The organism is Streptomyces sp. NBC_00669, assembly GCF_036226785.1.
Taxonomy (GTDB): Bacteria; Actinomycetota; Actinomycetes; order Streptomycetales; family Streptomycetaceae; genus Actinacidiphila.
This window is the reverse complement of record NZ_CP109018.1, coordinates 4,197,843-5,120,588: the sequence shown is the minus strand read 5'-3', so window position 1 is coordinate 5,120,588 and position 922,746 is coordinate 4,197,843. Positions and strand designations below refer to the sequence as shown.

Annotated in this window: 799 protein-coding genes, 14 tRNA genes, 1 other RNA gene, 15 pseudogenes, 3 CRISPR repeat arrays and 1 riboswitch (1 of these 833 cut by a window edge); of the genes and pseudogenes, 405 read left to right on the top strand and 424 right to left on the bottom strand. The window is 72.6% G+C overall.

What is annotated here, in order from left to right; all coding sequences use genetic code 11:
• Positions 1–11: 11 nt before the first annotated feature.
• The 4 genes from purF to OG896_RS21435 form a co-directional block, all read right to left on the bottom strand.
• Positions 12–1,529 carry an amidophosphoribosyltransferase gene (gene purF / locus OG896_RS21450; RefSeq protein WP_328465725.1) on the bottom strand — a complete coding sequence of 506 codons (1,518 nt, stop codon included), beginning with the start codon at positions 1,527–1,529 and terminating at the stop codon, positions 12–14.
• 322 nt (positions 1,530–1,851) lie between these two features.
• Positions 1,852–2,664, bottom strand: a complete 813-nt coding sequence (locus OG896_RS21445; RefSeq protein ID WP_329367719.1) for a maleylpyruvate isomerase family mycothiol-dependent enzyme — start codon at positions 2,662–2,664, stop codon at positions 1,852–1,854.
• 10 nt (positions 2,665–2,674) lie between these two features.
• Complete coding sequence (locus tag OG896_RS21440; RefSeq protein WP_443057128.1) at positions 2,675–3,304, bottom strand: Uma2 family endonuclease; 630 nt, start codon at positions 3,302–3,304, stop codon at positions 2,675–2,677.
• Between the two features lie 156 nt (positions 3,305–3,460).
• On the bottom strand, positions 3,461–3,664 hold the full coding sequence (locus tag OG896_RS21435) for a DUF4177 domain-containing protein (RefSeq protein ID WP_329367717.1): 204 nt from the start codon (positions 3,662–3,664) through the stop codon (positions 3,461–3,463).
• Positions 3,665–3,797: 133 nt separating this feature from the next.
• On the opposite strand from OG896_RS21435, the gene OG896_RS21430 reads away from it, so the two are divergent.
• On the top strand, positions 3,798–4,052 hold the full coding sequence (locus OG896_RS21430; protein ID WP_329367715.1) for a type II toxin-antitoxin system Phd/YefM family antitoxin: 255 nt from the start codon (positions 3,798–3,800) through the stop codon (positions 4,050–4,052).
• Positions 4,037–4,435, top strand: a complete 399-nt coding sequence (locus OG896_RS21425) for a PIN domain-containing protein (protein WP_329367713.1) — start codon at positions 4,037–4,039, stop codon at positions 4,433–4,435. The genes OG896_RS21430 and OG896_RS21425 overlap by 16 nt, the downstream gene beginning before the upstream one ends.
• A 296-nt stretch (positions 4,436–4,731) precedes the next feature.
• Here the strand turns inward: OG896_RS21425 and OG896_RS21420 are convergent, their stop codons facing one another.
• Positions 4,732–5,427 (bottom strand): IMP cyclohydrolase, encoded by a 696-nt coding sequence (locus tag OG896_RS21420; protein ID WP_329367711.1) that lies wholly within the window; start codon positions 5,425–5,427, stop codon positions 4,732–4,734.
• Positions 5,428–5,675: 248 nt separating this feature from the next.
• On the opposite strand from OG896_RS21420, the gene OG896_RS21415 reads away from it, so the two are divergent.
• Both OG896_RS21415 and OG896_RS21410 read left to right on the top strand, forming a co-directional pair.
• Positions 5,676–6,509, top strand: a complete 834-nt coding sequence (locus OG896_RS21415) for a helix-turn-helix domain-containing protein (RefSeq protein WP_329367709.1) — start codon at positions 5,676–5,678, stop codon at positions 6,507–6,509.
• Entirely contained in the window at positions 6,506–6,778 is a 273-nt protein-coding gene (locus OG896_RS21410; RefSeq protein WP_329367707.1) for a DUF397 domain-containing protein, read from the top strand. Before OG896_RS21415 ends, OG896_RS21410 begins: the two co-directional genes overlap by 4 nt.
• A gap of 227 nt (positions 6,779–7,005) precedes the next feature.
• On the opposite strand, the gene OG896_RS21405 is transcribed toward OG896_RS21410, so the two are convergent.
• The 13 genes from OG896_RS21405 to purS all read right to left on the bottom strand — a co-directional run bounded on the left by OG896_RS21405 (position 7,006) and on the right by purS (position 24,640).
• Positions 7,006–8,568 carry a DUF6177 family protein gene (locus OG896_RS21405; protein WP_329367705.1) on the bottom strand — a complete coding sequence of 521 codons (1,563 nt, stop codon included), beginning with the start codon at positions 8,566–8,568 and terminating at the stop codon, positions 7,006–7,008.
• The gene (gene eccCb, locus OG896_RS21400; protein ID WP_329367704.1) at positions 8,565–12,704 is read right to left on the bottom strand and encodes a type VII secretion protein EccCb; all 4,140 of its coding nucleotides are present in this window, start codon (positions 12,702–12,704) and stop codon (positions 8,565–8,567) included. Before eccCb ends, OG896_RS21405 begins: the two co-directional genes overlap by 4 nt.
• Positions 12,701–14,035: a hypothetical protein gene (locus OG896_RS21395; RefSeq protein ID WP_329367702.1), complete on the bottom strand. Its 1,335-nt coding sequence runs from the start codon at positions 14,033–14,035 to the stop codon at positions 12,701–12,703. Before OG896_RS21395 ends, eccCb begins: the two co-directional genes overlap by 4 nt.
• Positions 14,036–14,067: 32 nt before the next feature.
• Complete coding sequence (gene eccD, locus OG896_RS21390) at positions 14,068–15,474, bottom strand: type VII secretion integral membrane protein EccD (RefSeq protein ID WP_329367700.1); 1,407 nt, start codon at positions 15,472–15,474, stop codon at positions 14,068–14,070.
• Positions 15,475–15,549: 75 nt separating this feature from the next.
• Positions 15,550–15,861 carry a hypothetical protein gene (locus OG896_RS21385; RefSeq protein ID WP_329367698.1) on the bottom strand — a complete coding sequence of 104 codons (312 nt, stop codon included), beginning with the start codon at positions 15,859–15,861 and terminating at the stop codon, positions 15,550–15,552.
• 109 nt (positions 15,862–15,970) lie between these two features.
• A complete protein-coding gene (locus OG896_RS21380) occupies positions 15,971–16,783 on the bottom strand; it encodes an immunity 49 family protein (protein ID WP_329367696.1) in 813 nt (270 codons plus the stop codon).
• A 59-nt stretch (positions 16,784–16,842) separates the two neighbouring features.
• The gene (locus OG896_RS21375) at positions 16,843–19,770 is read right to left on the bottom strand and encodes a hypothetical protein (RefSeq protein WP_329367694.1); all 2,928 of its coding nucleotides are present in this window, start codon (positions 19,768–19,770) and stop codon (positions 16,843–16,845) included.
• Positions 19,767–20,201 (bottom strand): DUF6507 family protein, encoded by a 435-nt coding sequence (locus OG896_RS21370; RefSeq protein WP_329367692.1) that lies wholly within the window; start codon positions 20,199–20,201, stop codon positions 19,767–19,769. Before OG896_RS21370 ends, OG896_RS21375 begins: the two co-directional genes overlap by 4 nt.
• Before the next feature lie 230 nt (positions 20,202–20,431).
• A complete protein-coding gene (locus OG896_RS21365; RefSeq protein ID WP_328465760.1) occupies positions 20,432–20,743 on the bottom strand; it encodes a pore-forming ESAT-6 family protein in 312 nt (103 codons plus the stop codon).
• Positions 20,744–20,791: 48 nt separating this feature from the next.
• Complete coding sequence (locus tag OG896_RS21360) at positions 20,792–21,124, bottom strand: hypothetical protein (RefSeq protein ID WP_329367691.1); 333 nt, start codon at positions 21,122–21,124, stop codon at positions 20,792–20,794.
• Between the two features lie 317 nt (positions 21,125–21,441).
• Positions 21,442–23,691, bottom strand: a complete 2,250-nt coding sequence (purL, locus tag OG896_RS21355) for a phosphoribosylformylglycinamidine synthase subunit PurL (protein WP_329367689.1) — start codon at positions 23,689–23,691, stop codon at positions 21,442–21,444.
• Complete coding sequence (gene purQ, locus OG896_RS21350; RefSeq protein ID WP_328465766.1) at positions 23,688–24,392, bottom strand: phosphoribosylformylglycinamidine synthase subunit PurQ; 705 nt, start codon at positions 24,390–24,392, stop codon at positions 23,688–23,690. Before purQ ends, purL begins: the two co-directional genes overlap by 4 nt.
• Entirely contained in the window at positions 24,389–24,640 is a 252-nt protein-coding gene (gene purS / locus OG896_RS21345; protein ID WP_328465768.1) for a phosphoribosylformylglycinamidine synthase subunit PurS, read from the bottom strand. The genes purQ and purS overlap by 4 nt, the downstream gene beginning before the upstream one ends.
• Before the next feature lie 319 nt (positions 24,641–24,959).
• Here purS and OG896_RS21340 point away from each other — a divergent pair, with 319 nt between their 5' ends.
• The 4 genes from OG896_RS21340 to OG896_RS21325 all read left to right on the top strand — a co-directional run bounded on the left by OG896_RS21340 (position 24,960) and on the right by OG896_RS21325 (position 25,892).
• Positions 24,960–25,277 carry a histone-like nucleoid-structuring protein Lsr2 gene (locus OG896_RS21340; protein ID WP_328465770.1) on the top strand — a complete coding sequence of 106 codons (318 nt, stop codon included), beginning with the start codon at positions 24,960–24,962 and terminating at the stop codon, positions 25,275–25,277.
• Positions 25,278–25,501: 224 nt separating this feature from the next.
• Positions 25,502–25,573 (top strand) — tRNA-Gly (locus OG896_RS21335).
• Between the two features lie 58 nt (positions 25,574–25,631).
• Positions 25,632–25,704, top strand: a tRNA-Gly gene (locus OG896_RS21330).
• 112 nt (positions 25,705–25,816) lie between these two features.
• Positions 25,817–25,892: transfer RNA gene (locus OG896_RS21325), tRNA-Gly, on the top strand.
• Positions 25,893–25,994: 102 nt separating this feature from the next.
• On the opposite strand, the gene OG896_RS21320 is transcribed toward OG896_RS21325, so the two are convergent.
• The 5 genes from OG896_RS21320 to purD all read right to left on the bottom strand — a co-directional run bounded on the left by OG896_RS21320 (position 25,995) and on the right by purD (position 33,304).
• On the bottom strand, positions 25,995–27,086 hold the full coding sequence (locus OG896_RS21320) for an esterase-like activity of phytase family protein (protein ID WP_329367685.1): 1,092 nt from the start codon (positions 27,084–27,086) through the stop codon (positions 25,995–25,997).
• 212 nt (positions 27,087–27,298) lie between these two features.
• On the bottom strand, positions 27,299–28,222 hold the full coding sequence (locus OG896_RS21315; RefSeq protein ID WP_329367683.1) for a phosphoribosylaminoimidazolesuccinocarboxamide synthase: 924 nt from the start codon (positions 28,220–28,222) through the stop codon (positions 27,299–27,301).
• A 129-nt stretch (positions 28,223–28,351) separates the two neighbouring features.
• Positions 28,352–29,851: a N,N-dimethylformamidase beta subunit family domain-containing protein gene (locus tag OG896_RS21310; RefSeq protein WP_402449060.1), complete on the bottom strand. Its 1,500-nt coding sequence runs from the start codon at positions 29,849–29,851 to the stop codon at positions 28,352–28,354.
• Between the two features lie 241 nt (positions 29,852–30,092).
• On the bottom strand, positions 30,093–31,730 hold the full coding sequence (locus OG896_RS21305) for a hypothetical protein (protein WP_329367682.1): 1,638 nt from the start codon (positions 31,728–31,730) through the stop codon (positions 30,093–30,095).
• A 314-nt stretch (positions 31,731–32,044) separates the two neighbouring features.
• Positions 32,045–33,304, bottom strand: a complete 1,260-nt coding sequence (gene purD, locus OG896_RS21300; RefSeq protein ID WP_329367681.1) for a phosphoribosylamine--glycine ligase — start codon at positions 33,302–33,304, stop codon at positions 32,045–32,047.
• Between the two features lie 232 nt (positions 33,305–33,536).
• On the opposite strand from purD, the gene OG896_RS21295 reads away from it, so the two are divergent.
• Positions 33,537–34,271 (top strand): SLATT domain-containing protein, encoded by a 735-nt coding sequence (locus tag OG896_RS21295; RefSeq protein WP_329367679.1) that lies wholly within the window; start codon positions 33,537–33,539, stop codon positions 34,269–34,271.
• A gap of 144 nt (positions 34,272–34,415) precedes the next feature.
• Here the strand turns inward: OG896_RS21295 and OG896_RS21290 are convergent, their stop codons facing one another.
• Entirely contained in the window at positions 34,416–35,063 is a 648-nt protein-coding gene (locus OG896_RS21290) for a hypothetical protein (protein ID WP_329367677.1), read from the bottom strand.
• Positions 35,064–35,118: 55 nt separating this feature from the next.
• A complete protein-coding gene (locus tag OG896_RS21285; protein ID WP_329367675.1) occupies positions 35,119–35,802 on the bottom strand; it encodes a GntR family transcriptional regulator in 684 nt (227 codons plus the stop codon).
• Between the two features lie 163 nt (positions 35,803–35,965).
• Between OG896_RS21285 and OG896_RS21280 the strand changes: the two genes are divergently transcribed.
• The gene (locus OG896_RS21280; RefSeq protein ID WP_329367673.1) at positions 35,966–37,819 is read left to right on the top strand and encodes a serine/threonine-protein kinase; all 1,854 of its coding nucleotides are present in this window, start codon (positions 35,966–35,968) and stop codon (positions 37,817–37,819) included.
• A gap of 131 nt (positions 37,820–37,950) precedes the next feature.
• Here the strand turns inward: OG896_RS21280 and OG896_RS21275 are convergent, their stop codons facing one another.
• Positions 37,951–39,234 (bottom strand): adenylosuccinate synthase, encoded by a 1,284-nt coding sequence (locus OG896_RS21275; RefSeq protein ID WP_328465788.1) that lies wholly within the window; start codon positions 39,232–39,234, stop codon positions 37,951–37,953.
• Between the two features lie 134 nt (positions 39,235–39,368).
• On the opposite strand from OG896_RS21275, the gene OG896_RS21270 reads away from it, so the two are divergent.
• Positions 39,369–40,196: a diacylglycerol kinase family protein gene (locus tag OG896_RS21270; protein WP_329367670.1), complete on the top strand. Its 828-nt coding sequence runs from the start codon at positions 39,369–39,371 to the stop codon at positions 40,194–40,196.
• A gap of 68 nt (positions 40,197–40,264) precedes the next feature.
• On the opposite strand, the pseudogene OG896_RS21265 reads toward OG896_RS21270, so the two are convergent.
• Positions 40,265–40,530: pseudogene (locus OG896_RS21265) on the bottom strand (GbsR/MarR family transcriptional regulator); the annotation flags it as partial.
• On the opposite strand from OG896_RS21265, the gene OG896_RS21260 reads away from it, so the two are divergent.
• On the top strand, positions 40,454–40,648 hold the full coding sequence (locus OG896_RS21260) for a hypothetical protein (protein WP_329374598.1): 195 nt from the start codon (positions 40,454–40,456) through the stop codon (positions 40,646–40,648). The pseudogene OG896_RS21265 and the gene OG896_RS21260 sit on opposite strands and share 77 nt — an antisense overlap.
• Before the next feature lie 33 nt (positions 40,649–40,681).
• Here OG896_RS21260 and OG896_RS21255 read toward each other — a convergent pair whose 3' ends face one another.
• The 6 genes from OG896_RS21255 to OG896_RS21230 all read right to left on the bottom strand — a co-directional run bounded on the left by OG896_RS21255 (position 40,682) and on the right by OG896_RS21230 (position 45,029).
• Entirely contained in the window at positions 40,682–42,028 is a 1,347-nt protein-coding gene (locus OG896_RS21255) for a cytochrome P450 (RefSeq protein ID WP_329367668.1), read from the bottom strand.
• Positions 42,025–42,858 carry an MBL fold metallo-hydrolase gene (locus OG896_RS21250; protein WP_329367666.1) on the bottom strand — a complete coding sequence of 278 codons (834 nt, stop codon included), beginning with the start codon at positions 42,856–42,858 and terminating at the stop codon, positions 42,025–42,027. The genes OG896_RS21255 and OG896_RS21250 overlap by 4 nt, the downstream gene beginning before the upstream one ends.
• Positions 42,855–43,763 (bottom strand): NUDIX hydrolase, encoded by a 909-nt coding sequence (locus OG896_RS21245; protein ID WP_329367664.1) that lies wholly within the window; start codon positions 43,761–43,763, stop codon positions 42,855–42,857. The genes OG896_RS21250 and OG896_RS21245 overlap by 4 nt, the downstream gene beginning before the upstream one ends.
• 103 nt (positions 43,764–43,866) lie before the next feature.
• On the bottom strand, positions 43,867–44,286 hold the full coding sequence (locus tag OG896_RS21240; protein ID WP_329367662.1) for a DUF952 domain-containing protein: 420 nt from the start codon (positions 44,284–44,286) through the stop codon (positions 43,867–43,869).
• Between the two features lie 120 nt (positions 44,287–44,406).
• Positions 44,407–44,874: a RidA family protein gene (locus OG896_RS21235; RefSeq protein ID WP_328465800.1), complete on the bottom strand. Its 468-nt coding sequence runs from the start codon at positions 44,872–44,874 to the stop codon at positions 44,407–44,409.
• Positions 44,871–45,029, bottom strand: coding sequence for a DUF4177 domain-containing protein (locus tag OG896_RS21230; RefSeq protein WP_107503983.1), 159 nt, complete (start codon positions 45,027–45,029; stop codon positions 44,871–44,873). Before OG896_RS21230 ends, OG896_RS21235 begins: the two co-directional genes overlap by 4 nt.
• Before the next feature lie 87 nt (positions 45,030–45,116).
• Here OG896_RS21230 and OG896_RS21225 point away from each other — a divergent pair, with 87 nt between their 5' ends.
• On the top strand, positions 45,117–46,319 hold the full coding sequence (locus tag OG896_RS21225; RefSeq protein ID WP_329367658.1) for an ArsA-related P-loop ATPase: 1,203 nt from the start codon (positions 45,117–45,119) through the stop codon (positions 46,317–46,319).
• A 66-nt stretch (positions 46,320–46,385) separates the two neighbouring features.
• Entirely contained in the window at positions 46,386–47,681 is a 1,296-nt protein-coding gene (locus OG896_RS21220; protein ID WP_329367656.1) for an ArsA family ATPase, read from the top strand.
• A gap of 75 nt (positions 47,682–47,756) precedes the next feature.
• Here OG896_RS21220 and OG896_RS21215 read toward each other — a convergent pair whose 3' ends face one another.
• The gene (locus OG896_RS21215) at positions 47,757–48,095 is read right to left on the bottom strand and encodes a WhiB family transcriptional regulator (RefSeq protein ID WP_329367654.1); all 339 of its coding nucleotides are present in this window, start codon (positions 48,093–48,095) and stop codon (positions 47,757–47,759) included.
• 611 nt (positions 48,096–48,706) lie between these two features.
• Here OG896_RS21215 and OG896_RS21210 point away from each other — a divergent pair.
• Positions 48,707–51,085, top strand: a complete 2,379-nt coding sequence (locus tag OG896_RS21210) for a transglycosylase domain-containing protein (RefSeq protein WP_329367652.1) — start codon at positions 48,707–48,709, stop codon at positions 51,083–51,085.
• A gap of 247 nt (positions 51,086–51,332) precedes the next feature.
• On the opposite strand, the gene OG896_RS21205 is transcribed toward OG896_RS21210, so the two are convergent.
• Positions 51,333–51,794, bottom strand: a complete 462-nt coding sequence (locus OG896_RS21205) for a GatB/YqeY domain-containing protein (protein ID WP_328465811.1) — start codon at positions 51,792–51,794, stop codon at positions 51,333–51,335.
• A gap of 211 nt (positions 51,795–52,005) precedes the next feature.
• On the opposite strand from OG896_RS21205, the gene OG896_RS21200 reads away from it, so the two are divergent.
• Both OG896_RS21200 and OG896_RS21195 read left to right on the top strand, forming a co-directional pair.
• Positions 52,006–52,929, top strand: coding sequence for a metallophosphoesterase (locus tag OG896_RS21200; RefSeq protein WP_329367651.1), 924 nt, complete (start codon positions 52,006–52,008; stop codon positions 52,927–52,929).
• Positions 52,930–53,040: 111 nt separating this feature from the next.
• Positions 53,041–53,114 (top strand) — tRNA-Pro (locus OG896_RS21195).
• A 307-nt stretch (positions 53,115–53,421) separates the two neighbouring features.
• On the opposite strand, the gene OG896_RS21190 is transcribed toward OG896_RS21195, so the two are convergent.
• On the bottom strand, positions 53,422–54,432 hold the full coding sequence (locus tag OG896_RS21190; RefSeq protein WP_329367649.1) for an NADP-dependent oxidoreductase: 1,011 nt from the start codon (positions 54,430–54,432) through the stop codon (positions 53,422–53,424).
• A 207-nt stretch (positions 54,433–54,639) separates the two neighbouring features.
• Here OG896_RS21190 and OG896_RS21185 point away from each other — a divergent pair, with 207 nt between their 5' ends.
• From OG896_RS21185 to OG896_RS21175, 3 genes are all read left to right on the top strand, one after another.
• Positions 54,640–55,272: a TetR/AcrR family transcriptional regulator gene (locus OG896_RS21185; RefSeq protein ID WP_329367647.1), complete on the top strand. Its 633-nt coding sequence runs from the start codon at positions 54,640–54,642 to the stop codon at positions 55,270–55,272.
• 334 nt (positions 55,273–55,606) lie between these two features.
• Complete coding sequence (locus OG896_RS21180) at positions 55,607–56,311, top strand: nucleotidyltransferase domain-containing protein (RefSeq protein WP_329367645.1); 705 nt, start codon at positions 55,607–55,609, stop codon at positions 56,309–56,311.
• Positions 56,312–56,501: 190 nt separating this feature from the next.
• Positions 56,502–56,879 carry a hypothetical protein gene (locus tag OG896_RS21175; protein ID WP_329367644.1) on the top strand — a complete coding sequence of 126 codons (378 nt, stop codon included), beginning with the start codon at positions 56,502–56,504 and terminating at the stop codon, positions 56,877–56,879.
• A 216-nt stretch (positions 56,880–57,095) separates the two neighbouring features.
• Here OG896_RS21175 and OG896_RS21170 read toward each other — a convergent pair whose 3' ends face one another.
• Together OG896_RS21170 and OG896_RS21165 are read right to left on the bottom strand one after the other, a co-directional pair.
• Entirely contained in the window at positions 57,096–57,659 is a 564-nt protein-coding gene (locus OG896_RS21170; RefSeq protein WP_329367642.1) for a GNAT family N-acetyltransferase, read from the bottom strand.
• A gap of 353 nt (positions 57,660–58,012) precedes the next feature.
• The gene (locus OG896_RS21165) at positions 58,013–58,528 is read right to left on the bottom strand and encodes a hypothetical protein (RefSeq protein ID WP_329367640.1); all 516 of its coding nucleotides are present in this window, start codon (positions 58,526–58,528) and stop codon (positions 58,013–58,015) included.
• 70 nt (positions 58,529–58,598) lie between these two features.
• Here OG896_RS21165 and OG896_RS21160 point away from each other — a divergent pair, with 70 nt between their 5' ends.
• Positions 58,599–58,976, top strand: coding sequence for a hypothetical protein (locus OG896_RS21160; protein WP_329367638.1), 378 nt, complete (start codon positions 58,599–58,601; stop codon positions 58,974–58,976).
• Positions 58,977–59,189: 213 nt separating this feature from the next.
• On the opposite strand, the gene OG896_RS21155 is transcribed toward OG896_RS21160, so the two are convergent.
• Positions 59,190–61,775, bottom strand: a complete 2,586-nt coding sequence (locus OG896_RS21155) for a GmrSD restriction endonuclease domain-containing protein (RefSeq protein WP_329367636.1) — start codon at positions 61,773–61,775, stop codon at positions 59,190–59,192.
• A gap of 639 nt (positions 61,776–62,414) precedes the next feature.
• Here OG896_RS21155 and OG896_RS21150 point away from each other — a divergent pair.
• The 3 genes from OG896_RS21150 to OG896_RS21140 all read left to right on the top strand — a co-directional run bounded on the left by OG896_RS21150 (position 62,415) and on the right by OG896_RS21140 (position 65,954).
• Complete coding sequence (locus OG896_RS21150) at positions 62,415–62,699, top strand: hypothetical protein (protein ID WP_329367635.1); 285 nt, start codon at positions 62,415–62,417, stop codon at positions 62,697–62,699.
• Between the two features lie 415 nt (positions 62,700–63,114).
• Positions 63,115–63,672: an SMI1/KNR4 family protein gene (locus OG896_RS21145; protein WP_329367633.1), complete on the top strand. Its 558-nt coding sequence runs from the start codon at positions 63,115–63,117 to the stop codon at positions 63,670–63,672.
• A gap of 161 nt (positions 63,673–63,833) precedes the next feature.
• Positions 63,834–65,954, top strand: a complete 2,121-nt coding sequence (locus OG896_RS21140; protein ID WP_329367631.1) for a HEAT repeat domain-containing protein — start codon at positions 63,834–63,836, stop codon at positions 65,952–65,954.
• 236 nt (positions 65,955–66,190) lie between these two features.
• On the opposite strand, the gene fxlM is transcribed toward OG896_RS21140, so the two are convergent.
• Complete coding sequence (gene fxlM, locus OG896_RS21135) at positions 66,191–68,119, bottom strand: methyltransferase, FxLD system (RefSeq protein WP_329367629.1); 1,929 nt, start codon at positions 68,117–68,119, stop codon at positions 66,191–66,193.
• Positions 68,120–68,674: 555 nt separating this feature from the next.
• Here fxlM and OG896_RS21130 point away from each other — a divergent pair.
• Positions 68,675–69,724 (top strand): polysaccharide deacetylase family protein, encoded by a 1,050-nt coding sequence (locus tag OG896_RS21130; RefSeq protein ID WP_329367627.1) that lies wholly within the window; start codon positions 68,675–68,677, stop codon positions 69,722–69,724.
• Positions 69,725–70,029: 305 nt separating this feature from the next.
• On the opposite strand, the gene OG896_RS21125 is transcribed toward OG896_RS21130, so the two are convergent.
• A complete protein-coding gene (locus OG896_RS21125; protein ID WP_329367625.1) occupies positions 70,030–70,884 on the bottom strand; it encodes an NmrA family NAD(P)-binding protein in 855 nt (284 codons plus the stop codon).
• 118 nt (positions 70,885–71,002) lie between these two features.
• On the opposite strand from OG896_RS21125, the gene OG896_RS21120 reads away from it, so the two are divergent.
• Positions 71,003–71,410, top strand: a complete 408-nt coding sequence (locus tag OG896_RS21120; RefSeq protein WP_443057123.1) for a winged helix-turn-helix transcriptional regulator — start codon at positions 71,003–71,005, stop codon at positions 71,408–71,410.
• A gap of 89 nt (positions 71,411–71,499) precedes the next feature.
• Here the strand turns inward: OG896_RS21120 and OG896_RS21115 are convergent, their stop codons facing one another.
• Complete coding sequence (locus OG896_RS21115) at positions 71,500–72,732, bottom strand: Dyp-type peroxidase (protein WP_329367623.1); 1,233 nt, start codon at positions 72,730–72,732, stop codon at positions 71,500–71,502.
• An 88-nt stretch (positions 72,733–72,820) separates the two neighbouring features.
• Between OG896_RS21115 and OG896_RS21110 the strand changes: the two genes are divergently transcribed.
• A complete protein-coding gene (locus tag OG896_RS21110; protein ID WP_329367621.1) occupies positions 72,821–74,176 on the top strand; it encodes a right-handed parallel beta-helix repeat-containing protein in 1,356 nt (451 codons plus the stop codon).
• Positions 74,177–74,238: 62 nt separating this feature from the next.
• Here OG896_RS21110 and OG896_RS21105 read toward each other — a convergent pair whose 3' ends face one another.
• Complete coding sequence (locus tag OG896_RS21105; RefSeq protein ID WP_329374185.1) at positions 74,239–74,943, bottom strand: hypothetical protein; 705 nt, start codon at positions 74,941–74,943, stop codon at positions 74,239–74,241.
• 282 nt (positions 74,944–75,225) lie between these two features.
• Between OG896_RS21105 and OG896_RS21100 the strand changes: the two genes are divergently transcribed.
• Together OG896_RS21100 and OG896_RS21095 are read left to right on the top strand one after the other, a co-directional pair.
• The gene (locus tag OG896_RS21100) at positions 75,226–77,643 is read left to right on the top strand and encodes an SdrD B-like domain-containing protein (protein WP_329367620.1); all 2,418 of its coding nucleotides are present in this window, start codon (positions 75,226–75,228) and stop codon (positions 77,641–77,643) included.
• A 252-nt stretch (positions 77,644–77,895) separates the two neighbouring features.
• Complete coding sequence (locus tag OG896_RS21095; RefSeq protein ID WP_329367618.1) at positions 77,896–78,408, top strand: DinB family protein; 513 nt, start codon at positions 77,896–77,898, stop codon at positions 78,406–78,408.
• Positions 78,409–78,460: 52 nt separating this feature from the next.
• Here OG896_RS21095 and OG896_RS21090 read toward each other — a convergent pair whose 3' ends face one another.
• Positions 78,461–80,578 (bottom strand): cell wall-binding repeat-containing protein, encoded by a 2,118-nt coding sequence (locus OG896_RS21090; protein ID WP_329367616.1) that lies wholly within the window; start codon positions 80,576–80,578, stop codon positions 78,461–78,463.
• A 401-nt stretch (positions 80,579–80,979) separates the two neighbouring features.
• Here OG896_RS21090 and OG896_RS21085 point away from each other — a divergent pair, with 401 nt between their 5' ends.
• Positions 80,980–82,617: an alpha-amylase family glycosyl hydrolase gene (locus OG896_RS21085; protein WP_443057121.1), complete on the top strand. Its 1,638-nt coding sequence runs from the start codon at positions 80,980–80,982 to the stop codon at positions 82,615–82,617.
• A gap of 92 nt (positions 82,618–82,709) precedes the next feature.
• Here OG896_RS21085 and OG896_RS21080 read toward each other — a convergent pair whose 3' ends face one another.
• A complete protein-coding gene (locus OG896_RS21080) occupies positions 82,710–83,894 on the bottom strand; it encodes a LacI family DNA-binding transcriptional regulator (RefSeq protein WP_329367615.1) in 1,185 nt (394 codons plus the stop codon).
• Between the two features lie 261 nt (positions 83,895–84,155).
• Between OG896_RS21080 and OG896_RS21075 the strand changes: the two genes are divergently transcribed.
• The 7 genes from OG896_RS21075 to OG896_RS21045 all read left to right on the top strand — a co-directional run bounded on the left by OG896_RS21075 (position 84,156) and on the right by OG896_RS21045 (position 92,623).
• Positions 84,156–85,808 (top strand): ABC transporter substrate-binding protein, encoded by a 1,653-nt coding sequence (locus OG896_RS21075; protein WP_329367613.1) that lies wholly within the window; start codon positions 84,156–84,158, stop codon positions 85,806–85,808.
• Between the two features lie 31 nt (positions 85,809–85,839).
• Entirely contained in the window at positions 85,840–86,820 is a 981-nt protein-coding gene (locus tag OG896_RS21070; protein WP_329367611.1) for an ABC transporter permease, read from the top strand.
• Between the two features lie 5 nt (positions 86,821–86,825).
• Positions 86,826–87,803: an ABC transporter permease gene (locus tag OG896_RS21065; protein WP_329367609.1), complete on the top strand. Its 978-nt coding sequence runs from the start codon at positions 86,826–86,828 to the stop codon at positions 87,801–87,803.
• Entirely contained in the window at positions 87,800–89,620 is a 1,821-nt protein-coding gene (locus tag OG896_RS21060; protein ID WP_329367607.1) for an ABC transporter ATP-binding protein, read from the top strand. Before OG896_RS21065 ends, OG896_RS21060 begins: the two co-directional genes overlap by 4 nt.
• Positions 89,617–90,606, top strand: coding sequence for an alpha/beta fold hydrolase (locus OG896_RS21055; RefSeq protein WP_329367606.1), 990 nt, complete (start codon positions 89,617–89,619; stop codon positions 90,604–90,606). The genes OG896_RS21060 and OG896_RS21055 overlap by 4 nt, the downstream gene beginning before the upstream one ends.
• Before the next feature lie 19 nt (positions 90,607–90,625).
• Entirely contained in the window at positions 90,626–91,819 is a 1,194-nt protein-coding gene (locus tag OG896_RS21050; RefSeq protein WP_329367605.1) for a glycoside hydrolase family 1 protein, read from the top strand.
• A 189-nt stretch (positions 91,820–92,008) separates the two neighbouring features.
• Entirely contained in the window at positions 92,009–92,623 is a 615-nt protein-coding gene (locus tag OG896_RS21045; protein ID WP_329367603.1) for a dihydrofolate reductase family protein, read from the top strand.
• 10 nt (positions 92,624–92,633) lie between these two features.
• Here the strand turns inward: OG896_RS21045 and OG896_RS21040 are convergent, their stop codons facing one another.
• The gene (locus OG896_RS21040; RefSeq protein WP_329367601.1) at positions 92,634–93,182 is read right to left on the bottom strand and encodes an EF-hand domain-containing protein; all 549 of its coding nucleotides are present in this window, start codon (positions 93,180–93,182) and stop codon (positions 92,634–92,636) included.
• Between the two features lie 133 nt (positions 93,183–93,315).
• The gene (locus OG896_RS21035; RefSeq protein ID WP_329367599.1) at positions 93,316–93,723 is read right to left on the bottom strand and encodes an SRPBCC family protein; all 408 of its coding nucleotides are present in this window, start codon (positions 93,721–93,723) and stop codon (positions 93,316–93,318) included.
• A 188-nt stretch (positions 93,724–93,911) separates the two neighbouring features.
• Between OG896_RS21035 and OG896_RS21030 the strand changes: the two genes are divergently transcribed.
• The 3 genes and pseudogenes from OG896_RS21030 (at position 93,912) to OG896_RS21020 (ending at position 97,045) form a co-directional block, all read left to right on the top strand.
• Complete coding sequence (locus OG896_RS21030) at positions 93,912–94,394, top strand: hypothetical protein (protein ID WP_402444433.1); 483 nt, start codon at positions 93,912–93,914, stop codon at positions 94,392–94,394.
• Positions 94,395–94,504: 110 nt separating this feature from the next.
• Positions 94,505–95,911: pseudogene (locus OG896_RS21025) on the top strand (alkaline phosphatase family protein); the annotation flags it as partial.
• A gap of 138 nt (positions 95,912–96,049) precedes the next feature.
• Positions 96,050–97,045 carry a YncE family protein gene (locus OG896_RS21020; RefSeq protein WP_329374180.1) on the top strand — a complete coding sequence of 332 codons (996 nt, stop codon included), beginning with the start codon at positions 96,050–96,052 and terminating at the stop codon, positions 97,043–97,045.
• 300 nt (positions 97,046–97,345) lie between these two features.
• Here OG896_RS21020 and OG896_RS21015 read toward each other — a convergent pair whose 3' ends face one another.
• From OG896_RS21015 to OG896_RS20995, 5 genes are all read right to left on the bottom strand, one after another.
• The gene (locus OG896_RS21015; RefSeq protein WP_328465940.1) at positions 97,346–97,474 is read right to left on the bottom strand and encodes a hypothetical protein; all 129 of its coding nucleotides are present in this window, start codon (positions 97,472–97,474) and stop codon (positions 97,346–97,348) included.
• A gap of 60 nt (positions 97,475–97,534) precedes the next feature.
• On the bottom strand, positions 97,535–98,281 hold the full coding sequence (locus OG896_RS21010) for a DUF4232 domain-containing protein (RefSeq protein WP_329367596.1): 747 nt from the start codon (positions 98,279–98,281) through the stop codon (positions 97,535–97,537).
• 275 nt (positions 98,282–98,556) lie between these two features.
• Positions 98,557–99,843, bottom strand: coding sequence for a cytochrome P450 (locus OG896_RS21005; protein ID WP_329367594.1), 1,287 nt, complete (start codon positions 99,841–99,843; stop codon positions 98,557–98,559).
• A gap of 363 nt (positions 99,844–100,206) precedes the next feature.
• The gene (locus OG896_RS21000; protein ID WP_329367593.1) at positions 100,207–102,177 is read right to left on the bottom strand and encodes an acyl-CoA dehydrogenase family protein; all 1,971 of its coding nucleotides are present in this window, start codon (positions 102,175–102,177) and stop codon (positions 100,207–100,209) included.
• On the bottom strand, positions 102,174–102,710 hold the full coding sequence (locus OG896_RS20995; RefSeq protein ID WP_329367591.1) for an EF-hand domain-containing protein: 537 nt from the start codon (positions 102,708–102,710) through the stop codon (positions 102,174–102,176). Before OG896_RS20995 ends, OG896_RS21000 begins: the two co-directional genes overlap by 4 nt.
• A gap of 255 nt (positions 102,711–102,965) precedes the next feature.
• Between OG896_RS20995 and OG896_RS20990 the strand changes: the two genes are divergently transcribed.
• A complete protein-coding gene (locus OG896_RS20990) occupies positions 102,966–103,517 on the top strand; it encodes a YciI family protein (protein ID WP_329367589.1) in 552 nt (183 codons plus the stop codon).
• Between the two features lie 245 nt (positions 103,518–103,762).
• On the top strand, positions 103,763–104,869 hold the full coding sequence (locus tag OG896_RS20985) for a DUF4232 domain-containing protein (RefSeq protein WP_329367587.1): 1,107 nt from the start codon (positions 103,763–103,765) through the stop codon (positions 104,867–104,869).
• 54 nt (positions 104,870–104,923) lie between these two features.
• Here OG896_RS20985 and OG896_RS20980 read toward each other — a convergent pair whose 3' ends face one another.
• Entirely contained in the window at positions 104,924–108,040 is a 3,117-nt protein-coding gene (locus OG896_RS20980; protein WP_443057119.1) for an SNF2-related protein, read from the bottom strand.
• Between the two features lie 383 nt (positions 108,041–108,423).
• Here OG896_RS20980 and OG896_RS20975 point away from each other — a divergent pair.
• Positions 108,424–109,434, top strand: a pseudogene (locus OG896_RS20975) (ADP-ribosylglycohydrolase family protein).
• A gap of 33 nt (positions 109,435–109,467) precedes the next feature.
• Here OG896_RS20975 and htpG read toward each other — a convergent pair.
• From htpG to OG896_RS20935, 8 genes are all read right to left on the bottom strand, one after another.
• Positions 109,468–111,435: a molecular chaperone HtpG gene (gene htpG / locus OG896_RS20970; RefSeq protein WP_329367584.1), complete on the bottom strand. Its 1,968-nt coding sequence runs from the start codon at positions 111,433–111,435 to the stop codon at positions 109,468–109,470.
• A gap of 144 nt (positions 111,436–111,579) precedes the next feature.
• Positions 111,580–112,035: a DoxX family protein gene (locus OG896_RS20965; protein WP_329374176.1), complete on the bottom strand. Its 456-nt coding sequence runs from the start codon at positions 112,033–112,035 to the stop codon at positions 111,580–111,582.
• A 56-nt stretch (positions 112,036–112,091) separates the two neighbouring features.
• Positions 112,092–113,849, bottom strand: coding sequence for a discoidin domain-containing protein (locus OG896_RS20960; protein ID WP_329367583.1), 1,758 nt, complete (start codon positions 113,847–113,849; stop codon positions 112,092–112,094).
• Between the two features lie 346 nt (positions 113,850–114,195).
• Positions 114,196–115,311 carry a DUF1996 domain-containing protein gene (locus OG896_RS20955; protein ID WP_402444414.1) on the bottom strand — a complete coding sequence of 372 codons (1,116 nt, stop codon included), beginning with the start codon at positions 115,309–115,311 and terminating at the stop codon, positions 114,196–114,198.
• Positions 115,312–115,955: 644 nt separating this feature from the next.
• Positions 115,956–119,396, bottom strand: a complete 3,441-nt coding sequence (locus OG896_RS20950) for a hypothetical protein (protein ID WP_329367582.1) — start codon at positions 119,394–119,396, stop codon at positions 115,956–115,958.
• Between the two features lie 208 nt (positions 119,397–119,604).
• Positions 119,605–120,375 (bottom strand): SAM-dependent methyltransferase, encoded by a 771-nt coding sequence (locus tag OG896_RS20945; protein WP_329367580.1) that lies wholly within the window; start codon positions 120,373–120,375, stop codon positions 119,605–119,607.
• A 199-nt stretch (positions 120,376–120,574) separates the two neighbouring features.
• On the bottom strand, positions 120,575–121,177 hold the full coding sequence (locus tag OG896_RS20940) for a GNAT family N-acetyltransferase (protein WP_329367578.1): 603 nt from the start codon (positions 121,175–121,177) through the stop codon (positions 120,575–120,577).
• A 108-nt stretch (positions 121,178–121,285) separates the two neighbouring features.
• Positions 121,286–122,155, bottom strand: a complete 870-nt coding sequence (locus OG896_RS20935; RefSeq protein ID WP_329374172.1) for an NAD(P)-dependent oxidoreductase — start codon at positions 122,153–122,155, stop codon at positions 121,286–121,288.
• 176 nt (positions 122,156–122,331) lie between these two features.
• Between OG896_RS20935 and OG896_RS20930 the strand changes: the two genes are divergently transcribed.
• From OG896_RS20930 to OG896_RS20915, 4 genes are all read left to right on the top strand, one after another.
• Complete coding sequence (locus OG896_RS20930; RefSeq protein ID WP_329367576.1) at positions 122,332–123,099, top strand: GNAT family N-acetyltransferase; 768 nt, start codon at positions 122,332–122,334, stop codon at positions 123,097–123,099.
• A 58-nt stretch (positions 123,100–123,157) separates the two neighbouring features.
• Positions 123,158–123,736 (top strand): TetR/AcrR family transcriptional regulator, encoded by a 579-nt coding sequence (locus tag OG896_RS20925; RefSeq protein WP_329374170.1) that lies wholly within the window; start codon positions 123,158–123,160, stop codon positions 123,734–123,736.
• A 229-nt stretch (positions 123,737–123,965) separates the two neighbouring features.
• Positions 123,966–124,475 (top strand): universal stress protein, encoded by a 510-nt coding sequence (locus tag OG896_RS20920; protein ID WP_329367574.1) that lies wholly within the window; start codon positions 123,966–123,968, stop codon positions 124,473–124,475.
• A 178-nt stretch (positions 124,476–124,653) separates the two neighbouring features.
• Positions 124,654–126,498, top strand: a complete 1,845-nt coding sequence (locus tag OG896_RS20915; protein WP_329367572.1) for a S9 family peptidase — start codon at positions 124,654–124,656, stop codon at positions 126,496–126,498.
• Here the strand turns inward: OG896_RS20915 and OG896_RS20910 are convergent.
• The 10 genes from OG896_RS20910 to ffs form a co-directional block, all read right to left on the bottom strand.
• Complete coding sequence (locus OG896_RS20910) at positions 126,478–127,422, bottom strand: SURF1 family protein (RefSeq protein ID WP_329367571.1); 945 nt, start codon at positions 127,420–127,422, stop codon at positions 126,478–126,480. The two genes, OG896_RS20915 and OG896_RS20910, sit on opposite strands and share 21 nt — an antisense overlap.
• Positions 127,423–127,666: 244 nt before the next feature.
• The gene (locus OG896_RS20905) at positions 127,667–129,106 is read right to left on the bottom strand and encodes a hypothetical protein (RefSeq protein WP_329367569.1); all 1,440 of its coding nucleotides are present in this window, start codon (positions 129,104–129,106) and stop codon (positions 127,667–127,669) included.
• Positions 129,103–129,759, bottom strand: a complete 657-nt coding sequence (locus OG896_RS20900; RefSeq protein ID WP_329367568.1) for a SigE family RNA polymerase sigma factor — start codon at positions 129,757–129,759, stop codon at positions 129,103–129,105. Before OG896_RS20900 ends, OG896_RS20905 begins: the two co-directional genes overlap by 4 nt.
• Positions 129,760–130,044: 285 nt before the next feature.
• Complete coding sequence (locus OG896_RS20895) at positions 130,045–131,136, bottom strand: IS630 family transposase (RefSeq protein ID WP_329361896.1); 1,092 nt, start codon at positions 131,134–131,136, stop codon at positions 130,045–130,047.
• A gap of 240 nt (positions 131,137–131,376) precedes the next feature.
• A complete protein-coding gene (locus tag OG896_RS20890) occupies positions 131,377–132,651 on the bottom strand; it encodes an aspartate kinase (RefSeq protein WP_328465980.1) in 1,275 nt (424 codons plus the stop codon).
• A 209-nt stretch (positions 132,652–132,860) separates the two neighbouring features.
• On the bottom strand, positions 132,861–133,532 hold the full coding sequence (locus tag OG896_RS20885; protein ID WP_329374168.1) for a DUF5063 domain-containing protein: 672 nt from the start codon (positions 133,530–133,532) through the stop codon (positions 132,861–132,863).
• 163 nt (positions 133,533–133,695) lie between these two features.
• Positions 133,696–134,295, bottom strand: coding sequence for a recombination mediator RecR (recR, locus tag OG896_RS20880; RefSeq protein WP_328465981.1), 600 nt, complete (start codon positions 134,293–134,295; stop codon positions 133,696–133,698).
• Between the two features lie 221 nt (positions 134,296–134,516).
• Positions 134,517–134,852, bottom strand: coding sequence for a YbaB/EbfC family nucleoid-associated protein (locus OG896_RS20875; RefSeq protein ID WP_103890964.1), 336 nt, complete (start codon positions 134,850–134,852; stop codon positions 134,517–134,519).
• A gap of 289 nt (positions 134,853–135,141) precedes the next feature.
• The gene (locus OG896_RS20870) at positions 135,142–137,664 is read right to left on the bottom strand and encodes a DNA polymerase III subunit gamma and tau (RefSeq protein ID WP_329367563.1); all 2,523 of its coding nucleotides are present in this window, start codon (positions 137,662–137,664) and stop codon (positions 135,142–135,144) included.
• Positions 137,665–137,827: 163 nt separating this feature from the next.
• Positions 137,828–137,924: signal recognition particle sRNA small type (ffs, locus tag OG896_RS20865), an RNA gene on the bottom strand.
• 72 nt (positions 137,925–137,996) lie between these two features.
• Here ffs and OG896_RS20860 point away from each other — a divergent pair.
• A tRNA-Ser gene (locus tag OG896_RS20860) sits at positions 137,997–138,084 on the top strand.
• 219 nt (positions 138,085–138,303) lie between these two features.
• On the opposite strand, the gene OG896_RS20855 is transcribed toward OG896_RS20860, so the two are convergent.
• Complete coding sequence (locus OG896_RS20855; protein WP_329367561.1) at positions 138,304–139,056, bottom strand: hypothetical protein; 753 nt, start codon at positions 139,054–139,056, stop codon at positions 138,304–138,306.
• A gap of 149 nt (positions 139,057–139,205) precedes the next feature.
• Positions 139,206–139,560 (bottom strand): annotated as a pseudogene (locus tag OG896_RS20850) (hypothetical protein).
• Positions 139,561–139,779: 219 nt separating this feature from the next.
• Here OG896_RS20850 and OG896_RS20845 point away from each other — a divergent pair.
• Positions 139,780–140,700 (top strand): phosphotransferase enzyme family protein, encoded by a 921-nt coding sequence (locus OG896_RS20845; protein WP_329367559.1) that lies wholly within the window; start codon positions 139,780–139,782, stop codon positions 140,698–140,700.
• A gap of 5 nt (positions 140,701–140,705) precedes the next feature.
• Here the strand turns inward: OG896_RS20845 and OG896_RS20840 are convergent, their stop codons facing one another.
• Positions 140,706–142,076, bottom strand: coding sequence for a sporulation protein (locus OG896_RS20840; protein WP_329367558.1), 1,371 nt, complete (start codon positions 142,074–142,076; stop codon positions 140,706–140,708).
• 226 nt (positions 142,077–142,302) lie between these two features.
• Here OG896_RS20840 and OG896_RS20835 point away from each other — a divergent pair, with 226 nt between their 5' ends.
• The 8 genes and pseudogenes from OG896_RS20835 to OG896_RS20800 form a co-directional block, all read left to right on the top strand.
• The gene (locus OG896_RS20835; RefSeq protein ID WP_329367556.1) at positions 142,303–142,848 is read left to right on the top strand and encodes an ATP-binding protein; all 546 of its coding nucleotides are present in this window, start codon (positions 142,303–142,305) and stop codon (positions 142,846–142,848) included.
• Between the two features lie 98 nt (positions 142,849–142,946).
• The gene (locus tag OG896_RS20830) at positions 142,947–143,486 is read left to right on the top strand and encodes a DUF6907 domain-containing protein (protein WP_329367554.1); all 540 of its coding nucleotides are present in this window, start codon (positions 142,947–142,949) and stop codon (positions 143,484–143,486) included.
• Positions 143,487–143,549: 63 nt separating this feature from the next.
• On the top strand, positions 143,550–144,323 hold the full coding sequence (gene dapF / locus OG896_RS20825) for a diaminopimelate epimerase (RefSeq protein ID WP_329367551.1): 774 nt from the start codon (positions 143,550–143,552) through the stop codon (positions 144,321–144,323).
• 11 nt (positions 144,324–144,334) lie between these two features.
• Entirely contained in the window at positions 144,335–145,432 is a 1,098-nt protein-coding gene (locus tag OG896_RS20820; RefSeq protein WP_329367550.1) for a D-alanine--D-alanine ligase family protein, read from the top strand.
• Between the two features lie 43 nt (positions 145,433–145,475).
• Positions 145,476–146,060 carry a C39 family peptidase gene (locus OG896_RS20815; RefSeq protein ID WP_329367548.1) on the top strand — a complete coding sequence of 195 codons (585 nt, stop codon included), beginning with the start codon at positions 145,476–145,478 and terminating at the stop codon, positions 146,058–146,060.
• Complete coding sequence (locus tag OG896_RS20810; protein ID WP_329367546.1) at positions 146,057–147,448, top strand: UDP-N-acetylmuramoyl-tripeptide--D-alanyl-D-alanine ligase; 1,392 nt, start codon at positions 146,057–146,059, stop codon at positions 147,446–147,448. The genes OG896_RS20815 and OG896_RS20810 overlap by 4 nt, the downstream gene beginning before the upstream one ends.
• Positions 147,449–147,721: 273 nt before the next feature.
• Positions 147,722–148,375, top strand: coding sequence for a transposase family protein (locus OG896_RS20805; protein ID WP_329367544.1), 654 nt, complete (start codon positions 147,722–147,724; stop codon positions 148,373–148,375).
• 133 nt (positions 148,376–148,508) lie between these two features.
• A pseudogene (locus OG896_RS20800) lies at positions 148,509–148,955 on the top strand (ISAs1 family transposase); the annotation flags it as partial.
• A 101-nt stretch (positions 148,956–149,056) separates the two neighbouring features.
• Here the strand turns inward: OG896_RS20800 and OG896_RS20795 are convergent.
• Entirely contained in the window at positions 149,057–149,908 is an 852-nt protein-coding gene (locus OG896_RS20795) for a DNA adenine methylase (RefSeq protein ID WP_329367541.1), read from the bottom strand.
• A gap of 45 nt (positions 149,909–149,953) precedes the next feature.
• Here OG896_RS20795 and OG896_RS20790 point away from each other — a divergent pair, with 45 nt between their 5' ends.
• Complete coding sequence (locus tag OG896_RS20790; RefSeq protein ID WP_329367539.1) at positions 149,954–150,196, top strand: helix-turn-helix domain-containing protein; 243 nt, start codon at positions 149,954–149,956, stop codon at positions 150,194–150,196.
• Positions 150,186–151,064, top strand: a complete 879-nt coding sequence (locus OG896_RS20785) for a DUF7687 domain-containing protein (RefSeq protein ID WP_329367537.1) — start codon at positions 150,186–150,188, stop codon at positions 151,062–151,064. The genes OG896_RS20790 and OG896_RS20785 overlap by 11 nt, the downstream gene beginning before the upstream one ends.
• Before the next feature lie 320 nt (positions 151,065–151,384).
• On the opposite strand, the gene OG896_RS20780 is transcribed toward OG896_RS20785, so the two are convergent.
• Entirely contained in the window at positions 151,385–151,609 is a 225-nt protein-coding gene (locus OG896_RS20780) for a hypothetical protein (RefSeq protein WP_329367535.1), read from the bottom strand.
• A 677-nt stretch (positions 151,610–152,286) separates the two neighbouring features.
• Positions 152,287–155,061, bottom strand: coding sequence for a PKD domain-containing protein (locus OG896_RS20775; protein ID WP_329367533.1), 2,775 nt, complete (start codon positions 155,059–155,061; stop codon positions 152,287–152,289).
• Positions 155,062–155,265: 204 nt separating this feature from the next.
• Between OG896_RS20775 and OG896_RS20770 the strand changes: the two genes are divergently transcribed.
• Positions 155,266–155,502 carry a hypothetical protein gene (locus OG896_RS20770; RefSeq protein WP_329367531.1) on the top strand — a complete coding sequence of 79 codons (237 nt, stop codon included), beginning with the start codon at positions 155,266–155,268 and terminating at the stop codon, positions 155,500–155,502.
• A 665-nt stretch (positions 155,503–156,167) separates the two neighbouring features.
• Here the strand turns inward: OG896_RS20770 and OG896_RS20760 are convergent.
• Positions 156,168–156,596: a hypothetical protein gene (locus OG896_RS20760; protein ID WP_329367529.1), complete on the bottom strand. Its 429-nt coding sequence runs from the start codon at positions 156,594–156,596 to the stop codon at positions 156,168–156,170.
• A 983-nt stretch (positions 156,597–157,579) separates the two neighbouring features.
• Here OG896_RS20760 and OG896_RS20755 point away from each other — a divergent pair.
• From OG896_RS20755 to OG896_RS20745, 3 genes are all read left to right on the top strand, one after another.
• Positions 157,580–158,104: a hypothetical protein gene (locus tag OG896_RS20755; RefSeq protein ID WP_329367527.1), complete on the top strand. Its 525-nt coding sequence runs from the start codon at positions 157,580–157,582 to the stop codon at positions 158,102–158,104.
• Positions 158,105–158,222: 118 nt separating this feature from the next.
• Positions 158,223–159,449 carry a sensor histidine kinase gene (locus OG896_RS20750; RefSeq protein WP_329367525.1) on the top strand — a complete coding sequence of 409 codons (1,227 nt, stop codon included), beginning with the start codon at positions 158,223–158,225 and terminating at the stop codon, positions 159,447–159,449.
• Between the two features lie 161 nt (positions 159,450–159,610).
• Complete coding sequence (locus OG896_RS20745) at positions 159,611–160,294, top strand: response regulator transcription factor (protein ID WP_443057116.1); 684 nt, start codon at positions 159,611–159,613, stop codon at positions 160,292–160,294.
• A 75-nt stretch (positions 160,295–160,369) separates the two neighbouring features.
• Here OG896_RS20745 and OG896_RS20740 read toward each other — a convergent pair whose 3' ends face one another.
• Positions 160,370–161,464 carry a hypothetical protein gene (locus tag OG896_RS20740; RefSeq protein WP_329367521.1) on the bottom strand — a complete coding sequence of 365 codons (1,095 nt, stop codon included), beginning with the start codon at positions 161,462–161,464 and terminating at the stop codon, positions 160,370–160,372.
• Between the two features lie 194 nt (positions 161,465–161,658).
• Between OG896_RS20740 and OG896_RS20735 the strand changes: the two genes are divergently transcribed.
• The 4 genes from OG896_RS20735 (at position 161,659) to OG896_RS20720 (ending at position 165,977) form a co-directional block, all read left to right on the top strand.
• The gene (locus OG896_RS20735) at positions 161,659–162,051 is read left to right on the top strand and encodes a nuclear transport factor 2 family protein (RefSeq protein ID WP_329367519.1); all 393 of its coding nucleotides are present in this window, start codon (positions 161,659–161,661) and stop codon (positions 162,049–162,051) included.
• Between the two features lie 486 nt (positions 162,052–162,537).
• On the top strand, positions 162,538–164,010 hold the full coding sequence (locus OG896_RS20730; protein WP_329367517.1) for a sensor histidine kinase: 1,473 nt from the start codon (positions 162,538–162,540) through the stop codon (positions 164,008–164,010).
• Positions 164,001–164,687, top strand: a complete 687-nt coding sequence (locus tag OG896_RS20725; RefSeq protein WP_329367515.1) for a response regulator transcription factor — start codon at positions 164,001–164,003, stop codon at positions 164,685–164,687. The genes OG896_RS20730 and OG896_RS20725 overlap by 10 nt, the downstream gene beginning before the upstream one ends.
• Positions 164,688–164,777: 90 nt before the next feature.
• Positions 164,778–165,977 (top strand): alpha/beta hydrolase family protein, encoded by a 1,200-nt coding sequence (locus OG896_RS20720; RefSeq protein WP_329367513.1) that lies wholly within the window; start codon positions 164,778–164,780, stop codon positions 165,975–165,977.
• 90 nt (positions 165,978–166,067) lie between these two features.
• On the opposite strand, the gene OG896_RS20715 is transcribed toward OG896_RS20720, so the two are convergent.
• Positions 166,068–166,775 (bottom strand): restriction endonuclease, encoded by a 708-nt coding sequence (locus OG896_RS20715; protein ID WP_443057115.1) that lies wholly within the window; start codon positions 166,773–166,775, stop codon positions 166,068–166,070.
• A 440-nt stretch (positions 166,776–167,215) separates the two neighbouring features.
• Here OG896_RS20715 and OG896_RS20710 point away from each other — a divergent pair, with 440 nt between their 5' ends.
• The 3 genes from OG896_RS20710 (at position 167,216) to OG896_RS20700 (ending at position 171,880) form a co-directional block, all read left to right on the top strand.
• The gene (locus OG896_RS20710; protein ID WP_329367511.1) at positions 167,216–168,538 is read left to right on the top strand and encodes an EfeM/EfeO family lipoprotein; all 1,323 of its coding nucleotides are present in this window, start codon (positions 167,216–167,218) and stop codon (positions 168,536–168,538) included.
• Positions 168,535–169,845 (top strand): iron uptake transporter deferrochelatase/peroxidase subunit, encoded by a 1,311-nt coding sequence (efeB, locus tag OG896_RS20705; protein ID WP_329367510.1) that lies wholly within the window; start codon positions 168,535–168,537, stop codon positions 169,843–169,845. The genes OG896_RS20710 and efeB (OG896_RS20705) overlap by 4 nt, the downstream gene beginning before the upstream one ends.
• A gap of 148 nt (positions 169,846–169,993) precedes the next feature.
• Positions 169,994–171,880, top strand: coding sequence for a phospholipase C (locus tag OG896_RS20700; protein WP_329367508.1), 1,887 nt, complete (start codon positions 169,994–169,996; stop codon positions 171,878–171,880).
• Positions 171,881–172,000: 120 nt separating this feature from the next.
• Here OG896_RS20700 and OG896_RS20695 read toward each other — a convergent pair whose 3' ends face one another.
• Positions 172,001–173,404 carry an NAD(P)-binding domain-containing protein gene (locus OG896_RS20695; RefSeq protein ID WP_329367505.1) on the bottom strand — a complete coding sequence of 468 codons (1,404 nt, stop codon included), beginning with the start codon at positions 173,402–173,404 and terminating at the stop codon, positions 172,001–172,003.
• A gap of 111 nt (positions 173,405–173,515) precedes the next feature.
• Here OG896_RS20695 and OG896_RS20690 point away from each other — a divergent pair, with 111 nt between their 5' ends.
• Positions 173,516–173,881: an ArsR/SmtB family transcription factor gene (locus OG896_RS20690; protein ID WP_329367503.1), complete on the top strand. Its 366-nt coding sequence runs from the start codon at positions 173,516–173,518 to the stop codon at positions 173,879–173,881.
• Positions 173,882–173,933: 52 nt separating this feature from the next.
• Here OG896_RS20690 and arsB read toward each other — a convergent pair whose 3' ends face one another.
• Together arsB and OG896_RS20680 are read right to left on the bottom strand one after the other, a co-directional pair.
• Positions 173,934–175,058, bottom strand: a complete 1,125-nt coding sequence (arsB, locus tag OG896_RS20685) for an ACR3 family arsenite efflux transporter (protein WP_402444351.1) — start codon at positions 175,056–175,058, stop codon at positions 173,934–173,936.
• A complete protein-coding gene (locus tag OG896_RS20680; RefSeq protein ID WP_329367501.1) occupies positions 175,055–175,363 on the bottom strand; it encodes an ArsR/SmtB family transcription factor in 309 nt (102 codons plus the stop codon). Before OG896_RS20680 ends, arsB begins: the two co-directional genes overlap by 4 nt.
• A 105-nt stretch (positions 175,364–175,468) precedes the next feature.
• Between OG896_RS20680 and OG896_RS20675 the strand changes: the two genes are divergently transcribed.
• Positions 175,469–175,894, top strand: a complete 426-nt coding sequence (locus OG896_RS20675; RefSeq protein ID WP_329367499.1) for an arsenate reductase ArsC — start codon at positions 175,469–175,471, stop codon at positions 175,892–175,894.
• A 152-nt stretch (positions 175,895–176,046) separates the two neighbouring features.
• On the opposite strand, the gene OG896_RS20670 is transcribed toward OG896_RS20675, so the two are convergent.
• Genes OG896_RS20670 through OG896_RS20660 form a run of 3 tightly spaced genes read right to left on the bottom strand, consistent with a single transcriptional unit; the run spans position 176,047 to position 178,674 of the window.
• Positions 176,047–176,790, bottom strand: coding sequence for an FAD:protein FMN transferase (locus OG896_RS20670; protein WP_329367497.1), 744 nt, complete (start codon positions 176,788–176,790; stop codon positions 176,047–176,049).
• Positions 176,791–176,792: 2 nt separating this feature from the next.
• Positions 176,793–177,299 carry an FMN-binding protein gene (locus OG896_RS20665; RefSeq protein ID WP_329367496.1) on the bottom strand — a complete coding sequence of 169 codons (507 nt, stop codon included), beginning with the start codon at positions 177,297–177,299 and terminating at the stop codon, positions 176,793–176,795.
• A 7-nt stretch (positions 177,300–177,306) separates the two neighbouring features.
• Positions 177,307–178,674 (bottom strand): ferredoxin reductase family protein, encoded by a 1,368-nt coding sequence (locus tag OG896_RS20660; protein WP_329367494.1) that lies wholly within the window; start codon positions 178,672–178,674, stop codon positions 177,307–177,309.
• A 171-nt stretch (positions 178,675–178,845) separates the two neighbouring features.
• Between OG896_RS20660 and OG896_RS20655 the strand changes: the two genes are divergently transcribed.
• Positions 178,846–179,589, top strand: a complete 744-nt coding sequence (locus OG896_RS20655; protein WP_328466049.1) for a response regulator transcription factor — start codon at positions 178,846–178,848, stop codon at positions 179,587–179,589.
• Complete coding sequence (locus tag OG896_RS20650) at positions 179,586–181,058, top strand: sensor histidine kinase (RefSeq protein ID WP_329367492.1); 1,473 nt, start codon at positions 179,586–179,588, stop codon at positions 181,056–181,058. The genes OG896_RS20655 and OG896_RS20650 overlap by 4 nt, the downstream gene beginning before the upstream one ends.
• 114 nt (positions 181,059–181,172) lie before the next feature.
• Here OG896_RS20650 and OG896_RS20645 read toward each other — a convergent pair whose 3' ends face one another.
• Together OG896_RS20645 and OG896_RS20640 are read right to left on the bottom strand one after the other, a co-directional pair.
• Positions 181,173–181,706 (bottom strand): DUF2231 domain-containing protein, encoded by a 534-nt coding sequence (locus tag OG896_RS20645; protein WP_328466053.1) that lies wholly within the window; start codon positions 181,704–181,706, stop codon positions 181,173–181,175.
• A 217-nt stretch (positions 181,707–181,923) separates the two neighbouring features.
• Entirely contained in the window at positions 181,924–182,520 is a 597-nt protein-coding gene (locus OG896_RS20640) for an AAA family ATPase (protein WP_329374164.1), read from the bottom strand.
• Positions 182,521–182,633: 113 nt separating this feature from the next.
• Here OG896_RS20640 and OG896_RS20635 point away from each other — a divergent pair, with 113 nt between their 5' ends.
• Positions 182,634–183,089 carry a DUF5990 family protein gene (locus OG896_RS20635; protein WP_329367490.1) on the top strand — a complete coding sequence of 152 codons (456 nt, stop codon included), beginning with the start codon at positions 182,634–182,636 and terminating at the stop codon, positions 183,087–183,089.
• A gap of 310 nt (positions 183,090–183,399) precedes the next feature.
• Here OG896_RS20635 and OG896_RS20630 read toward each other — a convergent pair whose 3' ends face one another.
• Complete coding sequence (locus OG896_RS20630; RefSeq protein WP_329367488.1) at positions 183,400–184,359, bottom strand: GlxA family transcriptional regulator; 960 nt, start codon at positions 184,357–184,359, stop codon at positions 183,400–183,402.
• Positions 184,360–184,472: 113 nt separating this feature from the next.
• On the opposite strand from OG896_RS20630, the gene OG896_RS20625 reads away from it, so the two are divergent.
• Positions 184,473–184,772: a putative quinol monooxygenase gene (locus OG896_RS20625; protein ID WP_329367486.1), complete on the top strand. Its 300-nt coding sequence runs from the start codon at positions 184,473–184,475 to the stop codon at positions 184,770–184,772.
• A 78-nt stretch (positions 184,773–184,850) separates the two neighbouring features.
• On the opposite strand, the gene OG896_RS20620 is transcribed toward OG896_RS20625, so the two are convergent.
• From OG896_RS20620 to OG896_RS20600, 5 genes are all read right to left on the bottom strand, one after another.
• On the bottom strand, positions 184,851–187,913 hold the full coding sequence (locus OG896_RS20620; protein ID WP_329367485.1) for an NHLP bacteriocin export ABC transporter permease/ATPase subunit: 3,063 nt from the start codon (positions 187,911–187,913) through the stop codon (positions 184,851–184,853).
• A 1-nt stretch (position 187,914) separates the two neighbouring features.
• Positions 187,915–190,032, bottom strand: a complete 2,118-nt coding sequence (locus OG896_RS20615) for an NHLP family bacteriocin export ABC transporter peptidase/permease/ATPase subunit (RefSeq protein ID WP_329374162.1) — start codon at positions 190,030–190,032, stop codon at positions 187,915–187,917.
• Positions 190,033–190,199: 167 nt separating this feature from the next.
• On the bottom strand, positions 190,200–191,006 hold the full coding sequence (locus OG896_RS20610; RefSeq protein WP_329367483.1) for an HlyD family efflux transporter periplasmic adaptor subunit: 807 nt from the start codon (positions 191,004–191,006) through the stop codon (positions 190,200–190,202).
• A gap of 148 nt (positions 191,007–191,154) precedes the next feature.
• Entirely contained in the window at positions 191,155–191,373 is a 219-nt protein-coding gene (locus OG896_RS20605; RefSeq protein ID WP_328466072.1) for a type A2 lantipeptide, read from the bottom strand.
• 377 nt (positions 191,374–191,750) lie between these two features.
• Entirely contained in the window at positions 191,751–194,912 is a 3,162-nt protein-coding gene (locus OG896_RS20600; RefSeq protein ID WP_329367481.1) for a helix-turn-helix transcriptional regulator, read from the bottom strand.
• Between the two features lie 579 nt (positions 194,913–195,491).
• On the opposite strand from OG896_RS20600, the gene OG896_RS20595 reads away from it, so the two are divergent.
• The 7 genes from OG896_RS20595 (at position 195,492) to OG896_RS20565 (ending at position 201,337) form a co-directional block, all read left to right on the top strand.
• Positions 195,492–196,097, top strand: a complete 606-nt coding sequence (locus OG896_RS20595) for an RNA polymerase sigma factor (protein WP_329367478.1) — start codon at positions 195,492–195,494, stop codon at positions 196,095–196,097.
• Positions 196,094–197,026: a CU044_5270 family protein gene (locus tag OG896_RS20590; RefSeq protein ID WP_329367476.1), complete on the top strand. Its 933-nt coding sequence runs from the start codon at positions 196,094–196,096 to the stop codon at positions 197,024–197,026. Before OG896_RS20595 ends, OG896_RS20590 begins: the two co-directional genes overlap by 4 nt.
• A 209-nt stretch (positions 197,027–197,235) precedes the next feature.
• Positions 197,236–198,111, top strand: a complete 876-nt coding sequence (locus tag OG896_RS20585) for an alkaline phosphatase family protein (RefSeq protein ID WP_329367474.1) — start codon at positions 197,236–197,238, stop codon at positions 198,109–198,111.
• A 140-nt stretch (positions 198,112–198,251) separates the two neighbouring features.
• A complete protein-coding gene (locus OG896_RS20580; RefSeq protein WP_329367473.1) occupies positions 198,252–199,457 on the top strand; it encodes an EfeM/EfeO family lipoprotein in 1,206 nt (401 codons plus the stop codon).
• Positions 199,454–200,701, top strand: coding sequence for an iron uptake transporter deferrochelatase/peroxidase subunit (efeB, locus tag OG896_RS20575; RefSeq protein ID WP_329367472.1), 1,248 nt, complete (start codon positions 199,454–199,456; stop codon positions 200,699–200,701). Before OG896_RS20580 ends, efeB (OG896_RS20575) begins: the two co-directional genes overlap by 4 nt.
• A 121-nt stretch (positions 200,702–200,822) precedes the next feature.
• Positions 200,823–201,044, top strand: coding sequence for a hypothetical protein (locus OG896_RS20570; RefSeq protein WP_328466086.1), 222 nt, complete (start codon positions 200,823–200,825; stop codon positions 201,042–201,044).
• 83 nt (positions 201,045–201,127) lie between these two features.
• Complete coding sequence (locus OG896_RS20565; protein ID WP_329367470.1) at positions 201,128–201,337, top strand: hypothetical protein; 210 nt, start codon at positions 201,128–201,130, stop codon at positions 201,335–201,337.
• A gap of 136 nt (positions 201,338–201,473) precedes the next feature.
• Here OG896_RS20565 and OG896_RS20560 read toward each other — a convergent pair whose 3' ends face one another.
• On the bottom strand, positions 201,474–203,345 hold the full coding sequence (locus tag OG896_RS20560) for a tetratricopeptide repeat protein (RefSeq protein ID WP_329367468.1): 1,872 nt from the start codon (positions 203,343–203,345) through the stop codon (positions 201,474–201,476).
• Positions 203,345–204,628, bottom strand: a complete 1,284-nt coding sequence (locus OG896_RS20555) for an AAA family ATPase (RefSeq protein ID WP_329367466.1) — start codon at positions 204,626–204,628, stop codon at positions 203,345–203,347. Before OG896_RS20555 ends, OG896_RS20560 begins: the two co-directional genes overlap by 1 nt.
• 290 nt (positions 204,629–204,918) lie before the next feature.
• Between OG896_RS20555 and OG896_RS20550 the strand changes: the two genes are divergently transcribed.
• Positions 204,919–205,806 carry an MBL fold metallo-hydrolase gene (locus OG896_RS20550; RefSeq protein WP_329367464.1) on the top strand — a complete coding sequence of 296 codons (888 nt, stop codon included), beginning with the start codon at positions 204,919–204,921 and terminating at the stop codon, positions 205,804–205,806.
• Between the two features lie 71 nt (positions 205,807–205,877).
• On the opposite strand, the gene OG896_RS20545 is transcribed toward OG896_RS20550, so the two are convergent.
• The gene (locus OG896_RS20545; RefSeq protein ID WP_329367462.1) at positions 205,878–206,249 is read right to left on the bottom strand and encodes a hypothetical protein; all 372 of its coding nucleotides are present in this window, start codon (positions 206,247–206,249) and stop codon (positions 205,878–205,880) included.
• A gap of 211 nt (positions 206,250–206,460) precedes the next feature.
• On the opposite strand from OG896_RS20545, the gene OG896_RS20540 reads away from it, so the two are divergent.
• The 10 genes from OG896_RS20540 (at position 206,461) to OG896_RS20495 (ending at position 213,671) form a co-directional block, all read left to right on the top strand.
• The gene (locus OG896_RS20540) at positions 206,461–206,955 is read left to right on the top strand and encodes a SigE family RNA polymerase sigma factor (protein ID WP_329367460.1); all 495 of its coding nucleotides are present in this window, start codon (positions 206,461–206,463) and stop codon (positions 206,953–206,955) included.
• Positions 206,948–207,553: a hypothetical protein gene (locus OG896_RS20535; RefSeq protein ID WP_329367458.1), complete on the top strand. Its 606-nt coding sequence runs from the start codon at positions 206,948–206,950 to the stop codon at positions 207,551–207,553. Before OG896_RS20540 ends, OG896_RS20535 begins: the two co-directional genes overlap by 8 nt.
• Positions 207,554–207,638: 85 nt before the next feature.
• Entirely contained in the window at positions 207,639–208,532 is an 894-nt protein-coding gene (locus OG896_RS20530) for a phosphorothioated DNA-binding restriction endonuclease (RefSeq protein WP_329367456.1), read from the top strand.
• Positions 208,533–208,729: 197 nt separating this feature from the next.
• Entirely contained in the window at positions 208,730–209,308 is a 579-nt protein-coding gene (locus tag OG896_RS20525) for an RNA polymerase sigma factor (RefSeq protein ID WP_329367454.1), read from the top strand.
• Positions 209,305–209,958 (top strand): hypothetical protein, encoded by a 654-nt coding sequence (locus tag OG896_RS20520; protein ID WP_329367453.1) that lies wholly within the window; start codon positions 209,305–209,307, stop codon positions 209,956–209,958. Before OG896_RS20525 ends, OG896_RS20520 begins: the two co-directional genes overlap by 4 nt.
• Before the next feature lie 236 nt (positions 209,959–210,194).
• Positions 210,195–211,379, top strand: a complete 1,185-nt coding sequence (locus OG896_RS20515) for an outer membrane protein assembly factor BamB family protein (protein ID WP_329367451.1) — start codon at positions 210,195–210,197, stop codon at positions 211,377–211,379.
• A gap of 183 nt (positions 211,380–211,562) precedes the next feature.
• Entirely contained in the window at positions 211,563–211,913 is a 351-nt protein-coding gene (locus OG896_RS20510; RefSeq protein WP_329367449.1) for a sortase-dependent protein, read from the top strand.
• The gene (locus tag OG896_RS20505) at positions 211,910–212,539 is read left to right on the top strand and encodes a class F sortase (protein WP_329367447.1); all 630 of its coding nucleotides are present in this window, start codon (positions 211,910–211,912) and stop codon (positions 212,537–212,539) included. Before OG896_RS20510 ends, OG896_RS20505 begins: the two co-directional genes overlap by 4 nt.
• 111 nt (positions 212,540–212,650) lie before the next feature.
• Positions 212,651–213,142, top strand: a complete 492-nt coding sequence (locus OG896_RS20500; protein WP_328466113.1) for an RNA polymerase sigma factor — start codon at positions 212,651–212,653, stop codon at positions 213,140–213,142.
• Positions 213,126–213,671, top strand: a complete 546-nt coding sequence (locus tag OG896_RS20495) for a hypothetical protein (RefSeq protein ID WP_329367445.1) — start codon at positions 213,126–213,128, stop codon at positions 213,669–213,671. Before OG896_RS20500 ends, OG896_RS20495 begins: the two co-directional genes overlap by 17 nt.
• Positions 213,672–213,812: 141 nt before the next feature.
• Here OG896_RS20495 and OG896_RS20490 read toward each other — a convergent pair whose 3' ends face one another.
• The 4 genes from OG896_RS20490 to OG896_RS20475 form a co-directional block, all read right to left on the bottom strand.
• Positions 213,813–215,087 carry a chitinase gene (locus tag OG896_RS20490; protein ID WP_329367443.1) on the bottom strand — a complete coding sequence of 425 codons (1,275 nt, stop codon included), beginning with the start codon at positions 215,085–215,087 and terminating at the stop codon, positions 213,813–213,815.
• Positions 215,088–215,256: 169 nt separating this feature from the next.
• Complete coding sequence (locus OG896_RS20485; protein ID WP_329367442.1) at positions 215,257–215,574, bottom strand: hypothetical protein; 318 nt, start codon at positions 215,572–215,574, stop codon at positions 215,257–215,259.
• A 64-nt stretch (positions 215,575–215,638) separates the two neighbouring features.
• A complete protein-coding gene (locus OG896_RS20480) occupies positions 215,639–217,036 on the bottom strand; it encodes a DUF4331 domain-containing protein (RefSeq protein WP_329367441.1) in 1,398 nt (465 codons plus the stop codon).
• Between the two features lie 176 nt (positions 217,037–217,212).
• On the bottom strand, positions 217,213–217,581 hold the full coding sequence (locus tag OG896_RS20475; protein WP_329367439.1) for a hypothetical protein: 369 nt from the start codon (positions 217,579–217,581) through the stop codon (positions 217,213–217,215).
• A 727-nt stretch (positions 217,582–218,308) separates the two neighbouring features.
• Here OG896_RS20475 and OG896_RS20470 point away from each other — a divergent pair.
• Both OG896_RS20470 and OG896_RS20465 read left to right on the top strand, forming a co-directional pair.
• Complete coding sequence (locus OG896_RS20470; protein WP_329367438.1) at positions 218,309–218,767, top strand: ACT domain-containing protein; 459 nt, start codon at positions 218,309–218,311, stop codon at positions 218,765–218,767.
• A gap of 229 nt (positions 218,768–218,996) precedes the next feature.
• The gene (locus OG896_RS20465) at positions 218,997–220,247 is read left to right on the top strand and encodes a metallophosphoesterase (protein WP_443057261.1); all 1,251 of its coding nucleotides are present in this window, start codon (positions 218,997–218,999) and stop codon (positions 220,245–220,247) included.
• 81 nt (positions 220,248–220,328) lie between these two features.
• Here OG896_RS20465 and OG896_RS20460 read toward each other — a convergent pair whose 3' ends face one another.
• The 3 genes and pseudogenes from OG896_RS20460 to OG896_RS20450 all read right to left on the bottom strand — a co-directional run.
• Entirely contained in the window at positions 220,329–220,955 is a 627-nt protein-coding gene (locus OG896_RS20460) for a hypothetical protein (protein WP_329367436.1), read from the bottom strand.
• A 99-nt stretch (positions 220,956–221,054) separates the two neighbouring features.
• A complete protein-coding gene (locus tag OG896_RS20455) occupies positions 221,055–222,311 on the bottom strand; it encodes a hypothetical protein (protein WP_329367435.1) in 1,257 nt (418 codons plus the stop codon).
• Between the two features lie 332 nt (positions 222,312–222,643).
• Positions 222,644–223,186, bottom strand: a pseudogene (locus OG896_RS20450) (SigE family RNA polymerase sigma factor); the annotation flags it as partial.
• Between the two features lie 126 nt (positions 223,187–223,312).
• Between OG896_RS20450 and OG896_RS20445 the strand changes: the two are divergent.
• The gene (locus OG896_RS20445) at positions 223,313–223,825 is read left to right on the top strand and encodes an HAD domain-containing protein (RefSeq protein ID WP_329367433.1); all 513 of its coding nucleotides are present in this window, start codon (positions 223,313–223,315) and stop codon (positions 223,823–223,825) included.
• 33 nt (positions 223,826–223,858) lie between these two features.
• Here the strand turns inward: OG896_RS20445 and OG896_RS20440 are convergent, their stop codons facing one another.
• The 3 genes from OG896_RS20440 to OG896_RS20430 all read right to left on the bottom strand — a co-directional run bounded on the left by OG896_RS20440 (position 223,859) and on the right by OG896_RS20430 (position 226,025).
• The gene (locus OG896_RS20440; RefSeq protein WP_329367431.1) at positions 223,859–224,581 is read right to left on the bottom strand and encodes an alpha/beta fold hydrolase; all 723 of its coding nucleotides are present in this window, start codon (positions 224,579–224,581) and stop codon (positions 223,859–223,861) included.
• Positions 224,578–224,853 (bottom strand): hypothetical protein, encoded by a 276-nt coding sequence (locus OG896_RS20435; RefSeq protein WP_329367429.1) that lies wholly within the window; start codon positions 224,851–224,853, stop codon positions 224,578–224,580. Before OG896_RS20435 ends, OG896_RS20440 begins: the two co-directional genes overlap by 4 nt.
• Before the next feature lie 581 nt (positions 224,854–225,434).
• On the bottom strand, positions 225,435–226,025 hold the full coding sequence (locus OG896_RS20430) for a snapalysin family zinc-dependent metalloprotease (RefSeq protein WP_329367428.1): 591 nt from the start codon (positions 226,023–226,025) through the stop codon (positions 225,435–225,437).
• A gap of 235 nt (positions 226,026–226,260) precedes the next feature.
• Here OG896_RS20430 and OG896_RS20425 point away from each other — a divergent pair, with 235 nt between their 5' ends.
• The gene (locus OG896_RS20425) at positions 226,261–227,775 is read left to right on the top strand and encodes a hypothetical protein (RefSeq protein ID WP_329367425.1); all 1,515 of its coding nucleotides are present in this window, start codon (positions 226,261–226,263) and stop codon (positions 227,773–227,775) included.
• Positions 227,776–228,014: 239 nt separating this feature from the next.
• Positions 228,015–228,698: a DUF4232 domain-containing protein gene (locus OG896_RS20420; RefSeq protein WP_329367424.1), complete on the top strand. Its 684-nt coding sequence runs from the start codon at positions 228,015–228,017 to the stop codon at positions 228,696–228,698.
• A 235-nt stretch (positions 228,699–228,933) separates the two neighbouring features.
• Here the strand turns inward: OG896_RS20420 and OG896_RS20415 are convergent, their stop codons facing one another.
• The 3 genes from OG896_RS20415 to OG896_RS20405 are packed head-to-tail and all read right to left on the bottom strand — an operon-like array spanning position 228,934 to position 230,407.
• Positions 228,934–229,059 carry a hypothetical protein gene (locus OG896_RS20415; RefSeq protein WP_328474902.1) on the bottom strand — a complete coding sequence of 42 codons (126 nt, stop codon included), beginning with the start codon at positions 229,057–229,059 and terminating at the stop codon, positions 228,934–228,936.
• Positions 229,056–229,967, bottom strand: coding sequence for a helix-turn-helix domain-containing protein (locus tag OG896_RS20410; RefSeq protein WP_328466145.1), 912 nt, complete (start codon positions 229,965–229,967; stop codon positions 229,056–229,058). Before OG896_RS20410 ends, OG896_RS20415 begins: the two co-directional genes overlap by 4 nt.
• Positions 229,964–230,407, bottom strand: coding sequence for a DUF6907 domain-containing protein (locus OG896_RS20405; protein ID WP_328466147.1), 444 nt, complete (start codon positions 230,405–230,407; stop codon positions 229,964–229,966). The genes OG896_RS20410 and OG896_RS20405 overlap by 4 nt, the downstream gene beginning before the upstream one ends.
• Before the next feature lie 650 nt (positions 230,408–231,057).
• Between OG896_RS20405 and OG896_RS20400 the strand changes: the two genes are divergently transcribed.
• Both OG896_RS20400 and OG896_RS20395 read left to right on the top strand, forming a co-directional pair.
• The gene (locus OG896_RS20400) at positions 231,058–232,263 is read left to right on the top strand and encodes a helix-turn-helix domain-containing protein (protein ID WP_329367420.1); all 1,206 of its coding nucleotides are present in this window, start codon (positions 231,058–231,060) and stop codon (positions 232,261–232,263) included.
• Positions 232,260–232,784, top strand: coding sequence for a flavoprotein (locus OG896_RS20395; protein WP_329367418.1), 525 nt, complete (start codon positions 232,260–232,262; stop codon positions 232,782–232,784). Before OG896_RS20400 ends, OG896_RS20395 begins: the two co-directional genes overlap by 4 nt.
• Positions 232,785–232,910: 126 nt before the next feature.
• Here the strand turns inward: OG896_RS20395 and OG896_RS20390 are convergent, their stop codons facing one another.
• The 3 genes from OG896_RS20390 to OG896_RS20380 all read right to left on the bottom strand — a co-directional run bounded on the left by OG896_RS20390 (position 232,911) and on the right by OG896_RS20380 (position 236,108).
• Positions 232,911–233,810 carry an N-acetylglucosamine kinase gene (locus tag OG896_RS20390; RefSeq protein ID WP_329367416.1) on the bottom strand — a complete coding sequence of 300 codons (900 nt, stop codon included), beginning with the start codon at positions 233,808–233,810 and terminating at the stop codon, positions 232,911–232,913.
• Between the two features lie 60 nt (positions 233,811–233,870).
• On the bottom strand, positions 233,871–234,869 hold the full coding sequence (locus tag OG896_RS20385) for a Gfo/Idh/MocA family protein (RefSeq protein WP_329367414.1): 999 nt from the start codon (positions 234,867–234,869) through the stop codon (positions 233,871–233,873).
• Positions 234,870–235,007: 138 nt separating this feature from the next.
• Positions 235,008–236,108 (bottom strand): Gfo/Idh/MocA family protein, encoded by a 1,101-nt coding sequence (locus OG896_RS20380; RefSeq protein ID WP_329367412.1) that lies wholly within the window; start codon positions 236,106–236,108, stop codon positions 235,008–235,010.
• 230 nt (positions 236,109–236,338) lie between these two features.
• Here OG896_RS20380 and OG896_RS20375 point away from each other — a divergent pair, with 230 nt between their 5' ends.
• From OG896_RS20375 to OG896_RS20350, 6 genes are all read left to right on the top strand, one after another.
• Entirely contained in the window at positions 236,339–237,553 is a 1,215-nt protein-coding gene (locus tag OG896_RS20375) for an ROK family transcriptional regulator (protein WP_329367410.1), read from the top strand.
• Between the two features lie 394 nt (positions 237,554–237,947).
• Positions 237,948–239,333 carry an extracellular solute-binding protein gene (locus tag OG896_RS20370; protein WP_329367409.1) on the top strand — a complete coding sequence of 462 codons (1,386 nt, stop codon included), beginning with the start codon at positions 237,948–237,950 and terminating at the stop codon, positions 239,331–239,333.
• Positions 239,334–239,474: 141 nt separating this feature from the next.
• Entirely contained in the window at positions 239,475–240,362 is an 888-nt protein-coding gene (locus tag OG896_RS20365; protein ID WP_443057260.1) for a carbohydrate ABC transporter permease, read from the top strand.
• Positions 240,359–241,195, top strand: a complete 837-nt coding sequence (locus tag OG896_RS20360) for a carbohydrate ABC transporter permease (RefSeq protein ID WP_328466165.1) — start codon at positions 240,359–240,361, stop codon at positions 241,193–241,195. The genes OG896_RS20365 and OG896_RS20360 overlap by 4 nt, the downstream gene beginning before the upstream one ends.
• A gap of 105 nt (positions 241,196–241,300) precedes the next feature.
• On the top strand, positions 241,301–242,587 hold the full coding sequence (locus OG896_RS20355; RefSeq protein ID WP_329367405.1) for a Gfo/Idh/MocA family protein: 1,287 nt from the start codon (positions 241,301–241,303) through the stop codon (positions 242,585–242,587).
• Positions 242,584–243,678: an SIS domain-containing protein gene (locus tag OG896_RS20350; RefSeq protein ID WP_329367403.1), complete on the top strand. Its 1,095-nt coding sequence runs from the start codon at positions 242,584–242,586 to the stop codon at positions 243,676–243,678. The genes OG896_RS20355 and OG896_RS20350 overlap by 4 nt, the downstream gene beginning before the upstream one ends.
• Positions 243,679–243,758: 80 nt before the next feature.
• Here the strand turns inward: OG896_RS20350 and OG896_RS20345 are convergent, their stop codons facing one another.
• The 8 genes from OG896_RS20345 to OG896_RS20310 all read right to left on the bottom strand — a co-directional run bounded on the left by OG896_RS20345 (position 243,759) and on the right by OG896_RS20310 (position 251,439).
• Positions 243,759–245,288, bottom strand: a complete 1,530-nt coding sequence (locus OG896_RS20345; protein ID WP_329367401.1) for an MFS transporter — start codon at positions 245,286–245,288, stop codon at positions 243,759–243,761.
• A 120-nt stretch (positions 245,289–245,408) separates the two neighbouring features.
• On the bottom strand, positions 245,409–246,215 hold the full coding sequence (locus tag OG896_RS20340; RefSeq protein ID WP_329367399.1) for a class I SAM-dependent methyltransferase: 807 nt from the start codon (positions 246,213–246,215) through the stop codon (positions 245,409–245,411).
• A 110-nt stretch (positions 246,216–246,325) separates the two neighbouring features.
• Positions 246,326–247,555 (bottom strand): glycosyltransferase, encoded by a 1,230-nt coding sequence (locus OG896_RS20335; protein WP_329367397.1) that lies wholly within the window; start codon positions 247,553–247,555, stop codon positions 246,326–246,328.
• Complete coding sequence (locus tag OG896_RS20330; RefSeq protein ID WP_329367395.1) at positions 247,552–248,793, bottom strand: radical SAM protein; 1,242 nt, start codon at positions 248,791–248,793, stop codon at positions 247,552–247,554. The genes OG896_RS20335 and OG896_RS20330 overlap by 4 nt, the downstream gene beginning before the upstream one ends.
• 228 nt (positions 248,794–249,021) lie before the next feature.
• Positions 249,022–249,186 carry a hypothetical protein gene (locus tag OG896_RS20325; RefSeq protein WP_328466179.1) on the bottom strand — a complete coding sequence of 55 codons (165 nt, stop codon included), beginning with the start codon at positions 249,184–249,186 and terminating at the stop codon, positions 249,022–249,024.
• A gap of 279 nt (positions 249,187–249,465) precedes the next feature.
• The gene (locus OG896_RS20320) at positions 249,466–249,609 is read right to left on the bottom strand and encodes a hypothetical protein (RefSeq protein WP_329367393.1); all 144 of its coding nucleotides are present in this window, start codon (positions 249,607–249,609) and stop codon (positions 249,466–249,468) included.
• Between the two features lie 55 nt (positions 249,610–249,664).
• Positions 249,665–250,450, bottom strand: coding sequence for a GAF domain-containing protein (locus OG896_RS20315; protein ID WP_329367391.1), 786 nt, complete (start codon positions 250,448–250,450; stop codon positions 249,665–249,667).
• Positions 250,447–251,439 (bottom strand): S8 family peptidase, encoded by a 993-nt coding sequence (locus OG896_RS20310; RefSeq protein ID WP_329367389.1) that lies wholly within the window; start codon positions 251,437–251,439, stop codon positions 250,447–250,449. The genes OG896_RS20315 and OG896_RS20310 overlap by 4 nt, the downstream gene beginning before the upstream one ends.
• Positions 251,440–251,739: 300 nt before the next feature.
• On the opposite strand from OG896_RS20310, the gene OG896_RS20305 reads away from it, so the two are divergent.
• Both OG896_RS20305 and OG896_RS20300 read left to right on the top strand, forming a co-directional pair.
• Entirely contained in the window at positions 251,740–253,917 is a 2,178-nt protein-coding gene (locus OG896_RS20305; protein ID WP_329367387.1) for an acyltransferase family protein, read from the top strand.
• Between the two features lie 146 nt (positions 253,918–254,063).
• Positions 254,064–254,729 carry a nitroreductase gene (locus OG896_RS20300; protein WP_329367386.1) on the top strand — a complete coding sequence of 222 codons (666 nt, stop codon included), beginning with the start codon at positions 254,064–254,066 and terminating at the stop codon, positions 254,727–254,729.
• Between the two features lie 152 nt (positions 254,730–254,881).
• On the opposite strand, the gene OG896_RS20295 is transcribed toward OG896_RS20300, so the two are convergent.
• Positions 254,882–255,463 carry a TetR/AcrR family transcriptional regulator gene (locus OG896_RS20295; protein ID WP_328466193.1) on the bottom strand — a complete coding sequence of 194 codons (582 nt, stop codon included), beginning with the start codon at positions 255,461–255,463 and terminating at the stop codon, positions 254,882–254,884.
• 95 nt (positions 255,464–255,558) lie between these two features.
• Here OG896_RS20295 and OG896_RS20290 point away from each other — a divergent pair, with 95 nt between their 5' ends.
• The 3 genes from OG896_RS20290 (at position 255,559) to OG896_RS20280 (ending at position 257,297) form a co-directional block, all read left to right on the top strand.
• The gene (locus OG896_RS20290; RefSeq protein WP_329367384.1) at positions 255,559–255,927 is read left to right on the top strand and encodes a DUF4267 domain-containing protein; all 369 of its coding nucleotides are present in this window, start codon (positions 255,559–255,561) and stop codon (positions 255,925–255,927) included.
• Between the two features lie 114 nt (positions 255,928–256,041).
• Positions 256,042–256,641 (top strand): HdeD family acid-resistance protein, encoded by a 600-nt coding sequence (locus OG896_RS20285; protein WP_329367382.1) that lies wholly within the window; start codon positions 256,042–256,044, stop codon positions 256,639–256,641.
• 146 nt (positions 256,642–256,787) lie between these two features.
• The gene (locus OG896_RS20280; protein ID WP_329367380.1) at positions 256,788–257,297 is read left to right on the top strand and encodes a hypothetical protein; all 510 of its coding nucleotides are present in this window, start codon (positions 256,788–256,790) and stop codon (positions 257,295–257,297) included.
• A 77-nt stretch (positions 257,298–257,374) separates the two neighbouring features.
• Here OG896_RS20280 and OG896_RS20275 read toward each other — a convergent pair whose 3' ends face one another.
• Both OG896_RS20275 and OG896_RS20270 read right to left on the bottom strand, forming a co-directional pair.
• On the bottom strand, positions 257,375–258,856 hold the full coding sequence (locus OG896_RS20275; RefSeq protein ID WP_329367378.1) for an MFS transporter: 1,482 nt from the start codon (positions 258,854–258,856) through the stop codon (positions 257,375–257,377).
• A gap of 88 nt (positions 258,857–258,944) precedes the next feature.
• A complete protein-coding gene (locus OG896_RS20270) occupies positions 258,945–259,997 on the bottom strand; it encodes an aldo/keto reductase (RefSeq protein ID WP_329367377.1) in 1,053 nt (350 codons plus the stop codon).
• Between the two features lie 211 nt (positions 259,998–260,208).
• Between OG896_RS20270 and OG896_RS20265 the strand changes: the two genes are divergently transcribed.
• Both OG896_RS20265 and OG896_RS20260 read left to right on the top strand, forming a co-directional pair.
• Positions 260,209–261,093 carry a helix-turn-helix transcriptional regulator gene (locus OG896_RS20265; protein WP_329367375.1) on the top strand — a complete coding sequence of 295 codons (885 nt, stop codon included), beginning with the start codon at positions 260,209–260,211 and terminating at the stop codon, positions 261,091–261,093.
• Positions 261,094–261,400: 307 nt separating this feature from the next.
• Positions 261,401–263,578 (top strand): alpha-L-rhamnosidase-related protein, encoded by a 2,178-nt coding sequence (locus OG896_RS20260; RefSeq protein WP_329367373.1) that lies wholly within the window; start codon positions 261,401–261,403, stop codon positions 263,576–263,578.
• Between the two features lie 116 nt (positions 263,579–263,694).
• On the opposite strand, the gene OG896_RS20255 is transcribed toward OG896_RS20260, so the two are convergent.
• Complete coding sequence (locus OG896_RS20255) at positions 263,695–265,194, bottom strand: helix-turn-helix domain-containing protein (RefSeq protein ID WP_329367371.1); 1,500 nt, start codon at positions 265,192–265,194, stop codon at positions 263,695–263,697.
• A gap of 175 nt (positions 265,195–265,369) precedes the next feature.
• Between OG896_RS20255 and OG896_RS20250 the strand changes: the two genes are divergently transcribed.
• Together OG896_RS20250 and OG896_RS20245 are read left to right on the top strand one after the other, a co-directional pair.
• Positions 265,370–266,149, top strand: coding sequence for a DUF4232 domain-containing protein (locus OG896_RS20250; protein WP_329367370.1), 780 nt, complete (start codon positions 265,370–265,372; stop codon positions 266,147–266,149).
• Between the two features lie 75 nt (positions 266,150–266,224).
• Positions 266,225–267,328 (top strand): DNA polymerase III subunit beta family protein, encoded by a 1,104-nt coding sequence (locus OG896_RS20245; RefSeq protein WP_329367368.1) that lies wholly within the window; start codon positions 266,225–266,227, stop codon positions 267,326–267,328.
• Between the two features lie 38 nt (positions 267,329–267,366).
• Here OG896_RS20245 and OG896_RS20240 read toward each other — a convergent pair whose 3' ends face one another.
• The gene (locus OG896_RS20240) at positions 267,367–267,777 is read right to left on the bottom strand and encodes a Fur family transcriptional regulator (protein ID WP_328466221.1); all 411 of its coding nucleotides are present in this window, start codon (positions 267,775–267,777) and stop codon (positions 267,367–267,369) included.
• Between the two features lie 337 nt (positions 267,778–268,114).
• Between OG896_RS20240 and katG the strand changes: the two genes are divergently transcribed.
• Positions 268,115–270,352, top strand: coding sequence for a catalase/peroxidase HPI (gene katG / locus OG896_RS20235; RefSeq protein ID WP_329367364.1), 2,238 nt, complete (start codon positions 268,115–268,117; stop codon positions 270,350–270,352).
• Positions 270,353–270,480: 128 nt separating this feature from the next.
• On the opposite strand, the gene OG896_RS20230 is transcribed toward katG, so the two are convergent.
• Positions 270,481–271,407, bottom strand: coding sequence for a DUF5937 family protein (locus OG896_RS20230; protein ID WP_329367362.1), 927 nt, complete (start codon positions 271,405–271,407; stop codon positions 270,481–270,483).
• A 297-nt stretch (positions 271,408–271,704) separates the two neighbouring features.
• Here OG896_RS20230 and OG896_RS20225 point away from each other — a divergent pair, with 297 nt between their 5' ends.
• Both OG896_RS20225 and OG896_RS20220 read left to right on the top strand, forming a co-directional pair.
• Complete coding sequence (locus OG896_RS20225) at positions 271,705–272,685, top strand: aldo/keto reductase (RefSeq protein ID WP_329367361.1); 981 nt, start codon at positions 271,705–271,707, stop codon at positions 272,683–272,685.
• A 148-nt stretch (positions 272,686–272,833) separates the two neighbouring features.
• Positions 272,834–274,279, top strand: a complete 1,446-nt coding sequence (locus OG896_RS20220; RefSeq protein WP_329367359.1) for a hypothetical protein — start codon at positions 272,834–272,836, stop codon at positions 274,277–274,279.
• On the opposite strand, the gene OG896_RS20215 is transcribed toward OG896_RS20220, so the two are convergent.
• Positions 274,258–276,378 (bottom strand): ABC transporter ATP-binding protein, encoded by a 2,121-nt coding sequence (locus tag OG896_RS20215; RefSeq protein ID WP_329367357.1) that lies wholly within the window; start codon positions 276,376–276,378, stop codon positions 274,258–274,260. The two genes, OG896_RS20220 and OG896_RS20215, sit on opposite strands and share 22 nt — an antisense overlap.
• 267 nt (positions 276,379–276,645) lie before the next feature.
• Entirely contained in the window at positions 276,646–277,077 is a 432-nt protein-coding gene (locus OG896_RS20210) for a MarR family winged helix-turn-helix transcriptional regulator (RefSeq protein ID WP_329367355.1), read from the bottom strand.
• 85 nt (positions 277,078–277,162) lie between these two features.
• On the opposite strand from OG896_RS20210, the gene OG896_RS20205 reads away from it, so the two are divergent.
• Entirely contained in the window at positions 277,163–278,086 is a 924-nt protein-coding gene (locus OG896_RS20205; protein WP_329367353.1) for a quinone oxidoreductase family protein, read from the top strand.
• Between the two features lie 66 nt (positions 278,087–278,152).
• Here the strand turns inward: OG896_RS20205 and OG896_RS20200 are convergent, their stop codons facing one another.
• From OG896_RS20200 to OG896_RS20150, 11 genes are all read right to left on the bottom strand, one after another.
• Positions 278,153–278,752 (bottom strand): hypothetical protein, encoded by a 600-nt coding sequence (locus tag OG896_RS20200; protein ID WP_329367351.1) that lies wholly within the window; start codon positions 278,750–278,752, stop codon positions 278,153–278,155.
• Between the two features lie 117 nt (positions 278,753–278,869).
• Entirely contained in the window at positions 278,870–279,412 is a 543-nt protein-coding gene (locus OG896_RS20195; RefSeq protein ID WP_329367349.1) for a hypothetical protein, read from the bottom strand.
• 161 nt (positions 279,413–279,573) lie between these two features.
• Positions 279,574–280,923 (bottom strand): ammonium transporter, encoded by a 1,350-nt coding sequence (locus OG896_RS20190; protein WP_329367347.1) that lies wholly within the window; start codon positions 280,921–280,923, stop codon positions 279,574–279,576.
• Between the two features lie 98 nt (positions 280,924–281,021).
• Positions 281,022–281,984 carry an urease accessory protein UreD gene (locus OG896_RS20185; protein ID WP_329367345.1) on the bottom strand — a complete coding sequence of 321 codons (963 nt, stop codon included), beginning with the start codon at positions 281,982–281,984 and terminating at the stop codon, positions 281,022–281,024.
• Between the two features lies 1 nt (position 281,985).
• Positions 281,986–282,606, bottom strand: coding sequence for an urease accessory protein UreG (gene ureG / locus OG896_RS20180; protein WP_328466242.1), 621 nt, complete (start codon positions 282,604–282,606; stop codon positions 281,986–281,988).
• A 61-nt stretch (positions 282,607–282,667) separates the two neighbouring features.
• Positions 282,668–283,429, bottom strand: a complete 762-nt coding sequence (locus tag OG896_RS20175) for an urease accessory protein UreF (protein WP_329367342.1) — start codon at positions 283,427–283,429, stop codon at positions 282,668–282,670.
• 102 nt (positions 283,430–283,531) lie between these two features.
• Positions 283,532–285,256, bottom strand: a complete 1,725-nt coding sequence (gene ureC / locus OG896_RS20170; protein ID WP_329367340.1) for an urease subunit alpha — start codon at positions 285,254–285,256, stop codon at positions 283,532–283,534.
• Complete coding sequence (locus OG896_RS20165; RefSeq protein WP_329367339.1) at positions 285,256–285,711, bottom strand: urease subunit beta; 456 nt, start codon at positions 285,709–285,711, stop codon at positions 285,256–285,258. The genes ureC and OG896_RS20165 overlap by 1 nt, the downstream gene beginning before the upstream one ends.
• Entirely contained in the window at positions 285,708–286,649 is a 942-nt protein-coding gene (locus OG896_RS20160; protein ID WP_329367338.1) for a sirohydrochlorin chelatase, read from the bottom strand. The genes OG896_RS20165 and OG896_RS20160 overlap by 4 nt, the downstream gene beginning before the upstream one ends.
• 5 nt (positions 286,650–286,654) lie before the next feature.
• Positions 286,655–286,960: an urease subunit gamma gene (locus OG896_RS20155; RefSeq protein ID WP_329367336.1), complete on the bottom strand. Its 306-nt coding sequence runs from the start codon at positions 286,958–286,960 to the stop codon at positions 286,655–286,657.
• Between the two features lie 51 nt (positions 286,961–287,011).
• Entirely contained in the window at positions 287,012–287,971 is a 960-nt protein-coding gene (locus tag OG896_RS20150; RefSeq protein WP_329367333.1) for an urea transporter, read from the bottom strand.
• 211 nt (positions 287,972–288,182) lie between these two features.
• Here OG896_RS20150 and OG896_RS20145 point away from each other — a divergent pair, with 211 nt between their 5' ends.
• Positions 288,183–288,656: a fluoride efflux transporter FluC gene (locus OG896_RS20145; protein WP_329367331.1), complete on the top strand. Its 474-nt coding sequence runs from the start codon at positions 288,183–288,185 to the stop codon at positions 288,654–288,656.
• 2 nt (positions 288,657–288,658) lie between these two features.
• On the top strand, positions 288,659–289,030 hold the full coding sequence (locus OG896_RS20140; RefSeq protein WP_329374158.1) for a fluoride efflux transporter FluC: 372 nt from the start codon (positions 288,659–288,661) through the stop codon (positions 289,028–289,030).
• Between the two features lie 61 nt (positions 289,031–289,091).
• Here OG896_RS20140 and OG896_RS20135 read toward each other — a convergent pair whose 3' ends face one another.
• The 3 genes from OG896_RS20135 to OG896_RS20125 all read right to left on the bottom strand — a co-directional run bounded on the left by OG896_RS20135 (position 289,092) and on the right by OG896_RS20125 (position 292,104).
• On the bottom strand, positions 289,092–289,955 hold the full coding sequence (locus OG896_RS20135) for an ABC transporter permease (protein WP_329367329.1): 864 nt from the start codon (positions 289,953–289,955) through the stop codon (positions 289,092–289,094).
• Entirely contained in the window at positions 289,952–291,082 is a 1,131-nt protein-coding gene (locus OG896_RS20130) for an ATP-binding cassette domain-containing protein (protein ID WP_329367327.1), read from the bottom strand. The genes OG896_RS20135 and OG896_RS20130 overlap by 4 nt, the downstream gene beginning before the upstream one ends.
• Positions 291,083–291,369: 287 nt before the next feature.
• Complete coding sequence (locus tag OG896_RS20125) at positions 291,370–292,104, bottom strand: alpha/beta fold hydrolase (protein WP_329367325.1); 735 nt, start codon at positions 292,102–292,104, stop codon at positions 291,370–291,372.
• 209 nt (positions 292,105–292,313) lie between these two features.
• Here OG896_RS20125 and OG896_RS20120 point away from each other — a divergent pair, with 209 nt between their 5' ends.
• The gene (locus OG896_RS20120) at positions 292,314–293,291 is read left to right on the top strand and encodes a D-alanyl-D-alanine carboxypeptidase family protein (RefSeq protein ID WP_328466264.1); all 978 of its coding nucleotides are present in this window, start codon (positions 292,314–292,316) and stop codon (positions 293,289–293,291) included.
• Positions 293,292–293,303: 12 nt separating this feature from the next.
• Here the strand turns inward: OG896_RS20120 and OG896_RS20115 are convergent, their stop codons facing one another.
• On the bottom strand, positions 293,304–294,158 hold the full coding sequence (locus OG896_RS20115; protein WP_329367322.1) for a class F sortase: 855 nt from the start codon (positions 294,156–294,158) through the stop codon (positions 293,304–293,306).
• Positions 294,155–294,955 (bottom strand): hypothetical protein, encoded by an 801-nt coding sequence (locus OG896_RS20110; protein WP_329367320.1) that lies wholly within the window; start codon positions 294,953–294,955, stop codon positions 294,155–294,157. The genes OG896_RS20115 and OG896_RS20110 overlap by 4 nt, the downstream gene beginning before the upstream one ends.
• A 344-nt stretch (positions 294,956–295,299) precedes the next feature.
• Between OG896_RS20110 and OG896_RS20105 the strand changes: the two genes are divergently transcribed.
• The 6 genes from OG896_RS20105 to OG896_RS20080 all read left to right on the top strand — a co-directional run bounded on the left by OG896_RS20105 (position 295,300) and on the right by OG896_RS20080 (position 301,184).
• Entirely contained in the window at positions 295,300–296,070 is a 771-nt protein-coding gene (locus OG896_RS20105) for a hypothetical protein (RefSeq protein ID WP_329367318.1), read from the top strand.
• A 280-nt stretch (positions 296,071–296,350) separates the two neighbouring features.
• Positions 296,351–296,554: a cold-shock protein gene (locus tag OG896_RS20100; RefSeq protein ID WP_010986199.1), complete on the top strand. Its 204-nt coding sequence runs from the start codon at positions 296,351–296,353 to the stop codon at positions 296,552–296,554.
• Between the two features lie 219 nt (positions 296,555–296,773).
• Positions 296,774–298,420, top strand: coding sequence for a DEAD/DEAH box helicase (locus tag OG896_RS20095; protein WP_329367316.1), 1,647 nt, complete (start codon positions 296,774–296,776; stop codon positions 298,418–298,420).
• Positions 298,417–299,496: a fatty acid desaturase family protein gene (locus OG896_RS20090; protein WP_443057103.1), complete on the top strand. Its 1,080-nt coding sequence runs from the start codon at positions 298,417–298,419 to the stop codon at positions 299,494–299,496. Before OG896_RS20095 ends, OG896_RS20090 begins: the two co-directional genes overlap by 4 nt.
• A 171-nt stretch (positions 299,497–299,667) precedes the next feature.
• A complete protein-coding gene (locus tag OG896_RS20085) occupies positions 299,668–299,913 on the top strand; it encodes an SCO5918 family protein (protein WP_328466276.1) in 246 nt (81 codons plus the stop codon).
• A gap of 185 nt (positions 299,914–300,098) precedes the next feature.
• Positions 300,099–301,184, top strand: a complete 1,086-nt coding sequence (locus tag OG896_RS20080; protein ID WP_328466278.1) for an S-(hydroxymethyl)mycothiol dehydrogenase — start codon at positions 300,099–300,101, stop codon at positions 301,182–301,184.
• A gap of 103 nt (positions 301,185–301,287) precedes the next feature.
• Here OG896_RS20080 and OG896_RS20075 read toward each other — a convergent pair whose 3' ends face one another.
• Positions 301,288–302,445, bottom strand: a complete 1,158-nt coding sequence (locus OG896_RS20075) for a glutathione-independent formaldehyde dehydrogenase (RefSeq protein ID WP_329367313.1) — start codon at positions 302,443–302,445, stop codon at positions 301,288–301,290.
• Between the two features lie 222 nt (positions 302,446–302,667).
• On the opposite strand from OG896_RS20075, the pseudogene OG896_RS20070 reads away from it, so the two are divergent.
• Positions 302,668–303,102 (top strand): annotated as a pseudogene (locus OG896_RS20070) (class I SAM-dependent methyltransferase); the annotation flags it as partial.
• Between the two features lie 119 nt (positions 303,103–303,221).
• On the opposite strand, the gene OG896_RS20065 reads toward OG896_RS20070, so the two are convergent.
• Positions 303,222–303,917: a MarR family winged helix-turn-helix transcriptional regulator gene (locus OG896_RS20065; protein ID WP_329367311.1), complete on the bottom strand. Its 696-nt coding sequence runs from the start codon at positions 303,915–303,917 to the stop codon at positions 303,222–303,224.
• Positions 303,918–304,002: 85 nt separating this feature from the next.
• Here OG896_RS20065 and OG896_RS20060 point away from each other — a divergent pair, with 85 nt between their 5' ends.
• The 5 genes from OG896_RS20060 (at position 304,003) to OG896_RS20040 (ending at position 310,497) form a co-directional block, all read left to right on the top strand.
• Positions 304,003–304,647 (top strand): FMN-dependent NADH-azoreductase, encoded by a 645-nt coding sequence (locus OG896_RS20060; RefSeq protein ID WP_329367309.1) that lies wholly within the window; start codon positions 304,003–304,005, stop codon positions 304,645–304,647.
• A 319-nt stretch (positions 304,648–304,966) separates the two neighbouring features.
• Positions 304,967–305,959 (top strand): ArsR family transcriptional regulator, encoded by a 993-nt coding sequence (locus OG896_RS20055; RefSeq protein WP_329367307.1) that lies wholly within the window; start codon positions 304,967–304,969, stop codon positions 305,957–305,959.
• A gap of 345 nt (positions 305,960–306,304) precedes the next feature.
• Positions 306,305–308,191 carry a discoidin domain-containing protein gene (locus OG896_RS20050; protein ID WP_329367306.1) on the top strand — a complete coding sequence of 629 codons (1,887 nt, stop codon included), beginning with the start codon at positions 306,305–306,307 and terminating at the stop codon, positions 308,189–308,191.
• 246 nt (positions 308,192–308,437) lie between these two features.
• Entirely contained in the window at positions 308,438–308,995 is a 558-nt protein-coding gene (locus OG896_RS20045) for a hypothetical protein (protein WP_329367304.1), read from the top strand.
• A 296-nt stretch (positions 308,996–309,291) separates the two neighbouring features.
• On the top strand, positions 309,292–310,497 hold the full coding sequence (locus tag OG896_RS20040; RefSeq protein ID WP_329367302.1) for a S8 family peptidase: 1,206 nt from the start codon (positions 309,292–309,294) through the stop codon (positions 310,495–310,497).
• 115 nt (positions 310,498–310,612) lie between these two features.
• On the opposite strand, the gene OG896_RS20035 is transcribed toward OG896_RS20040, so the two are convergent.
• Together OG896_RS20035 and cobN are read right to left on the bottom strand one after the other, a co-directional pair.
• The gene (locus OG896_RS20035; protein WP_329374155.1) at positions 310,613–311,557 is read right to left on the bottom strand and encodes a D-2-hydroxyacid dehydrogenase family protein; all 945 of its coding nucleotides are present in this window, start codon (positions 311,555–311,557) and stop codon (positions 310,613–310,615) included.
• Between the two features lie 77 nt (positions 311,558–311,634).
• Complete coding sequence (cobN, locus tag OG896_RS20030; protein ID WP_329374153.1) at positions 311,635–315,360, bottom strand: cobaltochelatase subunit CobN; 3,726 nt, start codon at positions 315,358–315,360, stop codon at positions 311,635–311,637.
• 281 nt (positions 315,361–315,641) lie between these two features.
• Positions 315,642–315,749: riboswitch (cobalamin riboswitch) on the bottom strand.
• Between the two features lie 94 nt (positions 315,750–315,843).
• Between cobN and cobG the strand changes: the two genes are divergently transcribed.
• From cobG to OG896_RS20015, 3 genes are read left to right on the top strand one after another with little or no spacing between them, the layout of a single operon-like run.
• The gene (gene cobG, locus OG896_RS20025) at positions 315,844–317,274 is read left to right on the top strand and encodes a precorrin-3B synthase (protein WP_329367300.1); all 1,431 of its coding nucleotides are present in this window, start codon (positions 315,844–315,846) and stop codon (positions 317,272–317,274) included.
• Positions 317,275–317,294: 20 nt separating this feature from the next.
• Positions 317,295–317,957: a precorrin-8X methylmutase gene (locus OG896_RS20020; RefSeq protein WP_328466302.1), complete on the top strand. Its 663-nt coding sequence runs from the start codon at positions 317,295–317,297 to the stop codon at positions 317,955–317,957.
• A complete protein-coding gene (locus tag OG896_RS20015) occupies positions 317,954–319,546 on the top strand; it encodes a precorrin-2 C(20)-methyltransferase (protein ID WP_329367297.1) in 1,593 nt (530 codons plus the stop codon). The genes OG896_RS20020 and OG896_RS20015 overlap by 4 nt, the downstream gene beginning before the upstream one ends.
• Before the next feature lie 109 nt (positions 319,547–319,655).
• On the opposite strand, the gene OG896_RS20010 is transcribed toward OG896_RS20015, so the two are convergent.
• Entirely contained in the window at positions 319,656–320,399 is a 744-nt protein-coding gene (locus OG896_RS20010; RefSeq protein WP_329367295.1) for a cobalt-precorrin-6A reductase, read from the bottom strand.
• 211 nt (positions 320,400–320,610) lie between these two features.
• Positions 320,611–320,847 (bottom strand): hypothetical protein, encoded by a 237-nt coding sequence (locus OG896_RS20005; protein ID WP_329367293.1) that lies wholly within the window; start codon positions 320,845–320,847, stop codon positions 320,611–320,613.
• A gap of 674 nt (positions 320,848–321,521) precedes the next feature.
• On the opposite strand from OG896_RS20005, the gene OG896_RS20000 reads away from it, so the two are divergent.
• The 4 genes from OG896_RS20000 (at position 321,522) to OG896_RS19985 (ending at position 323,388) form a co-directional block, all read left to right on the top strand.
• The gene (locus OG896_RS20000) at positions 321,522–321,872 is read left to right on the top strand and encodes a hypothetical protein (protein ID WP_329367291.1); all 351 of its coding nucleotides are present in this window, start codon (positions 321,522–321,524) and stop codon (positions 321,870–321,872) included.
• Positions 321,873–322,171: 299 nt separating this feature from the next.
• Entirely contained in the window at positions 322,172–322,447 is a 276-nt protein-coding gene (locus tag OG896_RS19995) for a hypothetical protein (RefSeq protein ID WP_328466309.1), read from the top strand.
• Between the two features lie 162 nt (positions 322,448–322,609).
• A complete protein-coding gene (locus OG896_RS19990) occupies positions 322,610–322,888 on the top strand; it encodes a hypothetical protein (RefSeq protein WP_329367288.1) in 279 nt (92 codons plus the stop codon).
• Positions 322,889–323,040: 152 nt separating this feature from the next.
• The gene (locus OG896_RS19985) at positions 323,041–323,388 is read left to right on the top strand and encodes a hypothetical protein (RefSeq protein ID WP_329367286.1); all 348 of its coding nucleotides are present in this window, start codon (positions 323,041–323,043) and stop codon (positions 323,386–323,388) included.
• Between the two features lie 184 nt (positions 323,389–323,572).
• Here OG896_RS19985 and OG896_RS19980 read toward each other — a convergent pair whose 3' ends face one another.
• The 9 genes and pseudogenes from OG896_RS19980 to OG896_RS19940 form a co-directional block, all read right to left on the bottom strand.
• Positions 323,573–324,433: an alpha/beta fold hydrolase gene (locus OG896_RS19980; protein WP_329367284.1), complete on the bottom strand. Its 861-nt coding sequence runs from the start codon at positions 324,431–324,433 to the stop codon at positions 323,573–323,575.
• A 420-nt stretch (positions 324,434–324,853) separates the two neighbouring features.
• Entirely contained in the window at positions 324,854–325,597 is a 744-nt protein-coding gene (cobM, locus tag OG896_RS19975) for a precorrin-4 C(11)-methyltransferase (RefSeq protein ID WP_329367282.1), read from the bottom strand.
• A complete protein-coding gene (gene cbiE / locus OG896_RS19970; protein WP_329374151.1) occupies positions 325,594–326,823 on the bottom strand; it encodes a precorrin-6y C5,15-methyltransferase (decarboxylating) subunit CbiE in 1,230 nt (409 codons plus the stop codon). Before cbiE ends, cobM begins: the two co-directional genes overlap by 4 nt.
• A gap of 178 nt (positions 326,824–327,001) precedes the next feature.
• The gene (locus OG896_RS19965; RefSeq protein ID WP_329367280.1) at positions 327,002–327,574 is read right to left on the bottom strand and encodes a dihydrofolate reductase family protein; all 573 of its coding nucleotides are present in this window, start codon (positions 327,572–327,574) and stop codon (positions 327,002–327,004) included.
• Between the two features lie 153 nt (positions 327,575–327,727).
• A complete protein-coding gene (locus OG896_RS19960) occupies positions 327,728–328,138 on the bottom strand; it encodes a rodlin (protein WP_329367278.1) in 411 nt (136 codons plus the stop codon).
• A 160-nt stretch (positions 328,139–328,298) separates the two neighbouring features.
• Entirely contained in the window at positions 328,299–328,517 is a 219-nt protein-coding gene (locus OG896_RS19955; RefSeq protein ID WP_329367276.1) for a hypothetical protein, read from the bottom strand.
• Positions 328,518–329,113: 596 nt separating this feature from the next.
• Positions 329,114–329,350 (bottom strand): annotated as a pseudogene (locus OG896_RS40445) (chaplin); the annotation flags it as partial.
• A 137-nt stretch (positions 329,351–329,487) separates the two neighbouring features.
• Complete coding sequence (locus OG896_RS19945; protein ID WP_329367273.1) at positions 329,488–329,730, bottom strand: chaplin; 243 nt, start codon at positions 329,728–329,730, stop codon at positions 329,488–329,490.
• 377 nt (positions 329,731–330,107) lie between these two features.
• Positions 330,108–330,518, bottom strand: a complete 411-nt coding sequence (locus OG896_RS19940) for a rodlin (RefSeq protein ID WP_328466329.1) — start codon at positions 330,516–330,518, stop codon at positions 330,108–330,110.
• Between the two features lie 443 nt (positions 330,519–330,961).
• On the opposite strand from OG896_RS19940, the gene OG896_RS19935 reads away from it, so the two are divergent.
• The 8 genes and pseudogenes from OG896_RS19935 (at position 330,962) to OG896_RS19900 (ending at position 341,508) form a co-directional block, all read left to right on the top strand.
• Positions 330,962–332,212 carry a glycosyltransferase gene (locus tag OG896_RS19935; protein ID WP_329367271.1) on the top strand — a complete coding sequence of 417 codons (1,251 nt, stop codon included), beginning with the start codon at positions 330,962–330,964 and terminating at the stop codon, positions 332,210–332,212.
• Positions 332,213–333,486: 1,274 nt separating this feature from the next.
• Positions 333,487–334,326, top strand: a pseudogene (locus OG896_RS19930) (sugar transferase); the annotation flags it as partial.
• Complete coding sequence (locus OG896_RS19925) at positions 334,326–335,729, top strand: O-antigen ligase family protein (protein WP_329367269.1); 1,404 nt, start codon at positions 334,326–334,328, stop codon at positions 335,727–335,729. The pseudogene OG896_RS19930 and the gene OG896_RS19925, both read left to right, overlap by 1 nt.
• Positions 335,726–337,444: a lipid II flippase MurJ gene (locus OG896_RS19920; protein WP_329367267.1), complete on the top strand. Its 1,719-nt coding sequence runs from the start codon at positions 335,726–335,728 to the stop codon at positions 337,442–337,444. The genes OG896_RS19925 and OG896_RS19920 overlap by 4 nt, the downstream gene beginning before the upstream one ends.
• Entirely contained in the window at positions 337,441–338,223 is a 783-nt protein-coding gene (locus tag OG896_RS19915) for a polysaccharide deacetylase family protein (protein ID WP_329367266.1), read from the top strand. Before OG896_RS19920 ends, OG896_RS19915 begins: the two co-directional genes overlap by 4 nt.
• Positions 338,220–339,485: a glycosyltransferase gene (locus OG896_RS19910; protein WP_329367264.1), complete on the top strand. Its 1,266-nt coding sequence runs from the start codon at positions 338,220–338,222 to the stop codon at positions 339,483–339,485. The genes OG896_RS19915 and OG896_RS19910 overlap by 4 nt, the downstream gene beginning before the upstream one ends.
• 8 nt (positions 339,486–339,493) lie before the next feature.
• Complete coding sequence (locus tag OG896_RS19905) at positions 339,494–340,204, top strand: lipopolysaccharide biosynthesis protein (RefSeq protein WP_329367262.1); 711 nt, start codon at positions 339,494–339,496, stop codon at positions 340,202–340,204.
• Positions 340,205–340,206: 2 nt separating this feature from the next.
• On the top strand, positions 340,207–341,508 hold the full coding sequence (locus tag OG896_RS19900; RefSeq protein ID WP_329367260.1) for a GNAT family N-acetyltransferase: 1,302 nt from the start codon (positions 340,207–340,209) through the stop codon (positions 341,506–341,508).
• An 18-nt stretch (positions 341,509–341,526) separates the two neighbouring features.
• Here OG896_RS19900 and OG896_RS19895 read toward each other — a convergent pair whose 3' ends face one another.
• Complete coding sequence (locus OG896_RS19895) at positions 341,527–342,870, bottom strand: glycoside hydrolase family 26 protein (RefSeq protein ID WP_443057099.1); 1,344 nt, start codon at positions 342,868–342,870, stop codon at positions 341,527–341,529.
• Positions 342,871–343,201: 331 nt separating this feature from the next.
• Between OG896_RS19895 and OG896_RS19890 the strand changes: the two genes are divergently transcribed.
• Together OG896_RS19890 and OG896_RS19885 are read left to right on the top strand one after the other, a co-directional pair.
• The gene (locus OG896_RS19890; protein WP_329367258.1) at positions 343,202–343,651 is read left to right on the top strand and encodes a tyrosinase family oxidase copper chaperone; all 450 of its coding nucleotides are present in this window, start codon (positions 343,202–343,204) and stop codon (positions 343,649–343,651) included.
• Positions 343,652–343,690: 39 nt separating this feature from the next.
• The gene (locus OG896_RS19885) at positions 343,691–344,542 is read left to right on the top strand and encodes a tyrosinase family protein (protein WP_329367256.1); all 852 of its coding nucleotides are present in this window, start codon (positions 343,691–343,693) and stop codon (positions 344,540–344,542) included.
• Positions 344,543–344,653: 111 nt separating this feature from the next.
• Here OG896_RS19885 and OG896_RS19880 read toward each other — a convergent pair whose 3' ends face one another.
• Together OG896_RS19880 and OG896_RS19875 are read right to left on the bottom strand one after the other, a co-directional pair.
• On the bottom strand, positions 344,654–344,938 hold the full coding sequence (locus tag OG896_RS19880; protein WP_329367254.1) for a chaplin: 285 nt from the start codon (positions 344,936–344,938) through the stop codon (positions 344,654–344,656).
• 298 nt (positions 344,939–345,236) lie between these two features.
• The gene (locus tag OG896_RS19875; protein WP_329367252.1) at positions 345,237–345,920 is read right to left on the bottom strand and encodes a hypothetical protein; all 684 of its coding nucleotides are present in this window, start codon (positions 345,918–345,920) and stop codon (positions 345,237–345,239) included.
• A 294-nt stretch (positions 345,921–346,214) separates the two neighbouring features.
• Here OG896_RS19875 and OG896_RS19870 point away from each other — a divergent pair, with 294 nt between their 5' ends.
• Positions 346,215–346,715, top strand: coding sequence for a DUF5949 family protein (locus tag OG896_RS19870; protein ID WP_329367250.1), 501 nt, complete (start codon positions 346,215–346,217; stop codon positions 346,713–346,715).
• 123 nt (positions 346,716–346,838) lie between these two features.
• Here the strand turns inward: OG896_RS19870 and OG896_RS19865 are convergent, their stop codons facing one another.
• Entirely contained in the window at positions 346,839–347,105 is a 267-nt protein-coding gene (locus tag OG896_RS19865; protein ID WP_329367248.1) for a hypothetical protein, read from the bottom strand.
• A 318-nt stretch (positions 347,106–347,423) separates the two neighbouring features.
• Here OG896_RS19865 and OG896_RS19860 point away from each other — a divergent pair, with 318 nt between their 5' ends.
• Positions 347,424–348,461, top strand: coding sequence for a hypothetical protein (locus tag OG896_RS19860; RefSeq protein WP_329367246.1), 1,038 nt, complete (start codon positions 347,424–347,426; stop codon positions 348,459–348,461).
• Here the strand turns inward: OG896_RS19860 and OG896_RS19855 are convergent.
• From OG896_RS19855 to OG896_RS19845, 3 genes are all read right to left on the bottom strand, one after another.
• The gene (locus OG896_RS19855; protein ID WP_329367245.1) at positions 348,458–349,039 is read right to left on the bottom strand and encodes a hypothetical protein; all 582 of its coding nucleotides are present in this window, start codon (positions 349,037–349,039) and stop codon (positions 348,458–348,460) included. The genes OG896_RS19860 and OG896_RS19855 overlap by 4 nt on opposite strands.
• 53 nt (positions 349,040–349,092) lie before the next feature.
• The gene (locus OG896_RS19850; protein WP_329367243.1) at positions 349,093–349,575 is read right to left on the bottom strand and encodes a J-domain-containing protein; all 483 of its coding nucleotides are present in this window, start codon (positions 349,573–349,575) and stop codon (positions 349,093–349,095) included.
• 117 nt (positions 349,576–349,692) lie between these two features.
• Positions 349,693–351,426 (bottom strand): SpoIIE family protein phosphatase, encoded by a 1,734-nt coding sequence (locus OG896_RS19845; RefSeq protein ID WP_329367241.1) that lies wholly within the window; start codon positions 351,424–351,426, stop codon positions 349,693–349,695.
• A 173-nt stretch (positions 351,427–351,599) separates the two neighbouring features.
• Here OG896_RS19845 and OG896_RS19840 point away from each other — a divergent pair, with 173 nt between their 5' ends.
• Positions 351,600–351,992: a VOC family protein gene (locus tag OG896_RS19840; protein ID WP_328466366.1), complete on the top strand. Its 393-nt coding sequence runs from the start codon at positions 351,600–351,602 to the stop codon at positions 351,990–351,992.
• A 138-nt stretch (positions 351,993–352,130) separates the two neighbouring features.
• On the opposite strand, the gene OG896_RS19835 is transcribed toward OG896_RS19840, so the two are convergent.
• Together OG896_RS19835 and OG896_RS19830 are read right to left on the bottom strand one after the other, a co-directional pair.
• Positions 352,131–352,661, bottom strand: a complete 531-nt coding sequence (locus OG896_RS19835) for a MarR family winged helix-turn-helix transcriptional regulator (RefSeq protein ID WP_329367239.1) — start codon at positions 352,659–352,661, stop codon at positions 352,131–352,133.
• Positions 352,658–354,349 carry an FUSC family protein gene (locus OG896_RS19830; protein ID WP_329367237.1) on the bottom strand — a complete coding sequence of 564 codons (1,692 nt, stop codon included), beginning with the start codon at positions 354,347–354,349 and terminating at the stop codon, positions 352,658–352,660. Before OG896_RS19830 ends, OG896_RS19835 begins: the two co-directional genes overlap by 4 nt.
• A 184-nt stretch (positions 354,350–354,533) precedes the next feature.
• On the opposite strand from OG896_RS19830, the gene OG896_RS19825 reads away from it, so the two are divergent.
• On the top strand, positions 354,534–354,830 hold the full coding sequence (locus OG896_RS19825; protein ID WP_328466369.1) for a type II toxin-antitoxin system VapB family antitoxin: 297 nt from the start codon (positions 354,534–354,536) through the stop codon (positions 354,828–354,830).
• A gap of 21 nt (positions 354,831–354,851) precedes the next feature.
• Positions 354,852–355,499, top strand: coding sequence for a LytR C-terminal domain-containing protein (locus OG896_RS19820; protein ID WP_329367234.1), 648 nt, complete (start codon positions 354,852–354,854; stop codon positions 355,497–355,499).
• 280 nt (positions 355,500–355,779) lie between these two features.
• On the opposite strand, the gene upp is transcribed toward OG896_RS19820, so the two are convergent.
• The gene (gene upp / locus OG896_RS19815) at positions 355,780–356,415 is read right to left on the bottom strand and encodes a uracil phosphoribosyltransferase (RefSeq protein ID WP_329367233.1); all 636 of its coding nucleotides are present in this window, start codon (positions 356,413–356,415) and stop codon (positions 355,780–355,782) included.
• 139 nt (positions 356,416–356,554) lie between these two features.
• Here upp and OG896_RS19810 point away from each other — a divergent pair, with 139 nt between their 5' ends.
• From OG896_RS19810 to OG896_RS19775, 8 genes are all read left to right on the top strand, one after another.
• Entirely contained in the window at positions 356,555–356,770 is a 216-nt protein-coding gene (locus OG896_RS19810) for a hypothetical protein (protein WP_329367231.1), read from the top strand.
• A 300-nt stretch (positions 356,771–357,070) separates the two neighbouring features.
• Positions 357,071–357,622: a tRNA adenosine deaminase-associated protein gene (locus OG896_RS19805; protein WP_329367229.1), complete on the top strand. Its 552-nt coding sequence runs from the start codon at positions 357,071–357,073 to the stop codon at positions 357,620–357,622.
• Between the two features lie 50 nt (positions 357,623–357,672).
• Positions 357,673–358,107: a nucleoside deaminase gene (locus tag OG896_RS19800; RefSeq protein WP_329367227.1), complete on the top strand. Its 435-nt coding sequence runs from the start codon at positions 357,673–357,675 to the stop codon at positions 358,105–358,107.
• Between the two features lie 31 nt (positions 358,108–358,138).
• Positions 358,139–358,228: transfer RNA gene (locus tag OG896_RS19795), tRNA-Ser, on the top strand.
• Between the two features lie 448 nt (positions 358,229–358,676).
• Positions 358,677–358,841 (top strand): hypothetical protein, encoded by a 165-nt coding sequence (locus tag OG896_RS19790; RefSeq protein ID WP_329367226.1) that lies wholly within the window; start codon positions 358,677–358,679, stop codon positions 358,839–358,841.
• A 28-nt stretch (positions 358,842–358,869) separates the two neighbouring features.
• Positions 358,870–359,163 carry a Dabb family protein gene (locus OG896_RS19785; protein ID WP_329367225.1) on the top strand — a complete coding sequence of 98 codons (294 nt, stop codon included), beginning with the start codon at positions 358,870–358,872 and terminating at the stop codon, positions 359,161–359,163.
• Positions 359,164–359,379: 216 nt separating this feature from the next.
• Positions 359,380–360,216 carry an RNA polymerase sigma factor SigF gene (locus OG896_RS19780; protein ID WP_329367224.1) on the top strand — a complete coding sequence of 279 codons (837 nt, stop codon included), beginning with the start codon at positions 359,380–359,382 and terminating at the stop codon, positions 360,214–360,216.
• 167 nt (positions 360,217–360,383) lie between these two features.
• Positions 360,384–361,244 (top strand): RNA polymerase sigma factor SigF, encoded by an 861-nt coding sequence (locus tag OG896_RS19775; protein WP_328466385.1) that lies wholly within the window; start codon positions 360,384–360,386, stop codon positions 361,242–361,244.
• 128 nt (positions 361,245–361,372) lie between these two features.
• Here the strand turns inward: OG896_RS19775 and OG896_RS19770 are convergent, their stop codons facing one another.
• The gene (locus tag OG896_RS19770) at positions 361,373–361,570 is read right to left on the bottom strand and encodes a hypothetical protein (protein WP_328466387.1); all 198 of its coding nucleotides are present in this window, start codon (positions 361,568–361,570) and stop codon (positions 361,373–361,375) included.
• A gap of 60 nt (positions 361,571–361,630) precedes the next feature.
• Between OG896_RS19770 and OG896_RS19765 the strand changes: the two genes are divergently transcribed.
• The 3 genes from OG896_RS19765 to OG896_RS19755 all read left to right on the top strand — a co-directional run bounded on the left by OG896_RS19765 (position 361,631) and on the right by OG896_RS19755 (position 365,102).
• A complete protein-coding gene (locus tag OG896_RS19765) occupies positions 361,631–362,569 on the top strand; it encodes an aldo/keto reductase (protein ID WP_329367220.1) in 939 nt (312 codons plus the stop codon).
• 280 nt (positions 362,570–362,849) lie between these two features.
• Positions 362,850–364,439, top strand: a complete 1,590-nt coding sequence (locus OG896_RS19760; RefSeq protein ID WP_443057093.1) for an MDR family MFS transporter — start codon at positions 362,850–362,852, stop codon at positions 364,437–364,439.
• A gap of 201 nt (positions 364,440–364,640) precedes the next feature.
• Positions 364,641–365,102 carry a PPOX class F420-dependent oxidoreductase gene (locus tag OG896_RS19755; protein WP_329367218.1) on the top strand — a complete coding sequence of 154 codons (462 nt, stop codon included), beginning with the start codon at positions 364,641–364,643 and terminating at the stop codon, positions 365,100–365,102.
• A gap of 94 nt (positions 365,103–365,196) precedes the next feature.
• Here the strand turns inward: OG896_RS19755 and OG896_RS19750 are convergent, their stop codons facing one another.
• The 4 genes from OG896_RS19750 to OG896_RS19735 all read right to left on the bottom strand — a co-directional run bounded on the left by OG896_RS19750 (position 365,197) and on the right by OG896_RS19735 (position 371,762).
• Entirely contained in the window at positions 365,197–367,524 is a 2,328-nt protein-coding gene (locus OG896_RS19750; protein WP_329367217.1) for an ArnT family glycosyltransferase, read from the bottom strand.
• Positions 367,521–368,996 (bottom strand): bifunctional glycosyltransferase family 2/GtrA family protein, encoded by a 1,476-nt coding sequence (locus tag OG896_RS19745; protein WP_329367215.1) that lies wholly within the window; start codon positions 368,994–368,996, stop codon positions 367,521–367,523. The genes OG896_RS19750 and OG896_RS19745 overlap by 4 nt, the downstream gene beginning before the upstream one ends.
• Positions 368,997–369,051: 55 nt before the next feature.
• Positions 369,052–370,770, bottom strand: coding sequence for a sensor histidine kinase (locus OG896_RS19740; RefSeq protein ID WP_329374148.1), 1,719 nt, complete (start codon positions 370,768–370,770; stop codon positions 369,052–369,054).
• A 191-nt stretch (positions 370,771–370,961) separates the two neighbouring features.
• Positions 370,962–371,762, bottom strand: coding sequence for a response regulator transcription factor (locus tag OG896_RS19735; protein ID WP_329367213.1), 801 nt, complete (start codon positions 371,760–371,762; stop codon positions 370,962–370,964).
• Positions 371,763–372,091: 329 nt separating this feature from the next.
• Between OG896_RS19735 and OG896_RS19730 the strand changes: the two genes are divergently transcribed.
• Positions 372,092–372,964, top strand: coding sequence for a class I SAM-dependent methyltransferase (locus OG896_RS19730; protein WP_329367211.1), 873 nt, complete (start codon positions 372,092–372,094; stop codon positions 372,962–372,964).
• Positions 372,961–374,421 (top strand): hypothetical protein, encoded by a 1,461-nt coding sequence (locus OG896_RS19725; RefSeq protein WP_329367209.1) that lies wholly within the window; start codon positions 372,961–372,963, stop codon positions 374,419–374,421. Before OG896_RS19730 ends, OG896_RS19725 begins: the two co-directional genes overlap by 4 nt.
• Here the strand turns inward: OG896_RS19725 and OG896_RS19720 are convergent.
• Positions 374,403–375,806: a serine/threonine-protein kinase gene (locus OG896_RS19720; RefSeq protein WP_329367207.1), complete on the bottom strand. Its 1,404-nt coding sequence runs from the start codon at positions 375,804–375,806 to the stop codon at positions 374,403–374,405. The genes OG896_RS19725 and OG896_RS19720 overlap by 19 nt on opposite strands.
• Positions 375,807–375,945: 139 nt before the next feature.
• On the opposite strand from OG896_RS19720, the gene OG896_RS19715 reads away from it, so the two are divergent.
• A complete protein-coding gene (locus OG896_RS19715) occupies positions 375,946–376,569 on the top strand; it encodes a hypothetical protein (RefSeq protein WP_329367205.1) in 624 nt (207 codons plus the stop codon).
• A 25-nt stretch (positions 376,570–376,594) separates the two neighbouring features.
• A complete protein-coding gene (gene hemC / locus OG896_RS19710) occupies positions 376,595–377,566 on the top strand; it encodes a hydroxymethylbilane synthase (RefSeq protein WP_329367203.1) in 972 nt (323 codons plus the stop codon).
• A gap of 64 nt (positions 377,567–377,630) precedes the next feature.
• On the opposite strand, the gene OG896_RS19705 is transcribed toward hemC, so the two are convergent.
• Complete coding sequence (locus OG896_RS19705; RefSeq protein WP_329367201.1) at positions 377,631–378,656, bottom strand: helix-turn-helix transcriptional regulator; 1,026 nt, start codon at positions 378,654–378,656, stop codon at positions 377,631–377,633.
• 188 nt (positions 378,657–378,844) lie between these two features.
• On the opposite strand from OG896_RS19705, the gene OG896_RS19700 reads away from it, so the two are divergent.
• Both OG896_RS19700 and OG896_RS19695 read left to right on the top strand, forming a co-directional pair.
• A complete protein-coding gene (locus OG896_RS19700) occupies positions 378,845–379,267 on the top strand; it encodes a VOC family protein (RefSeq protein WP_329367199.1) in 423 nt (140 codons plus the stop codon).
• A 120-nt stretch (positions 379,268–379,387) separates the two neighbouring features.
• Positions 379,388–380,419: an aldo/keto reductase gene (locus tag OG896_RS19695; RefSeq protein WP_329367197.1), complete on the top strand. Its 1,032-nt coding sequence runs from the start codon at positions 379,388–379,390 to the stop codon at positions 380,417–380,419.
• 334 nt (positions 380,420–380,753) lie between these two features.
• Here OG896_RS19695 and OG896_RS19690 read toward each other — a convergent pair whose 3' ends face one another.
• The 3 genes from OG896_RS19690 to OG896_RS19680 all read right to left on the bottom strand — a co-directional run bounded on the left by OG896_RS19690 (position 380,754) and on the right by OG896_RS19680 (position 382,642).
• Entirely contained in the window at positions 380,754–381,737 is a 984-nt protein-coding gene (locus OG896_RS19690; protein ID WP_329367195.1) for an SCO2400 family protein, read from the bottom strand.
• Positions 381,738–382,217: 480 nt separating this feature from the next.
• A tRNA-Arg gene (locus tag OG896_RS19685) sits at positions 382,218–382,290 on the bottom strand.
• A 258-nt stretch (positions 382,291–382,548) separates the two neighbouring features.
• Positions 382,549–382,642: transfer RNA gene (locus OG896_RS19680), tRNA-Ser, on the bottom strand.
• A 192-nt stretch (positions 382,643–382,834) separates the two neighbouring features.
• On the opposite strand from OG896_RS19680, the gene OG896_RS19675 reads away from it, so the two are divergent.
• The 3 genes from OG896_RS19675 to metG (OG896_RS19665) all read left to right on the top strand — a co-directional run bounded on the left by OG896_RS19675 (position 382,835) and on the right by metG (OG896_RS19665) (position 389,745).
• Positions 382,835–383,488: an SSI family serine proteinase inhibitor gene (locus OG896_RS19675; protein WP_329367193.1), complete on the top strand. Its 654-nt coding sequence runs from the start codon at positions 382,835–382,837 to the stop codon at positions 383,486–383,488.
• Positions 383,489–383,862: 374 nt separating this feature from the next.
• Positions 383,863–387,825 (top strand): hybrid sensor histidine kinase/response regulator, encoded by a 3,963-nt coding sequence (locus OG896_RS19670; protein ID WP_329367191.1) that lies wholly within the window; start codon positions 383,863–383,865, stop codon positions 387,823–387,825.
• A gap of 345 nt (positions 387,826–388,170) precedes the next feature.
• A complete protein-coding gene (gene metG, locus OG896_RS19665) occupies positions 388,171–389,745 on the top strand; it encodes a methionine--tRNA ligase (RefSeq protein ID WP_329367189.1) in 1,575 nt (524 codons plus the stop codon).
• A gap of 147 nt (positions 389,746–389,892) precedes the next feature.
• Here metG (OG896_RS19665) and OG896_RS19660 read toward each other — a convergent pair whose 3' ends face one another.
• The 6 genes from OG896_RS19660 to OG896_RS19635 all read right to left on the bottom strand — a co-directional run bounded on the left by OG896_RS19660 (position 389,893) and on the right by OG896_RS19635 (position 396,001).
• Complete coding sequence (locus tag OG896_RS19660; protein WP_329367187.1) at positions 389,893–391,542, bottom strand: long-chain fatty acid--CoA ligase; 1,650 nt, start codon at positions 391,540–391,542, stop codon at positions 389,893–389,895.
• Between the two features lie 105 nt (positions 391,543–391,647).
• Positions 391,648–392,169, bottom strand: a complete 522-nt coding sequence (locus OG896_RS19655) for a SigE family RNA polymerase sigma factor (RefSeq protein WP_328466419.1) — start codon at positions 392,167–392,169, stop codon at positions 391,648–391,650.
• 227 nt (positions 392,170–392,396) lie between these two features.
• Positions 392,397–393,227: a glycoside hydrolase domain-containing protein gene (locus tag OG896_RS19650; RefSeq protein WP_329367183.1), complete on the bottom strand. Its 831-nt coding sequence runs from the start codon at positions 393,225–393,227 to the stop codon at positions 392,397–392,399.
• An 821-nt stretch (positions 393,228–394,048) separates the two neighbouring features.
• The gene (locus OG896_RS19645) at positions 394,049–394,354 is read right to left on the bottom strand and encodes a hypothetical protein (protein WP_329367181.1); all 306 of its coding nucleotides are present in this window, start codon (positions 394,352–394,354) and stop codon (positions 394,049–394,051) included.
• A gap of 231 nt (positions 394,355–394,585) precedes the next feature.
• Complete coding sequence (locus OG896_RS19640) at positions 394,586–395,290, bottom strand: histidine phosphatase family protein (protein ID WP_329374146.1); 705 nt, start codon at positions 395,288–395,290, stop codon at positions 394,586–394,588.
• Between the two features lie 120 nt (positions 395,291–395,410).
• Positions 395,411–396,001 (bottom strand): SMI1/KNR4 family protein, encoded by a 591-nt coding sequence (locus OG896_RS19635; RefSeq protein ID WP_329367180.1) that lies wholly within the window; start codon positions 395,999–396,001, stop codon positions 395,411–395,413.
• A 122-nt stretch (positions 396,002–396,123) separates the two neighbouring features.
• Between OG896_RS19635 and OG896_RS19630 the strand changes: the two genes are divergently transcribed.
• Positions 396,124–397,536 carry an SMI1/KNR4 family protein gene (locus tag OG896_RS19630; protein ID WP_329367179.1) on the top strand — a complete coding sequence of 471 codons (1,413 nt, stop codon included), beginning with the start codon at positions 396,124–396,126 and terminating at the stop codon, positions 397,534–397,536.
• Here OG896_RS19630 and OG896_RS19625 read toward each other — a convergent pair.
• The 6 genes from OG896_RS19625 to OG896_RS19600 form a co-directional block, all read right to left on the bottom strand.
• A complete protein-coding gene (locus OG896_RS19625) occupies positions 397,526–397,873 on the bottom strand; it encodes an SCO0607 family lipoprotein (RefSeq protein WP_329367178.1) in 348 nt (115 codons plus the stop codon). The genes OG896_RS19630 and OG896_RS19625 overlap by 11 nt on opposite strands.
• A gap of 164 nt (positions 397,874–398,037) precedes the next feature.
• The gene (locus OG896_RS19620; RefSeq protein WP_329367177.1) at positions 398,038–400,101 is read right to left on the bottom strand and encodes a phosphocholine-specific phospholipase C; all 2,064 of its coding nucleotides are present in this window, start codon (positions 400,099–400,101) and stop codon (positions 398,038–398,040) included.
• Positions 400,102–400,360: 259 nt separating this feature from the next.
• The gene (locus tag OG896_RS19615; protein WP_329367175.1) at positions 400,361–400,681 is read right to left on the bottom strand and encodes a hypothetical protein; all 321 of its coding nucleotides are present in this window, start codon (positions 400,679–400,681) and stop codon (positions 400,361–400,363) included.
• 493 nt (positions 400,682–401,174) lie between these two features.
• Positions 401,175–401,444, bottom strand: coding sequence for a hypothetical protein (locus OG896_RS19610; RefSeq protein ID WP_329367173.1), 270 nt, complete (start codon positions 401,442–401,444; stop codon positions 401,175–401,177).
• Between the two features lie 399 nt (positions 401,445–401,843).
• Positions 401,844–402,290 carry a nitroreductase family deazaflavin-dependent oxidoreductase gene (locus tag OG896_RS19605; protein WP_329367170.1) on the bottom strand — a complete coding sequence of 149 codons (447 nt, stop codon included), beginning with the start codon at positions 402,288–402,290 and terminating at the stop codon, positions 401,844–401,846.
• Positions 402,291–402,339: 49 nt separating this feature from the next.
• Complete coding sequence (locus tag OG896_RS19600; protein ID WP_329367168.1) at positions 402,340–402,987, bottom strand: hypothetical protein; 648 nt, start codon at positions 402,985–402,987, stop codon at positions 402,340–402,342.
• A gap of 413 nt (positions 402,988–403,400) precedes the next feature.
• Positions 403,401–403,858: direct repeats of the CRISPR family, unit length 29 nt; unit sequence GTGGTCCCCGCGCATGCGGGGCTGTTCCC.
• 112 nt (positions 403,859–403,970) lie between these two features.
• Here OG896_RS19600 and casA point away from each other — a divergent pair.
• From casA to OG896_RS19560, 8 genes and pseudogenes are all read left to right on the top strand, one after another.
• Positions 403,971–408,611 (top strand): type I-E CRISPR-associated protein Cse1/CasA, encoded by a 4,641-nt coding sequence (gene casA, locus OG896_RS19595; RefSeq protein ID WP_329367166.1) that lies wholly within the window; start codon positions 403,971–403,973, stop codon positions 408,609–408,611.
• 5 nt (positions 408,612–408,616) lie between these two features.
• A complete protein-coding gene (gene casB / locus OG896_RS19590; protein ID WP_329367164.1) occupies positions 408,617–409,330 on the top strand; it encodes a type I-E CRISPR-associated protein Cse2/CasB in 714 nt (237 codons plus the stop codon).
• A 59-nt stretch (positions 409,331–409,389) separates the two neighbouring features.
• Positions 409,390–410,619: a type I-E CRISPR-associated protein Cas7/Cse4/CasC gene (gene cas7e / locus OG896_RS19585; protein WP_329367162.1), complete on the top strand. Its 1,230-nt coding sequence runs from the start codon at positions 409,390–409,392 to the stop codon at positions 410,617–410,619.
• Positions 410,616–411,320: a type I-E CRISPR-associated protein Cas5/CasD gene (cas5e, locus tag OG896_RS19580; protein WP_329367160.1), complete on the top strand. Its 705-nt coding sequence runs from the start codon at positions 410,616–410,618 to the stop codon at positions 411,318–411,320. The genes cas7e and cas5e overlap by 4 nt, the downstream gene beginning before the upstream one ends.
• Complete coding sequence (cas6e, locus tag OG896_RS19575) at positions 411,320–412,021, top strand: type I-E CRISPR-associated protein Cas6/Cse3/CasE (RefSeq protein WP_329367157.1); 702 nt, start codon at positions 411,320–411,322, stop codon at positions 412,019–412,021. The genes cas5e and cas6e overlap by 1 nt, the downstream gene beginning before the upstream one ends.
• A 7-nt stretch (positions 412,022–412,028) precedes the next feature.
• Positions 412,029–412,980: pseudogene (gene cas1e, locus OG896_RS19570) on the top strand (type I-E CRISPR-associated endonuclease Cas1e).
• Between the two features lie 13 nt (positions 412,981–412,993).
• Complete coding sequence (gene cas2e / locus OG896_RS19565; protein ID WP_329367155.1) at positions 412,994–413,359, top strand: type I-E CRISPR-associated endoribonuclease Cas2e; 366 nt, start codon at positions 412,994–412,996, stop codon at positions 413,357–413,359.
• Between the two features lie 125 nt (positions 413,360–413,484).
• A CRISPR array of direct repeats spans positions 413,485–413,818; the repeat unit is 29 nt; unit sequence GTGCTCCCCGCGCGAGCGGGGCTGTTCCC.
• An 80-nt stretch (positions 413,819–413,898) separates the two neighbouring features.
• The gene (locus OG896_RS19560) at positions 413,899–414,045 is read left to right on the top strand and encodes a hypothetical protein (protein WP_443057088.1); all 147 of its coding nucleotides are present in this window, start codon (positions 413,899–413,901) and stop codon (positions 414,043–414,045) included.
• A 141-nt stretch (positions 414,046–414,186) separates the two neighbouring features.
• On the opposite strand, the gene OG896_RS19555 is transcribed toward OG896_RS19560, so the two are convergent.
• Positions 414,187–414,300: transfer RNA gene (locus OG896_RS19555), tRNA-OTHER, on the bottom strand.
• 383 nt (positions 414,301–414,683) lie between these two features.
• On the opposite strand from OG896_RS19555, the gene OG896_RS19550 reads away from it, so the two are divergent.
• The gene (locus OG896_RS19550; protein ID WP_329367153.1) at positions 414,684–416,225 is read left to right on the top strand and encodes a hypothetical protein; all 1,542 of its coding nucleotides are present in this window, start codon (positions 414,684–414,686) and stop codon (positions 416,223–416,225) included.
• A gap of 165 nt (positions 416,226–416,390) precedes the next feature.
• Here the strand turns inward: OG896_RS19550 and OG896_RS19545 are convergent, their stop codons facing one another.
• Entirely contained in the window at positions 416,391–416,951 is a 561-nt protein-coding gene (locus OG896_RS19545; RefSeq protein WP_329367151.1) for a hypothetical protein, read from the bottom strand.
• 155 nt (positions 416,952–417,106) lie between these two features.
• Between OG896_RS19545 and OG896_RS19540 the strand changes: the two genes are divergently transcribed.
• Positions 417,107–418,030, top strand: a complete 924-nt coding sequence (locus tag OG896_RS19540; protein WP_329367150.1) for an FkbM family methyltransferase — start codon at positions 417,107–417,109, stop codon at positions 418,028–418,030.
• Positions 418,031–418,058: 28 nt separating this feature from the next.
• On the opposite strand, the gene OG896_RS19535 is transcribed toward OG896_RS19540, so the two are convergent.
• The 5 genes from OG896_RS19535 to OG896_RS19515 form a co-directional block, all read right to left on the bottom strand.
• Positions 418,059–419,003: a helix-turn-helix domain-containing protein gene (locus OG896_RS19535; RefSeq protein ID WP_329367147.1), complete on the bottom strand. Its 945-nt coding sequence runs from the start codon at positions 419,001–419,003 to the stop codon at positions 418,059–418,061.
• A 266-nt stretch (positions 419,004–419,269) separates the two neighbouring features.
• On the bottom strand, positions 419,270–419,776 hold the full coding sequence (locus OG896_RS19530; RefSeq protein WP_329367146.1) for a DUF6907 domain-containing protein: 507 nt from the start codon (positions 419,774–419,776) through the stop codon (positions 419,270–419,272).
• 74 nt (positions 419,777–419,850) lie between these two features.
• Positions 419,851–420,213, bottom strand: coding sequence for a hypothetical protein (locus OG896_RS19525; RefSeq protein WP_329367144.1), 363 nt, complete (start codon positions 420,211–420,213; stop codon positions 419,851–419,853).
• Positions 420,210–420,944 carry a GntR family transcriptional regulator gene (locus OG896_RS19520; protein ID WP_329367141.1) on the bottom strand — a complete coding sequence of 245 codons (735 nt, stop codon included), beginning with the start codon at positions 420,942–420,944 and terminating at the stop codon, positions 420,210–420,212. Before OG896_RS19520 ends, OG896_RS19525 begins: the two co-directional genes overlap by 4 nt.
• A gap of 278 nt (positions 420,945–421,222) precedes the next feature.
• On the bottom strand, positions 421,223–421,516 hold the full coding sequence (locus tag OG896_RS19515) for a hypothetical protein (RefSeq protein WP_329367139.1): 294 nt from the start codon (positions 421,514–421,516) through the stop codon (positions 421,223–421,225).
• Between the two features lie 59 nt (positions 421,517–421,575).
• Here OG896_RS19515 and OG896_RS19510 point away from each other — a divergent pair, with 59 nt between their 5' ends.
• Complete coding sequence (locus OG896_RS19510; protein ID WP_329367137.1) at positions 421,576–422,331, top strand: GntR family transcriptional regulator; 756 nt, start codon at positions 421,576–421,578, stop codon at positions 422,329–422,331.
• Between the two features lie 148 nt (positions 422,332–422,479).
• Positions 422,480–424,279: a CRISPR direct-repeat array (repeat unit 29 nt; unit sequence GTGCTCCCCGCGCGAGCGGGGCTGTTCCC).
• A gap of 176 nt (positions 424,280–424,455) precedes the next feature.
• On the opposite strand, the gene OG896_RS19505 is transcribed toward OG896_RS19510, so the two are convergent.
• Both OG896_RS19505 and OG896_RS19500 read right to left on the bottom strand, forming a co-directional pair.
• A complete protein-coding gene (locus OG896_RS19505) occupies positions 424,456–425,226 on the bottom strand; it encodes a glycosyltransferase family 2 protein (protein WP_329367135.1) in 771 nt (256 codons plus the stop codon).
• Positions 425,223–426,011: a GntR family transcriptional regulator gene (locus OG896_RS19500; protein WP_329367133.1), complete on the bottom strand. Its 789-nt coding sequence runs from the start codon at positions 426,009–426,011 to the stop codon at positions 425,223–425,225. The genes OG896_RS19505 and OG896_RS19500 overlap by 4 nt, the downstream gene beginning before the upstream one ends.
• Before the next feature lie 335 nt (positions 426,012–426,346).
• On the opposite strand from OG896_RS19500, the gene OG896_RS19495 reads away from it, so the two are divergent.
• The 10 genes and pseudogenes from OG896_RS19495 to OG896_RS19450 all read left to right on the top strand — a co-directional run bounded on the left by OG896_RS19495 (position 426,347) and on the right by OG896_RS19450 (position 434,046).
• Entirely contained in the window at positions 426,347–426,718 is a 372-nt protein-coding gene (locus OG896_RS19495) for a hypothetical protein (protein ID WP_329367131.1), read from the top strand.
• A 42-nt stretch (positions 426,719–426,760) separates the two neighbouring features.
• The gene (locus OG896_RS19490; protein WP_329367129.1) at positions 426,761–427,036 is read left to right on the top strand and encodes a hypothetical protein; all 276 of its coding nucleotides are present in this window, start codon (positions 426,761–426,763) and stop codon (positions 427,034–427,036) included.
• Positions 427,033–427,869: pseudogene (locus tag OG896_RS19485) on the top strand (hypothetical protein); the annotation flags it as partial. The gene OG896_RS19490 and the pseudogene OG896_RS19485, both read left to right, overlap by 4 nt.
• A 400-nt stretch (positions 427,870–428,269) precedes the next feature.
• A complete protein-coding gene (locus OG896_RS19480; RefSeq protein ID WP_329367124.1) occupies positions 428,270–430,345 on the top strand; it encodes a cell division protein FtsK in 2,076 nt (691 codons plus the stop codon).
• Positions 430,346–430,797: 452 nt separating this feature from the next.
• Positions 430,798–430,992 carry a hypothetical protein gene (locus tag OG896_RS19475; RefSeq protein WP_328467935.1) on the top strand — a complete coding sequence of 65 codons (195 nt, stop codon included), beginning with the start codon at positions 430,798–430,800 and terminating at the stop codon, positions 430,990–430,992.
• A gap of 17 nt (positions 430,993–431,009) precedes the next feature.
• Positions 431,010–431,243, top strand: coding sequence for a hypothetical protein (locus OG896_RS19470; protein ID WP_329367121.1), 234 nt, complete (start codon positions 431,010–431,012; stop codon positions 431,241–431,243).
• A 32-nt stretch (positions 431,244–431,275) separates the two neighbouring features.
• A complete protein-coding gene (locus OG896_RS19465; protein WP_329367119.1) occupies positions 431,276–431,896 on the top strand; it encodes a hypothetical protein in 621 nt (206 codons plus the stop codon).
• A gap of 32 nt (positions 431,897–431,928) precedes the next feature.
• Positions 431,929–432,249, top strand: coding sequence for a DUF6303 family protein (locus tag OG896_RS19460; protein ID WP_329367117.1), 321 nt, complete (start codon positions 431,929–431,931; stop codon positions 432,247–432,249).
• 166 nt (positions 432,250–432,415) lie between these two features.
• Positions 432,416–432,589 (top strand): helix-turn-helix transcriptional regulator, encoded by a 174-nt coding sequence (locus OG896_RS19455; protein ID WP_329374144.1) that lies wholly within the window; start codon positions 432,416–432,418, stop codon positions 432,587–432,589.
• A gap of 56 nt (positions 432,590–432,645) precedes the next feature.
• Positions 432,646–434,046: a tyrosine-type recombinase/integrase gene (locus OG896_RS19450; protein WP_329367115.1), complete on the top strand. Its 1,401-nt coding sequence runs from the start codon at positions 432,646–432,648 to the stop codon at positions 434,044–434,046.
• A gap of 164 nt (positions 434,047–434,210) precedes the next feature.
• Here OG896_RS19450 and OG896_RS19445 read toward each other — a convergent pair.
• A tRNA-Ser gene (locus tag OG896_RS19445) sits at positions 434,211–434,297 on the bottom strand.
• 70 nt (positions 434,298–434,367) lie between these two features.
• The gene (locus OG896_RS19440) at positions 434,368–436,212 is read right to left on the bottom strand and encodes a S1C family serine protease (protein ID WP_329367113.1); all 1,845 of its coding nucleotides are present in this window, start codon (positions 436,210–436,212) and stop codon (positions 434,368–434,370) included.
• Positions 436,213–436,510: 298 nt separating this feature from the next.
• Between OG896_RS19440 and OG896_RS19435 the strand changes: the two genes are divergently transcribed.
• The 3 genes from OG896_RS19435 (at position 436,511) to OG896_RS19425 (ending at position 439,762) form a co-directional block, all read left to right on the top strand.
• Positions 436,511–437,374, top strand: a complete 864-nt coding sequence (locus OG896_RS19435; RefSeq protein ID WP_329367111.1) for a glycerophosphodiester phosphodiesterase — start codon at positions 436,511–436,513, stop codon at positions 437,372–437,374.
• A 346-nt stretch (positions 437,375–437,720) separates the two neighbouring features.
• Positions 437,721–438,440 carry an ATP-binding protein gene (locus tag OG896_RS19430; protein ID WP_443057259.1) on the top strand — a complete coding sequence of 240 codons (720 nt, stop codon included), beginning with the start codon at positions 437,721–437,723 and terminating at the stop codon, positions 438,438–438,440.
• 350 nt (positions 438,441–438,790) lie between these two features.
• Positions 438,791–439,762: a DUF5926 family protein gene (locus OG896_RS19425; protein ID WP_329367107.1), complete on the top strand. Its 972-nt coding sequence runs from the start codon at positions 438,791–438,793 to the stop codon at positions 439,760–439,762.
• Between the two features lie 447 nt (positions 439,763–440,209).
• Here the strand turns inward: OG896_RS19425 and OG896_RS19420 are convergent, their stop codons facing one another.
• Positions 440,210–440,455 (bottom strand): hypothetical protein, encoded by a 246-nt coding sequence (locus OG896_RS19420; RefSeq protein ID WP_329367105.1) that lies wholly within the window; start codon positions 440,453–440,455, stop codon positions 440,210–440,212.
• A gap of 101 nt (positions 440,456–440,556) precedes the next feature.
• Positions 440,557–441,303 (bottom strand): bifunctional DNA primase/polymerase, encoded by a 747-nt coding sequence (locus OG896_RS19415; protein WP_328466447.1) that lies wholly within the window; start codon positions 441,301–441,303, stop codon positions 440,557–440,559.
• A 586-nt stretch (positions 441,304–441,889) separates the two neighbouring features.
• On the opposite strand from OG896_RS19415, the gene OG896_RS19410 reads away from it, so the two are divergent.
• Both OG896_RS19410 and OG896_RS19405 read left to right on the top strand, forming a co-directional pair.
• Complete coding sequence (locus OG896_RS19410; RefSeq protein WP_329367102.1) at positions 441,890–443,464, top strand: PP2C family protein-serine/threonine phosphatase; 1,575 nt, start codon at positions 441,890–441,892, stop codon at positions 443,462–443,464.
• A gap of 336 nt (positions 443,465–443,800) precedes the next feature.
• Positions 443,801–445,213: an aminopeptidase P family protein gene (locus OG896_RS19405; protein ID WP_329374142.1), complete on the top strand. Its 1,413-nt coding sequence runs from the start codon at positions 443,801–443,803 to the stop codon at positions 445,211–445,213.
• A 145-nt stretch (positions 445,214–445,358) separates the two neighbouring features.
• On the opposite strand, the gene OG896_RS19400 is transcribed toward OG896_RS19405, so the two are convergent.
• On the bottom strand, positions 445,359–445,802 hold the full coding sequence (locus tag OG896_RS19400; protein ID WP_329367100.1) for an ATP-binding protein: 444 nt from the start codon (positions 445,800–445,802) through the stop codon (positions 445,359–445,361).
• 369 nt (positions 445,803–446,171) lie between these two features.
• Here OG896_RS19400 and OG896_RS19395 point away from each other — a divergent pair, with 369 nt between their 5' ends.
• The 9 genes from OG896_RS19395 (at position 446,172) to OG896_RS19355 (ending at position 456,817) form a co-directional block, all read left to right on the top strand.
• Positions 446,172–447,044 carry a hypothetical protein gene (locus tag OG896_RS19395; protein WP_329367099.1) on the top strand — a complete coding sequence of 291 codons (873 nt, stop codon included), beginning with the start codon at positions 446,172–446,174 and terminating at the stop codon, positions 447,042–447,044.
• Positions 447,045–447,288: 244 nt separating this feature from the next.
• Positions 447,289–448,122: a YcnI family copper-binding membrane protein gene (locus OG896_RS19390; protein ID WP_329367098.1), complete on the top strand. Its 834-nt coding sequence runs from the start codon at positions 447,289–447,291 to the stop codon at positions 448,120–448,122.
• A gap of 88 nt (positions 448,123–448,210) precedes the next feature.
• Entirely contained in the window at positions 448,211–448,870 is a 660-nt protein-coding gene (locus OG896_RS19385) for an SCO family protein (protein WP_329367096.1), read from the top strand.
• Complete coding sequence (locus OG896_RS19380) at positions 448,867–449,424, top strand: copper chaperone PCu(A)C (RefSeq protein WP_329367093.1); 558 nt, start codon at positions 448,867–448,869, stop codon at positions 449,422–449,424. Before OG896_RS19385 ends, OG896_RS19380 begins: the two co-directional genes overlap by 4 nt.
• Positions 449,425–449,431: 7 nt before the next feature.
• On the top strand, positions 449,432–451,594 hold the full coding sequence (locus OG896_RS19375) for a copper resistance protein CopC (RefSeq protein WP_329367091.1): 2,163 nt from the start codon (positions 449,432–449,434) through the stop codon (positions 451,592–451,594).
• The gene (efeB, locus tag OG896_RS19370; RefSeq protein ID WP_443057087.1) at positions 451,591–452,934 is read left to right on the top strand and encodes an iron uptake transporter deferrochelatase/peroxidase subunit; all 1,344 of its coding nucleotides are present in this window, start codon (positions 451,591–451,593) and stop codon (positions 452,932–452,934) included. Before OG896_RS19375 ends, efeB (OG896_RS19370) begins: the two co-directional genes overlap by 4 nt.
• A 150-nt stretch (positions 452,935–453,084) precedes the next feature.
• A complete protein-coding gene (pheA, locus tag OG896_RS19365) occupies positions 453,085–454,014 on the top strand; it encodes a prephenate dehydratase (RefSeq protein WP_329367089.1) in 930 nt (309 codons plus the stop codon).
• 656 nt (positions 454,015–454,670) lie between these two features.
• Positions 454,671–455,969 carry a serine--tRNA ligase gene (serS, locus tag OG896_RS19360; RefSeq protein WP_329367087.1) on the top strand — a complete coding sequence of 433 codons (1,299 nt, stop codon included), beginning with the start codon at positions 454,671–454,673 and terminating at the stop codon, positions 455,967–455,969.
• Positions 455,966–456,817 carry an HAD family hydrolase gene (locus tag OG896_RS19355; protein WP_329367085.1) on the top strand — a complete coding sequence of 284 codons (852 nt, stop codon included), beginning with the start codon at positions 455,966–455,968 and terminating at the stop codon, positions 456,815–456,817. Before serS ends, OG896_RS19355 begins: the two co-directional genes overlap by 4 nt.
• Before the next feature lie 44 nt (positions 456,818–456,861).
• On the opposite strand, the gene OG896_RS19350 is transcribed toward OG896_RS19355, so the two are convergent.
• The 5 genes from OG896_RS19350 to OG896_RS19330 form a co-directional block, all read right to left on the bottom strand.
• Entirely contained in the window at positions 456,862–457,653 is a 792-nt protein-coding gene (locus OG896_RS19350; protein WP_329367083.1) for a rhomboid-like protein, read from the bottom strand.
• A gap of 72 nt (positions 457,654–457,725) precedes the next feature.
• Positions 457,726–458,517 (bottom strand): ABC transporter permease, encoded by a 792-nt coding sequence (locus OG896_RS19345; RefSeq protein ID WP_329367081.1) that lies wholly within the window; start codon positions 458,515–458,517, stop codon positions 457,726–457,728.
• Between the two features lie 12 nt (positions 458,518–458,529).
• Positions 458,530–459,447: an ABC transporter ATP-binding protein gene (locus OG896_RS19340; protein WP_329367079.1), complete on the bottom strand. Its 918-nt coding sequence runs from the start codon at positions 459,445–459,447 to the stop codon at positions 458,530–458,532.
• Complete coding sequence (locus OG896_RS19335) at positions 459,444–460,343, bottom strand: ABC transporter permease (protein ID WP_329367076.1); 900 nt, start codon at positions 460,341–460,343, stop codon at positions 459,444–459,446. Before OG896_RS19335 ends, OG896_RS19340 begins: the two co-directional genes overlap by 4 nt.
• Positions 460,340–461,299: an ABC transporter ATP-binding protein gene (locus tag OG896_RS19330; protein WP_329367074.1), complete on the bottom strand. Its 960-nt coding sequence runs from the start codon at positions 461,297–461,299 to the stop codon at positions 460,340–460,342. Before OG896_RS19330 ends, OG896_RS19335 begins: the two co-directional genes overlap by 4 nt.
• Before the next feature lie 214 nt (positions 461,300–461,513).
• On the opposite strand from OG896_RS19330, the gene OG896_RS19325 reads away from it, so the two are divergent.
• From OG896_RS19325 to OG896_RS19315, 3 genes are all read left to right on the top strand, one after another.
• A complete protein-coding gene (locus OG896_RS19325) occupies positions 461,514–463,439 on the top strand; it encodes an SDR family oxidoreductase (RefSeq protein WP_329374138.1) in 1,926 nt (641 codons plus the stop codon).
• A gap of 95 nt (positions 463,440–463,534) precedes the next feature.
• The gene (locus tag OG896_RS19320; RefSeq protein WP_329367072.1) at positions 463,535–464,452 is read left to right on the top strand and encodes a metal-dependent hydrolase; all 918 of its coding nucleotides are present in this window, start codon (positions 463,535–463,537) and stop codon (positions 464,450–464,452) included.
• A gap of 33 nt (positions 464,453–464,485) precedes the next feature.
• Complete coding sequence (locus OG896_RS19315; RefSeq protein WP_329367071.1) at positions 464,486–465,574, top strand: MerR family transcriptional regulator; 1,089 nt, start codon at positions 464,486–464,488, stop codon at positions 465,572–465,574.
• A gap of 97 nt (positions 465,575–465,671) precedes the next feature.
• Here the strand turns inward: OG896_RS19315 and OG896_RS19310 are convergent, their stop codons facing one another.
• Complete coding sequence (locus OG896_RS19310; protein ID WP_329367069.1) at positions 465,672–466,571, bottom strand: LLM class flavin-dependent oxidoreductase; 900 nt, start codon at positions 466,569–466,571, stop codon at positions 465,672–465,674.
• A 393-nt stretch (positions 466,572–466,964) separates the two neighbouring features.
• On the opposite strand from OG896_RS19310, the gene OG896_RS19305 reads away from it, so the two are divergent.
• The gene (locus OG896_RS19305; protein ID WP_329367067.1) at positions 466,965–467,555 is read left to right on the top strand and encodes a DUF6344 domain-containing protein; all 591 of its coding nucleotides are present in this window, start codon (positions 466,965–466,967) and stop codon (positions 467,553–467,555) included.
• A gap of 450 nt (positions 467,556–468,005) precedes the next feature.
• Positions 468,006–468,863, top strand: coding sequence for a Cof-type HAD-IIB family hydrolase (locus tag OG896_RS19300; protein ID WP_329374136.1), 858 nt, complete (start codon positions 468,006–468,008; stop codon positions 468,861–468,863).
• A gap of 66 nt (positions 468,864–468,929) precedes the next feature.
• On the opposite strand, the gene cydD is transcribed toward OG896_RS19300, so the two are convergent.
• From cydD to hisC, 4 genes are all read right to left on the bottom strand, one after another.
• Positions 468,930–472,442 (bottom strand): thiol reductant ABC exporter subunit CydD, encoded by a 3,513-nt coding sequence (gene cydD, locus OG896_RS19295; RefSeq protein WP_329367065.1) that lies wholly within the window; start codon positions 472,440–472,442, stop codon positions 468,930–468,932.
• Positions 472,443–472,509: 67 nt separating this feature from the next.
• Positions 472,510–473,514: a cytochrome d ubiquinol oxidase subunit II gene (gene cydB, locus OG896_RS19290; RefSeq protein WP_329367063.1), complete on the bottom strand. Its 1,005-nt coding sequence runs from the start codon at positions 473,512–473,514 to the stop codon at positions 472,510–472,512.
• Between the two features lie 33 nt (positions 473,515–473,547).
• Positions 473,548–475,080, bottom strand: coding sequence for a cytochrome ubiquinol oxidase subunit I (locus OG896_RS19285; protein ID WP_329367061.1), 1,533 nt, complete (start codon positions 475,078–475,080; stop codon positions 473,548–473,550).
• Between the two features lie 152 nt (positions 475,081–475,232).
• Complete coding sequence (hisC, locus tag OG896_RS19280) at positions 475,233–476,324, bottom strand: histidinol-phosphate transaminase (protein WP_329367059.1); 1,092 nt, start codon at positions 476,322–476,324, stop codon at positions 475,233–475,235.
• A 286-nt stretch (positions 476,325–476,610) separates the two neighbouring features.
• Between hisC and OG896_RS19275 the strand changes: the two genes are divergently transcribed.
• From OG896_RS19275 to OG896_RS19260, 4 genes are all read left to right on the top strand, one after another.
• Positions 476,611–477,717, top strand: coding sequence for a LacI family DNA-binding transcriptional regulator (locus OG896_RS19275; protein ID WP_328466513.1), 1,107 nt, complete (start codon positions 476,611–476,613; stop codon positions 477,715–477,717).
• Between the two features lie 276 nt (positions 477,718–477,993).
• Positions 477,994–479,100, top strand: coding sequence for a metallophosphoesterase (locus OG896_RS19270; RefSeq protein WP_329367057.1), 1,107 nt, complete (start codon positions 477,994–477,996; stop codon positions 479,098–479,100).
• Between the two features lie 152 nt (positions 479,101–479,252).
• Positions 479,253–480,095: a hypothetical protein gene (locus OG896_RS19265; protein ID WP_329367056.1), complete on the top strand. Its 843-nt coding sequence runs from the start codon at positions 479,253–479,255 to the stop codon at positions 480,093–480,095.
• 197 nt (positions 480,096–480,292) lie between these two features.
• A complete protein-coding gene (locus tag OG896_RS19260; RefSeq protein WP_329367054.1) occupies positions 480,293–480,679 on the top strand; it encodes a hypothetical protein in 387 nt (128 codons plus the stop codon).
• Between the two features lie 99 nt (positions 480,680–480,778).
• On the opposite strand, the gene thiC is transcribed toward OG896_RS19260, so the two are convergent.
• Positions 480,779–482,593 (bottom strand): phosphomethylpyrimidine synthase ThiC, encoded by a 1,815-nt coding sequence (thiC, locus tag OG896_RS19255; protein WP_329367052.1) that lies wholly within the window; start codon positions 482,591–482,593, stop codon positions 480,779–480,781.
• Between the two features lie 182 nt (positions 482,594–482,775).
• Here thiC and OG896_RS19250 point away from each other — a divergent pair, with 182 nt between their 5' ends.
• Entirely contained in the window at positions 482,776–484,260 is a 1,485-nt protein-coding gene (locus OG896_RS19250) for a YibE/F family protein (protein ID WP_329367051.1), read from the top strand.
• A 106-nt stretch (positions 484,261–484,366) separates the two neighbouring features.
• Here OG896_RS19250 and OG896_RS19245 read toward each other — a convergent pair whose 3' ends face one another.
• Positions 484,367–484,582 (bottom strand): DUF5326 family protein, encoded by a 216-nt coding sequence (locus tag OG896_RS19245; RefSeq protein WP_328466525.1) that lies wholly within the window; start codon positions 484,580–484,582, stop codon positions 484,367–484,369.
• A 124-nt stretch (positions 484,583–484,706) separates the two neighbouring features.
• Positions 484,707–485,024: a cupin domain-containing protein gene (locus tag OG896_RS19240; protein WP_328466527.1), complete on the bottom strand. Its 318-nt coding sequence runs from the start codon at positions 485,022–485,024 to the stop codon at positions 484,707–484,709.
• Between the two features lie 79 nt (positions 485,025–485,103).
• Here OG896_RS19240 and OG896_RS19235 point away from each other — a divergent pair, with 79 nt between their 5' ends.
• The 4 genes from OG896_RS19235 (at position 485,104) to OG896_RS19220 (ending at position 488,528) form a co-directional block, all read left to right on the top strand.
• A complete protein-coding gene (locus tag OG896_RS19235; RefSeq protein WP_329367048.1) occupies positions 485,104–485,484 on the top strand; it encodes a phage holin family protein in 381 nt (126 codons plus the stop codon).
• Between the two features lie 47 nt (positions 485,485–485,531).
• Complete coding sequence (locus OG896_RS19230) at positions 485,532–486,686, top strand: cystathionine gamma-lyase (RefSeq protein ID WP_329367046.1); 1,155 nt, start codon at positions 485,532–485,534, stop codon at positions 486,684–486,686.
• A 31-nt stretch (positions 486,687–486,717) separates the two neighbouring features.
• A complete protein-coding gene (locus OG896_RS19225) occupies positions 486,718–487,899 on the top strand; it encodes a serine hydrolase domain-containing protein (protein ID WP_329367044.1) in 1,182 nt (393 codons plus the stop codon).
• Positions 487,900–488,024: 125 nt separating this feature from the next.
• Entirely contained in the window at positions 488,025–488,528 is a 504-nt protein-coding gene (locus tag OG896_RS19220) for an NUDIX hydrolase (protein ID WP_329367042.1), read from the top strand.
• Positions 488,529–488,559: 31 nt separating this feature from the next.
• On the opposite strand, the gene OG896_RS19215 is transcribed toward OG896_RS19220, so the two are convergent.
• A complete protein-coding gene (locus OG896_RS19215) occupies positions 488,560–489,195 on the bottom strand; it encodes an HAD family hydrolase (protein WP_329367040.1) in 636 nt (211 codons plus the stop codon).
• 209 nt (positions 489,196–489,404) lie between these two features.
• Between OG896_RS19215 and OG896_RS19210 the strand changes: the two genes are divergently transcribed.
• Together OG896_RS19210 and OG896_RS19205 are read left to right on the top strand one after the other, a co-directional pair.
• Complete coding sequence (locus OG896_RS19210) at positions 489,405–489,908, top strand: MarR family winged helix-turn-helix transcriptional regulator (protein WP_328466539.1); 504 nt, start codon at positions 489,405–489,407, stop codon at positions 489,906–489,908.
• Between the two features lie 115 nt (positions 489,909–490,023).
• Positions 490,024–491,634: an MFS transporter gene (locus OG896_RS19205; protein ID WP_329367037.1), complete on the top strand. Its 1,611-nt coding sequence runs from the start codon at positions 490,024–490,026 to the stop codon at positions 491,632–491,634.
• On the opposite strand, the gene OG896_RS19200 is transcribed toward OG896_RS19205, so the two are convergent.
• Both OG896_RS19200 and OG896_RS19195 read right to left on the bottom strand, forming a co-directional pair.
• The gene (locus tag OG896_RS19200) at positions 491,573–492,889 is read right to left on the bottom strand and encodes a serine hydrolase domain-containing protein (protein WP_329374134.1); all 1,317 of its coding nucleotides are present in this window, start codon (positions 492,887–492,889) and stop codon (positions 491,573–491,575) included. The two genes, OG896_RS19205 and OG896_RS19200, sit on opposite strands and share 62 nt — an antisense overlap.
• A 190-nt stretch (positions 492,890–493,079) precedes the next feature.
• A complete protein-coding gene (locus tag OG896_RS19195; protein WP_329367035.1) occupies positions 493,080–493,991 on the bottom strand; it encodes a class I SAM-dependent methyltransferase in 912 nt (303 codons plus the stop codon).
• Positions 493,992–494,276: 285 nt separating this feature from the next.
• Here OG896_RS19195 and OG896_RS19190 point away from each other — a divergent pair, with 285 nt between their 5' ends.
• Positions 494,277–497,585, top strand: a complete 3,309-nt coding sequence (locus OG896_RS19190; protein WP_329367033.1) for a discoidin domain-containing protein — start codon at positions 494,277–494,279, stop codon at positions 497,583–497,585.
• A 65-nt stretch (positions 497,586–497,650) separates the two neighbouring features.
• Here the strand turns inward: OG896_RS19190 and OG896_RS19185 are convergent, their stop codons facing one another.
• Positions 497,651–498,262: a MarR family winged helix-turn-helix transcriptional regulator gene (locus OG896_RS19185; protein WP_329367031.1), complete on the bottom strand. Its 612-nt coding sequence runs from the start codon at positions 498,260–498,262 to the stop codon at positions 497,651–497,653.
• Between the two features lie 97 nt (positions 498,263–498,359).
• On the opposite strand from OG896_RS19185, the gene OG896_RS19180 reads away from it, so the two are divergent.
• On the top strand, positions 498,360–499,076 hold the full coding sequence (locus tag OG896_RS19180; RefSeq protein WP_329367029.1) for an SDR family NAD(P)-dependent oxidoreductase: 717 nt from the start codon (positions 498,360–498,362) through the stop codon (positions 499,074–499,076).
• A gap of 158 nt (positions 499,077–499,234) precedes the next feature.
• Here OG896_RS19180 and dnaB read toward each other — a convergent pair whose 3' ends face one another.
• Entirely contained in the window at positions 499,235–500,689 is a 1,455-nt protein-coding gene (dnaB, locus tag OG896_RS19175; RefSeq protein ID WP_328466561.1) for a replicative DNA helicase, read from the bottom strand.
• Between the two features lie 455 nt (positions 500,690–501,144).
• Between dnaB and OG896_RS19170 the strand changes: the two genes are divergently transcribed.
• Positions 501,145–502,533 carry an MATE family efflux transporter gene (locus OG896_RS19170; RefSeq protein WP_443057084.1) on the top strand — a complete coding sequence of 463 codons (1,389 nt, stop codon included), beginning with the start codon at positions 501,145–501,147 and terminating at the stop codon, positions 502,531–502,533.
• Between the two features lie 129 nt (positions 502,534–502,662).
• On the opposite strand, the gene rplI is transcribed toward OG896_RS19170, so the two are convergent.
• From rplI to rpsF, 4 genes are all read right to left on the bottom strand, one after another.
• A complete protein-coding gene (gene rplI, locus OG896_RS19165; protein WP_328466563.1) occupies positions 502,663–503,112 on the bottom strand; it encodes a 50S ribosomal protein L9 in 450 nt (149 codons plus the stop codon).
• Between the two features lie 16 nt (positions 503,113–503,128).
• Positions 503,129–503,365, bottom strand: coding sequence for a 30S ribosomal protein S18 (rpsR, locus tag OG896_RS19160; protein WP_031512678.1), 237 nt, complete (start codon positions 503,363–503,365; stop codon positions 503,129–503,131).
• A 43-nt stretch (positions 503,366–503,408) separates the two neighbouring features.
• Positions 503,409–504,011, bottom strand: a complete 603-nt coding sequence (locus OG896_RS19155; RefSeq protein WP_328466566.1) for a single-stranded DNA-binding protein — start codon at positions 504,009–504,011, stop codon at positions 503,409–503,411.
• A gap of 90 nt (positions 504,012–504,101) precedes the next feature.
• Positions 504,102–504,392 carry a 30S ribosomal protein S6 gene (gene rpsF, locus OG896_RS19150; RefSeq protein ID WP_328466567.1) on the bottom strand — a complete coding sequence of 97 codons (291 nt, stop codon included), beginning with the start codon at positions 504,390–504,392 and terminating at the stop codon, positions 504,102–504,104.
• Between the two features lie 256 nt (positions 504,393–504,648).
• Here rpsF and OG896_RS19145 point away from each other — a divergent pair, with 256 nt between their 5' ends.
• From OG896_RS19145 to OG896_RS19135, 3 genes are all read left to right on the top strand, one after another.
• Positions 504,649–504,963: a hypothetical protein gene (locus tag OG896_RS19145; RefSeq protein WP_328466569.1), complete on the top strand. Its 315-nt coding sequence runs from the start codon at positions 504,649–504,651 to the stop codon at positions 504,961–504,963.
• Between the two features lie 188 nt (positions 504,964–505,151).
• Positions 505,152–506,273 carry a lipid II:glycine glycyltransferase FemX gene (locus tag OG896_RS19140; RefSeq protein ID WP_328466571.1) on the top strand — a complete coding sequence of 374 codons (1,122 nt, stop codon included), beginning with the start codon at positions 505,152–505,154 and terminating at the stop codon, positions 506,271–506,273.
• Between the two features lie 63 nt (positions 506,274–506,336).
• Positions 506,337–507,377 carry an alanine racemase gene (locus OG896_RS19135; RefSeq protein WP_328466573.1) on the top strand — a complete coding sequence of 347 codons (1,041 nt, stop codon included), beginning with the start codon at positions 506,337–506,339 and terminating at the stop codon, positions 507,375–507,377.
• 33 nt (positions 507,378–507,410) lie between these two features.
• On the opposite strand, the gene OG896_RS19130 is transcribed toward OG896_RS19135, so the two are convergent.
• Positions 507,411–508,925 (bottom strand): glycosyltransferase family 87 protein, encoded by a 1,515-nt coding sequence (locus tag OG896_RS19130; RefSeq protein WP_329367026.1) that lies wholly within the window; start codon positions 508,923–508,925, stop codon positions 507,411–507,413.
• A 125-nt stretch (positions 508,926–509,050) separates the two neighbouring features.
• On the bottom strand, positions 509,051–511,801 hold the full coding sequence (locus tag OG896_RS19125; RefSeq protein WP_329367024.1) for a transglycosylase domain-containing protein: 2,751 nt from the start codon (positions 511,799–511,801) through the stop codon (positions 509,051–509,053).
• Between the two features lie 359 nt (positions 511,802–512,160).
• Here OG896_RS19125 and OG896_RS19120 point away from each other — a divergent pair, with 359 nt between their 5' ends.
• The 3 genes from OG896_RS19120 (at position 512,161) to OG896_RS19110 (ending at position 515,377) form a co-directional block, all read left to right on the top strand.
• Complete coding sequence (locus OG896_RS19120) at positions 512,161–512,751, top strand: PadR family transcriptional regulator (RefSeq protein ID WP_329367022.1); 591 nt, start codon at positions 512,161–512,163, stop codon at positions 512,749–512,751.
• A 72-nt stretch (positions 512,752–512,823) separates the two neighbouring features.
• Positions 512,824–513,906 (top strand): inositol-3-phosphate synthase, encoded by a 1,083-nt coding sequence (locus OG896_RS19115; RefSeq protein WP_329367020.1) that lies wholly within the window; start codon positions 512,824–512,826, stop codon positions 513,904–513,906.
• 157 nt (positions 513,907–514,063) lie between these two features.
• Positions 514,064–515,377, top strand: coding sequence for an MFS transporter (locus OG896_RS19110; RefSeq protein ID WP_329367018.1), 1,314 nt, complete (start codon positions 514,064–514,066; stop codon positions 515,375–515,377).
• A 148-nt stretch (positions 515,378–515,525) separates the two neighbouring features.
• On the opposite strand, the gene OG896_RS19105 is transcribed toward OG896_RS19110, so the two are convergent.
• The gene (locus OG896_RS19105) at positions 515,526–516,971 is read right to left on the bottom strand and encodes a CCA tRNA nucleotidyltransferase (RefSeq protein WP_329367016.1); all 1,446 of its coding nucleotides are present in this window, start codon (positions 516,969–516,971) and stop codon (positions 515,526–515,528) included.
• A gap of 203 nt (positions 516,972–517,174) precedes the next feature.
• On the opposite strand from OG896_RS19105, the gene OG896_RS19100 reads away from it, so the two are divergent.
• The 7 genes from OG896_RS19100 to trxA all read left to right on the top strand — a co-directional run bounded on the left by OG896_RS19100 (position 517,175) and on the right by trxA (position 527,331).
• Positions 517,175–519,520: a DUF6049 family protein gene (locus OG896_RS19100; RefSeq protein WP_329367014.1), complete on the top strand. Its 2,346-nt coding sequence runs from the start codon at positions 517,175–517,177 to the stop codon at positions 519,518–519,520.
• Between the two features lie 68 nt (positions 519,521–519,588).
• The gene (gene murJ / locus OG896_RS19095; protein WP_329367012.1) at positions 519,589–522,051 is read left to right on the top strand and encodes a murein biosynthesis integral membrane protein MurJ; all 2,463 of its coding nucleotides are present in this window, start codon (positions 519,589–519,591) and stop codon (positions 522,049–522,051) included.
• Between the two features lie 138 nt (positions 522,052–522,189).
• Positions 522,190–524,142 (top strand): protein kinase family protein, encoded by a 1,953-nt coding sequence (locus OG896_RS19090; RefSeq protein ID WP_329367010.1) that lies wholly within the window; start codon positions 522,190–522,192, stop codon positions 524,140–524,142.
• A gap of 33 nt (positions 524,143–524,175) precedes the next feature.
• Entirely contained in the window at positions 524,176–524,901 is a 726-nt protein-coding gene (gene sigM, locus OG896_RS19085) for an RNA polymerase sigma factor SigM (protein WP_329367008.1), read from the top strand.
• Positions 524,898–525,857, top strand: coding sequence for an anti-sigma factor family protein (locus OG896_RS19080; protein ID WP_329367005.1), 960 nt, complete (start codon positions 524,898–524,900; stop codon positions 525,855–525,857). The genes sigM and OG896_RS19080 overlap by 4 nt, the downstream gene beginning before the upstream one ends.
• Before the next feature lie 124 nt (positions 525,858–525,981).
• On the top strand, positions 525,982–526,932 hold the full coding sequence (trxB, locus tag OG896_RS19075; protein ID WP_329367003.1) for a thioredoxin-disulfide reductase: 951 nt from the start codon (positions 525,982–525,984) through the stop codon (positions 526,930–526,932).
• Positions 526,933–526,983: 51 nt separating this feature from the next.
• Positions 526,984–527,331 carry a thioredoxin gene (gene trxA, locus OG896_RS19070; protein ID WP_329367001.1) on the top strand — a complete coding sequence of 116 codons (348 nt, stop codon included), beginning with the start codon at positions 526,984–526,986 and terminating at the stop codon, positions 527,329–527,331.
• 106 nt (positions 527,332–527,437) lie between these two features.
• Here trxA and OG896_RS19065 read toward each other — a convergent pair whose 3' ends face one another.
• The 9 genes from OG896_RS19065 to rpmH all read right to left on the bottom strand — a co-directional run bounded on the left by OG896_RS19065 (position 527,438) and on the right by rpmH (position 534,264).
• Positions 527,438–528,055, bottom strand: a complete 618-nt coding sequence (locus OG896_RS19065; protein ID WP_329366999.1) for a GNAT family N-acetyltransferase — start codon at positions 528,053–528,055, stop codon at positions 527,438–527,440.
• Between the two features lie 74 nt (positions 528,056–528,129).
• Complete coding sequence (locus OG896_RS19060) at positions 528,130–529,236, bottom strand: ParB/RepB/Spo0J family partition protein (RefSeq protein WP_329366997.1); 1,107 nt, start codon at positions 529,234–529,236, stop codon at positions 528,130–528,132.
• Positions 529,233–530,354 carry a ParA family protein gene (locus OG896_RS19055; protein WP_328466606.1) on the bottom strand — a complete coding sequence of 374 codons (1,122 nt, stop codon included), beginning with the start codon at positions 530,352–530,354 and terminating at the stop codon, positions 529,233–529,235. Before OG896_RS19055 ends, OG896_RS19060 begins: the two co-directional genes overlap by 4 nt.
• Before the next feature lie 332 nt (positions 530,355–530,686).
• Entirely contained in the window at positions 530,687–531,427 is a 741-nt protein-coding gene (gene rsmG / locus OG896_RS19050) for a 16S rRNA (guanine(527)-N(7))-methyltransferase RsmG (RefSeq protein WP_329366995.1), read from the bottom strand.
• Between the two features lie 156 nt (positions 531,428–531,583).
• Positions 531,584–532,102: a Jag family protein gene (locus OG896_RS19045; RefSeq protein WP_329366993.1), complete on the bottom strand. Its 519-nt coding sequence runs from the start codon at positions 532,100–532,102 to the stop codon at positions 531,584–531,586.
• 15 nt (positions 532,103–532,117) lie between these two features.
• Entirely contained in the window at positions 532,118–533,392 is a 1,275-nt protein-coding gene (gene yidC, locus OG896_RS19040; RefSeq protein ID WP_329366991.1) for a membrane protein insertase YidC, read from the bottom strand.
• Between the two features lie 2 nt (positions 533,393–533,394).
• Positions 533,395–533,712: a membrane protein insertion efficiency factor YidD gene (gene yidD, locus OG896_RS19035; protein ID WP_202234819.1), complete on the bottom strand. Its 318-nt coding sequence runs from the start codon at positions 533,710–533,712 to the stop codon at positions 533,395–533,397.
• Positions 533,709–534,107: a ribonuclease P protein component gene (rnpA, locus tag OG896_RS19030; RefSeq protein WP_328466619.1), complete on the bottom strand. Its 399-nt coding sequence runs from the start codon at positions 534,105–534,107 to the stop codon at positions 533,709–533,711. Before rnpA ends, yidD begins: the two co-directional genes overlap by 4 nt.
• A gap of 19 nt (positions 534,108–534,126) precedes the next feature.
• Positions 534,127–534,264: a 50S ribosomal protein L34 gene (gene rpmH, locus OG896_RS19025; protein ID WP_103886005.1), complete on the bottom strand. Its 138-nt coding sequence runs from the start codon at positions 534,262–534,264 to the stop codon at positions 534,127–534,129.
• 408 nt (positions 534,265–534,672) lie between these two features.
• Here rpmH and dnaA point away from each other — a divergent pair, with 408 nt between their 5' ends.
• The 11 genes from dnaA (at position 534,673) to OG896_RS18970 (ending at position 549,160) form a co-directional block, all read left to right on the top strand.
• Entirely contained in the window at positions 534,673–536,544 is a 1,872-nt protein-coding gene (gene dnaA / locus OG896_RS19020) for a chromosomal replication initiator protein DnaA (RefSeq protein ID WP_329366986.1), read from the top strand.
• Positions 536,545–537,411: 867 nt separating this feature from the next.
• Positions 537,412–538,542: a DNA polymerase III subunit beta gene (gene dnaN, locus OG896_RS19015; protein ID WP_328466625.1), complete on the top strand. Its 1,131-nt coding sequence runs from the start codon at positions 537,412–537,414 to the stop codon at positions 538,540–538,542.
• Positions 538,543–538,606: 64 nt separating this feature from the next.
• Positions 538,607–539,542 (top strand): phosphogluconate dehydrogenase (NAD(+)-dependent, decarboxylating), encoded by a 936-nt coding sequence (gene gnd / locus OG896_RS19010; protein WP_329366983.1) that lies wholly within the window; start codon positions 538,607–538,609, stop codon positions 539,540–539,542.
• A 64-nt stretch (positions 539,543–539,606) separates the two neighbouring features.
• Complete coding sequence (gene recF / locus OG896_RS19005; protein ID WP_329366981.1) at positions 539,607–540,770, top strand: DNA replication/repair protein RecF; 1,164 nt, start codon at positions 539,607–539,609, stop codon at positions 540,768–540,770.
• Complete coding sequence (locus OG896_RS19000; RefSeq protein WP_443057082.1) at positions 540,767–541,444, top strand: DUF721 domain-containing protein; 678 nt, start codon at positions 540,767–540,769, stop codon at positions 541,442–541,444. Before recF ends, OG896_RS19000 begins: the two co-directional genes overlap by 4 nt.
• A 301-nt stretch (positions 541,445–541,745) precedes the next feature.
• On the top strand, positions 541,746–543,746 hold the full coding sequence (gene gyrB / locus OG896_RS18995; RefSeq protein WP_328466633.1) for a DNA topoisomerase (ATP-hydrolyzing) subunit B: 2,001 nt from the start codon (positions 541,746–541,748) through the stop codon (positions 543,744–543,746).
• Between the two features lie 44 nt (positions 543,747–543,790).
• Positions 543,791–546,484, top strand: coding sequence for a DNA gyrase subunit A (gene gyrA / locus OG896_RS18990; RefSeq protein WP_329366979.1), 2,694 nt, complete (start codon positions 543,791–543,793; stop codon positions 546,482–546,484).
• Positions 546,485–546,499: 15 nt separating this feature from the next.
• Positions 546,500–547,177, top strand: a complete 678-nt coding sequence (locus OG896_RS18985; RefSeq protein WP_443057258.1) for a DUF3566 domain-containing protein — start codon at positions 546,500–546,502, stop codon at positions 547,175–547,177.
• 48 nt (positions 547,178–547,225) lie between these two features.
• Positions 547,226–547,299: transfer RNA gene (locus tag OG896_RS18980), tRNA-Ile, on the top strand.
• Positions 547,300–547,583: 284 nt separating this feature from the next.
• Positions 547,584–547,724, top strand: coding sequence for a DLW-39 family protein (locus OG896_RS18975; protein WP_328466668.1), 141 nt, complete (start codon positions 547,584–547,586; stop codon positions 547,722–547,724).
• Between the two features lie 143 nt (positions 547,725–547,867).
• Positions 547,868–549,160, top strand: a complete 1,293-nt coding sequence (locus tag OG896_RS18970) for a hypothetical protein (RefSeq protein ID WP_329366974.1) — start codon at positions 547,868–547,870, stop codon at positions 549,158–549,160.
• A 65-nt stretch (positions 549,161–549,225) separates the two neighbouring features.
• Here OG896_RS18970 and OG896_RS18965 read toward each other — a convergent pair whose 3' ends face one another.
• Positions 549,226–550,773 (bottom strand): serine/threonine-protein kinase, encoded by a 1,548-nt coding sequence (locus OG896_RS18965; RefSeq protein ID WP_329366972.1) that lies wholly within the window; start codon positions 550,771–550,773, stop codon positions 549,226–549,228.
• A gap of 146 nt (positions 550,774–550,919) precedes the next feature.
• On the opposite strand from OG896_RS18965, the gene OG896_RS18960 reads away from it, so the two are divergent.
• Positions 550,920–550,992, top strand: a tRNA-Ala gene (locus tag OG896_RS18960).
• Between the two features lie 130 nt (positions 550,993–551,122).
• Here OG896_RS18960 and OG896_RS18955 read toward each other — a convergent pair.
• Both OG896_RS18955 and OG896_RS18950 read right to left on the bottom strand, forming a co-directional pair.
• Entirely contained in the window at positions 551,123–551,926 is an 804-nt protein-coding gene (locus OG896_RS18955) for a S1 RNA-binding domain-containing protein (protein ID WP_329366970.1), read from the bottom strand.
• A 17-nt stretch (positions 551,927–551,943) separates the two neighbouring features.
• Positions 551,944–552,492: a hypothetical protein gene (locus OG896_RS18950; protein WP_329366968.1), complete on the bottom strand. Its 549-nt coding sequence runs from the start codon at positions 552,490–552,492 to the stop codon at positions 551,944–551,946.
• A gap of 178 nt (positions 552,493–552,670) precedes the next feature.
• Between OG896_RS18950 and OG896_RS18945 the strand changes: the two genes are divergently transcribed.
• From OG896_RS18945 to OG896_RS18935, 3 genes are all read left to right on the top strand, one after another.
• Positions 552,671–553,321 (top strand): hypothetical protein, encoded by a 651-nt coding sequence (locus tag OG896_RS18945; protein ID WP_329366966.1) that lies wholly within the window; start codon positions 552,671–552,673, stop codon positions 553,319–553,321.
• 95 nt (positions 553,322–553,416) lie between these two features.
• Positions 553,417–557,022 carry an AfsR/SARP family transcriptional regulator gene (locus OG896_RS18940; RefSeq protein WP_329366964.1) on the top strand — a complete coding sequence of 1,202 codons (3,606 nt, stop codon included), beginning with the start codon at positions 553,417–553,419 and terminating at the stop codon, positions 557,020–557,022.
• 243 nt (positions 557,023–557,265) lie between these two features.
• Positions 557,266–558,879, top strand: a complete 1,614-nt coding sequence (locus OG896_RS18935; protein WP_329366962.1) for an MFS transporter — start codon at positions 557,266–557,268, stop codon at positions 558,877–558,879.
• Between the two features lie 200 nt (positions 558,880–559,079).
• Here the strand turns inward: OG896_RS18935 and OG896_RS18930 are convergent, their stop codons facing one another.
• Entirely contained in the window at positions 559,080–559,892 is an 813-nt protein-coding gene (locus OG896_RS18930; protein WP_329366960.1) for a DUF5324 family protein, read from the bottom strand.
• Between the two features lie 234 nt (positions 559,893–560,126).
• Between OG896_RS18930 and OG896_RS18925 the strand changes: the two genes are divergently transcribed.
• Entirely contained in the window at positions 560,127–560,660 is a 534-nt protein-coding gene (locus tag OG896_RS18925) for a peptidylprolyl isomerase (RefSeq protein WP_328466684.1), read from the top strand.
• A gap of 141 nt (positions 560,661–560,801) precedes the next feature.
• Positions 560,802–561,680, top strand: a complete 879-nt coding sequence (locus tag OG896_RS18920; protein ID WP_329366958.1) for a rhomboid family intramembrane serine protease — start codon at positions 560,802–560,804, stop codon at positions 561,678–561,680.
• 301 nt (positions 561,681–561,981) lie between these two features.
• Here OG896_RS18920 and crgA read toward each other — a convergent pair whose 3' ends face one another.
• Positions 561,982–562,233: a cell division protein CrgA gene (gene crgA, locus OG896_RS18915; RefSeq protein WP_329366956.1), complete on the bottom strand. Its 252-nt coding sequence runs from the start codon at positions 562,231–562,233 to the stop codon at positions 561,982–561,984.
• A gap of 205 nt (positions 562,234–562,438) precedes the next feature.
• Here crgA and OG896_RS18910 point away from each other — a divergent pair, with 205 nt between their 5' ends.
• The 5 genes from OG896_RS18910 to OG896_RS18890 all read left to right on the top strand — a co-directional run bounded on the left by OG896_RS18910 (position 562,439) and on the right by OG896_RS18890 (position 566,287).
• Positions 562,439–563,158 carry a DUF881 domain-containing protein gene (locus tag OG896_RS18910; protein ID WP_329374129.1) on the top strand — a complete coding sequence of 240 codons (720 nt, stop codon included), beginning with the start codon at positions 562,439–562,441 and terminating at the stop codon, positions 563,156–563,158.
• Between the two features lie 130 nt (positions 563,159–563,288).
• Positions 563,289–563,486 (top strand): hypothetical protein, encoded by a 198-nt coding sequence (locus tag OG896_RS18905; RefSeq protein WP_328466688.1) that lies wholly within the window; start codon positions 563,289–563,291, stop codon positions 563,484–563,486.
• Entirely contained in the window at positions 563,483–564,139 is a 657-nt protein-coding gene (locus OG896_RS18900) for an aminodeoxychorismate/anthranilate synthase component II (RefSeq protein WP_329366955.1), read from the top strand. Before OG896_RS18905 ends, OG896_RS18900 begins: the two co-directional genes overlap by 4 nt.
• Positions 564,136–565,548, top strand: coding sequence for a class E sortase (locus OG896_RS18895; protein WP_329366954.1), 1,413 nt, complete (start codon positions 564,136–564,138; stop codon positions 565,546–565,548). The genes OG896_RS18900 and OG896_RS18895 overlap by 4 nt, the downstream gene beginning before the upstream one ends.
• Positions 565,541–566,287 (top strand): class E sortase, encoded by a 747-nt coding sequence (locus OG896_RS18890; RefSeq protein WP_443057081.1) that lies wholly within the window; start codon positions 565,541–565,543, stop codon positions 566,285–566,287. Before OG896_RS18895 ends, OG896_RS18890 begins: the two co-directional genes overlap by 8 nt.
• 89 nt (positions 566,288–566,376) lie before the next feature.
• Here the strand turns inward: OG896_RS18890 and pknB are convergent, their stop codons facing one another.
• From pknB to OG896_RS18860, 6 genes are all read right to left on the bottom strand, one after another.
• Entirely contained in the window at positions 566,377–568,365 is a 1,989-nt protein-coding gene (pknB, locus tag OG896_RS18885; RefSeq protein ID WP_329366949.1) for a Stk1 family PASTA domain-containing Ser/Thr kinase, read from the bottom strand.
• A 173-nt stretch (positions 568,366–568,538) separates the two neighbouring features.
• Positions 568,539–569,999: a peptidoglycan D,D-transpeptidase FtsI family protein gene (locus OG896_RS18880; RefSeq protein ID WP_329366947.1), complete on the bottom strand. Its 1,461-nt coding sequence runs from the start codon at positions 569,997–569,999 to the stop codon at positions 568,539–568,541.
• Positions 569,996–571,393 (bottom strand): FtsW/RodA/SpoVE family cell cycle protein, encoded by a 1,398-nt coding sequence (locus tag OG896_RS18875; protein ID WP_328466699.1) that lies wholly within the window; start codon positions 571,391–571,393, stop codon positions 569,996–569,998. Before OG896_RS18875 ends, OG896_RS18880 begins: the two co-directional genes overlap by 4 nt.
• Positions 571,394–571,430: 37 nt before the next feature.
• Positions 571,431–572,969, bottom strand: coding sequence for a Stp1/IreP family PP2C-type Ser/Thr phosphatase (locus OG896_RS18870; RefSeq protein WP_329374127.1), 1,539 nt, complete (start codon positions 572,967–572,969; stop codon positions 571,431–571,433).
• Positions 572,970–573,026: 57 nt separating this feature from the next.
• On the bottom strand, positions 573,027–573,542 hold the full coding sequence (locus OG896_RS18865; RefSeq protein ID WP_328466701.1) for an FHA domain-containing protein FhaB/FipA: 516 nt from the start codon (positions 573,540–573,542) through the stop codon (positions 573,027–573,029).
• Positions 573,543–573,552: 10 nt separating this feature from the next.
• Positions 573,553–574,464, bottom strand: coding sequence for a DUF3662 and FHA domain-containing protein (locus OG896_RS18860; RefSeq protein ID WP_329366943.1), 912 nt, complete (start codon positions 574,462–574,464; stop codon positions 573,553–573,555).
• 405 nt (positions 574,465–574,869) lie between these two features.
• On the opposite strand from OG896_RS18860, the gene OG896_RS18855 reads away from it, so the two are divergent.
• Positions 574,870–574,953: transfer RNA gene (locus tag OG896_RS18855), tRNA-Leu, on the top strand.
• A 155-nt stretch (positions 574,954–575,108) separates the two neighbouring features.
• Here the strand turns inward: OG896_RS18855 and OG896_RS18850 are convergent.
• On the bottom strand, positions 575,109–575,435 hold the full coding sequence (locus OG896_RS18850; RefSeq protein ID WP_329366941.1) for a DUF6059 family protein: 327 nt from the start codon (positions 575,433–575,435) through the stop codon (positions 575,109–575,111).
• Positions 575,436–575,545: 110 nt separating this feature from the next.
• On the opposite strand from OG896_RS18850, the gene OG896_RS18845 reads away from it, so the two are divergent.
• Together OG896_RS18845 and OG896_RS18840 are read left to right on the top strand one after the other, a co-directional pair.
• Positions 575,546–576,292: a response regulator transcription factor gene (locus tag OG896_RS18845; RefSeq protein ID WP_329366939.1), complete on the top strand. Its 747-nt coding sequence runs from the start codon at positions 575,546–575,548 to the stop codon at positions 576,290–576,292.
• 92 nt (positions 576,293–576,384) lie between these two features.
• The gene (locus OG896_RS18840) at positions 576,385–576,843 is read left to right on the top strand and encodes a nitroreductase/quinone reductase family protein (protein WP_329366937.1); all 459 of its coding nucleotides are present in this window, start codon (positions 576,385–576,387) and stop codon (positions 576,841–576,843) included.
• 309 nt (positions 576,844–577,152) lie between these two features.
• Here the strand turns inward: OG896_RS18840 and OG896_RS40440 are convergent.
• Positions 577,153–577,377, bottom strand: a pseudogene (locus tag OG896_RS40440) (FAD-dependent oxidoreductase); the annotation flags it as partial.
• 273 nt (positions 577,378–577,650) lie between these two features.
• On the opposite strand from OG896_RS40440, the gene OG896_RS18835 reads away from it, so the two are divergent.
• Positions 577,651–578,130 (top strand): MarR family winged helix-turn-helix transcriptional regulator, encoded by a 480-nt coding sequence (locus OG896_RS18835; protein ID WP_329366936.1) that lies wholly within the window; start codon positions 577,651–577,653, stop codon positions 578,128–578,130.
• Between the two features lie 91 nt (positions 578,131–578,221).
• Here the strand turns inward: OG896_RS18835 and OG896_RS18830 are convergent, their stop codons facing one another.
• Genes OG896_RS18830 through OG896_RS18820 form a run of 3 tightly spaced genes read right to left on the bottom strand, consistent with a single transcriptional unit; the run spans position 578,222 to position 579,493 of the window.
• The gene (locus OG896_RS18830) at positions 578,222–578,470 is read right to left on the bottom strand and encodes a ferredoxin (protein ID WP_329366934.1); all 249 of its coding nucleotides are present in this window, start codon (positions 578,468–578,470) and stop codon (positions 578,222–578,224) included.
• Complete coding sequence (locus OG896_RS18825; RefSeq protein WP_329374597.1) at positions 578,467–578,883, bottom strand: hypothetical protein; 417 nt, start codon at positions 578,881–578,883, stop codon at positions 578,467–578,469. Before OG896_RS18825 ends, OG896_RS18830 begins: the two co-directional genes overlap by 4 nt.
• On the bottom strand, positions 578,876–579,493 hold the full coding sequence (locus tag OG896_RS18820) for an acyltransferase family protein (RefSeq protein ID WP_329366932.1): 618 nt from the start codon (positions 579,491–579,493) through the stop codon (positions 578,876–578,878). The genes OG896_RS18825 and OG896_RS18820 overlap by 8 nt, the downstream gene beginning before the upstream one ends.
• A gap of 289 nt (positions 579,494–579,782) precedes the next feature.
• Here OG896_RS18820 and OG896_RS18815 point away from each other — a divergent pair, with 289 nt between their 5' ends.
• Entirely contained in the window at positions 579,783–580,358 is a 576-nt protein-coding gene (locus tag OG896_RS18815; RefSeq protein WP_329366930.1) for a TerD family protein, read from the top strand.
• Positions 580,359–580,548: 190 nt separating this feature from the next.
• Here the strand turns inward: OG896_RS18815 and OG896_RS18810 are convergent, their stop codons facing one another.
• Positions 580,549–581,196, bottom strand: a complete 648-nt coding sequence (locus OG896_RS18810; RefSeq protein WP_329366928.1) for an FMN-dependent NADH-azoreductase — start codon at positions 581,194–581,196, stop codon at positions 580,549–580,551.
• Between the two features lie 175 nt (positions 581,197–581,371).
• On the opposite strand from OG896_RS18810, the gene OG896_RS18805 reads away from it, so the two are divergent.
• Positions 581,372–581,821 (top strand): winged helix-turn-helix transcriptional regulator, encoded by a 450-nt coding sequence (locus OG896_RS18805; protein WP_443057080.1) that lies wholly within the window; start codon positions 581,372–581,374, stop codon positions 581,819–581,821.
• A gap of 48 nt (positions 581,822–581,869) precedes the next feature.
• On the opposite strand, the gene OG896_RS18800 is transcribed toward OG896_RS18805, so the two are convergent.
• Both OG896_RS18800 and OG896_RS18795 read right to left on the bottom strand, forming a co-directional pair.
• Positions 581,870–582,331, bottom strand: a complete 462-nt coding sequence (locus OG896_RS18800; protein WP_328466715.1) for a MarR family winged helix-turn-helix transcriptional regulator — start codon at positions 582,329–582,331, stop codon at positions 581,870–581,872.
• 75 nt (positions 582,332–582,406) lie between these two features.
• A complete protein-coding gene (locus tag OG896_RS18795) occupies positions 582,407–585,415 on the bottom strand; it encodes a SpoIIE family protein phosphatase (protein ID WP_329366925.1) in 3,009 nt (1,002 codons plus the stop codon).
• Between the two features lie 421 nt (positions 585,416–585,836).
• Between OG896_RS18795 and OG896_RS18790 the strand changes: the two genes are divergently transcribed.
• From OG896_RS18790 to OG896_RS18770, 5 genes are all read left to right on the top strand, one after another.
• Entirely contained in the window at positions 585,837–586,718 is an 882-nt protein-coding gene (locus OG896_RS18790; RefSeq protein ID WP_402452079.1) for a J domain-containing protein, read from the top strand.
• Between the two features lie 127 nt (positions 586,719–586,845).
• The gene (locus OG896_RS18785) at positions 586,846–587,178 is read left to right on the top strand and encodes a rhodanese-like domain-containing protein (RefSeq protein WP_329366923.1); all 333 of its coding nucleotides are present in this window, start codon (positions 586,846–586,848) and stop codon (positions 587,176–587,178) included.
• Between the two features lie 230 nt (positions 587,179–587,408).
• Positions 587,409–588,191, top strand: coding sequence for a DUF5819 family protein (locus OG896_RS18780; RefSeq protein ID WP_329366920.1), 783 nt, complete (start codon positions 587,409–587,411; stop codon positions 588,189–588,191).
• Positions 588,188–589,579, top strand: coding sequence for an HTTM domain-containing protein (locus OG896_RS18775; protein ID WP_329366918.1), 1,392 nt, complete (start codon positions 588,188–588,190; stop codon positions 589,577–589,579). Before OG896_RS18780 ends, OG896_RS18775 begins: the two co-directional genes overlap by 4 nt.
• 79 nt (positions 589,580–589,658) lie before the next feature.
• The gene (locus OG896_RS18770; protein WP_329366916.1) at positions 589,659–590,474 is read left to right on the top strand and encodes a TrmH family RNA methyltransferase; all 816 of its coding nucleotides are present in this window, start codon (positions 589,659–589,661) and stop codon (positions 590,472–590,474) included.
• Positions 590,475–590,528: 54 nt separating this feature from the next.
• Here the strand turns inward: OG896_RS18770 and paaN are convergent, their stop codons facing one another.
• On the bottom strand, positions 590,529–592,205 hold the full coding sequence (gene paaN / locus OG896_RS18765) for a phenylacetic acid degradation protein PaaN (protein ID WP_329366914.1): 1,677 nt from the start codon (positions 592,203–592,205) through the stop codon (positions 590,529–590,531).
• A gap of 154 nt (positions 592,206–592,359) precedes the next feature.
• Here paaN and OG896_RS18760 point away from each other — a divergent pair, with 154 nt between their 5' ends.
• Entirely contained in the window at positions 592,360–593,892 is a 1,533-nt protein-coding gene (locus OG896_RS18760; protein WP_329374124.1) for a 3-hydroxyacyl-CoA dehydrogenase, read from the top strand.
• Positions 593,889–594,494: a TetR/AcrR family transcriptional regulator gene (locus OG896_RS18755; protein WP_329366912.1), complete on the top strand. Its 606-nt coding sequence runs from the start codon at positions 593,889–593,891 to the stop codon at positions 594,492–594,494. Before OG896_RS18760 ends, OG896_RS18755 begins: the two co-directional genes overlap by 4 nt.
• Positions 594,495–594,579: 85 nt before the next feature.
• On the opposite strand, the gene OG896_RS18750 is transcribed toward OG896_RS18755, so the two are convergent.
• Positions 594,580–595,104 (bottom strand): Lrp/AsnC family transcriptional regulator, encoded by a 525-nt coding sequence (locus OG896_RS18750; RefSeq protein ID WP_328466731.1) that lies wholly within the window; start codon positions 595,102–595,104, stop codon positions 594,580–594,582.
• A 183-nt stretch (positions 595,105–595,287) separates the two neighbouring features.
• Here OG896_RS18750 and pdhA (OG896_RS18745) point away from each other — a divergent pair, with 183 nt between their 5' ends.
• The 6 genes and pseudogenes from pdhA (OG896_RS18745) to OG896_RS18720 all read left to right on the top strand — a co-directional run bounded on the left by pdhA (OG896_RS18745) (position 595,288) and on the right by OG896_RS18720 (position 602,754).
• Positions 595,288–596,388: a pyruvate dehydrogenase (acetyl-transferring) E1 component subunit alpha gene (gene pdhA / locus OG896_RS18745; RefSeq protein WP_329366909.1), complete on the top strand. Its 1,101-nt coding sequence runs from the start codon at positions 595,288–595,290 to the stop codon at positions 596,386–596,388.
• 77 nt (positions 596,389–596,465) lie between these two features.
• Positions 596,466–597,437, top strand: coding sequence for an alpha-ketoacid dehydrogenase subunit beta (locus tag OG896_RS18740; RefSeq protein WP_329374122.1), 972 nt, complete (start codon positions 596,466–596,468; stop codon positions 597,435–597,437).
• Positions 597,437–598,885, top strand: a complete 1,449-nt coding sequence (locus OG896_RS18735) for a dihydrolipoamide acetyltransferase family protein (protein ID WP_329366907.1) — start codon at positions 597,437–597,439, stop codon at positions 598,883–598,885. The genes OG896_RS18740 and OG896_RS18735 overlap by 1 nt, the downstream gene beginning before the upstream one ends.
• A gap of 17 nt (positions 598,886–598,902) precedes the next feature.
• Positions 598,903–599,948: pseudogene (locus tag OG896_RS18730) on the top strand (DUF6457 domain-containing protein).
• On the top strand, positions 599,945–601,612 hold the full coding sequence (locus tag OG896_RS18725; protein WP_329366905.1) for a molybdopterin molybdotransferase MoeA: 1,668 nt from the start codon (positions 599,945–599,947) through the stop codon (positions 601,610–601,612). Before OG896_RS18730 ends, OG896_RS18725 begins: the two are co-directional and overlap by 4 nt.
• Positions 601,613–601,767: 155 nt before the next feature.
• Positions 601,768–602,754 carry a potassium channel family protein gene (locus OG896_RS18720; protein ID WP_329374120.1) on the top strand — a complete coding sequence of 329 codons (987 nt, stop codon included), beginning with the start codon at positions 601,768–601,770 and terminating at the stop codon, positions 602,752–602,754.
• Between the two features lie 74 nt (positions 602,755–602,828).
• Here the strand turns inward: OG896_RS18720 and OG896_RS18715 are convergent, their stop codons facing one another.
• Entirely contained in the window at positions 602,829–604,367 is a 1,539-nt protein-coding gene (locus OG896_RS18715) for an MFS transporter (RefSeq protein ID WP_329366903.1), read from the bottom strand.
• A gap of 95 nt (positions 604,368–604,462) precedes the next feature.
• Here OG896_RS18715 and OG896_RS18710 point away from each other — a divergent pair, with 95 nt between their 5' ends.
• Entirely contained in the window at positions 604,463–605,395 is a 933-nt protein-coding gene (locus OG896_RS18710; RefSeq protein ID WP_329366902.1) for a LysR family transcriptional regulator, read from the top strand.
• A gap of 11 nt (positions 605,396–605,406) precedes the next feature.
• Positions 605,407–606,372, top strand: coding sequence for an NAD(P)H-quinone oxidoreductase (locus OG896_RS18705; RefSeq protein WP_329366900.1), 966 nt, complete (start codon positions 605,407–605,409; stop codon positions 606,370–606,372).
• A gap of 47 nt (positions 606,373–606,419) precedes the next feature.
• Here the strand turns inward: OG896_RS18705 and OG896_RS18700 are convergent, their stop codons facing one another.
• Positions 606,420–607,025, bottom strand: coding sequence for a hypothetical protein (locus OG896_RS18700; RefSeq protein WP_329366899.1), 606 nt, complete (start codon positions 607,023–607,025; stop codon positions 606,420–606,422).
• Positions 607,026–607,626: 601 nt separating this feature from the next.
• Between OG896_RS18700 and OG896_RS18695 the strand changes: the two genes are divergently transcribed.
• The gene (locus OG896_RS18695) at positions 607,627–608,235 is read left to right on the top strand and encodes a hypothetical protein (protein ID WP_329366896.1); all 609 of its coding nucleotides are present in this window, start codon (positions 607,627–607,629) and stop codon (positions 608,233–608,235) included.
• A gap of 140 nt (positions 608,236–608,375) precedes the next feature.
• The gene (locus tag OG896_RS18690) at positions 608,376–608,930 is read left to right on the top strand and encodes a bacterial proteasome activator family protein (protein ID WP_329366894.1); all 555 of its coding nucleotides are present in this window, start codon (positions 608,376–608,378) and stop codon (positions 608,928–608,930) included.
• Positions 608,931–609,032: 102 nt separating this feature from the next.
• Here the strand turns inward: OG896_RS18690 and OG896_RS18685 are convergent, their stop codons facing one another.
• On the bottom strand, positions 609,033–610,742 hold the full coding sequence (locus OG896_RS18685) for a Stk1 family PASTA domain-containing Ser/Thr kinase (RefSeq protein ID WP_329366892.1): 1,710 nt from the start codon (positions 610,740–610,742) through the stop codon (positions 609,033–609,035).
• A 258-nt stretch (positions 610,743–611,000) separates the two neighbouring features.
• Between OG896_RS18685 and OG896_RS18680 the strand changes: the two genes are divergently transcribed.
• Positions 611,001–612,620: a protein kinase domain-containing protein gene (locus tag OG896_RS18680; protein WP_443057079.1), complete on the top strand. Its 1,620-nt coding sequence runs from the start codon at positions 611,001–611,003 to the stop codon at positions 612,618–612,620.
• A 116-nt stretch (positions 612,621–612,736) separates the two neighbouring features.
• Here OG896_RS18680 and OG896_RS18675 read toward each other — a convergent pair whose 3' ends face one another.
• Positions 612,737–613,753, bottom strand: coding sequence for a phosphotransferase (locus tag OG896_RS18675; RefSeq protein ID WP_328474307.1), 1,017 nt, complete (start codon positions 613,751–613,753; stop codon positions 612,737–612,739).
• Positions 613,754–614,169: 416 nt separating this feature from the next.
• Here OG896_RS18675 and pdhA (OG896_RS18670) point away from each other — a divergent pair, with 416 nt between their 5' ends.
• The 8 genes from pdhA (OG896_RS18670) (at position 614,170) to OG896_RS18635 (ending at position 622,016) form a co-directional block, all read left to right on the top strand.
• Complete coding sequence (pdhA, locus tag OG896_RS18670; RefSeq protein WP_328466753.1) at positions 614,170–615,357, top strand: pyruvate dehydrogenase (acetyl-transferring) E1 component subunit alpha; 1,188 nt, start codon at positions 614,170–614,172, stop codon at positions 615,355–615,357.
• 1 nt (position 615,358) lies between these two features.
• The gene (locus OG896_RS18665; RefSeq protein WP_329366891.1) at positions 615,359–616,333 is read left to right on the top strand and encodes an alpha-ketoacid dehydrogenase subunit beta; all 975 of its coding nucleotides are present in this window, start codon (positions 615,359–615,361) and stop codon (positions 616,331–616,333) included.
• Positions 616,334–616,343: 10 nt separating this feature from the next.
• Complete coding sequence (locus OG896_RS18660) at positions 616,344–617,813, top strand: dihydrolipoamide acetyltransferase family protein (RefSeq protein ID WP_443057078.1); 1,470 nt, start codon at positions 616,344–616,346, stop codon at positions 617,811–617,813.
• Positions 617,814–617,920: 107 nt separating this feature from the next.
• A complete protein-coding gene (locus OG896_RS18655; protein ID WP_329366889.1) occupies positions 617,921–618,115 on the top strand; it encodes a hypothetical protein in 195 nt (64 codons plus the stop codon).
• A 159-nt stretch (positions 618,116–618,274) separates the two neighbouring features.
• A complete protein-coding gene (locus OG896_RS18650) occupies positions 618,275–618,937 on the top strand; it encodes a hypothetical protein (RefSeq protein WP_329366887.1) in 663 nt (220 codons plus the stop codon).
• Complete coding sequence (locus OG896_RS18645) at positions 618,922–619,947, top strand: hypothetical protein (protein ID WP_329366885.1); 1,026 nt, start codon at positions 618,922–618,924, stop codon at positions 619,945–619,947. The genes OG896_RS18650 and OG896_RS18645 overlap by 16 nt, the downstream gene beginning before the upstream one ends.
• Positions 619,948–620,061: 114 nt before the next feature.
• Positions 620,062–620,706 carry a GntR family transcriptional regulator gene (locus OG896_RS18640; protein WP_328466763.1) on the top strand — a complete coding sequence of 215 codons (645 nt, stop codon included), beginning with the start codon at positions 620,062–620,064 and terminating at the stop codon, positions 620,704–620,706.
• On the top strand, positions 620,703–622,016 hold the full coding sequence (locus tag OG896_RS18635; RefSeq protein ID WP_329366883.1) for an MFS transporter: 1,314 nt from the start codon (positions 620,703–620,705) through the stop codon (positions 622,014–622,016). The genes OG896_RS18640 and OG896_RS18635 overlap by 4 nt, the downstream gene beginning before the upstream one ends.
• 240 nt (positions 622,017–622,256) lie before the next feature.
• On the opposite strand, the gene OG896_RS18630 is transcribed toward OG896_RS18635, so the two are convergent.
• The 5 genes from OG896_RS18630 to OG896_RS18610 form a co-directional block, all read right to left on the bottom strand.
• The gene (locus OG896_RS18630) at positions 622,257–623,867 is read right to left on the bottom strand and encodes a cytochrome P450 (protein WP_329366882.1); all 1,611 of its coding nucleotides are present in this window, start codon (positions 623,865–623,867) and stop codon (positions 622,257–622,259) included.
• A gap of 102 nt (positions 623,868–623,969) precedes the next feature.
• Entirely contained in the window at positions 623,970–624,320 is a 351-nt protein-coding gene (locus OG896_RS18625) for a DUF742 domain-containing protein (protein WP_402442645.1), read from the bottom strand.
• Positions 624,320–624,751, bottom strand: coding sequence for a roadblock/LC7 domain-containing protein (locus tag OG896_RS18620; RefSeq protein ID WP_328466770.1), 432 nt, complete (start codon positions 624,749–624,751; stop codon positions 624,320–624,322). Before OG896_RS18620 ends, OG896_RS18625 begins: the two co-directional genes overlap by 1 nt.
• Positions 624,751–626,478: an ATP-binding protein gene (locus OG896_RS18615; RefSeq protein ID WP_329366878.1), complete on the bottom strand. Its 1,728-nt coding sequence runs from the start codon at positions 626,476–626,478 to the stop codon at positions 624,751–624,753. The genes OG896_RS18620 and OG896_RS18615 overlap by 1 nt, the downstream gene beginning before the upstream one ends.
• Positions 626,479–626,926: 448 nt before the next feature.
• On the bottom strand, positions 626,927–627,754 hold the full coding sequence (locus tag OG896_RS18610; protein WP_328466774.1) for a maleylpyruvate isomerase family mycothiol-dependent enzyme: 828 nt from the start codon (positions 627,752–627,754) through the stop codon (positions 626,927–626,929).
• Between the two features lie 135 nt (positions 627,755–627,889).
• Here OG896_RS18610 and OG896_RS18605 point away from each other — a divergent pair, with 135 nt between their 5' ends.
• On the top strand, positions 627,890–628,666 hold the full coding sequence (locus OG896_RS18605; protein ID WP_329366874.1) for a carbon-nitrogen family hydrolase: 777 nt from the start codon (positions 627,890–627,892) through the stop codon (positions 628,664–628,666).
• A gap of 174 nt (positions 628,667–628,840) precedes the next feature.
• On the opposite strand, the gene OG896_RS18600 is transcribed toward OG896_RS18605, so the two are convergent.
• Complete coding sequence (locus OG896_RS18600; RefSeq protein WP_329366872.1) at positions 628,841–629,335, bottom strand: LURP-one-related/scramblase family protein; 495 nt, start codon at positions 629,333–629,335, stop codon at positions 628,841–628,843.
• Positions 629,336–629,400: 65 nt separating this feature from the next.
• Between OG896_RS18600 and OG896_RS18595 the strand changes: the two genes are divergently transcribed.
• The gene (locus OG896_RS18595) at positions 629,401–631,245 is read left to right on the top strand and encodes an NHL domain-containing thioredoxin family protein (RefSeq protein ID WP_329366871.1); all 1,845 of its coding nucleotides are present in this window, start codon (positions 629,401–629,403) and stop codon (positions 631,243–631,245) included.
• Here the strand turns inward: OG896_RS18595 and OG896_RS18590 are convergent.
• Entirely contained in the window at positions 631,239–631,478 is a 240-nt protein-coding gene (locus OG896_RS18590; RefSeq protein WP_329366869.1) for a DUF6458 family protein, read from the bottom strand. The genes OG896_RS18595 and OG896_RS18590 overlap by 7 nt on opposite strands.
• A 100-nt stretch (positions 631,479–631,578) precedes the next feature.
• The gene (locus tag OG896_RS18585) at positions 631,579–631,782 is read right to left on the bottom strand and encodes a hypothetical protein (RefSeq protein ID WP_329366867.1); all 204 of its coding nucleotides are present in this window, start codon (positions 631,780–631,782) and stop codon (positions 631,579–631,581) included.
• A 91-nt stretch (positions 631,783–631,873) separates the two neighbouring features.
• Here OG896_RS18585 and OG896_RS40435 point away from each other — a divergent pair, with 91 nt between their 5' ends.
• Positions 631,874–632,161 (top strand): LD-carboxypeptidase, encoded by a 288-nt coding sequence (locus OG896_RS40435; protein WP_443057257.1) that lies wholly within the window; start codon positions 631,874–631,876, stop codon positions 632,159–632,161.
• Positions 632,162–632,289: 128 nt separating this feature from the next.
• Positions 632,290–632,454: pseudogene (locus OG896_RS18575) on the top strand (LD-carboxypeptidase); the annotation flags it as partial.
• A gap of 39 nt (positions 632,455–632,493) precedes the next feature.
• On the opposite strand, the gene OG896_RS18570 reads toward OG896_RS18575, so the two are convergent.
• Positions 632,494–633,798, bottom strand: coding sequence for a M18 family aminopeptidase (locus tag OG896_RS18570; protein WP_329366865.1), 1,305 nt, complete (start codon positions 633,796–633,798; stop codon positions 632,494–632,496).
• Positions 633,799–633,941: 143 nt separating this feature from the next.
• Positions 633,942–635,768: an acyl-CoA dehydrogenase gene (locus tag OG896_RS18565; protein WP_329366863.1), complete on the bottom strand. Its 1,827-nt coding sequence runs from the start codon at positions 635,766–635,768 to the stop codon at positions 633,942–633,944.
• A gap of 139 nt (positions 635,769–635,907) precedes the next feature.
• Between OG896_RS18565 and OG896_RS18560 the strand changes: the two genes are divergently transcribed.
• The 3 genes from OG896_RS18560 to OG896_RS18550 all read left to right on the top strand — a co-directional run bounded on the left by OG896_RS18560 (position 635,908) and on the right by OG896_RS18550 (position 639,840).
• Entirely contained in the window at positions 635,908–636,426 is a 519-nt protein-coding gene (locus tag OG896_RS18560) for an SseB family protein (protein WP_402442222.1), read from the top strand.
• A gap of 244 nt (positions 636,427–636,670) precedes the next feature.
• A complete protein-coding gene (locus tag OG896_RS18555; RefSeq protein WP_329366861.1) occupies positions 636,671–637,633 on the top strand; it encodes a pirin family protein in 963 nt (320 codons plus the stop codon).
• A 140-nt stretch (positions 637,634–637,773) separates the two neighbouring features.
• Entirely contained in the window at positions 637,774–639,840 is a 2,067-nt protein-coding gene (locus OG896_RS18550) for a serine/threonine-protein kinase (protein ID WP_329366859.1), read from the top strand.
• A 63-nt stretch (positions 639,841–639,903) separates the two neighbouring features.
• On the opposite strand, the gene OG896_RS18545 is transcribed toward OG896_RS18550, so the two are convergent.
• Both OG896_RS18545 and OG896_RS18540 read right to left on the bottom strand, forming a co-directional pair.
• Positions 639,904–642,132: a tetratricopeptide repeat protein gene (locus tag OG896_RS18545; protein WP_329374111.1), complete on the bottom strand. Its 2,229-nt coding sequence runs from the start codon at positions 642,130–642,132 to the stop codon at positions 639,904–639,906.
• A 92-nt stretch (positions 642,133–642,224) separates the two neighbouring features.
• Entirely contained in the window at positions 642,225–642,587 is a 363-nt protein-coding gene (locus OG896_RS18540) for a hypothetical protein (RefSeq protein ID WP_329366857.1), read from the bottom strand.
• A gap of 274 nt (positions 642,588–642,861) precedes the next feature.
• Here OG896_RS18540 and OG896_RS18535 point away from each other — a divergent pair, with 274 nt between their 5' ends.
• Together OG896_RS18535 and OG896_RS18530 are read left to right on the top strand one after the other, a co-directional pair.
• The gene (locus OG896_RS18535; protein WP_329366855.1) at positions 642,862–643,131 is read left to right on the top strand and encodes a hypothetical protein; all 270 of its coding nucleotides are present in this window, start codon (positions 642,862–642,864) and stop codon (positions 643,129–643,131) included.
• Complete coding sequence (locus OG896_RS18530; RefSeq protein WP_329366853.1) at positions 643,124–643,735, top strand: DUF6879 family protein; 612 nt, start codon at positions 643,124–643,126, stop codon at positions 643,733–643,735. The genes OG896_RS18535 and OG896_RS18530 overlap by 8 nt, the downstream gene beginning before the upstream one ends.
• Positions 643,736–643,764: 29 nt before the next feature.
• On the opposite strand, the gene OG896_RS18525 is transcribed toward OG896_RS18530, so the two are convergent.
• A complete protein-coding gene (locus OG896_RS18525; RefSeq protein WP_329366851.1) occupies positions 643,765–644,610 on the bottom strand; it encodes a LysR family transcriptional regulator in 846 nt (281 codons plus the stop codon).
• Positions 644,611–644,744: 134 nt separating this feature from the next.
• Here OG896_RS18525 and OG896_RS18520 point away from each other — a divergent pair, with 134 nt between their 5' ends.
• The 3 genes from OG896_RS18520 to OG896_RS18510 all read left to right on the top strand — a co-directional run bounded on the left by OG896_RS18520 (position 644,745) and on the right by OG896_RS18510 (position 647,012).
• On the top strand, positions 644,745–645,542 hold the full coding sequence (locus OG896_RS18520) for an SDR family oxidoreductase (protein WP_329366849.1): 798 nt from the start codon (positions 644,745–644,747) through the stop codon (positions 645,540–645,542).
• Positions 645,543–645,633: 91 nt separating this feature from the next.
• Entirely contained in the window at positions 645,634–646,533 is a 900-nt protein-coding gene (locus OG896_RS18515; protein WP_329366847.1) for a class I SAM-dependent methyltransferase, read from the top strand.
• A gap of 32 nt (positions 646,534–646,565) precedes the next feature.
• A complete protein-coding gene (locus tag OG896_RS18510) occupies positions 646,566–647,012 on the top strand; it encodes a GNAT family N-acetyltransferase (protein WP_329366845.1) in 447 nt (148 codons plus the stop codon).
• On the opposite strand, the gene OG896_RS18505 is transcribed toward OG896_RS18510, so the two are convergent.
• On the bottom strand, positions 647,005–647,700 hold the full coding sequence (locus tag OG896_RS18505; RefSeq protein WP_329366843.1) for a TetR/AcrR family transcriptional regulator: 696 nt from the start codon (positions 647,698–647,700) through the stop codon (positions 647,005–647,007). The genes OG896_RS18510 and OG896_RS18505 overlap by 8 nt on opposite strands.
• Positions 647,701–647,765: 65 nt before the next feature.
• Between OG896_RS18505 and OG896_RS18500 the strand changes: the two genes are divergently transcribed.
• Complete coding sequence (locus tag OG896_RS18500; RefSeq protein ID WP_329366841.1) at positions 647,766–648,392, top strand: class I SAM-dependent methyltransferase; 627 nt, start codon at positions 647,766–647,768, stop codon at positions 648,390–648,392.
• 126 nt (positions 648,393–648,518) lie between these two features.
• On the opposite strand, the gene OG896_RS18495 is transcribed toward OG896_RS18500, so the two are convergent.
• From OG896_RS18495 to OG896_RS18480, 4 genes are all read right to left on the bottom strand, one after another.
• Complete coding sequence (locus tag OG896_RS18495) at positions 648,519–649,214, bottom strand: haloacid dehalogenase type II (RefSeq protein WP_329366839.1); 696 nt, start codon at positions 649,212–649,214, stop codon at positions 648,519–648,521.
• 27 nt (positions 649,215–649,241) lie between these two features.
• Positions 649,242–649,439, bottom strand: coding sequence for a DUF397 domain-containing protein (locus OG896_RS18490; RefSeq protein ID WP_329366837.1), 198 nt, complete (start codon positions 649,437–649,439; stop codon positions 649,242–649,244).
• 118 nt (positions 649,440–649,557) lie between these two features.
• Positions 649,558–649,779 carry a DUF397 domain-containing protein gene (locus OG896_RS18485; protein ID WP_329366836.1) on the bottom strand — a complete coding sequence of 74 codons (222 nt, stop codon included), beginning with the start codon at positions 649,777–649,779 and terminating at the stop codon, positions 649,558–649,560.
• Positions 649,755–650,552, bottom strand: a complete 798-nt coding sequence (locus tag OG896_RS18480; protein ID WP_329366835.1) for a helix-turn-helix domain-containing protein — start codon at positions 650,550–650,552, stop codon at positions 649,755–649,757. The genes OG896_RS18485 and OG896_RS18480 overlap by 25 nt, the downstream gene beginning before the upstream one ends.
• Positions 650,553–650,812: 260 nt before the next feature.
• Between OG896_RS18480 and OG896_RS18475 the strand changes: the two genes are divergently transcribed.
• The 3 genes from OG896_RS18475 (at position 650,813) to OG896_RS18465 (ending at position 652,082) form a co-directional block, all read left to right on the top strand.
• Complete coding sequence (locus tag OG896_RS18475; protein ID WP_329366834.1) at positions 650,813–651,031, top strand: hypothetical protein; 219 nt, start codon at positions 650,813–650,815, stop codon at positions 651,029–651,031.
• 13 nt (positions 651,032–651,044) lie between these two features.
• A complete protein-coding gene (locus OG896_RS18470; protein WP_328466829.1) occupies positions 651,045–651,449 on the top strand; it encodes a hypothetical protein in 405 nt (134 codons plus the stop codon).
• 126 nt (positions 651,450–651,575) lie between these two features.
• The gene (locus OG896_RS18465; RefSeq protein ID WP_329366831.1) at positions 651,576–652,082 is read left to right on the top strand and encodes a DUF6907 domain-containing protein; all 507 of its coding nucleotides are present in this window, start codon (positions 651,576–651,578) and stop codon (positions 652,080–652,082) included.
• Here the strand turns inward: OG896_RS18465 and OG896_RS18460 are convergent.
• Complete coding sequence (locus OG896_RS18460) at positions 652,055–654,079, bottom strand: tetratricopeptide repeat protein (RefSeq protein ID WP_329366829.1); 2,025 nt, start codon at positions 654,077–654,079, stop codon at positions 652,055–652,057. The genes OG896_RS18465 and OG896_RS18460 overlap by 28 nt on opposite strands.
• Positions 654,080–654,289: 210 nt before the next feature.
• Positions 654,290–654,817, bottom strand: coding sequence for a DapH/DapD/GlmU-related protein (locus OG896_RS18455; RefSeq protein ID WP_329374109.1), 528 nt, complete (start codon positions 654,815–654,817; stop codon positions 654,290–654,292).
• A gap of 115 nt (positions 654,818–654,932) precedes the next feature.
• Here OG896_RS18455 and OG896_RS18450 point away from each other — a divergent pair, with 115 nt between their 5' ends.
• A complete protein-coding gene (locus tag OG896_RS18450; protein WP_329366828.1) occupies positions 654,933–655,862 on the top strand; it encodes a LysR family transcriptional regulator in 930 nt (309 codons plus the stop codon).
• 285 nt (positions 655,863–656,147) lie between these two features.
• Here OG896_RS18450 and OG896_RS18445 read toward each other — a convergent pair whose 3' ends face one another.
• Positions 656,148–656,789 carry a helix-turn-helix transcriptional regulator gene (locus OG896_RS18445; RefSeq protein ID WP_329366826.1) on the bottom strand — a complete coding sequence of 214 codons (642 nt, stop codon included), beginning with the start codon at positions 656,787–656,789 and terminating at the stop codon, positions 656,148–656,150.
• A 95-nt stretch (positions 656,790–656,884) separates the two neighbouring features.
• Here OG896_RS18445 and OG896_RS18440 point away from each other — a divergent pair, with 95 nt between their 5' ends.
• Positions 656,885–657,781, top strand: a complete 897-nt coding sequence (locus tag OG896_RS18440) for an oxidoreductase (RefSeq protein WP_329366825.1) — start codon at positions 656,885–656,887, stop codon at positions 657,779–657,781.
• Here OG896_RS18440 and OG896_RS18435 read toward each other — a convergent pair.
• Together OG896_RS18435 and OG896_RS18430 are read right to left on the bottom strand one after the other, a co-directional pair.
• On the bottom strand, positions 657,778–658,713 hold the full coding sequence (locus OG896_RS18435; protein WP_329366824.1) for an aminoglycoside phosphotransferase family protein: 936 nt from the start codon (positions 658,711–658,713) through the stop codon (positions 657,778–657,780). The two genes, OG896_RS18440 and OG896_RS18435, sit on opposite strands and share 4 nt — an antisense overlap.
• A 9-nt stretch (positions 658,714–658,722) precedes the next feature.
• Complete coding sequence (locus tag OG896_RS18430; RefSeq protein WP_329366823.1) at positions 658,723–659,166, bottom strand: MerR family transcriptional regulator; 444 nt, start codon at positions 659,164–659,166, stop codon at positions 658,723–658,725.
• Between the two features lie 76 nt (positions 659,167–659,242).
• Here OG896_RS18430 and OG896_RS18425 point away from each other — a divergent pair, with 76 nt between their 5' ends.
• Positions 659,243–660,523, top strand: a complete 1,281-nt coding sequence (locus OG896_RS18425) for an MFS transporter (protein ID WP_329366822.1) — start codon at positions 659,243–659,245, stop codon at positions 660,521–660,523.
• A gap of 149 nt (positions 660,524–660,672) precedes the next feature.
• On the opposite strand, the gene OG896_RS18420 is transcribed toward OG896_RS18425, so the two are convergent.
• Complete coding sequence (locus OG896_RS18420) at positions 660,673–661,128, bottom strand: pyridoxamine 5'-phosphate oxidase family protein (protein WP_329366820.1); 456 nt, start codon at positions 661,126–661,128, stop codon at positions 660,673–660,675.
• Between the two features lie 173 nt (positions 661,129–661,301).
• Between OG896_RS18420 and OG896_RS18415 the strand changes: the two genes are divergently transcribed.
• A tRNA-Ala gene (locus OG896_RS18415) sits at positions 661,302–661,375 on the top strand.
• 47 nt (positions 661,376–661,422) lie between these two features.
• Here the strand turns inward: OG896_RS18415 and OG896_RS18410 are convergent.
• Positions 661,423–662,367, bottom strand: coding sequence for an aminoglycoside phosphotransferase family protein (locus OG896_RS18410; protein ID WP_329366818.1), 945 nt, complete (start codon positions 662,365–662,367; stop codon positions 661,423–661,425).
• A gap of 3 nt (positions 662,368–662,370) precedes the next feature.
• Positions 662,371–662,943 carry a helix-turn-helix domain-containing protein gene (locus tag OG896_RS18405; RefSeq protein ID WP_328466854.1) on the bottom strand — a complete coding sequence of 191 codons (573 nt, stop codon included), beginning with the start codon at positions 662,941–662,943 and terminating at the stop codon, positions 662,371–662,373.
• Positions 662,944–663,094: 151 nt separating this feature from the next.
• Between OG896_RS18405 and OG896_RS18400 the strand changes: the two genes are divergently transcribed.
• Both OG896_RS18400 and OG896_RS18395 read left to right on the top strand, forming a co-directional pair.
• Positions 663,095–664,279, top strand: coding sequence for a PP2C family protein-serine/threonine phosphatase (locus OG896_RS18400; protein ID WP_329366816.1), 1,185 nt, complete (start codon positions 663,095–663,097; stop codon positions 664,277–664,279).
• A 187-nt stretch (positions 664,280–664,466) separates the two neighbouring features.
• On the top strand, positions 664,467–665,372 hold the full coding sequence (locus OG896_RS18395) for an LAETG motif-containing sortase-dependent surface protein (protein WP_329366813.1): 906 nt from the start codon (positions 664,467–664,469) through the stop codon (positions 665,370–665,372).
• Positions 665,373–665,437: 65 nt separating this feature from the next.
• On the opposite strand, the gene OG896_RS18390 is transcribed toward OG896_RS18395, so the two are convergent.
• Positions 665,438–666,397 carry a helix-turn-helix domain-containing protein gene (locus OG896_RS18390; RefSeq protein ID WP_329366811.1) on the bottom strand — a complete coding sequence of 320 codons (960 nt, stop codon included), beginning with the start codon at positions 666,395–666,397 and terminating at the stop codon, positions 665,438–665,440.
• Between the two features lie 71 nt (positions 666,398–666,468).
• Here OG896_RS18390 and OG896_RS18385 point away from each other — a divergent pair, with 71 nt between their 5' ends.
• Positions 666,469–667,611 carry a saccharopine dehydrogenase family protein gene (locus OG896_RS18385; RefSeq protein ID WP_329366810.1) on the top strand — a complete coding sequence of 381 codons (1,143 nt, stop codon included), beginning with the start codon at positions 666,469–666,471 and terminating at the stop codon, positions 667,609–667,611.
• A 40-nt stretch (positions 667,612–667,651) separates the two neighbouring features.
• Here OG896_RS18385 and OG896_RS18380 read toward each other — a convergent pair whose 3' ends face one another.
• On the bottom strand, positions 667,652–668,104 hold the full coding sequence (locus OG896_RS18380) for a hypothetical protein (protein ID WP_329366808.1): 453 nt from the start codon (positions 668,102–668,104) through the stop codon (positions 667,652–667,654).
• 342 nt (positions 668,105–668,446) lie between these two features.
• The gene (locus tag OG896_RS18375) at positions 668,447–670,588 is read right to left on the bottom strand and encodes an ATP-binding SpoIIE family protein phosphatase (protein ID WP_329366806.1); all 2,142 of its coding nucleotides are present in this window, start codon (positions 670,586–670,588) and stop codon (positions 668,447–668,449) included.
• Between the two features lie 159 nt (positions 670,589–670,747).
• Here OG896_RS18375 and aspS point away from each other — a divergent pair, with 159 nt between their 5' ends.
• Complete coding sequence (gene aspS / locus OG896_RS18370) at positions 670,748–672,514, top strand: aspartate--tRNA ligase (protein ID WP_329366804.1); 1,767 nt, start codon at positions 670,748–670,750, stop codon at positions 672,512–672,514.
• 91 nt (positions 672,515–672,605) lie between these two features.
• Here the strand turns inward: aspS and metG (OG896_RS18365) are convergent, their stop codons facing one another.
• Positions 672,606–674,345: a methionine--tRNA ligase gene (gene metG / locus OG896_RS18365; RefSeq protein WP_329366802.1), complete on the bottom strand. Its 1,740-nt coding sequence runs from the start codon at positions 674,343–674,345 to the stop codon at positions 672,606–672,608.
• A 236-nt stretch (positions 674,346–674,581) separates the two neighbouring features.
• Between metG (OG896_RS18365) and OG896_RS18360 the strand changes: the two genes are divergently transcribed.
• Positions 674,582–674,818, top strand: a complete 237-nt coding sequence (locus tag OG896_RS18360) for a DUF397 domain-containing protein (protein WP_328466874.1) — start codon at positions 674,582–674,584, stop codon at positions 674,816–674,818.
• Between the two features lie 204 nt (positions 674,819–675,022).
• On the opposite strand, the gene OG896_RS18355 is transcribed toward OG896_RS18360, so the two are convergent.
• Positions 675,023–675,478 (bottom strand): ATP-binding protein, encoded by a 456-nt coding sequence (locus OG896_RS18355; protein WP_328466876.1) that lies wholly within the window; start codon positions 675,476–675,478, stop codon positions 675,023–675,025.
• Between the two features lie 202 nt (positions 675,479–675,680).
• Here OG896_RS18355 and OG896_RS18350 point away from each other — a divergent pair, with 202 nt between their 5' ends.
• Together OG896_RS18350 and OG896_RS18345 are read left to right on the top strand one after the other, a co-directional pair.
• On the top strand, positions 675,681–676,547 hold the full coding sequence (locus tag OG896_RS18350) for a helix-turn-helix domain-containing protein (RefSeq protein WP_328466878.1): 867 nt from the start codon (positions 675,681–675,683) through the stop codon (positions 676,545–676,547).
• A gap of 237 nt (positions 676,548–676,784) precedes the next feature.
• Complete coding sequence (locus tag OG896_RS18345; RefSeq protein WP_329366799.1) at positions 676,785–678,242, top strand: LCP family protein; 1,458 nt, start codon at positions 676,785–676,787, stop codon at positions 678,240–678,242.
• Between the two features lie 27 nt (positions 678,243–678,269).
• Here OG896_RS18345 and OG896_RS18340 read toward each other — a convergent pair whose 3' ends face one another.
• Both OG896_RS18340 and OG896_RS18335 read right to left on the bottom strand, forming a co-directional pair.
• Entirely contained in the window at positions 678,270–678,710 is a 441-nt protein-coding gene (locus OG896_RS18340) for a PPOX class F420-dependent oxidoreductase (RefSeq protein ID WP_329366797.1), read from the bottom strand.
• A 140-nt stretch (positions 678,711–678,850) separates the two neighbouring features.
• Complete coding sequence (locus OG896_RS18335; RefSeq protein ID WP_329366795.1) at positions 678,851–679,081, bottom strand: DUF2277 domain-containing protein; 231 nt, start codon at positions 679,079–679,081, stop codon at positions 678,851–678,853.
• Positions 679,082–679,294: 213 nt separating this feature from the next.
• On the opposite strand from OG896_RS18335, the gene OG896_RS18330 reads away from it, so the two are divergent.
• The 3 genes from OG896_RS18330 to OG896_RS18320 all read left to right on the top strand — a co-directional run bounded on the left by OG896_RS18330 (position 679,295) and on the right by OG896_RS18320 (position 681,094).
• On the top strand, positions 679,295–680,149 hold the full coding sequence (locus OG896_RS18330; protein ID WP_329366793.1) for a chitosanase: 855 nt from the start codon (positions 679,295–679,297) through the stop codon (positions 680,147–680,149).
• Between the two features lie 76 nt (positions 680,150–680,225).
• Entirely contained in the window at positions 680,226–680,645 is a 420-nt protein-coding gene (locus OG896_RS18325) for an RbsD/FucU domain-containing protein (protein ID WP_329366791.1), read from the top strand.
• A gap of 83 nt (positions 680,646–680,728) precedes the next feature.
• Entirely contained in the window at positions 680,729–681,094 is a 366-nt protein-coding gene (locus OG896_RS18320) for a hypothetical protein (RefSeq protein WP_328466890.1), read from the top strand.
• Between the two features lie 127 nt (positions 681,095–681,221).
• On the opposite strand, the gene OG896_RS18315 is transcribed toward OG896_RS18320, so the two are convergent.
• The 7 genes from OG896_RS18315 to OG896_RS18285 form a co-directional block, all read right to left on the bottom strand.
• The gene (locus OG896_RS18315; RefSeq protein WP_329366787.1) at positions 681,222–682,691 is read right to left on the bottom strand and encodes a hypothetical protein; all 1,470 of its coding nucleotides are present in this window, start codon (positions 682,689–682,691) and stop codon (positions 681,222–681,224) included.
• Positions 682,692–683,006: 315 nt separating this feature from the next.
• Complete coding sequence (locus OG896_RS18310; protein WP_329366785.1) at positions 683,007–684,617, bottom strand: sensor histidine kinase; 1,611 nt, start codon at positions 684,615–684,617, stop codon at positions 683,007–683,009.
• Between the two features lie 200 nt (positions 684,618–684,817).
• Positions 684,818–685,558: a response regulator transcription factor gene (locus OG896_RS18305; protein ID WP_329366783.1), complete on the bottom strand. Its 741-nt coding sequence runs from the start codon at positions 685,556–685,558 to the stop codon at positions 684,818–684,820.
• 69 nt (positions 685,559–685,627) lie between these two features.
• Positions 685,628–686,536, bottom strand: a complete 909-nt coding sequence (locus OG896_RS18300; RefSeq protein ID WP_329366781.1) for a hypothetical protein — start codon at positions 686,534–686,536, stop codon at positions 685,628–685,630.
• 50 nt (positions 686,537–686,586) lie between these two features.
• On the bottom strand, positions 686,587–687,804 hold the full coding sequence (locus tag OG896_RS18295) for an ABC transporter permease (RefSeq protein ID WP_329366779.1): 1,218 nt from the start codon (positions 687,802–687,804) through the stop codon (positions 686,587–686,589).
• Entirely contained in the window at positions 687,801–688,730 is a 930-nt protein-coding gene (locus OG896_RS18290; protein ID WP_329366778.1) for an ABC transporter ATP-binding protein, read from the bottom strand. The genes OG896_RS18295 and OG896_RS18290 overlap by 4 nt, the downstream gene beginning before the upstream one ends.
• A complete protein-coding gene (locus OG896_RS18285) occupies positions 688,727–690,115 on the bottom strand; it encodes an efflux RND transporter periplasmic adaptor subunit (protein ID WP_329366777.1) in 1,389 nt (462 codons plus the stop codon). Before OG896_RS18285 ends, OG896_RS18290 begins: the two co-directional genes overlap by 4 nt.
• A 370-nt stretch (positions 690,116–690,485) precedes the next feature.
• Between OG896_RS18285 and OG896_RS18280 the strand changes: the two genes are divergently transcribed.
• A complete protein-coding gene (locus tag OG896_RS18280; protein WP_329366775.1) occupies positions 690,486–691,166 on the top strand; it encodes a hypothetical protein in 681 nt (226 codons plus the stop codon).
• 114 nt (positions 691,167–691,280) lie between these two features.
• A complete protein-coding gene (locus OG896_RS18275) occupies positions 691,281–691,820 on the top strand; it encodes a hypothetical protein (RefSeq protein WP_329366773.1) in 540 nt (179 codons plus the stop codon).
• A 21-nt stretch (positions 691,821–691,841) separates the two neighbouring features.
• Here the strand turns inward: OG896_RS18275 and OG896_RS18270 are convergent, their stop codons facing one another.
• From OG896_RS18270 to OG896_RS18250, 5 genes are all read right to left on the bottom strand, one after another.
• Positions 691,842–692,036, bottom strand: a complete 195-nt coding sequence (locus tag OG896_RS18270; protein WP_329366771.1) for a hypothetical protein — start codon at positions 692,034–692,036, stop codon at positions 691,842–691,844.
• Between the two features lie 85 nt (positions 692,037–692,121).
• Entirely contained in the window at positions 692,122–693,132 is a 1,011-nt protein-coding gene (locus tag OG896_RS18265) for an aldo/keto reductase (protein ID WP_329366769.1), read from the bottom strand.
• 152 nt (positions 693,133–693,284) lie between these two features.
• Positions 693,285–693,824, bottom strand: a complete 540-nt coding sequence (locus OG896_RS18260) for a DUF3618 domain-containing protein (protein WP_329366767.1) — start codon at positions 693,822–693,824, stop codon at positions 693,285–693,287.
• A complete protein-coding gene (locus OG896_RS18255; protein WP_328466920.1) occupies positions 693,821–694,222 on the bottom strand; it encodes a phage holin family protein in 402 nt (133 codons plus the stop codon). Before OG896_RS18255 ends, OG896_RS18260 begins: the two co-directional genes overlap by 4 nt.
• A 124-nt stretch (positions 694,223–694,346) precedes the next feature.
• Positions 694,347–694,937: a TetR/AcrR family transcriptional regulator gene (locus tag OG896_RS18250; protein WP_329366766.1), complete on the bottom strand. Its 591-nt coding sequence runs from the start codon at positions 694,935–694,937 to the stop codon at positions 694,347–694,349.
• 88 nt (positions 694,938–695,025) lie between these two features.
• Between OG896_RS18250 and OG896_RS18245 the strand changes: the two genes are divergently transcribed.
• Positions 695,026–696,075: a zinc-binding dehydrogenase gene (locus OG896_RS18245; protein WP_329366764.1), complete on the top strand. Its 1,050-nt coding sequence runs from the start codon at positions 695,026–695,028 to the stop codon at positions 696,073–696,075.
• A gap of 131 nt (positions 696,076–696,206) precedes the next feature.
• Positions 696,207–696,515 carry a hypothetical protein gene (locus tag OG896_RS18240; protein WP_329366762.1) on the top strand — a complete coding sequence of 103 codons (309 nt, stop codon included), beginning with the start codon at positions 696,207–696,209 and terminating at the stop codon, positions 696,513–696,515.
• Here the strand turns inward: OG896_RS18240 and OG896_RS18235 are convergent.
• On the bottom strand, positions 696,442–697,302 hold the full coding sequence (locus tag OG896_RS18235; protein ID WP_329366760.1) for an FMN-dependent NADH-azoreductase: 861 nt from the start codon (positions 697,300–697,302) through the stop codon (positions 696,442–696,444). The genes OG896_RS18240 and OG896_RS18235 overlap by 74 nt on opposite strands.
• 178 nt (positions 697,303–697,480) lie before the next feature.
• Here OG896_RS18235 and OG896_RS18230 point away from each other — a divergent pair, with 178 nt between their 5' ends.
• The 3 genes from OG896_RS18230 to OG896_RS18220 all read left to right on the top strand — a co-directional run bounded on the left by OG896_RS18230 (position 697,481) and on the right by OG896_RS18220 (position 700,273).
• Complete coding sequence (locus OG896_RS18230; RefSeq protein ID WP_329374104.1) at positions 697,481–698,458, top strand: sigma-70 family RNA polymerase sigma factor; 978 nt, start codon at positions 697,481–697,483, stop codon at positions 698,456–698,458.
• A 35-nt stretch (positions 698,459–698,493) separates the two neighbouring features.
• Entirely contained in the window at positions 698,494–699,477 is a 984-nt protein-coding gene (locus tag OG896_RS18225) for an aldo/keto reductase (protein WP_329366758.1), read from the top strand.
• A 346-nt stretch (positions 699,478–699,823) separates the two neighbouring features.
• Positions 699,824–700,273, top strand: a complete 450-nt coding sequence (locus OG896_RS18220) for a type II toxin-antitoxin system PemK/MazF family toxin (protein WP_329366756.1) — start codon at positions 699,824–699,826, stop codon at positions 700,271–700,273.
• 49 nt (positions 700,274–700,322) lie between these two features.
• Here OG896_RS18220 and OG896_RS18215 read toward each other — a convergent pair whose 3' ends face one another.
• Positions 700,323–701,051 carry a hypothetical protein gene (locus tag OG896_RS18215; RefSeq protein WP_329366754.1) on the bottom strand — a complete coding sequence of 243 codons (729 nt, stop codon included), beginning with the start codon at positions 701,049–701,051 and terminating at the stop codon, positions 700,323–700,325.
• 360 nt (positions 701,052–701,411) lie between these two features.
• On the bottom strand, positions 701,412–702,887 hold the full coding sequence (locus OG896_RS18210; protein WP_329366753.1) for a VWA domain-containing protein: 1,476 nt from the start codon (positions 702,885–702,887) through the stop codon (positions 701,412–701,414).
• A 134-nt stretch (positions 702,888–703,021) separates the two neighbouring features.
• On the opposite strand from OG896_RS18210, the gene OG896_RS18205 reads away from it, so the two are divergent.
• Positions 703,022–703,669, top strand: a complete 648-nt coding sequence (locus tag OG896_RS18205) for a DUF4232 domain-containing protein (protein ID WP_329366751.1) — start codon at positions 703,022–703,024, stop codon at positions 703,667–703,669.
• Positions 703,670–703,752: 83 nt separating this feature from the next.
• Here OG896_RS18205 and glpK read toward each other — a convergent pair whose 3' ends face one another.
• The 4 genes from glpK to OG896_RS18185 form a co-directional block, all read right to left on the bottom strand.
• Entirely contained in the window at positions 703,753–705,270 is a 1,518-nt protein-coding gene (gene glpK, locus OG896_RS18200) for a glycerol kinase GlpK (RefSeq protein WP_329366750.1), read from the bottom strand.
• Between the two features lie 152 nt (positions 705,271–705,422).
• Complete coding sequence (locus OG896_RS18195) at positions 705,423–706,268, bottom strand: MIP/aquaporin family protein (protein WP_329366749.1); 846 nt, start codon at positions 706,266–706,268, stop codon at positions 705,423–705,425.
• Positions 706,269–706,462: 194 nt separating this feature from the next.
• Positions 706,463–706,939, bottom strand: a complete 477-nt coding sequence (locus OG896_RS18190; protein WP_329366746.1) for a universal stress protein — start codon at positions 706,937–706,939, stop codon at positions 706,463–706,465.
• 212 nt (positions 706,940–707,151) lie between these two features.
• Positions 707,152–708,408, bottom strand: a complete 1,257-nt coding sequence (locus tag OG896_RS18185) for an SLC13 family permease (protein ID WP_329366744.1) — start codon at positions 708,406–708,408, stop codon at positions 707,152–707,154.
• A gap of 605 nt (positions 708,409–709,013) precedes the next feature.
• Here OG896_RS18185 and OG896_RS18180 point away from each other — a divergent pair.
• The 4 genes from OG896_RS18180 to OG896_RS18165 all read left to right on the top strand — a co-directional run bounded on the left by OG896_RS18180 (position 709,014) and on the right by OG896_RS18165 (position 715,128).
• Entirely contained in the window at positions 709,014–711,002 is a 1,989-nt protein-coding gene (locus OG896_RS18180; protein ID WP_329366742.1) for a helix-turn-helix domain-containing protein, read from the top strand.
• A gap of 213 nt (positions 711,003–711,215) precedes the next feature.
• On the top strand, positions 711,216–711,521 hold the full coding sequence (locus OG896_RS18175) for a zinc-ribbon domain-containing protein (protein WP_328466947.1): 306 nt from the start codon (positions 711,216–711,218) through the stop codon (positions 711,519–711,521).
• A gap of 232 nt (positions 711,522–711,753) precedes the next feature.
• Entirely contained in the window at positions 711,754–712,353 is a 600-nt protein-coding gene (locus OG896_RS18170) for a TIGR03086 family metal-binding protein (RefSeq protein ID WP_329366741.1), read from the top strand.
• Between the two features lie 597 nt (positions 712,354–712,950).
• Entirely contained in the window at positions 712,951–715,128 is a 2,178-nt protein-coding gene (locus OG896_RS18165; protein ID WP_329366740.1) for a transglycosylase domain-containing protein, read from the top strand.
• Here the strand turns inward: OG896_RS18165 and OG896_RS18160 are convergent.
• A complete protein-coding gene (locus OG896_RS18160) occupies positions 715,118–716,386 on the bottom strand; it encodes a hypothetical protein (RefSeq protein ID WP_329366738.1) in 1,269 nt (422 codons plus the stop codon). The genes OG896_RS18165 and OG896_RS18160 overlap by 11 nt on opposite strands.
• A 211-nt stretch (positions 716,387–716,597) precedes the next feature.
• A complete protein-coding gene (locus tag OG896_RS18155) occupies positions 716,598–718,601 on the bottom strand; it encodes a S53 family peptidase (protein ID WP_329366736.1) in 2,004 nt (667 codons plus the stop codon).
• A 394-nt stretch (positions 718,602–718,995) separates the two neighbouring features.
• On the opposite strand from OG896_RS18155, the gene OG896_RS18150 reads away from it, so the two are divergent.
• The 5 genes from OG896_RS18150 to OG896_RS18130 all read left to right on the top strand — a co-directional run bounded on the left by OG896_RS18150 (position 718,996) and on the right by OG896_RS18130 (position 724,679).
• Positions 718,996–720,255: an NAD(P)/FAD-dependent oxidoreductase gene (locus OG896_RS18150; protein ID WP_329366734.1), complete on the top strand. Its 1,260-nt coding sequence runs from the start codon at positions 718,996–718,998 to the stop codon at positions 720,253–720,255.
• A 122-nt stretch (positions 720,256–720,377) separates the two neighbouring features.
• A complete protein-coding gene (locus tag OG896_RS18145) occupies positions 720,378–721,091 on the top strand; it encodes a DUF1365 domain-containing protein (RefSeq protein ID WP_329374102.1) in 714 nt (237 codons plus the stop codon).
• Positions 721,088–722,473 carry a cyclopropane-fatty-acyl-phospholipid synthase family protein gene (locus OG896_RS18140; RefSeq protein WP_329366733.1) on the top strand — a complete coding sequence of 462 codons (1,386 nt, stop codon included), beginning with the start codon at positions 721,088–721,090 and terminating at the stop codon, positions 722,471–722,473. Before OG896_RS18145 ends, OG896_RS18140 begins: the two co-directional genes overlap by 4 nt.
• The gene (locus tag OG896_RS18135) at positions 722,470–723,840 is read left to right on the top strand and encodes a cyclopropane-fatty-acyl-phospholipid synthase family protein (RefSeq protein WP_329366731.1); all 1,371 of its coding nucleotides are present in this window, start codon (positions 722,470–722,472) and stop codon (positions 723,838–723,840) included. The genes OG896_RS18140 and OG896_RS18135 overlap by 4 nt, the downstream gene beginning before the upstream one ends.
• Positions 723,837–724,679: a DUF1295 domain-containing protein gene (locus tag OG896_RS18130; RefSeq protein WP_329366729.1), complete on the top strand. Its 843-nt coding sequence runs from the start codon at positions 723,837–723,839 to the stop codon at positions 724,677–724,679. Before OG896_RS18135 ends, OG896_RS18130 begins: the two co-directional genes overlap by 4 nt.
• Here the strand turns inward: OG896_RS18130 and OG896_RS18125 are convergent.
• The 3 genes from OG896_RS18125 to OG896_RS18115 form a co-directional block, all read right to left on the bottom strand.
• On the bottom strand, positions 724,628–725,503 hold the full coding sequence (locus OG896_RS18125) for a lysozyme (RefSeq protein ID WP_329366727.1): 876 nt from the start codon (positions 725,501–725,503) through the stop codon (positions 724,628–724,630). The two genes, OG896_RS18130 and OG896_RS18125, sit on opposite strands and share 52 nt — an antisense overlap.
• 242 nt (positions 725,504–725,745) lie before the next feature.
• Positions 725,746–726,276, bottom strand: a complete 531-nt coding sequence (locus OG896_RS18120) for a TerD family protein (RefSeq protein WP_329366726.1) — start codon at positions 726,274–726,276, stop codon at positions 725,746–725,748.
• Positions 726,277–726,408: 132 nt separating this feature from the next.
• Positions 726,409–727,404 (bottom strand): amidohydrolase family protein, encoded by a 996-nt coding sequence (locus OG896_RS18115; protein WP_329366725.1) that lies wholly within the window; start codon positions 727,402–727,404, stop codon positions 726,409–726,411.
• 114 nt (positions 727,405–727,518) lie between these two features.
• Between OG896_RS18115 and OG896_RS18110 the strand changes: the two genes are divergently transcribed.
• Complete coding sequence (locus OG896_RS18110) at positions 727,519–729,348, top strand: APC family permease (protein WP_329366723.1); 1,830 nt, start codon at positions 727,519–727,521, stop codon at positions 729,346–729,348.
• A 12-nt stretch (positions 729,349–729,360) separates the two neighbouring features.
• On the opposite strand, the gene OG896_RS18105 is transcribed toward OG896_RS18110, so the two are convergent.
• The 4 genes from OG896_RS18105 to OG896_RS18090 all read right to left on the bottom strand — a co-directional run bounded on the left by OG896_RS18105 (position 729,361) and on the right by OG896_RS18090 (position 735,678).
• Complete coding sequence (locus tag OG896_RS18105) at positions 729,361–732,096, bottom strand: molybdopterin-dependent oxidoreductase (RefSeq protein ID WP_329366721.1); 2,736 nt, start codon at positions 732,094–732,096, stop codon at positions 729,361–729,363.
• The gene (locus OG896_RS18100) at positions 732,093–733,013 is read right to left on the bottom strand and encodes an FAD binding domain-containing protein (protein ID WP_329366719.1); all 921 of its coding nucleotides are present in this window, start codon (positions 733,011–733,013) and stop codon (positions 732,093–732,095) included. The genes OG896_RS18105 and OG896_RS18100 overlap by 4 nt, the downstream gene beginning before the upstream one ends.
• A 191-nt stretch (positions 733,014–733,204) precedes the next feature.
• Entirely contained in the window at positions 733,205–734,644 is a 1,440-nt protein-coding gene (locus OG896_RS18095; RefSeq protein WP_329366717.1) for a purine-cytosine permease family protein, read from the bottom strand.
• Between the two features lie 107 nt (positions 734,645–734,751).
• The gene (locus OG896_RS18090; protein ID WP_329366715.1) at positions 734,752–735,678 is read right to left on the bottom strand and encodes an SDR family NAD(P)-dependent oxidoreductase; all 927 of its coding nucleotides are present in this window, start codon (positions 735,676–735,678) and stop codon (positions 734,752–734,754) included.
• Between the two features lie 112 nt (positions 735,679–735,790).
• Between OG896_RS18090 and OG896_RS18085 the strand changes: the two genes are divergently transcribed.
• Together OG896_RS18085 and OG896_RS18080 are read left to right on the top strand one after the other, a co-directional pair.
• Positions 735,791–736,357, top strand: coding sequence for a TetR family transcriptional regulator (locus OG896_RS18085; RefSeq protein WP_329366713.1), 567 nt, complete (start codon positions 735,791–735,793; stop codon positions 736,355–736,357).
• 219 nt (positions 736,358–736,576) lie between these two features.
• Entirely contained in the window at positions 736,577–737,434 is an 858-nt protein-coding gene (locus OG896_RS18080) for an SCO6745 family protein (RefSeq protein WP_329366711.1), read from the top strand.
• A gap of 102 nt (positions 737,435–737,536) precedes the next feature.
• Here OG896_RS18080 and OG896_RS18075 read toward each other — a convergent pair whose 3' ends face one another.
• The 4 genes from OG896_RS18075 to OG896_RS18060 all read right to left on the bottom strand — a co-directional run bounded on the left by OG896_RS18075 (position 737,537) and on the right by OG896_RS18060 (position 742,255).
• On the bottom strand, positions 737,537–738,469 hold the full coding sequence (locus OG896_RS18075) for a carbohydrate ABC transporter permease (protein ID WP_329366709.1): 933 nt from the start codon (positions 738,467–738,469) through the stop codon (positions 737,537–737,539).
• Positions 738,466–739,521: a carbohydrate ABC transporter permease gene (locus OG896_RS18070; protein ID WP_329366707.1), complete on the bottom strand. Its 1,056-nt coding sequence runs from the start codon at positions 739,519–739,521 to the stop codon at positions 738,466–738,468. Before OG896_RS18070 ends, OG896_RS18075 begins: the two co-directional genes overlap by 4 nt.
• A gap of 264 nt (positions 739,522–739,785) precedes the next feature.
• Positions 739,786–741,024: a sugar ABC transporter substrate-binding protein gene (locus OG896_RS18065; RefSeq protein ID WP_329366705.1), complete on the bottom strand. Its 1,239-nt coding sequence runs from the start codon at positions 741,022–741,024 to the stop codon at positions 739,786–739,788.
• A 97-nt stretch (positions 741,025–741,121) separates the two neighbouring features.
• Positions 741,122–742,255 (bottom strand): LacI family DNA-binding transcriptional regulator, encoded by a 1,134-nt coding sequence (locus OG896_RS18060; RefSeq protein WP_329366702.1) that lies wholly within the window; start codon positions 742,253–742,255, stop codon positions 741,122–741,124.
• Positions 742,256–742,454: 199 nt separating this feature from the next.
• On the opposite strand from OG896_RS18060, the gene OG896_RS18055 reads away from it, so the two are divergent.
• Positions 742,455–744,833: a glycogen debranching N-terminal domain-containing protein gene (locus OG896_RS18055; protein ID WP_329366700.1), complete on the top strand. Its 2,379-nt coding sequence runs from the start codon at positions 742,455–742,457 to the stop codon at positions 744,831–744,833.
• A 45-nt stretch (positions 744,834–744,878) separates the two neighbouring features.
• Complete coding sequence (locus tag OG896_RS18050) at positions 744,879–745,856, top strand: acetylxylan esterase (RefSeq protein WP_329366698.1); 978 nt, start codon at positions 744,879–744,881, stop codon at positions 745,854–745,856.
• A 44-nt stretch (positions 745,857–745,900) separates the two neighbouring features.
• On the opposite strand, the gene OG896_RS18045 is transcribed toward OG896_RS18050, so the two are convergent.
• The 3 genes from OG896_RS18045 to OG896_RS18035 all read right to left on the bottom strand — a co-directional run bounded on the left by OG896_RS18045 (position 745,901) and on the right by OG896_RS18035 (position 747,428).
• Positions 745,901–746,203 (bottom strand): alpha/beta hydrolase, encoded by a 303-nt coding sequence (locus OG896_RS18045; protein WP_329366696.1) that lies wholly within the window; start codon positions 746,201–746,203, stop codon positions 745,901–745,903.
• Positions 746,200–746,655 (bottom strand): hypothetical protein, encoded by a 456-nt coding sequence (locus tag OG896_RS18040; RefSeq protein WP_329366694.1) that lies wholly within the window; start codon positions 746,653–746,655, stop codon positions 746,200–746,202. Before OG896_RS18040 ends, OG896_RS18045 begins: the two co-directional genes overlap by 4 nt.
• Positions 746,656–746,804: 149 nt before the next feature.
• Positions 746,805–747,428: a DUF998 domain-containing protein gene (locus tag OG896_RS18035; RefSeq protein WP_329366693.1), complete on the bottom strand. Its 624-nt coding sequence runs from the start codon at positions 747,426–747,428 to the stop codon at positions 746,805–746,807.
• 428 nt (positions 747,429–747,856) lie between these two features.
• Between OG896_RS18035 and OG896_RS18030 the strand changes: the two genes are divergently transcribed.
• On the top strand, positions 747,857–749,005 hold the full coding sequence (locus OG896_RS18030) for a peptidoglycan recognition protein family protein (RefSeq protein ID WP_329366691.1): 1,149 nt from the start codon (positions 747,857–747,859) through the stop codon (positions 749,003–749,005).
• Here OG896_RS18030 and OG896_RS18025 read toward each other — a convergent pair.
• Positions 749,002–750,303: a TDT family transporter gene (locus tag OG896_RS18025; protein ID WP_329366690.1), complete on the bottom strand. Its 1,302-nt coding sequence runs from the start codon at positions 750,301–750,303 to the stop codon at positions 749,002–749,004. The two genes, OG896_RS18030 and OG896_RS18025, sit on opposite strands and share 4 nt — an antisense overlap.
• 70 nt (positions 750,304–750,373) lie before the next feature.
• Between OG896_RS18025 and OG896_RS18020 the strand changes: the two genes are divergently transcribed.
• Positions 750,374–751,306 (top strand): LysR family transcriptional regulator, encoded by a 933-nt coding sequence (locus OG896_RS18020; protein WP_329366689.1) that lies wholly within the window; start codon positions 750,374–750,376, stop codon positions 751,304–751,306.
• A gap of 72 nt (positions 751,307–751,378) precedes the next feature.
• Here the strand turns inward: OG896_RS18020 and OG896_RS18015 are convergent, their stop codons facing one another.
• The 4 genes from OG896_RS18015 to OG896_RS18000 all read right to left on the bottom strand — a co-directional run bounded on the left by OG896_RS18015 (position 751,379) and on the right by OG896_RS18000 (position 754,540).
• Complete coding sequence (locus OG896_RS18015) at positions 751,379–752,005, bottom strand: DUF5994 family protein (protein WP_329366688.1); 627 nt, start codon at positions 752,003–752,005, stop codon at positions 751,379–751,381.
• Positions 752,006–752,189: 184 nt separating this feature from the next.
• Positions 752,190–752,552, bottom strand: a complete 363-nt coding sequence (locus OG896_RS18010) for an STAS domain-containing protein (RefSeq protein ID WP_329366687.1) — start codon at positions 752,550–752,552, stop codon at positions 752,190–752,192.
• A gap of 401 nt (positions 752,553–752,953) precedes the next feature.
• Complete coding sequence (locus OG896_RS18005; RefSeq protein ID WP_329366685.1) at positions 752,954–754,165, bottom strand: PP2C family protein-serine/threonine phosphatase; 1,212 nt, start codon at positions 754,163–754,165, stop codon at positions 752,954–752,956.
• 129 nt (positions 754,166–754,294) lie between these two features.
• On the bottom strand, positions 754,295–754,540 hold the full coding sequence (locus OG896_RS18000; RefSeq protein ID WP_329366683.1) for a hypothetical protein: 246 nt from the start codon (positions 754,538–754,540) through the stop codon (positions 754,295–754,297).
• A gap of 77 nt (positions 754,541–754,617) precedes the next feature.
• Between OG896_RS18000 and OG896_RS17995 the strand changes: the two genes are divergently transcribed.
• On the top strand, positions 754,618–755,193 hold the full coding sequence (locus OG896_RS17995) for a GNAT family N-acetyltransferase (protein ID WP_329366681.1): 576 nt from the start codon (positions 754,618–754,620) through the stop codon (positions 755,191–755,193).
• A gap of 32 nt (positions 755,194–755,225) precedes the next feature.
• Here the strand turns inward: OG896_RS17995 and OG896_RS17990 are convergent, their stop codons facing one another.
• From OG896_RS17990 to OG896_RS17975, 4 genes are all read right to left on the bottom strand, one after another.
• Positions 755,226–756,110, bottom strand: coding sequence for a carbohydrate ABC transporter permease (locus tag OG896_RS17990; protein ID WP_329366679.1), 885 nt, complete (start codon positions 756,108–756,110; stop codon positions 755,226–755,228).
• Positions 756,107–757,105: a carbohydrate ABC transporter permease gene (locus tag OG896_RS17985; protein ID WP_328467018.1), complete on the bottom strand. Its 999-nt coding sequence runs from the start codon at positions 757,103–757,105 to the stop codon at positions 756,107–756,109. Before OG896_RS17985 ends, OG896_RS17990 begins: the two co-directional genes overlap by 4 nt.
• Positions 757,106–757,117: 12 nt before the next feature.
• Positions 757,118–758,458 (bottom strand): extracellular solute-binding protein, encoded by a 1,341-nt coding sequence (locus OG896_RS17980; protein WP_329366677.1) that lies wholly within the window; start codon positions 758,456–758,458, stop codon positions 757,118–757,120.
• Positions 758,459–758,797: 339 nt separating this feature from the next.
• Positions 758,798–759,961 (bottom strand): LacI family DNA-binding transcriptional regulator, encoded by a 1,164-nt coding sequence (locus OG896_RS17975; RefSeq protein ID WP_329366675.1) that lies wholly within the window; start codon positions 759,959–759,961, stop codon positions 758,798–758,800.
• A gap of 160 nt (positions 759,962–760,121) precedes the next feature.
• Here OG896_RS17975 and OG896_RS17970 point away from each other — a divergent pair, with 160 nt between their 5' ends.
• On the top strand, positions 760,122–762,065 hold the full coding sequence (locus tag OG896_RS17970; RefSeq protein WP_329366673.1) for a glycoside hydrolase family 2 protein: 1,944 nt from the start codon (positions 760,122–760,124) through the stop codon (positions 762,063–762,065).
• 118 nt (positions 762,066–762,183) lie between these two features.
• Here OG896_RS17970 and OG896_RS17965 read toward each other — a convergent pair whose 3' ends face one another.
• Positions 762,184–762,726, bottom strand: coding sequence for a hypothetical protein (locus OG896_RS17965; protein WP_328467026.1), 543 nt, complete (start codon positions 762,724–762,726; stop codon positions 762,184–762,186).
• A gap of 183 nt (positions 762,727–762,909) precedes the next feature.
• Positions 762,910–763,353: a protein-tyrosine phosphatase family protein gene (locus OG896_RS17960; RefSeq protein WP_329366670.1), complete on the bottom strand. Its 444-nt coding sequence runs from the start codon at positions 763,351–763,353 to the stop codon at positions 762,910–762,912.
• A gap of 76 nt (positions 763,354–763,429) precedes the next feature.
• On the opposite strand from OG896_RS17960, the gene OG896_RS17955 reads away from it, so the two are divergent.
• Together OG896_RS17955 and OG896_RS17950 are read left to right on the top strand one after the other, a co-directional pair.
• The gene (locus OG896_RS17955) at positions 763,430–764,998 is read left to right on the top strand and encodes an MFS transporter (protein WP_329366668.1); all 1,569 of its coding nucleotides are present in this window, start codon (positions 763,430–763,432) and stop codon (positions 764,996–764,998) included.
• A 132-nt stretch (positions 764,999–765,130) separates the two neighbouring features.
• Positions 765,131–765,613 carry a MarR family winged helix-turn-helix transcriptional regulator gene (locus OG896_RS17950; RefSeq protein ID WP_329366667.1) on the top strand — a complete coding sequence of 161 codons (483 nt, stop codon included), beginning with the start codon at positions 765,131–765,133 and terminating at the stop codon, positions 765,611–765,613.
• A gap of 27 nt (positions 765,614–765,640) precedes the next feature.
• Here OG896_RS17950 and OG896_RS17945 read toward each other — a convergent pair whose 3' ends face one another.
• Positions 765,641–765,883, bottom strand: coding sequence for a hypothetical protein (locus OG896_RS17945; protein ID WP_329366665.1), 243 nt, complete (start codon positions 765,881–765,883; stop codon positions 765,641–765,643).
• 274 nt (positions 765,884–766,157) lie between these two features.
• On the opposite strand from OG896_RS17945, the gene OG896_RS17940 reads away from it, so the two are divergent.
• Complete coding sequence (locus tag OG896_RS17940) at positions 766,158–766,802, top strand: class I SAM-dependent methyltransferase (RefSeq protein WP_329366663.1); 645 nt, start codon at positions 766,158–766,160, stop codon at positions 766,800–766,802.
• A 56-nt stretch (positions 766,803–766,858) separates the two neighbouring features.
• On the opposite strand, the gene OG896_RS17935 is transcribed toward OG896_RS17940, so the two are convergent.
• The 4 genes from OG896_RS17935 to OG896_RS17920 form a co-directional block, all read right to left on the bottom strand.
• Entirely contained in the window at positions 766,859–768,271 is a 1,413-nt protein-coding gene (locus tag OG896_RS17935) for a hypothetical protein (protein ID WP_329366662.1), read from the bottom strand.
• Positions 768,272–768,612: 341 nt separating this feature from the next.
• A complete protein-coding gene (locus OG896_RS17930) occupies positions 768,613–769,449 on the bottom strand; it encodes a carbohydrate ABC transporter permease (protein WP_329366661.1) in 837 nt (278 codons plus the stop codon).
• A gap of 1 nt (position 769,450) precedes the next feature.
• A complete protein-coding gene (locus OG896_RS17925; RefSeq protein WP_329366659.1) occupies positions 769,451–770,344 on the bottom strand; it encodes a carbohydrate ABC transporter permease in 894 nt (297 codons plus the stop codon).
• Positions 770,341–771,609 (bottom strand): sugar ABC transporter substrate-binding protein, encoded by a 1,269-nt coding sequence (locus OG896_RS17920; RefSeq protein ID WP_329366657.1) that lies wholly within the window; start codon positions 771,607–771,609, stop codon positions 770,341–770,343. Before OG896_RS17920 ends, OG896_RS17925 begins: the two co-directional genes overlap by 4 nt.
• Positions 771,610–771,791: 182 nt before the next feature.
• Between OG896_RS17920 and OG896_RS17915 the strand changes: the two genes are divergently transcribed.
• Entirely contained in the window at positions 771,792–772,991 is a 1,200-nt protein-coding gene (locus OG896_RS17915) for an MFS transporter (protein WP_329366655.1), read from the top strand.
• A 187-nt stretch (positions 772,992–773,178) separates the two neighbouring features.
• Here OG896_RS17915 and OG896_RS17910 read toward each other — a convergent pair whose 3' ends face one another.
• The 12 genes from OG896_RS17910 to OG896_RS17855 form a co-directional block, all read right to left on the bottom strand.
• Positions 773,179–774,921, bottom strand: a complete 1,743-nt coding sequence (locus OG896_RS17910; protein ID WP_329366652.1) for an NADase-type glycan-binding domain-containing protein — start codon at positions 774,919–774,921, stop codon at positions 773,179–773,181.
• The gene (locus OG896_RS17905) at positions 774,902–775,426 is read right to left on the bottom strand and encodes a phage tail protein (protein ID WP_329374100.1); all 525 of its coding nucleotides are present in this window, start codon (positions 775,424–775,426) and stop codon (positions 774,902–774,904) included. The genes OG896_RS17910 and OG896_RS17905 overlap by 20 nt, the downstream gene beginning before the upstream one ends.
• Positions 775,427–775,509: 83 nt before the next feature.
• Positions 775,510–777,468: a putative baseplate assembly protein gene (locus tag OG896_RS17900; protein ID WP_329366650.1), complete on the bottom strand. Its 1,959-nt coding sequence runs from the start codon at positions 777,466–777,468 to the stop codon at positions 775,510–775,512.
• Positions 777,468–777,968 carry a GPW/gp25 family protein gene (locus OG896_RS17895; RefSeq protein WP_329366648.1) on the bottom strand — a complete coding sequence of 167 codons (501 nt, stop codon included), beginning with the start codon at positions 777,966–777,968 and terminating at the stop codon, positions 777,468–777,470. Before OG896_RS17895 ends, OG896_RS17900 begins: the two co-directional genes overlap by 1 nt.
• Entirely contained in the window at positions 777,968–779,869 is a 1,902-nt protein-coding gene (locus OG896_RS17890; RefSeq protein ID WP_329366646.1) for a VgrG-related protein, read from the bottom strand. The genes OG896_RS17895 and OG896_RS17890 overlap by 1 nt, the downstream gene beginning before the upstream one ends.
• A complete protein-coding gene (locus OG896_RS17885) occupies positions 779,866–780,591 on the bottom strand; it encodes a CIS tube protein (protein ID WP_328467050.1) in 726 nt (241 codons plus the stop codon). The genes OG896_RS17890 and OG896_RS17885 overlap by 4 nt, the downstream gene beginning before the upstream one ends.
• A complete protein-coding gene (locus OG896_RS17880) occupies positions 780,592–781,029 on the bottom strand; it encodes a phage tail protein (protein ID WP_328467052.1) in 438 nt (145 codons plus the stop codon).
• A 109-nt stretch (positions 781,030–781,138) separates the two neighbouring features.
• Positions 781,139–784,711 carry a hypothetical protein gene (locus OG896_RS17875; protein WP_329366643.1) on the bottom strand — a complete coding sequence of 1,191 codons (3,573 nt, stop codon included), beginning with the start codon at positions 784,709–784,711 and terminating at the stop codon, positions 781,139–781,141.
• Positions 784,712–784,777: 66 nt separating this feature from the next.
• On the bottom strand, positions 784,778–784,936 hold the full coding sequence (locus tag OG896_RS17870) for a DUF6760 family protein (protein WP_328467055.1): 159 nt from the start codon (positions 784,934–784,936) through the stop codon (positions 784,778–784,780).
• Complete coding sequence (locus tag OG896_RS17865; RefSeq protein WP_328467057.1) at positions 784,933–785,442, bottom strand: hypothetical protein; 510 nt, start codon at positions 785,440–785,442, stop codon at positions 784,933–784,935. The genes OG896_RS17870 and OG896_RS17865 overlap by 4 nt, the downstream gene beginning before the upstream one ends.
• On the bottom strand, positions 785,442–785,885 hold the full coding sequence (locus OG896_RS17860) for a phage tail protein (RefSeq protein WP_329366641.1): 444 nt from the start codon (positions 785,883–785,885) through the stop codon (positions 785,442–785,444). Before OG896_RS17860 ends, OG896_RS17865 begins: the two co-directional genes overlap by 1 nt.
• Before the next feature lie 85 nt (positions 785,886–785,970).
• Positions 785,971–787,584 carry a phage tail sheath subtilisin-like domain-containing protein gene (locus OG896_RS17855; protein ID WP_329366639.1) on the bottom strand — a complete coding sequence of 538 codons (1,614 nt, stop codon included), beginning with the start codon at positions 787,582–787,584 and terminating at the stop codon, positions 785,971–785,973.
• 388 nt (positions 787,585–787,972) lie between these two features.
• Here OG896_RS17855 and OG896_RS17850 point away from each other — a divergent pair, with 388 nt between their 5' ends.
• The 3 genes from OG896_RS17850 to OG896_RS17840 all read left to right on the top strand — a co-directional run bounded on the left by OG896_RS17850 (position 787,973) and on the right by OG896_RS17840 (position 791,648).
• On the top strand, positions 787,973–789,550 hold the full coding sequence (locus OG896_RS17850; RefSeq protein ID WP_402442370.1) for an eCIS core domain-containing protein: 1,578 nt from the start codon (positions 787,973–787,975) through the stop codon (positions 789,548–789,550).
• A 95-nt stretch (positions 789,551–789,645) separates the two neighbouring features.
• Complete coding sequence (locus tag OG896_RS17845) at positions 789,646–790,152, top strand: hypothetical protein (RefSeq protein WP_329366637.1); 507 nt, start codon at positions 789,646–789,648, stop codon at positions 790,150–790,152.
• 107 nt (positions 790,153–790,259) lie between these two features.
• Positions 790,260–791,648 (top strand): COG1470 family protein, encoded by a 1,389-nt coding sequence (locus OG896_RS17840; protein WP_329366635.1) that lies wholly within the window; start codon positions 790,260–790,262, stop codon positions 791,646–791,648.
• An 81-nt stretch (positions 791,649–791,729) separates the two neighbouring features.
• Here the strand turns inward: OG896_RS17840 and OG896_RS17835 are convergent, their stop codons facing one another.
• The 3 genes from OG896_RS17835 to OG896_RS17825 form a co-directional block, all read right to left on the bottom strand.
• Positions 791,730–794,000, bottom strand: coding sequence for an ATP-binding protein (locus OG896_RS17835; RefSeq protein WP_443057073.1), 2,271 nt, complete (start codon positions 793,998–794,000; stop codon positions 791,730–791,732).
• Positions 793,997–794,656, bottom strand: coding sequence for a DUF4255 domain-containing protein (locus OG896_RS17830; protein ID WP_329366633.1), 660 nt, complete (start codon positions 794,654–794,656; stop codon positions 793,997–793,999). The genes OG896_RS17835 and OG896_RS17830 overlap by 4 nt, the downstream gene beginning before the upstream one ends.
• A 124-nt stretch (positions 794,657–794,780) precedes the next feature.
• On the bottom strand, positions 794,781–795,440 hold the full coding sequence (locus tag OG896_RS17825) for a helix-turn-helix transcriptional regulator (protein ID WP_328467069.1): 660 nt from the start codon (positions 795,438–795,440) through the stop codon (positions 794,781–794,783).
• Positions 795,441–796,097: 657 nt separating this feature from the next.
• Between OG896_RS17825 and OG896_RS17820 the strand changes: the two genes are divergently transcribed.
• Positions 796,098–796,775: an AAA family ATPase gene (locus tag OG896_RS17820; RefSeq protein ID WP_329366630.1), complete on the top strand. Its 678-nt coding sequence runs from the start codon at positions 796,098–796,100 to the stop codon at positions 796,773–796,775.
• 56 nt (positions 796,776–796,831) lie between these two features.
• Here the strand turns inward: OG896_RS17820 and OG896_RS17815 are convergent, their stop codons facing one another.
• Positions 796,832–797,905, bottom strand: a complete 1,074-nt coding sequence (locus tag OG896_RS17815; protein WP_329366628.1) for an alkene reductase — start codon at positions 797,903–797,905, stop codon at positions 796,832–796,834.
• Positions 797,906–798,099: 194 nt separating this feature from the next.
• On the opposite strand from OG896_RS17815, the gene OG896_RS17810 reads away from it, so the two are divergent.
• Positions 798,100–798,492: a MerR family transcriptional regulator gene (locus OG896_RS17810; protein ID WP_328467075.1), complete on the top strand. Its 393-nt coding sequence runs from the start codon at positions 798,100–798,102 to the stop codon at positions 798,490–798,492.
• A 166-nt stretch (positions 798,493–798,658) separates the two neighbouring features.
• Here the strand turns inward: OG896_RS17810 and OG896_RS17805 are convergent, their stop codons facing one another.
• Positions 798,659–799,135, bottom strand: a complete 477-nt coding sequence (locus OG896_RS17805; protein ID WP_329366626.1) for a nuclear transport factor 2 family protein — start codon at positions 799,133–799,135, stop codon at positions 798,659–798,661.
• 50 nt (positions 799,136–799,185) lie between these two features.
• Positions 799,186–799,557 (bottom strand): DoxX family protein, encoded by a 372-nt coding sequence (locus tag OG896_RS17800; protein ID WP_329366624.1) that lies wholly within the window; start codon positions 799,555–799,557, stop codon positions 799,186–799,188.
• A 335-nt stretch (positions 799,558–799,892) separates the two neighbouring features.
• On the opposite strand from OG896_RS17800, the gene sigJ reads away from it, so the two are divergent.
• Entirely contained in the window at positions 799,893–800,765 is an 873-nt protein-coding gene (sigJ, locus tag OG896_RS17795) for an RNA polymerase sigma factor SigJ (RefSeq protein ID WP_329374095.1), read from the top strand.
• Between the two features lie 58 nt (positions 800,766–800,823).
• Here sigJ and OG896_RS17790 read toward each other — a convergent pair whose 3' ends face one another.
• Positions 800,824–801,567 (bottom strand): SDR family NAD(P)-dependent oxidoreductase, encoded by a 744-nt coding sequence (locus OG896_RS17790; RefSeq protein ID WP_329366622.1) that lies wholly within the window; start codon positions 801,565–801,567, stop codon positions 800,824–800,826.
• A 154-nt stretch (positions 801,568–801,721) separates the two neighbouring features.
• Between OG896_RS17790 and OG896_RS17785 the strand changes: the two genes are divergently transcribed.
• Positions 801,722–802,093, top strand: a complete 372-nt coding sequence (locus OG896_RS17785; RefSeq protein ID WP_329366620.1) for a hypothetical protein — start codon at positions 801,722–801,724, stop codon at positions 802,091–802,093.
• 48 nt (positions 802,094–802,141) lie between these two features.
• Here the strand turns inward: OG896_RS17785 and OG896_RS17780 are convergent, their stop codons facing one another.
• From OG896_RS17780 to OG896_RS40430, 3 genes and pseudogenes are all read right to left on the bottom strand, one after another.
• The gene (locus tag OG896_RS17780; RefSeq protein WP_329366617.1) at positions 802,142–803,077 is read right to left on the bottom strand and encodes a TIGR03564 family F420-dependent LLM class oxidoreductase; all 936 of its coding nucleotides are present in this window, start codon (positions 803,075–803,077) and stop codon (positions 802,142–802,144) included.
• 189 nt (positions 803,078–803,266) lie between these two features.
• Entirely contained in the window at positions 803,267–804,424 is a 1,158-nt protein-coding gene (locus tag OG896_RS17775; RefSeq protein WP_443057256.1) for a fructosamine kinase family protein, read from the bottom strand.
• A 51-nt stretch (positions 804,425–804,475) separates the two neighbouring features.
• A pseudogene (locus tag OG896_RS40430) lies at positions 804,476–804,745 on the bottom strand (NADP-dependent oxidoreductase); the annotation flags it as partial.
• 218 nt (positions 804,746–804,963) lie between these two features.
• Between OG896_RS40430 and OG896_RS17765 the strand changes: the two are divergent.
• Positions 804,964–806,259 carry an MFS transporter gene (locus OG896_RS17765; protein ID WP_329366613.1) on the top strand — a complete coding sequence of 432 codons (1,296 nt, stop codon included), beginning with the start codon at positions 804,964–804,966 and terminating at the stop codon, positions 806,257–806,259.
• A 179-nt stretch (positions 806,260–806,438) separates the two neighbouring features.
• Positions 806,439–807,179, top strand: a complete 741-nt coding sequence (locus OG896_RS17760) for an N-acetylmuramoyl-L-alanine amidase (RefSeq protein WP_329366610.1) — start codon at positions 806,439–806,441, stop codon at positions 807,177–807,179.
• Between the two features lie 68 nt (positions 807,180–807,247).
• Here OG896_RS17760 and OG896_RS17755 read toward each other — a convergent pair whose 3' ends face one another.
• Positions 807,248–808,060 carry a maleylpyruvate isomerase family mycothiol-dependent enzyme gene (locus OG896_RS17755; RefSeq protein WP_329366608.1) on the bottom strand — a complete coding sequence of 271 codons (813 nt, stop codon included), beginning with the start codon at positions 808,058–808,060 and terminating at the stop codon, positions 807,248–807,250.
• A 154-nt stretch (positions 808,061–808,214) separates the two neighbouring features.
• A complete protein-coding gene (locus OG896_RS17750) occupies positions 808,215–808,454 on the bottom strand; it encodes a hypothetical protein (RefSeq protein WP_328467098.1) in 240 nt (79 codons plus the stop codon).
• 297 nt (positions 808,455–808,751) lie between these two features.
• On the opposite strand from OG896_RS17750, the gene OG896_RS17745 reads away from it, so the two are divergent.
• Positions 808,752–808,967 (top strand): DUF4287 domain-containing protein, encoded by a 216-nt coding sequence (locus OG896_RS17745; RefSeq protein ID WP_329366604.1) that lies wholly within the window; start codon positions 808,752–808,754, stop codon positions 808,965–808,967.
• A 52-nt stretch (positions 808,968–809,019) separates the two neighbouring features.
• On the opposite strand, the gene OG896_RS17740 is transcribed toward OG896_RS17745, so the two are convergent.
• The 7 genes from OG896_RS17740 to OG896_RS17710 all read right to left on the bottom strand — a co-directional run bounded on the left by OG896_RS17740 (position 809,020) and on the right by OG896_RS17710 (position 816,897).
• Entirely contained in the window at positions 809,020–810,849 is a 1,830-nt protein-coding gene (locus tag OG896_RS17740) for an ABC transporter ATP-binding protein (RefSeq protein ID WP_329374093.1), read from the bottom strand.
• 101 nt (positions 810,850–810,950) lie between these two features.
• On the bottom strand, positions 810,951–811,940 hold the full coding sequence (locus tag OG896_RS17735) for an ABC transporter permease (protein ID WP_329366602.1): 990 nt from the start codon (positions 811,938–811,940) through the stop codon (positions 810,951–810,953).
• Entirely contained in the window at positions 811,937–812,881 is a 945-nt protein-coding gene (locus OG896_RS17730; protein ID WP_329374091.1) for an ABC transporter permease, read from the bottom strand. The genes OG896_RS17735 and OG896_RS17730 overlap by 4 nt, the downstream gene beginning before the upstream one ends.
• Before the next feature lie 70 nt (positions 812,882–812,951).
• Positions 812,952–814,670 (bottom strand): ABC transporter substrate-binding protein, encoded by a 1,719-nt coding sequence (locus OG896_RS17725; RefSeq protein WP_329366600.1) that lies wholly within the window; start codon positions 814,668–814,670, stop codon positions 812,952–812,954.
• Positions 814,671–814,899: 229 nt separating this feature from the next.
• Entirely contained in the window at positions 814,900–814,998 is a 99-nt protein-coding gene (locus OG896_RS17720; protein WP_329366598.1) for an Ms4533A family Cys-rich leader peptide, read from the bottom strand.
• Between the two features lie 84 nt (positions 814,999–815,082).
• Positions 815,083–815,448, bottom strand: a complete 366-nt coding sequence (locus OG896_RS17715; protein WP_329366596.1) for a hypothetical protein — start codon at positions 815,446–815,448, stop codon at positions 815,083–815,085.
• Between the two features lie 141 nt (positions 815,449–815,589).
• The gene (locus OG896_RS17710; RefSeq protein WP_329366594.1) at positions 815,590–816,897 is read right to left on the bottom strand and encodes a glycoside hydrolase family 16 protein; all 1,308 of its coding nucleotides are present in this window, start codon (positions 816,895–816,897) and stop codon (positions 815,590–815,592) included.
• An 800-nt stretch (positions 816,898–817,697) separates the two neighbouring features.
• Between OG896_RS17710 and OG896_RS17705 the strand changes: the two genes are divergently transcribed.
• Positions 817,698–818,750 carry an eCIS core domain-containing protein gene (locus tag OG896_RS17705; RefSeq protein WP_329374089.1) on the top strand — a complete coding sequence of 351 codons (1,053 nt, stop codon included), beginning with the start codon at positions 817,698–817,700 and terminating at the stop codon, positions 818,748–818,750.
• A 33-nt stretch (positions 818,751–818,783) separates the two neighbouring features.
• On the opposite strand, the gene OG896_RS17700 is transcribed toward OG896_RS17705, so the two are convergent.
• The 5 genes from OG896_RS17700 to OG896_RS40425 all read right to left on the bottom strand — a co-directional run bounded on the left by OG896_RS17700 (position 818,784) and on the right by OG896_RS40425 (position 824,508).
• A complete protein-coding gene (locus OG896_RS17700; protein WP_329366592.1) occupies positions 818,784–819,227 on the bottom strand; it encodes a cysteine/serine endopeptidase inhibitor in 444 nt (147 codons plus the stop codon).
• Positions 819,228–819,384: 157 nt separating this feature from the next.
• On the bottom strand, positions 819,385–820,299 hold the full coding sequence (locus OG896_RS17695; RefSeq protein ID WP_329366590.1) for a sigma-70 family RNA polymerase sigma factor: 915 nt from the start codon (positions 820,297–820,299) through the stop codon (positions 819,385–819,387).
• 95 nt (positions 820,300–820,394) lie between these two features.
• Positions 820,395–822,728 (bottom strand): ATP-binding protein, encoded by a 2,334-nt coding sequence (locus tag OG896_RS17690; protein ID WP_329366589.1) that lies wholly within the window; start codon positions 822,726–822,728, stop codon positions 820,395–820,397.
• Positions 822,729–822,765: 37 nt separating this feature from the next.
• Entirely contained in the window at positions 822,766–824,085 is a 1,320-nt protein-coding gene (locus OG896_RS17685) for an NtaA/DmoA family FMN-dependent monooxygenase (protein ID WP_329366587.1), read from the bottom strand.
• Between the two features lie 303 nt (positions 824,086–824,388).
• On the bottom strand, positions 824,389–824,508 hold the full coding sequence (locus tag OG896_RS40425) for a putative leader peptide (RefSeq protein ID WP_366409697.1): 120 nt from the start codon (positions 824,506–824,508) through the stop codon (positions 824,389–824,391).
• Positions 824,509–824,750: 242 nt separating this feature from the next.
• Between OG896_RS40425 and OG896_RS17680 the strand changes: the two genes are divergently transcribed.
• Positions 824,751–825,452, top strand: a complete 702-nt coding sequence (locus OG896_RS17680) for a response regulator transcription factor (protein ID WP_329366585.1) — start codon at positions 824,751–824,753, stop codon at positions 825,450–825,452.
• On the opposite strand, the gene OG896_RS17675 is transcribed toward OG896_RS17680, so the two are convergent.
• From OG896_RS17675 to OG896_RS17660, 4 genes are all read right to left on the bottom strand, one after another.
• On the bottom strand, positions 825,424–826,647 hold the full coding sequence (locus OG896_RS17675) for a sensor histidine kinase (RefSeq protein ID WP_329366584.1): 1,224 nt from the start codon (positions 826,645–826,647) through the stop codon (positions 825,424–825,426). The two genes, OG896_RS17680 and OG896_RS17675, sit on opposite strands and share 29 nt — an antisense overlap.
• Positions 826,640–826,792 (bottom strand): hypothetical protein, encoded by a 153-nt coding sequence (locus OG896_RS17670; RefSeq protein ID WP_329366583.1) that lies wholly within the window; start codon positions 826,790–826,792, stop codon positions 826,640–826,642. The genes OG896_RS17675 and OG896_RS17670 overlap by 8 nt, the downstream gene beginning before the upstream one ends.
• Before the next feature lie 276 nt (positions 826,793–827,068).
• The gene (locus tag OG896_RS17665; RefSeq protein ID WP_329366581.1) at positions 827,069–828,439 is read right to left on the bottom strand and encodes an FtsX-like permease family protein; all 1,371 of its coding nucleotides are present in this window, start codon (positions 828,437–828,439) and stop codon (positions 827,069–827,071) included.
• Positions 828,436–829,197, bottom strand: coding sequence for an ABC transporter ATP-binding protein (locus tag OG896_RS17660; protein ID WP_329366578.1), 762 nt, complete (start codon positions 829,195–829,197; stop codon positions 828,436–828,438). Before OG896_RS17660 ends, OG896_RS17665 begins: the two co-directional genes overlap by 4 nt.
• A gap of 265 nt (positions 829,198–829,462) precedes the next feature.
• On the opposite strand from OG896_RS17660, the gene OG896_RS17655 reads away from it, so the two are divergent.
• From OG896_RS17655 to OG896_RS17640, 4 genes are all read left to right on the top strand, one after another.
• Positions 829,463–832,780, top strand: a complete 3,318-nt coding sequence (locus OG896_RS17655; RefSeq protein ID WP_329366576.1) for a family 78 glycoside hydrolase catalytic domain — start codon at positions 829,463–829,465, stop codon at positions 832,778–832,780.
• A gap of 53 nt (positions 832,781–832,833) precedes the next feature.
• Positions 832,834–834,006 carry an epoxide hydrolase family protein gene (locus OG896_RS17650; RefSeq protein ID WP_329366574.1) on the top strand — a complete coding sequence of 391 codons (1,173 nt, stop codon included), beginning with the start codon at positions 832,834–832,836 and terminating at the stop codon, positions 834,004–834,006.
• Between the two features lie 222 nt (positions 834,007–834,228).
• Entirely contained in the window at positions 834,229–835,317 is a 1,089-nt protein-coding gene (locus OG896_RS17645) for a hypothetical protein (protein ID WP_329366572.1), read from the top strand.
• 166 nt (positions 835,318–835,483) lie between these two features.
• On the top strand, positions 835,484–836,920 hold the full coding sequence (locus OG896_RS17640) for a glycosyltransferase 87 family protein (protein ID WP_329366570.1): 1,437 nt from the start codon (positions 835,484–835,486) through the stop codon (positions 836,918–836,920).
• Here OG896_RS17640 and OG896_RS17635 read toward each other — a convergent pair.
• Together OG896_RS17635 and OG896_RS17630 are read right to left on the bottom strand one after the other, a co-directional pair.
• Positions 836,863–837,558 carry a response regulator transcription factor gene (locus OG896_RS17635; RefSeq protein WP_329366568.1) on the bottom strand — a complete coding sequence of 232 codons (696 nt, stop codon included), beginning with the start codon at positions 837,556–837,558 and terminating at the stop codon, positions 836,863–836,865. The two genes, OG896_RS17640 and OG896_RS17635, sit on opposite strands and share 58 nt — an antisense overlap.
• Positions 837,546–838,832, bottom strand: a complete 1,287-nt coding sequence (locus OG896_RS17630) for a sensor histidine kinase (protein WP_329366566.1) — start codon at positions 838,830–838,832, stop codon at positions 837,546–837,548. Before OG896_RS17630 ends, OG896_RS17635 begins: the two co-directional genes overlap by 13 nt.
• A gap of 267 nt (positions 838,833–839,099) precedes the next feature.
• Between OG896_RS17630 and OG896_RS17625 the strand changes: the two genes are divergently transcribed.
• The 3 genes from OG896_RS17625 (at position 839,100) to OG896_RS17615 (ending at position 843,483) form a co-directional block, all read left to right on the top strand.
• Positions 839,100–840,578, top strand: a complete 1,479-nt coding sequence (locus OG896_RS17625) for a hypothetical protein (protein WP_329366565.1) — start codon at positions 839,100–839,102, stop codon at positions 840,576–840,578.
• A gap of 110 nt (positions 840,579–840,688) precedes the next feature.
• Positions 840,689–842,014 carry a MoxR family ATPase gene (locus tag OG896_RS17620; RefSeq protein ID WP_329366563.1) on the top strand — a complete coding sequence of 442 codons (1,326 nt, stop codon included), beginning with the start codon at positions 840,689–840,691 and terminating at the stop codon, positions 842,012–842,014.
• Positions 842,015–842,217: 203 nt separating this feature from the next.
• Complete coding sequence (locus OG896_RS17615; RefSeq protein WP_329366561.1) at positions 842,218–843,483, top strand: vWA domain-containing protein; 1,266 nt, start codon at positions 842,218–842,220, stop codon at positions 843,481–843,483.
• A 45-nt stretch (positions 843,484–843,528) separates the two neighbouring features.
• On the opposite strand, the gene OG896_RS17610 is transcribed toward OG896_RS17615, so the two are convergent.
• From OG896_RS17610 to OG896_RS17600, 3 genes are all read right to left on the bottom strand, one after another.
• Complete coding sequence (locus OG896_RS17610; protein WP_329366558.1) at positions 843,529–844,209, bottom strand: TOPRIM nucleotidyl transferase/hydrolase domain-containing protein; 681 nt, start codon at positions 844,207–844,209, stop codon at positions 843,529–843,531.
• 121 nt (positions 844,210–844,330) lie between these two features.
• Entirely contained in the window at positions 844,331–844,483 is a 153-nt protein-coding gene (locus OG896_RS17605) for a hypothetical protein (RefSeq protein ID WP_329366556.1), read from the bottom strand.
• Between the two features lie 28 nt (positions 844,484–844,511).
• On the bottom strand, positions 844,512–845,165 hold the full coding sequence (locus OG896_RS17600; RefSeq protein WP_329366554.1) for a TetR/AcrR family transcriptional regulator: 654 nt from the start codon (positions 845,163–845,165) through the stop codon (positions 844,512–844,514).
• Between the two features lie 221 nt (positions 845,166–845,386).
• On the opposite strand from OG896_RS17600, the gene OG896_RS17595 reads away from it, so the two are divergent.
• Both OG896_RS17595 and OG896_RS17590 read left to right on the top strand, forming a co-directional pair.
• Positions 845,387–846,019, top strand: coding sequence for an NAD(P)-dependent oxidoreductase (locus OG896_RS17595; RefSeq protein WP_329366553.1), 633 nt, complete (start codon positions 845,387–845,389; stop codon positions 846,017–846,019).
• A 41-nt stretch (positions 846,020–846,060) separates the two neighbouring features.
• The gene (locus OG896_RS17590) at positions 846,061–847,017 is read left to right on the top strand and encodes an ADP-ribosylglycohydrolase family protein (protein ID WP_329366551.1); all 957 of its coding nucleotides are present in this window, start codon (positions 846,061–846,063) and stop codon (positions 847,015–847,017) included.
• A gap of 81 nt (positions 847,018–847,098) precedes the next feature.
• Here the strand turns inward: OG896_RS17590 and OG896_RS17585 are convergent, their stop codons facing one another.
• Together OG896_RS17585 and OG896_RS17580 are read right to left on the bottom strand one after the other, a co-directional pair.
• Entirely contained in the window at positions 847,099–848,772 is a 1,674-nt protein-coding gene (locus OG896_RS17585; protein WP_329366549.1) for an esterase-like activity of phytase family protein, read from the bottom strand.
• 210 nt (positions 848,773–848,982) lie between these two features.
• Positions 848,983–849,765, bottom strand: a complete 783-nt coding sequence (locus OG896_RS17580) for a D-Ala-D-Ala carboxypeptidase family metallohydrolase (RefSeq protein ID WP_329366546.1) — start codon at positions 849,763–849,765, stop codon at positions 848,983–848,985.
• 265 nt (positions 849,766–850,030) lie between these two features.
• On the opposite strand from OG896_RS17580, the gene OG896_RS17575 reads away from it, so the two are divergent.
• From OG896_RS17575 to OG896_RS17560, 4 genes are all read left to right on the top strand, one after another.
• Entirely contained in the window at positions 850,031–850,981 is a 951-nt protein-coding gene (locus OG896_RS17575) for an ABC transporter ATP-binding protein (RefSeq protein ID WP_329366544.1), read from the top strand.
• A gap of 67 nt (positions 850,982–851,048) precedes the next feature.
• Positions 851,049–851,840, top strand: a complete 792-nt coding sequence (locus OG896_RS17570) for an ABC transporter permease (protein WP_329366542.1) — start codon at positions 851,049–851,051, stop codon at positions 851,838–851,840.
• Positions 851,841–851,898: 58 nt separating this feature from the next.
• Positions 851,899–853,257: a sensor histidine kinase gene (locus tag OG896_RS17565; protein WP_329366540.1), complete on the top strand. Its 1,359-nt coding sequence runs from the start codon at positions 851,899–851,901 to the stop codon at positions 853,255–853,257.
• Positions 853,254–853,952 (top strand): response regulator transcription factor, encoded by a 699-nt coding sequence (locus tag OG896_RS17560; RefSeq protein ID WP_329366539.1) that lies wholly within the window; start codon positions 853,254–853,256, stop codon positions 853,950–853,952. Before OG896_RS17565 ends, OG896_RS17560 begins: the two co-directional genes overlap by 4 nt.
• Before the next feature lie 585 nt (positions 853,953–854,537).
• Here OG896_RS17560 and OG896_RS17555 read toward each other — a convergent pair.
• Complete coding sequence (locus OG896_RS17555; RefSeq protein WP_329366536.1) at positions 854,538–855,440, bottom strand: NADP-dependent oxidoreductase; 903 nt, start codon at positions 855,438–855,440, stop codon at positions 854,538–854,540.
• Positions 855,441–855,716: 276 nt separating this feature from the next.
• On the opposite strand from OG896_RS17555, the gene OG896_RS17550 reads away from it, so the two are divergent.
• Complete coding sequence (locus OG896_RS17550; protein WP_329366535.1) at positions 855,717–856,319, top strand: TetR/AcrR family transcriptional regulator; 603 nt, start codon at positions 855,717–855,719, stop codon at positions 856,317–856,319.
• Between the two features lie 15 nt (positions 856,320–856,334).
• On the opposite strand, the gene OG896_RS17545 is transcribed toward OG896_RS17550, so the two are convergent.
• Positions 856,335–857,024 carry a hypothetical protein gene (locus tag OG896_RS17545; protein WP_329366534.1) on the bottom strand — a complete coding sequence of 230 codons (690 nt, stop codon included), beginning with the start codon at positions 857,022–857,024 and terminating at the stop codon, positions 856,335–856,337.
• Positions 857,025–857,153: 129 nt separating this feature from the next.
• Positions 857,154–857,795, bottom strand: a complete 642-nt coding sequence (locus tag OG896_RS17540) for a DUF2637 domain-containing protein (RefSeq protein ID WP_329366532.1) — start codon at positions 857,793–857,795, stop codon at positions 857,154–857,156.
• A 673-nt stretch (positions 857,796–858,468) separates the two neighbouring features.
• On the opposite strand from OG896_RS17540, the gene OG896_RS17535 reads away from it, so the two are divergent.
• Positions 858,469–860,034, top strand: a complete 1,566-nt coding sequence (locus OG896_RS17535; RefSeq protein ID WP_329366530.1) for an FG-GAP repeat domain-containing protein — start codon at positions 858,469–858,471, stop codon at positions 860,032–860,034.
• 56 nt (positions 860,035–860,090) lie between these two features.
• Here OG896_RS17535 and OG896_RS17530 read toward each other — a convergent pair whose 3' ends face one another.
• Together OG896_RS17530 and OG896_RS17525 are read right to left on the bottom strand one after the other, a co-directional pair.
• Positions 860,091–860,240, bottom strand: a complete 150-nt coding sequence (locus OG896_RS17530) for a hypothetical protein (protein ID WP_329366528.1) — start codon at positions 860,238–860,240, stop codon at positions 860,091–860,093.
• 311 nt (positions 860,241–860,551) lie between these two features.
• Positions 860,552–861,016 carry an NUDIX domain-containing protein gene (locus OG896_RS17525; RefSeq protein ID WP_329366526.1) on the bottom strand — a complete coding sequence of 155 codons (465 nt, stop codon included), beginning with the start codon at positions 861,014–861,016 and terminating at the stop codon, positions 860,552–860,554.
• A gap of 366 nt (positions 861,017–861,382) precedes the next feature.
• Between OG896_RS17525 and OG896_RS17520 the strand changes: the two genes are divergently transcribed.
• A complete protein-coding gene (locus tag OG896_RS17520; protein ID WP_329366524.1) occupies positions 861,383–863,266 on the top strand; it encodes an N-acetylmuramoyl-L-alanine amidase in 1,884 nt (627 codons plus the stop codon).
• Between the two features lie 284 nt (positions 863,267–863,550).
• Here the strand turns inward: OG896_RS17520 and OG896_RS17515 are convergent, their stop codons facing one another.
• On the bottom strand, positions 863,551–867,642 hold the full coding sequence (locus OG896_RS17515) for a hypothetical protein (RefSeq protein WP_329366522.1): 4,092 nt from the start codon (positions 867,640–867,642) through the stop codon (positions 863,551–863,553).
• 262 nt (positions 867,643–867,904) lie between these two features.
• Here OG896_RS17515 and pepN point away from each other — a divergent pair, with 262 nt between their 5' ends.
• From pepN to OG896_RS17500, 3 genes are all read left to right on the top strand, one after another.
• Complete coding sequence (gene pepN, locus OG896_RS17510; protein WP_329366520.1) at positions 867,905–870,499, top strand: aminopeptidase N; 2,595 nt, start codon at positions 867,905–867,907, stop codon at positions 870,497–870,499.
• Positions 870,500–870,640: 141 nt separating this feature from the next.
• Positions 870,641–871,708: a hypothetical protein gene (locus OG896_RS17505; RefSeq protein ID WP_329366518.1), complete on the top strand. Its 1,068-nt coding sequence runs from the start codon at positions 870,641–870,643 to the stop codon at positions 871,706–871,708.
• Positions 871,709–872,099: 391 nt separating this feature from the next.
• Positions 872,100–872,240 carry a hypothetical protein gene (locus OG896_RS17500; RefSeq protein ID WP_329366517.1) on the top strand — a complete coding sequence of 47 codons (141 nt, stop codon included), beginning with the start codon at positions 872,100–872,102 and terminating at the stop codon, positions 872,238–872,240.
• A gap of 157 nt (positions 872,241–872,397) precedes the next feature.
• Here the strand turns inward: OG896_RS17500 and OG896_RS17495 are convergent, their stop codons facing one another.
• The 3 genes from OG896_RS17495 to OG896_RS17485 are packed head-to-tail and all read right to left on the bottom strand — an operon-like array spanning position 872,398 to position 874,491.
• Entirely contained in the window at positions 872,398–873,696 is a 1,299-nt protein-coding gene (locus tag OG896_RS17495; protein WP_329366515.1) for an ArsB/NhaD family transporter, read from the bottom strand.
• A complete protein-coding gene (locus OG896_RS17490) occupies positions 873,693–874,151 on the bottom strand; it encodes a CBS domain-containing protein (RefSeq protein WP_329366514.1) in 459 nt (152 codons plus the stop codon). The genes OG896_RS17495 and OG896_RS17490 overlap by 4 nt, the downstream gene beginning before the upstream one ends.
• Positions 874,138–874,491, bottom strand: coding sequence for a hypothetical protein (locus OG896_RS17485; protein ID WP_329366511.1), 354 nt, complete (start codon positions 874,489–874,491; stop codon positions 874,138–874,140). The genes OG896_RS17490 and OG896_RS17485 overlap by 14 nt, the downstream gene beginning before the upstream one ends.
• A gap of 491 nt (positions 874,492–874,982) precedes the next feature.
• Here OG896_RS17485 and OG896_RS17480 point away from each other — a divergent pair, with 491 nt between their 5' ends.
• Complete coding sequence (locus OG896_RS17480; RefSeq protein WP_329366509.1) at positions 874,983–875,591, top strand: superoxide dismutase; 609 nt, start codon at positions 874,983–874,985, stop codon at positions 875,589–875,591.
• Between the two features lie 162 nt (positions 875,592–875,753).
• Here the strand turns inward: OG896_RS17480 and OG896_RS17475 are convergent, their stop codons facing one another.
• The 4 genes from OG896_RS17475 to OG896_RS17460 form a co-directional block, all read right to left on the bottom strand.
• On the bottom strand, positions 875,754–876,773 hold the full coding sequence (locus tag OG896_RS17475; protein WP_329366507.1) for a hypothetical protein: 1,020 nt from the start codon (positions 876,771–876,773) through the stop codon (positions 875,754–875,756).
• 196 nt (positions 876,774–876,969) lie between these two features.
• A complete protein-coding gene (locus tag OG896_RS17470; protein WP_329366506.1) occupies positions 876,970–879,843 on the bottom strand; it encodes a DUF6571 family protein in 2,874 nt (957 codons plus the stop codon).
• A gap of 158 nt (positions 879,844–880,001) precedes the next feature.
• Positions 880,002–882,530 (bottom strand): ABC transporter permease, encoded by a 2,529-nt coding sequence (locus tag OG896_RS17465; RefSeq protein ID WP_329366505.1) that lies wholly within the window; start codon positions 882,528–882,530, stop codon positions 880,002–880,004.
• Positions 882,527–883,291, bottom strand: coding sequence for an ArsR/SmtB family transcription factor (locus tag OG896_RS17460; protein ID WP_329366503.1), 765 nt, complete (start codon positions 883,289–883,291; stop codon positions 882,527–882,529). Before OG896_RS17460 ends, OG896_RS17465 begins: the two co-directional genes overlap by 4 nt.
• Before the next feature lie 408 nt (positions 883,292–883,699).
• Here OG896_RS17460 and soxR point away from each other — a divergent pair, with 408 nt between their 5' ends.
• The 6 genes from soxR to OG896_RS17430 all read left to right on the top strand — a co-directional run bounded on the left by soxR (position 883,700) and on the right by OG896_RS17430 (position 889,583).
• On the top strand, positions 883,700–884,179 hold the full coding sequence (soxR, locus tag OG896_RS17455; protein ID WP_329366501.1) for a redox-sensitive transcriptional activator SoxR: 480 nt from the start codon (positions 883,700–883,702) through the stop codon (positions 884,177–884,179).
• 160 nt (positions 884,180–884,339) lie between these two features.
• Positions 884,340–885,830, top strand: a complete 1,491-nt coding sequence (locus OG896_RS17450; protein WP_329366499.1) for an MFS transporter — start codon at positions 884,340–884,342, stop codon at positions 885,828–885,830.
• Between the two features lie 296 nt (positions 885,831–886,126).
• Positions 886,127–886,642 (top strand): toxin-antitoxin system HicB family antitoxin, encoded by a 516-nt coding sequence (locus OG896_RS17445; RefSeq protein WP_329366497.1) that lies wholly within the window; start codon positions 886,127–886,129, stop codon positions 886,640–886,642.
• A 111-nt stretch (positions 886,643–886,753) separates the two neighbouring features.
• Positions 886,754–887,596 (top strand): DUF4097 family beta strand repeat-containing protein, encoded by an 843-nt coding sequence (locus OG896_RS17440; protein ID WP_329366495.1) that lies wholly within the window; start codon positions 886,754–886,756, stop codon positions 887,594–887,596.
• 212 nt (positions 887,597–887,808) lie between these two features.
• Complete coding sequence (locus tag OG896_RS17435; protein WP_329374087.1) at positions 887,809–888,798, top strand: ATP-binding cassette domain-containing protein; 990 nt, start codon at positions 887,809–887,811, stop codon at positions 888,796–888,798.
• Positions 888,795–889,583 (top strand): ABC transporter permease, encoded by a 789-nt coding sequence (locus OG896_RS17430; protein ID WP_329366493.1) that lies wholly within the window; start codon positions 888,795–888,797, stop codon positions 889,581–889,583. Before OG896_RS17435 ends, OG896_RS17430 begins: the two co-directional genes overlap by 4 nt.
• 85 nt (positions 889,584–889,668) lie before the next feature.
• Here the strand turns inward: OG896_RS17430 and OG896_RS17425 are convergent, their stop codons facing one another.
• Positions 889,669–891,195, bottom strand: a complete 1,527-nt coding sequence (locus tag OG896_RS17425) for a flavin monoamine oxidase family protein (RefSeq protein WP_443057255.1) — start codon at positions 891,193–891,195, stop codon at positions 889,669–889,671.
• 406 nt (positions 891,196–891,601) lie between these two features.
• Between OG896_RS17425 and OG896_RS17420 the strand changes: the two genes are divergently transcribed.
• The 3 genes from OG896_RS17420 (at position 891,602) to OG896_RS17410 (ending at position 894,496) form a co-directional block, all read left to right on the top strand.
• Positions 891,602–892,021, top strand: coding sequence for a YciI family protein (locus tag OG896_RS17420; protein WP_329366489.1), 420 nt, complete (start codon positions 891,602–891,604; stop codon positions 892,019–892,021).
• Positions 891,994–893,472 (top strand): RNA polymerase sigma factor, encoded by a 1,479-nt coding sequence (locus tag OG896_RS17415; RefSeq protein WP_329366487.1) that lies wholly within the window; start codon positions 891,994–891,996, stop codon positions 893,470–893,472. The genes OG896_RS17420 and OG896_RS17415 overlap by 28 nt, the downstream gene beginning before the upstream one ends.
• A gap of 181 nt (positions 893,473–893,653) precedes the next feature.
• Positions 893,654–894,496: a Gfo/Idh/MocA family oxidoreductase gene (locus tag OG896_RS17410; protein ID WP_329366486.1), complete on the top strand. Its 843-nt coding sequence runs from the start codon at positions 893,654–893,656 to the stop codon at positions 894,494–894,496.
• A 23-nt stretch (positions 894,497–894,519) separates the two neighbouring features.
• Here the strand turns inward: OG896_RS17410 and OG896_RS17405 are convergent, their stop codons facing one another.
• Positions 894,520–895,605, bottom strand: a complete 1,086-nt coding sequence (locus tag OG896_RS17405; protein WP_329366484.1) for a DUF5937 family protein — start codon at positions 895,603–895,605, stop codon at positions 894,520–894,522.
• Between the two features lie 99 nt (positions 895,606–895,704).
• Here OG896_RS17405 and OG896_RS17400 point away from each other — a divergent pair, with 99 nt between their 5' ends.
• Positions 895,705–896,916, top strand: a complete 1,212-nt coding sequence (locus OG896_RS17400; RefSeq protein WP_329366482.1) for an MFS transporter — start codon at positions 895,705–895,707, stop codon at positions 896,914–896,916.
• Between the two features lie 361 nt (positions 896,917–897,277).
• On the opposite strand, the gene OG896_RS17395 is transcribed toward OG896_RS17400, so the two are convergent.
• From OG896_RS17395 to OG896_RS17350, 10 genes are all read right to left on the bottom strand, one after another.
• Complete coding sequence (locus OG896_RS17395; protein WP_329366481.1) at positions 897,278–898,639, bottom strand: hypothetical protein; 1,362 nt, start codon at positions 898,637–898,639, stop codon at positions 897,278–897,280.
• A 366-nt stretch (positions 898,640–899,005) separates the two neighbouring features.
• On the bottom strand, positions 899,006–899,638 hold the full coding sequence (locus OG896_RS17390; RefSeq protein WP_329366479.1) for a universal stress protein: 633 nt from the start codon (positions 899,636–899,638) through the stop codon (positions 899,006–899,008).
• A gap of 131 nt (positions 899,639–899,769) precedes the next feature.
• Positions 899,770–900,018, bottom strand: a complete 249-nt coding sequence (locus tag OG896_RS17385; RefSeq protein ID WP_329366477.1) for a hypothetical protein — start codon at positions 900,016–900,018, stop codon at positions 899,770–899,772.
• A 383-nt stretch (positions 900,019–900,401) separates the two neighbouring features.
• Positions 900,402–901,283 carry an NAD-dependent epimerase/dehydratase family protein gene (locus OG896_RS17380; protein WP_329366475.1) on the bottom strand — a complete coding sequence of 294 codons (882 nt, stop codon included), beginning with the start codon at positions 901,281–901,283 and terminating at the stop codon, positions 900,402–900,404.
• A gap of 12 nt (positions 901,284–901,295) precedes the next feature.
• Positions 901,296–903,518, bottom strand: coding sequence for an FAD-dependent oxidoreductase (locus tag OG896_RS17375; protein ID WP_329366473.1), 2,223 nt, complete (start codon positions 903,516–903,518; stop codon positions 901,296–901,298).
• Positions 903,519–903,525: 7 nt separating this feature from the next.
• A complete protein-coding gene (locus tag OG896_RS17370; RefSeq protein ID WP_329366472.1) occupies positions 903,526–905,823 on the bottom strand; it encodes a hypothetical protein in 2,298 nt (765 codons plus the stop codon).
• A 78-nt stretch (positions 905,824–905,901) separates the two neighbouring features.
• A complete protein-coding gene (locus tag OG896_RS17365; RefSeq protein WP_328467234.1) occupies positions 905,902–906,783 on the bottom strand; it encodes a carbohydrate ABC transporter permease in 882 nt (293 codons plus the stop codon).
• A complete protein-coding gene (locus OG896_RS17360) occupies positions 906,780–907,739 on the bottom strand; it encodes a carbohydrate ABC transporter permease (protein WP_329366470.1) in 960 nt (319 codons plus the stop codon). Before OG896_RS17360 ends, OG896_RS17365 begins: the two co-directional genes overlap by 4 nt.
• Before the next feature lie 6 nt (positions 907,740–907,745).
• Entirely contained in the window at positions 907,746–909,095 is a 1,350-nt protein-coding gene (locus OG896_RS17355; RefSeq protein WP_329366468.1) for an ABC transporter substrate-binding protein, read from the bottom strand.
• Between the two features lie 247 nt (positions 909,096–909,342).
• Positions 909,343–910,350, bottom strand: a complete 1,008-nt coding sequence (locus OG896_RS17350; RefSeq protein ID WP_329366467.1) for a LacI family DNA-binding transcriptional regulator — start codon at positions 910,348–910,350, stop codon at positions 909,343–909,345.
• Between the two features lie 218 nt (positions 910,351–910,568).
• Between OG896_RS17350 and OG896_RS17345 the strand changes: the two genes are divergently transcribed.
• Together OG896_RS17345 and OG896_RS17340 are read left to right on the top strand one after the other, a co-directional pair.
• Positions 910,569–911,711 (top strand): mandelate racemase/muconate lactonizing enzyme family protein, encoded by a 1,143-nt coding sequence (locus OG896_RS17345; RefSeq protein WP_329366466.1) that lies wholly within the window; start codon positions 910,569–910,571, stop codon positions 911,709–911,711.
• Positions 911,712–911,818: 107 nt separating this feature from the next.
• Complete coding sequence (locus OG896_RS17340) at positions 911,819–912,832, top strand: acetylxylan esterase (RefSeq protein ID WP_329366464.1); 1,014 nt, start codon at positions 911,819–911,821, stop codon at positions 912,830–912,832.
• A gap of 51 nt (positions 912,833–912,883) precedes the next feature.
• Here OG896_RS17340 and OG896_RS17335 read toward each other — a convergent pair whose 3' ends face one another.
• On the bottom strand, positions 912,884–913,885 hold the full coding sequence (locus OG896_RS17335; protein WP_329366462.1) for a helix-turn-helix domain-containing protein: 1,002 nt from the start codon (positions 913,883–913,885) through the stop codon (positions 912,884–912,886).
• Positions 913,886–914,165: 280 nt separating this feature from the next.
• On the opposite strand from OG896_RS17335, the gene OG896_RS17330 reads away from it, so the two are divergent.
• The gene (locus tag OG896_RS17330) at positions 914,166–918,236 is read left to right on the top strand and encodes a S53 family peptidase (protein WP_329366460.1); all 4,071 of its coding nucleotides are present in this window, start codon (positions 914,166–914,168) and stop codon (positions 918,234–918,236) included.
• A gap of 261 nt (positions 918,237–918,497) precedes the next feature.
• Here the strand turns inward: OG896_RS17330 and OG896_RS17325 are convergent, their stop codons facing one another.
• Positions 918,498–919,829 (bottom strand): carbohydrate-binding protein, encoded by a 1,332-nt coding sequence (locus tag OG896_RS17325; RefSeq protein ID WP_329366458.1) that lies wholly within the window; start codon positions 919,827–919,829, stop codon positions 918,498–918,500.
• Between the two features lie 484 nt (positions 919,830–920,313).
• Between OG896_RS17325 and OG896_RS17320 the strand changes: the two genes are divergently transcribed.
• Positions 920,314–920,865 (top strand): hypothetical protein, encoded by a 552-nt coding sequence (locus OG896_RS17320; protein ID WP_329366456.1) that lies wholly within the window; start codon positions 920,314–920,316, stop codon positions 920,863–920,865.
• 1,046 nt (positions 920,866–921,911) lie between these two features.
• Here OG896_RS17320 and OG896_RS17315 read toward each other — a convergent pair.
• Positions 921,912–922,746 carry the final stretch of a hypothetical protein gene (locus tag OG896_RS17315; protein WP_329366454.1) on the bottom strand. 2,978 nt of this gene lie beyond the right edge of the window, so only the last 835 of its 3,813 coding nucleotides appear in the window; its start codon lies off the right edge, out of view; its stop codon occupies positions 921,912–921,914.

Here is a 922,746-nt window from a genome sequence, read left to right as displayed (position 1 = left end):
TCGGTACGGGCTCACGGCCGGCGCAGTGCGTCGGCGGCGTCCGCGCCACCGGCCAGCTCGACCTCGAGCAGCTGCTTGCCGAGCAGCTCCGGGTCGGGCAGGTCCATCGGGTACTCGCCGTCGAAGCAGGCCCGGCACAGGTTGGGCTTGGCGATCGTGGTCGCCTCGACCATCGCGTCGATCGAGATGTACGACAGCGAGTCCGCGCCCAGCGACTTGCCGATCTCCTCCACGCTCATGCCGTTGGCGATCAGCTCGGCGCGGGTGGCGAAGTCGATGCCGAAGAAACACGGCCACTTCACCGGCGGCGAGGAGATCCGGATGTGCACCTCGGCCGCGCCGGCCTCGCGGAGCATCCGCACCAGCGCGCGCTGCGTGTTGCCGCGGACGATGGAGTCGTCCACCACCACCAGCCGCTTGCCGCGGATGACTTCCTTGAGCGGGTTGAGCTTGAGCCGGATGCCGAGCTGCCGGATGGTCTGCGAGGGCTGGATGAAGGTCCGGCCGACGTAGGAGTTCTTCACCAGGCCCGAGCCGTACGGGATGCCGCTGGCCTCGGCGTAGCCGACCGCGGCCGGCGTGCCGGACTCCGGTGTCGGTATCACCAGGTCGGCCTCGACCGGGGCCTCCTTGGCCAGCCGGCGGCCCATCTCCACCCGGGACAGGTAGACGTTGCGGCCCGCGATGTCGGTGTCGGGGCGGGCGAGGTAGACGTACTCGAAGACGCAGCCCTTGGGGCGGGCCTCGGCGAAGCGGGAGGAGCGCAGGCCCTGCTCGTCGACGGCGATCAGCTCGCCGGGCTCGATCTCCCGGACGAAGCTGGCGCCGCAGATGTCCAGGGCGGCGGACTCGGAGGCCACCACCCAGCCGCGCTCCAGCCGGCCCAGCACCAGCGGGCGGATGCCCTGCGGGTCACGGGCGGCGTAGAGGGTGTGCTCGTCCATGTAGACGAGGCTGAAAGCGCCCTTGATCTTCGGCAGCACCTGTGGTGCGGCTTCTTCGACCGACAGCGGGGTGCCGTCCGGCCCGACCTGGCCGGCCAGCAGCGCCGTGATCAGGTCCGTGTCATTGGTGGCCGCGACCTTCGTGGCCCGTCCGGGGCCCTGCGGCAGCGCGGCGACCATCTCGGCGAGCTCGGCGGTGTTCACCAGGTTGCCGTTGTGGCCCAGCGCGATGGAGCCGTGGGCGGTGGCCCTGAAGGTGGGTTGCGCGTTCTCCCACACGGACGCGCCGGTGGTCGAGTAGCGGGCGTGGCCGACGGCGATGTGGCCGGTCAGCGAGCCGAGGGAGGTCTCGTCGAAGACCTGGGAAACCAGGCCCATGTCCTTGAAGACCAGGATCTGGGAGCCGTTGCTCACTGCGATGCCCGCGGACTCCTGTCCGCGGTGCTGCAGGGCGTACAGCCCGAAGTAGGTGAGTTTGGCGACCTCTTCCCCTGGGGCCCAGACACCGAAGACACCGCAGGCGTCTTGGGGGCCCTTCTCACCGGGGAGCAGGTCGTGGCTGAGTCGTCCGTCACCACGAGGCACGTTGTCGAGTCTAGGGCAGGAATGCCTCTCATCCGAACGGGCGAACCTTCAATTCCCTGGGTCTACGCGCGTCATGCCTTACGTGGCAAGCGGTGTGATGTTCGCCTTACGGAGTCGGGCGCGCCCGGGCGCAGGGTCGTTTTCCGGCCAATCACGTCGGGTGGCCCTCATGGCCGCCACCCGGGCCGCCCCCGTCCGGCGCTCCCGGAACCGACAGAAGGGGCGGCCCGGGGGCAATCAGAACCGGACTCCGGTTTTTGGGAGACGCCTGGGGGAAGCGGCCGAGCCACTTCGCAGGAGCTGCCCCAGGACCGGGCAGGAGCTACCCCAGGACCGGGAGGTACGCCGCGAGGTCGGCGCGCTCGCCGGACGCGGAGACGCGGGCGGCGTCGACCTCGTCCGCGAACGAGGTGCGCCCGGTGGACAGGCGCAGCCAGGTGACGGGGTCGGTCTCGACGACGTTCGGCGGGGTGCCGCGGGTGTGCCGCGGTCCCTCCACGCACTGCACGGCGGCATACGGCGGCACCCGCACCTCCACGGAGTTCCCGGGCGCCTTCGCGGCGAGCGCGTCCGCGAGGACCCGTACCGCCCCGGCGACCGCGTGCCGGTCGAAGCCGATCTCGATGCCGGTGGCGCGGGCGAGGTCGTCGCTGTGGACGACCAGCTCGACCAGCCGCGTCACCAGGAAGTCGCTCGCCCGCATCGGGCCGAACGGGCTCGGCACCAGCCGGTCGGCCCTGGTCGCCTCGGCCTCCAGCGCGGCGAGCTGCTCCGCGGCGGCTTCGAGGGCCACGAGCGGATCGGCGGTCCGCGCCTCCTCCGCCCGGGTCGCGGCGTCCAGCTTCTCCGCGATTCCCGCGGTGGACAGCGCCCAGGTGTCGAGCCCGACCGTCTTCGCCCCGGCCGCCGGCGGCTCCGCCGCCAGCATCGTCCCCATCGCCTCGACCTGCCGCACGATGTGCACGACCAGCAGCCGCACGTCCCAACCCGGCAGCCCCGAGGGCCACTTCCACTGCTCTCCGGTCAACCCCCGTGCGGCCACCCGCACATGCCCCACCTGCGCGCGCAACGCTCCCCACGTCCGCGTGGGCTCATACGTACGGACACGGCGGCGGCTCTCCCCAGGGGTCGGCATACCCCCGAGCTTAGCTTTCGGGTGCCGCGGCCCCTTCGGTCCACTCCAGCAGTTGCCGCGTATCCAGCTCGATCCCGACCGGCTCGGGCAGGGTCACGGTCTTGCCGAACGCGACGACGTGCCGGTCGCGGTAAGCGCCGTCCTGCGGGTCGCTGTGGATGCTCACTTCGCGGCGGTCCCGGTCGATCAGCAGGTACACGGGGATGCCCGACTCGGCGTAGGCGCGCGGCTTGTCGACCCGGTCGCGCTGGTTGGTGTCACGATCCCGCGAGGTCACCTCGACCGCCATCAGTACACCATCGGGGTCGGCCCACTCCCCGACCGTTCGGCCGACGAAGTGCGCGACAGGAGCGAGCGTGCCATCGGGCCGAGCCCGGCCGTTTCTGTAGGACTCGACCTTGAGCCCTTGACCGGTATGGAGATCCCACTGGGGTTTCTGCTGGATGCACTGACGGAGCAGCCACATCGTGATTGCCTCATGGATCGCGTCCGGCACGCGCTTGACCCCCAGCTTTCCGCCGATCAGCTCGAAGCAGAGGCCCTCCTCGTCACGCGCCGCAAGTGCGGCGATGTCCTCGAAGGTCTCCGGCAGCATCTGCGCGTCATCCCACGCCTGCAGCCGGTCATCCACAGCGGTCACCCCGTACCTCCCTGTGTCCGAATGCTCACGTTCAGATTCTGATCGTACAGACGGTCAGCAACCGAACGTGACCACGCGGCCACGCTCACCCATGCCTGTGTACTCAGGCAACTCGGACAACGAGCGTAGCCGCGCGGACCTCCTCCCGCCGGGCGCTCAGCCCTGGCGGGGGCGTTCGAAGGTGATGAGCAGGCCGTCGACCGCGCCGGGGCCTATCCGGCCCTTCACCTCGCCGGAGGTGATGTCCTTCAGCGCCCACCCGTCCTCGGCGTGCTTGTTGAGCACCTTCTCCAACTTGTCGCTGTCGAGCGCGTCCCCGATCAGCGCTTCGCGGAAGGTGACGACCTTGTACTCGTACATGTCCGGCCTTTCTCGGTGGTTTCCCGGTACTGCGTAAGTGCCACGTCGTACCTGCTGACGCACCCGACCGGCCCCGAGGTTGCGGCACCCGCCGACAACCGCGTCCAACCCTGGAATCAGATACTCTGATTCCATGAAGCTGATGACCGCCACCGAGGCATCGCGGAACTTCGCCGCGCTCCTGGACGCCGCGGAGCACGGCGAGACCATCGTGATCACCAGGGCTGGACGCCGGCTGGCCCAGATCGGGCCCGCCAACACGGGGAACGGCGCCGCCCTCAACGACGTACTCGCGAGCAGGTCCCAGGACGACGCCTTCGCCGCCGACGTGGCGGCGACCCGCGAGTTTCTGACCGACGAGACGGCGGCGACATGGCCCGACGCCTGATCCTCGACACCGGCGTGCTGATCGGCATCGAGCGCACCGGCGTCCCCGTCGCCTTCGCCCCTGACGACGACGTCGCCATCGCCGCCGTGACCGCGGCCGAACTGCTCCTCGGCGTCGAACTCGCCGACGACGCCCGACGCCAGTCCCGTGAGGACTTCGTCACCGCGGTCCTCGCGGTCGTACCCGTCGAGGAATACGGTCTCGACATCGCCCGTGTCCACGCCCGCCTGCTCGCGTACGTCCGACGCAAGGGCAAGCCGCGCGGCGCGCACGACCTGCTCATCGCAGCCACGGCGGCCGCCACGGCCCGAGCGGTGGTCACGCTCGACCGGCAAGCGGCGTTCGCCGAGTTGCCCGGAGTACGGGTCGCGGACCTGCACTGACCCGAACGCCTGACCACGCCGGGCTGCCCCTCGTGCGCCGCTACCGCGCACGGCGTCCGAGAGGGCGAGGCACTACCCGCCCTCACGATCGGCGAACAGAATCTCCAGGGGGGACGCGCCGTCGACGGGCGCGCGTCTGGGAAGGCGGCCCAGTTCGGCCGTCGTGACAGCCCCACGCCTGATCAGCCCCCGCGCAGCAAGCAAGGCATACCGGTCGAAAACCCCCGACTCACCCTCGTCTTGGTCATCGGCGAGTTCGCCGGGTACCAATGGCCTGTTCGCCACGTGTTCCTCTCTCAGTGACGTAGCGGCTGCGGCCGCTGTCGCAGGAGGGCGCTGCCCAGATGCCCGGGCTCGAACACGGCCAGGGCCACGCGGAGTTCGGGGGCGAGGACGTCCCAGATCTCGGCGGCGAGCTCGGCCGGGGTGTTCGCCCGGGTCGCGGTGTCGACGTAGGGCTCGGCGGTGGCGACCGTACGGCCGTCGGAACGGTAGGTGGTCATCAGCACCGCGTCGCCCGGGGCGAGCGCGCCGACCGCCAGCGTGAGCACGTCGGCCGCGTCCCGGCCGCCCGCACTGCGCCGGGCCGCGCCGAGCCAGGCCCGCCCGGTGGAACCGTGGGCGACCACGGTGATCCGGGGCGTGTGGATCGGTGGATCGGGCTCGTAGGCCAGCCCCGACAGCGCGCGTAGCGGCTCCGCGCCCTCGTCCAGCCGCCCGGCGACCTCCGCGACCTGCTCCCCGTTGCCGTACACCAGCCACTCGCCGCGCTCCCGCGCGCCCACGTAGTGCCGCAGCGGGTCACCGCCTGGGCCCTCGGTCGCCGCGACCACCAACTCACCGTCCCCGCGTCGCAGTTCGCGCGCCTGCGAGGCACGAGAGCGGCCCGTGAGGAAGTACGCCCCGCAGCAACGCCCGTCCCCGGTCCGCGCCCACACCACCCCGCGCCCCGGATACGGGTTCCCCGCCAGCACCTGACCCAGCGCCTCCACGCCCACCGCCTCCTCATCCGCCGCCACCCGCGCGGCACGTCCGAGGGGGCAACGTACTACCCGCAGTCACCGCACTCCGGCGGCGCGAACCCAGCGCGCGATTCGCGCCGCCACGCTCCCACGCGCCCCCCGGCGCCTCCTCCCGATCCGCCGAGCGCACTACGCGGCGCCCACCGCGTAGTTACGCTCATCGGTGCCACGGTCCCAACTCCCTTTGCCCTCCTCCCAGGCAGGAACGGCGGTGCCCGATGACCCAGCCGAAGAACCTCAGCCCGTACGCATCCCCGCAGAGCTTCTACGGTTCCGAGCTGCGCCGCCTGCGCGAGGCGGCGCATCTCACCCAGGACCAGCTCGGCGAGCGCGTCTTCTGCTCCGGCGGCTACATCGGCCAGCTCGAAACCGCCATCCGCAGGCCCCAGTTGGACCTCTCCCAACGGCTCGACGCCACCCTCGGAACCGACGGCCACCTCGAACGGATCTGCCTGATGGTGCTCCGGGCCACGAAGCACGCGGAGTACTTCGCGGAGGTGGCCGAGCTGATGGCGACGGCGACGAGCATCTGCCGGTTCGCCTCTCAACTGATCCCCGGCGTATTGCAGACAGAGGCGTACGCCCGGGCGCTGATCCGCGCGTCCATGCCGTTCGCCAGTGACGAGCGGATCGAGGAACTCGTGCAGGCGAGACGAGAACGAGCTGAGACCTTCACCGACCCGGCAACGCCCCGCTACTGGGTGATCCTGCACGAGTCGGCGCTGCGCCTGCCCATCTGCGACGCCGAAGGCATGCACCATCAGCTCACTCACATACTCGAAGTGGCGCACGCACCGGGGATCATGCTCCAGGTGATCCCGTACTCAGCGGGAGCGCATGCCATGGCAGGAAGCAACGTCACCCTGATGACGTTCGAGGACGCGCCGCCCGCCGTGTACGTGGAAGGGCCGTACTCCGGCCACTTGCTGGACTCGCCGACCATGGTCGCGGAACACCAGCAGGCATACGATTGTGCGCGGGCCGCTGCTCTGTCGCCGGAGGCGTCCCTCAACCTCATCTCGTCGGTGGCGGAGGAGTACAGCAGACCATGACCACTGCTCGTGACCTGGGCCCCAGCGTCGAGTGGCGCAAGTCGTCGTACAGCAACGGCAGCGGCGGCGAGTGCGTCGAGATCGGCTGGCGCAAGTCGTCGTACAGCAACGGCAGTGGCGGTGATTGCGTCGAGGTCGGGGACGGCGACTCGGCGGTACTGCCCGTCCGCGACTCCAAGGACCCCGAAGGCCCTGTCCTCACCTTCACCCCCACCGCCTGGACCTCGTTCATCGGTGCGCTGAAGTCCGGTGCGCTGCCGATCGGTTGAGGGGTCGGTTCGGGTCAGGCCGTCGCGAGGAGATCGCGCCCAGGACGACGAGAGCGGCGCCGGCCAGGGTCAGGAAGGCGATGAAGGCGGCCCCGTAGCCGAAGGAGTCGCTGTCGTGTTCGCGGTCGAGGGCGAGCGCGCCGCGCGGGGGATCGGCCCGCCCGGGTCGCTCCCCCACGGCAACCGACCTCCCAGGCGCACGACGGTAACAGCCGGGTCCGGCGCCGCTACGGAGCGGCGACGGCGAGGTGCTCGGTGAGGACGCGCAGGGACTGCCATGCCTCGGCGTCGGTGCCGTCGCCGAGCGGGTAGTGCAGGGCGGGGGCCACGGAGGAGCCCAGTTGGAGCGGTTCGATCTCCAGTGGGGGCCGGCGGGCGCGGGTGAGGGTGACGTCGGCGACGCCGGCCGCGCCGAGGGTGAAGGACACCGGTACCGGCGGGGCCTCGAAGACCGCGGGCACCGTCAGGTCGCGCGTGGCCGGGCGGACGGCGGCGAGCATGGTGACCAGTCCGTGCTCGGCCACGAGGGTGCCGGCCAGGGACGCGATGCGGTCCAGCGGGAGGGCGTCGCCGGGACCGTAGCCGAGGACGAGCGTCACATCCTGCTCGACGCCGCCTCCGACCCGGGTCACCCGGACCGACGCGACCGCCGGGCGCTCGGGCCGCCCGACCACGGCGAGGAAGGTGGGCCTGGGCGCTCGACCGCGGGCCAGGTCGGTCAACTGGCGCCGCGACCAAGGCAGGTTGACCGGCTCCGCGGTGCCCCATCCGGTCGGCGGCGCGCCGGTCAGCGCCTGCCAGGCGGCTTCCACGGCGCCGCCGAGCAGCAGGTCCTCCTCGGGCGGGTGGACGGTGTGGAAGGACAGGCTCAGCTGCCGGTCGGCGGTCGGCCCGGCGGGACGGAACGCGTCCGCGAGCCGCCCGGTGCCCTCCGGGGTGGGGACGGCGGCGAAGGTGCCGTCCTTCCAGTGCAGCTCGGCGCCGGACAGGCCGTCGTAGTAGCCCGAGGAGTCGCCCACCACCCAGCGGCTGGGTGCGCCGGTGAGCGCGAACCGGGTGAGCATGCTCATCCGGGTGCCCGGCGGGGTCACGATCTGCAGGGCGCGGTCGGTCTCGGCGCAGGCCCGCAGGACGTCGGACAGCCACGCCGACAAGGAGACCAGCGGCCGGTCCCCGATGACGACGGCGGTGGTGGCGGTGGCCACGTCCACCGCGGGCAGCGCGCCCGGTGGCGCGGCCGCCGCGGACACCTCCGCGCCGACGTCAGCGCCGTCGCCGGCGCTCCCGCCGACCGTGGCCGCGCCGCCCCCGCCCTCGCCCTCGCCCTCGCCCTCGCCCTCGCCGGGACCGTCGCCGGGACCGACCCGCGCCGGTGGCCGCGAGCCGACCCGCACCACGCCCAACGACCGTACGGCCCCGGCCGGATGGCACACCCCGTCCAGCAGCAGCGCCAGCCGGCCCGCGACGGAGCCGGCCAGGGCCGCCGCGTCCGGCACGGCGGTGGACGCACGCACCTCGGTCCACCACACCGGCCGGCCCCGGCGCGCACCGGTCAGCCCGGCCCGGCGAGCCGCCTTCGCCCCGAGCAGCCGCTCGACCTCTCCGGCCACCTGCACCAGTACCGGCGCCTCCACGGAGACCAGCGGCCGGCCGTCGGGCCCGGTCAGCTGGATCACGGCTCCCTCGGCGTCACCGGTCATGTACTGGTCGGGGCCGCCCGCGTACAGGCTCGCCAGCAGCCGCAAGGCGTCCGGCATCTTCGGGGTCAGGACGACGATGTCCTTGGTCACGGTGCCTCCTGCTCGGCCAGGGCGGTCTGGACGAGCTGCGGGGCGCGTCCGCGGCGCACCAGCAGGCCGCGGCCGGGCGGCTGCGCGGAGGCGTACACGCCCGGGAAGAGCTGGCCCTCCGCGCGGTCGCCGGCCATCACCAGCGCGGTCGCGCCGGTCTCCCGCAGCGCGGTCAGGAACGGGTCGTACAGCGCGCGGGAGGCGCCCGCGACCCGGCGGGTGAGCACCACGTGCAGGCCGATGTCCTGCGCGATCGGCAGGTACGGCAGGAACGGCGCCAGCGGCTGCTGGCCGGCGGCGGTGAGGATGTCGTAGTCGTCGATGAGCAGCACGATGCGCGGACCGTCGAAGCCGGGCCCGTCGCCGAGCGGGTGCAGCGCGTCCTGAGCGGCCTCGTCGGGCAGCCGCTTGTCGAGTTCGGTCGCGATGCCGGCCGCCAGGCCCGTCGAGAGGCGGACGTTGTACGCGTAGCCGCCCCGGTACGGCTCGGGAACCGCGGTGCGCAGGCCGCGGCGCGGGTCGAACACCGCGAAGACCAGCTCGTCGTCGGAGTACCGCTCGATCAACTGGGCGGCGACCAGGGCCAGCAGGTTGGTCTTGCCGCATTCGTCGTCGCCGAGGACGACCAGGTGCTGGTCGCGCTCGAACAGGCCGAGCAGCACCGGGGCGAGGGCGTCCTGATCGACGCCGAGGGGGATCGCCGCGGGTTCTGAGGCGGCCGAGGGCAGCTTCGCGGCGGGCAGCCTGGCGGGCAACACCCTTACCGCGGGCGCCGGTTCACCGTGCCAGGTGGCGCGGATGGTGGCGGTGGCGTCGCCGAGTGCGGCGGCCAGGGCCTCCGCGGTGGCGCGCCCGTCGATGCGCGGGAGCGCCACCTGCGCGAACAGCCGGCCGTCGGTCAGGGCCCGGCCGGCGTCACCGGCGCCGAGGGTCTGCGCGAGCCGCCGGTCGATCGCGGAATCCGTGGCGTCGCCCAGCCGTAGCTCCACCCGGCTGCCGAAGAGCGACTGGTTGGCGATCCGCACGTCGTTCCAGCGGAGCATGCCGGCCACCACGTGGATGCCGTAGCCGCCGCCGCGCTTCAGCAGGTCGGCCACCCCGTCGTCCAGGGCGTCGAACTCCTCGCGCAGGGTGCCGTATCCGTCGATCACCAACACCACCTCGGTGCTGGGGAGTTCGGGCAGTCCGCCGGCCGAGCGCAGGTGGCGCAGCTGGTCCACGGAGTCGATGCCCTGCCGGCGGAAGAGCTGCTCGCGGGCGGCGAGCATGCCGCGGACCTCGGCGACCGTGCGGGCGCAGCGCTCGGGGTCCGACCGGCCGGCCACCCCGCCGACGTGCGGCAGGCCGGTCAGCGCCGACAGGCCGCCGCCGGCCAGGTCGAGGCAGTAGACGGCCACGTCGCGGGGGGTGTGGGTGAGCGCCAGGGAGAGCACCAGGGTGCGCAGCAGCGTGGTCTTGCCGGACTGCGGGCCGCCCACCACCGCGGTGTGCCCGCCGGCGACGGTCAGGTCGTGCACCCATGGCCCGCGCCGCTGCCGGGCCGGATCGTCCAGCAGGCCCAGCGGCACCCGCATCGCTCCGGCCGGCCGGGTCAGCCGCATCCCGTCCCCGGTCACCTCCACCGGGCCGGCGACGGCGTCCAGGGCGACCGCCGCGGGCAGCGGCGGCAGCCAGATGCGCCGCCCGGGGGTGCCGGCCTCCCGCAACTGGTCCACCATCACCGACAGTACGGTCGGGCCGCTGTCCAGCGCGGTCGCGGCCGCACGGTCCTGCTCCTGGTCCGGTGCCCCTTCCGCGTCGTCGCCGCGCAGCGGCCCGCCCAGTGCCGCGGAGACGTTGTACGTCGGGTAGCGGTACGCCAGCGGCTGCTCCTCGGCCGCGTCGGCGACGGCCGTACGGCGGTGCGCGCCGGAGACGTAACCCGCCTTGAACCGGCGGTAGGTGGAGGTGTCCACCTTGAGGTAGCCGAAGCCGGGCAGCGACGGCAGCAGGAAGGCGTCCGGGGTGTCCAGCACGGTGCGCGACTCGTCCGCGGAGAACGTCCGCAGCCCCAGCCGGTAGGACAGGTAGGTCTCCAGCCCGCGCAGCTTGCCGCCCTCGATGCGCTGGCTGGACAGCAGCAGGTGCACCCCGATGGACCGGCCGATCCGGCCGATCGACAGGAACAGGTCGATGAAGTCGGGCTTCTCGGTGAGGAGTTCGCCGAACTCGTCGATGACCACGAACAGGTGGGGCAGCGGTTCGAGTTCCAGCTCGGGGCGTTCGGCCCGCAGCGCGGCGTAGCGGCCGATGTCCGCCACGTTGCCGGCGTCCTTCAGCACCTGCTGGCGGCGTTTGACCTCGCCGGCCAGGCTGGTGTGGACCCGCTCGACCAGGCCGGCCTGGTTCTCCAGGTTGGTGATCACCCCTGCGACGTGCGGGAGTTCGGCGAACGGCGCGAAGGTGGCGCCTCCCTTGTAGTCCACCAGGACCAGGGCCAGGTCCTGCGGCGGATGGTTGGCGGCGAGCGCCAGGACCAGGGTGCGCAGCAGCTCGCTCTTCCCGGAGCCGGTCGCGCCGACGCACAACCCGTGTGGTCCCATGCCGAGTTGGGAGGACTCCTTCAGGTCCAGCAGCACCGGGCGATGCCGGTCGTCCAGGCCGATCGGCACCCGCAGGAAGTCCCGTTCACCGCGTGGCGCCCACATCCGCGCCAGGTCGAGGGCGGCCGGGTCTGCCACGCCGAGCAGTGCGGGGAAGTCCACCGCTCCGGAGATCGGCGTGCCGTCGTCGACGGACTCCTCCGACAGCCGCAGCGGTGCGAGCAGCCTGGCGATGCCTTCGGCGCCGGCGACGGTCACCGGGTCGGCCGTCCCTTCGACCGCGCCGCCGGCCTCCTCCGCGCGCCCGCCGGCCGATCCACCCGCGCCGCCCGTACCGCCCGCGTTCCCCGTACCCGGCACGGCCGCCGAGGCCGCGCTCTCCGCCCCCGGCCCGTCGCCGCCCGGCGCGCGCAGGTCCCGTACGGACAGGTGGTCACCGTCCACGGTGATCCGTACGGTCACCTCGTCCGGCTCGTGCAGGTGCTCGGCCAGCAGGTGCACCACGGTGACGCCCATGTCCCGCAGCGCCACCGCCATGTCGGGGCGCGGCAGTTCGACCGCCGGACCGCCGTACTCGTCGCTGAACACCAGCAGCCGGGCGGTGCGCCGCAGCGCGTCCTGGTCGGACAGGCCGCGGCGCAGCTCGGCGGTGTAGGAGGCGCGCCGGACCAGGTCGCGCCGGAGCACCTTGGCGAGCTGCTCGGGAGAGGGCGCGATCCGGCGGGCGGGCACCGGGCCGTCCTCCTCGTCCGGTTCCAGGACGTGCGGCAGCCATTTCGCCCACTCCCACTCCGGCAGCCGGCCGCCGGGCACCGACAGCGCGATCCCCACGTCGTCGGGCGCGTGCAGCGCCGCCGTCTGGACCAGCAGGGCCCGCGCCACCCGCAGCACGTCCTCGCGGTCCCCGACGATGCTGACGTTCCCGGCCCGGTCCAGCGGCACCGTCAGCGGGAAGTCGGCCACCCGGGAGAACCGGGCGAGCAGCGCCCCGGCCTCGTTGAGCATGAACCGGTCGGGCGGCGTCAGCACGCCCGAGCCGCCCTTGCCGAGCACCAGCTCGCGTACCGGCACGTTGCCGGTGCCGATCCGCACCTGGAGGAAGTCCCGGTCCAGCCGGCGGCGTTCCCAGGCGCGCGCCGGGTCGCGCACGATGTCGTACAGCGCGTCCGGCGGCGGGTCGAGCACCCGCGCCCGGTCCCGTACCCGTCGTTCCGCCGCGCCCAACTCCTCGCGCAGCTCCTCCAGATACTCCAGGTACCGCTCGCGCTGGGTGCGCCGGGTGCGCTGCGCCTTGCCGCGCTGGGACAGGAACAGCGCCAGCGCGCCGCACACGGCGAGCACCAGGACGATGGCACCGATCGCCGCGAACTGGCTGTTGCGGATGACGGTCATCATCACCACCGAGCTGACCACGCCGGCCAGCGGCAGCAGCGCGGTGGCGGGGCTGCCGGCCTTGCCCTCGGGCAGGTTCGGCGGCGCCTCCACGACCCGGGGGACGTCACGCAGGAGGGGGCTCGACGTGCGTGCGGGCCGGTGCACGATCCGTTGCGTCACGGCCGGCGGTCCTCGGTCCGGGCCTGCCCGCGCTGCTCCACCGGTGTCCGGCGGCCCGCCGGTTCGCCGCCGGCGCCCCGGCCCACCGCGCGGTCGAGCGCGATCCCGGCCAGCCGGGTGGCGGCGACCCGGGTCTCCGCGCCGAGCAGGGGCGCGGAGATCACGCCCCCCGCGGCGAGGTGCCGGTCGTACGGGATCACCACCACCTCCACGCCCGCCTCGCGCAACTCCCGCTCCGCGCGCCGGACATCGAGCACCTGGTCGGGTGCCGAGCAGGTCAGCGCGACCACGGTGCCGCGCAGCACCTGCTTGGGCAGCGACGACATCCAGGCCAGCACCGTGGCGGTCGACGCGACGCCCTCCACCGTGGCCGGCGCGACCAGTACGCACGCGTGCGCGGTGACCAGGGCCGTACGCGCCACCTCGCCGGGCAGCGTCTCGCAGTCCACCACCGTCACCGCGAAGAAGCGGCGCAGCGCCATCACCACGGTGCGGTAGGTGGGGATGTCCACGGGGGCGCCGATGTCGCCGCGGCTGCCGGGCAGCAGCCAGCCGCGGTCGTCCAGGGCGACCAGGTAGCCGGTGATGTCGGTCAGCCGCATGGATGGGGTGACCAGACCCGCCACGTCGGCGCAGGTCCAGCGCACCGAGGTGGCGCCGAGCCGGGTCGGGAGGGTGCCGAGGGCCGAGTCGGCCTCCATGGCGAGCACCGGGTCGTGCCGGTAGTGCACGAAGGTACGGCTGAGCAGCGCGGCCACGGTGGTCTTGCCGGCGCCGCCGCGGATGCTGGTGACGACGATCTGGCGGCCGGTGGTCACCGGCTGCTGGACCTGCTCGGCGGTCGCGGTGGCGTCGGCGACCCCGCGGGCCGCCGACGAGCCGAGCACGGTCCGAAGGGTGCGCAGGACCCTGCGCAGCGGCGGGTCGCCGTGCAGGGGCCGGCGGGCCGGGCGGGTGGCTGCGCCGGGGACCGGTGTGGGCTCGGGGGCGGCGGAGGGCGGGGTGGGTGCGGTGGGTGCGGTGGGGCCGGGCGGGCGCGAGGCGGCCGGCGCGGGTGCCCGGGCGGACGACGGGCCGGGGGCGGGGGCGCGCGGGGCGGGCGGTGCGGAGGGTGGCGTGGACGGGGTCGGGGGTCCTGCGGGTGCCACGGCTCCTGCCGGTGCCACGGCTCCCGCGGGTCCTGCCGGTGGCGCGGGTGAGGCGGGCGCGGGTGAGGCGGGCGCGGGTGAGCTGGGCGCGGCGGAGCCGGGGGGACCGCCCCGCCCGTCGGGCACCCCCTGTGCGACCAGGTCGTTGAGCACGCCTGCCTGCCAGTCGTCCTGCGACGCCACCGAACTACCTCCTCCGTGAACCGCGCGAAGACCTACGCGAACGTGTCCAGCAGGTGCCCGTACACCCCGAACACCCCGACCAGCAGGGGGAACAGCGCGATGACGCCGGCCGCCTCCGCGGTGTCCGCCAGCCGCCTGAAGCGGACCCGGACGTGCTCGGGCGGCTCCACCACCAGCAGCACCAGCGGGAAGGCCCCGAGTACCGCGCACCCCGCGAGCGCGCCCGCGGCGCCGGACCGGTCCGACCACAGCACCGCGCCGCGCACGGCGACGGCCGCGGCGGCCAGCAGCAGCAGGACCACCTCGGTCACCAGGGGATAGGCCCGCGAGCGCAGCGCCAGCACCAGCGCGGTGATCACCGCCAGCGGCACCGTCCAGACCGTGGGCGTCCGCAGCGCGAGTACGGCCGCTACGGCCGCGCCGCCACCGACCACCGCCGTGGCCAGCACCAGCCCGCGGTGGGCGGCGTCGAGCGCCGACGCCACCCGGTGCCGGCTGACCGAGGCACCGTCGGCCCGCTCGTCGTCCAGCGCGGTCAGACCGGCCGAGGACAGCGCCAGCCGCGGCAGCACACCGAGCAGCACCACGCAGACCACCGCGAGCACGGCGCCGGTGTGCGCCTGCCGCGGTGCGGTGCCCGCGCCGTGCTGTGCGGCAGCGGCGGCCTCCGCCACGGCGGCGACCACCCCGACCATCACCGCGCCGAGCACTCCCGCACGGCCGAGCGGGGTGAACGCGCCGAGCAGCAGCAGCGCGGCGAAGACCATGACCGCGACCCCGGCGAAGCTGCCGGCCGCGCTCCAGCCCTCCGCGTCGCCCAGCGTCCACGCGCCGAGCGCCGCCAGCGGTCCGGCCGCGGTGATCAACGCCGTGGCCGCCCCGCGCCGCCCCGCGCGCCCGGCCACCGCGCCCGCCACGGCCAGCACGGCGCCGAGGGCCAGCAGGGTGGCGGCCACGGCGGACGGCGCGTAGGACACCCGGGCCAGCAGACCGCCGACCAGCAGCCAGCCGACGAGGGCGGCCCCCGCCGTGATCCGGCGCGCCTGCGGGCTCCACCGCCAGGCGCGTACGTCAAGGTCCTCGGCGACCTCGTCCGTCACGTCGTGCACCACCGGCGCCGAGGGCACGTCCTGCACCCGGACCAGCCGCAGCACCGTGCCGTCCATCACCCCGGCGTCGCGCAGGGTGCCGTCGTGGGGCACCACCGAGCCGTCGGAGGTGACGAGTTGACGGAGCATCGGTTGCGTGGCGACCCGGTCGTCCAGCATCTCGATGATGTCCGGCAGCAGCCGGCCCACCGGTTCGTCGGACGGCAGCACCAGGTCCATCCGGCGCCGGGCTCCCACCAGGCTGACCCGGCTCAGCCTGCCGCCCCGCGGACCCGGGCCGGCGGCCTTCCGCACGGATATCCCGGCGCCGTCGGCACCGTCAGCGGTCATTGCGTGTCCCGTCGGCATCGGTCTGCTCGCAACTCTCCTGGCTCGGGGGGCAGTTGTGGCTCGGACGGACATCCGTCACGGCGACGGCACCGTGGCGGACGGGGCGACGGACGGGGTGCCGGTCGCGCTCGGCACCGCCGGCGCCGTCGAGGTCGGCGCCGGCGTGGTGGTCCCGAGGTGGCCGATCAGACGGTGCGAGACGAACGACCAGCCGACGCAGCCCGCACACAGCACGGCGGCGATCACCAGCCCCGCGACCGCCTTCCCCACCCGCTCGTCCGCCGTCCGCCGCGCCCGCAGCACCCCGAACAGCAGCGCGTCCCGCATCCGCCTCCGCCGCACGGAGACCGATTCGAGCAACTGACTGTCATAGTCCTGCGCGGCCATCCTCTTCCGTCCAACGCCTCGAAGTCACCCGATTACAGCAAGTCTGATCGATGGCCGACCCACCCGTCGAGGGCATCCGCGGGATCGGTCCCGCCCGCGTCCGTCTCGCCTACACGGTCGGGAACTCCCCCACCCAGGCGCGGTCGAGGAGCTTGATGGGGAGGTAGTCGGACCTCACGCGGATCGGGATCTCGCCGTCGTAGGCGAGGCACGCGACGGCGAGGACGCCGATCGGCACGTTCCCCGACGTACTCTTCGCACGGTCCTCGTCGGCGGTCCAGTACGACTTGTGTGCTTCCAGCGCATCCACCAATGCGTCGTTGAAGCCGTCCACATTGTGCGTGACGAACCGGTAGAACAGGTTGATCGGCTGGTAGAGAAGCTTGTTGAGCGCCTCAGGGTCCGCGACGGTCGCGACGTCCGGATGCGACAAATCGATCGCCTCGGTCAGGGTTTCCACGAAGCCGGGCCGACGCAGCCAGTAGCGCTGAAGCGCGTCCACCCAGTGGTAGGCGTACTCGTCGATCTCGAACTCACCGATCCGCTCCGACTCACGCAACAACTCGATCGGAACCTCGCACAACCGCGTCATTCGCTCCTGCTCACGGCAGATGACCGCGTACCAGAACGCACTCACCCAACCTGCGGCACTGGCGGCGGAACTAGGACCCGAAACCGGAAGGCGGCGGACCTTCTCACCGATCCGGCACTCCACGCTCTCACCCGAAGCGGTCGCAGACTCAAAAACAGCCGAGTGGACCTGCATCGCCCAAACGGCAGCCTCCCACGTATCGATGCCGCCTCCAGGCGGGTCCAGCAGACACTGGGCGTTGAAATTCAGCTCAACAGTGTTCATCGCACCGCCAAAATTAATCGGCGAGTGCTCCATGTATTCGATTTCATCCCGCACGGAATCCACCATGAGCCGCGCGTAATTCTCACTTCGCGGACCACGACTGCGATGCCTTGGAATTTCGATCATCAGTTCACTCTTCCAGCCGAGATGTCGAACCTCTGCGTATCATATCCACCGTGCGAGGCCCTCAAAACACCAGGCTCCACTTCCGTTACCATCGGGTTTCCCTTGACGACGATGTAGTCCAGTTTTCCTTCTTCCAGAGCCTTCCTCAAATCCCTGGCCAACGCGGGATCGCTGGACTCCTCCCCACGTTCGCGCATCTTTCTGAGGATGTCGTCGAAATATCTCCTCGTGCCCTGCGACACTCTTTCGCCACTGGGCAGCCTACGGCTGCCCAAGTCGGTCGTCAGGCTGCTCTTCGCTTCGACCACCACATAGCCGCCGTCGGGGCGGCGCCAGACCTGGTCGAACTGGTCGTTCCCGTTCGCCGGTCCGTCCAACTCCATCCGTTCGCTGCCGGGATAGAGCTCAGGGATCGCGTGTTCGGCGGCCACCGTCTCACCGTACGCCTCACTGGCCCTGGTCATTTCCGTGTGGAGCGGGGCGTGGACCGCGCTGGCATCCTCGAACCTTTGGACGTCGGCGGGAACATGTGGGCCCTTGATGATGTGCTTCAACTTCTCCAAGGGGCCGTGCTTGGGCGTGTCCGCCTGGATCGCGTCGTAACGTCGTTGAGCCGCGCCGTCCAGAACGTGTTGAGTCGCCTCGTGAACGGAACTCGGCCGGTAATTCGCACCCTGTGGAACGTGGCCGTTCTCGTCGGGCAACCGGTAGCGCGTGGGGCCGTCATCGAGGTAGTCCGGCTTCATGGGTCGAGGAGCGGTTTTCTCCGCCATCCAGTCGCCGTTCACATGCCCCTTGACAAGGTGAGGCGGGACAAATCCCGATTCATCCATACTGTATACGCTCTTGCGAATTCCGTCTTTCCTGTAGTACTTGCTGAAGTATTCCGGGTCCGTGTTGGCGCGCCGCACCTGTTCCGCGACGATCTTCGGGTCGGTGGATTCGCTCGGCTGGTGCGAGGGTTCACCGTCGTGCTCCCTGACCGGCTCTGGCTCGGCGCTGGGGTCGCGTGGGAGGTCGTCGTGGCCGGGTGTCGCCGGGCCGGACGGGTCGTGCGGTCCACCCGGCGGCTCGTGGGGCAGCTCGTGCGCCGGGCCGTGCGGCACCCCGGCGCCCGGCTCATGTCCCGCCAGCCCGGCCGGAGTTCGCTCGGCGGCGGTGCCCGGCATGTCCCGTCCCGGCCCGCCGGTTTCGGGGCGATCGAGGCCCGGGTGCCCGGCGCCCGGTGCGTGCACGGTGGGCGTGGTCCCGCCTGACGGGTCGTGGGCTGCCTGGGTCGATGGGTCGTGGGGGAGGGGGCCGTCGCCCGGGAGGTGGGGCTCCGGCGGGGGCGGGGTGCCGTCGGGGAAATGGGGGGCGGGGGCGTCGCTGGTGAGGCGGACCGGGGGCGGCTCGGGGGCGTGCGCGGCGGCCTCGGCCGCGGGGTGGGCGCCGGCGCCCACGAGGACGGGCGGCCGGTCCGGGCCACTCGCGCCGTGCGGCGCCCCGGACGCGAGGGGCTCGTCCGGCGGCTCCACGGAGTGCCCCGCCGCCCGTTCGGCGGCACTCGGCTCGTGCGGCGGAGGAACCTGACTCCCGTCGGGCCGGGTGAGTTCACCGTCCGGGTGGAGGTGCACGGCCGGGTTCGTCGGATCGGCTATCGCGTGCTCGGGCGCACCCGCAACCGGCGCGTGCGCCCCCTCGGGAACATGCACCCCGTCCGGCACGTGCACCCCGTCGGCGAGCCCTTCCGGGCTGACGGGGATCGCCACGGTCCCGTCCGGCAGTTCGACCACGTCCGGCGGCAGCGTGATCTTGTCCACGTCGCCGACACCCTTGAACAGGTCGCTGACCTTGACGACCGCGTAGGTGCCCGCCTTGCCGATGTACGTCATCGGGTCGACGATCCGCCCGGCCTTCGCCGCCACCGACAGCGTCTTGGCCGCGGCGCCGGTCTTCGCCGCGCTGCCCGCGCCGTCGGAGGCGATGACGGTGAGCACGTTGAAGGTGACCGCACCGGCCGCGCGGGCCGGGTTCTTCTTCCACTCGTCCCACGCGACCAGCGCCTTGCCGGTGTTCTTCACCGCGTCGCGCGACTCGCGCACCCACTTGGGCATGTACTTGCCGGGGGTGGCGAGGAAGATCGGGGCGAGCGCGGGCGAGAAGGACATGATCGTCAGCCCGGTGGCCAGCTTCGCCAGGTTCGTCCACGCCTCGGCCATCGAGTGCCAGCCGCCGGTGCCCACCAGCGTGCCGAGGCCCTTGATCGTGCCCCACACACCGTCGACCATGAAGCCGTCCCAGACGAACGACTTCACCCAGTGGCCGTACTTCTTGGGGTTGTACCAGCGGTACGTGCGGTCCACGTGGTCGCCCCACGGCAGTTCCGAGGCGTGGTCCAGGTCGTTGGCCCCGATGCCGTACATGTTCTGCGCGTGGCTGCCGTCGTCCTGGATGTAGTGGGTGCCGCCGAACAGCGCGGTGATCTTGTTGGCGCAGGCCACTTCGGCCGCCCAGAACGCGGCCACGGTCACGTCCACGTCGTGCCGCAGGTCGTTGTTGTGGGAGACCTTCTTGCTGTCGTTGGTCCAGTGGTGGTCGCCGGCGACGCTCGCCGCGAACTCCGTTGCCTGGTGCTTGAGTTGGGCCAACTTGACCGTGAGCGGGCCGATTTCCGTGGAGTACGCGTCCAGCGCCGAGGTCACCGACTCCAACTGGGTGGCGAAGTCATCGGACTTCGCGGCCACCGGCGCGGTGGTGGCGAACAACTGGTCGGCCTCGGGCGCCTTGTAGAACGCGGACAGACCCTGGAACTGGGTGTCCACGTCGGAGCCCGAGGACCGCCATAACCCGGCGTTGGTCTTGAGGTCCTCGATCTCCACTTCGAGTTGGACGAGGCTGCCGGTGAACTGCGGTATCTCCGCCGGGTTGATGGGTGCCGCCGTCACTTCGCGTCCCCCTTGCCCCCGCCGTCGCCCGGCATGTGGATCACCGGTTCCTTGAGTGCCTCCTGCTGCGCCTTCGCGGCCATCGCCAGGTCGCCCTTGACGTACTCGTTGGTCGCGTCGCGCGCGCCGGTGAGGGAGTTGGTGGTGCGCTGGGCGATGTAGGCGAGCTGCTTCTCGTGGGCCTGGATGAACTGGCCGAGCGCCGCGGCCACCAGGCCCTCCGCGCCCGGCATCGGCGGCCCGTACTGGCCCGGCTTGAGAACGGCGTACCCGTTCTCGTAGTCACCCGCCTTGATGGTCCCGGCAGCCGCGGCGGCGCCGGTGATACCGCTCTCCAGGCCGGTCGAGGCGTCGTTCAGCCCGTCCGCGGCCTTGATCACCTTGTTCAGCACGCTCTGGACGCCCGAAGGCGTGATGTCCCACTTCGCCATCAGTTCCCCCCTGTGCCTCCGGACGCCGCCGCACGGCACGCCCGGCCCGCGGACCGGCCCCGACTGCCGACCCGAGCCGACGCTCCCGCCTCCGGCCCCGTCAGCAGGCCCCGTCCGCCGACCCGATCAACTGCCCTGGCCAGCCCTCGCCGCCTACCGCCGCCGGCAACCGAACCCGTCAACCGATCCCGCCTACCGCCGCCGGCAACCGAACCCGGCAACCAGTCCCGTCAACCGATCCCGTCCACCGCTGCCTTCGCCCGCGCGGCCGTCGACTGCGCCGTACCGTCGTTCTGTTCAAGGGTGGTCCGCACGAGCCGGATGATGTCCCGCACCTCGCCCGCCGCCCGGTTCCAGCGAACTTCCTTGCCGTGGTACTCGGCTGACACCCCATCAGCCGTGAAGTCCGCCATCGCCGCCTTGACCGCCTGGTCGCGCTCGGTCAGCACCTGCTCCAGGCGGCTGATGATCCCCTGAAGGCCGCCCTGCACCTCGCTGGACGCGTCCGTGTCGTACGACCTGCGGTCGCTGGAACTTCCCATCGTCGTGTTCCCCCTCCTCGACGTGCCCGCGTTCGCGCGCGGGTCCGGTCAGCGCGCCCCGAAACGGGCGGCCTCGAAGTTCGCGGAGCCCATGTTCTGATGCGCGTTGGACGCCTGCTCCTCGTCGCCGGTTCCGAACGAACGGTCCATGCCGGTCTGTCCGCCGAGAATGGCGCGCAGCGAACCGTTCAGGTCACTGGTGATGCTGTCGGCGCGGGACTTGAACGAGTCGAAGGCCGCCTTGCCCGCGCCGTTGAACTTGCCCTCCAGCGGATCGGCGGCAGCCACCAGCTGCTTGATCAGTACGCCGAGGTCCTCACTGGAACCGGTGGTCTTCTTGGTCAGGTCTGCCAGGGTCGTGGCACCCATGTCGAACTTCATGTGTCCCCCCTCATCACGGTGCACCCGCACGCCACAAGAGCCTTACTCACCGTAAGCCGGGCGGAGTTGAAGCCGCAACGCCGTTCTTGTACCGGTTCTGTGACAGCGGAAGGTCGGTACGCGCGCACGCTCCGCGACGAACTGCCCTCAGGCGAGCGCCGGTTGATTCCGGTTCGCGCGGAACCCACCGCCGCCACCACTGCCGCCGCCACGACCGCCTCCGCCACGACTGCCACCGGCCGGCAGCAGCCGACACGACAAGGGCGCCCCCGCCGAAGTACCGGCGTGGGCGCCCCTGCACCGCAAGTGACGGTCGGTCAGGACAGCAGCCCCGGGATCGCCGAGTGGTGAGCCTGCGACAGTTCCGCCAGCGGGATCGTGAACTCGCCCTGGACCTCCAGGGATTCACCGTCGACCACACCGACCCGGGTCGCGGGCAGACCCCGCGCACCGCACATGTCGGTGAAGCGCAGCTCCTCCGAGCGGGGAACGGCGACGAGCGCGCGCCCGGCCGACTCCGAGAGCAGGAAGGTGAACGCGGACAGGCCGTCCGGAACGACCAGCCGGGCGCCGTGCCCGCCGCGCAGGCAGGACTCGGTGACCGCGGCGAGCAGCCCGCCGTCGGACAGGTCGTGCGCGGCGTCGACCATGCCGTCGCGCGACGCGGAGATCAGGATCTCGCCGAGCAGCCGCTCCCGCTCCAGGTCCACCGCCGGCGGCAGCCCGCCGAGGTGGTCGTGCACGACCTGCGACCAGACCGACCCGCCGAACTCCTCCCGGGTCTCCCCGAGCAGGTAGAGCAGGTGGCCCTCGTCGGTGAAGGCCATCGGGGTGCGGCGCGCCACGTCGTCGATCACGCCGAGCACGGCGACGACCGGGGTGGGGTGGATGGCCGCCTCACCGGTCTGGTTGTAGAGCGAGACGTTGCCGCCGGTCACCGGCGTGCCGAGCTGGAGGCAGCCGTCGGCCAGCCCGCGGATCGCCTCCACGAACTGCCACATCACGTCCGGGTCCTCGGGCGACCCGAAGTTCAGGCAGTCCGAGATCGCCAGCGGCTTCGCGCCGGTCGCCGCCACGTTCCGGTACGCCTCCGCGAGCGCGAGCTGCGCGCCGGTGTACGGGTCGAGCTTCGTGTAGCGGCCGTTGCCGTCGGTGGCGATGGCGACACCGAGCCCGGTCTCCTCGTTGACCCGGATCATGCCCGCGTCCTCGGGCTGGGCCAGCACGGTGTTGCCCTGCACGAACCGGTCGTACTGGTCGGTGACCCATGCCTTCGACGCCACGTTCGGCGAGGAGAGCACCCGCAGCGCCTGCGCGCGCAGCTCGTCGCCGCCGGCCGGGCGGGCCAGCGCGCCCGCGTCGTCGGCCTGCAGGGCGTCCTGCCAGGCCGGCCGCGCGTAGGGGCGCTCGTACGTCGGGCCCTCGTGCGCGACGGTGCGCGGGTCCACGTCGACGATCTTCTCGCCGTGCCAGAAGATCTCCAGCCGGTCCCCGTCGGTGACCTCGCCGACGACGGTGGCGATGACGTCCCACTTCTCGCAGATGGCCAGGAACCGCTCCACCTTCGCGGGCTCCACCACCGCGCACATCCGCTCCTGCGACTCGCTCATGAGGATCTCCTCGGGCGAGAGCGTGGAGTCGCGCAGCGGTACGTCGTCCAGCTCGACGCGCATGCCGCCGGAGCCGTTGGAGGCCAGCTCGCTGGTGGCGCAGGACAGGCCCGCCGCCCCCAGGTCCTGGATGCCGACCACCAGCTTCTCGGCGAACGCCTCGAGCGTGCACTCGATCAGCAGCTTCTCCTGGAACGGATCGCCGACCTGCACCGCGGGCCGCTTGCTCGGCTTGGTGGCGTCGAACGTCTCCGAGGCGAGGATCGAGGCGCCGCCGATGCCGTCGCCGCCGGTCCTGGCCCCGTAGAGGATGACCTTGTTGCCGGCGCCGGACGCCTTGGCGAGGTGGATGTCCTCGTGCCGCATCACGCCGATCGCGCCCGCGTTGACCAGCGGGTTGCCCTGGTAGCAGGCGTCGAAGACCAGTTCGCCGCCGATGTTCGGCAGGCCGAGGCAGTTGCCGTAGCCGCCGATGCCGGCGACCACGCCGGGCAGCACCCGCTTGGTGTCGGGGTGGTCGGCCGCGCCCATCCGCAGCGGGTCGACCACGGCGACCGGCCGCGCGCCCATCGCGATGATGTCGCGCACGATGCCGCCGACCCCGGTGGCCGCGCCCTGATAGGGCTCCACGTACGAGGGGTGGTTGTGCGACTCGACCTTGAAGGTGACCGCGTAGCCCTCGCCGACGTCGACCACGCCGGCGTTCTCCCCGATGCCGACGAGCAGCGCGTCGGTCTTCGGGGCCTTCACACCGAACTGCTTCAGGTGCACCTTGCTCGACTTGTACGAGCAGTGCTCCGACCACATCACCGAGTACATCGCCAGCTCGGCCCCGGTCGGGCGGCGGCCCAGGATCTCCCGGACCCGCTGGTACTCGTCCTCCTTGAGGCCGAGCGCCTTCCACGGCAGCTCCACGTCAGGGGTCTGCTCGGCGTGCTTCACCGTATCGAGGGTCACGCGCTTACCAACTTCTTGAGTACCGACGTGAAGAAGCCGAGCCCGTCGGTACGGCCGGTGCCGATCAGCGACTCGACCGCGTGCTCCGGGTGCGGCATGAGGCCCACCACGTTGCCCGCCGCGTTGGTGATCCCGGCGATGTCGCGCAGCGAGCCGTTCGGATTGCCGTAGCCGTCCGCGGCCGGGCCGTCGGTGGCGTAGCGGAAGACCACCCGGCCCTCCGCCTCCAGCTCGTCCAGCACGCGCGCGTCGGCGGTGTAGCGGCCGTCGATGTTCTTCAGCGGGATGGAGATCTCCTGGCCCGCCGCGTAGTCCGCGGTCCAGGCGGTGCCGCCGGTCTCGACCCGCAGCTTCTGGTCGCGGCAGACGAAGTGCAGCTCGGTGTTGCGCAGCATCGCCCCGGGCAGCAGATGCGCCTCGGTGAGCACCTGGAAACCGTTGCAGATCCCCAGCACCGGCATTCCGGCCCGCGCCTGCTCGATGATCGACTCCATCACCGGCGAGAAACGGGAGATCGCCCCGGCCCGCAGATAGTCGCCGTAACTGAACCCGCCGGGCAGAACCACCGCGTCGACCTGCTTCAGGTCCTTGTCGCGGTGCCACAGCGGGACCGCTTCCCCGCCGGCCACCCGGACGGCACGCTGCGTGTCGCGGTCGTCAAGAGTCCCCGGGAATGTGACGACGCCGATGCGCGCAGTCACGACTCCACCTTTACATTGAAGTCCTCGATCACGGTGTTGGCGAGAAAGGTTTCCGCCAACTCCCGAATACGGGCGAGCGCTGCGTCGTCGACGGGGCCGTCGACCTCCAGCTCAAAGCGCTTTCCCTGGCGGACGTCGGAGATCCCGTCGAAGCCGAGCCGGGGCAGCGCACGCTGTACGGCCTGGCCCTGGGGGTCGAGGATCTCCGGCTTGAGCATGACGTCGACTACGACGCGTGCCACTGGCACTCCCGATGGTGTGGTGCGTGAGGTTCTCTCAGCCTACCGGGTGAGGAAATCTACGCGAGTAGATATACCGCACCACCACATCCGCCGCAGATCGCCGATCACGTTTGGATATCAGCTGGCAGAATATCTGGGTAAAGCCGCGGCGGAAAACATAAGGTCCCCGAAGCGAAGAGGCTTGCGGCGCGGATGCGGCGGGAATTAACAGCAGCAACGGGTATCTCCACCGCCTCATTCACCCTCGGGCGCCCCGGTCGCGGACCCCGCGTGGGCCCGGCCCCGTCGCGACGCAGGCAGCCGGCACAAGAAAGGACCGATCCCTATGGCGCAGCGCGTACTGGTCACCCTCGCCGACGATCTCGACGGCGGCGACGCCGAGGAGACGATCGCATTCGGCGTCGACGGCCAGTGGTACGAGATCGACCTCTCGTCGAGGAACGCGGACAGGCTGCGCAAGGAACTCGCTCCCTACGTGGAGGCCGGCCGCCGCCGCACCCTTTCCGGGCACGCCTACAAGCGGACCCCGATCGCGCCCACCCCGGCGACCGTCCGCGCCTGGGCGCAGTCCAACGGCTTCGAGGTGCCGGCCCGCGGCCGCATCCCGAAGAAGGTCTACGAGGCGTTCAACAAGGCGGACTGAGCAGGGAGTCGGCGGCCGGCCGGCGTTCGCGGCAGCGGTCCGGTGGACCGCGGTCCGGGCGTGGTGCGTCGGCGGACCGGGGTGGGGCGGCGGCTCCGGCCGCCGCTCTCCCAACACCCGCTCCCCGCCCGGCCGGTGTCGATTGGACAGCCACCCCCGGTCGTCCGCTAGTCTGAGGGCACACCGCAGGACGGGGCCGAAAAGCCCAGGTCAGCGGAGGTCACGCGGGTGTAGCTCAGTAGTAGAGCGCCCCCCTTCCAGGGGGGAGGCGCAGTGTGCGATTCCTGTCACCCGCTCTGATCACCAACTCGTTCGGCCCTTGGCGGCCGATCGGGTACAGTGGTCGCAGCGCATGCGGACGTGGCTCAGTTGGTAGAGCATCACCTTGCCAAGGTGAGGGTCGCGAGTTCGAATCTCGTCGTCCGCTCAGAAGAGAAGCCCCAGACCGACGGTCTGGGGCTTTTCGTTGCCCTCCGGCCGCCGGCCCACCCCGTTTTCCTCGGCACCGCCGGGTATCGGGTACAGTATCGGCACGCCCTGCGGACGTGGCTCAGTTGGTAGAGCATCACCTTGCCAAGGTGAGGGTCGCGAGTTCGAATCTCGTCGTCCGCTCCAGCAGGAGGAAGGCCCCGGTCACTTCGACCGGGGCCTTCGCCGTGTCCGCGGTGCGCGTCGGGTCCGCAGCGCGCGCCGGGTCCGCGGCTCGTGCCGGGTCCCTCAGCGCCGGGGCAGCCGTGCGGTCAGCGCGTAGAACCGGGTGGTCTGCGTGGCGCCCTGGTTGTCGTCGCTGACGAGCATCAGGCGCAGCGCGCCGCCGGGAGCGTGCCCGGTGACGGCCATGCCCTCGATGTTGTCCAGCAGCGGGTTCGGCTGGGGCTGCTTGGCGGTGGCGCCGAGGGAGGGGCAGTCGCCGATGTCGGCGAGCAGGGTCTTCGGCATGACCTTGACGTTCCGCTGCCCGGTCAGGTCGGTGACGCGGCTGACATCGCCGGCGCGGCCCGGGTCGGCCAGGTAGAGCCGTATGGTGTTGCCGACTCCCGCGGTGAACCCGCGCTCCAGCACCAGCAGCCGGCCGTCACCGGTGGCCGCGATGTCGGACACCCCCAGGAGCGTGCCGTTGGCGTCGGTGTCCACGTGGTAGGCGTACTGCCGCCCGAGCGTGAAGTCCCGGCCGTTTCCGCCGCGCTGCCAGGTCTGGAACCGTACGAGATCGTGGTTGTCACCGGACAGCGCGCCCTCCATGGACGCGACCAGCGTGCGGCCGCCCGGCTGGAACGCCAGCCCCTCGAAGGTGAGGTTGGAGGTGGCCCGCCCGGCAGGAGCGACCTTCAGCGCGTCGGGCACCGGCAGGCTGCCGAGGATCTGCGATCCGTCCCGGCTGTAGCGCCGGATCGTCGGCTCGACCTCGGAGGTGATCAGCCGGGTGCCGTCCCGGTCGACGGCCAGGGCCTCGGAGTCGAGCGGCTGGCCCTTCTCGTCGGCGAGCGGGACGACCTTCTCCGGGGCGAGGTCGCCCAACGTGCGGCCGCTCAGCGTGAACAGCGACGACCGGTCGGAGAGCGCGTCCAGGGTGCCGTGCGCGTCCGGCGCGAGCGCGGAGAGGTTGCCGACGAAGGTGCCGTCGAAGGTCGTCTTGTCCAGGGCGTCGGAGAAGCCGCTGATCCGGACGTCCGCGGAGCAGTTGCCCGCCGCCGGCTTTCCGGGCCGGTCCGCCGGTCCGCCCTGGGCCTGGGCGGTGCCCCCGCCGGCGAGGCAGGCCATGGCGGTCAGCAGGACGGTCGGGCCGGCGAGAAGAACCTTTGCGCGCACAGTGACACTCCACGTTGGGTGGCAGGAGTCCTTACGCCGCCTGATTCTCCACGGCTTTGCCCGCCGCGGGGTGAAACAGGGACCCACGAGAAGCCGAACGACAGGGGGCCGCCGCGCCGCCGGTGCAGGTGCCGGTGCCGGCAACTGGTGCCGGCGGCGCGGTCGGAGGCGAAGCGGAGCCCTGGCCGCGCGGGCGCCGCAGGTCGCCGTGGCTACGCCCAGGGCAGTCCGGTCAGCCGTTCGTACACCTCGATGTAGCGGGCGCGGGAGTGGTCGACGACGGCCGCAGGCAACTCGGGCGGGGGCTGCTCGCTGTGCCGGTCCCAGCCGGAGGCGGACGAGGTGAGCCAGTCGCGGATGAACTGCTTGTCGTACGAGGGCTGTGCGTGCCCGGGCTCCCACCCGTCAGCGGGCCAGAAGCGGGAGGAGTCCGGGGTGAGCACCTCGTCGGCGAGCACCAAGGGCGCGCCGCCCTCCCGGTCCGCGGCCGCGTCGTCGTAGCCGAACTCGAACTTCGTGTCGGCCAGGATCAGCCCGCGCTCGGCGGCGACGTCACAGGCCCGGGTGTAGACCGCGAGCGTGTTCTGCCGCAGCAGCGCGGCGGTCTCCGCGCCGACCTGGCGGGCCACCTCCTCGTACGACACGTTCTCGTCGTGCTCGCCGACCGCGGCCTTGGTCGCCGGGGTGAAGATCGGCGCGGGCAGCTCCGAGCCGTCGACCAGGCCCTCGGGCAGCGCGACGCCGCACACGGTACGGCTGCGGTCGTACTCGACCAGGCCGGAGCCGGCCAGGTAGCCGCGGGCCACCGCCTCGACCGGGACCATCCGCAGCGCACGGCAGACCATGGTGCGCCCCTCCCAGTCGGCGGGCGCGCCGGCCGGCACCTCGGTGGAGACCACATGGTTCGGCACCAGGTCCGCGAGCTGGTCGAACCACCACAGCGACAGCCGGGTCAGCACCCTGCCCTTGTCCGGGATGAGGGTGGGCAGCACCCAGTCGTACGCGGAGATGCGGTCACTGGCCACCATCACCAGCTCGCCGGCGTGGTTCCGGTACAGGTCCCGCACCTTCCCGGTGTGCAGGTGGGTCAGGCCGGGCACCTGGACGGGCTCGGGCTTGTCGACGAATCCGGGCATGGGTGGGTCCTCCCCAGTCGGTGGCTCGACTCCGATTCTCGCCTACCCGGGAGGTGGCGGCGTGCAAGGGCCCGCCCCCGGCCCCGCGCGCTCCGGTTCGCTCGGTCCCGCTTGCCCAGTTCCGCTTGCTCAGTCCCGCTTGCAGATCCGGTCCAGCAGGTTCGCCGTCGCCCGCTGCACGCGCGGGTCCACGTGGCCGGGCCGGTCGAGCGCCGGCGACCAGGCGAAGGTGCCGGAGGCGAAGACGTACGCCCCGCTGGGCGCGCGGTACAGCGACGTCTCCTGGTGGCACATCCGGCCGTCGGTCGCCTCGTACGGGGAGTGGGCGAGCAGGATGCGCTCGGTGGAGTCCGGCAGCGGGGTGCGCGGGAAGTAGCGGTCGGCCTCGCCCGCGACCAGTCCGGGGATCTCGGTGCCCTCGGTCGCGCCGGTGGCCTCCCACAGCCAGTGGTCGGCGTTGCGCACCACCAGCGGCGCGGGCTGCGGCACCCGCCCGGCGTACTGCACGCCGATCAACTGCTGCTCCGGCTCGCCCTGGTCGCGCCACAGCGCGGTGCGGCCCTTCGCCGCCTCGCCCTGGCCGCCCTCGGCCCGGCGCTTGCGGCAGGTCAGCAGCCGGTCGGGGCCGCCGTCGGCGGCCGGCGCCAGGTCCACCTGCCAGTACATGGTGTTCGCGGAGAGGAAGACCAGCGAGGTGCCGGCCGCGCGGGCCTCCTCGGCGGCCCGGCGCATCGGGCGGGACCAGTACTCGTCGTGGCCGGGGAAGATCAGCGCCCGGTAGCGGGTCGGATCGATCCGGCCCGCGTGCAGGTCGCGGGCGTCGGCGTACGCGAGGTCGTAGCCGTACCGCTCGGCGTACCGGACGAAGTCGTAGGCGTGCCCGATGTGCAGGGGCAGGCCGGCGCCCGCGTAGGGGCGGTCGAAGGAGACGGTGGTGGCCGCCTCCTCCTCGCCGAGCAGCCGGCCCTCGGGGTCCCAGGCGTGGTAGAGGCTGGCGCCGGTCCTGCCGTCCTCCGGGTACAGGTTGTACGCCTGCCAGGTGATGTCCGGCAGCAGGAGCAGCAGGTCGGCCGGGGCCTCCAGATCCCGCACGGTGAACGGCACATGGCTGCGGTAGCCGTCCGCGGTGGTCAGCACCGCGACGTACGCGCCGGTCTTCCAGTACGGCGGGATGTGCAGCCGCCAGGACTGCCACCAGTGGTGGCACGAGACGGTACGGCCCGCCGCGAGCGGGGCGGGCTGCGCGATGCCGGACAGCCGGGGGCTCGCGGTGACCTGGGCGGCGCCGTCGCCGCCGTAGTGGCCGATCCGGTAGACGTCGACGGTGAACTCCTGGGGCGGGTCCACGGTGATCCTGAAGTCGATCGCCTGCCCGGGTGCCGCGGCGGCCTCCGCGGCGAAGCCCTTGATCTGGCGGCGCACGTCGTCCGCGGTGCGCGGGCCCGGCAGGTGCGGTTTGCGCGGCGCCTTGCCGTTGCTCGCGGCGAGGTCCACGTACCACGGCACCACCTGGCCGTCGTCGCCCGGATACTGCGGCTCGCCCCTCAGCCAGGGCAGCGGGCCCTGTCCGAACGGGTCCGAGACCCCATGCGCCAGCGCCCCCGACTCCCATCGCCGTACTTCCCCCACGCCGATCGCCTCCCCGCGCCAACCACTTCCCGCGCCAACCACTTCCCGCTCCGCCGGGTGCAACGGTGCGGTCTGCTCACGCCCAGCACATCACACAATGCACCCTGACAGTCACGTTTCGTACAGTTTCCCTCTTCTCAAGTTGTTCCGTACGGCGGGGTGGGGTTTGCGGTACTCCCCCGGCGCGCCACCGAGGGCCGGTCCGGGAGCAGGCCGGACCAGGCAACCCCGGGCGGTCCCGCTACGGCAGCCGCAGCGGCTTGTCCGGGCGGATGGGGGTGCCGCCGACCCAGGCGCGCAGCGGAGCCGGGTCACCGCTTTCCACCAGGTGCAGCACGGCCGCGGTCAGCTCGCTGCGGCGGACCCCGGGCATGCGCAGCGCGGGACCGTCGAGCCAGTCGAGCCCGGCGCCGGCGCCCGCGGTGTCGACGGCGGCGCAGCAGACCAGCGCCACCACGTGGTCGACCAGCAGCTCGCGCCCGGTCCGCTGGGGCACGAGCGGATACGCGGCGGCCGCATCCGCGTACGGCCCGAGCGGCGGCGCCGCCTCCAGCCGGGCGGCGACCTCCTCGCCCTGCTGCCCGCCGGCGACGGCCAGCCGGTCGATGACCCGCTCCAGCGTCACCGCGCCGAAGGGCGCCTCGCCCTCCCCGCCGACCAGCAGCGCGCGACCGGCGGCGGCCGGGGAGGAGACCGCGGCCGCGGGTTCGACGGACGGCCGCATCTCCTCGATCACCCGTATCAGGCGGCCGGCCTCCTCGCGCCAGAGCCGGTCCACGACCTCGGCGGGGTAGCGGGCCCAGCCCACCGGTTCCCAGCCGGGCCTGGCCCGGTCCGGGCCGCCGTGGAAGATCCGCGCGGCCAGCAGGGAGACCGCCTCGTCGACGGTGCCCGGCTCCTCCAGCAGGTCGCAGGCCGGGCGCTCGCCCAGCCGGGTCTCGAAGCCGTCGGCGAGCCGGTCGCGCCGGGACAGCTCGGTGAGCGCGGCGACCACGCCCGCGTGCAGCCGGGACGGCCAGCGGCCGATCCGCCAGGCGGGCAGCGCGACCCGGGTGAGCAGCCGGTCCCAGCCCGCGTAGGCGAGCCCGACCTGCTCCTGGGCGACGATCCGCAGTCCGTAGTCGACCGCCTGGGCACGCTCGGAGGCCGAGGCGGCGACCCCGCGCTCCATCTCCGCCGCGTGGACCCGGCAGGCGCGCAGCAGCAGCCGAGCGACCCAGCCGAGGAAGGCGTACACCGGGCGGCCCAGCACCCCCCGCCCGCCGGGGCGGGCACTGCCCTGGGCGGCGACGGCGGCCGCCGCGTCCAGGCCGCGGACGAAGCGGCGGGCCGCGGATATCTCCGGGTCGGCCGAGGGGGCGGTGCCGGCGACGACGGGCGCGAGCAGGGCGCGCAGCTCCGCGATCCGCATCCACCACATGAAGGGCGAGCCGACCACGAGGACCGGTCCCGGGCGCCGCTCGGCGTCGGTCCCGCCGGCCTTGTGCCTGCGGTCCTCCAACCAGCTGTCGCAGTCGGGAGTCAGCTCTATCGACGAGGGCGGCGGCACCTGGAGCCGGTCGGCGAGGTCCCGGACCATCAGATACAGGTCGGGCGCGGCGGACTCGGCGACCGGGACGGTGGGGCTGACCGCGGGCTCGGCGCGGACGATCACGGCGGCGACGGCCGCGGCCACCGCGAGCACGAGCAGGGCGACACCGGTCAGCCCCCAGCGCACGCCGTCCCACGCCGGGCCGTCGATCCGGCCGGTGGCCCGGCCCGCGTGCAGCACCACCGCGGCCGCCGCGGGCAGCAGGGCGACGGCGAGCGCCGATCCGCGCAGCCTCAGCACCGCGCCCGCACGTGCCCGCGCAGCGGCCTCACCTGCTTCTCCGGCCATCGGCTGGCACCCCCTGCGCTGGCGGTGGCCGCCTCGGTGACGGCCTCTCCCCACTGTCGCACCGCCCACCGACATCGCAATGCCGTACGGCTGTTTGCCGCAATGCCCCCGGGGTGCGCCTTTCGGGCACCATAGTTGGGTGCCGGGGAGGAGTCAGCCGTATGGCCCAGGCATCACTCCTTGGAGTGGCTTTCGGGCAGACGTCGCACTCTCGCGCAGATGTGCCGCAGGGGTGCCGCACGGGTACCGCCGGGGTGACCGCGCGGTGCTGCCGCCCGGCGCGGGCGGCAGCTCGGTCCTGGGCGGGCGGCGGCTCAGTCCTGGGCGGCCTCGGCCGCCTTCGCGGCGATGTCACCGCGGTGGTGGCCGCCGTCGAGGCCGATCCGCCCGACCGCGCGGTAGGCACGGTCGCGGGCCTTGGCCAGGCTCGCTCCGGTGGCCGTGACCGACAGCACCCGGCCGCCCGCCGAAACGACCCGTCCGTCGTCCGCCGTACGGGTACCGGCGTGCAGGACGTAGGCGTGCTCGTCCTGCTCGGCGACATCGGCGAGCCCGGTGATCGGGTCGCCGGTGCGCGGGGTGTCCGGGTAGTTGTACGACGCGATGACCACGGTGACCGCCGCGCCGTCGCTCCAGCGCAGCTCCGGCCAGGCGGCGAGCTGGCCGGTGGCGGCCGCCCGCAGCAGCCCCGCCAGCGGGGTGCGCAGCCGGGCCAGCACCACCTGGGTCTCGGGGTCGCCGAAGCGCGCGTTGAACTCGATCACCCGCACGCCGCGCGAGGTGATCGCCAGTCCCGCGTAGAGCAGCCCGGCGAAGGGGGTGCCGCGCCGCCGCAGCTCGTCGACGGTCGGCTGGAGCACGGTCCGCTCCACCTCCTCGACCAGCTTCGGGTCGGCCCACGGCAGCGGTGAGTACGCGCCCATGCCACCGGTGTTGGGGCCCTCGTCGGCGTCCAGGGCGCGCTTGAAGTCCTGCGCGGGCTGGAGCGGCAGCACCGTCTCGCCGTCGGTCACCGCGAACAGCGACACCTCGGGCCCGTCGAGGAACTCCTCGATCACCACCCGGTCGCAGGCCAGCGCGTGCGCCCGGGCGGTGGCCAGGTCCTCGGTGACCACGACGCCCTTGCCCGCCGCGAGCCCGTCGTCCTTGACGACGTAGGGCGCGCCGAAGGCGTCCAGCGCCGCGTCGATCTCCTCGGGCGTGGTGCAGACGTACGACCGGGCGGTCGGCACCCCGGCCGCGGCCATCACGTCCTTGGCGAACGCCTTCGAGCCCTCCAGCGCGGCGGCCTCGCGGGACGGGCCGAAGCAGTCGATGCCCCGCTCCCGTACGGCGTCGGCGACCCCGGCGACCAGCGGCGCCTCGGGGCCGACGATCACGAAGTCGGCGCCGAGTTCCCCCGCGAGGCCGGCGACGGCGGCACCGTCCATGATGTCGACCGGGTGCAGCTCGGCGACCTCCGCGATGCCGGCGTTGCCGGGGGCGCAGTGCAGCGAGGTGACCTCGGGGTCGAGGGACAGGGAACGGCACAGGGCGTGTTCGCGGGCACCGCCGCCGATGACAAGGACCTTCACGCGCACCAGGGTAGTGGGCCCGGCCGGGCCCGGCCGCCCTCACTCTTTCGAGCGACGGCGACAAGCGGCCTATACCTGATCACACGGGCCTTACGGGGCGAATTCCGGATATCGGTGCATCTGGCTCAGCCGTTCGGCGGTAAGAAGGGAACTTCAACCGGCGGGTGCCGGGTACTTCGGGTACGCCCGGTGCGCAGCAGTCGAGGGAGCCTTCGCAGTGAGCCAGCCTGACATGTTTCCCGAGGGGGCTTCTCGGGACGAGCCCTCGCGGCGGGCGCTGCACCGTCACCCCGACGACCTTCGGGCGCTGCCCCTCCCGCTCGGCGACTGGGCCGAGCCCGCCGAGCGCCTCCAGGAGCTGTACCGCTGGGCCGAGGACGGCGCCCTGCGCACCGCGGACTGGTACCTGCGCGGCCGCCTGCCGAAGCGGCGGGCCGCCCGCGCGCTCCGGCTCGGCGCCACCGTCTGCGGCGCGGCCGCCGCCGCGCTCCCGCTGATCGAACTCGCCGACGGCGGCAGGTCGCCGGCCCGCTGGGGCTACCTCGCGCTGCTGCTCGCCGGTGCGTGCGTCGCCGCCGACCGCCTGCTCGGGCTCACCACCGGCTGGATGCGGGACGTCGCGACCGCGCAGGCCGTGCAGCGCCGCATCGAGGCGCTCCGCTTCGACTGGGCCGCCGAGAGCGTCCGCGAAGTGCTCGGGCCCACCGAGGGGACCGCCGCCGAGGCCGCCGAGCGCTGCCTCACGGTCCTGCGCGGCTTCTGCGAGGACATCGCCGACCTCGTCCGCGTGGAGACCTCCGGCTGGATGGTGGACTTCGGCGCCCACTCCGCCGCGGCCGCCCTCCGCAGCCAGTCCCCCGCCCCACCCCCCGCTCCCCGTCCCACCCCGCCCTCGGGCCTGCGCCTCCCCCACCCCAGCACCCGCCCCACCATGCCCCGCCAACGCCCCCCGGAAGCGCCGAGGTGAGCTGTGCGGGGCTGGGGTACGGGGTGGGGGTGCGGGGATGGGATACGTGGGAGCTTTCTCACGTGTGGGCACCGTCCGGGGGAGCCGCTCTTCCGTGTTGGGCACCCGGTTCTGGGCACCGAACGGCTGTCCGTGGGGGGCCGTTCAGCTGAAGACGATCATCGAGCCCTGGCCGAGGGAGCGGGTGGCGGCGGCGTGGAGGCCGAGCCAGACGTGGTGTTCGCGGGCGAAGGGACCCGTGGCGGTGGGGGTGAGCGCGGGCTCTTCGAGGGTGGTGTGGCGGGCCGGGGGCTCGGGGGCGGCCGGGGGCCTCGCCGGGTCGATCCCGATGGCGGGCGCGACGAAGTCGAGCTCGCGCAGCAGGCCGTGGCTGGAGCCGAGCGGACCGCCGCCTTCGAGGAGCTCGTCGTTGACGACGGGTTGGGGGAAGTCGAGGGGGACGTAGGCGCCCGCGTGGTCGTAGTGCCAGACCAGGTGCGAGGTCTGCGCGGTGGTCTCGAACATCTCCAGCAGTTCCTCGTAGTCGCCGCCGAGCGCGTCGACCGGGGTGACTTCGAGGCCCTGGAGGGCCAGCAGGTAGGCGCGGCGCAGGAAGTGCAGCGCGTCGTAGTCGAAGCAGGCCACCGGCGCCACGTCGCCGGAAAGCCCCGGCATGTAGTTGTAGACGGGCACGGGCGGCTGGCCCGCCTCGGCCAACGCCTTGTCGTAGCGGGCGAGTTCCTCGGAGAACGGGTTTTCCGGGCTGTGGCACAGCACATCCACGAGAGGCACGAGCCACAGGTCGCAGGCCACGAAGCAACTCCATCCGGTCGGGGGCGTACAGCCTAAGGCGACGGGACAGGTCGCGTCAGGAGCGTGCCAGGGCGAGCCTCTCGACCAGCGCGAGAGTGTGCTCGCCGTACTCGTGGGTGAGTTGGAGCGCGGTGGCGGTGTCGCGCTCGGCGACCGCGTCGACCAGGGCGACGTGGCCGGACCAGCACACGCCCGCGAGGTCGGTCAGCGAGCGGAGGTGCGGCACCGCGTAGATCCACGCCTGGGCGCGCACCCGGTCCAGGAACTCGCTCAGGTGCGGGTTGCCGCCCATGGCCGCGAGCTCGCGCCAGAACCGCAGGTCGCAGCCGATCAGTACGTCCAGGACGCCGGCCTGCGCGGCGCGTACGGCGGCCTCGGCGCGGCGCCGTACGGACGCGATGGCGTCGGGCGACGGGTCGGCGGCGCCGTACTCGGTCATCCAGCGGAAGGCCGCGTCCACGACGAGGGTGCGGGCCTCGGTGAGCGAGCGGAAGTCGGCGGCGGTGAACTGCCGGACCTGGAAGCCGCGGTGCTGCTCGACCTCCAGCAGGCCCTGCGCGGCGAGGTCGACGAGGGCTTCGCGCACCGGGGTGGCGGAGACCCCGTAGGTCTCGGCGATCTCCTTGACGGTGAAGTGCCGCCCGGCCTGGAGCCGGCCGGTGAGGATCTCGTCCCGCAGGGCGTCGGCGATCTGCTGGCGCAGGCTGCTGCGCCGCACCTGCGGCCCGCCGTCCCGCATACCGCCTCCTCGCCGTAACCAGCCGTCACTGCGGTGCCCGCCGCACCCTCGCACACCATAGGCGACTGGCGTTCGTATGCTTATTCTTCGCCGTGAAGGCTGGGCCGTTGCGACCGGCGGCGATCTGCGGCCGGGGTGGCGGAGAGCGGGGGCAGGACGGGCGATGGACGAGCTGAGGACCGACGATCCGCGCTGGATCGGTGCGTACCGACTGCTGGGGAGGCTCGGCTCCGGCGGGATGGGGCAGGTCTTCCTGGCCAGGTCGCAGCGCGGCCGTACGGTCGCGGTGAAGGTGGTGCGGGCGCATCTGGCGGAGCAGGAGGAGTTCCGCACCAGATTCCGGCGCGAGGTGCGTGCGGCACGGAAGGTCGGCGGGCGCTGGACGGCGCCGGTGCTCGACGCCGAGACCGAGGCGGACGTCCCGTGGGTGGCCACCGGTTACGTGCCCGGGCCGTCGCTCCAGCAGGTCGTCGCCAAGGAGTACGGGCCGCTGCCGGAGCACTCGGTCCGCGTCCTGGCGGCGGGGCTGACCCACGCCCTGGCCGACATCCATGGCGCCGGGCTGGTGCACCGCGACCTCAAACCGTCCAACGTGATGATCACGATCGACGGCCCCCGGGTGATCGACTTCGGTATCGCCCGCGCCCTGGAGACGGTCGCCGACTCGTCGCTGACCAGTACCGGGGCGATGATCGGGTCGCCCGGGTTCATGTCACCCGAACAAGTGAGGGGCGACCGCGTCACCCCCGCCTGCGACATCTTCTGCCTCGGCTCGGTGCTGGCCTACGCCGCCACCGGACTCCAGCCGTTCGGCGCGGCCTCCAGCGGGGTGCACGCGCAGATGTTCCGCATCGTGCAGGAACCGCCGGACCTGGACGCCGTACCGGAGGGACTGCGCGCCCTGGTGGCCGCCTGCCTGGCCAAGGAACCGGACGCGCGACCGTCCCTCGCGGACGTACGGCGGCTGCTCGGCGAGGACGGTGCGCAGGACGCCGACGCGGACGGGGAGCCCTGGCTGCCCGGGGCGATCGTCGCGCGGCTGGGGCGGCACGCGGTGCGGCTGCTGGAGTTGGAGGCCGAGGTGGAGGCGCCGCTGGAGGCTCCCGCGGAGTCGGCCGAGACCATGGTGCTGACCCGTGCCAAGGTGCGGCCCGGCGCGAGGGCGGCGGAGCCGCCGGCCGGGTTCACGGCAGGTGCCGCGGGGGAACCGGCGGTCGCGCAGCCGGTGGCCGCGCAGGAACCCGTGGTCGCGCAACCGGTGGTCGCACAGGAACCCGCAGCGGCGCAACCGGCAGTCGCACAGGAACCCGCGGTCGCGCAACCGGTGGTCGCACAGGCAGCGGTGCCGCCTACCGCGCCGCTGCCGCAGATGACCGGCGCGCCCGGGCCGGTGCCGGGTCCCGTAGCGGCGCCAGGGGCCCCGAAGGCGCCGGGCGGGATGCCCGCGCCGCCTGGACCGGCGGACCCCGAGCCGCCGGCGCCTCGCCGCAAGCGCTGGCCGCTCGTGGCGGCGGGGGTGGCCCTCGTGCTCGTGGCGGGCGGGGCGACCGCGTACGTCGCGACGCGCGACGGCACCGACGACAAGGCCGGTCCGGGGCCGACCCCTTCGACGAAGGCGCCCTCGACGGCCCCCTCCGGCGCGGCGCCGACGGGTCCGTCGACACGGGAGCCGATACCGATGGGCGCCGGCGGGCTGCGCGAGATGGTGGGCACCTGGCGGACCTCGTTCACCAGCGCCGACAACGGCGACAACACGCGGACGCTGACGGTGCACGAGAACGGCGACGTGGAGCTGTCGGGCGACAGCGCGTCGTACTCCTGCTTCTGGGACATGAAGGTGACCGCGCCGGGGCCGCCGGTGGAGCTGAGCGCGTCGAAGGTGGTCAGCGGCACGCCCGCGTCCTCCTGTGCCCCGGGTGACGCCAGCGAGCTGAGCCTGGTCGACTCGACCCACCTGCAGCGCAGCGACCTGGACGACGGCAAGGCGCCGCTGACGTACACCAAGGTCGACGGCTGACACGCCGGGTCCACAGGCGCGTCGGGACCTACGGGTAAGCCCCGCTCACCAGGGTGGGCGGGGCTTACCTGTGCGTGGCACGCGGGGCGCGCGCGGCGGCTCGGCCTCAGGGTTCACGAACCCGGAGGACCTCAGAGGAAGGAGTTGATCTCGATCGTCTCGTCCCGGCCGGGGCCGACCCCGATCGCCGAGATCGGCGCGCCCGACATCTCCTCCAGCGCCTTCACGTAGTCCCGCGCGTTCTTCGGCAGATCGGCGAGGGACTTGGCGCCGGTGATGTCCTCCGACCAGCCGGGCAGGTACTCGTAGATCGGCTTCGCGTGGTGGAAGTCGCTCTGGCTGTAGGGGAGTTCGTCCACCCGGCGGCCGTCGACCTCGTAGGCCACGCAGACCGGGATGCGCTCCCAGCCGGTGAGGATGTCCAGCTTGGTGAGGAAGAAGTCGGTGAGGCCGTTGACCCGGGTCGCGTAACGGGCGATCACCGCGTCGAACCAGCCGCAGCGACGGTCGCGTCCGGTGGTGACGCCGAACTCGCGTCCGATGGTGCGGAGCTTGTCGCCGTCCTCGTCCAGCAGCTCGGTGGGGAACGGTCCGGAGCCCACACGCGTTGTGTACGCCTTGAGGATACCGATCACCCGGGTGATCTTGGTGGGGCCGACACCGCTGCCGGTGCAGGCACCGCCGGACGTCGGGTTCGACGAGGTGACGAAGGGGTAGGTGCCGTGATCGACGTCCAGGAGCGTGCCCTGCCCGCCTTCCATGAGCACGACCTTGCCGGCGTCCAGCGCGTTGTTCAGCACCAGCGTGGTGTCGGCGACGAAGTCCTTGATCTGCGCCGCGTAGCCGAGGTACTCCTCGACGACCTGTTCGGTGGTGATGGCCCGCCGGTTGAAGATCTTGACCAGGATCTGGTTCTTGTCCTGGAGCGCGGCCTCGACCTTCTGCTGAAGGATCGATTCGTCGAAGAGGTCCTGCACCCGGATGCCGACCCGGTTGATCTTGTCCGCGTAGGCCGGCCCGATGCCGCGGCCCGTGGTGCCGATCTTCCGGTTGCCCAGGAAGCGCTCGGTCACCTTGTCGATGGTCTGGTGGTACGGCGTGATCAGATGGGCGTTGCCGCTGATCAGCAGTTTGGACGTGTCGACGCCGCGCTCGTTGAGTCCGCTCAGCTCGGAGAGCAGGACCTTCGGGTCGACGACGACACCGTTGCCGATCACCGGGACACAGCCCGGTGACAGGATTCCGGAGGGGAGCAGATGCAGTGCGTACTTCTGGTCGCCGACGACGACCGTGTGACCGGCGTTGTTACCGCCCTGGTAACGCACCACGTAGTCCACTGAGCCGCCGAGCAGGTCGGTGGCCTTCCCCTTGCCCTCGTCACCCCACTGAGCACCGAGCAGCACAAGTGCGGGCACAGGCGTACACCCCTTCCGGGCGGGGCATGTCCAACGTGCAGAGAGCCGTCGAACCTGCCCCGGAATAGACGAAGCCCCTGACGCAAAGGCGCAAGGGGCTCTTGCACCAAGACTTTACCTGAGGAAGGACCAAGGTGTCGGCTCACGTCCCGGCCGGGCATCCCCTGCTCGTGGTCATCGACCCCGCCGCACGCGCCACCGACGGCGAATCCGTCCGGATCGCCAAGGATGTGCTGTGTGCGGGCGCGGCCTCCGTGAAGATGGCGTTCCCCGAGTCCGCCGAGGAGGCCGAGCGGGCGCTCGCCCATCGCGGCCGGCGCCATCTGGTGGTGCTGGGCGACGACGCGGCCCTGCTGCGCACGGTCAACGCGCTGCGGCGCGAGCGCACCCTGCACGACTCCCCGCTGTCGGTGGTGCCGATCGGGCCGCGCTCCACGCTGGTGCGCGCGCTGGGGGTGCCGGTGCAGGTGCCCGCGGCGGCCCGCGCGGTGCTCGACGGCGTGGAGCGCGAGCTGGACCTGCTGGTCGACGAGAGCGGCGGCATCGTGCTCGGCACGCTCAGCCTGCCGTGCGGCTCACCGGTCGCGCACACCGCCGCGCACTGGTGGACGCCGGTGGAGAAGACCGCCCGCTCCCTGGTGCGCACGCTGACCTCACCGATCCCGGTCAACGGCAATCCGCCGCCGCGCCGGCAGCGGCTGCGGGTCGAGGCCGACGGAGTGCTGCTCGCCGACCTGGACGAGCCGGTGCACGAGGTGTCGGTGCGGCCCGCGCCCACCGGGCTCGCCGAGATCTTCGTCCGCCGCACCCCGGGCTCCGCGCAGGTGCGCGCCCGGGCGCGCACCATCACCGTCTCCGGCCGCGACTTCCGCTACCGGGCCGACTCGGCGATCACCGGTCCGGTGCGGTCGCGTACGTGGACGGTGGAGCCGTCGGCATGGCGGCTGACGGTGCCGCGGTAAGGCCGGGCCCGGGGGCGGGCATGAGGTGGGTCGCCAGGGCCGGCCGGGGGTTCGGTCCGCGGCCCTGCCCGGTACCGCTCGCGGCGTGAGCCGGGCTCCCGCTCGCGGACGAGCATGCCCACCTGCGCGAGGTACCGCACCGCGCCGGACACGGCGGCGGGGCTGACCTGGAGCCGCTCGCCCGGTTCCAGGTCAGCCCCGCCGAGCTGAGAGCGCCGTCCTCGGAGGCCGGCAAGGCGGCGAAGACCCGGGCGGGCGTGCGCTGCATCCCGGCCTCGACCATCTCGGCGGCGAACCGCTCGACGAAGGTCATCACCTCGGGCTCGGTGCCCATCGGCCGCGCGGGCACCAGCGCGGCGGCGTCGCCGTACGCCCGGCTGATATGCGCCGCCGCCGTGGCGCTCACGGCGGGCCTGGCCGGGGTGCGGCGCCGGGACCTGGGCGGGGGCTGAGGGCCGGCCCCCGCCTGGGGTGGGAGACCGCCGTCACCAGGTGACGAGCAGCTGTTCCGGGCCGCGGATCACGTAGCCGGGGCGCCAGGCGGGCTCCTCGACCAGCCGCATGCCGGGGGCTTCGCGCAGGAAGGTGCCGAAGGACGCGGTGAGTTCGAGCCGGGCCAGCGGCGCGCCCAGGCAGAAGTGGATGCCGGCGCCGAAGGTGACGTGCTTGTTGCCGGCCGCGGGCCGGGTGATGTCGAAGCGGTCGGGGTCGGGGAAGCGGGCCGGGTCGCGGTTGGCGGAGCCGAACAGCAGGGCCACCTCGGAGCCGCGCGGGATGGTGGTGCCGCCGATCTCGATGTCGTCCAACACCCAGCGCTCGAAGAGCTGGAGCGGGGTGTCGTAGCGCAGCATCTCCTCGACGGCGCCGCGCAGCAGCTCGTCGCCGGCCGAGGCGCCGGCGGAAGTGCCGGCGGCGGCCGTGGTGACGGCTCCGGCGGTGGCGTCGCTCAGCAGGCGCAGCTGGTCGGGGTGCCGGAAGAGCTGGAGCCAGCCGAGCGTGGTGGTGTTGACGGTGGCCTCGTGGCCGGCGTTGAGGAGTAGCACGCAGGTGGAGATCATCTCCTGCTCGCTGAGCACGTCTCCGTCGTCGTGTGCGGCGATCAGGGCGCTGATCAGGTCCTCGCCGGGGGCGCGGCGGCGGGTGGCGATCAGGCCGCGCAGGTAGTCGGAGAACTCCTCGCTGGCCCGCACCGCGAGCCGGGCGGTCTCCTCGGACGGGTTCAGCTCGAACATGCCGGTGATGGCCGCCGACCACGGGCGCAGCAGGGCGCGGTCGGCGGGCGGCACCCCCAGCATCTCGGCGATGACCGCGACCGGCAGCGGCTCGGCGACGCGGGCCAGCAGGTCGCCGCCGCCGTCCGCGCGCAGGGCGGCGATCAGCTCGGCGGCGAGCCGGTGCACGGTCGGCGCGAGGTCGTCCACCATCCGCGGGGTGAACGCCTTGGCGACGAGGCGGCGGATACGGGTGTGCACGGGCGCTTCGAGGTCCAGCATCCCGTTGCCGTTGAGGGTGGTGAACGGTTCGTGCGCGGGCGGCGGCGCCTGGCGGCCGAACTCCTCGTGGCTGAAGCGGTGCAGGTAGGTGCGGCCGAGCCGGCGGTCCCGCAGCAGGGCGCTGACGTCGTCGTAGTGCGGGACGAGCCACTGGTCGGTGGGGTCGAAGCGGTGCGCGCGGCCGGCCGCCCGCAGGGCCGCGTAGGCGGGGTAGGGGTCCTGGACGAAGGAGGGTGACCAGGGCGCGAACAGGGCGGTGGCGGGGGCGGTGGCCTCGTCGGCCGGGGACCCGGCCGGGGATGCGGGAGAGGACGGCGAGGGCGAGGGCTGAAGTGTCATGGCAGTTCGATGAGTCCGTGTTCGCGCAGGTAGTCGAGTTGGGCACGGACCGACAGCTCGGCGGCGGGCCAGAGCGCGCGGTCGACGTCGGCGTAGACGTGGGCGACCACGTCGGCAGGGGTGCGCAGGCCGGACTCGACGGCGGTCTCGACCTGGGCCAGGCGGTGCGCGCGGTGGGCGAGGTAGAACTCGACGGCGCCGCGCGCGTCGTCGAGCACCGGGCCGTGGCCGGGCAGCACCGTGGACACCTCGGCGTCCACGGTGAGGGACTGGAGCCGGCGCAGGGAGTCCAGGTAGTCGCCGAGGCGGCCGTCGGGGTGGGCGACCACGGTGGTGCCGCGCCCCAGCACGGTGTCGCCGGTGAGCACCGCCCGGTCGGCCGGCAGGTGGAAGGAGAGCGAGTCGGCGGTGTGGCCGGGGGTGGCGATCACCCGCAGTTCCAGGCCGCCGGTGGTCACGGTGTCGCCCGCGGCCAGTCCCTCGTCGCCCAGCCGCAGCGCCGGGTCGAGGGCGCGGACCGGGGTGCGGGTCAGCTCCGCGAAGCGGGCGGCGCCTTCCGCGTGGTCCGGGTGGCCGTGGGTGAGCAGGGTCAGCGCGATCCGCCGGCCGTGCTGCTCGGCGGTGGCGATCACCCGGGCCAGGTGCTCCTCGTCCAGCGGACCGGGGTCGATGACGACCGCCAGCGGGGAGTCGGGCTCGGCGACGATCCAGGTGTTGGTGCCGTCGAGCGTCATCGGCGACGGGTTGGGCGCCAGGACGCACAGCGCGCGGGCGGTGGCGGAGCCGCCGACGGTGGGCTGCGGGCGGCCCGGCGGCTGGGTGGCGGTCACGGCTGCTCCCGGCTGAACTCGTCGTGGCCGGGCCAGGTCAGCACGACCCGGCCGTCGTCGTCCAGGGACGCCCGCGCGATCACCGGGGTCAGGTCCCGGTCGGCCGCCGCGGCCAGCGCGTCGGCCGCGCGTCCGTACGGCAGCAGCGAGCGGAGGGTGGCGAGGGTGGGCGGGAGCATCGCCATCTCCCCGCGGGCGTGGCCCTCGACCGCCTCGGCCGGGCGCAGCCAGACGGTGTGGTCGGCCTCGCCGGAGACGTCGCGGGTGCGCTGGCCTGATGGCAGGAGGGCCAGGAAGAACCAGGTGTCGTAGCGCCGCCGCTCGAACTCCGGGGTGATCCAGCGCGCCCACGGGGCGAGCAGGTCCGAGCGCAGCACCAGGTCCCGGGCGGCCAGGAAGTCGGCGAAGGCGAGGTCGTGGGCGACCAGGGCGGCGCGGTCGGCCTCCCACCGCGGCCCGGTGGTGTCGGCGACCACGCTCTCGCCGTCGGGCCCGGCCAGCAGCACCCCGGCTTCCTCGAAGGTCTCGCGGACCGCCGCGCAGACCACCGCCTGCGCCTGGCCCGCGGGCACGCCGAGCGTGCGCGCCCACCACTCCAGCGGCGGTCCGGCCCACCGCACCGGCCGCTCGTCCCGCGGGTCGACCCCGCCGCCGGGGTACGCGTACGCACCCGCGGCGAAGGCCATGGACGCGCGGCGGCGCAGCATGTGGACGGCGGGGCCGCCGCTCTCCCCCGCGGACGCGCCGGCCGTCTCGCCGGCACGGGTGCCGCCCGCCTCGGGGTCGCGCAGCAGCAGCACGGTCGCGGCGGGTCGCGCGTCGACCGGGACCAGTTCGCCGCGGGCCAGGGCGCGGACGCGCTCGGCCCAGTCGGCGGTGGAGGAGGCACCGTTCATGCTGCTCATGGCCGGAGCCTACGTGCCCGCGGCGATTTGTTCGAGGGTCACCCGAACGGCTGTGGACAACCCCGCGCCACGGCCTCGGCGACGGCCCCGGCGACAGCCTCGGTTACGGCCCTGGCCACGGCTCCACCGCGACCACCGCGGTGACCGGCAGCGGGCCGTAGATGTGCGGGAACTCCTCGCCGCCCGGCACCGGTGGTTCGTAGCGGACCGGCACGTCGAGCCGGTCCACCGCGATCACCAGGACGACCAGGTCGGTACGGGCCGGCTCGGCGCCGTAGAGCAGCGCGGCGACCGCCGGGAGCTGGTGGCGCAGCGAGCAGTGGATGAAGCCGACGTCGCCGAGGGTGCGGTCGCGGGTGGACAGTTCGTAGCTGCCCATCGCGCGAGCCTCGTCCCACAGCGCGCGCTCGGTGAGGTGCAGGATCAGGTCCGACCGCGCCGGTGCGGCGCCGTCACCCCTGCCCGTGCCCGAGTCCGCGCTGTCCTCCGCAGCGCCGGCACCTTCGTGCGTACCCTCGCCCACCGCGCCGCCCTCCCGTCGCGTCCTCAACCGTCGCCGTACCAGCATCGCCGTACCAGCGGCGCCCGGCCACCCGCCCGGCCACCCGCCCGGCCACCGCACACCGCGGCGGCCGGTCCGGGCTCAGTCGGCCAGTTCGACCTGGATCTCGATCTCGACCGGCGCGTCCAGCGGCAGCACCGCGACGCCGACCGCGCTGCGCGCGTGCACGCCCTTGTCGCCCAGCACCGCGCCGAGCAGTTCGCTGGCGCCGTTGACCACCGCGGGCTGGCCGGTGAAGTCCGGCGCGGAGGCGACGAAGCCGACCACCTTGACCACGCGGGCGATCCGGTCCAGGTCGCCGGCGACCGAGCGGACCGCCGCGAGGGCGTTCAGCGCGCAGGTCGCGGCGAGTTCCTTGGCGCGCTCCGGGGACACCTCGGCGCCGACCTTGCCGGTCGCCGGCAGCTTCCCCTCGATCATCGGCAGCTGCCCCGAGGTGAACACGTACGCGCCCGAGCGGACCGCGGGCTGGTACGCGGCCAGCGGCGGCACCACGTCCGGCAGGGTCAGCCCCAGTTCGGCGAGCCGCGACGCGACGGCCCCGCTCACTCCTTCTCCCGCTTCATGTAAGCGACCAGCTGCTCGGTGTTCGGGCCCGGGACGACCTGGACCAGCTCCCAGCCGTCCTCGCCCCAGTTGTCCAGGATCTGCTTCGTCGCGTGCACCAGCAGCGGTACGGTCGCGTACTCCCACTTCTTCGCCATACCGCGACTTTAGTGCCTGGGGCGGCCCGCTTCGTGCGGCGGCTCCGGAGGGCGAACCGGCGGCCGGAGGGGTGACGGGGCCGCCGAATGGTTAGGCTCGCAAGGGTGAGCCCTCAACAGTCATCAGCCGTCAGGCTCCACGTCGTGACGGGCAAGGGCGGCACGGGCAAGACCACGGTCGCCGCCGCACTGGCGCTCGCCCTCGCGGCCGAGGGCCGCCGGGTGCTGCTGTGCGAGGTCGAGGAGCGGCAGGGCGTCGCCCAGCTCTTCGAGACCGAGGCACTGCCGTACGAGGAGCGCAGGATCGCTTCCGCGTCGGGCGGCGGCGAGGTGCACGCCCTGGCCATCGACGCCGAGCTGGCGATGCTCGACTACCTCGACATGTTCTACAAGCTCGGCCGGGCCGGCCGGGCGCTGAGGAAGCTCGGCGCGATCGACTTCGCCACCACCGTCGCCCCCGGCCTGCGCGACGTCCTGCTCACCGGGAAGGTGTGCGAGGCGGTACGCCGCAAGGACAAGGCGGGCTGGCCGGTGTACGACTCGGTGGTGCTCGACGCCCCGCCGACCGGCCGCATCACCCGCTTCCTCAACGTCAACGACGAGGTCGCGGGCCTGGCCAGGGTCGGCCCGATACACAACCAGGCGCAGGCCGTGATGAGGGTGCTGAAGTCCCCGCAGACCGCGATCCACCTGGTGACGCTCCTGGAGGAGATGCCGGTCCAGGAGACGATGGACGGCGTGGCGGAACTGCGCTCGGCCGGGCTGCCGGTGGGCGCGGTGATCGTCAACATGGTGCGGCCGGTGATGCTGGCGGACGCCGAGCTGGCCGAGGTGTCCGGCACCGAGAGCGGCGCGAACGGCACGGGCGGGGCGAGCGGCAACGGCGGCGGTGCGGCCGGCAACGGCAAGCGCAGGACCGCCGTCGCCAAGGCGCTGTCCCAGGCCGGGCTCGGCGGCGCGCGCCGCGGCGGCGTCGCGGAACGCCTCGTCGAGCCGCTCCTGGCCCAGGCCCACGAGCACGCCCAGCGCGTGGTGCTGGAGCGGGAGCAGCGCGCGGAGATCGCCGGACTCTGCCTGCCGGTAAGGGAGTTGGAGCTGCTCGGCGACGGAGTGGACCTCGGCGGGCTCTACCGGCTCGCCGAGAGTCTGCGCCACCAGGCGGTGGCGCCCGCCCGCGAGGACGCCCACGCACCCGTCGCGCCGGACGACGACGAAGCCCCGGACGACGCCGACGACTCCGAGAATGCCGAAGACGCCCGCGCCGCGAACGTGGACGTGGACGATGACTGACGACGCCCGCCTGAACAGCCGACGCCGGCCCCGCGTACAACGAGCCCGAGTTCTGAGGTCGCACGGATGAGCCTGGAAAGCCCCCCGCTGGAGATCGATCCGCTGCTCGACGACCCCAAGGCCCGCATCATCGTCTGCTGCGGCTCCGGCGGTGTCGGCAAGACCACCACCGCCGCCGCACTGGGCGTGCGCGCCGCCGAGCGCGGGCGCACTGCGGTGGTGCTCACCATCGACCCCGCGCGCCGTCTGGCGCAGTCGATGGGCCTGACCGAACTCGACAACACCCCGCGCGAGGTGGCTGGAATCGATCGGTCGGCCGGCGGCTCGCTGCACGCGATGATGCTGGACATGAAACGGACGTTCGACGAGGTCGTGGTGCAGCACTCCGACCCCGAGCGGGCCCGGGCCATCCTGGAGAACCCCTTCTACCAGTCGCTGTCGGCCGGATTCGCCGGCACCCAGGAGTACATGGCGATGGAGAAGCTGGGCCAGCTACGGGCCCAGGACGCCTGGGACCTGATCATCGTCGACACCCCGCCGAGCCGCAGCGCGCTGGACTTCCTCGACGCCCCCAAGCGGCTCGGCTCGTTCCTCGACGGCCGCTTCATCAAGCTGCTGATGGCGCCGGCGAAGGTCGGCGGCCGGGCCGGGGTGAAGTTCCTCAACATGGGCATGTCGATGATGACCGGCACCCTGAGCAAGGTGATGGGCGCCGGGCTGCTGCGCGACGTGCAGACGTTCGTCGCCGCCATGGACACCATGTTCGGCGGGTTCCGCACCCGCGCCGACGCCACCTACCGGCTGCTCCAGGCGCCCGGCACCGCGTTCCTGGTGGTCGCCGCCCCCGAACGGGACGCGCTGCGCGAGGCGGCCTACTTCGTGGAGCGGCTGGCCGCCGAGGACATGCCGCTGGCCGGGCTGGTGCTCAACCGCGTGCACGGCAGCGGCGCCGATCAGCTCACCGCGGAACGGGCGTTGGCCGCCGCCGAGGCGCTGGAGGACGCGGTCGCGGAAAATCTTGCCGACGGCGGCATTGTCGATCTCCCCGCCGGGAAAGCTGACTACGAAGGTTCCGGCAGCGCCGCGGAAGGCGCCGGGAAGGGCGCCGCGGACAGCGCCCGGGACCGCGTCGAGGCAGACCCCCAGGACCGTACGGAACTCCTCGCCGCGGGGCTGCTGCGCCTGCACGCCGAGCGGATGCAGGTGGTCGCCCGCGAGCGGCGCACGCGTGACCGCTTCGTGTCGGTGCACCCCGAAGTCCCTGTGGTCGAAGTCACGGCGCTGCCCGGCGACGTGCACGACCTGGAAGGGCTGCGGGCGATCGGCCTGCGTCTCGGCGGCGATGAACCGGCCGCGGCGTAGTCCGTCCTCGTCCATCCTCGCCCGCCGTCTCAGGGACGGTCGGCGTCGCAAGGACCGTCGGCGTCTCAGGGGCGATCAGCCCGCCGCGGCGTAGTCCTCGTCCGCCTCGTCGCCGATCGGCAGCAGTCCGGTGCTGCGCTCGTACTCGGTACGGGCGGTCTCCAGCAGCCGGCGCCAGGACGTCACGGTCGGACGGCGGCGCAGCAGAGCGCGGCGTTCACGCTCGGTCATCCCCCCCCACACACCGAACTCGACCCGGTTGTCGAGGGCGTCCGCCAGGCACTCGGTGCGCACCGGGCATCCCGTGCACACCGCCTTCGCCCGGTTCTGGGCCGCACCCTGGACGAACAGCTCGTCCGGATCAGTCGTCTTGCACGCGGCCTGCGTGCTCCAGTCGGTTACCCAGCTGCTCATGCTGGCGCCGTCCTCTCCCGAATCGAGGCTCCCCCACGGCGGCAAACGGCATATTCACCGTTGCCAGTTGAGGACGTTACGGAAGGTAGGCGCGGCGCAACAGCCCTTTCAGGCCCAATCTTGCATGGCCCGAATGGACTATGCGTGCGCGGCAGATCACCCAACGGAGTGAGCCGCGACGAAATCGGATATATCCGGAGAAACTGCGCTCTCCGCCCACCTGGAGGCGCCAAGACCCCAGGCATATACCGAAATTCGGGCAGTTCTCATCACTCACAAGAGTGACAAAGGAAGGCAAGAGGTCGCGATCCCTTCGCGCCCCGCCTGCTCCAGGGTAGGCGACCACCCCACCGCGCGTCCGGGAAATCGCAACGCCCGTACCCCGTAGGCCGCGTGAGAGGTCCCGCGTCGCGTCCGTGTCGCCTCGCGCCGGCGTACGCCCCTGCATCCGGGTCCGCCGCCGGCGGTCGCGCCCCTCACCACCCGTCCACCCCGTGACCCGTTTCCGTCACGAACGTCACGGCCTCGTATTGTCACGGTCTCGTACGCGTCCGCCCAGAAAAGCCACCAAGCCTCGGGAACTCCCAGGATGACGGTTTAGGCTGCTCTGCATGGCTCACAAGCGTTCCGGTGGGGGATTGTCGACGACCCAGCAGGTCGCCAAGTTCCTCGGTGTCAGCGTGCTGGCCGGCGTGGTGCTCGCGGGAATCGCGCTGCCCGCCGCCGGCGCTCTCGGGCTGTCCGCGAAGGGCACCGTCAAGGGCTTCGACGACCTGCCAGGAGAGCTGAAGCAGCCGCCCCTGAGTCAGGCGTCCAAGATCCTCGACGCCAACGGCGGCCTCATCGCCACCGTCTACTCGCGTGACCGCACCGTCGTGCCGATCACCCAGATGAGCCCCAACATCCTCAACGCGCTGGTCGACATCGAGGACTCGCGGTTCTACGAGCACGGCGCGATCGACCTCAAGGGCATCCTGCGCGCCCTGAGCCACAACGCCTCGGACAGCGGCACCCAGGGCGCCTCCACGCTCACCCAGCAGTACGTGAAGAACGTCTTCGTGGAGGAGGCCGGCGACGACCCGAGCAAGGTCGCCGAGGCCACCCAGCAGACCGTGGGCCGCAAGATCAAGGAAATGAAGTACGCGATCCAGGTCGAGAAGGAACTCGGCAAGAAGAAGATCCTGGAGAACTACCTCAACATCACCTTCTTCGGCGAGCAGGCGTACGGCATCGAGGCCGCCTCCGAGCGGTACTTCAGCACCCACGCCAAGGACCTCACCCTCCCGCAGGCCGCGATGCTGGCCGGGCTGGTCCAGTCCCCGACCGGGTACGACCCGATCAGCGCGCCGAACGCCGCGACCCAGCGGCGCAACACCGTGCTGGCGCGGATGGCCCAGCTCAAGGACATCACCCCGGCCCAGGCCGCCGCCGCGCAGAAGGCCCCGCTCGGCCTCAAGGTCAGCACCCCGAAGAACGGCTGTATCACCGCCGTCAACGGCGCCGGCTTCTTCTGCGACTACGTCCGCGAGACCTTCCTGCAGAACGCCGCCTTCGGCAAGACGAAGGAGGACCGCGCCAAGGTCTGGAACACCGGCGGCCTGACCATCCACACCACACTCGACCCGAAGGCGCAGAAGTCGCTGCTCGACGGGATCAGCAACCACGTCTACAAGAGCGACACCATCGCCGCGGCGATGACCATGGTGCAGCCCGGCACCGGCAAGGTCGTCGCGATGGGCCAGAGCAAGCCGTACGGCCTCGGCAAGAACGAGACGCAGATCAACTACTCGGTGAACCAGGACATGGACGGCGGGCTGGGCTTCCAGAACGGTTCGACGTTCAAGCCGATCACCGCCGCGGCCGCCCTGGAGGCGGGCTACAAGCCCTCGCAGACCTACCCGGCGCCGAACAAGATGCAGTACCCGGACGTGACCAACTGCAGCGGCGCGGTCCTGCACAGCGACAAGACCACGCAGAACGAGATGCCGTCGGAGCGCGGCCCGTACGCGATGCCGGACGCGCTGAAGCAGTCCATCAACACCTACTTCGTGGCGCTCGAAGCCGATGTCGGCCTCTGCCCGATCGTGAAGATGGCCGACAAGCTCGGCGTGGGCCGGGCCGACGGCAAGCCGCTGGTGCAGGGCGCCTCGCTCACCCTGGGCACCAACGAGGTGTCGCCGCTGACCGTGGCCGCCGCGTACGCCGCGTTCGCCAACCGAGGCGTCTACTGCACGCCGATCGTGATCAACTCGGTGACCAACGCGCAGGGCAAGCACCTGACGGTGCCCAAGTCGCTCTGCTCGCAGGCGATGTCGCAGCAGACCGCGGACACCCTGAACACCATGCTCAAGGGCGTCGTCGACGACGGTACGGGTACCGCGGCCAACCTCCCCGGCCGGGAGACGGCCGGTAAGACCGGTACCACCGACAACCGCTACGCCGCCTGGTTCGCCGGTTACACGCCGAACCTCGCGTCCGCCGTGTGGATGGGCGACCCGGCGCACAAGCGGCAGATGATCGACATCACCATCGGCCCGCGCAGCTACGACAAGGTGCAGGGCGCCGACGGACCCGCGCCGATCTGGAAGGACGCGATGAACGGCGCCCTGGAGGGCTCCCCCGCGGAGAACTTCACCACGGTCCCGCTCAACGTGCCGAGCCCGGGCGACTCCCAGCAGCCGCCCAACGGCGACAACACTGGGGACAACGGCGGCGACAACGGCAAGGGCCACGGCGGGCACGGCGGCCATGGCGGCTTCACGGTGATGGGCGCGACCACCGGCGCGATCACCAGCGGCGGCACCGGTACGAGCACGGTCGGCGGGACGACGGGCGGGGTCGACGGGGCCACCACCGGCGGGGTGACGACCGGGGGCACGACCACCGGGGGAGCGGATCAGGGCACCACAGACGGGACGACCGGCGGCGGGGCAGGGGGGCTGTTCCCCTCGGGAGGGCAGACCGGCGGGCAACTGGGCGGGACACCATAGCGGCGGTCGAGCGCCGCACCCGGTGAACGGGCATGACGTAGGAGGCATGACGTAAGGGGCACCCACTCTGGTGGGTGCCCCTTACGTCATGCCTCTTACGTCATCCGCTCCGCGGTTCCGCGGTGCCACTGCTTTGCGGTGGTGCGGGCAGCGGGCGCGGCCGGCGGGTGCGGGGGCGGAGGCAGGGGCCGGCGGTGGGTGCGGCCGCGGTAGTGCGGGTGCCGGCGGTGGGGTGCCGGCCGTGGGCTCAGCCCGCCGCGAGCTGCCGCTTGACCTCGGCGGCGACCCGGCCGCCCTCCGCGAGCCCGGCCACCTTGGGGCTCACGACCTTCATCACGGCGCCCATCGCCTTGGGCCCGGACGCGCCGGACTCCTCGATCGCCGACCGTACGATCCCCGCCAGCTCCTCGTCGCCCAGCTGCTTGGGCAGGTACTCGGCCAGTACCTCGCCCTCCTCCCGCTCCCGCTGCGCGGACTGCTCCCGGCCGCCCTGCGCGAACGCCTCCGCGGCCTCCCGGCGCTTCTTCGCCTCCCGGGCGATCACCTTCAGCACCTCGTCGTCGGAGAGCTGCCGGGCCGTGTCGCCCGCCACCTCCTCCTTGGTGATGGCGCTGAGGGTCAGCCGGATCGTGGCAGAGCGCAGTTCGTCGCGGCTCTTCATCGCGGCGGTCAGGTCGTCGTGCAGTCGCTGCTTGAGGGTCGTGGTCATAGGGCGATTTTCGCATCACGGCGCGGCGGGTGCGCCGTATTAACCGCGCGGTGGCCGCTCCCGCGGAAGTTCCCGTAGGCGGGGTAGGGCTCGCCGCGGTCGGCGCCCGGCCGTACCGCGATCGGCGTAAGGCCATCCCTTAGTCGTCGTACCGTCGTACCGCAGCCGTACCAGCGCACACCTGAGGTGCCGACTCTGACACGATGGACGCATGCGCGCGCGATACGGAATCCCCCTCGGTGTGACGGCGGCAGGCGCGGCCTGCGTGGCCTACGCGGCAGGTTTCGAGGCGCGGTCCTTCCGCCTGCGCCGGGTGGAGGTGCCGGTGCTGCCCGAGGGCATGCGGCCGATCCGCATCCTCCAGCTGTCCGACATCCACATGGTCTCCGGCCAGACCAAGAAGCGCCGCTGGCTGCAGTCCCTGGCCGGGCTGCGCCCCGACCTCGTGGTGAACACCGGCGACAACCTCTCCGACCCCACCGCCGTCCCCGAAGTGCTCGACGCCCTCGGCCCGCTGCTCCGGTTCCCCGGCGCGTACGTCTTCGGCTCGAACGACTACTACGGCCCCAAGTTCCGCAACCCCGGCCGCTATCTCGTCGAGAAGGCCCGCGGCCAGCACGGGCTGAACGGCAAGAGCGGCAGCGCCCACGGCGCGATCCGCAACCCGTGGGGCGACCTGCGCGACGCCTTCGACGAGGCCGGCTGGGTCGGTCTGAGCAACACCCGCGGCCGGCTCAAGCTCGACCACGGCCCCGTGCTCGGCCTCACCGGCCTGGACGACCCGCACATCAAGCGGGACCGCTACGCGGCCGTGGCCGGCGGCCCCGACCCCGACGTCGACTTCAACCTCGCGCTCGTCCACGCCCCCTACCTCCGGGTCCTGGACGCCTTCACGGCCGACCGCTACCCCCTGATCCTGGCCGGCCACACCCACGGCGGCCAGATCTGCATCCCCTTCTACGGCGCCCTGGTCACCAACTGCGACCTCGACACCGACCGCGTGAAGGGCCTCTCCACCCACACCGCCACCGGTTCCACCTCCTACCTCCACGTCTCCGCGGGCTGCGGCGCCAACCGCTTCACCCCGGTCCGCTTCGCCTGCCCCCCCGAGGCCACCCTCCTCACCCTCACCTGACCTTCCCCCGGGCCCCCTCCCTGGCCCCTCCCCCGGGCCCCCTCCCCCGGCTCCCCCCGAAACCGGATTTCGCCTCCGGCTCCGGGTCCGCTAAAGTAATCCTCGTTGCACCGGGGTGTGGCGCAGCTTGGTAGCGCGCTTCGTTCGGGACGAAGAGGCCGTGGGTTCAAATCCCGCCACCCCGACTCCAAAGCAGCAGGTCAGGGCCCTGATCCTTCCGAGGATCGGGGCCCTGAGTCGTCCCTGGGGGTCCCTTGGGAGCCGTTCGGGGAGCCGAGTACGGAGTCCCGGCTCCTGGGGCGGGGCCCGGGCTGCGGTAGCACCGTCGCCTCCACGGATTCGTTCGTCGGGTGGGGCGGGGGGAAGCCTGCACTGTCGTCGCTCACAGATTCGTTGCCGTCAGCGGGAACAGCGGCTCGCGGCACCGGGGAGCGCGAGGCGTTCCGAGCCGCTATCGGATTGGCCGGCGAAGCGTCGGCCGCTCCGCTCGGGTCAACCGTCCATCGTCACCAGGATCTTCCCCGTCGTGTGCTCACGCGCGAAGGCCACGCACGCGTGCGCCGCGTCCGTCAGCCGGAAGCGGCGGCCGATCGTGGCCTTGAGGGTGCCGGCGACCGCGTCGGCCGCCACCTCCGGCATGCCGCCGTAGCGGCCGTCCATGTCCAGCACCATGCTGCCCGTCACGTCCGAGCGGCCCAGCGCGTCGGCGTCCGGCGGCGGGGGCGTGATCGTCAGCAACCTGCCGCCGGGCCGCAACGTGGAGGCGAGGCCGCGGAGTTCGGTGCCGGGCAGGTACAAGTTCAGGATGGCGTCGACTCCTCCGGGGTGCCGCCGCAGCGTCTCCGCGGTGACGTCGTCGGTGCGGTAGTCGACCACTTCGGCCGCGCCCAACTGCCGTACGAGGGTGGCGTCGGCCGCCGTCGCCGTGGCGGTCACCCGCGTTCCCGCGGCGGCCAGCAGCGGCAGCACGGTGGTTCCCACCCCACCCGTGGCCCCGACCACCAGCACCGTCTCGTCCGCGCCGAACGCCCCGGCCGCGACCAGCGCGCGGGCCGTCGTTCCGACGATGGGCAGCGCCGCCGCCTGGTCGACCGGCAGCGCGGCCGGGCGGTGGGCGACGAACGGCGTGTCGGCCTCGACGACCACGTACTCCGCGAGCGATCCCGTCCCCAGCGACGGTCGCGCCGCACCCGCCATGGGGCGCAGCACCCGGGGCAGCGCGAAACCGAAGACCTCGTCCCCGGCGGTGTAGCCGGACACGTCCGGGCCGACGTCGGTCACCGTGCCGGCGAAGTCGTTGCCGGGCACGTGCGGGAAGTCCACCTCGACCATCGCACGGTAGTCGCCGCCGGGAAGCACCAGGTCGGCGGCGTTCAGCGCAGCCGCCGCCACCTTGATCCGCAACTGCCCGGGGCCGGGCCGCGGGACCGGCACCTCGGTCACCACGTAGGTCTCGGGCGGTCCGTAACCCGGGGCCACCAGGGCCCGCATCGTTCGCGTCATGCCGCATCCTCCCGAAGCACCCACAGGAACCCGACCGCGCGGTCAGGTTATTCTGAGTGTGGACGGTACGATAACGCGACCGCGCGGTCAACTTACGGCCGCGGGACGCCGAGCGGTGAGGCCCGCGCCGCGAGGAGTCGTCGGGTACCGGTCCGAGGAACGTGCCGAGCCGATGCCGATGCCGATGCCGAGGAGCGAGCGAACCGCATGACCCCGCCTGAAAGCCCACGCCCGCGGCGCTCCCTGCGGGCCGACGCGGCACGCAACCGCGAACTGCTGCTCGCCGCCGCCACCGCGGAGTTCACCGAACGCGGCGTCGACGCCTCCATCGCGGACATCGCCCGCCGCGCGGGGATGGGAAAGGGCACGGTCTTCAACCACTTCCCGAGCAAGGACCATCTGCTCACCGCGATCGTGGTGGCCCGCCTCGACCGGCTCACCGAGTCCGCCGAGGCCCTGCTCACCGGGTCCGACCCCGGCGCGGCGCTGCTGGACTTCCTGACCCTGGGTGCGGAGCAACAGCAACAGCTCGACCTCTCCGCCATGTTCGCCGGCGGCACGGCGGACATCCAGGACCCGGCGGGGGTCGATCAGGCACGCGAGCGGATGGTCCGCGCCGTCGACGCCCTGGTCGCCCGAGCGCGCGCGCAGGGCGCCGTACGGCCTGACATCACCGGAGCCGACGTCGTCCTGCTGATGTGCGCACCCGCATACGCGGCCGGCCCCCTCAGCCAGGCGTACCCGGACCTCTGGCGCCGCTACCTGATGGTGGTCTTCGACGGCCTGCGCCCCGAGGGCGCCCACCCCCTGCCGCACCCACCGCCCCCGTTGCAGCCTTAGGCCGAAGCCGAAGTCGAAGCCGAGCCCGAGGCCGCACCAAGCCCGGCACCCCCGCCGCCGGCCGGCCCCCGCGGATCGCGACGGCTACCCGGACGGCCACCCGTTCGTGTTGGCGACGACGGCTTCGCACCTGTCCCTTTTGAGGTGGAGGTCCCAGCGGGTGTCCGCGAGGTCGGCCGGGGCGAAGGGCTCCGGCAGAGTGCTCGGGTCCCAGCGCTCGGCGACGTACCTGACCGGGAGTCCAGCGAGAGCCCAGCGGGAGCCCAGCGGCGGTGCGGCCGGTACCGGCGGAAAATTCTCGGCGCGCGGAACCGCAGGTCCGGATACTTGCCGTATGGAAGCGATCGAAGCAGCACGAGCCGTAGTCGAAGAACTCCATGCCGACGCAAGAGCCGCGTTCTTGGGCGGCAGCGTCGTGACGGAGCGCCGGACCGAGAAGTCCGACCTCGACCTCGTGGTGTTCCTGCACGGCGCCCCCGCCCCGTACCGGTCGAGCTTCCGGCGCCACGGCTGGCCGGTGGAGATGTTCGTGCACACCGAGGAGACCTGGCACGCCTTCGTCGACCGGGAGGTACCGCAGCGCCGGTCACCGCTGCTCTTCATGTGCGCCGACGGGCTGCTGCTCTTCGACGCGGACGGAATCGGCGAGCGCATCGCCACCGCGTCCCGGAAACTGGCCGCGGCCGGACCTCCGCCCGTGACCACCCAGGAGATCGAGGACCGCCGCTACGCGATCACCGACCTCCTCGACGACCTCGACGGGTCCACCGACCCCGGCGAACGGCTCTTCATCTGCTCCGAGTTGGCGGTCCGCACCGCTGAACTCGCCCTGGCTGTCAACGGTTCCTGGGACGCCGGCGGCAAGTGGCTCGCGCGCCTGCTCGACACCGCGGTGCCAGGGCTCAACACGCAGCTCCACAACGGAGTCCGGCTGGCACTCGAAGGGCAGGCAGAGAACCTCGTCGGCGTGGTGGACCAGGTGCTGGAGCAGGCAGGCGGCCGGCTGTGGGCCGGATACCGGCGCAGCGGCACGCCGTAGGCCGGCACAGCGCGCCACACACGAGGCGCTTCCCTTCGAACCGTGGCAACCGGGCTGCCGAACATGGACGCAGCAGAATCCCCTGCCGATGAGGATCGGTGATGACGGCTCTCCCCGCCGTTCCGTGACACCGGAGCCGTTGAGTCATCACCTCCTGATGCGCGGGGCGTTCGACGCGTATCGTCCAGACGTGGACACCGCCGGCACACCCCGCGTCCTCGTCATCGGGCTTGATCCGTATCGGGTGCCCGGGCCGTGGAATCCCGAGCCGGCCGCCAGGGCGATCGAGGCGGGGCTGGCCAAGTTCGCCGAACACGGCGTGGGCGTGGCGAGCTGCCTGTTCGGCCTTGACGGAAGTGACGACATCGGCGTGGTCGTCGCGAATGCGCTGCGAGCCCATCCGTGGGAGTGCGTCACCGTCGGCGGTGGCCTGCGGCACTCGGACGACCAGGTCGAACTCCTGGAGCAGATCGTCAACCTGATTCGGCGGCACGCACCTGATGCGGCCATCGCGTTCAACAGCAGCCCGGACACGACCTACGAGGCCGCGGCCCGCTGGATCGGTTGACGGCGGCGGGCTGGGCGGCTTGAGCGTCGCCCCCTGATCCGTCGTCGGGGCGGTGGCGGGCGTTCGGCGCCCGCCATCGCCCCTGGGGAACGGGGAGTTGAGGTCCTCGGCCTGTCCGCCTAACCCCCCTTGCCCCGGTGTCGGGGCTCGGTGGAGGGGAGAGCGATCCGCGGGTTCTTCCCGCGGCCCTGGACCCGGGTTCCGGTGCGCCGCGCGTCAGGAGCGCGCCTGCGCGAAGGCGGTCGGCGCGAAAGTGAAGGCCGCGTACGTGCGTCCGCCGACCTCGAAGTGGGCGGCTTCCGTCATCCCGTAGTGCCGGTGCACCGCCAGGGAGCGCTCGTTGGCCAACTCGACGAACGCGACGGCGAGGTCGAAGCCGTCCTTCAGGGCGCGGCTGAGCGCCGTGAGCAGTTGCGTCAGCAGCCCCCGCCCTTGGAAGCGTGCGTCGACCGCGACGGGGCCGTAAAGGAAGAGCCTGCCCAGGTCACGGCCGTCCGCCGCCTTCGTGACTGCCGCGACGGCTGCCGCGGCCGGGTGCTGCGGGGGCAGCCCGCCCGGCTCGCTCGTGATCGCGAACCCGGCCAGCTCCCCGCCCGCGTCGGCGACGAAAATGCCCGGGCCGTCCTGGAAACGGGCGAGGAGGTCCTCCGTCAACTGGCCCTGCACGAAGCCCCGACGCGCCCGTTCCTCGTCACTGAGCCCTGCTCCCCGGGCCTCGTCCATCAATGCCAGGATCGAAGCGTGATCTTCGGGGCGGGACCTGCGCACGTTGATCGCCATACCGGAGACCCTACGCAGAAGGTGGAGTGCCGAAGGGCCCGACGCCTTTCCTCAACCCCTCTCGGCTGCCGCCGCGTCGAGCGGGTGCGCCACCCGGACGGCACCTAGGTCAGCGAGACCCACGTGTACGACGCCCCGCAGGTGGCACCCCGCAGGTTGCCCCGGGCCCTGCTCGACGGCTCGCCCGAACGCGTCCGCAGAGCCTCGCACGCCGGTAGGAACCGACCCGCAGCAGACCACCTCGCCGAGCCCGGCGAACGGGGCGGGCCCGCAGTCGACGAATCCCGGCAGCCGGCGGCTCGAAGGGAGCGTCAAACCGAGTCAGGACGTTCACGAGGGTGGGCCCACGTCGATCAGTCGTCGGCCGCGACGAGGAGAGTCAGCAACTGCCGCTCGTCGTCGATGGCGATGAACTCGTGGAAGTCGATGTGCACTCCACCCCAGTCATGGAAGCACGTGCTGCCGAGATCGCGGAGGCGGTAGAGCCGGCCGGCCGAGTCCACCACGGTGAACAGTGCCGTATCGAGTGCGTCGCTCAGCGAGTCCGGGAGCTCGCCGTGCTGACGCGCCCAGTCCCGCAGCGTCTGCGTGGCGACGGTGCAACTGACGGGCTGGTAGCCGTCAGGGCTGACCGAGCGAAGCCAGTAGGGGCCGTGACGGGTGCCGTCCGGGTCGACGCCGCCGCCCGCGTAGCCGTCGCGGAACTGCTCGTGGGCGATGACGGCTGCCAGCAGTTCCGCGTCCTGGCTGCCGCGCCGAAAACGGAAGGACTTCAGGTCGACCCACCGAAAGCCGTGGGTGCTGCCCTCCGGGAAAACGTGGTCCCGGAAGTTCACGAACGTCGGGCCCACGAGATCCAGCTCGGTCACGGAAGCACGCTATCCCGACGACGTTGACGAAAACCTGGGGATCACTCGCTCAGCCCGGGATACTGGCGCGATGACCATCGACGCGCCCTCCGAGATGACCGCGGGCTGGTGGGACGAGCCTTGGTATCGGGTCCGTACGGACAGGTTCGTGGCGTCTTTCCTGCCCGACGCCCGCGAGGACTTGGACGCCGTCTGCAACGTCGACGTCGAAGTTCGGCTGATGGACGGGGCGCGGTGGAGCGCGACCGTGTTCACCCTCGCCGAGGTGCAGCGCCTGATGGAGAGGTGGGCCGAGACCGGCGAGACAGCGGGTGGCCGCTATTTCTGGTGCTCGGACGGGCTCATCGTCCGCGAGCCGGGCATCGACAACATGACGCAGGCGATCAGCGGCATGCTCGACGAACGAGACTTCGAGCAGATCCTCGAGCGGCTCGAAGACGATGAGTAGTTGTCCCGGGGCTGCTCGTTGAAGCCGCCTGGCTCGCCGGCAGCTTCACAGCCCAAGGGGCCCTACGGACTTCGGTAAGCCGCTCGTCTCTGATGCCGGCGGACGCCTCGCCCAAGGCGAGCGCGCGGCGCGACTGGTTGGCCTTCCTCGACGGGCACCGGCACGCGTGGGACCTGGAGCAGCGTCGCCCACGCGTGCCGATTGATGCAGGGGTCAGAGGGAGTCCGCGCCCTCCACGGTCACGTGACGGCGGTTGGCCTGGGCGACCGTGTGCGAGAACCACTCCAGCACCGCGCACAGTTCATCGCTGTGCTCGGCGAAGACCTCCAGCGGGAAGGACGGGCGCAGGTCCAGCTTGGCTTCGGCCAGGCCGATGCCGTCGATGGAGTTGAGGCGGTCGAGCAGCTCGCGCCGGAGGGGTTCGTCGTCGAAGGGCGGGCGGCGCTTCAGGTACTGGAAGACGACCTCGACCGTGCCGGACACCGGGTAGATCCCCAGCGGCCACGTCGTACGGATAGTGGGTGTGCCGGCGAGCCGGGCCGTGGGGAAGCAACTCGTCTCGTTCGCACGGCCGTAGGCGAGGTGACCGCCCTGCCGCTCCCAGAAGCGCAGCGCGTGCAGGACTCCGTCGGCGGTCTGCGCGGTCTGGTTGTCGCGGAGTTGGGTTTCGAACCGGGCCGCCTCCGACTGACGCCCGGCGTCGTCCTCGGGACTGGAGAGGTCTGCCTCCTCGTCGTGCTCCCTGCCCGTCAGGGCTGCGAGATCGGCCGTGGTCAACCGATGGGAGCGTCGGGCCCGGCCGGCTTCGTCGAAGGGAACGCCTTCTGCTTCCAGGCGGGTCCGCGCGTCTCCGGATTCCTCGCCGTCCGGCCAGTGGAAGCCCGCCGAGACGCGGCCGTCCGCCGTCAGCACCCGGTAGGCACCGTGCAGCCCGGCCTTGGTGGCCAAGTGCTGGCCGACCGGGACCGCGTGGGTACCGATGAGCGCCGCGACATCGCCGTATGTGGTCCAGGTGCCGGCGGGCATGGCGAGGAGCGTGGCGCGCAACTCCTTCCAGCCGGACCACTCGTCGTCGGCCGGGATCGTCCCGGAGATCGGGCCCGGCCACAACCGCACCGCCCGCTCGGCGAGTTCGTCGGCGCGGGCCAGCACCTCGGCTCGGCCCCACCGCTCCTGGCCGGCAATGGCCTGGTTCATGCGCAGGGCGCTGGAGTCCAGGATCTCCTGCTTACGGCGGAAGGGGTGGTTGGAGAGCTTCGCGTTGTCGGCCGACAGCGTCAGGTTGCCCAGCGTGTGGACGAGCGAGGCGTGCAGCTCCTCCGGGGTCTGACCGTCCTCGGTCTCCTCCGCGAGCAGGTCCAGCCACTGATGAGCGGGGGTCTGCGGGAGGACGTGCTCCACGGTGAGGTGGGCCTTGGCGTAGTCGACCGGTTCGCTGCTCCCGTAGCTGTCCTCCAGCCTGCGCAGCACCTGGAAGCGCTGGTTGCCGCGGCCGGCCTTGTAGAAGGGCCGGGTGCGGATGGCCTTGCGGACGGCGTCGTCGTCGGGCCAGACGCGGGCGCCCACCTGGTTCTTGGACAGGAAGCGGCGCACCGCCTCCGCGGGGTCGTCGTCCTTCTCCAACTCCTTGGGGATCTCCATGAACACGCGGTTGCTGCCCATGGTCGAGTAGCCGGCCAGCAGCCGCCGCACCATGTAGCTCTCGGCATAGGCGAGCGCCCGAGCGGCCTGGTGTCCGGTGGCCTGGCCGGCGTCCACCCGGTCGAGGAGCATGAGCGCCAACGGGTAGTGCGTCTGGCCGCCCCAACGGGACATCCGCTCCAGGACCTCCCGGAGATCAGGGTCCGGTTCCAACTCCGGCCGCAGAATGCGCACGAGGCGTTCGGCACGCGCTGCGAGAGCCGTGATCTCGTTCTCCAGCGCGGCCTCGTCGGTGCTGATGGGTTCCAGGCGCCGCTTCTGGTCGCGGTAGATGTCGCTCTGCTTGGCCCGGCTGTTGCCGGCCACGACCAGGTCGAGCCACACCAGGAGTTCGAGGTTGTCCGGGCCGAGGAGTTCCTGCATCGGCAGCCAGCGGTTGCGGTAGACCCGCTCCCCGCGGGTCGGCAGGCACATGAAGAGGTAGTTGCGCAGCAGGTCGCTCTGGCTCAACCCGACACCGGTGTTGTTGATCGACTCGAAGATCCGGTAGACGTTGTCGCCCTCAGCAGCGGTGATCTCCACGATCGACAGCAGACCGCTCAGGACGAACTCCACCGTGTCCGTCCACTCCTCGCCCCCGCTCTCCTCCCCCTCGGTCAACGCCGACAGGAAGAAGCGGTAGGCGGCACCCACGTTTCCGGGGCCACCCGCCTTGGGCGACGTCTCGATGCAGGCGATGAACGCGTCGCGGTCCGCCTGGGTCGGCAGCAACCGGTAATGGTCGTCACCGCTGCGGTACTTGTTGACGAGGACGAGGTCGTGGATGCGGTCGGCCTTCTGCTCCGCTCCCCGTGCGCGGTGCCGGTCGCGCAACGCGGTGAAGGCGAGCATGAGGGTGGTCAGGCGCTGCTGCCCGTCGACGACGAGCCAGCGCTGCATCCCACCCGCGGTGATCCGGCCAGGCGCCAACACGACGGAGCCGAGGAAGTGTGCCGCGGGAGCGCGGTTCCCCAACTGGTCCTCGACCAATTCCTGTACGTCGTCCCAGAGCTGTTGCAGCTGCTCACGCTCCCAGCTGTACGTCCGCTGGTACAGGGGCACTTGGTACTGCTTCTCGCCCTGGACGAGGTCGTTGAACGTGGTCTCCTGAGCGTGCACGCGCGCCTCTCCCCCAAGGTGTGTCGATCGGCTCCCATGCTGCCATTGCCTCTGCAGCGATGGGCCGATATCCGGTCATTCGGACACGGGACGACGCCGCGGTGTGCACAGCGCACCGACGGTGCGAGCTTCTGGTGGAGGAGGTCCGCTCCGCGTCCGGACCGCCGGCTGACCGATGTCGTGGCCGGCGACGGACGGGCCCGACAAACTCGCTGGTCGCTCCGGTTACACGGCTTGCTCCTGGTGCTCCAGGGACGTCAAGCGGCGGACTTGCGCGCATAGGGCGTCGGTTGGGCAGCATGCGCACCGGTGAAGGTCGAACTGCTCCCGGCCGTACTGAAACCCTGCTCGGGGCAGCACCGCGCAACCGGCGCAAGCCGGTGGCTCGCAAAGACACAGGTCAGCAGCGCCGAACGGGCGGGGCGCAGCAGACATCCTCAGGAAGTCACACAGCGACTCCCCGGCCTCGGGAGAACGCGCAGCGACGCCCTTCCCTCCTTGCGGCTTCCCCCGACGCCTGGGTGGGCGTCACCCGCCCCGCCAGGGGACTTGCGCCGCTAACCCCCGACTCCTCCAGAGTCCGCTCACCCAAATCCACCGCATGCCGTCCCCCGGCATGCACGACACCAAGGACTCGCCATGAGCACCACTGACGCCCATGACACCCACGACACCCATGCGAATGACCCGCAGTCCCGCGAAGCCGCTCCGAGCGAGCCGCACGCGCCGCACGCGCCGGACGCGCCGGAACAGGGCTCCCCGGACCGCACACGTGCACAGAGCACCCTGGCCTGGACCACGGTCGGGTGGTCCGCGGCCCTCTGCACCACCGGTGCGGTCCTCTCCCTGACCGGCCACCAGGAAACGGGCATTGCCCTGATCCGCGCCGGTTCCTTGGCAGGAGCCATCCGCATCCGGAAGTAAGGCACGACTCACTGGCCCCGCTGCCGGACGCGCCCCGTCCGGCAGCGGGCCACTGCCTCTGTGCGCCTCTCCACGTCGTTCGCGAAGCCTCTCCGCAGACCCTCGTCGAGGAGATACGCCGCCGGACGGCGCTCGATCCTGCTCAGGCCCTGGCGGAGGCGGTCCCGTTGGGGTCCGTGACCCGGTAGCCGCCAGTGGATGCTCTGGCTGGTCGTCGCCCCGACCTGTGTGTTCCGGTCGTCGTCAGTGCCCGCCGCTAGGTTCGGCAGTGCGGCAAACGAACTCCTACCGCTTCTCCAGACCAACTTCCGATGCATTGAACTCAATTGCGGCACTCCCCCGTACGGGAGTTCCACCGCTCCGCCCTCGACTCCGCAGAGATCCTCGCCATACGACTCACCTCGAAAGGGGCAGCGTGACCGAGTACCTGTCGCTCCTCGCGCGTGTACGCAGCAGAGCCGAGCAGCAATCCGCGGACCTTCCACCGTGCGTCAGTGAACAGGACATTGCGCAGGCCGAGTCCACTCTCGGTTTCTCCCTGCCACCGGTCTTGAGCGGGTTGTACCGCCATGTCGCCAATGGTGGCTTCGGGCCCGAGTACCTCCTGTTTCCGCTGACGGGCCAGGGGCGGACCGCAGTCGCCGAGTACGGGCCTCTCCGCACGACCACTTCTGAGTACTGGCCTCGCGGCGTCCTGCCGATCCTGGACTGGGGCTGCGGCATGTCCGCCGCAGTCGACTGCACACGACCCGAGGCCCCCGTCCTGCTCTTCGAGCCGAATGCCGTGACCGACAACTGGGCCGACGCCTGGTTTCAGGACTCGCCCTCCCTCGCTCGGTGGCTGACTTCGTGGCTGGACGGAACCGGCTGGTGGGAGGAGGAGGTCATGATGGCTGAGGACGCTCAGGAACCGCTCCCGTGGCCCGATGCGGCTCAACGTCTCACCGGAAGCGGACAAAGCGGCCAGCGGTAAGCGGTAGACGGCCCCGGTCGCGGGGGCCGGGCGGATGGAGCGGGGGCGAGCGGCGGTCGGCGGTCGGTGGTCCGGCCGATCGTGGCGGCCGATCGTGGGCGCGGATCGTGGGCGTGGAAAACGCCGAAGCCTTGGGATGGCTCGTCCGGCACGATGGCTCCATGTCCAGGACTCCCGAGCCTCAGCAGGCGGCGCACCCCATATCCGCAGCCTTTGCGGCGTTCGAGGCCGCGCTGGCGCCTGCGGCCGTGAACGGTCCGGAGTCCGACGACAAGCTCGTCGCCGCGCTGCGCGGCATGGACACCGCCGGCGAGGGGGCCACGGCGCTGCTCCTGCTCACCGATCAGCCGCGTGTGGTGCTGCGTCTTGACGAGGCCGTCCGCCGGACATCCGAGTACAGCTTCCGGCGCGGGCCCCGGGGCGGCCGGACAGAGGTGGACCCGTCCGCCCTCGCTGCGGACACGACCCCGCTGGGCATCGCCCTGGCTTCCTGCCATCCGGACGGGCGGATACGCGAACGCGCGGTGCGCAGAACGCACTTGCTGTTGAGGCAGCCCCAACCCCCGGTGGGGCTGGCACCGTTCCTCGTCCTGCGGACCGCCGACTGGGCGGGGCCGGTAAGGGATCGCGCCCGCGCCGCGCTGGCGGTGCTCCTGCACGAACATCCCAAGTCGCTGGTGCCCGCCGCCGCACCGCTCACCCTCCTGATCGTCCGGCGCGAGCGGGGAGACTTCGCGCGGCAGCAGCTGGTGAGCGCGTTGTTGTCCTCGCCCAGGACCGCTCTCTTCGAGCCGCTCCTCGCCTCGCCGGACAGGCGGCTGCGCCGGTTCGCCCTGCAAACGGCACTCGCGAGCCGTCGGCTCCCGCTCAGAACGCTGGTCGCGATCACCAAGCAGGACAGTGACCGCGAGTGCCGGGGGCAGGCGGCGGAAGCAGCCGTACGCGAAGCCGTATGGACCGAACAGACCGACCTGCTGCGGCAACTGGCGGCGAGCGTGCATCAGGACGTCCGTGTCCTGGCGCTCACCGGGCTTCTCAGAAAGGGGCTCGCGACAGAGGTCACCCCGTACCTCGGCGACACGTCGGCGCTCGTCCGCGCCGTCGCACGTGACGCCGCCCGCCGTACGGGCACGGACGCAGTCAGCTGGTACCGAACCGCGGTTCGCACACCCACGCCGGGGGCGATCGCCGGCCTCGCCGAGACCGGCCGCAAAGAGGACGCCGACCTGCTGGCTCCCTCGCTCGGCCACCACCACGCGCCCGTACGCGCCGCAGCCGTTCGTGGTCTTCGCGCGCTCGACGCGGTCCGCGTCGAGCGCACCGTCCCGCTGCTGCGCGACCCGTCCACGAAAGTGATCCGCGAGGCCACCACAGCCCTCCGTACCCGCCTCGACCAACTCCCTTCTGGCCTGACGGAGTTGCTTCTGTCCGACCGTGATCGCGCGGCCGTCCGACGCGCCGGATACCGCCTCCTCGACGAGCCCGACGCACTTCAGCGGCTCCGCACGAACCTCCGCATCGCCACCGACCCGGACCCCCGGCTCGCCCGGTGGGCCGCCGATACGGCCGCCGCGCTGATCCGCCACCTCCACTCTTCTCCCTGGCACGCCAGGACCGACGTCGTCCCCGCCTTCGACCCGACGGCCGACGAGCGGCGCGAACTGCTCGCGCTGACCGAGGCCGCCGCCCCGGTCCTCCCCCACCGGACCCGTCAACTCCTCCACGAGCAGCTCGAACCCGGTGCCCCCGCAACGGAACTGCTCAGAGTCCGGTACGGCCCGCACCCCGACACCAGGAACCCACTCCTGGCCGCGGAAGCCACCTTCGCCGCGGAAGACCCCCACGCAACCGTCGCCCTGATCCGCGAGGTCCTGCTCGCCGTCCTCCCGTACGCGGCCGGTTCGGCCGACGCATGGCCCGCCGAGGAGCAGTGGTCGGAGATCCTGCCGACCTGGTTCATACGGCGCTGCGCGCCCGAGGCCCCCGCCCGCCGGGGCTCCACGCCCGCTCGGCTCGCCCGGTCGCGCTGCCTGAGCAGGCAGCAGCGCGCGACCGCACCACAGACGGACGCGGTCGCCGACTGGCGGCTCCTGGACTGGATCAACCTCTTCGACCCCGACGGCATGGCCGGCAGCCGCACCTGGCGCTGGTGGGACGGCGGAGCCAGGGGGCACACCACCGGGTGGGTCCGCTTCGGCACCGACGGCCAGCCCTACGGTGGGCGCCAGGCCCTGCTCTGGCTGATCGAAGCCGCGGGCGGCCACGACGTCGAACTGCCATAACCCCAGGGTCGGGCGTCAGTTGGGAGCCGATCCCCGAACCTCCGCGAGGGCGCCCCATGCCCGCTCGGGCCAACCCCCTGACCTGCCACAGTGCCAAACGCCCCACCACCCGATCTTGGCCCGTATGCCGGTCCCGCACCCAGTTCAGGAAGCCGCCCTCGCCGGGCGGCACGGGTGATCGCGTCCGGGCTCGCCTCGTCCACGGCGCAGGGGTACCGCCTTCCACGGGCAGGCGGTCAGGGGCGGCGTGGTGACCAGTCGAAGACCAGGCAGCTCCGCGGCTTGCGCAGCACGTGTCCGGTGGGCAGTTCGGCGTCGGGGGTGTCGGCGGGGTGGACGGTCAGACGGGGGCCGGCGCCGTACCGTACGTCGCGGTCCCACGCACGCACCCGGTCCGCCAGCAGGTCGGACAGGGCGCGGGCGCGGGGGCCGAAGGCGTGGACGACGAACTCCCATACGGGCTGCGCCTCCTGAGGAAGCTCATGGGTCGGCTCCTGGGTCGGCTCCTGGACCGCCTCGTGGATCTTGACGTGGGTCAGATACGCGAGGGAGTGTCCTTGCGTGACCGCGGCGGCGTCGGCTCCGCTCGGCAGTTCGAGGTGCGCGGTGTCGGGATCGTCGGGGCCCCGGGTGAGGGACAGCCGGCAGAACCCCCGCACGGTGGTGGCGAGGAAGAGCTGAAGCGTGGCGAAGGGGACGCCGGACTCGATGGTGACCCCGGTCGGCGTGTCCAGGCGCGGCGTCGTCAAGGCGGCGTCCAGCCGGGCGGTGTCGGCGGGTTCGCCGTCCTCGAACCGCAACTGGGCCTTTCCATCGAGCAGTTGCACGACGGGTGTCCGCCGGCCGCCGATGCCCTGGTCGCGTACGAAGCCGCAGACCGTGAAGCCCTGGGCGACCAGCGTGTCGCCTTGCCGTTGGAAGGCGATCGCCCGGGTGTAGCCGCCGACCTCGAGCGGGACGACCAGGTGTCCGCCCTGGGCGAGTTGAGCGGTCCACGCGGGCGCGAGGTCCCAGCAGTTGTGGGTGAGGAAGATCGCGTCGAAGCCGGTTCGCGGCACGTGGTGCTCCGGTGCGCCGAGCGCGCCGTCGCCGAGGACGAGTCGCACCCGGCCGTAGCCCGCCTCGTCGGTGAACCGGCGCGCGCGGCGGATGACGTACGGGTCGATGTCGAGGCTGACGACCGTCCCCGTGGGGCCGACGATCTCCGCGAGCAGGGACGCCTTGTAGCCGCCGGAGCCGATCTCGAGGACCCGCATGCCGGGTGCGAGCCGGGCGTTCTCGATCATGTCGGCGTGCAGCCAGGCCGCGCTGACGGAACTGATCGCCCGCCCGTCGCCGTCCCGGCGGGTCACCACGGCCAGGTTGGCGTCGTACGCGGTCTCCAGGGGGACTTCGGGCGCGTAGCGGTGGCGGGGGACCGTACGGAACGCGGCCTCCACCAGCGGCGTACGCACGCATCCGTCGGCGACGATCGAGTCGACGAGCGCGTCGCGCAGCCGGACGGCGGCCGAGGGTTCTCCCGGTACGGGGACGGCCGCGACGGCGTGCGGGTAGCGGTGGGGCGGGTGGGCCGGGTCCAGGCTGGGCAGGACGCCGGGCAGGATGCCGGGCCAGACCGTGTCGAGCGCGTGGACGGCCGGCGCGGAGATCGGCCCGATGCCGGACAGGGTGTGCGGCTCGTGCCACTCCCATTCCCCTCGCGTGGAGTCGTACGGTTCGAGGCGCGCGAGCGTTCCGGACCAGGCGGTGACGCGGACCACCGCGGTCAGCCGAGGCACGCCGTGGGTGTCGTCGGCCACCATCGCCAGCAGGTGGGCGTGCGCGGGGTCGGCCCGCAGGCCGGTCCCCTCAGCCAGTTCGCGGACGGCCGCTTCCTCGAACGACTCCGATCCGCGGTTCTTCCCCCCGGCCGGCTCCCAGATGCCGTGCGGCGAACGGCCCAGCAGAATCCGTCCACTTGAGTCGGTGACGACCGCGTACGCCGCGGTCAGCGCCTGCGGGGAGGACGGGCCGTCCGGTTCGCCGCCCACCGCCAGGTCCCGATCTCCCGTTCCGGGAGCGGGAATTCGCTCGGACAGCACCGCCTGCTCGGCACCTTCAAGATGCTGGCGGCCCCGTTCGCGTGCGCGGTGGCCGTCCCGTTCGTCCTGCGTGCCGTGTCCCATGATCTGCCTAACTGGGCCACAGGGCAAGGGGTTTCGGCCACGGGAGGAGTGCCGGGTGGTGCCGCGCGCGTCGCGTTGCGGGTGGGAAGCGGTGGCCGTGGCCCTCCTACCCGGTGCCCGGGAAGAGTTCGAAACTTTCGAAGCAAGTCGTCGCCGATCGGTCGAACATCTCGCGTTGCACGGAAGGTCGTTGGAAAGATCTGGCGCATCAACCTTCTGGCCTGCGGAGTTGGAGGGGAGAAGATACTCCAGCTCTCCCGAATCATTCGTCATCAGTGCCGAAAGTGTTGACAGCGCTTGAGGGTTGGCCAACACTGGCGCCGTCGGCGGACCCCACCCGCCGGCTCGGGTCACCTCCCCACCCCGGCTCTCCGGTCGCCGAGCGCACGGCGGTCGTCGCGGTCGGGTCGCCGCGCGGCACACCACCGCGCGGCCGTCACACCGCTCGTCCACCACCGGTGACCCGCGCAGCGTCCCCTCGCGCTGCCTTCCCCCCACCCTTGATCAGGAGGAAGCGCCCTCATGAATCTTGCCCCGGCCCGATCGACGCGTCCCATGAGCACCAGACCCCACCTGAACACCGGACCGCACCCGACGACGCGCGCCCTGGTCACCGTGCTGGCGGCCCTCGCGCTGGCCGTGGCGGGCGCCTTCGCCCTCGGCGTCGGCGCGGCCCCGTCGAACGCCGCCACCTGCAACGGCTACGTCGGGCTGACCTTCGACGACGGGCCGTCCAACGACCACACCCCCGCCATCCTCAACGCCCTCAAGCAGAACGGGCTGCGGGCCACGATGTTCAACGAGGGCCAGTACGCCGCCGCGTATCCGGCCCAGGTCCAGGCCGAGATCAACGCCGGAATGTGGGTGGGCAACCACAGCTACACCCACCCGCACCTGATCCAGGAGAGCCAGTCGCAGATCGACTCGGAGCTCTCCCGCACCCAGCAGGCGATCGCCGCCGGGGGCGGCGGCACCCCGAAACTGTTCCGGCCGCCCTACGGCGAGACCAACGCCACCCTGAAGTCGGTCGAGGCCAAGTACGGCCTGACCGAGATCATCTGGGACGTCGACTCGCAGGACTGGAACGGCGCGAGCACCGACGCCATCGTGCAGGCCAACTCCCAACTCACCAACGGCCAGGTCATCCTGATGCACGAGTGGCCGGCCAACACGCTGGCCGCCATCCCGCGGATCGCGCAGATGCTGGCGGGCAAGGGCCTGTGCGCCGGCATGATCTCCCCGCAGACCGGCCGCGCCGTCGCCCCCGACAGCGGGAGCGGCGGCACAGGCGGTACGACAGGCGGCTCGACCGGCGGCACCACCGGCGGTACGGGCGGGGGCAGTTGCACCGCGACGCTTTCCGCCGGCGAGCAATGGTCCGACCGGTACAACCTCAATGTGGCGGTCAGCGGGTCCAGCAGCTGGACCGTCACCATGAACGTCCCCTCCCCCGAGAAGATCATCGCGACCTGGAACGTCAACGCGACCTGGCCCAGCAGCCAGGTGCTCACCGCCACTCCCAACGGCAGCGGCAACAACTGGGGCGTGACGATCCAGACCAACGGCACCTGGACCTGGCCCACCGTTTCCTGCCAAGCGTCCTGAGCCCTCCACCGTCACGCGTGGAGAAGGGCGCCCAGGACGACGGCAGGATCGACGTCCGGAGGTTCGGGCAGGCAGCAGCGGCGTTCGCGGCCCGGGCGGCGAACGCCGCCGCGGCGACGTCGCCGGTACGGGGCCGCGGCACGACCGTACGCGAACCCGCCGCCGGGACGGAGGCCGCGGATTACGCGGCGGCGAATCCGGCAGCAGCGGCCTCGGCGGCGGCGCGGCGCGGACCAGGTTGCGGCGGGCGAGTTCGCCGGTCGACTCGCCCTCGCCGCGTCAACGCACCGCGTCAACACGCCTCGTCAGCGCAGCGCGTCCGCGATCGCCTCGGTCAGCGGCACGGTCGGGCGCCCGAGCAGGCGCCGCAGGTCGCCGGAGTCGGTGAACAACTCGCCGCGGCTCATGGCGAGATCGGCGTCAACGAGGACGTCCGCCAGCTCGCCGGGCACGCCGGCGGCGGTCAGTGCCCGGGCGAAGGCGTCGGCCGGGAGGTCGGTGTACGTGATCGGCAGCCCGGTCGCCGCCGCGATCGCCTCGGCGAGCTCCGCCAGGGTGAACGCCTCGTCGCCGCCCAGCTCGTACACCTCGCCGGCTTGGCCCTCGGCGGTCAGCACGACCGCGGCGGCGGCAGCGTAGTCGGCGCGGGTCGCGGCACTGATCCGGCCCTGGCCGGCCGCACCGACGACAGCTGACTCGCTCAGCACCAGCGGGAGTTGAGCGGTGTAGTTCTCCAGGTACCAGCCGTTGCGCAGCATCACGCTCGGGACGCGCTCGCGCAGGTACTCCTCGGTGGCCTGGTGGGTGGCGGACAGCACGGTGGTGGAGGTGTCGGCGCGCAGCATGCTGGTGTACGCGACCAGGGTCACGCCCGCCGCCACCGCGGCGTCGATGGCGCGGCGGTGGTTGGCGACCCGCTCGTCCACGGTCGTGGTCGAGATCAGCAGCAGCTTGTCCGCGCCCGCGAAGGCCGCGGTGAGGCTGTCCGGCTCGGCGAAGTCGGCCCGGCGCGCCACGACGCCCCGGTCGGCGAGGTCCTTGATCCTGGCGACGTCCCGGCTGGTCGCGACGATGTCCGACGCCGGCACCCCGCGCGCCAGCAGTGCTTCGACGGTGAGCCGGCCCAGCTGTCCGGCGGCTCCGGTGACGACGATCGACATGGTGAAGTCCTTTCCTGCCGCGGGCCTCCCGCGGCACGAAACCCAGCGTGACCTGGTCACTCTCCTTTGGTAAGGAGCCACTTTCGGGTAAGGTGGCCACCCGGAGGAAAGGATCGAGGTGAGCGGTGTGACGACCGCCGAGGATGTGAGCGAGCCCATACGGTCCTGGGACCCGTACACGCGCGGCTGCCCTTCGCGTGACGTGCTCGACCAGATCGGCAGCAAGTGGGCGGTGCTCGTGCTGGGCGAACTCGGCAGGCACGGTGCGTGCCGGTTCACTGAGCTGCGGCAGCGGCTCGCGGGAGTGAGCGAGAAGATGCTCACCCAGACGCTGCGCACGCTGGAGCGCGACGGACTGGTCCTGCGGACCGTGTACCCGGAGGTGCCGCCGCGGGTGGAATACGCGTTGACGCCGCTCGGCGAGACGCTGCGGGCTCCCCTGAAGGCGCTCACCGAGTGGTCGGTGCGGTACATCGAGGACGTCCTCGCCGCCCGTGAGGAGTACGACGGCCGCGCAAAGCACTAGCCAGCCGGACCCAGCCGGACCCAGCCGGACCCAGCCGGCGCCACCCGGGCGAGGCGCGGCCGAGCGCCGCGAGCACGGCGGTGACCGGGTCAGGGGAAGAGCGGGGAACCCAGCGGGCGGCGGGAGTCGAAGCCGGGGAGGATCAGGAAGGTCGCGCTCGCGGTCGTGGTGGTGAAGCCCAGCAGCGCGTCGGAGTCGTCCATGTGGGTCAGGGTGCTGGTGAAGGTCCGGATGTCGTTCTGGAAGCTGATGAAGAGCAGGCCGGGCGCGGGTGAGTCGGTGCTGTAGGAGCGGCGGAGCATGAGGCCGGCGCCCACGGCGTTGGCGTTGGCGCGGCGTACGTGGGCGTCGGCCGGGATGAGGTAGCGCCCGTCGGGGGTCTTGGCGCCGAGGGACGGGTCCGAGGTGATGGTGCCGCCGGACAGCGGGTCGCCGGTGGCCCGGCGCCGGCCGAAGACCGCTTCCTGCTCGGCGACGGACAGCGCGGCGAACCGCGGCAGGTCGAGTTCCATCCGCCGCACCACGGCGATGGTGCCGCCCGCGACCGGGGCCGGTCCGGCCAGCCACAAGTGGCGGTCCTGCGCGGCGGTCGTGTGCGGGCCCACGATGCCGTCGATGAAGCCGAGCAGGTTGCGCGGTGCGGTGAGGGCCTTGTCCACGGCGATGTTCGGGCCGCGGTGGGCGGACTGGCGCCAGCGTTCGCGGAGGCGGTCGCCGGCCTGGTCCAGGAGCGCGGTGGCGACGACCGGTGGTACGAGGGCGTCGCTCGCGCAGACCTGTATCAGCAGGTCACCGCCGCGTGCCTGGGCGGCGATCCGCTCGCGGGAGAACCGGGGGAGGTCGGTGGTGCCGGGCAGCGACCGGCCGGCCATCCGGACCAGCCGGGGGCCCACCCCGATCGTCACGGTGAGATCGCCGGGCGGCAGGCCGAGCAGCCGGGCGTCGGACCCGTTGGCGAGCGCCCTTACGGTCGTGCCGAGTTCGGCCAGCAGCGGGCCGGCCTCCGCCGAGGCGGTCAGATCGGCCACCACGGCGAGCAGGTTGCTCTGGGCCGGCTGCGGGAGGGTGATGCCCGCCTGGTGCGCGCCCGTCGGCGGGACCGGCGCGGGCGAGGCCGCCGCGGCGGGGCCGGGCGCACCCGAGGAGGCCGAACCCGGCCCGCCGGAGAGCGACTTGGAAGAGCCCGACGTGGCAGAGTCCGACGTGGAGGAGTCGGACGCGGAGGAGTCCGCGGTGCACCCCGCGGCGAGACCGAAGGCCACCATGGCACCGGTCGCGTCCAGGAACCTGCGACGTGACGGGTGGTGATCGGGCGTGCGCATGATGTGCAGCGTGCCATACCCGCATCCCCGTACACCGCTCAACTCCCCAATTCCCGCGCGGATTTCACCGCCGTGCCAGACTGTGCCCATGCCTCGATCAGCACTTCGCGTGACGGCTGCGTTACTGGTCGCGCTGGCGCTCCTGGCCGGCTGCAGCAGCGGCGGTGGCGGCCATGGCGACGACGGAGCGGCCAAGGGGCGGCGGCCCAGCGGCACGCACGTGACGATCCGCGTGCCCGCCGACGCCCCGACCATCTCGGCCGCGGTGTCCCTGGCCCGGCCGGGCGACCTGGTGCTGGTCGCCGCGGGCGTCTACCACGAGTCGGTACGGATCGGCACGGCCCGCGTCACGCTGCGCGGCGAGTCCCGGCAGAAGGTCGTCATCGACGGGCGGTTGCGGCAGCCCAACGGCGTGGTCGTCGCCGCGCCCGGGGTGGCCGTGGAGAACCTCACCGTGGAGAACAACACCCAGAACGGGGTGCTGGTCACCGGTTCCGCGGCGGCGGTCGCCGGGCTGCCCGGGCAGAGCGGCGGCTACGACACCGGCGACGAGCCCGTGCACTTCCTGAAGTCGTTCCTGGTCTCGTACGTGACCGCGACCCGCAACGGGCTCTACGGCATCTACGCGTTCTCCGCGCAGAACGGGGTGATCGAGCACTCCTACGCCTCGGGCGGAGCCGACTCCGGGATCTACGTCGGGCAGTGCAAGCCGTGCGGGATCGTCGTACGGGACAACGTCGCCGAACTCAACGCGGTCGGCTACGAAGGCACCAACGCCAGCGGCGACATGTACGTGGTGGGCAACCGCCTCGCCGGCAACCGCGTCGGCCTGACCACCGACTCCGACCACCAGGAGAAGCTGCTCCCGCAGCGCGGCGCCGTGATCGCCGGCAACCTGATCGCGGACAACCAGCAGCCGCGTACGCCCGAACAGGCCGACGGGGGCTGGGGAATCGGCGTCGGGGTGGACGGCGGCAGCGGCAACCGGTTCGTGCACAACCGGATCACCGGCAACGCCGACGCCGGGTTCGTGATCACCGCGACCGCCGACCTGCCGCCGGACGGCAACCAGATCACGGAGAACACGTTCAGCGCCAACGGCGTGGACGTCGGCTGGACGTTCCCCAACGCCACGCAGGGGAAGGGCAACTGCCTGCGGGGCAACGTCCTCCACACCACCGCGCCCGCGCGTATCGCGGCGACCGCGTCCTGTCCGGTGCGGGCCGATTCGGCGACGCCGTCGGGCAGTTGGACCAGGCCGCAGGCACCGTCCGGCATCCCGTTCACCGACGTGGCCGCGCCCGGCCCGCAACCGCAGTTCCCGAACGCCACCACCACCGGGGCCACCCTCGTGCCGGCCGTTCCCGCGCTGCCGGACACCGCGCACGTCCCGCTGCCGTCGCCGTCGCTGCTCGCCACCGGCGCCCGGGTGCGGATCTCGTGAACGGGCCTACGGAGCAGCGCACTTGACGTCGGCCGCCGGGGAGCCAGGAGCCGGGAGCCCGGTTACGGCGACGGCGTGACACCCGGCAGCGGCCGGACCGCGACGTACTTCTGGGTGTCGAAGTCGATGACCACCGGTGCCGGCTCGGAGGCCACGCCGGCCCGTACCCGGTACATGGTCCCGTCCGCGCCGACCCAGTAGCGCACGCTGCCCGAAGTCCCCTGCCCGGAGCCGGACTTCGGACCGGTCATGACGACCACCTGGTGGCCGTGCACCGTGCCCTGGCCGACCCGCACGGCGCCGTTCTGCGGCAGCAGTTCGGCGTTGTCCGGGCGGTCGCTGCCGAGGCTGAGCGCGATGGCCAGCGAGCTGTCCAGGGAACTGCCGGCGCTCGTCAGCGGACGGCCGTACCAGCCGGAGGAGGGCGGCGACGCCGGTGCGACGGCCGGGGCGTTCGCCATCGGGTGGACGAGGACCGTGCCGGCGGTCCACTCGACCAACCCGTCGCTGGAGGTGTCCCGCCCGCTGCCGCGGACCACCCCGTACCCGATCCCGGCGCGGTAGTCGATGGACCCGGTGACGACCAGCCCGCCAGCGGTGCTCGGCACGGTGATCGTCACCGCGCGGCCGCCGGCCTGGTAGTTGCGGAACCGGGTGATCGCCAGACGGTTCGCCTCGTCCGAGGTCAGGGCGCGCCGGCCGGTGGAACCGCCGCCGCTGCCGCCGGCGAGTACGAACGCGGTTGCCGCGGCAGCCGCGAGGACCAGGGCGGCGGCCGCCCAGCGTAACCGCGTGCGCCGGGGGCGGCGGCTGCCCGCCGCGCGCCGCGGGAGACCCTTGGTGATTCTCACGCGGCGCGATGCTAACAGGTCTCCTGGGCGGGCCCCGCCGAAACTTTGTGTTTCCGGTGCATGACGCTCCGTCAACTTGTACCGTGGCGACCGAGTTTGCTGTGTCGACGTCGGCGGTCGGCGCCGACGTGGTCCGAACAAGGGAAAGCCATGCCATTACACAGGCTGGTGCGAGTGGGGCTCTCAGGTCTTCTCCTGATGGGCGCCGCCACCGGCACGGTCGTGACGAGCGCCGGACAAGCCGGCGCGTCGACCTCCGACGGCACCCTGACCGTCGAGGTGTTGAGGGACTTCTTCGGCACCGGCGTGATCAACGCCACCACGGACGTGCCGCAGCGGGGCATGAAGGTCGATGTCACCGATGCCGCCGGCCACCACGTCACCGGAACCACGGACGCGACCGGCAAGGTCGTGGTACCGCCGTCGGCCGAACTGACCGGCGGCCGCTACCGCGTCGACGTCACCGTCCCCGCGCCGTACAGCGCCTATCTGCGGGCCGCGCCCGCCTCGACCGCGCAGAACCACTTCGACAGCTTCACCAGTTTCGTCGACGTCTCGGGCGGCAAGGACGCCTCGGTGATCACCGGCGTCTGGGACGCGGCCGACTACACGCTGCCGGACTCGCGGTACTACGTACCGATCCAGAGCGGTGGCAAGGGAACCGACACCCGGGCGCTGGTGGCGTTCGGCACGGACGTGCGGGGCTCGTGCCCCACCGACGCGTCGTGCCCGACCGCCCTGGACACCCAGGCCGAGGTGGGCACCACGTTCGGGCTGGCGTACGACCGGTACCGCGGGCGGCTCTTCCAGAGCGCGTTCGCCCGCCGCTACGCCCCGTACGGGCCGGACGGCGGCGGCGCGATCTACACCGTCCCGGTCGACGGCGGGGACGCGAAGCTGTTCGCGACGGTGCCCGGCGCCGCCGTGACAGCGCACGACACCGGCGACATGATCAAGGACCCCGGGTTCACCGAGGCCCCGGGCAAGGAGAGCATCGGCGGGGTGGCCCTGTCGGAGGACGGCTCGACGCTCTACGCGGTGAACCTGCTCACCCGCACTCTGGTGAGCTTCGACGCGACGGGGTCGACCGCTTCGGCGCCCAAGGCCACGGTGCCGATCCCGGACCCGGGCTGCGCGGCGTCCAGTGACTGGCGGCCGTTCGCCCTCGCCGTCCACGACAACAAGCTGTACGTCGGCGGCGTGTGCGACGCGGAGAGCACGAAGGCGCGCTCCGACCTGAAGGCCGTCGTCTCCACGTACGACGGCAAGCGGTTCGACACCGTGCTGACCCAGCCGCTCGGCTTCGAGCGCGGGACCGTCTTCACCGGTATCGGCAACACCGACCAGGCCACCCACTGGAACCCGTGGGACACCAGCATCGCGACGTGGGACCAGCGGGCGGCGTCGGGCACCACCTACATCGACCCGCAGCCGGAGCTGTCCGGACTCGCCTTCGCCAACGACGGTTCGATGGTGCTGGGCTTCCGCGACCGGTTCATGGACGTCCTCGGCGCGAACGGGCTGGACCCCCGCCCGGGGAACAACACGCCGGAGTTCGGCATGTCCGGCGGCGACATCAACATGGCCTGCGCCGTTCCCACCGGTGGGTACGCGTGGGAAGGCACCGGCGGCTGCCCCAACAACGCCACCCCCGCCAACGACGACAACGAACCCGGCTCCGTCGTCGAGTACTTCCCGGGTGACTTCTTCTCCGGCGGCCACCAGGAGACCGCGCTGGGCGCCGTGGCCCACATCCCGCGGGAGCCGTCGGTCGTCAGCACGGAGTTCGACCCGACGGTCAACGTCGAGACCGACGGGACGGGTTACTACGACCTCGCCACCGGCCAGGGCCCGGGCAACGGCACCTCCACCAACGCGTACCAGTTCGTCGGCCAGGAGCAGAACGGCTTCGGCAAGGCCGGCGGCCTCGGCGACATCGCGTACGCCGCGGCGAACGCGCCGATCCAGATCGGCAACGTGGTCTGGTACGACGGCGACCACAACGGCATCCAGGACGCCGGGCAGGTGCTGCTGCCGGGCGCGACGATCAACCTGCTCGACGCCCACGGCAAGCAGGTCGCCACGACCACGACCGACGCCGACGGCGAGTACTACTTCGGCGGGGTCGGTGCCGACTACCAGCTGACACCGGGCGCGAAGTACACGGTGGAGTTCGACGTGTGCACCGCGGACACCAGCGACGTGCCGGGCACACCGGGGGCGGACAAGCTGCGCTTCACGCTCCCGCTGGCCGGCAAGGACCGGGCGCACGACTCCAACGTGGTCCCGCCGACCACCGGCCGGTTGTGCGACGGCACCGCGCCGGTCACGGCTCCCGCGCAGGCGGGAGGCGTGGACCACACGATCGACGCGGGTGTCTACATCCCGAAGAAGACGCCGCCGACCTCGCCGCCGCCGACGTCCTCGTCCCCCACATCCGCCCCGACACACAGCTCGGCGCCCACCAACCAGGCTTCGAGCAGCCCGAGTTCGGGCTCCCTCGCCGCCACCGGCCTGTCCGGCTTCGCGGAGATCATCGCGGTCGTCGCCCTGCTGGTCTGCTCGGGTGCGGTGATGGCCTACGTGAGCCGAAGGCGACACGCCGGCCACCACTGACAGCCGTACGTACCCCACAGGCGGGGCGGTGCACCACGCACCGCCCCGCCGCCATGTCCGGGTACGCGTACGCGAGCGGGCAGGAGTCCCGGGCCGGAGTTGTCGTACCCCCGCGGTAGCGTCGAGGGCGTAGGCAGGTTCACGCTGTGCGGTCGACGGAGGCGCGCGGATGACGAGCACGACAGGCGAGCCGGTGGGGGTGCTGCCCCAGGTGCTGCCCGCACGGCGCCCGGGCCTCCTGTGGGCCGCCCGGTGAACGCCGAACTCACGGCGCTCAAGGGCGCCCTGGACCAGCAGCGCGGGCACATCGTCGGGAACCTCGAAGGGCTCTCGGCGGAGGACCTGCGGCGGCCGGTGCTGCCGAGCGGCTGGAGCTGCCTGGAACTGCTGCGCCACCTCACCGTGGATGTCGAGCGCTTCTGGTTCCCGGGGGTGATCGCCGGAGAGCCGGACGTGGCCGCACAGCTCACGACGGGCGCCGAGACGCACTGGTACGTCCCCGAGGGCATGAGCGCCGAGGAGGCCCTCGCCGACTACCGGGCGGCCATCGAGCGCGCGGACGCCGTGCTCGCCACCGCCGTGCCCGAACAGGAGCCCGCCGCCTGGCCGGTGGAGATCTGGCCGACCTGGCGGCTGCCTGACGTCCGGCACATCGTGATCCACGTGCTCACCGAAGTCGCCTGCCACAGCGGTCACTTGGACGCGGTACGCGAGCTGGTCGACGGCCGCACCCGGCTCGGCGGCAACCCGTACGGGAACGGTTAGCCCCGGTGGGCCCGGGTGTCGCGGCCGGGCCCACCGGGAGTCGTGAGGCGGTTCAGCGGGTGCGGTCGTCCTTCGCGGGCAGCGTACGGCCGTTCGGCGCGGGCAGGTGGGCGCCGCGGGTCTGCACGGTCAGCGACGGACGGTCGGCGGCCGACGCCTCGGACCCGGGGCCGTGGACGGTCGGCAGCGCCTTCGTGACGGCCTTCGATGACGTGCCGCCGGCGGGCGCGGCCGGGGCGGCGCCGCCGGCCCACCACACGGTGGTCAGCTGCGCGCTGCTGATGCCGATCGCGTCGCCGATGCCGGCGCGGGCGGCGGGCGCGTACGCGTCGTTGCCGCCGAAGGTCGCCACCTCCTGGACGCTCGCGGACTCCTTGGTGAGGTAGCCGGAGGTCAGCGAGGACAGCGCGTCCGCGCCCGACCACAGGGTCGGGCCGTAGATCGCCGTCACCGCGTTGCCGGTCACCGCGTTGGACCAGGTCGAACCCCCGTCCACGGTGGCGATGTTGGGCGCGGTCCACCAGAAGTTCGCCAGGTTGACCGCGGTCTGCTCGTACGAAGTGCCGCTGACGTCGTAGAACTGCCACTGGTCGGCCAGCGGCGTGTTCTCCAGCGCCGTCCTGGCGTTGGCGCCCACCGACACCAGCCCGGTGGTGTCCGGGTCCAGCGAGTTGAGGTACGTCTTGACCGCGGCGGGAATGGTCGTGCCCTTCACCAGCAGCACCACGCCGAGTCCGTGGAAGCCGAGCGCGCCGGCCGCGGTGGAGGCCGAGACCGGGTCGTGGTAGTCCATGCCGTCGGCGACGAACACCCAGTCGGGCTTCTTGGTGATCTGCGTGGCGGTCCGGGCGGAGACCGACGCGAGGTCGGCGCCGTCCATCCGCAGTGCGGTGTAGCCGAGCGCGGTGATCTGGGAGGACACCGTGGAGCTCAACTGCGATGTGTTGCCCTCCAGGTAGACCGTGCTGCCCTTGGGGAGCGTGCGCTTGAGTTCGGCGCTGGCCGTGGCGTCCAGCGAGCCGCCGGCCGTCAGCACGATCGGGCCCTGCTTCTCCGCTGCCAGCGAGATCGCGGGGGTCGCGTAGGTGGCGTTGGCCTTGTTGACCAGGACCGCCGAGTGCGCGGTGATCAGGCCGGGTACGTGGGCCGCGCCGGTGGTGTCGAAGGTGAAACGGGACGCGGCCTGGTCGATGGTGATGCCGCCGGTGCCGTACACCCGGTCCAGGGTGTTGTTGCGGACCGGTTGCCAGGCCGGCTTGGTGCTGCCGGCGCTGACGACGGTGCTGCTGCCGTCGCTCAGGTCGAGGATCTTGGTCGACGTGGAGCCGGTGGCGCCGGTGGAGCCGGTGCCCCGGGCCGACGGGTCGGTGGCGGCGTAGGCGATCCGCCCGCCGGCCGGGTCCCAGGACGGGTCGGTGTGGTTCACGGCGTCGGTGGTGACCTGCTGGACGCCGGTGCCGTCGGCGGCCGCCGTGAAGATCTGGCTGAGTCCGTCGACGACCCGGGTGAAGGCCAACCGGCCCCCGTCCGCGGAGAACGCGGGGTCGGCGCCGTCGGGCACGATCCGCCGCACGGTGTTCGTGGCCGGGTCCAGGGTCCAGATGTCCGACCCGTCCGTGCCGCAGGTGGAGCGGGCGAAGGCGAGCGGACCGAGGATGCTCGCGCTCGGGTGGACGTCGCAGCTGCCGGCCGGCGGCTGGTTGGCGCCGGTGAGCAGCGGCTGCTGGCCGATCGACGCGTCGGAGGGTCCGTAGTACAGCTCCTCGCCGGTGCTGGTGACGATGTCGCTGCCGTCGAGCCAGAAGGTCGCGTCGGTGTACTGCGTGCCGGACGCGCCCTGCGGCCACTCGGTGGTGACGTGCGAGGCGTCGCCGGCCAGGCGAGTGCTGGTGAGCCGGGTCGGGAGCTGCCCGCCGGCCACCAGACGGCTGCCGTCGGGCGCCCAGTTGGCGGACAGGCGGCCGGTGTTGGGCAGGTGCGGCACGGTGGCGGCGCCGCTGCCGTCGGCGCCGGCGGTCGTCACGCCGGAGCCGTCGACGACCGAGATCAGGCCGGTCCCCGCGGCGATCGGCATCGCCCCGGCCCGCGGTGCGGTCGCACCCAGAATGCCGGCCGCCAGCGAGGCGGCCGAGGTGATCGCCGCGAGGCCGCGGCGGGTACGAACTCTCAAGTGGAGCCCCCCAAAGACGCGATGCGGTGAGGCATCGACATACGGTGTGTGCGCCGTCAGGCCCGACCCCCCGGCCCCCGTGGTCGTCGGCGCGTCCCCCGGCGTGCGCCCGTGTCCGCGCGCCGCCACTCCTGACGATCTCCTGTCGGCTCGTGGACCCTATGGCGGCCCGCCGGTTCGCGACCGGGGCGTACGGTCGAACTCCTGGTGAACATCCGGGCGAGCCGTACCGTACGCAGCCACTCCGTCCGGCACGGAGCAGCGCGGGCCGTCCGGCACGGAGCGGGCCGTCCGTTCCACGGTCGGGGCGCCGCCGGACCGCCGCAGGTCAGGCGCCCCGCACTCGCTTGTATGCGCTTACATACGGTCGTACAATCGCAGCCTTCGACGAAAGGGCTCCCGTGCGGTTCAACGGACAACGCAGTGACAACGCACCCGAGGGCGCGCATCGGAACCCACCGCCCTGGCTCGCCGATGCCGTGCTCTACCAGATCTATCCGGCCACCTTCGCCGACTCCGACGGCGACGGCATCGGCGACCTGCGCGGGGTGCGGGAACGGCTGGACCACCTGGCCTGGCTCGGCGTCGACACGCTCTGGCTCAGCCCCTGCTTCGCCTCGCCCTTCGGTGACGGCGGCTACGACATCACCGACTACCTCACCGTCGACCCCCGTTACGGCACCAACGAGGACGCCGACGCGCTGATCGGGGCCGCCCGCGAGCGCGGGATGCGGATCATGCTCGACCTCGTCCCCGGGCACACCTCGCACCAGCACCCGTGGTTCCTGGAGGCCGTCGAGAACCCGGACGACCACCGCTACATCTGGTCCGACCGCCTCGCCTCCCCGGTGCGCGGCTGGATTCCCAACCACGCGGCGCGCGGCGGCTACTACCTCGCGAACTTCTATCCCATCCAGCCCGCCCTGAACTTCGGCTACGCCCGGATGGACCCGGCCGAGCCGTGGCGGCAGCCGGTGAGCGCGGAGGGCCCTCAGGCCAACCGCGCCGCGCTGCGGGAGATCATGGGGTACTGGTTCGACCGCGGCGTCTCCGGCTTCCGCGTCGACATGGCCGCCTCCCTGGTCAAGGACGACCCCGGGCTCGTGGAGACCGGCCGGCTCTGGGCGGAGATGCGGGACTGGATCGACCGGACCCACCCCGGGTGCATCCTGCTCTCCGAGTGGGGCGACCCCAAGACCGCCGTACCGGCCGGGTTCCACGCGGACTTCTTCCTGCACTTCACCGGGCAGGCGCTGCGCTCGCTGTGGGACAACGGCACCGGCAGCCAGGGCGGGTGGGCCGACGGCCGGCCCTGCTACTTCGACCCCGAGGGCCGGGGCACGATGAGCACCTTCCTGGCCGCCTGGCGCGAGGCCGACGAGGCGATCGACGGCGCCGGCCATGTCGCCCTGCCCACCGCCAACCACGACTTCTCCCGGCTGACCTGCGGCCCCCGCACCCGCGACATGGTCGCGCCCGCCTTCGCCTTCCTGCTCACCTGGCCGTCGCTGCCGGTCATCTACTACGGCGACGAGATCGGCATGCGATACGTCCCCGGGCTGCCGGACAAGGAAGGCAGCCAGCTCGACGGCGAGGCGCGCCAGGGGTCCCGTACCCCGATGCAGTGGGACGGCTCCGCGAACGCCGGCTTCTCCACCGCGCCCCAGGACCGGCTCTACCTGCCCGTCGACCCCGACGAGCAGCGGCCCACGGTGGCCGCCGCCCGGGCCGACGACGGCTCCCTGCTGCACCACGTCCAGCGGCTGATCGCGCTGCGCAAGGCGACGCCCGCCCTCGGCACCGGCGGCACGGTACAGGTGCTGCACCGCGACTACCCCTTCGTCTACCTGCGCGGCGACCGCCACCTCGTGGTGATCAACGGGCGCCGCGAGCCCGCGACGGCCCCGTGGCCCGCCACCGGCTCCGCCCCCCGCCCGCTCGCCGTCCACGGCGTCGACGTGACCGCGTCCGGCATCCAGGCCGCGGGGTTCTCCTACGGTGTCTACGAACTCGCCCCGGACACGGTCCTGAACGTCTGAGGGCCGCGGGGAAAGGGGAGTCGGCGTCCGGCACGACCCGGGCGCCGCTCCCCGCGCCGCCCGCCCCTACCCGCGCCGCCCGCCCGTATCCGCTACCCGCGCCGCTGCGCCGGCACGGACTCCCCGCAGCCGCAGCTCGCCCGCAGCAGCAGCGAGACCGGCAGCATCAGGGCGTGCGGCTCGCGCTGCGGTGCGCCGATGCGGTCCACGAGCAGCGCGACCGCCTCCTCGCCGATCCGCCGGCTGGGCTGGCGCACGGTGGTCAGCGGCGGGTGGGCCATCGCGCTGAGCGGGATGCCGTCGAACCCGGTCACCGCGATGTCCTCGGGGACACGGATGCCGTGCGCGGAGAACTCCTCCAACGCCCCCACCGCCATCTGGTCGTTGGCCAGTATCAGCGCGTCGGGCAGCCCCGCCGCCCCGCGCGAACCGGAGCCCGAACCGGAGCCCGAACCGGACCGCGAACCGGACCGCGAACCGGAGCCCGACCCCGATCCGGCCCCTTCGACGAGCGCCCTTGCGGCGTCCCGCCCGGCGACGCGCGTGAGGTCGCCGCGCCGGACCGGCTCGGGCGGCACCGGCAGGCCGGCCTCGCGGCAGGCGTCCTGGTACCCGAGGAAGCGCGCCTCGGCGTCGGGGGAGTCCGAGGGTCCGCCGACGAACGCCAGCTCGGTCAGGCCGTGTTCCTCGATCAGATGGCGCGTCAGTTCCTTCTGCCCGCCGCGGTTGTCGACCTGGACGTTGTCGAGGTGGTCCAACTCGGGCGGCCCGGCCAGCATGACCACCGGCATCCGGCGGGAGACCGTCTCCAGTTCCTTCGCGTCCACGGTCCGGGACATGACCGCGAAGCCGTCGACGTGTCCGGCCAGCGTGGCGACCAGGCTCGTCGGCCCGTCCCGCAGCGAGGCCGCGATCAGCAGGGCGTAGCCGCGGCTGCGGGCGGCGCGCTCCATGCCGCGGATGATGTGGTCGGCGTAGAGGGTGGCGGCGTTCTCGTCACCGTCGCCCGGGGCGTCGCTCTCGGGGTCGGTGTAGTCGGGGAAGCACAGGCCGAGGATGCCGGTGTTCCGGCTGGCCAGCCCGCGGGCGCTGCCGCTGGGGACGTAGCCGAGGTCGCGGGCGGCGGCGAGCACCTTCTCGCGGGTGGGCGCGCGCACCGCGTCGGGCGAACGGTAGACCCGGGACACTGTGGCGATCGACACACTCGCGCGCTCGGCGACGTCGTAGACCGTCGGCGTACCGGTCGTGCCCGACGCCGGCTTCCGCGCAGTGGCCACCTGATGCTCCTCTTCCGGTCAGCGTGTGCACGCCCGTTCCCGTATGCGCATACACGCAGGAACCACACCGTACCCTCCCCGGCCGCGCGGCGGCCGCCGGCACCCTCGCGGTGCGGTCGGCGCGGGCCCGGAGGTGGTCCGCAGTTCACAGTCCCGGAACCTTGCGGAAACGAAATGTATGCGCATACAGTGCGGAAAGCGCAGGACAGGAGCCTGCGCCCTCCCTCCTCGGAGGGCCTCAAGGGAGAGGATCGCCCGACCATGACGCGTGCCAGCGGGAGACGGCTGAGGGCCGCCGCCGCGTTCGGGGTCGCCGCCACACTCGTCGCCACCGGATGCTCGGTCTCCGTGAAGTCCGGCACCTCGAATGTCGGCCCGACCACCCTGCTGGTCGGGGGTGCCGACAACGGCACGCCGGCCCTCTTCAGGAACTTCAACCCGTTCTCGCCGAACAAGCGCAACCTGACGACGTGGATGTACGAGCCGCTGGAGGTCGTCAACAACCTCGACGGCAAGGAGACGCCGTTCCTGGCCACCGGCTACACCCAGCCGAACGCCAGGACGGTCGACTTCCACATCCGGCAGGGCGTGCGCTGGTCGGACGGCAAGGCGTTCACGGCGGCCGACGTGGCCTACACCTTCGAGCTGCTGCGCAGCCACCCCGCGCTGGACACGGGCGGCGTCTGGCAGCACATCGCCTCGCTGTCGGTCAGCGGCGACCACGTGGTGTTCCACCTGAAGAACGCCGACGTCCCCGCGGCGAAGGTCATCGAGGCGACGCTCATCGTGCCGGAGCACATCTGGCGCGGCGTCAAGAACCCGGTGACGTACACCGATCCGAACCCCGTGGTCACCGGCCCGTACACGCTGGCCCGCTTCACGCCCAACCAGTACACCCTGGCCAAGAACGACCGTTACTGGCAGGCCGACAAGGTCGCGGTCCAGAAGATCGTCGTGCCGGGCTCCAGCCCGGACCTGGCCATCGCCACCCAGGGCTACGACTGGGCGTACTCCTTCTTCCCGAACGTGGACAACACCTGGGTGAAGGCGGACAAGACGCACCACAGCTACTGGTTCCCGCCGGGCGGCATCGTCGGGCTGCTGCCCAACCTCACCAAGGCGCCGTTCGACAATCTCGACTTCCGCACCGGCCTGTCGCTGGCGCTGGACCGCCAGCAGATCGCCGACAAGGCGGAGCAGGGCTACGTGAAGGCGGCCAGCCAGACCGGTCTGCTGCTGCCCAACGAGAAGGCGTCGCTCAACACCGCCATCCCGAACCAGGGGATGGTGGCCCAGAACACCTCGGCCGCGCTCGCCGCCTTCGCCAAGGCCGGCTACACCCAGCGCGGCGGCAAGCTGGTGAACAGCGCGGGCAAGCCGCTGAGCGTCAACCTCACGGTGCCGGACGGCTGGGCGGACTGGATGCAGGGCGCGCAGGAGATCATCCAGCAGCTCCGCGCGGTCGGGATCACCGTCAAGCTCGACAAGCCCCAGCCCGCCGCCTACCAGCAGTCCCTGCAGAACGGCGACTTCGACCTGGCGCTGGGCACCGTCGGCGGCTCCGGCTCGCTCTACCAGGACTACAACAACCTGCTGAACTCGGCCTTCAAGAAGCCGGTGGGCACCTCCACCGCGTCGAACTACCAACGCTACGGCGACCCGGCGACCGACGCGCTGCTGGACCGGTTCAGGACCACCACCGACCCGGCCGAGCAGAAGCGCCTGGCCGATCAGCTCCAGAGCGTGGTGTACCAGCAGTTGCCGGAGATCTCGCTCTTCTACGGCGGGCTGTGGGGCCTTTCCAGCGACAAGAAGTTCACGGGCTGGCCCAGCCCGCAGAATCCGTATGCGTCCTTGATGACCTGGGGTTCCACCCCACTTCTGGTGATGACGCATCTGCGGTTGGCGCAGTAGGCGACCGCGGAAGGGACGAGGAGAACCCCTCATGCGCTACATCCTGCGCAAGTTCGGGCTGCTGCTGCTCACCATGTGGGCGGCGGTCACGCTCAACTACGCGCTTCCCCGGCTGATGCCGGGCTCGCCGGCCGACGCGGCCGTCGCGAAGCTCTCGCAGAACGGCCCGGTGGCACCGTCCACCCGGGCCGCGATCGAGGCCCAACTGGGCGTGCCCAGCGGCAGTTGGTGGCACCAGTACGTGGAGTACCTGAACACCGTGGTCCACCTGCGGTTCGGGGTGTCCTACACCTTCTTCCCGCAGTCGGTCTCCGGCATGGTGGGCCAGGCGCTGCCCTGGACCCTGGTGATGGTCGGCCTGGTGACCGTGCTGGCCTTCGTCGTCGGCTCGTTGATCGGCGTGGCCGCGGCGTGGAAGCGGGGCACCTGGCTGGACTCGCTGCCCACCCTGTCCGGCGCGTTCCTCGCGGCGTTCCCCTACTTCTGGACCGCGCTGCTGCTGGTCTTCTTCGTCGGCTACGTCTTCGGCTGGTTCCCGACCTCGGGGGCGTACTCCGCGGACGCGGTGCCGAACTTCTCGCTGGACTTCCTCGGCGACTCGCTCTACCACGCGGTGCTGCCGGCGCTGACGATCCTGCTGACCTCGCTCGGCGGCTGGATACTCGGCATGCGCAACACGATGATCGGCACCATCGGCGAGGACTACGTGACCTTCGCCGAGGCCAACGGCCTGCGCGGGCGCACCGTCGCCCTGCGCTACGCGGCCCGCAACGCGCTGCTGCCCAACCTCACCGGCTTCGGCATGGCGCTGGGCGGCGTGGTCGGCGGTTCGCTGCTGGTCGAGCAGGTCTTCAACTACCCCGGTGTCGGCCATCTGCTGTACAGCGCGGTGACCAACCACGACTACCCGCTGATGCAGGCGCTCTTCCTGATGATCACGGTGTGCGTGCTGGTCGCGAACTTCATCGTGGACGTCCTCTACGGCGTCCTCGACCCCCGGACCAGGCGGTGACCGAGATGACTTCCCCTACTGCGACCCCGCCGAACCCGCCGACTCCGCCGTCCACGCCCGCCGCTTCGGCCCCGCCGGCCGCCATGGCGCCCGCGGCGCCGTCGAGTTCGGGAGTGGTGCGCGCGCTCCAGGTCTTCGGCCGCTCGTTCGGCACGGTGTGGAGCAACGGCAAGGCCCGGGTGGGCCTGGTGATCCTCGCGGTCTTCGTCCTGGTGGCGATCTTCGCGCCGCTCATCGCGCCGTACTCCCCGCACGCGAACAACTTCCCGCCCGACACCGGCGGCAGCTCCGCGCACCTGCTGGGCACCACCGGCGCCGGCGAGGACGTGCTGTCCCAACTGCTCTACGGGGCACGGGTGTCGATCGTGGTCGGCTTCGTCGCCGGCGGCCTGACCACGCTGGTCGCGGTGGCGGTCGGGCTGTCCTGGGGCTATCTGCGGGGCTGGCTCGGCGACGTGGTCAACTTCGTCGTCAACCTCTTCCTGGTGGTCCCCGGCCTGCCGTTGATGATCATCATCGCCGCCTACCTGCAGAACGGCGGGCTGAAGATGATCGTGCTGGTGGTCGTGATCACCGGCTGGGCCTGGGGAGCGCGGGTGCTGCGGGCGCAGACCCAGTCGCTGCGCAGCCGGGACTTCGTCACCGCGGCACTGTTCAGCGGCGAGAGCGCGACCCGGGTGGTGTTCCGGGAGATCCTGCCCAACATGACCTCGATGATCGCCGGCTCCTTCTTCGGCGCGGCCACCGCGGCGGTGCTGGCGGAGTCCGGGCTGTCCTTCCTCGGGCTCGGCGACCCCTTCACGGTCAGCTGGGGCTCGATGCTCTACTGGGCGCAGAACTCCAACGCCCTGCTCACCGGCCAGTGGATTCTGCTCTTCGCCCCAGGGCTGTGCGTCGCGCTGCTGGCCACCGCCATGACCCTGGTCAACTTCGGTGTCGACGGGCTGAGCAACCCGCGGCTGCGGGAAGGGAACGGACGATGAGCCTGCTCGACGTCAGGAACCTCAGCATCGTCTACGAGCCGCGCGGCGCCGAGCCGACCACCGCGGTCAAGGACGCCTCCTTCTGCCTGGAGGAGGGCGAGTTCGTCGGCCTGGTCGGCGAGTCCGGATCGGGGAAGTCCACGCTGGGCTTCGCGCTGACCCGGCTGGCCAAGCCGCCGGCGCGGATCTCCGAGGGCCGCATCCTCTTCGACGGCACGGACATCGCCGGGCTCGACACCGAGCAGGTGCGGGTGCAGCGGCGCGGCGGCTTCGCCATGGTCCTGCAGTCCGGGATGAACGCGCTCAACCCGGTGCGCACCATCGGCCACCACTTCGGCGACGTCTTCGCCGCCCACGGCCATGTGCCGCGGCCCCGGCGGCGCGGCCGGGCGGTGGAGCTGCTGGAGAAGGTCGAGCTGACCGGGTCCGTACTCGACCGCTACCCGGGCGAGCTGTCCGGCGGCATGCGGCAGCGCGTCTCGATCGCGCTCGCGCTCTCCCTCGAACCGCGGCTGATGGTCTTCGACGAGCCCACCACGGCGCTGGACGTGATGGTCCAGCACGCGGTGATGCGCACCATCCGGGAACTGCAGGAGAGCGAGGGCTTCACCGCGGTCCTGATCAGCCACGACCTGGGTGTGGTGCTGGAGTCCACGGCCCGGGTGATGGTGATGAAGGACGGGGTCATCGTGGAGGACGCCCCCTCCCGGGAGATCTTCCAGCGGCCCCGGCACCCGTACACGCAGACGCTGCTCGGCCACTACGCCGACCCGCGCGCGGAGGTCGTGGAGCTGCCGGGACTGCCGGCGGTGGAGCCGACGAAGACGACGGAGCCGGCTACGGACACGGCTACGGACGCGGACGCGGCTACGGCTACGGCTACGGCTACGGACGACGCCTCGCCGGCCGCCGCCGGAAGTCATGGCCACGCGGCCGGTCGCTCCTCCGGGCACGCGGGCGGGCACGCGGGCGGTCGTACCGGGACCCGCGCGGCCGCACAGGACGCCGTCGTCGTGGCGGACGTCAGCCGCGTCTACCCCGGGCGGCGGCGCGGGGACGCCCCGGTCACCGCCGTGGAAGGGGTCTCCTTCCGGCTGGAGCCGGGCGAGTCGATGGCCCTGGTCGGCCAGAGCGGATCGGGGAAGTCCACCCTGGCCAAGCTGATCACCGGGATGGAGCAGCCCAGCAGCGGCACCGTCTCCTTCGGCGAGCTGCGGGTGGACCGGCTGCGCCGCCGGCAGCTGCACAAGCTGCACGCCGACGTCCAGATGGTCTTCCAGGACCCGTACGCCGCTCTCAACCCGCTGCACACGGTCGAGTACACGCTCACCCGGCCGGTGGTGAACTTCACCGGGCGCAAGGGGGCGGAGGCCAGGAAGCGGGTGCTCGAACTGCTGGAGATCGTCGGGTTGACCCCGGTCGAGCAGTTCGCGGCGCGGCTGCCGCACGAGTTGTCTGGTGGACAGCGCCAACGTGTCGTCATCGCCCGCGCGTTGGCGAGCGACCCGCAGGTGCTGATCGCCGACGAGCCGGTCTCCATGCTCGACGTCTCGCTGCGGGCCGGCGTGCTGGCCCTGCTGCGCGACCTGCGCAGCGACTTCGGCGTCTCCCTGCTCTACATCACCCATGACCTGCTGTCCGCGCGGATGGTGACCGACAAGATCATGGTGCTCCACCAGGGCCGGGTGGTGGAGTCGGGGCCGACCGTCCAGGTGCTGCGCTTCCCCGAGCACGACTACACGACCCGGCTGCTGGACTCCATTCCGCAGCCCGCGCGCCGGTTCGCGGCCGCCGGACCCGACGAGGGCGCGGCATGAGCGGGCGGGGCGGCATGAGCGGGGGCACGGGCGTGGCCGGGAGCGGCGGCGCCGGCGCGGACGCGCGGGCGCGGGCCCGGACCGAGGCGGCGCAACGCGTCCGGCCGGGGCGGCGGTTCAGCGTGCTTCCGGTGCCGGCCTCCATCGAGATCCTCGAACTGGACCTTCCGGTAGGGCCGTTGACCGCCTTCCGGGCGCTCCCCCAGGGCCGGCCCGGCGAGCCCGTGCGCGGCACCGCGCTGCTGGTCCCGGGCTTCACCGGCTCCAAGGAGGACTTCGTCCCGCTACTGCCGCTGCTCGCCGAACGCGGCTTCGACGCCTGGGCGTTCAGCCAGCGCGGGCAGGGCGACTCGGCGGCGCCGGCCGGCGAGGAGCACTACACGCTGGACGCCTTCTCCGGTGACGTGCTCCATGTCGCCTCGCTCGTCGCCCAGTTGACGGGCCGGCAACGCGCCCATCTGGTGGGCCACAGCTTCGGCGGCACCGTGGCCCGGGCGGCCGCGGTCAGCGGCGGCCGGGAGGCGTTCGAGGACCTGACCATGCTCTGCTCGGGTCCGCACGGCTGGCCGGGCCGCAAGGCGGCCGAAGAGGCGAAGCTGCGCGGGGCCGGGAAGCGGATCGACCTGTGGACCCTCGACCGGCCCGAAGCGGCCAGGACCGCACGGCGCGACCCCGACCGGCTCGGCGCGGGCGAACGGTTCCTCCGCGAGCGCTCGATGCGCACCAGCGTGGACAGCCTGCTGGGCGCCATCGACATCCTCGCCGACCCGGCCGACTCCACACCCGAGTTGGCCGTCACCGCGCTGCCCGTCCTGGTCGCCCACGGTGCGCACGACGACGCCTGGCCGCAGGAGTGGCAGCGCACGATGGCCGAACGCCTCGGCGCCCGCTACGAGGTCATCGCCGGCGCCGGCCATCTTCCCAACCAGGAGAACCCGGTCGCCACCGCGGACCTGCTCTCCGACTTCTGGTCGCGCACCAGCTGACCGGTCGTCACTTTCTCACATGAACGAGGTTCTCTCCGTGCTGCACTTCCCCGACCGTTTCCTGTGGGGCGCCGCAACCGCCGCCCACCAGATCGAGGGAAACAACATCAACAACGACTGGTGGCCGCGCGAACACGCGCCCGGCACCCGTATCGCCGAACCCTCCGGTGACGCCTGCGACAGCTACCACCGCTTCCGCGAGGACATGACGCTGCTGCGTGACGCGGGCCTGGACACGTACCGGTTCTCCATCGAGTGGAGCCGGATCGAGCCCGAGGAGGGCGTGGTCTCGCGCGCCTCGATCGACCACTACCGCCGCATGGTGGACACCGCGCTGGAGCTGGGCCTCACCCCGATGGTGACGCTGATGCACTTCACCGTCCCGCGCTGGTTCGCGCAGGAGGGCATGTGGCGCAGCCCCAAGGCGGCGGACCGCTTCGCGCGGTTCACGGAGCTGGCGCTGCCGGTGCTGGGCGACGACGTCAAGTGGGTCTGCACCGTCAACGAGCCCAACATCGCCGCGATGATCGCGGGCGGCGACGACCCGGCGAACCTGGTGGCGTACGGCCTGCCGGCGCCGGACCTCCAGGTCGCGGACACCCTGCTGGAGTGCCACCGCCGCTCGCGCGAGGTGCTGTCCGGCGTGGGCGGGGTCCGCTCCGGATGGACCGTCGCCACCCAGGCGTTCCAGGCCGAGCCGGGCTGCGAGGAGGTCGCGCACGCCTACGGGTACCAGCGCGACGACTGGTACCTGGAGGCCGCGCGCGGCGACGACTGGGTCGGCGTGCAGGCATACACCCGTACGATCATCGGCCCGGAAGGACCGCGCCAGGTGCCCGAAGGCGTCGAGACCACGCTGACCGGGTGGGAGTACTACCCGCGGGCGCTGGAGCTGGGGGTGCGCAGCGCCTGGGAGAAGACCGGGGGCACGCCGGTCTTCGTGACCGAGAACGGCATCGCCACCGCCGACGACGCCCGGCGGATCGACTACACCCGCGGCGCGCTGGCCGGCCTGCACGCGGCCATCGAGGACGGCGTGCGGGTGGAGGGCTACCTGCACTGGAGCCTGCTGGACAACTACGAGTGGGCGTCCGGCTACCGGCCGACCTTCGGCCTGATCTCGGTGGACCGGGAGACCTTCGTGCGCACCCCCAAGCCGTCGCTGGCCTGGCTCGGCGGCGTCGCCCGGTCCAACGGTCTCGACCCGCGGTAGCGGTAGCGGTAGCGGTAGCGGTAGCGGTAGCGGTCGTGCGTGGGTGCGGCCGTACGCCGGTGCGGCCGTACGCCGGTGCGGCCGTACGCGATTCCGTCGTCCCGGCTCTCGGACGGCTGAGCCACCGATGAGTCCGGGCCCGCCGTGTCGTCTCCAGGGGGAGAGAGTTTCCACCGGGAGGAGCACACCTTGAGCGAGCTCGTCGTCACCGAGTTCATGACCCTCGACGGGGTCGCGCAGGCACCGGGCGGGCCCGAGGAGGACCGCGAGGGCGGTTTCGCGTTCGGCGGCTGGCAGGCGCCGCTGATCAGCCCCGAATCCGGCGGGCTCGTGTTCGAGCAGGCCAAGGGCATGGACGCGCTGCTGCTCGGCCGGCGTACCTACGACATCTTCGCGGGGTACTGGCCCACGGCCCCGGCGGAGATGGACTTCACGCGCCTGCTCAACAGCGTCCCGAAGTTCGTCGCCACCCGCACTCTCCAGGACCCGCTGGGCTGGGAGGGCGCGAGCGTCCTTCGCGGCGACCTCGCCGAGGGTGTGGCCGAGCTCAAGGAGCGCTACGGCCGCGTCCACGTGATCGGCAGCCTCGACCTGGTCCGGTCGCTGCTCGCGCAGCGGCTGGTGGACCGGCTGAACCTCTGGGTGTACCCGGTGGTGCTCGGCAGCGGCAAGCGCGTGTTCGAGGGCGGCGAGGTGCCTTCGGCGCTGCGGCTGGCCACGTCGCGGGTCTTCCCGAACGGGTCGCTCCAGCTCTCCTACACGTGGGCCGGCGAGCCGACCGTCGGCGACCTCACCACCGCCTGAACCCGGGCGATCAGTCCTGCGAGCCCGGGAACCGGCCGCAGAGCCAGTTGCCGGGCTCCGCCGGGTCGTCGCTGATCCAGAACTGGCGCCACAGCAGCGCGAACTCCTCGCGGCTGAGGTGGCCGTCGCCGTTGAGGTCGAGCCGTTCGAAGACGCCCGTCATGTCCACCGGCCGTCCGTTCCAGGTCTCGACCAGCGAGCGGTGCTCCGCCGGGGAGATGCGGCCGTCGCCGTTCGCGTCCACGGCGTCGAAGACCGTGTCGGCGGTCGCCGTCACCTCCGCGACCATGGAGGGCAACCTGTCGACGAGCTGGAGCAGTTCGCCCAGGTCGACCGATCCGTCCCCGTTGGCGTCCCCGGCTTCCAGCAGCGCCGCCCACCAGCCCATCAGCAACGTCTCCACCCGGGCCCGCAGTTCCGTGCCGGGCCCTACCTCCGGCAGCCGGCTCCAGCGCGCCACCAGCGCCCTGAAGTCCTCCTCGCGCAGGAAGCCGTCGCCGTCCGTGTCGAACGCCGCGAACATCCCCCGCAACTTGCGCTCCTGGAACGCGCTGGCCATGAGCGGTCTCCCCTCGACGCCGGAACACGACCCACCCGTGCCCGCCGTCAGCGGCGGCAGCCACCCCGCAACGGTAAGTCGCGACGCGCCCACACCTCTATAAGCACATCTATAAGTACATATGAACGAACATTCACCCCTCCACCACCCGCTTGAGCCTGGCGAGGTCAGCGCCCACCGTCTCCGCGTCACGCCGGAACTCCTCGTCACTCATCTCGGGCCGCCGGCGAAGCGTGAACACCACCTCGGACCCCGCGCCGTCGTCGATCACCCGCACCGGGTTGTAGACGACCTCACCCGACGGCAGGGTCACGTCGTGATCGAGGACACCGAACTCGTTCTCCGGTGCGAACGCCACCACCACCCGCCCCATGGGCGACGACTGCGCGACCCACTGCCCATCGACCCGGTCGACGGAATCGCCCAGCCCATGGGCCCACTCGGGCAGGTGGGCCGGGTTCGACGCGTAGGCGTACACCTCCCCGGCGGGGCGGTCGATGTGCGTGCTGACGTGCCGTGAGGCCGGGTTCGTCGGTTCCATGCCCCGAGGGTAGGCAGCCGCCGCACCCGTGGTCTTGAACGAATCGGCCACGGGGCGCCGCGCCGGCCCAGCGGGGCTTCGTTCGCCAGGACGCCATCCCGCCGTACTTGTCATGCTCACGATTCGAGCTAGCCTGAGAGCCTGCCCCGTACGCACCTCCCGCCCCTCCCCCACCACAGGAGGCACCCGTGCCCATCCGTCCTCGCCGACTCGCCGTCGCCACCGTCGCCGCAGCGGGCGTCCTTCTGGTCGCGGCCCCGTTCGCCCAGGCCAGCGGCACCAAGATGTCCCAGTCGGCAGCGGCCGCCAAGCTCTCCGCCGCGGGCATCACCTGGAGCTCCAGCGGCAACTGCACCACCCGGTCCAACTCGACGTGCACGTCCTTCGACCAGATCAACTCCGGCACGGTCGACGCCATGGTCACCCTGAAGGGAGCCAGCGGCTGCGCGATCAACATCACCGGCGGCACCGAGGTCGGCCACGCCTCGGGCACCTACAGCCACTACAACGGCTACAAGGTCGACCTGGCGCACAACTCGTGCATCGACAACTACGTGCACAACAGCTTCACCTACATCGGCTACCGCGGCGACGGCTATCCGCAGTGGCAGGCCGCGTCGGGCAACCTCTACTGCGACGAGGGCAACCACTGGGACGTCACCGTCTACTGACGCCCGCCGGACCCGCACGGAGAACGGCTCGGTCTCCAACGCGCCGTACGACGGACGACCACGTGGTGTGTCGTACGGCCGTTCACGATCCTCGGCAGTGAAGGTGTGGCATGGCTGATTTCTCGCGTAGACGACTCCTGAAGTCCGCGTTCGGTGCCGGCGGCGCGGCGGCGGCGATGACGCTGCTCCCGCCGAACCTGCAGCGCGCCATGGCGCAGTCGCCCAGGAACCCGGGGTCGCTCGACGACATCGAGCACGTCGTGATCCTCATGCTGGAGAACCGGTCGTTCGACCACTACTTCGGCACCATGCCCGGGGTCCGCGGCTTCGACGACCCGGACGCGGCGACACTGTCCACCGGGCGGTCGGTCTTCTACCAGCCGGACGCGGTCAACCCCGACGGCTACCTCCTGCCCTTCCACCTCGACACCAAGTCGACCAGCTCGCAGGCGATCCCCTCGACCAGCCACGCCTGGACGGTCCAGCACGCGGCGGTCAACGGCGGCCGGATGGACCAGTGGCTGCCCGCCCACCGGGCGGCCGACGGCCCGGCGAACGGCCCGTACACGATGGGCTACTACCAGCGCGAGGACATCCCGTTCCACTTCGCGCTCGCCGAGTCGTTCACCCTGTGCGACGCGTACTTCTGCTCGCTGCTCGGTCCGACCTGGCCCAACCGCCTGTACCACTGGAGCGGCACCATCGACCCCGACGGCCTGGCCGGCGGCCCGGTGATCAGCAACGTGATCCCCGCCCCGTTCCGCTGGACCACCTACCCGGAGCGCCTCACCGCGGCAGGGGTCTCCTGGCACGTCTACCAGCAGGAGGACGACTACGGCACCAATCCTTTGGAGTGGTTCCGGACCTACCAGGACGCCAAGCCCGGCGACCCGCTGTACGAGCACGCCATGACCATCGGCCCGGCCGACCAGTTCGCTCGGGACGCGGCGGCCGACCGCCTGCCGACCGTCTCGTGGATCATCCCGACCTCGGAGCAGAGCGAACACCCCGACTACACCCCGGCGGCCGGCGCCGACTTCCTGGCCCTCCAGCTGGACGCGATCGCGGCCAATCCCGACGTGTGGCGCAAGACCGTCTTCATCGTCAACTACGACGAGAACGACGGCCTGTTCGACCACATGATCCCGCCGTCACCGCCGGCCGGCACACCGGGCGAGTTCGTCGGCGGCGTGCCGATCGGCGCCGGCGTCCGGGTGCCCTGCCTGATCGTCTCGCCCTGGACCCAGGGCGGTTACGTGGCCGGCGAGCCCTTCGACCACACCTCGGTGCTGCGCTTCCTGGAGCGGATCACCGGCGTGCGCGAGACCAACATCAGCGACTGGCGCCGCAGCACCTTCGGCGATCTGACCTCCGCGCTCGGGCTCCCGTCCTCCCCTCCCCGGCCGTTCCCCCGGCTGCCCGGGACCAAGGACCAGTTCTGGGCCGCCGAGCAGGAAGTCGCGACGCTGCCGCCGGCCACGTTCCCCGGCGCCGACCAGACCCCGCCGCACCAGGAGCCGGCGGGCGGGAAGTCCACGGCGAACCCGGCCGCGCCGAACCCGGCCACGACGAACCCGTCCACGACGAACCCGGCCGCGCCCAAGGCCGGCTCGGCCGGGCACCCCGGCGGCCGCCCGTACGCCATCAGCCGCATCGTGGAGAACGCCACCACGCACCGCTCCGACTTCCCGCACGGCACCGCGGGCACCGACTTCCCCGGCATCCAGGAGGCCGTCCCCGGCGTCGGCCCCACCACCGGCACCTACCTCTACACCGTCGGCGTGGTCAGCTTCACCCTCGCGGTGATCGACGTGGCCGCCCACCAGCTCGTGGCCAGCGTCAGGGCCGGGGTGAGCCCCTACGGCCTGACGAAGTCGGCCGACGGCGGCAAGCTGTACCTCAGCAGTTCGGGCGAGAACGCCGTCTCGGTCTACGACACCGCCACCGGCACGATCACGGCCGGCATCCCCGTCGGCCCGTACCCGCACGGCCTGGCCACCTCCCCGGACGGCCGCAGCGTCTACGTCGCCAACACCGGTCCCGACACCGGTTTCGGCGGCTCGCGGACGCTCTCGGTGATCGACACCGCCTCCGACCAGGTCACCGCCACCTGGAAGACCGGGAACGCCCCGCACTCCCTCGCTCCCGCCACGGACGGCAGGACGCTCTACGTCTCCTGCTACGACGGCCTGTCCGTGGTGGACACCGGCAGCGGCGAGCAGCGAGCCCTGCTGACCGACCAGGCCGGCTCCAACGGCGTCGCCGTCCACCCCGACGGCACCCGGCTGTACGTCGTCAACACCTGGCACGGCACCCTCTCGGTGATCGACGCGCGCACCCACCGGGTCCGCACGCGTGTCCGTGTCGGCCGCGTGCCGTGGCAGGTCGCGGTCGGTCCCGACGGCTCGCGGGTGTACGTCACCAACTCCAAGGACGACACGGTCTCCGTGATCGACGCGGCCCGCGACCGGGTGATCGCGACCGTCGGCGTCCACCACGTCCCGACCACCGTCACGGCGACCGCCTCCACCGTCTGGGTCGCCACGAACGCCTCCTCGACGGTCGACGCGATCGACGCGAAGTCGCTCACGCTCGTGGGCAGTACGGCCCTGGGTCTGACCACCAACCCGGCCGGGATGGTCGTCGCGTAACGCGGGAGTTCCGGGGCGGTGCGGGTGACCGGCAGGCGGAGCCGTGGAGCCGGACAGGCGGTGCGGGTGACGGACAGGCGCAGCCGTGGAGCCGGACAGGCCGTGCGGGTGACGGACCAGGCGCAGCCGTGGAGCCGGACAGGCCGTGCGGGTGACGGACCAGGCGCAGCCGTGGAGCCGGACAGGCCGTGCGGGTGACGGACAGGCGCAGCCGTGGAGCCGGACGGGCGGTGCGGGTGACGGAGCACGATCGGCTCCCCGTCACCCGCACCGCCCGCCCGGCTCCCTGAGGGATACGGATCAGTTCGTACCGCGGCTGAAGACCCCTGCCTCCAGCGCCGAGGCGCCCACGTCGCCCAGGACGACCACGTGGAAGACCGCGCCGGCGACAGCGGCCACGAAACGGGAGATCTTGCGGGTGCTGCGCATGATGGGTCACCTGTCCGATCGGGTTTGCGGGACGCTGCTGCTCGGGGCTGTTCGCCGGGGTCACCAGGCCAGGGCGAGGTCCATCGTCTGCTGCCAGTAGGTGGTGGCGAGGGAGTCGTCGATGTAGACGCCCTTGGCGGGCAGCGGGGGGTGGGCGGCGGTGCCGACGCTGCCGACGCCGGAGCGGCCGGAGAAGTAGACCTCCAGGCTCTTCACCGTGCGGCCGTTCGTGCCACTGCCGTCACTCGCGGACAAGGCGACCGAGGCGTAGCCGGACTGGCCCGGCTCCAGGGTGACCACGGCCTGCGGCACGGAGTCCTTGATCACCGGCGGCACCGCCTGCGCGCCGGTGAACCGCAGCTCCGGGTAGTTGTAGAGGTAGCACGTCTTGCTGCCGGTGTTGGTGACCGTGAGCAGCATGTGGTTCACCGGACGGTTCAACGGGGCCGCCACCACCTTCGTGTCGGAGCCCTGGCACGTGACCGGCTTCCCCGAGGCGGCCGGGACCTTGGTGGGAACACCCTTCGCCGCCGGCCGGGTGGCACCGGACCCCGCCGACGGCTTGATCCCGGACGGCGCCGTGGTGGCCGGCGCGGACACGCCGTCAGCGGAACCCGCGGCCGTGGAACCCGCCGCCGAGGAAGCGCCCGCCGAAGGCGCCAGGGTCGCCGAGACGTCAGCCGTCGAAGCACCCTCGTTCCTGCTGCCCGATCCGTCGTCACTGCACGCGGTCAGGGAGAGCGCGGCGAGCACGACGGTCGCGGCGGCACCTACGAGGCCAAGACGGGGGTTGCGGATGCTGAACATGTGGGAGTTCCTCTTTCGCCGTTCGAGTGGCTGTGTTGCTTGGATGACCAGAGCTTGTGGGGTGACCTGTCCCAGCCGCCATGCCTGCCGGGCAGTTGGGGACGCTGGAACGCCAAAAGCCCATCTGACCAGCGGAAATACGGTGCCCCTGGAACGCCGGAACGGGACGCCGCGGGTTGGCGGCACGACCGCGGGGCCCCTCGCGGGGTACGGCTACGGCCGCGGCAACGGCGAAGGGGTCGACGCCCGGACCGGCGCCGCCCACCCACGCGACCTCACCGGGTGGCGGGCGGTGGGCGGCGGCGGTGGAAGCGGACGCGGGCGCCGTGGGCGGGGACGAGCGTGACGGAGAGCAGCCGCGCGGATTCCGGTGGGCCCGCGGGGGCGGGGACGGCGCGGGCGAGGACCTCCGTGAGGACAGTCTCGATCTCCAGCTGGGCCAGCGGCGCTCCGACGCAGCGACGCAGGCCGCCGCCGAACGGCGTCAGGGCATACGGCGGCGGGTCCGCGTCGAGGTGGCGTCGGGGCTGGAAGGCGTGGGGACTCGGCCACAGCCGGGGGGCGAGGTGGACCGGTGGGAAGAGCGCCGCGACGAAGGCGTGCCGCGGCACCGGGCGGCCGGCGAGTTCGGTGTCGTGGGCGGCGGTGCGGATGGCGTAGAAGACGGCGGGGCGCAGCCGGCTCGACTCCTTGACGGTCGCCTTGAGGAGCCGGTCGGAGCCCGCGTCGAGATCCGCGATGAGGGCGTCGCGTGCGGTGGGGTGGTGGGCGAGCAGGTGCAGGGTCCAGGCGATGGTGGTCGCGGTGGTCTCGTACCCGGCCAGCACCAGCCCGGTCAGCTCGTCCAGCAACTCCTCGTCGTCCAGGCCCGCGCCCTGCTCGTCCCGGGCGTCGAGCAGCAGGGACAGCACATCGTCGCGGCCGGAGCTGTCACCGCCGTCGGCGGCGCGGTCGGACCGGGCGCGGCGCCCCGCGATCTCCGCCCGCGTCAGGTCCCTTACGGTCGCGCGCAACCGGTTGAAGCGACCGCCCGGCGACAGCGGGCCGAGGTCCCGTTGCCACGGCTTCGGCAGGAAGAGCACGGCGAGGTTGTCCATGCCCACGAACGCGGTCAGCGCCTGCCGGAAGACCGCGGCCCGGCCCGGGTCGGTCAGGCCGAACACCACGCGCAGGATGACGTCGAGCGCCAGTCGCTGCGCCCACGGGCGGACGGGTACGCCGTCGCCGGTCAGCAGCGCCGGCAATCCCGCGTGCACCAACTCCCGCATCCGCTGGGCCCACCGGGTGATCCGGGTGCCGTGGAAGGGCGGCAGCAGGAGCTTGCGGTGGCGCAGGTGCCGGGGCGGCGGGGTGCAGATCAGTGAGCCCGCGCCGACCGCGGGCCGCAGCAGGGCGGCGCCGTCCCCGCCGACGAACCGTTCGTGGTCGGTCAGTACCGCCCGGTTGACCTCGGCGTCGGCCGCGCACACCAGGCCCGCGCGGTACGGGAAGGTGCGGACCGAGAAGACCGGACCCAACTCCCGGCGCAGGGCGAGTCCGTATCCCAAGGGGTCGAGGAGCATACGGCCCGTCTGCACGGCGCGAGGCGCCCTCGGCGCGGGCGGAAACCGCCGCGGGTCCCACCGCGGCTCACGGCTGAACGCGTTGCTCATGGCGCGCGAACGCTCCTCAATCAGCTCACGGGTGTACGTCGTTCGGCCCACCGGCAACGGGCATCCCCGCGGCGGCGAACGCACGGCGGTCCGCCGACCGCAATCGGCGGACCGTCGCCGGCAGCCGGCAGCCGGCAGCCGTCGGCCGGCAGACCGCGGACCGCGGACCGCGAGCGCGGGTCCCCCGGCAACGGAAGGCGCGGGCAGGCCCGGCCCCGCATCCACCCGGCGCACGCCTGGTTCACGTCCGGTTCGCCCGGGCTCCCGCTTGCCTCAGCCCACGACCACCGCCTGCCACGGCCCTGCCGGGTCGTCGTACGCGGCGGCGTAGCCCTCCGTCGCGATCGGCGCCTGCAGGATTCCGTCCGGGACCGCGAACGCCTCCACGAGCGCGAGCGCGTGCGGTGCCAGGTCGGCGCTGATCCGGTCGACGGCGGGGCGCAGTTCGCGGACGGCTTCGGCGGTGAGGTGGCCGTCCGCGAGGAGCGTGCCGGCGTGCGGGGCGAGGCGCTGGAGCGCGAACAGCCGGAAGAGCTGGTCGAGCACCCCGCGCGTGGTGGCGTCGCCGACCCGGCCGACCGCGGCCAGGTACGCCTCGGCGGCGCGTCGGGTGGCATACGCGTCGACGAGTTCCAGCGCCGGGTTCACCGTGTGGTTCCAGCGGTCCAACGGGTCGGCGCTGGGCAGGCCGAGCCGGCTACGGGCGTGCTGGAGGCACTGCGACTCGTGCCGTACGAGCAGGTCGAGGAGGTGATGGGAGTCGGTCGGCGGGCCGGCGGACGCGGCGCGGTCGGACGGCGGCGGACGGTAGCCGCGCCCGGTGAGCATGTCCGCGGCGGCCTTGGTCCAGATGACGAGGTTGTCCCCTTCGGCGGTGATGGTGCTCTCGATCGGCGCGAACAGGTCGACGACACGGTTGGCCGACAGCAGGCCCTGGGCACCGCAGCGTTCCCGGCACTCGGTCACGATGTCCCTGGACTGCCAGGTGATCCAGCCCTTCGCCGCCGCGACGAGGACCTCCGCATCGGCGGCCTCGGCGACATCGACGACCGCGGCCTCGACCCTGGTGCCGCGCCCGGCCGCCCCGGACCCGGCCACCACGCGGTCGTCCCCGCGTCCGCAGGCGTGAACGGCCTCGCGCAGCAGGAACGTCGCCGCATACGCACGCGCCACCGCCCCGAGCAGCCTGGTCTGGTGGCAGCGGTAGGCGAAGACGGGAACGCCGGTCCTGCTGGCGGGCGCGAACGTGTGCCGGCGATGCCCGTACCGCACGGCGACCGTGAGCGCTGCCCGGGCGCCGCCCAGTGCCGCCGCGCTCAGGCAGAGCTTGCCGGTGGTCACGCGCTGGATGGACCGCAGGAACCGGCGCCGCCGGCTGCCGACCGCACTGTGGAAGCTCCCGTCGGCGGTCAACTCGGCGTGGTCACCGGCCAGCAGCGCCGTCCGGGGCACGACCACCCGGTCGAACGACGTGATGGCGTGGTCGACGGCCGATCCCGGTATCTCCGAGAGCGGGCGCACCCGGATGCCGGGAAGCGGCCCCCGCTCGTCGCGCAGTGGCACGAGGAAGAGGAACACGCCGCAGTCCTGGCCGCGGACGATCAACCTGGCCGCCACCAGACCGCTCTTGCGTCCGCCCGCGGAGCCCGTGTTGGGCATGAACTTCTGCGCGCCCGCGGTGGGGGTGTGCAGGACGAAGTCGTCCGTCTCCGGCCGGTGGGTCGCGGTCGTCTCCAACTCGGCGGCGTTGTTGCCGTAGCCGAGTTCGGTGATGAGAACGGTGCCGTACTCCCGGAGGCGGGTGAACGGCGTCGGGTCGATCACGTGCTCGCGGTCGAGACGCAGGAGGCTGCCCAGGAAGAGGTTGTAGTGGACGGTCGCCAGGGTGGTCAGGGTGCCGTCGACCATTCCCAGCCATTCGTGCAGCGCGACCAATCGGTCCGTCGCCGTGACGAGTTCCTCGACCGAATCGACTTCGTCGTTGACGGCCCGTAGCCGTGTATATGCGAGTTCGGCGCGCTCCGGAATCGACAAGCCGTCCTGGTAACGGAATAAGCGCCGGGAGAGAACCTCCGTCCATTGCCGGTGCAGGTCGTCGAAACGCCCGTCGAAGAGCACCTCGGTCAGCAACTCCGCGCGCACCGCGCCTCCGGGGTCGGTGGCGCCGTCGGCCGTACGCTCCGAGGTGCCGCCGCCGGTGCGCCCCTCGGGCAGCCACGCGGCCGCCGTGCGGGCGGGGTTCACAGGGGGCCGAAGAGCTGATGACTCGCGCTGTTGGCCGGGTCCTCGTCGCAGTAGTACTGGGTGGCCGCGGTCATCAACCGCGCCAGCGTCAGCGTGCCGTCGGCTCCGCCGGCCAGACGCTCGAAGGTCGCGCCCGCGTCGCCCTCGGGGACGCCGATGGCCGCCACGACCGCCGCGAACTCGTCCCTGCTGACCAGCCCGTCGCCGTCGCGGTCGGCGAAGTGGAAGCCGGCTTCGTAGAGCGGGCCTATCAGCGTGTCGAAGTTGTCGCTCACGTGTCGCACGGCCTGGCGGAACTCGGACTTGTCGATCCGGCCGTCCCCGTCGGTGTCGGCCGTCGCGCGCAGCGCATGCCAGTAGTTCAGCATCTCGTCGGCATACCTCTGGCCCTTCGCCGCGGTGCGCTCCTCACCGAACGAGGCCCGCACGCGGTCGGCCATCAACACGAAGTCGTCCTCCGCGATCACGCCGTCGCCATTGACGTCCAACAGCGAGAAAAGCCGTTCGTACTTCTGGTCCAGCAGGGCCCCCATAACGCTCCTCAACCCCTTCAGTTCGGATATTCCGCCACACCATGAATTTTCCCCGTGCATAGGCGGGAGCAACCCCACTCGATCGAGTGAATCGGCGCCTCCAGAAATCCCGCGGGACGAATTGCGGCGCCTACCGGACGACCGGGGCCGGGCGTGGCGACGCTGCGGCACGGCGAAACCGCCCCGGCACGGGCTCGGCGCCGCGGAACGACAATCCGCTCGACCAGGACGGCCGGCGGAAGGGACCCTGGGGGCATGGAGTTCCTCTGCTACCACCGCGATCGGCCCGGTTCCCTCACGCTGCGCGACGAGTTGACCGAAGCGCACTGGTCCTACATGGACCGGTACGCCAAGGAGCTGATCGCGCGCGGCCCGACGCTCGCCGACGACGGTGACACCCCCACCGGCAGCGTGCACATCGTCGACCTGCCCGACGTCGCCGCCGCCCGCGCGTTCGCCTTCGACGAGCCCAACTACCAGGCCGGCGTCTACCGTGATGTGCTCCTGCGCCGATGGCGCAACACGCTCGGGCGCACCATGTGGGACTTCCCCGGCGGCCGCACCGGCGGCAACCGCTACCTGGTGATCGGCCTCGGCGCCGGCGAGGCCGCCGACCTCACCGCGCCGACCGACCGGCACGAACTGGTCGCCTACGGGCCGCTGTTGTCCGACGACGGCGCCGGTTGGCTGGGCACCGCCGCGCTGCTGCGGGCGCCGGACCCGGCGACGGCACGCACCGTCCTCACCGCCGGCCGCTACGCCGACATCGAGGTCCACGACTGGCAGTTCGGCGGCCGCCCCTCGTGAACCGAGCCGACCTCCGGGCGTCGCGCCCAGGCCGCCGCTGACCGACAGCGTCCCGGTCCCCGCTGACCGACAGCGGCCGGTCACCGCCCTGCCCCCTGCCGCCCTGCCCTACACTTCCGGGCGTCGGTCGCGCCCGAGGACGTCCCAGGAACGTCCCAGGAACGTCCAGGGGACTCCTGAGGACGTCCCCGAGGACGGCGACCCGCCGGCCGACGGGGGCACGCGGACCACCCGGGGGGAAAGTCATGCGCAAGGCACGTCAGTTGGGGACGCTCGCGGTGGGGATGGCCGCGCTGGCCGTCGCCGTCACGAGCTGCGGGAACCAGAGCGGGGACGACGGCACCGGAAGCACGGGGACGCCGCCGACGACGGCCCCGCGGGTGTCCGCGGCAGCGACGTTGGAGCCCGACGGCACCGTGCCGTGGGTGGACGAACCGGCGACGGACGCCGATTTCAGGGCGCCCAGCGCAGCCCCCGCACCCGTCACCGGGCCGACCTGCCACGCCTCCCAACTGACCGGCGCCCTCACCCGATGGATACACAAGAGCACCAACGGCGAGGTGAACGACCCGATCATGGACGCCTCGTTGTTCGGCTACGCGGTGCTGACCAACACCTCGCACACCGCGTGCAAGCTGCAAGGCATCCCGAAACTGCGGCTGGCGGTGGGCGGTACCACGGTCCCGCTCCCGCACAGCGGTTCACGATCCCGCCCGGCGGTCGGCCTGCCGCCGGGCGGCAAGGCGAACTTCCGCATCGACTGGGGCGGCCCCTACTGCCCCACGCAGCACGGCACTTACACCCTCGACGCCGATCTGCCCGGTGCGGGCGACGTCGCGGTGCGGCTGATGGACCAGACCGTGCCGGGGTGCGTCCACGACGACCTGCACCCCCAGGTCACCTCGTTCCTTTCGCCGGGACCGCTCTCCGACGGCGACGGAAACACGGACCCGCGCCCCGCCACCTCCACGCTGAGCACGCTCACCGCGCGCGCCACGGACGTGCCGAGGAGCGTACGGCTCGGCCGACCGGTCGACTTCACCGTCACGCTCACCAATCCCACCGGCAAAGCTGTGTCATTGGCCGGGCGCCCGGGCTTCACCCTGGAGGTCCTGTGCACGGGCACGCAGGGGCGCGAGGGACTGAACAACGGCGGCAAGTCGTACCTGCTCAACAACCGTGCCGTGCACAGCGTTCCCGCCCATGGCTCGGTCCGGTTCGCCGTCCGGGCGACCATCCCGCCGGCGTCGTCCTTCCCCGGCCCGAACCTGTACGTCAACTGGCGCATGCTCACAAGGGGGTTGCCGAGCGGCCTGCCCTTCGTGTCGCTCACGCTCCCCACCGGGGCATGAGTCAACTGCCCTTGCACCCCGGACCCGTTCGACGCGCCGGCCTGGCGCGGCGGGTCATGCCCGCCGACCGCGCAGAGCCACCAGTTCGGCCAGCTCGCCGTCGCTCAGCTCGCTGAACGCCGCCTCGCCCGATCCCAGTACGGCGTCGGCGAGTGCACGCTTCTGCCGCAGCAACCCGGCCACCCGCTCCTCCACCGTGCCCTCGGCGACGAGCTTGTGGACCTGCACCGGCTGGGTCTGCCCGATCCGGTAGGCCCGGTCGGTGGCCTGGTCCTCCACCGCCGGGTTCCACCAGCGGTCGTAGTGGACGACGTGCCCGGCGCGGGTGAGGTTCAGACCCGTGCCGGCGGCCTTCAGGGACAGCAGGAAGACCTTCGTGCCGCCCGACTGGAAGGCGTCCACCATCTGCTCACGCCGTCGGACCGGGGTGCCGCCGTGCAGGAGCAGGCTCGGCACGCCGCGTTGGGCGAGATGGCGCTCGATCAGCCGGGCCATGGCCACGTACTGCGTGAAGACCAGTACCGACCCGTCCTCGGCGAGCACGGTGTCCAGGAGTTCGTCCAGCAGCGCCAACTTCCCCGACCGGCCGGGCAGTTTCGCGCCGTCCGGCTCCTTCAGGTACTGCGCCGGGTGGTTGCACACCTGCTTCAGACCGGTGAGGAGCTTCATCACCAGCCCGCGCCGGGCCATGCCGTCGGCGCCCTCGATCTCGGCCATCAACTCCCGCACCAGGGAGCCGTACAGCGCGACCTGTTCCCTCGTGAGCGACACCGGCTGGTCCGTCTCGGTCTTCGGCGGCAGCTCCGGAGCGATACCGGGATCGGACTTGCGCCGCCGGAGCAGGAACGGTCCTACCAGCGAGGCCAGTTGGGCGGCGGCCTGCGCGTCGTGGTCGCCCTCGACGGCCCGGGCGTAGCGGTCGCGGAACGAGCCGAGGGTGCCCAGCAGTCCGGGCGTGGTCCAGTCGAGCAGCGCCCACAGCTCGGACAGGTTGTTCTCGACCGGGGTGCCGGTCAGCGCGACCCGGCCGCGCGACGGAATGCGGCGCAGCGCGCGGGCGGTGTGCGCGTGCGGGTTCTTGACGTGCTGGGCCTCGTCGGCGACCAGCAGTGACCAGGGCCGCTCGGCGAGGAGTTCGGCGTCGCGGCGCATCGTGCCGTACGTGGTCAGCACGAAAGCGTCGTCATCAAGGCCGACCAGCTCGCGGCCGGGTCCGTGGAAGCGGCGTACGGGCACGGTCGGCGCGAACCGGCGGATCTCCCGCTCCCAGTTGCCCAGCAGGGACGCCGGACAGACCACCAGGGTGGGGCCCGCGGTGGCCTTCCGCTCCTGACGGCGCAGGTGGAGGGCGATCAGCGTCACGGTCTTGCCCAGGCCCATGTCGTCCGCCAGGCACGCACCCAGACCGAGCGAGGTCATCCGGTGCAGCCAGTTCAGGCCGCGCAGTTGATAGCCGCGCAGGGTCGCCGCGAGCGCTTTCGGCGGGCGGTGCGGCTCCCGCGCGGCACGCGCCTCGGGGTCGGCGATCCGCGCGCGCAGCTCTTCCAGCAGGGCACCCGCGGCGACCGGGACCCGTTCCCCGTCCACCTCGACGTGGCCGGTCAGCGCCGCGCCCAGCGCCTCGATCGGCGTCAGCGACGGCCCCCCGGCCCGGGCCGCGGTCCGCAGCCGCCGCACCAACTCCCCGTCCACCAGCACCCATTGGCCGCGCAGCCGGACGACCGGGCGGTGCGCGCGGACCAGCCGATCCACCTCGTCCGCGGTCAGTTCCTCGCCCCCGAGGGCGACCCGCCAGCGGAAGTCCAGCAGCCCGTCGGAGGTCAGGAAGGACGCGGCCGAGGAGGTCGTGCTCCGGGCGCGGTCGCCGGACGGCTCCAGGACGCCCGTCGCCGTCAGCCGTCGGACCAGGTCCCCGGGCCAGTGCACCGCCACGCCTGCTGCCGCGAGACGCTCGGCGGTACGGCCCAGCAGGTCGCGGGCATCGTCGTCGCACAGGTCGAGTCCGGTGGGGGCGGTGGGCCCCGACAGCCCTGCGAGCGGCGGCCATACGCGCGCCGCGCGCCGCAGCGCGAGCCGGGTGTCCGCCCGGGCCCGCGCGCCGAAGAGTTCAGGCGCCTCGGCCGTCCCCGCCCAGAGGTCGGCGGCGTCCGTGAGCACCGAGGGGTCGGCCAGGCTGTGCAGTTGGACGACGGCCCGGAAGGAGCCGGCGCCGGGCCCCTCGTCGTCCTCGACGCGTCCCTGGGCTTCGGCCTCGCCCAACCCGCCTGTATGCACACTCTCTTGGCCGCTCGGACTCTCGCCGGAGAGGCCGCCGGCGACCACCTCCAGCCGCAGCGACACCCGAAGGGCCGCCTCGCGAGCGCGAGCAGCCCCGTCGGCCTCCTCGTCCTCAACCGCCGCCGCCCCGGCGCCCTTCGCCACCTCTCCGGCCGGGGTGCGCCGCTCCGGCGCCGGGCATGCCTTCCGCACAGACGCAGCCGCCGCGAACGGCGACCCGCCCGCCACGTGCCGGGCAGCCGGCGTACGCGTCAGCGCGTCAGCCACGGCGTCCAGGAACGCCCGCAGCGTCGCCTCGGCCGACGGAAGCGCGAGCGGCGAGCCGCCCGACACCGGTACGGCGCGGGCCTCGGGCGGCATGGCGGCGGCGAGGGCACCCAACCGGTCCTCGTCCGCGCCGTCCAGCGGGCCGACCCGCCACACGTCGAAGCCCGCCGGCGACCGCTCCGACCGCGACCGCCCCCGCGCCAGCAGGCTCAGTCCCAGCGTGGCCGCGGCCCCCCAGAACGCCATGCCCGCCGACGCCCGCCCGCCCGCGCCCAGCGCCCGGCAGCGGGTCAGCAGCGGTACGGCGTCGGCCACCGTCACGCTCACGGCACCCGCCCGCACCGCCGGCGCCGGCTCCGCGTTCCCGGGCTCCCCCGCCGGTCGGACCAGCGTGTGCCACTCCGGCTCGACGCCCAGATCCGGCGGCCCACCGCCCGGCGTCCAGAACGCCACGCGCCCGCGCCGGGGCGGATCGGCGGGAAGGAACAGCGCCTCCCCTGCGGCCAGTTCCGGCAGCGCCCTAAACAGCCGCGCACGCTCCACCGCGACCGGCTCGGCCACCTCCTCGGCACCGGCCGGCCCCGCGGGGGCGCCCGCATCCACGCCCACCGCCCAACGCCCTGACACTCGCACCACCCTCGAAGCCCGCCCGTCCCCTCGCCTACCAGATCGCCGCCCGACGCCCCCAGCCACGGCCGGCACACCGCCGTCCCCATCCCCGCACGTCCAGGCTATCCACCAGCACGGACACCCCTGCCGCAGCGGCATCCCGCGAACTCCGTACAGCCCGCGCCCGCAGCAGCCCCGCAGCCCGTACCCGTAACCCCGTACCCGGTACCGGCCGTGCTTCCGGGCCACCCCGAGGCCCGTACGCGCCGCCCGCACTCGCCGCCCGTACGCCCCGCGTGGCCGCCCCGACGCCTCGGACCTCGGCCTCGCACCCCTCACCAGCCCCCCAGCACCTCGCATGCGGTACACCTGAGAGCAGGCACAGTACGGGAGGAGGCCGCGTGAAGCAGGCGGCGACAGGAACGTTGATAGGTCTGGCGCTCGGAGACGCCATGGGCTTTCCCACGGAGTTCAACACGATGGCGCAGATCGAAGCGAAGTGCGGCCCTTGGCGCACGATGCCGCTGCCGCTCTCCTCGGGTCGCGCCTACGTCACCGACGACACGCAGATGACGCTCGCCCTCGGCGAGGGGCTGGTCGAAGCGCTGGCCGAAGGGCCGCTGACGGCAGCCGGGTTGGAGCCGCCGGTTCGGGCGCGCTTCGTCGAGTGGTGCTTCTCGCCGGAGAACAACCGCGCGCCGGGCACGACGTGCCTGCGCGCCTGCGAGGCACTGAGCCGGGGCGGCACCTGGCAGGCCGCCAGCGAGCTCGGCTCCAAGGGGTGCGGGGCGAACATGCGGGTCGCGCCGCTCGGCCTGATCCCGGGGCTGGACCGCCAACAGCGCTCCGGCGCATCCTAGTTGCAGTCCGCGCTCACCCACGGCCATCCGACCGCGCTGGCCGCGAGCGACCTGACCGCGCACGCCGTCCAGCTGCTCGCCGAGGGCACCCGGACCGCCGAACTGCTCTCCGAGCTGCGCGCGTACGCCCATGACAGCCGCGGCCACTACCCCGCCGACTGGCTCGGCGACCTCGCCGACCGCGCGCACGACGCCGACCCCGTGTCCTTCGCGGCCCGCGGCTGGGACGAGTGCCTGGCCGTACTGGACCGCGTCGAGCGTGCGCTGCGCTCCCCCGATCCCGAGACCGACCCGTGCGCGGCCACCGGCGCCGGGTGGATCGCCGAGGAGGCGCTCGCCACCGCGCTGTACTGCTTCCTGCTGTTCCCCGACGACCCGCCCGCGGCGGTCCGGCGGGCCGCGTACTCCTCCGGCGACTCCGACTCGATCGCGGCCCTGGCCGGGGCGTTCGCCGGCGCCCACCACGGCGCCGGCGCCTGGCCGGCACCGTGGGTGGACGCCATCGAATACCGCGAACGCCTGCTGGCCCTGGGCGCCGCCTGGGACGTCTGACCCGACGGTGAGCGGCGCCCTGGGCGGCCGGTTCTACAGGCTGCGCTCGAGGCGCTCGGCCATCAGCTTCACGAAGCGCGCGGGGTCAGCGAGTTCGCCGCCCTCGGCCAGCAGCGCCATGGAGTGGACGAGTTCGGCCGTCTCCTGGAGTGCGGGGTCGTCCTGGCGCTCACCGTGCGCCCGGTTGAGGCCGACGACCAAGGGGTGCTTCGCGTTGAGTTCGAGGATGCGCTTGACGCGGGGCAGCTCCTGGCCCATGGCCCGGTAGATGTTCTCCAGGGCCGGTGTCACGTCGTTGGTGTCGGAGACGATGCAGGCGGGCGAGACGGTGAGGCGGGAGGAGAGCCGTACTTCCTTGACCTCGTCGGCCAGTCGGGCCGTCATCCAGGTGAGCAGGCCGGCGAACTCCTCCTGCTGCTTCTCGCGTTCGGTGCCGGCCTCCGCCTTCTCCTCGTCGGTGCCGAGGTCGACCTCGCCCTTGGCGACCGAGCGGAACTGCCGCCCGTCGAACTCGGGCACGGAGTCCACCCACACCTCGTCGACGGGGTCGGTGAGCAGCAGCACCTCGATCCCCTTGGCCTGGAAGGCTTCCATGTGGGGCGAGTTCTCGACGGCCTGCCGGGACTCGCCGGTCACGTAGAAGATGTGCTCCTGGCCGTCCTTCATGCGCTCCACGTACTGCGCCAGGGTGGTCAGTTGGTCCTTGTCGTGGGTCGTGGCGAAGGAGGACGCGCCGAGGATCGCGTCGCGGTTCTCGACGTCACCGAGCAGCCCCTCCTTCAGCACGCGCCCGAACTCCCGCCAGAAGGTGGCGTACCGCTCCGGTGCGGAGGACATCATGTCCTTCACCGTCGACAGCACCTTCTTGGCCAGGCGACGGTGGATCAACTGGATCTGGCGGTCCTGCTGGAGGATCTCGCGCGACACGTTGAGCGACAGGTCCTGCGCGTCCACGACGCCCTTGACGAACCGCAGATACGGCGGCATCAGCTCTTCGCAGTCGTCCATGATGAACACGCGCTTCACGTAGAGCTGCACACCGCGCTGGTAGCCCTGCATGAAGAGGTCCTGCGGGGCGTGCGCGGGAATGAACAGCAGCGCCTGGTACTCGAAAGTGCCCTCCGCCTGGAGGCGGATGACCTCCAACGGATCGGTCCAGTCGTGGCTGATGTGCTTGTACAGCTCGTGGTACTCGTCGTCGGTGACCTCGTCGCGCGACCGGGCCCACAGCGCCTTCATCGAGTTGAGCACCTCGGGCTCGGCCGCATCCGCGACGTCGCCTTCCGCGCCGGCCTCCGCGCCGCCACTCTCGGCATCCGTCTCAGCCGCGGACGGCACCGGCGGCACCTGCGGCGCGGCCATCCTGATCGGCCAGGTGATGAAGTCCGAGTACCGCTTGACGATTTCGCGGATCTTCCACGTCGAGGTGTAGTCGTGCAGCTGGTCCTCGGAGTCCTCCGGCTTGAGCCGCAGCAGGATCGAGGTGCCCTGCGGAGCGTCGTCGACGCTCTCCACGGTGTACGTGCCCTCGCCGTTCGACGTCCAGCGGGTGCCCTGGCTCTCGCCCGCCCGCCGGGTCAGCAGCGTCACCTCGTCGGCCACCATGAAGCTGGCGTAGAAGCCGACGCCGAACTGGCCGATCAGGCCCTCCGTCGCCGCGGTGTCCTGGGCGTCCTTCAGCTCCCGCAGGAACTTCGCGGTCCCCGAGTTCGCGATGGTGCCGATGAGTTGGACCACCTCGTCGCGCGACATCCCGATGCCGTTGTCCCGCACGGTCAGCGTGCGGGCCTCCGGGTCGGCTTCGAGGGCGATGTGCAGGTCGGAGACGTCCACGCCGAGGGAGTCGTCGCGGAGGGCTTCGAGCCGCAGCTTGTCGAGCGCGTCGGAGGCGTTGGAGACGAGTTCCCGCAGGAACACGTCCTTGTTGGAGTAGATCGAGTGGATCATCAACTGGAGAAGCTGGCGCGCTTCCACCTGGAACTCGAACGTCTCTGTCGGCATTGTCCGTTGGTCCTTCGCAGATCACCGGGTGACGGGTACTGACCGAAGCACTCTAGATCAGCCGCTCCGCCCGCAGCCCGCGGTCCGGCCAACAGCCCCGCAGGCCGGGTGCCTGCGGGGCCGTCGGTCGGGCCGGACCACCGGTCAGGCGCGGGCGCCGATCTGGGCCCGCCGCTTGGTGGTTGCCGGTGCGCCTCCGGGGAGGGCGGGGGCGAGGTAGTGGTCGAGGGACAGGGGGCCGGGGCCGGCGAACACGATGAGCAGAAGGGTCCAGCAGAACAGGACCGCCGGTTCGCCGCCGTTCTGGATCGGCAGCAGTGCGTGGTGCTGGTGGATGTCGAAGTAGGCGAAGGCCATGGAGCCGGAGCCGACCAGGGCCGCCACGCGGGTCGCCAGGCCGGTCAGGACCAGTGCCCCACCGACGAGTTGGATGACAGCCGCGTAGCCGCCCGGCCAGCTGTCCGCGGCGATCCGGTGGTCGCCGAGCGTCCCGAACAGCGATGCGACACCGTGGCAGAGGAAGAGCAGTCCGACCACGGCACGGAACAGACTGAGCGCGTACGGCCGAGCCTCGTCGAGCCGGGCGACCGGCCCCGGCACCGGAGCCGGGGCCGGGGCCGCGCTCGGTTCACGAGCGGCCGCGGACCGGGCCGGGCTCACGTGTAGATCCCGAACTCGTAGAGCGAGTAGCCGTATCCGGTGCCCCGCTGCGTGCCCTGGACCCGGACGTACCGGCCGGTGCCGTTCACGTCGATGTCATCGACGTTGCCGTCCCCGTCGGTGACGGACTTCACCGTCGTCCAGTTGGTGCCGTCCTCCGACGTCTGGATGTCGTACGCCTTGCCGTACGCCGCCTCCCAGTAGAGCTGCACGTGCTTGAACGTGGTGCTCTGGCCGAGGTCGACCTGGAGCCACTGCGGGTCGCTCCAGTCGCTCGACCAGCGGGTGCCGTTGTTGCCGTCCACCGCGTCGCCCGCGGTGCACGGGCAGCCGCCGGTCGGGTCGGTCTGGTACGAGGACGCGGTGGCGGGCTTGTTGAGCGCCACGTTGGTGCCGTCCACCTTCGGGGGCACCACCTTCAGCGACTTGGAGCCGTAGCTCACGTTGCCGTGGTTGTCGGTGGCCTTGACGTACACCTTCCAGACGCCCGGCTTGTCGGGGGCCTTCGTGGTGATGGTGTCGCCGTTGACGGTGGAGTCGGCCGGGGTGAGCGCGCCGTTGTTGTCGACGTAGATGCTGCTGTAGAGCACCTGGTAGCTGATCGGGTCGTTCTCGGGGTCCGTGGTGTGGGTGGTGATGGTCACGTTCCCGCCGGTGGGCACACCGTCGGTGGCGCCGCTGACCGTCATGTCGGAGACCAGCGGGGGCTGGTTGTCGCCCGAGGTGTCACCGCCGTACGCCCGCTTCACGGCGTAGTACGAGGGGCGCTTGAGGCCGTCGGGCACCAGGTTGAACCAGATGCCGCCGAAGTCGTCCTCGTTGCCGTAGTGGAACAGGGTGGCGCCGAGCGCGACGCCCTGGTGGCTGGTGATGCAGTTCCAGGCGCTGGTGTAGCCGTCGGCCTTCTGCTGGTCGGTCGGCTCGTCGGGCACGCCGTTGGCGTCGTTGGGCACCTCCCACGACCCGGCCGGGCCGCCTTCGGTGACGATGTACGGCTTGTCGTAACCGCCCGCCTCCCAGTCGGACTTGACGTTGCAGACGTCCTTGTAGGAGTTGACCGCGTACAGGTCGAGGTCCGGCGCGTCCCGCTTGTAGTACGGCCAGGCGCCGGTCCACGCGTCGGTGGAGGTCACCGGGTGGTTCGGGTCGACGGAGTGGATCTTCTGCGCGATCTGGTTGACGAAGGTGACGTACGCGTCGCGCTGCTGCTCCAACGCGTCGCCGCTGTAGCAGTTCTGGAGCCCGAGCACCGACTCGTTGCCGACGTCCCACATCAGCACGCCCGGGTTGTCCTTGTAGGTCTCCACCCACTTGGGGAACTCGGTGAGCATGTCGTTCTTGTAGGTGTCGTCGGTCAGGTAGTTGACGCAGCCGCCGGCGCCGGGGCCGCCGCCGGGCTGGAGCCAGAACCCGGCGATCACCTTGATGCCGTTGGCCGCCGCGGCGTCGAACAGCGGCGCGCTGGTCGCGTCGGTGCCCCAGGTGCGGACCGTGTTGACGCCCATCTTGGCCAGGTCCGGCATGTCCTGTGCCGCGTCGGTCGCCGCCGGCCCCCAGGTGAGTCCCTTCACTTCGTAAGGGGCGCCATCCACGGTGAGCTGCCAATTACCCTGCGAGCCGGTCACCTTGACCACGCTTCCCGCCGCGTGCGCGGCCGGCGCCTGGATCACGGCGAGTCCCGCGACGGCGAGAGCGGTCGCCGCGAGTGGGGCGACGGCGCGACGCGCCCGTCCCTTCCTGAAAGGTCGCTGCATGTCTTCCTCCTTGGTGCGGATGGGCCCGGTCACGGGTGGCTCACGAGGTAAGTGAGGGCGGATTCGGTGCTGTTGACGGGATGGCCGGTGGTGTTGAGGACGTGGCCGAACGGCCCGACATCGGCGAGCGCCGCACGGCGCGACGGCCGGGAGGAGACGGGCGAGGCCCGAGGAGGTCGAGGAGAAGGAGGAGGAGCGGGCGGGTCGAGGGACGTGGGGGGTTGATGCGAGGAGCGTGTGGGGGTGTGCATGGATCACCTGTGGTGTTGGGGGGACAGGCTGGAACTTGGAGAGCGCTCTCCCGGGGGGTCCGAAGAGACCCGCCCGGGAGAGACCCGCGGACGGGTTACTGGATCAACTCGTAGTTGCTGTCGAGCACGGCACCCTTGTCGGGCTGGCTCTGGTCATAGCCGTGGTCGTCGCACTGGAGGCCGCCGTTGATGCAGTGGGTGACCATGGCGGACAGCGTCGCGTCGTCCCAGTCCGCGAAGAAGTCGTAGTGGAACGAGAAGCCGGCTCCACTGGACAGGTGGACCTGGGACATGTCGCCGTTGACCGGGAAGGCCATCTTGAACTCGATCATCGGCAGCGCGACCGGGTGGTCGGCCGGGCAGACGTTCTCGTTGTCGCCCGTCGCAATCGGATACGCCATGTGGCTCTGGTGGTCCGGCGTGTCCAGGTGGATGCCGTCCCAGCAGCTCGGCGCCTGCAAGCGGATGTTCAGCTGCACGTCAGGGGTGTTGGGGCAGGAGACCGGGATGTCGAAGTTCCCGTAGCTGTCCCCGCACTCCCAACCTTCCACCGTGCCCTTGAGGTTCTTGAACTGGTCCTCAGTCTGCATCGGGTTGCCGACCACGAACCGCAGCCCCTTGGGGAACGGCCGGACGCTGGTGTAGTCGTTCACGCCCGACTTGTAGTAGATCGTCTGCGGGCCGATCGGCAGGATCTTCTGGTCGCCGTTGAACAGGCTCGGCATCCAGTACGCCGACTTGTCGCCGGGCGCGTTGCACGTCGTGCCGCTCGCCGCGTCCAGGGACGCGGTGGTCGAGTCGGCGTTGGTGCTGACGTTGCCCATGAATGTGTGGTCGTGCGACTTGCCCGGCTGCCCGGGGAAGACGATCGGGTCGTCCGGCAGCGTGTGGGACGGCGCGCACTTCGCCTGGAACTCGTGGAAGTACGCGTGCGGCGGGTCGTACGTCGACGGCGTCACGCCGGTGACCGGCGGGTCGGCCATGATGTAGCCGTCGCCGTCGGGGTCGTCACCCGACGTCTTGGTCGACACCGGCATGTTCATCGGCATCGCCTGACTGCCCTGCTTGGCCGAAACCGCGTGCGCGGCACTCGCCGTGCCGTGCGACGACGGTGCGGCGGAAGCGTTTCCGGTGAGTGCCACCGCGCCGCCGACCGCGGTCAGCGCGAGGGCGATGAGCAGCCCTGGAAGTTTTCTCGACCTGTGTGCCACGGAGACCTCCTCGTTCTCGTGGCTCCGGCGAATATCGCGTGGCGGCCGTTCCGCCTCCGGGGGTTCCGCTTCCGGGGCGCACGCGGTTCGGCCGCCAGGCCGCGGAGAGTTCGGAGAGCGCTCTCCCGCGTCACGGCATGTTGCGCTCCTGGTTCAGGAGTGTCAACAGTTCTTGAAGTGGGCGCAGGGCGGCGCACCTCCGTGCAAGGGCGCCGGAACCGGGCTGGCCTGGTGCTTCACAGGTCATGGTGATTCCGTGAAGAATGTGAAGAGAAGGTGAACGACCCGATGCTCGGCGTGGTTCCGGTACTTGGTGGCCGTGGGACGGAAGGGGTTGCCGGGGCGTGGAGTTGCGCTGCCGACGCGGACGGACGAGCCCGGCGACGCCGCCTCCGGGCGGAGAGAGGGCTCGCTTGAACGGCTGACGGCCGGCCGCGAACGGGGTGACGTCCAGCTGTGAACGGGGTATCGCCCGGCCGTGAACGGGCGCACGCCGATGCCGCGTTGGAGAGGCGGCCCGCGCCCGCCCCGCCGAGGGGTCCGCGCCACGGGGACGTGCGCGTACGCCGGCCGCTTCCCGCGGAGGAGGCGCCCGGCGATCCTTCGCGTGGAAGCCGCCGGATCGCATACGACCGCGCCGCGCGCTACTCCACCGCGGTGGTCACCGCCAAGGCGGCGTCCCGTACGTCGGGGTCGGGGTGGCGGCGGAGCGCCCGCAGGCGGGTGCGCCAGTCGTCGGTCCAGCCGGTACGCCCGCCGAGCGCCTCGGTGAGCGCCACGGCGAACTGCCCTGCCACATGCTCGGGTTCGGCGCCGGCGAGCCGGTCCACCGCGGCCAGCAGGGTGAGCGGGTCGCCAGGGCGCCGGGCTGTGGTGAGGCGGGCGCGCAGGACGCCCGCGGTGCGCACGGCCAGCACCGGGCGGCTGGCGTGCAGTGCCGCGAGGTCTTCCAGCGCGCCGATCACAGCGGCCGGCGGCTCGGCGTCGAGGTCGAGCGAGACGGCGGCGAGCCGCACGCCGAACGCCACGAAGTCCGGTTCCGCGCAGAGTATTTCGGCGGCACGCCGGGCCGCGGCGCGGGTGGCCGGGTCGCCGCGGCCCAGCACGTTCGCCGACAGCCGCGTGGTCAGGTGGCCGATCCGCTGCCGGGCCGGCCGGTCCCGTTCGCCCGCCGCGTCCTCTTCCCGTTCCGCGGCGTGCCCGTCGTCGACGATGAGGCGGGTGAAGGCGTCCAGCAGCGCGGGCGCGCCGCCCGGGTCGGAGGCGAGCGCGACGAGCCCGTCGGAGGCGGCGCGCCAGGTCGTTCGGTTGGTGAGGTCGGTCGTCGCCGCGACCAGGATCGGAGCGGCCTCGGGGTACCACGGCGCCCATGTGCCGATCAGGCCGGTCGCGGTGTCGGCGGTCTCCGCGTCGGCGGACTCCCGTATCCGCGCCACCAGCCGCGCGTAGCGGGCGCGTTCGCCGGACAGCAGCTCGAAGGGCTTGGTGCGCAGGACCGCGGCCTGGGTGGCGGGCGGACCGGCGGCGGCGTCTTCGAGCAGTTCCCAGGCGACCGGGGAGCGCAGCAGCCGCGTCGTCGCGAGGGGCACGCAGGCGGCCCGTACGTCCGGGTGCTGCCCGGGCAGGTGGTAGGCCGCGCTGACGACGGCGACGGCGGTGCCGACCGGCAGGCGGTCGGCGGCCAGCCGGACCAGTTCCTTGCGGCTGGTGACCTTGGCCGCGGGTGGGGGTGTTCCGTCGGCCGCGGGCAACAGCGCGGCACGCAGGGCGGTTTCCAGCGCGGACGGGGTGATGAACCGCGCGGCGCGCCCGACGGAGTACAGCGCGACCCGGGCGCGGTCGTCGGCGGCGTGTGCGAGCAGGATCGGGAGCGCTTCGGCGGGCCGGTCGGTCCAGCCGAGGGCTCCGAGTGCGGCCTCGGCGAGGACGGTGTCGGAGGAGTCGAGGTAGCGGCTGACGACCTGCAGCCCGACGTCAGGGAGTGAGGCCACGACGCGGATGTGGTCGGCCCGTTCGTGCGGTGGCAGCGAGGCGTCGGCCGCCGCCTTCGCCAACAGGCTCGCGGCGGCGGCCTGCTGGCGCGGCAGCCACCTGCCCGCGCCGTCGGTGGGCGGCAACCAGCGCGCACCGGCGGTGAGGAAGCGCCCGTATGGCGGCCGTTCGCCCAGGAGCGCGTCGAGCAGGTCGGTGCGGCGGTGGGTGAGGACGCGCAGGATCGGGTGGAGAACGGCGGCCGAGGGTTCGAGTTCCAGCACCCGGACGGCCCGCTCGCTCCTGGTCCTGGGGGCGTCCAGCCACAGGTCGACGGCGGTGCGCACCGCGGCGTCGTTCCCGAACTGCACTGCCTGCCACAGGAGTTCCTGCAGCTCCGGCATGCGGTGGGCCCGGCGGCCGAGCGCCCGCGCCAGCGCGAAGGTCAGCGAGTGGTCGACCTTGTCCGCGCCGGCCGCCAGCCACGGCCGCAGCGCCTCGAAGACCTGGAACTCCTGCCCGCGGCGCAGCACGGAGTCCAGCCGGCCCAGGTCGGCGCCGCCGGTGTCGCCCGCCAGCCGGGTGAGGGTCGTCAACGCGAAGGCGACCAGGGGCTGTTCGCCGCCGGCCGCGTGCTCCCGCAGCAAGGCGAGGGCCAGCCGGGACAGCGCGCCTCGGGTGCCGGCCGAACTGTCGCGGGCCGTCACGGCGTCGGCCGTGATCCGGTCGAGGGCGGCCGCGTCCGCGCCCGAGAACAGCCGCGGCGGGACCTCGGCGAGCGCGACGAGCGCGGGAGTGCGCACCGGTTCCTGCTCGTTGCGCAACCGCCCCAGTTCGCGGACGAGTTCGGCGACGGCCGCGGGGTCGGCCGACCTGGCGGCGTTCCGTACCAGCAGCGGGTACGCCTGCGCGCGGTCCTCGGCCGCGGGGCGGCGGGTGGCGGCCAGCAGCCGAGGACGGGCCTCGGCGACCGGTAGGTGGGTGACGACGGACAGCACGACGGCCCAGGGCGCCCCGCGCCGTTCGAGCTGTTCGGCCATCCGCCGCGCCTCGGACTGGGCGCGGCGGCGCGGAAGTACGTCGAGCAGGGCGTCGGACAGGCCGGTGCGGGTGAGGTCCTGGCCGGCGGTGGCGGCGTCGTAGCAGGCTTCCCGCCGGGACGGCGGCAGCGCGTGCAGCAGCAGGGCGAGGTGGCCGGGGGTGTGGCTCCAGGCCCGGCCGAGGTCGGCCAGTTCGGGCGGGTCGAGCCGGGCGACGCGGGCCAGGGCGGTGCTGGAGAGCAGGTCACGGGCGGGGATGGTGCCGCGCCGGGGTGCGGTGATCAGCCGGAGGGTGCGGCCGGGCGCCGCCCTGGCCAGCCACCCGAGGATGTTCCGTACCGGGAGAGGCAGTTGGGGCGGGCAGTGCGCTTCGAGCAGGTCGAGGACGCGCAGCGGCCGGGCCTCGGCCACCGCCGGGAAGACGTCGGCGTTGCGCGCCCACCACTGCGTGCGGGACTGCCTTGGAAGCTCGGCGAGTTGCCGGCTGACCTCGGCCAGCACCTGGTCGGGGTGGCTGCGTCCGAGCGCCCGCCAGTTCGCCACGGCGGGGAAGAGCTCGGGCAGCAGCCGCTCCACCGTCGCGGGCTCGCAGCCGGGAAGCAGCCGTGCCGCCTCCTCGTCGCCCCACAACTCCCGTACCGACGGCAGCAGACGCTCGGCGAGGGCGGTCCGGCCGCTCGCCACCACCACCGAGGCGAGCTGCCGTCGTGCGACCTGGGGTGCGTCGTGCATCGCCCGTTCCAGAGCCGCGTCGCTCACCGGCAGGCGGCGCGCCGCCTTCACCGCGTGCTTGCGCACCGCCGCGTCCGGGTCGGTGAGACGGGCCGCCAGGAATCCCACGTCCTGCCCGATCACCGCCGCGGCTCCGGCGAGCCGGCGCCCGTAGTGGCCCCGGCTGTCCAACTCGGCCAGCACGGCGCGCAGATCGGACGTCCGGGCCGGGTCCGAGCCTGCTTGCCGCCGTCGTACCCACGCGGCCAGCTCCCGCGTGCGCTCGCCGTACGGCAACGGGTCGAGGGTGGCGAGCAGTTCGTCGACGGCGGCGCGTACCGGCCAGGCGGATGCGTTCGGCATGCCCCCATCCTCCAGCTCCGGTACGGGGTTTCGTACAGGTTTTCGCCCGCGGGTACGGGTGGCGGGGGAGGTGCCTGAACGGGGGCCGGTCCGGGGCCAGTCCGGGGCCAGTCCGGGGCCGGTCCGGGGGCGGCCGGGTGCGGCCGGGTGCGGCTGATCAGGTCCGACCGGGCGGGGCCCAGCGGGCCGGACCTCAGAGGGACAGGACTCAGAGGACCGGGGTGAGGGTGAGGTACGCCATGCCGAGGTGGCCGCGATAGCCGCGCAGCCAGGTGGCGCGGTGGGCGTCGAGACGGGTGCGGGTCTCCTCGGCAAGATGGTGGCCGGGGTGGGCGGCGAGCCAGTCCTCGACGTCGGACTGGTAGCCGGATTCGAAGTCCTCCCACTCGGCGGCGGAGGCGGTCTCGATCCAGGAGGGCCGGAAGCCGGCGGCGACCGCCAGGTCCACCAGGCCCGCGAGGTCGGGGAGTTCGTCGGCGGTGGCGTCCGGCCACATGGCGGCGAGGCGTTCGGGCGGCGGGGGATGCTCCCAGAAACCCTCGCCGAACAGCACGCGACCGTGCGGGGTCACCAGGCCGCGGAGTGCGTCAAGTGCGGCGCGGATGTGGTCAGGTGGGCTCTGGTCGGTGAGCGCGTGCCCGGCGCCGAGGCACACCACGAGGTCGGCCGGGCCCAGCGTCGTGCCGACACCGGACTCCTCGACGAACGCGACACGTCCGGCCAGGCCGCGGCGTTCGGCGTCGGCGCGGCCGCGCGCGGTGTCCTCGGCGTTCAGGTCGATCCCGATGCCGGTCGCGCCGGGCACGGCTTCGAGCAGGCGCAGCATGAACGCGCCCCAGCCGCAGCCGATGTCGAGCACCGTCCCGGGCGGCGCGGTGCCGGCCAGCCGGTCGATGATCCTCGTCGCCCGGGCTTCGGAGAGCGGTCCGTGGAAGGTGAGGCGGGTGAGGCGCGGTGGTGTGCTCTGGTCGTCGTCCATGTGCGGGCACGCTATGCGGCCGGATCGGCCGACCGGAAACGGATTTCGGCGCGGACCGCGAACGGCGGACCGCGAACGGCGGAGCGCAAAAGGCGGATTGCGAACGGCGGAGCGCGAAAGGGTGGAACGAAAGGGTGAGTGGCCGTACGCGGGCTTACCCCGGACCGGCCCGCTTCCGGCCCCGCCCTGATGGGACGGTTCAGCCCCGCTGCGCGGGTCGCGGCTCGCGCCACATCGGGTACATGTGCGGGCCGCCGGGCAGTTCGACCGGGGTGCCGAGGAAGGTGTAGCCGAGGCGCTCGTACAGCCCGCGGCTGCGCAGGCTGCTCGCCTCCAGGTACGCCGGCAGTCCCTCGCGGTCGCAGCGCTCCAGGGTGTTGGCGATGAGTGCGGCGCCGACTCCCTTGCCGCGTACGGACGGTGCGACGGCGATCATCATCAAGTACTCGTGGGCGCGGTCCTTGGGGTGGGTCGCCGAGGTGAGCCGGGCGATCTGCTCGACCCGCTCGTTGTCCGGGTCGACCGACTCCCGGAAGTGCGCCGGGTCGTCGGGGTCGCCGTGGTCGCCCGCCGGCACCGGCGCCCACAGCGCGCAGCCCGTGCCGTCCTCGGTGATGTCCGTGTAGCCCTCGCTGAGCGAGATCTCCAGGAAGGCGCCCATCAGCACGGCGTGGCTGCGGCGCAGGTGTTCCTTGTCGGGGAAGACCCAGTTGCTGACCGGGTCCTGCGCGAAGCCCTCGTCGAGCAGCTTCACCACGGCTTCCCGGTCGCTCTCCCCGGCCCTGCGTATTGCGACGCCCATCGCGCGTTCCGCCTTCCGTACGTCCGTGTCCCGCCGGTCTTCCGCTCCGCCGCCGCAACTCGCTCGGGGTGTACGGCGGTTGCAGCCTAGACCGTTCGCACGGACCGGTCAGGGGGCGCCGGCCGCCCCGGTCCGGGCCTCGATGGCGCGCAGCACGGCCACCATGTCCGCGTCGCCGTGGCCGAGACGTACGGTCTCGGCGAAGAGGCTGTGGCAGACGTCCAGCAGTGGGGAGGCCAGGCCCGACCGCCGGGCGGCGGACGCGATCAGCTCGTTGTTCTTGAGGACGTCCGACACCCCTGCCTGGACGGCGAAGTCACCGTCCCGCAGCTTCGGCGCCTTCATCCGGGACACCCCGCTGGCCATCGGTCCGGCGTCGAGCACGGCAAGGAAGCTGTCGCGGTCCAAGCCGTGCCGTTCGGCGAAGTGGAAGGACTCCACCAGGCCGGTGACGGTGGTGATCAGGAAGAGGTTCACGGCGAGCTTCGTCAGCAGCGCCTCGGGCACGGCCCCGCAGACGAACACCTCGTGGCACATCGGCTCGATCAACGTCCGTACAGCGGCGACGGATCGCGCCTCCCCGGCGAGCATCCCCACCAACCGGCCCTCCTGCGCGGGCACTCGGGAGCCGGACACCGGCGCCTCCACGTAACCGCCGCCCGCCGCAAGGAGGTCGGCCTCCAACTCCCGCGAGTACTCCGGCGAGGTGGTGCCCATGTGGACGAGCACGCGGCCGGTGACGCGCGCGGCGAAGTCGGGGGTGCCGCGGCCGAGCACGGCGTCGATGGCAGCGCCGTCGGAGAGCATGAGCAGGACGGTGCGGCAGCGGTCGAGGACCTCCGCGGGGCTCGCCGCGACGCTCGCGCCGGCCGCGCGCAGCGGCTCACTGCGGGCGGGGGTGCGGTTCCACACCACGAGGGGGACGCCGGCCCTGGCGAGGTTCAGCGCCATGGGCTGACCCATGACGCCGAGCCCGATGAACCCGGTGGCGCCGGCGCCGCTGTCCTCTCCCGCGCCGCCCCCGCCTCGCGCGCCGGGCGCCTCTCCCCCACCGCCGGCCCGCCCGGTACCGCCAGTACGGCCTGCGTTCATTAGGGACCACCCCGCCGTGTCCTCGCTTGCGATCTATGACGACGGTCATAATACTGGCGACCATGACGACCGTCATAACGGGTTCGCCGCAGCCCGGGCCGCAGCCCGGACCGCAACCCCAGCCACGGCCCGCGCCCGAGCCACCGCCGGTCCTCGCGCCGTACGCACCCGGGCCCTACGCACCCGGGACCGCGCCGCGCTGGCGGGTCGATGCCGTACGTCCGCAGGACGGGGCCGCGCTCGCCGAACTGTTCGCGCGCTGCTCCGCCGAGACGGTCCGGCTGCGCTTCTTCGGACAGCCGAGGGAACTGCCCCGCTCGTACCTGGACGCGATGCTCGCCGGCCGGCCGGAGTCGCACGACGCGGTGGTGGCGTACCCGCAGGGCCCTGGAGTGCCCGAGAGCCTTGCGGAGCACGGAGGTTGGACGGGCCCGGTCGGGCTGGGCAGCCTCGCGGCCGCCCGCGGCGGCGCGGACCCGGACGTGTACCCCTGCCCGGTCGGCGAGTTGGGGCTGCTCGTCGTGGACGGCTGGCAGCGGCTCGGCGCGGGGGCGGCCATGCTCGACGCGCTGTTCGACCGGGCCCGGACGCGCGGTGTGCGGCTGGTGTCCGCGTCGGTACTCCCGGGCCGGCGGGCGCTGTTGGGCGCGCTGGGCCGACGGCTCCAGCCGGTGCGGATGACGCGTGACATCGACGCGCTGACCGGCGTCTATAGGCTGGGCCCGGAGCGGAGGACGGAGGCGGGAAACGGTGGACGCGGGCAAGACGGACCAGGCGAGCGCGGGCATGGCGAGCGTGGACCAGGCGAGCGTCGGCACGGCCGTGGGTGAAGCGGGCGCCGCCGAAGGCACCTCCGCGCGGCCGCGTACGTACGGCCCGCGCGAGCGGATGGTGTTCAGCGCGGCCCAACTCATCCGCCGCGACGGCGTGAACGCCACCGGTATGCGCGAGGTGGCCGCCCACGCGGGAGCACCGCGCGGCTCCCTCCAGCACTACTTCCCGGGCGGCAAGGAGCAGTTGGTCAACGAGGCGGTGACCTGGGCCGGCCGTTACGCCGCCGGCCGGATCGACCGCTTCCTCGCCGCCCTGCCCGAGCCGTCGCCGAGCGCGCTGTTCACCGCGATGATCGGGCAGTGGACGCGGGAGTACGACACCGACGGCTACGGTTCCGGCTGCCCGGTGGCCGCCGCGACCGTCGACTGCGCGGAGTCAGCCGAGTCCACCCGCAAGGCCGCGGCCGACGCCTTCGCCACCTGGAACGCGCCCCTCGCCGCAGCCCTCGCCGGTCTCGGTGTGCCCGACGCACAAGCACCCGCCCTCGCCACGCTCATGATCAGCACGCTCGAGGGCGCGCTCCTCATCGCCCGGGCCGAGCAGTCCAGTGCGCCCCTGCACACGGTCGCCCGCGAGTTGGGCCCCCTGCTCGACAGTTGCGCGGGCCTGCCGGGCACCCCCGCCGAGGGCTGAAGCGCGGGCACGGACCCGTACGCGGACGCGGTGCCGTACGCGGACGCGGTGCCAGCCGTAGCCGTAGCCCGAGGCTCCCGCACCGCCACACCCGCGAGAAGCATCCCTTCCGTACGACAATGCCCCACTACGTCCCCTAGGGTTTGCCGTGGGCAAGGCAAAGCCGGGCAGCATGTCCGGCGGCGGATCTTGCGGCGGGCCGCAGGACGTAGCGCGTGAGGAGCAGGCCATGACGGAGCCGGGTACCGAGCGGAGCGAGGCCACGAGCGCGCCCACCAGCGAGTCGGCGACGGAATACGGCCGGATCGTGGTCGGTGTCGACGGCTCCGATCCGTCCTTGCACGCGCTGCGCTGGGCCGACCGCCAGGCCACCTTGACCGGGGCGTCCCTGGAGGCGGTGACGGCGTGGGAGATGCCCGCGTCGTTCGGCTGGGGCGGCGCGGTGCCGGGCCTGCCGGAGGGCTACGACCTGGGCGAATCCGCGGCGCGGGCGCTGCGGGAGGCGTTGGAGAAGGCCCTGCCGCCGGACCGCGCCGCCACCGTCAGCCCGGTCACCGTGATGGGCAACCCGGCGCAGGTCATCCTCGACCGCGGCGAGGGGGCGGAGCTCATCGTGGTCGGCGTCCGCGGCCACGGCACGTTCCGCTCGACGCTGCTCGGCTCGGTCAGCCACACCGTGACGCTGCACGCGTCCTGCCCGGTCGTGGTGGTCCGCGGTGAGGCCCAGCAGGCGGACTGAGCGCAGGCGGGCGGGCGGACCGAGAGCAGGAAAGCAGGCGGGCTGAAGGCATACGATCGGCACCCCGCCCTCGCCCGCCTCCCCATCCCCATACCTCTGACCTGCGATGTCGCGGAGTTATCCACAGGCTGTGCGGGGAGTCGCACCGAAGGTGGGCGCGGCGGAGCATCATGGGGTCATGAACGAGATCACCGGGTCCGCCGTCGGACCCATGTCGGAAGCCGGCGCCATGCCGGCGTGGGAAACGCGGTTCCGCGCGCCTCGGGTGGGGCTGCCGGAGTGGGCCGAGGACGCCCCGGACCGCAGCCTGTTCGTGTCCAACGTGACGGGGACGTACGAACTGTACGCGTGGGACCGTGCCACCGGTGGCCGCCGCCAGGTCACCGACCGGCCGAACGGCACGACGGACGGCACCCTCAGCAGGGACGGCGCATGGGTGTGGTGGTTCTCCGACACCGATGGCGACGAGTTCGGCGTGTGGATGAAGCAGCCGTTCGCCGGCGGTGACGACATACCGGCCGCGCCCGGCCTTCCCCCCTCCTACCCGGCGGGCCTCGCGCTGGGCGTCGGCGGCCTGGCCGTGATCGGCCGCTCCACCGACGACGAAGGCACCTCCGTCCACGTCGTGCCCCCGACCGGCGAGGCGTACGAGATCTACCGTCACCCGGAGTCCGCGGGCGTCGGCGACCTCTCCGAGGACGGCACCCTGGTCGTGGTCGAGCACACCGAGCACGGCGACGCGATGCACAGCGCGCTGCGGGTTCTTCGCGTCTCCGACGGCAGCACCGTCGCGGAGCTGGACGACACCGACGGCGGCCGGCGCGAGCTGGGCCTGGACTGCCTCGGCTTCGCCCCGGTGCCGGGCGACACCCGGCTGCTCGTCGGCCACCAGCGTGCCGACCGCTGGCTGCCGATGCTGTGGGACGTGGCCGGCGGCGAGCAGACCGAGCTGGCCTTCGACCTGCCCGGCGACGTGCACGCCGAGTGGTATCCGGACGGCTCTGCGCTCCTGGTGGTGCACGACTTCCACGCCCGCGGCGAGCTGTTCCGGTACGACCTGGCGGACGGCTCGCTGACCCGGCTGGACACCCCGGCCGGCAGCGTGGGCGGGGCGAGCGCGCGGCCCGACGGCAGCGTGGAGTACCTGTGGTCGTCTGCCGAGCGGCCTCCGGCGGTGCGCTCCACCGCGGGCGGCGTCGTCCTGGAGGCGCCGGGGCTGCGCGCCCCGGACTCGGTGCCGGTGGAGGACGTGTGGGTGGACGGACCGGGCGGGCCGATCCACGCGCTGGTGCAGCGGCCGCCTCGTGCGGCCGGTGACGACGACGCGCCGGCCGCCCCGTTCCCGACGGTCTTCGAGATCCACGGCGGCCCCACCTGGCACGACTCGGACTCCTTCGCCGCGGGCCCCGCGGCCTGGCTCGACCACGGCTTCGCGGTCGTCCGGGTCAACTACCGCGGCTCCACCGGTTACGGCCGGGAGTGGACCGACGCCCTCAAGCACCGGGTCGGCCTGATCGAGCTGGAGGACATCGCCGCGGTGCGGGAGTGGGCGGTGGGCTCCGGCCTCGCCGACCCGTCCCGGCTGGTCCTCACCGGCGGCTCCTGGGGCGGCTACCTGACCCTGCTCGGCCTCGGCACCCAGCCCGAGGCGTGGACGGTCGGCATCGCCGCGGTCCCCGTCGCGGACTACGCGACGGCGTACGCCGACGAGATGGAGGCGCTCAAGGCCCTGGACCGCACCCTGTTCGGCGGCTCCCCGCAGGAGGTCCCGGACCGGTACGAGACGTCCTCGCCGATCACCTACGTCGACAAGGTCACCGCCCCCGTCTACATCAGCGCGGGCATGAACGACCCGCGCTGCCCGATACGCCAGATCGACAACTACGTGGAGCGGCTGCGCGCCCTCGACAAGCCGCACGAGGTGTACCGGTACGACGCGGGGCACGGCTCGCTGGTCGTCGAGGAGCGGATCAAGCAGGTCCGGCTGGAACTGGCCTTCGCGCTACGCCACGTGGGCGGCTGACCCGACCGACACGGTGTCCCGGGCGCCCTCGGCGTCCCGCTCCCCCGGCTCGCCGTCCTCGGCCTGCGGGTCGGGGGCGGCGGGTCCGCCCGGCCGGCCGGAGCCACCGGAGCCGCCCGGGCCGTCTGGTCCGTCCGGCTGGTCCGGGAGGATGCCGAGCTCCGCGTCGGCGCGTGCCTCGCCCTCGCGGCGGACGAACCGGAACCACATGAAGACGACGAAGCCCGCGAAGACGAACCACTGCCCGGTGTAGCCGAGGTTCTGGAACGCCTTGAGGTCGAGGCCGCTGTTCGGCGGGGCGGCCGGGGGCACCGCCGTCAGCGGCTTCGCGGGGTGGTTGGCGGTGATCCAGCCGTTGTAGACGGAATAGGGCAGCACATTGACCAGGGAGGCGCCGCTGATGATGCCGATCTGATCGGAGGGCAGCGCACCGCTGGTGTCCACGCCGCTGGTCTCGGTCGTCTCGGGGTACTGCATGGCCCCGGTGACGGTCACCTGCCCGGCGGGCGCGGCGGGCACGCTGCGGGCGTCGGCGGCCTTGCCCGGCAGCCAGCCGCGGACCACGGGAAGGGCGGCGCCGTCGGACAGGCGCAGCGGGGTGAGGACGTAGTAGCCGTTGTGGCCGTCGAGCAGGCGGTCCGGGACGAGGAGTTGGTGCGCGGTGTCATAGCGGCCGGTGGCACTGACGATCCGCCCGCTGTCGTCGCTCCCGACCGCGGAGCCGGTCTTCGGCAGCACCCGCGCCAGGGGCACCGGCGCCGCGGCGGCCACGCGCTTCTCGTCGTGCTCGGCGCTCTTGTGCTGGTCGACCCGCATGTCGAACCGGCTGAGCTGCCAGCTTCCCATGAACACGCAGACCGGCACGGCCAGCAGTGCGAGCAGGCTGACCGCCAACCAACGCGGAGTGAGCAGGAACCGGTACACGCCACCACGTTACGGGGCGGGTCCTGGCGGGCCGCAACCGCCCCCGACCGGCCCGGGCACGGCCGCCGCCGCGGGAGGCTCGCGCCTGCTCAGGGGCCTGGTCCGGCGTTCCCGTCCCCCGGTTGCCGATCCGGTCTTCCGGTCCAGCGCCCCGGTCCGGGGGTCCCGGCCGGCGCTCCGGCCCACGCGTGATCCGCGCCCCCGGCCCACGTACGCGGGCCGCGGGGGCTGGGGGGCGCCGCGGCTACGGCGCGGTGGCGAGCGCCTCCGCTATCGGAGGCGTCGTGTAGACGGTGCCCGCGCAGGCACCCTGGATGACCGGGCCGGCGACGACAGGCGCGCCCGCCGCCGGGGTGTGGTCCAAGGTGACGCTGGCCGGCGCGGAGGTGGGCGGGACGCCGCCGGCCGGCTGGACGTTGCCGCTCGACGAGTCCGAGCCGGAGTCCGTGCCCTGGTCGCTGCTGTCCGAACCGGTCGAGGACGGTGTCGGCGTCGAGGAGGTGGGCGGGGTCGTGGTGGCGACGCAGCCGGTCGTCCCCGAGGTGGGCACCCAGGCGAAGGCGACCTCGTAGTCCTGGCCGGGGCCGAGCACGATCGGGGTCTCGGCCATGACGGCGGGCAGGCCCGTCGCCGGGTCGCCCTGGGTGTGGCCGACGACCTGGATGGCGGCCTGCTCGGCGGAGCCGTGCGCCACGGCACGGATGACGCCGCCGCTGGGCACCGTGCACGGGGTGCCGGAGACGTTGGCGACGCGGAACCAGCCGTAGACGCGGCCGTCGGCGTCGGGGCTGTCGGCCTCGCTGAGGCCCTGGCCGAGCTGGGCACTGGAGCAGTCGGGCGCCGGGGCTCCGCTGCCGGACGGGGTGCTCCGGGGGCCGGTGGGCGTACCGGCGGTCGGGCGGTCCTTGTCGGGCCGGTGGGTGGCCTTGCCCGACGGGTCCGCGGCGTCGCCCTTGCGGTGACCGCCGGCGTCGGGGGTGACCGTGTACGAGCTGCCGACGCCGACCTGCGCGGCGGTGGTGTGCCCCGACCTGCCCGCGACCCGGACGACGGCGGGCACCGCCAGGCCTACGAGGATGACAGCCGCGACGGCACCGAGCACCGCCTGGCGACGGCGCTGGCGGCGCAGCGGTACGGCCCGCCGCAGGTGTTCCAGCGCGTCAGGGGACGCGTGCAGCCCGTCGACGGCCTGGTGCATGAGGGCACGCAGCGAGGCTTCGTCGGAGGTCAGGTCGTCCAGGTCGGTGGCGCCGCTGAGGGGCGTCACGTCGTGCATGATCGGTTCGCCGACGGGATCGGCGTGGCCGGACACCGCACGGACGGGAGCCGTCGGCTCGTCGGCACCCGCGTCGGTGGAGCCCGCGTCGGTGGAGTCCGCATCCGCCGAACCCGAGTCGTCGGCAACCCCAGCCGCGTCCGCATCCGCGTCCGCCGAACCTGACGCTGCGGAACCCGAGTCGTCGGCGTCCGCCGCGCCAGGGGACGCCGGTTCGGCCGGCGTCGGCGGTTCCTGCTGCGCGGGCGCCTCGTCCCGCGTCTCGTCCTGCGGCGGCTCGTGCGGCTCGTGCGGCTCGTGCGGGGCTCGGGGGGTCTGCTCGTCCATCTCGGGTGCGTCGTCGGGGCCTTCGGGGCCGTGGGTGCCAGTGGGGCCGTTGGGGCCCTGGGGGTCGTGTGGAGGTCTCATGACGTCGCCTCCATCGCGACGCGCAGCGCCGCAAGACCACGCGAACCGTACGCCTTCACCGAGCCCAGGGAAATCCCCAGGGTCTCCGCGACCTGCGCCTCGGTCATGTCGACGAAGTAGCGCAGCACGAGGACCTCGCGCTGGCGGCGCTGGAGTTTGCGCATCGCCGCCTTGAGCTGGTCGCGCTCCAGGATCTCGTACGCGCCCTCCTCCGCGCTGGCCATGTCCGGCATCGGCTTGGCCAGCAGCTTGAGGCCGAGGATGCGCCGACGCAGCGCCGAGCGGGAGAGGTTGACCACGGTCTGCCGCAGATAGGCGAGGGTCTTCTCGGGGTCGCGGACGCGGCTGCGGGCCGAGTGCACCCGGATGAACGCCTCCTGGACGACGTCCTCGCAGGAGGCGGTGTCGTCCAGCAGCAGCGCGGCCAGCCCGAGCAGCGAGCGGTAGTGGGCGCGGTAGGTCTCGGTGAGGTGGTCCACGGTGGTGCCGACGGCCATCGCCCCTTCAGCGCCGTCGTGGTTCGCGCCGGCCACCCGCACCGGCCAGGGCGCGATCACCGGCAGACCGCCGGTCGCCGTACGCGAGGGCCGCGGAGGCGCGATCGTACCGCCACGCCGCCCGAATCCCGTCTCGATACCCCATGCCTCCGCCACGCCAGTTGGACACGCATCCCCCCGCGAGGGTTGTACGCGCAAGGCACTTCGCTCGACGGAGTGCCACATATCGCCATGCGTACCAGCTCTTCCTCAATGCCGCGCAATGCCCCACCTGCACCGACCGCCCCCGGGTCGGCGCTCGGTGTGCACCACCCTAGGGGAGCCCTGTGAGCCCCGTGGGCGTGCGTTGACACAAAGACGCTCCCCCACGGCCATCGGTTGCGGCCGAGGGGGAGCGAATGTCCGACGTCGCGGGCAACGGCCCGCCGAGCAGCCGCCCGGCTAGTGTTCTGAGTCGGGAATTCGCTTCAGATATCCGGCGAGGCGTTCGAGGATGTCCTCTGCGGTCTTGGTCCAGATGTAGGGCTTGGGATCGGTGTTCCAGGTGGCGATCCACTGGCGGATGTCGGTCTCCAGGGCCTGGACGGATTTGTGGACGCCTCGCCGTATCTGCTTGTTAGTCAGTTCGGCGAACCATCGCTCGACCAGGTTCAGCCAGGACGAGCCGGTCGGTGTGAAGTGCAGGTGGAACCGTGGGTGTGCCAGCAGCCAGGTCTTGATGGCCGGGGTCTTGTGGGTGGCGTAGTTGTCCAGGACCAGGTGCACCTGCAGGTCCGCCGGTATCTCCTTGTCGAGCTTGGCCAGGAACTTCTTGAACTCCTCGGCCCGGTGCCGGCGGTGCAGTGAGCCGATGACCTTGCCCGTGGCGACCTCCAGTGCGGCGAACAGGGTGGTCGTGCCGTGCCGGACGTAGTCGGCCGTCATCCGCTGCGGGACTCCGGGCATCATCGGCAGTACGGGCTGGGACCGGTCCAGTGCCTGGATCTGCGATTTCTCGTCCACGCAGAACACCAGAGCCCGCTCAGGCGGATCCAGATACAACCCGACCACGTCGTGGACCTTGTCGACGAAGTACGGATCGGTCGACAGCTTGAACGTCTCACTACGGTGCGGCTGCAGGCCGAACGCCCGCCACACCCGCGAGACCGTCGACTGCGACAGCCCCGTCTCCTTGGCCATCGACCGCGTCGACCAGTGGGTCGCGTCCTTCGGAGTACGTTCTAAAGTCCTGGCGATCAGGTCCGCCACCTGCTCATCGGTCACCGTGCGCGGGCCACCCGGCCTGGGCATGTCACCCAAGCCGGCGATCCGGTGCTGAACGAACCGCGCCCGCCACCGACCCACCGCATGCGGCGTCGAGCCCACCTCCGCCGCCACGTCTTTGTTCGACGCCCCACTCGAGCAGGCCAGGATGATCCGGCACCGCAAAGCCCACGCCTGCGGCGTCGAACGACGCCGCACCCACCCCTCCAGGGCAGCCCGCTCATCATCCGACAACACCAACTCGGCCTTCGGCCGACCCGTCCGCACCACAGACACAGCCTACCGTTATGAACAGAACTCCCGACTCAGAACACTAGGCCGTGTTTTGGAAGTCCCGCCTGGCCCGTGGCGCCTGGCACGCACGCTCGCTTCGTTGTCGGGCTTGTCCGAGTAGGCCCACTACGAGGACAACCCTCCGCCTTGCGATCGCACGCACCAGACGCCACGGGCCCCGCCCTTTGGGCGGACGGCGCTACTTCCAAAACACGGCCTAGCCGTTCACCAGCACGTTCAGCGGCCGGTGCCGCCGTAGACGACCGCCTCGTCGCTGTCGCTGTCCAGCCCGAACGCCGAGTGCACCGCCTGCACGGCCGGCTTCACGTCGTCGATCCGGGTGACCACGGAGATCCGGATCTCCGAGGTCGAGATCAGCTCGATGTTCACCCCCGCGTTGGACAGCGCCTCGAAGAAGGTCGCGGTCACCCCCGGGTTGGTCTTCATCCCGGCCCCGACCAGCGAGAGCTTGCCGATCTGGTCGTCGTAGCGCAGGGAGTCGAAGGCGATCACCGTCTGCGCCTTGGTGAGCGCCTCGATCGCCTTGTGCCCCTCGGCCTTCGGCAGGGTGAAGGAGATGTCGGTGAGCCCGGTGGCCGCGGCCGACACGTTCTGCACCACCATGTCGATGTTGATCTCGGCGTCCGCGATCGCCCGGAAGATCGTCGCGGCCTCGCCCGGCTTGTCCGGTACCCCGACCACGGTGATCTTCGCCTCGGTCGTGTCGTGCGAAACGCCGGAGATGATCGCCTGCTCCATCGGCCTGTCTCCTTGGGGTGGTTCGTTGCTGACCCAGGTGCCCGGAAGCCCGGAGAACGAGGAACGGACGTGGATCGGGATGTTGTAGCGGCGGGCGTACTCCACGCAGCGGTGCAGCAGCACCTTCGAGCCGGAGCTGGCCAGCTCCAGCATGTCCTCGAAGGCGATCCAGTCCATCTTGCGGGCCGTCTTCACCACCCGCGGGTCGGCGGTGAACACCCCGTCGACGTCCGTGTAGATCTCGCACACCTCGGCGTCCAGCGCGGCGGCCAGCGCCACCGCGGTGGTGTCCGAGCCGCCCCGCCCCAGCGTGGTGATGTCCTTCTTGTCCTGCGACACACCCTGGAACCCGGCCACGATCGCGATGTTGCCCTCGTCGAGCGCGGTCCGGATACGGCCCGGCGTCACATCGATGATCCGCGCCTTGTTGTGCACCGAGTCGGTGATCACGCCGGCCTGGCTGCCGGTGAAGGACTGCGCCTCATGGCCGAGGTTCTTGATCGCCATCGCCAGCAGCGCCATCGAGATGCGCTCACCGGCGGTCAGCAGCATGTCGAACTCGCGGCCGGACGGGATCGGTGAGATCTGCTCGGCGAGATCGATCAGTTCGTCGGTCGTGTCGCCCATCGCCGACACCACGACGACCACGCGGTGGCCGGCCTTCTTGGTGTCCACGATTCGGCGGGCGACCCGCTTGATGCCTTCGGCATCGGCGACTGAGGAGCCGCCGTACTTCTGCACGACAAGGCCCACGTGCGCTCCTCGCTCAGGGTGGATCAAGGGTGAATGCGGTCGGCCCATTTTAACGAGCCGCCCGCGACCGCCCCGCCCTTATCACATGCTGAGACACAGGGTTCACCAGGTGATCACCGCCATACGGAGGCGGGCGAGCACCGGGCGATCACCACGCGCACCGGGTGACCACCGCGCGCGGCGGCGCGCACCGGGCGATCACCGGGTTTTCACTGCCGGCGGCGGCGCAACCCCATCGTGCCGAGCTCCGCCTCCATCACCCGGCCCGCCTCGCGCGCCAGCTGCTCCTCGTCCTCGTCGCCGCCCGTGTCCAGGCCGTCCAGCTCGTCCAGCGGGCTGTCCTGCCGTACGTGCGCCACCAGCGACTGGAGCGCGCGCAGCGACGCGCTGACCGTCAGCCCCCAGCTCGACAGGTACGAGAACTGCCACCACCACAGCGCCTCGGACACCCGGCCGGCCCGGAAGTGCGTGAGGCCGTGGGCCAGGTTCGCCACCACGTCGGCCAGGTCGTCGGAGATCCGGCAGGCCACCGGCGTCGACCGCGGCACGTACGGGTCGAAGACCTCCGAGTACACGTCGATCGGCTCCAGCAGCGTGGCCAGCCGCTGCCGCAGGTCGTCCTCGTCCGGCTCAGGACCGGCGTCCGGTTCGTACCGCTCGTCCGGCACGATGTCCTCGTGCGCGCCGAGCCGCCCGCCGGCCAGCAGCAACTGGGAGACCTCCAGCAGCAGGTACGGCACCGCGCTGTCCGGGTCGTCGCCCTTGGCGACCTCGCGGACCGAGAGGATGAAGCTCTCGATCTGGTCGCTGATCTGGACGGCGAACTCGTCCGGTTCCTGCGGCTCCGGCGTCGGCCCCGGGGCGTCCGGCCGGCCCGGCAGGGCGCTCCCGCCCGCGGCACCGCTCCTGCCGGCGGCAGGGCCGCCCGTGCCCGTACCGCCCTTGCCCGCGGCTGCTCCCGCTCCCGCCACGTCCTTGCCCGCCACGCTCACGTTCCTACCGCTCCCGCTCTTCCTCGCCCGCGCGTCCTCGTCCACCACGGCGTCAGACATCCAGCAACCGCCTCCCTTCGAAGGCCCGCCCCAGCGTGACCTCGTCCGCGTACTCCAAGTCGCCACCCACCGGGAGTCCACTGGCCAGTCGCGTGACGCGCAAACCCATGGGCTTCACCATGCGGGCCAGATACGTGGCCGTCGCCTCGCCTTCGAGGTTCGGGTCCGTGGCCAGGATCAGTTCGGTGACGGTGCCGTCGGCGAGGCGGGCGAGCAGTTCCCGTATCCGCAGATCGTCGGGGCCGACACCCTCGATCGGGCTGATCGCGCCGCCCAGTACGTGGTACCGCCCGCGGAACTCCCGGGTGCGCTCGACCGCCACCACGTCCTTGGGCTCCTCGACCACGCAGATCACCGCGGGGTCGCGCCGCGGGTCGCTGCACACCCGGCAGCGCTCCTCCTGCGCGACGTTCCCGCACACCGCGCAGAACCGCACCTTCGCCTTGACCTCGGAGAGCGTGTGCGCCAGCCGGCGTACGTCGGCCGGGTCGGCCTGCAGGATGTGGAAGGCGATCCGCTGCGCGCTCTTGGGCCCCACGCCCGGCAGCCTGCCCAGCTCGTCGATCAGGTCCTGCACCACGCCTTCGTACACGCCGTGCCTTCCTTCGGATCTTCGGGGCCCACGGAGCTTCTGGCCTGGGGGTCGGGGGTCGGGGGTCGGGGGGTGAGGGTCGGGAGCCGGGGATCGGGGTCCGGGGCGGGGAACCGCGGCCGGACCTTGAGCGCCGGACCGAGTCGAACGGGCCGAACCGGCAGAACCGGTCCAACCGACCGAACCGGCAGAACGACGTCAGGCGGAGCGCCGGCTCAGGCTCAGAACGGCAGCCCGGGCATCCCGCCCAGCCCCTGGGCGAGCGGGCCGAGCTTGTCCTGCTGGAGCTTCTGCGCCGACTCGTTCGCGTGGTGCACCGCGGCGACCACCAGATCGGCGAGGGTCTCGGTGTCGTCGGGGTCGACCGCCTTCGGGTCGATGACCAGCCCGCGCAGTTCGCCCGCACCCGTCACCGTCGCCCGCACCAGGCCGCCGCCCGCCGAGCCCTCCACCGTCGTCTCGGCCAGCTCCTGCTGGGCCGCCGCGAGATCCTGCTGCATCTTCTGCGCCTGCTGGAGCAGCGCCTGCATGTTCGGCTGACCACCACCGGGGATCACGGAATCGCTCCTGCCTGTGCCGTCTGTTGTCTACGGGCCCTGCGAGTACTGCGGCTCTACGGGTTTTACGGGATTGCCGCGTGTTTTACGTGACAGGGCGAGCCTACGTGCTCGTACGGCCCAGCGCCCTACGCCGTACGGAGGATCGGCGCGGCGCGCACCCCTCCCCTGGTCGCACGCACCGCCGTACCCACGTCGCAGCCGTGCCCGTACGTGTACGCGAGCCGGTGCACGGGCTTCTGCGCGGGCCTGTGCGCGTACGCCCGCCGACGCCGGTGCGCACCCGCGCTCAGTCGTGGCTGATCTCCTCGATGACCGTCGCGCCGAGCCCCTTGATGAACAGGTCGTGGCCGCTGAGAGCCGGTGCCGAATCCACCAGTTCCGGGTCGTCCTCCTCGGGGATGTCGTCCTCGAGGGGCGGGGGTTCGGCGAAGGAGGAGCCGCCGGGGTACGGACGATGGTCGCCCGCACCCGAACCCATGCCCGGGCCGGCGCCCTGGCCGCCGCCGGGGCCGGGCACGGCGGTGCCGCCCTGGCCCTCCCGGCGAGGGGCGGGCGGGGCGGCGGCGGGCGGGGCCGAGCCGTACGCGGAGGGCGCGCCGCCCTGGCCGTTCGGCTGCTGACCGGTGGGCGGTCGGCCGGGGCCTTGACCTGCCGGGCCCTGGCTCTGTCCTTGGCCTTGCCCCTGGCCTTGGCCCTGTGGCGGGCCGCCCGGGCCGCCGGGTGCCTGCGTCCGAGGGGGACCGCCGCGGCCGCCACCACCCCCGGGGCCGCCTCGCCCGCCGCCGTCGCTGCCGCCGCCCCCCGGGTCGACCAGGGTCTCGATCTTCCACCTCGCCCCGGTCACCGCGCCGATCGCCTGCTTCAGCACGTCCTCGCTGTCGCCGTTGGCGAAGCTGTTGCGCGCGCCGAGGTTGTCGAAGCCGAGTTGCAGCGTCTCGCCGTCGAAGCCGACCACCCGGGCGTTGTTGAGCAGCAGAATCCAGGTGAGCCGGCGGTGCTTGACGGCCTCCAGGATCTGCGGCCACAGCTCGCGGACGCGGGAGGGGTCGCCGATGGGGCCGCTGGGCGCGGGGGTGGCCGCGGGGGCGGGCGGGGGCGCGGATGCTCCGGCCGGCGGGCCGGACGGGGGCTGGTGCGCCTGCTGGTGCGTCTGCTGGTGCGGAGGGTTCGGCTGGGACGGGCCGGCCGTGGTCGGCCACGCGCCCGGGCGGGGGGCCGGCGCGGGGGAGGCGGCGGGCGCACCCGGCGCGGCGGAGGTCGGCCACGCACCCGGGCGCGGGGCGGAGGAAGGGTCGGGGGCCGCGTCCCCGCTGTCCGGCACGGGCGGTGCCGGCGGTGCCGGCGGTACGGGCGCGGGTGGCGGCGACGCGGGGGCCGCTGGGGCCGCGGGCTGCTGCTGCGCCTCGGGCGCGGGGGCGGGAGCCGCGGGTGCGTATGAAGGTGCGGGTGCGGGTGCCGCCGGGCCCGTTGCTGTACGGCCCAGTGCGGCCCTCGCCGCCGCCGGACCGGACGGGCCCGCGGGACCGCCGCCGTACGCCGGACCGCCACCCGGACCCGCGACACCGCCGGCCTGGGCCGGGCCGCCGGGCGCGTCACCGTAGCCGGGCCCGCCGCCGGGAGCCGTCGCGGCGTTCGCCGGGCCGCCGCCGAGGCTGACCCCGCGCTCCAGCCGCTCCAGCCGCGCCTGCAACGAGCGTTCGTCCTCGTACGCGGCCGGGAGCAGCACCCGGGCGCAGATCAGCTCCAGTTGGAGCCGGGGCGAGGTCGCGCCGCGCATCTCCGTCAGTCCGGTGTTGACCAGGTCGGCCGCGCGGCTCAGCTCGGCGGCGCCGAAGACCGACGCCTGTGCCTGCATCCGCTCGACCACGTCCCGGGGCGCGTCGATCAGCCCCTTCTCCACCGCGTCCGGCACGGCCGCGATGATCACCAGGTCGCGCAGCCGCTCCAGCAGGTCCGTGACGAACCGGCGCGGGTCGTGCCCGCCCTCGATCACCCGGTCCACGATCCCGTAGACCGCCGCGCCGTCGCCCGACGCGAACGCGTCCACGACCTCGTCGAGCAGCGCCGCGTCCGTGTAACCGAGCAGCGCCGTCGCCATCGCGTACGTCACACCGTCGGTGCTCGCGCCCGCCAGCAACTGGTCCATCACCGACATCGAGTCCCGCACCGAGCCGGCCCCGGCGCGCACCACCAGCGGGTACACCCCGTCCTCGACCTGGATCGCCTCGTGGCCGCACACCTCGGCGAGGTAGTCCCGCAAGGTCCCCGGCGGCACCAGCCGGAACGGGTAGTGGTGCGTACGCGACCGGATCGTGCCGATGACCTTCTCCGGCTCGGTGGTCGCGAAGATGAACTTCAGGTGCTCCGGCGGCTCCTCGACCACCTTCAGCAGCGCGTTGAACCCCGCCGACGTGACCATGTGGGCCTCGTCGATGATGTAGATCTTGTACCGGCTGCCGGCCGGCCCGAAGAACGCCTTCTCGCGCAGATCGCGGGCGTCGTCCACACCGCCGTGCGACGCCGCGTCGATCTCGATCACGTCGATCGACCCCGGGCCGTTCCGCGCCAGGTCGCGGCACGACTGGCACTCCCCGCACGGAGTCGGCGTCGGTCCCTGCTCGCAGTTCAGGCAGCGCGCCAGAATCCGCGCGCTCGTCGTCTTCCCGCACCCCCGCGGGCCGCTGAACAGGTACGCGTGATTGACCCGGTTGTTGCGCAGCGCCTGCTGCAACGGGTCGGTGACGTGCTCCTGCCCGATGACCTCGGCGAAGGTCTCCGGACGGTAGCGGCGATACAGAGCGAGTGACACGCCTCCGAGACTAGCCGGGCCCACCGACACCGCGCCCCACCCCGCGCCCCACCACGGGTCCGCCTCGGGTCCCACCCGGGTCCGACTACGGTCCTGCCGCGATCCGGCCGAGGTCTCGCCGCCCCGACACCGCCCCACCCGGACCCGAAAACACCCCCGGGCATGCGAAGACCCCCCACGCACCCGCCAGAGCCCACTTACCCTTGCTGCCTTCCGGCCCTGGGGGAGTTCAGCGAGATAGCGCCACGTGAGGGGCTGCGCCCACCCTACCCCACCCCCCGCCCTCCGAACGAGTTCGCTCCCACCCCCCTCCACCCTGTAATGTCTCCCCCGGAGGATTCGCCTAGTGGCCTAGGGCGCACGCTTGGAAAGCGTGTTGGGGGCAACCCCTCACGAGTTCGAATCTCGTATCCTCCGCCAGTGCCTCACCGGGCACGACGTCGAAGGGCCCCGCCGCAAGGCGGGGCCCTTCGACGTTCACGGCCGCACACACGCCGGCCCTCACTCCACCGATGATCAAGATCCAGGCCGTATCCGCACGGATGCGGAGGCCCCGCTGCCGCGCGGTCGTGATCGCCGCCCGCCGCCGTTCCCACAGCCGGGTACTGGCGTACGTCGCGACCCGGGCAGGTCGGTCATTCACCCGTTGCGGGAGTCTCCGCGCAGGGAGCGCGCCAACTCGGCGACGTGCTGTGCCTGGGCGGCGGTGAGGCGTCGCAACTCCCACAGCAGCGCCGCGGCGTCCGCTCCCTCCGGAGACGGCAATGACACCTCGCCCAGATCGACCCCGGTGAACGCGGCAAGTTCGCGGGCGTCGATCCCCAGCAGGACGGCGAAGTCAGTGATCAGTCTGGGGGTGAGGTCCTTGCGACCGGAGCCGATCACGCCGTACGTGGCCGCCGACAGGTAGGTCGGCGTCACGAACGCCAGGGCGTGCGCCATGCCTGACCAGCCCAGGTTGCGGTAGCGGAGCATACGGATGACCTTGTTACCCGGCTCATCGACCAGAGGCGCGAGCCCTTTCGGCGTGAAGCCCCCAGTCCTTTCCTCCTGGGGCAGCGAACGGGCTACCCGAAGGGGTTCACCGCGCATGGACGCTGGGATACGCACCACGTCCAGCAGGGCATCCCGCGCCCACCGCTCCGCTCCAACGTCCAGCGGCGCCAGGTCGTCCGGGACCGCGAGCCCCGCAAGGATGAGCAGATCGACGGTGTGGAACCCCAGCGCGGGAGCGAGCCGCCGCAGCGGTCCCTCGCCGGGCGCCGCCCCAGCAATCACCGCTCGAACATCCTCTGCGCTCAGCCCAGCGCGATCCGCCAACTCTTCGACGCCAAGCTCTCGATGGTCCAGCACCCACGCCAGCCTCGCGCCGAACCCGACATGCTCCGCCACGCCTCGCAGCCTAACGACGAACGCATGTACGGAGTCATCGGTCGCCCGAATCCAGCGTGGCCGGTGCTTTGACGCGCTGCCTCTCATGGTTGCGGTTGCGGTTCTGGTTGTGTTCGCTCGCGTCCAGGACTTTCCGCGACCCGGCCACGTCAGCGCTCCCAGTCCCGCGGGCCGGCCAGGCCCGTGGCGCGCAGGATGCGGTCTACGGTTTCCGCGAGGGTGCTGTCCGCGCCGATGACCGTCTCACCGCCACCCGGCAGCAGGTCGGCAGCGCGGTACCAGCCGCGCATCTCCGCCTCGCCGTACTCCCCCTCCTGCGGCTTCGTCGCGTGCCGGCGCAGCGTCTCCTCGAACGGCACGTCCAGGTAGTACGCGTACGTTCCGCCGCGGTGGTCGCCCGAACCCCGCCCGCAGCCCCGCCGCGACCGAGGACTTCCCCGACGCGCTGTTGCCCCGCACCACGACCAAGACTGTGTCACTGCTGCCCGTTCCCACCCCCGGCACGCTAACGGCCTGCACCGACACCGCCCGTGAGCAGCGGCGCGTCCACGAGTCGATCGTGCGCTTGGAGTTGTGCGGCCGAATGCCATCCATTGCTGTGAGGGCTCGATGACACGAGTCGGATACCGTCGGACGGGCAGGCAGAGACGGCACGCGATGATCTTTTCGTGTCGCCGACACCTCGCGGCACGTCATGGAACGAACCTGGAAAGTGGTGGCGGAATGCCGTCGTCCGAAGCCGCGCTCGGGCATGGGGGATTCACCTCGGCGCGAGCGCATCAGGTGGCGGCGGAGGCATGCCGCGCCGTGGGATTGGACGCTGACGGCGCCCGCCTGATCCGGCTCGGCGAGAACGCGTTGTTCCGGCTGGTCCGACGCCCGGTGATCGTACGGATCGCGCGCTCCGAGGAGTACCGGGAAGCGGCACTCCTGGAAGTGCGGGTCGCGCGGTGGCTCGCGGCCGAGGGGTTTCCCGCCGCGCGGATCGTGGAGGACGTCGAACAGGCCGTCGTGGTGTCCGGCCACCCGGTCACGTTCTGGCACCTGATCGAGGAAGGCGACCGGGAAGCGACGTACGGTGAGCTCGGCGCGGTGCTGCGCGACCTTCACGCGTTGCCGGTGCCCCGTGGCCTGGATCTGCCGCCGTTCGACGCTCTGGGCCGCTCGGCGCTGAGGATTGAGAGGGCCGTCGGTATCCCGGAGGAGGACCGCGACTTCCTGCGCAGACGCCGGGTCGAACTCAGCCGCCTGATGGCGAAGTTGGACTTCGAGCTACCCAGCGGCCCGGTTCACGGCGACGCCCACACGAACAACCTGATGGTCGATCCCCAGGGTCGTGTCCACTTGATCGACTTCGAGACCTTCTGCCGCGACCACGGTGAATGGGATCTCATGGTCGCGGCTCACGAGTACGACCGTCTCGGGTGGGTGTCCGACGAGCAGTACGCGGCGTTCAGTGGTGCGTACGGCCGTGATCTGCGGGAGTGGCCGGGCTTCGAGACGCTGTGCGCGATCCAGGAGTTCAAGATGACCACCTGGCTCATGCAGAACGTCCGGGTGAGCGCGGAGACCGCCGCGGAGTACGGCCGGCGCATCGCGTCGCTGCGGGATGACCACGCACCACGCAACTGGCAACCTGGATAGGCCCGTTACTCGTCGTCCTGCTCGGCGAGCGCGAGCCGCACATGCTCGTTGAAGTCGCACACGACGGCGCTCGACGCGTGCGGTGAGATCTTCCGCTGGAACTCGGCGACGTAGTGCCTGAATCGGGCCGACTGCACGGATTCCCCTTCCCGCACTGCCGTCGTGGGGGTGTCGACAGCGGCGTCCACGTCGCCGTTCAGGTACTGGCTCTGCGCGAGGACCATCCGGCAGAACGCGAGCGTGCGGGCGTATTGGGGCGCGGTCTTCTGGACGGCGAGTTGCGCGAACCGGAGGGAATCGGTGGGACGTTCGAGGTCGCGGAAGCAGTGCGAGAACTCGCCGATCGGCTCGGCCTCGTCGAAGTAGGCGAGCCAGTCCGGGTCGGTGGCGGATTCCGCCTGTTCGAAGTGGCGCTCCGCCTCGTTCATGGCACGCGAAGCCCCGACGAGGTCATGCGAGTTGGCCAGGGCACGCGCCTCATGGGCGGCGAACATGGCGCGGGCACGGGGAGTTGTTCTGTGGCGGCCTCCTTCGACAGCCGCACGCGCGAGCCGGGCGGCTCTCGGGCGTTTTCCCAAGTAGTTCGCCTGATGGCTCATGTTGGCGAGGATCGTGGCGCCCATCATGCGGTCGTCGGTGATCTGAGTGAGGCGGAGCGAGGCGAGCAGGTAGCGGTTGGCCAGGTGGTGGTTGCCGACGTCGTAGGCGGTCCACGCCAGGACTTCGCCCATCTCGGCCGCCGCGGTGAAGAGTGCCTGCCCGACCTTCTCGGAGTAGCCACCGTTCAGCAGTGGCAGGACCTCCTGGCGGAAGTAGTGGCGGAGCGCGGCATGGCCGTGGCCGCCGCCGAAAAGGAAGTCCAGCCGCATGAACATCGCGTTGGCCGTGCGTACGGCTGCCACATCCCGCATGCCGATGCGCCGGGACGTAGCTCCGCCGGTCGGCAACCCGTCCGGGCGCGAGACGATCCAGGACAGGACGGCGGAGTCGACCTCGTTGTCGCGCAGCAGCTCCTCGGCGGGCGGCTTCTCCTCCGGCCGGAGTTGCGTCAGGCCGTCGAGGACGCCGAGCGCGTCGGCGAGGGAGGCGGCGTAACTGGTTCCGATAGGTGCCGGCCTGATCGTAAGTCCGGCGAAACCGAGGTCGGAAGCGGTGATCCGGCGGCCTAGCTTGGCGCTGAGCGCTTCGGCCACGTAGGCCGCGTTGTCCGCCTGGATGCCGGCGCCGTCGAGCCAGCGCTGCACCGACACGTGCGTGGTACCGGCGCGTACTCCGTGTCGCATCGCGACATCGCGCACACGGCGGGCCAGGCCCTTGTTGGACGCGCCGGCCTCCGCCATCAGCATGGCAAGCCGGTGGTTGGGCTCTCTGTCCATGATCCCCCTGCCATCGAACGGTGACGGCACGTGGCAATGCTGTCACGCAGCGACGGCGCGCGGCAGGGGGTTCATCGGCGAACCCCCTCTCCGCGCGCCGAACCTCCCGTACACGCGAACTCCCCGATGAACGCTGCCGCTTGGCCTCGCACGGCCGTTGACTTGCGGATACGCCGAAGCGGCCGGACGCCGCCAGCGCCCGTCCCGTGAGCAAGGAGGTGAACCGATGGCTTCCGCAAGTCACCACAGCCGACTCGATCTGACCTGTGAGCCCAGTGCGGTCCCGCACGCCCGTCGCCATGCCCGCGACGTACTCCGCACGTGGGACGTGCCCGGTGACGTCCTGGACGACGCACTCGTCGTCGTGACCGAGCTGGCCGCCAACGCGGTCCGGCACACGGGTGAGGGCAGCCGCGCCCCGGAGCAGGGCCTCGCAGCAGCACCCGTATGCGCCGTGGATCTGCGCACCCACGAGGAGTGCCTCTACGTGGCCGTGTACGACGAGAGCCGACGAGCTCCCGTGCTCCGGATTCCGTCCGACAAGGCGGAGAGCGGTCGGGGTCTGCACCTCGTCGCCGAGCTGAGCGGCGGCACGTGGGGGTTCCTCTACACCGCCGGCCCACCCGGAAAGTTGGTATGGGCGTGCTTGGCGCTTCCGTCGTCGTGGGTGAGGCCGCGTGCAGACGCGTGCGGAGGAGCACCTCACACGGCGCGGCCACGGGCCATATCCCCGTGCTCGCTCTCCGGTGCGGTCACGGGAGTGAGCGCGTGAGCCCGCACTCGGACGTTGCAGCGGCTCTCACCCCGGACGTCCTGTCGCCACCGCCTCTCGGCATCGACCCGCGCACCACAGCAAGGAAGCGAACCACGATGACCACCGCCCCCGACCAACTCGCCGACGGTGCACACGAAGCCGACTTACCGCGCTCCGGTGCCGCGCGCCGCTGGCGGATCACGACCCTCGACGGCCAGACCACCGAAGGCCACCTCCCGTACTGGGCCACCGACGACCCCAGCGAGACCGGCATCCACCGCACCGACCTGAAGGTCCGGTTGGCCGACATCACCCACCACTCCCCGCTCGCCGGCCAGACCCTCCGGGTCTACAGCCCCTCCCACCCCGGTGGCCGATCCGCCGATGTCGAGATCCTCCACGGCGGCATCGACTGCACTCCCTACGCCGAACCTCCCGACGCCCGTGTGCCGGTGGTCAACATGCGTCTGACCGACGATTGCTGGATCACCGACCTCGATCCCGAAGCCCTCGCGTCGTTCTCCGCGCAACTACGCGCGCAGGCTGACCGCTTGGACGGTGAAGTTCTGCCCGCTCTGGTCGCCGCCCGCGCCGACTGGGCCGCCCACCACACGCCGACGGCGCCCTCGGCCACGTCGGACGCCGACCGGAGCTGAGTCCGAGCCGGCCGAACCGACGAGTCCCCTTCCGTACGAAAGCGGTGATTCCCCTTGCCCTTCTTGAAGCTCCACGGAGCCGGCAACGACTTCGTCCTCCTCTCCCGCCCCGACCCGGACGGCACCACGAACTGGACAGACACAGCACGGCACTTGTGCGCACGCCGGACCGGCATCGGAGCAGACGGCCTGGTGCTGACGGCCGTGACGTCCACCGACCCGCTCGTCCTCGACGTGACATGTCTCAACGCCGACGGCTCCGTCGCGACCATGTGCGGCAACGCCTTGCGGTGCGTCGCTTGGTGGGCCGCTGCGGAGTACGGCCGCCGGTCGGTGGAACTGGTGATGGACGGTGTGAAGCACCAGGCGCTGGTCGAGGACGACGAGGTGTGGGTCACGGCCGAGGTCGGCGAGACGGCGCTGCGACGTGTCGAGGGAGTCATCGACGGCCGGCCGTTCTGGTACGACGCCGCGCACACCGGTACCGAGCACGTCGTAGCGGTGGTCCCCGACGTCGACCGCGTCGACACCGACCGCTGCGGCCGGATGATGCGCCACCACCCGCAGCTCGCGCCGCTCGGCACGAACGTCAACTTCGTCCAGGTCACCGGTCCCGACGACCTGCGCATCCGCACCTACGAGCGCGGTGTGGAGGCCGAGACGCTCTCGTGCGGCAGCGGCGCGGTCGCGGCCGTGGTGATCGCCCGGCTGCGAGGGCTCGTCACCGACGGACAGGCCACTGTCCACAACCGCTCGGAAACACCGCTGCGGGTGCGTCCGCATGCCGAGCGCCACAGCACCTTCTGGGTCGGCGGCCCCGTCACCCAGGTCTACTGAGGAGAACTCACATGACCCCGTTGATCGACTTCCGTGACCGCGCGGCGGTGCGCCGAGAACTCAGCACTTTACGGAAGTGGCAGGACGGTCTCGCCGCACCGCTCAAAGTGGCGATGGTCTACGGCGGGCTGTCCGCCGAGGACCGCCTCTACCTCGCCGAGAGCCCCGTCGAGCAGCGCTCCGACACCGCGCTGCTCCGCTCGCTCGCCGCGATCGGCGCGGACGTCACCGTCCTCGACCCGTGCGACGCCGGCTTCGTACGCTCCCTGCCCGCCTTCGACGTCGCGCTGCCGAACCTGCACGGGCCGTACGGGGAAGACGGCCGGTTGCAGGGGCTCCTCGACTACCTGCGCGTCCCGGTGTGCGGAAGCGACGTCGCCGCGTCGGCGGTGGCGGCGGACAAGGCTCTGTGCAAGCGGTTCATGCGCGGGCTGGGCGTTCCGACGCCGTCCTGGCACACCTGGAGGCCGGGCCAGAAGCTCAAGTGGGCGGGCGCCACGGTGATGGTCAAGCCCGCTCTCGGCGGGTCCAGCGTGGGAATGCGGCTGGTCCGGCAGGAGAGCAAACTCGCCGAGGCGTTGGAGTACGCGTGGTCGTGCGACCCCTCGCAGGTCCTGGTTGAGGAGTACGTCTACGGGCGGTCCGTGACCGTCGGAGCACTGCAACTGCCCGGCGGGCTCCTGCTCTTCCCGCCGCTGGCAACCGAGGTGGCCGACGCGGAGTTCTACGACGCCGCCGCCAAGCTCGACGCCGGCGCCACCGGGGGCGTGACCGTAGGGCCCGCGGACCTACCCGCATCCGTCGAGGCCGAGGTGCTTCGGCACGCGCGGGCGTTGTGGGACGGGCTGGGCTGCCGCGGCTGGGCCAGGATCGACTTCCTCGTCACCAAGGTGGGGCAGCCGTACGCGCTGGAGGTCAACACCACCCCCGGCATGTCCGTCGGATCGAACTTCGCCGTCGGCGCCGAGGCGTGCGGGCTGCGCCATGCGGATGCCGTCCGGGCCGTCCTCCGTGAGGCGCTGACCCGCCGCCCGTACGATGTGCCCCTGCCCACTCCCGCGCTGGGTACCGAGGACGCCGAGGACCGCACCCGGGAGCCTGCCGTCTGATTCGCCGCCGGGAGTAAGCGTGCCGCACGTCCACCAAGTGCCCATGTGCCGCCAGCTCATCACCCCGCAGGAGTGGGAGGAGCACGGCGGGTGGGCGCTCGGCGACCGCGAGGAGTGGTCGGACCGGGCGTGCGGCATGGCCTGCCTGCGGATGATCCTGCTCGCATACGGCCGTCCGGCGCCGACCGTCACCGAACTGCTGAAGCTCGCCGTCAAGCACGAGATCATGACCCCGCGCGGCGCCGCGCACGCGGGGCTCGCCGACCTCGCCGCGTCCTACGGTGTCCCGGGCCGGGCTGAACCCGTCGCGGCCGAGGACCTTCCCGAACGGCTCGCCGCCGGACCGCTGATCATCTCGATCACCGGCCAGTTTCCCGAAGACGGCCGCCGGGGCGGCCACTTGGTCATCGCCCGCGGATACGAAGACAGCGGCGACGCCGGCACCGGTCCGCTGATCCTCACCCGCGACCCTTCCCTCTGGGGCCAGACCCACGACCGCCTGCCCCTGGCTCGGGTAGCGGCCTCGTACACCGGCCGCGCGATCACCTTCCCGCCCCTACACCGATTCCCGGCCGCCACCGAACAGACCGAAGACGCCCCACCGCACGAGAGGACCGCCACCACGTGATCAAGCTGACGCTCGCCGAGATCGCCGACGCCACCGGGGGAACCGTCCACGACACACCCGACCCCGAACAGGTGCTGGTCACAGCCCCGAGCGCCAGCGACTCCCGCGACGTCCGCGCCGGCGGCATGTTCGTCGCCGTATCGGGAGCACGGGTGGACGGGCACCACTTCGTCGGCCAGGCGATCGCCGCCGGCGCCTCCTGCGTCCTGGCCACCCGCCCCGTCGGCGCACCCGCCGTCGTCGTGGACGACGTCACCAACGCCCTCGGACAGCTGGCCCAGCACGCGCTGACCCGTACCGGCGCGCAGATCGTCGCCCTGACCGGCTCCGCCGGAAAGACCACGACCAAAGACCTTCTCGCCCAGGTCCTGGCCCGCCACGGCTCAACCGTCGCCACCCCCGGCAGCTTCAACTCCGAGATCGGGCTGCCGCTGACCGTCCTGCGCGCCGACGACACCACCCGGTATCTGGTGCTGGAGATGGGCGCCCGCCACCGCGGCGACATCGCCTACCTCACCGGCCTCACCCCACCCCGCATCGGCATCGTCCTCAACGTCGGCTCCGCCCACGTCGGCGAGTTCGGCAGCCGCCAGGCCATCGCCGAAGCCAAGAGCGAACTCATCCAAGCGCTCCCACCAGCGTCGGAGGGCGGCATCGCCATCCTGAACGCGGACGACGACCTGGTCGCGGCGATGGCCGACCGCAGTAAAGCCGCCGTGACCTACTACGGCACCGCCCCGACCGCCACCATCCGCGCCACCGACATCCACCTGACCGCCGGCCGCGCCGCCTTCCACCTCCACACCCCCGACGCCACCGCCCCCGTCACCCTCCAACTCCTCGGCGCCCACCAAGTCCACAACGCCTTGGCCGTGGCAGCCGCCGCCCACAGCCTGGGCATGGCCACGGATGCCATCGCCAAGGCATTGAGCGCCGCCGCCCCCATCTCCGCCGGCCGCCTCCAGGTCATCGAGCGTCCCGACGGCACCACCATCATCAACGACGCCTTCAACGCCAACACCGAATCCACCCGCGCCGGCCTGGAGACCCTCGTTGCCCTCGCCCAGGGCCGCCGCACCATCGCCGTCCTCGGCGAAATGAAGGAACTCGGCGACACGGCCGTCGAAGCCCACCAAACCATCGGCCGCCTCGTCGCAGAGCTCGGCATCCACACCCTCGTCACGATCGGCATGTCCCCCGAGATCACCGCTCTCGCGGCAGCCGCCCGCACTGCCAACCCCGCCCTGACGACCGCCACAGCGGACAACGCCGACACCCTCCTGAACGCCCTCACCCCCCTCCTCGCCCCGGGCGACGTCATCCTCATCAAAGCCAGCCGCTCCGTGGGCCTCGAACACTTCGCCGACAAGCTGTACAGCGAAGGCTAGTCCGACCTAAGCCTCGATCTGCCGGAGTGTGTCCAGGGCGCGCTCCGGGCCGGCCGAGCAGCATGTGCCTCGGCATCAAGACCCATAGCTACGAAGAGCGGCCAGTGAGAGGCACCAACTCCGGCCGCCTTTCGCTCTTGGTCTCTGCCTCGAGAATCAGTCAGTTGCTGGTAGCGGCGTCACCTGCGGGTCAACCGGCTGGCCCAGGGCGATTTCAAAGTCGGGTTGATCTTGTAGGCGTGCTGGTCGCGGCCGTGTGAAGGAGCCTGGCGGGTGCGCTACCAACGCAACGAAGCTCCCGTTGATGCGGGTGGCCTTGCCAAGTCGCCTGCGCCAACCGGAGCTTCGATGTGCCGTCAGTCTGCCACCGTCTGCCTGATCAAGTCGCCTGTCCGTCAGCATCGTGTGACCGGCCCGCTGGCGACACGGCTGCGGACGCCGGCCGACCCGCGTCACCGGCGCGGGAAGCGCCACCCGTTCGTGAGCGTCATGCTGGTGGCCTGCTCGGCCGTGGTAGCCGGGGCCTGCTCCTTCGCCGCGATCGGCCAGTGGGCACGCAACGCCCCACAGGACACCGTTGCCCGGCTGGGCGCCCGCACCGTGACTGCGTTCGGTGCCCGCCTGGCACCGAGTACGGCCACCATCCGCCGCCTGATCATCCGCACCTGTCCCGGCGGCCCGGCCGACCTGCCGGGATACAACCCGGCCGGCACGAACGCCCTGGCCGTGGACGGCAAGAGCGCCCGCAGCTCACGTCATGCGGACACCCCGGCCGCGCACCTGCTCGCGGCGATGACCGGCACCGGCATGACGGTCACCCAACTGCGCGTGCCGGACAAGACGAATGAGATCACCTGCTTCGCCGCGCTGCTGGAACCCTACGACCTGACCGGGGTGACGGTCACCGCCGACGCTCTGCACACGTAACGTGACCACGCCCGCTTCCTGGTGGAGACCCGGAAGGCGCACTACGCGTTCACGGTGAAGAAGAACCAGAAGGGCTTGTACGAGCAGCTTCGGATTCTGCCATGGGGCGAAGCGACAGCGAAGTTCCACGACCGCTCCACCGGCCACGGGCCACGGGCGCCGGGAGACCCGCGCGGTGCAGGCGCTGACCATCACCGAACCCGGCGTCGACTTCCCGCACGCTGCCCAGGCCGCGAAGATCGTGCGCCACCGCACCTCGTCCAAGACCGGCAAACGCACCCGCGAGACCGTCTACGTCATCACCGACCTGACCAGCCGCCAGGCCGCTCCTGAGCACATCGCAAAGATCGTGAGGTCACAGTGGGTGATTGAAAACCGGCTCCACTTTGTGCGGGACACCGCCTTCCGCGAGGACGCCTCCAAGGTCCGCACCGGATACGGGCCGGAGAACATGGCCACTCTCCGCAGCTTCGCCATCAACCAGCTCCGCGCCGCCGGCCACACCAACATCGCCGCCGGATTCCGCGAGATGCCCCTCCACCCCTTCGAGCGGCCACTGACCCTCCTCGGGCTCAGCTGACCAGCACCGATCCAAGACCACCAGACTTTGCAATCGCCCTGACGCCGTGCCGCCTCGGGATGACCACCATCAGGCCGACCCCACGAATTCAACGTCAATAATCAAACGAAGAGAGTTGACTCTTCCAAGCTATTCGAGTGCTGGTAGTTGGTGGCGATCAAGTCCAAGCTGCCGCGCTTCGCTGACTGAAGGTTGATGTCACGCCGAGTGACCATCCTTGTCAGGTGGAACTCACCGAAGATATCCCGACTGAGTGGAGTGTCGCTATTAGATAGCGTGACATGCACCCCCCGCTCGCCAGCCGCGCGCATAGCGGCAGCGAGTCGCCGATGATCCTCTTCGCCAAACTGCTCAGCCGTGTATCGCTTAAAGTCCGAGAAGCCCCCAGCGGGGATGTAAGGCGGGTCGAGATAGACCCAGTCTCCAGCCTGCGCCTCATCTAGCGCTGTTTCGAAGTCTCGCTGCTGAATCTCGACTCCTTGCAGGTTCCGCGCAGCTTCGAGGAGGGTCTTGCGGTTGTAGTAAGGACGGTCGTACTCCCCGTAGGGAACGTTGAACATTCCTTTGCGATTGACTCGCCACAGCCCTCTGAAGCCAGTCTTGTTCAGGTAGATGACGCGGGCCGCTCGCTCGGCATCGGACAGCTCCAGGGAGTTCTGCGCCCGGAGATCGTTGAAGAATTCCCGATTGTTCGGCATCTCATCGAGCAGGGACATGATCTTCTCAGGATCGTGCGAGACCTGCTGAAAGCAGATCACGAGCTCCTGGTTGGCATCCGAGAGTGACGCCCGTGCCGGCCCGAGCTCGAAGAAGACCGCCGCGCTGCCCATGAACGGCTCAAAGTATCTGCCTGTGAACGGCGGCGCGATGGAGACGAGCTGGTCCGCGTAGCGAGTCTTGCCGCCCGCCCACTTCAGGAAGGAGCGAGCCTCACCCACGCGGATGCTACTCATCGTCTGTAGACCTATCGTCATCACGCCGGGCAGTCTACAAGAATTGTGGATGATCGAGACGCTCTGGCGAGGTTTGGAAGCCGGGTAAGGAAGCTACGGGAAGCGCATGGCCTCTCACAAGAGGAGCTCGCCGAGGCTGCCCATCTCCACCGCACATACATAGGGAGCGTTGAGCGGGGGGAGCGCAACATCAGCTTGATCAACATCCATCGCATCGCGCGTGCCCTCCGCGTACCCCCAGGGGAACTGCTGGCAGACGAGGGCGAAGGCGAGTCCGTTGAAGCGTGACATCGATCTTGCAACCCCCCACTGGGGTGATCCGTTCTGGAACGTGCAGCGCATGGTCGTTGAGCAAGCATCGCGACGTCGAACTAGCCCGACCACTCCGGGCGAAATCATGACGCTGCTTGAGCGCGCTGGCACCCAGGCGGCGGACGTGCTCGTCACCTACCTGGCCACCCGGGAGAGCCTGCTCAACCAGCTCGCCGACTACTGCCGCGTACGGGAGCAGGTCACCGCGGAACACTTCTCCCTCTTGCGAAGCGAGGAGGAGGCCATAGAGGAGCTTCACAGCGTCTCGGAGGAAGCTCCCCAGAGCTACAGGGTGCAGCTGGCTGGACACCACAAGTCCCCCAAGGCCGTCGTGGGCACGATCGGCGCGATCACCACTCTTGAATGCATGCAGGCCGGAATGACGGTAGACATCGACCCCCAAAGCCGAGCCGCCTTGCTGTCCGACAAGCATATCTGGGTATCCCCTCGACGGCTCGACGGTGCACTCCCGAGCCTTTTCAACCCTGTAGCCCTCTGGGAAATCAAGGAGTACTGGGGAAAGACCAGCGGCGGCTCAAAGATGTCGGACGCCATCTACGAGCTGCACCTTGTGGGCCTCGAAGTCCGTGCATTCGAGGAACAGTTCGGCATCCACGTCAATCACTACGCGATCATTGATGGCCTGGCACAGTGGACAGCCAGGAAGGCTGACTTCCGCCGAGCGATCGACCTTCTCTACATGGGACTTCTCGACGAGCTGATCATCGGCAAGGAAATTCTCATCGAATGGCCTCGCATCATCCGGGAGAACATCACCAGCGCTCAAGTCCGCGGAGTTTCCGCTGCCCCTGCCCAAGAGGCGCCGGGCATGCTCTTTAGCTGAGTAGGGCCGGGGAAGGGCGTGGTTGCCGTTAGTCCGTTTCCCATCCCCCGGCGCTTCAAACCGTGCGTGCAGTTCTCCCGCACACGGCTTTCTGGCATCGTTCACCACCTGGCATGCGCTGTCGTGGCCCTGCGAGCTCCTGAGGAGGGCGGGAATGAACACGCCGCCCGCCATGCAGCGTGGGCGATCAGCATCTGGGGTCCTGGTCGACCCCAGTCAGTGAGGCCGGCCGACACCTCGCACGCCGTGTCTCGCCCGACGGCATCTGGGCCAGTTGACCGCCGAGCCTGCCGACCAGGCAGGCATGCATCAGGGCGGCTTCAAGTTCCTGGTAGGAGTGGGTTGTCGGTGATGCCCCAGATCCAGCGGGCGTGTTCGGGTGCGTCCCGGATGACTCGGGTGGTCTTGGCGATGTTGTCGGCTCCCGGCAGTCGTAGCCTGCCGATGGCCAGGTTCCGCAGAGCGGCCATCGCCCGCGGCGCGTTGCCGGTGTGGACGGTGGAGGTGTCCTTGAGGTTCCCCCGCTGTGCAGCTGGCGTAGACACCCTGATGATCACCGGTCTCGTGCCTGTGCTGTTGCCACGTCAACTCCCGATGGGCGCAGACGATCTACGCGATCCCGGAACTTGCAACCGCCCTGGACATGCATGGTCTCAGTCTTGGTCTCATTCGCCCCCGTCCGGCCACGTTCAGCCGCCACTCGGTCGGGCATTCCGTCCCACGTCAGGAGGACGTGGACCCCGGCGGAAGTCGATTGGGAGAATTGGAAAGCGTGTTGGGGGCAACCCCTCACGAGTTCGAATCTCGTATCCTCCGCCAGTGCCTCACCGGGCACGACGTCGTTGGCCCCCGCTGCTCGCAGCGGGGGCCAACGACGTGTTCGTGGCACCGGTCACTGCCGCCGCACGTAATCCGGCGGTTGACTGGTGCCTACGATGACGCAGAACGCGTTCTCGCCGCCTGCCCGGGCGGCCCGCTTCCGGCGGTCCGACGCCAGGTCCGGGCCCGGGCCTCGGAACCTGACTGCGCTGCCTACAGCCCGCCGCTCGGCCCCGGTTGTATCCACTTCTGTGGGCAGTCGCGGAGGGCCTTCCGAGACACCTCGCCCCCACGCGTCGACCCGTTGGACGCGCGGTCTCAGGAGTTCCGGCGAGCCGGCGACCTGCCCATGCCCGTGAGCAGGGGACCTCGGCAGCCGCTAGGAGGCCGCTGCTCTCGGGAGTCAGTTGGTGAAGTAGCCCTCGACGTCCACCACGGCGTTCACGGACTCGTGGGCGTTGTGGAGGCTGAGGTGGGTCCCCGAGAGGGGCACGTATGCGAGGACGGCGGTGGTGCGGCCGGCCATGAAGTTGAGGGTGGAGGCGTCCGGACCGGCGTTGTCGTCGTTGTCGTTGGCGGTGAGGAAGCCGTTGGCGCTGGAGCCGACGGCGGTCAGGTTGATCAGGACGCCGGTGACATTGGACGGGAGACCGGCGACTCCGGCTACGTCGAGTTGCACGCTGGAGCCGCTCGTGATGGCGCCCTTGTGCCCGCCGGTGCCGGAACGCGTGTCCAGCACGCGGACCGGCGTGATCGGGTGCAGAGGTTTGTTGAACGGCTCGGTATGGGGTCCGAACGGGACGTAGAAGCCCTCGACCGAGGCGATGAGATGGGCCGAGCCGGCGTTGTTGTAGAGGGACACACGGCCCTTCGCGTCGACCGGAACGACCACCATGGCCGCACGCGACTCCCCGGTGGCGAAGTTGAGGTTCGACGCCGTCGGTACCGCGTCGCCCGGGCGGTAGGCGGTGACGTAACTGTGCGAGGTCGCACCGGTCGCGACGACGTCCAGGACCACCGCAGTCGCCCCGTACTCAGGAGAGTTCCTCTCCGCGATGCCGGGCAGCGCGGTGAAGGTGAGGGAGGAGTTCGGGCCGACCTTGCCGAGCGCGGGCAGGCCGTCCGATTTGTCGCCCCTGGTGTCCAACACCTTGTGCAAAGGGCCCTCGTCGAGCAGGACTCCTCCGTCGTCCGCGCCGGGGGTGAGGGTGGTGTAGCCCTCGACGTCGGCGACCAGGTCGGCGGAGCCGGCGGAGACGGAGAGGGAGACTGTTCCGTCCGGGCCGATCGGGACCGTCACCAGGTTCGCCACCGTCTGGCCCTTGGCGTAGTTGAGGATCGAGGAGGTGGGCTGGGAAGCCCCGCCAGGGTAGGCAGTGATGTGCCCGCCGACGGTCGGGCGCGTGACCGTGACGTTGAGGAGCACGGAGCCGGCGTTCGCGATGGGACCGGCGCCGTTGACCTTCAGATGGACGACTTTCCCCGCGGCGACCTGCGCCTTCGGCGCGCCGAGCCCGGTGCGGGTGTCGAGGATGCGGGTCGGGCTGGTCGAGACGAACACCGGACCGACGGTGACCTTGGCCGTGGTGCTCGACGTTCGCCCGCCCAGGTCGTTCTCGTCGGCGTGGACGGTATAGGTGCCCGCCTTGGCGTAGGTGTGCTGCATGTCCTGGCAGGAGGAGGTCCCGGTCGTCACGGGCGTTCCGTCGCCGAAGTCGATCCGGCAGGAGCCGAGTTCGAACGGGTCCGTCTGCAGGGCCCGGTCGGTGACGTTCACGGCGAGCGGCTTGCTCGCGTCAAGGGCGAGCACACTGATACCGGCGGTGAAGGGTGCCTGCGGGCTGACGGACTCGACCAGTTGGCGTTCCCCGGCAAGGGCCCCTGGGGGTGCATCGGTGTCCACCGTGATCACGAAGCTGCCCCCGCTGGCGGGCAGCTTAGTGTACGTGTGCCGGACGGAGCCGGCGGTGGAGGTGACCTTCGGAGTACCGTCACCGAAGTCGTACGTGCGACTGACCGTGGTCCCCCACGGGTTGTCGTCGTGCGGGGTGACCGTCACGGAGGCTCCGACCGCGATGCGGTTCGGAGATGCGGTGGGGTAGCCGACCGCGAACGGGTTGCGCTGCTCGTTCGCGCCACGGTCGAAGTAGCCCGCCCCCGTGCCGGTGTTGGCGGTGAGCGGGTCGTCCACCCGGGGGTAGCCGAGGATGTCGGTGGCGAGTTCGCCGGGCGCGTTCGCGTCGGCCGAGTCGATACCGGGGTTGCCCTCGCCGTACCACTGGAAGCCCCTGGTACCCGCCGTTCCGCCGACCATGTCGTGGCCGCCCTGCCCGGTGGCGACCTGGAACGCGGCGACCTCGGTGTAGTCGGTGCCCGCCCAGCGGTAGACGGCGCCTCCGGCCCGGGGATAGTAGAGGTTGTAGCCGACCTTGGTAGTGGCCGTGGAGTCCGCGCCCACCTCGATCCGGCCACGGTCGAACCCGTTGTTCTCCACGGTGGTGCCGGTGGAGCCGCCGTCGACCGCGACGAGGTCGGCGAGACCGCCCAGGTTGTTGCTGGTGACGGCGGTGTCCACAGCTCCGTCGAGTGCGATGTCGCGGTCGGCGTATTCGCCTTCGTCGATGTCGTTCGTGGTGACGACGGTGCGCCGTACGCCCACGCCCACGCTGATCACGGGACTGTCCTCGTCCACGGGGAGGATGTTGTTGCGACTGATCGTCACGTCGCTGCTGCTGCCCGACACCGCGATCACGGACGCGTCCTTGGCGCCGTTGAGGTTGAACCCGTCGATCGTGACGTCGTCGGAGTCCTGCACGCGTATGGAACCGGTGGACAGCGTCACCGTCCCGTCCCGCAGGGCCACGTCGTGGACGCCGGCGAAGGCGAGCCCGGCGACCGTGAAGTCGCCCTCGATGGTGAGGGGAGCGTCAGACGTGCCCGACGACGTCACCGTGGTGGCCGGATAGTCCCCGAAGCCCGACACGAGCACCGTGTCGCCGGGCTGCGCGGCGTCGACTGCGGCCTGGAGCGTGCAGTACGGCTGCGCCTGCGTGCCGGTACCGGCAGCGGTGTCGGAGCAGGACGCGTTCTGGATGTCGACGTACCGCGTGCCCGTGTCGGCGGACGCCGTCACCGCCGCACCCGGCAGGAACCCTCCGCCGACAAGAAGCGACAGCACGGCAACGCCAACCACACGTGATCTGTGCACAGTTCCCCCCAGGGACCGCGCTCCACCGCTCGACGCGGGCGGGGTCGCCCTGGGTACCGATCGAGCGTGAGGAGAGCGCGGTAGAACCTATCAGCAGGCCCAAGGACAAGGGGAGTTGTCGAGGACGCGGGCGGGGTCTTGGGGTGGGGACGATGTTTCCGGCGGAGGGTTTTCGTGTGGGCGGCGGCGCTGGCGGGTGTCGCGGCCGGTCTGGTGCCATTGTCGGAGGTGTCGGCGGATGCGCCCCCGGCCGACCTCTACGTCGGTCAGGGCCTATCGTGCGGTGAGAGCGGGCCCGGCACGCAAGCGGTGCCGTTCTGCACGGTCCAGGAGGCGGCCGACGTCGTCGTGCCGGGGCAGACGGTGCACATCGCTGCGGGTACCTACGACCGGCTGCGAAGCGTTCGCTGATGGTGTGCAGAAGCCGAGCGATCTCGGCGCGAGCGGTTGGCGGATCAAGATCAAGCCGTGCCTCGGTGACTCGCAAGGCAGAGACGATCAATCCGGCGTGCTTCCGAAGGGCCCTTTTCCGGTGAGAAGCGAAGGGGACCGTGCTACGCCGCGAGTAGGCACGACGCACCACCTTCTTCACCGTCGCAAGCCGGAAGCTCAACTCCGAGAGGGCGGTATGAGACTTTGTGCCCGATTATTCGTTTCGTGTGGGACGAGCGGGCAGGTCGTGACGACGTCGGTCGGCTGCGGCCGGGGCTGGGTGAATAAGCCTGGCTCGGTCTCCGTCAGGATTCCGAGGTCGGCCAGGCGCGTACCGGCCCTGATGGCCCTGACCGAGGGATGCGCGGCCTTCCACGCGGCGATCACCGGCTCGACCAGCGCCCACCGCTCGTCGCTCACATCGCTCCTGTAGGGCTTGCGCTCGCTCACGACGTCCAGCCCAACACGCCCATGTCCGCCGACCGGCCGGGATTCCACACCGCCACACGTTCAGGTGACGACAAAACTCCTATTCACTCTCATTCCGCCCTCTGAATTGACGGATGATTTCCAGATCGGGGCATGGAACCCCGCCGTGCCCGAGGGCACGGCGGGGGCGGATTCCGGGGAGTCCGGGAGGGAAATCAGGCGGCGCCCTCAAGCAGCCAGACGCTGCAGGCATTCAGCTGGTCAGCGCCCTCGAAGCGGGCGACCGTGACACCCATGTCGTACATGCCGTTGGGGTCGGTGGCGCTGCTCACCCAGTCGCCGGCCGTGCCGTTGCCGGACGTGACGGAATGCCACTGGTACAGGGTGGTGGTGGCCAGGCCCGGGCCCTTGCTCATGAAGCGGATCTGCACATGGTGGCCGTCGGCCAGCGTGTCCTTGAGCTCGATTTCGACGTTGAGCTTGGTGACGCCGGGTGCCCAGTTGGACGCGTAGACAAAGCCGTCGGCTCCGGTCGTGCCGCAGCCCACCTCCATGGCGGACGCGGACGCCGGGGTGGCGCCGAGCACGACGGACGCCATGACGGCGACGGCGCCGAACACCGATGCCTTGGTGATCCTTTTCATGAGATTCCCCTCCCTGGTGATCTGACGATCGAGAGAAGTGAACTCGTACGTGATTGCCGCGTCAAGCCCGAAATGACCGCTGGGCAGGAATACGTCGCACGCCACAACGGGACACGCACGCACGGGAATTGGTCCATCACCAGCCGTTGCGCAAAAGGAATCCCGGATTCAGCTTGAACGCGATGGTCCGATGCGTAGACGTAAACCCATGACGTTCCTGTCGTGGCTGCCGTTCATCCGGGCTTGGACGGAGTCGCCGGCGCCGTCTCGCCTGGAGCGGGCACGCTCACTGCTGAGGCGGCCGACGGACACGTACGGCATCTCACCAGCAGAGTGGGCAAGGCTCGCCGATTTGGTCAAGGAGCGTGAGGCGGCAACGACCGTCATCGTGGCCTCGTGGCTGTTGCCAGGGCTCATGGCCATGGCCGCATGCGTTCCCTTGTTCCCACCGCTTGGGCCTGTCCCGATGCCTGTGTTCGTGCTGTTCTGGCTGCTGGCTGGCCTGGCTCCAGGCCTGGGCTTCTACGTCCTGACGCCGTCTCCGCGATCATCGTTCCGGCGCCGGCCGCCCCGGCGATTGCACTGGTGAGGCGATTCGGCGCGCCAGGGCGCCCCTTGCTCGAACCATCGCCACCACACCCTCCGTCCGAGAGCGTCCCCTCCGTAGACCCACGCTCCCGGCAGCTTGCGCCGACCCCAGACGGGGTTGCAGTTCGGGTTGCAGTCGGCAGTTTCGGGCCTGCGACTCCTGGACCACACTCGGGAGCCGGCGCCGCCGCCGGAGAGGATCGGGCGAACGCGTGCGAGCGTGTCCGGCCGCCTCCGGCCGTGGAGAGAGATGGCCCTCCACCCCTTCGCTGGCCGCCGCGGCCCCGTGGCTTCGGCGGACGGGGCCGTCAACCCGTGGGTTGACGCGGTGGACCAACCCTGGGTCAACCCGACGGCTGACGTCGCGGCGCTGCGCGGACGGCAGTCTCAAGGGCATGACGACGACTGATTACCTCATCTCCGCGGTCCTGATCCTTCTGGTGCTCCCGCAGATCCACGGCACCCGGGTCACCCTGCGCACCGCGATGCTGCCGGTGGTGTGCGTCGCGGCGGCGGCCGCGTACTACCTCAAGTCCTTCCCGACCGGGGGCCACGACGTGCGGCTGTACGTCGTCGGCGCGGCCGTCGGCGCGGTACTGGGGCTCGCTTGCGGCGCGACCACTCTGATGAGTCGCGGCTCCGACGGTGTCGCGTTCGCCAAGGCGGGGGTCGCAGCGGCGGCGTTCTGGATCGCGGGGATGCTGCTGCGCTCCGGGTTCGAGTTCTGGTCCGCGCACAGCGGTGCGGTGCACATCGCGCGGTTCAGCCGCGACCACATGATCACCAGCTCCGACGCGTGGACCGTCGCGCTCCTGCTGATGGCCTTCGCCCAGGTCCTGGCCCGGCTCGTCGTGATACGGGCCAGGGCGCGCCGGGTCACCGCGAGTGCCGCGACCGCGACCGCACCGACCCGGGGCTGACTGCGTGGACACGGGATCGGGCCCGCGCCCGGCCCGCCCCGTGACCCGGACCCGCACCCCGCGGGCCGGGTCACGGTACGTTGCGGCGCCTCCCAAGCGCCGCCCTATCCTTCAGCGCATGACGGATTTCCCGGACGGCCCGCCCGCCGACGCGGTCAGCCCGCGACTGGCGGTGGCGCTGGCCCGCGTCCAGGACCGGCGAGAACGCAGGATCAGGCGCCTGCTGTCCTTGCTGTGGGTCGTCATCATCACCATCGGCGTCCAGTCGCTGTCCGCCCGTCCCTCGCCCGGCACCCACGGGGTGCACCTCGCCGTGACCCTGCTGCTCGCCGGATGCCTGCTGCCGATCGTGGCCGTCGCCTCCGGCCGGTGGCAGGTGACGGCGCCGCGTCCGTGCGTCGCGTACTGCCTGCTGATCGGCGAGTTCGGGCTGGCGCTGGGCATGTTGCAGCCCCACGCCATGTCCGTGCTCCCGATGTCGACGAGCGTGCTGACCGCCTTCCTGGTGCTGTCGCCGGTCCCGGCCACGGCCCTGAGCGGCGTCCTGGCGGCCGAGTTGCTCGGCACCAACCTCGCCGGGATGGACGGCAGCGCCACCAATCTGGTCGGCCAGCTGCAGTTCTGCGCGGTCCTGGCCGTCATGGCGTTCTACATCCGGCAGGCGGGCGGCAACGAGACGCGCGCCGAACTGCTGCTGGCCCAACTGGAGGACGCCCGGGAGGCGGAGACCGAGGCGGCGGCACTGGCCGAGCGCACCCGGATCGCGCAGGACCTGCACGACGTCCTGGCCCAGACCCTGTCCGGACTGGCCATCCAGGTACAGGCCGCACGCAGGATGGCCCGGCGCGACCGGGCCGACGAGGAGTTGCGCGGCTTGCTCGACCGTACCGCGACGCTGGTCAAGGACGGCCTGGGCGACGCGCGCCGGGCCGTCGGCGCGCTGCGCGGGGACCGGCCGCCCTCCCTGGACCGGCTGGCCGAACTGGTCGAGCGCTACCGCACCGACCTGGAGCTCGACGTGACGATGACCGTCAGCGGGACCCGGCGGCCGGTGCCCGACAACGCCGGGGTGGCGCTGTACCGGGGCGCGCAGGAGGCGTTGACCAACGCGGCGCGATACGCACGCGGTGCCCGCACCACGGTGAGCCTCCGCTACGAGGCCGGGGCCACGACACTGACCATCGAGGACCGGCGCGACAGCGGTGCCCCCGTACCGGCCCCGGTGCCAGGCGGCTCCGGCCTGGGCCTGACCGGCATGCGCGAGCGGCTCGCCCTGGCCGGCGGCAACGCGAGCGCGGGCCCGACCGGCCACGGATGGACCGTACGGATGGAGATACCCGCGTGACGCTGCCCGCTGCACGACGCGAACCCGGAAACGGACCCGGACCCGGAACCCGGACCGAACCCGGAAACGGACCCGGACCCGGACCCGGGTCCGGACCCGGAACCCGGACCGAACCCGAACCCGAACCCGGCACCGAACCCGAACCCGGCTCGAAGGTGAGGGTGCTGGTCGCGGACGACCAGCGCGTGGTGCGCGACGGACTGGTCCTGCTGGTCGGCATGCTGGACGGCATCGAGGTGGTCGGCGCGGCCCGCAACGGCACCGACGCGGTCGAACTCGCCGAGCGGCTGCGCCCCGACGTGGTGCTGATGGACCTTGACATGCCGGTCCTCGGCGGTGTCGCCGCGACCGAGCTGCTGCGCGAACGGCTGCCGGACACCGCAGTTCTCGTGCTCACCACCTACGCGGACGACGACTCGGTCTTCCCCGCCCTGCGGGCCGGCGCTCGCGGCTACCTGACCAAGGACGCGGACGACGACCAGGTCGAGGCCGCGATCCACAACGTGCACGGCGGCCGCACCTGGCTCGACCCCGTGGTCCAGGCCCGCCTGGTCGCCGCGATACAGCCCGACGCCCGCGTGCCCGCGAACTCCCCTTCCCAGCAGGGACGTTCGCAAGGCACCGCGGCCCAGCTGCCCGACGGCCTGACCCCGCGCGAGGCCGAAGTCCTCACCCTCATCGCCGATGGCCTGTCCAACGCCCAGATCTGCGCCCGCCTCGTGGTCAGTCAGGCCACCGTCAAGACGCACATCAACCGCATCTTCACCAAGATCGGCGCCACCGACCGCGCCCAGGCCGTCCGCTACGCCTACCGCAACGACCTGACCACCGAGCGGAGTACGTAAGGCGGGACGTACTGCACGGGCCACACGGGTGCGTGTTGCGCGGGTTCGCGTCACTTGCCGCCCGCCTGATGGTGGTCACTTCTTGACGTGGACGGTGCGCTGCGGCCCGTTGGAGTCGATGTGGTGGCTGTCGGAGGTGAACCAGACAACGGCCCAACTGCCGGTGCGGGTGGCTTTGCCGCGCAGGTGGTAGGCGCCCTTGGAGTCGGTCTTCACCCGGGTGACGTAGTGCCAGGTGGAACTGCCCGAGGGGCGGAACTCCAGGTAGGCGTAGGTGTGGGAGATGCCGGACCACTTACCGGAGGTGCTGCGCTGCTGCACGTGCCCGCCGAAGGTCAGGTAGGTGTTCTTGCGGACCGTGGTGTGGCTGGGCGTGCCGCCGGTGATCCGGGACGGGGTCCGGTAGATCTTCACGGCGGAGCCGTAGGACGGGGAGTAGTCCGGCGTGCCACGGAAGTACGCCCGCCAGTAGCCGTTGGCCTGGCCGGCGTAGGTCGCGTAGCAGCTGAACTCGTCCCCGGCCAGCCCGGAGCGGCCGATCTTCGTGGTGCCCACGGTGTGCCAGGTCTTGTTGTCGTACGAGAACTGGATCGTCACCGACTGGGTCCCCGAGGCGAACTCCACCCCGTTCAGGTTGAGCCGGCCGTCGATCTTCGCCTCGCCGTACTCGTCCTCGCTGACGTGGAACGGGGTGACCCGGCTGGGCGAGGGCACGTGCACGTAGACCGGGGTCGTGGTCTGGCTCTCGTCGAGGTAAGGGTCGTAGTTGCGGTAGTTGTCGAAGAAGTAGGCCCCGGCGGTGCCGGTGGTGATCGTGAAGATGCCGCTGGGGTCGGTCGTTGCGCTGGCCTGGTAGTACGGCGGCCCGTCGGCGTTGACCGTCTGCCCCGGTGTCGGCGTCCACACGGTGCCGACCTTCCGCTCCAACACGCCGCGGAGGGTGGTGTGCCCGCCCTTGGGGAGCTTCACGTCGGCGCTGCTGAGTATCCGTATGCGAGTGGTCTCGGCCTTTGCCGGCACGCTGAGGATGGTGGAATCGCTGCTGTCGAGCGCGTACGGGTAGCCGGCGGTGGCGGTGCCCTGCGCGTCGAAGGTGCGGTAGCTGGCGGAACCCTTGACCGTGACGGGCGCCGTCATCCGGCCGTCGGCGCCGACCGTGCCGGTGGCCACCGCCCAGCTCTGGTCTCGTTCGCCGCCGTCCGGTCCCGTCCGCAGGGTGCTTCGCCGATGCTTCCGTCTCAGGTCGGAGTGTCCTCGCCTTCCCGCGAACCGCGCCGTGGCCCGCTGGAAAGCGTGTTGGGGCAATCCCTCACGAGTTCGCATCCCGTATTCTCCGCAGGGCCGGCGAGGCAAGGAGGATCGGGATGGGGATGGACCAGGTGGCTCTTGAAGCCGCTCTCCACGATGCCGAGCAGAGGCTGCAGGCCGCTGTTCGATCAGGTGATGCGCAGGCGCTGGACCTGCTCCTGGACGACCGTGTCATCTACACGGGACCTGACGGCAGCACCATGACGAAGGAGGAGGACCTGGGAGCGCACAGGTCCCGGACCCTGGCCGTCGAGGTCTTCGACCAGCAGGACCTGCACGTGACCGTGGTGGACTCCACCGGGATCACCCGTGTGCTGGCCGGGCTCGAGGGCACCGCCGGAGGACATCCGTTCAAGGCGCGCCTTCGCTACACCCGCACCTGGATTCACGCTGACGGCACCTGGCGCGTCCTCGCCGCCCACGCCAGCGCCGTCCCCGATCTCGGGTGAGGACTCACGGACCAGCCGGGCACGCGGGTCGCCCAGCAGGTACGTCTGCTCGGCCGCGTGGCCCGTGGGAAAGCGTGTTGGGGGCGACCGGTTCGAGGTCGGTGGAGGGTTCCCGGAGACGGATGCCGCGGGCCCGGGACGCGGTGGCCGGACGATCTGCGTCCGGGACCGTATACGTCGAGGACGGCGGAGAGGTAGGTGTTTGCCCACCTCGGAAGTAGGTTCCGGTCCATGGCGCCTGCCGTTCCCTTCCCAGCAGCATGGTCACGAGGCCACGGCGCGTGACCTGGACAACGGGACGAGGGGGTGGGCGGGGTGGACATGTGGCCGTTTCCGGTGGGCGGGACGCCCTGGCCGCAAAGCGTGATCGTGGCGTTGACCGCGGTCTGCGCTGTGCTGGCATTCAGGGCGGAGCAGGCGCGGGGCCGAACGACGGTTACCGCGTTACCGGTTGGGGGGATCGGCTGGCCGGTCGTCGCAGGGCTGGTGGGTGCGGCAGCGTACGGCGCCGTGCCGGTGCTGCTGCTCGCCCTGCACAATCCCGGCCGCGGAGGGGCCGGCTACATGATCACCGTGCCGGATCTGGAACCCGTCGGTCTGTTCCCGGCGGCGCTGCTGATGGCCGGCCTGCTGACCACCGTGCTGCTCCCGTCGGCGCGCGCGCCCAGGCGGTGGGTACTGCCCGTGGTCGCCGTGGGGACGGGCGAACTGCTGCTGGGGACATACTGGCTGACGCATTCCGCGTCCTCCGGCCGGACAGCGCTGAACATCACGGCGAGCAGCGTGAGCATCCTGGTGCTCGCCGCCTTCGCCGGGGCGGGTCTGGTCCGGCCGGCGAACGGAGGGCCCGCGCGGCCGGGCGGAGCCGACGCGGTGAGGTCCGCGCGCTGGGGGCCGCTCCTGCCCGCCGTCGTGGTGATGGCCGGTGACCTCCTCGACCTCGATCTGTGGCAGGGCGCGCCGCCGGGCACCGGGATCGGGCCGGCGGTGACGGGCTGGCTGGTGGGGCTGGCGGTGCTGGCGGCCGTCGTGCTGGGGCTGGTGCGGTGGCCGAGGGCGGCGGCGGATCTGGCCGCCCTGGGCCTGGTGGGGATCGGGGCGTACGACGTCGCCCAGGGCGGGTTCGGGCCGTCCTCGGTGGTGGTGGAGAAGTTCGGCTCCCCGGGCGGGCCGACGCCGCCGCTCCCCCTGGAGATGGCTCACCACGCGTCGGTCCTCGGCGGTATCCAGGGGGCCGTGCTGCTGGCCCTCGGGCTCTGGCTGCTGCCGCTGACCGTGCTGCCGGACTTCCTGCGGCTGCTCGGGCGGGGTCCCGATCCGGCGCTGACCCGGCGGGTGCGGGAGCTGGCCGAGACGCGGGCCGAGGCGGTCAGCTCCGCGGCCGCCGAGTTGCGCAGGATCGAGCGTGACCTGCACGACGGCGCGCAGGGGCGGCTGGTCGCCATCGGGATGAACCTCAGGGTCGCCGAGGAGATGATCCTCAGCAGTCCGGACGAGGCCACCGCGCTGGTCGTGGAGGCTCGCGTCGCCTCAGCGGCGGCGCTGGAGGAACTACGCAGCCTGGTCAGGGGGATGTACCCGCCGATGCTCGCCGACCGGGGCCTGGCGGAGGCCGTCCGGGCGCTGGCGCTGGAGCTGCCGCTGCCCTGTGGGACCGAGATCGATGTACCCGAACGGCTCGACGCCCCGCTGGAGGCGGCCTGCTACTTCGCCATCGCCGAGGTGGTGACCAACGCCGTCCGGCACGCCTCGGCGCGTGCCGTGCAGATCCGGCTGGCCCGCACGCACGGGCTGCTGCGCATCGAGGTGGTCGACGACGGGGTCGGCGGGGCCGATCCCACCCGGGGCAGCGGGCTGGCCGGGGTGGAGCGACGGCTGGCCGCGTTCGACGGCATCCTGGCGGTCAGCAGCCCGTCCGGCGGACCGACGATCGTGGTCATGGAGGTGCCGTGCGCGTAGTCGTCGCGGAGGACCTCTTCCTCCTCCGGGAGGGGCTGGTCAGGCTGCTCAAAGCGCGCGGGTTCGAGATCGCGGCGGCCACCGACAGCGCGCCGGGCCTGCTGGGCGCGCTGCTGGAGCACCGGCCGGACCTCGCGATCGTTGACATCAGGCTGCCGCCCACCCACACCGACGACGGGCTGCGTGCGGCCTTGTCCGCCCGCGAACAGATCCCAGGGCTGCCGATCCTGCTGCTCTCGCAGTACGTCGAGCAGATCTACGCCCAGGAGCTGGTCGCCGACCAGGCCGGAGGGGTCGGCTACCTGCTCAAGGACCGGGTGTTCAGCGACGACCAGTTCGTCGACGCGATCCGCACGGTCGCCGCGGGCGGCACCGTCATGGACCCCCAGGTGGTCGTCAAGCTGCTCGGCCGCCGTGGCCGCGGCGCACGCGAACCCCTCTCCACGCTCTCGGAGCGGGAACGCCAGGTGCTCGAACTGATGGCCGAGGGGCGCTCCAACAGCGCCATCGCGAACCGGCTGTTCATCAGCGAGAAGGCCGTGTCCAAACACAGCACCAGCATCTTCACCAAGCTGGAGCTCGTCCCCTCCGACGACGACAACCGCCGGGTGCTGGCCGTTCTCGCCTACCTCATGTCCGCCCCGCACCAGGGCCGCCGCACCCCGCCGAGCCTCTGAGCCGGTCAGGAAACAGGAATCCGCCGGGCCGACAGCCGACCTCGAACGCGGGGCGTGGCCCGGTGCCGCCCAGAAAACCCGGGAGGGTCCATGACGAACACACCGATCACCAGCCAGGACCACCTGACGCGCCGCCGCCTGGTAGGTGCCGCCCTGGCAGCCGGGGCCGCCCTGCCGATCGGCGTCGCACGCCAGGCGTCGGCCGCTCCGGTCACCGAGAACCCGGTGCGGCTCACCCTGCCCGCACCCACCGGACCGTACCCGGTGGGCACCGTACAACTGCATCTCGTCGACCCCTCGCGTCCTGACCCCGTGGCGGGCCCCGGGCGCCACCGCGAGTTGATGGCCAGCGTCTGGTACCCCGCCAGGAACGCCGGGCGGTATCCCCTGGCCCCTTACGCGTCCCCCGCCGTGACACGGGCGCTCCTCGCGAACGCGGGCTTCCCGGCCGGCATTGCGGTGGCTCCGCTCACAGCCGGCCACGAGGGCGCCCCCGTGCTGCGGCCGGACGGACGGCTGCCGGTCGTCGTGTTCTCGCACGGCGCGCACGATCACCGTGCGGACACCACCAACGTGGTGCAGGAACTGGCCGGCCACGGCTACGCGGTGGTCACGGTGGACCACACGTACGACGCGTTCAGCGAGTTCCCCGACGGCCGGCTCACCGTTCCGCTCGACACCCCGGGTCTGGGAGCACCCGACTTCGCCACGGACATCGTGTTCGTGCTCGACTGCGTCGAGAACCTCGCCGCCGGGCGCAACCCCGACGCCGGGCAGCGGCCGCTGCCGGCCGGCCTGCTCGGTGCCCTCGACCCGTCACGCATCGGCATGTTCGGCTGGTCGAAGGGCGCGACGGCGACCACCCTCGTGATGAGCCAGGACCGGCGCGTCCGGGCCGGGCTCAGCTTCGACGGACCGATGCAGCCGGCGGTCACCACCGACCTGGACCGGCCGTTCATGCTGATGACCGCCGAGTTCACCCGAGCCGCGCAGCCGAGCGTCGCCGAACTGTGGTCGCGTCTGCGGGGATGGCGGCTCAACGTCCAGGCGGAGGGCGCGATCCACTCGTCCTACTGCGACGTCCAGGTCCTGATCCCGCAACTCGCACGAGCCGTCGGGATGAGCGATGCGGACCTCCAGGGCTGGATCGGCACCCTCGACCCGGCCCGGGCCGTGCGCATCCAGCAGGCGTACCCCCTCGCGTTCTTCGACCAGCACCTGCGGCATCGCGGGCAGCGCCTGCTCGACCGCCCGAGCCCGGCCTTCCCGGAGGTGAGGTTCCTCCCCTGAGACGACGGACCTCGGCGCACACCTCCCGTGCCGCGACGGACCCGCCCCGACCGGCCCGCGCGTTCTCCGCTTCCTCATGGCGGCAACCCGTCAGGCGCCGTACGTGTCCTTCCACCGTCTGCGGTGGGCTCGGTCGCCCTGACCGGTGCCGTTGAGGGCGAGGAGGGCCGGGAGCGGGGTGCCGGTGTTCCATTGGCCCAGCAGGTCACGGTGGACGGCCAGAATCCGGTGCCGGACGGCGAGAGCAAGCGCCGCCTTGCCGAAAGGACACGTGGCCACGAACACCGCGACATCCGCCTGGTGGTGCAGCCATGCCGTGCCGACGAACTTCTGCATGTCACCGCTGGGCACGTACCGATGCGGGGCGTAGTGCTTGCACTGCACGACCAGCCGCCGTCCGTCAGGGAGCGTCCCCGTCACGTCCGCACCCAGGTCGCCGGACTTACCGGTGACCACCACGTCCGTGCAGCCGTCGCGCCGGCACAGCTCCGCCACGTACCGCTCGAAGTCCCGCCAGTGCATGGCGTCCACCTCGGCCAGCGAACGGTGCCTCACCCGTATCGCGTCCTGTTCCCGCCACCGGCGATCCCCGCCACGCAGCAGACGGTCCGTCCGCCACAGCCACCACAGCACCCCTCCGACGACGCCGAACCCCGCGACCCCTGCCACGTACGGCCACGCGTCCGCCCAGGAGTTCGCCACCAGGAGCACCAGCACGGCGCACCCCGCCAGGACCGTGTTCCGCCGGAACTCGTACCTCCGCCGCGCGGCCGAACGGCGCTTGCGCTTCCTCGCCACGCATCCCCCATCCCCTGTCACCCTGTCACCCCGCGACCGACGCGAGTGTGACCGGTGCAGGCCCGTCAAGGAAGGGCGCCTGCTGGCCAACGCCTCACCGTGCCTCCGAGCGCAGTCGGTAGGTCAGTTGAAGCGGGAGTACGGACGCGGCGCTGAAGGTGCCGGCCGATCATGCGCTGGTCCGGCCGGACGACGGCGGGACGCTGCGCATGGTTTCGCCGCTGGGGCGGGTGTGCGAGGCGCCGTTGGGGCTGGACCCGCCGCTGGAGGAGTCGCCGGCGGGCGTGGGCTCCGAGGAACTGCGCGGCCCGCCGCGGCCCTTGACCAGGAGCGCACCGTCGGATTCGCGGGTTCGCGGCGTTTGCACCGATGAGCAAGCGCGCCGGGGCGTCCTAGCATGTCGGCGACCACGAAACGCCGAGCACGATTCCGGAGGTCCGGTGCCCGCCGAACCAGAACCCGAATCCGAACCCGCGTCCGCGGACGGCGGACCCGCGTACGGCTCGCCGCCCGACCGCGCCGCCAAGGGGGCGGCGCCCCGCTGGGGCGGAGGGCGCCGGCGGATCGTCGCGGCGGCCGTCGCCGCCCTCGTGGCCGCCGCGATCACCGCGGGCGTGCTGGTATCGGCCGGCCACCACGACGCGAGCACCGGCAACCGGCACCCCTTGGCGGCCGACGGGCTGCGGCACACCCCGGTGGACGCCTCGCCGGGCAGTTGCGGGCGGGGCTGGGGCGGCCCCGGGAAGGTCACGCCGCGCTCGGGCACCCAGGTCTTCGACCTGCACAACTCCTCGGCCTCCGCCACCGACGTGGACCTGATCGACCCGCGCACCGGGAAGGTCTACGGCGAGGTCGAGGGCCTCGCCCCGGCCGGCAGCCGCCCGATGGTGGTGGACCTGGGCAGCGGCACGTACGCCTTCAAGTGCCTCCAGGAGGACACCGACGCGGTCACCGGCCCGACCGTCACGGTCCCGGGCACCGCGCCGCGGGGACCGGCCGGCCTCCCGGTCACCGAGCACGACCTGATCCCGCCGACCCTGGCCTACCAGACCTGGATCGGCACGCGGATGACCGAACTCGTCGGCGACACGGGCGCATTGAAGGAGGACGTCGACCGCGGCGACCTGACGGCGGCCCGCCGCGACTGGCTCGCCGGCCATCTGGTGTACGAGCGGATGGGCGCGGCCTACGACACCTTCGGCGACGCGGACGGCGTGATCAACGGCACCACCGCGATCGGCCGGGACCCGCTCAAGGACCCGGACTTCACCGGCTTCCACCGGATCGAGTACGGCCTGTGGCACGGCGAGTCGGCGAAGTCCCTGCGCGGCCAGGCCGCGACGCTGGACAAGGCCGTCCGCGCGCTGCGGGCCACGTGGTCCACGCAGCGGATGGACCCGATGGCCATGGGCCTGCGGGCGCACGAGATCATCGAGAACGCCGAGCAGTTCGAGCTGACCGGCCGCACGGACTACGGGAGCGGCACCAACCTGGCCACCGCCCGCGCCAACATCGACGGCACGCGGGAGATCCTGGGCAAGCTCAACTCCCTTCTGGTGCCGCGCGACACGGGCCTGGCCGCGCTGAACGCGGCGCTCGACCGCGCGGCGGCCGACCTCGACGCCCAGCACCACGACGGTCGGTGGACGCCGCTGGGGGACCTGACCCGGGCCCAACGCGAGCGGATCGACGCCGACTTCGGCGACCTGCTGGAACGCCTTGCCCCGGTGGCGGCGATCTTCGACGTTCGGAGGACGGCATGACGACCGGCACGCACGCCCCGCGAGGTGAAGGCGCCCCGCGAGGTGAAGGCGACCCGCGACGTGAAGGCGACCCGCGGGGCGAAAGCGATCTGCGGCGGCGGGGGTTCCTGCGTGGCGCGGCGCTGGGCGTCGGCGCGTTGGCGGGGGGCACGGTGGCGGGCGGCGCGGCCGACTCCGCCTCCGCCGCCGCGCCGAGTCGCCCGCAGGCGGAGCGGGTCGACTTCCACGGCGTCCATCAGGCCGGCATCACTCAGGCCGTGCAGCCCTCAAGCGTCTTCCTGTCCTTCGACGTGACAGCCGCCGACCGCCGCGAACTCACCGATCTCCTGCGTGCGTTGACCGAGCGGGCCCGGTTCCTGACCACGGGCGGCACCCCCGCCCCGCTGGGCATCACCGACTCCCCCTCGGACAGCGGCACGCTCGGCCCCCAGGTCCCGCACGACGGCCTCACGGTCACCACCGGGGTCGGCGCGTCCCTCTTCGACACCCGGTTCGGACTGGCAGCCCGCAAACCACTCCGCCTGACCACCATGCCCGCCTTCGCCGACGACGACCTCCAACCCGACTGGTGCCACGGCGACCTCAGCCTCCAACTCGCCGCACCACACCCGGACACCGTGCTGCACGCACTACGCGACATCACCCGCCACACCCGCGGCGGCATGCAAGTGCGCTGGCGCATGGACGGCTTCACCAGCCCACCAAGACCCACCGGCACCCCCCGCAACCACCTCGGCTTCAAAGACGGCACCGCCAACCCCGACATCACCGACCCCACCACCGCCCGACAACTCCTGTGGACCCACGGCAACGGCGAACCCCCCTGGACCACCGGCGGCTCCTACCAGGTCGTACGACTCATCCGCATGCTGGTCGAATTCTGGGACCGCGTCTCCCTCACCGAACAGGAACGCATGTTCGGCCGCGCCCGCGACACCGGCGCCCCACTCGACGGCACCCACGAATTCGACACCCCGAAATTCGCCCAGGACCCCATGGGCGACGTCATCCCCCTGGACAGCCACATCCGCCTGGCCAACCCCCGCACCACGAAAACCGACAACTCCCGCCTCCTGCGCCGCGCCTACAACTACGACCACGGCATGGACAACGACGGCAACCTCGACATGGGCCTCATCTTCGTCTGCTACCAGCAAGACCTCGAACGACAGTTCACCGCCGTACAGAAACGACTGGCCGGCGAACCACTCGTCGACTACATCACCCCCTACGGCGGCGGCTACTTCTTCGCACTACCCGGCGTCCACGACCGCACCGACTGGCTCGGCCGCGCCCTGCTCACCTGAACGAGCACCGTCGGCGGCTCGCCTCCGGCGGGGACACGCGGCGCGCCGGGGGATTGTCATGCTCCTCCCAATGGGACGATCATGTACAGCAGGTGAACATTCATCGACGGCACGCCGAAGAGCACCACACTGCGGAGGCTGACCAGGTATGCGTGGGACGAGCGGTACGACCAGAAGACCAGGGAGCTCGCGGCTACGAGCGGCGCGCTGGGGGGCATTGGCGGGATCGGCAGCGCTCGTACTGCTGGGCGGAGCCGCGCCGGCCGGGGCCGACACGGCTCACCATGGGGGCGGCGGCGCGACCGCCACTCCGATCAAGCACGTGGTCGTCATCTACGACGAGAACGAGTCGTTCGACCACTACTTCGGCGCGTATCCAGTGGCGGCGAACACCGACGGCACCCCGTTCACGGCCGACCGGCACACGCCCAAGGACATCGACACCGCCCGCCACGCGGGGCTGCTGACGAAGAACCCGAACCAGTACCCGCCGACCCGGCTGAGCCCGTCCCAGGCCGTCACCTGCGACCAGAACCACTCGTACGGCCCGGAGCAGTACGCGGCCGACAACGGCAAGTCCGACGCGTACGTGGAGAACACCGAGACCAGCAAGTGCTCGGGCAATCTCTTCGGCGAACCCGGACTGGTGATGGACTACTACGACGGCAACACCGTCACCGCGCTGTGGAACTACGCCCAGCACTACACGCTCGGCGACAACTCCTACAGCTCGGCGTACGGCCCGTCCACCCCCGGCGCGATCGAGCTCGTCTCCGGCCAGACGCACGGCGTGATCTCCATGGACCCGTCGACCGGCACCGAGAACCCGAAGCAGACCGCCACCCCCGACCCGTACGCGGTCGTCTCGCCGGACGCCAAGGGCGTCGGCACCATGATCAACGACCCGGACCCGGCCTACGACGACTGCGCCGACAACAGCCACACCAGCACCAACGCGCTGGCGGCGCTGACCGGCAAGAACATCGGCGACCTGCTCAACGCCAAGGACGTGTCCTGGGGCTGGTTCCAGGGCGGCTTCCGCCCCTCCACCGCGTGGGACGGCAAGCAGAGCGACTACGCCGACTGCCAGGGCACCACGCACCCCAACGTCGGCGGCGCGGCCTCGGTCGACTACAGCGCGCACCACGACCCGTTCCAGTACTACAAGTCGACGGCGAACCCGCACCACCTGCCGCCGAAGAACGTGGCCGAGATCGGCCACAACGGCCAGGCGAACCACAACTACGACCTCACCGACTTCTCCGCCGCCCTCTCGGCGGGCAGGCTGCCGGCCGTGAGCTTCCTGAAGGCCGCCTCCTACCAGGACGGCCACGCGGGCTACTCCGACCCGATCGACGAGCAGCACTTCCTGGTCAGCGAGATCAACGCCATCCAGTCCTCCCCGCAGTGGCAGGACACCGCGGTCGTCATCGCCTACGACGACTCCGACGGCTGGTACGACCACGCCTACGCCAAGGTGGCCAACGGCTCGAAGGACACCACGGCCGGCTCCAACGGCAAGTCCCTGGACAGCCCGGCATGCCAGGGGGGTCCGTCCGCCATCGGCGGCTACGCCGACCGCTGCGGCCCCGGCACCCGCCAGCCGCTGCTGGTCGTCTCCCCCTACAGCAAGGTCGACGCGGTCGACCACACCCGCACCGAGCAGGCCTCGATCACCCGCTTCATCGAGGACAACTGGCACGCGGGCCGGATCGGCGACGCGTCCTTCGACACCCGCGCGGGCAACCTCACCGGCGCATTCGACTTCAAGCACCCGAACGACCGCCAGGTGCTGCTCAACAGCGACGGCTCGGTGAAGTCCGTCCGGCACCTGCACCGCTCGGCCGCCGTGGAGGCTGCCGCGAACTCCGCGTCGGCCGGAACCGGCGGCGGCTCGGCCGCCACCCAGGACTTCGCGGGGTCCGCGAGCGGCTCGGCTGCCCTGCCGCTCGGGATCACCGCCGGTGTGCTGCTGGTCGGCGGCGGCGGGCTGTACCTCGCCCTGCGCCACCGTCACGCGCGCACCACGTCCTGATCCGAGGCACCGTCACCCAGGGGCCGCCCCGGCGCACCGCCGGGGCGGCCCTTCCGCGTCGTCAGCGAGGCGTCGGTGCCAACCGTCAGCCGTCAGCCGCCAACCGTCAGCCGCCAACCGTCAGCCGCAGCAGCCGGCCGCCGGCCCCTCCTCGCCCTCGGCGGACGCCGGGGCGGAGGCGCCGATCTGCACCAACTGTGCGACGGGCGCGGGCACGCAGCATCCGCCGCCGCCCTGCACGGCGGCGGGGTCGTCGAAGAGGCCGGCGCCGCCGCACACCCCGGTTTCGGGGAGGGTGAGTTCGACCCGATCGGCGGATTCGAGGTCGCCGGCGAGGGCGGCGACGACCGAGCGGACCTGCTCGTAGCCGGTCATCGCCAGGAACGTCGGGGCGCGGCCGTAGGACTTCATGCCGACCAGGTAGACGCCGGTCTCGGGGTGGGACAGTTCGCGGTGGCCGTGGGGGTAGACGGTCCCGCAGGAGTGCTGGTTGGGGTCGATGAGGGGCGCGAGCGCGAGCGGGGCCTGGAGGCGTTCGTCCAGGCCGAGGCGCAGTTCGGACAGGAAGCCCAGGTCCGGCCGCAGGCCGGTCAGGACGATCGCCTCGTCCACCGGCTCCAGGCGCTGCCCGTCGTCGCCGATCACGACCAGCCTGCCGTCGGCGTCGCGTTCGATCGCTTCGGTGCGGAATCCGGTGACGGCGTCCGCGTGGCCGTGGTCGACCGCGGCCTTGGCGGCGAGGCCGAGAGCGCCGCGGGCGGGGAGCTGGTCGGCGCTGCCGCCGCCGAAGGTCGAGCCGGAGATGCCGCGGCGGAGCACCCACACCGCGTGCGTGCCCGGCCCGTCGCCGGCCTTCGCCAGATCGGCGAGCGAGGCCAGGGCGGTGAAGGCGGAGGCGCCGGAGCCGATGACCGCGGTGCGCCTGCCCGCGTACCGGGCCCGGACGGCCGGGTCGCCGAGGTCGGGGACGCGGTAGGAGATGCGGTCGGCCGCCGCCTGTTCGCCGAGGGCCGGCAGGCCGTTGGCACCCGCGGGCGAGGGGAGGGACCAGGTGCCGGAGGCGTCGATCACCGCGCGGGCGAGCACCCGCTCCTCCGTTCCGTCGGCGAGGGCGTAGTGGACGGTGAAGGGCCGGCTGTCACGGTCGGCGTCCACGATCCGGTCCCGGCCGAGGCGGGAGACGCCGGTGACGGTCGCGCCGTAGCGCACCGCGTCGCCGAGGAGATCGGCGAGCGGTTGCAGGTAGCGCCCGGTCCAGTCTCCGCCGGTCGGATACGTGCCCGGGTCCGGCTTCGCCCAGCCGGCGGGGGTGAGCAGCTTCTCGGCCGTGGGGTCGGTCAGCTCGGCCCAGGTGGAGAACAGCCGCACGTGGGACCAGCCGCGTACCGCGTCCGCGGCGGCCGGGCCGCGCTCCAGGACCAGCGGGGTCAGGCCGCGGTCGACCAGGTGGGCGGCCGCGGCGAGCCCGATGGGGCCGGCGCCGATGACGACGACCGGCAGCTCGGTGGTGGCGGGTGCTGGCATGACTGTGCCCTTCTTCCAGCGCGACCCGGTGCGGAGACCGGTGCCGCTGTTTCGATGTCCGTCGATATATCGAAGGTTGCCTCTCTTATTGATGGGTGTCAACATAGACACATGTCGAACTCTGGGATGGTCGAGCTGCCGGTCCTCCAGGACGCCCCGGCGGTGCCGTGCTGCCCGCCGATCACCGCGGGCGAGCTGTCGGCCGCCGACGCGGAGAAGATGGCCGCGATGTTCAAGGCGCTGTCCGACCCCGTACGGCTGCGGCTGTTCTCGAAGATCGCGTCGCACCCGGGTGGCGAGGCGTGCGTGTGCGACATCCAGGACGTCGGGGTCTCCCAGCCGACCGTCTCCCACCACCTGAAGAAGCTCCGCGAGGCCGGACTTCTCACTTCGGAGCGACGCGGCACGTGGGTGTACTACACCGTCGAGCCGTCGGTGGTGGCGGGCATGTCCGCGTTGCTCGATCTGCGTTCCTGACGCGGAGCCGCCCGTGGGGGCCGAGGGGCCCGCGGGTCAAGAGGCCCGCGGGTCACGGCGCGGTCGCCGTCTCCCCGGCTCCGAACTTCTCCCGCCGGGCGAGAGCGACATGGACCAGTCCGATGAGGACCGGGACCTCGATGAGCGGGCCGACGACGCCGGACAGGGCCTGGCCGGAGGTGACGCCGAAGGTCGCGATGGCGACCGCGATGGCCAGTTCGAAGTTGTTGCCGGCCGCGGTGAACGCCAGCGTGGCGGTGCGGTCGTAGGGCAGCCCGAGGCTCTTGCCGAGCGCGAACGTGCCGAAGAACATGACGGCGAAGTAGGCGAGCAGCGGCAGCGCGATGCGGGCCACGTCGCCGGGCTCGCGGGTGATCGTCCTGCCCTGGAGGGCGAAGAGGATGACGATCGTGAACAGCAGCCCGTACAGCGCCCACGGCCCGATCCTCGGCAGGAACCCGGCCTCGTAGGCGTCGCGGCCCATCCTCCGCTCGCCGACGCGGCGGGTGAGGAACCCGGCCAGCAGCGGCACCCCGAGGAAGACCGCGACGTTGACCGCGATCTTCCACACCGGTACGTCCAGGCCCTGGCCGTCGCCCAGGCCGAGCCACCGGGGCAGCGCGTCGAGGTAGAGCCAGCCCAGCAGGCTGAAGGCGACGACCTGGAAGACGGAGTTGAGCGCGACCAGCACGGCGGCGGCTTCGCGGTCGCCGCAGGCGAGGTCGTTCCAGATGACGACCATGGCGATGCAGCGGGCCAGGCCGACGATGATCAGGCCGGTGCGGTAGGCGGGCAGGTCCGGCAGGCACGACCACGCGAGGGCGAACATCACCGCGGGTCCGACGATCCAGTTGACGACCAGGGAGGACGCCATGAGCTTGCGGTCGCCGGTGACCCGGTCGAGGCGGTCGTAGCGGACCTTCGCCAGCACCGGGTACATCATGACCAGCAGCCCGATCGCGATCGGCAGGGACACCCCGCCGATCTCCACCTTGGCCAGGGCACTGTTCAGGCCGGGGATCGCCCGGCCCAAGCCGATGCCGACGGCCATGGCGATCACGATCCACACCGCCAGGTAGCGGTCCAGGGCGGAGAGTCTCCTCACCACGGAGCCGGTCCCGGCGGCCACCGGAGCACCGCCGTCGGCGGCGGGCGTGGCGGGTTCCGCGGTGGTCACGGGCAGGACCTCTTGTTCTGCCCGGCGGCGACGGCGGACGCGGCGAGCCGCGCGAACTGCTCCGACAGTCCGGCCAGGACCTCGGGCTTGAGCTTGTAGTAGGTGAACCGGCCGCAGGGCTCCGTCTCCACCAGACCGGCCTCGCGCAGCACCTTCATGTGGTTGGACAGGTTGGTCTGTTTGGCCCCGGTCTCCTCGACCAGGTGCGTCGTGCACAGCGTCTCGCGCGCCAGGAGGGTCACGATCCGCAGGCGGAGCGGATCACCCAGCACCCGGATCACATCAGCATCGACTGAAGTCAGCATGCACTGATACTTTCACATCATTGCTCGCTGATACCAGCGGTCGCTGATGTCGTTGCAGCGGTGCAGCGGTGCAGCGGTGCCGCCCACGAGACGAAAGAGCCTTCCATGACCGAGACGCCCGGCCCCAAGCCGTCCGTGCTGTTCGTCTGCGTCCACAACGCCGGCCGCTCCCAGATGGCCGCCGCCTGGCTGGCCCACCTGGCCGGCGACCGCGTCGAGGTCCGCTCCGCCGGCTCCGCGCCCGGCGACGCGGTCAACCCCGCCGCCGTCGAGGCCATGAAGGAAGTCGGCATCGACATCTCCGGCGCGACCCCCAAGATCCTCACCAGCGACGCGGTACGGGAGTCGGACGTGTGCGTCACCATGGGCTGCGGCGACACCTGCCCGGTCTTCCCCGGCAAGCGCTACCTCGACTGGAAGCTGGCGGACCCGGCCGGGCAGGGCGTCGAGGCCGTCCGTCCGATCCGCGACGAGATCAGGACCCTGGTCGAGGGGTTGATCGAGGAGATCGCCCCGGAAGCGGCCGCATGATCACCGGCTGACCGCCGAAGCGGGACGGCCTGCGGCGCCTTCCCGTCGGCGGTGCGGCGGGCTGCCGGCGGCGTTGCGGCGGGCTGCCGGCGGAATGCGCGGGTGGGGGGCGGTGAAGCGCGGGTGGAGGAACGGGAAGCGCGGGTGGGGGATCAGTCGCCGGACCCGCCGGTGCTCCACGTGCTGCCGTCCGCGGTGACCGCGAAGGACCGGGTGTCGGGCAGGGACCCCAGCCAGGCGCGGGCGCTCTCGCCCATGGCGTAGCCGGCGGTGGCGTACGTGTCGGCGTCGGTCAGGCCGCGGCAGACCACGGTCAGCGAGGCGAGCGCGGCGGCCGGCGGGCGGCCGGTCGCCGGGTCGACGATGTGGCAGCCACGTTCGGCGGGGCCGGAGGTGGCGACGGCGAGTTCGCCGTCGGCGTGCACGACGGTGGCCAGTGCGCCCCTCCGCAGCGGGTCGCTCACCCCGATCCGCCAGGGGCCGCCGTGCACCTGCACGTCCCCGCCGCCGTTGACGCACACCGCGTCGGCGCCGGCGGAGGAGACCATCGCGGCGGCCCGTTCCACCGCCCATCCCTTGACCAGTCCGGTGGGGTCGAAGTCGCCCGCGTACCGCGCGCTGAACCAGCCGTCGCTGCGGCGTTCGGCGGCCTCGCAGAGCCGGAGCACTTCCCACACCTCGGGTGAACAGGCCGACAGCGCCAGCGTCCCGGCCGCCAGCCGGCTGATCTGGCTCGCGGGCCGGTACGTCGAGAACGTCTCGTCCACGTGGTGCAGCCACGCCACCGCGGCTTCGAGGGCCGCGGCGGCGCGCGGTCCCGCGCCGCGGACGTCGAAGGAGAAGACCGTGCCCATGGTGTGCTCGACCCTGCGCAGCCGGGCGCCGTCGTCCGCCATCGTCAGCTCCCCGCCTTGTCCAGGGCGCTTTGCAGGGACTGGATGTAGCCCTCGCTGGTGTAGGTCGCCCCCGAGACGGTGTCGATGTGCGCGCTCTGCGCGGCGATCGCCTCCTGCGTGAGCTGGGGTACGGCGAAGCCGGTGATCTCCTGGTCCCGGGGCCCGCTGTCCGGCACCTGGACGGCGGACACGGCGGTGATCCTGCCGGCGTTCAGGGTGACCCGGAGCTGTACGGGCCCGTAACGGGTCTGGATCGTGTCGCCCTGCACGGTGCGGGTCCCCGTCGTGCCGCCCGAGCCCGCGGAGGGCGCGGTCGCGGAGGCGGACGGGGCGGGGACGGCGGGTGGGGTGGCCGCCCCGCCCGCACCGGCCGCACCGGGTGCTCCGGCCGAAGCGGCCGCCCCCGCTGTCGTGTGCGGCTTGAGACCGAGCAGGAGCAGCACACCGCTGACGGTCACCAGCGTGCTGAGCAGGACCCGCCGCGACGGGCGGCCGGCGAGGCTGTTCACGGGCGCCTCACAGTTCGAACGACTCGTGGTGGATGTGGCGGGCCGGTACCCCGGCGGTGCGCAGCGCCTCGTACGACGCGCGGGCCATGCCGGGCGGTCCGCACAGGTACACGTCGTGCTCGGCGACGTCGGGGACGGCGGCGCCCAGGAAGTCGGCGGTCAGCCGCGGGCTGCGGCCGTCGGCTTCGTTGAGCAGGTAGTGCAGGCGGGCACCGCGGGAACGGGCTATCGCCTCCAGCTCGCCGCGCAGCGCCAGGTCCCCGGCCGTGCGGGCCCGGTAGATCAGGGTCAGGTCGCCGGGCCGCGCGGGCAGCGACTCGAACAGGGCCCGCAGCGGCGTCACCCCGACCCCGCCGGCGAGCAGCAGCACCTTCTGCCGGGTCCTGCGGTCCGCGGTCAGCGCGCCGTACGGCCCTTCGGCCCAGATCCGGGTGCCGGGCCGCAGCCGGGCGAGTGCCGCGCTGTGGTCGCCCACCGCCTTGACGGTGATACGCAGCAGGTCCGGCCGCGGCGCCGTGGACAGCGAGTAGGGGCTGGCGGTCCACCACAACCCGGGGGCCAGGAAGCGCCAGCGCAGGAACTGCCCCGGCCGGGCGGCCAGTCGCGGCAGCCGCTCGCCGCGCACGATCACCGACACCACCTCCGGCGTCTCCTGGACCACCTGCGCCACCCGGAGCCGGTGCCGCAGGTTCAGCCGCAGCGGCGCCGCGACCCGGTACCAGAGCACGGCCGCGGCGGCCGCCCCGTACAGCGCGTACCAGAAGCTGCGGGCCAGGGGGTGGGAGGAGAAGTCCGCGCCGAGGGCGAGCTGGTGCCAGAAGGCGAGGAAGACCGCCAAGTAGGTCAGCAGGTGCAGGTAGTACCAGGTCTCGTAGCGGACCCTGCGGCGTACCGCCCGGGCGGAGACCACGCCGACGGCGATCAGCAGCGCCCCGCCGATGGTGCCCTTGAGCATGTCGGGATAGGTCAGGACGACCGTCGTGGTCTCGCCGACCACGCCGGTGTGGGCCTGCACCGCGTAGCCCCACAGGATCAAGGTGACGTGCGCGAGCAGCAGGCACACCGTGTAGCGGCCCAGCGCGGCGTGCCAGCGGGCCACCCGGTCGCTGCCCACGCCCTGTTCCAGTACGGGGACCCGCGCCATCAGGCCGACCAGCAGCACGCAGGTGTAGCCGCAGAGCAGTCCGGCGATCCGGCCCGCGCCGATCAGCCAGTCCGCGGTGCCGACGACGGCGCCGGTGTCCTGCCACCACAGCGCCAGGACCGCGGCCGCGCCCGCCCAGCCGAGGGCGAGCACCGGTCCCGCCGGGGAGCGCCGCCGCCCTGGCGGTGCCACCGCGTGCCGCGCCTGGCGCGGGCCGTAGGTGGTGGTCATACGGAATGTCCTTTCCTTCGCCCTGCACGGCCACTGTGCGGGGGAAACCTCTCAACCAGCTCTGAGACCGCGTTCCGGGGCGGGAGTCACAGCGGATTGAGAAGGTTCAGAGCCGATTCAGAGGAAGTGGTGCGCCACGCCACCGCCGCGCCGGGGGATGCTGGACGGACCATGGAATTCGCCCCGCGCGTTCAGCCCGCGCCCCTCACCAGGCCCGACGGCTCACCGGTCCGGGTGCTCGTGGTCGACGACGAGCCCGACCTCACCGAGGTGCTGGCCGGTGTGCTGCGCTACGAGGGCTGGCAGGTGCGTACCGCGGGCGACCTCGCGACCGCCCTCGCCGAGGGCAGGGACTTCCAGCCCGACGCGGTCGTCCTCGACATCATGCTGCCCGACGGCAACGGGCTGACCGCGCTGCGTGGCCTGCGGGCGGCCCGTCCCGACGTGTGCGTGCTCTTCCTCACCGCGCGGGACTCCGTCGAGGACCGGATCGCGGGCATCACCGCCGGCGGCGACGACTACGTCACCAAGCCGTTCAGCCTGGAGGAGGTCCTCGCCCGGCTGCGCGGCCTGCTGCGCCGCGCCGGGATGACCCGGGAGCGCGACGACGCGGCGCTGCTGGTGGTCGGCGACCTCACGATCGACGAGGACGCGCGGGAGGTCACCCGCGGCGGGGAGGCGATCGACCTGTCGCCGACGGAGTTCGAGCTCCTGCGGTACCTCATGCGCAACCCGCGCCGGGTGCTGAGCAAGCCGCAGATCCTCGACCAGGTGTGGTCGTACGACTTCGGTGGCCAGGCCCACGTGGTGGAGCTCTACATCAGCTACCTGCGCCGGAAGATCGACGCCGGCCGGGAGCCGATGATCCACACCGTGCGGGGAGCGGGCTACGTGCTGAAAGCCGCGCCGCAGTGAGGCGGCTGCTGCCGCGCACGCTGCGGGCCCGGCTCATCTGCGGCCTGGTGGTGCTCCTCGCGGTGAGCTGCGCCGCGGTGGGGATCGCGGCCGTCCTCACGCTGCGCTCCTTCCTCACCGACCGGCTGGACCAGCAGCTCACCCAGGCCGGCGGGACGTTCCCGGCCAGCCTCGAACACCGCGGGCCGGGCGAGCCGGACGCCGACAACGCGCACGTGGACACCCGCCGCCAGGCACCCGGTACGTTCGGCGCCCGGCTCCTGCACGGAAAGGTCACCGCGGCCGGCATCGTACGGTCCGGGGCCGACACGTCCGTGACCCTGACGGCAGGCGACAAGGCGGCCATCGCCGCGGTCCCGGTCGACGGCCGCAGCCACCGGCTGGAGCTGTCGGCCCTGGACGACTACCTGGTGAAGGCCGTCGACGGCGACGACGGGGACGTCCTGGTGACCGGCCTGCCGCTCAGCGGGGTGGAGGACGCGGTGACCCGCCTGGTGGCGGTGGAGGGCGCCGTCTTCGGCGGCGCGCTGCTGGTCGCGGGCGCGGCCGGGGCGTTCTGGGTGCGCTGGTCCCTGCGGCCGCTGCGCCGGGTCACCGCCACCGCGGCCTCGGTGACCGCGCTGCCGCTGGCCAGCGGCGAGGTGGCCCTGCCCGACCGGGTACCGGACACCGACCCGCGTACCGAGGTCGGGCAGGTCGGCATCGCGCTCAACCGGATGCTCGGCCATGTCGAGAACGCGCTGGGCAGGCGGCACGCCAGCGAGGAGCGGCTGCGCCGGTTCGCCGCCGACGCCAGCCACGAGCTGCGCACCCCCGTCGCCGCCATCCGCGGCCACGCCGAACTGGCCCGCCTCCACCCGGAACCCGTCCCGCCCGGGGTGGCGCGCGCGCTGGAACGGATCACCGCCGAGTCGGTCCGGATGGGTGGCATGGTCGACGACCTGCTGCTGCTCGCCCGCCTCGACGCCGGCCGGCCACTGGCCCGCGACCCGGTCGACCTCACCCGGCTCGTCCTGGACGCCGTCGACGACGCGCGCGCCACGGGGCCCGACCACCGCTGGGTCCTCGACCTGCCGGAGGCCCCGATCACGACCACCGGGGACCCGCTGCGGCTCCAGCAGATCACCGGAAACCTGCTGGCCAACGCCCACCAGCACACCCCCGCCGGCACCCGCGTCACCGTCCGGCTCCGCCAGGACCGGGCGAGCACCCGCCTCGTGGTCGAGGACGACGGTCCCGGCATCCCCGCGGACATCCTCGACACGGTCTTCGAGCGCTTCGCCCGCGCCGACCACACCCGCCCCGGGGCCCAGGGCCACGGAGCCGGTCTCGGCCTGGCGATCGTGCAGGCGGTCGCCACCGCGCATGGGGGCACCGCGGAGGTACGCAGCTGGCCGGGCCGGACCTCGTTCACCGTCACTCTGCCCGGGCGCCGCCCGGGTGCCGGGCGCCGCCCGGGTGCCGGGTGATGCCGGGGCGCCGGGTGACGCCGGGGTGCCGGTGACGCCGAGGTGCCGGGTGATGCCGGGAAGCCCGGTGGCGCGGCACCGTCGTCCGGCGCCAACGCCTGCCCTGACATGCCGTCAGCCGTGCTGGCCACCGGCGGACTTGTCGTAGTTGTCGTGCCAGGCCGCCTTCGCGCCGGACTCCCCGATCCGGTAGACGTCCACGACGGCACCGGCGGACACGACGACGGCCAGCACCGCGGCCACCGTACGCAGCGACGCCGGCGACCTCCACCGCGCGCCACCGGCCGCGGGGCCGTCCGCCGCCGCCTCCACGGGCCGCGCAAGGCGCCGCCCCAGCCACCACACCCCGAGCGTCACCAGGAACAGACCGATCGCCCAGGGCAGCAGACCGTCGCCCAACTCCGTGTGCTTGCGGATGAGCGGGTCGTTGCCCACCCGGGACTGCAACCACTCACCCGCGTGCGTGGTGACCGGCACGAGCCCCAACGTCACCAGCCCCAGCAGCGGAAGCACCAGCCCCAAGCGCCGGGCGTACCTGGGCTGCACCGCGCACACCACCGCGGCCAGCGCCGTCAACGGCACCAGCACCACCACGAAGTGCACGAACAGGATGTGCGCCGGCAGTCCGTCTATGTGCGTCAGGCTCATGGGCGTTTCTCCACGGAAGGTGACGAGCGCGGCGAGCAGCGGCAGTCGCCGGCCCACGTCGCTCGGAAGGAGATCGCAGCCTTCCACGCCAACTTCTCAGCTCCTTCTGAACCACGGACCGAGAGGCGATACCGAGCGCGACGCGTGACGCGACCCGTCGAGGACCGGGTGGTTGACGGACTCGTACATCCGGCAGCCGGTGTCGGGGCGGCCGCCCTCACCGTTCCCCGGCCGCCCACCTGCCCAGGCCCGTCTCGCGCAGAATCCGTTCGACGCTCGCCGTCAGAGCGCTCTCCGCGCCGATGACCGTTTCGACGCCGCCGGGCAGCAGGTCGGCCGCGCGGTACCAGCCGCGCATCTCCGCCTCGCCGTACTCCCCCTCCTGCGGCTTCGTCGCGTGCCGGCGCAGCGTCTCCTCGAACGGCACGTCCAGGTAGTACGCGTGGGTCGCGCCGCGGTGGTCGGACATCAACTCGGCCAGCATCGCGCCGTAGTGCTCGGCGTAGAGGATGCCCTCCACGACCACGTGAAAGCCGTGGTCCAGCGCGTAACGCGCCACCACGCCGATCAGGCCGACGTTCGACGCACCCGGCCGGTCCCACTCCCGCAGCACCGTACGCCGCAGGTTGTCCTGCCCGACGATCGCCAGCCCCCGCCCGAACCCCGCCCGCAGCCCCGCCGCGACCGACGACTTCCCCGACGCGCTGTTGCCCCGCACCACGACCAGAACCGTATCCACGCTCCCCGTCCTCACCCACGCCACGCTAACGGCCTGCACCGACGCCGCCCGTGGCCGGGCGAAGCCCCCGAGCATCACCAGGTGCGCGAGTTCACCGGCGGGGGTCGCACGCCGACGGACAGCCCGGCACGGACGACGCGTCACGGTCTTCCCGGCCGGCGAGGTGTCGGGAGGCGGATGATGGGGTGATGCTGGTGCGGATCGAGGGGCGGGAACTGCCCGGGCGGGAGTGCGGGCCGTCGCCGGATGCTCCGTCGGGGTACCAGAACGTTCATGTCGGCGTGCAGCGCCGGGGGCACCCGGGTGAGCTGCTCGGCCTGGTGCCGGGGGACGCGCCGTCGGTGGTGTGGGAGTTGGAGGTCACGGCCACGGCGGTCGCGGGTGGATGGGACCTGCGCGGGCCGTATGTGCAGGGCCGGCCCGGGGGCCGATTCGTCTACCTGTCCTGGGGGACGGTCGAGGCGGACCGCGGCTTCGCGATGTTCCGGCGGGCGAAGCTGCTGTTCAACGGCGTGGATCGCGAGGTCCTCGAAGCGGCCGTCGCGCGGGGCGCGCTGGTCGGGAGGCTGGGGCTCACCGACGTACGGGGCAACCCGTTGTGCGCCGCTGTCGGGCCGCCCTTGATCGAGTGGTCGGCTCCCTGACCGCGCCGCACCGACGGTTCGCCGGGCCGGTTCGGGGGGAGGATGCCGCACACCCGGTCCGGGGCGCACCGCGGTGCTGCACGTCACATTGGTGCTCGCCGACGAGGGGCGGGCATCAACGCCCCCGCAGGTACCGGCCAATCACCACAGGGCACGGATGTCGTGCGCGGGGTAGGCCGGGTTGGCGACGTCCGAGCCCGCCCGCTGCGTGCCGGAGGGCCCGTCGCGGCCCGGGCGAGGGCGCTTTCGGCTGGGCGGGGGAACCTCTCAGGCGGCGGGTTGTTGGCGGGTGGCGGGCGGGGAGGTGGGGTCAGCTGGGGCGGTGCTGGGTGGCGGATTTGCCGGTGCGGTCGCGGAGCAGCACGCGGAGGGTGTTGGCACTCTCGTAGCCGACGCGGCGGGCGATGGTCTCGATCGTCTGGTCGGTGGTGCGGAGGAGGTGGGTGGCCTGTTCGACGCGGAGGTCCTGGACGAAGCGGACGGGTGAGAGGCCGAGGACGGCCCGGGTGGTGCGTTGCAGGGTGCGTTCGCTGACTCCGATCGCGGCGGCGGCGTCCTTGACGCTGAGCGGCTGGTCGAGGTGGGCGCGGGCCCAGTGCTCGAACGCGGCGACGGTGGGGTCGCACGCGGCGAGGGTGCCCGGCATGGTGTGGGCGGCCTGGGAGGGCCGTTCGTCGATGACGAGGTAGTTGGCGACCAGGTCGCTGAGCGCGGGACTGCGCCGGCGGATCAGGGTCAGCCCCAGGTCGATGTGGCCGAAGGCCGCGCCGGCGGTCGTGATGCCGTCGCAACTGGTCACCATCTGCCGCTGGTCGAGCGTCACCCGCGGGTATCGGCGCCGGAACAGCGGCGCGAGCCACCAGGTGGTGGTGGCGCGCAGGCCGTCCAGGACGCCCGCCTCGGCGAGGAGGAAGCTTCCGGCGCAGGCGGTGGCGATCGGGGTGCGCCGGGCACGGGCCCGGGCGATCAGCTCCCGCGCGGGGGCCGTACGCGGGCCGGACAGGTGGGCCACCAGCTCGTCGGGGCGCCGCTCGGCCACGCCGGGGATCAGCAGCAGGTCGCACTCCTCGGCCTGCGCGACGGGCGCCGCGGTGACGCGGTGTCCCGCGCCCGTGCGTACGGTGCGGGTGAAGCCGACCGTGGTCAGCTGCCAGGTGGGCGGCGGCTGGGGCAGCCGGGTCCGCAGCGTGTTGGCGCAGTGCACGATGTCGAGGAGGGCGGCCAGGCCCGAGTCGAAGACCCCGTCGAGGACGAGCACGGCGACGCGCATGACGGAAACGGTAGCGAATGTGCCGCGTCCGCCACTGCCGGCCCGTGGGCGCGGCGCCTAGCGTCGTGGTGGGCGGCGGTCGCCGACCGGATTCGACGAGGTGGGAGCAGCACATGTCGCAGGTGGGATTCCGGCTCCGGATCGAGGCCAGGCCCGACCGCGCCGCCGAGGTGGAGGCCGCGCTCCGGGGCGCCCTGGAGCTGGCCCGCGCCGAGCAGGGCACGGTCACCTGGTTCGCCTTCAAGGAGGGCCCGACCGTGTTCGGGATCTTCGACACCTTCGACGACGAGGAGGGCCGCGCCGCGCACTTCGACGGAAAGATCGCCGACGTCCTGAAGGAGATCGGTCCGAGGATGTTCGCGGCCGCCCCGGAGGTCCACCGGACGGACCTGCTGGCGGTCAAGCTCCCCTGAACCGCCGCCGGGGGCGCGCAACGTGCCGACGGTTCGTCTGGCACGGCGCCGCCCGGATCTCGGGACGCGGTCGCGCGCTCAGTGCAGCTGGCGGCGGACCAGCCGGTGGAACAGGCCGCCGGTGTCGGCGAGCAGTTCGGCCGGCGGTCCCTGCTGGGCCACGCGGCCGTCGGCCATCACGATCACCCGGTCGGCGTCCATGATCGTGGACAGCCGGTGGGCGATCACGACCCGGGTGGCCCGCAGCGCGCGGGTGCTCTCCATCACGACGCCCTGGGTCTCGTTGTCGAGCGCGCTGGTGGCCTCGTCGAAGAAGAGGATGCGGGGCCGGCGGATCAGCGCCTGGGCGATCATCAGCCGCTGCCGCTGCCCGCCCGAGACGGCGCCGCCGCCGTCCGAGAGCACGGTGTGCATCCCCATCGGCATCCGCTTGATGTCCTCGGCCAGCCCGGCGAGTCGGGCAGCCTGCCACGCCTCTTCGAGGGTGTACGCCCCGGCGCCGCGGATGCAGTCGAGGATCGAGCCGGTGAACGGCTGCGCGTTCTGCAGGACCACCCCGCACTGCCGGCGCAGCGCCGACTGGTCGAGGGCGGCGAGGTCCTGCCCGTCGTAGTGCACGCCGCCGGAGACCGGCCGGTCGAAGCCGATGAGCAGCCGCAGCAGCGTCGACTTGCCGCAGCCGCTGGCCCCCACGATCGCGGTGAACTCGCCCGGCCTGACCCGGAAGGACACATCGTCCAGGACCAGCGGCGCGTCGTCGGCGTACCGGAAGGTGAGGTTCCGCGCCTCGATCGCGCCGGACAGCGCGCCGGGCTGCGTGCTGCCGCCGCGTACTTCGGGAGCCGCTTCGAGGATCGGCTTGACCTGCTCGAAGAGCGGCAGCACGGCGGCGGCGGACAGCAGTGCGCCGGTCAGCTGCGTCACGGAGGTCAGCATCATCGTCACCGCGGTGTTGAAGGTGAGGAAGGCGCCGGCCGACAGGGCACCGCGGGCCGGGCCCGCGAGCAGCATGAACATGGTGAGCGTGCAGAACGGCAGGCACACCGAGTTGAAGACGGTGATGAGGTTCTTCGTCCGGCCGACCCGCTGTTGCAGCTCCCGGCTGTGGGCGAACTCCCCTGCCCAGGCGCCGTAGGCGAAGCTCTCCGCCGCCGAGACCCGCAGTTTCGGCAGGCCGCGCAGCGTCTGGAAGGCCAGGTTGTTGAGCTTGTTGGTGAGCACGACCAGCTTGCGCTGCCAGCGCAGTTGGGCCAGCCCCAGGCCGAGGAACACCGCGCCGACCACGAGCAGTAGGGCGACGGCCACCAGCGTCAGCGGCACGCTGTACCACAGCAGCAGGACGAGGTTGACCGCACCGACCGTGCCGGCCTGCACGATCACGGAGCTGATGCCCGACAGCACCCGGCGGATCGCGCTGATGCCCATGGCCGCGCTCGCCAGTTCCCCGGTGGAGCGTTCGGCGAAGAACCGGGTCGGCAGCCTCAGCAACCGGTCCCAGACGGCGGGTTGGAGGGTGGCCTCGACCCGGCCCTCGACCCGCAGGATGGCGGTGTTCTGCATCAGCATGAACGCGGTGGAGACCACGGTGGTGGCCACGATCGCCAGCGCGGTCTGGACGATCAGGCTGTTCTCGGCGTTCGGGACGTACTCGCCGAGCACCCGGCCGGTCGCGATCGGCACCAGCGCGCCGAGGCCGACCGCGACCAGCCCGCCCAGCAGCAGGGCGCGCAGGTCCGCGCCGGTGCCGCGCAGGCAGAAGCCGAGCAACCGGCGTGCGGACAGCGGCTCTTCGGGCAACGGCCGGTAGAACATGACGGCCCGGGGGGCGAATTCCGCCGCGTTGGCGCTGCCGATCCTCGCGCGGCGCCCGGTGGCCGGGGTCACCGCCTCGTAGCCGCCGCGCCGCCACAGCAGGGCGACCGGGGCGCCGCTTGCGGCCCGATGTCCCACCAGGGGACCGGAGTTCTCCCGCCACCAGCGGCCGTTGAGCTGTACGGGACGGGTGCGCAGCCGGGCGCGCACCGCGATCCGCTCGACCGCGCTCATCCGGTCGGCGGCGTCCGCGCCCTCCGGTCCCGGGCCGCCGTCCACGGCCGCCCCGAGGTCGATCCCGGCCGCGTCGGCGACCAGGCGGCAGGCGGCGAGGGTGCCGTCGTCGCCCGCGGGTCCGCGGCTTCCGGCCGCCCGGCCGGGTCCCGACCTGCCGGCACCGGGCTTGCCGATCGACGCGAGCAGGGTGTGGTCCGCCTGCTCGCGCACCTCCTCGCCGGCCTTGATCCCGGCCGCCGCCCGGTCCTCGTGCGCCTGCTCCGACTGCTCGATCCAGCGGTCGAGGGCGAACAGCAACCGGGTCTGCTGCTCGACCATCCGCCGCCACATCCCGCCGTCGACGAGCAGGTCCCCGCCCGGCTTCCCGCCGTAACCGCCTTGGTACGGTACGCCGTTCGCGGTCCCGTAGGCGTCGGCGTGCCCCTGCCCGTACCCGTCCCCGTAGGCGTACTGGACGCTGCCCGGGGCCACCGGCATCCACAGGATGCCGTCGTCGGGCGAGCCGCTCTCCTCGGCCCGGTCACCGGGCCGGCCCGCGCCAGGTGCGCCGCCCGGGGCCGGGCGGCCTTCCACGGGTGCGTCGAACAGGACGCTCAGGCCGCGCCCGATGCCGCGGGCGAACGCGTTCTCCAGCGGGCCGCCGCCCCACGCCTGGCTGCTCTCGGCCCACCCGTCGCCGTACGCCGAACCGTCGCCGTACGCCGAACCGTATGCCGAACCGTCGCCGTAACCGCCGCCCTGCGCGGGCTGATCGCCGTAGCCGGTGCCGAACAGTTCGCGCAGCGAGATGCGGTGCAGGACGCAGTCCTCCAACGGCCGTGCCACGAGGGTGTGTTGTGGGCCGTCGGCCGGGCCGAGCAGCAGGGTCCCGGTGCGCAGCCGGCCGAGGAAGTGCCAGCGGCCCTGCCGCGCCGCGTCGACCGCGAACAGGTCCATCGCCCCGCGCGCGACCAGCCACAGCACGTGCGGGCCCTCCAGCGACAGGCTGCGCCGGCCGGCCGGGGGGACCGGCCGGCCCAGCCCGCCCATGGCGTCCAGTACCGGGTCAACGGGACCCGCGCCGCCGGTCAGCGGCGGGTGCACGGAGGTCACCTCAGCGCTCCCTGACCAGGTCGGCGTACGGCCCGCCGGCGGCGACCAGGTCCTCGTGGCGGCCCCGCTCCACGACCCGGCCACGGTCCAGGACGACGATCTCGTCGCTGTCGCGGACCGTGCTGAGCCGGTGCGCGATCACGACGCAGGCGCAGCCGCGCCGCCGCAGGTTGTCGATGATCACCTGCTCGGTCTCCGCGTCCAGGGCGCTGGTCACCTCGTCGAGGACCAGCACGCTGGGTCCGCGGACCAGCGCCCGGGCGATCTCCAGGCGCTGCCGCTGGCCGCCGGAGAAGTTGCGGCCGTCCTGCTCCACCCGGGCGTGGATGCCGCCGGGGCGCCGGGCGACCGCGTCGTACACGGCCGCGTCCTGGAGCGCGGAGACGACGGCCTCGTCGGGGATCGACGGGTCCCACAGCGCGACGTTGTCGCGGACGGTGCCCTCGAAGAGGAAGACGTCCTGGTCGACGAAGGACACCGACGCGGACAGCGAGCCGCGCGAGAGGTCGGAGAGCAGTTGCCCGTCGATCCGGATCTCGCCCTCCCACGGCTGGTACAGGCCCGAGATCAGCCGGGACACCGTGGACTTGCCGCTGCCCGACCCGCCGACGAGCGCGACCTGCCGGCCGGGGCCGACCGACAGCGAGAAGTCGGTGAGCAGCGGCTCGTCGAGCGGGCTGTAGCCGAAGGTGATTCCCTCAAGGGTCACGTGGCCGCTGAGCCTGCGGGTGCTCGCGGCCGGCCGGTCGCGGGCGAAGAGCGGGTCGGCCGGGAAGCGCTCGACGTCCTTGAGCCGGGTCACGTCGGCGGTGAAGTCCTGCACCCGGCCGGCCACCGCGCTGAGCCGGCTGACCGGCGCGGTGAAGCTGGTGACCAGGGTCTGGAAGGCGACGAGCAGCCCGATGGAGATCTGGCCCTCCACCGCCCGGACCCCGCCGACCAGCAGGATCAGCGCGCTGTTGAGCGCGGCGAGGGTGGGCGCGACAACGGCGAGCGCCGCGCTCGGCACGCCCAGCCGCTGCTGGCCGTCGAGCGTCGTGGCGTGCTGGCCGGCCCAGCGGCGGAAGAACCCGTTCTCGCCGCCGGTGGCCTTCATCGTCTCGATCAACTGCAGTCCGCTGTAAGCGGTGTTGGTCAACCGGGCCTGGTCGGCGCGGAGTTTGTGCACCCGGGTGCTTCTGATCCGTGCCACCAGGCGCAGCGCGACGATGTTCAGAAGGGCCAGCGTCACCCCGATCAGGGTCAGTTGGGGGTCGTACGTCCACAGCAGGACCGCGTAGAGGAGCACCACCACCGCGTCCACGCCGGCCGAGGCGAGGTCCCGGGCCAGGGTCTCGGCCACCGAGTCGTTGGACTGCAGGCGCTGCACCAGGTCGGCGGGGCTGCGCTGGGCGAAGAACGTGACGGGCAGCCTGAGCAGGTGGCGCAGGAACCGGGCGCTGCCGAGCGTGGAGGAGATGACGCGCCCGCGCAGCAGGTTGGCCTGCTGCACGCCGGTGAGCACGGCGGTCAGCACGACCAGCGCGGCCATCGACGAGAAGACCACCGGGAGCAGCGACGTCCGGCCGCCGAACAGGAACGTGTCGATGTACGCGCGGCTCAGCGCGGGAACCGCCACCCCCACGGCGACCAGCAGGAAGCTGGCGGCCAGCGCGGCGAGCGTGGTGCCCCGGGTGCCGCGCAGCCGGGCCGGCAGCGCGCCGGCGATTCCCGGTCTGCGGCCGCCGGGACGGAACCTGACGCCGGGCTCGAAGGTCAGCACGACGCCGGTGAAGCCCGCGTCGAACTCCTCGTCGGGAACGAACCTGCGTCCCCGGGCCGGGTCGTTGAGGCGCACGCCACGGCGGCCGAAGCGCCGCACCGTCCCCTCGTACACGACGAAGTGGTTGAACTCCCAGAACAGCACGGCCGGTGTCCGGACCTGCGCCAGCGCCGCCGACTCCATCTGCATGCCCTTGGCTTCCAGGCGGTAACCGCGGGCGGCTTTCAGCACGTTGCTCGCCCGCGAGCCGTCGCGTGAGACGCCGCAGGCGATCCGCAGTTCCTCCAGGGGGACATGGCGGCCGTAGTGGCCGAGCACCATGGCGAGCGCGGCGGCGCCGCACTCCACGGCCTCCATCTGCAACACGCTGGGGGTGCGGACGGTCTTCTGCCGCTTCGGCCGGCGCTCCTTGGGCTTCCGCCGGTCGGCGGCGCGGCGTTCGGGGGCACGGCGCCCGGCGGCGCGGTCGGCGCGGTCGGTGCGGTCGGTGCGGCGGCCGGTGCCCGCCGGGGAGTGCTGCGCGGTCACGGCTTCACCCAGTCGATCGGATGCTGCGCGGCCAGGTGGACGGCGCCGCTGAGCAGCGTCCGTGAGTCGATCGCGTACGGCGGACCGCCCGTCGACGACCACCGGTAACCGGACTTCGTGCCCGCGGCTCGGTCCAACTGGACCACCACCGCGACGGGTTGGCCCTTCGCGGAGAACTGGTCGCCCAGCTGGGCGTCGCCCAGGAAGCTGGTGATCTGCTCCCGCGTCTCCGGTACCCGTCCCACCGCGAGCACCCGGCCGCGCAGCACGCCGTAGTCCCGCGTCGGCACGGTCTGGAGGGTCAGGTCGACCACGGCTCCCGGGAGGATCGACGACGCGCTGCCGCCCTGCGCGTACAACACCGCCACCAGCGGGTCGGCGGGGCCGTCGGCGTGTTCCAGCGTCGCGAGGTCCGCTCCGGTGGCGACCACCGCGCCGATCTTGGCGGCCAGAGCCGTCACCCGCCCCGCGGCCACCGCGCGGACCGTCTCGACCGCCCGGTCCGTGCGCACGCTCAGCAGCCGCGCGCCGCTCGGAACGGTGTCGCCCTCCTTGGCGTACACCGCGGTGACCTGGCCGGCGACCGGGCTCTGTAGGACGTAACTGCCCTGCGCCCGGGTCAGGATGCCGGGGGCGGTCAGCTTGGCGGAGACCGTGCCGGTCACCGCCCAGAAGGCGGCGGCGGCCATGACGACGGCCGTGACGGCGAGCGCCAGCCGGCCCTGCGGCCGGGCGAAGCGGACCGGCATGTCGAGTTCTTCGGGTGCCTCGAGCTTGGCGAGCGCCTTCTGCCGGAACTGCACGGGGCCACTCCTTCAACGGCGTTCGTCTCGGCCGGGCGGTCCGGACAGGGCGAGTCGCGCGGGGTGCCGCAGGGCGCCGCGGGGTGCGGCCGGGCACGGCCAGGCCCCGGAACAGGCGGTTCCGGGGCCATGGTCGGACGTCTCGCGGTCAGAGACCCGCGAGACCGGTGATGCCGGACAGCGTGTTGGTGGCGCCACCCACCAGGCCGGTGACCTGGCCGACCGGCAGCGCGTCGGTGACCGGCGCGACGAGGTCGCCGAGGCCCAGGCCGTCGATGCCCAGGGCGACGCCGACGCCACCGGAGATGTTGTCCAGGTCGCCGTCGGCAAGCTCGCGGGTCTCGACCTGAGAAGCGGTGTTACGCATGAATTGCGTTCCCTTCATGACTCTGCGGAATTCCGATGAGTGAGACGGGGGGCGGATGTTCGAGCCAATACCGAACACAATTCGCAACTCCCGTTCGACGCAGGACGCTAGTACGCGTTCCGGCCGCCCGGCCACCCCGACCACCTCGATGTTTCGGTCAGCATTTCGGTACCGCAAGCAGAGTTCGTGCCCGGCCGGCCACCGGATGGCGACGTTTTCTTCACACAATTTCGAACGGCTATTCCTCTCCGCCGGAACCGCCGTTGATCACGATGCGGACATACCTGCGACTTACGATTTCCGGGCACCGGGCGCGGGAGATCGCGTCAGGGTGCTGTGCGCCTCATGCGGTCACCGTGTGCAGGATTGCCGCGCGCTCAGCGGGAGCCGGCGCGGAAGTCCGTACGGATGTCCGATCGGGAGTCCGCGCGGGAGTCCGTACGGGAGTCCGCGTGGGTGTCCACCCGCCCGAGCAGCACCGCGGGAAGCTGGTCACGGCCGTCGATGCCGAGCTTGCGGTAGGCGTGGGTGAGGTGCACCTCGACCGTCCGCAGTCCCACCAGGAGGATCTCCGCGAGTTCCCGGTTCGTCCGGCCCTCCGCGGCGAGCGTGGCGGTCCGCAGCTCGGCCGCGGTGAGGGACGCGACCCCCGCCGTCTCGGAGGACTTCGGCGGGCGGCCGCCGCAGGCGGACAGCTCGATCCGCGCCCGCCCGGCCAGGTCCGCGCAGCCGCACTCCTCCGCGAGGGCCAGCGCCGTACGCAGCGCCCGCCTGGCCGGTATCCGGCGGTTGGCCCGGCTGAGCGCGGAACCGTGGTCGGCCAGCGACCGGGCCAGGTCGAGCCGGCCGTCCGAACGCTCGGCCACCGAGACCGACTTCTCCAGCACCGCCAGCCCCTCGGCCCCGCCGAGGACCGCGCCCATCGTGCGCAGGGCGGCGGCGAGCGGGCCGGGCGTGCCCCAGCGGCGCGCCTGCTCCACCTCGTCCGCGGCGTACCGGCGGGCCTCGGCCGGCTCGCCGAGCGCGAGCAGCGCCCGGGCCGCGTCCGAGCGCCACGGCGCGACCGCCGGGTTCTCCACCTTCCAGGCCGGCAGCCGGCCGCCGGCCGCCAGCAGGTCCCGCAGCCCGTCGGCAGGGCGCCCGGTGGCCACCCGCAGCCGGCCCCGGGCGAGCAGCAGCGCCGTACCGCCCCAGGTCCGCCATGCGTCGGCGCGCGGTTCCGCCTGCTCGACCAGTGCCGCCGCCTCCTCGGACTCGCCCAAGTCGAGGTGGATCTGCACCAGCCGGGCGAGCAGTTCCACCGCCGCGCCGCTGTGCCGCGGGGCACCGCACCCGACGAGGAGTTCCAGCGCGGCCCCGGCGTCCTCGGCCGCGGCCGGCAGCCGGCCCAACTGCTGCGCGATCACCCCGCGCAGCGACCGGGCGCCGGCCAGGCCCGGCCGGTGCCCCCACCGCGCCGCCTGCCCGGCGAGCGCGTCGCAGCGCTCGAACGCGTCCTCGGCCCGGCCCGCCTGCGCGAGCACGAGCACGGCGCGCAGGCTCGGCCGCAGGGCCTCCGGGGTGACCGGGAGGACCGCCAGCGCCTGTTCGGCGCGTGCGGCGGCCCGGGACCGGAACCTGCCGGCCCGTGCGGTGCGGGTGGCGACAAGGCTCAGGTAGCGTCCCTCGTCCACCGCGCCGGACCGGGCCGGCCGGCGCAGGCGGGACAGCGACCCGCCTGCCGCCTCGGCATCCGCTTCACCGTCGCACCGAACGTCCGCGGACCACAGGGTGCGCTCACCCGGAGTGGGCGCACCGGGAGTGGGCTCACCGGGAGTGCGCTCACCGGGGGTGGGCTCCGGGAACGCGTCGAGGAGTCGGTCCGCCTCGCGGGAGCGGCCGGTCGTGATGAGGTGCTCGGCCAGCTCGCGAAGGGCCCGTTCACGCAGGGCCCCTTCGCGCAGGTCTCCTTCGCGCAGGGCCCGTTCACGGTGGGCCGGTTCACGGTGGGCCGGTTCACGGTGGCCCCGTTCTCCCGCCTCCCCTTCGCCCGGGTCGCCGCCCGGGTCCCGCTCCGGGTCGCCGCCCGCCTGATCGCGTACGCCCGGGTCCTCTACGGCCAGTTCGGCCGGAGTCGTCGTCCGGCCCGGCTCGGCCGCAGCGCGGGAGACCTCCGTCAGGCGGTCGATCGCCGCGTCGAGGTCCGTGTACCCCTCGGCGTGGCCGAGTTCCGCGAGCAGCGCGATACGGGTGGGGTCGGGAAGCGGCTCGCGCAGGGCCCTGGCCAGGTAGGCGCAGGCCCGTTCGGGTTCGCCGCGGCGGAGCGCGGTCGCGGCGGCGTCGCGCAGCAGGCCGGCGGCCCAGGGTTCGGCGGGCGCGGAGGAGGACATGAGCTGTTCCGCCGCCCGGTCGCCGGGCGCACCGGTCGCCCGGAGTATCCCGGCGGCCTTGGTGTGCAGCGCGTGGAGGTCCGCGAGCGGAACGTCCTGGAGCACCGTGTTGCGCATGAGGGGCTGCGCGAACGTCATCGACTCGCCCGCCACCCCCATCAGCCCGGCCCGGTCGAGGGCGGTCATGACCTCCATGACCACCGCGGGTTCGGCGCCGCAGAGGCGGGCCACCCGGGCGAGATCCGCCTCGGCTCCCAGGACGGCGGCGGCCCGGGCGATGTCGAGGGCGTACGGCGATATCCGTCGCAGCCGGGCGCGCAGCCGGGCGGCGAGCCGGGGAACGGCGATGCCGCCCAGTACGTCCGCCGAATCCGAGGTGGGGCTGACCGCCTGGTCCCGCAGCGCCGAGGTCAACTCGGTGACGGACAAGGGGTTTCCGCCCGCCTCCCGCATCACGGCGGCGACGAACTGCCCGTCCGGTGCGGCGGCCAGCGCACGTTCGATCACCGCCGACGTCGCCGGAGCGCTCAGGTCCGCGGGGTGCAGTTCCACCGCGCTCACGGCCAGCAACTCGTCGAGGACCGCCGGGTCGGCACACGGCTCGCCCGGACACACGGTGAGCATCACGGCGATCCGCGCCCGGTCGACTCGTTGCGGCAGGACGCTCAGCCAGCGCAGCGACTCGCGGTCGAGGTACTGGAGGTCGTCGACGGCGACGAGCACGGGGGCGCGGGTGGACAGCCGGGCCAACGCCCGGTGGAAGGAGTGGAGTTCGGCGGAGAGGACGGGCCCGGGCGTGGTCGTTGACGCGGTGGGCACCGGCGCCCCGGCCGAACCGGTCGTTCCGGAAGGGGAGTTGGAGCCGTCCGAACCCAGATCCGCGAACGGGCCCCCGACGTGCGCCAGTTCGCCGGCCACCGGCTCGAACAGCCTGCTCACCAGCCCGAACGGCAGGTCGCGCTCGGACGATATCCCTCGGGCCGACAGCACCATGAAGCCCTCGCGCCGAGCCCGGTCGAGTGCCGCGTCGAGCAGCGCCGACTTACCCGTGCCCGCGCCCGCGCTGACCACCACCACCCGTCCGGCGCCCTCCGCCGCGGCGGCGAGCATCGCCTCGACCTCGCCGATCTCCCGGTCGCGGCCGACCAGTTCTGACTGCGCCGTCTGCATGTGTTACCCATTCCCGTGGCCGGACGGCATGACGGCGCGTGCCGGCCGGGCAGCGGTCAAGGGGAGCGGCGGGCCGTGATCACGCACCCGCCCCGGACGTATCCCGGCACGCGCACCGTCGCTCCGGCCCCGATTGATCGAGGGACGAGCTGGTGCGGAGTTCCTTGCCGGGTCTTCGGAAACCATGGGCGGGCGGTGCGGCGGCACGGCCCGCGACCGCGGTGGCGGCACGCTCCCGCCGCACCGCCTGCGTTCCGCGGGCGGGCGGGCGTGAGCTGCCGGGTCGTGCCAGGTTCACTTGCACCGCAGATCAGTGGGCCGGTGGGGCGGGGCTGAGCCAGCCGCAACCATAGCGTTTCCGCGCTGACCCGGCTGGTCGGGAGGGAGCCCGGTCCCGGTCGGCCGGCGGAACGCGCGCGGGATGCCCTGCTCGTCACTGCCGGCCTGGGTCGTGACACCCGGCACGACGACCGCACCTGCGCGCGCCGGCCGCCGTCCACGCAAGGGGGCGAACGCAAGGGGCACGGCGAGACAAGTACAGGGTGAGACTGTCACCCGACGGTCGGAGACGGAGACTCCGTGACATCGGAACACGACGAACGCGGCGACCGCGACGGTGACGCCCAACTGTCCAGGGCCGCCGACGATCCGGCGGCGTTCACGCCGCTGGTCGAGAAGTACTCGGCGGCCCTGCACGGCTACTTCGCGCGGCGGATGCCGGGCGCGGCGGACGACCTGCTGGCCGAGGCGTGGCTGCAGGCGTTCGCCGCGCGGCGAACGTTCGACGCCTCGCGCGGTACCGCCCGGGGCTGGCTGTTCGGAGTGGCCCGCAACGTCCTGGCGGGTCATGTGCGGCGGGCCGCGCGGGCGGAGGCCCCCGCGCAGGTGGAGGTCAGCGACCCGTGGCAGGCCGTGGACCAGCGGCTGGACGCCGCGGCGCTGGCGCCCGCACTGCGCAGCGCGCTGGCCGAACTGCCGTCCGAGGAGCGGGAGGTGATGCTCCTCGTCTGCTGGGAGCAACTGACCCCGGCCGAGGCGGCCACCGCCATGGGCATCCCGTTCGGAACGGCCCGTTCGCGGCTGTACCGGGCCCGGGGCAGATTGCGCGAGCGGATCGCGCCGGACCGTCCCGCGGGGAACCGCCCCGCGGGACAGAGCCTGGCCGCGACGGGAGACCTGGCATGAGTACGTACGACATGGAGGAGACGGGCATGACCGAGCGGCAGGCAGTGCTGGACTTCCCGGGCGCCGAGGCTCTGCGGGCGGCGGGTCGGGTCGAGCCCCCGCCGGCGAAGGCGCTGGCCCAGGCGCTGGCGGCGGTCGAGGAAGCCGTGCGGGAGGCCTCGGTCCAGGCTCCGCGGGAGGACGCGCTGAAGGGCGCCGTGGTGCGGCCGTTCTGGAAGCGCCGCCGCGCCGTCGCCCTCCTCGCGGTCGCCGCGGTCGCGGCCGGCGTCGCGGTGGCGTCCGCGAACATGGCGGCAGGGCCCGCGGGTACGCAGCAGGGGCCGCGGGCGCAGTCCGCGTCGGCCTTCCTGAACGACGTCGCCGAGGTCGCCGCCACCCAGTCGACCGGTTCGGGCACGTACTGGAAGACCCACTTCAAGACCGGGGACACGTACACCTCCCGGTCGATGGAATTCACCTACGTCGTCGACGGCAAGGCCGTCCGCACGTCGCACGACCCCGGCTGGAGGCTCGGCTCGCGGCGCTTCGACTGGAACGCCCTCGACCGCCTGACCACCGACCCCGCGCTGCTGCTCGGGCAGATCGAGCACACCACGAAGGACTCCGCCGACGAGGACGAGGACGCGGCCACGCTCGGGTTCGTGCAGGCGAGCACCCTGCTCGCCAACGCCCCGGCCAGTCCCGAACTGCGCAGCGCGCTCTTCAGGGCGCTGGCCCAGCTGAAGGGCGTGCGCGTGGCCGGCACCGTCAAGGACAGCGCCGGGCGCAGCGGAACGGAGCTGTCCTTCCGCGGGGGCGTCGGCACCACCGAGGTGATCATCGACCCGAGGACCAGCAAGCTGCTGGAACTCAACGAGCCCTGGCGCAGCGAGAAGGACCAGCGCCAGGCGACCTACCTGTCCACCGGCCTGACCGACACGATCGGCTGACCGACCGGATCTGCCGGCCGACGACGCGGCCACGGCGCACCGCCCGGACCAGGGCGCTGCGCCGTGGCCTCAGGCCCTCGGCGCCTCGGCGCCCGCCCACCGGTGGAAACCTGTTCACCGGAGCGCCATTGCAACTTTGACCGTACAGCATCAAACTTGGATTCCATGGGAGAGCGCCTCTCATCCCCCCTCGCGCCCATGGAGAACCGATGCGCCTCAGGCCGCGTTTCGCCCTGCCGTCCGCCATCGCCCTCGCCGCCGCCGGCGTGGCCGCTGCCACGCTGTACCCGCACAGCGCCGACAAGTCGCTCCAACCGGTCGCCAGTTCGGTGCCGGCTCCCTCGCACGTCGTGATCGTGATGGAGGAGAACCACTCCTACGCCGACATCATCGGCAACACCTCCAGCGCGCCGTACATGAACCAACTCGCCACCCAGGGTGCCGTGTTGACGGGTTCGTTCGGGGTGACCCACCCCAGCGAGCCCAACTACATGGCGCTGTTCGCCGGCAGCACCTACGGGCTCAGCGCCGACACCTGCCCGGTCAACGAGGGGACGGCCGCCAACCTCGGCTCCGAACTCCTCGCCGCGGGCAAGACGTTCAAGGGCTACTCGGAGGGACTGCCGAGCACCGGCTCGACCACGTGCAGCTCCGGCGCCTACGCCCGCAAGCACTCGCCGTGGATCAACTTCAGCAACGTCCCCACCTCCGACTCGCTGCCGTTCAGCTCCTTCCCGTCGGACTACAGCTCCCTGCCGACCGTCTCGTTCGTCATCCCGAACCTCGACGACGACATGCACGACGGGACCATCACGCAGGCCGACACCTGGCTGAAGAACAAGATGTCCGCGTACGCGACCTGGGCGAAGGCCAACAACAGCCTGCTGATCGTGACGTGGGACGAGGACGACTACACCGAGAACAACCAGATCCCCACCCTGTTCGTGGGCGCCAACGTGGCGGCCGGCCACTACAGCGAGAACGTCAACCACTACAACGTGCTCGCCACGCTGGAGCAGTTCTACGGGCTGGGGAAGGTCGGCTCCAGCGCGAGCGCGGCCCCGGTCACCGACATCTGGAACTGACGCGCACCATGGGCGAAGCCGAGCCGCGTCCGCCGTCCGCCGCGGCGGCGGACCTGCCCGCCCCTCGCCGCCCCGGCCCCCGCCGCCCCCGGCTCCGACCGCGGGCGCAGCCCCGTACGCGACACCGTGCGCGTACGGCGGTGCTCGCGCTGGTGCTGGCGGCCGCGGCGGCCGGCAGCGGGCCGGCCGCGGCCGGGGACAGCGCCTCCGCCAGGCCGGTCACCGTCGGTGCCGCCGGCTGTGGCGACCTGCCCGCGCACCGCGCCGCCGGGCCGGTGACCTTCGACGTGACCGACCGTTCCCAGCTGTTCGTCGCCGTCTACCTGACCGACCCGGGCGGCGCGAAGGTGTACGCCGAGATCCCCTGGCTCGTGCCGGCGGCGACCCAGCGGCTGTCCACCACGCTCGCGGCCGGCCGCTACACGCTGCGCTGCGTCTTCTCCGACGGCACGGTGCGCGACTCGCGTCCCATGGCGCTGTCGGGACGCGCGGCGGGCGCCGTCGCCGGGTACCGGCCGCTGCCCGACCTCGCGATGACCGCGCCGGTCACCGCCTACCGGGCCTGGCTGAAGGCCGCGCTGCCCCCGCTGCTGGCGGCTTCCCGCAACCTCGACGCCGACGTCGCCCGCGGCGACCTGGCCGCCGCCCGCCGCGACTGGCTGCCCGCGCACCTGGACTACGAGCGCCTCGGCGCGGCCTACAACTCCTTCGGCGACTTCGACGCCGCCATCGACGGCACCGCGGACGGCCTGCCCGGCGGGGTGCGCGACCCGGGCTGGACCGGGTTCCACGCCGTCGAGTACAGGCTGTGGCACGGCCGTCCGGCGTCCGCGCTCCGGCCGCTGACGCGCGGACTGGTCGCCGAGGTCCGCCGGCTGACCGCGGACTTCCCCAGCGAGGAGGTCGACCCGGGCGACCTTCCGCTGCGGGCCCACGAGATCCTGGAGAACGCGTTGCAGTTCCAGCTGACCGGCGCCGCGGACTACGGCAGCGGCACCACCCTGGCCACGCTCGGCGCCAACGTCGAGGGGACCTCCGAGGTGGTCTCCGTCCTCGCGCCGCTGATCGCGCCGCGCGACCCGGCGCTGCTGCGCGCGATCCGGAGCGGGCTGGCCCAGGTGACCGCGGACCTGCGCCAGCCGCACCCGGGCGCCGCTCCGGCCGGCCGCACCACCGACCGCAACGGCCCCGCCGACACCGGCTCCGGCTCCGGCTCCGGCTCCGGCTCTGACCCCGGCTCCGGCTCCGGCTCCCTCCGGACGCTGCGGGTCGAGGGCGACCTCGGAGCCCTGCTGGAGTCGCTCTCCTCGCTGCCCGGCCTGCTCGCGCCGCGGACGTCGGCGTGAGCGCCGGACCGCTCGGGCGCCGCGCGTTCCTGCGCGGCACGACGGTCGGGGTGGCGGCCACCGCCGCGCTGGGCGGAGCGACGCTCGGCGGCGTCACGCTGGCGGACGCGGACGACCGGCACGGTTCCGCGTCAGGCCGCGACATCCCCTTCGAGGGCGTCCACCAGGCCGGGATCGTCACCCCGCAGCAGGCCGCCGCGACGTTCGTGTCGTTCGAGATCGTCGCGCCGGACCGGGCGGCCCTGCGGGAGCTGTTCGGCACGCTGACCGATCGGATACGGCTGCTGACCTCAGGCGGCCCCGTCCCGGCCGCCGACGTCGCCTCCGTACCGCAGGACAGCGGGATGCTGGGCCCGGCGCTGCCCTCCGACGGGCTCACGATCACCGTGGGCGTGGGCGCGTCGCTCTTCGACGACCGCTACGGCCTAGCCGCCCGCCGCCCCGCCCGGCTCACCCGGATGCCGGTCTTCCCCGACGACCACGTGGCGGGCTCCACGGAGTTGCACGGCGACCTGTCGGTGCAGATCTGCGCGGACTCGCGGGACACCGTGATGCACGCGCTGCGCGACCTCACCCGGCACACCCGCGCCGGGCTGCGCCCGCTGTGGAAGGCGGACGGCTTCCACGCCGACCCGCGGCCGGCCGGCACCGCCCGCAACCAGCTCGGCTTCATGGACGGCACCGGCAACCCGGCGGTCGCCGACGCGGCCGTCGCCGACGCGCTGGTGTGGACCCGCGGCGCCGCGGACGGCGAGCCGGCCTGGACGGCAGGCGGCTCGTACCAGGTGATCAGGATCATCCGCATGCTGGTCGAGTTCTGGGACCGGGTCTCGCTGCGGGAGCAGGAGACGATGATCGGGCGGCGGCGCGACTCGGGCGCCCCGCTCGACGGGAGCCGCGAATCGGACACCCCCGACTACGGCTCCGACCCGCAGGGCCACGTGATCCCGCTCGACGCGCACATCCGGCTCGCCAACCCCCGCGACCGGGCCACCGCGGACCAGCGGTTCCTGCGGCGCGGCTACAACTACGACCGCGGCCTGGACCCGGTCGGGGACCTGGACGTCGGGCTCGTCTTCTGCTGCTACCAGCAGGACGTGCGGCGGCAGTTCCAGACGGTCCAGGAGCGGCTGGCCGGGGAGCCGCTGGTGGACTACGTGCAACCGACCGGCGGCGGCTACTTCTTCGCGCTGCCGGGCGTACGGGACGCCTCCGACCGGCTGGGCTCCGGCCTGCTCGCCTGAGACCCGCGAGCGGCGGCACGACCGGGACAGCGGGGATTTCGACCCGCGATACGCCGATGTCCGCGCATCCGACGTGGACAACCGGAGCGAAGAGGACGCCGGCGGGCGCACACTAGGGGCAATGACAAAGCCTCATGCACCTAAGCGCCATCTGCCCACGAGCCCCTTCACGGCTCCGGTCACCCCTGCTCCCAAGCACTTCGCCGTCGGCGACCAGGTCGCCCACGACATGTACGGCCTCGGTCGGGTGACCGATACCGAGGAGGGAGTCGCCGCACTCGTGGACTTCGGGTCCGCGCGGATGCGGATTCTGAGCCCCTACACCAAGATGATCAAGCTCTAGTCCCGGCCCGGCAGATCCCGCTCCGGACCCGGCACACCCGGCCCCTTCAGGGGCCCGCGACGAAAGACGGACCTCTCATTGACGTGACCTCGCTGTTCTCCGCACCGGAAGAGCAACCCCGCCGCTCCGCGCTGTCCTCGCCGCCCCCGAAGACGGACCCCTTCCACGCTCCGGACTTCGAGGACGACGGGTCCTGCCGGTACGACGACGAGGACGGGGACGAAGGCGAGGACGCGCCGGAGTCCGCCTCGGGCGTCCGCGAGGAGCCAGGGCCGGCGCCGGCGCTCCGGTGAGGGGTGCGACCGCCCCGGCTCCGGTCGGTGTCGCGTTCGTCCCCGTCCGCCGTCGCCCGGCCGCACCCGCGTGCCGGGCCCTCCCCTCGGCGGACCGCGCGAAGCCGACGTCAGAGCCCGTCGTCAGAGCCCGTCGTCAGAGCTCGTCGTCGTGGGTGTCCGGCGCGAACACCACGGCGAGCGCCTCGGCGTGCTCGGGCACGTCGGGATCGGCCACGACCGTGGCCATCACCGTGGCCTCGTGGTGGTCCGGGTCCATCTCCAGGATCTGCCGCAGCACCTCCTGTGCCTGCGGCAGGGCGCCGTACTTGAGCGTCGTGAACGCGGCCAGCCGCAGCTTCTCGATCGTCACCGGTTCGGCCGGCACGCCGTCGCCGCGGATCTCCACGCACCGGTCGAGCAGCGGCTGGAAACGCCGGGGCGGGCCGAACAGCTGCAAGCCGATGATGATGCCCGGGACGGTGCTCGGGGCGCGCATCGGCGTGGCGATCGCGGCTTCGAAGTCGGCCGCCGCCTGGTCCCACTTGCCGAGCTGGAAGCGGATCTGGCCGAGGACGGCCGTGCGGTCGCCGCCGACGTCCGGAAGCTCGATGCGCTCGATCAGCCGCTCGGCCGCCCGGTTGTCCTGGTAGCCGAGCATGTACAGCGAGCCGAGTTCGAACAGCGCCGTCGTCTCCTTCGGGGCCTCCCGCAGGATCGCCTTGTACGCCGCCTTGGCCTCGTCCTTCCGGCCCAGCCGCCGGTGGACGCCCGCAACGGAGGTCAGCGCCTGGGGATCGCCGTCGGCCAGCTCGGCCGCGGCATCGGCGGCGGCCACCGCCTCGTCGCGGCGGCCCGCTTCGGCCAGCATCCGGCCGTGCAGGCTCGCGGCCCGGCTCGACCGCGGGAAGCGGCGGCGCGCGTCGGCGGCGAGTGCGACGGCGTCGTCCAGGCGGTCCAGGTGTTCGAGGCCGAGGACGGTGTCCCGGTACAGCTGACCGGTCGCCTCGCCCTCGGCGATCAGCGGCTCCGCGAGGGCGACCAGGTCCTCGTACCTCGCGTCGTCGCCGGCGATCTCGGCGGCCAGCAGGCGCGCGGGGACCAGCGTCGCATCCGCCGCCAGCATCGCCGCCACCAGGGTGCGGCAGCGGTCGCGGGAGTCCTTGGACCAGGCGTGGTTGTACGTCGCGGCCTTCCACATGGACGTGGCGATCCGCGCCTGCTCGCGCAGCAGTTCCCGGTCGGTGCCCGCGGTGCCGGGCGAGCCGAGGTCGGGAATGTCCAGGGCCTCGCAGCCGAGGGTGTAGACGTCGAGCAGCGGCGCGGGCAGCCCCTGCGTCTCCAGGGTGTCGAGCACCTCCCGGACCCGGTGCGGCCTGGGCTTCAGCCGCAGGGCCGCGGTGAACGCGTCACGAGCCGGGGCGATCATCCCCAGCCGGAGCTTCACGATGCCGGCCTGGATGAGGTAGGCGGTGTCGGTCGGTTCCCGCTGGAGGGCCTGCGCCAGGGCGGCGTCCGCGTCCCGCCAGCGGCGCAGGCTCACCAGGACGACCGCCCGGGTCTGGAAGCTCTCGCCGTTCAACGGGTCGACCTCGACGGCCCGGTCGGCCATCGGCAGCGCCTCGGGAAGCCGCTCGGGGATGTCGGCGAGCACCCGCGCGTACAGCCGCAGCACGCGGCCCTCGTCCGGCGCGATCTCCATGGCCCGCCGGACCAGCGGCAGCGCCTCGGCGACGTTCTTGTCCCTCATGAGGCACGACGCCGCCCGGTAGAAGCCCTCGGTGTCCTGGGGCCAGCGCGCGATCACCAGGCGGGCGGTCGCCACGGCCTCCTCCCGGCGGTCGGCCAGATCGAGCAGCCAGGCCAGGTTCGCCAGCGCGCCGTAGTGCTCGGGGTCGGCCGCCAGCACCCTGCGCAGGATCGGCTCGGCCTCGGCATAGCGGTCGAGGCGGGCCAGGGCGACGGCGCGCTCGACGGCGGCCTGCGACGGTTCGCGGCCGGCCGGTCCCTCGTCTGCCTCGTCCGCCATCAACGGCCCTTCGTGCCCTTGTGGGACTTGAAGTAGGCGGCGAGGTCGTCGTAGGCGCCGCCCTCGTTGGCGAACAGCGCGACCGAGCGCGCGGCGTCGAACCACGGTCCGGTCGACGGGCGCGCGTCCGCCAGCGCGGCATCGAAGTCGGGCATGCCCATCAGCCGCGCCTCGCCGCTGCGCACCGCGTCCATCAGCGCGATCTCCGCGGCCGACTCGCACAGGTGCGCCACGTCCGCGCCCGAGAAGCCGTCGGTGCGCTCGACCAGGGACGCCAGGTCGACTCCCGCGATCGGCCGGTCCCGCAGGTGGTAGCGGAGGATCTCCGCGCGGGCCTCGGCGTCCGGCGGCAGGACCAGGACGGTCCGGTCGAAGCGGCCGGGGCGGCGCAGCGCCGGGTCGACGTCCCACGGTGCGTTCGTCGCGCCGAGGACGAACACCCCCTCGTTGTCCGATCCCACCGAGTCCAGCTCCGCGAGGAACTGGTTGACGGTCGTGCGCATCGTGGAGTTGCGGGTCTGGCTGCGCCGCTGGCCGAGCGCGTCCACCTCGTCGAAGAACAGCACGCACGGTGCCTGACGCCGCGCCAGCTGGAACAGCTCGCTCAGGTTCCGCTCCGAGGAGCCGATCCACATGTCGAGCACATCGGCGATGCCCACGGAGACGAACGACGCGCCGAGTTCGCCGGCGACGGCGCGCGCGACGAAGGTCTTGCCGCAGCCGGGCGGGCCGTACAGCAGCAGGCCGCCGCGCAGCGACTTGCCGTAGAGCCTGCGCAGTTCCGGGTTGCGCAACGGGGCGAGGAACGCGGCCTGCAACCGGTCCTTGACGTCGGACAGCCCGCCGACGTCGGCGAGGGTCAGGGCCGGCCGCTCGACCTCGTGGGCCGGGGCGCCCCGCGGGTCCTCGCGCGCGTCGTCGGCGGCGGCGGGCGGCGGGGCGGGCACGGCCGGCGGCGGGGCGGGCGCGGGGGTGAAGCGCGGCGGCGGGGCCACGTCCCGCAGTTCGGCCTCCGCCGTCGGCCAGTCGAAGCCGGCGTCGGGCTTCTCCGCGGGCACGCTCTCCGCCGGTGTGCCGCCGCTCAGCGCCCTGAGCATCAGCTGCCTGGCCGGAACGGAATCCGGCGCCAGGCGCAGCGCCTCGCCGAGTTCGACGATCGCGCCGTCCGCATCACCGGCGTTGATGAGCGCTTCGGCGAGCGCGACACGGAACTCGGCCTGTTCCGGCGCGGAACGCACCGCCTGGCGCAGCGCGTGGAGCAGCGGGCTTTCCGGGTCAGCCATGGTCCCCCCTGGGCGAATTCACCGCGAGCATAGCCCGTACGTGCCGCCCCGCGGCGGGCCCGCCGGCCACGAGGGCAACGCCGTACGCCCGGCTGCCGGCTCGCCCCCGACCGCCGGGCCGAACCGGGTGCCTCCCGGGCCGAACCGGCCGTTGCGAGAGCGGCTCGACGCCGTAAGTACAAGGTCCGATCCCCCTTCCTTTGTCCGGAGGGCCCGGGATATCCCTTGGGCTACGAACGGCCGGTCGGCGGGCGCGGTGCGGTGCGGTGCGGTGCGGAAGGAGCGGGGCCATGGGTGAGGAACGGTTCGCGGCGGGCTGGCGGGTGGACGAGCGGTGCGTGAACTGCGATGTCGCCCGGCAGCTCGCTCCCGGCCTGATCGGCGAGGTCGACGGCCGCTCGGTCGTGCTGCGCCAGCCGCGCGACCGAACCGAGGTCCGGCAGCTGAACGCCGCGGCGTACGCCTGCCCCTCCCGGTCGATCCGTCCCCCGGCCGGGCGGCTGGCGGCGGAACTCGACCCCTTCCCCCTGGCCCTGGACGACACCGTGTACCTGTGCGGGCACAACTCCACGCACACCGCGGGGGCCAACTCCTACCTGCTGCGCCGCCCCGGCGGCACCGTCATGATGGTGGACACACCACGGTGGAGCGCGTCGCTGGCCACGCGCTTCGAGGAGCTGGGCCCTGTCACGGACGTCCTGCTCACCCACCGCGACCACGCCACGCACGGCCGCCGCTACGCCGACCGCTTCGGCGCCCGGCTGTGGGTCCACGAGGGCGACCTCGACGCCGCCCCGGACGCCGACCGGGTGCTGCGCGGCACCGACCCGGCGCAGATCGCCGAGGGGGTGGCCGCCTTCCCCCTCCCCGGGCACACCCGCGGCAGCGTGCTGTTCCTCGCGGACGAGCGGTACTGCTTCAGCGGCGACAGCTTCTACTGGTCACGCGGCACAGCGGACATCGAGGTGGCCGACAGCGTCACCTGGTACTCGATCGGTGAACTCGCCGCGTCCTTGGCCCGGACCGCCGATCGGCTGCGCTTCGAGTGGCTGCTGCCCGGCCACGGCGACCGCCGGCACCTTCCCGCCGACGCCATGGCCCAGCGGCTCCGGCAGCTGGCGGCGCGCACCGGCGAACTGCGGCCCCGCCCCATCGATTTCAGCGCGACGCGCTGGTAACGGCCTTACCCGCACGGTCTGATCGGCCGCCGCGCAGACCACCGGGCCGGGGCCACCCGGCAGGGCAGAACCTAATGCCCCTGCGCGGCCGCCGCCTTCGCGCTGGCCTCGGCCGCCGCACGGGCCTCGTCAGGCGTCATACTCCCGTGCTCGTGCGAGCCCGCCGCCTTCGCACTGGCCGCGGCCGCCGCACGGGCCTGATCGCGCGTCATGCTCCCGTGCTCGTGCTCGTGCGAGCCCGCCGCCTTCGCACTGGCCTCGGCCGCCGCACGGGCCTGATCGGGCGTCATGCCGGAGTCGGTGGCGGTGTGGGCGTTCGCCGGGTGCGGCGCGGCCTCGGCCTGCGCGGTGACGGCGCCGACCAGTCCGGTCAGGAGAAGGGCGCCGGCGACGGCGGGGCGGCTCAGCAGCCTGCGTCCGGTTCGGGGTGCGCGGTGGGACATGGGGCTGTCCTCTCTCGTGGCTGCCGTCCGGTGGCATCCGGACAGCGATGCGGGACATACGCCTGCCGGGCGGCCGAAAGTGGCAGCCGAGCGCTGTGAGCCACATCACCGCGATCGACTGCCACCGCCGCCCGCTCGGCAGGCGTACTTCCTCAGCGGTCCAGTACCGTTCCCGATCGCGCCCCGGCCCCTGGGGAAGGAGTGCAGCCCGATGCAGGACAGGGAGTTCGACGCCCTCTACGCTGCGGCGTTCCCGAGGCTGGTGCGCCAGCTGACGCTGGTGACCGGGGACGCGGAGGCCGCTCAGGACGCGGTGCAGGAGGCGTTCGTCCGTGCCTGGTCCCGGCGTGGCACCCTGCGCGCGGTGGAGGTGCCGGAGGCGTGGGTACGGACCACGGCCTGGCGGCTGGCCGCCTCCCGGTTCCGTCGCATGAGGCGCGGCTGGGAGTTGACGCTGCGCCACCACCGGCCGACCAGCGTCGCCGAGCCGTCGCCCGACCGGCTCCTGGTGGAGCGGGCGCTCGCCACCGTGCCGCTGAACCAGCGGCGGGCGCTCGTCCTGCACTACCTGTGCGATCTCAGCGTCGAGCAGATAGCCGCCGAGACCGGGACTCCCGCGGGCACCATCAAGAGCTGGCTGGCCCGTGGCCGCAAGGCGCTCGCCCAGTCGCTCGCCACGGAAGAGAGGCAATCCAGCAATGTCTGACCTGGACGACCGAATCCGTGCGGCGCTGCTCGAAGGCACCCTCCAGCCGGCCCGCACTCCTTTGACCGCCCACCAGGTCAGGCTGCGCGGCACGGCACGCAGGCGGCGCCGGCAACTGGCCCTCACCGGGAGCGGCCTGGCGCTGGCGGCGGGCGGTCTCACGCTGGTCGCGGGGCTCGGCTGGGGGTCCGGCGCGGCCCGGCAGGCCGGCCGGTCCGCCGCCCCGTCCTCGGGCACCGCCTGGCCCACGGCCGGCCGGGCCCAACTCGACGCCGCCCGAGCCGCGGTGGCGGACTACTACCGCCGGCTCCCGCCGGACACCACGAGCACCACCGCCGAGGCCGAGGTGACGGCCCTGGCGGAGCAGCACCTCACCGCCACCGCTCGGGCCGAGGCAGCGGCCCTGTCCGTGAGCCTCGCCCGACCCGCGGACACCCTCCCGGCCGTCTGCGGGACCCGGACCGCCGCGCTGCGGGTCGGTCCGCTCACCAGGACCGGCGCCCACCGGGCCGGCGCCGTCGTGTCGGGCGCCTCGGACCGCACGGTCATCACCGTCGAGCTGGACTCGGGGCGCATCAGTGGCTGGACCTGCGGCTGAGCGGGGTCAGGCAGGGGCGTGGGCAGGCAGGGGCGCGGGCAGCGCGCCGCCCGCGGTGGGCCGCGCCGCTTTATGATCGCCGGTCATGGACTGGCTCGAGCGCGCCGCGAAGCTGAGGCAGTGGACCGGCAACGGGACGCGGGCTCCGCACAAGCCGCTGCTGTTCCTGTACGCCCTGGGCCGGTTCCAGGCGGACGCCGAGGCGGAGCTGCGGTACAGCGCGGTGGAGGCGGATCTGGGGCGGCTGCTGGCCGAGTACGGTCCGGCCCATCGGACCACGCCCGCGTACCCGTTCCATCACCTGGTCAGCGACGGGGTGTGGGAGGTGCGCACCGACCGCGGCGACGGCAGTCCCGGCAACCGCGTGCTCGAACTGCGGGCCTCCGGTGCGGCGGGCAGGCTCGTGCCGGAGCTGAGGACGGCGCTGCGGCGCGAGCCGTCGTTGCTCGGACGGATGGCGCGGGTGCTGCTCGATCTGCACTTCCCGCCGTCCCTGCACGGCGAACTGTGCGAGGCGGTCGGCCTGGAGCTGGAGCTGGCGGAGACGGGGACGCTCACGGCGGTACGGCGCCGGCGGGACCGGCGGATGCGGGAGTCGGTGCTCACCGCGTACGAGTACCGGTGCGCCTTCTGCGGCTACGACGGCATGATCGGCGCGGTGCCGGTCGGGTTGGAGGCCGCGCACGTGCGCTGGTGGGCGTTCGACGGTCCGGACGAGGTCGACAACGGAGTGTGCCTGTGCGCGCTCCATCACAAGCTCTTCGACAAGGGGGTCCTCGGTGTCGGCGACGGCCATCTGATCCTGGTGTCCCGGGATTTCGTCGGGCGGAGCGCGTCCGCCCGCGAGCACGTGGTCGCCCTCGCGGGCCGCGCGCTGCTCGGGCCGCAGCCCGGCACGCCCGCGATCGCCGCTTCCCACCGGGCGTGGCACGCCCGGCAGGTCTTCCACGGTGAGCCGCGCCCGGCCGCCACGGCGTGACCGCCGGGGCACGTCGCCCAGGCGCGCCGCGGGCTGAGCGGGCGAGCGGCGTGACGGGCCGGCGCGGGCGGGGTGTCGTTGGGGGCCGCGCCCACCCGCGGACAGGGACGGGGACCGCGGATGTAACGCTTTCGGGTGCCGCGGACTAGTACCGGGTGTAAGGCATCGCACCTTTGACCTGCCCTGAGGAGCCGTCCGTGCCAGCGGAGCATCCGAAAGCACCACCCGCGCGGGACCCGGCCGGGTTCGCCGCGTTCTACGAGCAGCACTTCGACACCGTGCTCGGTTTCGTCACCCGGCGCGTCGACGACGCGCACCTGGCCGCCGACCTGACCGCGGACATCTTCGTGGCCGCCCTGGAGGGCGCGCACACCTACGACGCGCGGCGCGGCGCACCCGTCGCCTGGCTCTACGGCATATCCCGCAACGTCATCCACGCCCACTTCCACGGCACCGCCCGCGAGCGGATGGCGGTCGCCCGGATCAGCGGGCGGCGGCTGCTGGACGACCAGGACGTCAGCGCCATCGAGGCGCGGATCGACGCCGACCGAGCCGTCCGGCAACTCGCCGCCGCCCACGCCGCGCTCTCCGACCCGCTGCGCCAGGTGCTCGACCTGGTCGACCTCGACGGGCTCACGGTCCGCGAGGCGGCGCAGGCGCTGGGCGTCAGCTCGCCCACCGCCCGGGTCCGGCTGCACCGCGCCCGCAAGGCCCTGCGCAGCGCGGGCCAGACCCACATCGCCGGTTACGAAACCCTTCTGGAGGCCGCCCAGTGAACGTCCCCGCGCACTTCAAGCAGCAGCTCGCCGACGAGTTGAACGCCCACGCGGCGGCCCTGTCCGCCCCGGCCGGCCACCGGACCCTGCTGCAGCTCCACGCGCCGCGCCGCCGGGTCGCCCTCGTGGTCGGCGTGGCCGCGGCGGCCGCCGCCGCTGTGGCGGTCGCCCTGCCGTCGACGTCCGCGTCGCACAGCGACCAGCAGGCCGCGCCCGCCCGGCAGAGCGCCCCGGGCAGCTCCGGCACTTCGGGCGCCTCGGTCAGCTCGGGCACCAGCGGCCTGAACATCGTCAACGCCAACTACTCCGTGCGGTCCAAGCCGGGCGGCATGGTCTCCGTCCAGCTGTTCGACCTGAAGGGCGTCCCGGGCCTGCAGGCCACCCTGGACAAGGCCGGCATCCCCGCGAAGGTGATGGCGCCCTCGGCCTCCTGCTCCGCCACCGGCCACACCCACGACAGCCCGCACGGCAGCCTCCTCAAGGTGGCGCCGCCGTCCGGCTTCCACAGCAACGGGGTCCGCGACATCAATCCCGGTGCCATCGTCCCGGGCGACCACCTGCTGTTCGTGCCGGCCTCGAAGAGCGGCCCGGTGACCTCGCTGGCCATCACCCTGGTGCGTCAACTCCCCACCTGCGTCCCGGCGAACTAGCCCCGCGGGGCCCGCGCGCCTGAGGAACGGAACCCAACAGGCCGTACCCGCCGACCGGCTGGTGCGGCCCGTTGCCATGACGGAACGCGGCGGTGAATGTTGTTCAACCGTTCGAAAAAACCCGCCGGTCGGGACGGCCGTCAACGACCATGGAACGTGGAAGGCGGGCCGCCGCACCAGGGGCGGGTCCGCTCCGCGCGCATCGCCAGGGCGATGCCGAACGAGGGGGTACCTGAGTGAAGACCCGAAGAGCTGTCGCCGTCCTGTTAGGCGCGGCACTGTCGATCGTCGCGCTCGTCACACCGGCCGGCGCGCAGCCGGCGCAGACCGGAGTCTCGACCACCTACCAGGTCAACGCGCGGCACAACGGCACCGTCGTCGACTCCGGCGTCGGCGCTCCTCCGCTCAGCCAGAAGTGGTCGCGCGACCTGGGCGGGAGCGTCTCCTACCCCGTCGTGGCCGGCGGGCGGGTCTTCGCCACCGCCGCCTCGCCGACGGGGTACGGCACCACGCTCTACGCCATCGACGCGGCCACCGGCGAGAACGCCTGGGCGCCGGTCGACCTCGGCGGCACCTACTGGTGGTCCGCGCTCGCCTACGGGGGCGGCCGGCTCTACGCCCAGAACTACGACGGCGTGCTGACCGCGTTCAACCCGGCCACCGGGGCGAAGCTCTGGACCGTCACGCTGCCCGGGCAGTACTCGTTCACCTCGCCGCCCACGTTCGCCGACGGTGTGGTGTACACGGGCGGGGCCGGCTCGGGCGGCACCCTGTACGCGGTGGACGCCGCCAGCGGCTCGCTGCTCTGGAGCCAGCCGGTCGCCAACGGGGACGACAGCTCGCCCGCCGTCGATGCCGCGGGGGTCTACGTCTCCTACGCCTGCGAGCAGGCGTACGCCTTCGACCCCAAGTCCGGCAGCCCGATCTGGCACCACCAGACGGGCTGTTCCGGTGGCGGCGGCCGCACGCCGGTCCTCGCCGACGGCGGAGTCTGGGTCCGGGACAACGGGATGGCCTCCTCGGTCCTCGACGCCGGCACCGGGGAGGTCAGCAGCACGTACGACGCCGCCGGAACCTCGCCGGCACCGGCCATCGACGGCCACCAGGGCTACTTCGTGGACGGCGGCGTCCTCCAGGAGCGGTACACCCCCACCCTGGACACGCGCTGGACGTTCCAGGGCGACGGCCGGATCAGCACGGCACCGATCGTCGTCAACGGCTATGTCTACGTCGGCTCCCTGAGCGGCCAGTTGTGGGCGGTCAACGGCGCGACCGGCCAGTCGGTCTGGTCCACCGACGTCGGCGCGCCGATCAACGGCCCCGACGAGCAGAACGTGTCCCAGCCGCTGACCGGGCTCGGCGCGGGCGACGGGCTCGTGGTGGTTCCGGCCACCAACCTGCTGGTGGCGTACGGGCAGTGAGCGGCAGGGGTGGTCGCCGGTTCCGGCGGCCACCCCTGGTCCCTGCCCCTCCCTCGTACGGTCGGCCCGGCGACTTTGCCGGGTCTTTACAATCGGCTCCAGCGCCGCCTCGTCTTTTCAGTCGATCCGCAACACAGCCCGCCGCGTGACAGCGCGGGCGGACCGACGAAAGAGAGCGATTCCATGCGCCGAACCGTCCTGAGCGCCGTGGCCCTCGCGTGCACCGCCGTCCTGGCGAGCACCGTGCCCGCGTTCGCCGATGGGGCCACGCCGTCCCCGAGCCCGACCTCCGCGCAGTCCCCGTCGGCCAGGCCCTCGACCGCGCCGCCGGCCGCCTCGCCCGCACCGACCAAGGTGGCGCAGCCGAGCCAGGTCGCCGCCGTGCCGAAGGGAGCACCGGACACCGGTGTGGCGCCGGTGGCGTCGCACTCCGGAGCCGACGGCGGGCTGATCGGCGGGGGCGCCGCCGCGGCGCTGGCCCTCGGCGGCGGGGCCTTCTTCCTCGTGCGGCGCCGGCGGGCGACCGGGGCGTGACCTCGCTCTCCAGGCGCGCGTTCGCCACCGCGGTGACGGCGTCGCTGCTCACGGGCTGCGGCGGCCACCAGGTGGGCGGCGCCGCCGCGACCACCCGCCCACCGGGCACCCGCCCCCCGAGCACGCCGCCGTCCGCGCGGCCCGCCGCGAAGTCGGTACGTGCGCTGGGGCGTTCGGTCCCGGTCAGGCTGGAGGTCCCCGCCATCGGCGTCGACACCCCGCTCATGCAGCTGGGGTTGGCCGCGGACGGCAGCGTGCAGGTCCCGCCGATCACGGCGCACGACCGGGCCGGCTGGTACCGGAACTCGCCGACGCCCGGGCAGACCGGTCCGTCGGTGATCCTGGCCCATGTCACGGTCGGCGCCTACGGGGACGGGGTCTTCCGCCACCTCGCGCGGCTGCGCCCGGGCGACCGGATCGTGACGCGCCGGAAGGACGGCACGGCACCGCGGTTCACCGTCACCGACGTCCGTACGGTCGCCAAGTCGGATTTTCCGACGAGCGCGGTCTACGGGAACGTGGACCGGCCCGAGTTGCGGCTGATCACGTGCGGCGGCCCGCGCAGCGGTGACGGCTACCTCGACAACGTGATCGTCTTCGCCGCGCTGACCTCGACGGGCTCCTGACGCGCCGCAACGGGTCCCGGGCCGCCGCCGTTCCGTACGCCGGCGGCCCGGGACCGTCCTCCCGAGAGGGCCCCCACGTGTCCGACCAGTGCCACCACGACATGGAGAGCGTTGAAACGGTCCCGCGAGAAGGCAGCGTCCGAGCTGTTCGCCGCCTTCTACCCGCGCCTCGCCGGCTGGTGCCGCCGGCTGGTCGACGACGACGAGACGGCCCACGAGATCGCCTCGGAGGCGTTCACCCGGCTGTGGGCCCGCTGGACGGCCGTGGCGGAGCCGCGCGGATTCCTCTACGTCACCGCGACCAACCTCGTCCGGGACCACTGGCGCAAACTGGAGCGCGAACGCCGGGCCGTCCGCCGGGCCACCGCGGAGGCCGCCGTCCGGCCGCCGACCGAAGCGGCCGACCCGTCGTTGCGCCTGCTCGTGCAGTCGCTGCCGGAACGGCTGCGGGTGCCGATCCTCCTGCACTACTACGCCGACCTCCCGATCCGGGAGATATCCCTGCTCACCGGCCGGAAGGAGGGGACCGTCATGTCCGACCTCCACACGGCCAGGGAACTGCTCCGCGCCCATCTGAGGAGAAGCCTTGATCACACAGTCTGACGACGGTCAGGACTTCGACCCCGACGACCCGCTCACCGTCATCCTGCGCCCCACCCCCGCCCCGCTCGGCCTGCCCCCGGGCCGGTACGAGAAGATCCGCCGCGGCGCGGCCCGCCGCCGGATGCTGCGGATCGCCGTCGGGGTCGGCCTGTCCGGCGCCGTCGCCGCCCTCGTCGTGGTGCCGCTGCGCATGACGGGGCCCGTCGAGCCCGCCGCCCCGAGGGTCCCGCTCGGCCCGCCGCCCGCGAGCAGTCCTTCGGCCGGGCCCACCTCGCCACCGGCGCCGTCGCCCGCCACCAGGCCGCCCACGAACGTCCCCACCAGCGGCCCGCCCACCGCGAAGGCCCCGCCCACGAAGCAGGTCCCGTCCACGAAGCAGGTCCCGTCCGGCGCCAACGCCTCCGCCACCCAGGCCGTACCGGCCACCCCGAGCACGTCCGCGGCGCCGCCGGCATCCGACCCCACCGGCACCTCTCCCCGGCAGTCCGGCGATCAGCCGTCGCCCCTCCCGACGGAACTGCGCCGCTGAGCCGGGGGAGCCGGACGGCGGACGGCCCGGCCCCGAACCGGGGCCAGGCCGTCGCGGGTTCCTGGATGGTGCATTGGAGAGTTCCTGGACCAGTGGCTCAGCGACCGGCTCAGCGGCTCAGCGGTTCAGCAACTCAACGGCTCAGCAGGCGCCGAGGTCCTGCCAGACACCCCATTCGCCGGTGGTGCCGGGCTCTTCCCCCTGCGTCCACCACTTCGCCTGCCAGGTGTGGCCGTTCCACGCGACCGTCTCACCGCCGGTGTAGACCTGCGAGGAGCTCCAGGAGCCCGCGGTGCAGGTCGCGCCTCCGGTGCTCCCGCCGGTGGTGGTCCCGCCGGTCGTCGTCCCGCCCGTGGTGCTGCCGCCGGTCGTGGTCCCGCCGGTGGTGGTCCCGCCGGTCGTCGTGCCACCGGTCGTGGTCCCGCCCGAGTTGCCCGCGAACGGCAGGAACGCGTCGGTGAACGCCAGGCTGCTCTGGCTGATCTCGGTGCAGGTGGGAAGGGAGTTGGCGCTGCCGCTGCACGGCTGGTCGCGGTTGATCGACCAGAACGCCAGCCGGGCGACGCCGTGTTGCGCGGCGAAGCTCTCCACGGTCTGGGCGTCCGCGAGGGTGAACGTGGACCCGTCGTCGTTCTTGCCGATCATCGGGGTGATGCCCAGATTGCCGTAGCCGTAGCTGGAGTCGACGGACTGCATCTGGGCCAGCGTGGCCTCGGCGGCGGAGACCGAGCCCTGGCCCATCTCGGTGCCGGTGCCCGAGTAGAAGTCCATGGTCATGATGTTGACCACGTCGATCTTGACGCCCGCGTTCTTGGCGGCCTTGATGATGTTCACGCCGTCGCCGGTCAGCCCGCTGGCCAGGACCGGCAGCGTGACGGAGAACTTGAGGCTGGGGTTGGACGCCTTGAGGTCCTTCATCGCCTGCATCTGCCGTGCCACCGAGGCGGTGTCGGCGATCGCCGCGCCTTCGATGTCGAAGTCCAGCTGGGTGACGCCGTAGTCGTTGATGAGGGCCTGGTAGCCGGCGTCGATGGAGCTCTGCGTGGAGCAGGTCCAGGCGAGCGGCAGGCCGCTCGCCCCGCCGGACGAGATGATGACGGAGGCGCCCTCGGACTTCGCCTTGGCGATCAGCGGGTCGGTGAAGGAGTCGGCACCGATCGGAAGGGTGTCGCCCCAGATCTGGTTGCAGCCGCTGCCGAGCACGAAGGCCGCGGTGTACGCCTTGAGCCCGTGTCCGGTGATGGCGGTGTCGAGCATGCCCTCCTGGCTGTTCGACATGTCGACGTAGGGAGCCACGGAGTAGGTGTCGGCGGCCGGCGCCACCGCGGCGTTGCCCGCGGGGGCCAGGGCCATGACCGCGCCGGCGGTCGCGAGCGAGAGCGCGGCGGCGGAAGCCGCCCATTTCGCAAAGCGCATGGAAGCACCTCAAGCGTGAAGTGGTGGGGGGAGCCTGCGGGTTGGGGGGAGCGTGCGTCTCAAGCCTGATTGGTACGTACCAAACCGCGCGGACGCCCGCCGCGTCAAGAGGACTAGACCAACTTTCCGCGGCCCTTTCCCGTTCCCCCTCCTGTCCCCCGCACCTCTTTCACCGCCAGTGGTACTCGCTGACCGCGCCGCCGGAGACGGTGACGGTGCCGTGCGGGATGCCGGGGCTTCTCCAGACCGTGTACTCGCCCTCCTCCAGGGACGACAGGACCAGGCAGTGCAGGGTGCGATCCGGCAGGTGGCGCGGGCGGACCGCGGCATGGGTACGGCGGGTGGGATCGGTGGTCGGGCTGACCTCGATCTCCAGGCCCTCCTCGTCGGGGCCGGTGTGGATGACGACCGCACCGGTCCGCTCGCCGATGTCCAGGACGACGCTGCCCGCCAAGGAGGGCGCGGCGGTGTGGTGGTGATCGTGCATGGCGGGGCTCCTCGGGTCCGGCGGCGGGGCGTCGCCCCGCCGCCGGGTGGATGACGCGGTGGGGTCAGGACGCCGGGTGGTGGTAGCCGTCGTACGGCACGCCCAGGTAGGGGAAGTGGTCCAGGTACGGGTTGGTCACGTCGGCCGGGGTGAGCCCGTCGGTGATCTGGCCGGCCGCGGCGTCAGGCGTGTACGACTTGTCGACCAGCGGGAGCGTGGCGCCGGCGATGGCGCGCAGTTCCACGGTGACCACGTCGTCGAAGACCCGGCGGCCGTTGGGGAATCCGGCGGCGTCGCCCGCGACCAGACCGAGGATGTCGGGGTGGGCGGCGGGCGGGACCGAGGTGTTCAGGCGGAGCATGTCGGCCTGGGTGGTGCCGGTGAAGTTCTCGAACCCGGGCACCACGCCCTCGGGGATGCCGGTCAGCAGGATCGCCAGCAGGTCGGCGCGGGACTTGCCCGACTTGTTGTAGGCGTCGAGGTTCGGGAACACCCCCGGGTAGAGGCCGGGCAGCAGCTTCGCCAGCTCCGGGTGGGCGACGTAGTGGGCGAAGCGCTTGTCGTCGCTGGGCGGCAGCGCGTTCCACTCGTCCTTCTCGCCGAGCGCCACCAGCACCTCGTTGAAGAGCGGGTTGCCCAGTCGCGAGACCTGCACGAACGGCCCGGACTCCTGCTCCTGGCCGCGGCCCTCCTCGATCACGCGCGCCTGGCGGCGGCTCGCCGAGGTCCATACGCCGATGGTGGCGCGCGGGTCGGAGGCGTCCTTGCCGTGCCAGCCGTCCCGGGTCAGGTCCGCGATCGGCACCTGCACGGCGAGGCTGTGGACGTTCAGCTCCTTGGTGGTGTTCACGCCCGGGGCGGGCTGGGTGAACACGCTCATGCCGTACTGGTTGTGCAGTTCCTGGAACGGGCGCAGGTTGCCCAGGTCGAAGATCGACCCGAGGTCCACGTAGAAGCCCTCGGCGCGCTGCCCGGCGAAGACCTTGCAGGTCTTGCCGATGGTGTGCACCGCGGCTTGCGCCAGCTTGGCGTAGTCCGGCGTCGACAGCGGGCCGATGTTGCACGGCGGGCAGGTCAGGTCGCGGCCCAGCACGGTGCTGCGGCCCTGACCGTCCACGCGGGTCAGCGTGTAGGTCTGGAAGCGGTTCCAGTTCGGCGAGTCCAGCGTCAGGATCGGGCCGGTGTTGTACAGGAAGCTGCCCGGCGTACGCATCCTGGTGGTGAAGCGGAACTGGTACGTGACGTCGGCGCGGCCGTCGCCGTCGTTGTCGACGTGGATCTCGTAGAGCACGTCGTCGCCGAACTCGTAGAAGTTCGGGCCGCCGGCCGGGTTCTGCAGCGGGATGTAGTTGGCGATCAGGGTGACCGCGTCGGGGCGGTCCGGGCTGACGAACGCGTATACGTCCGTGCTGTCGGCCACGGGGTCCTTGGAGATCTCCGGGGCTTCGCGGTGGGAGGACATTCAGCGGGCCTCACTGGTTCGGGGGTACGGATACGGGAACGCGGGGCGGGTGCGGGGGACGCGGGGGCGGGGACACGGGCGGGCGGGAACCCGGGCGGGTGGGAACCCGGGCGGGTGGATCGGGGTGCGGACTCCCTTGGCGGAGAAGGGAGTCGGACCGCACGGGGGCCCTGCCGTCAGCGGGCGTGCCGCAACAGGGCGCGGGTCAGGTCCGGGTCGACGACCCGGTGGTGCTGCTCGCCGTGGAAGAAGTCCAGCTCGCCGCGGGCCGCGTCACCGACCCGGACCATCAACGGCTCCTGGGACAGCTCGGGCTCCTCGGCGACCGCCGGCTCGGGCGCGGCCTTCGCCGCGGCGGACTCGGCGGCCGCGGCCGCGGTCGCTCCGGCCGTACCTGCGCCGAGGACCACTCCGGCGGCGAGCCCGGCGGCGCCGATCATCCCGGCGTTCCTCATCAGGCCCCGCCGGTCGACGCCCGGCCCGGACGGGCTCTCTTCCCGCGGGTGCTGCGGGGGTTGCGGATGCTGCGGGTGCTGTGCGGACATGCTCGCTCCTTGGCTCGGTGGAAAGCGCGACGGCCTTCGCGGTTCGGGTCGTGCGACACCGGAACAGCTCGGCGCCACCGAATGCGGGACCCGGGAAAAGGCCGGTCGCAAGGTCGTCAGGAACTGGATCTCCCGGATTCCGCGGCGGGGAGAAGGACTCGGTGGCACGGTGACGGATATCGGGAACCGCGATCCTCGGCAGGGAAAGTCGCGACCGTTTCGGAGTGAAGCGGCCAGGTGCCCTCCCGTCAAGATCCAGTCCGCCGCCCGACGCCACCGCCGCGAAGCGCGAACCGGACGTTCCCGCAGGCCGGGACCGGGCCGTTGATGCTTCGGAGTGAATCTCGCGGGCAAGGCGCCGTCAGCCCAATCCGCGCCACCCGCGGCGCCGAAGGGAATACGGCAGGCCGTCTTCAGGAGGTGGATCGGACCACTCGTCCCGTCACGGAAAACGTGCACCCGCGTGCTTCAGGCGCTCTCGATTCCCCCGTGGGCGCCTCTCTCCCGTGCGCTCTTTTCCCCGGCCACGAAATACCCCGCGCCGTCACGGGAGTTCCGGAAAATCCCCCGATCCCCGACACCGGCCCCAGCGTTCTGTACGTCAACGCCCGCACCCGGCAGGGGAAGGGGCAGGGGCGGTGCGCCAAGAGGGCGGTGCGCGAGGGAGCGACGGTACGGCGGGGACGCTTCGGTCGGTGCCGAAGCGTCGCGCCCGCATGGTTCGGCCATGGACACACCCACAGAACGGCCGGTGCGGGCGCGACCCACCGGCGATGACGTCGCGACAGCCCACCCGCAGGACCTGGAGGTCCGGCTGCCCGACCGCCCCGGCGCGCTGGCCGACCTCGGACAGGCGCTGGGTGAGCGCGGGGTGAGCCTGGAGGGCGGGGGCGTCTTCACCCGCGGCGGACAGGCCGTCGCGCACTACCTCGTCGACGACGGTCCCGCCGCCCTGGCCGCCGTCGCCGCCGCGGGGCTCGGCCCCGCCCTCGCCCGCGATGTCGTCATGGCCCGCCTGGACCAGGGGACACCGGGGCAACTCGGCGCGCTCGCCCGCCTGCTCGGCGACGCCGAGGTCAACGTCGAGGCCCAGTACAGCGATCACGCCGGCAACCTCGTCCTCCTGGTGGCGGACCGGCACCTCGCCGCGTGCCGCGAGGTCATCAGGGCGTGGCGGCGGCGCTGATCCCCACGCTGTCGCGTGCGGCCACTGGTGGGGGCCCTTCGGACTCGGCGCCGGGTGCCGGATGATGGGGGCTGACGGTGGGGCGGCGGGTGTGAAGGGCGGCGCAATGGCAGACGGTGAATCCACCCGGTCCGGGCCGGACGTTCGGCCGGACGTTCGGGCGGCCGGTGAGCGGCCGGAGAGCGTCGTGGCCGTCACCCGGCCCGAGGACGAGGCCGGTCCCGCGCCCGTGGCGGGTGCCGGGACCGAGGACGGGAGCAAGGCCGGGGACGGGGCCGAGGACGGGAGCAAGGCCGAGGCCGGGGACGGGGGTGCGGGTCCGCGGCGGTCCCTGCGCCGGCGGCTGGGCGGGAGCGTGGTGTTCCTCGTCCTCGCGCTGCTGTTCGTCCTGCCCTGGTGGACGCTGTTCGGCTCCGGCGCCGGCTGGCCGGTCCCGGTCTTCGTGGCCGGCACGGTCGTCTTCGCGTGCGGGCTGGTCGCGTTCCCCTTCCTGATGGTCGCGGGCCACGGGCGCCGGCGGGCCGACCGGGCGGCCCGGGTCGCGGACAGCACCCTCGGTGTGGTCTGGGTGCTGTTCACCTGGTCGGTGCTGGGCGGTCTGGTGCACCTCGTGCTGATGGGGCTCGGCACCGGCGGCGCCGACCGGGCCAGGGTCGTCGCCGTGGCCGTCGCCGCGGTCTCCGCCGTCCTGCTGGCCTGGGGGCATTACGAGGCCATGCGCGTACCCCGGGTGAAGCGGCTGGACGTGCGGGTCCCGCGGCTCGGCGACGGCCTGGACGGGACCCGGGTCGTGGTGCTGGCCGACACCCACTACGGGCCGATCGACCGGGCCGGCTGGTCGGCCCGGGTCGCCGAGGCGGCCAACGCGCTCGACGCCGACGTCGTGGTCCACGCCGGCGACATCGCCGACGGCACCCCCGTCCAGCGCCGGGAGCAGTCCGCGCCGCTCGGCACGATCCGCGCCCGGCTGGCGAAGGTCTACGTCACGGGGAACCACGAGTACTTCGGGGAGGCCCAGGGCTGGCTGGACCGGATGGCGGAACTCGGCTGGGAGCCGCTGCACAACCGCCATGTCGTGGTGGAGCGCGGCGGGGACCACCTGGTGCTCGCCGGCGTGGACGACGTGACCGCGGAGTCCTCCGGCCTGGCCGGGCACCGCGCGAACCTGGCCGGCGCGCTGGCCGGAGCGGACCCGGACCGGCCGGTCCTGCTCGTCGCCCACCAGCCCAAGTACGTGGAGCAGGCCGCCGCCGCGGGCATCGACCTGCAGGTGTCGGGACACACCCACGGCGGGCAGATCTGGCCGTTCAACTTCCTGGTCCGGATCGACCAGCCGGTGGTGCACGGCCTGAGCCGGCACGGCGAGCGGACGCAGCTCTACACCAGCCGGGGCAGCGGCTTCTGGGGCCCGCCCTTCCGGGTCTTCGCACCGAGCGAGATCACGTTGCTCACCCTGCGGCCGGCCGGCGACGCCGGCTGACCGGCCGGCCGGGCAGGCGGACGAGCCGGGCCGGCCGGCGAGGCTCCGGCCCCGCGCGCCTCGCGGTGCGGCCGGGCGGCCTCAGGGGTCCTGGTCGGGCCAGGTCGCCGCGAGGTCGTCCAGGCTCGGGAAGCGGGGGCCGGGCACCGTCTCCCGGAGGGTGCGGCCGTTCAGCCAGCAGACCTGGAGGGCGTCGCTCTCGGTGTCGAGTACGCAGCACGCGCCGCCGCCGGCGGCGGCCAGGCCGGTGAACACCGTTCTGACGCTCGCGGACCGCTCGAACATCACGCTCATCCGCGACGTGGCCGCGGTGAACTCCAGCACCGCGTAGCGAGGGTGCGGCGCGGACGTGAACCGGACCGTGAGGTAGATGTACCCGATCCCGGCCCTCCCGAGCCCGTCGGGTCCGGGTCCGGGTCCGGGTTCGGGTCCCGGTGCGCGGCCACCGCCCTCCATGTACGCGCGCACCGGGTCGTCGACGCCGAACATGATCGTGGTGTCGAGATCCAGCGTGCCGCCCGCCGAGCAGTCGACCGGCTCGCTCGCGAAGTTCGAGGTGAACGGGACGACGAGCGGCACGCCGCCCGGCAGGGTGACCTCAAGTGGCGGCACCCTGCCGGTTCGTGGCGCCAGTTCCGCGAGCGCGGCCAGCGTCCTGGCGACGTTCCGGGCGGGGACGAAGATCTCGTAGCTGTAGTCGAGTCCCATGCGATTCCCCCGTTGCCCCGTTGCCCCGTTCTCCCGTTGCCCCGTTCCCCCGGTGCGCCGCACCGCATCCTCCCAGAGCGGGAGCCGCACCGCGCGGGGTCAGCGATGGGCGAAGACGGCTTCCCAGCGCGCCGGCGACTCCTCCTGCTTCGTGTGCCGCGCTCCGGAGAGCGGGACCTCTTTGCTGCTCCCGACCGTGACCATCACCAGGCGGGTGCCGAACTCGTTGCCGCCGGGCGCGATGTCCCAGGCGATGAGGTGGCGGTCGTCGACCCAGGCCAGCAGCTTCTGCCCGCGCAGCAGCGCGGCCCGCTTGCCCGTGACCGGGTCGAGCAGTTCGGTGGCGGTCTTCGACCCCTCGCCGGCGAAGTCCCCCGCCATCAGTTTGCCGTCGGGTGACAGCCCGGCCGGGGCGAGTTCGGGGTCCTCGTGCTTCTCCTTCGCCGGTGCGGGCACCGTGGTCCCGTCGAGGCTGAGGAAGACGAGGTGGGGCTCGGCCATCCGCAGCTCGGTCAGGAGCGTCCCGTCGTCGTTGAACTGCAAGGCGGCACCGGAACCGACGGGGACGCCCTGGGGCATCGACGTGTCGGGCGCCAGCGCGTGCCACCGCGCCGCCCCGGACGGCAGGTCGATGACGGAGAAACCGGTACGGGAGTACTCCGGCTGCGGCTGGTACGACGTCCCCTTCGCGTCGGTGACGGACATCCGCTTGGCCCAGAAGAGGCGGTTCGGGTTCTGGTCGTAGGTGGTGACCACCAGCTTGCTGCCGTCCGGCGAGAGGTCCAGGGCGGCCGCGCCCTGCGGCACGGGAATCCAGTGGGTCACCCGGCCCGTGCCGAGGTCGAGAATGCCCACCCGGCGGGCCGGGAGCGCCTGTTCCAGCACGGCCGCGGTGCGCAGACCGGGGGCGACGACCACGTCGGACCAGCGCGAGTCCGTCGCGTAGCGGCCGGTGTCCGGGTCGAGCAGGCTGTAGGTGCGGGTCTGGACCACGTCGTGGTCGGGCTGGCGGACGTCGCGGGTGGAGTAGTAGGCGGCCAGCACCTGGTTCCCCGCGGAGATACGGTCGCGGGGCGGGGACTGCGACGGATGGCTCTCGACGCCGGTGACGGCGGGGATGTCCGCCGAACCGTCGTGCCGGGCGTGCCGGTCCGGCCCGTGGCCGGAGTCCAGCATGGTGGGCGTGGCCACCGCGGCGGCGACGGCGACCACGGTCACGACGGTCGCCGCCGTGAGGCCGCGCGTCCTGTGCCGGGCGCGCCGTGCGAGGACCCGACCGGCCAGGTCGGCGGGCGCGGGCCGGACGTACTCCGCTTGCTCGCGGAGCGTGTCGCGGACGAGTTCGTCGAAGGTCACGGTCGTACCTCCAGAGGGGTGCCGGGGGACGCCGGGCGGGCGGCGCCGCGGGGATCGTCGGGCAGGCGGGTGGGAGCGGCGGGCCTGTCCCGACCTGCGGGGCGCCGGGACCGCGCCGGATCGGGTGGTGCGGTGCGGGACTCGGCGTCCCCGGCGTCCGCCGCGCTCGCCGGGCCTGCGGTGTCCTTCGCGTCCGTCACCCGCGCGGCCTCCGTGCCGGTGGACCCTTCGGACTCGTCGGACCCTTCGGACTCGTCGGACCCGTCGGACGGCGCGGGAGCGCCGGCCGGGCCGCTGACCGTGCCGCTGTACGGCGCCTGCCCGTGGCCGGGCTCGCGCGGGGCGGCGCTCCGCGGCGGCCGCGGTTCCGCGGACCCGTCGAGGTCACCGAGTTCGGGTGCCAGCGCGCGCAGCCGGGCGAGCGAGCGGTGGGTGGTGGAGCGCACCGTGCCGACCGAGCAGCCGAGCGCGCGGGCGACCTCGGCCTCGGGCAGGTCCTCGAAGTAGCGCAGCACGAGAACGGTGCGCTGACGGGTGGTCAGCCGGGCGAGGGCGCCGCGCATCAGCAGGCGCAGGTCGGCGGCGCCGGTGCCGTCGCCCCCGGCCGCGCCGTCCGGCGGCTCGGCGACGGACACCTCCTTGCGGCGCCCCTTGAGCCGCCACCGGCTGATCTGCTGCCGGTACAGGACCTGCCGGACGTACGCCTCCGGCTCGTCGATCCGGCGCCACCGGTTGGCCACTTTGACCAGCGCGTTCTGCAGCAGGTCCTCGGCCGCGTGCCGGTCGCCCCCGCTGAGCAGCACGGCGGTTCTCAGCAGCGCGGTGGATCGGTTCGCCACGAACTCCTGGAAACTGTCCTGGTCTTCCGCATCCATGGTCACCTTCGCTCTCCGGCGGCCGATTGCCCCCTCCTGCCGCTACTGACGCGCGCGGGTGCCGCCGGCTATGCCTCCCCTGTGCACCCGCCGAACCGCCCGCGGTACGCCCGTTATCCTGCGGCCGTGATCGGTTCATCGGCACGGCCCCTGCTCTTCCTGGACGTTGACGGACCGCTCATTCCCTTCGGGGCGACCCGGGAGGAGTACCCGAACGGCCATCCCACGTACACCGCGCAGGACAGCGGCTCGCATCCGCTGCTCGCCAGGGTCGATCCCGGACTCGGGCCCCGGCTGTCGGCGCTGCCGTGCGACCTGGTGTGGGCCACCACGTGGGAGGACGAGGCCAACGAGTGCCTCGCGCCGCTCCTGGGTCTGCCGCGACTTCCCGTGGTCGCCTGGCCGGAGCCCTCCGAACGGGGCGAACTCCGTGGTCTGCACTGGAAGACCCGCCCCCTGCGGGACTGGGCGGCCGGCCGGCCGTTCGCCTGGCTCGACGACGAGATCACCGGGGCCGACCGCGCCTGGGTGCGGGCGCACCACCCCGCCCCGGCCCTCCTGCACCGGGTCGACCCCTACCACGGCCTCACCGCCGCCGACCTCGCCACCGTTGACGCGTGGCTGCGCGCGGCGCGTTGACGTCAGGCCCGCGGGGGCTCCGGGGGGGGGCGTTCAGGCCGTCACGGCGAGACCGTCGACGAACTCCTTGATGTGGCACAGCAGTTGTCTGTGGTGGGGTGGGGTGAAGACGTCGAAGTGGCCGCAGTCCAGGTCCCGGACGGTGAGGCGGGTGGCGAGCGAGCGCCAGCGGGCGATCTGCGCCTCGCGGTCGGGGCTCGCGCAGGCGAGCAGGAGTGTGGGGGTGTCGCTGGGCTGTCGGACGCGATGGGCTCGTGCCGCGGTGAGATGGGCGGCGGCGGTGGAGCGCAGCAGCGCCGGCTCGAAGCCCGAGGACAGCCCGCCGGCGGAGTGTTCGATGCTGTCGAGTGGGTGGGAGCGCAGCAGCGCGTTGTCCGGTTCCAGTTCGGGGTGGCTGTCGATCATGACCACGGCGGGCGGCGGAGTGTCCCCGGCGTTCCCCGCGGCAGCGGCCTGCGCGGCCAGCTCCCAGGCGAGGATGCCGCCCAGCGACCAGCCGGCGAGCAGGGCGGGCGGTCGGGGCAGTGCGTCGAGGAGTTCCCGGTAGGCGGCCGCCATCCGTGGGACGCTCCGCTCCGGGCGCTCGCCGGGCAGCAGGCCCGCCGCGCGGATGCCGTGGACCGTGCCGTGCCGGGCCAGTTGGAGCGTGAGGCCGACGTACTGGCCGAGCCCGCCGCCCGCGGGGTGGATCAGCACGGTGTCCAGTGGACCGCTGCGCCGGCCCAGGGTCATGAGCAGCCCGGGGTCCTCGCTCATCGGCCGGCCCGCTGGGTGACGGCGCCGCACACCAGCGCCACGACCGCCGCGACGGCCGCGATCACCGCGGCCGGTACGGCCACTACGGCGCGCACGGTGGTCACCGTCCACGGGCCCACGCCCTCCAGGGCCCAGCCGGTGGCCGGGAAGGCCGGCGAGAAGACCACCGCGCCGGCTGGCACGCTCCCCGGCACTCTCTCTCGATCGGCGCCCTCCGCCACCTCCGCCGGTGCGGCGGCTCGCCGGGTGGTCGCGCCGGGCTCCACGTTCATGGCGGGGCCTTTCCTCATCGGGCTCGCATCGAACGCGTCGGGCTGATCGGGGATTCCGCAACGGCGCCTGGCAGCAAGCCTGGTGACCGTGGTCCGCGCCGGGTGCTTCGGCGAGGCGGCCCGGGACACGGGCAGTCTACGGAAGGCGTCGGAACGGAGCTATGCGTCCCAGCCCTTGGGCCGCGCCCTGCGCGACGGTTCCGGTGCACGCGGGCGCGCCGCGGACAGCCGGGCGGCGGGTCCTTCGGGCGGACGTTTCCCGGGCCGGATTCGCCAACGTCCGCTGGTCGCAAGGGGGTTCGCCCGGTGCTTCGGGTCCCCTCCCGCGCGGGATGCCGGGATGGCCGATTCTGCACCGTGCCGGGCTGCCAACGCGTCCCCGTGTCAGGCCACTTGAGGACCTGCGCCGGGCGACCGTAGCCGGGCGGAGCGGACCTCCGAGGGTGCGGCACGGGCCACAAGAACCCGGCAGAACGGTCGGGTTCACGCCCTCCCCGGCCAACTCCCCTGAGGCCAGGACGTGCGAAGGGCCCCGCCCCCCGCGGCGGGACCCTTCGACCGTAGGACGGTGTGGCGAACGGTCAGCGTGCGCCGGCGAGCGCGGGCGCCGACCAGACGTCGACCACGACCTGCCGGTGGTGCGGGCGCGCCGCCGCCGCGCCGTCGGCGTAGTTCTGGTCGACCTGTGCCGCCTCGGCCGCGTCCGGCGTGGCGTCGGTGCACGAAGTGCCGGGGCCGTGGCCGGACATGAGCTCCGAGCAGGGGCCGCTGTAGTCGTCGAGCAGTCCGAGGATGTGGCCGGTCTCGTGCGCCGCGATCCGGGTCACGTCGTAGCCCTCGTCCACGGCTTCCTGGCCCAGCTCCACCTCACCGCTGCCGCCCGGGAAGATCGGCCCCAGCGTGGTCTCGGGCCAGCCGTCCGTCGCCACGTAGACGTAGTCGGCCGAGCCGGGCGAACTCGCCGGCACCAGCTGCACGTTGTGCACCGCGTCGTTCCAGTTCTGCACGCCCTGCGTGATCGCGCTCGCCCACTGCCCCGCCTGGCTGGCGTCGTATGTCAGCGTGACCACCGCCGTGGTCGCCTTCGGCGCGGAGTGCGCCGAGGCGACCCCGCACGTCGTGCCCAACATGGCCGGGATGAGCGCCGCCATGGCGACTGTTCGCTTGATCATGAGACTCGTGCGCCTCCTTGGCATCAGTTGCACCAGAAGTCACCAGAGCATCATGAGCACGACAACCTCCACAAGTACCCGGCACCCGGCAGTTCCCGAACTCCCGCCCGATCCGGGCGGGTCGGCGGCCCACGGCACCGCGCCTCCCCGGCACCGCGCCTCCCCGGCGCCGGGGCAGGCTCCGCGCCCGTGCTAGATTCACCTGCTTTTCTTCAATGACTGGGGGGTTCTTGAAATGCGACGCATCACCGCGTTCGCCGGCACCGCTGCCGTGCTGACGCCGCTCCTCCTGATGAACGCCGGCTCCGCGTCCGCCGCGGCGAGCAGTTCACTGACCGTCAGCACCATCGGCCGGGACGGCAGGTCCGTGTCCAGCCGCCCGCAGGCGGTCAACGTCAAGACCCACGACCTGTACTACCTGACCAGCGGCAAGGCGGCGAAGCTGCCCAAGGGCAGTTACGACGTGATCGTGGACGTCTTCAACACCCGGGACGGCACCGACACGCTCGGCGCCAAGCGGGTGACGGTGTCGGGCGGTTCGAAGACGACCATCGACGCCCGGCAGGGCCACGCCGTGAAGGCCGCGCTGAGCCCGGCCGCGCCCAGCGGCTACGACCAGCTGTTCACCGTCGACCTGTGCACCACGGAAGGCTCCGGCGACGTCGGCGCCTGGGCGGGCACGGGCACCCTGTTCGTGATCCCGTCGTCGCTGTCCACGGTCGAGTTGGCCTACGGCTCGACCTGGACGCCCGAGAGCGGCGACGGCCGCAGTCCCGTCTACGTGGGCGCGGGTGTGCACAAGAAGGGCCTGCCGAGCGGGCTTTCCACCACCTTCCACCAGTCCTCGCTGGCCTCGCTCAAGGTGACCGCCCGCCGCGGCCCGGAGACCGGCCGCTCGAACGTCGAGATCACCCGGAACAGCAGCGACACCTGCCAGGCGTCCTCCGCGCGGGTGGACGCCACCGCCACGCTGCCGTACGGCTTCACCGCGCACCTGACCGGCGGGTCCTGGCAGGTCTCCGAGACCGCCGACGACTTCGTCTACGGCCCGACGCACCAGTACAGCGCCGGCAAGAGCTACGGCATCACGCTCAACCGCGCGGTGTGGGGCCCGAGCGGCGGCCTGCCGTACACGTGGGGCTCCGGACACCGGCTGTACTTCGGGGACATCGGGATGTTCACGGACCCGGTGCTCGGGACCCCCGGCACGGCCACGACGACCTACAAGCTCACCAAGGCCGGCAAGTCCCTGTCCACGAAGTCGCACCAGCCGGTGATCAAGAGCGCCGGCTGGTACACGCTGACCGAGTCGGCCACCCGGCACCCCCTCCACAAGCTCGCGGCCGACGCCTCGTCCAGCAAGGCGACGGTGAGCATGCACTTCTACGCCGACCCCAAGGCGACCGAGCAGGTGCGGGGCTATCTGACCCGGTTCACGCCGGTGGCCCTCGACTCGTCCGACCGGGCCCGGCCGGGCGCCACCACCACCATCGACCTGGGGATGCTGCGGAACAGGTCGGCCGACCCCGAGGTGCGCCAACTCTCCGACACGGCGAAGAAGGTACGGGTCTGGGCCTCCTTCGACGGCGGCAGGACCTGGCACGCACAGACCGTCAAGCACCCGGGCGGCACATGGACCACGACCGTCCACGACCCCAAGTCCGGTACGGTCTCGCTGCGTTCGACGGTGGACGACAGCCACGGCGATTCGACGACCACCACCGTCGTCAACGCGTACACGGTGAGCTGACGTTCGCCGCGGCGACCGGCCGCGGGCGCGGCGCGCGCATGCGGTTCGCGCCGGCGGGGCACGGCCGTCCACGCCGTGCCCCGCCCACGTTCTCACCGGTCAGGCGCAGGGCAGGGCGGCCCCGGCCGCCGGGGAACCTGTCGCCTGGCCGGGAAGTTCCTGTCACCGTTCGGTGAAACTCCGCCGGAAGGATGGTGCTTGCCCGATACACCCAGAAGCGCAAGCGACTTGAGGTCCCCATGCCGATCAGCCCCCGACGTTCCGCCGTCGCCGCCGCCGTCCTCGCCGCGGCCTGCGCCCTCACGCTCTCCGCGTGCGGGTCGTCCGACGGAACGTCGAACGCCTCGGCGTCGAACTCCGCGAGCCAGCAGGGCGCACCCGACGACGGAACCACCCTCTCGCCTTCCGGCAACGACGGCAGCGGAGCCACCCAGGACCCGGCGGCGGCCACCACGGCACCGGGGACAGCCACCACGGCGCCCGCGGGCGCGCCCGCCGGCAAGTCGTCGGGGACACCCCGGTGCCACACCGCGGACCTGACGCTCTCGTTCGAGACGGGCGGGGACGCGGCGCCCGACACGACCTCGGACGCCCAGCAGACCGCCGGGATATCGGTGCACAACCGCAGCAGCCACGCCTGCCAGGTCGGCGGCTTCCCTGGCCTGGACCTCAACGGCGGCTCCACGCACTGGTCGCTGTCCCGCCAGAGCAAGCACTACAGCGCGATCACGCTCGCCCCCGGCGACAACACCGACTTCCAGATCACCTTCCTCCCCGAGCTCAAGGGCAAGTGGACCCCGAAGTCGGTGACCGTCACGCCCCCCAACGAGACCACCAGCGTGACCCTCGCGTGGCCGTGGGGCCCGGTCCTCCTCCAGGACGGCGCCACGCACCCCGGCACGTACGTCGGCCCGATCGGCTAGGTGTTCTGTCCGGGGGTTGTGGACAGTGGCCATGATCACTGTGTGGGGATCTTGAACAAGTGTGGGCCCGCCGGGTTCGGTGTGGATTGCGACGTCCCACCGGCCCGAAAGACCCACACGCCACACCGTAATGCACCACTGACCGAGACCGGTCGTCTGCTTCTTGCCCGCTGCGTCGTGGAAGGCGGAGCGAACGGCTTCGGTGCGGCTCGGGTGCCTTGGGGTGCCCATCGCGCTACGGAACAGGGGGCTCGCTGGCGATAACCAGGCCGATCGCGAGGCCGCAGCCCAGGGCCAGGAGTGCGATCAGCACGATTCCGGTCCAGCCGGCGATGAGGGCGATCTTCCAGCGGCGGATCACGGGACATCCCCCGCATTCACATCGGTGTCGCTCCTCGCGCGGTCGTTCGGGTCATAGGCGGTGCGCAGGGCTTGGAGATGGGAGAGGGATTGGGTGGGGGTGAGGGCGAGGTCGCGGAGGGCATCGTAGGTGTGGCGGAGTTGCTGGATGTCGTCTGGGTCATCGATGAAGTGGCCGCTGGTGGTGCTGTGGGCGTAGGCGAGGGTGCGGCCGTCGCGATAGGTGAGGACCTGGAGCGGGCCGTGCAGGAGGTGGGGACCGGTGTGCAGGGGCAGGATCTGTACGGCGATGGCGGGGTGGTGGGCGGCGTCGATCAGGTGGTCGAGCTGGTCGAGCCAGGTGGCGGGGCTGCGGGCGGCGCGGTGGAGGACGACCTCATCGAGGATGGCGCGGTAGTGGGTGGGGGGTGTGTGGTGGTTGGTCAGGCGGGTTTGCCGTCGTCGGAGTGCTTCGATCTGCGCGGTCAGGGCATTGGGCGGTCGGGGGCCGGTGGTGGTGAGCCGCTCCTCGGCGTAGGCGGGGGTCTGGAGGAGGTCGGGCACGGTGCTGAGGGCGTATTCCTGGATGCCGGCCGCAGTGGTTTCCAGTGCGGCGATGCCGCCGGCTGTGAGTTGACTGCCTTCGCGTTTGGCCAGATGCCATAGCTGGACCAGGAGGCCGTCGGTGGCGTAAATGCGGTCCAGGGCGGTGGCGACCTCCAGGGTGCCGAGTCGGCCTCCAGTCTCCAACCGGTGCAGGTACGACTGCTCGTAGTGGCATCGGTCGGACAGTTCGACGAGGGTGAGTCCGGCCTTCCTGCGCAGTTCGGCGAGGTGGTGGGCGTACAGGGCGCGAGCGGTCACCTCGCCGCTGAGGAACGTCTGCATCGGCGCCGTGGGCTCGCTCGGCTTGGTCGCGGGCGCCTTCACTGGCGGACGCCTGCGGTGTGGGGGTGGTAAGTGGTCCACTCCGTGCGGGCCTCGATCAGGGCGGGGACGACGTCGTCTTCGAGGCGGGCGGCCAGCGCGCGCAGTCCGCCCGCGAGCTGGGTCAGGTCCGTGGGGCCGAGGTCGGTGAGCCAGTGCTCGCCGGCCAGGAGAAGGTTGACCACCGGAGTGGTGAGTTCGGGGGCCGTCGCGTACGGGGTGCAGTCGATACTGCCGTGCAGAACCTCCACCGGCGTCGGGCGCCCGGTGGGGTTGGCCGGCGAGTACGCGCGCAGGACCTGCCCGGGGAGCTTGAGGGAGTGGTTGATGTCGGCCAGGCGTACGGCCAACTCCTCTGGGGGCACCTCCTGTTCGCTGGGGTCGACTTCAGCCCAAGAGGGGAGGTGGCCGGTGGCCGTCTCACCGGTGGTCGTGGTGATCACCCACCGCCGTGCCTTCTGCAAGTGTGTGGAGGCGGGTAAGGCGGAGGGCTCGGGGACCGCTTTCATGGTGTGGGGTTCCTGTTCGTGACGGGTCGGTGGAATCGGCGGTGCATCCGGGCTGCCGACGAACCTGGCGCCCGACGGCAACCGCGGCACCAGGCCGAGTCGCTGCACATCGGCCCGGCAGGCATACACCGGTAATTCCGTGCCGTCCGGCAGCGTGTCCGTGCGGATCTGCTGCGCGTCACGGTCCGACACGCTGTGCCGGCCAGGCGTACACCACGCGCTCACCGCCGGGCACCGTATTGCCCGCGAACAGCGGACATCAGCACGGCCGCGACATGGAGAGCCAGTTCGACGGGCAACGAAGGCACGTGGACGTACCCGCGGTCACCGAGATCGCTGCGCGGGACAACGCCACGCACAAGATCAGGCTGCGCGCCGAGGCTCCGAAGTGCGTCCCTGACCTGCAGGCATGCTGCCTGTGCATCTGTCAGGTCCCAGGCGGGTGGCGCCGGGTGACTGGATGCGGATCTGTCCATTGCCACTCCTCCAGGTTTGTCCTGCGCTGCTCGACAGCAAATGCACGGTAGGGCGCGGTACAACGAGAAGGGGCACACAGTGTGTGTGCCTTGTTCCGGAGGGTCTGCATGGAGACTGCTCGCATCGGCCGACGCATCGCCTACTGGCGGGAGCGCAGGGCTTTCACCCAGGACGACTTCGGGCGGCTCATGGGCCAGACGAGGCGGTGGGTGCAGTCGCTGGAGGGGGGCCAGCGGCAGCAGGACCCGCGCCTGTCGGTGCTGGTGCGCGCGGCCGAGGTACTGCGCATCCCCCTGGAGACCCTGTTGACCGACGGGCCCGCGGCATCGCCGCCTGCCACCTCGCCTCCCACCGAGGCGCTCACCGTGATCGATGTGCTGTACCGCGGTACCGCCGATGCTGAGCCGCCACCGATCGGAGAGCTGCGGCGCCGGTTGACGTATTGCTGCGAGGCATTCCAAGCGTGCCATTACACGTCGCTCGGCCGGGATCTACCCGGGCTGGTGGTCGCCGCGCAGCAGGCCGCTACGAGCACGAGCGGTGCAGAGATGCACGTGTTGAACTCCCGTGTGCTCCAACTGGCCGCGTCATTCCTCCACAAGTACGGACCGGCGACCGCCGTGCAGGCTGCGGTCGTTGCTGACCGGTCGCTCGCTGCAGCGCAGTGTTCCGGGGACCCGGTCGCAATCGGCGCTGCCTCGCGGCGGGTCACCAAATCCCTCGCGTACCAGGGGCGTCCCGCCGCAGCTGTTGCCTTCGCGGTGGACGCGGCACGCACGCTGCACGACGAGCTGGTGGCTGCGGGCCCGGCGGGTCTTTCCACGTTGGGGATGTTGCATCTGAACGCCGCCATTGCCGCGGCTGCGGAAGAGCGATCCACGGATGCGGTGCGTGTTGCGACGGGACACGTGGACGAAGCTGCCGAGGTTGCGGACCGGCAGGGCGCAGACCTCAACGAGGACTGGACCGCGTTCGGCCCGACGAACGTGCTGATGCATCGGATCGACGTCCTCGCCCGGTTCGAGGACGGGTGGTCGGCAATCGAGGTCGCCGAAGACCTGGACGCGAGGGCGCTCGCCGACATCGCACGTGAACGGCGCGCCCAGCACCTCATCACGATGGCACACGCTCAGCTCCTGACACGCCACAAGGAACCTGCCGCGCAAGCGCTGTTGGAGGCCGAGCGTCTGGCGCCGGAGGAGGTCCGGGGGCGTCGGTCGACACGGGCGCTGGTTGAAGATCTGGTGGGTGCGAGCCCCGTGCCGTCCGGGGAGTTGCGGGGGCTCGCGGCTCGGTGTGGAATCCGGGCATGACCCGTGTGCTCTACCTGATCGCGTGTGCCGCCGGCCCCGCCCAGTACGTGGACGAGGGGGTCCGGGTGGCGCGGGGCGCGGGGTGGGATGTGTGCCTGGTGCTGACTCCGTCGGCCGCGCGGTGGTGGGAGCCGCGGATGGCGGAGCTGGTCGAGCTGACCGGGCATCCGGTGCGCAGCCGGTACAAGCTGCCGTGGGAGCGGGACGCTCTGCCGAAAGCAGACAGCATGCTGGTGGCGCCGATCTCGTGCACGACGCTGAACAAGTGGGGGCAGGGCATCAGCGACACCCTGGCGATCGGCCTTCCGTCGGAAGGCGTTCACATGGGCGTACCGGTGTTCGCGATGCCGTACTTCAACCAGGCGCAGGGCGCGCAGCCGGCGGTGGCGGAGAGCATCGCCCGTCTCCGCGGGCAGGGTGTGGTGTACCTGGACGGCTCGGAAGGGTACGAGTCGCACCCGCCGAAGCAGGGAAACCCGAAGGCGTTCCCGTGGGAGCGAGCGGTAGCGGCGCTCGGATGACGTCGCCGGGCGGCCGCGGTCCTGGTCGCGACCGCCCGCTCACCGGGGCCCCGGTCAGGCCGTACCGGGCCGGCCCGGCCGGGGGAATTCCGGCGGGCGCGGACCGGTGGGCGGCGGATCGGTCGGTCAGGGCGCGGCGGTTCTGCGGGCCAGCAGCACCGCTCCCGCCACCGGTTCCCCGGCGAACACCGTCAGGGGCAGGCCGTGCCGGGCCAGCAGTCCCGAGGCCACCCGCGTCGCGAGTGACGGCCGGCCCGCGATCACGCTGCCGCCCGCCACCACGCGCCGCGCGTCGGCGCCCCGCGCGAGCAGGTCGCCCACCAGGGAGACGAGATCGGCCGCGCCCTGGCGGAGGGCCGCGAGCGCCGCCGGGGACCCGGCCTCGGCGGCGTCGAAGACCGTGGGCGCCCAACCGGCCCAGTGCCGCCCGGGAGTTCGCTGCATCAGCCCGACCACCTCGCGCAGCGAGCGGGCGCCGGACGCGGCGAGCAGCGCGGGCAGCAGCGGGTCCCCGCCCGTCGAGCCGGTACGGTTCTCCGTCTCGGACAGCGCCCGCACGGCGCAGCGCACGGTGCCCCAGGCCGAGCCGGGGTCACCGATCAACCACCCCCAGCCGCCCGCGTACAGCGAGTGCCCGCCGGCCGCGTGCCGGGCCACCGCGATCGAGCCGGTGCCGACGACGAGGGCCGCGCAGGGCCCGCCGTCGGGAACGGCCTCCGCGAGCAGGAACGCGTCGTTCACCACCCTTACCGGCACGCCGAGTTCGGCCTCGGTGGCGGCCCGCAGCTCGGCGCACTCCGCGTCCGAGTCGCAGCCGTGCGCCCCGATGCCCACGGCGGCCGGGGGCAGGCCCGTCACCTCCCTGATCCGCGCCGCGATCAGCAGCGCCTTGCCGCGCGCGTCCTCGTTGGTCCAGTCGCCCGCGGGGTGCGTGACGTCCTTGACGGTGCCGCCGTCCGTTGCCGCGAAGCGCAGCCGGGTCTTCGACCCGCCCGCGTCCACGCCGACGATGTACTTGGTTTCCACGTGTGCCCGGAGCTTTCCGTAACGTCCGTTGTCCGCCGACCCTGTTCGCCGCCGCGCCCGTCAACGGCCGTGCCGCGCCGCCTCGTAGAAGTCGAGGCAGGTGGCGAGGGTGGCGCGGGCGGTGCGCACCGTGGACTGCGGCGGCACGCCGTCGCGGACCGCCGCGAGGAGCACCTCCAGGGTGTCGAAGGTGTCCGCGGGCAGCTTGGCGAACGTCCACTCGCCGCCCTGCTCGGCGAAGCCGAAGGTGCCCGTCGCTGTGTCGTGGAAGACGGCGCCCCGCGATCCGACGAGGTGCGCGCGCGTGCTGGACGCGCCGGCCGGCGCGATCCAGGTGTCCTCCACGGTCACCACCGCGCCGCTGTCCAGGGTGAACACGGCGTGCCCGTAGTCCTCCACGGGGAGGTCCGGGTGCGCGATGTTCGCGACGGTCCCGCGGACCTCGGCGACGGGTGAGCCGAACAGCGCCTGCATACGGTCCAGTTGGTAGACGGCGTGGTCGATCCATCCGCCGCCCGCGGTCCTCGCGGGGTCGGCCCACCAGCCGGGGCCGGCGGTGGAGCCGGGCCACGCGGTGGGCAGGCCGCTGTCCATGGCGAAGGTGCCGGCGCGCAGTTCCCCGAGCCGCCCCGATCCGACGAGTTCGGACAGCCGCCTGGCCAGCGGCGAGGTGTGGCGCGACTCGCTCGGCACGAACACGACGCCCGCCGCCTCGACCGCCTCGACCACCCGGTCCGCCTCCGGCAGCGTCATGGCCAGCGGCTTCACCGAGACGATGTGCTTGCCCGCGCGGGCCGCCGCCACGCACAGCTCGGGGCTCTGGTCGACGCTGGTGAAGCAGGCGATCGCGTCCACGTCGGGGTCGTCGAGGACGAAGGCCGGGTCGGTCGACGTGCGGGCGCAGCCGGTGAGTTCGGCGACGTGCGCCACGCGGGCCGGGTCGCGGTCCACGAGGGCGTGCAGGGAGACGGTCGGTTCTGCGGCGACCTTGCGGGCGAAGGGGATGCCCGCGTACCAGTGGTCGAAGCCGATGATGCCGATGCGGATGGGCGTGGTCATGCTGCTGGTTCCCCTGGTTCGGTTGGGAGTTGGGGGGGCGGAGCGTCGTACGGACGTCAACGGGCGTCGCGGTCGGGACGGATCGGGCACACGCCATAGCGGGCGTCCCCGTCAGGACGGACCGCGGACGTGCTGCCGTCAGAACGTCGTCGTCAGGTCCACGAAGCGCTGCTCGCGGGCGGACACCTCGACGCCGATCATGATCTCCAGCGCGTGCCGGGCGTGCTCCGCGGTCAGGACGGGGGTGGCGCCGTCGAGCACCACGTCCGCGAGGTGGCCGACCAGCAGCGCCCTGCCGTACGTGGCGCGGCGGTCGTTGCGGGCGAGCGGCGCCGTCGGCTCCACCCAGCCGTCCACGCCGTCCGCGATGTCGGTCCGGTAGAACTCCAGGTCGGGGCCGTCCGGGCGGAGGATGTTGAGCACTCCCCGGCGGCCGAAGATCTCCACCTTGGGGCTCTTGGCGGCGTGGACGTTGAAGGTGCCGTCGACCACGGCGTACGTGGATTCGCCGAAGTCCAGCATGAACAGGCAGTTGTCCGGCGCGGTCACCGGCATCTCCAGGCCGCGGAACGGGCCGCCGCGCACGGTGCGGACCGGCTCGGTGATCCCGGCGAACGCGACGACCCGCCGGGCCGGGCCGAGGATGCCGGTGATCTCGTGGATGCCGTACACGCCCATGTCGAGCAGCGGGCCCGAACCCGCCCGGTAGAACCAGCTGGGGTCGGACGGCCACCCGTCCGGCCCGCCGCCGGGGCCGGCGTGCGAGCTGCGCACCCGGGCGAAGGCGACCTTGCCCAGGGCGCCCTCGCCGACCAGCCGGGCCGCGCGCTCGTACGGCTCGTAGAGCAGGTCGGGCGGTGCGCACACGATGACGCGGTCGCGCGCGCGGGCCAGCTCGATCAGCTCGTCGGCCTCCGCGAGGGTCGCGGCGAGCGGCTTCTCGCTCGCCAGGTGCTTCCCGCTCTCCAGGATGCGGCGGGAGGTCTCGGCGTGCACCGGGATCGGGGTGAGGTTCACGACCGCGTCGAGTTCGGCGCCGTCGAGCATCGCGTCGAGCGAGTCGTAGGCGGCCGGGATCGCGAACCGGTCGGCGACCGCGCGGGCCTGGTCGTGGGCGGTGTCGGCGATCGCCGTGACCTCGACGCGCCCCGCGTAGTGGTGGAGGTTCGGCAGCACTCCGTACGGCGCGGTGGCTATGCCGCCGCTGCCGAGGACACCGACGCGCAGGACGTCCGTCATCTCACCCTCATCTCCGTTACTGACAACTTTGTTTTCGGATACTAGGCATGCCACCCCCGCTCGCACCAGAGGGTGGTGTCGATTGCCCCAATTTCCCTCAATGCACGATTGGTCACCCACGGATCGGCGCTTCTCATAACGAAACGATCACAGGCCGCGCGACCCCTTTCTATAAAGAAGGTTTCTGATACGTTCCTGGCAACCACACCGCAGGGCGAGAGAGAGCACTCATGGCCGTCAGAGGAACCCCGTCCTGGCTCGGGGACCAGAACGCCGCGACGGCCATGCGCCTGCTGCTCGACCACGGCCCCCTCAGCCGGAACGGCATCGGGGAGCGCAGTGGACTGTCCAAGCCGACCGCGGCCCAGATGATCGCCCGGCTGGAGGAGAAGGGCCTCATCGAGGTCGTCGGCGAGGAGTCGATCGGCCGGGGCCCGAGCGCCGCGCTCTACGGCGTGCAGAACGACCTCGCCTACGGTGTCGCGGTCAACGTCGACCAGGACGGCGTGCGTTCGACGCTCGTCGACCTGAAGGGCTCGGACCATCCGGTCGCCAGCGAGGCCGCCGCCGGCATGTCCGCCGACCGCAGCGCGGCCCGCGACGTGGCGGGCGCGGTGCTCAGCGCCTGCGAGTCGGCCGGCGTCGACCTCGCCGCCATCCGGCACGTCTGCGTCGGCGTACCCAGCAGCGTCGATCCCCGCTCGGACGAACTCAGCTCCGTGCAGGCGCTGCCGGGGTGGTCGCGCAAGAGCATCCGGCACCAGCTGGAGGCGGCTCTCGGCTGCGAGGTGCAGGTCGACAACGACGTGAACCTCGCGGCGGTGGCCGAACGCCGGGCCGCCGCCTTCGAACCGGACGCCACCGTCGCGCTGTTGTGGGTCGGCTACGGCATCGGCCTCGCGGTCGACGTCGCGGGCCGGGTCCTGCACGGCGCGTCCGGCGGCGCCGGCGAGATCGGCAACCTGCCGGTGCCGCGCGGCGTGCTCGACCCGGACACCGACGCGGTGGACCTCGAAACCCTGCTCGGGGCCGCCGGACTGGACCGGGTCGGCCGCGAGACCGGCTGCTCGGACCACGTCTTCGAGCAGGTGCTCGGCGGCGCGCCGCTGCCGGGACCGGTGCTGGAGGTGTACGCGCCCCGGCTGGCGCTGGGCGTCATCCCGGTGCTCGGGGTGCTCGATCCCGAACTCGTCGTGCTCGGCGGCCCGGTGGGGCGGTCGGGCGGCGCGCGACTGGCCGAACTGACCCGTACGGCCATCCGCAACCACACCCGCTGGGACCCGGCGGTACAGGTGACCCAGGTCGAGGACGACGCCGTGCTCGGCGGCGCGCGGGCCGTACTCGGCGAGCGGTTGCGCGAGGCGCTCATCGCCCGCGCGGGCGGCGCCGCCTCCGAGCAGGACAGGTCGCGGATCATCGCGGCCAAGCTCCGCGACATCAGCTGACCGCCGGCCCGGGAACCATCCGCCGGCGGCCCGCGCCCCACCACCACCCGTAAGGCACCCACCGCCCCACCGCCCCTCCTCCGCGTCTCCACCTCACCACCACTCCACACCGCCGGACACCGCCGGCACCCGCACCCCGCGACTCGTCACCGGGCCGGCCCCGCCGCCCCGTTCCCACCCGTGCCCGCGTCGTCCCCGACGCACCGGACCCGCGCTCGGACCCGCGCCCGGCCCCGCCCCGTACCCCCGTTGTCCCTGTCCCCATGCCCGCAACCCGTATCCCGTGCCCGACCCGTTCCCGTGTCAACGTCCGGCGCCCACGCCCGTGACCCGCGCCCGTATCGGAGGAGCGCACTCGACGACACGTCGCGCACTTCGGCAGGAAGGCTCTGCGATGAAATCGGCGATATCACCCCGCCCCGTACGGCGGCCACCGCGGCCGCACCGGCCAGGGCGGCCACGACGCCTCGGCACCGCGCTCGCCGCGCTGTCGGCCACCGCGGCCCTCAGCCTGACCGGCTGCGCGGTCGGCGGCGGGGACGGCCCCGTGGCGTCCACCCCGCCCGCCCATCTGTCCGGCACCGTGCAGCTCTGGCACCACTACTCGGGCCGCGAGGCCGAGGTGATCCAGTCGGTGGTGGACGACTTCGAGAAGAAGTACCCGGACGTCAAGGTGCATGTCCACAGCGGGCAGCAGGACACCAAGATCACCCAGGTGGTCTCGTCCGGCGGCGACGTCGACGCGATGATCACCAACGTCAACGCCACGCTCGGCACGGCCTGCAAGACCATGGCGGACCTCACGCCGTACATGCGGCGCGACGGCGTCAGCACCGCCGACTTCCAGGGCATCTTCGCCCAGGCCACCGCGTTCGACGGGCGCCGCTGCTCGCTGCCGACCACCTCCGACGTGTACGGGCTGTACTTCAACACCGCGCTGCTCGCCAAGGCCGGCTACACCCAGCCGCCGCGCACGCTGGAGCAGTTGGAGGACATGGCGCTGAAGCTCACCACGTACAACAGCGACGGCTCGATCAGGACCCTCGGCTTCAACCCGCTGGTGGGCTTCCAGCAGAACACCTCCGCCACCTTCGGCGGCACCGCCGGGGTGACCTGGATGAAGGACGGCGACTCGGCCGTCGCCTCCTCGCCGCAGTGGCGCCGGCTCATCGCCTGGCAGCGCGCGTTCGTCAAGAAGATCGGCTACGGGAAGCTCAAGACGTTCACCGCGGGGCTCGGCGACGAGTGGTCCGCGAACAACGCCTTCCAGACCGGCCGGATCGCCATGGCGCTCGACGGCGAGTGGCGGGTCGCCTTCATCCAGGACCAGGCCAAGAAGCTGCGGTACGGCACCGCGCCGTTCCCGGTCCTCGACGGCAGCGGCCAGAAGTACGGCGGCGGCTTCGTCTCGGCCGCCGACATCGGCATCGACAAGCGCTCGCGGCACAAGGAGGCCGCGTGGGCGCTGGTGAAGTACATCGCCGCCGACACCGACGCGGCCGTGAAGCTCGCCAACGGCGTGAAGAACATCCCGACCCTGAAGAGCGCCGCCGCCTCTCCGAAGCTCCAGGCCCCGGTCCAGTACCAGACGTTCATCGACGCGTCCGGCAGCCCGGCCAGTGCCACCAGTCCGGTCACCGAGATCGGCTCCACCCTCACCGCCACGATGGACAACTTCTGGACCACCTACCAGGAGGGCTCCGGCGGCGACCTCACCGGCGGCCTCAAGAAGGTCGACCGCGACATCAACAACGCGCTCAGCTTGCGACGGGCGAAGTGACCCATGAGTGATGTGAAAGCCCTCGGCACCGCCGCCCACCCGCGGCCGGCCGGTGCGGGCACCCCCGACAGCGGGTACGGAACCGGCGCCGCGCGCGCCCGGCGGTACCGCGCGCTGCGCGGCAGGATGGCCATCTGGTCGATGATGGCGCTGGCCACCATCGGGCTGCTGGTCTTCTTCCTCTATCCGCTCTGCGCCAACGTCTACCTGTCCTTCACCAACTACGACCTGGCCAGCTCCCCCAAGTGGATCGGGCTGCGCAACTACACCTACCTGTTCACCCAGGACCCGCGGGTGTGGCACGCCGCCCGCAACACCCTCTGGTTCGTGGTCGTCCTCGTGCCGGTGCGGATGGTCTGCTCGCTCGGCATCGCCCTGCTGCTGACCCGGCGCAAGCGCGCCTCCGGCTTCTGGCGCACCCTGTTCTACGTGCCGGCGCTGGTGCCGCCGGTCGCGTCCGTCGTCGGCTTCGTGTTCCTCTTCAACCCCGGTACCGGGCCGGTGAACACGCTGCTGAAGACCTTCGGGATCAAGGGGCCGCTCTGGTTCAACGACCCGTCCCTGTCCAAGCCGTCACTGCTGCTGCTCGGCGTCTGGATGATGGGCGACGTCATGGTGATCTTCCTCGCCGCGCTGCTCGACGTACCGAAGGACCAGTACGAGGCGGCGGAGCTGGACGGCGCCGGCGGCCGGCAGAAGCTCTGGTACATCACCCTGCCCAACATCTCCCCGGTGCTGCTGTTCTCGGCCGTCACCGGCGTGATCGCCGCGCTCCAGTACTTCACCGAGGCCGCCGTCGCCTCCAGCGTCGCCAACGGCAAGACCGGCATCGACGCGGGCGCCGACCAGCTCCTCGGCTATCCGAACGACTCGCTGCTCACCTACACCCAGTGGATGTACGTGCAGGGCTTCAGCAGCTTCCAACTCGGCTACGCGGCCGCCATGGCCGTCGTGCTGTTCGTCGTGGCCGCGGCCGTGATGGCGGTCCTCCTGCGCAAGGCCGGACTCTTCCGGCGGAAGGGGGTATGAGCACCGTGCCCGTCAGAAGAACACTCGCGTACGTCGCCGAGCACGCGCTGCTCATCGCGCTCGGCCTGATCTTCCTCGTCCCGGTCGCCTTCGTGGTCCTCACCTCCTTCATGGGCGGACACCAGACCCTGACCGGCGCGCTGTGGCCCCACCCCTGGCAGTGGTCCAACTACTCCACCGCGTTCCACACCGCGCCCCTGCTGCGCTGGTTCGGCAACTCCCTGCTCTACGCGGGCGCCTCGACGCTCTTCATGCTGATCTCGTCGGTGCCGATGGCCTACGTGCTGGCCAAGGTGCGCATCCGCTTCGCCGGGGCGATCTTCTTCGCGGTGATCATCGCGATGCTGCTGCCGCCGCAGGTCACGCAGGTGCCGATCTACGTGATGTGGGCGCAGTTCCGGGTGGTCGGCACCATGTGGCCGCTGATCCTGCCGCACCTGTTCGGCAACGCCTTCTCCATCTTCCTGCTGCGCCAGTTCTTCCTGTCCATCCCGACCGAGTACATCGACGCGGCGCGGATGGACGGCAACGGCGAGTGGGGCATCCTCACCCGCGTCATGGTGCCGATGGCGAAGCCCGGGATCGCCGCGGCCTCGATCTTCATGTTCTTCCAGTGCTGGAACGACTACTACGGGCCGCTGCTGTACACCTCGGAGAACCCGGACCTGTGGACGGTCTCCTACGGCCTGGCCTCCTTCCACGGCTCCCACTCCACCGACTGGGGCGTGATCATGGCGGTCACCACCCTCGCCACGCTCCCGGTGGTCCTCGTCTTCTTCCTCGCCCAGCGCACCTTCGTCGAGGGCATCACGCTGACCGGCGTGAAGGGGTGAGGCGCCGACCCGCACCCACCCCCGCACCGCCTCGCGGCAGCACACAGCAGCGCACGTCCGCACACGGACCACGCACGACCACGCACGACGCATGAAGGACAGTCCATGAACGGAAAGACCCTCGGGATCGGCATCATCGGTTCCGGCTTCATCGCCCACTTCCACGTACGGTCCTGGCAGGCGATCCGCGGTTCCGACATCGTCGCGACCCAGTCCCGCGACCTGGAAAGGGCCCGCGAACTCGCCTCCTACGCGGAGGAGTTGCGCGTCGGCGAGGACGTCACGCCGTACGACGACATCGCCGCCCTGGTGCGGGACGAGCGGGTCGACGCGGTGTGGGTGCTCACCCCCAACCACACCCGGGTCCAGGTGGTCAGGGCGATCTGCGACGAGGTCGTCGCCGGGCGGGCGTCGCTGCGCGGCATCGCCGTGGAGAAGCCGCTCGGCCGCAACCTCGCCGAGGCCCGGCAGGTCGCCGCGCTGGTGCACGAAGCGGGCATCCCGCACGCCTACCTGGAGAACCAGGTCTACTCGCCGCGGCTGACCCGCACCCGCGACCTGATGTGGGCGCGCGGCGCCGAACGCTCCGGGACCCCGTACCTGGCCCGCTGCACCGAGGAGCACTCGGGCCCGCACTCCGCGTGGTTCTGGGACAGCGAGGCCCAGGGCGGCGGCGTCCTCAACGACCTGATGTGCCACTCCCTGGAGGCCGGCCGCTTCCTGCTGACCCCGCCGGGCAAGAACCCCTCGGACTGGCTGCGGCCGGTGTCGGTGACCGCCACCGTCGCCTCGCTGCGGTGGGGCCGTGAACGGTACGCGGCACAACTGGAGCAGACCCACCCGGGGGTGCAGGACTACCGGACCACCCCGTCCGAGGACTACGCCAACGCGACGTTCACCTTCGTCAACGGCGACGGCGAGCCGGTCATCGTGGAGGCCATGACGTCCTGGGGATACGTCGGGGCGGGCATGCGGCTGTCGTTCGAGCTGCTCGGCCCTGAGTACTCGATGAACGCCAACTCGCTGAGCGGCGACGCGAACGTGTTCTTCTCGCGCGCGCTCGAACAGGCCGCGGGCGAGGACATGCTGGAGAAGCAGAACGCCGAGCAGGGCCTGATGCCGGTGATCGCCGACGAGCCCGCCGCGTACGGCTACACCGCGGAGAACACGCACATCACCCGCGCGTTCGCCGACGGGCGCACGCCGCTGGAGTCGCTGGACAGCGGGGTCGCGGTGACCGAGCTGCTGATGGCCGCCTACTACGCGGCGGAGACCCAGACCGTGGTGCGCTTCCCCGTCGACCTGAGCGACTACGTGCCCGCGATCGCGCGGCGCGCCTGGCACCCGCGCGCGGAGCAGGGTGCGCGCGAGGAGCAGGGGGCGCAGGCATGACCGCCGGCCCGACCGGACCCACCGCTTCGAACGGCCCGGTGTACGGCCGTACTTACGACGAAGGGCGGTTGGCCGAGGTCGACGCGCTGCGGGAGACCGTGGCCACGCTGCCCGCCCGGCTCGCCGGCGGCGTCTGGCGGCCCGAGTGGCGGCGCGTGCTGTTCGCCGGGATCGGGGCGAGTGCCGCCGCGCTGGCGTCGCCGCTGTACGCGCTGCGCGCGGCCGGGGTGGACGCCTGGCGCACGGACTGCTCGGACTACCCGGTGGCGGCGGGCCGGCCGGACGTGGTCGTCGCTCTGTCCCAGAGCGGGCGCAGCAGGGAGACCGCGGACCTGGTGACCCGGTTCCGCCGGGCGGGGGTGCCCACGCTGGCCGTGACGAACGCCGACGACAGCCCGCTGCGGGAGGCCGCCGGCGCCGCCCTGACGCTCGGCGCGCAGCCGGACAGCCGGGTCTCGACCGTCGGTTTCGTCGTCACGTACGCGGCGGTCGCGATGCTCGCCGAGGTCGCGGCGAGTGGCACGGCGAGCGGTGCGGCGAGCGGCTCGGTGGACGGTGCGGTGGACGGCCGCTGGCGCGAACTCCCCGACCTGATCGAGGAGTCGGTGGCGCGCAACGCGGAGGTGCTCGGCGAGTTCGCGGCAGGACCGCTCGCCCGCGGCTCGGCCGACATCGTCGCGGCGGCGCCGCAGCTCACCACGGCCGAGGCCGTCGCGCTGCTGCTGCGCGAGGGGCCGCTCGTGCCGTCGGCGGCGTACGGCACCCGGGCGTACCTGCACGGGCCGATGGACTGCGCGAGCGAGCACACCAGCCATGTGGTGGTGGGCGGCGCGCGGGAGCTGGCCCTCGCCCGCCAGTTGACGCAGAAGCCCACCGGTGTGCTGGCGGTGACGGACGGCTCGGCGCCCGTCCCGGCGGGCGTGCGGCCGGTGACGGTCCCGGCCCATCTGACCGCGCCGCAGCGGGCGTTGGTGGAGGTGTGCGTCCTCCAGGAGCTGGTCGCGGCCACGGCGGCGGTGCGCGGCAACCCGGTGGACGAGGTGGCGTTCGCCCGGGAGGACACGAAGATCGCGGCGCTCGCGGAACTGTAGGCCGCCGCGCGCGAAGGGCCCCGGGAGTCCGGCGGATTCCTGGGGTCCTTCGACGTGCCGGGCGGGTGGGCCCCGGTGGGTCACGGCAGGGGGCGGGCCCTGCCGAGACCGAGGGCGAGCATGGTGAACGGGCCGAGGGCGCCCGGGAGATCGTCAAGTGGCTTACGGGCGGCGGCTACCGGAGACGGCGAGGGGGTGCCGCCGGCGTCGGCGGACTCGTAGGCGTGCGCCATGACGTCCTCCTCGACGGGAGCCGCGCCGGGCGCGCCGTCCGCGCCGTCTCCCGTGTCGCCCGCGTCGCCCGCGTCGCCCGCGTCGCCCGCGTCACCGGAGGAGGGTTCCGGGTCCGGGGCCGCGACGGTGCCGATCTTGCGAACGGCCGCCCGCAGCCGCGGACTTGCCGCCAGCACGATCAGCGGCACCACCATCGGCGCCGCGAGCACCACGGACGCCGTCAACGGCCCCTGGCCGGCGATGAGGAAGCCGGTGAGGCCGGGCCCGGCCCACGCGATGCTGATGGCGAGCAGGGTGACCGCGCCGCCGACCCGGCCCTGCAGATGCGTCGGGGCCTCCACGCTGATCGTCAGGCCCACCAGGGAGCCGACCGACGGCAGCGAGAACACCACGAGGCCGACGGCCACCGCGCTGGTCAACTCGTCGCCGGTGGACGCGCACGGCATCATCAGCAGCCACGCGACCGACGCCGCGGCGACGATCGTGGTCGGCTTCAGCCGCTTCAGTATCCACCCCGCGCACAGGCCGCCGGCGATGCCGCCGACACCCGCCGCGGTCAGCACCAGCCCGGCCGAGACGGGGTGCGCGCCGTCGTGCGAGACGCCGAACGCGGCCAGCAGCTCGATGGAGCGGCCGAGCAGGTTGACGTACGCGGCGAAGACGACGAGCACCACCAGACCGCTGCGGCGGAACACCCAGCCGAAGCCCAGCGTCAGCTCGGTGGCTGTGCTGCGCAGCGGACTCACCGCCGCGACGCCCGCGCCCGTGCCCTTGCCCGTCCCCGTGCCCGTGGCCGCAGAGGCTTTGGGGCGCGGGATGTGCCGGTAGGCGACGCGCGTCACCAGCACCAGCGACAGCAGATACGAGCAGCCGTCCGCGACGAACGCCATCGGCGCCCCGACCGCGAGCAGCAGACCGCCGAGCGGCGGCCCGACCGCGATGGCGATGTTGCTGCGCACGATGTTCCGGGTGATCGCCTCCCGGCGCCGCTCCAACGGCACCGCCTGGCGCAGCACCCCGGACTCGGCCGGGCCGAACACCGAGGAGAACAGCGCGATCGTCGCCGCCGAACCGACCGCCACGATGGTGGTGAGGTTCCCGGTGGCGAGCGCGCACGCGAGCAGCAGCGCGACGGCCGCCCGTCCCGCGTCGCACAGCAGCATCAGCGCCTTGCGGTTGTACGTGTCCGCGATCAGCCCGCTGGGCAGCTTCGCCAGGAGCTGGGCGATGCCGACGACGGTGGCGACCAGCGCCGCGTCCACGGCGGAGCGGGTCGCCGCCAGGACCGCCAGCGGCAGCGCGAGGGACGTCATCTCGCTGGCCACGTCGGACAGCGCCTGGCTGACCCAGATCAGGGTGAAACTGCGGTTGATCACGTCATGCCCCCGGGGCGTGAGCCGGATCGTCCATGCGTCGGACAGCGGGTCGGGATACGGGGCGGAATACGGGTCGGGATACGAGGCGGGCGCCGGAACGGGCGACGATCGCGCGCCGGGTCACGCGCCGGAGCGGCGCTTGGCGACGTACAGGCCCTTGGTGTGCGCTTCCTCGTCCACGCTGTCGGAGAGCGAGCCGTCGCGCTCCAGGCCGTGGGCGGCCACCAGGTCGAGCCCGCCGGCATCCAGGGCGGCGGCGAACTCCGCGCGGCTGTGGTGCCGTTGGAGGTGCTCGACGCGCTCCCGGCGCCAGGTGTCCGGCTGCCCGGGGATGCTGCGGAAGGCGTTCATGACCATGCGGAACCGCTTCGGGTCGCCCTCCCGGGTCAGGAAGCGCCCGCTCATGGTGGCGTACAGGCCGTCGTACTCGTAGACGTGCGTGGACGTCATCAGCGTGTAGCCGCGGCTGGTGTTGGCGTCGAAGACGAGCACGCCGCCGGGCCGCAGCACGCTGCCGATGCTCGCCAGCGCGTCGGTCAAGTGGGCCTTGTCGGCGAGGTAGTTGGCGATGTCGCTCATGCACAGCACCACGTCGTAGCTGCCGCTCGCGGTGAACGGCAGCCGCAGGTCGTGGACATGGAACTCGATGCCGCGGTCCGCGTACTTGTCGCGGGCGACGCCGATCATCCCCGCGCTGATGTCCACGCCCACCGGGTCGAAGCCGCGCTCGGCGAAGGCGACGGTGCTGCGGCCGGTGCCGCAACCGGCGTCCAGCAGTCTGTTCCCCGGCGGGTCCGCGCGTTTGATCAGCGTCTCCAGGATGTTCCCGAAGACGGTGTAGTCGTCGCCCTGGGACAGCAGGTCGTAGAACGGGGCGGTGGCGTCGTAGGCGACGGCGGCGTGGTCGGTGGGGATGGTGGCGGTCACGTGCGCTCCTCGGTCCGGCGGGACGGGGCGGGCTCGGGCGGGGCTGGGGTGGGCTCAAGGGCTTGTGGGCCGGGTGCGTTGGCGCCCCGTCAGGCGAGGCTGCGGCGTGGTCAGCGGGCGGCCTCCTCGATCTCCTGGGCCGCGGCCGTGGCGCTCTTGGCCTGGGCCAGCGCGGTCCCGAGCGTGCGGGCCGCGGTACGCAGCCGCGCGTCGCCGACCGCGCGGCTCACCGCGTCACCGGGCGCCGGGTGCACGGGCAGTTCCGCCGCGACCCCGGCGCGCAGGCACGCGGCGCCGAGCAACCGCTGCTCACCGCCGTTCGGCCGCAGCAGCAACGGCCGTGCGTGCAGCAGCGCGCCGAGCACCGGAGCGCTGGTCCCGTTGCTGACCACGGCCTCGGCCCGCGCCAGCAGATCGCCCATCCGCGGCCGGCGGACCGTGACGACATCGGACCCGGGCGCGGGCGCACGCGTGCTGGTGCGGGCCAGCTCCACGACGGCCTGGTGGCCGGTGCCGGTGAAGGCGGCGTCGATCCAGCGCCACAGGCTCTCGCCGCCGAACGTGCGCCCCAAGTGGACGTAGACCAGCGGCTTTCCGACCCGGTCCAGGCGCTCCGCGAGGGTGTCGTCAGCGGGGTGCGGCGAGGCGCCGGCGGAGGGCGGGTCGTCGTCGGGGGACGGCTCCCACCACAGCGGGCCGACGTGCCGTACGCCCCGCGGCAGCACCGCTCCCGGCAGTTCGAGGCCGGGGTGCCCGCGCAGCAGGAACGCCCGGCCGAGCAACTGCCTTGCGGGATCGGCGGGTTGCGGTGTGCGCAGGCCCAACCGGTCGCGCAGCGCCTGGTGGTGCTTGAGGGTCTCGGCCAGCCGCCAACGCCGGTCCTCCGCATCCGAGCCGGCGTCGAAGCCCCCGTCCGAGCCGGCGTCCGGGTCCGCGTACGAGCCGGCCGCGTCCCCACTGACCGCCGGGCCCGCGTACGGCCACAGGTGGCAGGTCAGGCCGAGCACGACCACCGGCAGGTCCAGGACCTCGGCGGCCAGCAGCGCACCGGGACACAGCACGGAGGTCACCACGACATCGGGCCGCAGCGCCCGCGCCGCGTCCCGCACCACCCGGTACTGGGACTCGCCGTCCCGGAACCAGCGGCTCACGTCGAAGGCGTACGGCTCCCGCTCCGTCGCCGCGGGCAGGACCGCGATCCCGGCGGCGGCGGCCGCTCGTCCCGCCGCGCCCGCGGCGAACAGCGTGACGTCGTGCCCGCGACGGTGCAGCTCCAGGGCCGCCGCCGTCGCCGGGTGCAGGAAGCCGCCGCTGCTCAGCGGGCACAGCAGGACCTTCACGAGCCGGTCACCGCCAGGGACCCGGGCCCGGACCGTGCGCCGACTCCGTTCGCGGCCGGGGACGTTGTCGGTGCGGCGGTTGCCTCCGCCGCGGCGGCTCGGCGCCTGTGGTCACGCAGCAGTTCCAGCAGGCCGACCGTCAACGCGTCGTCGAACGCCCGCGACTGCGCGGCCGTCGTGGCGCTGACCGCGAACTCGCCGCAGCTCACCCACCGGTCGGCCGGGTACTCCCGGTAGCCGTCGTCCACGCTGCCGACTTCGTATCCCGGCTTGCCGATCGTCTCCCAGCAGCTGTACAGCGTGCCGTCGGCGTTGATCACCGCGCCGGTGCCGCCGTCGCGTTCGCCGCAGAAGCCGCAGGCGCTGCCGCCCGGCCAGCCCACGGTGAACCCGAGCTCCAGGGCGTCCGCGTAGGCGCGCAGCAGCACCTCGACGTCGTCCGCCGAGCGCTTCATCACCGGGTCGAACATGCCCTCGTAGTTGAGCACCGGGGCGATGTCGAAGGTGCAGCGCGCCGGGTCGATCCGGCCGGCGAGGTCGGCGACGAGGCCGCCGAGCAACGGCAGCCCCTCGGCGGTGGTGTTGAGGCGCAGCGACAGCCGCAGGCCGGTGGCCTCCTGCACGGCGGCGCAGTTGTCCAGCACCTTGTCGAAGGTGCCGCGTCCGGACCGGGTGAAGCGGGTGCTGTCGTGCAGCTCGCGCGGCCCGTCCAGGGTGATCTGCGCCGAACGCAGCCCGGCCTCCTCCAGCCGGCGCGCGGTCCGGGGCGTCAGCAGGACGCCGTTGCTGACCATGGAGGCGGTCAGCGGGGCCAACCGGGAGAGCCGGGTGAGCAGTTCGGTGCAGCCCCAGCGGTTGAGCAGCGGCTCGCCGCCGAAGAGGAGCACGAACAGCCGGTCGAGTCCGGTGGCGCGCAGGCGGGGTTCGGTGAAGGCCACGATCTTGTCGATCATCGGGCCGTCGAGCACCTCGCGCGGGATGCGCGGCGGGTCGAAGCGGCCGGGCCGGGCGGCCTCGGTGTTCTGGAAGCAGTACGGGCAACCGAGGTTGCAAGCGGTCGAGGTGACCACGGTGAGGCTGTAGCGGGCGGCCGGCTTGGGCTGCTCGACGCCGAACCGCTCCAACTCGGCCTGTCCTTCGGCGGTCAGCCGCCCGCCGTCGTGGAACCGCTTCGGCATGAGCACGGTGGAGCCGGGACCGAGGTACCAGACACCGGACTTTCCTTCGAGGACTCTCATCGTTCGCCGTGGGCTTCCTGTCGAGGGGCGTGACGGGCGGGGCTGACGGGCGGGACGAAGGTCCCGGACGAGGGGCCGAGGAGCCGGACGAGGGGGCCGACGTGAGGGGTCCCGGACCGGGCGCGCGGCCTCGCGGCGACGCGCCGGTCCGGGCCCTCCGGGACCGGTGCCGTCAACGGCGGTGCGTCAACGGCGGTGCGGGCGCGCCGGCGCCCGCTCCCCTGTGGCTCAGGCGTTTTCCTTGTCGTACACGCCACAGATGACGCCGTCCGACGGCAGCTGCTCGGCGGAGTGGCCCTCGACGTCGTTGCCCAAGAGCGCGGGCGCGGCGTCCTTGTCGTACACGCCGCAGATGACCTCGACGCCCTCGAATTTCTCGGCCCCACCAGACATGGATTCCTCCAGGGAAGTAAAGGTGTTTTCGGGGTGCTGAGCGCCCCCGATTTCCGAGATTACGGCAGCCCCACCAGGGTGTCAATAAGTCGATTCCCCTTGTGCTTCGCCGCATTTTCCGACCTCACGCCGTAAAAAGGCAAGAGGAATTCCGACTCCGAACAGCGCACCGTGAAAGGTGACGTGTATTTCCCGAGGAAACGGCAAAAGGGCAGGCCAGAGCCATCCAAGAGCCCAATTCCCGCGTACTCCGCGAGTGACAATCCGCTTTCTTCGGAGCTATTCCGCGGCTTCTTCCGATTCGCCGGAATCGTCGGCGCCGGCGTCCGCGGAATGCGCTTCGACCTCCATCAGAACGGGGTCGACATAGAGCGGGCACAGTGCGGACGACATACCGTCGAACCGCTCCCAATCATCCTGCATGAATTCCTCCTCGTAGCTGTGGGGTGCGTGGAGGTGCGTGTGCCGAACAGGGTTCCTACGGTGCCCGGCCGGTTTCCGGGTCCGGGGTCGAGCCGGGGGTCGGGTCCGGGGTCGAGCCGGTTTCCGGGTCCGGGGTCGGGTCCGGAGTCGGGCCAGGGGGCGGACCGGCCGCCGGGTCCAGGAGGTCGGCGAGCGCGGCGAGCAGCGCGTGGCCGGCGTCGGCACGCCGGCCGGTGGCTCCGGCGAGGGCGGACCTGATCCGGTCGAGGGGTTCGGCGGTGGGCCGGGACACCGTGGCCCGGCCGGCATCCGTACCGGCCCCCGTGGCCGAACCGACGTCCCCGGTAAGCCCCGTACGGGCCGTGCGCCGGTGGCTCAGCAGCAGCGCCAGCGCGGCCGTGCTCTGGTGGGCGAGTTCGGAGAGCAGGTCCATGGCGTCCAGGTCGCCGACGCCGTCGGTCTTCGGGTCGAGCACTTCGAGCACCCCGATGATCTCGCCCGCGTGCTCCATCGGGACGGCCATCAGGACGTCGGGCACCAGGCCCGTGCTGAGCGCGAAGTCGCGGTCGAACCGGTCGTCGTCGGCGACGCCTCGTACGATCACGGTCTCGCCCGTGGCCGCCACCCAGCCCGCGATGCCCTGCCCCGCGGGGATCGCCGTGCCCACCAGCCGGTCCTCGCCCACGCCCGAGGACGCCTCGAAGACCAGCAGGCCCTGGTCCTCGTCGCGCAGGAAGACCGAGGCCGCGGCGGCGGAGAAGGACAGCCGGGCCAGCCGTACCGTCGACCGCAGGATCTCGTCGTACGACGGCGACTGTGCTGGGTGCTGCGGACCGCTCATCCCTGGCTCCTCCTCAGGTTCCCCGCGGTGGCGGTCAGGACGTGGCGCAACTCGGGGGTGCGGAAGCGCGGATGGCGCTCCAGGATGCGCGCGCACAGGCCCGTCACGTGCGGGGCGGCGAAGCTGTTGCCCGACACCACCCGCTTGCCGCCGCCCGGCCAGGGCGCCTCGACGGCCACGCCCCGCGCGAACAGGTCGACCGGCGGGTCCGGGTTGGCCTCCACGTACTCCGGGTCCGGCTCGGCGTGCGCGCCCACGGACAGCACCGAGGGGAAGCGCCACGGATAGCTGTCCACCGGGCTGTTGTGCGCGGCCGACACCAGGGTCACGCCCGCGAAGTACGCCGCGTCCGCCAGGTCGTGCAGCCGCTCCTTGTGCTCCTCGCGGCGCGTGGACAGGCTGACGTTGACGACGGCGAACCGCCGTTCCACCGCCCATTCCAGCGCCCGCACCAGCGCCTCGCCGCTGCCCCGCAGACCCGACCCGAGGATGCGGACGCTGGTCAGCTCGCACTCCGGCGCCAGCGAACGGATGATGCCGGCGCAGGCCGTACCGTGGCCGGCCAGGTCACCCGCGGTGTCCGGGACCACGTCCCAACGCGCCCCCGGCGCGGGCGTGTCGGGCTCGGCCACGTACGACTCGGCGCTGCCGCCGATCGCCGGATGCGAGCTGTCCACGCCGCTGTCGATCACGCACACCCGCACCCCGCGCCCGGTCGCGCCGCCCCAGGCCCAGCCGCGCTCCACGGGCTGCGCCGCGGCCACCCGGCCCGCGTCCAGCGCGCCGCCCACCGAGGCGTGCGCGAAGCGAATCCGCTGCCGGGCCACCACCCGCGCGGGGGCCGATAACTCCGCGGGCGACGCGTCGGCCGCCCCTTCGCGCACCCCCTCGCGCGCCCCTTCACGCACCGCTTCAGGCACTCCGGCCGGCGGCTTGCCCGGGGTCGTCCCATGCGGCGGCCCGCCCGCTTCACCAGGCTCGGAAGCCATGGGTCGCCCCTTCCACAGCGCCTCGACGGTGCTCCTGCGTGTCCTGTGTGTGCCGTGTGCTGTGTGTGCGTCGTGCGGGTGGTGCGGGTCCTGCGGGTCGTGCGGGTCGTGCGCGTCCCGGAGGCCCCAGTCTTCGCGGCCGCGGTTCGGCGGTGGCTGGTATCCGGTTCACATCCGGTTAACCCGCAGCTCCGCGCCTCGCCCGCGGGGACGGCGGCCGGGCGGGTGGACGGGAAACGGCGGGCCGGTGACGCTTTGGCGATCGGGGCAACGAAGGGACGGCCGGGCGGTCGTACACCCGTGAGCAACTTTTTCCCGGCCACCGAGCAGAGGCGCCGAGCGCGCGAGACCCGGAGCGAGACCCGAAGCGAGACCCGGAGCGGCTCCGGAAACGGCTCCCCCAGCGGCAGCCCACCCGCGCGGAAGGCCCTGCGCGGGGACATCCAGGGGCTGCGGGCCGTCGCCGTCGTGCTCGTGGTGCTCTCGCACGCCGGAGTGCGGCACGTCGCGGGCGGATACGTCGGCGTGGACGTCTTCTTCGTGGTGTCGGGCTTCGTGATCACCTCGGCGCTGCTGCGCGAGCTGTCCTCGACCGGCGGCCTGTCCATACCCGCGTTCTACGGGCGCCGGATGACGCGGCTGCTGCCCGCCTCCTCGCTCGTGGTGGTCGCCACCCTCGCCGGGAGCTGGCTCTACCTGTACAAGGCCCGGTTCGGGCAGTACGTCGCGGACGCGCTGAGCAGTTCGCTGTACGCGGTGAACATCCGGATGGCGGCGACCGGCACGGACTACCTGGCGCAGAACAGCCCGCCCTCGCCGTTCCAGCACTTCTGGTCGCTGGCCGTGGAGGAGCAGTTCTACCTGGTGTGGCCGCTCCTGCTGCTGGCCGGCTGGAGGCTGGCCCGCCGGTTCGCGCTGCCGCCGGCCGTGCTGGCGCTGCCCCTGGGGGCGCTCTGCCTGGTGTCGCTGTGGTGGAGCGTGACGACCACCGCGGACTCGCCGTCGTGGGCGTACTTCGGCCCGCAGACGCGGGGTTGGGAGCTCGGCGCGGGCGCGCTGGTGGCGCTGGCGGCCGGCCGGCTGGAGCGGCTGCCGTGGTGGGTGGCCGCGCCGGCGACGTGGGCGGGGCTGGCGGGCATCGGCTACGCGGCCCTCCGGTTCGACGACGCGACCGTCTTCCCCGGCAGCCGCGCCCTGTTGCCGGTGCTGGCCGCCGTCGCGGTGGTCGGCGGCGGGTGCGCGGCGGGACGGGCCGGCGCGGGGGCGCTGCTGGGGCTGCGCCCGGCGACGTGGCTGGGCGGCCTCTCGTACGGCTGGTACCTGTGGCACTGGCCGCTGCTGGTGATCGGCCCCGCCGCGCTGCACCGGCCCGGGTCCGTCCGCCTGGCGCTGGCGCTGTCCGCGGTCGCGCTGCCGCTGGCCTGGGTGACGATGCGGCTGGTGGAGAACCCGGTGCGCTTCCACCGGGCACTGCGCGCCCGCCCCCGCCGGTCGCTGGCGGTCGGGCTCGGGATCACCGCGGGCACCGTGGCGGTGTCGCTGGTGGCGCAGCTCTTCCCGCCGGCGATCGCCACCCGCGGGCACGCGCCCTCGCTCGCCGGCACGCTGGCGGCGGCGCCCGACCCCGAGGCGAGCCTGGCGCGGCTGCTGGCCGCGCCGAACGACGCGCTGCCGAGCAACCTCACGCCGCGGCTGGAGCAGGTCACCTCGGTCCGGTCGCCCGTCTACCAGGACGACTGCCATGTCGGGTACGACGCGACCGACTCGCCGGAGTGCGCGTACGGGGACCTCGACTCGACGAAGGTGGTCGTGCTGTTCGGCGACTCGCACGCGGCGCAGTGGTTCGAGCCGATGGACCGGCTGGCGCGCGCGAACCACTGGAAGCTGGTGTCGCTGACCAAGGCGTCCTGCAAGGTGGCCGACGTGCCGGTCAAGCGGGGCAGCGGGACGTACACCTCCTGCGACACCTGGCGCGCCCACGCGCTGGCCAGGATCGCGGAGTCGCACCCCTGGCTGGTGGTCACCTCGTCCTCCGACTCGGCCACGCCCGCCGCCCGCGCGAAGGACCCGCTGCGGCAGTGGACCGACGGGTACGCCCGTACCTTCCGGACGCTGCGCGCCACCGGGGCCCGCGTGGTGGCCCTGCTGGACACGCCCTGGCCGAAGGGCGACCCGGTGGACTGCGCGGCGGCCTACCCGCTGGACCTTCGGCGGTGCGCGAACACCGTGGCGGGCTCGGCGAAGCAGCCGGTGGTCGCGGCCGCGGCCCGGGCGGCGGCCGGCGCCCAGGACGTCGGCGTCATCGACCCGCGCCCCTGGCTGTGCCCGAGCGCCGGCGCCTGCCCGGTCGTCGCCGCCGACACGTTCGTCTACCGCGACGACAGCCACATGGCCGAGGGCTACTCCCAGGCGCTGACCCCCGCGCTCGGGCGCCGCCTGTCGTCCCTGCTCGCCACGCCGCTGCGCACCGGCCCGTGAACGCGCGGACCCGGGAGCGCGCCCGCCCGTGAAGACGCCCGCCGCGTGACGACGCCCGCTGAAGTCCCCTCGTACGCGGGCGTATACGGTCGCGCACGGTACGGGGATACGGGGACAGCCGTCGCCGAGCGGGAGGACGTGCGGACGTGGACGTGTACGAAGCCGTGGACAGCCGCCGGGCCGTGCGGGCGTTCAGCGACGAACCGGTGGCCCGGGACGTGCTCGACCGCGTGCTGGCCGCGGCGACGCGGGCGCCGTCGAGCGGGAACCTCCAGCCCTGGCGCGTGTACGTCGTGACCGGCGAGCCGCTGGCCGCGCTCAAGCGGCGCGCGACGGCCCGGGCCCGGGCGGGCGACCCCGGCGACGACCGGGAGTATCCGATGTACCCGGCCGAACTCGTCCCGCCCTACCGGGACCGCTTCGCCGCCGCGGCCGCCCAGCGGTACGCCGCGCTCGGCATCGCGCGGGACGACGCGGACCGTCCCGCGAAGATCGCCACCCTGAACTCCGCGGCCTTCGGCGCCCCGGTCGTCCTGTTCTGCTACCTCGACCGGACCATGGGCCCCGGGCAGTGGGCCGACGCCGGGATGTACCTGCAGACGGTCATGCTCCTGCTGCGGGCGGAGGGCCTGCACAGCTGCCCCCAGGTGATGTGGACGATGTACCGCACGACGGTCGGCGAGACCACCGGCGCCGACGACGGCCTCGTCCTGCTGTGCGGCCTCGCCGTGGGCCACGAGCAGGACCGCGTCCCGCCGTTGCGCACGGACCGCGCGGACATGACGGAGACGGTCCGCTTCATCGGCCCCTGACAGCCGACGCGGCAGCCGTGAACGGCCCTGCGGACAAGGGGAGTTCGCCGCACCGGCCAGCGCCGCACGGGCGGACCGGCGAACGGGCGGACCGGCGAACGGCGCGTTCCGCGAACGGCGCGTTCCGCGAACGGCGCGTTCCGCGGGCGGGGTCAGTCCGGTGCGGGGGCGAAGCGGGCTATCAGCAGGGAAAGCCGGTGGGCGCGGGCGGGTTCGGGGAGTCGGCCGCTGCGGGTGAGGGTGACCAGGCCGTGCAGGCCGGCCCAGAAGGTCTCGGTGAGGACGCCCGGGTCGTCGCCGGCGGCGAGCGGCCGGACCGCCCGGAGGATCTCACCGAAGGCGTCGTGCAGGGCGGCGGGGGCTTCCGGGGTGGCGAAGGGCAGTTCGACGGCATGGGTGAACATCGCGTCGTAGAGCGCCGGGCGCTGCCGCGAGAAGGAGGTGTACGCCGCCCCCACCGCGGTGAGCGCCGCGCGGGCGCCGTGGGCCGCGGTGCGCGCCGCCCGTAGCTCGGTGGCGAGTTCGGCGCTGCCCTGTACGGCGACGGCGGCCATGATGGCGCCCTTGCCCTTGAAGTGGCTGTACAGGACGGGCTGGCTGTACTCGATCTCGGTGGCGAGCCGCCGGGTGGTGACGGCGTCCCAGCCCTCCGCCTCCGCGAGCTCCCGCGCGGTCGTGACGATCAGCTGCTCGCGCTCCGCTCGTTCGCGCTCCCGGCGCGTCTGGATCGACATGACCTGATTCTAGCATCGCTAGAATCCGTGCCAGCGATCTGCTAGCTTCATTCCTGTCGCTAGCACCGCTAGAATCGCTGAAACGGAGATGCGCCATGACCGCCACCGCGTACACCCTCGCCGTCGTCCTCAACCTCTTCGTGGTCTTCATCGGAGCCCGGTTCCTGCTCCAGCCCCGGCCGGCCGCCGCCGGTTACGGCGTGCCCGCCAAGCCGGACGGCGATGCCGCCTTCCTCACCGTCAAGGGAGTTCGGGACGGCACGTACGGCGTGCTCGGCCTGGTGCTGCTGATCCTGGTCGGCGCCCGTGCCGAAGCCTGGTTCATGCTGGTGGTGGCGCTGCTGCCGCTCGGCGACACCCTGATAGTGCTGCGCCACGGCGGCACCCGGGCGGTCGCGTTCGGCATCCACTTCGCCACCGCCGTCACCCTCCTGATCAGCGCCGCCCTGCTCTTCGCCGTCTGAGCCGGCCGGGGCCGCACGGCCCCCGCACCGCCTCGACCTGCGGGCTTCCGGCGGTCGTGCGACGGTGGAACGACCCCTGGCCCGTCACGGCCGGTGCGCGAAAGGCGGAGTGCCATGACCCATCTCTCCGGCGATGTCCCAGGAGGCGCGCTCGCCGCGCTCGCCCGATCCGCCTGGCAGGTACTGCTCACCGCCGGAATCGCCGCGATCGCCCTGGGCGTCATCGTCCTCGCCTGGCCCCACTCGACGCTGCTGGTGGTGGGCATCCTGTTCGGCGTCTACCTGGTGGCGAGCGGCGTCCTCCAACTGGCCGGCGCCTTCGGCCCGCACGTGCCCGGCGGCATGCGGGCGCTGTCCTTCGTCACCGGGGCGCTGAGCGTGCTGCTCGGGTTGATCTGCTTCCGCGGCGCCGCGGAGTCGCTGCTGCTGCTGGCGCTGTGGATCGGCTTCGGCTGGCTGCTGCGCGGGATCATGATGGTCGCCGTCGCGGTCTCCACCGAGGACCTGCCGGCCCGCGGCTGGCAGGTGTTCTTCGGCGCGATCACGCTCGTGGCGGGCATCGTGCTGATCGTCTCCCCCTTCGGCTCGCTGACCGCCCTCACGATCGTCTCCGGCATCTGGCTGATCGTCCTGGGCGTGGCCGAGGTCGTCCACGCGATCAGCCTCCGTTCCCTGACCACCCGAACCCGGCCGCCCGCCCACACCCCCGCCTGACGTTCGCGCGGGTGTTCGTCGCGGTCGTATGACAGTGGTCACCGTCTCGTCACAGGGAACGCACCGTGGAAACCCCTTCCGACGGCTCACCCTCCTCATGAGTGTCAGTCGACGCACATGACCAGACCGTCGCATAGGGGAAATACATGAACCGCCGTTTCGCGCTCACCACCGTCGTCCTGGGCTCAGCCGCCGTGCTCCTCGGCACCGCGTGCGGGTCGTCCTACGCCGCTTCGGGCACGCCGACGGGCGGCGCCAAGGCGGTCAGCGCCGTGGCGAAGGAGTCCGTGCAGGTGTCCGCGGCGGCGGCCGGCAACTGGAAGGCGTGCTACAAGCCGAAGGGCTACGACCACTTCTTCGCGTACCACTCCGCCAAGCTCGTCAAGGGCAAGGTCACGGTGCGCGTCACCCCGGAGACCTGCAAGGTGAACACGCACAACGACGAGGACGTCGTCTACACGCCGAGCGGCGCGGCCCGCTCCCTCGTCGTCCCGTCCACCGCCTCCGTCAAGGTCCTCAACCTCAACGTCGACACGTCCCCGCACAAGGTCGCCCCGCGCTGGCTGGTCTCCCACAAGCTGACCAACGCGGACTTCTACTACCGCGTCAACAGCAAGAACCAGGTCACCGCCATGGAGGAGATCTACCACCCGTAAGCAGCACGGGCGCCCGGGTGCCGCGGCGTCGTACGCACGCGGCCCCCGGGGGCGCCGAAAACCGCGACCGCCGAGAGCTACGGGCAGGGGTCGTCGTCCCCGCCGGCGCGGGCGAAGCGGGAGAAGCGGGCGAGCAGGGGCGGGGAGTCCCAGCCGGTGCGCTCGCCGCTGAGCCAGCCGTCGACCGAGGGGGTCGGCGGGCGGACCCGGCCGAGGTAGTAGAGGGCCACACCGATCAGCGCGCCCGCGAGGGAGATCCCGAAGCAGATCCACAGCGCCGTCCTGGTGCCCGAGTCCGCGTTCGCGCCGACGGTGGCGGCGACGTAGAGCAGCACCGGGGCGATCAGGAACGCGGCGACCGCGCGGACGAGTTCGACGATCGCGAAGACCCGCTGCACGTTGCTGGAGCGCAGCGAGAAGCCCGCGATGAACAGGGCGGGGACGACCGAGGCGCCGACCCCGACACCGACCAGGCCCGAGCCGACCGCGACGAGGGTGGAGGTCGGCGGGGCGGCGGCGTTCATGACCAGGACGCCGGCGGCCAGGAAGAGCAGGCCGACGAGGACGAAGTAGTGCAGCAGGCGGGTGTGGAACGTGGCGCCGAAGAACAGCGCCGCGAGTACCGCGCCGCCGAACTCGGGGAGGTAGACCAGCCCCAGGTGCAGCGGCGTGGTCCGGTGCGCGAGCGAGATCTGGGTCAGCGAGATCGCCGACACCGACGCGGCCGCCGCGCAGATCGCGGCCACGATCCCGGCGACCGGGAGCGTACTGAGCAGGCTCTGCACGCACAGCAGCGGATGCCTGCTCGTGTACTCGTGGACGAACAGGACGACGATCAGCAGCAGCCCGCCGATCAGCGGCCCCCAGGTGCGGGCTTCGGCGAAGCGGTGGGCGGTCAGCTCCGAGGCGCCGAAGAACGCGGAGACGCATCCGACGGTGGCCAGGCACAGGGCGATGTAGTCGATGGGGGCGTCCGGCGCGGCCGGCGGGACCTCCTGGTAGGTCAGCAACGACAGCGCCAGGGCCGCCACCGCGACGCCGGCGATCGCCCAGAACAGCGGCCGCCAGCCGTGCGCGGACGCCTGGACGCCGCCGAGCACCGGCCCGAGCGCGACCGCGCCGAAGATGCACATGTTCATCACGACGGCGGTCGTCCGCAGCCGGGCCGCCGGATACCCGATGATCAGCGGCGGCACGGCGGCGATCAGCAGCAGGCTCGTGCACAGGCCCTGGAGGACGTGCCCGACGACGAACATCGCCGGGGCGGTCGCCGCCGCGGTGAGCACCGAGCCGACCACCAGCGCGCTGCCGTAGACCAGCAGCATCCGGCGCTGCGGCAGCAGTTGGGCGAACTGGACGGCCAGCACCGTGCCGACCGCGTACCCGGCGTTGGCCATGCCGGACGTCACGCTGAGCGCCTCCGCACTCATGTGCAGGTCCTTCGCGATCAGCGGCGTGATGCTGCTCAGCGCCGCCGAGAGCGCCAGGAACGGCACCAGGGCGAACACGACCATCGCCGCCACCGCGGGATAGCGGCCGGCCAGGGGACCCCGTCGCATCGGTCGTTTTCTCCTCGTTCGGCGGAAATGTGCTGTCACCATGGTGGACCGCCATGGCTGGCGGCCCCGTCAGGCGCAGCGGCCGAAGTCACCCGATCGAGATTCGTGCGGGCGGCCGGCGCCGCAGCTCCTTGTCCGTGAGCGCGGGCGGGTCGTAGTGGGTGACGTCGTGGTTGAGGTCGGTGCCGGGCGGCACGATCTCGTCGATACGGTCGAGGACATCGCCGCTGAGCACCGTCCCCGCGGTGTCCAGCAGCGAGGTGAGCTGGTCGCGGGTGCGCGGGCCGATGATCACCGAGGTGATCGCGGGGTGCGCGAGCACGAAGCCGGTGGCGAGCGCGGGCAGGGTCAGCCCGGCGTCGGCGGCCACCTTCCGCAGCTCGGTGACCGCGGCGAGCTTGGCCGCGTTGCCGGGCAGCCCGGTGTCGAAGAGCTGCGGCAGGAAGCCGGACCGGGTGGCCTCGGCGGGGTCCGCGCCGTCGGGGCCGCCGTACTTGCCCGACAGCCAACCGCCCGCGAGCGGGCTCCAGGTGAGGACGCCCATGCCGTACTTCCGCGCGGCGGGCAGCACGTCCCGCTCGACCGCGCGGGCCAGCATCGAGTACGGCGGCTGCTCGGCGCGGAAGCGGAGGTGGCCGCGCTTCTCGGCGACCCACTGGGCCTCCACGATCTCCGCGGCCGGGAAGGTGGACGTGCCGATCGCCCGGACCTTGCCGGAACGCACCAGGTCGGACAGTGCCGACAGGGTCTCGTCGATGTCGGTGTCCGGGTCGGGGCGGTGCACCTGGTACAGGTCGATCCGGTCGGTGCCGAGTCTGCGCAGGCTGTCCTCGACCGCGCGGACGATCCAACGGCGGGAGTTGCCGCGGTGGTTGGCGTCCTGGCCCATCCCGTAGTGGAACTTGGTGGCGAGCACCACGTCGTCCCGGCGGCCTCTGAGCGCCTTCCCGACGATCACCTCGGACTCGCCGTCGGAGTACATGTCGGCGGTGTCGATGGTGTTGATGCCCGCGTCGAGCGCGGTGTGCACGATCCGGACGGCCTCGTCGTGGTCCTTGGTGCCCCACGCGCCGAGCATCATCGCGCCGAGGGTGAACTCGCTGACGGAGATGCCGGTGCCGCCGAGTGTCCTGCGATCCATGGGGTGCCTGCCTTCGGGTGGTTCGGTGGGTCGGGGTGTTCGGGTGGGTCCGGTGTCGGGGTGGGCCGGATGGGCCTGGTGGCGAACTCCGTTGCGCCGGACCCGGGTTCGACCCTGCCGGTCGGGCCGGGCGGCGACCAGACCGGGCCGAGGCTGGTACCCGCGGGGCCTGGCTGGGCGGGCCGGACCGGGCATGCCGGAGAATGGGGCCATGCACGCCGAGCCGGAGATCAACGCGTTCCTCAAGGCCCGCCGGGCCGCTCTCGACCCGGCCGGGCTCGGCCTGCCGCCCGGCGGGACCCGCCGCAGGGTGCGCGGGCTGCGCCGTGACGAGGCCGCCCACCTGGCGGGGATCAGCGTGGAGTACTACACCCGCATCGAGCAGGGCCGCGGCGGCAACGTCTCACCCGAGGTGCTCGACTCCCTCGCCCGCGGGCTGCGGCTGACCGCGGCCGAGCACGAATACCTGCGGAACGTCGCGCACCGCGCGGCGCACGCCGCGACCACCCGCTGCCAGGTCGGGGAGGAGGCCCCGCAGGTCGTACGGCCCGGGCTGCGGGTCATGATCGACGCGATGGACGGCGTCGCGGCCGTGGTCTACGGCCGGGCCATGGACGTCCTGGCGTGGAACCGGTTGGGCGGGCTGATCGGCTGCGACTTCGCCCGGCTGCCCCCGGGCGAGCGCAACATCGCCAAGCAGATGTTCCTCCGCGCGGACGTCGAGGCCGGCCACCCGGAGGTCGCGCAGGTCCGCCGCGAGATCGTCGCCGTGCTCCGCGCCGAGGCCGGCCGCTTCCCGGACAGCGTGCGGCTGTGCCACGTGGTCGGCGAACTGCTCGAAAGCAGCCCGGAGTTCGCCCGGCTCTGGGAGTCGCAGGAGGTCGAGGAGAAGACGTACGGCGTCAAGCGCGTCATCGATCCCCGGCACGGCCTGCTGGAGTTGCAGTTCCAGGCGATGCGCCTGCCGCCGCCGGACGACGAGTTGACCCTCCTGCTCTACGCGGCCGAGCCGGACTCCCCCACCCGGAAGGCGCTCCGCGCCCTGTCGGCCGACGCCGAAGAGCACGGCGCCCTACCAGCGACAGGCACGCCGTAACGCCCTTCGTGCGTCCGCCGCGGAGCCCGCCACTTGAAGCTTTCAATCGGTCCGGCCGCCCCCGGCTCACACCCGCCGCACCCGTCGGCGCAGATCATTCCTGGTTGAACTGTTGATTGAACGCAGCCCCGGGGCTAGCGTGCGCTGGCGGATTGAATCGTCTCAGTCGGGATCGTGAGCGGTGGGGCCGGACCAGCGGGCGCGATACCGCCGTCACGCGTGTGGAACGGGAAGAGGGGCCATGATCCACCTGTCGAGGCACAGAGGAACGCTGGCCGCGGTGTCGGCCGGCGTCACTGTGATCAGCATGCTGACGGTGAACGCGGCGGCGGCGCAGCCCGCGCACGGCGCGCAGCCGGCGAAGAACCCGTGGACCGACACCGGCTACCAGCCCCGGCAGGGGGACTGGCGGCCCTACGTCCTCGCGCCCCGGGGCCACGTCGTCGAACCGGTCTCGGTGTCCTCGGTCTCGGCCCGGGGCGGCTCCGTCCAGGGCGACCCGAAGGCGCTGCTCGGCAAGGGCAGCAAGCCGCTGCGGCTGACCGGTTCCGGCGACCGCACCCAATCGCCGCTGGTGACCCTGGACTTCGGCAAGGACGTGGGCGGCAAGATCCGGATACGGGTGGCCGGCGCGTCGAAGACCCCGCCCCGACTGCACGTGTGCTTCAGCGAGTCGAAGCAGTTCGCGGCCTCCCCGGCACAGAGCAACAACGGCGAGGACGCGGTCGCTCCCGGCTGCGACACCGCCAACATCTGGAACGGCTACCCGGGCCAGCCCTACACCTACGACGCCGACAGCCACACCTTCACCGTCGACCCGGCCAAGCTCCCGGCCACCCTCACCGACAGCCAGTTGCGCGGCGGCTTCCGCTACGCCACCGTCTTCCTCGACGGCCCCGGCTGGGTCGACCTCGGCGCGGTCTCCCTCGACTTCTCGGCGGCGCCCAAGCAGTCCGACCCCGCCGCGTACCAGGGCTGGTTCCTGTCCAGCGACAACGAGCTGAACAAGATCTGGTACAGCGGCGGATACACCGTCCAGCTGGACACCTGGATGTCGGACACCGCCAAGAGCTGGCCCTACCAGACCGGCGAGGCCGACCACTCCGACGCGCAGGTGCCCGGGGCCGACCCCGGGCAGGAGGTCATCTTCGACGGCGCCAAGCGCGACCGGGTGGTCTGGCAGGGCGACCTCGCCATCCAGGCCCCGGTCACCTACCTCAGCACCGACGACGTGCCCGCCGTCGACAACTCGCTCTCCTCGCTCGCCTCCCAGCAGCTCCCCGACGGCTACATGCCCGCCGAGAGCCTGGTCGGCCCGCACAACCAGGACGAGATCCGCACCTACGGCGAGTACGTCACCTGGTTCGTGTACAACCACTACGAGCACTGGCTCTACACCGGCGACCAGGCGTATCTGGCCAAGTGGTGGCCCCAGTTGACCAAGGCGATGGCCTGGCTGGAGTCGGTCCGCAGCCAGGACGGCACCGGGCTGATCTCCTTCGCGAGCGCCAACTCCTGCGGCCACTACGGCTACAGCGACTGCGGCCACGAGACGTACGTCAACGCGCTGTACAAGCGGAACCTCGACGAGATGGCCGCGCTGGCCGCCTCCCGCGGTGACGCCGCCGGCGCCCGTACCTACGCCGGCCGCGCCGGCGACGTGAAGGACGCGATCAACTCCCAGCTGTGGGACGCCTCGACCGGCGCCTACCGGCTCTCCACCGAGATCCCGACCGCGTACCCGCAGGACGCCAACGCCGCCGCCGTGCTCACCGGCATCGCGAGCAGCGACCGCTCCGCGCGGGCCATGGAGTACCTGCGGAAGAACAACTGGAGCACCTACGGCTCGCTGACCGTCTCTCCCAGCACCCCCAACGCCTCCATCCAGCCCTTCTACGAGCCGCTGCCCAGCGGCTTCGAGGCGAGCGCGCGCCTGGACGTGCCCGACCCCAGCGGCGCCGAGCAGCAGCAGGCGCTCCAGCTCATGCGGACCTTCTGGGGCCACCAGCTCAGCGAGGACCCCGGCAGCACCCTGTGGGAGAAGGCGAACCTCGACGGCGACCCCGGTATCGCGCAGTTCACCAGCCTCGCGCACGGCTGGGCGGCCGGCCCGACGATCTCGCTGACCACCCAGGTGCTGGGCGTCCAACCGACCGCGGCCGGCTTCTCCGGCTACTCGATCGTGCCCACCCCCGGCGGCCTGACCTGGGCGCAGGGCAGCGTCCCGACCCCGCACGGCGCCATCACCGCCTCCTGGCGGTCCTCGGCGCACGGCTTCACGCTGACCGCCACCGCCCCGCGCGGCACCGTCGGCGAACTCGCGGTCCCGACCGGCGGGCACAAGGTCCGGGTCGAACTCGACGGCCGTACGGTCTGGAACGGCACCCGGGCGGTGGGCGGCGCGCAGGTCAGCGCCGACGGCACCACCGTCCGCGTGGGTCATGTCGGCCCGGGCCACCACACGCTGACGTCCCACACCCTGTGAGGTCGCGCACCCGGAGATCGCACGCCGGGTGAGCTGTCCCGCCGGGTGAGATGTCCCGCCGGGTGACGTCGGGGCCGGCCGGTCGCGGGTGCGCGATCGGCCGGCCCTCGGCGTGGTCAGCTCTGCGGGGTCGACGGCGACCAGGCGCTGCCGTCGTAGAAGTAGGTGGGGTCGTTCTTCAGTCCCACCGTGCGGAAGGGCTTGCCGTGGTCGTCGACCCGCAGGGTGCCCTGGCGGTCGCCGCAGGTCCAGACGAGTTCCAGGTACCAGCTGACGTCGCGGTCCGAGGTGTGCGCGTCCACGTCGAGAACCTGCGAGTCGCGGGCGATCTGGAAGGGGAAGGTGGACAGCACGGGCGTCGAGCCGTCGTCCACGTAGCCGCGCACCGGGCGGGCCCGCGGAGCGGTCGTGTCGAGGTCGACGGCGAACGACGCCGGTTCGAGGCCGCCGCCGCATCCCGAGCCGGGGGTGTAGCCGTTCCCCTTCGGCGCGGCCGTGCTGCTGACGACGCGCACGTACAGCGCGTGCAGCACCACCGGCTGCCCGGACACGCTCTGCGCGGTCACCTGGAGCCGCAGGTCCCCGGCCGGTACGCCGCCGAGCGCGCCGGCCCACGCGTCGTCCTGCTGGAGTGACGGCGGGGGCGGGACCTTGCCCGGCGGCTGCCGCAGCAGGAACCACTGGCCGCACTGGGTGTCCCAGTTGTCCGACAGCACGGTCACCTGGACCGGCGGTGACGAGCTGCCCGCGGCCGGCGGCGTGGTGGGCGCGGTGGATCGGGAGGGCGCGCCGGCCTTCCGGCCGGACGCCGTCGTGGTGGGAGCGGGGCTCGCCGGCGCGGTGGTCGAAGTGGTCGCGGCGGGGGCGCCGACGACGGCCGCGGCCGTGGTCCGCGGGCGCGAGGCCGCGGGAGCGCCGCGGTCGGCGCCGTGCGCGGAGTGCAGCACCAGCGGAAGCACCGCGGCCATCGCGGCGGCGGCTCCCACCGCGACCCTGGTCCGGCGCCGCCAGGACGAGGAGGGCTCGCCGCCGGCCTCGGGCAGCTCGGCCAGGTCCGGCAACTCGGGTGCTTCGGGCGGGCCGGGCGGTCCGGGCGCCTCGGGCGGGCCAGGGGCGGCGGGCGGGTGCGGCGCCGATATGCCCGCTCCCGCGTCGCCGGGCCCCATGACTCGCGACGCGCCGTCCGCGCCCGCGCCGTCCACCCCCGCCGCGGCCACGCCCGTAGCGCCGGGCCCTGCCGCGTCCGGAGGCGCCGCCTCGTCCGTGCCGTCCGGTGGGACGTCGACGGGTGCGGCCGGTCCGGGCGCCGCCGGTCCGGGCGCCGCCGGCTCCGGCTCGGCCGGCGCGGCAGACGTGCGGTACTGCTCGCGGCGCCGCTCCGCACTCGCCAGCAGCCACAGCTGGTGCAGCGCCACCAGTTCCTCCGGACCCGCACCGCACAGCCGCGCGAACCGCTCCACGGGGCCGTACTCGGTGGGGACCGCGGCGCCGTTGCAGTAGCGGTGCAGGGTGGAGGTGCTCACGTGCGTCCGGGCGGCGAGCGCACCGTACGTACGCCCCGACTGGTGCTTCAGTTCGCGCAGCCGACTCGCGAACTCCTCGACATATGTGCTCATTCCGCCCTCTTGCTCGTCCCGGGCCGACATTCCAGGAAGCGTCATTCTCGCAGCTCAGGGGGGTGGAACGGTTCCAGTGCCCTCAACTGTGGCCAGACTGTCGAACGCGGGACGCGGCACGGCGCAGAGTTACGGCATCCCACCGCTCCACCACTCACAGCGAAGGCATGCCACCGTGAACGTGAAATCCGTCCTGACCTCCTCCGCGGTCCTCCTCGTCAGCGCCCTCGGCCTCACCGCCTGCCAGTCCGGTTCCACCTCCGCGAGTGACGCGACTCCCTCGCAGCAGGCGAGTGCCGCTTCCGTCGCCTCGGGTGGCAAGGAGTCGGCCTCCGCGCCCGCCGCCTCCCCCTCGGGCCGGTCGACGTCCGGCGGCTCCTCCTCCGGCGGCTCGGGCGGCTCGAAGGGCTCGACCGGCTCCGGCAACTCCGGCGGCACCGGTGGTTCCGGCGGCAGCACCTCGGGCTCCCACGCCACCAGCGACAGCTACGCCTTCGCCCACCCCTGCACGGCGGGCCAGGTGCGGGTGACCGTGACCCGCCGCGACTCGGCGCCCACCCAGCGGGTGATCGAGGTCCGCAACACCGGCGCCTCCTCCTGCGGCCTGAGCTACTTCCCGCTGGTCTCCCTGGACGACTCGCACGCCGCGGACGGCGGCAAGGCCGTCAAGCCGCTCATCCCGAGCGGCCTCGGCGGCGCGCCGGCCTTCCCGGTCTACGCGGGGCACACCGCCTACGCGGTCCTCGACCTCGACCCCAGCGGCGCGACCTCCGGGACCGTGGACGGCATCGACGAACTGAACGTCCTGGCGAACGGCGACCACATGCCGAACGCCGACACCGTCAACTTCCGGCTCGGCTCGGGTTCCCTGGTGCTCAAGCCGAAGCTGGGCCTGTACGGGGCCACCGTCGCCGAGGCGGTCGCGTCCATGCGGACCGCCGACACCAGTTCCTGACCGCGCGGCGCGGCGCCCTCGCTCCGACCGGCCGTGGTTGACCCTCGACCATGTCGAGGGTCGACAGTTCCAGAAGTGGAGAGCGAGATGCGCAGCATCGGCGAGATGGCCCGGGACAGCGGACTGAGCGTGAGCGCCCTGCGGTTCTACGACGGCGCGGGCGTGCTGCCCCCGGCCCGGGTGGACCCGGTCAGCGGCTACCGCTGGTACGACCCGGAGCAGCTCGACGAGGCGCGACTGCTGGCACGGCTGCGCCGGACCGGTATGCCGCTGGCGGACATCCGGCTGGTGCTGGCCGGCTGGTCCGGTGCGGACACCGACCTGGTGCGGGGGTTGCTCCGGGCGCAGGTGCGCCGGCTGGAGCGGGGCCTGGCCGAGGCTCGCGGCGAGCTGTCCACGGTCCGCGCACTCCTCGACCGCAGGGAGAACCCCATGGCTCCGCTCCGCACCACGGCCCTCCGTCTCACCGTCGCCGCACCCGCCCTGGCCGCCGCGCTGGACGCGGTCCGCTTCGCCGCCGGCACCGACCCCGACCTTCCCGTGCTCGGCGGCGTGCTGGTCGACGTCGCGGACGGGGCGCTGCACACCGTGGCCACCGACCGCTACCGGCTGGCCGTCGCGCGGGCCGCCGTCACCGCTCAGGACGGGCCGCCCGCCCGGTTCGTGGTGCCCTCCCCGCTCGCCGACGCGATGCGCGCGCTGCTGCCCGCCGCGGGGGAGGTCGAACTCGCCCTGGACGGCGACCAGGTGGCCCTGGAAGCCGGGGGCCGCCAGGCGGCCGGCGAGTGTCTCGGCCACGGCTTCCCCGACTACCGCCGGCTGGTCCGGCTGCCGGCGGGCACCCGCGTCCCCGTCGACGCCCCGGCCTTCCGCCGGGCGGTGGAAACCGGCCCGGTGCGCGCCGGCGAGGCGCCGGCGGGCGAGCGAGGGGGACAGGGGGCGGAGCTGAGCCTCCTCAAGGTGACCGGGGACGGCTCCGCGGTGACCGTCTGCGCGGACGGCGACGACGATCCGGGCCGGGTCGCCGTCAACCGCCGATACCTGCTGGACGCCCTGGACGCGGCGGCCGGCGACCGGCTGGTGCTGGAGTTCGGCGCCCCCACGGCGCCCCTGGCGATCCGGCGGGCCGACACCGACGACACCTTCTCGGTGCTGATGCCCGTCCGCCTGGAGAGCTGAGCGTACGGCCCGGCCGCTGCGTGGAATTGCGCGTACGGCTACGTGCAGTCCGGGCAGAGCCCGCGGTAGGTGACCTCGGCGGCGGAGACGGTGAAGCCGAAGCGCTCCTCGACCGGGAGGGCGGCGAGCGGGTCGCCGGTGGGGTGGACGTCGCGCACGGTGCCGCAGCCGGCGCACACCAGGTGCTGGTGCGGGTGGTGGGCGTTCGGGTCGTACCGCTTGGCGCGGCCGTCGGTGGCGACCTCGATCACCTCGCCGAGGGAGACCAGCTCGCCGAGCGTGTTGTAGACCGTCGCCCGCGAGATCTCGGGCAGGCGGGCGATGGCGCGGGCGTGCACCTCGTCGGCGGTGAGGTGCACGTGGTCGCCGTCGAGCACCTGCGCGACGACACGCCGCTGGGAGGTCATCCGCCAGCCGCGGGCCCGCAGTCGCTCCACCAGGTCGCTCATGTCGGTTCACCTATTCGGGATCGCGGAATGACCGCAGTTTACCAGTGAGCGTCCGGAATTTGACCGGATATGCCCTTGGGCCCCTTCTTGACTTGGACTGCGTCCATCGTAGGATCGGTTCCGGCGACAGCCAAGGGCCAGGAAGCGCCCTGTACGGCAGGAGAGCCGACACGGCAGGAGCAGGAGCAGGAGACACAGACGTCGAGCCGCTCACCCGCGGTTTCCGGGCCGTTCCGGCTCCGCCGGGCGCTCCGCGGCTCCCCTGTCCCGCCTCCCCGGCTCCTCCACCGCCCGCAGTGCCTGAGCACCGTGATCCGCCAGGTCCGGAAGGATTTCCATGTCTGACAACACCCACAACAACGACGCGATCGTCGTGGACGCCAAGACGGAGGGCGCGGGAGGCTGCCCGGTCGCGCACGACCGCGCCCCGCACCCGACCCAGGGCGGCGGGAACCGCGGCTGGTGGCCGGACCGGCTCAACCTGAAGATCCTCGCCAAGAACCCCGCCGTGGCCAACCCGCTCGGCGAGGACTTCGACTACGCCGCGGCGTTCGGCACCCTCGACCTCGCGGCCGTCAAGCAGGACGTCGCCGAGGTGCTCACCACTTCGCAGGACTGGTGGCCGGCCGACTTCGGCAACTACGGCCCGTTCATGATCCGGATGGCCTGGCACAGCGCGGGCACGTACCGGATCAGCGACGGCCGCGGCGGCGCCGGCGCCGGGCAGCAGCGCTTCGCCCCGCTCAACAGCTGGCCGGACAACGGCAACCTGGACAAGGCCCGCCGCCTGCTGTGGCCGGTGAAGAAGAAGTACGGCCAGAGCCTGTCCTGGGCCGACCTGTTGATCCTCGCCGGCAACGTGGCGCTGGAGTCGATGGGCCTGGAGACCTTCGGGTTCGCCGGCGGCCGCGAGGACGTCTGGGAGCCGGAGGAGGACGTCTACTGGGGCCCGGAGACCACCTGGCTCGACGACCGGCGCTACACCGGCGACCGCGAGCTGGAGAACCCGCTCGGCGCCGTCCAGATGGGCCTGATCTACGTCAACCCCGAGGGCCCCAACGGCAACCCGGACCCGATCGCCGCGGCCCGCGACATCCGTGAGACGTTCCGCCGGATGGCGATGAACGACGAGGAGACCGTGGCGCTGATCGCGGGCGGCCACACCTTCGGCAAGACCCACGGCGCCGGCCCGGCCGACGCCGTCGGCGACGACCCCGAGGCCGCGCCGATCGAGGCGCAGGGCCTGGGCTGGAAGAACAGCTACGGCACCGGCAAGGGCGCGGACGCCATCACCTCCGGCCTGGAGGTGACCTGGACCAGCACGCCCACCCGGTGGAGCAACGGCTTCTTCGACAACCTCTTCGGCTACGAGTGGGAGCTCACCAAGAGCCCGGCCGGCGCCAACCAGTGGAAGCCGAAGGACGGCGCCGGCGAGGGCACCGTCCCGCACGCCCACGACGCCTCGAAGAAGATCGCGCCGTCGATGCTCACCACCGACCTGGCGCTGCGCTTCGACCCGGTCTACGAGCCGATCTCCCGCCGCTTCCACGAGAACCCGGCGGAGTTCGCGGACGCGTTCGCCCGTGCCTGGTACAAGCTGACCCACCGCGACATGGGCCCGAAGTCGCTGCTGCTCGGCCCGGAGGTGCCCGCGGAGACCCTGCTGTGGCAGGACCCACTGCCCACGGCGGACTACGAGGCGATCGACGCCGCGGACGTCACCGCGCTCAAGGCGAAGATCCTCGGCACCGGCCTGACCGTCCCGCAACTGGTCTCCGCCGCCTGGGCGTCGGCCTCGACCTACCGCGGCAGCGACAAGCGCGGCGGCGCCAACGGCGCCCGGGTACGCCTGGAGCCGCAGCGCGGCTGGGAGGTCAACAACCCGGACGAGCTGGCCACGGTGCTGCGCGCCCTGGAAGGCGTCCAGCAGGAGTTCAACGCCTCCTCCGGTGCGAAGAAGGTGTCGCTGGCCGACCTGATCGTGCTCGGCGGCGCCGCGGCGGTCGAGAAGGCCGCCAAGGACGGCGGGCACGCGATCGAGGTGCCCTTCACCCCCGGCCGGGTCGACGCGACCGACGAGCACACCGACGCGGAGTCGTTCGCCGCGCTGGAGCCGGGCGCCGACGGCTTCCGCAACTACGTCGGCAAGGGCAACCGGCTGGGTGCCGAGTACCTGCTGCTCGACCGGGCCAACCTGCTCACGCTCACCGCTCCGGAGACCACCGTCCTGGTCGGCGGCCTGCGCGTGCTGGGCGCCAACCACGACGGTTCGAAGCTCGGTGTGCTCACCGACGCCCCGGGCACCCTGACGAACGACTTCTTCGTCAACCTGCTCGACCTGGGCACCACGTGGACGCCGACCTCCGAGGACTCGACCACCTTCGAGGCCCGCGACGACGCCACCGGCGCGGTCAAGTGGACCGGCACCCGTGCCGACCTCGTGTTCGGCTCGAACTCCGAGCTGCGCGCGCTGGCCGAGGTGTACGCGAGCGACGACGCGAAGCAGAAGTTCGTCACGGACTTCGTCGCGGCGTGGACCAAGGTGATGGACCTCGACCGGTTCGACCTCGCCTGAGCGACCGCTCTGCACTGCCGAACGCGCGGACCGCGCCGGGGCCATGGCCCGGGCGCGGTCCGCGCCGTTTCGGCGCCCAGGGCTCAGGGGGCCACGGCTCAGGGGCCAGGGCTCAGGAGGGCCAGGGCTCAGGGGGCCAGGAGGGATTCGGCCGTCGCGGTGCGGGCGTACAGGACGCTGCGGCCGGTGCGGTGCGCGGTGGTGAGGCCCGCGTCGCGCAGCGCGGTGAGGTGCTGGGAGACGGCGGGGGCCGACAGGCCGGTACGGGCGGCGAGTTCGGTGGTGGAGGCGGGGGAGTCGAGTTCGGCGAGCAGCAGCGCCTTCGACCGGCCGAGTACGGCGGCGAGCGCGCCGCCCCGGACCACCGGGCGGGATGCCCACAGGGTGCCGACGCCCCTTGCCGGGTAGGCCAGTTGGGGCGGGTCCGGGGGCCGCACGAGGGTGAGGGGGCCCGGACCGGTGAAGGCGGAGGGGATCAGCAGCAGCCCCGCGCCCGCGGTGTTCCGGGCCAGGGCCCGCCGTCGGCGGCCGAGCCGTAGCGCGCTGTGGTTCCAACTCACCGAGGGGTGAAGGTCGTTGAGCAGCGCGGCCGCGCCGTGCTCGGCGACCTGGCGGGCGCGGTGGAAGATGTCGGCGTCGAGCACCGCGCGGACCCGGGCCCAGTAGGGAGCCAGCGCCACCTCCCAGTAGGCGGTGATCTCCTCGGCGAGCGCAGGGAGTTGGGCGCGCGGTTCGGCGTGCAGGGCGCGGGCGCGCGGGCCGAGACCACCCGGAGCCTCGCGGAGCCGATCGAGGTCGTGGCGGACCTGGGCGGCGGGGGCGGCGAGGACCCGGGCCAGTTCCGCCGCGAGGGTGGGGGCGGGGCCTGCGGGCGCGGGGTTGAGGAAGTCCGGAACGTAGCCGTCCGGCGCGTCGGGCGGGATGAGTTCGGCCAGCCGGCCGCGGTCCAGCCCGGCGGCGGCCACCCGCGGCCGCACCTGGTCGATCCAGGGCTGGTGCACGGCGTGCGCCGCGCGCGAGCGCAGCAGCCGGAAGCTGGTGCCGACCTCCCACATCGGCGAGACGGCGAACCGCGTCTGCGCCAGATCGCTGGTCGAGAACGCCAGTTCCGCGGGAATCGGGGCCTCCAGGATTTCGGTATTCCTTAATCGTTGGCACCGAGCCTAGTGCGCGGCGAGCATGCCGGCATGACCTCGAAGAACATGGCCTCGGGCAGCGCGGAAGCGAATCCGGAACGTCCGGCAGGTCCGGCAGGTCCGGCCGGCCCGGCTCCTTCCGCGGCGCCGGCAGGGGAGCCCGGTCCGGCGGCGGGCGGGACCGGGGAGCCTGCACCCGCGGGACCCGCCAGCTCCATGGCCGGCAGGACCGACAGGACCGACAGCACGGCCGGCCCCGACGGCCCCGGCCATACGACCGCCGCCGGCCCCGGGGACGCCCGCCCCCGCCCGGTCACCGCGGACGCGTCCGGCACCTGGGTGCTCGGCGACCTTCCCGTCCACCGGATCGGGTTCGGCGCGATGCGGCTGCCCCAGACCGGCGAGGCGTTCGCGGCCGGAGCGGCACCCCGCGACCGCGGCCAGGCGATCCGCGTGCTGCGCCGCGCGGTCGAGCTCGGCGTGAACCACATCGATACCGCCGCCTTCTACTTCTCGCCGCTGCGCTCGGCGAACGAGCTGATCAACGCCGCGCTCGCGCCCTACCCCGAGGGCCTCGTCCTCTCCACCAAGGTCGGACCCGGCCGCGACCCGTCCGGCCGGTGGCAGCCGCACGCGGGGCCCGGGCAGTTGCGCGGCCAGGTCGAGGAGAACCTGCGGCAACTCGGCCGCGACCACCTCGACGTGGTGAACCTGCGGATCGTCGGCACCGACTCGATCGCCGAACGCTTCGGCGCCTTGGCCGAGTTGCGCGCCGCGGGCCTCATCCGCCACCTCGGGGTCTCCAACGTCCGCCCCGCGCAGCTCGCCGAGGCCCGGGCGATCGCGCCGGTGGTCTGCGTGCAGAACGCGTACGGCGTCGGCTCGGCGCCCGAGCAGCGCGACTTCGTCCGGGCCTGCGGCGAGCAGGGCGTCGCCTTCGTGCCGTTCTACGCGATCGCCGGCGCCGGCGGCCAGGCGGGCGCGGGCGGCACCGAGAGCGAGGACGTGCTCGCCGTCGCCCGCGCGCACGGCGCGACCCCCGCGCAGGTCCGGCTCGCCTGGACCCTTCAGCACGGCCCGCACGTCCTCGCCATCCCCGGCACCGGCGACCCCCGCCACCTCGCCGAGAACCTCGCCGCGAGCGCGCTGCGCCTCACCCCGGCGGAGGTGGCCCGCCTCGGCGCGGTGCGCCGGTGACGCGGTCGCGCCGACCGGCCGCCCCGAGCCGCGCACGGCATACCGGACGAATGGGGCGTGGCGGCGCGGATATCGGGGGTCGGGGTCTGCATGATGGCGGGGCGGGTGTCTGTCGTCGGTCGCGGGTTCCGAGTGAAGTGGGTGGAGCATGCCGGAGCAGGAGCTCTCGTCGTACGGATCGGCTCGCGGGGTGAACCGGCGGGCGCTGCTTCAGGCGGCCGGCCTGGGTGCCGGGGTGCTCGCGGCCGGCGGGTTGGCGGCCGGCCGCGCGGACGCGGCGGGCCTGGGCGGCATCCCGGCCACCAGGAGCGGTGCGGGCGCGGCGGGCCCGGCGGACGCGCCGCTGGACGCGGTGAGCGCGGACCTGCCGCTCACCGGGGGACCGGACTTCCCGATCGGCCTGTTCTGGCCGCCGCACCCGTACGAGACGACGCTCGCCCGCTACCGGGAGATCACGGACGCCGGGTTCACCTTCCTGATCACCGGCAACTACCAGTTCGACGCGCGCAGCGCGGGCTACGCGCTGGGCATGGCGGACCAGGTCGGGCTGAAGGTGGTGGTCGCGGGCGACCCGCGGATCGAGGCGATCGCCCAGTACCTGACGATCACCGACGACCGCACCGTGCCGTCGTCGATCACCACGGCCGACGCCGCCTCCTGGGTGCGCACCTCGCTGGGCAGCTACGCGAACCACCCGTCGCTGGCGGGCCTCAGCGTCTACGACGAGCCCGCCCGCGCCCGGTTCCCCAACGTCGGCGCGCTGACCGGCATCGTCCGCAAGACCGCGCCCGCGCTGCTGCCGTACGCCAACATCAACCGCGGCAACGGCGCGACCTACGCCGACTTCGTGCAGAGCTACCTCGACACGGTCAAGCCCGCCCTGATCTCCTTCGACCGCTACCCGATCCTCACCGACGGGATCGACATCGACTACTTCGACACCTGGGCGATCGTCCGCGCCGCGTCGCTGAAGTCCGGCCTGCCCGCGTGGACCTACATCCAGTCGACCGGCTACAACAACCACCGGGTGCCCACCGCCTCGCAGTTGGCGTGGCAGGTCAACATCAGCCTGGCGTACGGCTGCAAGGGCATCCAGTACTTCACCTACTGGACCCCCGACCCGGCCCGCGGCGAGGGCTACACCCAGGCCCTGATCACCACCGACGGCGAGCGCACCCCGCTCTACGACGCCGCCACCGCGCTGAACACCGGCTGGCTCCAGCCGGTCGGCCGCCAACTCAAGCCGCTCGTCTCGGAGTCCGTGCAGCACGCGAACGACACCCCGCTGCCGCCCGGCACCACCGCGTTCACCCCGGGCGACCGCCTCACCGCGGTCACCGGCGACGCCGCCGTCCTCGGGCTCTTCAAGCCGGCCCCGGGCGCCGCCGACGACGGCACCCGCCACCTCCTCGTGGTCAACCGCGACCCCGACGCCCCCGCGTCCGTCCAGATCCGCGTCGACCCGGCCCAGGTCAAGGCCGTCGCGAGCTTCACCCCCGCGACCGCCGCCTACACCCCCGTCCCCGCCTCCCCCACCCTCGCCGTCATCCTCCCCCCGGGCGCCGCGTCCCTCTACCGCCTCTCCCCCAACTGACCCCCGGTGGCCGCCTCTTCACCGGGCGCGGCCGCGGACTGGGTGGGGAGGAGGGCGGTGCGGTCGTTCTGGAGGACCCAGAGGTCGTGGAAGAGGCCCGGGGCGTCGCGGAGTTGGGGGAAGGTGCCGTACTGGACGAGGCGGCCCTTGTCGAGGACGGCGATCTTGTCCGCGACGGTGACGTTGGCCAGGCGGTGGGTGACCAGGACCACGGCGCGGTCGGCGGCGAGCGCGCGCAGCCCGGTGAAGATGCGGTGTTCGGCGCGGGGGTCGAGCGCGGCGGTCGGCTCGTCCAGCACGAGCAGGCCCGCCCGGCGGTGGAAAGCCCGGGCCAGGGCCACGCGTTGCCACTGGCCGCCGGACAGTTCCTGGCCGCCCCACCACTCGCGGGCGAGCAGGGTGTCGAGACCGGAGCGCAGCGACGCCACCACGTCGTCGGCGCCCGAGGCGCGGGCGGCGGAGTGCACGGCGGCGTCGGCGTCCGACGCCTCGTCGCCCGGCACCGCCTGGCCCAGGGTGATGTTCTCCCGGGCGGTCAGCGGCCACTGCGCGTAGTCCTGCGGCACGACCGCGACCCGGCGCCAGGCCGCTTGCGCGTCAAGGGTGTCGGTGTCGGCGCCGTCCCAGGTCACGGCGCCCGCCGTGGGCAGGTAGAGCGCGGCGAGCAGCTTGCTGAGCGTCGTCTTGCCGGAGCCGTTCTCCCCCACCAGGGCGAGGACTTCGCCACGGCGCACCTCGAGGGTGACATCCCGCAGGGACGGCCCGTCGGCGTCCGGGTAGGTGTAGTCGACGTGCTCGGCGCGTACGGTCACCGGTCCGGTGGGCACGGCCGCGCCGCGCCGGATGCGGTGGCCGCCGGCCTCGTCGAGGAAGCCGGACCAGTCGTCGAGGTACATGCCGGTGCGGAAGATGATCGCGCCGTAGCCGACGATGCCGTGCAGCCCCGACGCCACCGACCGCAGCGCGAAGGTCGCGGTGCCGGCGGAGGCGACGGAGATCCGGCCGGTGCCGATCAGGGCGATCAGCGCCGCCCAGACCGCGCCGGCCGCGAGCCCGCCGACGAGGCTGCCGATCAGCGAGGTCTTGGCCGCCTGCCAGGCCGCGCGGTCGGTGGCGGCGTCCACCCGGGCGCCGGCGGCGCGGTACTTGCCGAGCAGGAAGTCGGCCATGGTGCCGGAGCGGATCTGGTCGGCGTTGTCCTTGTCGACCAGGTGCCAGCGCAGCAGCCCGAGCAGGCGCCGGTCGCCCATGGTGTCCAGCGAGGCGAGGTAGTTCAGACGGGCGGCCCGCACCCCGGCGACCGCCTGCGGGAGTGCCGCGAGCAGCAGCAGCGGCAGCAACAGCGGGTGCACGGAGGTCAGCACGGCAGCCGCGGCGACCAGCGAGGCGGCCGCGGCGAGGATGTTCTGCGACTGGTTGAGCAGGTCCTGCGAGACCTCGACACCGCGATCGGCCGCGTCCCAGCGGTCGTTGTACCCGGGGTGGTCGTATGCCGTCAGTTCCGCGTGGGTCGCCGCGTCCAGCAGCCGCAGCTCCGCCTCGCGGGCGATCCGCGGGGCCAGCCGGGTGGACAGTCCGCCGACCGCGATGCCCAGCACCGCCCGGATGCCCGCCGCCGAGGCGAGCAACACGATCGACGGCACGGCCTGGTGCAGGCGTTCGGTGATGTGACCCGAGGCGATCACGGCGGTGATGGTGCCGGTGACGGCGAGCAGGCCGACGGCCTCCAGCACGCCGGAGAGCACCTGGCAGACCAGCAGCGCGGTCACCGCCCCGCGGTCCACCTGCCAGGCCATCCGCAGCGCCCGGCTGATCAGTTGGGGCAGCCGGCGGGCCATCGCGCGCAGGGTGATGGCGTGGCCGGCGTCGAGCAGCCGACCGCCGGGGATCTCCCACCGCATCTGCTCGGACGGAGGTTCCGGAGGCTGTTCGGACGGAGGTTCCGGAGGCTGTTCGGACGGCGCCCCGGTGCCGGTGCCGGCCTCGGTGCCGTTGCCAGCCCCGGCGTCCGCATCGGACGCCGTGCCGCCGTCCGGCGGTTCTCCCGCGGAGCCGTGCGACGGCGGCACGGCCTGGGCCCCGGGTGACGGCTCGGTCATCGGGGTCCCCCTCCGCCCTGCGATCCGGCCCACCAGTCTGCCCCCGGCCCCGCCCACGAACCCGGACGACGCCGAAACACCCCCCGGCGCGCGGGCGCACCCGCCACCGAGCGGCGTACGCCCAGGCGCTTCCACCCCGGCGCGTTCCCTCGCCCGGCGCGCCACCGCCACCGCCACCGCGCGGGGGATCACCGCGGGGGCTCGCCGGGCAGCACGCCCGCCGCGCACCCCGCCCGGGTCACGCCCCTTCCGGCGGACCCGCCTCGCTCACGGCGCCTCGTGGAGCCGGGTCAGCAGAGCCGTCAACCGGCGCTGGTCGGCCGGGCCGAGCGGTGCCAGCAGTTCGGCGTTGGCCGCCTCGGCCAGCACCGCGCAGCGCGCGAGGACGGCCTCGCCCTCGGCGGTGACCGTGACCGCGTTCTTGCGGCGGTCGACGGGGTCCTGGGCACGCTCGACGAGCCCCGCCTCCTGGAGGTGGTTGAGGATGCCGACCATGTCCTTGGGGTCGACCGCGAGCCGGCGCCCCAGGTCGGCCTGCGCGACGGGACCGTACTCGGCGGTCGCGGCCAGCACCGCGTGCTGCATCAGCTTCAGCCCCTCCGCGGCGATCGCCTCGGCGACCAGCCCCCTGCCCCGCGCCGCGACGCGGCCGACCAGCCAGGTCGGCAGGGACTGGATGTGCGCGAGGGCTGACGTCATGGACCGAGCCTACCCAAATTCATTGGACTCCCCAACGACAATCTCCTATCGTTGGGATGCCCAACGAAACGGATCGGGGAGTCCATTGCTGCGCATGCGCCATGAAGCGAACGGCGGGTCCGAGGTGCTGTCCGCCGAGGAGGTCGAGCGCCCCGAGGCGGGAGCCGGAGAGATGCTGATCCGGGTCGAGGCGATCGGGGTGACCCTGCCCACCGTGCGCAAGCTCCGGGAGAGCGCCGAGCCCGTCCCGCTCGGCGGCGAGGTCGCCGGGGAGGTCGTCGCCGTCGGCGCGGGAGCCACGGCTTTCCGCGTCGGAGAGCGCGTGACCGGGCTGTGCTTCGCCGACGCCTACGCGCAGTACGCGGTCCTCGACTCCGCGATGGCGTCCCGCGTGCCGGACGGCGCGAGCGCCGTGGAGGCGGTCGCGCTGGTCCGCAGCGGTCTGGTCGCACGCGGCGCGTACGAGGCCGCGCGGGTCGCGCCGGGCGAGTCGGTCCTGGTCACGGCGGCGGCCAGTGCGGTGGGCACGCTCGCCCTCCAGTACGCCAGGGCCGGCGGCGCAGGACGCGTGGTCGCCGCCGTCAGCAGCGCCGGCAAGGCCGACTTCGTCCGCGGCATGGGCGCCGACGAGGTCGTACGGTACGAAGACGCCGACTGGGGCGGCCCGTTCGACGCGATCCTCGACGGCGTCGGCGGCGACCTGCTCGGCCCCGCCGTGCGGACCCTGGCGACGGGCGGCCGGCTGGTGGCCTTCAGCTCCGGCGGCGGCACCGTGGAGGCGTACGAACTCCTGGTCCGCGGCGCCTCGGTGATCGGCTTCCAGATGAGAGCCGTCGCCCTCGGCCGACCGGAACTCTACGGCCGCTGGCTGCGCGAGCTCTGGCACCTGCGCGACGCGGGCACGCTGCGCACCGCGGTGCACGAGGAGATCCCGCTCGCCGAAGCGGCCCGGGCGCACGCCCTCATCGAGCAGCGCCGCAACCTCGGCAAGGTGGTCCTGATCCCCTAGCGCCGTCGCCATCGCCGTCGCCGTCGCCGTCACGTGACGGGCTCTGGGCCCGGTCCGCCGCCCGCACTACCCGCGCTTCGTGCGCTTCCGCTGCGCGGCGGCGGCACGCGGCGGCGGGGCGTCCTCGTCCCCGTCCACCGGCTGCCACGGGGGGCTCTCCGCGAGCAGGCCGTCGATCCGGCCGCGCAGGTCGTCCCGCTCGGAGGGGTCGAGGCCGATGGGCGCCTGCCGCAGCACCGGCTCCAGCATCAGCCAGCGCTCCTCGACCCGCGCGGGATTGCCGGAGATCCGGCGGGCGGCGGCGGTGTCGCGCCGCTCCTTCTCCTCCAGGGCGAGCACGGCCGCGAGTGCGCGGACCGCGTCGGCGGCGTCGGCGCGGCCGGCGGCCGTCAGCTCCTCGGCGGTCGCCCCCACCGCGTGGGCGAAGCGGGCCACGGTCTCACCGGTGCCGCGGTACGCCACCTTCGTCCGGTTCACCGACTGGAAGCCCTTGATGATGCAGCGCCACCACGGCTCGCTCAGCTTCCGCTTGGAGTAGCCCAGCTTCTTCGCGACCGCCGCGCTCACCTCGGTCCGCGCGGCGACCATCCGCCCGGACAGGCCCTGTCTCTCCGCGGCCGCGGCGAGCAACAGCCCCTCAGGGGGCGGCCGCAGGGTCTCAGTCATGACGCGAGCTTCGCACCACCGCGCACCCGCCGTCCAACACCCCGGACCGTCCACGAACCGCCGGCACCTTCTGCCGATCAGCGGACCCGGCGCCCCGCGGACCCGGGGCCCCGCGGGTCAGCCGGTCGTGACCACGCGGGCGGACAGGTGGACCAGGCGGGCCACGCCGAACTGGAGCATCAGCGGCAGCGTGTGCGCGGCGGTGACGCCGTGCACCGCGCTGAAGGTGACGGTCGGGCCGGTGCCGCCGAAGGTCACCGTGGTGCCGTCGGGCAGGTAGATCCCCGCGTCCATCAGGGAGCCGGGGGCGCCGCTCTTGCCGGCCCCGGCGATGGCGCCGCGACCCGCGTCCGGGGTGCCCACCATGTCGAGGTGCTCGGGCACCCCGCTGTCGTTGCGGACCGCCATCGTCAGGGTGCCGTTGCCCGCGCTGTCGAGGTGGGCGACGGCGTCGGTGATGGTCAGATCGACGTCGGCCTCGTGCACGGTGACCTGCCCGGGCGTGTCCGTCGTCGGGGCCTGCGACGGCGCCGCGTGGGACGTGCCGGAGGAGTGCGTGCAGGCCGTGGCGCACGCGGTGAGGGCCGCCGCGACCGCGATCGCCCGGGTGGCGCGTGAGGCTCGGGACGACCGGAAGGCGGTTCGGCGGTTTCGGCTCATTTAGGCATCATGCCAACCCGCGCGCCCGGCCTCGTGGCCGCCCCCGCCAATCCGCCCGCCCGGCGCGACCGCCGGCCCCGGACCCACCCGACCGCCTGGCCCACGGCCCGCGCGCGCACCCGGCCCACACGGCCACGCGCCCGCCCCTCCGCCCGGCCCCATCAGTCGGACTCCTTCCGGGCCCGCAGCAACGTGGCGATCTGCCGCACGAGTTCGTCGTTGCTGGAGACCGGCTTGCCGGAGACCAGGGCGCCGAGCCGCTCCGCGGTCTGGAAGTCGTACGCGCGTTCCCGCTCCTGCCCGGGGACCTTCTCGTACTCCTCCTCGGCGCGGAACCCGACGGTCAGGTCGACCGCCTTCGCGATGATCCAGGTGAGGACGAAGGAGAACGCCATGACGGCGAGGATCGCCACGACCTGGCGGCCCAGGAGCCCCCCTCCGCCGCCGTAGAACAGGCCCTTCTTGCCGCTGACCCGCGCGGTGGCGAGGAGTCCCACCATGATCAGGCCGATCAGCCCGCCGACCCCGTGCACCCCGACCACGTCGAGCGTGTCGTCGAGGTTGAGACGGAACTTGAGGGTGATGGCGAAGGCGCACACCGCGCCCGTGACCAGACCGGTGATGACCGCGCCGAGGGTGTTGATCTCGCCGCACGCGGGCGTGATCGCGACCATGCCGGCGACCGCGGCGGAGACCACGCCCACGGTGGTGACGGTGCCCGTGCGCCACCTCTCGACCAGCGGCCAGGTCACCATCGCGGCCGCCGCGCCCAGCTGGGTGTTGATGAACGCGCCGGCCGCCGCGCCCTGGTCGGTCAGCGCCGAGCCGGAGTTGAAGCCGAACCAGCCGAACCACAGCAGGGCGACGCCGATCACCACCAGCGGGATGTTGTTGGGCCGCTCCTCCCGGCGGGCGAAGTCGCGCGGCGCGCGCAGCACCAGCGCGACCGCGAGCCCGGAGACCCCGGAGTTGAGCTCCACCGGCAGGCCGCCCGCGAAGTCGAGGGCGCCCAGGTGCCGGACGATCCAGCCGTCCGGGTCGAACACCCAGTGGGCGAGCGGCACGTAGACGATGAGCAGCCACAGCACCACGAAGACCAGCCAGCCCCTCATGGTGGCCCGGTCGGCGATGGAGCCGCTGATCAGGGCGACCGTGATGATCGCGAAGCCCATCTGGAAGGTGCTGAAGACATATGTGGGGATGTGCCCGCTCAGCGTGGTCAGCCCGATGCCGCGCATGAACGCGTGGTCCACGTTCCCGATGAGCCCCACCCCGCCGACGTCCGGCCCGAACGCCAGGGTGTAGCCGATCGCCCACCAGACGAGCGTGCCGAAGCAGAGCGCGGCGAAGCTCATCTTGATCATCATCAGGATGTGCCGGGTGCGCACCATGCCGCCGTAGAAGAACGCCAGCCCCGGCGTCATGAGCAGCACCATCGCGGTGGCGGCCAGCAGCCACGCGGTGTCACCGGAGTTGTAGGCGGGCGGCATCGGCGCGGGAGCGACGTTCACAGGGAGTACCTCACGGGTTACCTCACTAGGGGGCGGGGTGCGGATCGTCGGATGGGGGCTGCGCCGCGCGCGGACCGTCGCCGCGGCCCGTACCGTCGCTACGCCTTGCGCAGGTCGGGGGCCGGACGGCCGGTGAGCAGCTCGCGCACGCGGTGCCACGCGGCGGTACGGGCCGCGGCGACCCTGATCGGGTCGCTGTCCAGCAGCCGGACCCAGGCGCCGCAGTCCCGCGGCAGCACGCTGGCGCCGTACCGGACCCCGAGGCCGGCCAGCGCCTCGTGCAGGGTGTCGGCGATCTCGGCGGCCGGCCGCAGGTCGGTGACCACGAAGAACGACGAGACGTGGTCGGCGCCGGCGAAGACCGCGGGACCGCCGCCGGGCACGTCGCCGTCCCGGCCGGAGGTCAGCCGGAGCGTGTCGATCACCAGCAGCGTGCCGTCCGGCCGGGCCACCACCAGGTCGGTGGCCAGCGCCCGGTACTGGTGGCGCTCGCCCCGGGCGAGCCGGCCCGCGGTCAGGGTGTCCCCGAGCAGGACCGTCGCGCCGGGGGCCACGGTGACCTCGGTGCGCTGGTAGAACCGGGAGTCCCGGAACGGGATCACCGGGTCGGGCAGGTACTCCACGTAGCTGCCGGCCTCGGCGGTCAGCCGGACGAGCTGGGTCGCGTAGTCGTACTCCGTCCTGAACACCTTGCTCGCCGCCTGGGTGGTCAGGTGCACCTGGGTGCCGGGGCCGCAGCGGACGTCCATCCGGTAGCGGTCGGCCTGCACGATGCCGCCGCCGGTGGCCATCAGGTAGACGTAGCTCATGCCGGGCAGTTCGGGGTCGATCCACAGCGGCCGCATGATCTGCAGCGGCGTCTTCTGGTAGCGCTCGACGAGTTCGGTGCGGCCGCCCCGCACCGCGAAGGCCAGGTCGAGGATGCCGACCTTGGCCGCCGAGCCGGCGGGCAGCGTGTCGGGCGCCCCCGACGGGCCGACCACCTCGGGCGGGACCCGGGCCGCGCTGTAGTAGCCGGGGGCGAGCCGGTCGGGACGGGGACGGGCCGGGGCGCCCCGCACGTCAGACCAGCACCTTGCGGCGGGACTCCAGGTACCCGGCGATGTCGTCGATGCCGACGCCGGTGAGGCAGTCGGTCAGCACCACCGGGCGGTTCTCGCGGACCCGGTGGGCGTCGGCCTCCATCACGCCGATGTCGGTCCTGACGTACTGCGCGATGTCGATCTTGTTGATCACCAGCAGGTCCGAGTCGGTGATGCCGGGGCCGCGCTTGCGGGGCATCTTCTCGCCCTCGGCGGTGTCCAGCACGAAGAGGAACAGGTCGACCAGCGCGGGGCTGAAGGTCAGCGTGAGGTTGTCGCCGCCGGACTCGAAGAAGAGCATGTCGGTGTCAGGGAAGCGCTCCAGCATCTCGGCGCCGGCCGCGAGGTTCATGGTCGGGTCGTCGCGTACGGCGGTGTGCGGGCAGGCGCCCGTCTCCACGCCGACGACGCGCTCGGGCGCCAGGATGCCGTCGAGGGTGCGGCGGACGTGCTGCGCGTCCTCCTGGGTGTAGATGTCGTTGGTGATCACCGAGGGGTGGTGGCCGCGGGCGATCAGCACCGGCACCAGCGCCTCGATGAGCGCGGTCTTCCCCGACCCCACGGGTCCGCCGATGCCGATCCGCAGGACGTTGTCGTTCACGGTGCTCCCTGGAGTGTGTGGTGGGCGTGGCCGGCGGTGGGCGCCGGCGGGCGGGGGCCGGTCAGCTCGCGAAGAGCCGTGCCTCGGCCCGTTCGTGGCGGCCCGACATGACGTCCGAGGCGAAGGCGGTCGCCCCGACGTCGGCGAGTTCGCGGCGCATCGCGGCCTGTGCGGCGGCTTCGATGACGGGCGCGGCCCGCCGCAGCAGCAGTTGCGCCTTGCGGTGGTCGGTCAGCCGCAGCCGCAGGGCCGCGCCCGCGAAGCTCGCGCAGAACGCGAACAGGTCGGAGACGACGGCCTGGCGCAGCGGTACGCCCGCCGCCGCGTAGATGATCCCGGCGGCCACCGCCTGCGTGCCGGGCGCCGCACCGCCGCGGACCCGCTCGAAGTGCGCGCCGATCTCCGGGTGGTCGAAGACCTCCCGGGCCAGGTCGAGCAGTTGGCGGCCGGTCCGGGTGGACGCGAGCCGCATCTCCCGGCCCAGCTTGGTGGCGAACAGGTACTCGTCGATCCGGACCACCGTCTCCGGGTCGCCCGCGGCGGTCGCCCGGTGGGCCAGCGCGAGCGCCGTGGCGTCGGCCGGGCCGACCGCGTGCAGCAGCAGGCCGTGCAGGAGCGCCGGCAGGCTGTCGGCGTCGACCTCCTTGGCCTGGGCGAAGCCTTCGAGCGTGTGCGACAGCGTGTAGAAGCCGCTCGGGAAGGCGGAGTCGGTCAGCTGGAGGCTGACCAGCAGCGAGCCGATCCCGGGCTCGGGCGCGGACTCGATCCCGGGTTCGGACTCGGGCGAGAGGCCGGACTCGGGCACGGGTCCGGACTCGGACACGGGTCCGGACTCGGACACGGGTCCGGACTCGGGCGCAGGCGACCGCGGGCCGGCGGTGGTGGACGCCGGCCCGGAGCCGCCCTGCTCGTCGCGGTACATGCCCTAGACCAGGAAGAACAGGTGGTTGAGGGGCAGCTCGGCGGCCGGATCGATGGTCGCGACCTTGCCGTTGAGGGTGACCTTGAACGTCTCCGGGTCGATCCTGATGTCCGGCAGCTCGCTGTTGCGCACCATGTTGTGCTTGCCGATGGTGCGGGTACGGCCGACCGGCAGGATCTTGCGCCGCAGGCCCAGTTCGGCCGGGACCCCGGCGGCGATGCCGGCCTGCGACATGAAGGTGACGTGCGTGGACGGCAGCGCCTTGCCGTACTGCCCGAACATCGGCCGGTAGATCACCGGTTGGGGCGTCGGCAGCGAGGCGTTGGGGTCGCCCATCTGGGCCCAGGAGATGATGCCGCCCTTGATCACCATCTTCGGCTTGGCGGCGAAGGAGTGGATCGGCCAGAGCACGATGTCGGCGATCTTGCCCTTCTCGATCGAGCCGATGTGGTCCGAGATGCCGGTGGCGATCGCCGGGTTGATGGTGAGCTTCGCCAGGTAGCGCAGCACCCGCTGGTTGTCGTTGCGCGGGGAGTCGCCCTCGAGCGGGCCGAACTGGTCCTTGCAGTGGTGCGCGGTCTGGAAGGCGCGGGTGACCGACTCCCCGACCCGGCCCATCGCCTGGGAGTCGGAGGAGAACATGCTGATCACGCCGAGGTCGTGCAGGACCGTCTCGGCGGCGATCGTCTCGGCCCGGACCCGGCTGTCGGCGAACGAGACGTCCTCGGGGATGTCGCGGCTGAGGTGGTGGCAGACCATCACCATGTCCAGCAGCTCGTCCACGGAGTTCCGGGTGTACGGCAGCGTCGGGTTGGTCGAGGAGGGCAGGATGTTGGGCTCGCCCGCGACCCGCATGATGTCCGGGGCGTGACCGCCGCCGGCGCCCTCGCTGTGGAAGGTGTGGATGGTGCGGCCGTCGATCGCCGAGCGGGTGTCCTCGAAGAAGCCGGACTCGTTGAGGCTGTCGGTGTGGATCGCCACCTGCACGTCGTGCCGGTCGGCCACGTTGAGCGCGTTGTCGATCACCGCGGGGGTGGCGCCCCAGTCCTCGTGGACCTTCAGCGCGCACGCGCCGGCGACGATCTGCTCGTTGAGCGCCTCCGGCAGGCTGCCGTTGCCCTTGCCCATGATGCCGAGGTTCACCGGCAGGCCCTCGGCCGCCTGCAGCAGCCGTGCGATGTTGTACGGGCCGGGGGTGCAGGTGGTGCCGTTGGAGCCGTCGGACGGCCCGGTGCCGCCGCCGATCAGGGTGGTGATGCCGTTTGTGAGGGCCTGCTCGGCCTGCTGCGGGGCGATCAGGTGCACATGGCTGTCGATGGCGCCCGCGGTGGCGATGAGGTGCTCGCCGGCGATCGCCTCGGTGCCGGGCCCGATGACCAGGTCGGGGTGGACGTTGTTCTGGGTCTGCGGGTTGCCCGACTTGCCGATGCCCGCGATCATCCCGTCCTTGATGCCGATGTCGCACTTGACGACTCCGACGATCGGGTCGATGACCACGACGTTGGTGATGACGGTGTCGAGCGCCCCCTGGGCGGCGGTCGCCTGCGGGTCGGAGGCCATGCCGTCCCGCATGGTCTTGCCGCCGCCGTAGAGGACCTCGTCGCCGTACTGGCCCTCGCTGAAGTCCTTCTCGACCTCGACCACGAGATTGGTGTCCGCCAGGTGGAAGCGGTCACCGACGGTCGGACCGAACATGTCGGTGTACTGCTTGCGGGGCAGGATCGGCATCAGTGCGAACCCTTCTTCTGCTGGGACTTCTTGGTGGGCTTCGGAGGTGTCCCGGCGGCACCGGAGTCGGTGCCGGCCGTCTCCTGGGCGCCCTGGTAGCCGCGCTCGATCGCCTTGCGCACCGCCTCGACCCTGATCGGGTGGGAGGCGGTGCTGCCGTTGAGCAGCCCGCTGAAGCCCACGAGGCGGCCGGTGCCGGCGTACTCGCACAGCTCGACCTCCCGCGTGTCGCCGGGCTCGATGCGTACGGCGGTGCCGGCCGCGATGTTGAGGTGCATGCCGAGCGCCTGCTGCCGGTCGAAGAGCAGCGCCGAGTTCACCTCGAAGAAGTGGTAGTGCGAACCGACCTGGACCGGCCGGTCACCGGTGTTGCTGACGGAGAGCTTGACCGTGCGGCGGCCGGCGTTGATCTCGATCGGACCTTCGCCGTACAGGTACTTCTGACGGGGCGTCATGACGTACTCCTGTTGACTTGGCCCGCACCAGGGGCGGGCGGATGGTGAGGCGCCGGTGGGTGCTGATGCGGGTGCGCGTGGGGGTGGCCGTGCTCGTGCGCGAGCCCGTGGCCGTGCTCGTGGCCGTTCCTGCCGGAGCCGTGGCCATGGCCGTGGTCATGGCCGTGGTCATGGTCATGGACGTGGTCATGGCCGTGGTCATGGCCGCCGGGGCCGTGGGTGTGGGCGTAGCCGTGGTCGTCGGCGTAGCCCAGCGCGGCGGCGACGCCGTCGTCACCGTGCTCGGTCCACCGGCGTCGGGCGTCGGCGACCCGCTCGGCGAGCACCCGGGCCAGCGCCGCCGGGGAGAGCAGCGGGCCGTGCCGGTGGACCGGCACCCGGGCGTCGCCGGGGATCTCGGGCGGCACGAAAGCGGCGGGCAGCAGCGTCACGGCGGAGGCGCCGAGCAGCGCGCAGCGGCGTACGCCCTCGCCCGGATCGGGCGTGCCCCCGAGGAACGCGACCTCGACCAGCTCGTGACCGCCGTGCCGGCCGACCAGGCTGCCGAGCCGGTACAACTCGGCGTCGTCGAACGGGTCCCCGGACGGCGCGGTGAGCAGCAGGGCGCTGTCCGCGGGAATCCGGCCCGCCGCCGCCCGCAGCCAGGCGACCAGGTGCTGCGAGGTGCCGAACGGCTCGGCGAGCACCGTGCCGTGCCGCTCGCCGGCCGGAAGCGCGCGCAGGGTACGGGCGGTGTCCGCGACGAGGTCCGGGTGCCGGCCCAGCGTCATGGGGACGACGCACACCTGCTCGCCCTGGCCGCGCAGCCGCGAGACGCACCGGAACAGTTCGCGACCGCTGCCGACCACGGGCACCTCGGGGCCGGCCGACTCCGACAGTTCCTGCCCGGACCCGGCCTCGTGGCCGCGGACGGCGACCACCCGGCAGCGCTCCGACACCGCGGTCAGCCGCCGATGGGGTCGTGGCAGGACACCAGTTTGGTGCCGTCCACGAAGGACGCCTCGACCTGGAGCAGCCCGAGCATGTCGCGCACGCCCGGCATGGTGTCGTCCTCTCCGACGACGTGCCGGCCGAGTTCCATGCAGTCGGCCACGCTCTTGCCGTCCCTGGCGGCTTCCAGAATCGCCTCGGTGATCAGTGCGACGGACTCGCTGTAATTCAGCTTGAGACCGCGGCCCTGGCGTTTCCGTGCCAGATCGGCCACCACGTACACCAGCAGTTTGTCTACCTCGCGAGGGGCGAGATTCACGTCGTTACCTTCCTCGGGGAGTCCAGCAGGGAAAGGCGGGTCGTCGGGCGGTCAGTCGGCCGGCCGAAATCGGGTCAGCACCGGGACAGCCGCCATGAACGCCCATGTGGTGAGGATGAACGGCCAGGTGAAGGTGTGGCCGCCGAACGTCTTGAAGATCGCCGTCAACGCCGCCGTGAGACTCGTGGTGACCGCGGCGGCGACGAGGGTGTACACGCCGTTCCACACCGTCGCGGCGAGGAAGACCGCACCCATGGCGATGGCGACGAGGACGGCGTTGTAGCCGTAGATGCCGTTGGCGATGGACGACGCCGGCGCGCCCAGGGCCCATGCGGCGAGGATGCCCACGACGCTGCCGGCCACCGTCCACAGCAGCACGCGCACTCCGGCGCAGGCCAGGCCGACCAGCATGATGAGGCCGACGTACCACTTGTCCACCAGGAAGACCTGCGACACGTTGGTGAAGAAGGCGTGCCACAGGTTGCTCCAGGACAGCGAGGTGCTTCCCGTGTTGCTGAAGCCCGCGGGGGCCGCGCCGTGCCAGACCCGGCTGAAGGACGACGCCCCGACCACCATGATCCCGGAGACCAGGCAGAAGGGTGCGGTGAGCGCCGTGAGGCCGTACGGCTTGAACAGGACGGTGAGCGCGCCCATCAGCACGGTGCACATGATCGCGCCGACGACGGCGAGGGCGTAGGTGGACGTGTGGGCGCCCAGCGAGGTGACCAGGGCGACCCCGGTGAGGCATCCGCAGTAGCCCTGCAGACCGAGCGCGATGTTGGAGCGGTCGACCCCGGCGAGGTGGGCGGTGGCGGTCGACACCAGCGTGCCGATCGTCGCGAACAGCCCGATCCGCCAGCCCGCGGCCCACAGCCCGGCCAGGATGAGCACGCCGGTCCAGATACAGGGCTGGAGATCGACCTGGCCCACACCGCGCACGCTCGCGACGAGAAAACCGTGCGGCTGTTTCCTCTCGATCCTCCGGAGGAAATCGGGTTCTGCGATGGACAAGGGAAATCCCAGCGTCGGCGGAATACCGAAATACGACCGGACATCCCGGAGGGAAGTGGGCGGGGACTGCGGGAGCAGCTTGGCAGAATCTTTACGTCGAATGGGCTGCCTGCTCGGAGCGGCCGCGGAATCACACCCGCTCGGACCAAAAACGCGTCGCCCCACGCGAAGGCGTGGCAAGTCGGCGGGAAGAACCTGCCAATGTGGCGGAATGCCGCACAAGATCGCCATGAGCCGCCGTGACCACCCGGACCACCACCCGGGAGCCCAGGTGCCGGTGGTGGCCGCCGTCGCGGTCGGCGGGGCCGCGGGCGCGTGCGCGCGCGTCGGCGCCGAACGGCTGTGGCCGGACTACCAGCCGCCGGACTTCCCCTGGACGATCCTGCTGGTCAACACGACGGGCTGCCTGCTGATGGGCGTCCTCATGGCGACCGTCAAGTTCGGGTTCCCGAACGCGCCCCGGCTGATCAGCCCGCTGCTCGGCACCGGGGTGCTCGGCGGCTTCACGTCGTTCTCCCACTACACCGACAACGTGCGGCTGCTCTTCCACCGCGGGCAGCCCGGCTACGCGGTGGGGGACCTGCTGCTGACGCCGGCGGCGGCGCTGACCGCCGTGACGGTGGGCGCGCTCGGCACTCGGGCACTCCTGACCCGCGTGCGGGCCACGGGAGGTGGCGGGCGATGACGGTGGCCGACTGGCTGCTCGTGGTGGCCGGCGCGCTCGTGGGCGCGCCGATCCGCTACCTGCTGGGCGCCGAGGCGAACCACCGCCTGTCCAGCGGTTTCCCGCTGGGCACCTTCGCCGCCAACTCCGCCGCCGCGCTGCTGCTCGGCTACGTGGTGCGCACCGGCATGGGCGCCCACCTCACCCCCGAACGCACCTACCTGCTCGGCGCGGGCTTCTGCGGCGCGCTGTCCACGTGGTCGACGTTCTCGTACGAGCTGCTGACGCTCACCTCCAAGCGGCGACTGGTCACCGCGGCGGCCTACCTGCTGCTCACCGTGGGGACGGGCGTGGGGCTGTCCTTCGCAGGGGCGGCGGCGGCCGCGGCGTTCTGAGGACGGGTACGGGAGCGGACGGCCGGGCTTACGGGCGCGGGTCGGAAGGGGCGCCGCGACGTCATACCGCCCGGCGGTAGAGCCACACGCCGAGCGGCGCGAAGACCGCGACGATGCCCGCGTCCCAGGCGAGCGCCTGCCAGACGTCGTTGACGGTCGGCCCGCCGAGCACCAGGGCGCGGACCGCCTCGGCGGTACGGGACACCGGCTGGTGCTGGGCGAACGCCTGGAGCCAGCCGGGCATGGTGTTGACCGGGATGAAGGCCGCGGAGGCGAAGACCAGCGGGGCCAGGACGGGGAAGGCCGCGGCCTGCGCGGTCTCCGGGTCGCCGACCGCCATGCCGACCACCGCGAAGATCCAGGACATCGCGAACCCGAAGGCCAGCACCAGCAGGATTCCGCAGAGGAAGGCCGGCACGCCGGCGTGGATGCGGAAGCCGATGGCGAAGCCCACCGCCGTCATCAGCGCCACGACGAAGACGTTCCGCACCAGGTCCGCCAGGGTCCGGCCGACCAGCACCGCCGATCTGGCCATCGGCAGCGACCGGAACCGCTCCATCAGCCCGGTCTGCATGTCCGTGGCCAGGCCGATCGCGGTGTTCATGGCGCCGAAGACGGCGGTCTGCACGAAGATGCCCGGGATCAGGAAGTCGACGTAGCTGACCCCGTGCAGCGCGGGGGAGACGACCCCGCCGAAGACGTAGCGGAACATCAGCACGAAGACCAGCGGCTGGATGGTGGAGAACACCAGCAGCCGGGGCACCCGGCGCAGCCCGATCAGGTTCCGCCAGGCGACCGCCATGCCGTCCTGGGCGGTGCGGGTCAGGCGCGACAGCGGCCGGGTGGGCGGGCCGGGCGACAGGGCGCCGCCGGTGTCCGCGCCTCCGCGGCCGGCGTAGCGGCGCAAGGCGGCGGCCCCGGTCACGACGCCGCGCCCGCGGAGGAGGAGCCGCCGCCGGGAGGCGGGCCGCCGCGGGGTTCGTCGCCGCGGGGAGGATCGTCGCCGCGGGGCTCACCGTCGGCGCGGGACTCACCGTCGGCGGGCGGCGGATCGCCGTCGGCGGGAGGCGGATCGCCGTCGGCGGGCGGGTCCGCGCCTTCCGAGGGCGACGCGGGACCGCTGAGGTGCCCGGTCAACTGCAGGAAGACGTCGTCGAGGCTGGGTTCCCTGACCGCGACGGCGGCGGGCACCAGATCGCGCTCGTCCAGCGTGCGCAGCACCCCGAGCAGCGGCCGGGACCCTTCCCGAGAGACCAGCCGGAGCCGTACGCCGTCGACGTCGGGCGGCTCGGGCACCCGGTCGCGCAGCGCCTCCGCGGCCCGCACGGCCCGGCCGGGCTCGCCCATGTCGAGCTCGATGACCGTGTTGCCCAGGTCGGCCTTGAGCAGCGCGGGGGTGCCGTCGGCGATGGCCCGGCCGTGGTCGATGACGACGACGCGTTCGGCGAGCTGGTCCGCCTCCTCCAGGTACTGGGTGGTCAGCAGCACGGTCGTCCCGTCGGCCACCAGCTGGCGGATCATCTCCCACAGCGCGATACGGCTCTGCGGGTCGAGGCCGGTGGTCGGCTCGTCGAGGAAGAGCACCGGCGGGTCCGGGACGAGCGCGGCGGCGACGTCCAGCCGCCGGCGCATGCCGCCGGAGTAGGTGCGCGCGGGGCGGTCGCCGGCCGCGGTCAGGTCGAAGCGCTCCAGCAGCTCGCCCGCGCGCCGCCTGATCCGGGAGCGGCGGACGTGGGTGAGGCGGCCGATCAGCCGCAGGTTCTCCCGGCCGGTGAGGTTCTTGTCCACCGCCGCGTACTGCCCGGCCAGCCCGATCAGGTTCCGGACGGTGACGGCTTCGCTGACGACGTCGTGCCCCAGCACCTCGGCGCGCCCGCTGCTGGGGCGCACGATCGTGGTCAGGATGCGGATCGCGGTGCTCTTGCCCGCTCCGTTGGGGCCCAGCAGGCCGAAAACGGTGCCGGGCTCGACGTCGAAGTCCACGGAGTCCAGTGCCTGGACGGAACCGAACTGCTTGCTGAGGCCGGAGACGCTGATGGCTGCCTGGTCCACGGGACCACCTCGCTCGGGCATAGCGGAACTGCCTCCACCTCCATTCTTGCTCCGGGCGGGCAGGACCGCAGAGGGGCGGCGGCCCGAGCGAGCGGCCGAGCGGGAGGTCCGGGCGAGCGTGGACGGCGCCCGGCCCCGGGTGCTCGGCCTCCGGCGGCCACGCGAGCGGGGGTGGCGGCGCCGAGCGGGCTTCCGTCGCTCTCCGCGGTACGGCAGGTGCAGCGCGTGCGGGGCGCCGCGAACCGGCGGGCCCTTCCGGTCACGGCTCACGGTTCACTGCTCACGGCTCACGGCAACGAGCGCGGAGACGCGGCCCGGGGCAGCGGGAGAGCGAGGCCGTCCGGGTCGCCAGGGCGGCGGGCGAAGGCCGCGGACATCTCGGCCGGCACGGGTGCGAGGCCGAGCAGGGCGGCGGCACCGAGGGCCGCGAAGCGGTGCCACGCCCGCATCCGGCGGAGCATCGCGTGGTCGCCGCCGGGCAGTTCGTACCGGGCCACCTGGGCGCCGGCCGCGCGGGCATCGGCCGCCATCCGCAGCGACTCGGCGGGCGAGGTGACGCGGTCGGCGGTGGCGTGCGCGAAGACCAGGCGACGGTGGGCGAGTTGGGCGACGGGTTCGCCCGGCGGGCACCAGGGCGCGAGGGCGACCACGCCGGCCACGTGCGCGGCGCCGGCCGCACGCAGCGCGGCCCGCCCGCCCATGGAGTGGCCGATCAGCACGGTGGGCGCTCCGCCGGTCAGCTCCGCCAGCCGCTCGACCGCCTCGGCGGCGTCCCGCGCGGCGTCGGCCCGCCCGCCGTTCCAACCCCGGTACCGGTAGCGGGCCTCGGCGACGGCCACACCCCGGCCCCCGGCGGCCCGGGCCACGGCGGTGGCGAACGGCCGCATCCGCAGGGCGGGGACGTTCAGCCGGGACGGCGCGCGGGTGTCCTGCTCGTAGCCGCCGTGCAGCAGCAGGACCGCCCCGGCGGCCGCCGGAGGCAACCGCCGTACCACGAGCCGCTCTTCGTCCCGCTCCGTCACGCCCACCCCCCTCACCGCACCCGTCGCGCGCCGCGAACCGCGGGGCCACCGCAGGAGTCTGCCGTACCCGCGGAAACCCGACCCCCCGGGTACCAATCAAATGGAATATCAGAAAATATTGCCTGCGAGGACGCACCGTTGGGCCACGCCCAACGTCTCTCCTCAGAGCGGCACTTCCGCACGCCGCCCCACGAACATCTGGAGCAGTAGTGAGAACCGACATCAGCGGCATCCGCCGGGTCTCGGCCGCGGCGGTCACCGCCGCCGCCCTCCTCGCGGCGGGCGCGCTCGCCGCCCCCGCGGCCCAGGCCACCCCGCAGGCCGCGCCCGCCACCGCGAAGAGCGCCGCGACCACCGCGGCCAAGACCGCCACGGCCGCCAAGACCGCCGCGAAGGCCGCGCCCAAGGCTCCGTCCATCGTCGCCAAGGGCGGCTACGTCATGAACAACGGCACCGGCGCCACCCTCTTCACCAAGGCCGCCGACACCCGCCGCTCCACCGGCTCGACCACCAAGATCATGACCGCCCGGGTGGTCCTGGCCAACAAGCACCTCAACCTGGACGCCAAGGTGACCGTGCAGAAGGCGTACAGCGACTACATCGTCTCCAAGGGCGCGTCGTCCGCGCACCTGATCGTCGGGGACAAGATCACCGTCCGGCAGCTGCTCTACGGTCTGATGCTGCCGTCCGGCTGCGACGCCGCCTACGCGCTCGCCGACAAGTTCGGCACCGGCTCCACCCGCGCCGCCCGGGTGAAGTCCTTCATCGGCACGATGAACTCCACCGCCAAGTCGCTCGGTCTGAAGAACACCCACTTCGACTCCTTCGACGGCATAGGCAACGGCAAGAACTACTCGACGCCGCGCGACCTGACGAAGCTCGCGAGCAACGCGATGAAGTACTCGACCTTCCGCACGGTCGTGAAGACCAAGTCGACCAAGCAGAAGGTCACCACCAAGTCCGGCGGCTACCGCTACATGTCCTGGACCAACACCAACACCCTGCTGGGCACCTACTCCGGCACCATCGGCGTCAAGACCGGCTCGGGCCCCGAGGCCGGCTACTGCCTCGTCTTCGCCGCCACCCGCGGCAAGAAGACCGTGATCGGCACGGTGCTCTCCTCCTCCTCGGTGTCCGCGCGCACCTCGGACGCGAAGAAGCTGATGGACTACGCCTTCAAGAAGTGACCTGACGGCACGTCACGTCGCCAGGTGCGCGAAGACGACGGTGTTCCCGTCGTAGCTGCGCGTGCGGGCGTTCCAGTCGCCGCACGTGATCAGGCGCAGCTCGGGGTCGGACGTGTTCCCGTACACGTCGAGGGTCGGGAAGGCCCTCTTCCGGTACGAGCGGACCGCGTCGACCGTGAAGACAGCCGTCTTGCGGTCGGCGCGGGTCACCGTGATCCGCTCGTGCGGGCGGAGCGCGCCGAGTTTGTAGAAGACCGCCGGGCCGGTGGCGTACGAGTCCACGTGGCCGAGGATGACGGACGGGCCGACCTGGCCGGGCGCCGGCGAGTTGTGGTACCAGCCGGCCTGGAGCGGCTTGCCCGGCACCTCCAGGGTGCCGTTCTTGTTCAGGCCCAGGTCGAGCAGGTCGGAGTGGACGCCGATCGCGGGGATGTCCAGTTCGGTCGGGCGGGACGCGGGCAGCGCGCCGCCGGCGGCCGGGGTGCCGGCCGCGGTGGTCGGCGCGGGCAGCCCCGAGGCGGTCACGTGCGGCATGCCGGGCATCCCCGGCATGGTGCCGGCGGCGGCCGGGCCCGCCTGCGGCGGCGGCTTCGCACCGCCGCCGGCGCCGGCCAGGATCACCGTCACGCCGGTGGCGACGCAGGCCACCGCGAAGGCGACCAGCAAGGCCGCCGTACGGCGCGAGTTCCGCGTACGCCCCGGGACCGCGTCCGCGACTTCCTTGCGGGCGGGGCCGATCGGGTCGGCCGGGCCGGCCGGGTCACCCGGCCCGCCGGGGCCCGCGGACGCCGGACCGTCCGGACCTTCCGGGCGGCCGGCGCGCGCGGGGTCCGCGGAGCCCGCCGCTCCCGCCGGGTCGTCGTTCATCGGCCCGCGGTGTTCCGGCGGCGCAGCGCGTAGCCGCCGACGCCGAGGCCGAGCAGGGCCGCGGCGCTGCCGCCGGCGACCATCCCCGTGTCGGTGCGGCCGTGCTGGGTGGCGCCGTCGCCGGTGTCCGCGCCACCGCCGGGCATCGTGGTCATCTGCGAGGTCGTGAACGCGCCGCACAGTGCCGGGTCGGTGGCCTCCGCGGGCAGCGACTTGTCCAGTTCGCTGGCGCCGAGCACGTCGTCGTACTTCCCGTTGCCGTTGTAGTCGATGCCGTGGACGACCAGAACCGCCTTGCCGGACTTCAGGTTGGCCGCGACGTCGTCGCTGACCTCCAGCGTGCGGCTGTAGTGGACGGTCGAGCCGGACGGGAAGCGGGTGACGGCCAGGGCGCTCTTGGCCGAACTGTCGCCGCTGGTGGTCAGCGACGTGCCGATCATGCCGTAGTCCTTCATCGCGTCGGCGACGTCGGTGGAGCTGTGCCCGTTGTGCTGCTTGGCCTCGCTCGGCTTCGGGCAGACCCCGCCGCCGTCCACGTGGAGGTGCATCGCGTGCGGGGAGGCGCCGCCGACCAGGCCGGACGCGGTCACGGTGATCTTCGCGGTGTTGCCGGAGAGCTGGACCATCGCGGTGCCGCTGCCGGTCACGTGGTTGGCGGTGACCGGGTCCAGCGTCGCCTGGTAGCTCACCCACGGGACGTCGGGCGAGGCGGGCGCCGCCCACGCCGCCGCCGGGAGTGCCAGCGGGACCGCGGCCACCGCTATCGCCGTCAGTACGCGTGCGCTGGTGTGCTGCATGCTGTGTCCTTCGCTCGGGCGGGAACCAACGAGCCGGCTGGGGGCCGGCGCGCCGGGTGGAGGGGCTCTCCACCCAGCCATTCGGAGCGGGGCGCCCCGCGGGTTGGTCCGTATGTGCGACAAGCGGACCCGGGGGCCCGGGCCGCTGGGGCGAGTTGACGGGCCACCGGCCGGTGGCCGGTCGCCCGCGCGATCCCCCTGCCGCCACGGGGAGGCGCCGCCGGGCAACCCGCGGGGCCCTCGACACCGAACAAACCCCATGGAAGTCGGTCCGGACGGCGCGGCCGGGGCATACACACACCGGCGGGCCGTTCGCGAGGAGACGAGGAGAGAGGAGGGACGCCGTGATCACCGAGCCGGAACTGACCGGCGGCTCCGAGGAGCCCGGACCCGACGTGATCGCCGACAACGCCGACGACACCCGCGGCATTCGCGGCACCCGCGGCCGCTCCCGGTTCCGCTTCGCGCCGCGGCGGCACTGGACCTGGGGACTCGGCGGCCTCGCGGTCGCGTCCGCGCTGTGGACGGCCGGCCTGCACCTGTACGACGACCACCGCCGCGCGGGGCCCGACCTGCACGGCTACACGCTCGGTGCCAGCCCCTGCGCGGGCGACGGCCTCACAGCGCTCACCGCCGCGCTCAAGGCCACCGACACCGAGGCGGTCACCCCGGCCGCCGCCCACCTGGGCCCCGCGCTCGACCAGATCCACTGCACCCTGTCGGTCGGGGCCCGCACCCCCGGCGCCGTCACCAGCAGGTACCAGGTGTTCGTCACCATCGACCTGCACAAGCGCACCGACCCGCGGGCCGAGTTCGAGGACCAGCGCGGCCTCGACACCGGCGACCTCACCCCGGCCGAGCACGACACCGCCGTCCCGGGCCTCGGCGACGAGGCGTATCTGCTGACCATCAGCACGCAGACGGAGGAGCTGCGGGTGCTGCACGGCGGCGCCGTCTTCTCGCTCACCCTGACCGGCTTCAACGACCTCGCCCCCGACCCGGCCGTGGCGAACTCGCTGCGCGGCCGCCCGGCGAGCCCCGACGACCTGAACCGGTACCGCGGCGCGCTGGTCGCGGCGATGCGGGACGTGATGAAGGCCCAGCAGCGGCACTGAACGCCCGGCGGGCGCGCCGGCCGGACGATCACGTTCTGCCAGCTCACCCGGCCGTGGCAGGGCTGGGTACGGCTGCGGCGCGGCGGCGGTACTGCGCACTTCGCCGCAGGTGTGCTACCGTTTAATTGTTGCGGTTGTGGTACCCATGAACTCTGTGTGCGCCTGACGGGATGTGACCCTCGGGCGCATTTTGTTTTCCGGCCTCCAGATGGGGTCATTGCAGCGACACCTGGCTCGTAAAGTGCGAGTTCGGGAACTGCACCATCAGAGGAAGTTAGACATGGCAACCGGTACCGTTAAGTGGTTCAACGCGGAAAAGGGCTTCGGCTTCATCGAGCAGGACGGCGGCGGCGCCGACGTCTTCGCCCACTACTCGAACATCGCCACCCAGGGCTTCCGTGAGCTCCAGGAAGGCCAGAAGGTCACCTTCGACGTCACGCAGGGCCAGAAGGGCCCGCAGGCGGAGAACATCGTCCCGGCCTGATCGGACGAGTAGTACTCGAGCCGGGTCCCGCTACTTTGGGCGCGGGGCCCGGCTTTTCCGTACCTGGGTGCGAATCCCGGACGGATGGACGTTTTCCGTTCCACCGCAGTTCACCTCCTCCGCTGTTCATCTCTCCGGCTCGTTCTGCGGGTCTCCGCCTGATGTCACCTTTTGCGGAGTCTTTTTCGGCACGCGCCGCCTTCGAGGAAGGCTTCACGCATGCCTGAAAGAAATCGCCAGTCCTATTCGGGCGGTCCGGCCCGCGCCCGGCGCAAGCCGCGCGGCCCCCAGCAGGGCGGCGGCCGCCCCGGCGCCTCCCGCGGCTCCGGCCGTTCCGGCGGACGCCCCGCCGACACCGGCTCCGAGGAGTCGGTCTACACCACGGTCACCCCGGCCCCGCCGGCCGCGACCACCTTCGCCGAGCTGGACATGCCCGCCGCGCTGACGGAGGAGCTGACCCGGCAGGGCGTCACCGTGCCGTTCCCGATCCAGGGCGCGACGCTGCCCAGCTCGCTGGCCGGCCGCGACGTCCTCGGCCGGGGCCGCACCGGCTCCGGCAAGACCCTCGCCTTCGGGCTGGCCATGCTGGCCCGCACCGCCGGGCAGCGCGCCGAGCCGCGCCAACCGCTCGCGCTGGTGCTCGTGCCCACCCGCGAACTCGCCCAGCAGGTCACCGACGCCCTCACCCCGTACGCCAGGGCGCTGCGCCTGCGGCTGGCCACGGTCGTCGGCGGGCTGTCGATCAGCCGCCAGGCCGCGGCGCTGCGCGGCGGCGCGGAGATCGTCGTCGCCACCCCGGGCCGGCTGCGGGACCTGGTGGAGCGCGGCGACTGCCGGCTCGACCGGGTCGTCATCACCGTGCTCGACGAGGCCGACCAGATGGCCGACATGGGCTTCCTGCCCCAGGTCACCGCGGTGCTGAACCAGGTGGTTCCGGGCAGCCAGCGGATGCTGTTCTCCGCGACCCTCGACCGCAACGTGGACACCCTCGTCCGCCGGTTCCTGTCCGACCCGGTGGTGCACGCGGTGGACCCGTCGGCCGGTGCCGTCGCCACCATGGAGCACCACGTGCTCCACGTGACCAGCGAGGACAAGCGCGACGCCACCGTGCGGATCGCCGCCCGCGAGGGCCGGGTGCTGCTCTTCCTGGACAGCAAGCGCGCCGTGGACCGGCTCGCCAAGACCCTGCTGGCCAGCGGCGTACGGGCGGCCGCGCTGCACGGCGGGAAGTCCCAGCCGCAGCGCACCCGTACCCTCACCCAGTTCAAGAACGGCGAGGTGACCGCGCTGGTGGCCACCAACGTCGCCGCGCGCGGCATCCACATCGACGACCTCGACCTGGTGGTCAACGTCGATCCGCCGGCCGACCACAAGGACTACCTGCACCGCGGCGGCCGTACCGCCCGCGCGGGCGCGTCCGGCAGCGTCGTGACGCTGGTGCTGTCCGACCAGCGCCGCGACATGGAACGGCTGATGGCCAAGGCCCGGATCACCCCGCGTACCGCGAGGGTGCACTCCGGTGACGAGGAACTGGCCCGGATCACCGGTGCCCGGGTGCCCTCCGGGGTGCCGGTCACCATCGCGGCACCGGCGCCGGCGGCGCACGCCTCCGGCACCTCCACCGGACGCGGCGGCAGCAGGCGCAGGCCACGGGCGGGCGGCGCCTCCGGCGCGGGTTCCGGCCGGGGCGGCGCGGGCCGCGGCGGCGGCAACCCCGCACGCACCGGCGGCGGCTCCGGCCGCGGGGCGGGCAGTTCCGCCGGCGGCTCGGCGGGGACCTCCGCCGGACGCTCGGGCGGCTCCCGCTCAGGGGGCACCCGCTCCGGCGGCGCCCGCACCGCGCAACCCCGCGGGCGCGCCGCGTGAGGCCCGCCGCGGCGGCCGCGCTCGCCACCGCCGCACCGCTCCCCGACAAGGCCGCCGACGACGGCGTGCCCTGCGAGGGAAGCGACTTCTCCGCGCTCTCCCGGCGGATCACCGACTCCGGCCTGATGAAGCGCCGCCCCGGCTACTACGTGGCCCGGATCGGCGGCGTCGCCGCGCTGTACATCGGCGCGTGGACGGCGTTCGCGATGCTCGGCCACACCTGGTGGCAGCTGGCGATCGGCGGCGTGCTGGGGGTGCTCTTCTCCCAGATCGCACTGGTCGCCCACGACATAGCCCACCGCCAGGTGTTCCGGCTGCGCCGGCCCAGCGAGGCCGCCGGCCGCATCGCGGGCAACCTCTGCGTCGGCATGAGCTACGGCTGGTGGCAGGACAAGCACACCCGCCACCACGCCAACCCCAACCACGAGGAACTGGACCCGGACGTCAGCCCGGACATCCTGGTCTGGTCGCAGGGCCAGGCCCGCAACGCCCGCGGCGTGGCCCGCTGGATCGGCGGCCGCCAGGCGTACTGGTTCTTCCCGCTGCTCACCCTCGAAGGCATGAACCTGCACGTGGCCGGGGTGCGGGCGCTGTTCCGGCCCGCGTACAAGCAGCGCACCCTGGAGGCGGTGCTGCTCGGCGTGCACATCGCCGCGTACATCACGGCGCTGCTGCTGATCCTCACCCCGCTCCAGGCGCTGGCGTTCGTCGCCGTCCACCAGGCGGTGTTCGGCGTCTACATGGGCTGCACCTTCGCGCCCAACCACAAGGGCATGCCGACGCTGACCGGCAAGGACCGGCCCGACTTCCTGCGCCGCCAGGTGCTCACCTCGCGCAACGTGCGCGGCGGGCGTCTGACCGACATCGCGCTCGGCGGGCTGAACTACCAGATCGAGCACCACCTCTTCCCGAGCATGCCCACGCCGCACCTGCGGCGCGCCCAGCCGATAGTGAAGGCGTACTGCGCGGAACTGGGCATCGCCTACGCGGAGAGCGGGCTGGTCTCCTCCTACGCGCAGGCACTGCGCCATCTGCACGACGTCGGCGCGCCGCTGCGGGCCGCGACCACCACCTGACCGGACCTGGTCCCGGTCCTGGACCCGGACCTGGTCCCCGGACCCGCCTCGGACGACGCCTTCCACGGCGCCGGCCGGGGCGGTCCGGGGCGGTCGAACAGCAGGTATGCCCCCTGCCGGAAACATGAGAGTGTGGAGTTTTCGGCCCTGTCCCCTCTCCCCTGTCGAGGCATGATGCGCGTCACCATCGCCCGCCACCACTTCTACTTCCACCCCTCCGAGGTGGAGCAGGTGATGAGCGGGGTCACTCCCGAGCCCGTCACCGGCAGCTCCGTCGACATCGGCGGGGTCCGCTACCCGCTGATGCAGGTCGGCGCGGCTCTCACCCGCCAGGACCGGCGCGACTTCAACGCGGGCGAAGTGGAGCGGGCGATGCAGGCGCTCGGGTTCCCGTTGCACAGCACCACGGCCGGCTAGTTCGGGAGCGCCGGTTCGGTACGGGGCGGCCGGCGCGCGGTCGCCCCGTTCCCGTACCGGTTTCCGTACCGGTTCTTGTTCCGGGTTCCTGTCTCCGGCGGGCGCGGGCGCTGCGTGGCTGGTCGCGCGGCGCCCCGCATCCCGGGACAATGCGAGGTCGTCCCAGACGCAGAGAGGTGGATGCCGTGGTGCAGCAGGTGCGGGGTGTGGTGGCGCGGAGCAAGGGCGGCCCGGTCGGCGTCGAGACGATCGTCGTACCGGACCCGGGGCCGGGTGAGGCCGTGGTCGCGGTGCAGGCGTGCGGGGTGTGCCACACCGACCTGCACTACCGGGAGGGCGGCATCGGGGACGACTTCCCGTATCTGCTCGGCCATGAGGCGGCCGGTGTGGTCGAGTCGGTCGGCGCCGGGGTGACCGAGGTCGAGCCCGGGGACTTCGTGGTGCTCAACTGGCGTGCGGTCTGCGGGAACTGCCGGGCGTGCCGGCGCGGCCGGCCCTGGTACTGCTTCGACACGCACAACGCCCGGCAGAAGATGACGCTGCTCGACGGCACCGAACTGTCGCCGGCGCTGGGCATCGGCGCGTTCGCCGACAAGACGCTGGTGGCCGCCGGGCAGTGCACGAAGGTCGATCCGGCGGCCTCCCCCGCCGCCGCGGGGCTGCTGGGCTGCGGGGTGATGGCCGGGCTCGGCGCGGCCCTCAACACCGGTGGCGTGGGCCGGGGCGACTCGGTCGCGGTGATCGGCTGCGGCGGGGTGGGCAACGCCGCGGTGGTCGGCGCCCGGCTGGCGGGCGCCGCGCGGATCATCGCGGTGGACGTCGACGACCGCAAGCTCGCCACCGCGCACCGCCTGGGCGCCACCCACACCGTCAACTCCCGCACCAGCGAGCCGGTCGAGGCGATCCGCGAGCTGACCGGAGGCTTCGGCGCCGACGTGGTGATCGAGGCGGTCGGCCGCCCCGAGACGTACCAGCAGGCCTTCTACGCACGGGACCTGGCCGGCACGGTGGTCCTGGTCGGCGTGCCCACCCCGGAGATGAAGCTCGAACTCCCCCTGCTCGACGTCTTCGGCCGCGGCGGCGCCCTGAAGTCCTCCTGGTACGGCGACTGCCTGCCCTCACGCGACTTCCCGATGCTGATCGACCTCTACCTCCAAGGCCGCCTCGACCTCGACGCGTTCGTCACCGAGACCATCGAACTCCCCGACGTCGAACAGGCCTTCACCCGCATGCGCGACGGCGACGTCCTCCGCTCGGTGGTCGTGCTCTGACGACCACGTCGATCCGGTCAGTGCGGGGTGCGCCGGGTTTGACGTCGGTGGTCCCGGGCCGGCGGCGGGTGGTGGTCGGCCCGGGGATCGGGTGGGGTGGGGGTCAGGCGGCCAGGGCGGGGTGGAGGACGACCTTGGTGTAGCCCTCCACCCGCTGGTCGAACTTCTCGTAGGCCATGGGGGCCTGTTCCAGGGGGAGTTCGTGGCTGACCACGAAGCTGGGGCGGGCCCGGCCCGCGGTGATCAGGTCGCGCAACTGGCGGTTGTACTGCTTGACGTTGCACTGCCCGGTGCCCATCCGCTGCCCCTTCTCGAACATCTTGCCGATCGAGACGAGCAGTTGGCCGTGGCGGGCGTGCTCGTCGGGGCCGCCGGGGTCGGACGGCACGTAGAGGCCGGGGACGCCGAGCCTGCCGGTCGGACGGACCGTCTCGACCAGGGAGTTGAGCACGCTCGCGGGCTCCTCGTGGCCGGTGTCGCGGCCGTCGTCGTGGCCCTGGGCCTGGTAGCCGACCGCGTCGATGCCCTTGTCAGTGCCCTCGCCGTCGGTGTGGTCACGGATCTGCCCGGCCGGGTCGCTCTGCGTGAAGTCGATCGGCACCGCGCCGATCGCGTCGGCCTTGGCCAGCCGCTCGGGCACCCGGTCGACCACGAAGACCTTGGCCGCGCCGCGCAGCAGCGCCGAGTAGGCGGCCATCAGCCCGACCGGGCCGGCACCGTAGACCGCGACGGACTCGCCGGGGGAGACCTCGGCCAGCTCGCAGCCGTGGTAGCCGGTCGGGAAGATGTCGGCGAGCAGCACGAAGTCGGTCTCGAACTGCTCGCCCGGCGGCAGCTTGAGGCAGTTGAAGTCGGCGAACGGCACCCGTAGGTGCTCGGCCTGCCCGCCGAGGTACGGCCCCATGGCCACGTAGCCGTACGCGCCGCCGGCGAACCCGGGGTTCACCGTGAGGCAGAAACCGGTGTTGCCGGCCAGGCAGTTCTTGCAGAAGCCGCAGGCCACGTTGAACGGCATGACCACGCGGTCCCCGACCGCCAGCGACGCGACGCCCGAGCCGATCTCCTCGACGATGCCCAGGTTCTCGTGGCCGAAGACGATGCCGGCCTCGGCCGCGGTGCGGCCCTCGTACATGTGCAGGTCCGATCCGCAGATCGCGGAGGACGTGACGCGGACGATCACGTCGTTGGGGTGCTGGATGCCGGGAGTGTCGACATCGGCGACCGCGACGGAGAAGGGTTTCTGGTAGACGACAGCCTTCATGTTCACCACCTCCGTGGTCCTTCCAGCGAACACCCGGGGGCAGGGCAACTCAAAACGGTGCCTCGGCGCGCGCAGGCCGGTGCGGCGGCCGGCGGTGCGGCGGGGCGCGCACGTCGCGTCGTCGGGGCGGGAAACGGACGGACGGCGCGGGCGTCGAAGGGGTCCGGCGGCGCCGTCACGGTGCGAGACTGGCGGGAGGAGCGTCACAAGGGGGCCGCGGCCATGGGCGTCTACTCGGAGCGGGTGCTGCCGCGGCTGGTCGACGCCGCCTGCGGATCACGGCAGGCCGCGGTGCTGCGCCGCCGGGTCTGCGCGGAACTCACCGGCGCGGTGGTGGAGATCGGCTTCGGCTCGGGGCGCAACGTGCCCTTCTACCCGCCCGCCGTGACCCGGGTGGACGCAGTGGAGCCCTCCGACACCGGCTGGCGGCTGGCCGGCGGCCGGGTGCGGGCCTCGTCCGTACCGGTGCTGCGGTCGGGCCTGGACGGGCAGGCGCTGCCGTACGCCGACGCGATCTTCGACGCGGCCGTCTCCACCTGGACGCTGTGCACGATCCCGGACCCGTACACCGCCCTGCGGGAGGTACGGCGCGTGCTGCGGCCGGGGGGCACCCTGCGGTTCGTGGAGCACGGCCTCGCGCCCGACGCGGAGGTGCGGCGCTGGCAGCGGCGGCTCGAACCGTTCCAGCGCCGGCTGGCCGGCGGCTGCCGGCTCACCCGCCCGATCCCGGACCTGCTGACCGGCTCGGGCTTCACGCTGACCGAGCTGGACGTGTTCTACGAGGAGGGCGCGCCGCGCTTCGTCGGCGCGATGTCGCTGGGCAGCGCGGTGGTGGCGGAGCCCTCGCGGCAGGAGTCGGCGCCGGAGCGGGCGTCGGAACGGGAGCCCGCGTCGGAGCCGCAGGGGTCGGATGCCGCGAGGCACGCGTCGTCGGTGAGGCAGGACCCGGGCCCGGCGCCGGGGGAGCCCGCGAGCTGATCCTGCGCGGCCTCGTCCGCGCTCAGGCCGCCGAGCGCCTCCACCCGGTCGGGGGCGGGCCGGCCGGCCGCGGCGATCCGCAGCAGTTCGTACAGCGTGTCGCGCTGCGCGGGGTCGAGGGCGCCCAGGACGTCGTCCTCGGCACCGGCCAGCGCGAACTCGGCCGCGGCCAGCCGCCGGATGCCGGGGTCGGTGAGGCTGACGATGTGGCGGCGCCGGTCCTCCGGTGAGCGGTGCCGCTCCACCAGGCCGTCGGCCTCCAGTTCGTTGAGCAGCCCGACGACGTTGGCCCGGTCCATCATCAGGGTCGAGGACAGCGCCTGCTGGGTGCTGCCGTGCAGGTCCCGCAGGACCGTGAGCGCCACCAGGTGGCGCGGCCGCAGCCCGAGCGGCGCCAGCACGGACTCCCCGCGCAGCCGCATCCGCCGCGCGAGCTGGTCGAGCAGCGCTCCGGACCGCCTCGGCGGCTGGTTCAGCACGGGCAGAGAGGCCATCCCTTGAGTCTACCCAGTCCGCCGGGAATGGTGATGTGCTATAAATCGTTGGCGCTACACAAACCATCTGTGGAAGGTCAACGACATGCCTCACCTCCTGCACATCGACGCGAGCATCCAGGGCGAGCGGTCCGTCAGCCGCAAGCTGACCGCGCGCGCCGCCGCCGTCTGGCGCGCGGCCCACCCGGGCGGGACCGTCACCTACCGGGACCTCGGCGCACACCCGCTGCCCCACCTGGTCCCCGCCACCGTGCACTCCGGCGCCGTTCCCGCGGCCGACCGCACTCCCGAGCAGGCCGCCGCCTGGGCGCTGAGCGAGGAGATCGTCGGCGAGGTCAAGGCGGCCGACACCGTCCTGCTCGGCCTGCCGCTCTACAACTTCGGCGCCCCCAGCGGCGTCAAGACCTGGGTCGACCACCTCATCGCGCCGGGGCTCTCGGTGGACGGCGAGACGATGGCACCGCTGCTCGGCGGGCGCGAGATGGTGGTGCTCGCGGCCCGCGGCGGCGGCTACGGCGCCGGCACGCCCCGCGAGGGCTGGGACCACGCCGAGCCCTGGCTCCCGCACGGTCTGTCGCTGACCGGCCTGGAGCCGCGCTTCATCACCGCGGAGCTGACGCTTGCCGGGAGCAACCCGGCGATGGCCGAGCTGGTGCCGCTGGCCGAGGAGAGCCTGGCGGCGGCCGAGGCCGCGATCGACGACCTGTGGAAGTCGCCGGTAGCCGTCTGACCGGCCCTCCCGGGTGCCGCGGAGCAGTCCGAGCAGACCCCTCCCGGGTGCCGTGCGCCCCCGGCACCCGGGACCACCTGCCGGTGGGGGCCCACGCCGGCGCTCCTCCCGTCCCGCCGTCCGCCACGACGTCGTCCGGGCGCCGTCATCCGCCGCGGGGTCGCCGAATCCGGTGCCCGGCACGTCCGTTCGCCCCCCGTACACCCAGACGAACGGAAGCGCCGCGCCCGCTCAGCGTGCCGTGTACAAAGGACGTGAGGGAAGACTTTTCGATCCTGCCCGAAACGACGCGGCCGGGTCGGGCGGGGAGGCGGGCATCATGCACATCCACTTCACGCTGGACGACCTGGCCCGCACCCGGCTGGCACCCGCGCCGAGCCCGCTGGCGATGACCAGCCTCAGCGTCTACCGGCTCGGCCACGGACCGCCCTCGCCCGGCCTCGACCTGTGGCGCCGCACCGTACGGGCCGGGCTGCGGGCGTCGACCGACGGCGGGTACGACCCGTTCGCCGAGCTGGCGCCGACCGCGCCGTCCCACCCCGTGCCCCGCTTCCTGCGACCGTACGCCGGACTGCGCACGCTGGACGAGGAGTTGGAGCGGTTACGGGCGACGCCCCGGCAGTCGCTGCGGGCGGACATCGACTACATCGCGCGCCACCGCGACCTGCCGCCCCGGACGGTCCGCGACCTCGCCGACGCCCGTCCGCACGAGACCGCGCGCCTCGCCGCCGGCGTACGCGCCTACCACCGCGTGGCGGTCGCCCCGTACCGCGAAGGGCTGGCCGCCGCGCTCGCCGCCGACCGCGCCGTGCGCAGCCGCCAACTCCTGCACGGCGGCGTCGAGTCCGTGCTGCGCGGCCTCCACCCGCGGATGCGCTGGCGGCCGCCGGTGCTGGAACTCGACGGGCACGCCGACGGCGACGAGTACCGGCTCGGCGGACGCGGCCTCGTCCTGGCGCCGGGCGCGTTCAGCACGTACGTGCCCTGCGACCCCGCCGACGAGCAACCCGCCCTCTACTACGAGGTCTTCGGCGGCGCCCATCCCGCCCTCTTCACCCACCTCGCCCGGCCCGACAACCGCCGCACCGCGCTGGCCGCCCTCCTCGGGCACAGCCGCGCCGCCGTCCTCCAGGTCGCCGCCGACGGCGCCTCCACCAACCGACTCGCCGCACGCGCGGGCCTGTCGGCGGCCTCCGCCTCCAAACACGCGAGCGTCCTGCGCGATGCCGGCCTGCTCACCACCCATCGCACCGGCCGCACCGTCCACCACACCCTCACCCCCTTGGGCGCCCAACTCCTGTCGGCGCCCTGACCCGTGGGGCGGCGCCGCCCCAAGTCCCGCCGCCCGCACGGGGGAAGAGCCGAGGCCGAGCACCCGGACCGAGCACGCGTGCCCCAGGCCGATCCGGGCCGCCCGCACCGACGGCTTCCGAGCCGCCCGCGCCGACGACTTCCGGGTGACCGGTACCCGGCGGAATCCGGGCAGCCGCGCGGCTCGACTCCGTAAACGTTGCCGTTCTCTTGACACCGCTCGGAGCCAGGGCCGATTCTCCTGGGTGTGCCTGAGAGCGCTCTCAGGCATTGCCGGGTTCTCTCCGACCGGCAACGCGCACGACCCCCCACAACCCCCCACAGGAGAAGGAGAGGGAGGACACGCATGTCCACCCCAGAAACGCGCGTACCACCACCGCGCCGTCGAGGCGGTTCACGGCACGGGATACGCGGCGGCCGCGCCGTGGTCGGGCTGATCGCCGCGGTCGCGGCGTTCACCGGCCTCGCCCTGGCAGGTTCGCCGTCCGCGATGGCCACCACGGGCGCCGACGCGCGCACGAGCACGGCCGCGAAGGCCGCGCCGGCGGTGAAGGCGGTCAAGGCGGCCGCCGCCAAGCCCGCCGCGGCACCCTCCGACGTGCCGGCCGCGCCGGCCGGGTTCAGCACCACCTGGAGCGACGACTTCAACGGCGCCGCCAACTCCGCGCTGGACACCGGCACCTGGCGCTACGACGACGGCGCCGGCGCGAACTTCGGCACCGGCGAGATCGAGACCACGACCAACAGCACCTCCAACGTCTACCACGACGGCAACGGCCACCTGGTGCTGAAGGCGCTGCACGACGGCACCGACCCCAACTCCGGCTGGACGTCCGGCCGGGTGGAGACGCAGGCGGACGGGTTCGGCGCGCGGCCGGGCGGCGTGGTGCGCGTCCAGGCGTCGATCCAGCAGCCGAACCTCAACACCACCAGCGGCGCGGGCTACTGGCCGGCGTTCTGGATGCTGGGATCGCCGCTGCGGGTCGGTGTCGGCTGGCCGGGCTCCGGCGAGGTCGACATCATGGAGGACATCAACGCCCGCAGTTCGGTGTTCGGCACGCTGCACTGCGGGGTGAGCCCCGGCGGGCCGTGCAACGAGTCGACCGGCATCGGTTCCGGTGAGCGCGCCTGCGCGGGCTGCCAAACCGGGTACCACACCTACGCGGTGGAGATCGACCGCTCGACGTCGCCCGAGCAGATCCGCTACTACCTCGACGGCGCCGAGTACTTCACCATCAACTCCAGCCAGGTGGACGCCACCACCTGGGCCAACGCCGTCGACCACAGCTACTACGTGATCTTCGACCTGGCGATCGGCGGCGCCTTCCCTGGCGCCTTCGGCGGCGGCCCGACCGCCGCGACCGCGTCCGGCGGCCAGATGAACATCGACTACGTGGCCGTCTACAACAAGCCGGCCGCCGGCGACCTCGGCCCGAACATCGCGCAGGGCAAGCCGACCACGTCCTCCTCGAACGAGAGCGCGGACTTCCCCGCGTCCAACGCGACCGACGGCAACATCTCCACCCGCTGGTCGAGCGGCTTCTCCGACCCGCAGTGGGTCCAGGTCGACCTCGGCCAGTCCTACGCCCTCACGCACGCGAGCCTCACCTGGGAGGCGGCCGCGGCATCGGCCTACCAGCTACAGGTCTCCGCCGACGGCCAGAACTGGACCACCGTCTACACCAACAACAACAGCCCGCAGGACCTCCAGGACACCGCGCTGAACACCACGGCGCGCTACGTGCGGGTCTACGCGACCGCGAGAGCGAGCCAGTACGGCGACTCGCTCTACGAGTTGGCGCTGTACGGCACGCCGTCCGACGGCGGCAACCCGGGCGGCGGCACGGGCACGCTGCTGTCCCAGGGCAAGACGGCCACCGCCTCCTCAACGGAGAACGCGAGCTTCCCGGCGTCCGCCGCGGTCGACGGCAACACCGGCACCCGCTGGTCGAGCGGCTTCTCCGACCCGCAGTGGCTCCAGGTCGACCTCGGCGCCACGCACACGATCAGCCAGGTGAAGCTCGACTGGGAACCCGCGTACGCGACGGCGTTCCAGATCCAGACCTCGCCCGACGGCCAGAACTGGACGTCGGTCTACTCCACCACCAGCGGGACCGGCGGCGAGCAGACGCTGCCGGTGACCGGATCGGGCCGCTACGTGCGCCTGTACGGCACGCAGCGGGCCACGCAGTACGGGTACTCCCTCTGGGAGTTCCAGGTCTACGGCACCTGATCCGGACGCGCCCTGGTGCCAACTCCCCGCCGCACCAGGGCGCCCCTCCCACTGAGCCGTGCGGGCCGGGCTGTCAGGACCGGCCCGCACGGCTCCTCCGTCCGCAGCCGGAAGCACCGTTCCGGCCGCGCCCAGCCCCGGGCGCGGCCATGGGGGCGTAAAGGGGGTGCCAGGAAGGGCGCGCCGGGCGTCAGGGGGGCGTCAAGGAAGGGCGCGCGAGCCCGGCCGAAACCTAGCGTCTGGGGCATGGGACACGGTGAGCGCTCCGGCGCGGTACCCCGGGCGCGGATCGGCGGAGCGGACGGCCCCGCGGTCGCGGCCGATCGCGCCTGGGCCGGACGGCGGTGGAGCGCGTACGGCGCGGCCGCGACGGTGCTGGCCGTGGCGCTGGTGATGGACGGGTGGGACGGCACGCTGGACATGCTGCGGCTCGCGGCGTGCGGGGCGCTCTCGACGGCGCTGTTCGCGATCCTGCTGCCGGCGCGCACCACGGCGGGCGACGGCTGGCTGGAGGTGCGCGGGCTGGTGCGCAGGCGGCGCGTGCACACGGACTACCTGGTGTCGGCGCGGTTCCTGGGGGAGATAGACCGCCGGGTGGTGCTGCGCGACGCGTTCGGCGGGCGGGTGTCGGTGGAGGTGCGGGTGCTGCTCGCCAACCCGTTCCTGTGGCACGAGCTCGACCGCGGCGCCCGGCGCGCCCACGCCGCCGGGCTGCTCCCCGACCGCAGCGCGCTGCGCGAACTGGCCGAGTCGATCGACACGGCCGGCGCCCGCGAGCTGCTGTCGGCCGCGGGCATGCCCTGACGGGCGGTCGTGGCGCCCGATCGGCTGACGCGGAAGCGCGGCAGGTGTGTCGGGGTGGGAGGGGCCTCGGTCGCGGCGGATGGTGGTGGGTGGTGGTGGCGCCCGCCGGACGCGCTCTCGTTCCGCGTGTGGACGTTCGCGCCGCTCCAGAAGCCCAGCAGCTCGGCAACTCAGCAACTCAGCAACCCAGTCGCTCAGCAATCCAGCAGCTCCGAAGCTCCGTATCCCGGTAGCCGCCGTGGCCCTCGTGGCCCCTGCGGTTCCCCCACCGAATCCCCCCACCCCACGGAGACCGAATGCGCCTGTTCGCGCGCGGCCTGTCCGCCGCCCTCCTCCTCGCACCCCTGGCCGTCCTGCCGTCCGCCGCGTCCGCCGCGTCGGCGGCGCCGCTGCCGGGGCCGGCCAGGCCCACCCCCGCCCCGCTGATCGCCGCCACCGGCGACGCGGTGCCCGGCCAGTACATCGTGACCCTCGACAAGGGCGTGAACCTCACCGGCGAGGTCCGCACCCTGGGCATCAGGCCGCTGTTCAGCTACGACAAGGTGCTGCACGGCTTCGCGGCCGCGCTGACCGCCTCCCAGCTCGACACCGTGCGCGACACCCCGGGTGTCACGGCGGTCGAGCAGAACGGCCGGATCACCGGCTCCGACCTCACGATCAGCGGGCCGCACAGCCGGGCCACGGCCACCAGTTGGGGCCTGGACCGGATCGACCAGCACAACCTGCCGCTGGACGACGAGTTCAGCACCGTCGGGACCGGCGCCGGCGGCACCGCGTACATCATGGACACCGGGATCGACTTCGGGCACAGCGAGTTCGGCGGCCGGGCGGTGCCCGGGTTCGACGCGGTCGGCGACGGCCAGGACGGCCAGGACTGCCACGGCCACGGCACGCATGTCGCGGGCACCGTCGGCGGCGCCACGTTCGGCGTCGCGCCCAAGGCGACACTGGTGAGCGTGCGCGTGCTGGACTGCAAGGGCAACGGCAGTGACGCCGAGGTGATCGCCGGGTTCGACTGGGTGGCGAAGAACGCCCAGCAGCCCGCGGTGCTCAACGCCTCACTCGGCGGCGACTACTCCCCGGCGGTCAACTCGGCCGTGGACGCGCTGGCCGACAGCGGGGTGCTGCCGGTGGTCGCGGCCGGCAACGACACCAAAGACACCTGCGGGGCCTCCCCGGCGAGCGCCGGCCAGGCACTGGCGGTGGGCGCCACCGACCGCGGCGACGACGAGACCGGCTTCAGCAACTACGGCACCTGCGTGGCGCTCTTCGCGCCCGGCCAGGACATCATCTCGGCGAAGCTCGGCGGCGGCAGCGTCGCCAAGAGCGGCACGTCGATGGCCAGCCCGCACGTGGCCGGCGCCGCGCTGCTCTACAAGACCGAGCACCCGTCGGCGACCGCCGAGCAGGTCAAGGCCGCGCTGGTCGACAGCAGCACCCAAGGCGTGCTGACGGTCGAGCACGACTCCCCGAACCGGCTGCTGTTCACCGGCGGCCTGTGAGCACCACCCGGTAGGACCCGGTGGAAGACCGGGTACGACGGCGGCGCGCCCGTACGGCCGGAAGGTCCGAAGATCCGAAGGTCTGAAGATCCGAAGGTCCGAGAGCCCTTCCTGATCAGAGGGTCCGTACGGGCGCGCCCGCCCGCCACGCCTCGATGTCCTCGACGGCGTCGGTGTAGAAGATCCGGTACGTCGTGTCCGTCACGTAGCCCATGTGCGGGGAGAGCAGGGTGCGGGGCGCCGCACGCAGCCAGTGGCCGTCGGGCAGCGGCTCGGTGTCGTAGACGTCCAGGCCGACGCCGGCCGGGCGGTCCGTGGCGAGGGCCCGGCGCAGCGCGTCCTCGTCGATCAGCCCGAACCGCGAGGTGTTGACGAGGTAGGCGTCCGGGCGCATGGCGCCGAGTTCGGCGTCGCCGACGAGGCCGCGGGTGCCGTCGGCGAGCACCATGTGCACGGTGACGACCTTCGCGGTGGCGAACAGCTCGTCCTTCGCGACCAGCCGGGCGCCGCCCTCGGCCGCGCGCTCCGCGGTGAGGTTCGGGCTCCAGGCGACCACGTCCATCCCGAAGGCGGCTCCCACCGCGGCCACTTGGGCGCCCAGCCGGCCGAGGCCGACGATACCCAGCACGTCGCCCGCCAGGTCCGGCGCGATCCGCTGCTGCCAGCCGCCGGCCCGGATCGCGGCGTCGTCGGCGGCGACCTGGCGGACCAGGCCGAGGATCATCGCCCAGGTCAGCTCGGCGGTGCCGGTCGGATGGGTGCGGGTGCCGCTGACCAGCACGCCGAACTCGGCGGCAGCGGCCACGTCGACGGCCGCGTTGCGCATGCCGGTGGTGACCAGCAGCCGCAGCCGGGGCAGCCGCCGCAGCACCTCGCGCGGGAAGGCGGTGCGCTCGCGCATCGCCACCACCACGTCGAACGGCTCCAGGGCGGCGACCAGTTCGTCACGGTCGGCGAGGTGCCCGGGGAAGAAGACCGTCTCGGCCCCGGGCAGCCGCCCGGACCAGTCGGCCAGCGACTCGGCGACCTGCTGGTAGTCGTCCAGTACGGCGACACGCATCGGCACGGCGGCTCCTCCTGGGTGGGTCTCCTGGGGTCTCCTGGCTGCGGCGATCCTACGACCGCGCTCCCTGGGGCCTACCCCGCGCTGTCCTCCGCATCGCCGCCTTCGAGGTCGCCCTCGGTGTCCAGGTAGACCTGGCGCAGTTCGGCGAGCACCGCGGGGTCGGGCTCGGCCCACATGCCGCGGGACTCGGCCTCCAGCAGGCGTTCGGCGATGCCGTGCAGGGCCCAGGGGTTGGCGTCCTGGAGGAAGGCGCGGTTGGCGGGGTCGAGGACGTACGCCTCGGTGATCTTGTCGTACATCCAGTCGGCGACGACGCCGGTGGTCGCGTCGTAGCCGAACAGGTAGTCGACGGTGGCGGCGAGTTCGAAGGCGCCCTTGTAGCCGTGCCGGCGCATCGCCTCGATCCAGCGCGGGTTGACCACGCGGGCGCGGAAGACCCGGGAGGTCTCCTCGACCAGGGTGCGGGTGCGGACGGTCTCGGGGCGGGTGGAGTCGCCGATGTACGCCTCGGGGGCGGTGCCGCGCAGCGCCCGGACCGCGGCGACCATGCCGCCGTGGTACTGGAAGTAGTCGTCGGAGTCGGCGATGTCGTGCTCGCGGGTGTCGGTGTTCTTCGCGGCGACGGCGATCCGGCGGTAGGCGGTCTCCATCTCGCCGCGGGCCGCCCGGCCGTCCAGGCCCCGGCCGTAGGCGTACCCGCCCCACACGGTGTAGACCTCGGCGAGGTCGGCGTCGGTGCGCCAGTCGCGGGAGTCGATGAGCTGGAGCAGCCCGGCGCCGTACGTGCCCGGCCGGGAGCCGAAGATGCGGGTGGTGGCGCGCCGCTCGTCGCCGTGTTCGGCGAGGTCGGCGCGGGTGTGGGCGCGGACGTGGTTGCGGTCGTCGGGCTCGTCGAGGGAGGCGGCCAGCCGGACCGCGTCGTCCAGCAGGGCGACGGTGTGCGGGAAGGCGTCCCGGAAGAAGCCCGAGATGCGCAGGGTGACGTCGATCCGGGGGCGGCCGAGCTCGTCCAGCGGCACGGGCTCCAGGCCGGTGACGCGGCGGGAGGCGTCGTCCCACACCGGGCGGATGCCGAGCAGGGCGAGCGCCTCGGCGATGTCGTCGCCCGCGGTGCGCATCGCGGAGGTGCCCCACAGGGACAGCCCGACGGAGGCGGGCCAGTCGCCGTTGTCGGTGCGGTAGCGGGTCAGCAGGGAGTCGGCGAGGGCCTGTCCGGTCTCCCAGGCGAGCCGGGAGGGCACCGCCTTGGGGTCCACGGAGTAGAAGTTGCGGCCGGTGGGCAGCACGTTGACCAGGCCGCGCAGCGGCGAGCCGGACGGCCCGGCGGGCACGAAGCCGCCGGCCAGGGCGTGCACGGTGCGGTCGAGTTCGTCGGTGGTCGCGGCGAGCCGGGGCGCCACCTCGCGGGCGGCGAACTCCATGACGGCGGCGGCCTGCTCGCCGTACCCGGCGGTGGCCGCGGGCACGGCGGCCGGGTCCCAGCCGGCGTCCTCCATCGCCTGGACCAGGGCGCGGGCGCGCTCCTCGACGGCGTCGGCGGCGGTGCGGGTGGCGGCGGACTCGTCGAGGCCGAGGGCCTCGCGCAGCCCGGGCAGGGCCGCGGTGCCGCCCCAGATCTGCCGGGCCCGCAGGATCGCCAGCACCAGGTTGACCCGGTCGGTGCCGGCCGGGGCCTGGCCGAGGACGTGCAGGCCGTCGCGGATCTGGGCGTCCTTGATCTCGCACAGCCAGCCGTCGACGTGCAGCAGGAAGTCGTCGAAGCCCTCGTCGTCGGGGCGGTCGGCCAGGCCGAGGTCGTGGTCGAGGCGGGCGGCCTGGATCAGGGTCCAGATCTGGGCGCGGATGGCGGGCAGCTTCGCCGGGTCCATCGCGGCGATCTGGGCGTGCTCGTCCATCAGTTGTTCGAGGCGCGCGATGTCGCCGTAGGAGTCGGCGCGGGCCATCGGCGGCACGAGGTGGTCGATGAGGGTGGCGTGCGCGCGGCGCTTGGCCTGGGTGCCCTCGCCCGGGTCGTTGACCAGGAACGGGTAGATCAGCGGCAGGTCGCCGAGCACCGCGTCCGGGCCGCAGGCGGCCGAGAGCCCGGCGTTCTTGCCGGGCAGCCACTCCAGGTTGCCGTGCTTGCCGAGGTGGATCATCGCGTCGGCGCCGAACCCGCCGTCCGCGGCCGGGGCGGCGATCCAGTGGTACGCCGCCAGGTAGTGGTGCGAGGGCGGCAGGTCGGGGTCGTGGTAGATCGCGATCGGGTTCTCGCCGAAGCCGCGCGGCGGCTGGATGAGGATCAGCAGGTTCCCGTGCCGGAGCGCGGCGAGCACGATGTCGCCCTCGGGGTTGCGGCTGCGGTCCACGAAGAGCTCGCCGGGCGGCGGGCCCCAGTGCCGCTCCACCGCGGCGCGCAGCTCCTGCGGCAAGGTGGCGTACCAGCGGCGGTAGTCGGCGGCGGGGACCCGTACCGGGTTGCGGGCCAGCTGCTCCTCGGTGAGCCAGTCCTGGTCGTGGCCGCCGGCGTCGATGAGCGCGCGGATGAGGGCGTCGCCGGAGTGGGGGGCGGGGTCGGGCGTACGTTCCAGGTCGTCGCCAGGGTGCGGGTCGCCGGGGGTGCGGTCGGGGGCGTTCGCCGGTGCCGGCCCGGTGTCCAGGCCGGTGTCCAGACCGGTGTCCAGGCCCGGGACCGGGTCGGGGCCGAAGTCGTAGCCCTCCTCGCGCAGCCGGCGCAGCAGGACCATCGCGCTGGCGGGGGTGTCGAGGCCGACCGCGTTGCCGATGCGGGAGTGCTTGGTCGGGTAGGCGGAGAGCACCAGGGCGAGGCGCTTGTCGGCGGCGGGTATGTGGCGCAGCCGGGCGTGCCGTACGGCGATACCGGCCACCCGGGCGGCGCGTTCGGGGTCGGCGACGTACGCGGGCAGGCCGTCGGCGTCGACCTCCTTGAACGAGAACGGGACGGTGATCAGCCGCCCGTCGAACTCCGGAACCGCGATCTGGGTGGCCGCGTCCAGCGGCGAGACGCCCTCGTCGCTCGCCAGCCAGGCGGCGCGCGAGCCGGTCAGGCAGAGCGCCTGGAGCACCGGCACGTCCAGGCCGGTGAGCGCGCCCGCGTCCCACGCGTCGTCGTCGCCGCCCGCGGACGCCTCGGCGGGACGGGTGCCGCCGGCCGCGAGCACGGTGGTGACGATCACGTCGGCGGCGGCCAGTTCGGCGACGAGTTCGGGCTCGGGGGTGCGCAGGGAGGCGACGAAGTACGGCAGCGCGCGGCCGCCGCCCGCCTCGATCGCGTCGCACAGGGCCGCGACGAAGGCGGTGTTCCCGCTCATGTGGTGGGCGCGGTAGTAGAGCACGGCGACGGCGGGGGCCTGGGCGGGCGTCTCGGCGGCCGTGCGCTCCAGCGGGCCCCAGGAGGGCGCGGGCGCGGGCGGGTCGAAGCCGTGGCCGGTGAGCAGCACCGTGTCGGACAGGAAGCGGGCGAGCTGCTCCAGGTTGGCGGGGCCGCCGTGCGCGAGGTACGCGTGCGCCTCGGCGGCGAGGCCGACCGGCACGGTGGAGGCCGCCATCAGCTGGGCGTCCGGGGCCTGTTCACCGCTCAGGACGACCACGGGGAGGCCGGTGGCCAGCAGCGCGTCCAGCCCCTCCTGCCACGCCCGCAGGCCGCCGAGCAGGCGTACGACGACCAGGCCGGCGCCCTCCAGCAGCCCCGGCAGGTCGTCCAGGGCGAGGCGGGTCGGGTTCGCGAAGCGATACGGCACCGGCCCGCCCGCCGCCCGCGCGCTCAGCAGATCGGTGTCGGAAGTGCTCAGCAGCAGAACGCTTTCGCGGTGCCCCTGGTGGTGTGCCGCCGCATCCGCGGAAGCACGGTCACCCTCAAGGGGCGTGTGGGGGTCCCTCCCAGGCGAAGCGCCGGGGGAGAGCGGAGCGACCAGCCCAGGCGCACCCGCGGACGAAGACGCGTCGGCAAGGGGCGGCCCCTCGCTCGCCGGAGAGGTGGTCCTGGAACCGGCAGAACGGGGCAACTCGGGAGGACCCGTAACGGTCACGGCAAACCCTTCCTCGGGGTGTCCGCGCCCCGGGCAGTGTCGGACGGCGGGAGTTCCTGGCTCGCTCGACCGCCGGAGGCACCCGGTGGTCAAGTTCACAGTGGCGGGACCGCGCCGGATTCGCACCGGGCTTCCTCCCCTGTCGCCGTCTGCGGCGATGGCGAACCGGAAGGTCCGCACGGGGAGCATAGTAAGCGCCGTAGCCGTTCAGCAGTTCATCCGATTTGTGGCACGGTCGGTATGCTCGCCGCCATGTCCACCGCCCCCGACCAGCCCCGCCGGCCGCCCCGGCCGGCCGCCGAGGCATGTCCGGCGGACGGAAACGCGCAGGTGCGCGAGGGTGCCGGACAGCCGCGGAACCGGGCGGACGCCTGCCCGGGGGCGCTGCGGCTGCACCCGGCGGACGACGGCGCGCTGGCCCGTGTCCGCATCCCCGGCGGAGTGCTCACCGCGGCGCAGGCGCAGCGGTTGGGCGAGGCGGCGCGGCGGTTCGGCGACGGTGATGTCCATCTCACTTCGCGCGGCAACGTCCAACTGCGCGGCCTGGGCGCGGCCTGCGGGGCGGACATGGCCCAACTGCTCGGCGCGGCCGGGCTGCTGCCGTCGGCGGCACACGAGCGGGTACGGAACATCGTGGCCTCGCCGCTGTCGGGCCTCGACGGGCGGGGGCACCTGGACGTCGGGGAGTGGCTGCGGGCGCTCGACGGGCTGCTGTGCGGCAGCGGGACGGCCGCGGCGCTGTCCGGGCGGTTCCTCTTCGCCCTCGACGACGGGCGCGGCGACGTCGCGGCCCTGGCCCCCGACGTGACGCTGCGCGCGGCACCGGACGGGACCGCGTTGCTGCGGGTCGGCCGCAACCCGGCCCTCCGCCTTCCCGCCGCCGACGCGCCCCGGGCCGCGCTGCTCGCCGCGGAGGCGTTCGTCACGTCGGCCGCGCCCGACGGCGGCGAGCCCACCGCATGGCGGGTGGCCGACCTGCCCGACCGCGGCGCGGCCCTCACCGCCGCCCTCGCCGACCGCCTTACCGCGCCTCCGGCCACCGAGCCGACCCCGCCCTCCGCCTCCCCCGACCCCACCCGGGGGAAAGCCGCCCCCACCCCGCCCTCCGACTCCCCCGCGCTCGGCCCGATCCCGCACCCGGCCACCCCCGGCGGCCCCCTCGCCCTCTCCGTCCTCGCTCCCCTCGGCCGCCTCACCCCCACCCAGTGGCGTGCCCTGACCGCGCTTGCCGCCCGCACCCCGGCCGCGCACTTGCGGCTCACCCCGTGGCGCGGCGCCGTCGTCCCCGGGGTGCCCGCCGACCGCGCCCAGGAGGAGCTGGCCGCCCTCGCGGCGGCCGGACTGGTGACGGACACCGCCTCCCCGTGGGTCGGCGTGAGCGCGTGCGCCGGGCGGCCCGGATGCGCGAAGTCGCTCGCCGACGTACGCGCGGACGCGGCGGCCCTCGTCCACCCGGCCCCCGGGGACAGCGCCCCCGCCCGCCCCCTCCCCGTCCACTGGTCCGGCTGCTCCCGCGGCTGCGGCCGCCCCCGCACCGGCGACCGCGTCGACGTCGTCGCCACCTCCGGCGGCTACCGTGTGGACCTCTTCCGTACCGGCGCCCCGCCACGCGGCGCCCACCCCCGACCCTCCGACCTCGCCGCCACCGTGGCGGCCGCGCGCCGCGGCGCGCCGATCGAATGAGCGAGACCACCGTGCCTCCTGTGCCCCCGGTCCCCCCGGGCTCCGCGAACCCGTACGCGTACGAGTACGAGAAGGACGGCGCGGCCATCTACCGCCGCTCCTTCGCCACGATCCGCGCCGAGGCGGACCTCGGCGGGCTGCCCGCGGACGTCAGCCAGGTCGCGGTGCGGATGATCCACGCCTGCGGGATGGTCGACCTGGTGGCCGACCTCGCGTACAGCCCCGGCGTGGTGGCCCGGGCCCGGGCGGCGCTGCGGGCGGGGGCGCCCGTGCTGTGCGACGCGGCGATGGTCGCCAGCGGGGTGACGCGCAAGCGGCTGCCCGCGGACAACGAGGTGATCTGCACGCTCGGCGACCCGTCGGTGCCCGCGCTCGCCGCCGAACTCGGCACCACCCGCACCGCGGCGGCGCTGGAGTTGTGGCGGGACCGGCTCGACGGCGCCGTCGTCGCCATCGGCAACGCGCCCACCGCGCTGTTCCGGCTGCTCGAACTCGTCGCCGACGGCGCCCCGCGGCCGGCCGCCGTCATCGGCGTCCCGGTCGGCTTCGTCGGTGCCGCCGAGTCCAAGCAGGCCCTGACCACCCACCCGTCGGCCCTCGACCACCTGGTCGTCCACGGCAGGCGCGGCGGCAGCGCCATCGCGGCAGCCGCACTCAACGCGATCGCGAGCGAGGAAGAATGAGCAGCCGCCTTTCCGCGGAGCACGACGCCACCGCCCCCGAGGGCCCGACCGCTGCCGGCAGCGGTGCCGGTTCCGGCGTGGGGCGGCTGTACGGGGTCGGTCTCGGGCCCGGCGACCCGAAGTTGATGACCCTGCGGGCCGTGGAGGTGATCGCGGCGGCCGACGTCGTGGCATACCACAGCGCGCGGCACGGCCGGTCGATCGCCCGGGGGATAGCGGCGGCGCACCTGCGCGACGGGCAGATCGAGGAGCAACTGGTCTACCCGGTGACGACGGAGACGACCGACCATCCCGGCGGCTACCAGGGCGCGATGGAGGAGTTCTACGAGCAGGCGGCGGCGCGGCTGGCGGCGCACCTGGACGCGGGGCGCAGCGTCGCGGTGCTGGCGGAGGGCGACCCGCTCTTCTTCGGGTCGTACATGCACATGCACAAGCGGCTGGCCGGGCGGTACCCGACGGAGGTCGTGCCCGGGGTGACGTCGATGGCGGGCGCGGCCGCGCGGCTGGGGGCGCCGCTGGTGGAGGGCGAGGAGTCGCTGACGGTACTGCCCGGCACGCTGCCGGAGGAGGAGCTGGCCGCGCGGCTGGCGGCGGCGGACACCGCGGTGGTGCTGAAGCTGGGCCGTACGTTCCCGGCGGTGCGGCGGGCGCTGGAGCGGTCGGGGCGGCTGGCGGAGGCGCGCTACGTCGAGCGGGCCACGATGGCGGGCGAGCGGATCGCGGAACTGGCCGAGGTGGACCCGGAGTCGGTGCCGTACTTCGCGATGGCGGTGCTGCCGAGCCGGGGCGGCGCGGCGGTGCCCCGGCAGGAGCGGGCCGAGGAGGCGGCGGCCGAAGGCGTCGGGCATGTCGTGGTCGTCGGCACCGGGCCGGCCGGGCCGCTGTGGCTGACCCCCGAGACGCGCGGCGCGCTGGCCGCGGCGGACGACCTGGTCGGCTACACCACCTACCTGGACCGGGTGCCGGTCAGGGCCGGACAGCTGCGGCACGGCAGCGACAACCGGGTGGAGGCCGAGCGCGCCCAGTTCGCGCTGGAACTCGCCCGCAGGGGGCGGCGGGTGGCCGTGGTGTCCGGCGGCGACCCGGGGGTGTTCGCGATGGCCACCGCCGTGGTGGAGGCCGCGTCGCAACCGCCGTACCGGGACGTGCCGATACGGGTGCTGCCCGGCGTGACCGCGGCGAACGCCGCCGCCGCGCGGGTCGGTGCCCCGCTCGGCCACGACTACGCGGCGGTCTCCCTGTCCGACCGGCTCAAGCCGTGGGAGGTCATCGCCGAGCGGCTGCGCGCGGCCGCTTCCGCCGACCTGGTGCTCGCGCTGTACAACCCGGGGTCGAAGAGCCGGACCTGGCAGGTGGCCAAGGCACGCGAACTCCTGCTGGAGCACCGCTCTCCCGACACCCCCGTGGTGGTCGCCCGTGACGTCGGCGGCCCGGGCGAGCAGGTCCGGATCGTCCGCCTCGCCGATCTGGAACCCGCGGAGGTCGACATGCGCACCCTGCTCATCGTCGGCTCCACCCAGACCAGGACCGTGGTGCGCGGCGACGGCGAGCAGGTGGTCTGGACACCGCGCACCTACCCCCGGAGCTGACCGCACCCCCCTCCCGCCACCGCGCCCTCAGCCCCTCCGCCCCTGCACCCCCTCCCGCCACCGCGCCCTCAGCCCCTCCGCCCCCGCACCCCCTCCCGCCGCCGTGCGCTCAGCCCATCCGCTCCCGCACCCACCGCGCCGCCCGCTCCACGTCCTCCGCGACCTCCACCCCCGCCACCCCCCGCGGCCGGCGCACCACCACCACCGGCAACCCCGCCTCCCGCGCGGCCACCAGCTTCGCGGCCGTGGCCGCACCCCCGCTGTCCTTCGTCACCACCACCCCGATCCGGCGCTCCCGCAGCACCGCCCGCTCCCCCTCCACCGTGTACGGCCCCCGGTCCAGCAGCACCTCCATCCGGCGCGGCACCGCCCCTTCCGGCGGGTCCACCGACCGCACCAGGAACCACAGGTCGTCCAGCCCGGCGAACGCGGCGAGCCCGGTGCGTCCGGTGGTCAGGAACACCCTGGAGGCGATGCCGGGCAACATCTCGGCGGCCTGCGCGAGGGAGGCCGCCGGATGCCAGCGGTCGCCGGGGCCGGGTGTCCACCCGGGTCGGCGCAGCGCCAGCAGCGGCACCCCCGTGTGTGCGGCGGCCTCCGCCGCGTGCGCGCTGATCGTCTCGGCGAACGGGTGCGTGGCGTCCACCAGCGCGTCCACGGAATGGTCGCGCAGCCACCGCGTCATCCCGTCGGTCCCGCCGAACCCGCCGATCCTCACGGTTCCCTGCGGTAGGCGGGGGGCCGCCACCCGCCCGGCCAGCGACGACGTCACCCGCACGGTGCCCATCGCGACCAGCACCCCCGCGAGTTCCCTCGCCTCAGCGGTCCCCCCGAGAACCAGCACATGCCGCACACCGCACCCCTTCCCACCAGCCCCTCGACCCCGCATCGTACGTTCCACGTGAAACATTCCTCCCGGCCCACCCCACCCTGACGGTCGACGGCCCACCCGCCGGCAGGTGCTCCCGGTGCCGACCGCGCACGGGCGGGAATTCCGGTAACTGCTCACGCCATTCCGCTCGTTCCGGCCGGTCGCCGAGTCGAACGCGCGGCTGGTGAAGATTTCAGGCCGCCGGCCGGAGAATCTCCGGAAATCTCCCCGAAGCGCCTACTGAGCTTCCAAAGCCGGGCAGGAAGGCGCCCTCCGATTTGCCGTCGAGCCGGTCGATCACCACCCCGGTCCGGGAAAGCGCATAACGCCCATGCCCACCATGTCGACGGAACTGGTCGACCTTGGTGACGACAACATCGAACTCAGCCGAACGACCGTCCAGAACCGTCCAGAACCGGCCTGCCGCCACGGCTCCCGACCCTCCCTGCCACGGCTACCGGACGGCGCGCCGCAGGTCAACGGGGTTGCGGGCGAACGCAGTTCCGTTGTCGAACACCTCGGCGAGCGAACCCCCGGGCCCGGTACCGGAATTCGCACCCCTGACACCGACAAAGGACACCCGGTGACGATCCGCCCGCGCCGCATGACACGAACGAGTGAAGCGCAGAGAAGCGAAAGACCCCGTTAGCGGGCGTGCCGTCGGCGGTGGAATCGCGATCGGGTCAACCAGTGCCGCCGATGCGCCACCGGGCCGCCGAACCTGGCACATCGCTCCCGGCACCGGCCCCGCAGATGCGCGCCGTCGGATTCGGCGCAGGCGTGAACTCGCCGCCCGGCTCTCCCACCTGCGCCGCGCAGTTGTGAACGAGGACCGCCCGGTTGATCGGGCTGGCCGACCGAATCGGCGGCTACTGCTAGCCTTCACGCAGTCACGGTAGGTAATCGACCCCGTGCGTCAATTGAAGGATCAGGGATATGCGCAAACTCCAGCAACTGGCAGTCGTCGCCATGGCAGTCGGCAGCCTTTCCGCCATTGGCGCGGGCGTCAGTTTCGCCGACACGCAGGGCCAACTGCCTCCCCAAGGGACGCAGGGTCAGCAAACCCCGCAAGAGACGCAGGCCCAGCAGGCCCCCCAAGGCGGCATGCAGCAGGCCCCGCAGCAGGCGCAGGGCCAGCAGGCTCCCCAGGGCGTGCAGCAGGCCCCCCAGAGCCAGCAAGCTCCCCAGAGCGCGCCGGCCCCGCAAGGGACGCAGGTCTCCCCCCAGGTCGCTCCCCAGCTGTCGCCGACCGTCACGCTCCCGCAGGCCCTGCCCCTCGGAGCCCCGCAGGCCGCCCCCCAGGAGGCGCCGCAGGAGCAGAACAACCTCTTCCGTCCGTACCAGGAGTGCAGCCCGCAGACGGTGCTCCAGGCGAACATCCCGATCGCCCTCCTGGGCGACTCCAAGACCCAGGGCGACACCTGCACCCAGGTGAACAACGCCTTCAACAAGTAGGGAACGGACCCACGGGACCGTCTCCGTTGCGCTCTCCAGGCGACGGCCCTTCGAGTCTGAACACCCTGCGGGCTGAGCCGATCAGGTTGTTCCGGGCGGCGCGTCACTCAAGCGACCACTGAGGCCCAACTCCCCTCACTGAGAACGGTGTTGGGCACTCCGCTTCGACCGAATGGCCCCAGAAGAACCGGTTGGCCACCTCACGTGCCTCTCACGCCTCACGGCATCCAGTGCTTATCTTCATCACACCGTGAGTCGGTCACGGAGAGTATCCGATCAACCACACGAAGGAAACAGACATGCGCATGATCCAGAAGGCAGCCGTCGTGGCCGCCGTGCTCGGCACCATCGGCTTCGCTGGCGCCGGTGCCGCCTTTGCCGGCGACCACGGTGGCAGCGAGTACCAGGTGTCGCAGAGCACCTCGTGCAAGTCGCACGACCTGAACCTCGACGTCCTCGGCGAGGTCGGCGTCCTCAACGGCCTGCTGGGCAACGCGCTGAACGGCGAGGGCAACCCGGGCGCCCAGGCCACCAGCCTCGGCTCGACCATGGGCTGCAACAACAGCGCCTTCTGAGCGCTGCCGGAGTAGCTGAACCCATGGAGGCGGCGGGCCCCACCATCACGGCCCGCCGCTTTCATGCGCCCCTTCAGAAGTACCGGTGCGCATCCGGGCCCATGACAGGGCCATCGCACCGCGCATCGTCAACCATGCCAGACCCAAAACATGGAGCATGACATGCACAAGATCTACAAGGCGGTCGCCGTGGCCGCCATGCTCGGCAGCTTCGGCCTCGTCGGCATCGGCACCGCCGCCGCGTCCGACAACCCCGGCGGGAACAAGTTCAACGTGCAGCAGAGCACCTCGTGTAAGTCGCACGACCTGAACCTCGACGTCCTCGGCGAGGTCGGCCTCCTCAACGGCGCCCTGGGCAACGCCCTGGGCGGCGAAGGCAACCCGGGCGCCCAGAGCTCCCAGCTCGGCTCGAGCATGGGCTGCAGCAACAGCGCCTTCTGAGCCAGACCAGCCCAGTAGGTACCAGATGGGTCCCGGAATCCACGGCCGAACCCCGGCCCCTCGGGCGCCGGGGCCCATCCTCACGGAGACCAGTTGAGACCGGACACCGGTGCTGGTCCGAGTGTGACACCGACCGCGAAGGAACACGGCACATGTTCAAACACACGAAGAGCGCGGCCCTCTCCGTGCTCGTGGGTGGCCTCTCGTTGGCTTGCGTGGGTATCGGCCATGCCGTTGCCGCGGGGCCGTCCACCAACTGCACGCGTGACGCTCAGGGGAACGACACCTGCGTCACCAAATCCGAGAACACGTACACCAGCAAAGACGGCACCTACCACCTGCAGCAGCAGCAGGACTGCACCAACGTGTCGCGTCAGGAGCCCCAGACACCGCAAGTCGCGGTGGGGCAGCCGGGGACGACGCAGATCGGGGCGGTCGTCGACTGCTCCAACCACGCGCCGGCACCCGAGGGATTCAAAGCACCCGACATCTCACGCTAGTGCCGTGGCGGGCACTCGCCGCCCCCACGGATGAGGCGCGGCGGGCCGAACCCCGTCCACTGCGTCCCCGTCGACAGATGGCCGGACCCGGATCGTCCCCGGGCCCGGCCATCTGTCGTGCACCCCGGCGGCCTCGGCGCGCGCTCCGCTTCGCGTGCGCCTCAGACCGCGGGCCGGAACACGGTCACGCGGTCCTGCCCAGCCACTCGATCGGGTTGGTGTACGAAAGACCGGTGAGTTGCTGGTCGGTGCAGAACCTGGTGATCAGGTCGGAGAACTCCGAGATCCGCTCGACCGGCGCCAGATGGTCGGCGTATTTGATGGTGGTGAAAGCGGCCCGCGGAAGGGCCGCGGCGACTGCACGGCCCATCGCCGGTGTGCAGAGCGTGTCGTACTCACCGGTGCACACCAGGATCGGCACGGCGGGAACCGGCTCGTCCCGGTACCAGTCGTGGGTCATCAGCCGCGCATTGTGCTCCACCGACTTGTTGATGTCATCCTCGGACTGCGCCATGAACTGTCCGTAGAGCAACCGCGAGACCGCCTGGTGCTTGTAGACCACACCGGTTCCGGGAGGAGACATGAACTGCTCGACCAGTTCGGAGGCGATCTGCGCCCGGTCGCCGAGTTCGAGCATGCGCGCCCACCGCGGGACAGCGGAGGAGTAGTGCGCCGGGATGGCCGTGGTCATCCCGACCAAGCCCAACTTCACCAAGCGGTCGGAGTAGTGCTGCGCGTATCGCAGAGCGATGGCCCCGCCGAAACAACTGCCGATGACATTCGCCCGGTGAATGCCCAGTTCCTGCATCATGTGGTGCACACAGTCGGCAAGGAAGTCCATCCCGTAGCTGGCGGGGAGGAAATCCGCACTGCCGTAACCGGGCAGGTCCACGGTGATGATCGTACTGCATTCGGCCAGCCACTTCTGGTGCCGCAGCCACGCGAAGCGGTTCTGCGCCGAACCGCCCAGCAGCACCAGCGGTTCCGTCCGGGGGTTGTCCTGACGAACAATGCGGCAGTGATACGCAAATCCCTCGAAGACCAACGTCCTTTCCTCCGACTGCGCTTGGGCAGGTGCCCCGGAGTCAGGGCGGGGAACCGGCACAGAGGTGTCCTGTGACGTGCTGATGTCAGAGCGCATAATGTCTCCGAGCGCGCGCGAAGAATGGGGAACCGAACACCATGATCCACCCTTTGGAGCATGGAGAGCCCAATCTCACCCACGGTGGGCGTGTCGGAACCCGCCCATGCGATCCGGACTTTTGCCCGTGCCGTACTCGGCCATTTCCCGGACGGTCGGCAATCGGGAGCCTTTTACGAGGTGGGGCAACTCGGGATCGCCGCCGATCACCATCGGACAATTCCCCTGCGCCCGACGCGTCGAACTGGCCGCCGCGGCAATCCGCTTCGGCCGCGGGGGTGGCTGACCTCGCCGGCCGCGCGGTCGGCCGACCTCGCCCGCTGCTCAGTCGCGCACGCGGGCCGTGGAGTAAAGGTGGCTGTCGAGGAAGGACTCGGCTGCCAAAGTGCGGCCTACGATGATGACGGCGGTCCGGCGGATTTCCGCGTCGTGGACCTGTTCCGCGATGCTGCCGAGGGTGCCGCGCAGCACCACCTCGTCGGGGCGGCTGGCGAATGCCACGACTGCGGCCGGGCACTGAGCACCGTAGTGCGGCGTCAACTCGGCGACGACACGGTCGACGTAGCCGGCGGCGAGGTGCAGGACGAGCAGGGCGCCGCTGCGGGCGAGGGTCGGCAGGTCCTCACCGGGCGGCATGGGCGTGGCCCGCTGCGCCACCCTCGTGAGGATCACCGTCTGCCCGACCGCCGGCACCGTCAACTCCCGCTTGAGCGCGGCAGCGGCCGCGGCGAACGCGGGCACCCCGGGCACCACTTCGTACGGCACCCCGGCCGCGTCGAGCCGGCGCATCTGCTCGGCCACCGCGCTGAACACCGACGGGTCCCCGGAGTGCAGCCGCGCCACGTCGTGGCCGTCGCGGTGCGCCCGCACCAGCGCCTCGGTGATCCCGTCGAGATCCATCCGCGCGGTGTCGACGAGTTCGGCCCCGGCCGGGCAGTCGGCGAGCAACTCGCGCGGCACCAGGCTCCCGGCGTACAGGCAGACCTCGCACGAGGCGAGCAGCCGCGCACCGCGCACCGTGATGAGGTCGGCGGCGCCGGGCCCGGCGCCGATGAAGTAGACGGTCATTCGTCTTCCGCTTCTGCTGGATCGGCCGGCTTGACCACCGACCACTGGGTGACCGGCATCGCCTGACGCCAGCCGGTGAAGGCGCCGACGGGTGCGGCGTGGGCGACCGAGAGCCGTACGAGGTCGCCGCCGCGGCGGCGGTAGTGGGCGGCGAGCAGCGCCTCGGACTCCAGGGTGACGGTGTTGGCCACGAGCCGGCCCCCCGCGGGGAGCGCGTCCCAGCAGGCGTCGAGGAGGCCGGGCGCGGTGAGGCCGCCGCCGACGAAGACCGCGTCGGGAGCGGGGAGTTCGGCCAGTGCGGCGGGTGCGGCGCCGGTGACGACCCGCAGCGCGGGCACCCCGAGCCGTGCGGCGTTGGCGGTGATCCGGGCGGCCCGTACCGGATCGCGCTCGACACCGACCGCGCGGCAGGAGGGGTGCGTACGCATCCACTCGATCGCGATCGAGCCGGAGCCGCCGCCGACATCCCAGAGCAGTTCGCCGGGCGCGGGGGCGAGCGCGGCCAGCGTGACCGCGCGGACATGGCGCTTGGTGAGCTGCCCGTCGTGGTCGTAGCTCTCGTCCGGCAGCCCGGGCACCGCGCCGAGCCGCCGAGCGTCAGGGGCGCGCCGGCACTCGACGGCGACGACGTTGAGCGGGTCGCCGGGTGCGTGCGGCCAGCCGTCGGCGGTGCCGTCGGCCGCGACGCGCTCGCGGGCACCGCCCAGTTGCTCCAGCACCCGCAGCCGGCTGGGCCCGAAGCCGCGGTCGCGCAGCAGCGCGGCGACCTCGCCGGGGGTGGCGGCGCCCGCGCTGAGCACGATCAGCCGGCGGCCGTGGTGCAGCGCGGCGGCCAGGGCCGCCGCCGGGCGGCCGACGAGCGTGACCACCGCGGTGTCCTCGACCGGCCAGCCGAGCCGGGCGCAGGCGTAGGAGACCGACGAGGGGTGCGGCAGCACCCGCAGCGCTTCCGGGCCGAGCACCTCGGCCAGGGCCCGGCCGATGCCGTGGAAGAACGGGTCGCCGCTGGCCAGCACGGCGATCGCGCGGCCGTCGTGCGCGGCGAGCAGCGCGGGCACGGCGGGCCGCAGCGGCGAGGGCCACGGCACCCGCTGCCCGGCGCACTCCGGTGGCAGCAGGTCGAGTTGGCGCGGGCCGCCGATCAGCGTGTGCGCGGCGCGCAGCGCGGCACGGGACGCCTCGGGCAGCCCGTCCCAGCCGTCGGCGCCGATGCCGACGACGGTCACCGGGGTGGGGTCGGAGCTCACGCGGACACCTCGGGTCGGGGAAGCGGCAGGTCAGCAGGACCTTACCGACCAGCCGCCGACCCCGGCCCGCCGGGTGCGCCGGGCCCGCGGCCCCACGGTCCGCCGCCAGGAGCAGCTGAGCCTCCGCCCGCGGTGCCCCGCGCGGTCCTGCCTGCGGCTACGCCCTCGGCTCCGGCCCGAGGCCGTAGGTGAGGTAAGCGAACTGGCCGAACTGCTCGACCGAGGTCAGGGTGAGCCGGTCCGACTCCAGCCGGCGCGGCAGCAGCGGGGCGCCGCCGGTCAGGATGACCGGTGCGACGCCGAGCACCAGCTCGTCCAGCACGCCCGCGTCGGCGAACTGCCCCGCCAGCTCGCCGCCGCCGACCAGCCAGATCGTACGGTCGCCGGCGGCCGCGGCCATCGCGTCGTGGACCGGCCGGACGTCGCCGCGCACGAAGGTGATGTCGATGCCGGGCACGGCCGGCAGCTCCCGGTGGGTGAACACCCAGCACGGCGTGTCGCCGTACCAGCTGCGCCACTTCTCGGGCTGCCGCAGCATCTCCTCGTGCTCCAGCATCCACTCGTAGGTGGTGGCGCCGAGGGCGAAGGCGCCGACCGCCTCGAAGAACACGGGGAAACGGGCCCCGCCCTCCCCGCCGTGGTCGGCCGTGAAGAGCCAGTCGAGCGATCCTGCCTCGTCCACGATCCTGCCGTCGATGCTCGTCGCGGTGAAGTACGTCGTCTTGGGCATCGCCTCACCGTAGCGGCGGGCACTGACAGCGGGGCATGCCGACGGGCCGCCGGCGAGGGGGGAAGGCCGGCGGCCCGTGCGGGGTGGAGCGGGCCGGTTCGGCTCGCGGGGCGAGCGTCACCGGCCGATGGCCGGGAAGCGGCCGGGGGTGGCTCAGTGGTTGGCCACACCGTTGCCGGAGAGCACCGGGATGTTGCTGAGCACGTGCGAGAGCGGCTCGTCGCCCTGCGCCTGGGTGGAGTTCTCGGTGCACTGCTGGTTCTGCGGCGACGTCAGCACGTTGACGTCCTGGACGGTGACCGGGATGAGGCCGATCAGCGAGCCGACGTTGGCCTTCACCGGCACGCCGAGGCAGGGCTTGTTCAGGGTGCCCTGGACCAGGCCGATCTGCGGGCTCTGGGTGCCGCCGGTCTGGGTGTTGCCGTACGCCTGCTCGGCGCCGTTGCCGTTCACCGTGGTGGTGCCCGCATCGTTGCCGATGGCCATGGCCTGCGGGGCGGCGGCGGCACCGACGGCGGCGACCGACGCGGCGAGAGCAGCACCGGCAAGCATCTTCTTGATCATTTTCGTCCTTTTTTAGGTGCTTGGTGCACTGTTCTGGAAGGTCTGGAGCAATCTGGTCAACTGCCCCAACGAGGTTTGGTTCCGGCCTTTCACTCCGACGGGGGATAAGCCGGGCGGGCGGAAAGGACGGGAAAGTCGGGAAGGCGGCAAGTGAGCGGCGTCAGCCGAGCGGCAGGCCGTTCGTCGGCAGCCCGCCGAGCAGCGAACCGGCGGGCAGTCCCCCGGTGGCTTTGGCCAGCCCGGACAGTGCGGAACCCGCGATGTCGGTGCCGTTCTGCGCCGTCTGCAGGGCGGAGCCGACGGGCGTCGCGTCGGCGATCTTCTGCAGCGGCTGCTCGTTCAGCGCCTGGTCGACACCGGCGTTGATGCTCGTGGGCATCGTCGACATGTTGCCCACAGAGACGGGGGCGCCGCCGGCGCCCTCGGCAAAGGCGGGTGCGGCCATTCCGGCCGCCATCACCGATCCGGCCACTGCCGCCGCAACCTTTGAGTACTTCACTTGTCACCCTTTCCTAAGCCGAGAGCCGGCGGCCCGGCCCTGGGGAGGGCGAGTGCCGCGGGACACCGTCGGATGCCGAAGTCCGGCGCCGTGTACAACGACCACGCCGATCCGCAGGCAACGGAAATCACACCGCATCGGCCGACAATCACCCTTACGTGCAGAACAACGGCGCGGTCCTGCTGTCAATCGCCTTTCCGGGGCGCATTCCTCGATACGCCGCCGGAACGGTTTCAGCGCGTTCGGGCCGTGGCGCGCGCCGCATTCGAGGCCGCGTGGGAGCGTCGGTACAGCAGCGCTCCGCCCATGAGCAAAGCGGCTCCGGCCGCTCCCGCGATGCCGAGTTCGCGGTTGTCCAGCCCGGTCTCCGCCAGCCGCTGGTGCACCACGACAGGCTTGGCCGGGGACACGGGGGGGACCTTCTCGGTGCGCGGCGGCGCCTGGGGCGCGGGGGTGGTGGGCGCAGGGGACTCGTCGTTGCGGCAGGAGTTGCCGAACGCCGGGTTCAGCAGCCCGGCCGCGTCCACGGTGTTGCCGCACGCGTTGATGGGCGCGTGCACCGGGACGTCCACCGAGTTGCCCGACAGGATGCCGGGCGAACCGGCCGCGGTGCTGTCGCCGCCCGCATCGGCGTGGGCAGCACCTCCCGCCACGGCCAGGACACTGCCCGCGGCAGCAACGGTGAGCAGGCTCCGGCTCAGGATCTGTCGCATCGACTCTTCTTTCCGCATTGCTACTCCAGAGGCGCGCGGCTCTTCCGCGGCCCCGACAGACGCCCCGGAGCGATCATCCGTGCCGCACTCCGGGGCGGTACCTGATCAGGGCGCTGTCACGACCCGTCAGGCAGACGTCAGTGGCTGTCGGCGTTGACGCACGTGTTGCCGAACGAGGGGTTCAGCAGCGCGATCACGTTGACGGTGTTGCCGCACAGGTTGACCGGCACGTGCACCGGGACCTGGACGACGTTGCCCGACAGCACGCCCGGCGAGCCGGCGGCGACGCCGCCGGCGCCGGCGCTGGCGAACGCGGGGACAGCGGCACCGGCTGCCATCAGGGTGCCGGCGGCGACCGCTGCGACCTTCGAGTACTTCACGGTGGACTCCTTTTCCGGAAACGGCGTCGTGCACCGCCACGGCTTTCGTGACGGCCCGCCGGGCAATTCCACGCCCGAGCACACCGCTGCCGACCGGACCAACGAGCGCCCTGGTGTCGAGGAAACTCCCCGATCGCCACCGGGGCACACTATCCACCCGAATGGGCGGTGTAACTCGCCGAAATCCCGGAATCCCGCGCCGCCCCGATTCCGCCCGGGCCGTTCCCTTTTCCGCACGGCGACGGCCCCGGTCCGCCCGACGGAGACATCGGGGGCCGGGGCCGTACACGACCGAACGAGGCCGGAGCGAGCCGGTCGGGAATCGGTCGTAAGCGGGTCGCGATCCGGTCGGCGGCGAAAGCGCGCCGATCAGTGGATCAGTGGTTGGCCGCGCCGTTGCCGGACAGGATCGGCAGGCCGTCCAGGATGTGCGAGAGCGGCTCGTCACCCTGCGACTGGGTGGAGTTCTCGGTGCACTGCTGGTTCTGCGGCGACGTCAGCACGTTGAGGTCCTGGACGCTGACCGGCACGACACCGATGAGCGAGCCGAGGTTCGCCTTGGCCGGCAGGGCGATGCAGGGCTTGTTGAGCGAACCCTGGATCAGCGCGAACGACGGGCTCATCACACCGCTGGTGTAGGTGTTGCCGTAGTTCTGCTCGGAGCCGTTGCCGTTGGCGGTGGTGGTGCCGTGGTCGTCGCCGATGGCCATCGCGCCGGGGGCGACCGTCGCGGAGACACCCGCGAGCGAGGCCGCGACGGCGGCCGTGGCGAGGATCTTCTTGATCACGATAGGTCCTTCTGGGAAGAGAGGGTGGCCCCGGTACCAGGGCCAGTCTGATCAACAGCGCGACAGCCGGTTGGTAATGAACCTTCACCCGAACGGATAGCCCCGGTCACCGTGCGGGACGCATTCCCTCACAAGGGTGATTGCCGATCTCCGACACTGACACCTCGTCGCGTGGGTGAAATCCGATGGTCATAAGAAACGGCCAGCTCAGAGCGACTGCCGGCGGCGCCGCGCGTCCTGCGCGCGTTACCCGGGGTCGTCTGCGACCGTGCTGTGAGAATTCAGAGCGATTACCTGACAGGCACCGCATTCGTTGAGTGCACGCGGCCCGTTGATCAAGGTTGGTCCAGCGCTCCGGGCGATCAGCCGGAGCCGATCGCCGGGCCGTGGTACCGACCGGACTTCGGACTTCCCCGGGTCCCGGAGAGAGGGAACGGCGCGCGATGCCGCAAGACCATGACGACCAGGCCCCGTTGACGACGGGGACCGCAGCGGCCGGGGAAGCCCGGCTCGACGGGCTGACGGTGCTGCACGTCGCGCAGCCGGTGGACGGCGGGGTGGCCCGTGTCGTCGCCGACCTGGTGCGGGCGCAGGCGGCGCGGGGCGCACGGGTCGTGGTGGCCTGCCCGCCCGGCGGCGACCTCGGTCCGGCCGCCGCCGACGGTGGCGCCGAGGTGGTGGCCTGGCCCGCCCGCCGTGCGCCCGGCCGCTCGCTGCCCGCCGAGGTACGGTCCCTCGCCCGGGTGATCCGCGCGGTCGGCCCCGACCTGCTGCACCTGCACAGCTCCAAGGCGGGGCTGGCCGGCCGGCTGGCGGCCCGGGGCCGCGTCCCCACCGTCTTCCAGCCGCACGCCTGGTCCTACGACGCGGTGTCCGGCCCGACCGCCTGGGCGGTGCTGCGCTGGGAACGCGCCGCCACCCGCTGGACGCACCGCGTGCTGTGCGTCAGCGGCGCCGAGCGCGACTCGGGGGCCCGGCACGGGGTGCGCGCCGCGTGGGCGGTCGTGCCCAACGGCATCGACACCGAGCACTTCCGGCCGCCGCTGCGGCCGGCCTCCGCGCGGGAGGCGCTGCCCGCGCTCGCGGACCTCGGCGCCGACGCGCCCGTGGTGGTCTGCGTCGGGCGGTTGTGCCCGCAGAAGGGACAGGACGTCCTGCTGCGGGCCTGGCCCGAGGTGACCGCGCGGCTGCCCGCCGCCCGGCTGGTGCTGGTCGGCGACGGCCCGGACCGGCAGCGGCTGGTGGGCGACGCGCCCCCGGGTGTGCTGTTCGCCGGGAACGCGGCCGACCCGCTGCCCTGGTACCAGGCCGCCGACGTCGTGGTGCAGCCCTCCCGGTGGGAGGGGATGGCGCTGGCCCCGCTGGAGGCGATGGCGTGCGCGCGGCCGGTGGTGGCCACCGACGTCGACGGCGCCCGGGAGAGCGTGCCGGCCGCCGACACCGAGCTGTGCGTCGTGCCGCCGGGCGAACCGGCGGCGCTCGCGGCCGCGTTGCTGCGGCTGCTCACCGACCCGGCGACCCGTGCCGCCGCCGGCCTGCGCGCCCTCGCCCACGTCCGCGCGCACCACGACGTACGCGTGTCCGCGGCGGCCGTCGGCGCGCTCTACACGGCCCTCGCACCGCACCCGGCGCGGCCCGGCGCGACCTCCCCGGCCACCCACCCGGACCGCGAGGTCGAGGTGCCCGCCCGGTGAACCGCGTGAACCGCCCCTCGACCCCGGACCACTCCGCCCTCCCCGAGGCCGCCGCCCCGCCGCCCTGGCCCGAGACCGGCCTGCCGCCGTACGGTGACGCGGCTTATGGCGACGCCGCGTACGGCGATACGGCATACGGCGACGCGGGATACGGCGCGGGCTACGGTGCCACGGCCGGACCCGGTGCCCCCTTCGGCGACTTCGCTCCTTCCGCGGCACCGGCCGGACCCGGGCAAGCCGGGTCCGGGAACGGCCGCACGGCGACCCGGACGGCCCGCACCGGCCGGACCGCCAAGGCAGCTCAGGCAGCTCAGGCAGCCCAGCCGGGACAGACGGGTCAGACAGCGCAGGCGTCGCAGACGGCGATGGACCCGGGCAGGTGGCAGACCGCGGCGGCCGACCGTGCTTCCGACGCCGACCTGCGGGTGGTCGTCCCCCAGCCGCAGATCCGGCCCGCCGCCGGCACGTGGCCCGGGCCCGACGCGGCCCCGGGCCGGCACCCCGCCGCCCCCGGACGCCCGGCCGAACCCGCCTCGCAGGAAAGGCCGTCGAGCGCCGAACGGCTGCTGTCGCCGGGCGGCGTGCTCGCCGCGGCGGACTGCCTCGCCGGCCTGGTCGGGCTCTGCGCGGTCGGGCCCTTCGGCGCGCCCGTGCTGCCCGCGGTGCTGCTGTGCGTGCTGCTGGCCGCCCACCGGCGAGCCGGCCTCTACCGGCCGGGGCTCACACCCACCGCGCTGGACGAGGTGCCCGCCATCGCACTGGGCACGGTGCTCGGCTGGGGCCTGGCCGCCGCCGCGACCGCCGCGACCGAGCCGCGCGGCGCGCTGAGCTGGCCCGAACTCCTCGACGCCACCGCGCTGACCGGCTGCGTGGCCGTCGCCCTGCGTGCCCTCGTCCATCGCCTGCACCGCACCCGCGCCCGCCGCGCACCCGCCCCGACCCTCGTCGTCGGCGCCCCGAACGCGGCCGAGCAACTCGCCGCGACACTGCGCGCCCACCCCGAGTACGGCCTCGCCCCGGTGGCCGTCGCCACCCCGGCGGACCACGGCGGTCCCGCCGAACACGGCCTCACCGCCGCCGATTTCGCGGCCCTCGGCGCCGAACCCACCCTGGAGACGGCCTCGTTCGGCCCGGCCGGCGCACGCGTGGACGTCCCGCCGCACCCCTCGGCCTCGCCGTCCGTCCCCCTCGCCGTCCAGGACACCGTCCCGGTCACCACCCACGGCGCACCCGACGCAAGCACCGCCGACACCGGCCCCGGCCCCGCCCTCGCGTCGATCCCGCGCCTCGCCGTGACCGCCGCCGCGGACATCGCCCGGGTCGCCGTGCGCGACGCGGTACGGCACGTGGTCGTGGTCGGGCCGGCCGGGCCCGCCACGGCGGAGGCCGTCGCGCTGCTGGCCGCGCGGGGCTGCCGGATCTGGCAGGCCGACCAGGACGGACCGCGGCCCGGCAGCGGACCAGGCGGGGCCGGGCGGATCGAGCCGGCCCACCTGTGGGGCTACGCCTACCGCCCGTTCACCGACAGGACCCGGCAACGGCCGTACGGCAAGCGGGCGCTGGACATCGTGCTCGCCGGACTCGCGCTGACCGCGGCGGCCCCGATCCTGGCCGGCTGCGCGCTGGCCGTGCGCCTCGCGGACGGCCCCGGCGTGCTGTTCCGGCAGGAGCGGATCGGGCTGGGCGGACGGCCGTTCACCGTACTGAAGTTCCGCACCCTGCGCCCCGCCGACGACCACGAGGCAGCGACCTTGTGGAGCGTGGCGCACGACAGCCGCACCAGCACCGTCGGCCGGCTGCTGCGCCGCACCTCGCTCGACGAACTGCCGCAGTTGTGGAACGTGTTGCGCGGCGACATGAGCATGGTCGGCCCGCGCCCCGAACGCCCCTTCTACGTGCAGAAGTTCAGCGCCGAGCTGCCCGGCTACCAGGACCGGCACCGGATGCCCGCCGGGATCACCGGCCTCGCCCAGGTGAACGGTCTGCGCGGCGACACCTCCATCCCGGACCGGGCCAGGTTCGACAACCACTACATCGAGAGCTGGTCGCTGTGGCAGGACGTCGCGATCCTCGTCCGCACCGCGACCTCGCTCTTCCGGTTCGGCGGTAGCTGATGACCCTGACCCTCGCGCCGTCCGGCCGCACCCGCGGCGCCGGCCCCGCCGGCCGCCACGACGGCGCCGTACGACACCACCTGACGCTGCGTCATCTCGCGTCGTACGCGCACCTGCTGCCCGCCGTCGCCACCATCGCGCTGCTGGCCGCGCCCGTCGCCCCGGGCAACGTCAGCACCTCCGGCAAGGTCACACCGGCCGACGCCGCCTCCGCCGTGCTCGTACTCGCCTGCGCCGTACGCCTGTTGCGCGACCGGCGGCGCCTGCTCAGCCCGGCCGCGGCGATCGTCCTCGGCGCGCCCGTCGTCGGCTTCGCGGTCGCCGCGATCGCCTCGCCCGACCCCGGCGCCGGCGTGACCGGATTCGTGCGCTACGCCCAGGTGTTCGTGCTCGTGCCGGCCGCGCTGGTGCTCCTGCTGCGCGACCGGCGCGACTTCGCCGTGGTCGCGGGCGCGGTGGTCGCCCTCGCCCTGGTCCAGGGCGGGATCGGCGTGTGGCAGTACGCCACCGCGACCGGCGCCTCGTACCAGGGCGAGGACATCCGCGCGGTCGGCACGTTCGGGCCCTCCGACATCATGGGCATGGCCACGGTCGTCGCGTACGGGCTGGTCATCTCGGTCGGCTACGCCCTCGCGCCCGGCCGCCGCGCGGTCCGCACCGGGGCGGCGGCGTGCGCGGCGCTGCTCCTGGTGCCGCTCACCGTCTCCTTCAGCCGCGGCACGTGGATCGCCACCGCGCTCGCGCTGGCCGCGATGACCCTGCTCGCCGGATGGCGGCAGGCGGTACGCGTCTTCGCGGTGCTCGCCGCCTGTGCGGTGCTGCTGGTCGGCGGGGTCGGCGTCGGCTCGCAGCTGATCACCCAGCGGCTCGCCAGCATCACGCAGGTCACCGACGCGCCCGACCAGTCCGTCACCGACCGCTACACCCTCTGGTCGGCGGCGCTGTCCATGTGGCGCGAGCACCCCGCCACCGGTGTCGGCCTCAAGCGCTTCCCCGACGAGCGCGACTCCCACGCCTCGCTCGCCCTCGACTCCGGCAGCGACACCGCGGGAGCCGGGCAGACCTTCACCCGCGAGCCCCTGCTCTCGCCGCACAACATGTACTTGCTCGCCCTCTCCGAGCAGGGCCTGATCGGCTGCGGCCTGCTCACCGGCTCCTGGGCGGCCCTCCTGACCGGCGGCGCCGCCCGCCTGCACCGCGCCCGGCGCGCCTTCCGTGCCCGCGGCGCCTTCCACGCCCGCACCGCCATCGCCCCCGGCCTCGCCGCCGTCGGCCTTCTCCTCTGGCAGGCCGTCGACTTCCTTTACGCCGACATCGGTGGCCCCTCCACCCCCCTCACCGCCGTCCTGCTCGGCCTCACCGCCTGGTGGTCGCTCAACTCCACGGACGAGCCCGCCCGATGAACGACAGGGAAGCAGGGTTCGTCAAAGGCGCCCGGGGCACCCCTCAGGACGTCTGGACCCACCCTGCCGACGCACCCGAAGCCGCGCGCCCGCCGACCGTGTTGGCGTACCCCGGCACCGAGCCCCCCGACGTGTGGGCGCCCCCGCCCGAGCCGATCGACGTACCGCCGCCCCGGCCGCGCGACCCGGGCCCGGCCCGGGAGCCCTCCTCCCGGATGGCCCACGCCGCCGCGGCCACCGCGGGGCTGAGCATCGCCGGCTCCGTCCTCGGCCTCGTCCGCGACCAGGGCATCGCCCACCTCTTCGGCGCGGGCGCGGAGAGCGACGCGTTCCTCGTCGCGTGGACCATCCCCGAGATCGCGGCGACCGTCCTGATCGAGGACGCCATGGCCCTGCTGATGGTGCCCGCCTTCAGCGCCGCCCTCGCCCGGGGCGAGGGCCCGCACGCTCTGATCCGCGGCAGCCTGCCGCGCCTGCTCGCCGCCCTGGCGCTGCTGACCGCGGCGCTCGCGGCGGGCGCCCCCTGGGTCGTACACGTGCTCGCCCCCGGCATCGCCGACCCGACCACGGCGGTGGCCTGCACCCGGCTGACCGCGCTGACCGTCCTCACCTTCGGCGTCGCCGGCTACCTCAGCGCCGCGCTGCGCGCGCACCGCCGCTTCGCCTCACCCGCCGCGATCTACGTGGCGTACAACACCGGCATCGTCGCCGTGCTCTTCGCCCTGCACGGCAGGTTCGGGGTACGGGCGGCCGCCGCCGGGGTCGCGGTCGGCGGCGCGCTGATGATCGCGGCGCAACTGCCGTCCTTCCTGCGGGTGTTGCGGTCCACGCCGACCGGCCCGGCCGGGCCGCGCCCGGACAACCCGCTCGGCCTGGCGCTGCTCGCGCCGGTCATCGTCTTCACGCTCAGCCGCCAGGCGCAGGTGCTGGTCGAGCGGTTCTTCGCCGCCCCGCTGCCCGCGGGCGCCATCTCACACCTCAACTACGCGGAAAAGGTCGCCCAGTTGCCGATGTCACTGTCGGTGATGATCGTGACGGTCACCTTCCCGGTGCTGTCGCGCGCGCTGGCCGACGGCGACCGCGAGCAGGCCAGGCGCCGGGTCGAGCGCGACCTCGCGCTCGCCTGCCTGGTGGTGCTGCTCGGCACCTCCTACGTCATCGCCTGTGCCCCGCAGATCATCGAAGTCCTCTTCCAGCGAGGTGAGTTCACCGCCGTCGACACCGCGGACACCGCCACGGTGATGCGGGTCTACGCGCTCGGCCTGCTCGGTCAGAGCCTGGTCGGGGCACTGGTCCGGCCGTACTTCTCGGCGGCGGGCCCGACCTGGTACCCGGCCGCCGCGATGGGGCTGGGGCTGGCGGTCACCGCGGCCGCGGACGCCGCCGCGGTCGGGCCGTGGGGCGCGTACGGCATCGCGGCCGGCAACGCGCTGGGCATCACCGTGACCGCCGCCCTGCTGCTGCGGGGCCTGGGCGCGCACACCGTCGCCGTCCGGGTCGCCGCCGTGGCGCCCCGGATCGGGCGGATCGCGCTGGCCGCGCTGTGCGCCACGGCCGCCGGCTGGGCGCTGGCGCACCGGCTGCCGGACCCGGCGGTGGCCGCGGCCGCCTGCGCGGTGGCGGTGCCGGTGGTGTTCGCCGGCGCCGCGCTCGCCGCCCGGGTGCCCGAAGTCCCCTACCTGCTCGCCACCGTCACACGGAAGGGCCGCCCATGACCGCTGACCTCCTTGCCCCCGCGGGCGTCCACGCCGGCCGCCGGGCGCCCTGGACGCTGATGTACCACTCGGTGGGCGACCGCCGGGCCGGCGACCCCTACCTGGTCACGGTGACCCCGGAGCGGCTCGCCGGACAGCTGCGCTGGCTGCGGCGGCGCGGCCTGACCGGCGTCGGCATGCGGCAGTTGCTCGCCGCCCGCGCCCGCGGCCGGGCCGGCCGGCTGGTCGGGCTGACCTTCGACGACGGCTACGCCGACTTCCTCACCGACGCGGTGCCGCTGCTGCGCGCGCACGGCCACACCGCCACCGTGTTCGTGCTGCCCGGCCGGCTCGGCGGCACCAACGCCTGGGACCCGGACGGCCCGCGCAAGCCGCTGCTGACCGCCGACGGCATCCGCGCCGCGCACACCGCCGGCATGGAGATCGGCTCGCACGGCCTGCTGCACCGCGACCTGACCGCTCTGGACGACGCCGACCTCGACCTCGAACTGACCGAGAGCAGAAGCCTGTTGACCGACATCACCGGCACCGCCCCGGCGGGCTTCTGCCACCCCTACGGCGCGGTCGACCCGCGCACCGCGCTCGCCACCCGGCGGGCCGGATACGACTACGCCTGCGCGGTCGACCCCGGGCCGGTCGCCTGCGGCCACGCCCTGCCGCGCACTTACGTCGGCCAGGCCGACAACTCCCCCCGGCTGCATGCCAAACGGCTGCTGCACCGGCTGCGGCGAGCCGAGCTCGCCACCCTCCCCGCCGTGCCACAAGGAGGCGACGCATGAAGGTCCTGCACGTCATCACCGGCCTCAACGTCGGCGGCGCCGAGCAGCAACTCCGGTTGCTGCTGCGGCACCTGGACGCCAAGTGCGAGGTGGCCACGCTCACCGACCCCGGCCCGGTGGCCGACGCGATCCGCGCCGACGGCGTGCGCGTGCACGACCTGCGGATGACCGGCAACCGCGATGTCGGCGTGCTCCCCCGCCTCACCCGCTTCATCCGGGCCGGCCACTACGACGTGGTGCACACCCACCTGTACCGGGCCTGCGTCTACGGGCGGATCGCCGCGCGGCTGGCCGGGGTGCACACCGTCGTGGCCACCGAGCACTCGCTGGGCGCCACCCAGATCGAGGGCCGGCCGCTGGGCCTGGGCACCCGCACCCTGTACCGGGCCACCGAGCGGCTCGGCCACGGCACCCTCGCGGTCTCGGCGACCGTCGCGGAACGGCTGGTGTACTGGGGCGTGCCGGAGGCGCGGGTGCACCTCGCGCCCAACGGCATCGACCCGGACCGGTTCCGCTTCGACCCCGAGGTGCGCGCCGAGGCCAGGACCCGGCTCCGTATCCCCGTCGGCGCGTACGTGGTCGGCGGGGTGGGGCGGCAGGTGCCCGGCAAGCGGTTCGACGCGCTGATCCGGGCGGTCGCCGAGGTCCCGGACGTGCATCTGCTGCTCGCCGGCGACGGCCCCGAACGGGTGCCGCTGCTGCGGCTCGTGCACCACCTGAACCTCCAGCACCGGGTGCACGTCGCCGACTCCAGCGGCCCGGAGGTGCCCGGACTGCTCGCCGCGATGGACCTGTTCGTCTCGGTCTCCGCCGAGGAGGCGTTCGGGCTCGCGGTGGTCGAGGCGCTGGCCGCCGGACTGCCCGCGCTCTACACGGCCTGCCCCGCCGTGGAGGACGTGCCGGCCGAGGACGCGCCCGGCGCCTGCCGGATCGACCTCGGCGAACTGCCCGCCGCCCTGGCCGCGGAGCACCGCGCGGGGCCGCGTCGGCTGCCCGCCCCCGCGGCGGTCGAGTACTACCACATCGCCCGCACCGCGCAGCGCGTCATGGCGCTGTACGCGCAGGCGGGCGAGCGGCGGGGCCTGCGGCGGCGCGGGTCCGGTCCGGCCGCGACCGTACCGCGCCCGGCCCGGGCCGCCGGGACCCAGCCGGCGCCGCGACCGGTCTCGCAGCAGGCCGCCCCGCCGGCCTCCCGGCAGGCGCCCGGCACCGTACCCGGGGCCGCCGCCGAACCCACCACCCCGACACCCGCGCAGAAGTGAGACACACCGTGACCCACACGGACGACATCAACGACCCGCAGGACCGCGGGCGGCGCACGCCGCGACGCGCGGTGCCGCGCTGGCTGCCCCTGCCGCTCGGCATCGGCATCGGCCTGCTCGGCGGCATCGGGTACGGCCTGGTGGCCACCCCGCAGTACGCCGCGACCAGTTACGTGATGGTCGTACCGCGGCAGGGCACCGACTCGCCGACCGCGCTCGGCTTCGCCCAGGCGTACGGCCGGATCGTCACCGGCTCCGCGGTGCTGGCCGGCGCGCAGGCCGCCACCCACACCGCCGCCGGGGACCTGAAGAGCCATGTCCAGGCGGCGACGTCGCCGGACGCCCCGATGATCTCGGTCACCGGCAGCTCGTCCAAGGCCGGCACCGCCGCCTCCATCGCCAACGGCGTCGCCCGCTCGCTGGCCGCCACCGGCAACCGCGACTCGGACAGCACCGGCGTCCGCCTGCTCCTCTTCTCGCCCGCCGCCGCGCCCGCCGCGCCGTCCTCCCCGTCGGCGGCGCTGTCCGGCGCGGTCGGCGCGAGCGCGGGCGGGCTGCTCGGCGCGCTCGTCCTCCTGGTCCGGCCCAGGCGCGAGGAGGACGCCGCCCACCCGGCCCGCACCCCGCTCCCGTCGCCGTCCGCCGCCCCGTCCGCCGCCCCGTCCGCCTCCGCTTCGCCGTCCTCGTCCGAGCCCCGGCCCGAGCGGGCGGCGGTGTGACGGTGGAAGGCCCCGACACCGCGGCGCCGCCGGCCGCCGTCCGCCCGCCGCACCCCAGAAGCGCGGCGGACGCAGCCGGTGCGCCCGACCCGCTCGGCACACTCGACGTGCGCATCTGCCGCGACCCCGACGAGTTCGCCGCGCTCGCGCCCGAGTGGACCCGGCTGCACCGCAGTTGCCCCCGCGCCACCCCGTTCCAGAGCCACGCCTGGCTGCACTCCTGGTGGCTGTCGTACGGGCGGCGGGGCCGGCTGCGGGTCGTCCTGGTCCGGCGCGGCGGGAGCGGCGGGAGCGAAGAGGGCCGCCGGGAGGGCGAGTTGGTGGGCGCGGTCGCGCTGATGCGCACCTACCGCCCGCTGCCCGCGCTCGTGCCGCTCGGCGGCGCCATCACGGACTACTCCGACGTGCTCATCGCCCCCGGCACCGCGGGAGCAGGCACCGAAGCGGACGCCGACCCGGGCGAGGACCGCGCGGACCGCGCGGACCGCGCGGACCGTACGGGTGACGGCGCCCGGCGCGGCGACCCGGTTGCCGCCGCCCTCGTCCGCGGGATGCGCCGGGCCGCCCGGGGCGGGGTCGTGGACCTGCGCGAGGTGCCGGCGGGCGCGGCGGCCGAGCGGGTGTACGCCCTGTGGCCCGGCCCCAAGCGGCGGCTCGCCGACTCCGAGTGCCTGGAGCTGCCCGGCGGGCCCATGACCGGCCTGATCGCCCGGGTGGGCAGCTCGCGCGGCCAGCGCATCCGCGCCCATCTGCGCAAGATCGACGCCTCGGGCATCGAGGAACACGACGTGCCCGCCGCCGACGTGCCCGCCGCCATCGGCACGATACTGCGGCTGCACACCGCCCAGTGGGAGGGCCGGGGCGTCACCCCCGAGCACCTGCGCCCCCGCTTCGCCGCCCATCTCGGCCGCGCCTGCGCCCGGATGACCGAGTCCGGCGAGGCCCGGCTCACCGAGTTCCGGATCGGCGGCGAGGTGGTCGCCGCGAACCTCACCGTCCTGTCACCGACCCTGGCCGGCGGCTACCTCTACGGCGCCGACTTCGCCGCCCTGCACTCGGCGAAGGTCGACCTCAACACCCTGCTGATGCGGCACGGCGCCCGCCTCACCACGGCCGGCGACCGCCCCGTCCTCAGCATGATGCGGGGCGCCGAACCGCACAAAGCCCACTGGCGTCCGCTCTCGGTCCCCAACTCCCGGCTCCTGCTGGGCACCCGCCGCGCCCTGCCGTCCCTCCTGGCCCGCCGGGCCCTGACCGCGGCCCGGGTCCGGCTGCGGGAGGTACGCCGCAGGCGCCGGCGGTAGGCCGCCCGCCGGACCCCCTCACAGCGCGCTGGTCGGCCCGGGGGACGGGGCGGCCGCGGGCGGGGCGGGAGCCGCGGGGGCAGCCGGCGCCGACCTGCGCGGCTTGAGCCGTACGCACACCTGCCCGCTGGCGTAGGACTGCTTCATCACCTCGCTGAGCGGCATCGGCACGCAGGTCTCGACGGGCACGGACGTGGGCGGGGTGCCGGTGCCGGGGGAACCGGTGCCATGGGTGGGGGCCGGGCTGGGGGACGCGGACGCGGGGGTGGCGATCTTCCGGCCGAAGAGCAGCGCCCGGTACACCTTCGACGCGTTGGGGTTCTGGTCGCACTGCCAGACGCCGTGCGGGCAGTAGTCGGTGATCGTCTGGTAGAGCGGGTGGTGGGTGATGATCCAGGTGAGCATCAGGCTCATGTAGTCGGCGTCGTCGCCGTTCCTGAACAGGCCCCACTCCGGGTAGGAGATCGCCTTCCGGTGCGCGGCGGCGAAGTCGACCTGGGCCTGGAGGCCGTACGGCTCGGTGACCTGCTCGTGGAAGTCGGTGCCGGGCGGCTGGTCGTAGGAGTCCATGCCGATGACGTCGACGGTGGAGTCGCCGGGGTAGCACGTGGTCCAGGCGATCGCGTCCCGGCCGCGGTTGGGGGCGAAGTCGAAGCGGAAGTGCTGGCCGGGCACGGCGCGCATGGCGGTGACCACCCGGTTCCAGTACGCCTTCCAGCCCGTGGGGTCCGGGCCGCAGCGGTGGGTGTAGGTGGTGCCGTTCATCTCCCAGCCGAGCACGATCACGGTGTCGGGGACGCCGAGCCGGACCAACCGCCGGGCGAGCTGGGTGAAGTGCGCGTCGAAGGCGCCGCTCGCGCCCTGCTCGATCAGGTCGCGCACCTGGCCGTCGGGGACGTGGCCCTCGTTGTCGGCCTGCATCGGCACGTTGAGCACGAACAGCCGGCCGGGCTCGGCCCGGGTCCACGCGGCCCACGGCTGGAGCAGGTCGTCGTCGCCCTCGATGCTGTCCCAGTTGTCGCCCGGCAGGTAGGTGTGGCCGACGTTCACCTGGGTGCCGCCGAGCCACTTCTCCAGCCCGCCGAGGCTCTGGACGCCCTTGCTGCCGGAGTCGGTGAAGGCGCCCATCGGCGGCAGCCCGTCGGCCGAGGCCGCGGGTGCGCTCGGCGGGACGGAAGGGGTGCGGGTCGCCGTGCCCGCGGACGGCAGGGGGACCGCCACCGGGTTCCCGTAGGCGGGCAGACCGAGCAGCCGCCCGGCGGAGTCGTCGCCGAGCGCGGTCGCCGCCACCCCGGACAGCAGCACCGCGGCCGTGGCCGCCGCGACGCTCCCCCGCACCCACCAGTGGTGTCGCTCGGCCATGGCCACTCCTCGTTCGACGGCAAAGGCGCGCCGGACGCGCCGCCTGACCGTCAGTCATAACGTACGAATAAATGGCGCGCGCGGATTCGACAGCTCGGTCGTGACCGTGCCGCGGACTTCGGGCGGGCCTGTTCTCTCGCCCTCCTCCCCGAACTCCCTTGCCCACAAAGGAATCCTCTCACCCGTCAATAGCGGCCGGGAGCCGCTGGTGATATCACCCGGTCAGGTGAATTTCCGGATCGTCGTTGCCGACCACCGGCCGCGATCCCGGGATTCCCGGCCGCACGGGGCAAGATGAGCCGCGGCCGAGTGCCGACGAGAGGAGCCGGGCATGCCGTCACGCAGAAGAGTGCTCAGGACCGGGCTGATCGCCGCGGCCGCCGTGTCGGGCACCGCGGCCGGGCTGCGTCCGATGCTCGCCGCCGGGCAGCCGACCTCGCGCGCCGCCGCGCAGGGGGCAGGCGGGCAGGACGGGAAGGGCGGCGGACCGGGGGCGGACGGCGACGGATCGGACTCCCTGCTGGACGAGGTGGCTTCGCCGCTGTTCGACGAGGTCTACCGCGGCCGCCGCATCCAGGGCTTCCCCTCGGGCGATCCCAGCGGCCTGCTGCTGCTGATCGACGGGCGTCCGCTCGGCGCCATGCGCCGGTACGACGGCAGCTTCGTCAGCATGGCCAACCACTTCCAGCCGTATCCGACGCCGCTGGCCACCGCCCGGGGCGCGGTCGACGTCATCGGGAGCGCCGAGCTGGCCGATGCGGCCGCCGCGCACCATCACTGACCCGCCGAGCGTCGAGGGACCGCACCTGTGTACACCCGGATGAACCAGCGGAATCTGACCAGCGACCAGCGCTCGCGCTTCGTGCAGGCCGTGCTGCAACTCAAGCGGAACGGCGGGTACGACAAGTACGTCAAACTGCACATGCAGTACTTCAGCGCGGACGGCGAGACCGGGCTGCGGGTGGCGCACATGGCCCCGACGTTCTTCCCCTGGCACCGGCAGTTCCTGCTGGTCTTCGAGCACGAACTGCGGATGATCGACCCCGACGTCACCATCCCGTACTGGGACTGGACCGTGGACCGCTCCGAGACGTCGGCGCTGTGGGAAGCGGACTTCATGGGCGGCAACGGCCGCTCCAGCGACGGGCAGGTGATGACCGGCCCGTTCGCCTACCAGGGCGGCAACTGGCCGATCACCTTCGGTGTCACGCGGGAGAAGTACCTGACCCGCGACATGGGCCGCCCGGACCGGCCGATCGTGCTGCCGACCGCCGCCGAGGTCGATGACGCGCTGAAGATCGCGACCTACGACACCGCGCCGTGGAACTCCGCGCCGAGCACGAAGGGGCTGCGCAACAAGATGGAGGGGTGGGTGGTCAGCGACGCCAAGGGCGGCTACCTGCACAACCGGGTGCACCAGTGGGTCGGCGGGCACATGACCGGCGGGTCCTCGCCGAACGACCCGATCTTCTGGCTGCACCACGCCTTCATCGACCTGATCTGGACCCGCTGGCAGCGGCTGCACCCGAAGTCCGGCTTCCTGCCGGCCAAGCCGCTGAGCGCCGGCGACCCCGAGCACGGCCGGGTGATCAGCCTCACCGAGCCGATGCCCCCGTTCAACGTGAAGCCGTCGGTGGTACTGGACCACCGCAAGTACTACACCTACGAGTGACGGCCTGGGGTGCGCCATGCGTGCCCCTGGCCGCACCTGCCGCACCTGCCGCGTCACGCGTACGGCCCCCGCCTCGTGCGGAGGCGGAGGCCGTACGGCGGTGCGAGGAACTCAGTACTGGCCGCCGCCGTTGCCCCCGTTGCTGTCACCGTGCGAGGAGTCGTTCTCGCACTGGTTGCCGAACGTCGGGTTGAGCAGGCCGATGACGTCCACGGTGTTGCCGCAGATGTTGACCGGAACGTGCACGGGCACCTGGACGACGTTGCCGGACACGACACCCGGCGAACCGACCGCAGCGGCTCCGGCACCGGCGTCGGCCGAAGCCACACCCGCACCAGCGGCCAGCGCGGCACCTGCGGCGGCGGTGAGGGCCGCGGCCTTCGCGATACGCGACATCAAGATCTCCCTGAGACGTCATACGAGATGAGAATTGCCGCAACGCTGCGGCTATTGACGCCTTGGGCAACGGCCGGGGACCGGTAATGGTCACGCAGGTTGGGCCGAATCGGTGAGGGTTCCTCGGTTTGGAAGCGCGGCCGGCGCGGGAATTGGGGCGCGCCGCCCGCGTAATACGCCGAGGAGGTGAATTGACGCGGGGCGGGCACACACGCGGCCCGCGGCCCGTTCCTTTTGACGAGGACGGACGGCGGGCCGGGTGTCCGCGGTCAGCGCGGCGGGAGGGCCGGGCGTGGGGTCACAGGGTCGGGGTGGTGGGGAGTGTGGGAGTGGACGGCAGCGAGGGGAGGGCCGGCAGCCCCGGCAGGTTGGGCGCGGGCAGGCCGCCGCCGAGCACGGTGGCGACGGCGACGTTGACCAGGCCGGTGACGACCGCGGTGCCGGCGGCGAGCGCGCCGGTCGCGTCGCCGGAGGCGACGGCCTTGCTCAGGGAGTCCACGGCGGTCTGGAGAGCGGCCAGGGCGTCGGCCTGCACATCGGCTGCGGCCCGCGGGTGCACCGCCCGGGTGGCGGCGGCCGAACCGTTGGGCACGGCGGGAGCGTTGGGCGCCGCGGGGGCGTTGGGCGCGGCCGGGGCGTTGGGGGTCGCCGGAGCGGCCGGGGTCGCCGGGAGGGCCTTCTTCGCCGCGGTGATCGCGGCCGTCGCGGCGGTCGCGTCCGAGGCCACCTTGTCCTTCGAGACCGGCGTGGCGAGCGCGTCCTGGACCAGCGTCGTGACCGGGGCGAGCACGCCGCCCAGGTTGCCGAGCGTCTTGGCCTGGGCGAGCACCGCGGCCGCGTCGGCCTGCGCCTTGGGTGCCGTGGGCTGGGCGGCGGCGTGGTGGTGCGGGGTCTCGGCGGAGGCGGTGCCGACGGCGCCGCCCGCAAGAGCGGCCACGAGCGCGGCGGAGACGACCAGACCAGTGGTGCGGTGGCTGTGCATGGAACGTTTTCCCTTCGTGGGGGCAAGTCTGCTACCTCGACCACCGTGGAAAGCGGCACCTGCTCCCGCAACCGAAGCGTCCTCGCGGCCTCGGGGCCCACGACCCGACACCGGCGCAAGTCGACTGCGAACGCGGGGGGTTCGGCGATTCGCCCACCACCCGGCCGGGATACTCCGTTGGGGTGCGCGCCCGGGGCGGACCGCTCCACGAACGGGCGAATCCTGTGCCCGGGGGTCCCCCGCTGAGGTGACATCGGCAGGGTGCGGGGCCGGTAGCCCGTTAGGGTCCGGCCCATGAGCCAGACCAATACCGCGTCCGCGTCGTCACTCCAGAGCCGGCTGGGCACCCTCGTGGTGATCCCGTGGGCCGGCAGCCACGAGGACGGCCAGGACACCCCGTTCCTGCTGGCCTACTCCCTCGGCGACGGGGTGGACGGCCCGGCAGCCGGGCAGGAGGCAGTGCTCGAGGCGGCCGAGGAGATCGGGTTGCCGGTGGGCGGCGCGATCCTGGACATCGCGCAGGCTCCGAAGGTGAAGGTGGGGCTGCTCGTGGAGGGCGGCAAGGCGGTGCTGACGATGCCTTACCTGAAGGTGACCTGCCCGGTGCCGGAGCAGTGGACGGCCGCGGCCCGCGCCCGCACGTCGGTCTACGTGATCCTGGCCAGCCGCCCGTGGCCCGAGGCGGTCCCGGGCACCGAGGTCACGGAGGAGGAGCTGCGCGCGTTCGCCGCCGACGAGGAGGTGCTGGGCAGCGCGGCCCACTTCACGGTCCCGGTCGGCAGCCTGCGCGGCTGAGCGGCCACGCAAAGGGGCGCCCCGGAGGGGGCGCCCCTTTCCTCGCGGATCGTACGAGGTACGCGGTGAGGTGGCGGTGCCACCCGGGCGGAGCTGCCACCCGGGCGGAGCTGCGGGCGACGGTCAGCCGTTGACCAGCTGGTTGCCCGCGCTCACCGCGTCGGACCCGGCCTTGACGGCCTTCTGCACGGCGGCGACCTTCGGGCCGACCCCGGACTGCTGGACCACCCCGCCGGCGACGCTGCCGGCCTGCACTCCGGTGTCGGAGGCGGTCACCGCGGTGCTCGAGAGGGTGGAGCTGAGGTCGGCGGCCTGTACGACGGGCGCCGAGGCGGCAGCGAGCACGAAGGAGCCGGCCGCGGCGGTGGTGAGGATGCGGAATACGTTCATGGCCGGTACAACGTCCGAGCCCGCCCGCAGGGCACGCCCGGGACGCCCACCGTCAGCCCCCGTCCACCGCGTTCACCCGCTCAGGTGGAGCGTCGCACCCGTCCGGCCGCATCCGGCCGCGCGGCGGTGAGCGGTGAAGGCCGGCGGTGACAGCGGAGGGGCCCCGGCGACCCGCGGGACGGGAGGGGCACGGCGCGCCGCGGTGTTGCCGGGCCGTGACAACTACCGCACAGCGCGGCGACGTTGGCTTGTCACGCTGCCCTCACAGCGGTTCGCACACCACCGCCGCACCGTCTCATCGTTCATGGGGGAACCGAGATGCCCGCGTCCACTCGCCGCAGCCGCGGCCGTAGCCGCCGTACCGCCACCGCCGTCGCCCTGACCGCGGGCCTCACCGCGGGCGCCGCCCTGCTGCTGACGGGATGCGGCCCCGACGACCCCACCGCGGACGGCACCACCCCGCCCGCGACCACCGGCAGCGGAAGCGGCGGAACCGGGAACCCGACCGTCACCGCGAAGCCGGTCACCTCCGACTCGCCGCTCAACGGCACCGCGCACAACGGCCTGACCATCAGCGACGGCAGCCGCTACGTCGTCATGAACGGCACCCGCGTCGACTTCGGCACCCTGGTGCGCGACCTCGCCTGGTCCCCGGACGGCCGCCGGGCCGCGTTCGTGGACGGCGACGGCGACCTCGCGGTGAGCAACCCCGACGGCACCGGCCGGGTGATCGCGGCGAAGAACCCCGGCGGGCAGACCTGGTCGCACCCGACCTGGCAGACCCGCAAGGCGGACCCCGCCGACGGCATGCCCGCGCTGGACAACCTGATGTTCGCCGTGCGGTCGGGCTCCACCACGAAGCTGGAGAGCGTCCCCGCCACCGGCGGCACCCCGCGGCCGATCAGCCTCAACCAGATGGCCGGCGAGCACCCCGACCCGCTGCCGACCACCGGCAACGTCTGGCCGAACGCGGGCACGGCCGGCGCCGCGACCTACGCCAACGCCGACAGCGGCAAGGTCTACATCCGCGACGACAACCTCCGGCAGCAGGGCTCGGCGCTCACCGACGGCTCAGAACCGGCGATGTCGCGGGCCGACGACGAGGCCATCGCCTTCGTCCGTTCCGTGGACGGCCACGACCACCTGTTCCTGGAGGAGTCCACGGACAGCGGTCCGGCGTACAAGGACCTCACCCCGCACGCCACCACGGACTACACCGAGCCGGCGTTCGCGCCCACCGGCGACCTGATCGCCGCCCGCACCCCGGACGGCATCGTCGAGGTCCGCACCGACGGCTCCGGCACCCCGCAGCGGATCTCCGGCTACCGGGGACTGCCGGCCTTCCGGAACTCCTAGGCCGGCGAGCCCAGTTCGGCCCGCAGCGCGGCCAGGTGGGTGTCGGCCGTCTCGTGCAGCAGGAACTCCACCACGTCCAGGAAGCGGAAGAGGGTCCGGGCCCCGGTGACCGCGAACTCGTACTCCGCGAAGCCGACCACCGCGCCCAGCACCCCGCGCACCGCGCCCCGTACGACATGCGCCGTCATGTCGTCGGGGCGCTCGGCGTCCGTGCCGCGGCGGGCGTTGGGGCGGGCCAGGTAGGGGCAGACCATCGAGGCGTAGAGCATGCACGCCCGGTGCCCGGGGCCCTCGGTGGTCGGCGCGAGGTTGCGGTACGGGCGGCCGGCCGCGCGCGCGTCGGCGATCGCCTCGGCCTCGGCGGCGCCCACCACCCGCCATACGGTGCCGCGCGGCATGCGGGTGCCGCACACCGAACACAGCCGCTGCCGGGCACAGTCGGCGCTGCGCTCGTGGTCGGTGAGCGCGAACTGCGGCCGCTCGTCCTGCCACGGGGTGATCGCGGGCACGGGATAGCCGCGCTCGTCCCGCGGTCTGGCCTCGACGGGCGGCGGTTTGGGTACCGCGTCGAATCGCACGGGCCATGCCTATCAGGGCGGTACGGGCAGCCGGAACACCCCGTCCGCCGGGCTCAGTCCGCGGGCCCCCGCCCGTCGCCCATACCCCTGTCGCCCGTACCCCTGTCGCCCGCGCCGCCGTCACCGGTGCCCCCGTTGCCCGCGCGGCGCTCGCGCCACTCGGCCACGACCTGCTCGACGTCGAACGGGCGCAGGTTCAGCGGCGGTCCCTGCGGCGGGCGGCGGATCGCGGCCTCGATCTTCTCGTTGACGGCCGCGATGATCTGCCGCACCCGCCGCTCCGAGCGCGCCTCGGCGACGGCGGCGACCGCGTCCTCGGCCTCCTTGCGCAGCACCAGCGACGGCGGCAGGAAGGACAGTCCCTCGCGCTGCATCTTGCCCTTGACCCACCACAGTTCGTCGTAGGGGGTGTTCAGCGAGGCGAGCGGCTTCCCGCGGCCGGGCAGGTTCGCGAAGTCGCCGCGCTCCTCCGCCTCGCGGATCTGCCGGTCGGCCCAGGTCTCGAAGGAGACTCCTGGCGGCTTGCGTTCGGTCATGCGTCCACTCCTCGATACGCCTCGACTCGGGGTCGCCGGGCACCAACGGTGTGCACCTTCGAGGCTAACAAGCCCACCCGGCCGCGCGGTAAGGGGTGGCCTCCAGGAAGACGGGCCTTACGACCTCTCCGCCCTCGGCCCGTGTCCCGGCACCGCCCGCGCGGCCAGCACCGCCACGTCGTCCTCGGCCACGGCCGGCGCGAGCCGGTGCACCACCCGCGCCAGCAGCGCGTCCAACGACCCTCCCCCTGGCTGCGTCGGGGAGTCCCCCGCGTGCGGCAGCCGCAATCCCGCCAGCCGGCCCAGCGACACGTCGATGTCCTCGCCGCGCCGCTCCACCAGCCCGTCGGTGTACAGCAGCAGCGTGTGCCCGGGCGGCCAGGGCGCGTACACCGTGTCGTACTCCCCGCCGAGGTCCGCGCCCAGCGGCGGGCCGGGCGGCACGTCCAGCAGCGTCACGCTGCCGTCGGGGGCGATCACCGCGGGCGGCAGGTGGCCGGCGCTCGCGAACCACGCGGCGCCGCGCAGCGGATCGGCGATCCCCAGCAGGCAGGTCGCGGGCCGCTCCGCGCCCCCAGCCGCCAGCAGCCGGTCGATCCGGCTCAGCACCCGGTCCGGCGCGTCCCCCTCGCCGGCGCCGACCCGCAGCATGGACCGGTAGTGGCTCATCTCGACCGCCGCGCCGACCCCGTGGCCCATCACGTCGCCCATCGCCAGCAGCGTCAGCCCGCCGGGCAGCGCCAGGGTGTCGAACCAGTCGCCGCCGACGAGGTCGTTGGCGCCCGCCGGAAGGTAACGGGTGGCGACGTCGACCCGAGGGTTGGGCGTGCTCGGCGCGGCCAGCAGCGCGCGCTGCAGCTCCACCGCGATGCCGTGCTCCCGGGTGTAGCGGCGGGCGTTGTCCAGGCTGATCGCGGCCCGCTCGGCGAGCGCGCGGGCGACGGCCACGTCCTCGTCGTCGAAACCGGGCGACGACCCGGCCCTGATCATCGTCACCGTGCCGATCTGCCGACCGCGCGCGGCCAGCGGCACGATCAGCCCGGAGTGGATGCCCGCCGCCCGGTAGGCCGCGGCCCGCTCGGCGTTCGGCGCGGACCTGCTCAGCTCCTCGTCGGGCAGCAGGTTCATCACGATCGGGCGGCCCGTCTCCAGGCAGCGCGGGATCGCCGAGCCGGGCTGGTAGTCGACGTACGTGCCGGGCGCGCCGAAGCTCGGCGCCACCTCGCGCAGTGCGGGGCGGGCGCTCATCGCGGACCGGCGCAGCCGTACCGTGCCGTCCGGCGGCGGCCGGCGGCCGTCCCGGGTCCCGCTGGACAGCACCTCCACCGTCGCCATGTCCGCGAGCACCTCGACCAGCAGGTCCGCCAGTTCCTCGCAGGTCTGCTCCATCTCCAGCGTGGAGCCGATCCGCATCGCCGCCGCGTCCAGCACGAGCAGCCGCTCCCTGGCCCGTTCCAGCTCCCGCCGCGTCTCCCGGTCCGCGCTCACCTCCATCAGCACCAGGCCCAGGCCCAGCACCCGCCCGCCGTCCAGGACCCGGTGGCAACTGCCGCGCCAGTGCCGCCGGGCGTGCGCGGAGCCCGCCCTGGTCTGGCCGCTGGAGTCCAGCTCGCGCGGCCGGCCGTCCGCCAGCACCGCGCGCATCATCGCCTCGTCGACGTCGACCCCGGGCACCACCTCGACGATCCGCCGCCCGACGTGCGCGTCGACCTCCACCCCGTTCATCCGCGCCAGCGCCGGGTTCACGTACAGGTACCGCAGATCGGGGTCGAGCAGCGCCACACCCGCCTGCGTGCCGTCCAGCAGCATCTGCCACACCGCGCTGCCGGGCCCCGGAACGTCGGGCTGCATCGGCGTCCCTCCTCCGGGTCGGGTCGTAGCTCCACCCTGCCCGCAGGTCGCCGGATCGGCGATTCAAGGGGGTGCGTACGGAGCGGGGCCCGGCGCGGTGCCCTCGGCACACGGGTCCTCGCGGACGCCCGCTGCGTACGGCTCTCCGGCGTACCGGTCTCTAGGGTGGCGGCATGGTGCATGTACTCAGCAGCCGGACCCTTCTGCGGCCCGCCGACCCGGACCGCTCCCGCCGCTTCTACGGCGACGTCCTGGGCCTGGAGGTGTACCGGGAGTTCGGCGAGGGCCCCGAGCGGGGCACGGTCTACTTCCTCGGCGGCGGCTTCCTGGAGGTGTCCGGGCGCTGCGACGCCGCCCCCGCCGACACCCTGCGCCTCTGGCTCCAGGTTCCCGACGTCGAGGCCGCCCACCGCGAGCTGCGGGCCCGGGGCGCCGAGATCGTGCGGGAGCCGCGCCAGGAGCCCTGGGGGCTGATCGAGATGTGGATCACCGACCCCGACGGCCATCGCATCGTCCTGGTGGAGGTCCCGGCCGACCATCCGCTGCGGTACCGGCCCGGACTCTGACGACCGGGACTCTGACGGCCCGGACTCCGACGACCGGGACTCTGACGGCCCGGACTCTGACGGCCCGGACTCCGACGACCGGGACTCTGACGGCCGGGGCCTGAGCCGGAGTCGTCATCGGGCCCGGAGCCGCCCGGGTCAGCCCGGGGGCACCCCGAGCCGTCCCTCCAGCTGGACCAGCAGTTCGGCGAGGAGCGCGGCGACCTGCCGCTGGTCGCCGTCCGGGAGGCCGGAGAGCGCGACCCGCTCGTAGCGCAGCTGGTCGGGCACGACCGAGTCGATCAGCTCGCCGCCGCTGCGGGTGAGCCGTACCCGGGCGACCCTGCGGTCCCTGGTGTCGCTGCGGCGCTCCACCCAGCCGCGCTCGCCGAGCAGCTTCAGCCGCTTGGTCACGGCCGCGCCCGAGGAGAAGGTCTCCCGGGCCAGCTCGCCGGGGGTCAGTTCGCGCCCGGTCCGCCGCAGGGTGCTGAGCAGGTCGAACTCGGCCCGGGTCAGGCCGACCCGGCGCAGCGGGGCGTCCTCGGCCTGCTGGAGGAGCGCGGCGCAGCGGTTGATCCGGCCGATGACCTCCATCGGGGCGGTGTCCAGGTCGGGGCGGACGGTCTGCCACTGGCGGACCACCACGGCCACGGTGTCGTCGGCCGGCCCGCCCTCGCTCGCTGCCGTCATGCCGCCGCACTCCCTCCGGTACCGGTCGCGGTGCCGCCGGCCTCCAGCCCCTGCACCAGCCCCTGCGCGCGTACCGTCTCGGCGAGCGTACGGTGTCCGTCCCGCTCCACGTCCAGCACCTCCTGCTCGGGCAGCGGGGACTGCCACCACTCGCCGGCCGCGATGTCCCTGGCCTGGCGCAGCTCGATCAGGGCGAAGGCCAGCCTCCGCCCATCGGCCTCCAGGGTCCCTCGCGCCGGGGCGGCGAGTGCGGACCGTGCCTGCCGCTGCGCGGTACGGGCGCCGGCCAGCGCCGTCCGCAGCTGGTGGCCGGGGCGGCGGGTGACCACCGCCATGCCGACCAGCACCCCGACGACGGCGCCGACCAGGGTGTCGAGGACCCGGTCGGTGAGGAGCTCACCGACCGGCCGGCGCCCGGCGAACTCGACGACCAGCAGCGCCATCGGCGTCACGCAGATGCTGCCCAGCCAGTAGTTGCGGGGCATGAGGGCCTCGGCGCCGAAGTTGAACGCCAGGGCGACCAGCACCAGGGCGGTCGCGCCGGTGTGGGTGAGCGGGACCACGGCGGCGAAGACCAGGACCCCGATCAGGTTGCCGACGACCCGCTGGATGCTGCGGCGCCAGGACTGGGTGACGTTCGCCTGGGAGACGGCGGCGGCGGTGACGATGGCCCAGTAGGGGCGTCCGACGCCGAGGCCGAAGGAGGCGTAGCCGGCCAGCGCGCAGCCGAGGAAGGTGCGGACGGCGACCGGGAAGAGCACACCGCCCGGCCGCAGCCGCTGCCAGAGGGAGGGCGCGGCGGCGGCGAGCTCGGTCTCGATGCCGAGGAGTTCGGTGTCGTCGACCGGACCGGCCGGGCGCGGGACGGGGCCGGTGCCGCGCAGCCGCGCGGCCCAGCCGCTGAGGAGGGCGGGGTCGGCGGGGGTGGGAGCGGAAAGCGCGACCTCGGCGCGGATCAGCAGGCGTTCCAGGGCCCGCCGGTCCTCGGTGCGCCGACCGCTGACCATCAGGTTCTGCCAGCCGGTCTGGATGGCGGCGGCCGCGTTCGCGCGGGCCGGCCCCGCCTGCGGGTCGCCGGCCGGGAGCCCCGCGTACCGTGCCGCCGCCCGGAGCGCGCCGCGTACCGCGCGGCGCTCGGGGCCCTGCGGCCGGACCAGCCCGGGGGCCATGCTCACCAGGTAGGCGAGGGCCGCCGATGCCAGGGCGAGGGCGATGTGGCCGGGGACCTGGCCGAGGGTCTGGGGCGCGAACAGGGCCGCCGAACTGATGAACGCGAAGATCACATGGGCGGGCGGGCCGATCCTGGTGGCATCGCAGAGCAGCTTCTGCAGCGCGGCGAGCAGCGCGCCGACGGTGATCAGCACCATGACGCTGCCGGTGAGCGAGGCGACGACGAGGGCGACCGCGAGGCCGCCGACCATGCCGAGGACGACGCCGATCAGCGTCCTGGCGCGGCCGGCATACGGCCGGTTGTGCGCGTAGGTGGCGCAGAGCGAGCCGGCCATCGTGTACATCGCCAGATCCAGCCGGCCCAGGCAGAGCAGGATGACGTTGGGGATCGCCGAGGCGATCACCGCGCTGGTGGCGGGCTTGAACCAGATGTCCGACGTCCTGCCCAGGCGCAGCACACCGGCGGTGGGGAGCCTGCGCGGCCGGTGCGAGCGGGGGGTGGGGGTAGCGCCGTTCATCCAACAAGCTTACCAAGTGTTTTACTCGAAAAATAAATGGCTGCCGCGCCCCCGGGCGCGGCAGCCCTCACCCGGTCGGCGGAACCAGGTCCGGCGACCTTTCGTACGGCTATGGGCCTTTCGGTCCCGTGCCATCCCTGCGGCGTGGCTGCGCCCGGACAAGCCGGGCCGGTAGGCTTTCCGTGTGATCTTCAAGCGCATCGGAAACGGGAAGCCGTACCCGGACCACGGCCGGGTCAGCACGCGCGAGTGGGCGGACGTCGCCCCGCGTCCCGTGCGACTGGACCAGTTGGTGACCACCAAGGGACAGCTCGACCTGGAGACACTCCTGGCGGAGGACTCCACCTTCTACGGGGACCTGTTCGCACACGTCGTGAAGTGGCAGGGCGACCTCTATCTGGAGGACGGGCTGCACCGCGCCGTGCGCGCGGCGCTCCAGCAGCGGCAAGTGCTGCACGCCCGGGTCCTGGAGATGGACTGACAATCCGCTTACGCTGCGCTCATGAGCATGCTGACCCCCTCCGGGATGGGCGGGAAGTACCGGGTAACGGGTAACTCGTATCCGCGTATGCGTCCGCCCAGGCGGCGCGGCCGATTCGTGGCCGCCCTGATCGCCGCGGTTGTCGTACTCGGCCTCTTCAGCTGGGGGGCCCTGCAGCTCTTCCATGTCTTCAGCGGCGACAGCAAGGACGCCAAGGCGAACGCCGCGCCCAGCCATCCGTCCTGCTCGCCCGCACCCGCTCCGGTGGCCACCGGCAAGCCGATCGCCCTGCCGAAGCCGACGCAGGTGACGATGAACGTCCTCAACGCGACCACGCGCGGCGGGCTCGCGAAGTCCACCGCGGACCAGCTCGCCGGCCGCGGCTTCAAGGTGGCGAAGTTCGGCAACGCGCCCGACGAGTACAACGCGAAGATCACGCAGTCCGCGCTGATCATCTCCGGGCCGGCCGGGGAGGCCGCCGCCCGCGAGGCGGGTACGCAGATGGTCGGCTCCGCCGTGAAGATCGACCCCAAGCGGAAGGGGGCGACGGTCGACGTGCTCATCGGCAACGCCTTCGCGAAGCTGGCGACGCCCACGCAGGCGGCGGAGGCGCGGGTTGTCGCGGCGAATCCGCCGGCGCCCAAGCCGACGTGCAGCCCCAAGAACTGAGCAGATCCACCCGGCTGCCCCGTCCTGCCGTTCGCGGGACCTCGCGGTCCGGGGCTGGTCGCTGGGGGCATGCCCTCTGGGGGAGTTCCCCGCGTCCCTGAGTATGTGCTGCTCGTGCTTGCCCCGGGAGCACCCGGGCAAGATCCAGGGGCGCGCCACCGGCCTGCGGCCGGGAGCAGACCGGCACCACGACGGCACGGCGCGACCAGCCCCCTACCGGCAGGTGGTCCCTGAACCGGCAGGACAGGGGCACCCGGGAGGGCCCGCTCGGCCGCGGCGGCTAGCCGATCGTGCCGTAGAGGCGGTCGCCCGCGTCGCCGAGGCCGGGGACGATGAACCCTTGGTCGTTGAGCCGCGCGTCGACCGCGGCGGTGACCACGGTGACGGGCTTGCCCGCGAGTTCACGCTCCATCAGTTCGACGCCCTCGGGGGCGGCGAGCAGGCAGAGGGCGGTGACGTCGTCGGCCCCGCGCTCGATCAGCAGCCGTATCGCGGCGACCAGGGTGCCGCCGGTGGCCAGCATCGGGTCGACCACGTACGCCTGACGGCCGGACAGGTCCTCGGGCAGGCGGGTGGCGTACGTCTGGGCCTGGAGGGTGTCCTCGTCGCGGACCATGCCGAGGAAGCCGACCTCCGCGGTGGGCAGCAGCCGGACCATGCCGTCGAGCATGCCGAGCCCCGCGCGCAGGATCGGCACCACCAGGGGCCGGGGGTGGGACAGCCGCACCCCGGTGGTGGGCGCGACCGGAGTGACGATGTCGACCTGTTCGGTGCGCACGTCACGGGTCGCCTCGTAAGCGAGGAGGGTGACGAGTTCGTCGGCGAGCCGGCGGAAGGTGGGCGAGTCGGTGCGCTCGTCGCGCAGCGCGGTGAGCTTGTGCGCGACCAGCGGATGGTCGACAACATGGAGACGCATGGGAGGACTGTATCCGGCGCCCTCCGCCCGGCGCCCCGCCTTCCTCACCCTCGCCCTCTGTGCGCGGGCACGGGTAAACCATACCTTCGGGGGAAGGTTCCCGAGGAATCGCGACACAGACGCGGGGACGGTGGCACCCATGCCGGACACGACGGGCCGCGGCAGCGGCGGCGCACGCGGTGAGCGGACCGTTTCGCAGGCCCAGCACGAACGGGAGCGGGAACGGCGCCACAAGCGGGCCGCGTTCCTGCGCGAGCTGGACGAGGCGAAGGAGCTGCGCGACCGGGTCCAGCCCCGGCGGGCCCGGGCGGCGCGGATGCGCCAGCAGATGCGGATGCGCACCTTCCGCTGGTGATCCGCGCGTGGCCCGAGGGTGGTCCGCGGGCGTCCGCCGAGGCGCCCCGCGCCCGCCGGCTCGATGTGCGCAACGTCACCATGTGAAGCGGTCGGGTGACCGCTGCGGCCGGTCGGGGGTCCGCCAAGATCGCGTTTTTCCCGAGAAGTGACCAAGTCCTGGCACGTCGCGGTGTCGAAGACCCTTCGCGACGCCCTTGTTTCTGCCACGATGCCGAGTGGGTGGGACCGTCATGAACCCTCATGAACCGCAAGTGGGCCCACCCGGTCCGGACGGCCTGAGACCTGTGGGAGAGTCACGGTGTACTTCGCCGCACTGCTCGCGCGCACCGAGGACGGTTGGCAAGCGAGCGAACCCGATCTCGACGATGTGGAAACCCTCGCCGACCTGAGCGACCTGGCTCGTACGGCCGGCGACGAGGAGGAAACGGTTCTGGTCTTCATCGAGCAGGAGGACGCCTGGTTCGGCGTCATCCGCGTCGACGGTGAAGAGGACCCCAGAATCTATGTGTCAGACGCGGCGGCCGCTGCCCGCAGCTCGTACGGAGAGATCCTGCTCACCGACGAGGTGCTGGGCCGCGACCCGGAGAACGCGGACGACCTCGACGACCTTGTCGACCTCGACGGCACCGAGGACGGCGACACCGACGACACCGACGAGGACGCCGTGGTCGGCTCCTCCGAGGACCATGTGCCGACCGGCCCGCTCGGCGAGACCGACCTGCTGGCCGACCTGGGCATGAGCGCCACCGAACTGCTCGCGTTGAGCGGGGACGGCGCCCTGACCGGCGAGGCCCTGGGCGAGATCGCCGACGCGCTGGGGGCGGCCGACGTGCTGGAGGCCGTCCGCTGACCGACACCGGCGCCGAACCCGACGTCCTGCGCGACCCCTGGGCGCCCGCCATGCGGATCGCCCTGGCGGAGGCCGAGCACGCCCCGCTCACCGGTGACGTACCGGTGGGCGCGGTCGTGCTGGCCCCCGACGGCTCGGTGCTGTCCCGTGCGCACAACGAGCGCGAGGCGACCGGCGATCCGACCGCCCACGCCGAGGTGCTCGCCGTCCGCCGCGCGGCGGCCGCGCTGGGCCGGTGGCGGCTGACCGACTGCACCCTGGTGGTGACCTTGGAGCCGTGCACCATGTGCGCGGGCGCCATCGTGCTGGCCCGGCTGGAGCGGGTGGTCTACGGCGCCCCCGATCCCAAGGCGGGCGCGGCCGGTTCCCTGTGGGACCTGGTCCGCGACCGCCGCCTCAACCACCGCCCCGAGGTGATCGCCGAGGTGCTGCCCACCCCGAGCGCGAACCTCCTCACCCGCTTCTTCCGCCCAAACGATTTCTGACCACGGCTCCCCGTGGGCTAAGCTCTCTCTCGGTAGCGTGTCCGAGCGGCCTAAGGAGCACGCCTCGAAAGCGTGTGAGGGGGCAACTCCTCCGTGGGTTCAAATCCCACCGCTACCGCCATGAGCTGGACGAACGGGACCGCCTCCCCTGTGGGGGCGGTCCCGTTCGCCGTGTTCCCCCAGGTGCCCGAAGTGGCCGCTCCGCCCCAGCCGCGCCCTGCACCACGTCGTCCACGTCGGGGCCGGGGCCCAGCAGGCCCAACGCCACGGCTCGCATGCCGACCTGACGGCCTTCCGGCAAAAGCCCCGGCGCGGCCACCGCACCGCACCGCGCGGCCCTGGTGAGCGCCACGCCCCCGCCCCGCGCGTTCTCCCCCGGTCCCCGCTCCCGCGGGTCCGGCCATCGCGGGCCCTCCCGTCCGCTCGGCCGTCAAAGCCTCGCAATCATCATCGTTTTTGCGGATGATGATGCTGTCCGCTCGTCTGGTTACTCCGTACGGCGGATAGAATTCGGCGATTGCACACGTGTGACCGCTGGTGCCGAGTCGCTGCTGGGGAGGCCAAGGAGCATGGCGCAGGCGAGGAAGATCGCCACCATCGTGCTGGTGATCTTCGTGCTCTATACGATCATCGACCAGCCGGCTCGGGCGGCCGACCTCGTGCAGGTAGGGTTCGTCGGGATTTCGAACGCTGCCAAGAGCATCGGGCAGTTCATGCACGACCTGGCCAACTGACGGCCGTGGGGCAAGGCGAGGAGTGGCGATGATCCGTCATCTGGTGCTGTTCAAGCTGAACGAGGGCGTCAGCCGGGACGAGGAGAGGGTGGCCGCGGGAGCTCGCGGGTTCGCCGAACTCGGCGACCGGATACCCGAGGTGGCCTCCTGGGAGTGCGGCTGGAACGTGTCGGACCGGCCGATCGCCTACGACTTCGCGATCAACTCCTCCGTCCCGGACCCCGACGCGCTGGTGCGCTATCTCGAACACCCCGCGCACAAGGCGGCGGTCGCGCCATGGTCGAGCTTCGCCACCTGGGTCGTCGCCGACTACGAGATCTGATCGCACACCCATTCGCAGCAGCCCCTCGCCGTCCACGGTGGGGGGCTTCGCCGTGCCGGTCCACGCGCGGCCCGTTCGTACAACACGGCAATATGCGGTGCTTGCACAAAGCACACATGAATTGTGATGCTATGACCGCTTTGCCCGACGTTTTGACGGATGTTCGCCGGATGCTGCAGTCGCAGCAGGCTGGAGTGGACCGATAAGGGGTGTGGTGTGCCGGTGTCGGCCCGAACGGCGTCAACGTCAGCGACGACGTATCCGCGTGCCAGGACGCGGACGCCGAACAGCAACGCGGCCGACGCGCGGGCGCTGACCCAGGTGCTCTTCGAGCAGATCGTCGACCTGGAGCCGGGCACGCCCGAGCACAGCAGGGTGCGGGCCGCGCTGATCGAGGTGAACCTGCCGCTGGTGCGGTACGCCGCCGCCCGCTTCCGCAGCCGCAACGAGCCCATGGAGGACGTGGTCCAGGTCGGCACGATCGGCCTGATCAACGCGATCGACCGGTTCGACCCGGAGCGCGGGGTGCAGTTCCCGACCTTCGCGATGCCCACCGTGGTCGGCGAGATCAAGCGCTACTTCCGCGACAACGTGCGCACCGTGCATGTCCCGCGCCGGCTGCACGAGCTGTGGGTGCAGGTCAGCGGCGCCATCGAGGACCTGACGGTGCTGCACGGCCGCTCCCCGACCACCGCGGAGATCGCCGAGCGGCTTCGGCTGTCCGAGGAGGAGGTGCTGGCCTGCCTGGAGGCGGGCCGCGCCTATCACGCCACCTCGCTGGAGGCCGCCCAGGAGGGCGACGGCGCCCCCGGGCTGCTGGACCGGCTCGGCTACGAGGACCCGGCGCTCAACGGCGTCGAGCACCGCGACCTGGTCCGGCATCTGCTGGTGCAACTCCCCGAACGCGAACGGCGCATCCTGCTGCTGCGCTACTTCAGCAACCTGACGCAGTCGCAGATCAGTGCGGAGCTGGGGGTTTCGCAGATGCACGTGTCCCGTCTGCTCTCCCGCAGCTTCGCCCGACTGCGGTCCGCAAACCAGCTCGAAGCGTAACCCAACGGGATTAAGCCACCTGCACAGATAAGTCGACATGACGCTACAGCGTGTTGCCGACATGTGACATTCTGCGGATAGCGCGTTTGTGACGGCCGGACCTCCGGTATTCCAGTGGAGGAACAACCGTCGCTCGCGACGCCCGTCCGCGACCTCAAGGGGGTGGCATGTCCGTACAGTTGGGCAGTCCCAAGGTGCTTCGTACCGACGCAACCGACGCTGACGTACCGCATGACGCTGTGCACGACACGGTGCGCAGCGATGCCATCGACACCCGCACGCTGTCCCGTTCGCTCTTCCTGCGGCTGGCGGAGCTACCGGTCGACAGTCCGGACCGCACCTACGTCCGTGACACGCTCATCGAGCTGAACCTCCCGTTGGTGCGGTACGCCGCCGCCCGGTTCCGCAGCCGCAACGAACCGATGGAGGACATCGTCCAGGTCGGCACGATCGGCCTGATCAAGGCGATCGACCGGTTCGACTGCGAGCGCGGGGTGGAGTTCCCGACCTTCGCGATGCCCACCATCGTCGGCGAGGTGAAGCGGTTCTTCCGCGACACGTCCTGGTCGGTGCGGGTCCCGCGCCGGTTGCAGGAGCTGCGGCTGGCGCTGACCAAGGCGAGCGACGAGCTGTCCCAGAAGCTGGACCGCTCGCCGACCGTCGCCGAACTGGCCGGCTGCCTCGGCGTCTCCGAGGAGGACGTGGTCGACGGGCTCGCGGTCGGCAACGCCTACACCGCCAGCTCGCTGGACTCCCCGCCGCCCGAGGACGACGGCGGCGAGGGCACCCTGGCCGACCGGCTGGGATACGAGGACAGCGCCCTCGAAGGCGTCGAGTACCGCGAGTCGCTGAAGCCGCTGCTGGCCCAACTGCCGCCGCGCGAACGCCAGATCATCATGCTGCGGTTCTTCGCGAACATGACGCAGTCGCAGATCGGCGAGGAGGTCGGGATCTCCCAGATGCACGTCTCCCGGCTGCTGACCCGGACTTTGGCTCAGCTGCGGGTGGGACTGACCGCTGAGGCGTGACGAGCGAGCTCCCGGAGTGGCCGACCGAGGCACGAGGTCGTCCGCGCAGGGAGCGAGGAGGAACGCCGACCAGAGGATGCGAGGCGTAGGAGGGGGGAGTGGTCGCCGGATGTCCGGCGGACCCGCCGCTACTTCATGGCGAGTGCGACCACTCCCACGATCACCACCAGGACCACGATCACACCGATGATCAGGCCCGCGCGGCTGCGGCCCTGGGCACGCTGCACCTGCACGGCGGGCGGCTGCTCGTCGACGAAGGCGCGGAACATCTGGGTGCTGCCGGCCGGGTCGTAGTTGTTGTCAGGGTTGGGCGAGGAGTTCGACATGCCGCCTGACCCTAGCGTGTCGGCGGAATAACCCGCACCCCCCGGCTGTTGCATCAGCACATGGCACGTATCGGCAACTCGGCGCTCGACGTCTTCCCCCTGTCCCTCGGCGGCAATGTCTTCGGCTGGACGGCCGACGAGGCGCAGTCCTTCGCCGTCCTCGACGCGTACACCGCGCACGGCGGCGACTTCATCGACACCGCGGACGTGTACTCGGCCTGGGTGCCGGGCAACTCCGGTGGCGAGTCGGAGACCATCATCGGTGCGTGGCTGGCCCGCCGCGGCCGCCGCGACGACGTGGTGATCGCCACGAAGGTCGGCAGCCACCAGGACTTCAAGGGGCTGCGGGCCGACACCATCAAGCGGGGCGCCGAGGCGTCGCTGCGCCGGCTCGGCGTCGACCACATCGACCTCTACTACACGCACCGCGACGACCCCGAGGTGCCGGTCGAGGAGATCATCACCGCGCTGGACGCCCTCGTGCGGGAGGGCAAGGTCCGGGCGATCGGCGCCTCCAACATCTCGGCCGAGCGGCTGGCCGCCTCGCTGGACTTCTCCGAGCGCGAGGGCCTGGCGCGGTACGAAATCATCCAGCCCAAGTACAACCTGGTCGAGCGCGACGAGTTCGAGGGCCCGCTGGCCGACCTGGTGGCGGCCCGCGGCCTGTCCACCGCCCCTTACTACGGGCTCGCCTCCGGCTTCCTCACCGGCAAGTACCGCTCGGGCGCCACCGAGGTCTACAGCGCCCGCGCCGAGCGCGCCGCGGGCTTCCTCGACACGGAGAGCGGCCCGAAGGTGCTGGCCGCGCTGGACGAGATCGCCGCCGCCCACGACGCCGAGGTCGGCACGGTCGCGCTGGCCTGGCTGGCCGCGCAGCCGACGGTGGTCGCGCCGATCGCCAGCGCGCGTACGGCCGAGCAGGTGCCGGCGCTGACCGCCGTGGCCGAGCTGAAGCTCACCGACGCGGAGGTGGCGGCGCTGACCGCCGCGGCGTCCTGACCGCCACGTCGTCCTGACCACTGTGCTGTCCTGACCACCACGTCGTCCTGACCACCCTCTGACGGCGGCCGCTCCAGGCACCCCTTCCCGCGCGCCTCCTCTTCCCGCACACCTTCCCGCGCGCCCTTCCCGCACCAGCGTTCGCCCGCTCCCGCCACGGGGGCGGGCGATTGCTCTGTCGTGACCTTGCTCTCAGTCGGCCCACAGCACTTGTGTCATACAACCATTTCCTCCTATGGTTGCTTCAGGCAACCAAGAGGAAGGCTGGCGAACCGAGCCGATGGCGACACCCACCCCGACCGCCGAGACGTCCGCACCCATGTCGCACCGCCAGATCATGGAGGCGCTGTCCGGTCTGCTGATCGGCCTGTTCGTGGCGATCCTGTCGTCGACGATCGTCTCCAACGCCCTGCCGCGCATCCTCTCCGACATCGGCGGCGGCCAGAGCGCGTACACCTGGGTGGTCACCGCCTCGCTGCTCGCGGTCACCGCGACCACGCCGATCTGGGGCAAGCTCTCCGACCTGTTCAGCAAGAAGCTGCTGATCCAGCTCGCGCTGGTGATCTACGTGACCGGGTCGATGGTCGCGGGGCTGTCGAACAGCCCGGGCATGCTGATCGCCTGCCGGCTGGTGCAGGGCATCGGCGCGGGCGGGCTGTCCGCGCTCACCCAGGTGATCATGGCGGCGATGATCTCGCCCCGGCAGCGCGGCCGGTACAGCGGCTACCTCGGCGCCACCTTCGCGGTCGCCACCGTCGGCGGACCGCTGGTCGGCGGGGTGATCGTCGACTCCGCGCTGGGCTGGCGCTGGTGCTTCTACGTCGGGGTGCCGTTCGCGATCATCGCGCTGGTGGTCCTGCAGAAGACGCTGCACCTGCCGGTGGTCAAGCGGCAGGTACGGATCGACTGGGCGGGCGCCTTCTTCATCACCGCCGCCGTGTCGCTGCTGATGGTGTGGGTCTCGCTGGGCGGCCAGAACTACCCGTGGATGTCCACCCAGACCTATGTGATGGTGCCGCTCGCGCTGCTGCTCGGCCTGGTCTTCATCTTCGTCGAGACCCGGGCCGCCCAGCCGATCGTGCCGCTGCGGCTGTTCCGCAGCGCGACGATCACCCTCACCTCCTTCGCCAGCCTCTTCGTCGGCGTGGCGATGTTCGCGGGCACGGTGTTCCTCAGCCAGTACTTCCAACTCGCCCGCGGCAAGACCCCGACCGTGTCCGGGCTGATGACCATCCCGCTGATCGGCGGGCTGTTCGTGGCCTCGATGGTCAGCGGCCGGATCATCACCCGCACCGGCCGCTGGAAGGTCTTCCTGGTCGCCGGCGGCCTGCTGGTCACCGCGGGCTGCGCCCTGCTCGGCACGATCCGCCACGACACCGCGTATCCCGAAGTGGCGCTCTACATGGCGCTGCTGGGCCTGGGCATCGGCATGATGATGCAGAACCTGGTGCTCGCCGTGCAGAACCAGGTGACGGCGGCCGACCTCGGCTCGGCCAGTTCGCTGGTCACCTTCTTCCGCTCGCTGGGCGGCGCGATCGGCGTCACCGCGCTCGGCGCGGTGCTCGGCAACCGGGTCACCCACTTCACCTCCACCGGCCTGGCCGCGCTGCACATCAAGGCCACTGGGGCCGACGGCTCCGGCGGCATCCCCGACGTCGACAAGCTGCCCGCGCCGGTGCGCGGCGTGGTGGAGGGCGCCTACGGCCACGGCGTCGGCGACGTCTTCCTGTACGCGGCCCCGTTCGCGCTGATCGCCTTCCTGCTGGTGGTCTTCGTCAAGGAGGTGGCACTGCGCGACCGCAGCGGGTTGCAGCAGGCCGTGAAGACCGCCGAGGCCCCGGCGCGGGTGGGCGACGGCCAGGCGGGGTAACCGAGCAGGTAGCGCACAGCACAGCGCCCCGGCAGGGGCGACAACTCCCGGTCGTACGGCCCGCACCCGCAGCGGAGAGGTCCGGTACGCACGACACGGGTCAGGGTTCCGGCGGCGACCGGAGCAGGGGACGGCCGAGGCCGCCGCCGGGACCCGCACTTCCTTCACGGACCGCACCGCGCGGCGACGTAAGGTGCCGTCATGGCTCCCAACATCGCCACCACCACCAAAGTCGGCCTCGACGAACTGCTGGAGTTCATCCGGCCGCGGCACCACGCCATCCTGCTCACCACCCGCGCGGACGGCCGCCCGCAGGGTTCGCCACTCACCTGCGGGGTGGACGACTCCGGGCGGATCGTGATCTCGACCTACCCCGAGCGGGCCAAGGCCCGCAACGTCAAGCGCGACCCGCGAGTCAGCGTGATCGTGCTGTCCGACTCCTTCGGCGACGCGTGGGTCCAGGTCGACGGCAGCGCCGAAGTACTGGACATCCCCGAGTCCGTGGAACCCCTGGTGGAGTACTTCCGGAACATCTCCGGCGAGCACCCCGACTGGGCGGAGTACCGCGAGGCCATGGTCCGGCAGGGCAAGTCCATCATCCGCGTCACCCCCGAGCGGTGGGGGCCGATCGCGACCGGTGGCTTCCCGGCCCGCCTCGCCTGAGGACGAGGACGAGGACGCGCACGAACACGCGCGCGAACACCAGCGAGCCCGCGGACCGGCTGGACCGGTCCGCGGGCTCGGGCTTGCGGGCGTCCTACTTCGGCGCCGTGAGGTCGTAGACGGTCGTGCTGCCCACGGTCTTGGCGGTGAAGTGGGACTCGACCCACGAGCTGATGGCGGAGGACGCGTTGCTGCCGCCCATCGAGCCGCCGCCCATGCCGCCGCCGCCGATGAAGTAGTGGATACGGCCCTGGGCCACGTACTTCTCGAACTGGGCGAGGGTGGGTGACGGGTCGGAGCCGTTGAAGCCGCCGATGGACATCACCGGCTTCTGGGTGGCCAGTTGGTAGCTCGCCTGGTTCTGCGAGCCGATGGCGGCCGCGACCCAGGTGTAGTCGCCGGCGTTCTTCAGCAGCAGGGACTTCACGGCGGAGCTGACCTGGGCGCCGTCGAGCAGGCCGCCCATGCCGCCTGCGCCGCCCCGGCCGTTCCCGCCGCCGAAGCGGGACTCACCGGTGGTGCCGCCCGGGAAGCCGTTCGTGCCCTGCCCGGGCAACTGGCCCTGGGACCCGCCCTGGCCGGGCGCCTGGCCCTGCCCGCCCTGGCCCTGACCCTGACCGGGCGCCTGGCCCTGGCCGAACCCGCCGGTTCCGCCCATACCGCCCGTACCGCCCGTACCGCCGCCGGGGAACGTGCCGGTCGGCGGGGTGCCGCCCATCCGGCCCATGCCGCCACGGCCGCCGCCCCCGCCGGGGAACCCGCCCATGCCGCCCTGCACGGAGGGCCCCGCGGTCACGATGGACCCCTGGTGCCCGGTGCTCACGGTGTCGAGGGTGTACGCCACCGGTCCGCCCAGGACCGCGGCGATACCGACCACGGCCGACAGCACCGTCAGCCGGGCGCCGGCCCGCGCGGTGGCCATCCCCGGGAGCGCGCCCGCGAGCAGCGCCAGCGCGGCCACCGCTCCGGCCACGACCAGCGCGGTACGCAGCCACGGGTGCCAGTCGGGGCTGCGGTGCAGCAGGGTGTACGCCCACACGGACGTGCCCGCGACCGTGACCGCCAGGACCGAGGCGGCCGCGATGTGGGTCCGCCGCTGCCACAGCAGGGAGGCGCCCATCCCGACCAGCGCCGCGATGTACGGCGCGAGCGCGATGTTGTAGTACTGGTGGAAGATGCCGGACATGTAGCTGAACGTCGCGAAGGTCATCAGCAGCGCGCCGCCCCAGACCAGGAACGCCGCCCGGGTCGCCGAGGTGCGGCGGGCCTTCCGGGTGATCCACACCCCCGCGATCAGCATCACGAACGCGGCCGGCAGCAGCCAGGAGATCTGCCCGCCCATCTCGGAGTTGAAGAGCCGGCCGATCCCGGTCGCGCCCCACATGCCGCCGCCGTTGCCGACGCCGCCTCCCCCGCCGCCGCCGACACTGCCGGTCTCGTCGCCGGTGATCCGGCCGAAGCCGTTGTACCCGAAGGTCAGCGACAGGAAGCTGTTGTCCTGGGAGCCGCCGATGTACGGCCGCGAGGACTTCGGCCACAGCTCGACGATCGCCACCCACCAGCCGCCCGCGAGCACCATCACACCGCCGGCGTACAGCAGTTGGAGCAGGCGGCGGCGCAGCGGGGTGGGCGCGCAGACCGCGTAGACCACGGCGAGCGGCGGCAGGATCAGCCACGCCTGGAGGGTCTTGGTGAGGAACGCGAAACCGAAGACGGCGCCGGCCAGCAGCAGCCACTTGGTACGGGCGTCCTCGATGGCGCGCAGCACGAGGTAGATCGCCGTGACCATGAGCAACGCCAGCAGCGCGTCAGGGTTGTTGAAGCGGAACATCAGCGCGGCGACCGGGGTGAGCGCGAGCACCGCGCCCGCGGTCAGGCCCGCGCCCGGCCCGAACCGCCGCCGTACCGCCGCATACAGGACGCCGACGGTGGCCACGCCCATCAGCGCCTCGGGCACGAGGATCTGCCACGAGCCGAGGCCGAACAGCCGTACCGACAGGCCCATCGGCCACAGCGCGGCGGGGGGCTTGTCGACGGTGATCGAGTTCGCCGCGTCGGAGGAGCCGAAGAAGAACGCCTTCCAGCTCTGGCTGCCCGCCTGGACGGCGGCGGAGTAGAAGGAGTTGGCGTATCCGGAGGCGCCCAGGTCGTAGAGGTAGAGCACCAGGGTGGCAGCCAGCAGGGCGAGGAAGGCCGGGCGGGCCCAGGTCGGGTCCTCCGGGCGGCCGCGCCAAGTGCGGTGCAGCAGGCGCCGGGTGGAGCGGGCCGACCGCGCGGTGACCGAACTGTCGGCGGCCTGACCGTCGGCCGGGGGGCCGTCGATGGCGTGGGGCGGGCCGCCGGGGGCGGCGACAGGACCGGGTGCGGGGCCGGGCAGGCCGGCCACGCCGTCCAGCGCGTGTGCGTCGCTCGGGGAGGTCATCGGGCGCTCCTCAGGTCGTGGTCGTCGCGGTCGTCGAAGTCGTCGAAGTCCGCCTGGCCGGCAGGGTCGGCACGGTCGGTACGGTCGGTACGGTCGGCTCGTCCCTCGTGGTCGCCGGGGGCGGCCACGACGGCACGGCTCTCGGGGGCGGTGCCGGCGTCGCGGCCGTACTGGTCGGTGCGGTCGGGGAAGAGCCAGGCGCGGAAGAGCAGGAAGCGCAGCACCGTGGCGGCGAGGTTCGCCGCGACCAGGACGGCGAGTTCGGTGCGGTGCGCGGGGTGCGGCGCCGCGGTGTGCAGGGCGGCGAGCGAACCGCTGGTCAGCGCGAGGCCGATGGCGAACACCACCAGCCCCTGGGCCTGGTGGCGGACCGCCCGGGCCGGGCCGCGCACCCCGAAGGTGAGCCGCCGGTTGGCGGCGGTGTTGCCGAGCGCGGACAGCAACAGGGCCAGCGCGTTGGCGAGTTGGGAGTCCATCGCGCCGCGGAAGAGGAAGTACAGCGCGAGGTAGACGACCGTGCTCAGCACGCCGATCGCGCAGAACCCGACCAGCTGGCGGGCCAACCCGGGCGGCACGCCAGGCAGTTCGCGGTCGCGCGGGTCCTCCCCGAACGGCCTGCGCAGCCGGTCGAGCGCGAGCCGCCCGGTGGCCAGCGCCCGGCCGACCCGCCAGACGCCGCGCAGGTCGGCGGTGGCGGTCCGCACCAGGTCCACGCTGCTGTTCGGGTCGTCGATCCAGTCCACCGGCACCTCGTGGATGCGCAGCCCGGCGCGTTCGGCGAGCACCAGCATCTCCGTGTCGAAGAACCAGCCGGCGTCCTCCACCATCGGCAGCAGGCGCTGCGCGACGTCCGCGCGGATCGCCTTGAAGCCGCACTGCGCGTCGGAGAAGTGCGCGGCGAGCGAGCCACGCAGGATCAGGTTGTAGGTACGGGAGATGAACTCCCGCTTGGCGCCGCGCACCACCCGCGAGGACTGCGCGAGGCGCGAGCCGATCGCGAGGTCGGAGTGGCCGGAGATCAGCGGGGCGACCAGCGGCAGCAGGGCGTTGAGGTCGGTGGACAGGTCCACGTCCATGTACGCCAGCACCGGCGCGTCCGAGGCGGTCCACACGGTGCGCAGCGCCAGCCCGCGCCCCTTCTGCTCCAGCCGGAACGACTCGACCTCGGGCAGCTCGGCGGCGAGCCGCGCGGCGATCGCGGGGGTCCGGTCGGTGCTGGCGTTGTCGGCGATGGTGATCCGGAACGGGTACGGGAACGTGTCGACGAGGTGCGCGTGCAGCCGGCGCACGCCGGGGCCGAGGCCGGCCTCCTCGTTGTAGACGGGGACGACGACGTCGAGCACGGGCGCGACGGGCACAGGGGGCACGCGTGGTGCGCCGGTGGTCGGGTGGGTCGCGGCGTCGGACGGATGTACTGCGGCCGTGACCGGCAGGTGCCGACGGGCGGGCAGATTGCCGAGAGTGGTTCGCATGCCACGAGCCTCGACAACGGTCCTGTCATGGTGATGTGTCGAGGCTGAGCAGCACCTATGAGTCTGTTGGTGCGGGTGGGATGTGCGTGCCATGCGTCACCCGTGAGGCGCGGGCGGGCGGCCCGACGGCACCCCGCGCGGCCGCTGCGGGGGGCGCGGACACGGCCGGACCGGGTGCGGCCGTACCGGGTACAGCTGATCCCGGCGCACCTGAACCCGGCCCGCCCGCTTCCGGCCCGCCCACTCCCGGCGCTTCGCCTTTCGCGGGCACCTCGGTGGCGGGCAGCATGACGGTGAAGACCGTACGGCCCGGGACGGACGCGACCTCCACGGTGCCGCCGTGCGCGGCGACCACCGAGTGCACGATGGCCAGGCCCAGTCCCGTGCTGCCCGCCGAGCGGGAGCGGGAGGCGTCGCCGCGGGCGAACCGCTCGAAGACGTGCCGGCGCAGTTCGGGCGGGATGCCGGGGCCGTCGTCCTGGACCTGGAGCACGACGTCGGACGGGCGGCGCAGCACCCGCGCGGTGATGGTCGTGCCGGGCGGGGTGTGGGTGCGGGCGTTGGCGAGGAGGTTGGTGAGCACCTGCTGAAGGCGCGGCGCGTCGCCGTGCACGGTCGCGGGCTCGTCGGGCAGTTCCAGCCGCCAGTCGTGGTCGCGGCCGGCCGCGCGGGCGTCGCTGACCGCGTCCACCACCAGCGGGGACAGGTCGGTCTCGGTCCGGTCGACCGGGCGGCCCGCGTCGAGCCGGGCCAGCAGCAGCAGGTCCTCGACGAGCGTGGTCATCCGGGCCGCCTCGGACTCGATCCGGCCGAGCGCGTGCCGGGTGTCGGGCCCGACCGGCTCCTGGCCGCGGCGGGTCAGCTCGGCGTAGCCGCGGATGGAGGCGAGCGGGGTGCGCAGTTCGTGGCTGGCGTCGGCGACGAAGCGCCGGACCCGGGTCTCGCTCTCCTGGCGGGCGTGCAGCGCGGAACCGACGTGCCCGAGCATCCGGTTGAGGGCGGCGCCGACCTGGCCGAACTCGGTGCGCGGGTCGGTGTCCGACTCCGGCACCCGGCTCAGCGGGGCCACCTCACCGCGGTGCAGCGGCAGTTCGGCGACCCGGGTGGCCGTGGCGGCGACCCGGCGCAGGGGTTGCAGGGCGATCCGCATCAGCGCGGCGCCGGCCAGCCCGGCCGCGACGAGCCCGGCGGCGGCGACCGAGACCTCCACCCACAGGAGGGTGGACAGGGTGTCCTCGGTGCCCGCGGTGCTCAGGCCGACCAGGATGGTGCTGCCGTCGTCGGCGGGCGCGGCCGACTCGACCCGGTAGTCCCCGAGGCCGGGGACGGTCACGTTGTGCGGCTTGCCGTCGTGCGGCACGCCGGCGAAGGCCGCGGCCTGCTTCGCGGTGAGGTCGTCGGCGACGAGCTGGCCGGTGCTGGGGCTGGTGGCGCTGACCGCGGCCTCGGTGACGGTGCCGGTGGAGCTGACGGTCGCGGCGACCGTCTCGCCCGGCTGGCCACCGCCGGCGAGGAAGACGAAGGGGATGCTGCGGGGCATGTCGGTGGCCCTGCCGTGGCCGGTCGGCCCCAGCGCGCCCCGGTCGCCGGGGGCGCTCTGGCCGGGGGTGGCCTGGTCGGGGCGCGGGCCGTCGGCGCGCACCGCCGTGTCGTGCACCTTGGCGTCCAGCTGCCCGTACAGGAAGTCGTGCAGCGCGAATATCGTGACCGCGCCGATCACCGCGCAGACCACCGCGACCAGCGCGACGCAGGAGGCGACCAGGCGGCGGCGCAGGGACCAGCGGCCCGGCGCCCAGCGCCCGCGGTGCGGCCGGCCGCGCGGGCGGGGGGGCGCCGTCGCACCGGGGGCGCGGGTCGAGCCGGTGCCGGGGGTCGCGCCGTGGCCCGTGCCAGGCCCCGCGCCGGGGCCCGGTCCGGCCTGCGGGGCCGGGCCGTCCGCGTGGGGTGCGGTCGGTGCGGGGCGGGTCACACCGGTTCGCCCGGCTTGATGAGGTAGCCGGCGCCGCGCCGGGTGTGGATCATCGGCGAGCGGCCGGCGTCGATCTTGCGGCGCAGGTAGGAGATGTACAGCTCGACGACGTTGGCCTGACCGCCGAAGTCGTACGACCAGACCCGGTCCAGGATCTGCGCCTTGCTCAGCACCCGGCGCGGGTTGCGCATGAGGTAGCGGAGCAGCTCGAACTCGGTCGCCGTGAGGTGGATGTTGTCGCCGCCGCGGCTGACCTCGTGGCTGTCCTCGTTCAGGACGAGGTCGCCGACGGCGAGCACGGACTCGTTGCGGATGGCGGCGGCGCCGGAGCGGCGCAGCAGTCCGCGCAGGCGGGCGACGACCTCCTCCAGGCTGAACGGCTTGGTCACGTAGTCGTCGCCGCCGGCGGTGAGCCCGGCGATCCGGTCCTCGACCGCGTCCTTCGCGGTGAGGAAGAGCACGGGCACGTCGGGGGTCTGGCGGCGCAGCCGGGCGAGCACTTCGAGCCCGTCCATGTCCGGGAGCATCACGTCGAGCACCACCGCGTCGGGGCGGTTCTCACGGGCGGAACGCAGCGCGCTCGCGCCGTCACCCTCGGTACGGACCTGCCAGCCCTCGTAGCGCAGGGCCATCGAGAGCAGGTCGGCGAGCGGGGCCTCGTCGTCCACCACGAGGACGCGGACCGGGGAGCCGTCCGGGCGGGCGAGGTCGCCGGCCGGGGCGGACGCGGGGGCGGTGTGGGTCGCGGGGGCGGCGGGGTGGGTGGAGCGGGTGGCCGCCGATGAAGTGGAAGGCATACGGGACACCCTGTGCACCGGCTATGAGAGGAGCCTTAATCCGTTTCTGTGAAAACTCTGAGAATCCGGTGACGGTGGAGTAAAGCGGGGCAGGGGTGCACCAGCCGGTGGACGGGGGGAGGCAGGGGCGGGGACGGGCCGCGCACGTACGCGGGCGTACCGGCGCGGCCGCCTACCGGCGTATCGGCGTACCGGCGCGGGCGCTTACCGGCGTACCGGCGTACCGGCGCCCCCTTGCGGCCGCCCCACCCCGCGATGGTACGAAGGTACGAAGTCGACTGGCTGACAGCCATGATGACGTCACGTCACGAACGGGGGCAGGTCACACGATGCAGGGTGGAGTCGGACTGACGGCATATCTCGTCAACGAGTCGCGGGCCCGCCGGCCCGACCTCGCCCAGGACGGGCCGGCGGCCGCGTGGATTCCCGAGGGGGAACGGCCGGGCGTCAAGGCGCTGTGGCAGGAGTTCGCCGACGCCGTCTACCCGCACGACGACCTGGTGGTCTCGCTCCGCGGCCGGTTCATCGCGGACACCCTCGCCGAGGCGCTGCGGGCCGACCCGGACACGGTGCTGGTGGTGTGCGGCGCGGGCTTCTCGTCGTACCCCTGGCTGCTGCGCTTCCCGGTCGCGGTCGAGGTGGACCTGCCGCACATGGCCGAGGCGAAGCGGCTGCGCGCGGCCGAGCTGACCGCCGACGGGACGCTGCCGGTGCGCGACGTGCGGCACATCGGTGCCGACCTGGCCGTGCCCGCGGACCGCGCCGCGGTGGCGGAGCAGGTGCGGGCGGTCGCGGCCGGTCGGCCGGTCGCGTACGTCGTCGAGGGCGTCGTCTTCTACCTGCCGCCCGCCGACGCGCGTGCGGTGGTGACGCTCGGCGCGGAGTTCGGCACGACCGCCGTCACCGCGGTGAGCTACTGGCCGGCGGCGGCCTCGGGCAGCGTGGTGCTGGCCGAGCAGCGCGCCTGGTTCCGCAGCAGGTCCGTCCCGGAGGAGGCGAGCCACCACACGCACGCCGAGCTGGCCGCGCTGCTGGGCGCGCCCCTGGACGACCAGGGCCCGGAGGATCTGCAACGGCGTTACCTGGACCGGGTGGTGGTGCCCGAGTCCGCCCTCATCCCGGAGTACGTGGCCGTGTCCTGGGGCACCCCGGGCACGCGGGGAGCGATCGGCGCGGCAGGGCCGTCCGGAGCGGTCGCGTGAGCACCGGGGTACTCCATCTCCAGTGCCGCGCCTACCCGTTGCACCACCGCACCCCGACCACCTCGCTCGACGCCTTCACCGTGCCCGGCCACGGCGAGTTACAGCCGGTCCTCGGCAGCCTGCGCTCCCTCGCCTACAACCCCGACATCACCGTCGAGTTGGACATGACCGGCATGATCCGACCGGCCATCGCGCTGCCCGGGGTGGAGGTCGTCGCCTGCCACGCCCGCGTCCTGGCCGCCGGCACCATCCTGGTGGTCTACGCGCTGCGCCACGAGCAGGACCTGCGCGCGTTGGACCTGCTCGAACTCGACGCCCTGGACGCCGACATCAACCGGGTCCTGCGCGAGACCGACGCGCCGATCCTGTCCGCCGTGCTGTCCGCCGCCGTCAGCAGCGGGCTGCTCCGCAGCATCGCGCTGCGCCCCGACCTGGCGGTGGCCGGCCCGAGTTCACCGATCGACCGCCGATCGGCCCGCTACAACGCGCACTTCGTCGGCCAGGACCCGCCATGGCAGCCGGACTCCCGCGTGCCCGCGGTCTCTTCGGGCCCGGACTGCCGCATCCTGCTGCCGTACACCTACGCCTGGGACCGCGACCCGGACACCGCGCTGGCCGAGCTGCTGACGATGACCGAGCCGACCGACATCGCGGTCGCGCAGCAGTCCCTGCTCGCCGGGGCGCTCATCGCCGGCCGCTGGGTGCTCGGCGACCTGGCGCACGCGCACCCCGCCAACACCGGCGTGCACGCCTTCCGCCGCTTCCTCGACGGCCTGTGGGCCGACTTCCACCACCTCGACAGCTACCGCGTGGAGTCCTCCCAGGCGCACCGCGCGAGCTACCTGGCCGCGCGGCAGACCATCGGCCTCGATGACACGCAGGAGCGCGCCGACAAACTCCTCGGCTACGTGAGCAGTTCGCTGCTGGCCGCCGCCTCGGAGCGGGCCGAGGCCCTCGACACCCGGCTCAACCGGGTCGCCGCCGCGCTCACCGTGGTCAGCGCGGCCTCCTTCGGCCTGGACATCGCGGTGTTCGTGCTGCCGCAGGTGTCGCTGTGGACGAAGATCGCGGTCGTCGTGGGGCTGCTCGGGATGGCGGCGTCGGGGCTGGTCGCGGCGATGCTGCCGGGGGCGCTGCGCAGGTCGTTCCAGCGGCGGGACGCGACGGAGGCGCCGGCCGGACCGAACGGACCGAGCGGACCGAGCGGACCGAACGGGCCCGCACCGGTGTCGACGGTGGTGGCGGCGGGTGCGGGCGTGGCGGCGGCGGGCGCGGCGGCAGCGGCGGTCGGGGCCGCGGCCGTCGAGGCCGTGACGGCTCCGACTGCCCTGCCGGCCACCGCGGTTGGGCCGACGGGGACGGTCGGTACGGTCGAAGGAGGCGGCGGCGCGGCGCCGGGTGCCGCGGGCGACGCGTCCGGGGTGCCGCAGCAGCCGGGTCAGTCCTCCGGCTCGTAGTACGCCATCAGCGCCGTGAAGTGGGCCAGCCACGCGGTGAGTTCGGCCGGGTCACGGGTACCGACCTCGCAGGAGTGGATGCTTCCGTCGTTCAGCGCCACCGCCACCAGCAGCACATGGCCACGCCCGGTGGCCCGTTCGCACCAGGCGGTGTGGATCGCCGGCCAAGGGAACTCCGCGACACGGCCGTTGACCCCGAGGGAGATGCCGTCGGCGTCGGCGACGACCGCGTTCTTACGGTCCATGGCGAGGAACTCGGGCGCGTCGGGCGGGACTTGGTCCACGGGCGGCCCGGCGTACCCGGTGCCGGGAGCCGCGAGGGGCATGGGCACGGCGGCGGGGAACGGCGGCGGTGCGGCATAGCCGTAGCCGGCCGCGGGGGCGTACGGCGAGGGCGGGGCGTACGGCGAGGGCGGCAGCGGGGCGGAGGGCACGGGAGGCGCGGGGGCGTAGCCGGGCATCGGGGGAACCGGCGGGAGGGATACGGCGGCGGCGACCGGGGCCGGACCCGTACCGGTACCCGTACGTGCGTCCGTGACGGCCACGCCCGGCGCCACGTCAGCCGGGTCCGCCGCGTCAGCCACGTCAGCCACGTCCGCCGGGTCCGAGGGGTCCACCGGGTCGAGCCAGTCCAGCAGCCGGTCCGTATCCGGCCTGCGCGCCGGCTCCTTGTCCAGGCAGGCCGCCACGATCGGCCGCAACCGCTCGGGCACCGCGCTGAGATCGGCCTCGTGGTGCACCGAGCGGTACATCAGCGCGACCGGGGTGCCGCCGCCGAACGCGGAGCCGCCCGCGGCCGCGACCAGTACCGCGCCGAGCGCGAACACATCGGCGGCAGGACCGACTTCGCGCCCCTCCGCCTGCTCGGGCGCGAGGAACCCGGGGGTGCCGAAGGCCGTGCCCGTCACCGTCAGCCGGGTGTTCTCCACCGCCCGCGCGATGCCGAAGTCCAGCACCCGCGGCCCGTCCTCGGCCATCACGATGTTCGCCGGCTTCAGGTCCCGGTGCACCAGCCCGCAGCGGTGGATCGCCTGCAACGCCTCGGCGAGCGCCGCCCCCAGCCCGCGCAGCCGCGCCTCGTCCATCGGCCCCTGCTCCGCCACCAGCCGCGCGAGCGTCGGCCCCGGTACGTACGCGGTCGCCAGCCACGGCGCCTCCGCGTCCGGGTCCGCGTCCACCACCTGCGCGGTGTGGAACCCCCCGACGCTGCGCGCCGCCGCCACCTCCGCCCGGAACCGCTCCCGGAACACCGCGTCCGCCGCCAGCTCCGACCGGGCCACCTTCACCGCCACCAGCCGCCCGCCGCGCGACCTGGCCAGCCACACCACCCCCATGCCGCCCTCGCCGAGCCGCCGCACCACGCTGTACCCACCAATGCGTTCCAACTCCGACTCCCGCCCCCAAGCCGCCGACCAGCCGCCCCCACCCTCCCAGAGACCGCCGCCCGCCCCCAACCCGATCACGGCACCGGGACCGGCACCGGGACCGGCACGACGGCGGCGAGCTGCGCGGAGGTGTGCCATCGTGGTGGCCATGGGGGGCTTCACCGGGGCGTACGTCGTCCGGCACGGCTGGACACGTGCCGGAGCGAGCTGGTTCGCGGTCACGGCCCTGCTGATCGGGGTGGGCTTCCTCCCGCACGTGGAACCCCCGGACCTGGACCACATCGAGCTGGTGTTCAGCCCGTTCGCGCTGTGGACCGCGGCGGTCTGCTCCAGTCGCCGCAAGGCCGTCCGGGTGGACAAGCGGGGCATCACGCTCCACCGCCTCCTGCCCTTCCGCGCACCGGAGTTCGTGCCCTGGGCCGACGTGGTGGCGGTGGACTGGTCGGGCGACGACCACTTCTGGGGCCGCACCAGCAGCTTGACGGTGCACCGCCGCGCCGCCCGTCCGGTCCCCGCCCTTCCCCCGGTTCCCGGTCTGGAAGAGCTGGACGCCTACCTCGCCACCCAGGTCGACCCCGGCGACGCCGCCGCCTTCCGGGGCGTCGTGCGGCTCGGGCGCGGCACCACCCTGAGCGACCTCGATCCGGTCCGGCTGGCCACGGCGATGGCCGTGCTGGCGCCGGAGGTCCGCAGGTTCGGCGATCTCGGCGACGTACCGTGCCCGGGGGCAGCCCCGGCGCGACCGACCGACCCTCTACCGTAGGAGCCGGAACGAGAGGACTGGCCCCATGAACACCTTCCCGGCCGACCGGACCTTGCGGATCGGCACCCGTAGTTCACCGATGGCGCTGGCCCAGGCCAACCTCGTGGCCGACCTCCTGCGCAAGGAACAGCCGGGTCTCCAGGTCGAGTTGGTGCCCGTCACCACCGAGGCGGACCGCTGGCACGGCGACCTGTCCAAGCTCGGCGGGAAGGGCCTGTTCGTCAAGCAGATCGACGTCATGCTCCAGCGCGGCGAGGTCGACCTGGCCGTCCACTGCGTGAAGGACGTCCCCGGCGACACCCCGCTGCCCGAGGGCCTGGTCTTCGCCGCCCACCTCCCGCGCGACGACGTCCGCGACGTCCTCCTCTTCCCCGAGGGCTCCGAGCTGCGGACCCTCGACGACCTCCCGGCCGGCGCCACCGTGGCGACCTCGGCCGTACGCCGCAAGGCCCAACTCCACCGGCTCCGCCCGGACCTCGACGTCGTCCGGGTACGAGGCGCCGTCGGCACCCGCATCGACACGCTCGACGGCAGGAAGCAGTCCGGCAGCCGGCCGGACGCCATGATCCTCGCGTCCTCCGGCCTGGCCCGGCTGGAGCTGACCCACCGCGGCCGCCAGGTCTTCACCGTCCAGGAGATCCTCCCGGCCGTCGGCTCGGGCGCCCTCGGCCTGGAGTGCCGCCACGACGACGGCCCCACCGCCGGCCTGCTGTCCCGCCTCGACCACGAGCGGACGACGGCCGAGATCACCGCCGAACGCGCCATGCTGGGCGACCTGCGCGGCCACTGCAACAGCCCCATCGCCGGCCACTGCACCACCGCGCCCGACGGAGCGCTCACCCTGCGCGGCATGGTCTTCTGCGCCGACGGCTCCACCTCCGTCCACACCCACCTCACCGCCCGCTCCACCGACAGCCCCGCCACCCTCGGCGCCCGCGCCGCCGCGGACCTCCTCCAGCAGGGCGCCGCCGACATCATCCTCGCCATTCCCCACTGACCCGGGCTGATCCGGCCTGACCCGGGGCTGGGTTCGGGGCCTGGTCGGGGCCGGGTCGGGCTCCTTACGCGGGCTCGTCCGCGGGGCCTTCGGCGTACGGGGCCGCGGCACCCGCGTAGCGCCGGGCGAGCGTGGCGCAGGCTCGCCGCAGGGCCGGCGGTCCGACGACGTGCAGGTCCGCGTCGAAGCGGCCCAGGCCGGCGGCGAGGGCGGTCCAGGACCACGACCCGGCGACGAGCCGGCACCGCGCGGGGCCGAGGGGTTCGACCGTGCCGTCGTCGGCGTACGGGGCGACCTTCGTGGCGGGGAGGTCGATGACGACCTCGCCCTGGCAGGGCCAGGCGGCGCCGGTGCCGTCCGACCCGCGGAACCGGCCGGCGACGAACGTGGATACGTCGTGGCCCGGCACCTGGCGCGGGGCGAAGCGCGGGCCCGTCGGCGCGCGGGGGGTCAGGTGGTCGGTGCGGAAGGTCCGCCAGTCGTCGCGGTCGAGGTCCCAGGCCAGCAGGTACCAGCGGGTGCGCCAGGCCACGAGGTGGTGCGGCTGCACCCGGCGCCGCTGCGGTGCGGCGTCGCGGTGCGGGGCGTAGTCCAGGCGCAGTTCCTCATGGCGCTGGATCGCGGCGCTCAGGACGGTGAGCACCTCCAGGTCCTCGGCCGGCGCCGAGGTCTCCGGTCCAGACGGTCCAGCCGACCCAGGCGGCCCAGGCGGCCCGGCCACGGTGACGTGGAGCGCGTCGACGCGTTGCCGCAGGCGCGGGGGCAGCACGTGCCGGATCGTCGCGAGCGCCCGGCCGGCGTCCTCCGCGAGCGCGCGGTGCGCGGTGGTCTGAAGGGCGACCGCCAGCGCGATGACCTGCTCGTCGTCGAAGAGCAACGGCGGCAGGTGCGCCCCGGGCTCCAGGCGGTATCCGCCGGCGGGTCCCTTGGCCGCGGCGACCGGATAGCCCAGCGCACGCAGCCGGTCGACGTCGCGGCGCACCGTACGCACGGTCACCTCCAGCCGCTCGGCCAGCTCCGCGCCGCTCCACTCCCGGCGGGCCTGGAGCAGGGAGAGCAGGGTGAGGAGGCGCGAGGACGTCTTCTGCATGTCTCCATGATGGCCGCAGTAGCGGACACCACCTGTCCTCTACTGGTGCGACGGTGGATACCGAACCGCGGAGCAGGGCCTCTCACGCCGCCGCTTCGCGGTCGCCCCGGCCGGCGCGCATCCGTGCGCTTGTCCGTGCGGCTTGTCCGTGCGCACATCCCGGCACCCACCCAGGCGAGGAGCAGCCCATGTCCGTCACCACCACCACGCATCTGAACTTCCGCGGCTCGGCCCGCGAGGCGCTGGACTTCTACCGGTCCGTCTTCGGCGGGCGCACCGCCGCCGTGACCTACAGGGACGCCGGCAACGTCCAGGACGAGAGCGAGGCGGACTGGGTGATGTGGGGCGAGGTGTCCGCCGACGACGGCTTCCACGTCATGGCCTACGACGTGCCTTCGGCGATGCCGTACGAGCCGGGCGCCAACCCGTTCTTCGTGTCCGTGCGCGGTGAGGACACCGACGAGGTCAGCGCCCTGTGGCAGCGCCTGGCCGACGGCTCGACCGTGCTGCGCCCGCTGGAGCCCGCGCCGTGGGCACCGCTGTACGGCATGCTCACCGACCGCTTCGGCGTGACCTGGGTCCTGGACGTCACCGCGCCCTACACCGGCTGACCGCCACACCCGCCGCCCTCCACGTCGCCGCATCGGCACGTAGATCGCCACGCACATCGCCACACGCATCGGCACGCACATCGGCACACACATCGGCACGTACAGAAAGTGGACACGGTCATGCGCATGCGCCCGCTCGGCCGCACCGGCATCGAGGTCAGCGCCTACTGCCTGGGCACCATGATGTTCGGCCCGAACGGAAATCCCGACCACGACGCGTGCGCCCGCATCGTGCACCGGGCTCTGGACGGCGGCATCAACTTCGTCGACACGGCGGACGTCTACGGTTACAGCGAGGCCGAGCGGATCGTCGGCCGCGCCCTCAAGGGCCGTCGCGAGGACGTGGTCCTGGCGACCAAGTTCAACGGCCCCATGGGCGAGGGACCCAACAACGGCGGCAGCTCGCGCCGTTGGATCACCAAGGCGGTCGAAGGCTCGCTGCGCCGCCTGGACACCGACTACATCGACCTGTACCAGATCCATCACCCCGACCCGCGCACGGACATCGAGGAGACGCTGTCCGCGCTCACCGACCTGATCAGGGCCGGCAAGGTCCGCGCGTTCGGCTCCTCCAACCTGCCCGCGAGCGACATCGTTTCGGCCCACTGGGTCTCCGAGCGGCGCGGACTGCACCGGCTGCGCACCGAGCAGCCGACCTACTCCGTCCTCAACCGGGGCATCGAGCGTGAAGTCCTCCCCGTCGCACGCCACTTCGGCATGGGCGTGCTCGTGTGGAGCCCGCTGGCCATGGGCCTGCTCACCGGCCGGTATCGCCAAGCCCACGCGCCGAGCGGCAGTGCCCGCATGCGCTGGGTGCCCGCGCACCTGACCGACCCCCGCAAGCTCGACGCCGTCGAGCGGCTGATCCCCCTCGCCGAGCACGCCGGCCTGCCCCTGACCCATCTGGCCATGGCCTTCGCCACCGCCCACCCCGACGTCACCTCGGCCATCATCGGTCCCCGCACCCTCGACCAGCTCGACGACCTGCTGGCGGGCGCCTCGACCGTCGTGGACGACGAGGTGCTGGACCGGATCGACGAGATCGTGCCACCGGGCACCGACCTCGGCCCGGTCGACGTCGCCTACCAGCCGCCCTCACTCACCGTTCCCGACCGGCGGCGGCGCCCCACCGCGGAACGCGCGGCGGCCTGAGGAGAGCGCGAGATGGACGTCCTGACCCGGCGCGAACGCTCCGCCGTCGAGGCCGAGTCCCACCTGACAGCCGCCTTCCTCGACCAGCACCTCACCACCACCCACATCACACCGCCCGTCTGAGCCCCACCCCGAGCACCAAGGGCTTCGTGGATCACTCCACGGCGCCGGCACCCGGGCGACCGCTTTCCCGGGCCGGCCCCCGGCGCCGACCGGGCCCGTTGCCGCACTTCGCTGCCGTACGGAACGAAAGAGCCCCGCTCCGGGTGACCCGGGCGGGGCTCTGACCTGCTGTGCACTCGGCAGGATGCGAACCTGCAACCCTCGGATCAGCTCAACCGATGCAGAGGATCAGGATGCACAGGCCCTGCTGGGGGGCCGGCGTCGTCGGTGAGGTGGTGGTCGGCGGGGTGGAAGGGGTGGAGCCGGTCGGTGGGGACGTGGCGGTGGTGCCGCCTCCGGTCGTACCCGTGCTTCCACCCGTGGTCGTCGTGCCCGTGGAACCGCTCGTGCCCGTCGAACCGCTCGTGCCCGTACCGGAGTCGCCGGTCGTCGGAGCTGTGGTGGTGGACGTCTGCGGGGTCCGGCTGTGCTGGACGGAGGTCTGCCCGGTCGGGGAGCCGTCCGAGATGCGCACCGCGCCGGCGTTGTCGGTCACCGTGTGGGTGGCCTGCGCGGTCGGGTGGGACGGGGTGCCGGCGGCGTTCCGCTGCTGCGAAGCGGTGGCGTGGTGCGCGGGGGTCCCCGCCTGCTGCGGGGACACCGAGGACGGCCCGCCGTCCTGCGAGGTCTGGGTCCGCAGGTTCACCGGCGCCACCGTGTCGGACGAGGCGGTGGTCGCGCCGCCCTTGCCGTGGGCGTGCATCGACGCCACGGTCACGCCGCCGCTGAACAGCGCGAAGGCGGTGGCAACGCCCGCACGGCGCCTGCTCTTCTTCCACCGCGCCATCTGGCGGCGCCGGGCCGCGCGACCCCGGTGCAGCGTCGGCGCGATCGACGCGGGCCCGAGCACGGACTCCGCCGCCGGCTCCTCCTCGGTCTCCGCTGCCGCGGCCGGGCTGAACCCGGTGGAGGTGTACGGGGCCGGGTCGGCGTAACCGGTGGGCACGTACTCCGGCAGAGGGGCCGGCGCCGCGGAGTACCCCGCGGGCCGGAAACCGCTCGGCTCGGTGCGGCGGAGGTGACCGGTCGGGTACGCGCCGTCGCGCGGTCCACCGGCCATGGCGGCGGTCGACTCCGCCTCGGTCGCGTAGGCGCCGCAACCCGGGCACACCAGCACACCGTTGAGTATCCGTTGGCACGTGTAGCAGTAGTCCATCCGCGGTCTCCCTGTGCTGACTTCGCAGCCGAAGGCCGCCGGCATGTCCACGTTCTGCGCGCGAAGGGCAGGCGCATGACCGTAACAGCTGAAACGTCAGAGCTCGCAGAGGAGTTGTGAGGCTTTTGAAAACAAGCGTCGGCGACTCCGCCCGCCCGCAGCCACGACCCCGCGTGGCAACGGGTGGTCCGCTCGATCCGGCGCCACGGGATGGCGCCTTCCGTCCGCCGGGATCAGCGGTTGTCCGCCTGCTCGGCTTCGCCCGGTCGGGATGGCACCAGCGGGAGGAATCACGTCGGGGACTCGAACGCCCTTCCCGTGTGCATGCCCGGCAGCGTCACGAGGAGGACGTACTCCAGATGCCGCGTTGCCGGCCATGGAACCCCGCGCCCGCTTGGTGAGGCGGCTGCCGTCGAAGCGCGCCGTCGAGACAAACGTCAGAGGCCCCGTGGAGTGATCCACGGGGCCTCTGGCCTGCTGTGCACTCGGCAGGATTCGAACCTGCAACCTTCTGATCCGTAGTCAGATGCTCTATCCGTTGAGCTACGAGTGCGGGTGGCTTCGCGGCTTTTCGGGGCCGGTCGGCGTCGCGGGAACAACATTACATGAGGGGGCGCGGGAGGTGAAATCGATAAGGGAGAGGGGCGGTGAGCTGGGGAAACGCGGCGCCGTGGGGGGTGCGGGTGGTGGGGGGAAGGTGTGGAGGAGGTGCGCGGGAGAGGTGGGGCGCCCGGGGGACGGGAGCCCGGGGGGAGGTGCGGGAAAAGGAAGGAGCCCCGGCCGTGGTGGGACGGCGGGGCTCCGGGAGAGGTGGCGGAGGCGGAGGGATTTGAACCCTCGATGGACGGTAAAGCCCAAACCGCATTAGCAGTGCGGCGCCATAGACCGGACTAGGCGACGCCTCCTGGTACGTGCCCGGGTGAGCGGGCGCGTGGGGAAATGATGGCACAGCCGGGAGGGCTGCGACCAATCCGAGAGTACGGTACAAGGCCGCGACCGGGCAGAGCAAAGGGATTGGCCGGTCGGCGGGTCCCTGGACGCGCCCACGAAGGGGTGGTTGGCCGGGGGGAGGAGCGGGCCGGCGGTAGGAGAAGGGCATGCACTCTTCGCCGCTCGCCCCCCTCCGGCCCGCCCGACCGGCTCGGCCCGCCCGATGGGCCCGCCTCGCCCGCCCGGGCGCCACGGCGCTGACCGGCGCGGCCGTACTGACCGCGGCGCTGACGGGCGTCGCGTACGGCTCGGGGAACCCGCCGCACCGGCCGTCGCACCGGCCACCGGGCCCGATCGCCTCGGTGTCCCCCCACTCGGTGCCGGCCATCTGGACCTCGGAACAGCCCGGCACGAGCCTGGACGTGGCGTACGACGACGGCGCGGGCCACACCCGCAGCTACCGGCTGAGCTGCTCCCCGACACCCGCTCCTGCTCCGGCACCCGCACCCGACCCCGCCCCGGCACCCGCTCCCGCGCCCACTCCGGTGCCCGCACCCGGCCCCGACCCGACCACCGCCTGCGCTCACCTCGCCGAGATCGGCGGCCCGGTCCCCGCCGTACCCTCCGGCCAGATGTGCTCGATGATCTACGGCGGCCCGCAGTCCGCCCGGGTGACCGGCGTCTGGCAGGGACAGGCGGTGCGGGAGTCCTACCGCAGGACGAACGGCTGCGAGGTGGCCCGCTGGAACCGCATGGTCCCGGCGCTGCCCAACCCGGTGGCCGACGCCTCGCGCCAAGACGCCGCCCCCGTACGAAGCTGAACGGCACATCACGCGGAACCCGAAGACCCGCGGAACCCGAAGAACGCGAAGAACGCGAGGAACCCCGCCGGCCAGGCACGGAACCCCCGCGTTCCCGCTTTCGTGACGTACACCACACCTTCACCACACAACCCCCAACCCCCCACCCCGTGACGGCACATGACCGTCCAACGCCACAGGAGCAACCCCGACCCGTACACTCGGTCTAGTGACATGGCCCGGTGGGCGGCGGCAAGATGGGCCGCCCGTGACGTCAGCCGACAGCGCCGTACGACTCAGGTGAGTTCGTCCGGACGCCGCGCCCGACACTGCGCGCCACACCGGGTACTGCGCCACGTGTAACAGCACATGCGGTAACAGGGAGGACGCGTCTCGTGAGCAGCAGGCCATCCAGAGGCGCTGCTCGCCTCGCCTCGATACTGGACGCCCTCCCGGACGCGCTGCTGCTGGTCAACGCCAACGGCACGGTGGTCAACGCGAACGCGATAGCGCTGGAGACCTTCGAGGCGCCGGGCACGGCACTGGTCGGGCGCGGACTGCTGGACCTGCTGCCGTCGTTCGACCCGAAGCGCATCCCCGGGTCGATGCGCAGCCCGCAGGAGGCGGCGGCCGACGACACCCGGACGAAGCCGACCCGGATGCAGGCGCGCCGCACCGACGGCTCGGAGTTCCCGGCCCAGGTGACGAGCGCGAACCTGGACGACAGCCGCACCGCGTACGCGGACTTCGGCGACGGCATGCCGCACTACACCGGCGACGAACTGCTGATGCTGGTGGTGCGCGACCTGTCCGGCACCGTGGACACCGAGGCCGAACTCGCCCGCCAGCAGCGGCAGACCGAGATGATCCTGCGGGCCGCGGCCGAGGGCGTGGTCGGCGTGGACACCGAGGGCAAGATCGTGCTGGTCAACCCGTCGGCCGCGCAGATCCTCGGCCACCGGGCGACCGACCTCGGCGGCAAGGAGCTCCACCCGCTGGTGCACCACTCCCGCCCGGACGGCTCGCCGCTGGCATACGAGGAGACCCCGCTCGCCGACACGCTGCGCTCGGGCCGCAAGCACCGGGTACGCGGCCAGGTGCTGTGGCGCAAGGACGGCAGGGCGGTGCCGGTGGACCTGACCACGGCGCCGGTCCGTGACGGCGACCAACTGGTCGGCGCGGTCATGACGTTCACCGACCGGACCCAGTACGACGCGCTGGCCGCCCGCACCGGGCAGCTCCGCGCGCTGCTGGACACCTCGCTGCGCGGACCGCTGGCCGAACTGCGCGCCGAGCTGACCGGGCTCGCCGCCGACCCGGCCGGGCAGCTGTGGCCGGAGGCCAACCAGATCCTGCACCACCTCTCCGCCGGATACGCCCGGATCACCACCCTGATCGACAACGTGCTGGACTTCCAGCGGCTGGACCGCGGCGACGACAAGCTGCACCGCTCGGTGATCGGCCTGGACGAGGTGGTGGCCGCGGCCGTCGAGGGCGCGGTCGAGCTGATCGGGCCCGGCCGGGCCCAGTTCGCCGTGCACGCGGCGCCGATCGAGGCGTCGGTGGACCCTGGGCGGATGGCCCAGGCGCTCGCCCACCTCGTCGCCGACGTGGCGGGGGTGGACTCGGCGGGCAACGCGATCGCGTACGCCGGGGACTCCACCATCGTGGTCGCGGTGGCCCAGCGCGGCGACGTCGTACGCATCGACGTGCGCGGACCGAGCGCCGGCGGCGACCCGGTGCACCTGCCGCTGGCGCGCGGCGTCATCGAACGGCACGGCGGGGTGCTGCAGACCCACGAAGTGCCGGGCCAGGGCAGCGCGTACGTCCTCGAAGTGCCGCTCGGCCTCGACCCGGACACGGTGCGCGCCGCCCGGGCGGCAGCCGCGGAAGGCGGTTCCGGAGCCGCCGGCGGCAGGGGTACGGGTGCGTCCTCGCGCGGGGGCGCGCACTCCGGCGGGAACGGCGACGCGGCGCGCGCGGGCGCGGGTACGACCGCGGGAGCGGCGACGGGTGCCGGGCCCGACGGTCCGGTGCCCGGCGGGCGTGCTGCCCGCCGTTCGCACGCGGCACCCGGCGGCGGGACGGACGCGGAGCGGGGGGAGCGGTCCGAGCCGGGCCCGCAGCCGCCCCACCCCGGCGACGACACCGGTACGGTCCTGGCGCCGTGGTCGATCCCGCCGGCCGCCGACCAGACCGAGGCCCCGACCGGGCGCCGGCGTGCGCTGCGGCGGCCCGTCGGCCGTCCGGAACACCCGCAGGGGCAGGAGCAACCGCAGGCCGGGCAGCAGGACCAGCCGCAGGCCGCGGCCGAGCCGCAGCCGGAGGCCGGCGCGCGGTCACCGCAGGCGCAGTCGCAGTCGCCGTCACCGTCGCCGCAGATTCCGCAGATCGGGCCAGGTGGTCCGGGCGGACCGGGCGGACCGGGCGGACCCGAGGGCGCCGACCCGGCGGAGGGCGTACGGCCGACCGGGCGCAGGGCCCGCAGGGGACGTCCGGCCGTGGAGGAGCAGTCCCCCGAGGGTGGCGGCGAGCTGCGGCAGCTTCCGGCGCCGCGCATCCCGAACGCGCTGCCCCCGGCCGACGGCGGCGCGGGCCGCGACGGCGCCCCGAACCCGGGCAACCAGCTGAACCCGGCGAACCCGCAGGGCGGCCAGGACCCGGCCCCCGGCACCGGCCGCCGCGGTCGCCGCGCCCTCGAAGCCGCGCCGCAGCAGCCGCCCGTACCCGGGATGCCCTACCGGGAGGACCCCCCGGACAACGGTCACCCGCGCCCGCCCGCCCAGAGCTGGCCGCAGCCGGGTCCCGACGCGCCCGGCACCGACCCCGCCGCGCGGGCCGAGCCGCGCCCCGCGCCCGCCCCCGAACCGGCGGCGCCCCCGCAGCAGCCGGCCCCCCGGACCTGGCCCGACCCCGAACGGCCCGCGCCCGCAGCGCCGTCCGCGCCGAACGACCACCCCGGCCACCCCGCGGCCGGCCCCGGACCCACCTCCTGGCCGCAGGCCGGTGGCCAGGGCGCCGCGCACCAGGACCCGCAAGGCGCCCACGACGGCACGCCCGGCAGCCGGGGCGGCCCGCAGCAGGACCCGTCGCAGCAGGCCCACAGCCGGGCCATAAGCGTCCGCACCCTCGGCCAGGGCGTGCCGTTCGGCACCGACCCGCGCGAGCAGACGCCCACCCAGGCCGTACAGGCGCAGCACCCGCAGGGGCTTCCCGCGCAGGTCGCGGCGGGCGGTTCCGGGCGCCGGCGCAGGCTCGCCGCACCCCAGCCGCAGAACCCGCAAGGACCGCAGGAGCTCCAACCGCCGCCCGGCCCGCAGCCGTTGGTGCCGAACCAGCAGCCCGGCCCGGGCGGCGAGCACCAGGCCCGCCAGCACCCGCAGGCCGACCCCGACAGCGGCCAGCTCCCGGTGCGCAAGCCGGACCCGCGCGGCCGCGGCCAGGCCGGCGGCGAGCGCGACACCGCGCTGCTGCGGCCCGTGCCGCCACTGGAGGAGCAGCAACCGCAGCCGCCGGGCCGGTCGTACGCGATCGGGGCGCCCGCGGCGGGCGCGGCCGAGGGACCGGAGTTGCTGGACGGGCCGAACGGCGCGGTGGACGTCACCGACGTGCCCGCCGGCGAGGCCGCCGACGACCGCCACGAGGAACCGCTGGACGAGCCGCGCCGCCTGCTGGTGTGGCCCGAGCCCGACGTCTCGACCCGGCAGGCGCTCACCGACCGGGGCTACCGTCCGGTGATCGTACGATCCCGCGAAGAGGTCGACGCGCAGGTCGCCGAGCCGCCCGCCGCGCTGTTCGTGGACCCGCTGACCGGGCCGATCACCCGGACCGCGCTCCAGGCGCTGCGCCAGGCCGCGGCCGCCGCCGAGGTCCCGGTGCTGGTGACGGCCGGCCTCGGCCAGGCGACCCGCGAGGCCGCGTACGGCGCCGACCCGGCGGTGCTGCTGAAGGCGCTCGCGCCGCGCGACAGCGAGCAGCACCCGCCGCGGGTGCTGCTGGTGGAGGGCCACGACCCGATCGCGATGGCGTTCTCGGCCACGCTGGAGCGGCGCGGGATGCAGGTCACCCACGCCGACTCCGAGGCCGACGCGATGACCAAGGCCGCCCAGATCCACCCGAACCTGGTGGTGATGGACCTCATGCTGATCCGGCGGCGCCGCCAGGGCATCGTGGACTGGCTGCGCGGCAACTCCCGGCTCAACAGCACGCCGCTGGTCGTCTACACCTCCGCGGACATCGACCCGGCCGAGCTGCCGCGGCTGGCGTCCGGCGAGACCGTGCTGTTCCTCGCGGAGCGGTCGACCAGCACGGATGTGCAGTCCAGGATCGTGGACCTGCTGGGGAAGATCGGCACGTAGCGGGGCGAGCCCGGAAGGCGGGGCGAGCGCGGACGGCGGGCCGCCGGACGGAAGGCGCCAGTCCGGCGGGCGGCGGGTGGCGGGCGTCAGGCGTCAGGCGTCAGGCGTCGGGGGCACCGGACCCCGCGTACGGGGCGAGCGCGGGTGCGGAATACCCGGGGGCGGTAATTCGTTCGGACCGCTCCAGGCGCTTTGCTAGGGTCGGCCCATGACCGCACACGCCTTCGCGATGATGCCCCGCAGGGGCCGCTGACGCGAACGTGTGACGCATCCGAGGCCCCGAGTCGGGGCCTCGTTCGCGTGTCGCGGGTCGGAGCCCCGCCGCCCTGATCGCAGGAGGTTCCGATGTCGCGCTTCTACGTCACGACCACGATCCCTTACGTCAACTCCCGTCCGCACCTCGGCTTCGCGCTGGAGCTGGTGCAGGCCGACGTGCTGGCCCGGCGGGCCCGTCAGGCCGGCCGGGACGTCCGCTTCCTGACCGGCACCGACGACAACTCGCTGAAGAACGTGCTCGCCGCCGAGGCCGAGGGCGTCCCCGTGCAGGAGCTGGTGGACCGCAACGCGACCGCCTTCGCCGACCTGCGCGAGCCCCTCGCGCTCTCCTTCGACGACTTCATCCGCACCAGCAGCGACCCCCGGCACCGGGTCGGCGTCGAGCGGCTGTGGGAGCGGGTCGCCGCGACCGGCGACCTGTACCGCAAGCACTACGAAGGGCTGTACTGCGTCGGCTGCGAGCAGTTCTACACACCGGACGAGCTCACCGCGGACGGCCTGTGCCCCGAGCACCTGACCAGGCCGCACCTCGTCGCCGAGGAGAACTGGTTCTTCCGGCTCTCCCGCTACGGCGACCGGCTGCGCGCGCTGATCACCGGCGGCACCCTGCGGATCGAGCCCGCCGCGCGCCGCAACGAGGTGCTGGCCCTGATCGACTCCGGGCTGCACGACTTCTCCGTCTCCCGCTCGCAGCGCCGCGCCCGCGGCTGGGGCATCCCGGTGCCCGGCGACCCCGACCAGGTCGTCTACGTCTGGTGGGACGCCCTCGGCAACTACGTCACGAGCCTCGGATACGGCAGCGGGGCAACGGACTTCGAACGGTGGTGGGGCGCGGAGGCGGCCGGGGGTACGGCCGCAGGGGCGGAAACAGGTACGGGCTCGGGCGACGGGCGGCGGGTGCACCTCGTGGGGAAGGGCGTGCTGCGCTTCCACGCCGTGTACTGGCCCGCGATGCTGCTGTCGGCCGGGCTGCCGCTGCCGACGGACGTCCTGGTGCACGATTACCTGACCGTCGACGGCCGCAAGATCAGCAAGTCGGCGGGGACCGCGGTGGACCCGGCGGAACTGGCGGCGGAGGTCGGCACCGACGCGGTGCGCTGGTGGCTGCTGCTCGACGTGCCCCGGATCGGGGACGCGGACTACACCCGGGAACGTCTGGTGGCCCGCGCGGACGCCGACCTCGCGGGCGGTCTGGGCAACGTGGTGAACCGGATCGTCACCATGGTGCACTCCTACCGTGGCGGCCGGGTGCCGGAGTCGGACGAACAGCCCCCCGGCACGGAGGAGCTGGCCGCCGCGTGCGAGGCGGCGCCCGGGCGGATCGACGCGGCGCTGGAGGCGTTCGACTTCCGTCGGGCCGGTGCGGCGGTGAGGTCGATCGTGGAGGAGGCGAACCGCGCGGTGGAGGCCACCCGTCCCTGGGAGTCGGCGAAGGCCGAGCGCGGCGGTGACCCGGCGGCGGGCGCACGGCTCGACGCGGTCCTGGCCGCGCTGCACCGCGGGTGCGTGGCCCTGGCGGTGGCGGTCGAGCCGTTCCTGCCGGGGGCGGCGGCCCGGATCGCCGCGCAGGTCACCCCGGTTGACGGGGTGCTGCCCCCGGCCCGCCCGCTGTTCCCGCGGATCGGGGCGGAGGCGAAGGGGTGAGCGCGGGTGCGTGGCGACGGCGCGGGACCGTGGCGACGGGCCCGACCGTAACCGCGGCGCGGCACCGTCATTGGTCGGCGCGGCACCGTAACCGCGGCGCGGGTCCGTACCGTTCGGCCGGTGCGGTCCCGCTCGTCGCGGCCGGCGCTAGAGGCGGGTGACGTCCAACTCGCCGTCCGCGTAGGACTTCCGGATCACCTTCTTGTCGAACTTGCCGACGCTCGTCTTCGGCACGGTCGGCACGATCGCCCAGCGCTCGGGCACCTGCCAGTGGGCGATCCGTTCGGCGAGGAAGTCGCGCAGCTCGGTGTAGTCGACGGTGGCGCCCTCGCGCAGCACGACGGTGGCGAGCGGGCGCTCGCCCCAGCGTTCGTCGGGGACGGCGACCACGGCCGCCTCGGCGATGTCGGGGTGCGCCATGAGGTGGTTCTCCAGGTCGACCGAGGAGATCCACTCGCCGCCGGACTTGATGACGTCCTTCGCGCGGTCGGTGAGGGTGAGGAAGCCGTCGTCGGAGATCACCCCGACGTCGCCGGTGCGCAGCCAGCCGTCCGGGCTGAACTTGTCCTCCGGCCGCAGCGGTTCCTCGCCGGCGCCGCCGTAGTACGCGGCGGCGATCCACGGACCGCGCACCTCCAGCTCGCCCGCGGACTGCCCGTCCCACGGCATCTGCGAGCCGTCCGGGCCGATCAGCCGCGCCTCGACGGAGGCGGGGAAGCGGCCCTGCGTGATGCGGTACTCCCACTCCTCCTCCGGGGTGAGGCCGCCCGGCGGGTGGGCGATGGTGCCCAGCGGGGACGTCTCGGTCATGCCCCACGCCTGGACCAGCCGCACCCCCAGCTGCTCGTCGAACGCCTTCATCAGCGCGGGCGGGCAGGCCGAGCCGCCGATGGTGACCTGCTTGAGCGAACCGACGTCGCGCGGTTTGGCGGTCAGCTCGCCGAGCAGGCCCTGCCAGATGGTCGGGACGGCGGCGGCGTGGGTGGGCCGCTCGCTCTCGATCATCTCGGCGAGCGGGCCGGGCTGGAGGAAGCGGTCCGGCATCAGCAGGTTGATCCCCGACATGAAGGCGGCGTGCGGCAGGCCCCAGGCGTTGACGTGGAACATCGGCACGACCGGCAGCGAGGTGTCGCGGTTGGTCAGGCCCATCGACTCGGCGGAGATGACCTGGAGGGAGTGCAGGTAGACCGAGCGGTGGGAGAAGACCACGCCCTTGGGGTCGCCGGTGGTCCCGGAGGTGTAGCACATGGCCGCGGCCTCGCGTTCGTCCAGCTCCGGCCAGTCGTACCTGGCCGGGCGGTCGGCGAGCAGTTCCTCGTAGTCGTGCACGGCCGGGCGGACGCCGTCCAGCGGCGACCGGTCGCCGGGGCCGACGACGACCAGGTGCTCGACGCTCTCCAGGGCCGGCAGCAGCGGGGCGAGCAGCGGCAGCAGGGTGCCGTTGACGAGGATCACCCGGTCGGCGGCGTGGTTGACGATCCAGCTCAGCTGGCCGGCGGGCAGCCGCAGGTTGAGGGTGTGCAGCACCGCACCCATGGAGGGGATCGCGAGGTACGCCTCCATGTGCTCGGCGTTGTTCCACATGAGGGTCGCGACCCGGTCACCGCGGCCGACGCCGAGTTCGTCGCGCAGGGCGCCCGCGAGCTGGACGGCACGGACGCCGGTCTCCCGGAACGTGCGGCGCTGCGGCTGGTCCCCGCCGGTCCAGGTGGTGATCGTGGACCGGCCGTGCACCAGCGTGCCGTGCACGAGGATGCGGGTGACGGTCAGCGGAACGTCCTGCATAGTGCTGAGCACGCGGGCCTCCGGGCGACTACGAGGGGTGTGCCCGCGATTCTGCGTCCATACCGCTAGGTATGTCACTACCCCGCGGGGATTCCGCCGGTCCGTCGCCGGGTGCGGTCAGGCGACGGACAGCTCCAGCTCTGCGTCGTCCCGGAGCTTGCCGAGGGCGCGGGAGACCGCGCTCTTGACGGTGCCGACCGAGACGCCGAGCGCCTCCGCGGTCTGCACCTCGCTCATGTCCTCGTAATAGCGCAGCACCACCATGGCGCGCTGCCGCGGCGGGAGCCGCGCTATCGCCCGCAGCAGCGCGTCGCGCTGGGCCTGCTGCTCGATGAGGTCGGGCCCGATGGTGGCCGGCTCCGGCAGTTCGTCGGTGCTGAACTCGTCCACCCGGCGCTTGCGCCACTGCGACGTGCGGGTGTTGACGAGGGTACGGCGGACGTAGCCGTCGACCGCGCGGTGGTCGTCGATCCGGTCCCAGGCGAGGTAGGTCTTGGTCAGGGCCGTCTGCAGCAGGTCTTCCGCGTCGGAGGGGTTGGGGGTCAAGGAGCGCGCGGTGCGCAGCAGCGTCGGGCCCTTGCTCCGGACGTAGGCCGTGAACTGCGTCGTATTGGCGCTGGTGCACACTGGCGTGGTCATGGTTCAAAGGTAGGAGCCGGGGCACGGTCGGCGGATCGGCCGCAGGTGCCGACACGGAATCACCCTCAGGTCGTAGGCCGGGGGCTGTCCCCACCCCCCGGGGGTGGAGCCGGGGGTGGCCGTCCCGCAGGGGATCGGCTCGCGGGAGTAGGGGTCGGGCCGGGACGCGGGGCTGGTACGTCGGGCGTGTACGCCCGGCCGGCACGCGGGTGGCGGTCCGCTACGGCTCAGCCGACGACGGCGACCGGGGCGTCCACCAGGTCGCGGTCGATGCTCAGCTTCTTCCCGCCGTGCGACTCGGAGACGGCGCCGTGGTACTGGTGGATACGCGCGTGCGGGGTCCACGCGTCGGACCCGAGCGACGGCTCGTCGGTCAGCGTCGGGGTCACTCCCCAGCGGGCGTACCAGAGCACCTGCGGCAGGTCGGACACGCCCGCCAGCCGCGACTTCGCCATGTGCTTGATGCCGGAGTCGGCGCTGCTGTAGAACCCGGAGACGTATCCGGCCGCCGCCACGCCCTTGTCCCATGCCTGGATGTACTTCAACGTGGCCGTCGCGCACGACGTGTCCCCGATGTCGTACGCCTCCATGTCGAGGTAGAGCGCGCTGCCCGGGTCCAGCCCGAGGGCGTCCGCCTGCTGCACCGCGTCGGCGGCCTCGCTCGTGCCCTGGGACGTGGGCTGCTTGGTGTCGATCCGGTAAGGGTTCTTGTTGGAGCCCGTCACGCACGGGCTCTGCGAGCCGACGTAGATCGGCAGCAGGCTCCATCCGGCCTTGGTGGTCTGCCGGACCCAGTCCGGGGTCAGATGGGTCTGCGACTTGCAGGCCCTGGCCCGGCCGCCGAAGTAGATCCCCGCCGCCCGGTAGTCGGAGTGGGCGATCCACGCGTCCATGGTGGCGAGGTCGGGGGCCTGGCAGGTGTCGAACGCCTGCCCGCTGAAGTTGCGCTGGGCGTCGGACGGAACGGCGGCGTCCGCGGGCACCGCCGGGAGCAGCAGCCCGGTCAGCGCGAGGGCACCCGCAAGGAAATAACGGATAAAAGCACTGGTTTCGGTCATTCGTTGAGTCAACGATGATCGCGCCGCCGCACCGCGCAGACACGCCGGGAGGCCACGAAAGCCGCCCGCCCGTCCGCCCCTGCCGCCCCTGTACGGGGGTAGAGCGGGCGGCGATGCGGGGCCGTGCGGTGCGAGGCGGGTCGGCGCCGGCCGGAATGGGACGGTCAGGGTGGGGCGCCCGGCGGCCACGGGGGTCGGATCGGCGCGGACCAGCGGGCCCGGGCCCGGCAGTGACCCGACGGTGGCCCGGAGAACCGGCCCCGGCCGATATTTGTCCACAGGCTGTGGACAAGTTTTCGCCCCTCGCACCCCCACGCGAGCACCGCCCCATCACTCCCTCCGCCCCATCCGCCCCCTCCACTCGACCGCGAGCGCCGCACCGCCCTCGGCCACGCCGCCACGAGCCCTCCCCGCGGCCCCTCCCGGGCCGGCATCCCCCGCAGCGCACCAGCAGGCCACCACGTGGGCGATCCCCCTCTCATCGCCCACCGCCCGACCCGGCACAGCGCCACCTCACCGCCGACCCCGATTCCGCGCCCGCCGTACGTCACCTCACCGCCCCACCCCATCACCTCGCGTCACCTCACATCAGCTCACCCCACTCGCCAACCTCCTCCTCACCCCTCCGCGTCGTGCCCGTCCCGCGCACCGTGACCGCCCACCGCTCCCCACGTCCGCCGCGCCCATGGCCCCACCCCGCCCTCGTCGCCGCCCTCCCCGAGGGTCCGGGACGCGCGACGGCACTCTCGCGCCGCCGCGCGTCCCGTGTGACCAGGCCCCTCCTCAGCGGACCGGTGCGGCAGGCGCACCCGGTCCGCGGCTCACCACAGCGGCGAGAAGTGGATGCCCACCGTGTTCTGGTCGACGGACGTGAAGGCCGAACCCGCCACGTTGGCCGTGTTGTTCACGTTCGAGGCGCCGGCTCCGGTGGCGGCCTGCTGAGTCGTCGTCACGTTCCCGAAGTTGCCGCCGCCCACGTTGCCACCGGAGTTGCTCACCACCGTCGCGTTCGAGTGGCCACCCGCAATTGAACCGTTGTCGGCCGCGGCGGTGCCGGCGAACAGCACTCCCGCAAGGGGCAGTGCCGCGACGGCGGCCAGGACACGAACGGTACGGATGCTTGCCATGGTGTTCCCTCCCAGGGGACAGACTCTCTGAGGTTCGGGGAGCGGCCGGCCGACCGCTCCGCCGGCTTGTTCGGCGTCGCCATCAGCAGACTTGCCCACCCGATCGCCCGTAATGCCCCACCATGATCCGTTTCCCTCGCACGCGTGACGATCTGTCGATAAACCCGTCTTCCGCCCTTTTCCGCAGCACTTGACGCACTCGGTACGGGCTCGCACCACCCCGCGCCGGGATCAGCCGTCGAGGTGCGGCGTCCCGCCGATCACCACCGGCCGCATCCCCACGCCGTCGCGCACCCACCAGCTCAGCGACGCGTTCGGCACCTGCGCCGGCATCGTCGCGGCCCGCGCCCCACCGATCCCCGCGAGCACGCGGCCGACCGCCGGCACCACCGCGTCGTGCGCCACGAGCAGCACCCGCCGCCCGGCCGCCGCGGGCCCCAACTCCGTCAGGAAGTCCCTGACCCGCAACGCCACATCCGCCAACGACTCGCCGCCCGGCGGCCGGTAGAACCACTCGCCCACCCGCTCGCGCCGATCCGCCTCCGCGGGGGCGTACGCGCGTACCGCCGGCGGCGTCATCAGTTCCAGCACGCCCATCTCCCGGTCCCGCAGCCGCTCGTCCACGAGCGCGGGCCCGTACGACGCCCCCGCCGCGTCCGCGACCGACGCCATCACCTCCCACGTCCGCACCGCCCGCGCGTACGGCGAGCAGATCACCGACTGCGGCCGCTCCCGCGCTCCCAGCCCGGCCAGCCAGCGCCCGAGCGCCTCCGCCTGCCGCACCCCGGTCGCCGACAACGGCACCTGCGCGTCGGTGGGCTCCGCCACCCGCAGGTCCGCGTCCCCGGTCTCCACGGCCCGCGCGAACAGCTCGTTCGCCGCGCTCTCCCCGTGCCGCACCACCGTCAGCCGCGCCAACTCGCAGCCGTACGGCATCGATCCGTCCACCACCGGGGCTCCTCCTCCACCGCGGCACCGCGCGTGGCCGCGTGCACCCCCCAAACCTAGGCCCTGTCCGGGGGCGATCCACCGCCCGGCAGCGGCCCGCCCGCCCCCTCAACCCTCGTCGAACCAGGGCCGGTCCGCGGCCCAGTGCCGTACCCACCCCGCGAAACCCGCGTCACCGCCGGTGTGTCCGAACTCCGCGCCGAAGGGCACCGCGCCCTCACCGGTGATCAGCCACACGTGTCCCCGCTGCGGCCCCGAGACCACCAGGTGCCAGTACATGCCGCACCCGTCCGTCCCCAGCACGACGGAACCGTCGTCGAACACCCGCTCAAGGACGGGGTCGATCTCCGCCACGGGCCGCGGATCGTCCTCCCACACCCACGCGTCCGTCAGCGGAAACGGCCGCCCCAACTCCCTTTCCCGCCGACCGTTCTGCCCGTTCCGACCGTTCTGCCCGCTCCGCCCGTCGTCGCCGCCCGCACCGCCGAGGCTCACCAGCCCGAACTCCGGTGGCCCGAGCGACGAACCGTCCGCCACCTCGGCGACGAACGTCCGGTACGGCTCCGGCAGCACCACCCCGCACTCCGCCTCGAACGCCCGCACCCCCTCCCACCCGAGCGCCGACGCTCCCCCGTCGTCGACTTCGAACGCCGCCCGAAGCGCGTCCAATTCCTCCCGCGATGCGTTCTCCACGTCCATGACCCCATGCGTAGCACGCACCTACGACAACGCGGCCCGTCCGCGCCGACCCGTCACGCCCGTTGTCGTACCCCTGTGGTGAGGTGGCATGAGACGACAACGGGCGAGGAACGGTGGGGGCGATGGGCGAGCGTACGCGGTGGCGGCCGTTCCTGGAGCAGTGGAGCGCGGAGTGGGTCGCGGCGCACGACCCGGAGCAGCACCTGCCGCTCGCGGAGGAGGTCGTCCGGGACACCTGGCTCGGCTTCGCGCCGGCGGGCGAGGCCGAGGTGGCGGCCGCCGAGGCCCGGCTGGGACGCCGGCTGCCGCCCTCGCTGCGGGAGTTCCTGCTCGTCACCAACGGGTGGCGCGACGCCGGCGACTTCATCTACCGGCTGGCGGGCACCGAGGAGCTGGCGTGGCTGCGGGACACCGACGACCGCACCTGGATCGAGGTGTACGAGGACCTCGCGGCCGACAGCGCCGAGGACGACGAGGACGACGAGGACGACGAGGACGACGAAGAGGACGAGGACGAGGAGGAAGACGAGGAGGAGCCGTTCGAGGTCGCGGAGGCGAAGGTCCTCGCGCGTTCGCTGCGGCTGTCCCTCGACGGCGACGCCGCCGTCATGCTGCTCGACCCGGACGACGTGGACGAGGACGGCGAGTGGGCGGCGTACTGGCTCGCGTCCTGGTCCGGCATGGGTCCTGAGCGGTACGACTCGTTCCACGACCTCATGCGCCGGCAGTGGGTGTCCTTCCACGCCCTGCGCAAGCCGCCCGGCGCCACGCGCGACCACTGGGACGCGCAGGTCGAACAGGCCCGTCGTCAGGCGCTGGCCGGCGCGGTGGACGAGCCGCTCGCCCTGTTCGCCAAGGCGCACGAGTACGGCAGCGAGCGCGCCGATGTGCTGAGCGCGCAGATGACGGCGCTGCTCGGCGACTGGCGCGGCGTCATCGCGAACCTGCTGTGGCACGTCCCCGGCGGCGACGACCTCCTGCTCGGCCCGCTGTTCGCCACGGAGTTGCTGCCGTTGCTGGTCCGGCACAACCAGCTCGCCCACCCGCACGACCTGCGGCCCCTGCCACGCCTCAAGGAGCAGGCGTCAGAACCGGTGCGCGCGCTCATCCGCGACCACGAAGCCCGAGCCGCCGAGCCGGGCTTCCGACTCACCTTCGGCGGGGCCGAGTTCGACGCCGCGGTGCACGCCGTCGCCGACCGCCTCGCCGCACACCCCGCCTTCCGCACCCCCGACGAGCAGCCGGTGGACGGGGGCCCGATCGTCGCCACCCTCTACGCGACGCGCGGCGGCCCGACCCCCCAACCGGGCCCGCTGTCCAGCCCCGCCCTGGTCCGAGCGGCCCGCGAGGCCCTGTGCGAGGAGGCGTGGCCCGAACTCCGGGCGGCACTGGCCCTGTGGCGCCCGCTGAGCGCGGACCACATCGCCCCGATATCCCTGCTCGCCGACCCCGTCCTGGCCCAGCTGATCACCCCGGACCGCGGCCGTGCGATCCTCGCCACCCCCCGCGGCGCGGACCCCGGCGTCACTTCTTGATCAGCTTGCCGTTCGCGTCGAGTCCGTGGTCCTGCCAGTACAGGTCCCACTTGTCGCCGACGCGCTTCGGCACCTGCCCCTTCGGGTAGCGGACGGTGCCCGCCGGCGGCTCCTTGCCCTTGGTGACGCACTGGCCGCCGCCCTCCGGCCCGACCGCCTGGACCGGATACTCGTTCGACGTGCACTCGCGATCCCGCAGGTCCACGCCGCACGCCGTACTCACCGCCACGACCGCGGCGCCCACCAGCACCGCCCCGACCATCGACGCCCGTATCCCGCGCCGCCCCGCTGCCCTGACCGCGCCGCTCCGACTCCGGCTGTCCTTCGTCGTCATCATCATCCGCTCCCTATGGTCGATGGGAACAGCCTGCCCGGCCGGAGATCATCCCTCATCGGCTCAGCTACTCAACCCCCGATGAGTACCCGCACCCGCCGGCCCGCCCGCCCCCTACCCAGGGTGGACGGGCCCGGCCGGCGGACGGGTGGGCAGAAGGTGAGCGGTCAGGCCGTCACGGTGGCCGGGTCGCTGGTGCTCGCGGCGCCGGTCTCCACGTGTCCGGCGAAGCGCCGCACGTACGCGGCGTCGGCGCCGGAGGTGACCGTGACGTCGTACCAGTGGTTGCCGGCGGCCACGCCCCAGCCCGGGACACTGTGCGAGCCGCCCGCCGCGACGGTGTACGTGTAGTGGTCGTCGGGCGCGTACGCGTCGGTCGCGGTGAACGTGACCGGGTCGGTGCCGGGGTTGCTGAAGACCAGGGTGACCTGGCCGGCGGAGGCGTCGTTCCGGGCGGTCACCTCGGGGCCGACCGAGCCCGCCGTGCCGGCCATCCGGCGCAGGAAGCCGTTCGGCCCGTGGACCGAGAAGTCGTACGGCGAGGAGGCGCCGGGCATCGCCCAGGTGTCGGTGAGGGTCTTGCCCGCCTCGACCGTGTACGGCCAGGGGCCGTCCGAGCGCACCGCGGAGGTGACGAGGAAGGCCGCACCCGCCGCGCCGAAGTTGCCGAAGGTGAACTGCATCCGCCCGTCGACCGGTTCGGTGTCCGCGGCCAGGTCGTACGGCAGCGCGCGGGCGTTGCGCAGGCCGGCCTCCTGCGCCGGCACCGTACCGGTGGACGGCGGGGTCGGGACGTAGTCACCGGGGTTGTCGTGGTTCGGCGGGGCGTAGCCGCCGGTGCCGGGGAGCGTGGGCGCGGCGGAGTCGCTGCGGGTGAAGTCGAAGGCGGCGGTGAGGTCGCCGCAGACCGCGCGGCGCCAGGGCGAGACGTTGGGGTTGTGCACGCCGAACCGCTTCTCGATGAACTGCACGATCGAGGTGTGGTCGAAGGTCTGGGAGCAGACCCAACCGCCGGTGCTCCAGGGCGAGAGGACCAGCATCGGTACCCGCGGCCCGAGTCCGTACGGCCCGGCGGCGTACCCGGACACGCCGCCGGTGTACAGGTCCTGGGTGACGTCGGCGGTGGACAGGCCGCGGGCGGCGGAGGCGGGCGGGAAGGGCGGGACCACGTGGTCGAAGAAGCCGTCGTTCTCGTCGTAGGTGAGGAAGACGGCGGTACGGCTCCACACGTCGGGGTCGGCGGTGAGCGCGTCGAGTACCTGGGAGACGTACCAGGCGCCGTAGTTCGCGGGCCAGTTGGGGTGTTCGCAGAACGCCTCGGGGGCGGCGATCCAGGAGACCTGCGGCAGCCGCCCGGCCAGCACGTCCGCCTTGAGCTGGTCGAAGTAGCCGTCCCCGCCGTTGGCATCGGTGCCGGTGCGGGCCTTGTCGTAGAGCGGGTCGCCGGCCACGGCGTTGCGGTACTGGTCGAAGTAGAGCAGCGAGTTGTCGCCGTAGTTGCCGATGAAGGCGTCGCTGGTCCAGCCCCAACCGCCGCCGCTGTCCAGGCCGGTGCCGGTGTCCTGGTAGACCTTCCACGACACGCCCGCGTTCTCCAGGATCTCCGGGAAGGTGGTCCAGCCGTAGCCGGCCTCCTCGTTGCCCAGCACCGGGCCGCCGCCGCTGCCGTCGTTGCCCGCGTAACCGGTGTACATGTAGTAGCGGTTGGGGTCCGTGGAGCTGAGCATCGAGCAGTGGTACGCGTCGCAGACGGTGAACGCGTCGGCGAGGGCGTAGTGGAAGGGGATGTCCTCGCGGGTGAGGTACGCCATCGTGGTGGTGCCCTTGGCGGGAATCCAGTCGTCGTAGTTGCCGCCGTTCCACGCCTGGTGGGTGCCGTACCAGCTGTGGTCGAGGTCCTGGATGAACTGCAGGCCCAGGTTGTCGGCGTCCGGCCGGAAGGGCAGCGTCTCGTGCCCGGAGGAGTCCGCCTGGTGGAAGACGGTGCTGCCGCTCGGCAGGGTGGCCGGGCGCGGGTCGCCGAAGCCGCGGACACCCCGCAGGGTGCCGAAGTAGTGGTCGAACGAACGGTTCTCCTGCATGAGGACGACGACGTGCTCGACGTCCTGCAACGTCCCGGTTCCGGCGGCGGCCTGGATCGCGGCGGCCTTGGCGATGCCGCCGCTGAGCACGGACGCGGCAGCGGTGCCGCCGGCGAGTTGGAGGAACCTTCGACGGTTGATGTTGGGCACGAATGCTCTCCTGACGGTCCGGTGGGGGCGGCTCAGGCGGAGATGCCTGCGCGATCGTGCGCGCTGAGGAGGTTTTCGCGACATACCCGATCAGGGATGCCGCGCACATGATGGTGACGGCCCGCGCAGGGTGTCAATGCCGCGTGAACAAGCCACCGTCGCCCAGGCCATCCCCTCCGGGTACCCCGGGTCGCCAGCCCGGCCTGCTCCCGAGCCGCCTGGCCGCCTGCTCCCGCGCCGCCCAGCCGTCGCCCAGGACTCAACCGGCCTGGCCGGAGGGGGACGCGCCGGCGGCGGAAGTGCCGGCAGCGGGAGCAGCGGCGGCGGCACGTACGAGCCCGGTCCGCGCGCGGGCCGCCGCCTTCGCCCCGCCCGCCACGGCCGCCTGCTCCGTCGGGAACTCTCCGTAGATGACGACGACGCTGCCCATGCGGACGTAGACCGTGTACGTCCGCGTACCGTCGTCCGGCCTGGCCGACGGAGTGTCGCTCCCGCCGTCCCACGTCGTGGTCTCCTCGACGAACGCCTCGTCCCCCAACTCCACATCGGTCAGGCGGAATCGCAGCGTCTGGGGAGCCATCGGCCTGAACCCCAGCGCGGATACCGTGGTTTGCGGGCAGGTCGCCGCCAGGGACCGTTTCAGCGCCATGTAGTGCGCCGCCTGATCGCGCCGCATGGAGACGAGTTGCTCAACAGGGCTGGACGCGGGCGCCGTTGCTCCCCCGGCTGTTCCCCCGGGGGCTCCTCCGGGGGCTCCTCCAGGTGTTCCTCCAGCGGTGCGCGGCGGCGCGAACTGGACGGCACGGGGGGCCTGCATGCGGTACAGCTCGGTCACCGTGTCCTTGGCCCCGGCCGGGCAGTCCGCCCCCAACTCGCCCTTCTGCGGGCCCGTTCCGGAACCGAGTTGCCCGGTCGTGCCGGAGTGGCCGCCCTCACGCGTCAGCCGGCCCGCCCCCGCGGGCCTTCCGGCCGACCGGCACCCGTTCGAAGCCCGTCGACCTATAGGTCGGCTCCGCCGGATCAGTGCCTCGGAGTCAGCGCCTCCGGGTCAGCGCCCCCGGGCCATCTCCGGGTCAACGCCTCCGCACCACCCGTACGACGTGGACCAGCGTCATGCAGAACAAGACGAAGCAGGCCGTCGACAGCACGGCGATCACGTTCTGGGTGTCACCCGTGTCCGTTTCCGCCGCGCCCCAGGCGAGCAGGCCGGTCAGGACGAAGAACGTGGCCGCCCAGCCGACCGGCCATCGCAGCCGCGGAGTGCGCGCCGACCCGCCACCCGCCGGCCCCCTGCCGGCCCCGACCCGTACCGCTCCGTGAGCGTGAGTGCTCGGTGAGTTCATGACGAACCTCCAGGCATCGCCGGCGGCGCTCGGGCCGACCGCACAAGGCGCGGGATCGGCGCGGTGGGCGTCGCACGCCAGGTACGCGGACACGAGGGGCTTCGAGGGCTCCGGGAGTACGCGGCCACGCCGTCCGAGACCATGCCCGCGCGGCGGGACTCGGCACCCCTCACCGATGGGCGACCCGCACCCTCATCGGCCCGCAGCCGTCCCTGTTCGTATCCCTACCCCGCCATTCTCCCGCGCGGGCTGAGCATGCGCACGTCCGACTGGCGCGGTGCCCCCGCGGAGGGACGACGGGCAGACGCGAGCGATCCCGTGCTCTCACGGTTCGACTTCTCACGGTTCGACGCGGGGCTCCCGCCCTGAGGCGGGCGGGAGCGCGGGATCGGAGCGGCGTCAGTCGGCGCGGGCCGCCGGCTCCAGGACGAAAACGGGGATCACCCGGTCCGTCTTCGTCTGGTACTCGGCGTACGCCGGCCAGACCTCGACCGCGCGGGGCCACCACAGCTCCCGCTCCTCGCCGGTGGCCTCGCGGGCCGTCATGTCCTGGCGCACGGCGCCGTCCTGCAACTCGACCAGCGGGTGCGCGACCAGGTTGTGGTACCAGGCGGGATGGCTCGGCGCGCCCCCCTGGGAGGCCACCACGGCGTACGTCCCCTGGTGCTCCACCCGCATGAGCGCGTTCTTGCGGACCTTGCCGCTCTTGGCCCCGAGGCTGGTGAGGACGATCACCGGCACCCCCTCCAGGGTCGTGCCCTCCGTGCCCCCGGAACTCTCGTACAGGGCGACCTGATCCCGCACGAACGCGTCCGGGCTCGGCTGGTACTCACCGCTGAGAGGCATGCTGTCCTCTTTCCACTCGTGCAGGCGGCCCACCACGGCCGAGCTCACGTCAGCCGCCGACCGGCCCTCGGACTGATCTGCCACGCCCATGATCCTCCAGCCCGCGGCCGGGCTCCTCCTGGACCCGGTAGCCCAGCGCGCCGGCCCGCGGGGTGAGGGCCTCGAAGTTCGCCGTGGCAGAAAGCGCGGTGACCGTCCGGCGGGTCAGTGGGTCGCCCGCGAGCACCGCGCGCACGGCGTCCAGGTCGACCGGCCCTCCGTAGTAGTCCTGCGCATAGCCCACGTACGCCTCTGGGCTGCCCTCGGTGAGCAGGCCGAACAGCCAGCCCGCCCCGTCCGACTCGTGGTCCGCGAACTCGACCGGCCCGCACTCCCAGGCAGGCGCACCCGCCTCACGCCACACGCAGACCGTCGCGTCGAAGAAGCCGTCGAACTGGAACTCCGGAGTCGTCGCGTAGTGCGCGAGCGAGGCCGGCAAGCCGTCGAGGAGACCGGGCCAGTGCGCGCGAGGCTCTTCCCGCCACGGCGTCACGTCGCACTCGTGGTCGAACCCGTAGAGGAACACTCCCGCCGGGTCGAACACGATCGCGTACTGGTCACCCGCGCCGTTGTCCATGGAGGCCAGATCCACACCCGCCCGCCAGCCGGTCGCGAACGAGTGGGTGGGAGCGTCCGCGTCGAGGATGGCGTCAAGCATCGCGAACGCCCGGCAGCGGGCAGCCAGAACGACCGGGGCCCGAGGCGCAATGGCCCCGACCTGCGCAAACACTCCCGACCACCGTCCATACCCCCTCGCGCGGGCCACAGGTCGACCACGCCGAGCCCCCAGACAACGCGAACCTCGTCCGCGCCTCCAGCTCCCCCGTGCACGCCGACGCCCTAATCAGCGGGCGCACCCTGAACACCCAACCGCACTCACACAAAAGCCACTTCATGAACCCACGCGCAGATGCACCCGACAGGACGCGTGATTAACTCAGCAAGGGCGCCGCCCACCAGCACCCAGCCCACCAAGACGGCCTCACTCCAGCAGAATTGCCCGAAATGACCAAATCTGCAGAAGTAAGTAAAAACACGTCTCCCGCTCCATAAAACCGCAGGCCACGGAGTGTGGTCCCCGCGCATGCGGGGCTGTTCCCGCGGAAGGCGACGACGAGGCCGAACGCATCCGGGTGGTCCCCGCGCATGCGGGGCTGTTCCCTCGTACAGCTCCTCGCCATCCGGCTGAGCGGCGTGGTCCCCGCGCATGCGGGGCTGTTCCCTCCAGCTCCTCGCCGAGCCTGGACCAGGCCGTGTGGTCCCCGCGCATGCGGGGCTGTTCCCATCGTTGCGTCGATCGTGCTGGCCTGTGCCCGGTGGTCCCCGCGCATGCGGGGCTGTTCCCGGGCGGGACGCGGTTCGACGCGATGATCCCGGGTGGTCCCCGCGCATGCGGGGCTGTTCCCCACCAGGTCAAGATCACGGTCCCGACGTCGAGGTGGTCCCCGCGCATGCGGGGCTGTTCCCCTCGGCGGCCTCGGCGTTCGCGCGGTTCACGTCGTGGTCCCCGCGCATGCGGGGCTGTTCCCCCATAGCTACTGCCCGTCACGGCCATACCCCGGGTAGATCCCATCTCCCGCAAACGCTCATAAGAGATCAACATCGGGCAGATTACGACTTGCCGCCCTTGGTGGCGGCGCCATGCTGTGCACTACTGCCGTGAACAGCACTGGCCCGACCTTCGATGAGGCGTTCGATGGCCTCTCGGTCGCGGCTCGGACGGCGTGGGGGAAGCACGATCGCCCCACCGATGGATGGCTGCCGTTGTGGCGGCATATGGCCGACAGCGGGGCCATGGCGGGGCGGTTGTGGGACGCGTGGTTGCCGCGGAACGTCAAGGTGCTGGTCAGCGAGGCGTTGCCCGGGGGGATCGAGGACGGGCGGCGGCTCGCCGTGTGGCTCGCCGCAAGCCACGACGTCGGGAAGGCGACACCCGCGTTCGCATGTCAGGTGGAGTCCCTCGCGAACGCGATGCGGGATGCCGGACTGGCGATGCCGGACCAGAAACAGTTCGGAGAGGACCGGAAGTTGGGGCCGCACGGGCTCGCCGGTCAACTGATCACGCAGGAGTGGCTCGCCGAGGAGCATGGCTGGACCGACCGGATCAGCGGACAGTTCGCGATCGTGGTCGGGGGCCACCATGGGGTGCACCCGGGGCATCAGCGAATTCACGACCTGGCGCTGCACCCGGAATTACTCAGAACGAGAGGTGCGAGCGAAGCCGCGTGGAAGGCCGTGCAGTTCGAACTGCTGCACGCGTGCGCGCAGGCCGCGGACGTGAAGAAGCGGCTCAGCGCGTGGAAGACTGTGAAACTGCCGCAAATAGCACAGGTGACGCTGACCGCGCTGGTCATCCTGGCCGACTGGATCGCCAGTTCGGCGGAGCTGTTTCCCTATCAGACGGTCGATGAGGGCGGTGACCGGCGCACCACGGAACAGAGGCTGGCAGCAGCCTGGCGCGGACTGGACCTGCCGGCTCCGTGGGAGCCGGCAGAACCAAAAGGCCCCGCTGCGGAGTTGTTCGCCCGGCGTTTCGACCTGCCGGACGGCGCGTCGATCCGCCCCGTACAGGAAGAAGCCGTACGGGTCGCCCGGGAGATGAACCCGGCGGGCCTGCTGATCATCGAGGCGCCGATGGGCGAGGGCAAGACGGAGGCGGCCCTGGCCGCGGCCGAGATCCTTGCCGCGCGTACGGGGGCGGGTGGCTGCATGGTGGCGTTGCCGACCCGGGCGACCGGGGACGCGATGTTCGCCCGACTGCTCGACTGGCTGGGCCACTTGCCGGCCGAGGGCCCGCGCTCGGTCTTCCTCGCCCACGCCAAAGCCGCCCTCAACGACACGTGGGCGGGTCTGGCACGCGACGGCAGCCGTACGATCGCGGCCGTCGACCTCGACGGCTCCGACGAGGTGTCGCGGCCGAGTGCGAAGACCCGGCGACGGCCGTCCGGCCTCCAGGCCCACCAGTGGCTGCGCGGGAGGAAGAAGGGACTGCTCGCGTCGTTCGCCGTGGGCACGATCGACCAGGTGCTGTTCGCCGGACTCAAGAGCCGTCACCTCGCCCTGCGGCACCTGGCACTCGCGGGCAAGGTCGTCATCATTGACGAAGTCCACGCGTACGACGCCTACATGAGCACGTACCTGGAGCGGGTCCTGGAGTGGCTGGCCGCCTACCGCGTCCCGGTCGTCCTGCTGTCGGCAACGCTCCCGGCGGGAAGACGACGCGCGCTCGTCGAGGCGTACGTGGGTGAGGCTGTGCCGACGGCGGAGGCGCCCGCGGACGCGTATCCGCTGCTGACAGCCGTATCGCGGGACGGGAGCGCCATGATCGCGCAGCCGTCCGCGGCATCCGGGCGCGGTACTGACGTCCGGCTGGAGCCGTGGGAAGACGACGTTGCCGCGCTCGGCGATCGCCTGGCAGCCGAACTCGCCGATGGTGGCTGCGCCTTGGTCGTACGGAACACCGTCGACCGGGTGCAGGAGGCGGCCGAGCGGCTGAGGGAGCGGTTCGGCGAGGACCACGTCACTGTCGCCCACTCCCGCTTCCTGGCCGCCGACCGGGCGCGTAAGGACTCCGAGTTGCTGGAGCGGTTCGGCCCGAAAGGCAATCGGCCGACCGGAGCGCACATCGTCGTCGCGAGCCAGGTCGTGGAGCAGTCACTCGACATCGACTTCGACCTTCTCGTCACCGACCTCGCCCCGGTGGACTTGATGTTGCAGCGCATGGGCCGCCTGCATCGCCACGTACGCGACCGGCCTCCCCGGCTCCGAACGGCCCGATGCCTGGTGACGGGCACGGAGTGGACGAGCGACCCGCCGAGCGACCCGCCGACCCCCGCGAAGGGAACCGTCGGCGTCTACGAGGGGAAGCACCTGCTGCTGCGGACGCTCGCGGCCCTCCAACCACACCTGGACGCGGAGCCGTTGCGGCTGCCCGACGACATCAGCCCTCTGGTGCAGGCGGTTTACGGTAACGCCCCGCTCGGCCCCAGCAGTTGGGCAGCGGAGATGGACGAAGCCCGCCGCGCGTACCGCCAACTCCTGGCCACCAAGCGCGAGCGCGCCGAGGTCTTCCGTCTCGGCCCGGTCCGCAAGCCGGGGAGGCCGGTCATCGGCTGGGTGGATGCGGGCGTCGGAGACGCGGACGACAGCGGTACCGGCAGGGCCCAGGTGCGCGACAGCGAGGAGAGCGTCGAGGTCCTGGTGATCCGACGCCACAGCGACGGCACCCTGACGACCGTGCCGTGGCTGGACAGGAACCGCGGCGGCCTGGAGCTGCCCGAGCACGCCGTACCGCCGCCGCGGGCCGCAGCAGCGGCGGCCGCCAGCGCCCTCACCCTTCCCTGGCACTTCTCCAAGCCGTGGGTGATCGACCGGACCATCGCGGAACTGGAGAAGTTCCAGGTCGAGGCGTGGCAGGCGAAGGAATGCCCCTGGCTGGCCGGGGAGTTGTTCCTCGTCCTCGACGAGGACTGTCGGACCCGGCTGGCAGGCTACGACCTCATCTACAGCCCGTCCGACGGGCTCCTCGTGACGCCTGCCGGCGCACGTCACTCAAGAGTGGTGGACCGCGTGCCCAACTTCGATCTCGTCGCCCGGCCCTGGCTGCCGGTGCAGCGCCTCGACGGCTCGACGGCCGAGCTGTCCCTGCGGGACGCCTTCGCCCACGCGGGAAAGCTCCGCCGTCTGGTCGGCGACGTGCCCACGCAGGAGTTCGCGCTGCTGCGGCTGCTGGTGGCCGTCCTGCACGACGCGCTCGAAGGGCCCGAGGACATCGAGGAGTGGGGTGCGTTGTGGGAGGCCGGCGAGGATGCCTTCGCCGACGTGCCCGACTATCTCGAACGGCACCGCGACCGTTTCGACCTGCTGCACCCGCACCACCCGTTCCTCCAAGTGGCCGACCTGCACACGGAGAAGGATGAGGTGGGCCCGCTCAACCGGATCGTCGCCGATGTGCCGAACGGCGACCCGTTCTTCAGCATGCGGCAACCGGGCCCGGATCGACTGGAGTTCGCGGAGGCTGCCCGCTGGCTGGTGCATGCCCACGCCTTCGACGTGTCCGGCATCAAATCCGGCGCGGTCGGCGACCCTAGGGTCAAGGGTGGCAAGGGCTATCCCCAAGGCGTCGGTTGGACCGGCAACCTCGGTGGGATCTTCGCCGAGGGCACCACGCTGCGCGAGACACTGCTGCTCAACCTCATCGCGGCGGACAACGACTTCCTCCAGGTCAAGAAGAACGACCGTCCCGCGTGGCGCCGCCCGATCGTCGGCCCGGAACCGTTCGAGCCCGACCCTGACGATCCCCGGCCGTCCGGCCCGCGCGACCTCTACACCTGGCAGAGCCGCCGCGTCCGCCTGCACCACTCGGGTGGCGCCGTCACGGGTGTGGTCCTGGCGTACGGCGACACACTGCTCCCGTTCAACAAGCACCTGCGCGAGCCGATGACCGGCTGGCGCGACAGCCCGCAGCAGGCGAAGAAGCAAGGCGTTCCGCAGGCGTACATGCCGCGCACGCACGACCCGAGCCGGGCGGCGTGGCGAGGTCTGGCCGCGCTGCTGCCCGCGCAGGGGCAGGCACGTGAGAGCGCCGAACAGCGGCAGGAGGCCGCGGCCATCCTGCCGTCCGGCGTGGTCGAGTGGCTGGCCAGGCTCACGAACGGCGGCTACCTCCCGAAGCTCGGCCTGCTCCGCACCCGGATCGTCGGCGCGTCGTACGGCACGCAGCAGTCGGTGATCGACGAGATCGTGGACGACGAGGTCGTGCTGCCCGTGGTCGCCCTGCACGCCGCGCAACCCGAGTACGGGCGCACGGCAGTCGACGCGGTGGCCGACGCCGACCAGGCGGTGCGGGCCCTCGGCTACCTGGCGGGCAACCTCGCCCGCGCGGTCGGCGCGGAGCCGGGCCCGCCCACGGACACCGCCCACGACCTCGGCTACGCGGCTCTGGACGGCCCGTACCGCCAGTGGCTGCGCAAGCTCGGCGCACACTCCGACCCGGCGGTGTACCGAGGCGAGTGGCAGGCCACCGTGTCCCAGATCATCCGCGACCTCGGCCGCGGTCTGCTCGACGCCGCCGGCCCGGCTGCCTCCGAAGGCCGCTACGTGGATCAGCGCGACGGCAGCGGCAAGCGATGGGTCAACGACGCGCAGGCGGATGTGTGGTTCCGCAGACGGCTGAACAAGGTGCTGACCCTTGTGCCCCGCGCGAGCGCCGCCACCGACGGACCGCTTGACGAGGAAGGCCGGCCGTCCGACGCGGCCCCGGACCAGGAACCGACGGAGTGACCGGAATGACGACCACCGCCCCCTACGTCTCGGGCCCCCGTGCGATCGGACCGGTGGGCACCAGCGCCGACCGCTTCATCCGCCGCCTCCAGCGTGGCTACCGCGAGGACCGCCCGTCCGCCGTATCGACCCTCGCCCGGCTGCGTCGGGGGGCAGGACAGCCCGCGAACTCCCTCCCCGACCTGTGGGGCCAGACCGGGACGGAGGACCTCGCCATGGTGCTCGCCGAGATCGCGGACGAATCGCCGGGCGACACCTCCCGCGGTGGCCGGCGCCCGATCGACCAGGACCGCGCCGAGGAGGCGCTGCACCTGGCCGTGACGATGTGGGCCCTGCACCAGCAGTCCCACCGCGACATGGACACGCACATCTCCGGCTACGGCTTGGGCCGTTCGGTCCGCGCGCTGATGTCCAAGGCGGCGCCGGCCGCCGGAGGCGCCGGAGCCGCGGCCGTGAAGTCCGCGCCCGAACTGGACGAACCGGTGCGCCGACGCTTCGTCCGAGTCGGTACCGCCACGTCACTCGACATCCTCGGCCAGCGGCTGCGCGAGATCGTGCTTCTGCTCCGCAAGGACGGCGTCCCGCTCGACTACGCACTCCTGGCCGAGCAGCTCTACTGGTGGCAACTTCCCTCCGCCCAGGCCGGCATCCGGCGCGAGTGGGGCCGGGACTTCCACCTGGCGGGCGCCGTACGTGCCCATACCGCGACCGACAGCTGACCAGAGGGTCCACCGCACCGACCCCTACCGCCCCCGCTTCGCGAAGGAACCGATCGCCCGTGACGCGCACCATTCTCGACGTCCATGTGCTCCAGACCGTGCCGCCGAGCAACATCAACCGGGACGACACCGGCTCGCCCAAGTCCGCGGTCTACGGGGGCGTGCGGCGATCCCGCGTGTCCAGCCAGGCGTGGAAGCGGGCGACCCGGCGGAAGTTCGAGGAACTCCTCGACCCGTCCGAGCTCGGCGTCCGCACGAAGAAGGTCGCCGAAGCGCTCGCCGATCGGCTGGCCGCGCTCGACCCGTCGCTGGACCGCACGGCCGCGCTCGAACTCGCCTCCGAGGCACTGCGCACCGCCACGGGCTCCAAGATCGAGCCGCCCAAGCGCAAGGTCAAGGACGGCGAGCCCGACCCCGCGCCGGAATCGTCGTACCTGATGTTCCTCAGCGCCGCCCAACTCGACGGCCTCGCCGCCCTGACGATCAAGGGCAGCGACGGCAACGGAGACGTGAAGGCGCTCAAGGAGTTCTTCAAGGCCAAGGAGAACAAGGCGGCCGCCCGCCAACTCGTCGACACCCGGCACTCCGTGGACATCGCGCTCTTCGGCCGCATGGTCGCCGACGCCACCGATCTCAACGTCGAGGCCGCCACGCAGGTCGCACACGCCATCAGCGTGCACGCCGTTGACAACGAGTCGGACTACTACACCGCCGTCGACGACCGGAACACCGACGCCGAGTCCGGTGCCGGCATGATCGGCGTCGTCGACTTCAACTCCGCGACGCTGTACCGCTACGCGGCCGTCGACGTGAACCGGCTCCAGGCCAACCTCGGCGCCGGGCTCGACGACTCCGAGCAGGCCGCCGCCCCGACCCGGCGCGCCGTCGAAGCGTTCCTCGAAGGCTTCATCACCTCCCTGCCCACCGGCAAGGTGAACACCTTCGGCCACCACACCCTCCCGACCGCGGTCATCGTCAAGCTGCGCACCAAGCGTCCGATCAGCTTCGTCGCCGCCTTCGAACGGGCCGTCCGGCAAGGCGACGAGGGCGGTTTCGTCCGCGAGGCATGTGCCCGGCTCGCCCGCTACGTCCCCGACCTGGAGAAGGCGTACGGCGTCGCGGACGCGGACCGCACCTGGGTGGTGCGGGTGGGCGAGGACGCGGAACCGCTGGCCGGCCTCGGCCGGGAGGTCGGCATCGAGGAGTTGATCTCGACGGTCGGTGCCGCCGTCGTTGAGCAGTTGGGGTCCGCCGAGCGCCCCGTCGAGCCGGTGGGGTCCGGGGCATGAGCGTGCTCCTGCTGCGGCTGTCCGGCCCGCTCCAGGCATGGGGGTCGGCCGCCCGCTTCGTACGCCGCACCACGGAGAACGCCCCGACCAAGAGCGGTGTGCTGGGCATGCTCGCCGCCGCGGAAGGAAGGGCGCGCGAGGCAGACCTCTCCGACCTGGCCGCGCTGCGCTTCGGGGTCAGGATCGACCAACCCGGCACCCGGGTAAGGGACTTCCAGACCGCCCACCACTTCGACACGGACAAGTCCATGCCGCTCTCCGAGCGCTTCTACCTCGCCGACGCGGTCTTCGTCGCCGGAGTCGAAGGGGAGGCCGATGTCGTACGGCGGCTGTACTCGGCCGTGCGGGAGCCGGTCTACCTGCCGTATCTGGGGCGCCGTTCCTGCCCTCCGGCCGCACCGGTCGACCTCGGCGTGCGCGACGACGCCGACCTGGCCACCGCGCTGGAGCAGGCTCCGTGGCAGGCGTCGCCCTGGTACCGGGACCGGCACCGCGAGGGAACCGAACTCACTCTCCTCCTCGACAGCTTGCCCGGCGAGGCACCGGAGCAGACCCTCCGCGACGCACCGCTCAGCTTCGACCCGCGGCACCGCCGCTACGGCCTGCGCGGCATCACCTCGGCGAACGTCCCCCGGCCCGAAGCGCCGCCGACCCGGCCGATGTTCGACCACGACCCGACCTCCGTCCTGGGACCCGTCTGATGTACCTGACCCGCTTCCGCGTCAACACCGCCCGCCGGGAGGGCCGCGAACTCCTGGGTTCCCCGCACCGCATGCACGCGGCCGTGAACATGTCGTTCCCCGATCCCCCCGCGCGCGACGGCTCCGGCCCGCGCGTCCTGTGGCGCGTCGACCGCAACTCCGCCTCCGAGGTGGTGCTGTTCGTCGTCAGCCCCGGCCGCCCGGACATGACACACCTGGTGGAGCAGGCGGGTTGGCCCGCGGCCACGGACACACCCGGCTGGCAGACGTACGACTACGGCAGCTTCCTCGATCAGCTCACCAAGGGCAGCACGTGGTCGTTCCGGCTCACCGCCAACCCCGTGCACAGCATCCGCCGTACCGCCGACGAACCCACCAAGCGCACCGCCCACATCACGCCGAAGCACCAGGCCGCCTGGCTGCTGAGCAAGCAGGACTCCGCCGGCTTCGCCATCACCGAGACGCCGCCCGGCAAACGTGTGCTGGACCAGGGTGACGAACTCCAGCTCGTCGTCCGGGACAAGAGGGATCTGCGCTTCGCCAAGGCAGCCGAGCGCAGGACCGTGTCGCTCACCACGGTCACCTACGACGGGCGGCTCACCGTCACCGAACCCGCCGTCCTGCGGCGCACTCTCGTCCAAGGGCTCGGCAAGGCCAAGGCGTACGGCTGCGGCCTCATGACCCTCGCACCGGTGCGGTGATCCGGCCGTGAGCACCGTCGCCCGGCGCGGCGCCGCCGCTCCGCGTGAACTCGCCCGCGTCGGTGACCGGTTGTCGTTCGTCTACCTCGAACGCTGCGTCGTCCACCGCGCCGACAACGCCATCACCGCCACCGATGCCGACGGGGTCACCCACATCCCGTCCGCCACCATCGGCACCCTCCTGCTCGGCCCTGGCACCCGCGTCACCCACCAGGCGATGAGCGTCCTCGGCGAGTGCGGCGCCGGCGTCGCGTGGGTCGGCGAACACGGCGTCCGCTTCTACGCCGGCGGGCGCGCGTTGACCCGCTCCTCCGCGCTCGTCGAGGCGCAGGCCACCGCGTGGGCCAACCGCCGCACCCGGCTGGACGTCGCCCGCGCGATGTACCGCCTGCGCTTCCCCGACGAGGACCCCTCCGGCCGCACCAGGCAGCAACTCCTCGGCATGGAGGGCGACCGCCTCAAGGCCTGCTACCGCGCCGAGTCCGCCCGCACAGGCGTGCCGTGGCGCCGCCGCGAATACCACCGCGACGACTTCACCGCCGGGGACGCCCCACAACCAGGGCATCACCGCTGCCGCCCAGTGCATGTACGGCATCGCGCACGCCGTCGTCACCGCCCTCGGCTGCTCACCTGCCCTCGGCTTCGTCCACTCCGGCCACGAACGGTCCTTCGTGATGGACATCGCCGATCTCTACAAGACGGAAGTAGCCATCCCTGCGGCCTTCGACGCCGCCGTGGAAGGACCCGAGGACGTCGCCGCGCGCACCCGCCGCGCCCTGCGCGACCGCATCAACAAGACCCACCTGCTGGACCGTTGCGTCCGCGACATCAAGGACCTGCTGCGCTACGACGAAGCCGCCGCGACCTCCTCCTCCGACAGCGACCGCGTGACGCTCCAGTCCGACCACGGCGCCGAGGTCGAGTCCGGCCGCAACCACGCCTCCGAGATCATCTGGTGAGGCAGGCTCCGCCATGACCGTGATCGTCCTCACCAACTGCCCTGCCGGCCTGCGCGGTTACCTCACCCGATGGCTCCTGGAGATCTCTCCCGGTGTCTTCCTCGGCAACCCCTCCGCCCGCATCCGCGAAGCCCTCTGGGCCGAAGTCCGCGCCTACGCCCACCAGGGCCGCGCCCTCCTCGCCCACCAGACCGACTCCGAACAGGGCTACACCTTCGCCACCCACGACCACGCATGGCACCCCACCGACCACGACGGCCTCACCCTCATCCACCGCCCCACCCCGTCTGACGGCCCCGCCTCCCCTTCCCGCCCGACAGCTCCACCGCAAACCGGCTGGAGCAAGGCCGCGAAGCGCAGGAAGTTCGGCAACAGGTGAAGGGTGCCCGCCACCGTACTGGGGGCTTTACGGATCACTTCTCACGAGGGATGCCCGATATGCCGGAATCTCGGCAAGTGAGTAAAAACCGCAATCTCGGCTCCTGGAACCGCAGGTCGCGAAGTGTGCTCCCCGCGCGAGCGGGGCTGTTCCATCTGGTAGGCGGTGGCGTACGCGGTCTCCCAGGTGCTCCCCGCGCGAGCGGGGCTGTTCCCACGGTGGACTGGCCCGAGGCGATCCGCCGGGTGTGCTCCCCGCGCGAGCGGGGCTGTTCCCTGGTGGTGGTTGGTGTGGTCCACGCAGTCGTCGTGCTCCCCGCGCGAGCGGGGCTGTTCCCAGCGCCGGGTCCTGGAGCGGTTCGAGCACGTTGTGCTCCCCGCGCGAGCGGGGCTGTTCCCACCCAACGGTCCCCCCGCAGACGCAAGACATCGTGCTCCCCGCGCGAGCGGGGCTGTTCCCTGGCTGACCCCCTGGCAGAAGTCCCGTACTCCCTCCGCCACGCCTGCGTGTCCTTGTGGCTGAGGGCCGGGGTCGATCCGGTGGAAGTCGCTCGCCGCGCCGGACACAGTGTGACCGTGCTCTACCGCTTCTACGCGAAAGTCATCAAGGGGCGACAGGACGCGGACAACGCCCGCATCGCACGCGCTCTGACCAGCGGTGACACCGAGGAGGACAACGGAGCGTAGCGGCGGAATCCGGCCCGTGTATGGCCCGCACGGTCTGATCGCGGCCGGGATACCGGCGACCCACAGTGAGACAGACAACAGCAGAGCGGGTGCCCCGAACCTCGGGGCACCCGCTCTGACGTGCTCAACCAACTACCTCTGCGGAGGCTGTGGGATTTGAACCCACGGTGACATCGCTGCCACGACGGTTTTCAAGACCGCCCAATGCACATGGCCGGGAGAGCATCTGACCTGCGGCGGACACATGAAACACTCAGAATGATCACCGGGTTTGACCACAGGTTAGCCACGGCAAGGGGCGGGATACCTTCGCAACCTTCCTTGGGCATGCTCGGCGCGGCACCATCTCCAGCGCCACATGCCCCTGCCCGACCATCGTATCCACCGCAGCACGCCAACGCACAGATTCCTTTCTCCACACCAGAACACCCCATCCGCACCGGTAAACGGCCTACGGCACATCCAGCACCGCAGCAACCTGATCGACGGCCGCCTCATCCGGACCGGCTTGACCGTCGGCTTCCCGACCACATTACGAGTCAACCTCAGCAACATTCGGTCACGCCTCACTTCCCTGATTCCGCTCCCGACTGGCTCCATCGGGAGTACTATGTCCGCCTCAGCAAACAGGGGGAAACATGGCAGGCAGTGGGGTTCAGGGTGTCAACGTTGGCGAGTTCACTATCGCCCTAGAAGAAGCTGCACGCGCGACAGGACCAGCAGCCAACGAGTTCATTGAGCCAGCTGCGGGGACTCTGGCGAGGGCCACAGCGAACCGAAATCATTTGATCTTCGGCCGTCGAGGCTCAGGGAAGACCAGCCTGCTCCAAAAGGCCAAAAGTCAAATGATGGAAAACAGGCGGCCAAATGCCTATATTGACATGGAGAAATTTAAGGGTCACGCGTATCCCGACGTGCTAATTAGCGTCCTGATTGAAACATTTGAGAATATCGAAGGATGGCTCAGTGGTGGAGCCATTGCTCCCGCAAACAAGAAGTCATTTTGGAAGAAGCTCGTCCCTCAGCGCTCACCGCTGAAGCGGTCGACCGCTTCTCTTCTTTCAGTGGAGATCAATGGATACGTAAAAGAGCTACACCTTCTCCTTAACGCATACGACGATGCAGAAATTCAGCTACTGCAAAGAGATGAGAATCAATCCGACCAGGTCTCCAAACTTGACATTGCGGCACAAAAGGGACCCATCAAAGCTGGTTTTTCGGATTCATCTTCAAGTCGATCACTATCGCTGGACGAAGTCCATGAAACTATCCGGCGCTCTAAGATCGACTCTTTGCACCGGCGTGTAATTTCCTACCAAAAGACTCTTAGGCAAGTCGTAGAACTGGCGGGAGGGAATGGATTTATTCTGTTGGATGACATGTACTACATCAAGCGGGCAAGCCAGCCTGAGGTTCTTGACTACTTCCATCGACTTTTCAAGGGAACCGGCTTGTGGCTAAAAGTCGGTACGATTCGTCACCGTTCTTCATGGTACAAGAACGGCGACCCTCCGATTGGAGTAAAACTGGGGGATGATATCGAAGAGATCGATCTCGACCTCACATTGGAGAAGTACAAGACAGCCAAGCGTTTCCTTCTCGACGTAACAGATAACGTGGCAAATCAGGCCGGGGTGGATCTTCGAGAAATCATCAACGAGGGAGCACGGGATCGCTTGGTACTAGCGAGTGGCGGCGTAGCTCGCGATTACCTGTCAATTCTGAGAAAGAGTGTGGCATTCGCCATCGATCAAAGCTCGGAAAAAGTCGGAGTTGAGGCAGTCAACCAGGGAGCAGGAGAACACGAGAGCTCAAAACGAGATGAGTTCCACAGGGACGTCCTGGACGGACAATTCGAACTAGAGGGAGAACTGGAGAGCATCAAGACCTTTTGTTTGGTGACGCAAAAGAAGAACTGCTTCTTGGTTGAGAAAGATCTCGCATCCGAGACCTACGAGCGAGTAAAGGAGCTCGTAGACCTAAGGTTGGTACATTCCATCAACTCGCGCGTCACAGTCCGCCACCGTCCTGGGCGCATCTTTGAAGCTTATATGCTCGATATTTCCCAGTACACCGGTGAACGAAAGCGCAGGAACGTGGAAATTATCGAGTTCTGGAAACGGGATGGAAGCGAGAAATTGCGGGGAGCATCACTCATCTATGCTGAAGTGGGCCCTTGATCGCTACAACAATTTAGCAAATGGCGTTGAGGTCGAAAAATGGCACATTTAGATCATGCAGAACTCACGGGCGACAATAGTCGTTGTCCGGTGGGCGCGGAGGGCTCCAAATAGCCGCCTCAAAACTATTACTCCCGCGCAGTACGGACCAACAGTACGACCGCTCTACCTCTCACGCTGAGCTGGCGGCAGCAAAAGATCCCGGTCCGGGTGGGCTTCACCCGTCACGGAGCCGCTGACGCCCAGGTCCACCCGGGCCGTCTCGTGGAAGGCGTTGATCGCTGCGAAGACCGCGCGGTTGCGGGCGCGCCAGTCGTCCAGGGTGCCCGGGGTCTTGCCGGTGGCCTGCCAGTCGACTTCCAGGGTGGTCGCGTTCAGGGCGTGGGCTGCTTCGATAACCTCGTCGCCGGCCAGGAGCATGATGCGTTCGAAGGCTCGGCCGCGGAGGTGGGTGGCTTCGTAGAGTTCGGCGCGTTGGCGGGACTCGGGATCGTCGCTGACGCGGATGCCCTCGCGATGCTCGTAGAGCTCGACGGCGAGGTAGACGGCGGCGCGGACGCGGTCGATGTAGTTCTCGTACGCTTCGAGCTTCTTCGCGTCCCAGCGGGTGAGCAGCTCGCGCCGGATGCGCTGGCGCTCGGTCCAGTAGTTGGTGACGTAGGTCGTGAGGGCGCCCAGGAGGACCGCGGCGATGGTCAGCAACTGCTCGGACGTGCTCAAGCCCACCCCCGGCCAAGAGTCGTAAAGACGTCTTGAGGATTTTAGGAGGGTGGAGGGAGGCGAGGGGGCGGTTCCGGGGCATCCGGGCCGTGGGGCTCTGGGGCGCGGCAGGTGCCCGCCCGTAGTGTGGGGGCCCTGGCGGCGTGCGGAGGAGCGAACGGATGAGCAACCCCACTACGGAGGCCCTGGTCACCCTCGGCCGCCGGTACGTGCGCAACGCCCCCGGCACGCTCGGCAAGGGGGCGCTGGCCGGCCGCTGGCTGAACCCGCACCTGCGGGACGAGCCGCGCAGGCGCGTCACGGAGACGGCGACCGGCGCGCGCTTCGCCGTGGACACGCAGGACCTGATCCAGCGCTACCTGTACCTGTTCGGCACGTGGGAACCGCGGATGACGCACTGGCTCCAGAACCGCCTGGGCCCGGGGGACACGTACATCGACGTCGGCGCGAACATCGGCTACTTCAGCGTGCTCGCCTCGCAGCTCGTCGGCCCGACCGGCCATGTCGTCGCCATAGAGGCGTCGCGCCCCTTCCTGGACCGCGTCGAGCAGAACGCGCGGCTCAACGGCTGCACGAACATCCGCGCCGTGCACACCGCCGTCTCCGACAAGGACCAGACGCTCACGTTCATCCTCGCCAGCTCGGCGAACATGGGCGCCAACAGCATCGTCCCGTGGGACGGCCCGACCGAGTCCGTCTTCGACATCGACGCCCACCCGCTCCCCGACGTGCTGACCGACGAGGAGATCGAACGGGCCCGGGTCGTCAAGGTCGATGTCGAAGGCGCGGAGGGCAGCGTCGTACGGGGCATGGCACCCATGCTCGAACGGCTACGGCCCGACGCCGAGGTCACCGTCGAGGTCACACCGGAGCGTATGGAACAACTCGGCGACTCCGTGGAGGAGTTGCTCGACACGATGCGCGGTGCCGGCTTCCACGTGTACCGGCTTGCCAACGAGTACGCCGCCGCCACCTACCCGACCGCGCTGCGCGGAGCCTCCGCCGTACCGGTCCGGTGGCGCGGCCCGGTCACCGGCGAGAGCGACCTCGTCTTCTCACGCGTCGATGCGGAAACACTTCCCTGAAAAGCGGGTTACCGATCGGCCGCCGCTCTCACCGAGCAGGACGCACGACGGCGCCGCGCTTCCCCGCACGATGGCTGGGGCGTTCCTTCGCCGTGGCCTGAGGGGCGGTTCCCTGCTCGCCGGCCGCTTCCGCCCGGTAGATGTCGGCCGCCGTCTCGATCGCGTCGAGAGAGGCGTCCGGGGGCAGGGCTGCGGCGAGCAGTAGGTCGTAGGTGAGGTGGGCGAGTGCGGTGGTTCCGGGCTCGGTGCCGTGGGCGCCGGTGTGGTGGCTGGTGAAGTGGACGGCTGGGCTCTCGTCGGCGAACGTCATGACGCGCAGCGCACCGTCCATGGCGGTCGGATGCGGGGTGGCGGCGAAGGGCAGGACGTTGAGCGTGACGCGCTCGCTGCGGACGAGCGCGGCGAGGTGGTCGAGTTGTACGGCCATGGCGGCGGGGCCGCCGAGCGGTCGGCGGAGGGCGGTTTCGCCGAGGACGGCGGCGTAACGAGGTCCGTGCGCGTCGAGAAGGACGGGCGTGCGCGACAACCGCGCCTCCCAGCGGTGGCGTTGGACGCGGTCGGAGAGTACGTGGCGGTAGGCGTCGGCGGCTGCCAGAGCATAGGCGTCGGTTTGGAGCAGACCGGGGATGAGCGCGGCGTCCCACTCATGGATGGCGACGGCGAGCCGTTCCCACTCGGCAAGCGGGGTGCGACTGGCCGGCCTGGGGGCGGAGCGGGCGGCTTCGAGGTTGCGCTCGAAGAAGCCACCGGTGTCGAGGAGTCGGTCCAGGGGGCCGGCCAACTCGTCCGGCAGTCGTCGCTCTCCCTGCTCGATCCGGGCGAGGAAGGACATGTCGATGTGCAGTCTGGCCGCCAACTCCGCGAGGGTCAGCCCCTTCCGCTCCCGGTAGTGCCGCAACTCCGCGCCGTACAGCGCTCGCGCACACAGCGTGGTGTCCAGCTTCTTCGCCGCGAAGTGGCCGGGATTGGCCATGACAAAGCTCCTTACGGGGTGAGTGATTACGGTGCATCCGCCCGCCGCCACCTCGCCTGGGATGGAGCGCGGTGGCGGGCGGACGGCATCGCTACCCGGTGGCCGATGACGACCTGCGAGGCAGACTTCGGCGCGGGTGAGTGCGGGGGAGGCGCCGGCGGTTCAGGCGCAAGGTCCGGCTTCTGCTCCGATCGGACGGGCCGCTGCGATGCTCGCGTCCGCACGGGATAGGGCAGTTCCGCGCCCCGGGCGAAGTGGTGCGGCTCTCAGGACCGCTGCGTGTCCTCGCAGTGGTGAGCGGCCCAATCCTCCCGAGCGGCAACGAGCCGGGGCAGTACGTCACCTTCGAGGTAGTCGGCGTGGGTACGCAGCTTCGCGGCCAACTCGGCGAGGGCGACCGGCTCCAGACCGATCACCCAACAGTCGGGCCCGACCTGGACGTTGACGACCGGCACAACGGACTCATCGGGCGCTTCGGAGTCGGAATACGGGTGGCACGCGATCTCGCCGTGAAAGGACTCGATCTCTTGGGCTCGACGGGCGCCACCCTCGGGGGTGAAGGCCGTCAAGGTCACGCCTCGGAAGGCACTGCGGTGCCCGACGTCGACCAGCGTGACGTGAAGACTCTCCGGGTCGAGACCGGTCTCGCTGGGGTCGTCCTCCGCCCAGTAGGGGAGGTAGCCGTGCGCGGTGATGCCGTTGGTCGTGGTGATCTTCCACGTACGTGGCTGGTCCGTCGTACATAACGAGGCAGCCGTAGCGCTGATGCTCATCGTTGAAGTCCCTTTCCATGGTCGAGGTGTGGCGGTGCGAGGGGGAAGCCGCTGACTCAGCAGGAGAGCCGCGCTCAGGACACGTTCCACCGATCGATCGCGCGGTCGGTGAAGGACTGGACGGCCTGGGACAGCCGTACGGCGTCGGCATCGTCGTCCTCTTCCGGCGGCGGAACCCGTTCCCCGCGGCTCTCCGCCACGCGCAGCACGTCCGCGAGGGCCATGCACAGGTGGGAGACCATCGCACGCAAGTCGCTCTCGGGCGGCACCCGTTCGCCCGTGTACTTCCGCACGTTCTCCAGCAGGTCCCTGCTCATGCCGAGTTGGACCGCTTCCAAGTTGTCCGCGAGCCGGGACAGGAACGACGAGCCGTCGGCGTCGGTGTCCAGGAAACACGGCTTCCCATCGACGCCCAGCCACGGCAGGAGCCGCATCATCGCGTCGCCTCCTTCTCATCGGCCGTCGTGGCCCCTACCGGCCCTACGGTGAAAGCGACTTCGGCACGGTCGCCGGGCAGTACTACGTGGACGCAGGCGACCGTTCGGCCGTCGTCGGCCATGACCGTCCGGTGGATCGCGAGCACGGGCGTGCGGGCGGTAATACGCAACGACTGTGCTTCCGCACCGGTGGGGAACCGGGCGGTGACCTGGTCGAAGCTACTCACCCCCGAACTGCCGGCCGCCAACGCGACCGCGAGGCCGTCGAGGATGTCGTCGCCCCATGCCGAGGAGCCGGTCGGGAGCGCATGGCCGCCCGACACCGCGTGCGGCACGTGGACGTGCGCGAGAGCTTGCGGTCCGTCCACGCGATGGCTGAGGCACACGTACTCGGTGATCGGATCGTCGGGCGATCCGCCCAGGTGGGCGGCGAGTTCGCTGGTCGCCGTACGTTCGACGGCGCTGACGATGACGTCAAGGGCGTCGGTGCCGGTGCCAACGGGGTACGTAAGGCGTACGGCCGGCCGGCAGACGAAGTTGCCGCGCCCCTGGAACTTCGCGACCAGGCCCTCGGCCCGCAAAACTTCCAGCGCATCGCGGAGGGTCGGTGTACTGACGTGGTACCGCGCAGCCAGCCGCGTTTCCGGGGGAAGCCGCTCCCCCACCGCGTACTCGCCCGCGACGATCAGTCGGCGCAGGTCGTCCGCGACGACTTGGTGGCGCGCGGTCACGGCGTTGCCGTAAGTCCAGGCCCGCGCAGACGTCGGCTTTCGGCAGCGAGGACGTACGGGCGGACGAGCGCGGTCTCCTCGGCGTGGAGGAGGTTCCAGTGCGGAGCGGCTCTTCCGGCGCAAAGAGCCGAAACGGCGGGGACCTTCACGGGATTCGGCACCAACATGACGCGCGGCAAGGGTCGTTGCCTGTGTCGTCCGGCCGGCGGGAAGAGCTGTCGCGTGATCCAGGCGGCAACTCGTCCGAAGAAGTGGGGCATCGGATCAGCTCCTACGGTTCAGGGCGTTCCCGACGCGGCGTGACGTGCCGCGCCGGGGTCTGTCCGCACGACCGCCCACAACTGGCGGCCGCGCGAGGTGCTGTCGGCAAAGCCGAACCGGTCGGCTGTTTCGAGGACCGCCAGAAGCTCCCGCCAACTCCCGGCGGGGAAGTCCGACGGGACCCGCGCCTCGATCTGCGTGTGGTCGCCGTCGTCCGCCCGTTCGGGCGTCAGACCCACGGCAACCAGGCGCGCGCAGATGTCGTCAATGCGAGCTTCGGGTGGGGGCACAAGACGGTCCTCCGTTGCCAACCAAGCACTCTCAGTGAAGCTAGTTCACTAGATTAGAGCTAGTGGACTAGATTGTCCACATGCCTGATCAGCCGCCGTATCTCCGGATCGCGGACGCCCTCCGCCAGCGCATCGCCGACCAGGAGTGGACCCCCGGCGACCGCCTCCCCTCGCGCGCCGACCTCGCCGCCGCATACGGCGTCGGCGACAACGTCATCCGCCGCGCCCAGGAGCTGCTGATCTCCGTGGGCACCCTCGAAGGCCGCGCCGGCTCCGGCACCTACGTGGCCGCGCCGCGCGAGAAGTTGAGGATCGTCCGTTCTCTCTACCGCGAGCAGACCGGCGGCTCGCCCTTCCAGTCCGACATGGCGGCCCTGGGCAGGCGCGGCAGTTGGGAGAGCCGCACCGATGCGAAGGTGTCGGCCCCCGCCGACATCGCGGCCCGACTTGGCCTCGCCGAGGGCGACTTGTGCGTCCGCACGGCCTACGAATTCCTCGCCGACGGCAAGCCCGCTCAGCTCTCGACGAGTTGGGAGCCGTACGCCCTCACGGCCGGCACCCTGATCGTCCTCCCCGAGGGTGGCCCCCACGCCGGCCTCGGCGTCGTCCGCCGCATGGCCCAGATCGGCATCACGGTCACCCGGGCAGTGGAGCAGCCCTCACCGCGGGTCGTAACCGCCGAGGAAGCCGCCCTCCTCGGCGTCCAAAAGGGCACCCTGGCCACGCACATCCAGCGCACCTACTACGCGGAGGACGGCCGCCCGGTCGAGACCGCGGACATCGTGGTCCCCTCGAACCTCTGCGAAGTCGTCTACGAGGTCCCGGTCGGCTCATAACGATGTCCAAAACTTGGAACGCCGACAGGAGAGCGGGTGCGACAGTGCTTCGCAGAGCCCCACGAGACTGGGAATGACCGAATTGACCGATTCTCGGGAAGTAAGTAAAAACACGCGTCGGCCGCGGTAAACGTGCAGGTCGCCAAGTGTGCTCCCCGCGCGAGCGGGGCTGTTCCCCGGTGGCAGCGCGAGGCACGACACACGGGGGCGTGCTCCCCGCGCGAGCGGGGCTGTTCCCATGCCGTAACACAGGCTATCGCCGCCGGAATTAGTGCTCCCCGCGCGAGCGGGGCTGTTCCCCCGGACGCGTCCGGGTGGTCGGCGGACGTGATGTGCTCCCCGCGCGAGCGGGGCTGTTCCCGCGTCGGTTTTACCACCAACACCGAATCATCCGTGCTCCCCGCGCGAGCGGGGCTGTTCCCTACCCGGACGAGAGTGAACGCGACTATTTCCCGTGCTCCCCGCGCGAGCGGGGCTGTTCCCTAGCATTCTTATTCCAATCGGTACCAAGAACCGTGCTCCCCGCGCGAGCGGGGCTGTTCCCGCGACTCGTGGCGGTGGGCCGCGAAGCAGGCGGTGCTCCCCGCGCGAGCGGGGCTGTTCCCGCTGCCCGCAACCGGCCTCGGACCGGCGACTGGTGCTCCCCGCGCGAGCGGGGCTGTTCCCGGGTCGGTGATCCTCGTCGGCGGCCTCGACCGGTGCTCCCCGCGCGAGCGGGGCTGTTCCCTCGGCCGTGGCCGCACCCTCGGAAGGAAGAGGGTGCTCCCCGCGCGAGCGGGGCTGTTCCCGTCCACACGGGTGAAGCGTCCCGAAGCGACGGGTGCTCCCCGCGCGAGCGGGGCTGTTCCCGCGCTGGCGTGCTTCGCGCACGCCGCGGTGGTGTGCTCCCCGCGCGAGCGGGGCTGTTCCCGGCGGCTCGGCCTGGCCGCCCTGCGTGGCCCAGTGCTCCCCGCGCGAGCGGGGCTGTTCCCGGCGGCTCGGCCTGGCCGCCCTGCGTGGCCCAGTGCTCCCCGCGCGAGCGGGGCTGTTCCCGACGGCGGCAGCTCCACCGCCACGTAGGCGCCGTGCTCCCCGCGCGAGCGGGGCTGTTCCCGTCGCGGCCAAGCGGGGGACCCGCGACAAGCTGTGCTCCCCGCGCGAGCGGGGCTGTTCCCTGCACGCCGGCCGGTCCGTGGCAGGTCGGTGTGTGCTCCCCGCGCGAGCGGGGCTGTTCCCTGTTTGGCATCGACCCCCACCTCGTCGCCACCCGTGCTCCCCGCGCGAGCGGGGCTGTTCCCATCGACACGGAGAGCTTCGCCGGCTCCGGCCTGTGCTCCCCGCGCGAGCGGGGCTGTTCCCGCGTGCAGCACGCGCCCCCAGTCAGCGCTGTGGTGCTCCCCGCGCGAGCGGGGCTGTTCCCGACTCCGAGAAAAACTCGCCCGCCTTCTCCGCGTGCTCCCCGCGCGAGCGGGGCTGTTCCCGCCGTGGGTTTGGGCCTTGCTGCTGAACAGTTGTGCTCCCCGCGCGAGCGGGGCTGTTCCCGCGGTGTGCGCACAGGTCGCATGGTGGGACCAGTGCTCCCCGCGCGAGCGGGGCTGTTCCCAAGATGGTGAGCTATCGCTCTCCGGAGCTTGGGTGCTCCCCGCGCGAGCGGGGCTGTTCCCTGTGCGAGCCGCACGAAACCCGCACCATAGGAGTGCTCCCCGCGCGAGCGGGGCTGTTCCCTGATCGCGTCCGCGAGCGTCATCGAAAACTACGTGCTCCCCGCGCGAGCGGGGCTGTTCCCCGAGGAACCGCAGCGCAAGCGCTGCGGCTGCTGTGCTCCCCGCGCGAGCGGGGCTGTTCCCATCCCCTGCATCGTTGAAATCACGATGGCAATGTGCTCCCCGCGCGAGCGGGGCTGTTCCCCACGGCGCCGGGACTGGGCACCCCTTACCTCCGTGCTCCCCGCGCGAGCGGGGCTGTTCCCTCGTTGACGAGCCTGCGGGATTCGTCGCCGTCGTGCTCCCCGCGCGAGCCGGGGCTGTTCCCTACAGCAAGCACCCCCCGGCCATCCTCTTCGGCGAAGAGCGAGGCTGTTCCCGAGGGCGACAGCGCCCTGTGGTGGGCCACCGCGTGCTCCCCGCGCGAGCGGGGCCTTCCGCCTCAGTCAGCCACGGACGACCTCCATCCCGCACGCGACAGCGCTTCCGCTCGGGCCGCCACCACGGCCATCCGCGCATCCCGCTCCGCCTCGTCCGTGTGGCTCGGTTGGGCCGTGGCCTGGCCGGGCCACTTGCGGTAGAGGAGGCCGTACTCCCGGGTGAAGTGGCCGGGGGAGACCGTGTTCAGGGCCAGAAGGAGACCCGTGTCCTCGGAAGCGGGGAGGGCCATCCAGCCGCCCAGTGCGAGCAAGAGGTCACGGCGGACGAAAAGGGTCGCCGGGTGGACCTGGGCGCGGAAACCGTTCGCCTTCCAGTAGTCGACGACGGCGCCGCGGGCGATCGGGCCGTCGTCCGGGTCACCGTCGAAGCCGGCGGTGGAACCGTCGGGGAGAAGGTCGAGGACGCGGGAGGTGGCCCAGCCGAGGTGAGGGTCGCCCTCCAACAGGGCCAGGTCGCGGGCGAGGGCGCCCGGGGTCAACTGGTCGTCGGCGTCGAGGACTTTGACGTAAGGGCCGGAGGCGTACGCGAGGGCGATCGTGCGGGCGACGCCGGGGCCGCCGGGCCGGCCCTGGTGGAAGGTGACGCGGGGGTCGTCCGGGACGTGGGGGCGGACGGTGTCGCTCCGGCCGTCTTCCTGGATGATCCAGTGCCACTCCCAGCCGTCCGGCAAGTCCTGGGCGCACAGCGACTTGTAGGCGTCCGCGAGGTAGGGCGCGGAGGGCGCGTGGACGGCGGTGATGACGTCGATGCGGCGGTCCGCCACGGCGGTCACCACCTTCCCAGCTCGGTGACGAAGGTCATTTCCGTGCGGTCGCCCGGCAGCCGGACGAAGGAGTGCTCCACCACGCGGTCGGTGATGTCGTACGACGTCTTGCCGAGGACGATCAGGGCCGTGCCGGGAGGAAGCCCCAGCTCTTCGGACTCCTCGGCCGTGGGCGGCCGGGCCGAGACGCGCTCCTCGATACGAGCCAGTTCGATGCCGATGGTGAAGAGCTGGTTCTGCGTGCCGCCCGGCCAGGGCTCATTGTCGGCATCGAGGAGGTCGGGGTTGGCGGCGACCATGTCGCGTACGAGGTAGGAGTGGACGAGGTTGAATGGATGGCTCTCCACCTGGTACCGGGTGCGATACGTCCGCTCCACCAACGCCGTCCCGACCGGCACTCCGAAGATCTCGGCCAACTCCTGGTCGGCCTCTACCTGCTCGTACGACGCGAAGAAGACCAGGTCGTCCATTTCGAGACCGGTGTCGTGCTCTGTCGCACCGGTCTTCTTACGCTGCGGCTCCGGTTCGCGCGCGCGGTCCTTCTCCCACTGGTGGCGCACGTTGGTGCGGAACACGGGTGTACGGGACTGCCGCACGAAGTTGCCGCGGCCGTGCTGCTTCTCGATCAAGCCCTCGGCTTGGAGGAGCCCGAGCGCCTGGCGCAGGGTCGGCAGGCTCTTGTCGTACTCCTCGGAGAGCGCCGTTTCAGAAGGCAGGCGATCACCGGGGCTCAGCTCACCTGCACGGATGCGCTGACGTAGATCGTCAGCGATCCGTTCGTATGCCTTGGCCACGCGGCTCACCATCCTGATCGTCGGGCGGCCTCAGCATACAACTCCTCAAGAGGTCTTGACGACTTAAGGAGTTCTACGTCATAGTCCAATTGAACTCCTAAAGAGGACCTGAGGACAGGAGCTCTTGAGGAGTTGCTGTGCCCTGGAAGCGCCCGGAGGGCCCGCGAAACGGTCCCGAAGTCAGCGCCCGCCCCTTGAGAACTCCACAGCGCGCACCTGATCGAACGAGTGCTTTTGATCCCGGCACGGCCGCCGCCCCTGAGCGGTCGGCGGTGCCGGAGGTCATGACCGCTCGTCCGTGATGAGCGGTCCCCACCACCCCAAGGAGGGACCCGATGCACCTCGCAATCGGCGACGTGGTCCGTGACCGCACCGACCAGGCCCTCGGCACGGTGGCCGGCCTCGCCAGCCACACCGACGGCCCCCTCGTCGCCTTCCAGGTCGCGTCCGACCTGCACCTCGCGGAGCCGGGCGACCTCGACCTCGTCGCCCGGGCGACCGTCCCCGCCACGCGCCGCCGGAACGCGGCGCGCATGGTCGGATACGTCCTCGCCGTGCTCTTCGCCTTTGTCGCCGGCCACTCGGCCCGTGAGGTCGGCACCGACTGGCTGCTGACCGCGCTGGCCGGAGTCGGAGGCTTCAGCGCCGCCACCACGGTCGTGCGTTGGTCGGCGCGCTTGGCGTCGCCGCGGCGGTTCCGCGTCTGAGCCGCTCCACGGCTCCCGATCCGTCTCAGAGCAGGAGCGTTCATGCGTACGTTCACCCGTCGCTGCGAGAGCGGCGGCGACTTCGACTTAGGAGAACTCCCGGGGTGCTTCCGGGACTTGTTCCGTGGGCCGCCGGACGCTGGCGAGTCGGCGGACGAACGGGCGGCCCGCCTGGCGGTTGCCCGTGACGTGCTGGCCGAGCTGCTGGACGAGGGCGAACACGATGACCTCGCCTTGCAGGACGCCTGGTACGCCGTACGACTCGGCGGCGCCGAGCTGCTGCGCGGTACCGCGGCCACGGTTCGGGAGGCGGCGTGAACGCTCTCACCGTCCTCACCCGCAACCCGGCAGCCGTCCTCGCCTTCGCCGCCGTCGCGGCCGGGGTCGGATGGCTCCTTGTCCGGCTACTCCGCCGAGGCACGCCGGCCGTCCGCGTCGCTGCCCTGGCGGCTGTCGGCTGCACGGCGTACAGCGCCGACACGTCGTGGCGGTTCGCCGCCGACTACCTCGACATGGCGGGTACGACCGAGCGCGCCGCCATGTTCGGAGCTGCCGAACTCGCCCTCTTCGCGACCGCGTTGCTGGCCCGGCAGAACCTGAACGGGCCGACCTCGGCTCCCGGCGTCCCCGGCGTCCTCGTCTGGGCGATCACGGGAGTGCAGATCATCCCCGCGTACGCCGAGTCCGGCCCGATCGGCGGCACCGTACGGGCCTTCGTCGGACCGGTGTTGGCGGCGCTGCTCTGGCATCTCGCGATGGGCATCGAACTACGACACCGCGCACCGGACGCGTCGTCCAACGGCTTCGGGGCCCTGCTCATACGGGAGTTGCGGGAACGTCTCCTCTCCCGGCTCGGGATCGCCGAACGGCACCGTGACGCCGCTCAGATCACCCGCGACCGGGCTACCGTACGAGCGGTGGCGCTGGCCGCCCGGCTCGCCGCTCTCGACCCCGCGCGACGAGAAAAGCGGCGCGGCCGGCGGATCGCGCGGCGGCTGTCCGTGGCCGTGGACAAGGCGTCTGTCGGGACGGACTCCGACCAGCGGGCAAAGCTGCTCGACCAACTCGCGGCCCGCCGCCACGCGGCCGGCCTCGCGACGGTCGCCCTTCAGTCGCCCTGGGCTCCGCAGCCAGACCCGGCCACCTCCGCGCTGGCCGGGCAGGTTCGCGACCAGATGGCGCACGCCACCGCGAATGTTCGCCGCTACCCCCGGACTCTGTTCACCGAACTCCCGCAGGTGAACAGCCGCCTCGACGACATCCGTTCTGCCGACCGTTCACCCGCCAAGCTCGGCACCTCCGAGGCGTTGGCGGCCATCGAGCGTGGCTGGACCGACGGTCTCACCGTCCGCGAAACGGCCCGCCGCGCCACCCGCGCCCCGAGCTACGTCCACAGTGTGTTCGTACGGCTCGACCGTGAACGCGGCCCGCGTCCGGTGAACGCCGAACGCTGAGGCCACTCGCCCGTGCCACCCCATCACCGGGGCCCGGCCGCTGCTTTGGCGGGTAGGGCCGAGCCCCGGCGTCCCTCCGCGCAGGAAGGAACCGCCAGTGAACCATGACCTCAACGACGACCCCGCGAAAGCGTCCTTAGCTCCACCAGACTCCGAGCTCCTGGTCGACAAGCTCAGCGACCGGCCCGGCCCCGGTCTCACCGATCGCATCCGTGGTGCGAAGCGCCGCCCCGTCGTCCCGCCGTGGGCCCGCTCGCGACGCGAACTCCGCGGCGCGGCACGGTGGGCGAGCGGGTACGTCGGCCACGTCAGCGCGTATCACGCGATCCGGGCGCCCTGGTACGCCGTCCGCCTCACCCTCCAAGCACCCCGCGGCGCCGCCCGGTTCGTCGGCGGCTCGCTGCGGTGGGTAGCCGACGCGGAAGGCGGTCCCCTGCGCCAAGCGGCGGCCACGCGCGAGGACGTCGAGGAGTACCTGAAGCTCTCGCGGCAGCGGGACCGCCGGGTGCGGTGGCGTACGGTCGTCGGCGCACTCGCGGCGATCTGCGGCACGGTGACCGCGCTGACGCTGTACGTACTCGGCCCGGCGTGGATGGTCGCCGCGTGTGGCGCGGCGCTCACTCTTGCACTCGGCCGACTCGGTCAGCCGGAGGACGCACCGATCATCCACAGGGCTGTGGAAATCCCGAAGGCGACCAAGCTCACCAGTGACGTCGTGCTGCGCGCCCTCGGCGCACTGGGCATTTCCGCGGTCAACCAGTCCCAGTCCAAGGGCGGTTCAGGCTTCGCCTTCACCGCACCCATCACGCGCGACGGCCCCGGATGGCTCGCCGAAGGAGACCTCCCCTACGGCGTCACCGTCGCCGATGTCCTCGACCGCCGCGAGAAGTTGGCGAGCGGGCTACGGCGCCCCCTCGGGTGCGTATGGCCGGAGGCCGTCCCGGACGAGCACACCGGGCGACTGCGGCTGTGGGTCGGCGACCAGGACATGTCCAGGACCAGACAGCCCAAGTGGCCTCTCCTGGAAGCGGGTTCGGTCGACCTGTTCAGGCCCCAGCCGTTCGCAACCGACCAGCGCGGACGTTGGGTGAGCCAGACGCTGATGTACGTCTCCGGGATCATCGGAGCCGTCCCGAGGATGGGCAAGACCTTCCTCCTGCGCCTGGTCCTGCTGATCGCCTGCCTGGACCTGCGCGCCGAGATCCACGCGTACGACCTCAAGGGCACCGGCGACCTGTCACCCCTGGCCCGCGTCGCCCACCGCTATCGGGCGGGCGAGGAAGAGGACGACATCGCCTACGCGCTCACCGACCTGCGGGAGATGCGCGCGGAGTTGAGGCGCCGAGCTCGCGTCATCCGCGAACTCCCGAAAGACCTCTGCCCGGAGTCGAAGGTCACTTCAACGCTCGCCGACCGAAAGTCCCTCGGCCTGCACCCGATCATCATCGGCGTGGACGAATGCCAGAAGTGGTTCGAACACCCTCAATACGGAGCCGAGTTCGAAGAGCACTGCACCGACCTCGTCAAGCGCGGGCCGGCCCTGGGCATCACGCTGCTCCTCGCCACTCAGCGCCCCGACTCCAAGTCGCTGCCGACCGCCATCTCCGCGAACGCCACGGTGCGGTGGTGCCTGAAGGTCATGGGCCAGATCGAGAACGACATGGTGCTCGGCACCGGCTCGTACAAGCGCGGCATCCGCGCCAACACCCTGGCTTGGGCAGACAAGGGCATCGCGTGGTTCGTCGGCGAAGGAGCCGACGCCCGCATCGTGCGCTGCGTCAAAGTCGACGCGCCCGCCGCCGACGCGTTGGCCCTGCGCGTCTACGAACTGCGGAAGCGGGCGGGGATGCTAACCGGGCAAGCCCTCGGCGAGGACACCGTAGCCGCGAGCGCAGCCTCGTACGACCTGCTGACCGACCTCGTCTCCGCGCTCCCGCCCGGCAAGGCGAAGGCGTGGAGCGAGGACATCGTCACCCGGCTCGCCGAACTCCGCCCCGAGGTCTACGGCCAGTGGACCCCGGAGCAACTAGCCGCCGCCGTCAAGCCGTACGGCCTCCGCACCGTGCAGGTGTGGGGCACCGCCGACGGCAAGGGCGCCAACCGCCGCGGACTGCGCCGCGAGGACGTGCTCAACGCCCTCGCCGAGCGAGACGGCGGGACCGCTGCCGCGTAGCTGCGCGTGGATGTGCGTGGCCGCCCCGGGGGTTGCCGGCCTAGCACCGCACCCCGCTAGGTCTAGCGCCCTCGCTAGCGCCCCACACCATCCCTGACCTGGCCGCTAGCTCCTAGCGGCCCACCTTCCGCACACCCTGATTCCGCCCTGGAAAGGGGTCTCTCATGCCTCCACTCGTCGCCGCTATAACCCTCGCCGTCCTCGCCGCCGCCTGCTACGCCGCGCTCTGCGCAGCCAGTCCGCTCGGCGTCTGCCGCAGGTGCGGAGGGTTCGGGTTCAAGGTGCGGCAGAACCGGCGCGGACGGATCGTCCGCGGCCGGGAGTGCCGACGCTGCCGCGGTTACGGACAGCGCGTTCGCGTCGGCCGCCACCTCTACAACGTCGCCACGCGGCTGCGCCGCGAAGGCACCCGCTGACCGCGGGAGCCGCCCGCACCCGAGAAAGGCACCCCGATGGCTTTCAGCATCTCCGCGCTCGTCCTGTTCGGCGCCCTGGTGGCCCTGCTCATCCGCTACCGCGCTCTCGGCGCCGGCGCCGCGATCGTCGCCCTGCTCTTCGGCTTCTACCTCGCTCGCAGCAGCGCCGCCCCTTCCGTCGACCAGATCATGTCCGCCCTCCGCGACGCCATCCCCGGCAACCACACGTGACCACAAGGGAGTTCACCATGTGCGTCCAGACCACCGCGCCCCGGCTCTCCCTGATGGCCGTCGGCGACCTCCGCGACGCCCTCACCGCCCTTGAACTCGGCCAGGGCCCCACCGCGATCACCGCGTTGATGTCCATCGACCCCGAGTCCTGGCAGGCCATCGAACACCGCCTCGCCGCCGTCGGCGGAGACCTCCGCCAACTCCTCGAACGCGCCGGACTGTCCACCACCCCGGCCGACCCGCTGGCCTGACGCCCCGCCCGACTCACCCAACGGAGGAACTCATGCCCGACACCACCCCGGAATGGCACCTCACACTCCTCGAAAGCGTGCACGCCCTCGGCGCCGCCTCCCGCGAACTGCGCGACGCCCACCAGCACGCCCGCCACACCGCCCGCACCACCGACCCGGCCCGCATCATCCCCGTCCCCGGCCTGCTCACCGTCCCGGGCAACGCCGAGCCCGTACGCCCCCACGACGAAGCCCTCTGGCAGCTCAGCGACCTCTACCTCGTCCTCGAACACCACACCCGCGACCTCTACGAGAACGCCGCCCTCGGCTACGCCCACGGCACCGCCACCGCCCTGGCCGCCGTCCTCCGCGCCGACCGCCCCCACCACGCCAAGCTGCCGCGCGACCGCAACGGCAACTACCCCGTCACCGCCGACGGCCTCCCCGACCTCGGCGACTCCCTCACCGTCCAGGCCGGCAGCCGCCACCTCGCCGACCTCCGCAAGCAGCTCATCGCGTGCGAGCAGGCGCAGGACAACGAAGAGGCCGACACCGAGACCGAGTTGTCGACCGCCCTCGCCGACACCGCCCACGCCTACGGCGAGCACGCCGAGCGCACCCTCCACCACCTCATCCGCTTCGCCGACGTCCACGGCTTCCTGCACGCGAGCTGAGCGCACCCGAACCTCACCGACGAAAGGAGCGCATGCCCGACACCCGCGCGATCCGCGCCCACATGATCCAGTCCTACGACGGCACCGAATGGCAGGTCTTCGTAGCGCTGCCGGACGAAGCCCGCTGGCCCACGGTCCCCTTCCCCCTCGCCGACGGCATCCCCACCCTCCGCGCCCGCACCACCGCCCTCGCCGACCTCGGCTACACCCTCCTCGACGGCGAACACACCTGGGACTGGATGGAAACCGTCTTCGAAGGCGACCCCGACGGCACCGTCTCCATCGTCGCCACCACCACCGTCGCCCCGACCCACCCCACCGACGACGCCGATAACGACGACGACGCCACCTGACTCAACCCGGAGCAGCGGCCAACCGGCCAAGGAAACCCGCTGCTCCGGCCTCCCACCCCGCAACAACTGCACAGGAGGTGCCCCCAGCATGCCCAAGCACCCGACCACTCATCCGCGCTCCGGCCGCGGTCCGGGCCATCCGAAGACGCCCGCGCGCCACCCGAGCCTGAAGCTCCCCGAAGTCCTGGTCGAGATCGGCATGTCCCGGTCCGCCTTCTACCGCATGCGCGCCCGTGGCAAGGCACCCAGGTGCGTACGGCTCCCCAACGGTCAGATTCGTGTGCGCCGCAGCGACCTCGACACGTGGTGGTCGACCAACTGCCAGGACCTGTCCGACTGAACCCAGATCCCGGGTGCGCGCCCCTCGGCGGGCGCGCACCCGCACGGAGGAACGTCATGCTGACCTATGACGTGCGGATCTGGAGCGTCCGGAGCCGCCCGAGCAAGAGTTCGCCCTTCCAATTACGGTGGCGCGTCGGCCCGCAGGTCCACTACGCGGTCTTCGCCAACGTCACCCTCGCCGACGGCCGACGCTCGGAGTTGATGTCCGCCGTCCGTCGCGGCGAGCAGTTCGACTCGGAGACGGGCCTGCCCGCGACCGAGCTTCGCGAGCGACGCTCGCCCACCTGGTACGAGCACGCGTGCGCGTACGCACTCATGAAGTGGCCGCGGGCCGCCGCCAAGCACCGTGTCGGCATCGCGGAGTCCCTGACGATCGTGACCCTCGTCCTCGTCTCCTCCGACAGGGCGATGCCGGATCGAGTGCTGCTCAGGCGCGCACTGCGCACGGGGGCCTTCCAGATGTGCCGCACCGAGGAAGGTGTGATCGCGCGCAAGGACGCCCACCCACTACCCGATGAAGAGTCGGAAGCCCTGGCCTGGATCGCCAGGAACTCCCTCAAGATGGCGGAGTTGGGCACCTCGGAGAGGATGCGCGCCGCGCTGACCGCGCTGTCGCTCAAACTCGACGGCACGGCCGCCGCCGACAACACGTTCCGGCGGAGGCGGACCACGTTCAACAACGCCCTGCGCTACGCCGTCGAACGTGACCTGCTCACGGTGAACCCGTTGTCGCGGATCGACTGGGAACCGCCCGACACCGATGACGAGGTCGACTTCCGGTACGTACCCGAACCGGATCTCGCCCTCAGCCTCATTCGGGCCGTCGGATCACAGGGCACTCGCGGAGACCACTTGGAAGCGTTTTTCGGGTGCCTCTACTACGCGGCGCTCCGCCCCTCAGAAGCCGCCGCGCTCGGCAGGAAAGCATGCATGCTCCCGGTGGAGGAGGACGAAGCCGCCTGGGGCGAACTCGTCCTCTCCGAGTCCCGGCCGGAAGTGGGGTCGGGCTGGACGGACGACGGACTGTCGTACGAGAAGCGTGGGCTCAAAAGGCGAGCGCGTAAGGCCACCAGATCCGTGCCGATTCCGCCGGTCCTGGTGCGCATGCTGCGTGAGCACATGAGGGTTCACGGCACGGCGGCCGATGGACGGCTCTTCCGCGCGGCCGGCGGCGGACGGGTCCGGTCCACCGAATACACGGAACTGTGGCAAGCGGCACGGAGAGAGGTTCTCTCGGCCGAGGAAGTGGAGGCGCCTTTGGCCGAAGTGCCCTACTGCCTCCGCCAGGCCGGAATCTCCCTGTGGATCAGGGCGGGAGCGGACCCGGTGGAGGCCGCACGGCGGGCCGGCCACAGCGTCGCCGTCCTCTTCCGCTTCTACGCGAAGATCCTCCGAGGCGTTCAGCACCGTACCAACGAGCTCATCAGCGAAGCCCTCGCCAACCAGCAGGGATAGCAGAGCGTAGCCCCACGCCACCTCTGCCGAACCTGACCACAGGCTGACCACACGCACTGGTCATCAGCGGGACACGAGCGGTCCGCGGCGGGACACCGGACAAGCCGAAGGGGCGCCCCAGAACCTGGGGCGCCCCTTCTGACCTGCTCGTACCACTACCTCTGCGGAGGCTGTGGGATTTGAACCCACGGTGACATCGCTGCCACGACGGTTTTCAAGACCGTTCCCTTCGGCCGCTCGGGCAAGCCTCCACGGGTGTCCCCGGGGGCGGGGGCGCCGTGGGGGACAGCGTATCGGGTCGTCGGGCGGGGGTGGGGTGGGTCAGCTGTTGCTGTCTCCGGTGCGGTGGCCGAGCGTGAGAGTGGTGGTGTGGGTGGAGCCGTCCCGGGTGTACGTCAGGGTGACCTGGTCGCCGGGCTCGTGCTGCCAGATCTCGCCGATCAGGGTCTCACCGCTGTCGACGAGGGTGTCGTCGAACTTGGTGATCACGTCGCCGGGCTTGAGGCCCGCCTTCTGGCCGGGGCCGTTGGGGGTGATCGCGGAGTTGGAATCCGTGGAGATCTGAGCGCCGTCGCCGTCGTACTGGGTGTTGAGGGTGACCCCGATGACGGGGTAGACCGGCTGGCCGGTCTTGATCAGCTGAGTGGCGACCCGCTTGGCCTGGTTGATCGGGATGGCGAAGCCGAGGCCGACACTGCCGCCCTGGCTGCCGGGGGACGAGGTGCCGCCCGGCTGGATGGCGGAGTTGATGCCGATGACGGCGCCGTTGGCGTTGAGCAGGGGGCCGCCAGAGTTGCCCGGGTTGATGGAGGCGTCGGTCTGGATGGCGCTCATGTAGGAGGCGCTGCTGCCCTCGCCGTCGCTGGAGGCGACCGGGCGGTGGACGGCGGAGACGATGCCGGTGGTGACGGTGCCGGACAGGCCGTAGGGCGCGCCGACCGCGATGGTGGCGTCGCCGACGGCGGCGTTGTCGGAGTTGCCGAGCGGGAGCGGGGTGAGCTTGACGGCGCCCGGGTTCTTCAGCTTGATGACGGCGACGTCGTACCCCTGGGCGCGGCCGACGATCGAGGCGTCGTAGGTCTTGCCGTTGGAGAAGGTGACGGTGAGCTTGCCGCTGTCGGCGCCCGGGGCGACCACGTGGTTGTTGGTGAGGATGTGGCCCTGCTTGTCGAAGACGAAGCCGGTGCCGGTGTCGCTCTCCTGGCTGTTCTGCGCCTTGATGGTGACGACGCTGGGCAGCGTCTTGCTGGCGATGCCGGCCACCGAGGTGGGGGCGCGGTTGAGCGCCTTGCTGCTGCTGGCGGCGGAGATGGTGGTGGAGCCGGAGTCGTCGTTGTGCTTGGCGGCGTAGTAGCCGATGCCGCCGCCGACCCCGCCGGCCACCAGAGCGGCGACCAGGACCGCGGCGACCATGCTGCCGATGCGGCGCTTGCCACGCCCGTCGCCGGACGGCGAGCCGGGAGGCATCGGGGTGCCCCACACCGGGCCGCCGGGGGCGCCGGGGCCGCCCGCGCCGGGCTGCGGAGTGGCGTACGAGGGGGTGGACGGCACCGCGTACGGGTCGTGCACCGGATTGGGCTGCTGGGCACCGGGCTCCTGGCCACCCTGGTGCTCAGGCCCCTGCGGACCGGGCTGACCCGGCTGCCCGGGCTGGCCGCCCTGCGCAGCGCCGTACGCCGGCGCGGCAGCGCCGTAAGCGGGCGCCGGAGCGGCCGGCGGCTGCGGGTACTGCGGCTGAGGCGGCTGCGGCTGGTGCTGAGGTGCCTGCGCCTGCGGGGCCTGGGGTGCGTGCGGGCCCTGCGGTGCCTGAGGCGCCTCGTACGACGGCGCACCCGTCTTCGGTGCGTCGTACGGCGACGGGGCCTGGCCGCCACCGGCCAGCGCGCTCGGCGGCGGGCCGTACGGCGACGGCGGACCGACCGGCGGGGGCGCCTGCGTGGGCACCGCCTCGGGGGCGGGTCCAGTGGAGGAGGAGGCGTCGGGGCTCGCGGCCCGGCCCGGCTCGACGTCCGCCTCCTGTGCCTGCGACGGCACCTGGTCGGCGGGGGCCGGGGCGGCGGGCGGCGCGGAGGGGGCCGGCGGAACGTGGGCAGCCGGGGCACCGTCGGGCGCGGCCGCCGACTCCGCAGCCGGTACGGACGACCCGGCCTCGTTCTCGGTGCTCACAGCATTTCTCCTCAGGGTCATGACGAACGACAGAAGACAAGGGGACGGATCACGTCGTGCCCATAGCATTTCCTACGGCGTGTCGGACCGCCGTAAGGGGTAGCTGTGCGCCATGCGCGGGTCCGCCGCACGGAGCCCGCGGCCTGCGGTACGGAGCCTGCGACCCGCCGTACGGCATCCGCCCTACGGCACTGGCGAGCCCGCCGTACGGAGCCCGCACCCGGACCCGTACGCCTGGCGGCGCGGCCGGCCGCCGTACGGTGCGTGGCCGCCGGCCGCACGGTGGCACCATGGCCCGGTGACGTTTGCGCGCGTGGCCCCGGAGCCGTACCCGGAGGGACGGCCGGTCCAGGTCGTCGCCCACCGGGGCGCCTCCGAGGACGTACCAGAACATACGCTCGCCGCGTACCGGAAGGCTATCGAGGACGGTGCGGACGCGCTCGAATGCGACGTCCGGCTGACCGCCGACGGCGAGCTGGTGTGCGTGCACGACTGGCGGGTGAACCGCACGTCCAACGGCCGCGGCGCCGTGTCGTCGATGGAGCTGGCCGACCTCGCGGCGCTCGACTTCGGCTCCTGGAAGGGCCAGAACGCCGACCACGAGGCGCCGGAGCGGTTCGCCCAGGACCGGCTCGGCACCGGCCCGGACGACCCGGGCGAGCGCAGCCGGGTGCTGACCCTCCAGCGGCTGCTGGAACTGGTCGCCGACACCGACCGCAGGGTCGAGCTGGCCATCGAGACGAAGCACCCGACCCGCTGGGCCGGACAGGTGGAAGAACGGCTGCTGGAGCTGCTGGGCAGGTTCGGCCTGGACCGCCCGGCGCCCGGCGCGCCCTCCCAGGTGCGGGTGATGAGTTTCTCCGCCCGCTCGCTGCGCCGGGTCCGCCTCGCCTCGCCCGCCCTGCCGACGGTCTACCTGATGCAGTACGTCTCCCCGCGGCACCGCGACGGGCGGCTGCCGGCGGGCGTGGGCACCGCAGGGCCGAGCATGCGGATCGTCCGCGCCAACCCCGGCTACGTGGCGCGCCTGCACCGCGCCGGCCACCAGGTACACGTCTGGACCGTGGACCGCCCCGAGGACGTCGAGCTGTGCGCGCGGCTGGGCGTCGACGCGATCATCACCAACCGCCCGCGCAGGGTGCTGGCCCAGCTCGGCCGCTGACCGCCCGGCGGCGGCCGAGCCGACCCCCGCGGCCCCCGCAGCCCCCGCGGCCCCGGCTGACGCCCCACCCCCGGCCACGGCTCCGCGCGGGCCTGCGGCCGTCTCCTCCACCGTCACCGCCACCACCGCCTTCGCCGTGTCGCAGGCGGGGCTTCCGCCGCCGCCGCACGCGAGGCGCACGCCTCACGGGCTGAATCGTTACGCCACGCGCCGGATCGTGCGTTGGGCATGGACGTGTTCCATATCAGCCGTCAGTGTGCCGTAAAAGATCGCGCTTGGCCTGTTTCCGCTCGAGTGCCAAGGGGCATCCACCCTGTGGCGTGGGGTGAACAAGGAGGTCTCGGGGGTGTCGTTGATGGTGGCGCAAGAGGTGCCGACGTCCACGACCATGGCCCTGCCCCATGGTCCGACGGGCGTCGCGGACGCCAGACGCAGACTGCGTGCCGACCTGTACGCGCGAGGAGTGCCGGACCCGGTCGTGGACGACGCGGTCCTGATCCTCTCGGAGCTCATCAGCAACTCCTGCCGGCACGCCCGTCCGCTGGACGACATCGGACTCGACGGCTCCGACGGGATCGCCGGGATCGCGGATGCCGGCGGGATCGGTGTCAACGGAATCAGCGGGTTCGGCGGCGACCCGCGGACACCGGAGAGCCGGGTGGGCGCGCAGACGCCCGCACACCATCCGGTCCGCGCCGCCCACACCGACCGTGCGGACCGCGCGGACACCCCCGAGCAGCGCAGCGGCATACGAGCGGCCTGGTCGGTGGACGCCGGCGGCGTCCTCGTCCTGGAGGTCACCGACGGCGGCGGCCCGACCCGGCCGCGCCCGTCGAGCCCCTCGCTGACCGCACACGGCGGCCGCGGCCTGGGCATCGTCGGCAGCCTCGCCCTGCGCTGGGGCGTGCGCGACGCGCCGGGCGAGGTGACGGTCTGGGCGCTGCTGCCGGTCCGCGGCAGGCACGCCCGCCGCGACGACTCGATGGGCACCGGCATCGGCCTCCCCCTGGGCGTCCCCCTCGGCCTTCCGCTCGACCTCGCCGAGTCCCTGGACGACCTGGGATAGCCGAAGGTTCGGTGGCCGGTCCGGTGGTCTGTTTGGTGACCGGTCCGGGGGTCTGTTCCGTGGCCGGTCCGGGGGTCTGTTCCGTGGCCGGTCCAGTGGCCGGCCCACGCACGGTCCGGTGGCCGGTTCCCTCCTCCCGCCGGCCGTACGGCTACCGACTCCCTCCCGCCGACCCGCTCGTACGAGGCACGCGAGGTCGTCCGGGTTCGTACGGCCTCGCGGGCACGCGTGCCGAACGGAGCATGCCCGTGCGCGGCGCGAGGTCCGTTGCGGCCGGGGCGGGGCCCGGCGACCGCTAGGCTCGCAGGCCGGAAGAACGCCGTACCGGGAGAGGCCGGGAGACACCGAGCATGGCCAAGAAGCGCGCGACCGCCACCAAGTCCAGGAACCAGCAGGCGGCGGCAGGCGATGCCGTTCCTGTCGTCGGCGCGCGCGAACCGTGCCCGTGCGGTTCGGGGCGGCGGTACAAGGCGTGCCACGGCCGGGAGGCGGCGCACGCCGTCACCGAGCTGGTCCGCCGTCCGTTCGAGGGCCTGCCGGGGGAGTGCGACTGGGTGGCGCTGCGCGAGCTGGTGCCGGCCGCGACCGTGCCGCTCACCCTCAAGGGCGAACTGCCCGCGGGCGTGCCGTCGGTGACCCTCGGCACCGTGCTGCCGATGGCCTGGCCGGCGCTGCGCCGCGACACCGGCGCTGTGCTGCTCGGCCTGCAGAACGACGCGTCGAGCGGCGACATCAGCCGCGACCTGGCGGACACCCTGACCCGCGCGCTCGACGCGGCGCCCGGCAACCCGGTGGAGGGCCGCCGTCCCGCACCGGACGGACCGCGGTTGCAGGACCTGCTCGACCTGTCCGTGCCGTTCGAGCCCGAGGTGCACAGCGGCTTCGAGTTCTGGCTGGAGGACGCGAACGCGGCCGGCGGCGAGGTGGCCGCGTCGCTGGAGCGGGCGAACCAGGCGGCGATCCCCACGGTCCGGCTGACGGGCGTGGACGCCGCGTACTGGTGCGAGACGCCGGAGAAGAACCACCTGCGCTGGGTCATGCCGCACCCGGAGGAGGGCCTGCTCGACGCGCTCGCGCGGCTGCACGCCGCCGGAGCCTCCGGGCTCGGCGAGGGCACCCGGCTGGTCGGGTCCTTCCGGGCGCACGGTCTGATGGTGCCGGTGTGGGACCTGCCGGTCGGCACGTCCGCGGAAGAGGTGGAGAAGCCCGCCGCGGCCTTCGAGGAGCGGCTGACCGAGACGCTGGCCCGTACCGGTCCGCTGACCGCGGAGGAGCGCAGGGCGCGCAGCGGCTTCACCAACCGTCAGATCACGCTGAGCTGACGGCCGTCGGCGGTCGGCGGCCACCCCGCAGGCCGCCGCCGGCCGCTGCCGGCCGGCCCTGACCGACGCCGGCCGCCGAACACCGGGCGAACGAGGTCGAACGCGCGTCCGCCGCAAGGGTCCCGACCAAGCGGTCGTTCAGTGATTCCGATCACAACTGCCTTGGAAACACCGGGTCATGGGGCAGCTCCCCCGAACGGGGAATTTGCTAACAGCCGAAGTCTTGTTACCGTTTGAGCAGCCCGGTCGCTGGTGCATCCCCCGTCGCCAGCGACCGGGCGTTTCCATGCCCCGACCGATCCGCATCGACGCAATCCGTTGTGGCGCCGCTTCCCGGGTACTGATCCCGTCGCGCGCGGCCCGGGCTCGGTCATCGCACACACCGTCACCAAACCGGTCGTACACGTCATACCGGTCGTCATCGCCCTACCGGCCGCGGCGAGCGCCTCAGTCGTCGTCCGACGACGGGTGGGCGTGCGCGGTGCTGTGGCCGGCGTTGCCCCGGTGGGGGACACCGTGGTCGGAGCCGGCGGTGGCCACCGCGAGAGCCAGTACGGCGGCGAGCGCGGCCGCGCTCGCCGCGGCGACCTTGCGCAGCCCGTCCGCCCGAGCCCCGTCCTGGTCGTGCTCCCGGTCCTGAGACCGGGAGCGCCCCCGCTGGTCCGAAGCGTCCGACGGCTGCTGTGACTTCAAAGGGCTCACCTGCACTCGACATCAGGGGTCCGGGCGAACATAACGCTCGCAATCCACCGGTGGTTCCGGCGACACCCGGCTTGTACCCCGTCAGAGGACCTTCAGTAGCGCAGTCGGTCCCCGTCGGGGGCGGTGCGCCCGGCACGGACCAGGGCGTCGACGAGGGTGTCGATCCGCGGCAGCCACGGCGTCCGCTCGGCGTTCCTGACCGCCTTGACGGCGTCGACCATCCGGGCGGCCCTGACGGCGGCGACCGGGACGATGGGCACGACCGGCTGGCGTACCCACTTCAGCGGGCCCGGCTGGCCGCCGGCCGGCGGCAGCGCCACGTACCCGCCGTCGCCGTGGTAGCGCAGCGAGGTCGGCACCCAGTCCTGGCTGTCGAGGAGTTCGCCCAACTCGGCGAGGGAGTAAGGGGCGACGAGAAAGACATAGCGGGTCGGAGTGGCCACGACCGGGCCGAGCCGGCAGCCCAGCGACTCCATCGCCTCCAGGGCGCGCGCTCCCGCGACCGCGGGAAGGCTCGCCGCCGAGACGCGGTCGCCGGTGGCCAGCACCACGGGCGCGTCCGGCCGGCGGGTCCACCACCAGCGGACCATGCGCGGGTCACGGGTCGCGGCGAGGAGTCCGGGCTCGACCGGGTGGACTCCGGGCACCGGACAGTTGGGGCGCCCGCAGCCACAGGCCGGGGCACCGGCCGGGCGCCGCGCACCCGGCCCGTCGACTCCCACGCCGGGGACCACGCGCCACTGCCACCGCTCGGCGTAAGTCAGCGCCGCGTCCAGATACGCGGTCCGCTCCTTCCGCCGAAGAGAGATCTTGCGTCGCCTTCCGAGGATCTCGCGCATCAGCGCTCGTTCCTTTCCGTTAACGCCCAGGGATCTGCCCACTGCACAACGTAACTGTCGAGCACACCGCATTTGAGGCAGCACATCGCACTGCCAGCCGAGCGTGGAACGTGGCGGAGGGTGGCGCGCAACCGGCGCTCTTGGACTCGCACTGAACTCACTGCGCCCTGGTCGCGGGCCATATGTCATGGTCCGCGTCGGACGCCGCACCCCTCGCCACTCGGGGTTGGGTCGGCCGTCAACTGTATACGTACTACGACGCTTGAGCCGGACTTCGGGTTCCTACCCACCACCCGCGAAATGACGCGCTGTTGGCTGGCCCCAGTCGATCGTGCGCATACACCGGGGGTGGCGCTTTTCGGCCAACATCGCGGAAACAGGGCCGTCCGGGGCACGCTGCCGACACCACTCCGTGTACCGGGACAATCCTGGACATGCCCACGATCGTGCGTGTAGAAGTGGGGTCTTGACAGCAGCGCAGCACGACATGGGGGTTTGCGATGCTATTCATGCAGATGCGCCGCGCATTGCGGACGAAAAGCACCGATTGCCCCGCTCACCGGCAACCGGCCGGAAGTATCCGGCCATGAGCCCCGCACCCGTCAGAAAAGTGGCCGGAAGCGATCCGTCCACTCCCGTCCAGGCGGACACTGACGCCCCTGTCCCCGCTCCCCCCGCGCCCGGTACGGCCACAGCCGCCACGATCGCCACCGCGGCCGGTTCCGCACCACCCGTCGCCCCTGTCCCGGTGCCGCCCTCGCCGGCCTCCGCCCCGCGCGTGATGCCGCCCCGCGGCACCCCCGACCACTCCCTCGCCGTCCAGGACCGGCTCGCCGCCTGGGTGTGCGACCTGTCCCTGCTGCACGAACTGACCGAGCGGCTGGCCCGTACCGCCGCGCTCGACGACGCCCTGCACGAGGTGCTGCGGGCGGGCGCCACGCTGGTCGGCGCCCGGCGCGGGCTGATCGCCCTGGACCCGGCGGACCGGCTCGGCCCGGCGACGAGCGTCGGCCTGGGTCTCGGGCGCAGCGACCTCGGCACCCTGGAGACGGTTCCGCTCGACGCCGAGTCCGCCGAGGCGGTCCTCCCCGACCTGCTGCACGGCCCCGGTCCGACCACCCGGCACCGCGAGGTCGCCGCCCAGCTCGGCCTGGCCGCGAGCTACGCGGTGCCGCTGGTCGCGGAGGCCGCCGCCGACAGCGGCACCGGCGCGGGCGACGGGGCCGAACACGCCGCCGGCCACCCCACCGGACCCCGCACCGGCCCCCGCACCAGATTCCCCACCGACCACCCCGCCGGCCGCCTCGGCACCGCCGTCTGGTTCTACGACGAACCCGCCGAGCCCACCGACCGCCAGCGCCGCCTCGTCAGCCTCTACCTCCGCTTCGCCGTCGAGCACGTGGCCCGCTGCCTGACCCTGGGCCGGGCCCGCGCCGCGGCCCGCGCGCTGTCCGAGGAACTGCTGCCGGCCCGACTGCCGCAGGTGCCCGGTCTGCGGATGGCCGTACGCCACACCACCGGCCCGCGCGGCGGCGGCGACTGGTACGACGCCCTGCCGCTGCCCGAAGGCGCGCTCGGGCTCGCCGTCGGCGGGGTGACGGGCTCAGGGCCTGGCGCGGTCGCCGCGATGGGCCGGCTGCGCGCGTCCCTGCGGGCGTACGCCGTGATGGAGGGCGAGGACCCGGTCGCGGTGCTGTCCGACCTCGAACTGCTGATGCGGCTGACCGAGCCGGCCCGTTCGGCCACCGCGCTCTTCGCGTACGCCACCGCGCTGCCGGGCGGCGGCCGCAAGCTGACCATGGCCGGCGCCGGGCACTGCCCGCCGCTGGTGGTCGGCGACCGGCGCTGCGAGTACGTGGAGACCTCGCTCTCCGCGCCGCTGAACATGCTGAGCTGCTGGGAGGCGCCCTGCGCCGAACTGGCCGTCCGGCCCGGCGAGAGCCTGCTGCTGTACACCGACGGGCTGCTGCACCGCACCGGGGAGCCGGCGGACCGGGCGCTGTCCCGGCTGCACTCAGCCGCGCAGACCGCGCCCAGGAGCGTACGGGCGGACCCGGAGGAGCTGGCCGACCACGTGCTGCGCACGCTCTTCCCCGACGGGCGGGACCGGGCCGACCACATCGAGGACCTGGTACTGCTCGCCGTGCGCTTCGACGACTGACGGCGGCCCGCCGGCAGACCTGTTCCGTCCCCCGCGCCCACCCCGCCCTTCCCACTCCGACCGTTCCGTCCCGTTCATACGATTCATACCGCCACCATGTGACTCTTCTTCCACTTCCGCCCCTTCTCCCCTTCTCGCCCCCGGTTATCCACAGGCGCCCCGACCGGTCGCCGTCCCGCGCCCATACGATGGACGAACGGTTCATTCTTGAGGAGGCAGGACGTGGCGAAGGCCGAGGACAGGCAGGACACGGCGGGGGGCCGGCAGGAGGAAGCGCTCGATGCGCAGGAGTCCGCCGAGGCGGGCGAGGCCGGGTCCGACGGGCAGGACCGCCCGATCAAGCAGCGCAAGAACGGGCTGTATCCCGCGGTGTCCGACGAGCTGACCGCGGTCATGAAGTCCGGCTGGGCCGACACCGAGCGGAGCGGCCTGGAGCCGATACCGCAAGCGCCGTACGCCGCGGCCCGCCGTGCCGCGCTGTCCGCCCGCTTCCCGGGCGAGCGGATCGTGGTGCCCGCCGGGAACCTGCGCACCCGCGCCAACGACACGGAGTACCCCTTCCGTGCCTCGACTGAGTACGTGCACCTCACCGGCGACCAGACCCAGGACGCCGTCCTCGTCCTCGAACCGATCGCCGAGGGCGGCCACGCCGCGACCGCGTACCTGCTGCCGCGCTCCGACCGGGAGAACGGCGAGTTCTGGCTGGACGGCCAGGGCGAGCTGTGGGTCGGCCGGCGCAACAGCCTGACCGAGGGCGAGCAGCTGCTCGGGCTGCCGTGCAAGGACGTCCGCACGGTCGCCGACGTGCTGCGCGAGGCCACCGGCCCGGTCCGCGTGGTGCGCGGCTACGACGCCGGGGTCGAAGCGGCCCTCACCGACAAGGTCACCGCCGAGCGGGACACGGAGCTGAAGGTCTTCCTGTCGGAACTCCGCCTGATCAAGGACGAGTTCGAGATCGGCGAGCTCCAGAAGGCGTGCGACTCCACCGCCCGCGGCTTCGAGGACGTGGTGAAGGTCCTCGACCGCGCGCAGGCCACCTCCGAGCGGTACATCGAGGGCACCTTCTTCCTGCGCGCCCGCGTCGAGGGCAACGACATCGGCTACGGCTCGATCTGCGCCGCCGGCCCGCACGCCACCACCCTGCACTGGGTGCGCAACGACGGCCCGGTCCGGGCCGGCGAACTGCTGCTGCTCGACGCCGGCGTGGAGACCCACTCCCTCTACACCGCCGATGTCACCCGCACCCTCCCGATCGACGGCCGGTTCTCGCCGCTGCAGAAGAAGATCTACGACGCGGTCCACGACGCGCAGCAGGCCGGCATCGACGCGGTCAAGCCCGGCGCGGCCTACCGCGACTTCCACGAGGCGGCGCAGCGCGTGCTCGCCGAGCGGCTGGTCGAGTGGGGCCTGCTGGAGGGGCCGGTGGAGCGGGTGCTCGAACTCGCCCTGCAGCGGCGCTGGACGCTGCACGGCACCGGGCACATGCTCGGCCTGGACGTGCACGACTGCGCCCAGGCACGTACCGAGACATACGTGGACTGCACGCTGGAGCCGGGCATGGTGCTCACCGTGGAGCCCGGGCTGTACTTCCAGGCGGACGACCTGACGGTGCCGGAGGAGTACCGCGGCATCGGGGTGCGGATCGAGGACGACATCCTCGTCACCGAGAGCGGCAACCGGAACCTGTCGGCGGGACTGCCGCGCCGCTCGGACGAGGTCGAGGAGTGGATGGCCGGGCTGAAGGGCTGACCGGTCATGGGCCGGCCCGCCCCGCGCATGAGCGGGGTGGGCCGGACGCAGGGGGCCCGACGCTGCGGGCCGGACGCAGGGGGCCCGACGCTTCGGGCCGAGCGCTGTGGGACAGGCGCTGTGGGACGGATGCTTCGGCGACGGGTCAGGACGCCTTGAGCAGGGCGTCCTCCCGCCACTTGAGCATCTTGTCGAACGCCACGACCGTGCCGTGCCCCGGGCGGTCGTGGAACTGCACATGGTCGACGAGGGCTTCGATCAGGAACAGTCCGCGGCCGTGCTCGGCCTGCTGGCCCCGCAAGGTCAGCGCCCGGGCCGGCAGGCGGAAGTGGTCGTGGGGCAGGCCCGGCCCGGAGTCGGCGACCTCGATACGGCAGCAGTCGCCGTCGATCTGGGCGGTGACGCTGTAGCCCGTGGCAGAACCGGCGTGTTCCACGGCGTTCGCACACGCCTCGGAGAGGGCCACCGAGAGATCGAAGGAGATGTCGGGATCGACCCCGGCCGTCTCCATGGTCCCCAGCAGCAGTCTCCTGGCCAGCGGAACGCTCGCAGCCTCGCGCCGCAAATGGAGTGACCACCAGATGCTCATGCTCCAGCCTCCTGGCTGCGGCTCGACATACGGTTACGTATTGCCGCGAAAGCCCGGGCGTAAGCGTGATGTTGACGTGATGCCGCTCATTCGGCGGATGCGGGAGCCGCACGCGGCGGTGTAGGGGGCGCGGCTGTCAAGACCGCCGGCGCCGACGGGCGCCGCCGCGGACGACCCGGGCAACGGCCGTACGGCGTACCGGATCGCCCCGCCGGTGGCGTCCCGAGCAGGGTCCGCGGCGGGTCGTCGACAGGGCGTCGGCGGGTCATCGGCGGCGTGCCGACAGCGTCCCGGCGCGGTCCCGGCGGGCGGGCGGCGGCAAGGGCGCCGTAGGCGGGCGAACCGGGCAGTGAGATGATGACCGCCGTCATGGCTGCGCCTTCCTCCGTCTCCTGCCGACCCGCGCCCACCGTGCGCGCGGGCGCCGGGATGCGACTGCTGCGGACCGCGGTGTTCACCGCGGTCTGCGTGCTGCTCGCCGCGATCGGGCACGCCATGGCATCGGGTCGTGCGGTTCCGGTCGGCTCCCTGGCGCTCGGCTGGCTCGCGGCCTTCGCGGTCGTCGCGCCGCTGGCGGGCCGGGAGCGCGGCCTGCCGGGCATCACCGCGCTGCTCGCCGTCGGACAACTCGCCCTGCACACGGTGTTCAGCACCGGGCAGATGTGCGCCTCCGTCACCGGCTCCTCCCGGAGCGGCTCCACGAACGAGCTGATCGCCGTCGCCGCCCGCCTGGTGTGCGGCGGCGGTGGCAGCAGCTCCGCGCTCTCCCCGGGGGCCGCGCGGCAGATCGTGCTGCGGGCCGGGATCGACCCCGCCGCGGTCGGCGGCACCACGCAGCCGCGGGACGTGCTGATGCCGGGGATGTCGACGCTCGCCGGCTCCTCCGGCGCGCACGGCGCCCACGCGTCGCTGCCCTGCATGCTGCTGTCGATGTTCTCCGGTCCCATGCTGCTCGGCCACCTGCTGGCCGCCGTGGTCGCCGGGTTGCTGCTGCGCCGCGGTGAGGCCGCGCTGTGGCGGCTGGTCCGGCTGTCGGTGCGCGGCGCCGCGGGGCTGACCTCGCTGGCGCCGTCCGCGCTGCGCCGGGCCTGCGTCCTGCTGGCGGCGCTCGCCGCCGCCGTGCCCTGCGCCCGCCGCCCGATACGGGGCGCCATGTGGTCGGCGCCGGCCCGGCACCGTACCGTCTGGCTGCGGCACTGCCTGGCCAGGCGCGGTCCTCCGGTGGTCGCACTGGCGGCCTGACGCGGCGTCGGCTCCCCACCGGGAGCGCCGACGGACGCGCGGGTCGCCCGGCCGCCCTCCCACCAGCACCCCTCGTACCCCTGACGGTCCCCCGCATCACACGCCCGTACGCGCACGCGTACGGCCGGGGTCCCCGGTACGGGTACGCGTGCGGGTCCGGGGCGGGCTGCCCGCGTCCCCCCGCGCACATTGCCGTGCGCGGTCCACCGTCAGCGCACCACTTCATCGTGGAGATACCCCTGCCATGAGCAGTTCCCGTATGCGCGGCCGTGCCGCAACCGTCGCCGCGCTCGCCGGCTCCGCCGTCCTGCTGGCCGCCGTACCCGCCTTCGCCCATGTCACCGTGCAGCCGGGCTCGGCCGCCAAGGGCAGCTACAGCACCGTCGCGTTCAAGGTGCCGTGCGAGGAGGACAACGCCTCCACCGTCAAGCTGGAGGTGAACCTCCCGACCGACCACCCGATCGCCTCGGTGTCGATCCAGCCCGTGCCGGGCTGGACGGCGAAGGTCACCACGGCCAAGCTGACCACCCCGCTGAAGACCGACGACGGCACCGTCACCTCGGCCGTCACCAAGATCACCTGGACCGGCGGCAAGATCGAGCCGGGGCAGTTCCAGCAGTTCCCGGTCTCCTTCGGGCCGTTGCCGGACAACGCCGACTCGCTGTCGTTCAAGGCGCTCCAGACCTACAGCGACGGCAACGTGGTGCGGTGGATCGAGATCCCGCAGGCCGGGCAGCCCGAGCCGCAGAACCCGGCACCGACCCTGAAGCTCACCGCGGCGGGCAGCGACTCCGGCGCCGCTCCCGCCACGACCGGCAGCCCCGCGGCCGCCCCGCCGGCCGGCGGCAAGGGCGCGGCGACCACCACCGCGTCGGCGAGCAGCAGCGACGACACCGCTCGCGCCCTGGGCATGGCCGGGATCGTGGTCGGCGTGATCGGCGTCGGCTTCGGCGTGTACGGCGGCCGGCGGCGTACGCCCGCGACCGGCGCCGGGGTACCTGGTGCCTCGTCCGCGGGTTCCTCGTCCACGGGTGCCGCGGGCGGCGCCTCCGACGGCCCCTCCGCGCCCTCGGCCTGACCGGCCTCCGCCGGGCGGTCGCGGTGCGCGCACCATAGGACCGCGGCCGCCCGGCCCCTTCGAGCACTCGCGAACAGGAACTTCTCTCATGCGCACCACCGTCAAACTCGGCGCAGTCGCCGTGACCGCGTCGGCCGCTCTCCTGCTCACCGCGTGCGGGGGTTCGTCGTCCGGCAGCGGTTCGAACGCCGCCGCGGTCGTGTCGACCCATGCCTCGCAGGGACCGGGCGTCGCCCTGGACTCGCCGTTCGCCAAGCCCTCCCTGGTGCTGACCGACAACCACGGCAAGTCGTTCGACCTGGTCAAGCAGACCGCCGGGCATCCCGTGCTGCTCTACTTCGGCTACACGCACTGCCCCGACGTGTGCCCGACCACCATGAGCGACATCGCGCTGGCCAAGTCGAAGCTGTCCCCGGCCGATCAGGCCAAGCTCCAGGTGGTCTTCGTCACCTCCGACCCCGACCGCGACACCCCGGCCCGGCTGAACGCCTGGCTCGGCGCGATCGACAAGAGCTTCATCGGCCTGACCGGCAAGTTCAGCACGATCCAGGCCGCCGCCCGCTCGCTCGGCGTCGGCATCGACCCGCCGGTGAAGGAGAAGGACGGCAGCATCACCGTCACCCACGGCGCCGAGGTGCTGGGCTTCTGGCCCAAGGACAACAAGGCGCACGTGGTGTACATGTCCGGTACCACCGCGGACCAGTACACGCGCGAGCTGCCGAAGATCATCAGGAGTGAGAAGTCGTGACCGCGACCAGGTCCGCCGGGCGGCGCACCCGGGCCGGCGCGGCCGCGCTGGTGGCCCTCGCCGCAGTGGCGACCGGCGGCACCATCGCGCTCACCGGCTGCTCGTCCTCGGCGGGTTCGCCGGGCTCCACGGGTTCCGCGGACGCCTCCGCCGCCGCGGCCGGCGCCAGGTCCGCGAGCCCCGCCGAACTCGCGGTGACCGGTGGGTACATACCGCAGCCGCTGCTGACCGACATGGCCGCCGCGTACTTCACCGTCACCAACACCGGCGGCACCGCGGCCCAACTCACCTCCGTGACCAGCGCTCTGGCCGCGCACGCCACCCTGCACCGCACCGCCGGCGACACCATGCAGCAGGTGATGTCCCTGCCCGTGCCGGCCGGCGGCAAGCTCACGCTGAGCACCGGCGGCAACCACGTGATGCTGGAGGACCTCACCCACAAGCCGGCGGTGGGCGACAAGGTGACGCTCACCCTGCACTTCGCGCACGCCACCCCGGCGACGGTGACCGTCACCGTGCCGGTGCGTCCGACGACGTACCACCCAGGAGGCTGAACAGCCGATGGACACACGGTCGTACGTACGGCAACCGGGCGCCCGGCCAACCGGGTCGCGGTGGCGTCGGGTCGGGACGCGTCCGCTCGCGGCGCGGGCGGCCTGGTCCTGGCCGCGGCGCGCGGCGGCGCTGCTCGTGGGGCTCGGCGCGCTGGTCGGGCTGCTGCTCGGCACGGCGGTGCCCGCCTCGGCGCACGCCGCCCTGATCCGTACCGACCCGGCCGACGGGTCGGTGGTCAAGACGGCGCCGCAGCGGGTGGTGCTCACCTACTCCGAGGGCGTGCTGCTGTCCGACGACTCGCTGCGGGTGCTCGACCCGCACGGCACCGACGTCGCCGTCGGCACCCCGGGCCACGCCCAGGGCAAGGACTCCGGCGCCACCTCGACCGTCGCCCTCAAACCGGGCCTGGGCGACGGCACCTACACCGTGGCCTGGCGGGCGATCTCCCAGGACAGCCACCCCGTCGCCGGCGCCTTCACCTTCTCCATCGGCGCCCCCTCCAGGACGGACGTCGACCTGTCCGGCGTCGCGGCACGCGGCGGCGGCGCGGCCGGCACGCTGTACGGCGTCGGCCGCTACGTCGCGTACGCCGGCTTCGCGCTGCTGGTCGGCGCCTCGGTGTTCCTCTCGGTGTGCTGGCCGCGCGGCGCGCTGCTGCGCCCGCTCCAGCGGATCGCGGCGACCGGCTGGGTGGCGATGGCCGCCTCCACCATCGCGTTGCTGCTGCTGCGCGGGCCGTACGTCAACGGCAAGGGGCTCGGGCAGGCGCTCGACCTCGGGGTGATGCGCGACCAGCTCCAGACCAGACCCGGGGCGGCGCTGCTGTCCCGGCTGCTGCTGCTCGCGGCCGCCGCGGTGTTCCTGGCGGTGCTGTTCGGGTCGTACGCCAGACGGGAGGACCCGGAGGAACGCGCGGACCTCGCCTGGGGGCTGGGCATCGGCGGCACCGTGATCGCGGTCGGCATCGCGGCGACCTGGGCGATGGCCGAGCACGCCTCGGTGGGTATCCAGCACCAGGTCGCGATGCCGGTCGACGTGGTCCACCTGCTGTCCATGGCGGTCTGGCTGGGCGGTCTGATCACCTTGCTGACCGCGCTGTGGGCGCCCTCGGTCGCGAGCCGCCCGATCGAGGCGTACGCGGTGCGCCGCTTCTCGCTGGTCGGGCTCACCGCGATCACGCTGCTGGTCGGCACCGGCGTCTACCAGGCGTGGCGGCAGATGGGCAGTTGGCGGGCCTTCACCGACACCTCCTACGGGCGGACGCTGCTGATCAAGATCGGGCTGGTGTGCGCGCTGGTGGCCATCGCCTGGTTCTCCCGGCGCTGGACCGCGCGGCTCGGGCAGGCACCGGCCACGGCTTCGGCTTCGGCTTCGGGCTCCGCTTCGGCGTCGGCTTCGACCACGGCTTCCGCTTCCGCGGCGGCCACGGCCTCGGCCGGCACCGTGGTGGCGCAGGGCGTACGCGAGCCGGTGGCGGCGGCCACGGACCGTACGGACGGGACCGCCGCGACCGCGGACGCCAAGGCGGGTGCGGCGTCCGGAAGCGGCGGCGCGGGTGGGGCCGACAACGCCCGGGCCGCGCAACTGCGCCGGCAGCAGGCCGCCCGTAGCGCGGCGCGGGCCAGGAAGGTCCTGGACGCCGACCCCTTCCGCGGCGCGCTGCGCCGCTCGGTACTGGCCGAGGCGGCGGTGGCCGTGGTGCTGCTGGGGGTGACCACGATCCTGTCCGGCTCCCAGCCGGGGCGGGCCGCGGAGGAGCAGAAGGCCCTGGCACCCGCACCGTCCGCGTCCTCGGGCACGGGCACCGCGCCCTCGGGGCAGGGCCGGATCGCGGTCACGGTGCCGTACGACACCGGCGGCCCGAAGGGGAAGGGCACCGCGGAGGTCACGGTGACCCCCGGGCGGGCCGCGACCCCCAACCAGGTGCAGTTGGTGATCAACGGCGCGGCCGGCACCCCGGTCGACGTGCCCGAGGTGCGGCTGGCGTTCACGCTGCCCGCACAGAACCTCGGCCCGATCCCGATCACGCTCACGCACGTGGGCACCGGCAAGTGGACGGCGAGCGCGGCGCAGTTGCCGCTGCCCGGCACCTGGCAGATGTCGGTCACCGTCCGCACCTCGGACATCGACGAGGTGACGGAGACGAAGAATGTGAAGGTCACGTCGTGAGTGCCACGAACAAGTCGGCGGGGCGCACCGCCGGACAGGCCGTCCGCAGGCCGGCCGAGCAGAACCCCGGGCAGGGCGCCGGGCAGGGCTCCGAGCAGGACGCGGCCCGGCCCGGGGTCAGCCGTCGGCGGCTGCTGGGCACCGCGGGCGCGGCCGGGGCGGCCGGGCTCGTGGTCGGCGGCGGTGCGGGCGCCGCCGTGGCGGCCGGCACCCGGGACGAGCCGACCGCGCTGACGACGGTCGGCTCGGCGCACATCCCGTTCGAGGGCACCCGGCAGGCCGGGATCGTGCAGCCCGCTCAGGCCCGCGGCCATCTGGCCGCCTTCGACCTGGTGACCGGCGCGGACCGCCGTGCGGCGGCCGCGCTGCTGCGGCGCTGGTCGGACGCGGTGCGGGAGATGACCGCGGCCGGTCGCCCCGCCACCCCCGCGGCGTACGACGACCAGGTCGCCGACGATGCGGGGCCGTCCTCGCTGACCGTCACCTTCGGGTTCGGGCGCAGCTTCTTCGGGCGGACCGGGCTGACGTCGAAGCTGCCGGCCGCGCTGGCGCCGCTGCCCGACTTCCCCTCGGACCGCCTCGACCCCAAGCGCAGCAACGGCGACCTGTGGGTGCAGATCGGCGCCGACGACGCACTGGTCGCCTTCCACGCGCTGCGGGTGCTGCAGAAGGCGGCGAGCGGCACCGCGACCGTGCGCTGGCAGATGAACGGGTTCAACCGCACCCCCGGTGTGACCGACCGGCCCCGCACCCCGCGCAACCTCATGGGGCAGATCGACGGCACCAACAACCCCAAGCCGTCCGACCCGGACTTCGACAAGCGGATCTTCGTGCCGGCGACCGGCTCTCCCGACTGGATGGCGGGCGGCTCGTACGCGGTCGTCCGGCGGATCAGGATGCTGCTGGACACCTGGGACCACCTGTCGGTGGCCGAGCAGGAGCGGGTGGTGGGGCGCCGCAAGTCCGACGGCGCACCGCTGTCCGGCGGCGTCGAGACCACACCGGTGCAGCTCGACAAGATCAACCCGGACCGGTCGCTGGCGATCGCGGGCGACGCCCACATCCGGCTGGCCGCCCCCGCGTCGAACAGCGGCGCGGCCATGCTGCGCCGCGCCTTCTCCTACCACGACGGCATCGGCACCGACGGCACCCCGGACGCCGGGCTGCTCTTCGTCGCCTGGCAGGCCGACCCGCTGACGGGCTTCGTGCCGGTCCAGCGCAAGCTCGACGGCGCCGACGGGCTGTCCCGCTTCCTGCGCCACGAGACGAGCGGGCTCTTCGCGGTGCCGGGCGGGGCGGGGAAGGGGGAGTACGTCGGCCAGCGCCTGCTGGAGAGCTGACGCGCCGGCGGACCGGCCCCGCAAGGCGGGAGGGCTGACGCGCGAGGGCCCGGCGCTGGGCGGTCGCGCGTCTCGTACGTTCGTGCGGGGCCTTGCGAACAAGCTTACGAGACGGACGGGGCCGCCCGTGTGGGCCGTTAGGCTGAACTCATGTCGCCGGCGAGCCGTTACACGTATCTGGGACCTGAGGGCACCTTCACCGAGGCGGCGCTGCGCACGCTGCCCGAGTCCGCCACCCGCGAGCTGGTCCCGATGGTGTCGGTGGCCGCCGCGCTGGACGCGGTACGCACTGGTGAGGCGGGCGGCGCGCTGGTGCCGATCGAGAACTCGGTGGAGGGCGGCATCACCACCACCCTCGACGAGCTGGCGTTCGGCGCCCCGCTGATGATCTACCGCGAGGTGCTGCTGCCGATCGCGTTCGCCCTGCTGGTCCGGCCGGGCACGAAGCTGTCGGACGTGAAGACGGTGACCGGCCACCCGGCCGCCCAGGTGCAGGTCAGGCAGTGGCTGTCGAAGCACCTTCCGGACGCGGTGTGGGAGTCGGCGGCCTCGAACGCGGACGGCGCCCGGCTGGTCCAGGAGTCCCGCTACGACGGCGCCTTCGCCGGCGAGTTCGCCGCCCCGACGTACGGCCTCGAACCGCTGGCCACCGAGATCCACGACGCCTCGAACGCGACCACCCGCTTCGTGCTGGTCGGCAAGCCGGCCCGGCTGGCGGCGCCCACCGGCGCGGACAAGACGTCGGCGGTGTTCTGGCTGCGCGACGACCACCCCGGCGCGCTGCTCGACCTGCTCCAGGAGTTCGCGATCCGCGGGGTGAACCTGATGCGGATCGAGTCCCGGCCGACCGGTGAGGGCCTGGGGCAGTACTGCTTCTCGGTGGACGCCGAGGGCCACCTGACCGACCGGCGGGTGAGCGAGACGCTGCTCGGGCTGCACCGGCGCTGCCTGAAGGTGCGGCTGCTCGGGTCGTACCCGCGGGCCGACGAGATCGCGCCGGAGGTACGCCGCGGCGCGAGCGACGAGGAGTTCAGCAAGGCCGCGGACTGGCTGAACCGGGCGCTCGACGGGCGCGCCTGAGGCAGGCCCGCCGCCAAAACCCAGGCCCTGACATGACGGAAGGTGACCGCCGACCCGGTCACCTGGCGTTCGCCTTGGCTTTGCCCACCAGCCATCTTGCGAGTTGTCCACCGAGTTATCCACAGGATCGGCGCACGGCCTGTGGGTAACTGGGGACAAGTCGACAGAGGAAGCCGACCAAGTCGACAAATTGGTACACAGACACCAGGTCGCCCCGGAGTGCGACACCTCACCCCGCGTCACCCCAAATCCCCCTCGCCATCCTCCCGGGGGAACGCATCTCACTCGAAAGGGAGTGTGGAACGGGTTTGCGCGGGGAATCCATAGCCGAACACAGAGCCCGGGAAATGATCTCGCCACTTCTCCACAGATCTTCCCCACACCCTGTGGACAACCGGCCGGGATTTCCCCACTCCCTGTGGATAACTCGGCCCGAGAGGGGCCGGGAAGGCCCCTGGCGCCACCCTTCGCTGTGGATCAACTCCGGTTCTCCACAGGCCGGCTGACCCCGGGGAGGGATGGTCGGAATTGCGTTGACGAACGACGTTATCACCATCTTCTCCCCCTTCTTTCGCTTTTCCAGCGAACCGGACATTTCTCGCATCACGCCTTTAAGTTGTCGCCGCATCCGACCGCCGCCCGGTAGCCTGTGGACCGTGATTGACCTTCGTCTGCTTCGTGAGGACCCCGACCGAGTGCGCGCCTCGCAGCGCGCCCGTGGAGAGGACGTCGCGCTCGTCGACGCGCTGCTCTCCGCCGACGAGCGGCGCAGGTCCTCCAGTACCCGCTTCGACGAGCTGCGCGCCGAGCAGAAGCAACTCGGCCGGCTGGTCTCCAAGGCGCAGGGCGACGAGCGGGCCGAGCTGCTCAAGCGCACCAAGGAACTGGCCGACTCGGTCAAGTCCGCGGACGCCGAGCAGCAGGAGGCCGCCGAGCAGGCCCAGCAGCTTCTGCTGCGCCTGGGCAACGTGGTGCACCCGGATGTCCCGATCGGCGGCGAGGAGGACTTCGTCGTCATCGAGACCGTCGGCACCCCCCGGGACTTCTCCGCCGAGGGCTTCACCCCCAAGGACCACCTGGAGCTGGGCGAGCTGCTCGGCGCCATCGACACCGACCGCGGTGCCAAGGTGTCCGGCTCGCGCTTCTACTACCTCACCGGCATCGGCGCGCTGCTGGAGCTGGCCCTGGTCAACGCCGCCATCGCGCAGGCCACCGCCGCGGGCTTCACCCCGGTGCTCACCCCGAACCTGGTAAGGCCCGCCGCCATGGCGGGCACCGGTTACCTGGGCCAGGTCGAGGACGACGTGTACTACCTGGAGAAGGACGACCTCTACCTGGTCGGCACCTCCGAGGTCCCGCTCGCCGCCTACCACATGGACGAGATCATCGAGGCGTCCAGGCTGCCGCTGCGCTACGCGGGCTTCTCCGCCTGCTACCGGCGGGAGGCCGGCTCGTACGGCAAGGACACCCGCGGCATCTTCCGGGTGCACCAGTTCGACAAGGTCGAGATGTTCGTCTACACCACGCCGGAGGAGGCCGAGGCCGAGCACCAGCGGTTGCTGGCGTGGGAGAAGCAGTGGCTGACGTCGCTGGAGCTGCCGTTCCAGGTGATCGAGCTGGCCTCGGGCGACCTGGGCTCCTCGGCGTCGCGCAAGTTCGACTGCGAGGCGTGGATTCCGACCCAGGGCAAGTACCGCGAGCTGACCTCCACCTCCAACACCACGCAGTTCCAGGCCCGGCGGCTCGGCATCCGGATGCGCGACAGCGACGGCACCCGGCCGCTGGCCACCCTCAACGGCACCCTGTGCGCGGTGACCCGCACCATCGTCGCCCTGCTGGAGAACCACCAGCAGGCCGACGGCTCGGTCCGGGTGCCCGAGGTCCTGCGGCCGTACCTGGGCGGGCGCGACATCCTGGAACCCCCGGCCACCGGCGCGAACCCCGCCGCCAAGTGACCGCCTCCGAGCCGGGTACGGCCGGCGGCTCCGCCACGGGGCCGCTGCCGTACCAGCTGGTCGCCACCGACCTGGACGGCACCCTGCTGCGCGAGGACGGCACCGTCTCGCGGCGGTCCCGCGCCGCGCTCGCCGCGGTGACCGCCGCGGGCGCGGCACACATCATCGTCACCGGCCGCTCGGTGCCCTGGACGCGGCATGTCCTGGACGACCTCGGCTACCAGGGACTCGCCGTCTGCGGCCAGGGCGCGCAGGTGTACGACGCGGGCACGGGCCGGCTGCTCACCTCCGTGACGCTGGACCGCAAGCTCGCCGCGGTGGCACTGGCCAAGATCGAGGCGGAGGTCGGCCCGGTCGCCCTGGCGGCCAGCCGGGACGGCCTCGACGGCGAGGTGCTGGTCGGCAACGGGTACATCTACAACCCCGAACTCCCGGTCATCCACATGACCGGCACCGACGTGCTGTGGGCCGAGCCCATCAACAAGCTCTACATCCAGCACCACGAACTCGACGACGACGCGCTCGCCGAGGCGGCCCGCGCGGTCGCCGGCGACATGGTGGGCGTCGTCATGGCCGGCCAGGGCATCGTGGAACTGCTGCCGCTCGGTCTCACCAAGGCGACCGGGCTGTCGCTGGCCGCCCGGCGGCTGGGCGTCACCGCGGCGCAGACCATCGCCTTCGGCGACATGCCCAACGACGTGCCGATGTTCCGCTGGGCCGGGCACAGCGTGGCGATGGCCAACGCCCACCCCGACCTCAAGGCCGTGGCCGACGAGATCACGCTCTCCAACGACGAGGACGGCATCGCGGTGGTTCTGGAGCGGCTCATGGGCGCCGCCGCCTCCTGAGGCACGCGGCTCGGGTCCGTACGCAGGGGGATTGCCGGGAGGGCCTACCGGCGGTCCCGGCGGCCGTCCTCCCACCCGGCCGCCCTTCCGTCGGCCGTACCGCCGTCGGTCGTACCGCCGTCGGATACCGGAGCGTGCGCGGCAGGGGTGGGCGGCAGCGGCGTCAGGGCGTAGCAGCACAGGCCGATCAGCACCGCCGTGAAGTGGCCGAGGTCGGTGAAGGTGTCACCGGCCACCAGGCGGTAGCCGAAGAAGCCGAGCAGCGCCACCGCGTAGGGCCGGCGGACGCGGCGCGGCAGCCGGTAGGTGAGAACCCCGGCGACCCCGGCGAGGCCGTAGCTGACCCCGATGTCCACGGTGTACGCCAGGGAGTGCGGCAGGCGGTTGTCCCGGATGTCGAGGAAGACCGCCTTCTGGCTGAGCAGGGTGGCGCCCACGTGCGCGAAGGCTGCGGTCGCCAGCCAGCGCGCGGTGCCGAGCCAGCGTTCCGCGGTGGCGTGCACCACCTCGAAGAGCACCACGTACACGGCGAGACCGGACGGGCTCTGTATCCACAGCGCGCTGGCGATCAGCACCCGGATCGGGTGCGCCCGCAGCTCCACCAGGTTGGTGCTGACCTGGTGGAGTACGTGCGAGCGCACGTCCGCCGGCAGCAGCGCGGCGATCCCGCTGGTGAGCAGGATGATCAGAAGCCAGATGTGCGTGCCCGGGGTGGAGCGGACCCAGGCGACAGCAGCGCGCCCCGCGTCGCCGGGTGTGACCCGGTGGCACGGGGCGACCGATCCGGCGGCGCGGCGCTGAGGCGGCGGGGTGCTGTGCGAGGAGTCCTGGGCCATCCCCTCCAGTCTCGGACGGTTCGCTGTGAGCCGCCGGATGGACGCACTGGCAGGGCGGGTGCGTTCGGCGCCTTACTCGTCGCCCACCGGCTTCAGGGTGCTCAGCCGGCGCGCCGCGTACCAGGTGGCCGCGACCGTGACCACGATCAGCAGGATGATCCCGGTCGGCAGCGACACCGCCGAGCTGACCAGGTCGCCGTGCGCGGCCTTCGCCCCGACAGCGAGCGCCCACTGCTGCACGCTGAGCGTCTGGGCGCCGGACACGAGGTTGCCGATCACCGTCTCCCACACCAGCGCGTAGACCAGGCCGACGACGACCGCGTGCCGGGTGAACACCCCGAGCAGCAGGAAGATCGCCGAGTAGGCGACGGACGCGACCGCGGTGGCGATGCCGTAGGCCACCGCGATGTTCTGGCCGTTGGCGTTGAGCAGGTAACCCGCGAGCAGGGTGGGGATCGCGGAGAAGACGAGGGTGACGCCGATGGCGACGAGCAGCTTGGTGCAGATGATCGTGGAGCGCCTGATCGGCTTGGCGAGCAGGTAGACGATGGCACCGTCGTCGATCTCGGGGCCGATCGCGCCGGTGCCGGCGATGACGCCGAGCAGCGGCAGCATGGAGCTGAGCGCGAAGCCCTGGAGTATGTCGTTGGCGGTGCCGTCGTCGGCGCCGGCCAGGGCGCGCACGGCGGCGCAGATGACCAGCAGCAGCGCGGGCAGCCCGAACAGCAGCAGGGCGCGGCGGCGGCCGAGCAGCGCGCGGTAGGTGAGCCTGGCCACGGTGGGGTGGTAGAACACCGGACCGCCGGTGCGGGGGGCCGCCGGCTTGGCGGCGGGCGCGTCGGGGAGCGCGGAGGTGGTGGACATGTCGGTCGTTCCTTACGCCGTGACCAGGTAGGAAAACACGCTTTCCAACGACTCGTCGGACGGCGAGACCGCGTACAGCCGGATGCCGTGGTCGCGGGCGATCCTCGGCAAGTACTCGGTGAAGCCGGCGAAGTCGATCGCCTGGATGCGCAGGGCCCGCTCGGTACGGTCCAGTTCGATGCCCGCGGTGGAGCCGTGCGCGATGAGCGCGGAGGCGAGCGCGCGGTCGTCGCTGGAGCGTACGAGGTAGCGGTGCGGGCGGTCGGTCATCAGCCGGCGGATCTTGCGGAAGTCGCCGGAGGCGGCGTGCCGTCCGGCCACCACGACCTCGATGTGGTGGGCGAGTTGCTCGACCTCCTCCAGGATGTGCGAGGAGAACAGCACGGTCCTGCCGTCCGCGCCCATGGCGCGCAGCAGGTCCATCAGGTGCAGCCGCTGGCGCGGGTCCATGCCGTTGAACGGCTCGTCGAGCAGCAGCACCGACGGGTCGTGCACCAGCGCCGACGCCATCTTGGCGCGCTGCCTCATGCCCTTGCTGTAGGTCTCGATCCGCCGGTCCTGGGCGTACTCCATCTCCACCGTGGCCAGGGCGCGCTGGGCGGCGGCGCCGGGGTCGGCCAGGCCGTGCAGTTCGGCGTTGGCGACGACGAACTCGCGTGCGGTCAGGAAGTCGTACATCGACTCGCGTTCGGGCACGATGCCGATCTCGCGGTACGCCTGCTCGTTGCGCCAGATGACGGCGCCGTCGAGGGTGACGCTGCCGCCGGAGGGGGCGAGGAAGCCGGCCATCATGTTGATGAGCGTGGACTTGCCCGCGCCGTTGGGGCCCAGCAGTCCGGTGACGCCCGGGCCGATGGTCATGGTGATGTCGTTGACCGCCACCACGTTGCCGAACCAGCGGGAGACCGTGTTGATGCCGATGGTGGTCATGAAAGGCCCGCCTTCTGGTAGCGGCGCATCAGCAGCCCGAAGCTGCCCGCCAGGATCGCCATGATGACCAGCAGATACGCGATCCCGGCCACCGCGTCGGGCGGTCCCGCCGCGTGCGGGAAGGCGGAGGTGGCGTCCAGGAACCAGGTCTGGAAGCCGTCGATCAGGGTGATCGGCGAGAACAGCCCGAGCCAGCCGATGACGTGCCACTTCTCCTGGTTGAACGCGACGCCCTGCACCGCGGAGACGGCGCCGTAGGTGATCACGAACAGGGTGATCACCGCGGCGACTCCGAAGCCCCGGCGCGGGGTGACGGCCGCGATCACCAGCCCGATGCCGGCGAACAGCAGGGACAGGACGGCTATGGACACCAGGCCCTTCGCAAACCCGGCGGTCTGGTGGCCGAAGCTGAGCTTCGCCAGCAGCGCGCCGATGTAGAGGATCAGCAGGGGGAGCGCGGTCAGCAGGAACAGCGCCGAGGCCAGCGCGGCGAACTTCGCGGCCACGTAGTCGACGGCCTCGATCGGCCGCGAGAAGTACAGCGGGGTGGTCTTGAAGCGCAGGTCGCGCGAGACGGCCTGGGGTGCCTGGGAGGCGACGAAGAGCGTGATGACCGCCTGGAGCACGATCGCGTAGCGGGTGTACTGGAGCGGCAGGTCGTTGCGGTTCGTGACGATCGTGACCGCGACGAGGATCAGTGCCGGCAGGCACATCACGCCGAGCAGCAGCATCGGCAGCACCTTGGACTTGGCGCTGCGGCCGAGGCCGTACGCGCCGCGCAGGCTCTGCACGTAGAGCGACTTGCGGGCGTAGGCGCGGCCGAGGCGGGGTCCGTCGTACGACCGGTAGCCGATGTCGTGGATGACGTCCGTGGGCGTCAGGTCGGGCTGGGTCACCGGGCGTTCCTTCCTGTGCCCGCGGGGACGGGTGCGTGCGCGTCGGTGTCGGTGGCGGCGTCCGTGTCCGCGAAGAGTTCGGCGATCCGGTGGCGGCGCTGTTCCATGCGGACCAGGCCGACGCCGAGGACGGCCACCGCGTCGCGGACGGTGTCGTACGTCTCGTCGCCCGCGATGTCGACCATCAGCAGGTGGCCGGCGCCCTGGGCGGTCAGCCCCGCGCCGGTCAGCGCGGCGAGCAGGTCGTCCTCGCGATCGGTGACCTCGACGGCGAGAGAGCCGGTGGTCTGGGTGAAGTCGCTGGTGGAAGAGGCCCGCAGCAGCTTGCCGCCGTCGATGACGACGATGTGGTCGCTGGTGCGCTCCAACTCCCCGAGCAGGTGCGAGGTGACGAGCACCGAGATGCCGAAGTCGCTGTGCACGCGGCGGATCAGGCCGAGCATGTCGTCGCGGCCGACCGGGTCGAGGCCGTTGGTCGGCTCGTCGAGCAGCACCAGCTCGGGGTCGTGCACCAGCGCCTGGGCGAGTTTGACGCGCTGCTTCATGCCCGTGGAGTAGCCGCCCATCGGGCGGTAGCGCTCCTCGTACAGGCCGACGTGCCGCAGCGTGTCGGCGGTGCGTTCGCGGGCCGCGGTGGGCGGCAGACCCGACATGCGGGCCATGTGCACCACGAACTCGGTCGCCGAGACGTCCGGCGGGAGGCAGTCGTGCTCGGGCATGTAGCCCACCAGGGCCCTGATCTCGGCACCGTCCGTGGCCACGTCGCGGCCGAGCACGGTGGCACGGCCCTCGGAGGCCGGGGCGAGTCCCAGCAGGATCTTGATCAGGGTCGACTTGCCGGCTCCGTTGGCGCCCACCAGCCCGGTCACACCGGGCGTGATGTCCACGGTCAGCCGGTCGAGCGCGGTCACCCTCGGGTACCGCTTGCTCAGGCTCTCGGTAGCGATCACAGTCACGGCTCGACCGTAGTGGTAAACGCGAGGCCCTCGCGTCGCCCGCGGGGCGGTGCTTCGTGTACGACTCACGGCTGACCACCCGTAGGGGTCGGCACCCGATCGGATGAAAGTGCCTACGGGTCGGGGTCGGAGGTCTTGACGCTGCCATCGGTCGATGTCACATTGATCACTGACAGTGTTGATCGGTGCTGGGGGCGGTGACGGCGTGGACGGCATGGGTGGGACGGACGGAACGGGCGGGACGGACGGCGGGAGCGGCGCGGAGGACGCGGGCCGGGCAGCGGGCGCTGACGCGGACGCGAGCCTTGACACGGAGTCGGACGGCGCCGAGCAGGCGGGCGGCCCGGTGCGGGAGCGGTTCGTGACCGGCGCCGGCGGCGTGCGGCTGTGCGTGACCGAGCGCGGTGCGGCCGCCGCGCCCGGCGGCCCGCCGACCGTGGTGCTGGTGCACGGCTATCCGGACAACAAGGAGGTCTGGTCGCCGGTCGCCGAGCGGCTCTCCGACCGCTTCCACGTGGTGAGCTACGACGTGCGGGGGCACGGCCGCTCCTCCGCGCCGAGCCCGCTCAGGGGCGGCTTCACCCTGGAGAAGCTGACCGAGGACTTCCTCGCGGTCGTCCGCGCGGTCAGCCCGGACCGCCCGGTGCACCTGGTCGGCCACGACTGGGGCTCCGTGCAGGGCTGGGAGTTCGCCACCGTGCCCGCCGCCGAGGGCCGGATCGCCTCCTTCACCTCGATCTCCGGCCCGAGCCTCGACCACTTCGGCCACTGGATCAACCGCCGCCTGCACCGCCCCACCCCGCGCCGCGTCGCCCAACTCCTCGGCCAGGGAGCCAAGTCGTGGTACGTCGGCGCCCTGCACACCCCCGTGCTGCCCGAGCTGGCCTGGCGGGGACCGCTCGGCAAGCAGTGGCCCAAGATGCTCGCCCGGGCCGAGAAGGTCCCCTCCGACGGCTATCCGACCGCCTCCCTCCCGCAGGACGCCGCGCACGGCGCCTGGCTCTACCGCGACAACATCCGGCGCCGGCTCGGCCACCCGCGCCCCGACCCCGTCGCCCACGTCCCGGTCCTGCTGATCACCCCCACCCGCGACGCCTTCCTGTCCGAGCGGCTCTACGACGACCTCGACCGCTGGGTGCCTCAGCTGACCCGCCGCACCCTGCCGGCCAAGCACTGGGTGCCGCGGTCCCGGCCGGACCAACTGGCCCGCTGGATCACTGATTTCGTGGCCGCCACCGAGGGTGAGGCCGCTCTCGACGACGCTGGACCGGGCCCCGCCGTGCGGACCGTGCTCGGCCGGGGCCTGCCGGCCGCACGCGAGCGGTTCGCCGGGCAACTGGTGGTGGTCACGGGCGCCGGCAGCGGCATCGGGAAGGCGACCGCGCTCGCCTTCGCCGAGGCCGGTGCACGGGTGGTCGCGGTGGACCGGGACGCGGAGGGCGCCGCCTCGACCGCGGCGGCCGCCCGCCGGGCCGGCGCGCCCGACGCCTGGCCCGAGGTGGTCGACGTCGCGGACGCCGACGCGATGGAGAAGTTCGCCGCCCGCACCGCCGACCTGCGCGGAGTGCCCGACGTGGTGGTCAACAACGCGGGAATCGGGCTGGCCGGCGCCTTTCTCGACACCACCCCGGAGGACTGGAAGCAGGTACTTGACGTCAACTTGTGGGGCGTCATCCACGGCTGCCGGCTCTTCGGCCGCCAGATGGCCGAGCGCGGCCAGGGGGGCCACATCGTCAACACCGCGTCGGCCGCCGCCTTCCAGCCCTCCCGCGCCCTGCCCGCGTACAGCACCTCGAAGGCCGCCGTGCTGATGCTCAGCGAGTGCCTGCGGGCCGAACTCGCCCCGCACGGAATCGGGGTGAGCGCGATCTGCCCCGGCCTGGTCAACACCGCGATCACCGGCAGCGCACGGCACACGGGCGTCAGCGACGAGGAGCAGGAGCGGCGCCGCGCCAAGAGCGCCAAGCTGTACGCCTTGCGCAACTACCCGCCGGAGAAGGTCGCCCGAGCCGTGGTGCGCGCGGTGCGCCGGGACACCGCGGTCGTCCCGGTCACACCCGAGGCGCGCGGTGCGCGGCTGCTGTCGCGGATGTCCCCGGGCGCGTTGCGCGCGCTCGCCCGGGTCGATCCGCCGATGTAGCCGGCTGCCCGTCAGCCCGGCCGGGCCCCTGCCCACGTCGCCGTCCTCGTCCGTCCCGATCCCCACCCGCAGAACCCCGTAAGGAGGCCACACCCGTGAGCCACGCGATCAAGCCCCGTCGGGTCACGTTCGACTGGAAGCAGACCCCGCTGCACTGGATTCCGGGCGAGCCGACGGCGACCCACGTCATCAACGTGCTGCATCTGCTGCTGCCCGCGGGCGAGCGGTGGTTCGTGAAGGTGTTCAAGGAAGCGCTGCCCCTGGTCACGGACGAGCGGTTGCTCAAGGACGTGAAGGGCTTCATGGGCCAGGAGGCCACCCACAGCGTCCAGCACGCGTATGTGCTGGAGCACCTGGCCGAGCAGCGACTCGACACCGAGGCGTACACCCGCCATGTGGAGTGGATGTTCGACGTGATGCTGGGCGAGCGCCCGCCGTGGGGCCTGCCGGTGCCGCGCCGCGAGTGGCTGCGTTTCCGGCTGTCGCTGATAGCCGCGATCGAGCACTTCACCGCGGTGCTCGGCGACTGGATTCTGGACGCGGACGCGCTGGACGGCGCGGACAGCGACGAGGTGATGCTCGACCTGCTGCGCTGGCACGGCGCCGAGGAGGTCGAACACCGTTCGGTCGCCTTCGACATGTACCAGCACGCGGGCGGCAAGGGCGCGGTGCGCTACCTGCGCCGCGCCGAGGGCATGGCGCTGGCCTGGCCCACGCTGTTCTACCTGTGGGTGGCCGGTGCCCGCTATCTGCTGCGCCACGACCCGCAGCTGGACCGGGGCCGCTACCGCTTCAAGGACCACCGCGCCGCCGCCCGCCGCGGCCTGGTCCCCTCCTGGGCCTCGCTGCACGGGGCCATGCCCCGCTACCTGCGGCGGTCGTACCATCCGTCGCAGGAGGGATCGTTGAGCAAAGCGGTGGAGTACCTGGCGGTGTCCCCCGCCGCGCAGGCCGTCCAGCCCAGGACGTCCGCCGGCGGCGGGGCGGCGGAAGGGCCGGCCGTCGCCTCCTGACCCCCGTACAGCAGACCAGCGAGGAGCAAGTCCGTGACCACCGCGGAAGAGCAGCGCGCCTACCGGATCGAGGACCTGTCCCACCTCAGTGGCACCACGGTCCGCACGATCCGGGCGTACACCGACCGCGGCCTGCTGCCCAAACCGGAGCGGCAGGGCCGGGCCAATGTCTACGACGACACCCATCTGGCCCGGCTGCGGCAGATCGCCGACCTGCTGGAGCGCGGCTACACGCTGGCGAGCATCAAGGAGTTGCTCGCCGCCTGGGACGCGGGCACCGGGCTCGGCGGCGTACTCGGACTGGTCGGCGAGGTGGACCGGCCGTGGTCCGACGAGGCACCGGCCCGGATAGCGCTGGCCGAGCTGACCGAGGCGTTCGGCGGCGTGATGGACCTGACGGCGGTTGAGGAGGCGCTGCGGCTGGGTGTCCTGGAGGCAGTGCCCGGACACGACGACGAATTCCTGGCGCCGAGCCCCAGCGAGCTGGCCGTCGCTGCCGAACTGCACCGTGCAGGGGTGCCGCTGGCCGCGATCACCGGGCATCTGCGCGAGGTGCGCGGCCATGTCGAACACATCTCGGAGCGGTTCCTGGAGTTCACCACGGAGTACGTCTTCCAGCGCTTCCTCCAGCACCCGCCGACCGACGAGGAGGCCGCCGAGGCCACCGACCTCATCCGGCGGCTGCGCCCGCTCGCCCAGCAGACCGTCGACGCCGAGCTGGCCCGAGCGATGCGGTTGCGGGCCACCGAGCACATCCGGCGCCATCTGGGAGACGCGGCCGCGTTCACGCCGCCGGCCGAGCAGGAGCCGCCCGGGTCCGGGGCGGAAGCGGGGCGCGGGAGCAGCGCGGAAGGGGCGACGCGCGAGGCCACCGCGCCCGAGGTCACCGCGCCCGAGGTCACCGCGCCCGCGCCCTCCGCCGGCACCGTGCCTTCGGCGGCGCCCTCGTCCACGCCCCCGTCGCCCCTGTCCGTACTCGTACCGCTGCCCGCGCCCACCGTCGCCGCCGTACAGGAGCTGGTGGGGGCCGACCGGGTCCAGGCGTTCGTCGTCGCCGCCGCCGACCGCGAGGTGGCCGCCCGCCGGATGGACGCGCTGGCCGACCGACCCGCCGCTCCATGACGCGAGCGGTGCGGCGCCGTCCCGGGCTCCACGGCACGACGTCGGGCCGCCACGTGCCGCGGTGGTGGCGGTCCGGTCGGCACGCGCGGCGGGCGGCTCAGCCGAGCTGACCCGGTGCCTCGATCGCGATCTGCTCGAAGATCGCATGGTCGTAGCCGAAGTCGGAGTCCGGGATCGGCCAGTGCACGACGATCTCGTCGATCCCGGCCTCGGCGTGCCGCCCGGCGAAGTCCACGAAGGCGTCCAGCGAGCTGAACGGAGCGGCCCGGTCCGGAGTGAAGCCGGTCAGCAGCACCTTGGGCACGCCGGCCGGCTCGCGGGCGGCGTCCCGCAGCGCCGAGCCGAGCCGCTCGATCTGGCCGCGGATCGCCGCCAGCGACTCCTCCGGCGTCCCCGTCTCGTAAAGCGCCGGGTCACCCGTGGTCACCCACGCCTGGCCGTACTTCGCAGCCAGCCGCATGCCCCGTGGTCCGGTGGCCGCCACCGCGAACGGCAGCCGCGGCGTCTGCACGCAGCCGGGGATGTTCCGCGCCTCGACGGCGGAGTAGTAGCTGCCCCCGAAGGTGATGTCGCCCTGGGTGAGCAGCCGGTCGAGCAGTTCCACGAACTCCGCGAACCGGTCCGCCCGTTCGCGCGGCGACCACTCCTCCTGCCCCAGCACCAGCGCGTCGAACCCGGTCCCGCCGGACCCGATCCCCAACGTCACCCGCCCGTCGCTGACGTCGTCGAGCGTCATCAGCTCCTTCGCGAGCGTCACCGGATGCCGGAAGTTCGGCGAGGTCACCATCGTGCCGAGCCGGATCGTCGACGTCACCCCGGCGGCAGCGGTCAACGTCGGGATCGCCCCGTACCAGGGCCCGTCCCGGAACGTCCGCCACGACAGGTGGTCATAGGTGTAGGCCGCGTGGAACCCCAGCTCCTCCGCCCCCTCCCACACCTTCCGACCCTCGGTCCAGCGGTAGATCGGCAGAATCACAGTGCTCAGGCGCATGCTCATGCGGCAGAGCCTACGGGTGGGGATCGATCCGATCCGGTAAGTACGAGGCCCGCCCTGGATCTCCCTGGGAGCGGGCGGATACGGCGCCGCCGGTGGGCAACCGGCGAGGGTCCGGGCCCGGATCTTCGGTGCCGGTGTGCCGGGCGGGTGAACGTCGTGTCGGGCTCGCCGAAAAACCTGGTCGGAGCCGTCGTCGGCGGCCTGGGACAAGGGCTGTGCGGGCAGGGCGCCCGCCTCCCGGACCCTGGTCCGGAATGCCGTGGTTGCACCATCCGGGTGGCGTTGATGTGAATATCGCCGAACCCGAGGTGCGGCTCCACGCATTGTGTGCTCGTTTCCGCATCATCGGATTAGTCAGTTCACCGCATGACGAGAACAGGAAGCGAGAGGTCGATGGCTGCCGACATCAAGACGTTCTGGGGCGCGCTGCTCAGCGTGCTGCTCAAGTGCATCGCCGCGTTGGGATTCGCCACTCCGGACCGCACCGCGGCCCGTCGGCAGGCTGTCGCCGCCGACATCACCGCCGCCACCGTCGAGAACACCGCGCGGGCCGCGGTGGGGACACGAGCGGAGGTGGCGGCGGGTGCCCCGACAAGTACGGTGCCGGCCCCGGTCGGCCCGCCGGCGCCGCCGAAGCGCCGAGGAGCGGGCGCCCGCATCCCCGCACCGCGTGCGGCCGAGTCGCGCCTGGTGCGCAGGAGCCGGGGCCGGACGCTGCCGCCCACCATGAAGCAGCGGATCGGCGCCGAAGCACACGGCACCTCGCCCAGTGCCCGCAGCCTGCGCACCGCCGACGGGCTGGACGAGTTCGGTGACCTCGGTGCCCTCGCCGCCGCGGCCGGCGCACCCGCTGCCGCCGCGTCGACCGGTTCGACCGGTTCGACCGCCTCCACCGACCTCGGTGCCCAGTCGCACCGCGAGAACGCCCCGAGCCGGTCCGGCGCCGCGCAGGCCACCCGCGAGCTCTTCACCCGCGCCGCCTGATCCAGCGCCTTTTCACCCGATGAACGCGTTCGACCCGATTCACCCGCAAAAACCCTTCGTGGCAACGCGGTTGTCCCCTCGACGGACACCGGCCACGGCTTGAACCAGCGGCTCCGCTGAGCGGATCTGCGCACCACCGAGCGGGACAAGGTTGCGGTGCGGAAGGATGGGGCAGTGACCCCAGCCACCGAGCCAGCCGAGTCTTCCGACGCCCGCCACCGGCCCGAGGCCCACACGGACCCCAGGACCGGGCCCGAGAACCACCAGCAGAACCAGCGCGACAACCAGCAGAACAAGCAGCAGAACCAGCAGGACACGCAGGACGACAGGCACGACGGACCCGGCCGACAGAGCCGGCACGACGAGCACGACGAGCACGACAGGCACGAGCACCACCAGCAGCACCACCAACAGACTTACGAAAAGACCTTCACCGACCCCGGACCGCGGCTGATCGCCACCGATCTGGACGGCACGCTGCTGCGGGACGACAAGACGATCTCGCAGCGGACGACCGCCGCCCTGGCCGCCGCCGAGGACGCAGGCGTCGAGGTCTTCTTCGTCACCGGCCGCCCCCTGCGCTGGATGGGCGTGGTCGCCCAGCACCTCGCCGGGCACGGTATGGCCATCGTCGCGAACGGTGCCGCGGTCTACGACCTGCGGGCCGGCACGCTGATCGAGGCGTTCCCGCTGCCCGAGGACGACGCGCTGGCGATCGCGCACGCGCTGCGTGCGGCGGTCCCCGGTACGACCTTCGCGGTCGAGCGCACCTTCGGCTTCCGGCGTGAGCCCGACTATCCGGCGATCGAAGCCGACAGTTCCGTGCCCCGCGCGGGCATCGAGGAACTCCTGGCCGCCGACCGCGCCCAGCCGCTGCTGAAACTGCTGGCCAAGCACCCTTCCCTCGACCCGGACGAGTTCCTCGCCATCGCGCTCACGGTGGCAGGCGGGCACGGCGAGGTCACCCGCTCCAGCGAGTCCGCCCTGCTGGAGATCAGCGGCACGGGTGTCAGCAAGGCCACCACCTTGGCCAAGTGCTGCGCCGAACGCGGGGTGACCGCCGCCGAGGTGGTCGCCTTCGGTGACATGCCGAACGACCTGGCGATGCTGAGCTGGGCCGGCACGTCCTACGCCGTCGCCAACGCCCATCCGCAGGTGCTGGCGACCACCACGTACCGCACCGAGTCCAACGACGACGACGGTGTGGCCCGCGTCATCGAACGCGTCCTCGCCGCCCGCGCCGAACGCGCCGAACGCGCTGCTCTCGAACGCGACCCCGTCGACCTCCCGCGCCGCGACCTGCGCTGACCGGACGGCCCGAATCGCCCGGACAGCCCGGACAGCCCGGACAGCCCGGCCCGCGCAGCCCCGGGGTCAGACCCCCACCGGCTCCCGGGCGGCACGGGCCGTCTCCGTGCTCCGCTCCCGTTCCAGGGTGCGGCGGAACGGCCCTTCGACGGCGGCCAGTTCGTCGTACCCGCCGCGCTGCACGACGCGCCCGCCGGACAGCACCACGACCTCGTCCACGGCGCCGTCCGCGAGCCCGGCCAGGCGGTGGGTGATCAGCACGGTCGTACGGCCGCGGGTGGCCGCCAGCAGATCGGCGGTGAGGGCGTCCGCGGTGGGCAGGTCCAGGTGCTCCGCGGGTTCGTCGAGGACGAGGACGGGGAAGTCGGCCAGCAGCGCGCGGGCCAGCGCGAGCCGCTGCCGCATGCCCCCGGACAGCCGGGCGCCGTGCTCACCGACCTCCGCGTCCAGGTCGAGTTCGAGCCGTGCCGCGGCCAGCGCCTCCCGCAGCTCGCCGTCGGGTGCGCCGGGCCTGGCCAGCCGCAGGTTCTCCCGCACGGTGCTGGCGAACACATGCGCGTCCTGCGCGCACAGACCGACCAGCCGCCGCACCTCGTCGCCGTCGAGCGCCGCGGCGTCCTCGCCGGCCAGCGTGTACGAACCCCGCTCCGCGTCGAGGAACCGCAGCAGCACGTGCGCCAGGGTGGTCTTGCCCGCGCCCGACGGCCCGACGACCGCGATCCGGCGGCCTGGCGTCAGGGTCAGGTCGACGCCGTCCAGCGCGGGCCGCTCCTGGCCGGGGTGACGAGCGGTCAGCCCGCTCAGCACCAGCGGATACGGCGTCTCGGGGACCTGCCGCGGCCGCTCGGGCTCCTGTACGGGCACAGGCGCGTCCAGCACGTCCCGTACGCGCTGTGCCGCCCTGCGGCTGCGCTGCCGCTGCTGGGCGGCCGACGGCAGCCCTGCGACGGCCTCGAAGGCGGCGAGCGGGAGCAGCACGAGTACGGCGAGCACGACGCCGTGCAGTTGGTGCGCGGCGACCGCCCGCACACCCACCCAGGCGCATCCGGTGACCGTAAGGCCGGTGACCAGTGCGGTGAGTCCGGCGCCGAGCGCGGTGGCGGCGGCCGAGCGGGCCGTGATCCGGCGCAGCGTCAGGTCGGCGTCGGCGGCCCGGGCGCGCCGCCCGGGCAGGGCGCCCGCCACGGTCAGCTCGGCGGTGCCGGTGAACAGCCCGAGCACCCGGGTGGACAGCTCGCCCCTGGCGGGCGCGAGTCGGTCCTCGGTTCGGCGGGCCACCGCCACGGACAGCGCGGGCACGGCCACGCCCGCGAGGAGCAGTCCCGCGCCGAGCACGGCACCGGCCGCGGGCAGCAGCCACCCGGTGAAGGCGGCCGCACCGATCCCAGTCGCCGCCGCGGTCACGGCGGGCAGCAGCCAACGCAGGTAGTGGTCCTGGACGCCGTCCACGTCGGCGACCAGCCGCGAGAGCAGGTCACCACGACCGGTGCGGCCGAGCCCGGCGGGCGCCAGCCGCTCCAGCCTGCGGAAGACGGCGACCCGTACGCCGCCGAGTGCGCGGAAGACCGCGTCGTGGCCGACCAGCCGCTCCCCGTACCGGAAGGCGGCGCGACCGATGCCGAAGGTACGGGTCGCGGTGACGGCGACCATCAGGTAGAGCACGGGCGGCTGCTGGGCGGCGCGGCTGATCAGCCAGCCCGAGGTACCCATCAGGCCGACCGCGCAGCCGAGGGCGAGGACCCCGAGCGCGCAGGCACCCGCGAACCGGACCCGGAATCCGCGGGTCTCGCGGGCCTCGACGAAAGCGCCGATGCCCCGAAGGCGCCTGCCGGGGGCCGGATCGTCGAAGGGTGCCGCGGCCGGCTCAGCCGCTGCCACGGCCTGCGACGGCTCGGACGAGGACGCCGCCTGGGGCGGCTCGGAGACCGTGCGAAGCGCGGACTGCGCAGGTCCCGCCGCGGCAAGGGACTGGACCTGGTCGGCCAGCGGCAGCAGAGCGGGGCGGTGCGCGATGAGCAGGACCGTGCGGGTGGCGGACAGTTCGCGCAGGGCCGCGACGACCTCGGCCTCGGTGTCCCCGTCCAGGTTGGCGGTGGGCTCGTCGAGCAGCAGCAGGGGCCGGTCGGCGAGGAAGGCGCGGGCCAGGGCGAGCCGTTGCCGCTGACCGGCCGACAGTCCCGCGCCGTCCTCCCCGATGACGTCGTCGGGAGCGGCGAACCCGGCCACCCCGGCGGCGGCCAGTGCGGACCGTACCTCCGCCTCGCTCGCGTCGGGCCGGGCCAGCCGCACGTTCTCCGCGACGGTCCCGGCGAACAGGTGCGGCCGCTGCGGCACCCAGGCGATCTGCCGGTGCCAGGAGGCTCGGTCGATGTCGGCGAGGTCGATCCCGTCCACGAGGATGCGCCCGGTGGACGGCTGGACGAAGCCGAGCAGGGCCCGCAGCAGCGTGGACTTGCCCACGCCGCTCGGCCCGGTGACGGCGACCGTCCGGCCGGGCGCGAGTTCCAGCGTGGTCCGGGCCAACCGCCCGTCCCGCGCCACCTCGACGCCCTCGACGAGGACCGTGGCCTTCCGCAGGTCGGGCGCGGGCACCCGGCCGGCATCCGTGGCCGAGGCGCCCGGGAGCGCGGTCTCCAGCACCTCGAAGACCTCCTCCGCCGCCGCCAGCCCCTCTGCCGCCGCGTGGTACTGAGCACCCACCTGCCGCAGCGGCAGATACGCCTCCGGAGCGAGCACCAGGACCAGCAGCCCGGTGCGCAGGTCGAGTTCGCCGTGCACCAGCCGCATGCCGATGCCGATGGCGACCAGCGCGACCGAGATGGTGGCGAGCAGTTCCAGCACGAAGGACGAGAGGAAGGCGATCCGCAGGGTGCGCAGGGTGGCCCGCCGGTAGTCGTCGGTGATCTTCCGGATGTTGTCGGCCTGTGCCTTGGCCCGGCCGAAGACCTTCAGCGTGGGCAGTCCGGCGACCACGTCGAGAAAGTGCCCGGACAGCCGCGCAAGCAGCCGCCATTGGCGGTCCATCCGGTCCCGGGTCGCCCACCCGACCAGCGCCATGAACAGCGGCACCAGCGGCAGCGTCACCACGATGGTGACCGCGGAGATCCAGTCCGCGGTGGCGATCCGGGCCAGCACCACCAGCGGCACGACCGCGGCGAGCCCGAGTTGCGGCAGGTAGCGGGAGAAGTAGTCGTCGAGTGCGTCCACCCCGCGGGTGGCGAGCGTGGTCAGCTCGCCGCCGCGCTGCCCGGTCAGCCAGTTCGGGCCGAGCGCGGTGGCATGAGCGAGCAGCCGCTGCCGTAGCTGCGACTTGACCGCCGCGCCGGCCCGGTGCGCGCACAGTTCGGTGAGCCAGGCCACCAGCGCCCGTCCCACCGCCACCGCGGCCAGCGCGATCAGGTCGCCGCGCAACGCACCCACCCCGCGGCCCTGCTGGAAGCCGCCGACCACCACGTCGGCGATCAGCACCGCTTGGGCGACCATCAGCCCGGCCCCCGCCAGGCCCAGCAACACCGAGCCGGCGAGAAAGATCCGAGTGGTCCGCGCGTACCGCAGCAGTCGGGGATCGATCGGTTTCACGTGGAACATCCCCTTTCGTGTTTCACGTGGAACATGAGCAGAGGTGGCTTGACCTGGCGGGACATGATCAGTGCGCCGCTTCCGCGATGTGCTGGGTGCCGATCCGCTTGCGGAAGACCCAGTACGTCCAGCCCTGGTAGAGCATCACCAGCGGAGTCGCGATGGCCGCGCACCAGGTCATGATCCGCAGCGTGTACGGGGTCGCGGAGGCGTTGCCGACGGTCAGGCTCCACGCGCCGTTCAGCGAGGACGGCATCACGTCCGGGAAAAGCGAGAGGAAGAACATCGCGATGGTGGCGGCGATCGTCACCCCGGAGAAGGCGAACGACCAGCCCTCCCGCCCGGCGCGGTTCGCGACGAGCGCGGCGAGCATCGCCACGAGGGCGACCACCAGGGCGGGCAGGCTGCGGGCGCCGCCGCTGTGCACCTGCGTCCAGACCAGGAAGACCGCCGCAAGCACCGCCGTGACCAGGCCGACCCTGGTGGCCATCGCCCGGGCCCGGTCCCGGATCGGCCCGACCGTCTTCAACGCGGTGAACACCGCGCCGTGGAAGGTGAATAGCGCCAGCGTGACCAGCCCGCCGAGCAGCGCATAGCCGCCGAGCAGGTCCCCCAGGTTGCCCACGTACTCCTTGTTCGCGTCGATCTTCACGCCCCGCACGATGTTGGCGAACGCCACCCCCCACAGCACGGCGGGCAGTAGCGAGGTCCAGAAGATCGCGTGCTCCCAGTTGCGCTGCCAGCGCTCCTCGGGTCGCTTGGCGCGGTACTCGAACGCGACCCCGCGGACGATCAGGCAGACCAGGATCAGCAGCAGCGGCAGGTAGAAGCCGGAGAAGAGCGTGGCGTACCAGTCCGGGAAGGCCGCGAAGGTGGCGCCGCCCGCGCTGAGCAGCCACACCTCGTTGCCGTCCCAGACCGGCCCGATCGTGTTGATCAGCACCCGCCGCTCGGTGCGGTCGCGGGCGAGCAGCTTGGTGAGCACGCCGACCCCGAAGTCGAAGCCCTCCAGGAAGAAGTAGCCCGTCCACAGGATGGCGATGATGACGAACCAGACATCGTGCAGATGCATGTCCCGTATCCCTTCCGTTCCGTCGTCAGTCCGTCAGTACGAGAAGGCCATCGGCCGGTCGGCGTCCGTGGACGCGCCGGCGCTGTCGCCTCCGGGACCGCCGCCGATCCTGGTCGGGGGGTTCAGGTCGGCCTCGGTGAGCTCGGGCGGTCCCTGCTTGGCGTACTTCACCAGCAGCCGGACCTCGACCACCGCGAGCAGCCCGTAGAGCAGCGTGAAGACGATCAGCGAGGTCAGCACATAGCCGACGGACACCCCGGGGGAGACCGCGTCCTTGGTGCGCAGCACGCCGTAGACCACCCAGGGCTGGCGGCCGGTCTCGGTGAAGATCCAGCCCCAGGAGTTGGCGATCAGCGGGAAGACCATGGTCAGCAGGGCGATCCGCCAGTACCAGCGGGACAGCCGCGAGCCGAGCCCGAGGGTGCGGGTGAGCATCAGATGCGGCACCTCGTCCTCGCCGGTCCGCCGATCCGGCGCGAGCCAGAAACGGCGGCGGGTCAGCCACAGCCCGGCCGCACCGACCCCGATGGAGACCACCCCGAAGCCGATCATCCAGCGGAAGCCCCAGTACTCGACCGGGATGTTCGGCCGGTAGTCGCCGGGACCGTACTTCTTCTGCTCGGCCTTGTTCACGTCGTTGATGCCGCCGACGTAGCTGGTGAAGTCGTCGGTGGCGAGGAAGGAGAGCAGGTTGGGGATGTCGATGGCGACCTCGTTGTGCCCCTTGTTGACGTCGCCGACCGCGAAGACCGAGAAGGGCGCGCCTTTCTGGCCGTCCCACAGCGCCTCGGCCGCGGCCATCTTCATCGGCTGCTGCTTGAACATCACCTTGCCGAGGGTGTCGCCGCTGATCGCGGTGAGCGCCCCGGCGACCACCGCGACGACCAGCGCCATCCTCAGCGAGGAGCGCATCACCGCGATGTGCTGCTTGCGGGCCAGGTGGTAGGCGGCGATGCCGATCATGAACGCGGCACCGGTGAGGAAGGCCGCGGACATGATGTGGAAGAACTGCGCGAGCGCGGTGTTCTGGGTGAGCACCGCCCAGAAGTCGGTGAGTTCGGCCCGCTTGGTCTTCGGGTTGTAGTGGTAGCCGACCGGGTGCTGCATCCAGGAGTTGGCGGCCAGGATGAAGTACGCGGACAGGATGGTGCCGATCGACACCATCCAGATGCAGCCGAGGTGGATGCGTTTGGGCAGCTTGTCCCAGCCGAAGATCCACAGGCCGATGAAGGTCGACTCGAAGAAGAACGCGATCAGCGCCTCGAAGGCGAGCGGCGCGCCGAAGACATCGCCGACGAAGCGTGAGTAGTCAGACCAGTTCATACCGAACTGGAACTCCTGCACGATCCCGGTCACCACGCCCATGGCGATGTTGATCAGGAAGAGCTTGCCCCAGAACTTGGTGGCTCCGAGGTACTTCTCCTTGCCGGTGCGCACCCAGGCGGTCTGCAGTGCCGCGGTGAGCGCGGAGAGCGAGATCGTCAGGGGGACGAAGAGGAAGTGGTAGACGGTCGTCACGCCGAACTGCCACCGGGCGACGCTCAGTGGCTCCAAAGCGAGCTGCACGATACGTCTCCTTTACTGCCGATACGCGTTCTGCTTGTGAACGTGAACTCATTCACAAGGAGTATCGCGCACATGCGTTCGCCCCCTGCCACCGGGGGGTGAGAGGGGGCGAATTAGCAGGTCAAAGCACTTTTTACCCGGTGGGGCTCCGGCTACAGCTCCTTGCGGAACGCCTCAGCGGTCCGCAGCATGATGTCGTTGGCCTCGGTCTCCCCGATCGTGATCCGCACCCCCTCGGCACCGAACGGCCGGACCGTCACACCCGCCCGCTCGCAGGCCGCCGCGAAGTCCGCGGTGCGCTCCCCCAGCCGCAACCACACGAAGTTCGCCTGCGTCTCGGGCACCGTCCAACCCTGATCGGCCAGCGCCGCGGCGACCCGGGCGCGCTCCACGACCAGACCCGCGACCCGCTCCAGCAGCGCCGGCTCGGCCCGCAGGCTGGCGATCGCCGCGTCCTGCGCCAGCTGGCTCACCCCGAACGGCACCGCGGTCTTCCGCAGCGCCTCGGCCACCGGCTCATGCGCGATCGCGAAACCGATCCGCAGCCCGGCCAGGCCGTACGCCTTGGAGAAGGTGCGCAGCACCGCGACGTTCGGGCGGTCACGGTAGAGGTCGACGCCGTCGGGCACGTCGGGGTCAGTGTTGAACTCGCGGTACGCCTCGTCCAGGACGACCAGCACATCGGCCGGCACCCGGTCCAGGAAGCGCTCCAGTTCCGCCCGGCGCACCACGGTGCCGGTCGGGTTGTTCGGGTTGCAGACGAAGATCAGCCGGGTCCGGTCGGTGATCGCGGCCGCCATCGCGTCCAGGTCGTGCACCTCGGCCGCGTCCAGCGGCACTTGCACCGCCCGGGCACCACTGATCTGGGTGATGATCGGATACGCCTCGAACGACCGCCAGGCGTAGATCACCTCGTCGCCCGGCCCCGAGGTCACCTGGAGCAGTTGCTGGGCCACGCCGACCGAGCCGGTGCCGGTGGCGATGTGTCCGACCGGTACGTCGAACCGCGTCGCCAGTTCCGCGGTCAGCGCGGCACAGGACAGGTCGGGATAGCGGTTGAAGGAGGCCGCGGCGGCGGCCGCCGCCTCCAGCACGCCGGGCAGCGGGGGATACGGGTTCTCGTTCGAGGACAGCTTGAAGGCGGGCCCCGAGGCGCCGTCCTCCTCCGTGGCCGGGGGTCGCCCGGGCTTGTACGTCGGGATGCCGTCCAGTTCCGCGCGCAGCTTGGGGGTGGTCATGGCCACACCCTACGAGGGCCGCCGCGAACGGGGGAGGTGCGCTACGTCACCGTGCGCGCTGGTAGCGCGCGCCCTGGCGCGCGTCCCCCGTAGGAGTGAGTTGCCGACAGCGATCTCGGCGGACCAATGGCCGGGCGAAGACCGCCACCGGGCCGCTATCCGCCCGGCCTGCCGCCCTGCCGCCTGCATATTCCACCTTGCATACGGCTTTGGATCTTGCAGAAACCGTTCTTCCTGAGGCCCCCATGGCTGGCAGCCGTACGGACCAGTGCCGCCCTACTATCGGCTCGCCATGACAGCAGCAGGGAATCACCAGGCGAGCCGACCCATCGGACGCCGGCTGGAGCGCGCGGGGATCAGGGACGTCGCCGCCGCCGCCGGCGTCTCGATCACGACTGTCTCCGACGCGCTCAACGGCAAGGGCCGACTACCGGACACCACCAGGCGCCATGTCCGCGAGGTCGCCGACCGGCTGGGCTACCGCCCGTCGGCCGCCGCCCGCACTCTGCGCACGGGAAGATCGGGCCTGATCGGCCTGACAGTGACGACATACGGCGAAGAACCGTTCACCTTCACCGAGTTCGCGTACTTCGCGGAGATGGCCAGAGCCGCCACCTCCGCCGCGCTGGCCCGCGGGTACGCCCTGGTCATCCTGCCCGCCTCCTCCCGGCACGACGTGTGGGGCAACGTGGCGCTGGACGGCACCGTGGTGATCGACCCGTCCGACCAGGACCCGGTGGTCGGCGAACTCGTACGACAGGGCGTGCCGGTGGTCAGCGACGGCCGCCCGGCCGGCAGCCTGCCGGTGCACGCCTGGGTGGACAACGACCACGAAGAGGCCGTGCTCGGCATCCTCGACCACCTCGCCGCGGCCGGCGCCCGCAGGATCGGGCTGCTCACCGGCACCAGCACCGACACGTACACCCGGCTGTCCACCACGGCCTACCTGGAATGGTGCGAACGCGTCGGCCAGGAACCGGTGTACGAGGCGTACCCCGCCCACGATCCCTGCGCGGGAGCCGTCGCCGCGGACCGGTTACTCGCCCGTCCGGACCGCCCCGACGCCGTGCACGGACTCTTCGACCCCAACGGCACCGACCTGCTCGCCGCCGCCCGCCGCTACGGCCTGCGCGTCCCCGACGACCTGCTGCTGGTGTGCTGCAGCGAGAGCGGCGGCTACGCGGGCACCGACCCGCCGATCACCACGCTGTCACTGCAGCCGCGACGGATCGGTACCGCCGTCGTCCAGCTGCTGATCGACGCGATCGAGGGGATCGGGCCCAACCATCCCGTGCAGCAGGTCATGCCGACCGAGCTGATCGTGCGGGCGTCCTCGCAGCGGCGGGCGCACCGCACCACCGTCAGCCCACCGCGCGGTCCGGCCCGTGATGAGGCATGAACCACGGGACGCCGCCGCGCACCGCCGCGGATCGCCCGCAGAATGCCACGTACCGCCGATCAGTGCCGAACGCCGCTCGCTTCGCGTCCATCGCCGCGCCTCGCCCGACACGGGAGGGTGCGGCGGCACGGACGGCAGGCGCCGAAGTACCGGCCCGACCAGGTGACTACGTGGCGGTTTGTCCAGGGCCCATGAAAACGAGGTGCCTGGGTATGTCACAACGCGCCAGCCGCATTCCTATGATGGGCGGATGGCGGCGCGAGCGTGGAGGGGTCGATGACTCAGGGGGCAGGTCAGGGGTATGAGCCCGACACCGGGTACGAGCCCGCGCCCGGCTACGGGACGTCGCCCGACTTCCAGCCGGCCGACGGGTACGAACCGGGCTACCCGTCGGCGGCGCCCGCCTACGACGGCACCCCGCCGCCCGCGGCTCCTCCGGCCTCGGCACCGCCCGGCTATGAGCCGACCCGCCCCGACACGCCGCTGGTACCGCCGGGCTACACCCCCACCGCGCACGACCTGCCCGTGATCACCGACGCGGCGCTGCCGGGCGAGCGTCCCGGCCCGCTCTACGTGGTCGGCGACGTGCACGGCTACCTGGACGAACTCCTCGCCGCCCTGCGCGAGTCGGGGCTGGTCGACGAGGACGGCCACTGGTCCGCGGGCAGCGCCCGGCTGTGGTTCCTCGGCGACTTCACCGACCGCGGCCCGGACGGCATCGGCGTGATCGAGCTGGTGATGCAGCTCTCCGCGGAGGCCGCGGCGGCCGGCGGCTACTGCCGCGCCCTGATGGGCAATCACGAACTGCTGCTGCTGGGTGCCCACCGCTTCGGCGACACCCCGGTCAACTCCACCGGCGGCACCGCCTCGTTCCTCGCCGCCTGGCGGCTCAACGGCGGCCAGCCGTCGGACATGGAGCGCTTGGAGGACCGGCATCTGACCTGGATCTCCCGGTTGGACGCCGCCCATCTCACCGACGGCCACCTGCTGGTGCACTCCGACACCACGGCCTACCTCGACTACGGCAACAGCATCGAGGAGATGAACGACGCGGTCACCAGCGTGCTGCAGCGCTCCGACGCCGACGAATGCTGGGATCTGTTCCGCAAGTTCACCAAGCGGTTCGCCTTCCGCGGCGACGGCGGCGCCGAGGCGGCCCGCGAACTGCTGGGCACCTACGGGGGCAAGCGGGTCGTGCACGGCCACAGCCCGATCCCGTACCTGCTCGGCGAGGTCGGCGGGGAGAACCCGGCGGACGGCGAGGCGGCCGCGCACGCGGTGCAGGGTCCGATGGTCTACGCCGACAACCTGGCGGTGGCGATGGACGGTGGCGTCACGATGGACGGGCGGCTGCTCGTTGCCCAACTCCCGCTGGTGGGCTAGCTCCTACATTTCCTGGTTGCACCCTGTCAGGGCCCCCCGTACAGCCCTACCATCGGCAGTATCCGTAGTCCCACCGCTCTCTGGGCATCCGGCAGGCAGAGCTTGTTCCACGTGGAACACCTGCCGCGCACGGAGAGTCGGAGCATCGGGGGATGCACATGACCAGCGCTCCACATCTGCTCACCGAGGACCGCCAGGACTTCGAGCATGTCCTTGACGAGGCGCTGCGTATCGCCATGGACGGTATGGAGGGCGCGGCAGCCGGGGACGGCATGGCCGGTTCCCTGCTGAACGCCGAGCAGTTGCGCACCATGGCGCTCGCCGCCGCCGAGTCGATCGGGGCGCGGGCCGCCGAGGAGTACGAGGTGTACCGCCAGGTCCGCACCGACAGCCGGGCGGCGGCCCGCGAGTCCGCCCGGGCCCGCGACAGCCGGACGTTCAGCTACGCCGCGATGGGTGTCGCGGACCGTACCGGGTCAGGAGCAGGCATCCTCGCGATGATGGCCGTGCTCACCCCGCTGCTCGCCGGCGCCGCGGCACTGATCTTCCTGCTGATCGGCTACGCGCTCCAGGCGGTGTCCCCGGAGCCCGGGATCGCCTCACCGCTGCGCACCGCGGGCTGGTTCTTCGCCGCCGTGGCCGCCGCCGCGATCGTGCTCGGCGGTATCGGCCTGCTGCTGACCGCGCTGCGCGACGGCTCCACCGCGATCCACGACGCGCCCGAGTCGCTGCCGCCGGAAGTCGCGCAGGCGCGTGAAACGTGGCGGCGGGCACTGCTCGACCGGGGGCTGCTGCCCTTCCTCGACGACGCGCTGGCCGGTCGAGCGGCCATGCCGCCGCCCACCGCACCCGCCTCCGGTCCGCGGATGCCCCGCCTCGGCTACACCCGGCCCGACTTCTCCTCGCCACAGGACCCGCACCGCGCGACGCCCCGGTTCGCCTCGCCCGACTTCACCAGCCCGGACTTCGGCGGCCCGGACCACCGGCCGGACTAGGCCAAGAGCGGCGGCTGGAGCGGTCCGGCCGCCGCCCCGTGTGAAAGGCCGAACTGCCCTGTCCCCTCGACCTGCGCGGACGACCTGCACGAACGGCCTGTCCGAACACCCTGACCGCACGGATGGACGTCCCAGGTCGCGGCGGCCGCGCACCGTTGCTTGACTGCTCCCGTACCCGCCCAGAACGGGAGAGGCCCATGCGCGTCCGCCGCCGTACACTCGCTGCTCTGTGCACGACCATCCCGCTCGCCCTCGCGGCGAGCGCGTGCTCCGACTCCTCGGCGGGCCAGGTGACGGGCACCCGAGGTCTCACCTTCAGCCAGACCATCTCCAACCCCACCCAGGGCGAGGGCACCTGCCACAGGTTCGCCCCGCTCGGCGTCGACCACGTCACCAACAACACGGGTGTCGACATCTGGCTGCACAAGGGGCTGAACTGCACGGACCCGGTGGGGCGCCCCAGCACCTACCTGTCCACCACGTTGAGCGCGGGAGTCGCCGAAACCCCGGGCCTGTGGCACAGCTTCTCCACGGTCGGCTGGCCGCCGCCGGTCCCGGCGAACATCGGACCGACCCTCAACTAGCGTCCCGCCGGGCTCCACTGGGCCCCCGAGCGGTGGGGCCCGGCGACATGCCGGACCCCGCCGCCTCGGTCAGCGGGCGGGGCGGTCCCCCCAGGACGCTCAGTCCGCGATCGGCAGGTACACGCGGTTGCCGGACGCGGCGAACTCCGCGGACTTGGCCGCCATCCCGGCGCGGATCTCCGCCTCGCTCACCTCCGCGGGGCCGTCCGTGGGCGTCTGCGTGGGGTCCTGCTCGGCGCCCTGGTCCCCGCCGCCGTGGGTACGGCGGATGTCGTGCGAGATCTTCATCGAGCAGAACTTCGGGCCGCACATGGAGCAGAAGTGCGCGGTCTTGGCCGGCTCGGCGGGGAGCGTCTCGTCGTGGAAGTCGCGCGCGGTGTCGGGGTCGAGGGCCAGATTGAACTGGTCCTCCCAGCGGAACTCGAAGCGGGCGTCGGACAACGCGTCGTCCCACTCCTGCGCGCCGGGGTGCCCCTTGGCGAGGTCGGCGGCGTGCGCGGCGATCTTGTAGGTGATCACCCCGGTCTTGACGTCGTCGCGGTCCGGCAGGCCGAGGTGCTCCTTCGGAGTGACGTAGCAGAGCATCGCGGTGCCCCACCAGGCGATCATCGCGGCGCCGATGCCCGAGGTGATGTGGTCGTAGGCGGGTGCGATGTCGGTGGTGAGCGGGCCGAGCGTGTAGAACGGGGCTTCCTCGCAGATCTCCTGCTGGAGGTCGATGTTCTCCTTGATCTTGTGCATGGGCACATGGCCCGGGCCCTCGATCATGGTCTGCACGTCATGCCGCTTGGCGACGGTGTTGAGTTCGCCGAGGGTGCGCAGTTCGGCGAACTGCGCCTCGTCGTTGGCGTCGGCGATCGAGCCCGGCCGCAGTCCGTCGCCGAGCGAGAAGGTGATGTCGTAGGCGGCGAGGATGTCGCACAGTTCGTCGAAGTTCTCGTAGAGGAAGTTCTCGCGGTGGTGTGCCAGGCACCAGGCGGCCATGATCGAGCCGCCGCGCGAGACGATGCCGGTCTTGCGGCGGGCGGTCAGCGGCACATGGCGCAGCAGCACGCCGGCGTGCACCGTCATGTAGTCGACGCCCTGCTCGGCCTGCTCGATGACGGTGTCCCGGTAGACGTCCCAGGTCAGTTCCTCGGCGCGGCCGTCGACCTTCTCCAGGGCCTGGTAGAGCGGCACGGTGCCGATGGGGACGGGGGAGTTGCGCAGTACCCACTCGCGGGTGGTGTGGATGTTGCGCCCGGTGGACAGGTCCATCACGGTGTCGGCGCCCCAGCGGGTCGCCCAGGTCATCTTCTCGACCTCCTCCTCGATCGAGGAAGTGACCGCGGAGTTGCCGATGTTCGCGTTGACCTTCACCAGGAACCGCTTGCCGATGATCATCGGCTCGATCTCGGGGTGGTTGACGCAGGCCGGTAGTACGGCCCGGCCCGCGGCGATCTCCTCGCGCACGGTCTCGACCGGGACGTTCTCGCGCAGCGCGACGAACTCCATCTCCGGGGTGGTCTCGCCGCGCCGGGCATAGGCGAGTTGGGTGACCGGCCGGCCCGGGCGGCCGCGGCGGGGGAGCCGGGGCCGGCCGGGGAAGACCGCGTCGAGGTTGCGCAGTCCGCCGCGGGGCGAGGTGTGCTTGAGCCCGTCGTCCTCCGGCCGGGCCGGCCGGCCGGGGTACTCCTCGGTGTCGCCGCGGGCGATGATCCAGTTCTCCCGGAGGGGCGCCAGGCCCCGCCGGACGTCGGTGTCGACCGACGGGTCGGTGTACGGGCCGGACGTGTCGTACAGCGTCACGTCGCGGCCGTTGGTGAGATGCACTTGGCGAACCGGCACCCGCAGGTCCGGCCGTGATCCGGTGGGACCGGTGACGTACGACTTGTGCCAGCCGATTTCACGCGTGCGCGCATCCTGCATGGTCATGTGAGACCCACTCCCTACGCCGGCATTACCCGGTAACAGGTTCAGCGGTCGGCGCAGCGCTCGCCTCAAGCGATGTCAGCGCCCTCTCAGCCCGGTGCTCCGAGCTCCCGCGTTTGCAAAGGTGCTGCCAACGGTAGCGGCTGCGTACGGACATTCACCAGGGCCCTTGCGATGATCGGGCCGTGGACTCCCCCCAGGCCGGCGAGCACGGCCCGCACTCCGCCGCGTCTCCCGACCACGGCCACGGCCAGGAACACGGACAAGGACACGGCCAAGGACACGGACACAGCCATGGGCACGCGCACGGGCCCGTGCCACCGGTCTCCCGGCATCTGCGCAAGGTGATCGCGGCCGTCCTCGTGCCGTTCGCGGCCGCGGTGGTGGCCGGCATGGTGCTGCTGTGGCCGGGCGGTGCGCCGGCGCACGCGCGAAGCGGGGTCGGCTTCGACCAGCAGACCCGGCCGGGCAAGGTGGTGCAACTCGTGCACGTGTCCTGCAAGCAGGTCGGCGCGCTGCCCAACGCCGATGGGGCGGGCGACGGTTCGGGCGGCACCGGAAGCGACGCGGGCGGGACGTCGGACTCGGGCGGGGGTTCGACGGCGGGGTCGGCCGCCAGTGACGCCTGCCAGAAGGCGACGATCGAGGTGATGTCGGGCCCGGACAAGGGCACGAGGTTCACCGAGATCGTGCAGCCGGACCAGACCCGCCGCTACACCAAGGGCGAGGGGCTCGTACTCGCCTACGCCCCCGACGCACCCAAGAACCTGCGCTACTCGGTCACCGACGTGGACCGCGGCATGCCGGTCGCGCTGCTCGCACTGGGCTTCGCGCTCGTCGTGGTCCTGATCGGGCGGCTGCGCGGGCTCATGGCGCTGGTCGCCCTGGCCATCTCGTTCGCCATCCTGACGTTCTTCATCCTCCCGGCGATCCTGCGCGGCGACAATCCGCTGCTGGTCGCGGTGGTGGGCGGCAGCGCGATCATGCTCATGGCGCTGTACCTGTGCCACGGCGTCAGCGCCCGCACGTCCGTGGCGGTACTCGGCACGCTGTGCTCGCTGTTCCTGATCGGCGCGCTCGGTTCGGTCTTCATCGCCTGGGCCCGGCTGACCGGCAACACCTCCGACGAGACCGGCCTGATCCACACCCTCTACCCGAACATCGAGATCAAGGGGGTGCTGCTGGCCGGGGTGATCATCGGCTCGCTGGGAGTGCTGGACGATGTGACGGTCACCCAGGTCGCGGCGGTGTGGGAGCTGAAGGACGCCGACCCGACAGCGAACTGGCGCAAGCTGTACGGCGCCGGGATGCGGATCGGCCGCGACCACATCGCCTCGGTCGTCAACACCCTGGTGATGGCGTACGCCGGCGCCGCCCTCCCGCTGCTGCTGCTCTTCTCGATCGCCCGCAGCGGGGTGTTCCAGGTGGCGAGCAGCGAGCTGGTGGCCGAGGAGATCGTACGGACCCTGGTCGGCAGCATCGGTCTGGTGGCGTCGGTGCCGCTGACGACGGCGCTGGCCGCGCTGGTGGTCAGCGCCGACCGCGGCAACCGGGGCGAGGCAAGCGGTCAGAGCGGCCCAGGCGGTCGCGCCGGTCAGGGCGAGGCGGCGACGGTCCCGGGCCCGTCCCGCCCGGCTGGCGCGGGCCGCAGCCATCGCCGGGTGAAATGACGCGGACCGGCGAACGGTCTGAGCCGTTCGCCGGTCCGGTTGGTGCGCGCGCTGCGCGCGGTCCGGGGTCGATTCCGGGGTCCCGGCCTCGGCCGGGACGCCGACATCACCAGTCGCGCTTCTTGCCGGAGCCCCCCGACGTGACGCGTTTCACGACGAAGACCAGCGCGCCGACCAGGATCACGAAGACGAGCACCTTGAACAGCAGGCCGATCACGATGCTGACCAGGCTCGCGATCAGCGTGCCGAACACGACCAGCGCGATGACCGGGATGCCGATCCACTTGACCCACCAGGGCAGGCTCTTCAGCAGATTCTCCATGACGCTCTTTCGCTCCTAGGTCGCTGCGCGGGGCGCGCACTCCGACTGTGCCGTACTTCGACTGTAGGTCCACCCGGCGCCGGGGCGAAGGCCGGGAAGACCCCATCCGACCCTGATCCGCCCCTTAGGGTTCCGGCGGCGAGAAGACCACCATGACCCTGAGATCCTCGGTGATGTGGTGGAAGCGGTGCGGGGTACCGGCCGGCACGTAGACCACGCTGCCGCGCGCGACAGTGGTGGTCTCGTCCCCCACGGTGATCGCGGCCCGACCGCTGACCACGAGGTAGACCTCGTCCTGCGCGTGCGGCTGCTGCGAGTCGCTCTCGCCAGCCTTGAGGGCGTACAGCCCCGCTGACATGTTGCGTTCCCGCAGAAAGCGGAGGTACGCACCCTGGTTCGCGGCACGCTCCGCGTCCAGATCGTCCAACCGGAACACCTTCATCGATCGCTCCTCCGCTGCGGTACGGCCACGGTTCTGTTCCGTCTCTTGTCCCGATGATCAGACCTGCGACGATCTCACCATGAAGAATTTCGTCGTCAAGACCCTGGCGAACGCCGGGGCCCTGGGCGTTGCCGTGTGGCTGCTCAAGGACATCACGCTCACCGGTCATTCGGCGTGGCGCGAAGCACTGACGCTCATACTCGTCGCCCTCGTCTTCGGCGTGGTGAACTGGCTGGTGAAGCCGGTCGTCAAGGTGCTGTCGTTTCCGCTGTTCATCCTCACCCTGGGCCTGATCACCATCGTGGTGAACGCGCTGATGCTGCTGTTGACCTCGTGGCTGGCCGGCCAGCTCAGTCTGAAGTTCCACGTGCACGGCTTCTGGACGGCCGTGCTCGGCGGCCTGATCGTCAGCGTCGTCGCGTGGGCGCTGCACCTCGTCCTCCCGGACGAGGACGACTGAGCACCGACCCGAGCGAGCACCGAGGAGACATGAAGGATGAGGACCGCATGACGCAGGATCGCATGGCAGAGGACCAGGTCGGCGACAGCACCCGCAGCGTGCACGCCGGCCGCCCCGAGGCCCGGCCGTACGAGCCGTCGCTGCCCGGTCCGGTCTTCGTCTCGCACTACCACCTGCCAGGTGAGCCCACCGGTCCGTATATCTACGGCCGGGACGACAACCCCACCTGGGACCTGCTGGAGCAGGCGATCGCGGAGCTGGAGGCGCCCGGCGACCCGGACGCCAGCACGCTCTCCTTCGCCTCCGGCATGGGGGCGATCTCGGCGGTGCTGCTGTCGCAGGTGCGCTCCGGCGAGGTGGTCGTCCTGCCGTCGGACTGCTACCAGACGACACGCGCGCTGGTGGAGCGCCTGGAGTCGTACGGCGTGCAGGTGCGGATGGCGCCGACCGCCGGCGACGCGCAACTCCCGCTGCTGGAGGGCGCCCGCCTGGTGTGGCTGGAGAGCCCGTCCAACCCCGAACTGGACGTGTGCGACATCCGGCGGCTGGCCGACGCCGCCCACGCGGCGGGCGCGCTGGTCGCCGTGGACAACACGCTGGCCACGCCGCTGGGCCAGCGGCCGCTCGCCCTGGGCGCGGACTTCTCCGTGGCCAGCGGCACCAAGGCACTCAACGGCCACGGCGACCTGCTGATGGGGTACGTCACGACGCGGAACGCCGAACTGGCCGACTCCGTACGCAAGTGGCGCAAGACGGTGGGCGCCATCCCGGGGCCGATGGAGACCTGGCTGGCGCATCGCTCGCTGGCCACGCTCGCGCTGCGGGTGGACCGCCAGGCGGACAACGCGCTGGCGCTCGCCCGCGCCCTGCTGGAGCGGCCCGAGGTGACGGGGGTACGGCACCCGGGGCTGCCCACCGACCCCTCGCACGAGGTGGCGGTGACACAGATGCGCCGCTTCGGCAGCGTGGTCTCCTTCACGCTGCCCGACCGGGAGCACGCGGAGCGCTTTCTCGGCGCGCTGCGGATGACCTCGGAGGCGACGAGCTTCGGCAGCGTGCAGTGCACCGCCGAGCGCCGGGCCCGCTGGGGCGGCGATGCGGTGGCACCGGGCTTCATCCGCTTCTCGGTGGGCGTGGAGGACGCGGACGACATCGTGGCCGACGTGGTCCGTGCGCTCGACGAGGCCGCGCGGCAGCAGTAGCGCTGTCGCACCGCACGGCTAGCGTGAGGGCATGACCAAGTCAGCGAACGGGTCGGCCCCGGCGGGCCTCGGCGACGTCCTGCGACCGTATGTGGAAGACGGCACCCTGCCCGGCGCGGTCGGCCTGGTGGCGCGTGGCGACGACGTCGAGTTCGCGGCGGTCGGGTCTCTCGACGCCGGGGGCCGGGCGCCGATGGCCCGGGACTCGATCTTCCGGATCGCCTCGATCACCAAACCGATCACGGCCGCCGCGGTGATGGTGCTGGTCGACGACGGCCGGCTCGATCCGGCGGACCCGGTACGGCGGTGGCTGCCGGAGCTGGCCGCGCCGAGCGTGGTGCGCACCCCCGACAGCCCGCTCGACGACGTGGTGCCGGCCACCCGCCCGATCACGGTGGAGGACCTGCTCAGCTCGCGCACCGGGTACGGTTTCGCGCCGGACTTCGCACTGCCCGCCGTGCGGCCGCTCTTCGCCGAGGGCGTGCAGTCCGACGGCCGCGAACCGCAGCGCTTCCTGGCCACCGACGAGTGGCTGCAGACGCTGGCCGGCATTCCGATGCTGCACCAGCCGGGCGAGGCGTGGCTCTACAACACTTCCTCCGACCTGCAAGGCGTGCTGATCGAGCGGGTCAGCGGCGAGTCGCTGCCCGACTTCATGGCCGAGCGGATCTTCGAGCGGCTGGGCATGCGGGACACCGGCTTCGTCGTCCCGGCCGCGAAGCGGGACCGCTTCACCAGCTACTACCGGACGGACGAGTCCGGTGGCCTGGAAGTGGCCGACGGGCCGGACGGCCAGTGGAGCAGCATGCCGCCCTTCCCGTCCGGCGCCGGCGGGCTGGCCTCGACGGCCGACGACTGGCTGGCCTTCGGCCGGATGCTGCTCGCCGAGGGCGCCACCGCGGACGGTCGGCGGCTGCTGTCCGCGCAGTCGGTGCGGCTGATGACGGCCGACCATCTCACCGGGGCACAGCGCGCGGCGAGCCGGCTCTTCCTGGAGGGGCAGGGCTGGGGCTTCGGCGCCTGCGTGGACGTCGAGCCCCTCGACCCGTGGAACGTCCCTGGTCGCTACGGCTGGGTCGGCGGCACGGGTACGTCGGCGCATGTCGTGCCCGCGACCGGCTCGGTCCACATCCTGCTGACCCAGCTCGCGGCGACGAGCCCGGTGCCCGCGCGGCAGCTACGGGACTTCTGGCGGTACGCGGCGGGCGCGTGAGCGGTGCACGGCACGGTCGTGACCGATACACGGCAGGCGCGTGAGGAGCACGGGATGACGCGACGGCGCTGATTTCGCCGCCGCGGACACGTTTGCTCGGCGCTTCGTCGCGGCAGATCTCAGGCATGCCTCCGGACTCGCACCTCAGCCCCTCCACCCGGCCGGTGATCAAACGTACGGCCCGCGCGATCATCCTCGACGGCGACCGGCTTGTGCTGATCAAGCGGACCAAACCCGGCATCGCTCCGTACTGGGTCACGCCCGGCGGCGGCGTCGAGGAGGAGGACGCCGGGGTGCTCGCCGCCCTGCACCGCGAGATCGACGAGGAGCTCGGCGGCAAGATCACCGACGCGGTGCCCGCCTTCGTCGACACCGTCGAGCACATCGCGGACGACGGGTCGCACGGCGTGAAGGTGCAGTACTTCTTCGCCTGCCGGCTGGAGTCGATGGACCTCGACCAGCGGCACGGCCCGGAGATCGACGCACCGTGCGGCAGCTACGAGGTGGTGCGAGTGCCCTTCACCCGGATGGGACTCGCCTCCGTGGAGATCGTGCCACTGACCCTTCGGCACTACCTGGACGCGAACATCGAAGGGGTGCTCGGGCTGCTCGGCCCCGATCTGGGCTGATCCGGCCGGTCGGCGCCGCGCCACGGGCTGCTCAGGCGTCGGCGACCAGGGCGTACGCCTCACGCAGGTCGTCCCCGGCATACGCATGGGTGGCCAGGCCGCTGACATGGTCGTCGCCATTGACCGCGACCGAGACCGGGACCACGCCGAACAACGCGGTGTCCGACAGCGAGTCGCCGTAGGCCACGCAGTCGGCGCGGCCGACCCCGTAGCGGGCGCACAGTTCGTCGGCGATGGTCACCTTGGACTCGGGCATCAGGATGCCGGACGGATCGAGGGCGGCTCCGGGCACGAAGGGGAGCGCGGGGAAGACCGAGGCACGGGCGTCGTGGACGCCCCATGTGCGCAGCCGGGTCACGAAGAAGTCGGGGGAGAGCGAGATCACCGCGCAGTGCTCGCCGCGGGCGGTGATGTCGGCCCACACCTCGCGTATCCCGCTCAGCCAGGGCGCACTCGTGAAAGCGCCGGCCACATGGCTCTCGGTGAGCGCTGACCACATCCGGTAGGCGCGCCGCGCGTATACGTACGAGTCGATCTCACCGACGGACAGTGCTCTGTCCAGCTCCCGGAACTCGGCGACCATACCGATCTGCCGAGAGATCTCGATCGCGGCGGACGTACCGGGCATCAGCGTGCCGTCCATGTCGAAGATGTGCAGTCGCGCCATCCTGTCCCCCTCCTTCATGCGCGGCCGACCGGGCCCGGCCCTCATGCCGACGCACCCCCGCGTCGACAGGCTCCGCCCGTTCGTCCGTTCGCTCACTCGTCTACCACGCCAGTGTTCCACGTGGAACACTCCGCGTGACCAACTCCGACCCCGACATAGGTCCGCCAGCAAACAATCCCGTAGCGGAACTATTTTGCTACCCTCGACCCATGACCGTCGAGACCACGCCCGCACCCGCGACGACCACCGACGTCTCCTTCCTGCTCCACCACACCGCCCACGTACTGGCCACACAGATGGCGGCAGCCCTGGGGGAGATCGGCATGTCACCGCGCGCACACTGCGTACTCGCACATGCCGCCCAGGCCGAGCGGACCCAGGCCCAGATCGCCGAACTCTCCGACCTGGACAAGACCACGATGGTGGTCACCGTCGACCAGTTGGAACGGGACGGCCTGGCCGAGCGGGTGCCCTCGGCGTATGACCGCCGGGCCCGGATCATCAAGGTCACGCCGAAGGGCGAGCAGGTGGTGACGACCGGCCAGGACATCGTCGACCGGGTGCACGGCGACGTGCTCGGCGCACTACCCGAGGAGGAGCGGGCAGCGTTCGTCTCCGCGCTGAACCGGCTCGCCGGTGGCCACCTGGCCACCCCCGCCGACTCCCCGGAAGGCGGCCAGGGGGTGCGCAGGCCGCGCCAGTCGCGCAAGTGAGGCGCCGCGCAACAGGCGCCACCAAGCCTCGGCGATAGACCCGTAAAAGATAGTCTCCAACAAAACCATCTGCTACGGTCACTCTTGGCATACCGATCCGCCAGGAGGCGACCCCATGTCTGTCCCCGATTCACCGGACTCCCAGGCCGTCAGGTCGCGCGCGGCCGCGCTCGCGGTCCTCAGCGCGGGCACCTTGATGATCATCCTCGACGGCACCATCGTCAACGTGGCCCTTCCGTCCATCCAGCACGACCTCGGCTTCTCCCAGGCCAATCTGGCGTGGGTGGTGAACGCGTATCTGATCGCCTTCGCCGGTCTGCTGCTGCTCTCCGGCCGGCTCGGCGACCTGCTCGGCCGGCGCCGGGTCCTGGTGACGGGGCTTGCCGCCTTCACCGCCGCGTCGTTCCTGTGCGGCATCGCGGACTCCGCGGGCCTGCTGATCGCCGCCCGCTTCGTGCAGGGCGCGGCCGGTGCGATGGTCTCGGCCGTCGCGCTCGGCATGGTGCTCGCCCTCTACCCCGACCCGCACGGCCGGGCCCGGGCGATGGGCATCTACAGCTTCACCCAGTCCGCGGGCGGTGTCCTCGGTCTCCTTGCCGGCGGCATCCTCACCCAGGCGATCAACTGGCACTGGATCTTCTTCGTCAACCTGCCGATCGGCCTCGCCGCGGCCCTGCTGAGCCTGCGCCTGCTGCCCGACGACCGCCCCTCCCGCACCGGCCACGACCAGGCCGACCGGACCGCCGGGACCGGCACCGGCACCGCCCGCGGCGGATTGCGCGGTACCGACGCACCGGGCGCGGTACTGGTCACCGCCGCCCTGATGCTCGGCGTCTACACCATCGTCAAGACCACCGACCGCGGCTGGACTTCGGCACCCACCGCCGGGTTCGGCGCGGCCTCCCTCGCCCTGCTCGCCGCCTTCCTGGTCCGCCAGGCCCGTGCCGCGCAGCCGCTGATGCCACTGCGGATCTTCCGGTCCCGGATCGTCGCCGGTGCCAACGCGGTCCAGGTACTGGTGGTCGCGGGCGGGTTCGGCTTCCAGTTCATGACCTCGCTCTACCTCCAGCACGTCTTGGGCTACGACCCGCTGGAAATCGGGCTGTCACTGGCGCCCACCGGCGTGGCGATCGGCGTGATGTCGCTGGTCCTGTCCGCCCGGCTGGGAGCCCGCTTCGGGCAGCGGGCGGTACTCCTGCCGAGCCTGGTGCTCTTCGCGGGCGCCTTCCTGCTGCTGGCCCGCACACCGTCGGGCGGCCCCGGCAGCCACGCCTCGTACGTGGCCGACATCCTGCCGCCGATCCTGCTGATGGGGGTCGCGTTCGGGCTGGTCATGCCCTCGCTGCTGACGCTCGGCATGGCCGAGGCGGGACCGGCCGACTCCGGCCTGGTGTCAGGGGTGTTCAACACCGCGCAGCAGATCGGCGGCGCGCTGGGACTGGCGACGCTGGCGTCGATCGCCGGCACCCGCACCGAACACCGGCTGGCCGCCGGCCGGACCGCGACCACGGCACTCGCCGACGGCTACCACCTGGCCTTCGTCGTTGCGGCGGGACTGCTCACCGCCGCGGCCGTCCTCGCCGGGGTGCTGCTGCGCACCCCGGCGGGACAGGCGCCGGCCGGACAGAGCCCGACCGGCACGGCGGGCCCGGATGAGCTGGGTGTCAGCTCCAGCCGGGGAAGCCGCCCGGCACCGGGGCCTGCTGGTCGTAAGGCTCGCGTGTGAACACGAAGGAGCCCAGGTCGAGATGGCTGAGCGTGCCGTCGTCCCGGCGCACCGCCCGCAGCGTCTCGCCCGCGTAGTAGCCCGTGCGTCCGGTCCAGGTGCCGTCATGTTCCACGTGGAACCGTGTGCCACGGCCCTGGCCGGTCAACGGCTTCAGCTCCACCTCACCCGACGCCAGCACCAGCAGCCCGTACCCCTGAGTGCCCCAGTACCAGGCCCCCGCCAGGTCGAGCAGAGCCGGGTCAAGAGCGTCGGCGGGCCGCCAGGGCGCGGGGAAAGCGGGTTCGGCGTCGGCGGTGATCGCCAGCAGGTCGGCCGCGAGGCCGCCCACCCTGGGTCCCGAGGTGGAGTTGGCCAGGGCGACCGCTCCGAGCCGGTCCTCGACGCTCACCCACACCGTCGCCAGGAAGCCCGGCATCGAACCGGTGTGGCCGATCAGGGTACGACCGTGGTGCCGCATGATCTGGATGCCGAGGCCGTAACCCGTGCCCGGCTCGTCCGCCTCGGCGGGCGCGGCCGGCTCGCGCATGTGCGCCACGGTCTCCTCGGCCAACACCTCTGGGTGACCGCCGGCCAGGAAGGCCGCCCACCGCGCGAGGTCGTCGACCGTCGACCACAGCTCACCGGCCGGCGCCATCACACCCGTCTCCTGCACCGCCTCGGGCACCATCACATCGGCCCACGGGTGGACGGCGAAACCGCCGGCGGCGGGCTGCCTCGGCAGCAGGCTGGTCCTGGCCATCCCGAGCGGGTCCAGCACCTCCTCCTGGAGCGCGTCACCCCATGGCTTGCCGCGCAGCCTGGCCACCACTGCACCCAGCAGGGCGAAGCCGGGGTTGGAGTAGTGGTGCCTGCGCCCCGCCGGGTGCTTGACCGGTGCGGTACCGAGCACATCCGCCAGTTCGGGCCGCAGGTCGCCCGGAGTGCGCTCCCACCACGGCCCCGGTGTCTCGGAGGCGATACCCGAGGTGTGCGCCAGCAGTTGACCGATCGTCACCCCGCCCACCGACGTGCCGGGCAGGTGCTCCTCCAGCGGATCGGTGAGCGCCAGCCGGCCCTCGTCGCGCAACCGCATCACCAGCACCGCGACAAAGGTCTTGGTCAATGACCCGATCCGGTACTGCGTGTCGCTGTCGGGGGCATGCCCCTCGATCATGCTGCGCGACCCGCTCCACACCAGCGTTCCGTCCCGCACCACCCCGCCGACCAGCGACGGTGTGCGGCCCCTGGCCTGCTCCACCGCCACCCGGTGCATCAGCGCCCGGGTCGTGGCGGGCAGCAGTCCCCCGTCGTACGCCTGAGGAGAGTCATTCGTCGTCACACGTCCCCTGCCCTTCTGCCGGGTCCCTGCCCGGCGCCGTCACGGACGGGGAGCGGCGCCCGCCGCCGGTCGTACCGCCACCGCGCATGACCGCGACCAGCGACACCACCGCCGGCGGGCGCCGCTACTCGCCCGCGTCCTGCTTGCGTATCCCGGCCGCGCCGAAGCGCACCGAGATGATCGACATCCGCATCGACCGTACCCCCGGGATGCGGTGCGAGAACGGGGCGATCGCATACAGGCCCCGGCCGCGTCCCAGCCGCAGGCTGCGCACCTGCGTGATCAGCGGAGACGCCGCCGCGACCTTGGGGTACTCCCGGTAGTCCATCCCCCACTCCCAGCGCGGCGCCCGGTAGCTGCCGTCCCGCGCATCCAGCCTGCCCGCCTGGTTCTGTGCGACCTGGGCCCGCGGCAGCGCGTCGAAGAGGAACCACCCGCCGGGGAACCGCTCCGCGCACGCGGCGATCAGCCCCTTCGCATCGCGTTCCGGCAGATACATCAGCAGCCCCTGCGCGGTGACGAGAACGCCCTTCGCCACATCGGCCGCGGTGATCTCGTCCATCCACTCCAGGTCGAGCGCGGACCGGGCCACCGTGCGGCGGCGTGGCGGAGCGTCGGGGAGCAGGGCAGTGCGTACCGCGACGGTCTCCGGAAGATCGACGGTCAGCCAGCGCACTCGGCCGTCGTCCACCCGCCAGAACTGCGTCTCCAGGCCCTCGCCGAGCGCGACGACGGTACCGCCGGGGTGCTCGGCGACGAACCGCCGCACCTCGTCGTCGAAGGCGCGCACCCGCAGCGCGTGCCACTGCGCCATCACCGCGCTGCCGAAGCGGTCGAAGGGGTAGTCGATCCGGTCCACAAGGTCCACCGCGTAGGGGTCGTCCAGCAGCCGGTTCCCCGGTGGTCGACGGGCCTCGGCGGCGCGATGGGCCAGGTTCCACAGCAGCGTCGCCGGCACACCGTCCAACTCGACCTTGATCCGGCCGGCGCCTTGCCCGGCGAAAGCGCCGCGTGCCTCGCCCGTCACCTCGCCCACCGGCTCATCGCCTCCCGTCCCGCCACCGTCCGCGGCACCACCGCTCGCTTCATCCCCGTCGCCCATGGCGCCAGCCTCTCATCCCCCCGCGTCGCCGCCACGTCAACTACCGGGCAAATCAAGCAGTTTCCCCCGGTCGGACTTGTCAGAAAGGTTGACACCCCCCATGGGCGAGCGTGACCATCACGTCGGTCAGAGAGCGCTCTCACACCACTGCTCTCTCCCTCCGCACCATCTGTCGGTCCCCCCAACACGCAAGCCCCCACCCGACATACAGGAGTACACATGAGGGTCACCCCACAAGGGCTCTCCAACCCAGGCCGTAAACGTTTCCGACGATCCCCGCAGGGAATCGTCCTCCTCGCCCTGGTGCTCATCGCCTCGGCGTACCTCTCGCTGAACCCGACCACGTCCCACGCCGCCGCACCGCAACTGCTCTCCCAGGGCAAGGCGGCCACCGCCTCCTCGGTCCAGGACGCCTTCACCGCAGGCGCGGCGGTGGACGGGGACACCGGGACCCGCTGGTCCAGTGCCGCGTCCGATCCGCAGTGGCTCCAGGTCGACCTCGGCTCCAGCCAGCCGATCACCCAGGTGGTGCTCAACTGGGAGACCGCCTACGGGAAGTCGTTCAAGATCCAGACCTCGGAGAACGGCACGAGCTGGACCGACATCTACTCCACCACCACCGGCACCGGCGGCGTCCAGACCCTCAACGTGACGGGCACCGGCCGCTACGTACGGATGTACGGCACCCAGCGGGCCACCCAATGGGGCTACTCACTCTGGGAGTTCCAGGTCTACGGAGGCTCGGGCGGTGGAAGCACCCCACCGGCGACGTGCGGTGACACCAACGCGGCGCTCGGCAAGCCGTCCAGCGCCTCGTCGACCGAGAACGACGGCACCCCCGCGGCCGCGGCCTTCGACGGGAACGCGGGCACCCGCTGGTCGAGCGCGGCCTCCGATCCGCAGTGGATACAGGTCGACCTCGGCTCCTCGCAGAGCATCTGCGGCGCCCAGCTGACCTGGGAGACGGCGTACGCCACGGCGTACCAGATCCAGCTCTCCGACGATGGTTCCACGTGGAACACGGTGTACTCCACGACGACCGGGGCCGGCGGGACGGAGAACCTCTCCTTCACCGGCACCGGACGCTATGTGCGGATGTACGGCACCCAGCGAGCCACCCAGTACGGCTACTCGCTCTGGGAGTTCACCGTCCTCACCCCGGGCGGCACCGGCACCCCGCCGACCGGCGGCGACGGTGACTGCCCCTGGGTCGGTTCGACGGCGCCGGTCGCGGACCGCGTGTCGCAGGTGATGGCGCAGATGACGAACGCCGAGAAGGTGTCGATCCTGCACGGCAACAACAACGCCTCGCCGTACATCGGCAACATCAACGGCATCCCGTCGCTGTGCATCCCCGCTCTCGGGCTCCAGGACGGCCCGCACGGGGTGGGCGACGGGCTCGGCGGGGTCACCCAGATGCCCTCGGCGAACGCCTCGGCGGCCACCTGGGACACCGCGCTCGAGCAGCAGTACGGTGCCGCGATCGGCGCCGAGTTCGCCGGCAAGGGCGCGCAGGTGGCGCTCGGCCCGACGCTGAACATCGTCCGCGACCCGCGCTGGGGCCGTGCCTTCGAGACGTTCGGCGAGGACCCGTACCTCAACGGGCAGATGGCCGCCGCCGATATCAAGGGCATCCAGAGCCAGGGCGTGATGGCCGAGATGAAGCATGTCGCCGTCTACAACATCGAGAACCCGGCAGGCACGGTCATCGTCGACAACCGCACCCTTCAGGAGCTCTACCTGCCCGCCTTCCAGGCGGCGGTCGAGCAGGGTTCGCCGGCGGCGGCCATGTGCGCGTACAGCGTGGTCAACAACGTGCCCGCCTGCCAGAACCCCGCACTGATGAACGTCGGCCTCTACCAGCAGGCGAACTTCGGCGGCTTCATCACGAGCGACTGGGGTGGCACGCACTCGACGCAGGACTCCGCCAACGCGGGGCTGACGGTGGAGATGCCCAACGGGTACTTCTACGCCGACTTCCTCGCCCAGGCGGTGGCCAACGGCACCGTCAGCCAGGCCACGCTGGACACCATGGCCAGCCGGCTGCTCACCCAGTACTTCGCGTTCGGCCTCTTCGACAAGGCGCCCAGCGGCTCGACCGGCGCCACCGTCACCACCCCCGCCCACCAGCAGGTCGCCCTCCAGGGCGCTGAGGAGGGCGCGGTGCTGCTGAAGAACAACGGCATCCTGCCGCTGTCCACGTCCACCACCAAGTCGATCGCGGTGATCGGCTGGGACGGCGGCGCCGGTGTGCAGACCATCGGCGGCGGCAGCGGCACCACGACCAGCTCCGGCACCGTCTGGCCGATCACCGGCATGCAGAACCGGGTCGCGGGCACCGGCACCACTGTCCAGTACAACGACGCGACCGACCTCAACTCGGCGGTCACGCTGGCCCGCAGCTCGGATGTGGCGATCGTCTACGCGTCCGACAACTACGGAAACGAGGAACACGACACCACCACGCTCGACCTGCCGGCCAACGGCGGCAGCTCGGTCAGCGACAACGACATGATCGCCCAGGTGGCCGCGGCCAACCCGAACACGATCGTGGTGCTCAACAACAACTCGGCGATCAACATGCCGTGGCTCAACCAGGTGGCGGGCGTCTTCGAGGGCTTCTACCCGGGCCAGGAGATCGGCACGGCGATGGCGGCGCTGATCTTCGGCGACGTCAACCCGTCCGGCAAGCTGCCGGTGACCTTCCCGAAGTCGCTCGCCGACGTACCCGCGAACACGGCCGCGCAGTGGCCCGGTACCAACGGGCAGGTGCAGTACAGCGAGGGTCTGGACGTCGGGTACCGGTGGTACGACGCGAAGAACATCACCCCGCTCTTCCCGTTCGGCTTCGGCCTGTCGTACACCACCTTCGGTTTCAGCAATCTCCAGGTAGGAGCGCTGAGCGGGGGGACGGCGACCGTGCACGCCACGGTCACCAACACCGGGTCGCGGGCCGGCAGCGAGGTCGCGCAGCTCTACGTCGGGGACCCGGCGTCCACCGGTGAGCCCGTGCACCAGTTGCGCGGCTATCAGCGCGTCACGCTCGCCCCGGGCCAGTCGCAGACGGTGACCTTCACCGTCAGCACCCACGACCTGGCCTACTGGAACACCTCGAACAGCAACTGGACGACCGCGGCCGGCGACTACCAGATCCTGGTGGGCGACTCCTCGCGGAACCTGCCGCTGACCGGCACGCTCAACGTGCCGACCACCGTCAACGGCAACCTGGCCGCGACCGTCACCCCGAAGGCAGCCGCCTCCGGCCCGGCCGCGACCGCCGCGCCGCTCTCCGTGCCCAACCCGTACGGCATGAGCAGCCCGGTGCACAAGCAGGTCGACTGGACGTACGACAAGAACGCCAAGGGCGTCAGCTACACCGCGACCGGGCTGCCGCCGGGCATCTCGCTCTCGGCCGGAGGCACCTTCACCGGCGCGGCCGACAAGGCCGGCACCTGGACGGTGACGGTCACCGGCCGGAACGCGGCGGGCTCCCAGGGCTCCGCGACGTTCGTCTGGACGGCCACCTGACGGCAGCCTGAACCTGCCGGAACGGCACCCCCGCGACCCGATCGGGCCGCGGGGGTGCCCTCGCTTCAGCTCATCCGCGCCCGTACGTCGGTGGACAGCTTGTCCAGCAGTCCGACCAGCAGTGCGCGTTCCTGCGGGGACAGGCCCGCCACGAGCGCGGCCTCGCGCCCGAGCACCGCGTCGACGGAGCGCTCGATCAGGGCGTGCCCCTCGGCCGTCAGCGCGACCAGGACCGTACGACCGCCGGTCGGCGCGGGGCCGCGGCTGACCAGGCCGCCGTCCTCCGCGCGGGCGACCCGCTGCGAGACGGCGCCGGCCGTGACCAGGGTGCGGCGGGCGATCTCGCGGGTGGACAGGGTGTAGGGCGGTCCCGCGCGGCGGAGTACGGAGAGCAGGTCGAGGGTGGCCGCGTCGATCCCGGTGGCGCGCAGCACCCGGGCGCGATCGTCGGCGAAGAGCTTCGCCAGCCGCCAGATGGGGGTGACGACCTCGATCGACGTGGTCGGGGTGCCCGGGCGCTCACGCTGCCAGGCGGCGGCGATGTCGGCGGCGGGGTAGGGCGGTGGGGCGCCGGGTGGAGCGCCCGGCGGGGTGTCGGCCGATACGTAGGCGCTTCCACTGCTGCGGCCGCCGCCGGTATCGGCAGCGGCCGGCGCGTCGGCTTCGTCGTCGGCCATGGCGGATTCCCCTCTTGCCGGTGCGCCTCGCGCTATGTTTAGCTCTAAACGTAGCAGCTCGACACCGCATCCCGACACCTCGACCAGGAGCGATCCCTTGACCCGTACTGTGCTCGTCACCGGAGGAAGCGGCGGCATCGGCCGCGCCATCGCCGCGCGCTTCGCCGCCGACCGCGCCCAGGTCGTGGTGACCGGGCGGCACGCCGACACGGTGGAGCGGACCGCCAAGGACCTGGGCGTGCGCGGCGTGGTCTGCGACGCGACCGACCCGACCCAGACCGCGGCGCTCGCCGAGCAACTGGCCACGGTGGACGTGCTGGTCAACGCGGCCGGCGGCCTGCCCGCACCGGCCCCCGACGGCGTGCCGCCGCTGGAGGCCCTGCTCGCCGAGTGGAGCTCCAGCCTCAGCCGCAACCTGCTCAGCGCCGTACTGACCACGGCTTCCGTGCGGGACAGGCTCACGGACGGCGGCGCGGTGATCAGCATCGGTTCGATCGGCGCCGAGCGGCGCGGCGGATCGTACGGCGCGGCCAAGGCGGCCCTCGGCGCCTGGAACACCTCCCTGTCCGCGCAGCTCGCCCCGCATGGCGTCACCAGCAACGTGATCTCCCCCGGCTACGTCACCGGCACGGACTTCTTCCGCGGCGGCATGACCGACGCCCGCCACACCGCCCTGGTCCAGGAGACCCACAACCAGCGCCCCGGCACCCCCGACGACATCGCCGAGACCGCCTTCTTCCTCGCCTCCCCCGGCGCGCGCCACATCACCGCCCAGACCCTCCACGTCAACGGCGGCGCCTTCACCACCCGTTGACCGGGCCCGATCCCATGACGACGGTCACCACCCGCCCGGTCACATACCCGGCTGACGGCCTGACGATGGTCGCGAGTGCCTGCCCGTCACGGAGTGACCCGCAGCGGCCGGACCGCCGTCTCCAGGACCGCCGTTGCCAGGACCGCCGGCGCCGGACCTCAGGTCTGGGCCATGTCCACGAAGCGCGAGTAGTGGCCCTGGAAGGCGACCGTGATGGTGGCGGTGGGGCCGTTACGGTGCTTGGCGACGATGAGGTCGGCCTCGCCCGCGCGGGGGGACTCCTTCTCGTAGGCGTCCTCGCGGTGCAGCAGGATCACCATGTCGGCGTCCTGCTCGATGGAGCCGGACTCGCGCAGGTCGGAGACCATCGGTTTCTTGTCGGTGCGCTGTTCGGGTCCGCGGTTGAGCTGGGAGAGGGCGATCACGGGGACCTCCAGCTCCTTGGCGAGGAGCTTGAGGTTACGGGACATGTCCGAGACCTCCTGCTGGCGGCTCTCGGGGCGCCGGGAGCCGCCGGACTGCATGAGCTGGAGGTAGTCGATGACGACCAGCCGCAGGTCGTTGCGCTGCTTGAGCCGGCGGCACTTGGCGCGGATCTCCATCATCGACAGGTTCGGCGAGTCGTCGATGTAGAGGGGCGCCTCGGTGACGTCGGACATCCGGCGGGCGACCTTGGTCCAGTCGTCGTCGGTCATGGTGCCGGAGCGCATGTGGTGCAGGGCGACCCGGGCCTCGGCGGACAGCAGCCGCATCGCGATCTCGTTGCGCCCCATCTCCAGGGAGAAGATCACGCTGGGCATCTTGTGCGCGATGGAGCAGGTGCGGGCGAAGTCCAGCGCGAGCGTCGACTTGCCCATCGCCGGCCGGGCCGCGATGACGATCATCTGACCGGGGTGCAGGCCGTTGGTGAGGGAGTCGAGGTCGGTGAAGCCGGTGGGGACACCGGACATCTGGCCGCTGCGGGAGCCGATCGCCTCGATCTCGTCGAGCGCACCCTCCATGATGTCGCCCAGCGGCAGGTAGTCCTCGGAGGTGCGCTGCTCGGTGACGGCGTAGATCTCGGCCTGGGCGCTGTTGACGATCTCGTCGACGTCGCCGTCGGCGGCGTATCCCATCTGCGTGATGCGGGTGCCGGCCTCCACCAGGCGGCGCAGCACGGCACGTTCGTGCACGATCTCGGCGTAGAACTCGGCGTTCGCCGCCGTGGGCACCGCGTTGACGAGGGTGTGCAGGTAGGGGGAGCCGCCGATGCGGGCGATCTCCCCGCGCTTGGTGAGCTCGGCGGAGGTGGTGATGGGGTCGGCGGGCTCGCCACGTGCGTAGAGGTCGAGGATCGCGCTGTAGATCGTCTCGTGAGCGGGCCGGTAGAAGTCGGCGCCCTTGAGCACCTCGACGACGTCGGCGATCGCGTCCTTCGACAGCAGCATGCCGCCGAGCACGGACTGCTCGGCGTCCAGGTCCTGCGGGGGTACGCGCTCGAAGCCGCCACCGCCCTCGGAGAACCGGCCCTCGTCCTGGCCACCGGCGCCGCGCTTGCGGAAGGGGGCGACCGCGGGGCGCTCGTCGGGAGGGTGGTCCGCCCAATGGTCGTCCGCGGGTTCGGGTTGGCTCATTCCCGCCACCTCCTCCCATCCGGCCGGGCCGGCCGGACCCCGCGTGCGTGCCACTCTTTCACGGCGGCGCCCCGGTTTTCACGGCGGCGCAGCCGTCCAACGAGCCTCCCGGCGCACGCTCTTCGCGGAGTCGGGGACGGTCCACGCTAGGCCCACCGGCGGCCCACACCAAGCCGGTTATCCACAGGGGGTGTGGATGACGGCGGCATACCTGTGGAGAACTGCCCCGAACCTGTGTACAGCCCTTGGGACAGTGCTGTGGACAAGCCGGTCGACGCTCAGCAGAACCCATCCTGACCTGCCAATTCTTCGTCCATAGCCTGTGCAGGAGAAAAACTTCTGCACCCGGACCAAGATCATGACAAACAACGCGGAGGAGATCACTCTGCGCAGTCGCCCGTAATGATCAGACTCGCCCTTCACCTCTTACTTGTGGACGGTTAGGATATGCAGCTGTGAGTCCTGTACCCCCGGCCGTCGACACATCGGCGCCGCGCGAACCCGCCCGGCCGCCCGCTTCGGTGCGCCGCCGCCACGACCGGGAGATCGTGGCCCTCGCGCTGCCGGCCTTCGGCGCCCTGGTGGCCGAACCGCTCTTCGTCATGGTGGACAGCGCGGTTGTCGGCCATCTGGGCACCGCCCAACTCGCCGGGCTCGGCGTGGCCGCCGCTCTGCTCACCACCGCGGTCAACATCTTCGTCTTCCTCGCCTACGCCACCACCGCCGCGGTCGCCCGCCGGGTCGGCGCCGGCGACCTGCCCGCGGCCCTGCGGCAGGGCATGGACGGCATCTGGCTGGCCCTCCTGATCGGCGTCCTGGTCATCGCCGCCGTGCTCCCGACCGCCCCGGGCCTGGTCGGCTTCTTCGGCGCCTCGCACACCGCCGCCCCCTACGCGAGCACCTACCTGCGGATCAGCTCGCTCGGCATCCCCGCGATGCTCATGGTGCTCGCCGCCACCGGGGTGCTGCGCGGCCTCCAGGACACCCGTACCCCGCTCTACGTCGCGGTGGGCGGCTTCACCGTCAACGCCGGCCTCAACGCGGCACTCGTCTACGGCGCGGGGCTGGGCATCGCGGGTTCCGCCTGGGGCACCGTCATCGCCCAGAACGGCATGGCGGCGGTCTACCTCGCCATGGTGGTCCGCGGCGCCCGCGCCCAGGCCCCCGGCACGTGGCGGTCGATGTTGCGCCCGGACGCCGCCGGGATACGCGCCTGCGCCCGCGCCGGGGTTCCGCTGCTGGTCCGGACGATCAGCCTGCGGGCCGTCCTGATGATCGCCACCGCCGTCGCCGCCCGGCTCGGCGACACCGAGATCGCCGCCCACCAGATCACCCTCACGGTCTGGTCGCTGCTCGCCTTCGCGCTGGACGCCATCGCGATCGCCGGGCAGGCCATCATCGGGCGCTATCTGGGCGCCAGCGACGCCGCGGGCGCGCGGGCGGCCTGCAACCGGATGATCCAGTGGGGCCTGGTCTGCGGCGCCGCGCTGGGACTGCTGGTGGTGCTGGCCCGGCCGCTGGTCGGACCGCTGTTCAGCTCCGACCCGGCGGTACGGCACGCGCTCGCTTCGGCGCTGCTGGTGGTGGCCGTGGCGCAGCCGGTGTGCGGGGTGGTCTTCGTCCTCGACGGCGTGCTGATGGGCGCGGGCGACGGGCCCTATCTGGCCGGGTCGATGCTGGTCACGCTGGCGGTCTTCGCGCCGGTCGCGTTCGCCGTACCGGCGGTGGGCGGAGGTCTGACCGCGCTGTGGTGGGCGATGGGGCTGATGATGCTCACCCGGTTCGCGGCCCTGTGGCTACGCTCCCGGTCCGGCCGCTGGGTGGTGACGGGGGCGAGCCGCTGAGCGTGCGCCGCCGAGGCACGCGAAAGGGCCGGCCCCCGTCCGGGAGCCGGCCCTTCGCTCGTTCCGCTCGATCGCCATGGTCCCCATGTTTCACGTGGAACATGGCGACCATGCCGACCAAATGCCGCGTTACGCGGCCACGACCTCCAGGTCGAGAACGGCCTCGACCTCGGGGTGCAGTCGCACCGAGATCTTGTGCGCGCCCAGCGTCTTGATGGGCGCACCCACCTCGACCCGGCGCTTGTCGACCTGCGGGCCGCCCGCAGCCTTGATCGCCGAGGCGATGTCAGCCGGGGTGATGGACCCGAAGAGGCGACCGGTGTCACCGGCACGCGTGCTCAGCTTGACCTTGACGGCCTGCAGCTGGGCCTTGACGACGTTCGCGTCCTCGAGCGAGTGGATCTCGCGGATGCGCCGGGCCCGGCGGATCTGCTCGACGTCCTTCTCGCCACCCTTGGTCCACGCGATGGCGAAGCCCCGCGGGATCAGGTAGTTGCGGGCGTAGCCCGGCTTGACGTCCACGATGTCGCCTGCGGCACCGAGGCCGCTGACCTCGTTGGTGAGGATGATCTTCGACATGCTGGTCACCCTCTCCTTATCGAGCCGTCGAGGTGTACGGCAGCAGCGCCATCTCGCGGCTGTTCTTCACCGCGGTGGCGACGTCACGCTGGTGCTGCGTGCAGTTGCCGGTGACGCGACGGGCACGGATCTTGCCGCGGTCGGAAATGAACTTCCGCAGCATGTTCGTGTCCTTGTAGTCCACGTACACGGTCTTGTCCTTGCAGAACGCGCAAACCTTCTTCTTCGGCTTGCGCGGGGGCGGCTTCGCCATGGTCTCTCTCCTGTGAGCTCAAGAAGTGTGTGAGGGTCGCCCTCTAGAAGGGCGGCTCGTCCGAGTAGCCGCCGCCGGCACCGCCGGAGGAACCGGAGCCGCCGCCCCAGCCACCTCCGCCGCCGCCCTGCTGGCCGCCGGCCGGTGCGCTGGTGGCCCAGGGGTCGTCGGCGGGAGCCCCGCCGCCGCCCTGCTGGCCGCCCCAGCTGCCTCCGCCGCCGGCCTGGCCACCGCCACCACCGCCGCCGTAGCCGCCCTGCTGGCCGCCGCGACCGCCGCCGCCACTGGTCTTGGTGACCTTGGCGGTGGCGCTGCGCAGGCTGGCGCCGACTTCGTCGACGTCCAGCTCGTAGACCGTCCGCTTGACGCCTTCACGGTCCTCGTACGACCGCTGCTTCAGTCGGCCCTGCACGATGACGCGCATACCGCGCTGAAGCGACTCGGCGACGTTCTCCGCCGCCTGCCGCCAGACCGAGCAGGTGAGGAAGAGGCTCTCGCCGTCCTTCCACTCGTTGGTCTGCCGGTCGAAGGTGCGGGGGGTGGACGCGACGCGGAACTTCGCGACCGCCGCACCGGAGGGGGTGAAGCGCAGCTCGGGGTCGTCGACGAGATTGCCGACGACCGTGATGACGGTCTCGCCTGCCATTGGGATGACCTCTCGACTGGCTTGGTGGGCGGTGCAGTGGTGGTGGCTGCTACTCGGTGGTTCGGTACTCGGTGGTCCGGGAGACCCGGATCAGTGGAGTTCCGGACGCAGGACCTTGGTCCGCAGCACCGACTCGTTCAGGTTGAGCTGGCGGTCCAGCTCCTTGACGACCTCGGGCGTGGCCTTGAGGTCGACGACCGAGTAGATGCCCTCGGGCTTCTTGTTGATCTCGTAGGCGAGACGACGACGGCCCCAGGTGTCGACCTTCTCCACACTGCCGCCGCCACCGCGGACGACGGACAGGAAGGACTCGATCAGCGGGGAGACAGCGCGCTCCTCCAGATCGGGGTCGAGAATGAGCATGAGCTCGTAGTGACGCATAGGGGAACCCACCTCCTTTGGACTCAGCGGCCACGGCGTTTCCGTGGCAGGAGGGTTTGGCTTGCGTCGCAACGGTAACGCGGGGCACCGACAGTGCTTCTCGCGCCGCCGTTGCCCGGCGAAAGGCCGGTGCAGACCGCCCAGCGTACCCGGGTCGGTCCCCCGGGTTGAAATCCGCCCGGTTATGCCCCCAATCTGTATACATCGGGTGTGGCCGGCGCTACCTTGCGCCACCTCTCCATCACGGAGGTGCCTCATGGCACAGCAGCACACAGCCCAGACGTCCTCGGCCCGGACCCATCACCTCACCTTCAACACCGACGGCAAGCGCCATCCGCTGGAGAACTCGCTCCTCGCGATCACGCTCGTCCTCGGCATCGTCGCGGTCACCACGGCCGGATTCCACAGCCTGCACGTGGTCAGCTCCGCGACCGGCCTGGCCGGCATCCTCACCGGTGCGTGGGGCCAGTACATCTCGGTCACCACCGCCGAGCGGTTCGCACTCATCATCGGCCTGGGGATGGCCGCGCTCGGCTTCTACCTGGGCGTGGCACACGGCGGCTTCTCGTAGGCCGTTCCTCCTCCCGTCCTCCGTTCGTGCCCCTTCCGTCGCCTGCCCGCCCGCCGTCCGTCCTCCTTCGGCGAAACGGCGGTCGGTCGTCGAGGGAACGGCTGACGGGCAGTAGCGGCGGCGCTCCCCTCCCGCAGTAGGCTTCGGGCCAGCAAAAGCCCGCAGTCGGAGCATGGGGAGCGCCCCGTATGAGCCTGTCCCTGAGGACCATCAGCCGAAAGCAGCACCTGGACTACATCCAGGGCCTGTCTTCGGCGAGCCACTGCCAGGTCCCGGCATGGGCCGATGTGAAGAACGAATGGCGCTCGGAGAACCTCGGCTGGTTCGACGACGGCACCGGGGAGTTGGTCGGTGTCGGCCTGGTGCTCTACCGCCAACTCCCCAAGGTCAAGCGGTACCTCGCGTACCTGCCCGAGGGCCCGGTGATCAACTGGTACGCGCCGAACCTCGACGAGTGGCTGCAGCCGATGCTCAAGCACCTCAAGCAGCAGGGTGCGTTCACCGTGAAGATGGGTCCCCCGGTGATCATCCGCCGCTGGGACGCCGGGGCGGTCAAGGCGGGCATCGCCGACCCCGACGTCAAGCGGCTGCGCGATGTCGAGGCCACCTACGTCGAGCCGCGCGCCTTCGAGGTCGCCGACCGGCTGCGCCGGATGGGCTGGCAGCAGGGCGAGGACGGCGGCGCGGGCTTCGGCGACGTGCAGCCGCGGTACGTCTACCAGGTGCCGCTGGAGAACCGCTCGCTGGACGACATCCTCAAGGGCTTCAACCAGCTCTGGCGCCGCAACATCAAGAAGGCCGACAAGGCCGGCGTGCAGGTGATCCAGGGCGGCTACGACGACCTGCCGGTGTGGCAGAACCTCTACGAGATCACCGCCACCCGCGACCACTTCCGGCCGCGCCCCCTGAGCTACTTCCAGCGGATGTGGACCACGCTCAACGGCGAGGAGCCCAACCGGATGCGGCTGTACCTCGCCATGCACGAGGGCGAGGCGGTCGCGGCGGCGACCATGCTGACCGTCGGCCGGCATGTGTGGTACTCCTACGGAGCCTCCGCGAACCACAAGCGTGAGGTGCGCCCGTCCAACGCGATGCAGTGGCGAATGCTGCGTGACGCGTACGCGATGGGCGCCAGCGTGTACGACCTGCGCGGTATCAGCGACTCCCTGGACGACAAGGACCATCTGTTCGGCCTGATCCAGTTCAAGGTGGGCACCGGCGGCCAGGCTGCCGAATACTTGGGCGAGTGGGACTTCCCGCTCAACAAGCTGCTCCACAAGGCACTCGACATCTACATGTCGCGCCGCTGACCGGCCGACTCTCCGCTCGGACCGGCTCCGGGCGGAGCACCGAAGAAAGGTCCTGACCACGCGATGGCGCTCACCCTCTACGTCGACACCGCGCGCTGGCGTGCGCACCAGCAGTCCGTGGTCGACCAGTTCCCCGGCATCGTGCCCGTCTGCAAGGGGAACGGCTACGGCTTCGGCCACGAACGACTCGCCGACGAGGCGACCCGGCTGCGCGCGGACATGCTCGCGGTCGGCACCACTTACGAGGCCGCCCGGATCAAGGACTACTTCGGCGGCGATCTGCTGGTGCTCACCCCGTACCGGCTCGGCGAGGAACCGGTGCCGCTGCCGGACCGGGCGATCCGCTCGGTCTCCTCGGTGGAAGGGGTGCGCGGGCTCGTCGGCGCCCGGGTGGTGATCGAGGTGATGAGCTCGATGCGGCGGCACGGCGTCTCCGAGGACGACCTGGTCAAGCTGCACACCGCGATCGACGACGTGCGCCTCGAGGGCTTCGCCATCCACCTGCCGCTGGACCGCGCCGACGGCAGCGACGCGGTGGAGGAGGTCTTCGCCTGGATGGAGCGGCTGCGGGCGGCCCGGCTGCCGCTGCACACGATGTTCGTCAGCCACCTCAGCGCGACCGAAATGGCCACCCTCCAGCAGCAGTTCCCGCAGACCCGGTTCCGGGCCCGGATCGGCACGCTGATGTGGCTCGGCGACCACGACGCCACCGAGTACCGCGGCGCGGTCCTCGACGTGACCCGGATCGCCAAGGGCGAGCGGTACGGCTATCGGCAGGAGAAGGCCGCGGCCGACGGGCACCTGGTGGTGGTGGCCGGCGGCACCTCGCACGGCGTGGGCCTGGAGGCGCCGAAGGCGGTGCACGGCCTGATGCCGCGGGCCAAGGGCGTGGCCCGGGCCGGCCTGGCCACGGTCAACCGCAACCTGTCGCCGTTCGTGTGGGCGGGCAAGCAGCGCTGGTTCGCCGAGCCGCCGCACATGCAGGTGTCGATCCTGTACCTGCCCAGCGATGTGGCGCCGCCCGCGGTCGGCGACGAACTGGTGGCGCACCTGCGGCACACCACCACCCAGTTCGACCGCGTCGTGGACCGCCAGTCGGCGTAGGGCCTCGGCCGGCGTCGGTCGGCCGAAGCCAGCTCAGCCTGTGTAGGACCCGCCCTCGGGGTGGGGCCCGCCGTCGGCGTACGGCACCGGCGGCGCCGACGCGTGCTTGGGCTCATGCACGGGTGTGCCGAGGACGAACGCGTCCTCGGCACCGTCCAGGACACCGCCGGCCGGGTCGTCCGACCCGTCCTGCCGCAGCACGTCGTGCTCGGGCAGCAGGATGTCGCGCACCACCAGGGCGCACAGGTACAGCACGCCGAGCAGGTGCACACCGATCGCCAGGTGATACGCGTCGGCGGTCAGGCCGTGGTGCTTGGCGCTGTTGAGGTAGGCCAGCCGGTACCAGATGCCGAGGAAGTACAGCACCTCCGCGCCCTGCCAGATCGCCAGATCACGCCAGCGCGGCCGGGCGAGCACCGCCAGCGGCAGCAGCCACAGCACGTACTGGGGCGAGTAGACCTTGTTGCTGATCAGCAGCGCGGCCACCATCAGGAAGGCCATCTGCCCCAGCCGCGGCCGGCGCGGCGCGTACAGGGCGAGCGCGGCGATGCCCACGCACAGCAGCAGCATCAGGGCGATGCCGTACTCGTTGACGCCGTCGAGCGCGTTGCCGGAGCGGTCCCTGACGATCATCCACAGGGAGCCGTAGTCCGTGCCTCGGTCCTTGCTGAAGGTGTAGAACTGCGCCCAGCCGTGCGGCGCGAAGGCCATCACCGGCAGGTTCACCACCAGCCAGGCAGCGACCGCGGCGCCCAGGGTCCGGCCGAACTGCCGTAGCCGGCCGGCCCGCAGGCAGAGCAGGAACAGCGCGCCGAGCAGCAGTACCGGGTAGAGCTTGGCGGCGGCGGCCAGCCCGATCAGTACGCCGGCCCGGCCCGGGCGGCCGCGCGACCACAGCAGCAGCCCGCCCGCCGCCAGGGCGACCGCGAACAGGTCCCAGTTGATGGTGGCGGTCAGCGCGAGCGCGGGGGACAGGGCGACGAACAGGCCGTCCCAGGGTCGCCGCCGGTTGGTGCGCGCCACGCACACCACCAGCGCGACCGCGCAGATCATCAGCATCCCGGAGTTGGCGATCCAGAAGATCTGCGCGCTGTGCTGCCCCGAGCCGGGCGGGGTCAGCCAGGACGCCACCTCCATGAACAGCCCGGTCAGCACCGGGTACTCGAGGTAGTGGAGGTCGGCCGAGCCGCTGAGGGAGTCGGGGATGCGGTCGAAGTACGGCACCAGGTCGGCGCCGAAGCCGCGCTGGGTGTACATGTGCGGGATGTCGGAGTAGCAGGCGTGGGCGTACTGCTGGTCGCTGGGCGGCGGCTGGAACCAGCCGCCCGAGTAGCAGGACGTCTTCTGCACCATGCCGAGCGCGAACATGCCGATCACGACGAGCACCATCACCCGCAGCGGGTTCCACCAGCGGTGCCCGGACAGCGCCCAGCGGCCGGCCGGGCCGCCGATGAACTCGCTGCCCGCCGCGGCCACCGGGTCCTCGTCCGTGGGGCGCACGGGGGACTCTCGCCGGTCGTCGTCTGCTCGGTAGCGCACGCTCGTCATGGCGCCATCCTGCCGTACCGGACTGTGTGCGCGAGAGCCCCCGGGACCGTCACGGTTCCGGGGGCTCTCACAGGCTGTCTCACAGGTCGTGCCACCGGCGGCTCGGCGCCGGGGTCACGGCCGGGTCATTGCTTTCGTGTGCTGTTCGTCGTCCCCTGCCACCCGTTGCCGCCGTTGCTGCCGCCGTTGCCCGTCCCACCGTTGGTGTTGCCACCGTTGGTGTTGCCGCTGTCCGTACCGGTGGGCGGCGTGGTGGGCGACGTGGGGCAGCCGAAGATGGAGCACGGCGGGGTGGTGGGCGTGGTGGGCGTCGTCGGCGGGGTCGTCGGCGGCGTCGTCGGCGGGGTGGTCGGCGGGGTCGTCGGCGGCGTGGTCGGCGGCGTGGTGGGAGGCGGCGGGGGCGTCGGGCTCGTCACGTTGCCGTAGATGACCTTGCCGATCTCCTCCGCCGGCTGCTCGAAGTCCTTGTTCGGCTGGCCCTTCATCGCCGCGCTCATGTAGTCCTTCCAGATCTGCGCGGGGAAGGAGTCACCGTGCACCTTCATGGCGCCACCGGTGCCGTACATCGGCAGGAAGGCGTTCTGCTTGCCGTCGTGGGACTGGTCGTCGCGGCGGAACATCACGATCGAGGTGGCCAGCTGCGGGGTGTACCCGTCGAACCAGGCCGACTTGTTGTCGTCGGTGGTACCGGTCTTGCCGGCCGCCGGACGGCCGCCGGGCAGCTGGGCCGGGGTACCGGTGCCCTTCTTGACCACGTCGGTGAGCATGTCGGTGATGGTGTCCGCGACCGTCGGGGAGAAGGCGACCTTGGTCTTGAGCTGGTGCTTGTAGATCTGCTTGCCGTTGTGGACGACGGTGCTGACCGAGTACGGGTCGTTCTGCCGGCCGTGGTTGTCGAAGGTGGCATAGCCGTCGGCCATCCGGATCGCGCTCGGCGAGGAGGTGCCGATCGAGTACGTGACGCTGTTCTTGTAGTCGTCGAGGCCGTTGGAGGCGTCGGCGACCAGCCCGGCCGCGACCGCGGCGTCGTGCACCTTGTCGGTGCCGACGTCCTGGCCGAGCTGGACGTAGGGCGAGTTCAGCGACTTGTCCAGCGCCACCCGCAGGGTGACCCTGCCGAAGTTGTCGCCGTCGTCGTTCGGCTGGCGCCACTGGAACGGCTTGTTGTTCTTGTCGTAGCCGATCCACGGTTTGCCGGTGTAGTCGTTGATCAGCTGGTTGTCCTTACCGCTGAACTCGCTGTCCGGCGACACCAGGGTCCGTTCGCTCAGACTCTGGGTGGCGCCCCCGTTCGGGTTCCGGACGCCGTAGGTCATCGCGGCGGCCAGGACGTACGGCTTGAACGTCGACCCGACCTGGGCGCCGGTCTCGTCGGCGTTGTTGGTGAAGTGCTTGGTCGCGTCGGTGCCGCCGTAGATGGCCACGATCGCGCCGTCCGACGGGTTCACCGAGGCGCCGCCGAACTGGACGAACTTGTCCATGTCCTCGCCGTTCACCACATGGGTGCCGCCGGGTTTGATGGACTTCTTCTGGACCTTCTTGACCGCGGCCTCCAGCGCCTGCACCTTCGGCTTCTGGAAGGTGGTGTGGATCTGGTAGCCGCCCTGGTTGAGCTGGTCGTCGGTGAGGATCTTGTTGTTGATCACGTAGCTCTTGGCGAGGTTGACCATGTAGCCGATCTGCCCGGCCATCTGCGCGTTCTGCTTCGGCGGGTCGGGCATCGGGTAGGTGGTGTACTTCGCTCGCTGGCCGGCGGACAGCAGCTTGTCCTTGACCTCGAGGTCGAGGATGTCCTTCCAGCGGATCATCGAGTTCTTCTTGTTGCTCGCCGCCGTCGCGATCGGGTCGATCGTGGGGTTGCCCGCCGGGTCGTAGTACGTCGGGCCCTTGAGCAGCGCCGCGAGGAAGGCGCACTGGCTCGGGTCCAGCTTGATGGCGTCGACGCCGTAGTACGTACGGGCCGCCGCCTGGATGCCGTAGGCGCCGCGGCCGAAGTAGGAGGTGTTGAGGTACCCCTCCATGATCTTGTCCTTCTTCATCGTCGCGCCGACCTTGATCGAGATGAAGAGTTCCTTGAACTTGCGGCTGAACGTCTGCTGCTGGTCGAGCCGGGTGTTCTTCACGTACTGCTGGGTGATGGTCGAGCCGCCCTGGGTCTCGCCGCCCTTGGCCATGTTGAACAGCGCGCGGGCGATGCCCTTGGGGTCGACGCCGCGGTCGGTCTCGAAGGTCTTGTTCTCGCCGGCGATCACCGCGTTCTGCATCGCCTGGGGAATCTCGTCGATCGTGACGTTCTGACGGTTGACCTCGCCGCCGGTCGCGATCATCTGGCTGCCGTCGGCCCAGTAGTAGACGTTGTTCTGCGCCTGGGCCGCGAGGTTCTCGTTGGGGACGCTCACCATCGCGTACGCGATCCCGATCACGCCGACCAGGGTGCCGAGGAAGCCGACGCACAGGGCCGCGATCTGGCGCCAGGACGGCATCCAGTGGCGCCAGCCCACCTTGCCGAAGCGGGGGTAGTCGATGAACCGTTTCTTGCCGGGGCGGCGGCCTGCCCGCCCGGCCGGACCGGCGCCCGCCGCGGTGCCGGTAGCGGCCGCACGGCGCCTGCTGCGCCCCTGAGCGGCCCTGCGGGCGGCCGCGCGGCCCTCGTACGGCTGCTGCCGCTCGTCGCCGGCGCCGCGGCCGCCTGAAGGCGAGCCCGCGGAGTGCGTACCGCCGGCCGGGGTGCCGCCCGGCGGCGTGTCCGCGGGCGGGGTGCCTCCGGCGGCTCGCCTGCCACCGGAGGAGGGGGGCGTCGGCTGCTGTCCCCCGCGCCGGGCGGCAGCGCGGCCGCCGGAAGGCGACTGCGGCGGCTTGCGACGGTGCTCGCTCATTGAACAGCTACTCCTCGACAGGCGGGATCGCCTGAAGGCATCGGTGACATTCCGGTCGGGTCCCCCTGCGCGCGGCTGGATCGGGCCGCACCGCACCAAGGATCATGACGCACCTTGACGCCACAGGGTTCCCAGTGCTCCGCATGGCGAACAGAGTACGCACGGTCAAATGCCGCTCGGCACGAACGTTCGTCACATATCGGGCAGTTGGCTGCTCACAGGTTTGCCGATGTGACGCCGGTCACCGCGCCTCGCCTTGCATGATGTCTCGGCCCGTTCTATCGTCACGATGTATCGAGTCGATACATCGAGCCGACACACAGGCGGCACATCCGATCGGGAGACGAGGGGACGAGGGATTGAGCAAGCGCTCCGGAATCCTCGAGTTCGCGGTTCTCGGTCTGCTGCGTGAGTCCCCGATGCACGGCTACGAGCTGCGCAAGCGGCTCAACACCTCGCTCGGGGTGTTCCGCGCCTTCAGTTACGGGACGTTGTATCCGTGCCTGAAGACGCTGGTCACCCAGGGGTGGCTGATCGAGGAATCGGCGCTGGACAGCGATCCGCTGACCGCGCCCCTCGCCGGCCGCAGGGCGAAGATCGTCTACCGGTTGACGGCCGCGGGCAAGGAGCACTTCGAGGAGCTGCTCGCCAACTCCGGCCCCGACGCCTGGGAGGACGAGCACTTCGCCGCCCGGTTCGCCTTCTTCGGCCAGACGTCGAAGGACGTCCGGATGCGCGTTCTCGAAGGGCGGCGCAGCCGCCTGGAGGAACGGCTGGAGAGGATGCGCGGGTCACTGGCCCGCACCCGCGAGCGGCTCGACGACTACACGCTCGAGTTGCAGCGACACGGCATGGAGTCGGTGGAGCGCGAGGTCCGATGGCTCAACGAGCTGATCGAGACCGAGCGGGCCGGACGCGTCGAGCGTCCGACCCCCGAGCGGGACGACTAGACAACAACCAAGAGAACGGCGGCCGACCCGGGATCGGGGAACCGCGTGACTATTTCACAAGGAGCAACCGGTATGGGTTCGGTCCGCGTAGCCATCGTTGGCGTGGGAAACTGCGCCACCTCGCTGGTGCAGGGTGTCGAGTACTACAAGGACGCAGACCCGGACAGCAGGGTGCCTGGTCTCATGCACGTGCAGTTCGGTGAGTACCACGTGCGTGACGTCGAGTTCGTGGCCGCCTTCGATGTGGACGCGAAGAAGGTCGGCCTCGACCTCGCGGACGCCATCGGGGCCAGCGAGAACAACACCATCAAGATCGCCGACGTCCCGCAGACCGGCGTGACGGTCCAGCGCGGCCACACCCTCGACGGCCTCGGCAAGTACTACCGCGAGACCATCGAGGAGTCCGACGAGACCCCGGTCGACGTCGTCGAGATCCTCAAGGACCGCAAGGTCGACGTCCTGGTCTGCTACCTGCCGGTCGGCTCCGAGGCCGCGGCGAAGTTCTACGCCCAGTGCGCCATCGACGCCAAGGTCGCCTTCGTCAACGCGCTTCCGGTCTTCATCGCCGGCACCAAGGAGTGGGCGGACAAGTTCACCGAGGCCGGTGTGCCGATCGTCGGTGACGACATCAAGTCCCAGGTGGGCGCCACCATCACGCACCGCGTGCTGGCGAAGCTCTTCGAGGACCGCGGTGTGGTGCTGGAGCGCACCATGCAGCTCAACGTCGGCGGCAACATGGACTTCAAGAACATGTTGGAGCGCGAGCGCCTCGAGTCCAAGAAGATCTCCAAGACGCAGGCCGTCACCTCGCAGATCCCGGACCGCGACCTCGGCGCGAAGAACGTGCACATCGGCCCGTCCGACTACGTCCAGTGGCTCGACGACCGCAAGTGGGCGTACGTCCGCCTCGAGGGCCGCGCGTTCGGCGACGTCCCGCTGAACCTGGAGTACAAGCTCGAGGTCTGGGACTCCCCGAACTCCGCCGGTGTCATCATCGACGCGCTGCGCGCCGCGAAGATCGCCAAGGACCGCGGCATCGGCGGCCCGATCCTGTCGGCGTCCTCGTACTTCATGAAGTCCCCGCCGGTGCAGTACTTCGACGACCAGGCCCGCGAGAACGTCGAGAAGTTCATCCGCGGCGACGTCGAGCGCTGAACCTCCCGTCCGGACCGCCGGCCACCGCATGACAGCTTCACCGCTGAAATGGTGGCCGACAGAACGACGATGTGACGGTCGGTCGACCGACCCGAACGACTGAGCAGGGCCCCGGGGCGCGTACCCGGGGCCCTGTCCGTCGTGTGAAGGTGTGCACATGGGTGTTCTGCGTGACCTTCGGGTACTGCTGCGACTGCCGGATTTCCGGCGGCTGCTGACGGTACGGCTGCTGTCGCAACTCTCCGACGGCGTCTTCCAGGTCGCGCTCGCCGCCTACGTGGTGTTCTCGCCGGAGAAGCAGGCGTCGCCCGGGGCGGTGGCCTCCGCGATGGCGGTGCTGCTGCTGCCGTACTCCCTGCTCGGCCCGTTCACCGGGGTCCTGCTCGACCGCTGGCGGCGCCGCCAGGTGCTGCTGTACTGCAACGCCCTGCGGGCCGTGCTCTCGTGCGGAACCGCCGGGCTGATCCTGCTCCATGTGCCCGACTGGCTCTTCTACCTGTCCGCGCTGTCGGTGACCGGCGTCAACCGCTTCGTGCTCGCCGGGCTGTCGGCCGCACTGCCGCGGGTGGTGGACGGCGAGCGCCTGGTGACGGCGAACTCCCTTTCGCCCACCGCGGGCACCCTCGCCGCCGCGGTGGGCGGCGGCGCCGCGTTCGTCGTGCACCTCTTCCACGCGGCGGGAACCGGCGCCGACGCGGCCACCGTGCTGCTGGCAGCCGTGCTCTACCTGTGCGCGGGCCTGTCGGCGCTCACCCTCGGCCGCGACCTGCTCGGGCCGGACATCCGGGGCGGCCGCACCCGGGTACGCGCCGAACTCGCCGGCACCGCGCGCGGCCTCGCCGAGGGGCTGGGGCATCTGAGGCAGCGGCCGGCCGCCCGCCAGGCGCTCTCGGCGATGACGGCGATGCGCTTCTGCTACGGCGCCCTGACCGTCACCCTGCTGATGCTGTGCCGCTATGCCTGGTCGGACCCGTCCGACAGCAACGCCGGCCTCGCCCTGCTCGGCCTTGCCCTCGGTCTGTCCGCTGCCGGCTTCCTCGTCGCCGCGGTCATCACTCCCTGGGCCACCACCCGGTTCGGCACCGCGGGGTGGATCACCGGCTGCTCGGCCGGGTCCGCACTCCTGCTGCCGCCGTTGGCGCTGCCGTTCGCGAAGACTCCGATGATGGTGGCCGCCTTCGCGCTCGGCGTCACCACCCAGGGCGCCAAGATCGCCACGGACACCGTCGTGCAGACCCATGTCGACGACACTTACCGCGGCCGGGTGTTCTCGCTCTATGACGTGGCATTCAACGTGGCCTTTGTCGGAGCCGCGGCGATCGCCGCCCTGATCCTGCCGTCGGACGGCCGCTCCTCGATGCTGGTGATCGCCCTGGCGCTGATCTACGCGGGGGTCGGCTACGCGATGTTCCACGTGGAACATCGGCCGGCAATGTTCCACGTGGAACAGGAAGCGGAGGAGAACGGCTGAAGGCAGAACGGCTGAGGGCGCCGGACCGGAGACGACCGATGTTCCACGTGAAACATCGACCCGTTCGGCATCAATCCGTGGCGGCAGCCTCTCGACGTCAGGCCCTAAGCAGGGGAGTCGCTCGACCTCAGCCAGCTTCCCGCCGGCATCAGCTCTGCGCCGCCCACCATTCCTTCAGCGCGGCCACGGCCGCGTCCTCGCCGAGCGGGCCGTTCTCCAGCCGCAGCTCCAGCAGGTGCTGGTACGCCTTGCCGACCACCGGGCCCGGTGGGACCCCGAGAATCCCCATGATCTGGTTGCCGTCCAGATCCGGACGGATCGCGTCCAGCTCCTCGCGCTCCTGAAGTTCGGCGATCCGCGCCTCCAACCCGTCATAGGTACGGGACAGCGCCGCGGCCTTGCGCTTGTTGCGGGTCGTGCAGTCGGAGCGGGTCAGCCGGTGCAGCCGCTCCAGCAGCGGGCCGGCGTCTCGCACATAGCGGCGTACGGCCGAGTCGGTCCACTCGCCGCTGCCGTAGCCGTGGAAGCGCAGGTGCAGCTCGACCAGCCGGGAGACGTCCTTCACCAGCTCGTTGGGGTACTTCAGCTTCGTCATCCGGGACTTGGTCATCTTGGCGCCCACCACTTCGTGGTGGTGGAAGGAGACCCGGCCGTCCGGCTCGAAGCGACGGGTCCGCGGCTTGCCGATGTCGTGCAGCAGCGCGGCCAGCCGCAGCACCAGATCGGGTCCGTCGGTCTCCAGGTCGATCGCCTGCTCCAGCACGGTCAGGGTGTGCTCGTACACGTCCTTGTGCCGGAAGTGCTCGTCCCGCTCCAGCCGCAGCGCCGACAGTTCGGGGAGCACCTGATCGGCGAGCCCGGTGTCCACCAGCAGCCGCAGGCCCTTGCGGGGGTGGTCGGAGAGCAGCAGCTTGTTCAGCTCGTCCCTGACCCGCTCCGCGGACACGATCGTGATCCGGTCGGCCATCGCCGTCATCGCGGCGACCACCTCGGGCGCCACCTCGAAGTCGAGCTGGGCGGCGAACCGGGCCGCTCGCATCATCCGCAGCGGGTCGTCGGAGAACGACGACTCCGGGGTACCCGGCGTACGCAGCAGCCGGGCCGCCAGGTCGTCCAGGCCGCCGTAGGGGTCCACGAACTCCGTCTCGGGCAGCGCCACGGCCATCGCGTTCACCGTGAAGTCCCGGCGCACCAGGTCCTCCTCGATGGTGTCGCCGTAGGAGACCTCCGGCTTGCGCGAGGTCCGGTCGTACACCTCGGACCGGTAAGTGGTCACCTCGACCTGGAAGCTCCTGGCCTCCTCGCCCTCGCCAGCGGGCACGTCCTTGCGGGCACCGACCGTGCCGAAGGCGATGCCGACCTCCCACAGCGCGTCCGCCCACGGCCGCAGGATCTTCAGTACCTGCTCGGGACGGGCATCGGTGGTGAAGTCCAGGTCGTTGCCGAGCCTGCCGAGCAGGGTGTCCCTGACCGAGCCGCCGACCAAGGCGAGCTTGAAACCGGCGGCGCTGAACAACCGGCCGAGGTCTTCGGCCACCGGCTCGATCCGGTGGTGGGCCTGCGGGGTCTGGGCGGCATTGCTGACGTTCGGCACAACGTCAAAGGGTACGGGGCGCGGGCGGGCCCTGGCGCGCCGGTTTCCCACGAGCTGTGGCGTACCTGTGGCGGACGCACAGCACTTGGACACCTCGACGATCGTTAACATGCCACCACGCACTTCCGCAGGACGCACAAGGCAGACGGACGACCGACCGGTGGCACCCACCGGCAGACGACGAACGAGGGACGGGCGAGCGCGTGGGCGAGGCGGCACAGGCAGCCGGTAGGGCTCCGACGGCACCGCGCCGACGGCTGCTGCGGGGCACAGCACTCCTTGCCGGAGCCGCGCTCCTCACCGGCCTGCTGCAGGCCGTGGGAGCCACCACCTCGCACGCCGCCCCGGAACTGGCGGCAACGGCCGCCACCGGCTCGCGTGCGGCCGCGGTGACCGTCACCGACCTGAGCCCCCGCATCCCGTCCTCGGGCGACTCGATCACGGTGACCGGCACCGTGGTGAACAACGGCAAGTCGAAGATCACCGATGCGCGGATGGCCGCCCACGTGCCGCCCGGCGGAGCGGTGCACACGCGCAGCGCGCTGCTGAGCGAGGAGTCCAGGACCGGATTCGACGTCACCCTGGACGGCAAGGACATCAACGGCCACCAGGTCACCATGCCGGACCTCGCGCCCGGTCAGAGCGCGAAATTCACCATGAAGATCCCGGTGAGCGCCCTCTACCTCGGTCCTTCCGGCGGCGTGTACGTGGTCGGTATCGCGCTGGACGGACAGAACGCCGAGGTGCCGGCCGACCACGTCCTCGGCATCAAGCGGGTCTTCCTGCCCTGGTACGGCAACAGCAGCGGCGCGAAGTCGACCCGGCTCACCAATCTGTGGCCGCTCACGGACCGGCCGCACGTCGACCCGCGCGGGGACAGCGACTCCCAGCAGAGCCCGATCTTCACCGACGACGACCTGGTCAAGGAGCTCAAGCCGGGCGGCCGGCTCGACGAGATGGTCAGGCTCGGCAGCACCCTGCCGGTCACGTGGGTCATCGACCCCGATCTGCTGGCCACCGTCGAGGCGATGACGAAGCCCTACCGGGTGGCCGGACCAGGTGGTGATGTCACTCACCCCACCGACGGCACCGGCTCGACGGTGGCCAAGCAGTGGCTGAACTCACTCAAGACGGCCGTCGCCGGTCACCAGGTGGTGGCGCTGCCGTTCGGCGATCCGGACATCGCCTCGCTCGCCCACCACGCCAAGGGACAGACCAGCGACCTCAACCTGGTGAAGACCGGCACCGCCCTGGGCAAGACCACGGTCGACCTCATCCTCGGCGTCCAGTCCCTCACCAACGTGGCCTGGCCGGTGGACGGCGCGATCGACCCGTCCGTGGTGTCCGTGGCGCGGGCCTCCGGCGCCGACCAGATCATCACGCGCAACGACTCCCTCCGGGAGCACGCGACGCTCGACCACACCCCGACCTCGGCCCGCTCCATCGGCGGGGGCACCACCGCGGTGAACACCGACGCGGTGCTGTCCACCGACTTCGACGGCGACATGAGCAAGCCGCAGAACGCCGGCCTCGCGATCCAGGACTACCTCGCGCAGACCCTGCTGATCACCCTCGAGGCGCCGGACACGCAGCGCAGCATCGTGGTGGCACCGCAGCGCATGCCGAGCATCGCGCAGGCGAAGGCGATGGCGGTCGCGATCGCCGCGGCGGACAGCAGCCAGTGGGCGGAGTCGGCCGACTACGGCACCGCCGCCAAGGCGAAGGCCGACCCGAAGGCCAACCACAAGGTTCCCTCGTCCAGCGCCTACCCGAAGTCGCTGCGCAAGCAGGAACTGCCCGTCGACGCCTTCCGGCAACTCCACGAGGTGCAGCTCAACCTCAACGACTTCGTGGTGATCCTCACCATCAAGGACCGCGTGACCGTGCCGTTCCGCAACGCGATGCTGCGGGCGACCTCCACCGGGTGGCGCGGCGACGACAGCGGCGAGAAGGCGTACCGCGACTCGATCGGCACCTACCTCACCGACCTGATCGACTCGGTCCACATCCTGCAGAAGTCCAATCTCACACTCTCCGGCCGCAGCGGCACCATTCCGGTCACCGTGAAGAACGAGCTGGGCCAGCAGATCAACGGCCTGGTGCTGCGGCTCAGCTCCAACTCCAACATCCGGCTCAAGATCAAGGACCCGCAGCAGCCGATCACCATCGACGGCGGCCATACCCGTACCCTGAAATTCCAGACCACGGCGAGCGCCAACGGTCCGGCGCAGATCACCGCACACCTCTACACCCAGAACGGCGCGCTGTACGGCGGCACCGTGGACTTCAAGGTCCAGCTCACCAACGTCACCGACCTGGTGATGCTGATCATCGCGGCCGGTCTGCTGCTTCTGGTGCTCGCCGGGGTACGGATCTATCGTCAGCGCAAACGCCACGCAGCCGCGGAAGGCGGCACGAACGGCGGAGCGAACGGCGACGGCGGCGGTGACACCGACGGCACCGGGCCCGAGCAGCCGGGTGACCCTGCAGCTGACACCGGCCAGGACAGCACCGAGCCGTCCCCGGCAGGTGAGAAAGTGGACGGATAGCCAGCGGACAATAAGGTGGGGCACTGATGAACGCGCCGTACGACGGTGATCGCGACGCTGCGGGCCAGATGCCTCACACGCCCGAGCAGCACGCCGCGCCACCCGATCCCTATGCGCAGGACGGTTACGCCTACCAGCAGCCGTACCCGCAGCAGTACCCCCAGCCGGGCCCCGCGGGGCCCGGCCCGTCCGGCGACCAGTTCTACGACCAGTCGGCGCACCCCCCGCAGCAGCCGCACCCCCCGCAGGCTCAGCAAGCTCAGCAGCAGGCCGGCTACTACTGGCAGCAGCCGTCTCCCGCGACCTACCAGCAGATGACGTACGGCGACAACCCGGCCTCGCTCTATGTCGACGACCTCGGCCAGACCGGCGCGATTCCGGTCTTCGACTCCTACGAGCACCTCTTCCGCGACCAGCAGCAGGGCGGGTACGCCCCACCGCAGCAGGACCCGCAGCAGCAGGGGCAGGGCTACCAGCAGGCGTACCAGCAGCCGCAGGACCCGCGCCAGGGCTACTACCAGCAGCCCCAGCCCGGCTACGCCCAGCCGTACGGCTACCCGCAGGTCCCCGACAACGAAGGCACCGGTTACTCCGAGCCAGCGTACGAGGAACAGCCGTACGGGCAGCCGACCACCTACCAGGGCGACCACCAGTACGTCGAGCAGGGCTACGTCGACCCGCAGCAGGTCGATCCCCGGCAGTACGGCCAGGGCGCCGGCGGCGCCGGCTATGTGGACCCGCGCTACGCCGACCCCCGATACGCCCCGGCGTACCAGCCGCAGCCCGGTCAGCCGGCCCCGGCCGGGGTGCCGGCCGGGGCCCCGGTGGAGGGCACCGGACTGCCGCCGCGGGACGCCACCGGTCAGATCCCGGTCGTCGCGCCCACCAGCGGTGGCAAGGCCGGCAACATCCTCAAGTCCAGCGCGCTCATGGCCGCCGGCACCCTGGTCTCCCGGGTGACCGGCTTCGTGCGCACCCTGGTCATCGCCGCCGCGATCGGTGTGGCCACCCTCGGCGACTCCTACGCGGTCGCCAACGTGCTGCCGACGATGATCTACATCCTCACCATCGGCGGCGGCCTGAACTCCGTCTTCGTGCCGCAGCTCGCCCGCGCGATGAAGAACGACGAGGACGGCGGCGCGGCCTACGCCAACCGGCTGCTGACCGTGGTCATGGTGGTGCTGGGCGGCATCGTGGCGATCACCGTGGCCGGAGCGCCGCTGCTGGTCAAGATGATGTCCCCGAAGATCGCGCAGAACCCCGACTCGTACGAGGTGGCGATCTCCTTCGCCCGCTACTGCCTGCCGACGATCTTCTTCATGGGCGTGCACGTCGTGATGGGGCAGGTGCTCAACGCCCGCGGCCGGTTCGGCGCCATGATGTGGACGCCGGTGCTCAACAACATCGTGGTGATCTTCACCTTCCTGATGTTCATCTGGGTCTACGGCCCCTTCAGCAGCACCCGGATGGACTCCAGCACGATCACCCCGCAAGGCGCACGGCTGCTGGGCATGGGCACCTTGCTGGGCCTGGTGGTCCAGTCGCTGTCGATGCTGCCGTACCTACGGGACGCGGGCTTCAAGTTCCGGCCGCGCTTCGACTGGCGCGGCCACGGCCTGGGCCACACCGCCAAGCTGGCGAAGTGGACGTTCTTCTTCGTGCTGGCCAACCAGGCCGGGCTGATCGTCGTCACCCAGCTCGCCACCTGGGCAGGCGCCGACGCGGACAAGAGCGGCTACCAGGGCACAGGCATCACCGCCTACAACAACGCCCTGCTGATCTGGCAGATGCCACAGGCCATCATCACCGTCTCGGTGATGGCGGCGGTACTGCCGCGGATCTCCCGGGCGGCCGCCGACGGCGACATCGCCTCGGTCCGCGACGACATCTCCTACGGCCTGCGGACATCGGCGGTGGCGATCGTGCCCGCCGGGTTCGCCTTCCTGGCGCTGGGCGTGCCGATGTGCGGCCTGCTGTACGCCAGCACCGGCGCGGAGTCCGCCCGGAACATCGGCTTCATCGTGATGGCCTTCGGAGTCGGGCTGATCCCGTTCTCCGCCCAGTACGTGATCCTGCGCGGCTTCTACGCCTTCGAGGACACCCGCACCCCCTTCTACAACACGGTGGTGGTGGCCGCGGTCAACGCGATCGCCTCCGTCATCTCCTTCCTCATCCTGCCCACCCGGTGGGCCGTCGTCGGCATGGCCTTCTCCTACGGCCTCGCGTACGCGGTCGGTGTCGGGGTGGCCGCCAAGCGGCTGCGCGGACGGTTGCAGGGCGACCTGGACGGCAAGCGGGTCATGCGCACCTACGCCCGGCTCACCGGCGCCTGCGTGCCCGCGGCGGCCGTGGCCGGGATCGCCGTGGTCGTCATCCTCAAGGCCCTGGGCAGCGGCGCGGCCGGCTCGATGGCCGCTCTGGTGGTCGGCGGCGGGCTGCTGCTGGGCGTGTTCGTGATCGCGGCCAAGCGGATGAGAATCGAGGAGATGACCGCGATGATCGGGATGGTGCGGGGTCGTCTCGGCCGCTGAACACGTGCCCCGGCTTTCCCGCTCCGTACCGCACAACCATCATGGTGGGCTGTGTGTCGTGCATAGAGCCGGAGTGCGGGCACAATTGTCATCGGCGTGACGTGAGAACGTGCAATGGATGGGGAGGCAGGAACGACGGTGGCGGATCGGAGCACGGCCGCCGTCGGAGTGGCCAACGAGGGCGGCGAGGGTTCGTCCTCCGCCCGGCAGGGCAGCGCCACTCCCGACGGCACCACGACGGACGAGCAGACCAGCGGCACCGCCGAGGACACCACAGCCCAGGAGCAGCCCGACACCGAACCGGCCGCCGAACCGATCGCGGGGCCGCCGAGCGAGAGCACGGCCCAGGACACCGTACGGATCGAGGCCGCTGACGAGGACACCGGTCCCGCCGAGCCGACCGAACCCCTCGAAGCCGTCCCGCCGGCCGAGCCCGTAGCGCCCGCCGGCAAGCCCGCCAAGGCCGCCGGCGCCGATCGACCCGCCGAACCCGCGCAGCCGAGCCCCGAGTCCGCCAAGACCGCCACCAAGACGGCCACGGCGCCGCCCGCGCCCGCCCCTGCTCCGGCCAAGCCCCGGATCACCGCTCCCGATCTGCACAGCGGCCACAAGCTGGCCCGCCGCTACCAGCTCGCCGAATGCGTGACCCGGGTCGACGGCTTCAGCAGCTGGCGCGCGGTCGACGAGAAGCTGCGCCGGGCGGTCGGCGTCCACGTACTGCCCGCCGACCACCCGCAGGCCCGTCCGGTGATGGCCGCGGCCCGCTCCGCCGCCCTGCTCGGCGACCCCCGCTTCGTCCAGGTCCTCGACGCCGTCGAGGACAACGACCTCGTCTACGTGATCCACGAATGGCTGCCCGACGCCGTCTCGCTCGGGGATCTGCTCAGGACCGGCCCGCTGGAGCCGCACGAGGCGTACCAGATGGTCAGCCAGGTCTCCCAGGGCATGGCGGCCGCCCATCGCGAGGGCCTGTCCCATCTGCGGCTCGACCCGGGCGCGGTACTGCGCACGGTCTCCGGCCAGTACCGCATCCGCGGGCTCGCCGTCGCCGCGGCGCTGCGCGGCCTGAAGTCGGACCAGCAGCGGCGGCAGGACACCGAGGCGATCGGCGCGCTGCTGTACGCCGCGTTGACCCAGCGCTGGCCGTACGAGGAGGACGCCCACGGTCTGACCGGCCTGCCCAAGGGCGTCGGCCTGATCGCCCCCGACCAGGTCCGGGCCGGCGTCCACCGCGGCCTGTCGGAGATCGCGATGCGGGCCCTCGCCAACGACGGCGCCACCGCTTCTCGCGAGGAGCCGCCCTGCACCACCCCGGAGGAGCTGGCCAAGGTCGTCGCGGGCATCCCGCGCATCCGGCCCCCGGAGCAGCCCTCACCGGCCTACGGAGTGGCATCCTTCCAGCAGCCCCCGGCACCGCCGAGGGCCGGTGCTCCCCGCCAGGCGCCCGTGATCGCCGGACCGCCGCCCGCACTGCCGGGCCGCACCGGCCAGGTGCTCAAGTGGGCTGTGGCCGCGCTGCTGATCGTCGCGATCGGCCTCGGCAGCTGGCAGCTCGCGGACACCCTGCAATCCCGGGAAGGGCACTCGGCCACCCCGACGCCCACCGGTCAGAAGGGCGGCCAGGCATCGGCGCGACCGTCAGCCGGGCCGATCCCCATCGTCACGGCCAAGGACTACGACCCGTTCGGTTCGGACGGCGGCGAGAACCCGACGCAGGTGAAGTTCGCCTACGACAACCGTCCGGGCACCTCCTGGGAGACCAGCTGGTACACGGACGCCCACTTCGGCAACCTCAAGTCGGGAGTCGGACTGATCCTGGACCTGGGCAGCGCCAAGAACGTCGGCAGCGTGAAGGTGGACTTCGTCGGGCAGACCTCGGTGGACCTGATGGCGGCACCCGCGGGCACGTCCACGATGCCGACCGACTTCGACACCTTCACCAAGGTCGCCAGCGGTTCGGGCACGGAGGCGAAGCTCACCCCGAAGAGCAAGGTGACCACACGCTTCCTGCTGGTCTGGCTGACCACTCTGCCGCCCACCTCGGACGGCCACTTCCGTGGCCAGGTGTCCGAGATCCACGTCACGGGCTGAGCGCCCGACGGTCAGCGGACGAGGGGGGCTGCAGTGGAGGGAAGCGCACTCGGGGACGCCGAGCTTCTCGCCCGCCATGTCGCGGGCGATCCTGACGCCTTCGGCGAGCTGGTACGGCGTCACCGGGATCGGCTCTGGGCAGTTGCCCTGCGCACCCTGGGGGACCGCGAGGAAGCCGCTGACGCCGTCCAGGACGCGCTGGTGTCCGCCTTCCGCTCCGCCCATACCTTCCGCGGCCAGTCGGCCGTCACCACCTGGCTGCACCGCATCACCGTGAACGCCTGCCTGGACCGGGTCCGCAGGGCCTCCTCCCGGCGCACCTCGCCGGTCACGGACGAGAAGAGCCTCGAGGCGCTCATGGAGCCGCACGAGTCCGCGGAGGCGCCAGCGGAGCGCGGCGAACTGCACCGGGAACTGCTCGCGGCGCTCGCCACCCTCCCCGTCGAACAGCGTGCCGCGCTGGTGCTGGTCGACATGCAGGGCTATCCGGTCGCCGAGGCCGCCGCGGTTCTCGATGTGCCGACCGGCACGGTGAAGAGCCGCTGTGCCCGCGGCCGGGCCCGTCTGCTGCCGCTCCTGCGCCATCTGCGGGCCGGCACGGAAGAAGCACCGGTCGCTCCATCCGCACCGACGGCCGGCCGGCCATCCGCTGATCGGCCTCCCGGGCAGCGGCCTGCCCCGGAGGACGGACGGAACCGGGCGGAGGGGACATCCGTCCCACCGACAGGATCGACGCAGGACGGAGGTGGACACCGATGACATCGGCACCGGACAGCAGGCCGCATCCCGAGGTCACGGAGCTCTCCGACCTGACCGAGGACCTGCTCGCACCGGAGCGGGCGGTCGAGGTCCGCCTGCACCTGGCGGAGTGCCCGCTCTGCGCCGACGTCCTGGTCTCCCTCACGGAGATCAGCAGCCTGCTCGGCGAACTGACGGCGGACGAGCAGATGCCCGCCGACGTGGCCGACCGGATCGACGCGGCGCTCGCGGCCGAGGCGGCAACCGACGACAACGGTCGGCCCGATGTTCCACAGCGCGATGTTCCACGTGGAACATCGCCGAGCGGCGCGAGCCGTGTTCCACGTGGAACATCCGCCGCTCCCGCCGGTCGTCCCACCACCGATACCGGGCCGGGGCGTTCCGACCGATCCGACCGACGCCGTCGGCGGCGGGCTTTCACGCTCGCGGCGGGCTGGGCAGTCGGAGTCCTCGCGCTCGGCGGCATCATCTACGGCGTGGTGTCGGCCGGGCAGAACTCGTCGAGTAGCGACGCCAGTGCCTCGAGTGCCGCCGGCGCCAAGCGATCGGACTCCACTCGGGCGACTGGTTCGATCGCCGACCAGGTACGGCAACTGCTCGCCGACCCCTACTCCCCGAACCGGGCCGGCGGCGGTTCCACCACAGCCCCCAACGATGGCGTGTCCCCGATGTTCAACGGGACCGGCCAGGGCACCGGCTCGACGCCGAGCAACGGTGAAGACCAAAGCCAGGGTCACGTGGTGGCCGACGCGCCTTCATGTGTGTTCAAGGCCACGCATCGGACCCAGGCGCCCTTGGCCGTCGGCAAGGACCGCTACCAGGGCACCGACTCGTATCTTGTGGTGCTCCCGCACCCGGCCGACAGCGGGCTGGTGGACGCGTTCGTCGTCGATGCCTCCTGCTCGGCCGATGCTCCGGGCACCGTGCTCTTCCAGGGCACCTACCCGCGTCGGTAGCCGGTCCCGGACGAGCACACGAGCGGCGTACCGACAGGGGAATGCCGGGCCCGTAGTATCCGTTAGGCAGGACGAGAGTCCAGCCAGGGCCCCGCAGTAGTTCGCAGAGACGAGGAAAACATCCGTGACCGACGTCCGTAACGTGATCATCATCGGCTCAGGGCCTGCGGGGTACACCGCGGCGCTCTACACGGCGCGTGCCTCTCTCAACCCGCTGGTCTTCGAAGGCTCCGTGACCGCGGGCGGTGCGCTGATGAACACCACCGAGGTGGAGAACTTCCCCGGCTTCCGGGACGGCATCCTGGGCCCGGATCTGATGGACAACATGCGGGCCCAGGCCGAGCGCTTCGGTGCCGAGCTGATTCCGGACGATGTCGTCGCGGTCGACTTCAGCGGTGACATCAAGTCGGTCACCGACTCGGCGGGCACGGTCCACCAGGCGCGGGCCATCATCGTCACGACCGGCTCGCAGCACCGCAAGCTCAACCTCCCCAACGAGGACCAGCTCTCCGGTCGCGGCGTCTCGTGGTGTGCCACCTGTGACGGCTTCTTCTTCCGCGACCAGGACATCGCCGTGATCGGTGGTGGCGACACCGCGATGGAAGAGGCGACTTTCCTCTCCCGGTTCGCCAAGTCGGTGAAGATCGTGCACCGCCGGGACAGCCTGCGGGCGTCCAAGGCGATGCAGGAGCGGGCGTTCGCCGACCCGAAGATCTCCTTCGTCTGGGACAGCGAGGTGGCGGAGATCAAGGGTGACGGCAAGCTCGCCGGCCTGACGCTGCGGAACACGACGAACGGCGACACTTCCGAGCTGCCGGTCACCGGGCTGTTCATCGCGATCGGCCACGACCCGCGGACCGAGCTCTTCAAGGGTGTGCTCGACCTGGATGCCGAGGGCTACCTCACCGTGCAGGCGCCGAGCACCCGCACCAACGTCCCCGGGGTGTTCGCGGCCGGAGACGTGGTGGACCACACCTACCGCCAGGCGATCACCGCTGCCGGCACCGGCTGCTCGGCCGCGCTCGACGCCGAGCGCTACCTCGCGGCGCTCACCGACGCCGAGAAGACCGCCTGACCTCGCGTCAGCACTCCCTCTCATACGCACCGAAACCTGAGGAGGCCCGCCGTGGCCGAGAACACCACGGGCGACACCAAGCCCAAGCACGTGACGGACGCAACCTTCGCGGAGGAGGTCCTCGCCAGCGACAAGCCCGTGCTGGTCGACTTCTGGGCGGAGTGGTGCGGCCCGTGCCGCCAGATCGCCCCGTCGCTTGAGGCGATCGCGGCCGAGCACGCGGACGAGATCACCATCGTCAAGCTCAACATCGACGAGAACCCGGTGACCGCCGCCAAGTACGGTGTCATGTCGATCCCGACACTCAACGTCTACAAGGGCGGCGAGGTCGTGAAGACCATCGTCGGCGCGAAGCCGAAGGGTGCCCTCGTCAGGGACCTGGCCGACTTCATCGGCTGACACAGCTCCAGGCCCGCTGGGCCGAAGCAAACGGCGGTGGTCGTGTTCCACGTGGAACACGACCACCGCCGTTTCTGCGTCTCCATCGTTGGAGCGGTCGCAGCGGTCACAGCGGCCGCAAGGCCGGCTCTTTCTGTACCGCTCCCAGCAGGCGGTCGATCGCCATCTCGACGTCTTCCCGCCAGGAGAGCGCGGTGCGCAACTCCAGCCGCAGCCGGGGGAAGCGCGGATGCGGCCGTACCGTCTTGAAGCCCACGGCGGTCAGATGGTCGGCGGGGAGCACGCAGTCGGGGGATTCCCACGTGGCGTCGCCGAACGCCTCGATGGCCCGGAAGCCACGGCGGACCAGATCCTTCGCGACCGTCTGCACGAGTACCCGGCCGAGCCCCTGCCCCTGGAAGCCCGGCAGCACCCGGGACGTCATCAGCTGGACGGCGTCTCCCGACACCGGGCTGGTGGGGAAGGCGGTGGAGCGAGGCACATAGGCGGCCGGGGCATAGAGCACGAAGCCGGCCGGCATCTCGTCGACGTAGACCAGTCGGCCGCATGAGCCCCACTCCAGCAGCACCGCGGAGATCCAGGACTCCTTCTCCAGTTCGGGTCGGCCTGCCTTGACGGCCGCTTCACCGCTGACCGGATCGAGCTCCCAGAAGACACAGCGTCGACACGGTTTGGGAAGGTCGGTGAGATTGTCGAGAGTGAGCGGTGCGAGCCGACGTCCCATCTGGCGAAGACCCCGTTTCTGTCAGCCAACCAGCCTGTCGGCACCCCGGCGCAGCCTGCCGGGGTGCCGACAGGTCACTCGGCGCTGTCCTCGGCGTCGTCACCGTCCTCGGATTCGGCCTCCAGCCGGTTCTCCAGGACCTTGCCCTCACCGGGGGCCATTGATCCCAGGATGCGCTCCAGATCCTCTATCGAGGCGAACTCCACAACGATCTTTCCGCGCTTTTGACCCAGGTCGACCTTCACCCTGGTGTCGAAGCGATCTGAGAGCCGGGTGGCAAGGTGCGTCAGCGCCGGCGAGACCCGACGGCCGGCCCGCGGTGCGGCGACCTTACGGGCGGTCGTGGGCTCGCTGTTCATCAGCGTCACGATCTCCTCGACCGCGCGCACCGACAGCCCCTCGGCAACGATCCGATGGGCCAGCCGGTCCTGCTCGTCGGCATCGTCCAGGGAGAGCAGCGCCCGGGCGTGCCCGAACGAGATCACCCCGGCGGCGACCCGGCGCTGTACCGGTGCCGAGAGCTTCAACAGGCGCAGCGTGTTGGACACCTGCGAGCGGGAGCGGCCGATCCGGTCGGCCAACTGCTCATGGGTGCAGGCGAAGTCACGCAGCAGTTGGTCGTAAGCCGCGGCCTCCTCCAGCGGGTTGAGCTGAGCCCGGTGCAGGTTCTCCAGGAGGGCGTCCAGCAGCAGCTTCTCGTCGTCGGTGGCGCGAACGATCGCCGGGATGCGCTCGAGCCCCGCCTCCCGGCAGGCGCGCCATCGGCGCTCACCCATGATCAGCTCATAGCGAGCGGTGTCGATCTGCCGCACCACCACCGGCTGGAGCAGGCCCACCTCCTTGATGGAGGTGATGAGTTCGTTGAGGGCGTCCTCGTCGAAGACCTCTCGCGGCTGCCGAGGATTCGGGGTGATGGCATCCAACGCGAGTTCCGCGAAGTAGGCACCGGTGACCGGCGCCTCCGCCCCGGACAGGTCCGGTTCGGTTCCACGTGAAACAGGGATGTCCACCACCGCGGGTACGGCCTCGGCCGCGCGGCGGTCCGTCAGTCCGGCCACCTTGGCCGCGGCGACACCGCGGTCCAACGTCGCCTGGTTCGCGGACGTGCCACCGGCCGACTGCGGCGCGGCCGGGATCAGCGCGCCAAGACCACGGCCGAGCCCTCTGCGTCGATCACTCACTGAATCCCCTCCGACATACTGTGCGGGTTGTGCTCTTGGTGCTGTTCGGCGTGCTCCGGGTCGTACTCGACCGCGATGTTGGCAGGAAGGCCCCGTAGGGCCATCTCCCGGGCCGCCTCCAGGTAGGAGAGGGCGCCACTGGAACCCGGGTCGTAGGTGAGCACGGTCTGGCCGTAGCTGGGCGCCTCCGAGATACGCACCGACCGGGGGATGCTGGTGCGCAGCACCTCCTTGCCGAAGTGGGTGCGCACCTCCTCCGCGACCTGGGCCGCCAGCCGGGTCCGGCCGTCGTACATCGTCAGCAGGATCGTGGAGACGTGCAGCCGCGGGTTGAGATGGGCACGGACCAGGTCGACGTTCTTGAGGAGCTGACCCAGACCCTCCAGCGCGTAGTACTCGCACTGGATCGGGATGACCACCTCGGCGCCGGCCACGAGGGCGTTCACCGTCAGCAGGCCGAGCGAGGGCGGGCAGTCGATCAGCACGTAGTCCAGCGGCTGTTCATAGCCCTCGATCGCCTTCTGTAGCCGGCTCTCACGAGCGACCAGGGAGACGAGTTCGATTTCCGCACCCGCCAGGTCGATGGTGGCGGGTGCGCAGAAGAGCCCTTCGACATCGGCGACCGGGAGCACGACGTCGGAGAGCGGCTTGCTCTCCACCAGGACGTCGTAGATCGACGGGACTTCGGCGTGGTGGTCGATGCCCAGCGCGGTGGAGGCGTTGCCCTGGGGATCGAGGTCGATCACCAGAACGCGGTTGCCGTGCAGTGCCAGGGAGGCCGCCAGGTTGACGGTGGTGGTGGTCTTCCCCACCCCGCCCTTCTGGTTGGCGACCACCATCACCCGGGTCTGGGCAGGTCTGGGCAGCCCCTCGCCGGCGCGGCCGAGCGCTTCGACGGCCAACTGGGCCGCGCGGCCAATAGGGGTGTCATCCATGGGAGGCAATGTTTCACGTGAAACATCGCTCCCGTACCCCGGGGGCCCGGACAGGGGTCCTCCGGCGGTTTCAGCTGAGCGGGGACCGGGGACCGGATCGGCCATCGGTCCCGCAATGTTGGCGTCGGACCGCAAGGACTCACTCTCCTCGACTTCAGGCTCGCTATGAGGAGAGCCTGCCATGCCTGAGGGGTGCTGAACCAGCGAGCCCCGGCCGCCTGTGGATAAATCCCGAGAACTATCCACAGGAGGAGTCTTCTTGACGGGTTTACTGGCATGCGCTTCGGCCGCGGCGCGGCCACGGGTGAGAACTCCGGGGAGCAGTGAGCGACGTTTCACGTGGAACACGATGCACAGCGGCGCGACACTAACTCCGTAGACACTCCGGATTGTTCCGTTTTGGCCGGTTGGATGGCGTAGAAAGCCGACCTGGGAGACGGCCCGGGGGCTTCACGAACGTCGCCGCCGCCAGATGACGCGGGCGGCGGCGACAGACTGAGGATGGACCGCTGCCCTCAGCGCCGGCGCCGGCCGCCCGCACCGTTGCGCGAGGCACGGTGTGCGCGCGCCGCCTTGGCCCGCCTGCTGGCCGCCCGTACCCCTCCGGGGCTCTCACCGACCTGGACCCGGACCACTGTGGAGAGCGGCTCGACGACGCCCTCGCCGACGTGCACCACCGTCGCGCCCACCGCACCGAGCCGGCCGAGGGCAGCTCGGGCCGCCTTCAGCTCCTCCTCCGCGGTGTCGCCCTTGAGGACGGCCATCTCACCGTGCGGCCGCAGCAGCGGCAGACCCCAGCCGGCCAGCCGTTCCAGCGGGGCCACCGCGCGGGCGGTCACCACGTCCACCGGTGCCAGCAGGCCGACCATCTCCTCGGCCCGGCCGCGCACCACCGTGACGTTCGCCAGATCGAGCAGCCTGACCACTTCTTCGAGGAAGGTGGTCCGCCGCAGCAGCGGCTCCAGCAGGGTGATCTCCAGATCCGGCCGGACCAGTGCCAGCGGGATACCGGGCAGCCCGGCACCGGAGCCGACATCGCAGACCGACACGTCCGCCTCGACCACCTCGGAGAGCACCGCGCAGTTCAGCAGGTGTCGTTCCCACAGGCGGGGCACCTCGCGCGGGCCGATCAGCCCACGCTGGACCCCCACGTCGGCGAGCAGCCCGGCGTAGCGCACCGCATCGCCGAACCGGTCGCCGAAGACCTCTTTGGCCTGCTCGGGCGGCGCGGGAAGCTCCGCTGCTGCCTCGGTCACGGGGGCGGTCCTTTCCTCGGATGTCCGCGCCTCGGTTCTCCAGGCGCTGGGAAGGCAGACGTACACCATCAGGGTTACAAGGTTCGGCCCCGTCTGCGAACAGACGGGGCCGACGGATCGGTCACGCGCAGGTGCGCGGGCGGGCCGGTCGCGGTGCTACGCGGGCAGAACGACCACGCGGCGCTGCGGCTCCTCGCCCTCGGACTCGCTGCGCAGACCGGCCGCGGCGACCGCGTCATGCACGACCTTGCGCTCGAACGGCGTCATCGGGTCCAGCTTCACCGGCTCACCGGTCTGCTTGACCTCCGCCGCCGCGCTCGCGCCGAGCTTCGCCAGCTCGGCCCGCTTGTGGGCGCGGAACCCGGCGATGTCCAGCATCAGCCGGCTGCGCTCGCCGGTCTCCCGGTGCACCGCGAGCCGGGTCAGCTCCTGCAGCGCCTCCAGGACCTCACCCTCCCGCCCGACCAGCTTGTTCAGATCACGGCTGCCACCGTCGCCGATGATCGACACCGACGCACGCTCGCCCTCGACATCCATGTCGATGTCGCCGTCGAGGTCGGCGATATCGAGCAAACCCTCGAGGTAGTCCGCAGCGATCTCGCCCTCCTGCTCCAGCCGGGTCAGGCCGGCGGACGAGCCGCTTTCGGGTGCCGTGGTCGTGTTGACGTCGCTCACGCCTGGACTCTCCTCTTACTTCTTCTTCGACAGGTTGCCGGGCTTGGGCTTCGCGCCGCCGGACTGCTTGCCCGAGGCACCGCCGCCCTGCTTGGAACCGCCCGCCCGCGGCGCACCGGCCCTGGGCGCGCCCGCGCGGGGCGCGCCGCCCTTCCCGCCGCCGGACTGCTTCCCACCGGAAGACTTCGACGCACCGGACGACTTCGAGGCACCCGAGGACTTGGAGGCACCGGAACCGCCGGACGACTTCGAGGCGCCGGACCCGCCGGACCCACCGGAAGCGTCGGACTCGTCGGACGCCTTCCCGGACGTCGCGGTCCCGGAACCGGAGCCACCAGCCGTACGCGTGCTGGTCGCGGTCCCGCCGGAGGTCCGCTGGGACTTGCTCTGCCGCTTCGGCTGGGTGCGGTTGGCGCGCGCCTGCTCGACCGCTTCCTTCGCCTTGACCTCCTCGGGCGGCTCCACCAGCTTGCCCTTGGCCCGCAGCCGCTCCTGCCGCTGCTTGAACGCGAGACTGCCCGGGGTGGGGTTGCGCCGGATGACGATCAGCTGCTGGCACATCGTCCAGACGTTGGTGGTCAGCCAGTACAGCAGCACACCGACCGGGGCGATGATGCCGAAGCCCGCGAAGATCAGCGGGAACACGTACATCAGCATCTTCTGCTGCTGCATGAACGGCGTGTTCACCGACATGTCCACGTTCTTCGTCATCAGCTGGCGCTGCGTGTAGAACTGCGAGAACGACATCAGCACGATCATGATGATCGTGACGGTGCGTACCTCGGCGTGGCTGGTGTTCAGGTGCGCCAGGGTGGCGGTGGAGTCCAGGAACTTCGCCGGCAGCGGGGCGCCGAAGATGTGCGCCTTGCTCGCGCTCTCCACGAGGTTCATGTGGATCACGCCGACCTCGTGGCCCTTCGCCACATTGCTCAGCACGTGGTACAGGGCGAAGAAGAACGGCGACTGGACCAGAATCGGCAGGCACGAGGAGAGCGGGTTGGTACCCGTCTCCTTGTACAGCTTCATCATCTCCTCGGACTGCTTCTGCCGGTCGTTCTTGTAGCGCTCCTGGATCGCCTTCATCTTCGGCTGGAGCACCTGCATGTTCCGGGTGGACTTGATCTGCTTCACGAAGAGCGGGATCAGCGCCGTCCGGATCAGGACCACCAGGGAGACGATGGACAGACCCCACGCCCAACCGCTGTCCTTGTCGAAAACCAGGCTGTACAGCGAGTGGAACTGGACGATGATCCACGAAACGGCGTCATAGAGGGGGTTCAAGATCCCCACGGTCAGGCTCCTTGGGCGTGAGAGGGTCCGGTGGGCTCGGGCGTGACGGGCCCGTCGGAGCCGCCCCGCAGGTAGCGGCGCAGCAGTTCGTGCCATCGCGGCCGCTTACGCGGCGGGACGTGATCCACGCCACCTGGCGACCAGGGGTTGCACCGCAGGATGCGCCACGCGGTCAGCGCGGTTCCCTTGATGGCGCCGTGCCGGTCGATGGCCGTGTATCCGTAGTGCGAGCAGGAGGGGTAGTACCGGCACACCGGGCCGAGCAGGGGACTGATCGTCCACTGGTAGAGCTTGATCAGTGCCAGTAGTGGGTATTTCATCGAGCCACCCTCCCCTCGGCGTCGCCACGGGTGTCACGGCCCAGCAACCGCTGGAGCGCGGCGTCCAGGTCGAGGGCTAGCTGTGCATGGTCCGCGCTTCCCGCCTCGGGGAGCGCGCGTACTACCACAAGGCTACCGGGGGGCAGCAGCGGCAGACGTTCCCGGACCAGATGACGCAGTCGACGCCGGACCAGGTTGCGTTGCACGGCGTTGCCGACCGCTTTGCTTACGACGAAACCCGCACGCGCCGGGGGACTGCCTCCCCCTGGCGCATGCGGGTCCGTGGCGTCGCGGCGCAGATGGACGACCAGCAGCGGGCGACCCGCCCGGCGTCCACGGCGAACCGCTTCGCCGAAGTCCTGGCGCCGCCTCAGCCGATTCTCGGTGGGCAGCACGGCATGAGACCTGTGGCAATCAGGCGGACAGGCGGGCGCGGCCCTTGCCACGGCGGGTCGAGAGGATGGCACGGCCGGCGCGGGTCCGCATGCGCAGACGGAAGCCGTGGGTCTTCGCGCGGCGACGGTTGTTCGGCTGGAAGGTGCGCTTGCTCACTCTGGGGCTCCAGGGGGATCGGGATGGCAGCGGTGCGTCGCCTGGCTGTCACCGTGCGCCCACGAGGAAGCTCGCGGACTGATCGGGTGTACCGCTTTGACAACCACCCGGAGGCCGGAGGCACCCGGAAGATCTTCGCCCATCGGTAGGCAGGCGGCAGCAGCCATCGACAACTCGACCTCGATACGGTACGTGCGGCTAGGCCATCCGGTCAAACCCGGCCGCGACACCCCGAGGTTTGTACACACCCTGTGGACAACGACTTGAACCGCGCACACTGGCCTGACTACCGTGACTGGACTCCGGGCTCATCCAGGTACCGAACTTCGTACACTCCCCGCCCCTCCGGAGGTTCACACTTTCGCGGGAGTTTTCCGCACCACCAAGCGACCCGAGAGAGCGTGCACTGTGGCCGACGTGACTGCCGATCTTGCCGCAGTGTGGCCACGGGTCCTGCAGAAGCTCCTGGTGGACAGCGAGCTGAAACCCAAGGACACGGAGTGGCTGCAGCGCACCCAGCCGCTGGCCCTGGTGGCCGGCACCGCGGTGCTCTCCGCTCCCAACGAGTTCGCCAAGAACGTGTTGGAGGGCCGGCTGCTGCCGCTGATCACCAAGGTGCTCAGCAGTGAGTTCGGTCACTCGGTCGGGATCGCGATCGCGGTCGCCTCGGGCGGCGAGCAGGATCACCCGCCCCGGCCTCCCGTGGAAACAGCCGACGACCACGACCAGCGCGACATGCACGACTCCCGCGACCAGCACGACAGCCGGGACCCCCGGGACGCGCGCGATGGCCGGGACCCCCGCGACCAGCACGACGCCCGCGACCCTCTCGGCGCCCACGAGATGCGGATGCGCCCCGCCTACCCTGACGACCGCCAGGACTGGCAGCAGCCCAAGCTCGGCAGCTGGGGCGTGCCCGCACCGGTCGAGTTCCAGGAACGCGAGCCGTACGAGGTGCGCCGCGACTCCTATGACGAGCGGCGCTCCCCCCGGGACTCCTACGACGGCGGCAGGTCCGAGTCGTACGACAGCCGCCCGGAGCCGTACGACGAGCGGCGCTACCGGCCCGAGCCGCGCGACAGCTACCCGAGCGTGCCGCACCAGGGGCACCAGCAGCAGGGCCGCTCCGGCCCGCACCAGGGCGGTCCGCAGTCGTACGTGCCGCCGGCCGGGTACCAGCAGCCGGGCGGGGTGCCGGCCGCGCGCAGCGAGCAGCCCGGCAGCGGGAACGGTGGCGGCGCGGTCGAGCCGACCGCGCGGCTGAACCCCAAGTACCTCTTCGACACCTTCGTGATCGGCGCGTCCAACCGCTTCGCGCACGCGGCCGCGGTCGCCGTCGCCGAGGCACCCGCCAAGGCGTACAACCCGCTCTTCATCTACGGGGAGTCCGGCCTCGGCAAGACACACCTGCTGCACGCCATCGGGCACTACGCGCGCAGCCTCTACCCGGGCACCCGGGTGCGGTACGTGAGCTCGGAGGAGTTCACCAACGAGTTCATCAACTCCATCCGGGACGGCAAGGCGGACGCCTTCCGCAAGCGGTACCGGGACATGGACATCCTGCTCGTCGACGACATCCAGTTCCTGGCCCAGAAGGAGTCGACGCAGGAGGAGTTCTTCCACACCTTCAACACCCTGCACAACGCGAACAAGCAGATCGTGCTCTCCTCCGACCGGCCGCCGAAGCAGCTGGTCACCCTGGAGGACCGGCTGCGCAACCGGTTCGAGTGGGGCCTGATCACCGACGTCCAGCCGCCCGAGTTGGAGACGCGGATCGCGATCCTGCGGAAGAAGGCGGTGCAGGAGCAGCTCAACGCGCCGCCGGAGGTACTGGAGTTCATCGCCTCGCGGATCTCGCGCAACATCCGCGAGTTGGAGGGCGCGCTGATCCGGGTCACCGCCTTCGCCAGCCTCAACCGGCAGCCGGTCGACCTCCAGCTCACCGAGATCGTGCTGAAGGACCTGATCCCGGGCGGCGACGACTCGGTACCGGAGATCAGCGGCACCGCCATCATGGCGGAGACGGCCGCGTACTTCGGGCTCGCGGTGGACGACCTGTCCGGGTCCTCCCGCAGCCGGGTGCTGGTCACCGCCCGGCAGATCGCGATGTACCTGTGCCGTGAGCTGACCGACCTGTCCCTGCCGAAGATCGGTGCGCTCTTCGGCGGCCGCGACCACACGACGGTCATGCACGCCGACCGGAAGATCCGCTCGCTGATGGCCGAGCGCCGCTCCATCTACAACCAGGTGACGGAACTGACGAACCGCATCAAGAGCTGACGGCGGGGGCGTCCTCGACCGTCCTCGACCGCGCCCACGAGCGTCCTCGACCGTCCTCGACCGCGCCCACGAGCGTCCTCGACCGCCCACGACCGCCCACGAGTGCCCCGGGAGCCCCGCTCCCGGGGCACTCGCCGTTTCCGGCTGTTCGATTACCCCCACCGGAGATCCGTTTCTCCACAGAAACGTCGCCGGACCGCCGTCCACACCCTGGGGACACCGGAGTTGTCCAGATTCGTCTCCACAGGCCAGTCGGCTCAAGGGCCGTCTGCCCAGCTCAGCGGGGTGTGGAAATGTGGGTAACCCATATCCACAGACTGTGGATGAATCGGGCAACCCTGCACCGGGGATGAGAAGTTGTCCACCGCTCGCCCACAGGATGCCCTGGGTTGTGCACAGCTTCGGGCCGCTTCTCCACATGCTCGTCCACTGTTCGGCAACGAAACACGATCGATCCCACGAACGAGTGAAAGCCGTCACACCAAGGAGGTGGGTTGGGCTGGGGAGAACCCGGGTATTTCTGGGGACGGAGCTGGGGACAAGTCGGGTCGCCCTGTGTATCGGGTGTGCACAACTTTCCGCCGTCCACAGCAGCCCCTGGTTATCCACCGCCGTCACCCACAGGCGCGGTGGATAAAAAACCGGGCCTGACCTGCGAAGGAACCGGTTATCCACGGTATCCACAACCCCTACTACTACGACTACACATAGAGAGCTGCGAAGTCGTTTCGAAGCGGGGGGTGTGCACAACTCGGCCCGGCACCGCCCCGCGGCTCGGGTCACGGCTTGACGCCAACCCGCACCTACTGTCAGTCCTGTGCGTCAGACTGGTCCCCGACAGCCAGCAACAAGCAGGAGGCGGTTCCGGTGAAGATCCGGGTGGAGCGCGACGTACTCGCCGAGGCAGTGGCTTGGGCAGCCCGCAGCCTCCCGGCCCGTCCCCCGGTGCCCGTACTCGCCGGACTGCTGCTCAAGGCCGAGGAGGGCAAGCTCAGCCTCTCCGGCTTCGACTACGAGGTCTCGGCGCGGGTTTCGGTCGAGGCCGAGGTCGACGAAGAGGGCACCGTGCTGGTCTCCGGCCGGCTGCTCGCCGACATCTCCAGGGCGCTGCCCAACCGCCCGGTGGAGATCTCCACCGACGGCGTGCGGGTCACCGTGGTCTGCGGCAGTTCCCGCTTCACGCTGCACACCCTCCCCGTCGAGGAGTACCCGGCGCTGCCGGCGATGCCCACCGCCTCGGGCACCGTCCCCGGTGAGGTCTTCGCCGCCGCCGCGGCCCAGGTGGCCATCGCCGCCGGGCGCGACGACACCCTGCCGGTGCTCACCGGTGTGCGGATCGAGATCGAGGGCGACACCGTCACGCTGGCCGCCACCGACCGGTACCGCTTCGCGGTCCGCGAGTTCCTGTGGAAGCCCGAGCAGGCGGACATCTCCGCGGTCGCGCTGGTGCCCGCCAAGACCCTTCAGGACACCGCCAAGTCGCTCACCAGCGGTGACACCGTCTCCATCGCCCTGGCCGGCGCGGGCGACGGTGAGGGGCTGATCGGCTTCGAGGGCGCCGGTCGCCGCACCACCACCCGGCTGCTCGAAGGCGACCTGCCGAAGTACCGCACGCTCTTCCCCACCGAGTTCGCCTCGGTCGCGGTGATCGAGACCGCGCCCCTGGTCGAGGCGGTGAAGCGCGTCGCGCTGGTCGCCGAGCGCAACACCCCGGTGCGGCTGAGCTTCGAGCAGGGCGTGCTCACCCTCGAGGCCGGCTCCAGCGACGACGCACAGGCTGTGGAAAGGGTCGACGCCAAGCTCGACGGCGACGACATCTCGATCGCCTTCAACCCGACGTTCCTGCTCGACGGCCTGAGCGCGATCGACTCCCCGGCCGCCCAGCTGTCCTTCACGACCTCCACCAAGCCCGCTCTGCTCAGCGGGCGGCCGGCGGTCGACGCCGAGGCCGACGACGCGTACAAGTACCTGATCATGCCGGTGCGCCTGTCCGGCTGAGGCCGGGAACGCGGGCCGACGTAGGCTCGTGGTCGGATCAGGTCAGGCAAGGCGGTCCAGCCAGGTGCCGCGGTCACGCGTCAGGCGTGACGCGTCGAATGCTTCGAACGAAGGGTCAGTGATGGAGCTCGGTCTCATCGGTCTCGGCAAGATGGGCGGCAACATGCGCGAGCGCATCCGCCGCGCCGGCCACACTGTCATCGGGTACGACCGGAACCCGGACCTCGCCGATGTCCACAGCCTCAAGGAACTTGTGGACGCGCTCCAGGGGCCGCGCGTGGTGTGGGTCATGGTCCCGGCCGGCCCGGCCACCCAGGCCACCATCGACGAACTCGGCGAGCTGCTCTCCCCCGGCGACCTCGTGGTCGACGGCGGCAACTCCCGCTGGACCGACGACGAGAAGCACGCCGACGAGCTGGCCGCCAAGGGCATCGGCTTCGTCGACTGCGGCGTCTCCGGCGGCGTGTGGGGCCTCGCCAACGGCTACGCGCTGATGTACGGCGGCAAGGACGAGGACGTCGCCAAGGCCCAGCCGATCTTCGACGCCCTCAAGCCCGAGGGCGACTCGGGCGCGGTGCACGCCGGCAAGGTCGGCGCCGGCCACTTCGCCAAGATGGTCCACAACGGCATCGAGTACGCCATGATGCAGGCGTATGCCGAGGGCTGGGAGCTGCTGGAGGCGGTCGACTCGGTCACCGACGTCCGCGAGGTCTTCCGCTCCTGGAAGTCGGGTACGGTGATCCGCTCCTGGCTGCTCGACCTGGCCGTGGACGCGCTCGACAAGAGCGAGCACCTGGAGAAGCTGCGCGGTTACGCGGACGACTCCGGTGAGGGCCGCTGGACCGTGGAGGCCGCGATCGACAACGCGGTGCCGATGCCCGCGATCACCGCGTCCCTCTTCGCCCGCTTCTCGTCCCGCCAGGAGGACTCGCCGCAGATGAAGATGATCGCCGCGCTGCGCAACGAGTTCGGCGGTCACGCGGTCACCGCGGCCGAATAGGCCGAGCGGTACCGCACCGCACGTCACAGCAGGGAGGTCGGCGCGCCCAGCGCCACAGCACGCGATGCACGTAGCGCACCTTTCGCTCGCCGACTTCCGCTCCTACGCCCGGGCCGAGGTCCCCCTCGACCCGGGCGTCACGGTTTTCGTCGGGCCCAACGGGCACGGCAAGACCAACCTGGTCGAGGCGGTCGGCTACCTGGCCACCCTCGGCAGCCACCGGGTCGCCTCGGACGCCCCGCTGGTGCGGCTCGGCGCGGAGCGGTCGGTGGTACGCGCCCAGGTGGTGCAGGGCGACCGGCAGCAGCTGGTCGAGCTGGAGATCAACCCGGGCAAGGCCAACCGGGCCCGGATCAACCGCTCTTCGCAGGTCCGGCCGCGGGACGTGCTCGGCATCCTGCGCAGCGTGCTGTTCGCGCCGGAGGACCTGGCGCTGGTCAAGGGCGACCCCGGCGAGCGCCGCCGCTTCCTCGACGAGCTGGTCACCGCCCGCGCCCCCCGCCTCGCCGGCGTGCGGGCCGACTACGAACGGGTACTCAAGCAGCGCAACACCCTGCTGAAGTCCGCCGCGTTGGCCCGCCGGCACGGCAGCCGGGCGGCCGCGGGCCCCGGTGGCAGGACGGGCGGCGCCGACCTGTCCACGCTCGACGTGTGGGACCAGCACCTGGCCCGCGTCGGCGCCGAAGTGCTCGCCCAGCGGCTCGACCTGGTCGCCGCGCTCCAGCCGCTGGCCGACAAGGCGTACGAGCAACTCGCGCCCGGCGGCGGCCCGGTCGGCCTGGAGTACCGCGGCTCGATCGGCGACGAGCGGATGGCGGGCGCGACCGGCCGCGAGGACCTGTACGGGCGGCTGCTGGAGGCGCTGGGCGAGGCCCGAAAGCAGGAGATCGAGCGCGGTGTCACGCTCGTCGGCCCGCACCGCGACGACCTGGTGCTGAAGCTCGGCCCGCTGCCGGCGAAGGGCTATGCCAGCCACGGCGAGTCGTGGTCGTACGCCCTCGCGTTGCGGCTGGCGTCGTACGAACTGCTCTGCTCCGACGGCCGGGAGCCGGTGCTGGTGCTGGACGACGTGTTCGCCGAGCTGGACACCCGGCGCCGGGAGCGGCTGGCCGAACTCGTCGCGCCCGGCGAGCAGGTGCTGGTCACGGCCGCGGTCGACGACGACGTGCCGGGAGTGCTGGTGGGCTCGCGGTTCGCGGTGCAGAACGGGACGGTGCAGCGGGCATGAGCGAAGGCGAGCGGGCGAAGGCGCGGCGCGAGGACGGCGGCGGCAGGGCCGTACCGCGGCAGGACGGCGCGACGGCGGGCACCGCGTCCACCGCCGCGTCCACCGCCGGGTCCGGCGCGGCGTCGAGCGCGGCATCCGGCGGCCCGGACCCGTCGGCCGCAGCCGGCACGTCGGGCGGCACATCGGGCGTGGATCTCGCCCGCGTGGCGCTGCGGGCGGCGAAGGAGCAGGCGCGCGCCCGGGGCGCGGCCGCGGTGCAGAAGAAGCAGGCCCGCCGGGGCGGCCTGCGCAGCGGCGCCCGGGCGGACGGCCGCGACCCGCTGCCACTGGGCGCGGCGATCAACCGGCTGATCACCGAGCGCGGCTGGGAGGCGCCGGCCGCCGTCGGCGGGGTGATGGGCCGCTGGCCCCAGCTCGTCGGACCCGAGGTGGCGCTGCACTGCGCGCCGGACCGGTACGACGAGGACGAGCGGGTGCTGACCGTCCAGTGCGACTCCACCGCGTGGGCCACGCAGTTGAGGCTGCTCGCGCCCACCCTGGTGGCCCGGCTCAACGCCGATCTCGGGCACGGCACGGTGCGGGTGATCAAGGTGCTGGCGCCGGCCGGACCGAGCCGGTCGTACGGCCGGTTGCGGGCGCCCGGCAGCCGCGGTCCCGGTGACACATACGGGTGAGCGAGTGGCGCACGGATGCCCCTGCTGAGCGTAGCGAAGGGTTGACAGCCGGAAGCCCTGGACGCCCGCGTGAGCGGTTTCGGCACCGGGTCCGCGTGTAGGGAGTCGGGCGCGGCAGGGTTTGGGCGGCACATGGGAACTCAGGTACCGGCAAAGCCCCACTCATGTCGGCGCTACCGGTAGACTGATACGAGACCGCCCTCCCCTGGCAGTCCGGCGAGTCCGGCAGGGGTACCCCAGCGGAACCGTCGAACCACAGTCAGAACATCGCAGCCGGTCCCACCTCGGTGGGACCAGGCTCGTGCTGTGCCAGAAAGGGCGCTTCGTGGCCGATTCCGGCAACCCCAACGAGAACTCCAACAAGTCCTACGACGCCAGTGCGATCACCGTGCTGGAAGGGCTTGAGGCGGTGCGCAAGCGCCCCGGTATGTACATCGGCTCGACCGGTGAGCGGGGCCTGCACCACCTCGTGCAAGAGGTCGTCGACAACTCGGTCGACGAGGCGATGGCCGGCTACGCCGACACCATCGATGTCACGATCCTCGCCGACGGTGGCGTGCGTGTGGTGGACAACGGGCGCGGCATCCCGGTCGGCATCATCCCCTCGGAGGGCAAGCCGGCCGTCGAGGTCGTGCTGACCGTGCTGCACGCGGGCGGCAAGTTCGGCGGCGGCGGCTACGCGGTCTCCGGCGGTCTGCACGGCGTCGGCGTCTCCGTGGTCAACGCGCTGTCGACGCGCGTCGCTGTCGAGATCCGCACCGAGGGCCGCCGCTGGACGCAGGAGTACAAGCTGGGCGTGCCCACCGCGCCGCTGGCCGAGCACGAAGCCACCGAGGAGACCGGCACCTCGGTCACCTTCTGGGCCGACCCCGACATCTTCGAGACCACCGACTACTCCTTCGAGACGCTCTCCCGGCGCCTCCAGGAGATGGCGTTCCTCAACAAGGGCCTGCGGATCGCGCTGACCGACGAGCGCCCCGACCACGTCGACGAGGAGGGCAAGCCGCTCTCCGCCTCGTACTACTACGAGGGCGGCATCGTCGACTACGTGCGGTACCTCAACTCGCGCAAGGGCGAGATGGTCCACCCCACGGTGATCGACATCGAGGCGGAGGACAAGGAGCGGCTGCTGTCGGTCGAGGTCGCGATGCAGTGGAACACCCAGTACAGCGAGGGTGTCTACAGCTTCGCGAACACGATCCACACCCACGAGGGCGGCACCCACGAGGAGGGCTTCCGCGCGGCGCTGACCGGCCTGGTCAACCGCTACGCGCGGGAGAAGAAGCTGCTGCGGGAGAAGGACGACAACCTCACCGGCGAGGACATCCGCGAGGGCCTGACCGCGATCATCTCGGTGAAGCTCGGCGAGCCGCAGTTCGAGGGCCAGACGAAGACGAAGCTCGGCAACACCGAGGCGAAGACGTACGTCCAGAAGGTCGTGCACGAGCACCTCACCGACTGGCTGGACCGCAATCCCAACGAGGCCACGGACATCATCCGCAAGTCGATCCAGGCGGCCACCGCCCGGGTCGCGGCCCGTAAGGCGCGGGACCTCACCCGCCGCAAGGGCCTGCTGGAGTCCGCGTCGCTGCCCGGCAAGCTGAGCGACTGCCAGTCGAACGACCCGACGAAGTGCGAGATCTTCATCGTCGAGGGTGACTCCGCCGGCGGCTCGGCGAAGTCCGGCCGCAACCCGCAGTACCAGGCGATCCTCCCGATCCGCGGCAAGATCCTCAACGTGGAGAAGGCCAGGATCGACAAGATCCTGCAGAACCAGGAGATCCAGGCGCTGATCTCGGCCTTCGGCACGGGTGTGCACGAGGACTTCGACATCGACAAGCTCCGCTATCACAAGATCATCCTGATGGCGGACGCCGACGTCGACGGCCAGCACATCAACACGCTGCTGCTGACCTTCCTCTTCCGCTTCATGCGCCCGCTGGTGGAGGCCGGGCACGTGTACCTCTCCCGCCCGCCGCTGTTCAAGGTGAAGTGGGGCCGCGACGACTGGGAGTACGCCTACTCCGACCGCGAGCGCGACGCGCTGGTCGCGCTGGGCAAGCAGAGCGGCAAGCGCATCCGCGAGGACTCGATCCAGCGCTTCAAGGGCCTCGGCGAGATGAACGCGGAAGAGCTGCGGGTCACCACCATGGACATCGACCACCGCGTGCTCGGCAAGGTCACCCTGGACGACGCGGCGCAGGCCGACGACCTGTTCTCGGTCCTGATGGGCGAGGACGTGGAGGCGCGCCGCACCTTCATCCAGCGCAACGCCAAGGACGTCCGGTTCCTGGACATCTGAGTCGGCCCCGACTTCCGGCCGTGTGAAAGGACTATCAGACAGCGATGGCCGACGAGACCCCCAACACCCCTCCCGTGCCCGATCTCCCCGCGTCCGAGATGGACGAGCGCAACGAGTCCGGCGGACTGCGCATCGAGCCCGTCGGGCTCGAGACGGAGATGCAGCGCAGCTACCTCGACTACGCGATGTCCGTCATCGTCTCGCGCGCCCTGCCGGACGTGCGCGACGGCCTCAAGCCGGTGCACCGCCGGGTGCTGTACGCGATGTACGACGGCGGCTACCGGCCGGAGAAGGGCTTCTACAAGTGCGCCCGCGTCGTCGGTGACGTGATGGGTACGTACCACCCGCACGGCGACTCCTCGATCTACGACGCGCTGGTCCGCCTCGCGCAGCCGTGGTCGATGCGGATGCCGCTGGTGGACTCCAACGGCAACTTCGGCTCGCCGGGCAACGACCCGGCCGCCGCCATGCGGTACACCGAGTGCAAGATGGCGCCGCTGGCCATGGAGATGGTCCGGGACATCGACGAGGAGACCGTCGACTTCACGGACAACTACGACGGCCGCAACCAGGAGCCGACGGTCCTGCCGTCCCGCTTCCCGAACCTGCTGATCAACGGTTCGGCCGGGATCGCGGTCGGCATGGCCACCAACATCCCGCCGCACAACCTGCGGGAGGTCGCCGACGGCGCCCAGTGGTTCCTGGCCAACCCGGAGGCCGGCTCCGAGGAACTCCTCGAGGCCCTGATCGAGCGGATCAAGGGCCCGGACTTCCCGACCGGCGCCCTGGTGGTCGGCCGCCGTGGCATCGAGGACGCGTACCGCACCGGCCGCGGCTCGATCACCATGCGCGCGGTCGTCGAGGTCGAGGAGATCCAGAACCGGCAGTGCCTGGTCGTCACCGAGCTGCCGTACCAGACCAACCCGGACAACCTCGCGCAGAAGATCGCCGACCTGGTGAAGGACGGCCGGATCGGCGGCATCGCGGACGTCCGCGACGAGACCTCCTCGCGCACCGGCCAGCGGCTGGTGATCGTGCTCAAGCGCGACGCCGTCGCCAAGGTCGTGCTGAACAACCTCTACAAGCACACCGACCTCCAGTCGAACTTCGGCGCCAACATGCTGGCGCTGGTCGACGGGGTGCCGCGCACGCTGTCGCTGGACGCGTTCATCCGGAACTGGGTGAACCACCAGGTCGAGGTCATCGTCCGGCGCACCCGCTTCCGGCTGCGCAAGGCCGAGGAGCGCGCCCACATCCTGCGCGGCCTGCTCAAGGCGCTCGACGCGATCGACGAGGTCATCGCGCTGATCCGGCGCAGCGACACCGTCGAGACCGCGCGCGAGGGCCTGATGGGCCTGCTGACGATCGACGAGATCCAGGCGAACGCGATCCTGGAGATGCAGCTGCGCCGGCTGGCCGCCCTGGAGCGGCAGAAGATCATCGCCGAGCACGACGAGCTCCAGGCGAAGATCAACGAGTACAACGCGATCCTGGCCTCCCCCGAGCGCCAGCGGCAGATCATCAGTGAGGAGCTGCAGGCCATCGTCGACAAGTTCGGCGACGACCGGCGCAGCAAGCTGGTGCCCTTCGACGGTGACATGTCCATCGAGGACCTGATCGCCGAGGAGGACATCGTCGTCACGATCACCCGTGGCGGCTACGTCAAGCGCACCAAGACCGAGGACTACCGCTCGCAGAAGCGCGGCGGCAAGGGCGTGCGCGGCACCAAGCTGAAGCAGGACGACATCGTCGACCACTTCTTTGTCACAACCACGCACCAATGGTTGCTGTTCTTCACGAACAAGGGACGCGTCTACCGCGCCAAGGCGTACGAGCTCCCGGACGCCGGACGCGACGCCCGCGGCCAGCATGTCGCCAACCTGCTGGCCTTCCAGCCGGACGAGCGGATCGCCCAGATCCTGGCCATCAAGGACTACGAAGCGGCGCCGTATCTGGTGCTCGCCACGAAGTCCGGCTTGGTGAAGAAGACCGCGCTGAAGGACTACGACTCCCCGCGTTCCGGCGGCGTCATCGCGATCAATCTGCGCGACGCGGGAGCGGCCGAGGAGGGCGGCGCGGCCGAGTCCGACGAGCTGATCGGCGCCGAGCTGGTCTCCGCCGAGGACGACTTGTTGCTGGTCAGCCGCAAGGCGCAGTGCATTCGCTTCACCGCGACGGACGACGCGCTGCGGCCGATGGGGCGGGCCACCTCCGGGGTCAAGGGCATGAGTTTCCGCGAGGGTGACGAACTTCTCTCCATGAACGTCGTCCGGCCCGGTACGTTCGTCTTCACCGCCACCGACGGCGGGTACGCCAAGCGGACGCGGGTCGACGAGTACCGCGTGCAGGGGCGCGGCGGACTCGGTATCAAGGCAGCGAAGATCGTGGAGGACCGGGGCTCTCTGGTCGGGGCGCTGGTGGTCGAGGAGACCGATGAGATCCTCGCCATCACGCTCAGCGGCGGTGTGATCCGCACGCGGGTCAACGAGGTCAGGGAGACCGGTCGTGACACCATGGGCGTTCAGCTCATCAATCTCGGCAAGCGGGACGCGGTGGTAGGTATCGCGCGGAACGCCGAAGCGGAGGATGATCCGGACGGCGTGGAGCTGGACGGCGCGGAGCCGGATGAGCAGGACGGCGCGGCGGCGCAGGCAGCGGCGCAGGACGACACGAGCACGACAGGGCATGACGCTGCGGTCCCGGGCACCGAGCCCGCGGCCGGTGAACCAGAGGAGTAAGCCGTGAGTGGAGCCATGGGCGCCGCGGGCGGGTCCGGCAGGACGGGCGGTGCGCACGGTGCCGGCCGGACAGGCGGTGCCCATGGCTCGGCCGGGGGAGCCGGGCCTAGCGGCTCCGCGGACCGCAAGGGTCCGCAGGAGGGGGGACACACCGTGACGGACACCCGTCAGTCGCCGCATCAGCCGCCGGCCGCCTATGCGCCGCCTCGCCCGCCGGGCGCTCCTGCCGGAGCCCCGGCCGGGGCTCCCGGCGGGACCTCGGGCTCGCCGGCGGCGGCCGGGGTGCGCAGACCGCGGCCCGCGGCCCGGACGGCGCCGCGCACCCGCAAGGCGCGGCTGCGGGTGGCCAAGGCCGACCCGTGGTCGGTGATGAAGGTCAGCTTCCTGCTCTCCATCGCGCTGGGCATCTGCACGATCATCGCGGTCGCCGTGCTGTGGATGGTGCTCGACACCATCGGCGTGTTCAGCGCCGTGGGCTCCACGATCAGCGATGCGACCTCCACCGAGGGCGGCAAGGGCGGCTTCGACCTCGTCGGTTTCCTGTCGCTGTCCCGGGTGATGCTCTTCACCACGGTGATCGCGGTCATCGACGTGGTGCTCGCCACCGCGCTGGCGACGCTCGGTGCCTTCATCTACAACCTCTCCTCGGGTTTCGTGGGCGGCATCGAGCTGACTCTCGCCGAGGACGAGTAACCGATTTTGGGCCACGGCCCCTGGTGCGCTAATCTTTCGGTGCAGCGCGGGGCTATAGCTCAGACGGTTAGAGCGCTTCCCTGATAAGGAAGAGGCCCCAGGTTCAAGTCCTGGTAGCCCCACTCGCAGACAGGCGGCTCGGTCCCTGAGGGACCGGGCCGCCTTCGTCGTTCTCCGGCCGAGGTCGCTGCGTCGGGGCTCCGCGGCGGGTGAGGTTCGGCACGGGGTGAGGTTCGGCTGGGTGAGGTTCGGCGCCTGTGAGGTTCGGCCGGTCGCGGGAGCGCTACTTCCACCGGGCGTGATGCCCTACCCGTTTTCGGTGCCAGGTAACCGTTCGGTATCGGCTGCTGTGTATAGTCGGGCGGGTCAGAAGCTCGTCTCACGCTAGAAGGAGGAGGGTCAGGCGATGAAGAAGATTCTCCTGATCGCCCTGGCCGCCGTTGCCGGGCTGTTCGTGTACCGGCAGATCCAGGCGGACCGCGCCGAGCAGGACCTGTGGACGGAAGCCACTGACACGGTCCCGGGTGGCTCCGGCACAGACGTGTGAGACGCCGTTAGCAGGACGCCGCAAGGCGTGGGGGCGATCTCCGGGCCCCGGTCGCACAGCGCGACCGGGGCCTTCGCCGTTCCCGCGGGCTTCGATACGGTGCCGGTGCATCGCGCTCTGATCGGTGGGGACAGGAGCAGGGGATGAAGCGCACGACGTTCGGTGTGGCCGCCGCGTTACTGCTGCTGGCCGCGGCCACGGGCCCGGCGGCGGCGGACGGCGGGAGCCCGGCCCCTGCACCCACCGCGCCGGCCACCTGGCAGCCGCGGGGCAGCGTGCTCGACGGCGCGGCGACCACGGCCGACGCGCCCGCGATGAAGGCCGGCGTCACGTACCGGGACAGCATCAAACCGGGCGAGACCCGGATGTACGGCATCGCGCTGGACGCGAAGTCCTCCGCCTACGCCTCGGCGTTCGCGGTGCCGCGGTCCGGCTCGAAGGTGACCTACGACGACGGCCTCGAGCTGAAGCTGGTCAGCGCCGACGGTTCGGAGTGCGACAGCCGCGAAGGCCATTTCGACGACGACGGCGACGCCCGCCCGGTCGGCACCGCGGTGGAGCGCGCCACCGGCGACGAGGACGACGACTGCCGGCGCGCCGACCAGTACACCCTCCAGGTGCACCGGACCTCCGACCCCGGCTCGGATCAGGCGGCCTGGCCGCTGGAACTGCGCTACGTGCTCGAACCGCCGTTGAAGCCCGGCTCCGTGCCGCCGCCCGCCCCCGCCACGACCGGCGCCACCGCCTCCCCGACCCCGCTCACCACCGGCACCGTGCGGCAGGCGTCCGGCGGCCCTTCCTTCGAGACCGCGGCCGCGATCAGGACCGGCGTCTGGAAGGACCGGGTACCGCCCGGCGAGACCCGCTTCTACAAGGTCCCGGTGGACTGGGGCCAGCAGCCCACCGTCTTCGCGGACTTCTCTAGCGCGCCGCTGATCGGCAGCTCGCTCGACTTCGTCAACACCGGTGTGCGGCTGACGGCTTTCAGCCCGGTCCGGCAGTACGTCGACGGTGCCGACGGCTCGTACTCCGGCGCGCCCACCTCGCTGGTCGAGCAGTTGCCGACGGTGACCTACGCGAACCGCTCGTCGGACGACGACATGGTGCAGCGGGTGGCGGTCGCGGGCTGGTACTACTTCGCGGTCACCGTGCATCCGGACGTCGCCAAGCAGGTCAGCGGGCCGGTGCCGGTCACGCTGCGGGTCCAGGTGCACGGCGCGGCGCAGGCCGCCCCGGCGTACTCGGGGAACCCGGGCGCGGCCGGGATCGGCGTCGACGCGCACGACGTGGCGGCGGCCGGCGGCACCGCGACCGGCGGCTCGTCCTCCTCGGCGCTGCGCCTGGTCGCGTACGGGGCGTTCGCGGTGGGAACCCTGCTGCTGCTCGTGCTCGCGGTGTGGTTCGGCGCGGCCCGGTGGCGGCCGGCACGGGGCTGACCCGGCGCGGACTCCCGCAGCCCGCGCGGTCCCGGGACGTCGGGACCTTGGGACGTCGGGTTCGCTCAGGACGCCATCAGGGCCGCAATGCCGACCGCGAAGCAGAGCAGGGCGAGGACCAGGACGGGGACCGCGACTCTGGCCGGCGGGCCGGGCTTGGCGCGGCGGGCCGGGACTTCGGTGGAGGCGGTGTCGGCGGAGGAGTGGGCGGCGGCATGGCTGGGCCCGGCCGAGGGGACCGGCTCGGGCAGCGGCAGCGCCACGTGGTCGGGGCGGGTGGGCGGGTGGGTCGGGGGCCCCTGCGGGCTGTCGGGCGCCATGGCGGGCGCGGGGACGGCCTCCGAGGCCGCGGCAGGGGTCGGGGCGGCGTGGCGCGCCTGGCGGCGCTTTCCGGGCGGCTGCGGGGCGGGTACGGACTCCGGGTACTCCGGGTACTCCGGGTACGGCGTCCCGGCAGGCAGCCGTGGGGCTCGGGCGGCCGAGGACTGGGCCTGGGCGGCGCCGGTCGGGTCGGGAGTGGGAGTTGCGGGGCGGGGAGCTGCGGGACCGGGTGTCGCGGGGCCGTGGGGCGCGGAGCCTTGGGCCGGTGGGTACGGGAACGACGGTTGCGGGGCGGCGGGTTGGGCCGATTCTGCGGGCCCTGCGGATTCCGCGGATTCTGCGGGCTCTGCGGGCTCTGCGGGCGGGCCGGACAGGTCGATGGTCAGCGGGCCGCCGGCCACCCGGTCCGCGACGGTCGGCCCATCCGGGCCGAAGCCCGGGGGCAGCGGGCCGATCTGGTCGAAGATCTCCACCGGTTCCTCGCCGGGCGCGCCCTCCGGCAGCAGTTCCATCGCGGCCCCCAGCGCCTTGCGCGCGCCCGTCGCCGTACGGAACCGCGCGTACGGGTCCGGCTGGAGCAGGGTGCCGACCACCTGCCACAGCGGGCCCGGCACGCCCAACGGCGCCGGGGGCATGCCCATCTCCAGGAACCGGTCCTGCACCGCCTGCGCGTCCGGCTTCCGGCCGCCCAGCAGGTAGAGCGTGACGAGGCCGGTCGCGTACAGGTCCGCCGCGAAGTCCGGTTCGGCGCCGAGCAGTTGCTCCGGGGCGAAGTAGCCGGGGGTGCCGACCACGTAGTTGGTCTCGGTCAGCCGGGCGTCGCCCTTGCGCATCGCGATCCCGAAGTCCGACAGCCGCACGTGCGGGGCGCGCGTGCCGGTCGCCTCCAGCAGGACGTTGGCGGGCTTGATGTCCCGGTGCACGATGCCCTCGGCGTGTACCGCGGTCAGCCCGGCCAGCAGCTGGTCGAGCAGCACGCACACGAAACGCGGCGGCAGCGGGCCGTACTCCCCGACCAGGTGCGACAGCGACCCGCCGCACACCAGGTCCATGGTGAACAGCACCTTGTCGTCGTCCGCGGCCCAGCTCGCCGGGGCCAGCACATGCGGGTGGTCGATCCGCATCGCCTGCTCCCGTACGAAGCGCAGCAGCGCGTGGGCGTCACTCTGCTGGAGCACCTTCGCGGCCACGTATCGTCGCCTGCGTCGGTCCCATGCCCGCCACACCGCCCCGACCCCGCCGTGCCCGATCGGGTCCACCAGCTCGTACCGACCCGCGAAGACCTCGCCCATGTCCTGCCGTCCGCCCCCTTCACCGACCCCGATCCGTCGGACCCGACTCTGCCAGTGCCCCCGCCCGGGCGCGAGGGTGCCACCCGTCCCACCCCCTCAACCCGTTTCAGCTCGACCCCCCGCAACGGGTACGCTGTCTGCGACACGGGGCCTTAGCTCAGTTGGTAGAGCGCTGCCTTTGCAAGGCAGATGTCAGGAGTTCGAATCTCCTAGGCTCCACACTTCGTTTGTACAGGTCAGCGGCCTTTCTGCCCGAATCGGGTGGGAGGGCCGCTGTCGTCTCGCACGCATATGGCACACATCAGCCCGCGAGCTTGCTCCAGTGTTGCGGGCTGCGGACATACGCCCGCTACTCCCGCGCGGGTGGAATCTGGCGGCGGGAGAGGGCCAGCCTGTGCCTGGTGCGGTCGATCTCGGTGACCACCACCGTGGTCTCGTCGCCGACCTGGACGATGTCCTCCGGGGGTTCGTGGACCAGTCCCTCGACTCCGTCGTCCACCGCGACGAAGTAGCCGAACGGGACCACCTTGGTGACCCGCCCTTGCAGCGTCTGGCCCACCACGATGCTGTCCGCGAAGGTGGGGAAGGCATCTGGCTGCGTCGCACGCAGAGAGAGCCTCGCCTCTCCGTTCCACGTGTCGAACTGGAGGAACTCGCACGACACACGCTGGCCGACCTGAACGACGTCCGACGCCGACTCGTAGCGCCGCCAGGACAGTTCGGGGTACGTGATGAAGCCGACGCCCGGGAAGACCGGGTGCACGGGGCCGTCGTCCAGCGCGACGAAAACGCCGAACCGCTCGATCGCCGCGATCGTGCCGGACAGGATCTCGCCGGGGCGGAGCGGCTTGAGGAACGCCCAGAGTTCCGGATTCTCGGTGGCGGCCATTGACAGCTGGGCTCGGCCCGCATCCAGATCGATGGAGACGATCTCGGCGGTGATCCGCTGACCTGCCTCCACATCCTCAGCCGGGAACTGGCGCCAGGACAGTTCCAGCGGCCCGACGATCCCCAGCGGGCGAGCGGGAAAGCCGTCCAGGGTCACTACTACCCCGTGAGGCCGCGTGACCTCTTTTGCCGTGCCGGTGCAGACGTCGCCGATGTGGAGTGTTTCCAAGAACTCCCGCGCGCTGTCTTCCGATGCTCCGTCCACGACGTCCTCCTCAGCGATCAGGGTGTCCAGCGAGGTGCATCGTCGTCGGGGGCGTGGGGGCTTCCGAAGTGGAAGGGCACTGCGAGATGCGCGGCGAGGGCTCTGCCGGCCTGGTCGGCGACCACTGCGGAGGGGTGAAAGCGGCCCGGATCTGCTTCGGCGCCGAGGTACCGCGTCGCGGTGTCTCGGTAGATGGTGGCCAGGGGATGTTCGCCGGCGGGGTCGGCGGTGATGGCGAGTAGGTCCACGAACCAGTCGTGAACGGTGTCGCCGTCCCAGACCGCCTCGATCGCGATGACGCGTCCAGGGCAGCCGGCGGCGCGGGCGGACAGGGACTCCAGATCGACGGGGCTGTCGGGCGTGCGGGCGATCCTGTCGCTGTGGCGGAGGTAGCGGTCATTGACGACAAGCTGGGCTTCGTTGAGTCCCAGGCCGAGGCCGCGACCTGCTTCGAAGACGGTGCGGATCGCCTGGAAGGCGGCATCCTGAAGGACGTATCCGTCGACCTGTTGACGGATGCCCGCCGGCAGTCGCTCCCACCACGCGCTCGTGGTCGTGTCAGCCATGGAAATTCTGCCCGTCTCCCGAGTGGTTCTCGCTGCACGGTCGCCGAACGCCACCGTATACAGGGCTTCACGCGAAGCCCCTACGGTCGGGCAGGAGCGATCGTCCGGCCGGAGACGGAGATCGGCGGCCTCGAACCTCGCCCGGCCGGGGAAAGGCGGGGGCTGGGATGGTGGGGGGATGGTGGAGATGGATGCGGTGGTCGAGGTGGCGGGGCAGGTGGGGGCGGCGCCGTGGGAGGTCGCCTCTGGGGTGCCGGCTTACGGGTGGGTACGGGTGTCCGGGCGGATGACGGCGGCGGAGGTCGGGACCGTGCTGGCGACCATGGCGGTGTACGGGGGATTGCTCGGGGACGAGGGGGCGGCGGTGGGGGCCGCGGAGTTGGTGCGGGGGCTGCTGGCGGTGGAGGAGGTCATCGCGCCGGGCGGGCTGCGGGTGCGGGACGAGGGGACCGGGGCCGTGGTGGTGCCGGGGTGCTGCTCGGGGTTGGAGGACTGGCGGGAGTGGTGTGAGGTCGCCGACGGGGGCGAGGGTCCGTGGCTCGGGCACGACCCGGCGCCGTGGTTCGAGCGGGACGGCGCGGTGGTGCGGGTGTGGCCGGACGGGCCGGTGGTGGGTCCGGCGGTCGTCGGGCCTCAGGTGGGGCCGCCGGTGGAGATCGTGCCGGCGGAGTTGCCCGGGTTGCTGGCGGGGGTGCACAGGGAACTGCGGGGGTTCCTCGCGCGGACCGAGGAGTGGGCCGCGCGCCATGCTCCGGGGCTCGGTGCCTCGCTGGTCGCCAAGCTCGACGCGGACCTGGGCGTCGGCGGCGGGGTGGCGCTTCCTGGCTGAGGGCGGCCCGGGACCCGGGGGCGGGGTCCGGTCGCGGGGCGATTCGTCGAACCTGGGCCCGGGGCCGCGGGTGCGACAGAATCGGAGGTGTGGTGATGTTCGGGATTCTGGGGGCGACGCGGGTCATCGGTGTCGATGGCGCCGAGGTCGGGCTGGGTGGGCCGCGCCGGCGGGCCGTACTCGCCCTGCTCGCGCTGGATGCCGGGCGGGTGGTGGGGGCGGATCGGCTGATCAGCGGCCTGTACGGGGTGGACGTGCCGGCCGGGGCCGCGAACGCGGTGCAGTCGCAGATCTCGCGGCTGCGCCAGGTACTGCCGGTGGCGGTGGAGGGGCACCCGTCGGGGTACCGCCTCGCGGCGGAGCCGGATCAGGTGGACGCGTACCGGTTCGAGCGGCTGGCGCGGCGCGGGCGGGAGGCGCTGGCGGCCGGGCAGCCGGACGTGGCCGCCGGGCGGCTGCGGGACGCCCTCGGATTGTGGCGGGGCCCCGCGCTGGCGGATGTGGGGGACGCGCCGTTCGTGGTGGCCCAGGCGGCGCGGTGGGAAGAGCTGCGGCTGGGGGCGGTGGAGGACCGGGTCGACGCGGAGTTGGCGCTCGGCCGGCACCGCGAGGTGGTCGCGGAACTGGGGGAGTTGGTGGCCGCGCATCCCCTGCGGGAGCGGCTGCGGGGGCAGTTGATGCGGGCGCTGTACGGCAGCGGGCGGCAGGCGGAGGCGCTGGCGGCGTACGACGTCGCCCGGCGGGAGCTGGCCGATTCGCTGGGGGCCGACCCGGGGCCGGAGCTGGCGGCGGTCCACCTCGCGGTGCTGCGCGGCGACCCGGCGCTGATGCCGGACCGGTCGCCGGACCTGTCGCTGGACCGGCCGTTGGGTGGAGCGATCAGCGGGGCATCGGGCAGCCCTGCCGTCGGGGCAGGTACGTCGGAGCTGCCCGCGTCCGCCGGTTCGACGGCGCCGGGCGGCACCACGCCCGCGCCCCCCTCCCCGGACGGGCCCGCGGCCGTACCGCTCGGGACAACCGCGCATGTTCCACGTGAAACAGTCCCGGAAGCTCATGTTCCACGTGGAACATCGCCGCAGGCCCACCACGAACTTCCGGCCCAGCTCACCAGCTTCGTCGGCCGCGAGACGGAAATCGCCCGGCTCGGCGAGCAGTTGGCGCACCGCCGGCTGGTCACGCTGATCGGCCCCGGCGGCGCGGGCAAGACCCGGCTCGCGGTCGAGGTGGCCGGGCGGCATCCGGACGACGTGAGGTTCGTGGAACTGGCCGGCCTCGACGACGGCGCAGCCTTGGCCCGGGCTGTCCTCGCCGGCCTCGGACTTCGCGAGGGCGGGCTGTTGCCGGCCGGCGGCCCGGGGGTCGCGACCACCTCCGGCGCCGCGGGCGGCGGCGGCAGCGCCACCCCCGACCCGCTGGCCCGGATCACAGCCGCGCTGGCCGACCGCCCGCTGCTGCTCGTACTCGACAACTGCGAGCACGTGGTGGCCGAGGCCGCCTACTTCGTCGAGCGCCTGCTCGCCGGGTTGCCCCTGCTCCGGGTCCTCGCCACCAGCCGCGAAGCGCTCGGCATCAACGGCGAGGTGCTCTGCCCGGTGCCGACCCTGGCGCTTCCACAGCCGGGCGCCGACCGTGGCACGGTGCTCGCCTCCCCCGCCGTGCGGCTCTTCGTGGCGCGTGCCGAGGCCGTCCGTCCCGGCTTCGACCCGACCGCCGACCCGGCGACCGTGGACGCCGTGCTGCGGCTGTGCACCGCCCTCGACGGACTGCCGCTGGCGATCGAGCTGGCCGCGGCCCGGCTGCGTTCGCTGTCGGTCGTCGACATCGCCGCCCGGCTCGGCGCGCTGCCCGCCACCGACGACGAGGTGCCGTACAGCCTCGGCGTGCGGCCGGACGCGCTCTTCCGGCTGCTGTCCCGTGGCAGCCGCACCGCGCAGCCGCGTCAGCGCACCCTGCGCGGGGTCGTGGAGTGGAGCTGGGAGCTGCTCCCGGCGGACGAGCGGGCGGTGCTGCGCCGTGCTTCGGTCTTCGCCGGCGGATGGACGCTGGCCGCCGCGGAGGCGGTCTGCGCGGACCAGCCCGAGCAGCCGTCCGACCCACTTGACCAGTCCGACCGGACCGGCGCCGACGGGAGCCGTCCTCCCGCCGCCGGCACTCCCCGCATCGCCCCGGACGACGTCCTCGACCTGATCGCCGCGCTCGTCGAGAAGTCCCTCGTGGTGGCCCAGCAGCCCGACCCCTCCGGCCGGGTCCGCTACCGCATGCTGGAGTCGATCCGCGCCTACGGCGCCGAGCGGCTGGCCGAAGCAGGCGAGGCCGGGCGCACCCAACGGGCCCACATCGCCTACTTCCTGGACTTCGCGCTCGACGCCGACCCGTACCTGCGCCGCGCAGAACAGGTGGAGTGGCTGCGGCTGTACTCCGACGACAACGACAACTTCCGGGCCGCCCTGCACCGCTCCCTCGCCGCCGGCGACATCCCCGCCACGATGCGGCTGATCGCGGCGCTGTCGTCGTACTGGCTGCTGCGCGGGGTGCGTTACGAGGGATTCAGGGCCGCTCGGCAGGTGCTCGCGGAACTCGGGCCGAACCCGCCGGAGGGCATGGAGGAGGAGTACGCCCTCTGCGTGCTGGCCGTGGTCGGCGCGCTCTCCGACGCCGAGGCGTACGCCGAACACGTGGCGGCGGCCACCGTCGTCGTCGACCGGATGCAGCGGATATCCCGGCGCTTCCCCGTCCTCACGCTGCTGTGGGCGCCGTTCGCGGGGGCGCCGGACGAGAGCCTCGACACCCTCGCGGTGCTGGAGGAGGTGCTCTCCGAGCGGGACGACCCGTGGTACCGCGCGCTGGGCCACCTCGGCGCCGGCTTCCAGGCGTGGATGTCGCACGCCGACGCGGACTCCGCGCAGCGCGAATGCGGCCTCGCCTTCGAGTACTTCGAGCAGCGGGGCGACCGCTGGGGCATGATCACCTGCCTCAACGTGCTCGCCGATCTCGCCGACTACCGCGGCCGGCTCCAAGAGGCCATCGACCTGCTCGGCCGCGCCCTGCAACTGGCCGAGGAACTGGACTCCGCCCTGGACATGGCCGAACTGCTCTGCAACCGCGCCGCGTACAGCCTGCAGGCGGAGGAGTACGAGGCCGCGACCGCGTACTGCGAGCGGGCCCTGCAACTGTCCCGGCGGGCCGGCTCGCCGGAGACGCTGGCGATGGCCCACCTCGGGCTCGGCGAGGCCGCCCGGCTGGCCGGCGACCTCACGAGGGCACGGGCGCTGTGCGAGCAGGCACTCCAGGAGTGCCCGCGCGGCTGGTTCTCCAGCGACAGCATGCGTTCCTCGGCGCTGGTCGCACTCGGGCGGATCGCGGTGGCCAAGGGCGACGCGGCCGCCGGCCGGGACCGGCTCCGGGAGGCGGCCACGAACGGTGGGGTGTCGATGCAGTTCCCGATGACCGGCGCGCTCGTGGCCGTGGCCGCCGCCGGGCTCGCGGTGCTGACCGGCGACCCGCACCGGGCCGCGTTGCTGCTCGGCGCCGCGCACGCCCTGCGCGGGGGCCCGCCCGGCGGACCCGACGCCCGGGCCGCGGAGGCCGCCGCTCGTACGGCACTGGGCGACGGCCGCTACGAGCAGGCGTACGCGAGCACCGCCGGGCTGGACCGGGCGGCCGCGCTCGCCCGGGCGACGGAGTACCTCGTGGGCGTGTGACGCGACTCGCGGTCGCTGCTCCCCGCTCCTGCCCGCTGCTCCCCGCGCCGGCCGGCCGCTCACCGTCCCGGCACCACTCCTGCGACCCCCCCAGCGCGTCCCGCGGAACCCGCGCGCACAGCCCGCGCGCACAGCCCCCCGACCTGCACGGACATCCGCTGTCAGCGCGCGGTGCGCCGTCGGTCAGCGCGCGGTGCGCCGCCGGTCAGCGCGCGGTCAGCGCCCCCGCCCACGCTCGTCCCCATGACGACGACATCTCCGACCCCGACACCCGGTGCGGTGGCCGGGGGCCGCCGCTGGGCCGTACTGGCCATCTGCTGCGTGGCCGCCGCCCTCCTCGGCATCGACAACAGCGTGCTGAACTACGCGCTGCCGAGCCTGTCCGACCAGCTCCACCCGTCCTCCACGCAACTGCTGTGGATCGTCGACGTGTACGGCTTCGTCCTCGGCGGTCTGCTGATCTTCGCGGGCAGCCTGGGCGACCGGATCGGCCGCAAGCGGCTGCTGCTGATGGGCGTGGCCGGCTTCGGCGCCGCCTCCGCGCTCACCGCCTACGCCGACGGCCCGGGGACGCTGATCGCCTCCCGCGCGCTGCTCGGCGTCGCGGGGGCGACGATCATGCCCTCCACCCTGTCCCTGGTCCGCAACGCCTTCACCGACCCCAAGGAGCGCACCACCGCGATCGGGGTGAGCAGCGGCGTCGGCGCGGCCAGCTTCGCGCTCGGCCCGGTCGTCGGCGGTCTGCTGCTCGACCACTTCTGGTGGGGTTCGGTCTTCCTGATCAATGTGCCGTTGATGGCACTGGTGCTGGCGGTCGGCACGGTCATCCTGCCGGAGTCCAGGAACCCGCACCCGGGCCGGCTCGACTGGATCAGCGTGCCGCTGTCGATCGTCGGGATGCTCGGCATCATCTACGCGATCAAGACCGCCGCCCGCAACGGCGTCGACGACCCCGCGGTGTGGATCAGCGCGGTGGTCGGGGCGATCTCCCTGACCACCTTCCTGCGCCGTCAGAGGCGGCTCGCCGTGCCCCTGCTGGACCTGAGGTTCTTCCGCAACGCGGCGTTCTCCGGTGCCCTGGCCTCGAACACCGTCGCGCTGTTCACCTCGTCCACGCTCTCGCTGGCCTGCTCGCTCTACTTCCAGGTCGTGCACGGCTGGTCGCCGCTCATGGCGGGCCTCGCGCTGCTGCCCGGCCCGCTCTCGGCGGCCGTCGGGGCGCCCGCCTCCTCGGTGCTGGTCCACCGCGTGGGCCGGGCCCGTACGGTCGCGCTCGGCCTGCTGCTGATGTCCGTGAGCACCGCGGCGCTCGCCCGGGTCACCCCGCACACCGACTACTGGCACCTGCTGCCGATCCTCGTCGTGAACGGCCTCGGCGTCACCTTCACCTTCGCCGTCACCTCCGACACGATCCTGGCGAGCGTGTCCAGGAAGCGGGTCGGTGCGGCCGCGGCGATCTCCGAGACCGGCATGGAGCTGGGCGGCGCGCTCGGCATCGCGATCCTCGGCTCGGTGCTCACCACCCTGTACCGCAACGACCTGCGGCTGCCGGGGCAACTGAGCGCCGATCAGAGGTCGGCGGCCCGTGAGTCCGTGGCGGGCGGGGTACAGACGGGCGGGCAGCTCGCCGGGGCGACCGGGCAGCACGTCGTGGACGCGGCCCGGCAGGCGTTCACCCACAGCATGCACATCACCATGCTGGCCGCCGCGGCGGTGATGCTGGTCGGCGCGGTGTTCGCGCTGCGCATGCTCAAGGGCGTCCCCGCCGTGCTGGACCAGCACGCCGAAGACGCCGACCCGATGGTGCCGGAGCAGTCGGGCGCCGGTTCGGAAGCGGAGCACGCGGCGACGGCCTGAGCCGAGCGGCCACCGCGCCGCCCGGGCGTCCACTCCCGCTGCCCTCCGCGCCGCCCGGGCATCCACTCCCGATGTCCACCGGGTCCCCGACGTCCACCAGATCCCCGACATTCACCGCTCCCCCGACGCCGCACCGGCCGGCGTCGGGGCGACGCCGGCCGGTGCGGTTCCCAGCGGTGTGGAGCAGGGCTGCCGGGTTCCTACTGGTCCCCTTCTTCCCGCTTGCGGTCCGCCTCCGCCTGCTTCGCGCGTACCTCGTCGTCCAGGTCGCCGGCCCCGGCGGAGCCGTCGACGTGGTCGATCGTGGACGCCGAGCCGGCCGAAGAGCCGTTCACGGAGCCGCCGTCGAGCGGGTCCACCACCGTGAGGGTGGCGCTGCCGTTCATCGACGCCCGGTCCGCCACATCGGTGGCCTCGGACGGCTCGACCAGCCATTCCGGGTTGTTCTGCTTGTTCCACCACCTCCAGGCGGCGACCGCGGCGCCGCAGCACACGGCCACCAGCACCACGTCGCGAGCGGTCCGCCCGGCCTTCCTGCGGAACACCCGGCGCCGGACCAGCCGGTCGATGTCGGTGGCGGACACCTGGCCGCGCAGGGCCTGCAGGGCGGCCGCACCGCGCAGCACGACCTCGTCCTTGGCCGGCCCGGCCACGGAACGGGTCGCGGCGACCGCGGTACCGACCTTCGGGGCCGTGTACTCGGTGGCGGCCTTCGCGCCGTCCGCGGTGCGGCGGGCCGCGGTCTCCACGGCACTCGCGGCCTTGGGCGGCACCGCGGCCCACGCCTGGTCACGGGCCTGGCCGACCCGGGGGGCGAGCTTGGCCTCGTACTGCTGCCTGGCGACGGCTCCCGCCTGGCGCCCGTAGACGCCGGCCTGCCTGCCGTACTGCCTGCCGTAGACCACAGCGTTCTCCTTCGCCGTGGTCGCGTACGGTGCCGCCACCTCCGCGGCGTGCCGCACGCTGTCCTTCGTCACGTCGGCCGCGTGGCGCACGCTGTCGATGCGGGTCACAGGAACCTCCTCCTCGGTGGTTCGGTGGCGTACGGTTTTCGCCTGTCCACCCGGTTTGAAATCATGCCCGGCCGCCCGAAGTACGGCATGTGCGGCAAGCCATACGGGTCAGTCGGCCCGATTCCCGTGGTACCCGCCGCGGTGGCCCGGGCAGGGACGGCGATCGGGCCCACGGCACCGGACGGACCGTGCGAGGATTTGTCCCTGTCAGTGAAGATTCATGGAAGGTAGAACGTGGCCGAGCAGCTCTACGCCACCTTGCGGACCAACCACGGGGACATCGTGATCCGGCTGCTGCCGAACCACGCCCCGAAGACGGTCGCGAACTTCGTCGGGCTCGCCGAGGGCAGCCGGGAGTGGACCGATCCGCGGACCGGTGATCCGTCGCACGGGAAGCTCTACGACGGCACCGTCTTCCACCGCGTCCTGTCGGGCTTCATGATCCAGGGCGGCGACCCGCTGGGGGACGGGACCGGCGGCCCCGGCTACGAGTTCCCCGACGAGTTCCATCCCGACCTGGCCTTCGACCGGCCCTACCTGCTGGCGATGGCGAACGCGGGCCCGAACACCAACGGCTCGCAGTTCTTCGTCACCGTGGCGCCCACCACCTGGCTGACGCACAAGCACACCATCTTCGGCGAGGTCGCCGACGACGCCAGCCGGAAGGTGGTGGACGGCATCGTCGGCACCCCGACGAACCCGCACACCAACCGCCCGCTCAGCGACGTGGTCCTGGAGACGGTGCTGATCGAGCGGCGCACCTCCTGACGCCGATCCCGTAGTCTTCGGGGAACATCGCGCCCCGCCCGCACGTACTAGTGGGCGGGGCGTACGGGTGCACAGCCGGCGCAGGGCGCGGGCACAGGTGCGCGCGAGTTGTCGTCGGGTGTCGTCAGGGGAGTGGACTTCATGGACCAGCCGGTCTGCTGCTATCGGCACCCGGACCGGGAGACCGGTATCCGCTGCACGCGGTGCGAGCGGCCGATCTGCCCGGCGTGCATGGTCAGCGCGTCGGTCGGGTTCCAGTGCCCGGACTGCGTGGCCCAGGCCAACCAGTCCGCCCACCACACCTCCCAGCCCCGTACGGTCACCGGCGGCCGGGTGGGCACGGGCGACCCGTTCCTGATCACGAAGATCCTCATCGCGGTGAACGTCGCGCTGTGGCTGGTGGAGCTGGCGGTCGGCGGGTCCGGCGCCGGCACGGTGTCGGATCACTACGGGCTGTACGCGGTCTGCGGGCACGACACGTTCGGCCACCAGGTGTGCGGCGGCGCCGCCGACGGTCAGTGGTACCGGGTGATCACCTCGGCGTTCCTGCACGAGCGCACCAATCCGCTGCACATCGGCTTCAACATGCTGACGCTGTGGTGGATCGGCGCCCCGCTGGAGCAGCGGATCGGCCGGGCGCACTACCTCGCGCTGTACTTCGTCTCCGCGCTGGGGGCGAGCGCCGCGGTGCTGCTGCTCGCGCCGGACGCGCTCACCATCGGCGCCTCGGGGGCGATCTTCGGACTGTTCGGCGCGACCGCCGTCTACATGCGGCGGGCGCGCTACGACATGCGGCCGATCCTGATCCTGCTCGGCCTGAACATCCTCTTCAGCTTCACCTGGAGCGGGGTGAGCTGGCAGGCGCACGTCGGCGGTCTGGTGGCCGGCACCCTGGTGGCCATAGGGATGCTCTACGCCCCGCGGGAGCGGCGGTCAGCGGTGCAGTGGGGGTCCGCCGCGGCGGTGCTGCTGGCCTCGGTCGCCATCATCGGCGTGGCTGTGGCGCAAGTCACGTCCTGACCGTGGAGGACCGTCGAGCCGACCCGTGTCCCTGGCGTTGATCAGACGTTATCCACAGCGGGACGGAAACTCCTGAGGCGGCTCACCGCGTTGTGCACAACTGGTGGGAAGCGCTGTGCGGAGGGTCACCGGACCCGGTTTGACCAGGTTTTCCCTGCGAGATCAACGAAAGACCGGTGGCCGCCGCAGCGACCACCGGTCGTACCGGCGTCAACTCCGTAGAGGTTATCCACAGATCTTCTGACCTTTTCCCCACTGTGGATAACCGTGTGGACAAGTGCGCGAGACCGACCCCGACGTGCTACTTCCACTGCGTGGAGACGACGAAGCCGCCGGCGATGAAGCCGAAGCCGACCACGATGTTCCAGTTGCCGAAGGCGTCCACCGGGAGGTCGCCCCGCGTCACGTAGAACAGGACGATCCAGGCCAGCCCGACGACGAAGAACGCCAGCATCAGCGGCGCGACCCAGCCGCGGTTGCCGAGCTTTATCGCGGTGGCCTTGGAGGGCGGCGGGGTGAAGTCCGCCTTCTTGCGAATCCGTGACTTCGGCACGAGGGATCTCCTGTCGATGCGCTGCGTAACCGCACGGGTCTGTGGGGTCAGCCTGGCGGGTGAGGGACGGTGGGAGGCGGTGCCGCTCCCGGGCGTCCGTTAGCGTAGTGCTTCCCTTGGGTTGTAAGGAGAAGGGTATTTGGTGACCGGAGCCGGTGGCACCTCCCCCGCCCCTACATCTCGCGCTGTATCCCGCACGGTAGCGCTGCGCGTGCTCAGTGCGGGAGTCTTCGCGCTGGCCGGACTGATCTTCTGGACCAGCTTCGACACCGCCAAGGGCGTCGACATTCGCAGCGACGACCCGCTGCCGAAGCTGTCGGACAACATCCGGGCGAAGAACGCGCAGAACGAGAAGCTGGACAAGTCGCTCGCGGACGTGCGCTCCGACGTGGACCGGCTGACCCGGCAGCGCGGCGGGCTCAGCCCCGCCGAGCGGGCCCGGATCGACGCACTCGGCAAGGCGGCCGGCACCTCCCCGCTGACCGGACCGGCCCTCGAGGTCACGCTCGACGACGCCCCGCCGAACGCCACCCCGCTGGTGCCCGGCGTGCCCGACCCGCAGCCGAACGACCTGGTCATCCACCAGCAGGACCTCCAAGCCGTGGTCAATGCGCTGTGGCAGGGCGGCGCCCAGGGCATCCGCATCATGGACCAGCGGCTGATCGCGACCAGCGCGGTCCGCTGCGTCGGCAACACCCTCATCCTCCAGGGCCGGGTGTACTCCCCGCCCTACCGCATCACCGCGATCGGCGACCGGAGCCGGCTGCGGAAGGCGATCGACGCCAGCCCGGCGATCCGCAACTACCTCCAGTACGTGCAGGCGTACGGCCTCGGCTGGAAGGTGGCGGCGGCCGGCCGGACCACGCTGCCCGGCTACACCGGATCGGTGGACCTCCGCTACGCGAAGCCTGTGGACCAGCCGTGAACGGCCCCGCCGACCGGCCCGCACGGGCGCGCGCACAGGTTGATCCCATGACGAAGCTTTGTCCCATGGACCCCCCTTGGTCGCCGATCTCCCTTTACCCTGTTGCGGGGACTCAGAAGGAAGGCACCGCATGTACGGCTGGATCTGGCGGCATCTGCCGGGCAACCTGTGGGTGAGGGCGTTGATCTCACTCCTGCTGGTCCTCGCGGTCGTCTACATCCTCTTCCAGTACGTGTTCCCGTGGGCGGAGCCGCTGCTGCCGTTCAACGACGTGACCGTCGACAACGGGATGACCGCAGTCCAGCACGGGGTGGCCGCAGTCCGATGAGCGCACGCATTCTCGTGGTCGACAACTACGACTCCTTCGTCTTCAACCTGGTCCAGTACCTCTACCAACTCGGCGCCGAGTGCGAGGTGCTGCGCAACGACGAGGTGGAACTCGCGCACGCCGACGAGGGGTTCGACGGGGTGCTGCTCTCCCCCGGCCCCGGCACCCCCGAGGAGGCCGGGGTGTGCGTGGACATGGTCCGGCACTGCGCGGAAACCGGCGTACCGGTCTTCGGCGTCTGCCTTGGTGTGCAGTCCATGGCGGTGGCCTACGGCGGAGTGGTCGGCCGGGCGCCGGAACTGCTGCACGGTAAGACCTCGGCGGTGGTGCACGAGGGCTCCGGCGTCTTCGCGGGGCTGCCCTCGCCCTTCACCGCCACCCGGTACCACTCGCTCGCGGTCGAACGGGACACGCTGCCCGACGAGTTGCGGGTGACCGCCTGGACGGAGGACGGGATCATCATGGGGCTCCGGCACCGCGAGGCCGCCGTCGAGGGCGTGCAGTTCCACCCGGAGTCGGTGCTCACCGAGTGGGGACACCGCATGCTCGCCAACTGGCTCGCCGAGTGCGGCGAACCGGAGGCGGTGGAACGGTCGCACGGACTGGCCCCGGTGGTCGGGACGGGCGTACCCGTCGGGAAGGCCGGGAGGTGACCACGCTCCGGCCGGAGCGTGCCTCCGACGGCCCGATGTCCTACGAGGACACCGGGCAGTTCGAGGTTGCCGTCGGACAGCTCGCGGACCCGCTCAACGACCCGCTGCCCGGCCGCCCTCCGGTGGTCGAGGGTCCGCCGCAGCCGCTGGGTTCGCCGGGGCCGCTGGGATCGCCGCAGCACCAGGGCCCGCCGCAGTCGCAGCCGCAGGGGCCGCAAGGACCTCCGCAGTCACACGGCTCGCCCTGGTTCCGCGCGGAGGAGATGGCACGGCATCCGCAGCCCGAGCCGATGGCGCCGCCGACACAGCCGCCGCCGGCACAGCCGGCGCCGATCGGGGAACCTGCCGCTCCGGACCTGATGCCCGGCCCCGTTCGCTCACCCGCCCCAGCACCGGCCCCGGCACCCGAACCCCTGTCCGTGCCGGAGCCGGACGAGACCGCGCAGATGCCCCTCCTCACCGACGCGGACGGGCCGGGCCCCACGGCCACCCTCGCGCCGGTGCCAGGATCACCCGGTGCCGGTCCGGCCGGAGTGGACGGTGGCCGCGCCGCCAGACGCAAGGCGGCCGCCCGCGGCGGCGGCCACCGGGCCCGGGGCCGTAACAGCCCCTCCACGGCCGCGGCGAGCGCCGCTGCCGGCTCCGCCGCAGAGCACGCCGAGCAGCAGCCGGCCGTGCCGCTGAGCCGGGTGGAGGCCCGCAGGGCCGCCAAGGCCGCCAAGGACAGCCCCGCGGTGGTGATCAGCCGGATCGTCGGCGAGCTGTTCATCAGCCTCGGCGTCGTGATGCTGCTGTTCGTCACCTACCAGTTGTGGTGGACCAACGTCCGGGCGCACGCCCAGGCCAACAGCGCGTCGAACAACCTGGAGCACCAGTGGGACAGCGGCTCGGGTGATCCCAGCCGGGCGGCGGGAACCTTCTCCCCCGGCCAGGGCTTCGCGATCATGTACATCCCGAAGCTGGACGTCAAGGCCCCGATCGCCCAGGGCGTCAGCACCACCAAGGTGCTCAACAAGGGCATGATCGGCCACTACGACGGCGCTCCCGTGAACACCGCGATGCCGTGGGACAAGACCGGCAACTTCGCGGTCGCCGCCCACCGCAACACCCACGGCGAGCCCTTCCGCTACATCAACCACCTGGTCGCCGGCGACAAGGTCGTGGTCGAGACCTCCACCACGTACTACACCTACACCGTGACCAGTTCGCTGGCGACCACCCCGCCCAGCAACGTCAGCGTCCTCGAACCCGTACCGCCCGGGTCCGGCTTCACCAAGCCGGGCCGTTACATCACGCTCACCACGTGCACCCCCGAGTTCACCAGCACCAACCGGCTGATCGTCTGGGGCAAGCTCACCGAGGAGCGTGCGCGCAGCAAGGGCAAGCCCGACGCGCTCGTCAATGGCTGAGGGCGCGACAACAGAACGGAACAGCGTGACCACCGAGAACCGCACCGGGCGGGGCCGAGTCGCGGCCACCATCAGCGTCATCGGCGAGGTCCTCATCACCGTGGGGCTGGTCCTCGCGCTGTTCGTCGTCTACTCGCTGTGGTGGACGAACGTGATCGCCGACCGGCACGCGCGCAAGGCGGGCGACAAGGTCCGCAAGGACTGGGCCCAGGGCCCGTCCGGCGGCGGCAACAGCGCCCCGCGCGGCCTGGACACCAAGGACGGCATAGGTTTCCTGCACGTGCCGGCGATGGGCAAGCACTACGAGGTGCTGGTGAAGAAGGGCACCTCCACCAACGTGCTCAACGAGGGCGTGGCCGGCTACTACACCAAGCCCACGCCGTCCGCGATGCCCTGGGACAGCACCGGCAACTTCACCGTCGCCGCGCACCGCGACGGCCACGGCGCCAAGTTCCACAACATCGACAAGATCCACGACGGCGACCCGATCGTCTTCGAGTCCAAGGACACCTGGTACGTCTACAAGGTCTACAAGGTCCTCGACCAGACCTCGAAGTACAACGTCGCGGTGACCGACCAGGTCCCCAAGGAGTCCGGCAAGACCAAGCCGGGCCGCTACATCACGCTCACCACCTGCACGCCCGTCTACACCTCGCTCTACCGCTACGTGGTCTGGGGCCAGCTGGTGCGCACGCAGAAGGTCGACCCGCAGCGCACCCCGCCGGCAGAGCTGAAGTGACGCGGCGGTAGCCGGACACGACGCAGGGCCCGCAGGCGGGAAGCCTGCGGGCCCTGCGTCGTCGTTCGCCGTGCTTGCCTGCGCCGTTCTCAGTGGCCGCCGAAGCCGTTGCCTCCGCCCACCGCGGTGAGGGTCACCGGCTGCCCCTCCTGGAGCTGGGTGCCCGCCCCCGGGTCGACCTGGAAGACCTTGGCGTTGTCGTCGGCCTGGTTGCCCGTCATGTCGACCGCGGTGATCTGCAGGTTCAGGTTCAGCGCCTGGAGTTCCTGCTTGGCCTGACCGACGGTCTTGCCCGCCAGGTCGCCCGGCATGGTCGCCGGCGGCTGCTGGCTCTGCTGCGGCCCCGAGGAGACGGTCAGCACGATCGCGGTGTCCAGCGACTGCTCACCCGCGTTCGGATCGGGTGTCTGGCTGATGACGCTGCCCTGGGGCGTCTCGTCGGACGGCTGGTCGGTGCCCCGGGTGATGTTCGTGAAGCCCTGCGCCTTGAGCGCGCTGACCGCCTGGTCGTAGGTGTCGCCCTTGACGTTGGTCGGGGTGACCTTCTTCGGCTGGACCGCGACGGTCAGGGTGATGGTGGAGCCCTTGGCGACCTTGGTGCCGCCCTTCGGGTTCTGGCTCAGGACGGTGCCGGCGTCCACGGTGGTGGACGTCTGGGTCTTCTGCTCGACCTGGAAGCCCTGCTTGGTCAGCTCGGTGTTCGCGTCGTCGAACTTGTCGTTGGTCACATCCGGCACCGCGATCGGTGCGGAGCCCTTCGACAGGTTGACGGTGACCGTCTTGTCCGACGGGATCTCGGAGTCGGCCTTCGGGTCCTGCTGGCAGACCAGGTTCTTGTCGACGTTCGGGCAGAAGACCGCCGGGCCCTTGACCAGCTTGATGCCGACGTTGTCCGCCTTGGCCTGCGCGTCGGTCATCGAGATGTTGGTGAAGTCCGGCACGGTGCCACCGTTCTGGGCGTGCCCGCCGAACAGCGACTTGCCGAGGAAGATCGCGCCGATCAGCACCAGCACCGCGGCCACGACCAGCAGCACCGTGGAGGTGTTGCTGGACTTCTTCTGGCGCCGCCGGTCCGGGCGGTCCTCGTAGCCATAGCCGCCGTCGTCGTCGCGGGCCGGCGGCAGCATCGAGGTCTGCGGGTCGGTCTGCGGCGGCATCGCGGTGGTGGCCGCGGTGTCGCCGTACTGGTGCGGGTAGCCGTAGCCGGCCGCGCCCATCATGGCGGTGGCGCCGACCGGCTGGCCGTCCAGCGCCGCCTCCACGTCGGCCCGCATCTCGTCGGCCGACTGGTAGCGGTAGTCCGGGTCCTTGGTCAGCGCCTTCAGCACGATGGCGTCCATCGCCGGGGTGACCTCGGGGTCGTACACCGACGGCGGCTGCGGCTCCTCGCGCACGTGCTGGTACGCCACCGCGACCGGCGAGTCGCCGACGAACGGCGGCCGGACGGTCAGCAGCTCGTACAGCAGGCAACCCGTCGAGTACAGGTCGGAGCGCGCGTCGACCTGCTCGCCCTTGGCCTGCTCGGGCGAGAGGTACTGCGCGGTGCCGATCACCGCGGCGGTCTGGGTCATGGTCATGCCGGACTCGCCCATCGCGCGGGCGATGCCGAAGTCCATGACCTTGACCTGGCCGGTGCGGGTCAGCATCACGTTCGCGGGCTTGATGTCGCGGTGCACGATGCCGGCCCGGTGGCTGTACTCCAGGGCCTGCAGGATGCCGACGGTCATTTCCAGCGAGCGCTCCGGCAGCAGCTTGCGCCCGGAGTGCAGCAGCTCGCGCAGGGTGGAGCCGTCGACGTACTCCATCACGATGTACGGGATGGAGACCCCGTCGACGTAGTCCTCACCGGTGTCGTACACGGCGACGATCGAGGGATGGTTCAGAGAAGCGGCCGACTGGGCCTCACGGCGGAACCGGGCCTGGAAGGACGGATCACGGGCGAGGTCCACCCGTAGCGTCTTCACGGCAACGGTACGGCCGAGGCGCGTGTCGTGGGCGAGGTACACCTCGGCCATGCCACCGCGGCCGAGCACCGAGCCCAGCTCGTACCGGCCGCCGAGGCGACGCGGCTCTTCCATAGCTCTGCCCTCTCCTCAATCCCGCTGTCCCAAGCTCAACCCGACATGTGAACCTGTGCCCTACGCCTGCTCGGAGATACGCTACCGGGCGCGCGGCGCGCACATTCGGCTCAGCGGTCCGCTGATATCCGACCGGTATCTGGCTGCGACCCAATCCGGACGTGACGTGTCTCTCACTTGTTGAGCACCGCTTCCATGACGTCCTTGGCGATCGGAGCGGCGAAGCCGCCACCGGAGACGTCGTCGTGATTGGCGGCGGCGTCCTCGACCACGACCGCCACGGCGACCGGCGATCCCTGGTCGGTCATCGCGTAGGAGACGAACCAGGCGTACGGCGTGCCCTGGTTGTTGATGCCGTGCTGTGCGGTACCGGTCTTGCCGCCCACCTTGACGCCGGGGATCTTGGCGTTGGTGCCGGTACCCGAGTCGACGACGGTCTCCATCATGGACTGGAGCTTCTGCGCGTTCTCCGCCGACAGCGGCTGGCTCATCTGCTTGGGGCTGGTCTGCGCGATGGTGCTCAGGTTCGGCGCGACCAGCTTGTCGACCTCGTACGGCTGCATCAGCTTGCCGTTGTTCGCGATCGCGGAGGCGACCATCGCCATCTGCAGCGGGGTGGCCGTGGTGTCGAACTGGCCGATCGAGGACTGCGCGACGTGGTCGGGGCTCATCTCGGTGTCGAAGTTGCTGGCGTCCGCGCGGACCGGGACGAACTGCTCCTTGTTGAAGCCGAACTGCTGGGCCTCGTCGACCATGTCCTTGAGCCCCACCTCGGCGCCGAGCTTGCCGAAGACGCTGTTGCACGAGTACCTCAGCGCCTTGCGCAGGGACGCGTTCTTGCAGGGGATGTTGCCCTCGTTCGGCAGCGGGGTGGTGGTGCCCGGCAGGATGTACGGGTCCGGGGAGTTCGTGTCCTTGTCGATGTCGCTGACCTTGCCGTTCTGCAGCGCCGCGGCCGCGGTGACCAGCTTGAACGTCGAGCCGGGCGGGTAGGTCTGGCGCAGCGCCCGGTTCAGCGTCGGGTCGTTCGGGTCGTTCTTCTTCGCGACCGCGTTCCAGTTCTTCTCGTCGGTCAGCGAGTTGCCCGCGAAGGAGCCGGGGTCGTACGACGGGGTGCTGGCCATCGCGAGGATCGCGCCGGTGCGCGGGTCGAGCGCCACCACGGCGCCCTTCTTCTTGCCGAGCCCGTTGTACGCGGCGGCCTGCGCCTTGGCGTTCAGCGTGGTCACCACGTTGCCGCCCTGCTTCTGCTTGCCGGTGAGCAGGTCGACGGTGCGGTTGAAGAAGAGCCGGTCGTCGTCGCCGGTGAGGAACTTGTCCTCCACGCCCTCCAGCATGGTGGTGCTGTACGCCTGCGAGGCGTACCCGGTCACCGGCGCCCACATCGGGCCGTCGGTGAAGGTCTGCTTGTACTTGAAGTCGCTGCCGGTGGTCGTGGTGTGCCCGGTGATGGCCTTGCCGTCCACGATGATGTCGCCGCGCGGCTGGGCGAACTGGTTGATCGCCACCCGCCGGTTGTGCGGGTCGCTGGAGAGCTGGCCGGCCTGGACGTACTGCACGTAGTTCACGCGCGCGAGCAGGGCGAGGACGAGGAGGCCGCAGAAGACCGCGACCCGTCGCAGGGGCTTGTTCACTGGCTGCGCACCACCTGGGTCGCTTCGGCATCGGGAGAGGGGGCTGGGCTCGGCGCCGGGCGCCGGGCGGTGTCGCTGATTCTCAGCAGCAGCGCGACCAGCGCCCAGTTGGCGATCACCGAGGAGCCGCCCTGGGCGAGGAACGGCATGGTCATACCGGTCAGCGGGATGAGCCCGGTGACGCCGCCGGCGACCACGAAGACCTGGAGCGCGAAGCCGCCGGACAGGCCGACCGCGAGCAGCTTGCCGAACGGGTCGCGGGCGGCCAGCGCGGTGCGCAGGCCGCGCTCGATCAGCAGCCCGTACAGCAGCAGGATGGCCATCACGCCGGCCAGGCCCAGTTCCTCGCCGACGGTCGCGAGGATGTAGTCGCTCTTCGGGGCGATGCCGCCGATCAGCCGGCTGTAGCCCTCGCCGAGGCCGGAGCCGAACAGGCCGCCGGAGCCGAAGGCGTAACGGGACTGGGCGGTCTCGGTGACGCCGCCGTTCTGGAGGGCGAGCGGGTGCAGCCACTCCTGGACGCGGACCTTGACGTGCGCCTCGGTGGAGCCGACCACGACGGCGCCGCCCGCGCTGAGCAGCAGGCCGAAGACGATCCAGCTGGTCCGCTCGGTGGCCACGTAGAGCATGATCACGAAGAGGCCGAAGAAGAGCAGCGAGGTGCCCAGGTCGGTCTCGAAGACCAGGATCATCAGGCTGAGCGCCCAGATCACCAGGATCGGGCCGAGGTCGCGGCCGCGCGGCAGGTACAGGCCCATGAAGCGGCGGGAGGCGAGCGCGAGGGCGTCGCGCTTGACCATCAGGTAGCCGGCGAAGAAGACCGCGATCACGATCTTGGCGAACTCGCCCGGCTGGAGCGAGCCGACACCGGGGATGGTGATCCAGATCCGGGCGCCGTAGACCGCCGGGAAGAAGATCGGCGCGATCAGCAGGGCGAGCGCGACGATCATCGAGATGTAGGTGTACCGCTGCAGGATGCGGTGGTCCTTGAGGAAGACCAGGACGATGGCGAAGAGCGCCACTCCCAGCGCCGACCACATCAGCTGCTTGGGGGCCATCGGGCCGCCGAGTTGGGCGGTGGTGATGGAGGGTTCCTGGTCCAGCCGCCAGATGAGTACCAGGCCGAGGCCGTTGAGGAGGGTCGCGATCGGCAGCATCAGCGGGTCGGCGTAGGGCGCGAACTTCCGCACGAGCAGGTGCGCTATGCCCGCGATGCAGCCCAGGCCGAGGCCGTACTCCGCCAGGCTCGCGGGCACCGAGCCGTGCTTGGCGAGCCCGGCGTCGGCGTAGGCGAAGACGGGGATCGCCACTGCGAAGAGCAGCATGGCCAGTTCGGTGTTGCGGCGGTTGGGCGCGCCGATCGACGTGATCGTCGTGGTGTTGCTGGCGCTCATGACGAGCCGAACCTTCCTGCTGCTTTCCGTACCGGCACTACTGCTGGTCCGTGCTGCACTGCCCGGCCAGCTTCTTCTCGTCGGGCGTCAGCGTCGGACCGGGAGCGGGGGTCGGGGTGGTGGTGACCTTCTTCCCGCCCTGCTGCTTGCCTTCGGAGTTGCCGGCGGCACCGCCGGAGCCGACCGAGTTCTCCGCGTTCTTCGCGGCGTTCTTCGCCTTGTCGGCCACGCTCTGGGCGTCGGCGACCTTCTTGCACACCCCCGCCTGCTGGGCGAGTTCGTCGGCCTTGTCGTTCGCCTGCCCGAGGCTGCTGGTGGCGATGGTGTCCTGCACCTGCTTGCGCTGGTACGACGGCAGGTACTTCAGCGGGATGTCCGCGCGGTCGTGGTGCACCTTGGACAGGCTGAGCCCGACGAGCTTCTGGTCGATGCCCTGGTAGACCGCGACGTGGTCGCCCTTGGCGCCCACGTAGTACTGGGTCTGGGTCCAGGAGTACGCCGCGTACAGGCCGCCGGCCACCACGGCCAGCACCACCAGGGTGATCAGGCTGCGCTTGGGCCACTTGCGCGCGGCGGGCTTGTCGAGGTCGGCCTCGTCGTAGCCGCCGAAGGCGCCGAGCGGGGCGCCGGGCACCGGGTCGCCGCTGCCGGGCGGCCCGAACGCGCCGGACGGGCCGGCCTGGTGCGGGGTGCGGCCCAGCTCGGAGGCGCGGCCGGCCGGGGTGTCCAGGTGCCGCGGGTCGTTGGGCTGCGACTGGTGTTCGGCGACCGCGCCGACCACCACCGGGGTGTCGTTGAGCTGGGCGGCCTGGGTGTCGCCGTCGTCGGTGTCCAGCACGTCCGCGACGATGCAGGTGATGTTGTCGGGGCCGCCGCCGCGCAGGGCGAGCTGGATCAGCTCCTGCACGGTCTCGTGCGGGGCCTGGTAGCCGCCGAGGGTGTCCTCCATCGTCTGATGGCTGACCACCCCGGACAGGCCGTCCGAGCAGATCAGGTAGCGGTCGCCGACCCGCACCTCGCGGATGGACAGGTCGGGTTCGACCCGCTCGCCGCTGCCGAGCGCGCGCATCAGCAGCGAGCGCTGCGGGTGGGTGGTGGCCTCTTCCTCGGTGATCCGGCCCTCGTCCACCAGCCGCTGCACCCAGGTGTGGTCCTGGGTGATCTGGGTGAGGACGCCGTCCCGCAGCAGGTACGCGCGGGAGTCACCGACATGCACCAGGCCGAGCCGCTGCCCGGTCCACAGCAGGGCGGTGAGCGTGGTGCCCATGCCCTCCAGTTGCGGGTCCTCCTCGACCATGTGCAGCAACTGGTCGTTGGCCCGCTGCACGGCGGTGCCGAGGGAGGTGAGGATGTCCGAGCCGGGGATGTCGTCGTCGAGCGTGACGATGGAGGAGATCACCTCGGAGGAGGCGACTTCGCCGGCGGCCTGGCCGCCCATGCCGTCGGCGATCGCGAGCAGACGGGGGCCGGCGTAGCCGGAGTCCTCGTTCCCCTCGCGGATCATGCCCTTGTGTGAACCGGCGGCGAAACGCAGGCTCAATGACATGCGTACCTCCCCCGTCGGTTCCGGGTACATCCGCACGCTGCCCACCCTCTCGCTCGCGCGTCGTGGCTTCGCTGCCCCATTGTGCGACTACTTCCGCAGCTCGATGACGGTCTTGCCGATGCGGATCGGCGCGCCCAGCGGGACCGGGGTGGGCGTGGTCAACCGGTTACGGTCCAGATAGGTGCCGTTGGTGGAACCCAGGTCCTCGACGATCCACTGGCCGTCGGTGTCCGGGTAGATCCTGGCATGCCTGCTGGACGCGTAGTCGTCATCGAGCACAATCGTCGAGTCATGCGCTCGGCCCAGGGTGATGGTCTGGCCCTGGAGTGCCACTGTGGTGCCGGCCAGCGAACCCTCGGCGACCACCAGTTTGGTGGGGGCGCCGCGTCGCTGGCGGTTGTTCTGCGGCTGCTGGCGGGGCTGCTGCACCTGCTGCTGGCGCTGCTGCGGCGGGCGGGACCGGTCGTCGGCCCGGCGCGCGCCGCGCTGGGTCACCCGGGTCCCGAACAGGTCGCTCCGGATGACCTGGACCGCGACGATGACGAACAGCCACAGCACGGCGAGGAAACCCAACCGCATGACCGTCAGGGTCAGCTCTGACATTGCCCCCGCTTCACCCTTCGGCTTGCCTGTACACGATGGTGGTGCTCCCCACGACAATGCGGGAGCCGTCGCGGAGCGTAGCGCGCTGGGTGTGCTGTCCGTCCACCACGATGCCGTTTGTCGACCCGAGGTCCTGTACGACGGAGGGGGTGCCGACCCGGATTTCGCAGTGCTTGCGCGATACGCCCGGGTCGTCCACGCGCACGTCGGCCTCGGTGGAACGGCCGAGCACGAGGGTGGCGCGGGAGATCTGGTGGCGGGTGCCGTTGATCTCCACCCAGCGCCGGGTGGCGGCCGCGGGGGAGCCGGCCGGTACGCCGGTGCCGGGCAGCCGGGTCACCGGGGCGGCGCCGCCCGGCGGCGGCGCGGCGGGCATCGGCGGCGGGCCGGCCGGGCGCTGCGGCGGGCCGTGCCGGTCGGGGGCGGGCCGGGCCGGCCGCGGCTGCTGCGGCGGGTACGGCTGCGGGGCGGGCGGCTGCTGGTACGACGGCTGCGGCCGGCCGGCGGGCGGCTGGTGGCCCTGCGGCGCCTGCGCGTGCTGGGACTCGCTGGACGCCAGGGTGCGGCTGCGCACCCGGTACAGCCCGGTGTCCAGGTCGTCGGCCCGCTCCAGGTGCACCTTGATGGTGCCCATGAACGTGTAGCGCTGCTGCTTGGCGTAGTCCTTGACCATCCCGGCGAGCTCGTCGCCGAGTTGGACCGCGTACGGGCTCAGCCGTTCGTAGTCGGGGGCGCTCAGTTCGACGATGAAGTCGTTGGGCACCACGGTGCGGTCGCGGTTCCAGATCGTCGCGTTGTTGTCGCACTCACGCTGCAGCGCGCCCGCGATCTCCACGGGCTGCACCTCGCTCTTGAAGACCTTGGCGAAGGTGCCGTTCACCATGCCCTCAAGTCGCTGCTCGAAACGCTTCAGCACACCCACCGGGCACCTCCCTCCTCCGGATCGTCCGTCGGCTCGTTTCCGATACTGCTTACTGATCGTATCCACGCGTGGGAAAAACCGGCGGTTCCCCGATCTTGCTCGGGTGGTCAGTGTCAACCCTCACACCGTGCCGCGCCTGCCGTCCTCCTACCCACTGCGATGGTAGATGGGGCGGCTGTACGCGGTCCGGGGTTCCGGCCGTACCCACCAGTGTCCCCAGTGTCCCGCACCGGCGGGCTCCACCACACCGCCTTCCCTCCGGGCGTGTGCCACCACCGGGCGCCCCGAAACGGATGTGATTGCACCGCACGCGCCGTGCTAATCTTCTGCATGTCGGACGGGGCTCCCGCACCACCAAGACCTACAGGTCCAGGGCAGTGTGAGAATCCCAACGACAACACCCATGCGCGGGTGGCGGAATAGGCAGACGCGCTGGATTCAGGTTCCAGTGCCCGAAAGGGCGTGGGGGTTCAACTCCCCCCTCGCGCACACAGACGAGACGGTCGGCATCGTGGTCACGATGCCGACCGTCTCGCGTTGTGCCGGGGCGATCCGCCGCCGCGGCCCGCTGCCGTCACCGGCTCCGGGTGAGCGTGATCACAGTCGCGGGCCGGGCCCGCGCCGGGGCGGATCAGGGAGCGCGGTCACGAGTCGCCGGACAGGCCCGCCCAGACCGCGGCCTCGTCCGGGGTGAGCGGGACCTGCGGGCACAGGCGCTCCGGGTGCCCAGCGGGAGGGGCGAGCAACAGGCCCTTCGCCGGCGGCGCGGCGGCGGCCAGCGAGTCGAGCTGCACCGGCAGCAGCCGGACCGCCACGTCGACGGCGCCGGCCCGTACGAAGAGGTCGCGCAGCCGGCGCGCCACCCACGGGTTGGGCACGTGGTCGCTCCACCAGTGCACGATCCGCCGGGCGCCGCCGTCGGCGCCGGAGCCCGGTCGGCGCGGCGCGCCAGGTCTCGCGTTGACAGCCACGGAGAGCGTGGAACACTATTAGATAGCTCGCTATGTAAATGGCGATCTGCCTACGACTCGGCCGCGACCCTCGATCGACGGCTGAGCCGACTTCGGGGGAAGAAGGAACCATGAAGGACCCTGTCCGAACCGACGGCACCGGCACCCGCACCCGCCAGCGCGGGCACATCTCGGTCCTGATCGCGTGCGGGGACCCGCTGAACCGGGCCGGGCTCGCCGCCGCCCTGGACCGCGAGGACGGCATCCGCGTGGTGGGCTGCGCACCGCACCCGCACCAGTTGGCCCGCCACGTCCGGCGCGGGGTGCCGGACGTGGTGGTGCTGCCCGACGACGCCGACCTGGTGCCCGCGGCGCACGCGCTGGCCGGCTGCCCGGTGATGCCGCACATCATCGCGGTCGCGATGTCCGGCGACGCCGAGCGGCACCGCGAGCAGGCCCGGCCGGCCGAGCACGCCCGTGTCTGCGGCGTCACCGTCAACCTCGCCGAGCCGGCCACCCTCGCGCCGGCCGTCCGGCTGCTCGGGTCGGGCTACCAGGTGGCCGAGGCGTGGCCCGCGGCCGGCCGGCCCACCCCCGGTGCCGCGATCCGGCTGCGCCAGGCGTTCAACCGGCTGACCTGGCGCGAGATCGAGGTGGTGCACCTGATGGCACGCGGCTGGACCAACGCCGAGATCGCCGACGTCCTGATGCTCAGCGGGGCCACGGTCAAGACCCACGTGCACAACGTGATCGGCAAGCTCGCCCTGCGCAATCGCATCGACGTGATCACCATGGCCTATGCCAGCGGATTCGTCCGCCCGGTCTTCTTCCCCGGAGCGGCCGGCACCTCCTACGCCCTGGTCGGCAGGCCGGCCTGACCCCGTATCCGGCCTGAGCCCGTATCCGGCCTGAGCCCGTACCCGGCCTGAGCCCGTACCCGACACGGCCCCGCAACCCAGAAGGAGTCACGATGTCAGACACAGCCACCGCCAGGCCGGCGGTGTCCCCGTTCCTGAAGTTCGGCAACCGGATGATGGAGGTCTTCCACGCCATCGGACTGCCGGTTGGCCCGATGCACCTGCTGCGGGTCAAGGGCCGGAAGTCGGGGCGGGAGTTCACCAACCCCGTCGCACCCGTGAAGGTCGGCGGCGAGCAGTACATCCTCCAGGCGTTCCCGCAGTCCGACTGGGTGAAGAACGTCCGCGCCGCGGGCGAGGGGACGCTGGTGCGCGGACGCCGGGCGCGGCACGTCAAACTCGTCGAGGTGCCCGAGCCGGAGCGCGCGGCGATCGTCCGGGAGTTCCCCACCCAGGTGCCGATGGGCGCCGGGATCTTCGTGAAGAACGGGGTCGTGGCCGACAAGAGCCCGGAGAGCTTCGCGCGCGCGGCCCTGCAGATCCCGGTCTTCCGGGTCGTCCCGGTGCGCTGAACCGGGACCGGCCGCACCGGGACCCGGCTGGACCGGAACCCGGCCGCACCGGGAGCCGGCCGCCGCGCGCGGTCGAGCCGCCGTCAGGCGAGGTACGCCCCGACGATGGCGGCGGCGAAGCCGACCAGCGCGATGGCGGTGCGGCTCCGGTTGGACCGTGCCCATCCGCACCGTGTCGCCGGCCTGGTCCAGCAGCAGGGAGTTGAGCTCCGAGCGGCGCAGCGCCACCGCGGGGGCGCCTATCCGCCGGGACTCCGGTGCGATCGCCCAGCGGGCCAGGGTGCGGCCGCGCGCGGAGCGGAACTCGTGGAAGAGGATCTCCGAGCTGACCTTGGCGACCGGCTCGGCGAGCCCCACTTGCCGCAACGCCACGAAGGCGTTGTGCCACAGCACGAACCCGCCGCCGGTCAGCAGCCGGTTCGGCTCGGTCCTGCGCTCCAGGACGGTCACCTCGACACCGGCCCGGCGCAGGCCGATCGCGGTGGTCAGGCCGCCGATCCCGGCTCCGACCACGACGGCTTTCTTGATGGGCATGGGTACTCCCCAGGTGTGGGCGGCCCGCGCGGGCCGGTCGGCTGCTCCGGTCACGGCGTCAGGGGTGCCGTCCGAGGGAGCGCTCCGCAGTTCGGTGGCGTCCGACTCGGCCCAGATGTCGGAGACGAGCCCGCTGTCCTCCGGGGACACTCACGACAGCCCCCTGGTTGCCCGATCCTCAATTGCTTGATTGGAAGGGTCAACCGCTCCCACCGAGCCGTATGCCTGCGGGTATAAGTTTCCTGGTGGTGGCCGACGAGCGGAGGTAAGAGCGTGGCGAGGCAGTCGAAGGCGCCGGGTGAACCGTCGCCGTCCGAGGCCGGCCCGGTGTGGCTGCGCCAGAGCATCGCCCCCAAGCTGAGGCTGGTCGCCAAGGAGAGCCGCACCTTCTTCGAGGAGGAGCTGAGCCAGTCCGGGGCCACCTTCGCCACATGGACGACGCTCGCCACCCTCAAGTTGGAGGGCCCGATGATCCAGCGGGCGCTGGCGAAGTTCCTCAGCATCGAGGGACCGACCCTCTCCCGGCACCTGGAGGCGATGGAGCGGCGCGGCCTGGTCGCCAGGAACCGTGAGGGCAGCGACCGCAGGGCGGCCACCGTGGCGTTGACGCCCGAGGGCGAGCAGATGTGCACGGCGATCGAGGCGGTCGCCCTCAAGAGCCAGGAGCAGATGCTGGCGGGCCTGAGCGGCGACGACATCCAGCTGCTCGGCACACTGCTGGACCGCATCCTGGCCAACGTGACCTCGCGCTGACCGGGCCGACCGGCCCGTCGCGTGCGGCGCGACGCGGCCGGTCGGCCCGGCCGGGGAGGTCCGTGGCCACCGCTCGGTCCCCGGTCGCCGCTCAGTCCGTGGCCGCGGAGCGCAGCAGCCGCAGCGCGCTGGAGGGGCAGAGGTCCACGGCCTCGCGGATGGCGTCCTCGTGCGCGGGGCCGGGCTGCTCGTCCAGCACCACCGCGACGCCCTCCTCGTCCTGGTCGAAGACCTCCGGCGCCGCCAGCACGCACTGCCCCGCCCCCACGCAGTGTTCGGCGCGCAGTTCGATCCGGAGCCGCGGCACCTCGGTGCCGGCCTGGTCCTGCTGCGCGGTCATGAGCGGCCTCCCCAGGTGACAGGCACTTCGTTGACGCCCTGCACGGTGCCGCCGTCACGCGGCCTGAGCCGGTCGACGTCCACCGCGAGCCGCAGGCCCGGAAGCCGCTCGATCATCCCCGGTCCCGGCTTGACCAGGTAGTCAGAGATCATCTCGTCGAAGTAGATGCTCAGTTCGCCCACCGCCTGGAGCGCCTGCTCCGGGCTGTCGGCCTGCACCAGGTTCTGGCTGGACTCCTGGAAGAAGAGGTGGTCGGCACAGGGCACGCCGAGCACCTCGCAGATCACCCGGGAGGGCACCGGCAGCGAGAACGCGGGGACCAGCCGCCCGGCGGTTGGTAGGGGCAGGTTCTGTCCTGCGGGAAGGGCGCTGCCTCCCGCGCCGTGGGCGTGGTCGCGGTCTCGCTCATGCAATCCCCTTGGACGGTGTCGGGTCATCGGACGGTTCGGGCGGTGGGACGCGGCGGTGCGCGGGCTCGGTCGGTGTGCTCAGCCGGTGCCGGAGCCGCCGTTCCAGCGGGTGTTCGACGAAGCGGTAGAAGAAGGCCGAGACAGCCACGGTGATCGCCAGGGCGAGGACCGCGTAGCCGGTGTACGACGCCTTGGGCGCCAGCGGGTCGGTGAAGAAGTCGGCCACCTGGCGCCCGGGGTTGGCCGCCAGGGCGAGCGGCAGCAGCACGGTGAACTGGAAGAGGTAGAAGGCGTACGACCACTGGCCCAGCCGGACCAGCGGCCGGCCGCGCAGGAAGGACGGGCCGCCGGACAGGTCCTGCTGGGCCAGGGCGGCGACGAGCAGCGCGAAGAAAAGCACGAAGCCGGAGAGCACGAAGAACAGGGAGACGCCCGACTCGCCGAGCGAGAACAGGCCCCGGGTGTGCGGCAGCGGCATCAGGATGCCGACGTGGGAGAGGAAGACGCCCAGCGTGGCGAACCAGCGGATGCCGGTCAGCGAGTCCAGGCGGGCTCCCCGGATCGTGGCCGCGCGGGCCTCGGCGCTGGACTCCAGGACCGGCGTGCGCTTCATACGACCCCTGCCTCACGGGTGCGGGCGGTGCGGCTGCGCCCGGGCGGCGCGGGGCCCATCTCAGCGAAGACCGATGAAGCGAGTGTCAAGCGGGTGAAAAGGCCGCCGGCCCGGTGGCCGCGGGCGGCGCGGTGGGGGCCGGTGCGGAACGCGGCCGGAGGCGGAGCCCTGTCGGACGCATCGGTGGCACCGGGGCGGGAACCCGTGCAGGGTGGTGTCCGTTGGACGGATTGGGCAAAGCAATCGTCAAGCGGCGCGGCCCGCGCCGAACCGAGCAGGGAGATCCAGCATGGGTGTCAGCCTCTCCAAGGGCGGCAATGTCTCGCTGACGAAGGAGGCCCCCGGACTCACGGCGGTCACCGTCGGCCTGGGGTGGGACGTAAGGACCACCACCGGCAGCGACTTCGACCTCGACGCGAGTGCGCTGCTGCTCGACGCCTCCGGCAAGGTCGTGTCGGACAAGCACTTCGTCTTCTTCAACAACCTCAAGAGCCCGGACGGCTCCGTCGAGCACACCGGCGACAACCTCACCGGTGAGGGCGAGGGCGACGACGAGTCGATCAAGGTCAATCTCGCCACCGTTCCGGCCGAGGTGGACAAGGTCGTCTTCCCGGTCTCGATCTACGAGGGCGAGACCCGGCAGCAGAGCTTCGGCCAGGTGCGCAACGCGTTCATCCGCGTGGTGAACCAGGCGGGCGGCGCGGAGATCGCCCGCTACGACCTCACCGAGGACGCCTCCACCGAGACCGCGATGGTCTTCGGTGAGCTGTACCGGAACGGTGCGGAGTGGAAGTTCCGCGCGGTGGGCCAGGGGTACGCCTCGGGCCTGCGCGGCATCGCCCAGGACTTCGGCGTCAACCTCTGACGAGGCTGGTGCCGAGGGACTGACGGGTTCCCGGCGGGGCCTTCACGAGGTCCCACCGGCCACCGCTCCAGCGGTCCGGCAGAAGCAGATCGCGGGGTCGCGGTCACCGGTTGTTCGCACACCGGTGACCGCGACCCCGCTTGCGCGTGGCGCCCACCGCCCCTGACGGCGCGGGCACCCCGGCCGCGAGCTACGCCGCGAAGCGCGCCGCGAGCGCCTTCGCCTTCTCCGTCGCGTCCTCGTGCGCCTTGGCCCGCGAGGCGTCGGCCGCGTCGACGAGCGAGGCCATCGCCGGGTTGACCCGGGCCAGGGTCAGCTCGGGGATGATGAAGTCGACGTCCAGCGAGAGCATCCCGGTCAGCACCTTCTCCAGGTACGTGGTCAGGAACTCGTAGCTCTCGCGCGGCGTGCCCGGCCCGTAGCCGCCACCGCGCGCGGCCACCACCGTGGTGGGCTTGCCGGCCACCGAGCCGCCCTCGCCCGCGGTCCTGCCGACCATGATCACCTGGTCCAGCCACGCCTTGAGGCTGGACGGGATCGTGAAGTTGTACATCGGGGTGCCGATGAGGATCGCGTCCGCCTGCTCCAGCTCGTCGGCGAGTTCGGCGCGCAGCGCGGCCGCGGCGGCCTGCTCCGGCGTGTGCGACTCGGCCGGGACGTTGGTGCTGATGATGCCGTCGGCGGTCAGGTGCGGAAGCGGGTGGGCGGCGAGGTCGCGGTAGACGACGGTGCCGCCGGGGTGCTGGGCCTCCCACTCCTTGCGGAAGGTCGCAGTGACCTCGCGGGATATGGAGGAGTCCTGGAAGGCGGACGAGTCGATGTGCAGCAGAGTGGCCATGGGGGTTGAGCCTCTTCGTCGTAAAGGGGGGACAGGGGCGGGGGAGTAGCGCGCGGCACGGCGCTCCGACGACGTTCTCCGACGTCAGCACCGCCGCAAGTTCGTACGTAGCTATTTTTAACACAGAGACTTACTTTTTTGCAGCACTACCCCGCCGACGGAGTACGCTGTGTTCATGGAACGGGGACAGCAAGTGCGCCCGGGTACTCCCTGTCGGGGCGTGGATGTGGCCCTGACCAGGGTTTTCGAGCTGTTCGGCAAGCGATGGACCGGCTTGATCGTGGCCGTGCTCACACACCGCCCCGCGTACTTCGCCGAGATCCGCCGTGCCATTCCCCGGATCAGCGAGCGCATGCTCTCCGACCGGTTGACCGAACTCGCCGACGCGGGCCTGGTGGTCCGCGAGGTCGATCCGGGTCCGCCGCTGCGGGTCAGCTACGGGCTGACCGAGGCGGGGCTGGCCATCCGCCCGGCGCTGGGCGAGCTGACCCGGTGGGCCGAGAAGTACCTGCCGGACGTGCCCTGCACCGAGCCGGACCCGGTCGCCGCGGATGCGGTGGACGGGATGGGCGCCGTGGGGACGGTCGGCGCGGTGGCGGACTCGGGCGAGTGCGCCGCGGGGTGAACCCGGGCCGATGTGCCGCCGCGTGAACGCGGGGCGCCGCCGGGTCGGCTACGACTGCGTCGCCGCGTCCTCGTTGTAACGCACCAGGTAGTCGGCGAACCGGGCCAGGTCCGCCGGGTCCCACGCCGACAGGCGCTCCTTGAACGTCTCCTGCCGCCGTACCCGTGCCGCCGCCAGGGTCTCCACGCCGTGCGGTGCGAGGTGCAGCACCTGGACCCGGTGGTCGGTCGGGTCGGTCCGCCGTTCCAGGAAGCCGTCCCGCTCCAGGGCCGCCACCTGGCGGCTGACCGTCGACTTGTCCAGCAGGTAGTGCGCGGCGAGGTCGGTCGCCCGGCAGCCCTGCTGCTCCTCCAGGTGCGCGAGGATGGTGTACGCCACCAGGGACAGTTCGGGGTGCATGCGCGCGGCGGTGGCGCGCGCCCGCCGGGCGAACGCGGTCAGCTCGCGCTGGATGGTCTCCAGCGACGCGACGGCCTCGGCCGGCCGGGCGGGGGTCGCTGCTGCTGACATCGCGGTCACGCTCCTGCCTGGTACGGCCGCGATCGCGAGTGATCGGCAGCGCAAGAGTTGTATATTACAACGATATCAGGAGGGCAGCGGCAGCTCGAACCACACCACCTTGCCGACCGCCTTCCGGCTGGTCCCCCAGCGCCGCGACAGGTTCGAGACCAGCGCCAGCCCGCGTCCCCGCACGTCGTCCGCCTCGGCGCGGCGCAGTTGCGGCAGGTTGTGGTTGTCGTCGCTCACCTCGACCAGCAGCTTGCCGACCCGCATCAGGCGCAGCTCGACCTCGTAGGAGGCGGCCTTGATCGCGTTGGTCACCAGCTCGCTGACCAGCAGTTCCGCCACGTCGCCGAGGTGTTCCAGGCCCCACTCGGCGAGTTGGCGGCGGGTCAGCTCGCGGGCCCTGGCCACCTCGGTGTAGTCGATCAGCAGGGTCCAGCGGACCACGTCGCGCGGGGCGACGCCCTCGAAGCGGGCGACGAGCAGGGCCACGTCGTCCCTGCGGTCGTCGGAGTGCACCCGGGCGAGTATCTGCGCGCACACCTCCTCGGGGGACTGCTGCGGCTCGATCACGTTGGCGCACAGGGCCGCGAGCCCGGCGTCGATGCCCTGCCCGCGCACCTCGACCAGCCCGTCCGTGCACAGCACCAGCCAACTGCCGTCCGGCGCCGGGATCTCCACGGTCTCGAACGGCACCCCGCCCACCCCGATGGGCGCTCCGCCGGGGATGCGCAGCAGTTCGCCGTGGCCGTCGGAGCCGGCCAGCACCGGCGGGATGTGGCCGGCGTTGGCGAGGGTGAGGGTGCGGTGGATCGGGTCGTACACCGCGTAGACGCAGGTGGCGAGGTGTTCGGTGCCCAGGCGGTGGGCGAGGTTGTCGAGGTGGCGCAGCAGCTGCGCGGGCGGCAGGTCGAGTCCGGCCATGGTGATCACGGCGGTACGGAACTGCCCCATCACGGCGGCCGCCTGCAGTCCGTGGCCCATCACGTCGCCGACGATCAGCGCCACCCGGCCGCCGGGCAGCTGGATCGCGTCGAACCAGTCGCCGCCGACCTGTGCCTGCCGGTCCCCCGGCATGTAGTGGTGCGCGATGCGCACGCCGGGGATGCGGGGCGGCCGGGTCGGCATCATCGAGCGCTGCAGGGTGGCGGCGGCGCGCGACTCCTGGCGGTGCAGCCGGGCGTTGTCGATGTGCACGGCGCCGCGCGCGACCACCTCGCCGGCGGTGGCCGCGTCCCGGGCGTCGAAGGGGCGGCGGCCGGGCCCCCGCAGGAAGTAGACCCGGCCGAGCACGGTGCCGCGGGCGGTCAGCGGCGCCACGATCAGGGAATGGCCGGCCATCAGCGGGCCGAGCGCCGGAACCCCGAAGTCGAGTGCGATGTCCGGGGAGAGCGCGGGGTCGACCACGGGCACCAGGACGGGGTCGCCGAGCCGGGGCACCATGTCGCCGGCGGGCAGCGCGATCAACTCGCCTTCGGGGATCGCCGTCTCCCAGGCGCCGGGCGGGCCGGGCAGGGCGGTGGCGACCCGGCGGACGAGCACGGTGTCGGACGGGCGGTCGTCCTTGGGCGGCTCGGTGTCGGAGAAGAGCTGGTCGACCACGAGCACCGAGGCGAGGTCCGCGAAGCGCGGCACGGTGACGGAGCAGAGTTCGCGTGCGGTGGTGTCCAGGTCGAGGGTGGAGCCGACGATCGAGCCGGCGGCCCGGAGCAGGGCGAGTTGCTCGTCGAGGGCGTTGCCGGCGGGGTGGGGGATCGCGGCGGTGGGGTCGGGGCGGCCGAGGTCGGGGCCGAGCAGGTCGGAGCGGGCGGTGCCGGCGGGGTCGGCGGCCTGGTCTCCGGTCCGATGATCGGACGGTACGGATGTGTCCGTCGGTCCAGCCGCGCCTTCCGGTCTTCCCGCGCCTTCCGGTCTTCCCGGTCCTGCCGGTCTTCCCGGTACTGCCGTGTCCGTTGGGGCGCCGTCGTCCGCCGGCGCCCCGACCGTGGACAGCGGGTAGGACGCGTACGACGTGAGGGACGGCAGCGGCACCGCAGTCAGCGCCGACGCGCTGGACAGGTCGCCGGCCCCCGTGGCCGTACCGCTGGTGGTGGGCCCGGCCGGGTGCGGGGCGGCGCCTGCCCGGTGGTCGCCCGGCAGCAGTTCCCTGCGTACCGCGGTCTCGGCGCGGGCGGCCGCGGCGAGCCGGGCGCGTTCGTGCGGCACCACCGGCAGCCGGGCGCCGTCCTCGACGTCGAGCGCGGGGTGGCCGAGGGCCGCGATCTGCCGGACGATCCGGTCCAGCCGACCCGGGCTGGCGCCCGGCAGCACGTCGGCGAGCCGCCCGGCGAGCGCCTGGCCCACGGCCGGATCGGCGCTCGGCGCCAGCACGGCGGCGACCGCGATGTCCTGGCGCTGCGGACCCTCCGCGCCGTACGGCAGCAGTCGCCCGCCGAGCGCGATCCGCAGCCCGCCGGTGCGCAGCGGCTTGGCGTGGGTGGCGATGGCGAGCATGCTCCGGCCGCCCGGCTCCACCAGCCGGTACGTCCACCACAGGACGTCCTTCACGGTGCCGTCGCGGTCGGTGGCGGCCAGCGCCCCGGCCCAGGAGGAGACGGTGAGGTCGTCCAGCAGTTCCAGGGTGTCCTGGCGGGCCGCGGCGGGACGCTTGTCCGTATGCCCGGCGGCCGGGCGGGTCGTGCTCAGCAGACCGGCCGCGCGGTGGCCGAAGACGTGCTCCCAGCGGTGGCCGAACAGCTCCTCGGCACCGCGGTTCCAGTACGAGATCCGGCCGTCGGGGTCCACGCAGAGCACGGCGAGCCGCAGCAGGGCGGCCAGACCCGGGGTGACCGGTGCGGCCGCGGTGATCGGCGCGGCGACGGGCGCGGTCACCGGTGCTGGGACGGGCGTGGGTGCGGGCGCGATCGCCGGTGCCGGGACGGGCGTGGGTGCGGGCACGGGTACGGACGCGGCCGTGCGGGCGGACGGCAGCGGCGCGGGCCGTATCGCGGGCACCGCTGTGCCGGGGCCCGGCAAGGGCTCGGTGCGGTCGGAGCGGTCGGTGTGATGGTCCGGCTCGGTGGCATCGGGATGCCCGGTGATCTCGTCCAACGTCGTGCACCTGCGGTCCGGCGCTGAGGTTCCGCGCTGAGTAGGGTCGGCTTTCAAGGCAAGCACGAAACGTCCGGCCTGGTCGACCGATTGGCCGGATTGGCGCCCGCTCGCGGGATGCTGACGGTCCGTTCGCTGACGGCGATCGGCCGCGGACGGACGGCGGCGGGCGCGGTGGCGACGCCGGGGGCCCGGGCCCCGTGAGCCCACCCGCACACCGGTGCCCGGCCGGGCCCGCTTCCCGCGGTCTGCCTGGGCTGTCGCCGCCGGCGCCCCGACCGGTTGACTCGTACGGGCGACCCGCGCGGCCGGCTCTTCCGCCCGGGAAGTCCCCGCCCACCGCCCCGGCAGGTGCGTAGCCCGCGGTCGCCCGTGACCGCACTCCAGCGAAGATCGACCGTAGAGGGCCTACGCTATCCGGGTGACGAACACCTCCGGACCCGGACCGTCCGCCGCCCCGTCCGCCGCCTCCGCCGATCCGTCCGCCGCCGCAGCGGCGGCTGCCGCGGCCGCGGACGGCGCCGTGCATGTGGACCCGGAGGGCCAGGAGCGGCTGGCGAAGGCGGTGCGCGCCGCCGAGCAGGCGCTGATCGAGTTCGAGATCGCGGTGGAGACCTTCCGGGTCGAGGTGGAGAACTTCTCCCGGCTGCACCACCAGCGGCTCGGCCCGATGTACGCGCGGCTGGACGAGCTGGACGCGCTGATCGCGGAGGCCGTCGCCGCGCACAGCGGTGACCGGGCCGACATCGAGCGGGCCTGGGAGGCGCGCGCCCTGGTGATGCCGATGCCCGGGGTCGAGGAGCTGTTCGGCGGCCTGCTCGGCGCCGACGGGGTGCGGCCGGTGGAGGACCCCAACCCGCCGCGCCGGGTGCGCCCGGGCAAGGAGGCCCAGCGGCTCTACCGCGAACTGGTCCGCAAGGCCCACCCCGACCTCGCCCAGGACGACGCCGAGAAGGAGCGCCGCAGCGGCTTCATCGCCCGGGTCAACGAGGCGTACGCGTACGCCGACGAGGAGGGGCTGCGGGAGCTGGCCGCGGAGTGGGAGGCCGGTCCGGTGCCGGTGGCGGACCTGCCGAGCGAGGCCGAGGTGCTCTACGCCCGGCTGGAGTGGCTCGCCGAGCGCAAGGAGAAGCTGGCGGCGCTGGCCGCGGAACTCGACGACAGCGCCATCGGGCAGATGATGAAGCTCGCCCCCGACGACCCCGACGCGCTGCTCAACGAGATCGCCGAGCAGTTGCTCACCCAGGTCTCGCAGCGCGAGGCCCGGCTCGCCGAACTGGTCCACGGGGCTTCCGGCGGCTGAGGTAGCTTTCCCGTAGGCCGCACCGTTCCCGTGGCCCGCACCAATCGCACAGTTCGCACCATTCGTACAGTTCGCAGATTCCGTACTTCGTACGTCCGTACGCCCGTGTCCCAGGAGGCCGCGTCCGATGTTCCGCTCCCAGCTCCCCGCGGTGGATGCCTCCGCGGTACCGGCCGACGCGACCCTCCTCGATGTCCGGGAGGACGACGAGTGGGCCGCCGGGCACGCCGAGGGCGCCCTGCACATCCCGATGGGTGAGGTCGTCGCGCGGCTTTCCGAGCTGCCCGAGGGCGGCACGGTCCACGTGCTCTGCCGGGTCGGTGGCCGCTCCGCGCAGGTCACGCAGTACCTGATCGGGCAGGGTGTGGACGCGGTGAACGTCAGCGGCGGCATGCTCGACTGGGAGTCGGCCGGGCGTCCGGTCGTCGACGACAGCGGCGCCGAGGGCTACGTCCTGTAGTACCGCCTGTGGTACCGCGCTCCGTAGCACCGGCTGCTACCGCCCGCGCTCGCGCCTTTCCTCTTTCGCAGAGCCGTTCCTGCGCCTGTGGATAACTCGGTAAGGTCACCGCCGGGGCCCCGGGTGGCTAGGGTCTGACGTCCAGGCCCCCGCGGACACCCGAACGTCGGACCCTGGGCGTTCAGGGCCGTGGTCGGATGCGTCGCGTGCAGCGGAGAGCGGAGAGACGGATGGGGCCAACGGACGGGCCGCCGCCCAATGTGGCGGCGCTGTCGCTGCCCGGGCGGATAGTCGTGGCGGTGACGGTCGGCGCGGTCGCGGTCGGCGCGCTGCTCCACCTGGGGATGGTGTTCCTGTACGTGGCGCCGTCGAACACGCTCAGCAAGGAGCACGCGGCCGCCGTCAACGACTACATCTACCCGGAGTTCGAGCAGAACTGGAAGCTGTTCGCCCCCGACCCGCTCCAGCAGAACGTGCACATCCAGGCCCGCGCCGAGCTGAGCAAGCCCGGCGGCGGCACCGAGACCACCGGTTGGGTGGACCTGACCGGCATGGACATCGCGGCGATGCGGCACGACCCGCTGCCCAGCCACACCCAGCAGAACGAACTGCGCCGCGCCTGGGGCTACTACACGGACACCCATGACGCCCAGGAGCAGGCGACCAGCTCCGGCGGCGACCTGAGCCGCACCTACCTCCAGCGCATCATCCAGGGGCGGCTCGGCAAGAAGCTGAACGGCGGCACGGTGGTCCGCATCCAGGCCCGCGCGGCCACCACCCCGGTGGCGCAGCCGTCCTGGAGCGTCGGGGCGTCCTCGCCCGCCACCCAGTACCGGACCCTGCCGTGGTGGGGCGTCGACTCCGCCGCCCCCGGCGCGACGCCCGACCCGGGTACGACCGCCGCTCCCGGTACGACCGCCGCCCCCGGCGCGACGCCGAGCAGCCCCGGCCCGAGCACCACCGCTCCGGCGCCGACCACCACCACTCCCGGGCAGCAGGGGGCCTCCTCATGACCGCGCCCCGCAGCCACGCCGAGACCCCGGCCGGGCGGCACGTCCCGGCCACGCCCACGTACGCCGGTGTGACCGCCGCACTCGACCGCGGTGTCACCCGCGGCCTGGCCCGGATCACCAGCGGCGCCATCGGCCCGTACCAGAGCGCGGTGGTCCGGATCGGGATGTCGCTGACCTGGCTGCTGTACCTGCTGCGGGAGTTCCCGCACCGCGGTGCGCTCTACGGCCCGCACAGCGCCTGGGGGTTCGACCTCGCGCAGCGGCTGCTGGCCGGCAACCACGCGTTCAGCGTCCTGATGTGGAGCGACAGCCGGGCCTGGTTCGAGATCGGCTACGCCTTCGCGATCCTGGCGAGCGCGGCGCTGATGCTGGGCTGGCGGACGCGGACGTCCGCGCTGATGTTCATGGTCGGGGTGCTGTCGCTCCAGAACCGCAGCGTCTTCATGGGCGACGGCGGCGACAACGTGGTCCACATCATCGCGATCTACCTCGCCTTCACCCGCTGCGGCCAGGTCTGGTCGCTCGACAGCCGCAGGGCGCGGCGCCGCGCGGAGAAGGCGGAGGCCGAGGCCGAGGTGTCCTCGGCAGCGGTGGAAGCCGGCGGTCAGGGCTCTGGCGCCGGGGTGGACGCGGCCGGCGACGTGAGCACGGAGCCGGCGCCCGGCGCCCGGGCCGCGCGCGCCGGGGTCGATCCGGTCGGCGTGGCGCTGTGGACGGTCTTCGGCGCGGTGCTGCTCGCCGCGTCGTTCGGGGACAAGCTCAGCACCGGCTGGGACCTGGTCTTCTGGGCCTGCTGGGTCGGGCACACGGTGTGGTGGGCGGTCCGCCGCTACGCGCCCGGCGAGCCGCGCACGGTGCTCGACATCATCGCCAACGTGGTCCACAACGGCGCGATGCTCGTGATCGTGGTCGAGGTGTGCCTGATCTACTCCACCGCCGGCTGGTACAAGATCCAGGGCAGCCGCTGGCAGGACGGCACCGCGCTGTACTACCCGCTGCACCTGGACGACTTCACGCCCTGGCCGGCGCTGTCCCACACGCTGGCGAGCCACGCCGTCATGGTCATGCTGATCACCTACGGCACGGTGATCGTCCAGGTCGCCTTCCCCTTCACCCTCTTCAACCGCCGGGTGAAGAACGTGCTGCTGGTCGGGATGATCATCGAGCACGCCTCGATCGCCGTGGTGCTGGGGCTGCCCTTCTTCTCGCTGGCGATGATCTCCGCCGACGCGGTCTTCCTGCCGACCGGTTTCCTGCTCTGGGCCGAGCAGCGGATCACCGGCCGCCGGCGTGGCCGGGAGCGCGCCACCGGGGCCCTGCCGGGCCAGCGCGCCGACGACCTGGCCGAGCCCGCCGCGGGCCCGCCGCCACCGTCGGCCGTCACCTGAGGGGACTCGCCGCCCGCGGTGCCGCACCGGACGGGCCTGCCCCGGCGGGGCACCGGGGCCCGGCCCGTAGGGTGAGCGCATGACCGAGGACGAGGCCGCGCGGCCAGGGAGCGGCGCGGCCGCGGCGCACCGCTGGCAGGCGGCGACCGAAGCGCGGTGCGTGTTGCTCGACGGCTTCCACGCGCTCAAGCACGCGCTGCGTTTCGGCGCCGACGTACGGGTCGCCGTGACCGCGGACCGGCCCGGGCTGCTGCGGCTGGCCGCCGAGTTGGCACCCGACCTCACCGCGGAACTGGCCGGGCGGGTCGCCGAGGTGCCGGGCCCGGTGCTGCGCGAACTGGTGCCCCGGGTGCATCCGACCGGCGTGGCCGCGCTCGCCGCCCGCCCGGACCGTGCGGCGAACCTGGCCGACCTGCACCGCATACCCCGGCTCGCCCCGCTGGTCGTGCTGGACTCCCCGCGCAACCTCGGCAACGTCGGTGCCGTCATCCGCCTCGCCGCCGGCTTCGCCGCCACCGGGGTGGTGACCACCGGCGACCTCGACCCCTGGCACCCCAACGCCGTACGGTCCGGCGCCGGGCTGCACTACGCCGCCGCGGTCGAGCGCGCGGACCCGGACGCACTGCCGCCGGGTCCCCGCTATGTCCTGGACCCCGAGGGCGAGGACATCCGCGACACCGGCCTGCCCGACGACGCGCTCGTGGTCTTCGGGTCCGAGCGGCACGGCGTCTCCGCCGCACTGCGCGACCGGGCCGACGCGCTGGTGTCGCTGCCGATGCGGGCGCAGGTCTCCAGCTACAACCTCGCCACCAGCGTGGGCATGGCGCTCTACCACTGGGCGGCCACCTCCCGCTCGCCGCTGGTGCCGGGGCGGGGCGGGCCGGGCGGGCACTGAGCCGGGGGCCGGCCCGGCCCGCCCCCGGCCTACTCGGGGCAGGTGCGCCGCCTGTCAGGCCGGGCGGCGCACCTCCACCACCCGGAAGCGGTTGGCGACGAAGGCTCCGTCGCACAGGGCGGAGTTCGCCGCCGGGTTGCCGCCCGAACCGTGGAAGTCGGAGAACGCGGCGGTCTGGTTGACGTACACCCCGCCGGTGAGGTTCAAGGAGAGCTGGGCGCACTCCTCGAAGCAGACCTCTTCCAACTCCCGCTCGACCTGCGGGGACGTGGTGTAGCCGGCGACGGTCATGGCGCCCTTGTCCCGGATGGTGCGGCGCAGCAGCTCCAGCGCGTCGGCGGTGGAGTCCACGGCCACGGCGAAGGAGACCGGCCCGAAGCACTCCGTCAGGTAGGCGGACTCGGCGTCCGGCTTCGCGCCGTCGAGCGAGACAAGCGCGGGGGTGCGGACCACGGCGTCCGGGAAGTCGGGGTGGGTGACCGCCCGGGAGGCCAGCGCCACGCCGCCGATGCCGGGGGCGGCGTCGAGCCGGGACTTCACGTCGGCGTTGACCAGGGCGCCGAGCAGGGCGTTGGCCCGCGCGTCGTCGCCGAGGAGCTTGTCGACCGCGGCTGCGAGGTCGGCGACCACCTCGTCGTAACTCCGGGGGCCCTGGTCGGTGCTGATGCCGTCGCGGGGGATCAGCAGGTTCTGCGGGGTGGTGCACATCTGGCCGCTGTAGAGGGACAGCGAGAAGGCGAGGTTGGCGAGCATGCCGCGGTAGTCGTCGGTGGAGTCGATCACCACGGTGTTGACGCCGGCCTTCTCGGTGTAGACCTGGGCCTGCCGCGCGTTCGCCTCCAGCCAGTCGCCGAAGGAGGTGGACCCGGTGTAGTCGATGAGGCGGATCTCGGGGCGCAGCGCGAGGGTCTTGGCGAGCCCTTCACCCGGACGGTCCACCGCCAGGCAGACCAGGTCCCGCGGATAGCCCGCCTCGGCAAGCACCTCGCGGGCGATCTCGACGGTCAGCGCGAGCGGCAGCACCGCCCGCGGGTGCGGCTTGACCAGCACCGCGTTCCCGGTCGCGAGGGAGGCGAACAGGCCCGGGTAGCCGTTCCACGTCGGGAAGGTGTTGCAGCCGATGACCAGGCCGATGCCGCGCGGCACCGCCGTGAACGTCTTGCGCAGGCCGATCGGGTCCCGCTTGCCCTGCGGCTTGGTCCACTCCGCGGTCTCCGGGGTGCGGACCTGCTCCACGTACGCGTACGCGACCGCCTCCACGCCGCGGTCCTGCGCGTGCGGGCCGCCGGCCTGGAGCGCCATGGTGAACGCCTGGCCGGTGGTGTGCATCACGGCGTGCGCGAACTCCTGGGTCCGCGCGTTGATCCGCGCGATGATCTCCAGGCAGACCAGGGCGCGGATCTCGGGACCTGCCTCGCGCCAGGCGGGCATCGCCGCGCGCATGGCGGGCAGCAGCACGTCGGGATCGGGGTGCGGGTACTGGATGCCGAGGTCGATGCCGTACGGCGAGTGCTCGTCGCCGGTCCACTCGTCGGTGCCCGGCTGGTCGAGCGGGAAACGGCCGCCGAGGCGCGCCTCGAAGGCGGCGCGGCCGGCCTCGGGGTCGGGATACGCCTTGGGGTGTTCGGGGTGCGGCGACCAGAACGCGCGGGTCCTGACGGCCTCCAGTGCCTGGTCGAGGGTGCCGCGGTGGCGGTCGACCAGGAGCACGGTGGAGAGATCGGCGGACATGGGACCAACTCCTCGTCGAGCTGGGCTGAGTGGCGGGGACACCGCTAGATTAACCGAATGTTCGGTCGGGACAAGAGGAGCTTCTCGGCCTGTGGATAACTTCGCGGACCACCCCGCGGACGACGTCGACGACTTCGGCGAGGAGAGAGCAACCGTGACCGCACCAGATCTGACCAGCACCGTCGCCGTCGTCGGCGCGGGCACCATGGGCCAGGGCATCGCGCAGGTCGCGCTGGTGGCCGGCCATCGCGTGCTGATCCACGACGCCGTGCCGGGCCGGGCCCGCGCGGCCGTGGAAGCGGTCACCGCCCGGCTGGACCGGCTGGTCGAGAAGAGCCGGCTCGGCACCGAGGAGCGCGCGTCGGCGCTGGCCCGGCTCGCGGCGGCCGAGACCATCGCGGACCTGGTGCCCGCCCGGCTCGTCGTGGAGGCCGTGGTCGAGGACCTCGCCGTCAAGCAGGGGCTCTTCGCCGAACTGGAGCGGGTGGTCGCCGACGACTGCCTGCTGGCGACGAACACCTCCTCGCTGTCGGTGACCGCCGTGGCGAGCGGCCTGCGCCGCCCGGGCCGGCTGGTCGGGCTGCACTTCTTCAACCCGGCGCCGCTGCTGCCGCTGGTCGAGGTGGTCGCCGGCGCGGCCGGCGACCCGGCCGCCGTGACCGCCGCGTTCGACCTCGCCGCCGCCTGGGGCAAGACCCCGGTGCGCTGCACCGACACCCCCGGCTTCCTGGTCAACCGCATCGCCCGCCCCTACTACGCCGAGGCGCTGCGCGTGTACGAGGAGCGGGCCGCCGACCCCGCCACCGTCGACGCCCTGCTGCGCGAGAGCGGCGGCTTCGCGATGGGCGCGTTCGAGCTGACCGACCTGATCGGGCAGGACGTCAACGAGGCGGTCACCCGCTCGGTGTGGGAGGCGTACGGCCGCGATCCGAAGTTCGGGCCCTCGCTGGCGCAGCGCCGGCTGGTGGAGTCCGGCCGGCTGGGCCGCAAGGCGGGGCGCGGCTGGTTCCCGTACGGCCCGGGCCACAGCGCGGCCGAGGTGGCGGCGGCCACCGAGCCGCACACCGCCGACGCGGCCCTGGCGCCGGAGTTCGTCACCGTCCGCGGGGAGCTCGGCCCGGCCGCGGAACTGGCCGCGCTCGCCGAGGAGGCGCGGGTGGAGGTGCGCAGGGAACCCGCGGCGCCCGGGACGACGGGCGGCGCGTTCGTCCTGCCCGGCGGCGTCCGCCTGCACCTGGCCGACGGGCGGCTGCCGGGCGAACCGTCGATCCAGTTCGACCTCGCGCTGGACTACCGGGCCGCCACCAGGGTGGCGATCGCGCCGGCCGCCGGGGTGCACGCCGACGCCGTCACCGAGGCCACCGGCCTGTTTCAGGCCATGGGCAAGGAGGTCAGCGTCATCCGGGACGTGCCCGGCATGGTGGTCGCCCGCACCGTGGCGATGCTGGTGGACTTCGCGCTGGACGCCGTCGCCAGGGAGGTGGCGACCGCGCACGACGTGGACACCGCGATGCGGCTGGGCGTGAACTACCCGTTGGGGCCGCTGGAGTGGGGCGAGCGGATCTCGCTGCCCTACGTGCGGGACCTGCTGGACGGCCTGCACGCCTGGTACCCGACCGGACGGTACGCACCCGGTCCTGAACTGAGGCGGCGTGCGGCGGCGGCCCGGGATGTGGTCTGCTCATGACCATGCCCAAGCGCGACACCTACACACCGGACTCGCTGCTCGCCGTGGCCGTCGAGGTCTTCAACGAGCGCGGTTACGACGGCACGTCCATGGAGCACCTGTCGCAGGCGGCGGGCATCTCCAAGTCCTCGATCTACCACCATGTGCGCGGCAAGGAGGAACTGCTCGAACGGGCGGTCGGCCGCGCCCTGGAGAGCCTGTTCGGCATCTTCGAGGAGACCGGCGCGACCGCGGGCCGCGCGGTGGACCGGCTGGAGTACGTCACCCGGCGCACCACCGACATGCTGGTCGAGGAGCTGCCCTACGTCACCTTGCTGCTGCGGGTGCGCGGCAACACCGGCACCGAGCGGCGAGCGATGGAGCGGCGCAGGGAGTTCGACCAGCGGGTGGCGGAGCTGCTCAAGGCCGCCGTCGCCGAGGGCGACCTGCGCGCCGACGTCGAGCCCCGGCTCGCCACCCGGCTGCTGTTCGGCATGATCAACTCGGTGGTGGAGTGGTACCGCCCGGACGGCCGCGGCTCCGTGCAGGCCGAGCAGGTCGCGGACGCGGTGGTGCGGCTGGCCTTCGACGGGCTGCGGATACCGCCGGGCACCGACTCCTGACAGCCGCCGTCGCGCGGGTCGATCCAGCCGGCCGACCGGGTCGGCCGAAGCACCTGGTCGGCACCGGCCCGGTCGGTGGACCGGCCTAGATCGTCGGGTACCCGTCCGGGCCGTTCTCCTGCCGCGGCCAGTCCCCGACCACCAGGTCGGTCTCCTCGAAGACCAGCAGCGTGCGGCTGCTGAGCACCTCCTCGATCGCCTGCAGCCGGGTGAGCACCAGTTCGCGCAGGCTGCGGTTGTCGACCGTGTGCACCAGCAGCAGGACGTCGAAGTCCCCGCTGACCAGTGCGATATGGACGACACCCGGAAGAGTGACGAGTTTCTGCCGGACGGTCCGCCACGAGTTCTGGACGATCCTGAGCGTGATGTACGCGGAGGCGCCGTGCCCGGCGCGTTCGTGGTCGATCCGGGCGCTGAATCCTCGGATGACTCCGTCCTCGACCAGCCGATTGATCCGGGCGTACGCGTTGGCCCGGGAGACGTGTACACGCTCGGCCACGGAGCGTATCGACGCTCTGCCGTCCTCCTGGAGCAGCCGCAGGATCGTGCGGTCGATCGCGTCCAGAGGTCGGACCCCTTGTGCGTCTTCGGCCATCTGTTCTCTCGCCATCCCCCCGGGACTCCTTAGCATGGACGTACTGGCTCCATCTCAGGCTGTGCAGAACCGTTTGTCCACAGGCCGAACCACCCCGTAGCCAAAATGCCTCCGGCGACCGAACAATCGGTTGGGAGAGCGAGACCCGCTCTCGCCGCCCCGACCACACCGGTCACCGATTCCAAGGAGGTGCTCGCGATGACTGTCCTGGACACCCCCGCCTGGCGCCCGCGCACCGAAGCCGGGCCGCTGTTGCCCGACCAGGAGCCGTTCCGGCTGCTCGGCACCCCCGAGGCCGCCCGGCTCGCCCCCGCGCTGCTCACCGAGCTGTACGCCCAGCTCGTCCGCGGCCGCCGGTTCAACCGGCAGGCGACCGCTCTGACCAAGCAGGGCCGGCTCGCGGTCTACCCGTCGAGCACCGGCCAGGAGGCGTGCGAGATCGCCGCCGCGCTCGCGCTCGGCCCGCGCGACTGGCTCTTCCCCAGCTACCGCGACACCCTCGCGGTGGTCGCCCGCGGCGTGGACCCGGTCGAGGCGCTGACGCTGCTGCGCGGCGACTGGCACACCGGGTACGACCCGCGCGAGACCCGGGTGGCCCCGCTCAGCACCCCGCTGGCCACCCAGCTGCCGCACGCGGTCGGCCTCGCGCACGCCGCCCGGCTCAGCGGTGACGACGTGGCGGCGCTGGCCATGGTCGGCGACGGCGGCACCAGCGAGGGCGACTTCCACGAGGCGCTGAACTTCGCGGCGGTGTGGAAGGCCCCGGTGGTCTTCCTGGTGCAGAACAACGGCTTCGCGATCTCCGTGCCGCTGTCCAAGCAGAGTGCCGCGCCGTCCTTCGCCCACAAGGCGGTCGGCTACGGCATGCCCGGCCGCCTCGTGGACGGCAACGACGCGGCGGCCGTCCACCAGGTGCTCACCGAAGCGGTGGACCGGGCCCGCGCGGGCCGCGGCCCCACCCTGGTCGAGGCGGTCACCTACCGGATCGACGCGCACACCAACGCCGACGACGCGACGCGCTACCGCGACGAGGACGAGGTCGCCGCCTGGCGCGCGCACGACCCGGTCACCCTGCTGGAGCGCGAGCTGACCGGCCGCGGCCTGCTCGACGACGCGCTGCGGCAGCGCACCACCGACGACGCGGAGGCGCTCGCCGCCGCCCTGCGCGAGCGCATGCACGACGACCCGCGGCTGGACCCGATGGAGCTGTTCGCACACGTCTACGCGGAGCCCACGCAGCAACTGCGCGAGCAGGAGGCCATGCTGCGCGCCGAGCTGGAAGCGGAGCAGCGCTCATGAGCCCCACCTCCTCGGCCGCCGCCCAGGCCGCGGCGCCCGCTTCCCCCGCCGGGAAGCCTGCCGGGAAGCCCGCCACCATGGCACAGGCGCTCAACCAGGCGCTGCGGGACGCGCTCAGCTTCGACCCGACCGTCCATGTGCTCGGTGAGGACGTCGGCACCCTCGGCGGCGTCTTCCGGATCACCGACGGACTGGCCCGCGACTTCGGCGACGACCGCTGCACCGACACCCCGCTCGCCGAGGCCGGCATCCTCGGCGCCGCGGTCGGCATGGCGATGTACGGGCTGCGGCCGGTGGTCGAGATGCAGTTCGACGCCTTCGCCTACCCGTCGTTCGAGCAGCTCGTCAGCCATGTGGCCAAGATGCGCAACCGCACCCGGGGCGCGCTGCCGCTGCCGATCACCGTCCGCATCCCGTACGGCGGCGGCATCGGCGGCGTCGAGCACCACAGCGACTCCTCCGAGGCGTATTACCTGCACACCCCGGGGCTGCACGTGGTGACGCCGGCGACCGTCGAGGACGCCTACGGGCTGCTGCGGGCCGCCATCGCCTCCGACGACCCGGTGGTGTTCCTGGAGCCCAAGCGGCTGTACTGGTCGAAGGCCGACTGGTCGCCGCAGGCGCCGCGCGAGGTCCCGCCGATCGGGCGCGCGGTGGTGCGCCGCCCCGGGCGCAGCGCCACCCTGATCACCTACGGTCCCTCGCTGCCGGTCTGCCTGGAGGCCGCCGAGGCGGCGAAGGAGGAGGGCTGGGACCTGGGCGTGGTGGACCTGCGCAGTCTGGTGCCGTTCGACGAGGAGACGGTGGCGCGGGTGGTGCGCGGCACTGGGCGGGCGGTCGTGGTGCACGAGTCGTCCGGGTTCGGCGGCGCGGGCGCGGAGATCGCCGCGCGGATCACCGAGCGCTGCTTCCACCACCTCGAGGCGCCGGTGCTGCGGGTGGCCGGGTTCGACATCCCCTACCCGCCGCCGATGCTGGAACGGCACCATCTGCCCGGGGTCGACCGGATTCTGGACGCCGTGGGCCGGTTGCAGTGGGAGGAGGGGTGATGGCCGCGGTCAAGGAGTTCACCCTGCCCGACCTCGGCGAAGGGCTCACCGAGGCCGAGATCGTGCGCTGGCTGGTCGAGGTCGGCGAGGTCGTCGCGGTGGACCAGCCGGTGGTCGAGGTGGAGACGGCGAAGGCCGTGGTGGAGGTGCCCTGCCCCTACGGCGGGGTGGTCACCGCGCGGTTCGGGGCGGAGGGCGACACCCTGGCGGTCGGCCGCCCGCTGGTGACGGTCGCGGTCGGCGCGGACCCGGGCCCGGGCGGCGGTGACGGCGGGGGCTCTGCCGACGGGAGCTCTGCCGACGGGAGCAGCGACGGCGGGCCCGAGGGCTCGGGGAACGTCCTGGTCGGCTACGGCACCCAGGCGGCGGTCGCCCGTCGGCGCAGCCGGGTCAGGGCGGTCGGCGCGGCGGTCGGTCACGAGCCGGTGGCCGGTGCTGCGAGGACCGCGCGCGGCGATGCCGGTCACCCGGACGGCGGACCGGTCGCGGTCATCTCGCCGCTGGTGCGCCGGCTCGCCCGGGAGAAGGGCCTGGACCTGCGGTCGCTGACCGGCACCGGCCCCGACGGGCTGATCCTGCGGGCCGACGTGGATCGGGCGGCGGGCACCACGACAGGTGCGGTGGCTGATGTCGGGGCTGATGTCGGGGCGGAGGTCGCGGCGGAGGTCCCGACCGCCCAGGCCGAGCCGGCGGCGGTGGCCCGGCGGCCCGTCGACGGCGAGGTGCGCGTCCCGCTGCGCGGGATACGCGGTGCGGTCGCGGAGAAACTGGCGCGCAGCAGGCGGGAGATCCCCGACGCCACCTGCTGGGTCGACGCGGACGCCACCGAACTGCTCGCGGTGCGCGCGGCGATGAACGCCGCGTCGGCCACGGCGGGCACCTCGGCCACCGCGGGCACGGGCGGCGAGGGCACGCGGATGTCGGTGCTGGCGCTGATGGCCCGGATCGTGACGGCCGCGCTGGCCCGGCACCCGGAGCTGAACGCGTCGGTGGACACCGCGCGGGGCGAGATCGTACGGCTGCCGGCCGTGCACCTCGGCTTCGCCGCGCAGACCGAGCGCGGCCTGGTCGTGCCGGTGGTGCGGGACGCGCAGGCCAGGACCACCGCCCAGCTGTCGGCGGAGATCGGCCGGCTGACGGAGGCGGCCAGGACCGGGTCGCTGACGCCCGCCGACCTCACCGGCGGGACCTTCACGCTCAACAACTACGGCGTGTTCGGGGTGGACGGCTCGACGCCGATCCTCAACCACCCGGAGGCGGGCATGCTCGGGGTGGGCCGGATCGCGGCCAAGCCGTGGGTGCACCAGGGGGAGTTGGCGGTGCGGCAGGTGGTGCAGCTGTCGTTCACCTTCGACCACCGGGTGTGCGACGGCGGCACGGCGGGCGGCTTCCTGCGGTTCGTGGCCGACTGCGTGCAGGACCCGGCGGTGCTGCTGGCCTCGGTCTGAGCGGCATACTCGCGGGCATGACGACGCGCTACGACGCGGTGGTGCTCGCCGGTGGCGCGGCCCGCCGGCTCGGCGGCACCGACAAGCCCGCGCTGCCGGTCGGCGGCCTGATGCTGCTCGACCGGGTGCTCGCGGCCTGCGCGGCGGCGGACGGGACCGTGGTGGTCGGCCCGCGCCGGCCGACCGTACGGCCGGTGCGCTGGGCCCGCGAGGAGCCGCCCGGCGGCGGACCGGTGCCGGCGCTGGCCGCCGGGCTCGCCGCGCTGTCCGCGATCGGGCCGCCTGCGGCCGGCCCCGCGGGCGGTTCGGGCGGTTCGGGTGCGCCCGTCGCGGACGTGGTCGTGGTGCTCGCCGCCGACCTGCCGTTCCTGACGGCGGCGACGGTCGGCGCGCTGGCGGACGCGGCGGCCGGCGCCGGCAGCGCTGCGGAGGGTGTGGTGCTCACCGACGCGGACGGGCGGGACCAGCCGCTCGCCGCCGCCTACCGGTGGGAGCCGCTGCGCCGCGAACTGGCCCTGCTCGCGGGGGAGTACGGCGGTCTGGCCGGGCTGCCGCTGCGCCTGCTCACCGGCGAACTGGCGCTGCGCAGGATGGCCGATCCGACGGGCGAGGCGTCGTTCGACTGCGACACCTGGGAGGACGTGGCGGCGGCCCGGGCCCGGCTGGAGCGCCGGCCTGAGGGGTGAGCCTGCGTGTCGCCCGGGCCGGGATCGGGGACGATGGGCCTGTGTTGGACGAATGGATCGCAGCAGCCAAGACCGAACTGGGCATCGACCTCGACGTGGACACCCGCGTCCTGCTCGACCTCGCCCGCGACGCGGCACACGGGGTGGCGCGGCCGGCCGCGCCGCTGACCACGTTCCTCGTGGGGTACGCCGCGGGGCGTGCGGGCGGCGGTCCGGACGAGGTGCGGGCGGCGGCGGAGAAGGCCGCAGCGCTGGCTCGGCGTTGGGCGGAACAGGCGGAACAGGCGGAACAGGCCGCGGCGTCCGGCCAGGACGGCACCGGCGCAGGCGCCGGCGGCCCCTCGGGTACCTCGGGCACCGCGGGCGCCCCGGAATGAGCGCCCCAGGTCCCGGCTCCGCACCCGGCGACTGCGAACCCGTCCGCTCCGGCGGCCTGTCCGCCCCTGCCCCCGCCGCCGGTCCCGCGCCCGCCCCCGAATCCACCCGCGAATCCACTCCCGGCTCCGACCGTTCCGACCGCTGCGACCCCGTGGACGTCGACCCCGCCCTCCTGGCCCTTGCCGCCGACCCCCTGGCGAAGGCGTACATGGACGGGCTCGGCCTCACCGAGTACCTGCGCCGCCGCGCCCACCCGGCCGTCGCCGCCCCCGACCCCGGCGGCCCACCCGAGTCCGGCGGCCTGCTCCCCTCCGACCCCGGCCGCCCCGTCGTCCACCGGCTGGACACCCCTTGGCTCAGGGCCCGCCACACCGCGCTGGCCGCCGCCCGCCAACTGGACGCGGAGCGCGTGCCGTTGGGCGAGCAGGCGCTGGGCGCGGCGCTGGCGCGCGGGCTGGCGGCGCTGACGGACCTGCCGCCGTTCGACTCCTCGGCGATGGACGGCTGGGCGGTCACCGGTCCCGGGCCGTGGCGGCTGGCGGGCGAGGTGTTCGCCGGTCAGCAGACCGCGGCCCGACTCGCGGACGGGCACGCCGTGCGGGTGGCGACCGGCGCCGAACTGCCCGCGGGCGCGACGGCCGTGCTGCGCGACGAACACGGCGTGACCGAACCGCGTCCGGACGGCGAGTGGTTGAAGGTGGCCGCGCCGCACCCGGCGCCCGTGTCCGGCCAGGAGGTGCGCAGGCGCGGTCAGGAGTGCCGGGCGGGTGAGGAGTTGCTGCCCGCGGGTGTCACGGTGACGCCGGCGGTGCTGGGCCTGGCGGCGGCGTCCGGGTACGACGAGCTGGCGGTCGTGGCCCGGCCGAGGGTCGAAGTGCTGGTGCTCGGGGACGAGTTGCTCGCCGAGGGGCAGCCGGGGAAGGGCCGGGTCCGGGACGCGCTGGGCCCGATGCTGCCCCCGTGGCTGCGCGCGCTGGGCGCGGACGTGGTCGCGGTGCGGGCGCTGCCGGACGACGCGGAGGCGCTGCGGGCCGCGGTCGCCGATTCCGTCGCGACCCGGGGTGCCGACCTGGTGGTCACCACCGGTGGCACCGCGAGCGGCCCGCGCGACCACGTGCACGGCGCGCTGGTCCGGGTCGGCGCGCGGCTGCTGGTGGACGGGGTGACGGTACGCCCCGGGCATCCGATGCTGTTCGCGGAGTTCCCGTGCGGACCGTACGAGACGCCGCACCCGGCGGAGCGGTCCGGGCCGAAGCCCTCCGCCCCGCCGCGCCGGCCGGAGGGCGGCGCGGGGGCCGAACCGCCGCCCAGGAGAAGCTACTTCGTCGGGCTGCCGGGCAACCCGCTCGCCGCGGTCGCCGGCGTGCTGACGCTCGTCGCGCCCCTGCTGCGGACGCTCGGCGGCCACCCCGCCCCGGCGTCGTACACCGCGCCGCTCACCGAGGACGTCGGCGGGCACCGTGGGGACACCCGGCTGGTGCCGGTCGTGTTCGACGCCCACGCGGCCGCCCGGCCGCTGCACCACACCGGCTCGGCGATGCTGCGCGGGCTGGCCGCCGCCCACGGGATGGCGGTGGTCCCGCCGGGTGGGGCGAAGGCGGGCGACGAGGTCAAGGTGCTGGACCTCGGGATGCCCGGTTCGGCCTGGGGGAGCGCGCGGTGAGACTGCCCCGTGCCGCCCGCGGAGGTGCCGACGACGACCCGGTGCCGTACCCGCCGCCCACCGAGGGCGACTCCCCCGGCGCCGACGACTCCCCCGACTCCTCCGACTCCCGCCGCCGCGGCGGCGGGTCGGGACCGTCCGGCAGTGCCTACCGGGTGCTCTTCCCGCGCCCGGCGGCCGGCCCGCTCAGGCAGGTGGTCCGCCGGCTGCTGCTGGCGCTGCTGGTGCTCATGATCACCGTGCTCATCGTCTACGCCGACCGCGGTGGCTACCACGACAGCGCCAACGGCACGGTGTCGTTCCTCGACGCGCTCTACTACGCGACGGTGACGCTGTCCACGACCGGTTACGGCGACATCGTCCCGTACAGCACCGGGGCGCGGCTGACCAATACGCTGCTGGTGACGCCGCTGCGGGTGATCTTCCTGATCATCCTGGTCGGTACCACCCTGGAGGTGCTGACCGAGCGCACCCGGGAGCAGTACCGGCTCAAGCGCTGGAGGAGCACCTTGCACGACCATGTGGTGATCGTCGGGTTCGGTACGAAGGGGCGGTCCGCCGCGCAGACGCTGATCGGGCGAGGGGTGCGGCAGGACCGGATCGTGGTGGTGGACCCGGTGCCGAAGGTGGTGCAGGCCGCGGCCGACGAGGGGTTCGTGGCGGTCACCGGGGACGCGACCCGCAACGACGTGCTGCTGCGGGCCGAGGTCGGGCGGGCCCGGCAGATCGTGATCGCCGCCCAGCGCGACGACACGGCGGTCCTGGTCACGCTCACCGCGCGGCAACTCAACGGTACGGCGCGGATCGTCGCGTCCGTGCGCGAGGAGGAGAACGCGCCGCTGCTGCGGCAGTCCGGGGCGGACGCGGTGATCACGAGTTCGAGTGCGGCGGGGCGGTTGCTCGGGCTGTCGATGCTCAGCCCGAGTGCCGGGCGGGTGATGGACGACCTCATCACGTACGGAAGCGGGCTCGATCTGATCGAGCGCGCGGTGGAGCCGTCGGAAGTCGGGCGGGCACCGAGGGAGTTGGGGGACCTGGTGGTGTCGGTCCGGCGGGGGGAGGCGCTTCTCGACCACGACGACAACGAGTTGGGGGCGCTGCGTGAGGGGGACCGGCTGATCGCGATCCACCGGGCGATGTGAAGCCGTGCGCGCGGCGCCCTGGTCCGCCCGGGCGGCCGCGCCCGGGGAGCGCCCGCCCCGCCCCGCCACCGGCGCTACCGGCGGGATCTCAGGATGTCGCCGGTGCCCGCGGGCAGGCGGACGGCGCCGGTGGTGGCGGCGAGGGCGGGCAGGGCGAGCAGGGTGAAGGCGGCGCCGTAGGAGAGCGCGGGGGAGGTGTGGCCCAGCAGGTGGTGGGTGAGGGGGTCGCCGAGGCGCAGGGCGACGGGGGCGGCGGCGACGCCGAGGCCGGCGGCGGTCTGCGTGGCGGTGGCGTTGAGCGTGTTGGCGTCGCGCATCCGGTCCTGCGGGACATCGGCGAACGCGAGGGTGTTGTAGCCGGTCAGGCCGGTGGAGCGGGCGGCGCCGCTGAGGGTGACGAGCGCGCCGATCACCCACAGCGGGGTGCCCGCGGTGAGGAAGGCGCAGCCGGCCATGGTCCCGGCGAGGACGACACCGGAGGCGGCCAGCACCGCGCGGTAGCCGAAGCGGCCGAAGAGGAAGCCGGTCGCGGGCTTGATGCCGATGTTGCCGACGAAGACGAAGAGCACCAGGGCGCCGGAGCGTACGGCGCTCCACCCGAAGACCTCCTGGAAGAGCAGCGGCAGCAGGAAGGGCACCGCGGAGACGGAGATCCAGAAGACCGAGCCGCCGGAGACCGAGGCGCGGAAGGAGTGGGTGCGCAGGGTGCCGAGGTCGATCAACGGGCGTTCGGCCCGCCGCAGATGGCGTAGCGCGAGGGCGAGCAGCAGCAGGGAGACCGCGCCGAGCCCGGCGGCGCGCGGCCACGGCGCGTGCGCGTCGGACAGCAGGTGCCCGGTGTAGGTGAGCGCGCCCAGCCCCACCGACGTCCACACCAGCCCGAGCCAGTCCAGCGCGCCCACCCCGGCGACCGGGCCGCCCTCGATCAGCCGCCAGGCGACGGCGAACGCGACCAGCCCGAGCGGGATGTTGATCAGGAAGAGCCAGTGCCAGCTCGCGTAGGTGGTGATCACCCCGCCCAGCAGCGGCGCGGCGACCGGCGCGATCAGCGCCGGCCAGACGATGTACGACACGAGCCGCGGGATGTCGGGCTTGGCGATCCCCGACAGCGCGACCAGCCGCCCGACCGGCACCATCATCGCGCCGCCCGCGCCCTGGAGGACGCGCAGCGCGACCAGTTCGCCGAGGCTGGACGCTGCGGCGCAGGCCAGCGAGGCGACGGTGAACAGCACGATCGCCGTGAGGAAGATCCGCCGGGCGCCGAAGCGCGCGGTCAGCCAGCCGCTCAGCGGGACCAGTACGGCGAGGGTGAGGACGTACGCCGTGACGACCAGGCCGACCGCGGTGGCGGAGACGCCGAGGGACGCGCCGATCCGGGGTGCGGCGGTGGACACGATGGTGCCGTCGAGGTTCTCCATGAAGAAGCACCCCGCCACGAGCAGGGCGACGGCGCGCTGCCGAGGGCTGATCCGGTGTGCCGGGGCGCCGTCCGCACTTGCGGAGGCGGTCGTCGTGGCCGCGGTCGCGGTCGGCCGCGGTGGGGATACGGCCGCTGGGGTGCTGCCGGGTGGGGGCTGCCGCTCGGGTCGCGGCGGCTGCGGGGCGTCGATCATGTGATCAGCGTGCAAGCCGACCATGGTTGATCACAAGGTCCTGGTTGTCAGATGACCGTTGCACGGGATGCAAGAGTCGGTGCGACACTGAAGCCGTGCTCCTGCCGGACATGAATCTGCTGCCCGCTCTGGACGCGCTGCTCCGCGAGGGCAGCGTCACGGGCGCCGCGACCGTGATGAACGTCTCACCGTCCGCGATGAGCCGGACCCTGGCCCGGTTGCGCCGGGTGGTCGGCGATCCGCTGCTGGTGCCCTCGGGCCGCGGGCTGACCCTCACCCCGCGCGCCCGCGAGCTGCGGCCCCAGGCGGCGGCCGCGCTCGGCCAGGCGCTGGCCGCGCTGCGCCCCCCGCCGCCGGTCGATCTCGCCGACGTCCGGCGGGACTTCGTGATCCGTACGAACGACGGGGTGGCCGTGGTGCTCGGCGCCGCCCTGCTCGCCCGGGCCGCCCGCGAGGCGCCGGGCGTACGGCTGCGCATCCTGCCCGAGGGCGACGAGGACCCCGCCGCCCTGCGCGACCGGGTGGACCTCGACCTCGGCGCCCTGCCCGAGACCCCGCCGGACGTCCGCACCACCCACCTGGCCGACTTCCGGTACATGGCGGTCGTACGCTCGCCGGAGCGCGGCCCCGGCGCCTGCGCTCCCCTCACGCCGGCGGACTTCGCCGCACTCCCCCACATCACCGCCTCCCGGCACGGCCGCGCCCGCAGCGTGATCGATGACCGGCTCGCCGAACTCGGCCTGGAACGAAGGGTGCTGGCCACCGTGCCGACCTTCGGCGCGGCCTGCTTCCTCGCGCTGGACACCCACGCGTTCGCGATCGTGCCCTCCGGCTTCGCCGAACGCGCCGCCCGGGCGCTGCGCCTGACCGTGCACGAGATCCCGCTGCGGCTGCCCCCGGTGGCGTTCGACATGACCTGGCACGTACGGCACGACGCCGATCCCGCGCACCGCTGGCTGCGGCAGACGCTGGTCGAGCTGACCGGTGACGGCGAGGTGCTCGGCGGGATGCGGCCGGCCGCGGAGTAGCCTCCCGTTGCATGTACGCGATGACGATTCCCCAGCCGGGCGGCCCCGACGCGCTGACCTGGGCGGACGTACCCGATCCGGTGGCCGCGGACGGCGAGGTCGTGGTCGAGGTCGCGGCCGCCGCGGTGAACCGCGCCGACCTCCTGCAGCGGATGGGCCTTTACGACCCGCCGGCCGGCTCCGTGCCCTACCCCGGCCTCGAGTGCTCCGGCCGGATCGCGGAGGTCGGCCCGGGCGTGGCCGGGTGGTCGGTCGGCGACGAGGTGTGCGCGCTGCTGGCGGGCGGCGGCTACGCCGAGAAGGTGGCGGTGCCCGCCGGGCAACTGCTCCCCGTGCCCGAGGGCGTCGACCTCGTGACGGCGGCCGCGCTGCCCGAAGTCGCCGCCACCGTCTGGTCGAACGTCTTCATGGTGGCCCATCTGCGGCCCACCGAGACGCTGTTGGTGCACGGCGGGTCCAGCGGGATCGGCACGATGGCGATCCAGCTCGGCAAGGCGGTCGGGGCGCGGGTCGCGGTCACCGCGGGCAGTGCGGAAAAGCTCGACGCCTGCCGGGAGTTGGGCGCGGATGTGCTGATCAACTACCGCGAGCAGGACTTCGTGGCGGAGTTGGGCGAGGACGGCGCGGACGTCATTCTCGACCTGATCGGCGCGAAGTACCTGGACCGCAACATCGACGCGCTCGCGGTCAACGGCCGGCTGGTGGTGATCGGCATGCAGGGCGGGGTGCAGGCCGAGCTGAACCTCGCCAAGCTGATGGCCAAGCGCGGCGCCGTCGCCGCCACCACGCTCCGCTCCCGCCCGCCGGCCGAGAAGGCGGCGATCGTCGCGGCGGTCCGCGAGCACGTCTGGCCGCTGATCGAGGCGGGCACCGTCCGCCCGGTGGTCGACCGCGCGCTCCCGCTCGTCCAGGCGGCCGAGGCCCACCGCCTGATGGAGTCCAGCACCCACATCGGCAAGATCCTGCTCACCGTCTGACCGCCTCTCCGCCCCGCGCTGCCGGGCGGACCTGCCCGGCCGCGCACTCACGGCAGGTCGGGGACGTACTCCGTCGGCGGCGGGAGCGGGGAGTAGCGCGCGCCCTTGGCGTTGAAGTGGGCGAGGTGGAAGGTGCGGCCCTCGTGCTCGATCTCCATCGGGGGCGGGTTGCCGACGTAGCGGTCCGGGTGGGCCTCGCCGTCGATACGGGCCGGGACGTGCTGCTGCCACGTGGCCCAGGCGTCGGCGTACTCCTGGGCGTGCGCGCGGGAGTTCCAGGGGCGCTCGGCGGGGAGCGGGGCGGCCGGGTCCCGGCGCAGCCCGAGCAGGACGCGGAGCAGGCGGGCGCTGTGGATGCCGCGGACCCGGAAGTTCTCCAGGTCGTCGAGGGCGACCACCATCCGGACGTACCGCCCGGAGCGCCCGCGGTGCCGGCCGACCGCGTGGGTGCGGCCGTGCCCCGGGTCCCATCGGGCCCGGGTGACCCACAGGCGGGCGCCGGGCGGGAAGTGCTTGATGCCGCGCCGGATGTCGAGCCCGGCCTCGCCGTTCGCGGTCTCGGCGCTCACGTTGGCGACCACGCACCAGCCCAGCGGGTCGCCGTCGGGCGGGCCGGCGTCGTCGGAAGCGCCGTCCGCGGGTGTCCCGGTCATGCGGTGATGGTGCCGGGCGGACGGGGCGGGGCGCACCCGGTTTCTCCAGCGGCCCGCTTCTCCGGCGGCCCGCTGTGCCGGCGACGGGCGCCCGAAAGATGCCCGGGATGCCGTATTTGTCGCCTCATGTGACGCTGGGGCGTACACACGGTTGGGTGCGGGAGGCGCGGACGTGCGGTGGGCTGCGGCGGACAGGCGGGGCGAGGCGCGACGGGCGGCCGCGGGCACGATGGCCGCGGGCACGGCGGTGCTGGCCGCGGCGCTGCTCGGAGCGGCGGCGCCGGCGTGGGCGGCCGGGGAAACGGCGCCCTCGGCGGCACAGCAGCGACGGCCGCCTGGCCCCTCCGCCACGGCGCCGGGGGCTCCGGACGCGCCATCGGGCACTTCGTCGGGCACTTCGTCGGGCGCGGCGCAGGGCACGCAGCGGCCGCCTGCCGGTCACCCCCGACCGTCCGCTCCCGCCGCCTCGCAGCCGCAGCCGCAGCCGCTGCCCCTGCCCGGGGTCGGCCCCGTGCTCACGCTGCCGGTCCTCCCCCCGACCGTGCCGCCCCTCGTCCCTCCCGCCGTCCCGTCACGGCCGAGCCGTCCTGCCCGGCCGCCCGTGCCCGCTCCGCCCGCAGCCCCGGCGGCCCCCGTACCCAGCGGTCCTCCCGCGTCCGCCGCCCCCGCGCCGAGCTCTCCCACCCACTCCGGCGGCTCGGCCGGCCAGGCACCGTCCACCGGCTCGCCGCCCGCGCCCGCGGCCCCGGCACCGGACCGCCCGAACCGCCCGAACCGCCCGGCCCCCGAGTCCTCCGCCGGGCCCCTGCCCGGCACCGGCTCGCCGCGGCCCGGTCACCCCGGCAGCCGCCCCGCGCCCCCCACCCGCGGCGCACCCGCCGCCAAGACCCCGGCCCGGTCCCCGCACGCGGCTCCGCACGCGCCCCTGCGGCCGTACGTCCCGCTCGGGCACCGAAGCGGCCACCCGGGCGCGGCCTCGGCGCCGCTGCTGCTGGGCGCGGACGGCGGGCAGGCCGCTGCCACGCCCGTGCCGTCGTTCGAGGCGGGCGGGTCGCACGCACCGGCCGGGGCCGAGGAGGAGCAGGACGACCAGGCGCTGCCGTTCGTGACCGCGGGCCGCCCGGTGCCGCGGGTGCTGCCGCTGGGCGCCGGGCTGGTGCTGGTCGGGCTGGGACTGGGGTTCCTCGGGTTGCGGCTGCGCCGGCCCTGACCGCGCCGCCACTGACCGCAGCGCCACTGACCGCGCTGCCACCGATCGCCCCGCCACCGATCGCGCCGCTCGTGACCGCGCCAGCCCGCCCGCGACTCCCGGTGTCGAGGCTCGCGGGGCCGCTGCGGGACAATGGACGCATGGAGATGCCGATGAACGAACGGTCGACGGAGAACTCACAGAATCCGCAGGTCCTGGTCGTCGGGCCGGACGGGATGGCGCTCGGCGGTGGAGCGCTGGGCGAGGGCGAGGAGCCCCGCGAGATCCCGGTGACGGAGATGGTCGAGCAGCCGGCGAAGGTGATGCGGATCGGCAGCATGATCAAGCAGCTCCTGGAGGAGGTGCGGGCGGCTCCTCTCGACGAGGCCAGCCGGGTGCGGCTGAAGGAGATCCACGCCAGTTCCGTCAAGGAGCTGGAGGCCGGGCTCGCCCCCGAGCTGGTCGAGGAACTGGAGCGGCTGTCACTGCCGTTCACCAACGAGAGCGTGCCGAGCGAGGCCGAACTGCGGATCGCCCAGGCCCAGCTCGTGGGCTGGCTCGAAGGGCTCTTCCACGGCATCCAGACCGCGCTGTTCGCCCAGCAGATGGCCGCGCGCGCCCAGCTGGAGCAGATGCGCCGCGCGCTGCCGCCCGGCGCGGCCGGTCACGACGAGGAGCCGCAGGGCCCGACGGGCCGCTCCGGCCCCTACCTCTAGCCGACCCCGAGACAAGCGAAAGGGCCGGACCTCCGCGGTGGACGCCGCCGAGGTCCGGCCCTTTCGTACACAAGTCATACAAGCGCCGAGGCGCGCAAGCGCTCAGTCCGTGCCCTTGCCCGTCGACACCCAGATGGTGACCGGGCCGTCCGTCTTCGGGTTGTAGTCGGCGTCGGCGGACGGCGACTGGCTCGTCACCGAGCCCTTGCCCCACAACTGCTCGTTGGTGTGCTTGATGGTGTACTTCCAGCCCGCGGCCTTCATGCAGGCGACCACGGAGTCGACGTAGTCCGTGTGGAAGTCCGGCATCGTGGCGACATCGGGCTTGTCGGGGTTGATGAAGTCGTTGTGGGCGTCGGTGCACTGGTCGGTGTCGATGGTGCGGGTCTGGTCGCCCTGGACCACGCTGTCCGTCGCGGACGCGCTGGCGCTCGCCGAGGTGGTGGCGCTGCCGGTCGGGGTGTCGGTGTGGTCCGCGCTGGGGCTGCCACCGCCGCTGTTGGTCATCGCGACGATCACGCCCACGATCACGGCGATCGCGACCACGGCCACCACCACGCCCACGACCAGCGGGGTGTTGGACTTGCCGCCGCGACGCGGGACGTTCGGCCCGCCGGTGCCGCCGGCCATGCCGCCGCCCGGACCGCCGGTGCCGTTCATGGCGTACTGCTGCGGCACCTGGCTGGGCGGGAGGTTGTACGCGGGGGTGGGCGGCGGGGTCGGCGCGCCCTGCTGCGGGTAGCCGTACGCCGACGGCGGCGGGGTGGTGGGTCCGTAGCCCTGCGGCGGCGGGGTCGGCGCGTACGGGGTGTGGACCTGCTGCGCCGGGGGCGGCACCTGGCCGGGCTGGACCGGGAAGACCGACGCGGCGACGCCCTCGCCGCGGCTGCCGGTGACGGCGTTGCCGGTGATCACCGGCATGCCGCCGCTCTGCGTGGCGGAGAGCACCCGCTCGATCTCGTCGTGCATCGTGTCGGCGGTCGGGAAGCGCTCGGCCGGGTTCTTGCGCAGCGCGCGGGCCACCAGCGCGTCGATGGCGGGGCCGAGCGCCTGGTTCACCGCGGAGGGGGCCGGCGGGGTCTCCTGGACGTGCTGGTAGGCCATCGCCAGCGGCGAGTCCGCGTCGAACGGCAGCCGACCGGTGAGGAGTTCGAAGAGCATGCAGCCGACCGAGTACAGGTCGGAGCGCTCGTCCACGCCGCGCCCGAGCGCCTGCTCGGGCGAGAGGTACTGCGGGGTGCCGACCACCATGCCGGTCTGGGTCATCGAGGTCACGCCGGACTGCATGGCCCGCGCGATGCCGAAGTCCATCACCTTGACCACGCCGCGCCGGGTGACCATCACGTTGCCCGGCTTGATGTCCCGGTGCACCAGGCCCATCTCGTGGCTGACCGCCAGCGCGGCCAGCACGTCGCCGGTGACCCTCAGCGCCTTGTCGGCGGGCATCGCGCCGAACTGGGCGATGTCCGCGGCCAGTACGTCGCCGAGCGGCTTGCCCTCGACGTACTCCATCACGATGTACGGCACCATCTGGCCGTCGATCACGTCTTCACCGGAGTCGAAGACGGAGACGATGTTGGTGTGGTTGAGCTTGGCGACGGACTGCGCCTCGCGGCGGAAGCGCTCCCGGAACGACTGCTCGTTGCCCAGGTTGGTGTGGAGGGTCTTGACGGCCACCGGCCGGTCCAGCACCGTGTCATGTGCCAGATGCACGGACGCCATGCCACCCTGGCCCAGCAGATCCCGCAGCACGTACCGCCCGCCGCCGACCGAGCGCCCCGCGTACCCGCCCTGTGTGGCGTCCCCGCTCATCTGTACCGCTACCCCCTGATGGTGAACCGGGACGGGACAGACCAGTCCCCCGAGCTTGCCCGCCAAGTCTCGCTTATCGCACGTGCACGTCAAGTTCGTTGACCATCTCGTCACCTGATACGCATCGTCCGCGCACAAAGCGGTGACCTTCGTACGGCAGTCGGACGGCGTCCGATCGCGGCAACCGAAAAGCGGTACGGTGGCGCACCAAGACAGCGATGCGCGTACGACAGGCTCGCACCACATGGCTCGCACGACATGGACGGACGACGAGGACTGATGGTCGACCCGAACGAGACGGCCGCCGGCATCGGAGCGTCGGAGGCCAACGGTCCTTGGGGCCCCGGGGCCGTGGTCGGCGACGGCCGCTACCGGCTGACCGGACGGCTTGGCCGCGGCGGCATGGCCGAGGTCTTCGCGGCGGAGGACGTCCGGCTCGGCCGGATCGTCGCCGTCAAGCTGCTGCGCACCGACCTCGCCGAGGACCAGGTGGCCCGGGCCCGCTTCACCCGCGAGGCCCAGTCGGTGGCCGGCCTCAACCACCACGCGGTGGTCGCGGTCTACGACTCCGGCGAGGACGTCACCCGTACGGGCACGGTCCCCTACATCGTGATGGAACTGGTCGAGGGCCACACCATCAAGGACCTGCTCACCGGGCCCACCCCGCCGCCGGTCGACCAGGCGCTGGTGATCGTCTCCGGCGTGCTGGACGCGCTCGCCTACAGCCACGAGCACGGCATCGTGCACCGCGACATCAAGCCCGCGAACGTCATCATCACCACCACGGGCGCGGTCAAGGTGATGGACTTCGGCATCGCCCGCGCGCTGCACGGCGCGGCGAGCACCATGACGCAGACCGGCATGGTGATGGGCACCCCGCAGTACCTCTCGCCCGAGCAGGCGCTCGGCAAGACCGTCGACCACCGCAGCGACCTGTACGCCACTGGCTGCCTGCTCTACGAACTGCTGGCGCTGCGGCCGCCCTTCGTCGGCGAGACCCCGCTGTCCGTGGTCTACCAGCACGTCCAGGACGAGCCGCAGCTGCCGTCGCAGATCAGCGACCGGGTGCCGCCGGAGCTCGACGGCCTGGTGCTGCGCTCGCTCGCCAAGCAGCCCGAGGACCGGTTCCAGAACGCCGAGGAGATGCGGGCGCTGGTCGGGTACGCCCACCACACGCTGATGCAGCAGGGCGGCTGGACCGGGGGGATGTGGAACACCGGCGCGGTCACCGCGGTCACGCCCCGCCAGACCGGCGCCGCGCCCACCGTGGTGGCCCAGAGCGGCCGGCCCGGGCAGAGCGGCAACACCGCGGAGATCGGTCCGCTGCTCGGCGGGATCTCCGGGGTCGGCGGCAGCGACGACGTGCACGGGTACGGCGAGAAGCCGCCGTCCTCCGGGAGCCACTGGGTCAAGCCGGTGCTCTTCGTGATCGCCGCGGTGCTCGCCATCACGCTCGGGGTCTACCTCGCGACCAGGGACACCGGTGGGAGCGGCCCGAGCACGGACCACACCACCGCGCCGACCAGCGCGCAGTCCTCCGACCAGCCGTCCGACGACGCCACGGACCAGCCGTCCGACGACACCTCGGGCGCGGTGAACGACGAGCCGACCGACTCCGGCGAGTCCAGCGACACCCCCACCGACACCTCGACGTCCACGTCTCCCACCGACGACACCACGGCGCCCACGACACCGCCCACCCACACGACGAAGCCGACGAAACCGACGAAGCCGACGACGCCGCCCACCAAGCCGACCACCCCGCCGCCCAGCTCGCCCACCACCGGCGGGAGCGGTGACAGCGGCGGTGGCACCGCCGGGGACGACAGCGTCGGCGGCGACTCGGCGGGCAGTACCGCGGGCAGCGCCGGCGACTGACGGCTTGCCGCGGGCGCAGCCGCGCGAACCCTAGGGGCGCGGGGAACTGCGCGACCAGCCACCCACGCGCCGCAAGGTCCCGGAACTCCGGGGACGCACCGCCCCGGAGGGTCCGGTCACCCCGTGAACGCGTCGCGGACCCGGGCGTACTCCTCGGTCCACCACACCGCCAGGGCGGACGCGGCCGGGAAGAGCGGGTCGGACCGGGGATCGCGGTGCTGGTAGCGCCAGTGCAGCATCCAGAAGTCGTTGAGCCGCTCCCACCACACGCGGTGGACGGCCGCGGCCACCTCGGACACGGCGATCCCGGCCGCCCGCCGGTACGCCCGGGCGTAGCCGCGGATCTTGGCGAGGTCGAGCCGTCCGTCGGCGGGGTGGACGAAGAAGATGACGGCGGCCCGGACCGCCTCCTCGGCCCGCGGGTGGACGCCCAGCCGGTCCCAGTCGATGATCGCGGCCGGCTCCTCGCCGCGGTAGAGCAGGTTGAGCGGGTGGAAGTCGCCGTGCACCCAGCCGCTCGCCCGGTCGTCCGCGGCCGGCGGCCGGCGGTGGGCGTGCCGGCGCAGCAGCGCGCGGCGTTCGAGCAGGCGGTGCTCGGCGAGCCGGTCGAACGCGTCGAAGGGGCGGTGGCCGCGGACCAGGGTGAGCAGGTGGTCGATCTGCTCGTGGGTGTGGTCGGGGTCGGCGCTGGGGTGCGGTTCGGCCGGGGGCGGCGGCTGGGTGTCGGCCAGTCCGGTGTGGACCCGCCCGAGCAGGGTGCCGAGCCGGTGGGACTGGCTCTGGGAGAGCTCGGTGCCCTCGCGGTGGCGGCCCTCGACCCACCGGAACAGGGCGTACCGGTGGCCGTGGTGGACCGTGACGGTGGTCCCGTCGCGGTCCGGCAGCGGCGCGGCCGCGGGCAGCCCGAGCCGGGCGAGCCGTCGGGTCGCGTGGTGCTGTCGGGCGATCACCGCGGGTGCCGCGGTGTCCGCCGAGATGTACTGCTTCAGGAAGTAGCGGCCGCTGCCCGTGGTGATCCGCCAGCCCCGGTTGAGTAACCCGCGTGGTACGGGTTCGCAGGTCAGCAGGGTCGCCGCACAGTCGTAGCGGCGCAGCAGGGCGGTCAGTGCGGGCGGCCGCTGTGCCGTGCCCATCACGCGGCTCAGCGTAGATCAACGGGCGGTTCGGGCATATGCGAGTGGCGTGAGGGGCCTTGCGTCTGCTATGTCCGGCTGGTCGGATTCGGGCGATGGCCGGAACCGGACGGCACTCCGGGCCGTTCACCCCTTACGGACTTTTCCCGATCGGGATACGGTGCCGGTGTCCCGGTCATGGCCTGCGGTAACGCGGACTACTAGGAAATCCAAGCAAAACCGCAGGTCAGAAAGTGTGCCCTCGGTGTACGCGAAGGCTTCCCGATGTAGGTAACGTCTGCTTTGCAGGCCATTCGCCGGGGCGTTGTCACGCCTGGCCCGGCCATGCCGCACATACCCCGTGCGTCACGCCGGACCAGGTGAGCCGCACTGGCTCTCCGGCAGATCCCGGGGGCCGGACAGACGGAGGAGCGAACGTGAGCGTGAAGAGCACTGCCGCTGGGGGTCCCCCCGCCTCGGGCGGGCGCACCAGCCGCGGCCGCGCGAAGCGCCGTGGGGGCGAGCCCGAGCTCGTACAGCTACTGACCCCCGCGGGCGAGCGCGTCGAGCACGGCGAGTACTCCATCGACCTGACCCCGGACGAGCTGCGTGGCCTGTACCGGGACATGGTGCTGACCCGGCGGTTCGACGCCGAGGCGATCACCCTGCAGCGGCAGGGCGAGCTGGGGCTGTGGGCCTCGCTGCTCGGCCAGGAGGCCGCCCAGATCGGCTCCGGGCGGGCCACCCGCCCGGACGACTACATCTTCCCGACCTACCGCGAGCACGGCGTGGCCTGGACCCGTGACGTGGACCCGTTGAACCTGCTGGGCATGTTCCGCGGGGTCAACAACGGCGGCTGGGACCCCAACGAGAACAACTTCCAGCTCTACACCATCGTCATCGGCTCGCAGACGCTGCACGCGACCGGCTACGCGATGGGCGTGGCCAAGGACGGCGCGGACGCCGCGGTGATCGCGTACTTCGGCGACGGCGCCTCCAGCCAGGGCGACGTGGCGGAGTCCTTCACCTTCGCGGCGGTCTACAACGCGCCGGTGGTGTTCTTCTGCCAGAACAACCAGTGGGCGATCTCCGAGCCGACCGAGAAGCAGTCCCGGGTGCCGATCTACCAGCGCGCGGCCGGCTACGGCTTCCCGGGCGTCCGGGTGGACGGCAACGACGTGCTGGCGGTGCTCGCGGTCACCCGGGCGGCCCTGGAGCACGCCCGCAGCGGACAGGGCCCGATGCTGGTGGAGGCGTTCACGTACCGGATGGGCGCGCACACCACCACCGACGACCCGACCCGCTACCGCAGCGACGAGGAGCGCGAGGAGTGGGCGTCGAAGGACCCGATCGCCCGGCTGCGCACGTACCTCGACAAGCAGGGCCTGGCCGACGAGGAGTTCTACGCGGGCCTGGACACCGAGAGCGACGCGCTGGCGAAGCGGGTCCGCGACGGCGTGCGGAGCATGCCGAACCCCGACACGATGGCGATCTTCGAGAACATCTACGCCGACGGGCACGCGCTGGTGGACGAGGAGCGCGCCCGGTTCGCCGAGTACCTGGCCTCCTTCGAGGACGCGCCCGCCGGGGCCCATGGGGCGGCCGGCTCCGGAAAGGGGCACTGACATGACGCAGATGGCCATCGCGAAGGCGCTCAACGAGTCGCTGCGCACGTCGTTGGAGAACGACCCGAAGGTCCTGGTGATGGGGGAGGACGTGGGCCGGCTCGGCGGCGTCTTCCGGATCACCGACGGCCTGTTCAAGGACTTCGGCGAGGGCCGGGTGATCGACACCCCGCTCGCCGAGTCCGGCATCGTGGGCACCGCGATCGGCCTGGCGCTGCGCGGCTACCGCCCGGTGGTGGAGATCCAGTTCGACGGTTTCGTCTTCCCGGCCTACGACCAGATCGTCACGCAGCTGGCGAAGATGCACGCGCGGGCGCTGGGCAAGATCAAGCTGCCGATCGTCATCCGCATCCCCTACGGCGGCGGCATCGGCGCGGTGGAGCACCACAGCGAGTCCCCGGAGACGCTCTTCGCGCACATCGCCGGGTTGAAGGTGGTCTCGCCGTCGAACGCCTCGGACGCGTACTGGATGATGCGGCAGTCCATCGAGTGCGACGACCCGGTGATCTTCTTCGAGCCGAAGCGCCGCTACTGGGACAAGGGCGAGGTGGCCGTCTCGGCCGTGCCCGCGGGGCTGCACAAGGCGGCGGTGGCCCAGGCCGGCACCGACGTCACGCTGGTGGCGTACGGTCCGATGGTGAAGGTGTGCCTGGAGGCGGCGGCCGCGGCGGCGAACGAGGGCCGCAGCATCGAGGTGGTGGACCTGCGCTCGATCTCGCCGATCGACTTCGACACCGTGCAGACTTCGGTGGAGAAGACCGGGCGGCTGGTCGTGGTGCACGAGGCCCCGGTCTTCTTCGGTTCCGGCGCGGAGATCGCGGCCCGCATCACCGAGCGCTGCTTCTACGCCATGGAGGCGCCGGTGCTGCGGGTGGGCGGTTTCCACGCGCCGTACCCGCCGGCCCGGCTGGAGGAGGAGTACCTGCCCGGTCTGGACCGCGTACTCGACGCCGTCGACCGCGTGCTGGCGTACTGAGGAGAGGGTTGTGACGATCATGGCCGTACAGGCACAGCGCTTTCGCGAGTTCAGGATGCCGGATGTCGGTGAGGGCCTGACCGAGGCGGAGATCCTCAAGTGGTACGTGGGCGTCGGGGACACGGTCACCGACGGGCAGGTGGTCTGCGAGGTCGAGACGGCGAAGGCGGCCGTGGAGCTGCCGATCCCGTTCGACGGGGTGGTCAGCGAGATCCGCTTCGACGAGGGCACCACGGTGGATGTGGGCACCCCGATCATCGTGGTGGACGCGGGGGGCGAGGACGCGCCGGGCGGTGCCGAGGCCGGAGCGGCCGCTGCCGTCGCCGCGGAGGCGGTCGAGGCGGCGGAACCCGCGCCGGAGCCGGCCGCGAAGCGGACGGCGGTGCTGGTCGGTTACGGGGTCGCGCCGTCGTCGACGACCAGGCGGCCCCGTAAGCAGAAGCCGGGTGGGCCGGTGCCGGGGGAGCCGTTGAACGGGCACGCGGCGCCCGCCGCACCTGCCGCGCCCGAGGCGCCCGTCGCTCCTGAGGTGCCCGCGGCGGAGGCTCCCGCGGCCGGTGCTCCCGTGGCCGGTGCTCCCGTGGCCGGTGCGTTGCGGCCGCTGGCCAAGCCGCCGGTGCGCAAGCTCGCCAAGGAGCTGGGCATCGACCTGGCCACCGTGGTGCCCACCGGGCCGCAGGGCGAGGTGACCCGGGAGGACATCAGGGCCGCCGCCGCGCCGCCGGCCCGGCTGCCGCTGCCGGCGGCCGACGACGTCGCCGGCGTCACCTCGACGGGCGCGCGCGAGACGCGGGTCCCGATCAAGGGCGTCCGCAAGGCCATCGCGCAGGCGATGGTCACCAGCGCCTTCACCGCGCCCCACGTCACCGAGTTCGTGACCTTCGACATCACGAAGTCGATGAAGCTGGTGCAGGAGCTGAAGGCCGATCCGGCGTTCGCGGGGCTCAAGGTCAGCCCGCTGCTGCTGGTCGCCAAGGCGCTGCTGGTCGCGCTCCGCCGCAACCCGGAGGCCAACTCGGCCTGGGACGAGGCGAACCAGGAGATCGTCCGGAAGTCCTACGTCAACCTGGGGATCGCCGCGGCCACCCCGCGCGGTCTGGTGGTGCCCAACATCAAGGACGCCCACGACAAGACGCTGCCCGAACTGGCGTCCGCGCTGGGCGACTTGGTCACCACCGCCCGGGAGGGGAAGACCTCGCCCGCCGCGATGCAGGGCGGCACCGCCACCATCACCAACGTCGGCGTCTTCGGCATCGACACCGGCACCCCGATCCTCAACCCCGGCGAGTCCGCGATCCTCGCGTTCGGCGCGGTCAAGCTCCAACCGTGGGTGCACAAGGGCAAGGTGAAGGCGCGGCACGTCACCACCCTCGCGCTCTCCTTCGACCACCGGCTGGTCGACGGCGAGCTCGGCTCGAAGGTGCTGGGTGACATCGCGGCGATCCTGGAGCAGCCCAAGCGGCTGCTCACCTGGTCATGACCGGCTGAACCCTTTCCACAGCGGCGGGCCCGGGCGGATGGACGCCCGGGCCCGCCGCTGTGCGTGTCTCCCGCACTTCCCGTCCGTTTTGTGCTGCCATCGACCGTATGGTCGTCTCTGTCTCCGTCGTCCTGCTGCTCCTCGTCCTCGCCGGGATGCAGATGCACAACCGGTCCCTCAAGCCCAGTCACGCCATCACCTGCGTCCTGCTGGGCTTCTGCCTCGCGTCCTCCAGCCTGGCCCCCACCATCCAGTCCACCCTCACCTCCACCGCCTCCCTGGTCGGCACCATCCATCCCTAGGGCCGCCTTCTCCCGCGGTGCCGGCGGTGCATGATCCGTGGGGCCCGTGTGCCGGGCGGGTCACAGTCCGGGGGGAACGCTTCCGGTCCCGTGCGCGGCGCCGGTAGCGTCGGGGTGCCAATTCTCTTTACGTACAGGTACTTCACGGGGGATGCCATCGTGACCCGCTCTTCTCTGCCCGTCGCCGCGGTCACCGCGGCCGCGGCCGTGCTCCTGCTGGCCGCGTGCGGCGGCGGTTCGAACGGTTCGGACAAGATCGACGCGTCGGACTCCCCGACCGCGAGCGCCACGGCGTCGGCGACGACCGCGTCCCCGACGCAGGCGGCGGGGCCGGGCGCGCCGAGTTTCGACCTGCCGTCGGACATCAAGGTCAACTTCGACGGGTTCGACAGCAGTGACCCGACCAAGAAGGCCGCGCTGAAGGACGCCACGTACGCGGCGACGGCGGTGGTCGCGTTCACGGCGAAGACGTACACGAAGGAACCGGCGTTCTTCAAGCGGTTCTGGACCGGCGAGCACGGTGCCGAGTTCGCCGATTCGCTCATCTCGCAAGGCAAGGGCGGCAGTGTCGTCACCGGGACCTTCGACTACTACAAGCCGGTGGTCAAGAAGCTCGTGACCGGAAACCTGTCGGTCCAGTACTGCGAGGACCAGCGGAAGGCATACGGCAAGGACGCCAAGACGGGCAAGGTCAACGTGACCACACCGTCCTTGGCGGACTTCAACCTGTGGACCCTGACCATGACCAAGAGTTCGACGGGGGAATGGCAGGCATACGATCACACGTGGCAGAACGGGGCAAAGCAGTGTCAGATCGCCTGATACGTCGCCTGTCGCGCGGCGTTGTCGTCATCCTCACCTGCGTCTCCGCGCTGGCTGCCGCCGACGGAGCTTGGGCCAATACCGGCAAGGGCTACGGCGATTCGGGTTCGTCCAGCAGCAGTGACAGCGGGGCCAGCGGCGGCGGCAGCTCCTACCAGGTGCACGTGAAGTACACGCATCGCGGGACCTCGGACGGGGACGGGGCGGCCCCCGTCACATCGTCCGACGCGAACTTCTCGCCGCCGGTGTGCTGGTACACGAGCTTCACGCCGGACCAGTTCCACGCGGAGATCGACCGGCGGTACGACGAGGCCGGTCAGGAAGGCGCGGGGACGGTCTCCGACTACTACAACCAGGTCCAGTCGGACATGAACGACATCAAGTACCACAAGGGTGACAAGGGCAGTTGGTGGGTCCTCACCTGGGACGACAACGCCCTGAACGAGCCCGGGGCCACCTGCCCGTACAGCACCGGGTGGATATGGGAGCCGCCGGCGGACCCGCCGGAGGGCGCCATTTCCCCGCAGGTGCTCGCCCAGGCCGCGTACGGACAGTTGAAGCTGCCCACGAAGGGCGTCGAGCTCAGCCCGAAGCCGGGGAACCAGAAGGTGAACCTGCCCACGTACGTGGACTTCAAGGAGGCCGACGCGCAGGTGTCCGTCACGGCGCAGCTCACCGAGCCGAACGGAGACACGGTCGCGGCGACGGTGGTGGCGCGGCCGTACAGCCTGCATGTCGAGGCGGGGACGCAGTACGCGAGCCCGGAGAGCTGTGACTACCGGCTCGGTCAGTCCGGGGAGGGTGCCTCGCTGGACTCGTCCGGCGCGGCCTGCAACATCACGTACACGAAGGCGAGCGCGGGGACGTACACGTTCACCGCGGCCATGACGTGGCGGGTGTCGTGGACCCCGACCGCGGAGGTGCGGCCCGGCGGGACCCCGCTGCCCGACGGGCGGTCCGACTCCGACCAGCCGGTCACCGTCGAGGAGATCCAGACCGTCAACCGTTGAGCCCGGTTCGTCGTCGGCCGCGGACCGAACGGGTCCGCGGCCGCGGCGTGAACGGGGTGCCGTGCCGCCCGGGGGTATCGTCTGGTTGTGTGTTGTATCTATGATGTGCGCATTATGGATACGAAGTCGCCGCCCGCCGCCGAGCGGGTCTACCTGCATGTGAAGAGCGGGGTGCTGGACCGGTCGTACGAGGGCGGGACGCTGCTGACCGAGGGGGACCTCGCCGAGGCGGTGGGGGTGTCGCGGACGCCGGTGCGGGAGGCGCTGCTGAAGCTGGAGGCGGAGGGGCTGCTCAAGCTGTATCCGAAGAAGGGCGCTCTGGTGCTGCCGGTCTCCGCGCAGGAGATCGCGGACGTGGTGGAGACCCGGCTGCTGGTGGAGCAGCACGCGGTCGCGAAAGTGGTGCACGCGGTGCCGGCGCGGCTGATCGAGCGGTTGGAGGAGTCGCTCGCCGAGCAGTGCGAGCACGCCGCCGCCGGCGACCTGTCCGCCTTCGCCGCCGCGGACCGCAGCTTCCACGCGGAGATCGTCCGCGCGGCGGGCAACCGTATCCTCGCGCACCTCTACGACCAGTTGCGGGACCGGCAGTTGCGGATGGGGGTGGCGACGATGCACGCCGAGCCGAGCCGGGTGGCGAAGAACATCGCCGAACACACTGAGATCCTCCAGGCGTTGCGGAACGGCGACGAGCGGACCGCGGCGGAGGTCGTGGACCGGCACGTGTCCTGGGTCAACACGCTGGCCCGGGGCGAGTCGTGACCGGGAAGCCACTGCCGGGGGACCCACCGGGCGGCCGCCGGGCCGCGCTCGTCTGGGGTGTGGGCACCCTGGTCTACCTCGTCGCCGTCGTGCACCGCACCAGCCTCGGCGTCGCCGGGATCGACGCCGCCGCCCGCTTCCACATCGGCGCCTCCGCGCTGTCGTCGTTCTCCATCCTCCAGGTGCTGGTCTACGCGGGCATGCAGATACCCGTCGGCCTGATGGTGGACTCGCTCGGCACGAAGCGGGTGCTGATGCTCGGCGCGGTCCTCTTCACCGTCGGTCAGGGCGCGTTCGCGCTGTCGCACTCCTACGGGATGGCGCTCGCCGCCCGCGCGGTACTCGGCTGCGGCGACGCGATGACCTTCGTGAGCGTGCTGCGGCTCGGCTCGCGCTGGTTCCCCGCGCGGCGCGGGCCGATGATCGCCCAGGGTGCGGCGCTCTTCGGGGTCGCGGGCAACCTCGTGTCCACGGTGGCGCTTTCGCGGGTACTGCACTCCGCCGGCTGGACCCCCACGTTCCTCGGCACCGCGATCGGCGGTGCCTTCGTCCTCGTCCTGGTCGCCCTCTTCCTCAAGGACCACCCCGACGGGTACGTCCCCGCTCCCGCCGAGCACGCCGGACTCGCCTACGTACGGCGGCAGATCGCCGATGCCTGGCGGGAACCCGGTACCCGGCTGGGCATGTGGACGCACTTCACCACGCAGTTCTCCGGGATGGTGTTCCTGCTGCTGTGGGGGATGCCGTTCCTCGTCGAGGACCAGGGGATGTCGCGAGGCGGCGCGGGTGGGCTGCTCACGCTGGTGGTCCTCGCGAACATGGTGTTCGGGATGGTCTTCGGGCAGTTGATCGGGCGGCATCACGGGGCTCGGATGCCGTTGACGCTCGGCGTCATCGCGGCGACCGCGGTCGCCTGGGCGGCGGTTCTCGGGTGGCCCGGCGGGCACGATCCGCTCTGGCTGCTCGTGGTGTTGTGCGTCGTGCTCGGGGCCTGCGGCCCGGGCTCCATGATCGGGTTCGACTTCGCCCGGCCGGCGAACCCGCCGGAGCGCTTCGGTACGGCGTCCGGGATCGTCAACATCGGGGGGTTCACCGCGTCCATGGTGACCCTTCTCGCGATCGGCTTGCTGCTCGACGCCACCGGCGACGACTATCAGGTGGCCTGGAGCAGCGTGTTCGTCCTCCAACTGCTCGGAACCGTGCAGATCCTGCGGCTGCGGCGGCGGACGGCTCAGCTCGAACGGGAGCGGATCGCGGTGAGCCGGGTGGAAAGCGTCCACCGCGGCCACGCCGCAGCGATCCGCGACTAGGGCCTGGCGGGGAGGCGCGGCCGCGGGTCCGCCCGGGCCGCGTGGTGCTGTCGGCTCCCGGACCACGCGCCGCTGAGAACGCGCGGCTCCTTCCGCGGAAAGAGGGTCACCTGCCCGGGGGCGCGGGGAACTGCGCGCTCAGCAGGCCACCGGCCCGCGGTCGGGAAACGAACCGGCACCACAACGGTGCTTGGCCGAGGGGCGCCCCGGCGGGCCGTGGGCAACCGGGGGTTCAGGGGCTCACAAGGGAGTGAACGTCACCGGGAGGGCCGCGGGGCCGCGTTGCCAGAGGGAGGGGCGCCAGGGGAGCTGGTCCGGGGGGAGGGTGGGGACGAGATCGGGGATGCGGTCGAGGAGGATCTCCAGCGCCGTGGTCGCGACGACCTCCGCGAGCTGGGGCGCGGGCGCGGGACAGCGATGGGCGCCGTGGCTGAACGACAGATGCGCGTGGTTGCCGACGGCGGCCCCGGGAAGTGCCGGGCGGACCTGGGGGTCCGCGTTGGCCGCGGCCAGCCCGAGCACGAGGCAGTCGCCGCGCCGGATGTACCGCCCGCCGAGCTGGGTGTCGCGGGTGGCCCACCGCCCGATGACGTTCTGCACGGGCGGATCGGTCCACAACACCTCCGCGAGCGCCTGGGAGATGCTGCGCCGCCCCCCGGACAGGGTGAGCGCGAACCGCTCGTCGGTGAGCAGCAGCCGCAGCGTGTTGCCGATCCAGTCCGCGGTGGGCCGCCGCCCGGCCGCCATGATCGTGAGCAGGTCCTGCACGACCTCCTCGTCGGTGAGGCCCGCCGGATGCGCGAGCAGCCGGGACGGGATGTCGGCCCCGGGCGCGGGGGCCCGCCGGGCCCGCGCGAGCACCGCTTCCAGCGTGGCCCGCAGCCGCGCGGCGGACGCGGCGGGCCCGGCCGGCGCTGCCAGGTGGGCCGGGTGGACCGGGTGGGCCGGGTGCGAGGGCTCCGCGGCCGGCCCGGGCGCGGCGGTGCCGTAGCCGTACTGGCCGGCCAAGTCCCGTTCCAGCGCCGCTGTTTCGGCCGGCTGCAACCCGAACAGCCCGGCCATGACGTGCAACGGCACCTGCTCGGCGTACTGCGCCACCAACTCCGCCCGCCCGGCCCCCGCGAACGCGTCCACCGCGGCGTCCGCGGCCCGCTCGGCGCGCTGCCGTAGCTCGAACGGGTCGACCCCGCCGAGCACGTCGGCGACCGCGCCCGCGCGCCGTACGTGCTCCTCCCCCTCGGTGAACCGGACCGACGGGGTGTGCGCCACGTGCGGCAGCAGCGGCCAGCCGGCGGGGACGCGGTCCCACGCGTGCCAGCGGCGCGGGTCCCGCCCGAACAACTCCGGGTTCCCGGCCACGACATGCACCTCGTGGTAGCCCAGGACGAGCCACGCGGGCATCCCGCCGTCCAGCAGCACGGGTGCGACCGGCCCGTACGCCTCCCGCAGCGCCCGGTAGTACGCCCCCGGGTCGGCGTGGTCGAACGCGGGCCCGGCCGGCTGCGGCACGTGGGCGACCTGGTGGTGCGCCTGTGCCTGCGCCTGCTCCCGGGCCTGCGGCGGGTGCCCCTGTTCCGGCCCGGGCCGCAGGGCCCGCTCCGGTTCCGCGGCCCCTTCCGCACCCGACCCGGGCCCCTGCACGTGTCCCTGCCCCTGCACGTGCCCTTGCCCCTGCGCCGCGGCCGGCCCCCACGGCGGCACCGGCTGCGGCCCGGGTATCTCCGCGAGCTTCTGCCGTGCCGCAGCACCCACTTGGGGCACCCGCCGCTGCGGTGCGAGCCCGCGCGGCGGCACCACCTCGTCCGCCCGGTCGCGCCGCGCCTCCGGTTCCCGCTCCTGTGACGATGTCATGTGCCCGTTCTCTCTCCTGCGTTCACGCGGGTGCCCACCGCGACGCGCCCCGCCCGGCGCCCCGTCCCGTGACCGGCTCCGCGCCCTGCCGCGGTTCCCGGCTCAGAGGTTGTGCAGCGCACGGAGGACCTTCCTCAGCATGTCGGAAGGGGGCAGCAACTCCGCCGCGGTGGTGGGCGCATGGGCGCTGATGTGCTGCGCGTTGAGGAGGTCGGCGAGCAGCACCCGGACCACGCCGACCGGCAGGGCCAGGCGGGAGGCGAGTTCGAGTACGGCGATGGGGCGGCGGCACAGCCGCAGGATGCGGACGTGTTCCGAGGGCATTCCGGGGAGCGGTTCGGCGCGTGCGGCGATGACCGTGGCCAGGTCGAACCCCTTGGTGCCGGCGCTGCTCCGCCCACCGGTGAGGGTGTAGAGCCGGTCCGGGGCGCCGCTGTCGACCGGCACGCCCATCATGCCGGGAGCTTCCCGCGTATGCCCGCCGCGGGCAGGGTGCCGAGCTGGTCGCGGACCGCCTCGACGATGTCGTTCATGCCGCGCCCGACCGCGCGGGCGTCCGCCGACTCCTCCCCCACCACGGCCAGATGGGCGCCCGCGCCGGCCTCGACGAGGAACAGCGCGCCGCCGTGGAAGTCGGTCATCGACTGCCGTACGCCGCCGCTGCCGTCGCCGAACTCGACGCACGCGCCGTGCACCAGGCTCTGGATGCCGGAGGCGATCGCGGCGAGCTGGTCGGCGCGGTCCACGGACAGCTCGGGCGACCAGTGCAGCTTCAGCCCGTCGGCGGAGAGCAGCAGCGCGTGGCGGGCGCCGGGCGTCAGTGCCACGAACCGTTCGAGCAGTAACGCGACCCCGCCTCCGCCGCCACCGGTTCCGTTCGTCATCACTGGCCACCCTCCCCTTCGCTGTCGGCGGTTCCCCGGTCCCGGCCGGTCGCGGCGTCCCGGAAGGCGCCGAACCGGGCGCCCGCGTCGGCGCCGCCGGGCGGCGCCTCCCGCGCCGGAGCCCACGGGGGAGAGTCGTACCCGGGCGCGGTATCGGGCATGCCCCGCCCCCGGGTCCGCCGCGGCAGCGGCATGTGTACGGCCGAGGCAGGGCCCGGCGCCGCTCCGGGGTCCTCGACCGTGCCCGCGCCCGCGTCCGGGCCCGTAGGGGGCCGTACACCGCTTCCTGGGCCGCCTGCGGAGCCGCGCTCGGCCGGTCCCGCGTGCCCGATCTCCTCGGGCCGCCCGGGTTCGGGGAAGCCGTCGTACCCGGCGCCGATGTCGGCCCCGGGCGCCCCCGTGGACCCCTGGGCGCCGCCGTATCCACCGCCGCGGCCCAACTGCCCTTCCCCCGTGCCGGGTTGCGCGTCGTACCGCCCGCCGACCGCCGGCGTGCCGTACGACGCGGGGCCGTACGACTCCGCCGTGCGCGTGACGATCCTCGACGGGATCAGGACGACCACGCCGGTGCCGCCGCGCGAGGACGGCCGGAAGGAGATCCGCAGGCCGTGCTTGCGGGCCAGCCGGCCGACCACGGTGAGGCCGATCCGGGTGCCGGACAGGCCGGGCAGCAGGTCGTTCGCGGCCTCGGCCGGGTCGCCGGAGACGAGGCGTTCGATCCGGGCGAGGTCGCCGGCGGGCATCGCGAGCCCGGCGTCCTCCACGGTGACGACGACGCCCGAGTGCGACTCCTGGACGTAGACGTGGACTTCCTCGGACGGCGGCGAGAAATTGCAGGCGTTGTCCATGAGTTCGGCCAGCACGTGCATGACGCCCTCGGCGGCGTGCCCCGCGACGGCCGCGCCGGCCGTGGTGTGCAGCCGCACCCGGCGGTAGGCGTGGATACGGCCCATCGCGCCGCGCAGCACGCTCTCCATCGCGATCGGCCGGGTCCAACGGCGGCCGGAGCGCGAGCCGCTGAGCACCGCGACGCTGTCGGCGAGCCGGCCGGTCTGCGCGGCGCAGTGGTCCAGCCGCAGCAGGTCGTCCAGGACGCTCTCGTCGTGCCGCTGCTCCATCTCGCGCAGGTCGGCGAGCATGGTGGTGGTGAGGGCCTGCACGCGGGCGGCGGCGCTGGCGCAGGCGGCCATCCCGGCGGCCTTGGCGCGCTCGCTCGTGCCCAGCTCGCGGACCGTCAGTTCCAGCAGCCGCTGGTGCACCTCACCGACTGGGCGCGGCAGTTGGGCCAGCACGGTGCTGGTGGAGCCGCCCTCGCGCATCCGCTCGACGGCGAGCGGGATCGTCACCTCGGCCATCCGCGCGGCCTCGTCCTCCAGGGCGGCGGCCCGCGCGGTCTCGGTGTGCAGCGCGGCCCGCAGCGCTGCCTCGGTCTCGGCCCAGGCGCGCCGCCGCGCCTCCGTCTCCCGCACCGTTCGCCGGGCCGCGTCGAGTTCGGCGGCGGCCTGCCGGGTGGCTTCCGCGTGCAGCGCGACCGTACGGGCGGTGTCGTCCCGTAACTCCGCTGCCTCGGCGCGGAGTCGGCGCACCGTGCGGCGGCGGGAGGCGGCCAGCGCGACCACCGTGCCGAGCAGCAGGGCGGCCAGCGCACCGGCCACGGCCACCAGCGGGCGGTCCTGGTGGCTCGCGCGGCGCACCGCCCAGCCGCCGGCCGCGGCGCCGGCGACCACCACGGCGAGCGGGAGCGGCGCGGCGCGGACGACGGCACGGAACCCGCCGCCGGAGTCTCGCGGCGGCTGAAAAGGTAACGGGGAGCCTTGAGTTGACATCAATCGATACCCCATGGCCGGGCCGGAAGCCGACCGCCGTGCCGGGTCACGCTGACGTTACGGGCGGCAACAGGATGAGTTCGCCTCACCCTACTCGCCCAACTCGCCTTCAACGCCCGAAACGCGAGGGATTGGTCGCCGTACCGTTACTGGATCATCACCGCCCGTGCAAGAATCCACTTTCGGCCACCGATTCGCCCTGTTCCAGGGGCAGTTGGGCAACTCGCCCGGCCCTGCGGTGCATTGTGCGGCGGCCGGGCCCCGTGCAGCCGGAACCGGATCGGCCGGCACCTTGATGTGACCGGCACCCTGATGCGACCGGCCCCTGTGATGCGACCGGCCGCCGCCGCTAGGGCGTGACCGCGAGCTGCGCCAGGATCTGCTGGGCCAACTCCGGGTCGCCCTCGACCTTCAGCCGGTCCTCGGACACCGCGGTCGCCTTCACCCGGCCGGTGAGCAGCCGCAGGAACGTCTCCCAGTCGACCACGAAGGTGACCGCCGGGCCGAGCGAGACCGCGGAGTCGATGCTGCCGCGCCCCTCGGCGTTGACCCGGACGGTGCGCATGAACTCCAGCGGGCCGTGCACGTCGAAGACCACCGCGGAGCCGGGCTTGGCGCCCGCGTCGTGCGCGACCACCTTCGGCAGCGCGCGCAGGACGAACTCGCGGGACAGCACCGCGGCGGCCGACGCGAGGTTGCCGGGCTTGTCCAGGGCCCGGCGCAGGTCCTGTTCGTGCACCCACACGTCGAACACCCGCGACCAGAGCTGCTCTTCGAGGGTGGTCTCGCCGCCGCCGATCGCGCGCACGTCGGCGTCGGGCTGCCGCGACTCGTTCCGCAGCTGGCGGGAGCGCCGGATGATGGTGTACTCCAGTTCGGAGGTCATCTCGGGCGCGGTGTGGTGGCGGCGGATGTCGACCGGGACCTCGGTGTAGCGGGCGGTCTCGCTGGTGATGTGCCGCAGGTCGCTGGGCAGGCTGTGTATCGGCCGCGGGTCGCCGAGCAGTTCGCACTCGAAGCCGATGACGTGCGAGACCACGTCGCGAACGGACCAGTACGGGCACTCGGTGGGGCGGTTCCACTCACCCTCGGCGAGTGGCGAGACCAGCTCGTTGATGGACTCTATGGAGTGGGTCCAGGCGTCGATATACGGCTGGATCTTGCTGTGGACGGTCACGGGACCCCTCGACGGTCGGTGCGCGGTCGTGGCGGTTTGGCGCCTAAGTTAGTCTTCGCGCGGGCGCCCACGCAGTGCTTTCGAGTGACGATGGTAGGCCCGACTATGACGACCCAACGTAGGGGCGGTGTCCGGATGCGCGCAACGCTTCTCCAGATCGACGTGGACCCCGCCGAGCAGCCCGCCGCGCGGCGGGCCCGGGTGGCGGCGCTGGTGCGGGCGCAGGCCGGGGCGGATCTTGTCGTACTGCCCGAATTGTGGCCGGTCGGCGCGTTCGCCTCGGACCTGTTCCCGGCGGAGGCGGAACCGGTCGAGAGCGGGCCCACCGTCGAGGCGATGGCCGCGGCCGCGCGCGACGCCGGGGTGTGGCTGCACGCGGGCTCCGTCGTCGAGCGCGACCCCGAGGGGCCGCTCTACAACACCTCGCTGGTCTTCTCACCCGACGGGGAGCTGCGCGGCGCCTACCGCAAGATCCACCGGTTCGGCTTCGACCGGGGCGAGGCCACGCTGATGGCTCCGGGTGAGTCCGTCGTCACCGTGCGGCACCCCGAGGCCGTGCTCGGCCTCGCGACCTGTTACGACCTCCGCTTTCCCGAACTCTTCCGGCTGCTGGTCGACGCCGGGTCGGAGATCGTCGTCCTCCCCGCCGGCTGGCCCGCCCGCCGCCTCGCCCACTGGCGGGTCCTGGTGCAGGCCCGCGCGGTGGAGTGCCAGGCGTACGTCCTCGCGTGCGGGACCGCGGGGACCCACGCGGGGGTCGAGCAGGCCGGGCACAGCATGGTCGTCGACCCCTGGGGCGAGATCCTCTGCGAGGCCGGCCCCGGCGAACAGGCCCTCTCCGTGGACCTCGACCCCGCCCTCGTCGCCTCCACCCGGGCGGATTTCCCCGTCCTCCGGGACCGCCGCCTGTGACGGTGCCCTGACCCGCCCGGCTGCCCCGTCCTGTGGACGCCGGGACCTCGCGGTCCGCGCCGGCCGGTCGCGCGACCGGCCGCCGGGCCGCACCCGGCAGTGCACCGGAACCGTCGCGGCGGAGAGCCGTACGGCGGAGAGCCGTACATCCGTGCCTCCGCCGCGGAAAGCGGCTCAGTGGGAGTCGTGCTCCTTGGCGATGATGTGGTCCACGCACACCGCGATCGCGAGGAGCATGCCCGCGTCGGCGTCCTCGCGTTCGACGTCGATGGCGTAGGCGTCCCGCAGGGTGAACCAGCGGCGGGAGATGCGGGCGAGCCGCTCCCCGTCGTACTCGATGTCGTACTCCTTGTCGATGAGGTCGCCGCGGATCTCCAGTTCCTCGCCGGAGGCGAGTTCCGCGCGGAAGACCTCGCGCACCAGGGCGAGCCGCTTCTTCTTGACGGTGACCAGGGTCTGCCCGCCGCGCTCGATGGTCATGGCGTCACGCAGGCTGAGCAGCTTCTGGTGGATGACCGCCACCTCGTTGCCGTCGGCGTCCTGGATCTCCAGGGTGTCCCTGATCCGCAGCACCTTGCCGTCCACGTAGAAGGCGCGCCGCCCGTGCTCGTCCTCCACCCAGTAGTCGTCGCCGATCGCGAACATCTTCTCTCGCACCACGTATTTCATGGGGCATGTGTACCCCGGCCGGGGACCGGAATGTGTTTGGTGCCGTGATGCGGTTTGATGGGGATATGACTGCACGCGCACGCGTTCGAGCGCCCGAGCTGGTCGGCAAGGGCGGCTGGCTGAACACAGGTGATCGCCAACCCACCCTCGCTGACCTGCGTGGATCGATCGTGATCCTGGACTTCTGGACGTTCTGCTGCGTGAACTGCCTGCACGTCCTGGACGAGCTGCGCGAGCTGGAGGAGCGGCACCGCGACACCGTGGTGATCGTGGGGGTGCATTCGCCGAAGTTCGTGCACGAGGCGGAGCACCAGGCCGTGGTCGACGCGGTGGAGCGATACGGCGTGCACCACCCGGTGCTGGACGACCCGGAGCTCGCCACGTGGCGGCAGTACGCGGTGCGGGCGTGGCCGACGCTGGTGGTGATCGACCCGGAGGGCTACGTGGTCGCGCAGCACGCCGGGGAGGGGCACGCGCACGCGCTGGAGAAGCTGGTGAACCGGCTGGAGCAGGAGCACGCCGCCAAGGGCACCCTGCGCCGGGGCGACGACCTGTACGTACCGCCGGAGCCGGTCTCGACGAACCTGCGCTTCCCCGCGAAGGTGCTGTCGCTGCCGGGCAGCGGCCACTACCTGGTGTCGGACTCCACCCGGCACGCGCTGGTGGAGCTGGCGGCCGACGGCGAGACCGTGGTGCGCCGGATCGGCACCGGCGAGCGCGGACTGGCCGACGGCGGCCCGCAGGACGCCATGTTCAGCGAGCCGCAGGGCCTCGCCTTGCTGCCCGACCGCACCGTCATCGTCGCCGACACCGTGAACCACGCGCTGCGCCGGCTCGACCTGGACACCGGCGAGGTCACCACGGTCGCGGGCACCGGCCGGCAGTGGTGGCAGGGCTCCCCCACCTCCGGGCCGGCCCTGGAGGTGGACCTGTCCTCGCCGTGGGACGTGGCCTGGTTCGACGACCGGGTGTGGATCGCGATGGCCGGCGTGCACCAGCTGTGGACGTACGACCCCGCCACCGAGCGGGTCGAGGTCGCGGCTGGCACCACCAACGAGGGCCTGGTCGACGGGCACGCCGGCGACGCCTGGTTCGCCCAGCCGTCCGGGCTGTCGGCGGCCGACGGCCGGCTGTGGATCGCCGACGCCGAGACGTCCGCGCTGCGCTGGGCCGAGCGGGCGGCCGACGGCGACGGGTACGTGATCCGTACGGCGGTCGGCACCGGGCTCTTCGACTTCGGGCACCGTGACGGCCCGGCCGGGCAGGCGCTGCTCCAGCACCCGCTGGGCGTCACCGCGCTCCCGGACGGCTCCGTCGCGGTGAGTGACACGTACAACAACGCGCTGCGCCGGTACGACCCGGTGAGCGGCGAGGTGACCACGCTCGCGGGCGATCTGCGCGAGCCGTCGGACGCGGCCGTGGTCGACGGCGACGTGGTGGTGGTGGAGTCCGCCGGGCACCGGCTGACCCGGATGCGGCTGCCCGAGGAGGCGGCCCGCGTGCAGGGCGCCGCCCACCGCACGCAGCGGGCGGCGACCGACGTGGCGCCGGGCCCGCTGCGGCTGGACGTGGTGTTCAGCGCGCCGCCCGGCCAGAAGCTGGACGACCGCTACGGTCCGGCCACCCGGCTGCTGGTCGAGGCGACTCCGCCGGAACTGCTGAAGGCGGGCACCGGCAAGGGCACCGACCTCTTCCGGGAGCTGGAACTGGACCCGGCCGTGACCGAGGGCGTCCTGCACGTCTCGGCGATGGCGGCGTCGTGCGACGACGACACGGCCAATCCGTATCCCGCCTGCCATGTGCACCAGCAGGACTGGGGTGTCCCGGTGCGGCTGGTGCCGGGCGGCGACGCCCGGCTGGCCCTCGTCCTGGCGGGCATGGACGAGGGCCCCGCCGAACAGGCTCAGTAGCGGCGGTCCGACGGGTAGTAGCGCTCCTCCACGACGGGCGGCACGTCGCCGTCCGCCGTGGGCGGGATGCGCCGACGCTTGAAGATGCTGACGTACGCGGCGAGTCCGATGATGCCCACGGCCATCATGATCAGGCCGACCAGGTCGACGTTGACGCCCTTCATGTGCCAGTCGGTCGCGAACGTGATGATCGCGCCTACGGCGATGAGGACTATGCAGCCTCCGATGCCCACGATGCCCGCCTCCCTGTCGAGTTGACGGCGTGTGGTGACGGCTGTCGCCTACCCGGACCCTCGACCCGCAATCAGCGCGGTTCCTCGGCGGTGCGGTTCCTCAGTGGTGGCTGCGGCTGTGGCTGTGCGAGTGGTGGCTGTGGCTGCTCCCCGACGTGCTGTGACAGGCGGTCAGCCCGACCCCGCACACCGCGACGACCACGGCGGCGACCACGACGCTCCGACTACGGCTGCTGGCAAGGCTGTTGGTACGGCTGTTGGTACGGCTGGTGCTGTCGCTGCTTCTGTGCGTGCGGCTCGGCATGGCGCGGTATCCCCCGGGGGTGTCTTCGGCTGCGGTGTTCGAACGGACATCCTGCCGGGAGAGTTTCACAGCGCGGTGACAGGAACATCCCATTCGCTCGACAGGATGCGCGGATCGGCGATCATGGCGGTATGCGACGCCGGAGGAGCGGGCCGCGGACCTGCACGCGGCATTCGCCGACCCCGACATCAAGGCGGCGATCAGGAGCATCGGTGGGGTTTGGCGCCGCGACGGTTCCGGTCTGTTTCCGGGTGCGGCCCGGTGGCCGGTTGCTCGCGCGGCTCTCCCCGGAACTTCGGCTGAGAGGTACTCCCACGCGCCCTGTTGTGGCCGCTCGCCTTGGTCGTGTGCAGGCTTCCGAGCCACGGGTGCCGGCTGAATCGTGCGGAAGACGTCCACCATCAGGGGCGCGGGGAACTGCGCGACCAGCCCACCACCGGCCGTCAGGTCCGGGAACCGTCAGGGTGAGGCAGCCGGGACGGACCCGCCCGACGCGTCGACCACCGTGCCAGGCAACGCGCCGCCGTCCTGCGTGCGTTCGAGCGGTACGCCCCGGACACGATGATCGTCTTCGACGTCGACCTCGGCCACACCGACCCGCAGCAGGTCATCCCCTACGGCGGCCAGGTCCGCGTCGACGGCCCCGCCCGCCGCATCACGGTGACGTACTAGGAGGTACCGGCCACCGGCAGGACGGGGCAGCCGGGCGGGTCAGCTCGCCAGGAACGCGGTGAGGGCGTTCGCCAGGTGGTGCGGGTCGTCCGCGCCGGCGAGCTCGCGGGCGGAGTGCATGGAAAGCAGCGGCACCCCGATGTCCACGGTGGTGATGCCGTGGCGCGCCGCGGTGATCGGCCCGATCGTCGTCCCGCAGGGAATCGTGTTGTTGGAGACGAAGTGCTGCAACGGTACCCCGGCCCGCTCGCACGCGGCAGCGAACACCGCCCGGCCCACCCCGTCGGTGGCGTACCGCTGGTTGACGTTCGTCTTGAGGATCGGCCCCCCGTTCGCCCGCGGGTGATGGCTCGGGTCGTGCCGCTCCGCGTAGTTGGGGTGCACGGCGTGCCCGACGTCGGAGGACGCGCAGACCGTCGAGGCCAGCGCGCGCAGCACGTCCTCCTGGTCACCGCCCCGCGCCAGCACGGACCGCTCGAAGACCCGGCCGAGCAGGGGCCCGCCGGCCCCGGTGTCGGACTGGCTGCCGGTCTCCTCGTGGTCGAACGCGGCCAGCACGGGCACGAACGCGAGGTCGGGCCGCGCGGCGGCCGCGATGAGCGCGGCCACGCCCGCGTGCACGGAGAGCAGGTTGTCCAGCCGGGGGGACGCGAACAGTTCGCGGTCGCGCCCGAGATACGCCGGCGGCTGGACGTCGTGCGTCATGAGGTCCCACCCGGTGACGTCGGCATCGGCGACGCCCGCCTCCTCGGCGAGGAAGGCGATCAGGTCGCCCTCGGTCGCGTCGCCCAGGCCCCACAGGGGCTGGAGGTGGCGCTGCCGGTCCAGGGTGAGCGCGTCGTTCGCCGAGCGGTCGAGGTGGACGGCGAGCTGGGCCACCCGCAGCAGCGGCCGGTCGACGTTCACCAGGCGGGTGGAGCCGTCGCGCAGCGACAGCCGCCCGGCGATGCCGAGGTCGCGGTCGAGCCAGCTGTTGAGCAGCGGGCCGCCGTAGATCTCGACGGCGACCTGGCGCCAGCCGTGCGAGCCGAGGTCGGGCTGCGGCTTGACCCGCAGGTTGGGGGAGTCGGTGTGCGCGCCGACCACGCGGAACGGGGTGTGCGGTGCGGCGCCCTCGGGCACGTACCAGGCGACGACGGCGCCGCCGCGCACCACGTACCGCCCGCCGGCCCCGCCGCCGGTGCCGTCCTCCCACCGCTCGGCCTCCTCGACCCGGCGGAATCCGGCCGCGTCCAGCCGCTCGGCCACGGAGGCCGCGGCGTGGTACGGAGAGGGCGCGGATCGTACGAACGCGGCCAGGTCGTCGGTGTGCCCGCGGTCGAACGCAGGGTGCTGAGAGGTCATGGCAGCAGCTTAGTTTCGGCTCGGTTCCAGCCCCACCCGGCCGTTCGCCCGGTGGTCAGGCGGCGGCACCCGACGGCGGTCCGGCCGCACACGACGGTGTGCCGCCGCCCCGGAAGGGCGGCGGCACACCTGCCGTGCCTCGGTCAGAACGCCTCTTCGGGCAGGTCCATGACGTCGAGCGTGACGGCCTCGGCCAGCGCCCGTGCCGTGCCGACCTCCGGCAGGACGGTGGCCGCGAAGAACTTCGCCGCCGCGACCTTGCCCGCGTAGAACGCCTGGTCCTTGCCGGTCGCCGCCGGCAGCTTCTCCGCGGCCACCGCGGCGCCGCGCAGCAGCAGGTAGCCGGTGACGACGTCGCCGGAGGCGAGCAGCAGCCGGGTGGAGTTCAGCCCCACCTTGTAGATGGAGCGCACGTCCTGCTCGGTGGCCGCGAGGTCGGTGAGCATGGTGCCGACGATCGACTCCAGGTCGGCCGCGGACTTCGCGAGCTGGTCGCGGGCCGGGGCCAGGTCCTGCCCGCCCGGCGCCTCGGCGAGGAACTTCTTGATCTCCTCGCTGAGCGCGGTCAGCGCCTGCCCCTGGTCGCGGACGATCTTCCGGAAGAAGAAGTCCTGGCCCTGGATCGCGGTGGTGCCCTCGTAGAGGGTGTCGATCTTGGCGTCCCGGATGTACTGCTCGATCGGGTACTCCTGGAGGTACCCGGAGCCGCCGAAGGTCTGCAGCGACTGGGCGAGCTGCTCGTAGGACCGCTCGGAGCCGTAGCCCTTGACGATCGGCAGCAGCAGGTCGTTGAGCCCGTGGAGCTGCTTGGTGTCCTCGCCGCGGGCCTCGGCGGCCTCGATGCTGTCCTGGACGGTCGCCGTGTAGAGGACGAGGGAGCGCATGCCCTCCGCGTACGCCTTCTGCGTCATCAGCGAGCGGCGTACGTCGGGGTGGTGGGTGATGGTGACCTTGGGCGCGGCCTTGTTGGTGAACTGGGCCAGGTCCGGGCCCTGGACCCGCTCCTTGGCGTACTCCAGCGCGTTGAGGTAACCGGTGGAGAGGGTGGCGATCGCCTTGGTGCCGACCATCATGCGGGCGAACTCGATGATCCGGAACATCTGGCGGATGCCGTCGTGCCGGTCGCCGATCAGCCAGCCCTTGGCGGGGTGCCGGTCGCCGAAGGTCAGCTCGCAGGTGTTGGACGCCTTCAGGCCCATCTTGTGTTCGACGTTGGTGGCGTACACGCCGTTGCGCTCGCCCAACTCGCCGGTGGTGAAGTCGAACTCGAACTTCGGGACCATGAACAGCGACAGGCCCTTGGTGCCGGGTCCCGCGCCCTCGGGGCGGGCCAGCACGTAGTGGATGATGTTGTCGGTCAGGTCGTGCTCGCCCGAGGTGATGAAGCGCTTGACGCCCTCGATGTGCCAGCTGCCGTCCTCCTGCCGGACCGCCTTGGTGCGGCCGGCGCCGACGTCGGAGCCCGCGTCGGGCTCGGTGAGGACCATCGTGGTGCCCCACTGCTTCTCGACCGAGACGGCCGCGATCTTCTTCTGCTCCTCGGTGCCCTCCTCGAAGAGGATGCGGGCGAAGGCGGGACCGGAGCCGTACATCCACACGGCCGGGTTGGCGCCCAGCACCATCTCCGCGAAGGCCCAGATCAGGGAGCGGGGCGCGGTGGTGCCGCCGATCTCCTCGGGCAGGCCGAGCCGCCAGTACTCGGCGTCCATGAAGGCCGCGTAGCTCTTCTTGAACGACTCGGGCAGCGGCGCGGTGCTGGTCTCGGGGTCGAACACCGGCGGGTTGCGGTCGGCGTCGGCGAACGAGTCGGCGAGCTGGCGCTCCGCGAGGCGGGCGATCTCGCTCAGGACGTCCTTCGCGGTGTCCACGTCCATCTCGGCGAACGGACCGGTGCCGTAGACCTGGTCGCGGCCCAGGACCTCGAAGAGGTTGAACTCGATGTCGCGGAGGTTCGACTTGTAGTGGCCCATGACGGAGGCTCCGTATCGCAGTCAAGAAGAAGGCTTCACCCGAAATGATGCTACCGGTCGGTAATAAGGCGCAACCCCTTCCGGCCGGATGTGACGCCTTCCTCGTTGCCCGCCCGCCCGGGTCGATACCCTTGGGCCCGTGTACGGCTACGAGCAGAGCGGGAACGGCGGGCCCGGCGGTCCGATGGGCGCAGGCCCGATGGGTCCGCCGATGGGTGCGCCCATGGGCTCCCCGATGGGCGGCGGTCCGATGGGCGGCCCCGGCTACCAGGACCCCTCTCCCGCGTACCCGGAGCCGTCGCCGCCGTCGCTGGCCGACGCGGTCCGGGCGTTCACCACGGGCGCGATGATGGCCGAGGACTTCCAGGCGATCTTCGCCACGTCCAAGGTGTACTGCCCGCGCGGCGAGAATCCCGGGTTCCTGGCCTTGCACGACACCCAGCAGCCGGTGATCCCGATGTTCACCTCGCTCAAGGAGCTGCGGCGGTACGCGGGCAAGGAGTCGAAGTACTTCGTGATCACCGGGGCCGAGGTGCTGGACCTGCTCCCCACCGGCTACGGCTTCGTGCTCGACATCGACGGGCAGCACCGGATGGTGTTCGACGCGAAGGCGGTCGAGCAGATGGTCGACTTCACGATGCGCCGGATGTACGGGTAGCTCGTCAACGGGTCCGCTAGCTCGTCAACGGGTCCGCCCGGGTCGCCCGCAAGCACGCGGTGGGAGCCGCACGTACCAAGAGGCGCGGGGAACCGCGCGACAAGCCACCCACCGGCGGGTGGTCCCTGGAACCGACAGAACACACCACCCCGGCGGGTCTGCTCGCCGTGAGGGAATGCTCACGCCTTGCGAGATGTTCAGAGTTCAACTACTTTGGAAGCTGAGCATTCGCTAGGAGGCCGTCATGCCCGCAGTGACCGTAGAGAACCCGTTGAGCCTGCCCCGGGTGAGTCCGGCGCAGGGGAGCACGCCGAGGCCCGCGCTCGCGGTGAGCACCGCGCCGAGCGGACTGGAGGGCGAGGGCTTCCCGGTCCGCCGCGCCTTCGCCGGAGTCGACTACCGCCACCTGGACCCGTTCATCCTGATGGACCAGATGGGTGAGGTGGACTACGCGGCGGGTGAGCCGAAGGGCACCCCGTGGCACCCGCACCGTGGCTTCGAGACGGTGACGTACATCATGGACGGCACCTTCGTGCACCAGGACAGCCACGGCGGTGGCGGCACCATCACCAACGGCGACACCCAGTGGATGACCGCCGGGTCCGGGCTGCTGCACATCGAGACGCCGCCCGAGTCCCTCGTGCTGAGCGGCGGCCTCTTCCACGGGCTCCAGCTGTGGGTGAACCTCCCGAAGGCGGACAAGATGATGCCGCCGAAGTACCAGGACATCCGCGCGGGCGGCCTGAAGCTGCTCACCTCCGAGGACGGCGGCGCCCTCATCCGCCTGATCGCCGGGGATCTCGGCGGGCACCAGGGCCCGGGCGCCACCCACACCCCGATCACGATGATCCACGTCTCGGTGAACCCGGGCGCGACCGTCACGCTGCCGTGGCGGGCGGACTTCAACGCGCTCGCGTACGGACTCGCCGGCAGCGGCTTCGCCGGACCCGAGGCCCGCCCCTTCCACCTCGGCCAGGCGGTCGTCTTCGGCAAGGGCGACGCGCTCACGCTGCGCGCCCACGACAAGCAGGACTCCCGCAGCGCGAACTTCGAGGTCGTCCTGCTCGGCGGGCTCCCCATCCGCGAGCCGATGATGCAGTACGGCCCGTTCGTCATGAACTCCCACGCCGAACTCGCCCAGGCCTTCGACGACTTCCAGGCCGGCCGGCTCGGCACGATCCCGGCGGACTCCCCCCTGGGCCGCTGACGCCGGCGCACCGACCGCACGGACCCCACCGACCGCACCGACCGCACCGACCGCATCCGCGGGGGGCGGGTGCAACGGAATTGCCACAGAGAGTGGCGGGTGGTTGAGGGCCGGGAGCGGGGCTCCCTACCGTGGCCGGTGTGACGGCGAATGTGGGGGACGTGGTTGCGGGCCGCTACAGGTTGGTCGAGCTGGTGGGCCAGGGCGGCATGGGGCGGGTGTGGCGCGGCCACGACGAGGCGCTCGAACGCGCGGTGGCGGTCAAGGAGATCCTGGTCCCGCAGGGCACCTCCGCCGTGGAGCAGCGGGTGCGGGTCGAGCGGGTGCGGCGGGAGGCGAAGATCGCCGCGAACCTGCGCCACCCCGGGATCGTCGGCGTCTACGACATCGTGGAGCGCGAGGGCGCGCCGATGATCGTGATGGAGTACGTCGCGGGCCGCTCGCTGCGCGCCGTCCTCGACGAACGCGGGCCGCTGGAGGTGGCGGAGACCGCGGAGATCGGGGCGGCCGTACTGGACGCGCTCGCGCACGCGCACGCCGCGGGCGTGGTGCACCGCGACGTCAAGCCGGACAACATCCTGCTGGCCGAGGGGCGCATCGCCCTCATGGACTTCGGCATCGCCCGCCTCACGGAGGGCAGCACGACGCTGACGGAGTCGGGCGCGATGGTCGGCACGCCGAGGTACATGTCCCCCGAGCAACTGGAGAGCAAGGAGGTCACGGGGGCGTCGGACCTGTGGTCGCTGGGGGCGACGTTGTACACCGCGGTGGAGGGCCGGCCGCCCTTCACCGGGGAGACGCTCACGAACCTGTACGTGGCGATCCTGCTCCAACCGCTGCAACCGCCGCAGCGGGCAGGCGAGTTGGCGCCACTGCTGACGGCCCTGCTGACGAAGGCGCCGGCCGGGCGGCCGGACGCGGCTTGGGTGGCGGGGTTCCTCGACCAGGTGCTCGCCCGGCAGCGGCGCAACGCGGCAGGGGACGGTTCCACCCGGTACCTGACCGACCAACAGCCCCCGGGCGCACCGCTGTTACCCCCGTCGGTCCGCCCGGCGCACAGCCGTCGCGCCCTCCTCGCCGCCGGGCTCGGCGTCGTGGTCGCGGCAGGCGTCGGCATTCCGCTCGCCGTGGAGCACGGCGGCTCGCACGAGAGCGGCAAGGGCGCCTCAGCCGGCAACGGCACCCCGTCCGGCTCCGGCGGCGCCCACTCGGCGGCCGGCGGCAAGGTGACCCTCACGCCCCGTGCCACCCTGGCCGGCGACAGCGCGCGGGGCATCTACGGCATCGCGTTCAGCCCCGACGGCAGCACGCTGTCGGCCGCCCAGGGCGCGGGCGGAGTCAGCGTCTGGGACGTCCGCACCCATCAGCACCGGGTCACCCTCCCGACGAGCAGGCGCGCCACCGCGCCCGGCACCGAGTCGGTCTACGCCGTGGCGTACCGCCCGGACGGCAAGACCCTCATCAGCGGAAACGGCGACGGAACCGTCGAGGTGTGGGACATGCGCACCTACGGAGCGGTCTCCTCGCTCGACGCGCACACGAACGACGGCGCGTGGATCAGGTTCCTCAGCGTCCTCGCGCTCAGCCCGGACGGCAAGCTCCTGGCGACCAGCTACAACGACACGGTGGTCTCGCTCTGGGACCTCACCTCGAACGCGCGCGTCGCCCAGCTCAAGGGCGGTGGCGAGTGGTGGGCCCAGGCGATGGCGTTCAGCCCCGACGGCAAGCTGCTCGCGGTCGGCTGCGGCGACACTCTGAGCGATGCCACCAGTGACCGCGGTCACCTCGACCTGTGGGACGTCTTCCTCAGAAGCGAGATCTCGACGCTGTCCACCACCAACTGCAACCTGAACTCGGTGGCGTTCAGCCCCGACAGCCGCACCCTCGCCGCCGCCACCGGCGAGGGCAACGTCCAACTGTGGGGCGCCGCCACCCGGGAAGCCGGATACCGGCTCACCAACCCCCGTTCCACGGCCAGTTCACTGGCCTACAGCCGGGACGGCACCATGCTGGCCAGTGGCAACTCCGACGGCACGGTCTCCCTCTGGTCCACCGCCACCCGCAAGATCCTCGCCACCGCCGACACCGGCGCCGTCCTCAACACCACCCCCCACGGCACCCCCGCCACCTGCGTCACCCTCAGCCCCGACGGCAAAACCCTCGCCACCGGCGGAGCCCGCCTGATGCTGTGGACCCTCGCCACCTGACCCCGTAGCCGCCCAACCCGCCTCCGGCGGCGTCCGGCGGCGTCCGGCAGCGTCCGGCGGCGCTCACCCCGCGTACGGCGGCGGAGGTTGCCAGGTACCGCTGCGCATCGCGCCGAGCAGATCCCGGCTGACCGTGGTGAAGTGGTGGTCGGCGCCGAGGCTCTGCTTCCGGCGGGCAGTGACGTCGGCCATGATCGCGACGGCTGTCTCGCGGTCGCCGAGCGCGGCCACCGTCTGCGCGCGCAGTTGGCGTGCCGAGAGCACCGCCGGGTGGTCCGGGCCGAAACGCTGTTCGTACTGCTCGATGGCGCGGCGGATCTCCGCGTCGGCCCCGGGGAAGCGGCCGAGGACGAACAGCGCCCGGGCGTGGTTGTGGCGCGCGTTGAGCGTGACCGTGTGGTCCGGGCCGAGGTGGCGGACGCACTCCTCGGACAGCTCCAGCAGGGTGCCGCCGTCTTCCGCGGCGAGCTCGGGCGCGGTCAGCAGGGTCAGCATGCTCGCCCGCGAGCGCAGTGTCGCCGGGTGCCCGGGCCCGAGCACCAGGGACCGGGCCGCGATGGTCGACCGGAGCAGGATGACTGCCTCCTCCCGCTTGCCGTGGTTGCCGAGGACGAGTTGCAGCGCGTGGCATGAGTCGAGGGTGTCGGGGTCCGAGGCCCCGAAGAGCCGCTGCTGGGCGGCGCGGGTTTGGCGGAGCAGGGCTTCGGCCTCGTCGTAGCGGCCCAGCCGGAAGAGGGATCGGCCGGTCCTGGATCGGGCGGCGAGCACGCCTCGGTGCTCGGGGCCGAGGGCGCGTTCGGCCAGGGTGGCGGCGGCACTCGCGGTCTCCCAGGCGGAGAGGTAGTCGCCGGTGCGGTGCAGGGCGACGGCCAGCCGGGTGGCGACGGCGAGCACGTCCGCGGTGGTGGCCGCGCTCTCTGGCTCCGCGCTCTCCCGCTCCGCGTTTCCCGGCTCCGCGCCCCGCGGCTCCCCGGTGCTGGAACCCCGCGTGCCCGATCGGCGCAGCAGCGCGAGGGCGTGCGGTGCGAGCAGCCGCAGCCGCGGGTCGTACGGACCCGCGTCCGGCTGCGCGGGCACGCTCGCGTCCAGCAGTCGGACGGCGGTCGCGTCGAGCACCGGTACCTCCTCGGCCGGTGTGGCGGCGGCGACGCTGTCGAGGAGGACGCCGTGGCAGTGCACGCAGCGCACCCCGAGGTCGACGAGCTGACCGAGCGAGTGGTCGAGCAGCGCGGTCAGCGCTGCTTCGGCACGGGCCGGCGGCAGGACAGCGCCGATGTCCGGCCGGTTGAGCACCGACACCGGCAGCGGCTCGGCGGCGAGCCGGGCGAGCAGCCTCAACAGGCCCACCGCTTCGGGTAATCCGTTCGCCTCGAAGGAGTCGAGGGTGAGCTGCCAGGTGCGGCCGACAAGGTGGCGCGGGTCGTCGCCGGTCAAGCCATCAGCTCCTTGGTCGATGAGGTCCACACGCTCGCCCTGTTCAAGATGGCGGCCGTAGGTGTCCAGCGTCCAGGGATCGATGACCTGCTGCGCGAGGAATCCACCCGCGAGAGTGAGCGCCAGCGGAAGGCGCCCCAGCCGCTCCGCGATCAGCGCCGCCTGCTCCAGGGTGCCGCTGTGCGGAGCGAGGTCGCACAGCACCCGTGCGGCGTCGTCCCGCGGCAGCACGCCGATGTGCTGCAACAGCGCTCCCGGCCACCAACGGGCCGCCGCCCGACGGGTGGTGACGACGACGATGCCGCCGGGGCTGTCGCGCAACCAACTGCCGTCGCGCAGGATCGCCGGGTCGTCGGCGTTGTCGAGCACCAGCAGCCAGGGGTCGGGGGACCGGTCGAGACGGTCCCAGACCAGGTCGGCGGCGGGGCGGTAGCCGTGGCGTGCCGCCTGGAGTTCGCCATCGCCCGCCCCGCGGTCCGCGGCGACGGCGAGCATGCCCGCACGCAGGCTCGCCCGGTCGGAGGCGTTGACCCACAGGCCGATCCGGCCGAACTCCCGGGTCGCGATCTGGAAGAGGTCGTAAGCGACGGCGGTCTTGCCGCAACCGCCCATGCCGTGCAGGACGTAGACCGCGCCGCCGCGGGCCGACTCGACGGCTTCCCGCAGCCGGGCGAGCACGTCGGCGCGGTCGCGGAGTACGACGGGGGTGCGGCCGATCGCCGGGCGGCGTACGGAATCAGGCCAACCTCCGCCGCCGGCGCTCCCGGTGGCACGGGGGTCGTGGTGGTGGTGCTCGGTGATGTACTGGTCGCCCGATGACTGGTAGACCCGGCCGCTGTCCTCGGCACGTCCGTCCATGCCCCGGTCCGGCAGGTCGGCCGGGGTGCCGGCCGGGCCGTCGGACGCGCGGGGGGCAGGGTGGGGTGCCTCCTTTCTGTGCGGGTCGCCGGTCATCGCTCGGTGATGTGCTGGTCGCGTCCTGCCTGGTAGACGCGGCCGGAGCCGGAGGCGGTGGCGTGTTGGGCGATCGCGGAGGCAGTGGTGGGCAGGGGGCCGAGTTCTGCGAGGAGGCCGCGGAGGTCGGAGGCGGCTTCGGGGTGGGCGGCGATGAGCCGGCGGAAGCGGGCCTGCCACTGGGCGCGCAGCTCGGCGAGGGTGTGCTCGCTGTCGCGGGAGGGGTGGAGGTCGGCCGCCGCGGCCTCCCGCTGGTCAGCGGTTAACTCGGAGGCGACCGCGTCCGTTTGGTCGGGTTGGAGCGCCTGCCAGAACCGGATGACGGCGCCGCGGACCGCCTGCCAGGTGTCGGCGGCCATCAGAGTGACCAGTGTGGTGCCGGCTTCTTGCGTGAGTGCTGTGATTTCCGGGTCCACTGCTCTCCTGATCGTGTCGTTCGCGGTCGTGCGATTGCCGTGCTTTCTCTCAATAGGATCGCATAAATCGCAGGTGGGGTAAGGCGATTCGGCGGTGCGTACGAGATGGCCTGTTTATTTCGGAATCGACCCAAAACAATATTGCCCCTTTGGGGCCGGTGCTACCGTGGGCGGGATACCGGAATGTGCAGGTCGAACTCGGTCCGAGGGGGCAACTGTGACAAGGCCGTGGGACGCAGATCCGGATACCGGTTTTCGGCGGCGGTTGGGCAAGTCCCCCCAGGAGTTGGGCGTCACCTCCGACAGCCCCGACTGCCCCGACCTGTGGGAACTGGAGAACGGCGACATCGCCGTGATCGGCCGCGACCTGTCCGCGTCACTCGGTCAACGGCTCCCGGCCGGCGTCTCGTTGGGCGCGGACGAGCGGCTGGTGGTGATCCCGCGGAGCATGCTCGTCGCGGCGAAGCCGGACATCCCCGGTGTTTGACTCGTTCGCCGCCGCCAGGCCCGAGCGGCTCGACCGGCCCGCGTACCACGCGGAGTTCTACCGGATCTTTTCGAGCGGAATCCGGCACATGAACAAACTGGAGCGCGGCCAGCACTTCAAAGAGCGGGGCTTCGCCAGTTGGGAGGCGTTCGCCGCCGGTGAATGGGACACGGCGATCCGGCTCATCGAGGACCGCCGCGACAGCTACGCCGAACAGGTGCGCGAGGCGCGCCGCCTCGGGGTCCTCCAGCGCCGGCTGCGGGTGGTGGAATTCCCGCTGACGCCCTACCTGCAATGGGAGTTGTACGTCCTGCGGGTGCGCACCCAGGTGGGCGACCCGATCCGGATTCTCGACGCCCGCACCATCGCCGCCATCGAGCAGCGCCACCCCGTACCCGAAGTGGTCGTCCTCGGGGACGTCGCCATGTTCGAGGTGAAGTACGACGCCGACGGCAACGCGGACGGCGCCAACCGCTTCACCGACCCCGCCCTCATCGCCGAGACCTCCGCGGGCTTCGACACCCTCTATGCCCGCGCCGAGGAGTACGACGCCTTCTTCGCCCGCGAGGTCGCCCCGTTGCCCGCCCCGGCCACGACCCCGTAGGGACCCGGCCCGGCCTTGGGTTCGCGACCCTAGAGCCGGGTCGCGGTGCGGACCAGGGCCGCGAGGGGCCGGGAGTGGGTGTGCGGCGGCCAGGCGATGACCGTGATGACCTTGGGGGCGTCGACGAGGGGCACGGCGGTGAGGTCGTCGAGGAGATGGGTGCGGGAGGACTCGGGGAGGATGGCCGCGGCCCGGCTCAGGGAGATGAGCTGGAGCAGTTGGGTGTGGTCGCGGACCTGGGGTCCGGGCCCCTCGGGGAAGGTGCCCTCGACGTCGGGCCAGCGGGGCAGCGGCAGGTCGGGCAGCGCGGCGACGTCGGCCATCCGCAATTCCGTACGGGTGGCGAGGGGATGCCCGGCCGGGAGGACCACCATCTGCTCCTCGGAACGGAGTTCCTCCGTGTCGAACCCGGCCGTCGAGTCGAACGGCAGGTGCAGCAGCGCCACGTCGGCCCGCCCGTCGCGCAGCAGCCGCTCCTGCTCGCCCGGCCCGCACAGCACGACGTCCACGGGCACCGCGTCGGGCTCGGCCGCGTAGGCGTCGAGCAGTTTCGCCAGCAGTTCGTTGGACGCCCCGGCCTTCGTGACGAGCACGACACCCGCACGGCCGCGCACCGCAGCCGCACGCCGGGCCCGCCGCTCCGCGGCGTCGACCGCGTCGAGCGCCGCCCGCGCCTCCCGCAGCAGCACCGCCCCCACCTCGGTCAGCGCGACACCGCGGCTCGTACGCTCCAGCAGCGGCGCCCCGAGCCGCCGCTCCAGCCGCTGGATCGCCCGCGACAACGGCGGCTGCGCGATCCCGAGCCGCCCTGCCGCCCGCCCGAAGTGCAGCTCTTCCGCGACGGCGACGAAGTACCGCAGCTCCCGCGTCTCCATACCGCCAAGGTACCCGACACGCCGCCGGCGCGGACCGAAACGCCAGCGATGAGCTGCGGCCATACCCGTGCGGTATCGCCGCCCACCTACTTGGTCTTGGCGCCCGGACCCGGGTGCGGAGCACGCTGGAAGACATGAGCGAAGAGACGAACGGACCCGTGAACGGCCAGGACGGCGGCCAGGACGGAAGCCAGGACGGCGGTCAGGACGGCGGCCGGACGATCGCGCTGGTCACCGGCGCGAACAAGGGCATCGGATACGAGATCGCGGCCGGCCTCGGCGCCCTCGGCTGGAGCGTCGGCGTCGGCGCCAGGAACGACGAACGCCGGGAAGCCGCCGTACAGAAACTCCGGAAGGACGGCGTGGACGCGTTCGGCGTCCCGCTCGACGTGACCGACGACGCGAGCGTGGCCGCCGCCGCCCGCCTGATCGAGGAGCGCGCCGGCCGCCTCGACGTCCTCGTCAACAACGCCGGCGTGACCGGCGCCGCGCCGCAGACGCCCACCACCGTCGCCCTCGACACCGTACGGACGGCCGTGGAGACCAACGTCATCGGCGTCCTCCGCGTCACCAACGCGCTGCTGCCGCTGCTGCGCCGCTCGGCGTCGCCGCGGATCGTGAACATGTCCAGCAGCGTCGGCTCCCTCACCCTCCAGAGCACGCCCGGCGCCGAGGTGGGACCGATCTCCGCGGCGTACGCGGCGTCGAAGACGTTCCTCAACGCCGTCACCGTCCAGTACGCCAAGGAGCTGGCGGACACGAACATCCTGATCAACGCGGGATGCCCCGGCTACTGCGCGACCGACCTCAACGGCTTCCGCGGGGTGCGCACCCCCGAGCAGGGCGCCGGGATCGCGATCCGGCTCGCGTCCCTCCCCGACGACGGCCCGACCGGCACCTTCTCCGACGACGCCGGCGTGGTGCCTTGGTAGACGGTCCCTGATGCACGGCCCCGCGACGGCCCCGCTACAGCCCCACGAAACGCACGGGCGCTGACGGTACGGCCCGTGCCAGGATGCCCGCATGTCAGGACGCGCGCTGAGCTTCGGAGCGAGGGCGGAGGCGTACGAGCGCTTCCGCCCGGGGTACCCCGACGAACTGGTCTACGTGGTGGCGGAGTTCGCGGGCCGCCCGGTGCGCACGGCGCTGGAGATCGGTGCGGGGACCGGCAAGGCCACCCGCCTGTTCGCCCGCCACGGCATCGCGGTCACCGCGACCGAGCCCGACGGCGCGATGCTCGCGGAGCTGCGCAAGCACGTGCCGGCACACGTCCGCACGGTGCGGGCCGCGTTCGAGGAGCTGCGACCGGGCGGCGCGGCCGACGCGGGCGGCACCGGCGGCACCGGCGGCGGCGAAAGCCCGGGTGAGGGCGCAGGCGAGGGCGGGGCCGGGGCCGGGATCAGGGCCGGGGCCGGGGTCGGGGTCGGGACGTACGGCCTGGTCTACGCCGCCGCGGCCCTGCACTGGACCGACCCGGACGGCCGCTGGCCCCGCGTGGCCGCGCTCCTCGAACCGGGCGGCGTGTTCGCCTCCTTCGGCGGTCCGGTCGAACTGGCCGACCCCGCCCTGGCGGAGGCGATCCGCGCCGCCCGCGCACCGTTCCTGGACAGCGACGACATCCCGTCGCCCGACGGCACACCCCCGGACCACGCCATGCAGTGGCCGGGCACGGAGCTCCAACGGTCCGCGTGGTTCACCGACGTCCAACAGGTGCTGATTCGGCGGCGGTTGACGATGAGCGCCGACGACTACCTCGGCCACCTCTCGACCATCTCGGCCTATCTGATGCTGCCCGCCCCGGAACGGGCCCAGGCGTTCCGCGCGATCGGCCAGGTCCTCCCCGCCACGGTCGGGATCGCCGCGGACATCACCGCCCACCTCGCCCGCCGCCGCCCCGACCCCGCGGCGCCGAAACCGAGTTGAGGTCCGGCCCCCTCCTCGGGTTTCCTGTGCTGATGGCCGACCCCCGCCTGCGCATCCACCAGCCCGCCGACGAGGCCGCGTTCCGCGACTGGCAGCACGTCCACAACACGATCATCCCGACGCACGTCCTGTCCCTGGCCGACGTACGGGACCGGTCCCGGCGCCACCACCTCGAAGTCGCCTACTTCGACGACGTGTTGGTGGGATGCAGTACGGTGCGCCCGCCGGCGGACGACACCCGGACCGCCACCGTGATCGCCCGCGTGCTGCCTCCGTACCGCCGCCGCGGGTTCGGCGCGCGGCTCTACGCGCGAGGGCTCGACCGCGCACGCGAGCTTGGAGCCGAGGTGGTCGAGACCGTCGTGCTGTCCTCCAACGAGGACGGACTGCGCTTCGCCTCGCGGCACGGCTTCGCCGAGATCGAGAGGTACCTGCTGCCCGGCGACACGATTCCCTGGATCGACCTCCGCCTCAGCTGACGCCGGCCTGCCCGCGGCCGGTGGAGAGCGGGGCGTCGGTGCAGAGCTGGGCGGCGAGGGTGGTGGCGGCCCACTCCTCCCACGCCTCGGGGGACCAGCCCCGATCGCGGACGAAGATCAGGTACAGCTCCGGGCTGAGCAGCCCGTAGAGCAGGTCGGCGGCGCGGTCGGCATCGACGTCGGGGCGGGCGTCGGGCTTGGCGGTCAGTGCCTTCGCCGCGGCGTGCTGGACGGTGTAGCGCGGGTCGGGACCGGCCGCCGGCCACTGCGCGGCGATCTCCGGGTCGGTGGCCGCTGCGGCCGCGATCACCGGAATGATCGGGGCGACACGGCCGAGGATGTCGGCTACTCCCCTGACGTGGGAACGCAGTTGACCGGCCGCCGTGGGCTCGGCGCACGCCGCGCGGAACCACGCGCGGTCCATCGTGGCGACCGGTTCGCCGTCCCCCGCGATGGTCGTGTCGACGACGTCCTTGAACAGCCCGCGCTTGGTGCGGAAGACGAAGTACACGGTCTGGACGGCCACACCCGCGCGATCCGCCACCTCCTGGAGGCTCGTCACGCCGTACCCCTGCGCGACGAACAGGTCCCGCGCCGCCGCGACGATCTTCTCGCGGGTGCGCCGCGAGCGCTCGGCCCGCTTGTCGGGGCGCTTGACGCTTCCGCCGGTTCCCTTGACTTCATCCATGACCGGAGTCTATCTCTAGAGTCAGTCACTAGAGATGAACTCTAGTTTGCTGGAGGGGTGTGGCGATGGGCGAGACACGAACGGCCGCGGAACTCGATCAAGAGGCCGCGGTGCGCGGCTACATGGAGGACTTCTACCGGGACGGCAAGCCGCCGTGGGACAGCGGGATCACCCCGCCCGAGCTGGTGGCCCTGGTCGAAGGCCCCGACGCACTGGCGCCGGGCCGGGCGCTCGAACTCGGCTGCGGCACCGGGACCAACGCGGTGTACCTGGCCAGGCACGGCTGGCAGGTGGCGGCCGTCGACCTGGTCGACCGCGCGGTCCGGCAGGCGAGGGAGAAGGCCGCGGCGGCCGGAGTGGACATCCCCGTGCTGTGCGCCGACGCCACCCGGCTCGACGAGGTGGGCCTGCCCGGCCCGTACGACCTGTTCTTCGACCTGAGTTGCTACTGCGGGATTCCCCCGCACCGCCGCGACGCCTACGCGGCCGGCCTCACGCAGCGGGCCGCCCCCGGCGCGCACCTGCTGATGTTCGGCTACGGGCCCGGGGCCTTCGACGACCTGGTGTCCGGCGTCACCGCCGACGAACTCACCGCCAGGTTCACCGGGTGGCGGCTGGTCGACGTGACACCCGGCACCAATCCGGTCCCGACGTTCTGGTTCACGCTGCACCGCACCGCCACCACGGCGTGAGCCCTGGCGGACGACCGCCGGCGGCCGGACATCCAGGACACCCGGCCGCCGCTTTCCCACTGCCGACCTTGCCCAGGCACGGGGTGGCGATTGGGTGGAACGAGCTGCGTCTCACCTGCGGCCCGATCAGCCCACGGGCAGCCCGAGTTGGTCGGCCAGGTCGTCAAGTCCTTTGGCGTGCAGGTCGAACCGGTCCGCCGGCGTCGGCGGGTCCCCGACGGGACGGGCCACGTACGCGGTGCGCAGCCCGAGGCGCTGGGCTCCGCGCAGGTCCCAGGCGTGGGCGGCGACCATCAGCAGCCGCTCCGGCGGCACTCCGGCCACGGTGACCGCGAGTTCGTAGACGGCCGGGGTCGGCTTGTACGTGCGCGCGTCCTCAGCCGACAGCGCCTGGTGCCAGCGCAGACCCGCGTGGGCGTTGAGCCCCAGCAACGCCGTCCGGCCGGCGTTGGAGAGCCCGATCAACGGGAAGTGTGCGGCGAGGTGGGCGAGACCGGCCACGGTGTCGGGCCAGGCCGGCAGCCGCCGGCCCGCCAACGCCAGCGTGTCGACTGCGGCTGCATCACCGAACCCCGCCGCCTCGGCGACGAGTTGAGCGGCCTCGCGGTCCAGAACGTCGCTGGCGGCGTAGGGCCGGCTCCCGTCCAGGATGCGTTGCTGGGCATCCTCGATGTGGCGCTGCCACACCTGCAACAGCTGCTCGACCGCGCTGTCGGCGAGCGACGGAACGAGGCCACGGATTCCGGCGCGGATTCCGGCGGGTTCGTCGACGAGCGTGCCGAGCACATCGAACACCAGGGCGTCGATCTCAGGGGCGGGCATGTGCGAGTTCTCCCGAGCAGATGGGGGTCAGAGGGTGGGGAAGTCGTTCGCCTGCACGGCAGTGAGGAAGGAGGTCCACGCGTCGGCGGTGAAGGTGAGGACGGGGCCTTGGGGGTCCTTGGAGTCGCGGACCGGGACGATGCCGGGGGCGCCATCGGCTACTTCGACGCAGCTGTCGGGGTTCGGGCCGTCGCTGTAGGACGACTTGCGCCAGGTGTACGGCATGTCACGTGCTCCTTCGACGGGGCGAGTGTCGAGCGGGACGTGGTGCTGGGAGAGAATAAGTGTGGGCGCACGCGACTTCTTTGGGTAGTCGCGTGCGCCCGTTTGGCCTGAATTGCGGTCAGGCGGTGGGGAATTCGTGCGCCTGGACAGCCGAGACGAACGACGTCCACGCGTCAGCGGTGAAGGTCAGGGCCGGGCCCTGGGGGTCCTTGGAGTCGCGGACCGGGACGACGCCGGTGAAGCCGTCGGCCACCTCGATGCAGCTTTCGGGGTCCGCGCCGCCGCTGTAGGACGACTTCCGCCAGGCGGCAGCGCTCAGGTCTGGGGTGAAGTGACGCATGACGTGGTGTCCTCCAGTGTGTCGTGCAGTTGCTGAAGGGACTCGGAGGGTGACAATGCGGAGTCCCTGAGCCGATCGTAGAACAACCGCAGCTTCTCCACGTCCTCGAATTCCTCGACGAGTTGGCCACTCCAACTGCTCTCGACGTACGTGACGGTCTGCCCGCGTTGCAGCCAAAGCAACTGGAGCGAGCTGTTGATCAGCCGGTGCAGACCTGCCTTGAACGGCACGATCTGGAGGGTGATATTCGGTTGCTGGGCGGCCTCGATCAGCGATTCCACCTGCTCCCTCCAGCTACTTGAGGAGAGCGTCGGCCGTCGCAGCACGGACTCGTCGAGGAGACCGCGATAGATGATCGCCCGCTTCCCGCTGAGAATGATCTGTCGGCTGATCCGTGCGTCCACTCCCGCAGCCAGTTCCTTGTCACTCCCCGGGGCCGTGGTGCGCAGGAGTTCCTCCGCGTAGGCCCTCGTTTGCAACAGCCCGGGGACCGTACTGATGCTGAACTCCTGGATGCTGGTGGCGTCCGCCTCCACGTCCGCGAAGCCCCCGTACCTGCTCCGCTTCGCTTCCTCCTTGGCCAGCAGCCAGAGCTTGGCCACGTGCCCGGTTCCGTAGACCCTGTCCAGCGCCTGCGCGGCCTCCAGGGTGCCCAGGCGGCCGCCGGTCTCCAGGCGGTGCAGGTACGACTGCTCGTAATTGCAGCGGTCGCCCAGTTCCACGAGGGTCCAGCCGTGGAGCTTGCGCAGGCGCGCGAGCTCCTCCGCGTACATACTCCGAGCGGTGATGGTAGCTTCATCGGCGTTGTTCATCAGAAAAGAGAGCCCTTTCTCCTTGTCCTGGCACCAGGTCAAGCGGCGCACTGCGCGCGCATGGTGCCAGATGGTTGCGTAGTTTCGGTCTGCCGTTTTCCGTGCATGGCTCGCCAACTAGTCCCATATGTACGGCAACGGCTCACCTCTGCCGATCGTAGAGTGCGCACGGCATTCTTGTTCACGGAACGTCAGGAATCGATCACAGAGAGACCGAACGCATGCTGTATCCGGAAGGCACATGGGTGGTGGACACGATGACGGGAGACCTCGGCGAGGTGCTGCGGCAGACCGGTGGCCTGCTGTCCCTCCAGCGCCCCGGGCGGGGCGGGTTGTGGTCGGCGGACCCCGGAAGCGTGCGGCCGGCCACCGAACGCGACCTGCGCGTAGAGGCGTTGACGGGCACGTTCGCCGTGGCGGCAACCGGAACGAGGACGTGAGGAGTTGGGGGACATGCCGGTGCGGCGCGCGCAGCGCTTCATCTGCGGCAGGCGGACGCTGGTGCCGGACGAGCTGGTGCGTACGGTGCTGAGCCTGGTGAAGGCGGACGACGTGTACGCGTACACCCGGGAGGACATGTTCGCGACGCTCGTGTGCACGATCGAGGTGCACCGAGGGCCGATTCACTACGGTGCGGCGCTCAACCTGCGCGGGCCGGAGGCCGGGACGCTGTGGGCGCTGTGGCGGGACGGCGGCACCCCGAGCGCGGTGATCGAGATACCGGACTGCCCGGCCGGGCGGGAAGTGGACAGCCCGTGCAGCGAGTTCGAGGGGCACCCGGGCGGGCACAGCTGGGAGCTGGACGATCCGCCGCGGATAGCGACCGCGTTTCCGTTGCCACGCCGGTCGTGGATGTAGCGGCGGGACGTCCCGAACATGCGCGCGGCGAAGGGGTATCGAGCCGTGGAGCCGTCGCCGGGACGACCGTCGTCCGTGAGTCGTAGAGCCGTAGAGCGGCAGAGCCGTAGAGAAGGAACACCGCGCATGATCAGCATTTCGCCCGCACCGGCCGAGTTCCCGGAGTTACCCGGACCCGCGCGGCGGTGGACCCTCACGTCCGTCGACGGGCACACCCTCAGCGGCTATCTGCCGCCGTGGGCCGGGGACGACCCGAGCGAACACCACGTGCCCGTGGACCAGTTGGCTCATCGGCTCGCCGACATCCACCACAGCGCCCGCTTCCCCGGGCAGACCGCCACCGTCTACACCGCGGCCGACCGATCCGGGCGCCCTTCCGAGCAGGAGATCTTCTCCTGCACCCTCGACTGCACGCCCTACGCCGAACTCCCCGACCCTCGCGTGCCGGTGGCCAACGTCCATCTGTGTGAGGAGAGTTGGTTCATCGACCTCGACCCGGAGGGGCTGCTGCAAGTAGCCGATCTGCTTCGCGCCCAGGCCGATCTGCTCGACCGCAAGGTGCGGCCTGCTCTGATCGCGGCTCGCGAGGACTGGGCCAGCGGCACTCACTCCGAGCCCCAGGGCTCGCCCTGACTCCCTGGCCGGTGGCTCTGCCGGCGTCTGGCGTGGGCGTCCTCCAGCGCTTCCAGCGCCTGGTCCTCGCCCAGGGTGTCGCCGACCGCGCGGTAGGCGTGCCCGGCGGCGGCGAGGATGGCGATGGCCTCGTCGTAGCGCCGTGCCTCCATCAGCGCGGCCCCGAGGTTGCTCAGCGCGGCGGCCTCGTCGGCGTGCGCGCCCGCCGCCCGGTAGAGGGTGGCCGCCGCGGCGAGCGCGGTGACGGCCTCGTCGTGGCGGCCCGCGCCGAGTTCGGCCAGGCCGAGGTTGTTCAGGGCGATGGCCTCGCCCTGGTGGTCGGCGGTGGCCCGGTGGATGGAGGCCGCCGCGGTGAGCGCGGTGACCGCCGCGTCGTGGCGGCTCGCCTCGATCAGCGCGGCGCCGAGGTTGGTCAGCATCGCCGCCGATCCCGTGAGGTCGCCGCGCTCGTGAAGGATCTCGGCGGCGGCCGTCGCGAGGGCGGTGCAGTCGTCGAAGTGCCGGCCGTGCACGAAGTACCGGGCGAGCACCGCGGCGAGGTCGGTCTCCGCGGGGTGGTCGTGGCGGGGCGCGGTGACGGTGGCCGCGGTGACGAGGTTGGCGCGTTCGGCGTCGAGCCAGGCCAGCGCCTGCGCGCGGTCGCCGAACACGTCGTCGTACGCGTCGTCGTACGGTGCGCCGTCCCGCGTCTCCCACCGGGCGTCGGCGGCCCTCGCGGTGGCGAGGTAGTGGTCGAGCAGGCGGGCCGCGGCTTCGTCGCGGTGGTCGGCCTCGGCGTGCTCGCGGCCCAACTCCTCGGCGAATTCCCTGATCTGGTCGTGCAGCCGCCAGTGGTCCCGCGACCCCGCGAGGCGTACGACGAGGTGGGCGCGGGCGAGGTCGCTCAGCAACTCCTTTGCGGTCTGCGCCTCTTGACCGATGAGGGCGGCTTGACCGATGAGGGCGGCGGCGGCCCGGGTGGAGACGTGGGGGCCCGCGTCGAGGGGCAGCAGCCGCATGAGTTGGGCCTGGCCGGGGGTGCGGTGGCGGTAGGCCAGGTCGAAGGCGGCGCGGGCGGCCTGTTCGGCGCCGGGGTGGCGGATCGGGTCCAGCCGGGTGTGCTCGGCTCGGAGCGCGTCCGCCATCGCGGCGAGCGGCTGCGCCGGGCGCTCGGCGAGCAGGGCGGCGGTGATCCGTAGCGCGAGGGGCAGGCCGGCGCACAACTCGGCGATGCGCAGGGCGTCTTCGGGCGCGTCGTCCACACGCGTGTCGGCCGGGCCGCGCAGCTGGTGCAGGGCCTGACGCAGGACCTCGACCGAGGCGGCGGGACCGAGGGCGGCCACTTCGTGGCGCCGGGCTGCGATGTCCATCGTGCGACGGCAGGTGACGAGCGCGGCCGTGTGCGGGTCGGCCGGAAGCAGGGCGCGGGTGCGGGTCTCGCTGCCCGCGTTGTCGACGACCACCAGAAGCCGGCTGCCCTGCTCGGCGTAGGCCGCGAGCACCTCTCGGAACAGGCTCACCCGGCCCGGCAGTTGGTCCGGTATGTGCTCGGGCGGCATCCCGAGCGCCCGCAGCCACCCGTCCAGTACGCGATGCGGCACCATGCGGCGGTCCGGGTCGGGGTCATGTCCGTCGAGATCCGCGAACAGCACGCCGCCGGGGAACCAGCCCGGCTCGGCCAGCACCCGGAACGCCGCCTGCACGGCCACTTCGGTCACCCCGACCCCAGCGAGCCCCGGCACCGCGGTGACCAGCACCACCCGTTGCCCTTCGGCCCCCCTGTCAGCGGCCGGGTCCAACACGGCCACCAACTCGCCCAACTCCGCTGCCCGCCCTGCGAACGCCCCCGAGGGAGCGGGCAGCCCCGTCACCTCGGGCAGCACGCTCCCGGCCAACTCAACGGTGACAGGGCGGCCTTGATCCACCAGGTCGAAGAGCACCCGGCCCCCGTGGGCGCCGCCCTCCCCGCTGTCGCCGCCGCCGTCCTCGGAGTTCGTGACCTTGTCCGCGGAATCCACAACCGCCCCCCAGGCGAGACGTACCGCTCCTCACACCCGCACTATCCAGAAGCCAATCTAGGTGCGTTCGGCGAGCGATGTCGCGCACGGCCGTCTGGCGAGTGCGCGGCGCCCGACCTCGCGGTGGTGAGGGGTGCGGGGGCGGCTACGTCCTCTCACGTAGCGCGCGGGCCAGGTTGTTCGGCGCGACCGCCTCGGACTCCTCGTCGCTCAGCCGGTCTTCTTGATCACCCGGGCGGGCACTCCCGCGACCATGGTGCCGGCAGGAACATCACGAGTGACCACCGCGCCGGCGGCGACCACCGCACCGGCACCGACGGTCACCCCCTGCGTGATCACGGCGGCCGTCCCGATCCAGACGTCGTCCTCGATGACGATCGGGGCGAAGGAGAGATACGCGCGGCGCTCGGCCAGGGGCAGCGGATGGCCGCCGGTGATGAGGCTGACCTTCGGGGCGATCATCACGCCGTTCCCGATACGGATGCCTCCCTTGTCCATGAAGGTGCATCCCTGGTTGACGAAGACGTTCTCCCCGAACGTCGTGTTCAGCCCGTACTCGGTGAAGAACGGTGGGTAGATCGTCACCGATTCCGGCAGCGGGCCACCGAACACAACAGAAAGGAGTTCCGCGCGGCCTTCGCCGTCGCTGAACGGAAGCACGTTCAGTCGAGACGTCGCATCGGTCACCTCCACGATCCGCTCCACATGACGCGCGAACTCGGGCGTATGGACCTGCATGACCTGCTCTGTGCGGGTAGACATGCGCTGATCCCATCACCGCGCGGAACGCTCGATCAAACAACTCCGCACCACACCGGACACAACCCTTGGTTGTGGAATTAGGGTGGAAGGCGTGGACGTTGAAGCGCTACGGACGTTCGTGGCCGTCGCTGAGACCGGCCAGTTCCAGGCCGCGGCCGACGAGTTGGGGATCAGTCAGCAGGCGGTCTCCAAGCGGGTCGCGGCCCTGGAGAGGCATGTCGAGGTCCCGCTCCTGGTGCGGACCTCCCGAGGCTCGCGGCTGAGCCTGGACGGGCAGGTCTTCCTGCCGCACGCCAAGAAGGTCCTGGCGGCCGTCGAGCAGGCCGAGCAGGCCGTGCGCCCTGGAAGCCGTCCCTTGCGTGTCGATGTCCTCAACCGGCGCATCTCCCCGGCCCGGGCCGTCTACCGGTTCTACCGCTCCCACCCCGGGACGGACCTGGACACGGTCACCCTGAGCGACAAGAACGCCGCCCAGGCCGCCCACGCGGTGCTCGAAGGAACCATCGACGCGTCCTTCCGTGCCCTGCCGGCCGACCAGGTCCCGGCCGGGATCGGCGCCGAACGACTTCTGGACTCACCCCTGGAGCTCCTGGTCGGACCCGGCCACCCGCTGGCCGACGCGCCCTGGGTCAGTCCCGCGGACCTGGCCGGCCACCGCATCTGGATTCCCGGGATCAGGCTCGGCACGGAGTGGGCGGCGTTCTACCAGGCGATGTCCGAGACCTTCGGCCTGAGTATCGACGCGCTCGGCCCCCACTTCGGTGACGAGGCCCTGATGGACGCGCTCGCCGACCCGGCCTCGCCGGCCACCCTCGTCGGCAGCGGGGACCGGTACCTGTGGCCCCAGAACCACGACCCGCGGCGCATCCCGTTGCACGACCCGACCCCGGTCTACCCGCACGTGCTGCTCTTCCGCAGCGCGGACCAGCACCCTGTGCTGGCCGCGCTACGCGACCATCTGCGCACCGCGGGCCCGCGAACCCCGCACGACGCGTGGGCGCCGGACTGGATGGGCCGCTGACCGGACGACCGGACCAACGGACACGTGAGGGTCGGCGGTCGCCGCGGAGTGCGCGCAGGGCACGGGGTCGGTGCCGGCCCGGCGGTGAGCCCGGACGCTGCGGCGTGGCCGCGGCGACCCGGTCGCCGCGTTCGGCTTCGGGCCGGTTCAGGGCCTGCGCGCGCCGTCATCCGCGGTCGTGGAGCGCCCCGCCACGGCCGCGGGCATGGGTGTCGGCGACCGACGAGAACGCGGCGGATGTGCGTGCCGGATGCCGCGACGCCGCGGAGATCCCCACGACAGGACCTAGATCAGCCCCAGATCGCGGGCCCGCGCGCCCGCCTGGAAACGGGAGTCCGCCCCCAGCGCGGACATCAGCTCCGCGACCCGGCGCCGATACGTGCGCACCCCGAGGCCCAGCGACCGGGCCGCCGTCTCGTCCTTGCAGCCGGAGGCGAGCAGTTCGAGCACCCGTGGCGCCATCTCGCGCAACTCCGCGTGCTGCACGTCGTAGACCGCGAGATCGGTCGCCGACCGCCAGGCCGCCTCGAACAGCGAGGTGACGTTCTGCACCAGCGTCGGCTCGGAGACCACGCTGTAGCTGCGCCGTCCCGCGTCCGGATCGCCCGCGAGGATGGCGAACCGCTGGTCGATGATGATCGTCTCGTTGATGGTGTCCGCCGTGATGCGGACCTGCGCGCCCGGGGAAGCCGCCACGGTCCGCAGATGCCGGGCCATCGGCGGGCTCATCAGCGCGCTCGGCTGGTACAGCTTGCGCAACCGGGGATGCGCCTCGGGCAGCCGGTCGGGAACCGTCCGGCCGAGGGCCCAGGTGTTGAGGTCACGCGCCGCGCACCACAGCTCACCGGCCGTGGCGAACAGATGGTGCGTACGGGCGAAGACCTCCGCCTCGCCGCGCAGCACGCGCACGCCGCTCTCCACGCTCATGGGCCCAGTGTCACCCGACCGCCACCGACCCGCCAAGGCAGGCAGGAAGTTGCCATTCCCGGCGGCGCGGGTCCACGCGGGCAAGACTGCATCCCATGACAACGACCAACGCCGCCGCCGCCGGCACCTGGACGCTCGGCGACCGCACCGTCCACCGACTCGGCCTCGGCGCCATGCGCCTGGTGAGCAAGGCCGACGGCAGCCCCAGCGACCGCGCGCAGGCCATCGAGGTGCTGCGGCAGGCGGTCGAGCTGGGCGTCAACCACATCGACACCGCCGCCTTCTACTTCTCCGACCTGCGCTCCGCCAACGAGCTGATCAACACCGCGCTCGCCCCCTACCCGGACGACCTGGTCATCACCACCAAGGTCGGTCCCGGCCGCGACCCGTCCGGGGCCTTCGTCGGGGCCCACACCAAGGAGGAACTGCGCGGCCAGGTCGAGGAGAACATCCGCCAGCTCGGCCTGGACCGCCTTGAGGTGGTCAATCTCCGCATCGGCCTCGGCCTCGAGCGCGGTGAGGGCTCTCTCAAGGAGCGTTTCGAGGCGCTGGCCGAACTGCGGGAAGAGGGCCTCATCCGGCACCTGGGCATCTCCAACATCGGCCCCGAGCACCTGGAGGAGGCCCTGGCCATCGCCCCGGTGGTGTGCGTGCAGAACCAGTACGGGCTCGCCACCCGCCGCGAGGACGACGCGATCCAGCGGGCGTGCGCCGAGCGGGGCATCGCCTTCGTCCCCTTCTTCTCCGTGGGCGGCGGCCCCGCCGGTGCCACCGCCTCCGCCTCGGGCCCCGCGACGGAGGCGGACCGGGCCCTCGCCGAGGTCGCCGACCGCCACGGCGCTTCCCCCTCCCAGATCCGCCTCGCCTGGACCCTCCACAAGGGCCCCAACGTGCTGGCCATCCCCGGAACCGGCGACCCGGCACACCTGAGGGAGAACGTGGCGGCCGCCGGCCTGCGCCTGTCGGAGGAGGACCTGGCCCGGCTCGGCTAGCCGGACCGCCCTGTGAGCAGCGTCGCCAGATGGCCGGCGAACGCGGTGATCCGGTCCAGCTCCGGACCGCCGCGGGCGATCCGGAACCCGTGCCGCAGGCTCCAGAACGTGGCCTGGACGGCGTGCAACTGCGCCCAGCGCGCGACGCGTTCACGATCGAGTTCGGCGGCCTCGGCGAAGACGTCGAGCGAGCGGTGGACGGCCTTGCGGAGGTCGTCCGCCTCGATCAGCCGCAGGGCGAGCGCCTTGAGCAGCGTGCCGCCGTCGTAACCGCGGTCTCCCGCGTACCCCTTGGGATCGACGGCCAGCCAGGGCTCGCGGTCCGCGCGCAGGATGTTGCCGGGGTGCAGGTCGCCGTGGATGAGGGTGTCCGGCTGGTCGCGGCCCAGCTCGCGGACGGTCGCGACGGCGGCGGCCACCACGTGGGGCGGCAGCACCTGCGCGAACTCCGTCGCGTCCTGGTGGAGTTCGCGCTCCCAGGTGTCGGCTTGCCCGCGCAGCCGGGGCAGTTCGGGCGGTGCGGGCACGGCCAGTCGCAGGCTGAGCCGGCCCGCGACCGTCACCACCTCGTCGACGTCCTCGATCTCCGCGAGGGTCGAGGTACGGGCCCGCTCCAGCAGCATCGCGAAGCGCTCGTCGTCGCGCTCGTGCAGCAGGACGGCGCCGTGCCCGCGCCATGCCGCGAACGCGTCGGGCTCGTGGACGTTGCCGGGGTGCGGGAAGGACACCTTCAGCACCGCGGGCTCGCCGTCGGGCCGGCGTACCGGGGCGATCAGGCCGACGCCGCCGTGCAGCAGCGGGCCGTCCGGTGCGCACGCCCAGCGCTCCAGCAGGTCGTCCACGATTCCGGGCAACTCGGCGAGCCAGGCCGATCCCCGGGCGCCCTCGCGGGCGACGGTGCTCTGCGTGAATTCCTCCGGTATCGCGGTCATCCGGGCACCCTATGCGGTGGTCCGGGTGCGGGGAGCCGTGACGGCGCCGGTGGTGGCCTCGTCGGCGGGGGCCTCGTCGGTGGTGGCCTCGTCCGCGGGGGCGAGGACCGCGGTGAGGTAGTCCGTGATGGCGTCGCGGTTGCGCGTGAGGGTGGCGATGCGGGCGGTCATCCGGTCGCGTTCGGTCTGGAGGGTGGAGACGATCTCCGGGGTGGCGTCCGGGATGTGGATGACGGACGGCTTGGTGAGGCACGGCAGCAACTGCTTGATGATGCGGGTGGGCAGACCCGCGTCCAGGAGCCCGCGGATGTGCAGAATGGTGTCCACGAGGGCTTCGGGGTAGTCGCGGTAGCCGTTGGCGCAGCGCGGCACGTGGATCAGGTCCTGCTCCTCGTAGTAGCGCAGCAGGCGGCGCGGGGTGTCGGTGCGGGCGGAGAGTTCGCCGATGCGCATGTGGGGTGCCTCACAGGGGGCGGGGGACGGGCCGGGTTGACCTTCACACTGATGTGAGGGTTTGACCATAACCGGCATGACCACGCGAACGCGTTCCGCGCTCCCCCTGTCCGCGCTGCTGTCGCTGGCGACGGCCGTCTTCATCACCTGCCTCACCGAGATCCTTCCGGCCGGGCTGCTGCCCGCGATGTCGCGCGACCTCGGGGTCGGCGAGTCCGCGATGGGCCAGTCGGTGACGGTCTTCGCGATCGGTACGGCCGTCACCGCGATCCCGCTCACCACGGCGACCGCGGGGTGGCCGCGCAAACGGCTGCTGCTCGTGTCGATGGCCGGGTTCTGCGTCGCGAACACGGTGACCGCGCTGTCGGGGGACTACCCGCTGACGATGGTGGCGCGGTTCGTCGCCGGGGTGGCGGCCGGGCTCGCGTGGGCGCTGCTCGCCGGGTACGCGCGGCGGCTGGCCCCCGCGGGGCTGGAGGGGCGGGCGATCGCCGTCGCGATGTCCGGGATTCCGGTCGCGCTGTCGATCGGGGTGCCCGCGGGGACGTATCTGGGGAAGGCGGCGGACTGGCGGATCGCGTTCCTGGTGATGTCGGGGCTCACGGTGCTGCTGCTCGGGTGGATCACGCTGGCGGTGCCGGAACGGCCGGGCGAGGAACCGGGGTTGAGCGGGGACGGGAGTACGCAGGGGGTCGGCCGGGAGGAGGGCGCGGGCCGGGAGGACGGTGCGGGCCGGGAGGACGGTGCGGCCGCCCCTCTGCTCGGGGCACTCCGCGTGCCCGGGGTCGTCCCGGTCCTCTTCGTCACCTCCGCGTACGTGCTCGCGCACACCATCCTCTACACGTACATCTCGACGTTCCTCGACCGCGTCGGGCTCGGCGGGCGTACCGACCTGGTGCTGCTCGCCTTCGGGGTCGCGTCGCTGCTGAGCGTCTGGACGGTGGGCGCGCGCATCCACCGCGCGCTGCGCGCGCTGACCCTCGGAGGTGTGCTGCTCATCGGTACGGCCGCCTTCCTCCTGGGAGTCGGTGCGCACCAGCCCGTGCTCGTCTACGTCGCCGCCGTGCTGTGGGGGCTCGGGTGGGGCGGGGCGCCGTCGCTGCTCCAGACCGCCGTCGGCGAGGCGGGTGGCGAACACGCCGACGCCGCCCAGGTCCTCCTCGTCACCCTCTGGAACGTGGCGACGGCCGCCGGCGGTCTCGTCGGCGGCCTCCTCCTCGACCTCCTCGGCACCCACGCCCTCCCCTGGACCGTCCTCGTCCTCCTCGCCCCCGCCTTCGCGGCCACCTTCGCCGCCCGCACCCACGGGTTCCCCGCGGCGATGGGCACGAGCCGAGAGGTGGCGCCGCAAGGGTGAACGTCCCTTCCGAGCCGCCTCGTTGACCGTCCGGGGTTCGGTGGCTCAGCGGCTCAGCGGCTCAGCGGCTCAGCGGCTCCGCGGCTCCGCGGTTCGGTGGCTCAGCGGCTCAGCGGCTCAGCGGCTCGGCGGCTCCGCGGTTCGGTGGCTCAGCGGCGCTTGATCACCTCTTCCGGGTGGCCGGGGCGCCAGAGCCGGATGACCAGGAGCTGTTCCTCCTGGTCGACAGAGGTGAGCACCGCCTCGGTGAGGTCGAGCCGGAAGGCGTGGAAGTCGCCGGGCGGCTCCTTGCCGGTGGTCATGGCCAGTTTCTCCGCGGGGTCGGCCACCTCCACCGCCACTCCCGCGATCTTCGCGTCGCCCTCGCCGGGGTGCGCATGGATCGCGCAGCGGCCGTCGCGCCGCAGATCGCGCGCCTTCACCGCGCCGAGCATCGACCCGAACGTCAACTCCGCCCCGCTGAATTCCACTTCGCTTCCACTCACCCGCGGCGAACCGTCCTTCCGGAGCGTCGCGAGCACATGCGTCTCATGAGCTTCGAACCGCGCGCGCACCTCCGCGGCCAACCCGCCCGCCTCCTCTTCGAACTGCCTCCACGTCGCCATCCCCCCACCCTCCCACCCCCCACCGACACCCCGGCCGTACGGCGGGCAGCAGCCGGTCAGGGGCTCAGCCGTTCGGCCGGGCGCGCTCAGGCGGGCGGCTCGGGGAGGGGGTCGGGGCCCTCGGATATCCGGGTGCGGTGCGGGGGTTGGGTTCCTGGCATCATCGGAGGGACGGGGCTCGTAGCGCAGCGGCTGTCGCGCCTTCACGGCATGTGGGAGGACGCCGGTTCGAATCCGGCCGGCTCCGTCCCCTCCGCGCTCCGTCCCCTCCGCGCTTCGGGCGCGGGACGGAAGTCAGGTGCGGGACAGGGTCAGGAGGAAGCGGGTCTCCGGGCCGTGGCGGCCGGCGCAGAACCTGAGGGCCGCGTCGAGGACGCCGAGGGCGCGGCACCAGCGCAGCACGCGGGCGGGGGACATCCCGGGCACGAGTGCGGCCAGCGTGTCGATGCGTCGTTCCAGGTCCGCGTGGTCGGTGACCGCGTCGAGTACCCAGTCCACGGCGTCGAAGTCGGGGTCGCCCCAGGCGGGGCGCGGGTCGATCGCCACCAGAGCCGGTGCCGGTGCCGGTGCCTGGCCGGGGCCCGCGACCGTATCCGCGCCCGGGCCGGACAGCACGTTGGCCGGGTTGAGGTCACCGTGGACGAGCCCGAGCGGGCCGTCGACGGCCAGTTCCAGAGCCGCGGCCCGGGCGCGGTCGAGCACGCCCGCGTCGAACGGTTCGCCCACGCCGGCCGCGGCCAACCTGCGGAGGGTCAGGTCGAAGACGAAGTCGACCCGATGCGTCAGCGGCCGTAGCGCGGAGTGGGGGACGGGCGCGACGGCGGGGACCCGCAGGTCCCGGAGGAGCGGGCCGATGTCGGCGAGCCGCCACCCGAGCCGCTTCACCTGCACCCCTGGTCGTACGTCGCCCAACAGCAGCGCGCCTACGGCGAGTTCCTCCGCGAGCAGCGGTACGACCGACGGCCTGCCGGCCCAGGCGCGCAGCGCCGCCGCCTCCTCGCGGGCGATCGCGGGCTCCGGGGTGAGCTTCAGCCACACCGAGGCGCCGGTGTCGCGCCGCACGCAGCGGAAGACCCGCGAGGTGCCGCCGCCGCCCGCCGCGACCGGCTCCAGGTTCCAGCGGGCGGTGAGTTCACCGACGAGGGACGGCAACGCGTCGAGCCAGCCGACGACTTCGGGCCCGAACCTGACGACGAGTCGGTCCCGCACCGCGGGCGGGACGCTGACGAGTTCGCCCACCCGTCAGCCGGCCGCGGTGAGGGACTTGAACTCGGCGAGCGACTCGTGGATGACGTCGGCGAGTTCGCGCGGCTGGTCCGCCTCGTCGACCCAGCGCTCGAAGGCGACCCGGAAGACGGCGGTGCCCGCTTCGGCGGCGAGGCTCGCGGCCGGCTCGGTCACGCCACGGCCCCGCAGGGTCCGCGTGAGAGCCGACGAGAGCGCGGCGAGCTTGACGAGTTCGCGCTCCTGGAGGTCGGTGTGTGCGGAGACGAGCGCCTGGCGCCGGCGGGCGTGCCGGTGGGCGCCCCGGAAGATCTGGTCGGCGGCGGCGTCGAGGCCGGCGGCGATCGCGTCGATCGGTGCGGTGCCCTCGGGCGTGCCCGCGACGGCGCCGACGATGAGGTCCTGGAGGGCCGCCGAGCCGGCGAAGAGCACCTCGCGCTTGTCGGCGTAGTGCCGGAAGAAGGTCCGCTCGGTGAGCCCGGCCCGGTTGGCGATCTCCGCCACGGTGGTCTGCTCGTATCCGCGCTCGTCGAACAGTTCCAGCGCTGCCTTGCCGAGGCGCCCGCGCGCGTCCGGCTCCCATCTGCCCATGCCCCGATCGTACGCGACCCCGGCACGCGATGGCAGGTGCTGACATCACCGTCGATTCGCCGCTCCCGCCCTCCCTGGCATCGCAAGGGCCGGCGGCACCCTCTTCTCCCGGCCAGGGGGTAATTCGGACATAAAGGGGTAGCGGGAGGAAATGGAAAGTCGCCGCCTGTCGGTGGACCGCCTCCTGGAGCAGCCGTCGGGCCGTAGCCGTCTGCTGGTGTTGCCGTTCGTGCTCATCGCGGTGATCACGGTGACGGATCTGCTGCTGCCGGAGACCGTCCACCTCGGCCCGCTGCTGGTGATCGCGCCCGCCCTCACCGCGTCCCTCGCCGGGCCGAGGCTCACCGCCGTGGCCGGGGTGCTCGCGGTGGCGGCGCAGACGTTGATCGGAGTGTTCGAGGGCGGTATCGGCACGGCCAACCACGTGGCGGAGATCATCGCGCTGACCGGCCTGTCGCTCCTGGTCTTCCTGGTGTGCGTCGCGCGCGACAGACGCAACCGCGAGCTGGGCCGGGCACGTTCGGTCGCCGAGACCACACAGCGGGTGCTGCTGCGGCCGCCACCCCGCCGGGTCGGACCGCAGCAGGTGGCCTGGCTGTATCTGTCCGCCGAGGACGAGACGCAGATCGGCGGCGACCTCTTCGCCACGGCCCGCGCCGCCCACCCCGCCACCCGGGTGATCATCGGCGACGTACGGGGCCACGGCCTGGCGTCCATCGGCGAGGCGTCGATGGTGCTGGGCGCGTTCCGCGAGGCCGCCCACCGGCACGCCGGACTGCCCGATCTCGTGGCCGCCGTGGAGGAAAGCGTCAGCCGGAACCTGGAGGAGGTCGCGGATGTCGTGGAGGACATCGGCGAGCACTTCGTCACCGCGCTCCTGCTCGACCTGCCCGACGACGGCTCGCGGGCGGAGATGATCAACTGCGGCCATCCACCGCCCCTGCTCATCCACGACCGCCAGGTCACCGCGCTGTACGCCCACCGGATCTCGCCCCCGCTCGGCGTCACCGCCCCGCATCCCGCCGCGGTCCTGCGCACCGAGCAGTTCGCCTTCGAGCCCGGCGACTTCCTCGTGCTGTACACCGACGGGTTCATCGAGGCGCGCTCACCGGCCGGCGAGTTCTACCCGCTCGCCGAGCGCGTGGCCGGCCTGCCCGCGACCGACCCGGACGTACTCCTGGACCACATCCACCACGACCTGCTGCGGCACACCGGAGGGCAGCCCGCGGACGACGCCGCGCTGCTGATCCTCCAGCGGACGGCCAAGCAGCAGGAGCCGGGGCGGCACGCGGACCGGTGGCCCGGCACGGACCCCGGCCACCGGCGCGCGGCCTGACACGGGCCCCAGCCACCGGCGCGCTGCCTGACCCGGGCCCCGGCCACCGGCGCGCGGCGGGACGGACGCGCCGCCCGAACGCCCGTTGAACGTCTGGCGAACAGCGCGAACCGTGTACAACGCTCACTTAGTCACCAGGGTCACAGGGGTGTCATACACGTCTGCGCCACTCCGCGAGGACCCACTCATGAACCTTCGTCGCACCCTGTCGGCCGCTGCCACGGCCACCGCGATCGTCCCGGCCGTGCTGCTGAGCGCCACTGCCGTGGCACACGCCGATCCCGGGCCGGCCGGCTCGACCACGGCCCCCTCGACCTCCTCGACACCGTCGGCCCCCTCGACCCCGCCGACGGCCGACACCTCCACCCCGTCCTCCTCGGCCCCCACCACGTCGCCGTCGTCGTCGCCCACGGCCACGCCGACCGACGCGGGAACGCCGCCGCCGTGCAGCAGCGGGCCCTCCAGCACGATCCGCGTCCAGCTGAAGGGGCTGCCGTCCAGCATCGTGGCGGGCGGCGGCTGGTCCACGTTCACGCTGAACGTGGCCGGCACCATCGACAAGGCGCTCGGCGCGGTCGAGGCGTCGGTCACCGCCAACAACGGCGAGGACAGCTACAACGCCGACCTCTACAAGCACGCGTACCTGGAGTACTGGGACGCCGGAAACGGCAAGTGGCTGAGCCTGAAGGACGAGGGCAAGGACGACATCCGCGAGACCGGCCTCATCTACGGCCACACCACGCTGAAGACCGCCCACGCGTCGGCCGACCTGAAGTTCCGGATCAGGGTCGACGCCAAGGCCACCCCCGGCCCCAGCTACGCCGTCGGCGGCGGCAGCTACGTCGACACCACGAAGAACTGCACCCGGGGCAGCACCACCGACGCCACCTTCGACGTGCTCGCGCCCGGCTCGAAGACCGGCGGCAGCGGTACGCCGGCCCCCTCGACGGCTCCTGACGGCGGGACCCTCGCGGAGACGGGTTCGTCCTCGGCGACGCCGTTGATCGCGGGCATCGGCGGCGCGGCGGTGCTGGTCGGCGCGGGGGCGATCGGTGTCGTACGGCTGCGCAGGAAGGGCTCCGCGGCGGTCTGAGCCGCGGAACGGAAACGGCGGACCCGCGTACGGGGTGGCCGCCCGGGCCCGCCCGGGCGGTCGCGTCACCCCGCGGCGGCGGCGCCGTGCCGGTCGCGGAAAGTGTGCCGGTACGTGTCCGGGGGCACGCCGAGCGCGCGGTGGAAGTGCCTGCGCAAGGTCGCCGCGGTGCCCATGCCGGTGCGCGTCGCGATCAACTCGACGCTGTCGTCCGTCGTTTCGAGCAGTTCCCGGGCGCGCCGGATGCGCTGGGTGTGCAGCCAGCGCAGCGGGGTGAGGCCGGTGGCGGCCGTGAAGCGGCGGGTGAGGTTGCGGGTGCTCATGTTCGCCCGGCGGGCCAGGTCGGGCACGGTCAGCGGTTCGTCGAGCCGTTCGAGCGCCCAGTGCTGGAGGCCGGCGAGCGCGGGGGCGGTGTCGGGGGCGGCCGGCGCGGTGGCGTACTGGGCCTGGCCGCCGGCCCGGTGCGGGGGGACGACCAGCCGGCGGGCCAGCGCGTTGGCGACGGCCGCGCCGTGGTCGAGGGCCACGATGTGCAGGCACAGGTCCATCCCGGCCGCCTTCCCGGCCGAGGTCAGCACGGTCGTCTCGTCCGTGTAGAGGACGTCCGGGTCCACCTGGACGCGGGGGTAGCGGGCCGCGAGCGCCGCCGCGTGCTCCCAGTGCGTGGTGGCGCGGCGGCCGTCCAGCACTCCTGCGGCCGCCAGCACGAACGCCCCCGTGCACAGCGACACGAGCCGGGCGCCGCGGTCGTGGGCGGCGCGTACGGCCGCGACCAGGTCGGGCGGGGGAGCGGTGTCGATGTCGGCGCAGGCCGCCACGACCACGGTGTCCGCGGTGGCGAGCGCGTCGAGGCCGTACGGGGTGTCGACCCGCAGCCAGCCGCCGAGCGGGGAGCGGCGCGGGCCGCAGACGCGGAAGTCGTACCAGGTGTCGGTCAGTTCGCGGTCGACGCCGAACACCTCGCAGGCCGCGGCGGCCTCGAACAGCATCGCTCCGTCGTAGAGCGCCAGCGCCACGGATGTCATGTCCGAAAGTGTACGCAGCTCGTCGTTTCGGCCACTCGTGCGGGGAGCCCACGACGCCGACCCTTGTCCGTATGAACACACCGCAGGGATACGACGGGCATGGGCGCGACGAGAACGGGCGCGACGGGAGCGACGGGCGATACGGGCGGCAGCCGCACCGCGGGGCCATCGCCGTCTTCGGCGCCTACGGGCACACCGGCGTCTTCGTCGTCCGCGAGTTGCGGCGGCGCGGCTGGACGCCGATTCTCGCGGGGCGCGACCGGGACAAGCTGAACGCTGTCGCCCGGGGGCAGGGGGGAGCGCAGGACGGGTCCGGCGCCGAGGTCCGGGTCGCGTCCATCGCCGAACCGGCCTCCCTGGCAGGCGCGTTGGAAGGTGCGGTCGCGGTCGTCAACTGCGCGGGACCGTTCGCCGCCACCGCGCTGCCGCTCGTCGACGCGGCGCTCCGCGCAGGGATTCCCTACCTCGACGTCGCCGCCGAACAGGCGGTCACCCTGGAGACGTTCGAGCGGCGGGCGGACCGGGCGCGCGAGGCGGGGGTGGCGGTGGTGCCGTCGATGGCGTTCTACGGCGGCCTCGGCGACCTGCTGGCGAGCGCGGCGATGGGGGACTGGTCGGACGCGGACGACCTCACCCTCGCGATCTCGCTGGACAGTTGGCGGCCGACGCGGGGCACCCGCGAGACGGTGCGGAGCAACGCCGGCCGGCACCTGGTCTTCACCGGCAACCGGCTCGTCCAGCCCACCGGGCCTGCCGCCGAAGGCAGTTGGGAGTTCCCGGCGCCGCTCGGCGTCCAGGACGTGACCGAACTGTCCACCGCCGACCAGGTCACCATCTCCCGCCATCTGCGGGTGCCGGAGATCCGCGTGCACATGAACCAGGCGCCGCTGCGGGACCTGAGCGACCCCACCACCCCGCCGCCCGCGCCCGCGGACCCCGACGGCCGCTCGGCGCAGACCTTCCTCGTCGACGTCGTCGCCCGCAGGGACGGTGTCCACCGCCGCGCGACCGCGTCCGGCCGCGACATCTACGCGATCACCGCGCCCCTGGTCGTGGAAGCCGCCGAACGCCTCCTCGACGGCCGCGTCCAGGGCCCCACCGCAGGCGTGCTCGCTCCCGGCGCCCTCTTCGACGCCCCCGAATTCCTGCGCGCCCTCTCCCCGGCGCACCTGACCTTCACCGGCCCCGACCGCTTTGCCGTGCGGGGCAGTTGACCGGCGTCCCGCGCCGCCGCCCGACTACTCCGCCGCCCGACTACTCCGCCGGCGCCGCCTTCTTCGCCGCGGCGCTCTTCTTGGAGCCGGCGGTCTTCTGGGCCGGGGTGGTGGTCTTCTTGGCGGACGCGGACGCGGCCGGGGCGGCGGGTGCGGCCGAGGCCGGCGGCGGGACCTTGGCGGTGACCTGCCCCCGGGTCCACATCGCGACCAGGACGGAGGCGAGGCTCATCACCGTCGACTGCTGGTCGGGGGTCCAGTGCAGGCCGAAGCCGATCGCGAGCGACATCCCCGCCTGCAGCAGCCCGAGCACCGCCGCGTTGACACCGTCATGAACGCTGAGCGCGACCAGCAGACCGACGACCGCGGCGGCGAACGCGTTCACCACCGCCTGCTGCTTGTCGCTGAGGTCCAGCCCGAACGCCGTGCTCAGCTTGATCACCACCGCCAGGAGCGACAGCCACAGCGCGGGCTCTCTCCCGAGGATCTTCATCTGCCGCTCCGTTCAAAGGAGTTGAAGTACGACCCGACCGCACAAGTCCGGGCCGCGTCCTCCTACCCCTGAGCACACCGACTGATGCCGATTCCACCCCCGCACGCCCACCCGACCGGCCGACTTGGGGTCGTGACGGGTGCTCACGCGGTCGGAATCGACGCTGATGAACGTCGAGGTCGATCCTGCGGGACCTCCACCTTCAGCGTGTAGGCGTACTCGAAGCGGTGCACCCGGGCGTCCCGGTCGGGCACTTGTGCCAGTCGGCGCAGATGCCGGCACGCGGGCGGAGGACGCGACAGGGCGCCCCGTACGGCGCCCAGGGCAGGGCCGCGGAAGCCGTCAGACGCGGGTTTCGAAGAGATCGAACCAGATGGACTTGCCGTCGCCGCGGGGCTCGACGCCCCAGGCGTCGGCGAGTTCCTCGATGAGGAAGAGGCCGCGGCCGGAGGAGGCGAGTTCGCCGGGGGAGCGGGGGTGGGGCATGTCGTCGGAGCGGTCGGCGACCTCGACGCGCAGGCGGCGGGTGCCGGGCATACCGATCACCTCGGCGATGAGCACCGCGTCGTCGTCGGTGTGCACCAGGACGTTGGTGATCAGCTCGGAGACGAGGAGGACCGCGGACTCGAACTGGTCGGGGGAGGTCCAGTCGTGCAGCAGGGAGCGGATGTCCTCGCGGGCAGAGCGGATCTGCCCGGGGTCGGACTGCGAGACGGTGAGGACGGTGCGCCGTATCGGCACCGCGCAGGTCGGCCCGTCGGGGTCGCGGCGCAGCAGCAGCAGCGCGATGTCGTCCTCGCGGCGGTCGGCGAGCGGCCCGGTGGTGTGGTGGGAGGCGGGGCCGTGCACGGCGCGCACCATGGAGTCGGCGAGCTGCTCCAGATCCTCCGCGGGCCCGGCCTCGAAGACCTCGCGCAACCGCAGCCACCCGGTGTCCAGGTCGTGCCCGCCGGTCTCGATCAGCCCGTCGGTGCACATCAGCAGCACTTCACCGGGTTCCAGGACGAGCCGGGTGGTGGGGTAGTCCGTGTCGGGCTCCACGCCCAGCGGCAGGCCGCCCGCGGTGCGCCGCATGATCGTGGTGCCGTCGCCGAGCCGGATCGCGGGCTCGGGGTGCCCGGCGCGGGCCACCTCCACGGTGCCGTCGGAGGGGTCCACCTCCAGGTAGAGGCAGGTGGCGAAGCGGATGTCGGGGGCGCCGCCGGGCTCCTCGGGCGAGGCGTCGGCGCCCAGGCCGGCCAGAAAGCGGGACGTCCGGGAGAGCACCGCGTCGGGGCTGTGGCCCTCGGCGGCGTAGGCGCGCAGCGCGATCCTGATCTGGCCCATGATCCCGGCGGCCCGCACGTCATGGCCCTGCACGTCGCCGATGACCAGGGCGGTACGGCCGGACGGCAGGTCGATCACGTCGTACCAGTCGCCGCCGACCTGGAGGCCGCCGCCGGTCGGGACGTAGCGCGCGGCGACCGCCATCCCGTCGATCTCGGGCTCGCGGGCGGGCAGCATGGTGCGCTGGAGGCCGTCGGACAGGGCTCGCTCGGACTCGTGCAGGTGGGCGCGGGACAGCGCCTGGGCGAGCATGCGGGCCACCGTGGTGAGCACCGACCGCTCGTCGGGGGTGAAGTCGACCCGCTCACGAAAGGCGGCCATCCAGGCGCCGATGGTGGACCCGGCGACGGTCAGCGGGAGGTACGCCCACGAGGAGCGGCCGTAGGGCTTGATGAGCGGCCAGCTCATCGGATACCGCTCTTCGTACGACTCGGGGCTGGGCAGGTAGACCGCCTGGCCGGTGCGTACCGCCGTGACCGCGGGATAGTCCGTGGTCAGCGGCATGTCGACCAGAAAAGGGTCGCCGAGTTCCTGTCCATGGTGACCGATCAGCGACAGCCGGTCACCATTGATGCCGAAGACGGCCAGCCCGTCGGGGGAGAAGCCGGGCATGGACAAGGTGGCGGCGACCCGCAGCACCTCGGAGGTGGAGTCGGCCTCGGCGAGCGCCCGCCCGGCGTCCAGCAGGAACGCCTCGCGGGCCCGCCGCCAGTCGCCGCGGGCTTCGTGGTTGCGGGCCAGGCCGGACAGGCCCGCGCTGTGGCCCAGGCCGTGGCCGTGTCCCTGCCGGCCGGCGCGCCCCTGGCCGTCGTACGGCGCGGAGGGCTCGCGGATCTCGTGCAGGCTGCCGCTGAGCAGCGGACCCTGCGGCCGCAGCCGGGCCCGGACGGTGCGCTCCACCTGGCCGTTCTCGCCGACCACCCGCAGCAGCGCCTCGGCCACGGTGCCCTCGGCGGCGGCGAGCGACACCGCGCCGGCGAGTGCGACGTAGTCCGCGGGGTGCAGCCGGGCGCGCACCTCCGACGATCGGCGGGTGGCGGCGCCGCCGGACAGTCCGAGCAGGCGCGCCGCGCGACCGTCGACCGCCACGGTGCCGGTCGATTCGTCCCACTGCCACAGGCCGTAGCCCGCGGCGGCGAGGACGTCCTCTGTGCGCATTTTCCTAGTTTATGGTGCTCAGGAAGGTATGGGCGAATAGATCCCTGTGGAGGGTGGGGGGAGGGGCGCCGGTAGGCTGAGCCCCACCGATTTCCCGACACCACGCCACCGACACACCTCCGACGACTTCTGTCACATCCCACGCCTAGGACGAAGCTGATGCACCGGTACCGGTCCCACACCTGCGGCGAGCTGCGCGCCACCGACGTCGACACCGACGTCCGCCTGTCCGGCTGGCTGCACAATCGCCGCGATCTGGGCGGCATCCTCTTCGTGGACCTGCGCGACCACTACGGCTTCACGCAGCTCGTGGTGCACCCGGGCTCCCCGGTCTACGACCAGCTCAGCGGCCAGTCCAAGGAGTCCGTGCTGCGGGTGGACGGCCGGGTGCTCGCCCGCTCCGCGGAGAACGTCAACCCGGAGCTGCCCACCGGCGAGATCGAGGTCGAGGTCACCTCGCTGGAGGTGCTGGGCGCCGCCGACCCGCTGCCGTTCCCGGTCTTCCCCGAGGACAACGCCAACGAGGAGATGCGGCTGACCAACCGCTTCCTCGACCTGCGCCGCCAGCGCATGCACCGCAACCTCATGCTGCGCACCCAGGTGATCTCCTTCCTGCGCCGCGAGATGACCGCGCTCGGCTTCAACGAGATGGCCACGCCGATCCTGTCGGCCACCTCGCCCGAGGGCGCCCGCGACTTCCTGGTGCCCTCCCGGGTGCACGCCGGCAAGTTCTACGCGCTGCCGCAGGCGCCGCAGCAGTTCAAGCAGCTGCTGATGATCTCCGGCTTCGACCGCTACTTCCAGATCGCGCCCTGCTTCCGCGACGAGGACTCCCGGGCGGACCGCTCGCCCGGCGAGTTCTACCAGCTCGACGTCGAGATGAGCTTCGTGGAGCAGGAGGACGTGTTCGGCGTCATCGAGAAGGTGATGACCGACCTGTTCACCGAGCTGGGCGGCGGCCGCACCGTCACCTCGCCCTTCCCGCGCATCCCGTTCCGCGAGTCGATGCTCAAGTACGGCAACGACAAGCCCGACCTGCGCACCTCGCTCGAACTCGTCGATGTCTCCGGGATCTTCGCGGGCTCCTCCTTCAAGGCGTTCGCCGGCAAGCACGTCCGCGCGCTGGCCGTGCCCGACACCGCTGACCAGCCGCGGAAGTTCTTCGACTCGCTCGGCGAGTACGCCGTCTCGCTCGGCGCGCAGGGCCTGGCCTGGGTGCGGGTCGGCGAGGAGAACAAGCTCACCGGGCCGATCGCCAAGTTCCTCACCGAGGACGACACCACCGCGCTGCTGGCCGCGGTCGGCGCCAAGGCGGGCACCGCGATCTTCTTCGGAGCCGGGGAGTTCGACGAGGTCTCGAAGATCATGGGCCCGGTGCGGGTCGAAGCGGCCCGGCGGGCCGGGCAGTTCGACGAGAACGTCTTCCGCTTCTGCTGGATCGTGGACTTCCCGATGTTCGAGCGGAACGAGGACACCGGCGCGATCGAGTTCTCGCACAACCCGTTCTCCATGCCGCAGGGCGGCCTCGAAGCGCTCCGCACGAAGGACCCGCTGGACATCCTCGCCTGGCAGTACGACATCGTGTGCAACGGCATCGAGCTGTCCTCCGGCGCGATCCGGAACCACGAACCCGACGTGATGTACGCGGCGTTCGAGATCGCCGGGTACACGCGGGAGACGGTGGAGGCCGAGTTCGGCGGGATGCTGCGGGCGTTCCACTTCGGCGCGCCCCCGCACGGTGGGATCGCGCCCGGCGTCGACCGGATGGTCATGCTGCTGGCGGACGAGCCGAACATCCGGGAGACCATCGCGTTCCCGCTCAACCAGAACGCCCAGGACCTCCTCATGGGTGCCCCCTCGGAGGTGCCCGACACCCGGCTGCGCGAGCTGCACCTCCAGCTGCGCAAGCCCGCGCAGAAGAACTAGCGCGCAGGCCGTATCCGGCCGTACGCACAGCACCGAGCCCGCCCGGCTGCCGTCAGGCGCCGGGCGGGCTCGGTGTTTCGCGGGTGGGTGGTTACGCCGCCGCGTCCGGGTCGCCGCCGAAGCGCTCGGTGTAGCCCGCCAGGTCCTCGTCGCTGATCTTGGCGAAGAGGACCGGCGGCACGGTGAACGGGGTGCCCGCGGGCAGGGTGGTGAGGGCCCGGGCCTGGTCGGTGGTGACCCAGGGCGCGGTGTCCCCCGGCAGGTCGAACGCGGCGCGCATGGCGCGGGCCGAGGCGGGGATGAACGGCTCGGAGACGACCGAGTAGAGGTGGATGAGGTTCATCGCGGTGCGCAGGGTGAGCGCGGCGCCCTCCGGGGAGGTCTTGATCTCCATCCAGGGCGCCTTCTCCTCCAGGTAGGAGTTGCCCGCGCTCCACAGCGCCCGCAGGGACTGGGCGGCCTTGCGGAACTGCAGGGTCTCCATGTGGCCCTCGTAATCGGCGAGGAGCGTGGAGATCTGCTCGCCGAGCTTCGCCTCGGCCGCGCCCGGGGCGCCGCCGTCCGGCACCGCGTCGCCGAACCGCTTGCGGGAGAAGGACAGCACCCGGTTGACGAAGTTGCCGAGGGTGTCGGCGAGGTCCTTGTTGACCGAGGAGGTGAACAACTCCCAGGTGAAGGAGGTGTCGTCGGACTCCGGCGCATTGGCGATCAGGAAGTAGCGCCAGTAGTCGGCCGGCAGGATCTCCAGCGCGGCGTCGGTGAAGATGCCGCGGCGCTGCGAGGTGGAGAACTTGCCGCCGTAGTAGTTGAGCCAGTTGAAGGCCTTGACGTAGTCGACCTTCTTCCACGGCTCGCGGGTGCCCAGTTGGGTGGCCGGGAACATCACGGTGTGGAAGGGGACGTTGTCCTTCGCCATGAACTCGGTGTAGCGGACCGGGTTCTCGCCGCCGTCCGCGTCGTACCACCACGACCGCCAGTCGCGGGTCTCGCCGTCGCCTGCGGCGTCGGCCCACTCCTTGGTGGAACCGATGTACTCGATCGGTGCGTCAAACCAGACATAGAAGACCTTGCCCTCGGCAGCCAACTCCGGCCAGGTGTCGGCGGGCACGGGGACACCCCACTCGAGGTCGCGGGTGATCGACCGGTCCTGGAGCCCTTCGGTGAGCCACTTGCGGGCGATCGAGGACGCCAGGGTCGGCCAGTCCCCGCTGCTGGCGTCGATCCACGCCTCGACCTCGCCGGCCAGTTCGGACTGGAGGAGGAAGAGGTGCTTGGTGTCGCGGACCTCCAGAGCGCTGCTTCCGCTGATCGCCGACCGCGGTTCGATCAGGTCGGTCGGGTCGAGCACGCGGGTGCAGTTCTCGCACTGGTCGCCGCGCGCCTTGTCGTACCCGCAGTGCGGGCAGGTGCCGACGATGTAGCGGTCGGGCAGGAAGCGCTCGTCGGCCAGCGAGTAGACCTGCCGGACGGTGCGCTCCTCGATGAAGCCGTTCTCGTGCAGGGTGCGGGCGAAGCGCTGGGTGATGTCGCGGTTCTGCGCGGAGGAGCTGCGGCCGAAGTGGTCGAAGGACAGCTCGAAGCCGTCGTAGATGGCCTTCTGCGCGTCGTGGGCCTGGGCGCAGAAGACGTCGACCGGCAGGCCGGCCTCCTTGGCGGCGAGTTCGGCAGGGGTGCCGTGCTCGTCGGTGGCACAGATGTACAGCACTTCGTGGCCGCGGTCACGCAGATACCGGGAGTAGACGTCCGCCGGGAGCATGGACCCCACCATGTTGCCCAGGTGCTTGATCCCGTTGATATAGGGCAAGGCAGAGGTGATGAGGTGACGAGCCATTGCAGGCTGCTCCCAATTCGTTGCGCGGAGTGAGTAATTCGTCTACGGACCGTCAATAGCGTATCTGACCCGAACAGGTGGTAACCGACCGTGGATAAGTCGGTACCGCAACCCGGAAGTTCAGCCCCGAAGATCACCGCGCGTGACTGCACATGCACATGCACGTGCACATGCACGCGACTTGGCTACGAGTTATGATTCGAGTACCAGACGAGGCACAGGTGTAGGAGTCGCTGATGCGCCGGACGCACAACGGAATGGCTGCGGAGGATCTCTCGGAAGCGGTCTGGCAGAAGAGTCGGCACAGCAATGCCAATGGCACCTGCATGGAGTTCGCCGCCCTGCCGGACGGCGAGGTCGCGGTGCGCAATTCGCGGTTCCCTGACGGGCCCGCGCTGATTTACACCCGGGCCGAGATCGAATCGATGATCATCGGCGTGAAGGCCGGCGAGTTCGACCATCTCATGCCCTAGCGGACGGACGTCCGACCTGGTAACCGCCTCGATCTCCGCTTCGATCTCCGCTTCGATCTTCACGTCCGACCGACCGTCCGACCCGCCCGTCCGGTAGCCGGCGTCGGTTTTCCGATGCCGGTCTCCCGGCGCGGGTTCCCCGGTTTCCCGGCCGTCCGGTTTCCCGGCCGTCCGCGTCGCTGTCCCCGTCCCCGCGGGGGGAAGTCAGAGCGCACCGCCGGGCGCGAGGAAAAGCGCCCAGACCACCTTTCCCGCCCCGCTCAGCGGGTGCCAGCCCCAGTTCTCGCTGAAGGACTCCACCAGGTGCAGTCCGCGGCCGGTCTCGGCGACGTAGTCGGCGTCCTTCGCGATCGGTGCGACCCCGCTGGGGTCGCGCACCGCACACACCACGCGTGACGTCCAGCGCACCAGGCTCAGTTGGACCGGTCTGCCGGGCGTGCCGATCGGCACCGCGTACCGCAGCGCGTTGGTGACCAGCTCGGAGGCGACCAGTTCCATCGCGTCGCGCAGCAGCGGCAGATCCCAGCGCTGAAGGGTGGCACGGGTGAACCCGCGCGCCTCGCGCACCGACGCGGGGGCAGCCGCCAGTCCGCACGTGGCCCCGTTGCCGGCGGCGAGTCGCTCTGGCGCGAGTACGCCTTGCCATAACGGTTCCAGCACGGCTGCTGCCTCTGCCCTCATGCGAGCCCCCGAGGTATCTGCACGGTCACCATGCTCATGGATCAGCACCCCACCATGCAAGGGCGTCTGCACGTGCATCTGCAAGGAATTGATGCACGTGACGATGGAGAGTGACTGTATGGGTACTGCGCGCAGCGCATAAGTGGCAGACTGCTGATGAGCTAAGGGCGGAGCGTGACCTATGAGCGCAGGGCAGCCGGGAGGCGGGTCCATCGTGCGACGAATGCTGCTCGGAGCGCAGTTGCGGCGGCTGCGGGAGTCCCAGGGCATCAGCAGGGAGGACGCGGGCTACTCGATCCGTGCCTCCGAGTCGAAGATCAGCCGCATGGAACTGGGGCGGGTCAGCTTCAAGGAACGCGATGTCGCGGACCTGCTGACCATGTACGGAGTGACGGAGGAGGCCGAGCGGTTGGCGATGCTGGGACTGGTCCGGGAGGCCAACGCGGCCGGCTGGTGGCACGGGTACGGCGAGGTGATGCCGACCTGGTTCCAGACGTACGTCGGGCTGGAGGAGTCGGCGGCGCTGATCCGTACCTTCGAGGTGCAGTTCGTGCACGGCCTGCTGCAGACCGAGGACTACATAAGGGCCGTGATCCGGCTCGGGCACCCCGGCGCGGCCGATTCCTGGGTGGAAAGACGAGTCGGCCTACGCCTGGAGCGGCAGAAGCTCCTCGTCTCCGAGCGGGCACCCCACTTCGTATCGGTGATGGACGAGGGCGCCCTGCGCCGGGCGTTCGGCGGACCGAAGGTCATGCGGGATCAGGTCGGCCACCTCCTCGAAGCGGCCGAGGCGTCCAACGTCGACGTACGTATCCTGCCGTTCGCGACCGGCGGCCACGCGGCGGGCGGCGGCGCCTTCACGCTGCTGAGCTTCCCCGAGTCCGATCTGCCGGACCTGGTCTACCTGGAGCAGCTGACCGGCGCGCTCTACGTCGACAAGCACGACGAGGTGGTCGAGTACACCAAGGCGATGGACGCGCTGGACCGGATCGCCCTGGACCCGGCCCGGTCGGTGGACTGGCTGCGCGCCCTCCAGCGCGAACTGTGAGGCGCGGGGCCGGTTCCGGCCCCGCCCCGCCGGTGCTCCGCGCGTCTGAAAGACAACGGTAAGGATCGCGCTTCCGCGGTCCCCTTCCTTCGAAGTCCCCGGCAACTACAGTGGCTTGCCGGGTGCCGGCCTGATCCCCGATGGGCGATGTGACCTGCGTCATATATCCGCTCAGGGAGAGCTGGTAGAAGTTGGGGCTTCGTGTGTCGCGAAGGCCGCCGGACCGAAGGTGTGGGGATGGGCGTTCGTGGGCGTAAGCCCAAGCGGAGCCGCAAGCGCTGGATCATCGCGATCGCGGTCTCCTTCGTCCTGCTGGTCGTCGGCGGCGCCGGGGCGATCTACTTCAAGCTGAACGCCAACATCTCGACCTTCGACTCCGCCGGCCTCAGCAAGGACCGCCCGGAGGCCGAGCAGGCCGACGCCAACGGGCACAAGGCGGAGAACGTCCTGCTGATCGGCTCCGACACCCGCTCGGGCGACAACGCCAAACTGGGCGGCAAGGGCACCTCCGGCGACATCGGCCGCTCGGACACCACGATCCTCTTGCACGTCTACCCCGACCACAAGCACGCGGTGGGCATCTCCATCCCGCGCGACTCGCTGGTGGACGTCCCGCCCTGCCTGCTGCCGGACGGCAAGTGGTCGGCGGAGCAGCCGAGCGCGATGTTCAACTCGGCCTTCTCGGTGGGCGACACCGCCAAGGGCAACCCGGCCTGCACGCAGAACACCGTGGAGAAGCTCTCCGGGATGCGCGTGGACCACACCATCGTGGTCGACTTCGAGGGCTTCGCCGCCATGACCTCGGCCGTGCACGGCGTCGACGTCTGCGTGCCCAACGACATCTACTCCGGGGACATGAACCCCAACCTCGGCTACAAGGGCAAGCTTGTCCTGCACAAGGGCATGCAGAACCTCTCCGGGCAGGACGCGCTGGACTACGTACGGATGCGGCACGGCATCGGCGACGGTTCCGACGTCGGCCGGATGCTGCGCCAGCAGGCCTTCCTGTCCGCCCTGATAGCCAAGGTCAAGGGCGAGGGGATGAACCCCACCACGCTGCTGCCGCTGGCCAACGCGGCGACCAAGTCGCTCACGGTGGACCCGGGACTCGGGACCGCGGCGAAGCTGATGTCCTTCGGGCTGTCGCTGAAGAACGTCGACCTGGACAACATCCAGTTCATCACCGCGCCCTGGAAGTACGCCGGGGCGCGGATAGACCTCGTCCACCCGGACGTGGACGACCTGTTCGCGGAGCTGCGGGCCAACCGCACGCTGAACGGGACGAACGCCTCCGGCCAGGTCACCCCGAAGGCCACCCCGGCGCCGACGGTCGACGGCTCCGGCATCGCCGTCGCCGTCTACAACGGCACGACCACGGACGGGCTCGGCGGCAAGGCGTCGGACAAGCTGACGAAGTCCGGGTTCACCGTCACCGGCACGTCGACCGCGCGGACCCAGGACCACGCGACGACCGTCATCGAGTACGGCTCCGCGCAGGCCGATCAGGCCCAGTCGCTCAAGAAGCTCTTCCCGGGGTCCCAGTTGCAGCCGCTGGCCATCAGCGGGATCAATCTGGTGGTCGGCGCGGACTACGCGAAGTCCGCGGACTCCACGCCCAAGCAGCTCTCCAAGTCCGTCACCGACTCCGCCCGCAGCGCCTCCAGCAACCCCTGCGACAAGCTCTCCTACGGGTGAGCGGCCCGCCCGCGTCGCCGGGCCCCGTCAGTCCGACACGTTCGCCACGGCCGTGAGGCGGTCGATGCGACCCCTGACGAGGTACTCACCGGGTACGGCGTTGCGCGCGCCGAACTCGGCGGCGCGCTCCGCTCCCATGTAGCGCGCGCCGATCCGGGTGCCCCAGTCCTGGAGGGCCACCGGGTCCTCCAGCAGCTCCGCGGTGCACTCGAAGAGCACGTAGGAGTAGGGCGGCGCCTGGTCGTCCACGCAGAGCGCGAAGTGCGGGTCGCGCCGGAGCGCGTGGCCCTTGAGGGAGTCCTGCCCGGTCATGAAGACCACGCCGACGTCGGCGGGGTCGGCGTCGTCCAGGACGAACCAGACAGGGGTGACGTGCGGCCGCCCGTTCTTGCGCTGGACGGCGAGCTTTCCGGTGCGAGTGCCGGTCGTGGCGAACTCGCGCCACTCCGCCTCGGTCATGTGCGCCATGGCGAAAGGTTAGTGCCGCGCCACCGTGCGTGACGTGCGGCGCGGCGGGCGCGTGCGTGACGTGCGGCGCGGCGGGCGCGTGCGTGGCGTGCGGCGCGGCGGGCGCGTGCGCCACCGGTCCGTGCGCGGTCGGCGCGCGGTCAGCCCGCCGCCTTCGCCGGCGAGGCGCCCCGCACCTCCAGGCCGTCGAGCAGCTCGGCGGTGGCCGCGGCGACCGCGGCCACCGCCGCGTCGAAGACCTCCTGGTTGTGCGCGGCGGGCGCGCGGAACCCGGAGACCTTCCGTACGTACTGGAGCGCGGCGGCGCGGATGTCCTCGTCGTGCACCTCGGGGACCATCGGCGGACGCAGGGTCTTGATGCTTCTGCACATGCCTCCAGTGTGCCGCGCGGGTCCGACATGGGGCGCGGGTGGCGGAAGGGGGGCGTGCGAATCGATCCGGTCCACCCCCTTGGCGAGCGGCCCCAGTGGTGCTTCAATGCTGCGCATAGTTAGGAACCTTTCCTAACTAACGGCAACTCCCAGCACAGCAACCGCAGTTGGCCGCTGCCCGGAACCGGGTCGTGGCCGGAAACGGAGACGCACGTGCACACCTCCCCCCACCGCGCCGGCGCCCCGCGCCGCACCCTGACCCGGCGCACCGCGCTGGCCGCCGCCGCGGCCGTGCTCGCCGCGGGCACCGCGACCCTGTCGATGGCCGGCGCCGCCGGCGCGTCGACCGCCACCGGTCTCGACGACCCGCACAAGAAGGAGATGGCGATGGAGCTGGTCTCCTCCGCCGAGAACTCCTCGCTGGACTGGAAGGCGCAGTACAAGTACATCGAGGACATCGGCGACGGCCGCGGCTACACGGCCGGCATCATCGGCTTCTGTTCCGGCACCGGCGACATGCTCGAACTCGTCCAGCACTACACGGACATGGAGCCGGGCAACCCGCTGGCGAAGTACCTGCCCGCCCTGGAGGCGGACAACGGCTCCGACTCGCACTCCGGTCTCGGCTCGGCGTTCGTCAGCGCGTGGAAGACCGCCGCGAAGGACACCGTCTTCCAGCAGGCGCAGGACGACGAGCGCGACGACGTGTACTTCAACCCGGCGGTCGACCAGGCCAAGTCGGACGGGCTGGGCACGCTGGGCCAGTTCATCTACTACGACGCCATGGTCATGCACGGCCCCGGCGACGACCCGGTGAGCTTCGGGGGCATCCGCAAGACCGCGATGAAGAAGGCGAAGACGCCCGCGCAGGGCGGCGACGAGACGAAGTACCTCAACGCCTACCTCGACGCGCGCAAGGCCGCGATGCTCACCGAGGCCGCGCACGACGACACCAGCCGGGTGGACACCGAGCAGCGGGTGTTCCTCAACGCCGGCAACCTCAACCTCGACCCGCCGCTGCACTGGAAGACCTACGGGGACTCGTACGAGATCCTCACCCTGCCGTAGGGCCTGCCGGTCCCGGTACGCTCGCGGGCGTAGAGATCCGATCTCTACGCCCGTCTGCGCGTTCAAGGAGCCGTCCATGCTGCGATACCAGCTCACCCACCCGACGATTCTCGCCGCGCTCGCGTCGGCGGGCCACGGCTCGCGGGTGCTGATCAGCGACGGCCACTACCCGCACACCACGGGCGCCCACCCGGCCGCCCAGCGGGTCTACCTCAACCTCACCCCGGACCGGATGCTGGTCACGGAGGTGCTGGCCGCGCTGGTGGACGCGGCGCCGTTCGAGGCCGCCACGGTGATGACCCCGCCGCCCGAGCAGCCCGAACCCCCGGTCTTCGCCGAATTCCGTTCCGCGCTGCCGGAGTTGACCCTCGACGGCCTGGACCGGCACGCCTTCTACGAGGCCGCCCGCGGCGCCGACACCGCGCTGGTGATCGCCACCGGCGACCGGCGCACGTACGCGAACCTGCTGCTCACGCTCGGCGTGCGCGCGGACTGACCGGCACCCGCCCGCGGCCCTAAGCTGTAACCGTCAAGAGCAGCGGGTGCCGGACGGCACCGGGCGGATGGGGGCGCGGCGCGATGGATGCCTGGGTGTGGTGGGTGATCGCCATCTTCGGCCTCGGAGGGGTCAAGTCGGTGAACGACACGGTGCGCACCGCGTTGCGCACCCGCCACAAGCGGCAGATGGAACGGATGAAGGCCGAGCAGGCCGAGCGGCGCGAACTCGCCGCGGCCGGGCGCGCGCCGGAGCCGGTGTGCGGCTGCACCCACCACCTCGCCAAGCACGACAAGCAGGGCAAGTGCCATGAGGCGGTGGAGGTCCCGACCGCGTGGGACGCCGACCGCAAGCCCACCCAGTACGAAGCCGGCACCTGCAACTGCCAGCAGTACGTCGGCCCGCAGCCGCTCGGGCAGATCTACGCCGAGGAGATCGCGGACCTGTAGCCGTGCCCGGGAAGGGAGCCGTCCGCGCGGCCGCGGTGGCGGCCCTGCCCCCGGCCGCACCGGCCGCACCGGCCGCACCGGTCGCACCGGCCGCACCGGTCGCACCTTCCGGGTCGGCCGCCCGGCCTCACCGGGACGGCGGCAGGTAGGCGCGGAAGGCGCGGGCACCGTGCGGGGTGGGCAGCGGCACCGACCGCCAGTCGCGGGCGAAGGCGGGCGGGCGGCCGCCGCCGGTGACCAGGTAGGCGACCGGCCGCTGACGGGTCTGCGCCAGCAGCCCCGCCGTGTCGATGCTCACGTCAGGTCCGCTCAACTGCCGTGACGAGCAACCGGCGTAGAAGGCGATCGGCACCGCCGAGACACCGCTGACGGTGCAGGGCGCGCGGACGCCGTGGGCGTGCAGCCCGTCGGCGACGGCGCGGTACTCCTGGCTGGTGCGGTGGTTGTTGCGGGTGGCGATGTGCAGGATGCCGCCCTGGATGGCGAGGTGGCCGCACAGCCCGACGGCGACCAGCGCGGTGGCCACCGGGCGCAGCCGCGACTTCCCTGGCAGGCCCGGGCGTTCGCCCGGCACCTCGCCCGGGCGCCGGACCTGGTCCGCCTCGGTCCGGCTGTCGGGGCGTGTGACCAGCCACCACAGGCACTCCGAGACCGGCAGCGCCAGCAGCGCGTACGTCGGCAGCAGGAAGCGCGGGGCCGCGTACGAGATCGTGAAGAGGTACGGCACGGCCATCGCGAGCCCGGTCAGCGCGGCGATCCACACCGCCGAGCGTCGTACCCGGGGCGCCACGGCGGCGCCGCCCGCGGCCAGGAACGGCAGCACGAACCACCAGACCGACGCGTCCTTGTGCCGCCACGGCACGTTGCAGGGGCGGCACAGCGCGCGGCCGCTGAGCGAGCGGATCTGGTCGTCGATCGCCAGGTGCAGGCCCATCCCGCCCTCGACCGCGCTGGAGCTGTGCAGCCGCTCGGTCACGCCGCCGTAGCGGACGTACGCCTCGATCACCCACTCCGCGCAGCCGAGCACCACGCCCGCGACCAGCACCGCGAACAGCGCCGGCCGCCGCCAGCGCGGCACCGCCAGCGCCACGACGGCCAGCGGCAGCGCCAGCCAGCCCGCGTCCGGCGGGCGCATCAGCCCCACCACGGTGATGCCCGCGGCGAGCCCGACCAGCGCGGCGCGGTTACGGGGATCGCGGGTGGCCCGCACGAAGCAGCCCACGGCGGCGAGCGCGCCGAAGGTGCTCCACATGTTCGGCATCACCTGCGGCCCGTAGAACAGGGTGATCCACAGTCCGGCGAACAGGGCGCCGGCCAGCGCGAGTACGCGTTCGGGCAGCACCCCGCGCCATGCGCGCAGCGCGACGTAGAGTCCGATGCCGGACAGTGCCGCCATCCACAGCCGCAGCGCGACCGGGGAGTCGGTGAACTGCGCGACCGGCGCGGCCAGGAAGGAGATCCCGCGGGCCCGCGGGGCGCTGAAGGTGGCCGCCGGGATGTGGCCGCTGACCTGGCTGGTGTAGACCGTCTCGTCCCAGCCGAGCCCCGAACCCGGCAGCACCAGGATCAGTTGCGCCGCGACGTACACCGTGCACACGGCCGCGATCCACAGCCCCCACCGCCTGGGCGCCCCTGCCGCCGCTCCCGCCGAGGACGCGGCGGCCCTCCCGGGTGCCGACGACGGGTCTCGGCGTGCAGCGCTCAGCGGTTCGGGCATCGGCGACCTTCCAGCCTCGGGCGTGGCGCGGTCCCCCCGGATTCGCGAGCGTAGACGTACGAAACGCCGAAACCGCAGTTGAACGCGCGTGTGCACCTAAAGAGCGGCTATCCGGACGGATGGTTGCCTCCTGATACCCATCCGTAACCCGCGCACCACGGAGCGGAGTCCGGGACCGGCGGCGAGGCGTCCAGGTCAGCGCGCGGACGGCAGGCGGATGCGGAAGGTGGCGCCGTCGCCGGGCTCGGTGTCGAGTTCGACGGTGCCGTGGTGGGCGGTGACGAGCGCGGAGGCGATGGCGAGGCCGAGGCCCGCGCCGCCGCCGGTGGCGCGGGAGCGGGAGGCGTCGACCCGGTAGAAGCGCTCGAAGACGCGCGCGGCCTGGTCAGGGGTGAGGCCCGGCCCGCGGTCGGCGACTTCGAGGATTCCGTGCCCGCCCGAGGTGCCGACGCCGATCCGTACCGGGGTGCCGGGCGGCGTGTGGGCGACGGCGTTGCCGACGAGGTTGGCGACGACCTGGCGCAGCCGCGCCTCGTCGCCGAGCACTGGTGCCGGTCCTGGCGGGGTGCCGGTGCCGCCGGGCCCGGTGAGGGTGACCGGGCGGGTCGGGTCGAGGGCGGTGGTGTCGTGCAGGGCGTCCACCGCGAGGGTGCGCAGGTCCATCGGCGCGAGCTGGACCGGCCGCTGCTCGTCCATCCGCACCAGCGTGAGCAGGTCCTCCACCAGGCCGCCGAGGCGTACGGCCTCGCTCTCGATCCGGGCCATCGTCCGCTTCACGTCGGCGTCGTCGGCGAGCGCGCCCATCCGGTACAGCTCGGCGAAGCCGCGGATACCGGCCAGCGGGGTGCGCAGTTCGTGGCTGGCGTCGGCGACGAACCGCCGCATCTGCTGTTCGGACTCGGCGCGGGCGGCGAACGCGGACTCTATCTGCGCGAGCATGCCGTTGAGCGCGGACGACAGACGGCCGACCTCGGTGCCCGGCGACGCCTCCGGCATGCGGTGCGACAGCGGGCGGCCCGCGGCGATCTCGGCCGCGGTCGCCTCGATCCGCCGCAGCGGCCGCAGCCCGGCGCGGACGGCGAACCAGCCCGCGACCCCGAGCAGCGCCACCACGACGCCGCCGATCAGCAGGAACGCGGTGCTGAGGTGGCTGGTGGTGGAGGAGACGTCATCCAGGGAGGAGGCCACCACGACCCCGGCGGGCAGATCAGCGGTGGGCGTGCCGGCGCGGTCGAGGGCCTCGTCGGTGTCGGTGCCGACCGGCATGATCAGCACCCGCCAGCTGCCGCCGCCGTGGTCGCTGCGTACGTCGAAGGGGTGGCCGAAGCGGGAGCGCAGCTGGGCCGCGTCCATCGTGGGCCACAGCGGCTGCGGGTCGTTCGCGGCGACCGGCATCCGGAACTGCTCGGCCACGTGGCCATCGGCGGCGGCGAAGGCGACGACGAACTGGCTGGGCAGCCAGGGGCGGGCCCCGCCGGGGCCGTTCACGGTGTTCGCGGCGGCCGGGCCCGAAGCGTTGCCGCTCCCGCCGGTCGAACCGGTCGAACCGGTCGAATCGGTCGTGCCGTTCCCGCCGTGCGTGGTCATGGAGCCGCCGTGGCCGGTTCCGGGGGCCAGGTAGCGCGGCGGCGGGACGCCCTCCGTGCCGAGCCGGCGGGCGAGCGGCTGGCCGTACCGCTGGAGCTGCTGGTCCACCCGCTGCACCAACTGCCCGCGCACCGAGCCGAGGACCACCGTGTCGCTGACCGCCAGGCCCAGCAGCACCAGCACCAGGGCGAGCAGTACCAGCCGGGAGCGCAGCGACACCGCCGACCACTGGAAGCCGGCCGGCCACCGCCTGATCCGGCGCAGCGCCGCGCCGGGGCCTGAGCGTCCGGCCGGTCCGGACGCGCCGGGTCGTGTGCCGGGCGGGTCGGTCCGTATGCCGGGCGGGTCGGTCCTTGTGCCGGGCGGGTCGGGAGGGCCCGCTGGTCGCGGCGGTGGGAACCCCATGGCCGCGCCGCCGTTCAGCCCTGGCCCGGCGCGGGACGGCGCAGCACGTAGCCGACCCCCCGCACCGTGTGGATCAGCTTCGGGCCGCCGCCCGCCGCCGCGTCCACCTTGCGCCGCACGTACGAGATGTACGACTCGACGATGCTCAGGTCGCCGCCGAAGTCGTACGCCCACACGTGGTCGAGGATCTGCAGCTTGGAGACCACCCGGTCGGCGTTGGCCATCAGGTAGGCGAGCAGCTTGAACTCGGTGGGGGACAGGGAGATCTGGCGGCCGGCCCGCAGCACCTGGTGGCCGACCGGGTCGAGCTCCAGGTCGCCCGCGACCAGCCGCCCGTCGTCGGTGGGGCCGCCGGTGCGGCGCAGGATCGCCCTGATCCGGGCGATCAGCTCCTCCAGGCTGAACGGCTTGGTGACGTAGTCGTCGCCGCCCGCGGTGAGGCCGCTGATCTTGTCGTCGACGCCGTCCTTCGCGGTGAGGAAGAGCACCGGCAGCCGGTCGGGCCCGCCGCCCGCCCGCGGGTGCGGCCCGGTCTCCTCGCGCAGCCGCTTGACGACGGTGAAGCCGTTCATGTCCGGCAGCATCACGTCGAGGACCACCAGGTCGGGCCGTTCGCGGGCGACGGCGGCCAGCGCGTCGGCGCCGGTGGCGGCGGAGACCACCTTGAAGCCGACGAACCGCAGGGACGCGGAGAGCAGTTCCCTGATGTTCGGTTCGTCGTCCACGACCAGCAGGCTGGCCTCGGGTGTCTCCATGGGGACTCCTCCTCCCGGCCCGGTGGGATACGACCGCACCGTACGTGCCGATGCTGTGAGCCGCGTGTGTCAGTTGCCGGTGCCCCCGGTGCCGCCGGTGCCGCCGGTGCCCCCGGTGCCGCCCGCGGTGCTCCCGCCGCCGAAGCCCCCGAACCCGCCGAACCCGCCGGCGGTGCCGCCGCCCTCGGTGACGGTGGTCGCGGTCACGTTGCCGTCGGCGCCCTTGGTGCCGAGGACGGTGACGCTCTGGCCGGCCTTGAGGTCGGAGACCTTGCCGGACTTGGACTCGGTGACCTTGGTGGAGCCGCCGGTGGTGACCTTGACGATGTTGCCCTGGGCGTCGGTGACGTAGAGGGTCTTGCCGTCGACGAGCTTGACCGTGCCGACCGTCACGCCGTTCGCGGCGGTGCCGCCGCCCGCGGTCGTGCCGGTGCCCGCGGTGCCGCCGAAGCGCCCGCCCGCGCCGCCGGTCCGGCCGGTGGCGCCGGTGCCGCCGGTCAGCCCGCTCGGGAAGCCGGACCGCCCGGCCGTGGTGCTGCCGTTCAGATGGTGCTTCTCGACGAGGGCGCCGCCGGAGAACGCCGCCGCGGCCACCACGCACGCGGACAGCACCAGGGTCAGCCACGGCAGCTTGCGGCGCGGCGGGGCGGCCAGCTCGGCGGAGATGTCGCGGGCGTCCGGCGGCTCGGCGAGGATGTCCTCGGGGTGCTCGCCGGGACGCTCGGCGTCGTACCCGCCCTCGGGATACGTGCCTTCGGGGTACGTGCCCTCGGGGCCCGCGCCGTTCGCCGGGTACCCGGCTCCGCCGCGGGGGTCGGGCACGGTGCCGCCCGGACCGCCCGCGCGGCTCGGACCACCGGGGCCGCCGGCGCCGGCCGGGGTCTGCGAACTCCCGGTCTGCCGCGGCCCTTCCATGATCTCGATCCCGCCTGCGGCCTCGGCGTCTGCCTTGACAAGCTCGGTGCGGCGTCGCGCCATCTCGGCCCCTCTTCCTGATCCCGTGTTCCGCTTGTGTCTCTTGGTGAACATCACTCGTGCCGCAGGGCCTCGATGGGCCGCAGGCCCGCCGCCCGGTTGGCCGGGTAGCTGCCGAAGAAGAGCCCGATGGCCACCGCGATGGCGAACGCGCCCCACACCGACGCGGGGATGACCGCGGGTTTGATGCCGACGATGGTGAACCGCGAGCCGATCAGCCCGCCGACCACCCCGAGCCCGCCGCCGATCAGCGACAGCAGCGTGGACTCGGCGAGGAACTGCCCGAGGATGACGCCCTTGGGCGCGCCGATCGCCTTGCGGATGCCGATCTCCCGGGTCCGCTCGGTGACCGTGACCAGCATGATGTTGGTGATGCCGATCCCGCCGACCAGCAGCGAGATCGCCGCGACCGCGCCGAGCAGCACCGTGAAGGTCTTGTTGGTGTCGGACTGGGTGCTCAGCAGCGACGCCTGGTTGCTCACCCGGAAGTCGAGCGCGTTCGGGTCGCTGATGCCGTGCGTGCCCATCAGGATCGTGGTGATCTCGTTCTGCGCGGGCGTGGTCGCGCCGGCGGACTTCGCCTCGACCAGGATCTGGCTGATCGGCCCGAAGCCGGTGAAGGCGTTCTGCACGGTCGGCAGCGGCGCGATCACCGTGTCGTCCGGGTCCTGGAAGCCGGTGCCGCCCTTGGTGGCCAGCTCCCCGACGACCGTGAACGGGGTGCCGCCGATCACCAGCTTCTTCCCGATCGGGGAGGCGGTGCCGAACAGGTCGGTCGCGGTGGTGGAGCCGATCACGGCGACCTTGCGGGAGTTGAGCACGTCGTCGGCGCTGAAGTAGTCGCCCTTGTCGACCTTGCTGTTGGAGGTCTGGAAGTAGGCCGGGTACGTGCCCACGACCTGCCCGACGGTGTGCGAGGTGCCGTTGTAGACCGCCGACTGCGAGGTGGTGACCTCGGGCGCGACGGACTGGATGTCCGGCGCGTCGGCGGGGTTGGCGAGCGCGCGGGCGTCGTCCACGGTGAGCGGCTTGGTGCTGGTCGCGGACGACGAGCCCGACGCGCTGAAGCCGCCGCCGGAGGAGACGGTGAGCGAGTTGGTGCCGAGCTTCTCGATGGAGTCCTTGACCGACTGCGAGGAGCCGTTGCCGACCGCGAGCAGGATGATCACGGCGGCCACGCCGATCAGCACGCCGAGCATGGTCAGCGCGGAGCGCACCTTGTTCGCGGCGAGCCCGCCGACGGCGAACCGCAGGATCTCGAACGGGTTCACCGGGCCGCACCCCCGCTCATGGCGTGCGGGGCGTGGGAGGCGAACTCGGCCGGGTCGCGCAGCGCGGGCGGCGGCCCGTCCACCGCGGCCTGCCGTACGTCCTCCACGACCTGCCCGTCCACCAGCCGGATCACCCGCTTGGCGTGCCGGGCCACTTCGTCCTCGTGGGTGATCAGTACGACGGTGCGGCCGGACGCGTTGAGCCGGTCGATGATGGCGAGCACATCCTCGGTGCTGTGGCTGTCCAGGTTGCCGGTCGGCTCGTCGGCGAGCAGCATCGCCGGCGCCGTGACCAGGGCGCGGGCCACCGCCACGCGCTGCTGCTGGCCGCCGGACAGTTCGTTGGGCCGGTGGTCGACGCGGTCGGCGAGGCCGACCAGGGAGAGCGCGGCCAGCGCCCGGCGGCGCCGCTCGGCGGCCTTCACGCCGGCGTAGGCGAGCGGGAGTTCGACCTGGGCGAGCGCCGGGGTGCGCGGCACCAGGTTGAACGACTGGAAGACGAAGCCGATCTTGCGGTTGCGGACCAGGGAGAGCTGGTGCTCGTCCAGGCCGCCGACGTCGATGCCGTCCAGCAGGTAGCGGCCGGCGGTCGGCACGTCGAGGCAGCCGAGGATGTTCATCAGGGTGGACTTGCCGGAGCCGGAACTGCCCATCACCGCGACCATGTCGCCCTGTTCGACCAGCAGGTCCACGCCGGGGGAGTCACCGGTGAGCGGGTCGGCGGGGCCGCCGAGCGCGCGGACGGCGGCGTCGCCGTGGCCGTACGTCTTGAGCAGGGAGCGCACCTCGATGACCGGGGCCGGGCCCCAGGGGCCGTCGTCGGCCGGCTCGGCGGCCGCCTGGTCATCCGCCGTGCGGCGCAGCCGGTGCAGCCCGGACGCCGCTCCGGCCAGGCCGCCGAGCCGCTTGCCCAGGGCCTGCCTCATCCGCGGCCACCTCCGCCGGCGAAGCCGCCGGTACGGAAGCCGCCGCCGGCGCCGCCCGCGGTGCCGAGCCGGTTGGCGCCGCCGCCGATGCCGCCGGGGAACGCACCGCTCGGGAAGCCGCCGTTGCCGGAGGAGGCGACCTGCGGGATCTGCACCTGCTGGCCTTCCTTCAGGCCGCTGGTGATCTGGTCGGCCGAGTCGCCCTCGACGCCCACGGTCACCGGGGTGCGGGTGGTGGAGCCGTCGGAGTTGACCACCAGGACCGTACGGTTGGTGCCGGTGCCGGAGACCGCGGCGGTCGGCACGCTCAGCGCGTCGGCCGCCTGGCCGGTGGTCACCTGGATGCTGGCGCTCAGGCCGGTGCGTAGGTTCGAGGTGTCACTGGTGATGCTCAGCGTGGCGGCGTACTGCACCGCGCTGCCGCTGGAGCCCGACCCGCCGGAGCTGGAACTGCTGCTGACCGGAAGCGAACTGATCGACAGCACCTTGGCGTCGAGCACGGTGCCGGACTCGGCGTTCAGCGTGACGGTCGCGGCCTGGCCGGCCTTGATCTTCAGCGAGTCGGCCTCGGAGAAGTCCGCCTTCACCTGCATGCCCGAGGGGTTGGTGAGGACCACGAACCCGGTCGGGGTGGAACCGGAGGAGCCGGTGGAGGAGCCCGACGACGAACTGCCGCTGGAACCCGAACCCGACGAGCCCGAGCCCGAGCTCGTACCGCTGCCGGAGGTGCCGCTGACCGTGTCACCCTTCACGCCGTCCACCGAGGCCACGGTGCCGCTGACGGCGGCCTTCAGCACGCAGCCGTCCACCGCGCGCTGCGCGGCGTCCACGGCGTTCTGGGCCTGCGTCAACTGGGCCTGTGCGGAGGCGAGTTGGGCCGGGTCGACGGTCGGGGTGGGGGTCGGGGTGACGACCGTCTCGCGGCTGCCGCCGGAGTTGGAGCCGGAGCCGGACGAGCCGGAGCCGGAGTCCGTGCCGGAGGAGGCGGGGGTCTCGCCGGCCTCGACCTTCGTCAGGTTCGCCTCGGCCGCGGTCAGGGACGCCTCGTCCTGCTGGAGCGTCTCCTTCGCGGCGGTCGGGTCGACCTTCGCCAGCACCTGGTCCTTCTTCACCTTGTCGCCCGGCTTGACGTCGACCTCGGTGAGGGTGCCGCCGGTGGTGAAGTTCAGCCCCGCGTCGCTCGGGGAGGAGAGCGTGCCGGAGCCGGATACGGTGGCCGACACCGTGGCCGTGGTCACGGTCGCGGTCCGTGCGCCGCCCGAGCTGGCGGACTTGCCGCTGTCGTCGTGCACCGCCGCGTAGGCGCCGCCGGCGCCCGCGAGGACCACCACGCCGAGCACCGAGTTGATCAGGACGGCCCTGCGCCGCCGTGGGAGCACCTTCATGGCGCGCATCTTGGACTCCGACGCCATTGAAGGCCTGGGAGCAGCCTGGGAGTTTGCTGGGAACCTGGTCCGCCGTGCGGCCGCCGCGGGCGCCTCCGAAACGGACTTCCGCCGCTCAACCGGGCGAAAAGGCCGCCCCGGGAAGCCCGTTGCGGCGGGGCGCTCCCCGGGAACTCACAGCTCGATCCCCGACAGTCCCCACCTGTATGCGGTTCAGTTCCACCGTCGCTCGCGTGTCCCCGCGTCCCGTGCGTGCGCGCGGGCGGCCCCAAGTACGGCTGACAGCCATACGGCAACGTGCCGCGGCACCTCGCCACCGGACGCCGATCCGGTGGTGCGGTGTCCGGCTTTCCCCGAGGAGACCACGGTCATGAACTGGACCACCAGCCGGCCGCCCGAGGCGCGCATCGCGGTGCGGGCCGGGGCGTTCGTCGCCGTACTCGCCTCGGGCGCGCTCGCGCTCACCGCGTGCTCCTCCGGCGGTTCCTCCTCCTCGGACGCGAAGTCCTCCGCGTCCACCTCCGCGTCCGTGGCCGCCTCGGGCGGCGGGGGCGGGCAGGACATGGAGGCGTACCGGCAGTGCCTGTCGCAGCACGGTGTCAACCTGCCCACCTTCAAACGCCCTTCGGGCGGTGCGCGGCCCAGCGGCCGCCCCAGCGGTGACCCGAGCGGACGTCCCAGCGGCGGGTACCGCGGCGGTTTCGGCGGCGGCTTCGGCGGGATCGGCGGGGCCTCGCCCGACGCGGCCACCCAGAAGGCGCTCAAGGCGTGCGCCTCCAAGCAGCCGAAGTTCCCGGGCGGCGGCCCCGGCGGCGCCAACGGCGGGGCCGACGCCAGCGCGATCCAGGCGTTCACCAGTTGCCTCAAGGACCACGGCGTCACCCTCCCCACCCCCTCACCCGACGCGAGCCCCTCCGCCGGCAACGGCCGCGGCGGCTACGGCGGCTTCGGCGCCATCCGCAACCTCAACACCGCCGACCCGAAAACCGCCAAGGCCTACGCCACCTGCAAACCCCTCCTCCCCCAACGCCCCACCTCCACCCCCTCCTAGACCCCACCCGGCTCCACTCCACCAGGGCCCCCTCCCGCCCCGGCCCACCGTGCGGTAGTTTCCGAACGCACCGCCGTCCGAGGCCGTGCGGTCATGCCACACATGGGGGTCCATATGTCCGGGATCGGGCGACGCGGGCACCTGCCACGCGGCGCCGTGCGGCTCTCCACCTGTGCGGTCGGTGCGGTGGTGCTCGCGCTGGCGGTGTCGGGGTGCTCCAGTTCGCCGTCGGGGCCGAAGGCGAAGGACTCGGCGGCGACGATGTCGACGGACGCGCGGTGGGTGGCGGCGAAGGTGCGGGCGGGCTTCAAGCCGCTGGGCGTGTTCACGGTGACCCAGGACGGGACGAAGGCGGTGTCCTGCGGTCACGGCAAGGCCAGCTACTCCTTCGCCGGGCACCAGACGTTCACCATCGGCCCGGTGGACACCTATCTGAACCTGTCGACAGTGGTTGATCCGTGGCTCAAGGGCCGCGGCTACTCCATCGATTTCGACAAGAAGTCGACCTATGAGTTCGGCACCAGAAATTCCCAGAATCTGGTGAACAAGAAAGCCCACATCCACTTGACCGTGAGCGCGACCGCGTCCAGTGAGAAGGCCACCACCGAGGTATGGACCGCTACCTCGCACACGGACTGCCTGCGCGCCGGCTGAACCGGGCCGGGGGCAGGACGCTCAGATGTATCGGCTCTGGTCCATGTGCCACTGCTTGGCCTCGGCCTGAGTGACCTCGGCCGGGGTTCTGGCGATCTCCGCATCGACGATCGGCAGGAGCTTGTCGACCACGGTCTTCACCTGGGACCGCTGGTACGTCCCGTGTTGTTCCCAGCTACTGGCGGCCTTGCCGGTCCACACCTTTCTTCCGCCCATGTCGCCGGCGGTGAGACACCGTATCCACTGCGATGCGGCGGGCGCAGCCCCGAGTTGTGGGGGCAACTCGGGGGCGGGGGTGGGGTTACCAGGCGAAGGATTCCGGGGCGGGGCCGGGGCTCGGGAAGATGGTGTCGAGTTCGGCGAGGAATTCCGGAGTGAGGGTCAACTCGGATGCGCGGAGGGCGGATTCGAGGTGGTGCGGGGTGCGCGGGCCGACGATGGGGCCGGTGACGCCGGGGCGGGTGAGCAGCCAGGCGAGGGCGACCTCGCCGGGCTCGACCGCGTGCTTGTCGCAGAGCGCTTCGTACGCCTCGACCTGTGCGCGGACCGCCGGTTTCGCCAGGCCCGCGCCGGAGCGGCCGACGGAGGTACGGGACCCGCCGCCCTCGCGCTCCTTGCGCAGCGCCCCGCCCAACAGCCCCTGGTGCAGGGGCGACCAGGGGATGACGCCGAGCCCGTATGCCTGCGCCGCGGGGATCACGTCGGTCTCGGCGCTCCGCTCGAAGAGGTTGTAGAGGCACTGCTCGCTGACCAGGCCGAGCGAACCGCGCCGGGCCGCCGCTTCGTTGGCCTGGGCGATGTGCCAGCCGGCGAAGTTGCTGGACCCGGCGTAGAGGATCTTGCCCTGCCGCACCAGGACGTCGATCGCCTGCCAGATCTCCTCCCACGGTGTCGCGCGGTCCACGTGGTGGAACTGGTAGACGTCGATGTGGTCGGTACGCAGCCGCCTGAGGCTCGCCTCCACCGCGCGGCGGATGCCCAGCGCGGAGAGCCGGTCGTGGTTGGGCCACGCCCGGTCGAACAGCGTCGAGCCGTCGTTCGTGTCGTTCAGGTAGACCTTCGTGGCCAGCACGACCTTGTCCCGGCGGCCACCGCCCCGGGCGAGCCAGCTCCCGATGATCTCCTCGGTGTAGCCCTTGTTCTCGTCCACCCCGTAGACGTTCGCGGTGTCGAAGAAGTTCACCCCCGCGTCGAAGGCCGCGTCCATCAGCGCATGGCTTCCCTCTTCCGTCACTTCCTCGCCGAAGTTCATGGTTCCGAGTACGACCCGGCTCACTCTGAGCCCCGTCCGACCGAGCTGCACGTATTCCATGGCGCCAGCGAACACCTTGGAGCGCACTCGATGGCAAGCCCCCGCGTACGGGACCGGCGTACGGGTACGGGCATACGGGCACGGGTTCGGCGTACGGGTTCGGCCCGGCGCCGGCCGACGGGGGCCGGGCCGGGCCGAGCCGGAGCGACGGGTCAGGTGCGGTCGTTGTGACGGGCCCACACGAGGGCGGCGGCCGCCGCCGCGGACAGGGTCGCCGCCGCGACCGCGGGGGCGTAGGAGCGGACGGCGGACACGGCGGTCGCGGCGGACGCGGATACGGACCTGGACGCCGGTCCGGACGCTGATCCAGTGGCTGATCCGGCGGCTGATCCGGTGGCGGGGTAGGCCGCGGCCTCGGCGTCCGGCGCGGCCTCCGGCACGGATACGGGCGCGGCCGGGATCTCCGCACGGTGGGAGCCGGACCCCGCGGAGAGCTCCGCCGCGCTGTCGGGCCCGCCCGTCGAGCCCCCCGGCAGCCGGGACTTGACGCTGCTCGCCGCCTGAGCGGCCCTCGTCCGGGTCCGGTCCTCCGCCGACCGCAGCCGGCCCGCGGTGTCCCGCGCCTTCGCCTTCGCCCGGGACGTGACGTCCACCTTGGCGGCGAGTTCCTCGACGGTCTGGCCCAGCGCCTCGCGGGTCTCGGCGATCTGCCGTTCGAGTTCGGCGAGGTGGGGGTCGGTACGGGGCGTCATCGCTTGGCCCTCTCCTTCAGGATCACCAGGTCCTGGTGAACGCTGTCCACGGTCTCCCCCGGCACGGGTGGCACCGCCCGCTTCACCTCACCGCGGCCGATGAGCGCCGCGATCCCGGCGATGAGCAGCAGCCCGCCCGCCACGATCAGCGCGGACGCCCACAGCGTCAGCGGCATCGCGATCGCGGCGATCGCGGCCGTGATCAGGGCGGCGAGGGCGAAGAACGCCATCAGCCCGGCCGCGCCGAACAGCCCGCCGCCGATCCCGGCCCGCTTGCCCTTCTGCGTCAGTTCGGCCTGCGCCAGCTTCAGTTCCTGTCTGACCAGGTCGGAAAGCTGCTCGGTGCCCTCCTTGACCAGTGTGCCCACCGACCTGGCGGACCCGTTCGCATGCGCCACGACCTTCACCTCCGGCTCCAGGGAGTTGTCCTGCCCGGGTTGCCCGTATTCGCGAACGGAAACATGCGAGCGGATCGAACCCGCGAACCCGCGAACCCGCGAACCGCCCGGGCGCCAGGGCGCCCTACCCGCGAGGCGGCGCGGCGGCCCGCGCCAGCGCCCGCGCCAGCTCCGCACTCCCCGCCAGCGTGTCGACCCCGAGCGTGCCGACCGCGAGCGGCTGCGTCGCCAGCGCACCCTCGTGCAGCACGAGCAGCCGCGTGGCAAGGGTGTCGGGCTCCGCGCACCCGGCCTCCGCGGCGAGGCCCCTGAACAGGTCCAGCAGCCAGAGCTTCTGCTCCGCGGCGACCCGGTGCGCGGGATGCGCGGGGTCCGGAAGCTCGGCGAGCGCGTTGACGAACGCGCAGCCGCGGCGGTTGGTCCCGCTCCAGGTCCGCAGCGCGTCGAAGGGCGCGGTGACGGCTCGGACCGGGTCGTCGCAGGCGTCGACGGCGGCGACGACCAGCGACCGCCAGCGCCGGTCGCGCTCCGCGAGGTAGGCCGCCACGAGGTGGTCCTTGGAGCCGAACCGGTTGTACAGGGTCCGCTTGGTCACGCCCGAGCGCTCGGCGATCAGGTCCACGCCGACCGCCGTGATCCCGCGGTCGTAGAACAGTTCCTCGGCCGCCGCCACGATGCGGCGGCCGGCCGGTGTCATGGGCCGCGTCTCCGGCATCGGGCGCTCCTTCACTGATCGGTGTAGCTGAGCGGTGTACCGTGGGTCGAAGTTCACAGATCAGTATACCTGCGAGGAGGTTCAGGCGATGGGTGTTCCCGAGCGGATGCGCGCGGTGCGGATCGCACGGCACGGAGGGCCGGAGGTCCTCGAACCGGTGGAGGTGGCCGTGCCCGCCCCGAAGGCCGGGGAGGTGCTGGTCCGGGTCGGCGCGGTCGCGCTGAACAACACCGACCTGTGGACCCGGGAGGGCGCCTACGGCCGCCCGGGAGACCCGAAGGCGGCGGCGGGCTGGCGCGGCCCGATCGACTTCCCGCGCATCCAGGGCGCCGACGTGGCCGGCCGGGTCGTGGCGGTCGGCGCCGGCGCGGACGAGCGCCTGATCGGCCGCCGGGTGGTCGTCGACCCGGCGATCTACGACGGTGACGGCCCGGACGCGAACCCGGTGGGCCTGATGGGCAGCGAACGCGACGGTGGATACGCCGAGTACGTGACCGCGCCGGCCGAGCGGGTGCACGACATGACGGAGTCCCCGCTCACGGACGACCAGCTCGCGACGCTGCCGACCGCCTACGGCACGGCGCTGGGCATGATCGAACGGGGCCGGCTGGGCGCGGGCGAGACCGCCCTCGTCTCGGGGGCCTCCGGCGGTGTCGGCCTCGCGCTGGTGCAGCTCGCCCGGGCGCGCGGCGCGCGGGTGCTCGCCGTCAGCAGCGGGCCCAAGATCGACGCGGTACGCGCGGCGGGCGCCCACGAGGTCGTCGACCGCGCACGGGACGTCGCCGGGCAGGTCCGTGCCGCCGCCCCGGAGGGCGTCGATGTCGCACTCGACGTCGTCGCCGGTGAACTGGTGGGCGAGGGGCTGCCGTTGCTGCGCGAGGGCGGCCGGTGGGTGGTGGCCGGCGCGCTCGGCGGGTACGACGTGACCTTCGACGTGCGCCGTCTCTACCTGCACAACACGCAGCTGATCGGCTCCTCGATGCACACGCCCGCGCACTTCGGGCTCCTGATGGACCTGGCCCGGCGGGCCGCGATCCGGCCCGTCGTCGCGGCGACGTTCCCGCTGGACCAGGCGGCTCGGGCCCAGGAGGAACTGGCCCGCAGAGGGCACGTGGGGAAGATCGTGCTGCACCCGTAGGGCCCGGACCGGGCTCCCATGTCGCGGAAAGTGAAAATCGTTACCAGGTATGGTGTTGCGCGATTCCGGGCGTACGCTCATCTGTGGGGAACGAATCGGGACAAACCGATGGTGTAGATCGAGGTGGGCATATGGCGCTGTACAGCTCTGAGACGACCCATCGAAGGGCCCTTGTGCTGAGCGAGGTCGCCGCGGACGGGGCGAGCGGGCTCTCCCGCGTCCTGCGGCGGGCCTCCTCCGGGGACGAGGACGCGGCGGCGATCACCGTATCCGCCCTCGTCCGCTCGGTCCGACCGCTCACCGCGCTCGACGCGCACGAATTCCTGCGACGCGCACACATCCGTGAGACCGACCTCGCCGGTGACATCAGCCCCGGCCAGCGGGTCGCGCTGGTGTCCGTGGTCGACCGTTTCTCCCATCTGCATCCGCCGCGCTTGTAAGCGGCGCTTCTCCACCGGAGGAGGCCCCACCGGCACCTGCGCCCGCACCGGTCCGGGTGCGGCCGGCGTCGCCGTCCACGTCATCGGCGGCGCACGCGACCACCGCCGCGCGGGCCGCGGCCAGCGAGGCGGCGGCCTGCGCGCGGTGCCCGGCCAGGTGCGGCACGAGGTCCGCGAGCGTCGACTCGGCGCTGATCACCCGGACGTTCGCGTCGGCCACCCCCTGCTTGCCGAAGTACGCCCGCAGGTAAGGCGTCTGGAAGTCGTACGCGGCGCGGGGCGTGCCCGGCCGGTAGCTGCCGCCACGGGTGGCGACCACCACGACCCGCGTGGCGGCGAGCAGTGGCGCCCGGGTGCCCGGGGCGGTGAAGGCGCCGGGGAAGCTCACCCGGTCGATCCACGCCTTGAGCAGCGCGGACACCGTGTAGTTGTACATCGGCGCGCCGATCAGCACGGTGCCGGCCGCCAGCACCTCGTCGATCAGCGGCCGGGTCAGCGCCCATGCGCGCCGCTCGGCCGGGTCCCCGATCAGCGCGGCCACGCCGTCCGGCGGGCAGAACCCGTGCCTCTCCACCCGCCGGCCGAGCGCGCAGTAGGCGCTGTCCAGCGGCGGCACCGGATCGGCGGCGAGATCGCGGTACCGGTACTCGTACTGGAGACCGGCCGCGTCGTGCCGCGCCCGCCAGGTCCGCGCGAACAGGGCGGTCAGCCGCCTGCTGACCGAGCCGTCGGAACCGTCGGCACCGGAGTCCAGGTGCAGCAAGGACGCCCTCACGTCTTCCGTCACTACGTCTCCCGTCACTTTCGCCGTGTCGTCTTCGTCAGGAGCAGTGACGGATCAGGGCGCGGAAAGGGGACCGGTGACCGAGTACGACGGCGAGCGGGTGGAGCGGGGCGAGCGGGTGGCGGCAGCGGAGCAGGGTGAACCGGCGGAGCAGGGTGAACCGGCGGAAGCGGCCGGGCCCGTGGAAGCGGCCGGGCCCGCGGACCCGGAGGCACTGGCGGAGCGGTTCGAGGCGCGCCGCCCCCTCCTGCACGCCGTCGCCCACCGGATGCTCGGCTCCGCGAGCGAGGCCGAGGACGCCGTGCAGGAGACATGGCTGCGCCTGGGCCGTACCGACGTCGCCGACGTGGCGAACCTGTCCGGCTGGCTGCGTACGGTGGTGACCCGGATCTGCCTCGACATGCTGCGTGCCCGCGGCTCGCGGCGCGAGGACCTGACCGAGCAGCACGCCTTCGACGAGGTTCCGGGCCCCGCGCGCGGCGGCGGCAGCGGCCGGCCGGAGGACGAGGCGGTGCTCGCGGACGCCGTGAGCGGCGCGCTCCTCGTGGTGCTGGACACCCTGGACCCGGACGAGCGGATCACGTTCGTGCTGCACGACGTGTTCGCCGTGCCCTTCGAGCAGATCGCGCCCCTGGTGGCGCGTACGCCCGGCACCACCAAGAAGCTGGCCAGCCGTGCGCGCCGCAAGGTGCGCGGCACCCCCGCCGTCCCGGCGGAGGAACTCGCCCGCCGGCGCCGGGTCGTCACCGCGTTCCTGTCGGCGATGCGGGCCGGTGACCTCGACGCGATCCTCGCCGTGCTCGCCCCCGACGTGGTGCGCCGCACCGATCCGATCGCGCTCGCACCCGGGGCGGCGGCGGTGGTAAGCGGGGCGCGGGCCGTCGCCGAGGGCACCGCCCTCCTCGCCCACCGGGCGCGGTACGCCGAGCCGGCCCTGGTCGACGGCGCGGTGGGGATCGTGGTGGCCCCGCACGGCCGGCTGCTGCTCGCCCTGACCGTCGCCTTCGCGGACGACGGCCTGATCGCAGGGTACGAGGTGATCGCCGACCCGGACCGGCTGCGCCGGCTGGACCTGGCGGTTCTCGACCTGGCCGTGCTCGACCCCGGGGGGCTCGACGGGGGCGGGCTCGACGGGGGCGGGCCGGGCGACCCCTGGTGACCGGTCGCGGGCGGCCCGGCTCGTAGGCTCGGGGCATGGAACAGCGCGTATTGGGCCGGACCGGCCGGGAAGTGTCCGTGGTGGGGCTGGGGACGTGGCAGCTGGGGGCCGACTGGGGGGAGGTGCGGGAGGAGGACGCGGTGGCGGTGCTGGACGCGGCCGTGGCGTCCGGGGTGACCTTCTTCGACACCGCGGACGTCTACGGCGACGGGCGCAGCGAGCAGCTCATCGGGCGCTACCTGAAGGCGCACCCCGAGCTGGACGTGTTCGTCGCCACGAAGATGGGGCGCCGCGCCGACCAGCTCCCGGAGAACTACAACCTCGACAACTTCCGTGCGTGGAACGACCGTTCGCGCGCGAACCTCGGGGTGGACACCCTCGACCTGGTGCAGCTGCACTGCCCGCCGACCGCCGTCTACTCCACCGACGCGGTCTTCGACGCGCTGGACACGCTCGTCGCCGAGAAGCGCGTCGCGAACTACGCGGTCAGCGTGGAGACCTGCGCCGAGGCGCTCGCGGCGATCGCCCGGCCGGGCGTGGCGAGCGTGCAGATCATCCTCAACGCGTTCCGGCTCAAGCCGCTGGAGGAGGTGCTGCCGGCGGCGGCCGAGGCGGGCGTCGGCATCATCGCCCGGGTGCCGCTGGCGTCCGGGCTGCTCAGCGGCAAGTACACCCGCGAGACGGTGTTCGCGGCGAACGACCACCGCACGTACAACCGGCACGGTGAGGCGTTCGACCAGGGCGAGACGTTCTCCGGGGTCGACTTCGCGACCGGGCTCCAGGCGGCCGCGGAGTTCGCCGAGCTGGCGCCCGAGGGCGCCACACCCGCGCAGACCGCGTTGCGGTGGGTCGTCCAGCAGCCCGGGGTGACCTCGGTCATCCCGGGAGCGCGGTCGGTGGAACAGGCCCGGGCGAACGCGGCGGCTGCGGAGTTGCGGGAGTTGCCGGAGGAAGTGGTGGGCGGGGTGAGGGAGTTGTACGAGCGGAGGGTGCGGGAGCAGGTTCACGGGCGTTGGTGAGCGGACCCTCCGGGGTGGGTGGTGCTGTCGGTTCCGGGACCACCTGCCGGTGGGGGGTTCTCGCGCCGTTCTCCCCCAGAGCTTCGCCTGGGAGGTGCCCCCACGCGCCCCTGGGTTCGTTGCGGGTACTCCTTGAAAAGAAGCTCCTCTGTCGGGGGTGGTGATGCTTGTTTGGGGATCACCTGTCGGCGGGGGTTGCTCGCGCCGTTCCCCGCGCCCCTGGGTATGCGACGGCCCTTCCTTGAAAAGAAGCTGTTGCCCTTGCGGTTTGTGGGCTGGTTTGGGGTTCGCGCATGGGGCGCCCGGGGTTGCCTGATGCGGTGGTGGGGGCACTACGGTCGGGTGGGTGACGACGTTTACTGAGAGTCAGCCTGAGTTTCCGGGGGCCGCGGGCCCGTATGCCACCACGGAGGCGGAGCCGAGGGGGGTGGGTCGGGTGCGGATGGAGTACGCGCCGGTGCATGACGGGGACCCTGATCCGGGGGAGATCGTGTGGACGTGGGTCCCGTATGAGGAGCGGGACGGGCGGGGGAAGGACCGGCCGGTTCTGGTGGTGGCGCGGGAGGAGGGCGGCACGTTGCTCGCGGTGCAGCTCACCAGCAAGCGGCATGACGGCGGGGACTGGCTCGCGCTCGGGGCGGGGCCGTGGGACCGGGAGGGGCGCGACTCGTGGGTCGTGCTCGACCGCGTGCTGAGGCTGTACGAGAAGGGGATGCGGCGGGAGGCGTGCGCGCTGGACCGCGGGCGGTTCAACCTGGTCGCCAACCGGCTCCGCGAGCTCTACGGGTGGGCCTGACCCCCAGGTGTCCCGGTGCCGTCGGCGCCGGGACCACCTGGCGGTGGCGTCAGGACTTCTGAGCGGGCTCCGCCTTGTCCGAGGTCTCGTCCTCCGAGGTGTCGGGCTCCGCCTCGTCCTTGGCGGCGTCCTCGTCCGTGGACGTGGCCTCCGTGTCGGCGTCCTCGGCCGGCTCCGGGGCGGTCTCCTCGGCTTCTTCCGGCTCTTCCTCGGCCTCGAAGTAGGTGTCGAGGACCGTGTCGAGCCGGCTGGTCCACTCCTTGAGCAGGCCCCGCGAGGTCGCCTCGACCTGCGCGTCGTACCACCGGCGCTCAGGCGTGTACACGGTCACCGAGAAGCGCCGCCCGAACCGCGGAGTGTCGATCTCCACCGCGGCGATCTCGTCCCAGGTGAACTCCGCTTCCTCCTCGTCAAGGCGGAAACGCACCCCCACCCGGTCCGCGACGATCGCACCGCGCCGGTCCGAGACGTCGAACACGGGGCCGTCGTCGTCTCCGTCCCCCGCGTCCTCGTCTTTCTCCGCGGCTTCCGTGTCCTCCGCCTCGGCGTCGTCCTCCGCCTCGACCTCAGCGTCCGCCTCGGGCTCCACCTCCGGCTCGGCCGTCGGTTCCGCCTTCAGTTCCGCTTTCGGCTCCTCGGGAGCCTCCGCCTGCTCCGGTACGGCGTCGGCCGTCCCGTCCGCGTCGGAGCGCGGCGGGGTCAGGCCGGGCACGTACGCCGGGTCGAGGCCGGCGGCGGGCACGGACGGGGTGATCGAACCTATGCGCTGCTGCTCCACGGCAAGCAGTATGGCCGATGAAGCTGTGTCGGCAATCGCCGAACCACATAACAACATGGCAGCCCTTGCGTTTATGCCGTCCCGCGGTCCGAATTGCCCCAAAGGTCAGCTATTGCCGTATAGCCAACCACCCCACAGAACCCCATCCACGAAGTACCCGAGCCAACCCAGGGGCGCGGGGAACTGCGCGAGCAACCCCCGCCGACCGGTGATCCCCCAACAAGCATCACCACCCCGGACAGGGGTGCTTCTTTTCAAGGAGTACCCGCAACGAACCCAGGGGCGCGGGGAACGGCGCGAGAAGCCCCCACCGGCAGGTGGTCCCTCAACCGACAGCACCACCCACCCCGGAGGGTCCGCTCACCTAATGATCCGCGCTGCCCTCGCAGACTTCAGCCACGTCGGGAACTCCGCCATGAGCAGGTCGTACAGCTCGCCGTCGTCCCGTTGGCGGGGGTCGCGGCCGGCCGCGAAGAACCCCGCGTTGTCGATCGTGCGCCCCTTGAGCGTGTCGAGCCCTTGGAGGAACTTCAGGCCGCGCGGGCTGCCGAAGCCGACGAACTGCCAGAAGATCGGCAGCGTGGAGCACTCCTGGAGCAGCCGCTTGGTGGCGCCGCGGTCGAAGGGCTCGCCGTCGGTCTGGAAGACCACGTACGCCGGGTCGGTGGCGCCGCACCGCTGGTAGTGGTCGATCACCGCGCGCATCGCGGGGGAGTAACAGGTGCCGCCCCAGGGCAGTTTGCGCTGGAGCGCCTCGACCCGGCCGGTGTGGTTGTCCAGCGAGATCTCGGAGACGAGGTTGACCTGGCTGCCGAACACCACCACGGGCACCACACCGTCGTCGTCGAGGTTCGCGGACAACCCGAGCACCTGCTCGGCGAGGTGCTGCATGGTGCCGCTGCGGTAGTACGACTTCATGCTCGCGGAGTGGTCGAGGACGAGGTAGACCGCGGCGCGCTGACCGGTGATGCCCTGCTTCTGGAGGGAGATCCCGGCCTGCTTGTAGAGGTTGACCAGCGCGGGCGCGGCCTGCTCGACCTTCTCCAGGCTGATCGCGGGTGCCGGCGCGGGTGGGGGCGGGGGCGGGGGCGCCGAAGCTCGCACGGGCACGGGCATAGGCGCAGGCATGGGCGCAGGCATCGGCGGGGGAGCGGTCGGCGGAGCCGCGGGCGGTGGCGGTACGGGCGGCGCCCACGCGGGCGGCGGCGGCCCGAACCCCGGTGCGGGCGAAGGCATTTGCAGGGTGGGCGGCGCGAGCACGGTGTCGGGCACCGTGGGCGGCGACGGCGCGGGCTCCGCGGCGGCCACCGGGGCGGGCGAGGGGGCCGCGGCGGGTGCGTCGTCCACCGACACCCCGAAGTCCCGGGCCAGCCCGGCGAGTCCGTCGGCGTATCCCTGCCCGACCGCCCGCACCTTCCACCCGCCCGCCCGGCGGTAGAACTCGGCGAGCACCACGACGGTCTCGCCGAGCCGGCACGGCGGTGGCTCGAAAGTGACCAGCCGGTCGCCCGAGGTGACGTCGAGGCGCAGGCCGCTGCCGCTGTCGAAGACCGTGCCGGGCTCGTCGGCGTCGACGCTGACCACGACCGCGACCGTGTGCACGGCGGCCGGCACGAGGGCCAGTTCGACGCCGATGGCCTGCCCCTGCACGGTGACGCCGTCCTGCGCCGGGTGGTTGTAGAAGACCAGGTCCGTGTCGCCGCGCACCTTGCGGTCCTCGGCGAGCAGCACCGCCGACACGTCGACGGCGGTGCCGGTCGCGGTGACCTCGGCGCGGGCCCGGCCGCCGTCGAGGGCCGTGTTGCCGCCCGGTGTGAGTGCGATGGCGCCGGCCATGGCCTGCCTCCCCCTGCTGCGTGGTCTGGAGCGTCCCATTCTTGTCGCACCGGGCGCCGGACGGACCGTTGAGACGCGGATTATGTGATGATCGCGCGATGTGGACGACAGTGACCTCGCGGAGACCGCGGCGCGTGAGGACGGCGGTGGTGGCGCTGGCGGTGGCCGGAACCGCGGTGGTGGCGGCCGGCTGCGGGACACAGAGCGGCAGCGGCGCGTCGATGCCGGCGCCGGCGGGCACGGGCGACTTCAGGGTGCACGCCGACACCCTCCCGCCGGGCATCTCCGGCGGCACCGGCGTCCCGTCGTACGGTGTGCCGCCGACCGGCGGGCCCGGTGTCACCACCTCGGCACCCCCCGCCGGCCCCTGTCCCGCCTCGGGTCTGCGGGTGGGCGTCGAAGCGACGGACGCGGCGACGGGGCTGCGCCAGACCACGGTCACCCTCACCAACTGCGGGGCCAAGTCCCTTGCCGTCAGCGGCTATCCGAAGCTGCGGCTGCTGGACGACCACGGCCGTACGGTGGAGGTCCGGGTGCACCACGGCGACGACATCGTCGACAGCGTCACCGACCCCGGGCCGGCCACGACGACCCTGCGCCCCGGCCGGCAGGTCATCGCGATCCTGGCCTGGCGGAACACCTACACCGAGTCGAACGACCCCCCCGCGCTCGCCACCACCCTGGAGTTCACCGTCGCGGGCGCCAAGCAGCGCGTCCCGCTCCACGTCGACCTCGGCAACACCGGCAAGCTCGACGTCACCGCCTGGTACGTCCACAAGTGACCCGCCGGGCACGGCGAAGGCGGCCCTGATTCTCGGTCAGGACCGCCTCGGCGCGGGACGCCCGCTGCTCGCGCGGGTGTCGGCTACTCGACGTCCACCCAGTCCAGGGTGCGCTCGACCGCCTTCTTCCAGCCCTTGTAGCCGGTGTCGCGCTGCTCGTCGGACCACTGCGGCTGCCACCGCTTCGACTCGTGCCAGTGCTCGCGCAGCTCGTCGGTGTCGCGCCAGAAGCCGACCGCGAGACCGGCCGCGTACGCGGCGCCGAGCGCGGTGGTCTCGGCGACCACCGGACGGCTGACCGGCACGCCGAGGATGTCCGCCTGGGTTTGCATGCACAGGTCGTTGGCGGTGACACCGCCGTCGACCTTGAGCACGTCCAGGTGCACCCCGGAGTCCTGCTCCATCGCCTCGACCACGTCGCGGCTCTGGTAGCACATCGACTCCAGCGTCGCCCGGGCCAGGTGGCCGTCGGTGTGGAAGCGGGCCAGGCCGACGATCGCGCCGCGGGCGTCGGAACGCCAGTACGGCGCGAACAGCCCGGAGAACGCGGGCACGAAGTAGATGCCGTCGCTGCCGTCCACGGTCTTGGCCAGCCGCTCGCTCTCCGGCGCGGCCTTGATGATGTGCAGCTGGTCGCGCAGCCACTGCACGGCCGAGCCGGTCACCGCGATCGAGCCCTCCAGCGCGTAGACCGCCGGGGCGTCGCCGAACTTGTAGGCGACCGTGGTGAGCAGGCCGTGCTCGCTGCGCACCGCCTCCGTACCGGTGTTGAGCAGCAGGAAGTTGCCGGTGCCGTAGGTGTTCTTCGCCTCGCCGGGGGCGAAGCACACCTGGCCGACGGTGGCCGCCTGCTGGTCGCCGAGCACGCCGCAGATCGGCACCTCCTGCGAGAGCGGCCGGGAGGTGCGGGTCTTGCCGTACGCCTCGGAATGCGAGGACGGGTTGATCTTCGGCAGCATCGACCGCGGGATGCCGAAGATGCCCAGCAGTTCGTCGTCCCAGTCCAGCGTCTCCAGGTCCATCAGCATGGTGCGGCTGGCGTTGGTGACGTCCGTGGCGTGGATGCCGCCGTTGGGGCCGCCGGTGAGGTTCCACAGCACCCACGAGTCGGTGGTGCCGAAGATCGCGTTGCCCTGCTCGGCGGCCTCGCGCAGCCCGTCGACGTTCTCCAGCATCCACTTGATCTTGCCGCCGGAGAAGTACGTGGCCGGCGGCAGACCGGCCCGCTGCCGGATCAGGTCGCCGTGGCCGTCGCGCTCCAGCGCCTTGGCGATGGAGTCGGTGCGGGTGTCCTGCCAGACAATCGCGTTGCCGTACGGCCGCCCGTTGCGCGGGTCCCACACCACCGCGGTCTCGCGCTGGTTGGTGATGCCGATGGCGGCCAGGTCGGCCGCGGTGATCCCGGCGTTGCGCACCGCGGTCTGGATGACCACGTTGGTGCGCTCCCAGATCTCGGTCGGGTCGTGCTCGACCCAGCCGGGGCGCGGCAGGTACTGGGTGTGCTCCAGCTGGTGCCGGGCCACCTCGTTGCCGTCGTGGTCGAAGATCATGAACCGGGTGCTGGTGGTCCCCTGGTCCACCGCGCCGACGAAGTCCGCCATGGCTAGCTGCCTCTCCTGGATCTGCTGGAGCTCCTGGGTCAACGAACATGTGGGGCAGCCGAGTCGCCTCGGCTGCCCGGGCTCACGTGCGTGGGATCGGCCCCGCGGGACCGGTCCTGCGGGATCAGCCCCGCGGGACCGGTCCTACGGGGTCAGCTCTGCGGGATCGGGGTGCGGCCCTCGGGCTCCGGCGCCGCGCCCGGCAGGAAGCGGCCGACGAAGAGCTTGTAGGCGACGCCGCCGACGAGGCCGCCGACCAGCGGGCCGACGATCGGCACCCAGAAGTAGAGGTTGCCCCACTCGTCCCGCCACGCGTGGCGGTAACCGGTGATGTAACTCGCCAGCCGGGGCCCGAAGTCACGGGCCGGGTTGATCGCGTATCCCGCGTCCGTACCGAACGCCATGCCGATCGCGACGACCACCAGGCCGATGATGAACGGGCCCATGTTCGCGCCGGGCGGGTTGTTGAGCAGGTCGGTCAGGGCCAGGATCAGGATCAGCAGGATCGCGGTGCCGATCACCTGGTCGCGGAACGCGCCCCACTCGTGCACGCCGGCGGCGGGGTTACCGTTGCCCGGCAGGGTGGAGAAGATGAACTGGGTCTTGATGGTGTGGCCGGGGTCGGCCCGCGCGAGTACTTCGGTGTAGTTCCAGCGCACCAGCAGCGCGGCGCAGAACGCGCCGAGGACCTGAGCCGCCATGTACGGCGCGACCTTCTTCCAGGGGAATCCCTTGAAGGTCGCGAGGGTCAGCGTCACGGCCGGGTTGAGGTGGGCCCCGCTGAGCCGGGCCGCCAGGTAGACGCCCAGCGTCACGCCGAGTCCCCAGGCCCAGGAGATGCTGTCGTGGTTTCCCAGACCGCCCGGGGGCGTGGTCAGGGCTCCACCGGCGACGACCTGGGCGACCACGCCGATGCCGAAGAGGAGAAGGATCAGGGTGCCGGCGAACTCCGCGGACAACTCGCCGATCAGCCCTGAGCCGCGTGAACGTGGCGCCATGTCAGCCTGCTTCCCGCCGGTCGTACCGGACCGGCTCTGGCTCGTATTCGCATTTCTGCTCCTACTCAAGGAAGCACGGTGGAAACGGGCTGGCGCGTATGGATGGGCCGTTCAGGGGAGCGCGCTGCGCCGGGCTGCGGGAAGGGCGTCCGGCGCTGTAGAGGTGGCCCCGCGCCGGTCCTGGTGAGGCGGTCCTAGTGCGGGGGCGGGGGAAGGGTGCTGGGGCTGGGCGGGGGCTCGGGCCAGACGAGGAGGACGGGGCAGGGGGCGTGGTCGACGATGAAGCGGCTGTGCGGGCCGAGGCTGTGGGGGCCGAGGCGGGTGTGGTCGCCGTCGCGGGCCAGGACGAGGAGGGCGGCGTCCTCCGCTTCGGCGACGATCTCGCGTTCGACCCGGCCGGTGCGCTGGAGGGTGGTGCAGGGGCGGGCCAGGCGGGCGGCGGCTTCGGCGAGGAGCGCCTGGCCGGCGGAGGTGGCCTGTTCGGACAGTGCGAGGCCGGGGTCGCGGGCCGGGCGGCCGCGGCCGAGCAGTCCGGCGAACGCGCCGTGGGCGGCGCCGGCCACCTCAGGTTCCGGCACGTGCACCAGGACGATGTCGGCGCTGTCGGACGCGTGGCTGCGGACCGCGTCCACGCAGGCCGGCCAGGTGCCCTCGACGATCCAGGCGACCACGGTCTCGGCGCCGCCGGCCCGGTGGGCGCGGCCCGGCTCCGGAGGTTCGTACGGTTCGTGCGGGTCGGACGGCGGGTGGGGTTCGCGCGGCCGGCCGGGTCCGCCGGGTCCGCCGGGTCCACCTGGCCCGTCCGGTCCGCCCGGGCCCCGGGGACCCGGCCGATGCGGGGGCGGCGGGGGCGGCGGGGGCGGCGGGGGCGTTGGCATGGGGGTCACCCTCCGATCACGGTCAACGAGAGCCACAGTGCCACCACGGCGACCAGCAGCGAGGCAGGCACGGCGATCGCGCCGAGGCGGGTGAACTCGCCGAGGTCCACCTCGGCTTCGTGGGCCCGCACGATACGCCGCCACAGCAGGGTGGCGAGAGACCCCGCGTAGGTGAGGTTGGGACCGATGTTGACGCCGAGCAGGACGGCGAGCACCGCGCCCGCGCCGTGCGGCGCGGTCAGCGGGAGCAGGACCAGGACTGCGGGGAGGTTGTTGATCAGGTTCGCCAGCACCGCGGCCAGTGCGGCGAGCGCGAGCAGCGCGGGCAGTCCGGTGCCGCCGGGTACCGCGTGGCCGAGCGCCGAGCCGAGCCCGTGGTCGACCAGCGCGCGGACCACGATGCCGAGCGCGAGCACGAAGGCGAGGAAGGGGACGGCGGCCGACCGGACCAGGGCGCCGGGGGTGGTGCGGCGCCGGACCAGGGCGCGTACGGCGAGTACCGCGGCCCCGGCGAAGGCCGCCCACGCCGGGTTGACGCCGAGCAGCGAGGCCACCACGAAACCGGCGAGCGTGCAGCCGACCGTGGCGAGGGCGAACCGGGGCAGCGGGGGCCGGTCGTCGGACTGCTGCGGGTGCGCGCCGGCGGCCAGGTCGGTGCCGAAGAACCGCCGCAGCACCAGGTATTCCACGCCGATCGCGGCCAGCCACGGCAGCGCCATCAGCGCGGCGAACCGGGTGAAGCTCAGCCCGCTGGCGGCCAGGGCGAGCAGGTTGGTGAGGTTGGAGACCGGCAGCAGCAGGGACGCGGTGTTGGACAGGTGCGTGCAGGCGTAGACGTGCGGTTTGGGGCGGGCGCCCAACCGGGCGGCCGTCGCGAAGACCACCGGGGTGAGCAGCACGATGGTCGCGTCCAGGCTGAGCACCGCGGTGATCACCGAGGCGAGCACGAAGACCTGCCCGAGCAGGCGGTAGGGGCTGCCGCCGGCCGCGCTCGCCATCCAGCCGCCGCACGCGGTGAACAGCCCTTCCTCGTCGCAGAGTTGGGCCAACACCAGGACCGCGGCGAGGAACCCGATCACCGGGCCGAGCTGCTGCGCCTCGGCCCGCGCGTGGTCCAGGGAGATCGCCCCGGTGCCGATCAGTACGGCGGCGGCCGGCACCGCGACGGCCGCCTCGGGCAGGCCCCACGGGCGCACCACCGCGCAGCCCAGCACGAGGACGAGCAGGACGGCGCTGAGCGTCTCGGCGGCGGCGCTGTTCATCGGGCGGTGTTCATACGGAGGCGTTCATGGGGTGAGGTGCGGCCTTCCTGTCGCCGGGGAGCGCGGCGGTCGTCGGTGGTCGTGGCGGGCGTGGCGTGCGTATGCGTCGTACGGGTCGTACGGGTCCGGCGCCGGTGGGGGACCGGGCGGACCCGACTGCCAGTGTGAGGGGTGCCGGCCGTGACAGGCGGATACGCCGGCCGCATGCCGCGCGTGCCGTGGTGCACGGGTGCCGTGTGCCGGGCGGAAATGGTGCACGCGTGCCGTGGTGCGGTGCGGGCGCGCCGCCGTACGGTCGAGGTGGTCGGCGGTCCGCGTGAACGGGGGAGTCCGCGTACGGGGGAGGGGACCGCCGGCCGGTCGCGCGGGCTCGCCGGGGGAGGGGGATCGCCGACCGTCCGCACCGCCTCGTGGGTATCGCGCCCGGGGCGGTGCGCGTGCGTGCGCTCTTCTTGGACGCGGTGCGTGCGGCTTAGGGTGGAGGTTGACGACCCGCCGCGCGGGGCCGTTGTCGTCGGCGGGTGGGGACGGTCGTCCGGGGGGCCGGACCCGGTGCCGGCTTGCGGTCGTGTGCGGTTCGCCCTCCACCGACCCCGGGAACCCGCGTGCTCACTCTCCACGACCTCGTCGCCGTGCCCGATTTCGGGTTGACCCTTGTCTCCGGCGACGGTGGTGCCGAGGTGGAGCAGGTGCTGGTTCCGGCCGACCCGGACGCGGAGTGGGGCGGCACGCCGATGGAGCGGGCGCTCGTGGTCGCCGACCCCGGCCGGATCGGCCGCCCGGACCGGCTAGCGCGGGCCCTCGCCGAGGGCGGCGCGGCCGGGCTGGTGCTCGCGGGCACCGATGCCGGCACCGACGCCGGCACCCGCGTCGACCCCGGCATTGACCCCGGCACTGACCCCGGCTTTCTCCCCGGCACCGCGGGCCCGTCGGACGAGCAGCCGGCGGCGACTGCCGAGAATGCCGTCGCGGCGGCCGTCGCCTCGGCTGTCGCGGCCGCCGGAGTGCCGGTGCTGGCCGGCCCGCACCCGGTCGCCGCCTGGCGTGAACTGGCCCCACGCGTATCGGCGATGGGCGCCGACGCGGTACGGCGCGGGCACGCCCGGCTGGCCGGTCTGCTGGACCGGCTGCCGGTGCCCGGTGCCGACGAGCGCTCGACCGTGCGGAAGTTGGCCGGCTACCTTGCCGAGGCGCTCGACGCGCGGGTGCTGGTGCACGCCGACGGGGAGGTGCTCGCCGCCGAGCCCGCGAGCGCCGCCGCCGCGCTCGTCCCACTGCTCGGCACGCCTCCGGGCAGCCGGCAGCCCACCGCGGCGGGCGACTTCGCGCAGACCGTCATGCTCGCCCCGGCCGGCGACGCGATGCTCGTGGTCGCCACCGCGGAGCCCGCGCCCGACCGGGTCCTGGTCGCGTACACCGCCAAGGCGCTCCGGCTGGCCGTCGCGGGGCTGCGCGAGCGGCGCGTGAACGGGGCGGTCGGCGACGCGCTGCGTGGGGTGCGGCTGTCCGCGTTCCAACTCTTCATGACCGGGCACGCCGTGGCCGCGCAGCGCGTCGTGGCGGGTATCGAGGGCTCGTTGATGGACAGCGACACCGCGCGGGTGTTCATCCTCGACTGCGCCCGGGCGGCCCGCGACACGGTGCTCGCCGAGGCCGAACACACCCTCGCCGAGCAGGCGTTGGCCATCCGCTGCCCCGCCTACCGGCGGCACCTGATCTTCCTCGCGCCGCACCGCACCAGCGCCCGGGCGGAGGAGGGCCTGCACCGGTTGATGGATACCTTCGCCGATGCCCGCGTGCTGCTCGGCGGCAGCCTCGCCCACCCGCTGGACGACGTCCCCGACGCCTACGGCGAGGCGCTGGACTGCCTGACCCGGGCCGGCCGCAACCCCGACCGGATCGCGATGGCCACCCGCAGCACCGGCATCGTCGACGTGCTCGCCCCCGACGCCGCGCTCGCCTGGGCCACCCACCTGCTCCGGCCGGTACTGGCGATGCCGCGCGGCGGCGGGCAGATCCTCGAAACCACCGCGATGGCCGTCGAGTTCGAGATGTCCGCGACCGCGCGGGTGATCGGGGTGCACCGCAACACCGTCACCCGCCGGGTCCGGCAGGTGTTCGACGCGGTCGGGCTCGACCAGGACGCCATCCTCGACCGGGTGGTGCTGTCGCTGGCCGCGCAGATCGTGGCGCGGTACGGCAGCGCCGACCGCGGCGGGCGCGACGCGGACGCGGGCACCGTGCCCGACCTGCACACCCTGCTCTCCGAACCCGCGCTGCGGGCCTGGGCGGAGAAGGTGCTGCGGCCGCTCGCCGACGACCGCCGCGACCTGCTGCGCACCGTACGGGAGTGGGTGCGGCACGGCTGCCGGTACGAGCCGGCCGCGGCGTCGCTGGGGATCGCGGCGAAGACGGTGCGGTCGCGGATCAGGGCGGCCGAGCCGCTGCTGGAGCGAGACCTGATCGGGGAGTTGCCGCTGGTGCCCGGCGAGAGCGAGCACCGGTTGGCCAGCGTCCGGCCGCTGGCGGTGGCCCTCTACGCCACCACCGGGCCGGGCATACCCCGGCCGCCCCTTCCCGGCGGGCGGGCCTGAGCGGTGGGTCGGCCTGAGCGGTGGACGGGCCTTCCCGGCGGGCGGGCCTGAGCGGCGCGGCCGGCTCGGAGCTTCGGCAGGGCACTCCGGCATGGCATGGATAGGTAAATTCCGCCGCCCGGCTGCCGTCCCGTCGACCGGGTGGGGCACACTGTGCTCCTTGACACCGAGACCGTCGCAGGGGCGGGCACTCCAGGGGGAAGGCGAACCACCATGATCATTTGGGGTACCAGAAGTTACATCTACCAGCTGGCGATGATCACGCTGCTCTGCGGGCGGTGCGGCAACCCGTCCGCCCACGCGCTGCGCCGGCGGGTCATGAAGTTCACCCTGTTCTTCATCCCGCTGTTCCCGATCAGCTCCAAGTACTCCACGCAGTGCACCTTCTGCGGTGCGCAGACGGCGGTTCCGAAGGAGCAGGCCGAGCAGCTCCAGGCGCAGATCGCCGCGTCGCCGCAGCCGGCGCCGCCCGCCGGCCAGCCGGTGCCGCCGCAGGGCGCGAACCCGTACCAGAGCTGAAGCGCCCGGCGTACGGGCCGACGTCGTTCGCCCCGGGGCCACGGACTCCTCGTCCGGGACCCGGGGCGCTGGTGTGTCCGGGGCGGGGCGGGACCGAGAGGGGCGAACCGGAGGGGACCGGGCGGGACCGGACCGGACCGATGAGTTCCGCGGGTCCGGGTGGTCTGCCCTGGGTGAGACATCGGACCGTGCCGTGCGGAGTGCGGTCGCGGAACCAACGAGGGAGTCACCCATGACGGACGACGCAGTGCGGATGGTCGACCTGGGGCCGGCCGCGGCCCGGGTCGCGGCGCTTGCCGAGGGCGTCGGCGACGATCAGCTCGCCGCGCCGACGCCCTGTCCCGACACCGCGGTACGCAACCTCCTCGGCCACGTCATCGGCCTCAGCCAGGGGTTTCGCGCCGCGGGCCGCAAGGAGTTGGGCGCCGCCACCTCGACACCGCCCTTCACCACCGTTCCCGACATCGACGACGAAGGCGCCTGGCGGGCGGAGTTGCCCGCGGCGCTGGACGAGCTGGCCGCCGCCTGGCGGGAGCCGGCCGCCTGGACCGAGATGACCCAGGTGGGCGGCGTGACCCTCCCCGCCGCCCAGGCCGGTGTGGTCGCGCTCAACGAACTGGTCGTCCACGGATGGGACCTGGCCCGCGCGACCGGCCAGGACTACCAGCCCACCCCGGAAGAGCTCGCCACCTGCCGCGACTTCCTCGCCCCCTCCGCCGCCGACCGCCCAGCCGGCGGCCCCTTCGGCCCCGCCCTCCCCATCCCCCCGACCGCCCCCCTCCTCGACCAACTCATCGCCCTCAGCGGCCGCTCCCCCTCCTGGCGCCCCTGACCACCCCACCCATCCCGCACGGGGCACTGTGTCACCGGCAGGTGCCGCCCCCCGGGGGGGGACTGCGCGCTCAGCCATCGTGGTGGCGCGCTGTGGCCCGGGGCTTGAGCGTGCGCGGCGGGGTGGTGAGCCACCGGCAGGTGCCCTGTAGGGGCGCGGGGAACTGCGCGCTCAGCCATCGCAGTGGCGCGGTGTGGTCCGGGGCTTGAGCGTGCGCGGCGGGGTGGTGAGCCACCGGCAGGTGCCCTGTAGGGGCGCGGGGAACTGCGCGCTCAGCCATCGCAGTGGCGCGCTGTGGCCCGGGGCCTGAGCCTGCGCGGCGGGCCAGGGGACCGTGGGTTCGGCTCGTGCCGGCGGGGGCCGTGGCACGGGGTGGGGGCCGCGGGTTGGCGGGGGTCGGCAACACGGGGGTGTCGGACTGGTGCGGGGTTTGTTACAGACCTGTGGAGATCGGGACCCCTGCGGAGGTGGGCACCCGACATAGGGTCGAAGCCGTGTTCGGGGCGCGGGGGACGTCCCTGTCCAGGGGCGTCGAGGAGAGACATGTTCGCGCGGCGAAACGGTGAGCAACGGGGGCTGCGGCCGAGGCAGTTAGCCGTGCGGACGCTGCGGACGGCACGTTCGGCGGCGGCCCGGCTGCCGAAGCCGCACCGCGGCACCGGGAAGACCGAGGCACCCGAGACACCTGAGGCACCCGCGAACCCCGAGGCACCCTCGGACCGTACCGGCGCCGTCGGGGACGGAAAGCGGTGGTGGGCGCCGCTGCGCCCGCGGTACCCGCGGCCGAACCGCACCGGCTGGCGCCGGTGGGTCCCCTCGCTGCGCCAGACCCTGCTGCTGTGCACCTGGAGCGTGCTCGCCCTGATCGCTCTGGTCGGCTGGGCCTACGCGCGCACCGCGATCCCCACCGACCTGAACGCCTACGCGACCCAGCAGGACAACGTCTACTACTGGGCCGACGGCACCGAGATGGCCCGGGTCGGCCCGGTCGACCGGCAGGCGATGCCGCTGGACCGTATACCGACCGCCGTGCAGTCCGCGGTGCTCGCCGCCGAGAACGCGTCGTTCTACTCCGACCACGGCGTCTCCCCTCGAGGCATCACCCGGGCGGTGGCGAACATGGCCACCGGCGGCCAGACGCAGGGCGGTTCCACGATCACCCAGCAGTACGTCAAGAACGTGTACCTCGACCAGGACCAGACGATCTCCCGCAAGATCTCCGAGATCTTCATCGCGATCAAGCTCGACCGCAAGATGAGCAAGAAGCAGATCCTCGACGGCTACCTCAACACCAGTTGGTTCGGCCGCGGCGCCTACGGGGTGCAGCGCGCCGCGAAGGCGTACTACGGCGAGGACGTCTCCCAACTCAACCCGAGCCAGGCCGCGTTCCTCGCCGCGCTGCTCAAGGGCGCCGGCCAGTTCGACCCGTCGGTGAGCGCCGCCAACCACCACCGCGCGGTGGCGCGCTGGAACTGGGTGCTGGACCGGATGGTGAAGACCGGCAAGCTGTCGGCGGCGCAGCGGGCCACATACACGAAGTTCCCCGAGCCGATCGCGCCGCCGAAGCCGGCCGGGCTGAGCGGGCAGACCGGCTACCTCGTGGACACCGCACGCGCCTACGTCTCCGCGCACAGCGGCATCTCCGACCAGCGGTTCGACCTCGGCGGCTACCAGATCTACACCACCTTCCAGAAGCCGAAGGTGGACGCGCTGGCCGCCGCCGTCAAGCAGCAGATCTCCCGGCTGCGCCCGAAGGACCGCCCCGCCGATCGCAATGTGCGGGTGGGCGCCGCCTCGGTCGCGACCGACGGCCGCATCCTCGCGCTCTACGGCGGCCCCGACTACGTCAAGCAGGGTTTCGACGACGCCGACATCGCGATCGTGCCGGCCGGCACCACCTACGCGCCGTTCGTGTACGCGGCGGCCCTGCGCGACGGCGTGGTCCGCACCCGGGACGCGCCGCGGGCCCGGGTCGACCCGCAGTCCCGCTACGACGGCGACAACAAGGTGCCGATACAGACGCCCGAGGGCCCGTACTGGAGCCGGGACGGGAAGGTCGTCAAGACCGCCAACGCGGACGGCCGTTCGTACGGGAAGATCCCGCTCGGCGAGGCCGTCGCGAAGGGCGTGAACGGGCCGATCACACAACTCGGCGTGGACGTCGGGCTCAACCAGGTGCGGCAGGCGTCGATCGACGCCGGGCTGCTGCCGGACAGCGGCTTCGCCGAGCAGGTGCCGAGCTTCTCGCTGGGCACGTCCACGCCCAGCCCGATCCGGATGGCCGACGGGTACGCCACGTTCGCGGCCGGCGGCACCCACACCGACCCGTACTCGGTGCTGCGCATCACCCGCGACGGCGCCGCGGTGCCGCTCCAGAAGCCCACCGTCACGCACCCGTTCACCCCGAAGGTGGCCGGGGAGGTGGACGACGCGCTGCGCGACGCGGTCGACACCGGCGCCGCGCACGCGGTGGCGAAGGCCGGGCCGGGGCTGGCCGGGCTGCCGGGCACCGCGCAGGACAACACCTCGGCGTCGTTCGTCGGTTACGACGCGGAGATGGCCACCGCGGTCACGCTGTTCCGGATCGACCCGAAGACGCAGCAGTTGCAGCCGCTGACCGGGATCGGCGGGCGGTCCGTGAAGAAGCCGGGCAGCGACGCCCCGACGGACATCTGGGCCCACTACGCCGAGGCGACCCTCCCGCCGGGCGGATCGGAGTCGGCGACGCGCACGCCGGTCGGCCCCGACGCCGCCCGCAAGGCCACTACTTGGTGAGGAAGGTCGACCAGTCCGGCGACTCGCCCGGGTCCAGGTTGCGCAGCTTCGCCAGCACCGCGGGGTCCTGCATGTCCAGCCAGTCGCACAGCTCCTTGAAGGACACGCACTCCACGCCCTTCCTGGGGCAGACGTCCTTCACCACGTCGGAGATGGCCTGCATGTAGATGCCGCCGTTCCAGTCCTCGAAGTGGTTGCCGATGAACAGCGGTGCCCGGCTGCCGTTGTAGACCCGCTGGAAGCCTTCGAGGTAGCCCTGCCGGGTCTGCTTCTCCCACTCCGGGTACTTCGCCGGGTCGCCCTCGGTGACGTCGCCGCCGGACTGGTTGTAGAGGAAGTTGAAGTCCATCGTCAGGCCCTGGAAGCTCTTGCCCGGGTAGGGCACCAGCTCCAGGGGGAAGTTCCAGATCCCGTCCTGCTTCTGCGGCCAGAGCTGGAAGTCGCCGGGCGAGCTGGCGTCGTACCGCCAGCCGAGCTGCTTCTCGGCCGGCAGCAGGTTCTTCTGGCCCTCCAGGCACGGCGCGCGCCCGCCGACCAGCTCCTGGGCGTAGTCGAACGGCAGCGGCGGGATGTCGGTGTCGCCGGTGTTCGTCTTCCAGTTCTGCACGAAGGAGTACGCCTGGCTGGTCTCGCTCAGCCACTCCTTGGTGCTCCAGTCCGCGCCCGCGCCCTTGTCGGGCTTGCAGAAGTGCCCGTTGAAGTGGGTGCCGATCTCGTCGCCCTCCTCCCAGGCCAGCCGGAGCTGCTGGAGGGTCCACTTGATGTGCTGGTCGGTGGGGAAGTCGATCGCGGAGGCGCCCGGCGCGTGCTGCGGCGGGTGGTAGAGGGTGCGCTTGTCCTTCGGCAGCAGGTAGATGCCGCTGAGGAAGAACGTCATGTTGGCGTGGTACTTCTCGGCCAGCGTGCGGAAGCGGGAGAAGTCGTGGTCGTCGCCCTCCAGCGCGCCGTCCCAGGAGAAGACCACGAACTGCGGCGGCTTCTCGCCCGGCTTGAGCTTGTGCCACTTCGGCTGGTGCGGCTGCGGCCCGGTGTACGACGTGGAGCCGTCGCCGATCACCTTCGTCTTGCCGTCCCACGCGGGGGTGGTGGAGGCGGTCGGCGCGTGCCGGACCGGTGCCTGCGCGGTGGTGTGCCCGGCCGCCTTGGCGTGCCCGGAGCCGCCGCCTCCGGTGCCGACCGCGATCAGCGTCCCGGCTAACGCCGCCGCCACACCCGCGGTGGCCAGCCCGGCCACCGCCCCTCGCTTGAGCTTCACCATCGGTGCGCGTCCCCCCAAGGGCACGCCACCCACGGGCGTACCGGGACCCATTATTCAGTTGATCCGATCAAACGTGCGGGCGGGCCCCGGTGGAGGAGTCGTCCTCCGCCGGAGCCCGCCCGGTCACACCCGTGGATCGGTCGATCCGCCAAAGCGTCAACGCGTCAAAACGTCAACGCGTCAAGCGTCGATCCGTCCTGCCGGCGAACCGTCAGAAGCGGTACGACTTCAGGTAGCTCGCGTTCGGCGAGCCGACACCCGTCGCGTCGTCGTAGCCGCGGACCGCGTTGAGCGAGGTGTCCTGGCCGAAGCCGATCAGCCGGACCAGCAGGTTGCCGTTGACCACACCGGCGTCGTAGACGCTGCTCAGCGGGGTGCTCGAGTGCTGCGCCTGCTTGTCCACCACGTCGGTGGTCAGGTGCGAGCGGGCGTAGATCGCCGGGTTGGCGAAGCCGATCGCGTGGTGGCCGGCCTGGATCGCGTCGGCCTGCACCGCCGCGAACTCGGGCGAGGAGACGCTGGTGCCGCCGTAGCCGCCCTCGCTGTACGCGGCGCCGTCGGAGATGCCGACCAGCACCGAGGTGTACAGGTCGCCGACCATCGAGATGTCCGGGGTGACCCGCTTGGCGGCGTCCACCTTCTGACCGGTCATCAGGGTGTGCGACAGCGTGTCCGGGACCACGCCGCGCTGGTAGCCCGGCTGCGCGAAGTCCTCGCTGGTGCCGCCGCCACCGCCGAAGTAGAACGGCGCCGCGGCCGGGGCCGGGGTCCAGCTCTTGCCGTCGGCCGACAGCGCGGAGCGGGTGGTGCCCATGTCGGTCTCGAAGCCGTACTTGCCGCTCTTGTCCGCCAGGGCGAGCGCGGTGCCGCCGACCGAGGTCACCCACGGGTCGGAGTCCGGCCAGTTGGCCTGCGCACGGGCGGTGTCGGTCTGGCAGTTGGCACCGGTGGCCGCCGCCAGCGGGCTGCTGTCACCGCAGTCGCCGGCCGAGAAGCCGACGCTGATGCCCTCGATCGCGGCCTGCTGGAAGATCTGCTCGTACGCCGCGATCTCCGACGCGGTGACGTCCGCGTTGTCCGTGGTGTGCATGATCTCGCCCCACGAGTTGGAGACGACATCGGCGAGGTGGTTGTCCACGATCTTGGTGATCGCGGCCAGCAGGTCGTCGTCGTTGCAGGAGTTCGCACCGACGTAGACCACGTTGGCGTCGGGGGCGAGGCCGTGCGCCATCTCGACGTCCAGCGCCTCCTCGGGCGCCCAGCCCTCGGGGCCGCCGCACAGGTCCTGGTCCGTCCACTGCGAGGAGTCGACGACCTCGGAGTACTGGCCCTTCTTGAACGCCTTGTCACCGTGGTTGGTGGCGTACTGGTTGGCGTCGGCCTCCATGGTGGAGCTGCCGTACGCGTCCACGATGGCGATAGTCGCGCCCTTGCCGGTCAGCCCGGTGGAGGTGATGCCGTACGCCTTGCGGATCTGCGAGGGGTACAGCGAGCACTGGTCGAACGCCACGTCCTTCTTGGTGAAGCCGGCCGGCGCGCCCTTGGCGGTCTTCTGGCCCCAGTACGCGGAGCAGGTCGGCGTGGTTGGCAGGCTCTTGTCGGCCTTGGCGCCCTTCGCCGAAGTGGCGGTGTCCGAGGTGACCTTGTGCGAGTCCGGGCGCACCACGTTGCTGCCGACCGAGGAGAGGCCGTCGACGCCGAGGATCGCGCTGGAGACGGAAGCCGGCACCTTCAGGTCGCGGGCCGGCGCGTGCCGCAGCTCGCCGGACACCTTGTACTGGTGCTCACCGGTGCCGAACGCCTTGGTGAGCGCGGAGTTGGTGCCCTTGACGGTGATCGCGTGCGAGGTGGTGCCCAGCACCTTCAGGCCGGAGTCCTCGGCCCACTTCTGCACGGCGGCGATCTGCGCCTTGGTGGCCCCGAACCGGGCCTGGTACTGCGCGGGGCTGAGGAACTTGCCGTAACTGGCGTTGCTCGGGTCCGAAACGGCCGTCGCGTACGAGGTGAGCCCGGCCGGGTCCTGGCCCGCGAGGTACACGGTGCCGGTGATCTCGGCGGAGGACGACACCGAACCGGCGTCCGCGGAGGCGGTGGCCCACGCGGGGTGGGAGCCGGTGATGGTCTTGGCGGACGCGGCCGGCGCCGACGCCTGCGAAGGCGTGGCCGCCAGCAGCAGCGAACCGGAGAGCAGGGCCAGCGAGGCGGCCGCTACCACTCCGGTACGGCCTGCGCCGCTACGGGGTGTGTGTATGTGGGTGATGACGACTCCAACATGATGGTCCGTGAGAGGGCAACGACAGGCACGGGCCTTGTACCGCACGCTCGTTCACGACCCACACCCGGCCTGTAGTGTGCACGCCACGTGAGCGTTGTGGGAATACCGTATGGCGCTCAGCGGTGTCGCTTTACCGAAAACCGACGATCATCGGCGGCTCATATCCGGTCGGAACCGGGCGATCGCCGCATCCGGGCCCGCGCCCTCACTCCCGCCCCGCGCCAGACCCCGGCCTCTCCACCAATCCTTTTCGGCCGCCGCGCCGAATCACTGGTGACGGGGGTCGACAGGGAGCGGGCGAGGCGCGAAGAAGGCGCGGAGACGAGGCGATGAGGTGCGGCGGCGTATCGCGGTGGTGGGTTCGGGAGTGGCCGGCCTGACCGCGGCCTACGTGTTGCGGCAGGTGTGCGAGGTGTCGCTCTACGAAGCCGACGACCGGCTCGGCGGCCACGCGCACACCCACGACGTGGCCGACCCGGGCGGGCAGGCGCTGCGGATCGACACCGGCTTCATCGTGCACAACGACCGCACCTACCCGACGCTGCTGCGGCTCTTCCGCGAACTCGGCGTCGCCACCCAGGACTCCGAGATGAGCCTGTCCGTGCGGTGCGACGGCTGCGGCCTGCAGTACGCGGGCGCGCGCGGCCCCGGCGGCCTGTTCGCCCACCCCGGCAGCGCGATACGCGGCCGCTACCTGGGCCTGCTCGCCGAGGTGCCGTCCTTCCACCGGGCGGCGCGCGCGGCGCTCGCCTCGGGCCGGGCCGACCATCTGACGCTGGGCGGCTTCCTGGCCGAGCGCGACTTCACTCCGTACTTCACCGCGCACTTCGTGGTGCCGCTGGTCTCCTCGGTGTGGTCCTGCGCCCCCGACCAGGCGATGCGGTACCCGGCGGCCTACCTCTTCCGCTTCCTGCGCCACCACGGGCTGCTGTCGGTGGGCGGGTCACCGCGGTGGCGCACGGTCACCGGCGGCTCCGCGGAGTACGTGCGGCGGATCGGCAAGCAGCTGACCACGGTGTACACCGGCACTCCGGTCCGCGCGGTGCGCCGCTTCCCCGACCGCGCCGAGGTCACCGCCGCCGACGGCATTACCCGCGGTTACGACGCGGTGGTCCTGGCCACCCACCCCGACCAGGCGCTCGCCGTCCTCGCCGACGCCACCGACGCCGAGGCGCGGGTGCTCGGCGCGTTCCGCTACTCGCGCAACGAGACGGTGCTGCACACCGACGCGTCGCTGCTGCCCACCGCCCGCAGGGCCCGCGCCTCCTGGAACTACCTGATGCCCTCGTGCGCGGCTCCCGCCGAGAAGGTGCAGGTCAGCTACCACATGAACCGGTTGCAGCAGCTCGATGCCGCAGAGGAGTACGTGGTCACGCTCAACGCGTCGCAGGCGGTCGACCCCGGCCGGGTACTGGCCCGCATGGTCTACGAACACCCCCTGTACACGCCCGAGTCGGTGGCCGCCCAGCGGCGTCTGCCGGAGCTGGACACGGCGGTGACGGCGTACGCGGGCGCGTACCACGGCTGGGGGTTCCACGAGGACGGCTGCCGCGCGGGGGTGGCGGCCGCCGCGGCGCTCGGGGTGCGCTGGTGACCCCCGCCCGGCCGCTCGCGGACACGGCGTCCGCCGACACGGCGCCCTCCGACACGGCGCCCGCACCCGCGGTCGCGGGCGTCCCGCACACCGGCGCGCACCGCGCCCCCGGCACCGCGAGCCTGTACGCCTGCGCGATCACCCACGTGCGCACCCGGCCGATCCGCCGCACCTTCCGGCACCGCACCTACATGTGGCTGGTCGACCTCGACCACCTTCCGGTGCAACCCCGGGCGCTGCGCCCGCTGGCCCGGTTCGCCGCGCGTGACCACTTCGCGGGCACCGCACCCACCCTGCGCGCGGGCCTGGAGCGCTACCTGGACGCGCAGGGCGTGTCACTCGACGGCGGCCGGGTGCTGATGCTCGCGCACGCCCGCGTCCTCGGCCACGTCTTCAACCCGCTCACCGTGTACTGGTGCCACCGACGGGACGGCTCGCCGCTGTGCACCGTCGCCGAGGTGCACAACACCTACGGCGAGCGGCACTGCTACCTGCTGCACACCGACGAGCGGGGCCGGGCCGAGGTGCCCAAGGAGTTCTACGTCTCGCCGTTCTTCCCGGTCGACGGCACCTACCGGATGCGGCTGCCCGAACCCGGCGAGAAGCTGGAACTGGCGGTGCACCTGGAGCGTGAGGGCGGCCGGCCGTTCACCGCGACGGTGCGCGGCACCCGCCGCCCGGCCGGCACCCGCGCCCTGCTGGCCGCCGCCGCCCGGCACCCCTGGTCCACGCTCGCCGTCTCCGCGGCGATCCGCCTGCACGGCATCCGCCTGTACCTGCGCGGCCTGCCCGTTCTCCCCCGCCCGCACCACCGCACCCAGGAGGGCCTGAAGTGAGCGGACTCGTCTCCGACCGCACCACCGCCACCGCTCCCGGCATCCCCGCCCCGGCGCCGCGAGCCGGCGTGGACCCCGCCGTGTGGCCGGACGCGGCCCGAGTGCCGCGCAGTTCGCCGCCGCGCACCGCGGTGGCCCGGCTGCTGGTCGGCCGCGCGTTCGCCCGGCTGCCGCTGCGGGTGCGGCTGCCCGACGGCTCCGGCAGCGGCGACCGGGGACCGGTGCTGCGGCTGCACGACCCGCGGGCCTTCCACCGCCGGATCGCCGTCGACGGCCTGATCGGCTTCGGCGAGTCGTACATGGCCGGCGAGTGGGACGCGGACGACCTGGTCGGGGTGCTCACCGTGCTCGCCGCGAACGCCACCGCGCTGGTCCCGCACAGCCTCCAGCGGCTGCGCCGGGCCTGGGTGCACGCCACCCCGGATCGGCAGCGCAACACCCCCGACGGCGCCCGCGACAACATCCGCCGGCACTACGACCTGTCGAACGCGCTGTTCGCGCTCTTCCTCGACGACACGATGACGTACTCCGCCGGCCTGTTCCGCGGCTTCCCCGCCGAGCAGGCCACCCTCGCCGCCGCCCAGCACCGCAAGATCGACCGGCTGCTGGACCTGGCCGGCGTCGGCGAGGGCACCCGGCTGCTGGAGATCGGCACCGGCTGGGGCGAGTTGGCGCTGCGGGCGGCCGGGCGCGGTGCGCGGGTGCTGACCGTGACGCTCTCCCGCGAGCAGCGCGACCTGGCGCAGGCGCGGATCGCCGCTGCGGGCCTCGCCGGGAAGGCCGCGGTCGAACTGCGCGACTACCGCGAGGTGCGCGGCCGGTTCGACGCCGTGGTCAGCGTGGAGATGATCGAGGCGGTCGGCGCCGAGTTCTGGCCGGAGTACTTCGGCACCCTCGCCCGCGTCCTCGCCCCCCGCGGCCGGATCGCCCTGCAGGCCATCACCATGGCGCACGACCGGATGCTCGCCACCCACGGCACCTACACCTGGATCGGCAAGTACGTCTTCCCCGGCGGCCTGATCCCCTCGTCCCAGGCCATCGAACGGGAGGCCGCCGCGCACGGCCTGCGGGTCGCCGAGGACGACGGCTTCGGCCCGCACTACGCGGAGACGCTGCGGCTGTGGCGCGAGCGGTTCACCGCCGCCGACGACGCCGGCGAGGTCGCCGCACTCGGCTTCGACGCGACCTTCCGCCGGATGTGGGAGTTCTACCTCGCCTACTCCGAGGCCGGGTTCCGCTCCCGCTACCTGGACGTGCGGCAGACGGTACTGACCCGCGCCGCGGACGGTGTCGGGCCCGCGGACGGCGCCGCGAGCCCCGGCGCCTTGGCCGGAACCGGCACGGGGACCGACCCCGGCCGTACGGACGGAGACGACCGATGAGCACAGTGGCGGACCGGCTCGGGCGGCTGCTCGACGGGTACTTCGGTGACCGGCCGCCGGTGCGGCTGCGCGCCTGGGACGGCAGCGAGACCGGGCCGGCCGACGCGCCCGTGATCGTCGTGCGCAGCCGCCGCGCGCTGCGCCGCCTGCTGTGGCAGCCCAGCGGCACGGGCCTGGCCGAGGCGTACATCGCGGGGGAACTCGACATCGAGGGCGACCTGCCCGACGGGCTCGGCCGGGTGGCCCGGGCGGTGCGGGAGCGCGGTTCGGCACCCGGCCGCCCCCGTCCGCGGGCACTCGCCGCGGCCGCCGCGACCGCGCTGCGGCTGGGCGCGCTCGGCCCCCGCCCGGCGCCGCCGGGCGTCCGGAAGGCGAAGCAGCGCGGCGCGCTGCACAGCACCGGCCGCGACCGGGCCGCCATCAGCCACCACTACGACCTGTCCAACGACTGGTACGCCGAACTGCTGGACCCGTCGATGGCGTACTCCTGCGGCTACTGGACCCAGCCCGCGACCGAGCCCGGTGTCGAGCCCGGGGCCGAGCCTGATCCTGAGCTGGAGTCCGAGCCCGGGGACGTACCGGGCGGCGCCGGTTACGGCATCGCCGAGGCGCAGCGCGACAAGCTCGAACTGGTCTGCCGCAAGCTGGCGTTGACCCCCGGCGCGCGGCTGCTGGACATGGGCTGCGGCTGGGGCAGCCTCTCCCTCTACGCGGCGCGGGAGTTCAAGGCCCGCGTCACCGCCGTCACCCTCTCCCGCGAGCAGCGCGACTTCGTGGCCGCCCGGATCGCGGAGCAGGGCCTCGGCGACCTGGTCGAGGTGCGGCTGAGCCACTACCGCGACCTCGGCGCCGCCGACGGCGGATACGACGCGGTGAGCGCGATCGAGATGGGCGAGCACGTCGGGGAGGAGCAGTACCCGGACTTCGCCGCCCGGCTGCACGCCCTGCTGCGCCCGCGCGGCCGGCTGCTGGTCCAGCAGATGTCCCGCGGCGCCGACGCGCCCGGCGGCGGCGCGTTCATCGAGTCGTACATCGTCCCCGACATGCACATGCGCCCGGTCGGCCGGACCGTGGACCTGCTGGAGGACGCCGGCCTGGAGGTGCGGTCGGTGGAGGCGATGCGCGAGCACTACGTCCGGACGATCGCGGCCTGGTACCGCACCCTGGAGGAGCGCCGGCCGGTGTTCGCCGCGCTGGCGGGCGAGCCGACGGTCCGGGTCTGGCAGCTCTACCTGGCCGGGTCGATGCTGACCTTCGCCGAGCGCCGGATGGGCGTGGACCAGATCCTCGCGGTGCGCCCGGAGCCGTTCGGCGGCTCGGGCCTGCCGGCCACCCCGCACGACTGGTACGTACCGGTGCGCCCGTGACCGGCTTCCCCTGGGCCGCGTTCGCGGAGGGCCTCGGCTGGGCGGTGCTCGCGGCCTTCGGCGTCATGGCGGCCACCTTCGCGGTCGCTCTCGCCAAGGGCGTGCACCGGGTGGTGGACGTCGCGTGGGGCGTGGCCTTCACCGCGGTCGCCGCCGCGTCGTACGCCGCCTCGGCCGGGCACGGCGACGACGGGCGGCGGCTGCTGGTCACGCTCGCCACCGCCGGGTGGGGGCTGCGGCTGGCCGTGCACATCGCCCGCCGCGGCCGCGGCCACGGCGAGGACCCGCGCTACGACCGGATGCTCGCCAAGGCGCCCGGCAGCCGCGCCGGGTACGCGCTGCGCACCGTCTACCTGGTCCAGGGCGCGCTGGTGTGGGTCGTCTCGCTGCCGGTGCAGGCCGCGCAGTACGCCCCCGAGCGGCTCGGCGGGTGGGCGGCGGCCGGCGGCGCGCTGTGGGCGGCCGGGCTGGCCTTCGAGGCGGTCGGCGACCACCAACTCGCCCGCTTCAAGGCCGATCCGGCGAACCGCGGCCGCATCATGGACCGCGGCCTGTGGGCCTGGACCCGGCACCCCAACTACTTCGGCGACTGCCTGGTGTGGTGGGGCCTGTACGCGATGGCGTGCGCGAGCCCGCAGGCCGCCGCGGTGGCGGCGCCGGGCCCGCTGCTGATGACCGCCCTGCTGGTCTTCGGCAGCGGGAAACGGCTGCTGGAGCGGCAGATGGCCGACCGGCCCGGCTACGCCGCGTACGCCGCCCGCACCAGCGGCTTCCTGCCGCGTCCGCCTCAGGTGTTGTTGGCGAGGTTGCGCAGGCCGCTGAGGGGGCCGTTGAAGTAGTCCTGGTCGCCGGGGAACGTGCCGGAGTCGGCGTGCTGCCAGAAGGTGTAGAACGGCCAGCCGGCCGGCAGCTTGCCGGCGCTGGAGGCGTAACGCGCCACGAACAGCGGGTCGTCGGCGGCGAAGACCGAGGTGTTGCCGGTGCACCGGGTCCACCAGTCGGTGGTGGAGTAGATGGTCGCCCAGCGGGTCGTCTTCGCGTGCACCTCGTCGACGAACGCCCTGATCCAGCTGACCATCGCGCTCTTGCTCAGGCCGTAGCAGGCCGCGCCGGACGGGTACTCGATGTCCAGCGCCGGCGGCAGCGTCTTGCCGTCCTTGGACCAGCCGCCGCCGTGCGACACGAAGTAGTCCGCCTGCGCCTTGCCGCCGGAGCTGTCCGGGCGGGCGAAGTGGTAGGCACCGCGGATGAAGCCTGCGTAGTAGGAGTTGGTGTAGTTCGCGTCGAACTTCGGGTCCTTGTACGTGGTGCCCTCGGTCGCCTTGATGTACGCGAACCGGGCGCCCTTGCGGTACTGGGCCGCCCAGTCGATGGTGCCCTGCCAGTTGCTGACGTCGAATCCGGGGGTGCGGGTGACGTTCGAGGAGCCGCCGGTGGCCGTGGTGGTGCTGGAGCGGCCCTCGTGGGCGGCGACGGACGACCCCATCCAGTCCTGCTCGGGGTGGAGCACCGCGCCGCGTACGTGCGGCGCACCGCCGACCGCTTCGGCCGGCCCGGCGGGCGCGGCCAGCACTCCGGCGACCGCGACCGCCGCGCACCCGATCCCCAGCGCCGACTTCCGTACGCCCGTACGTCCCCGCACGCCCTGCCCGGCGTCCCGCATGACTGCCTCCATGGGTGTGGCTTTGCTTCGGTGATGCCCCATATGCGCTATTGGAACAGAGGGGTGCGAAGCTCCGGCGCTGGACGCGCGGGCCATCACGGTCTCTCCGGTCGGCGCGTACGCGGCCGTGGCGCCGGGCAGTTCGGCGCGCGCGGGGAAAAGGCCACGTCGGCGCGGGTGGCGCCGGTGGTTCACCGGGGTGTGCGGGTCGGGTGGCGGGCGGGCCGCGGATCGGGACGCGGTCAGGACGGCGGGCGGCCCATCGAGTGGCCGAACGTGTCGGGGTCCTCGTCGTAGCCGCGCAGCAGCGAGTGGAAGGACCAGGCGCCGGACCCGCTCCGGGTGAACTCCGCGAAGGTCGCGGCCGTGGTGCCGCCCAGCTCGGTCAGGCCGCCCTCCACCAGCACCGTCCAGCCGGTGACGATCTGGTAGGCCGGGTTGGCCACCGCGCCGAACTCCAGCCGTCCGAAGCTCTGCTGGATCATCGCGCCGACCACGACCCGGCGGTACCCGTCGCCGAGCCGGTCCAGCTCCAGCGTCATCACCTCGTCGAAGCCGAAGCCCTGGCCGTTCTTGCTGTCCCGGTTGAGCCACATGGTCCCGTCGGGCGCCCTGCTGTCGAAGTGCACGAGGTAGGCCGGATCACCCTGCTCCGCGCCGGCCGAGTACGTGGCCGCGATCAGGTCCAGATCGCTCGGCGGGGCGCCCAGCGGGCTCGGGTCCCACTTCAACCGCACCTCGACCCGCTCGATCCCCTTGCTGAGGCCGTTCATCCCATGCCTCCACCCCGACGCCCCGTCATGGGCCGCCACACTTACCCCGATTAACGCCTCTCCACCCCACCCTGTCCACACCCACCGACGCCTTCCGGCCACCGCTCGCCGCCGGTCTCTTCAGGGGGCGGGTCAGAGGGAGAAGAGCCGGGTGGCGTTGTCGTGGCAGACGGCGCGGAGCCAGGGGGTGCCGAGGTCGGCGGTGCGCAGGGCGGTCAGGGCGGCGGCGTAGGTGTAGGGGATGTTGGGGAAGTCGGTGCCGAGCAGGACGCGGTCCTGGAGGGCGGCGAGGCGGGGGAGGGCGGCGCGGGGGAAGGGGGCGGCGGACTCGACGAAGGGGGTGAACGCCATGGTGGTGTCGAGCATGACGTCGCCGTGGCGTTCGGCGAGGCCGAGGAAGTCCTCGTACTCGGGCATGCCGAGGTGGGCGACGACCAGGCGCAGCCGGGGGTGGCGGGCCAGGAGCGCGGCGATCGGGGCCGGGCCGGTGTGGGCGCCGGGCACCGGGCCGGAGCCGCAGTGCGTCACCACCGGCACCCCCTCGTCGGCGAGCAGCCGCCATACGGCGTCCAGGTGCGGGTCGTTGGGGTCGAACCCGCCCACCTGGACGTGGCACTTGAAGACCCGCGCGCCCTGGCCGAGCGCGCGCCGCACGTCGGCGAGGGCACCCGGCTCGGCGAAGAAGGTGGCCGTGTGCAGGCAGTCCGGGGTGCGGGCGGCGAAGTCGGCGGACCAGTCGTTGAGCCAGCGGGCCATCCCCGGCTTGTGCGGGTAGAGCATCGACGTGAAGGCCCGCACGCCGAAGCCGCGCAGCACCTCCACCCGGCGCTGCTCCTCCATCCGGTAGGCGATCGGCCAGTGCCGGCCCACCAGCGGCCCGGCCGCGTCGAAGTACGCCCACACCTTGGACAGCACCTGCTGCGGCATGAAGTGGGTGTGGACGTCGACCAGGTGGTCCAGCCCGAGTGACTCCCGGAAGGCCGCCACCTCGCGCCGCTCGGCCTCCGCCCGCCGCTCCGCTTCGGCGCCGTCCGCTCCGGCTCCGCCCGGCTCCGCCTCGGCTCGCGGTATCCCGCCCACCTCGCTACCGCCCTCCGCGTCCGTCCGTCCGGCCTCCGACCGGGCCATGGTGCCACGCCGGTGATCGCCGCCGAGCGCCGCCCGCGCGTCCCGGGCGTGCGGGCGGGCCCGGCGGTCACACTGAACGGACAAAAGGACCGTATCGCCCCTCACGAGGTGTCCATGACGTTCGGCCTGGCCCGTCGCCAACTGCGGCCGAGGGTGCCCGTGCGCCCGGGCGAGGGGCACCGCAAGGCCGAGAAGGACCGGCTGACCAGCCTGGAGGGGCTGGCCGCGCTGTCGCTCGACGCGCTCAGCTCGGTCGCGTACGGGCCGGAGGCGATCGTGCTGGTGCTGGTCACGGCCGGCACCGGGGCGATCGACGCGACGCTCCCGATCACGCTGGTGATCACCGCCCTGCTGGTGGTGCTGGTGGTCTCCTACGGCCAGGTGATCGCGGTGCACCCCGACGGCGGCGGCGCGTACGCCGTCGCCAAGAAGGACCTCGGGACGCGGGTCAGCCTGCTGGCGGCGGCGAGCCTCGTCGTCGACTACGTGCTGACCGTCGCGGTAAGCCTCGCCGCGGGCGCGGCCGCGCTCGCCTCCGCCTACCCCGCGCTCAACTCGCACCTGCTGGAGGTGTGCCTGCTCGGCCTGCTGCTGCTCACCGCGGTGAACCTGCGCGGGGTCGCCGAGAGCGCCCGGGTGCTGATGCTGCCCACCGCGCTGTTCGTGCTGGGCATCCTCGGGGTCGTGGTGATCGGGCTGCTGCGCGGCCACCCCGCGGCCGAGGTCGGCACCCACGAGCCGGTGCACGTCACCGAGACGCTCGGCATCCTGCTGCTGCTCAAGGCGTTCTCGGCGGGCTGCTCCGCGCTGACCGGCGTCGAGGCCATCGCCAACGGCGTGCCGACCTTCCGCACCCCGCGCGTGCGGCGCGCCCAGCGCACCGAGCTGATGCTCGGCGGACTGCTCGGCCTGATGCTGGTCGGGCTGTCCGTGCTGATCCACCGTGACCACGTCGTCCCGCGCGGCGGCGTGACGGTGCTCGCCCAGCTCACCGCCGGGGCGTACGGCACCGGCTGGCCGTACATCGCCACCAACCTCGTGGTCACCCTCGTGCTCGCGCTCGCCGCGAACACCAGCTTCGGCGGGCTGCCGGTCCTGATGAGCCTGCTCGCCCGCGACCACCGGCTGCCGCACATCTTCGGGCTGCGCGCCGAACGCCCGGTCTACCGCTACGGCGTGCTCGCGCTCGCCGCGCTCGCGGCCGTGCTGCTCATCGCGGTCGACGCCGACACCCACAAGCTGCTGCCGCTCTTCGCGATCGGCGTGTTCATCGGCTTCTCGATCAGCCAGATCGGCCTGGTCCGGCACTGGGCCGGCGACCGGCCGCCGAAGTGGCTGCGCCGGGCCATGGTCAACGGCCTGGGCGCGGTGCTCACCACCATCGTCGGCGTGGTGCTGCTCAGCACCAAGTTCCTCGAAGGCGCCTGGGTGGTGGTGGTCGCGGTGCCGCTGCTGATGCTGCTCTTCAGCCGGGTGCAGCGCTACTACACCGAGGTCGGCAGGGAGCTCGGCCTGGGCCGTATCCCCGCACCGCCCGGGCGCGGCGGCATCGGGCTCGTCGTGGTGCCGGTCGGAGAGATCAGCGAGGTCGCCCGGTACGCCCTCACCGCCGCCCTCGCGTTCGGCGACGAGGTGGTCGCGGTCGCCGTGCACTCGAACCCGGAGCGGGCCGGGGCGCTGCGCGACGCCTGGGCGCGGTGGGAGCCCGGGGTGCGCCTGGACATCGTGGACAGCCCGCACCGCTCGCTGGTCGAGCCGGTGGTCGGCTACGTCAAACGGCTCGCGGCGGACGGCCGGCAGATCGCGGTCCTCATCCCCGAGGTGGAGCCGCGGCACCGCCGCTACCAGATCCTGCAGAACCAGCGCGGCATCCTGCTGGCCACGGTGCTACGGGCCCGTACCGACGTCGTCGTCTGCCTGCTGCCGTACCGCCTGAAGATCTGACGGCAGGTCAATTCACTCCCGCGCCGCCGCGTCGATGCGCTGCCAGACGCGGTCGCGGGTGAAGGGCAGCTCGGTGAAGCGGATGCCGGTCGCGTCGCGCAGGGCGTTGGCCAGGGCGGGGGCGACCGGGTTGAACGGGCTCTCGCTCATCGACTTGGCACCCAGCGGGCCGGTCGCGTCGGCGGTCCTGGTGAAGTGCACCTCGGTGCGCGGCACGTCGGCGTAGGCGGGCAGCCGGTAGCGGCGGAAGGTGGCGGTCTCGACCCGGCCGCTCCCGTCGACGCGGACGTTCTCGAAGAGGGTCGCGCCCAGCGCCTGGGCGACGCCGCCCTCGACCTGGCCGCGGCACTGCATCGGGTTCAGCACCTTCCCGGCGTCGGCGGCGTGCACGCTGCGCAGGACGCGGATCTCGCCGCTGCCGGGGTCGACGGCGATCCGGAAGTACTGCGCGTTGAAGGCCATCGAGCGCGGGGTGCCGCCGAAGTGGCCGTCCGCGGCGAGGGTGACGCCGACCGCCCGGGCCGCGGCGTGCACCTCCTCGAGGGTGAGCCGCAGCCCGGCGGCGTCGGCGAGCACCGCGTCCTCGGTGAGCCTGAGCTGCGCGCGGGGCACCCGCAGCCGCGCGGCGGCGAAGTCCAGGACGGCGTCGGCCAGCGCCCGGGCGGCACGCAGCGTGGCCTTGCCGGCGACCACCACGCCGGTGGAGCCGAAGGCGCCGGTGTCGTGGCCCACGACGTCGGTGTCGGACTGGCGGACGCTGATCCGGTCGACGGTGGTGCCGAGCTCGCCCGCCGCGACCTGGCGGTGGACGGTGGTGGTGCCGTTGCCGAACTCGGCGGTGCCGACGCTCAGTTCGTAGCCGCCGTCGGGGCGCAGCAGCATCCGCGCGTCGGCGAAGTGGCCGCCGGGCGGCCCGGTGGCGTTCATCGACAGGGCGCTGCCCTCGCCGACCAGCCAGCCGTCGGGGACCTGCTCCGTTCGGGGCTCCGCCTGCGCGCGGCGGACGATGTCCAGGCACTGGTCGAGGCCGTAGCCGCCGAGGCGCAGGTCCTCCTCCGGCTCGCTGACGGGGGTGACCAGCGGGTCGTCCGGGCCGATGACGGTGCGGGCCCTGAGCAGCAGTGGGTCCAGGCCGAGCCGGCGGGCCAGCTCGTCGAGCGCGGACTCCATCGCGAAGGTGACCTGGCCGAGGCCGTAGCCGCGGTAGGCGCCGGCCGGCACGGTGTGGGTGTAGACGCAGTAGCCGTCGGCCTTCTTGTTCGGGCAGCGGTAGACCGACAGCGACTCGTCGCAGCCGTGGAAGAGCACCGCCGGGCCGTGGTTGCCGTAGGCGCCGGTGTTCGCCACCACCCGCAGCTCCAGCGCGGTCAGGGTGCCGTCGCGGCGTGCGCCGGCCTTGACCCGGACGCTGAACGGGTGCCGGGTGGTCGCGCCGAAGAACTGCTCGGCCCGGGTGTACTCCAGCTTCACCGGCCGGCGCAGCCGCAGTACCGCCAGCGCCACCACGTCCTCGACGAGCATCTCCTGCTTGCCGCCGAATCCGCCGCCGACCCGGCCGGCCACCACCCGCACCTGATCGGCCGGCAGGTCGTACAGCGCGCACAGCGCCCGGCGGGTCAGGAACGGGGTCTGCGAGCTGGTGCGTACGGTCAGCCGTCCGCCGTCGTCGATCCAGCCGACCGCGCCGTGCGTCTCCAGGCTGGCGTGCTGGACCCGGACGGTGCGGAAGGTCTCCTCGTAGACCTCGTCGGCCGCCGCGAACCCGGCCGCGACGTCGCCGACCTCGCCGTGCAGCTCGCCGACCACGTTCTGCCGCGGCCGGGCGATGCGCGCGGTGCGGGCGTCCTTGTCGTGGACCACCGGGGCGCCGGGCTCCATCGCCCGCTCCGGGTCGAGCACGGCGGGCAGCACCTGGTAGGCCACCTCGATCCGGCGGCAGCCCTCCTCGGCGGCGCCCTCGGTGTCCGCGACGACGGCCGCGACCCGCTGGCCGGCGTACCGGACGGTGTCGTCGAGCACCCGGGTGTCGTCAGGGTCGTCCTCGGGGTGCTCGTGACGCGCGGTGGAGAAGTGCCGGTCGGGGGCGTCGTGGTGGGTGAACACCGCTTGCACGCCGGGCACTTGGAGCGCGGCGGAGGTGTCGATCGCGGTGATCCGGGCGTGCGCGTGCGGGGAGCGCAGCAGCTTCATGTGCAGCAGCCCCGGCACGTCGATGTCGAAGGTGTAGCGGGCGGTGCCGGTGACGACCTGCGGGCCGGCCGGCGCGGGCAGGTTGCGGCCGACCGCCTCGCCCGCGCCGGGCGCCTCGGCGTGCCGCACCCCGCGGATCGCGTCCTCGATCGCCCGGTAGCCGGTGCAGCGGCACAGGTTGCCCTTCAACGCCTGCGGCAGGTCGTCGAGTTGCTCCTCGTCCAGGGCGGCGGCGGTCATCAGGAACCCGGCGGTGCAGAAGCCGCACTGGAAGCCCTGGGCGTCGAGAAACCGCCGCTGCACGGGGTGGAGTTCGCCGTCGGTGCCGGCCAGGCCCTCCACGGTGGTGACCCGGCGGCCCTCGGCGCGCACCGCCGGGTAGAGGCAGCTGTGCACGGGCTCGCCGTCGACCTGCACGGTGCAGGCGCCGCAGTCGCCCGCGTCGCAGCCCTTCTTGACGCCGAACCAGCCCCGGTCCCGCAGATACGTGCGCAGGCACTGGCCCGGCCGCGGCTCCACGTCGAACGGCAGGCCGTTGACCTCGATCCGGTAACTCATCGCGCACCGGCCTCCGTCGCGTCTCCGCCGGGCCGTGCGGCCAGTTCCGCGCGGATCTCCTCCGCGAGCCGGTACGTCATGTGCCGCCGCCAGGCGGGCAGTCCGTGGATGTCGTCGAACCAGTCGCCGTCACCGATCGCCGCGTCCAGCGCGGCCCGCAGCCGGTCGGCGGACGGCGGCCCGGCGAAGGCCAGCCGGAACGGCCGTACGGTCGAGGCGGTCACGGTCAGTGCCCAGGTGCGGTGGGTGCGGCCCGTGTGATCCGTGCGCGCGGCCCGCTCGGCTCGCTCGGCCCGCTCGGCCGGGTCCGGCGGTTCCTCGGTGCCGACCAGCAGCACGCCGGAGCGGCCCAGCGCGTACAGGGACGCCTGGCGGAAGGCGGTGCGCGCGGACAGCGCGCGCGGCGGCAGCGTCACCGCGCGCAGCAACTCGCCCTCGGCGAGGTCGTTGCGCCCGGCGCCGGTGACGAAGTCCGCCACCCGCGAACCGCGTTGCCCGCCCGCCTGGTCGAGCAGCAGGCACACCCCGTCGAGCGCGGCGGTGAGCGAGATCATCGGGCCGGCCGGCAGGGCGTTGCAGAGGTTGCCGCCGACGGTGGCCATGTTCCAGACCTTGAACGAGGCGAGGAAGGCCCGGCAGCACTGCTCGATCAGCGGCGCGGCCGGGTGGGCGGCCGGGTCCAGGCTCCGGCCGAAGCGGGACAGCCGGGCGATCGTGCAGGTCGCCGCGATCTCCAGCGAGCCGTCGGGCAGGTGCCGCAGCGGCTCCCAGCCGGTACGGCTCAGGTCGTGCAGCCGGCGCAGGTGCGGCTGCGGTTCGGAGAACAGGTGGGTCCCGCCGGCGAGCCAGGCGTCGCCCGGCCGCCACGGGGAGGCGTGCCGGGCGTCCCGGATCTCCACCACGGTGTTCAGGTCCATGACTCAGTGAAGCAACCGCCCGCGGGGCGGACGACCGTTTCCCGGCGGGGAACCACCGCGTGTCGGAGTGGAGGGTCGCACAGGAGGCGGAAGGCGGTGGTGCGGGCGCCATCCGCACGCCGAACGGCCGGTTGACGTCGGATGATGCGGTCATCACATCCGGTGCCGCGGCCCGGGCGCCGCCCCCGTTCTCACCCCGTCCCGGCCGTCTCCAGCGACGCGGCCTCGGCGTCGGCGAGTTCGATCTCCGCGGCCACGTCGATGGTGCGGGCCAGCCACCAGTACAGCAGTCCCGACACGGGCAGCCCGATGAACAAGGAGATGTCCGCGCCGTTCAGCGCCTTCGCGGCGGGCCCGGTGAAGAGCGTGCCCACCGAGAAGAACGGCACCATCGCGCCGAAGCCCACCAGGTACGCGATGATCCCGCGCCAGCCCCAACGTCCGTATATGCCGTGCGGCTTGAAGATCTCCGCGATGGCGTAGTGCCCGCGCCGCACCACGTAGTAGTCCATCAGGTTCACCGCGGTCCACGGGATGAACAGGTAGAGCACCAGCAGCAGGAAGTTGTTGAAGTTCGTCAGGAAGTGCGAGGTCGCGGCGAGCGCGCCGGCCAGCGACAGGGCCGCGGTGAAGGCGAGGGTCAGCAGCCGGGCGCTGATCGTCGGGCGGACCTTGCGGATCGAGTCGGCCGCGCTGATCAGCGTCAGCGAACCGCCGTACATGTTCAGCGCGGTGACCGAGACCAGGCCGAGCGCCGAGAAGACCAGCACCACCGCGCCGAAGCCGTCGAAGACCTTGTCGCCGGCCGCGTCGATCGAGGCGATCGTGTCGAAGCCCTGGCCCGCCCACGCGGCGAGCAGGGAGCCCAGCACCATCAGCCACGCGCCGCCGAGCGCGGAGCCGAAGTACGTCCAGTAGAAGGTCCTGCGCACGGTGACGCCCGGCGGCAGGTAGCGGGAGTAGTCGGACACGTAGATCGCCCAGCTGATCTGGTAGCCCGCCACCACCCCGAACTGCGCCAGGAACGGGGTCCACCTGAAGCCGCCGAGGTCGAACGACCCGGCCGGGTAGTGCAGCGTCACCAGCACCCCGACGGTGAAGACGCCGAAGACCGCCAGGAACACGTAGGTGAGGACCTGCTCGGCGCGGTGGATGACGTCGTAGCCGACGAGTGCGACCAGCAGGGCGAGCACGGTCACGCCGGCCACCCACCACTTCACCCCGCCGTGCGCGGTGCGGCTCATCGCCTGGCCGGCCAGGATGGTGTTGAAGACGTTGAACCCGGCGTACTGCACGTAGGCGAAGAGCCACACCAGCAGCGCGCCGACGTAGCCGAACTGCGGCCGGGACTGGATCATCTGCGGCAGCCCGAGCTGCGGCCCCTGCGCGGAGTGGAACGCCATGAAGAACGTGCCGAGCGCGGTGCCCAGCACGATGGAGATCAGTGACCAGATCAGGTTGCCGCCGCCGGTGATGCTGATCAGGCCGACGGCGAGGGTGGCGATCTGGGCGTTCGACATGAACCACAGCGGGCCCAGGTGCCAGAGCTTCCCGTGCCGTTCGCGCAGCGGCACGTAGTCGATGGAGCGGACTTCCAGACCCGGAACGCGCGGTTGCTCGGTGGTCGTCATGCCGCCTCCTGGGCCCCACGTGCCCCTTGGTTGGTGACCCTCTTTCCGCGGAGGGGGCCGCACAAACCAGGGGCGGGTGGGGGTACTTCCCAGTCGAGGCCCGGGGATCAGGGGCGCGGCTCGTCGTGGCCGAGGGGGTCGAGGTGGGCGTCGGTGGCGCCGTCGGAGGTGGTGGACTCGCTCAGCGCCCTGTGCTGCTCGTCGGAGGCGAGCAGGGCGCGGCCGGCGGCGGTGGCGTAGCGGAAGGCGTCGGCGCCCACGAGCAGCCGCAGCGGCGGGTCGGGGAGGGCGACGACGTCGAGGACGAGACGGGCGACCTTGGCCGGGTCGCTCGCCGCCGTCGCGGAGCCGCCGCTGTGCAGGGCGGCCATCGCCCCCACGGTCGGCTCGTACGCGGGCCGGACCGGGTCGACCCGCATCGAGGAGCCGGCCCACTCCGTGGACATCCCGCCCGGTTCGAGCACGGTGACCTTGATGCCGAGCGGCGCGACCTCGGCCGCCAGCACCGAGGAGAACCCGCCGACCGCCCACTTCGCGGACTGGTAGGCCGCCAGCCCCGGGGTGGCCAGCCGGCCGCCGACCGACGAGACCTGCACGATGTGCCCCGACCCCTGCTCGCGCAGTACCGGCAGCGCGGCCTGGGTGAGCCGGACCACGCCGAGGAGGTTGGTGTCGATCTGCGCGCGGAAGTCGTCGAAGGCGACGTCCTCCACGGCCCCGACGTTGGCGTACCCGGCGTTGTTGACCAGCACGTCGAGCCGGCCGAAGCGGTCCACGGCGGTGCGCACGGCGGCCCGGACCTGCGTGTCGTCGGTCACGTCCAGCGGGACGACGGCGATCTGCTCGCCGTAGCGCTCGGCGAGGTCGTCCAGCGATGCCGGCGTGCGTACGCCGGCCACCACGCGGTGCCCGGCCTCCGCGGCGGCCCGCACGATCTCCCGGCCCAGCCCGCGGGAGGCGCCGCTGACGAGGAAGACGGCGGACTGGTGCGAGGGGGCGTTCGCGTTCGAGGGGGTGGCGGACGGTGAGGGCATGGCGGGGCTCCGATCCGGGACGGGTTGCTGACTAACCGGTTGATTAGCAACTCCATCCGACTCCTCCACCCGCCCTTTGTCAACTATCTGGTTAGTAGATAGGCTGAGTGCCATGAACAGGGATGCCGAGGCGACCCGTCGCCGGCTGCTGCGCGCGGCGACCGAGGAGTTCGCCGCGTACGGCATCGCGGGCGCCCGGGTGGACCGGATCGCCGCGGCGGCGAAGAGCAACAAGGCGCAGATCTACCACTACTTCAGCAGCAAGGACGGCCTGTTCGACGCGGTCTTCGACGCCATGTGCCGCGAGACCGTGGACGCCGTGCCGATCGACCCGGCCGACCTGCCCGAGTACGCGGGCCGGCTCTTCGACTCGTACGAGGCGCGGCCGTGGGTGCAGCGCCTCGCGACCTGGTACCGGCTGGAGCGGTCCGGCACCGGCGCCCCGATTCCGGTGGTCATGCAGAGCAACGCCGCCAAGATCGAGGCGGTCGCGGGCGCGCAGCGCGACGGCCTGCTGCCCACCCGGTTCAGCGCGGAGGAACTGCTCGGCCTGGTGCTGCACCTGTCCGGCTTCTGGAGTTCCAACACCCCGGAGCTCGACGCCAGCCTGGCGGGGGGCGGGACGGCACGCCGGCGCAAGGTGGTCACCGACGCGGTGGCGGCGCTGATCGCGGGGTGAGCCCGCGGCGGTCGGCCCTTGTTGCGGCGGTCGACGGTGGCTGCGGCTGCGGCTGCGGCTGCGGCTGCGGGCGTACGGGGCGTACGGGGCGCGGGCGTACGAGGCGTACGGGGGCTCGGGTGGGGGCTCGCGCATGGCCTTTCGGCGGGCGGGAGTTGGGAACCGGCCACAGTCGTACTCGCGGGTAGATTTTCCGCCCGCCGTGCCTACGATGGCCGTATGACACTGACTGCGGCCCGGCACTGCAACAGCGCGCTCAACCCGTTGCACTCGCTGATCTACTTCGCGCCCGAGGCGGAGCGGGAGTTCACCGCGATCGGCCTGGAACCGGGCGGTATGGCGTACCTCGCGAGCCGGTCGGCGGCCATGGGCGCCGTGGGCGCGGGCGTCGTGGCGGCCACCTTCTACAACTTCAACCGCGCGCTGATCGCCCGGCACATCCCCCGGGCGTGGCAGGCCGCCGCGCCGGCGGCCGTGCTGGACGCGCGGTGGCGGGCGGTGGAGGCCGCGCTGCGCCGGGTGCTCGGCGAGGACGCCGCCGACGACCCCGAGGTCGCCGAGGCCGCCGCGCTGGCGACGACCGCCACCGAGGCGTGCGCCGCCCCCGGCCGCCCGCTGTACGCCGCCCACGCCGATCTGGACGCGCCGAAGGCGCCGCAGCTGGCGTTGTGGCACTGCGCCGCGCTGCTGCGCGAGCACCGCGGCGACGGCCACATCGCCGCGCTGGCCGGCGCCGGACTCGACGGGATCGAGGCGCTGATCACCCACACCGCGACCGGCCAGGGCATGACCCGGGAGTTCGCGTGCGCCAGCCGCGGCTGGAGCCGGCAGGAGTGGACCGCCGGCTGCGAGCGGCTGCGCGAGCGCGGCCTGCTCGACGCCGACGACGCCCTCACCCCGGCGGGCACCGCGCTGCGCCACGACATCGAGGAGACCACCGACCGGCTGGCCGCCGACCCCTACCGCCACCTCGGCGAGACCGGCACGGCCCGACTCACCGAGATCGGCGCCCGCCTGACCCGTACGGCCGTGGCGAACGGCGCCTTCCCGGCAGGCGTCTTCGCCACGAGGGGCTGACCCGTCACGCCGTCGGGCCGGCCCCTCACGCCGTCCCGACGGCCGCGCGGCCGCTCAGCGGCTCGGCGCGGCCATGGCGGCGGGGCGGTCCCGGTTCCGCGCTCAGCCCTTGACGGAGCCGGAGTTGGCGCCGCGCACGAAGTGGCGCTGGAAGACGAAGAACAGGACGGCCACCGGGATCGTGGCGAGCAGGGCCGCGGTGAGCTTCAGCGGGTACTGGGTGCCGGCGCTGAGGCTGCCGGAGACGAACCGCGCCAGGCCGGTGGTCAGGGTCTCGTACTGGGGGGACTGGGTGGCCACGAGGAAGTGGGTGAACTCGTTCCAGGACGACTGGAAGGAGAGGATGGTCAGGGTGATCAGGGCCGGGCGGGCCATCGGCAGCACCACCGACCAGAAGGTGCGGAAGACCCCGGCGCCGTCGATCCGCGCGGCCTCCTCGACCTCCTTGGGCACGGACAGGAAGAACTGCCGCATGATGAACACCCCTGCGGCGTCGACCAGCAGGGGCACGATCATGCCCGCGTAGGTGTCGAACATGCCCAGCTGGTTGAGGACCAGGAACTTCGGGATGAGCAGCACCACGCCGGGCACCGACATCACCGTCAGCAGGCCGTTGAAGAGCAGGTTGCGGCCGCGGAAGTCCAGCCGGGCCAGCGCGTATCCGGCGAGGGAGTCGAAGAACACCCGGCCGCCGGTGATGAAGACGGTGACCAGCACGGAGTTGCCCAGCCAGCGCGTGAACGGGATCGACTCGCCCCCGCCGAACCCGAACAGCCGCCGGTAGGAGTCCAGCGTGAAGGGGTCGGGCAGCAGCGACAGCGGGTGGGCCGCCGCGTCGGGGTCGGTCTTGAACGACGTCACGAGCTGGATCACGAACGGCAGGACGTACACCACGCCCAGCAGCCCGGCCACGCCCAGCACCAGGACGGTGCTCACCGAGCGCCGCGGCCGCGGTGCGGCGCGCTCGGCGTGCTCGGGGTTCCGGGCGTTCGCAGGACCCTCGGCGTGCTCGGGATTCCTTCGGATGATGCTCATCGGTTCCTCCCGAGGAGTCGGCGGGCACGGCCCGGGTGCTCACCGCGCTCCCGCAGCAGCACCCGCTGCACCAGCGTCATCAGCATGATGATCGCCAGCAGGATGAACGCGATCGCGGCCGCGTGGCCGTAGTCGCTGTCCTGGAAACCGGAGGTGTACGACAGGTAGGCGGGCGTGAGGGTGGTGTTGCCGGGGGCGCCCTGGCTCATCACGTACACGGCGTCGAAGACCTGCCAGGTGCCGATCAGCCCGAGGGTGAGCACCAGGAAGATCACCGGGCGCAGCGCGGGCAGGGTGACGTGGCGCAGCGACTGCCAGCGGCTGGCGCCGTCCACCCGGGCCTGCTCCTCCAGTTCGGCGGGCACGTCCTGGAGCGCGGCGAGGAACATCAGCATGAAGGTGCCCGAGGTGGTCCACACCGCCAGCACGATGATCGTGCACATCGCGATGGACGGCCCGGCCAGCCAGTCCCACCAGGACAGCCCGAGCACGCTGTGCGCGGCGAGCGCGTGCACCGGCTTGTTCGGGTCGACCAGGCCGAGCCCGCCGAGCACCGTCCAGACCAGGCCGTGCGCGTCGGTGAACCACTTGGGCCCGGTGATGCCCACCCACTTCAGCAGCGCGTTGACCGCGCCGCTGCCCTGGAAGAGGAAGAGGAAGACGGTGGAGATCGCGATGGAGCTGGTGACGGACGGGAAGAAGAACGCCGTGCGCAGCGGCCCCTTGCGCTTGAGCCGGCGGCTGTTGACCGCCAGCGCCAGGCCCAGTGCCAGCACGGTCTGGAGCGGCACCACCAGCACCACGTAGTAGAGGTTGTTGCGCAGCGAGATCATGAAGAGCTGGTGGTTGAGCCCGCCGCTGCTGCCGAACAGGTCGGTGTAGTTGCGTACGCCGACGAAGTCGGCCGCCGAGCTGAACGGGTTGGACTGGCCGTCCCAGTGCAGCAGGCTGACCCACAGCGCCATCAGGATCGGGAGCAGCAGGAAAAGCCCGAGCACGATCACCATCGGGCTGACGAACAGCCAGCCCCAGCGGCCGTGTCGCCGGCTCATGAGGCTGCCCCGGGTCCGGCCCGCCTTCCCCGCTCTGCCCGCCTTCCCGGCCGGCGCCTTCCCTGCTCCCGGTCCGGCCGGTTCCTTCTCGCCGCCCGGTCCGTTCGGCCCCGTCCGGCGAACCGCGGGCAGTGCGACGGCTGCCGCGCCGCCCTGCTGCTCCTTGCGCATGTTCCTTCCCTTCACACTGCCCGCTGATCGGGTGCTGCCGGTCGATCGGACCGTTCGATGCCGCCTACGGCCGGCTGCCGCCGGCGTCGGGGATCAGCCGCCCGACTTGAGCGCCGCCGTGCCGTTCTTCTGCAGGCTGGACAGGATCGTCTTCGGGTCGGCGGTGGCCAGCCCGCTCAGATCGGTGTCGAACTGCGCGAGCACCTTCGAGAACCCGGGGATCGTCACCGGCCCCTGCCCGTAGGACGCGCCGTCGGCGAACGCCTTGTTCGCGGGGTACTTCTGGCTGTACGCGGCCAGGGCGCTGGTCCGGGAGGGCAGCACGCCGTAGGCGCCGGCGAAGGACAGCTCCTGCGGCACGGCGGTGAACGCCTTCACCAGGTCGACCGCCGCGTCGTGGTGGGCGCTCTTGTTGGCGACGCCCCAGCAGGTGCTGAACGACAGCGTGCCCTTGCCCGCCGGGCCGTCAGGCAGCGACAGCACCTTGTACCCGACCTTCGGGTAGTCCGACTGCATCGCGCCGGTCAGCCAGTTGCCCTCGATGGTCATCGCGGCCTTCTGGGTGCCCAGCGCCTCGCCGCCCCAGCCGGTGTCGACCTGCTTGGGGAACTTCAGCGCACCTTCCTTCAGCAGCTTCTTGACGTACGTCAGTGCCTCGACGTTCGCGGCGCTGTCGGCGGTCATCGCGGTCTGCCCGGGGTTGGTGATCCAGCCGCCGGCCTGCTTCATGAAGACGCCCAGCTCGTTGTAGGACGCGTCCACCACCAGCCCGGTCGTCTTGGAGCTGGTGAGCTTCTTCGCGACCTTCTCCAGCTGTGGCCAGGTGGTGGGGTAGTCGGCCGCGGTCAGGCCGGCCTTCTTCCACATGTCCGTGTTGATCGCCAGCGCCAGCGTCGAGGTGTCCTTGGGCGCGCAGACGAACTTGCCGTTGTAGGAGAAGGACTTCCGCAGCGAGTCGGAGAAGTCGTCCTGGTACGAGAGCTGGTCGCCGTACGGGTACAGCGAGTTGCCCTTGGCGTAGTTGGCGAAGGTGTTGGAGCCGACGTAGAAGACGTCCGGCGGCTTGCCGCCCGCCAGGGCCTGGCCGAGCTGCTGGTCGAGGTTCTGCGCCGGGGTCACCGTGACGGTGTTGCCGGTCTTCTTCGCCCAGGCGGCGGCCGCCGCCTTCACGGCGTTGGTCTCGGCGTCACCGGACGAGCCGATCATCACCGTGAGGTGCTGCTTACCTCCGCTGTCCTGCTTGCTGCTGGAGTCGCTGCCGAAATTCGACGAGCAACCGGCCAGCAGGAGGGCGCCGCACAAGGCGGCGGGGGCGGCTCTGCGTACGTTCATCATCTCTCCGAGGCTGTACGGATAGCGGTGTGCGGGTGCGAAAGCGAAAGCGGGTGGGGGCCCGGCCCGGGGCCCGGCCCGGGGGCGGGGCCGGGGGTCATTCCGGGTCCGGGCGGGGGGCCGGGTGCGCGTCCGGGCGGGGGTCCGGGTGCGGCTCCGGCCGCTCCGACCGCTCGCCCGGGTGCGGCGCGGAACTCTCCCGGGCCACCAGTTCCGGTGCGAGCAGAAGCTGTTGCGGATCGGCCCGCGGGTTCTCGATCCGGTTCACCAGCAGCCGGGTGCAGGCCCGTCCGACCTCCTCCAGCGGCTGGTGCAGGCTGCTCAGGCTCGGCGAGAGCAGCGCGGCGGCCGGCGAGTCGTCGAAGCCGACCACGGCCACGTCGGTGCCGGGGGTACGGCCGCGCTCGCGCAGCGCCCGGTAGACACCCAGCGCGAGGGTGTCGCTGACCGCGACCACGGCGGTGACGCCGTTGCCGTTGTCCAGCAGCGGGGCCACGGCCTCCTGGGCCGCCTTCGCGTCGTCCTCGGCGAACCGCCGCAGGCCGCGTACCGGTAGGTCGTGCCGTTCCATCGCCTCGCGCCAGCCGCGGGCCCGGTCGTCGCCGACGCCGGAACCGCGCGGCCAGCCGAGCAGGCCGATCCGGCGGTGCCCGGCGGCGACCAGGTGGTCCACCGCCTCGGACGTGCCGTGCGCGCCGTCGACGTCGACCCAGTCGCCGGCGTCACGGGCGGCCCAGGAGCGGCCGAACGCCACGTACGGGATCTCCCACTTGGCCAGCCAGCCCGGCCGGCGGTCGCCCCGGTGGGTGTTGCTGAGCACGAACGCGTCCACCGAGTGGTCGCGCACGAGCTGGTCGTAGCGCTCCTGCTCGTCCTCGGTACCGAACGGCGCGGCGAAGAGCAGCACCCGGTAACCGGCCCGGTCGGCCGAGTCCGACAGCGCGTGCAGGAAGCGGTCGGCCACGAACGTGGAGATGGTCGGCGGGGTCGGGGCGAGGCCGTAGCCGATCAGCCGGCTGGAGCGGGTGCGCAGCGAGCGGGCGGCCTGGCTCGGCCGGTAGTCGAGGTCCGCGATCGCCCGGCGGACCCGCTCCAGGGTCTCGCCGGCCAGCAGGCCGGGGGAGTTCAGCGCATTGGAAACGGTCTGCGCCGACACCCCGGCCCGCTGCGCCACCATGGCCAGCGTTACCGGCTTGCCCCCGTTGCCACCTGCGGCTTTGCCACGCGCCACCTACGGCCTCCCTCGTTCTCCGAAGTCCCCGCGGCACCACGTTACCGACGCAGCGCTGCGTTTGATGGAACGATAAAATCCCCTTCAGGTGCTGGTTGGCAAGGGGTAAGGTGCTATTTGATCGATCCAAACGATGATCAACGCATCGGTCCCACCATCGACCAACCGTCGTCACGACGAGAGGCACAGCACCGTGAACATGGCTGTCCAGGGGCGCTCCGCCGCCGAACCCCCGTCTTCCGCGGGTGCAGCAGAAGGGCTCCAGCCGTTCCTGCACGACGCCTGTACGACCGTGTACGCGCCGAGCCTGGCGCTCTCCCGTCGCAGCGGTGATCTGGCCGGCGGCGCGGACGGCTTCTTCCACGGTGACCGGCGCGCGCTGTCCCGCCTTGAGGTGCGCTTCGAGACGGACGCGGACGGGGGCGGGGGCGCCGGTACGGATGGGGACGCGGGCGCCGTGCCGGTGCTGCTGGCGCCGCTCGGACACACGCTGCGGGCGGCCGACGAGACCGGCTACCGCGCGGTGCTGCGCGGTGTGGGCGAGGTCACGGCCGACCCGGCGGTCACGCTCCATCGGGTCCGACGCTTGACGCCCGGCCGGTTGCGGGAGACGCTGCGGATCACGAACTCCGGTGCCCTGCACGTCTCACTGACCATGGTGGTGGCCGCGGGCACCGACCTGGCGCGGATGGACGACGTCAAGAGCGGCCGCTTCCCGCGGCCCTGGCCCGCGGCGGCGGCCTCCGCCGAGCACTTCGGACCCCACGACCCCGGTGGCCGCGGCGACTCCGGCACGTCCGGCGGCACCGGCGCACCTGACAGCGTCGAGACCGCCGCGGACGACGCGGACGCCGCGGCCACCGGTCTGATCTGGCAGGACGAGGACGGGCTGCGGGTGGTGCTTCGCCCGCTCACGGGCCCCGCCGGAGCCTCAGCCGACGCCGGAGCCGCAGCCGACGCCGACGGCACCGACCCGGACCCGGGTGCCGCGCCGGCCACCCTCGCCGGCGCCCCGGCCGTCCGCCCCGAGGACGGCGAGCTGCGCTACCGCGTCGCGCTCGCCCCCGGCGCCTCCTGGCAGGCCGTCCTCGAATGCACCGTGCACGACCCGCTGCCCGCGCCCTTCCCGGCCCCCGCCCCCGGCAGCGTGGACTGGCCGCACCCCCGCCTCGCCTCCGCCGACCAGCGGCTGGACCGGCTCGTGGCGCGCTCGGTCGGCGACCTGGAACGGCTGCTGCTCACCGACCCCGACCACCCCGGCGACACCTTCCTCGCCGCCGGCTCCCCCTGGTTCCTCACCCTCTTCGGGCGCGACTCGCTCTGGGCCGCCCGCATGCTGCTGCCGCTCGGCACCGAGCTGGCCGCGGGCACCCTGCGCACCCTGGCCCGCCGCCAGGGCACCCGCGTCGACCCGCACACCGAGGAGCAGCCCGGCAAGATCCTGCACGAGGTGCGCCGCGAGCCGCTGCGGCTGGCCGACTCCCGCGCGCTGCCCGCCGTCTACTACGGCACCGTGGACGCCACCCCGCTGTGGATCACGCTGCTGCACGACGCGTGGCGCTGGGGCATGCCCGCCGCCGAGGTCGCCGAGCTGCTGCCGCACGCCGAGGCCGGGCTGGAGTGGCTGGCCCGCTACGGCGACGCGGACGGCGACGGCCTGCTGGAGTACGTCGACAGCACCGGCAGCGGCCTGGCCAACCAGGGCTGGAAGGACTCCGGCGACTCCATCCGCTGGCGCGACGGACGGCTCGCCGCGCCGCCCATCGCCCTGTGCGAGGTCCAGGCGTACGCCTACGAGGCCGCCCTCGCCGGCGCCGCCCTGCTGCGCGCCTTCGACCGGCCCGGCGCGGACCGCTGGGAGGAGTGGGCGGCCACCGTCCGGCGCCGCTTCCGGGAGAGCTTCTGGGTCTCCGACGCGCTCGGCAGCTACCCGGCGGTCGCGCTCGACGTGGACAAGCGCCCGGTCGACTCCGCCACCTCCGCCTTCGGGCACCTGCTCGGCACCGGGCTGCTGGACCACGAGGAGAGCGCGCTGCTCGCCGACCGGCTGGCCGGGCCCGACCTCGACTGCGGCTTCGGAGTGCGCACCCTCAGCAGCCGCAACGCCGGCTTCAACCCGCTTGGCTACCACGTCGGTTCGGTGTGGCCGCACGACACGGCGATAGCGGTGCACGGCCTGGTCAGGGCCGGCTTCCCGGCCCAGGCGGTACCGCTGGCCAAGGGCATCGTCGCCGCCTCGGTCGGCTTCGAGGCCCGCCTGCCCGAGCTGTACGGCGGGCACGGCAGCGGCTACGACGAGGCCCCCGCCCCCTACCCCGCCGCCTGCCGCCCCCAGGCGTGGTCGGCCGCCGCCGGCGTGCTGCTGCTCCAGGCCGCGCTCGGGCTGTCGGCCGACGTGCCCGGCGGCCGGCTGCGGATCGACCCCGCCGCCGGTGCGTTCGGCCCGCTGCACGTCAGCGGACTGCGGGTGGCCGGCGCCCCGCTCTCGGTACGGCTCGACGCCGACGGGCGCGCCGAGGTCACCGCCCCGGACAGCCTCACGCTGGAAGGCGCCCACCGGGTGGCCCCCCGGTCCTGACGCCCTGCCGCACCCCGACCCCGCCCCACGGAGGAGGACAGCCCCGTGCCCGAGACCGACCTGCCGCTCGACGAACTGCGCCGCTACCTGCCGGACCGTCAGGAGCCGCCGGACTTCGACGCGTTCTGGGCCACCACGCTCGCCGAGGCCCGCAGCCACGACCGCCCGGCCGAGTTCACGCCGTACGACGCCCGGCTGAGCGAGGTGCGCGTCTACGACGTGCGCTTCCCCGGGTACGGCGGCGACCCGGTGGCCGGCTGGCTGCTGGTGCCCGCCGCCGCCCGCACGCCCCGCCCCTGCGTCGTCGGCTACCTCGGCTACGGCGGCGGGCGCGGCTTCCCGTACGAGTGGCTGACCTGGCCCGCCGCCGGCTACGTCCACCTGCTGATGGACACCCGCGGGCAGGGCGGCTCGCTCCAGCCCGGCGCGACCGGCGACCCGCACGGCAGCGCCGGCTCCTCCTCACCCGGCATGGTCACCCGCGGCATCCAGCGCCCGGAGGACTACTACTACCGCCGGGTGTTCACCGACGCGGTCCGCGCCGTGGACGCCGCGCGCGCCCACCCGGCGGTCGACCGGGAACGGGTGGTGGTGGCCGGCGGCAGCCAGGGCGGCGGCATCGCGCTCGCGGCCGCCGCACTGGCCGACGGGGTACGGGCCGCCGTCATCGACCAGCCGTCGCTGTGCCACTACCGGCGGGCGCTGTCCGTCGTGGAGGGCAACGCCTACCGCGAGATCTGGACCTATCTGCGCACCCACCGCGACCAGGTGGAGCAGGTCTTCGACACCCTGTCCTACTTCGACGGCGTCAACTTCGCCGCCCGCGCCACCGCGCCCGCGCTCTTCGCGGTCGGCCTGATGGACGACATCTGCCCTCCCTCGACGGTCTTCGCCGCCCACAACCACTACGCGGGGCCGAAGGACATCCGGGTCTGGCCGTACAACCGTCACGAAGGCGGCGGGCAGCACCAGGTGGTCCACCAGCTCGACTTCCTGCGGTCGGTGCTGGGCGAGGTCGGCTGACCCAGGCGCCAGGCGCCAGGCGGTCGCGCCGCCCGGCGGAGGGGTCAGTCCGCCGCCGGACAGGTGCCGGAGCGGGGCGGCCGCAGTCGTATGAGGAAGCGGGTCACGGCCGCCGCCACGCAGCCGTGGGAGGTGTCCACGCCGTGGCCCGCCGCGTCCACGGTGACCATCGCCGCGCGGTGGCCGAAGGCGCGGAGGGTCTGGCGCGGGGCGGCGGGGCCGGCGCCGCGCAGGCACCCCGCGGCGAGTAACAGGGCGAGGGCGCCGGCCGTGCGCCCCCGCGGGCGGCGCGCCCGCAGCGGGGCAGCCGGAGAGAGCATCGCCGGAGAGGTCGTCGGGGCGGTCATCGCGCCACAGCCGTCTGCACGCGGCCCAGCAGCACCAGGCGCTGCACGCTGAGCACGATCCCGAAGTAGAGCAGGACGCTGGCCGAGCCGAGGCCCGAGCTGATCACGTCGTCGATCAGCAGGTGGAGCCCTATGCCGACGATCCAGAGCACCGCGGTGAGCGGGCCGCCCTTGCGGAGGGTCTGGCCGCCCTCCTGCCACACGGTGAGGGCGAAACCGCGGACGGCGGCGAGCGCCACCCCGATCGCCAGGCTCAGCGCCAGCAGCGAGACGTCCCGGCCGGACAGGCTGTGCTTCGAGGTGAAGGAGACGGTCTCGATCACGCCCACCACGATCAGGACGAAGCCGAGCCGGGACCTCTCGCGCACCGGGCGCGTGGACAGCTGCCGGCTCAGCAGCCAGACCAGGACCACCACGGCGACGGCCACATTGATCAGACCGTTGGAACCCACGGGTCAACCCGCCCTTCGACAGTCAGCGGAAGGAGAACGCCTTCCATGCTGCCGATTCGCCCCCGCGAGCGGACCAACCCACGGGTTGAACCTGGCTGAACCCGGGTGGAGATCCGCGTTCCACCCCCGGGTGGAGAGAACGGCTCGGGCTACGTCCGCGCCTGTGCCACCGCGGCACGGTGGCGGGCCTGGCGCCGGGCCTGCCACAGGCAGGACGCCACGACCACGACCGGCCACACCGCCTGCACCGAGGTCACGACGCGCTCGGCGACACCCGCCGCGCCGTCGCTCTCCACCTCGAACAGGAACCAGGCCGCCCCCACCCACATCAGCGCGCTGACCACCACCGACGGCACGAACCGCAGACCCCATGGCGCGCGCCGGCCGCGGCGGGTGGCGAAGACCGGCCACAGCGCCAGAAGGGTGAATCCGACGCCGACCACGGCACCGTGCGACATCGAGCCGCCGGTGCGCGGCGCGGGGAACACCGTCAGCAGGATCGCCGCCACCCCGCCGCCGGCCAGACAGAGCCGTCCGGAGAGTTTGGCGGCGCGCAACCCCCACGCGGTCGCCATGTAGCAGGTTCCGACGGCGATCAGCGTGCCGGTCAGCACCAGGTATCCGCGATGGTTACCGGCGGCGAGCACGCTGATCGTCTGCGTGACAGGGTTGTATCCCGGCTCTTCCAGGAGTGTGGCCGTGGTGAATCCCACGACCAGCAGAACAGGGGCACAGCTCGACGAGATCAGCGCCCACCAAGCCACAAGTCGCATTAGTCCATGATAAAACCGTCACATCGCACGCGCGCATCCTGCGAGTTCCGCGCGGTGCCGGATCGAACGTTTCCAGCCGCGCCGCACGCGCGTTCGCCGCGCATGTGGCGAGCGGCCCCGCGCCCTCCTGACGTGGCACCGTCCGCCCTCCCGACGTGCGGCATGCACGTTCCGCGAACGCGGCCCCGCCCTCCGTCCTCCCGGCACGCACCCCTCCGTCCTCCCGGCGCGCACTCGGCGCTCCCCCGTATACGGACCGACCCTCCGCCGCGGGGCGAAAAGCCGCGCATGCACGGCCTTTCCGGGACATCCGGCGGCGGTCGTCGTGACGATCTCGAAGAGTTTCTGGTGAAGCGTCAGTCGGCCGCATATTCTCCGGGTGCCACTGGCGGCCGGGAGAGGCCGCCACGTTCGTCACGGGAGACTGCATGGCCGTCCACGAGCACGAGGTCGATCGGCGCACGCTGTTCAAGGTCGGCCTGGGAGGGGCCGTGGCCGCCGTCGTCGGCACCGAACTGGCCTTCCCCGGCGCCGCGCACGCCGCGGGCGCCGCGCCCGAGACGCCCTCGGCGGAGTTCCCCTGGATCATCGACTGCGACACCTGGGGCGCCCGCCCGCCGTCGAGCCCGATCCAGATCACCGGCAACGCCACCAACAAGATCATCCTGCACCACATGGCGTTCCCGAACGTGACCGACTACTCGCGTGACCACGCGATCCAGTTGGCCAAGGACTGCCAGAACCTGCACATGGACACCAACGGCTGGGCGGACACCGGCCAGCACTTCACCGTCAGCCGCGGCGGATACGTGCTGGAGGGCCGGCACCAGAGCCTCTCGACGCTGGAGACCGGCGAGCACCAGGTGATCGCCGCGCACTGCCCGGGCGAGAACGGCAACGCGATCGGCATCGAGAACGAGGGCACGTACATCACCGAGACCCCGCCCGAGGCGCTGCTGGACTCGCTGGTGGAGCTGTGCGTCGCGGTGTGCCGGCAGTTCGGCCTGAACGCCTGGGACATCTTCGGGCACTGGGACTTCTACACCACGGACTGCCCCGGCATCGCGTTCTACGCGCAGTTCCCGATGGTCCGCAGGCGCGTCCTGGAGGCGATGCACACCCCGCACGCGCAGATCCCGGCCCGCCGCTGGCCGGACATCTGGCGGTTCGTCGACGGACCGGTGGTCGAGGTCGCGCAGTACCTCCTCGACAACGCCGGCTACGCCCTGGCCACCGACGGCAACTTCGGCCTCGACATGAACGACGCGGTCGCGGACTTCCAGACCACGCACGGCATACCGGTCACCGCGGACTGCACCTTCGACGCCACCACCTGGGAGGCACTCGCCCCTCGCCTCGACAAGCACGCCACCGGACTCCCCGTCAGCGCGCTCCAGTTGATGCTGAGCCGCAAGGGCTACGGCGACGTCACCGTCAGCGGCGCCTACGACCACGCGACGATGAAGGCCGTGCAGGGCATGCAGCGCCTGCACGGCCTCACCCCTGACGGCAAGGTGGACCTGAGCACGTGGTGCGCCGTCGTCGGCGGCTCGGTGCGCGAGGCGTTCGACTGCTAACGCCCGGCTGACCGGCCGGCCATGGCGCCCGCACCGGCCCCCGCGCCCGTACCCGCACTGGCCCCCGCGCCTGCCCCCGCACCCGCGCCTGCCCCGGCACCCGCGCCTGCCCCCGTACCCGCGCCCGCTGCCGCTCCCGGCAGCGGCGCGGGGCGGAAGAGGCCGCCGCGGGCACTGTTCGCGGCGGTCCGGGCGGCGACGGTGAGCCAGGCGGCGACGAGGAGGACGTAGAGCGCGACCGCCGCCGTCTTCAGGGGCGTCGAACCGAGGTGGACGGCGAGCGCGCTGGTGCCGGTGACGCAGGTGCCGACCGGGAAGGTGAAGCTCCACCAGGTCAGCGAGAAGGGCAGGCCAGTGCGGAAGGTGCGCACCGTGACGCTCGCGGCCAGCGCGAGCCACATCATGGCGAAGCCCCAGGCGGGGATGCCGTAGAGGAAGCCGAACGCCTCCGCCGCGCCGGCGTACGGGCGGGGCAGGGCGAGGTGCGCGACGTTGCCGAGCAGGTTGGCGGCGGTGACGGACTGGCCGAGCGGGCCGAGCACGATCCACAGGGTGGGGACCATGGCGGCCGGGCCGACCGAGTGGTGGACCAGCCGCCCCCAGATCTGGGTGATGATCACCACGCTCGCGAAGAGGCTGATGCCGAACATCGCGTAACAGCCCAGCAGCAGCGTCAACCGGCCCTGGCCGGGCGCGAGATGGGGGACGAGCGCCGCGCCGGTGGCGGCCGAGACCATGGGCGGCACCACCGGCATCAGCCAGCCGCCGAACGCGGAGTCGGCGGACGCCTTGCCGCCGGTCATCACCCGGTACGGAATCCACACCGCGGTGACCAGCCCGAGCGCGGTGCCCGCGGACCACAGCACGACGTCGACGACGACGGCCGTGTGCAGCCCGATCCAGTCCTGCCCGAGGGAGAGCGTGCCCGCGCCCACGGTGAGCAGCGCCATCGGCGGGGCGCCCCAGAAGTACGCCATCACCGGGTGGTGCGCGTGTCCCCTGGCCTGCTCGCGGTGCCGGGTCCAGTGCACGGCCCAGGCCGCGGTGAGCGCCACCAGCAGGAACGCGGCGAGCGCCCAGACGACGGTGGCGGCCGTCCGCAGCCCCGGCGCGTGCACCGGCAGCGTCGCCGCCGCGTTCGCGGTGATGCCGGTGCCCATGACCGAGGCGTACCAGTTCGGGCCGAGGTGCCGGAACAGGTCGGACGGGTGGTCGAGTTCGCGCAGCAGGCCCCAGGGAAGGCGGTGCGCCGGCCGGGGTCCGCCGGATCGCGGCGATGCGGCGAGCGAGGTGGTCATGTCCCCACCTTCGGGCCGGGCCGGGACCGCCGGTAGGGAGCAATACGGCATGGCGCCATAGACTCGACTTATGCCTTTGACCAGCCGGGTGAGCGACCTGGGCCCGTTCGACCTGCTGCTGTCCGTGGCGCGCCTGGGCAGCCTGGGCGCCGCGGCGCGCGAGCACGGCATCAGCCAGCCCGCGGCCAGCTCCCGGATCAGGTACCTGGAGCGGCGTACGGGGGTCACGCTGCTGGAGCGCTCGCCGCAGGGCTCGCGGCTGACCGCGCAGGGCTCGCTGGTCGCCGACTGGGCGCGTACGGCGCTCGACGCGGCCGCCGCGCTGGAGGCCGGCCTCACCTCGCTGCACCTCAGCGCCGAGGCGCGGCTGCCGGTGGCCGCGAGCATGACGATCGCCGAGTACCTGCTGCCGCACTGGCTGGTGCGTTTCCACGCGGCGGTCGAGGGCACCGCTGTCGCGCTGACCACCGGGAACTCCGACGAGGTGGCCGCGGCCGTGCTGAGCGGCGCCGCGGTGATCGGGTTCGTGGAGGGCCCGGCGGTTCCGCGCGGGATCACCGCGGACCCGGTCGGGCGGGACGAGCTGACCGTGATCGTGCACCCGGAGCACCCGTGGGCCCGCCGCCGGCCGCCGGCCGCCGTCACCCCGGACGAGCTGGCCGCGACCTCCCTGGTCAGCCGCGAGCACGGTTCCGGAACCCGGCTCTACCTGGAGCGCGCGCTGCGGGCCAGGACCTCCCGCCCGCTGGCCGCGCCGGTCATCGAGGTCTCGTCCACCACCGCGATCAAGACGGCGGTGGCCGAGGGGGTGGCGCCGGCCGTGCTCAGCTCGCTCGCGGTCGAGCGGGACCTCGCGGCCGGCACCGTCGTCGCGGTCCCGGTCGACGGGCTCGACCTGACCCGCACGCTGCGGGTGGTGCACCGCACCGGCCAGGAGTTCTCCGGCGCCGCCCGCGAACTCGCCGCCATCGCCCGCCGCTGGGCGCCCCCGGCGCCGCGCTGAGGGCTCGGCCGTGCGCGCGGTTCGGCCGCGTGGAGGGCTCGGCCGTGCACACGGTTCGGCCGCGTCGCGGGCTCAGTCGTGCGCGCCCGCGACCGAGGGGAGGCCGTCGGCGACGGTTCCCCCTTCGGAGGTCCACACCGCCTCCATGTCCTGGTCGGTGGACGCGGCGGCGTCCGGGCCCTCCGTCCCGTGGCCCGCCTCTGCCATCAACTGGCTCGCCGTCATGGGCCGTTGCGGGTCGGAGGTGGCCGCCATCAGCCGGTCGGCCGTGTCGGGGTCGGTCTCCGGGGGGATCACCAGGAGGTCCCAGCGGCCCACCTGGTAGGAGAGCAACATCACGCTGTGCGGGTCCTGTTGCTCAGCGAACCAACCGACCTTCACCACGTGCCCCGGCACCGGGACCTTGTGCGGGACGATCGGCCAGTAGGTCGGGTTGACGGTGACCCGGGTGATCCGGTCCCATCGCGCGTCGAGGGCCTCGATCAGCCCGGGGAGTTCCGCCGTCAGGTCGCGGGAGTAGGGCCACCAGGCGCCGTCGAGCAGGGCGCGGGCGGAGCCGGGCCGGGCCAGTGCCAGGCGCAGCGCGGGACCCGCGGACCGCTCGGCGGTCGGCCGGTCGGAGGCCGGGCCGGGAGCGGCCGGGTCGGGAGTCGTCGTGCCGTCGTGGGAGTTCCGCATGGTCGGAGTGAGCGTGTGCATGGCGCGAACCTTGGTCCGGGACGGTGCTGGACCGGTCCCGGCGTCGTCGATCGCCGAAAACGACACAAGCGTGGTCGCCCGTGCGCGAAATACCCTCGGTGGCTCAACCCTACTCTTCGGCCGGTCCGGGAGCCGGTGCCGTCATGCAGCCGCTGTCATGCAGCCGCCGTCATACGGCCGCCGTTCACGCGGCGCGCGCGGCCGGTCCGGGCACGGGGACCGCGGCGGGCTCGTCGAGAAGGAGGGCGGCCGACCCGGTCAGCGCGAACACCCGCGCCACCGCGGGCGCCGGGTGGTGCAAGCGCAGCACCCCGCCTGCCTCGGTGGTGCGCAGCGCGACGGCCAGGAAGGCGTTGATGCCGCTGCAGTCGCAGAAGCTGACGGCGGTGAGGTCGACGTCGATGGTGCGTATGCCGTCGAGCAGGCACCGTCCCAGGGTTTCGCGTATCAGCGGTGCCGAGTCGAGGTCCACCTCGCCGGTGAGCGTGATCATCGCGCGGTTCTCCGTGTCGTGGCGGTGGGCGTGGAGCGCGTGCGGCAGGGACATGATGTGCCTCGGTTCACGGGACCGCCCCGGGCTGTCCGGGTGCGGTCGTACGTCGGCAGGCGGCGGAGGGGCGAGGTGCCGTTCCGGCGGCTCGTGGGCGACGGACGTCGGGTCGGCGGGGAAGCGCGGGTTCCTCGGAAGGGTGTGGCGCCGGCGGACCGGAGGACCGGTGCGCGTCGACGGGCATCCGTACGCGGAACACGTACGGGAGGGCGTTTGCCGCCGGGGTCCAGGACGTCGTAGAAGCAGCATAGCCCGTGTGGCGCAAGCCGGCGTGGTGGCGTCCGGCGGGCGCCGGCGGCGTACGGCGTCTGGCGTGCGGCGGGCGTTCGCGGTGCGCGACAGGCGTCGGCGGCGCATGGCGTGCGGCGTATGGCGGGCCCGGCGTACGGCCCGTGCCGTCAGTCCAACGTCGCCAGGTGGTCGGCCGTCCCGCCGCGCCACTCGATGAGCAGGATCGTCGCGTCGTCGGTGGTGACTCCGCCGCGGGCCTGCTTGAGCGTGTGCGAGAGGTCCTGCACCATCGGCCGGACCCGGTGGTGCCGCAGGCTCACCTCGGAGATCACCGAGGTGAGCTGGTCGAGTCCGAACTCCTTCCCGCCCGAGCGGTGTTCCTCGACGAGACCGTCGGTGAAGCACAGCACGCGGTCGCCCTTGCGCAGCGTCTGCTCGCTGACCACGGGTTCCTGGCCGCCGAAGCCCACCGGGAGCGTGGTGGTGCCGTGCAACTGCCGGATGTCGTCGTGGCCGCGGATCAGCAGCGGCCACGGATGGCCGGCGTTGACCCACCGCAGCCGTCCGGTCCTGACGTCGAGCTGCATCATCTGGGCCGTGACGAACTGCTCGGGCCCGAACTGCGCGGCGATCACCTCGTCCATGTAGGCGTAGATCCCGGACAGGCCGACGCCGCTCCGGCGGGAGTGCCGGTAGGCGCCGATCGCGGCAGTGGCCATCACGGCGGCGCTCAGGCCGTGCCCCATCGCGTCGATCATGGCGACGTGCAGGACGTCCTCGTTGAGGGCGTAGTCGAAGCTGTCGCCCGCGACGTCGTAGGCGGGTTCGAGGATGCCCGCCAGCTCGACCTGGGGCACCGCCATGCGCAGCGGCGGCAGCAGGGACCACTGGATCTCGGCGGCCACGCTCATCGGGGCCCGGCGCCGGGTCAGGGTGAAGACGTCGGTGTAGCTGTCCTTGGTCACCACCATGTCGGCGACCAGGCCCGCCAGCCGGCGCAGCAGCCGGCGGTCGTCGTCGTCCACGACGTCCAGGGTCACGGCCATGACGCCCACCTGGTCGCTGCCGTCCAGCAGCGGCAGGAACATCCGTGTCCCGCCGTCCTGGTCGACCTCGATCGTCTTCGCCTCCAGGAAGGCCGTGCCCGCGTGCGACCCGGACACCGGCTGGGGCTCCTCGACGAAGAGCCGCCGGCCGCGCAGCGGCATGAGCATCAACTGCTCGTAGTCCTGGAGCAGGACCGACACGTCGCGCCCGCCGATGCGGGTGACCTCCTCCGCGACGAGCGGGGCGATCAGCTCGGGCGGCATCTCGTGCGCCCGGTCCAGCAGGAGGCCCAGCAGGCGCTCCCCGAACCCCTCGGACCGATCGACCGTCATACCGCGGGGCTGCCGCCGGTGTTCTTCCACACCCCTGCATAGCATGGGAAAAGGCGCCAACACGGTGAAGCGCACCGATTCACGGCGATACGGGCGCCGGGGCCGGTCGCGCCGCCGGGCGGGCGAAGGTCAGCGCAGCGTCTCCGCGGTGCCGGTCTCGGCGTCGACGGCCACCCGCAGCGGCAACGACCTCCGGTTCCAGGCGTCGCTGGCGGGCGCGCGGAAGGTGAAGACGAGCGACGGCCGGGACCCGGTCGCGGTCTGTACGTCCTGCACGGCGGGTCCGGTGACGGTCCACCCCGCGTTCTTCGAGCCGCCCTCGGTGAAGTGCGCAACGGCTGTACGGCGTGCCTCGTCGGTTTCCATGCTCGCCATGGTCGCACCTGCGGGCCCCGGCGGACGGCCCTGTACGTTAGGTCGCGGATGGTGGCGGGCGGAGCGACGGAGGCGGAATGCGGCAGGGGCGAGTACCGCAGGGGCCGGTGCGGGGGCGCGGCCGGGACCTGGGGGTGTCCGTACGCCCGCGCGTCGCGGCCGACCTCGAAGGCTGCGCGAGGGTGCTCGCGGCGGTGCACCGGCAGGACGGCTACCCGGTGAACTGGCCCGCCGAACCCGCGGGTTGGCTGTCGCCGTCCACGCTGCTCGCCGCCTGGGTGGCCGAACTGGACGGCGCCGTCGCCGGCCACGTGGTGCTCTCCCGCAGCGGCCCGGACGACCTCGCGCCGGCGCTGTGGGCGGCGGAGGCGGGCGCGGAGGCGGGCCAGGCCGCCGTCGTCAACCGGCTCTTCGTGGCACCGGCCGCGCGTGGCCACCGGATCGGCGCGCGCCTGATGGCCGAGGCGACCCGGGCAGCCCACGACCTCGGTCTGCACCCGGTGCTCGACGTCGTGGCCACCGACACGGCCGCCGCCGCCCTCTACGAACGGCTCGGCTGGCGCCTGCTGGCCACCACCGAGCAGCGCTGGAGCCCCGAACAGACCGTGTCCGTACGGTCGTACGCGGCTCCCGCCGTGCCTCCGCCCGACTGACCGGGGCCGCCCCGGCCGGAGCCGCCGCGCCGCTACTTCAGGCCGGTGGTCGCGACCCCCTGCACGATCTGCCGCTGGAAGACCAGGAAGACGGCGATCAGCGGGAGGAAGCCGAGCACGGAGGACGCCATCACCTCGGCGTACTGGATGTTGCTCGGGTTGACCAGCGATGCCAGACCGACCGGCACCGTCTGGGACTTGGTCTGGCTGAGCACCAGCAGCGGCCAGAGGAAGGCGTTCCAGGAGCTGATGAAGGTGAGGATGGCGACGGTGGCGACCGCCGGGCGGGAGATCGGCAGGCAGACGGACCGGTAGATCCGCCACCAGCTCGCCCCGTCCAGCCGGGCGGCCTCGATCAGCGGCGTCGGGATGCCCTGGAAGAAGGAGTGGAAGACGAAGACCGAGACCGGGGCGGCGACCGACGGGAGCACCAACGCCCAGTAGGTGCCCAGCAGATGGAGCGAGCGGTACTCGATGAACTGCGGCAGCACCAGCCCCTCGGTGGGCAGCATCAGCCCGGCGACCACCAGCGCCATCACCACGTTGCGCCCGGGGAACTTCAGCAGCGCCAGCGCGAAGCCGGCCATCGAGCAGAACGTCACGGTGAACAGCACCGCGAGCGCGGCGATCACCAGGCTGTTGAGGTACCAGTAGCCGAGCGGGTAGTTGTCCCACGCGTAGGAGTAGGCGTGGAAGGACCAGCCGCCCGCGAACGGCGAGGTGGGCTTGGCGGTGATCGACCCGTCCGAGCGCAGCGAGGTGATCAGCGCCCACACCAGCGGCACCAGCCAGATCAGCGCGAACAGCGTCACGCACACCGCGCACAGCCGGTTGAAGAGCTTCGCTCCGTTGGAGCGGTCCGCGATCGCCGCCGGCGCCGGGGTGCGGCGCCGCCGCACGGGGGCAAGGGTGGTCATGAGGTCCTCCGTTCGGCCCGCGGTGCCGGCCGTTCGGCGGCCCGTTCGGCGACGGTCGTACGGCGGTGGCGCAGCCCGTACCAGACCGCCGAGATCGCGACGATGATGACGAAATAGACCATGGTGGCGGCGGCGCCGTAGCCGCCGCGGTACGACGTGAACCCGGTGTCGTAGATGTACTCGATGACCGGCCGGGTGGACTGGTTCGGGCCGCCGCCCAGCAGCAGGTAGATCTGGTCGAACACCTTGAGCGAGGCCAGGATCTGCAGGATGAGCACCAGGCTGGTGGTGCGGCCGAGCAGCGGCACGGTCAGGAAGCGGATCTGCTGCCACGGGCTCGCGCCGTCGATGGCGGCGGCCTCGTACACCTCGGGCGGCACGTCCTGGATGGCCGCGGTGTAGAGGACGAAGTTGAAGCCGAAGGTCCACCACAGGGTCATCAGCACCACGGCGGTCCAGCCGCCCGAGGTGGAGCCGATGAAGTCCGGCGAGGTCAGCCCGACCGCGCTGAAGAGCTTGGGGACCAGCCCGACCTGCGGGGTGTACATCCACAGGAAGACCAGCACGACCACCGACGACGGCACGACGTAGGGCGCGAAGAACGCCAGCCGGTAGAAGACGGTGCCGCGCCTGATCCGGGAGGCGAGGACGGCGAAGGCGAGGGCGAGCACCACCAGCAGCGGCGTGGTCAGCAAGGTGAACAGCACCGAGTGCCACATCGCCGACCAGAAGAGCGAATCCTCCAGCACGGCACGGTAGTTGGCCAGGCCCACCCAGCCGCCCAGGCCGCTCTTGACGGTCGTGGTGTTGAAGAAGCTCACCACGACGCCGACCAGCAGCGGGCCGATCATGAACAGCAGGTAGATGATCAGGAAGGGGGAGCTGAGCAGCAGCCCGGCCCGCCGGTCGGAACGCGGCGCGCGCTCCCGGTCCGTGCGCAGCGTGACGCGGCTGGTGGGCCGCTCGGCGGGCCGCTCAGAGGCGATGGTCGTCATGGTGGCGGCCTCCTATCCGATGGTGACCGGCGGTCGGGCGGTGGTGTAGCGCTTCAGGTCCGAACGCAGCCGGGAGACGCCCGACTTGGGGCTGAGCCGCCCGGCGATGACCTCGATGACGGTCGATCCCACCGTGGTCTGGAAGTCCGAGCCGGCGCCGGTGTACCAGGCGACCGGGTCGTACACCGCGTTGAACGCGGCCTGCACGTAGTTGCGTTGCGGGGTCTGGTCGAGGAAGGCCGTGCTGCGCTGGGTGGACAGCCAGGCCGGCACATGGCCGCCGTGCGCCCAGATCGCGCTGTTGTCGAGCAGGCTCTTGATGAACAGCGCCGCGTGCGCGGTGCGCGCCGAGGACCGCTTGCCGCTGCGCGGGATCACCAGCGAGTGCGAGTCGGCGTAGGCGACCGGCTTGGGGCCGAGCAGCGCGGGGAAGGGCACCACGTTGAAGTGGAAGCCCTTGACCCCGCGGTAGGTGGGGATCTGCCACTCGCCGTCGAAGAGGAAGCCCGCCTTGCCGGTGGAGAACAGGGCGTTCACCCCTGAGCCGGTCAGGCTCTTGGGCATCAGGCCGCCCGCGGTCAGGCTCTGCATGAACGCGAACGTCGACCGCGCCGCGTCGTCGTCCACGTCGACCTTGGTGCCCGCGTCCGTGACGACCGGACCGGCGATGCCGGAGTAGATCATGCTGAAGTAGCGCCAGCAGGTTGACGGGTCGGCGGTGGTCGACATCACCGCGCCGTACTGCGCGCCGGCGTCCTTCATCGCCCGGAGCGCGTCGGTGAACGCGGCCCCGTCCTTCATCGGCTTCAGGCCGTCGCCGGCCGCGTCGAGCAGCCCGGCCTTGCGCGCCAGGTCGGTGTTGTAGAAGAGCACGAACGGGTGGGTGTCCAGCGGCACCGCGTACACGGTGCCGTCCACGGTGGCCTTCCTCCACGCGGCGGGCGTGAACTTGTCCGCGGTGATGCCGAGTTCGCCGACGCCCGCGTCCTGCACCGGTTCCAGCAGCCCGGCCGCGGCCAGCAGCGGCAGCCGGGACAGGTGCGCGATGCCGACGTCGGGCGGGGTGCCGCTCGCCGTCGCCAGCGCCAGCTTCGTGTAGTACGGGTTCCCCCACCCCAGGATGGTCGCCTCGACCGACAGCCCCGGGTGGGCCTTGCGGAACGCGTTCTCCATCAGCACCATGTTGGCACCGTCACCACCGGTGAACAGGTTCCAGAAGATGACGTCCGCGGTGTCCGGCTGCGTGCCGGCCAGACCCGTGGCCAACGGGGAAGAGCACGCCGCGAGTCCTCCGGACAGGGCCAGCCCTCCACCGAGCGCCAGGAACCGGCGGCGCCCCAACGCTCCGCTCATGGGCGTATTCACCTCGTTAATTCGATGTGAACTCGATGCCGGAGACCTTGGCATAGGATTTGCAACGTTGCAATAGATCGGCGGCAAGTCCCTTCGAGGGCGAGGCGGGACATACCCGGAGGTCGGTGACGTACGGCAGGCCCGCGCCGCCGCGCGCCCGGTCCGGGACGGGCGCGGGAACGGTGGACCGGTGCACACCGGGCCGGCGCGGAGGCCGGGTACGGGCGCGCGCGGGGGCGGGGCGGGGGAAGAGCGGGCGCCGCCGCCGCGGGGTGCCGCTCCGGGGCCGGGGCCGCGCCAGTTCGCTTCCGGCGCGCGCTACTTCGCGGTCGGCGGACGCTACTTCGCGGTCGGCGGGCGCTGCGAGGACTCGCGGACCACGAGCCGGAACGGGGTCGCCTCCGAGGCGCCCGCCCAGTGCTGGGCGCCCTCCGAGGTGTCCTCCCCGGCGCCCTCCCGGCAGCCGGAGTCCCCGCCGTCCGCCGCGTCGTCGCAGGTCACACCGGTGGTGTCGGGGCCGGAGCCGGTGCCGGTTCCGGTGCGGGTGCCGGTGTCGCCCGGCCGGCCGGCGCCTCGGGTCTGCGCGTCCAGCAGGCTGAGCGCGCGTTCGGCGATCACGTCCAGGTCGGGTGCGATCGAGGTGAGCGGGGGGTGCGTGTACGCGCACTCGGGGATGTCGTCCACGCCCACCACCGCGACCTCGTCCGGCACCCGCACCCCCGAGGCGTCGAGCGCGCGCAACGCGCCCACCGCGAGCGCGTCGTTGAAGGCGAAGATCGCGTCGGGCAGCGGCCCGCTGCCCTCCAGCAGCCGCCGGACGGTCGCGTAGCCGTGCGCCCTGGTCCAGTCCGCGACCGGCTCGACCAGCCAGTTCACCCGCCGCACGCCGGCCGCGGAGAGCGCCTGCTGGTAGCCCTCGGCGCGCTGCCGGCCGTTCTCGCTGCCGTTCAGGCCGAGCGCGACGATCCGCCGGCAGCCCTGCGCGAGCAGGTGCTCCACGGCGGTGCGGGCGGCCGCCACGTTGTCGATGCCGACCCGCGGCAGGTGGTCGCCGACATTGTGCTCACCCAGCATGACCAGCGGAAAGTCCGGTCCGGTGGGCGGGACGTCGGCGGCCGGCACGGTGAGCGCGCTGAACAGCACGCCGTCGGCGACGTTGGTCAGGCCGCCCGCCAGGATGCGCCGCTCGACCTCGCGGTCGCCCCCGGTCGACTCCACGAGCACGGTGATCCCGCGCCGGGCCGCGGCCTGGATGACGGCCTGCGCGAGCGCGGCGAAGTACGGCTCCACCACGAACGGCACGGCCAGCGCGACGAACCCGGTGCGGCCCGAACGCAGGCCGCGCGCGAGGTAGTCCATCTTGTAGCCCAGCTCGTCCAGCGAGCGCTGCACCCGGGCCCGGGTCGCCTCGCTGACGTGCGTGTATCCGCTGACCACGTTGGACACGGTCCGCACCGACACACCGGCGTGCTCGGCGACGTCGCGCATCCTCACTCTGGCCACCGGGCGTTCCCCTCTGGTCGGAACGGTCGGGTCCGCTCGGGATGCTGCCTCTTGCATCGATGCAAATTATCGCCCAAGCTGGACGCCGACCTTGATCACACGAATCTTACGACCCCAGGTCGTGACGACGCCCGTTGCCGGGCAGGCAGAAGGAGGAGCCGTGAGGGCGAGCGAGCAGGACGGGTCGTATCCGCGGCCGATGCTATGCCGGGAGCAGTGGAGCAGTCTGGACGGCGAGTGGGACTTCGGGTATGACGACGCGGGGGTCGGCGAGCGCGAGTCCTGGTTCGCGACCGGCGGTCCGGCGGCGGGCGGTCCGGCGGCGGGCGGTCCGGGCGACGGCGCCGCCCCGTTCGACCGGCGGATCACCGTGCCGTTCCCGCCGGAGGCGCCGGCCTCCGGTGTCGGCGAGACCGGGCGGCACCCGGTCGTCTGGTACCGGCGCCGGGTCCCGCACGCGGTCCTCGTGCCGGACGGCCCGGCCGAAGGCGCCGCGGACCGGCGGGCGTTGATCCACTTCGGCGCCGTGGACCACCGCGCGCGGGTGTGGCTCGACGGGCGGCTGGTGGCCGAACACGTCGGCGGGCAGGCGCCGTTCACCGCCGACGTGACCGACGCGCTGCGGCCCGGCGCCGCCGAGCACGTCCTGGTGGTCCGGGCCGAGGACGACCCGGTCGAGCTCGCGCAACCGCGCGGCAAGCAGGACTGGCAGGAGCGGCCGCACGCGGTCTGGTACGAGCGGACCACCGGCATCTGGCAGAGCGTGTGGACCGAGTCGGTGCCCGCGCGGCACATCGCCGAGCTGGCGTGGACCACCGACCCCGCGCGCGGCGTGACCGCCGAAGTGACCCTCGCCCGCCCGCCGGCCACCCCGCTCGCCGTGGACGTGGTGATCCGCCGCGGCGACCAGGTGCTCGCCGAGACCTCGGCCGTGCTCCGGGGCCGCCGGGCCCGGATCGACGTGGAGATTCCCGCGCTGCGCAACGGCATCGACCGGGAGCAGCTGGTGTGGCGCCCGGAGCACCCGGTGCTGCTGGACGCCCGGGTCACCGTGCGCGATCCGGGCGAGGCCGGGGCCGGGGCCGGGGCCGGTGCCGGGGCGGGCGCCTCGGCCGGGGCCGTCGTGGACCAGGTGGACAGCTACGTCGGGGTGCGCTCCGTCGGCGTCGGGCGCGGCGCCTTCCTCCTCAACGGCCACCCCTACTACGTGCGTTCGGTGCTCAACCAGGGCTACCGCCCGCGCACCCTGCTGGCCAACGCCGGCACCGGGGAACTGCGCCGCGAGGTCGAGCTGACCAAGGCGATGGGCTTCAACGCCACCCGGATACACCAGAAGGCCGAGGACCCGCGGTTCCTGTTCTGGGCCGACCGGCTCGGCCTGCTGGTGTGGGGCGAGACCGCCGCGACGTACGACTTCTGCGGCGAGGCCGTCGAGACGCTGACCCGGGAGTGGCTGGACCTGGTCCACCGCGACCGCAGCCACCCGAGCGTGGTCACCTGGGTCCCGATCAACGAGAGCTGGGGCATCACCGACCTGGCCCGCGATCCCGCGCAGCGCCACTTCTCGGTCGCGCTCGCCAACCTCACCCGCGCCCTCGACCCGACCCGGCCGGTCGTCTCCAACGAGGGCTGGGAGCACGCCGACAGCGACATCCTCGGCGTGCACGACTACACCGCGGACCCGGCCCGGCTGACCGCGCGCTACGGCGACGCCGCCGCCTTCGACGCGGTGCTGGCCGGCCCGGGCCCGTCCGGCCGTGCCCTCTCGCTCACCGCGGCGCAGGCCGAACGGTTCGCCGCGGGCGACGCCCCGCTGATGGTCACCGAGTTCGGCGGGCTGTCGCTGCGCGCCGACGAGGGCGACTTCGCGTACACGTACACCAGCTCCGACACCCAGTACGCGGCGCTGCTGCGGGAGATGTTCGGCGCGCTTCTGCGCAGCCCGCTCGTCGCGGGCTTCTGCTACACGCAGTTCATGGACACCGCCCAGGAGACCAACGGGCTGCTCTTCGACGACGGCACCCCGAAGCTGCCGCTGGAGTCCATCAGCGAGATCGTCACCGGGACGAAGGGGGGCGGCTCCGCGCCGGGCGACTCCGAGTGACGGCCGGCGTCGCCCCGGGCCCGGTCGTGCCGGGGCCGGGGCGACGCCATGCCCGCGACGGTCGGGTCCGCCTGGGGCGCGTCCGCGCGGGGTTCCGCGCGCGGCGGCTCCGCCGGGGTCAGGCCCGCGGGGGCAGCGTGTAGAAGGGGACTTCCTGGTACGCGGCGAGGTTCGGGTCGTCCGCGGAGACCCGGCTCGGGGCGGCCGGGCAGAGCAGCCGTACGCCCTGGGCGCGTTCCTGCCGGGCGACCCACCGGGCCTGGCTCAGCATGCCCGCGCCGACACCGCTGAGCACGAGCCCCGCGGGGATGCCGGTGGTGTACGCGATGAGCAGCCCGACGCCGATCGACACGATCACCGTGGAGGTCATCGGGCGGGTGACGCGTTCGAAGGTCTCCTCCGGCGCGGTCACCACGGACTCGTCGGGCGCCGGTACCGCCGCCTCCAACCGGGTCCGGTACCAGGCGCGCCGCGGCCCGGCGGACCACGCGCAGGGTATGGCGAACAGCAGCGCCCCGATCACGGCCACCACCGCGCCGCTCAGCCCCTTGGTGTGCCCGAGCAGCACGGGCAGCGCCCCGGCCGCACCGGTCAGCACCGCGAGCGAGCCCAGTGCCCGGGCCGATCCGACGACGCCGACCAGGTCAGGTTTGCTGCTCACGCGTACTCTCCTCCGTCCGACTGTTCGATTCCCCGAAGGATCGTAACCGGACAGCGCCGCCGGACGCGGAGAGCCGAGCGTGCGGGGCTCGGTGCCAAGGCCGGCGGGAGCGGGTGTCGGAGCTGCCGGGGGCGGGCGTCGGAGCCGAGGGGGAGCGGGCGTCGGAGCTGGTGGGGGTGGTTGTCAGGGCCGGCGGGAGCGGGCGAAGGCGGTCACGAAGCGGCGTTGCCACGGCGTCTCGACGGCCCGGCGGGAGTAGTGCGCGCGGACGTAGCCGACGGCTTCGTCGCCGGGGACGCCGTCGAGCGCCGCGAGGCAGGCCAGCGCGGTGCCGGTGCGCCCGAACCCGCCCCCGCAGGCGATCTCCACGCGTGCGTCCTCCGCCCGCCGCCACAGCTCGGCCAGTGCCTCGGCGAACGCCGTACGGTCCGACGGCAGCCGGAAGTCCGGCCAGCGCACCCACCGCGCCTCCCACTCCACCGGCGGCGGCCGGCGCCCGAGCAGATGGACGGCGAAGTCCGGCGGCGGCCCCTCGGGCAGCGCGTTGCGCAGCCCCCGGCCGCGCACCAGCCGCCCGGACGGCAGCCTCAGCACGCCGGTGGCCGCCGGCTCCCACGTACCGCTCATCCGCCGAGGGTAGCCGCCGCGGCCCCGGCCAAGGACGGTCTCCGAACAGTTCGGTGACCGATGTATGCTCGGCCGTATGACGACGCGTGCGGGGACCCGGCCGGTGGACGGGCGTACGCGCTGGCCGGCGCTGCTGCTGCACGAGCGGGCCCGGCCGGACGCGGTGCGCGGCCGCCCGTACGCATGGCGGCTGGCCGTCGCGACCGTCTGCTTCGGCGCGTTCATGGGGCAGCTCGACGCGAGCATCGTGACGCTCACCTACGGCGGGCTGCGGCAGCGGTTCGACGCCTCGCCGGCCGCCGTGGAGTGGGTGTCCCTGGCCTATCTGCTGGTGCTGATCGCCCTGCTGGTGCCGGCCGGACGGCTGTCGGACGCGCACGGGCGCAAGCTGCTCTACCTCTACGGGTTCGCCGTGTTCACGGCGGCCTCGGCGGTGTGCGGGCTGGCCCCCTCGCTGCTGATGCTGGTGGTGTTCCGCGGTGTGCAGGCGGTGGGTGCCGCGCTGATGCAGGCCAACAGCGTGGCGCTGGTGACCACGAGCGCGCCGCGCGAGCGGATGCGGGCCGCGCTGGGCGTGCAGGCGGCGGCCCAGGCGCTGGGCCTGGCGCTGGGGCCCACGGTCGGCGGCGTGCTGGTCTCGACGCTGGGCTGGCGCTGGGTGTTCGGGGTGAACGTCCCGATCGGCGTGCTCGCGCTGGTCGCCGGGCACTACCTGCTGCCGCGGACCAGGGAGCGGCGCGGCAGCGGCGGTTTCGACTGGCCCGGGCTCGCGCTGCTCGCCGCCGCGACGGGCGGCGGCCTGCTGGGGGTGTCGGCGGCCTCGGGCCTGCCGGTGCCGGGCTGGGCGGTCGTGGCGCTGTTCGCGGTGGCGGCAGCGGCGGGCTGGGGATTCGTGGTGCGGCAGGGCCGGGCGCGTACCCCGCTGCTCGACCTCGCGCTGGTCCGCGGCCGTACGGTCTCCCTCGGGCTGGTCGGCGCGCTCAGCGGGTATCTGGTGCTCTTCGGGCCCCTGGTGCTGGTGCCCGTCGTGCTCACCGGGTCCGGCTCGTCCGAGCTGATCACCGGGCTGGTGCTCACCGCGCTCCCGGCCGGGTTCGCGGCCGCCGCGACCGGCGGCGACCGGGTCCTGCCGCGCGGGCTGTCCGACCGCGGCCGGTGCGTGCTGGGCGCGGGCGTGCTGACCGCCGCGACGGCCGCGCTGCTGGTGGTTCCGCTGACCGCGGGCCTGCTGGCCGTGGTGCTCGCCGTCGTCGGCCTGGGTCTGGGCACCTTCACCCCGGCGAACAACGCGATGATCATGGCGGCCATCCCGCGCCGGTCCTCCGGCACCGGCGGCGGCCTGGTCAACATGGCGCGCGGGCTGGGCACCGCACTCGGCGTCGCCCTGGTCACCCTCGCGCTGCACCTCGGCGAGCGGTACGGCCCCGCGGGCGGCGCCCTCGCCGGCGGTACGGGCGCGGCGCGCTGGGCGGCGGCGGTCCTGGTGGCGGCCGCGGCGGTGGCGGTGGCCGCCGCGTGGTTCGGCCCGCGGCCGCCGGGCCGGCGCCCGGACGGAAACGGAAACGAGGCCGGGGATGCGGACGGGGCGCGCGGCGGTTCCGCTTGCGCGGGGAGGGCGCCGGGCGAGGGCGCGCCGCGGCGCTGAGGAGTGGCGGGCGGCGGTTCCGGCCGGGCGCGCGGGTGCGGCGCGCCGGGCGCCGTACCCGGGTGTGCCGATGGCGTGCTTCCTTCCGGGCACGGCGATCCGAACCACCGGCCCGCGCCGTAGGCTTGGGCCATGTCGTCGCAGCCGACCCCCGAACTCGCCGCGTCCGGTGACGCCTCGGACGCCCGCCGGCTCACCGAGGCCGTGACGCGGCTGCGCCGCGCCCTGCGGGCGTCGATCCGCACCGACTACCCGTGGGAGACCCTGCCGATGGCGCAGGTCGAACTCCTCCAGGTGCTGGCCGAGCGCTCGCCGGCCCGGGTCAGCGAGTTGGCCACCCGGCAGCGGCTGGCGAACAGCACGGTCAGCGGCCTGGTCGGCCAGATGATCACGTCCGGCCTGGTCACCCGGGACGTCGACCCCGGCGAGCGGCGCGCCGCCGCCGTCGCGCTCACCGACGCCGGCCGCGAGCAGCTCGCCGCGTGGACCCGGGCCCACGAGCGGCGGCTCGACAGCGCGCTCGGCGCCCTCGACGACGCCGACCGCGACGCCGTACGCGCCGCGCTCCCCGCCCTGTTCCGCCTGGTCGACCACCTCAACGACGACCCGTCCTGAAGGGCGGCGGAGCGCCGAACGCCCAGGTCAGCTCCGTAGGACGATCTGCCAGACGATGGCCAGCCGGGGCGCCTCCAGCACCACCCAGTGGAAGGCCATCCCGGGCAGCAGCTCCGCGCGCCGCCCCACCCCGTCGGGCGTGCCCGCGCCCTGGGCGGAGGCGTCCGCCAGCCGGTCCAGCGCCTCGTGGATCTCGCGCTGCCGATCGGCGTCGTAGGTGCTCAGCTCCATCGAGACCTCGGCCGTGGTCGTCACCCTCAAGCCGCTCACGCGTCCACCTCTTCGTCCTGGTTCCGGGTTCCGCTTCGGCCGCGGCGGCCGGGCGGGCTGCTGCGGAACCGTCTGCCCTTGATCGCTCGCCGCAGCCGTACGTCTCCGCGCGTCCTCGTGCGCTCCTCGTCCCGGCGATCCCTTCCCCGATCCCGCGCACCCCTCCCACCCTGCTTGCCGTTCCGGCAACGAAGCTTGGCGTTACGGCAGAGGGCGACCCATGCTCGGCGGTGCACCGGAAGCGGTGCTCGCGACAGGGAGAGGAGCCGTCCGGATGGGCGAGGTGGCATCGGCGGAGGAGTACTGGGACGAGCGGTACGGCGGCACGGAACGGATCTGGAGCGGCCGGCCCAACGTGGCGCTGGTCCGCGAGGTGACCGGACTGGCGCCGGGTACGGCACTCGACCTGGGGTGCGGGGAGGGCGGGGACGCGATCTGGCTGGCCGGGCAGGGCTGGCGGGTGGTCGGGACGGACGTCTCCCGGCGGGCGCTGGAGCGCGCGGCCGGCCACGCCGAGCGGGCCGGGGTGGCCGACCGGGTGGAGTGGCGCCGGCACGACCTGGCCGTGGACTTCCCGGCCGGCCGCTTCGACCTGGTGTCCGCGCACTTCCTGCACTCACCGGTCGAGATGCCGCGCGAGGAGATCCTCCGGTCGGCGGCGGCCGCGGTGGCCCCCGGCGGGGTGCTGCTGGTCGTCGGGCACGCGGGCTGGCCCGCGGGGGACGAACCCCCGGACCTCGACGTGCACTTCCCCACCCCGGAGGAGGTCCACGCGAGCCTGGAGCTGCCGCCCGGCGGGTGGGAACTCCTGGTCGCCACCGAGTACGAGCGCGAGTTCACCGACCCCGAGGGCCGTACCCGGATGCGCCGCGACAACACGCTGAAGCTCCGCCGCGCGGCCGCGCTCACCTCCTCCTGAGGCCGGCCGGCGATCCGCGGGAGCGCCCGTACCCGCCCCCGGCGGCCCCGCGGCGGTCAGGACGACCGGTGCGGCGACAGCCGGTACAGGGCGGCGGCCCCGCCGTCGAGGGTGAGGGAGAGGTCCGCCGGGCGGCTCGCCCGCGGATAGGTCGCGGTGGACGGGTCGAAGCGGGAGACCGCCTCCACCGTCGACGCGTTCAGGCCGATCCGTAGGGTGGCCGACGAGTCCGGGTCGCGGTTGACGACGAGCAGGTGGCGGGTGCCGTCGTCGGTGGCGCCCTTGAAGACGCCGAGGATCGCCGGGTCGCCGGTGGCGCTCGTGAGGTGCGCGCCGGGCGCGAACGGCGTGGTGCCGGTCGGCGCCGGGGCGTCGTTGAGGTGCTGCACGGACTCCGAGACGAGCGGCTTGAGTTGGCGGCCGACCGGCTGGAGCCAGCCGGTGTTCAGCGCGGTGGCGGCGTCGTAGAGCGGGGTGCGCTCGCCGTCGGCGGTGATCAGGGCCTGGGTGTAGCCCTCGCCGCGGGCCGGGTCGGGGGTCCAGTAGGTGAAGTACTGGATGCCCTTGCAGCCGTACGCCAGGCTCACGTTCACCTGCCAGGACATCTGCGCGGCCGTCGGCGTGACATGACCGTTGAAGCCGGCGGACTGGATGTACGTCCAGGCCGGGACGCCCGCCGCCATCGCGGCCTTGCGGACGATCGCCCAGGTCTCGAAGTAGTCCGTGTCCAGGCCCTCGGTGAGGAACGGGTAGCGGTCGAAGGAGATCAGTGCGGGCTTGACCGTGTCGAGGTAGCTCTGCACGAAGCGGGTGTAGTGCGCGCCGTTGCCGCGGTTGATGTTGGCGTACGGCAGCAGGCCGGGGGTGGCCGTGCGGACGATGCCGGTCAGCGCGCCGACGGTGGGGAAGCGGTCGGTGCCGGGCTCGTCGTAGAGGCTGAGTCCGGCGAACGACGGGTGGCGCGCGTAGCTGCCGGTGGCCGACCGTATCCACTCGGTGGCGTCGGCGGTGGTGATCGAGGTCGGCACGCTGCGGTCGTCCGTGACGGTCATGTGCTGCGCGACCACGCTCACCCGCGGGTCCCCTGCGACCAGCACCTTCAGGCCCACCTGGTCGGCCATGCCCAGCGCCTGGTTCGCGCTGGCCTCGTCGAGCTGGTAGTTGCCGGTGATCAGGAAGGTGAAGCCCGCGTCGGTGATCTCCCGGTAGCGGGCGAGGGTGGTCTGGTACGGGTGCGGCGGCCAGTACAGGCCGATCGGGAAGTCCGGCCCGCCGGTGAGCGGCAGGTCGGCGGCGGGCGCGGGCGCCGCGCTGTCCGACGTGTTGGTCGCCGCGACCACCCGTCCCACCGTGGCGGCGCCGGCGGCGAGCACCCCGGCCCCCATGCCGGCCGCCTGAAGCAGCGCCCGGCGGTTCAGGCCGCGCGACGCACCGGGCCCCGAGGGCGCCGGAATTCTCCGTTCCGACACGGTCGCTCCCTCCGGGGCCCTCGTCGGGGGCCCGTTTCGTACCTTCTGGCCTCCAGGCAAAGTACGACACTAGGGGCACGTCTCCCTATAGCCGGTCGAAACTCCCCGCCTCCCCGCGGTGAAGACCGGGTGCCGCCCGGGGCGCGCAAATCCCGGGCCCCGCCTGCCGATCCGGCCCCCGATCGCCGCCGGGCGCCCGGGGCCCACGTGAGCGATCCCACACCACCGCGGGCCCGCCCCGCGGCGGCGGCTCCGGCGGGGCGCCGCGTGGGCGCAGAGTGAGGGGTCGGGCGCTGTTGGTGAAGGGGGTCCGGTGGTTCAGGGGAATGATGCCCAGGGCGTCAGTCGTCGATGCCGGAGCGCTCGACACCCGCCACGATGTGCCGCTGGAGCAGCAGGAAGACCAGCAGCAGCGGCAGGATCGACACCGCCGACGCGGCGAACAGCTCGTGGATGTTGACCACTTGGGCGGTGGTCAGGGTGGACAGCGCGACCTGGACGGTCCACGTCGACTGGTCCTGCCCGATCACCAGCGGCCACAGGAAGGAGTTCCAGGCGCCGATGAAGACGATCGTGGCGACCGCCGCGAAGACCGGCCGCGAGTTGGGCACCACGATCCGCCAGTACGTCCGCCAGTAGCCCAGCCCGTCCACCTTCGCGGCGTCCTCCAACTCGCCGGGGAAGCCGAGGAAGTACTGCCGGAAGACGAAGCAGGCGAACGCGGAGAAGAGCGTCGGGATGATCAGGCCGCGCAGCGTGGAGATCCAGCCGAGCGAGGAGACCAGCACGAAGCTCGGCAGGAAGGTGACGGCCGCCGGCACCATCATGGTGCCGAGGATCGCGTAGAAGACCTGGTCGGCGTACCGGTAGGGGATACGGGCCAGGCCGTAGCCGGCCAGCGACGCCAGCAGCACCGTGCCGACGGTGGTGGTGACCGCGATCAGCGCCGAGGTGAGCAGCGCGTGGGCCATCGGCAGCGCCGGGTCGTCGAAGACCTCGGTGACGTTGGACCAGTGCAGGTGGGCCGGGAAGAAGGTCCACTCCGGCGAGGTGATGTCCTGCTCGGTGGACAGCCCGTTGCGCACCAGCAGGTAGAAGGGGATCAGGAAGAGCAGCGCGAGCACCACCAGCAGCACCACGCGTATCGCGCGCCCGAGGGCGAGCAGGGCCTTGTCCACGTCAGTCCTCCCTCCTGCCCAGCCCGAACCAGCGCGCCTGGCCGACGGTGACCACCGCGATGATCAGCGCGAGGATCACCGCGCCCGCGCTGCCCTCACCGAGGTTCTGCCCCTGCCCGAGCGCGAGGTAGTAGAGGTAGACCAGCGGCGGCCGGGCGTAGGGCGGGTAGCCGCGGGAGTCGCTGAGCAGGTTGTAGAACTCGTCGAACGCCTGGAACGCGTTGATGACCAGCAGCAGCGCCACCGCCACGGAGGTGGCCCGCAGCTGCGGGAAGGTGATGTGCCGGAAGACCTGCCAGCCGGGCCGCGCGCCGTCCACGGCGGCCGCCTCGTACAGCGGCGCCGGGATGCGTTGCAGGCCGGCCAGGAAGAGCACCATGTAGAAGCCGGCCTGTAGCCACAGCCGCACGGTCACGATCACCAGCCAGTACCACGGCGGGTGGGTGGTGGACAGCCACGCGACCTGGTCGGCGCCGAACCAGCCGAGCACGGTGTTGGCCAGGCCGAACCGCACCCCGTTGAAGATCGACATCTTCCAGATCAGCGCGGCCACCACGTAGGAGCAGGCGGTCGGCAGGAAGAACACCGAGCGGAAGAACGCCCGGGCGTATCGCAGCCGGTTGACCATCAGCGCCAGGCCCAGCGACAGCGCGAAGGTGGCGGGCACGATCAGCAGCGCGAACAGCCCGAACGTGCCCAGGCTGTCGGTGAACGCCCGGTCGCGGAGCATCGACGCGTAGTTGTCCAGGCCCACGAAGTGGTGCGGGGAGACCGTGTTGTGCGCGTCGAAGAAGCTCAGGTACACGCTCCACAGCAGCGGAACGTAGGTGAACAGCGCCAGCCCGGCGGCGAACGGTCCGACGAACGCCCAGAACCACAGCGTGCGGTGCCTCACGGCTTCTTCCGCACCCGCTGGAGCTCCGCGGCGGTCGTGCGGACCACCGCCTTCAGCTCCGAGCCGGGGTCCGCGCCGTCCTTGATGATGCGGCTCAGCGCGTCCTGGTACGAGGTCTGGCTGGCCGGCGTCCACAACAGCGGCTGGGCGTAGCCGTGGTCCGTGGTGTACGACACGGCGTCGGCCGCCGCGCCCTGGCGCAGCTTGGCCGCCTTCCTCGCCAGCGAGATCCGGGCCGGGATGTGGAAGCCGTAGGAGAGCGCGAAGTCCTCCTGGTAGTCGGTGCGGTCGACCCACAGCCACTTCACGTACGCCTTGGCATCGGCCTGGTGCTTGCCGCGCGCGTTGACGGCCGAGCCGTACGCGCCGACCGGCACCGTGGGCTTGCCTGCCGCGCCGTCCGCGGGGAACGGCAGCACCCCGAAGTCGTCACCGAGCGCCTTCTGGACCGCGGGCAGCGCCCACAGCCCGGACCACTGCATCGCGGTGAGCCCCTGGACGAAGGCCGACGGGTCGGACCAGTCGGCCGGCGCGCCCAGCAGCAGCGACTTGTCGGCGTACAGGTGGTGGAACTTGCCGAGGGTGCGGGCGGCGGCCGGGTCGTCGAAGCCGACCTGGCCGCCCGCGGTGACCAGGCTCAACCCGGCGGCGTATAGCGGGGTGCCGCCCAGCACCCCGGCGCCGCCGTCGTTGCCGAGGAACAGGCCCTTGACCTTCTTCGTGGTCAAGGCGCCGGCCGCGTCGATCAGTTCGTCCAGGCTGGTCGGCGGCTGGACGTGCGCGTCGGCGAGCAGGCTCTTGCGGTAGTAGAGCATCTGCATGTCGATGACCTGGGGGACGCCCCAGATCTTCCCGTCGTACGTCTTCGGCGCCAGCACCGCCGGGTTGAAGTCGTCCTTCACCGCGGCCACCAGGTCGGTGAGGTCGGCCACCTGGCCGCCCTGGATCTGGTCCAGCGTCGGGCTGCCCTCGAAGACGTCCGGGCCCGAGGAGGTCAGCAGCGCCGCGGCGGTCTGCTGGTCGTAGTCGCCGGGCCGCCACTGCACCTTCACCTTCGCCGGGCGGTACGCGGCGGCGTACCGGCGGACGGCCTGCTCGGTGCCCGCCTCGCCGTACTGGTGGTACCACTGCTGGAGGGTGACCTCGCCCCCCTTGCCGCCCCCGCCGTCGCCCCGCCCGGTGTCGGACCCGCACGCCGCGGTCAGCGCGCCGGTGAAGGCGAGGCCGCCACCGGCACCGAGCAGTCGTCTGCGGCTGAACGTCATCTCGCGTCTCCCGTCGTCGCCCTGTCCGGCCGACGATCTTCACGCCGACTCAAGGAACAACCATGCAGGCGGATTACGACAGGGATGTTGCGTGAACATGGCGGCATCCCCGGCACCCGTCCGCGGCGCGCGGGCGGTGGCGGCGACGGCCCTGGCGCCGGGCGCGGGCCTAGGTTGTGAGCATGACGACCCCCGGCGCCGGAGCGCGCCCCGTCCGGCCCTGGTACGCCCTGGCCGCCGTGGTGTTCGCGGTGGGCATGGCGGGGACCACCCTGCCGACGCCGCTGTACGGGCTCTACCGTCAGCAACTCGGGTTCTCCGAGTTCATGGTGACCGTGGTCTTCGCCGTCTACGCCTGCGGGGTGATCACCGCGCTGCTGATCGCCGGCGACTTCTCCGACCTGCTGGGCCGCCGTCCGGTGCTGCTGGCCGGGCTCGGCTTCTCCGCGCTGAGCGCGGTGTGCTTCGTGTCCGAGGGCGGGCTGCCGCTGCTGTTCGTCGGGCGGCTGCTGTCGGGCTTCTCGGCCGGCCTGTTCAGCGGCGCCGGCACCGCCGCGGTCACCGAACTGGCCGCGCCCGCCCAGCGCGGGCGGGCCGCGCTCGCCGCGACGGCCGCCAACATGGGCGGGCTGGGCTGCGGGCCGATGCTCGCCGGGGTGCTGGCGCAGTACGCGCCCTACCCGCTGCGGCTGCCGTACCTGGTCCACCTGGGCCTGCTCGCCGTCAGCTGCGCGATCGTCTGGCGGCTGCCGGAGACGGTGCGCCGCCGCGATCCGCGGCCCCGGCTGCGCCCGCAGGGCATGGCGGTGCCGGCCCAGGTGCGGGGTGTCTTCGCGCCCGCCGCGCTCGCCGCGTTCGCCGGGTTCTCCGTGCTGGGCCTGTTCACCGCGGTCGCCCCGTCGTTCGTCGCCGAGTACCTGGGCGTGCACAACCTCGCGGTCTCGGGGGCGGTGGTGCTGTCTGTCTTCCTCGCCTCGATGGTCGGGCAGTCGCTGATGGGCCGGTTCGGCGCCGCGCGCTCCCTGCCGCTCGGCTGCCTGGTGCTGATGGCGGGTCTGGTGCTGATCGGCTGCTCGCTGCTGGCGGAGTCGCTGGGCCTGCTCGTCGCGGGCGCGGTGGTCAGCGGTGTCGGCCAGGGCCTGGCGTTCCGCGGCGCGGTGGCCACGGTGAGCCGGGTCGCGCCCGCGGAGCAGCGCGGCGCGACGATCTCGGCGCTGTTCGTCGCCGCCTACGTCGGGATCGCGCTGCCGGTGGTGGGCATCGGCGCGGTGGCGGTGGGGGTGGGACTGCGCAGCGCCGGCCTGATCTTCGTGGCGTGCGTGATCGCGATGTCGGGCACCGTGGCGGCGTATCTGCTGCGCAGGCCGCTGCCGTCGCAGTGACGGTGCGCGGCCGGTGGGCCGGCGGGCCGGAGGGTGCGTGGCCGGTGGGTGCTGTGGCCGGTGGGCCGGACGGCGCGCGTACGGGCGGGGGCGGGTGCGCGGACGTCGGTGGTCCCGGGCGGCGGCTGGCGCGCGGACGGGCCCGGCCCCCGGGCGGGGGGCGGGCCCGTCGGCTTGCGGGCGGCCGTCAGTTGGAGTGCTTCGGGCCGAAGAACTCGATCTCGGCGATGGCCACTTGCTTCTTCTTGTCGATGCCGTAGGAGGAGCGCACGGTGAACCGGACCGAGGTGACCTTCGTGGCGCGGAAGGAGACGGTCTGGCCGCCGCTGCCCTGGTCGAGGGTGATGTGGCGGACGATGGTGCGGCCGTCGGCGGTGGTGACGGTGACGTCGAGCTGGTGCGGCTCCGCGGACTTCTGCAGGTCGGCCGGCTGGGTCGACTCACCCGGGGTGATGACGAGGTCCAGCAGGTGCACCGGCTGGATGAACTTCGCCTCCAGCCACTCCCCGGCCCCGGACTCCGAGATGCCCGGCCCCCACCAGGTGTTGTTGTACTCGTCGAACGCCAGCTTCGGCCCGTGGCCCGGGTAGGAGTGCGACGCCGACATGGAGTCGGGGACGACCGAGGCCCGCTTGGCGAAGTGGTCCTGCGTCGCCCGCACCCCGTCGTCGATGTGCATCGCGCCCACCACCACCAGCGCGGCGGCGCCCGCGCCGACCAGCCAGGTCACCACCCGGCCCAGGTTGCGGCCCAGCCGCGGCCGGTCCCCGGCCCACGGGGTCTCCCGCCGGCGGAAGAAGTCCAGCAGCCGCCGCCACCACGGCCGGCGGACCAGGTCGTCCTGCGGCCGCCCCGACATCGGCATCGCGCAGCGCCGGCAGAAGTGCCGTTCCACGCGGTTGCCGGTCTGGCACCAGGGGCAGCCCGCCGGGCCGTCGTCGTCGGGCAGTTCGCCGGGCGTACGGACCAGGGGCCGCGCCGCGACCGGACGGCCGGGCATGACCGCGCCCACCGACGGGGCCGCCGCCGGCCGCTGCTGCGGGTCGGCGACCGGGATGAGCAGGGCACGGGCCCGCTCCTCGGCGGAGGGCGACTGCGGCGGTTGCTGGGGCTGCGGCGGTTGCTGTGCCTGCGGGTACTGCGGGTACTGCGAGTCGGTGGCGGGCGGTTGCGCCTGCGGGTACTGCGGGTCGGTGGCGGGCGGTTGCGCCTGCGGGTACTGCGGGTCGGTGGCGGGCGGCTGCTCCAGGGTGTCTTCCATGGGGTCCGTACGGGCACCCGGACCATCTGGACCTGGACCTGGGCCCGGGCCCGGGACGCCCGCACCCGCACCCGCGTCCGGGGCCGGCCCGGCGGCCGCGGCCTGCCACTCGGCGACCGGGGGCTGCCCCTGCCGTGGCACCTCGCCCCACGACTCCTGGCCGCCACCCGTCCCGCCGATCGGCGCCGCGGACTTGGCGCCCGGGTCCTCGATCACGTCCTGTCCCGCGCCGCCGCCGAAGCCGCGGCCGCCGGTCCCCTCGCCCGCGCGCGGCGGCATCGGCCCCGCGCCCTCGGCTCCCGGACGGCCCGCGCCCGCGCCCGAACCCGCGCCGGACCCCGGCGGGGCGTACGGCGAGCCGCCGCCGGAGGACGGCGGCGGGAAGCCGCCGGCGCCCGCCGCACCCGCGCCCTCGCTCGCCGCCGGCGGCAGCGGTCCCGCGCCCGCGCCGGCTCCCGCCGCGGCGGGAGCCGGCGCGGGACCGGCCGCCGCGCTCAGCGGCGCCTCGGACGGGCGCCGCGCGGAGCTTGCGGCCGGCGGCTCCGCCCAGCCGAGCACTGCCCCGCACCCGTCGCAGAACGACTGGTCGGGACCCGCTTGCGTGCCGCACTCCGCGCAGGTCCGCGCCCGCGGCCGGGGCGGCTCGGCGTCATAGCTTCGTCCGGTCACCTTCGGAGGTCCTTTCAACCGCGGTCACCTGGACCGTGTAGGGCATGTGAGCGGGGCGGGCCGCCGCGACGAGGCGGTCCAGCCGCACCTGGTCGGAGGGGTGCGGGTCGGGCAGCCGTATGGAGATGTGCAGGTGCGGGCGGCGCTCGCCGGGCACCGGGCCGAGGGGCCTGGCGTTCCAGGCCACGGCGCCGCTCTCGCTGATCTCGGGCTCCACGCCGAAGGCGAGCCGTACCACCTCGGCCAGGCCGCGCCGGGTGCCGCGGATGCGGTGCAGGTGCGCGGCGGCGGCGACGGCCCGGCGCAGCGCGGCGATGTCCTCCACGCCGTCGGTCTCCGCGCCCACCCAGTCACCGAGCCAGCGGGTGAAGTCCGCGGGCGCCAGCGACGGCGCGAAGTACGAGTCCAGGCAGTCCAGCACGTTGTGGATCGGGGCGAGCACCTCGTCGAGCCCGGCGACGAAGCGCTGGGCGAGGTCGTCCTCGGCGAAGACGGCGGGCAGCATCGCCCCCAGCGGCGAGGACGAGCCGAGCCCGTCGATCGAGCCGCGCCCGCCGGGCGCCACCTGCCCCAGGTCCGCCGCCGCGGTCACTCCTGGCCCCCGATCACGCGCACCCGGTGGTCGAAGGAGAAGACCAGGGACGGCGGTTCGAGGTCGATCCGCTCGGTCGGGTCGCCGCGCTTGCCGGTGAGCGGGTCGGCCGGGTGCAGCAGCACCTGGTCGACGAGTTCCACGCCCGGCACCCGCTGCAGCACCGCGAAGACCTCGCCGGCCTGCACCGGGCGGCCGAAGGCCCAACCGGTGCCGCGGGCCCCGCCGGTGAGCGGGTCCAGGTGGCGGTAGAGGGCGTCGTGCGCGCGCTGCCTGACCAGTTCGGTGTCGGTGCCGCGGAAGGCGTGCAGCGTGGCCACCACGGTCACGCCCTGGTAGTAGGGCGGGCCGACCGCGAGCCGGGTGCCGATCAGCCGCCGGTCGTCGAGGTAGTCGGTGATCCGCTCCAGCAGGGCGTCGTCCGGGACGAGTTGCTCGAACCGCAGCCGCCCGCCGGGGTCGGTGACCGCCTGCGGGACGACCAGCACCCGCACCGCGTGGGCGCCGTGCTCGTCGGGGTCGGCGGCCAGGCAGGTGATGCGGGCGGTCTCGGGCGCGGCGCGCCGGGCCAATTCCTCGTAGTCCCGCAAGGTCACCGCGCGGTCCTGGGCGCGCAGGGTGATCGGGGCGCGGGCCTTGGCCTCCTCGACGGTCTCGCTGTCCACCCCGCCCTTGGCGGCCTCGCGGTTGACCACCTCGGCGACGTACGGGACGGAGTTGCGCAGCACCTGGATGGCGCCGCGCGCGACGTTCCCGGCCCGGCCGCCGCCGGTGCGGTAGCGGCGGACCCGGATCGCGGCACCCATCGGCGGCACCGCGCCGTACTGCCGCAGGCTGCCGTCGGGTTCGCGGACGGCGGGGCCGAAGGCGATCTCCCCGGTGGCCGCGTCGAGCGTGACGTGCCGGTCGTACGGGCCGGACGCGGCGAAGTGCCCGACGGCCTCCCAGTCGGTCCAGCCGTTGTCCCCCGCGACCTGCAGCAGCAGCGCGGGCACGTCGCCGACCACGGGGGAGTGCGCCAGCCGCAGCCGCTGGCCGGGCAGCCCGGTGGACTCGCCCAGCACCTCGTCGCGGACCGTCTCGGCGTGCACGACGCCGGTGGTGCCGCCGATGGTGAACGCCTCGACCGACCGGACGGTGGGCGAGGTGGTGTAGAAGGGCTGGCCGGCCAGCGGCTCGGTGACCCGGCAGCGCAGCCAACCCGCCTCGCGCCGCCCGGTCCTGGACAGCGTGTGGCCGCCGGGGACGTGCAGCACCACCTCGCCGGGCCGGTTGAGGCCGCCGGTGCCGTCCCGGTCGACCTCGCAGGGAGTCCAGCCGTCCGCGGTCCACGCCTCCCAGACCAGCGGCGGCTGCCGCGGGTCCACGCCGACACCGTCGACCCGGCTGTCCAGGGTCAGCGCGACCGCGCAGTGCGGGACGGCGGAGCTCAGGCCCAGCAGCATGCAGTCACCGGGGCGCGGCGACTCGCTGAAGCACATCAGGTCGCCGCCCTCGGCGAGGTCCGAGGTGCGGTCCACCGCGGCCTTCTCGCCGTGCTGCACCACCAGGTACTCCAACTCGCACGGCACCACGGTGAGTTCGGCCTCGGTGGCGAAGACCACCGCTTCCTCGCTCTCGGTGCGGGCGGTGGCGACCTCGGTGCCGGTGGGCAGCCGGACCGGCTCGCCCACCGGCGCGGACAGCCAGAACGTCACGTCGGTGCGGGCGGCCGTCGGCGGGAACAGGGTGATCCCGATCAGGTCGAGGAAGGCGAGGTGGTTCTTCTCCGGCACCCGGTTGAGCCGGTAGACCACCTGGTCGGCCATGTGGGCGACCGTCTCGACCAGGGTGATGCCGGGGTCGGAGACGTTGTGGTCGGTCCACTCGGGGGCGCGCTGCTGGATGTAGCGCTTGGCGTCGTCCACGAACTGCTGGAAGCGGCGGTCGTCGAGGTTGGGCGAGGGCAGGGCCATCAGCGGTCGCTTTCGGGGGCCGGCCGGGAGTCCGCGGACGACCCGCCAGGGAAGTCGGCGGAACCGGGGAAGCCGGCGGAACTGGACGAATCGGGCAGGTCGGGGTAGTCGTGCGAGGGGATGGTGTAGAACGGGAAGACCAGGCTGCGCGGGTTGTTGGTGCCCCGCACCGAGTAGCGCACGTCGATGTAGAGCACGCCCTGGCCGTCCCCCGCGGTGACCTCGACGTCCTCCACCTCGATCCGCGGCTCCCAGCGGTCCAGACTGGCATACACCTCGTGCTGGATTCGACCGGCGGTCGCCTCGTTGACGGGCGCGAAGACCATGTCGTGGATGGCGCAGCCGAACTCGGGCCGCATCGGCCGCTCGCCCGGCGCGGTGGCGAGCACCAGCCGCATCGCCTCCTCGACCTCCTGCTGCCCGCTGACCATGGCGATGCCGCCGCCCGGGCCGATCCGCAGCGGGAACGCCCAGCCGGTACCGACGAATTGCTCTGCCATCACACCACCGGCATCCCGTTGGCGGTGACCACACCCAGCAGCATGACACTGGTGCCGTCCACCGTGACGTCCAGCGGCGAGCTGAGCATGAGCGCGCCCTCGCCGGACACTGTCGTGACGCCCACCGCGTTCAGCTCCAGCGCGGCCAGCGCGTTGATGGCGACCGCACCCAGCGAGCGGGCACTGATGGTGGACGCCTCGATGTTGAGCACCCCGCCGCTCTTGAGCGACAGGTTCCCGCCCGCCTTCAGCGACAGGCTCCCGCCCGCCTCTATCGACACCGACCGGGTGCCCTTGATGCTCACCGAGCCCTTGCTGTCCACGGTGATCTCGGTGCGGGTGCGGTCCAGGTTGACCACCAGCCGGTTGTCGCCGGAGCTCAGCCGCACCCCGCGCTTGCCGCCGGTCCGCTGGTCGAGCAGGTCCAGCCGGTTGCCGCTGCGGTCGGCCAGCGTGTGCCGCACGGCCTTGCCGGACGTCCCGTCGTACGGCGGGACGTCCACGGTGCCGGGCTTGTCCTTGCCGTTGTAGAGCCCGCCGATCACGAACGGGTGGTCCAGGGCGCCGCGGTCGAAGCTCACCAGCACCTCGTCGCCGACGTCCGGGCCGATCAGCCCGCCGCCGCTGGTCCCGCCGAACTGCACGGTCCTGGTCCAGTCGCTGACGTAGGTGTCGTCGAGCCACGGGAACCGCAGCTTGACCCGGCCCTGCTTGAGCGGGTCCTTGATGTCGGTGACCAGGGCGTTGGCGACCCCCGGCAGCCTTGCGGCGCCCGCGCCGCCGCCGGACCCGCCGGACCCGCCGGAGGCGAGCCCGTACAGCGAGCGCCACTGCCGGCCGCTGACGGTCAGCCAGGTCTCGTAGTGCCGGCCCTCGCCGAAGGTGTGGCGGGCGGCGGTCACCGTGTATTTGCCCTCGAAGGGCGTGCCGACGTCGGCGAGGGCGACCGGGACGCCGGGCCGCAGCTTCGGGTTCCCGTGGACGGTCACCTCCAGCTCGGCGAACGAGCCGGTGACGTCGGCGGCCAGCGAGTCGGCGGCGTTCTTCACCTCGCCCTGCTTGTCGTACGGGATGTCGGTCTCGACGAGCGTCGCGGTCCCGAACGCGGCGACCGCCGCGGCCGGGCTGGTGCCGATCCTGATGCCGGGGTTGTCCGCGGCCGTGGACCGCCCGACCAGGTCGCGCTTGGTCGTCACGTCCCAGCCGCGCGCCTCGACCCGGGCCACCTGGTCGGCGGAGGTCACCGCCGCCCGGCAGCGCAGGATGTCGACGCCGGCCTCCAGGACGTACGGGCTCTTGTCGCTCGGCGTGCTCACCGGGGGAGCGCCCGACGCCGGGTCGGGCTTGACGAACTGGAACTTCCCCTTGGAGCTCAGGGACATCACCATGTCGTTCTCGTCCGCGAGCCGGTTCAGGAAGTCCCAGTCGGTGACGTTGGCCTGGGTGATGAACTCGTAGAGCGTGCTGGTGGACTGGACCTGGCCGATCGGGACCTTGTCCTGGCCGGCCAGCTTGCGGGCGATGTCCGAGGCGGTCATGTTGCGGTAGGCGACCACCCGGCGCTGGCGCAGCATCCGGTGCCCGAGGTCGTAGCCGCGGATCACGCTGAACGTGCCGGTGCCGTCGTAGTCCGTCTCCAGGCCGGTGATCTCGCCGGTGAGCAGCGGGGACTGCGCGCCCTGGCCGTCGGAGACCGGCGCCAGCACCACGTCCGCGCCGATCTTGGCGCCCGCCTCGCCGAGCAGCTTCCGCTTCGGGTCGCGGAAGGTGAGCTGGAACGCGCCGGGCACCCCCACGCCGAAGTCCACCCAGCCGCCGACCAGCAGCGTGGCGTGGTACGGCAGCAGCGGCCGGCCGGCGATGGTGACGTGCAGGACGTTGGAGTAGCCGATCTTGGTCATCGCAGGCCGACCTCCTCGGCTGCCGGCAGGATGAGTTCGGTGCCCGGCACCAGCTGGGTCGGGTCGTCGATGTCGTTGCTCTCGGCGATCGCCCGCCAGACGGTGGCGTCGCCGTACTCCCGCCAGGCCAGGAACTGGAGCGAGTCGCCGGCCACCACCCGGTGCACCCGGCGGGCGGTGAGCGCGCCGGAGGTCGGGTTCTGGCCGAGGGTGTTGCTCGGGATCTCGTTCAGCTGGAGCCGGCAGGTGGCCCGGATCGGCACGCCGGTGGTGCCGAAGAGGGTGTACGACGCGTCCACCGAGCTGACGTACGCGGTGAACCGGGCGGTGGAGAACGACCCCCACTGGAAGACCACCCACGGCGTCGAGGGCTGCTTCGCCTCGATGCTCGCGGAGGTCACCTCGCAGCAGGAGAAGAGCGCCTCCACGTTCTTGCGCACGTCGTTGCTGTTCGGGTCGTCGGAGCGGTCCAGGAAGACCTCGACCGACAGCTCGCGCGGCTCGGGCCCCATGAACTCCGGTACCGCGCCGTCCCGCACGGCGGCGGTCGGCGTGGTCTTCCACTGCGCGCGCCGGCTGAGCGACAGCTCCGAGGGGTTGAAGTCGAAGTCGAAGGTCTTGATCAGCCCGCCGGGTGTGGTGCTGTAGCCGATCGGCGCCTGGTGGATGGCGAGCGAGGCCCGTACCAGGCTCTTGCCCGCGCCGCCGCTGCTGCTCGCCATCTACGCCGCCCCCGCGTCCGTGAAGCCGTGGTGCGCGATCTCCAGCACCTCGGTGGCCACCGACGGGCTCGACGGGTCGAGCGACGGGCCGCGCCAGCTCACCGGCAGCACGTCGATCAGCCCCCAGCGGGCGACGATCGAGCCGTCCGCGCGCAGCGCGGCGATCTGCGCGGTGGGCCGGGTCACCCCGGTGGTGATGGACGTGATCCAGGCCGCCACCTTGGAGGTGTCCTTGGTGAGCGGCCGGGTGAGCGTGATGTTCGAGAACGTCACGCGGGAGGGCAGGTTCCACACGAAGCCGTTGTTGCCGCCCTCCTGGTGCTGGTGGATCTCGACGGAGGAGCTGAGTCCCTCGCAGCCGTTGAACGTGCCCAGGTTCTCGCCGTCGATGGTCAGGTTGAAGAAGATGGTGGAGCCGGGGTCAAGGTCGCTGGCCATCGATCACTGCCTTTCTGCGGACGAGTCGGGTGGGCCCGGGGTGCGGGCCGAAGTGGCGCGGGCGGGCGGATGGGTCGGCCCGGCGGGGGCCGCCCGCCGGGCGGCGCGGTCAGCGGCGGGAGTCACGCAACCTGCCGATCCGCTCCCGGTCCAGCCGCAGTTCGGTGCGCAGCAGCCGGGTCAGCGGGCCGATCAGCCGGTGCGTCAACTCGTCCACCTGGCCGTCGGAGAGCGTGCGGGCGTCGAAGTCGGCGCCGCCCGCGGCGTCGTTGCCGCCGCTCCCGCTGTTCCCGCCGTTCCCGCGGGGCGGGTTGGTGCGGCGGGTGTCGTAACGGCTGTACGCGGGTGGCGGGTCGGCCGGTGGTTTGGCGGCGCGGGAGCCGCCGCTGCTTCCGCCGTCGTCCCGGCCCACCGTGACGGGTGTGACCCGCGCCTCGGCGGTGCGCTGCGGGGAGACGAACTTCGTCATCCGCGAGGCGAGCGACGGTGTGGCGGGTGCGCGCTGCACCGGCAGCTCCGCGGCGGACGTGGAGGTGACCGGGGCGAGGGAGACGGCGGCCTGCGCCGAGGTCGGGACCGCCTGGTGCACGGCGGTCTGTACGGCGGTCTGTACGGCGGCCGGTACGCCGCCGGTGGCCGTGCCGGCCGCTACGGGCGCGAGCACCGCGCGCTGCACCGGCAACTGCCCGGTGGGCGCGCCGGATACGCCGACCGCGGGCGTCGCGGGCCGTACGGCGGGGAACGCCTCGGCGACGCCGTTCAGCGGCAGCGCGTCGGTGCCGTGCCGGACCGGTCCTGTGCTGTCGGGGCGTACGTCCGGGCTCGGCGCGGGTGCGGGCGCGGGAACCGGCGCGTGGAGCGCGGCGGTCGGCGCGGCCCCGGGGACCGCCATGCGCTGCACGGCGGGGAGCGGGTGCGCGGAGCGGGCCGCCGGCGGGTTGCCGGTCACCGGGGTCAGCGGCGCGGCGGTGCCGAGGGGTGCGGTGGCGAGCGGTCCGGCCATCGAGCGCTGGACGAATCCGGGCCCGGCCGTGGTCGCGGCCGTGGACATGGTCGCGGGCGCCGGGCGTACGGGTGCGGGTGCGGGTGCCGGCACGGATGCGGGTACGGGGGCGGCGGGCGGAACGGCTCCGGTCGCCGGGGCCGGCCCTCCGGCCGCGGTACGGAGCTGCACCGGCGCGGTGGCCGGCTGCGCGACGGCCGCCGTCCCCAACGGGTTCGCGCCGGACGGCTGTTGGGGAGACGGCTGGGGGCGGGGCGCGGACGCTTCGGGGTGCCCGGTGGGGCGTAGGGGCACCGCCGCCGGTGTGGCGGGCTGCCGGGGGCCCGTGGCCGCCACGGGCCGCAGGGTCGTCCGCACCGGACGTGCGGACGCCAACGGCCTTGCGGCCACCGCGCGTTGCACGGGGGCCGGAGAGGAGGCGGGGGCCGCTGCCGCCGTGGTCGCCGTGGCCGCCGCGCGGTCGCCGTCGGAGGGCGGGACCGGTGCACCGGCGGTGCCCGTGGCGCTGTTCTGGCCGACGGGGGTGGCCGTGCCGCGCGGCACGGGAGCCGGGCCGGCCGGGACGCTTGCCGAACCGGCCGACGGGGAGGGCGCGTTCGGCGGGCTCGGCGTGTTCGGCGCGGCGGACGCGCGCTGGACGGGAGCGGCGGGCGACTGGCTCACGGGGGGAGCGCCGCCGGGCGAACGGTCCGGTGCGGAGGGCGGGTTCGAGGCCGCCGAGGGCTGCGGGAACGGCACCGCGGTCTGCGGGCGCGTCGGCGTACCGGCCGGGGCGCCGGGAGCGGCCGGGGCGGCCGGCGCAACCGGTACGGCCGGGGTGCTGCCGGACGGTCCCGCAACGCCCCTGCTGACAGCGGAGGTTGCACCCGCCTGCGGGGCGGACGGCCGGACCGCTGCCGAGGCGGCGGACCTCTGTACCGCGCGTCCGGTGAGCGGCGCCGCGCCGGGCGGCGGCGCGGACATAGGGGCGCCGAGCAGCGGCCGTTGCCGGGGGGCCGAGCCGCCCGGGGTGGTGGCGGGCCGCGATCCCGTGCTGCCCGAGGGCGCGGCCGGGCCGGCCACCGGACCGGTGGCCGCCCGCTGGACGGGAGCCGCCGCGGCGGGACCCGCGGCCTGCCCGGGAGAAGGCACGGGTGCGCCGAGCCCGGCGGACGGGGTCGTCGGGTCAGCGGCCGGGCGCTGGACGGCGCCGGGTCCGGCGGGTGCCGCACCCGCACCCGCACCCGCACCCGCACCCGCTCCCGCAGGCGCGGCCGACGGGCCGGGGGGCACGGACGGCCCGTCGGCCCCGCGCGGCGCGGAGACCGGAAGCGCCGAAGTCGTGCCCTGGGCCGAGGACATGGGCGCCCCGAGCCCGGTCGCCGGGGGCACCGGACCCGCCGGGGTCGTGCCGCTCGTCGGGGTCGCCGGGTTCGCCGGGTTCGCCGGGGGCACCGCACGGCGCTGAACGGCCGCGGGAGCAGCGGGCGTCGCCCCGGGCGCGGCCGAGCCCGCGGGTGGCGTACCCGGGCCGGCCGGTCGTACGGGTACGGGTACGGGTACCGACGTGGAACCGCCGGTGCCCGCCGAACTCCGTCCGGTCGGCGGCCCGATCGGGCTCTGCCGCACGGGAGCGGGGCTCGCCGGGGGAGTGGCGGCGGACGTCCGCCGCTGGACCTGGGCCACCGGGTGCACGGGGGCGGGTCCCTGGAGGGGCGCGCCGAGTCCGCCGGTGCGGCCGGCGCCGCCCTGCGCGGGCGCGGCCGTCCGCTGAACGGGGGCCACCGGAAGGGAAGTCGAGGCGTTCTGGGGCGCGCCGGCGTCGGGCGCCGCGAGGGGCGCCGTACGGGCCGGGGCGCTGTCACCGCCGGGCGTACCGCGGCCCGGGAGCGGGCCGGCGGCGGCGCCCTCGCGCTCCACCTGCCGCTGGACCGGCGCAGGGGCAGGCGCGGGTGCCGGTCCGGGGGGCGTGCCCCCGCCCGGTCCGCCGAACCCGCCTGATCCGCCGGGGCTGTTGCCGCCCGGCTCCCCGCCCGTTCCGCCGGCGGACCCGCCACCGGCCGGCCCGGTGGACGTGGTGGGGGCGGTGGGGGCGTTGACCGGTGCGACCGGCGCGCTCGGCGCCGGGGTGACGGTCGGAAGCGCGCGTCGCGCCACCTGCGGGGCCGGCGCCCTGGTCAGCGCGGTGGGCGCGGGCGGCCTGGACACCAGCGGCACCACGCGGGGCCCGGTGGCCTGGGCCGCCGACACCGCGCGCTGCACCGCGGGTCCGGCCGCCGGCTCCGCCGGGACGTCGCCGCTGCCGCGGTCGCCGACCACGGCGACCGGCAGGGCGACCGGCGGCTGGCCGGTGCGGTGCACGGCGGCCGGCGCCGGGGTGAGCACGTCGCGGATCAGCCCGGTCGGCGCGTCGTCGAGCACGACGTGCGCCAACTCCCCGGTGAAGGAGGGGTTCTGCCAGGCCGAGAGCGTGCCGCCGAAGTCCGCGGCCGCGATGGTGTGCCGGGACGGGTGCGCGCTCGCCCGCTGGATCGGCGGCAGCGCGGACCAGCCGGGCGGCCCGCTCGGCCGCACGGCGGCGGTACCGGCGGCCGGAGCCGGCCCGGCACCGTGCACGGAGCCCGACGCGGCGCCCGGGGCAGCGCCCGGCCCCGCCTCGGTCGCCGCGCTGCCGTCCGGCTGCGCGCCACCTGTCTGCATACGTCCGCGTGCGCGGGCCCGTGGGGCCCACCGGTCAAGGATTCCCATGGCCGTAACCCCGTCCTCTCACCGTTCTGCCGTGGCACGCGTGACGAGCGAGGCGATCTGCTCGGCGTACTGACGGCGGTCGCGGTGTTCGAGGTCCAGGATGTCCTCCAGGCTCCAGTGGAAGTGGTAGGCGATGTACGCGATCTCCTCGTGCACCCGGTCGGTCGCGTACGTCACGATTCCCCCAGGCGGCTCCCGCCGAGCTCGACCTCGAACGGCTGCTCGCAGTGCGGACAGGTCACGCCGGCCCTGGTGTGGCCCTCGGCGTTGATCTGGCGGTAGAAGTCCTGGAGGAAGGCGAGGTCGGAGGCGAACATGTTCTCCACCACGCCGTCGTGCATGTGCGGCACCGTACCGAGCCGGGTGATCACCCGGCCCAGCAGCACCACGGAAAGGTACGCCGGGTTCTCCTGCACCCGCAGGTCCCGCAGCGGGATCAGCTCGTCCCGCGCGGTCGCCAGGCGCATCACCCCGTCGCGGTGCACCGCGCCCGACTCGTCGACGTAGCCGCGGGGCAGCTCGAAGGCGAACTCGGTGCGCAACTGCCTCCGTACGGGGGCCGGTTCGGTGACCGGCGCGGACAGGGCGGTGGCCGACGCCGACGGCGCCGCGGCGGTCACGGGGACCGCCGTGGCGTCGTCGGACAGGGGGCCGCCTGACCTGGAAGCCGTTCCTCGGCGCATTACTCCATGATCATTTCTTCGTAGGTGATCGTCACGGTCTCGGTCAGCGCCGAGGCCTCACCGGCCTTCACCGTGCTCGCCGAGATCTTGCTGCACCACGCCTGACGCAGGTGGTACCGCTTCACCGGGTTGTTCATGTAGTCCATCACCAGGATGCTGGCGTTCTTGCGGGCCGAACCCATGTCGCCGCGGACCGACGAGTTGATCCAGTCGTTGAACGCCTTGGACTGGGTCATGCCGCGCACGACGGTCGCTTCGCCGGCCTTCTTCACGCCGGGCATCTTCTTGGTGACCGGCTGTCCGTTCGCCGACACCTGCTGGTACTCGATGACGTCCTGCTGCATGTCCAGGCCGTTGACCTCCTGGAGGTACTCGACCATCACCCCGTCGATCTGCAGGCCGAAATTGTGTGAGGTGAGCGCATCACCTGGCTGGAGACTCATGGCCGCTTTTCCTTCGCGTCGCGCTGCTCGTACGTCATGCCGTGCTGGTCCTGCCGCTGCTGGTCGTGGTCATCCCTGGCCACGGTCACTCCTCCAACTCGCCCGCGCCGCTGGAGAACTGGGCGAGCCGGAAGATCACGAACTCCGCGGGCTTCACCGGGGAGACGCCGATCTCGCAGATCACCCGGCCGAGGTCCACCGACTCCGGCGGGTTGGTCTCGGCGTCGCACTTCACGTAGTAGGCGTCGTCCGGCTGGCCGCCGAACAGCGCGCCGCCGCGCCACTCGGTGACCAGGAAGGCCGAGATGTTGCGCCTGATCCGGGCCCACAGCGCCTGGTCGTTGGGCTCGAAGACGACCCACTGGGTGCCGGCCAGGATCGACTCTTCGAGGTAGTTGAAGTACCGGCGGATGTTCAGGTAGCGCCAGGCCGGGTCGGAGGACAGGGTGCGCGCACCCCAGACCCTGATGCCGCGGCCGGGGAAGGAGCGGATGCAGTTGATGCCAAGCGGGTTGAGCAGGTCCTGCTCGCCGCGGGTGATCTGCATCTCCAGGTCCACCGCGCCGCGCACCACCTCGTTGGCGGGCGCCTTGTGCACGCCGCGCTCGAAGTCGTTGCGGGCCCAGATGCCCGCCACGTGGCCGCTCGGCGGGACCAGCCGGGTCTGGCCGCCGGCCGGGTCGAAGACCTTGATCCACGGGTAGTACAGCGCCGCGTACTTGGAGTCGTAGTTGGACGTCTCCTGGCGCCACACGCGGATCTCCCGCGCGTTGAGCCCGGGCGGCGGGTCGATGATCGCCAGCCGGTCGCCCATCAGCTCGCAGTGCGCGATCAGGCCGAGCTGGACGGCCTTGACGGACTCCAGGTCGATCGCGCCGCGCTGGTAGGCCGCCATCAGGTCGGGGACGGCGACCATGGAGATCTCGTCCACCGCCTCGAGGCCGCCGAAGCCGGTGCGGTCGGCGCTGTCGCCGAGGTACTCGCCGACACCGATCGTCTCGCCGGAGTCGGAACCCGCCGGTCCGGTGGTCGCGGGGACCGAGGCCGGAGCGGCGAGCGCCACGGTCTGGTTCTCCGGACGGACCAGCTGGCCGGAGGCGGCCGCCTCCTTGACGGTGATGAGCTTGGAGCGCTCCTTCACCTGGGTGACGACGTAGTTGCGGTTGCCGCGCTTGGCGGTCACGTCGAAGGTCTCGACGGTCTTGTCGCCGTCCTTGACGAGCAGCCGGAAGCGCTCGGCGGGGCCTTCGCCCTCGGCGTCCGCGACCTCGACGCTGAGCGGACCGGCCTCGCCGGGCGCGAGCGCCGCGACCTTGAAGGTGCCGAGCGTGGTGTCCTCGCCGGCGGTCAGGGCGGCCGGGCCGGCGCCACCGCCGGCAACGGCGGCCGGCTGCTTGCCGGTGACGCCCGCTGCCTGGCCCGACACTCCGCCGGTCTCGCCGCCTACCCGGACGACGTAGGCCGCGGAGCCTCCGTTGTTGAAGAAGCCGTAGACCGAGTGCGCGAGGAAGTAGCCGTCGGTGAACTCACCGAAGGACGCGACGTACTGCGTCCAGTTGGTCACCAGGGTCGGCTCGTTGAGCGGACCGGTGGGCGCCAGACCGACGAAGGCGGCAACCGATGTGCCCACCCCCTCGATCGGGCGGGAACCGCTGGCCACTTCCTCCACGTAGACGCCCGGCGACAGATACGACGGCATGCGCTGATCTCCTCGGGGTACGAGAAAAGGGTCGACTCTTACCCTCGCTCGCCCGGCCCGTGACCGAAACGTCCTGCGGTGCCTTTCCGGGGGCAGTTCCGCTGCCCCCGAGGGCAGCGCGCCGCTGCCGGGGTCGGGCCGTGCCTGCCGTCTTCGCGCCGCGACGCCCCGGCGCCCGCCCGACTCGTCACCGTATGTCCACGCATGGCGGGACCCGCGCCGGTGCCCGGCGGCACGCGGGGTGCCCCCGCGGGCGGTTCGCCGGTCCTCGGGGGCGGGTGGCGCGCTTGGTGCGCGTGAGGTCTGCCCCCGGGAGTGCCCCCGTAGTCCTTGCGCCGGGCCCGGAGTTCGCCGTAGGCAGGGAGGGTCAGCCACGGAGAGGGCGGTCATGCGCGCGCACGACAAGGTCGACGAGGTGTCCGCGGCCGGGCGTTCCCGGCCTTCCGCGCTGCCGCGCCCGGCGGTCGCCGGGCCGCGCCCGGCACCCGGCACGAGCGCCGCCGGACTCCTGGCCCTGCAGCGCGCCGTGGGCAACTCCGCGGTGGCCCGCATGCTCCAGGACGACGGGCACGGGCACCCGCACGGCGCGGACGGCGGGCGCGGCCCGGCCGTCCAGCGCTCCGCGGTGCACAGCGTGCTGCGCGGCTCCGGCCGCGCGCTGGCCGCCCCGCTGCGCGCCGAGATGGAGGCGCGGCTCGGCGCCGACTTCGGCGACGTGCGCGTCCACGACGACAGCGCCGCCCGGCGCTCGGCGGCGGAGCTGGGCGCCCGCGCCTACACCTCGGGCAACCACGTGGTGGTCGGCGACGGCGGCGCCGACAAGCGCACGCTCGCCCACGAACTCACCCACGTCATCCAGCAGCGCACCGGCCCCGTCGCCGGCACGCCCACCGGGGACGGGCTGCGGGTCAGCGACCCGGGCGACGCGTACGAGCGGGCCGCGGAGCGCAACGCCGAGCGGGCGATGTCGGCGCCGGTCCCGGTGCGGACCGCGCCGGAGCGGGCGGGCACGGCCCAGGGCGCCGGGCCCGCGCCCGAGTTGACCGGCACCCCCGCCATCCAGCGGGTCGCGGTGCCGACCGCCGAGCCCAACCGCAGCGGGATCACGGTGACGCGCGGCGGCGGCCGCACCGAGTCGATAGAGATGCTGAACAGCGGGAGCCTGACCGGCTCCCCGCCCTCCCAGGACCCGTTCGGCTTCGACTACATCCGGGCGCTGAGGCTGACCAACTTCTGGATTCGCTTCCACCTGGTCAACAACATCGCCGGCGGCATCGGAACCGCCGACAACCTCGTGCCCGCCTCGAAGCGCGACAACTCGACCTACGAGCGCGGCATCGAGGCCGACCTGAAGTCCACCGTCGCCCAGGTGCGGGCGACCAACCGGACGGTGCGGCGCGGGCAGCAGAAGGACTACGTCTACTTCGGCGTCGACGTCCACTACGCCCGCCCGCCGTCGCGCCGGCCGCAGGGCATGTCACAGCGGCAGTACGACGCGGCCGGGGACTTCGTGGACGGCCTGACGATCCACCACCGCGTGTACGACGGGGCGAACAGGATGTGGACGGTCCACCACGACGGGACGTACTTCCCCTTCCAGGACCGCCAGCCCACCGACCCCGGCACGCACGTGCGGATCTCCCAGCTGGACCTGGCGGACCTGCGGCGCTACACCGGCAACCACCGCGGTTGGAACGCCGACGACCTGGACTTCCTCAACGACCTCGGCGGCCCCCGGCGGGGGGAGTTCGAGAGCCTCATCGACCACTACGGCGCCACCGGCCCGGCCGAGTCCGTGCTGCACGCCTTCCACCACATCCCGTTCTCGCTCCCGCGGGTGAGCTCCCGCACCGGGCGGGCCACCGCCCAGCCGACCACCTTCGCCGACCGGATGGGTCCCGGCGCCGACCGGGCGCTGCAGTACTTGGCGCTAGCGATCTCCGGCGGGTCCATCACCATCCGCTGAGCACCGGCCCGTAGGGTCCGGGCTCCAGGTGCCGGCCGGCCGAGGGAGCGCCGCGGCCGGACGGACGGCAGGGACGACCCAGGAGGAGGACCGCCATGTCCGATCTGTGGCACGCGAGCGTGCGCCACGTCGACGGCGACGCGGTGGAACTGCTGTGCGCCGCGGTGCACCCGGATGCCGGGTCGCCGTCCGCCACCAAGCCGTTCGTGCTGCGGCTGCTGGCGGACGCCGCTCCCGTCTGGCCGGGCGCGGAGGAGCTGGTGGGCGGCATCGACCTCAACGGCGTTGACCCGTACGGCACCGACGTGGAGCCGGCCCGCCGCGCCCGTCTCGTGCTGGCGCGGGTCGCGGTGAGCGACGGGCGGAACGTCCCGTTCGACGAGGCCGCCGCCCGGCGGCGGATCGAGGACGGGCTGCGCGAGCGCGGCCTGTCGCCCGACGACGCGGCCGGCTGGAACGCCGCGTTCGGCGCGGAGTGGGGCGAGTTGTGGCAGGACCCCGACCGGGTGCCGTCCTGGGTGCTGCACGTCCGGTTCGCGGACCCGGCCGCGCTCGCGGGGCTGCGGCCCGGCCTGGCGTGGGACTCGGCCGCCTACGGCTGAACGGTCCCGCGCCCGCCCCTCGGGGGCAACTCCCCCCGCCCGCACGGACACCAGCCCTGCCTCGCGGTCCGCTGCCGGCCCGGGGCCCGGCACCGTAGCGTCGGGGTGTGAGCCTTTGGACCTCCCTCGAACCCCCGTCCGCCACGGTCGACCCGGGCAGCGCCACGACCGTACGGTTGCGCCTGCGCAACACCGGCGACGTCGTGGACGAGTACCGCTTCATGCCGGTCGGTGACCTCGCTCCGTACATCACGGTCGAGCCGCCGCTGCTGCGGCTCTACCCGGGCACCGTGGACACCGTCCATCTCACCATCGCGCCGCCGCGCACCCCGGACGCCGTCGCCGGGCCCAACCCGTACGGCGTCCAGATCGTGCCCACCGAGAATCCCGAGGCCACCACGGTCCCGGAGGGCAACATCACCATCACGCCCTTCACCGAGGTGCGGGCCGAGCTGGTGCCGCACACCGTCAAGGGCCGCTTCCGGGGCCGCTCCAAGCTCGCGGTGGACAACCTCGGCAACACGAAGCTGACCGCCTCGATCGTCGGCGCCGACAACGGCGACCAGGTCTCGTACGAGATCCACCCGGCCAACGTGCAGATCGAGCCCGGCCGGGCCGCGTTCGTCAAGACCACTCTCAAGCCGCGCCGGATCGCCTGGTTCGGGCGCAAGGAGAACCGCCCCTTCCGGCTGGCGGTCCAGCGCTCGGGCGCCAACCCGCTCGACGTCGACGGGACGTACGTGCAGCGCGGGGTGCTGCCCCGCTTCCTGGCCACCTTCCTCGGGCTGATGGTCGGGCTCGTGATCGCCGCGGTCGCGCTGTGGTTCGCCTATAAGCCGCAGGTGGCCAGCCTCGCGGGGGAGAAGGTCCAGCAGGCGGCCGCGAGCACCCTGCCCACCCCGGCGGCGCCGGTGACGCCGCCGCCGACCACCAGCCCCGCGCAGACGACGCCCCCGGCGTCGCCCGCCGGATCGTCGGGCGGGTCCGGGGGCGGTGGCGAGCCGAAGAAGAAGAAGGCACCGCCGGCCACGGCGGCGACCGCGGTGCAGAAGCTCGCCGCGAGCGATCCGGGCGGCCGGCACATCTGCTACCGCGTCTACGTCGGCGACAAGGGCTGGAGCAAGCCCTCCTGCGACGGCGTCACGGCGGGTTCGACGGACGACGACGCCGGTGCCATCGAGTCCATCAACATCGCGGTCGCCGGGATCGCCAGCGGTTCCGCCAACGCGTTCCGCGAGGACGGCGGGTGGAAGGCACCGTGGCAGGGCGCGATCGCCGGTGCCGACATCTACGTGGGCACCACCGGCAAGGACATCCGGCTGTCCGGCTTCGCCGTCGGCGTCAAGACGGGTGAGGTGTGCCGGAACGCCTTCCTGCACAAGGGCGGGTGGGGCGGCCAGGGATGCAACGACCCCGCCCAGAGCAAGCAGGACTGGATCTTCGGCGGTACCACGGACATGACGAATTCGCTCGAGGCCATCAGGATCACGGTCTGAGCGGTCGGCTGCCTTCGCCGGCCGGTCGCCGCGTGCGCCGGCCGGCCGGCTGATCGCGCCGCCGACCGGCGAACCCGGGCGTCACCACTCGCCGTTGTCGTCCAGCACCAGCCGGCCCGCCTTGCGGTACTCGCGCTGCGCCCCCGCCAGCAGGTCCGCGGTGCCCACCGGGGCGCCGCGGCCGGCGGCGGCGTACGCGGCGGTGACCACCGCGCTGCGGATCGAACCGCCGGCCAGCTCGAACTGCCGTGCCACCGCGTCCGGTTCGATGTCGTCGGCGCACGGCACGTGGGCCAGGCTGTGCCGCCACAGCGCCAGCCGCTGGGCCGGGTCGGGGAACGGGAAGTCGACCACCATGTCCAGCCGCCGGGTGAACGCGTCGTCCACGTTGGCCCGCAGGTTCGTGGTGAGCAGCGCGATGCCGTCGAAGGACTCCAGCCGCTGGAGCAGGTAGGCGCTCTCCATGTTGGCGTAGCGGTCGTGCGCGTCCTTCACCTCCGACCGCTTGCCGAACACCGAGTCGGCCTCGTCGAAGAGGAGCACCGCGTCGGTGCGGTCGGCCTCGGTGAAGACGCGCTCCAGGTTCTTCTCGGTCTCGCCGACGTACTTGTCGACGATCGAGGAGAGCTGCACCACGTAGAGGTCCAGGCCGAGTTCGGCGGCGACCACCTCGGCCGAGAGCGTCTTGCCGGTGCCGGAGCCGCCCGCGAAGAGCGCCAGCACGCCCCGGCCGCGACCGCCCCCGGCGCTCAACCGCCAGTCCCCGAGCACCTGGTCGCGGTGGCGCGCGCGCATGGCCAGCTCGCGCAGTTGGGCGAGCGGACCGTCCGGCAGCACCAGGTCGTCCCAGCCGACGGCGGGCCTGATCCGGCGGGCGTGGCGTTCGAGGCCGGACGCGGACTGCTGCCGCGCGGCGAGCCGCAGGTGCCCGGCGGACAGCGGGGTGCCGTCGAACTCGGCCAGCTCGCGGGCGACTCGGGCGACCCGGCGGATGCGGTCGCCGCCGAGCCGGTACGGCGCGACGACCGGCGCCAGGTCGAAGCCGGCGGCCTCGACGGCTTCGACGGCCCCGATCTCCTTGCCGGCCTCGGTGGTCGCCGCACCGGCCTCGGTGGTCGCCGCACCGGACCCGGTGGTCGGCGCACCGGACCCGGAACCGGAGCCGGCCCCGCCGTCCGTGCCGGGGCCGGTCGTGCCGAGCGCCGCCGTCCAGGTGTCGAGGTCGCCGGCCCGCTGCCGGGGCGCGTCGAGCACGAGCGGGTCGCGATCTGCCCACTGCGGGTCGTACGGCCGGGTGCCCGTCATGATCACGGTGACGTCGTCGACCGCCAGGGCGCGGACGAGCGCGGCGGCGGCGCCGGGCTCGTCCGGTACGGGGGCGACCAGGACCGCGTGGCCGCGCAGCCGTGCCTCGCGCAGCAGTTGGGGAAGCGCGGCGGTGGCCGCGGCTCCGCGGTCGGGCCCGTGGCCGGCGGGGTCGTCGCCCCGGCCGTCGTCGCCGGGGGCGGGGGAGTGGCCCGCGGGGGTGAAGTGCAGGGCGGGCAGCGCGGCAGCGCCGAGCGCGGCGGCGGCGCAGGCGATGCCGTCGCCCTCGCGCTGCTCGCGCAGGTAGACCGTGGCCGGGCCGGTCGCGAGGCGTTTGGCGAGCCGTTCCACCAGCGGGTCGTCCGCTGCGGCCGGCCGGCCGAGCGGCCGGACCTGGCCGGCGAGCGCGGGGTCGGGGGTGTCATCGCCGACGAGGTGGGCGGCGACCCGGTCCGGGACCCGCAACGACCGGCTGAGGAAGGGGCGTTCGCCCTCCTCGACCACGATCAGGCCGAGCGCGGCCAGCGGTGCCGACGGGTGGAAGCGGGCGCGGCCCTCGGCGCGGTGCGCGGGCACCCCGCACAGGTCGAGCGCGAGGCCGATGGTCGCCCGGCGGCGGCTGACGTCGTCGTTGAGGTAGCCGTAGAGCGGTTCGAAGGTGCGGTCGAGGTCGGGGGCGAGCACGGTGAGCAGGATGCGGGCGTCCAGCGCGGACAGGCCGAGCCGGGCGGCGAGTTGGTGCAGCCGGTCGCCGTCGGACCCGTCGTCGAACGCGACGCCGAACGCGCCGTCGGACCCGTCGCCGAACGCGCTGCCCTCCTCCGCCGCGGCCGGGCGCAGCAGATGCCGTACCGCTTCGTCGGTCAGGTACAGGCCGCGCAGCGGGTCGGCGGCGGTCGGGTCGGAGGCGCTGCGGTGCTCCACGAGCAGGGCGACCCGGTCGCGCAGCCGGCCGAGCCTGCGGACCAGGGCGTCCGAGTCCGGGTCCGGGTCCGTGCCAGTGCCGGAGTTGGTGGCCGTGCCGGTGGCGGGTATCGCGGCGGTCACTCGGCCGCGCCCGGGGCCGCGTCCTTGCGGTCGGCGAGGTGGCGCGGGCGGTGGTAGCGCTCGGCGGAGCCTTCGAGGGTGCCGTCGGTGCCGCGCACCCGCACGCCCGCGCCTTCGGTGACCGGCGGCCCGGCGTCGTACTCGGGGTAGGCCGGGAAGGGCGCGGTGACCGTGACGTCCAGCGACGGCTTGAGTTCGCCGCCGAGCGCCGACCAGATCTCGGCGAACGAACGGGAGTCGGTCTGGGAGCCGGCGACGGTGAGCGGGACGGTCAGCCCGAGCGCGGCCAGCGCGCCCGTCAACTCCTCGGGCGGCAGCACCTCGTGGGGCAGCAGGGTGGACAGCACAGCGGAGAGCAGGCGGTGTTCGTCCTGCGGCTGCTTGGTCCAGGCGGTGACCAGGTAGGACAACCGGTACCAGCGCGGCGGTTGGCGCCGGCGCAGCACGATGCCCCGCTCGTCGCGGACCGCGACCGCGCCCCGCTCCCGCCGGGCGACGTCCTCGCGGATGTCGTAGAGATAGGCGTCGATGGTCGGCGCGTTGCGCCGGGCGGCCCAGTCGCGGGTCGGTGCCTCGAAGGCGATGTCGACACCGGTTCCGGCCAGGGCGCCGCCGGAGAGCAGCCCCCTGAGGACTTCGTCCACCTCGTGTATCACGGTCGAGCCCTTCGCTGTGCACGGTGGGTTGCGTACTCGTACGTCGACGAGTCGGCCCGGCCGTCCGGTGGCCGGGTGGACCGGTGACCGGGGTGGCCGCCGGGCGGTTCGCCGCCGGTGGCGGTCAGATGTAGCCCTCGCGCAGCGCGTAGGCCACGGCGTGCGCGCGGTTGCGCAGCCGCAGGCGGGTGGTCAGGCTGTGCATCACGTTCTTGACGGTCCGCTCCGAGTACGACAGCTTGCTGGCGATCTCCCCGGTCTCCATGCCCTCCGCGACCAGCCGCAGGACGTCGACCTCGCGCGGGGTCAGCCCCGACGCCGGGTCACCGGGCAGGTGCTTGGCGTTGCGGTGCATGATGCCGACCTGGGTCATGAGCCGTCCGAGCAGGTCGGAGGGCAGGTCGCCGTCGCCCCGCGAGGCGGCGAGCACGGCCTGCAGGATGCGCTGCCCGGTGGCCTCATGGCGCCAGACTATGGCGCCCACCCCGCAGTCGATCACCTGGAGCAGTTCGGCCTCGCGGATCAGGTTCGCCACCAGCACCGCCCGTACGCCGTCGGTGCGGACGAGTTGGCGGAGCCGGGAGAGCGTGTTCTCGTCGAGCGCGACCGCGAGGAGGACCGCGACGGTCCCCGGTTGCCGGCTCTCCGCGTCGACCAACCGGATCTCCGGCCGCTGGCTGAGCTGGCTGGTGACTCCCGCGAGCGAGATCGGGTCCGGAGCGTGGACCGTGACGGGGATTCTGGAGGTGGCACCCGACAGATCAGAGGGCGTGGAGAGCACCACGGTCTCAGTCCTTTCGCCCGCACAGAGGTGGGAGTTGCACACTCCTGTGGTCAGTGTTTCCCGCGTCATCATGCTCCGCCATGTGAACCCATACCAACCCGTACCCACCTTCGGTCGCACCGCGGACGTAATCGGTAGGAGGGGGTTGAAGCGTTTCAGAGTTCCGCACCGACGACGTATCCGGCCAGTTGCCCTCGTCACAGCTCGGCGTGGACGGTTGCCCGTTCGGACCGGACGATCTTGCCCCTGTGGACACGCCGAGAGCCGCTGGGGACAGGCCCCAGGCGGCCGTTGGGCGTCCGCGGTGCCCGGTTCGTGGTGGTGTCGCTGCCCGAAGATGCCGTGTTCCCTGCCCGGTTGACCGTTCAACGATGGCCGAATCTGATCGGTTGGCCGAGGTTTCGGGTCGCGATCGTGCGGATCTGGCGGCGGCTGAAATTGAGAGCAGAATCACCGTGGTGAAAAGCGGAAGGGGCGCGTGGGATGTTTGTCCCCTCGCGCCGGAGCCGCCCCCGGGGCGCGGGAGCACCCGGAAACCGGCGTGCCGCCGGGCGCTGCGGGCTTCGGAAGGCCCGTGGCGGAACGCTGTTGGACCGCGGTGACGGCACGCCGCGACGGAGGAGAGGACCCCGTATGACCCGGCCGACGCCCGATCCCGTGCCTGATTCCACCCCCGGACCCGCCGCAGATCCCACCCTTGATCCAGCCTCCGCGCGCGCGGCCGGTCCCACCCTCGATCCCGCCACCGCTCCCGTGCCCGATCCGGCACTCCCGCCGGCCGCCGCGGGCCGGGTGATCGTGCTCACCGGGCCGCCCGGTGCGGGCAAGAGCACCGTGGCGCGCCTGCTGACCCAAAGGCTCACGCCCAGCGTCCATTTGCACGGCGACGACTTCTGGTCCTTCCTCGTGCAAGGCGCGGTCCTGCCCTATCTCCCCGCCGCCCAGCGGCAGAACGAGGTCGTCGTCGGCGTGCTGGCCGAAGCCGCCTTCGGATACGCCGACGGCGGCTACCAGGTGGTGTGCGACGGCGTCATCGGCCCCTGGTTCGTGGGCGCGTTCCGCGCCGCGGCCCGGACGCGGGACACCGAACTCCACTACGTCGTGCTGCGCCCGGACCAGGACACCACGCTGCGGCGGGCCACCGGTCGCGGCGCCGACGCGCTGACCGACCCGGAGCCCGTCCGCGCGATGCACCGGCAGTTCGCCGCCATCGAGGAGTTCGAGGCCCACGTCCTGGACAGCTCCCGGCTCACCCCGGAGGCCACCGCCGACGCCGTGCTGCGCGGCGTCGACGGCCGTACGTTCCTGCTGGGGGTCCCTGCGGACCGGCCGTGAGCGGAGGCGGGGGCAGCGGCGGGGGCAGTGGCGTGGAGCGGGTGCCGGGAGCGGGGTCAGGCCGTGTACTGGTGGGCGGCGTAGGTCAGATAGCCCGCGTCGCCGCCCTGGTAGTACGTCGCCTCGTCGACCGGGGCGATCGGGAGCCCGGCGCGCAGCCGCTCCACCAGGTCGGGGTTGGCGATGAAGGCCCGGCCGAAGCTGATCAGGTCCGCGCCCAGGCCGAGCCAGCGGTCGGCGTCGTCCCGGCCGGTCTGCTTCGGTCCCATCGGCAGCACCGGGTTCATGATGAGCGGGCCGGACCAGGCCCGGCGCAGCGCGATCAGCACCTCCTCGTCGGCGGTGGCCTCCAGGTGGACGTAGCCCACCCCGACCCGGGCCAACTCGGAGAGCAGCGCGGTGTACAGCTCGGGGACGTCGGTGTCCCGCACGCCCCAGAAGTCCGCGCCCGGCGAGAGCCGGATGCCGGTCCGGTCCCCGCCGACCGCCTCGACGGTCGCGGCCGCGGCCTCGACGGCGAAGCGGATGCGGTGCGCGATCGGGCCGCCGTAGCCGTCGGTGCGCAGGTTGGCGTTGGAGGACAGGAACTGCGAGATCAGATAGCCATTCGCGCCGTGCAGTTCGACGCCGTCGAAGCCCGCGTCGACGGCGCGGCGGGCGGCGTCGGCGTACGACCGGGCCTGCTCGGGCACCTCGGCGGTCTCCAGGGCGCGCGGCACCGGGGCGGGCTGCGGGCCGGTCGGGGTGAACACGTCGCCGACCGCGGCGACCGCCGACGGGCCGATCGGCTGGGTGCCGATGGTGTCGGGGTGCGAGACACGGCCGCCGTGCATGATCTGGGCGAAGAGCCGTCCGCCGTTGGCGTGCACCGCGCCGGTCACCTCGCGCCAGGAGGCCACCTGCGCGTCGGTGTGCAGCCCCGGGGTGCCCGGGTTGGACTGCCCGATCGCGTTCGGCTGCACCCCCTCGGTCACGATCAGCCCGGCGCTGGCCCGCTGCGCGTAGTAGGCCGCCATCGACGGCGTGGCCAGCCCGCCCGCGGCGGCCCTGACCCGGGTCATCGGGGCCATCACCGTGCGGTTGGGCAGGGTCAGGTCGCCGAGCCGGTAGCTGCTGAAAAGGGTCGTCACGTCGGGACTCCTTCGCGGTCCACGGGCCCGGACCTCGGGCCCGTCGATTACGCTAGAACCTGACATTGACGTCAGAGGCAAGTTCTGTTGCGCACGCCACACCCGCGGTACGCGTGAGGCGGGGCGGAGCGCGGCGGAACACGGTACGAGGCAACGCGGTCGACGGTCAGCGGTACGCGGTCGGGAGGAACAGGGTGCGGATCGGGGAACTCGCGGCAAGGTCCGGCGTCAGCGTCCGGTCGGTGCGCTACTACGAGGAGCAGGGGCTGCTCAGCAGCACCCGCAGCGCCAGCGGGCAGCGGCACTACACGGACCACGAGGTCGAGCGGGTCGCGTTCATCCAGCGGCTCTACGCCGGGGGCCTGTCCAGCCGCACCATCCTGGAGCTGCTGCCCTGCGCGGACGCCCCGAGCGAGCGGAACTCCGACGTCGCGCTGGAGCGGATGGCGCAGGAGCGCGACCGGCTCTCGGCGCACATCGCCGACCTCGTGCGGACCCGCGCGGCGCTCGACGGGCTCATCGTCACGGCGCGGGAGTACCGCGACCAGTTGCGGACGGCGGGCGCGGGCGCGCCGGTGGCCTGCTGACGGGGTGACCCCGCGCTCCTGCCCGGGGGCCCGTTCGGGCTCCCGTGCCCGGCGTTGGCCGGCGTTGCCCGGCGGGCGGTCGGATGCCCGGCGGGCGGTCGGATGATCGGGTCGGGCGGTGAGCGGCGGCGACCGCCCCGCCCATGAGCGGCGGGGCGGCCCCGTATCACCCCCGGTGGTCCCGTTCCGGCGCGTGGGGCGACGAGCCCGCGAGCGGGGTCGAGTCGACGTACCGGACCTCGTAGCTGCGCTCCGTGAACCTCCAGCCGTCCGGGGTGCGCCGGTAGCGGTCGTGGTAGATCGAGTGGTTCAGGTGGGAGCTGCCGTCGCGCATCCGCCCGAGCTCCGACACGTAGGAGCGGCCCGTGGCGGTGTCGCCGTCGATCCGGATCGTGCCGGGGTGCACGTTCTGGATGAAGTACTCCCAGTTGGCCTGCAACCGCTCGATCCCGGCGCGGATCGCCTCGCGGCCGGTGAACTCGATGTGGCCGTCGGGGATGCGCCACACCCCGTCGGCGGTGAAGAGCGCGGCGAAGCGGTCGTAGTCGCCGGTCGTCCCCGCGTCGGTGAACTCACCGCGCAGCGCGTCGATCGCGCAGCGGTCGACGATGGTCAGGACATCGGTCATCGGGATGTCGGTCATCGGATTTCCTCCTTGTCGGTCGGGGGCCGTCGCCGGCCGCGAGGGGCCGGTCACCAGGCGTACGGGCCGAACCGGCCCCAGGCGACGAGCGCGGCGAGCAGCAGGATGACGGCGGTCACGGCCACGCCGGGCGGCTCCTTGCGGCGGACGTGCGTGGCGCCGGCCAGCGCCATCATGACGGCCAGCCCGGTCGCGGCGGCCGGGGTCAGTTCGGGGGCGACGCCGCTCGCGGCCGGGGCGATCAGCCCGACCGCGCCGAGCACTCCCATCGCGCCGATGAACCGTACGGTCGGCGGGGAGAAGTCCTCGGCCCACGGAAACCAGCCGAGCAGCCGGTCCCTCGGCTGGGTGGCCTTGACCAGCCCGGACAGGGCGAACGAGGCGGCGAGTACCGCCTGGACCACCCACAGGAACGCGTTCATCGGGTCTCCCCCGTGTGATGCGGTGTGCTTCCGACCACTCCGACGAAGCAGCCGCGCGGATTGTGAGGCCGCCGGGTGGACCTCACAGTCCGGGGTGCCGCGTCGTCTTATGAGTGCGGGCAGTCGGGGGAGCAGGCGCGATCGAGGAGGTCGGCGGGACCATGAGCAGCGAATCCGGGCCGGGCGGCGGCAGTGGAAGCGGCCCCGGCCGGGCCGATCACTCCGGCCGACCGGATCAGGCCGAACCGTTCGCCGCCGAGCAGGCCGAACCGTTCGCCGCCGACCGGGCCGAGCAGGCCGAACCGTTCGCCGCCGACCGGGCCCTGGACGCGGTGATGAGCGAACGGCGGCAGCTCATCAGCCTCGCCTACCGGCTGCTCGGCTCGCTCGCCGACGCCGAGGACGTCGTGCAGGAGACGTACGCCCGCTGGTACGCCATGGCGCCCCGGCAGCGGGCGGCGATCGAGTCCACCGGTGGCTGGCTGGCGAAGGTCGCCAGCCGGATCTGCCTGGACCTGCTCGGCTCGGCGCGGGCCCGGCGGGAGCGCTACGTCGGCGAGTGGATTCCGGAGCCGGTGCCCGACCGCACGGAGTGGGTCAGCGGATGGACCGGCGGCGCCGAGGTGGACCCGGCCGACCGGGTCACCCTCGACGAGTCGCTCAACATGGCGTTCCTCGTCGTGCTCGAAGCGATGACCCCGGCCGAGCGCGTCGCGTTCATCCTGCACGACGTCTTCCGCTACCCCTTCCCCGAAGTGGCCGAGATCGTCGGCCGTACGCCGGCCGCCTGCCGCCAACTGGCCACATCCGCCCGCCGCCGTGTCCGCGCGTCGCGCGGCCCGGGCACGCCGAACGCCCGACGCGCCCGGATCGTCAGGGAGTTCAAGGAGGCGTGGGAGGCCAAGGACGTCGAGGCGCTGATCGGCCTGCTCGACCCCGACGTCACGGCGATCGGCGACGGCGGCGGGGTCGTCGCGGCCCTGCCGCGGCCGCTGCGGGGCGGCGAGCCGGTCGCGGAGTACTTCATCGGCCTCGTACGTCAGGCGGACGGCCTGACCATCCTGGAACGCACGGTCAACGGCCGGCCCGGACTGCTGCTCCAGTACGAAGGCGCCACCGTGGCGGTGCTGGCGCTCGACATCGTGGACGACCGGGTCACGCACGTGTGGGCGGTCCGCAACCCGGCCAAGCTCCGCCCCTGGACCTGACGTCGAGGCGGGCGCGGCGCGGCCCCGGGTACCGGAGCCGTCCCGCGCCCGCCTCGTGTCAGGTGAGGCCGCCGGTCGCGCGGAGGTTCTGCCCGGTGAGCCAGCGGCCGTCCGGCCCGGCGAGGAAGGCCACGACGTCGGCGATGTCGGCGGGTCGGCCGAGCCGGCCGAGCGGGGTGATGCCGATCACCGCGCCGAAGTCCGCGCCCGGGTTGGCCTCGCGCAGCAGATCCGTGTCCGTCGCGCCGGGCGAGACCGTGTTGACAGTGATGCCGCGCGCCCCCAACTCCTTCGCGCCCACCGAGGTCAACTGCTCGATCGCGCCCTTGCTCGCGGCGTACGGCGCGCTGCCCGGCGCGGGGCGGACCGTGTTGAGCGTCGAGATGTTGACCACCCGCCCGCCGTCGCGCATGTGCCGTGCCGCGTAACGCATGGTCAGGAACGTGGACTTGGCGTTGACCGCCATCACCTCGTCGAAGAGCGCCTCTTCGGTGTCGGCGAGCGGCGCCGGTGCGAAGCTCATCGCGGCGTTGTTGACGAGGATGTCCAGGCCGCCGAGCCGGTCCGCCGCGTCCTCCATCAGCCTTTCCGCGGCGCCGGCTTCGCCCAGGTCGAGCCGCATGCCGTGCGCCCGGCCGCCCGCGTCCGCGACGCTCCGCTCGACCTCCGCGGCGGCCTCGGCGTTCCGCGCGTACGTGAACACGACCTCGGCCCCGTCCCGGGCCAGCCGCTCCACGATCGCCCGGCCGATTCCGCGTGAACCGCCCGTCACCACGGCCGCCTTGCCCGTGAGCTCCCCCATGACACCCTCCCCGTTCGCACCCGGCACTGTCCGCCGGGCAGCCTATGCCCGGACCCGCCCCGGGCTCCCGACTCCGGTGCGGGGGAGGGGAATTCCCGCGTCGGTCGGGGGAAGGCGGCAGAGGTCAGGACGGTGGGACCCGGAGGAGGCAGCGGTGCCGAAGACCCGAGCGGCAGGGAAGAAGGCGACGGCCCGGACAGCGGAGCCCGGGAGGGAGGACGAGGTCCGGGGGGAGGCGAGCGGGGAGCCGCCGTACCGGGCGGAGGCGGTGCGCGGCGACGGGCACTGGCACCTGAACGTGCGGAGCCTGGACGACCATCCGGACCGCGGCGAGGTGGACGCGCTCGTGGTCACCGTCACCCCGCGGCGCCCCGGCGACGACTTCCCCGCGGCCGACCTCGACCGCACCCTGGGCGAGTGCGGCTTCCGCCGCGAGGGCGAGTGGGCTCGCGAGAGCGCGCGGTGGACGGCTCCCTGCACCCATCCCTTCGTGCGCGCCGCGCCGCCGGCACCGGCCGCCGGATAGCGCCGCGCCCGAGTCGGTATCGGCATCGGCGCCAGTGCCGGCGGCGCGCTATCCGGCGCTGCCCGCCGCCAGCTCGCCCAGCAGCGCCCAGGTGCGCCGACGCGCCTCCTCCCCGGCGATGTCCGTGCCCGAGAACACCACTTCGGTCGCCCCGGCGTCCCGGTAGCGCCGCACCTCGGCGGCGATCGCCTCCTCGTCGCCGATCACGGCCACGTCGGACGCCCGCGTGCCGCCGGAGAGTTCGATGACGCGCGCGTAGGACGGGATCTGCTCGTAGAACGCGAGGCTCTCGGTGACCTTCGCGCGCACGGCGTCCACGTCGTCGGTCACGACGCCGGAGACGAGCGCCACGATCCGCGGTGCCGGGCGCCCCGCGGCCTCGGCCGCCGCGGTGACGGCGGGGACGATGTGCTCGGCCAGCGCCTTGGGTCCGGCGAGGTACGGCAGGATTCCGTCGGCCAGTTCGCCGCTGGCCCGCAGCGCCTGCGGGCCCATCGCGGCCACCAGCAGCGGTACGCCGCCCTCGGCACCGGGCACCCGCGCGGAGACCGGGGTGCCCGCGGTGAGCAGCTCGCCGTGGAAGTCGGCGGTGCCGGTCTCGGTCAACTGCCGTAGCGCGGTGAGGAATTCGCGCAGCCGGGCGATGGGCCGCTCGAAGGGGATGCCGAACCCCGCCTCGGTCAGGTGCTTGGTGCCGAGCGCGAGCCCGAGGTGGTAGCGGCCGTGCGTGGCCGCCTGGGCGGTCTGGGCCTGGCTGGAGACGATCAGCGGGTGCCGCCCGAAGACGGGGATCGCGGAGGTGCCCACCTGGAGGTCGGGCACCTCCCGCCCGACGATCGCCGCGAGTTGGGGCGAGTCGGCGCCGAAGGTCTGTCCGAACCAGGCGGACCGGAGTCCGGCCGCCGCGGCCTCCTCGGCGAGTCGTACGGTGGCGTCGATCTGGTTGCCGGTGCCGGTCGCGCTGAGTGTCACTCCCACAGTCATGCCGTGTCCAACGAGCCCCGCGCGCCCGGGCATTCCGGTCCGCCTGCGACAGTCTCGTGACGGCAGTGTGTACGGGAGGCGGCCACGGGTACGGGCCGCCCGGCGCCCGGGGCCGCCGTACGCCCGGGGCGCCCAACGCCCGGGCCGGCGTATGCCCTTGGCGCGGTACGACGGTGCCGCCGTACGGGCTCAGCCGAACCGCCGGATCACGTCCCTGACCTGCGGCACGCAGTCGCCCCACGCGCCGAAGTGCGCGATCGTGCTGATGAGTTCGCGCAGGTGCAGCAGCGGCATCCGCTCCTGCCAGCCGTCCGAGAGCGGCAGGACCTCGTGGTAGGCGGCGAAGAAGGACTCCGGCGGCCGGCCGGTGCAGTACATCATGCTGAGCTCGGACTCCGCCCACATCCAGCACACCGCGGGGTCGATGAAGGCCGGGGCGCCGTCGGACGCGGCCACCACGTTGCCCTGGTACAGGTCACCGTGGTTCAGCACTGCGGGTCCGCCGGGCACCAGCCGGGGGAGGCGGTCGCAGATCCGCTCCAGGCCCGCGAGGTCGGCGGGGTCGAGCGCGGCGCGCACCTTCGGCTCGCGGAGGTAGCGCAGCACCCGGTGCTCGGCGAAGAACGCGTGGCCGTCGTCGGTCCAGGCGTTCGTCTGGGGGAGGAGGCCCAGCCATCCCTCGGCGTGCCACCCGAAGCGGTCGCCCCGGACGGCGTGCAGCCGGGCGACGGCGCGGCCCGCCTCCGCCCAGAACGCGTCCCCGTCGGCGGGCGCCGGCTCCAGTGCCTCCAGCAGGAGGTGGCGGGCGCTCACCTCGATCACCCGCGGGGTGCGCAGCCCACCCTGCTCCCGTAGCACCCGCAGGCCCTCCGCCTCCTGCGCGTACAGGTCGGGAGGGGCCTGCTCCGAGCTCTTGAGCACGACCCGGGTGCCGTCGGCGAGCGTCAGCCGCCGTACGTCGTTCACGGCCCCTCCGCTGAGCGGCTCGTCCGCGACGACCTCTCCGACAATGGCACTCGGCAGGTCCCGCCACGGCTCGCAGCCGCCGCCATCCCGATCCGTCACTCCCGGTTCCTCCCACCCGACCTCCGGCCGGCACCGTTCCACGCCCCGGCCGCCGAACGCCAACGGTACGGCGGGTACGAGCGGTACGGCGGGGCGGCCGGCACGGCACGGGGCCGCGGTCAGGGCACGGTCACGACGATCTTGCCGCGGGCGTGCAGGGCCGCGGCGATGCGCGAACTCGGCGCGGAGGTCACCGGGTACGGCGACGGCCTCGCGGACCACGTGCGCGCCCTGGCCCCCGGCGGCGTCGACCGGGTCCTGGACATCGGCCCCGGCGGCCATTTCCCCGAGCGTGGCGTGGAGGCCACCGTGACATCGGGCGCTGAGACGGCAAGCGCTCGACTCGTGGGCGGCCGCGCAGCCGGCGAGCGGGAACACCGCGTGCGCCGGCACCGTGAAACGGCCCTCGGCGGCCAGTGCCACCGCCACCGCGAGACCGGCGTGGGCCGGCCGCGAGGTGGCGCCGGGGCCCGCGGTGCGGGAGAACCGTACGCCGTGGTCGGGTGCGGTGGGGTCGGCGATCGTCACGACCCGGTCCGGGCCGCCCGCGAGGGCGACCAGGTCGGCCGGCGAACCCGCACCCGCGGTGCCGAGCACCGCGTCCGGGTCGCCCGCCGGTGGTGGCCGCCGTCGGGAAGGACGCGCCGGCGGGGCCGGGGACCCCGGCGGGACGGCAGCGTCGCCACGCTCTGATCAAGGTGCCGTGCGGGGCCCGCCACCTGGGGCGGGAGGGGGCTGTTGTTGAATGAGGTACGGGCCGCGGCCGACCCGTGGCGGGGCCCTGGTCCGGACGCAGTCGGCACGAGGGTGGGAATCAGCAGGTGAGCGCGCAGCCGGTGTCGCTGAGAAGCCTCATACCGGCGGTGTTCCTGCCGGTGCTGGTCTTCGAGACCGGGATGGGCGCGCTCGCGCCGGTACTGGCGCTCAGCGGCCGGGCGCTCGGCGCGGGTGTCGGCACCGCGGGGCTCGTGCTCGCGCTGCTGGGGGTCGGGCAGATCCTCGGCGACGTGCCGGCCGGGGCGCTGGCGGCACGGCTGGGCGACCGCAAGGCGATGCTCGTCGCCTCAGGCGTCACCGCGGTCACCCTCAGCGGGTGCGCGCTGGCCCGGAACGTCTGGCAACTGGCGCTGGCGGTCACCGTCACCGGGGCGTCCAACGCTGTGATCATGCTGGCCCGGCAGTCCTATCTGACCGAGGCGGTGCCCCCGCAGCTGCGGGCGCGGGCGCTGTCGACGCTCGGCGGGATGTCGCGGGTGGGCGCGTTCGTCGGGCCGTTCCTCGGCGCGGCCGTGCTGACCGGCGGCCGCCCGGTGCACGACATCTACTGGCTGGCGCTGGTGTGCACGGCCGTCACCGTGGTGGTCCTGCTCACCGTGCCCGACGTCGCCGAACCCGCCACCGGCGGCGGCAAGAAGCCCGTGCCGGTGCGCGCGGTGCTGCGCGACCACCGGAAGGTCTTCCTCACCCTCGGCCTCGCGGTCCTGCTGGTCGGCTCGGTCCGGGCCACCCGGCAGACCGTGCTGCCGCTGTGGGCCGAGCACCTGGGCCAGAGCCCGTCCTCCACCAGCGTCGTGTTCGGCATCGCCGGGCTGATCGACACGCTGACCTTCTACCCCTCCGGCCAGGTGATGGACCGGGCCGGCCGGCTGTGGATCGCGGTGCCCTCCATGCTGGTGCTGGGCGGCGCCCAGGCCGCCCTGCCGCTGACCCACACCCTCACCGAACTGACCGTGGTGGCGATGCTGATCGGCTTCGGCAACGGGATCGGCAGCGGCATCCTGATGACCCTGGGCGCGGACGTCGCACCGCCGGAGACCCGCTCGCAGTTCCTGGGCGTGTGGCGGCTGTGCGCGGACTCCGGCAGCGCCGGCGGCCCGCTGGTGGTGTCGGCGGCCGCCTCGCTCGGGAGCCTCGCGGCCGGCATCTCGGTGATGGGCGCCGTGGGCATCGCGGCGGCGGGCGCCCTGCTGCGGTGGGTGCCGCGGTACTCGGCCTTCGCCACGACCGGCGCGCGACGGGCGAGCACCGCGGTGGTCGGCGTCCGGCCCCGCCCGCCCGGCCCGGGCGCGTCCCGCGACGCGCCGCACGAGACGTCCCGCGACGCGCCCGGCCCCTGACGCCGGCCGGGCGGCCCGTACGCCCGCGTCGCCGCGTGCCGCCCACCCGCGCCGCCCTAACCCCGCGGGCCCGGCCAGGCGGCCAGGCGCGCCGACAGCGCGGCCCCCGACACCCGGGAATTCACCCGAACGGCCCGCGCGGATGTCCTGCGCGACCGAATGACCCGAGGCTGGTCAGCATGCGGCTGCACCGGCCCAAGCTGGCGTGGTACCTACCGGCACTGGCCCTCCTCGTGACCTGTTCGGCGCCGCAGCACCCGGCGAACGCGCCGCGGCAGGGCTCTGCCGCGATCCACCCGGTGTCGCTGCGGCCGAACGTCGTGCTGCGCGCGGGATGGCACGCGGACGAGAAGGACGTACGGCCGGGGCTGGTCTACGACCACTCGGTCAAGGCGGTGTTCGTGCACCACACGGACAACCCCAACACGTACGACTGCAGGACCGACGTCCCCAAGATGTTGCTGGCCCTCGAACAGCGCCATATCGCCCTGGGCTGGGACGACCTCGGCTACAACTTCATCGTCGACCGGTGCGGCGGCATCTACGAGGGCCGGACCGGGAGCGTCGACCGCGACCCGCGGGGCTCGCACACCGAGGGCTTCAACAACGACACCGTCGGAATAGCGGCGCTCGGCAACTTCGGGGGCGGGCAGAAGGTGCCGCACGCGATGCTGGAGGCGATCGCCGAGATAGCCGCCTGGAAGCTCGACCCCGGGGTCAACCCGCTGGGCCGGGTGCGCCTGGTGTCGAGCAACAACGCGAGCCTCTACCGGAAGGGGACGGCCGCGGAGCTGAACGTGATCTCCGGCCACCGCGACGTCTACCAGACCGACTGCCCGGGCCAGGCGCTGTACGACGACCTGCCCTGGGTCCGGCAGGAGGCCGCGCGGCTGCGGCAGCAGGCCGCCCGGGACGGCTGACCCGCCGGGCCGCTCCGGTCACCGGCACCGGCTCCGGTCACGGCATCCGGTTCCGGCCACTGCACCGGCTACGGCGCGGTGAAGAGCGCGGCGAAACCGGGCGCGAGCCAGGGCCTGCGACCCCAGGCGGCGATCTTGCCGCGGGCGAGGGCGCCCATGCTGGTACGCCTGCCGAGCGCGAGCAGGAAGAACGTGACCGGCTCGGCCACGATCGTGCAGTCCGCGCGCCGCGGCGGCTCCCGCGTCACGGCCACCGCGCCGTCGGTGAACGTCACGGCGAGCCGGGGCCCGCCGCGCAACCTCAGGGCGTAGCAGGCGTTGTGGCCGGTGGCGGAGCGCGGGTCGACCACCCGGGGCATCGCCGTGGTCAGGAACGGCAGTGTGAGCACGACCCGTTCGCGGTCGATCATGTGCGGCCGGCGCAGCGCCACCGCGATGTCGTAGCCGTGGCCGAGCATGTGGGTCAGCAGATACGAGCCGAGGGTGCCCAGATCCATCGGGCCCATCGGGGTGAGCACCTGCTCGTCCGCCGACCGCGCCCCGGTCGCGTCGGTGAACGCCTTCGTGTGCCGCACGATCGCGTCCGCCAGGATGGACGGGTCCCGCTCCGTGAAGGCTTGCAGGGAGGCGGAGTTGGCCGCCGCCAGGCCGCCCGGGGTCCCGTCGCCGTACGGCCGCTCTCGGCCGGCGGCGAGGTCGGCCATCAGCGCGTTGGCCAGGGCCAGATGGGCGGCCGCCTCGCCAACGGTCCACTGCGCGCCGGGAATCGGCGCGGCCGGGTCCGCACCCGCGCGGAGCAGTTCCGCGGTCCGCTCGGCGACGGCGTGGACGGCCGCGGACAGCGGTGACGCGGTGGCGGTCCCGGAGCGGGGGGTGTCCATGGTGCTGAAGGGTGACCCAACTCCGTACGTCTGTCCAGGGCCCGTACGTCCCCCGCCGCCGCGCGGACCCGCGCCGCCCCCGTACGAGGAGGGCGGCGCGGATGCGTTCAGCGGGTGCGGGTGCGGGCGGCGGTGCCGGTGGCGCGCGGGCCGGTCAGTGCATCCACAGCAGGTACAGGCCGTTCGTGCCGTACTCGCAGATGTAGACCGGGCCGTGCACGGGCGCGTCGGCCTGGGCCTGGGCGACACAGCTGTCGTAGGTCGGGAAGTAGCCCATGAACATGAAGCCGCTGCCGGGAGGCGGGGACGCCTGCGCCGCCGTGGTGGCGACGCCGAGGCCGAGGATCGCGGTGGCGGCGACCGTGGCCGCGCGGGCGAGGACCTTCTTGCGCATGTGGATCACAACTCCTTTCCGGGCAGGCGGAGTTGCCTGCCGAATGGCCAGGGGTGTGGTGCAGGGGGTGGCGCGCGCGGCCCCCACACTGCCGGGAGCCGCCCTCCGTTTTCAATAGGTCCAGACCAATTGGTGACGGTGGGGCGGTTGAGTTTCCCGCGGTCACCCGCAGTGGCCCGCGCGGCCGGACCGATGAGTTTCGCCGGCGCGAGCGGTCCACTTGTACGAAGGTTCCGTTCCCGCGGCCGAAGACGGCCCGGGCGGACCGCACCGTCCGAAGCGCACGAGGAGATCGAGATGACCGCCGGCAGCCAGAACGGCCCCGCGAGCTACTTCCCCGCGATCGAGAAGAAGTACGGCCGCCCGATCGCGGAGTGGAAGGAGCTGATCCGTGCCTCGCCGCTGACCGGGCACATGGAAGTGGTCAACTGGCTGAAGGCCGAGCACGGGCTCGGGCACGGCCACGCCAACGCGCTGGTCGCCCACACCCGGGCGGAGGACGCGGCGGCCTGACCCCCGCCCGGCCCGGCCCCGCCCGGGTGGGGCGCGGCGGGTGGTACCGGTGCTACGGGCGGGCCGGGTCCGCCGCCGGTTCCTCCCGCGAGCCCGCTGCCGGGTCCGCCACCGAGCCCTCCTCCGTACCTGTACCCGTACCCGTTTCCGTACCCGCGCCGGCGCGGGCCTGCCTGCGGGACCTGGCCAGGGCCGGGTCGAGCACCGGCACGGCGGCGAGCAGGCGCCGCGTGTACGGGTCGCGCGGGTTGCCGTACACCTCGTCGGCGGTGCCCTCCTCGACCACCCGGCCCGCCCGCATCACCGCGACGCGGTCGCTGACCTGGCGGACCACCGCGAGGTCGTGGGCGACGAAGACCAGCGACAGCCCCAGGTCCCGCTGGAGTTCGCCGAGCAGGGCGACGACCTGGGCCTGCGTGCTGACGTCCAGCGCGGAGACCGGCTCGTCGCAGACCACCAGACGCGGGCGGGGCGCCAACGCCCGGGCGATGCCGACCCGTTGGCGCTGGCCGCCGCTGAACTCGTGCGGGTAGCGGTGGTACCAGGACGGTTCGAGGCCGACCCGCTCCAGCAACTCGCCCACCCGCGAGGTGATCTGCTGCTCGGTGAGGTCGCCCGCCACCCGCAGCGGGTCGGCGATCGACTCGCCGATGCTGCGGCGCGGGTTCAGCGAGGAGACCGGGTCCTGGAAGACCATCTGCAACTCACGCCGCAGCGGCCGCAGTTGCCGCTCGCCGAGCCGCACGATGTCCTTGCCGCGGTAGCGGACGGCGCCTTGCGTGGGGTCAAGCAGCCGGACCAGCATCCGCCCCAGCGTGGTCTTGCCGCTGCCGCTCTCCCCGACGACGCCGAGGGTCTCGCCCTCCCGGACCACCAGGTCCACGCCGTCCACCGCGGCGAACCGGCCCCGGCCGCGCCCGAACTCCTTGCGCAGCCCGGCGGCTTCGAGCAGCACCTCGCCGGCCTGCCGCGGGTCGGCGACGGCCGCGCCGCTCAACTCGCGTGCGGGGGAGCCCTTTTCCCGGTCCGGTACCCCTTCCGGCGACGGTTCCGCTTCCGCCACCGATGCCCCTTCCACCGCCGGTTCCGCTTCCGCGGCGACCGGAGCGAGCCGGGGCACCGCGGACAGCAGCGCGCGCGTGTAGGCGTGGCCGGGGTTCGCCAGCACCTCGCCGGTGGGGCCGGATTCGACTGCGGCGCCGTGCTGGAGGACCAGCAGCCGGTCCACCGTGCCGGCGGCGACGCCGAGGTCATGGGTGACCAGCAGCAGCGCCAGGTCGGAGCCGGTGCGCAACTCGTGGAGCAGGTCGAGGACCTGCGCCTGCACGGTGACGTCGAGCGCGGTGGTCGGCTCGTCGGCGACGATCAGCCGCGGCTCGCAGGCCAGGGCCATGGCGATGAGCGCCCGCTGCCGCATCCCGCCGCTGAACTCGTGCGGCCGGGACCGGGACCGGCGGGCCGCCTCGGGGATGCCGACCCGGTCCAGCACCTCCACGGCCCGGGCGCGGCCGGCGGCGCGGGAGACCCGGCGGTGCACCCGGTAGACCTCGGAGATCTGGTCGCCGACCGCGAGGTAGGGATCGAGCGCGCTGAGCGGGTCCTGGAAGACGACGGCGGCGACGCCGCCGCGCAGCCGCCGCAACTCCTCCTCGGGCGCGGTGAGCACGTCGGTGCCGGCCACCCGGACCGTCCCGCTCACCTCGGCGCCGGTGCCGCGGTGCAGCCCGAGCAGCGCGTACGCGGTGGCGGACTTGCCCGAGCCGGACTCGCCGACCAGACCGAGTGCCTCGCCGGGCCGCAGGGTGAAGCCCACCCCGTCGACGGCCCGTACCGTCCCGGACTCGGTGCGGAAGTCGATCCGCAGGTCGGCGACCTCGACCAGCGGCGCGTCCGTACGCCCGGGGGAACCGACCTCGGCCCCGGTCCCGGCTTCCGGCGCGGACGTGGACGCGGACGTGGACGCGGACAGCGGAGCGTTGGCGGTCACGCCAGCACCACCCTTCGGTCGGTGAGGGCGTAGAGCACGTCGGCGACCGCGTTGGCGACCACCACCGCGAGGCCCATGACCAGGACGATTCCCACCACCACCGGCAGGTCCTTCAACTGCACGGACTGCACCAGCTGCTGGCCGAGCCCGGGGACGCCGAAGAGCGTCTCGGTGAGCAGCGCGCCGCCGAACATCGTGCCCAGGTCCAGCGCGGACAGCGCGATCACCGAGGCGAGCGCGCCGCGCAGCGCGTGCCGGCGGACGATCGCGCCCTCGGGCACGCCGTACGCGCGGAAGGTGCGGATGTGGTCCTCGGCGAGCGTCTCCAGCATGGAACTGCGGGTCAGCCGGGCGTACTTGGCGGCCTCGACCAGGGCCAGCGCGAGCCACGGCAGCAGCAGGTTCCAGGCCCACTGCTCGGGGTCGGAGGTCAGCGGCACATACGTCGGGTACGGCAGCCAGCGCAGCCACGAGCAGCAGACCAGAAGCAGCAGGATGCCGGTGATGAACACCGGTGTGGCCGTGCCCAGCAGGGTGAACCCGGTGAGCAGCCGCTCCACGAGGGTGCCGCGGCGCAGCGCGGACAGCAGGCCGGTGCCCACCCCGATGACCAGCCACAGCACCATGGCGCCCAGCGCGAGCGAGGCGGTGGCCGGCAGCTTCTCGGCGACGACGTGGCTGACCAGGTCGCCGGTGCGGTACGACTGGCCCAGGCACGGCGCCGGGCAGTGCAGGGTGCCCGTGCCGGTGCTGTAGTCGTGGCCGGCGAACACCCCCTGCAGGAAGTGCCAGAACTGGACGTACACCGCGTCGTCGAGGCCCATCTGGGCGCGGACCTGGGCGACCTGGGCGGTGGAGCAGCGCGGCCCGCAGGCGAGTTGGGCGGCGTCGCCCGGGGCGAGGTAGAACACGGCGTAGAGCACGGCGGCCAGCACCAGCAGCACGGCGGCCGCCTGGAGCAGGCGCCGCCCGGCGAAGCGGATCACGACGCGCCCCCCTTGCGGGTGCCGATCCGCAGCCGGCTGCGCGAGCGCGGGTCGAGCGCGACCCGCACGCCCTCGGCGAACACCGTGAAGGCGAGCACCGTGACGAGCAGCAGCAGCGCGGGCAGCAGGACGTACGCGGAGTCGGCCTGGTACCAGGTGGAGGCGGTGGAGAGCATCTGTCCCCACGACGCGGTGGGCGGGTTGACGCCGATGCCGAGGAAGGAGAGGCCGGCCTCGGAGACGATGTTGCCCGGCAGCAGGATCGCCGCGTAGGTGAGCACCGGGGCGACCAGCGCGGGCAGCAGTTCGCGGCGCGCGGTGCGCCAGCCACTGGAGCCGGCCAGCCGGGACGCGGCCACGTAGTCGAGGGACTTCTGGGCGAGCACCTGGGCGCGGACGATCTTGGCGACGCCGCCCCAGGCGAGCAGGCCGAGCACCAGGGCGAGCAGCAGCGGGCGCGGGAAGCCGCCGGGCACCACCGCGAGCAGCGCGATGGCGAAGACCAGCGCGGGCAGCGTGACGAAGATGTCGGCGACGCGGCTGAGCAGCCCGTCCACGGCCCGGTTGCCGAGCCCGGCGGCCAGCCCGAACGCCGTGCCGATCACGACTTGCAGGATCGTGGCGCCGAACGCGACGGCGAGCGAGGTGCGCGCGCCGTAGACGAGCCGGGCGAACAGGTCGCGGCCGGTGCCGGGTTCGACCCCGAGCCAGTGCGTGCCGCTCACCCCGCCGAAGTGGCCGAGCGGGACCGCGCCGGCCTTGGAGTCCAGCAGCGCGGCGTGGTAGCTGGTGGTGTCCTGGCCCTCGACGGCGGCCAGCAGCGGTGCGGCCACGGCCACCAGCACCAGCAGCGCCACCACGGCGCCGCCGGCCAGGGCGGCGCGTTCGGCCCGCAGCCGGCGCCAGAACTGCCGTCCGCCGGGGATCGGCCCGCCCGGCACCGGGTCGCCGGAGGACGGCCCGGCCGCGGCCGGACCGTCCCCGGCGAGGGTGAGTTCGACGCTCACGACGTCACTTCACCGCGGCCTGGGAGATGTCCAGCACGCCGGTCCAGTCGCTGATCACCACGTTGCGGATGTTCTTGCCGAACAGCCGCTTGTAGACGGGGTGGACCAGCGGCACGGTCAGCGCCTGGGCGCCGATCTTCTGGTCCAGGGCGCCCCAGCGCTTCGCCGCCGCGCTCAGGTCGGTGATCTTGTCGATGGCGTCGATCTCGCTGTTGACCGACGGGTCGTTCAGCTGGGAGCTGTTGAAGTTGTAGCCGTCCTTCACGATCTGCCGGCCGTCGAAGATCGGGCCGAGGAACGGGCCGCCGGACGGCCAGTCGGCGCCCCAGCCGGCCAGGAACAGGCCCGGCTCGGTCTTCACGCTGTAGACCTTGTCGTCGAACGCGTTGTGCTCCAGGCCGTCGAGCTTGACGGTGATGCCGGCCTTCTTCAGCGCCTCCTGCACGGCGGTGGCGACCTCGGGGCCCTCCTCTCCGCCCTTGTTGGTGTCGTGGGTGAGGGTGACGGTCAGCCCGTTCGGGTAGCCGGCCTCCTTCAGCAGCTCGCGCGCCTTGGCCGGGTCGCCGCTCTTGCCCGCCGGGAACGGGTCGTAGGGCGTGTAGCCGAACGCGGCCTGCGGGGGCAGGAAGGTGGTGGCGGGCTCGGCGAGCGAGGAGCCGCCGTCGGCGTCCACCACGGTGGTCCGGTCGATGGCGTACGCGACGGCCTCGCGCACCTTGATGTTGTCGAACGGCTTCACCTTCGGGTTGAACGCCAGGTAGTCGGTGTAGCCGAAGTGGCCGGTGCCGACCCGGGCGGACAGCGCCTTGTCCCCGGTGGTCTTGGCGAGCTCGGCGGGGCCGAGGTTGGTGTCGGTGGTGACCGCGTCCGCGTCCTTGCCGACGCCCGCGGACAGCCGCTGGTTGATCACGGCCTGGTCGAGCCCGGACTGCACGTCGATGGTGTCGGGGTAGGCGCGCCGCTGGTCGTCACTGGCCTGCGACCAGTTCGGGTTGCGCCGCAGCACGATGTGCTCGCCGTTGTTCTGGTTGCTGACGACCTCGTACGGGCCGGAGGAGACCGGGTGCTCGGCGTACTTGGTGCCGGTGTCCTTCGCCTTGGGCACCGGCGCGAAGGAGGTCTGCGTGGCGAGCAGCGGGAAGTCGCCCTCGGGCTTGCGCAGGTGGAAGACGATCGTCTTCGCGTCGGGCGTCTCGATCGAGGACAGCCCCTTGGGGTCCTTGTACGGGCCCTGGTAGTCCTGCGCGCCGACCAGCCAGTCCCGCAGGTAGGGGGCGCCGCCGGACAGCTCCGCCGCGAAGGAGCGCTCGATGTCGTACTTGATGTCGGCGGTGGTGATGGCCGTGCCGTCCTGGTACTTCAGCCCGTCCTTGAGGTGGTACGTCCACACCGTCGCGTCCTTGCTGGGCTCGCCGGTGTTCGTGGCCAGGTCCGGGACGACCTTGTTGCCGGCCGCGCCGTTCTCCCGGGCGCGGGTGGTCAGGGTGCGGTAGACCAGCGAGGGGACGTTGCCGCCGCCGGAGGTGTAGAGCCGGGCGGGGTCGAAGTTGTTCTGCGGCTGGTTGTTCAGCACGTAGAGGGTGCCGCCGCGGTGCGGGGTGGAGTCGGAGCCCTTCGCGGCCGAGTCGGCGCTCTTGGGGCCGCAGGCGACGGCCCCTCCGGCGAGGGCGAGACCGACGGCTATGGCGCCCAACTGCCGTGGAGACAGGGACAAGCGAGACATGGCAGGGCCTTTCCCCGGGCGTGCGGTCACCCGGGCGGGGGGAGGCGCGCGCCCGGGGCGCGCGGGACAAACGGGGGATACGGGGATGCGGGGATGGGGCGTCATGCGGGGGATGGTCGGCCCGGGTGGTCAGCTGACCGTGCGGGCGGACCTGCCGGAAAGGCCCCGGGCGCGGCAGACCCCCGACCGCGGTCGGGGGTGGCTCGGCGAAGGGGGGCCGGGTGCGCGATCAGCGACAGTGCACGTCGGCGACGCTGTGCCCGGTCACGCCGATCAGCGCCAGCTCGATGCTGGCGCGGACCAAGGGGCGGATGGGGCACAGGTGCATGGCAGAAGAGTGCGCAGACGCACCACGAATTGTCAAAGTCGGACGTTGATGATCACAAAGGAACACTTATGCACAGGGTGGGCCCTAGGGGCGGACGGCGCGGCGGACCTGCCACCAGGTGAGCCCCGCCACGGCGGTGGCCGCGACGGCGACCGCGATCTGCGGCTTCAGCCGGTCGGTCGGGCCGTTCACCCGCCTCGCGCGCACCGCCCCGTTCGACTGCCAGCTCAGCGTCGAACCGTTCGACTGCCCCGACAGCCACGAGCCGAACGACTGGAACGACCCGAGCGACACCGCGGACATCGCCGACCCCAGCGACCCGAACGACCCGAACGACGCCACCGACCCGACGGACAGCACCGACCCGGCCGCCCCGATGGACAGCACCGACTCGGTGGAGGCGATGGACAGCAACGAGTTGTGCGACCGGATCGACCAACGTGACGACATGCCCCCATCCTCCCCGATCACCCCGGTGCGGGATACAGCGCGGGGTGCCCGGCGGGGGCGGGTCGCCCAGGGTGGCACCGTCCGCTCCCGGCGCGGGGGTTGGCGTTGGCGGGGGCGCGGGGCGCCGGGAGCGGGGTGGGGTCAGCTCTGGGTGTAGGTGTAGTGCGGGGAGTCGTACTGCGGGCCGTTCTTCTCGTAGGTGAACCAGTAGGTGACGACCGAGCCGGAGGTCAGGGAGCCGACGTTCTGGGTCCAGGTGCCGCCGTTGTCGGTCATCCGGAGGTTCTGCTGGCCGCCGCCGTTGACCTGGTAGTGCACGTCGACGTAGGCCGCGGGAGTGGTCGGTGTGAAGCTGATCAGCGCGTCGCTCGCGTCGACCCGGGTGGCGTTCGCGGTGTAGTCGGAGGTGGTGGTGCCACCGGTCGTGCTGCCGCCCGTGGTCGTGCCGCCGGTGGTGGTCCCGCTGGTCGTCCCGCCGTCGGTGCTGCCGGTCGTGGTGCCGCCGGTGGTCGTGCCGCCGGTGGTGCCGCTGCTCCCGCCGGTCGTCTGGTAGACCGCCATCCAGTCGACGCTCATGCCCGCGCCGGAACTGATGTCGGCCGACGGCGAGGTGCAGCCGCAGACCTTGTTGGGATACGAACCGCCGATCGCCACGTCGAAGATCGCGAAGAAGCCGTGGTCCACGGCCGCCTGCCAGGTGGCCGTGGAGACCTCGTTCTCGTCGACGGTGTAGGTCAGGTTGCCGTCGAGGTAGAACCGCAGCTGCTCGGCCGAGGTGTTGGTGCGGTCCACGATCACCGAGTAGGTGTGGTACCCGGTCTGGCAGCCCCCGCACGCCTGGAGCCCGCTGCTGATGCCGTCCGGGTCATGGCACTCCCCGGCCCAGACGCCGCAGTGGAAGGTGGTGGAGTGCTGGCTCAGCGCGTTGACGTCCTCCATGATGTCCATCTCGCCGATACCCGGCCAGTTGGTCGCCCCGACCGGCCTGGCGTCCGCGCCCATCGCCCAGAACGCGGGCCAGTAGCCCAGCCCGCTGGCCGGGTTGGGCTGCTCCAGCGACGCGCTGATCTCCAACTGGCCGCCGGCCGGCGCGGCGAAGTCGGTGCGCTGGGTCTCGATCCGGCCCGAAGTCCACTGCCCCGACGCGTCCTTGACCGGCTTGATCACCAGATGACCGGCGCCGTCCTGGTAGACGTTCGTCGTCGAGTCGGTGGCCGTCTCCAGCTCGCCGGTGCCCCAGTTCGCCGCGGCGCCGGGGTAGTTGTAGCCGGTCCCGGTGTCGTAGAGCCAGTTCGACCGGTCGAGTCCGGTGCCCGCGGCGCCGTTGAAGTCGTCGCTGAAGACGGTGCTCCACCCGGTGGGGGGTGCCGGCGCGGCCACCGCGGCCGAACCGCCGGAGACCGTCAGCGCGAGCACCCCGGCGAGCAGCAGGAGGAAGGCGCTGAGCACGGCGATCGGCCCACGCCGACCACGACGGCGGCCGGGCGGACGGAGACGGAGCGGGGGACGGAGAGGGGGCGGGGGGCGGAGCCGGAAACGGTTCTGGCCGCCTTGCGCGGCACCGGAGTTCGGCATGCGTGTCACGGGTGATCCCGACCTTTCTGCGGGTGCGACTGGACCGCGGTGAGGCCGGACGCGGCGCGGAGACCGGAAGGTGCGCACCGGGGTGGGGGGTCCCGTCTCCTTCGCACCGCGTCGTGAGAGCGCTCTCAGAGCGGCGGATCGAGGCGAGTGTCGGGCTCCCGCCAGGTTCACGTCAAGGCGTCGGGCGGGATCGGGTGGGAATGCCCGCGGGTGCGGGGGAGCGGGCGGTGGTGACCCGGGGGCGGGTGCGGCGGGGTACCCGGGGAGGCGTGCGGCGGGGTACCCGGGCGTGGCCGGTAGGGACACGCAGGAGGGGTACGCGGGCGCGTCGACGGGGACCCCCTCGCCCGGCGCGCCACCAACCCCGGCTCCGTACGGCCGGGTTGACCTGCCTCCGCCACCCCGGTGCGGGAACCGCGGAAGAGTGCCCCCTTCGCCCTCCAACGGTGCCCCGGCGTACCTGGACGGGCGCCGGACGCTCCGGGTAGAACAAGAAGATCCGCTTGCTGGAGGAGGAGAACGTGGCTTCTGCCATGGACAGGGAAAACGCTCGCGCGCAAGGACGCGCGGCCGCTCCCGGGCGTCGCCCCAACGCTCCCGCGCACGCGCCCTCCCGAGGGATTCTCGGCCTTCAGAGCACGGCCGGGAACGCCGCCGTCGTGCAGATGCTCCGCAACGGCGGACCCGCCGGCGGCCGGAACGACCATGAGCACAGCGCCGGTTGCGGCCACGGCACGGAACAGGCCGCCGTGCAGCGCTCCGCGGTCCACTCGGTGCTGCAAGGCCCGGGCCGACCGCTGGACGCCGCGCTCCGCTCCGAGATGGAAGCACGCCTCGACGCGGACTTCTCCAACGTCCGTGTCCACACCGACAGCGCCGCGCAGCGGTCCGCGGCGGAGCTCGGTGCCCGCGCCTACACCTCGGGCAGCCACGTGGTCATCGGCCAGGGCGGCGGCGACAAGCACACCCTCGCCCACGAGTTGACGCACGTCATCCAGCAGCGCCAGGGCCAGGTGGCCGGAACGGACCACGGCAACGGGCTCCGGGTGAGCGACCCGTCCGACCACTTCGAGCGCACCGCCGAGGCCAACGCGCAGCGGGTGATGAGCGGCCCCGTACCCACCAGGGGCCACGAAGCCGGCCACCAGGCCGACGACGCCGCCGGCGCCGCACTCACCCCGACCGTCTCCCGGGCGATCCAGCGCGTGTACGGCGGCCGTCACTACGTCCAGTACGGCAACACCACCAACGACGTGGGCACGTACATGAGCGCGGAGCTGCACCCCCGCTCCCTCGGCAAGGGCAGCTCCCCCCGGGTCAAGCCCTCGTGGTGGCCGTCGTCGAAGACCGCCACCGGCGCCTGGTTCGCCCGGAACATGGTCCAGGGCCACCTCCTCAACGAGAACCTCGGCGGCCCCGGGAACACCCTGACGAACCTCACCCCGCTCACCAAGACCGGAAACTCCAACCACCTTCACTACGCAGAGGCGAACGTGAAGAAGGAGATCAAGAACGGCAACGTGGTGGAGTACGAGGTCGTCGCCCACTTCGACGGGATCACGGGGCGGGAGCTGGGCGCGTCAGGCTCGGTGGCGGCCGACATCGACCAGAACTACCAGTACGTCATCCCCTCCCACCTCGCCTGCGACGTCCAGGTGTACGACCCCCGGGGCAAGTGGCTGTACGGCGAGAGCTGGTACGTGCGCAACACCAAGTAGCCCGGCGCAGCCGGCCGGACGCCTGGCGTGGTCTCAGGAGAGGGCCGTGCCGTCGGAGTTGACGAACTGCCAGGTGATGCCGGTGACGACACCGGTGCCGGTCGGGGCGAACTCGGTGAACGCCGGCTCGCTCAGGTCGATGTGGGTCGCGTCGCAGCTCGGGCACTTGTCCTCGACCGGGACGGTGATGGTCTGGCCGTTGTAGGTGACCTGGACCGAGATCCCGTCGCACAGCGGGTCGTTGTTCGGGTTGGCGGTGGTCCACCACTGGTACGACACGGCGACCAGGTACTGGCTGGACGCGTCGATGGGGGTGCCGCAGGCGCCGTAGCCGGCGTCGTCGTAGTACGTCATCTCGCCGGTCATGGGCTGGCCGATCGGCACGTCGGCCGCGGCCGGCCCGCCGCCGAGCAGAAGCAGCGCCGAGGCGCCTGCCGCGCCGCCGATCCAGTGGCCGATACGTCGCGCGATGCGCAATGTCCTTCTCCTGTCCGTCTGTTCAGCGTGGGGGGACTGAGCAAGCGTTCCGAGCAAGGCGTTCCGTGCGGCGCGCTCCGAGTACGGCGGGTCCGCATCTCTGACGGTACGCGAACAAGCGCTCCCCGGGTACGGGGCCTCACCCCGCCCGAGTGCCCTACCGCTCGGCGCCTTCCCGTTCGGCCTCCTCGGGGGGCGGGCAGGGCGGCAGGTGCATGGTGGCGAGGCGTTCGGGGTCGCCCACCGAGAGGATCTCGACGATACGGCCGCCGGCCACCGTGCACGCCATGACGCTGTGCGGCTTGCCGTTCGCGCGCCAGGCGATGATGCCGGTGCGGCCGTTGACCCGGGCGGGGCGGGCGATGATCGAGGTACCGGCGCCGAGCCGGGCCCGCTCGGCCACCGCGGTGGCGCCGTGCCGGACCACCAGACCGTGCGGAGCGTAGGAGCGCCAGGTCACGTCCGGGTCGAGCACCTGGAGCAGCCCCTCGAAGTCGCCGTGCCGTGCCGCCGCGAGGAACGCCTCGACCACCGCGCGCTGCTCCCGCTCGCCGGACGGGCGCGGGGTGCCCCGCACCTTGCGGCGAGCCCTGCTCGCGAGCATCTTCGCGGCGTCCGTGGACCGGTCGAGGATCTGGCCGATCTCGTCGAACGGCACCGCGAACATGTCGTGCAGCACGAACGCCAGCCGTTCGGCGGGGCCGAGGGCGTCGAGCACCACCAGTAGCGCCAGCCCGACCGACTCGGCGAGCAGCGCGGCGTCCTCCGGGGCGTCCTCGCCGTCCTCGGTCACCACCACCTCGGGCGGCGGGTCGTCGTAGGCGGCCTCGGGGTGGGCCCGGCGCGAGCGCAGCACGTCGATGCAGACCCGGCCGACCACGGTGGTGAGCCAGCCGGCGAGGTTGTCGATCGCGGCCGCGTCCTGGCGGGCCAGCCGCAACCACGCCTCCTGCACCGCGTCCTCGGCGTCGGCCCGCGACCCGAGCATCCGGTGGGCCACCGCCACGAGCCGCCCGCGCTGCTCCTCGAAGGCACCCGCCAGTGCTTCGTCCCGAAGCGGTCCGGTCGTCATCTCGTCACCTTCCTCGATCAAGCCACGTCACCGCTGTGACGCGCCCGGGAGGAGGAAGGTAACCGGCCGGGATTCCCCCGGCGCGCCGGGGGCCGTCATTCGTGGCCGACGCCGTCGGGCAGCAGGGCGGCGGCCAGGGCGGTCGGGCCGTGGGCGGCGGCTCCCCGCGTGTACGCGACCGCGTACCCGTCGTCGCCCAACGCCGCGCGGGCCGTTCGCTCGCAGCGGTCGCGTATCGGCTGGAGTTCCGGCGCCCCGCGCTGTGGGTGGCCGACGCTGCGCCAGTACGCCCCGCCGGTGCCGTAGACCGACGCGGCCTGTTCGGCGCGGCCGGCGGCGGCGAGCGCGGCGGCCAGCAGGTCGAGGCCGAGCGCTATGCCGAAGGAGTCACCGAGCAGGTGCTTGCTCTCCAGCATGGTGCGCGCGTACGCGACCGCGTCCTCGGGCTCGGCGGAGAAGAGGGCCACGACGGACAGCTGGTAGTCCAGGTAGGAACGCGTCCACACCTCGCCGATCTCCACGCAGTGCCGGCGCAACTCCAGTGCCCGCGCCCGGCCTTCGGCGAAGTCGCCCAGCGCGGTGAGGGAGAGCACCTCGACGAGGTGGCAGCGCAGCCGGTCGGGTGTGTCGAACGCGGAGCCGGGGACGGAGTCCAGCGCGTGGCTGCGGAGGGTGCCGGGAACGTAGCCCGGGGCGGACCCGAGCGCTTCCCGTACGGCGTCCAGGGCCGTACGCGACTGCCCGGTGAGCATGCCCAGCAGGCCGGTCAGGCAGGCGGCGGCGGCCAGGTCCTCGCTGTCGCCGCGCATCGCGACCATGGCCTGCACCCGGTCGCTGATGTCGGCGGCGCGGTCGTACTCGCCCTGGAGGGTGAGGGTCGCGCCGAGTCCGATCAGGGCGCGGGTGCGGGCGGGGCCGGGCGCGGTGTGCTGCTCCAGGGCGCGCTCCAGGTAGGACCTGGCCTCTTTGAGGTGACCGCAGCAGGTCCAGAAGTAGACCAGCAGACCGGCGAGTTCGGCGGCCGCGGCGCTGTCGTGGTCGAGCCAGTGGTCGAGCGCCGCGCGCAGGTCCGGGTGGGCTTCCTCGATCCGCCGGTAGCCGAGGAGCTGGTCGCGCCCGGACCAGGCGGCGTCGGCCCAGCGGGCGAGCCCGGTGAAGTAGTCGGCGTGCCGGTCCTGGGTGCCGGCGACCTCGCCGAGTTCGCACAGCCAGGTGTGGCCGTACTCGCGGATGGTGTCGAGCATGCGGTAGCGGTCGCCGGAGCCGGCGTTCGGAGCGGTGGCGGGCACGGATACGGGTACGGGAGCGGGAGCGGGAGCGGGTGCGTGTGCGGGGCCGTTGCCGTTGCCGTTGCCGGACGTCGGTAAGGTGCCGGGCCCGGACTCGGTTCCGGTCCCGGGCTCCGCGCCCGGCCCGATCCTGCGGACGACGGACTGGGCGACCAGCCGCTCCAGGGTCGGCGCCACGGCCGCGGCGCCGAGCGGACCACCGGCGGCGACGGCCTGGGCCGCGGCGAGGTCGAACGCGCCGCGGAAGACGCTCAACCGCGCCCACAGCAGCCGTTCCAGCGGCGCGCACAGCTCGTGGCTCCAGCCGATCGTGGTGCGCAGCGTCTGGTGCCGGCGCGGCCAGGCGTACCCGGGCGAGGCCAGCGTGTCGAAACGCGAACCGAGCCCTTCGGCCACCTCGGCGACGGCACCCGGCCCGACCGAACCGACCCGCGCGGCGGCCAGTTCGATCGCCAGCGGAATGCCCTCCAGCCGGCGGCAGACGGCCTCGGCCGCCTCGGCCGCGCCCGGCTCGGCCAGCGGCGCGCGGCCCAGCCGGTCGGTCACCCGGTCGGTGAACAGCGCGAGCGCGTCGGGGCCGTCGGCCGGCAGCGGCAGGACCTCCACGAGTTCCTCGACCGCCGAGCCCAGCGGGCGGCGGCTGGTCGCCAGCACCGTCAGCCCGGGGGCCGCGGTCAGCAACTCCCCGACCAGATAGGCGCACGCGTCGATCAGGTGCTCGCAGGAGTCCAGTACGAGCAGCAGCCGCCGGTCCGCGAGCCACTCGCTCAGCGCGTCCAGCGGCATCCGCAGCGAGTGGTCCGCGAGGTCCACCGCGTCGCTGACGGTGGAGAGCAGCAGCTCGGAGCTGTCCAGGGTGCTGAGGTCGGCCCACCAGGCACCGTCCGGAAAGTGCCCGCGCCCCGCGCCCGCCTCGCGTTCCGCGCCTCCCGGGGCCCCCGTATCCGCCTCGCCCGGACCGCCCCCGGTATCCGCCTCCGCCGCTGCAAGTGCTGCCCGCTGCGCCAACCGCGTCTTCCCGATCCCGCCGGGGCCCGTCAGCGTCACCAGCCGGTGCCGGGCCAACGCCCCCTCCAACCGGCCGAGTTCCGCTCCCCGACCCACGAAACTCGATGTCTCCTGAGGAACGTTGCCCGTCATGACCTCAGCCTGACACCAACCGGACACGGAGGGAAACTCACCCGTCACTCCGGTCCCCGGCCCCGGCGCGGGGCGGGAGTTCGAGGCCGAGGTTCTCGCGGAGGGTGCTGCCCGTGTAGTCGTCGGCGACGACCTTGCGTTTGCGCAGTTCGTTGAGGAGCCCGTTGACGACGAAGTCGTGCTGGCGCGGGTCGGCGAGGCCGCTGAGCGAGATCACGTCGAGCACGCCGGCCCGGAAGCGTTCCTCGACGGCGTCGGCGAGTTGCTCGGGGGTGCCCGCGACGGCCCAGTGCCCGGTGTCCTGCGCGGCGATGACCAGTTCGCGCAGCGTGTAGCCCTGGCGGGCGTAGCCGGCGAAGATGTCGACGCGGCCGCGGCGGCGGTTGACCGTGGTGACGTCGGGCAGCAGGCTCTCCGGCAGCTTCGCGTCGAGCGGGAGTTCCGACAGGTCGACGCCGCCGCCGAGCATGTCGGCCACCTGCGCCCGGCCGCGTTCGAAGTCGATCGACTCCCGCTTGTCGCGGACCAGTCGGCGTGCCTCCGCCTCGGTGGAGCCGTACGTCGCGTGGAACGAGCTGAAGATCAGCGGCAGTCCGCCGGGCCGGCCGAACCGCTCGGCCTCGGCACGGATCTTCCGGGTGAAGTCCGTCGCGATGTCGAGGGTGGGGAGCGAGGTGAAGACGATCTCGGCGTAGCGCGCGCCCAGCGCCCGGCCCGCCTCGGACTGCCCGGCCTGGATCTGCACCGGGCGGCGCTGCGGCAGCGGCGGGATGTTCAGCGGTCCGGCCACGGTGAAGTACCTGCCGGCGTGGTCGATGGGGCGCACCCGGTCCCGGTGCAGCGTGGCCCGGCCGTCCGGGCCGGCGGTCAGCGCGCCCGGTTCCCAGCTGTCCCACAGCGCGTTGACGACCTCCAGCGACTCCGCGGCGCGCGCGTACCGCTCCTCGGGGCTGGGCAGGTCGCCCGGGCCGAAGTTCTCCTCGCCGACGGAGGAGGTCACCAGGTTCCAGGCGGCCCGCCCGTTGCTGACGTGGTCGAGGGTGCCGAAGAGCCGGGCCAGGTTGTACGGGTGGTGGAAGGTGGTCGAGACGGTCGCGATCAGGCCGATCCGCGAGGTCACCTGGCTCAGTGCCGAGACGAAGACCAGCGGCTCCTGCGACCCGATCGCGCCCTGGGCGCCGAAGCTGAGCAGGTCGGCGGTGAACAGCGCGTCGATCCGCGCCGCCTCGGCGAGTCCTGCCACCCGTATCGCGGTGTCCAGGGTGGAGCGGGCGGGGTCGATCGCCAGGTCGTAGGTCTCCGACGTGCCGCCGGCGCCGGTCACGGTCTTCAAGGTCCTGGGCGGCTTCGCGTTCACAGTTGGTCCCATCTCACCGCTGGCGGTGACGTCTCGGGGCTGGGGTTCAGGGGTACGGAGGTTCAGGGGTACGGGGGATCGCGCGTACGCGGGTTCGTGGTTCCGCGAGCGCGTGAACTCACGTGTGCACGCCTTCCCGGAGCCCTCACGGCGAAGGCGAAAGCGAAGGTGGCGAAGGCGAACGGGCGCCCGGGCAGCGGAAGTCGACCCCTTCCGGGCTCCCTGCGGACGTGCGGCGCGGCGTCGGCGGAAAAGGGCGCGCGTCGACCGCTCAGCGCGGGGGAGAGGCGGGGCGGGCCGTCGTCAGCGACAGAGCGCGGTCTGGGTACGGCACAGGTCCACGTGACGCCGCTTCGTCCAGCCCGGCAGCGGAACCGCGGTCCCGGCCGGCCCGACGCGCGTTGCCCTCACGATGACTCCCATCGACCCGGGCGGCCGTCGAACGGCAGCCCTTCGACCCGCGGCTCAGGCGATCCAGGCGCCCCTCAGCCGCTCCTGACGGTACGGAACGAACGTACGCGGCAGGTGGGCGCCCCTGTCAAGACCGCCTCGGACCAGCCCGCGCCGCCCTACGGTGCGCCGCCGCCCACCGTCGCGTCGACTACGGGGCGGCATCCCGCCCCGTACATACGCGCCGAACGCCTGCCTCGGCCGATAATGGCGTGGTGAGCAACCGGCGTCTGCGCGTGGTCCTGGCCGAGGACTCCGTCGTTCTCCGCGACGGCATGGTCGAACTGCTCGGCGCCCGCGGGTGTGAGGTGGTGGCCGCCGTCGGGACAGCGCCCGGGCTGCTCGCCGCGGTGGTCGACCACCGGCCCGACGTGGCCGTGGTGGACATCCGGATGCCGCCCACGCAGACCGACGAGGGCATCCGCGCCGCCGTGGAGATCCGCACGAGGACGCCCGGCGTCGGCATCGTGGTCTTCTCCCAGCACGTCGAGACCACCTGGGCCTCCCGCCTGCTGGCGGGCGGCGCGGCGGGCATCGGGTACCTGCTGAAGGAACGCGTCGCCCGCACTTCCGAGTTCGTGGACGCGCTGCACCGGGTCGCCGACGGGGGCACGGCACTCGACCCGGAGATCGTCACCCAACTGATGCGGGGCGGCCGGCGCAGCCGGGTGGACACCCTGACGCCTCGCGAGCGCGAGGTGCTGGAGCTGGTGGCGCAAGGGCACTCCAACCGCTCCATCGCCGCGCTGCTGGTGGTGTCCGAGCGGGCGGTGGAGAAGCACGTGGCCGCCGTCTTCACCAAGTTCGGCCTGAGGGCGACGGACACCGACAACCGCCGGGTGAAGGCCGTCCTCACCTACCTGGCGGAGAACGGCAGCCGACCGGCCGTCACAGACGCGTCGGCAACTCGGCGGTGACCACGGTCGGTCCGCCGGGCGGGCTGTCGATCCGCAGCGCGCCGTCCACCGCCGCGAGCCGTTCGGCCAGGCCCGTCAGGCCGGTGCCGACGCCGAGCGCCGCGCCGCCGCGCCCGTCGTCGCGCACGGACAGGACGACCCGGCCGTCGGTCGCGCTCGCCTCGACTGCGGCCGAGCGGGCAGCGCTGTGCTTGGCGACGTTGGTGAGCAGTTCGGCGGCGCAGAAGTAGAGGGCGCGTTCGACCACGTGGTCCGGTCGTTCCGGCAGGTCCAGGTGGAGGGTGACCGGCACCGGCGAGGTGGCGGTGAGTCCTGGCAGTGCCTCGCCGAGGCCGCCGTCCAGCGTCACCGGGTGGATGCCGCGAGTGAGCCGCCGCAGTTCGGTGACGGTGTCGTCGGTCTGGCCGCGGGCGCGTTCCATCAGGGCGCGCAGCCGGGCGAGGTCCGGGCCGGCGGCGGGAGCGAGCGCGTCTTCGGCCAGCGAGAGGGTGATGGCCAGGGCGACCAGCCGGGCCTGGGTGCCATCGTGCAGGTCACGCTCCAGGCGGCGGAGCTCGTCGTTGTTCTGCGCGAGCAGCGTGGCGCGGGCGGTCTCCAGTTCCCGGACGCGCCGTTGGGCACGGGCCGGTCCGAGCAGCAGCCGGGCGAGCCGCCGGTTCACTCCGCTCAGCGCCCGAACCGCGCCGGGCACCGCGGCCAGGACCACCAGGCCCAGCGGTGTGGACGCGGCATCCATCCAGGGGGCGGGGCGCGGACCCGGTTCGAGCAGGCGTACCCAGAGCGGGAAGCCGATCAGCCAGCCGCAGACGAGGGGAACCGCCACCGCGGCGGCGAACCCGAGCACGCCGAGCGGCAGTCGCAGTACCAGATAGAGCAGCGACCGCCAGGCGATCGGGTCGGTCAGCACGACACGGCCACGGGCGACCACGCCCGCCGGGCGGGGCAGCCTGGCCGGCGCCTCGACGCGCTCGCCGAGCAGCCGGCCGACCAACTGCCGGTGCAGCGCGCCGAGACCGCGCGCGCCCCTCAGCGCGGCGGCCACGAACGGCAGGCCGAACACGGTGAGCGAGAGCAGCGTCCCCGCGTAGAACACGGCGAGGGCGTAGGCCCCGCCGAGCAGGGCGAGCGGCAACCCGACGACCGCGAAGGCCCATTCGCCGCCCCGGACGGACAGGTAGCGCCGCTGCTCAGCCACGGTCGGCCACGGGGACCCGCGCGGGCCCGCCCGACGCGGGGGACAGCACCCGGCCGGCGGGCGGCGCGCCCGCCGACCCCTCCCGGGTGGGCGCCTGTTCGCCGGCCGTGCTCCCGCCGGCCGACTCGTCGCCGCGCTCAGTCACGGCTGCCTCCAGCCAGTTCTGCCGCGGGCCCGCGTATCGTTCGCAGGCCTGTGGTCAGGATGCCGGGGAGGGTCAGTGTTGTTGCGTCCGCGGCGATTCTGGTCGTGCTCTTGCTGGGCGGCTTGTCGCCGCGCTCAGTCATGGCTGCCTCCCACTAGCTCTGCCGCGGGCCCGCGTATCGTTCGCAGGCCTGTGGCCAGGATGCCGGGGAGGGTCAGCGCTGTCGCGCCCGCGGCGATTCTGGTCGTGCTCTTGCTGGGCGGTTCGTCGCCGCGCTCAGTCATGGCTGCCTCCCACTAGCTCTGCCGCGGGCCCGCGTATCGCTCGCAGGCCTGTGGCCAGGATGCCGGGGAGGGTCAGCGCTGTCGCGCCCGCGGCGATCCACCAGCAGCCGGCCACCGGGAGGGACGGCATCGGCGACCCGCTCACCGCCGTGCTGAACGCCGCCGACGCGGCGCCCGCGACCGCCGCGCCGAGCAGGACCCCCACCGCCGTGGTCAGCACCGCCTCCGCGGTCAGCATGCGCAGCAGTTGCGACCGGGTCGCGCCGATCAGCCGCAACAGCGCGAACTCGCGGCGCCGTTCGGCGGTCACGGCGACCAGGGTGTTGACCGTGGAGACGGCGGCGAAGCAGACGAGCAGCGTCAACTCGGCCTGACGCAGCCAGACATCCGTGGCGGAAGTGACGCTGGACGCCGCCGCGCCCGCAGCGTGCCCGGCGGTTCTCGTCATGATCAGCATGGTGCCCGACAGGCCCACGAGCAGGGCGACCGGCACCACGGCGGACGACAGTCGCCGCGCGTACCCGCGCAGGTTGGCGTCGGCCAGCCACCCCGCACCGGGTGCCAGCGCCCGTACCGGTGCGCCCAACAGGGCCGCCAGGACGCGCGCCGCGAGCGGCCCCGCCAGAGCGACCGCGACCAGCAGAACCAGCGAGCCGAGCAATGCCGCCTGACCCGCCTTGTCCACCTGCTCCGCAGGGCGCGTCGCGGCCAGCCGCAGCAGCAGGCCGCCGCCCACCAGCACGCCGATCGCGGCGAGCAGACGCAGCGCACCCGTCCGCCCGTGCTCGGTCGAACTCGCCGTGAGGGCGGCCGCAGGCGTGATCCGGGAGATCCGCCGTGCCGCCACGGCCGAGGCCGCCAGCGCGACGGCGAGCGCGACGGCCGGCGCCACCAGCATCGGGATCGGGTTCCACGGCACCCGCACCCCCGGCGCCGCCATCCCTCGCCGCTGCATCGCGGCGAGGAAGCCCCGGGCCGCCGCGGCACCGGCGGCCCAGCCCGGCGCGGTGACCACCAGCGTGGTCACCACGACCTGACCACGGACCAGGCGCCGCACCTGGCGGGGTGTCGCCGCGATGGTGCGCAGCAGGGCCAGCTCCCGGTGCTGCTGGCGCAGCGCGAACCCCAGCGCGTTGACCACGACGAAGAACGCGACCAGCACGGCGATCTCACCGAAGGCGCCGGCGATCACCATCAGGCTGGGCCCGGTGGTCGCCTTCCGGGCTGCCGCCGGGGCGGTGGCGCCGGCGGCGAACAGCAAGCCGAACAGGGTCAGGGTGGCGATGGCGAGGAAGAGCGCGACCGCCAGGCCGACGAAGGCAGCCGGACGACGGCGCATCTGCCCGAGCGCGAGCGAGGTCACAGCCCTTCCCCGCCCAGCCGGCTCAGGGCTTCGCCGACCTGGGCGGCAGTGGGCCGGTCGAGTTCGTCCACCAGCACGCCGTCGGCGAGCAGCAGCGCCCGGTCCGCGTACCCGGCGGCCACCGGATCGTGGGTCACCATCACACAGGTCCCGCCGCTCTCGTCCACACCGGCGCGCAGCAGGGCGAGGATCTCGTGGCCGGTGGCCCGGTCGAGCGCGCCGGTCGGCTCGTCGGCGAACACCATCGGAGGACGGGAGACCAGTGCCCGGGCGATGGCGACCCGCTGCTGCTGCCCACCGGACAGCTGCCCGGGCCGGTGCCGCGCGCGCCCGGCCAGCCCCACCCGGGCGAGCGCGTCCAGCACCCGGCCCCGGTCGGGCCGCTCGCCGGCCAGCCGGCCCGGCAACTCGACATTCTGCGCGACGGTCATCGCGGGCATCAGGTTGAACGCCTGGAACACGAACCCGACCCGACTGCGCCGCAGTGCCGCCAGCCTCCGCTCGGGCAGCCGGGACACCTCGGTACCGCCCCACCAGACGGAGCCCCGAGTGGGCCGGTCCATCCCCGCCAGGCAGTGCAGCAAGGTGGTCTTGCCGGAGCCGGAGGGCCCCATCACCGCCGTGAACGTCCCGGGCGCGAAGGCCACCGACACCCCGCGCAACGCCCGCACGCTGGCGGCACCGCGTCCGTACTCGCGGTGCAGGTCCTCCCCTCGGGCGGTGGTGCCCGTCCTGGTATCCCTCGTCGTCTCAGCCATGCCCTCATCCTCGGCGGGCGGAGCACGGCGATCGATCCTGCCCGCCCCCGCATCGGCAGTTCGGAAAACCGCACCCCGGTAGGCGGCGCGCCGCCTCGCTCGGCGCCGCCCCGCGCCTCTCGGCAACCCCGGCCCCGATGACGAATACGTTTCATCTTCATTGACAGCCCTCGCCGTTCCCATCAGGATGACAGCCGTCTCACCGCTGCTCTGAAGGAGGCTGTCGCGGTCTCCTCTGATGAATCGTTTCATTCGGAGGCTTGGAATGGCGCAGTCCCGACGGTCCGGTCACGGGCCCCTCCTGCTCCTGGCCGCGCTGACCGCATGGTTGACCGCGGTCGGCCTCGTCCTCGGGACCGCGATGCCCAGCGCCGCCGCGGGCCCCGCCGGTTCCGCCGGTTCCCCCGGTTCCGCCGCCACCCGCGCCGCTCCGAACCACCTGACCGTCGGCGGCCTGACCGCCCCCGCCGACGTCGCACCGGACGCCACCCCGCTGCTGGGCTGGCAGGTCGGCGCGGGCACGCAGCGCGCCTACCAGGTCGAGGTCGCCACCACCGCCGCCGCCCTGGCCGGGCGGCCCGACGTGTGGAACTCCGGCAAGGTCTCCTCCCGCGCCAACGGCACCGTCGCCTACGGCGGCCCCGCGCTGCGCCCCGCCGCCGGCTACGTGTGGCGGGTGCGCACCTGGGCCCCCTCGGGCGCCGCCTCCGCCTGGTCGGCCGCGGCCTCCTTCGGCACCGGCCCCGGCAAGGCGTGGCCGGGCGCCGCGCCCATCTGGGCCGGCAGCGCCTCCTGGAGCGACTACACCTTCCAGGGCAGCTTCGTGATCGACGCGAAGTACGCCAGCGTCACCTTCCGCGAGTCCGACACCCGCGACTTCTACCTGTGGCAGTTCAAGGGCAACGGCGAGAACACCATCGCCCCGCAGGTCCAGAAGGACGGCGCCTTCTCCAACCTCAAGGCGGCCGAGCCGCTGCCCTTCGCGCTGGTCGACGGCACGGCGTACGACTTCCGGGTGGTGGCCGCCGGTGCGACCTTCACCACCTACCTCAAGGCCGCGACCGGCACCGGGTGGACCCTGGTGGACACCACCACTGACGCCACCTTCGCCTCGGGCGGCATCGGCTTCCGCACCGGCAGCACCGAACAGGCCACCTTCGACGACATCACCGTCACCGCCCCCGACGGCACCGCGCTGTACGCCAACGACTTCAGCGACCCGGCGAACACCGACTTCAGCTGCGGCACCGTCACCGGCCAGGCGCTGTTCGTCGACAAGAGCAAGAACTGCGGCACCGGCTTCGGCGGCGCCGACTGGGCGTTCCTGCGCGGCGACACCACCCTGGCGAAGGGCCGGCACATCGCCTGGGCGCACCTGTACGCGACCGGCTCCTCCACCACCCCCGGCCGCCAGTTCGTCTACAAGATGTGGGTCAACGGCCGCTTCGTGGGCGTCGGTCCGACCCGGCCGGTCGGCACGGAGACCCGCTACGACGGCTACGACGTCACCTCGCTGCTGCGGCCGGGCGCCGCCAACACCATCGGCGCGCTCGCGTACACCACCAGCGACCAGCGCTTCCTCGCCGACCTCGTGGTCCACTACACCGACGGCAGCACCCGGACCTTCGGCACCGGGCCCGGCTGGAAGGCGGAGAGCGGCGCCAAGGTGCTGCCGAGCGCGGGCAGCATCGGCACCAGCTACTACACCGCCCCGGTCGAGGACTTCGACGCCCGCGCCTACCCGACCGGTTTCGCCGCACCCGGCTTCGACGACGCGTCGTGGCCGGCGCCCGTGGTCAAGAGCGCCTTCGCCGACCTGGAGCCGACCCCGACCGCCAAGGTCCGGCAGAAGCCGGAGAAGCCCGCGTCGGTGGTCGAGTACGCCCCGGGCGACTACTACGTCGACTACGGCCGCAGCTGGATCGGCGGCCTCTCGCTCGACCTCACCGGCAGCGCGGGGCAGCGACTGGACATCCGCTACGGCGAGGTGCCCGCCGGCACCGACACCGTCCGCTACAAGACCTCCGCGGGCAACACCTACGAGGACACGTGGACGCTGAAGGCCGGCGGCCAGCACCTGGAGACCTGGGGCCTGCGGGTCTTCCGCTACGTCCAGATCACCGGCGCCCCCACCGGCCTGCGCGCCGCGGACCTCACGGCGGAGGCGTACGTCTACCCGTTCGACGAGTCGGCCGGCACCTTCGACTCCTCGGACAGCTCGCTCGACCAGGTCTGGACGCTGTCCAGGAACACCGTGGAGATGTCCGACCAGAACCTCTACGTGGACTCCTGGGAGCGCGAGCGCGGGGTCTACGAGGCCGACTCCTACCTCCAGTTGATGGCGAACCTCTACACCGGCGGCGACGCCTCGCTCGGCGACTACTCGCTCAACTTCCTCCTGTCCAGCCGCACCTGGCCGACCGAGTGGCCGATGTACCTGATCCTCGCCTTGCACGACAGCTACCAGACGACCGGTGACACCACCGCGCTGGCCGCGAACTACGCCGCTCTACAGGGGAAGTTGCCCGACCGGTGGTTCGACCCGGCGAGCGGGCTGATCCACAAGACCACCGGCGACACCGGCGCCGGCAGCTGCAACGACTGCGACATCGTCGACTGGCCGGCCTCCGAACGCGACGGCTACGTCTTCAGCTCCTACAACACCGTGATCAACGCGATCAGTTACCGCAGCTACCGCGACATGGCCGACATCGCCACCGCGCTGGGCCGCACCGCGGACGCCACCGCCGACAACGCCAAGGCCGACGCGATCAAGTCCGCGGTGAACGCCACGATGTGGGACGCAGCCAAGGGCGCGTACCGCGACGGCCTCGACGACAGCGGCGCCCCGATCGGCCACTACGCCGTGCAGGCAAGCGTGTTCGCCACCGCGTTCGGCTTCGCCGACGACCAGCAGGCCGCGCGGGTCGCCGACTACCTCGGCACGCGCGGCATGGCGTGCAGCGTCTACTGCGCCGCGTTCATGATCCAGGCGCTCTACGACGGCAACCGGCCGGACCTGGCGCACGCCATGCTCACCTCCACCGGCACCGACAGCTGGCTCAACATGATCAAGGCCGGCGCCGGGGCGACCATGGAGGCGTGGGACCTCTCCTTGAAGTCCAACACCACCTACTCCCACCCCTGGGCGGCCTCGCCCGCCTTCGACATCCCGCAGGACATGTTCGGCATCCGGCCGACCACCCCCGGCTACGCCACCTTCGACGTCAAACCCCAGCCCGCCGCGGTGCGTTGGGCCCATGTCACGGTGCCCACCGGCAAGGGGAGGATCGGCGCGGCCTTCGACACCGCGGCCGGCGGCCGGGTCGACACCGGGGTGAGCGTCCCGCCCGACTCCAGCGCCGACGTCTACCTGCCGGGCGGCTCGGCCACCACCACCGCCGTCTACCTGGACGGGCGCCGGGTCGCCGCCACGTACGGCAACGGCTTCCTGCGGGTCGCCGGGGTGCAGCCCGGCTGCCACGTCCTCACCACCGACCCGGGAGGGTCCGCCTACCGGGACACCAAGCTCACCGGCATCTGCCCCGACGGCTACCGGGCTCCGGCGCGACACGGCCGGTAGGACGCGGTCGGGAGGGCACGGCCGTCAGGCGTGCGGTCGGTAGGGTGCGCCTTATGCCGGATGTCGCCGCCCTGCCCGAGCCGTTCACCCCGTCGACCGACCCCGCGGCGCTGGCGGACCTGCGCGCGCGGCTGCGCGCGACCCGCTGGCCGGACGCGCCGGCCGACGCCGGCTGGTCGCTCGGCACCGACCTGGACTACCTCCGCGAGCTGGTCGCGTACTGGGCCGACGGCTTCGACTGGCCGGCCCAGGAGGCGGCGCTCGCCGCGCTCCCGCACTTCCGCGTCCGGCTCGGCGGCCTGGGCATCCACTTCGTCCACGCGCGGGCCGCGGCCGCGCCGGCCGGCACCGCGCTGCCGCTGGTGCTCAGCCACGGCTGGCCGGACTCGTTCTGGCGCTACGCGAAGGTCGTCCCGCTGCTCACCGACCCCGGCGCGCACGGCGCCGACCCGGCCGACGCGTTCGACGTGGTCGTGCCCGACATGCCCGGCTACGGCTACTCCGACCGCCCGACCGGCCCGCCGCTGAACTCCATCGCCGTCGCCGGCCTGTGGGCCGAGCTGATGGACGTCCTCGGCTACCGGCGGTTCGGCGCCGCGGGCGGGGACATCGGCAGCCATGTGAGCCGCTACCTCGGACTCGACCACCCCGAGCGGGTCGTCGCCGTGCACCGTACCGACGCGGGCGTGCCGGTCTTCGGCGGCGACCCGGCGGATCTGGCACCCGAGGAGCGCGCCTGGTTCGAGAGCGTGGCGGCGTGGGGCGGGGCCGAGGGCGCCTACGCCGCCATGCACCGTACGAAGCCCCAGACCGCGGCCTTCGGCCTCACCGACTCGCCGGCCGGGCTCGCCGCGTGGATCGTCGAGAAGCTCCGGTCGTGGAGCGACTGCGGCGGCGACATCGAGCGCAGCTACACCAAGGACGAGATCCTCACCAACGTCACGCTGTACTGGCTCACCGGGACCATCGGCTCCTCGATGCGGATGTACGGCGCCAACGGCGCGATCCCGCCCGCCCAGCTCGCCCGCCGGGTCGAGGTCCCCTCCGGCTTCTCCCTCTTCCCCGGCGACATCGCCCGCCCCCCGCGCGCCTGGCTCGACCGCACCGCGAACGTCGCCTACGTCAACGAGCCGCCGCGCGGCGGCCACTTCGCGGCGTTCGAGGAGCCCGAGCTCTACGCCGAGGAACTGCGTGCCTTCTTCCGCCCTTTCCGGCGCGCGCTCTAGGAGGCTTTGCGGGCGTTGGAGGGCTCGGGAGAGCGCTGGCGGACGCCGCCGCGGATTCCCCCCGGGGCGGGTTGTCGGTGCTCGCGGCTATCGTGGCCTGCGTCGCGGCATGTGCGGCCGGCGAAGGGGGCCGGTGTTCGCGCAGGGCCGCTCTGTGACGATATGCGGATGGCGAGCGGTCCTGGGGAGGGTCCGCCCGCGCGCCAGGGGTGGGAGAACGCCATGGGAAACAACGGGGATTCCATACCGGACGAGGAGTGGGAGCGCTTCCTGCGGGAGGCCGAGGCCGGGACGCGCAGCGCGCCTGTGGAGCCGTCGGCGCGGGCCCGGATGGTCGCACGGCGGCTGCGGGAGGAGGCCGGACCCCCGGAGGGATGGCGGGCCCACCAACCGCCCCGGCGCGGACGGGCCAAGGCGTGGTACGCGGTCGGACTCCTGCTCGTGGTGGGGCTGCTGGTCGTGGCGTTGGACCCGGGGCGGGCCGCCGGATGGTTCGGGGGCGGTAGCGGCAGCGGCGACGGGAAAGCCGGCCGCGCGGACGCGTCGCCCACCGCGAAGTCGTCATCCCGACTGCCCACGCCGGATGAGCCGTTCAGAGGATCGCCGGCGGCGCAGTGGGACGACGGCACAGCCGGGATCAGCATGCCCACCGCACGGGCGACCGGTTGGATGACCGAGAAGCAGGTGGCGCGGGCGCTCCAGCAGAGCCTGGACTTCCTGGCGGCGGCCAGCCTCGACCCGGCGGTGATGCGCGGGGAGCGGCCGAAGAAGGCGATCGCCCTGGTCAATCCGCACCAGAGCGACGTCCAGGACTACCTGTCGACCGCGTTCCGCACGCCCAGCCAGGAGAACGACCCTCTGCTGATGTTCAGCCGCTTCGCGCAGACGAAGGTGCGGCTGGTGGGGAGCGTGGTCAAGACGCGGGGACGGATCACGTTCCGCGAGGGCAAGCGCGGCGCGCTGGAGGTGACCAGCGATGTCACCTACGTCTACCCGGTCGTCCGCGCCGCGAAGGGCAGCGACGAGGTCGCGCGCACCATCGTGCGCCGCGAGACGGTGATGAGCTGGGACGACCCGGCGAAGGTGATCACCGAGCCGGGGACGTTCTCCTTCGTCTCCTACAAGATGGACGCCACCAACGGCGGTTGCAGCAACTACACGGGCTATTTCCGCCCCGAGTTCACCGCCGACCGCGCCCCGAAGAGCCCCGGAAGCGGCCCCGAGATGGACCCTTACGACCGGACCACCTCGATGAGCGAACGCCTGCGCGAGGCCGACGGAACGGAGTGCGGGACGGCCACGCGATCGTGACCGATCCCGGTCACCAGGGGTAGGGAAAACCCGACCGTGAGGTCTCGACCTGGCTGTCATGACCTGATGGGGCCGGTCGAACTGGAATGGCCGGGTGGCTATTCGTCGATTTCACGGTTCCGCCGATCCGCGAAAGCGGTGGGGTGCGGGATGGCTCGTCGCCGCTTTGTGGGCTTTCGGATTTCCGCTGGTCTCCGGCCTGGAAACCCAGCGGATCTGGGGATTCTGCGCGGGAACCGGCTATCTCTGCGCCGCGGTTGCCGCGTTCCTGCCTCCGCGCGCGCCCGCCGGCAGCCCGGCCGGCGTACGGGCCGGCGCAAGGGCGGGCATACGGGCCGGAGCACGGGCCGGCGCATGGGCGGGCATACGGGCCGGAGTCGGGTGCGCGCTCGCCGGGGCCGTCGTCCTGCCGTTGCTGTACTGCGTGTTGAGCGGCCGCGCGCAGAGCGAGGTCGGCGTCATCGAGCGCTCCGGGCAGCTCCTGCTGCACGGCCACAGCCCCTACGTCGCCCACCCCCGGACCGTTCTCGACTACGACCCCTACCTGCCCGGGATGGCCGCCTTCGGGCTGCCGCGGGCCCTGTTCGGCGACGGGGGCCCGCTGCTTCGGCTGCTCGGCGACGCCCGCGTGTGGTGCGCGCTCGTCCTCCTCGGCTGCCTGGGGCAGGGGCGCCGCATCCTGCGTACGCCGGCCGCCGGCGAAACGGCACCGGTAGAGGATCGGTTGGGGTACGGCACCGCCCTCGCGGCCCTGGTCGCCTCGCCGGTGGTGGCACTGCCGCTGTGCGTGAGCGGAGTGGACCTTCCGCTGACCGGTCTGCTCTGCCTGGCGCTCGCGCTGGCCGCCCGAGGGCGGTCCACCGCGGCGGGGCTCGCCGTCGCGGCGGCCTGCGCCCTCAAGTGGACGGCGTGGCCCGCTCTCGCGGTGGCGGCGTCCTTGCTGGCGCACACCGCGGGCCGGCGGGCCGCCCTGCGCTTCGCGGGCGTCTCGGTGGCGGGCACCCTCGCGCTGGTCCTGCCCGGAGTGCTGTGCTCGCCCGGGGCGGTGGCCGAGCAGGTGGTCGCCTTCCCCACGGGACGCGGCCGGTTGGCGACCCCGGCCAGGAGCCTGCTGCCCGGGCGGCTGCTCGCGGAGTCGGGCCCCGCGGGCTGGTACGCGGCCGTCGCGCTCCTGTCGGCGGGCGCGCTGGCGGTGGGCGCCTCACTGGTCGTACGCCCGCCGTCCGACGCTGTGGCGGCCGCCGACCGGCTCGCGCTGGGCCTGTGCGCGGGGTTCCTCCTCGCCCCGGCCGGGCGGTTCGGGTATCTCGCGCTGCCGGTCACGCTGGCGGTGTGGACGCGGCTGGCCGGCACGGGGAGCCGGGCGGGACGGGCGGCGGAGCGGCGGGCACCGGAACGGGGCGCCGGACGGGAAGCGGAATGCCGCTCGGGGCGGGAAGCGGAGGACCCGGACACGGCGGTGCGGCCGGGGCGGGAGGTCGCAGTCGGGCCCGGCCGGGAGGTCCGCGCTCGGCGGGCGGTCGGCGGTCAGCGGGCGGTCGGCGGTCACCGTGCGGTCGGCTCTCCCGCCGGCCGGTCGGCGTCGAGGTGGCCGCGCAGATAGGCGAGGACGGCCAGCACCCGCCGGTTGCCCTCGGCGGGATCGAGGTCCAGCTTCATGAAGATGTTGCCGGAGTGCTTGACCACCGACGCCTCGGTGACGGTGAGGCGCCGGGCGATGGCCTGGTTGTTCAACCCCTGTGCCATCAGGGCGAGTACCTCCCGCTCCCGTGGCGTCAGCCGCAGCAGCGGCTTGGCGGCGCTCTGCTCCCACAGCAGCACCCGCACCACCTCCGGGTCGATGACGGTCCCACCGCCCGCCACCCGGTCCAGGGCGTCGAGGAACTCCGCCACCTCGCCGACCCGGTCCTTCAGGAGATAGCCCAGGCCGCCCTGGTCCGGCGGCCCGCCGAGGAACAGCCGCGCGGCATACGCGCCCGCCACGTACTGGGAGAGCACCAGGACCGGCAACTCCCGGTGTCTGGCGCGCAGTTCGAGGGCGGTACGCAGGCCCTCGTCGCGGAAGCCGGGCGGCATCCGTACGTCGGTGATGACCACGTCGGGCCGGTCGGCGTCCACCGCGCGGGCCAGTTCCGCGGCGTCGCAGACGGCGGCCGTCACCTCGTGGCCGACACGGGAGAGGAGTTCGACGAGTCCGGCACGCAGCAGCACCGCGTCCTCGGCGAGCACTACACGGAGCACGGGACCTCCAGGGTGAGACGGGTCGGGCCGCCGACGGGGCTGGTCACCTTGAGCCTGCCGTGCAGCACGGCCACGCGGTCCGCGAGTCCCTGTAGCCCCGCACCGGCCGAGGGGTCCGCGCCGCCGCGTCCGTCGTCGGTGACGGTCACGGTCAGCAGGTCGCCCGCCAGCCGCGCGGCGACGGTGACCGCTGAAGCGCCGCTGTGCTTCGCCGCGTTGGTGAGCGCCTCGGTCACGGTGAAGTAGGCCACGGTCTCGACGGGGCCGGGCAGCCGGTGCGGGAGGTCGACGTCGACGGTCACCGGGACGGGGTGGCGCAGCGCGACCTCGCTGGTGGCGGCGGCCAGTCCGTGGTCGGTGAGGACCTGGGGATGGATGCCGCGGACCAGCCCGCGCAACTGGTCCAGGGCCGCCCGGGCCTCCGCGCGGGCCCGGGCGACCAGCTCGGCGGCGGGCGTGCCGGCCGCGTCCTGGCTCCGCAGCTCCCACTCGGCGAGCCCCAAGGTCATGGTGAGCGCCACCAGTTGCTGCTGGGCGCCGTCGTGCAGGTCGCGCTCGATCCGGCGCCGCTCGGCCTCGAACGCGTCGACCAACCGGACCCGGGACCGGGTGAGTTCCACCACCCTGGTGCCGAGGTCCGCCTCGACGGCCGGCAACAGCGCCAGGGCGACGCGCACTTGCGCGCCGGCCAGCACCCCGCCCGCGTAGGCGCACACCGTCAGCCCGGCCAGACCCGCGGCCGTGGCGGGCAGGGCGGCGACCGGACCGCTGATCGACCTGCCGGGGATGAGCATCAGGGTGTCCGGGGCGATCAGCCACGCGAAGACGGGCGTGGTCACCAGCAGCGCGGAGAAGCCCAGCAGCGCCGTGAAGCCGAGACCGGCGGCGGTGAACACCACCCCGAGCACCAGCGCGTACCCGAGTTCGCGCCAGGTGGCCCGCTCCTTGAGTCGGGCGCGCAGCCAGGGCAGTGCCCCGACTCCCGGCAGTGAACCGTGCGGGTCCGGCAGCGGCTCAGGCTCGACCAGGCGCAACCTGCGCCGCTCCACCGCCGCGACGGGCACCCCGCAGGCCGCCGCGGCCATCAGCACCAGCACGCCGACGCCGACCACCGAGAGCCCGAGCCCGACGACGAGCAGCGTGGTCAGCGCGACCAGGACCGCGCACCCCATGACCGCGCCCGTGCACAGGTAGGCGGCGCAGCGCAGCGGCCACCGGGAGAAGAGGAACCGCACCGGTCGCCGGCGCAGCGCGTCCCACACGGCAACGGTCATGGCCTCTCTCCTCCCGCCGGTCGCGCGCGCCCGTTTCCTCCCCTTGAGGACTCCGCTCCGGCGGAGCGGGTTGCCTGGTGGGGAGGGGCGGTGGGCCTCGGGTGGGGAGAGCGGGCGGGCGGCGGGCCGTGCTGCCGCCGGCGGGGTCGGAGGGTCGCTGGCGGCCGGGGAGGACTGACAGATCGGCGGCGAGGTGCTTATGATGCCCGGGATGATGAACTTCTCCTCGTACGGATTGGGGGACTCGTCCGCGCAAGGTGAGTGCTGATGGCACTTCACTTCGCGAACGGGATTCCGCCCCGCCTGCTGATGTGGCAGCGCGTACGCGAGTACGCCGTGCCACCGTCCATGATCGGGACCGCGACCGCACGGCGTGCGGTCGGCGACTGGGCGGGGGCCTGCGCCGCCGCCCGGATCGACGTCGATCTCGATCTGCGCGCCGTGCGCGACCGCCACGGCACCGATGTCGCCACCCGACTGCGAGCGGATCTACGCCGGTTGGCGCCGGATCTGCTTCGCTGGCACCTGCCCAGGACCGCCCCCGACGGGCGGCTGCGGCCGGGCCTGACCCTCTGCCTCGCCCGGTACGGAAGCGCGCGCACCGCACTGGACCTGGTGGTGCGGACCCCGCCGTCCTGGGCGGACGCCGGCCAGCGGCTGTCGCTGGCCCTGTGGGAGGGGCCGGGGCACGACACCCCCGAGCCGCCCCCGCTGTCGCCGCACCCCCACCCGCGCCCCGGTCCGCATCCGCACCCGCACCCCGACCGGCGGTTCCGGCTCGACCTGCACCGGCACCTCTGGGACGCCCGGCGCAGCGGCGAACTGGCGTGGCGGTGCGGCGCGGAGGGCGCGCCAAGGTCCAGGACCCTGTCCTCGGCACCGCCCGAGGGACCCCTCGACGAGGCCGCCACCGACACGGAATCCCTGTGGGCGGCGGCGACTTGGGCCGCTGAGGCGGAGCTGCTGCTGCGGGCCGAGGGCCGTCCGCGCGGCGCCTTCACCGTACGGCTCGGGGCGCGCCGCCGCGCGGTGCTCGAACTCGTCGCGCCCGACGACAGCCACGCACCCACGTTGCGGCCGGTGCGGGAGGCGCTGCCGCCGCAGGAGGTCGCGGCGCTTCCGATGCTGCCGGAGGCCGCGGCCCGGGTACTGCCCGATCTGGAGCTGCTGCGGGCCGGGTTGGTCGCGGCGGACCGGCTGCATCCGCTCGTCGCGGCGGCGTTGGCGGCGTACGTCCCGGCCCCGTCGGCCGGTCCCGCCCCCGAGCCCGGTGATCCGCACCGGGTGGTGTGCCGGGGCGAGGTGCACCGGATCGCCCTGCGGGACGGGGTGTTGACGGCGGTCGACCACGACCCGGACCAACTGCGCCGGGAGGAACTGCTGGTGGCGCTCGGCGGGCCCGCGCTGCCCTGCCTGCGCGCCATCGACACGGTGCACCGCGACCCGGAGGCGCTGCCCGCGGTCCGGGAGCGGCTCGGCCATGGCGACGTCGTCGGGGCGCTGGCCGTGGTCGAGGGGCTGCTCGGACCGAACGCGGTGCTGCGGGACGGTCCGCTCCGGCGGGAGCTGGAGTCCGCCGCGGCCCGCCGGGTCGACCACGGGCTCTTCCGCGCGGGGATGGCCCCCGTGCCGGGTGCGGGGCGTACGAACGCCGCTCGCCGTCAGCGGCCCGGCCGCGCGACGCCTGCCTACCCGAGCAGCAAGGGTTCCAGCCGGGCCCGCCCCCGTACCGGCCAGTACCGCTGACCCGCAACACCCCCCGAACTCCCCTTCTCCCGAGGCGCGTTCCGCTCGCGCACGCCCATGACCTCCGGGACGGGCCGACCCGTCCCCGTACACGACCCCAGGTGATGCCCATGACGTCCAGCACCCTCCTGCCCGCCCCGGCTCCGGCCGCGGGCGTGCCCGTATCCACCGTCCCGCCCACCGTCGCGCCCGCCGGGGCCTCCGGCACGGACGCCCAACTCGCCGTCGCCGAGGACCTCCTGACCCTGCTGCGGACGACCAGGACGGAGCCCCGTCCGGACGAGCAGCTCGAAGCGCTCACCCTGGCCGTCGCGGCCGACCTGCCCGTGCTGCTGTGGGGGGAGCCGGGCATCGGCAAGACCGCGGCCCTGACGCAGCTCGCCGCCACCCTCGACCTGCCGCTGACGACCGTGATCGCCAGCGTCCACGAGCCGTCCGACTTCTCCGGGCTGCCCATCGTGGGCGAGGAGCCCGAGGTGCGCGGGGTGCCGATGGCGCCGCCGCAGTGGGCCGTCGAACTCGTGCGGGCCGGGCGGGGGTTGCTCTTCCTCGACGAACTGTCCACCGCCACCCCGGCGGTCCAGGCCGCGCTGCTCCGGGTGGTCCTGGAACGGCGGGTCGGCGCGCTCCAACTGCCCCCGGGCATAAGGATCGTGGCCGCCGCCAACCCGCGCGCGTCGGCCGCGGACGGGTGGGAGCTGAGCCCGCCGCTGGCCAACCGGTTCGTGCACCTGTACTGGGTGCACGACCGGGAGGTGGTGGTCCGCGGTCTGGGCGGCGTCTGGCCCCGGGCGGAACTGCCCCGGCTGGTGCCCGAACGGCTCTCTGAGGCAGCGGACTTCGCCCGGCGCGCGGTCTGCGGCTTCCTCCAGGCCCGGCCGACCCTGATCCACCGGCTGCCGACCACCGAGACCCGGCGCGGCGGCGCCTGGCCGTCACCGCGGAGCTGGGAGGCCGCGCTCACGCTGCTGGCGTTCGGCACCGCGGCCGGTGTCTCCCGCGAGGTGCTGGCGCTGCTGGTGCGGGGCGCGGTCGGGGACGGACCCGGCCTCGAACTCCTCGCCCACCTGGACCGGATGGAGCTGCCGGACCCGGAGCTGATGCTGGCCGATCCGGCCGCCGCCGAGCTGCCGGAGCGGGGCGACCTGCGCCAGGCGGCCCTGGAGTCGGTGGTGGCCGCCGTCGGCGCGCGGCCGGAGCGCGACCGGTGGGAGGCGGGCTGGGCGGTACTGGCCCGGGCACTGGAGACCGGCGCGCCGGACCTGCTGGTCGCTCCGGCGACGGCGCTGGCCGCGCTGAGGCGCGAGGAGTGGGAGGTGCCGGCGGGCGTGGAACGGCTGACCGGGGTGATCGGCCTCGCGCGCCGGGCGGACCGGTCGGTGCGGCGGGCCGAGGCCGCGCCCGGCGCGCGGCGGACGCCGGGGGAGCGGCGATGACGGGGGCCGCGAAGGGTACGGGTCCGCAGCCGGGTTCGGTGGCGCGTTCGTCGTCCCGCGACGTGCCGCGCCCGGTGCCGAGCCCGGGACCGCATCCGCGCCCGGCGCCCAAGCCCGCGCCACCGCGTGCGGCGCCGCCCACCGCGGCGCGGGACGGCGCCGCACCGCGACCGGGCGCCACCCAGCCCGGAATCCCCCTGGACATGGAGAAGTTGCTGGCCGCCCGGCTGCACGCGGTGAAGGTCCGCCCGTACCTCGCCGACGCGCTCTTCGCGCTGCACGTGGTCGAGGACCGGTCGGTGCCCACGATGGCGGTGGACGCGCACTGGCGCTGCTACGTCTCGCCCGGCTTCGTGGCGCGGATGCCGGTGGAGGAACTGGCGGGCGTATGGGTGCACGAGGTCTCCCACCTGCTGCGGGACCACCACGGGCGGGGCGAGCGCTACGCGCGCGAGCAGGAGGACCGGGAGGGGCGCGGCCGGGGCGCGCGGAGCGAGCAGGAGGTGCGGCAGGCCGAGCGCTGGGAGCGGCTGCGGCGGAACATCGCCGCCGACTTCGAGATCAACGACGACATCTACGACGACCTCCACGGCAAGGGCCTGCCGCGCCCCACCGGCGCGGTGCTGCCCAGCCTGCTCCGGCTGCCCGAGGGCCTGCTCATGGAGGAGTACCTGCGGACCTCGTCGCTGTCCGGGGCCGCCACGGACCTCGCCTGGCTGGACTGCGGCAGCGGTGCCGACGGGCAGGCCCGGCCATGGGAGTCGGGGCCCGACGGCGCGCAGGGGCTCAGCAGGCAGCAGCGGGACGCGGTCCGCTTCCGGGTCGCCGAGGCGATCAAGGGCCGGCCGGGCAGTGCTCCGCAGGGATGGCGCCGATGGGCGGAGGAGGCGTTCCATCCGCCGCAGCCCTGGCGGCAGTTGCTGGGGGCGGCGGTCCGCTCGGCGGTGAGCGCGCCGGGGGCGGGCGGCGACTACAGCTACCGCCGCCCGTCGCGGCGCTCCGCCGGTGTGCCCGGGGTGCTGATGCCGAGCCTGCGCCGTACCCCGCCCCGGGTCTGCGTCGTGATCGACACCTCCGGGTCGGTGAGCGACGCCGAACTGGGCAGCGCGCTGCTGGAGGTGGCGGCGATCACGCGCGCGGTGGGCGGACGGCGCGACCTGGTGTCGGTGATCTCCTGCGACGCGGCCGCCGGGATCGCCGTCCCCATCTGCCGGGCCGAGAACATCGAACTGGTCGGCGGCGGCGGGACCGACCTGCGCTCCGGCTTCGCCCAGGCGCTGCGGTCCCGGGTCCGGCCGGACGCGATCGTCGCGCTGACCGACGGCCAGACCCCCTGGCCCTCCGCGCCGCCGCCCTGCCGCACCGTCGTCGGCCTCTTCCCCCGCCCCGCCGACTCCGTGGACGAGGAGGACCCCGACTACGTCCCCCTGGACCCGCCCACCTGGGCCCGCGTCGTCACCATCGGCTGAACGGCCGTGCCGCCGCGCCCGGTGGGCCCGTCAACGCGGGCGCGGTCAGAGGCTGTTGAGGAGGTCGTCGAGCGGCGGCGGGACCAGGTCCGGGGGGAGGGCCCGCACGAGGACATGGCCGTAGCGGATCTTGCGGCCCTTCTTCGTGCCGATGAAGCGCCGCAACTGCCGCGGTGCGGCGCGGTCGCGCTGCGCGGGCTGCTGCAGGAAGGTGCGCAGCGCGCGCAAGTCGCCTTCGGCGCGCACGAGTTCCGTCACCCGGGGCACGCCGAGCGCGCGGATGAGTTCGTCCTCCAGGTCCGCCGCGCAGACGAAGAACCGTTGCCGCGCGGCGCCGGCGCGCGCGAAGCCCCGCTCGTAGAAGCCGCGTTCGGCCTCGTCGCACAGCCCGGTCAGGCGCAGGTCCAGGCCGGGCGGGCCGAGCAGTTGGGCGAAGCGCGCGATGCTCATCGCGCCGCCCATCGCCAGGACGCAGACGCCCTCCCCCTCCAGGTCCCGCCCCCGGGCCGCGGCCAGCGCACCGACCGCCGCGACGTCACTCGGCCCCTCCACGAGCACCACGGTCCGCACCGCCGCCCGCGCGGCCCACTCCGCCGCGATGTCCCCGGCCGGGCCTTCGGCCGTATCTCCTCCCGCACCCCTGGGCGCACCCCCGGTCACAGCCCCGGCCGCACCTTCGGCCGCCCACGCGGTGACCGCCTCCCGGAACTCCTCCATACCCGCCATGCGACGAGTCTCCGGCCCCGCCACCCGCGACGGAACCGAATTTTCCGCGGTCGGGACACCGGCCCGCGCGCCGCGGCCCGACCGTGTGCCCTCGACCGCGGCGAGGAACAGCCGCCGACCGTCAGACCACCCTCCGGTCGGCGAGCGCGGCCACCTCGGTGAAGTACGCGCGGAACAACGGCTCGTCACCGGTCGGCACCCGGAACGCGGGCGAGGTGGAGTACCGGAAGGCGGCCGGGTCGGTGCCGTAGGGCGCGGCGTTCGGATCGCCCACGCAACCGATGAACAACTGGCCCGCCCGGCTACGGCAGGCGCGCCGCGATCTCGCCCGCCGGCCGGCCCGTGTGCAGGGCGAGCAGGTCCACGATCAGGTCGTCCAGGGGCGGCCAGGGGATCGTCCCGTGGTCGTTGTAGAGGCTGATCAGGCCGTGCATCGCGGTCCACAGCATGAGCCCGGCCTGCCACTGCTGCTCCGCCGTGGACCCCTTCCGGTCCGGTTCGGTGACCGCGGTCAGGGAGGCGATGACGGCCCCGAGCATCTCGGCGCCGGCGCCGTGCGTCGATACGGGGACGAGGTCGGCCGGCATCCGCCCGCCGAAGAGGGTGCGGTAGTGGCCGGGCTGTTCGACCCCCCAGCGCACGTAGGCCGCGCACCGGGCCACCAGGTCGGCGAGCGGGTCCGGGGCCGGGCGGGCGGCCTCGTTCATCAGCCGGGCCAGCTCGTCGTAGCGCAGCCGCAGCACGTGCTGGATCAGCGCGCCCAGGTCCGGGAAGTGGCTGTAGATGCTGGCCGGCGCGACGCCGACCTCCCGCGCGACCTGCCGCAGCGTGAGTGTCTCCGGCTGGTCGAGGGTGGCGAGCAGCTTCGCCGCGGCCTCCACGAGCTGGGCCTTGAGCAGCTGCCCCTGGCCGCGCGGGTTGCGGCGGCGGGCCGCGGCCCGCTCCTGAGACGACACCGTCGCCCCCTTTCCGACGTCCGATCCGACTTTCCGGCCCTCCCGGCCCTCCCGGCCCTCCCGGTTCCGACCTTCCGGGTTCCGGCCTTCCGACCTGCGTGAACCGTTCGGCGACGACGGTTCACCCTACCGCTCCCCGCTCCTGGGCAGCTCCTTGACACCGATAACCAACACTTGTTTACTCATATGACCAACAGTTGTTCAGTCAAAGGCGGATGATCATGCGCATCGCAGTACTCGGCGCGACCGGGAAGACCGGCCGCCTCCTCGTGGAGCAGGCGCGGGAGCGGGGTCACGAGGTGGTGGCGCTGGTGCGGGCCCCGGACCGGTTCGCCCCGCCCGCGGGTGCGGAGGCCGGGGCGGGCGCCGGGCGGGTGGAGGTCCGGCGGGCCGACGTCTCCGCTCCCGGGACCTTCCCCGCTCTGGACGACGTGGACGTGGTCGTCTCGGCCGTCGGCATCAGCAAGGGGGACGGCCCGGGCGCGCTGGCCGCCGGCGCGCGGCGGCTGGCCGAGGCGCGCGTCCGTACGGTGTGGCTCGGCGCGCTCGGGACGGGCCCGTCCAAGGGCGCCGGCGGGCTGATCTACTCCGCGGTGATGCGGATCTTCGTCGGCGCGGAGCTGGCGGAGAAGGCGGAGGCCGACCGGATCGCGCTCGACGCCGGCGCGACCGTCTTCCACGCGCCGGACCTCACGGACGGGCCCCTCGGGCCCGAGCGCCGCACGGTGCCGCTCGCGGACTACCCGCGCCCCCTGCTCCCGCCGCGGACCTCCCGCTCCACCGTGGCCGCGCTCATGCTCGACGAGGCGGAACGCCCGCACCCCTCCGCCGGAGTCGTCATCCCCCTCGGCTGACCCGCACCTCCCGGGGGCGCCCGTCCCCCTACGCTGCCGGCATGGATCGGATGGAGCGCGCGATCGGCGCGGTGGTCGGATCGGCGGTCGGGGACGCGCTGGGCGCGCCCTTCGAGTTCGGTGCGGCGGGCACGTTCTCCACCCGGTTCCCGAGGGCCGGTGTGGGCGGTGAGATGTGCGGAGGCGGCGGCTGGGAGGTCGGCGAGGCCACCGATGACACGCAGATGGCGGTGCACGTCGGGGAGTCGCTGGTCGAGCGCGGCGGGTTGGAGCTGCAGGACGTCTTCGCGCGATTCCGGCGTTGGGCGGCGGCCGAGCCGAAGGATATCGGGTTGCAGACCGAGGATGTCCTGACCAACGGACTGCCGTGGGACCAGGCGGCCGAGGCCCACTTCCGTGGCAATCAACGGGCGGCAGGGAACGGCGCGTTGATGCGGGCCGCCACGTCGGGGGTGTTCTTCGGCGGGCGGGGAAGGGCGGCCACGATGGACGCGGGGCGCCGGCTGTCCGCGCTCACCCACGGGGACCCCGCCGCGTGGGAGGGCACCGCGATCTTCCACGAGTTGCTGCGCGTGGCGCTGGCCGGCGCCGACCCGCTCGACGCTGTTCCGGCCGCGCTTGCCGCGGCGAGCGCCGAACACCGCGGGCGGTACGCGGTCGTGCTGGCCCCTGGCTGGGAGCCCGAGCAGGCAACGGAGTTCAACGGCGCCGTGTGGCCCTGCCTCGGCTCGGCCGTCTGGGCGGTGCGGACCACCACCTGCTACGAGGACGCGGTGCGCGCTGCCGTGGACCTGGGCGGCGACACCGACACCGTGGCGGCTGTCACCGGCGCGCTGGCCGGGGCGGTTCACGGCATCGCAGGCGTTCCAGGTCGCTGGACGGAGCCGCTGCACGTCCCGCTCCCCGGGGCCGCCGGACCGCCCCGGGTTCTTCGCCGCAGGGAACTGGAGGAACTGACCGCGGAGTTGCTGGCCGCATCGGCGCGGTCCGGTTCGTAGGCGCGAACGGCGCCGGGGCGTGGGGCGCCGGCGGGGCCGCCCACTTCTGTGGGCGGGCCCGGGGGACGGAGGTGGGGCGGGTCAGCGGACGTGGATCGTCACCGTGACGGTCTTGAGCACCGCCGGGAGCTTGGTGGTGTCGACCTTCAGGATCTCCCCGTTGTCGGTCTGGCCGGTGGGCGGCATCACCTTCTGGTGGACCGTCCACTTGCCGTCGGGGTCCACGGCGATGGTGTCGATGCCGAAGTCGTCGTCGTTGGACAGGTAGAGCGTCTTGCCGGCGTCCGTGGTGGCGACGCCCTCGACCTTGTCGTGCGAGAAGAACGCACCGCTGGGGTCGAGTTGGCTCACCAGCGTGCCGACGTTGAGGTACGGCTGCTTCTGCGCGACGTGCACACCGGCGCCGGTGAGCGCGGCCAGCGCGTCGTTGGTGCCCTTCTTCCCGACGAACGCCTCCGGCGACTTCCCGCCGATCGTCAGGCCGCTGACGTCGGTGGCGCCGTTGATGTCGATCTCGTAGAGGTTCTTCTGCGCGAACGGCTCGAAGTCGCCGTCCCGCTCGTCGACCAGGAACTTCGTGTCCGACAGCGCGGTGATCTCGCTGTTGGCGTCACCGGTGTCGTCCGGGTCGTCCAGCAGGTAGAGGTACTGCTTGGTCTGGTACGTGCGCAGGTTGATCGTGATGACGCGGGTGGTCGAGACGTTGCCGGCCTTGGTGCTGCCGAGGTCCGGCTGCTGGAGCGCGGACTGCATGACGCCCACCAGGGTCGAGCCGTCCGGGGTGACCGTCAGGCCCTCCATGCCCTTGTTCTTCAGGCGGTCCGCGAACTCGGCCGGCAGGTAGCCGACGATCTTGTGATACGCGTTGTCCTGGCTGTCCTTGTACGGGGTCAGCCGGCCCAACTCGTAGCCGCTGGCGTCGAAGTGCGTGATGTACGGGCCGTACTCGTCCGAGACCCAGAACGTGCCGTCCGGCAGCGCGACCAGTCCCTCGGAGTCGTAGCCGTACGGGTCCTTGGCGACGGGGACCGGCGTACCGCCGTTGGCGTTGGTCGCGTTGACGTCGTCGATCACCTCGCTGGTGTCGTGCGGCGGGCGGCCGCTGTAGTTGACGCCGCCCAGGCTCTTCGGGCCCTTCAGGGTGACCTTCTTGACCAGTTCGGCCTTGCCGCCCACGAGCTTGAACTCGCCGATCTGCGGCGTGAAGTCCGGCACCATCTCGGACTTGTTGCCGTCGGGGGCGTCGGCGTTGGGGCCGCGGTCGGTGAGGCCGTAGAAGTAGCCGGACCTGCCGGGCACCGGGGCGAGCGAGGAGCCGTAGCCCTCACCGGAGATCTCGGTGGTGGTGCCGTTCGGGCCGGCGACCTTCGCCAGCGGCGGCAGGGCGTCGCCGTTCGCCTGGGTGTCCTTGAACAGCTGCACCGCGTCGGTCGCCGTGTAGGTGAAGGTGTCCGTGCCCTTGAAGCCGGCCTTGGGGGTGTACGTGAACGAGCCGTCCGGGTTGACCGTCGCGGTGCCGTCGGACGGGTCGGTGTGCCGGACGACCGCGGTCGCGCGGGCGTCGTTGCGCAGCACGTTGCCGGTCACCTTGCCGTGGCCGGAGTACGAGTCGGCGGCCGCGGAGAAGTCGTGCGACGGAGCCGACAGCCAGCCGTGGGCCTGGGCCGCGGCGGTGCCCGCGCCCACCACGGCGGCGGTGGCGACGATCGCGACGGCAACCCGGGTGCGCTTGCGGGAGAAGGGTCTCGAAGTCATGCTGCCGAACCTGTCGGTCGACGGTGAACGCCGAGTTGACCCCTGGTGAACCCTCGATCCGGGATGGAACGACTCCGCGAACGTCCTCGACTTCCGCCGCCGTCGTTGCTACGCCCTGGGGCCGCTGGGATACGTGGGGGTGGGGGTACGGACTCCCGGGACGTGGCCCGGCCCGGGAGTCCGTAGCCCCTTCCCGGCGGGCGGGGCGGGTCAGACGGTGCCGTTCTCCCACCACCAGGCCCGGCCGAGGTCGGCCCGGCTGTCCACGTGCTGGTGGTCCTCGGTGTAGGTCTCCAGGCCGGAGAAGCCGCAGGTCTCCGCCTTCTGGTAGACGGTCTTGTTGGCCACGCCCGGGACGTCGAGGTCGGCGGCCGTGCCGTACAGGTGCATGCTGTCGCTCGCCCCGCCGACCGCGGCGTTGTGGGAGATGCTGCGGAAGCCGGAGTTGACGGTGATGGGGACGTTGCCGAGCTTCTTGCGGAGCGCTTCGAGCTTGTACATCGCGCGGCGGACGTTCTCCTTCGCGGCGGCGGCGCTGACCTTGCCGCCGTCGAAGGTGCCGCTCACCCGGTCGGTGAACTCGCTGAAGTCGAAGTGCGCGGTGGAACCGTCGGACTGCTGAAGGGCGTTGAGCTGCGCCTGGGTGGCGGGGCCGACGACGCCGTCGGACGACAGGCCGTAGGCGGACTGGAAGAGCCGGACCGCGGTGGCGGTGCCCGGGCCGAAGTCCCCGTCGATGGCGACCCGGGTGTGGCCGGCGCTGCCGGTGGCCCAGCCGGCCACCCGGATCTGCAGTTCGGTCACATCGGCGCCGGTCGATCCCTGCTGGAGGGTGCGCGACCAGGTGTACGCGTACGCCGAGCGGGACAGCAGGATCGGTCCGAGGACGACGCCGGCGCCTGCGGCCAGCGTTCCGCGCAGCAGGGTGCGGCGGTCGAAGGGGGAGGAGGGAGGGGAGGACGGCGAGGAGGACGAGGACGGGGACGAGGTCATCGTGGTCCTTTCGGTGAGCGAGCGGCTGGGAGTGGGCCGCGGGCGTGGAGCGCCCCCAGCATGGCGGCGGCACGGGCGGTGCTCAAGAGGCGTGCGGCGCACGGGGGATGGGCCGGATCAACCGATCGGTGGAGGGGGACCGGCCCGGTGGCCGATCAGCCGGTGTCCGCGGAGTGTGGTCGGTCGGTCGATGGGCGCGGAAGCCGTCCGCTGTCAGGGTGGTGAACGGTCCGGGAAGGGTTCGGGAGCAGAGGGGACACCACGTATGCCCGCGGTGGTCGAGGTGCGGAACCTGCACAAGAGGTACGGCGGCACCGTGGCGGTGGACGATGTCTCGTTCCGCGTGGAGCAGGGCGAGATCTTCGGGATTCTCGGTCCGAACGGCGCCGGCAAGACGACGACGGTGGAGTGCGTCGAGGGGCTGCGGACGCCGGACGGCGGGGAGATCAGGGTGCTGGGGCTCGATCCCCTGCGCGACCGCGCGGAGTTGACGCAGCGGCTGGGGGTGCAGCTCCAGGACGGGCAGCTCCAGGACCGGATGACGGTGGGCGAGGCACTGCGGCTGTACCGCTCGTTCTACCGCCGGCCGGCCGATCCGCGGGCGTTGATGGCGGCGCTGGGGCTGACGGCCAAGGAGCGGACGCGGTACGCGGATCTGTCCGGCGGCCAGAAGCAGCGGCTGTCGATCGCGCTGGCGCTGATCGGAAGCCCGGAGGTGGCCGTCCTGGACGAGCTGACCACGGGGCTGGACCCGCAGGCCCGCCGGGACACCTGGGAGCTGATCCAGGGTGTCCGCGCCCGCGGGGTGACGATCCTGCTGGTCACCCACTTCATGGAGGAGGCCGAGCGGTTGTGCGACCGGGTGGCGGTGATCGACCGGGGCCGGGTGGTCGCGGTGGACAGCCCGAGCGCCCTGACCGAGCGGGTCCCGGACGGCCAGCGCATCCGGTTCCGGCCGTCGGTGCCGTTCGAGGACGGCCTGCTGACCGAGCTGCCGGACGTGACCGGACTGACCCGGCGGGGCGATCTGGTGCTGGTCACCGGCACCGCCAACGCGTTGAACGCGGTCACCTCGGTGCTGGCCCGCCACGGCATCGTGGCGGAGCACCTGCGGGTGGACCAGCCGAGCCTGGAGGACGCGTTCGTCGCGCTGACCGGCAACCACCCCACCACCGGGACGGGCGACGCGGATTCGCCCGGCGCCGTCCACGACTGACCGTTCGCCCCACCTTCGTTTCTCCGCACCTTCGCGCAACCGTACGAGCAGGAAGAGGAGTTCAGTGATGCCGGTGGATACGTCGAGCGCGCCGGCGGTGCCGGGCGCCGTCGCGGACGGTTCGGCGCTGGGCCGGCTCACGCTGGCCGAGCTGAGGTTGTTCCTGCGGGACAAGGCGGGCCCGGTCTTCGCGGTCGGCCTGCCGTTGGTGCTGCTGGTCGTGTTCGGGAACGTCCCGTTCTACCGGCGGCATCGCGCGAACCTGGACGGGTACACCCTCCTCGACGTGTACGTGCCGATCCTCGCGGCCTTCGTACTGGCCACGCTGTCGTTCAACGTGGTGCCGCAGGTGCTGGTCGGCTACCGGGAGAAGGGGGTGCTGCGGCGGTTGCGGACGACGCCGGTGGGGCCGGCCCGGGTGCTGGCGGCGCAGCTCCTGGTCAACCTGGCGACCGCGGCCGTGGCGGTGGTCGCGCTGCTGCTGGTGGCCCGGCTGGCGTTCGGGGTGCCTCTGCCGCGGCAGGCCGCCGGGTACGCGATCGGCATCGTGCTGACCGCGCTCGCGCTGATCGCGCTCGGCCTGTTCGTCGCGGCGGCCTCGCCGAACAGCCAGGTCGCGAACGCGGTGGGGGTGACGCTGTTCTACGTGATGATGTTCTTCGCCGGGCTCTTCCTGCCGATCGCGACCATGCCGTCGCTGCTGCGGCACATCAGCCAGGCCGCCCCGCTGGGCGCCGCGGTGCAGGCGCTGACGGACGCGACGGAAGGGCACTGGCCGCACCCGGTGCAGCTGATCACGCTGGTCGCGTACACGGTGGTCTTCGGCGGGGGAGCGGTTAAATGGTTCCGCTGGGAATGAGAACGGGGGACGGGATGACGGGGTCGTGGGCGGTGGGGCCGGAGCGGGAGGGGCCGCGATGAGCGGGGCGGCGCCGCCCGTACGGCCGGGTCGCCAGGACCAGCGGCTGGAACCGCTGATGACCGTGGCGCCGTACGTGATCCTGGCCGCGCTGGTCGTCGTGACGCTGGTCGTCAAGCGCGGTGCGGGCGGCTCCCTGCTGATCGACCTGGGGCTGTGTGCCACGGCGGCGCTGTGGATGCTGTGGATGTTCACCTGGCACCCGGCGTGGCGGGAGCGCGTGGCGGTGATGGCGGTGTTCTTCGCCGGGCTGGTCGTGCTGATCGGCGTACTGGTGCTGCGCGACCCGTGGTTCGGCCTGTTCACCCCGGCCGGGTACTTCTACGCGTTCGGGGTGCTGGTCTGGCCGTGGCGGCTCGCGGGGGTCTCCGTGGTCGCGTTCGAGTCGGGGATGGCGCAGGTGGCGGGCATCCCCAAGCACAACGCCTTCGGGGTGGCGCTCACCGTGGTGGTGCTGGCGGTGAACGTCGTCTGCATGTGCGGGATGGCGTGGTGGGAGTGGGACGTCGATCGGAAGAACGTGGAGCGGGTGGCGGCGCTGGAGCAGGCGCGGGAGGCCAACCGCCGGCTCCAGGCGACGCTGGCCGAGAACGCCGGGCTGCACCGGCAGTTGGTGGTGCAGGCCCGCGAGGCGGGGGTCCTGGACGAGCGGCAGCGGATGGCCCGGGAGATCCACGACACGCTGGCGCAGGGCCTGATCGGGATCGTCACCCAGTTGCAGGCCGCGGAGTCGGCGGGGGACGTCCCGGAGCGGTGGCGGGCGCACTTCGCCGCGGCGACCCGGCTGGCCCGGGAGAGCCTGGCCGAGGCGCGCCGGTCGGTGGACGCGTTGCGGCCGGAGCCGTTGGAGACCGCCGGGCTGGGGGAGGCGCTGGCCGGGGTCGCCGACCGCTGGTCGGCGCTGCACGGGGTCACGGCGCAGGTGACCACCGTCGGGACCGCCCGGCCGCTGGCGTCGGAGACCGAACTGGCCCTGCTGCGGGCGGCGCAGGAGGCGCTGGCGAACGTGGCCCGGCACGCCCGCGCCGGCACGGTGACGCTGACGCTCGGGTATCTGGGGTCCGAGGTCACGCTGGAGGTGCGGGACGACGGCTGCGGTTTCGACCCGTCGGCCCCTCGCGTGCCCGCGCCGGCGACGGTCGGACCCGAGCCGGAAGCGGAAGCGGAAGCGGGATCGGGCACGGAAGCGGAACCGGGATCGGGGTCGGATACGGAAGCGGGCGGTGGGTTCGGTTTGAAGGCGATGCGGGAGCGGATCGAGGGGTTGTCGGGGACGTTGCGGGTCGAGTCGGCGCCGGGATCGGGTACGACGGTCTCCGCGTGCGTGCCCCAGGAGACGGTGGAGGCCGGCGCGTGAGCCCGGCCGGCGGGGCCCCGATCACGCTGCTGATCGCCGACGACCACCCCGTCGTCCGGGACGGCCTGAGCGGCATGTTCGCCGCCGACCCGGCCTTCGAGGTGGTGGGCCAGGCGGCCGACGGCGCCGAGGCGGTCCGGATGGCCGGCAGCCTCCGGCCGGACGTGGTCCTGATGGACCTGCGCATGCCCGGGATGGACGGCGTGACCGCGATCGCCGAACTCGCCAGGACCGGCAGCACCGCGCGGGTGCTGGTGCTGACCACGTACGACTCCGACAGCTACGTCCTGCCGGCCATCGAGGCGGGCGCGACCGGCTACCTCCTCAAGGACGCGCCCCGCGACGAACTGCTCCGCGCGGTGCGGGCCGCCGCCAACCGTGAGGCCGTCCTCTCCCCCGCCGTCGCGGCCCGGCTGATGAACCGGGTCCGCTCACCCGGCCCCGGACTGCTCAGCCGGCGCGAGAGCGAGGTCCTGAAGTGGGTCGCGGCCGGTGCCACCAACCGCGAGGTGGCGGCCCGCCTCCTGATCAGCGAGGCCACCGTCAAAACCCACCTCTTGAACGTCTACGGCAAGCTCGGCGTCAGCGATCGCGCGGCCGCCGTGGCCGAGGGGTTCAACCGCGGCCTCCTCACACCCCGCAAGTCCCCCCACCGACGTGACCCCCCGGGCCCGCGGTTCCTGCCCCCGCGGTGAGTTGCCGGACCACCCGCGTGTGGGTGGCTGGTCGCGCAGTTCCCCGCGCCCCTTGAGGGTGCGGTTCTTCCGCGGGGGAAGCCGCACCCTCAAGGGGCGCGGGGAACTGCGCGCTCAGCCACCTACTGTGGCGCGCTGGGCCCGCGGTTCCTGCCCCCGCGGCGGGTTGGCCGGACCACCCGCGTGTGGGTGGCTGGTCGCGCAGTTCCCCGCGCCCCTTGAGGGTGCTGTTCTTCCGCGGGGGAGCCGTACTTACTCAGGGGCGCGGGGAACTGCGCGCTCAGCCGACCACTGTGGCGCGCTGGGCCCGCAGGCCCTGCCCCCGCGGTGAGTTGCCGGACCACCCGCGCGTAATGGGCTGGTCGCGCAGTTCCCCGCGCCCCTTGGGGGAGCCGTACTTGCTCAGGGGTGCCTGGGAGGTGCCCCCAGCGCCGCTTGGGGGTGCCGTTCTTCCGCGGGGGGAGCCGTACTTGCTCAGGGGCGCGGGGAACTGCGCGCTCAGCCACCTACTGTGGCGCGCTGGGCCCGTGGGTCCTGCCCACGCGGCGGGTTGGCCGGACCTGCGTGCTGTCGGCTCGGGTTGGGTCAGCCGATCAGGAGGACGAGCTTTCCGCGCAGGCGGCCGTCCTCGCCGGCGCGGTGCGCCTCCGCGATGTCGGCGAGCGGGAACGTCCCGCCGACGGGGAGCGAGAAGCGCCCGGCCTCGATCAACTCGCCGATCTCCGCGAGCGCGTGGAGCGCGCGGCCGGAGTCCCCCCGGCTGAACCGCACCCCGTGCTCCTGCGCACCGGCGAAGTCGGCGACCGTCAGGACGTGTTCCGGGCCGCCTGCGAGGCCGATGAGTTCGGGCAGCACGCCGCTGCCGGCGACGTCGAGCGCCAGGTCGACGCCGTCGGGCGCGAGCGCGCGGACCCGCTCGACGAGCCCGTCACCGTAGGCGACGGGCACGGCCCCCAACGAGCGCAGGTACGCGTGGTTCGCCGGACTCGCGGTGCCGATCACCCGCGCGCCACGCGCGACGGCGAACTGGACCGCGGCGCTGCCGATGCTTCCGGAAGCGCCGTTGACCAGCAGCGTGCCGCCGCTCCCCACGCCGAGCTGGTCGATCGCGCGGGTCGCCGTCTCGACGGCGGCCGGCAGCGCGGCGGCGCCGGCGAAGTCGAGCGACGGCGGGATCGGCGCGTAGTACGACAGCACCGCCGACTCGGCCTGCGCCGCCCCCTCGGCGCAGAAGCCGAAGACGCGATCGCCGACGGCCGCGTCCGTGACGCCCTCGCCGAGCGCGTCGACGATGCCCGCCGCCTCGTAGCCCAGGGTCTGCGGGAGTTCCTCGTCCATGAGCCCCGCGCGCTTCTTCCAGTCGCTCGGGTTGACGCCGGCCGCGCGCACCGCGATCCGGACCTGGCCGGGGCCGGGCCGCGGAGCGGGCAGGTCCACGAGTTCGAGGACGTCCGGGCCCCCGAACCGGCTGAAACGGGCTGCTCTCATCATGCGCTCCGATCTCGACGCGGCCCGGCTGGTCCGCGGGCGTGGCTCGACTGCTCGCTGCCGACCGCTGCTGGTGGCCGCCGCTGGTGGCCGCTGCTGGTGGGTGCCGCTCGCGGCATGGTGCGACGAGGTCCGCCGCCGGCACCGTACGCAAGGGGCCGCCGGCCAGGTCCGCCCGACGTGCCGGACGACAATGACGTGGGTCCGTTCGGCGGCCCGACCACTATATTAAGTGACTAAGTTTAGTCACACAAGCCAGAGCGGGAGTGAGGCCGGATGCCCAGGACCGGAGAGCGCGGCGGGCCGCAGACACGCGCGAGGATCGCGGAGGCCGCGACCCGGCTCTTCCTGGAGCGCGGGTACGACACGGTCACGGTCGCCGAGGTCGCGCGCGCGGCCGGGGTCTCCAGCGTGACCGTCTTCAACCACTTCCCGCGCAAGGAGGACCTCTTCCTCGACCGCGCGGACGACGCCGTGGACTTCCTGCGCTCGGCGGTACGCGACCGCGCCCCGGGCGTCGACGTACCGACCTCGCTGCGCGCCACCGTCCTGCGGCTCGTCGACACCCGGCACCCGCTCTCCGGCGTCAACGACCGCTCCCTCCCCTTCTTCCGCACCGTCGCGGGCTCGCCCGCGCTGATCGCCCGCGCCCGGGAGATCGCCGCCGACCTCCAGCAGACCCTTGCCGACGAACTCGCCCGCGACCCGGCTTTCGAGGGCGACCCCGACCTGCTCGCCGCCTTCTTCGTCGCCGGTTACGGCACCGTCCTGGTCCGTACCGCGCGCCGCCTCACCGCGGGGGACCCGCCGGACGCCGTGCTCCCCGACCACCGCGCCCGCCTCGACCGCCTCTTCACCGCCCTCCGGCACGGCCTCTGATCCGTTCCACGACGGCTATCCCCAGGTGACGGCGTTCTCCGCGGGCCAGTAAGTGATGTCGCACCCGCTCTCCTCGTCCGGCACGGGCGCCGGGACGGGGGACAGGCAGTGGCAGCACAGCTTGTAGCCGCTCCCGTGGCGGGGGTCGGTCTGCCACCTGACCCATTCGGCGGCTTCTTCCGCGGTCATGACCTGCATCCCGGCCGCCCACGTGGTGCTGCACACCCCGTGGTGGGCGAACGCGGACAGGCCGGCCAGGGACCACCGCGACCCCACCGGCTCCGCCCGGCCGACATACCGCGCCACCCGGAGGCAACTGCTCAGGTGCAGCGTGGTTCTCCCCGCGGCGTACGGATAGAGGTCCGGATCGGACAGGCGCACCTTGTGCAGGAACGACTCGGCGGCGATCGCGTCGAACTCGGCCCGGGCGCCGGCGCACACCGGACAGCCGAGCGGGCAGTCGTAGCCGGTGAACGCCGTCTCGGTGTCCTCGTACCGCGGGTCCGGCGGACTGAGCCGTTGCGCGAAGGCGTCCAGCGCCTCGTGGAGTTCCTGCCCGGTGACGTATCCCTGCACGAGCATGTCGATCATCTCCTTGACCGCGGGGAGTTCGATCACGGTGAGAAGGGTGTCCGGAGCGTCGGGGGCGACGGTGGAGTGCATGCCCCAGACGAGCCAGTCCTCTGTGCGCGGGTTTTCGATCATCACCTGACTGTTTTCTTCGAGGAGCACGCCGAACCTCCCGTTGGGACTGTGCGGGCCGCACGTCGGCCGACTTGTTCTGGCACCGGTGCCGGTGGTCGCGCCGAGGTCACCTGCCCCTCGTCGCGGGGCTCAGTGCTTGCGCCGGCGCTGGCGCGGGATCTCCACCCGGTCGGGGCGGAGAAGGGTGATCTGCCGGGAGAGGAGGACGAAGCTGGCCAGTGCGGAGAACGGGGGCAGGCCGGCGGTGGCGCTCGCGGTGACGGTTCTCGGCGCGTGGGCGACGCACAGGGCCACGGCGATCGCCGAGAAGAGGAACACCGCGGTCCACCCGGTCCGGGTGGGACGCCGGTGCGCGGTGGCATGCAGGACGAAGAGGCAGCCGACCAGCCAGGGACCGTAGACGAGCAGCGGCCAGGACCAGTCCAGTTCGTGCGCGGTCGGCGAGGCCAGTCGGCGCAGCGGACCGTAGGAGACCATGGCGCCGAGCACGCTGACGCCGCTGGTGACCGCGCTCGTGATCCCGGTGATCACGACACCGACGACGGCCGACCATCGCGGCCGCACCAGCCGGGGGCGCCTGCGGCGGTGCTTGATCGGGGGCGCCGCGGGCGGTTCGGCCGGGAACGGCGCCTCCTCCGGGACCTGCGGCTGGAACAGGTACTCGAACTCGGCATCGAAGTCGCCCTGTGTCCGGGTGTCGTCCGGCTCCGCCTCGGGGTAGAAGTCCGGCAGCCGGCCCAGCGGGGGAGCGAACTCGTCGGCGCCCACCATCTGGTAAGTATCGTATTCATACACTATGGGGCCACCCGGGGCGCGAGTTCTGCCGGTGAGCGCTCATCGGGTCTCCGAGTCGTGCGAGGCGCAAACGCCGCGGAAGTCCACTTCGACACGTCCCATGAGGGCGAGGAATTCGCCGAGCAGGGAACTGCACGAATGCGGACCTTCGGCCGGCTCGCAGCCGGATTCGGCGCCGCGCGCCACCTCCGTGGTGGCCGCGGGAGTGAATTCCCGCGGAAGGGGGCCGGAGCTGACGTGCCGTGGGTCCGTGTACTCGGAAGTCTGTTGGACAAGGGGCGTGTTCACATCTCCATCAACGAGGACGGGGCGGGAGCAGGACGAGGCAAACGAGTGAAGCGTGTGGCATTCGGCTGGACCGTTTGCCACGGATCGGGCGGGAAGATCGGCGCCTGCGGTATATGGCGTCGCTCACAACGTTTCTGAGACCGTGTCAGATATCGGCGGTGCCCGATGTTCCGATGGCGGGAGGATCGCTCCCCGAGGTCCTGGAAACGCCGGAGGCACTGGAAACGCCCGAGGCCCGGTGATTGCGCCGGCACGGTATTCCTCCGGGACCCCGGGAATCGGGTGCCCGGACGGGCGCTCCGGTGCCCGTGCGGCCCGGTTTTGGGACAACCTTCGGCGGGTGTCCCGAGTCGGTGTACGTATGCGCAAGCGACTTGCCGCGTGGGTCGCGGTCACGGTGTGCTGGGCGGCCCTCGGCCTCGCGGGCTGCTCGGGGGCCCCGTCCGGTGGGGGCGGAGGGGGCCGAACCACGTCCGCCCGCCCGACGTCCGACCAACTGCCGTCCGACCAGCGGCCGTCCGACCAACTGCCGTCCGACCAGCGGCCGTCCGCATCCGCATCCGCATCCGCATCCGCATCCGCTTCCGCCTCGCCGTCCGCCGGCTCCGCGGCGCGCGGACCCGGCAGGGGCGGCCCGTACGACTTCGACGGGGACGGCAGGGGCGACCTCGTCGTGACCGACGACACGGCGAGCGTCGGCGGGGTGCGGGCCGCCGGGTACGCCGCGGTGCTGCCGGGCGGCCCCCAGGGCACGGACCCGAAGCGCGCGCGGATGATGACGCAGAACAGCATCGGCGCGGGCCCCGCGGGTCAGGGCGGCTATTTCGCCGCGGCGACGGCCTCGGCCGACCTGGACGGCGACGGCAGGGCCGATCTCGTCGCCCAGGCCGGCTACGACACGCTGTTCCTGGTGTGGGACGGCTCCGGGGCGAGCGGCAGACCCGCGCGGCTGCGCGGCACCCGGCCCTTCACCGGTGACTTCGACGGCGACGGCCACCCCGACGTCGCCGCCACCGTCCGCGACGATCCCCTGACCGAGACCTTCTCCTACGGGCCGTTCAGCCGCTCCGGCAAGCCGGCCCGTACCGCGACCGTACGGATGCCGGTGGACGGCGGGTCCGCGGGCGGCTCCGCCTTCAGCGGCGAGAGCGTGGTGGCGGTGGGCGACTTCAACGGGGACGGGCGCGACGACCTGGTCACCTCCTGGACCACCCAGTACACCGACGTGGTCGACACCCCGCGCGCCACGGTCGTCTGGTACGGCACGGCCACGGGTGCCACCCGGGGGCCGCGGTTGAAGGACGCCCGGGGCAGGGACGTCTACAGCAGCAGCTACGACACGCCTTTCGCCGTCGGCGACTTCGACCGCGACGGCTGCGACGACATCGCGGTCGGCCTGCCCGACGAGGTGGGCCCGGGGGAGGAGGAGCCGGGGCCGCCGAAGGGCGGCAGCCGGCTGACCGTCTGGTACGGCGGCAGGAACGGCCCCGCGCGCGCACCGCTCACCTTGACCGCCGCGACCCCGGGACTGCCCGGGCCGCCCCTCGCGGACGAGTTCGGCCAGTTGCCGGTGGCGGGGGACGTGAACGGGGACGGCTACGCGGACCTGGCGTTCGTCGCCAATACGGGCGGGGGCTCGTCCCGCGCGGTGCTGGTGCTGCGCGGCGGCCCGCACGGGCTGACCACGTCAGCGGCGCAACTCGTGCCGGCCCAGGACGCCGCGGCCACCGCGATGCTCGACACCGACGGCGACGGGCGGGCCGACCTCGCGATGGGCTCGCCGGACGTCCGCCCCCCGCAGGTGGCGGTGGTGCGCGGCACCGCGGCCGGCCTCGATCTGCGGCACCCGATCACGATCACGGCTGTCGACTTCGGTACGCCGATACCGACCGACGGCGCGGGCTTCGGGTCGGCCTTCGCCCGCTGACCGTACGCCCGCTCACCGTGTCTGGCGCGGGTGCGCGCCCGCGAACGGCAGGCCCGCTAGTGGTGCAGCAGGTGCCTGCGGTGGTGGGGCCGGTCCGGGTGCCGGGTGCCGCCGTGGTAATTCGGTCCGCCCATGAGGACCACGAGAGTGCCGATGGCGAAAGCGATCACGACCAGCGAGAATCCGATCGTTTCCAGTGCTCTCATCGCGAGGTCCTCCTCCTGGGAGCGTCCCGATCCGGGCACGGCACGGTGCTGCCGCGCCTCTCTCCTTCGACGCTCTCACGGTCACGAGCCGTCGGCAGATCGGGGCTCACCTGACGAAATTCCGGTCTCACCGATTGAACGAATCCGCCGTCCGGAGCAAATCCGTCACGTCACGGCGTAATCCCATCCCCACGCAATGTCGCCACCCCGGAATGTCGTCACCCCGCAATTTGTTTTCGCGCAAATTTGTTCCCGCGCAAAGGCGTACGCGCGCGAGAATCCGCCCGCGCGAATCCGTGGTGCCCACGACGTCAGATCCGCCCCGCGAGGCGGTCCAGGAATGCCGTCTGCGCCGTGACGACGACCTCGCGCGCCGCGTCGAGCCCGAACCACGCCACCCGGTCCAACTCCGGGAACTCGGCGGTGCGGCCCGAGCCGCGCGGCCACTCCATGGTGAACGTGCCCGGCACCACGTCCGCCGGATCGAGGTCGCCCTCCACCGCCCACACCGTCACGTGCTTGCGCCCGGACTGCACCACCTCGCCCAGCGGCAGCGGCGCCCCTTGCGGGGCCGGCAGCCCCAACTCCTCGCGGAACTCGCGGCGCGCGGCGTCCCAGGGCTCCTCGTCGCCCTCGTACTCGCCCTTCGGCACCGTCCACGCCCCGGCGTCCTTGCGGGCCCAGAAGGGTCCGCCCATGTGCCCGAGCAGCACCTCCACCCCGGCGCCGGTACGGCGGAAGAGAAGCAGGCCCGCGCTGCGCTTGATATCAGCCATGAGGCCAGTCTCACCCGCCGGATAGGCCAACCGGCCCTCGAATCGGCCCGGTCGGGGAAATAGGAAATGCGCATCGCGCCGACCACCGCATAGGCGCGGCTTGTTCACTGCTTGTTCACGACTCGCGCACTCCATGACCGCATGCCGGCGGCTCGATGTACCAGCCAGCGACCTGCCGCCGTACTGCCGATCGGCACGGCATACCGTGGTCCTGCACAGGGTGATCGGTTCCGCGCCGAAAACGAGCGGCACGTCGACTGATGCTCAATCAAATATGTGATGATCAGGAGCGCATCACATACAGACGGAGGATGAGCAACCGTGGGTCAGAGGCGGAGATCGAAGCGGAAACTTGCGACGTATGTCGTGGGTGCGACGTTGGTCGTCGCGGGGTGCGTCGGCGCGCCGGTGGCGTTGGCCAGCCAGAGCGGGAGCAGTGCGGGGCCGGCTTCCGCGGGCGAGCAGAAGGACTTCGCGGACGCCGCGAAGGAGTCCGGTGTACCGGCGTCGGTGCTGATGGCGGTCGCGTACGAGGAATCCCAGTGGGACGTCCACCAGGGGCACAACACCAGCGGCGGATTCGGGCCGATGAGCCTGACGGACGTGACGCCGTCGATGGTCGCGGACGGTGGCGCCGGCGCGGCGGGCCGTTCCGACCTGGCGTCGCTGGCGTCCGACCCGTCGCTGCACACGCTGACCGCGGCGGCCAAGCTGATCGACGTGCCCGCGCAGCAGGTGCGGACCGACCGGCGGGACAACATCCGTGCCGCGGCGGCGCTCCTGGCGTCGTACGAGAAGAAGCTGCGGGGTGACGCCCCGCAGGACCCGGCCGACTGGTACGCCGCGGTGGCCCGGTACAGCGGGTCCACCGACCAGGCCGCCGCCGAGGACTTCGCGAACCGGGTGTTCGCGACGATGAAGTCCGGTGCGCAGCGCACCACCACCGGGGGCCAGCGGGTGGACCTGGCGTCGCAGCCCTCGCTTCGGGCGGACACCAGCCACCTGTCGTCGCTGCACCTGAAGAAGACGTCGACCTCCGGCACCGACTGCCCGCAGCAGCTCGACTGCCAGCTGGCACCCGCGGCGACGACCAACTACCAGGTCGCGGACCGCGCCGCCGACGGGATGAAGATCAAGTACATCGTCATCCACGACACCGAGACGTCGTACCAGACCGCCATCGACGGGTTCCAGAACCCGGCGAGCGGGGACGCGGCGAACTACGTGATGCGCTCGTCCGACGGCGCGGTGACGCAGTCGGTGGCCACCAAGGACATCGCGTTCCACGCGGGCAACTACTGGTTCAACATGCACTCGGTCGGTATCGAGCACGAGGGTTTCGCGGCCCACGGCGCCAGTTGGTACACGCAGGTGCAGTACCAGAACACCGCCGACCTGGTGAAGTACCTGGCGGCGAAGTACCACGTCAAGCTGGACCGTGAGCACATCATCGGCCACGACAACGTGCCGGGACCGGTCGACTCGCTCGTCTCGGGCATGCACTGGGACCCGGGACCGTACTGGGACTGGAACCAGTTCATGGCGCTGCTGGGCGCGCCGACGGACAAGGGCGAGCACAGCGTGGGCCCGGTCGGCACGGCCGTGACGATCGCACCGGAGTTCGCGTCCAACGAGCAGACGGTCAACGTGTGCCCGGTGGACGACCCGACCGGGGCGACGACCACCTGCACCGACCAGACCGCCGCGTCGAACTTCCTCTACGTGCGCACCGCGCCCAGCGCGACCGCGCCGCTGGCGAGCGACCCGTACGTGCACACCGACGGCTCGCCGGGCAAGGACGAGATCAGCGACTGGAGTTCGACCGTCTCGGCCGGGCAGCAGTTCGTCGTGGCCGACCAGCAGGGCGAGTGGACGGCCATCTGGTACGGCGGCCAGAAGGTCTGGTTCGACAACCCCGACGGCAAGAACACCGTCGAGGCGCAGGACGTGAAGATCCTCACGACGGCCGGGGACACCGCCGCACCCCTCTTCGGTGAGGCGTACCCGGACGCGTCCGAGTACCCCGCGGGCCTCTCGGCCGACGTGGCGCCGCCGCTCAGCAAGTACACCTTCGCCGCGGGCCAGCAGTACGTGGCGACGGCGAAGCCCGCCAACCGGGACGACTTCTACCCGGCCAACGGCACGACCCGGCCCACGGAGACCTACATCCAGGGCGCCGGCACGGTGTACACGATCCAGTACAACCACCGCTTGGCGCTCGTCAACTCCTCCGACGTCAAGGTGAGTTGACGCTCCCCGCTCGCTGAACCGGGTCGCCGCACCCGGCACCGAAGGGCCCCCGGCCGCGACGCGCACCCGCGCCCGGCCGGGGGCCCACGTGCGTACGGCGCCCGGCGCGGCCGGGGGCCATGTGCGATCCGATCCTCGGGCGGGACGGGGACCGACCGCGTTCCGTCGGAGCGCCGACCGATTCCGCTCCGGTTCCCGACACCGGAGCGGCCCGCGCCTCAGAGGGCGCGGGCCGCCGGCGTCATCCGTGACGCGCCGCCCTTGTCGGGCGGGCGCGCGGCGGATCAGGTGCCGTAGTAGCCGTCGAGGTCAGCGATGACCTGGACGTCACCCGTGTAGTTCGTCAGGGAGATCCTGCCGTCGACCACGGGCACCACCACCTGGTTGGCGATGGTCGTGCTTGCCGGGTAGTTGAGGTTCGACACTCCCGGCAGCGGTGTGCCGTGCGGATAGACGGTCAGGTGGCTGTTGGCGCTGGGGGCGGTGGCCGTGACGTTGAGTGCCACGGCCGTCAGACCGTCGGTGGGGACGCCGTCGACCCCGTCGACCTCGAAGCTCACCGTCGCGCCGGGGCCGACCTGTCCGGCACGCGCGCCGAGCCCGCTTCGGGTGTCCAGCAGCCGCACGGGGTCGACAGGGGTGAACGCGGAGCCCGTCGTGGAGAAGTAGCCCGAGACGTCGGCGAGGAGGTCGACCGTGCCGGCGCTGTTCTCCAGGTCCACGACGCCGTTGTGCACCGGTACGGTCACCAGGTTGGCGATGGTCCGCCCCGCACCGTAGCTGACGCTGGAGACGGAGGGCAGTTGCTGTCCGTCGGGGTAGACGGTGATGTGGCCGGTCGTGGTGGGGTGTACGGCGGTCACGTTCATGGTCACCGCGGTGACGCCGGAGGCAGGGACGCCGTGTGTTCCGGCGACGGTCAGCCGCACGGTCTTGCCGGCTCCGACCTGTGCCTTCGGTGCCCCGGTTCCGTTGCGGGTGTCCAGGAAGCGCGTCGGCGTGATCGTCGTCAGGGCCGATCCGTTGCCGCCGTCGGTGTAGTAGCCGGTGACGTCGGCGAGGAGGTCGACCGTGCCGGCGCTGTTCTCGAGGTCCACGACGCCGTTGTGCACCGGTACGGTCACCAGGTTGGCGATGGTGTGGCCGGCCTGGTAGCTGACGCTGGAGACGGAGGGCAGTTGCTGTCCGTCGGGGTAGACGGTGATGTGGCCGGTCGTGGTGGGGTGTACGGCGGTCACGTTCATGGTCACCGCGGTGACGCCGGAGGCAGGGACGCCGTGTGCTCCGGCGACGGTCAGCCGCACGGTCTTGCCGGCTCCGACCTGTGCCTTCGGTGCCCCGGTTCCGTTGCGGGTGTCCAGGAAGCGCGTCGGCGTGACCGGGACGAACCGGCCGTGCGAGGCCGTGGCGGCGGGGGTGACGGTGAAGCCGTCCGGCAGGTAGCCGGTCGACTTGGTGCCGACGCTGTAGCCGGGTTGGTCGACGACGACGTCGTAGTCGCCCGGATCGGCGGACCCCGGGTTCAGAAGCACCGTCAACGACGTGCCGTCGGCGCTCACCGAGACGGGGCTGCTCCACGAGCCGGACGACGGGGGGACGCCGTTGCTCGCCAGTTCGACGTCCGTTCCGAGGGTGAGGTCCGAGCCGTGCACGACGACCTGGGTGGCGGTGCCGGCCTTGCCGGTCGCCGGACTCAGGGAGGTGACATCGGCGTGGGGGTGCTGGGTGGAGCAACCCTGGCTGCACACCCCCTGGACCGAGTACTCCACCGGGGCCGTGGTGTGGTCCGCCGAGATCACCAGGATGTACTGCCCGGCCGGAGCGGAGGAGTCGGTCAGGCAGGAGGAGTGGAAGCCGGGGCTGTACATGGCGCACTGGTAGGCGGTGTTGATCGAGGTCCCGGCGAAGCCCGTGGTGCCCAGGAGGTCCACCGAGAGCGCGTAGCCGGCGATGTCGCTGTCGGTGCCGTAGACGTCGAACCGCTGCGAGGGCTTGAGGTCCATCACCGCGCAGTAGCCGGACGCGGACTCGGTGAAGCTACCGCTCTGGACCGGGAAGCCGTCCGGCGAAAGCTGGTTGGCCGTGCACTGCGGCACCCAGCCGGCGGCTGTGCCCACCTTCCAGGTGTCCACCCGTGCGGCGATGGGGTCGCCGTCGTAGCCGGAGGCCACCGCGCCGATCACGTAGGACGTCGAGCCGGTGACGCGGCATGCGGTGCCCTGCTGCCAGCACACGACGGTGCCGTCGGCGTCCGCGACGAACAGGTCGGCTCCCGTTTTGTACTCCGGGTTCGGCGTGCGGACCGACAGCCACAGCTTGTCGGTGGCCGCGGCGGACACGTGCAGGCAGCCGCTGTCCAGGGCGGAGCCGAAGGAGTAGGCGGTCGCGGCGCCGCCGACGGTGAGGGACGCGGGCGCCTTGCAGGACGCGGTGGAGGAGATGTCGCGCCGGACCACGTCGTAGGTGTCGTCATAGCCGGTGCCCACCAGCAGCACCTGGTAGGCGGTGCCGGTGGCGAAGCGGCAGGTGGTCAGCGAACTGCCCGAACTGGCACAGACCTTCTCGCCCGCCGCGTCGTAGACCTGGTAGGAGGCGTCGAGCCGGTTGGAGGTGTTGGTGAAGTCGAGCATCTCCGCGGTGGAGTGGCTGTCCGCCGGGAGGGCGAGGCAGCGCATCTGCTGCGCGGCCGTGAGGGAGACCTCCGCGCCGTAGGAGCCGCCGAACGCGGACTGCGGCCAGGCGGTGCAACCGCTGGTGGAGCCGGTGCGCTGCACGGTGTAGACGTAACTGCCCGTGTCGGCACCGGAGTCGCTGCCGGTCGCGGTGTTCCCGAGCGCCAGGTGGAAGGGCGCGGTGCCGGTGAGCTTGCACACCAGGCGGACGGTGTCGTCGGCGCACTGCCGGGCGCCCGCGGAGTCGTAGACGGCCTCCTCCAGTTGCGCCCCGCGACCCTCCTGCTGGTCGAGCAGGTAGAGGCCCTGGCCGGTCGCGGTCGGCAGCGTCCAGCACAGCTCCTCGCCCTGGCCGGCGAAGGCCCCGGTCAGAGACCCGGAGGCGAACTCGTCGTCGCGGCCGGCCGTGCAGCCGTCGGTGCTCGCCGCGGCGCGGAACCACACGCCGTAGGCGGCGGGTCCGCTGTCCTGGAAGTCGCGGGCCCAGGTGTAGTCACCCGTGGTCAGCGCACACGCCGTGCTCTGGTCCTCGGTGCAGACCTCGGTGCCGTCGGCCCGGTACAGGGCGCCGGTGACGCCGTGGTCGGCGGCCGCGGTACCGAAGACGTACGGCCCGGCGGCTGTGACGTGCAGGGTGCGGCAGCGCGCGGTGGACGACGCGTCCGGGACGGTGCCGTAAGCCTGCGGGTCCAAGGCCGGGCAGCCGGTCGGAGTGGACAGGCGGGCGAAGGAGAGGGTGTAGCTGCTCTGTTCGGCTTCGCGCTGGTCGAGTTGGACCCGGTAGGGCGCGGAACCGGTGAGGGTGCAGTCCATCTCGAAGGAGCCGTCGCCCTTGGCGCACACCTGGGTGCCGTCGGCGTCGTAGACCCACGCGTTGTCGGTCCAGTCCGACACCCGGGAGCGCAGGACGTCCCCGGCCGCCAGCGGAAGGCTGTAGCAGTCGCCGGGGGAGCCGGCGTCCAGGGAGCCGGCCAGGGCGACGGGCGCGCCCAGCGCGGTGTCCTGGGCGGACAGCGTGGTGCAGGCGGCGTCCGACAGCAGGGCGTTCCAGGCGACGGTGAAGCCGGCGCCGGGGACCGTCAGCGTGTACGTGCCGGCCTGCGCGGTCGGGCAGCGCAGGGTGCCGTAGCTCTGCTGCTGCGGGTCGTCCGGACGGTCGCAGGTGAGGATGGTGCCGTCGGGCGCGGTGACCACCGGGGTCGGCGCGAAGGGGTCCCGTGCGACGACCTGGACGAAGAGCACGTCCTTCGACCGCGGCAGGTCGAGCGTGTAGACGGGGTCGCCGTTCTCCGGATCGGCGCAGGAGTAGACGGTGTGCGGTGCCAAGGCGCCGGAGCAGGCGTCGGGTGAGTCGGCGGCGGTGGTCTGCCGCACCGCCTGGGCGTGCGCCTTCTCGGCGTCGGACTTGGTCCATGCCCGCGGCGGCGCGGTGGACTTCGCGGCCGACCTTCCGGCGGATTCGGCCGGGGACTTCGCGAGGGACTTCGCCGCGGTCCTGGAACTCGCGGCCTTCGCTGCCGCCGAGCCCGGCGCGGGCTTCGCGGCCGCCGCGTCGGCTGGTGCGTGCCCGCCGGCACGGGCGGTCGAGGAGGTCCCGGCACCGGCCGGTGCCACACTCGTGCCGCCGGTCGCCGCGGCGGCCGGCGCGAGCCACAGGGTCGCCGCCGTGGCGAGCGCGGCGGTCAGCGCGGTCGTCCCGCGCACCGCCCCGGCCCTCCGCCGTCTCGTCCACGACCTGCGCCGCGACGTGGCGGCGCCTTTCGGTTCTCTCATGATCCCCCCTGGGATACGCCCTGCGTCACGATCAGCGGGAAGCCGTCGTGCGGGCAGCCGGATTCTAGGGGGTGACCATGACAATCGGGCCGGCTTTTCCCGGGGCCGCCGCCTCCTCGAAGGCCGGTTCGCGGCCGCTGCGGTCGTCTCTATCGGGTTGTCCGACGTGTGGGGGCTGGGGCAGCATGCGGGGATGCCAGCCCTTCTGCGCAACGAAGCCGAGGTGCGCGCGCACCTGCTCGACGTCCTCTCCTACTCCGTCACCTTGGACCTCACCCGTGGCGAGGAGGGCTTCCGCAGCACGGCGGTGATCCGCTTCGGGTGCGCGGAGCCCGGTGCGGCGTCCTTCGTGGACATCGAGCCCGGGGCTTTGCTGCGCGTCGAGTTGAACGGCCGGCCGCTCGACCCCGGCACCCTCGACGGCAACCGCCTGCCGCTGCCCGCGCTGGCCGCAGGGAACGAGTTGCTGGTCGAGGCCGACATGCCGTACTCGCGCACCGCCGAGGGCCTGCACCGCTTCACCGACCCGGCCGACGGCGAGGTCTACGTGTACGCGGCATGCGCTCCCGACCTCACCCCGAAGGTCTTCGCCTGCTTCGACCAGCCGGACCTGAAGGCGCCGTTCTCCTTCACCGTCGCCGCGCCCGAGGGCTGGACGGTGATCGGCAACGGCGCCAACGGCCGCCTGCCCGACGGCCGTTGGCGGATCGACCCGATCGGCGCGATCTCCACCTACCTGACGACCGTGGTCGCCGGTCCGCTGCACGCCGTGCGCGCCGAGCACGACGGCATCCCGCTCGGGCTGTACGCCCGTCGCTCGCTCGCCGCCGAACTCGACCGGGAGGCAGGGGAGTTGTTCGAGCTGACCCGGGCGTCGTTCGACCGGCTGCACGAACTCTTCGCGGAGCGCTACCCGTTCGGCGGGTACGACCAGGTGTTCCTGCCCGAGCTGAACTGGGCGGCGATGGAGAGCCCGGGCTGCGTCACCTTCCAGGACACGATGCTCTTCCGCTCCGCGCCGACCGACGCGCAGCGCGTGACCCGGGCGGTGGTCGTGTGCCACGAGATGGCCCACATGTGGTTCGGCAACCTGGTCACCCTGGCCTGGTGGGACGACATCTGGCTGAACGAGTCCTTCGCCGAGGTGCTCGGCTACCGGATCGCGGCCGAGGCCACCCGCTACACCGGCGCCTGGGCGCTGTTCGCCGCGGGCCACAAGGGGTGGGGCTACGACGCCGACCAGCGCCCCACCACGCACCCCGTCGCCGCCACCGGGGCGGACTCCGCCGCCGAGGCGCTGTCCAACTTCGACGGGATCTCGTACGCCAAGGGCGCCTCGGCGCTGCACCAGCTGATGTACCTCCTCGGTGACCAGGCGTTCTTCGCCGGGGTCAACGCGTACTTCGCCGAGCACCGCCGGGGCAACGCCGGCCTGGCCGACTTCCTCGCCGCGCTGACGTCCGCCGACGGCCCGGACGTGCCGGGCTGGGCCGACCGGTGGCTGCGCACCACGGGCGTCGACACGCTGCGGATCGAGGCCGGGGCCGGGGCCGGGGCCGGGGCCGGGGTCGAGGCCGAGGCCGAGGCCGGGACCGGGGCGACCGGCGGGGCCGTCACCTCCGCCGTGCTGGTCAACGACGGCAGCCGCCCGCACCGGGTGCGGATCGGTGTGTACGAGTGGGCCGGCGGGCGTGAGGGGCACGGCGGGGCCGGGCGGGACGGCGTACGGGAGCGGGACGGTGCCGCGCTCGTGGCCCGCCGGCGGCTGGACGCCGAGGTCGCGCCCGGGGGCCGTACCCCGCTGCCCGAACTGGTCGGTGCGCCGCGCGCCGCCCTGCTGCTGCCCAACGACGGCGACCTGACCTGGGCGCGGGTCCGGCTCGACGAGCACTCCGCGGCCACCGTGACCGCCTCGCTGTCCGCCGTCGAGGACGAGTTGGGCCGCGCCGTGCTCTGGGAGCACCTCCGGGACCTGACCCGCGGCGCCGAACTGCCCGCCGCCGACTACCTGCGCCTGGTCGCCGCCCACCTCCCGGCCGAGAGTTCGGACAGCATCGTCGGGGCGGTGCTGGCCTTCGCCCGCGACCATGTCGTCGCCCGCTACCTCGACCCGGACCAACGGCCCGCCGCGCTCCTCCTGCTCGGCGACGCCGCACGCGCCGTGCTCGCCCGCCCGGACGCCGGACGCGGACTGCGGATCGCCGCCCTGCGCGGCGTGATCGACACGGCGTCGGGGGAGGGCCGGCGAGCGGAGCTCGACGGCTGGCTGGACGGCCGCGACCTGCCGGACGGCGTCGACTTCGACGCGAGCCTGCGCTGGGCCGCGCTGACCCGGCTCGCCGCGACCGGGGCGGCCGACGAGGCACGGATCGCCGCCGAGCTGGCGGCCGACCCCAGCGACACCGGTGAGCTGGGCGCGGCCCGGGCCCGCGCCGCGCTCCCGGACGACGCCGCGAAGGAACGGGCCTGGCAGCGGCTGTTCACCCCCGACGCGCTCGCCGGCCCCCTGCTCACCGCGACCGCGGAGGGCTTCTGGCGTTCCGGCTCGCCTCGCGGCCAACAGGGTTACGCGCTGCGGTACTTCGAGGAGGTTCCGGCGGCCGGGCAGCGTGGTGGCGCGGTCGCGGGCGCACTCGGCCACGGGCTCTTCCCCGTGGGCGCGGCCCACCCGGACACCATCCGCGCGGCGGAGGCGTGCCTGGCCAGGACCGACCTGACCCCCTCCCTGCGCCGCCACCTAGCCGACGGCCTCGACGACCTGCGCCGCGCCCTCGCGCACCGTCGCTGACAGCAAGCGGCCCCCGGGAGAGCAAGCGGCACCCGGCCGGTTCGGTCCGGCCGATACCGTTGCCCGATACCACCGTTGCCGGCGATGGTGCCGGCGCGGACAACCGACAGCTCCACAACTCCACGGGGAATCAGCGCCGTCATGCCGCATCGCACTCGACGCACCGCGTCCACCACCACTCTGCTCGCCGCCGCCACCGCCTCGCTCGCCCTCGCGGCGGGCTGCTCCTCCTCATCCGGTTCCCCCTCGCCGTCCGACTCGACGGCGACGAGAGCCGCCGCCGAGCAGCCGCTGCTCCCCGCGAGCGAGGCGGACAAGGTCGTCGACACCTACCAGAGCGTCAACAACCAGGCCAACGCCCATCACAGCCCGACGCTGATGGCCAAGGTCGAGGCCGGCGCGATGCTCGCCTCCGACAACGGGTACTTCACGCAACTGCCCAAGCTGGACAAGAAGGAGGTCGCGGCGAACCTGGCGCCGTTCGTGTACGTCCAGCGCTCCTTCTTCATACCGCCGGCCTCCGCGAAGGCGAACTGGTTCGTGATGAAGGCAAGGATCGCGGAGCTCAAGGCCGGCAAGGCGGGCACGCCGGCGACCACGTACATTCGCTTCCTCGTCTTCCAGCACCTGAGCGGTGGTTGGCGCGCGGTGGCCGCGGCCGGCTTCTCCGGGGCCGAGCAGAAGGCCGTCCCGGCGCTCGCCCTCGACGGGAACGGCCTGGCGACGGTCGTCGACCCCGCGGCCAAGATCGGCACCCACGCGCCGAAGGACCTGGCCGGCATGGTCGCCGACCTCTACGCCACCGGCGGCGAGAAGTCCGACCTGGCGAAGACCAAGGAGCGCGACGCCGCCATATCCGTCTACACCGACCGCGCCAACAGCATGGACGGCCACGCCTACGCCGACTACAAGGCCGCCCGCCCGCCGGCCGGCGCGACCTTCGCCCTCCGCACCAAGGACGGCGGCGCCCTCGTCCTCAGCGACAGCGCCGTCGACGAGACCGTCCTAGCGAAGGATCTCACCTCCGCCGTCAACCTCGGCCCGAGCCTGCAACCGTTCGTGAAGAACGGCTCCGTGCCCATGGACCAGGTGGTGGAGCACGACATGCAGTCCCAGCTCGGAGTCATCTCCCCTTCCGGCCGCACCTCCGTCTACACCATCGACCAGCAGACCACCGCCGTCGACGCCACCCCGTCAAGCGCGGCGTGAGCCCGGCGTTGGGCTTTCGCCCCGGACCGTTCGTGACATCCGGGAGTCCCGGCTCGCCGTGACGGACACGGCCGCCTCGCCGCGCTCCGGCCAGGGCTCCCCGCTGCCGTTCGACGGGCTGCCGGCGGAGGCCGCGCACCGCCGCCCCATTTGGCCGCCGTGATCAGCCGACGGCCCGACGGCCCGACGGCGGGTGTGCGGAACGGGGTTCGGGGGCACCCTGCCCGCCGCCCCCGGTGGACAGCCCACCGTCCGCTCAATCCTGTTGCACGGGTGGGGCACCCGCGCCGGCCACGGCGACACGCTGGGCTCCTTGCCCCAGTAGCAGGCGTTCCCGATCACGGCGCTGGGCGTGCTCTTCCGGGGCCGGGGGGGGGACCTGGAGCGGGCCGTGCAGGCGTTCGTGCGCGCCGAGGAGTTGGGCGACGGGTACGCGATGGAGTACCGGGCGCGGATCTTGGCTGCCCGAGGCCGGCACGAGGAGGCCGACGCGCTGCGCGCACGGGCGGCGGCGGCCGAGCGGACGCTCTGAAACGTACGGGCGCCACGGGCGCGGCGCTGACGTGAAGGGGGGAGCGGGCGGCTTTCGCTGGGACGAGGCGCTGGATCCGCTCGGCCGGGCACGCGCGATGTGCGGCCCGCGCAGGGACGAGCGCGCCGTGCGGGCCGGCACGTCGTCGCGGCAGGCGCTAGGCCAGCGCGAAGTAGCGCAGCCACAGGTAGACCGCTGACGTGCCGACCGTCGCGGCGGTGACGACGAGCCCGTAGCGGGTGAACTGCCAGAAGGAGATGGGGCGCCCGGAGCGTTCGGCGATGCCGAGCACGACGACGTTGGCGGACGCGCCGATCGCGGTGGCGTTGCCGCCCAGGTCGGCGCCGGCCGCCAGCGCCCACCACATCACGTGGTCGCTCGCACCGCCGAGGTGGTGGACGAGGTCGGCGGTGACCGGCGCCATGGTCGCGACGTAGGGGATGTTGTCGATGACGCCGGACAGCACGCCCGAGGCGCCGAGCATCAGCATGGAACCGCCGAACTCCTTGTCGCCGACGGCGCCGGCGAGCGCGTCGGAGACGTGGGCGACGACCCCGGTCTCGATCAGCCCGCCGATCATCACGAACAGCCCGGCGAAGAACGCCAGCGTCGGCCACTCCACCTCGGCGAGCACCTCGCCGGTCTCCACGGTGGAGACCGCCACCAGCAGACCCGCGCCGAGCAGCGCCACGATGCTCGGCTCGAACCCGATCAGCGGGTGCAGCACGAACCCGGCGATCACCAGGCCCAGCACCGTCAGCCCCTGGACGAGCAGCCGCGCGTCCCGGATCGCCTCGCGCCCGTCCAGCGCGAGCACTTCGGCGGCGCGGTCGGCGTCGTAGACGAAGGCGGAGCGGAACATGAGCCGGGCCAGGCCGATCAGCACCAGCACCAGCAGCACGGCCAGCGGCGCGAGGTGCACCAGGAAGTCGTTGAAGGTCAGCCCGGCCCGGCTGCCGATGATGATGTTCGGCGGGTCGCCGACGAGGGTGGCGATGCCGCCGATGTTCGACGCGAAGACCTCGACGATCAGGAACGGGGCGATCGGCAGCGCGAGACGCTCGCAGATCAGCAGCGTGACGGGGGCGACGAGCAGCACGGTGGTGACGTTGTCCAGCAGCGCCGAGGCGATCGCGGTGATGGCGATGAGCATCACCATCACCCGGAAGGGCCGGGCCCGGGCCTTCCGCACCGACCAGATCGCGAGGTACTCGAACAGGCCGGTGCGTTTGAGCACTCCGACGATCATCATCATGCCCATCAGCAGGAAGATGACGTTCCAGTCGATGCCGGCGCGCTCGGAGTAGAAGGCGGCGTTGCCGTCGGTCGCCCCGACCAGCAGCATCAGCGCCGCGCCGCCCATTGCCGCGGCGACGCGGTGTATTCGCTCGCTGATGATCAGGGCGTAGGTGCCGATGAAGACGGCCAGCGCCGCCCAGCCGTGCCAGTCGTTCATGCCACTCCGAGCAGTCGGTCCAGCAGATGGGAGGCGGTGATCACGCCGAGCAGGCGGGTGCCGTCGGGTTCCTTCGCCATCACGGCGACCAGCGGGCTGCGTTCGCGGGCCATCAGCGCGGCCACCTCCAGCACGGTGGCGTCACCGGCGACCACGGGCGCCGCCATCCGCTCCCTCGGCAGGATGTCGGCGACCGCCCGGTCCGCCAGCGCGGCGCAGAGCCGGTCCGCGTGCTGCTCGTCGATGACGGCGGCCAGCGTCGGGTCCTCGACCACGTACGACGGCACCAGGAGCCGTACGAACCGTGAGGCCGGCACGATCGCGTACGGGGCGCCGTCCGCGTCCACCACCAGCACCCCGGGCAGTCCGCGGCCCGCCAGCAGTCGGGCCGCGTCGAGCGCGGGGCTGCCGAGGGTCACGGTCGGGTAGGACCGGGCGAGTTCACGAGCGCGCATGTCCTGCCTCCTGGGTAGGGGCCGTGGGCGGCGGCCCTGGTTCGTCGCCGGGCGCGTCGCCGGGCGACTCGAACGCGGCCGGACACGGGTTCGCGCGGAAGGAGAGGTGCCGGCCACCGGTGAACGGCACGGTGAACAGGGCGGTGAACGAGGCGAGATCGGCGGTGGCCGCGACGATCGGGCTGCCTGGCGGGCTGCGTACGCGCCCGAGCCCGCCGTCACCGACGAGCGCGCCGCCGGCCGGGAAGTGCGGGGAGGCCGGCCGCACCGGCCGGGGGACAACACCCGACCGCGGCACCGCGACCAGCGGCGCCGCCCCGAAGACGACGACGAGCACCATGGAAGACCCCGATCAGCGAAGAGAGTTCTCTCGTATTCGCCGACCAGACTTCCCGGCACACCAGCAGCAAACGTACACGACCTTCGGGCGGCTGCGGCGGGAGTCCGGAACTGCGGCGGGGTCGGTGGCTCCTCCACCGGTGCGGCACTCCCGGACCTCGCCGTGGTTGTCATGCCTTCGAGGCCACGACGGGTCCGGGCCATGAGGGGCGGGCTGCCGGTCCACGGATCAGCAGGTCCCTCACGCCCGTGACCTGCGGTTTCCGCGCCACCAGGCCGGTCGCCGGCCGACCGCCCAGTGGGCGGGGCCGGCCGGCCGGCGGGTGCCGGGTGAAAGACGATCAGCGAGGAAGCGGGCTTCCGGAAGCTGTCGGGCGGGCCCCGCCCGACACCATGCTCCTGCAATGACGAAGCTGTTGCAAGCTCTTCGCAATAGAGGTCTAGGGTGGGTCGTGGCATGTTGACGACCATCGTGGAAAGGGGCCGTGCCTGATGGGCACCTACGCTCTTCCGGACCTGCCGTACGACTACTCCGCGCTCGCGCCGGCGATCACCGGGGAGATCCTGGAGCTGCACCACGCGAAGCACCACGCCGCTTACGTCAAGGGCGCGAACGACACGCTGGAGCAGATCGCCGAGGCCCGCGACAAGGACGCGATCACCCCGACCGGGCTGGTCGGGCTGGAGAAGACCTTCGCGTTCAACCTCTCCGGGCACGTCCTGCACTCCATCTTCTGGCAGAACCTCTCGCCCGACGGCGGGGACCGCCCCGACGGCGCGCTGGCCACCGCGATCGACGAGCACCTCGGTGGTTTCGAGGCGTTCAAGAAGCAGCTCACCACCGCCACCGCGTCCGTGCAGGGCTCCGGTTGGGGCGTGCTCGGCTGGGAGCCGCTGGGCAAGCGGCTGATCATCGAGCAGGTCTACGACCACCACGGCAACGTCGGCCAGGGCACCACCCCGCTGCTGGTCTTCGACGCCTGGGAGCACGCCTACTACCTCCAGTACAAGAACGTCCGCCCGGACTACGTCACCAAGCTGTGGGACCTGGTGAACTGGACCGACGTCAGCGCCCGCTACACCGCCGCCACCGCGAGCTGAAGGCCCGCGCCGCGCGGGGAGCGGCGCCGGTAGCCCCCGTCCGCCGGGTCGGGCCCGTCAGCAGCCGGGCCTGACCCGGTGCCGCCCCGCCGCACGCGGCCAGTGCGAGCAGTGCGAGCAGTGCGCCGGCCAGAGCCGTGGCGGCGGGACGGGTGCGGGGGTTCATTCCTGGGTCGCCGGGAGGCGGACGACGTAGGACTTCTCGCCGGCGAGGGTCAGCTGGCCGGCGTGGTAGGTCAGGGTGCGGGGGAGGGCGCAGGGGAAGCGGGTGGCGTCGACGGGGTGGTGGACGTCGCAGGTTCCGCTCTTGGCGGCGCTCGTGGTGGGTTTCGCGGACAGCAGCAGGGTGGCGGTGCCGTCGTGGAGGTGGAGGACGTAGTCGCCGTTGCCGTGGGTGAGTTGTACCGCGTGGACGTAGAGGCCGTCGGCGCCGTCGGAGGCGAGCCAGGTGGTGGTGAGGTCGGCGGGGCGGCCGTTGACGCCGGGGACGGATGCGGGCAGGGGCAACGCGGTCGTCCCGCCCTGGGGGGAGACCACGCGGACGTCGGCGAGGGTGGTGGAACTGCTCTTCGTCCCTCGCAGGTACGTCGTGCCGTCGGGGGCCACGGCGTCGCCCACGTTGAGGAGGGTGGTGTCCTTGCCGTGGCCGACCGGCTGCTGTGCGACGCGGGTGAGCCGGCCGGACGACAGCGACCACAGCGCGCGGTCGTCGACGAGCACGACCGCGCCCGCACGGTTCACCCCGACCGGGGTGACCGCTTTGGTGAAGCGGACGTCGCCGGCCGTCGCGGTGGCGGGAGCCGAGGCGTTGTAGGCACGTGTCCGGTCGGCGTCGCCGGCCAGGACCGAGGTGTTCCCGCTCTTCGGGTCGAGCCGCACCACTTCGGCGCCGTGCCCGAACACGACCGAACCGTCCGGCATCGCCACCAGGCCCTCCGGCGGGGTCGCGTCGAAGAGGTTCCCGGTCGTGGGGAAGGTCTTCCCCTTGCCGGTGGCGCTCAGCCCGGTCAGGGCCGGGGAGTTGAGCAGATAGGTGGTGCCGGCGGCGTCGGTGGCCGCCCCGTTCGGATGAAGGGAGCCCAGCGCCTGGCCGACGGTGGTGCTGCCGTCGTACGTCCCGAGCAGCGCGGCCTGCCCCGGCTTCGGCGCGTGCGGCTTCCCCTTGCCGCCGCAGCCGGCCACCGCGACCAGCCCGACCAGGGCGACCGCGACCGAGACGGTGACGGTGGACGCGGCCGTACCGCGTCCGCGCGCCGGCCGTACCCGCCGACCCGCCCCAGATCCGCCCGCGCCAGATCTGCCCGCGCCAGATCCGCGGGCCCCAGACCCGCCCACCCCAGACCCGCCCGCGACCGTTCCGGCCACCCGCTCAGCTCCGTCAGTTGACATTGTTCGAGCTCCCTGTGTGCTCGGAGGTGGTCTGCGAGTGGCCCTCCTTCGCGTAGTTGGAGAGCTGGTTGATGGTGTTCTGCTGGGAGGTGGGCAGCCCGTCGAACCACCGGTCGTACTCGGTCCCGTTGAACTTGGTCATGTCGAAGTTCCCGTCGTGGTACCAGGCGTACGGCGGCGGGTTGATCGTGCCCGCGTGGATGAGGCCGTTGGCCGCCGGTATCTGGAGGGACTGCTCCTCCTGGAAGTCGGCCTTCTGCGCCGCGTTGGTGACGTCGGCGGCGTGGGTAGTGGAGAACTGGTAGGAGAGCCAGGCGCTGCCGCCACCGTTGGCCATGGCCACGATCGCGGGCGCCTCCTCCGGGATGAGCGGACCGATCAGGCCGCCCGCGATCCACGCGTACATCGCGTCGTTCTGCGCCTGCGCGTCGGCCTTCGCCGCCGGCTGGTACTTCAGGTCGCTCATGACGTTGTCGATGCTGCCGTCGAGCCGGCCCAGGTTGGTGAGGACCGTGCTGGCGTCCTTCGAGGAGCTGTCGCCCTGGTAACGGGCGCTCTCGGTGGTGATGTTGGCGTGCACGGCGGCCCGGAAGTCGCCGGCGGCCGCGGGGTTGCCGTTCATGAACTCGTGCATGAAGAGGTTCAGGTCCGTGGGGTTGGCGTTGATCTGCGGCCGGCCGCTCGCGTCGTGGTCGACCTCGAATCCCGCCGAGCCCATGTGGGTCTGCGCGCTCGTGAAGTCCGGCACGTAGGCTCCGGCGACGTCGGCGAGGGCGACCCCCAGCTTCGGCGGCAACTGCTGCCCGCCGGACTTGTAGTGGCTCGCGCCGGCCTGGAAGACGTTCGCGGCGGCCTGCGTGGCGTCGGTGTCGATGTCCTTGTCGCCGCTGCCGCGCTTGGTCGCCTGCACGAGGACCTGGGAGGGGAACTCGGAGTCGTCGCTGATTCCGGGTGTCTGCCAGTTGGCGTTGACGAGCTGCTCGGCGGCGAACTTGCCGTCCCCGCCCGAGAGCAGGTCGCGGGACGCCTGCTGGTTCTCGCCGAGCTTGGACAGCACCGCGAGGCTGGGGTCGTTGGCGGAGATGCCCTGCGCGATCGCCGTCTGCTGCTCGATGTTCTGGTCGACGTTGTCCTCGTGCAGGCCGAGTTCCTTGTACCAGGGGTCCTTGTCCGGGTCGACCCAGCTGTCGACCAGCGCGAGGCTCATGTCCCCGGGGGAGTAGCTCGGGCGCAGGTTGTCCTTCTGGTCGGCGCGCCAGTGCAGGGCGGCGTCGCCCATGTTCGTCAGGAACGTGGGTTCCCACTTGTCGCCGGAGGGGCCGTACTTGACGAGCATGCTCGCCGACCACATGTCGTGGGGGGAGGTGAAGGTCTTCGCGTCGAACTGCGGGAGGTTGCCGGCCTTGCTGAGCTGGGTCGCCGCCGCCAGGTTGTCGCCGAACTCGCCGAGGATCTTGGTCGAGTCCGGACTGAGCACGGTGCCGCCGTGGGTGCCGTCCATGGCGTGGAGTTCGAGCGCCAGGTTCGATTCGAGGTCGGCGCCGCCGTTGCCGTAGTAGCCCTGCATGAAGCCGGTGTCGTTCTTGCCCGCTTCGGCCTGGTCGGCGGCGGAGTGGATCGCGGTGCGGGTGGCGGGCCACTTCGGGTCGGCGCTCTGGGTCAGCTTCAGCAGTGTCGCGGTCTGGGTGCCGGTCTGCTGCGGGGTGGCGCCGGCGGGCGTGCCGAACATCTCGAAGGTGGTGGCGATGAAGTCCTGGTAGTCGCTCTGCTTGGCGTTGCTGCCGCTGAGCGCGCTCATCGCGGCGGTGGCGAAGTCGGTCTCGGTTCCGGAGTGCAGGACCGGGGCGTAGTACGAGCCGTACGGCCCCTGGGTCGAGTGGTCGCCGGAGCCTGCCATGAGGGTGGCCTGGAACGCGGCGGTCATGTCCGCGTCGTGCTGTGAACCGACGTAGGAAGCAAGGGACTTGAGGTTGCCGTTCAGGTCGGTCTTGCCCGGGTCCTGGCCCATGTTGGCGAAGACCTGCTGGGTGGCGGCCTCGTTCGGGGACAGCGCGTGGAGGTCGAGCGCCACGACGTCCTTCGGCAGCCCGAGCACGTCGGCGGCGTCGAACGGGTCGCTGCTGAAGTTCTGCTTGGGGTCCTTGGCGAACTGGTCCATCCCGGCCGCCCGGGTGGTCTTGACCAGGAAGTCCGTGGAGAAGTTGCCGTACTGGAGCATCGCGGCCCGGTTCCAGGCCGCGCTGTTGGAGCCCTTGGGCAGGGGCGAGGTGTAGTACGAGACGACCTTGTCGAAGCCCGGCACCGGGTAGGCGGCGTCGGTCGCGGTGCCGAGGGCGTGGCTGAAGACCGTCAGGTCGCTGCCGGCGGTGCTGCTGTGGGTCGAGGCGAGCAGCGTGGGCAGTGAGGTGGCCTCCGACGGGGTGAGGTTGGCGTAGAAGGCCGCGCAGTAGTCCGGGTCGTCCTGGTGTGCCAGCAACTCCTGGGCGAGCGTGTGGTATTGGTCGCCGGCCTTGCTGTCGCCGCCGTTGTTGGCGTTGAACTGCTGGGCCAGCTTCTTGCCGTCCGCCTGCGCCTGCGCGGACGACTCGGTGACCGGCTCCGGGATCTGCACCATGTGCATGTCCGGCCCGTTGCCCGCGGCCGCCGCGGCGGCCAGGGTCTCCCGCCGTTTGAGCTTCGGCGACTCGTCGTCCAGCCAGCCGCAGATCGTCAGGAGACTGCTCAGGTCCTGGGTGTCGAGCCCCTTCGCCGTGAACTGCCCCATGTAGCGCGACACCAGGTCCCGCAGATGCTGCCGGTCACCGTCGAACGACGAGATCATCTGCTTCAGCGCGGTCGGGTCGATACCCGAGAACTCCCCCATGGCGTCCCCCCGTGGACTTCATGGCGCCGGTCGGCGCCGCCGCTTCCATTAACGCACCCGAGCCCGCCGCACGCCCGTTCGCCGCGAGATCCTTGACGCTCCCTGTACGTTCGCGGGCCCATCTGCCGGGACGGGCCGCGCCGGGCCGATCGCGCGCGTCATTCCTGGGCCGTCGCCACCGTCACCGCCCGCACCCTCAGTGCCACGCGTCCGGGCAGCGCGGTCGCGACGAGCGCGAGGAGTCCGGCCGCGGCGACCACCGTCACGTACAGGTGCGGGGTGACGGCGGGTGCCGTGCGGCCCGTCATGCCGATGCTGAACGAAGTCAGGACGGCCAGGGCGATGCCGCTGCCGAGGAGGGTGCCGAGCAGGAGGACCGACAGGGCCTCGGTCCGCAGCATGCCCAGCACCTGGCGGCGGGTCGCACCGGCCAGCCGCAGCAGCGCGAACTCCCGGACCCGCTCGGAGACGGACATGGCGAGGGTGTTGACCACCGCGATCGCCGTGAAGGCCAGGACGAGCCCCATGGCGATGAGGTTGACCTCCGCGTCGGTCTGCTGCCGCCGCGCCTGGAGGGAGTCCGCGGCGGCGGGGGAGAGCACCCGAAGGCCCGGGAAGTCGCTCAGATTCGCGGCGAGTTGTGAGCGGGTGCGGTCCGTGCTGACGAGGAGGGAGGCGGCGAGCGGGTTGTCGACGTGCCGGGCGAGCAGGTCGTGCGCGAAGGTGAGGTCTCCGAAGCCGAGCCCCCTGGCGTAGACGGCGGCGACGGTGAGCGTGGCGGGGGTGCCGTCGCCGAGGGTGAGTCTCAGGGTGCTTCCGGGCTTCACGTGGTGCTGGCGCGCGGCCAGTTCGCTGACCGCGACGCTGTGCTCGGTGAGCCCGCCGAGGGAGCCGGCGGTGACGTGCGGGTCCCAGGTGCGGGCGAGCCCGGCCGGGGTGACGCCCTGGGCCGGGTACTTGTCGAGGCCGATCCGGACAGTCGTACGGACCACTTCGGTGACGACGTCGTGCCGGGTGCGCAGTTGACGTGCCGCCTCGGACGGGACGCCGGGCCCCTGGGAGGCGACCACCCAGTCGGCCAGGACACCCGCACGGGCCTGGGCGCGAGCCGCGTCGCCGAGGGTGGACTGCACGAAGAGCACCGTGCAGGTCATCGCGACGAGCAGGGTGAGGGGGGTGACGACGGAGGCCATACGGGTGGCGTTGCCGCGGAGGTTGGCGGTGGCGAGCCTGCCACCGGGACCGGACCAGCGCAGCGGTCCGGCCAGCAGAAGGGCGGCCGCTTTGACCAGGAGCGGCCCGAGCAGCGCGACGGCGGTGGACAGGACGACGACGGCGAGGAACGTCACCGGTGTGGAGGCGGGTTCGGTGTGCAGGCTGCTGAGCAGTGCGACCAGGACGCCGCCGCCGGCGAGCAGCAGGAGGCCGGCGAGGAGGCGTCCGTAGGAGAGCCGGGTGGTTTCGGTCCGGGCTTCGGTGAGTGCCTCGGCCGGGTGGATACGGGCGACGCGGCGCGAGGCGATGCGCGCGGCGGCCCACGCGCCCAGCAGGGTCACGGCGAGGCTGGCGAGCGGGGGAACGAAGCCGGAGGTGTGCTGGAGGGTGGTGGGCACCGCGCCCGCAGCGGTGAACCGGGCGTACAGCCAGTCGCCCAGGGGGAGCCCGAGCAGGGCGCCGGCCGTCCCCGCGGTCGCTCCGACGATCAGGGCCTCCCGTCCCAGCAGCTTGCGGATCTGCCCGGAGGTGGCGGCGATGGCGCGGAGCAGGGCGAGTTCGCGGAGGCGTTGCTGGACGGAGAGCGCGAACGTCCCCACGACCACGAGCACCGCCACGAGCAGCGAGGTGCCTCCCATCGCGCCGCCGATGCTGACCAGTTTGACGCGGGCCGCGGCGGCGTCCAGGAACTCCACCGGACCGCGGGCGCCTCCGGTGCTGACCTGGGCACCGGTGCCGTGCAGCGCCGCAGCCACGGCATCGCGCAGCCGGCCCGGATCGGTGCCCGCCGCCGGGATCACGCCGAACGCGGTGACCTGCCCGGGGCGGGCGGCCAGCCGGCTCGCCTCGGCGGCGGAGAAGAAGAGGGACGTCTGGTGGGTCACGCTCGTGGCGGGGGCGGCGACACCGCTGACGCGGTAGGTGCGCGGAGCCCGCGTCGACTGGACGGTGAGGCGGTCACCGGGTTCGAGGTGCGCGCGCCCGGCGAGGTAGCCGTCGACCACGACGTCGGAGTCGGCCGTGGGAGCGGTGCCCGCGGTGAGCCGGTACGGCGTCAGCGCGGCGGATTCCCAGGCGTGTCCGTAGGCGCTCCTCCCGCCGGTGCCGTTCGCGGTCAACGGCTCTGCCAGGAAGGTGAGTTCGGGGATGACGCGGGTGACGCCCGGAGTCGCGGACAGGGTGCCCGCGATGCCGGCCGGGAGCCAGGCGCGTTCGGCGACAGGTTTGGCCTTGTGTTTGACCTTGGTCTTGCCCTTCTTGTGCTTCACGGTGGTCTGGTGGACGTTCTGGTCGGCGGAGACCACGATCGGGGCCGCGGCGTAGCGCTCGGTTCTGACGCTGCCGCGCAGCCCCGTGTCCAGGAGCGTGCCGCACGCGGTCATCAGGGCGGCCGCGCACATCAGGGCGACGAAGGCGCCGAGGAAGCCCGCCTTGCGCGCGCGGACGGTCTTCAGGGCGTAGCGCAGCATCATGAGTGGTCGGCCTTCCTGCTGTCGTGTGCGGTCTCGTTTTTCGGGCCGGCTTCCGAACTGCCGTGGGCAGCGGGCTCGTTCACCGGTTCGGCCGTCGAGTCGTTCACCGTCTCGGGCGTCGGCTCGTTCACCCTCGCGTTCACCGTCTCGGGCGTCGGCTCGGGCGCCGGGAATCCGAGGAAGCGGGTCAGCAACGTGCGTGCGCCGGGCGGCGTTTCGGACTCGGGCCGCTTGTAGCGGTTGAGGAGGGCGATGTACTCCTCGAAGAAGGACCTGAGTTCGGGCAGCGTGAGCCGGACACTGCCGCGCGAGTAGAGGAACGCGTCCGCCCAGGGACCGTCCTCGGCGTCCCGTTGCAGCCGTTCGAAGAGCTCCAGGTCCCCGGCGTACGCATGGTGGTTGAGCTCATCCATGACCTGCCGCATCTCGGGACTCTGGCGGCTGCGCGGCGGGAAGCGGCGGTCCCCGGGAACCATCCGCCACCACCGCTCGCGGTGCGCGCTCGGACCGCCGTCCGTCTCCTCGACGAAGCCGTATCTGGCCAGTTCGCGCAGGTGGTAGCTGGTCGCGCCGGTGTTCAGCCCGAGGGCTCGGGCGAGCATCGCCGACGTGGCCGGGCCGTGCAGGGTCAGGTGCTGGAAGACGGCCTGCCTGCGGGGGTGGGCGAGGGCCTTGAGCGTGGCGAGGTCGCCGAGTTCGACGGGCGTCGCGAAGGCGCCTCGTGCCGCGGGGAGTTCACCGGAGCCGGGTTGCTGGGGCATGGCTCCACAGTCGTCCGTGCACAGGTGTCTGTGCACTGCGGCAACCCAGCGTCCTCGAACGGGGGTTACCCCCACCACCCGCGGCCGTCCGGTGCGGCTTGAGCTCAACCTCGGTTGAGGTCGTAGCGTCGAGGCAGCCACCGCGGGAAAGGACATCTCTGCCGTGATCGCGATCGCGCACGCATCGGCCGGCGCTGCCACGTGTACGGCGACCCGTGCCGCCCGACCGTCCGCCGCTTCGCCCGGCCGTCGCGGGGTGGGGGAGCCGCGGGTGTCGGGCTCGGGCCGTTGCGGGGCGGGGGAGCCGCGGGTGTCGGGCTCGGGCCGTTGCACGGCGGGGGAGCCGCGGGTGTCGGGCTCGGGCCGTTGCACGGCGGGGGAGCCCCGGATGCCGGGCCCGGGCCGGCCATGACGCAGGACAGGCACGTCGACCCGGACGTTCCCCTCGCGGTCGGCGAGGTGACGAGACGAACCGGAGTGTCCGCTTCCGCGCTCCACTTCTACGAACGCAAGGGCCTGATCTTCTCCACCCGCAACAGCGGCAACCAGCGTCTCTACCCGCGCCATATGCTGCGGCGCGTCTCGCTCATCATCGTCGCCCGGCGCCTCGGCATCCCCCTCTCCGACCTCGCGACCGTCTTCGCCGCCCTCCCGCAGGACCGTGCGCCGACGGATGCGGACTGGCAGCGGATGTCGCGCCGCTGGAAGCGCCAGTTGCAGGAGCGCCGGCGGGTCCTGGAGCAACTCGAACACGAACTCACCGGCTGCATCGGGTGCGGCTGCCTGTCGATGCGGGCCTGCGTCCTGCTCAACCCCGACGACGCACTTCAGCACAAGGGCCCGGGCCCGGTCCGGTTGCAGGAGCCACCGCGCCGGAGGCCGCGGTAGGGGGAGCGCGCTCCGGGCGTGGGCGGGTCACGCCGCCGGGGGACTCGGCGGCCCGGCGGGACCGAGGGGTTGACCGCAGTCGAGGGGGTAGACCTCAACCGCGGTCGAGGCGGTGGGCTGGCGCCGGAAACACGCTCATCCCTCGGCGAAGGCGAGTCCCATGAATACGGAAACCGCGGCCCAGGGCACCGGTGCCAGGGGGTCCAGCCCTGCGGTGGAACCAGCGAACCGGACCCTCCCGGTGGTCCTGGTCGGCGTCGTGCTGGTGGCGATGTCGATCTCCGGTACGGCGGTGGCACTGCCGGACATCGGCGCCGACCTGGACGCGTCGGGGTCGGCCCTGAACTGGGTGGTCGGCGGCTACAACCTGGCCTTCGCGGCGACCACCCTGGTCGCCGGGTCGACCGCGGACCGTATCGGCCGCAGACGGGTCTTCGTCATGTCCGCCCTGGTCTTCGCCGTGGGGTTCGTCGTGACCGCCGCGAGCCCTTCGATCGTCGTCACCGACCTCGCCCGGGTCGTCTCCGGCGGCGGCGGCGCGGGTGTCATGGCCGCGGGAGGCGCGATCCTCGCCCACACCTACGACGGCGCGGCCCGTAACCGCGCGTTCGCGCTGATGGGCACCATGGCCGGGGTCGGCATCGCGGTCGGCCCGACGCTCGCCGGACTGCTGATCGCCGTCACCGGATGGCGCGGCGGCTTCGTCGTGTTCGCGCTCGTCGGTCTCGCCGTCGCCCTGGGCGCCCTGCGCCTTCGCGAGTCCCGCGCCCCGGGAGGGGCCGGCGACCCGGTGGGAAGCGTCCTGTTCATCACGGCGCTGACCCTCGTGATGTCCGCGGTCCTGCAAGGCCCCACGGCCGGGTGGGGCAACCCGCTCATCGTGTCCGCACTGGCCGCGGCCCTGCTGGTCCTGATCCTGTTCGCGCTCGTGCAACGGCGCAGCGCGATGCCCGTACTGGCGCCCTCGCTCGTGGCGAACCGCGGGTTCCTGGGGTGGAGCCTGGCCACGCTGACCACGTCCGTCGGGTTCCTCGGCGTGCTGGTCTTCCTGCCGACCTACCTCCAGACCGCCACCGGCATGTCTCCGGCGCTCGCCGGTGTCACGATGCTGCTCCTGACCGCGCCTGTCCTGTTCATGCCCCTGGTCGCCGTCGCCCTGATCGGCAAGGGCCGCTCGCCCCGGCTGCTCATCCTCGGCGCCCTGGTCCTCGTCGTCGCGGGGAACCTCTGGCTCACCGCGCTGCGGGGCCAGCACACGGTCGCCGTGATCGCCGTACCGCTGCTGATGATCGGTACCGGGATGGGCGCGTCCTTCGGCATCACCGACGGGCAGGCCATGAGCCTGGTCCCCCCGGAGTCGGTCGGCATGGCCGCGGGATTCCTCAACACGCTCCGGGGGGCGGCCGAAGCGCTGGTCATCGCCGGCTTCAGCGCATCCCTCCTCGGGCTGCTCACCCACCGGCTCAGCGACCGCCCCCACGCCGCCGCCGTCAGCTCCGGCCACCTCAGCGCCGACCGTCTCCACGCCACGGCGGAACTGTCCGCGCTCACCTGGTCCTGGCGCCTCACCCAACTGGGCGCCAGCGCCCTCTGCGCGGCGCTCACGATCACCGTCGCGATCCTGATCCGCCCCCGCGACCGCACCACCTGAGCCCTCCCGGCGCCGCCCTCTTGCGGCGGCGCCTCAGCCTCGCCCACACCACCCGGCGGTGGACGCGCGAGCGCGGGCGGGTGGTGGTGGGGGTGTCGTGTGGTGTCACGGGGTGCGAGGTGGTGCCAGTTGGTGCCATTCGTGTGCCGTCGTGGTGGCGGGGAGCCGGGTGGTGCCGCGCTGGCGCAGGCTGGCTCTGCTCGTTTCTGCAGGTGGGAGGGGTGGTTTGAGAGAGGTGGCGTCGTGGTGGGGTGAAGGGGTTGCGTGTGGCGCCACTGTGGTGCCATGATGGCGTCATGGATCTGAACCCGTATGTCGACGCCCTTCGTCGCGAACTTGCCGTGGCCGCCGAGGCCGGCGGGGAGGACGCCCGCGCGTTGGCCGAGCGGCTCACCGCTCCGCTGGAGTCGGCGACCCGGCTGGCCATGCTCAACGTGCTCTCCGCCGCGATGGACGAGGTCACCCGCGAGCTCGCCCCGGGCTCCGTCGACGTACGGCTGCGCGGGCTCGACCCGGACTTCGTGGTGACGCTGCCGCCCTCCGACAGCGGTCCCGCGGAGCCGGCCGCGCCCGTGGAACCGCTCAAGGGGCAGGCGCCCGACGACGGGGACGAGGGCGGCACCGCCCGCGTGAACCTGCGCCTGCCGGCGCACCTCAAGGCGCGTGCCGAGGAGGCCGCGAGCCGCGAGGGCCTGTCGGTCAACGCGTGGCTGGTCCGGGCCGTGTCGGCCGCGGTCGGCGGTGGCACGCAGCCGCGCAGGACGGAGAAGACCCGCACCATCGGACAGAGCTTCACCGGCTGGGTGCGCTGACCGCGCCCACGCCAACGCGCACCACCCGCACGCGCACTCACCCGCCCACTCCCACCCTTACCGCGTCCCACCAGCGCGGACGCCGAAACGACTCGCGAGGACGGTACAGCCATGCCTTCTTTCGACACCCCCGAACCGATCTCGGTCATCGCCCACGTGGGCGCCGGCTCCATCCAGTTCACCGCGGCCGACCGCACCGACACGGTCGTCGAGGTACGGCCGCGCGACCCGAAGCGGGACCGGGACGTGCGGGCCGCCGAGCAGACCGAAGTCACGTACGCGAGCGGCGTCCTGACCGTCAGGACGAAGCAGCGCTATCTCGTCGGGCCCACCGGCTCCGTCGACGTGATGGTCGACCTGCCCACCGGCTCGGGCGTGGAGGTGACCGGCTCCTGGACCCGGGTGCTCGGCGAGGGCCGGTTCGGCGAGGTCCGGGTGAAGACCTCGGGCGGTGACGTCCGCTTCGACACGACCGGGCCCGTCCAGTTGACCGCCTCGTACGGCGCGGTCACCATCGACCGGATCGAGGGCACGGCCGAGATCACCGCCAGCTTCGGCAGCCTGCGCGTCGGCACCATCGACGGCCCGGCCGTCCTGAAGAACTCGCACGGCGCCACGACCGTAGGCGCCGCGATCGGCGACCTGCGGGTGAGCGGTGCGCACGGCAACATCGACATCGCGCGCGCCGAGGGATCGGTCACCGCCACCACCGCCCACGGGGCCTTGGGGATCGCCGAAGTCGCGCGCGGAAAAGTCCAGTTGGACACGTCCTACGGGGCCATCGAGGTCGGCGTCCGCGAGGGCACCGCCGCCTGGCTCGACGTCAGCTCCGAGCACGGGCAGGTGCGCAACGCACTCGCCGAGGCCGGAGTCCCGCAGGAGACGGAGGACACCGTCGAGGTCCGCGCCCGGACCCGGTGGGGCAACATCGACGTGCGCCGCAGCCGGCTCTGAGCGCCCGCCCCGCGACCCTGCGTACCGGCTCCGCCACCCCTGAGCACCGCCGCCGCTGCCTGCCGACCCTGAGCACCGGCCCCGCCAACCCGCCCGCTCCGCACCGCGGTTAGCCCCTCACGCCTCACCCTTCACGCTCGCACCCCACCCCCGCCCCGCCACGCCTTGCCTCGCCTCGACTCGAACGGGAGAGCCCCATGGCTTCCTCTGTCATGCCCACGCCCAGGCATGCCGACCCCTATCCACCCGCCGCCATCTCCGCGCTCGGCCTGCGCAAGTCCTACGGGGACAAGCTCGTCCTCGACGGCATCGACCTGCGCATCCCGGCCGGCTCCGTCTTCGCCCTGCTCGGGCCGAACGGCGCCGGCAAGACCACCGTCGTCAACATCCTCTCCACCCTCATCACCGCCGACGCCGGCCAGGCCCAGGTCGCGGGCCACGACGTGAACGCGGCGCCGCACGGGGTGCGCGGCGCGATCGGCGTCACCGGCCAGTTCTCCGCCGTCGACAACCTGGTCACCGGCGAGGAGAACATGCTCCTCATGGCGGACCTGCACCACCTCCCCCGCCGCGAGGGCCGCCGCACCACCGCCGAACTGCTGGAGCGCTTCGACCTGGTGGAGGCCGCGAAGAAGCCCGCCTCCACCTACTCCGGCGGCATGAAGCGCCGTCTCGACATCGCCATGACCCTGGTCGGCGCCCCGCGGATCATCTTCCTTGACGAGCCGACCACCGGCCTCGACCCGCGCAGCCGCCACACCATGTGGGGGATCATCCGCGAGCTGGTCGCCGGCGGCGTGACCGTCTTCCTCACCACCCAGTACCTGGACGAGGCCGACGAACTCGCCGACCGCATCGCGGTGTTGAGCGACGGCACGATCGCCGCCGAAGGCAGCCCCGACGAGTTGAAGCGGCTCGTCCCGGGCGGGCACGTACGGCTGCGGTTCACCGACCCCTCCGCGTACCAGTCCGCCGCCGTCGCCCTGCGCGACGCCGCCAGGGACGACGCGGCGCTGTCACTGCAGATCCCGCACGACGGCGGCCAGCGCGCGCTGCGCGCCCTCCTCGACCGGCTGGACTCGGCCGGCGTCGAGGCGGACGAACTGTCCGTGCACACCCCCGACCTCGACGACGTGTTCTTCGCCCTGACCGGCGGCGCCGCGACGGGCGGGTCCGACCACCCCCAGGAGGAAGCCCGATGAGCTCGCTCTCCCTCGCCGTGCGCGACTCGAACACGATGCTGCGCCGCAACCTGCTGCACGTGCGGCGCTACCCGTCCCTGACCCTGAACCTGCTGCTCACGCCGCTGATGCTCCTGCTGCTGTTCGTCTACGTCTTCGGCGACGTGATGAGCGCGGGGATCGGTGGCGGCGCCGACCGCTCCGCGTACATCGCCTACATCGTGCCGGGCATCCTGATGATGACCGTCGGCAGCACCGTGGTCGGAGCGGCGGTCTCCATCGCCATGGACATGTCCGAGGGAGTCGTCGCCCGCTTCCGTACGATGGCGATCCACCGCGGCTCCGTGATCATCGGGCACGTCGTCGGGAGCGTGCTCCAGTCGCTGGCCAGCGCGGTCCTCGTCGGTGCCGTCGCCGTGGCGATCGGCTTCCGGTCCAAGGACGCCACGGCCCTGGAGTGGCTGGCGGCGTTCGGCCTGCTCGCGCTCTTCGCCCTGGCGCTCACCTGGATCGCGGTCGGGATGGGCATGGCCAGCCCGAACGCCGAGGCGGCCGGCAACAGCGCCACGCCGCTGGTCCTCCTCCCGCTCATCTCCAGCGCCTTCATCCCGGCCGACACGATGCCCGGCTGGTTCCGGCCGATCGCCGAGTACCAGCCGTTCACCCCGGCCATCGAGACCCTGCGCGGGCTCCTGCTGGGCACCGGGATCGGCGACAACTGGTGGGTCGCGCTGATCTGGTGCGTCGGCCTGACCGCACTCGGCTACCGCTGGTCGTCGGCGCTGTTCGACCGCGACCCGAAGTAGCGGCGGGGACCGGGCGGATACCCAGCGGGGTATCCGCCCGGCGCCGCGCGTGGCCCTCTCCCGGAAGGCGGCGCGGCTCCGGCGATCAGGCGAGGACGCGCTGGTGCAGCGCGGTGACCGCGTTGCGGGCCGAGGTGAACGCCCCGTGCTGCCACGCGTCCATGTAGCTCAGCCAGTCGCCGGCGAAGTAGACCCGGCCGTTGGGCTGGGTGAGCGGCTTGTACCGGGGGTCGTCCGGGCCGCCGGGGGTGCTGTGCCAGGCGGCTTCCTGGTAGGGGAACTGGCGCCAGTGATGCGAGAACGAACTGGCCAGCTCGGAACGGTACTTGGCGCCGTAGATCTTCACGCCGGCCGCCACCGCACGGGCTTCACGCTGGGCCGGGGTGAGCGGAGCGTAGGAGTCCGCGTTCGAACCGGTGTTGTAGTAGCCGATCATCAGGCCCCGCTCGCCGTGGAAGCCGTAGGAGGGGTGCCAGATGTGGGTGACGTCGAGGTCGGTCTCGGTGATGCCGCCGTAGATGCGGTAATCGGTCTCCCACCAGCGGGACTTGTACTCCAGGCCGATCTTGGCCGCGGACGACGGCTTGATCGCCTCCAGCGCGGACTGCACGCCGGAGCCGAGGTTGTGCGGGACCTTGGCCAGGATGTTGGGCGGCATCGCGGACACGCAGAAGTCCGCGGTGAGGCTGCGGGCACGGCCGTCGCGCTCGTAGGTGACGGTGACGCCGTGCTCGGTGTCGGTGATCCGCGTGACGGCGCTGCCGTACTGGATGCGGTGGCCGCCGACGGCACGAGCGAGCGCGTACGGTATTCGGTCCATGCCGCCGACCGGCTGGAACATCAGCATGGCCTGGTCGAACTCGAACTCGAAGGAGAAGTAGCGGCCGACGCCGGTGGCGAAGACGTCCGACGCCGACGGCACGTCGCCGGCCACCACGCCGGGTTGGCCCGCGGCACCGGGCCACACGCTGTATCCGCGCCGGGTGCTGCCGCTGTAGTCCAGGGTGTCGCCGAGGTCGCCGTAGTCCTTGAGGAAGTCCATCAGGCGCTCTTTGTCCGACCCGGTCAACTGCTGGTCGAGCGCGCCCTGGTCGGTGAGTTTGGCCAGGAGTTCGGTGGTGTAGCCGAACACGTCCGCCTTCGCCACGCGGTAGCGCATCGGGGCGGTCATGCCGGCGGACTCGTTGTAGAGGAAGGCGTCCGCGTTGACGTTCGTGAACACCTCGATGGGCACGCCCAGTTCGCGGCAGTAGTCGAGGGTGACCATCCACTGCGCGAGGCGGGCCGGGCCGGCGTTCATGTACTGGCCGTCGGAGAATCGGGCGGTCTGCTTGTTGCCGTACAGGTCGGTGGTGGTGGTGCCGCCGCGGATGGTGAAGTTGCGGCCGCCGGGGCGGTTTTGGGCTTCGAGGATCGTGCAGTCGTATCCGGCCTTGCCGAGTTCGTACGCGGTGGCGAGCCCGGCGATGCCGCCGCCGAGCACGACGACCTTCGCGGCGGCCCGCCCGGAGAGCGTGAAGTCGCCCTTGCGCGGCGCACGGTAGTTCGCGGCCTCCTGCCCGGCCGCCTCGGCCGTCTGGGTCAGGCCGAGCGCTCCCATGGTGGCGAGCATGGCACCCGCTCCGCCGGTGGCACCCACCGCACGCAAGAACGCACGTCGGTTGAACTGGGTCACTGTCATGTCCCCTTTCCTTCGCTGGCCGCAGCGGACTCTGGCAGCCGGCTGTTACGGAGGACCTCCTGTACGTGTGTCGTGCAGGCAACGTCCGCTTCGGCGGCGTCTGTTGAGGTGCGCCCGAAGGCCGGCCCGCGGCGGGCTCACGGGGCTCCGGGGGCGCGGTCGCGGACGTGCTCGCCCCGCTGCGGGACGAAGGCGCTTGCCCGAAGCGGACCGTTCGTGTTCGGCTGCCCTCTCGATCCGCTGCCTTCTCGATGCGCTGCCGTGTCGATCCGCGACGTCGCCGTTCGACCTGGGAGAGAGAGGGCCGATCGGCGACCCCCGAGCAAGGAGACCGACGATGGCGAAGTACATGCTGATCATGCGCGGCACCGACGAGTCCGTCGCGACGATGATGTCCACACCCTTCGAGGAGATGCTCTCGACCGTGGGGAGCTTCAACGAGGAGCTGATCCGGGCGGGCGTACTCGTGGCCGCCGAGGGGCTGGACGACCCGTCGCAGGGTGTGGTGGTCGACTTCGGCGGACCGGCCCCGGTGGTCACCGACGGTCCGTACGGCGAGACGAAGGAGCTGTTCGGCGGCTTCTACCTGATCGACGTCGCTTCCAAGGAGGAAGCCGTCGAGTGGGCCAAGCGCCTCCCGGCGGTGGCCGGCTCGAAGTGCGAGGTCCGCCGGGTGCCGGGCATCGACGAGTTTCCGCAGGACAACGAGTGGATCATCAGGGAGCGGGCGTGGCGGGAGCGGACCGGGCAGATCTGATGCCCGCGGGCGTCGGTGGCACTCCGGGGGCCGGCGGGACGCCAGGCGTCGGTGGCGCGTCGGGAGTCGGCGGCACACCAGGTGTCGGCGGGACACCTGGGGTCGGCAGCACACCACGTGTCGGCAGCACACCACGTGTCGGCGGCACACCTGGTCTCGACGGCACGCGGCGCGCCGAGGCGGCGCGGCGGGCCGCCTCGGCCGTCTGGCGGATCGAGTCCGCGCGGATCGTCGGTGCGCTGGCCCGCTTCACCGGGGACTTCGCGCTCGCCGAGGACGTCGCGCAGGAGGCGCTGGCGGAGGCCCTCGTCACCTGGTCGCGCGACGGCGCGCCGGCCGAGCCGGTGGGCTGGTTGCTGGCGACCGCGCGGCGGCGGGCCATCGACGCCTTCCGCCGCAGGTCGGCGCTGGACGAGCGGTACGCCCTGCTCGCGGGCCAACTGGGCGAGGGCCAGTTCAGTTCGGGCGGGCGGGCCGCGCCCGGCCGGCCGGACGACCTGCCGTGGGACCCCGACCGGATCGACGACGACGTCCTCGCGCTGATGTTCACCGCCTGCCACCCGGTGCTCTCGCCCGAGGCCCGGGTGGCGCTCACCCTGCGGGTGGTGGGCGGCCTGTCCAGCGAGGAGATCGCCCGCGCGTTCCTCGTGCCCACCCCGACCGTCCAGGCCCGGATCACCCGGGCGAAGAAGACGATCGCCGCGGCGCGCGTACCGTTCGCGCTGCCGCCGCCCGAGGAGCGGCGCGAGCGGCTCGGCGCCGTCCTCAGCGTCCTGTACGTGATCTTCACGGAGGGCTCGACGGCGACGACCGGCGACCGCCTGCTGCGCCCCGACCTGGCGTACGAGGCCGTCCGGTTGGCCCGGACGCTGGCCGCGCTGCTCCCCGCCGAGCCGGAGGTGTACGGCCTGCTCGCGCTGTTCGAGCTCACCGCCGCGCGCTTTCCGGCGCGTACTGGGCCCGACGGGCAGGCGGTGCTCCTGGAGGACCAGGACCGGCGCCTGTGGGACCGGTCGGCGGTCCGCCGCGGTCTGGCCGCGCTCGGCCGGGCCACGAGCGCCGGGCGGGGCCTCGGACCGTACGGCCTCCAGGCGGCGATCGCGGTCTGCCACGACACGGCGCCCTCGGTGCGGGAGACCGACTGGGAGCGCGTCGTGCTCCTCTACGAGGCGCTCGGCCGGGTGGCCCCCTCACCCGTGGTCGAGCTCAACCGGGCCGTGGCCGTCGCGATGGCGAGCGGACCGCGGCGGGCGCTGCGCGTGGTGGACGAACTGGCCTCCTCCGGCGCCCTGTCGGGGTCGCACCTGCTCCCGAGCGTGCGGGGCGAACTGCTCACCCGGCTCGGCCGGACCGCCGAGGCCCGGGCCGAGCTGGAACTCGCCGCCCGGCTGTGCCGCAACGCCCGCGAGCGGTCCGTACTGCTGGGCAAGGCGGCCGCGTTGGGGCGATGACCGTCCGCCCGGCGGCGCGGCCGAGGAGCCGATCGCAGGGCGGTGCGCGGAACAACACGCGGAACAGCGCGCGGAACGACACCCGGAACGACACCCGGAACGACGCGCGCAGCAGCGCGCGGAACGGTGCCTCGGTCGGTGCCCGCGGAACGCCCCGAGCGGCTTCCCGGATGATGGAGCCATGCGCATCGGCATCATCGGCACGGAGAGCAGCCACGTCGACCACATCGTCGACCACCTCAACGTCAAGGCCCTGGGCGACGGCGCCCGCGTGGTGGCGCTGAGCGGCGGCGCCTCGCGGCGCAACGAACTCCTGCGGGCCAAGGGCGCGGTGGAGCGGATCGTCGACGCGCCCACCGACCTGCTGGGCCTGGTCGACGCGGTGATGGTCACCGACCGGGACGGCGGCCTGCACCGCGCCCACGCCGTGCCGTTCCTCCAGCAGGGCCTGCCGGTCTTCGTGGACAAGCCGCTCGCCTGCGACGTGGCGGACGCGGAGGCGATCATCGCGGCCGCCCGCGCGCACGACGCCCCGCTCACCTCGTACTCGGCGCTGCGCTGGCTGCCCGACACCGACGCCCTCGCCGCCGAGGCGGCGGCCCAGGGCGCGGCGCAGGTCGTCGTCGCATCCGGCCCGGCCGACCCGGACAGCCCGTACGGCGGCGTCTTCTTCTACGGCGTCCACGCGGTGGACGTGGCGCTGCGGCTGGCTCCCGGCGCGCTCGGCGACATCCGCGTCGAACGCTCCGCGACGGCCATCACGGCGACGGCCGTCGCGGGCGCCACCCGCGTCGTGGTCAACCTGGTGCGCCCCACCGAGACCGCGCAGATCCCCTTCCACGCCATGGTCGTCTCACGCGAGGCCATCGCCCAGCGCACCCTGCCCCTCGACGACCACTACCTGCTCCCCGGCCTCCAGACGTTCCTGCGCATGGCCCGCACGGGCACACCGCCGCTGTCCTACGACGACCTGCTGCGCCCGGTGCGCTTCCTCCACGAGGTGGCCACGACCCTCCCCGGCTGACCCGCCTCGCTCGGTACGCGGGGTCAGCGCAGCACCGCCGCCACGAGGTCCGCGCCCAGCGTTGTCGCGGCGGTGAGATCGAGTGCGTAGTGGACGTAGCGGCCGCGGCGTCGGGAGGTGAGCAGGCCGGCCCGGCGCAGCAGGGCCAGGTGGCGGGAGACCTCGGGCGGGGTCAGGCCCCAGGCGTCCGCCAGTTCGCCGGTGGTGTGGGGGCCGCGGGCGAGGGTGCGTACCAGCCGCAGCCGGACCGGGTGGGCCAGTGCCTCCAGCCGCAGCCGGACCGTCTCCAGCGGCACCGCCCCGGACGTGCCGCGTTCCGCGACCGGATACTGCAGGGTGGGTCGGCGGCCGGCGGTGTGCACCGCGACGAGGTGCGGATGCCCGAACACGCTGGGGATGAACGTGACGCCCGATCCGCGCGCGCTGCTCGCGTTGTCCTGCAACTTGTCCACGAGGATGCGCTCGCCGTCGCGGTCCAGGGTGACGGCCGCCGATACCGAGGCCAGGGCGGAGCCGAGTCCCTGCCGGGCCCTGAGATCGGCCTTGAGGCGTATATCCGCCGCCAGTTGGGTGGCGACGCCGGGCCAGGCGGCATCGAAGAACGCCTCGCCGCATTGCTCGAGCGTCTCGCGCACCCGGGCCCGGACGCCGGTCGGGTCCGCCAGGAGACGTTCGGCGAACGCCTCCTGGAGTGTGCCCCGTGCCTGCGCCCGGTCCAGGGCACGCGCACGGGCCCCGGCGTCGGCGAGCGGGGACGGCCCGGCGAAGAACAGGCGGCTGCTGCCGCAGGTCGTGATCAGCGCGGAGGTCACGTAGGCGTCGTCATCGAGGTGGTCGACGTCGTCGAGTTCCTCGACGAGGGTCGCCCGCGGCCGGGCCGGCAGCAGGAAATCCGCGCGCGACGACCGCCACAGGAACTCGGCCTCCCGCAGCCGCTCCGCCAGCTCCGGACGCAGCGCGGCTCGGACACCCGCGGACCACGCCGCCAGATGCGGGTGATGCTCCGGAGCGGCGAGCACATGCAGCATTGCCGTCAGCTCGGCGAGCGGCGAGGCGGCGAAGCACAGCCGTTCCGGCGGCACTCCGGCGATGTCGATGCGCAGAGTCACCCGCCCATCATCGCCGGTCGACGAGGTCGGCGCGGTCCCGGTTGACGCGAACCGTCAACCGGCGTGACCGGCCGGGGCGCGGCCGCGCACGGTGACGGCATGACGATCACCATGCCCCGCGGACTCGTTCAGGCATCCGGGGGTCCCCGCTACACCGTCGCCCTGGCCGTGGACGCGCTCGGCACCGGCCTGCTGCGGCCGTTCCTGCTGCTCTACGGGATCAAGGTGCTGGGGCTGTCCGCCACGACCACCGGCATCGCCATGACGGCGGGCATCGTCACCGGTCTGGCCTGCACGCCCGCACTCGGCCGCTGGCTGGACCGGGGCGCGCGCAGCGACGCCGTGGCCGCGGCCATGCTGGTACGCGTCCTCGGCGTGGTGCTGTTGCTGGCCGCCCCCAGCGGAAGCCCGGGGATGTTCGCGGCCGCCGCGCTCTTCCTCGGCATCGGCAACCAGGCGTGGCCCGCGGCGCACGCCGCACTCGTGACCACCGTCTCCAGCGGCCGTACCCGCGACGCCGCCCTGGCCGCCGCGCGGTCAGTGCGCAACGCGGGGATGGGCGTCGGCGCGCTGGTCGCCACCGCCTGCCTGGCCGGTGGCACTCCGGCCCTCAAAGCGCTGGCCGCGGCCACCGCGGTCGGTTACGCGACGGCGGCGGCGCTGGCGTGGTCGGTCCATGTCTCCGCCGCTCCGCCGACCCGCCCGGCCCCCTCTGCGCCGGCCGCGCCCGCTCCGTCCATGAGCACGGTTCTCCTGGCCAACGTCGTCCTCGCCTTCTGCCTCAACGTCCCCGAAGTCGCCCTTCCCCTGGTCCTGGCGACCCAGGTACGCGCCTCCCCGGTCTGGTCGGCGGGAATCTTCGTCATCAACACGGTGCTGGTGGTCGCCCTGCAAGTCGGTGTGACCGTCAGGATGTCCCGCTTCCCCCGCCACATCACCCTGATGACGGCCGGGATGGTCCTCACCCTGTCCTACCTCGGCTTTCTCCTGGCGACTCCGCTGCGCCACGGCCTGGCCGCACCCGTGATCACCGCGGTGTCCGTCCTGTGCACCCTCGGCGAGGTCCTCTACGCGGGCAGCGCCACCGCGCTCGTCGCAGCCACCGCACCGCCGCACGCGCTGGGCCGGGCGCTGGCCCGGCTCCAGCTCTCCAGCGGCCTCGGCCTTGCGATCTCCCCGGCCGTCATGACCTCCCTCGCCGCCCACGGCGCCGCCACTCTCTGGGGCTCCCTCGCCGTCGCGACGCTGCTGGCCGCGACGGCCGTCGGCTCGGTGGCCCCGCAAGCCCGACCGACTCTCACCCCCGAGTGAGCACCAGCGAACCGGGGCGGGCGAAGGACCGGAACCCGCGCGGGAGGCCAGCCGTCGCTCGTATGTCGCGGCCGCGCCGGTGAGCGACGCGCGGGCTTCCGAAGTGCCCGCTGGACCAGCGTCGTTGGTGTCCGTGGCCGACTTGTTCACGCGGGGTGGCCTCCGACGCCCAGGACTTCAGGACCCCGACGAAACCCGCGGGTCGGTCAGTGGGAACCGGCTGGAGTGCCAGTTCCAGGCCTCAGCTCGCCATGTCGTCGGGAACCGAGCCGGAAACGCGATGTCGGACGCGACGTCGAGCCCCGAGCCCTCGTTCCGGTGCGCGGCCGACCGGTGCGAGGCGGCGGGGCGCGGGGAGGCGTCAGCGGAACTCGGCCAGTCGGGGACGGAGCGCGAGCACCGTCAGCCCGGCGGCCGCCAGCACCGCGGCCCCCGCGCCCGCGAGGCGGCCGGTCAACTCGCCCCGTCCGGCGGCCACCGCGCCGGTGTAAGCGTCCGCGTTGATGCCGATCAGCTTCCGCAGAGCCGTGTCGTACTGCCCGAAGTCGTAGTTCGAGGCGTCCTTGTCCCAGCCGACGCAGAACGCGACGGCCTGCTGGAACTGTCCCTGGCGCACCAGCGTGCGGACCTTGCGGTCGTCCTGTTCGTAGACGGCGTAGGCGTCGACGGTCGCCTCCGCCGCGGCACGTTCCCCGGGGAAGGTGATGTTGCGGAACTCGTCGCCGTAGTAGCCGGTGAAGCGCAGGTCGGCGTGGTGCGCGCGGTAGGCGGTCAAGGCGGCGGCCAGCCGGGCGTCGTACGTGCCGAGGGTCGCCTGCGGCAGGGTGAGCAGTTGCTGGGAGGTGTCCTCGAAGGACTGCTCGTACGTGCCGCGCCGGCCCGGGTCGAGCAGGTAGCGGGACTCGTCGGCGTTCGCGTCGTACGACATCGCCCGGGCCTGGGACAGCGCGACCACCGAGTCGAAGGCGTCCCGGCGGGCCACCTTCAGGTCGTGCGACTGCGCGGCCAGTACCGACCAGCCGAGAGCGCACGCCACGACCGCGCACGTGGTGGCGGCCGCGAGCGCGGGGCTGAGCAGGCGGCGGAACCGGCGGGTCAGGTGGAACTGGGTGAGCAGAAGCGTGGCGAGCAGGCAACCGCCCAGCACCAGGAGGAGGACCCGTTGGAGGTCGGCGGCGGACCTGGCGCCGCGGTAGGTGTCCTCGAACGCGCCGTCGTTGTTCTGGCCGAGGCGCTGCGCGGCGGGCAGCAGCGACTGGCGCAGCAGGTCGGTGGCGGTGCGGTAGTCGCCGAGGGCGGCGCTCTTCTCCGCCGGGTGGAGGTCGTTCTCCAGCGCGCGGCCGACGAGTTCCTGGTAGCGGGCGAAGTCGTCGTCGAAGCCGACGACGGTGGCCGTCGCCTGCCGGTCGCCCTGCGCGGACGCGGCCAGGGTCTGGAGGCTGGCGCTGATGGTGTGCCGGGAGGCGGTGTACATCCGCTGGGCCGCGGCGTGTTGGGCCGGCATCGGGGCCAGGCCGCCGCGTCCGCCACTGGACAGCAGCAGGTTCGCCGCCTGTGCGTCCATGTCGTTGAGCGCGAAGTACAGGTTGTCCGCGCCGGTCACGCGCGGGGCGGCCCGGTGGTCGATACGGTCCCACGCGCCGGATGCCGCGAGCCGGACCACGAGCAGCAGCACGGCGACCGCGACCGAAAGGACGATCACCGCCGCCCGCAGCAGCCGCAACCGTACGGGGGTGGACGCACCGGGGCGGCTCCGCCATCTCGGCGGGCGCGGCAGGGATTCCGTAGGGGGCGGGGATACCGAAGGGGGCCGTCGCCGGAAAAGGGGGCGCCCCGACGAACCGCCTGAGCCCTCCCCGTGCCGCTCGGGCGACGTCGGTGGATCGCCCGCTCCGTCGGGCGCCGCCGCACCGGTCACCGTGGCCCCGGACATCGGCGCCTCCAGACTCACTCGGTCGAAGGCCCCGTCCGCCCCCCGTCAGGACGTTCAGCCTCACCCCGAAGTCGCCTGCCCGGCAGTCCCGTTGACGCGGCGCTGACGCTCCGACCGCCGGTATTGACGCCGTGCATACGCGGTCCCGGCGCCCGCTCAACCGGTGCGGGCCCGGCCGGGTTCCGGCGGCTCGGGACGGCGCGCGCCGCGCCACCCGCCGCAGCGCGCCGCCGCGGCGACCCAGCGGCGCGGGTGGCGTACGAGCCGAGCGTCGGCCCGGGCCGTGCCGGCCGCCGGCAGCGGCAACTCGTCGAGGACGCGGGCGGCGTGGCCCACCTCGCGCATCAGGTCGGGCGGCGGGACGGCGAGGATGTCGCATCGCGCGTGCGCCAGGCAGTAGCGGCGCACCCCGCCGTGGAAGAGGCGCGTCCTCCCTCGCCGGCCCGTGCTGATCACCAACAGGTCGTCCGGCCGATCGGCCAGTTCCGTCAGAGCGGTCCCCGGCTCGCCCCGTGCCGTGACCAGGCTCAGGTCGAGGTCCTCGGGATACCCGCCGAACGCGTCCGTGAAGGCCCGCTCCAGGCACCTGGCTGCCGCCTTCTCCCCGGCTGCCAGCAGTGGCGGCCAGGGTGTCCGGCGGTAGGCGAGTTCGCCGCCGGGCGGTGCCCACGCCGTCACCGCGACGAGTTCGCCTTCTCTGCGCCGGGCCTCCTCCACCGCCCGGTGCAGCGCGCACAGGCTGTGCAGCGAACCGCTGAGTCCGACCAGGACCCGCCCGCCCTGCGACATTCCGACGCCCTTCCTCCCATGACCGGAAGCCTGCCTCCGACCCGTTCGCGACGCGCGGCGGCGGCTCTCCGCCGCCCACCCTCCGCCGCCGGACCGAAGCCCTGGAGCCGGGCGACGGCATCCCGCGAGCCCTACCAGCCCGTGTCCGGGCGGTCCGTCTCCTTTGCCGGGTCAGGGCGCTGGAGCAGCCACGTCTCGGGATCGTCACTCCCGAACTCGCCGAACGGCGGCCACAGTGCCGTCGGCCAACCGCCGGGCTTGCGATGGAGTTCGGGTCGCGTCCAGCGACCCAGCGGCCGTGGCCGGGTACGAAAGAACGGCAGCCCGGCCGGGAAGGGGCCGGACTGGTCGGGGTCCCCGACATGATCGGTCGCAGCCACGGTGTCCCTCCTGACAACAGCTCGCGGACGGCACTACGGCGACGACGAACCGGAATGCCCGGGGACGACGCTATTCCCGCGGATGGCGGGCCGCCCCGTCCACTGACGCATGCTTGACGCCCACGACCGCCGCACTGACGCGACCTTGACGGGCGCCCCGGACCAGCCGTCCCACCCCCGCCGACGCACCCGGCGGCGCGGGCCTCGCCCTGCCGCCACCCGGTGCGTTCCGGCCGAGGTGGCGGGGCCGCGGGGCCCCGGGGGCGGACGGCGACCGCCCCCGCGTGGAACCCGCGTGGAACCCGCGTGGAACCCGCGTGGAACCCGCGTGGAACCCGCGTGGAACCCGCGTGGAACCCGTGCAGGACCCGTTCGGGACCCGCTCAGAACTTGATCAGCCGTTCCGCCGTGAATCCGAACAGCCGTCGCGCGGGCGCCGTGTCGACCGGTGCGGTGCGGCCGGGCAGGGGCCGCAGCAGCCGGGTGGTGGGGTGAAAGCGGCGCAGCAACTCCTCCGTGGGGAACGGGACGATGATCTCGGGCGCGCAGACGTGGACGGTGTGTGCGCCGGGGCCTGGTACGCCGAGCGCCAGCAGCGCGGCGCGGGCCGCGTCGTCGACCTCCAGATAGGTCCACAAGTCCCGTGCGCCGAGGGCCGGTTGCTCGGCGAGCCGGGCCGCGTGCGCGAGCAGCCGCTCCTCGAAGCCGCCGACGTACGGATAGCGCAGGCAGACCACGCTCATCGCGTGCCGCCGCGCCATCATCGCGGCGGTGAGTTCGTCGACCTGCTTGGACAGCCCGTACGGGTCCTCGACCTGGCCGGGCATGTCCGCGTCCACCGGGACGTACGGCGGGTGCGGGTCCGGGTCGGTGGTCCACGGCAGCCCGGTGGTGCCCCATGAACTGGCCAGCGCGACCTGCCGCACCCCGGCGCGCCCGGCCTCCTCCAACACGGTGAAGGTCGCGACCGTGTTGGAGGCGAAGACCTCCTGCGCGGTGTTGCGTTCGGGGGTCGGGATCGCCGCCAGGTGGATCACCGCGTCGGCGCCGTCCAGGGCCGCGCGTACGGTCGCGGGGTCGGCCGCGTCACCGGTCACCACCAGCCGCGCACCGAGACCGCCGAGACCGTCGAGGTCGCCCGGATCATCCAGGACCAGCGCGTTCGCCTCGATGCCGCGCGCCGCGAGCAGCGCGAGCACCGCCCGCCCGATCCGCCCGGCGGCCCCGGTGACCAGCACTCTTCTGACCCGGATCTCGGCGGTCATCGCCAACCCCCCTTACGCGTAGGCCCGTACGGCGACGATGTGCGCCGACGCGGCCCCGTTGGTCGACTCGGCCACGATCCGTACCGCCGAGGTGGCGACCGGCTCGTCCAGGACCAGCGTCCCGCGGCGGCGCCGGTTGTCCGTCACCCGCGCCAGCACCCGCCAGGAGTCCGGGCCGTCCGGCACCTCCACCCGGTAGTCGCGCAGCAGCGTCGGGATCGTGTCGAAAGGGGTCCTGTGGTGGTGCAGGTTGATCAGGTCCTCGTTGACGTCGTCATCGGCGACGATGTCGATCCGGCCCAGCTCGACCGGCTCGGGCCAGGCCAACTCCAGCCAGGCTTCGCAGGATTCGCCCAGCGGCTGCGACACCCACATGTGCGGGCCCGCGTACGGCCGGGCGTATCCGTCCACCGCCCTGCCGGGTGCGAAGGCGGCCGTCTCCCCGGCCCGCAGGCAGAAGGTGCGCCGCAGCAGCCCGGTGTCGGCCCACTCCCGCAGCGGCTGCGGCGACTCGTCCTGCGGCCGCAGCGGCACCCGGGTGAAGCACAGCACGCCGGGCGTCGGCCGGTCGGCGACGCGCAGGGCGAGACCCGGGGCGGCGCGTACGACCGCGAAGGCGTTGCGCGGGGTGTCCGGCGCCCACTCCAGGCCGGTCTTGACCCACTGCCCGTGCCCGGCCGCGACGTCGACGGACACTGTGGCGACCAGGCGGCGCGGCACGTAGTTCTGGCCGAGTTCCGGGTCGTACAGGTCGACGGTCAGTACGGTGTCGTGCTCGGCGTCCACCAGCAGTTCGAGGCCGGTCAGGGCCGGGTCGACCGGCAGGACGATCCCCGCGTCGGCGGTCAGCGGCCAGGTCTCGTCAGGGGTGTCGACGGTCAGGTCGCGCATGGTGGTCGAGGCAGTGGCGGTGGCGCGAAGGGCGAGGTCGGCCGGGTCGTCGGAGGCGAGCCCGATCACCGAGGCGTCCTCGCGCAGCAACGCCCTTTGCAGCAAGGGCACGTCGAGCTCGCGCGGGGCGATCCCGCGCTCCGCGCAGAGCGCCGCCGCCGTGCCCGCCGCCTGGCCGATCGTCGCGCAGGTCGCCATCACCCGCGTCGAGCCGAACGCCACATGGCTGGCGGAGATGTCGCGCCCCGCGAAGAGCAGGTTGGCGGTGTTCACCGAGTACAGGCTGCGGTACGGGATGTGGTAAACGCCGTCCGCGTAGCGCTGCTTGGCGCCGGCCGCCGTCGAGTACATGCCCTGCGGCGGGTGCAGGTCGATGGACCAGCCGCCGAAGGCGACGCGGTCGGCGAACTCGGTCTGGCCGAGGATGTCGCCCTGGTGCAGGACGTAGTCGCCGAGGAAGCGCCGGTACTCGCGCTTGCCGGGCAGCGAGCCGACCCACTCCAGGGTCATGGTGTCGGCGTCGAACTGCCCGGAGTTCTTGATGTGGTCCCAGATGCCGTAGATCACCGACCACAGCTCGTCGCGGATCTGCTCGTTGTCGTGCACGGTGTCCAGCTCGCCGCCGAACTCGATCCACCAGTACGCGCAGCCGTTGTTGCCCGCCTTGATGATGCGGCGCTGCGGGATGGACGTGGTGCTGATGTCCTTGGCGAAGTCCGGCGGCACGTACTTCACCGGCCGCCCCGCGTCCTTGGTGTAGAACAGCAGCGTCGAGCCGAGCGTGATGTCGTCGGCGGTCTCCGGCGCCCACGGCTCCCCGTACTCCGCGCGGGCCTCACGGCCGATGCGGTGCCGGGCGCCGGCGAGGTAGCCGATCAGGCCGTCGCCGGTGCAGTCGAGGAACACCTCGCTCTCGAAGCGGATCAGCCGCTCCGAGCCCATCGTCCAGCCGGTCACGGCGGTGATCCGGCGCGCGTCGTCGGGCCCTTCGGCGTCGACCTCGCGTACGTCGGTGTTGAGGTGCAGCGTGATGTTGGGCTCGGCCCGCACGGCGTCGAGCACCACAGTGTCCCAGTAGTACGGATTCCCCTCGGGGTTGCGGAACTGGTTCTCCACGAACAGTTCGCCCATGACGCCGCCCTCGCGGGCGTGGTGGTTCTTGCCGTGCCCGGTGGCGCCGCACACCCACACCCGGACCTCGCTGCTCGAATTGCCGCCGAGCATGGGCCTGTTGTTGATCAGGGCGACGGACCGGCCCAGCCGGGCGGCGGCGATCGCCGCGCAGACCCCGGCCAGGCCGCCGCCGACGACGGTGATGTCGTGCCGTACGGTTTCGTTCCTCATGGCGTGCTTACTTCCAGTCGGGGTCGGCGGCGAGGCCGTAGTAGACGCGGGGCGCGCCGTCCAGGGTGAGCGTGACCTTCCCGCCCGCCGCGGTCAACGTGCTTTCCTGGCCGATGCAGTTCAGCTCGCGCACCGTCCCGGCGACGGTTCCGGAGTGGGCGACGACCTGCGTCTTCGTGGTCCAGGTGTCGGTCCAGGGTTCGGGAGAGGCCCACCAGGAGTCGGTGCCGTGGTCGGCGTTGAGGACGTAGCCGTCCTTGCGGGTCCACAGGATCGAGATCGGCCCGGCGGGGCTGGTGAACAGCAGCCCCTTGACGTCCGGGTCGCCGAAGACCAACGGGCGGACGTACTCCGCCTGGTCCAGGACGCGCGCGGCCGTCGCGTACGCCAGCAGCGTCGGCTTGGCGCTGGTGTCGCGGTTCATCATGCCGCTGTGGAACTCGACGTCGTCCGGGTTCGCCTCCTGCGGATGGTGCACCGTCGAGTCGTGCAACTGGTACCAGTTGACGCCCCGCACACCCTCGGACTTCGCGAGCGCCAGGCTGAGCAGCACGTTCTCCGCGGCGTGCCGGTAGGTGTCGTTCCACCAGGAGTTCGGCTTGGTCGGGGCGTACGCCTCGGACATCCACAACTCCTTGGTGCCGTACTCGGCGATGACCTCCTTGGCCTTGCGCAGTGCGCCGAGGAAGTTCCAGTACGTGCCGGTGTCGCCCAGCACCCACTGATCAGGCGTGGGGGCGTAGTCGGCGGTGAAGTTGCCGCGGCCGGGGTGGAAGGCGAACGCGTCGATGAGGTCCCATCCGCCCGCGGCCTTGAAGTTGGCGGTCCACACGTAGTCCATGCCGCCGAGGCCCGCGTTCATGACCTTCATCGTCGACCCGGCCGCCGTCAGCCGGTCGGTGACCTGGCGCAGCCCGTCACTGACGTAGGCGTCGGCGCCCCGGCCCTGCATCCAGGGGGCGTTCACCTCGTTGCTGACCTCGAAGTACTCGGCGTCGGCGGCGATGGCCGTCGCGGTGTTGGTGTCGGCCCAGGCGGCGATCTGGTCCGCGCTGCCGCCGGTCGGGATGCCGCTCAACTCCACGTTGTGGTGGATGCCGTTGGCGTCGAGGGTCGCGATGTCGATGCCGGGCGCGCCCGCGTAGGCGATCCGGATGCGCCGCACACCGATCAGCTTCAGCAGCCCGAGCACATCGGCCTCGGTCGGCTTGAGCAGCCAGGGGTAGTTGGCGAGGCCGAACATCGACTCGCTGCCCGCCTGGTAGGCGAAGTCGGGCAGCACGGAGAGATTCGTGCGGGCCAGTGCCGTGTCGCTGCCGCTCTGGACGCTCACCTCGGTGAAGACGATGCCCTGGCCGGGTGCGGTGATCGGGAAGGAGGCGTCCCAGCCGGCACCCGCGGCGAGCGTCCGGGAGTCGGTGCCGCCCGCGATCCGGTTCCCGGCGAAGTCCCGCGCCCACCAGGTCAGGGTGACCGGTTTCGCGGCCGAACCGCCGTTGGCCACCTGCGCCTTGAGGGTCATGGTCTGCCCGGCGCTCTTGTAGAGGTTGAACGGCTGGTCGGTCCACACCTCCACGCCCAGCGGGCTGCCCGCCGCCAGCACCCCGGCGCCGCGCGGCCGCAGGTCGCCGAAGACGAGATCCACGGTCGTCGTGGCGGCGCCCGTACCGGTCGAGGCGCCGGGCGCGTGCAGCCAGGTGGCGGTGGTGTAGGCGGAGTTGCTGGCGGCCAGGCAGAAGAAGCCCTTGGTGTCCGCCCACGTCTCGGCGTACGCGCAGCCCGCGTTGACCTCGTACGGGATGCCGCCGCGCGGGTCCTTCGTCCACGCGGTCAACGCCTCGTAGGACTCGGGCGCGCTGGGCGACTGCACGGTGCGGGCGACCATGAACCCGGTGGGCGTCAACGTGTCCGAGCCGCTGACCTCCCAGGACATGTGGGCCTTGTGCGCGCTGACGTCGAAGGTGCCGAGCACGGTGACACCGCCTGCGCCGCTGCCCATGGTGTAGGTGACCCGGACGGCGGGGCGGCCGTCCGCCAGCGAGATCAGGGCGGGCGTCCCGCCGTAGGTGCGCTGCTGGCCGAGCACGCTGTCCTTGAACATGAAGTGGCTGATCAGGACCCGGTCGGTGCCCGAACCGGCCGATCCGTCGCTGATGAGGACGCTGCCGTCGCTCTGAGCGGCGAGCGTGATGCCGTCGGCGGTGACGGTGACCGGGTCGGCGGCGTGCGCGGGGATCGCGGGAAGCAGCGCGGCGCCGGTGGCGACGGCCGTGCCCTGGAGGAATCTGCGGCGTGCGACGGACATGGAGGTGCCTCTCTCTTGTCCCGAAGAGAAGGTGCGGGGATGAAGCGGGCGGGCGCGGGTCCGGGGGGCCGGGTGCGCTCAGCCCTTGACGCCGGTGAAGCCGAGCCCGGCGACGATGTACTTCTGGCCGACGGCGAAGACCAGCACCGGTGGCGCGACCGCGAGCACCATGGCCGCGATGAGCTGGTCCTGCGGCGCCTGGGTGGCGAGTTGGGAGAGCGCGACGCTGATCGGCTGCTTGTCCGGATCGGTGAGCGCGACCAGCGGCCAGATGAAGTCCTTCCAGCTGTGCATGACCGCCAGCAGGCTGATCACGGCGAGCACCGGCCTGCTCATCGGCAGCACGATCCTCGTCAGCAGCTGCCAGGTGTTCGCCCCGTCGACCCGTGCCGCGTCGAAGAGCTCCCTGGGCAGCGCGTCGAAGAACTGCTTGGCGAGCAGCACCGTGAAGCCGTTGGTGCCGGCCGGCAGCCAGATCGCCCAGTACGTGTCACCGAGGTTGAGGTGCAGCAGCGGCACATCGATGACCGTCATGAAGAGGCTGACCATGTTCACCGTGTACGGCACGAACATCGTGGCGAGGATCGCGCCGTAGACGGCCTTGCCGAAGCGCGGTTTCAGCACCGACAGCGCGAAGCCGGCCGTGGCGGAGACGAAGAGCTGCACGAACCATGATCCGCCGACCACCAGGAAGGTGTTCATCAGATAGCGGCCGACGCTCAGATCGGTGTACGCCGTACGGAAGTTGCCGAGGCGCGGCCGGTCGGGCCACAACGCCAGCGGGTGGTTGGTGAGTTCGGTGGGCGGGGAGACCGCGCCCTTGAGCATCCAGTACAGCGGCCCGATGCCGATGAGCAGCAGAAGCAGCAGCGTCAGCACCTGGATGGAGCGCACGGCCGCGCGCACACCGGGCCGTTGCCGGTCGTGGGCGGAGACGAAGGTGGTCAGCGGGGTGGTCATGACTTGCTCCAACCGCGGGTGGCCCGCAGATAGACCGCGGACAGCAGGCCCAGGGCGAGCACCATCAGGAAGGACAGCGCGGCGGCCTGCCCGTACGCGCCGTCCTGGAAGGCGTAGCGGAAGATCAGCAGCAGCACGGTCAGCGTCGCGTTGTCCGGGCCGCCGCCGGTGAAGACGTACGGCTCGGTGAAGACCTGCACGGTGTTGATGAGCTGCACCAGCAGCAACAGGCCGATCACCGAACGCAGTTGGGGAAGCATGATGTGCCAGATCCGGCGCCAGATGCCGGCCCCGTCCACCTCGGCGGCCTCGTACAGCTCGCCCGGGATGCCGACCATCGCGGCCAGGTAGATCAGCACGGCGCCGCCCATCCCGGCCCAGGTGGCCTCCAGGACCAGCGAGAGCATCGCGGTGTCGGAGGACTCCAGCCAGGTGTACGGACCGAGGCCGACCTTGCCGAGCGCGGTGTTGAACAGACCGCTGCCCGGGTCGTAGAACCACTTCCACAGCAGGATCGCCACCACCGGCGGGATGACCACCGGCAGGTAGACCAGGAAGCGGTACACCCCCGCGCCGCGCCGTACCGTCGACATCACCGCGGCCAGGATCAGCGGGGCCGGGAAGCCGATCAGCAGGCCGAGGCCCACGAAGAACAGCGTGTTGGTGACGGCGGTGCCCAGCAGCGGATCGGCGAAGACGGCACGGAAGTTGTCGAAGCCGACCCAGACCGCGGGGTCGACGAGGTTGGTCCGCTGGAAGCTGAGCAGCAGGCTGCGGACGATCGGCCACCAGGCGAACAGTCCGAAGACCAGCACGGCGGGGAGCAGGAACAGCCAGGCCGTGAACTGCCTGCGGGCGGCGGTGCCGCCGCGCCGTCGGGCCGGCCGTCCCGCGGCCCCCTCGGCGGGGTCGTGGGGCGCCTTCGCGCCGCGCTGGGAGTGCGTGAGCAGGCTCATGACCGGCTACTTCTGGTTCGACTGGTCAGTGGCGAGCTTGGCGTTGACGTCCTTCTCGGCCTTCGCGAGCAGCGCGTCGATGTCGGCGTCGCGCTGGGTGAGCACCGCCTGCACCACCGGGTCGAGCGCGGCGTAGAGCGTCTGCGCCTCGTACGGCGGCTCCGGCTTGAGTTCGAGCTTGCCCAGGCCCTTCGTGTACGGCGCGAAGTTGTCGAGCTTGACGTTGACGTACGGCTTGATCGCCGCGTTGATCGCGGTCTGCCGCGCGGCGTCGAAGACCGGCAGCGTCGGTACGCCCACCGCGGACTTGGGGTCGGCGGCCAGCGACTTGGCCTGGCTCACGGCGGTGGCCGTGCTGTACTGCGGCTCGGCGTAGGCGAAGATCAGCCACTTGACGGCGGCCGCCGCGTGCTTGGTGTCGGCCGACTTCGGCACCATGTAGATGTCGCCGCCGGTGAGGGTGGCGTTGCCGCCGGACTGCGGCATCGAGGCGACGGCGAAGTCGTCGGTGTGCTCCATGCCGAACTGCGTCTTGGCCAGCCGGAAGGTGCCGGGGCTGCCGATGAACATCCCCGCCTGGCCGGCCGCGAACTGCCGGATGGCGTCGTTCTGGTTGTTCAGCAGATTCCGGCCGAGGGAGTCGTCGCTCCAGCGCATGTCCTTGAGCAGGCCGAGCGCGTTCTTCGTCGCCTCGCCGGTGAGGGTGGCGGTGTACTTCCCGCCCTGCTGCGCTTCGAGATCGCCGCCGAACGCGTAGGAGAGGATGGCCAGTTGCCAGCCGCCCTGGCTGTCCTTGGACTCCTGGACGAATCCGGCCTTGCCGGTCTTGGCGCTGATCGCCTTGGCGTCCGCCCGGACTTCCTGCCAGGTCGTCGGCGGCTTGTCGGGGTCGAGCCCGGCCGCCTTGAACAGCGCCCGGTTGTAGACCAGACCCTGGGCGTACGGATTCTGCGGGACGCCGTAGACCTGGCCCGCGCTGTCGCTCAGCGGCTTGAGGACCTGCGGGTTGAACTCCTTGAAGTGGCCCCAGGACCGGAGCTGGCTGCTGATCGACTGCACCTGCTTCTGCTGGATCAGCCGCTGCGGCTCGGTGAGCGGGACCTTGATGACGTCCTCGACATTGCCGCCGGCCAGCTTGGCGGAGAAGGTCAGCGGGTCGAAGACCGTCGTGGAGCCCTTGACCTTGATGCCCGGATTGGCCTTCTCGAAGTCGGCGACCTGCTGCTTGAAGAGCTTCAGCTCGGCCTTGTCGGTGGCGGGGGGCATGCCCTGGACGCGGAGGACGACGTCGCCGCCGCTGCCGCCGCCGGACTTGCTCGGGGTGAGCGCGGAACAGGCCGTGAGAGCCACGGTCATGGCTATGGCGGTACTGCCGAGCAGGGCCGCATTACGGTATTGTCTGGACATTTCGTCTCCACGGAGGGCAGGGTGAGGTCGGGGCGGGGTGCCTTGCCGCGCAGGGGGTCTCGGAGGCGGCCACCGGGTTGTACGGCGGGGCCGGCGCGAGGGTCGGCGGCGTGAACGGCGGGAGCGCCGCGGGGGGTCGGCGGCTGGTACGGCGGGGCGGTGGGGCCCCCGCGAGGACGGCGGGTGGACGCGGGGGTCAGCGCGTGGGCGCGGGCCCGGTGGACGCGCGGGGGACCAGCCGGGAGCCGATCTCCGCGAAGGGGGTGTCCTCGGCGTTGCCGGCAGCGCCCGTACGGCGGTCGGCGTGGCCCGCGATCGTCTCCAGGAGCAGGTCGGCCGCCCGGGTGGCGACCTCCTCCGGATCGATCCTGATGGTGGTGAGGCTGGGGGTGGAGACCGACGCGAGCAGGGTGTCGTCGATGCCGATGACGCTGACGTCGCCGGGCACGCTGACGCCCAGGCTCGCCATCTGGTGCAGCACGCCGAGGCCGACCAGGTCGTTGTGCGCGAGGACCGCCGTCGCCCCGTGCGCGGCGACCAGCGTGGCCGCCAGCACTCCGGTCTCGAACCGCGGCTCGTACGGGCCGAGTTCGACGAAGGAGATGTCCTGCGCCTCGAACGACTCGTGGATCGACTTGCCGCGGCTCAGCTCGTCCCGTGAGGCGTTGATGAACACGCAGCGCCGGTGGCCGTACGCGCGCAGGTGCTCCACCGCCTGCGCGATGCCGGCCGACAGCGAGATCCGCACCTCGGGGATGCCGGGCACATGGCGGTTGACGACCACCAGTGGCATCTGGTCGGCCAGTTCGCGCAGCCGGTCCTCGGTGAGCGTGGAGGCCCACAGCACCAGGCCGTCCACCCGCTTGGAGACGGCGGCGATCGCCTCCAGCTCGTCCGCCTCGCGCTCGTCGCTGTCGGTGACCAGCACGGTGTAGCCGAGCCGGCGGGCGCGGGCCTGCATCGCCTTGACGATCGGCGGGAAGAACGGGTTGGCGATGTCGGGGATGATCAGCCCGAGCGTGCCGGTGCCGCCGCCGCGCAGACTGCGCGCCGCCGGGTTCGGCGCGTAACCGAGCTTGGTGGCCGCCTCCAGAATGCGCTGCCGGGTCTTCTGCTGGACCTGCTCCGGTGCCGTGAACGCGCGGGAGACCGTCGAGACCGAGACGCCCGCGGCACTGGCCACCTCCCGGATCGTGGTTGCCACGGACCGCCTCCTCGCATCATCGCCGCCCGGAGCCTCGCTGCTGCCGGATGCCGTGGATCTTTGCGAACGTTCCCGGAGGTGTCAAGAGTGTTTCCACAAGGAAAATCCTGAGGGCGGTAGGGCCTTGCGGAACGGCACGGTCATTGCGGATGATGCGTTCTCAGCACGCCTGATGGTGTTGCGGGAACGTTTTCATAGCAGTCTCACGGAGGAGCGGGATGAAGATCACCGGCCTGGAAGTGCTGACCCTCCCCGACCACGGCGACAGCATGATGCTGGTCGTGGTCGACACCGACGAGGGCATCCACGGCCTGGGCGAGGTCGGCATCAGATCCCGGCAGAAGGCGGTGGCCGGCGGGCTGGAACATCTCGCGGAGCTGATCGTCGGCGAGGACCCGCGGCGGATCGAGCGTCTGTGGCAGGTCATGTTCCGGCGGGGCTTCTTCCCGGCCGACCGGATACTCGGCGCCGCCATCGCGGCCGTGGACGTCGCGCTGTGGGACATCCGCGGCAAGGCGCTGGGCGTGCCGGTGCACGAACTCCTCGGCGGCGCCGTACGGGACTACGTCCCCGCGTATGTACACGTCGGCGACGACTACCACGACCGCGAGCGGTTCCTGGACCGCTGCCGCGCACTGGTCGCCGAGGGCTGGGGCCATCTGCGCTTCTCCGCGCCGCACGACCCGGGTGACATCCTGGACGCCCGGCGCTGCCTGCGGGACACGGTCAGCCTCTTCCACCAGGTGCGGGACGCGCTCGGCGACGACACCGAACTGATCCTGGACGTGCACACCCGGCTCGACCCGCCCGAGGCGGTGACGCTGTGCCGCGAAATCGAGGCGGCCCGCCCGTACTTCGTCGAGGACCCGCTGCGCTGCGAGAACCCCGACAGCTACCGGATGCTGCGCTCCCGCACCGGAGTTCCGCTGGCCGCGGGCGAACAGTACGGCTCCAAATGGGAGTTCAGGACCCTGATCGAGGAGGACCTGATCGACTACGCCCGCGTGGACGTCGGGGTCGCCGCGGGGCTCACCGAGGCGAAGAAGATCGCGGCGATGGCGGAGGCCCACCACATCAAGCTCGCCACCCACAACCCCCTCGGCCCGGTCACCGCCGCCTCCTCCCTCCAACTCAACCTGGCCTGCTCGAACATCGCGATCCAGGAGCACCAGACCGACCCCGAACCGGCCATCGCCGCACTCTTCGCCACCCGCCCCACCATCCGGCCCGGCCGCGTCCTTTCCACCGCCCTCCCCGGCATCGGCGTCACCCTCGACCGCGAAGCCGCCCGCCGGTACACCGCGACCGCGGCCGAACGCCCCCATCTGCGCAACCCGGACGGCGCGTTCACCAACTGGTGACGGCCGCCCGCCGACGAGCGACGGCCGGCGGCCGGAGGTGTGCGCGCCCCCGTCCGGGGGTCGCGCGCCCCGGCGGCAGTCAACCGACCCCACCGCGAGGAGAGTTCATGGCGCGCCCTGACGCACCACCCCGCACAGCCCCGTTCCCCTTCGACCCGACCTACGGCCACGACCTCGCCGCGCTCCGCGCCGTTCCCGGCCCCGCGCACGAGCCGGACGACTTCGACGCGTTCTGGCGCGACCTGTACCGGCGGGCCCGGGACGTCCGGGTCGACGCGCGGATCGAGGAACGGCTGCCCGACGGGTGGCAGGAAGCCGCGCTCGAAGGGCACCAGGCCGGCGCCGCCGCCGTGGAGGCGTACCGCGTCAGCTACACCAGCCTCGGCGGGGTGCGGCTGGGCGGCTGGCTCACCGTGCCCGCGACGGGCGAGCCGTGCCGCGGCGCGGTGATCGCCCATGGCTACGGCGGGCGGGCGGCGCCGGACCCCCGGCTGCCGATGGACGGCGTGGCATCCCTCCAGCCGTGCCTGCGGGGGCTGCCCGCGCTCAGCGCCTCGCCCGCCGTCACCTCCCCGCACGTCCTGCACGGCATCGCGTCGCGCGAGACCTACGTGCACGGCGGGTGCGCCGCCGACGTGTGGTGCGCGGTGACCGCCCTGCACGACCTGGTCCCGGCCCTCCGCGGCCTGCGGACGGACTTCCAGGGCTCCAGCTTCGGCGGCGGCATCGGCGCGCTCGCGCTGCCGTGGGACGAGCGTTTCGCCACCGGGCAGTTGACCGTGCCCAGCTTCGGCGACCATCCCCTGCGGGTCGGCCTGGAGTGCCGGGGCAGCGGCGCGCAGGTCCGTGAGCGATGGCTGGCGGACCCGTCGGTGCTGGAGGTCCTCGGCTACTTCGACGCGGCCACGGCCGCCCGCCGTCTGCGCATCCCGGTGCACGTCGCCGCGGCGCTCCTGGACCCGGCGGTGCCGCCGCCCGGCCAGTTCGCGGTCTTCAACTGCCTGGCAGGAACCAAGGAGTTGCACGTCATGCCGTTCGGCCACTGGCCCGACCACCCCGACCACCAGGCCGTCCAGGACTGGCTGCACACCGCCATGCGCGCGTTCTTCGCCCGGCCCTGACCCGATCCCGACCTCGCCGCCGCCGCCTGAGCCTGCCCGGGTCGGGTCGGGTCACAGCCAGCCGCGGCGCATCGCCTGGGTGCCGGCCTGGAAGCGGCTGGTGGCGCCGAGCCGGTGGATCAGATGGGCCACCCGGCGCCGGAAGGTGCGCTGGCTGAGGTCGAGTTGGCGGGCGATCGCCTCGTCCTTCAAGCCGGCGTTCAGCAACTGCAGCAGCGCCCGGTCCTCGGGGGAGATCTCCGGATCGGCCGGGTCGGCCGGGTCGGTCGGGTCGGTCGGCCCGGGCGGCTCGGTGGCGGCGAAGACAGGGGTGGCCATGGCCCAGTGCGCTTCGAAGAGTTCCACCAGCGCGTCGCTGAGTCCGGAGCGGCGGACGTACGCCGCAGTGGTGCGCCGCCCCTCGTCGGAGCCGGTGAGGGGCAGGATCGCCTCGCGCCGGTCCACCACGATCAACTTGGTCGGTACGCGGGGCAGTACCCGCGCCTGCTCGCCGAGCCGGACCATCTCGCGCAGCGTCTCCGCCCGTGCGGGAATCGCGAGCACTTCGGTGGCGTAGGCGGCCCGTACGCTCACGCCGCGCGCGAGCGCGTCCCGTTCGGACGGGGACGTGGTGCCGTTCGAGGAGACGTAGGGCGGCGCGTCGAAGGCGAGGATCTCGTGCTCCGCGCTGGTGACGAGGAGTTCGACCCGCCGGGTGACCTCGTTGGGTCCCTCGATGACCTCCACGAGGAGCCGCGGGTCGGAGCGCAGGTTGCGTTCGTGGTAGTCGGCGGCGTACGCCTCCACCGAGGCGGCGACCCGCTCCAGTTCGCGCTGGCGCGAGCGGATCAGCCCGGTCAGGCCGGTGCGGGGGTCGACCGGCCGGTAGCGTGCCGGCCGCCCTTGGTGGTACTGGGCGAGCCCGGCCGTCACCAGGCCGTCGAGCACCTGGCGGGCACGCGCGGGTGCCAGATCGAGGATGCCGGCCAGATGGCCCGCGGTGAGCTGCTCCTCGTGCAGCAGCACCCCGTAGGCCCGCTCGGTGACTTCGTCCAGCCCGACCGGCTCCAACATCGCGACCCCTTTCTTCCCATTGCCCGGAAAAGCCCGGCCGGTAGCTGGCCTTGTGCGGCCAACGGCCACAGCAGGCCACCCGGATCGCTCCCACCACCGGCTGATGGCTGGAAAGGTACAGCCACCCCCTCTCGCGGTGACAAAGGAGTGACGGATCTCGATGAGACCCGCAGGCCAAGCCCTACGCGGCGGCGCGACAGCCGCTGTCCTGGCGGTAGCCACAGCGCTGCTGTCCGCACCGGCGGCACACGCCGCCCCGGTCGCACCCAAGCCCGTGCGTTTGAACGCCAAGCAGCTGGCGAAGCTCAGCGCGAAGTACATCCAGCGCGCCGACGGCACCTCCGGGTTCGTCGCCGCGGCGGCTTCGGGTGACGCGTCGTCCACCGGGACGACCGCCGCCCCCTCGACGTCAGCACCCTCCACGTCGACGCCCTCCACGTCAGCACCCTCGACCTCGGCCGCGCCCTCCACGACGGGCATCGACCAGTCCACGACGTGGGAGAGCGCGCGCGGCTCCGTCTCCACACTGGCGCTCCAGGGCACCCAGGACTGGGTCGCGCTGTCCTCCGGCGGCTCCATCACCCGGTACGACGCCCAGGGCGACCCCGTCTGGCAGAAGAGCACCAGCTCGCTGTACGACGACTGGCAGGTGAAGCCGGTCAACGCCTACCAGCCCCAGGTGTTCAACGCGGTGATGTCCGAGGGCTACGACCCCTACTCGCCGGGGTCCTCCGGCCGGCACCCCTTCGCCCAGGCGGACTTCAACGGTGACGGCGTGGCGGACATCGCGGTCGCCTACTCCGTGGGCCAGTACCCGTCACGGCCGTTCACCTCGCCCGGCTCCGACCTGCCGTCCGGCACGTTCGTCAACGTGCTCGACGGCCGGACCGGCCGGATGCTGTGGCACCAGCTCCTGCCGGGCTACGTCGGCTCGCTCCTGGTACAGGACGGCAAGCTGGTCGTCGCCGACACCACGGGCCCCGACTGGGGCGACGACCCGGTGGCCACCCAGGGCGACAGCCGCAGCTCGCTGCTCGCCTACTCCTTCACGGCGAAGAAGAGCGGCGACGTCACCGCCAAGAAGGCGTGGACGTACAGCACCGGCGCGCCCTGGGCCGAATGGACGGACGTCGAACCGCTCAACGACGGCCGGATCACGGTCGGTTGGACGGACACGCCCTTCGGCCTCGGCAACCCCCGGCCGGCCGCCGGCCACGTCCTGGTCGTGAGCACCGCCGGCGGCAAGGCCCTGGTCGACACCAAGACGCCGGGCTACCCCCGTATCCTCCAGCAGGACCCGGGTTCTGACCGGGTGCTGGTCGCCGAGCAGAACGACCCCTACGACGCGGTGCGTTGGGACCTGACGGCGGTCGACGCGCAGACCGGCGCGCGGACCGTGCTGGCCTCGCGGGAGAACACCATCCCCGAGGACTTCGTCGTCAACGGCCAGGCGCACGGCAAGCAGGCGCGCTACGCGGTGGCGGAACTCGGCATCAACGCCGACCTGTCCGACGGGCAGAGCACGATCTCCGGCTGGGACGGCAACGGCGACACCGTCTGGACCCACCAGACCAGCAGCACCGTCGGCAACCCCAACGCGCCCACGCTGTCACTGACGTACGACCCGTCCGGCCACGGCCAGGTCTACGCCGCGGTCGCCGACAACGTTGCCGACAGCGCCACCGAGCCGGAGGGCGTCTACAACACCCAACTGCTCGCCCTGGACGCGCGCAACGGCTCCCTGGCATGGCGCCGCGACGGCGACGTGACCGGCGACCAGGTCACCCCCTACCAGGGCGGCCTGCTCAGCGTCGGCCTGGACCTCAACGCCTGGACGCTGAAGAAGAGCAACGGCAAGGCCACCGACCTGCCGCTGTTCAGCGAGAACTACTCGGCCGCGTCCGTCGACGTCAACGGCGACGGGGTGAAGGACCTGATAGTCGGCGGCCAGAGCCACGGCGTCTTCGCCCTGGACGGCCGCTCGTTGAAGAACACCGCCCCGACCGTCCTGTGGCACTCCGCCGTCAGCGCGGCCGTCCACCAGATCCAGGTGGCGAACGTCGTCGACAAGCACGGCAGGACCGCGCCGCGCGTGCTCGCCGCCACCTCCCACGGCTTCGCCGTGCTCGACCCGGCCACCGGCAAGGTCGGTGCCGACGTCACCACCGGCGCCTTCCAGTACGGCCTGGCCGTCACCAAGGGCGAGATCGTCGCCACCGGTGCGAGCGACGTGGCCGCCTACACCGCGGACGGTTCCCGGATGTGGGACTACCGCCCGGCCGGCGTCGGCAGCAAGCAGGTCGTCTACTCCACTCCCGTCACCGACGGCCAGGGCCGGCTGTTCCTGGAGTACGGCGGCACCCGGTCCGGCTTCGACACCGGCGCCACCGACCCCGCCCCGACCGGCGTCGCCCTGAACGCCACCACCGGTACGCAGATGTGGAGCGAGCAGCCCAGCAACGCCGACGTCGCCTCCGCCGCCTGGATCGAGCAGCAGGCCGGCGCCTTCGCCAGTACGGCGATCCCCGGCGCCGGCGGCGACGGAGTCGCCTTCGCCTTCGGCGGCGACCAGCCCTCGACCGGCGAGCACCGCACGCAGTTCGTGGACGGAGCCACGGGCAAGGTGCTCGCCGAGCACGACACCGTAGGCGCCAACACCTTCCAGGGCTTCGCCGCCTCGCAGAAGTACGGCCTGATCGAGTTGCACGCCTTCCAGATGACCGTCTACCCCGCGGACGGCGGCGACCCGTTCAACATCGGCACGCTCCCCAACAACCAGCAGGGCATCTTCGCCACCACCACCGGCGGCAAGGAGACCTTCGTCGGCGCCGTCGGCGGACTGGAGCAGTACGACCAGCCGTTCTCGAGGACCGACGACTACCTCACCAGCACCAGTGAGGCCTTCTCGCTCTACGCCGGCACCGCCGTCGCGGTGGACCTGACCGGCGGCAAGGCCACCGACATCGTCGGCCTGCCGTACGACGACGCCGCCTTCGACCTCAACGAGAACACCGGCGGGTACGGCGCCAACATGGTCGCGGTGGACAACTACCCGCACGGTGTGACGGTCCAGCAGGTCACCGACACCCCGCAGCCGGCGACCGCCGCCACCCGTTCCGTCCAGCCGCGAAGCGACCAGGCCCCCGAGGGCCAGGCCGCGAAGGACCTGGCCGCGAAGCAGAAGGGCGAGCGGAGCACCGGCGCCTCGACCCTCGCGCCGTTCACCGGCGCGACCCTGCCGACCACGGGCACCATCGCCCCGCAGGTGAAGATCAAGTCGACCGTCGCGGCCACCGCCGACGACACCGACCAGCCCACCCGCGGCTACACCCCGCAGCAGATCCAGGCCCGCCTGGGCCTGACCGGGGACGGCACCGGCCAGACCGTCGCCATCGTCGACGCCTACGACTATCCGACCGCGAAGGACGACCTGAACCACTTCGCCGACCACTTCGGCCTGCCGCAGACCTGCGACAGCGTCCCGGCCGGCACGGACTGCTTCGACTTCCAGCAGGTCTACGCCGACGGCACCAAGCCCGCCGTCGACGCCAACTGGAACGAGGAGGAGGCCCTCGACATCGAGTGGGCGCACTCCGTCGCCCCGCACGCCAAGATCGTGCTGGTCGAGGCGGCCGACGCCTCCGCCGCCGGCCTCTACCAGGGCGTGGACAAGGCCGCCTCGCTGCACCCGGCCGCCGTCAGCAACAGCTGGGGCATGCCGGAGTTCTCCGAGGAGTCCTTCTACGACGGCCACTGCGCGCTCGCCGACTCGGTCTGCGTGCAGTCCACCGGTGACGCCGGCTACCCGGCCGGCTACTCCAGCACCAACCCGAACGCGCTCGCCATCGGCGGCACCAGCCTCCGACTGGACGCCTCCGGAACCACGTTGGGCGAGACCGCCTGGTCCTCGACCGGTGGCGGCCTGAGCTACTTCGAGAAGCGCCCCGCCTACCAGAAGGGCGTGCAGAGCTCGAAGTTCCGTGCCACCCCGGACGTCAGCTTCGTCGCCGACCCCAACACCGGCGTGGCCGTCTACACCTCCGCCGGAGGAACCCCTGTGTGGATGGAGGTCGGGGGTACCAGCCTGTCCGCCCCGTCCTGGGCCGCCCTGATCAGCGCGGCAGACCAGCTCCGGACCCAGGCCGGCAAGGCACCGCTGGCCGCCGCCGGCCCGCACGGTGACACCGCCCACACCGACGTGTACGCCCTGGGCCCCAAGCTCAACGACGTCACCTCGGGCTCCAACGGCCTGTGCGGCACCGAGTGCACCGCGGGCCCCGGGTACGACACCGTCACCGGCCTCGGCTCCCCCCTGGCCGGAGTGGACACCGCACTCGCCGCCCTGAAGTGACCTCCGGTCAGGCCGCCCCCGTACAGACGGCCTGACCGGACGCTCCGGGGCAGGACGCCCGGAGGGGGGACATCCGGCCCCGGAGCACCACCGGAACCTGTGCCCCGCTGCCACCGGCAGCGGGGCACAGTGCCGTCCGACCGTGCGCACGAGCCCCAACAGGTCCCCGCTCCGTGCCGGGGAATCACGGGGGTCGCCCGCGCCCCGGAAGCAGGCGGGCCGCGCACGGTGGTCCGTGCGCGGCCCGTCCGGGGTCCTTCGTCAGTCCCCGAGGTCGCTCAGGAACTTGTCGGTGTACTCGAGCGGTGTCGTGCTGGAGAGGGAGTTGCAGGTGGGAGACGCGTACGTGTCCGAACAGGGCGTGTCCCGGTCCAGTGACCAGTAGTGCAGCCCGGCCAGGCCGTTGCTGACCACGTACGACGTCAGCGTGTCGGCGTCCGCGGGGGTGAAGATCTCGCTGGTGGCGTCGTTCATGCCGATCATCGGGGTGACGGCGATCTTGCTCGCCGGGACCCCGTAGGTGTGCTCGAGGTTCTGCACCGCCTGGATCGCCGACTGCGCCATCTCGCAGCTGCCGGAGGAGACGACACACACGCTGCTGGACGCGTTGCCGTAGTCCATGGTCATCAGGTTGATGACGTACTTCTGCAGGCTGGAGCCGAGCACCGCCTTGACGACCTCGTCGCCGAGCGAGTTCACGCCGCTGTAGCTGCCGTCGGACGCGCCCAGCGTGGCGAGGGTGAACGAGAACTGGAGGTTCGGGTACTGCGCCTGTGCTCCGGCCGCCGCGGCGACCAGGTTCTGGATGTCCGACGCGCTCTGGCCGCTTTCGATGTCGAAGTCGACGCCGACCAGGTTCGGGCCGGCGTAGCGGGCGATGAACGACTCCATGCCCGCCGTCGAGCCGCACGTGAAGGTTCCGCCCGCACCGCCGGTGGACAGGACGTAGTCCAGGTTGGCGGACTGGAGTTGCGGCACGTTCTCGGCGGCCCAGTCGGCGCCCGAGACACCGCCCCAGTTCTCGCTGCCGCACGCGCCGGTGGCGAACGCGACCGTGAGCGCGGGCAGCTTCGGAAGGTACTGCGACACCAGGCTGCCGGAGCCCACCACCGGCAGGTCGGACCCGGTCACGGCCGACTGCATCTGGTAGGTGTTCCAGTTCATGTTGATGGTGACGTCCTTGTACGGGCTGAAGAGCAGCCCGCTGACCGAACCCGATCCGGTCCCGGGGCCGGTACCTCCCCCGCCTCCTGACGATCCGCCGGTACACGCGCCGTTGGACGTCCACGGCTGTCCGCTGCCGCTTCCGCCGTTGCTGGTCGCCGGGTCGTTGCCCTGGGTCCAGTAATTGGCGGTGTAATTGGCCCCGTTCTCGCTCACCTGCTGGCCGGCGGTGTAGGCGGTGCCGGAACTCCACGCCGCGGCGCAGGTGGTGGCTGCCTGCGCGGTGGGCGCCTGCGCGGCGGGTGCCTGGGCGGTGGGCGCCTGGGCCAAGGGCGCCGCGGCCACCGCGAAGGCCGTGCCGCCGACAGTCAGCCCGAGTGCCGAGCCGGTGATGAGTGCAATGCGTAGAAGCTGTCTTCCGACTCGCATGGAATCCTCCAGGAGTGAGAGGCGCTCTTGCGGAGTGGTCCGGTCCTGACCGTCGAGCAGATTGGTCAAGACCAACTTGTACGGGCGGCGAGTGGGCCGGTCAACCCTTCAACAAAGTTGCATAATTAGTTTTGCCAGATCGGGGTGTGCAGCCTTTCGGGAACAGGTCCGCCGCAAAATTCACCATCTTTCGTGATAGGCCGCCGAGAGTCGGTGGAGATACTGGTCGTGAATGGTGGAGGTTGTGGAAAACCACGTCCTCGACCATTGATCGCGGCCCATTCCGGCGCGGTGCGCGCGTGAAGGTGTCTCCGCGGACGCACCCGGGTCGGAGCCCCGCGGAGGCTGCCGTGTGCCGCCCGGATCGGCCGGTTGTGGCCGCTGCCCGTGTCGAGGGGTGGCAGGGGGTGGAGAGGCGATGTCCACCCGGGGTTCCACCCGTGGGTTGAGGGCGCGGGGGCCGTCGGAGCGGATGCTCGGTGCCATGACAACCACTGACTGGGTCATCGACATCGTTCTGGTTCTGATCGTCTTCCGGCAGATGCGGGAGGAGCGGCTGACGGTGCGGACCGTGCTGTTGCCGCTGGGCATCATCGGCTGGGCGGCGTCCACCTACCTGCACCACATCCCCACGGCGGGGAACGACCTGCTGCTGGCGGGTGTGTTCGCCGGCGTGGGTGTCGTCTTCGGTCTTCTCGGCGGTCTGCTCACCCGTGTCCGGCTGGCCGACGGTCACGTGCGGATTCGTGCTTCGGTGGGTGCGGCCGCCTTGTGGGTGGTCAGCATGGGGTTCCGGCTCGGGTTCGCCGTGTGGTCCTCGCACCCTTCCGGCGCGGTCCACGTCGCCCACTTCTCGGCGGCTCACGACATCACCAGCGGTCAGGCGTGGGTGGTGGCGCTCATCCTGATGGCGTTCGGTGAGGTCGTGGTCCGGCTGGGCACCATCGTGGTCCGCGGGCAGCTGCTGCTCGGCCGTGCGAAGCGGGACGGCTCGGCCGTCTCGGCCGAGCAGTCCCGGCCCGTCGCGTACGTCTGACCGTGACAGCGGCCACCGTGCCCGTGGATGCCCCGGCCCGCGGCCCACGCCGCCCGCCGGGGCATCCACCCTCGCGTACGGCCTGGTCGCGGTCCGGGCGCGGATGTTCCGGTCGTCCGCGTGTGCCGCGGGCCGCGGGCCCGTCCCGTCTTCGTGCCGCCGGAATCTTCACGAAGCTATGGCGGATGACGGCTCCGGTGTCCTCTTGGAACGGTTGTCGGCCGGCAATCCGCCGCACATCGCGGCAGACCAGTAGCGACGAGGTCGATCCGCCCAAAGACACCGGGCGGAGTGGAAAAGCCCCCCAACAGCGCTTCTCCGCAGCCGTTTTCCTTGCCTTGCGACACGCCAATGGCACGCGGCTCGCGAAATGGTCTACGCAACAACAAAGCCCCAGGTCATTGACCCGGGGCTCTTTCTTTACGGAGCGGATGACGGTAATCGAACCCGCGCTCAGAGCTTGGGAATCATGGGGGCCTTGTCGGCGTCCGTGCTGGTGGGCGAGACGTACGGCCCGAGGTGCCGGCAGGGCCCCGGCCGTTGACACCTGCGGCTGACCGAGCCGTACCGCTCTGCCTGGTGCGGATGTGCGGCGGTGGTGCGGTGTGACGCTCGCGCCCTTGCGGTCATGGAGCCGCTGCGTCGAACCCGCGCGTTTACTCGCTTTGCGAGGTGGCCGGGAGCGGTGGGCCTTCGCACGACCGTACTCTGTGCGGTGGGGAGTTGCCGGTCGCTCCCGCCCGTTCGGTGCCCCAAATGTCGCTTTCTCTGCTGTTGGTTCAGGGCCGGTCCGCCCACCCGAAAACCCGCAGGTCAGTAAGACTGCTCCCCGCACCCACGGGGATGGACCCGGGGCCGCCACCACGCTGACGGTGACGGTGCACTGCTCCCCGCACCCGCGGGGATGGACCGAACGCCAAGCGGCTCGCCGACGCGACGAATCCCGCTCCCCGCGCCCGCGGGGATGGGTATCCCAGGCCGGCATGCTGCCGGACGTCACTCCAACTGCCCCCCGCGTCTGCTGGGGATGAGTCTTACGCGTCCGCTCAGGCTGCGTCCGCCTCGGTTTGGCCGAGCTCCAGTGTCAGTTCGGCGAGCGGTGCGAGTGACTCGGGGGCGACGCGGGGAAGGAGGGGGATGGTCGATGCCCAGCTGTCGGTGGTGAGCAGTTTCAGAACGAGCGCACGAGCGGCTGCTTCGTCGTGGGTGCTTCGGTCGCGCCCGGCGTGGGCGAGTGCGAGGTGGAGACGTATCGAGGCGTCTACGGACGCGGGGTCGACGGACAGAGTGACCTCGGCGCCCGCCAGATGAGTGGCGACCGCACCCAGTGCGGACGAGCGCATCTCCGACGTTGTCGCTGCCTCGGCGATCCGCATGGCGTCGTCCAGATCACCTTCCACTGCTTTGAGCAAGGCCATTTCGGCGTAGGGAAGCTGATCACGCGGGAGCGTGGGCACCCACCCGTGCACCGCCTCGGCCACGTCGGCCGTATCGGGTACGCAGTGGAGGCGTTCCAGGAGCGCGAGGAGTACTGCGGACGGCGGGTGCCATTGCTGGCGGGGTCCGCTTACGAAGGCAGAGGCGCGGCCCAGCAGTTCGCGTATATGCGGCCCGGGCCCACGGATGTCCGGGGAAGCGAGTAGCAGTCCGGCCAGTTGGGGGAGAGGGGCGAGCGGGCTGCCGTGAGTCAGTCGGAGCTCCACCGCCTGGGCTATCGGCTCGATGAGTCGGGCGGCTGCCTCGGGGTCTCGATGGGCGAGGCCGGCGGCTACCGCCGTCAGCGACTGGCGGAACTGGGCCTGGCGGGCCCCGGCTCTCATGGCGTCCGCCGGATCAGTACGCGTCGCCATCTCCTCGGCGGCGTCGACTTCCCCGGCGTGG

Coding starts and splice junctions, on each gene's coding strand:
- OG896_RS21445 (WP_329367719.1), bottom strand. CDS start 2,664: ATGCCGACCCCTGGGGAGAGCCGCCGCCGTGTCCGTACGTATGAGCCC.
- OG896_RS21435 (WP_329367717.1), bottom strand. CDS start 3,664: ATGTACGAGTACAAGGTCGTCACCTTCCGCGAAGCGCTGATCGGGGAC.
- OG896_RS21430 (WP_329367715.1), top strand. CDS start 3,798: ATGAAGCTGATGACCGCCACCGAGGCATCGCGGAACTTCGCCGCGCTC.
- OG896_RS21425 (WP_329367713.1), top strand. CDS start 4,037: ATGGCCCGACGCCTGATCCTCGACACCGGCGTGCTGATCGGCATCGAG.
- OG896_RS21415 (WP_329367709.1), top strand. CDS start 5,676: ATGACCCAGCCGAAGAACCTCAGCCCGTACGCATCCCCGCAGAGCTTC.
- OG896_RS21410 (WP_329367707.1), top strand. CDS start 6,506: ATGACCACTGCTCGTGACCTGGGCCCCAGCGTCGAGTGGCGCAAGTCG.
- eccD (WP_329367700.1), bottom strand. CDS start 15,474: ATGACCGCTGACGGTGCCGACGGCGCCGGGATATCCGTGCGGAAGGCC.
- OG896_RS21385 (WP_329367698.1), bottom strand. CDS start 15,861: ATGGCCGCGCAGGACTATGACAGTCAGTTGCTCGAATCGGTCTCCGTG.
- OG896_RS21380 (WP_329367696.1), bottom strand. CDS start 16,783: ATGGTGGATTCCGTGCGGGATGAAATCGAATACATGGAGCACTCGCCG.
- OG896_RS21370 (WP_329367692.1), bottom strand. CDS start 20,201: ATGGCGAAGTGGGACATCACGCCTTCGGGCGTCCAGAGCGTGCTGAAC.
- OG896_RS21365 (WP_328465760.1), bottom strand. CDS start 20,743: ATGGGAAGTTCCAGCGACCGCAGGTCGTACGACACGGACGCGTCCAGC.
- OG896_RS21360 (WP_329367691.1), bottom strand. CDS start 21,124: ATGAAGTTCGACATGGGTGCCACGACCCTGGCAGACCTGACCAAGAAG.
- OG896_RS21340 (WP_328465770.1), top strand. CDS start 24,960: ATGGCGCAGCGCGTACTGGTCACCCTCGCCGACGATCTCGACGGCGGC.
- OG896_RS21315 (WP_329367683.1), bottom strand. CDS start 28,222: ATGCCCGGATTCGTCGACAAGCCCGAGCCCGTCCAGGTGCCCGGCCTG.
- OG896_RS21305 (WP_329367682.1), bottom strand. CDS start 31,730: ATGGCCGGAGAAGCAGGTGAGGCCGCTGCGCGGGCACGTGCGGGCGCG.
- OG896_RS21295 (WP_329367679.1), top strand. CDS start 33,537: ATGTTTCCCGAGGGGGCTTCTCGGGACGAGCCCTCGCGGCGGGCGCTG.
- OG896_RS21285 (WP_329367675.1), bottom strand. CDS start 35,802: ATGCGGGACGGCGGGCCGCAGGTGCGGCGCAGCAGCCTGCGCCAGCAG.
- OG896_RS21280 (WP_329367673.1), top strand. CDS start 35,966: ATGGACGAGCTGAGGACCGACGATCCGCGCTGGATCGGTGCGTACCGA.
- OG896_RS21255 (WP_329367668.1), bottom strand. CDS start 42,028: ATGACACTTCAGCCCTCGCCCTCGCCGTCCTCTCCCGCATCCCCGGCC.
- OG896_RS21245 (WP_329367664.1), bottom strand. CDS start 43,763: ATGAGCAGCATGAACGGTGCCTCCTCCACCGCCGACTGGGCCGAGCGC.
- OG896_RS21230 (WP_107503983.1), bottom strand. CDS start 45,029: ATGGCGAAGAAGTGGGAGTACGCGACCGTACCGCTGCTGGTGCACGCG.
- OG896_RS21225 (WP_329367658.1), top strand. CDS start 45,117: ATGGTTAGGCTCGCAAGGGTGAGCCCTCAACAGTCATCAGCCGTCAGG.
- OG896_RS21220 (WP_329367656.1), top strand. CDS start 46,386: ATGAGCCTGGAAAGCCCCCCGCTGGAGATCGATCCGCTGCTCGACGAC.
- OG896_RS21215 (WP_329367654.1), bottom strand. CDS start 48,095: ATGAGCAGCTGGGTAACCGACTGGAGCACGCAGGCCGCGTGCAAGACG.
- OG896_RS21210 (WP_329367652.1), top strand. CDS start 48,707: ATGGCTCACAAGCGTTCCGGTGGGGGATTGTCGACGACCCAGCAGGTC.
- OG896_RS21205 (WP_328465811.1), bottom strand. CDS start 51,794: ATGACCACGACCCTCAAGCAGCGACTGCACGACGACCTGACCGCCGCG.
- OG896_RS21200 (WP_329367651.1), top strand. CDS start 52,006: ATGCGCGCGCGATACGGAATCCCCCTCGGTGTGACGGCGGCAGGCGCG.
- OG896_RS21190 (WP_329367649.1), bottom strand. CDS start 54,432: ATGACGCGAACGATGCGGGCCCTGGTGGCCCCGGGTTACGGACCGCCC.
- OG896_RS21185 (WP_329367647.1), top strand. CDS start 54,640: ATGACCCCGCCTGAAAGCCCACGCCCGCGGCGCTCCCTGCGGGCCGAC.
- OG896_RS21180 (WP_329367645.1), top strand. CDS start 55,607: ATGGAAGCGATCGAAGCAGCACGAGCCGTAGTCGAAGAACTCCATGCC.
- OG896_RS21170 (WP_329367642.1), bottom strand. CDS start 57,659: ATGGCGATCAACGTGCGCAGGTCCCGCCCCGAAGATCACGCTTCGATC.
- OG896_RS21160 (WP_329367638.1), top strand. CDS start 58,599: ATGACCATCGACGCGCCCTCCGAGATGACCGCGGGCTGGTGGGACGAG.
- OG896_RS21150 (WP_329367635.1), top strand. CDS start 62,415: ATGAGCACCACTGACGCCCATGACACCCACGACACCCATGCGAATGAC.
- OG896_RS21140 (WP_329367631.1), top strand. CDS start 63,834: ATGTCCAGGACTCCCGAGCCTCAGCAGGCGGCGCACCCCATATCCGCA.
- fxlM (WP_329367629.1), bottom strand. CDS start 68,119: ATGGGACACGGCACGCAGGACGAACGGGACGGCCACCGCGCACGCGAA.
- OG896_RS21130 (WP_329367627.1), top strand. CDS start 68,675: ATGAGCACCAGACCCCACCTGAACACCGGACCGCACCCGACGACGCGC.
- OG896_RS21125 (WP_329367625.1), bottom strand. CDS start 70,884: ATGTCGATCGTCGTCACCGGAGCCGCCGGACAGCTGGGCCGGCTCACC.
- OG896_RS21115 (WP_329367623.1), bottom strand. CDS start 72,732: ATGCGCACGCCCGATCACCACCCGTCACGTCGCAGGTTCCTGGACGCG.
- OG896_RS21110 (WP_329367621.1), top strand. CDS start 72,821: ATGCCTCGATCAGCACTTCGCGTGACGGCTGCGTTACTGGTCGCGCTG.
- OG896_RS21100 (WP_329367620.1), top strand. CDS start 75,226: ATGGGCGCCGCCACCGGCACGGTCGTGACGAGCGCCGGACAAGCCGGC.
- OG896_RS21075 (WP_329367613.1), top strand. CDS start 84,156: ATGACGCGTGCCAGCGGGAGACGGCTGAGGGCCGCCGCCGCGTTCGGG.
- OG896_RS21070 (WP_329367611.1), top strand. CDS start 85,840: ATGCGCTACATCCTGCGCAAGTTCGGGCTGCTGCTGCTCACCATGTGG.
- OG896_RS21065 (WP_329367609.1), top strand. CDS start 86,826: ATGACTTCCCCTACTGCGACCCCGCCGAACCCGCCGACTCCGCCGTCC.
- OG896_RS21060 (WP_329367607.1), top strand. CDS start 87,800: ATGAGCCTGCTCGACGTCAGGAACCTCAGCATCGTCTACGAGCCGCGC.
- OG896_RS21055 (WP_329367606.1), top strand. CDS start 89,617: ATGAGCGGGCGGGGCGGCATGAGCGGGGGCACGGGCGTGGCCGGGAGC.
- OG896_RS21050 (WP_329367605.1), top strand. CDS start 90,626: ATGAACGAGGTTCTCTCCGTGCTGCACTTCCCCGACCGTTTCCTGTGG.
- OG896_RS21040 (WP_329367601.1), bottom strand. CDS start 93,182: ATGGCCAGCGCGTTCCAGGAGCGCAAGTTGCGGGGGATGTTCGCGGCG.
- OG896_RS21035 (WP_329367599.1), bottom strand. CDS start 93,723: ATGGAACCGACGAACCCGGCCTCACGGCACGTCAGCACGCACATCGAC.
- OG896_RS21015 (WP_328465940.1), bottom strand. CDS start 97,474: ATGCGCAGCACCCGCAAGATCTCCCGTTTCGTGGCCGCTGTCGCCGGC.
- OG896_RS21010 (WP_329367596.1), bottom strand. CDS start 98,281: ATGTTCAGCATCCGCAACCCCCGTCTTGGCCTCGTAGGTGCCGCCGCG.
- OG896_RS21005 (WP_329367594.1), bottom strand. CDS start 99,843: ATGCTCCTCGACCCCTTGGGATACGGACTCGCCCTGCGCCGGGAGTTG.
- OG896_RS20995 (WP_329367591.1), bottom strand. CDS start 102,710: ATGGGGGCCCTGCTGGACCAGAAGTACGAACGGCTTTTCTCGCTGTTG.
- OG896_RS20990 (WP_329367589.1), top strand. CDS start 102,966: ATGGAGTTCCTCTGCTACCACCGCGATCGGCCCGGTTCCCTCACGCTG.
- OG896_RS20985 (WP_329367587.1), top strand. CDS start 103,763: ATGCGCAAGGCACGTCAGTTGGGGACGCTCGCGGTGGGGATGGCCGCG.
- htpG (WP_329367584.1), bottom strand. CDS start 111,435: ATGCCGACAGAGACGTTCGAGTTCCAGGTGGAAGCGCGCCAGCTTCTC.
- OG896_RS20960 (WP_329367583.1), bottom strand. CDS start 113,849: ATGCAGCGACCTTTCAGGAAGGGACGGGCGCGTCGCGCCGTCGCCCCA.
- OG896_RS20950 (WP_329367582.1), bottom strand. CDS start 119,396: ATGCCGAACGCATCCGCCTGGCCGGTACGCGCCGCCGTCGACGAACTG.
- OG896_RS20945 (WP_329367580.1), bottom strand. CDS start 120,375: ATGGACGACGACCAGAGCACACCACCGCGCCTCACCCGCCTCACCTTC.
- OG896_RS20940 (WP_329367578.1), bottom strand. CDS start 121,177: ATGGGCGTCGCAATACGCAGGGCCGGGGAGAGCGACCGGGAAGCCGTG.
- OG896_RS20930 (WP_329367576.1), top strand. CDS start 122,332: ATGACGACCGTCATAACGGGTTCGCCGCAGCCCGGGCCGCAGCCCGGA.
- OG896_RS20925 (WP_329374170.1), top strand. CDS start 123,158: ATGGTGTTCAGCGCGGCCCAACTCATCCGCCGCGACGGCGTGAACGCC.
- OG896_RS20920 (WP_329367574.1), top strand. CDS start 123,966: ATGACGGAGCCGGGTACCGAGCGGAGCGAGGCCACGAGCGCGCCCACC.
- OG896_RS20915 (WP_329367572.1), top strand. CDS start 124,654: ATGAACGAGATCACCGGGTCCGCCGTCGGACCCATGTCGGAAGCCGGC.
- OG896_RS20905 (WP_329367569.1), bottom strand. CDS start 129,106: ATGAGACCTCCACACGACCCCCAGGGCCCCAACGGCCCCACTGGCACC.
- OG896_RS20845 (WP_329367559.1), top strand. CDS start 139,780: ATGCCGTCGTCCGAAGCCGCGCTCGGGCATGGGGGATTCACCTCGGCG.
- OG896_RS20840 (WP_329367558.1), bottom strand. CDS start 142,076: ATGGACAGAGAGCCCAACCACCGGCTTGCCATGCTGATGGCGGAGGCC.
- OG896_RS20835 (WP_329367556.1), top strand. CDS start 142,303: ATGGCTTCCGCAAGTCACCACAGCCGACTCGATCTGACCTGTGAGCCC.
- OG896_RS20830 (WP_329367554.1), top strand. CDS start 142,947: ATGACCACCGCCCCCGACCAACTCGCCGACGGTGCACACGAAGCCGAC.
- OG896_RS20820 (WP_329367550.1), top strand. CDS start 144,335: ATGACCCCGTTGATCGACTTCCGTGACCGCGCGGCGGTGCGCCGAGAA.
- OG896_RS20815 (WP_329367548.1), top strand. CDS start 145,476: ATGTGCCGCCAGCTCATCACCCCGCAGGAGTGGGAGGAGCACGGCGGG.
- OG896_RS20795 (WP_329367541.1), bottom strand. CDS start 149,908: ATGAGTAGCATCCGCGTGGGTGAGGCTCGCTCCTTCCTGAAGTGGGCG.
- OG896_RS20760 (WP_329367529.1), bottom strand. CDS start 156,596: ATGAAAAGGATCACCAAGGCATCGGTGTTCGGCGCCGTCGCCGTCATG.
- OG896_RS20755 (WP_329367527.1), top strand. CDS start 157,580: ATGACGACGACTGATTACCTCATCTCCGCGGTCCTGATCCTTCTGGTG.
- OG896_RS20750 (WP_329367525.1), top strand. CDS start 158,223: ATGACGGATTTCCCGGACGGCCCGCCCGCCGACGCGGTCAGCCCGCGA.
- OG896_RS20735 (WP_329367519.1), top strand. CDS start 161,659: ATGGGGATGGACCAGGTGGCTCTTGAAGCCGCTCTCCACGATGCCGAG.
- OG896_RS20720 (WP_329367513.1), top strand. CDS start 164,778: ATGACGAACACACCGATCACCAGCCAGGACCACCTGACGCGCCGCCGC.
- efeB (WP_329367510.1), top strand. CDS start 168,535: ATGACGACCGGCACGCACGCCCCGCGAGGTGAAGGCGCCCCGCGAGGT.
- OG896_RS20700 (WP_329367508.1), top strand. CDS start 169,994: ATGCGTGGGACGAGCGGTACGACCAGAAGACCAGGGAGCTCGCGGCTA.
- OG896_RS20695 (WP_329367505.1), bottom strand. CDS start 173,404: ATGCCAGCACCCGCCACCACCGAGCTGCCGGTCGTCGTCATCGGCGCC.
- OG896_RS20690 (WP_329367503.1), top strand. CDS start 173,516: ATGTCGAACTCTGGGATGGTCGAGCTGCCGGTCCTCCAGGACGCCCCG.
- OG896_RS20680 (WP_329367501.1), bottom strand. CDS start 175,363: ATGCTGACTTCAGTCGATGCTGATGTGATCCGGGTGCTGGGTGATCCG.
- OG896_RS20675 (WP_329367499.1), top strand. CDS start 175,469: ATGACCGAGACGCCCGGCCCCAAGCCGTCCGTGCTGTTCGTCTGCGTC.
- OG896_RS20670 (WP_329367497.1), bottom strand. CDS start 176,790: ATGGCGGACGACGGCGCCCGGCTGCGCAGGGTCGAGCACACCATGGGC.
- OG896_RS20660 (WP_329367494.1), bottom strand. CDS start 178,674: ATGACCACCACCTACGGCCCGCGCCAGGCGCGGCACGCGGTGGCACCG.
- OG896_RS20655 (WP_328466049.1), top strand. CDS start 178,846: ATGGAATTCGCCCCGCGCGTTCAGCCCGCGCCCCTCACCAGGCCCGAC.
- OG896_RS20645 (WP_328466053.1), bottom strand. CDS start 181,706: ATGAGCCTGACGCACATAGACGGACTGCCGGCGCACATCCTGTTCGTG.
- OG896_RS20640 (WP_329374164.1), bottom strand. CDS start 182,520: ATGCTCGGGGGCTTCGCCCGGCCACGGGCGGCGTCGGTGCAGGCCGTT.
- OG896_RS20635 (WP_329367490.1), top strand. CDS start 182,634: ATGCTGGTGCGGATCGAGGGGCGGGAACTGCCCGGGCGGGAGTGCGGG.
- OG896_RS20630 (WP_329367488.1), bottom strand. CDS start 184,359: ATGCGCGTCGCCGTGCTCGTCCTCGACGGGGTCTTCGACTCGGGCCTG.
- OG896_RS20625 (WP_329367486.1), top strand. CDS start 184,473: ATGTCGCAGGTGGGATTCCGGCTCCGGATCGAGGCCAGGCCCGACCGC.
- OG896_RS20615 (WP_329374162.1), bottom strand. CDS start 190,032: ATGGAGGCCGTGGAGTGCGGCGCCGCCGCGCTCGCCATGGTGCTCGGC.
- OG896_RS20605 (WP_328466072.1), bottom strand. CDS start 191,373: ATGCGTAACACCGCTTCTCAGGTCGAGACCCGCGAGCTTGCCGACGGC.
- OG896_RS20600 (WP_329367481.1), bottom strand. CDS start 194,912: ATGCAGACGGCGCAGTCAGAACTGGTCGGCCGCGACCGGGAGATCGGC.
- OG896_RS20590 (WP_329367476.1), top strand. CDS start 196,094: ATGAGTACGTACGACATGGAGGAGACGGGCATGACCGAGCGGCAGGCA.
- OG896_RS20585 (WP_329367474.1), top strand. CDS start 197,236: ATGCGCCTCAGGCCGCGTTTCGCCCTGCCGTCCGCCATCGCCCTCGCC.
- OG896_RS20570 (WP_328466086.1), top strand. CDS start 200,823: ATGACAAAGCCTCATGCACCTAAGCGCCATCTGCCCACGAGCCCCTTC.
- OG896_RS20560 (WP_329367468.1), bottom strand. CDS start 203,345: ATGGCGGACGAGGCAGACGAGGGACCGGCCGGCCGCGAACCGTCGCAG.
- OG896_RS20555 (WP_329367466.1), bottom strand. CDS start 204,628: ATGGCTGACCCGGAAAGCCCGCTGCTCCACGCGCTGCGCCAGGCGGTG.
- OG896_RS20550 (WP_329367464.1), top strand. CDS start 204,919: ATGGGTGAGGAACGGTTCGCGGCGGGCTGGCGGGTGGACGAGCGGTGC.
- OG896_RS20545 (WP_329367462.1), bottom strand. CDS start 206,249: ATGTCCCACCGCGCACCCCGAACCGGACGCAGGCTGCTGAGCCGCCCC.
- OG896_RS20540 (WP_329367460.1), top strand. CDS start 206,461: ATGCAGGACAGGGAGTTCGACGCCCTCTACGCTGCGGCGTTCCCGAGG.
- OG896_RS20535 (WP_329367458.1), top strand. CDS start 206,948: ATGTCTGACCTGGACGACCGAATCCGTGCGGCGCTGCTCGAAGGCACC.
- OG896_RS20530 (WP_329367456.1), top strand. CDS start 207,639: ATGGACTGGCTCGAGCGCGCCGCGAAGCTGAGGCAGTGGACCGGCAAC.
- OG896_RS20510 (WP_329367449.1), top strand. CDS start 211,563: ATGCGCCGAACCGTCCTGAGCGCCGTGGCCCTCGCGTGCACCGCCGTC.
- OG896_RS20490 (WP_329367443.1), bottom strand. CDS start 215,087: ATGCGCTTTGCGAAATGGGCGGCTTCCGCCGCCGCGCTCTCGCTCGCG.
- OG896_RS20485 (WP_329367442.1), bottom strand. CDS start 215,574: ATGCACGATCACCACCACACCGCCGCGCCCTCCTTGGCGGGCAGCGTC.
- OG896_RS20480 (WP_329367441.1), bottom strand. CDS start 217,036: ATGTCCTCCCACCGCGAAGCCCCGGAGATCTCCAAGGACCCCGTGGCC.
- OG896_RS20475 (WP_329367439.1), bottom strand. CDS start 217,581: ATGTCCGCACAGCACCCGCAGCATCCGCAACCCCCGCAGCACCCGCGG.
- OG896_RS20470 (WP_329367438.1), top strand. CDS start 218,309: ATGGACACACCCACAGAACGGCCGGTGCGGGCGCGACCCACCGGCGAT.
- OG896_RS20460 (WP_329367436.1), bottom strand. CDS start 220,955: ATGGGACTCGACTACAGCTACGAGATCTTCGTCCCCGCCCGGAACGTC.
- OG896_RS20440 (WP_329367431.1), bottom strand. CDS start 224,581: ATGAGCGAGGACCCCGGGCTGCTCATGACCCTGGGCCGGCGCAGCGGT.
- OG896_RS20435 (WP_329367429.1), bottom strand. CDS start 224,853: ATGAACGTGGAGCCCGGCGCGACCACCCGGCGAGCCGCCGCACCGGCG.
- OG896_RS20430 (WP_329367428.1), bottom strand. CDS start 226,025: ATGATCAAGCGAACAGTCGCCATGGCGGCGCTCATCCCGGCCATGTTG.
- OG896_RS20425 (WP_329367425.1), top strand. CDS start 226,261: ATGCGACGCATCACCGCGTTCGCCGGCACCGCTGCCGTGCTGACGCCG.
- OG896_RS20420 (WP_329367424.1), top strand. CDS start 228,015: ATGCCGATCAGCCCCCGACGTTCCGCCGTCGCCGCCGCCGTCCTCGCC.
- OG896_RS20400 (WP_329367420.1), top strand. CDS start 231,058: ATGGAGACTGCTCGCATCGGCCGACGCATCGCCTACTGGCGGGAGCGC.
- OG896_RS20395 (WP_329367418.1), top strand. CDS start 232,260: ATGACCCGTGTGCTCTACCTGATCGCGTGTGCCGCCGGCCCCGCCCAG.
- OG896_RS20385 (WP_329367414.1), bottom strand. CDS start 234,869: ATGACCACGCCCATCCGCATCGGCATCATCGGCTTCGACCACTGGTAC.
- OG896_RS20380 (WP_329367412.1), bottom strand. CDS start 236,108: ATGACGGACGTCCTGCGCGTCGGTGTCCTCGGCAGCGGCGGCATAGCC.
- OG896_RS20375 (WP_329367410.1), top strand. CDS start 236,339: ATGGCCGTCAGAGGAACCCCGTCCTGGCTCGGGGACCAGAACGCCGCG.
- OG896_RS20370 (WP_329367409.1), top strand. CDS start 237,948: ATGAAATCGGCGATATCACCCCGCCCCGTACGGCGGCCACCGCGGCCG.
- OG896_RS20365 (WP_443057260.1), top strand. CDS start 239,475: ATGATGGCGCTGGCCACCATCGGGCTGCTGGTCTTCTTCCTCTATCCG.
- OG896_RS20360 (WP_328466165.1), top strand. CDS start 240,359: ATGAGCACCGTGCCCGTCAGAAGAACACTCGCGTACGTCGCCGAGCAC.
- OG896_RS20355 (WP_329367405.1), top strand. CDS start 241,301: ATGAACGGAAAGACCCTCGGGATCGGCATCATCGGTTCCGGCTTCATC.
- OG896_RS20350 (WP_329367403.1), top strand. CDS start 242,584: ATGACCGCCGGCCCGACCGGACCCACCGCTTCGAACGGCCCGGTGTAC.
- OG896_RS20330 (WP_329367395.1), bottom strand. CDS start 248,793: ATGAGAGTCCTCGAAGGAAAGTCCGGTGTCTGGTACCTCGGTCCCGGC.
- OG896_RS20325 (WP_328466179.1), bottom strand. CDS start 249,186: ATGTCTGGTGGGGCCGAGAAATTCGAGGGCGTCGAGGTCATCTGCGGC.
- OG896_RS20320 (WP_329367393.1), bottom strand. CDS start 249,609: ATGCAGGATGATTGGGAGCGGTTCGACGGTATGTCGTCCGCACTGTGC.
- OG896_RS20315 (WP_329367391.1), bottom strand. CDS start 250,450: ATGAGCGGTCCGCAGCACCCAGCACAGTCGCCGTCGTACGACGAGATC.
- OG896_RS20310 (WP_329367389.1), bottom strand. CDS start 251,439: ATGGCTTCCGAGCCTGGTGAAGCGGGCGGGCCGCCGCATGGGACGACC.
- OG896_RS20295 (WP_328466193.1), bottom strand. CDS start 255,463: ATGTCGATCCAGACGCGCCGGGAGCGCGAACGAGCGGAGCGCGAGCAG.
- OG896_RS20290 (WP_329367384.1), top strand. CDS start 255,559: ATGACCGCCACCGCGTACACCCTCGCCGTCGTCCTCAACCTCTTCGTG.
- OG896_RS20285 (WP_329367382.1), top strand. CDS start 256,042: ATGACCCATCTCTCCGGCGATGTCCCAGGAGGCGCGCTCGCCGCGCTC.
- OG896_RS20280 (WP_329367380.1), top strand. CDS start 256,788: ATGAACCGCCGTTTCGCGCTCACCACCGTCGTCCTGGGCTCAGCCGCC.
- OG896_RS20275 (WP_329367378.1), bottom strand. CDS start 258,856: ATGCGACGGGGTCCCCTGGCCGGCCGCTATCCCGCGGTGGCGGCGATG.
- OG896_RS20270 (WP_329367377.1), bottom strand. CDS start 259,997: ATGGATCGCAGGACACTCGGCGGCACCGGCATCTCCGTCAGCGAGTTC.
- OG896_RS20265 (WP_329367375.1), top strand. CDS start 260,209: ATGCACGCCGAGCCGGAGATCAACGCGTTCCTCAAGGCCCGCCGGGCC.
- OG896_RS20260 (WP_329367373.1), top strand. CDS start 261,401: ATGCTGACGGTGAACGCGGCGGCGGCGCAGCCCGCGCACGGCGCGCAG.
- OG896_RS20255 (WP_329367371.1), bottom strand. CDS start 265,194: ATGAGCACATATGTCGAGGAGTTCGCGAGTCGGCTGCGCGAACTGAAG.
- OG896_RS20240 (WP_328466221.1), bottom strand. CDS start 267,777: ATGAGCGACCTGGTGGAGCGACTGCGGGCCCGCGGCTGGCGGATGACC.
- katG (WP_329367364.1), top strand. CDS start 268,115: ATGTCTGACAACACCCACAACAACGACGCGATCGTCGTGGACGCCAAG.
- OG896_RS20230 (WP_329367362.1), bottom strand. CDS start 271,407: ATGTGGGAGGTCGGCACCAGCTTCCGGCTGCTGCGCTCGCGCGCGGCG.
- OG896_RS20225 (WP_329367361.1), top strand. CDS start 271,705: ATGGCCGGCAGGACCGACAGGACCGACAGCACGGCCGGCCCCGACGGC.
- OG896_RS20220 (WP_329367359.1), top strand. CDS start 272,834: ATGCCGGAGCAGGAGCTCTCGTCGTACGGATCGGCTCGCGGGGTGAAC.
- OG896_RS20215 (WP_329367357.1), bottom strand. CDS start 276,378: ATGACCGAGCCGTCACCCGGGGCCCAGGCCGTGCCGCCGTCGCACGGC.
- OG896_RS20210 (WP_329367355.1), bottom strand. CDS start 277,077: ATGACGTCAGCCCTCGCGCACATCCAGTCCCTGCCGACCTGGCTGGTC.
- OG896_RS20200 (WP_329367351.1), bottom strand. CDS start 278,752: ATGACTGAGACCCTGCGGCCGCCCCCTGAGGGGCTGTTGCTCGCCGCG.
- OG896_RS20195 (WP_329367349.1), bottom strand. CDS start 279,412: ATGAGCCGAAACCGCCGAACCGCCTTCCGGTCGTCCCGAGCCTCACGC.
- ureC (WP_329367340.1), bottom strand. CDS start 285,256: ATGCCGATCCTGCCCCGCAAGCAGTACACCGACATGTTCGGTCCGACC.
- OG896_RS20165 (WP_329367339.1), bottom strand. CDS start 285,711: ATGACGCCCCGTCAGAAGTACCTGTACGGCGAAGGTCCGATCGAGATC.
- OG896_RS20145 (WP_329367331.1), top strand. CDS start 288,183: ATGCCGCACAAGATCGCCATGAGCCGCCGTGACCACCCGGACCACCAC.
- OG896_RS20115 (WP_329367322.1), bottom strand. CDS start 294,158: ATGAACGACGACCCGGCGGGAGCGGCGGGCTCCGCGGACCCCGCGCGC.
- OG896_RS20110 (WP_329367320.1), bottom strand. CDS start 294,955: ATGCAGCACACCAGCGCACGCGTACTGACGGCGATAGCGGTGGCCGCG.
- OG896_RS20100 (WP_010986199.1), top strand. CDS start 296,351: ATGGCAACCGGTACCGTTAAGTGGTTCAACGCGGAAAAGGGCTTCGGC.
- OG896_RS20095 (WP_329367316.1), top strand. CDS start 296,774: ATGCCTGAAAGAAATCGCCAGTCCTATTCGGGCGGTCCGGCCCGCGCC.
- OG896_RS20085 (WP_328466276.1), top strand. CDS start 299,668: ATGATGCGCGTCACCATCGCCCGCCACCACTTCTACTTCCACCCCTCC.
- OG896_RS20075 (WP_329367313.1), bottom strand. CDS start 302,445: ATGAAGGCTGTCGTCTACCAGAAACCCTTCTCCGTCGCGGTCGCCGAT.
- OG896_RS20065 (WP_329367311.1), bottom strand. CDS start 303,917: ATGGCCTCTCTGCCCGTGCTGAACCAGCCGCCGAGGCGGTCCGGAGCG.
- OG896_RS20060 (WP_329367309.1), top strand. CDS start 304,003: ATGCCTCACCTCCTGCACATCGACGCGAGCATCCAGGGCGAGCGGTCC.
- OG896_RS20055 (WP_329367307.1), top strand. CDS start 304,967: ATGCACATCCACTTCACGCTGGACGACCTGGCCCGCACCCGGCTGGCA.
- OG896_RS20050 (WP_329367306.1), top strand. CDS start 306,305: ATGTCCACCCCAGAAACGCGCGTACCACCACCGCGCCGTCGAGGCGGT.
- OG896_RS20045 (WP_329367304.1), top strand. CDS start 308,438: ATGGGACACGGTGAGCGCTCCGGCGCGGTACCCCGGGCGCGGATCGGC.
- OG896_RS20040 (WP_329367302.1), top strand. CDS start 309,292: ATGCGCCTGTTCGCGCGCGGCCTGTCCGCCGCCCTCCTCCTCGCACCC.
- OG896_RS20035 (WP_329374155.1), bottom strand. CDS start 311,557: ATGCGTGTCGCCGTACTGGACGACTACCAGCAGGTCGCCGAGTCGCTG.
- cobG (WP_329367300.1), top strand. CDS start 315,844: ATGTCCACCGCCCCCGACCAGCCCCGCCGGCCGCCCCGGCCGGCCGCC.
- OG896_RS20015 (WP_329367297.1), top strand. CDS start 317,954: ATGAGCAGCCGCCTTTCCGCGGAGCACGACGCCACCGCCCCCGAGGGC.
- OG896_RS20000 (WP_329367291.1), top strand. CDS start 321,522: ATGCAGCAGGCCCCGCAGCAGGCGCAGGGCCAGCAGGCTCCCCAGGGC.
- OG896_RS19995 (WP_328466309.1), top strand. CDS start 322,172: ATGCGCATGATCCAGAAGGCAGCCGTCGTGGCCGCCGTGCTCGGCACC.
- OG896_RS19990 (WP_329367288.1), top strand. CDS start 322,610: ATGCACAAGATCTACAAGGCGGTCGCCGTGGCCGCCATGCTCGGCAGC.
- OG896_RS19985 (WP_329367286.1), top strand. CDS start 323,041: ATGTTCAAACACACGAAGAGCGCGGCCCTCTCCGTGCTCGTGGGTGGC.
- cobM (WP_329367282.1), bottom strand. CDS start 325,597: ATGACCGTCTACTTCATCGGCGCCGGGCCCGGCGCCGCCGACCTCATC.
- OG896_RS19965 (WP_329367280.1), bottom strand. CDS start 327,574: ATGCCCAAGACGACGTACTTCACCGCGACGAGCATCGACGGCAGGATC.
- OG896_RS19960 (WP_329367278.1), bottom strand. CDS start 328,138: ATGATCAAGAAGATGCTTGCCGGTGCTGCTCTCGCCGCGTCGGTCGCC.
- OG896_RS19955 (WP_329367276.1), bottom strand. CDS start 328,517: ATGCCCACGAGCATCAACGCCGGTGTCGACCAGGCGCTGAACGAGCAG.
- OG896_RS19935 (WP_329367271.1), top strand. CDS start 330,962: ATGCCGCAAGACCATGACGACCAGGCCCCGTTGACGACGGGGACCGCA.
- OG896_RS19925 (WP_329367269.1), top strand. CDS start 334,326: ATGACCCTGACCCTCGCGCCGTCCGGCCGCACCCGCGGCGCCGGCCCC.
- OG896_RS19920 (WP_329367267.1), top strand. CDS start 335,726: ATGAACGACAGGGAAGCAGGGTTCGTCAAAGGCGCCCGGGGCACCCCT.
- OG896_RS19915 (WP_329367266.1), top strand. CDS start 337,441: ATGACCGCTGACCTCCTTGCCCCCGCGGGCGTCCACGCCGGCCGCCGG.
- OG896_RS19910 (WP_329367264.1), top strand. CDS start 338,220: ATGAAGGTCCTGCACGTCATCACCGGCCTCAACGTCGGCGGCGCCGAG.
- OG896_RS19895 (WP_443057099.1), bottom strand. CDS start 342,870: ATGGCCGAGCGACACCACTGGTGGGTGCGGGGGAGCGTCGCGGCGGCC.
- OG896_RS19890 (WP_329367258.1), top strand. CDS start 343,202: ATGCCGTCACGCAGAAGAGTGCTCAGGACCGGGCTGATCGCCGCGGCC.
- OG896_RS19885 (WP_329367256.1), top strand. CDS start 343,691: ATGAACCAGCGGAATCTGACCAGCGACCAGCGCTCGCGCTTCGTGCAG.
- OG896_RS19880 (WP_329367254.1), bottom strand. CDS start 344,938: ATGTCGCGTATCGCGAAGGCCGCGGCCCTCACCGCCGCCGCAGGTGCC.
- OG896_RS19875 (WP_329367252.1), bottom strand. CDS start 345,920: ATGCACAGCCACCGCACCACTGGTCTGGTCGTCTCCGCCGCGCTCGTG.
- OG896_RS19870 (WP_329367250.1), top strand. CDS start 346,215: ATGAGCCAGACCAATACCGCGTCCGCGTCGTCACTCCAGAGCCGGCTG.
- OG896_RS19865 (WP_329367248.1), bottom strand. CDS start 347,105: ATGAACGTATTCCGCATCCTCACCACCGCCGCGGCCGGCTCCTTCGTG.
- OG896_RS19860 (WP_329367246.1), top strand. CDS start 347,424: ATGCCCGCGTCCACTCGCCGCAGCCGCGGCCGTAGCCGCCGTACCGCC.
- OG896_RS19850 (WP_329367243.1), bottom strand. CDS start 349,575: ATGACCGAACGCAAGCCGCCAGGAGTCTCCTTCGAGACCTGGGCCGAC.
- OG896_RS19845 (WP_329367241.1), bottom strand. CDS start 351,426: ATGCAGCCCGACGTTCCGGGGCCCGGCAGCGCGGTGTGGCAGATGCTG.
- OG896_RS19840 (WP_328466366.1), top strand. CDS start 351,600: ATGGTGCATGTACTCAGCAGCCGGACCCTTCTGCGGCCCGCCGACCCG.
- OG896_RS19835 (WP_329367239.1), bottom strand. CDS start 352,661: ATGACGGCAGCGAGCGAGGGCGGGCCGGCCGACGACACCGTGGCCGTG.
- OG896_RS19830 (WP_329367237.1), bottom strand. CDS start 354,349: ATGAACGGCGCTACCCCCACCCCCCGCTCGCACCGGCCGCGCAGGCTC.
- OG896_RS19820 (WP_329367234.1), top strand. CDS start 354,852: ATGAGCATGCTGACCCCCTCCGGGATGGGCGGGAAGTACCGGGTAACG.
- upp (WP_329367233.1), bottom strand. CDS start 356,415: ATGCGTCTCCATGTTGTCGACCATCCGCTGGTCGCGCACAAGCTCACC.
- OG896_RS19810 (WP_329367231.1), top strand. CDS start 356,555: ATGCCGGACACGACGGGCCGCGGCAGCGGCGGCGCACGCGGTGAGCGG.
- OG896_RS19800 (WP_329367227.1), top strand. CDS start 357,673: ATGCGGATCGCCCTGGCGGAGGCCGAGCACGCCCCGCTCACCGGTGAC.
- OG896_RS19790 (WP_329367226.1), top strand. CDS start 358,677: ATGGCGCAGGCGAGGAAGATCGCCACCATCGTGCTGGTGATCTTCGTG.
- OG896_RS19785 (WP_329367225.1), top strand. CDS start 358,870: ATGATCCGTCATCTGGTGCTGTTCAAGCTGAACGAGGGCGTCAGCCGG.
- OG896_RS19775 (WP_328466385.1), top strand. CDS start 360,384: ATGTCCGTACAGTTGGGCAGTCCCAAGGTGCTTCGTACCGACGCAACC.
- OG896_RS19770 (WP_328466387.1), bottom strand. CDS start 361,570: ATGTCGAACTCCTCGCCCAACCCTGACAACAACTACGACCCGGCCGGC.
- OG896_RS19765 (WP_329367220.1), top strand. CDS start 361,631: ATGGCACGTATCGGCAACTCGGCGCTCGACGTCTTCCCCCTGTCCCTC.
- OG896_RS19760 (WP_443057093.1), top strand. CDS start 362,850: ATGGCGACACCCACCCCGACCGCCGAGACGTCCGCACCCATGTCGCAC.
- OG896_RS19755 (WP_329367218.1), top strand. CDS start 364,641: ATGGCTCCCAACATCGCCACCACCACCAAAGTCGGCCTCGACGAACTG.
- OG896_RS19750 (WP_329367217.1), bottom strand. CDS start 367,524: ATGACCTCCCCGAGCGACGCACACGCGCTGGACGGCGTGGCCGGCCTG.
- OG896_RS19745 (WP_329367215.1), bottom strand. CDS start 368,996: ATGCGAACCACTCTCGGCAATCTGCCCGCCCGTCGGCACCTGCCGGTC.
- OG896_RS19735 (WP_329367213.1), bottom strand. CDS start 371,762: ATGCCTTCCACTTCATCGGCGGCCACCCGCTCCACCCACCCCGCCGCC.
- OG896_RS19730 (WP_329367211.1), top strand. CDS start 372,092: ATGCAGGGTGGAGTCGGACTGACGGCATATCTCGTCAACGAGTCGCGG.
- hemC (WP_329367203.1), top strand. CDS start 376,595: ATGAACACCTTCCCGGCCGACCGGACCTTGCGGATCGGCACCCGTAGT.
- OG896_RS19705 (WP_329367201.1), bottom strand. CDS start 378,656: ATGCAGAAGACGTCCTCGCGCCTCCTCACCCTGCTCTCCCTGCTCCAG.
- OG896_RS19700 (WP_329367199.1), top strand. CDS start 378,845: ATGTCCGTCACCACCACCACGCATCTGAACTTCCGCGGCTCGGCCCGC.
- OG896_RS19695 (WP_329367197.1), top strand. CDS start 379,388: ATGCGCATGCGCCCGCTCGGCCGCACCGGCATCGAGGTCAGCGCCTAC.
- OG896_RS19690 (WP_329367195.1), bottom strand. CDS start 381,737: ATGGACTACTGCTACACGTGCCAACGGATACTCAACGGTGTGCTGGTG.
- OG896_RS19675 (WP_329367193.1), top strand. CDS start 382,835: ATGCACTCTTCGCCGCTCGCCCCCCTCCGGCCCGCCCGACCGGCTCGG.
- metG (WP_329367189.1), top strand. CDS start 388,171: ATGTCGCGCTTCTACGTCACGACCACGATCCCTTACGTCAACTCCCGT.
- OG896_RS19655 (WP_328466419.1), bottom strand. CDS start 392,169: ATGACCACGCCAGTGTGCACCAGCGCCAATACGACGCAGTTCACGGCC.
- OG896_RS19650 (WP_329367183.1), bottom strand. CDS start 393,227: ATGACCGAAACCAGTGCTTTTATCCGTTATTTCCTTGCGGGTGCCCTC.
- OG896_RS19645 (WP_329367181.1), bottom strand. CDS start 394,354: ATGGCAAGCATCCGTACCGTTCGTGTCCTGGCCGCCGTCGCGGCACTG.
- OG896_RS19640 (WP_329374146.1), bottom strand. CDS start 395,290: ATGCCGTACGGCTGCGAGTTGGCGCGGCTGACGGTGGTGCGGCACGGG.
- OG896_RS19635 (WP_329367180.1), bottom strand. CDS start 396,001: ATGGACGTGGAGAACGCATCGCGGGAGGAATTGGACGCGCTTCGGGCG.
- OG896_RS19630 (WP_329367179.1), top strand. CDS start 396,124: ATGGGCGAGCGTACGCGGTGGCGGCCGTTCCTGGAGCAGTGGAGCGCG.
- OG896_RS19625 (WP_329367178.1), bottom strand. CDS start 397,873: ATGATGACGACGAAGGACAGCCGGAGTCGGAGCGGCGCGGTCAGGGCA.
- OG896_RS19615 (WP_329367175.1), bottom strand. CDS start 400,681: ATGGCTCCCCAGACGCTGCGATTCCGCCTGACCGATGTGGAGTTGGGG.
- OG896_RS19610 (WP_329367173.1), bottom strand. CDS start 401,444: ATGAACTCACCGAGCACTCACGCTCACGGAGCGGTACGGGTCGGGGCC.
- OG896_RS19605 (WP_329367170.1), bottom strand. CDS start 402,290: ATGCCTCTCAGCGGTGAGTACCAGCCGAGCCCGGACGCGTTCGTGCGG.
- OG896_RS19600 (WP_329367168.1), bottom strand. CDS start 402,987: ATGCTTGACGCCATCCTCGACGCGGACGCTCCCACCCACTCGTTCGCG.
- casA (WP_329367166.1), top strand. CDS start 403,971: ATGCTGTGCACTACTGCCGTGAACAGCACTGGCCCGACCTTCGATGAG.
- casB (WP_329367164.1), top strand. CDS start 408,617: ATGACGACCACCGCCCCCTACGTCTCGGGCCCCCGTGCGATCGGACCG.
- cas5e (WP_329367160.1), top strand. CDS start 410,616: ATGAGCGTGCTCCTGCTGCGGCTGTCCGGCCCGCTCCAGGCATGGGGG.
- cas6e (WP_329367157.1), top strand. CDS start 411,320: ATGTACCTGACCCGCTTCCGCGTCAACACCGCCCGCCGGGAGGGCCGC.
- cas2e (WP_329367155.1), top strand. CDS start 412,994: ATGACCGTGATCGTCCTCACCAACTGCCCTGCCGGCCTGCGCGGTTAC.
- OG896_RS19550 (WP_329367153.1), top strand. CDS start 414,684: ATGGCAGGCAGTGGGGTTCAGGGTGTCAACGTTGGCGAGTTCACTATC.
- OG896_RS19540 (WP_329367150.1), top strand. CDS start 417,107: ATGAGCAACCCCACTACGGAGGCCCTGGTCACCCTCGGCCGCCGGTAC.
- OG896_RS19535 (WP_329367147.1), bottom strand. CDS start 419,003: ATGGCCAATCCCGGCCACTTCGCGGCGAAGAAGCTGGACACCACGCTG.
- OG896_RS19530 (WP_329367146.1), bottom strand. CDS start 419,776: ATGAGCATCAGCGCTACGGCTGCCTCGTTATGTACGACGGACCAGCCA.
- OG896_RS19525 (WP_329367144.1), bottom strand. CDS start 420,213: ATGATGCGGCTCCTGCCGTGGCTGGGCGTCGATGGGAAGCCGTGTTTC.
- OG896_RS19510 (WP_329367137.1), top strand. CDS start 421,576: ATGCCTGATCAGCCGCCGTATCTCCGGATCGCGGACGCCCTCCGCCAG.
- OG896_RS19495 (WP_329367131.1), top strand. CDS start 426,347: ATGCACCTCGCAATCGGCGACGTGGTCCGTGACCGCACCGACCAGGCC.
- OG896_RS19490 (WP_329367129.1), top strand. CDS start 426,761: ATGCGTACGTTCACCCGTCGCTGCGAGAGCGGCGGCGACTTCGACTTA.
- OG896_RS19475 (WP_328467935.1), top strand. CDS start 430,798: ATGGCTTTCAGCATCTCCGCGCTCGTCCTGTTCGGCGCCCTGGTGGCC.
- OG896_RS19470 (WP_329367121.1), top strand. CDS start 431,010: ATGTGCGTCCAGACCACCGCGCCCCGGCTCTCCCTGATGGCCGTCGGC.
- OG896_RS19465 (WP_329367119.1), top strand. CDS start 431,276: ATGCCCGACACCACCCCGGAATGGCACCTCACACTCCTCGAAAGCGTG.
- OG896_RS19460 (WP_329367117.1), top strand. CDS start 431,929: ATGCCCGACACCCGCGCGATCCGCGCCCACATGATCCAGTCCTACGAC.
- OG896_RS19450 (WP_329367115.1), top strand. CDS start 432,646: ATGCTGACCTATGACGTGCGGATCTGGAGCGTCCGGAGCCGCCCGAGC.
- OG896_RS19425 (WP_329367107.1), top strand. CDS start 438,791: ATGGCCAAGAAGCGCGCGACCGCCACCAAGTCCAGGAACCAGCAGGCG.
- OG896_RS19415 (WP_328466447.1), bottom strand. CDS start 441,303: ATGCGCGAGATCCTCGGAAGGCGACGCAAGATCTCTCTTCGGCGGAAG.
- OG896_RS19410 (WP_329367102.1), top strand. CDS start 441,890: ATGAGCCCCGCACCCGTCAGAAAAGTGGCCGGAAGCGATCCGTCCACT.
- OG896_RS19400 (WP_329367100.1), bottom strand. CDS start 445,802: ATGAGCATCTGGTGGTCACTCCATTTGCGGCGCGAGGCTGCGAGCGTT.
- OG896_RS19395 (WP_329367099.1), top strand. CDS start 446,172: ATGGCTGCGCCTTCCTCCGTCTCCTGCCGACCCGCGCCCACCGTGCGC.
- OG896_RS19390 (WP_329367098.1), top strand. CDS start 447,289: ATGAGCAGTTCCCGTATGCGCGGCCGTGCCGCAACCGTCGCCGCGCTC.
- OG896_RS19385 (WP_329367096.1), top strand. CDS start 448,211: ATGCGCACCACCGTCAAACTCGGCGCAGTCGCCGTGACCGCGTCGGCC.
- OG896_RS19375 (WP_329367091.1), top strand. CDS start 449,432: ATGGACACACGGTCGTACGTACGGCAACCGGGCGCCCGGCCAACCGGG.
- pheA (WP_329367089.1), top strand. CDS start 453,085: ATGTCGCCGGCGAGCCGTTACACGTATCTGGGACCTGAGGGCACCTTC.
- OG896_RS19350 (WP_329367083.1), bottom strand. CDS start 457,653: ATGGCCCAGGACTCCTCGCACAGCACCCCGCCGCCTCAGCGCCGCGCC.
- OG896_RS19345 (WP_329367081.1), bottom strand. CDS start 458,517: ATGTCCACCACCTCCGCGCTCCCCGACGCGCCCGCCGCCAAGCCGGCG.
- OG896_RS19340 (WP_329367079.1), bottom strand. CDS start 459,447: ATGACCACCATCGGCATCAACACGGTCTCCCGCTGGTTCGGCAACGTG.
- OG896_RS19325 (WP_329374138.1), top strand. CDS start 461,514: ATGGGTGGGACGGACGGAACGGGCGGGACGGACGGCGGGAGCGGCGCG.
- OG896_RS19310 (WP_329367069.1), bottom strand. CDS start 466,571: ATGAGCATGCGCCTGAGCACTGTGATTCTGCCGATCTACCGCTGGACC.
- OG896_RS19305 (WP_329367067.1), top strand. CDS start 466,965: ATGGCTGCCGACATCAAGACGTTCTGGGGCGCGCTGCTCAGCGTGCTG.
- cydB (WP_329367063.1), bottom strand. CDS start 473,514: ATGCATCTGCACGATGTCTGGTTCGTCATCATCGCCATCCTGTGGACG.
- OG896_RS19275 (WP_328466513.1), top strand. CDS start 476,611: ATGACAGCAGCAGGGAATCACCAGGCGAGCCGACCCATCGGACGCCGG.
- OG896_RS19270 (WP_329367057.1), top strand. CDS start 477,994: ATGACTCAGGGGGCAGGTCAGGGGTATGAGCCCGACACCGGGTACGAG.
- OG896_RS19265 (WP_329367056.1), top strand. CDS start 479,253: ATGCACATGACCAGCGCTCCACATCTGCTCACCGAGGACCGCCAGGAC.
- OG896_RS19260 (WP_329367054.1), top strand. CDS start 480,293: ATGCGCGTCCGCCGCCGTACACTCGCTGCTCTGTGCACGACCATCCCG.
- thiC (WP_329367052.1), bottom strand. CDS start 482,593: ATGACCATGCAGGATGCGCGCACGCGTGAAATCGGCTGGCACAAGTCG.
- OG896_RS19245 (WP_328466525.1), bottom strand. CDS start 484,582: ATGGAGAATCTGCTGAAGAGCCTGCCCTGGTGGGTCAAGTGGATCGGC.
- OG896_RS19240 (WP_328466527.1), bottom strand. CDS start 485,024: ATGAAGGTGTTCCGGTTGGACGATCTGGACGCGGAGCGTGCCGCGAAC.
- OG896_RS19235 (WP_329367048.1), top strand. CDS start 485,104: ATGAAGAATTTCGTCGTCAAGACCCTGGCGAACGCCGGGGCCCTGGGC.
- OG896_RS19230 (WP_329367046.1), top strand. CDS start 485,532: ATGACGCAGGATCGCATGGCAGAGGACCAGGTCGGCGACAGCACCCGC.
- OG896_RS19225 (WP_329367044.1), top strand. CDS start 486,718: ATGACCAAGTCAGCGAACGGGTCGGCCCCGGCGGGCCTCGGCGACGTC.
- OG896_RS19220 (WP_329367042.1), top strand. CDS start 488,025: ATGCCTCCGGACTCGCACCTCAGCCCCTCCACCCGGCCGGTGATCAAA.
- OG896_RS19215 (WP_329367040.1), bottom strand. CDS start 489,195: ATGGCGCGACTGCACATCTTCGACATGGACGGCACGCTGATGCCCGGT.
- OG896_RS19210 (WP_328466539.1), top strand. CDS start 489,405: ATGACCGTCGAGACCACGCCCGCACCCGCGACGACCACCGACGTCTCC.
- OG896_RS19205 (WP_329367037.1), top strand. CDS start 490,024: ATGTCTGTCCCCGATTCACCGGACTCCCAGGCCGTCAGGTCGCGCGCG.
- OG896_RS19200 (WP_329374134.1), bottom strand. CDS start 492,889: ATGCACCGGGTGGCGGTGGAGCAGGCCAGGGGCCGCACACCGTCGCTG.
- OG896_RS19190 (WP_329367033.1), top strand. CDS start 494,277: ATGAGGGTCACCCCACAAGGGCTCTCCAACCCAGGCCGTAAACGTTTC.
- OG896_RS19185 (WP_329367031.1), bottom strand. CDS start 498,262: ATGGCCGACGACGAAGCCGACGCGCCGGCCGCTGCCGATACCGGCGGC.
- dnaB (WP_328466561.1), bottom strand. CDS start 500,689: ATGAGCCAACCCGAACCCGCGGACGACCATTGGGCGGACCACCCTCCC.
- rplI (WP_328466563.1), bottom strand. CDS start 503,112: ATGTCGAAGATCATCCTCACCAACGAGGTCAGCGGCCTCGGTGCCGCA.
- rpsR (WP_031512678.1), bottom strand. CDS start 503,365: ATGGCGAAGCCGCCCCCGCGCAAGCCGAAGAAGAAGGTTTGCGCGTTC.
- OG896_RS19155 (WP_328466566.1), bottom strand. CDS start 504,011: ATGGCAGGCGAGACCGTCATCACGGTCGTCGGCAATCTCGTCGACGAC.
- rpsF (WP_328466567.1), bottom strand. CDS start 504,392: ATGCGTCACTACGAGCTCATGCTCATTCTCGACCCCGATCTGGAGGAG.
- OG896_RS19145 (WP_328466569.1), top strand. CDS start 504,649: ATGGCACAGCAGCACACAGCCCAGACGTCCTCGGCCCGGACCCATCAC.
- OG896_RS19140 (WP_328466571.1), top strand. CDS start 505,152: ATGAGCCTGTCCCTGAGGACCATCAGCCGAAAGCAGCACCTGGACTAC.
- OG896_RS19135 (WP_328466573.1), top strand. CDS start 506,337: ATGGCGCTCACCCTCTACGTCGACACCGCGCGCTGGCGTGCGCACCAG.
- OG896_RS19130 (WP_329367026.1), bottom strand. CDS start 508,925: ATGACGAGCGTGCGCTACCGAGCAGACGACGACCGGCGAGAGTCCCCC.
- OG896_RS19125 (WP_329367024.1), bottom strand. CDS start 511,801: ATGAGCGAGCACCGTCGCAAGCCGCCGCAGTCGCCTTCCGGCGGCCGC.
- OG896_RS19115 (WP_329367020.1), top strand. CDS start 512,824: ATGGGTTCGGTCCGCGTAGCCATCGTTGGCGTGGGAAACTGCGCCACC.
- OG896_RS19110 (WP_329367018.1), top strand. CDS start 514,064: ATGGGTGTTCTGCGTGACCTTCGGGTACTGCTGCGACTGCCGGATTTC.
- murJ (WP_329367012.1), top strand. CDS start 519,589: ATGCCTCACACGCCCGAGCAGCACGCCGCGCCACCCGATCCCTATGCG.
- OG896_RS19080 (WP_329367005.1), top strand. CDS start 524,898: ATGACATCGGCACCGGACAGCAGGCCGCATCCCGAGGTCACGGAGCTC.
- OG896_RS19065 (WP_329366999.1), bottom strand. CDS start 528,055: ATGGGACGTCGGCTCGCACCGCTCACTCTCGACAATCTCACCGACCTT.
- OG896_RS19055 (WP_328466606.1), bottom strand. CDS start 530,354: ATGGCAGGCTCTCCTCATAGCGAGCCTGAAGTCGAGGAGAGTGAGTCC.
- yidD (WP_202234819.1), bottom strand. CDS start 533,712: ATGAAATACCCACTACTGGCACTGATCAAGCTCTACCAGTGGACGATC.
- recF (WP_329366981.1), top strand. CDS start 539,607: ATGCACGTAGCGCACCTTTCGCTCGCCGACTTCCGCTCCTACGCCCGG.
- OG896_RS19000 (WP_443057082.1), top strand. CDS start 540,767: ATGAGCGAAGGCGAGCGGGCGAAGGCGCGGCGCGAGGACGGCGGCGGC.
- gyrA (WP_329366979.1), top strand. CDS start 543,791: ATGGCCGACGAGACCCCCAACACCCCTCCCGTGCCCGATCTCCCCGCG.
- OG896_RS18985 (WP_443057258.1), top strand. CDS start 546,500: ATGGGCGCCGCGGGCGGGTCCGGCAGGACGGGCGGTGCGCACGGTGCC.
- OG896_RS18975 (WP_328466668.1), top strand. CDS start 547,584: ATGAAGAAGATTCTCCTGATCGCCCTGGCCGCCGTTGCCGGGCTGTTC.
- OG896_RS18970 (WP_329366974.1), top strand. CDS start 547,868: ATGAAGCGCACGACGTTCGGTGTGGCCGCCGCGTTACTGCTGCTGGCC.
- OG896_RS18965 (WP_329366972.1), bottom strand. CDS start 550,773: ATGGGCGAGGTCTTCGCGGGTCGGTACGAGCTGGTGGACCCGATCGGG.
- OG896_RS18950 (WP_329366968.1), bottom strand. CDS start 552,492: ATGGCTGACACGACCACGAGCGCGTGGTGGGAGCGACTGCCGGCGGGC.
- OG896_RS18945 (WP_329366966.1), top strand. CDS start 552,671: ATGGTGGAGATGGATGCGGTGGTCGAGGTGGCGGGGCAGGTGGGGGCG.
- OG896_RS18940 (WP_329366964.1), top strand. CDS start 553,417: ATGTTCGGGATTCTGGGGGCGACGCGGGTCATCGGTGTCGATGGCGCC.
- OG896_RS18935 (WP_329366962.1), top strand. CDS start 557,266: ATGACGACGACATCTCCGACCCCGACACCCGGTGCGGTGGCCGGGGGC.
- OG896_RS18920 (WP_329366958.1), top strand. CDS start 560,802: ATGGACCAGCCGGTCTGCTGCTATCGGCACCCGGACCGGGAGACCGGT.
- OG896_RS18905 (WP_328466688.1), top strand. CDS start 563,289: ATGTACGGCTGGATCTGGCGGCATCTGCCGGGCAACCTGTGGGTGAGG.
- OG896_RS18900 (WP_329366955.1), top strand. CDS start 563,483: ATGAGCGCACGCATTCTCGTGGTCGACAACTACGACTCCTTCGTCTTC.
- OG896_RS18890 (WP_443057081.1), top strand. CDS start 565,541: ATGGCTGAGGGCGCGACAACAGAACGGAACAGCGTGACCACCGAGAAC.
- pknB (WP_329366949.1), bottom strand. CDS start 568,365: ATGGAAGAGCCGCGTCGCCTCGGCGGCCGGTACGAGCTGGGCTCGGTG.
- OG896_RS18875 (WP_328466699.1), bottom strand. CDS start 571,393: ATGAGCGCCAGCAACACCACGACGATCACGTCGATCGGCGCGCCCAAC.
- OG896_RS18870 (WP_329374127.1), bottom strand. CDS start 572,969: ATGTACCCGGAACCGACGGGGGAGGTACGCATGTCATTGAGCCTGCGT.
- OG896_RS18865 (WP_328466701.1), bottom strand. CDS start 573,542: ATGTCAGAGCTGACCCTGACGGTCATGCGGTTGGGTTTCCTCGCCGTG.
- OG896_RS18845 (WP_329366939.1), top strand. CDS start 575,546: ATGAAGGACCCTGTCCGAACCGACGGCACCGGCACCCGCACCCGCCAG.
- OG896_RS18840 (WP_329366937.1), top strand. CDS start 576,385: ATGTCAGACACAGCCACCGCCAGGCCGGCGGTGTCCCCGTTCCTGAAG.
- OG896_RS18830 (WP_329366934.1), bottom strand. CDS start 578,470: ATGACCGCGCAGCAGGACCAGGCCGGCACCGAGGTGCCGCGGCTCCGG.
- OG896_RS18820 (WP_329366932.1), bottom strand. CDS start 579,493: ATGAAGCGCACGCCGGTCCTGGAGTCCAGCGCCGAGGCCCGCGCGGCC.
- OG896_RS18815 (WP_329366930.1), top strand. CDS start 579,783: ATGGGTGTCAGCCTCTCCAAGGGCGGCAATGTCTCGCTGACGAAGGAG.
- OG896_RS18810 (WP_329366928.1), bottom strand. CDS start 581,196: ATGGCCACTCTGCTGCACATCGACTCGTCCGCCTTCCAGGACTCCTCC.
- OG896_RS18805 (WP_443057080.1), top strand. CDS start 581,372: ATGGAACGGGGACAGCAAGTGCGCCCGGGTACTCCCTGTCGGGGCGTG.
- OG896_RS18800 (WP_328466715.1), bottom strand. CDS start 582,331: ATGTCAGCAGCAGCGACCCCCGCCCGGCCGGCCGAGGCCGTCGCGTCG.
- OG896_RS18785 (WP_329366923.1), top strand. CDS start 586,846: ATGTTCCGCTCCCAGCTCCCCGCGGTGGATGCCTCCGCGGTACCGGCC.
- OG896_RS18780 (WP_329366920.1), top strand. CDS start 587,409: ATGGGGCCAACGGACGGGCCGCCGCCCAATGTGGCGGCGCTGTCGCTG.
- OG896_RS18775 (WP_329366918.1), top strand. CDS start 588,188: ATGACCGCGCCCCGCAGCCACGCCGAGACCCCGGCCGGGCGGCACGTC.
- OG896_RS18770 (WP_329366916.1), top strand. CDS start 589,659: ATGACCGAGGACGAGGCCGCGCGGCCAGGGAGCGGCGCGGCCGCGGCG.
- paaN (WP_329366914.1), bottom strand. CDS start 592,205: ATGTCCGCCGATCTCTCCACCGTGCTCCTGGTCGACCGCCACCGCGGC.
- OG896_RS18755 (WP_329366912.1), top strand. CDS start 593,889: ATGACCATGCCCAAGCGCGACACCTACACACCGGACTCGCTGCTCGCC.
- OG896_RS18750 (WP_328466731.1), bottom strand. CDS start 595,104: ATGGCGAGAGAACAGATGGCCGAAGACGCACAAGGGGTCCGACCTCTG.
- pdhA (WP_329366909.1), top strand. CDS start 595,288: ATGACTGTCCTGGACACCCCCGCCTGGCGCCCGCGCACCGAAGCCGGG.
- OG896_RS18740 (WP_329374122.1), top strand. CDS start 596,466: ATGGCACAGGCGCTCAACCAGGCGCTGCGGGACGCGCTCAGCTTCGAC.
- OG896_RS18735 (WP_329366907.1), top strand. CDS start 597,437: ATGGCCGCGGTCAAGGAGTTCACCCTGCCCGACCTCGGCGAAGGGCTC.
- OG896_RS18725 (WP_329366905.1), top strand. CDS start 599,945: ATGAGCGCCCCAGGTCCCGGCTCCGCACCCGGCGACTGCGAACCCGTC.
- OG896_RS18715 (WP_329366903.1), bottom strand. CDS start 604,367: ATGATCGACGCCCCGCAGCCGCCGCGACCCGAGCGGCAGCCCCCACCC.
- OG896_RS18705 (WP_329366900.1), top strand. CDS start 605,407: ATGTACGCGATGACGATTCCCCAGCCGGGCGGCCCCGACGCGCTGACC.
- OG896_RS18700 (WP_329366899.1), bottom strand. CDS start 607,025: ATGACCGGGACACCCGCGGACGGCGCTTCCGACGACGCCGGCCCGCCC.
- OG896_RS18690 (WP_329366894.1), top strand. CDS start 608,376: ATGGAGATGCCGATGAACGAACGGTCGACGGAGAACTCACAGAATCCG.
- OG896_RS18685 (WP_329366892.1), bottom strand. CDS start 610,742: ATGAGCGGGGACGCCACACAGGGCGGGTACGCGGGGCGCTCGGTCGGC.
- OG896_RS18680 (WP_443057079.1), top strand. CDS start 611,001: ATGGACGGACGACGAGGACTGATGGTCGACCCGAACGAGACGGCCGCC.
- OG896_RS18675 (WP_328474307.1), bottom strand. CDS start 613,753: ATGGGCACGGCACAGCGGCCGCCCGCACTGACCGCCCTGCTGCGCCGC.
- OG896_RS18665 (WP_329366891.1), top strand. CDS start 615,359: ATGACGCAGATGGCCATCGCGAAGGCGCTCAACGAGTCGCTGCGCACG.
- OG896_RS18655 (WP_329366889.1), top strand. CDS start 617,921: ATGGTCGTCTCTGTCTCCGTCGTCCTGCTGCTCCTCGTCCTCGCCGGG.
- OG896_RS18640 (WP_328466763.1), top strand. CDS start 620,062: ATGGATACGAAGTCGCCGCCCGCCGCCGAGCGGGTCTACCTGCATGTG.
- OG896_RS18630 (WP_329366882.1), bottom strand. CDS start 623,867: ATGACATCGTCACAGGAGCGGGAACCGGAGGCGCGGCGCGACCGGGCG.
- OG896_RS18625 (WP_402442645.1), bottom strand. CDS start 624,320: ATGGGCGTGCCGGTCGACAGCGGCGCCCCGGACCGGCTCTACACCCTC.
- OG896_RS18620 (WP_328466770.1), bottom strand. CDS start 624,751: ATGACGAACGGAACCGGTGGCGGCGGAGGCGGGGTCGCGTTACTGCTC.
- OG896_RS18605 (WP_329366874.1), top strand. CDS start 627,890: ATGCGCGCAACGCTTCTCCAGATCGACGTGGACCCCGCCGAGCAGCCC.
- OG896_RS18600 (WP_329366872.1), bottom strand. CDS start 629,335: ATGAAATACGTGGTGCGAGAGAAGATGTTCGCGATCGGCGACGACTAC.
- OG896_RS18595 (WP_329366871.1), top strand. CDS start 629,401: ATGACTGCACGCGCACGCGTTCGAGCGCCCGAGCTGGTCGGCAAGGGC.
- OG896_RS18585 (WP_329366867.1), bottom strand. CDS start 631,782: ATGCCGAGCCGCACGCACAGAAGCAGCGACAGCACCAGCCGTACCAAC.
- OG896_RS18570 (WP_329366865.1), bottom strand. CDS start 633,798: ATGACCTCTCAGCACCCTGCGTTCGACCGCGGGCACACCGACGACCTG.
- OG896_RS18565 (WP_329366863.1), bottom strand. CDS start 635,768: ATGGGCCACTACAAGTCGAACCTCCGCGACATCGAGTTCAACCTCTTC.
- OG896_RS18555 (WP_329366861.1), top strand. CDS start 636,671: ATGCCCGCAGTGACCGTAGAGAACCCGTTGAGCCTGCCCCGGGTGAGT.
- OG896_RS18545 (WP_329374111.1), bottom strand. CDS start 642,132: ATGGACGGACGTGCCGAGGACAGCGGCCGGGTCTACCAGTCATCGGGC.
- OG896_RS18540 (WP_329366857.1), bottom strand. CDS start 642,587: ATGGCCGCCGACACCTGGCAGGCGGTCCGCGGCGCCGTCATCCGGTTC.
- OG896_RS18525 (WP_329366851.1), bottom strand. CDS start 644,610: ATGGAGACGCGGGAGCTGCGGTACTTCGTCGCCGTCGCGGAAGAGCTG.
- OG896_RS18520 (WP_329366849.1), top strand. CDS start 644,745: ATGAGCGAAGAGACGAACGGACCCGTGAACGGCCAGGACGGCGGCCAG.
- OG896_RS18515 (WP_329366847.1), top strand. CDS start 645,634: ATGTCAGGACGCGCGCTGAGCTTCGGAGCGAGGGCGGAGGCGTACGAG.
- OG896_RS18510 (WP_329366845.1), top strand. CDS start 646,566: ATGGCCGACCCCCGCCTGCGCATCCACCAGCCCGCCGACGAGGCCGCG.
- OG896_RS18505 (WP_329366843.1), bottom strand. CDS start 647,700: ATGGATGAAGTCAAGGGAACCGGCGGAAGCGTCAAGCGCCCCGACAAG.
- OG896_RS18500 (WP_329366841.1), top strand. CDS start 647,766: ATGGGCGAGACACGAACGGCCGCGGAACTCGATCAAGAGGCCGCGGTG.
- OG896_RS18495 (WP_329366839.1), bottom strand. CDS start 649,214: ATGCCCGCCCCTGAGATCGACGCCCTGGTGTTCGATGTGCTCGGCACG.
- OG896_RS18490 (WP_329366837.1), bottom strand. CDS start 649,439: ATGCCGTACACCTGGCGCAAGTCGTCCTACAGCGACGGCCCGAACCCC.
- OG896_RS18485 (WP_329366836.1), bottom strand. CDS start 649,779: ATGCGTCACTTCACCCCAGACCTGAGCGCTGCCGCCTGGCGGAAGTCG.
- OG896_RS18480 (WP_329366835.1), bottom strand. CDS start 650,552: ATGTACGCGGAGGAGCTCGCGCGCCTGCGCAAGCTCCACGGCTGGACC.
- OG896_RS18475 (WP_329366834.1), top strand. CDS start 650,813: ATGCTGTATCCGGAAGGCACATGGGTGGTGGACACGATGACGGGAGAC.
- OG896_RS18470 (WP_328466829.1), top strand. CDS start 651,045: ATGCCGGTGCGGCGCGCGCAGCGCTTCATCTGCGGCAGGCGGACGCTG.
- OG896_RS18465 (WP_329366831.1), top strand. CDS start 651,576: ATGATCAGCATTTCGCCCGCACCGGCCGAGTTCCCGGAGTTACCCGGA.
- OG896_RS18455 (WP_329374109.1), bottom strand. CDS start 654,817: ATGCAGGTCCATACGCCCGAGTTCGCGCGTCATGTGGAGCGGATCGTG.
- OG896_RS18445 (WP_329366826.1), bottom strand. CDS start 656,789: ATGAGCGTGGAGAGCGGCGTGCGCGTGCTGCGCGGCGAGGCGGAGGTC.
- OG896_RS18440 (WP_329366825.1), top strand. CDS start 656,885: ATGACAACGACCAACGCCGCCGCCGCCGGCACCTGGACGCTCGGCGAC.
- OG896_RS18435 (WP_329366824.1), bottom strand. CDS start 658,713: ATGACCGCGATACCGGAGGAATTCACGCAGAGCACCGTCGCCCGCGAG.
- OG896_RS18430 (WP_329366823.1), bottom strand. CDS start 659,166: ATGCGCATCGGCGAACTCTCCGCCCGCACCGACACCCCGCGCCGCCTG.
- OG896_RS18425 (WP_329366822.1), top strand. CDS start 659,243: ATGACCACGCGAACGCGTTCCGCGCTCCCCCTGTCCGCGCTGCTGTCG.
- OG896_RS18420 (WP_329366820.1), bottom strand. CDS start 661,128: ATGGCGACGTGGAGGCAGTTCGAAGAGGAGGCGGGCGGGTTGGCCGCG.
- OG896_RS18405 (WP_328466854.1), bottom strand. CDS start 662,943: ATGGGCAGATGGGAGCCGGACGCGCGCGGGCGCCTCGGCAAGGCAGCG.
- OG896_RS18400 (WP_329366816.1), top strand. CDS start 663,095: ATGGAAAGTCGCCGCCTGTCGGTGGACCGCCTCCTGGAGCAGCCGTCG.
- OG896_RS18395 (WP_329366813.1), top strand. CDS start 664,467: ATGAACCTTCGTCGCACCCTGTCGGCCGCTGCCACGGCCACCGCGATC.
- OG896_RS18390 (WP_329366811.1), bottom strand. CDS start 666,397: ATGACATCCGTGGCGCTGGCGCTCTACGACGGAGCGATGCTGTTCGAG.
- OG896_RS18385 (WP_329366810.1), top strand. CDS start 666,469: ATGAACACACCGCAGGGATACGACGGGCATGGGCGCGACGAGAACGGG.
- OG896_RS18380 (WP_329366808.1), bottom strand. CDS start 668,104: ATGAAGATCCTCGGGAGAGAGCCCGCGCTGTGGCTGTCGCTCCTGGCG.
- OG896_RS18375 (WP_329366806.1), bottom strand. CDS start 670,588: ATGCGCACAGAGGACGTCCTCGCCGCCGCGGGCTACGGCCTGTGGCAG.
- aspS (WP_329366804.1), top strand. CDS start 670,748: ATGCACCGGTACCGGTCCCACACCTGCGGCGAGCTGCGCGCCACCGAC.
- metG (WP_329366802.1), bottom strand. CDS start 674,345: ATGGCTCGTCACCTCATCACCTCTGCCTTGCCCTATATCAACGGGATC.
- OG896_RS18360 (WP_328466874.1), top strand. CDS start 674,582: ATGCGCCGGACGCACAACGGAATGGCTGCGGAGGATCTCTCGGAAGCG.
- OG896_RS18350 (WP_328466878.1), top strand. CDS start 675,681: ATGAGCGCAGGGCAGCCGGGAGGCGGGTCCATCGTGCGACGAATGCTG.
- OG896_RS18345 (WP_329366799.1), top strand. CDS start 676,785: ATGGGCGTTCGTGGGCGTAAGCCCAAGCGGAGCCGCAAGCGCTGGATC.
- OG896_RS18340 (WP_329366797.1), bottom strand. CDS start 678,710: ATGGCGCACATGACCGAGGCGGAGTGGCGCGAGTTCGCCACGACCGGC.
- OG896_RS18335 (WP_329366795.1), bottom strand. CDS start 679,081: ATGTGCAGAAGCATCAAGACCCTGCGTCCGCCGATGGTCCCCGAGGTG.
- OG896_RS18325 (WP_329366791.1), top strand. CDS start 680,226: ATGCTGCGATACCAGCTCACCCACCCGACGATTCTCGCCGCGCTCGCG.
- OG896_RS18320 (WP_328466890.1), top strand. CDS start 680,729: ATGGATGCCTGGGTGTGGTGGGTGATCGCCATCTTCGGCCTCGGAGGG.
- OG896_RS18305 (WP_329366783.1), bottom strand. CDS start 685,558: ATGGAGACACCCGAGGCCAGCCTGCTGGTCGTGGACGACGAACCGAAC.
- OG896_RS18300 (WP_329366781.1), bottom strand. CDS start 686,536: ATGGCGCGACGCCGCACCGAGCTTGTCAAGGCAGACGCCGAGGCCGCA.
- OG896_RS18290 (WP_329366778.1), bottom strand. CDS start 688,730: ATGAGGCAGGCCCTGGGCAAGCGGCTCGGCGGCCTGGCCGGAGCGGCG.
- OG896_RS18285 (WP_329366777.1), bottom strand. CDS start 690,115: ATGAAGGTGCTCCCACGGCGGCGCAGGGCCGTCCTGATCAACTCGGTG.
- OG896_RS18280 (WP_329366775.1), top strand. CDS start 690,486: ATGAACTGGACCACCAGCCGGCCGCCCGAGGCGCGCATCGCGGTGCGG.
- OG896_RS18275 (WP_329366773.1), top strand. CDS start 691,281: ATGTCCGGGATCGGGCGACGCGGGCACCTGCCACGCGGCGCCGTGCGG.
- OG896_RS18270 (WP_329366771.1), bottom strand. CDS start 692,036: ATGGGCGGAAGAAAGGTGTGGACCGGCAAGGCCGCCAGTAGCTGGGAA.
- OG896_RS18265 (WP_329366769.1), bottom strand. CDS start 693,132: ATGGAATACGTGCAGCTCGGTCGGACGGGGCTCAGAGTGAGCCGGGTC.
- OG896_RS18260 (WP_329366767.1), bottom strand. CDS start 693,824: ATGACGCCCCGTACCGACCCCCACCTCGCCGAACTCGAACGGCAGATC.
- OG896_RS18250 (WP_329366766.1), bottom strand. CDS start 694,937: ATGCCGGAGACGCGGCCCATGACACCGGCCGGCCGCCGCATCGTGGCG.
- OG896_RS18245 (WP_329366764.1), top strand. CDS start 695,026: ATGGGTGTTCCCGAGCGGATGCGCGCGGTGCGGATCGCACGGCACGGA.
- OG896_RS18240 (WP_329366762.1), top strand. CDS start 696,207: ATGGCGCTGTACAGCTCTGAGACGACCCATCGAAGGGCCCTTGTGCTG.
- OG896_RS18225 (WP_329366758.1), top strand. CDS start 698,494: ATGGAACAGCGCGTATTGGGCCGGACCGGCCGGGAAGTGTCCGTGGTG.
- OG896_RS18210 (WP_329366753.1), bottom strand. CDS start 702,887: ATGGCCGGCGCCATCGCACTCACACCGGGCGGCAACACGGCCCTCGAC.
- glpK (WP_329366750.1), bottom strand. CDS start 705,270: ATGGCGGACTTCGTCGGCGCGGTGGACCAGGGGACCACCAGCACCCGG.
- OG896_RS18195 (WP_329366749.1), bottom strand. CDS start 706,268: ATGGCGCCACGTTCACGCGGCTCAGGGCTGATCGGCGAGTTGTCCGCG.
- OG896_RS18185 (WP_329366744.1), bottom strand. CDS start 708,408: ATGAACAGCGCCGCCGCCGAGACGCTCAGCGCCGTCCTGCTCGTCCTC.
- OG896_RS18175 (WP_328466947.1), top strand. CDS start 711,216: ATGATCATTTGGGGTACCAGAAGTTACATCTACCAGCTGGCGATGATC.
- OG896_RS18170 (WP_329366741.1), top strand. CDS start 711,754: ATGACGGACGACGCAGTGCGGATGGTCGACCTGGGGCCGGCCGCGGCC.
- OG896_RS18160 (WP_329366738.1), bottom strand. CDS start 716,386: ATGGTGAAGCTCAAGCGAGGGGCGGTGGCCGGGCTGGCCACCGCGGGT.
- OG896_RS18135 (WP_329366731.1), top strand. CDS start 722,470: ATGAGCACAGTGGCGGACCGGCTCGGGCGGCTGCTCGACGGGTACTTC.
- OG896_RS18125 (WP_329366727.1), bottom strand. CDS start 725,503: ATGCGGGACGCCGGGCAGGGCGTGCGGGGACGTACGGGCGTACGGAAG.
- OG896_RS18120 (WP_329366726.1), bottom strand. CDS start 726,276: ATGAACGGCCTCAGCAAGGGGATCGAGCGGGTCGAGGTGCGGTTGAAG.
- OG896_RS18115 (WP_329366725.1), bottom strand. CDS start 727,404: ATGGCCCGGTCGGAGGCCGGACGGACGGACGCGGAGGGCGGTAGCGAG.
- OG896_RS18110 (WP_329366723.1), top strand. CDS start 727,519: ATGACGTTCGGCCTGGCCCGTCGCCAACTGCGGCCGAGGGTGCCCGTG.
- OG896_RS18105 (WP_329366721.1), bottom strand. CDS start 732,096: ATGAGTTACCGGATCGAGGTCAACGGCCTGCCGTTCGACGTGGAGCCG.
- OG896_RS18100 (WP_329366719.1), bottom strand. CDS start 733,013: ATGGACCTGAACACCGTGGTGGAGATCCGGGACGCCCGGCACGCCTCC.
- OG896_RS18095 (WP_329366717.1), bottom strand. CDS start 734,644: ATGACGACCACCGAGCAACCGCGCGTTCCGGGTCTGGAAGTCCGCTCC.
- OG896_RS18090 (WP_329366715.1), bottom strand. CDS start 735,678: ATGCCCTCACCGTCCGCCACCCCCTCGAACGCGAACGCCCCCTCGCAC.
- OG896_RS18085 (WP_329366713.1), top strand. CDS start 735,791: ATGAACAGGGATGCCGAGGCGACCCGTCGCCGGCTGCTGCGCGCGGCG.
- OG896_RS18080 (WP_329366711.1), top strand. CDS start 736,577: ATGACACTGACTGCGGCCCGGCACTGCAACAGCGCGCTCAACCCGTTG.
- OG896_RS18075 (WP_329366709.1), bottom strand. CDS start 738,469: ATGAGCATCATCCGAAGGAATCCCGAGCACGCCGAGGGTCCTGCGAAC.
- OG896_RS18070 (WP_329366707.1), bottom strand. CDS start 739,521: ATGAGCCGGCGACACGGCCGCTGGGGCTGGCTGTTCGTCAGCCCGATG.
- OG896_RS18065 (WP_329366705.1), bottom strand. CDS start 741,024: ATGAACGTACGCAGAGCCGCCCCCGCCGCCTTGTGCGGCGCCCTCCTG.
- OG896_RS18055 (WP_329366700.1), top strand. CDS start 742,455: ATGGCTGTCCAGGGGCGCTCCGCCGCCGAACCCCCGTCTTCCGCGGGT.
- OG896_RS18045 (WP_329366696.1), bottom strand. CDS start 746,203: ATGACCGCCCCGACGACCTCTCCGGCGATGCTCTCTCCGGCTGCCCCG.
- OG896_RS18035 (WP_329366693.1), bottom strand. CDS start 747,428: ATGCGACTTGTGGCTTGGTGGGCGCTGATCTCGTCGAGCTGTGCCCCT.
- OG896_RS18030 (WP_329366691.1), top strand. CDS start 747,857: ATGGCCGTCCACGAGCACGAGGTCGATCGGCGCACGCTGTTCAAGGTC.
- OG896_RS18025 (WP_329366690.1), bottom strand. CDS start 750,303: ATGACCACCTCGCTCGCCGCATCGCCGCGATCCGGCGGACCCCGGCCG.
- OG896_RS18020 (WP_329366689.1), top strand. CDS start 750,374: ATGCCTTTGACCAGCCGGGTGAGCGACCTGGGCCCGTTCGACCTGCTG.
- OG896_RS18015 (WP_329366688.1), bottom strand. CDS start 752,005: ATGCACACGCTCACTCCGACCATGCGGAACTCCCACGACGGCACGACG.
- OG896_RS18010 (WP_329366687.1), bottom strand. CDS start 752,552: ATGTCCCTGCCGCACGCGCTCCACGCCCACCGCCACGACACGGAGAAC.
- OG896_RS18005 (WP_329366685.1), bottom strand. CDS start 754,165: ATGACGGTCGATCGGTCCGAGGGGTTCGGGGAGCGCCTGCTGGGCCTC.
- OG896_RS18000 (WP_329366683.1), bottom strand. CDS start 754,540: ATGGCGAGCATGGAAACCGACGAGGCACGCCGTACAGCCGTTGCGCAC.
- OG896_RS17995 (WP_329366681.1), top strand. CDS start 754,618: ATGCGGCAGGGGCGAGTACCGCAGGGGCCGGTGCGGGGGCGCGGCCGG.
- OG896_RS17990 (WP_329366679.1), bottom strand. CDS start 756,110: ATGACCACCCTTGCCCCCGTGCGGCGGCGCCGCACCCCGGCGCCGGCG.
- OG896_RS17985 (WP_328467018.1), bottom strand. CDS start 757,105: ATGACGACCATCGCCTCTGAGCGGCCCGCCGAGCGGCCCACCAGCCGC.
- OG896_RS17980 (WP_329366677.1), bottom strand. CDS start 758,458: ATGAGCGGAGCGTTGGGGCGCCGCCGGTTCCTGGCGCTCGGTGGAGGG.
- OG896_RS17960 (WP_329366670.1), bottom strand. CDS start 763,353: ATGAGCGGTACGTGGGAGCCGGCGGCCACCGGCGTGCTGAGGCTGCCG.
- OG896_RS17955 (WP_329366668.1), top strand. CDS start 763,430: ATGACGACGCGTGCGGGGACCCGGCCGGTGGACGGGCGTACGCGCTGG.
- OG896_RS17950 (WP_329366667.1), top strand. CDS start 765,131: ATGTCGTCGCAGCCGACCCCCGAACTCGCCGCGTCCGGTGACGCCTCG.
- OG896_RS17940 (WP_329366663.1), top strand. CDS start 766,158: ATGGGCGAGGTGGCATCGGCGGAGGAGTACTGGGACGAGCGGTACGGC.
- OG896_RS17920 (WP_329366657.1), bottom strand. CDS start 771,609: ATGACGTTCAGCCGCAGACGACTGCTCGGTGCCGGTGGCGGCCTCGCC.
- OG896_RS17915 (WP_329366655.1), top strand. CDS start 771,792: ATGACGACCCCCGGCGCCGGAGCGCGCCCCGTCCGGCCCTGGTACGCC.
- OG896_RS17905 (WP_329374100.1), bottom strand. CDS start 775,426: ATGCTGCCCGCCGTCTTCGCCGAGGACGACCTCGCCCAGCGCTTCGTC.
- OG896_RS17900 (WP_329366650.1), bottom strand. CDS start 777,468: ATGGCCCTGCCCTCGCCCAACCTCGACGACCGCCGCTTCCAGCAGTTC.
- OG896_RS17895 (WP_329366648.1), bottom strand. CDS start 777,968: ATGGCAGAGCAATTCGTCGGTACCGGCTGGGCGTTCCCGCTGCGGATC.
- OG896_RS17890 (WP_329366646.1), bottom strand. CDS start 779,869: ATGACCAAGATCGGCTACTCCAACGTCCTGCACGTCACCATCGCCGGC.
- OG896_RS17885 (WP_328467050.1), bottom strand. CDS start 780,591: ATGGCGAGCAGCAGCGGCGGCGCGGGCAAGAGCCTGGTACGGGCCTCG.
- OG896_RS17880 (WP_328467052.1), bottom strand. CDS start 781,029: ATGGCCAGCGACCTTGACCCCGGCTCCACCATCTTCTTCAACCTGACC.
- OG896_RS17875 (WP_329366643.1), bottom strand. CDS start 784,711: ATGCAGACAGGTGGCGCGCAGCCGGACGGCAGCGCGGCGACCGAGGCG.
- OG896_RS17865 (WP_328467057.1), bottom strand. CDS start 785,442: ATGCGCCGAGGAACGGCTTCCAGGTCAGGCGGCCCCCTGTCCGACGAC.
- OG896_RS17860 (WP_329366641.1), bottom strand. CDS start 785,885: ATGAGTCTCCAGCCAGGTGATGCGCTCACCTCACACAATTTCGGCCTG.
- OG896_RS17855 (WP_329366639.1), bottom strand. CDS start 787,584: ATGCCGTCGTATCTGTCGCCGGGCGTCTACGTGGAGGAAGTGGCCAGC.
- OG896_RS17850 (WP_402442370.1), top strand. CDS start 787,973: ATGCGCGCGCACGACAAGGTCGACGAGGTGTCCGCGGCCGGGCGTTCC.
- OG896_RS17845 (WP_329366637.1), top strand. CDS start 789,646: ATGTCCGATCTGTGGCACGCGAGCGTGCGCCACGTCGACGGCGACGCG.
- OG896_RS17805 (WP_329366626.1), bottom strand. CDS start 799,135: ATGACCGACATCCCGATGACCGATGTCCTGACCATCGTCGACCGCTGC.
- OG896_RS17800 (WP_329366624.1), bottom strand. CDS start 799,557: ATGAACGCGTTCCTGTGGGTGGTCCAGGCGGTACTCGCCGCCTCGTTC.
- sigJ (WP_329374095.1), top strand. CDS start 799,893: ATGAGCGAACGGCGGCAGCTCATCAGCCTCGCCTACCGGCTGCTCGGC.
- OG896_RS17790 (WP_329366622.1), bottom strand. CDS start 801,567: ATGGGGGAGCTCACGGGCAAGGCGGCCGTGGTGACGGGCGGTTCACGC.
- OG896_RS17780 (WP_329366617.1), bottom strand. CDS start 803,077: ATGACTGTGGGAGTGACACTCAGCGCGACCGGCACCGGCAACCAGATC.
- OG896_RS17775 (WP_443057256.1), bottom strand. CDS start 804,424: ATGGCCGCCGGGGCCGATGTCCAGGACCCGGTCGACGCCGCCGGGGGC.
- OG896_RS17760 (WP_329366610.1), top strand. CDS start 806,439: ATGCGGCTGCACCGGCCCAAGCTGGCGTGGTACCTACCGGCACTGGCC.
- OG896_RS17755 (WP_329366608.1), bottom strand. CDS start 808,060: ATGGACACCCCCCGCTCCGGGACCGCCACCGCGTCACCGCTGTCCGCG.
- OG896_RS17750 (WP_328467098.1), bottom strand. CDS start 808,454: ATGCGCAAGAAGGTCCTCGCCCGCGCGGCCACGGTCGCCGCCACCGCG.
- OG896_RS17745 (WP_329366604.1), top strand. CDS start 808,752: ATGACCGCCGGCAGCCAGAACGGCCCCGCGAGCTACTTCCCCGCGATC.
- OG896_RS17725 (WP_329366600.1), bottom strand. CDS start 814,670: ATGTCTCGCTTGTCCCTGTCTCCACGGCAGTTGGGCGCCATAGCCGTC.
- OG896_RS17720 (WP_329366598.1), bottom strand. CDS start 814,998: ATGCACCTGTGCCCCATCCGCCCCTTGGTCCGCGCCAGCATCGAGCTG.
- OG896_RS17715 (WP_329366596.1), bottom strand. CDS start 815,448: ATGTCGTCACGTTGGTCGATCCGGTCGCACAACTCGTTGCTGTCCATC.
- OG896_RS17705 (WP_329374089.1), top strand. CDS start 817,698: ATGCTCCGCAACGGCGGACCCGCCGGCGGCCGGAACGACCATGAGCAC.
- OG896_RS17695 (WP_329366590.1), bottom strand. CDS start 820,299: ATGACGACCGGACCGCTTCGGGACGAAGCACTGGCGGGTGCCTTCGAG.
- OG896_RS17690 (WP_329366589.1), bottom strand. CDS start 822,728: ATGACGGGCAACGTTCCTCAGGAGACATCGAGTTTCGTGGGTCGGGGA.
- OG896_RS40425 (WP_366409697.1), bottom strand. CDS start 824,508: ATGGGAGTCATCGTGAGGGCAACGCGCGTCGGGCCGGCCGGGACCGCG.
- OG896_RS17660 (WP_329366578.1), bottom strand. CDS start 829,197: ATGGCTGAGACGACGAGGGATACCAGGACGGGCACCACCGCCCGAGGG.
- OG896_RS17655 (WP_329366576.1), top strand. CDS start 829,463: ATGGCGCAGTCCCGACGGTCCGGTCACGGGCCCCTCCTGCTCCTGGCC.
- OG896_RS17650 (WP_329366574.1), top strand. CDS start 832,834: ATGCCGGATGTCGCCGCCCTGCCCGAGCCGTTCACCCCGTCGACCGAC.
- OG896_RS17645 (WP_329366572.1), top strand. CDS start 834,229: ATGGGAAACAACGGGGATTCCATACCGGACGAGGAGTGGGAGCGCTTC.
- OG896_RS17630 (WP_329366566.1), bottom strand. CDS start 838,832: ATGACCGTTGCCGTGTGGGACGCGCTGCGCCGGCGACCGGTGCGGTTC.
- OG896_RS17625 (WP_329366565.1), top strand. CDS start 839,100: ATGGCACTTCACTTCGCGAACGGGATTCCGCCCCGCCTGCTGATGTGG.
- OG896_RS17620 (WP_329366563.1), top strand. CDS start 840,689: ATGACGTCCAGCACCCTCCTGCCCGCCCCGGCTCCGGCCGCGGGCGTG.
- OG896_RS17615 (WP_329366561.1), top strand. CDS start 842,218: ATGGAGAAGTTGCTGGCCGCCCGGCTGCACGCGGTGAAGGTCCGCCCG.
- OG896_RS17610 (WP_329366558.1), bottom strand. CDS start 844,209: ATGGCGGGTATGGAGGAGTTCCGGGAGGCGGTCACCGCGTGGGCGGCC.
- OG896_RS17595 (WP_329366553.1), top strand. CDS start 845,387: ATGCGCATCGCAGTACTCGGCGCGACCGGGAAGACCGGCCGCCTCCTC.
- OG896_RS17590 (WP_329366551.1), top strand. CDS start 846,061: ATGGATCGGATGGAGCGCGCGATCGGCGCGGTGGTCGGATCGGCGGTC.
- OG896_RS17585 (WP_329366549.1), bottom strand. CDS start 848,772: ATGACTTCGAGACCCTTCTCCCGCAAGCGCACCCGGGTTGCCGTCGCG.
- OG896_RS17580 (WP_329366546.1), bottom strand. CDS start 849,765: ATGACCTCGTCCCCGTCCTCGTCCTCCTCGCCGTCCTCCCCTCCCTCC.
- OG896_RS17575 (WP_329366544.1), top strand. CDS start 850,031: ATGCCCGCGGTGGTCGAGGTGCGGAACCTGCACAAGAGGTACGGCGGC.
- OG896_RS17570 (WP_329366542.1), top strand. CDS start 851,049: ATGCCGGTGGATACGTCGAGCGCGCCGGCGGTGCCGGGCGCCGTCGCG.
- OG896_RS17565 (WP_329366540.1), top strand. CDS start 851,899: ATGAGCGGGGCGGCGCCGCCCGTACGGCCGGGTCGCCAGGACCAGCGG.
- OG896_RS17555 (WP_329366536.1), bottom strand. CDS start 855,440: ATGAGAGCAGCCCGTTTCAGCCGGTTCGGGGGCCCGGACGTCCTCGAA.
- OG896_RS17550 (WP_329366535.1), top strand. CDS start 855,717: ATGCCCAGGACCGGAGAGCGCGGCGGGCCGCAGACACGCGCGAGGATC.
- OG896_RS17545 (WP_329366534.1), bottom strand. CDS start 857,024: ATGATCGAAAACCCGCGCACAGAGGACTGGCTCGTCTGGGGCATGCAC.
- OG896_RS17540 (WP_329366532.1), bottom strand. CDS start 857,795: ATGGTGGGCGCCGACGAGTTCGCTCCCCCGCTGGGCCGGCTGCCGGAC.
- OG896_RS17535 (WP_329366530.1), top strand. CDS start 858,469: ATGCGCAAGCGACTTGCCGCGTGGGTCGCGGTCACGGTGTGCTGGGCG.
- OG896_RS17530 (WP_329366528.1), bottom strand. CDS start 860,240: ATGAGAGCACTGGAAACGATCGGATTCTCGCTGGTCGTGATCGCTTTC.
- OG896_RS17525 (WP_329366526.1), bottom strand. CDS start 861,016: ATGGCTGATATCAAGCGCAGCGCGGGCCTGCTTCTCTTCCGCCGTACC.
- pepN (WP_329366520.1), top strand. CDS start 867,905: ATGCCAGCCCTTCTGCGCAACGAAGCCGAGGTGCGCGCGCACCTGCTC.
- OG896_RS17505 (WP_329366518.1), top strand. CDS start 870,641: ATGCCGCATCGCACTCGACGCACCGCGTCCACCACCACTCTGCTCGCC.
- OG896_RS17495 (WP_329366515.1), bottom strand. CDS start 873,696: ATGAACGACTGGCACGGCTGGGCGGCGCTGGCCGTCTTCATCGGCACC.
- OG896_RS17490 (WP_329366514.1), bottom strand. CDS start 874,151: ATGCGCGCTCGTGAACTCGCCCGGTCCTACCCGACCGTGACCCTCGGC.
- OG896_RS17485 (WP_329366511.1), bottom strand. CDS start 874,491: ATGGTGCTCGTCGTCGTCTTCGGGGCGGCGCCGCTGGTCGCGGTGCCG.
- OG896_RS17480 (WP_329366509.1), top strand. CDS start 874,983: ATGGGCACCTACGCTCTTCCGGACCTGCCGTACGACTACTCCGCGCTC.
- OG896_RS17470 (WP_329366506.1), bottom strand. CDS start 879,843: ATGGGGGAGTTCTCGGGTATCGACCCGACCGCGCTGAAGCAGATGATC.
- OG896_RS17465 (WP_329366505.1), bottom strand. CDS start 882,530: ATGATGCTGCGCTACGCCCTGAAGACCGTCCGCGCGCGCAAGGCGGGC.
- OG896_RS17460 (WP_329366503.1), bottom strand. CDS start 883,291: ATGCCCCAGCAACCCGGCTCCGGTGAACTCCCCGCGGCACGAGGCGCC.
- soxR (WP_329366501.1), top strand. CDS start 883,700: ATGACGCAGGACAGGCACGTCGACCCGGACGTTCCCCTCGCGGTCGGC.
- OG896_RS17450 (WP_329366499.1), top strand. CDS start 884,340: ATGAATACGGAAACCGCGGCCCAGGGCACCGGTGCCAGGGGGTCCAGC.
- OG896_RS17445 (WP_329366497.1), top strand. CDS start 886,127: ATGGATCTGAACCCGTATGTCGACGCCCTTCGTCGCGAACTTGCCGTG.
- OG896_RS17440 (WP_329366495.1), top strand. CDS start 886,754: ATGCCTTCTTTCGACACCCCCGAACCGATCTCGGTCATCGCCCACGTG.
- OG896_RS17435 (WP_329374087.1), top strand. CDS start 887,809: ATGCCCACGCCCAGGCATGCCGACCCCTATCCACCCGCCGCCATCTCC.
- OG896_RS17430 (WP_329366493.1), top strand. CDS start 888,795: ATGAGCTCGCTCTCCCTCGCCGTGCGCGACTCGAACACGATGCTGCGC.
- OG896_RS17425 (WP_443057255.1), bottom strand. CDS start 891,195: ATGCTCGCCACCATGGGAGCGCTCGGCCTGACCCAGACGGCCGAGGCG.
- OG896_RS17420 (WP_329366489.1), top strand. CDS start 891,602: ATGGCGAAGTACATGCTGATCATGCGCGGCACCGACGAGTCCGTCGCG.
- OG896_RS17410 (WP_329366486.1), top strand. CDS start 893,654: ATGCGCATCGGCATCATCGGCACGGAGAGCAGCCACGTCGACCACATC.
- OG896_RS17400 (WP_329366482.1), top strand. CDS start 895,705: ATGACGATCACCATGCCCCGCGGACTCGTTCAGGCATCCGGGGGTCCC.
- OG896_RS17390 (WP_329366479.1), bottom strand. CDS start 899,638: ATGTCGCAGGGCGGGCGGGTCCTGGTCGGACTCAGCGGTTCGCTGCAC.
- OG896_RS17380 (WP_329366475.1), bottom strand. CDS start 901,283: ATGACCGCCGAGATCCGGGTCAGAAGAGTGCTGGTCACCGGGGCCGCC.
- OG896_RS17375 (WP_329366473.1), bottom strand. CDS start 903,518: ATGAGGAACGAAACCGTACGGCACGACATCACCGTCGTCGGCGGCGGC.
- OG896_RS17370 (WP_329366472.1), bottom strand. CDS start 905,823: ATGTCCGTCGCACGCCGCAGATTCCTCCAGGGCACGGCCGTCGCCACC.
- OG896_RS17365 (WP_328467234.1), bottom strand. CDS start 906,783: ATGACCACCCCGCTGACCACCTTCGTCTCCGCCCACGACCGGCAACGG.
- OG896_RS17360 (WP_329366470.1), bottom strand. CDS start 907,739: ATGAGCCTGCTCACGCACTCCCAGCGCGGCGCGAAGGCGCCCCACGAC.
- OG896_RS17355 (WP_329366468.1), bottom strand. CDS start 909,095: ATGACCGTGGCTCTCACGGCCTGTTCCGCGCTCACCCCGAGCAAGTCC.
- OG896_RS17345 (WP_329366466.1), top strand. CDS start 910,569: ATGAAGATCACCGGCCTGGAAGTGCTGACCCTCCCCGACCACGGCGAC.
- OG896_RS17340 (WP_329366464.1), top strand. CDS start 911,819: ATGGCGCGCCCTGACGCACCACCCCGCACAGCCCCGTTCCCCTTCGAC.
- OG896_RS17335 (WP_329366462.1), bottom strand. CDS start 913,885: ATGTTGGAGCCGGTCGGGCTGGACGAAGTCACCGAGCGGGCCTACGGG.
- OG896_RS17325 (WP_329366458.1), bottom strand. CDS start 919,829: ATGCGAGTCGGAAGACAGCTTCTACGCATTGCACTCATCACCGGCTCG.
- OG896_RS17320 (WP_329366456.1), top strand. CDS start 920,314: ATGACAACCACTGACTGGGTCATCGACATCGTTCTGGTTCTGATCGTC.